This window comes from Bacillus sp. GBSW19 (assembly GCF_002998655.1).
Classification (GTDB): Bacteria; Bacillota; Bacilli; order Bacillales; family Bacillaceae; genus Bacillus.
This window is the reverse complement of record NZ_PVRF01000001.1, coordinates 1,091,463-1,832,429: the sequence shown is the minus strand read 5'-3', so window position 1 is coordinate 1,832,429 and position 740,967 is coordinate 1,091,463. Positions and strand designations below refer to the sequence as shown.

Here is a 740,967-nt window from a genome sequence, read left to right as displayed (position 1 = left end):
GTTTGGGACCAAGGGGTCGCAGGTTCGAATCCTGTCTTCCCGACCATCTTTATGGGGCCTTAGCTCAGCTGGGAGAGCGCCTGCCTTGCACGCAGGAGGTCAGCGGTTCGATCCCGCTAGGCTCCACTTTTTAAAAGATTATTTTGATCATGGCGGTGTAGCTCAGCTGGCTAGAGCGTACGGTTCATACCCGTGAGGTCGGGGGTTCGATCCCCTCCGCCGCTATAAAGGACCTTTAGCTCAGTTGGTTAGAGCAGACGGCTCATAACCGTCCGGTCGTAGGTTCGAGTCCTACAAGGTCCACCATCTATACGGAGGAATACCCAAGTCCGGCTGAAGGGATCGGTCTTGAAAACCGACAGGGGTGTCAAAGCCCGCGGGGGTTCGAATCCCTCTTCCTCCGCCATATTTTTTAAAACCCATATCATCGCGGGGTGGAGCAGTTCGGTAGCTCGTCGGGCTCATAACCCGAAGGTCGCAGGTTCAAATCCTGCCCCCGCAACCAAAATGGTCCGGTAGTTCAGTTGGTTAGAATGCCTGCCTGTCACGCAGGAGGTCGCGGGTTCGAGTCCCGTCCGGACCGCCATTTTTAAAAAGAATACTTGGCTCGGTAGCTCAGTTGGTAGAGCAACGGACTGAAAATCCGTGTGTCGGCGGTTCGATTCCGTCCCGAGCCACTTTTATAAAAAAATATTGACAGTATGGCGGTTGTGGCGAAGTGGTTAACGCACCAGATTGTGGCTCTGGCACTCGTGGGTTCGATTCCCATCAATCGCCCCATACATATTTTTGCGGGTGTAGTTTAGTGGTAAAACCTCAGCCTTCCAAGCTGATGTCGTGGGTTCGATTCCCATCACCCGCTCCATTTGTATATCCGTTCATGGGCCTGTAGCTCAGCTGGTTAGAGCGCACGCCTGATAAGCGTGAGGTCGGTGGTTCGAGTCCACTCAGGCCCACCATGATATTCCGCAGTAGCTCAGTGGTAGAGCTATCGGCTGTTAACCGATCGGTCGTAGGTTCGAGTCCTACCTGCGGAGCCAAATGGAGAAGTACTCAAGTGGCTGAAGAGGCGCCCCTGCTAAGGGTGTAGGTCGCGCAAGCGGCGCGAGGGTTCAAATCCCTCCTTCTCCGCCATTTATCTGGCCCGTTGGTCAAGCGGTTAAGACACCGCCCTTTCACGGCGGTAACACGGGTTCGAATCCCGTACGGGTCATGTTTAAAAGAGGTCTTGTCAAAGATCTCTTTTTTATTTTCTTCAAAAGGAAAGACCGCCATCATAGCGGTCTTTTTTTACATATTCATGGAATAGATCGTATAAGACAAGTATGTCGCAAAGAAGCCCCATAAGACATAAGGGATCAGTAAAATTGGAACGACTTTGCTTAGTTTACGCGAGACGATGACAAGTGCAAGTGCTGTCAGTGCTACAAGCAGGCAGTCGATCGTAGCGGCAAATAAATCTTTTTGTGTAAATTGAAAAAAGCTAAAGGCTTGATTAAATACGTAATTTAAAAGAAAAAGAATCCAAAATGGTAAAGTGATTTTTTGAAATCCGTACTTTCCATAAATGATCGCTGCGGACAACGAGATCAGAGCAAATAAGACAGCCCACACAGCACCAATTACACCACCACTTGGTGTCCATTCTGGTTTATTCAGTGTATCATACCACTCTCTGTCAATCGGAAACAAGAATCCGGCAATAGAGAATAATGCATATGTAATAAAGAAGACAACCACTGCCCAAATGATACTTTTTCTTGCCATTAAGAATCTCCTCCAATCAAATTCACTCTTAAAGTGATTTCCCAATCATTACATGATATAAACATAAAGCCCCCAATATGAGGGGACTAATGATTTTCTTCTGTATAAGGTTCTTCTTCGTACGGCTTCAAGTCACCAAATACCGTCATGACACCTTCTTCGTCTAATGCCTCTTCATAGGCTTCGTGGGCTTTATTTGGATATACCTTGCTTGCCTTGCCCTCAATATCAGCTGCTGCGAATCCTTCATAGCCCTCCACATAATCTTCATCTTCTGATTGCGTATACACATCATCGTATGTCAATGGAGGGAATTCCATATCGGACGGGGTATCAGAGTTTCCATAGCGTTCTACGTCTTGATATGCATCCTCTCCATCGTAGGCTGCGCTTTCTTCATTTTCAAATTGACCTGATGGCGGACTTAATAAATCCTCTTCAATCGGACGGTTTTGTGAAACGGTTTGTTCTTTTGAATGCTCTGTGCATGTGACGGCACTAGGCAAGGCTTCTAAGCGTTCCTTTGGAATAGGGGTCTTACAGACCTTGCACAGGCCATAAGAGCCGTCTGTGATGGCTTGAAGTGCCTCATTGATGTCTAACAAATGTTCATGTTCCAAACTGTTTAACGCAATATCTTTCCCGCGTTCGAATAGCTCTGTCCCTTGATCACCTGGGTGGTTATCATAGGCTGACAGTTCTCCGAGCGAATCATAAGGAAATGATACTTTTTGTTCATCGTCATGGCTTTTAGCTTCGAGTTCTTGCTTTTCATCGAGAAGTCGCTGCTTCAAATGATGTAATTCGTCTTTAGACAACAAAGCGATCATCCTTTCATATCAAACATAATGTTAGTATGAGCAATTTTGTCTGCAAGACTAGTTCCAATTTGAAGCAATTCCTCATGAAAAAACGCCTGCGGCTGCAGGCGTTCTTTGTTACGCAATATAGTATTGTAAGATCAAAGCGATTGTCAGCAGGAAACCGAAAAATGTATTGGTTTGAGCTGTAGATTTCATGGCATTCATTAATTCAATTGGTTTTTCTTTTTGCTTAAATTCTTTGATAGCTGTATATGCTTTTGGCACACTGAGTAAAACAAGAAGACTCCAAAGGCCGACAATATCTGTGAAGATATAAACAAAAATAAGTACATATGAGACCAAAAACATGGAAAGTAAAATGTTCACTGCAGCTTTTCGCCCAGCAAGGATTGCAAGTGTTTTTCGTCCATTTTCTTTATCGCCGTCTAAATCGCGGATATTGTTCGATAGTAAGATGGCACCAACTAAAATAGAAATTGGTAGTGAAACGAGAAAAGCTTTAGATGTCAGTGTGCCTGTTTGGATATAGAAACTAATCAAGATGATTCCTAGTCCCATAAAAGCACCTGACACAAGTTCTCCAAACGGCGTATATGCAATGGGTACAGGGCCGCCGGTATAGAAATAGCCTGCTGCCATACAAATGAGTCCTATCAGTGCAATCCACCAGCTAGACATCATGCAAATATACACCCCTAGTAGTAAAGAAAGCGCAAATAGTGCATAAGCGAGGCCGAGGACTGTTTTTGGCTTCACACCGTTTCTTACAATGGCTCCACCGATGCCAACAGATTTCTCATTGTCCAATCCTCGAACATAATCAAAGTACTCATTAAACATGTTCGTTGCGATTTGGATAAACATAGATGCCAACAGCATAGCTAAAAATAGCCCAACATGTATTTGACCACTTGGAAGTGCTAGAACAGTTCCTAAAGTAACGGGAATAAATGCCGCTGTTAATGTATGCGGTCGTAGTAAATTCCACCAAATCCGCCAGTTCTTATCAGGCTTAATCGGTGAAAGCTGATCTGATATCGATTGATGCTGCATAAAATATACTCCTTTAAATAAAAAAATACGTACACGTCCAAATTCCAGTTTAGCAAAGTTCAAAAAGGTGTCAATATATTGATGCGATGAAACCGGAAAAAGATGTTTGCTAATCGTTTCCATATCGAGAGAAAGCTTGATCTTAGAACAGGACTTGCCATTTTTCCTTTAGATGCTCTCGTTTCAAGAAGCAGGAGCGAAAAAATCTAGAAAGCGTGATATAATAAGGATTCGAGGTTTTAAAAGCTGTTTTCTTTACTAAGTTCATCTGTTAAGGTTTATAATAGAAAAGCAGGCCATTCGACATACTCGAATGTTCATGTATTTTTTCATTATGGTTTTATTTTTTTATGTTATTTCATGGATTTTGGAGGAATGTATCATGGTGACAACAGTGCAAAGTACTTTCCGGCAGGAAGCGCTTGCGACATTAGAAGAAGCGAATAACGTCAACCATGCTGTTTTGATAAGCTACTCCAGAAGAGTTGACGATCTGGATCCTCTTGCCTTTTTCCAAAGCGGCGAAGCGGATTTTTTAGGCGAGCGGTTTTTTTGGTCTGATCCAGAAAGCCAAATGATATTTTCTGGACTTGGCAGAGCGGCCGTCATTAAATCAACTGAGCAAGGCAAGGAACGATTTGATATAGTCCATCAAGAATGGGAACAGTTGAAGCAGCACATGTTCCATTTTCATGATGAGAAGGAGTTAAGGCAAGCGGCTGTTGGTCCGCTTTTATTTGGAGGATTCTCATTTGATCCGTATGAAGAGAAGGCGCGTCACTGGGAAGCTTTTGGCGAGGCTCATTTTTTTGTGCCATCGATGATGCTCACTGTCTCGAAAGAAGGCACGTTTCTTACGATCAATGAATGGAAGCAGGTGGACGGGAATGTTCATCAGCTCATTCAAGAATTAGAACAAAAAGCCTCTCATTTCGAAACATTACCGCTCAGACATGATGGACAAGCTGAACTTGTTCATATGGAAGAACTAGATGTGAAGGAATGGATGAAGGCGATCCAAGAAGCGACAGACCACATTCGTGCAAACGAATATGAAAAGGTTGTTTTAGCAAGAGAAGTCTTGCTTCACTATAAAAATCAAATTGAACTTGCTCCACTGTTAGCAGAATTATTAAAGCATCAAACAACGAGTTATGTATTTGCGGTTGAACAAGGAAGACAAGCATTTGTTGGAGCTACGCCGGAACGCTTAGTAAAAAAAAGCGGCGGCGAGGTCTTTTCATCTTGTTTAGCAGGTTCGATTGTTCGAGGAAAAGATGAAGCGGAAGATCGAGCATTAGGCGAGGAACTGCTGCATGATGAGAAGAATTTGATTGAACATCAAATTGTCGTCAATATGATTGAGCAAGCATTTGAGGCCAATTGCCTTCACGTGCACAAACCAAATCAACCTAGTCTTTATAAAACAAAAAACATTCAGCATTTGTTTACACCGATTGTGGGAGAAATTAAAAGCAGCTGTTCCCTCTTTTCATTAATTGAACAGCTCCATCCGACGCCAGCATTAGGCGGATATCCTAAGGAAAAAGCGGTTGAGGTCATTCGTGAAATCGAACCGTTGAAGCGTGGCTGGTACGCGGCGCCGGTGGGCTGGATTGACTCTCAGGATAATGGAGAATTTGCTGTCGCCATTCGGTCAGGTCTTATTGAGGAAGACCATGTTCGTTTGTTCGCTGGCTGCGGCATTGTAGAGGATTCCCTTGCAAAGCAGGAGTACGAGGAAACGCAAGTGAAATTAAGACCAATGCTATCTGCTCTTGGAGGTCGTCCGATTGAATAATCAAATCATGACAACATATATTGGCAGATTGATGGATGAATTTGTACAAGGTGGTGTGAAGGAAGCGGTTGTCTGTCCTGGTTCCCGTTCAACCCCGCTTGCGATGCTGGCTCTTGCCCATCAAGACATCAATGTTCATGTATTAGTGGATGAACGGTCTGCTGCTTTTTATGCGCTTGGTCTTGCAAAAGCAAGTCAAGCACCAGTGCTGCTTATTTGTACATCAGGTACGGCAGCTGCTAATTTTTATCCAGCCATTGTAGAGGCACATTATTCCCGTGTACCACTTATTGTTTTAACTGCTGATCGGCCGCACGAATTGAGGGAAGTTGGGGCACCTCAAGCGATTGATCAGCAATTCTTATTCGGTAAGTTTGTTAAATGGTTCACAGACTTAGCATTGCCAGAAGAAAGTCAGACGATGTTACGCTATGTTCAGACGGCTGCGGCAAGAGCAAATCATATGTCAATGCAAGAGCCGAAGGGACCTGTTCAGATCAATGTCCCTCTGAGAGAACCATTGCTTCCTGATTTGTCTATTGATCCTTTTGAGCGAGAAGAAACAGGCCGAAAAAAGGTCATAGCTGCAGGACAGGCTTTCCCAAATGATGATGTGATGTCTGAAATCGTGACGGTCATGAACCATTCCAAAAAGGGACTGATTGTGTGTGGTGAACTTCATACGCAGGAAGAGAAAGAGGCAGTGTTACGTCTTTCGAAAGCCTTGCATATTCCGATTTTAGCGGACCCGCTTTCTCATTTGCGAAATGGTCATGAACATGCAGATCTTATTATTGATGCGTATGATTCATTATTGAAAGATGAAGCATTGCAGCAGCATCTATTGCCGGATATGTTCATTCGTTTTGGACCGATGCCTGTGTCCAAACCTTTATTCAAGTGGCTGGAAAAACATGTGGAAGTGAATCAGATTGTCGTTGATGCTGCCGGAGGTTTTCGAGATCCTGGATTGAGTGCTTCATACGTCATTGAAAGTGATGTGGCAACTTTTGTAGATGAAGTATTCAAGAGAGCGGATCAACGTGAGGATACAAGTTTTCTAAAACGCTGGCAGTATGTTAATTCTTCATTCAGAACGCATGCATCCCATTATTCTGATGAGAATCTGTCATTTGAGGGAAATGTGTACCGTCAGCTTCAGCATCTCTTGCCGAAGGAGAGTGTCCTTTTTATCGGAAACAGTATGCCGATTCGTGATGTGGATACATTTTTTGAAGCGCAATCGAAGCCTTTTCGGATGATGGCGAATCGAGGAGCCAATGGCATTGATGGCGTTGTGTCTACAGCACTTGGCACGTATGCGGCTTTGAAACAGCCAGTCACCTTAGTGATTGGAGATTTATCATTTTATCATGATATGAACGGTTTGCTTGCAGCTAAGCTGCTGGACATTCCGCTGACGGTTGTGTTGTTAAACAATGATGGGGGAGGCATCTTTTCTTTCCTTCCACAGGCGTCTGATGAACCGTATTATGAAAAACTCTTCGGAACGCCGACTGGACTGAATTTTGAGTATGCTTCGAAGCTGTATGGGGGAACCTATTCGAAACCGTCAACGAAACAAGAATTACATGATGTCTACATGGCGCATATAGAAGAGCCTGGACTTCATTTAATTGAAATTGAAACTGATCGGCATTCTCGTGTAAGCAAACATCGTCAAATGATGGATGACATATTGGAAGAAGTGAAAAAAGAATGTCTTCTTTCATAATACGGATGCGTGATGGTGTGGCGTACGAGGTGGTGGATCAGAATCCATTGGCTGAGAATGCCACGCTATGCTTACATGGCTTCACTGGAAGCGCGGCTTCTTGGACGTTCTTGAATGGTTATATGGTGAATACAAGATTGATTCAAGTCAGCTTGCTTGGACATGGCCGCACGGACTCACCAGAAAGTATGAGAAGATATGCGATGTCGCATCAGCTGGCAGATCTTGCAGAGATTTTAAACCAATTAAAGCTTCACAAAGTGAATATTCTCGGATATTCTATGGGAGGACGTATTGCTTTATCATTTGCCTCTCGTTATCCAGATCGTGTCAACAAATTGGTCCTTGAGAGTACCTCTCCAGGGCTTCGCACTTTTAAAGAGCGGATGGCAAGACTCAAACACGATCATCAGCTCGCTCAGAAACTTAGACATGAAGGTTTAGTGAAGTTTGTGGATTTTTGGGAGAGTATTCCACTGTTTGCTTCGCAGAAAACTTTATCAGCTGAAACGCAGGCTCAACTGAGAGAGGGAAGGCTGAAAGCCAATCCACTTGGACTGGCTCGCAGCTTAGAAGGCCTAGGAACAGGTTCGCAGCCCTCTGTTTGGAAGGCTTTAAAGCATATGAATTTACCTGTTTTGTTGATTTGCGGAGCGCTTGATGAAAAGTTCTGCAATATCGCCAAACGTATGCAGCAGGAGCTTGAAGGCAGTCAATTCATATTGGCTGAGCAGGCTGGGCATACAGTTCATGTGGAACAACCACATTTTTTTGGTAAAATAGTAAGTGAGTTTATTACGCAAGATTAGAGGAGGAACTATTGATGGCTATTGAATGGCAAACTGAGCGTCAATATGACGAAATTTTATATGAAACGTACAATGGGATCGCAAAGATCACGATTAATCGTCCACATGTACATAACGCGTTTACACCAAAGACTGTGAGTGAATTAATTGATGCATTTTCACGTGCTCGTGATAATTCAAATGTTGGTGTAATCGTACTTGCAGGAGCTGGCGGCAAAGCATTCTGTTCTGGTGGGGATCAAAAAGTACGCGGCCATGGCGGCTATGTAGGAGACGATCAAATTCCGCGTCTAAATGTATTAGACTTACAGCGTTTGATTCGTGTGATTCCAAAACCGGTGATTGCAATGGTTGCTGGTTATGCAATCGGCGGCGGGCACGTTCTTCACGTTGTATGTGACCTGACAATTGCAGCAGATAATGCGATTTTTGGACAAACTGGTCCAAAAGTAGGCAGCTTTGATGCTGGTTATGGTTCAGGCTACCTTGCACGTATTGTTGGTCATAAGAAAGCGAGAGAAATCTGGTACTTATGCCGTCAATACAATGCACAAGAAGCGCTTGATATGGGACTTGTCAATACAGTTGTACCATTAGAGCAGCTTGAAGAAGAAACTGTGAAGTGGTGTGAGGAGATGCTAGAAAAGAGCCCGACTGCTTTACGATTCTTGAAGGCTGCATTTAATGCAGATACGGATGGATTAGCTGGAATTCAACAATTTGCAGGAGATGCGACACTTCTTTATTACACAACAGATGAAGCAAAAGAAGGACGCGATTCCTTTAAGGAAAAACGCAAGCCTGACTTCGGTCAGTTCCCGCGTTTCCCTTGATTCAATCATATCGATGAAAAACAGCTTAGTGCATCAGACTAAGCTGTTTTCTTTTAAGAAGAGGAGGTGTCATGATGAAGCAACCTAATTGGCTGCTGTACCGTGCTTATTTAACGCCAGAAAGAGTCGCGCTCATTTATCAGGATAAAAAGTGGACATTTCGCGATTTAGCTGATGAAGTAAATGAGCTTTCTAATAGACTTGCAGATGCATCATTGAAAAAAGGGGAAACGGTTGGGCTTTTGATGAACAATCAGCCTCAAATGGTGATGCTTGTTCATGCTTGTTTTTCATTAGGATTAAAAATCGTGCTATTGAACAATAAGTTAACAAAAGCTGAGAGGCGCTATCAGCTTGAAGATGCAAAAGCAGCCGCTTTATTAACTGAACCTGTTTATGCCAGTGATCATAAAGGTGATCTCCCCGTTTATACAATGGAGACTTTACCTGAAGCAGGTCAAGATAATGAAAAGAAAATCGAGAGCGAATTTGATTTGAATGAAACAGCGACCATCATGTATACATCTGGCACAACAGGACGCCCAAAAGGCGTGGAGCAAACGTTTGGCAATCATTTTCATAGTGCCGTTTCCTCTGCACTAAATATTGGCATCAGAGAGGATGACCGCTGGCTTATTGCACTGCCTCTTTTTCATATTAGCGGGTTATCCGCTTTATTTAAGTCTGTGATCTATGGGATGACTGTCGTACTTCATGAGAAGTTTGATGTCGATGAAGTAAAGGATTCTATTGAACAGCATCGTGTGACGATGATATCTGTTGTTCAAACGATGTTATCCCGTTTATTAAGCAGACTGGAAGAATGCCCGTCTTCTTTGCGCTGTCTTTTATTAGGCGGAGGACCTGCGCCTTTTGCGATGCTTCAAGAAAGCAAAGAGAAAGGCTTCCCTGTGTTTCAATCGTACGGTATGACGGAAACCTGTTCACAAATTGTGACCCTTGCGCCTGAATTTAGTGTAGAGAAGCTTGGATCAGCGGGAAAACCCCTTTTTGGGTGTGAACTGAAAATTCAAGATGGTACACGCACTTGTCGTCCTTTTGAGCATGGCGAAATTATGGTGAAAGGGGCAAATGTCATGAAAGGGTACCTTTACCGTGAAGAAGCAACCACAGCTGCCTTTGATCAAGGCTGGCTGAAAACGGGTGATATTGGCTATGTGGATGAGGAAGGGTTCTTATTTGTGCTTGACCGCCGTTCAGATTTAATTATTTCTGGCGGTGAGAATATTTATCCTGCTGAAATTGAAGCGGTTCTGTTAACACATCCGCATGTAAAAGAAGCCGGAGTAACGGGTATGTATGATGATAGATGGGGAGAGGTACCGGCTGCCTTTCTTGTCACAGACCATAAGATACCGGAGAATGAGCTCTATGCTTTATGTGAGTCGCATTTAGCAAAATATAAATGGCCCGCCGCTTTTCACTTTGTGGACGAGCTGCCAAGAAATGCGTCGAATAAATTGCAGAGGCACAGACTCAGGATCAAAGGGGTTTTTAGATGATTCAAATTGAACGAGTGATTTTATATCATGTCACGATGAAGCTCAAGCAGCCATTTACAACAAGTCTTGGAACCATCTCAGAGCGTGAGTTTATTATTGTCGAGGTAAAAGATCAAACAGGATTGACTGGATGGGGAGAGGTGTCAGCCTTTTCTTCTCCATGGTATACAGAAGAAACCATTGAGACTTGCTATCATATGCTGAGAGCTTTCTTTATACCGAATGTACTGACACGCACCTTTACACACCCTTCAGAAATACCAGACAGCCTGTACCAATTTAAAGGTAATAGGATGGCGAAAGCGGGAATCGAAGCGGCTGTTTGGGATATTTATGCGAAGCGTGAGAATAAGTCGTTACGTGATGTATTAGGCGGCACCAAAGAGAGAATACCTTCTGGTGTTGTGGCGGGGTTAGGACCCATTGACGACATGCTGAAGCAAATTCAGCAATATGTTGACCAAGGCTATCAGCGTGTGAAGGTGAAAATTAAGCCGGGACAGGATATTGGACTTCTTAAAAAAATTAGAGAGTCTTTCCCTAACCTTCCATTAATGGCGGATGCAAACTCTGCTTATGAATTAAAGGATATTAGCAAGCTCAAGCAGCTCGATGACATTCGTTTATTAATGATTGAACAGCCATTAGCTGCAGATGATATCGTGGATCATCGCCATTTGCAAAAGCATTTAAAAACACCGATATGTTTGGATGAAAGTATTTGTTCTTTAGATGATGCTAGAAAAGCTGTAGAGCTTGGCAGCTGTCAAATTATTAATGTGAAGCCTTCACGAGTTGGGGGGCTGACAGAAGCCCTTAAAATCCATACATTCAGTAAGGAGCATCAAATTCCATTATGGTGCGGAGGGATGATTGAAACAGGCATTTCCCGCGCGCAGAACGTGGCACTTGCTTCCCTTCCTCAATTTATAATCCCAGGTGATATTTCAGCTTCATCAAAATATTGGGAGCAAGATATCATTTTTCCTGAAATCAAGGTTGAGAATGGTTTTATTGAGGTACCTCGTTCCCCAGGAATGGGCGTAGAAGTGGATTATCAAGCGCTTCGTTCTTTTTCAGATAAAATTGACGTGTTTACAAAACATGATTTTGTGATGTGAAAACGAGTGAATCACCTTTTGCACATCCAATAAAATCTATGTATAGTGAGAGAAAGTTTTTCCTTCCTGTCTCATCAAGAAAGAAAGAGCGGATCACCGCTCTTTCTTACTCTTCTACAAGCTCGCTGTCGTAAGCAAGCTGTCCGATATAGTGATTCATTTCATTGGGCATGTCTGTTGCATGGCCATATTCATAATCCCAAAGGTTTAAAAAGGAGTGAGCAGCCTGATAAAATGCGGCTTCGTCCGCGTCATGAATTTCGTCAAAAAACGTTTGAAGCAGCCGATCGTGTTTCAATGTGAAGCGCCTCCTTTAATGAGACTTAAAGATCTTGTGGTTTAAACGTTTTACAATCCGTTTCTTCACTTTTTTCAGCCGTATTTCCTGTGTGGCTGACGACATAGATTGCATCTGCCCCACAGCGGTTTCCAGCATTCCAATAGGAACAGTTATTGACTTCACAAAGGATTTTTTGACTCATACAGATGACCTCCTTTTGAGTATGTCTTTCTTCTATAATGTAACCGAAATGAACCTCGTCCATTCATGTTAATCTTCCTGACGAATATAGCGCTTATCCTTCATAAACAATTTCCAGAAGAAATAGAACCCAGGGAATAAGATGATAAAACCTACAATATAGGTGATAAACAATGCTCTAAATGTGACAGGGTCTGTAAATCCAGACATAATTGTAATATCTGGATAGGCCATATAAGGCAAATGGGCACGTCCGTACACGTAGCTTGCTAAAAAATATTGAATGGTAATCGCAATGACAGCTAAACGGGGCCGGCCTTTCCGCTGCTTAAACCGGCTGTTTGGTAAAAATAGAGCCAGTCCTGCTAGCAAAAACATCAGGAGTGATACAAGAAGAATAGGAATGTTCTGCATCATTTTTGTGAACAGCCAATTGGCCTCGCTTCTTAATGTCAGCATGATAAAAAAGGCCATTAAGAGTGATAGCGGACCCGTAATGAGAGCCCCTCTTCTATAAATGCTGTAAGCTTCATCTTCATCAGCCACATTAGAGAAATCAGCTAAAAGCAAAGACGAAAGAAAAAGGGTGCTGAAAATAGCAAAGCCGACAAAAGAATAGACATTTGCACTCGTAAAGACCAGTCCAAGATCTAATGAGTAGACGTTGTTCTCCTGAAAGATAAATCCACCATGAGTAATCGGAAGAACCATGATCAGGATGGACGGAATGATAAAGCCGCTTATCCCTGAAATGTAAGTAACCGCTTTTCGGTATTTTTTAGGGAGTGAATGAGAAAACACGAGAAACCCGCTTCGCAGTGCAAGAAGTAACAATATGATGCTGCCGGGTATTAATAAAACGGTACCAAGTACAAAGGTCGCACCTGGAAACAAGCTAAACAATGCGACAACAATCGCCACAATGAAGACGTTTGTCACTTCCCATGTTGGAGAAAGATATTTATTTGCAATATTAGCGGCCTTTGTTTGTTCTCTATTCATATAAATCATCGACCAAAATCCTGCGCCGAAATCCATTGATGCCATCACTGCATAGATAAAAACGAATCCCCATAAGATGGTGATTGCAATGAGCGCATCAGTTGTAACATCCATTTGCATCTAGATCGCTCCTTTTTAAGATTCTGTTAACCGTAGGTCTTCTTCAATCGAATGTTTTCTAAAGTAGTACGTCAGTACAATAACGGTTGCTATGCCTAAGATGAGATAGACAATGGCAAAAAGGATAAAGAGCGTACCGATTGAACCGGATGATGTGACGACCTCTGAGGTTTTGAGCATTCGATAAATGACCCATGGCTGACGGCCTGTACATGCAAAGATCCAGCCGAACTCAATGGCCAAAAGACTAAGGGGCCCGCCGAATAAGTAAAGAAAAAGGAGCCACTTCGGATAATGTTCGCGTTTTAAAATTTTACGGTAAAGCAGTGCTAACACTGCAAACAAAATGAGGACTGAGCCAATGATAACCATGCCGTTAAATAATGTGTGAATAAATAAAGGCGGCCACTCGTCACGAGGGAAATCATTTAAGCCTTTGACCACCGTATCAAAGCTATTTCCTGCCAGAAAACTAAGCGCCCAAGGGATTTCAATTGCTCCTTTAATTTCCTGTGAATCGGCATCAGTAAAACCACCTATTGCAAGAGGCGCATGTGATTGTGTTTCAAATAAACCTTCAGCACCGGCTAACTTTTCAGGCTGATATTTATACAGAAGCTGAGCAGACTCATGACCATTTAAGGCCGTAAGAAATGAGAAAAGGCCTCCTACAATAAGTCCAAGAAAAAGGGCTTTTCGATGAAAAGTATAGAGTTTCTCATTCTTTCTTGTTTTGAGCATTTTAAAAGCGGCCACCGAAGCAATTACAAAAGCACCTGTTGTAAAAGCAGACAGCACGACATGTGTCGCAGTCACCACAAAGCTTGGATTGAAAAAGGCCTTCCAAGGCTCGATATTTGTAATCTCTCCATTGACCATTTGAAAGCCAGCAGGTGTTCCTTCAAACGCATGTACGTTTGTGATCAGAATCGCTGAAGCGGCTGCGCCAATCACGACAAAAATAACGGTAATGATGCGCATAGCAGGTGATAGGCGATCCGCTGCGTACACATAAATAGACATAAATAATGCTTCAATAAAGAACGCATAAATTTCAATCTGAAATGGCAGTGACATGACCTTTCCGATGACCTCCATAAAACCTGGCCATAGAAGAGCGAGCTGGGTACCAGCAATCGTGCCTGTTGGAATGGCGACACCTAACAAGACAGCCTGCGCTTTCGTCCACCGTTTGGCCATGACAGCATAGTGAGGATCCTTCGTTTTTTGGAAGATGAGTTCAGCTAACAAAATCATTAGCGGGATGCCGACGCCAAGCGAGGCATAAATAATATGAAAGCCCATAGTTGTGCCGAACAGGCTTCTAGCTAAAACGAGATCAGTCAATTTTTTCTCCGCCTTTCTTATCGCTTCTCTTTTTCATGATGTTATTATTCTCCACCATTTTTAGATTATTCTTCCTGACTAAGAAAGCTTGATTTTTGACAAGTTGTAAAAGAGGGAGTAAAATATAAATATAAAGCGTAATCATTACGTTTTGATAACGAAAAGAGTTTTGACATTGAAAAGAGATATTCATCCAACCTCACATGAAGTTGTATTTATGGACGTAAACAGCGGTTACCGCTTCTTGAGTAAATCGACAAAGACATCCAATGAGACAGTAGAATGGGAAGATGGGAAAACGTATCCTGTGATTAAAGTAGAAACAAGCTCTGATACGCATCCTTTTTATACAGGACGACAAAAATTCGGAGAAAAAGGCGGAAGAGCCGAGTTGTTTAAGAAAAAATATCAAATGTAATAAAAAGCACACCTACAATGGTGTGCTTTTTTGCAGCAAAAAACCCCGGATGATCACCCGAGGTTCTAGTAATTAATCATTTAAAGCGGTTTTTAAGGTCTTTAGATTTTGTTTCATTAAGCTGATGTAGCTTTCGCCATTTTTGGCATCATCTTCAGTAATAGATTCTAGATTTTTAAGTGTGAGGCTTTTTGCCCCAATTTCACTGCGGATTGTATCTGATACTTTGCTGCTGACGTTGTTTTCAAAAATCACATATTGAATGTGATGCTTTTCAGCTTTTTGTACAATGCTTTCGAGCTGCTTTTGTGAAGGCTCTTCAGAAGCGGATAATCCTAATACACTGATTTGCTCAATGCCATAGCGCTTTTCCCAATAACCGTAAGCTGCGTGAGAAACAAGGATTTCTTTATGTTTTGCTTTAGATAACGTTGTGTTGAACTCTTGATCTAGCGATTGCAAATCCTTTTTTAGTTTTTCATAGTTTTTTGTGTATTCGTCTTTATGATCTGGATCTAATGAAACGAGAGTGTCCTTAATGTTTTTCGCCATTTGCTGTGCATAAACTGGGTCTAACCATGCGTGAGGATCTTTATCTCCATGGTCGTGTTCATCATGGTCATGAGCTTCACTTTCATGGTCGTGATCATGGTCTTCGCCTTCTTCATGTGAATGCTCTTCTTTTGTCGATAACAATTTGATGCCTTCGGCTGCTTTGACTGTTTTCACGCCTTGGTCTTTTAACGTAGAAGCGGTTTTATCAGCGAATGCTTCAGCTCCTGTACCGCTGTAGATGAAGGCGTCACCTTCAGCCATTTCAACCATCGTTTTTGAACTTGGTTCAAAGCTGTGTGCATCTGCATTGGCAGGGTACACACTTTGTGCATGAACGTGAGAACCGCCAATTTTTTCAGTGAAATCTTGGATCGGGAAGATCGTGGTGTAAATGGTTAGTTTCCCGTCTGCCTTTCCTTTTGAAGCATTTGTCCCCGTACTGCTTGAGCAAGCGGCAAGACCGATCGCAAATAAAACAGCTGTTAAAATATAAAAGATTTTTTTCATGTAGAAATGTCTCCTCTCAATCTATTAGATAGAAATGATTACGATTTAATGTCCTGAGTTATTGTATCGTAATAATTACGATTTGAAAAGAGGAAAATAAAAAAATTTCATCAGCAGATGTTTCCTTTAAAAAAATGCGCTGCAAAACGTGACGAAATTTCTCACATTGTGCTATATTTATTTTTAAAAAAGATAAAGGAATGGGCAAACGTATGAAACTTTTAGATGAAATCATCGAATATAATCAACAGTTTATTGAAGAAAAGAAATACGAAGAATTTACAACAACGAAGTTTCCACAGAAAAAAGCTGTCATTCTGTCATGTATGGATACAAGACTTGTCGAGCTGCTTCCGCGTGCAATGAACATGAAAAATGGAGATATCAAGATCGTTAAAAGTGCTGGTGCTCTTGTTTCTCATCCATTTGGAAGTATCATGCGAAGCATTTTAGTGGCTGTTTACGAATTAAATGCTGACGAGGTTTATGTCATTGGGCATCATGATTGTGGTATGAGCAAAATAGACAGTCAAACACTTTTAAACAAAGCCATTGAGCGTGGTATTCCAGAAAAGCGTATTGAAGTACTGGAATACTCAGGAATCGACTTTAAACAGTGGCTCAAAAGCTTTAGTTCTGTTGAAGAGAGCGTGAAGGACAGTGTGTCCGTTGTAAAAAATCACCCGCTTCTTCCATCAGATGTGCCTGTGCACGGTCTTGTCATTGATCCTGGAACAGGCAAGCTTGACTTAGTCGTCAACGGATATGAAGAAAAATAAGTTATTTTTCCTTTTTCGGCGGGACAGGATCGATGCCGCCAGGGTGGAGCGGATGACATTTTAAAATCCGTTTGATGGTGAGCCAGCCGCCTTTTAAAGCGCCATGCGTTTTGATCGCCTCTAGCCCATAGTTTGAGCATGTTGGGTAAAACCGGCAGCTAGGCGGTGTAAGAGGGGAAATACATTTTTGATAAAAGCGTATGATGCCGATAAAAATTTGTTTCATAGAGGTTCCTCCTTGTCTGTCTTTCACAGTATAAGAAAAAAGGACAAGGAAGGAAAGTTTTATAAACTAAGCTGGTCGGAGAAATATGTTATAATATAGGAAATTGCAATTATAGGAGTGGTGATTATGCCTTCAGTTGAAAGCTTTGAACTTGATCATAATGCTGTAAAAGCGCCATACGTTCGTCATTGCGGCGTTCATAAAGTGGGATCAGATGGGGAAGTAAATAAATTTGATATTCGTTTTTGTCAGCCTAACAAGCAGGCGATGAAACCTGATACGATTCATACATTAGAGCATTTACTTGCGTTTAACATTAGAACACATTCAGAGAAATACGATCATTTTGATATCATTGATATTTCTCCAATGGGCTGCCAGACAGGCTACTATTTAGTGGTCAGTGGTGCACCTACTCCAAAAGAGATCGTTGAACTTCTTGATGCAACATTCAAGGATGCAGTTGAGGTAACAGAGATTCCTGCTGCAAACGAAGAGCAATGCGGCCAAGCGAAGCTTCATGACCTTGAAGGGGCAAAACGTTTGATGCGTTTCTGGCTTTCTCAAGATCAAGAAGAGCTTCTAAAAGTATTTGGTTAATAGATCATAAACCGGACATGTTGATGTCCGGTTTTTTGAATTCGATCATGAGATGTCAAAATAGGGGATATTTGTTAAAATGGACATGTCAGTAAAAGAAGGGGGAAACTCGGGATGCGAAAAATGTTGGGAATGATTTTGATGCTCATGTTACTAAGTGCATGTGGGAACTCTGCAGCAAATAGCGGCAAAGGGGAGGTGCCTGAGCTATTAGAAGTGAAGATTACAGGACCTGAGCAAGTGGAAAAAAATGAAAGCGTTATAGTAAAAGCAGCTGTCACATATGGTGATACCCCTGTTGATGATGCAGACGATGTTCAATTTGAAGTGTGGAAAGATGGTGACAAAGATAACAGCAAGATGATTCAGCCAAAGAAAGAGAACAAAGGTGTATATGAATTGCATACAGCCTTTAAAAAAGATGGCCTTTATATCATACAAGTCCATGTGACAGCTAAACAGCAGCATAATATGCCGAAGACGAACATCCACGTAGGTGATGTGAAAAAAGAGAGTTCATCTACTGAAGCAGAAACCTCACATCATTAAGTGCGATTTATTTAGGGTTAGGACGTTGGTTTGGTTCAGCATCCTGTGGTGAATCGATTTTATGCTTATATTCATAAGCCTTCGATGTTGTCCACAGTGATAAAAAGACAACGATTGAGATAATGATAAAGCTGATAATCCCAAGTAACAGCATCTAACTCCCTCCTTATTTCCATATTAACATATATTTCATGCAGTCAAAATAGAAGAAATTCATGGTAGGTTTCAGTATAATAGGAAAAGGGTATTCTCATACTATAAACGCAATTACATAAGGAGGAATGAACATGTCTGAAAAATTATTAAACGTCGTCAATAAACAAGTAGCTGATTGGACTGTGCTTTACGTGAAATTACATAACTATCATTGGTACGTAAAGGGAAAAGACTTCTTTACACTCCATGAGAAATTTGAGGAACTTTATACAGAAACAGCGACATACATTGATGATTTGGCTGAGCGTATGCTTGCGTTAAATGGACAGCCTGTTGCGACAATGAAAGAATGCTTAGAAATTTCTAGCATTCAAGAAGCTGAAGGCAATGAATCAGCGGAGCAAATGGTGAAAAATCTATATGATGATTTCTCCAATATCGCAGAGGAATTAAAGCAAGGAATGGAGCTGGCTGGAGAAGTTGGCGATGAAACAACAGGTGATATGCTGCTTGCGATACATCAATCTATTGAGAAACACAACTGGATGCTTAAAGCATTTTTAGGATAATACGAATGTGAAAGGAATGTCGATCATAAGATCGGCATTCTTTTTTGATGGATTTGTGACAGACAGCCCATTGAAATCATAGGGCTTTCAGCCGAAGAGAAAAGAGAAGGGAGGGGAGAAGATGTCTTCCATTGCAGGAATGATGAGTCAGCAAGTCGCGAGCATTCAAAGAACACTCAATATTAGTTTGTTGAATTCACAGCTTGCTACGAATACAGCACAAGCCATGGTCATGCTGGATCAAGTTCAGCAGCAGCCTCAAGCTGTTCAGCCAAAGGATTCAGACGCTCGCTTTATTGATGTCAGAGTCTAAGAATGGAAGCCGCCGCACAAGGCGGCTTTTTTTCTTGTCATCACTCTGTCTGATTTAAAAGACGACGCCTTTATTTTTTGTCGTCCAAGCTATTGCGAGGATCCGGCATATACTATTGAGGTAAGGAGTTCCACTTTGAAAGGATGTTGATGCCATGTGAGCAAGGATTTAGGCATCTTTTCGTTGTTTACAGTCAGTTTGTCAGCGATGGGCTTTCTGTTTGGTGGAGCAGGATATTTACTGATGATATTAGTGACACTGATGGCCATCGAATTAATTTGTTCAAGCCTAAGAGAATCTTTGACAGGGCAGCTCACAATGAAACGTTTTTTTACACGGCTTGTTCGAAAGATTGTGACGGTCTCCTTAATATCGATGGCGCATTTCTTCGATGTCATGCTGAAGACAAATGGGATGATTAAGGATTTAGCGATCATCTTTTATATTATTTATGAATCTTACCAAATCGTCTCGACAGCCAATGCCCTCGGAATTCCCATTCCACAGTTGTTTATTGATGTGTTGGACATGTTGAAAAATAAATTACGCAAAAAGCCGTAATTTCTTCATATCTGGTCATACTAAAGGAAAAAGGATGAATCAGATGGCGAGACACACATATTATGTATCTGTACAGGATGGGTCGATATCGCAGCATAGAGATGCGGCGGCTTGGCAATTTCAAATAGAAGCAGATGATGATCAAATTTTGCAGCTGAGAGACTATTTCGATGAACAGTATATGACAGATTGGAAAGGCTTCTTTCGAGCGCATGTTCCGTTTCTAGAATATCATTATGACAGTCCGAATGATGAAATGGATCGAAAAAGACAAGAGATTTACTCAATGATTTATGAGCTCGGGAATGAAGAGACAAAGAACTTTATTGAAACAAATGGATTAATGAATTGAAAAAGCATGTAGAGATTTTCTACATGCTTTATTTTCGCGGTTGTAAGATGCCTCCGATCAGGTCACTAAGCCCGCCTTTATTCTCTTGCTGTGATGTCTGTGAATTAGTGAAATCATGAGAAGAGCTCTGGCTTTGAGGCTTGTAGCGGTTATCATCTAAACCAACCCGTAAGCCAGATGTGCGCTCAGATGGCTGGATAATGACAATTTGGTCTTGTTCTTGAAACTCAAATAAGTAGGATTCACCAGATGTTTGTCCAATGAAGGTTTTCCAGTTCACATCTAATTTGACCTTCGGTGCTTTGCCTGTCCAAGCGACAATGGCGTCAGGATCTACACGGCAGGGGGCTTTTAAAATGAGCGGGTTTCCATTCGTTTTAATGGCGACCTGCGCTCCGTGGCCTTGATAGGAGAGCTTTGATGTAAACAGTCCTTTCTGTGATAAAATACCAACGCCTACTGGTGTCACGCCGTAATGACACTCCTCAGTAAAGGCAAGTAGATCTTCACTTTCTACACTTACATGCTGCCAAGGACCGCTCGGCTCAAGATTAATCACTGTCACGTGCTCGCTGGAATCAGCTAAATAACAAGTACCTTGTCCACTCACTTCCATCACCTCAAGGTTTTCACCTGTCAATTTTCTGCTGATGTGGTTAAATACTTGACTGACCATATTTCCTTTATTTGTCCCGAGTAGTCGTTTGCGGTATTGAAACGTTCCTTGATCGGCAATCATTGCGCCTTTTTTCGCAAAAAAGATTCCGCTGCCTTCTGCTTGTAAAGTGAGTTCTTCTATCGTGTTGAAATGAAATCCCATTGGTGCCGGCTCCTTTCCTGCGTCAAGATGTGAATCCGTAGATGCGGCATAAGTCATTTAAATCTAACGTAGTTCCTTGCCCAGTCGCGATAATTTCCCATTCGTCCTCATCTCTTATGAGTTCAGCGCAAATGATGGAGGTACAATACGAATAATCTTCTGTTAATTGAAAGGTACAAATCTCTTGTTGCGAGATTTGATCAGTAAGATGCACGTAGGCGTTGGTCACTTGTCCAAAATGATGCTTGCGCTCGTGTGCATCATGTATTGTGGCTGTTACGACGATTTTATGAATATCAGGTGAGACTCTGCTTAATTGCATAATGATCATTTCATTGTCTCGATACCCGCCGCCAAATTGATGATCACCTAGATGACGAACAGCCCCGTCTAAGCTTTGCTGCTGATGATAATAGATCAGATGGCTTGGAGACAACAGCTTGTCCTCTTCATTTAAGAGAAACACTTGCGTATCTAAATCAATTGGCTGGCCAGCCAGATCCCAGCCAAGCCCGATATGAATTTGGTCGATATTTGGATTGTCTTTTGTTAAATCTAGCTTTTGTCCTTTGATGAGGTGTTTCTTGATCACCTCATGAGGTGCGTCTTCTTTCTCATTTTTCCTGAGCGGAAGCGCTTGATCTTTCTCTTGTTTTGACCCATTTGTTATACTCATGCTGTTTTCCTCCTCGTCGTGATAGGACAAACCCTTATTGATTTACGTCATCAAGGGATAAAAGGTTTCATGATTAAAATTGGATGAAGTTGGAGATGATAAAAAGGTTTTAGCAACAATAACCTCATTTTAAATACAGACGAGATGAAACCACTCGTTTGTTTCACTTTTGATAAAAATTCTTCAGAGAAATGTGATCTGTGGTATGATGTTTTACAAGAAGCAAGGACAGGATATGAGGGATTTCACATGCATGTATTTAAAGACTATTATCATAATACGGTCAAGCTCTCCTTTGAAGAGAAGCCTTTTTCAAGTCATCCAAAGCATGTTTGGGCCATCTGCCGCTACCAGGGAAAATGGCTGCTCACTGAACATGAGGATCGGGGCTATGAGTTTCCAGGAGGGAAAGTTGAGCCAAATGAAGAAGCAGACCAAGCCGCTATACGTGAGATTCAAGAAGAGACGGGTGCTGTTGTTCGTGAATTAACGTATATTGGCCAATATCAGGTGCTAGGCAGAGAAAAGGTCATCGTAAAGAATATTTATTTCGCTGATATTGAAAGGCTAGTGAAGCAGGACACGTATTTTGAAACGAAAGGACCTGTTCTTTTCGCAGACTTGCCAAGATCTATCGCAAAAAATAAGAATTTCAGTTTTATTATGAAAGATGATGTGCTAAGACAAAGTCTTGCTTATTTAGAAAAGAACGGTTTGATTCGTTAAAAAAAGCGCAGGGAGACCATCCCTGTGCTTTTTTTATTTTTGGAGAAAACGGCGTTCGAGCCATTCCACAAGCTGGTACATGATGGTAGCAAACACAGCAATAATGAAAAGACTTAAGAACACGAGTGTAAAGTTGAAGACTTGAAAGCCGTAAATAATCATGTAGCCGAGCCCTTTTGAGGATACAAGAAATTCCCCTACAATGACCCCAACCCAAGAAAGACCGACATTGACTTTAATGGCAGAAATCATCGTTGGAATACTGGCTGGCAACATGACCTCACGAAAGACGACGCCTTTTTTCGCGCCAAAGGTTTTCATCACCTTTAAATAATTCTCATCGACCTCTTGAAAGGCAGTGTAAATGACGATCGTTGTAATAATCACACTAATGATCGCACCCATCGCGACGATGCTGATCATGCCAGGACCAAGGGCAACAATTAAAATGGGGGCGAGGGCAACTTTCGGCATGGCATTTAAAATGACTAAATAAGGATCAAGAACGTTTGCTAATCGGGTGGACCACCATAAGGCGGCAGCGAGCAAAATGCCGCAAAAGGTACCAAGTAGAAAACCGAGCACCGTTTCAAATAACGTAATACTCATATGATTTACTAAAGAACCATCTGATATTTTTTGCACAAATAATTGGCAGACCGCAGATGGTGAACTGAAAATCAGCGGATCGATGAGCCTGAAATGACTGGCAAGCTCCCAAAGCGAAAAGAAGCTGGCGAATATGATGAACTGATAGATACGTGTGATACGTTTTTCCATTCGGTATTTTTTGCGATAGGCTTCATGTAAAAGGTCACTGTGTTTCAACTGTTTTCAGCTCCTTCCAAATCGTTTGAAAGAGCTCTTGGAAACGCGGGGTCTGTCTCGCTTCGAAAGGAGAGAGAGCCCTTATATCGTCTGGTACGGTAAAGATTCGCTGGATAGAGCCTGGATGCTTTGAGAATAAGAAAATGCGGTCACTCATCGCAATGGCTTCGCCGATGTCATGTGTCACAAGGACTGCTGTTTTTTGATAGTTTTTTAATGTGTGAAAGACGAGATCTTCTAATGTCAGTTTGGTTTGGTAGTCTAGCGCTGAAAATGGCTCATCTAGTAAAAGCAGACCGGGATCAACTGCAAGCGTTCGGGCGAGAGCCGCACGCTGCCTCATTCCGCCAGACAGCTCCTTAGGATATTTTTCCTCTACTTCATGCAGTCCAAACTTTGGCAGTAAATCAAGGGCAGCTGAGGTGGCCTCATGTGAATCTTGTTTCGCAATTTTTAACCCGAGAATCACATTTTCCTTGATGGTTTTCCAAGGAAACAAATAATCTTGCTGGAGCATATAGCCGATTTGATGCTCCTTTTGATTTGGTTCTTTTCCTTCGATTAAAATTCGACCTTCAGAGGGCGGCGTAATGCCTGCGATGATAGACAGCAAGGTGGTTTTTCCGCAGCCGCTGGGACCAATAAATGAGATGAATTCACCTTGGTCTATCTCCATATTGATGTGCTGTATAGCCGTTGTTTTTTCTTTTAAAGAGAAGTACGTGTGGGTCACATGGTCAATTTGAAGGAAAGACATGTGCTACCTCCTATTCTATTTGTGATCTGTGACCTTCTTTGCAATGGATGAATCGACAAGTTGTTTGTACGGGATAAATTCCGGCAATTCACCGCTCTCCTTCATGATTTCCTGCAATTTGTTCCATTCCTCTTCATTCAGAAGGGGATCTGTTGCATAGGAATCTTGCTGTTTGTAGCGTTTGATGGCAGTTGATAAGACATCAAGATCTGTATCAGGAAAATGAGATTGAATGGCCTTTGCGATCTCCTCAGGCTGCTTGGCTTCTACCCATTTCTGCGCTTTGTAAATGGCTCGGGTGAAGGCTTCAGCTGTCTCTTTGTTTTCCTCTAAGTAACTCTTCTTTGCCATGAAGGTAGTATATGGCACTTTGCCAGAAGCTTCTCCAAAGGAGGCGGTAATGTACCCTTTACCTTCTTTTTCAAGTAAGGAAGCGGTCGGTTCGAATAACTGCACAAAATCGCCAGTTCCAGAGGAGAACGCACCTGAAATGTTGGCAAAATCAATATTTTGAATCATGCGAAGATCCTTTTTTAAATCAATGCCTTCCTTTTTCAAGACATATTCACCGACCATTTGCGGCATGCCGCCTTTCCGCTGTCCTAAGAAGTCTTTTCCTTTTAATTGATCCCAAGAGAATTGGTTTATTTCCTCCCTTGAAACAAGAAATGTGCCGTCTGTTTGTGTCAGCTGTGCAAAGTTCATGACAGAGTCCTTTGTGTCTTGAGCCTCTACATAGATAGAGGATTCAGACCCGGTCAGGGCGATATCAGCACCGCCTGATAAGAGAGCTGTCATCGTTTTATCACCGCCCCAAGTGGTTTTCAGTTCAACCTCCAAGCCTTCTTCTTTGAAGAAATCCTCTGATAAGGCGACATATAGCGGAGCATAAAAGACCGAATGGGTCACCTCGGCTACTTGTACGGTCTGCTCTTGTTCTTTTTTACAGGCGACAAATGGAATAAAGAGCAGGACCACGACGATGAATGCCAGTCTGACTTTGATGGAACGATTCAAGAGTAATTCGCCTCCTTTGTTCTAGATCACTATTAAAGTATGTGAAAAGGGATTTTTGGTGAGTGCCTAGATGAAAATAAGAAGCGCATTGTTTATTTATAGAACGCGTCTTTTTTTCTATACTAGGGGAATGAATGCTTTCTTGAATTTGGCAGAAATAAAGGAGCGGTTTCGTGTATAAAGTGAGTTGGGTATTTGTTGGATGGTATTTAGTAGGTCTTATCTTAATGGTCTTTTTTGAAGTGCCAGCATGGCTTCAGTTTGCAAACGGAATCTTTCTTGTACTGTATGCCTGCTGCGTCATAGAGATTGGGCGACATATTTATGGCTCATGGGGGCTTGTGATCAAAAGGGCAGCCATTGTTGGGGTGCTTACATTTACGGTTGAGTGGGTAGGTATCACAACGGGGTTTCCATTCGGGGCCTATGACTATTATCCGACATTAGGTTTTCTAGTGGCAGGGGTGCCCTTAACCATTGCGTTTGCATGGGTTGGCGTGTTTTTAAACAGCCTTTTTTTATCCAGTCAGCAGTCAAAGTGGAGACGAGCCGTCGAAACGGGGATATGGATTGTCTTGCTTGACCTCATATTAGATCCAGTAGCAGCTGAGCGGAAGTTTTGGGTGTGGTATGACGGCGGTGGGTTTTATGGTATTCCTTTTGAGAATTTTATGAGCTGGGGTATGATTGGAGCAGGACTTTCATTTCTTTTCCCGCTTGTTTCAATTGATCAAAAGGCACTCAGCTGGACGAGCCGTATTTATCAGGCGATGGTGTTCTTTTTTGGTCTTTTGGCATTAAAGGGCGGACTCGATGTCATTTTTTATTTAGCACTGATCATTGTCATTTTGTGTGAAGGAAGGGTTCGATTTGAAAGAAAGCGACAAAAGCCGATCGTTTAGACGTATATTTTTACTTTATCTTGAGCGGTATTTACTCCATAAGCATTTCCGCTGTGTGATGATGAAAGGCTCGGTGGACCCGAAGGAGAAGCTGCCTGTTCTTTATCTCGCCAATCATAGCTCATGGTGGGATGGACTGATCATTTTTCTTTTAACAGAAAAAGCGTCTGAACTTGATCACTACATGATGATGGAAGAGAAGCAGCTGAAGCAATATGCTTTTTTCCGTAAGCTTGGAGCGTTTCCGGTTCATAAAGAGAACCTGAAAAGTGTCAAACAAGCATTGATGACAGCAAGAGAGAACATGCAGGCTGGCGGGGCTGTATGGCTTTTTCCACAGGGGAAAATTATGCATCAGGATATGCGGCCGCTTGAACTGGAAGGAGGGGCTTCTTTTTTAGTGAAGCAATTTGAGCAGGTCGTGGTGAAGCCTGTGACCTTGCAGTATACATTTAATCAATTTCAAAAGCCGACAGTTTCTGTTGTGTTCGGCGAAGATGCCTTAGTATCTGGCGGGGCACTACGAAGCAAGGACGTGACGCGTATGCTTGGAGATCTGCTTGAAACGCAGTTAAACCGACATCAAGCGCAGGTCATCGCTGATCCTGATCTTTCATTAAACGAAGAATTTAAACAGATGACAAGGACAAGTCAGTCAACAAGTGATGCGTTTGATTCTTTTAAAAAGTGGGTGAAAACATGGCGCTCTTCTTAACCGTGATCAGTGTGCTGCTGCTTTGTCAGTTTATGTTCACCATATGGAATATGAAGCAGTTTCCCGTGATAAAGTCCGCTTCTTTTTCGCCAGATGAACCCATTTCGTTATCGATACTGATTCCGGCTAGAAATGAGGAGAAGCGGATAGAAGCCTGTCTTCAGTCGATCGTTGATCAACGTCTTTATCCGAAAGAGCTCATTGTTCTTGATGATCATTCGACAGATCAGACAAGAGCGATTGTGGAGCGCTTTGCAGAAGCGTATCCGTGGATTCGTGTCCAGTCAGGCCAAGCGTTAAAGCAAGGCTGGCTAGGTAAATCATTTGCCTGTTCTCAGCTCGCTGAGGCAGCAGCTTCTGATTGGCTGCTATTTTTAGATGCGGATGTCCGGTTAAAAAGAGGGGCAATTGAAGCAGTGTATCAGCAGGTATGCACGCAAAATACGGGCATGCTGTCAGGCTTCCCAGAACAAAAAACAGGTACATTCTTTGAGCATCTTGTGGTTCCCATGATGATGTTTACCATAGGCTGTCATCTGCCAGTGAAGTGGGTAAGGAATTCAAGGAACCCCGCTTTTGCCGCAGCACATGGAGGCTTTATTGCCATTGAAAAGAATTGCTATCACGACATCGGCGGGCATGAAGCGATTAAGAATTCGCTAGTGGATGATATGGCCTTGGCTAGACGAGTGAAGGAAAAAGGCTTTCCGTTCACACTTGCAAGCATTCATCCATTTGTGTATATGAGAATGTATGAGAGTGGACAAGAGGTTTGGGAAGGCTACCGGAAAAATTTGTTCCCAGGAGTCAATCGAAGCATTGCTTTATTAAGCAGTGTCTTTTGTTTATACACCCTGCTTTATTTGGCTCCTGTCATTTGTTTGATGATGGCATTGCTGCAGCTTGATGTGCTCAGTATATGCATAGCCATTCTTTGCTATGGGATGGGTGTGTCGATCAAAGCGGCAATTGATATCGAGAACGGGAGAACATCTGCAATGGCCTTTTTATTGCCGGTCAGCATTTTAAGTTTGATCGCCATTGGCTTTGCTTCTATGAAAATCGGGCTGAAAAAAGAAGGGTATGAATGGAAAGGGAGAAGGTACGAATGAAAAAAGTGATCATCATCGGCGGCGGGCTTGGCGGATTATCAGCAGCGATCCGCTTGCAGTCACGAGGGGTTCAGGTCACCATATTAGAAAAAGAAGCGGCTTTAGGCGGGAAATTGCAGCGCCATCAGGGAGCTGGCTACTCTTTTGATCTAGGACCGAGTACCATTACAATGAAGTCATACTTTGAGGAAGTGTTTGCTTCCTGTCATAGACGGATGGAGGATTACGTCACATTTTATCCGATTTCTCCCCTGACCAAAAACGTTTTTTCAGATGGACATACGGTCGAATTTACGCCCAATATTGAGCAAATGGAATCTCAAATTGCAGCATTCAGTCCTGAGGATGCGAAGCAATACCGTTCATTTTTACAGGAATCAAAGATGCTTTTTCAAAAGGCTGAGGAGCAGTTTTTAAATCGTTTGTTATTGACGTGGAAGGATAAGGCGGATGTAAAGCTCATGAAAGCACTTCTCTCTGTCAAACCGTTTACAACCGTTCAACGCCTGCTGCGTCAATATTTCCGTCATCCGCATACTTTGGCGATGTTTGGACGGTATGCTACATACATCGGCTCTTCTCCCTATGAGGCACCGGCTATTTTTAATATGATGGCGTATTTAGAAGGGGAGAAAGGGATTTATGGAATAAAGGGCGGTACATATCGTTTAGTTGAAGCATTTGAGACTTTGGCAAAGGAATTAGGCGTACAGATTCACCTCAATGAACAAGTCAACAAGATTCATGTGAAGGACCGGCGAATCAAAGGAGTAGAGACGGCTCAGCAGATGTATGAAGCAGATCAAGTCATTGCAGGGGCGGACGCGCTGACTGTTTACCGCCATCTGATTGATGAAAAAGACCGCCCAAGCTTTTTAAATCAAAAGCTGGCTAATATTGAACCGTCATTATCTGGCTTTGTTCTCTTATTAGGTGTACCTAAAGTCTATGAACAGCTGTCCCATCACAATGTGTTTTTCCCAGAGAATTATGAGCAAGAATTCAAAGATATTTTTCAGAAAAAACAACTGCCTCAGGATCCAACGCTTTACATATGTTATTCAGGTCATTCAGAACCAGCTTTAAGCGGAGGACAGGGAAGAAGCAACCTTTTTGTACTGACGAATGCGCCTTATGTGACAAAAGAGCAAGATTGGGGCATGTTAAAGGAGACATACCCGCAGCATTTGAAAACAAAATTAAAGGAAAAGGGTCTCTTTGATATGGATGAGGTTGCCGAATATGAAGCGGTTCAAACTCCGCTTGATCTGCAGCAGAAAACAGGAGCATATCATGGCGCCATTTATGGCATGTCTTCCAACTCGTTCAAGCAGGCGTTCTTCCGAATCAATAATCAGTCAAAGGACATTGAAGGGCTTTGGTTTGTTGGAGGAACAACTCATCCAGGCGGCGGCACGCCGATGGTGACAAAATCAGGCCAGCTCGTCGCAGAAGCGATCATTTTAAGCACTTGACGTAAGAACAGATGAAAAGGAGAGAAATCAAGTGATTGTGGAAAAAAGAAGGTTTCCGTCCCCCCATCCGCATATTCACTTATTTACAGTGACCTATGAGGCAGATGGGCTTCGGATCAAAGGGCTGCTCGCTGAACCGGCCGGAGAAGGTTTCTATGACGGCTTTTTGTATTTACGAGGCGGCATTAAAAATGTGGGGATGGTGAGACCAGGCCGGATTGTGCAATTTGCAGCGCAGGGCTTTGTCGTATTTGCTCCCTTTTACCGAGGAAATCAGGGAGGCGAAGGGAACGAAGATTTTGCCGGTGAGGACCGGAAAGATGCTTTTGCTGCCTTTCAATTGTTAAAGCACCACAAAAAGGTGAAGCAGGATCGTATTCATATCTTTGGTTTTTCGCGCGGAGGGATTATGGGCATTTGGACCGCTGTTGAAATGAAACAAGAGGCGGCTTCCTTTGTGACATGGGGAGGCGTCAGTGATATGAAGCTCACCTACGAAGAGCGTGTGGATATGAGAAGAATGATGAAGCGTGTGATTGGCGGTCCCCCGCACAAGGTGCCAGAGGCCTATGAGGACAGAACGCCTTTAAATGATGTGGACAAAATTGAAGCGCCTGTTCTCATCATCCACGGAGAAGAGGATCAGAATGTATCGATTGAGCATGCGTATTTATTAGAAGATGCGCTGCGCCAGCACGGAAAGTCAGTGGAGACTTGGTATTTTCATGGATACAACCATTATTTCCCACCGCAGCATAATCGGGAAATTGTCAGAAGGCTGACGACATGGATGCACAGCCGGAAAAGCGGAAATGTGGTAAAATAAGCAGTATAACGAAATTTAGAAAGTAGGGGGATTTTCAATATGGGAATGCCTGTTGAATTTAATACAATGATTGTCACGAAGGGAAAAGAGACAAGAATTGAAGAAAATGTATTTGAGCTCATGAAGGAAGGGTACCGCATTTATCCATTAAATATTCCGCTTGAGGTGCGTAAAACGAAAGACGGAGAAAAAACAGGGACAGCACACGTTGAAAAGCTGGAGCTGACAGACAATGTGACAAAGGTTACTTACCGTCTCGTGTCATTACATTCAACGAACTAACAAAAAAAGCTGAGGGAATGATTCCCCTCAGCTTTTGCCATTTGATTATACGCGTGGTCCGCCTTTGGCTTCAATGTCACTTGCTGCGTGGCTGAATTTTTGGAAGTTCTTTTTAAATTCATTGGCAAGGAAGTGTGCTTTTTCTTGATAAGCCTCTTGGTCATCCCATGTTTTAGAAGGTTGAAGCACTTCATCTGGTACGCCAGGAATATGAAGCGGGATGTGTAATCCAAAGATGTCATCAGTGATCATTTCGGCGTTGTCGAGGTCACCTTCGATCGCTGCCTGCACCATTGCTCTAGTATGCGCTAGATTCATGCGTTTGCCTGTACCATAGCCTCCGCCAGTCCAGCCTGTATTCACAAGGAATACTTTTGCGCCGTGCTCATCAATTTTTTTGCCAAGCATTTCAGCATAGACGTGAGCTGGAAGCGGCAAGAACGGTGAACCGAAGCAAGTAGAGAATGTCGTTTCTGGTGATGTGACACCGCGTTCAGTTCCTGCTAATTTACTTGTGTAACCGCTCAAGAAATGGTACATTGCCTGTTCTTTTGTTAAACGGCTGATTGGAGGTAAAACGCCAAATGCATCAGCTGTTAAGAAGACAATGGCAGAAGGATGTCCTGCGATACTTGGCTTCACGATGTTATCAATCATTTCGATTGGGTAAGCAGCGCGTGTGTTTTCAGTGAAGAATGTGTCATCATAATCCGCTTCACGTGTTTCTTCATCAAGCACAACATTTTCAAGAACTGATCCGAAGCTGATGGCTTTGTAGATTTGCGGTTCTTTTTCTTCGCTTAAGTTCACACATTTCGCATAACATCCGCCCTCAATATTGAAGACTCCTGAGCCAGACCAGCCGTGTTCATCGTCACCGATCAGCTTGCGGCTTGCACTTGCAGAAAGCGTCGTTTTCCCAGTACCTGAAAGGCCGAAGAATAATGCGACATCGCCTTCTTGACCGACGTTTGCTGAGCAGTGCATGGATAAAATATCTTGCTCAGGAAGCAGGTAATTCATGACAGAGAAAATGGACTTTTTCATCTCTCCTGCATATTCTGTACCACCGATCAGAATGGTGCGTTTTTCAAAAGAAACGATAATAAACGTTTCAGAGTTTGTGCCATCTGTTTCAGGATCTGCTTTAAAGTGCGGTGCAGATAAGATGGTGAACGGTTTTTCGTTTGAAGAAGGTGTGGATCCGTCAGGTCTGATGAACAGCTGCTTTGCAAAGAGATTGTGCCATGCAAATTCGTTTACCACTGTAATTGGCATACGGTATCTTTCATCAGCGCCGGCAAATCCTTCAAAGACGAATAGTTCATCACGTTCTTTTAAGTATGACACAACCTTTGTATATAAACGGTCAAATGCTTCTTTAGAGATCGGCTGGTTGACTTGACCCCAATCAATTTTATGTTCAGAGCTTTCTTCTTTGACGATAAATTTATCTTTAGGCGAACGTCCTGTGTAGGCACCAGTTGTAGCGCGGACAGCTCCTGTTGATGTTAAGACGCCTTCATCACGTGCCAAAATCTTTTCAACAAGTTTCGGAACAGATAAATTTTGGTGCGTATTTTCTAATGAGAACAATGACTGCAAATCTTCTTTTAAATCCACTGAGTTCATAAAAAAACCCTTCCTTTACCGTTGAATTTGTTTGTTTCGATTAGTATAACACATTGATAATAATAGTCTATACTATTTAAATATTTTTGTGTGTGTTTTTTCATTTCTGCTATGAAAATATGCTTTTTGGTGATGCTAAGGGTGAGGTAAAAAAAGAGGGGAGATAATTCTGATGAAGCATTGACATGATGCAAGGGTTTGAGATAAGATATCTTATTGAACGGATACTCTTATCCCGAGTTGGTGGAGGGACAGGCCCGATGAAGCCCAGCAACCGGTTTCTTGTGAAAAAGGCATGAATATGCTGAGAAACCAAGGTGCTAACCTGATGCAAGGTACAAGAACACCTTGAGCGATAAGAGTGAAAGGCATGCGATCTCAGACCCTTTCCTCGCAATGAAGGAAATGGTTTTTTTATTTTTGGGATATCATATGAACAAATTGCCAATAACATCTCTAATAGAAACGTTTTCAAATATAAGAGGGAACGAGTTCCGTATCATATTGGAGGCCTCATCTTGGGATGATGTGGTCTTGTACAGGAGGAAATAGCCATTATGAGTCAAAATCGTCGTTTATTTACTTCAGAATCAGTAACAGAAGGACATCCGGATAAAATCTGTGATCAAATTTCAGACAGCATTTTGGATGAAATTTTAAAGAAAGATCCAAATGCACGTGTTGCCTGTGAAACTTCTGTTACAACGGGTCTCGTATTAGTAAGCGGTGAAATTACAACGTCTACTTATGTCGATATTCCAAAGACGGTGCGTGACACGATTAAGGAAATTGGCTACACACGTGCGAAATATGGTTTTGATGCGGAAACATGTGCAGTGCTCACATCCATTGATGAACAGTCTGCTGATATTGCGCAAGGTGTAGACAAAGCGCTTGAAGCACGTGAAGGAACAATGACTGAAGAAGAAATTGATGCGATCGGTGCAGGTGACCAAGGATTGATGTTTGGTTTTGCCAACAACGAAACCGAAGAGCTCATGCCGCTGCCGATTTCACTAGCGCATAAATTATCTCTGCGTTTAACAGAAGTGCGCAAGGATCAAACACTTGCCTATCTTCGTCCAGACGGAAAAACACAAGTAACAGTAGAATATGATGAGCAAAATAAACCTGTTCGTATTGACACAGTGGTTATTTCTACGCAGCATGCACCAGAAGTGACGCTTGAACAAATTCAAAGCGACTTAAAAGAGCATGTCATCCGCCCTGTGGTTCCAAGCGAACTCATTGACGAAGAGACAAAATACTTTATTAACCCAACAGGCCGTTTCGTCATCGGTGGACCTCAAGGAGATGCTGGTTTAACTGGACGTAAAATCATCGTTGATACGTATGGCGGGTACGCTCGTCATGGCGGCGGTGCTTTCTCTGGGAAGGACGCAACAAAGGTTGACCGTTCTGCGGCGTACGCTGCTCGTTACGTAGCGAAAAACATCGTAGCTGCCGGTCTTGCAGATTCTTGTGAAGTACAACTTGCTTATGCAATTGGTGTTGCACAGCCTGTATCGATTTCAATTGATACATTCGGAACAGGAAAAGCTTCTGAAGAAAAATTAATTGAAGTGGTTCGTGCGAACTTTGATCTTCGTCCAGCTGGCATTATTAAAATGCTTGACCTGCGTCGTCCGATCTATAAACAAACAGCTGCATACGGACATTTCGGCCGTCATGATTTAGATCTTCCGTGGGAAAAAACGGATAAAGCCGATACGCTTCGTAAAGAAGCATTAGGACAATAACAACATAGAAAACCGCTTATTTTAAGCGGTTTTCCTTTTGATTAAAAAAATTCTACAAAAAGTGAAAAAATGTGAAACAAAATCGGACAAAATACTGTCTAATTATAGGTCTACTTTTAAGAAATAACATAACGTGGAGGCAATAATATGTGTGGGTTTGTTGGTGTATTTAATCACCGTCCATTGTCCGAAACTACTGAGCAGGAAGAGTTAATTAAACAAATGAATCGTCTCATCGTTCACCGTGGTCCCGATGATGAGGGTTACTTTCATGACGAGCATGTAGGATTTGGATTTAGACGTTTAAGTATTATAGATGTTGAGCACGGAAAGCAGCCGCTTTCTTATGAAGATGAAAAGTATTGGATTATTTTCAACGGAGAAATTTATAACTATGTGGAGCTGAAGGAAGAGCTTGTGAAAAAGGGCTATACGTTCAGCACAGATTCTGATACGGAAGTACTGCTTGCCACATACCGTCATTATAAAGAAGAGGCGGCTTCTAAACTTCGCGGCATGTTTGCATTTTTAATTTGGGATAAAGAAGCGCAGCAATTATATGGCGCGAGAGATCCTTTTGGCATCAAACCGCTTTATTTTACACAAATGGATGAGCAAGTGTACTTTGCGTCTGAACGCAAAAGCTTGATGGCTGTGAACGAGAACATCTTATTTGATGAGACTTCATTGCAGCAGTACATGTCGTTCCAGTTCGTTCCTGAGCCAAATACACTTGATCAAAAGGTGCACAAAGTTGAGCCTGGTCATCAGTTTATTTTACGCCCAGGACAGGAGATCGAATTTAAGACATACTGGAAGGTTCAATTCAAGCCTGAACAAACACAAGAAGAGAAATTAATAGAAGAAGTACGCGATGCAATCTATGATTCTGTGAAAGTTCACATGAGAAGTGATGTACCTGTTGGTTCATTCCTATCAGGTGGTATTGATTCTTCCTTCATCGTGTCTGTCGCAAAGGAATTACACCCTGAGCTGAAGACATTCTCTGTTGGCTTCCAGCAGGATGGCTTTAGTGAAGTCGATGTCGCGAAGGAAACAGCTGATAAGCTAGGCTTACAAAACTTCAGTGCCGTCATTTCTCCAGAGGAATATATGAACGAGCTTCCGAAGATTGTCTGGCATTTAGACGATCCTTTAGCTGATCCGGCGGCGATTCCATTGTATTTTGTGGCAAAAGAAGCGAAGAAACAAGTGACGGTTGTTCTTTCAGGTGAGGGAGCGGACGAGCTGTTCGGCGGATATAATATTTACCGTGAGCCTCTTTCTCTTAAACCATTTGAATCTGTACCATCTATGCTGAAAAAGCTTCTTCTTCGTCTGGCGCGATTAATGCCAGAAGGAATGAAAGGGAAGAGCTTTATCGTTCGCGGCTGTACGCCATTAGAGGAACGTTATATCGGTAATGCGAAAATCTTTGAAGAGCCAGTGAAGAAAAATCTCTTAAAACATTATGATCCAAGCATCACGTATCGTGACGTAACGAAGACATACTTCGAGGAAAGCGCAGGCTACAGTGATATTAACAAAATGCAATATGTTGATATTCATACGTGGATGCGCGGAGACATCTTACTGAAAGCAGACAAGATGACGATGGCGAATTCTCTTGAGCTTCGTGTTCCATTCCTTGATAAGGTCGTTTTTGAAGCGGCTTCTAAAATTCCAGAAGAGCTGAAAACAAAAGATGGCACAACGAAATATTTATTGCGTAAAGCAGCAGAGGGCATTGTGCCTGACCATGTGTTAAACCGTAAAAAGCTTGGTTTCCCTGTGCCAATTCGTCATTGGCTGAAAAATGAGATGAATGCTTGGGCGAAAGACATCATCAAAAACAGTCAAACAGATGAATACATTAACAAGCAATATGTGCTTGATTTATTAAATGAGCATTGTGCTGGCAAAGCAGATCATAGCCGTAAGATTTGGACCGTCCTCATCTTTATGATTTGGCACAGCATTTATGTGGAGCGCAGCATTGATCCAGAGCAGTTGAATCATCAACCGAAAGAAGTCATCTTTAGTTAATGAAAAAAGGTTTTCAGCTTTGTGCTGAAAACCTTTTTTGTCATGATAGAAAGCAGTGGAAAAGGGTAAAATAACAAGCGGTTCATAGTTATTGCTTAATATCCTGAAAAAAACATGATAAAGTGAAGATACACGTATGATGTTAACGGGATAAAAGGGAACGATAGTATTGTCCTTTTTCTACATATTCTCTACGGATTCTGTCCATGTCTTGGATATCTTCATCTGTTAACTGACGGACGACCTTGGCTGGACGGCCAAAAGCGAGTGATCCTTTTGGAATAACCTTTCCTTGAGGGACAAGACTACCTGCACCGATAAAGGCACCTTCGCCAATTTCTGCACCATCGAGAATGATGGACCCCATACCAATGAGGGCATTTTTTCGAATGATTGAGCTATGTAATGTGACTTGGTGTCCAATGGTAGCACCATCTTCTATAAGAAGTGTTTTTCCAGGACTTTGATGCAGACAGGATAAATCTTGAATATTGACGTTTTTTCCAATTCTCACAGGAGCGACATCGCCTCTGATGACGGTTTGAAACCACACGCTCGAATATTCTCCAATCGTGACATCACCAGTAATGGTGACGTTATCTGCGACAAAGACCGATTCATGAATCTCAGGTGTAAACTGATGATATGGATAAATCACTTTTTCGACTTCCTTTCTTAATACAACATTTGTGAGGTGTTTACTTTGTGGACTTGGCATGCTGAAAGACCAGTTGGTACAATTGTAATTGTACATGGTGCGAGTGAATATCACGGCCGATATAAATGGCTGATCGAAATGTGGCGAAATGCAGGCTATCACGTCGTTATGGGTGACCTCCCTGGGCAAGGGACATCGACACGTGCGCGCGGCCACATTCGCTCGTTTCAGGAATACATTGATACAATAGATGAATGGATCGAACATGCGAAATCATTCAGGCTTCCTACTTTTTTACTTGGACACAGTATGGGTGGACTCATTTCAATTGAGTGGATCAAGCAGTATACCCATACGAAGATTGATGGCCTTATTTTATCATCACCTTGTTTAGGTCTGCAATTTAAACCGAAGAAGCTAATGGATTTTGCATCAAAAGGTCTAAATGTGCTGGCACCGTCCTTTAAAGTCGAGTCAGGGCTGTCGATTGAACTAGCCACACGGAATCAGGCTGTGATTGAGGCAGACTCAAATGATTCTCTTTACGTAACAAAGGTGTCGGTTCGCTGGTACCGAGAGCTGATCAAAAATATTGATGCGGCCATGCAGCCAACGAATGTCTTTAAATCGATTCCGCTCCTTTTAATGCAGGCGGGCGATGATAAGATCGTGGATAAAACGAGGGTGATCAAATGGTTCAATGGCATTGAATCAACCAATAAATCATACCGTGAATGGGAAGAACTGTATCACGAAATTTTTAATGAACCGGAAAGAGAAGATGTGTTTAAGGCAGCAAGAGCCTTTACAGATCAATATATTTGATGGTGAGCTTTAAGTTGGGGGTGGATTGATTTGTCAGTACCAGAGCGTCCTTTTGCACTGATGACAAAGGTGTATAAAGATATTTTTCCGCTTGTTCATCAGGAGCTGAAAAAGTGGCGGGCTCATGCAGAAATGATTGAAAATGAAGAACTGCGAACGCAGGCACTAGCGAGCATATCCAGTAAAACCTTTCACTGTGAAGGCGGAGGCATTTTATCTCTTCTAGCAGGTGAGGCGAAAGAAACGTGTATTGAATTCATTGTGGCGTATCAAACCATCAGTGATTACTTAGATAACCTATGTGACCGCAGCACGTCGCTGGATCCAAAAGATTTTCATATGCTGCATCAAGCGATGAGAGATGCGCTTGATATTCATGCTGAGCTCAAGCCTTACTATCAATTCCGTGATGATCAAGAGGATCATGGGTATTTACATGCGCTTGTCCGCACATGTCAAGACGTGCTTACGCGCCTTGAGCATTATCCAATCATTCAGCCATATTTACACACGCTGTGTGATTACTACAGTGAATTGCAAGTACATAAACACGTCGTTCCTCATGAGCGGGTCCCGCGGCTAGAATCGTGGTTTCGCCAGTATGAAAAGGATTTGCCTAAGATGGAATGGTATGAATTTTCAGCTTGTGCAGGATCAACGTTAGGGATTTTCTGTCTTGTGGCGTATGCGCTGCAGCCGGATTTTACAGAAAAGCAGGCGAAGCAAATTTACGAAAGCTATTTCCCTTATATCCAAGGTCTGCACATTTTACTTGATTATTTAATTGACCAAGAAGAAGACCGGCTTGGGGGAGATCTGAACTTTTGCTCCTACTATGCTTCTCATCATGAGATGATGGATAGACTTCAGCATTTTATTGAAAAAGCGGATGAGCAGCTGAAAGGCATTCCGCACGAAAACTTTCACAAATTGATTAACAGAGGGTTACTGGCAGTCTATTTGTCCGATGAAAAAGTGACAGCCCAAAAAGAGATGAATAAGCTGGCAAAACGGCTGATCAAATCAAGCGGGAAAACATCATTCTTTTTCTATATCAACGGAAGAGCTTACCGGACCTATCAGAAAATGCCTTGGATGAAATCCTCATAAAAAAGCTCAAATCCATTAGGATTTGAGCTTCAGCGCGCAGACAAACCCTCGCATTCTTTGTCAGTCCTGCGCGCCGGTACTCACGAATGTCAAATTCGCTCCGTTCCGGTGCTCGTTCTTCCTAGACTGCAAAGGTTTTCTATCACGCTGAAAGAAGACAAAGGGCTAAAATAAAAATCATTTTGGCCCTTTGTCAATAATCTGAGCTCAGATCATTAGGATTTGAGCTTTTTTTCAATGGCGACCACAAAAGGCGGGTCGTTTTGAATATTCATGTATTGATATGATAAAACTTGTGCCTCTTCATGAGGAAGTGATCTGCAATAGTCAAGAAGTACTTCTTTTTCTCTTTTTCCTTCGGAGTGTCCATGGTAAATCACAAGGACGATCAGACCGCCGGGTTTAAGCCAGTCGAGGAGCTGCTCGATGGCTTCGATGGTTGTATGAGCCTGAGTGGTGACGGCTTTATCGCCTCCGGGCAGGTACCCAAGGTTAAACACCGCACCAGAAATATGTCCATAAACATCCTTTGGCAGGTGATGAGCCAGTTTTTCATGCCCATCGTGAATCAGATGAACGTAAGGATATCCCTCGCCAAGCCTTTTTCTCGTCTGCTGTAGGGCTTCCTCTTGTACGTCGAATGCGAAAACTTGTCCATCATTTCCTACAAGATCAGCTAAATAGCGTGTATCGTGGCCATTTCCCATCGTTGCATCAATGACGATGTCGCCTTTTTGACAAGCCCGTTCTAACAGCTCTTTACTAAAAGGGAGCATGCGTTTCAAAATCATTTGGCTGCTTCTTCCAATCTGACGAAACGTTTGCCTTGGTAGCTGTTACGTCTTTCGAGCTCAGCATTAATGGCATTTAGTACTTCCCACTTGTTTACACTCCACATCGGACCAACCATTAATTCAATTGGGCCATCCCCTGTAATGCGGTGAATAATCATTTCTGGCGGCAGGATCTCCAGTTGATCACAAACAAGCTGAACATATTCTTCCTGGCTTAGAAACTCCAATTTGCCTTTTTCGTATTGCTTGACCATTGGGGTTCCTTTTAAAAGGTGAAGTAAATGAATTTTAATTCCTTGCACATCTAAATCTGCGACAGCTTTTGCTGTTTCCATCATCATGTCCCGGTTTTCTAGAGGCAGTCCGTTGATGATATGCGAGCAGACACGAATTCCGTGTTTTCGCAGTTTTTCTACACCTTCTACGTAGCATTCATAATCATGGGCACGGTTAATGAGCATCGCTGTACGTTCATGAACCGTTTGAAGACCAAGCTCTACCCAGAGATAAGTGCGCTCATTTAATTCGGCTAAATACTCCACCACGTCATCTGGCAGGCAGTCAGGTCTTGTCGCAATAGATAAACCAACCACTCCATCCAGATTCATGACGGTTTCAAATTTTTCTTTTAGAACAGGAAGCGGGGCGTGTGTGTTTGTATACGCTTGAAAATACGCCATATATTTTCCGTCTTTCCATTTTGTGTGCATCCGGTCTTTGATTTCGTTAAATTGAGTGATGAGATCATCAGCCCGGTTTCCTGCAAAATCACCAGACCCAGCTGCACTGCAAAATGTACAGCCTCCGTGGGCTACAGTACCATCACGGTTTGGGCAGTCAAAGCCGCCGTCTAAGGCCACTTTAAATACTTTATGACCAAAGTGCTCTCGCAAATGATAGTTCCATGTGTGATAGCGTTTTTCGCTGTTTGAATATAAAAAAGGGTTATGCTGATCCAAGTCAGTAACCTCCTTGCGTAATAATAGGCATCCTTAAAGTTTAACAAAAATCATGAAGGAGGACAATTGAATCTGTCCAACATTTTCTTTAGTGAAAAAGCTTTACGTGGGCAAAATAGGCGGGAGCAATGATGAAATGGAGGGAATGCAAGATGGCAACAAGGCAGTCGATCGATGAATTTATCCAAAAAAGTACTGAAACCCTTGAGTTTGCAAATGAGCAATTTGATTTGAACTTACGCCAAGAGCATTATAATGAGGACGAATTTTCTAAGGCGCAGCTTATGCTTGAAGATGCGGTGAACGAATTAGAAAAATTAAAAGATGTCGCCAATGATCAGCAAAGAGAGCGATTAGACAGGGCGCGTGTTCAAATTCAAAGCTTGCAAAATCAAATGATTTTAGGTATTTCTTACGACAACGAATGATGAACAGATCCTTTTTTTAAGGGTCTGTTTTTTATTTTTTAAAAGGCTATTGACTTTTTGGCTGAGTGTCTTTATTGTGTTAGGTGTACTACAACAACTAATACACTAAAGACACTTAAAAAGTGAAGAAAGGTGTTCAACCATGAAAAAAGAAAAAAAACCAATCAATTTGAAGTGGATGGTGCTGGCTGTTGCGTTAGCATGTACATTTTTTTTCGTTCTCGTTTTCATTGGTTTTGAAGTTCAAAAAGATTTGATACCTAATTCAATCCCTTTAATGCAAGGGCATGAACAAGCGATAGGACTGCAAAAGCATGAATGAGGAAAGAGGGAGCCATCATGATTCAAATAGATCCACGAAGCGCTGCGCCATTATATGAACAAATCATTGAGCAGTTGAAAATTTTATGTCTAAAAGGTGTAATGAAACCTGGTGACAAACTGCCCTCTGTCAGAGAGCTCGCCACCATTATCATCGCCAACCCAAACACCGTCAGTAAAGCATATAAAGAGCTTGAGCGGGAAGGGATTATTGAAACACTAAGAGGCCGCGGTACGTATGTAACAGAAGGGGCTCAGTTAAAGCTGAATGAAGGGAAGGTGTTGGAGATGAAGGAGCAATTAAAACAACTCATCATAGAAGCTCATTATGCCGGTATTGATATTCAACAACTGAAGGAATGGATAGAAGAGATCGGCTCAAGTCTTGAGGGAGGAAAACAAGTTGATTGAGGTTAGAAATGTATCAAAGACATTAAATGGACGTGAAGTACTCAGTAACGTTTCCTTCAAAATAGGCGAAGGTGAGATCTTCGGTCTGCTAGGCAGGAATGGCTCAGGAAAAACAACACTTCTCCGCTTGATTCAGCAAATTCTTCTTCCAGATGAAGGAGAGATTTATTTTAAAGACGTGCTTGTGAAAGACCATCCTTTAGTGAAGCAAAATATTGTGTATATGCCAGTCGTCAATCCCTACTTTGACAGATACAATTACGGACAGCTTGTCCAGCTGTTAAAGCATATTTATCCGAAGTTTGACGTGACATATGCCAATGAGCTTGTGAACCGCTATGAAATTCCGGAAAAAGTGAAATATCGTGAACTATCGACAGGGTTAAAAAAACAGCTGTCATTAATTTTAAGCTTTGCGATCAAGCCAGCGGTGATTTTGTTAGATGAACCGACAGATGGAATTGATGCCGTCACAAGAAATGATGTTCTTCAGCTCATGATCGACGAGGTAGCGGAACGTGAAACATCGATTCTCATTACATCGCACCGATTAGAGGATATTGAGCGTATGTGTAACCGAATCGGGTTTTTAGAAGGAAATGAACTCACAAGTGTCATGGATCTAGATGAATTAAAGAATGATTATGTCAAAATTCAGATGGCTTTTGAAGAAGATATGAACTTGAGTATACGAAAAAATGGCGTTGCTATATTAGATCAAGCGGGCATTTTTTATACAGCGCTTGTTCTTAAAACCGATGTAGAGGCTAAAGAGTACTTGAAGTCGCTGCAGCCAAAAGTATGGCATGAACTGCCTGTGAATTTAGAAGAAGTATTCATTGCAAAGTTTGGAGGGAAACGGAGATGGTAAAGCGGCAATTATTATATAAGGAGTGGAAGCAATCAGAGCTGACATTTATTTTAGTGATGCTGGTTGCGGCGCTTGCGACGCCCTTTGCATTCTTAATGGAATATTCGTCTTTTCAAACGTGCATAAACGATACAGTTTGTATTACGGATTCACCACGTTTTTCTTATATCTTTAAGACGGATGCTTTTCTCTCCCTTTCATGGTTAATGGGAATTTTCTTTGCTGTGATTCAGCTTGGATTTGAGAGAAATAAAGGGCAGATGGATTTTACCTTATCCTTGCCATTTAGCAGAAGTACGATTTATCACACTAAGTTCTTCTTAGGCGCTGGAATCATTGCGATTATTCATGCCGTCTCATATGTTCTCACTTATTTACTTATATTAGGCCTTAATCCATTAGAGGTACCTGGTTTTAACAGCGGTTATTTCTTTTCGCTGCTGTCCTCTTGGATGATGTATAGCTTGTTTTTTGCAGCTGGTACTTTAACAGGAAGTGCTATTTCCCAGGCAATCGTTGCATTTAGCACAGCTATTTTACCCTTTTTAGTGATTGGACTACCGATCGTTCATTTAGATTTTATCATGAAAACAAGTGGAATGTGGATGGATCGGATCTTCAATTATTTGATCTCGCCTATTTCTCCAATTACTTATATCACCACTGAACGTTTTCAACATGAATATCCACTTTGGTTCACTGGTGAAGAATTCATCGTACCCATTGTGATGATGATTGTATTTTATCTCATTGGTTTGCTTAGCTTTATGAAGCATCCGATTGAACGAAATGGCCGGTTCTTCCTTTACTCAAAAATGGATAGACCTATTCAGATTATGGTCATTGTCTTCGGTGTTCTAGGATTTGGATGGGTTGGATTTTCTTCTGATAATTCCATGTTTGGTTATATCACTGGCATGTTAATAGGCGGCGTTGTAGGTGCACTAACAAGTTATTTCTTAATATATCGAAAAAGATAAACAGAGAGTAGGGAGTAGAGATGATTCAGGTTCAAGCGTTAGATCATGTGTTTAAAATTGGTAAAAAGGGCAGAGAGAATGAAATTCCTGTGCTGAAAGGGATTGACCTATCCATCAAAAGAGGCGACATTGCTTGTATTGTGGGACGAAGTGGTTCGGGGAAATCTACCCTTTTGAACTTAATTTCAGGATATATTACGCCAACGAGCGGACAAATTGTCATTGATGGTACCGATGTGACCGGCTTTAATGAAAAAGAATGGGCGGACTTCCGCTTAGATCACTTTGGCTTTATCTTTCAAAGCTTTCAATTGATCGGGAGCTTAACGACGTATGAAAATGTTGAACTTCCGCTCACTTTAAAAGGTGTGAAGCCGTCTGAACGAAAGACGAAAGTAAAAGAAATGCTGAAACGAGTAGGCCTCGAACATCATACAGGGCATTACCCGAATGAGTTGTCCGGCGGGCAGCAACAGCGTGTGAGTATTGCAAGAGCCTTGATTTTAAATCCATCTATTATATTAGCGGATGAACCAACAGGCAGTCTAGATTCAGAAACCGAAGCAGAAATTCTAGCCTTTATCCAGCAGCTCAATCGTGAAAAAGGAATCACGTTTGTCATCATTACACATGACGATGAAGTCGCTTCAATTGCAGATACAACGTTCCAGCTTCATGATGGTGTATTAAAGAAAGGGGAACAGACCATTGAAATTTAGAGATCAGGTCAAATTCATTAGAAGAAACATGAAGAAAAATAGATTGCGTGTGTTTATGACCATTCTTGCGACGACAATGGCATGCTCTTTCTTAATCGTTCTAGCATCTGTCGGTTTTGGTTTGCAAAAATCGGCGCAAGATGAAATCATGAAACAGCAAATCATCACTGAAGTGAAAGTGTTAGGCAAGGAAAAAGGTGCCGTCAAGGTAGATGATTTAAAGAAATATGACCATGTGAAATCTGTCGTCTCAAGAACGTCTCTCGTTCCATCGGTAAACGTCGAGCTCGATGACCGCTCAAGTGAAACGCAGGCTGCTCTGACCGATATGAAAGAGGAAAAAGAAGCAGGGCTTGAACTAGACAGAGGGAAAGTCCCAACATCAGCAAACGAAATTGTGGTTGGGTATCATATGGCTGAACTTCTCTGGACGGATAAAGAGCGCAAAGCCTATGAAAAAGAATTAAATCAAACGTCAAACGGTGAAGAAGAACCAAAAGAGCCAAAAGGCTACACGAAAGATATTTTAAATAAAGTGATTCAAATCAAGGTACCAAAACTCAACGAAGAAAATGAAGTCGTCAAAGAAAAAACATTTGATTTCCGTGTAGTAGGAGTCATGAAAAAGCCAAATTTGGAGTGGCAGCAGGATCATAAAATTCTCATTCCGAATGCGTATGAAAAGGAATTTGGTCAAATACTTGATCTATCTCCTGAAGCAGGAAATGTCGAGAAAATGACCTCTGTCTATGCAGATAAATTCGACAATGTCGGTGCACTCACGAATAAGCTGACAGATGAGGGCTACCAAGTCATCTCTGTGACGAATCAGCTCGAAGGTATGGATATGTTCTTTACTGTCTTCAAAATTGGACTCATTTTTGTCGGCTGTATCGCAGTCATTATTTCTGCAATTGGTATTTTTAATACGATGACAATGGCAGTAACAGAGCGAACACAAGAGATTGGGATTATGAAAGCCATTGGTGCGAATCCATCGATTATCAAGCGAATGTTCCTCATGGAAAGTGCTTATATTGGGGTGATCGGGTCGATCATCGGTATTATCATCTCATATATCATTAGTTTCGCCGTCAATTTAATCATTCCAGCCATTTTGTCGTCCATGTCAGAGGGAGGGTCAAGCGATCAATTCTCGATCACCTTCTCCTATATTCCGCTCAGCCTTGTGATCACAGCAACAGTGATTAGCGCAGGGGTAGCGATCCTTTCAGGGCTTAATCCGGCACGTAAAGCAACAAAAACGAATGTATTAGCAGCATTAAGAAGAGAAATCTAAAAAAAGAACCTCCTAAGACACCCGATTGGGCTGACAGGAGGTTCTTTTTTTGTGACACATGGCTATTGCTTAGGTGCCCGGTACCCTGCACGTTCTGCCTCTTCTACGGAGCAGAATAGTTCGGTTACATTTTTTGTTCTAGAGTAGTATCTGCTACTCGGTGTGTGATAAATGCCATTGACACTTCCTTTGATGTTACAGGCTGCTGATTCTTTTTTTGTTTCCTTCTGCGATTCATGACCGCCTGTACTTTTTCCTTCATCTTTAGGAGCGGAGCGCTGAACAGTGGAAGACTTCGTATCGCTGCTGCTTTTCTTGTTCTCTTTTTTGAGTGTTTCATTGCTTGAGGCAAGCTTGTCTATTTTCTCTTCAAGCGCTTGAATGGTCTTTTCTTGCTTTTTGACTGTTTCTTTTTCTGAGGTGATGGTTTCTAGCTTTTTAGCTAGTTTTTCTTTATCCTTTGTTGCGTCCTCTAAAGAGGCAGTAAGCTCCTCTTTATCAGCTTTTAAGCGCGATATGTCAGATGTGAGCTGCTTTTGATCCTTTAACAGCTGTTCTGAAGATGGATCTGCTTGTGCCTTCGGTGCATCTGTGGCAGCAAACGGTAATGACATAATGGAAAAGACGAGACCCAAGATCAAAAAAGGATAAAATAGTTTCTTTGAAAAGATATGCTCGTTCTGGTGTTTGAGTAATAAGAAATTGACGGCATATCCTATGGCGAAACAAACACATAAAAGACCTATGATGAGTAACATCATCATCTAGAAGCCCCCCTAAATCTCTATTTACTCCTATCATACCTCATTTTTCCATTTTTAGGGGCGGTTTAACTAAAAAAGCCCTGTTTACACAGGGTTTTCAGCTAATGGTAATCCTTTGATTGCTTCCTTAACCGTCAAATATGTGATCGCATCCTGGAAATCTGTATCCAAGTCTTTCATTTTCATCGCAAGCTGCGGTTTGATCCCTGTGATGATCAGTTCGGTTCCAGTTAAACTGAGAAGATGATGCAGCTTGAAAATGCGTCCTGCAACGGAATCATCGACATCGATTAAGCCAGAAAGATCGACAATTAAATAATCATCCTTTGAATCATCTAATATACAAGTTAACTTCGCAACAATGGCATCAAAGCGTTCTTCAGATAGTTTTCCAATGAGTGGTAGAGCAGATACACCATTTTTGATTGGGACGATTGGCGTCGAAAGAGAGGTGACTTCCTGTAAGGAATCTTCTAGGAGTTGTTCATATTCTTTCTGTTTCGTAATATCCTTTTGAAAGCCAATGAAAAATGTTTTATCATCTTGTTCAATGTATAGAGGATCTATATTGAGTTCATTCCAAAAAAAAGTACCGTCTTTTTTATAATTTTTTAGCTGTGTGGTAATAGGTATTTTATTCTGTATTCCATGACGTATTAAATCAAGCTGCTCTTGATCTGTGTCTTTTCCTTGAAGGAATCGACAATTACGCCCAAGAATCTCATCTGGTTTGTATCCAGTCATGTGTGTAAAGCCATGGTTCACATAAACGATAGGGTTATCCTCTAAAGAAGGGTCTGTAATGACAACACCGATCCGCGCATGATCTAGCGCTTTTTTTATGAGTTCAAGCTGTTTTTGCAAGCCGAAGATGTTCGAGCTGACCATATTACCCTCCTTTGCTGCTACTAGCAGACATATCAAATGGCTGTCTTTTCAACCAAAAGTATTCCTTAATAACGTAACATAACATATGTTCTGTTTCAATGATTGCAATGGCTTTGTTAAATTTGTCATCATAGTTTGTCCTCCATTAGAATATAGTAAGTAAGGAGACTTTTCTTTAGAAAAAGAAGGAATCAATTGCTCATAATTCATAAAATGACAAAAATAGTTAATATGGATTAGGTAAAAATGATTCCAATGCATCAAGATTGTTTTTGGGTCATTCACATATAATGGAAGAAACAAGCTTTTTTTCTTCGTTAGAGAGAATAGACCTTTTACATGGATTATGACGGAACAGCAGAATGGCATTACAGGGGGCTGGACAGCCTGAAGTCGCTTTACTATTCTAAGGGCTTTAGGAAGGTGATGAAAATGCTGCAACAAGTCATTATTGCTTGCGCCATTGGAGGGGTCATGGGCATTCTCGGTCACGTAAAGAAAAAAGGCAGGCTAGAGAAGCCCAGAATGACAAAAAAGTTTATTTATTTAGGGTTTATTGAAGATTGGCTCGTTGGGATGATTGCCGCTACACTGCTTGTCTTATCCTCAAATCCCGATTCTAGTCTGCACTTGGTCATCTTATCAATTATTTCAGGTTACGGAGGAGAAGCAGTTCTGCGAAGCTTTGATTTTGTAAGAGAACAGCGTTCACAGGATGCAGACTCCAACCGTCATAACCGATCTCCACACGAATAATATCCTCTACTTTACCCTGATCTAGGGTACATTCCCATTGTATACAAACCTGCTTGCACTTATGATCATAATTCTATAAAATACTACTTAGATGACGGTTACGATAAGAACAGTGAAGAGGAGTAGTAGGAAAGCAGTATTTGTCTTTAGAGAATTGACGGCTGGTGAAAGTCAATCAAATCTGCTTCTGAACTCGCCTCAGAGTTGCAGTTGCGTTAAAGCTTCTGTCGCATGTCTGCGTTAAAGATATTAAGTGAGCGTACAAACAGAAAGTGACGCTAACAAGGGTGGTACCGCGGGAACCAAAAAATCTCTCGTCCCTTTCCAGGGATGAGGGTTTTTTGTTGATTTTAGAAAAATCTGAATTCTTGCAGTGGTCATCTGAGCAGATACAGCCGTACATATTAAAGGAGGTTTTCACATTGAGTTTTCAGCATCGGGAAATTGAAAAGAAGTGGCAGGATTATTGGCTGACACATAAAACATTCGCCACATCTGACTCGGAAGATAAACCAAAGTTCTATGCGCTTGATATGTTTCCATACCCATCAGGAGCAGGGCTTCATGTCGGGCACCCTGAGGGCTACACAGCAACGGATATTTTATCACGCATGAAACGTATGCAGGGATATGATGTTCTTCATCCAATGGGATGGGACGCATTTGGTCTTCCAGCAGAACAGTATGCACTAGATACAGGGAATGATCCAGCGGTCTTTACAGAAGAGAACATCAATAACTTCCGCCGCCAAATTCAATCACTAGGATTCTCATATGATTGGGATCGAGAAATCAACACGACTGATCCGAATTATTATAAATGGACACAATGGATTTTCTTGAAATTGTACGAAAAGGGATTGGCGTATATCGATGAAGTACCAGTGAACTGGTGCCCGGCGCTTGGTACAGTTCTTGCAAATGAAGAAGTCATTGATGGAAAAAGTGAACGCGGAGGGCATCCAGTTGAAAGACGTCCGATGAAGCAATGGATGCTGAAGATTACGGCATATGCGGACAGGCTGTTAGAAGATTTAGAAGACATTGATTGGCCTGAAAGCATCAAAGATATGCAGCGTAACTGGATCGGACGTTCAGAAGGTGCACACGTTCATTTCGAAGTAGAAGGACATGACGAACAGTTTACTGTTTTCACAACGCGTCCGGATACATTATTTGGTGCAACATATGCGGTACTTGCACCAGAACATGCACTTGTTGAAAAAATTACAACAGCTGCTCAAAAAGAAGCAGTCGAAGCATATATCAAAGAAATTCAATCAAAGAGCGACTTAGAGCGGACAGATCTTGCAAAAACGAAGACGGGTATTTTCACAGGCGCTTATGCCATCAATCCATTAAATGGTGAAAAGATGCCGATCTGGATTGCAGATTACGTGCTGGCTACTTATGGAACAGGCGCGATTATGGCGGTACCTGCCCATGATGAGCGTGACTATGAATTCGCCAAAACATTTGATCTTCCAATCAAGGAAGTTGTAGAAGGCGGAGACATTGAAAAAGAAGCTTACACAGGTGATGGAAAACACATTAACTCTGATTTCCTCAATGGATTAGGAAAAGAAGAAGCGATTGAAAAAGCCATTGCATGGCTTGAAGAACATCAAAAAGGCGAAAAGAAAGTCACATATCGTTTAAGAGACTGGCTATTTAGCCGCCAGCGTTACTGGGGTGAGCCAATTCCAATTATTCATTGGGAGGACGGAACTTCTTCAGCCGTTTCAGAGGAAGAGCTTCCACTGATTTTGCCTAAAACCACTGAGATTAAGCCAAGTGGTACAGGTGAATCACCTTTAGCCAATATCAAAGAGTGGGTTGAGGTTGTAGATCCTGTAACAGGTAAAAAAGGACGCCGCGAAACCAATACAATGCCGCAATGGGCAGGCAGCTGCTGGTATTTCTTACGTTATATTGACCCGCATAACTCAGAAAAGCTTGCATCTCCTGAGAAACTAAAGAAATGGCTTCCTGTTGATGTATATATCGGCGGAGCAGAACATGCTGTACTGCATCTTCTATATGCGCGCTTCTGGCATAAGTTCTTGTATGATATCGGTGTTGTTCCTACAAAAGAACCTTTCATGAAATTGTTCAACCAAGGAATGATTCTTGGAGAAAATAATGAAAAAATGAGTAAATCAAAAGGGAACGTTGTCAATCCAGATGATATCGTAGAATCTCATGGTGCGGATACATTACGACTTTATGAAATGTTCATGGGACCTTTAGATGCATCAATCGCTTGGTCTGAAACAGGACTTGATGGTGCTCGCCGTTTCCTTGATCGTGTATGGCGTCTATTCACAAATGAAGATGGCACAATCAGTGATAAAGTGACGGAGCAAACTGGAGGCGCATTAGAACGCAGCTATCATGAAACCGTGATGAAGGTAACGGACCATTATGAAGGCCTGCGCTTCAATACAGGGATCTCACAATTAATGGTGTTTATCAATGATGCCTACAAGGCTGATACACTGCCGAAAGAATATGCAGAAGGCTTTGTGAAACTTCTTTCTCCAATTGCACCGCACTTAGCAGAAGAGCTTTGGAATAAACTTGGTCATGAAGGGTCTATTTCTTATGAAGCATGGCCGCAATATGACGAGTCAAAGCTTGTCGACGATGAAGTAGAAATTGTCGTACAGTTGAATGGAAAAGTGAAAGCAAAATTAACCGTTCCTGCTGATGCAACAAAAGAACAGTTAGAAGAGCTTGCGAAAAATGATGCACGCGTAAAAGAACAGCTTGAAGGGAAAACCATTCGCAAAGTGATTGCGGTTCCTGGGAAGCTTGTCAATATTGTTGCGAACTAATGATGACACCCATCGGTATGAACCGGTGGGTGTTCTTTATTTCCCGGGACATAATTTTGTCGAAAACAAGGTGATTACTTCATCGACCTCGTATTTTAACAGGTGATCAAGAAAATGAGGAGTGACGTCAATGGAAAAGGAAAGCAAACGTGAACAACTGCTCAGTCTGTTAGGAGAAATGCCAGAACGCCATCGCGTGGAGGCATATACGTTAAAGATCGAGGAACGTGAATCGTATGTAGTCGAAACACTCATTCTTTCGATTCATGGTGTAGAGGAAGTGCCTGCTTATTTTGTAAAGCCAAAGGATACGGTGAAAAAAAGACCTGTTGTGCTGTTCCAGCACTCTCATGGCGGGAACTACGTGGATGGGAAGGAAGAGCTGATCAAAGGTGCTCATTATTTGCAAGCGCCTTCATATGCGAAAGAGTTCACATCAAAAGGCTATAGTGTCCTGGCTATCGATCATGCAGGGTTTGGTGAGAGAAGAGGAAGAACAGAAAGTGAAATTTTTAAGGAGATGCTTTTAACAGGAAAAGTGATGTGGGGCATGATGCTGTATGAAAGCATGTGTGCGATTGATTATGTGCTGTCTCGATCTGATGTGCTGCCGGACCGGTTAGCTGTTTTTGGAATGTCAATGGGAGGGCTTCTTTCCTGGTGGACTGCTGCGCTTGATGAGAGGGTCAGTGTGTGTATTGATCTTTGCGCACAGGTCGATCATCACACATTAATTGAAACGAACAATTTAGACAGGCATGGCTTTTATTACTATGTACCAAGCTTAGCAAAGTACTTTACAGCAGCTGATATTCAGGCAATGATTTTTCCAAGGCCGCATTTAAGCTTAGTTGGAAAACTTGATCCGCTCACGCCTGCTGAAGGCGTCGGACGCATTCAAAAGGGATTGAGTCAAACCTATCAAACTGCTTCATTGAAAGAACGGTATCAGCTTGTTGGTCTTCATGCAGGTCATTTTGAAACAGCCGCTATGCGTCACGAGGCCACTCGATTTTTGAAAAAATGGCTGTAACCCATAAAGGCTTGGACATACTACGTCAATAGAAAGGAGGAAACAGATGAAAAAGATCACGATCATTGGCGGATGCGGTGTGATAGGCCGTATATTAACAAAAGCGCTCTCTTCTGAGTACGAGATCACCATCATTGATCAAACGAGTTGTGTAAAAGGAGCCATTTTAGCAGATGCAGCGAATGAACAGGAATTATATGAGGCGATTCCGAGAGATACAGATGTCATCATGCACCTTTTAAACATGGATATGACGCATGATGTGATGAATCTTGAGGAGTTTGAAAAAATGAATGATATTTTTTGGAGGAGCTCCTATTATATGTTTCGATCAGCTGCACGTCTCGGCATACGAAAAGTCATTTTTGCAAGCAGCAATCATGTGACCGATCGTTATGAAGAGGATGGCCGCTCCTTACTAGGGCGAAATATTACAACAGACGATGTGCCAGCGACTAAAAATGTCTATGGTATTTTAAAATTTGCTTCAGAACAGCTAGGCCGTTTGTTCCACGATCAAACGGGGATGTCTGTTATTAATTTACGGATTGGAACGGTTGTGACGGATGAGATGGAGGCATTACACAAGAAACGAAGAACGAAACGAACACTTCTGTCACATGAAGATCTTATAGGGATGACAAAGGCAGCGATTGAAACGACCGTCCCCTTTGGGACATATTATGCCGTATCAGAAAACGAAGAAAAGCCCTGGTCTACGGAAAAAATAAAGCAGGAGTTAGGCTACAGACCTGATGTAAATACGACGGAAATCCTAGAAGAAAATGATCAGGCATAGGGCATAATCATGTCATTAGCTGATGATCTTATTCTTTTGTTTCATGAGCATAAAAGCACGATTGACAGGATCCATCCAGTTGGTCTGTCAAGATGATTATAGACGCTTTCTTCCCCCGTTTGTTACATTTTAATCACGATATCGTCACGGGCTGCAGCTTATTTTCGGACGAAATGATAACGCTTTCAAAGAAAGGGCGTGATGAACATAGATCGTTCTATTAAAGGCCGATTGTTCAACTTATTTAATTACTCTTTTCTACTCATGTTCGCATTAATATGTGTGCTTCCGTTCATCCATGTCATTGCAGCCTCTTTTGCTACAGTAGAAGAGGTCATCACGAAGAAGTTTATCTTGTTCCCGACCACGTTTTCTTTAGAGGCCTATCGATATATTTTCTCTACGGATATTGTGTATCGTAGCCTCATTGTGTCCATTCTTGTGACGCTCGTTGGAACAGCTGTCAGCATGTTTTTGTCCTCACTCATGGCATATGGGCTGTCTCGTCAGGAGCTAAAAGGCCGGAGAACATTGATGTTTCTCGTTGTCTTCACGATGTTGTTTAGTGGAGGTATGATTCCGACGTTTATTGTGGTGAAAACACTTGGTCTGCTTGATACCTATTGGTCACTTATTCTACCGGTTGCGATCAATGCATTCAATTTGATCATTTTGAAAAACTTCTTTCAAAACATCCCGGCAAGCCTTGAGGAATCAGCGAAGATGGATGGCTGTAACGATTTAGGGATTTTCTTTAAAATTGTGCTGCCACTTTCTTTGCCAGCTATTGCGACCATTTCACTTTTTTATGCCGTGACGTATTGGAATACGTACATGACCGCCATCCTGTATTTAAATGATTCAGTGAAATGGCCGATTCAGGTGCTGCTAAGGCAGATTGTCATTGTCTCAAGCGGAATGCAGGGAGATATGTCGGATATGGGATCATCCACACCACCGCCAGACCAAACGATTAAAATGGCTGTCATTGTGGTAGCGACCATTCCAGTTCTGCTTGTCTATCCATTTATTCAAAAGCATTTTAACAAAGGGGCATTACTAGGTTCTGTAAAAGGTTAAAAAGATGGAACAACGGAGGGATCTTATGGGGAGAAAGAAATTATGGTTGATTGCGTTTGTCCTGTTATTTGCAGCAAGCGGTATTCTATCCGCATGTTCAAGCAAAGGAACAAGTTCATCAGATGAAAAGGTTGATTTAAATAAAGAGGTAAAGCTGACCTGGATGGCTATTTTGTATCATCAGCAGCCGCCGAAGGATTCCGTCATAAAAGAGATTGAGAAGCTCACAAATACAGAGCTTGATATTACATGGGTGCCTGATGCCGTGAAGGAAGACCGTTTAAATTCCGCACTTGCCGCAGGGAATCTGCCGCAGATTGTCACGATTCAAGACATTAAGAATTCGTCTGCTATTAATGCGTTCAGATCAGGCATGTTCTGGGAAGTCGGTCCGTATTTAAAGGATTATCCAAATTTAAGTAAGATGAACGAACTGATTAATAAAAACGCCTCTATAGACGGTAAGCTTTATGGCATTTATAGAGAGAGACCACTTTCAAGACAAGGAATTGTCATTCGAAAGGATTGGCTTGAAAATTTAAATTTGGATACACCAAAAACATTGGATGATCTTTATGAGGTAGCTAAAGCTTTTACTGAAAAAGATCCGAATCAAAACGGAAAAGCGGATACAATTGGCTTTACGGATCGGAACGATTTGATTTATGGGGCATTTAAAACACTCGGTTCATATGAGGGAATGCCGACAGACTGGAAAGAAGAAAACGGCAAATTCACGCCAGACTTCATGACAGATGAGTACATGAATACAATGAAATACATGAAGAAACTGCGTGACAATGGCTATATCAACAAAGACTTCCCTGTTACAAGCAAAACACAGCAGCAGGAATTATTCTCACAAGGAAAAGCAGGGATCTATGTTGGGAATATGGTAGACGCAGTGAACTTGAGAGATGACGCGACAGATAAAAACATGGAAATAGATATCATCAACCGAATCAAAGGCCCAGATGGCAAAGAACGTGTGTGGGCATCAGGTGGTCATAATGGTATCTTTGCATTCCCTAAAACAAGCGTGAAATCAGAGGCAGAATTAAAACGGATTTTGGCCTTCTTTGACCGCATTGCAGAAGAAGATGTATATGGTCTCATGACGTACGGTATTGATGGCGAGCATTATAAGAAAGAAGAAGGGAATACATTTGTCAGAGAAGAAAGCCAAGTGAAAAGCTGGCAGACAGACGTACAGCCGCTTGTCAGTCTAGTAGGAATTGATAAACGTTACTTGAAAAATAAAGGAGATGCGGTTCGTACAAAATATGAAGAGCTAGAAGAAGACAATCAAAACATCATCGTCGCCAATCCTGCTGAAAGCCTGTATTCAGAAACAGCCTCAGAGCGAGGAAACGAGTTGAAAAAAATCATCGATGATGCGACTTATAAGTTCATTCTTGGAGACATCAGTGAAGATCAATTTAAGAAAGATGTAGAGAAGTGGAAATCAAACGGTGGTCATAAAATCATAGAAGAATATGAAGCTTCCTTTAAAAAATCAAAATGATCAACATAAACACCCCCGCACAGTTAAAAAGCGGGGGTGTTTTTATTAAAAGTCAAAGTTGTCTGGGTCTGGACCGATACGTTTGTTTTCATTTAAGTCAGAAAGGCGCTTCATATCCTCATCAGATAAGGCAAAATCAAATATGTCTGCATTTTCTTTTAAACGATGGGCTTTCGTTGATTTTGGAATGGTGATGACGCCTTTTTGCACATCCCAGCGCAAAATAATTTGAGCAGGTGTTTTGCCGTATGTGTCCGAGAGCTCTTTGATCACCGGATGATGAAGCAGTTCCCCCTGCATTAGCGGTGACCAAGCTTCCATTTGAATGCCATGTGTGTTCAAATACGTAAAGAGTGTTTCCTGCGTCAGTTTTGGGTGAAACTCCACTTGATTGATAGCTGGTATGATGTCTGCATCTTTTAATAGTTCGTCTAGGTGATGCGGCTGGAAGTTGCTCACTCCGATGGCCCTGACTTTTCCTTCACGATACAAGGTTTCCAGTGCACGCCAAGCTTCTTTGTATTTTCCTTCAACCGGCCAATGGATTAAATACAGATCAAGGTAATCAAGCTGAAGCTTTTTCAAGCTTTCTTCGTATGCGTTTAGGGTAGATTCATATCCTAAATCGGCATTCCACACTTTTGATGTCACAAAGAGGTCCTCGCGGCGCAGTCCTGTTTCTGCTAAACCAAGCTGTATGCCTCGTCCAACACCTTCTTCATTTCCGTAAATAGCCGCTGTATCAATACTGCGATAGCCTAATTGAATGGCTGTTTTGACGGCGTCTATTAATTCTGCGCCATCTTCAACCTTGAATACACCAAGACCAAATCCTGGCATGTGGATCCCATTGTTTAATGTTTTTGTACTTTGTAAATGGTTCATATTGAAAACTCCTTTAGATGGTTTGATTTTGTTCTTGTTGTTCCATTCGAAAACTAATCATCGTGAGAATTGCTGCGATAAGGACCATGATGCCGCCGACCCAGCCTGTATGCACAAGCCCAAGAGTATCTGTCACGATGCCGCCTAAAAATGAGCCGATGGCGATACCGGCATTAAAGGCAGCGATATTCATAGCGGAAGCGACGTCGACTGCTCCTGGTGTGTATCTTTCTGCAAAGTCAACGACAGCTACTTGCAATCCAGGCACATTCATGAAAGCAAACAGTCCCATCAGCATGACGGTTCCAATGCCTAGCACCGTGAATCCAGCAGTCAAGCTAAGGGTAAACATAATGATGCTTTGGATGATAAACATGTAAATCAGTGCTTTCATTGGCTGCTCATTAGCAGCCTTTCCGCCAATGACATTTCCGGCTGCGATCGTGATCCCGTATAAAAGCAGGATCAAGGCCACCGCCTCAGGCGCAAGACCTGTCACATGCTGTAAGAGAGGGGATAAATACGTAAAGACGACAAAGGTTCCTCCGTATCCTGTTGCTGTAATGACAAATAGAAGCAAGATTCTTTTTGTTTTTAATAAGACAGCTTGATCCTTAAATGATGTTTTCACGCCTTGCTTTAATTGAGATGGAACAAGAAAATAGTTGGATATCAGTGCGATCAGACCAATGATGACAATCACACCAAATGACGTCCGCCAGCCGAGCTCATGGCCAAGAAATGTCCCAAATGGCACGCCCGTCACAGTAGCAACTGTTAATCCAGTGAACATAAAGGCAATCGCACTTGCCCGTTTTTCTTTCACTACAAGGCTTGCAGCAATCGTAGAGCCGATGGACATAAAGATTCCATGGGATAAGGCTGAAATGACCCGTCCGATTAATAGCACTGAAAAAGTCGGAGCAATCGTGGCTAGTGTATTTCCAATCAAAAAGACGAGCATAATGAGCAATAGCAATGTCTTTCTTTTCATCGTTGAAGTCAGAGAAGTCAAAATAGGCGCGCCGAATGTCACACCAAGTGCATATAAAGAGACGGTCCAGCCCGCCTGGCTGACGCTCACTCCAAAGTCATCTGAAATCATCGGCAAAAGACCGACACTAATGAACTCAGTGGTTCCTATAGCAAAAGCACTAATGGCTAGTGCGAGAAGGGCAAAGTGGTTTTGCTTTTTCTTCATGAATAAGTGTTCACATCCTTCTATGATGACATTTTGATAGACGAAGCCGATCGGCAAGAGTTATTATCTAACATAGATGACGAAAAAAAAAGTACGTACTTTTTTGTAATATAGGTACTAAAAAGTGCCTGTTCGCACAAAGAGGAGTGAGGATTTGATGGAAAAGAAAAAATATAATATCTCAGTGGAAGCGACCCTTGAGGTCATTGGCGGGAAGTGGAAGTGCGTGATTTTATGTCATTTAACACATGGAAAAAAACGCACGAGTGAATTGAAGCGGCTCATGCCAAACATCACACAAAAAATGCTTACACAACAGCTGAGAGAGCTTGAAAGTGATGGGGTGATTAACCGAATTGTGTATGAGCAAGTACCGCCTAAAGTGGAATATGAATTAAGTGAATACGGTCAGTCGCTCGAAAGAATTCTGAATGCGCTTTGTGATTGGGGAGCAGCTCATATTGAACGTGTGTACGGAGAGCCGCTTTCAGTGCTGGAAGACAGCATTTTAAATGAACAATTTAAATAAAAAAGTCCCGCTTCCTGTGCGAGCGGGACTTTTTGTCTTATGTGCCTTTTTTGTGGTCGCGGTATTTGCCAGGGGTCGTGCCTTCTAGTTTTTTGAAGGAACGGATGAAGTTTTGCGGATTTTTATATTTCAGTTTTTCCGAAATTTCTTTGACGGACATATCGGTTTCCACGAGCCAGTTTTTGGCGACATGGTGTCTGTAGGACGAGAGATATTCACTAAAGGAGATATCCATTTCCTTTCTAAAAATACTGCTTAAATAATTGGGGTTGTAATGCAGGCGTGTGGCGATTTCATCCAATGTAAGATCTGAGTCGAATTCTTGATGAATGATATGAATGATTTTCTCTGAGATGTTTTTGTATTGTGAGTCCTCACGTGCACCTAGCTGGTCAATAATTGGCCGAATGATCTCATGTTTCAGCCATGCTTCGGTATCTTCAAAGGTTTTAAATTCAAAAATCGTATCATACAGCATTTTGTTGTCTTCGACCTCAAATAATTCAATGCCAAGCAAATGCATCAGCTCAATCAAATTGTTTAAAAAACGGGCGAGAGCGATATGGTATTCATGCGGTCCAGCATTTTTAGAGAAAATGGATTGCAGGAGCACATGTAAATAATGATCCGCCTTGCCTTGATCACCTGCTTTCATCGCATCGAATAAATCATGCTGCAGCTGTTTTGGAAAATGGGTTTTAAACGTTTTTCCTTGCTGAATATGTTCATATAAGATAATGGATTTTTTCTCTGCTTTGAGCCTGTATTTTAAGGCTTCTTTTCCTTCAATGTAAGCCTGTTTCGCCATCGTGAGCTCCTTAAACTGGCGGCTGATCCCGATGCTGATCGATAAACCAAGCTCTTCCTCGATGCGCTGCTGAATAGTTTCCGCTAATTGGTTTAAATATTCAGTAAACTCTTCATCTGACTTTGAGTGATTCAAGATAATCGTCGTTTGATGCTGATTGACAACCGTTGGCTGAAGGTGCTCATCTTGCGGAATCATCTGCTCGATCAGTCCATTGATGGCAAATAACAGCAAGTCAGCATCCTTTTTTTCATAAGGTGTTCCTTTTAACGTATCGATTTGGGTCACAAGCATGGATAAATGAGACCAGCCCTGAGGGAATCCCAAACTTTGGAACCGGTTGTTAATTTCTTCTTCTGTCAGCTTTCCGAGCAATAGCCGCACCATAAAGTATTGCTGAAGGTGCGTGACTTGCTGCTCAATACGTTCCTCTAAATCATTGTTTTGATCCTTCATTTGTTTAATACTCGACTCAATCAACTCAAATTCATTTTGAAAAGGCTGTTTTTGCAAAAAGGATTCATTGCGTGCAAAGGACTCATATAACAAGCGGATTGGTTTATAAAAATGTCTGGACCCAAACCATGAAAATAGTAATGAAAGCGCTAACAAAATAAAGCAGATAATAAAGGTGATCCACCCAATTGATTTCGTTTGTGCCTTGAGTTCTGGAATGGAAACAAAGGATAAGTACGTCCATTCGTTATAGTCTGATTTTTGAAACGTAATTTGATAGTCTAGTTCCTCGATCTTCATGTTAAATTGACCTGATCGTTCTTCACGTGATAGGACATGCTTGACGAGCTCTTGATTCTTCAAGGATTCACCAATTTGTTCTTTGCGGTTATGTAGCAGCACTTTTCCGTTTGTATCAATGACAAACATACTGTCAGATTGAGAGAAGTCAGGCATATTGTCAGCAATCGTGCAGCTCGGAATGCTGGCGACAGCGATCCCTTTTTTCTGGACACTGTTCATAGGGAGTTGTTTGATTAAGTTCACATTGTATTTGCAAAAGGAGGCCTTTCCTTCTTTTGTCGCAACAAGTGGATTATTCTCTTCAAGTGCCCAGCTGGAATGACTCGGTATATTGAGGTAAGAGGTGAGCGCTTTCTCTTGGTCTCCGCTTGTGACATGATAAAGTCCCGAATTGTTCATGTACCAGTCTTCCATTTTACTCACGAGTGTAATATTGGAAAGATCGGTGTCAAAGGTTTGCAGGTAGTTTAGTTCCTGCTGTACTTGATTATAAAGCTGGAATTGGTCTGGATTTAAAGGTTCTGCCAGTGTTTGAAGGAGAGGCGGCGAACTGACATAGTGAGTGAGAGAATGATCCACTGTTTTTAAAATATGCTCAATATTGGATTGCGTTTGTTTGACGCTGTCCAGCTTTTCATTTGAGATATTTTCGAGTGCGGTTTTTTGCGAATGCTGATAAGAAAAAATACCGACAATGATGACAGGAATCGTACTAAGCACGAAAAAAAACGTCACAAGCTTGTAATAAAATTTATACTGCCTTCTTTTCATAAAACCCCCCATTTCAAACAGAACAATCTTTTCCCCTTAATTTATTAATCCAAAAATTTGGTAGGTTTGTCAATAATCATTTTCTGAGATTAGGATCATTTTCTTATGTTTTATGTAACGTTTTGAGTAGCTTCCCCTAAGTAAATATGATCTGATGATATGATTGTAGACGGATTTTTCATCCTTAAGATACAGTTAACACATGCATCAGCATGAGGGGAGGCTTTATCTATGAAAACAGAGGATGTCACTGCCAAGGGTATGCCTGCGGCAGCTTTGAAAAAAGAAAAGAGAAAGCGCTTACTTAATCAATTGCTTAGTCAAAAGTTTTTGTATGTAATGATTTTGCCAGGGCTCATTTATTTTCTTGTCTTTAAATATGTGCCGATGTGGGGGCTTATCATTGCCTTTCAAGATTACCAGCCGTTTCTCGGTATTCTTGGGAGTGAGTGGGTTGGCTTCAAACACTTTATTCGATTGTTTACAGAACCAACATTTTTCATCTTATTAAAAAATACACTGATTTTATTTGCCATGAATGTCGTGATTTTCTTTCCGATTCCGATCTTATTGGCCCTGCTTTTAAACGAGGTCAGATTGGCATTGTTTAAGAAATTTGTCCAGACCATGATATACATTCCTCACTTCATGTCATGGGTGATTGTCGTGTCCTTATCTTTTGTTTTGTTAACAGTAGATGGCGGGTTAATCAATGAATTGATTGCTTTCTTTGGAGGGGAAAAGATTAACTTCCTCCTTAGTCAGGAATGGTTCAGACCCATGTACATTTTACAGGTGATCTGGCGGGAAGCAGGCTGGTCGACGATCATTTATCTTGCGGCGATTACAGCGGTAGATCCGCAGCTATATGAAGCAGCAAAAATGGATGGAGCCGGCAGACTGAGACAAATGTGGCACATCACTCTTCCTGCCATTAAAAGTGTGATTGTCGTTCTGCTTATTTTGAAAATTGGTGACACATTAGAGCTTGGCTTTGAGCATGTCTACTTATTACTCAATGCAACGAACCGGGAAGTAGCAGAAATCTTTGATACGTACGTCTATACAGCTGGTCTTAAGCAAGGACAATTCAGCTATAGTACCGCTGTTGGTCTATTTAAAGCAGCCGTTGGACTCATTTTGGTCATGCTGGCGAACCGTTTAGCGAAGAAATTCGGGGAAGAAGGTATTTACTAAAAAGGGAGATGAAGAAGAATGACATTATCGACTGAAAAGGGATCACCACTTGAGCATGCAGAGAAATTAGCACAAACAATTATGAAAGCGCATACACCAATTGAGCTGCCTCCAGCTGGAAGATGGCATTATCATCAAGGTGTTTTTCTTTGCGGTGTGATGAAGCTATATGAGGCAACGAAGAACGAGACGTATTTCAATTATGTGAAAAGCTACGCAGATTCGCTCATTGATGAGTATGGAAACCTGTTATTTCGCAGAGATGAGCTTGATGCGATCCAAGCAGGGCTCATTTTATTCCCTCTTTACGAACGGACGGGAGAGAAGCGGTATGTGCTGGCAGCGGAGAAGCTTCGGGGGCTTTACCGCACATTGAATCGCACATCTGAGGGCGGGTTTTGGCATAAAGACAATTATGCCTATCAAATGTGGTTGGATGGTCTCTACATGGGAGGACCTTTTGCCTTAAAGTATGCAAAGCTGAGAGGTGAAGAGGAACTGGTGGATATGGTGATCCATCAAGAGTATCTCATGAGAAAGCATACAAAAGATGAAAAAACAGGTCTGTACTATCACGCGTGGGACGAACGAAAAGTGATGCCATGGGCTGATCAAAAGACCGGCTGTTCCCCCGAGTTTTGGGCAAGATCGTTTGGCTGGTATGTCCTTGCATTAGCAGATATGATCGAGGATCTGCCAGAAGAGCATGAGGGACGAAAGGTTTGGAAGGAAACGCTGACAGACATGCTGGAAAGTGTATCCAAGTACCAGGATCAAGACACAGGTCTCTGGCATCAAATCATTGATAAAGGTACTCATAGCGACAATTGGCTTGAAAGCTCAGGATCGTGTTTATTCATGTACGCCATGGCAAAAGCCATGAATGAAGGGTATGTCAGCCTTCGTTATGTCGATCATGTGGTGAAAGCATACCAAGGCTTAATTCATCATAAGACGGCTGAGACAGAAAACGGTGATTTTACCATCAATGATATTTGTATCGGAACATCTGCTGGATTTTATGATTACTACGTTGAAAGAGAGCGAAGCACAAATGACTTGCACGGGGCAGGCGCTTTTATTATGGCGTTAACTGAGCTAGAGAAGCTGTCTGTTTTTCAGAAGGCATGAAGAGGCGAAAAAGGGGTGCGGTATGGCTCCTCAGCTTCATCGCTGCCCTTTGTTTGTCAGCCTGCCAAGGGAAAACAAACGGTATTGATGTTCTGATTTTTTCTGACATGTCAAAGGGGATGAAGGATCAATTAGTCGAGAAGGCTTTTCAGACAGAACAAGAGTCTTATAGCGTCCACATCTTTCCGGCGATTCCTGAAAAGCTTCTTGTTGAAATTACCGCAAAAGAGGGGGACATCATGCTTGTCCCAGAAGAAATGTTTAGAACATATGATGATCCTGAAAGCTTTCAGCAGCTTGAAGAAATGGGCATAGATGATCAAGCGGCAGGGCCATATACGGTCGAGGACCAAAAGACAGGGAAAACGGTCGATTATGCGGTTCAAGTCAATAAAGGCACAAAAAAGCTAAACGGCTATACCTTTCAATTACACCGAGATATGGTCGCTTTTATTCCTGTGTATGCTTACAAGTCCAATGAGGCGCTGTCTCTCATGAAACAGCTTCGTGAAAATCGATAGAAAAAGAGGTGGGGACTGTGAAACGGGTCGTAGTTTGCGGACTCAGTCATCGTGCGTTCAATATGTTTATTAAACCGCTCACAGAGGATTTCAATGAGCATTACAAGATTACAGGGCTCCTAGATATAGATCATCATCGGTACACACTTTGTCAGGAGCGTTTTCCATCACTGCGGGGCATCTCGTTCTTTCATGCAGGTGCATTTGATCAAATGGTGAAGGAAGCAAAGCCAGATATCGTCATTGTGGCAGGCCGGGATGACACACATGTCACGTATATTTTGCAGGCACTTGACCATGATCTCGATGTCATCACTGAAAAGCCAATGGTCACAACAGCAAAAGACGCCAAAAAAGTGATGGAAAAAGAAAAGGAAAGTAAAGGGAAGGTCACAGTCACTTTTAATTATCGCTACAATCCATTTCATCGAAAGATCAAAGAACTCATTTTAGAAGGAAAGATTGGAAGGGTCACATCTGTTGAACTGAGCTGGCTCATTGATACGTATCATGGCGCTAGTTACTTCAAAAGGTGGAACCGAACGAGGCAATTCTCTGGCGGACTATCCATTCATAAATCGACGCATCATTTTGATTTGGTCAATTGGTGGATCAATCAAAAGCCGAAGCAAGTATTTGCCTATGGGGCGCTGAACTATTACGGAAATGAAAGTCCTTGGAATCCCTTGCAGGGGGGAGAAAACAGGTATTGCGGAACATGTCATGTGAAGGATACATGTCATTATGAAGCAAGGTGGAATCCGCGGGTAGAACGCTCAAAGGTAGAGGACGACCATATTGAATCCGGTAAGGAGCAAACGCAGCAGTACTCAAATTATCGCCCAGACGCCTGTATTTTTGATCAGGAAATTGACATTGAGGATACATATGTGGCATCAGTGGCATATGACCAAGGAGCTCTGCTCAGCTATTCAATTCAATTCTCAGCGCCATATGAAGGATACCGGCTTGCCATTAATGGGACGAAGGGGCGTATTGAAACAAATGAGTTTCATGTGCCATCAAGAATTCCTTTTCAATTCCCAGAACAGACGATTTCTTATTATCCGATGTTTGGGGCAAAAGAGACAATTGAAGTCGTGAAACAGCCAGGGGGACATGGCGGCGGAGACCCTCTGCTTCTGGCCGATTTATTTATAGGAAAAGATCCTTTAATTCACTATGACATATCAGCAGGAGCAGAGGCTGGTGCTTATTCGATTGCGCTTGGGGAAGGCATGTGGCGGTCTGTTGCAGAGAAGCGCCCAATTGAAATAGAAGAATTGTTTCAAAAAGAGACGGTGTAATGAGAAAGAGAGGAGGGGAAAGAGATGGATCATGATGGTTCAATGAGCAGAATGCTTCGAATGTGTGAGTGGGTGATGAGACTTGCCTATACGAATTTGCTATGGCTGCTGTTCACCACGCTGGGGCTTGGGATCTTTGGATTGATGCCTGCGACCACTGCGCTATTTTCAGTGATGAGAAAGTGGATACAAGGGCATGAGCAAGTCAGCGTTTTCCGGACTTTTTGGAAGGTGTATCGTGAGGAGTTTGTACGCTCTAACTTAATTGGAGTGGCGCTGCTGATCATAGGGACGATTATATATGTAGACCTTGCGTTTATTTATCCAACGAGCTGGTTTTTGCATGTGCTTCGTTTTGCCATTTATATCTTTGGTTTTCTCTTTGTTGTGAGCTTGTTTTATATTTTTCCGCTGCTGGCTCATTATGATTGGAAAAAACGTCTCTATCTGAAATTCTCTCTTTTGCTTGGTATCTCATATTTGCAATATACACTCTGTATGCTCGTTTTCTCGGCTCTGCTGTTTGTTCTCTTTGCTTATTTGCCGGGAATCGTGCCGTTCTTTAGTGTGAGTATACTCGCCTATGGCCACATGTGGCTGGCCTATCAAGTATTCAAAAAGGTAGAGTTTGAAAGTGATCAGCAGACAGCCGAAGTGAAGAAACGTCTGCCGTCTTTCCTTCAATCGAAGCGGGTGAATACACAGTGATGTGAATCATTTGCTATAATGGTGTCACCGTGATTAAAAGGAGAGATGAGCGTCGTGTCAGTAAAAGAAATCTCAATAGAAGAATTAAAACAAAAGCTAGAGCAAGAAGAAGCCATTCAGCTTGTTGATGTGCGTGAGGACGAGGAAGTAGCAGAAGGAATGATTCCAGAAGCTGTCCACATCCGAATGGGAGATATCCCTGAGAAGCTGGATGCATTCGATCAAACGCAGGAATATTATATTATTTGCCGCTCCGGAAAACGTAGTGAAAATGTCTGCTATTTCCTAGAAGACCAAGGCTATCAAGCGACCAATGTCATTGGCGGGATGCTTGCTTGGACAGGAGAAACAAAACCGAAGCTGTAAAAGAAGTCCGACCTTTCATCTTTGAGATGAAAGGCTTTTTTGTTCATATGCCCGCCCTTATATGCATAAAGATAGAGTAGCGAGAGAAGGGAGAGTGGCATATGTGCTAAAGGTAGCTGTATTTGATGAAGAACACGAAAAAGATTTGCAGAGCGAAATCAATCTTTTTTTAAAAGGAATGGATGACGACCAAATTATTGATATCAAGTACGATGTAGCGGTGATCTGTGAGCAGGGAGGAGAACAGCTCTACTGTTTTTCTGCACTCATTTTATATAAAAAATAGACGGCATCAAAAAAGGACCTGTTTGAAGGGCCCTTTTTGTTTGATTAGCTAGCGTCAATATATAAACGATGCTTTTTGCAGTGAACACATTGAAAGAGGTAGCCCTGCAAGTCTCCTCCGTTGACGAGCCATTGTTTTAGGTTCTCTTTCGTTAATCCCCCGCCGCTGCAAATGTCTTCGATATCTTCTGTGAGTTCTTCCTCTAAATGTTCTATCTCTTTCCATCCGACATACTGGACGATTGCGCAAAAATCTCCGCAATGGCTTAACCAATATTCCTGCTGCCAGCCGCGATAACCTGGCGTTCTGAAGATCAGTTCATCTACATATTCCTCTTGATCGACGTCATCACAACTTGCATCGTCTTGAAAGATGCCATCGTATTTTTTAGCGGCTGATCCATCTTTAATACACCAAGGGCAAATTCCTTCCACATCTTCAACAGTATAAAATGGACCATGATACACGTAATCTCTTTCTTTCTCACAAACAGGACATGTCGTATGCTCTTTTTTGATCACGTTTAACGAAACTGGATCTGGGTTGTACTTGAATGTAGGTAACGTCATAAAAACCTCCATGTTGTGAATCACATCATTCTATTATTTTATAGGAATGTGGAAGAGCATGACAATCTTAAATTGTTTGTATAGAAAAAAGCCGTTCACATGAGGAACGGCTTTTTCAAACAGCGTTTATGCTTTTTTTACTCTTGGACTTCTTGGTTTATTGACTTTGTTGGCCTGTTTGATTGCTCTTCGTTCATCATTTAATGATTTATACAGTGACACAACCATCAATATAATGACAACGGAGAACGGCAAGGCGGCGAGTTTTGCTGTATTTTGCAAGGCTTGAAGTCCGCCTGAAAATAATAGCACTGCCGCAACAGCTGATTGGATGATGCCCCAGCTGATCTTTACACTATTCGCAGGATTTAATGAGCCATAGGTTGTCTGCATTCCTAGAACAAATGTGGCTGAATCTGCTGATGTGATAAAGAATACAGCAATTAAAATAAGTGCCAAAATCGACGTAATCATGGCAAGCGGGTATTGATTTAAAACACCAAACAGCATCGTTTCAGTCGGCATACCAGCTACATCTATAATATTTTTTTGTTGTAAATCCATAGCTGATACTCCGAAGATAGAGAACCATAGGAACACGAGGATTGAAGGAGCCACTAAGACACCAATTAAAAATTCTCGAATGGTTCTTCCGCGCGAAACTCTTGCAATAAAAATGCCGACGAATGGAGACCAAGAGATCCACCATGCCCAATAAAAGATCGTCCAGCCATTAATCCATTCTCTCTTTTCTGGATCATTTGGTGATAATCTAAAACTCATTTGTACAATATTCGATAAGTATTGTCCGATCGAATCTGTAAATGAATTTAAAATAAAAACAGTTGGTCCAGCAAAGAGTAAAAAGATCATGAGTATAGCAGCAAATATCATATTTGAATTACTTAAATATTTAATACCTTTACCAATTCCGCTCCAAGCAGAGATCAAGAACAGAACAGTCACGATCGCAATAATAATGAGCTGAGTCAAAAAGTTATTTGGAATGCCGAATAAATAGGTTAATCCACCATTAATTTGTGCGGCACCTAGCCCTAAACTTGTGGCTACGCCAACTACTGTTGCAAACACTGCGATACAATCGATCGTTTTTCCAATCCATCCATGAATTCTGTTTCCGAATACTGGGTATAAGGTGGAACTAATTAATCCAGGCGCATCTTTTCTAAATTTAAAGTATGCGATGCATAACGCGACAATCGCATAAATGGCCCATGCATGAAGTCCCCAGTGGAAAAATGTATAACGAAGGGAATCGCGGAAGGCTTGTGCAGTTTCAGTCTCACCTGTTGGTGATTGAATTGCATAGTGACTGATTGGTTCAGCGGCCCCATAAAAGACAAGACCAATTCCCATACCGGCACTAAATAGCATCGCAAACCAAGAAAAAAGGCCAAATTCAGGCTCTTCACCTGGTTTTCCTAACGTAATTTTTCCGATTGGACTAAAAATAAAGAATAGACAAAAGCCGACAAGTAGTGAAATCACTATCAAATAATACCAGCCAAAGTCGTTTGTAATGTATGTTTGAATCTGATCTGTGACATTTTGTAATGTTTGTGGAGAAAAAGCTCCCCACATAACGGCAACAAATGTGATCGCAATCACAATCCAAAATACACTTGATACGTTTTTCACACCATCTCACTCTCCTGTTGTTCTACACGTTTAAGCAGAGGATTTTGTTTAATATCCCCTATCTCAACTATTTTCAAACAAAAAGAGTCGAGCTTCTCACTCGACCTCTACTTTACCGTAACATGTTTTGCTTCCATTAATCAACTATCGATATGTGAAGATGATTTTTCTTCAATGCGTTTACGAAGACGGTAGACGTATTCTTTTAAACAAACAGCGAAGATGGTAAACGCCAACACAATGGCGACTTTTAAAGGGGTAATGGACAGCTTTAAGAATACAGCGGCTGTCAAACTAATCACAACTGCTAGGATAATCGGAAGTGCACGTCTTATCATGAAAATCTCTCCTTTGCTTCGAGTGCAGCATTCATACCGGCAAGTCTGCCAGTCACAAGTGCTGACGTGATATTGTATCCGCCTGTATAACCATGAATGTCTAAGATTTCTCCGCAGAAATATAGACCGGGCATTTTTTTAGACGCCATTTTCTTCGGTTCAATTTCTTTTACAGAAACGCCGCCTCCTGTGACAAACGCTTTGTCCAAGGAAAGAGTGCCATTCGCATGAACGATAAAATGTTTGCAATCATGGGCGAATGCGCGCATTTTGTCCTTAGCAAGACCAGAAAATGTGTCTTGCGGATCTATGCCGTTCCGTTCTAACAGAAACAATAAATAGCGTTCTTGCATCCAAGACTTTAGGACATTTTTAATGGCTTTTTTTGGTTCATCTTTTAGGTCTTGATGAAGCTTTTGGAACAGATCTTCGTCATTAAGCTTCGGATATAAGTCTATTTGCAGACGAACAGTCGGCTGTTTTTTCAATTCTTTCACAACAAATCCGCTGCATCTAAGAACAGCTGGGCCGGATAAGCCAAAGTGAGTAAAAATCATATCCATGACATGTGTGACGACGGGTTTCCCCTTTTTATTTAAAACACTGACAGCCACACTTCTTAATGAAAGACCTTGTAGCACTTTTTCTTTAATAAAGCGCTCATCTGATGTGACCGGTACTTCTGTTGGGAAGAGCTCTGTAATCGTATGACCAGCGGCTTCTGCCCATGCATAGCCGTCACCAGTAGAACCAGTATGCGGCACACTTTTTCCGCCAACAGCAATGACAACGGCGTTACTTGAAATTTTTTCATCATTATTTGTAACAATTCCAGCTGCTTGTCCGTCTTGATACAGAACTGTTTTAATCTTTTCATTCGTTCGAATGGTGACATTGAGGTTGCGGAGCCTGTCTAAAAGGGCATCCACAACAGATTGTGCTTTGTTTGAGACAGGGAACATACGTCCATGGTCTTCTTCTTTAAGTTCAATGCCGAGGTTTTCAAAAAACGAAATAATATCCTCGTTATTGAACTCAGAAAATGCACTATATAAAAAACGGCCGTTTCCGGGAATATGCTTGATGATTTCTTCTACTGGAAGGCGGTTGGTGACGTTACAGCGTCCACCGCCAGAAATGGCGAGCTTCCTGCCAAGTTTGTTTCCTTTGTCAATTAACAGAACAGTCGCTCCGTGCTCTGCTGATGCAATCGCGGCCATCAGTCCAGAAGGTCCACCGCCAATGACAATGACATCATAATGTTTCATGTTACATTCCTCTTTCTACTTTCAGTCATTCCTCTATTATAACGAAAATTGGGGAAGGCTGAAATATGAATTGATTGGTTTTGTGCCTTCTGTATTGGATTTGTTACCTGTGCGTCGAAATGATGTGGTAAAATAGTTAAGTTGAATATTCATTAGAAAAATGGTGGTTAAGCGCATGTCTAATAAACTGCTTCGTGGTACGTTGGTTTTAACGATAGGGACTTATCTCTCTCGTATTCTTGGTATGATTTACTTAATTCCATTTAGCGCAATGGTTGGAGCTACTGGTGGAGCGCTATTTCAATATGGATACAATCAGTATACGATCTTTTTAAGTATTGCTACGCTTGGTTTTCCAACAGCGGTATCAAAATTTGTTTCTAAATATAATGCAATCGGCGATTATGAGACAACAAGGAAAATGTTCAGGGCGGGTATGTCGGTCATGCTTGTCACCGGGATTATCGCCTTTTCTATTTTATATTTGACCGCACCGATTTTTGCCAAGATTCAGCTTGGCGGATCGAATGAAACAGGCGGTTTGACTGTCGATCAAGTGGTATATGTGATTCGGATGGTCAGTTTAGGTCTTTTGGTTGTACCTATTATGAGTCTTGTGCGGGGGTTCTTCCAAGGACACTCCATGATGGGACCGACAGCTGTTTCCCAAGTGATTGAGCAGCTTGTCAGAATCATCTTCCTATTAACTGCAACGTTTATTATTTTAAAAGTGCTTGACGGCGGGCTTGTCATCGCTGTCGGATATGCCACATTTGCAGCACTTATCGGCGCATTTGGGGGTTTATTCACGCTTTATTTATATTGGCTGAAGCGCAAGGACCGGCTCTTATCCATGCAGCCGAATACAGGTGCTTCCTCTGACTTATCTTATAAACAAATGTTTACAGAGCTGTTTAGCTATGCGGCACCGTATGTGTTTGTTGGACTTGCGATTCCAATTTATTCTTATATTGATACAAACACCATTAACAGAGCTATGATTGCATCAGGACATCAGGATATTAGTACAGCGGTATTGTCTATCGTGACGTTATATTTACCGAAGCTCGTGATGATTCCTGTGTCGCTTGCAACAGCGTTTGGCTTAACCTTAATCCCGACGATTACGGAATCATTTACAGCTCGTAACTACAAGCTTCTCAATAGACAAATTGATCAGACGATGCAGGTCATTTTATTTTTCGTACTGCCTGCTTCATTTGGTATCTCGGCATTGGCTGGACCGGTTTATTGGTTTTTCTATCCGTCTGTTCATCCTGAGATTGGGATGTCTATTTTGTTCTGGTATGCACCTGTTGCGTTATTGTTTTCCTTATTCACCATTAATGCAGCAATTTTGCAGGGAATTAACAAACAAAAATTCGCCATTGTCAGTCTGTTGTTAGGGATCATTATTAAAACGGTTCTGAACATTCCGCTAATCAGCTGGCTGCAAGGAAATGGTTCTGTGCTTGCGACTGCGTTAGGCTATAGCGCGTCCATCTTGTATATGTTTATCATGATTAAGCGCCATGCCGGCTACTCGTTCCGCAGGATTTTCAAACGATTTATTCTCATTGGTATTTTAACGGCGATTATGGCTGTTGTGGCGTATGTGACATGTCAGCTTGTGAGCCAAGTGATTTCGTATGAGGGTGGAATTGTACAAGCGGGTATCGTCATTTTGATTTCAATGATCACTGGCGGCGGTGTGTATCTGTTCTTGTCTTATAAGGTAGGATTACTTGAGCGTGTACTCGGCAGCCGTATGCCGAAATTTTTAAGAAAAAAGAGTTAAGAAGAGGTGGATATTCATGAGGCTTGATAAATTGCTTGCTAGCAGCGGCTTTGGTTCAAGAAAAGATGTGAAGAAGCTGGTCAAGGCACGGGCGGTCACAGTGAATGGAGAAGTGGCGAAGCAGGTGAAAGATCATGTTGATCCCTCGAATGATGAAGTGCTCGTACACGGAGAGCGTGTAGAGTATAAAGAATTCATTTACTTAATGATGAACAAACCGGACGGGGTCATCTCAGCAACTGAAGATCTGCGGGATGAAACGGTCGTCGATTTACTAGAGCCGGAGGATATCGCAAGGGAGCCATTTCCTGTGGGGAGACTGGATAAGGACACAGTCGGTCTCCTCCTCCTCACAAATGATGGACAGCTTGCTCATCAATTACTTTCTCCAAAAAAGCATGTGCCAAAAACATACGAAGTTCATTTGAAATACCCATTAGGAGATCAAGACATCAAGCGTCTTGAAGAGGGCGTTGTCATTTTAGATGATTACCGCACGAAGCCGGCGAAGGTTGAAGTAGATGCGAATGAAAACGAAGATACACGCATCCGTTTAACGATTACTGAAGGAAAGTACCATCAAGTGAAGCTGATGGCGCAAGCAGTGGGAAATGAAGTCATTTTTTTAAAAAGACTCTCGATGGGGGCTGTCTCTTTAGATGAAGATCTAGCGCCTGGGGAGTACCGTGAATTGACGGATGAAGAGTTGGACAGCTTAATCAATCGACCATAAATGTAAATAAAAGAAAAGAACCGGCATATCGCCGGTTCTTTTTGTTATATGGACAGTTCATTATACGCTTAAGATGATATTTTCACTTTTTTTCTCGTTGTTTCCCATTTGCCTCTGCTTGGACTATGAACAAGATCGTTATAGGCAAGCACGTTTAAGTCTCTTTGAATGGTTCTAGGTGTGATCCCGAATTCATCAACCAGCTCTTGTGTCGTCACAAGACCTTTCTCTTGAATGAACATATAAACTGATTTAATTCGAGTCATCATACGGTTTGTTGAAGGTTTCAAAAAACCACTCCCTATCAATAAGATCGGATGGACTTGACTAACCACAACTTACTACACTAAAACTGCGAAATAAGGACATGCAACAATGGTAAATGTTCGTGTTTCTTAATGTTTTATTCTATTATACACGTTATTATGCATCTAGTTCCACCAAAAAGTCAACTTTACGTGTTTTTTAACTTGTCTTCATGAATCGAAACATGGTATATACCATGTTTTGAATTCGGTTACAACCCAATAGGCGTAAGGGGTATGGAGAATACCGTCACATTCAAACATCCAAAAAATAAACACAGAAAATTTACAAAATAAAAAATTCACTCATCTCAAAAAGACACATCCCTTGTTAGAATGTGCCTTTTTTGTTTCTGTTATCCTTCTAAGAAAAAGAGCTGAATGAAAAATAAAATGGCAAAGATGAGAACAAGTACATGTACTTCTCTCCATTTCCCTTTTGCCAGTTTCACAAGGGGATATGAGATAAATCCAAGTGAAATTCCTGTAGAAATACTAGATGTCAGCGGCATGGAAAGGATCACAAGAAAAGCAGGGAATGCTTCGTCTAGCTCGTTCCAGCGAATGCGTGACACTGAGTTCATCATCAAGCACCCGACAATGATGAGAACAGGTGATGTGATGGATGGTAAAGAAGAAATGGCTTGAACGAGCGGGCCGAAAAACAATGCCACAATAAACAGTGCAGCGACCGTTAAAGACGTTAGTCCAGTTCTTCCGCCAGCAGCAACCCCAGATGATGATTCAATATAAGCTGTTGTTGGGCTTGTCCCAAACATAGAACCTATCGTCGTTGCAGCAGAGTCAGCGAGTAGGGCTCTGCGTACCTTTGGCAGCTGGCCTTTTTTCATGAGTCCTGCTTGTTCAGCCACTCCGATCATTGTGCCCGTTGTATCAAAAATCGTCACTAGTAAGAAGGAGAAGACGACAGCATATAAATGATGAGAGAATACATCGCCAAAAGCAGCGAATGGATTTGTAATCAGCATGCCTTCGGGTAGTGCAGGGATGTCCATCAGCATTTTAGGGAAATGAAGCTGGCCTGTTACGAGCGCAATCAGTGTCGTCGCTAACATGCCGATAAACAGAGCGCCATTTATTTGAAGAACCATTAAAATAACAGAGATCATTAAGCCGACAAGCGTTAAAATGACAACAGGCGAGCTTAAGTTGCCAAGCTTCACTAGATTTTCTGGGTCAGCTGCGATAATCCCAGACTGACGGAGGCCGATAAATGCAATGAAAAGCCCGATTCCTGCTGTAATGCCGTACTTTAAATTATCTGGAATGGCTTGAATCAGTTGTTTTCTAAGGGATGTTAACGATAAAATAATAAAGAGTATACCAGCAACAAATACCGCACTGAACGCTGTTTGATAGCTGATGCCGCCGCCACCGACAACTGTAAAGGTGAAATAGACATTCAGCCCCATGCCTGGTGCAATAGCAATCGGATAGTTTGCAAATAGTGCCATCCAGAGCGTACCGACGACAGCAGCGATAATTGTTGCAGTAAAGACTTGGTCAAAAGGAATGCCTGCTTTTGAAAGAATTCCTGGGTTAACGGCAACAATATATACCATGGTAAAGAATGTCGTCATACCAGCAATTAATTCTTTCTTTATGTTGGTTTGGTTTTCTTTTAACTGAAACATAAAATCCTCCATTTACGAACATTATTACAAAACAATTAATATAATATTCGTTTTAAGGGTGGATTGCAACCTTTTTTCAAGGAGGAATGGAAAAATGAATTGGGAAGCTGAAGTGATACGAAAAAAAGACGACTTAATTAAGGACACACAATCTTTTTTGCAAATTGAAAGTGTCCTTGATGAAGAAGGTGGAAAAGAAGGAAAGCCATTTGGTGAAAAAGTCGATCAGGCCCTTCAGTATATGTTGAAAAAAGGGGAAGACGAAGGATTCACAGTCAAGAATGTGGATGGCTATGCAGGTCATATTGAATATGGAGAAGGCGAAGACATTGTAGGTGTGCTATGCCATGTGGACGTTGTGCCTGCTGGTGATGGCTGGACAACCCCGCCATTTTCAGCGGACATAAGAGAAAATAAAATGTTTGCACGAGGAGCCATTGATGATAAAGGTCCAACCATGGCGGCTTTCTACGCGCTAAAGATGATAAAAGATACAGGGATGAAGCTGTCAAAAAAGATTCGAATGATCATTGGAACGGATGAAGAAAGTGATTGGCGCTGTGTGGACCATTATTTCAAGCATGAGGCGATGCCGCAAATTGGATTTGCGCCAGATGCCGATTTTCCGATTATTCATGCTGAAAAAGGGATTATTGATGCCATCGTGTCATTTACATATCAACTTACAGAAAATCATCAGCGCTATACGCTCAAGCAATTCACATCGGGTATGCGGCTGAATATGGTGCCGGATGAGGCAGCTGCCACTGTGACAGCTGCACAAGATCACGATGCTGAATCATTAAAAACAGCTTTTGAAGCTTATCTTGCTCACAATCATTTATCAGGTGAGGTAAAGAATGCAGCGGACGGACTGCATCTCACATTAAAAGGTGAATCAGTTCATGCCATGGAGCCGGCGCATGGCATCAATGCGGGCATTCATATGGCGAATTTCCTATGTGGACAAGAGTTAGATGAAGACGGGCTTGCTTTTACCTCCCAAATCAACGCTTTATTTGATCAGGATACAAGAGGGAAAAAGCTGGGGATTGCTTGTAAAGATGAGATTAGCGGAGATTTGACTTTAAATGTTGGAACGATCCGCTATACACAAAACGAGGAAGCGAAGCTAGGATTAAATGTCCGCTATCCAGTGACAGCAGACGGCAAGGACGTTAAAAAAGGGATCGAAGGCATCAAAGGGGCCACCCTTCTGAAATTTGACGACAGCACTCCGCATCACGTCTCAAAAGATCATCCGCTTGTGAAAACATTGCAGCGGGTATATGAGGAACAAACGGGAGATCCAGCTAATCTGATTGCCATTGGTGGAGGAACGTATGCGAGATCTTTAGAAGCGGGCGTTGCCTTTGGTCCTCTATTCCCTGGCAGACCAGATTGCGCACACCAGAGAGATGAATATATCGAAATCGATGATCTACTAAGAGCAACCGCTCTATATGCACAAGCCATGTATGAATTGGCAAAATAGAAAAAGAGAAGAGGGGATTCACAGTGAAAAAAATGTTCTTATGCTCTTCATTCAAAGACAGCTATTCTCTCTTATCTGACTTTGCGGGTGAATCATTAAAAGGAAAACGCGTGACATTTTTTCCAACAGCCAGTGCTGTGGAAGAAGTCACGCACTATGTGGAGGCAGCGAAAGAAGCCTTTCATCAACTAGGTATGCATCTAGAGACCGTTCAGATAGCTGAGCAGTCTACTGAAGAAATCACAAAGATGATGGAACAAAATGATGTGATGTACGTATCAGGAGGCAACACCTTCTATTTGCTGCAGGAATTAAGAAAGCATCGTCTTGATGACGTGCTGAAAGAAGAAATCAATAAAGGCAAGCTGTACATCGGAGAGTCCGCAGGGAGTATCATCATGGCACCAAGCATTGAATATATCTCCGTGATGGATGATCGGCAGAAGGCAGCAGAACTTTCATCATGTCAAGGATTCAATGAGATAAGCTACTATCCGGTACCGCATATGTACAATACCTATTTAGGCGAGGCTGCGCAGCAAATCATGGAACAGTTTGAGCAGACGCTCGATTTATGCCCGCTTACTGATGAGCAGGTTTTACTCATCACAGGGGAGCAGGCTGAGGTGAAGTCCGACAAATCGTCCTAACCTTGAAACGAAGAAAAAGGAACAGGGATTCATGACCCTGTTCCTTTTTTAATCTTGAAAAACATCACTTGATAAGTATCGTTCGCCTGTATCTGCTGTCATACAGATCACGATTTGTTCTGCCGGCAGTTGCTTGGCTGTTTCAATCGCAGCATAGCAGGCTGCACCAGATGATGGACCAACTAAAATTCCTTCAAGCCGGGCAAGCTGACGTGTGATGGTGTACGCATCCTCATCGCTTACTTGCACGATCTCATCATAGACATGCTCGTTTAAAATATGGGGAATAAATCCTGGGCTTGTGCCAACAAGTTTATGTTTGCCAGGTTTCCCGCCAGATAAGACTGGAGATCCCTTCGGCTCTGCCACACGTATGGTCAAATGAGGGAATGCCTTCTTTAATTCCTCTCCGGTGCCTGTAATGGTTCCGCCAGTTCCTGCTGTTGCGACAAAGGCTCCAATTGGCTTTCCAAGTTGTTTTACAGCTTCCATGATTTCAACAGCCGTTGTGCCTCTATGTGCATCTGGGTTCGCCCCATTATCAAATTGCATCGGGATAAAGCTATGAGGAATTTGAGACGCCAGTTCCTCTGCCTTGCGAATACAGCCTGGCATTTTTTCTTCTCCTGGGGTTAAAACGACCTGCGCCCCATAAGCCTTCAAAATATTGATTCTTTCCTTTGTCATCGTATCTGGCATGACAAGGATGGCTTTATAGCCTCTTGCTGCTGCGTTCATGGCTAAACCAATCCCTGTATTCCCACTCGTTGGTTCAATAATGGTCGCTCCTTTTGTAAGCTTTCCTTGCCTTTCAGCCTCGACGATCATATTGTAAGCAGCGCGGTCCTTCACACTGCCGCTAGGATTAAATGATTCCAGCTTTAAATAAACAGCTGCCGCATTGTCTGGCTGAAGCCGCTGTAATTTAACAAGTGGTGTATCGCCAATCAGCTCAGCTATATTTTGTGCAACCTTCATCATGTGACACCCTTTCTTCTCATTCTGCATTTCTTTAGTTATACTATCATCAATGGGGATTCGTAAAGTTTGTTAAAAAAGGACAGGTGATATTGTGGCAGAAAACCGTCATTATTTTATAGGGATTCACATCCCTGAACAACTTGCGCATCAAATCAAAAAAGACATGGATCTAAGGAGTGAACTATCCTTTCAAAAGTGGACAGCACCAGATGATTATCATGTGACCCTGATCTTTTTAGGTGCCATTCCAGATGAGCGTTTAAAAAAGATCATCGAGCTGCTTGATATCCTTTCAAATGAAGCCGCTGCATTTTCACTAGAGCTGAATGAGTTAGGACAGTTTGGCATGAAGGAGCGCCCGAGAGTCTTTTTTGCAAAACCTAATGAAAGTGAACCGCTCATGCAATTAAGAGAAAAGGTGAAAGAAGCCGTATTGTCAGCAGGACATCCTGTTGAAAAGAGACCGTTTCATCCGCATATGACGATTGCGCGAAAATGGAACGCGGATCACTCTTTTGCAGAACAAGCGCCTTTACGCAAAGAGCCATACGTGATAGAGGTTTCTTGTATGACTCTATTTGAAATACGTCCGAAAGAAACCCCGCGTTATCACGCAATCAAACAATTTGCACTACATAAATGATTCTAAAAGTTGGAGTGAGCAGCAGATGGCGCAAATTATCAAAATTCAAGATTATATATCACGATATGAACAAGACCCGCATCACTACATCAATCAATTCATTCGATTGAAAAAGCAAAGGTGGGACGAGTTAAAAAAGGCTTCAAAACAGGAGGCGCAGCATTCATTTGACCAAATCTCTGAACAAGTGCCTGAACAAGAGGAAGAAAAGAGAAAGAAATTCTCCTTAAAAAGAAAGCAAAAAGAAGCCGATATGAAAAAGGAACGGGACCTGAGTCTTTTTAACGAGCCGACAGATATAGAGCAAGGTGTCTTTACAAACGTTCCTACCGATGAAACGAAGCTCATTCATTTTTTTAAGGATCATCTATACGATGTTCAATTAAAATGGGCGAGCTCGACGATTTCCCACATTTCAACCGTCTCCCATCATATTCGGTATGATGAAAAGCTGCGTATGCTTGCTAGGCAGCTTCCGGATTCATATTTTGTGATGTATAAGCCGGTGCTGCTCATTCAAAAAGCAGAGATGGAATTATGTTCAGTACTTATTACGCCGCTGGAAGTGATTTGTTTATCCTTCTTAGAGGCAGAGCCTGACAGCGTATATATCGGAACGAAGGAACGTTTTTGGGAAAAGCGGGCGAATGGGAAAGCTGTTCAGTCCGTTTTGAATCCTTGCGCAAGCCTTCTGCGCTCTGGCACCGTCGTGTCAAAGATCTTACAGCAAAGCGGTGTCGATCTTCCTGTGAAAAAAATCCTGATCAGCAGAACCTCTTATATTGACTTACCGGAAGTTCCATACGGGATGGAGGTTGTCGATAAGAAGAAGGCGGAAGATTGGTTTGAAAAGCAGCGGAAAAATACCGCGCCGACAAAGCATCAGCAATTTAAGGCGACAAAGGCATTGCTTGCTTATGGTGAATCAGACAGCAAAAGAAGGCAGGAATGGCTCGATTAAAGGCATAATGGAAGGTCACGAAAAATGAGACCTGAGTGGAGCTAATATATGAATGAATGGTACTTTATCGTTAATCCAGCAGCAGGACATGGAAAAGGACTTCGTACATGGAGGAGCATAGAGAAAGAATTACAAAAGGTGGAGATCTCTTATCGATCGTTTCTCACCCAGCATGAAGGTCATGCAGAAGTATTGGCAAGACAAATTAGCGCCATGCAAGATGACAGGCTGAAGCGCCTGATTGTCATTGGCGGTGACGGCACCATTCATGAAGTCCTGAATGGCTTAAAGGAAATGGATCATGTGCAGTTAAGCTTTGTTCCCGCCGGTCATTGGAATGATGCGGCGAAGGGCCTCGGCATCCATCGTCAAGATGTCCTAAAAGAAGTGAGAAAGCAAAAGAGAATGCTCACCAAAACATTTTCTCTCGGCTCCTTTCAAGATCATGCAGAAAGCCCGCAATCCGTTCTCTTTCTCAATCATATCGGTGCTGGGTTTGATGCGCATGTGCTAAGGAAAACAGTGCATTTCAGAGGAAAAAAGTGGCTGAAACGGCTGGGGCTTGGGTTTATTATCTACCCGCTGTCATTTCTCCATTCTTTATGGTCCTTTAAGCCGTTTGACCTTGCGCTGTTTATTGAAAATGAGAAGAAGGTCTTTCGCCAAGTGTGGTTTGTGATTGTATGCAATCACCCCTATTACGGAGGCGGGCTGGAAGCAGCGCCGGAAGTGAGCGCGAGGCAGCCAGGCTTTCAAACGATCGTTGTCACAGATTTGAATCCATTCAAAGTGCTCTTGTTTTTAAGTGCGATGGTGTTTCGAAAGCATCTTGGAATGAAGGGCGTTACCCTGTATCAGCACGAGGAAGCGTACTTGGAGGCAGATGCAAAAATCTTATTTCATGCAGATGGAGAAGTGATCGGCGCAACACCTGTCTTTGTGAAGGCGAGTGAGCGCTCCTTAAAATTACGTGCTTAAATGGCTTCTCGTGAATGCCCTAGTCAAAAACCATGAAAAAAGCCTTCCTTTTCATAAGGTTCTTGTCCTGATTTTCTAGTTTTGCTTGACGAGTATAAGAAGGTAACGATAAAATCTAAAGGACGGCTATTGTTTAGCATCTCATTCTCAATAGCTGTCCTTTTTGTTTTTATGATCATATAAATAAAAAAGAAACAGCCAATTGATCTTCAATCGGCTGAATTTTGTCGACTAAAAAAGCAAGATTTAAAATATTTTAAGAAATGATGGGTTGAAAATTGATATGAACTGGTTGGGACAAATATTAGGTAGCGAATGGCACATCTCTCCTGCTGGAGGCGCTACGGGAGATGCGTACTTCGCAACACACAATGACCAAAAGCTATTTTTAAAACGCAATACGTCACCGTTTCTTGCGGTTTTGTCAGCTGAAGGCATTGTGCCGAAGCTTGTCTGGACAAAACGGATGGAAAATGGGGATGTCATCACTGCGCAGCACTGGCTGAGCGGCAGAGAGCTGAAGCCAAAGGACATGAATGACCGTCCTGTAGCAGAGCAGCTAAGAAAAATTCATACATCTAAAGAATTGCTTGATATGCTGAAAAGATTAGAGAAGCACGCTCTACACCCAGAATCCATTTTGAAGCATTTAAAACAGTCCATATTAAAAGAGCAAATCGATTCACAAGACATTACACGTGCCATCCAGTACTTAGAGAAGCATGTGGAGGCAGTCCAATTTGAGGACAAGGTCGTGTGTCATTGTGACCTCAATCATAATAATTGGCTGCTGACAGATGAAAATCAGCTTTACTTGATCGATTGGGATGGGGCGATGATTGCTGACCCAGCCATTGATCTTGGACCACTTTTATACCATTATGTTGAAGAAGAGAACTGGGAAAGCTGGCTCTCGATGTACGGTGCTCCGCTGACGGACAATTTGCGAAAACGCATGGATTGGTACGTCCTCGCTGAAACCGTATCGTTTGTCGTGTGGCATAAAAGAAAAGGAAATGAAAAAGCGCAGCAAGAAGTGCAAGCGGAGCTGAGCGCACTCTTAAAGCGGTTAAACATCCATTAAGACATAGGAATATTCTCGACCCACTCTGACAAATGCGATTGATGCTCCTCGATATGTGCATTAATTGAACTGACAGAAGTGCCCTTTTGGCTGTAATCATAAATATCTGTTAATAATTGACGAATGTCGGCATCAAGGTCTTCTTTTGCCAGCATTAATTGAATCACACGTCCCACCTGTTCATATTCTGCAACAGTCCCGCAGCAATCCAACTGGTGATCGGTTAAAATATCTTTGATTAATTGAAGCTGATGTTGACGGTTTAATCCCATACGTATGCTCCTTTTCTGCGTGTCATTTATGTGGTTAAACTGTGCATTCAGCGCCCAATTTATACATGCGGCAGACCAGCTCAGAGCGAAGGGCTGGTCTTTTTCATATGTGCATAAAGATGCTGTCTTGCGGGTCTTTATGTTTCATGGTATCTTGATAAAATGTAAAGAAAATAGAGGTGTATCAAATTGAGAATGCGACATAAACCATGGGCGGATGATTACTTAGCTGAAAATGCTCATATTGCCTTAGCTAGCCCCGAGCAATATAAAGGGAAATGGCATGAGCTGTTTGGAAATGATCATCCAATCCATATCGAAGTTGGGACAGGAAAAGGGAGCTTTATCGCTGGAATGGGCAAGCTTCATCCTGATATCAACTATATTGGCATTGAATTATTTAAAAGTGTCATTGTGACAGCAGTAGATAAAATCAAAGAGACAGATGTTGAAAATGTAAAGCTTTTGAACATCAATGCTGAAATGCTGACAGATGTGTTTGCGGAAAATGAAATTGCCCGGGTGTATTTGAATTTCTCTGATCCGTGGCCAAAAGCAAGGCATGAAAAGCGCAGATTAACGTTTAAGGCCTTTTTAGAGCGATATGAACATATTCTCCGTCCAGGTGGTGAATTGCATTTCAAAACAGATAACCGCGGATTATTTGAATATTCCTTAAAGAGTTTTTCTGCATATGGCCTTCTTTTAACGTATGTAAGCTTAGATTTACATAAGGACGGATTAGAAGGAAATGTGATGACTGAATACGAAGAAAAATTCTCGTCTATGGGACAACCCATCTATCGATCAGAAGTAAAATTTCCAGATTAACAAGTGACATCAAGCTGGCTGCAAAGAAAAATTGCAGTCAGCTTTTTTCATGAAAAGATTGATGCATGCGATTTTCAGCTGTATTTGCTACGATAGAAAAAGGAGGGATGACAGCAATGGAGACAATGAAAATAGGTGACATGGAACTGTTCTGGTTAAATGGGGGAGATACACACATGGACGGCGGCGCGATGTTCGGTGTAGTGCCAAAGCCGTTATGGTCAAAAAAATATCCGGTGAACGATCGCAATCAAATTGAACTGCGGTGTGATCCGATCCTCATTCGGTGGAATGGTCTTCATTTATTAGTGGATTCCGGCATCGGATCAGGGAAGCTGACAGATAAACAAAAACGCAATTACGGCGTAACAGAAGAGACGAAATTGGAACAATCGCTAGCGGCACTCGGCCTGCAACCAGCTGATATTGATTACGTTTTAATGACACACCTTCACTTCGATCATGCAAGCGGGCTGACAAAACGTGAGGGAGAAGAGCTCGTGTCTGTTTTTCCGCAGGCAAAAATCATCACATCCAAAATCGAATGGGATGAAATGAGGGCGCCTAACATCCGCTCAAAAAATACATATTGGAAAGAAAACTGGGAGCCTATAGCAGATCAAGTGGTGCCATTTGAAGAAAGCATCGAAGTAACAAAAGGCATTGGGCTGCATCATACAGGCGGTCATAGCAATGGCCATAGCATCTTAACGCTCACAAGTCAGGGCGAAACAGCGATTCATTTGGCTGATATCATGCCAACACACGCTCATAAAAATCCATTATGGGTCTTGGCTTATGATGATTACCCAATGACTTCGATTCCAGCTAAGCAAAAATGGCAGGCATTTGCAGAAGAAAAAAATGCGTGGTACTTGTTTTATCATGATGCGATTTACCGCGCTGTAAAGTGGGATAAAGACGGGCAAATCACACATGAAGTTAAAAGAGAAAAAGGAAGATAAAAGATCATCTGCATGTTTTTTCGCCTTTCACACAAAATAACGACAAAATGAACTTGTGAAAGGAAGAGTGCAGGTGAACCAATTTTATCGTGTACATGGTGATGTCATTGAAACACCATTAAGAGGGATGGAAGTCATGTCCGTCCCTTATTTAAACAAAGGGGTTGCATTTACTAAGGAAGAGCGGGAAGAGCTTGGTTTAAAGGGATTTCTACCGCCTAAGGTTTTAACATTAGAGGATCAGGCAAAGCGTGCATATGAGCAGTTCAAGGCACAGCCGGATGAACTGGGGAAAAATGTGTATTTAACATCACTTCATGACAGAAACGAAGTGCTTTTTTACAAATTACTAAATGAGCACTTGGCGGAGATGCTGCCGATTGTCTACACGCCGACTGTTGGAACAGCCATTCAGCGTTATAGCCACGAGTATCGAAAGCCAAGGGGGCTTTATTTATCGATTGATGATTTGGAAGGCATGGAAGAGATTTTTGCCTCTTACGGTGTTGATGAATCAATTGACTTAATCGTTGCGACAGATGCAGAAGGCATTTTAGGTATTGGAGACTGGGGTGTTGGCGGTATTGCCATTTCAGTCGGGAAACTTGCTGTTTATACAGCCGCAGCAGGCATTGATCCTAGCCGCGTGCTGGCCGTTGTGCTTGATGCCGGGACGAACCAGGAAAGTCTCTTGAATGATCCGCTTTATGTTGGAAATCAGCATTCTCGCATTCGAGGAGAACGTTATGATCGGTTCATTGATCAATATGTAGAGCTTGCCCGCGCAACCTTTCCAAATGCACTCCTTCACTGGGAAGACTTTGGGACAAAAAATGCCCGAGCCATATTGGAAAAATATAAGGAACGTATTTGTACATTTAATGATGACATTCAAGGTACTGGAGCTGTTTCACTTGCTGCGGTTCTGGCATGTGCAAAAGCTTCGAAGGTTCCGCTAAAAGATCACCGAATCGTCATTTTCGGAGCGGGTACGGCAGGGATTGGCATAGCGGAGCAGATCCGTGATGCTCTCGTAAGAGACGGTGTCAAAGAAGAGGAATCATATGATCATTTCTGGTGTATTGATAAAACAGGATTGCTTACAGATGATTCGCCTGACATTCAGCCATTTCAAAAGCCATATGCAAGACGTTCTGACGAAGTAAAGGATTATGCCCGTAACGGTCCTAAGCATTCCATTGATTTATTAGAGGTCGTCAAACAGGCGAAACCAACCATCTTAGTTGGCACCTCGACGGTAGGAGGAGCATTTACAGAGGAAATTGTGAAAGAAATGGCGTCACACGTGGAGCGCCCAGCCATTTTACCGATGTCGAACCCAACACCTCTTTCAGAAGCAAAGCCTGAAGATCTCATCGAGTGGACAGAAGGACGCGCCCTTGTGACAACGGGAAGCCCATTTGATCCTGTCGAATATGGCGGCGTGACATATGAAATTGGGCAGGCGAATAATGCCCTTGTGTTCCCAGGGCTTGGTCTTGGAACGATTGTGTCTAAAGCCCGCCTTATAACAGACAGCATGTTTGTTGCGAGTGCTGAAGCGATTGCTAGCATGGTCAATGTCGGAAAGCCGGGTGCAGCGATGCTGCCAAGTGTGGATCAGCTTCGAACTGTTTCAGCGACAGTGGCTGTCCGTGTGGCGCAAGCAGCGATCGATGAAGGAATTGCAGAGGAAACGCCTGAGGATCTCATTCAGGCTGTACAGGACGCCATGTGGCATCCTGTGTACAAAAAAATCAAAGCCATATAAAAAAGAAGCTTCGCAAGGACACGCCTTTGCGAAGCTTTCTTTATCAAGCCACAGAATCAATGACATCAACGATCATGCCTGTTTTGGCATCAATCATGACTTCGTACTGTTCAAGCTCGCCAAAGGCTGAGCGAGTAATGCCAGATTTGTACACATCAATCGTTTCACCATTTACGGTATACGGTTCTGGTACAGTATAAATCCAAGAGCCATCAATCGGGCCGCGCTGTTTAAAAGCAGATTTCACAATTTTTAATGCTTTTTCAGACGAGATATACGTAGGGAAAAATACTTTCTTTGCAACAATTGCAGCGGCTACGCCAATACTCGCACCAATCAGAACATGTTTTAACTTCAACGTGCTGCACCTCCGTATTGCTGTTTTTTCCATTATACAAAACTTGTCCATTGATGTTAAGGAATCCGAATACTTGAAAGCATATTCAAAATTTCTGGAGAGATACTTGGAAAACCGAAAGAATTCTTATAGTATAAAGTGAGTGTTATTTTTATAGGAATATATATGGTCATTACATAGAAACGAGGTAAACCGTAGAATGAATGAAGAAACATTGTCGCTTTTCCGAAATTTAACAGAATTACAGGGAACTCCAGGTAATGAGCACCATGTGCGTGCTTTTATGAAAAAGGAACTTGAGAAATATTCTGACGAACTCATTCAGGATCGTCTTGGCGGTGTGTTTGGGGTACGCAAGGGACCAGAGAACGCACCTAAAATCATGGTGGCTGGTCATATGGATGAAGTGGGATTCATGGTTTCATCCATTACGAAGAACGGGATGATACGCTTCCAAACACTCGGCGGCTGGTGGAGTCAAGTCATGCTGGCACAGCGTGTCGACGTTCATACCGTTCACGGACCAATTCCTGGTGTCGTCTCTAGTACACCGCCTCATCTTCTAACACCAGAACAAAAAAGCAAACCTGTGAAACCATCAGACATGCTCATTGATATTGGGGCAGACAGTGAAGAAGAGGCAAAAGAACTTGGCATTCGCCCAGGACAGCAAATCGTGCCTGCAACAGTCTTTACCCCTATGGCGAATCCTAAAAAGATTTTAGCGAAGGCTTGGGATAACCGCTATGGCTGTGGACTTGCGATTGAATTATTAAAAGAAATAAAAGACGAACCTCTTTCATGTCATCTGTATTCAGGTGCAACGGTTCAAGAAGAAGTAGGGCTTAGAGGGGCAGAAGTAGCTGCGAATATGATTCAGCCAGATCTGTTCTTTGCTTTAGATGCAAGCCCTGCAAACGATGTGACAGGTGACAAAACCCAATTCGGCCAGCTTGGTAAAGGAGCACTTCTGCGTATTTTTGATCGAACCATGATTACGCATCGCGGGATGAGAGACTTTGTGCTCGATACTGCTGAGTCAAACAGCATTCCATACCAATACTTCGTATCACCGGGTGGTACGGACGCTGGACGTGTGCATATTTCCAACCAAGGTGTGCCTTCTGCTGTCATTGGGGTGTGCGCTCGCTACATTCATACAAGTCATTCAGTATTGCATGTGGATGATTACGCAGCGGCAAAAGAATTAATTGTCCGCCTGGTGAAAAACTGTGATCAAAGTACAGTGGATTCTATTTATCAACAGGTGTAAATGTAATAGAAAAGGCTGCCTCTTTCATGAGAGCAGCCTTTAGTGTGTATATGTAGACAAAACCTCGCATTCATTGCCAGGTCTGCAAAGGTTTCGAAAAGAGGAAAAAAGGTTGCAGTTTCACCTTTTTTATTGCTGTTCAAACACGTAAGATAACGCCTTGATCGCTTGGTTCACGGTTTCTACAGTGATATTCGCTTTGTTTGATAGTTCCTTTAACGGATGGTGCAGTTCTTTTGGGCGGATCAAAATGAGAGGTTTTCCTTTTGTGATGGCAGCAGATGCATCCATTGCCGTGTTCCACTGTTTATATTTCTCACCAAAGCGGGCAATGACGACGTCTGCCTTGTTTAATAAGATCTCAGTACGGAAATTGTTCAAATCAGAAGCCGCATCATCTTTGAAAATGGCATTCGGCTGCTCACCTAAAATGTCCTCACCAATGTGATCTGAGCGGTCATGATTCTCCATTGGACCAACAAACGTCACCGGCAGTTTCAACGATTGGCTTTTCTCCTTGATTTCATCACGCCACTGGCTATGAATTTCTCCTGCTAAATAGACGGTTAATTGCATAACGATCTCCTCCTTTTGTACAAACTTAGTAAAGGTTTGCCCTGTTTCTTTTCATGTTACACAAGAAGTGCTTGATAAAGCAAAAAAAATATGATTATGATATTCATGGTAGAGACTATTTTTCATCGTAAGAATACTACATATAATGGGAAGGACAGGCTCTTCGTCTTTCCTATAAGAAAGCAGGAAGACGACGTTGATGACTTATTTGAAAAGAAAAGGGATCTCCCTTTCGCCAAAAGTGTATTTCATTGATGCACTCTCTTATATGGCTTTAGGTCTATTTGCTACATTAGTGGTAGGGCTGATTTTAAAAACAGCAGGCGGTCTGTTATCACTTCCGCTCATCATCAAAATGGGAACACTCGCAATGGGGCTCATGGGACCAGCGATTGGCGTAGCTGTTGCGTACCGGTTACAGGCATCTCCTTTGATCATTTTTGCAAGTGTTGTCTCAGGTGCTGCAGGAGCAGAACTTGGTGGACCTGCTGGAAGCTTTGTCGCAGCATTAATTGGTGTGGAACTCGGCAAGCTGGTCAGTGGTGAGACAAGAATTGATATTATTTTAACGCCGCTTGTCACCATTATTACTGGCTTTTTCACCGCCGCTTTGATCGGTCCTGGGATTGAAGCCATGATGACAGGGCTTGGTAGGCTCATCATGTGGGGGACTGACCAAAGTCCGCTGATCATGGGCATGCTAGTAGCGACCATTGTTGGACTTGCCCTCAGCTCACCGATTTCAAGTGCGGCGCTTGCGCTCATGCTTGACTTAAGCGGAACAGCGGCTGGTGCTGCAACGATTGGCTGCTGCGCTCAAATGGTCGGCTTTGCCGCTGCAGGCTTTAGAGAAAATCGTTTTGGCGGTCTTGCTGCTGTCGGCATTGGCACGTCAAAATTGCAACTGCCGAACATTGTGAAAAATCCCCTTATCCTTATTCCGCCGACGATTGCGGGCCTCATTCTCGCGCCAATTGGTATTATTGGCTTTGGGATGGTCAATAATGCGGCAGGGGCAGGTATGGGAACGAGCGGCCTCGTTGGACAGCTCATGACACTGACCGTTATGGGATTTCATCCATCCGTTTTTCTGGCGATCGCTCTTTTGCATATCGTTGGCCCGGCAGTGATTAGTTTGGTAGTATCAGAATGGATGAGAAAGAAAGGCTATATACAATTCGGAGATTTAACCATACAAACTGGAGGAATGAAACATGAAAAAAATTGAATCAAACGAAGAATTACAAAAAGTGATTCAAGAAGACTTAACAGTATTGCTATTTTCAGCTGACTGGTGCCCGGACTGCACCTTTATCGAACCATTCTTGCCAGAGCTTGAAGCAAACTACCCAGAATTTGAGTACTTCTATGTGGATAGAGATCAGTTCATTGACACTTGCGCAGAGTGGGAAATTTACGGCATTCCAAGCTTTTTAGTTTTTAAAAATGGACAAGAAATTAACCGCTTTGTCAGCAAAGATCGTAAGACGAAGGAAGAGATTGAAGCATTTTTAACAGATTCTCTTTCTAAATAATGAAAGGAGGGTCTAAATCATGGCAAAAATGACATCAAGACAGCTTGCGAACGAACTCAAAAGCCGTCTGACAAATGACAGCTGGTCACACCAGTTTGACCGAGAAAAAGATACGCTTCGTATTGAAGATAAACAAACAAGTAAAGGTATTACACTAGAGCTCCCGCCAATCATTGCAAAGTGGGAAGTAAAGCCTGATGAAACATTAGATGAGATCGTTTACTATGTGAAAGAGGCGCTAAGTGCCATGAAAGGCGAAGCGCAGCACATCTCAGGAAAAGAAAAGCAGATCTATCCTGTCATTCGTTCCACTTCCTTTCCTGAGGCATCAAGTGATGGCATTCCCCTAGTTTTTGATGAGCATACAGCTGAAACGAGAATCTTCTATGCACTTGACCTTGGAAGCACCTACAGATTAATTGATGAGAAAATGCTTCAAAAGGAAAACTGGACAAAAGAGCGAATTAGGGAAACTGCAAGCTTCAATGTCCGCTCACTTGAAACTGTGGTGAAAATGGATGAAGTCGCAGGCAATCGGTTTTATTTCTTCCGTGCGAATGACGGATATGATGCCAGCAGACTTTTAAATGAATCGATTTTACAAGAATACGCGCAAAAAATAGAAGGACAGATGGCCATTTCTGTTCCCCATCAAGATGTATTCATCATTGCAGATGTTCGCAATGAATCAGGCTATGATATTTTAGGACAGATGTCGATGAGCTTCTTCGCCAGCGGCACGGTTCCGATTACCGCATTGTCATTTTTATATGATGAGGGCAAGCTTGAACCGATCTTTATTCTTGCTAAAAGCAGACCAAAACAGCAGTAGAAGGGAATTTTGAAGAATGAACGTTTTTTATAATGCAGAAGGTGTAGGCGACACACTTCTTATTTCATTGAAAGATGTGACGAGAGAAGAAGTAGGTCATGAGAGGTTTGGAGATGTCGTAAGAATCTTCAATCAAGAAACAAAAGAAACAACAGGTATTAATATCTTCAACGCATCCACTTACATGAAAATTGAAGAAAACGGATCTGTACCGCTATCTGAAACACTTGTTCAAGATATCAACGAAATTTTAAACCGCAACGGTGTAAGTGAAACGTTGACCGTGGATCTATCACCAAAATTTGTTGTCGGTTATGTAAAGGAAAAAGAAAAGCATCCGAATGCAGATAAATTAAACATTTGCCAAGTAGATGTTGGCGATGAAACATTACAAATCGTGTGCGGTGCGACAAACGTTGATCAAGGGCAATATGTCGTGGTTGCGAAGGTTGGTGCGGTGATGCCAAGCGGTTTGGTCATTAAAGATGCTGAGCTAAGAGGTGTTCCATCAAGCGGAATGATTTGTTCTGCAAAAGAACTAGATCTTCCAGACGCGCCTGCTGAAAAAGGGATTCTTGTTCTAGAGGGAAGCCACCAAGCTGGCGAACCCTTTAAAGCGTAACCTCCCATAAACGGGCACATAGGAGCGAAGAATGTGTTATACCAAAAGTCACTAAGTACGTACTTAGTGACTTTTTTTCATCTACAGACAGCACAAATAGCAAAGAGCAGCACTTTTCTCGCTTTTCTGCATGAAAAAGCAATGGTATACTAAAAATCGCCCAAGAAAACGTAAGGGGAGTTAAAGTGAGTGATAAATGATGAGTTGGTTAGATAAATTTTTTAGTGTATTTTTAGGAGAAGAAGAAAAGAAAGAAGAAAAAGCTGTGAGACATAATGAAGGTCCAGCTGCACGAACGCAGCCAGTTTTTGAACAGCATAAAGAATATAAAAAAATTGAAGATACAAAAGTCTATTATGAATATCCGAAAGGCAACTTCCGCTTTCCGCTCGTTCCAGATGAACCTCTGCGTGACGGAGTGAAGCAGGAAAGAAGACGCGCAAAGCCAAGCAAGCCAAAGGCTAAGCAGAAGACCTATGAGCCAAAACAAACGGTGCAGCCTGACATCAATAAAAAGCCATTCAAAACAGAGCAAATTCCATCACCGATCTATGGCTATCATCAGGATATGCGTCCAAAACGAACAGAAGCGAAAGAAGAATCATCTCCTGTTCAAATGAAAGCAGCAGAAACAGCGCAGCGTGTCACCCTGTTATCAGAAGAGGCAGAGCGTGTACGGAATGTCAGACAGCAAATGAACATTCCGTCAATACGGAAAGAAAATCGTATGGAAGAAACGGTTTCAGCCCCAGCAGAAGAAAGAGTGGACATGCAAACAGACGTGACCCCGCTTACTTTGCAAGAGGAACTCGCTTATCAGGATCACGTTCAATCGACGATGGAGCGTTTAAATGACGAGCCTTTCATTCAAACAGAGGAAAAAGAGCCAGCCTTTTCTGAGCCTCAAGACCATATTGAAGCTGACTTACATAATCAGGAGGCCGAAGCTTATCAAGAACAGCCGGTAGAGGCTGAGCCGGAACAGGATGTCTCAAGCGATGACGAAGAAATAAAAGGCGAGCCGGTACATCAGTTTGTAGATCATACGGAGGAAATAGAACCGTTGACATTCGAAACAGCAGAAGACACACATCCCGCAATTGAAATGGAAGTAGACATGCCGGCAGAAGAAGTTGAGGTAACAGAAGACATCCCAGCAGAACCGGTCGCGGAAATAGAAGCTGATTCCATAGAAGATCATCAAGAAGAGGTGCCAGCGGCAGCATTTGAAGAAGCTGAGCCAGTCGCCAAGCATGATCTGCAAGAAGACCAATTGTTGGAAGAAGCTGAAATAGTAGAAGATCAAATGATGCCAATAGAACAAGTAGCAGACGATGAGACCGCTACTGAACCAGCAGAACCTGTCATAGAGCAGCAAGAAAAGCAAGAACAAGTGCATGAAGTCAAGGAAGAAAAACCGAAACAAGCAGCTCCACAGACGCAACGTACAAGCGGACAAACCTCAACGGTTCCTTTTAACGTCATGATGTTAAAAAGTGATCAGCGTGTGCAAGGGCAAAAGAAAGCAGCAGATGCACAAGGGTATGTTTTCCCAAGTCTCGCCCTTTTAGACGTACCTCCAGCTCAAAAAGAAGAGGACGGGACATGGGTGAAAGAGCGGGCAGAGCTGCTCAATGCCACGCTGAAAAATTTCAATGTCAGAGCAAGTGTGGTTCATGTCACGCAAGGCCCTTCTGTGACAAGGTTTGAAGTACATCCAGAACCAGGTGTCAAAGTGAACAAAATCACGAACCTATCAGATGATATTAAACTCAGTTTGTCCGCAAAAGATATTCGAATCGAAGCACCGATTCCAGGAAAGAACACGATCGGGATCGAAGTGCCGAACCTTCACAGTAAAATGGTTTTCTTACGAGAGATGATCAGAAGCAGTGCATTTAGAGACAATCCATCACCTTTAACAGCAGCACTCGGATTAGATATATCCGGCCAGCCTGTTGTGGTTGATCTGCAAAAAATGCCGCATGGCTTAATTGCTGGAGCAACAGGGTCAGGAAAAAGTGTCTGTATCAATACCATTTTAGTGAGCTTAATGTTTAAAGCGTCACCAGATGAAGTAAAAATGCTCTTAATCGACCCTAAAATGGTTGAATTAGCGCCATATAATCACATTCCGCATCTCGTGAGTCCTGTCATCACCGATGCCAAGACAGCGACAGCCGCTCTGAAATGGGTAGTGGATGAAATGGAAAGGCGCTACGAACTGTTTGCACATTCTGGCGTGAGAGAAATTAAACGATTCAATGAGCTTGTCAAAGAAAAACAAATGGGTGAAAAACTACCTTATCTTGTCGTTGTGATCGATGAGCTCGCTGATTTAATGATGGTCGCACCAAATGAAGTCGAAGAAAGCATTTGCCGAATCGCACAAAAAGCAAGAGCATGCGGCATTCATTTATTGATTGCGACACAAAGACCTTCTGTTGATGTCATCACAGGTCTCATTAAAGCCAATATCCCAACAAGAATTGCTTTCTCTGTCTCAAGTCAGGTAGATTCTAGAACGATCATTGATATGGCAGGTGCAGAAAAGCTTCTCGGAAAAGGAGACATGCTTTTCTTAGAAAATGGCTCCGGCAAGCCGACGAGGCTGCAAGGGAACTTTGTATCAGACCGTGAGATTGATCAAGTAGTGGCACATGTAAGAAAACAGCGTAAGCCAGTGTTCCTTTTCGAACAGGAGGAATTAATGCTCCAAGGCTCTGCGATTACAGATGAAGACGAATTGTTTATGGATGCCTGCCGTTTTGCGATTGAGCAGAATAGCGCTAGTACATCGAGTTTGCAGCGAAGATTTAGAATTGGCTACAATCGTGCAGCCAGATTGATCGACATGATGGAACGCGAGGGCATGATCTCTGGTGCAAAAGGCAGTAAGCCAAGGGAAGTCCTTATGACACTGAGTGACTTAGAACAGCTGATCTAAACAAACCACTTCATTTTTTTTATAAACATGGTATGATAGCACATAGGTGCAATTTTGTAATTGGACGCTTTTCGTATGCCTGTCAGAACGCTTTTTTATGTAAAATGAGCGAAAGCAGGTGTTAGAAATAGGAAAGTTGTCGGATACTAATCATAGTTAATATTGATTAGAATAGGAAGATCGGAAAAAAATCTTTATTTGGAGCTGCGATCTGTGAGCCGCTAGAGGCGAAAATCACAAGTTGCAAATTGAAATGAGCGTCATATACTGTAAGTCAGATAGACGTTTGTTGGAGGTACAATTATGACTGTTTATCATTTTGTTGGAATAAAAGGGACAGGTATGAGTCCACTGGCCCAAATTCTTCATGATACTGGGTATACTGTCCAAGGATCGGATATCGAAAAACATATCTTTACACAAAAAGCATTAGAAGAACGAAATATTAAAATTCTTCCATTTGACCCAGATAATATTCAGCCAGGGATGACCGTGATTGCAGGTAATGCATTTCCTGATACACACCCTGAGATTGAACGTGCCCTTTCTGAAGGGATTCCTGTCATTCGTTACCATAAATTCCTTGGAGAATACATGGATTCATTCACAAACGTTGCGATTACTGGTGCTCATGGTAAAACGTCGACAACAGGACTGCTTGCCCATGTGATGCAATCAGCGAAACCAACTTCATACTTAATCGGTGATGGATCTGGTATGGGGAAAGAAAACAGCGAGTATTTTGTATTTGAAGCATGCGAATACCGCAGACACTTCCTCAGCTATCATCCAGACTATGCGATCATGACCAATATTGATTTTGATCATCCTGATTATTTCTCGGACATTGACGACGTGTTTGATGCGTTTCAAAACATGGCGCTTCAAGTGAAAAAAGCCATTATCGCTTGCGGTGATGATGAGCATCTGCCCAAGATTCAAGCGAAGGTACCTGTTGTGTACTACGGTTTCAATGAAGAAAATGATTTCCAAGCACGCAATGTTGTGAAAAACACGGAAGGCACTACATTTGATGTATTTGTACGCAATACGTTTTATGATACCTTCTACATTCCTGCCTACGGAAATCATAATGTCCTCAATTCATTAGCTGTGATTGCATTATGCCACTATGAAGCCATTGATGTAGAGCTCATCAAAGGGGCACTAATGACATTTGGCGGGGTGAAACGCCGCTTTAATGAAAAAGTGGTCGGTGAGCAGGTCTTAATTGACGACTATGCCCATCACCCAACGGAGATTGAAGTCACCATTGAAGCAGCACGTCAAAAATATCCAGACCGTGATATTGTCGCTGTCTTCCAGCCGCATACCTTCACACGTACACAGCAATTCTTAAGTGAATTTGCTGACAGTCTGAAAAAAGCGGACTATGTATACCTATGCGATATTTTCGGTTCAGCCCGTGAAAACATTGGGAAGCTGAGTATCGAAGATTTACGAGAAAAAATCCCGCAGGCCCAATTGATTGCGGAAGAAGATACATCTGTGCTGAAAGCGCACGAAGATGGGATTCTGATCTTTATGGGAGCAGGAGACATTCAAAAATATCTGCGTGCTTATGAGAAAGTCGCTGTATAAATGCTTAAAGGAAAAGTGCCGTTTTGATCGGCACTTTTTTTATTTTGAATAAAATGTGACAAAGGGGCTAAATGTGTCAACATCTGCCGCTTTTTTTCGTTCGCTGTGGACAGGAATCAGCGAATAAGTGTAGAATTATTATTCAATCGGTCATTCTAGGCGATGTTTGAATGATACAACGAGAGGGTAATGAATTGCATATGCCCGCAGCAAAGGAGGTATCAGATGATTATTATTCTATATCTAAGCGTTGCACTGATCGCAATTGCTTTCCTCATTCTTGTCATCTATTTGTCCAAAACATTAAAATCCTTACAGCTGACATTAAAGAATGTTGCATCAACTTTAGAAGGTCTTGAAGGTCAGATGCAAGGGATCACCACAGAGACGACACAGTTGCTACATAAGACGAATCAGCTTGCTGAAGATATTCAAGACAAATCGGCAAAACTCAACACAGTTGTGGATGCGGTGCAGGGAATTGGCGGCTCGATCAACCAATTTAATACAAGCATAAAGCAGGCAGCTGGTGCAGTTTCTTCATCCGTTGAACGAAATCAAGAAAAAGTCACGGATGTGGTAAGCTGGAGTAACGCAGCACTTGAAATTTATAAAAAATGGAAACAACGAAAACACCAAAAATAAACCATTTTCGCATAGGAGGAATAATCATGAGCAAAGACGGAATCAATAGCAAAGACTTTTTGATCGGAACACTTATTGGTGGAATTGTTGGTGCAACAACAGCCTTATTTTTAGCACCGAAGTCAGGGAAAGAGCTTCGCGATGATTTGAACACCCAAGCGAATGTTTTAAAAGAAAAAACAGATCGCCTCACAACAGATGCAAAAGAAAGAGGCACTGAATATGTGACGATTGCGAAAGATAAAACGTCTGAATTGTCCCAACTGGTAGCAGAACAGTCAAACCAGATTTTAGACAAAGTGAAAGACATAAAAGAGCGTGCAGCTGGAAAAGCTAATCATGTGAAAAGTGAAGCAGAAGATGCAGCAGCTGACCTAGCAAATGAAGCTTCAGATGTAGCAGACGAAGCAAAAGTACGAGCACAAGAAGCGAAATCAGAAATTGAAGATGGCATCAAAGATGTCAAAGAAAAAGTAGAACAATCGACTAAAGGCTAACTCTCACTGCTCGGAGTGAAGAAGGAGAACATCATGTCAAAACAACTCATTGAAACAGAAGAACAGTTTGATCAACTAACGAATCAAGATGGGACGTTTGTCTTTTTTAAGCACAGTTTGAGATGTCCGATCAGCCAAGCGGCTTTTCAAGAGTTTGAAGCATTTGCGTCTGCACATGAAGACGTGCCTACTTATTTCTTGCAAATCCAAAACACAAGAGAGCTTTCATCCTATGTGACTGAAAAGTCGGGGGTAAAGCATGAAAGTCCCCAGGCACTCGTCTTTAGCGGTGGAAAAGTGAAGTGGCATGCATCTCACTCAAGCATTACAAAAGAAGCGCTTGAACATAATCTGTAGAAGAAACGTCAGCAATTGCTGACGTTTTTTTATAAAAAAAGGTTTACTTCAACCAAAAGTATGCTATAATCTTACACATAATACTTTATCGCTTAAAAGCGTTTGGGTAATAAAGAAAATTTTCGTGACAATTCCGAAATCTTTGTTTATAATAAACCCTATCATGAGAGAATGAAAAAATAAAAAGCGAGAACAGGCAGAGGAAAGGATGACAAAAATGAGCAACAATGAACTAGAACAATTGAGACAGCAGGCAGATGAACTAAATCTTCAAATCTTAAAACTGATCAATGAAAGAGGAAGCATTGTAAAAGAAATTGGAAAGGCGAAAGAAGCGCAAGGTGTCAACCGTTATGATCCTGTCAGAGAGCGCACAATGCTGAACCAAATTCTTGAAGCAAATGATGGACCATTCGAAAACTCAACGATTCAGCATATTTTCAAAGAGATTTTCAAAGCAGGTCTAGAGCTTCAAGAAGATGACCACAGCAAAGCACTTCTTGTTTCTCGTAAGAAAAAATCGGAAAATACAATCGTGAACATCAATGGAGAAGCGATCGGTGATGGGAAACAGCGCTTCATCGTTGGACCATGTGCTGTTGAAAGCTACGAGCAAGTCGCAGAAGTTGCGGCAGCAGCGAAACAGCAAGGACTAAAACTACTTCGCGGAGGTGCATTTAAACCTCGCACAAGTCCATACGATTTCCAAGGACTTGGTGTAGACGGTCTAAAAATTCTAAAGCGTGTAGCGGATGAATACGGTCTTGCTGTCATTAGTGAAATCGTCAATCCTGCTCATATTGAAGAAGCGATTGAGCATATCGATGTCATCCAAATTGGTGCACGGAACATGCAAAACTTCGAGCTATTAAAAGCAGCCGGATCTGTGAAGAAACCAGTTCTTTTAAAGCGTGGTCTTGCAGCGACTATTTCAGAATTCATCAATGCAGCTGAATACATCATCGCCCAAGGAAATGACCAAATCATCCTTTGCGAGCGCGGTATCCGCACATACGAAACAGCGACAAGAAATACACTTGATATCTCTGCAGTGCCAATCTTGAAACAAGAGACACATTTACCAGTATTCGTTGATGTGACGCACTCAACTGGACGTAGAGATCTTCTCCTTCCAACAGCGAAAGCAGCTCTTGCGATTGGAGCAGACGGTGTCATGGCAGAAGTGCATCCAGATCCATCTGTTGCTCTATCTGACTCAGCGCAGCAAATGGACATTCCTCAATTCGAAAAATGGTTAGATGCGTTAAGACCACTTGTCAACATTCACGCGTAATCATAGATAGAAAAGCCGCCGGATAACTGCCCGGCGGTTTTTCTATGGATAAAATATGATGGAGATTGGGAATGAAAGGAAAAGAGCACATTACAAGCCTCAAAAGTGCTTGTTCACAATGTTTTCATTTTTAAAATTCGATAGAATCTGCTAAGATCATTGTCATAGCTGACGTTCACGGCGATTTTTCATGAAATATGATTCAATTTACAGGTAACAAGCTCATTAAAGTTTGTTTAATTTAGTTATAAAAAGAAAGGGAACGTTTTCATATGGTGAAAAAACGTGTATAATTTCATAAAAGAATGTCATTTTGATGTAGATTGAAAAATTATGTGTCTCTTTTCATCGTTTTAATGACAAATAGGATATTATTTTCCTCGTATCTGACATGTCTCTATCCAATTGGTGAATGCTATAGATATGAAGTGTATTTGAAGGAGTGATTTATGTGAATAATGTTACAATATATGATGTAGCAAGAGAAGCAAATGTAAGTATGGCAACGGTATCACGCGTAGTGAATGGTAATCCGAATGTAAAACCAACAACAAGAAAAAAGGTACTTGAAGCGATTGATCGTCTTGGCTACCGTCCGAATGCTGTGGCACGAGGCCTTGCAAGTAAAAAAACTACAACAGTTGGGGTGATCATCCCTGATATTTCTAGTATCTTCTATTCGGAGCTTGCTCGCGGAATTGAAGATATCGCCACGATGTATAAGTACAACATCATTTTAAGTAACTCAGATCAAAATACCGATAAAGAGCTTCATCTATTAAATACAATGCTAGGTAAACAAGTAGATGGGATTGTCTTTATGGGCGGAAACATCACAGATGTGCTTGTTGAAGAATTTAAGCGCTCTCCTGTGCCAATTGTTCTTGCAGCATCTGTTGAAGAGCAGGCTCAAACACCATCTGTCAATATCAACTACGAGCAAGCGATTTATGATTCAGTCCAGCTTTTAGTTGAGAAAGGACATAAGCGAATTGCCTTCGTATCTGGCCCAATGTCAGAACCGATTAACTCTATGAGAAAGCTTGCAGGTTATAAGCGTGCGCTTGAAGAAGCGGGCATCGCATTTGACGATGCGCTCGTCGCTGAAGGCGATTACTCCTATGATTCTGGAATTGAATCACTTGCTCATTTACTTGAGCAGTCTGACAAGCCGACAGCTGTTATTGCGGCTACCGATGAAATGGCGCTAGGTGTCATTCACGGAGCACAAGATAGAGGCGTATCGATTCCTGAGGATTTAGAAGTGATTGGCTTTGATAACACGAGACTTTCTCTCATGGTGCGTCCTCAGCTGACAACAGTTGTTCAGCCGACCTATGATATTGGCGCTGTCGCAATGAGACTGCTGACAAAGCTGATGAACAAAGAACAAGTGGACGATCAAATTGTTGAGCTTCCGCACAGAATTGAAGAAAGACAATCAACAAAATAAAACGAAAAAGCAGGCTTACACATTAGTGAATGCCTGCTTTTCTTATGCATTTTTCTTTTCTCTTCTTACAGGCATAAGTGCTTTTTCTACAGTTTGAGCATTCTTTTCTGTGATTTCTGCTTTTCTTGGGATCGGTGGATATAAATCGTCAGGGTCTCCCCATGTCGATGGCAGGCTGACAGGCGATTGTTTATGCCAAGCCTGAACCCAGTCCTGAGGCAGTTCAGCCGGCGGTGTGATGCCTTTCATCTCAAGCCAAATCCGGCTCCATGCCCTTGGAACGACACGCCAAATATCATATCCCCCTCCGCCAACAGCAATCCATTTGCCATCACAATATTGATGCGCTAACTCATGGGCAAGTCTAGGAATTTCCTCATATATTTTCATGGTGGCAGATAAATGGGTTAACGGATCATAGTAGTGTGCATCCGCGCCGTTTTGCGTCAAAATCACATCTGGTTTAAAAAAAGCAGCAATTTCAGTCACTGCTGTTCGGTATGCTTCGAGGAACGATTCGTCTTCTGTAAATGCATCAAGCGGAATATTATAAGCGTAGCCATAGCCTTTATCGTGACCTCTTTCCTGTACTTGTCCAGTTCCAGGGAACAAGTAGCGCCCCGTTTCATGAATAGAGACCGTACAGACCTCTGGGTCGTCATAGAAGCTGAATTGTACACCATCTCCATGATGGGCATCTGTATCAATATATAAAATTCTTGCACCATATGTCTTTTGAATATATTGAATTGCCACGGAGCTGTCATTATATATACAAAAGCCAGATGCACGTCCTTTAAACCCGTGGTGAAGTCCGCCGCCAAGATTGAGTGCATGCTGCGAGTGTCCCATCATTACTTGGTCAACGGCTGTTAATGTCCCGCCAACAAGGAGAGAAGCTGCCTCATGCATACCTGCAAACATCGGTGTATCCTCCGTGCCAAGGCCGTAGCGTTCACCCTCTGCTGTAGAGAGCTTTCCTTCACTAGCCCGCTGCACAGCTTGAATATAATCGGCTGTATGGACGAGCTTTAATTCCTCCAGTGTCGCCATACGCGGTGCGACGATCTCATCATCTGTTAACGCCTTCATTTTTTGAAGAAGATCATATGTTAAGTAGACACGAAGCTGATTGAAGGGATGGTCTTGGTGAAATTGGTACGTTTGAAAAGAGGGTGAAAAAACAAAGGTCGCTTCCTTCATTTGATCGTCTGCTCCATTGGCCACAGCACCTTATAGCCTTTTGCACGAATCAGCTTCGTCACATGATCTGCATGAATGGTTTGAAGGCGGAATACGAGCACTTTAGAGGCTTCATTTGCATGCGGATACACGAGCACACTCAGCATTTGAATATGCTGCTCCTTTAAAATGGCCGTAATGTCTGCGAGGCCTTCTGTCATCTGGTCCACTTCAACCTCTAAGTGTGACCCAGGCTGATCTGCACCTGTCAGTCTGACAAATGTACGAAGCAAATCAGTCTTTGTGATAATGCCTACGAGCTTGCCTCGTCTCACCACTGGAAGGCAGCCAATTCCGTGTTCAAAAAAGACACTTGAAATCTCTTCAACGAAATCAAGCGGATGAGCAGTGATCGTCTCTAATACCATGATCTCTTCAACAGGACGCTGAATAAAGAGCTGTCTTTTTTCTGTTTCAAATATACTTGGACTGGCATTTTTAATATCCCGATCTGTCACCATCCCAATGACAGAACCTTGATCAGATACGATCGGAATATGCCGAATGTGATGTGCACTCATTTTTTGAATGGCTTCTTCTATCGTATCGGTTTTTCGCAGCGTGATCACATCACGCTCCATAATTTGTTCAATCATCATTGTTTACCAATCCCCTTTGCCAAAAAAACGAATTGAACGTTAATACATAAAGCGTTGATGGAAGCGAAGACGATCGAAACGCTCAATCGAATCAGGACTCACATTTTTCCCGATTCTGGCCATTAAACAATTGGCTGGATGTGAGCTAATCTCTGGCTCGTCTGTTGCAAACCAGACAAGACCGCCTGCGTTCATCATTTTCTCCATCATTTTGCGGTACTCCCACACGTTTTTCTTTGTCCCCTTTAAATCCCAATGCCAGTAATATTCAGTTGTAATGATGATATAATTCTCCATTTGCTCATCCATCATGCTCACATCAAGTAAATGCTTGCCAAGTGAGCAGCCTCTAAATGGAGGAGCGACCTCAATCGCGCCAAGCTCGATTAAATTGTCCATGTTACCCTCTGACCAGCGCTCAAGCGGATCAGGATACAAATACGTGACATAGCCTACGACAAGCTCATCCATTCTTGCAATGATAATACGTCCTTCTGGAAGGTCTGCTATTTCAACAAGTGCTTGTTTCTGTTCCTCAGGCGTGCGAAATGCCGTCAGTCCTTCATGAAAGGTATAGTTCGCAAGCTCTGGTGCAGGTACCGGACCTTCAATAAGGATGGAACCTGTTTCTTGCTCAATGGTTTTTGAATAATAAGTTTTAGGATGCTCCACGTATCCACCGCCTCAAATTCTAGTGAGTCGTCTCTATTTTATCTTAAAACTTGCAAGAATTAAAACGGTTTCACCATAAGTTTTTTAAAAATTGAGAAAAAAAGTCATCTATACTATAATGGTCATTGTAAACGTATGCAAAGGGGGACTGTTTGATGAAATTGGAAACGCTGCCATCAGTAAAAGGGGACTATCATTTAAATGATTATGAGCAGGCATACAAAGAATTTTCATGGGAGGAAGCAAGAAAAAACTTCTCGTGGTATGAAACAGGAAACATAAATGCAGCCTATGAAGCGATTGACAGACATGCGGACTCGTTTCGTAAGAACAAGGTGGCGCTTCACTACAAAGATTCACAGCGTGATGAAAAGTATACGTTCAGGGATATGAAAATCAACACAAATAAAGCGGGAAATCTATTCAGAGAAAAGGCGCATGTGCAAAAAGGGGATCGCGTATTTATTTTTATGCCAAGATCACCTGAGCTCTATTTTCTTCTGCTTGGCGCAGTCAAAATTGGTGCGATCGTTGGTCCGTTATTTGAGGCATTTATGGAAGGAGCGGTCAAAGACCGTTTAGAAAATAGTGAGGCGAAGGTCATTGTGACAACGCCGGATCTGCTTGAACGAATTCCGTTTGCAGAGCTTCCGAAGCTTGAATCCGTCATCATTGTCGGCGGTGAAAAGGAAGACGTCGATGGCGTTCGGACAATCCATTACGAAGAGGCGTTTGAGCAGGCAGCAAAGAACCTTGAGATTGAATGGATGGATGAAAAAGACGGCTTTCTGCTTCATTACACGTCAGGGTCCACAGGTACGCCAAAAGGTGTGCTGCATGTCCATGGCGCAATGGTGCAGCAAGACCAGACCGGTAAGTGGGTGCTTGATCTGAAAGAAGACGATGTCTACTGGTGTACAGCTGACCCAGGCTGGGTAACAGGCACAGTGTACGGCATTTTTTCACCATGGTTAAATGGGGCGACGAATGTCATTTTAGGCGGCAGGTTTAACCCTGATACGTGGTATGAAACCATTGAATCACTAGGTGTGACCGTTTGGTACAGTGCTCCGACTGCCTTTAGAATGCTGATGGGAGCAGGAGATGACCTCATTCAAAAATATGATCTCAGCTCGCTCCGTCATGTGTTAAGTGTAGGTGAGCCTCTAAATCCAGAAGTCATCCGATGGGGAGACGCTGTATTTGGCAAACGAATTCATGACACTTGGTGGATGACTGAAACCGGTGCACAGCTGATTTGTAATTATCCATGCATGGACATCAAACCAGGTTCAATGGGGAAACCGATTCCAGGCGTAGAAGCGGCGATTGTCGATAATGCCGGAAATGAACTTCCGCCATACCGGATGGGCAACCTCGCCATCAAAAAAGGCTGGCCGTCTATGATGCATACGATCTGGAACAATCCTGAAAAATATGAATCTTACTTTATGCCGGGAGATTGGTATGTTTCAGGAGATTCAGCTTATATGGACGAAGACGGATACTTTTGGTTCCAGGGACGTGTCGATGATGTGATCATGACATCAGGAGAGCGGGTTGGTCCTTTTGAGGTGGAAAGTAAGCTGGTCGAACATCCGGCCATTGCAGAGGCTGGTGTCATTGGAAAACCAGATCCAGTCCGCGGTGAAATTATTAAAGCATTCATTGCGCTCAGAAGTGGATATGAGCCGACAGATGAGCTGAAAGAAGAGATTCGTACGTTTGTGAAAAAAGGACTCGCTGCACATGCGGCACCGAGAGAAATTGAGTTTAAAGACAAACTACCTAAAACGCGAAGCGGAAAAATTATGAGACGTGTGCTAAAGGCGTGGGAGCTGAATTTACCGGCTGGCGACCTATCGACAATGGAAGATTAATTTTTTTCATCAGTTGACTTGATACCAAAAGTATGTTTAAAATGACATTAGTTGAATATGTAAAGGTTTTGACTGAGATTCAGTAGAATTATCTTTCCCTGTCCAAGAGAGCTGACGGCTGGTGCGAGTCAGTACAAAGAGGTATTCGAATTACCCTCACGAACCGCTTTTACGAAAAGGAGCATGCATGCTGCCCTGATTAGTGAAAGAACGGATCTGTCCGTTATCAGTGTAAGTGAAAAGACGTGATTTGTTGTCTTTTAAGCAGGGTGGTACCGCGATATATATCGTCCCTTCGTTCATTCGAAGGGGCGTTTTTTATGTTGAATTGTAAAAAAAGGAGAATTGGATATGAGTCAATTGATGGAAGAGTTATCGTTCAGAGGATTAATTCAGCAGCAAACAGATGAAGAAGGTTTAACAAAATTATTAGCAGAAGAAAAAATCAAGCTTTACTCCGGCTTTGATCCGACAGCTGACAGCTTGCACATTGGTCATCTATTGCCAATTTTAACATTACGCAGATTCCAGGAAGCGGGCCATCACCCGATTGCCCTTGTTGGCGGCGCGACTGGACTAATCGGCGATCCTAGCTTCAAAAAAGCAGAGCGTTCACTAAACCCTGCAGAAATCGTAGAACAATGGACAGAGAAAATTAAAGGACAGCTGTCACAATTTCTTGATTTTGAAGCAGCCGAGAACCCAGCCGTTATCGTGAATAACTACGACTGGATCAGCCAAATGAATGTCATCACGTTCCTTCGTGATATTGGAAAGAACTTCGGTGTGAACTTCATGCTGGCAAAAGATATCGTCAGCTCACGGATTGAGACAGGGATTTCGTACACAGAGTTCAGCTACGTCATCCTGCAATCTTTAGATTTCGTAAACCTTTACAGAAATGAAAACTGTAAGCTGCAAATCGGTGGAAGCGACCAGTGGGGAAATATCACATCTGGACTTGAGCTGATCCGTAAGTCTGAAGCAGAAGGGGCAAAAGCATTCGGTCTAACGATGCCGCTTGTCACTAAAGCAGATGGCACGAAGTTTGGTAAAACAGAAGGCGGCGCCATCTGGTTAGATAAAGAAAAGACGTCTCCTTATGAGTTCTACCAATTCTGGATCAACACAGATGACCGTGACGTCGTGAAATACTTAAAATACTTTACGTTCTTATCGAAAGAAGAGATCGCATCGTACGAAGAAAAAGTGCAAACAGCACCTGAAAAGCGTGAAGCACAGCGCCGTCTAGCAGAGGAAGTCACGACACTTGTACATGGCCGTGAATCACTAGAACAGGCTGTCAACATCTCAAATGCGCTATTCAAAGGCGAGATCAAATCTCTTTCAGCCGAAGAAGTCAAAGTAGGCTTTAAAGATGTTCCATCAATGGAGAAAAGCAGCACAGAAGAATTAACACTTGTCGATGTCCTTGTTGAATCAAAGCTGTCTCCATCAAAACGTCAAGCACGTGAAGACATCACAAATGGTGCAGTTTCCATCAACGGAGAGAGACAAACCGATAAAGACTACGTCCTTTCAGCTGAAGACCGAATTGAAAACCAATTTACCGTCTTAAGAAGAGGGAAAAAGAAATACTTCCTTGTGAATTACAAATAAGAACGATGGGCAGCCGGCCGCGATAACCGGCTGCTTTTTTTATGCAAAATGAGAGATGAGTGCTCTTTGAAGAGTCTAATAGACTGTTCAAAGAGACTTTGTCTAGTCTTTTGGCATTGGCGTTGAGAAAGTCAAAGGTGCTTTTTCATTATTTATTTTCTATAAATTGATTGAACAAACAGTGCCTTGTTCACTTTTCTGACATATTTTTCTTATATAAAATAGAGTTCGAATAAGATGAATAAGGGGGAATGAAAGTGATTCGTTTTAAGAAAAAGAGTTTGCAAATTCTTGTTGCACTTGCATTAGTGATAGGTTCAATGGCCTTCATCCAGCCAAAAGAGATCAAAGCGGCTGAGCATAATCCGGTTGTGATGGTACATGGCATGGGCGGTGCGTCTTATAACTTTGCTTCGATTAAAAGTTACTTGGTATCACAAGGATGGGATCGAAACCAATTATTTGCTATCGATTTCATAGACAAAACAGGTAATAACCGCAACAATGGTCCGCGTTTATCCAGATTCGTCAAAGATGTGCTAGACAAAACGGGTGCCAAAAAAGTAGATATTGTGGCGCATAGTATGGGCGGGGCGAACACGTTATACTATATTAAGAATCTAGACGGCGGCGATAAAATAGAAAACGTCGTCACACTTGGTGGAGCGAATGGACTCGTTTCACTCAGAGCATTACCAGGCACCGATCCAAATCAAAAAATTCTCTATACATCTGTCTATAGCTCAGCCGATCTGATTGTTGTCAACAGCCTTTCGCGTTTAATTGGCGCAAGAAACGTCCTCATTCACGGGGTTGGTCACATCGGTCTATTAGCTTCAAGCCAAGTCAAAGGCTATATCAAAGAAGGACTGAATGGCGGGGGACAGAATACGAATTAAAAAATGAAAAAAGACAGCGACTTGTGCTGTCTTTTTTTGATGTCATCGGACATATGACAGCTGCTAGATGATGAAAGAAGGTTATAATGGAGGTAAAATGATGACACAAAAACTCAAGCAATATTTTTTAGGATATTTCCCCTATTATCCGTGCTCATTTCTCCTCATCTATTTCATCTGGATGAAGTTTGTTAAATCAGTTCAAATAGGCGAGGTGATGTCCAACTGTACATCGATCATTGGTATCTATTACATCGTTGCCAGTGTGTGGTTTGTTTTTTTTGATGCAAAAATAGGCAAAACATCATTAAAAGCATGTACAAATGGATCACCATTCCTTACACTACATGTAGTAAATGAGAATCTACGGAGGTGGGCGTTTGTGCAAAAGAATCAAAAGGCTTTGATCATTGTGGATGTACAGAAGGCGTTCGAGCATGAAAAATGGGGAGAACGAAATAATCTAGATGCAGAGAAAAATATCAGTCGTTTATTGACGTTTTGGAGAGAAAAAGGCTGGACAGTGATTCATATGCAGCATACATCTGACAAGCCGGACTCCTTATTTCATCCGGCAAATGAAGGGCATCTCTTCAAAGATATCGCCAAACCGCTAGAGGAAGAAACGGTGATACGAAAGAAAGTCAACAGCAGCTTTATTGGCACAAACTTGGAGGAACAGTTAAGGTCAAACCATATTAACACGGTCGTGATCACAGGATTGACAACCCCTCACTGCGTGTCAACGACAACAAGAATGAGCGGCAATCTAGGCTTTGATACGTACCTTATCTCAGATGCAGTTGCCGCCTTTGGACTAACAGATCAAAACGGTACATATTATGATCCCGAAATGATTCATCGGCTATCACTTGCAACACTGCATGATGAATTTGCTACTGTCATGACAACAGATCAATTGATTAGTAATTGGATGGTAAAATAAAAGATATCGTTATACGCTTAATAATACTTGAGAGAACCATGGAACAAAAAAATCCTCTGGAATTCTAGGGGATTTTTTTCATGATAGATTATATGGTTTTGAATAGCTTCTTGAGACTGGCTAGTCATCATGAAAAAACCATAGACAAATTTAGCGCAAAATACAATCAAATTTTCACAACCAAAAGACTTTTGGAAGACTCTAGCAAATTATGTTTATTCTACGATTATCTTTTTATTCTTTGTACGTTTTACTTATCTGCACCTATTTACGGATGTAACATATGAATAATGATAAAGGAGATGAACAACTGATGGGTTGTGATAAGTATAAAAAATGCCCTTATTGTAAACATAAACTATCAAAATCAAACTGTTGCATCATTTGTGAAACAAAAGTAATTGTAGGGCGACGAGGATTACGGGGATTACGAGGGATTCGAGGAGCTACAGGAGCTACAGGAGCCACTGGACCTACAGGGGCCGCAGAAGCCACCGGAGCTACAGGAGCCACCGGAGCCACTGGTCCAACAGGAGCCACAGGAGATACCGGAGCAATCGGTCCAACAGGTGCTACAGGAGATACCGGAGCGATCGGTCCGACAGGAGCCACGGGAGATATCGGAGCCACTGGAGCAACGGGTGCCACGGGAGATATCGGAGCCACTGGTCCAACAGGGGCTACAGGAGATATCGGAGCAATCGGTCCAACAGGGGCTACAGGAGCCACGGGAGATATCGGAGCCACTGGTCCGACAGGGGCTACAGGAGATATCGGAGCAATCGGTCCAACAGGGGCTACAGGAGCCACGGGAGATATCGGAGCCACTGGAGCAACGGGTGCCACGGGAGATATCGGAGCCACTGGAGCAACGGGTGCCACGGGAGATATCGGAGCCACTGGAGCAACGGGTGCCACGGGAGATATCGGAGCCACTGGAGCAACGGGTGCCACGGGAGAAATCGGAGCCACTGGTCCAACAGGAGCCACAGGAAATACCGGAGCAATCGGTCCAACAGGAGCCACGGGAGAAATCGGAGCCACTGGTCCAACGGGTGTCACCGGAGATATCGGAGCCACTGGTCCAACAGGTGCCACAGGAGATACCGGAGCGACGGGAGCGATCGGTCCAACAGGAGCCACGGGAGATATCGGAGCCACCGGAGCAACGGGAGCCACGGGAGATATCGGAGCCACTGGTCCGACAGGTGCTACAGGAGATACGGGAGCGATCGGTCCAACAGGAGCAACGGGAGCCACGGGAGATATCGGAGCCACTGGTCCGACAGGGGCTACAGGAGATACCGGAGCGACCGGTCCAACAGGAGCCACGGGAGTCACAGGTGCAGGGCTAGCTGAATTTGCATATGTATACAATCTAAGTGCTCAAACAGTAGCTTTAGAAGCCCCGGTGATTTTTGACTCAACTGGAATTACTACTCCTGGTATTACACATGCCCCTGGAACTTCTCAAATTATAGTGACCAATCCAGGAAACTATGAGGTTACTTTTTCAGTTTCTGGCGTAGAGCCAAATCAATTCACCCTATTTGTAAATGGAGCTCCTGTGACGAACACAGTTTATGGGTCAGGAGCTGGTACTCAACAGAATAACGGTCAGGCAATCCTCGCTCTAGCAGCGGGTGACACGCTTACTCTTGTAAACCATACTTCTGCAGCAGCAGTTACTCTTCAAACTCTAGCAGGAGGGACCCAAACAAATGTGAACGCTTCTATTATTATTAAAAAATTAGACTAACTTAAATGTTTAGAGGTGCTTTTAGAAGCAATCAAAAGGACCTTTTCATTTGAATATCTTTTTTCAGCCGTTTCTTGGAAGTCTTGCCCGGTGCTCGTCTTGTGCATAGTCTGTTTCCCATTATATGTTTTAAATTCATTTGTTCATACGAGAATACAAACAAAAAACCCTAGACCACCTTGAACAATCAAGGTCTCTAGGGTTTGTTTGATCTCTCTTTAAGAGAGTAATGAAATTAACGAGAGTAGAACTCAACGATTAGTTGTTCGCTGATTTCAGGCGCTAATTCAGAACGCTCTGGAAGACGAGTGAAAGTTCCTTCAAGCTTTTCAGCATCGAAAGAAAGATATTCAGGAACGAAGTTGTTTACTTCAACTGATTCTTTCACAACTGCAAGGTTTTGAGATTTCTCACGAAGAGCAATCGTTTGACCTGGTTTCACAGAGAAAGATGGGATGTCTACACGGCTTCCATCAACAAGGATGTGACCATGGTTGACTAGCTGACGAGCTTGGCGGCGAGTACGAGCAAGGCCAAGACGGTATACTAGGTTGTCAAGGCGAGTTTCAAGAAGAATCATGAAGTTTTCACCTTGTTTACCAGGAAGTTTAGCAGCTTTGTCAAATAGTGTACGGAATTGACGTTCGTTGACACCGTACATGTGACGAAGCTTTTGCTTCTCTTGTAATTGTAAACCGTATTCAGATAGTTTTTTGCGTTGTCCTGGACCATGTGGGCCTGGAGCGTAAGGGCGTTTTTCAAGTTCCTTACCTGTTCCGCTTAATGAAATGCCTAAACGGCGGGAAATCTTCCAACTTGGACCTGTATAGCGAGCCATAATGTGACTCCTCCTTATTTGTTTTTATTTGTGAAAAATAAAAACCGTCTGTTCTTTGTCTTTTCCGTCATTATGTTTTCATGCATCCTCGCTCCAGCAGCAGGGAGTTACAAGATGCACCTTCAAATAGAAGGAACAAAATGATACAAAAAAGCCGAACAAAAAGGCTGCCATATTTCACACAAATTCTATTATATGACGCTGGATAGGAGAAGTCAACCTATTTAGAGGCAGACGTGACGCTTCACGTTATGCGAAGAAAAATAAAAAAGCAGACAATGTGCCTGCTTTTTTGCAAGATTACGCATCTGTAGAGATGGATAACGCCTTTTGGAGCACCTCGGTAAATTGAATTAAGTAGGTTTCATCTATTTCACTGAAACGGTCTTTCACGGGGCTGTCAATGTCGAGTACCCCAATGATCTGTCCATTTACCTTGAGCGGAACGACAATTTCAGATTGCGATGCTGCATCACATGCGATATGTCCAGGGAATGCATGCACATCAGCGATACGCTGGACTTCACCTGTTGCAAACGCAGTACCGCAAACGCCTTTTCCAGACGGGATGCGCACACATGCAGGCAGTCCGTTAAACGGTCCGAGCACAAGCTCGCCCCCTTTAGCCAAATAAAATCCAGCCCAATTGACCTCTGGGAGTGAATGATACAATAGCGCCGCAGCATTTGCCAAATTGGCAATCAGATCAGGCTCACCATCTGTAATGGCTTCTACCTGTTTAACAAGCAATTGATAGTCTTTTGATGGATCGCCAGACTGTTTTTCGACATGAAACATGAAAATCTCCTACTTTCTATCTCAAAAATACATAACTTGCGTCTCGCATGTGGGATTTGTCGAGCAATTGTAAAAGGAACTTCCGCCTTCATCTTGAAGTATGTACACATGAAGAGGGGTGAGCGGATGAAAACATCAACAACCGTGCAAACAAAAGACCGTATTATTGAAGCTTCCATCAGACTTTTTAACCAAAAAGGATTTTCTGGAACCTCTGTCCGTGAGATTGCGAAGGAAGCAAACGTCAACGTTGCCCACATATCTTATTACTTTCAAGGAAAAGGAGGGCTGCTTGAGCAGCTTGTATCCGATTTTTATGAAGGCTATATTCACATGATTGAATCACATATCCATCACATGGAAACTCGTCACGCAAAAGAATGTTTACTTCATGTGGTTTTTGATATTTTATCTTATCAGCACAAGCACCGTCAATTAACCCGTTTCGTTTATCGAGAGGTGACGATTGATTCGACGCTCATTAGAGAAATTATGTCGACCTATTTAACAAAAGAAAAATATTTGTTTCAGCTCATTATTGAAAAAGGGAAAAACACCCATGTGATTTGTGAGCAGCTCTCACTCTCATCGTTTATGATTCAACTGAAATCACTACTCATGATGCCCTATTTACAGCCGCAATATTTAACAGAGGTGCTTTATTTGAATCCAAATGAGCCATATTTCTATCAAATGTATTTTAAAGAACTAAGCCGCTCGCTTCATCATTTACTAGAACCAAAAAAGCCGGCATTAGATTCTCACTTAAAACTCATGATGTCTTCGAATTGATCATAAGCATATCCGAGATCTTCCGCTTGATGGGCATCAGACCCGAATATGAGCGGAATTTTTTTCTGTTTTGCAAGATCAATCATCCATTGATCTAAATAGATACTTCTGGCATATGTTTTACGAAGACCTGATGTATTAAAATCTAAGGACATGCCTTTTTTTGCCGTTTCTTCAAGACAAAGGGTAACCTTTTGACAAAGTTCAGGCGGCATCTCAAATGGGAAAAGCTGTTTAAATTTCTGCACAAGGGTGATATGACCGATTCTCTTTGGCTTATAGCGACCTAAAGATGATAGAATAGAAGAATGAATTTGGTCATAGTAGCTTTGATAGACCTGTTCGATGCTGCCATAGGCGCTTATTAGCTGCTTGAAGGCATGCTCGTCAAAATCAAGGCAAATATAATCATCGCCAGCAGGAAGAAAGTGAACAGATAAAATGCTATCGTCTAGTTCTGGACCGTAGCAGTCTAAAAAGGCACTTGTTTCCTCTTCATACTCTTTGATATAGTCAACCTCAAGCCCAGTTTTTACTATTAATTGTCCTTTGTATTCCTGTTTCAGCTGATCCAATTTCGTTATATACGATTCAAGGTCTTGGAGCTTCATGGCACTATCCTGCTCTGGTGTTGGATCTCGAAACGATGGAGGCAGAGGGGCATGTTCGGTAAAGGTTATGGAATCAAATCCCTTTTTGATGGCTTTTTCAATATAAGAATGAAAAGGATCAAGCGAGCCGTGCGGGCAAAACGGTGTATGTAGATGTGCATCCTGCTTCAGCATGTCGTCACCTCTTGTCGATATTTTGAAAAACGTGATGTTTATCAGCGAAAATAATGAAAAATCATGACCAAAAATGCTGGTTACATGGTATCATAATAACAATGAAAACGACAGCTTCCGCATACATAAAAGCAGGTCACATGGATACGTGTGATCAAATGATAGAAAGCGCTCAAATACTTTCTTGAAAAACATACATAAAACCGTGAATGGATGGTATTGGAAAACATACGATCCTGTTTATAAAAAGACAAATGCAAAGCGGACACGAAAGGGTTCTCAGGTCTACTCGGGACACTTTTACCCTGACATCACTTAGATCACAACAAGGGGGCTCATTATGGAGTTTATCATCGGTTTAATTGTCATTTTGCTTGCTTTGTTTTCAGTCGGTTATTTCCTGCGAAAAAATATATATAAAGAGATTGACCGATTGGAAGCATGGAAAATTGAAATTTTAAACAGATCAATTGTAGAAGAAATTTCAAAAATCAAACATTTAAAAATGACCGGAGAAACAGAGCAATTTTTTGAAAGATGGCGTGCAGAGTGGGACGATATCGTCACAGCCCATCTTCCAAAGGTAGAGGAGCTATTATATGATGCAGAAGAGTATTCTGATAAATATCGATTCTCCAAAGCCAAGCAGGTTCTTACGCACATTGAGGACTTGCTGAGTGCTGCTGATTCGAACATTGAAGACATTTTAAAAGAAATTGCAGACCTTGTCACAAGCGAGGAGCAAAATCGCAAGGACATTGAAAAGGTCAAAGAGCAATATCAAACAGTTCGAAAAAATCTGCTTGCGTACAGCCATTTATATGGCACCCTTTATGACAAAATGGAGCAGGACTTAGATGAGGCCTGGGAAGGGATCAAGCAGTACGAGGAAGAAACAGAAAACGGAAACTACATGAAGGCAAGAAAGATTTTGCTTGAGCAAGACCGCAGACTCGACCAGCTTCAACTATATATCAATGATGTACCAAAGCTTATTGCAGACTGCAAACAAACCGTACCAGGTCAGCTGACGAAGCTGAAAGACGGATATCAAGAAATGACAGAAAAAGGCTACAAGCTGGAGCACATCCAGATCACGAAAGAGCTGGAGACTTTAAACAAACAGCTTGCGAGAGCGGAAAAATTGCTCATTGATGAACTCAATTTAGAAGAGGCATCAAGCATTCTGCAAATGATCAATGATGCGATTGAGACGCTGTATGATCAGCTGGAGGCGGAAGTAGAAGCAGGTCAGGAAATCAAAAGCAAAATGCCTGAGCTCACAGAAGCATTCGAGAAGCTCGAACAAGATCACACACAAACAAAGGCAGAAACGGCTCTTGTGAAAGAAAGCTACAAGCTGACAGCAGGAGAGCTCGATCAACAGAAAGCATTCGAAAAACGTTTAGAAGAAATTGAAAAGCTGATGAAACAAATCCGCGAGAAGCTTGATCGTGACCACGTGGCATATTCATTATTAATGGATGAAATCAATCAGCTGGAGACCTTTATCGATGATGCAAAAGCATTGCATGACACATTTAAAGGTCATCTACAATCATTAAGAAAAGAAGAATTACAAGCGAGAGAAACACTGGCTGAGCTCAAAACCATGCTGACAGATACAGTCCGCCAGCTGCATAAAAGCAATATCCCAGGTGTACCTGCTGAGATGAAAGAGCGGGCTGAAAAAGCGCAGGAGATGATCCAGCAAGTGCATGAGCAGCTGGAAAACCTGCCGCTCAACATGCCGGCAGTGAATCAACAATTAAAAGAAGCCTCTGACACAGTCAGAAATGTTGCGGATGAGACAGAAGAAATGCTCAGTAAAGTGGACCAAATTGAACGAATCATTCAATACGGCAATCGTTTTAGAAGCCAAAACCATATTCTTTCAGAACAACTAAAAGAGGCAGAACGAAGATTCTATGCCTACGATTACAACGGATCATTTGATGTAGCAGCAGCGGCTGTTGAAAAAGCATCACCCGGAGCCGTTCAGAAGCTGTTAGCTCAGCAAGAAAAAGAGTATCAGCACCAATAAAAAAAAGCTGAAGTCCATTTACAGGACTTCAGCTTTTTTCTGTTAAGATGCTTGTTTCTCCCGCTTTTGGGAAGCAGAAGAAGTGAAAAGAGAAAGAACGAACCCAATGACCACTCCGAAAATAGCAGGAACAACCCAGCCAATACCAAGGTCATATAAAGGTAATATCGTTTGAAAGAGATCCTCCACTGGTCCAATCGGGAGTTTCGCTGCTACTAAGCCGTCAAACAAACTGACGCAGCCAGTTAAAATCAAAGTAAGGACATAAACAGGTCTTCTTTGACCAAGCCATTTATCTGCCAGCGATAACACAATGATGACAATCGCTAGCGGATAAATCGCAGTTAAAACCGGTACAGAGAAAGCGATAATGTGAGCAAGTCCAAAATTTGAAATGATAAAACTAAATAATGTCACTAGTGTTACGACCATTTTATAAGAAAGTTTAGGTAATAAATTTGAGAAATACTCTCCGCATGATGTAACGAGACCGATACTTGTTGTTAAACAAGCAACCGTAATCGCGGCACCCAACACAATATTTCCTAAACTGCCAAATAGGAATTGAGAAGACTGAGCCAAGATTTTACTGCCATCTCCAACAAAACCAATGGCGTGTGTACTTGAAGCGCCTAAATAAGCAAGAGATAGATAAACAAATGTTAATCCGCAAGCTGCAATCAGACCCGCTTTGATACAAGCAGAAGTCAGTGCCTTTTTACTTGTCACACCGCGTCCTTTAATGGCGTTGATGACAACAACCCCAAACACAATAGAAGCAAGAGCATCCATTGTTTTATAGCCCTCTAGAAATCCTTTGAAAAATGATCCGCTGCTATAGGATACATCAGGTGTGCCAACGGCGCCCATCGGCGTTAAAATGGCTTTGACAATAATAATAAAAATAATCGTAAATTTAATTGGTGTTAACACTTTCCCTACACGATCCACAATCTTCGTTGGATTTAGAGCAAGATAATATGTAATACCAAAAAAGACAAGTGTGAATAAAAGAAGTGAGAGCCAAGCTGGTACACCTGCTAAAAAGGGTAATGCACCAATTTCATATGAAACCGTTCCTGTACGAGGAATAGCGAAAAGCGGCCCAATAGATAAATATAAAATGACGGTAAACGCTGTTCCAAAAGCTGGGTGAGCTTTATCAGCTAATCCTTTCGCATCTCGACCTGTTAAAGCGATCGCAATAATCCCTAGAAGAGGTAAACCGACACCTGTTAATAAAAATCCGCCCATTGCTTTCCACACATTTTGCCCAGCATATTGCCCAAGCTCTGGTGGATAAATCATATTTCCGGCGCCGAAGAATAGAGCAAATAACATAAAACCGATAATAACTGTATCTTTCGTCGACAAAGTTGCCTTCATTGCATTTAAAGCCTCCATTATTATGTTGAAATATTCTGTTAATTAGTTGCTAAGTAACCGTTCATCATTAACATTCACTAATTATAAAGGATGTACGCCTGATGTCAACATGTGTTTTCGTACAAAAGTCATGAATTTTTCTATTTTAGTATATGGAGAACAATAAAAAACATCCCCTTCCAATGAAGAAGGGGATGTTTCGGTTTATGACTATGAGGCGAGCTGTTTGGGCGGGCTGGTAAACATCGAAATAAGTAAACCAACCACAGCACCGATAATAGCTGGTAAGATCCAGCCAATGCCTAAATCGTAAAACGGTACGATTGAATCTAAGATGTCAGGCAAGTCACCGAGGTTCACTTTGGCAGCTAATAATCCATCAATGATGGCAAAGAAACCAGTAAAGATAAGAGATACGATATAAATGAGTCTTCTTCCGTTAATCCAGCGATCAAGGAATGACAATAAAATAATGACAATTGCCAGTGGATAGATTGTCACAAGAACTGGAACAGATAGAGAGATAATTTGTGCCAAACCAAGGTTTGCAACCAGTGTACTAAATAAAGAAACAATTAGAACGACTGTGCGATAAGAAAGGCTAGGGATGAGCTTTGAAAAATATTCCCCACAGGATGAAATAAGTCCAACACTAGTCGTTAAACAAGCGAATAAAATGGCTGCGCCAAGTACAATGTTTCCAGCAGAACCGAATAAAAAGTTGGCAGAAAGTGAAAGCAGTTTGCCGCCGTCATTTGCTCCAACCATTCCCGTCGCATCGGGACTTGAAGCACCCACATAAGCAAGTGAAATGTACACCAATGCCAGCCCAACAGCTGCCACGAGTCCTGCTTTAATACAAGCCGCTGCAAGAGATTTACGCTCCGTGATGCCTCTTTCCTTAACAGCCGTCACCACGACGATCCCAAATACGATAGAAGCAAGAGCATCCATTGTTTTATAGCCTTCTAAAAATCCAGTGAAGAGCGGGTTTGCTTCATATGTTGCATCAGGAGCACCGATCATTCCCATTGGCGTAGCAATGGCTTTAATGACAATAATGGCAATAACAGTTAATAAGATCGGTGTCAAAATTTTACCAATTCGATCAACCAGCTTTGAAGGATTTAAAGCAAGCAGGTATGAAATAGTGAAAAACACAACGGTAAAGATGAATAGTGGTACCCATGAAGTGGACTGTGCCCCTGACAGAAATGGAGCTAATCCTATCTCGTATGAAACCGTACCAGTTCGCGGAATAGCGAAAAATGGTCCGATGGATAAATACAGAATAACGGTGAAGATGGTCCCGAATTTTGGGTGCGCTTTATCCGCAAGGCCTTTTGCACCGGTACCTGTAAGGGCGACTGCAATCACCCCTAGAAGCGGAAGACCTACTCCTGTGAGTAAAAATCCACCGATGGCAAGCCATACATTCTCACCCGCATATTGTCCAAGAACAGGTGGGAAAATCATATTTCCTGCGCCAAAGAATAATGCAAAAAGCATTAGACCAATGGCTAGCGTCTCTTTTATACTTAAACTATTTTTCAAAATAGTTCCTCCTTAATCAGTGTAGTGTGTCAAATTAAAATATTCTGACAATTTTGATGATCGTGTGACAATTGCACTATGGATGATATAGTGAAAATGAAAAGTTGTCAACTGCCATTTTCAGAAAATTCTCTGTCTGACTTCATTATGGTAACATATAAATGCATTTATTTTTTAAGCTTTTTGTAAGGAGTTACAATATGATCTATCTTGATAATAGTGCAACAACCAAGCCTTATCCAGAGGTTTTACAAGTATATCAGCAAGTGAGTGAGCGTTTTTTTGGTAATCCGTCTTCGCTTCATCAGCTCGGAATTGATGCCAGCCGGCTGCTAAGTGAAACGAGAAAACAAATGCTTCACTATACAGGATTGAAACAATATGAGATTATTTTCACTTCTGGCGCAACAGAAGCAAATAACATTGCCATTAAAGGAGCAGCTCTAGCCAAAATGAACCGGGGGAAACATATTGTGACAACAGCAATTGAACACCCCTCTGTCATCGAATCGTTTGAACAGCTGAAGGCTTTATTTGGTTTTGATATCTCCTATATTCAAGTAAATGAGCATGGCCATGCTGATATGAATCATTTAAAAGAAGTGCTACGCCCTGATACAGTACTGGTCAGCATGATGCATGTCAATAACGAAACGGGTGCCATCCAGCCGATTGAAGAAGCTGCTGGCATCATTCGTGAGCATGCCGAAAATGCCCTTTTTCATGTCGACGGGGTCCAGGGAATGTGCAGAGTAGCACTTAATAAACAGCTGGATGTGGATCTTTTGACGATATCTGGCCACAAAATTCATGGCTTAAAAGGGACAGGAGCGCTCTTTTTAAAAAAAGATGTTGTGCTTGCCCCTTTCATCACAGGAGGGGAGCAGGAATTAGGACTACGGTCAGGTACTGAAAACCCTGCTGGTGCTGTCAGCTTAGCAAAAGCCATGAAACAATCATTCGAACGGCTGAAAAATTATCATGATGAAATGCTTAACTTAAAAACGCAGCTGCAAAAACAGCTTGGAGAAATAGAAGGTATTGTCATCAACACACCGCTGACGCAAAGTGCGCCGCACATTGTGAATTTTTCAGTGCCAGGTATTCAAATCGAGGTTCTTCTCCATATGCTTGAAAAAGAAGGCATGTATGTCTCGACAACCTCTGCCTGCTCAGCCAAGAAAAAAGAGCCAAGCCGTGTGCTGCTAGCGATGGGGAAAGCAGAAGAAGTGGCCAAAAGCAGTATGAGAATCAGTTTGACATTTGGACAAGGACCAGAGCTAGCGCCGCAAATCATCACATCGATCGCACAAAGTGTAAAAAAACTAAAAGGAATGAGATAACAGCATGAAATATGATCATATTTTAGTCCGTTTTGGTGAGATTTCAACAAAAGGGAAGAATAGAAAGAAATTTATTGAAAAACTAAGGCAGCATATCCGGTTTGTATTGAAAGACTTTGAAGCATTAAAGTATGCATCTGACAGAGACCGCATCACGATCATGCTGAACGGAGAAGATCCTGAACCGATTTCAGAACAGCTCAAAAGTGTATTTGGCATTCAAAGCTTTAGTCTTGCGGTGAAATGTGAGACAAATCTCGATGCCATCAAAGAAGCGTCACTCACAGCGGTACAGGAAGTATATGAACAAGGAAATACATTTAAGGTCTCAACGAAACGCTCTTATAAACAATTTGAACTTGATTCAAATGAAATGAACCGCGAAATTGGCGGACATGTGCTGAAGAATACGGAAAACTTAACGGTCAATGTCAAACAGCCGGATGTACATTTGCGCATTGAAATAAGAGAACATGCGACGTATATTACATTTAAAGATGTCAAGGGTGCAGGCGGCCTGCCGGTTGGTTCAAGCGGAAGAGCGATGCTCATGCTTTCAGGCGGCTTTGACAGCCCAGTTGCCGGCTATCAAGCAATGAAACGCGGAATTCAAATTGAGGCTGTACATTTTTTTAGTCCCCCATATACAAGTGAACGTGCCAAGCAAAAGGTCATTGATCTTACAGAATGCTTAGCAGCATATGGAGGCGAAGTGAAGCTTCACATCGTTCCTTTTACAAAAATTCAAGAGCTGATTCACAAACAAGTACCTGAAAACTATACGATGACATCTACAAGAAGAATGATGCTGAAAATAGCTGATAAAATAAGAGCGAAGCGTGATGCTCTTGCGATTATTACGGGTGAAAGCCTTGGACAAGTCGCAAGTCAGACACTGGAAAGCATGTATGCGATTAACCATGTGACCAATACACCAATCATTCGACCGCTCATTGCTGTTGATAAAAATGACATTATTGATGAAGCGAGACGAATTGGCACTTACGAGACAAGTATTCAGCCTTTCGAGGATTGCTGCACGATCTTTACGCCGCCATCTCCTAAAACAAAACCAAAGCTTGAGAAAGTAGAACGCTACGAAAGCTTTGCTGATTTCGAGCCGATGCTCGACGAGGCAGTGGATCAAATGGAAACGATCATCGTCACAAATGAGAAGAAAGCGGCAGACGAATTCGCTGATTTATTCTAAAACAAAAATTTCATAATAATTACCATAAAATCAATCGCATGAAGTCATGTGTTTCTACACATTCTATATTCACAAGGAGGTGAGAACACATGGCTCAACAAAACAGACAAAGCAGTTCTAACCAATTACTAGTACCAGGCGCTGCACAAGCAATCGACCAAATGAAGTACGAAATCGCTTCTGAATTCGGTGTAAACCTTGGTGCAGAAACAACATCTCGCGCTAACGGATCAGTTGGTGGAGAAATCACTAAGCGTCTTGTATCTTACGCTCAACAACATATGGGTGGCGGATCTTTCTAAGACACACAATTAAAAAGTTATGGCTTAGGAGCGGGATCATTCCCGCTCTTTTCTTTTTGTACATAAAAATAGTTTGAATATTTCTAAAAAAGAAGACGAATGAAAAAAATTATGGCATAATACTAGGAGTAGGTCCTAATTCAAGCATTTTTCAGTTATGAGTGTTAGAATAGGTAAATTGAAACATGTTTCGTTTCATAGAAAGAGGCTAAAAGGAGCTGTACCATGAAAAGAGAAGACTTAATTGCACCAGAACAATATAACTTAGTCAGTGAGATTGAAGCGTTCAGTCATGACAAGGAGAAAATGGCCCTGCACTGGCAGGATGGAAATGGCCACGAAGCGCATGTGACGTATGCAGCTTTAGTGGAAGAAGCAAATAAAATTGGTCATGTATTATTAAATGCAAGCTTTAAAAAAGGCGATAAAATCATTGTGATGGTGCCGCGCATGCTAGAGGCATACAGCATTTATTTAGCAATTTTGAAAACAGGAATGGTCGTCATTCCTTGTTCAGAAATGCTGCGTGCAAAAGATTTAGATTACCGAATTGAACATGCAGAAGCAAAGGGAGCGATTGTTTACTCTTCATTCATTCAATCGTTCGACGGAACCAATCAGCCAAACGATTTTAAAACATTCTCAATCGGTGAAAACGATCATGGCTGGACAAATATTCTAGCGCAAAAGGATCAACAATCAAGTGAGCTGCAAATGGCTTCAACAACACGTACAGACATGGCGTTCTTATCCTATACATCTGGTACGACAGGTCATCCAAAAGGGGTTGTTCATACACACGGATGGGCGTATGCACATTTACGCACAGCTGCCAAAGCATGGCTCTCTATTAATGAGGGAGATAAAGTATGGGCGACAGCAGGGCCAGGCTGGCAAAAATGGGTGTGGAGCCCTCTCTTATCTGTGTTAGGAAGTGGCGCAGAAGGCTTTGTATACGGAGGGAAATTCAATCCAAATACGTACTTAGAGCTGCTTCAAAAAAATGAAATCAATGTCCTATGCTGTACGCCGACAGAATATCGTTTTATGGCGAAAGTAGATGACTTGAGTCAGTACGAGCTGCCAAAGCTGCATAGTGCCGTTTCTGCGGGAGAGCCGTTGAACCGTGAAGTCATTGATACATTCAAAAAGCATTTTGATATAGAAGTACGAGATGGCTATGGCCAAACAGAAAGCACACTGCTCGTAGGGGTGCTAAAAGGAATGGACATCAAGCCAGGCAGTATGGGAAAACCAACACCTGGCAACGAAGTCGAGATCATTGATGAGGACGGTAGCGTATGCGCTCCTGGAGAAGTTGGTGACATTGCGGTCCATCTCGAAACGCCGGCGTTATTTAAGGAATACTACAAAGATGCAGAGCGTACAAAAGCGCAGCGCCGCGGAAATTACTTTATTACCGGTGACCGCGCGAAAAAAGACGAAGATGGGTACTTCTGGTTTGAAAGCCGCAGAGATGATATCATCGTCAGCTCAGGCTATACCATTGGGCCGTTTGAAGTAGAAGATGCACTGATCAAACACCCAGCAGTCAAAGAATGTGCGGTTGTGGCTAGTCCAGATGAAATCAGAGGATCAATTGTGAAGGCATATGTCGTCCTGCGTGATGGATCAGCACAAAGTGATGAGCTGATCAAAGAGCTGCAGACACATGTGAAAAACACAACAGCACCTTACAAATACCCAAGAGAAATTGAATTCATTGACGAACTGCCAAAAACACCGTCAGCGAAAATCCGCCGTGTCGAGCTGAGAGAAAGAGAGCTTGCACGAAAAGGATCATGATGAATAAACGAAAAGCGTTTGGATGGAAGCATCCAGCGCTTTTTTTTACGGAAAATCAAATCCGCTGGAAGCGGTCATGATGTTCTATGATAAAATGTGTAAGAATTGCTGGAAAAGGAGAATGTTAGAAGATGTTCATTGCCATCATTCATGGAATTGTGCTTGCCTTTGGTCTCATTTTACCATTGGGCGCACAAAATGTATTTGTGTTTCAGCAAGGAGCGCTTCAGCCGCGATTATATCAGGCCTTACCTGTCGTTATCACTGCTGCTCTTTGTGACACACTATTAATTGCATTAGCTGTCATTGGGGTTTCTGTTGTGGTGTTCACCATTCCTGTACTGCAAATCGGTCTTTATATCATTGGATTTTGTTTTTTAGTTTATATGGGATGGTCCGTGTGGAACACAAGCTCATCAACAGATGCTAAAGAGAAGCAGGAATTTATGCCTGCGAGAAAGCAAATTGTCTTTGCCTGTTCAGTTTCACTTTTAAATCCCCACGCCATTCTTGATACAATTGGTGTGATTGGAACAAATTCGCTTCAATATAGCGGGGCAGAAAAACTGGCATTTACACTCGCCTGTATCATCGTGTCCTGGTTATGGTTTATTGGGCTCGCTTTTTTAGGGAAGATGCTAGGGAAGTTAGATACAAACGGCAAGTGGATGAACCGTATCAATAAAGCTTCAGCGGTCATGATCTGGCTTGTCGCGTTATACATTGCGTATCAATTGATTTTATAAAATACATAGAGGATAAAGCAAAGAAGCGCTTGGAAGGTAAGGTCCGGCGCTTTTTTTGTGTATTGGAAAGGCTCCTCAGCCAGTGTCACTATCATCGCAAGAGGAAGATCACATTCAATTGCCTATAGGAAATGATAAGAAATAGGATATATGATACATTACCACTAGTGGGTTTTATTGGCAAAAAGGTTTATTACATTATTTTCCTTTAGAGGTTATAATTTTATGAAATTTGCTAAAGGAGGATATATGATGAAGTTAAGAAAAATGTTTTGTGTGCTATTGTTTATAGCACTTTTATTCGGACAATTTCCTGTAGGAAAAGCTATTACCATAAAGGAGGAGGAGCCTTTTAAAAAGATACAAAATGTTAAAACAGAAGAAAAACTCATAAAAAAGGCAAAAAAAAGCTCTCAATTTTTAAAGGCAAAAGAATTAGCCCAAAAGAAAGGTTATCTATTAAATGGAGAAAGTGCAGCGGTTCATCTGAACGCTGCTGAAACGGATGTTGTTTACTTTTATCTTAAAAAGAAGAAGTCAGATAATCAGCTGTTAGACAATGTTTCCTTCATTTCAGTTTCATTGAGCCAAATAAAAGCTTACTATATTCAACTTGCAGAATACGATGAGAAAGGAAATTTGCACTCATATTTCTTCCAAAATGGAAAATTGAAAAATAAGTTCCATATCAACCAAAAAGGGGAGTTTTTAAAAGGATCTTTTACCTATGGTGAAAATGGTGCAAAGCAAGATATGATGGAATTAAATAAAAAAATTTTCCAGGCAGATGATTCAGAAATTCAAACGAGTTTTAGTTGGAACAAGTTTTGGAACTGCTTAAAAAAGCAAAGCGGCCCGAATGAATCTCTTCCGCTACGTTAAATGGTTTTAGGAGCGTGTTATTATATTTGTTTAACGGGACCTGCTAGCTGTATAGCATGCGCAGTGATTAATGGAGGAATATCTGCAGGATTAGCCGGTTATTGTGTGAAAAAAGTTTGGTAAATGGGGGTTTTTAGAATGGCTCATAAAGAACAGCGAAAGGGAATAGTTCTTGCTGTTTTTGATACGTTGACATTTGGTATACCAGTGTTGCTATGGAATTTATATAAGAATACCAGTACCACATTGAAATTCATGATCCCGATCATTCCCATTGTCGGTCTCATTACATATTTTTTAGCATCTCTTGATTAATAAAATAAAAAATCCTTTGCATGAGCGATACGCTCATGCTTTTTTAGGTCCTTTTTTGAAAATCGTTTGATTTAATAGGCGGAGAGCTTGTACGATATTATCCATTTGTTCTATATCCGAGGAAGATAGGCTGTCTAATAGCATCCCTTCGATATGCTGGAAGACTTCGTTCATACAAGCACGGCCTTTGTCAGACAGCTTAATGACATGTTTTCGTTTGTCATCACGGTCTTCTTCTCTAGCAATGAATTGTTTCTCGTGCAGTTTTTTTAGTTCTCTGCTGACATTTGGAAGAGACATGTGCTGACAGTCGGCAATTTCACTAGGCGTAAGCGGTTCGCTGACAGCTAGCTGCTCTAGAATTAAGTATTGTAAGGTCGTTAGGTCAGCCGGTTTGACTTTGCTCATCAGGGCATGTTTTAGCTCTGAAAAAGTAGAAGCAAATGCTACGAATTCCTTGAAGAAATGGGGATGCTTCATGTTTATCACCTCCTATGTAACATACCAAAATTATTATCAAAAAACAATTATCATTTGACAACTAATTAAGAGGGGTATATCATTTAGTTATCAAATGATAACAAAAGGAGACAACACATGAATCTACTCATTATTTATACTCACCCTCATCACAATAGTTTAAATGGTGCTTTTTTAAAAGAAATTATGAAAGGCAGTGAAGAAAATCCACTTGTTCATGAAGTGAAAATCATCGATTTATACAAAGAAGAATTTGATCCTGTGCTGATTTTTAATGAAGAGAAAAAAAGGCGTGATATGCATAAGGACCCTGACATTCGGGTGTATCAGGAAAAGATCAAATGGGCAGATAAAATCGTGTTCGTTTATCCCATTTGGTGGGGGCGGCCGCCAGCCATGCTGATTGGCTTTATTGACCGCATGTTTGCTGCGAATTTTGCTTATCGTCAAACAGGCGGGCTGCTTCCAGAAGGACTGTTAAAAGGAAAAAGTGCTGTTTGTGTATCGACAATGCAAGGGCCAACCAACTACCCTTTATTCTTTTTGCAAAATGCACACAAGATGTTAATGAAAAGAGCCCTCTTACAATATGTCGGAATCAAACCTGTGAAGTTTTTTGAGTTCGGCATGATGGAAAGCCCAAAAGGGAAACATGAGGCCAAATTAAAACGTATCTACAACTATTTCAAAAAAATCAGCTCATAAAACAGTTGGTGAAGTCACTTTTCTTCTAATTTGATCCTTTTATGTTTTAAAATGACAGTGAGGGTGGGGGAACTCTTCCTCGTCATTTGAAAAGGGGGATATGGATGAAGAAAACATTGTTTAAAGATGCAGCGATTTTAACACTTGATCCAACTTTAGGTTTTTTAGAAAAAGGAGATTTATTAATTGAAGGGACACACATTTTAGAGGTCGGACCTTTCATTGAAGCAAATGATGCTGACATTGTCGATGCGTCCGATATGGTGATCATGCCAGGGCTTGTGGATACACATCGTCATGTGTGGCAGTCTGTCATCAGAGGCATAGGCACAGATTGGTCTTTGCAGACATATTTGAGCAAAATCTATTATGGTAACTATGGTGCGATGAGACGCCCATCCGATGATCGAATCGCAAATTATTTAGGGGCATTAGAGGCGTTAGATGCAGGAGTGACCACATGTTTAGACTGGACGATGATCAATTCAATGGATCATACAGAAGAGCTGATCGGAGGATTAAAAGATGCGGGCATTCGAGCTGTTTTTGCTTTTGGCTCTTCTGGAGATGCTGAGTATTGGGATAGGGAGAGCACGCTCACCAATATGGAGGACGCAGCACGCGTGAAAAAAGCGCATTTTCAATCATCAGATCAGCTCTTGACGATGGGGCTTGCGATTCGTGGACCAGAGTTTTCCTCTTGGGAGACTTCAGTATTTGAAATCGAAACAGCCCGGTCTCTAGATGCTCTATGCAGTATGCACATTGGCTTTGGGAACTGGGGAGCGGAGGATCGTTCGATTGAGCGGCTTCACAAAGCAGGGTTACTCGGACCTGACCTCAACATGGTGCATATCAATGCAATCGATGCGGATCAAATGAAGATGCTGGCAGACAGCGGAAGCTCCATATCTATTACACCTGAAATTGAGATGATGATGGGTCACGGTTATCCTGTAACAGGACTTGCGATTGAACAAGGTGTTCTTCCAACGCTCGGTGTAGATGTGGTAACAGCGACAGGCGGAGATTTGTTTGCTCAAATGAAATTCGGACTTCAGGCAGAGCGCGCGCTTCAAAATCAATCATTGCTGATGGAGGGAATCATGCCAGGACCTGAACTTGGGATTTCTGCTCATCAAATGCTTGAAGCTGCAACGATCAATGGGGCTCGTGCATTACAGCTTGATCATAAAATTGGCTCGCTCACACCTGGAAAAGAAGCTGATTTCATCCTGATCGACCGGACAAGCATGAATCTTCTGCCGATGACAGATCCGGCTGGAGCGGTTGTCCAAACGGCACATCCTTCAAATGTTGATTCTGTCTATGTGGCTGGAAAAGCAGTGAAACGAAGCGGAAAGCTTGTTGGTGTGAACCTAGAAGAGGTCAAACGCAAAGCTTATGCGGCAAGAGATCATATTCTATCGCACAAGTTTGAATCAACTCCATCATAAACAAACATATCCCCATAGGCAGCGGCCTATGGGGAATAGATTACAAGGATTCTTTAATGACCTTTTTGTAATACTGGACAGATAGGAATCCGAAGACAGAATATAAAACCGTATAAATCGACATGACGATGAGCATTGGTGTCCACAGTTCACCGCCGAATAAAAACCAGCCAGACTGAACTGCAAAGTAGCTGTGCAGCAATCCGATGATGAGCGGAATCCCAAAGTTAAATAGCTGTTTGAGTCGAATGCCTTTTAATAGATCTTTCTCTGTAAAGCCAAGCTTACGTAAGATCGTGTACGAGCTTTGTTCTTCTTCACTTTCATTCATCTGTTTGAAGTATAAAATACAGCCTGATGTCACAAGGAAGCTTAGACCTAAAAATCCAACCACAAACATCATCAGTCCCATTGTTTGCTTTTGCTGCTGAGCTGAAGCTAATTGAGACATGCTGTCGTCACCTAGTTTTAAAGATGTAAACACATCATTGGCTTGTTCAAGATTTTTATCATCTTTTATATTGACCGCATGATATTGACTATTCTCAAGCTGCAGTTTAGGATCTTTCTGCTGGTCAAGCTTCTCAAAGACATTTTGACTGACGACGGCAACAGGCAGACCGCCAAAAGTGAATTTGTAAGAGATGATGTAATCTTTCTTCATATCAATGACTTTTAAATCAAGCGGCTTCTTGATGAGAAGTTTCACATCACCTGAACTTTGAATCGGCATGAATTTCTTCAATAAATCACTGTAGCCGCTTAAGATGACTTCGTTGTTTTCTACATGAATATTAGGTGCATTTTTCTCACTGATCACAGCCAGTGTCAAGACTCTTGGATTCTTATTCAAACTTTGTAATTCCGAATCCATGATCTTATGTGCATCAAAATCCGCTTGAATGACCTTGAACTGCTTTTTTTCATACGCAATATGTTTGTCAGAAAGTGCACGAGTGAAGGTATCGGCTTCTTTCTCTGAGCCCATAACAAAATGTGATGGAATCTGTTGTTCAGCCGTTTTTTCTGCTGAGTAATAGGAAATGTAGCTTAAAGATAACAACCCGATGGCAAGTGCAGATACGGTTGTAATAATCGTTAAAAGCAGTGCATTTGATTTTAATCGGAACATAATAGATGACAAAGACAGGACTTCATGAATGGCGAGATAGCCATTTTTTCTTTTCCGTACAATATTGGCAATGAAAGAAACAGAGCCTTTATAAAAAAGAAAGGTACCGATAATGACAGAGGCTAGAATATAAATCATTGCTGAAAATAACTCAAGCATGGACGTATATGAGCCGCTAAAAAGCTGAGAAGAAATATAATAGCCTGAGCTGATCAAGACAATACCGAAAACCCCAATGATGATTTCAAACACAGAGATCTTTTTCACACGCTGCTCTGTAGAAGACGTGGTTCTAAACAAAGATAAAATTGTCTGTTTACTAATAAACCGTCTATTTCTTAGCATAATTAATCCATAGATGATGAAAAAGACAATGAGCGTTTGCAGAAGGGCCATGCCTGAAAAATGCAGATGCGCGATGGCATTAACGCCGGTTACTTTAAATAGCACCATCAGCATGAGCTTTGAACCGATAAATCCAGCTATGATGCCAACAGCCAATGAGAACACGTATAGGATAAAATTTTCTGCATTGAGCAGTTTGGCAATTTTTTGTTTCGTCATGCCAATGAGCTGCAGGAGACCTATTTCTTTCCCTCGTCGTTTAATAAAAATGCTGTTCGCATATAACAGGAAGATCCCAACAATGGCAATGAGCAGTACCGAAGCGGCTTTAATCGACGCACCGCCTTTAATGGACCCTTTTACATCATCAAGTGCTGGTGAGTACTGCAAGGTAACAAAAGAAAAGTAGAGCGCCACACTAAACACGAGAGCAAACACATATAAATAGTAATTCTTCAAATTTTTCTTCAGGTTACGGAAGACGAGCTGATTAATGTTCATGCTTCACACCGCCTAAGACACCTTGCGTTTTCATAATATCCTCGAAAAACATCTTTCTCTCTAAAGCACCTTTATTCAACTGAGTATAGATTTGTCCGTCCTTGATAAAAATGACGCGTCTTGAATAGCTGGCTGCGACAGGATCATGTGTCACCATGACAATAGTCGCTTTTCGTTTGCGATTGAAATCTTGCAGCTTATTGAGTAAATCAGATGCAGATTTGGAATCAAGCGCTCCGGTAGGTTCATCCGCGAAAATCAGACTCGGCTCATGAATGAAGGCACGAACCGCTGATGTCCGCTGCTTTTGCCCACCAGAGAGTTCATTCGGATATTTGTCTCTTAGTTCATAGATGCCCATGTCCTCCGCGAGCTGTTGAAAACGTTCAAAAGCTTCTTTTTTCGGCGTTTTGGAGATGGATAATGGCAAGAGGATGTTCTCTTTGACCGTGAGTGTATCAAGTAAGTTATAATCCTGAAAGACAAAGCCAAGCTGCTTTTTTCTGAATTCTGCGAGCTGCTGATCCTTCATTTGTGTCATCTCAGCATCTGCGATACGAATCGATCCACTGGATACATGATCGATAGAGGACAATACGTTTAGAAGGGTAGTTTTCCCCGAGCCTGATGGCCCCATAATGCTGACAAATTCTCCGGCTTCAATGGTCAAATCAATGCCGCTCAGCACCTCTTGTTTGTTGAATTTATTTCCATAGCTTTTATATATTTTGCGAGCTTCTAAAATGTTCATTTGTCGATCCCCTTTTTCTATTTAATTGATACCTCTAGTATAAAAAGAAGCCCGCCGCACTTCCTTCGATTTGGCGAACAAAACAGACGAGCATGTGACATTGTTGTCACATGCTCGCAATATGCACAAAATCATTCTTTTTCGGAAAGATAAAGGTGAAGGTTGTGCCTTGGTCTATCGTGGAGTTGACCTCGATCTTGATATGAAGAGCGTCTGCTCCTTTTTTCGTTAAATAAAGCCCCATTCCTGTTGAGGCGGTGTCATTGTGATGTCTCGTTGAGGTAAAGCCTTTTTCAAAAATACGAGACAGGTCTCTTGGATCTATCCCTCTGCCTTGATCTGAGATCGTCAGCATCACTTGGTCATTCATTCGCTTGCTTTCAATGGCAATATCGGACGAATGACTGTACTTAACTGCATTTGTGAGCACCTGTCTGATCATAAAGGATAACCATTTTGTATCACTTAATACGTGACGTTCTTCTAGCGTGAGTTCAAAGCCGATTCCTTTTTGCATGCACCATGATTGGAGCGCTTTGATTTCCTTCGCTAAGATGCTTTGCAGGTCAAGCTGTTCAATAAATAAATCATTTTCGATATGACGTATTCTGCTTTGGTGCAGCTGGGCATCGAGTAATAAATGAATTCTGAGCCATTCATACGTCATATTCGATTTCAGCGGCTGCTCTGTTAAGCGGTCAATCATTAAGTGCATCGCTGTGAGAGGTGTTTTCACTTCATGTATCCATGAGAGCAATTCATCCTTCTCTTCTTCAAGGGCGATTTGCTGCTCTGCTGCCATTTTCCGGTAGCGGGCAATTTGCTCTGATGTCGCATCATGTACAAGCTGTTCAAATGGGGAAGATGGAGTGAGCCGCATTTGATGATCAATATGATCATCCCATTCTTTCAGCCGCTCATAATACGCCGTTTCTTTACGGTAACGGAAAAAGAGAAAGACGATCATGAAAAACGTAGACAATAACACAATATAAAAAAGAGACGCCAGTGGAATGGTCGTATCCAAATAAGCAACAAACAGAATGAGGAGCTGCAAACTAAGAAAGAACAGGATCCAGCTTCTTCGTTCTTTTAAAAATGCTTGCAGCATCATTGATCATCCTTTTCTTTTGCAAGATAGCCTTGGCCCACTTTTGTCTCAATGTAGGTGCCAAGGGAGATCTCATCTAGTTTTTTTCTAAGGCGATTGACGTTCACAGTGAGTGTATTGTCACTGACAAACCGTTCATCCTCCCACAGTGCTTGAATGAGTGATTCCCTGCTGACAATATGATTTTTATGCTGAATCAATTCCTTGAGAATAAACAGTTCATTTTTCGTTAATTCCACTTCACCGTGATCATTTGTGACGGTGTTTTTTTCTAGGTCGATCGTAGCGCCGCACCATACCTTTAAGCTTGCAGGTTCTGCATTGTAATCATGTACCCTGCGAAGAACGGCACTGACTTTGGCAATGAGCACGTCAAAGTGAAAGGGCTTTTGTACAAAATCATCGGCACCGAGCTGCATTGACATGACCATATCAGCAGGATGGTCACGAGAGGAGAGGAAGATGATCGGTACATTTGAATGATGCCGAATCATTCGGCACCAGTGAAAACCATCGTATTTTGGCAGCTGTATATCAATAATGACGAGATCAGGCTGAACAGAAGTGAATTCCTGCATCACCTGTTGAAAATCATGAATCCCATAAACATCATAGGACCAGTTTACTAGACGTTCTTTGATTTCTTGGAAGAGGGTTGTATCGTCCTCAATCAGTAAAATTTTAAACAAAACCAGCACCACACTTTTTGTATTCGCTTGTATGTAATTGTAGCGGAAAAAAAGCGCTGCCGCTAGAAGCAGACAAGAAAAAAGCAAGGGAAGGGCTCCCTTGCTTCAATTTATTTACCTAAAAAGTGCTTTTTAAAGAATGATAGTTGATAGTCGAGTGTGAGCGGATCATTAAAATAGAATTCTTCTGCATTTGCCTCATACACATGATGTTTTTTCACAGCTGGGATGGACTTGTAGATTTCACTGTTTTGATAGGAATTGTCCATTTCGCTGTTTTTACTTATGATCATATAGTCTCCAGCAAACTCAGGAATGACCTCTTGTGAAACCGCATAGTAGCCAGCCTTTAATGCTTTTTCTTTCACTTTTTCAGGCATTTTTAGTTTCATTTCTTGGTAGAGGATTTCTGTGCCGCGGCCCCATGCATCTCCAAACACGTAAAGATCTTTTGTGCCGCTTTCAAACACAGAAACCGTCGCATCCTCACCGATTTTCGCTTTGATTTCTTTTCCAGCTTCAGCTGCGCGTTCTTTAAAATCTTTTACCCATGCTTTGGCTTCTTTTTCTTTGTTTAATACTTTTCCAATTTCAATATGCTGCTGAAGGTAATCGACTTTGTTATACGTAAACAAAACTGTTGGCGCGATTTTTTTTAGTTTTTCTACATTTTTTGTATTGCTTAAGCCAATGATGACATCAGGCTTTAGTTTCATGATTTTTTCCACATTGGCATCCGACACTTCTTCCACATCTTTCAATTCCTTTTGGAAGCGAGGGTTCTTTTTTGACCAAGAGTCGACGCCGACTAGGTTCACACCTAGTGACATGACATTACCCGTGTAAGAACCGAGTACAACGACACGTTTTGGATGCGCTGGCAGCTTCACAGGGCCATTTTCAGATTGATATGTAATCTTGTCTGATGATGTTGATTGATTTCCTTTATTTGAGGAAGAGCTGCTGCTATTGCCACATGCGCTCAACGCAAGTACAAGGATGAGCATCAGAGGGAACAATATTTTCTTCATGAATGTAGACTCCTTTGAAATCGGCACATAAGCCGGGTATTTGATTGCACGAGTGATAATGATAATTATTATCACTTGGATATCATATCATAGGAGTGCGGTCTGTTGTCAATTGCATTTTGATAGTTGGTGATAAAAAATAGAGGGGGATTTTTGGTAGAAAAAAAGATCAAGGCACATGTGTCCTGATCTTTTTTCTTATTTAAACCAGCCTTTTTCTTTTGAGCGTGTAATGGCTTCAATGCGGTTTTTCACTTCTAGCTTATCTAAAATAATGGAAATGTAGTTCCGGACAGTGCCGCTTTTAATGCTGAGTTCCTTAGCAATTTCTTTTGTGTTTTTGCCGTCTGCGACGAGTTCTAGGACCGATTTCTCTCGTTCTGTTAAAGGATTTTCGTCACTATATAAGTCTTCCATTAATTCAGGGGCGTACACCTTTTTCCCTTTCATCACACTGCGAATGGCACTTGCCAGATCTTCACTTGGACTGTCTTTCAGCATATAGCCGCTGACGCCAGCTTTGAGCGCCCTTTGGAAATAACCAGAGCGGGCAAAGGTCGTTAAAATGATGATTTTCACATCTGTTCCTTTGAGCTCTTCCGCTGCATCAAGTCCGGATTTTCCTGGCATTTCAATATCCATTAAGCAAATATCAACAGGGTGTTTTTTGGCAAAATCGATGGCATCCTGGCCATTCGATCCTTTCCCAACTACCTTCATATCGTCTTCTAAATCAAGAAGTGAACCGAGCGCACCAAGCAGCATTTGCTGATCCTCTGCGATAAAGATGTTGATCATTTCATCCCCTCCTTTTCTTTTGCTGCTGAATCATTTGGAATACTCATGATCAGCTTTGTTCCGTCCTTTGTCTCAATACGCAGGCGCCCATTTGCAAATTCCAATCTTTCTCTAATTCCTAAAAGGCCATGACCCTTCGTTTGAGAGGGAGGATAATCGCCTTTAAATGTCCCATCATCCTCGACGGTGATGATGGCTTCCTTTGATTTTTGATGAATGGTGATTTTACAGATGGTCGCATTACTATGTTTGACGACATTTGTCACTGCCTCTTTGATGCACATGCTCACAATGTTTTCGTTAAGAAGAGAGATGTGTTTTGGCGCTTCCTTTTCATCATAAATCAATTCAATTCCGGCTGCTTCGAGAATTTGCTGTATGTTCGACAGTTCATCTTTGATTCGTATGCCCTTCATGGAGGAAACAATCTTCCGCACTTCATTCAGAGACGTTCTGGCTGTCTGCTGGACGCTTTTGAGCTCGGCACGAGCCTGTTCAGGATCTTTATAGATGAGTTTTCGGGCAAGATCACTTTTTAAACCGATAAGAGAAAGCTTTTGTCCAAGGGTATCATGCAAGTCACGTGCAATGCGCTGCCTTTCTTCAATTTTTACAAGGTCAGCGATCCGTTCATTGGCATTTTCTAATTTCTCTTCAAGCCGTTCACGTTCTTTCCTGCTTCGAATGCTGAGAGGGAGGAGAATGGCACTAATGAGTGTGATCACAACAAAAGGAATTTGTGTGAGAAACCATCCCTTTTTTAAAATCAAGCTAAAGTTCACCGCAATGGCAGCGCTCCCTAGATGAATATAGTATAAGATATAAAAGGGTACTTTTCTTTTAATATGCCCATTGAAATAGGCGATGCAAAAAGCGAAATAAATGTAGCTGTAGAGCATCACATAGCCAGTAGAAATCGCAATCAATAGAAGACCGAATACATATAAAGCCCAGCCTTTTGAGACAAAGGCAAAACGATAGACGGCAAAAAAGACGACGTTTAAAATGATACCGATCACAATGCTTAAAGTCGATGGGGTCTTAAAGATAAAATAGAAGGGCAGGATGAAAAAAATGGCCCATATATAGGGAGAAATCCCATGCAATTTTTGAATTTTAAACTGTTTTTTCATCCGTGTGCCACCTTTTCCGTTTTCGTTCTTTTTCCTTACTTTATCAAATTCAACTTATGGTTGCATCCTGTAAATGACAACAAGCTCCTTCTAGTGTAAGAAAGAGCTTGCACCAATTATGCATTTTTCTTCAGAATGTCTCCTTTAATGACAGGGACGGTCATCTTCTTAGATTGCCGTGCTTCTTTAAAGGTAACGAATGCTTTCGTTTCTTCATCCCAAAGTCTAAATTTCATTGACTCAATACTTGTTTTTAAAGTGATGGTTGGAACATTTTGAAGCGGCTCACTATGCTCATGAGCATGCTCCAAATGATAATTCGGTACCCTCGGACTTAAATGATGGACATGGTGATAACCGATATTGCCTGTTAACCACTGAAGAAGTTTTGGCAATTTGTAAAAAGAACTGCCTTCTACAGCTGCCTGCACATAATTCCAATGTTCATCTGCTTCAAAGTAAGAATCCTCAAACGTATGCTGCACATAAAACAGCCATACACCGATTGATCCAGAAATCAGAAAGATTGGACCTTGGACAAGTAACAAACCTTCCCAGCCAAAAAGGAGATAGGTCGCTCCTGCCAACAAAACAATCGATACGTTTGTGAAATAGGTGTTCCAGCGCTCTTTTTTACGAGCATTTTTGACGTTGAAACGGTTTTTAAACAGGAAAACAAAGATCGGTCCCAAAATAAACATCACAAAAGGATTACGATAAAATCTGTAGCGAAATTTCGTCCATATTGATGCTTCTTGATATTCTTTGACTGTCAGGAGCCAAATGTCACCAGTACCTCGTTTGTCTAGATTACTGCTTGTGGCATGGTGAATCGAATGATCTCTTTGCCATTGAAGATAAGGGAAAAGGGTGAGTACACCTGTTAAGAAACCGAACAGGTGATTCAGCGGTTTCTGTTTAAAAAAGGATTGATGGCAGCAGTCATGAAAAATAATAAAGACACGTACTAAAAAACCAGCTGCTATAACCGCAAAGAAGAGGGTTAAAAGGTAGGAGATGTTCAGGCTATAATAGGCAAGAAACCAAAGCCCCAAAAATGGAATAAATGTATTAAAGAGTTGAATGATACTTTTTTTCGAATTAGCACCAGAGAATTGGCCAACTTGTTTTCTTAAAGTGGCTTGCTGCTGTGTGTTTGTTGAAGTCGTCATGAACGTTCAAGTCCTTTCCGTTTCTTTCTACTTCAAAGTATAGAAGGAAAGGTGTCATGCTCATAGTAGCACCCATCATGTATTCGATATGACATTTGTCATGTTGGACGCCGGAAAGGCTGACGGTATCAAGGTTTGTAAGCTTATTTTATTTTAAATAAAAAAGTAAAGGCGCTTAGCCTTCACTTTTTATGAACGTGCTTCATGAACTTTTAACTGCTTGCCTTTAATGGTTGTATGGCGCATGGCATTCAGCACAAGAGGGCCTTTGCCGTTTAAAATATCGACATATGTTTTCGTGTCTTGAATGGTAATAATCCCAATGTCATCGAAGGCAACGCCTTCTATTTTGGCAATGGTCCCAACGAAATCAACGGCCCGCAGCTTCTTTTTCTTTCCGCCGTTAAAATAAAGCTTCATAATATCCTTCTCAACGCCTGCCTGTTTATTTTCCTTTTGAATCGGTGTTTCAATCTTTTCTTCAAAGCTTTCTACATACTGCTCTGCTTCTTCCTTTGTTGGATAAGGCTGCGTCTGGAAATCAATACCTGCTTCCTGCTTTAATTCATCAATCAGAGGCATTGCGTTTTTGGTCATAAACGCAATGGTTTTCCCGCTTTTCCCCGCTCTGCCAGTTCTTCCTGTTCGGTGAATATAGCGCTCTTTTTCATAGGGCAGATCGTAATGAATCACATGTGTCATATCACTGACATCAATGCCCCGGGCTGCTATATCGGTTGCGATCAAATAACGGAACTCACCGTTTTTGAATTCATCCATGACAGCGAAGCGGTCTTCCTGTCTCATGCCTCCATGAATTTTGTCACAAGGCACATCCCATTCGTCCAGCTTCATTGTGAGTTCATTCACTCTGTCCTGTGTATTACAGAAAATAATGCAGCTATCTGGATTTTCAATGACGATCGTACGCTGAAGAAGGGAGAATTTTGCTTCTTCTTCCGTTTCAATCACGGTGTGGGTGATTTGTTGTACAGACGTTTCCGCGCGTGCGATTTCAATCACTTTTGGTGATTGTAAAAACTGTTCGCTCAATTTCTTCATCTCATCAGACATGGTCGCTGAAAACAGCATTGACATGCGCTTTGGCGGCAGATACTGAATAATAGAAGAGACTTGATCAATAAATCCCATGTTCAGCATTTCATCCGCTTCATCTAACACGAAAAATTTGAGGTTTTCTAATGAAAGAGTACCTTTCTCAAGGTGATCCAAAATTCTGCCTGGTGTTCCGCACACAATGTGGTTTTTCTGTGCAAGCTCTACTTTTTGGGCTTGAAAAGGGGCTTTTCCATAAATGGCTGCGGCTTTGATTCGTTTCAATCGTCCAAGGCTTGTGAGATCCTGTTTGACCTGCATGGCGAGTTCTCGTGTTGGAACGAGGATGAGGGCTTGAGGTTTATTTTCAGCCCAATCGACCATTTCACAAATCGGCAAACCATAGGCTGCGGTCTTGCCGCTGCCAGTTTGAGATTTGACGATCAGATCCTGCTTTGAAAAAGCAACGGATAATGTCTCGTGCTGAACAGGTGTAGGTGTATGGAAGTGAAGTGCTTTTAGCGCTTGTTTTAATTCATTGCTTAATGGATATTGATCAAATTGTTGTAATGTCATCGTGTTCTCCTTTTCGTACATTCATACTTGTGACATCATACCATAACCATGACCGTGAATGAAAAGACATGAAAAAAAGCCCCATAAAGGAGCTTTTGATTAAAGGAATCTGCGTTTTACTTTTTCCCAGTAGGAGTTGTCTTTTAATTTCACTGTTTTAATGACTTTTCCTGAAAGGCCGATGTCAATTTGTTTGACGTGTTTCGTGCCAAGCGCTTCGTTATCAAGCCCGATAATTGGATGGTCGTTTCCGTCCTGCACAACCTTCAGCGTTAGCTTGCGGTCACTGCTTAAGATGAAAGGAGCACCCAGTGTACGGTACGAGTTGTTGTTTAGCGATGCAAGCTCTGTGACTTGCATACAAGGGAGCATCGGATCAACCACGGCGCCGTTTACCGATTTATTGTAGGCTGTTGAGCCGGTCGGAGTAGAAATAATCATTCCGTCTCCTCTAAATGTTTCAAAGTGGAAATCATCTATATACACATCGATCACAAATGTTTTAATAATGCTTGAGCGGATCGACAGTTCATTTAAGCAATGGAACTGATTGGTACTGTCAACGCTTACATCGATGATCGGATATTTTCTCACTTCAATCTGTTCAGTGTTCATGGCATCAATCATTTTATCAAAATGCTCTAATGAAAAATCGCAGTATAGATGCGAATTCTCTGTTTTTGATACCCCTACATACAAGCAGTCATCCCGGAAATTCGTTTTGCGGACTGCTTGAAGAAATGTGCCATCCCCGCCAATTGAAGCAATAATATGGGCATCCTCTGCACGCTTGACGACTTGAAAGCCTTGATCGGTAGCGAGCTTCTCCAGAGAAGAAATGTGTCCATCCAATTCATGATCTTTTTTGTAAAAGAAAAATACATTGCGACGATTGTCTGTCATTGACGTTCTCCCCTTTGTTGTCAAAAATAGTTTTCCAATAATAAAGGGCTTACATGTGAACCCTTGCTCACATTTTACACTTTTTTCATATGAAAGTAAAAACATTAGAAAAACCTGCATGATGAAGGCATTCGTTTTTAGAAATGAGTCAATGTAAGGGATTCGAAAAGGGCAGGATTTGAGCATAATTGAATAGCTTCTTTCTCATGAAAGAGTGGTTTAGGTGTTTCGTTGTGGTGTAGAACTAGCCTATTAGGTGCAGAAGGAGGATAAAAAAGCCAATTTTTCGTCATGCGCATCTCAAAGGAGACGATGTAAAGTTGATCGTGAATGAAAAGAGGTGCTATCATATGATGAAATGAAATGTAAAAAAACCACAATTCCTGTGAAACATTTCATGTGGATATTCGTATCAATGAAGAGAGACAAAAAGGAGGAGAAAAAGATGAATGCGAAAAGATGGGTAGCGTTAATCATTGCACTAGGTGTTTTCGGATTTTCAATTGTGATAAGTGTCACGATGGCCTTGTTCGAAAACTTCAATGACAATAAAATGAGCTATCAATTTGGGGATGAAATAGAAGAAAAGGTACTAGAGGATGGAAGCGGTGCTGGGAAAATTGCGGTTCTTGAGATTAATGGAACCATTCAAGATAATGGCGGCGCATCAAGTCTGTTAGGCGGAGAAGGATATGATCATCGTGCATTCCTCAAGGAACTAGAAAAAGCGAAAGATGATGCTTCAGTAAAAGGTGTACTGCTGCGCGTCAACTCTCCTGGCGGCGGTGTCTATGAAAGTGCGGAAATACATAAAAAATTAGAAGAAGTGAAAAAAGCGAAGAAGCCGATTTACGTCTCCATGGGCTCAATGGCAGCATCTGGCGGTTACTACGTATCAACTCCAGCCAAGAAAATCTTTGCTTCACCTGAAACATTAACAGGATCGTTAGGTGTGATCATGCAAAGCTTGAACTATTCAAAGCTGGCGGATAATTTAGGTATTAAATACGAAACAATTAAGAGCGGAAAATTTAAAGACATCATGTCACCAAATCGTGATATGACAAAAGATGAGCGCGACATCATGCAAAGCATGGTTGATAACTCGTATGAAGGGTTTGTCAAAGTCATCTCTGAAGGACGCGGCATGTCAAAACAAGACGTTAAGAAAATTGCTGATGGCCGGGTCTATGACGGAACACAGGCGAAATCGAACGGATTAGTCGATGAGCTAGGATATTATGAAGATGCAATCAAAGCAATGAAGAAAAATGAAAAAGGGTTAAAAGGAGCGACAGTGATCAGCTATTCTCAAAGCTTTGGCTGGAACTCTCTCTTCAATATGAGCGCAAGCAAACTCTTTAAAAGTGAAATTGATTTTCTCAATCTAAAAGAAACACTGGCTGGCTCAAACGGGTCTAAACCGATGTATCTCTATTCAAAATAAAGGAGGGATCATAGATGGATTCTACATTCGATGAAGTAACCGAAAGCCGCAGCCAAGAAGAATCGAATCCGGCTCTTGCGAAACGTGCAGTGATTGAAGCACAGGCGTTTGCAGGCTTTTGGATTAGGTTTTGGGCGTTTATTCTTGATTGGCTCGTCGTCTGGGGTGTCAACCATTTGACGGTTTCTCCAATCTTTAGCCTGTTTGGCTGGTCCAAAGGAGGAGGATGGTTTTCTCCATTCTCCGTCACAACGACGATTGTATTCCTGCTTTATTTCGCCATCATGACGAAAATCTTTCAACAAACACTCGGCAAAATGGTGTTTGGGATCAAAGTGGTCTCGCTTCAGCCTGAGAAGAAGCTGGCATGGGATGTCATTTTCTTTAGAGAGATTGTAGGTCGCTACATTAATACGCTCTTTGTTCTCTATGCTGTCGTTGGGTTCTCACCGAAAAAGCAAGGGGTTCATGATTACTTTGCCGATACGGTGGTCGTCCATGAACATTTATATGAAAAAACAGAAGCAAACGTATAATCAGAGGAGTTTGGCCGGGTACCGGTCAAACTCTTTTTTCATGATTGGGTATAAAATCCAGAATGAGAGCCATAATCGTAGAGAAGCATCATTTGTTATGGAGGAAGTGAGCACAGTGCTTTACGTTTGGATCGCAGCTTTTTTGTTCCTTGGGATCTTATTGATCTTCATGAAAGTAACCATTTCACTGGATTATTCACATGCAAATGACAATGACCACCTTGCACTGAAGATCATCACCTTATATGGAATCATCAGACTCAAAAAAGACATTCCGATGGTGAGGGTCAATCCAGAAGATCAAACGATTGATATACGTGAAAAGAAAATGGCGAGCGCCAAAACCCCTAGTCACGAAAAAGAATCCATACATCAAAAAGTGGGAAAACGTGATATGAAGCAAATCCTTCATCAAATGGAGCGCATCACAAAAGAGATCGTCGATTTAAACCGGATCATGCGTAAATTCTTCATTCACATCAGAATTGTATCGTTTCACTGGTCAACATGGATCGGCTTTCATGACGCCGCTTTAACAGGTGTAGCAGCCGGCGGTGTGTGGTCAGTCAAAGGAGCACTGCTTGCCTTTATGCAGGAGCATCTCACCTTTAAGCATAAACCGGTATATGAAGTCATTCCTGCCTTTCAGCATAATGTGTCACAAACCCAGTTTACATGTATAGCTTATTTTCGTATTGGACATGCTATGCTTGCAGCCATTCGTTTACTTGTCCATTGGTTAAAAGGAAGAAAGGCGAGAAAAAATGCCTCTCTTCAAGCAACGAAGAATGAATCATCTGTTTAAGGAGGAACCCGAAAATGGCAGATCATCCAATCCAAGGTCTTATGAAGACAGCGATGGAAAACTTAAAAGAAATGATAGACGTGAATACGATCATCGGCGATCCAGTCGAAACCCCTGACGGCAGTGTCATTCTTACTGTGTCGAAGGTTGGTTTTGGATTTGCAGCTGGCGGCAGTGAATTTAACGGGAACCAAAAGAAAGAAAAACGTTCTGATGATCAAGAACGAAAAGAACCGAGACTCCCATTTGGCGGAGGAAGCGGCGGAGGTGTGTCTATTACACCAATCGCCTTCTTAATTGTCGGAACAAATGGCGTTCGAATGCTTCATTTGGATGAACATACACATCTGCTTGATAAAATATTGGATTCTGCTCCTCAAGCAATTGAACGTCTTCAGCACATGTTTAAGAAGGATGAACGGGAGAACCGTCATAAAGAACGAAAACTAGATGACATAGACCTTTAAAAAGTTAGCTGCGCTGCAGTTAACTTTTTTTTCAAAAGTGACGATTAGGCTTTGCAGTTTTTTGCTTTCTCTACTATGATAGAACCATACATTTGATAAGGGAGGAATTGTTTTGGCATCGATCACATTTAAAGGGAGTTCTGTCACGCTTGTAGGAAATGAAGTGAAAGTAGGCGAGCAGGCTCCAGATTTCACGGTATTAACGAACTCACTAGGGGAAGTTTCACTTTCAGATTTAACAGGAAAAGTGACGATCATCTCAGTGATTCCTTCTATTGATACAGGTGTGTGTGACGCACAAACAAGACGTTTCAATGAAGAGGCAGCCGGTTTAGGTCCGGTCAATATCTATACAATTAGTGCAGACCTTCCATTTGCACAAGCACGCTGGTGCGGAGCAAACGGAATTGAAAATGTCGAAACATTATCTGATCACAGAGATATGTCATTTGGTGAAGCATTCGGAGTATATATGAAAGAATTGCGTTTATTGGCGCGCGCAGTCTTCGTATTAGACCCGAGCGGAAAAGTGGTTTACACTGAATACGTAAGCGAAGCAACGAATCACCCAAATTATGAAAAAGCCATTGAAGCTGCAAAATCACTGTTATAAAAGCAGCATCGACAAGAGCTCCGGCTTCATCCTGGGGCTCTTTTCAATGAGGAGATATAGCTTTTAACAAAGCGAGGAGAGAAAAGCATTGCAGAAAGATCAAGTAAGTACGATTTTTGAGCTGCTCGATACAGCTTCTATTCGATTAAAAAAGGACCAAAGCATTTCCTATATTGAAGCATTGGCTGAAGCAGGAGAAGCCTTTTTCCAAGCAAATGATCGAGACGGTTTACTAAAGGATTTAATAGAGAAAGCAGATTTTGCCTCTTATGATCATGAGCAGATTCGTAAAGCGTTTCAGCTCGCCGTATTGAAAGGACAAAAGGATATTTCCCATCCAAATCGTCAGATGACCCCAGATACGATCGGGCTGTTTGTCAGCTATTTGGTGAATAAATTTTTAGAAGGACAAAAAGAGCTTGTTGTCTTTGATCCAGCAGCGGGAACAGGGAACTTACTGCTTGCTGTCTTAAACAATCTCACTGCAGAAACAAAGCGCGGCTTTGCGTCTGAAATTGATGATGTACTCATTAAAATTGCATGGGCACAGGCAAACTTGGAAGAGAAGGAAGTCGAGCTTTTCCATCAAGACAGCCTTGAGCCGCTTTTGATCTCACCAGTAGATGTCACTGTATGCAGTCTGCCAGTCGGTTATTACCCAAATGATGAGCGTGCAGCAGACTATGATTTGAAGGCAAAAGAAGGACATGCCTTTGCCCATTATTTATTCATTGAACAAAGCCTTCGTTATACGAAAGAAGGCGGCTTCTTATTCTTCATCATTCCAAACGATTTGTTTGAAGGAAAAGAAAGCGTGCAATTAAAGGATTTTATCAAAGATCATGCATATATGAATGCGTTAATTCAGCTGCCGGTCTCTATGTTCAAGGACAAAAAGCACGCCAAAAGCTTGTTTGTGATGCAAAAGAAAAAGGAAGGCTTGGAAGCACCAAAACGGATGCTCTTTGCCAATCTGCCGTCTTTCTCACAAAAGGAAGCCATGGTGGATGTGATGAGAAAATTAGACCAGTGGTTTATAGAAGAAAAAGAAACGAAAGAATAGCCAGAGTGATGTCTGGCTATTTTATTATTCAGAAAATAACGACTTATCGATGTAAGCGGTAACAGTTTGAAGGTGCACTTGAAATGCAAAGTTTTCAATGTTTAAATGAAAAAGTCAGATATTTTTCGGACTTATCGTTAAACTATAAAAGACCCGTCAAACAGGTTGAATATAGCACCGGAAAAAACGTGAAACCTTATATAACAACTGAGTAAAAGGAGCGACAGGAATGTCTAAAATTATTGCAATCAACGCAGGAAGCTCATCTCTTAAATTCCAATTGTTCGACATGCCAGAAGAAACCGTTTTAACCAAAGGCCTTGTTGAAAGAATCGGAATGGACAACAGTATCTTCACGATTTCTGTAGATGGAGAAAAGAAAACAGAAATCACAGATATTCCAGATCATGCAGTAGCGGTCAAAATGCTGCTTGAAAAACTAATTGAATTTAACATCATCAAAGACTTTAATGAAATTGATGGCGTAGGACACCGCGTCGTTCACGGCGGAGAGAAATTCAGCGACTCTGTTCTTTTAACAGATGAAGTCATCAATGACATTGATCAGCTTTCAGAGCTAGCACCACTACACAACCCTGCAAACGTTGTAGGAATCAAAGCATTCAAACAAATTCTGCCTGACGTACCAGCGATTGCTGTGTTCGATACAGCCTTCCACCAAACAATGCCAGAGCAGTCTTACCTATACAGCCTTCCATACGACTACTACAAAAACTTTGGTATTCGTAAATACGGATTCCACGGGACAAGCCATAAGTTCGTAACAGAGCGTGCAGCAGAGCTATTAGGCCGTCCTCTTGAAGAGCTTCGTTTGATCTCTTGCCACCTTGGAAATGGTGCGAGTATCGCAGCAGTTGAAGGCGGAAAATCAATCGATACTTCAATGGGCTTCACACCGCTTGCGGGTGTTGCAATGGGTACACGTTCAGGTAACATTGACCCTGCCCTTATTCCATTTATTATGGAGAAAACAGGACATACAGCTGAAGAAGTACTTTCTACTTTGAATAAGAAGAGTGGTCTTTTAGGTGTGTCTGGTCTATCAAGTGATCTTCGTGATATCGAAGAAGCAACAGAAGAAGGAAACGACCGTGCAGAAGTAGCTCTTGATATTTTTGCAAGCCGTATTCATAAATACATCGGTTCTTATGCAGCGAGAATGAATGGTGTAGATGCGATCATCTTCACAGCTGGAATCGGTGAAAACAGTTCAGAAGTAAGAGCTCGTGTACTTCGTGGTCTAGAATTCATGGGCGTTTACTGGGATCCTTCTCTTAACAACATGAGAGGCGAAGAAGCATTCATCAGCTACCCGCACTCTCCTGTAAAAGTGATCGTCATTCCAACGAACGAAGAAGTAATGATTGCAAGAGACGTTATGCGCTTAGCATAATCAAAAATGAAAAAGCTCTTTTCCAATAAGGAAAAGAGCTTTTTTCTGTTAAAAGCAGCATGCTATAATGTTGTCCAATACGAAGCAAAAGGGAGCGGTGAGAAAATGAGCGTGACAGAACATAAACGTGAGGCGAAAGAGAGGCTTTATTTAAAAGTTATTACGGTCAGTGATACAAGAACGAAAGAAACAGATAAAAGCGGCCGCCTGATGATTGATTTGCTTAAAGAACAGGGACATCTCATTCTTGCATACGATATTGTAAAAGATGACATTGGAGCGATCCAAGACGCTGTGTTAGAGGGAACAAGCGAACCGAAAATAGATGCCGTCTTGTTAAACGGGGGCACAGGAATTGCAGCAAGGGATGTCACCATTGAAGCGATCACCCCGCTTTTCTCCAAGGAGCTGCCAGGCTTTGGCGAAATCTTCCGCATGCTGAGCTATACAGAAGACATTGGTTCAGCCGCTATCTTGTCCCGGGCAGCGGCTGGGGTCGTCAATCAAAAAGCGGTTTTTGCCACACCAGGCTCTACTGGAGCTGTTCGTTTAGCCATGACAAAACTCATCATTCCAGAGCTTCCTCACGTCTTACGAGAGCTTGAAAAGGATCAAAAATAGCCCAAAATGACTCGGCCAAGAAAATTTGGCGGAGTTTTTTTCATAAAGGGGTTGAAAAAACAATTTTTCCTTGTTACAGTGTATACATACTAAATGCATGTTTATAAATTAAAACTTATTTTTATACAAAAAACATTCACAGAATCAAAACAAGCGAGAGGAGCTTTTCAATCATGTCACAAAATAAAAAAGTCGTATTAGCATATTCCGGAGGTCTTGATACCTCTGTTGCAGTTAAATGGTTACAAGAGCAAGGATACGAAGTCGTTGCTTGCTGCCTGGACGTCGGTGAAGGAAAAGACTTAGCATTCGTTCAACAAAAAGCACTTCAAGTCGGAGCGGTTCAGTCTTACATGATTGACGCAAAAGAAGAGTTTGCTGAAGAATTTGCACTGACTGCATTACAAGCACACACGATGTATGAAGGGAAATATCCGCTTGTATCTGCATTATCTCGTCCACTTATTGCAAAAAAACTAGTGGAAGTCGCAGAAAAAGAAAATGCAGTAGCGGTTGCACACGGATGTACTGGTAAAGGAAACGACCAAGTCCGTTTTGAAGTATCTATTAAAGCATTGAATCCAGACCTAGAAGTTCTTGCACCAGTGCGTGAGTGGAAATGGTCTCGTGATGAAGAAATCGATTATGCTCAAAAGCACGGTATTCCAATTCCGATTAACTTAGACAGCCCATATTCAATCGACCAAAACCTTTGGGGCAGAAGTAACGAGTGCGGCATTTTAGAAGATCCTTGGGCTGCACCGCCAGAAGGAGCATATGATCTAACGACTCCACTTGAAAAAACACCTGACACACCTGAGATCATCGAAATCACGTTTGAAAAAGGAAAACCAACAGCCATTGACGGTATCCAGTATTCATTATCTGATCTCATCCTTCATTTAAATGAAGTCGCTGGTCAGCATGGGGTTGGCAGAATCGATCACGTTGAAAACCGTCTTGTGGGCATCAAATCTCGTGAAGTGTACGAGTGCCCAGGTGCTGTCACACTTCTAAAAGCGCATAAAGAGCTTGAAGATTTAACACTAGTGAAAGAAGTCGCACACTTTAAGCCAATCATTGAACAAAAAATGGCTGAATTAATATACAACGGATTATGGTTCTCACCGCTTAAAGAAGCATTAGATGCTTTCTTACAAGAAACACAACAGAACGTAACAGGTGTTGTACGTGTGAAACTATTTAAAGGCCATGCCATTGTAGAAGGACGTAAATCACCATATTCACTTTATGATGAAAATCTAGCAACATACACAAAAGCAGATGAATTCGATCATGATGCTGCGGTAGGATTTATTAATCTTTGGGGCTTACCAACAAAAGTAAACAGCATCGTGAATAAAAAGGAGCAGGTTAAAGCATGAAAAAGCTTTGGGGAGGCCGATTTCAAAAAACACCAGAAAAATGGGTCGATGAGTTTGGCGCGTCCATTCATTTCGACAAACAATTAGTCAAAGAAGATCTGACCGGCTCCCTTGCTCATGCAAGTATGCTGAATACATGCGGTATCCTGGGCGATAACGAGGCCGCTGCCATCAAAGATGGACTGAATACGCTCATGAAAAAGGCAGAGGCAGATGAATTGGAATTCTCAGTCGATTATGAGGACATCCATTTAAACCTTGAAAAAATGCTCATTGATGAGATTGGTCCGCTTGGCGGCAAATTGCACACAGCGAGAAGTCGGAATGATCAGGTTGCAACCGATATGCATTTATATTTGAATAACCAAGTAGAGCATATCATTGAACTGATCTCGTCCTTTCAAACAGTGCTTGTGGAAAAAGCAGAACAGCATGTTGAAACGATTTTTCCAGGATATACGCACTTGCAGCGTGCACAGCCTATTTCCTTTGCTCATCATATGCTCGCTTATTTCTGGATGCTTGAACGTGACAAAGCGCGTTTTCAAGATTCTTTGAAGCGAATTAACGTGTCTCCACTTGGATGCGGAGCGTTAGCAGGAACGACATTTCCGATTGATCGTGAATATACAGCAGAGCTGCTTGGCTTTGATCATATTTACGAAAACAGCCTTGATGGCGTAAGTGATCGGGATTTCATTTTAGAGTTTTTGTCTAATAGCAGCCTTGTGATGATGCATCTCTCACGTCTTTGTGAGGAAATCATTTTATGGTGCTCTCAAGAATTCAAATTCATTGAGCTTGATGACACATATGCAACAGGGAGCAGCATGATGCCGCAAAAGAAAAACCCGGATATGGCTGAATTGATCCGCGGGAAAACAGGCCGTGTATATGGCAACCTGATGGGGCTTCTCACCATTATGAAAGGCTTGCCGCTTACGTATAACAAAGACTTACAAGAAGATAAGGAAGGCATGTTTGATACAGTGAAAACCATCGCTGGCAGCCTGCAAATCTTCACAGGCATGATTCAAACAATGACAGTGAACGAAGATGTCATGAAAAAGGCAACAAAAGAAGATTTCTCAAATGCGACCGAAGTGGCAGACTACCTAGCGAAAAAAGGCATGCCATTCCGTGAAGCACACGAAATCGTTGGCAAGCTCGTGTATACGTGCATTCAAAAAGGCATCTACTTAAGTGATCTTCCGTTTGAAACATTCACAGAAGCGAGCGATCTTTTTGAAGAAGACATTTACACCGTTCTTGATCCGTATGTTGCTGTTGAAAAAAGAACAAGTGCAGGTGGAACTGGATTTAAACAAATTCAGCTCGCTTTAGAAAAAGCAAAAGCCTGCCTAGCGTAACACGTCAAAAAACCATTCGTATGATGCGGATGGTTTTTTTGCTGTCAGAAAGGAGAATCCTCTTCCTTGGAGAACATGATAGCAGAAAGGGTTCATAAGTGCGCCAGATGCTGGTTTATAGTAAAGTAAAGATAAGAAACATGTGAACTTGCAACCTTTGCTTTAGGAGGAGATTGTGTGCGACACGCATTAATAACAGCGGGTTCTAAAGGACTTGGCAGGAAAGTAACCGAGTCTTTACTGAATATGGGGTATTCTGTGACAGTGAATTATCGAAGTGATGATGAAGCTGTCCGGCAGATGAAAGAAGAATTGCAGGAATACGAAGAAAAGCTTCAATTTGTCCAAGGAGATGTGACAAACAAAGAAGATTTAAAAAACATGGTAGAGCTGGCAGCAGAGCGATTTGGGCGGATCGATGCCTTGATTAACAATGCTGGACCTTATATTTTTGAACGTAAGAAACTAGCGGATTACTCTGAAGATGAATGGTATCAAATGATGGAAGGCAACCTATCCGCAGTGTTCCATTTGTTCCGAATGGTCATCCCCATGATGAGAAAACAAGGCTTTGGCCGCATTATCACGTATGGCTTCCAAGGAGCAGACCATGCACCAGGCTGGATGCACAGATCAGCCTTCGGAGCGGCAAAAGTGGGGCTGGCGTCACTTACGAAAACCATTGCGATAGAAGAAGCCGAAAACGGCATCACAGCCAATATGGTTTGCCCAGGCAAAATCGTTGGAGACATGAAAGAATCCACAATAGAAGAAGCACGCCAGATCAAAGACGATGAAACGCCTATTGGCAGGTCTGGTACTGGAGAGGATATCGGGCGCATCATTTCATTTTTATGCGATGACCGCTCAGACCTGATTACAGGGACCGTTATTGAAGCAACAGGTGGTCTTAACGTCATTCACAGACATTAAGTTTTTCAGTTTTTTATACAGGGAATAGATGAAATGAGATCAAATTCGAAAGGTGGATATACTCACATGAAAGCTACATATCACGGACATTCAGTCGTACACATTGAAACAAACGGATACCATATTTGGATTGATCCATTTTTAAATGGAAATAAGCACACAGATATCAAGCCGCAAGATGTCAAAGCGGATGTTATTTTACTGACACATGGGCATGGAGATCACCTCGGTGATACCATTGAAATCGCTAAAAACAATGACGCGCTCGTTGTCGCGCCAAACGAACTTGCCGTTTATTTAAGCTGGCAAGGGGTGAAAACGCACCCGCTTCATATCGGCGGCGGACGTGAGTTTGAATTTGGTAAAGTCAAGCTCACGCAAGCGTTCCATGGTTCAGCTGTCATTGATGAAGATGCAAAAACGATTACGTATACAGGCATGCCATCAGGTATTTTATTTACTGCAGAGGGCAAAACGATTTATCATGCTGGAGACACTGCGCTCTTTTCAGATATGAAGCTGATCGGTGAGCTGAATCATATTGAGCTTGCATTCCTTCCGATCGGTGATAACTTCACGATGGGACCGGACGATGCAAGAATCGCAGCCGAATGGCTTCGGGCGAAGCAGGTCGTGCCGATTCACTACAGCACATTCCCGCCGATTGAGCAGGACCCCCATGCATTTGCAGACAGCCTGCATGGCGGCGTTGGTCATGTGTTAAACAGCGGAGAATCGATTGAGATTTAATCAACATAGCAAAAAGCCGGCATTCCAATGCCGGCTTTTTTTGTTTACGTGTATCGTGCTGAAAAAGACAAATTGCTATTAAAAGCCTCCTGCCCTTATAATGAAACATAGATGAAAACGCTGAAAACAAAAAGGGTGAACGGGATTGGCGACAAAGCATGAACAAATTTTATCGTATATTGATTCATTAGATGTTGGAGAGAAAATTTCTGTCCGGCGTATTGCGAAAGAAATGAAAGTGAGTGAAGGGACCGCTTACCGGGCCATCAAGGATGCTGAAAATAAAGGATTCGTCAGTACCATTGAACGAGTTGGTACCATTCGGATTGAACAGAAGAAAAAAGAAAATATTGAAAAGCTGACATATGCAGAAGTGGTCAATGTTATTGATGGACAGGTGCTTGGAGGACGAACGGGCTTACATAAAACATTAAACAAATTTGTCATCGGTGCGATGGAGCTTGATGCGATGATGCGCTACACGGCAGCTGGAAACCTGCTGATTGTCGGAAACCGGATCAATGCACACAGACAAGCATTAGAGGCAGGAGCAGCTGTGCTGGTCACGGGCGGCTTCTCAACAGATGATGAAATCATTCAGCTCGCAGATGAGCTTGAGCTGCCGATCTTATCGACAAGCTACGATACATTTACCGTAGCAGCTCTCATAAACCGAGCCATTTATGACCAACTCATAAAAAAAGAGATTGTGCTTGTGGAAGATATTTTAACGCCGATCGAACGAACGGTGTATTTATCACCAGAGGATAAGCTTGAAAAATGGTATGAAAAGAATTATGAAACTGGCCATGGCCGTTTTCCGGTCGCAGACGACCAAATGAAAATTCACGGAATCCTCACCTCAAAGGATATCGCGGGGCATGACCGCTCTACACCGATTGAAAAGGTGATGACGAAAAATCCGCTGACAGTCATTGGAAAAACCTCTGTCGCCTCTGCTGCTCAAATGATGGTATGGGAAGGCATTGAGGTGCTGCCAGTCGTAGATGATTATGCGAAACTAATTGGGATGATCAGTCGTCAGGATGTGCTGAAGGCGCTTCAAATGATTCAAAAGCAGCCGCAGGTCGGCGAAAAACTGGATGATGTTGTCTCAAGAGGCTTTAAAGAGACCGATACAGATAAGCCAAAGGCAGATGCTGTGTATCAATATGAGGTCACACCCCAAATGACAAACCAGCTTGGAAACATTTCATATGGAGTGTTCACGCAAATTTTAATTGAATCCGCCAACCGCTTCTTAAAGTCTCATAAAAAAGGGGAGCTGATTGTCGAAAGTCTCTCTGTCTACTTCTTAAAACCGGTTCAAATGGAATCCACGATACAGATCAAGCCAAATATTTTAGAAGTAGGACGCAAGTTTGGAAAGCTGGAAGTGGAGGTTTATCATCAATCGAATATCGTCGGGAAAGCGATGCTGATGGTGCAGCTGATGGAGAGAGGATAATCGTAAAAGGGCGATGACAAAAATGACAAAGGGCTAAAATAAACATCATTTTAGCCCTTCTCTCTTATTATGCGTGATCTTTTTCGCCTTCCTTTAAAAAGAGCGGAAGGTAATGCTTGTAGGCTTTATATCCAGCCCACGTACTGCCGATACCGACAGCAACAAAAATAAATCCAATGACAAATGCGAGTGACGAGCGGTTTAAAAATAATTGATTCACACCGAAGAGCAGGACAAAGCAGCCAAGTGCCATACTGGATTTCGCCGACCAGAATTTCTTTTCGACTGGACGGTTCGTACGGACATTCTTTGCTTTGTAGTATAAATAAAACATGGCAGAACAAATAATAAACACAATCAAAACAAGCATGTGCCAAGCCTCCATTGTAAGTGGTTACAACCCTATTTTAAACGTAAATAGGCTTGCTTACTAGAATAAATTGTCTATTTCTCACTTTTCCGTCAGGATAGATTATGATTTAATAATAAAAAGAGTATCGGATAAGAAGGAGTTTTTATGAAAAAAGAACTGATTAGAACCATATCATTATATGACACCATCATCATTCATAGACATGTAAGACCAGATCCTGATGCGTATGGATCGCAGTGCGGCCTTACGGAAATCTTGCGTGCCACCTATCCAGAAAAAAATATTTATGCGACAGGAACCCCGGAGCCATCCCTTTCATTTTTGTATGAACTTGATGAGGTGCCGGATGACGTGTACAAAGATGCCCTTGTCATTGTCTGTGATACAGCCAATCAAGCAAGAATTGACGATCAGCGCTATTCAATGGGCGATAAGCTGATGAAAATTGACCATCATCCAAATGAAGATCCGTATGGTGATTTGCTTTGGGTGGATACAGAGGCAAGCTCTGTGAGCGAAATGATTTATGAATTGTATTTAGAGGGGAAAGAAGAAGGATATCAGCTGAATACAAAGGCGGCTGAACTCATTTATGCCGGCATTGTAGGAGACACAGGCCGCTTCCTTTTCCCAAACACGACGAAAAAGACGCTCAAATATGCTGGAGAACTTATTGAATATCCATTTTCATCTTCAGACCTTTTCAATCAATTGTATGAGACGGATCTGAATGTCGTGAAATTAAATGGCTATATTTTTCAACATATTTCTTTGTCAGAGAATGGGGTCGCCTCTGTTTTCATTAAGCAGGATATTTTGGAATCGTTCCAAACAACAGCGCAGCAAGCCTCACAGCTTGTTGGGACACTTGGAAATATTGCAGGGATTAAGGCATGGGTCTTTTTTGTGGAAGAAAACGATCAGATTCGTGTCAGATTCCGCTCGAAAGGCGTCGTCATTAATACCATTGCGAAAAAATATCATGGCGGCGGCCACCCGCTTGCAGCTGGTGCGTCTATTTATGATTGGGCCGTGGCAGATGAGATTTTGCGTGATTTAGAAGAAGTATGTAAATCATCATCATGAGAGAGGGGGCTTCAAGTCCCCTCTCTCTTTTTTTGTCATGGAGAAAAGGGTTACTTGCATACAGGGATAAACCAGCAGCCGATGTCAGTTGAATCTTCATAGGCTTGGAGATTTTGATGCTTTAATTCTTTTTTAATTAAATGAGCCATCATTTCTGTCTCAGCATAAGCACACATGCCGTCTTTGATCCGGCTTGCTTTGTCTCGTGCCATTTGACGATAGCTGTAAACCTCCATTGTCCTCACCTCTTTCTGTTTTAGATCTCGTTCTACTTTTAGTGTATAAAAATAATGAGGGAAAAGCGATCATTGAGGGCAGAAATTCATAAAAATTCCACATGATCATTTATTCAGCAAATGAAATGCGCACTTCAAGTGAAAGCTTCGTATAAATCGTCAGCTCTGTCACTTTGGCGCGGTATGCCTTTTCCCGAATGGTATATTCTTTGTTTTCCACCGTCCGTTTTAATAATTCCTTTGTTTTATAGACACTTTCAATATCCTTTGTAATGACCTCTGAGATATCCTCTTTGACCTGATCTTCAAATTTCAGCGTATCTGGCTCTGGGATTTTATATTGCTCACGATTGACGAGATGGACATCTACGCTTTGGATCAGCAGCCGTTTCTTATTATCCTCATTTAACTTATGCAAATCTTCCCGATAGAGTGTGATTTGTTCTTTCAGACTGTCCATATGGTGCTGCTGGCTTCTAAGCTGTGTCACCTGCTTTTCCTGAAAGGTTCCGTATGTAAAGAGGAAAATGAGCCAGCTCACAATCGCGCCAAACATCATCCCTGCAAAAAAACGCTGCCAGCCTGGACGTTTGTACAGCTCCGGCACCCTCATGATGACACATGCTCCTGTGTGAGCCACGTAATAATGAGATAACCTGTTTGCGCACCGCCCATGGCAGAGACAATTAATAAAATCTGCTTGAAAATATCACGCGTGTTCCCTTCGAAAATGCCTCTTTCAAAGCTATAAACGGCATCAAAAGTTCCACCGATAGCTGCGACAAGCGCCCAAATCTTTAAACGGTTGGCAAGACTCGTAATAATGGATAAAGGCGGCTGACCAGATAAATAAGCACCAACACCACCTATGATGGCACCGCCCAAAATGACCCCAAGAGCAATAAAATAACAGCTAATAAAATTCGGAATAAAAGCTTCCTTCACATCCATTGTGTCCACCTCACTCTATTCAATATATGGTGTGTGCAGGACAAGTATGAACGGACAGAAAAGAAAGAACATTTGTTTCTCACCGCATCGCGTTTTATAATGAAAGAATGACTTTAGACGAAAGGAGTGGATTAAGCATGTCTTATGTTCATCTTCAGGTCCACAGTGGATACAGCTTATTAAGCAGTGCGGCAAAAGTAAAGGAGCTCGTGCTGAAAGCGAAAGAACTTGGCTGCAAGGCGCTCGCTCTTACCGATGACCATGTGATGTATGGAACGGTTGAATTTTATAAGGAATGTAAAAAACATGGCATCAAGCCGGTCATCGGTTTAACAGCTTCTGTCTTCATAGATGAACAAGAGACAGAGGCTTATCCCTTGGTACTCCTTGCCAAAAACAATGAAGGCTATCAAAACTTGATCAAAATCAGCAGTGTGCTGAAATCAAAATCAAAAGCTGGACTGAAAGAAAAATGGCTGAAAAGCTATCACCGCGGGCTCATTGCCATTACGCCAGGCGCTTCTGGCTACATTGAAACGCTGCTTCAGCATGATCAGATAGAAGAAGCGCATGATGCGGCGAAACAATTGAAAGATATTTTCGGTGAGGGACATGTGTACATCGCACTTCAGCCATTTCAGCAAAACGAATCGCTTGCCGGTAAACTCAGGGACGTCTCAAAAAGTGCGGAGATTCCTCTTGTTGCGACGGGAGATGTCCACTATATCAATCGAGAAGACAAAACCGCCTATACGTGTTTAAAAGCCATTAAAGCAGGGCAGCAGCTGTCAGAGATTGAGGAAGACCGAGGAGAAAAGCATTTCAGAACCCTTGAGGAAATGAAGGAATGGTATGCGCAAGATGAGGAGCTGCTGACAAGAACGGTGGAGATCGCAGACCGCTGTGAAGTCGATTTAAATCTTGGGCAGACAAAACTCCCTTCCTATCCGACTCCTGATCAATCAACAGCAGATCAGTTTTTACGCAAAGTGTGCGCAGAAGGGATGAAGCAAAGAAAGATTGCTTCAAATGATACGTATGTGAAAAGACTTGAGTACGAACTGAGCATTATCCAAAAAATGAATTTCAGTGATTATTTTCTCATCGTGTGGGATTTTATGAAGTATGCCCATGATCAAGGCATTGTCACAGGGCCAGGACGTGGATCGGCAGCAGGGTCACTTGTTGCGTATGTATTGTTTATTACAGATGTTGATCCGCTCCGTCACGGTCTGTTGTTTGAGCGTTTCTTAAATCCTGAGCGAATCAGTATGCCAGATATTGATATTGATTTCCCCGATACGAGAAGAGATGAAATCATTTCTTATGTAAAAGACAAATACGGAGACATGCATGTGGCACAAATTGTCACGTTTGGAACACTTGCAGCAAAGGCAGCCTTAAGAGATGTCGGACGTGTGATGGGGATTGATTCAAAGGCAGCGGACCGTCTTGCAAAGCTGATTCCGTCAAAGCCAGGAACGACGCTGAAAGAAGCGGTGGCTGCATCCCCTGAATTAAAAACGATGCTCCAGCAATCCGAGGAGCTTCGAAAGGTCTTTCAAACCGCTTTAAAGGTTGAAGGCTTGCCAAGACATACCTCCACACATGCAGCCGGCGTTGTGCTAAGCGAGGAGCCGCTGACAGAGGTCGTTCCAATTCAAGACGGCCATGACGGTGTGTATTTAACGCAGTATGCGATGAATTATTTAGAAGATCTCGGACTTTTAAAGATGGATTTCTTAGGACTAAGAAACTTAACCTTAATTGAATCCATTAAAAACCAGATTGAAAGACAGGAAAACGTCCACATTAACTTTAGTGACATTTCATATGAAGATCAGAAAACATTTGAATTGTTATCAGCGGGAGATACAACTGGGATTTTCCAGCTTGAATCACAAGGAATGCGTCAGGTGCTGAGACGCCTGAAGCCCTCTAGTTTAGAAGACATCGTGGCGGTCAATGCCCTCTACCGTCCAGGTCCAATGGAGAATATCCCGCTCTTTATCGACCGAAAGCACGGCAGAGTCAAGGTCTCTTATCCGCATCCTGATTTGTATGACATTTTAAAGGACACATATGGGGTCATCGTCTATCAGGAGCAAATCATGCTGATTGCGGCGAAGATGGCAGGCTTTCAGCTGGGCGAGGCAGATCTATTAAGAAGAGCAGTTTCGAAGAAGGATAAAAAGGTCCTTGATGAAGAGCGAAGCCATTTTGTTGAAGGATGCCTAAAAAAGGAGTATCCTGTTAACATTGCAAATGACGTTTATGACTTAATCGTCAAATTTGCAAACTATGGTTTTAATAGAAGCCATGCTGTTGCATATAGCATGATTGGCTTTCAGCTTGCTTACTTAAAAGCGCATTATCCGTTATATTTTATGTGCGGACTTTTAACGAGTGTGATTGGAAATGAAGACAAAGTCGCTCAATATTTCTATGAGGCAAAGGAAAAAGGGATATCTGTGTTGAAGCCTTCTATTAATAAGAGTGAATTTCCATTTACGGTTGAAAAAGGGGAGATCCGCTACAGCTTAAGAGCGATCAAAAATGTCGGAGTGTCAGCTGTAAAGGATATATACAGGGCAAGACAGGAAAAGCCGTTTGAAGATTTATTTGATTTTTGCGCAAGAGTATCAGCAAAGAGTGTCAACCGAAAAACGATTGAAGCGCTCATTTTTTCAGGGGCGATGGATGAGCTTTATCCAAATCGTGCTTCGTTATTGGCATCAATAGATATTGCATTAGACCACGTGTCATTTTTAAATCCAGATGATCAACTGGACTTTCTGGGGGATACAACCTTCTCCATTAAGCCAAAATATGCGGAGATAGAAGAACTGCCGCTTGTCGATCTCCTGCAATTTGAAAAAGAGGCACTTGGGTTATATTTATCAAATCATCCTGTACAAACGTACCGAGATCGCTTAAGAGAGAATGGTGCAGTGGAAATCATCAGACTTTCTTCCTATATAAAGCGAAAGATCTCAATGGGTGGTCTTTTGACAAAAGTGAAATCGATTCGGACAAAAAATGGACAATCGATGGCATTTGTCACATTTGGGGATGAAACGGGAGAAATGGAAGGCGTCGTCTTTCCAGAGCAATTTAGAAAGCTGTCCCCCTTACTTGAGGAGGGCGCCATGCTTTATGTTGAAGGCAGAATAGATGTCAGAAATGACAGCAGCCAAATCATCGTGCAAGAAGCCGTTCTGCTTGAAGAGATGGGCACACAAAGAAAAGAGTCTGTCTACATTCGGGTGAAAGAAGAAAACCATACGCAGGAACTGCTAGAGCAAGTAAAGCGGGTGATCTCGATGCACAGCGGAGAAGCAGATGTCTATTTGTATTATGAGAAGCAAAAAAAGACAGTGAGACTTCCAGATGCATACAAGGTTCATGCAGATCATGCTGTGATTTTCCAGTTAAAAGAGCTGCTCGGTGAACAAAACGTTGTGATTAAATGATGACAAATCACCTGAATATGTTTTACAAATTCACCTATTGTGTTATCATTTTAAAGATTCTGTGTATTTAAAACTGCCAGTATGTGCTTATCAACTTAGCAATTCATTAAATCATTTTCCACTTGAAGGAGTGTTCTACACATGTCATTAAGAGAAGAAGCATTACATATGCACAAAGAGAATCAAGGCAAACTCGAATCAAAATCAAAAGTACAAGTGAAAAATGCAAAAGACTTGAGCTTGGCTTACTCACCTGGTGTTGCAGAACCATGTAAAGATATTTATGACGACGCAAGCAAAGTGTATGATTATACAATGAAAGGCAATATGGTCGCTGTTGTCACAGACGGAAGCGCTGTTTTAGGGCTTGGTAATATTGGTGCAGAAGCATCTCTTCCAGTAATGGAAGGAAAAGCTGTATTATTCAAAAGCTTCGCGGGCGTTGATGCCTTCCCGATCGCGCTTGCGACAAACGATGTAGACAAAATCGTTGAAACAGTAAAGCTTCTTGAGCCAACGTTTGGCGGTGTCAACCTTGAAGATATTGCAGCTCCAAACTGCTTCATTATCGAAGAGCGCTTGAAAAAAGAGACAAACATTCCAGTGTTCCACGATGATCAGCACGGAACAGCGATTGTCACAGTAGCAGGACTTGTAAATGCCTTGAAACTGTCTGGAAAATCAATGTCCTCCATCAAAGTGGTGGCAAACGGCGCTGGAGCAGCGGGAATTGCGATTATCAAGCTTCTATATCATTTCGGTGTACGTGATATCATCATGTGTGATACAAAAGGCGCAATTTACGAAGGCCGCCCGAACGGTATGAATACAGTGAAAAATGAAGTCGCTAAATTCACGAACCAAGACCGTAAAGAAGGTTCATTAGAAGAAGTCATTGAAGGCGCAGACGTCTTCATCGGGGTTTCAGTAGCAGGCGCTTTAACAAAAGAAATGGTTGGAAAAATGGCAAAAGATCCTGTCATCTTCGCTATGGCGAATCCAAATCCAGAGATCATGCCAGAAGATGCACATGCAGCAGGTGCAAGTGTTGTAGGAACTGGCCGTTCTGACTTCCCGAACCAAGTGAACAATGTACTGGCATTCCCAGGAATTTTCCGCGGAGCATTAGATGTACGTGCAACTCACATTAACGAAGAAATGAAAATTGCGGCCGTTGAAGCGATTGCTTCTCTTGTTTCAGATGAGAAATTGTCAGCTGAATACGTCATCCCTGAACCATTTGATGCACGTGTAGCACCAGCGGTAGCAAAAGCGGTAGCAAAAGCAGCAATGGAAACTGGCGTTGCAAGAATCAAAGTCGATCCAGAAGCAGTCGCTGAAAAAACAAGAAAATTAACGATTATCGGCGAATAATCAATTGGAAAAGTGTGCACGTTCTTTCTGAAATTGGAGGAAAGACGTGCACCATTTCCTCTCTTACGCGAAAATTTTTTCATCCGGAATGATATTTTTTTGTAGACGTTCACAATTCACATATATCAACTGCTCAGCGCCCCAAACACATACTCATTTCTCATCAATTCCCCATTGAAAAAATTGAATGAAGGATGACAGCGTTTGACAAAAAAAGTACAATAGTTTCGGTACAGTTATGACATGTCCTATAATAGTGGATGTGCGTGTAAAGAAAAAACCCTTCAAAAAGGGAGGTAGTCATTTGTCAATCAAAAATATTTTCAGTAAAAAGAAAAAATATGCATCTGTACCCTCTGAACAGGCAAGCCAAGATGTGCCTGAAGGCATCATGACCAAATGTCCGCAATGTAAAAAAATAATGCTCACCAAAGAATTAGATAAAAATTTACGTGTTTGCATGAATTGCGGCAGACATTTGCAAATGAATGCAAAGCAGCGTATTGATAGCCTTGTAGACGAAGGCACATTTGAAGAATTTAACGGGCACCTGATCTCAGAAAACCCGCTCGGATTCCCAGGCTACGAAGAAAAGCTTGAGAAAGACAGAGAAAAAACGTCTTTGAATGAAGCCATTGTCACAGGTCAAGGTGAAATTGAAGGCCAGCGTGCTGTGATCGCTGTCATGGATGCCACGTTCCGTATGGGCAGCATGGGCTCGGTTGTTGGTGAAAAGATCACACTTGCGATCGAGAAAGCAAAAGCGGACAAGGTGCCATTTATCATCTTTACTGCATCAGGCGGAGCGAGAATGCAAGAGGGGATCCTCAGTCTCATGCAGATGGCAAAAACAAGCTCAGCATTAAAACTGTTCAGCGAGGATCAAGGTTTGATTATCTCTGTGATGACGAACCCAACAACTGGCGGTGTATCAGCTAGTTTCGCCTCTCTTGGTGATTACAACTTTGCAGAACCTGGTGCTTTAATTGGGTTTGCAGGCCGTAGAATCATTGAACAAACAATCCGTGAAGACCTGCCAGAGGACTTCCAAACGGCTGAATTTTTGTTGAAGCATGGACAGCTGGATGCTGTCATTCATCGTGCAGAGATGAAAGAAACACTAGGCCGAATCTTAGCATTACACAGCACAGGAGGTGAACGAGAGTGGCTGGAGAACTAGAATTTGAAAAACCTGTCATTGAACTTCGAGCGAAAATTGATGAACTGAAAAAGTTCACACAAAACTCAGAAATGGATTTAAGTGCAGAAATTGAGCGCCTTGAAACACGTCTGAGCAAGCTTGAAGCAGACATTTATACAAATTTAAAGCCGTGGGACAGAGTGCAAATTGCTCGTCATGCGATGCGTCCAACAACTCTCGATTACATTCAAGAGCTGTTTGACAACTTTTTCGAATGTCATGGTGACCGTTTCTATGGTGATGATGAAGCCATTGTTGGAGGAATCGCCACGTTTAAAGGGCTTCCTGTCACAGTCATTGGCCATCAGCGCGGAAAAGACACAAAAGAAAACTTGCGCCGTAATTTCGGAATGCCTCATCCAGAAGGCTACCGTAAAGCGCTGCGCTTGATGAAACAAGCAGATAAATTTAATCGCCCGATCATTTGCTTTATTGATACAAAAGGAGCTTATCCTGGGAAAGCAGCTGAAGAACGCGGACAAAGTGAAGCAATTGCGAAAAACCTATTCGAAATGGCAGGACTTCGTGTACCGGTTGTCTGTATTGTCATCGGAGAAGGCGGAAGTGGCGGCGCACTAGGCTTAGGCGTAGGAAACCACCTATACATGCTAGAGAATTCAACGTATTCAGTGATTTCACCTGAAGGTGCAGCAGCACTGCTCTGGAAGGACTCATCACTTGCGAAAAAAGCTGCAGAGACAATGAAAATTACCGCTCCAGACCTAAAAGAATTAGATATTATAGATGATGTTATTAAAGAAGTGCAAGGTGGAGCACATCGAGACGTGAAACAACAAGCAGCCTACATTAAAAAAACATTAAAACAGTCACTTACATCTTTGCTCAAACTAACACCTGAAGAACTAGTCGAACAAAGATATCAAAAATACAAAGCAATCGGGAAAGTATCGGTTGAAAATCAATATATTGGGGTAAACTAAATAAACGTACAGCCTTTTTGGCTGGCGTTTATTTTTTTCATCCTTTTTCATGAAAACCGTCCTCATGTAAGCGCTATTTGAAAATAATTTTCTTTTGTTTTCATAAAATTTGAAACGTCTGAAAACCTTGATATGATAAGCTTTAGAAGGATCGATCTTCCTCGTTTTTGAAAGAATTGCTTTCATGACTTTCTTAACTTTTGTTTAAAAACGGTTTATTTAATTGTATAATAAGTACGGTTTTAGAAATACGTATTGAAAACATCCGGTTTTGCTCATGATTGTTTTCAAGCAGTGGAAATGGTATGTTTAATTCATATATGGTCTCTGAGGTGAAAAAGATGAAGCGTATAGGAGTTTTAACGAGCGGTGGGGATTCCCCAGGAATGAATGCAGCTGTGCGCGCAGTTGTAAGGAAAGCGATTTACCATAATGTTGAAGTTTACGGTATTTATAATGGATATTCAGGTCTAATTAACGGTAAAATTGAGAAACTTGAAATAGGTTCAGTTGGCGATATCATTCATCGTGGAGGAACAAAACTTTACACGGCAAGATGCCCTGAATTCAAGACAGTTGAAGGTCGTGAAAAAGGCATTGAGAACTTAAAAAAATTCGGTATTGAAGGACTTGTTGTGATCGGCGGAGACGGTTCATTCATGGGAGCGAAGAAATTAACTGAGCTTGGTTTTCCATGTGTAGGTGTCCCGGGTACAATCGACAACGATATCCCAGGTACTGATTTCACTATTGGCTTTGATACAGCACTGAATACAGTCATTGACGCCATTGATAAAATTCGTGATACAGCCACATCTCATGAACGTACATACGTAGTGGAAGTAATGGGAAGACATGCTGGTGATATTGCTCTTTGGTCAGGTCTAGCAGGCGGAGCCGAATCTATTTTGATTCCTGAAGCAGACTATGACATGGATGAAATTATTGCGAGGTTAAGAAGAGGGCACGAGCGCGGCAAGAAGCACAGTATCATTATCGTCGCAGAAGGCGTAGGCAGCGGTGTTGAATTTGGTAAGCGGATTGAAGAGGAGACAAGCCTTGAAACCCGTGTATCTGTCTTAGGACATATTCAGCGCGGAGGTTCTCCAAGCGCATTTGACCGAGTACTGGCAAGCCGTTTAGGAGCATACGCAGTAGAACTTCTTCTTGAAGGAAAAGGCGGACGCTGTGTGGGCATTCAAAGCAACGAACTCGTTCACCACGATATTTTAGATATCTTAGATAAAAAACATACAGTCGATCAAAATATGTACCGACTTTCACAAGAGCTCTCTATATAAAACGAGAAGACCTTAGGAGGAACAGTAATGAGAAAGACAAAAATCGTTTGTACAATCGGTCCAGCAAGTGAAACCATTGAAAAGCTGACTGAATTGATTGAAGCAGGAATGAATGTAGCCAGACTAAACTTCTCTCATGGAGATTTTGAAGAGCATGGTGCACGCATTGAAAACATTCGTAAAGCAGGTAAAACATTAGGCAAGGACATTGCGATCCTTCTTGATACAAAAGGTCCAGAGATCCGTACACGTACAGTTGAAAACGGCTCAATTGAGCTAGTCGCTGGTGCAGATCTTATCGTGAGTATGGAAGATATTGTTGGAAATACGGAAAAAATTAGTGTGACGTATGAAGATTTAATTCATGATGTAGAAGTGGGCTCAACGATTCTATTAGATGATGGTCTTATTGGTTTAGAAGTGAAAGAAATTAACATGGACCGCGAAGAAATCGTCACAAAGGTCATGAATACAGGCACGCTCAAAAACAAAAAAGGTGTAAACGTACCAGGTGTAAGTGTGAACCTGCCAGGTATTACAGAAAAGGATGCCAATGATATTCTGTTCGGAATTGAACAAGGCGTCGATTTCATCGCTGCTTCTTTTGTTAGACGAGCTTCTGATGTCCTTGAAATTCGTGAGCTTCTTGAAAAGAATAATGCAGCTGACATTCAAATCATTCCTAAGATTGAAAACCAAGAGGGTGTTGATAACATCGATGAAATCCTTGAGGTATCAGATGGTTTGATGGTTGCGCGTGGAGATCTTGGTGTAGAGATCCCGGCAGAAGAAGTACCGCTTGTTCAAAAAATGCTGATCAAAAAATGCAATCGTTTAGGCAAACCTGTCATCACAGCTACCCAAATGCTTGATAGCATGCAGCGTAATCCTCGTCCAACTCGTGCGGAAGCAAGTGACGTGGCAAATGCCATTTTTGATGGCACAGATGCGATTATGCTTTCTGGTGAAACAGCAGCAGGAACATATCCAGTGGAAGCTGTACAAACGATGCATAACATTGCATCACGTTCAGAAGATGCACTCAACTATAAAGCAATTCTTTCTCGCAGAAGCGAAGAAGTAGAAGTCAGCATTACAGATGCCATCGGTCAATCTGTTGCACATACAGCGATGAAGCTTGACGTGGCAGCGATTGTGACACCTACGGAAAGCGGTCATACAGCGAGAATGATTTCAAAATATAGACCAAAAGCACCAATCGTAGCGGTCACAGCAAACGAATCAGTAGCAAGAAAGCTGTCTCTCGTATTCGGTGTATTTGCAAAGAGCGGATCAAAAACGACGTCTACTGATGAAATGCTTGAGAATGCAGTCGAGAAGTCGATCGAAACGGGCTATGTGAGACATGGCGATTTAATCGTCATTACAGCTGGTGTGCCAGTTGGTGAAACAGGTACAACGAACTTAATGAAAGTATATGTTGTTGGTGACATCATTGCGAAAGGTCAAGGAATTGGCCGTAAATCTGCATTTGGACCGGTTGTCATTGCACAAAGCGGAAAAGAAGCAGACGAAAAAATGTACGATGGTGCGATTCTTGTCGCAAACTGTACAGACCGTGATATGATGGGTGCTTTAGAGAAAGCATCTGCCTTGATCACTGAAGAAGGCGGCTTAACAAGCCATGCAGCAGTCGTTGGACTCAGCCTTGGTATTCCAGTGATTGTGGGTCTTGACAGCGCAACAACACTGCTAAAAGAAGGCGAAGAGATCACAGTAGATCCGGCACGCGGAGCGATCTACAAAGGCCGTGCAAGCGTCCTTTAAATCATACACACGAGGGGAGTTATCTGACTCCTCTCTTTTTTTATGTTACACTAAAAAAAGTAAAACAGCTTTCGATGAAAGATACCCCATGAGGTGATATGGTTGAAAAAATATTTGCTACTATTATTGATTCTGTTCCCTGCAGTGGAAATCAGTTTATTTTTAATATCAAGTAAAATCATTGGCATTTTGCCCACGATGCTGATGATCGTGCTCACGAGTGCACTAGGTGCTTATTTTGCAAGAAAGCAAGGAATCGAAGCTTTTCAAAAAGTGCAGAGAGATTTACAGTATGGTAAAATGCCAGGCATAGCGATTGTCGATGGTTTTTGCATTCTGATTGGCGGTCTGCTGCTGCTCATTCCCGGCTTCTTATCGGATATCATTGGTGCGCTGCTACTCATTCCGATGACGAGAAAGCAAATCAAGCCGCTCTTTGAACGCTGGCTTAGAAACATGTCTAATCGCAATCGCTATACGATTATTCGCTAAAGAGACCTTGAGCTCAAGGTCTCTTTTACTTTTGCATGCCGTACCGAATGTATTGATAGATATCTCTAAAAACACCTGCATTACGAAATGCCTGCCACACGACAAGGGAAGCAGGACCAATGACAAGTCCAAGAAAACCAAAGCATTTTAACCCGACAAATAATGCCACAAGCGTTGCTAAAGGATTAAGCCCAATGGACTTGCTTAAGACTTTTGGCTCTGAAATTTGTCTTTGAATGAGCACGACAATATACAAAATGCCGAGCCCGATAGCGAGTGAAAGATTTCCTGTCATAACGGAGTAAATGATCCAAGGCAGAAAAACAGTACCGCTCCCGATATAAGGAAGTAAATCGACAAACCCAATACATAAAGCAATGACAAAGGCATGCTCGACTTTTAAGATGATCAGACCAATGACGACGAGGCCGATGGTCATAGCAACAAGCAGAAGCTGCGCCTTCATAAAACCGGTAATGGCTTTTTTGATTTCAGATAAAATGGCGCGTGTATGCTGCATCCATTTTGCGGGAAAGATACGAGAGCCATATTTTTTTAACGTAAACCAATCTTTCGTGATAAAAAAAGTCGCCAGTGCAGAAAACAAAAGGGTTGCGGCTGCATCAGGCAAAAGACCTAAAAAAGCCGGGATAAGCTCGAGCGTTTTTGAAAGAAAAGTCCCTATTTTTGCGGCAGCTTCATCGCCTAGCGCTTGGATTTGTCCTAAAATCGATTCCTTTTGACCTGCTTGAAGCGTATTAAATTGGGCGGTAACATCATGGTACAAAGGCAGAATCTTATCTGTAAAAAACCGTTCGACAATACCAATCATTTGATCAAGGTGTCCAGGCAGAACCTTTGCTAAATAAGCACTTCCTGAAATGATTTCTGCTACTAAGAGTGTGATGAAACCGGCTGCTGCCACTAAAAAGAGCAGTAGTACAATGACTACTACAATTCCTCTCGGCATTCCGGTGATCTCTTCTATTTTGCATACGGCAGGATGAATTAGGCAGGATACAATAAGTGCAATCCAAAAAGGATATAAAAACGGAAAAGACTGATATAAAAAGACAACCGCAATTACAGCAATGCTGATCATCATCAAACTTCGCAGAAAAATGGCCATATAGGCGTGATTCACACAATCCCCTCCAAAAAACAAGCATGTCCGATACTTCATTTTATTCAAAAAGATTAGTAATATGAAAAGGTCGCAATAAAAAGAAAGGAAGGGGCGGCGTATGTTTACTCAAGCAAATTTATTTTTGGTTCTTTTACTCGTTATTGCACTTATTGCAAAGAACAATTCATTAATTTTAGCGGTTTCTGTGCTGATTGCGATTAAGCTGATTGGTTTGGATCAAAAAATTTTCCCGGTTCTCCAATCAAAAGGCATCAATTGGGGTGTCACCGTCATTACAATTGCTGTGCTTGTTCCTATTGCAACAGGTGACATTGGATTTAAGCAGCTTGGAGAAGCCATGAAATCTTCTTATGCTTGGATTGCACTTGGAGCGGGTATATTAGTAGCATTAATCGCAAAAAACGGTATTGTGCTACTCGAAAATGATCCGCATATCACGGCAGCGCTTGTGTTCGGGACAATTTTGGCAGTCAGCTTATTTAAAGGTGTAGCTGTCGGTCCGCTGATCGGAGCAGGAATTGCTTATTTGGCGATGCAGGCTGTGAAATTTTTCAGCGGTTGAAAAGAGAGTGGTTCATGCCACTTTCTTTTTTATTTTTTTCTTGCGTGAGCTTTTGCAAAAAAACATAATTAAATATAATAAAAGAAGCAAAATCCCTTTATTCCATGCCTTATATGGAAGACTGGAAAAAAAAATATCAAAAAAAATTATAGTTAAACATTTAACAAATGTCTGATTATTGTTTATAATGGGAATAGGCTTAATTTTGAACTCATTGATCACACAAGAGATATGAGGCTAAAAGCGCTCTAACCGTATAGGTAAATGTAAGCATTTTCTTTTCTGAACCTGCCGTCTTATTCGGATTGGATAGCGCTTTCAAAAAGCGAGAATTCTGCAACGAAGGGGAATCTTTTTAAAAAGGGGAGATTGAACATGACAGCAACAAGAGGTCTTGAAGGTATTGTGGCAACAACTTCATCCGTAAGCTCAATTATTGATGATACTCTTACTTATGTAGGGTACAATATCGATGATTTAACTGAAAAAGCTACATTCGAAGAAATTGTCTACCTGTTATGGCACTTAAAGCTGCCGAATGAGCAAGAGCTGAGTGAGTTAAAACAGCAGCTCAATGAAAATGCTCACATTCCGCAAGAAATCATTGAGCACTTTAAATCGTATTCGCTGGACGGGGTTCATCCAATGTCTGCGATTCGTACAGCGGTATCCTTACTAGGTTTACTCGATGACGAATCAGAGATTATGGACAAAGAAGCGAATTACAGAAAAGCCATTCGTTTACAGGCGAAAATTTCTGGACTAGTCGCTACGTTTTCACGCATTCGAAAGGGACTTGAGCCTGTACAGCCAAAAGAAGAATACAGCTATGCTGCGAACTTCTTGTATATGCTAAATGGCGAAGAGCCGTCACCAGTAGAAATTGAGGCAATTGATAAGGCACTCATTCTACATGCAGATCATGAATTAAACGCATCGACATTTACAGCACGTGTATGTGTTGCTACACTATCAGATATCTACTCTGGTGTAACAGCGGCTATCGGTGCGCTGAAAGGACCACTTCATGGCGGAGCCAACGAAGGCGTGATGAAGATGCTTTCAGAAATTGGCGAAGTTGAAAACGTAGATTCCTATATTCATGGTAAGCTAGAGAAGAAAGAAAAAATTATGGGCTTTGGCCACCGCGTATACCGTCAAGGTGACCCGCGTGCAAAGCATCTAAAAGAAATGAGCCAGCGTTTAACAAACCTCACTGGCGAGCCGAAATGGTATGAAATGTCTGTTCGCGCAGAGGAAATCGTGACATCAGAGAAAAATCTTCCACCAAATGTTGATTTTTATTCTGCATCTGTATATCACAGTCTTGGGATTGATCATGACTTGTTTACACCAATTTTCGTGATCAGCCGATTCTCTGGATGGATTGCTCACATTCTAGAGCAGTATGACAACAACCGTCTCATCCGTCCAAGAGCTGACTACATTGGACCTGATCTTCAAACCTTTGTTCCGATCAGTGAAAGAGACTAATGTTTATAGAATAGCGGGGGCTGATCCTCAGGAAGGCCAATCAGCCTCTATATCAACAAAAAACGAATCACGTGAAAAACTTCTTCGCTTGCAGACATCAAGCCAAGAAGTTTCAAATATTCACTACATAACCTGGGAGGTAATATCATTGTCACAAGGCGAAAAAATTACAGTTACTGGCGGCGTATTGAATGTACCAAATAATCCAATTATCCCGTTTATCGAAGGGGACGGAATCGGTCCTGACATTTGGAAAGCAGCATCAAGAGTACTTGAAGCAGCTGTAGAAAAAGCATATAAAGGTGAAAAGCAAATCACTTGGAAAGAAGTATATGCAGGTGAGAAAGCTTACAATAAAACTGGAGAATGGCTTCCTGAGCAAACACTTGAAGACATTCGTGAATACTTAATCGCGATCAAAGGACCACTGACAACACCAATCGGCGGAGGAATCCGTTCATTAAACGTGGCACTTAGACAAGAGCTTGATCTATTCACATGCTTACGTCCAGTTCGCTGGTTCCAAGGCGTACCGTCTCCTGTGAAACGTCCAGAAGACACAGATATGGTCATCTTCCGTGAGAACACAGAAGATATCTATGCTGGTATCGAGTATGCAAAAGGATCAGACGAAGTGAAGAAGTTAATTGACTTCTTGAAAAACGAATTAGGTGTAAACAAAATCCGTTTCCCAGAAACGTCAGGTATCGGAATCAAGCCAGTTTCTGAAGAAGGAACTTCTCGCCTTGTCAGAGCGGCTATCCAATATGCAATCGACCAAGGCCGTAAGTCTGTGACGCTTGTTCACAAAGGAAACATCATGAAATTTACAGAAGGTGCCTTCAAAAACTGGGGCTACGAAGTGGCTGAAAAAGAGTTTGGAGACAAGGTCTTTACATGGGCACAATATGATCGTATTGTAGAACAAGATGGAAAAGATGCGGCAAACAAAGCGCAAAGTGAAGCAGAAGCTGCTGGCAAAATTATTGTCAAAGACAGCATTGCAGATATTTTCCTTCAACAAATCCTAACTCGTCCAGCTGAGTTCGATGTTGTGGCAACAATGAACTTAAACGGAGATTACATCTCTGATGCTCTTGCAGCACAAGTTGGTGGAATTGGTATCGCACCAGGTGCGAACATCAACTACGAAACAGGACACGCTATTTTTGAAGCGACTCACGGAACAGCACCTAAATATGCTGGTCTTGATAAAGTGAATCCATCTTCTGTTCTTCTATCAGGCGTGCTTTTACTTGAGCACCTTGGCTGGCAGGAAGCAGCTGATCTAGTGATTCAATCTGTTGAAAAAACAATTGCATCAAAAGTCGTCACTTACGATTTTGCTAGATTAATGGATGGCGCAACAGAAGTGAAATGTTCTGAGTTTGCTGACGAGCTCATCAAAAACTTGTCTTGATTCTTAAACTTTAAAGTTAAAGGGGAAAAAGGAAATGGCAAACAAGCGTAAAAAAGTATCTGTCATCGGAGCAGGCTTTACTGGAGCAACTACAGCATTTCTAACGGCTCAAAAAGAATTAGCGGACGTCGTATTAGTCGATATCCCGCAGCTTGAGAACCCAACAAAAGGGAAAGCACTTGATATGCTGGAAGCAAGTCCTGTTCAAGGCTTCGATGCAAACATTACAGGAACTTCTAACTACGAAGATACAGCCGGTTCTGATGTCGTGGTCATTACGGCGGGAATTGCAAGAAAGCCGGGAATGAGCCGTGACGATCTCGTGTCAACAAATGAAAAAATCATGCGCAGTGTGACACGCGAAATCGTTAAATATTCTCCAGAAGCCATCATTGTTGTGTTAACAAACCCTGTTGATGCAATGACGTATGCAGTTTATAAAGAATCAGGATTACCAAAAGAAAAAGTCATTGGACAATCGGGCATTCTTGATACAGCACGTTTCCGTACGTTTGTTGCTCAAGAATTAAACCTATCTGTTAAAGATGTGACGGGCTTTGTACTTGGTGGACATGGCGATGACATGGTTCCTCTTGTTCGTTACTCTTATGCAGGCGGTATCCCGCTTGAAACATTGATTCCAAAAGATCGAATTGATGCAATTGTTGAAAGAACAAGAAAAGGCGGCGGCGAAATCGTGAACCTATTAGGTAACGGTAGTGCATATTATGCTCCTGCTGCTTCACTAGTCGAAATGGTTGAGGCGATCCTTAAAGATCAGCGCCGCGTCATGCCGACGATTGCTTACCTTGAAGGTGAATATGGCTACGAAGGCATTTACCTAGGTGTACCAACAATCGTAGGTGGCAACGGTCTTGAGAAGATCATCGAGCTTGAGCTGACAGAAGAAGAAAGAAGTCAGCTTGACCGTTCTGTTGAATCTGTTAAGAATGTCATGAAAGTATTGTCTTAATATGAATAAAAAAGAAGGCTTCTCTCATGAGGAGTCTTCTTTTTGTTTACAAAACAAATCTTGTCGAAATTTTAAATTGTCCTCTTGTTAAGCTTTCGTTAAAATGAAAGAGAAAGCATGACTTCTCGCTTTTCACATAAGATACAAAAAACGGATGCAGGGGAAATCACTAATTGGAGGCACAACATGAATAAAAAAATATTAGTTGTGGATGATGAAGAATCGATTGTAACACTTCTAAGCTATAACCTTGAAAGAGCGGGCTATGATGTCGTCACAGCAAGAGACGGGGAAGAAGCGCTTGAAAAAGCAGCAAGTGAACAGCCTGATCTCATTGTATTAGATTTAATGCTTCCGAAGATGGACGGCATTGAAGTGTGCAAACAACTGAGAATTCAAAAAATGATGTTCCCTATTTTAATGCTGACAGCAAAGGACGATGAATTTGATAAGGTGCTAGGCCTTGAGCTTGGAGCCGATGATTACATGACAAAGCCATTCAGTCCTAGAGAAGTGGGTGCTCGGGTAAAAGCCATCTTGAGAAGAGCACAGCAATCTCAGCCTGCCCCCACGCAAGAGGAGAAGGAAGAGATCATTGCAGACCAAATCAAAATTGGTGAACTGCGCATTTTACCAGAACACTACGAAGTCTATTTCCAGGAAGAACGTCTAGAGCTCACACCAAAAGAGTTTGAACTGCTGCTTTATTTGGCGAAGCATAAAGGACGTGTCCTCACGCGTGATTTATTGTTAAGTGCCGTTTGGAATTATGACTTTGCAGGTGACACTCGTATTGTGGATGTCCATATTAGCCACTTGCGGGACAAAATTGAAAAGAACACGAAAAAACCAACATACATTAAAACGATTCGCGGCTTAGGCTACAAATTGGAGGAGCCAAAGTCAAATGAGTAAAATTAGAACCCGTCTGTTTTCGGGACTCATTTTTCTCCTTTTTATTGTGTTTGTGGCACTTGGTCTTTTCTTGGACCACATGTTCCATGTTTTCTATGAAACCAAATTAACGGAACGAATGGAAAAGGAATCGAGCTTCCTCCTGTCTTCCATGAATGGTGACGATCTGAAGGCGAAGCAAAACAAGGAGGTCCTCCATCAGGCAAAGCAGCATTTTGATATGAATGCGTCGATTGTGGACCTGAAGGGGAATATCATACATACAACGGGTCAAGCAGAACAAAGGGCCATCATTCGAAACACGCTGAACAATGAACGTTTCCAAACAAAAGGGGTCGTCATTGACGATGAGAAGGATGCGCTGTTTCATTATGCTGTCCCGATCCTGAAACAAAACGAACCAGCGGGTTATTTATTTCTCCATGCGTCATACGAGCCTTTAAATGAAATTGACGGCCAGCTCTGGCTTGCATTAGCCTTTTGTCTTGGCTCGGCGATTATCATCATCGTTTTCTTTGGGTACCGCATGTCGATGAAATATGTGAAACCAATTGATTATGCTACAAAGGTAGCCAAACAGCTGGAACGCGGGAACTATGATACGAATAACTATGAAGAGTTGATGATTGAAACAAGTGAACTGAATACTTCCATGAAGCGTTTGGCAGGAAGTCTTCAAGAAATGACAAGTGCCGGTGAAATGCAGAGAGACCGGCTGCAAACGGTCATTGAAAATATTGGAGCGGGGATTATTTTGATTGATAAGATGGGTTATATCCACCTAGTCAATCGAACCTTCCGCAAGCAGTTTAAAGTCCAAAAGCATATTTACATGCACAAGCTGTATCACGAAGCGTTTACACATGAAGAGATTATCGAATTAATTGACGAAATTTTCATGACAGAAACGAAGGTGCGGAAGTTTTTACGTCTAGCCGTTGACATTGAACGCCGCTACTTCCAAGTGGATGGTGTACCAATTTTAAGTACAGACGATGAATGGAAAGGAATTGTCCTTGTGTTTCATGACGTGACAGAAACAAAGCAGCTGGAGCAGATGCGAAAAGACTTTGTCGCCAATGTGTCTCACGAATTAAAGACACCGATTACATCGATTAAAGGATTCTCAGAAACCCTTCTTGATGGTGCGATTGATGACAAAGAAGCACTGACAGAATTCCTTTCTATCATTTTAAAAGAGAGTGTCCGTCTAGAAACGCTGATTCAAGACTTACTTGATCTTTCTAAAATTGAACAGCAGCACTTCAAGCTGAATATTCAAGAAGCCAATGCGACAGAAATCATTCAAGAGATTGAAGTGCTGTTAAAACAAAAGGCCGCAGAAAAAGGCATTCAATTACAAGTGCGTGTCCCGAAAGAACCGGTCTATGTTATGGCAGACCCGCTAAGGTTAAAGCAAATCTTCCTCAATCTCGTCAATAATGCCCTGACCTATACACCAGAGGGAGGAAGTGTTACCATCTCAGCAAGACCGCGGAAAGGTGCCTATGAATTTGATGTAGCAGATACAGGAATCGGCATGAAGAAAAGCGAGATTCCAAGAATATTTGAGAGATTTTATCGAATTGATAAAGATAGAAGCAGGAATTCAGGCGGTACAGGTCTTGGTCTTGCCATTGTCAAACACCTTGTGGAAGCGCATGAAGGAACGATTTCTGTCCACAGCAAACAAGGCAAAGGAACGACTTTTACAGTGAGCCTGAAATCGACTTAGAGAAAAAAAGGAAAGTCACGTTAAAATTTACATGATCTTTACAATGAATTCATGTTTTGTTAAACATTCATTGATAGGATGAATAGGAACCCCTTCATCCAAGGAGCCAATTTTGGAAGGACGAAAACACTTGTTGTTTTCGTCCCTTTTTTGTGCAGGCTCGACTATTTTCTTTTCAAAATAAACTTTGATAAAATGAAGATACAATGTGTGAAAGAGACGGCTGAGATGGCTCAGCCGATGGAGGATTAAAACATGACAGACAAAAAGAAATTAGTGTTAGTGGATGGAAACAGCCTCGCATATCGAGCCTTCTTTGCTTTGCCGCTATTATCAAATGATAAAGGCGTACATACAAATGCTATTTATGGCTTTGCGATGATCTTAATGAAGATGCTGGAGGACGAGAAGCCTACCCATATGCTCGTCGCATTTGATGCGGGAAAAACAACATTCCGCCACGAGACATTTAAAGAATATAAAGGTGGAAGACAAAAAACTCCGCCAGAGCTATCAGAACAAATGCCGTTCATCCGTGAACTATTAGATGCCTATCAGGTGAAAAGGTACGAGCTTCCTCAATATGAAGCAGATGATATTATCGGTACATTGGCTGTCGAGGCAGAAAAAGACGGCTTTGAAGTCAAAATCTTCTCAGGAGATAAGGACTTAACACAGCTCTCAACAGATCATACGACAGTGGCTATAACGAAAAAAGGCATCACAGAAGTAGAATATTACACACCTGCTCATATTGAAGAAAAATATGGCCTGCGACCAGATCAAATCATTGATATGAAAGGGCTGATGGGAGATTCCTCAGATAATATCCCAGGCGTCCCAGGTGTAGGCGAAAAAACAGCGATTAAATTGTTAAAGCAGTTTGAAACAGTTGAGAACCTGCTTGAACATATTGATGAAGTGAGCGGGAAAAAGCTAAAAGAAAAACTTGAAGAATATAAAGAACAAGCAGTCATGAGTAAAGAGCTGGCGACGATTCTTGTAGAAGCACCTATTGATGTGTCAAGCAAAGATCTCGCATACGAAGGCCCTCACATGGATCAAGTGATCTCTCTTTATAAAGAACTGGGCTTTCAAACGCTGCTAGAGCGTCTAGGAGAAGCACCAGAAACAGATGAACAGGTCGAAGTAGATGCATTAGAAGTGAAAAAAATGACAGCTGTAACGGACGACATGCTGACAGATCATGCAGCCCTTGTGGTAGAACAGCTTGGAGATAATTATCACGAAGCGGATTTGATCGGTTTTGCGATCCATAATGAAAATGGTGCGTTTTTTATCACGAAAGAAGATGCGCTTCAATCAGAAGCATTTAAAGAATGGGTACAGGATGAAACGAAGAAAAAATGGGTCTTTGATTCAAAAAGAGCAGTTGTCGCCCTGAGATGGCATGATGTCGATCTAAAAGGTGTTGATAATGATGTTCTGCTCGCTTCCTATGTCGTCAACCCGCAGAAATCATACGAAGACGTCGCGAGTGTAGCGAAGGAATATGGTCTGAATATCGCTCTTTCTGATGAAAAAGTATACGGAAAAGGAGCAAAGCAGGCGATTCCACCTGAAGATGAACTGAAAGAACATCTTGGACGAAAAGCAGCGGCGATCTCAGCCTTGCATGATTTAACACTTGAAGCATTAGAAAAAAATGATCAGCACGAACTGTATGAAGATTTAGAGCTGCCACTTGCTCTCATCTTAGGTGAAATGGAATCTCTTGGAGTAAAGGTAGATATAGAGCGCCTAGAGAAAATGGGTGAAGAATTAACGAAAAAGCTCAAAGAATATGAAGAAACCATTCACCGCTTAGCAGGAGAAACGTTTAACATCAATTCTCCTAAACAGCTTGGCGTCATCCTATTTGAAAAATTAGGTCTGCCGATTATCAAGAAGACAAAAACAGGCTACTCGACGTCTGCAGATGTGCTTGAAAAGCTTGAAGATAAGCATGAAATCATTCGATCCATTCTGCATTACAGGCAAATTGGAAAGCTGCAATCGACCTATGTGGAAGGGTTAATGAAAGTAACGCGTAAGGATACTCATAAAGTGCATACAAGGTTTAATCAAGCACTCACCCAAACAGGAAGATTAAGCTCAACAGATCCAAACCTTCAAAACATCCCGATTCGTTTAGAAGAAGGACGGAAGATTCGTCAAGCATTCGTTCCTTCAAAAGAAGGCTGGCTCATGTTTGCAGCTGACTATTCACAAATCGAGCTGCGTGTACTCGCTCATATTTCACAAGATGAGAATTTGATCGAAGCATTTACGCAAGACATGGATATTCACACGAAAACTGCGATGGACGTGTTCCATGTCTCAGAAGAAGAAGTGACTTCCGCTATGAGAAGACAAGCCAAAGCGGTAAACTTCGGTATTGTATATGGAATTAGCGATTATGGACTTTCTCAAAACCTTGGGATCACAAGAAAAGAAGCAGCCGCATTTATCGAGCGCTATTTAACAAGCTTTAAAGGCGTGAAAACCTATATGGAAGAAATCGTCCAGAAAGCGAAACAAAAAGGCTACGTCACGACGCTTCTCAAACGCAGACGGTATATCCCGGATATCACAAGCCGTAATTTTAATATCAAAAGCTTTGCAGAACGAACAGCCATGAACACACCGATCCAAGGCAGTGCAGCCGATATTATTAAAAAAGCGATGATTGATATGGCGCGAAGGCTCAAAGAAGAAAACCTGCAGGCAAATCTTTTATTACAGGTGCACGATGAATTGATCTTCGAAGCGCCGAAAGAAGAAATCGCCATCCTTGAAAAGATTGTTCCTGAAGTCATGGAAAACGCACTTCAGCTTGATGTGCCGCTAAAAGTTGATTTTGCTTCAGGTCCATCTTGGTACGATGCGAAATAAATAATAGAGAGAAAAAGGAGCGAGGAGCATGCCGGAATTACCAGAAGTTGAAACCGTCCGGCGCACTCTCAAGCGGTTAGTCGAAGGAAAGACGATTGAAACGGTCGATATCAAATGGCCAAACATCATCAAACGTCCTGGGGAGCCGGAAGAGTTCGCAAGAAGAATGGTAGGAGAAACCATACAAACCATTGAAAGAAGAGGGAAGTTCCTCCTCTTTCATTTAGACCATTATGTGATGGTCTCCCATTTAAGGATGGAAGGGAAATACCGTGTACATGAAGCGCATGAGCCTTATGATAAACACGTACACGTCGTCTTTACGTTTACAGATGGTACTGAGCTTCGGTACCATGATGTGCGTAAATTTGGCACGATGCATTTATTTCAGCCGGGTGAAGAGGAAAAGGAACTCCCGCTTTCTCAGCTGGGATATGAACCATTTGATGAACAGTTCACTCCTGAGTATTTATGGGAGCAATTGAAAAAAACAACCCGCGTGGTTAAAACAGCACTGCTTGATCAAAAGATTGTCGTAGGACTTGGTAACATTTACGTAGATGAGGTCTTGTTTAAATCAGGTATTCATCCAGAAACGAAAGCGAATCAGCTCAGCCTGGAATCCTGCAAAGTGCTTCACAAACAGATCATCGATACGCTTCAAGTAGCGGTAGATGCGGGAGGAAGCACGATTCGTTCTTATATCAACTCACAAGGAGATATTGGAACATTTCAGCTGCAGCTTCTTGTATATGACCGGCGGGGAGAGCCTTGCCAAACATGCGGAAGCATCATCGAGAAAACAGTGGTCGGAGGGCGCGGCACGCACTTTTGTGTGACCTGCCAAAAACGTCCTCAATAAAGTTTAGCCATGAGCATGCTTCCTTTTTGCTATGCATACGATAAAAAACATTCATTTTTCAGCAAGGTGTAGACTGACACACAGCCCACCTGCTCTTCATATAGTGAAGAAGAGTCTAAGGACGCCTAGAGACTCTTGATCATCGTTGCATGAACAGAAAGGAAGAGTTCAGGTATGATTTCGATTTCGCTCCTGTTTTTAGCTATTGCAGTCAGCATCGACAGCTTTTCTGTAGGATTTACGTATGGGCTTCGCAAAATGAGGATCCCATTTAAAGCCATCGTCATTATTGCATGCTGCTCAGGGATTGTGCTGCTCATTTCTATGCTGATTGGCAGCCTGCTGACGACATTTCTCCCTGTCTCAGTGACCGATAAACTGGGGGGAGGCATTTTAATTGCCATTGGCCTTTGGGTCCTGTATCAATTTTACAAACCAGCGAAAGAGCGTGATTTGCTTCTTCATGAAAAGACATTGCTCAATGTGGAAGTACAATCGCTTGGGCTTGTCATTCACATTTTAAGAAAGCCGACAAGTGCAGATATTGACCGATCTGGGACGATTAATGGAATGGAAGCGGTACTTCTTGGAATTGCTTTATCCATTGATGCATTTGGCGCAGGGATTGGCGCAGCGATTCTTGGCTTTTCTCCAATTGTTATGAGTATCACGGTGGCAGTGATGAGCTCACTTTTTGTGTGTATCGGGCTGCGTGCCGGTCATTACTTGGCAAATTGGCGCTGGATCAATAAACTCGCATGCTTACCAGGGCTTCTGCTCATATTAATTGGGGTTTGGAAGCTGTAAAAGGAGGAAATCAATTGACGCTTGTCATTGGATTAACAGGCGGGATTGCTAGCGGAAAAAGCACAGTCTCGCAGATGATAAAAGAGCAGGGCATTCGGGTTGTGGACGCAGATGTGATTGCAAAAGAAGCGGTCTCCAAAGGAACATCCGCCCTTCATCATATCGTTCAAACCTTTGGTGAGGGTGTCCTCCTGCCAAATGGAGAGCTGAACCGGCAGGAGCTGGGAGCCATTATTTTTTCTAATGAAGAGAAACGAAAGCAGCTGAATGCGATCGTTCATCCAGAAGTGCGAAAGGAAATGCTCAGGCAGCGAGATGAAGGGATCAACAGCCAAGAAACATTCGTTGTCCTTGATATCCCGCTTTTATTTGAAAGTCAGCTGGAAAGTCTTGTCGACCGGATCATTGTGGTGTATACAACACCAGAATTACAGCTATCACGACTCATGAATCGAAACGACCTCAGTGAGGAAGAAGCGCTGAATCGGATTCACTCTCAGCAGCCCCTTGAAGAGAAATGTAAAAAAGCAGACCGCGTGATAGAAAACACACAAGATCTCGCTTTTATCAGAAAGCAATTGCAGAACATATTAAATGAATGGGAACATACAGATAAGTAAGAGTACATACACGTACTCTTCTTTTTTTATGCTTTATTCTTATTTCCTTTGAAAAGAACAGCCCTTTTTAGAAAATATACGTTTATATACTGGCAATTACATTCTAATGTGATATACTAATTTCATAAATAAATTTATTGAGTATAACACATAATAGAGGAGTGACCTGTTCATGAAGGTAAAAGCAGCGATCAATGGGTTTGGCAGAATTGGACGCATGGTCTTCAGAAAAGCAATGCTTGATGATCAAATTCAAATTGTAGCGGTGAACGCAAGCTATCCTGCCGAAACGCTAGCACATTTAATTAAATATGACACAAATCATGGACGTTACGAATGCGATGTGACAGCAGAAGATGACGCACTGATTGTAAATGGGAAAAGAGTGCTTTTGCTCAATGACAGAGACCCAAAGCAGCTTCCATGGGGAGAGCTTGGGATTGATATCGTCATAGAAGCAACAGGGAAATTTAATTCAAAAGAACAAGCGATGGGCCATATAGATGCAGGAGCGAAAAAGGTCGTACTCACAGCTCCAGGTAAAAATGAAGACATTACAATTGTGATGGGTGTCAATGAAGATGATCTTGATCCTGAAAAGCACGTCATTATTTCAAACGCATCTTGTACAACAAACTGTTTAGCACCAGTTGTTAAATTGTTAGATGATGAATTCGGCATCGACAACGGCTTAATGACAACGGTTCATGCGTATACAAATGATCAAAAAAATATCGACAACCCGCATAAGGATTTGCGCCGGGCTAGAGCGTGTGCCCAGTCCATCATTCCAACTACGACGGGTGCCGCTAAAGCGCTTTCTTTAGTGCTGCCGCACATGAAAGGGAAATTGCATGGACTTGCACTGCGCGTGCCAGTTTCCAATGTATCGATGGTTGATCTTGTCGTCGACTTGAAAAAAGATGTCACAGCAGAAGAAGTAAATGCAGCCTTCTCAAATGCATCAAAAACTTCTCTATCCGGTATTTTAGACTACACGGATGAGCCGCTTGTTTCTACAGACTTTAACACGAATCCTTATTCAGCTGTCGTGGATGGACTGACAACGATGGTGATGGAGGATAGAAAAGTAAAAGTTCTTGCATGGTATGACAATGAATGGGGTTATTCATGCAGAGTGGTGGATCTTGTGAAGTTTGTCGGTTCGCAGATGAAAGAGCTTTCTGCTGTTTGAAATGAAGAAGACGAACGTCCCTTTTCAAGAAATGAGAGAAAATCCCATTGAAAACACAGCTTGCAAAATGGGTCTAAACAAAGTATACTATTTTTCGTGAACTTCTTGTTCGCAGACTCATTCGGGTATACTTAAAGGGTTAGGACCTCTTTGGACTAACTTTCCCCCGTGGTATATGTCCGGTCCGGCTGCTTAGAACTTCACTCTTTCATTCTTGTTTAAGGGGGGTCCATGATGGAAACAATCGGACGTCACGTTATCTCCGAGCTATGGGGATGCGACTGTGATAAACTGAACGACATGGATTTTATTGAAAAAACGTTTGTAAATGCAGCTTTGAAATCAGGAGCTGAAGTAAGAGAGGTTGCTTTTCACAAATTTGCACCTCAAGGAGTAAGTGGAGTTGTCATTATTTCTGAATCTCATCTGACAATTCACAGCTTTCCTGAACATGGTTATGCGAGCATAGATGTTTATACTTGCGGCGACCTAGATCCGAATATCGCAGCAGATCATATCGGAGATGAATTAGGTGCCGAAACAAGAGAAAACATCGAAATTCCTCGAGGCATGGGACCTGTACAAGTGAAACAGGCACAAGCCAAAGCACTGTAAACATAAAAAAGATTGCAATGGGAGCTGGCCAAAAGCATTGAAATGCCTTTGTGTTATGCTCCTTTTTATATTTCTTTGATATACAAAATCCAACATTCCCCAACTTGTCTATACTTTTGTTCTAGGAAAACAAAGGTTTTTTTTATAAAATAAAGAAGAGGCATTATGGCAAAGGGGATACGTATATGACTTTAGGACAAAAGTTCAAACGGTTCATGTCAAACCATACAGAAACATCTGACGAGCATCCAGTGTCAGAACTGAAAAGCCATTACTACAAAACGACGAATGCACAAGTTTTTCAAGCGGTGGAAGCCATGCTTTCCCGAAACGATTCCTATCAAGTGACATCTGTTTCAGCAGAACGAGGTGAAATCAGCGCAAACATCAGAATGCCGAAAAAAGCTTTTCTCGTAGCGACTGTCATTTCAATTCGTCCTTTTGAAACAGCTGTCGATTTTAATGTGACAACAGAAACGGTCCTGCCAACAGATTTTGGTTATAGTCAGAAGGCCGTTTTGTCCCTTTATGATGAACTAGACAAACAACTTCCAAGAATAGATCGGAGCTGATGAAATGAAATGTCCCACATGTCAGCACCTTGGCACAAGGGTGCTTGATTCAAGACCAGTAGATGAAGGGAAATCCATCCGTCGTAGAAGAGAGTGCGAAAGCTGCCAGTATCGCTTTACGACGTTTGAGAAATTAGAAGAATTACCGCTGATTGTGGTGAAAAAAGAAGGGATTCGAGAAGAATTCAGCCGCGAAAAGATGCTGAGAGGACTCATTAAAGCGTGTGAAAAGCGTCCTGTTGCTTTAAAGCAGCTGGAGGATGTCTGCTTTAACATCGAAAAAGAACTGCGTAATCAAGGCATGTCAGAAGTGAAAAGTGAGCTTGTAGGTGAAATGGTGATGGACGAGCTGGCAAAAATTGATGAAGTGTCTTACGTCAGGTTTGCCTCAGTTTACCGGCAGTTTAAAGATATCAACGTCTTTATTGATGAATTAAAAGATTTATTAAAGAAAGAACGCTAAAAAAGAGCTGAAGATTCTTCACGCTCTTTTTCCTGCGTAAAGCGTAAAACGCAAAAAGGGTGTACAATAGAAACAATTGCAATTCATGGGGAGGATCAGCATATGACAGAGCATTGGAAGGAAGTGCTAGCCGTCGATCCGTATGTCGTCAAAAGCGCTTCATTGCTCGGTGACATCGATAGACAGCTCATTACTCTTTTATATCAGCCGCTTATAGGCATGTCCGCTTTCAGCTTATATATGACGCTGTGGGGAGAGCTGGAACAAAATCGTATGTGGGGGAAACCCGCACCTCATCGGCAGCTCATGGTCATGCTGCAAACGAATTTAAATGATATTTTTGAGGAACGTTTAAAGCTTGAAGCGATCGGTTTACTTCGCACATATGAACAGGAAACGGAAGAAGGCAGACTGTTTACATATGAGCTTGTGCCGCCGCTAAGACCAGATGAGTTTTTCCAGGATGGTATGCTGAATGTCCTGCTGTACCATCGTGTAGAGAAAGCAAAATATATGCAGCTTCGTGATTATTTTTCTTATCCAGGTGTTCCTGCAGAGGCAAAGAACATCTCGCGGTCGTTTGAAGAAGTCTTTCACGTATTGCAGCCAGGTGAACGCAGGATGACAGAAGAAATCAATCGGGCGTCATCACTTGATCAGGGCTATGAATATGTGACCGTTGGATCGAGTCAGCCGGCTCCGCTTTCAGACGAATCCTTTGATTTCGATCTATTGTTAGCGGGCATGTCTGATATGATGATTCCAAGAAAGGCTTTGACAAAGCAGGTGAAAGAAACCATTAAGAAGTTAGCCGTTGTATACGGCATCACTCCGCTTCAAATGCAAAATATTGTAGCAGGCGCCTGCGGTTCGGATCAAATGATCTCAACAGAAGAGCTGAGAAAAGCCGCAAGAGACTGGTACCAAATCGAATACAGAGGCGAGCAGCCAAAACTCATTGATCAAAAACAGCCTAGACACCTGCGTCAAGATGCTTCAAAAGCGCTAGCAGATACGCCAGATGCGAAATTGATTGAAAAGCTCGATCATATTTCGCCTCGGGAGCTGCTAAAAGATATGGCAGACGGCATTGAGCCAACGTATGCCGACTTAAGAATTGTCGAAGATATTATGCTCGAGCAGCAGCTAGAGCCAGGTGTCATGAACGTTTTGATCTACTATACATTACTGAAAACAGATATGAAGCTGTCGAAAACATATATGCAAAAAATCGCCGCTCATTGGGTGAGAAAGAAAATTAAAACCGTAGCGGCAGCCATGAAAATTGCCAAAGAAGAGAACAAGCAAATGACAGAGTGGGCGCAGCAGAAAAAGCAGCGCAGCACATATGGATCAGGGAAAGTTGTCCGAGAAGAGAAGCTTCCTGACTGGATGAAAGAAACTGAAACGAAAGAACAGCCGGCAAAAGAACAAACAGACAGTCTGTCGACAGAAGACCTCGAACGAGAAAAAGAAAAACTGTTAAATCAGTTTAAAAATATGAAAAAGTACAATGCACATTAAGGTGAGGTGAGATGGGGATGAAACCGATCGGTCGTTCATTTGAACAGTTAAAAGGACGAGTAGATTTTCGTGTGAGATACAATCAGATTAAAGAGAGTGTGTTATCTGATGAAGATGTAAGGGCCTTTTTACAGGAGCATCAAGAAGAAATACACGAAGACATGATCAATCGTAGTTTGAACCGGCTTTTTGAATATGTGCAGCAGTCGAAGGGTTGTTCATATTGCTTAGATGAAGAGAACGTCAATGCGATTTTAGACGGGTATCACCCGAAGCTTGTGATCAAAGGTCAGAGTATTGATATTGAATATTCCCCCTGCCCAGTCAAGCTGCGGCTCGATAGACAGAAAAAACAGCAAGAGCTTATGAAAAGCATGTACATTCCGCAAAATGTTCTTCAAGCGACGTTCACTGATCTGAACGTTGTGGGAAGACAGGAAGTCATTCAAAAAGTAGGTCAATTCCTGCAAAGCTATGATGAGACGGGCAAAGGGAAGGGCTTATATTTACACGGAAAGTTTGGAGTAGGAAAAACGTATATTCTGGCAGCCATTGCGCAGCAGCTAGCGGAGAAGGAATACCCATCTCTCCTAGTGTACGTGCCTGAATTTGTGAGAGAGTTAAAAAATTCGTTAGCCGATCATACACTGGAAGCAAAGCTGAACATGGTCAAATCCACCCCTATTTTAATGCTTGATGATATTGGGGCAGAGTCGATGACAAGCTGGGTTCGAGATGAACTGCTCGGAACGATCTTACAATACCGTATGGCAGAGCAGCTGCCGACTTTCTTCTCTTCTAATTTCTCACCAAGTGAACTGAAACATCACTTTACGTACTCACAGCGCGGGGAAAAAGAAGAGGTCAAAGCCGCTCGTTTAATGGAACGGATTCTTTATTTAGCAGAGGCAGTCTTGCTCGAAGGAGAAAACCGCCGTCATTTATAAAAGCGTCTATCACCTGAAGGAGGAGCAAATGAAATGAACAAAAGAAAATGGCTGCTTTTTCTCGTGATTGCAGGTCTCGCTGCTTTACTTTGGTGGCTGAACAAACAGCACCTTCAGCTGGCGCCGAAAGATGTGAAGAATTGGGTGCTTCAATTTGGGCTGCTGGCTCCCTTTGTTTTTCTGTTCTTATCTCTTTTTCGCCCGTTTGTTCTCGTCCCACTTACGGTCTTTTCGCTGGCAGCAGGTTTAGCATTCGGCAGTGTTCTTGGGACGATTTATGCCCTCGTTGGTGCTACCGCCGGAGCAACAGGCTCCTTCCTGCTTGCCACAACCTTTCGTGCAAAAAAGGAAGGCAGAGAATCAAGCAGCCGGAAGCTGAGAGCGGTGACATCCCGCATTCAGGAGCATGGGTTTCTTTATATTTTGTTATTGCGTATTGCCCCGATCCATTTTGACTTTGTCAGCTATGCGGCAGCAGTTTCACGTGCGAATTATCGTGCATTCACGGCAGCTACTTTTTTAGGCTTAATACCGGGTACAGTTGCATTAAATGTCCTTGGCTCAAGCTTTGTCAGCGGCAATTATGCCGCCTTAGTGATCGTTTGTTTGATTTATCTGATCTTTATCTCCGTTCCGCTCATTTTAAAAAGAAAGATGCCTGATTTATTTTAGGCGTCTATTTTTTATGTTTCCCCCATATATATGTAACAGATGTCGTTAGGGGGGACAAACATGCTTGAAATAATCTTTGAAGATGAATATGATACCGCCGCTTTTTTACATCTTGCTGAACACTTGGACAGTCGGCATCACATGTCAATTCAACAAGGGAAAGACCGGCTTCTCATAGAGGCGAAGGAATCAGAAGAAGGACTTGAGCCCATTGTGCGGCCATTACTGGTTCACTTTTTTTTGGAATGCAAAGAAAATGAGCGCATGCGCAGCATCCTTGAAAACACCTATTTATTTAAAGATCCTGAAGAGCAGCACCAAATTCTTTCAATCGCCCACAGTATTATGAACGGGGATTTAGATGATATTCCCGGCATTCATCAAGAACCGTCAAGAGAAGCCCTGTTAACAAAGGAGCTTGAGACCATTTCTTTACAGCAAGGTATTTTTTCAATTGGTTCATTTATGACATTTAGACTGTCAGAGTATGACAGGAGGCTGAAGAACTATGTTGAAGTCTCCATTGAAGAATACAAAATGGAACAAGAATATCAAAACTTCATTCAATCCCTTCGAGACTATGTGATGACAAGAGAACCTAAGCTCGAAAAAGTACATGTTGTGCATCAGGACCGCCTGATGATTTGGGAATTTCGGTACGCTTCTGAGCGTGATCAAAAACAATACATAGACAGACAGTTTGTAAGAGAGCATCCAGTGTATATTGATTCGCAGCTGATTGCACCACTCGTATCCATAGCGCCTCAAAAGATTGACCTATTTACAAATGATACGGGTCACTCGATGGTGCAGACCATTCAAAATATTTTTCAAGAAAGGGTCGAGGTATTCCCGGCTCATTCATTTCAAGAACAGAATGTTCAATTTGTACATGACCATTTGGAACAGAAAAGTGAAAAGCTTTCTTGATTTTCACGAAAAAACGTTTTATAATACGGTGTAACTTCATACAGAGACCGTATTGATAAGGACATGAACAAATGAACACCCGCTTAAAGAGAGGGAAGCCGTGGCTGAAAGCTTCCTAGCAGAGGACCATTTGCTTTACCACCTTTGAACATCAGCTGTGAACTTTTTAGTAATGGCTGACGGGAATTCCCGTTATCGAACCACAAGCCGTGTTTGCTTATGAAAACGTAAGCTGCAAATACGGGAAAAAGGGTGGAACCACGATTCCGTTTATTCAACCTCGTCCCTTTCCAGGGGGCGGGGTTTTTATATTGCCAAAAAAAGGAGTGACCAGAGATGTCAGAACAAATTCAACTTACATTTCCAGATGGAGCAGTCAAGGAGTTTGACAAAACAGCTACAACAGAAGACATCGCGGCATCAATTAGCCCGGGCCTAAAGAAAAAAGCGCTTGCCGGTAAATTGAACGGCAAAGAAATAGATCTGCGTACGCCTCTATTAGAAAGTGGAACAATCGAGATCATCACAGATAAAAGTGAAGAAGCACTCGACATTATGCGCCACAGCACAGCACATTTGCTAGCACAGGCGATCAAACGTCTTTATGGAAAAGAGCATCATGTCCAGTTTGGCGTAGGTCCTGTGATCGAAAATGGTTTCTACTATGATGTCGACATCGATGTTGCCATCACACCTGAAGACTTACCTAAGATTGAAAAAGAAATGAAAAAAATCATTAACAGCAATTTGCCAATTGAGCGAATTGAAGTAACAAGAGAAGAAGCGAAAAAACGCTTTGAAGCGATTGGTGATCAATTGAAGCTTGAGCTGTTAGAGGCGATTCCAGAAGGTGAAGCCGTGACGATTTATGAGCAGGGTGAATTCTTTGACCTCTGCCGCGGCATTCACTTGCCATCAACAGGGAAAATCAAAGAGTTTAAGCTGTTAAGCCTTGCAGGTGCATACTGGAGAGGTGACAGCAACAATCAAATGCTTCAGCGTATTTACGGTACAGCTTTCTTCAGCAAAGAAGATTTAAATGAGCACTTACGCCTGCTTGAAGAAGCGAAAGAACGCGATCACCGTAAACTAGGAAAAGAGCTGAAACTGTTTGCGAACTCTCAAAAGGTAGGTCAAGGTCTACCGCTTTGGCTGCCAAAAGGCGCAACGATCCGCCGCGTTATTGAGCGTTACATTGTTGATAAAGAAGTACGCCTTGGTTATGAGCATGTGTATACACCAGTTCTTGCAAATGTTGAATTGTATAAAACATCAGGGCACTGGGCGCATTATCAAGAAGACATGTTCCCTGTGATGGAAATGGACAACGAAGATCTTGTTCTTCGTCCAATGAACTGTCCGCACCATATGATGATTTACAAAAACGAGCCGCATAGCTATCGCGAATTGCCAATTCGTATTGCAGAGCTTGGTACAATGCACCGTTATGAAATGTCAGGTGCTTTATCCGGTCTTCAGCGTGTTCGCGGGATGACATTAAACGATGCCCATATCTTTGTTCGTCCAGATCAAATCAAAGACGAATTCATTCGTACAGTTCGCTTAATTGAAGAAGTGTATCAAGACTTTGGCTTGAATGACTACACATTCCGCTTATCTTACCGTGATCCAGAAGATACTGAGAAGTATTTCGACGATGATGCGATGTGGAATAAAGCGCAATCGATGCTAAAGGATGCAATGGACGAGCTTGGTCATGATTATTATGAAGCAGAAGGAGAAGCGGCATTTTATGGTCCGAAGCTTGATGTACAGGTCAAGACAGCTCTTGGAAAAGAAGAGACATTGTCTACTGTACAGCTTGACTTCTTACTACCAGAGCGTTTCGATCTCACCTATATCGGAGAAGATGGCAAGCATCATCGTCCGGTCGTGATTCATAGAGGTGTTGTCTCTACAATGGAGCGCTTTGTTGCCTTCTTAATTGAAGAATACAAAGGAGCCCTTCCAACATGGCTGGCACCTGTACAATTCCAAGTCATCCCGGTTTCACCGTCTGTCCATTTAGACTATGCGAAAAAAGTACAAGAACGTTTGCAGCTTGAAGGCCTTCGTGTAGAGCTTGACAGCCGTGATGAAAAGATTGGATACAAAATTAGAGAAGCGCAAATGCAAAAGATCCCGTACATGCTAGTCGTCGGAGATCAAGAAGCAGAAAATGGCGCTGTCAATGTAAGAAAATACGGAGAGCAAGATTCAGAAACAATGGATCTTGAAGCCTTTGTGAAACATGCAGTAGCAGAAGCAAAAAAATAATACTTCCAATGAAGCAGTCAGTGATCTTTCTCTTGAGATCACTGGCTTTTTCTTTTTGAAAAAAATTCTCCACTGGTGATCCAGTTCCTTGAATGATACGTTTAGATAGTACGAAAGTATGGGTAAATATGTACTGTTGGTTCGAGACAAATTGGAGGAATGAAAGCGATGATGCAAACAACAAACACTTTATCATCACAACTATTGGAGCGGTCAGCAGTTCTTCGTGCGTTGGAACACTCACTGGCGATGATTGAATTTGATGTGACAGGTGAAGTTCTATGGGTCAATGATATTTTTGCAAAAGCCATGGGATATTCGAAGCAAGAGTTGATCGGTTTAAAACATAGACAGTTCTGTCCTCCGCATATTGCAGAACACGCAAGCTATCACATGTTCTGGAAGCGTTTGAAAGAGGGTCAAATCTTTCAGGAAAAGGTGCAGCGGACGACGAAGAATGGTGATAGCTTATGGCTTGAAGCGACATATACACCTGTCCGCAATGAAGAGGGGCACGTAGTGGGTGTTGTGAAAGTCGCAACAGACATAACAGAGAGAGAAAACACGATGAAACAGGTCGTAGACGACTTAAAGGAGATGTCTGCGAAATTAATGGAGCGTGCAGAAGTGGGCATCCAGCATAGTCAAAGAGTCAAAGTCTCCTTTGATCATATAGCAAACGAAACAGATCAAAATATGAGCTTACTAGAAGGATTAACAGAGCAGGTAGAGTCCATCAGCTCCATTGCTGCAACGATTAACAGCATTTCCTCACAAACTCAGCTGCTTGCATTAAATGCGGCGATAGAAGCTGCCCATGCGGGTTCCTATGGAAATGGCTTTAGTGTGGTGGCGGCAGAAATTCGAAAGCTTGCAACTGATTCAAAAGAAGCGATCGTCAAAGTAGATCAATATGTAAAGGCGATTCATGCAGAAGTAGAGAAGGTCAGCAGCGGAACGAGCCGGGCCAAGACAACCGTGTTTACAAACCATGATCTTGTGAAGCAGGCAAGCGAGGAATTTGTGAATGTAGGAGAAGCAGCCCGCGGCTTAGACCGGCAAGCACAAAGTCTAGCGGCAATTGTGTAGTTTGAGAACACAAAAAACACCCAATCTCGTCAGGAGAAGGGTGGTTTTTGTGTTCTATTTTAATATATCAAACAATTCATGTAAGTCTTTGATTTCATAATCTGGCGTTACATCTGTTTCATTTTTCTTGCCATGTCGATTGATCCAAACGGTTTGAATCCCAGCGCGAGATGCCCCAAGAATATCTGTTTTTGGATTGTCTCCAACCATGATCACATCGTCTTTTGTTAGATTTAACAGCTGAAGGCAGTGCTCAAAGATGCCAGGGTCAGGTTTGCCTTTCCCGTAATCTCCTGAAATCACAATTTCATTAAAATAAGGTGCAAGCTCAGGAACACCTGCCAGTTTTTCCTTTTGAAGACTAGGATCTCCGTTTGTTAAAAGGAGCAATTCATAGCTGCCTTTCAGGCGGTCTAAAACAGGATACGTTTCTTCATAGACAAATGGACGTTTTCTCCGCTCTGCTGCAAAGAAATCAGCCAAATATTGTCCAAATGCCTCATCGTCAATTCCTGCTTCTTTTAAGCCATTTGTCCAAGCGTTCTTGCGATATTCTGGTGCAAGGGCATTCAGCTTTTGAAAGCCTTCGCTAATCGGTTCACTAAAATTTGACCACAGTCCTTCGAAAGGATTAATTCCGATCATGACAGTATAATCATATGTTTCATAGGAAGAGTACAGCTTTCTTGCTTCTTCACGTACAATCTGTTCAAATGTTGCTGGATTCAGTCCATATTTCTTTTCCGCTTCGCGGCATGTTTCCTGAAAAGTTGTGTGAATGCTTTTTTCATCCCAAAGCAAAGTATCATCTAAATCGAAAAATACGGCTTTCATGATCTTCTCCCTTGTTATGTATGTGTTACCTTCAATTGCAAGTGACGGCTCATGTTCATTTTACAATAGAAGATGAGGGCAATAAAGAAAAGATTTGAGAGATCTTGGATCATTGACCGCACATGATAGAATAAAAAGATAGTAGATATAACATACATCAATTGAGGTGGCCGGTTTGCTTCATTTAATTATTATGATGATCGAGCGTGTGGGGATCATCGTTATTTTAGGGTTTGTGCTTGCCCATGTGAAGGGCTTTCGCAATCTATTGCTTCATAATGAAGGGTTTCGAAAAAAGGCAGTCCTTGTCTTTATTTTTGCTTCTTTTAGTATTATCAGCAATTACACAGGAATTGAAATCCAGCAGCAGATGGTCATGAATCATGAGTTTTCCTATCATCTTGGCTCATCAAGCTCGATCGCCAATACGAGAATCATGGGGATCGAAATGGGCGGATTGATAGGAGGGCCGTTTGTTGGCATTGGTGCAGGGCTTCTAGCTGGGCTTCATCGCTATTCATTAGGAGGGAGCACGGCACTCAGCTGTGCGATTTCTTCGATTTTAGCCGGTGTGATTGCAGGCTATGTCGGCAGCAGGTTTAAACGGAAGAATCGAATGGTGACACCTCGCCAAGCCGCACTTTTTGGTGTGGCAATGGAATCCTTGCAGATGATCATTATCCTTCTATTTGCAAAGCCATTTGCTGATGCTTGGGGGCTTGTGAGTATTATTGCCCTGCCGATGATTTTTGTGAATGGAATTGGCAGCTTTATCTTTTTATCGATTTTACAGTCAGTCATTCGGCAAGAAGAGCAGGCAAAGGCGATGCAGACACACCGCGTATTTTCGATCGCCGATCAAACGCTGCCTTTTTTCCGCCAAGGGTTAAATGAACAGTCATGTAAAAGTGTGGCGGAGATCATTCATCGATTAACAGAAACAGATGCGGTCTCCTTAACCGATACAGAAAAGATTTTAGCGCATGTCGGTGATGGGACGGATCATCATATTCCATCGAAAAGCCTAATTACAGGGCTGTCGAAACAAGTATTGATGAGCGGCAAAATTATGAAGGCGCATTCGAAAGACGAAATCAATTGTTCAGTCACTCATTGCCCGCTTCAAGCAGCGATTGTGCTGCCCCTCACCTCCAATGGTCAAACGATCGGAACATTAAAAATGTATTTCAATTCTCCGGTCGGATTAAGCAGGGTGGAAGAGGAGCTTGCAGAAGGCTTGGCGATGCTGTTCTCCACACAGCTTGAACTTGGAGAGGCAGAAACCCAAAGCCGCCTGCTGAAAGATGCAGAGATCAAAGCGCTTCAAGCGCAAGTGAATCCGCACTTTTTATTTAACGCCATTAATACCATCTCTGTTTTGTGCAGAACGAATGTAGAGATGGCAAGGAAGCTGCTGCTGCAGCTGAGTATTTATTTCCGGTCTAATTTGCAAGGCGCCCGCCAGCTGCTGATTCCGCTGCATAAAGAAATTCAGCATGTAGAGGCATATTTGTCGCTTGAACAAGCGAGGTTTCCAAATAAATACCATGTGGCCTTTCAAATTGAAAAGGAGCTGGAGCAGGTGATGATTCCTCCATTTGTGCTTCAGGTGCTTGTTGAAAACGCAGTGAGACACGCTTTTCCTAAACATCAAACGAGTTGTGAAGTCGTCGTTTCTGCTTTGATGAAAGATGGGCATGTTTATATGAAAGTGACTGATAATGGACAGGGAATCGAGAATGACAAGATGGCTCAGTTATTAAAAGCGCCTGTTGAATCCAAAGAAGGAACAGGTACGGCTCTTTTTAATTTAGATCAGCGGTTAAGAGGGATTTTTGGCAGACAAGCCGCTTTATCCATTCATAGCGGCCAAGGCACTGACATCTCATTTCGCATTCCAATGGACTATGTAAAAAAGGATGATTTTCGTTGATAAACGTATTAATCGTAGATGATGAAGTGTTAGCAAGAGACGAATTAAAATACTTATTACGCAGAACGAAAGAGGATGTTCAAATAGAGGAAGCAGAAAATATAGAATCAGCTTTTGACCGGATGGTGGATCATAAGCCGGACCTGCTCTTTTTAGACATTGATTTATCTGGTGAGAATGGATTTGATATTGCCAAAAGGCTCAACCGGATGTCTGATCCGCCAGCGATTGTATTTGCGACAGCCTTTGATCAATACGCGCTGAAGGCGTTTGAGGTAAGTGCGCTTGATTACTTAACGAAACCATTTGATGAAGAGCGGCTTTTGCAAACGATCCAAAAGTTTAAAAAGTGGAAATCTGTTGAGACGCAAGAGCACCAGCTGTCAGATGAGAAAATACCCCATCAGCAAAAATTAGCCATCTCAGTCGATGACTCAATTGTCATCCTGCAAGTTGAAGAGATCATGTATGTAGGGCTCAGTGAGGGGAAAAAGGTCGTGAAAACAAAGGATCACATGTATGAGGTCACAGAACCGCTTGTGGTCATTGAAAAGAAACTGCCTGAGGCTTACTTTATGAGGGTTCATCGAAGCTATATCGTGAACACCTCTCATATGAAAGAAGTACAGCCGTGGTTTAATTCGACGTATAATCTGCATATGACAGACGGGTCGATCATTCCTGTCAGCCGCACTTACGCCAAAGAACTAAAGAAGTCGCTCCTGCTAGAGTAGGACGGCTTTTTTTGTTTGTATTTCAATACTCGTTTTCTGCATTTCATTCATTGAATCCGGCGAGTTTGGTTGTAAACGCTTCATTCATTTATTTCATGCGTATACTGAGGGCAGTCGAAGAAAGAGGTGAAGGGGCATGAGTGCCACTAAAGTATATGGATTTCTATCTCAAGCATTTATCTTTGCAACCGTAATGTTCGTTTCTAATCTCATTTCAATGTATTTACCAATTCCGATGCCTGCATCTGTGATTGGTCTGGTTCTATTATTTGTTTTGCTGACAACGAAAATCGTCAAACTGGAGCAGGTGGAGCAATTAGGTACATCATTGACAGGGCTCATTAGCTTTCTATTTGTTCCCTCTGGTATCTCGGTTATTCAATCACTAGGTGTCATGCAAGAAGTAGGTGTGCAAGTCGTCGGTGTCATTATCATTGCAACGATTATGTTACTAGCAGCGACAGGGCTATTCTCGCAGCTTCTCATGCAATTATCAGAAAAACCACAGAAACATAAAGAGACAAAGGAGAGCAAATCGACTCCTTCTCATTCTAATAAACCAGCTTCAAGTACGCATTAAAGGAGGAAAGCAAGATGGGTACAAGTACGATGAGTCCTTATTTTGGTATAGTCGTCTCATTAGTCGCCTTTGGAATCGGTACATTCTTATTTAAAAAATCAAAAGGCTTCTTCTTATTCACACCGCTTTTTGTGGCCATGGTGTTAGGCATTTTATTTTTAAAAATTGGCGGTTTTTCCTATGCAGATTATAATGAGGGCGGCAAGATTATCAAGTTTTTCTTAGAGCCTGCGACCATTGCTTTCGCTATTCCGCTTTATAAACAGCGTGCATTACTTAAAAAATATTGGTGGCAGATTTTATCCGCTATTTTTGTAGGATCACTTTGTTCCATTACAATTGTGTATGTCGTAGCAAAAGGAATTCATCTTGATGCGGCTGTAATGAAAAGTATGCTCCCACAGGCAGCGACGACAGCAATTGCTCTTCCGATTGCAAAGGATATTGGCGGAATTGCAGATATCACAGCCTTTGCGGTCATATTTAATGCAGTCATCGTGTATGCACTAGGTGCTTTCTTCTTAAAATGGTTTCGAATTAAAAATCCAGTGGCAAAAGGGCTTGCACTCGGTACATCAGGACATGCACTTGGCGTCTCTGTTGGGATTGAGATGGGTGAAGTGGAAGCAGCCATGGCAAGTATCGCCGTTGTGGTCGTAGGAGTTGTGACCGTCATTGTCATCCCAATCTTTATGCAATTCATTCTTTGATGGTGTCATTGTTTTGAAAAAGCCTTGCCCAATTCGTTTAATCATGCTAAAATGAAAAAGTTGTTTCAAGAGTTCGTTTACTTGACGGACAAATGAAAATTGTGTAGAATAATTAACGAATTGAATAGATATCACAAGCAGAAGCACCCGCTTCTCACCTGATTGACACGTGTTTGTAGTTGACAGGTTGACCGTACATTTATTTTTTCATGCAAATGTTCGCAGTGTGGGTGTTTTATATGCCCACACTTTTTGTTTGCCTGTAAAACATACAACGAAATGGTCAAAATGAATTGTGAACTCAATTCAAAATCTCATGGAGGTGGCTCACTATTAGCAAAGATCAATTAGTTAATGAAGGTATTCGTGCGCGTGAAGTTCGTTTGATCGGACAAAATGGCGATCAGCTGGGGATTAAAACCCGCCAGGAAGCTCTGGAAATTGCTACGAAAGCCAATCTTGACCTTGTGTTAGTTGCTGCAAATGCAAAACCACCTGTTTGCCGAATCATGGACTACGGTAAGTTCCGATTTGAACAGCAGAAGAAGGAAAAAGAGGCACGTAAGAATCAAAAAATCATTAGCTTAAAAGAAGTTCGGTTGAGCCCGACAATCGATGAACATGATTTTAACACGAAGCTCCGTAATGCAATCAAATTCCTTGAAAAGGGCGATAAAGTAAAAGCTTCTATCCGCTTTAAAGGCCGTGCGATTACGCATAAAGAAATCGGACAGCGCGTGTTAGACCGTTTCTCTGAAGCTTGCGCTGAAGTAGCAACAGTAGAAACAAAACCTAAGATGGATGGACGCAGCATGTTCCTCATGCTTGCACCAAAAGTCGAAAAGTAAAGTAACAGAGGGAGGAAACATCCAATGCCAAAAATGAAAACTCACCGCGGATCTGCTAAACGTTTCAAAAAAACAGGTTCTGGTAAACTTAAACGTTCTCATGCGTACACAAGTCACTTGTTCGCTAACAAATCTACAAAGCAAAAACGTAAATTGCGTAAGAGCGCAATCGTAAGTGCTGGAGATTTCAAACGTATCAAACAACAACTTGCAAACATCAAGTAATTTGGAATAGGAATCATAGGAGGGAATTACAATGCCAAGAGTAAAAGGCGGAACTGTGTCGCGTCAGCGTCGTAAAAAGGTTCTTAAATTAGCAAAAGGTTATTTCGGTTCAAAACATAGATTATACAAAGTAGCAAACCAACAGGTGATGAAATCTGGAAACTACGCTTTCCGTGACCGTCGTCAGAAAAAACGTGACTTCCGTAAACTATGGATCACTCGTATCAATGCTGCAGCTCGTATGAACGGTCTTTCTTACAGCCGTTTAATGCATGGCCTAAAGCTTTCTGGTATCGAAGTAAACCGCAAAATGCTTGCTGATCTTGCTGTGAATGACCTAAGCGCATTCAATCAGCTTGCTGATGCTGCAAAAGCACAACTAGACAAGTAAGTCATATAAAAGATCATTCCGTCGAGGGGTGATCTTTTTTGCTCATCATGTGAGGTGAAATGAATGAATATCGCGTTGATTCTACTGCTGATTTTGGTAAATGGCTATGGTTTTTTTCTCATGGGAGAGGACAAGCGCCGGGCAAAAGCGCATAAATGGAGAATTTCAGAGGCGCACTTATGGAGTGCTGCCGTGCTTTTTGGGGCTGCTGGATCGTATCTAGGGATGCAGTATTTCCGTCATAAAACAAAGCATCCTGCCTTTCAAATGGGCATGCCTGTGTTAATCATGGTGCAGTTGATCATATTAGGATATATCAAGTTCATCTGAAAAAGGAGCAGACGCCATCAAGACGGCGTGTCTGCTCCTTTTTTTTGTTTGATTTTTTTAATGGGCTGATCCCAATCAATTTTTGTTTGAGGATAACGTTCGATAATGTTTTCCTCCAATTTTTCAAAGTCTTCTAATGTAAATTCACTTAGCTTCTCGGGTGACTCCGTCCAAACGTAAATGGAGTGGACAAACAGAGGATGATCCTTAGAAGGAACATGCTTCTCCCCTTCAAACAAGACTCCTTTATAGACGAAATTAAAATTTTTGCGCGCATTTTGCTGTTCGTCCATAAAATAAAAGCCTTCTTTTAATTGTGCTTGTTTCAGCTTTCTTCTCGGATTTGAGAAGAATTTTACCGCCATGTAGAAGATGTAGACAAGCAGTGCAACAAGAGCAAGTCTAATGAGGATTACAAACATGACAGGATGCACCTCCAATATACCGTTATCTGATGTACTACGAATGAAAAGCCCAAAAGGTTTCAACTTTTTTTAAAAAAATATTTCGTTAAACGAAAAAATATTCATAAAAAGATCGTATTGAACGAAAGAGGTTTTGTATAATAAGAATGCACCATGAAGATAAAGGAGGATAAATGGAATGACAAAGCTAGATCAAACATTAACTATGCTGAAAGACCTAACGGATGCAAAAGGGATTCCAGGAAATGAACGTGATGTCAAAAAAGTCATGCAGACATACATAGAATCATATGCAGATGAAGTCTCTAGTGACCGCCTTGGCAGCTTAATCGCTAAAAAGGAAGGAAACGCAAACGGACCTAAAATTATGCTTGCTGGTCACTTAGATGAAGTAGGATTCATGGTGACAAAAATTGATGACAAAGGCTACATTCGCTTCCAAACAGTCGGCGGCTGGTGGTCACAGGTCATGCTCGCGCAGCGTGTCACCATTGTAACGAAAAAGGGAGACATTACAGGTGTGATTGGCTCAAAGCCGCCGCACGTCTTGTCACCTGAAGCTCGGAAAAAATCGATTGAGATTACAGATATGTTTATTGATATTGGTGCATCAAGCAAAGAACAGGTAATGGAGTGGGGCGTTCTGCCTGGAGATCAAATCGTTCCTTATTTTGAATTTACAGTGATGAATGATGAAAAAATGCTCCTTGCAAAGGCATGGGACAACCGTATCGGCTGTGCAGTAGCGATTGATGTCATGAAGAACTTACACAATGCTCAGCATGAGAATATTGCTTACAGTGTTGCAACTGTACAAGAGGAGGTTGGCCTGCGTGGTGCCAAAACAGCAGCGGCTACGATCCAGCCTGATATTGGATTTGCCATTGATGTTGGTGTAGCAGGAGACACGCCAGGCATCACTGAAAAAGAAGCAACAAGCAAACTTGGCAAAGGACCAACGATTGTTGTATTTGATGCTTCGATGGTATCCCATAAAGGGCTTCGGGATTTTGTTGTCCAAACAGCGGATGAATTGAACATTCCTTACCAATATGACTCAATGCCTGGCGGTGGGACAGATGCTGGCGGTATCCATTTAACAGGTCATGGCGTGCCATCACTATCTATCGGGATACCAAGCAGATATATTCATACCCATGCAGCGATGATTCACCGGGATGATTATGAAAATGCAGTGAAGCTTTTAACAGAAGTGATCAAAAGACTTGATCAAAAAACGGTTGAGCAGATTACGTACGGTTCTTAATAGGTAAGCCTTTCCTCAGTATAGGGGAAAGGCTTTTTTATTCCATTGAATTTCCCAGGAAATGAACGTTGTTTTTTGATTACGTCAAAAGAACTGTTTTTAACAGAAGAAGAAAAAATATTCTAGTGAATAAGGCACATGTGATCTGGCCTTTATTTTTGTAAGATGAAAGCAATAAAAAGGACAGAGCCTAAAGAACGCCCTGTCAAAAGAGAGTTTATGGAAGTAGGTGAAGCTATCTTAAGAATAAACATATTATTCTTATTAGTCAACTTGGTTTTAAAAGAAAGAAAAATCAATCAATTTATGTTATATTTGTAACAAATTGTTTGTGCGAAGGGGATGGTTAAATGAATGCGGTTACAATTGTCATAGGATCTATGTGTATTTTAGCGATTGCCTATCGTCTTTATGGCACATTTATGATGGTCAAGGTATTAAAGGTGACAGACGATCATCCTACACCGGCTCACACATTAGAGGACGGGAAAGATTATGTGCCAACCAATAAATGGGTCACATTTGGGCATCACTTTGCTGCGATTGCAGCTGCCGGTCCGTTAGTGGGCCCGATTTTAGCCGCACAATTTGGGTATTTACCGGGTCTCCTTTGGCTGTTAATTGGCGCAGTGATTGGCGGAGCTGTACATGATCTTGTCGTCTTATTTGCGTCGATGCGAAAAAAGGGGAAATCATTATCAGAGGTAGCAAAGGAAGAGCTAGGACCTGTAGCAGGATTTTGTACAGGGCTTGCGATGCTGTTTATCATTACGATCACAATGGCAGGACTGTCTATGGTTGTGCTTCATGCATTAGAACGTAACCCTTGGGGGACATTTGCAGTCGGAATCACGATTCCAATTGCGATGGGGGTTGGTCTTTATTATAAAAAGACAGGCAATTTAAAACTGGCCACAACTGCGGGATTTATTTTGCTGATGGTTGGTGTATTCCTTGGGCCGAATATTCAAGGAACGGCACTTGGTGATCTTTTAACACTTGATACAAAAACGCTTGCTCTTGCCCTGCCGATCTATGCTTTTTTTGCTGCGGCATTGCCGGTTTGGCTGCTGCTCGCACCGAGGGACTATTTAAGCAGCTTTATGAAAATAGGTGTTTTTATCGCACTGATTGCCGGAATCTTTGTCGTCAATCCAACGATTCAATTCCCAGCCTTTACGGAGTTTGTGAATGGAGGAGGCCCGGTTTTAGCTGGTCCTGTCTGGCCTTTTATTTCTATTACCATTGCTTGCGGGGCCATTTCTGGTTTCCACGCATTTGTTGGGTCAGGGACAACGCCTAAGATGCTTGACCGCTGGAGCGATATGAAGCCTGTCGCGTTTGGCGCAATGCTAGTAGAATGCCTAGTTGGCATTATGGCGTTAATTGCCGCTACGGCTCTTCATCCAGGAGATTATTTTGCGATTAACAGTACGCCAGAAGTGTTCCGAACGCTCGGGATGAGTGTTGAGAATCTTCCGCAGCTGAGTAAGGAAATTGGCCTTGATTTAGAAGGAAGAACGGGTGGAGCTGTGACATTAGCTGTAGGGATGGCGTATATCTTTACGGGAATTCCGTTCTTTAGTCATTTGGCGTCTTATTTTTTCCAATTCGTCATTATGTTTGAAGCTGTCTTTATTTTAACCGCTATTGATGCTGGAACGCGTGTGGCGCGTTATTTGATTCAAGATTTCTTTGGCGAAGCATATAAACCGCTTAAACGAAATGACTGGGTACCTGGGTCGGTATTTGCAAGTGCGCTTGCGTGTTTTATGTGGGGATACTTGCTTTACTCTGGAGACATCGGGTCCATTTGGGCGCTGTTTGGGGTTTCGAATCAGTTAATGGCATCAGTCGGATTAATCATCGGGGCAACCGTTGTATTAAAAATTGCAGATAAAAGGCGATATATGCTGACTTGTTTAATTCCACTTGCCTACTTATATGTGACAGTGAATTATGCGGGCTATTGGATGGTAGCAAATGTATACCTTAATCCTGAGGCATCAGGTTACAGCGTGCTGAATGCGGTGCTGTCAATTATCATGCTGATCTTAGGATTTGTGATCATTGTGTTTGCAATTAAAAAATGGGTCGAAATTTGGCGTGATCCAGCACTTCGGATGGAAACACCGATCACTGGCTAAATGAAAAAGCCGGTTTGCTGTGATAAGCAAACCGGCTTCTTTTATTGCTGCTGATGAGGCTTTAAGCCTTGCTCTAGTGTCTCGAGGATCTCGTTCTTCTCGTTTTCTGATGCTTCTTGCCATAGCACTTCGAACAACACGCCAAGGCCTGGCAGCATTTTTTCCTCGCCGCTTTGAATGGCATCTAAAATCGTATGTTCAAGCTGCTCTTGATTATGGCCAGTGATATTTTGAATGACTGCGCCTCTTAAATTAAAATCCATTGCCCACACTCCTTTTTTGATGGTAATAGCCCTATTCTGTCTCAAAGACAGGTTTATTATGTAGTGTGCATGAGATATAATAAATTCATGATATTTAAAGGAGTTAAAATCGCTTGAAATATATAGAATCAGCTAAAAACACAAACATCAAACAGTGGAAAAAGCTCCATACGAAAAAAGAACGTACGAAAACGGGGCTGTTTCTCGTTGAGGGAATACACTTAGTTGAAGAAGCATTGAAGAGCGGAGTTGTGAAAGAATTAATGGTCACATCGCCTGATAAGCTTCCTTCTCATATCGATCCTGACATTGAACTTTATGAACTGAGCGAAGAAGCCTTTTCTGCCATGACCGAAACGGAAACGCCTCAGCACATCGCGGCGGTTTGTACAGTTCCTGTATTTGAAGAAAAGAAGTATGAACGACTTCTTCTGTTAGATGCAGTGCAGGACCCAGGAAATCTAGGCACACTCATTCGGACAGCAGATGCCGCTGGTCTTGATGCTGTAATCTTAGGTGATGGAACAGTCGATGCGTTTAACGGAAAAACGCTCCGTTCAGCACAAGGATCGCATTTCCACCTGCCAATTTTAAAGCAAACCCTTCAGCAGGCAATACAAGCATGTAAGGAGCAAGGCATACCTGTATACGGAAGCGCCTTGAAAAATGCGAAAGCGTATAGAAGCGTAACGGCAGAAGGTCCTTTTGCATTAATTGTTGGCAATGAAGGAGCAGGGATTGACCAAGAGATTCTGCAAATGACAGACCAGAATTTATATGTGCCGATGTATGGTCAGGCAGAATCATTAAATGTGGCTGTTGCAGCAGCTGTTCTCGTCTATCATTTGCGTGGATAGTGTTGCAACATGCGCTTATTTTCACTATAATGAAACTAATATTTTAAAAACCATGATAGAGGAAGATTGTTTCAAGGAGCGTCCTTATAGGGAGAATGCATCGTAGACTGAAAGTGCATTTAAGGAATGCTGAAACAGGAATTCACCTCTGGAGTTGTCACCGGGACCGCAAGCTTTGCGTAAAGGTGAACCGGATTCGTTTGATTCCGTTATGTCAATGAAGCTTATTCGCACATGCATTTGTGCTCAACAAGGGTGGTACCGCGACCACAACTCGTCCCTTCTTTTTTAGAGGGACGGGTTTTTTTATTGTCTTCAAACGATCAAACAGCCGTTTATCCAGGCGGTTTTGTATATCAAAAGGAGGATTACACTCATGCAAGAAACGTTAAAACAGCTTGAAACAGAGGCGATAGCGAAGGTTGAAGCAGCTAGCTCGCTCAAAGAAGTTAATGACATTCGTGTTCAATATTTAGGGAAAAAAGGCCCGATCACAGAGGTGCTTCGTGGAATGGGCAAGCTCTCCGCAGAAGAAAGACCGAAAATGGGCGCACTCGCAAACGAAGTAAGAGAGCAGATTGCAAATGCCATTGCTGAAAAAAATGAGCAGCTGGAAAAAGAAGAAGTGAAGAAAAAACTTGCATCTCAAACGATCGATGTCACATTGCCAGCAAGTCCAATCAAAATGGGGGCAAGACATCCATTAACGATTGTTGTCGAAGATATTGAAGATTTATTTATTGGTATGGGCTATACCGTTGAGGAAGGTCCTGAGGTAGAAACGGATTATTATAACTTTGAAGCGCTGAATCTTCCAAAGGAGCATCCAGCACGTGATATGCAGGACAGCTTCTATATTACCGAGGATACACTGATGAGAACACAAACGTCACCAGTTCAAGCACGTACACTCGAAAAATATAAAGGACAAGGTCCTGTGAAGATCATCTGCCCTGGGAAAGTATATAGACGAGACAGTGATGACGCGACTCATTCACATCAATTCATGCAGATTGAAGGCCTTGTTGTCGATCACAATATTAGCATGAGTGATCTAAAAGGAACGCTTGAGACAGTCGCAAGAAAAATGTTTGGTGAAGATCGTGAAATTAGACTCCGTCCAAGCTTTTTCCCATTCACAGAACCATCTGTCGAAGTGGATGTGTCTTGCTTTAAATGCGGCGGAAAGGGCTGTTCTGTATGTAAAGGAACAGGATGGATTGAGATTTTAGGAGCAGGGATGGTTCATCCAAATGTCCTGAAAATGAGCGGATTTGATCCAGAAACTTACCAAGGCTTTGCTTTTGGAATGGGTGTTGAACGTATTGCGATGCTAAAATACGGCATTGATGATATTCGCCATTTCTACACAAATGATATTAGATTCACAAAGCAATTCAAGCAGGACTAAGAGGAGGAAATCAACATGTTTGTTTCATATAAATGGTTAGAAGACTATGTCGATTTAGAAGGCATTCAGCCGGATGAATTAGCAGAAAAGATCACAAGAAGCGGAATTGAAGTGGAAGCCGTTGAATATAAAGGAGAAGGCATTAAAGGGGTTGTCGTTGGACATGTCATTGAGCGTGAACAGCACCCAAATGCGGATAAATTAAACAAATGTCTTGTTGATATCGGCGAAGACGCTCCAGTGCAAATTATTTGCGGGGCTCCGAATGTGGATAAAGGACAATATGTGGCCGTCGCAACGGTTGACGCAGTCCTTCCAGGGAACTTTAAAATTAAAAAAGCAAAGCTGCGCGGCGAAGAGTCTCATGGCATGATTTGTTCTCTGCAAGAATTAGGCGTAGAAAGCAAACTCGTACCAAAGGAATATGCAGAAGGCATTTTTGTTTTCCCAAATGACGTCAAACCCGGAGATGATGCCCTTCAGGCACTTCAATTAGACGATGCGGTACTTGAGCTTGGTTTAACACCAAACCGTGCGGATGCCCTGAATATGCTCGGTGTGGCTTATGAGGTTGCAGCCATTTTAGGGAGAGACATCAAACTTCCTGATACAGCACATGACACCTCTTCAGAAAAAGCAGCAGACTATATCTCTGTGAAAATTGAGGATCAAGAAGCAAATCCACTTTATGCAGCGAAGGTCATTAAAAATGTAAAGGTTGGCCCAGCACCGCTTTGGATTCAAACAAGATTGATGAATGCAGGCATTCGACCAATTAACAACGTCGTCGATATTACAAACTTTGTACTGCTTGAATACGGTCAGCCGCTTCATGCATTTGATTATGACTGCTTTGGTTCAAAGCAGGTGGTCGTACGTAAAGCGTCTGATAGCGAAATCATTCAAACACTGGATGAACAAGAACGTACATTGTCATCAAAGCATCTAGTGATCACTAATGGGACGAAAGCGCACGCTGTAGCAGGCGTCATGGGCGGTCTTGAATCTGAGGTGCGTGATAAGACGACAACGATTCTTTTAGAAGCGGCATATTTCAACGGTCAAACGGTCCGTCAAGCATCTAGAGACTTAGGGCTTCGCAGTGAATCAAGCACACGATTTGAAAAAGGACTTGACCCGCAGCGTACAAAACCTGCAGCCGAAAGAGCAGCGCAATTGATCAGTCTCTATGCAGGTGGTGAAGTGCTAAGCGGGACTGTGGAGGAAAACCACCTTGAAGCAAGTATGAATGTCATCCACGTATCAACTGAGCGTGTGAATAAGGTGCTTGGCATGAGCATTTCAAAAAAAGATATGATGCAAATTTTCAACAAACTTGGTTTTACAGTGGGCGAATCAAATGACGTTCTTGTCGTAACGGTTCCTTCTCGTAGAATGGATATCACGATTGAAGAAGACCTCATTGAAGAAGTTGCCAGATTATACGGCTATGATAATATTCCGTCTACACTGCCTGCGACAGCTGGTACAGTTGGCGGTCTCACGCCGTACCAAGTGAAGCGCAGGAAGGTCAGACGTTTCTTAGAAGGCGCAGGTCTTTCTCAAGCGATCACGTATTCATTGACAAATCAGCATAAGTCTACAGCTTTTGCACTGAATCCAGCTTATAAAACGAGACTTTCCCTGCCAATGAGTGAAGAACGAAGTGTGCTCAGACAAAGTCTACTGCCAAACTTACTGGATTCTGTTGCATATAACTTGGCAAGACAAGCTGATTCCTTTGGTTTTTATGAAACGGGTTCTGTGTTCTTAGCAGAAGCTGAAGGAGAAAAACCAGTGGAAAAAGAGCATGTCGCTGGTGCGCTGACAGGCTTATGGCACAAAAATCTTTGGCAGGGCGAGAAAAAAGCCGTCGATTTTTATGTAGCAAAAGGAATTGCTGAAGGTCTGTTCGAAAAGCTTGGTGTATCAGACCAAATCACATATGTTCAAGCAGAACGTGAGGGTCTTCACCCAGGCCGTACAGCAGATGTTCATTTAAATGGAAAAGTGATTGGGTTTGTTGCTGCTCTCCATCCAGTCATTGAAAAGGAATTAGATTTAAAAGAAACATATGTCTTCGAGTTTGATTTAACAGATGTGATGACGTCTGAATCGAAGGATATGAAATATACAGCGATTCCGAGATTCCCTGCTGTGACAAGAGATATTGCACTTGTTGTAGATCAGCATATCTCAAGCGGACAGCTGGAGCGGGTCATCTATGAGGCAGGCGGGGATTTATTGACAGACCTATCCGTCTTTGATGTGTATGAGGGTGAACATATGGAAGAAGGCAAAAAATCCGTTGCATTCTCTCTCCAATATTTAAATCCGGAGCAAACATTGACAGAGGAAGAAGTGACGGCTGTTCATACAAAAGTATTGAAAGCATTAGAAGATACGTATCAAGCCGTCTTGCGCGGTTAAAGAAAAAAAGAGCTATGGCCTTATGGGCCTTAGCTCTTTTTTATAACCATTTTTTCGCTTTTTGTGTGTTGGCAAAATGCAGCTTTGTAAATTGACGTAAAGCATCTTCGCCGTGCAGCTTGATGAGCTTCGCTGCCGCCTTGTCCACATGAGGACCGGCTCCTTTTGGAATGTCAAAGCCTGCTGCTTTTGACAACTTATCCATTTCAATTAAAAAGGCGTACCTTGCAATAATGGAAGCCGCAGCAACTGACAAATGAATGCCTTCTGCTTTCGTGCTAAAGTACGTCCGCTCCCGAATGATTTTTTTCCCTGCAAGATGCTTGAAATAAATGCCCGGTTCTGCAAATTGGTCAATCAAAATAGCTTCGGGCTGCTTCCCGTCTAGTTTTTCTAGCACAGAGGTAATGACTTGGTTATGAAGCAGCGCCTTCATTTTTCCTTGACTCATGCCCTTTTCCTGCATCGCATTGTACTTTTCATTTCGGAGCACGAGAAGGCTGAACGGAATGGTTTTGATGAGATCTTTGGCAATATTGATAATCTGCGGGTCCTTTAGACCTTTTGAGTCTTTTACGCCAAGCTCTTTCATGAGAGCAAGCTGGCTTGCATCAACATAGGCGGCACAGACCGTCATTGGTCCAAAATAATCACCTGTTCCTACTTCATCTGAACCGATGACGGACATAGAAGCAATTCCTGACGGCGGACTGTATTTTGTGACAGCAGGTGCTTTTTGACTTTTCGTATCAGCTGCTTTTAAATGGCTGAATTGACTGGCTTCAGCTTCTGCCTTTTGTCCTTGAAACAGCACTTTTCCAGATCGATAGGCTGTAATCGTACAGCCAGGAACCTTTGCTTGAAAAAGGGCGCCTGGTGGTAAAGTATCAGTTAAGTGGTGCGCATACGCGCTCTTCATCTTTTTAAGGTCTTCTGATGTTGCTTTTAAGACGGATTGGGGCACAGTGGATAACTCCTTTTTACCTTGATATCATTGATTTCTAAAGTGTACCATAACAGGGAAGGGCTCGTCTTTCCATTCAATGTCTAAACATGTTATGATAGAGACTAGGATTCTCGTGGAATGGAGGAGAAACGTTGTCTGACGGCGGTAAAACGAAAACAACAGTTGAGATTTACGGACAGTCCTATACGATCATCGGTCAAGAAACGAAGATGCATATGCGACACGTTGCTTCAATTGTTGATGATAAAATGAGAGAAATAAATGAAAAAAATCCATACCTTGATATAAACAAATTAGCTGTACTGACAGCAGTCAATGTCGTCCACGACTACTTGAAATTAAAAGAGCAATACGAAAAACTAGAGATTCAGCTTAAAGAAAAGGAATGAAATTACCGTGATCGATATCATCATTTTGTTTTTGCTTCTTATGGGAACGCTTGTCGGTCTAAAACGTGGGTTTATTCTTCAATTGATTAAATTGATCAGCTTTGTTGTTTCTATCTTAGTGGCTTCCATGTTTTATCAGTCACTTGCACCACAGCTTACGTGGATTCCAGCGCCTAATTTTAGCGGCGGTCAAGCGCAGCTCGCTTTCTTTAGTGGGAATCTAGAAACAGCTTATTATAATACCATTGCGTTTATCATTCTGTTTATCTTGACCAAAATCCTGCTCGCCATCATTGGCGGATTGCTCACAACCATTGCAAGTATACCTGTGATTAAGCAGGTCAACAAACTGCTTGGCGGTGTTTTAGGATTTCTTGAAACCTATCTATTTGTGTTTATTCTCTTGTTTGTCGCTGCATTACTTCCAGTCGATGCACTGCAAACAATGATGAGCAAATCCATATTAGCAGATGTGATCGTAGGCAACACCCCTTATCTGTCCAGTCTTGTCAAAGACTTATGGACGACGTATGGAGTTTAAAAACTTCTCCTTTCTTGGAGAAGTTTTTTCTCATTCCATGACAGAAAGTTGTAGGATGAAGGAAAAGTTTGTATATTTATAAAGGAAGATGCCAAAGCGGCTGGAGGATGAGAGATGAATAAAAAAGATATTATCAAACTTCTTGAAACAATTGCAGTATATATGGAGCTGAAAGGAGATAATCCTTTTAAGATTTCTGCCTTTCGTAAAGCAGCAGCGGCACTGGAACAAGATGACCGCAGCCTTTCTCAAATAGATGATCTATTAGCATTACCCGGCATTGGAAAAGGAACCTTTGCTGTGATCACTGAGTATATTGAAAAAGGACAATCAGAAACACTCGAACAATTAAAAAAGGAAGTGCCTGAAGGACTTGTCCCGCTCTTAAAATTACCAGGACTTGGCGGGAAGAAGATCGCTAAGCTTTACCAAGAGCTTGGCGTCCACGATGCACAGTCGCTAAGAGAAGCATGCGAAGCGGAAAAGGTACAAGCACTTGCTGGCTTTGGCAAAAAAACAGAAGAAAAGATTCTCGCGGCTCTTGAGGAAGCGGGAAAGCAGCCGGAACGACTGCCAATTGGCTTTGCATTAGATGTGGCAGAGCGGATTGATCATGCGCTTGAAGAGACGAAAGGTATCATCCGTTTTTCAAGAGCTGGCAGTTTAAGACGTGCACGTGAAACCGTGAAAGATTTAGATTATATCATTGCGACAGATGATCCTGAGCAAGTCAGAGAGCAGCTCGTTGCACTTGATGATGTGAAAGATGTCATCGCAAGCGGTGATACGAAGGTATCTGTCATTCTTGCCCTTGATTTTGAGATCAGTGTGGACTTCCGGCTTGTGACATCAGACCAATTCGCGACTACGCTGCACCATTTCACTGGATCAAAAGATCACAATATTCGAATGCGTCAGCTTGCGAAGGAACGCGGAGAGCGCATTAGCGAATATGGTGTGGAAACGATTGAAACTGGAGAAGTGAAAACGTTTGAAGACGAGAGCGCTTTTTATGCGCATTTTCAACTTCCGCTCATTCCGCCAGAAATTCGTGAAACCGGAGCGGAGATTGATACGTATAAAGAAAGTATGCAGTTTGTAGAACTGAAAGATATCAAAGGCGACCTTCATATGCACTCGACATGGAGTGACGGAGCATTCTCTATTCGTGAAATGGCGGAAGCATGTATCGCAAAAGGCTATGAATACATGGCCATTACAGACCACTCGCAATATTTAAAAGTAGCCAACGGTTTAACAAAAGAACGTTTGCGTCTGCAAGCTAAAGAAATTGACAAGCTTAATCAGGAATTCGAGCATTTTCACATTTTCAAAGGGGTCGAAATGGATATCCTGCCGGATGGATCGTTAGATTATGATGATGACTTTTTAAAAGACATGGATTTTGTCATTGCGTCTATTCATTCTAGCTTCTCTCAGCCGGAGGAAGTCATTATGGAACGCCTTGAAAATGCCTTGCGAAATCAGCATGTCGATTTAATTGCACATCCAACAGGCCGTTTGATCGGCAGACGGGATGGCTATGCCCTAAATATAGATCAGCTCATAGAGCTTGCGAAGAAAACGGGCACTGCACTTGAGCTCAACAGTAATCCGTCAAGACTTGATTTGAAAACAGAGCATTTAATGAAAGCAAATGAAGCGGGTGTGAACATCATGATCAATACAGATGCGCACAACATCGCCATGCTGGAACATATGGAAGTCGGTGTAACAGCTGCAAGAAAAGGCTGGACACCAAAAGCAAATGTCGTGAATACTTTTACTCTAAACGAGATCAAAAAGTTTTTAACGCGTGACAGGTAGTCGTTAGGAGGCTGGACCATGCTGCAACAAAAAGTGTTAGCATCATTAGAATTTCATAAAGTAAAAGAAAAAGTGATGTCCTATACCGCATCCACATTAGGAAAAGAAAGAGCGCAGGATTTAACACCTCTGACGGATATAGAAACCATTCAGCATTTGCTGGAAGAGGTAGCAGAAGCACAAGATGTGATTCGCTTAAAGGGGTCTGCGCCATTTGGCGGGTTAACGGATATTAGACGCGCAGTTAAACGGGCAGAAATCGGCAGTACATTAAGCCCATCTGAGCTGATGGAAATCGCAGGACTATTATATGCGGTGAAAAATATGAAGCACTTTCTCACGTCCATGTATGAAGATGGAGTAGACATACCGCGCCTTCATACATATGCTGAGACGCTGATATTACTGCCTGAAATCAGAAAAGAAATCGAAAGCTGTATTGGTGATAATGGAGAAGTGCTTGATCATGCAACCCCTGCACTTCGTTCATTGCGCATTCAATTACGCTCACTAGAATCAAAGGTTCGTGATAAATTAGAATCGATGATTCGTTCACAATCGGCTTCGAAAATGCTGTCAGACACAATTGTCACCATTCGTAATGATCGGTTTGTTATTCCGGTGAAACAAGAGTACCGCTCGAATTACGGCGGAATTGTTCATGACCAATCATCATCTGGGGCAACACTTTTTATTGAGCCGCAAGTGGTCGTGGATGTAAATAACACCTTGCAGCAAACCCGTTTAAAAGAGAAGCAAGAGGTTGAAAAGATCCTCCAAATGCTGACAGAGAGCGTGTCAGAGCACATTGGGGAACTGCTTCACAATGTAAAGGAGCTGCAGACGCTAGATTTTATTTTTGCTAAAGCTAAATATGCAAAGGCAGAAAAAGCCACAAAGCCTGCTGTGAATGATCAAGGAGAGATCTATTTAAAACGAGCAAGACATCCTCTATTGCCTCGGGATCAAGTTGTCGCAAATGATATTGAGCTCGGCAAAGATTTTTCAACGATCGTGATCACTGGACCAAATACAGGGGGGAAGACAGTTACTTTAAAAACGCTGGGTCTTCTGACGCTGATGACACAGGCGGGCCTCCATATTCCAGTTGAAGAAGGCTCTGAAGTGGCTGTGTTCGACCAAGTCTTTGCTGATATTGGAGACGAACAGTCCATTGAACAAAGCTTGAGTACGTTCTCATCTCATATGGTCAATATTGTAGATATCTTAAAGCATTTGACATCTAACTCACTCGTGTTATTTGATGAATTAGGGGCAGGAACAGACCCAGCTGAAGGTGCGGCACTTGCGATGAGCATTTTAGATGAAGTGCATCAAACGAATGCACGCGTCATCGCAACGACTCATTATCCCGAGCTGAAGGCATATGGGTATAACCGGGAAGGCGTCACGAATGCAAGCGTGGAGTTTGACATTGAAACTTTATCACCAACGTACCGCCTGCTCATCGGTGTGCCTGGACGAAGTAACGCATTTGAAATTTCCAAACGTCTTGGTTTGCCTGACCACCTCATAGACCGGGCAAAAGCAGATATGCATGCAGAGCATAATGAAGTAGACCAAATGATTGCGTCATTAGAAGATAGCAAGAAACAAGCAGAAGAAGAACTGCATGAGACAGAAGTCTATAGAAAAGAAGCAGAAAAGCTTCATAAAGAATTGCAAAGACAAATTCTTGAATGGAATGAGCAAAAGGACAAACTGCTCGAAGAAGCTGAACATAAAGCGAAAGAGAAAATTGAACAAGCATCAAAAGAAGCAGAAGATATCATTCAAGAGCTCCGTTCGATAAAAAGTGAACACCGCTCATTCAAAGAGCATGAACTTATCGATGCGCGAAAGCGTCTTGAAGAAGCTGTTCCTGAGTTTGACAGGAAAAAGAAGCCAGAGCCAGCGAAAAAAGCAGTAAGACAGCTGAAGTCAGGCGACGAAGTCAAAGTGATCACCTTCGGGCAAAAAGGAACGCTGCTTGAACAAACAGGTGACAAAGAATGGAGTGTCCAAATGGGCATTCTGAAAATGAAAGTAAAAGAAAAAGACATGGAATTTATCAAATCAGCACCTGAATTTAAGCAAGAAAAAGCCATCACGGCAGTCAAAGGGAAAGACTATCATGTCTCGCTTGAGCTCGATTTAAGAGGAGAGCGTTATGAAAATGCCTTAAGCAGAGTCGAAAAATATTTAGATGATGCTGTATTAGCTGGTTATCCGCGCGTGTCGATTATTCACGGAAAAGGAACTGGCGCCCTCAGAAAAGGGGTTCAGGAATTACTGAAACAGCACCGAAGTGTGAAAAATGCTCGTTTTGGCGAACAAGGTGAGGGAGGATCAGGCGTCACCATCGTCGAATTAAAGTAAAAAGGAGAAAACGCATGAAAGCCTTTTGGGAAAATGAACTTGTGGAAATTGCCGCCTATTACAGCGTGGCCGTCCTATGTCTCGTCTTATTTCTAACCATTTTTGAACTCGTCACCTCCTATAAAAACTGGGAAGAGATCCAGCGGGGGAACTTAGCTGTTGCTATGGCAACAGGCGGGAAGATCTTTGGGATTGCGAATGTGTTTCAGCATTCCATCGCACAGCACAATTCCCTTCTTCAAATGGTTGGATGGGGCGTATATGGCTTTGTGATGCTGCTTGTCAGCTATTTCATTTTTGAATTTTTAACACCGCGATTTAAAGTAGACAAAGAGATTGAAAATGATAATAGAGCGGTCGGGTTTATTTCACTCATCATTTCAGTTGGGCTGTCTTACGTAGTAGCAGCCGGCATTTAAGGAGACGACATGGAAAAGCTAGCAAAAGTATTAATCGTAGTTGCCTGCACTTTTGCGGTCATTGGTGCCGTTTATCTGTTCCTGTGAAATGAAGAAAACAACGTTAGAGAGCTGTCAGGGAACCCCTTGGCAGCTTTTATCTCATCAAAGGCGGCGAATGACATGAAGCACATTCTGCAAAAAGGCGAACTAATCAAGCGCATTGATACTTGTCTTCAAATGACATCCCTTCCAAGAGACATATACGAACCGTATATTGCACGTCCATTTCAAACGTCAGGATTTTTTGATGATTTGAGTCCCTATATTCAGATCGATTCAAGTGGTTATTTCCTCATTCAATATGAACGAGGGATGAAAATGCTGCATAAAAGAACAAAAGTGGCGGATGAAGTCATTTACTGGATTTTAGAAGACATCATTTTTCTCACGGTTTACATTGACATGATGAGGAAGCATCAAGTCGACAACATCCAGACGCATTTACCGAATGACCCTAGTATCCATCAACAGATCGTGGAAAGAGTCAACGAGTCATTTCGTGCAATCGGCGGTTTATATGAACAGTGGCATCATGAAGGAAAAAGAGCCTCTATAGAAACACCGGCGAAAAAGTAAACGTGTGCAATTGAACCAAGCTCTATTAGAAAAAAGCAAACTGTCCTAAGGAAAAGTTTGCTATAATAAAATAGTACGAAAGTTCAGGAAGGAGGGTTTTTATGCAGTCAGATAAACGTTGGCTTCTGCATTACCCGAATCAAATTCCCCACGAACTCACCATCCCAAATGAAACATTACAATCTTACTTATTCAGCTCCGCAGAGGCTGCACCTGAGCATACAGCCATTCATTTTCTAGGAAAGAACATCACCTATGAACAGCTGCAAAAAGACGTATTGAAACTAGCCAGTCATCTGATGAAAATTGGCGTAAAAAAAGGCGACAGAGTAGCGATCATGCTGCCGAACTGCCCTCAATCGGTCATTTCTTATTATGCTGTTTTAATAGCAGGCGGCATCATTGTTCAAACAAACCCGCTTTATACGGAGAAAGAACTGGAATATCAAATGGAGGACAGCGGCGCCAAAGTGCTGATCACGCTAGATCTGTTGTATCCAAAGGCTTATAAAATGAAAGCGCTGACAAGTATGGAACACTTAATCATTACCAAACTACAAGATTATTTACCATTCCCGAAAAACATACTGTTTCCTATTGTGCAAAGAAGAAAAAATAAAATGGTCATCCAAGTGGAGAAAAATGACACCATTCATCACTTCTCGCAGATCACGAAAGAATCGGCAGGTGAACAGCAAATTCCCGCACTTGCCTTTGAGCCGAAAGAGGATGTCGCTGTTTTGCAATATACCGGCGGAACGACCGGTTTACCAAAAGGGGTCATGCTCACACATGAAAATATTTTAGCGAATACTGAAATGTGCGCTTCCTGGATGTACAAAACGACCAGGGGGAAAGAACGCATCCTCGGCATCATTCCGTTTTTTCATGTCTACGGAATGACGACCGTCTTAAACCTTGCTGTCAAAGAAGGGCATCAATTGATTCTTCTTCCACGCTTTGATGTCGCAGATACCCTCAAAACGATTGAAAAACAGAAACCGACGCTATTTCCAGGCGCACCAACAATGTATATCGCCTTGCTGCATCATCCGAACATTGAAAAGTATGACCTGTCGTCCATCACTGCATGTCTAAGCGGCTCAGCGGCACTTCCTGTAGAAGTCAAACAAAGCTTTGAAAAATTAACAGGAGGACGCTTAGTGGAAGGGTATGGACTTTCAGAAACCTCACCCGTCACCCATGCTAACTTTTTATGGGGAGCGAACAAAACAGGCAGCATTGGCTGTCCGTGGCCTAATACAGATGCCGGTATTTATTGCGAGGAAACTGGAGGCCTAAAAGAACCATATGAGCATGGAGAAATCATTGTCAAAGGGCCGCAGATCATGAAGGGATACTGGAATCAGCCAGAGGAGACAGCGGCTGTATTACGAGATGGCTGGTTTTTCACCGGAGATATAGGGTATATGGATGAGGACGGTTTTTTCTATATCGTCGACCGGAAAAAAGATGTCATCATAGCGAGCGGCTATAATATTTACCCAAGAGAGGTCGAAGAAGCCCTTTATGAGCATGAGCTTGTACAAGAAGTCGTCGTCGCAGGTATTCCAGATCCGTACAGAGGAGAAACAGTGAAAGCATTTATTGTGCCGAAAAAGGATGCCTACTTAACAGAGGACGAACTTGATCGCTTTGTCAGGACGAGAATTGCCTCATTTAAAGTACCACGCGTGTATGAATTTAAAGAATCACTGCCTAAAACAGCCGTCGGGAAGATTTTGCGCAGAGTATTAATTGAAGAAGAAAAAAGAAAGCACGCTTCTTCATCTGAAACGCCTGCCGATCAACCGAAAACATAACGGTCTGCATCATCCGGTCCACCGGCCGGATGATTTGAATGTTGACCGCCTGCTCTGTTATGCTAAAGGTGGAAAAGAAACAAGAAGATCACTTGACAAATCGCCCGTTTCTTTTTAACATGAAGTTATGAATGAATACTCATTCAATTTAGAAAGGGACGAAGCACATTGAAGCAGAAAAGACCGAAGTACATGCAAATTATTGATGCAGCAGTTGTGGTGATTGCAGAGAACGGCTATCATCAATCACAAGTTTCAAAGATTGCGAAACAAGCAGGGGTAGCAGACGGAACCATTTATCTTTATTTCAAAAATAAAGAGGATATTTTGATCTCATTGTTCAAAGAAAAAATGGGACAATTCATCGAACGGATGGAAACAGATATTCAAAAGAAACCGTCGGCGAAAGAAAAGCTTTTACTGCTCATTGAGGAGCATTTTCGTATGCTTGCGCAAAATCATCATTTGGCTCTTGTGACACAGCTCGAACTCAGGCAGTCAAACCTTGAGCTGCGGCAAAAAATCAATGAGGTGCTGAAAGGGTATTTAAATATGCTCGAGTCGATTTTAGCAGAAGGAAAGAAAACAGGAGAATTTAGACAAAATCTAGATGTCCGCTTAGCGAGACAAATGGTATTTGGGACGATTGATGAGACCGCTACAACATGGGTCATGAATGATCAAAAATATGATCTTCCTGCACTCGCAGAAAACGTACGTGATCTACTCTTAAACGGAATACATCAATCTTAAAGACATTTTGAAAAAGGATGATTGACATGGAAAAGATACTCACCTTACATCATGAAGGACAGACAGCACTTATTACGATTCAGCATCCACCAGCAAACGCCTTATCTTCTCAGCTGCTCACCGAGCTAAATGACATGTTTGACCAGCTCGAACAAAATGAAGAAGTAAGAGCCATTGTGATCCACGGAGAAGGAAGATTTTTCTCAGCAGGTGCTGATATTAAGGAATTTACGACGTTACAGGAAGAGTCTGACTATTCAAGCCTTGCAGACAGAGGGCAGCAGGTCTTTGAACGGATAGAGCAATGTCCAAAACCAGTCATTGCCTCGATTCACGGAGCTGCATTAGGCGGGGGCCTTGAGCTTGCAATGTCTTGTGATATCCGAATCGCAACAAAAGATGCGAAGCTTGGACTGCCGGAACTAAACCTCGGCATCATTCCAGGATTCGGCGGCACGCAGCGCCTGCCGCGCTATGTTGGTTCGGCTAAAGCTCTGGAAATGATGGGTACAGCTGAACCGATTACAGGTGAAGAAGCATTCGCCTGCGGACTTGTTTCAAAGCTGGCAGAAACAGAGGAAGAGGCGCTTGAAGAAGCCAAAACACTTGCGGCAAAATTTGCAACGAAAAGCCCAAAATCACTCGAGTATGTGCTGGATTTATTGAACGCAACAAAATTGTATTCATATGATGGCGGAATGAAACTGGAAGCCAAAAAGTTCGGTGAGATTTTCCAATCGAATGATGCCAAAGAAGGTATCCAAGCCTTTATCGAAAAGCGCAAACCGAATTTTAAAGGGGAATAAGGGATTAGAACGACACAAGGGGGAGAAATGGATGAATATATTTGTTTTGATGAAGCGTACGTTTGACACGGAAGAGAAGATTTCCATTCAGTCTGGTGCAATTCAAGAAGATGGAGCAGAGTTCATTATTAATCCTTATGACGAGTACGCCATAGAAGAAGCCATCCAGCTTCGTGACGAGCACGGGGGAGAAGTGACCGTTGTGACAGTTGGCAGTGAGGATGCGGAGAAGCAGCTGAGAACAGCGCTCGCTATGGGCTGCGATCAAGCCGTTTTATTAAATGTGGAAGACGACTTAGAAGAGTGGGATCAATATTCAGCTTCTACGATTCTTTACCACTATTTAAAAGACAAAGAGGCTTCCTTAATTTTAGCAGGGAATGTGGCAATTGACGGGGGCTCTGGACAGGTTGCCCCGCGTCTTGCTGAATTACTTGGCTTTTCATATGTCACAACGATTACAAGTATTCAAATTGACGGAGGCTCTGCTTCGATTGAACGAGATGCGGAAGGTGACGTGGAAGTCATTTCTGCCGAGCTCCCGCTTGTCGTCACTGCCCAGCAAGGACTCAATGAGCCTCGCTATCCATCATTACCAGGCATTATGAAGGCAAAGAAAAAGCCTTTAGAAGAAGTGGAACTTGATGATTTAGATCTTGATGAAGACGATGTGCCATATAAAATCAAAACAATTGAACGTTTCTTACCGGAGAAAAAAGAGGGTGGCAAGGTGCTCAGCGGTGAGCTTCAGGATCAAGTCAAAGAACTGACAGATCTACTAAGAAACGAAGCAAAGGTCATCTAAACATCCGCTTTACGATATCACGAGAACAAGGGGGAACTTGAAAGATGAGTAAAAAAGTTGTTGTACTTGGAGAAAGTCGTGACGGTAAATTAAGAAATGTGACATTTGAAGCCATTGCTGCCGCTCATCAAGTGGCAGATGGCGGTGAAGTCATTGGCGTGTTAATAGGGGAAGACGTCAAAGACCTAGCGAATGAACTGCTTTACTATGGAGCGGATCATGTCATGATTGTGGAGCATCCGCACCTTTCATACTATACATCAGATGGTTTTGCGCAGGCGCTTCAAGCGATATTAGATCAGGTTGACCCAGATGCCGTACTCTTTGGCCATACGTCTATCGGAAAAGACTTGTCGCCGAAAATAGCTGCACGCTTGCAGACTGGCCTAATTTCAGATGCGATTGATGTAAGCGTTACCGGAGAACACCTCGTTTTCACTAGACCGATTTACTCTGGTAAAGCCTTCGAAAAAGTGATTTCAACAGATCGTCTGCTTTTGGCGACCATACGGCCAAACAACGTGGCACCTCTTGAGCGGGATGCCTCACGAAGCGGAGACATTACACCCGTTTCTGTCGATATTCAGAACCTGCGAACGATTGTGAAGGAAGTCATTAAAAAAACGTCAGAAGGTGTAGATTTATCTGAAGCAAAGGTCATCGTCGCCGGGGGACGCGGGGTCAAGAGCAAGGAAGGGTTTGAACCACTGAATGAACTCGCCGAAACGCTGGGCGCAGCAGTCGGTGCCTCGCGTGGCGCCTGTGATGCAGACTACTGTGATTATGCCCTGCAAATTGGGCAAACAGGTAAGGTCGTCACACCTGATCTCTATATTGCGTGCGGGATATCAGGGGCGATTCAGCATTTAGCCGGAATGTCTAACAGTAAAGTCATTGTGGCGATTAACAAAGACCCAGAAGCCGAGATCTTCAAAATTGCCGATTATGGAATCGTCGGTGATTTGTTTGAAGTGGTACCGCTTTTGAATGAAGAGTTAAAAAAGATGAATATCCACTCGTAACGCTCATACACTCAGAATGCCTAGGTATTCTGGGTTTTTTTGTATGTAATCAATAAACAAAGGAGCGGTTGACAAGTGAAGGGGACAGTAAAAGTCAATGACGTGATCGGACGTATTTCTAAACACATCTATGGACACTTTCAAGAGCATTTAGGAAGAGGGATTTATGACGGGATTTGGGTAGGAAAAGATTCAGCGATTGATCATATTGAGGGGATTCGTACGGATGTGCTAAAGGCTCTTCAAGCATTACATATTCCGGTGCTTAGGTGGCCAGGCGGTTGCTTCGCAGACGAGTATCATTGGGCAAATGGTGTAGGTGATCTCAGTGAACGAAAACCGATGGTGAACACTCATTGGGGCGGCACGGTTGAATCCAATGCATTTGGTACGCATGAATTTATGAAATTGTGTGAGCTGCTTGAATGTGAGCCTTATATTTGCGGGAATGTGGGAAGCGGGTCTGTTCAAGAATTAGCAGAATGGGTCGAGTATATTACATTTCCAAAGGGAACACCTATGTCTGATTGGCGTATTCAAAATGGAAAACAAGAACCTTGGAAGCTGACCTATGTTGGTGTAGGCAATGAAAGCTGGGGCTGCGGCGGGAATATGACGCCTGAATACTATGCTGATTTATATAAACGTTATCAAACGTATGTGAGAGAGTTTGCGGGTCAGACGATATACAAAATCGCGTGCGGCGCAAATTCAAATGACGTGAATTGGACAAAAGTATTAATGGAGCGGGCCGCACCTTGGATGGATGGACTCAGTTTGCATTACTACACTGTACCCGGTACATGGGAGAAAAAAGGGTCAGCGACTGAATTTGATGAGGATGAATGGTTTATCACGTTGAAAAAAGCCTATGAGATGGAACGGCTTGTCGTGGATCATGGAGAGATCATGGATCGTTATGATCCAGACAAGCGAATCGGGATGATTATTGATGAATGGGGAACATGGTATGACCCAGAGCCAGGGACAAATCCTGGGTTTTTGTATCAGCAGAACACACTAAGAGACGCCCTTGTTTGTGCTCTGCATTTTCATATATTTCATCGTCATTGCCAGCGGATTCATATGGCGAATATTGCCCAGACGGTCAATGTTCTGCAAGCAATGGTGTTAACGGAAGACGAAAAGATGCTCCTAACGCCTACGTATCATGTGTTTCACATGTTTCAAGTGCATCAAGAGGAAGAAGCACTTGAAGTGGAGTTTGTGTCAACGCCTTATGAACGCAGAGGAGAAAAAATACCTCAGGTTAGTGTGTCAGCTTCGCGTTCGTCAGATAAGATGCATATTAGCTTCTGTCACCTGAATCCGCATGAACAAAACGAAGTATCCCTTGCCATTGAAGGTTTGGATGCTCAAACGAAAGTCACGGGCCGCGTGCTGACAGCGGACCGCATGAATGCGCACAACACATTTGACGATCCTCATGCTGTCCAGCCAGAAGAGTTTCAGCAATTTGCTGTAAAACCCGGTGAATTGACCATAGATCTGCCGCCAATGTCGGTGGTGATGATCACGGTCGATCTGGCTTGATCGCATATTTAGATGTTTGATGAGCAGGATGTTGGGGCATCATACATTGTAAATGAAGCGGAAAGGGAGTTATTTATATGCTTAGAACGATTCTCATGATTATCGGTGCAATTGTTGTCATTGGTGCGATTGTACGGTTTGTTTTTTAATTCATTTCATAAAAAATGATTCGTAAGCATTTCATTCGCAAGTCACATTGGTAGATGCTATACTAAAAAGCATAATTTACATTGGAGGAATGAATAATGGCAATCGTAAAAGCGACTGACGCAACATTTTCACAAGAAACTGCAGAAGGTGTTGTTCTTGCGGACTTTTGGGCACCATGGTGCGGACCATGTAAAATGATTGCTCCAGTTCTTGAAGAACTTGATCAAGAAATGGGCGACAAAATGAAAATTGTAAAAATTGATGTAGACGATAACCAAGAAACTGCTGGTAAATACGGCGTGATGAGTATCCCAACACTTCTTGTTTTAAAAGACGGTGAAGTGGTAGAAACATCTGTTGGTTTCAAACCAAAAGAAGCACTTGCTGAACTTGTCAACAAACATCTATAAACCTGTCTATGCCCGAGCGGCATACTCACTGAAGCGGTTCTCGTAAAGACGAGAGCCGCTTTTCTTTCAACATGGTATAAAACAAATGTTCGTGATACACTAGAAGGAGTGAAAGAGGAAAACAAGGACGGATGAAAATATGAACAAACTGATCAAAGAAAAGCTATCGGTCTTGCCAGATCAACCAGGCTGCTACTTAATGAAAGATCGACAAAATACAGTCATTTATGTGGGAAAGGCAAAGGTCTTAAAAAATAGAGTGCGCTCTTATTTCACGGGATCTCATGACGCCAAAACGCAGCGGCTTGTCAGTGAAATTGAGGACTTTGAATACATTGTCACCTCTTCTAATATCGAGGCACTCATTTTAGAGCTGAATTTAATCAAAAAATACGACCCAAAATACAACGTCATGCTTAAGGATGACAAAACGTATCCTTTTATTAAAATTACTAATGAACGGCATCCTAAGCTGATCGTCACCCGCAATGTGAAAAAGGACAAAGGGAAATATTTCGGACCATACCCGAACGTACAAGCAGCCAGAGAAACGAAGAAGCTACTCGACCGTTTATATCCACTGAGAAAATGTGCAACCCTTCCTGATCGCGTCTGTCTATATTATCATCTTGGACAATGTCTCGCGCCGTGCGTATATGACATTTCTGAAGAAACGAATAAGCAGCTCGTGGACGAAATCACAAGGTTTCTAAACGGAGGGCATCAGCAAATCAAAAAAGAACTAAACGAAAAGATGCAGGAAGCCGCCGAACAATTAGAGTTTGAACGGGCAAAAGAACTGAGAGACCAAATCGCTTACATCGACTCAACGATGGAAAAGCAGAAAATGACGATGAGCGATTTATCAGATCGAGATGTCTTTGCATATGCCTATGACAAGGGCTGGATGTGTGTCCAGGTCTTCTTCATCAGGCAGGGGAAATTGATTGAACGCGATGTCAGCCTATTTCCTATGTATCAAGACCCTGAGGAAGAGTTCCTCACGTTTATGGGGCAATTTTATGCAAAGAACAATCACTTTCTGCCGAAGGAAATTTTGGTGCCAGACAGCGTAGATCAAGAGATGATTGAACAATTGCTCGAGACGAACGTTCATCAGCCGAAAAAAGGAAAGAAAAAGGATTTGCTTTTACTTGCCCATCAAAATGCCAAAATCGCCTTAAAAGAAAAATTTTCGCTCATTGAGCGTGATGAAGAGCGGTCCATTGGTGCGGTGAAGCAGCTTGGGGATGCACTAAATATTTATATGCCGTACCGGATTGAAGCATTTGATAACTCGAATATTCAAGGTGCAGACCCGGTTTCTGCCATGGTCGTCTTTCAGGACGGGAAGCCGTATAAAAAGGAATACCGAAAATACAAAATTAAAACCGTCACAGGGCCAGATGATTATGCATCGATGCGTGAAGTCATTAGAAGGCGATATACCCGCGTGTTAAAGGATGAGCTGCCGCTGCCAGATTTAATTTTAATTGACGGAGGAAAGGGACAGATCAATGCAGCGATAGATGTGCTTGAAAATGAATTGAATCTGTCTGTCCCAGTGGCAGGTCTAGTGAAAGATGAAAAGCACCGGACTTCGAATCTGATGATAGGAGATACACTGGAAATTGTTGCGCTGGAGCGGAATAGCCAGGCCTTCTATTTATTGCAGCGCATTCAAGATGAAGTGCACCGGTTCGCTATTAGCTTTCACAGGCAGCTGCGAGGAAAAAATGCATTTCAATCTATTTTAGACGATGTGCCAGGTATCGGAGAAAAGCGTAAAAAACAGCTTCTTAAACATTTTGGCTCTGTGAAAAAGATGAAAGAAGCCTCTATCCAAGACTTTCAGGAGGCTGGCATCCCGAAACAGACGGCCGAACTTTTAATGGAAGCATTAAAAAAATAGATTGTACTTTTTCCAAAAGTCTGTTAAGATTGTGACTAAATTTAATAAATGAACGTGTTGTTTGTTGAAGATAGAGGTGCGAACTTCAAGAGTAAGCCTTCAGAGATCGATGGGATCTAGGAAGAGGGCTGAAAGGGGAGCGTCGCCGAAGTGAATAAAATCCACTCATTTTATTCGCTGGCTGTACATTGAAGAAATGTAGGGCTGTCAAGAATGTATTTCTTGGAGGGCTATCTCATTGTTTGCATCGTTTAATGATGATTTTAAAGCAATGGGAGATCTGTTCTCTCATTGCTTTTTTATTTGCAGTGAGCAGGCAGTCTCCAAAGCCGCTTCTTGCCTCTTCTCTCACACGTGATCTTTTGAAAAAGGGTGGTAGACATGGGACTAATTGTACAAAAATTTGGCGGAACGTCCGTTGGATCAACAGAAAAAATTCGCAATGCCGCAGAGAGAGTCATCGCTGAACGCGAGGCCGGACATGATGTGGTTGTGGTTGTGTCGGCAATGGGCAAATCTACGGATGTTCTAGTAGACCTAGCGAAAGAACTCACAGATCATCCAAGCAAAAGAGAAATGGATATGCTGCTCGCAACTGGAGAGCAAGTGACCATTTCCTTATTAACGATGGCGCTGCAAGCAAAAGGCTATGATGCCATTTCCTTTACAGGCTGGCAGGCTGGTATGAAAACAGAGCAAGTACATGGTAACGCAAGAATCGTGGATATTGATGAATCAAGAATAAAAGAGGAATTAAGTGCGGGAAAAGTCGTTGTTGTAGCTGGCTTCCAAGGAATTGCAGATGACTTACATATCACAACACTTGGACGCGGTGGATCAGATACAACGGCTGTGGCACTTGCTGCCGCATTAAAGGCTGATAAATGTGATATTTACACAGATGTACCAGGAGTGTTTACGACAGATCCGCGTTATGTACCATCCGCGCGGAAACTTGCAGGTATTTCATACGATGAGATGCTCGAACTGGCTAATTTAGGAGCTGGCGTCTTGCATCCGAGAGCTGTTGAATTTGCAAAAAATTATCAAGTCCCACTAGAAGTCCGTTCTAGTATTGAAAATGAATCGGGTACGTTAATTGAGGAGGAATCATCCATGGAACAAAATTTAGTCGTCAGAGGCATTGCATTTGAGGATCAGATTACACGCGTGACGGTGTGCGGTCTTTCAAGCGGCCTCACCACATTGTCGACCATCTTTACGACGCTTGCGAAGCAAAATATCAATGTCGATATCATCATTCAGTCCGTCACAAGCACCAATCAGACGTCCATCTCTTTCTCTGTGAAAACGGATGATTTGTCCAAAACAGTTGAAGTATTAGAAGAGTATAAAGGAGCGCTTGGTTACGAACAGATCGAGACAGAAAGTAAATTAGCCAAAGTATCTATCGTTGGATCTGGTATGGTCTCAAATCCAGGCGTAGCCGCTGAAATGTTCGCTGTGTTAGCGGAAAAAGACATACAAGTGAAAATGGTCAGTACGTCTGAAATCAAAGTCTCAACAGTGGTTGGCCGAGATGATATGGTCAAAGCAGTTGAAGCGCTGCATGATGCGTTTGATTTATCAAAGGTAGCTGCCCATTCTTAAACAGGCAGGGAGGTGTATCTCTTAAAAGAGTGCTCCTCTTTTTTATATTCGAAACCGCCGCATACAAGAAAGGAAAACGTGCGTAAACCCATTCACTAAGTATGCTATGATAGAAGAAGACTACAAAAAGGCGTGACCTGAAGTCCGCGCCTTTCATAAAGAGTGTTAGCTAGGGTCTCTTAAATCCCATTTAACGGTTAAAATGACTTTATCAGCACGCTTTTTCACTTGTTCATAAGATTCAGCCACGTGCTCGTTGAGAAGCTGAATTTGTTCAGCAATAAAACCCGCTTCCATCTGAAAGCATGGCTCCTTTTGATAGGTGAGTCGATTTGATACAAGTGGACCTTCGAGCTCAAACTCAATTTCCTGTTTTTTCGAATGGACCATCGTGAGCGTTCCCCATCCGGCATCATGGAAAAATTCGGGGATCTTCTCCCATGACTCTTGAGGAAATTTACGAGCAAGCAGTTTACCCGCAAAATACATCATAGATGAATGATCCTGACCCAAAATATCAGGCAGCAGAACTTCGCGTATCAGCTCGTAGGCAAATCCATTGACTTCAATTTCTTTTAGCTGTTCTAAGTTAGATTCGAATTTATTCATTGTACGGCTCCCCTCTTTCAACAATTTATTATAGCTTATGTAAGCATATGATGACAGAGTTTTCCCTGAAGTCTAAGAAATTCTTATTGTAGTAAAACGAATTTTGATTTAAAACTTTTAAATTTCGGAAAATTTTAATTTATGTACGCGGTTTCTTGACGCTTTTTTGACATAGGAGTAAAATGAAATTGTCAATAAATTTGAATAAAGTGCTTACAATTGAAAGAAGCGGGGGTAAGACAATTTTCAGCAATTGCACTTTTTACTAGGGGGTAAAGTAATGTCGGGGAACAAAGAATTTTTTTATCGGAGATTGCATTCTTTGCTTGGCGTCATTCCGGTCGGTCTATTTTTAGTACAGCACTTAGTGATTAACCACTTTGCGACGAATGGACCAGAGGCGTTTAACAAAGCTGCACACTTTATGGAACAGCTTCCATTCAGATATGCACTTGAGCTGTTCGTGATTTTCTTACCACTGATCTATCATGCTGTTTATGGGGTGTACATAGCCTTTACGGCACAAAACAACACGTCTCGCTTCAGTTACTTAAGAAACTGGTTGTTCAGACTGCAAAGGATTTCAGGTATCATCACATTAATTTTTGTCACTTGGCACGTATGGGAAACACGAATTCAAGCTCAGCTTGGAGCTGAAGTGAACTATGACATGATGGCGAATATTTTAAGCTCTCCATTTATGCTAGGCTTCTATATTGTCGGCGTTTTATCTACTATTTTCCACTTTGCTAATGGCTTGTGGTCATTTGCTGTCAGCTGGGGAATTACTGTTTCACCACGCTCACAAAGAATCTCCACATATGTGACATTAGGTATATTTATAGCGCTTTCATATGTAGGGCTAAGAGCAATTTTCGCTTTTGTTTAAGAGGAAATAGATTAGTAGAAGAGGGAGAGGGGCTACAATGAGTAATTCTAGCATCATCGTTGTCGGAGGCGGCTTAGCTGGTCTCATGGCAACTATCAAAGCAGCAGAAGCGGGAACAGCTGTTAAACTATTTTCAATCGTACCTGTGAAACGTTCGCATTCTGTCTGTGCACAGGGCGGAATCAACGGAGCGGTCAATACAAAAGGTGAAGGGGATTCACCTTATGAGCATTTTGATGACACGGTGTATGGCGGAGATTTCTTAGCGAACCAGCCGCCAGTAAAGGCAATGTGTGAAGCAGCGCCGTCCATTATCCACTTACTTGATCGGATGGGTGTCATGTTTAACAGAACACCAGAGGGATTACTGGACTTCCGCCGCTTCGGGGGAACACAGCACCACCGTACAGCATTTGCTGGAGCTACAACAGGTCAGCAGCTATTATATGCACTAGATGAGCAGGTTCGCCGCTATGAAGTAGCAGGGCTTGTCACGAAATATGAAGGCTGGGAATTCCTTGGCGCTGTGTTAGATGACGAGGAAGTATGCCGAGGCATTGTCGCGCAGAACTTGACGACAATGGAAATTGAATCCTTCCGTTCAGATGCAGTGATCATGGCAACTGGTGGTCCTGGAATTGTGTTCGGTAAATCAACGAACTCGATGATCAACACTGGATCTGCTGCATCCATCGTCTATCAGCAAGGTGCTCATTACGCAAATGGAGAATTCATTCAAATTCACCCAACAGCGATCCCTGGAGATGACAAGCTTCGTCTCATGAGTGAATCGGCTCGTGGTGAAGGCGGACGTGTTTGGACATATAAAGACGGGAAACCTTGGTACTTCCTTGAAGAAAAATACCCAGCATACGGGAACCTTGTACCGCGTGATATCGCAACGCGTGAAATCTTCGACGTATGTGTCGAGCAAAAGCTTGGCATCAACGGAGAGAACATGGTATACCTCGATCTTTCTCATAAAGATCCAAAAGAACTTGATATTAAACTTGGCGGCATCATTGAAATCTATGAAAAGTTCATGGGTGATGACCCGCGTAAGCTTCCAATGAAAATTTTCCCTGCTGTTCATTATTCAATGGGCGGATTATGGGTTGATTATGATCAAATGACGAATATCAAAGGTCTATTCGCTGCCGGAGAATGTGATTACTCTATGCACGGCGGAAACAGACTTGGTGCAAACTCACTGCTTTCTGCGATTTACGGCGGGATGGTCGCTGGACCAAATGCGGTCAAGTACATTAGCGGCCTTGAAAAATCTGCGGAAGACCTATCTTCTGCAACATTTGACAGCGCTGTGAAGAAAGAGCAGGAGAAATGGGACAACATCCTCAGCATGGACGGAACAGAAAATGCATACGTGCTTCATAAAGAGCTTGGAGAATGGATGACGGATAACGTCACAGTGGTTCGTTACAATGACAAACTCTTAAAAACAGATCAGAAGATCGAAGAATTAATGGAGCGCTACAAGCAGATTAACATCAACGATACAGCTTCATGGAGCAACCAAGGCGCTGCCTTCACACGTCAGCTTGACAACATGCTTCAGCTGGCAAGAGTCATTACGATCGGGGCATACAACCGGAATGAAAGCCGAGGCGCACACTACAAACCGGATTTCCCAGAGAGAAACGATGAAGAATTCCTAAAAACAACGATGGCTACGTTCAAAGGGAAAAATCAAAAGCCTGCATTCCACTATGAGGACGTCGATGTATCGTTAATTGCACCTCGTAAACGAGATTACTCGAAGAAAAAGGTGGAGAAATAAGATGAGTGAAAAAAACACGATTCAATTCATTATCACACGTCAAGATACAGCAGATGGAAAGCCTTATGATGAAGAATTCGAAATCCCTTACCGCCCAAATATGAACGTCATTTCCGCCCTTATGGAAATAAGACGGAACCCGGTCAATAAACAAGGGGAAAAAACAACAGCGATTAACTGGGATATGAACTGTCTTGAAGAGGTGTGCGGAGCTTGTTCCATGGTCATTAATGGAACACCGCGCCAGTCATGTACAGCACTCATCGATCAGTTAGATCAGCCGATTCGTCTTCAGCCGATGAAGACATTCCCGGTTGTGAGAGACTTGCAGGTTGATAGAAGCCGGATGTTCAATTCCTTGAAAAAGGTGAAAGCATGGGTACCGATCGATGGCACATATGATCTCGGTCCTGGACCAAGAATGCCTGAGAAAAAACGTCAATGGGCGTATGAGCTTTCTAAATGTATGACATGTGGTGTCTGCCTTGAAGCTTGTCCAAACGTGAATGATAAGTCTTCCTTTATGGGCCCTGCACCGCTTTCACAAGTCCGTTTATTTAACGCACATCCGACAGGTGCGATGAATAAGTCTGACCGTCTAGAAGAAATTATGGGGGACGGCGGTCTTGCGAACTGCGGGAACTCCCAAAACTGTGTGCAGGCTTGTCCGAAAGGAATCCCGCTGACAACGTCAATTGCAGCACTTAACCGAGATACAACTTTACAAGCATTCCGTAACTTCTTCGGAAGCGATCACGCAGAATAACATCACATTCAGTCCTCTTTGCCAATCATGATGAGTGTTTAAGAGGCTGGATGCAACATATAAACAAACGCCTCTTCCAATACGGGAGAGGCGTTTTGTTTCCAAATAAGGAGATGATCAAGTGAGATTGCCGTCATATATTGAAGAACCATTTGAAGAGTGGAGGGCATCCTTTCGATTTTATGTCGAAACCACCGTTCGTTTTTCAGAAACGGATATGTTTGGCCATATGAACAATGTCACCCCTTTTGTGTATTTCGAAGAGGCACGAATTGCCTTTTTTCAAAAGACGGGAATTGTTGATAAACGGATGAAACGTGTGAGGGAGACCATTACAGTCGTCGCAAACCTGCAATGTGATTACATCAAGCAGGTAGAGATTGGGGAGAGGCTTCGTGTGTATGTCAAGCCGGAAAAGGTCGGATCAAGCTCACTCATCCTTCATTATTTAGGAGAAAATGAGCAGCAGGAACCATGCTTTACAGGCTCAGTCACCATGGTGCAAATTAGTAAAGACACAGGCGCATCTGTCCCGTTTACAGAGGAAGAAAAAGAGACGTTTCAGGCGCAGCGAAATGAGTAACATGCTGGCTCATCAACATGCACACTTCATTTTGTTATAATAAAAGCATCATATCAAGAAGAAACAAGAGGAGAACACATGAAGATTTTTCAATATGACACCATTGATAGTACAAATAATGAAGCGAAAAGGCTCATGCAGCAAGGAGAAAAGCCCTCATTTGCTGTCTATGCACGCCAGCAGACAGCAGGAAGAGGCAGACTCGGCAGGCCGTGGGAAACGCCTTTAGGGAATGTGGCGGTCACCATGACAGTCTTACCGCCAGCAGAACTCTCCACCCAGTCAACGATCGCCCCGCTGACAGCACTAGCAATCTATGATGTTCTGAAACCACTCATGAGAGCGGAGGATCAGCTGGCGATCAAATGGCCTAATGATATTCTCATTAATGAAGCAAAGGTATCCGGCACATTAATTGAAGCAGACCGCAGTTCCATTTATATCGGTGTTGGCATCAATGTAGAGACGAAGCCGGAGCATGTCCCGTACAAAACCATTTGCTTATCAGAGCTGACAGAGGTGAAAGCCGATCAGCTAGTGAAAGAACTGGCAGCGGCTTTTGAAAAGTACCATTCACGCTGGCAGAATGAAGGGTTTGAAGCACTCACTGCCCTCTATAACAAACGGTTATATCGTCTCAACAAGCCCCTTCGCATTTCGTTAGATCGTGAAAAACAAACATGGGAAGAAGGCATTTGCTGCGGAGTCAACCGCTACGGTCATCTCCAGTTAAAAGATGAGAAAGGGCAGATAAAAGCTCATTCTGCTGGAGATATTGATGCCCCGCTTCAGCATTAAAAAAAGCAGACGATGTTCTCGTCTGCTTTAGGCTTCTCTTTTGATCTGAGGCTGCACGATATAGTCTTGTTTTGTAAAGACAACCCCGTCTAGAATTTCTCTTGCGGTTCGAATGACTTTGACTCTGTTTTGAGAGATGTCAATTTCAGTTTGCATAATCCCAGCAGGATGCCCAATTCGAAGCGTATCATGTTGTCCATGATAAAGCTGTGCAGGAAGCGTTTGTTCCATAAAACAGCTGGCTGATACGCAGACAGAGCCGGTAATGGCAAGTGCTTGGTGCGGTCTTTGCATCGATAGCATACGAACGATGATGTCCATATCGGCTGCTCTTCTCAAGATTCCATTTGTATCTACATAATCAGCAGGCTCGCTAATGAGCGCAAGCTTTGGAACGGCTGGAGACTGTAATGTCGCCATGTCTTTTGGCGCAAAGTGACACATTTCAGCAGCGATGGAACGAATCTCTTCTAAATCATCCAGTAATTCGTCTGTAAACTCCTCAGGCAATTCAGTTCCTTTTAATTGAATATCTTTGGCACGAATAAAGGCAATTGGATTTGCAATGTCAACGATCGAGATGGGAATCTCACCAAACTTTGTTTGAATCGTATCAATTTTGTTTCCAGTCGGAAAAGTTTTACCTGTGACTGCGCCTTCAGGATTTTCAAAAGATAAATAAATGGGAGAACCTGTCCCTTTTACTCCTGGAATTTCTGCCTGTCCTTCAAATTTTACTTCTCCATTTTCGACTTCGACCTCTGCTGTAATCACTTTATTTGTGTTGGTATTGAGGATACGTACAGTCGTAATGGGCTCGACCGCTTGAACAAGTCCTTTAATGATGGCATATGGTCCAACAGCTGATGAGATGTTCCCACAGTTTCCTTTAAAGTCGACAAATCTCTCATTAATGCTGACTTGTGCAAACGTATAGTTCACATCCACATCTGGGCGTGTGGCTTTATCAATAATGGCTACTTTGCTTGTTAAAGAATTACCGCCGCCGATTCCATCGACCTGCAGCCGGTCAGGGCTGCCCATAATGTCTAATAGAAATGCCTCGAGCTCATCGTGTTCAAATGGTACATTGTTTGCTTGAATGAATACCCCTTTGCTTGTACCGCCTCGCATGATTGTGATTGGAACTTTTCTCATTACTCTCACCCTCAATTTTTTAATGAACTGTTTATCTAATCAAAATGGTAAAGTATAATAAGAAATAAGTTAAATACATTATTTTGAGAATAATCAATAAAAATATTTTATAATTAGTAAAAAAGGAGGGCATATAATGGATGAAAAAGATTGGCGGTTTCTAAAGGTGCTCTATGAAGAAAAGAACATCACAAAAGCGGCAGAAAAATTATTTGTCTCTCAGCCTGCCTTAAGCTATCGATTGAAGCAGCTTGAAGAGGAGTTTGATATGAAGCTTTTCTTTAAAAGAAAACGAGGAATTGAATTTACGTCAGAGGGCGAGTACTTGGCTAAATACGCAAATGACATGCTCAAACAGCTCCAGCAAACGAAAGATGGCATGCTCAATATGCAAAAAAAGGTCAAAGGAACAATTCGGTTAGGGGTCTCAAGTAACTTTGCCCAGTATAAACTGCCAGAAATTTTAAAAGAATTTTCTAAGCAGTATCCACATGTTCAATTTATGGTGAATACAGGCTGGAGCACGAAAGTCATGGACTTATTAGGCACATCAAGTGTCCATTTAGGGATTTTAAGAGGGGATTACGACTGGAATGGAGAACGGTTTTTGCTCGATAAAGAGCGGCTTTGTATCATTTCAAAATCAGAAATCCAGCTGAAAGACCTCCCAAAGCTGCCGCTCATTGACTATCATACAGATAGTTCATTAAAACGATTGATTAACAGATGGTGGCAGGAAACGTTCACAATGCCTCCACTTGTGACGATGGAGACAGACCGTCAGGATACATCAAAAGAGATGGTCAAGCATGGTTTAGGTTATGCCATTGTCCCAGAAATTTGCCTCAGACCAAGTGATGAGTTATTTGTAAAAGGTCTTTCGTATAAAGATGGACAGCCTGTTTTAAGAGATACATGGCTTATGTACCAGCCAGACTCCCTTCATTTATCTGTTGTGAAAGCATTCATTGAGTTTTTAAGAAGTCAGCAAGGTTGATTATAAAAGAATTTTATAGAATATACGAAAAAATCAATATTTTCATTATAAAAAGAGCTATTATATCCTTGAAATAGAAAGCGCTAACATTCATCGCAAGTGCAAAGGGGCGCTTGCTGATCGCGTAAAGAAGAGGATGGAGGGATATAAAGTGCTAGCTATTTTAGGGATCTTGATGGTCTTGACATTTACATTTCTCATTATGACAAAACGTATGCATCCGGTGGTGGCTCTAACCGTTGTACCTATCATATTTGCATTGATCGGTGGTTTTAACCGCGGATTAGGGGACATGATGCTTGATGGACTTAAAACTGTTGCACCATCAGCTGCTTTATTGTTATTTGCGATTTTATTCTTTGGTGTCATGCTGGATGCTGGGCTGTTTGATCCACTGATTAAACTCATTTTACGTATTGTGAAAGGTGATCCTGTCAAAATTGCTTTTGGGGTAGCAATTTTGTCTATGCTTGTTGCTTTAGATGGTGATGGAACAACAACCTATATGATTACCGTATCAGCAATGCTGCCACTTTTCTTAAGAATTGGGATGAACCCATTAATTTTAGGAACGATTTCATTATTGTCTTTAGGAATTATGAGCGGAATGACGCCTTGGGGCGGTCCGGCAACCCGTGCCATCGCGGCGCTTGGATTAGATGCTGGTGAATTTTTTATTCCATTACTTCCAACAATGGTTGGAGGCGGTCTTTTTATTCTTTTTACTGCGTATGTGCTTGGAAAAAAAGAGCGGAAACGAATTGGGGTTGCAGAGATTCAGTACAAAGAAGAGGCCTCGATCTCCCCTGAATTGGCAGCGTCAATCGAAGATGGAGTAGAAGACATGAAAAGACCCAACCTCATTTGGGTTAACTTCTTCTTGACGATTGCGGTGATGGCGACACTAGTCCTAGATATTATACCAATACCTGTACTCTTCTTAATTGGATTTGTCATCGCTCTCATGATCAACTATCCAAAGGTTGAAGATCAGCGCGAGCGAATTTTATCGCATGCAGGAAATGCCTTAACGGTCATTACCCTTGTGTTTGCAGCAGGAATTTTCACAGGCATTTTTTCGGGGACAAAAATGGTGGAGTCCATTGCTAATTTGGTCATTTACATGATTCCGGATTCCTACAGCTCATTTTTTCCACTCATTGTCGCTTTAACGAGTATGCCATTTACATTTGTTCTTTCAAATGATGCTTACTATTTCGGAGTGCTGCCAATCTTGGCTGAAGCCGGCGCAGCATACGGAATTGATCCGGTGGAGATTGCACGTGCCTCTATTATAGGACAGCCTGTTCACTTGCTGAGCCCTCTTGTGGCTTCAACGCTGCTTCTTGTCAGTATGCTGAACAAAGATATTGGCGATTTGCAAAAATACGCACTGCTGTGGACTGTGTTAACAGCCCTTTTTACAACATTGATCGCTTTGTTAACAGGAGCCATTTCTATCTTTTAAATACGTGTATGAAAAGGACGATGTCTCGGATAGGAGACTCGTCCTTTTTTGTGCTGATAAAAGCGCACAAATTGGACGCTCATATGCGGGAATTCTCGATTTTAACGTCACCTACCTCGGGCACCCGGCATATGATATCTCGACTATACAGAATCCCATTCTATAGAGACTAGAGCTCTCACCTTAGCAAGGAGGGTTACAATACTTGAAGGAGAAAGAGTTTCAATCCAAGCCGCTATTAACCAAAAGAGAAAGAGAAGTATTCGAATTGCTCGTCCAAGATAAAACAACTAAAGAAATTGCAAGCGAGCTTTTTATTAGCGAAAAGACTGTTCGAAATCATATTTCGAATGCCATGCAAAAGCTAGGAGTCAAAGGCCGTTCACAGGCCGTCGTCGAGCTTCTGCGTATGGGTGAGCTAGAGCTCTAAAGTCAGCCGGTTTTCCTTCCGCACCAGGGAGGAACCGGTTATTTCTATATGGTTTCCATGAGTCTCTTCTTGCATTTTCTCTGAAAAACGAGGAAAATAGGAGTGTACGTTTTAATCAAAGTGAGATGCTATAGTGAGGTATCAATGAAATGGAAACGAATGAGTTCGACCATGTAGCAGAGATTGAGAAATCATTGCGCCATATTGCTGCAATTATTAAGCAAAAAGGCAGAGAAATCCTGAATCAATATACGATTACACCTCCTCAATTTGTAGGGCTTCAGTGGCTTTATGAATTCGGAGATATGACAATAGGTGAGCTATCACAAAAGATGTATTTGGCTTGCAGTACAACCACCGACTTAATTGATCGAATGGAGAAAAGTGAACTTGTTGAACGAGTAAAAGATCCTTCTGACCGCCGCGTGGTTCGCATTCATTTATTACCTGAAGGCGAGCGGATCATTCAAGAAGTGATTGTCAAACGCCAAGAATACGTCAGTGAACTTCTAGGGGCTTTCTCAGAAGAAGAAGCCATCGTTTTCAACCAATCCTTAACGAAACTACAGCAGCAAATGAAAAGAAAATGAGGCGATTTTGTTGGATCAACCAATCGGCGTGATTGATTCCGGCGTCGGCGGTTTAACCGTTGCAAAGGAAATCATGAGACAACTGCCAAAAGAAAAGATCATTTACGTAGGCGATACAAAACGGTGTCCGTATGGCCCGCGGAAAGAAGAAGAGGTTCTTCAATATACTTGGGAAATGGCACACTACTTATTAAGACATCACCATATTAAAATGCTCGTCATCGCATGCAACACAGCGACGGCGATCGCACTTGATGAAATCAAAGCAACGCTTGATATTCCGGTCATTGGCGTGATTCAGCCCGGCGCCCGTACAGCCATCAAGGTGACAAACAATCAGCAGATTGGTGTCATTGGTACAGCCAATACGATCAAAAGCGAGGCATACAAAGAAGCACTGCTATCCCTAAAAGCAGGACTAGCGGTTCAAAGTCTGGCATGTCCGCTGCTTGTCCCATTTGTGGAAAGCGGTACGTTTTTAGATCAGACAGCAGATGAAGTGGTGAAAGATTCCCTTGAACCAATGAAAGAAACAGGAATTGATACGCTCATTCTTGGCTGCACGCACTATCCGATTTTAAAAGAGTCGATTCAGCGCTTTATGGGCAGTGATGTGAGCATTATTTCATCAGGGGATGAGACAGCTAGAGAAGCCAGTACGATTCTTTCGTATAAAGGGCTGTTAAACACTTCTCAAGAAGCACCTGTTCATACATTTTATACAACAGGGCAGCAGCAAAATTTTCAAAACATCGCTCGTGACTGGTTTGGCTACCTCCCAGGGAAGGTCGAAACCGTATCACTTGAACACGTCTATCAGCAATAACCCGCTTCTTCTTGAGGTGGGTTATTTTTTTATGAAAAGGGTCTAATCCACATGAGGAGCTCGTATACATAGTAGTACAAACTACTAGAGGAGGGTGAAGTATGCTGAAAAAAGGATCTACAGCAGCTGTGACGTGTATCGCGTCAGCCATGCTTTTGTCAGGATGCGGATTGTTTCAAACAGACCAAGCGAAAACAGAGATTGACCCGCCACAAAACGTCACATATGTGAAAGAAAATAAAGAAGATAAACAAACAGCCAAAGAAGGAAAAGAAGAGAAGAAGGCAGATACAGTCATGAGAGAATTATATTTAATTGATAAAAACGGGTATGTCGTCTCTCAATCCATTCCGCTGCCGAAAAACGAAGGAAGTGCCAAACAAACCCTTGAATATCTCGTGGACGGAGGACCGATTTCTAACCTCATGCCAAATGGGTTCCGAGCTGTTTTGCCGGCCGACACGAGCGTATCTGTCGACATTAAAGACGGAACGGCCGTAGTGGATTTTTCAAATGAATTCAAAAACTATAAAAAAGAAGACGAACAGCGCATCCTGCAATCTGTCACTTGGACGTTAACGCAGTTTGATTCTGTCGCCAAAGTCAAATTGAAAATGAATGGACATGAACTAAAAGAAATGCCTGTGAACGGTACACCGATCTCCGATGATTTAAGCAGAGAAGACGGTATAAATATTCAGCACGAGGCTGCCGCTGATATGACATCGACAAAGCCAGTGACGGTTTACTACTTAGCTGAATCTGATGAACAGACGTACTATGTTCCTGTGACCAAAAGAGCGCCAAAAGACGAGGATGATCCGATTACAGCAGCCATTGATGAGCTCGTCTCTGGACCAAGCAAAAAAAGCCATTTGCTCACAGACTTTGATCAAGATGTAAAGCTGAATGATGTCCCGAAAGTAAAAGACGGACATGTGACACTTGATTTCAACGAATCCATTTTTGGCAGTGCAGATGAAAAGAAAAAGGTCATTTCACAAAAAGTTCTTGATAGCATTGTGCTCACATTAACAGAGCTGCCGGACGTCAAAAGCGTATCGGTTAAGGTAAACGGCAAGGCTGAGCTTGTGAACGAAAAAGGAGCAGAGCTGACAAAGCCGGTTTCAAGACCAGAACAAGTGAATACAGGTAGTTTTTAACGGCACACATTGATATAATGGAGAAAAAGAGGCATGCATATTCGCTGCCTCTTTTTTATTCCAAGCGATTAGAACGAGCCTAGGTTGTCAAAGTTAGTAGGAGAACCCCGCTGGCACCCGCGCGGAATGTATATCGTAATGGAGGTAAATCATGAGATTAGATGAAAGACAATATGACGAATTAAGAAAAGTTGAAATAGAGGCAGGCTACATTAAGCATCCAGAAGGCTCTGTCTTAATCTCATCGGGAAATACGAAGGTGATTTGTAACGCATCCATCGAAGACCGTGTACCTCCTTTTTTAAGAGGAGAAGGAAAAGGCTGGATTACAGCAGAATATAGCATGCTTCCAAGAGCAACCGCACAAAGAACGATGAGAGAATCTTCTAAAGGAAAAGTTACAGGACGTACAATGGAGATTCAGCGCTTAATTGGACGAGCACTCCGCGCAGTCGTTGACTTAGAAAAGCTTGGCGAACGCACGATTTGGATTGACTGTGATGTCATTCAAGCAGACGGCGGAACACGCACAGCATCCATTACAGGTGCTTTTGTCGCCATGACACTTGCGATTCAGAAGCTTCGAGCAGAAGGAGTTATCAAAGAAAACCCGATCACTGATTATTTAGCGGCGATATCCGTCGGAATTGATTCTCAGCAAGGTCTTCTGTTAGATTTAAATTATGAAGAAGATTCTTCAGCTGAAGTAGATATGAATGTCATCATGACAGGTGCTGGACGCTTTGTTGAACTTCAAGGGACAGGCGAAGAAGCGACATTCTCAAGAGAACAGCTAAACGGACTGCTTGATTTAGCCGAAAAGGGCATCAAAGAATTAATCGAAAAGCAAAAAGCGGTTACAGGAGAAGTCATCGAATAAAAAGAAGGGTTTGATCAGGATGAAAACAGCCATCATTGCAACGCACAATGCGGGCAAAGCGAAAGAATTCAAAGCCATTCTTGAGCCAAAAGGATTCACGGTCAAAACACTAGCAGACATCGGCTTTACTGAAGAGATTGAAGAAACAGGACAAACCTTCGAAGAAAATGCCATCATCAAAGCCGAGGCGATTCAAGCCAAAGCAGGTGAAATGGTCATTGCAGACGATTCCGGTTTGTCGATTGACTATCTTGGCGGAAAACCTGGCGTATATTCAGCGAGATACGCTGGTGAGCATAAAAACGATGCTGAGAATGTGGAAAAAGTGCTGAGCGAACTTCAAGGCATTGAAAAAGAAGACCGCACAGCCAGATTCAGATGTGCCCTGGCTGTCAGCATACCGGGCAAAGAAACAAAGACGGTAGAAGGATCAGTAGAAGGCTTCATCGCAGAGGAACCAATCGGCGAAAACGGCTTCGGATATGACCCCATTTTCATCGTCAAAGACAAAGACCAGACGATGGCCGAATTATCACCAGAGGAGAAAAACAAGATCAGCCATCGAGCGGTCGCGCTTCAAAAGCTTTCATCACTGCTAGACGCAAATGAATAAGGGGGAATGAAGCCATGAAGATACTCATCATGAGTGACAGTCATGGACTCACAGACGAACTTCAAACCATTGCCAAACGGCACGCGGATGAAGTCGATATGATGATTCACTGCGGAGATTCAGAACTCGAAACGAACCATCCAGCACTCGAAGGATACAAAGTCGTCAAAGGAAATTGTGACTTTATGGGCGATTTTGAAGAAGAGCTCCTGCTCCCACTTGATGGAGGCGGAAAACTATTTCTCACTCACGGACATCTGCATGGCATCAAACAATCCTTGCTTCAAGTCTACTACCGTGCAGAAGAGCTAGGCGCAGACATTATCTGCTTTGGCCACTCGCACATCCCAGGCAGTGAGCTGCTAAGAGGAAAACTGCTTATTAACCCGGGCAGCGTGCACCTGCCAAGAATGCGTAAAGAGCGCAGCTATGCGATACTGACACTAGATGGAAGCGAAGCAAACGTACAGTTTTTCACAGACGAAGGTCTGGTCATACAAGACCTCGAAAACACTGTCACATTGGAAGGTATTTCATAAGGGTGCAGCATTTGCCCCTTATGAAAAAAACTTTCGAAAAACCGTTGACTTTAAAGAACAATAGTAATATAATAAATCTTGTCGGTGAGGTACTCACCAACAGAACACTACATAACAACATGTCCCAGTAGCTCAGCTGGATAGAGCAACGCCCTTCTAAGGCGTCGGTCGGGAGTTCGAATCTCTCCTGGGACGTACTATTTTAAAAGCCTGAAATCCTTGGTATGAAAGGATTTCAGGCTTTTTTTTGTTTTGAAATTTAAGTTTAGCTTTTGCTTTAAATTAGAATTTTGAAAGTGTATACCAAAAGAAAGGGAGCTGCATAAACAACAGTTCCCTAGATGAAGAGTTAATTTTTCTTTTTCTTGTAGTCCTTTATTAAGCTCGAAACCGAAACCACTAAACCCATAACACTAAAAGCCACAATATAAAATAAAACATTTGTTACAGGTGTATCAATTTTCCCTAAGATCATCACAAGGGCAATAATAGCCCCGGGTAAAGTAATTAATAACGTTTTGGAAGGCTTGCTTTGCTGTGTCATTGAAGGACCTCTCGGTTGATCCATTATTTAGGTATTTTAGTTAATTTTAGCATATAGAGATTATACGAACAATATAAGGAAGGGGAGCAACACGCTTTTAGACGAAACAAGGAAACCCACTGCTGCTTGTGGTCGAAATCAATCTAGACTTGCGTATATCCGATTTTGTGGAAATTATTTCAATTGAACCTTTTGTGTAATAAAATGTATATGATTTATACAAAGGGGTGAGATGGCGGTGAAGCATTTTTTAACGGCAATCGTAGTGGCTGTGATTGTGGGGATCATTGTTTATGTTGCAGATGATCGGTTAAGCATGTTTCCGTTGATGCTAATTTTAGCGGTTGCGATCTATATCGTAAGCAGGATTAGCGAAACATTGATAAAAAAATATTCCAAAGAAAATAGTTAATAACACAGCCCCTCCATTGGAAGGGTGTTTTTTAATTAACCTTCCATTTATTTTTAACTAATGAAAAAGACATTGCAAAGCGGTAAATATTCAAAAGAGAGAATATTCTTTCTCCAACTAAAAAAATTAAGGTGTATAGTAGAAGGAGAAGATGAAGCGAGTGTTAAGTGAGAGCTTGCATTATCAAATGGACAGATAGAAAGCGATTTACAGGGGAAATTCTTTTCAGGGTATGGAGTTGATACTGGAAATGGATGTTCTATGGATGATCATGCTTTGAAATTGAAAAATACATAATCTCAAACGTCTCAGAAAAATAATGAAAGGAATGATCCCTTGTACAACATCGATCCAACAAACTTAATTTTTGAAAATGGAGAGAACAAAAGCAGCTCAGAAGGTGATCAATTATTTGTCAAACAGTTAGGACATATCGAGATCACAAGCGGTCATATCGTTGTCTGTGATCCTTTTGTTTCAGAGGGAGACCAATCTTTTTCTAAGAAGGTTCATCCGGGAAAATATCCTATTCTACTTATGGTTAAGCGATTAGAAAGCGGTGACGAACGCGTCGCCTATGCAATAATCAAGTTCACAAACGAGCAAGCAATAGAATGGGAGCTTGCCACAAGAGCAGGTCAGGAACCCGTTCAATTAACAAAAGATGAGTTCTTCGGCTACGGTGTGAATACGGGTATGGGCTGTTTCATGGATGCGGAAGCAGCACTATATTTACAAGCCTATGAGGATAAGCGATATAAAGAGGACAATGATTTTTTATCTTTATGAGGAATTTGCAGAAGCTCTTGCGCAAAACTACAAGCACACATGGGACTGGCTCGTCACCCGTTTTCATGACAAAGTGGACATTGCCATGTTTACAACAGGCTTCGGTGACGGGATGTATCCAAGCTTTTGGGGGATAGATCAAAACGGAGAACCCACTTGTCTTGTGACGGATTTTTTTATAATGGATTGATGAGATACCCATGAAACTATGGGTTTTATCAAGATATAATGGAGGAAATATTTACAGAGAAGTTAATATAAAACAAATTTTCTTAAATTTACCTTAAAATTGTTGAAAATCTAATTAATATAATATAATATCTTTATTCAAGTAAATTTCTAATAAACTATAAGGAGTATTTAACATGATGAAAAAAATAATTTCCACACTATTAGCTCTATCCGTATTTACCTTTGTTTTACAAGCACCAGCAAAGGCATCAGAAAATGAAACTGTTGTAATTAACACAAATGATTTTGTATCATCTGAAGGAGAATTAAATCCTGATCAACTTGCAGAAACTAAATTTGCCATCCCACTTCCTTTCTTCTTTATTCCAGGGTTAGGACAAGCTGCAGTATTAGCAACTGGTGCTGTCATTGTAGGTGGTATGATATTTTCTTCAAACTCTTGGGAGGCTCAAGTTGTCAAACATCATAAAATGACAGCAGACCAATTCATCTCTAAGAATAGAAAAGGGTCAATCAGAAAAGAGTTTCCAAGTGAATACTTAAATAAAACGATAGAACAAATCAACAAAGACGCAAAAAAGGGAAAAAAGAATGCTAAAAAAGCTAAAAAACTGTTAACAGACAACAGATTTAAGAAAAAATGAAATGAAAGGTGATAATTTATGTACGATATTTATTCTGTAAAAGTTTTATTTGAATCAACAACTTCGCCACGATTAAGCCCTGAAAAAATATTTGAAGAGAGAATTTTTCTAATAAAAACAAAAAAACCAGATGAAATTGAAAGTATCATACACGAAAACTTTCCAGAAGAAACTTATGAAAATTCAGAGGGTGGAATGACTACTAACAAAGTAGTTGCAATTTTAGATACCTTTGAATTAGTAGATAATTTAGAAGAATCAGTACATCTAAAAGAAGTTTATAGTCGTTATCTTGTGTTTGATAAAGAAACGTCTCCAGAAGAAGCTATTGAAAGATATTCTCTAGATAAATAAAATTCGCACAAATTCAATGTAATTGAAATCAAAGCCATCTAGGCAAACTAGGTGGCTTTTGCATTTATTCGACAGCTTTCAGCAATTTTAAGGCAAATTTAAGCTCGAATTTCATTTCAAATACATTAAATCTTTGTTACAATAAGACAGCTTTGCCTAAAGACACGCTTATCGATTCGACATCTTTTTTCATCATTTCTTAAAATTTTTATGTTTTGGTATGAAACTCTTTTAATGATTCATGCGTCTCTATAAGTGTCAAAAGAAAAGAGGTTATCAATATGCTATTCAAAAAGCTATCAGAAAATAAGTCTGTAAAATGGATAGGATATACGAGTTTTTACTTACTTATTTTGCTATTATTGTTCTTTATTTACGGATTCCATACAGCAAATACGGGATCATTCATTTACAACGATTTTTAATTGGAGATTAAACTATGAAACTATTACACACGATTCATGAATACCAACAAACGAAACCAACACAGCCAGCATTTGTTTCTCAACATGCTTCGATCACATATGATGAGCTTTGGCATCTATCAGACCAAATGGCTGGTGCGATCGATGCAGTCGCAACTGGCAGTGCACCTGTCATTGTATACGGTCATATGGAGCCAGAGATGCTGATTTCTTTCTTAGGTAGTGTGAAATCAGGCAGACCTTATATTCCAGTCGACATCTCAATCCCTGCCGAGCGTATCGTCTCAATTATTGAAAGCTCAAAAGCCAGTCTGTTGATTTGTGCAAATGAGCAGAATGTACTAGATGTAGAAGAACACATTGAAGTGAAAAGTGCGGCATCTCTTTTAGCTCTTGAAAAAGAAGCACCGCCATCCTCGCAGTGGGTTCAACAGGATGATGTTTTTTACATCATTTATACGTCTGGCAGTACCGGAAAACCGAAAGGCGTTCAGGTAACAGCCAATAATTTAGAAAGCTTTACAGAGTGGATGTGCCGAGACTTCCCAATTGGTGAGGGGCGCACATTCTTAAATCAAGCACCGTTTTCTTTTGACTTATCAGTGATGGATTTGTATCCAGCGCTTCAATCAGGCGGTACTCTGTACTGTTTAGTGAAAGATCTAGTGAATAAGCCGAAGGATATGTTTGCAGCACTTGGTCAATCTGACGTTGAAGTGTGGACATCAACACCTTCCTTTGTGCAAATGTGCTTAATGGACCCTTCCTTTACAGGGGAGCTTTTACCAGAGTTGAAAGTTTTCTTGTTCTGCGGAGAGGCACTTCCTGTATCTGTAGCAACTGCGCTCCTTGAGCGTTTTCCAAAAGCGCAGGTCTTTAATACGTATGGTCCGACTGAAGCAACTGTTGCGATCACATCGATTGAAGTCACGCAGGCGATTCTTGATCAGCACGATTCTTTACCAGTCGGCTACGCCAAACCGGATACAGATATCGTCATTTTAGATGAAGAAGGCAAGACCCTTCCTGATGGTGAAAAAGGGGAAATTGTCATCGTAGGGCCAAGCGTCACGAGAGGCTACTTAGGTGAACAAGCCTTAACGGATAAAGTGTTCTTTGAATACGAAGGACGCCCTGCTTACCGTACAGGTGATGCAGGTGTGGCGCAGGATGGTTTGATTACATGCCACGGTCGTCTGGACTATCAAATTAAGCTGCATGGATACCGGATGGAGCTTGAAGAAATTGAATATCATGTGAGCGAGACAACGTATGTCAATGCTTGTGTGATTGTGCCGTTCCAGCCAAACGGTCATGTGGAGTACTTAATTGCAGCCATTGTTCCAGCAGCGCATTCTTTTGAAAAAGAATATCAGCTGACAAGTGCAATTAAGAAAGAAATGGCGGATTCACTGCCTGCGTACATGATTCCAAGAAAGTTTGTCTATCTTGAGCAGCTGTACATGACGCCAAACGGGAAGGTTGACCGTAAAAGAATCGCGAAAGAGGTTCTTCTATGATTCCGTTTAGTTCATTCTTTTTCTTCATTCTAATTGGTGTTCTTCTTTTGCCGACGATCATTCTTGGTCTTCGCGGCAAAAGAATGCAGGGCTACAACATGTTTGCAACGGTTGTGGCGCTCGCGCTTATTTTCTCAAAGGATGCACATGGCGCATTGCTGCTCTTCTTGTTTACAGTGTGGCAAATCTTGATCATCCGCTTGTACCTTTCGTACCGGCTAAAGGCGAATCAAGCGTCTGTCTTCTATATGGCAGTGGTGGCATCTATTTTGCCGCTTGTGCTATCGAAGATTTTACCGTTCTTTTTAACTCATCAGCCGCATCAACCGCCGCCAATGAACTGGCTGAGCTTTTTAGGAATCTCGTACCTAACATTTAAAGGTGTCCAGTTAATTATCGAGACAAGAGACGGCTTGATTAAAAAGAAAATTCCGATTCATCGTTTGGTCTATTTCATTGTCTTTTTCCCGACGATTTCATCAGGTCCGATTGATCGTTACCGCCGGTTTGAAAAGGATATGGATACGCCGCCTGAAAAGGAAGCGTACAGTGATCTTCTATACGCCGGTATTCATAAAATTTTTATCGGCTTCTTATATAAGTTCATTATTGGTTATCTGATTCACACGTATATTCTCATGAATATTCATCACATTAGCAGCAGTCACTTTGTTCAACAGTTAACGTATATGTATGCGTACAGTATGTATTTGTTCTTTGACTTTGCTGGATATACAGCATTTGCTGTTGGTGTGAGTTATATGATGGGCATTAAATCACCAGAAAACTTTAACAAACCGTTTATCAGCCGGAACATTAAAGACTTCTGGAATCGCTGGCACATGTCCCTCTCCTTCTGGTTCAGAGACTACGTGTTTATGAGATTTGTGTTCTTTATGACAAAAAAGAAGTGGATCAAGAACCGTATGGCTGTATCAAATATTGGGTACTTTGTCCTCTTTCTATTGATGGGTGCTTGGCATGGTCTAGCACTTCAATATATTATTTACGGACTATATCACGCAGTTGTGATGTCCGGTTACAATTTATTTGAGAAATGGAATAAAAAGCACAAGTGGTGGCCGGATAATAAGGTCACAATGGTTGTGTCGATCATTATTACATTCCATGTGATTTGTTTCGGATTTTATATTTTTTCAGGAAAACCATTTCATCATTAATCATTAAGGGAGTAGAAAATTATGGAATTTAAAAATCAAGTATACGGTATTATTGCAGAGGTTTGTCAGGACGACGTTGTGAAAGAAAATCCAGAGATTGCAATTTTTGAAGAAGGTCTTCTAGATTCATTTGGTACAGTAGAACTGCTTATGGCAATTGAAAGTCAGCTCGGAATCACTGTTCCGATTACAGAGTTCGATCGTGATGTGTGGGATACACCGAATCACATTGCTGAGCAGCTGGCAGAGATGAAGTAATGAAAAAGCGTTTTTTTGGGCCGCTTATTTTAGCGGCTGTTCTATTCATTGGTGTTCTTCTTGTACCAAATGCATGGCTCTCACATCTGATCCCAAAAGACAAATTACAAAAGTCAGCCACAGAATTAGATCCAGGGATGTTCCAGGGGCTTTATTTACAAGATGAAATGCTAAAAGATCCAACTTATTTGCCGATCTATGGATCTTCTGAACTATCACGTTTTGATCCATATCACCCTTCGAATTTCTTTCATGAGAATCCTCAAGGGTTTACACCTTATCTTATTGGAAAAGGTGGGTCACAATCATTAATTCATGCGATGAACTTCGCAGCGCATATGGATGAATTAAAAGGGAAGAAGCTTGTGTTTATCGTGTCCCCGCAGTGGTTTGTGAAATGGGGATCTGACGAGAATCACTTTGCACCGAACTATTCAGCGCTTCAAGCGCTTAATCTCGCTTATAATAAAGAAATTGATCCAGCTGTGAAAAAAGAGCTGATCAAAAGAATCATGACGTTTAAAGCTGTAAAGAACGACATGGTCATCACAGAACTTTTTAAAGCAGAGCTTTCTGGGAACAAATTCGCTTATGGCGCGATTTCTCCTATTGCAAAAATGTATTATGGCATGCTTCAAAAGAAAGACATGTACTATACAATTGGATCGGGGAAAGAGCGTAAGCTTCATCCGTCTCCTTCTGTCAAAGGAAAAACATGGACTGAGCTTGAAAAAGAAGCAAGTGTCTTAGGTGCGGAAAAAGCAGGCAACAACCCGTTTTATATTAATCAAAAACTGTTTGACCGCAAGCTGAAACCGATCATGAAAAAGATGAAAGATTCTCGTGAAGACCACTCTTATGCGGAATCACCAGAATACAAAGATTTTCAAATCATGCTGGATATTTTAAAACAGGCAGGGGCGAAGCCTTTGTTTGTGACGATTCCTGTCAATGGAAAATGGTATGATTATACCGGTTTCCCGAAAGAGGGGCGTACAGAGTATTATGAGAAAATCAATCGTCAAATTCGAGATAATGGGTATGAAGTCGCAGACTTGACTAAACATGAATACGATCCTTACTTCTTTAAAGATACAATTCATGTGTCTTATAAAGGATGGGTCTACATCGATAAGGCGATCGAAAAGTTTTACAAAGAGCAGTAGAATGCAGCAGCTTTCTGCTGCTTTTTGTTTGTCAAATTGGCGGATATCTTGTATAACGAAGGGAAAAGGGCTATGCTGTAGATGGAGGCGATATGATGAACCGTTCTGAGAAAAAAGAACTATTAAAGCGTTCGAAGAAGCATTTTAATGATCATGCCTTTTGGGAAAAGTTAAAAAAGACGGCACAAAAGGCTGGTGTCTCTCTTGTCTATGCTGTGCTATTACTTTACTATACATTGCAAAAACCCGAAGTGCCTGTCAAAGCAAAAACCCTTATTATTGGGGCACTCGGATACTTTATCCTTCCTATTGACCTCATCCCTGATACATTGATTGGTGTCGGCTACACAGATGATTTAGGAGCGATCACATTTGCTCTGCTCCAAGTAGCGATGTACATTGATGATGATGTGAAAGGAAAAGCGAAGGACAGGCTGTCAAAATGGTTCGGTGAAAAAACCGATACGTCTCTTATTGATCAAAAGCTTGAAGATGGCGGGATGCCGTCTGCACGCTGAAAAGAAGACAAATGGCTAAAATAAAGTTCATTTTAGCCATTTGTCAACAAGCTGAAGCCTCCAAAACGGAGGCTTTTTTCATTATCCTAAAAATTTCACGCAAACTGGATGAGGAACAGTGATGTCTGATTGTAAGACAGTGAGTCGTCCTGTTTCTTTGTCGCGTTTGTATAACACTAGGTTGCTAGATTCTTGGTTTGAACCGACGAGGAATTCTTCAGTTGGATCAAGCACAAAGTCTCTAGGCCAGTTTCCTTCAGATGAAGCAATCTCGACAAGACTTAATTGGCCGTCGGCGTCTGCTTTAAAAATCGCAATGCTGTCATGACCGCGGTTTCCTGCATAAACAAATTGCCCGTCTGAAGAGACGTGAATGGCACTGCCTTGATTGTTCTCTGTAAAGTCGCTTGGAATGGTTGCGATCGTTTGGATCTCTTCGAAATGACCATCTTCAAAGTAACGAAGCACAATCACCTCTGAGCTTAGCTCTGTCATCACATATGCCACAGGTTTCGTTGGATGGAATGTGATATGGCGAGGACCGGTGCCTGGTTTTGTTTCAAATGTATGAGCAAGCTCGAGTTTGCCGCCCTCTTTCTTATACGTATAAATGCCATCTGTCCCAAGGTCAACAGCCACTGCAAATTGTTCATCTGGTGTCAGACCCATAAAGTGAGTGTGCGGTTTTTCCTGACGGTCTTCGTTTGGCCCAGTTCCTTCATGCTGCGCCTGTGACAGCGTGCGGATGACTGAGCCATTTTCAGCATCGATTTCATACATCTCTGCTGTTCCTTTATGATAGTTTGCTGTAAAAGCTGTTTTTGTTTGATTGTCCACGCTGACGTGGCAAGGAGAAGCGCCATCGGCAAGCTCTTGGTTGATGAAACGAAGTGTGCCGGTTTCTGCATCAATTTGATACGCAGCCACGCCGCCCTGTGATCCTTCTTTCACAACAGAATACACAAATTTTTGAGAATCTGAGACGGTTAAATATGTAGGATTTTCAAGTTCAGCAGCTACTTTTACTTGTTCGATCTGCTGCTTGTCCGTATTTAATGTAAAAGTATAAATGCCTTTACTGTCTCCCTTTGTATATGTTCCGATATAACCTCTGATGTTAGCCATGTATTGCCCTCCTTCTATAAGATGCTCTCATTCTATCATAAATTCATAGGAAAACGCTTTAGAAAGGCATGCCGATAGAAAATCAAAAGCGTTGAAATCTACCAGTATTCATTAAAAACGATGTGAAAAAATATGACAAACGTTTTCTCAAAAGAAAAGCGTTCAGGTAAAGTAAATAAATTGAAGAAAAAATACAAAAAATTTTAAGTTTTTTCATTCCTTGTCTAGCAAAGGTGTAAGCGTATACATTTAATTTTGATTAGTCTAAATTGTCTAATAATTTTAAAAATGCTGTTGACACTGTATGGAAAGCGGCGTAAGATGGGTTCAACAAAAGCTAAACAAACACGCAGAGCAAGCGTGAGAGGCTTCAATAAAAAGTGTCTGAAAATTCAACTACTTTTTGCTTGAAAGAGAGGGTGCTCACTGAAAATGGAAGACCAAAAGGAACAGTGGATCTTTTTAAACGATGAACTCGTGAAAAAAGAGGATGCAAAAATTTCAGTTTATGATCATGGCTTCTTATATGGTGACGGTGTGTTCGAAGGGATACGCGTGTATAACGGAAATATCTTTCGAATGAAAGAACATTTAGACCGCCTGTATGATTCCGCCAGATCCATTATGCTGAACATTCCATATTCACTTGAGGAACTCACGGAAAAAATGATTCATACAGTTGAAAGGAACGGCCTAAAGGATGCCTATATTCGTCTTGTTGTCTCAAGAGGAGCTGGTGATCTTGGTTTAGATCCAAACAACTGCGGGAGAGCCAACACAGTGATCATTGTAGAGCCGCTGGCCATCTTTCCAAAGCACCTATATGAAACGGGTATTGATATTGTAACGGTACCGACGAGACGAAATCGTCCCGATGTACTGAGCCCAAAAGTGAAATCATTAAATTATTTGAATAACATCCTTGTCCGAATCGAAGCCCATATGGCCGGTGTGAGTGAAGCGCTGATGCTGAACGATCAAGGGTACGTGGCAGAAGGTTCTGCAGACAATGTGTTTATTTATAAAAAAGGTAAGCTTTATACACCGCCAGGTTATATCGGCGCTCTTGAAGGCATCACAAGAAATGCCATCATGGAGATTGCAGAAGACTTAGGCTACGAAGTGAAAGAAGAACCATTCACAAGGCACGATGTGTATACAGCAGAAGAAGTTTTTCTGACAGGAACCGCAGCCGAAGTGATCGCTGTTGTAAAGGTTGACGGCCGTACAATCGGTGAAGGGAAACCTGGGGTCCACACAAACAAACTTCTTGAACAATTCCGCAAGCGAGTGGTTGAAGAAGGAGAAAAAGTCGTATTTACAGATGAAAACATTCACGCAAGCTAAATAGATATCGATAAACGTTGAAGAGGACTAGTAGCTTTAGAGTCAGTATCTACAGAGAGCCGGTGGTAGCTGGAAACCGGTGTTACTTTCTAAAGTGAACTCACCTCTGAGTGTCTGCTTGAAATGATAGTAGGGCAGACCGAGTGACATTGCTCACTCGTTACCAAAATGGATGAAAGATGTCCATGAGACGGCAGCATATTTTGCCGTGAACAAGGGTGGTACCGCGAAAAACAAAGCTTTTTCGCCCCTTTGACCTAGTGAAAAGTAGTGTCATTGTGGGGTGAGAAGGCTTTTTTATATGGTCTAAAATCTCGATCTTGAATAGAAAAGGGTGAAAAGACTTGACTGAAGCAAGACAAAGAGGAGGAAATCAAATGGGGACAAATGTACAAGTGGAGACGGAAACATCTAAAGCACCACAAACGATGAACGGTGCACTCATGTTAATTGAAGCACTCAAAAGAGAAAAAGTAGAAGTCATTTTCGGATATCCAGGCGGAGCGGTTTTACCGATCTACGATAAAATTTATGATTCTGGTTTATTTCATGTCCTGCCAAGGCATGAGCAGGGAGCGATTCACGCAGCAGAAGGATACGCAAGAGTATCTGGCAAACCGGGTGTTGTCATTGCGACATCAGGACCTGGAGCTACAAACCTTGTCACAGGAATTGCAGATGCAATGATTGATTCACTTCCTCTTGTTGTCTTCACAGGACAGGTGGCAACCTCAGTTATTGGATCGGATGCTTTCCAGGAAGCAGATGTGCTCGGCATCACAATGCCAATCACAAAGCACAGCTACCAAGTAAGAAATCCAGAGGAATTACCGGGTGTCATTAAAGAGGCGTTCCACATCGCAACAACAGGCAGACCTGGTCCAGTCTTGATTGATATTCCAAAAGATGTGGCAGGCATTGAAGGAACGTTTGAATATGATCAGCCAATTGATTTACCTGGTTATCAGCCAAAAGTCGAGCCGAACTATTTGCAAATTCGCAAATTAGTAGAAGCTGTAAGCAGAGCGAAGAAACCAGTCATTCTAGCAGGAGCTGGCGTTCTTCATGGCAAAGCATCTGAAGAATTAAGGCAGTATGTAGAGCAGCAGCAAATCCCAGTCGCTCATACACTGCTTGGACTTGGCGGATTCCCAGCAAAGCATCCTCTATTTCTAGGGATGGCTGGTATGCATGGCACATATGCGGCGAATATGGCCCTTCACCAATGTGATCTGCTCATTTCAATCGGTGCAAGATTTGATGACAGGGTAACTGGCAACCTCAATCACTTTGCGAAACATGCGAAGGTAGCACACATTGATATCGACCCGGCGGAAATTGGCAAGAACATTCATACCCATATCCCGGTTGTTGGAGACAGTAAGCTAGTCCTTGAAGAGCTGATCAAGCAAGACGGGAAGCAAGGGGAATCAGACAAATGGAAAAACCAATTAGATCAGTGGAAGGCAGAATATCCGCTCTGGTACGTTGAAAACGAAGCAGAGGGCTTTAAGCCTCAAAAGCTGATTGAATACATTCATCAATTCACAAAAGGTGAAGCCATTGTGGCAACTGATGTCGGACAGCATCAAATGTGGGCAGCTCAGTTCTATCCATTTGAAAATGCAGATAAGTGGGTCACATCTGGCGGCCTTGGTACGATGGGCTTCGGTTTACCGGCAGCCATCGGCGCTCAGTTGGCTGATCAAGAGGCAACGGTTGTGGCGATTTTAGGAGACGGAGGTTTCCAAATGACCTTGCAAGAACTTGCCGTTATCCGTGAGCTGAACCTTCCAGTGAAAGTGATTGTTCTGAATAATCACAGCCTTGGAATGGTAAGACAATGGCAAGAAATTTTCTACGAAGAACGCTACTCATATTCTAAATTTTCAGAGCAGCCAGACTTCGTTAAATTATCTGAAGCTTATGGCATTAAAGGAATCAGAATCTCATCAGACGAAGAGGCGAAAGAAAAGCTTGAAGAAGCGTTAACCTCTAGAGAGCCTGTTTTCATCGATGTCAATGTAGCGAGAGATGAAAAAGTATTCCCGATGGTCGCACCGGGGAAAGGACTTCATGAGATGGTGGGGGTGAAACCTTGAAAAGAATTATTGTGTTGACTGTATTAAATCGATCAGGCGTACTGAACCGAATCACTGGCCTTTTTACCAAAAGACACTACAACATTGAAAGCATTACGGTCGGCCATTCTGAGATTCAAGATGTATCACGCATCACGTTCGTCGTCCATGTAGACCAAGAGAAAGACATCGAACAGCTGACAAAACAGCTGAACAAGCAAATTGATGTTCTCAAAGTAACAGACATTACAAACCAATCAATCGTTCAGCGAGAGCTGGCTTTGATAAAAGTCGTTTCTGCACCGGCATCTAGAATGGAGATCACAGGGGTCATTGAACCGTTTAGAGCTTCTATTGTAGATGTAAGCAGAGAGAGTGTCGTCATTCAGGTGACAGGTGAGTCTTCAAAAATTGAAGCACTCATTGAATTACTTAAGCCATACGGCATTAAAGAAGTCGCCAGAACTGGCACCACGGCCTTTGCGAGAGATAATCAGCAAAAGCCGCAATCAAATAAAACAATTTCAATTGTCTAAACAAAAGGAGAGAGTCAAATGGTAAAAGTATATTATAACGGTGATATTCAAGAAAACGTATTAAATGGTCAAAAGGTTGCTATCATTGGGTATGGATCACAAGGTCATGCACATGCATTGAACTTAAAAGAAAGCGGCGTAGATGTGATCGTCGGCGTGAGAAAAGGCGGATCTTATACAAAAGCACAAGAAGACGGCCATCAAGTATTCACAGTAAAAGAAGCGGCAGCACAAGCAGATGTCGTCATGGTACTACTGCCAGATGAGCAGCAAAAGAAAGTATATGACGAAGAAATCAAAGATCAATTAGAAGCAGGCAACTCACTTGTTTTCGCACACGGATTCAACGTTCACTTCCATCAAATTGTTCCTCCAAGTGACGTAGATGTGTATCTTGTGGCTCCAAAAGGTCCAGGACATCTTGTGAGAAGAACATATGAACAAGGCGCTGGTGTACCTGCCCTATTTGCTATCTATCAAGATGTATCTGGCCAAGCGAAAGACAAAGCACTTGCTTATGCAAAAGCAATCGGCGGAGCAAGAGCAGGCGTCCTTGAAACAACATTTAAAGAAGAAACGGAAACGGATCTATTCGGTGAGCAAGCGGTCCTTTGTGGAGGTCTTACTTCACTAGTGAAAGCAGGTTTCGAAACGTTAACAGAAGCTGGTTATCAGCCAGAGCTTGCATACTTCGAGTGTCTGCATGAACTGAAATTAATTGTTGACCTAATGTATGAAGAAGGATTAGAAGGCATGAGATATTCAATCTCTGATACAGCACAATGGGGTGACTTCGTATCAGGACCACGCGTTGTGGATGCAAACGTAAAAGAATCTATGAAAGCCGTCTTGACTGATATCCAAAACGGAACATTTGCAAAAGAATGGATTGTTGAAAACCAAGTGAATCGTCCACGTTTCAATGCGATCAATGCAAATGAAAATGAGCACCAAATTGAAATCGTCGGAAGAAAGCTTCGTGAAATGATGCCTTTCGTCAAACAAGGAAAGAAAAAGGAAGCGGTGAGCGTCGGTGCGGAAAATTAATTTTTTTGACACAACACTTCGAGATGGAGAGCAATCACCAGGAGTGAACTTAAATGCACAAGAAAAGCTAATCATTGCAAAGCAGCTTGAGCGCCTTGGGGTTAATATCATTGAAGCGGGTTTTCCCGCTTCATCCCGAGGGGATTTCTTAGGCGTACAAGAAATTGCTAGAACGATCAAAAACTGTTCAGTTGCTGGTCTTGCACGATGTGTGAAAGGTGACATCGATGCTGCATGGGAAGCGTTAAAAGATGGAGTGGAACCAAGAATTCATATCTTTATCGCTACTTCTGATATTCATCTGAAGCATAAACTAAAGAAAACACGTGAAGAAGTCGTAGAACAGGCTGTCTCAATGGTGAAATACGCGAAAGAACGTTTTCCGGTTGTCCAGTGGTCCGCAGAAGATGCGTGTCGTACAGATCTAGCTTTCTTAGCAGAAATTGTAGAGAAGGTCATTGACGCTGGGGCAAGTGTCATTAACTTGCCAGATACAGTTGGATACTTAGCGCCAAAAGAGTACGGCAATATCTTTAAATATATGAAGGAACACGTTCCAAATATCGACCGCGTCAATTTGTCTGCTCACTGTCATGATGATCTAGGAATGGCTGTAGCAAACTCACTTGCAGCCATTGAAAATGGAGCAAATCAAATTGAAACAGCTGTTAACGGAATTGGAGAACGTGCAGGGAATGCCGCTTTAGAAGAAATTGCAGTCGCTCTTCATATTCGAAAAGACTTCTACCAGGTCGAATCAACGATTCAATTGAATGAAATTAAGCGTACAAGTGATGTAGTGAGCAAATACTCAGGAATGATTGTACCGCGCAATAAAGCAGTCGTTGGCAACAACGCTTTTGCACATGAATCAGGTATTCACCAAGATGGTTTCCTCAAAGAAAAAACAACCTATGAAATCATATCTCCAGAGCTTGTCGGTGTGACAACAGATGTACTTGTCCTTGGGAAACACTCCGGAAGACATGCGTTTAAAGACCGTATGAAAACGCTAGGCTTTAAACTAACAGAAGAAGAAATCAATAAGTTCTTCGAAACCTTCAAGAACTTGACGGAGAAGAAAAAAGAAATCACTGATGATGATTTGATCTCTATTATATTAGAAGAAAAAGTAGCAGACCGAAAAATTGGCTACGAATTTGAAAGTCTTCAAGTGCACTATGGAACAGAACAAATGCCAACAGCAACGGTCTCTCTGAAAAATCAAGAAACGCAGGAAGTCATTCAAGAAGCAGCTACAGGCGCAGGCAGTGTAGAAGCTGTGTACAACACGCTGGAGCGCTGTATGGAGGAAAGAATTCATTTGCTAGACTACCGTATTCAATCGAATGGAAAAGGCAGAGATGCACTAGCGGAAGTATATGTCACTGTTTCAATAGAAGGAAAAGAAACAGCTGGACGCGGTGTGGCGCAAGATGTGCTGGAAGCATCGGCGAAAGCCTACGTCAATGCAGTAAACAGGCATTTAATCTTTAAATCAAATCTCATTGAAATTGAGAAACATCACGCGATTTCATAGGAAAGGAGGTAGGTTCTCATGAAAAAGAAAATTGCACTTTTGCCCGGCGATGGAATCGGACCGGAAGTTGTGACATCAGCGGTCGCTGTCCTCAAAGAGACAGCGGCTCAATTTCAACACGAATTCGAATTCGAAACGGCGCTCATTGGCGGTATCGCAATAGATGAAAAAAACAATCCGCTCCCAAAAGAAACGGTTGATGTATGCAAGAGCGCTGATGCGATTTTATTAGGAGCAGTCGGCGGACCAAAATGGGATCAAAACCCGCCAGAGCTTCGTCCGGAAAAAGGCTTGCTCGCTATTCGTAAACAACTGGACTTATTTGCAAACATCCGTCCTGTCAAAGTGTTCGATAGCTTAAGCGAGGCGTCACCGTTAAAACAGGATCACATTAGCGGAGTCGATTTTGTCATCGTTCGTGAATTAACAGGCGGTCTCTATTTTGGTGAACCAAGCGAGCGTTACACGGATGAAGAAGGAAAAGAAGCTGCGGTTGATACGCTTCTTTATACAAAGCAAGAGATTGTCCGTGTATTAAAAGAAGCATTCGACATGGCCTTAACGAGACGGAAAAAAGTAACGTCTGTGGATAAAGCGAATGTTCTTGCTTCTAGTAAACTATGGCGGGATGCGGTAGAAGAAGTGGCTTCTCAATATCCAGACGTCGAATATGAGCACATGCTCGTTGATAATGCCGCCATGCAGCTGATTTATAAGCCTGCTCAATTTGATGTCATTGTGACAGAGAATATGTTTGGTGACATTTTAAGTGACGAGGCTTCGATGATTACTGGGTCACTCGGTATGCTGCCATCTGCCAGTCTATCAAGCACCGGCCTCCATTTATATGAGCCGATTCATGGTTCAGCACCCGATATTGCGGGGCAAAACGTCGCAAACCCTCTAGCAACCATTTTGTCGGCAGCTAGCTTGCTTAGAACATCTTTTGCGTTAGAAGAAGAAGCGGCTGCAATAGAAGAAGCTGTGGAAGCTGTTCTTGCCTCTGGCAAACGAACAAAGGACTTATCGGCAAAAGAGGGAACGTATCAAACAACTGAAGACATCACTCATGCAGTTGTAGACGCACTCAAGCAGCGCGTGAAAACAATTGTATAAATAGAATCTTGTGGAATTAGGTAGAGGGAGGAAAAGGGTTATGCCTCGAACAATCATCGAAAAAATATGGGATCAGCACGTTGTCAAAAGCGGCGAGGGGAAACCAGACCTTTTATATATTGATCTGCACTTAGTGCATGAAGTGACATCACCTCAAGCATTTGAAGGATTAAGACAAAAAGGACGAAAGGTGAGAAGACCTCAAAACACGTTTGCGACCATGGATCACAATATCCCGACTGTGAATCGATTTGTGATCAAAGATGAGATTGCTAAAAAACAAGTGAGTGCTCTAGAGCGCAACTGTGCTGAATTTGGTGTCCGTCTAGCTGACCTTCACAGTGTAGATCAAGGGATCGTCCATGTTGTTGGACCGGAGCTTGGGTTGACACTGCCAGGGAAAACAATCGTTTGCGGAGATAGTCATACATCAACTCATGGCGCGTTTGGCGCACTTGCTTTTGGAATCGGTACAAGTGAGGTTGAACATGTACTTTCCACACAAACGCTTTGGCAGCAGCGTCCGAAAACATTAGAAATTAGAGTAGACGGAAAGCTGCAAAAAGGGGTAACGGCCAAAGATGTCATTTTAGCAGTCATTGGTGCGCATGGCGTGAAGTTCGGATCAGGTTATGTGATTGAATACACTGGGGAAGTATTCAGAAACATGACGATGGATGAACGCATGACGGTTTGTAATATGTCGATTGAAGCAGGCGCAAGAGCAGGATTGATTGCACCTGATGAAGTCACCTTTGAATATTGCCGCGGCCGCAAATATGCACCGCAGAAAGAAGACTTCGAAGCAGCGATTAAAGAATGGGAAGAACTTAAAACAGATCCAGGTGCAACCTATGATAAAACGATTGTTTTAGATGGGAATGAGATTTCACCAATGGTCACATGGGGAATTAACCCAGGAATGGTGCTGCCTGTAGATGCGTCGATCCCAGGACCTGAGGATTTTGCACAAGAGGATGATCAAAAAGAAGCGATTCGTGCGTACGAATATATGGGTGTTCATCCGCATCAGCGTATTGAAGATATTACGATTGAGCATGTGTTTATCGGCTCATGTACAAACTCAAGAATGACTGATTTACGCCAAGCAGCTTCTATGATAGAAGGACAAAAGGTAGCTGATCATGTCAGAGCGATTGTCGTGCCTGGCTCTCAAAGCGTCAAATTGCAAGCAGAAGAAGAAGGTCTTCATGAAATCTTCCTTGAAGCAGGATTTGAATGGAGAGAATCTGGCTGCAGTATGTGTCTTAGCATGAATAACGATGTGGTACCAGAAGGCGAACGCTGCGCATCCACATCAAACCGTAACTTTGAGGGACGTCAAGGAAAAGGTGCGAGAACGCATCTTGTCAGCCCGGCAATGGCTGCAATGGCTGCAATACATGGCCGATTTGTCGATGTCAGGAAGTTTAATCAAGAGAAAACAGTCGTGTAAGGAGTTGTCATAGATGGAGCCTTTAGTCACACACAAAGGGAAAGCCGCTGTGCTTAACCGTATCAACGTAGATACAGATCAAATTATTCCGAAGCAATTTTTGAAAAGAATTGAACGAACAGGATATGGCCGGTTTGCCTTTTTCGACTGGCGGTATTTAGCCGATGGCAGCCCAAATCCTGATTTCGAGCTGAATCAGCCGATTTATGAAGGAGCATCCATTTTGATCGCAGGAGAAAACTTTGGCTGCGGATCATCAAGGGAACATGCCCCTTGGGCACTTGATGATTATGGTTTCAAAATTGTCATCGCACCATCATTCGCAGATATTTTTCACCAAAACTGCTTTAAAAATGGGATGCTTCCGATTCGTCTTGATTATGATGTGTGGAAAACATTCGCTGCGTCATATGAGAACAAAGGGTATGATATGACGGTTGATCTGGAAAAACAGCAAATAGAAGATCATGAAGGGAATATCACTCCTTTTGATGTGGATCCTCACTGGAGAGAAATGCTCCTGAATGGCTATGATGAGATCTCATTAACTTTACTACTAGAAGATGACATTCAAGCATTTGAAGATAAGCGCAGCAGCTGGCTGCGTGCGTAAACAACAAGAAGCCGTCCGCCCGAGGTGTGACGGCTTCTTTTTTGCATGAAAACCTCTCGTTACTTGTGTTTACTAACCTTCGTTGGTAAACTGATAAAAAATATGCGCCCGAAAGGAACGTAAGCATGAAACATGACAAGAAGAAAGATAATGTCATTTTGTTTCCTGGTCTGAAAGAAAGACTGATTGAAAAAGGAATGGCAGCATTAAAAGATAAACAGTATCAAGAGGCGCTTCACTTGTTTTCAGAAGCGAAATCTTATGATGACGATGAAGAATCCGATATTCACCTCGGCATGGCGATTTGTTTTCTGGAGCTGGGCGAGCTGCAGGATGCAAAGCGTGTTTGTGAAAAGATGCTGCATGAGGGATATGGTCATTACTTCACCGTGCTTCAAGTGTATATGACGATTTTAATTCAGCTGAAAGAATATGAAGAAGTGAAGCAGACAATTGAGGCAGTACTTGAGGAAAACCACCTTCCAGCAGAAAGCGCGGAGCATTTTTACAAGCTGCTCGAATTTAGTAGAAAAATGATTGAATCGCCTGAACAGATTTTAGATGAAGATGAGGAGGACGGCGGCGAAATCAATATAGATGATATGCTTGAGCGGCCAGAAGAGCAGGTGCAGTTCATCCATTCGTTGAAAGACCGGAACATCACACCACACATGGGTCTATTAAATACGATCTTACAAAAGCCTGATGGAAACCCTTTGGTCAAATCATTAATCCTGCAGCTTCTGTCAGATCATGATGTGGCAAAGCCGGTTCATGTGACGAAATTCGGTGATTCTTTAACGCTTGTTCCTTCTGAGGCTGTTAAGCCAGAGCAGATGCCGCTACTTCAGCAAGTCCTTCGTAAGCTCGATGACACACTCGGCAATGAGAACCCAACCCTTTACCAAGGCGTGGAAGAGTTATGGCGCCGGCACTTATTTGTGCTTTATCCATTTCTTCCTAAATACACAGATCCGAATCTTTGGGCAGCAGCACTTCATAAAGTCGGCTATGAAATGCACGGGATTGAGATTGACCTCGAAGAATTGCATCTATTGTATGAATTTAATGAACGAGAGCTGAGAGAAGCTTGCACAATGCTGAAAGATATTGAAGAAATTTCTTATTTGTAATTTGTCGATTTAGTTGAAAGACGGACTTGTTATGTTATAATATAATGGTTGTATTTGTGCATATATCGTGCAGTTGTAGATTCCAACGGTTGAAAGACGATATGTATAATCAAGTCAAATGTTGTATACATAATACCGCTTCTTGAGCGGCGTGCGTGGTTTTTGATTGGACGAAGTCTTTATGATGCTTTAGAATGTAACAACGCACAATCTGAATAGATTTTTGGAGGGAAACACACATGTCAGTAAAATGGGAAAAACAAGAAGGTAACGAAGGCGTCCTAACTGTAGAAGTTGATGCTGAAACATTTAACAAAGCACTTGATGATGCGTTTAAGAAGGTTGTCAAGCAAGTATCGATCCCTGGATTCCGTAAAGGGAAAGTACCACGTGGTCTTTTCGAACAGCGTTTTGGTGTAGAATCTCTTTATCAAGATGCATTAGATATTCTTCTTCCAGTTGAATATCCAAAAGCAATCGACGAAGCTGGTATCGAGCCAGTTGACCGCCCTGAAATCGATGTTGAGAAAATCGAAAAAGGCGAAAGCTTAATCTTCACTGCAAAAGTAACAGTGAAGCCTGAAGTGAAACTTGGTGACTACAAAGGTCTTAACGTAGAAAAAGACGACGCTACTGTCACTGATGAAGATGTACAAGAAGAGTTAAAAGGCATGCAAAACCGTCAAGCTGAGCTTGTTGTCAAAGAAGAAGGCGCAATCGAAAACGGCGATACAGTTGTGCTTGATTTCGAAGGATTCGTTGATGGAGAAGCATTCGAAGGCGGAAAAGCTGAAAACTACTCTCTTGAAGTAGGTTCAGGTTCATTCATCCCTGGTTTCGAAGAGCAGTTAGTTGGTCTTGAAGCAGGCGCTGAAAAAGACGTAGAAGTCACTTTCCCAGAAGAATATCATGCTGAAGACCTTGCAGGTAAACCAGCTGTATTCAAAGTGAAAATTCACGAAATCAAAGCAAAAGAACTTCCAGCACTTGACGATGAGTTCGCGAAAGATGCTGATGAAGAAGTAGAAACTCTTGCTGAACTAACTGAAAAAACGAAGAAACGTCTTGAAGAAGCGAAAGAAAACGAAGCAGAAGGTAAACTTCGTGAAGAGCTAGTGGAGAAAGCTTCAGAAAATGCGGAAGTTGACATCCCTCAAGCGATGGTTGACACAGAGCTAGACCGTATGATGAAAGAATTCGAACAACGCCTTCAAATGCAAGGAATGAACCTTGAGCTTTACTTCCAATTCTCAGGACAAGATGAAAATGCGCTGAAAGAGCAAATGAAAGAAGATGCTGCTAAACGCGTGAAATCTAACCTAACACTTGAAGCAATTGCTGCTGCAGAAAACTTACAAGTGTCTGATGAAGAAGTAGAAGAAGAACTTTCAAAAATGGCTGAAGCATACAACATGCCAATTGAAAATATCAAACAAGCGATCGGATCTACTGACGCAATGAAAGAAGATCTAAAAGTTCGCAAAGCAATTGATTTTCTTGTAGAAAACCGTTAATATGGTGCATAATAATAAAACAGGGCGCGAGTGACTCGTGCCTTGTTTTGTACAATTTTTGACTTATCATCGCTTCTTTTGGAAACGATAGTGTAAGTCGCATCTTTCTGTTATACATATCTCAATGTGCAGTGTTAGAAACACATCATTACCGTCTTTTAGGAAAGTATGGTAAAATGCATACATACTGGACCCAGAAAGGTAGCTGACTGTTAGCTACAGGCAAGTGAAGAAGAATAAGGGGTGAAAGAATGTTTAAATTCAACGAGGAAAAAGGTCAATTAAAATGCTCGTTTTGCGGAAAAACGCAAGATCAAGTGCGTAAACTGGTCGCAGGACCTGGCGTATATATATGTGATGAATGTATCGAGCTTTGCACGGAAATAGTTGAAGAAGAGCTCGGCACTGAGGAAGAAGTTGAATTCAAGGATGTTCCGAAGCCTCATGAAATTCGGGAGATTCTTGATGAATATGTCATCGGACAAGAAAATGCGAAGAAATCCTTAGCTGTAGCGGTGTATAACCACTACAAACGGATCAATTCCAACAGCAAGATTGATGATGTTGAGCTTTCAAAAAGTAATATCTCTATGATTGGGCCAACAGGAAGCGGTAAAACTTTACTTGCTCAAACGCTTGCTCGTATTTTAAATGTGCCATTTGCGATTGCAGATGCAACATCATTAACTGAAGCAGGTTATGTTGGTGAAGACGTAGAGAATATTTTACTAAAGCTGATCCAAGCAGCCGATTATGATGTAGAAAAAGCGGAAAAAGGCATTATCTACATCGATGAAATCGATAAAGTAGCAAGAAAATCAGAAAACCCTTCTATCACTCGTGATGTATCTGGGGAAGGTGTTCAGCAAGCACTATTGAAAATTCTTGAAGGAACTGTCGCTAGTGTACCGCCTCAAGGTGGACGTAAGCATCCTCATCAAGAATTCATTCAAATCGATACAACAAATATCCTCTTTATTTGTGGTGGAGCCTTTGACGGCATTGAGCAAATCATCAAACGCCGCCTAGGTCAAAAAGTCATTGGATTCGGTGCGGAAAATAAAATCGAAGATCTTGAAAAAGAAGTCCTTCTATCAAAAGTACTCCCAGAAGACTTGCTTCGCTTCGGTTTAATCCCGGAATTCATCGGTCGTCTACCGGTTATTGCAAGCCTAGAGCCGTTAGATGAAAAAGCACTTGTAGAGATCTTGACGAAGCCTAAGAATGCGCTCGTTAAGCAGTATACAAAAATGCTTGAGCTTGATGATGTAGAGCTTGAGTTTGAAGAAGATGCTCTTAGCGAAATTGCGAAAAAAGCAATTGAGCGTAAAACAGGAGCTCGTGGTCTACGTTCAATCATTGAAGGCATCATGCTTGATGTGATGTTTGACCTTCCATCACGTGATGATATTGAAAAATGTGTGATCACTGGTGCAACGGTTGCCGATGGCGAGTCGCCGCGTCTTGTGTTAAAGGACGGCACAGTCGTCAATAAAGATACGAAAACATCTGCATAAGGGTAGTCTCACTCCTGAATCTTTTTGATTCAGGAGTTTTTTATTTATCGTGGAAGTTGTGTTTATTCCGTCCAGCTCTAGGAAATACTAGCAGACAGAAACCAATACATACGATAGATGAAGGAGGGAGCACCGATTGAGCTGGACAGGAATCGTATTATTCATACAGCTGTTCTTTGGTATCGTCATCGGGCTGTACTTTTGGAACTTACTGCGAAATCAGCGCACACAAAAGGTGACGATAGACAAAGAGTCAAAGAAAGAAATGGAAGCACTCAGAAAGATGCGGTCAATCAAGCTGAGTGAACCTTTATCAGAGAGAGTCCGGCCAAAGGGGTTTCAAGATATTGTAGGGCAGGAAGACGGCATTCGTGCACTAAAAGCGGCACTATGCGGGCCGAATCCTCAGCATGTCATCGTCTACGGACCACCGGGAGTCGGTAAAACAGCCGCTGCCCGTCTTGTGATGGAAGAAGCGAAGCGTCACGCTGATTCACCGTTTAAGAAAGATGCGGTCTTTGTAGAGCTCGATGCCACAACCGCGAGATTCGATGAACGAGGCATCGCAGACCCGCTCATTGGTTCCGTGCATGACCCGATTTACCAAGGGGCTGGAGCAATGGGACAGGCAGGCATTCCGCAGCCAAAACAAGGAGCCGTCACACATGCTCATGGCGGGGTTCTGTTTATCGATGAAATTGGCGAGCTGCATCCGATCCAAATGAACAAAATGCTCAAAGTGCTTGAAGATCGGAAAGTCTTTTTAGACAGTGCCTACTACAGTGAAGAAAATACCCAAATCCCAAATCACATTCATGATATTTTCCAAAATGGGCTTCCGGCCGATTTTCGATTGATTGGTGCCACGACAAGAACGCCTGACGAAATTCCACCAGCGATCCGGTCAAGGTGTCTGGAAATTTTCTTTAAGGACCTTGACCAGCATGAACTGAAAATCGTCGCTGCCAAGGCTGTCCAAAAAATTCAAAAGGAATTAAGTGATGAAGGGCTGAACCTTTTAACATCCTATGTGAAAAATGGACGTGAAGCGGTCAACATGGTGCAGATTGCCGCTGGTATGGCTGTCACGGAAAACCGAAAAGACATCACGATCGAAGATGTAGAATGGGTCATTCATTCAAGCCAGCTGACACCAAGATATGAACAAAAAGTACCAGAAAAGCCAAAAGTGGGGGTAGTCAATGGACTGGCCGTTTATGGACCAAACAGCGGCGCCCTGCTTGAGATTGAAGTGAATATCTGTAAGGCGCTTGAAAAAGGCAGTATCAACATTACAGGCATTGCAGAAGAAGAAAGCATTGGCAATCAGTCGAAATCCATTAGACGAAAAAGTATGGCCAAAGGGTCAGTTGAAAATGTATTAACGGTGCTTCGAAATTTAGGCATTCGGACAAATGAATATGACATCCATATTAATTTTCCAGGCGGTGCCCCTATTGATGGACCGTCTGCTGGGATTGCTATGGCGACCGCGATCTTCTCAGCCATACATCAAATCCCGATCGATCATCTGACAGCCATGACGGGTGAAATCGGATTGCAGGGTCAGGTGAAGCCGATCGGCGGTGTGATACCGAAGATTAAGGCAGCGAAACAAGCTGGTGCCACAACCGTCATTATTCCTTATGACAACCAGCAGTCGATCTTAAAAGAGATTGAAGGGGTCACCATTGTGCCTGTGAAGCACTTCCAAGAAGTGCTGGATCAGTGTTTGGTCAACCCGCCAGACGAGAAGAAAGATGGACTAGAAGACGAAATGAAAAGAAAATCTGTTTAATCCCCATCACATATGGGGATTTTTTAGTGAAATAGATCTTTTTTTCTTTTTCATGATAAAAAGAAAGGGTATACTACGGTAAGATCAACATTTCTCAAGTCTTTTACATTGTACAAGACTGAAACAGGTATATTATAATGATTCATACTAGTGACGGAGGTGTCAATCAACATGGCAGATGAAATCAAAAAGAATGTTCCGCTCCTTCCATTGCGAGGTTTACTTGTTTATCCAACAATGGTCTTGCATTTGGACGTTGGACGCGAGAAGTCTGTTCAAGCATTAGAACAGGCGATGATGAACGATCATATGATTTTTCTAGCAACACAGCGGGAAATTTCAATAGATGAACCAGGTGAAGAGGAAATTTTCAAAGTCGGCACCTACACAAAAATTAAACAAATGCTGAAGCTGCCAAATGGAACGATTCGTGTACTCGTTGAAGGCTTGAATCGAGCGCAGATCGAATCATACGTAGAGCTGGAGGACTATACGTCCGTCGACATAAAAGAATTGGCAGAAGAAGATTTAAAGGACGCAGAAGCAGAAGCACTCATGCGTACATTGTTAGATCACTTTGATCAATACATAAAAATTTCAAAAAAAATCTCAGCTGAAACATATGCAACAGTGACGGATATTGAGGAACCAGGGAGAATGGCAGATATCGTTGCTTCTCACCTGCCGCTCAAATTAAAGGACAAACAAGAAGTACTGGAAACAGTGGATGTCAAAAAACGGCTGAACCGGGTCATCAGCTTAATTCACAATGAAAAAGAAGTACTCGAGATTGAAAAGAAAATCGGGCAGCGCGTGAAACGTTCAATGGAACGAACGCAAAAAGAATATTATTTGCGTGAACAAATGAAAGCCATTCAAAAGGAGCTTGGAGACAAAGAAGGAAAAACTGGCGAAGTCAGTTCTTTAATGTCTAAAATCGAAGAGTCGAGCATGCCGGATTCTGTTCGTGAAACGGCGCTCAAAGAATTGAATCGTTATGAAAAAATTCCTTCAAGCTCTGCTGAGAGCTCTGTGATTCGAAATTATATTGATTGGCTGATCAGCCTTCCATGGGGCATCTATACAGAAGATCGTCTAGATTTAAAGCTTGCAAGTGAAATTTTAGATGATGAGCATCACGGGCTGGAAAAGGTCAAAGAACGAGTGCTTGAATATCTTGCTGTACAGAAGCTGACCAATTCATTAAAAGGACCGATTCTTTGCTTAGCAGGACCTCCTGGGGTAGGGAAAACGTCACTTGCCAAATCCATTGCCAAATCACTTGACCGAAAGTTTATCCGGATCTCCCTTGGCGGTGTGCGCGATGAGTCTGAGATTCGTGGACATAGAAGAACGTATGTAGGTGCGATGCCAGGCCGTATCATTCGCGGAATGAGCAAGGCAGGAACGATGAATCCGGTGTTCCTTTTAGATGAAATCGATAAGATGTCCTCTGATTTTAGAGGTGATCCATCTTCAGCGATGCTCGAAGTCTTAGACCCAGAGCAAAATCATAACTTTAGCGATCACTATATTGAAGAAACATTTGATTTGTCTCAGGTGCTATTTATTGCCACTGCCAACAATTTAGCAACCATTCCAGGTCCACTTCGTGATAGAATGGAGATTATCACGATTGCAGGGTATACAGAGGTTGAAAAAGCAGAAATTGTGAAAGATCACCTTCTGCCGAAGCAGCTAAAGGAGCACGGATTAAAGAAAGGGAACTTGCAGCTTCGTGAAGCAGCGATTTATGATACGATTCGCTATTACACAAGAGAAGCGGGTGTTCGTGGATTAGAGCGTCAGCTTGCGGCAATATGCCGTAAAGCGGCAAGAGCGATTGTGGCTGAAGACCGCAAACGCATCACGGTGACGGAAAAGAATTTATCTGAATTTCTCGGAAAAAGACTTTACCGTTATGGCCAGGCTGAAACGACAGACCAAGTGGGGGTTGTCACAGGACTTGCGTATACCACTGTTGGCGGAGACACCTTGTCGATTGAGGTATCACTTTCTCCCGGTAAAGGCAAGCTCTTGTTAACAGGTAAGCTTGGTGATGTCATGAGAGAATCTGCACAGGCGGCATTCAGTTATATTCGTTCGAAAGCAGATGAACTGAACATTGATCCTAATTTTAATGAAAAGCATGATATTCATATCCATGTTCCAGAGGGTGCGGTTCCAAAGGACGGGCCATCAGCTGGTATCACCATTGCGACGGCTCTTGTATCAGCACTCACAGGACGACCTGTGTCAAAAGAGGTTGGTATGACAGGTGAGATTACGTTAAGAGGAAGAGTGCTTCCAATTGGCGGACTAAAAGAAAAAGCATTAGGCGCACATCGCGCAGGACTGAAAACCATTATTCTTCCAAAGGACAATGAGAAGGATATTGATGATATTCCTGAAAGTGTGAGAGAAGGACTAACCTTTATTCCGGTCTCACATTTAGATGAGGTGCTTGAGAAAGCGTTGGTAGGAGAGGGAAGATGAAAGTAACAAAATCAGATATCGTCATTAGTGCGGTAAAACCAGAGCAGTACCCGAGCGGGGGACTGCCTGAAATCGCTCTTGCTGGACGATCAAATGTTGGGAAGTCCTCGTTCATCAACTCATTGATTAATCGTAAAAATTTAGCGCGTACGTCTTCTAAACCAGGTAAGACTCAAACGCTTAATTTCTACATCATCAATGATATGCTCCATTTTGTGGACGTTCCAGGCTACGGCTTTGCTAAAGTATCAAAGACAGAGCGCGAAGCCTGGGGTAGAATGATCGAAACGTATATTACAATGCGTGAAGAATTAAAAGCAGTCGTCCAAATTGTGGACCTGCGTCATAAGCCATCAGTAGATGATGTGAACATGTATGAATTCCTGAAATATTACGGAGTTCCCGTGATTGTCATCGCAACAAAGGCGGACAAAATTCCAAAAGGCAAATGGGAAAAACATGCGAAAGTCGTCAAACAGACACTCGACATTGACCCATCAGACGAACTAGTCCTGTTCTCTTCTGAAACGAAAAAGGGAAAAGACGAAGCCTGGAATGCCATCCTTGCGAAGATTAACAGCTAAAAGAAAAGGCATCTGTCATGGACAGATGCCTTTTTATTGTATAAGTTATTTCCTTTTTAAAAATAATAAGAGGAGACTGACAGCAATCAGTACATAAGGCCAGTACAATTCAAAACCGGAAGTAGGGATCGAAAGGGAACTTAGCTGTTTTGTAATTTGCTGAAAGAAATAAAGGAACAGACCGAGTGCAATGAGAACAACACTTTCAATACGATATTCTTTTTTCTGAGATGATTTCATAAAGAGTGCAAGTCCAACGATGAATACGATCATCGTAAATGTGTCTGGCCAGTGGTCTAATTTTGGTTGAAGAATAAAGTGTAGCGAAAGGCCCGTCATAAGCATACCGATAAACACATGAGCGCTTTCTTGCTCCTTCTTTCCTTGATATAAGAAAGCGAGGCCAAAAAGCAGTATGAGTGTATACCATTTCTCTTGATCCTTCCAAATGTCAAATTGACCTCCTGAGAGAATGGCATATAGCGCTACAGCCAGCAAAGTGAGCGGCAGCAAAATGGATTTCTTCTTCAAAGATGTCACCTTCTTTTAAGCAGATCATTTGTCCGCACGCGCCAAATCTGGTAAATTGCTTGAAGTGATGATATGGCATAATTAGTGTCGAACATTTTTCTACTATATCACAACATTTTTGAAATCTGTTCACAATTTTCATCCAGTTAAAAATGAATATATGTTATAATCATTATAAATAATAAATTCTATATTGTAATTATTATAAATTAGATAGGGCGTTGGGGGTGCAAGCTGAAGTTATGCATATTCTTGTTGTGGGTTTAGATTATAAAACAGCCCCTGTTGAGATACGGGAACAGCTGAGCTTTGAACCGAGCGAGCTCGGAACAGCGATGTCCAAGCTTAAAGAAGAAAAAAGCATTCTAGAGAATATCGTCATCTCAACATGTAATCGAACAGAGATCTACGCAGTGGTAGATCAGCTTCATACTGGACGGTTTTATATAAAAAGATTTTTAGCCGATTGGTTCGGTTTAGAAAAAGAAGATGTCTCTCCTTATTTGAAGTTCTATGAAAATGATGGAGCGGTTGAGCATTTATTCCGTGTGGCCTGTGGACTTGATTCCATGGTGATTGGCGAAACACAAATACTTGGTCAAGTGCGCTCTAGCTTTAAAGTAGCTCAAGAGGAGAAGACCATTGGTACCGTTTTCAATTATTTATTCAAACAGGCGGTCACCGTTGCAAAACGCTCTCATGCGGAAACAGACATTGCGTCTAATGCCGTGTCTGTCAGCTATGCAGCTGTCGAGCTTGCAAAAAAAATCTTTGGACGTCTTTCTGATAAACATGTCCTGATTCTTGGTGCGGGTAAAATGGGCGAACTAGCGGCTCAAAACCTTCAAGGTCAAGGGATTGGTCAAGTAACGGTCATCAATCGAACGTATGAGAAAGCAAAAGAATTGGCGGGTCGTTTTTCAGGAGAGCCTAAAAGCTTAAACCAATTGGAAAAAACATTATCCGAAGCGGACATTTTAATTAGCTCCACTGGTGCGAAACAATTTGTCATTACAAAGGAAATGGTCGAAAGTGCGAATAAAAAGCGGAAGGGCAGACCTCTATTTATGGTGGATATTGCTGTGCCCCGTGATTTAGATCCAGCCATTTCTGAAGTAGAAGGTGCTTTTTTGTATGACATTGATGACCTTGAGGGCATCGTGGCAGCCAACTTAAAAGAGCGCCGTGCGGTGGCTGAGCAGGTTGAGCTCCTCATTGAAGCAGAAATTGTGGAATTTAAGCAATGGCTGAATACGCTTGGTGTGGTTCCTGTCATTTCTGCACTTAGAGAAAAGGCGCTGACGATTCAAGCGGATACGATGCAGAGTATTGAACGAAAGCTTCCGAACCTCACACACCGTGAAATGAAGCTATTAAATAAACATACGAAAAGCATTATTAATCAAATGCTGAAAGATCCTATCTTAAAGGCAAAAGAAATTGCCGCGGAGCCGAATGCAGAGGAAAAACTTTTACTCTTCAAAGAAATCTTTGATTTACAGGTTGAAGATGAAGAGCAAAAGGTGGAGCCTGTACAGGTGGAGCAAGGGTCATTTCAGCTGTTCAAACCAAATATGGCACAAGGCTTTGCTACAGTTGCCAGTGAGTGATTAAGCGATGATGGAATCCATTGTAGCGAGACTAGGCGAAGCGACGACCTTGATCTATGCACTAAGTGTCTTGTTCTATTTCATAGATTTTCTTCAACACAACCGGAAGGCTGGAAAAATGGCTTTCTGGTTGCTTTCTATTGTCTGGCTGCTGCAAACAGTCTACATGTTCTATATTATGATGGAAACAGACCGATTCCCTGTGTTGAATGTAGCAGAGGGTTTATATTTTTATACGTGGGTGCTTGTGACACTTTCACTTGTTCTCACAAAAGTATTGCGTGTTGAATTTATTGTCTTTTTTACAAATGTCATCGGTTTTTCCATGATGGCGATTCACACCTTTACACCATCTGATCTCCACTCAGCAGAACTAACGGGGAAGCTGACGAGTGAACTGCTTGTGATTCATATTACGATGGCGATTTTATCATACGGTGCTTTTTCACTTTCATTTGCTTTCTCCCTTCTCTATCTCTTTCAATATCGTTTGCTGAAAAAGAAAAAATGGGGAAAATGGCTTCTGAGAATTGAAGATTTATCGAAGCTTGATCATATGGCGTACGTATTAAACATTATTGGTGTGCCAATGCTCTTGCTTAGTTTGATTCTTGGCATCATTTGGGCATATATTTCGTATGATACGTTGTACTGGACAGATGCAAAGGTGCTTGGTTCGTTTATTATGCTGTTTTTATACGGATTTTACTTATATATCAGATTGGTGAGAAATATGCAGGGCAAAATCGTGGCACTGTGGAATGTCGGTTCATTCATTGTGCTGATGATCAATTATTTTCTGCTTGGTAGCTTATCAACCTTTCATTGGTTTCAATAAATAATGATGAGTCTAAAGGGCATTGTCGGGAGGAAGACGTATTGCGTACAATTAAAGTAGGTTCTAGAAGAAGTAAGCTTGCAATTACACAAACAAAATGGGTTATTCAAAAGCTGTCTGAACTAAACCCTTCTTATTCTTTTGAAATAAAAGAGATTGTGACAAAGGGTGATCAAATTTTAGATGTGACCTTATCAAAGGTTGGCGGAAAAGGACTGTTTGTCAAAGAAATTGAACAGGCGATGCTGAATCATGACATCGATATGGCGGTTCACAGTATGAAGGATATGCCGGCTGCTCTTCCTGAAGGTTTAGTCATTGGCTGTATTCCTGAGCGTGAAGATGTAAGGGACGCTCTTATTTCGAAGGATCATCTGCGTCTTCATGAACTGCCGAAGGGTGCTATTGTGGGAACAAGCAGCTTACGGCGCAGTGCCCAGCTTCTTCAGGAAAGACCAGATCTTGACATTAAATGGATTCGAGGAAACATTGATACAAGATTGGAAAAGCTGAAAAATGAAGAATATGATGCCATTATTCTAGCGGCTGCTGGGCTGTCCAGAATGGGATGGAGCAAAGAGGTTGTGTCGGAATTTTTATCTCCTGAGACTTGCCTGCCCGCCGTTGGCCAAGGCGCTTTGTCGATTGAGTGCCGCGGGGATGATGAAGAGCTATTGCAGCTCCTCGCTCAATTTACGAATGAATATACGAAGAAAACGGTTCTCGCTGAAAGAGCCTTCCTCAAACAAATGGATGGCAGCTGTCAGGTGCCGATCGCTGGCTATGCAACGATGAATGAGCGTGATGAAATTGAACTGACGGGTCTTGTGGCATCTGCTGACGGACACACGATTATTCGAGAAACTGTATCAGGCACTGACCCTGAGGCAATTGGGACAGCATGTGCGAAGCAGATGGCTGATAAGGGAGCAAAAGATTTAATCGACAAGGTGAAAAAGGATCTGTCCTCCCAATGACCATAGGCAAATCGCTTCACGGACAGACGGTGCTTGTCACTCGAAATGAACGTCAAGCGGGTGTGTTTCAGCAAAAGATTGAAGAGCTGAACGGCCATGCTGTTTTAACCTCTCTTATTCGGTTTGAGCCTACGCTCACAAAAGAAAAAGCGCAGGCCTTTTTAAAGGACTTAGAAAATAGCCAATGGCTTGTTTTCACGAGTGTGAATGGTGCGTCTTTTTTTCTGAGCTACATAAAGGACCATCATTTACATAAGAGTTTATCGCATTTGAAAGTGGCTGCTGTAGGTGAGAAAACCTCTGCCTATCTTGAGCAGCACGGCTTGAAGGTGGATGTGGTACCAGAACGATTCATAGCGGAAGAGCTCGCAGATGCGTTACTTGACCATGTGCGTCCGGGAGAGCGTGTGTTTGTAGCAAAAGGACACCTGTCTCGAGATGTCGTGAAGAAAACCCTCATTCCGCTTGGCATAGAAGTAAAGGAATGGATTTTATATGAAACCGTCAAGGATGAGGAAGGTATTGCCGCTCTCAAAACGGCGATGACGAAGCAATCATTTGATTTTATTACATTTACGAGCTCATCCACTGTCCATTCATTTATGCATGCCATGGAGGCAGATGCAGCGAAGCTGGCTGCTTCTGGCACCTGTTTTGTGACGATCGGTCCTCTGACAAAAGAGGCACTGCTTCAATACGGGATTTCTTCTGAAACCCCAGATACTTATACGGTAGACGGAATGCTTGAATTGATGTGCCGTTTATCTGAAAGGAAGTTGAACCAATGATGAAATTTAACAGACACCGCAGACTGCGGACAAGCGCAGGAATGAGAGAATTAGTCAGAGAAACCTTTTTAAGACCATCTGATTTCATTTATCCGATCTTTTTTGTAGAGGGAGAAAATGTCCGAAAAGAAGTCCCTTCAATGCCGGGTGTTTATCACATTTCAGTGGACCTTGTAAAAGAAGAAGTCCAAGAACTTGTCGACCTAGGCATCAAATCAATTATTGTATTTGGTGTTCCAGATCATAAAGACCATGTGGGCAGTGAGGCGTATCACGACCATGGCATTGTTCAAAGAGCGACGCTTGAGATCAAAAAGCATTTCCCAGAACTTGTGGTCATTGCAGACACTTGCTTATGCCAATATACAGATCATGGACATTGCGGCATCGTTGAAGATGGTGAAATTTTAAATGATGAATCTCTTCAGCTTTTAGCGAAAACAGCTGTTAGCCAAGCGCGCGCAGGTGCAGATATCATTGCTCCTTCCAATATGATGGATGGATTTGTTGTGGCCATTCGTGAGGCACTTGATGAAGCTGGCTTTATTCATGTACCTGTCATGTCATATGCTGTGAAATATGCAAGTGCTTTTTACGGCCCGTTTCGTGACGCGGCGCATAGCACACCGCAGTTTGGAGATCGTAAAACATACCAAATGGACCCTGCAAACCGTTTAGAGGCACTCAGAGAAGCGCAGTCTGATGTAGAAGAGGGGGCTGATTTCCTCATTGTCAAACCATCCCTTTCTTATTTAGATATTATGCGTGATGTCAAAAATGAATTTACACTCCCTGTTGTTGCTTACAATGTGAGCGGAGAATATGCAATGGTCAAAGCCGCTGCTCAAAATGGCTGGATTTCTGAAAAAGAGCTTGTTCTTGAAATGCTGACAAGCATGAAACGTGCAGGAGCAGAGCTCATCATTACGTATCATGCAAAAGATGCAGCCAAATGGCTCTCAGAATAAAGAACGGATAGACAGGAGGACGTTGAAATGGGACGTAGCTATGAAAAATCAAAGCAAGCATTTGAAGAAGCGCAGCATTTAATGCCTGGTGGTGTCAACAGCCCTGTGCGTGCATTTAAATCAGTTAACACAGACCCGATTTTTATGGAACGAGGCAAAGGCGCCAAGATATATGATATTGATGGAAATGAATACATCGATTATGTCTTATCATGGGGACCGCTAATTTTAGGGCATACGAATGACCGTGTGGTTGAAAGTATTCAACGAGTTGCGGAACAGGGGACAAGCTTTGGTGCTTCCACGTTAGTTGAAAATGAATTAGCTAAGCTTGTATCAGAGCGAGTTCCTTCCATTGAAGTCATTCGTATGGTCAGCTCTGGTACAGAGGCGACCATGAGTGCACTTCGTCTAGCTCGCGGCTTTACAGGCAGAAATAAAATTGTGAAATTTGAAGGCTGCTATCATGGCCACGGCGATTCTTTGCTCATTAAAGCGGGTTCAGGTGTCGCAACGCTAGGGCTTCCAGATAGCCCAGGTGTACCTGAAGGGACTGCAAGCAACACGATCACAGTGCCGTACAATGATTTAGAGAGCATTCAAGTTGCTTTTCAGGAGTTTGGAGACGATATTGCAGGTGTCATTGTCGAGCCGGTTGCAGGAAATATGGGGGTTGTTCCTCCGCAAGAAGGTTTCTTACAAGGGCTGAGAGACATCACGGAGCAATACGGAGCTTTACTCATTTTTGATGAGGTCATGACTGGCTTCCGTGTGGATTATCACTGCGCGCAAGGCTATTTTGGCATCACACCTGATCTGACGTGCCTTGGTAAAGTGATCGGAGGCGGTCTCCCGGTCGGTGCTTATGGCGGAAGAGCGGATATCATGAGACAAATTGCACCAAGCGGTCCAATTTATCAAGCAGGAACGTTATCTGGTAACCCTCTTGCGATGACAGCAGGCTTAGAAACCTTAAAACAGCTGACACCTGAGTCTTATGAAGAGTTTAGACGAAAAGGAGACCGGCTGGAAGAAGGCATTTCAAAAGCGGCGAAAGTACACGGAATTCCATTAACGTTTAACCGTGCGGGTTCGATGATTGGATTCTTCTTTACAAATGAAGAAGTGGTCAATTATGACAAAGCAAAAACCGCTGATCTCGCTTTATTCGCTGAATTTTACAAGGAAATGGCGGATCGCGGCATCTTCCTTCCTCCTTCTCAATTCGAAGGACTGTTCCTGTCAACAGCTCATACAGATGAAGACATCGAATATACGATTGAGACAGTGGAAAAGGTATTTCAAAAACTGCGTCGATAAACGAAAGCCGGTATGGGGACATATCGGCTTTTTTGTGTTGCTGAAAACCAATCATATTTTCACTGCCTCTCACATACATCTGTATTGACATCTAATTTTATTTTGAAGGATTAGATGAAAGGAGGACACCGACTTGTCTCAAAACAATCGATTACAGTTTTCGGTAGAAGAATCCATTTATTTCAAAAGCGGACAGGAAGTCAGTGAGCTGCTGTCAATTTCTCTCGATCCTGACATTCTCGTTCAAGAAGTGAATGATTATGTTTCGATTAGAGGTTCACTCGAGCTAACAGGAGAATACAACATAAATCAAGAGGAGCTATTGGGTGAATTGAGTTCCTATGCATCATACAGGGAAGCTGATGAGGTGAAGGTAAGAGAAGACGGAACGGCGGAGCTTCTGCATCAATTCCCGGTTGATATCACCATCCCTAAGAATAAAATCAGTCATTTAAATGATGTGTTTGTGTTTATTGATGCGTTTGATTACCAGCTGACAGAAAATCGTTTGCTCACCATTCAAGCTGATCTGGCGATTGAGGGTCTATTAGACGAGAAAATGCCTCAAGCGCCTGTAGAGGTAGAGGAGCCGTATGAATTTGTCCATCGTCCTGAAGAAGAATATGGCGATGTGACCTACAATTATCAGCTGCAGCCAGAGCATGAGGAACAAGAAGAGCTGCAAGGCAATGAACGTGAGGTCTATGAGGAACAGGCTGTATTACAGCATGATACACGCGCCGAGCAAGAAGAACAGGAAGAAGAACGGGAAGAAGAAATTGAGATAGAGCTGGTGAGTAGGGAAGAAGAGGGAGAAACCGAAGAACTGGAAGAATCGGAAGAACTGGAGGAAACGGAGAGCCAAGAATATGAGGAACAGGCTGTATTACAGCATGACACACGCGCCGAGCAAGAAGAACAGCAAGAAGAACAGGAAGAAGAAATTGAGATAGAGCTGGTGAGTAGGGAAGAAGAGGGAGAAACCGAAGAACCGGAAGAATCGGAAGAACTGGAGGAAACGGAGAGCCAAGAAGAAGTGGCGCTTGGTTATCGCTCCTTACCTGAAGCTCAGGTGCAAGAACCACCATTTTTTGAACCGCCTAAGCTCTTAGAAGAAGAGAAGCGGGAAGATACGTTCTTTGAGGTGGAAGTGAGAAAAGATCCGGAAGCAGCCGAAGAGCTGGAAGAAACGGTTCAGCCGTATCCAATATTTGAATCACCCACTTACCACGTAGAAGAGGAGCAAGAGGAACAGGAACAGGATGATACGAACCAGCTCGGACGGTTATATGAACGAGAAGCACCAAAAGTATATGAGTCAGCTCAAGAAGAAGAGGAGCCTGAATATGACGAGAGAGAAACGTCTGGCAGTGAGAACTCTCTTTATTTAACAAAGCTATTTGCTAAGCAGGAGGAGGAAGATTTTTCTCGCATGAAAATATGTATAGTTCAGCAAGAAGATACGGTCGATCTTATTTGTGAGCGATATCAGTTGAATGTGCAGCAGCTCCTTCGCACAAACTCATTATCGGTTGATGCGGAGCTTGAAGAAGGGCAGATTCTTTATATTCCTGAATATCAAAAAAGCAATGCATAACAAGCGATGACCGACCGAGAAAATGTGGTGAGTGAACGTGGATGAAATCCAATCTATCCTATACGAATACGGGCTTGAGGCGGAATACATTGAACCTGTCAGTCCTGCTGTTGTCAAAGTATATACAAAGCAGGGCATATTTGCCCTAAAGCGAGTAAAAGCCAGTCGACATATGCAGTTTACAGAGCAAATGCTTGAACTAGAATCAAAGGGCTATCGCTCTTTTGTGCCGATTTATCGGACGAAGAGCGGTTCTTTTTTCTCAAGTCATCGAGAAAGCCAGTACGCATACTATCTCATGCCGTGGCTGACGAATGAAAAGAGAGAAGAGCAGGACGATAAACATGAATATTTATTTCAAGAGATTGCAAGACTTCATAAGCGGACTGAAGTGATGATGGATATCACAGAGCAAGAGATAGAAGCGCACTACACACAAATCAAGACCAAATGGGAAACAGAGAAAGACATGTATGAACGATTCATAGAGCGGGCAGAGCAGACTTGGTATATGTCACCATTTGAGCTGGCTGCTGCGATGTATTTTTCAGAGGCGATGTCTGCCAGCGAATTTGCGCTTGAACGATTAGAAGATTGGCATGAAGAAATGAAAGATCAAGAGACAACACGTGTTGTGTTAAATCATGGGCAGCTGTCGATTCATCACTTTTTGTATAATGATGTGGGCACAGGACATTTCACCAATTTTGAGCGGTCTAAAAAAGCCGCCCCCATTTATGACCTTCTAACCTTTTACTTTCGGACATTCAAAACCTATCCTACGTCTTGTCCTGAATGCACTTCCTTGTTTTATACGTACCAAAAAGGAAATCCTCTTCGGGAGGAAGAGCTGCATTTGTTTCTTAGTTACCTTGCTTATCCGCAAGGTCTGTTTGATACAGTAAAAGCCTATGAAGCAGGCGGGCAGGATGAAATGGAGAGCTGTCAGCGGCTGTTAAGAGCGTATTGGCAGATGAAAAATTCAGAGCCGATCGTCATGAAGATTCATGAGATTGAGCAGGCTAGACGGCTTGAAGAAGAACAAAGTGCCTCGTCATCAGCGGAATGACGAGGTTATTTTGTGTTCATATTGGCCGTTACATAAGCGCGAGTTTAAAACCAATCAAGGTGAAAGGCGCAGGCGAGAAAAATCAAAATACCTAGGATGAGGACGTCAAATGTCGTGGGGAAAATGATCGTACGAAACCCTTGAAATATCGCAATCGGGAGAACGACTTGGGAGGCCACTGCCCGAATTTGTCTCAGCCAGGGGGGAAGTGTGTAAGGATTGATCTTCTTCAAAGCAAACGCCCTCCTTCTTCATTTTGTTATTATCATATGGGTAATAGGGCAAAGGGTGCCTGCCCAATTTGTATAAAGAAGAAGAAAAGCGGAAAAGATGATTGACGAAAACAAAAGGCATTTAGTAATATAAATAAAAGATGAGTATGTGCTGATGAACGTGATATATCGTAAGCGTGGATCAGGAAGAGTACGAGCAAGACCCTAAAGAGAGGGAGACCATGAGCTGAAAGGTTTCCTAGGATGTACTTGTTTGGAAGGTCGCCTGTGAGCTTAATTTCTTGAATGAACAAGTAGAGAAATTCGGGAGAACCCCGTTATCCTTTAGAGTGTATGGGACACGTCTATGTGTACCATGAAAAAAGGTGGTACCGCGAAAAAGCTTTTTCGTCCTTTTATAAGGATGGAAAGGCTTTTTTTATGTTTCATCAGCCGAAAAAATGTGGAGGTTACACAAATGGGAACAAATAATCAAGAAATGCCAACAAAGTACGATCCAAATGCGATTGAAAAAGACCGCTATACGTACTGGCTTGAAGGGAAATTCTTCGAAGCACAAAATGACAAAACGAAAGATCCATATACAGTCGTCATTCCTCCACCAAACGTGACAGGAAAACTGCACCTTGGGCATGCATGGGATTCTACACTTCAAGATATTGTGACGCGTATGAAACGGATGCAGGGCTATGATGTTCTATGGCTTCCAGGAATGGACCATGCCGGTATTGCGACCCAAGCAAAGGTAGAGGCAAAGCTTCGCGAAGAAGGCGTGAGCCGTTATGACCTTGGCCGGGAGAAATTTGTGGAAGAAACGTGGAAATGGAAAGAAGAATATGCGGACTTTATTCGCAGCCAGTGGGCGAAAATGGGACTTGGTCTTGATTATTCACGTGAACGTTTTACATTAGATGAAGGTCTGAATAAAGCGGTACGCCAAGTGTTTGTCCAATTGTATGAAAAAGGACTTATCTATCGCGGAGAGTACATCATTAACTGGGATCCAGCGACGAAAACGGCACTTTCTGATATTGAAGTCATTTATAAAGATGTTCAAGGTGCGTTTTATCACTTGAGATACCCGCTTTCAGATGGCACGGGTTCAATTGAAATTGCGACGACAAGACCTGAAACCATGCTTGGGGATACAGCCGTTGCCGTGCACCCTGATGACGAACGCTATCAGCATTTGATTGGAAAAACAGTGGTCTTACCAATTACAGGCCGAGAGATTCCAATCGTTGGTGATGACTATGTCGATATGGAGTTTGGTTCAGGAGCTGTGAAAATTACACCTGCCCATGACCCGAATGACTTTGAGCTTGGAAACCGCCATGAGCTAGAGCGTATTCTTGTCATGAATGAAGATGGCACAATGAATGCAAATGCACTGCAATACAAAGGAATGGACCGCTTCGAATGCCGTAAACAGCTTGTGAAAGATTTACAAGAAGAGGGTATTTTGTTCAAAATTGAGGACCACATGCATTCAGTTGGTCATAGTGAGCGAAGCGGAGCTGTCGTTGAGCCTTATTTATCTACTCAATGGTTTGTAAAAATGCAGCCGCTGGCAGACGAAGCCATCAACCTTCAAAATGGGGACGACCAAGTTCAATTTGTTCCAGACCGCTTTGAAAAGACGTATTTACACTGGATGGAAAATATCCGTGACTGGTGTATTTCTCGTCAGCTATGGTGGGGACACCGCATTCCGGCTTGGTATCATAAAGAAACGAAAGAAGTATATGTTGGACTGGAAGCGCCAGAAGATCTGGAGAACTGGGAACAGGATAACGATGTGCTTGATACATGGTTTAGTTCAGCGCTTTGGCCTTTCTCTACAATGGGCTGGCCAGATGCAGACAGTGAAGACTTCAAGCGCTACTATCCAACAAACCTGCTTGTTACAGGCTATGACATCATTTTCTTCTGGGTCTCTCGCATGATCTTCCAGGGTCTTGAATTCACAGGAGAAAAACCGTTCAAAGACGTTCTGATTCATGGACTGATCCGCGACGAACAAGGACGTAAAATGAGTAAGTCGCTCGGCAACGGAATTGATCCAATGGAGGTCATTGATCAATACGGTGCAGATTCATTAAGATATTTCTTAGCGACTGGAAGCTCACCAGGTCAGGATCTTCGCTTTAGCTTTGAAAAGGTTGAATCCACTTGGAACTTTGCGAACAAAATTTGGAACGCATCGCGTTTTGCTTTAATGAACATGGATGGCTTAACGTATGATGAACTTGATTTGACTGGAGAAAAATCAGTCGCTGACCAATGGATTTTAACCCGCTTAAATGAAACGATTGAAAGTGTCACACAGCTAGCTGACAAGTATGAATTCGGTGAAGTGGGCAGACATTTATACAACTTCATTTGGGATGATTTCTGTGATTGGTACATTGAGATGGCGAAGCTTCCACTTTATGGTGAAGATGAAGCAGCGAAAAAAACGACTCGTTCGATCCTTGCGTACGTATTAGATCAAACGATGAGACTTCTTCATCCGTTTATGCCGTTCTTAACAGAAGAAATCTGGCAGCATCTTCCACATGAAGGTGAGTCCATTACTGTAGCAGCTTGGCCTGAGGTGAAGCCGGAGCTTTCAAATGATCAAGCTTCTGCTGACATGAAACTGCTTGTTGAACTCATTCGCTCTGTTCGTAACATTCGCAGTGAAGTAAACACACCAATGAGCAAACAAGTCGAACTTTACATCAAAGCATCCACATCTGATGTACAAGAACGTTTAGAGAAGAATCGTTCATATATTGAGCGCTTCACGAACCCAAGTGTTCTTGAAATTGGCACAGATGTCCCAGCTAGTGATAAAGCGATGACGGCTGTTATTTCTGGAGCAGAGCTCATTCTGCCGCTTGAAGGCTTAATTAACTTAGATGAGGAAATTGCTCGTCTGCAAAAAGAGCTTGATAAGCTGACAAAAGAAGTAGAACGCGTCCAGAAAAAGCTTGGCAACGAAGGCTTTATGAAAAAAGCGCCTGAAAGTGTCGTAGAAGAAGAGCGTGCGAAAGAACGTGATTATGTCGCAAAACGCGAAGCTGTTCAAAAGCGGATTGAAGAGCTGAAAGCATAAAGTTGAAAAGACGGCTCCTAACAAAATGGAGTCGTCTTTTTTGAAAATTTCGTATGAAATGAGAGATGACATTGTTTACAACCTATCATGAAGCCATTGAGTGGATTCACAGTAGACTGGCCTTTGGTGTAAAACCGGGTCTTGAAAGAATGAAGTGGCTGATGAACAGACTAGGCCATCCGGAACAACGCATAAAAGCGGTGCATGTTGCAGGGACAAATGGAAAAGGTTCAACCATTGCGTTTACTCGTTCCGTTTTACAGGCTGCAGGCTATTCGGTCGGAACCTTCACCTCTCCGTTTATTTTAACGTTCAATGAACGAATCAGCGTGAACGGAGCGTCTATACAGGATGAAGAATGGCTGAGTTTGGTGAATAAGATCAAGCCTTTTGTTGATGAATTAGATCAAACCGAGCTTGGCGCAGCAACAGAATTTGAAATCATTACCGCATGTGCATTTGCTTATTTTGCCGATGTGCACCAAGTAGACTTTGTCCTATTAGAGACAGGGCTTGGCGGAAGACTTGATTCAACAAATGTTGCCGTACCTATTTTAACAGCGATTACGTCAATTGGTCATGATCATATGGCAATTTTAGGTGACAAACTTGAACAGATTGCATCTGAAAAAGCGGGCATTATCAAAGAGGGTATCCCGATGATCACTGCTGTTCATCAACCGGAAGCACTTGCGGTCATTCAAAACATCGCAAAAGAAAAGAATGCGGAATGCATCTCATTACAGCATACTTGTACCTTCGGTGAGCAGCAGCCAACAGAAACAGGCGAACGGTTTACGTTACACACATCAAAAAGGCAGTATCCGCAGCTTGAAACAGGATTAATTGGAACGCATCAACGGCAAAATGCTTCTCTTGCCGTTCTACTCATTGAATGGCTGGAGCAAGAAGGCTATATTAGTGTGACAGAAGAACAGGTATATGAAGGTATTCGGAATGCAGTTTGGGCTGGAAGATTTGAAAAAGTCAAAGACCATCCAGCAGTTTATTTAGACGGCGCTCATAATGAAGAGGGAATCGACCGTTTAATTGAAACGGTACAAGCTCATTTTTCTGGTAAACAAGTGCATGTTTGTTTTAGTGCTTTAAAGGATAAGCCGTACAAGCAAATGATTCAAAAGCTTGAAGCTGTTAGTTCATCTATTCATTTTGTTTCGTTTGACTTTCCAAGAGCGGAATCAGCTGAAAAACTTTATGCGTGCAGTCAGTTAGAGGCAAAATCGTATGATGATGATCCTCGTGCAGTGCTTGAATGGATTCAGAAAAAGAGTGATGATCCTTCAGCGGTGCTCCTTGTGACAGGCTCTCTTTATTTTATTTCAGATATACGAAATCGTATGATCGGGTAACGAAAAGACGCAAATGGCTTTGATGCCTCCTGCGTCTTTTTCTTTTTATATGTAGAAAAGGGGGAAAATCATATTTTCACTAGATGCTTTAGTGGATAGGGTCATGGTAAAATCCGGTCTATCTTATTCCCGGAAGGAGCACCATATATGATTGAGATTTTTCTGTTTCTTGCAGGCATCACGATGGGGTCGTTCTTTCATCTCGTTGGCGAAAGGCTGCCAGTGAAGCGGTCTATTCTCTTCCCTCGCTCTCACTGCACAGTCTGTAAACAGCCGCTTTCCCTGCATGAGATGATCCCGCTCGTTTCTTATGTTGTATGGAGGGGGTCTTGTAAACATTGCGGCACTCGGTTGTCTTGGCTATATCCAACGGTTGAGCTGCTGACAGGCGGTCTTTTTTTGTTCGTTTATAGGATCGCTGGTTTTTCGTTTGAAGGTCTTTTCCTTGTGATTCTTTGTAGTTTATTCGTGATTGCTGTCGTGAGTGATCTTCTCTATATGAGGGTGCCGAACGAGCTGTTTCTCTTCTTTTTCCCTCTTTTCGTCATATACCGCACGCTGGAACCGCTCCTTATTTGGTGGGAAGGAGCGGCTTCTCTGATTTTTTGCATTCTTTTGTTTTCTAGTCTAGATTATTTTAAGCCAAATAGCATTGGCGGAGCTGATATGAAGCTGTTCAGTTTGCTTGCGTTTTGCTTTGGATTCAAGCCGTTCCTTCTCATGCTTTTTCTCTCATGTATCGCTGGAATGGTCTATGCGAAGGTCTTTTCCTTTCAATTAGACGAGCCATTCCCCTTTGTTCCTGCGATCGCTTTTTCTTTTTGGCTGTATCTCTTTGGTGCTCCTGTCTTGTTTCTATTTGGCTAGTCGAAGGGGTGAAAAAATTGGCGAACACTTTTTTGCCCTGCCGACAAAAGTCTTGTTCTTTTTTTTTACTGCTATGTTAAAGTGTGAAACAGAAAGAAGGACGGGTTAAATTCGCGCTGATTCATTGGACAGAAAGGTCTTTCTTACAAACATGTCAGAAAGCGGGGAATGACAGTGAAAAAGAGGCAGGCAAAAAAACAAGGGCTCAAGGTCAATATTAATGGCAAGGAAGAAATGCTGCATGAAGATGATCATCAGCCGCCAAAAAAGCAGGAAGATCAAGTGACGTTTTCGAATTGGGAGGAAAAGAGGCAGTCGGAACAGGAGACAGCGGCTTCTCAGGAAGATTCGTCTAAACCGAAAGAAGAAGATTTCCAGTGGGATGATGCAGCTGATCATATTTATCATTCTGATCCAAAGGTCGTCACGCCTTATCAAAAGAAAAAAGGCTCCTTTGATCAGAAGTTTGGTAAAAACCGCGGCCCCTTCAAGAGAGTGATGACAACGATTGTGTTTGCGGTGGTTCTTGGGACAGGCCTTGGGGTGTTTGCGCTTAGTTTAAGTCAAGATGGTACACCAAGTCCATCAGGAGGAGATATCAGTGTCTCGGCATCTGGATCTGGAAATCAATCATCGATGAAAGCCGGCGGGGATGCGCCGAAAGCAGGTACTACGGATGACTCAAAAGAGAACAACGATGAAAAAAGTGCCTCTGGCAGTTTATCAACCTTTGTTGTACAGGCTGGGAAATTTTCTTCTGAAAAAGGAGCAGATGACTTAGTTGGCAGTTTAAAAGATGCAGGGTATGCAGGGAAAAAGGTCTCAATGGATGATGGATATTATGTCATTGCTGGGCTTGCGACAGAGCAGGGAATGACAAGCGCTGTAGGGAAGAAGCTGATCGATCAGCACTTTGAGGCGTGGGGAGGAAAGGAGCTCTCATTTCAAGTACCGGATGAGCTGACTAGTTTAATAGAAAAGGCATCTGTATTATCCTCTAAAGTGATTGCCGGCGATGAAGTGGATCAAAAGGAAGTCACGCAGCTGGTTTCTGAGCTTGAAAGTGCCAAAACAGCGGACGCATCGGCTAAAAGCAGTTTGCTAAAAGCTGTGCAGCTATTAAATGAACCAACTGCTGAAAACGGCTGGAAATCTCAGCAGGCACTGCTTGATCAATTAAATACGTAAAATCATTTTTTAAGAAACGAAACTAGTCAAAAAATGACTAGTTTTTTTCTTTTACATCCAACATAATGATGAAGGTACATGAAAAATGAATTTTCGTAGATTGTCGGTAAGATGTACATTTGCTAGGATGAATGGGTATCTTACTTCTTAGGCTAAACCCTGAAAGGATGAACAAACATGAACCAATTGATTCTCGCATCTCAATCACCTAGAAGAAAAGAATTGCTTGATCTAGCAGGGTTTTCTTATGACATTCAAGCAAGTCATTTAAAAGAAGAAATAAATCGAAACCTTTCTCCTGCTGAGAACGTCCAATGGTTGGCAGAACAAAAAGCAAATGATATTCAAAGATTAAATCCTAAAGCTGTGATCATTGGTGCAGATACAATTGTTGCAATTGACGGCAAATGTCTTGGGAAACCAAAAGATAAGAAAGAAGCGGCTTTCATGCTTCAATTATTATCAGGAAAGACACATCAAGTCTTGACGGGTGTCACGGTTCAGTCAGAGAATAGAAAAGAAACATTTTATGAACAGACAGAAGTGACATTTTGGACGCTGACTCAAAATGAAATAGACCGCTATATCAATACGGGCGAGCCCCTTGATAAAGCGGGAAGCTATGGCATTCAAGGGAAAGGCGCACTGTTTGTTCAAAAAATAGATGGTGATTATTTTTCCGTTGTAGGTCTACCTATTGCGAAAACAGTCAGAGTGCTTGAAACCTTTGGAATCACCCCTTTTTGAAGACAGGAAGGAATTCTAAAAGGAGTGGTCATCCTGAACGATTTCCCTATGCTGCTAAAGCATTTCCCTCATGATGAAAAACCGAGAGAACGATTTATCAAATACGGGCCCAGCAGTTTGTCAAATCATGAACTTGTTGCGATCCTTCTAAGAACAGGCACAAAAAAAGAATCAGTTCTCCAAATTTCCGCAAGACTTCTGCAAACATTTGGCGGTCTTCGCTCTGTAAAAGAAGCCTCAATTGAAGAAATGTCGAAGATCCGAGGAGTTGGAAAGGCGAAGGCGATTTCTCTTTTAGCTGCTTTAGAACTCGGCACTAGATTACACCATCAAACGACGGATAACCGCTATGTGATCCGCACACCAGAAGACGGAGCGAACTTTGTGATGGAAGATATGAGATTTTTGACACAGGAAAATTTCGTTTGTCTTTATCTCAATACCAAAAATCAAGTTCTTCATAAACATACCGTGTTTATTGGAAGCTTGAATTCATCGATCGTTCACCCGCGTGAAATTTTCAAAGAGGCCTTTAAACGTTCGGCGGCTTCATTTATATGTGTGCACAACCATCCATCTGGAGATCCGACGCCCAGCAGGGAAGATATTGAAGTTACACAGCGACTTTTTGAATGTGGAAAGCTGATTGGAATACAGCTGCTTGATCATCTTGTCATAGGTGATCAAAAATTTGTGAGTTTGAAGGAAAAAGGGTATTTGTAACACTTTTTTTTTCAATGTTTTACGATATAATAGAGTTTATGAGTTTTTCCCTAAAGGGAATTTTGGTTTAAGAAAGGAAGATACATACATATGTTTGGAATTGGTACAAAAGACCTTGGAATAGATCTTGGAACAGCGAATACGCTTGTTTTTATTAAAGGAAAAGGCATTGTTGTAAGAGAACCTTCGGTCGTAGCTTTGGAAACTGATACGAAGTCTATAGTGGCGGTCGGAAATGACGCTAGAAACATGATTGGCCGTACACCTGGTAATGTTGTGGCACTACGCCCGATGAAAGACGGAGTCATTGCAGATTACGAGACGACAGCAACAATGATGAAATATTACATTAATCAAGCATTAAAAGGCAAAGGGCTTTTTGCTCGTAAACCTTACGTGATGGTATGTGTACCATCTGGTATTACAGCTGTAGAAGAGCGTGCAGTCATTGATGCGACAAGACAAGCTGGAGCACGTGACGCATACCCGATTGAAGAACCATTTGCTGCGGCGATCGGTGCTAACCTGCCTGTATGGGAGCCAACAGGAAGTATGGTTGTGGACATTGGCGGCGGTACAACAGAGGTAGCCATTATTTCTCTTGGCGGCATTGTGACTTCACAGTCGATCCGCGTGGCAGGAGATGAAATGGATGATGCGATCAGCAGCTACATCCGTAAAACGTATAACCTGATGATCGGTGATCGTACGTCAGAAGCCATTAAAATGGAAATCGGTTCTGCGCAGCCTGATGTACATGATGAGATGGATATTCGCGGCCGTGACCTTTTAACAGGTCTGCCAAAAACGATCTCTATTACGGCAGATGAGATTGCAAAAGCGCTTCGCGATACGGTGGAAACAATTGTCGATGCGGTGAAAATGACACTTGAAAAAACCCCGCCTGAGCTGGCAGCAGATATTATGGACCGTGGAATCGTTTTAACTGGCGGCGGTGCATTGCTTCGTAATCTTGACAAAGTCATTAGTGATGAAACGAAGATGCCAGTCATTATTGCTGAAGACCCGCTTGACTGTGTGGCGATCGGAACAGGAAAAGCACTAGAGCATATTCATTTGTTCAAAGGAAAATCTAAAGATAATCGATAATCGGGCGTAAATAAAGAGGTGTAAGACATGCCGCAGTTTTTTATGAATAAAAGATTAATGTTGCTCCTTGTCTGTGTCATCGTACTGGTGGCCATGATTGGTTTTTCAGTGAAAAGCGGCAGAGGTGCTTCATGGCCGGAAAAATTAGTGGGGGATACGACAGGCTTTTTTCAAGGTGTCTTTCATAAACCATCACAATTTATTGCCGGTATTTATGGGAACGTACAAGATTTAAAGAACACATATGATGAAAACGAGCGTCTCCGAAAAAAACTTGATGGACAAACTCAATATGAGGCGAAACTTCAAGAACTAGAAGATGAGAACAAAAAGCTTCGCAAGCAGCTCGGATATGTGAACTCTATTCGTGATTATACGCCAATTCTATCAACGGTTATCGCGAGAAACCCGTCCCTTTGGGATAGCTTTGTGATGATTGATAAAGGGAAAAAACAAGGCGTTGACAAAGATATGGCGGTCACAAATGAGAGTGGTGCGTTAATTGGGAAAATTGAAAGTGATAAGCTCAACAATTTTACTTCAACTGTAAGGTTGCTAAGCTCTACGGACCAAAATAATAGAATTTCAACGAAAATTTTTGCGAAAAAGGGCAAAGAAGAACTCAACGGAATTATTAATGGTTATGACAGTAAGAAAAAAATGCTGACAATGAATATTCTGAAATCTGATGCAGATGGAGATGTCAAAAAAGGAGATCTTGTTGAAACATCTGGAGCAGGGGGCGTATTCCCGCAAGGCTTGACGATTGGTAAGGTGAGTGAAATCGAACCAGATCATTACGGCCTGACAAAAATTATTTATGTAGAACCAGCGGCCGAACTCAACAATTTAGACCGCGTGATTGTGGTGAATCGCAGCTCAAGTACGGCAGATGCATCTGAATTGACGAAGGAGGAAGGCTCGTGAGACGTGTCCTTCTTGCTTTCGTCATGTTGTTTATCTTCGTATTTGACAGTATTTTTGTCGATCTAGTGAAGCTCCCATTTGTTTCAGACAATCAAATTTTAGCTCCTCATTTCATCTTACTCGCACTTGTATTTATGACTGCTTTTGTGAATCAAAAATATGGTGTGATTTTCGGTTTTATCTTTGGACTTTTATATGATATTTCGTATACAGGCATACTTGGTGTTCATATGTTTGGCTTTGGAGCGCTCTGCTATTTGCTAGCGAAAGCCTTTAAAGTTCTGCAAACGAATATGTTAGTGGTCGTCTTTCTGTCGATTATTGCTGTTTCCGTGATGGAGTTTTATGTATACGGTGTTCAAGCGACAATTCAACCAGGGATTATGCCGTTTAATACGTATGTCATCGAACGCTTTATTCCAACGATTCTTTTAAATACTGCTGCGTCTCTCATACTTGTTGTGCCGCTTAGGCTCTTTTTCATCAATATGAAACAAGGACTGATCGACGAATAAAAGCAGGAGTTTGTCCAATTACGGCGAAATGAGTATGTTGTTGAGGTGAGCATCTTGAAAACTCAAAAACAGCAATATGTGACGATAAAAGGTACAAAAAACGGATTAACATTACAGTTAAATGATGACTGTTCGTTTGATGACCTTCTTTCTGGCTTGCGAGAGGTTCTTTCACTTGAGCAATATACAGATGGTAGAGAAGGGCATAAGGTTAATGTGCATATTAAGCTTGGTTTTCGGTATTTAACAGAGGATCAGGAAATGCGTTTGACTGAAGCGGTCTCTGAAAATGAACATCTCGTCATTCACTCCATTGAAAGTGACGTCATGTCAACTGAAGAGGCGAGACGATTAAAAGCAGAGGCCGAAATTACCTCTGTAGCCAAAATTGTGCGCTCTGGACAGGTGCTGTATGTCGAAGGAGATCTCTTATTAATAGGAGATGTCAATCCTGGCGGAACGATTCGTGCAGGGGGAAATATTTTTGTGCTCGGCGCATTAAAAGGCGTAGCACATGCTGGATGTAATGGGAATAAACAAGCTGTCATTGCGGCATCTCGTATGATTCCAACTCAGCTTCGCATCGCACAAGTGTTTAACCGTGCACCAGATCAAAAAGAAGATGGAAACGAAATGGAATGTGCTTATTTAGATATAGATGGCAACATGATCATTGAACGCCTGCAGCAATTGGCTCATATAAGACCTAATCTGACAAGGCTTGAGGGAGGAATGTGAAATTGGGCGAGGCTATTGTGATTACCTCAGGAAAAGGCGGCGTTGGCAAAACAACAACATCTGCAAACTTAGGCACAGCACTAGCAATTCAAGGGAAAAAAGTGTGTCTAGTGGATACCGATATTGGCCTTCGGAATCTAGATGTCGTGATGGGGCTTGAGAACCGCATTATTTATGATCTAGTCGATGTAGTAGAAGGAAGATGTAAAATTCACCAAGCGCTTGTAAAAGATAAGCGTTTCGAGGATCTTTTGTATCTTTTACCCGCTGCTCAAACAAGCGATAAAACGGCTGTAGAGCCGGAGCAGATCAAAGAATTAATTCAATCATTGAAACAAGACTTTGATTATGTCGTCATTGATTGCCCTGCTGGAATTGAGCAAGGCTTTAAAAATGCTGTATCTGGTGCAGATAAGGCAATTGTCGTGACGACGCCTGAGATCTCAGCTGTGAGAGATGCTGACCGTATCATCGGCTTGTTAGAACAAGAAGATATCGAACCACCTCGTTTGATTGTCAACCGTATTCGTACACACATGGCGAAAAGTGGCGATTCAATGGATGTGGATGAAGTTGTACATCACTTATCGATTGACCTTCTTGGCATTGTCGCAGATGATGACGACGTGATTAAGGCTTCAAACAATGGTGAACCGATTGTCATGGATGCTAAAAACAAAGTATCGATTGCGTATCGTAATATCGCCCGCCGTGTACTAGGCGAATCTGTTCCGCTTCAATCATTTGAAGATGAAAACAAAGGAATGTTTGCGAAGCTGAAAGCATTTTTTGGTGTAAGAGCATAAGCATTCAAGTAAGATGAGACCGATTCGATGAGAATCGGTCTTTTTGTTGCATATCAGATGAGGTCGTCACATAAAATGTACAAACTGTTTGTATGTAAAGGGTGATCTCATGAAAAGAGTGGACGAGTACCGAAAGAAAATCGCGCAGCGCCGCAAAACGAAGCAGCCAGCTGCTCCACCTAAGAAGACGACTTTCAAGAAAAAAGAAGATATCCCTCCATGGGTCATGCTGACAGAGGAAGAAAAGCATTCAGGGTCGTCTTCCTTTGAGTCGTCGTCTCACCAGCCGAAGAAATATCGGCATCCGTTATTTAACCCCAATGCTTTTGTGCTTAAATGTTTATTATCTGCGTCCCTTGTGTTGATTGCAGCCATTTCATTTAAAGGTCAGGCAGGGCCGTTTCAGCAGCTGAAGCCGATCATTACGCAGACCTTTGAGCAAGATTTTCAATTTGCTGCTGCCAATCACTGGTTTGAGAAAACAGTTGGAAACCCCCTTGCCTTTTTAACCGACAAAAAGGCAGACCAAAAAGATGTACAAGCGAACCAAGAACTGGCTGTACCTGCTTCTGGAAAAGTGCAGGAATCCTTTACGCAAAATGGAGCAGGTGTCAAAGTCGAAACATCGGCTGAAGCCATTGACAGTATGAAAGAAGGCTATGTGGTAGAGGTAAAAAAGAAAAGTGACACTGGGCTTACAGTGGTCGTGCAGCATGCGGATAACAGCTATAGCTGGTACGGTCAATTAAAGGAAGCCGATGTGGCCTTATACGATTTTGTCGATAAGGGTGAGAAAATTGGCCAGATCTCACTTGATGATCAAGGAAAGGGCACGTATTACTTTGCCATTAAGCAAAATGAACAGTTTATCGATCCTATTCAGGTGATGACCTTTGAATAGATGGCTGGTCATGCTGACGAAAATTCACATTCATCCGCTGCTGTGGATTGTGATGGCGTTTGCGATTCTCTCTGGTCAAATCAAGCCGCTGCTTTGTCTGCTCATCATCGTCTTTGTCCATGAGCTTGGACATGCAGCGGCTGCTTGCTATTATCATTGGCGCATTCGGCGGATTTTTTTACTGCCATTTGGCGGAGCGGTAGAAGTAGAAGAGCATGGGAACCGTCCGCTAAAGGAAGAGCTGGCGGTCATTTTATGCGGGCCGCTCCAGCATGTACCGCTCCAGCTTATGGCATGGCTTTTCATGGAAACTTCTCTTATTTCGCACGACATTTTTACGATGTTCACTTTTTATAATATGGCGATTTTCCTTGTGAATCTTTTGCCTATTTGGCCGCTTGATGGCGGGAAATTATTTTTTTTGCTCTTATCAGCATATTACCCTTTCCAACGTGCACATACCCTTGCCATAAAAGGCTCACTTGTCTTTTTCGTTCTATTGACTGCAGGGTTGCTTTTGTTTGCGCCGCTGCAATTCAACGGCTGGGTGCTGCTCACTTTTTTAGCCTATTCACTCGTAATGGAACACCGGCAGCGGCATTACGTCAGGGTCCGCTTTTTACTAGAACGCTATTACGGTAAAAAAGAGCAAAAGGTAGAAAAGCTTATTCCGCTGAGAGCGAGCGCTGAGGAAAAAGTATATGAAGTAATGGCGCGATTCCAAAGAGGCTGTAAGCATCCGATTATTATTGAAAGAGATGGCGTGAAAATGAGCCAGCTTGACGAAAATGAACTGCTCCATGCGTATTTTTCAGATCGAAGAACCACCTCCTCAATGGAAGAGCTCCTTTTGCCGTACTAGTGATGAAAATACGTTGACATTCTGCGTCTAATTTGATATATTTTTTAATGTTATGGATATGTAGCACCCGTGCTACAACCGCGCGAAGCAGGTGTAAAGAGCCTAAGGCCCCCTGTATTCGGCGAGTCTGAGTTTATTAGGAGGTGCAGAGATGTACGCAATTATCGAAACTGGTGGTAAACAAGTAAAAGTTGAAGAAGGTCAAACTGTTTATGTTGAAAAACTAGCTGCTGAAGCAGGTGAAACAGTAACTTTTGAAAACGTATTGTTTGTCGGCGGAGACACTGTCAAAGTGGGTAACCCTTCAGTTGCTGGAGCAACAGTAACGGCTAAAGTTGAAAAACAAGGTCGCGGTAAAAAAATTACTGTGTTCAAGTACAAACCGAAGAAAAACAACCACAAGAAACAAGGTCATCGTCAACCTTACACTAAAGTTGTTATCGAAAAAATCAACGCTTAAGGCGTGTGAGTGATATGATCAAAGCAACCATTACTCGGTCGGCAGCAGATGAAAGCATTACGTCTTTTCAGATGACTGGACATGCCGAGTTTGCTGAAAAAGGTCAGGATCTCGTTTGTGCAGGTGTATCTGCTGTTGTTTTCGGCTCAGTCAATTCAATTATTGCACTGACAGGAATGGATCCACTGCTCGATATTGGTGAAGAAGGCGGCTATTTCTCTTTTGAATTGCCAGCTGATACAGATCCAGTATCATTTGAAAAAGCCCAGCTGCTTTTAGAAGGCATGGTCGTTTCCTTAGAGACAATCGAACGAGATTATCACGATTATGTGAGAATATCTACAAAAAAATAGGAGGTGAACTTCATGCTTAGATTAGATCTTCAATTTTTCGCATCTAAAAAAGGGGTAGGTTCTACAAAGAACGGACGTGACTCTGAGTCTAAACGTTTAGGCGCTAAACGTGCTGATGGTCAATTCGTAACTGGTGGTTCTATCCTTTATCGTCAACGTGGAACGAAAATCTATCCAGGTGAAAACGTTGGACGCGGAGGCGACGACACTCTTTTCGCTAAAATCGACGGAACGGTTAAATTCGAACGTTTCGGTCGTGACCGTAAAAAAGTGAGCGTATATCCTGCGGCACAATAATTGCTAAAAACTCCGGTCATTGACTGGAGTTTTTTTCACTTTTTACAAGTAGTATCGAAGATGATAAAAGAAGATGCACTCCATAAATATCAAAGAACGTTTGCTGACTTTGCCTCATTTTCTCCTATAGATCAGAAAAAACAACCTTTCCTCACATAACTAGTGTTTTTCTATGCTGTCTTCTCTGTTATAATTCAGGGAGACATAGTGATGATAAGACTCCTAAAAGAGAGACCAAACGATTGGGAGTGCGATAATGGAAGAGATACCAAGTAAACAAAACGAAAAATTAACTCACGTTGCATTAACAAATGAATTGATCTATCTGCTCAGTCGTTCAAGACACGATTGGATGAATAAATTGCAGCTGATCAAGGGCAACTTGACATTAGAAAAATATGACCGGGTGTTTGAAATTATAGAAGAAATGGTCATTGAAGCACAGCATGAATCCAAACTCTCAAATTTAAAAATTCCCCAATTGGCCTATTACTTTCTAACATTTAATTGGGAGTCGCATTTTATCACCCTAGAATATGAAGTGCTTGGTGAAACCCGAGACTTATCAGCATATGAATCGCAGCTGCTAACGGTATCACAGGAGTTGTTTTCGATATTCGATCAATCAGTTTGCCAAAAAACTGAAAATCATTTAACGGTCACGTTCCAAACAGATCAAGAAGAGAATGATGTGGTCTTATATTTTGATTTCAAAGGAAAATTAACAAGTTTGGATGCGTTAAATGCGTTTCATGACGCAAACTATCCATGTATGAGTGTAGCTCAATTTCATGTGACAAGTCATGAGTCCATGATTGAGCTTTGTTTGAGGCAAGAACGAGATATGTGATGCAGAGAAACGGAGGAAGTTATGTTTGTAGATCAGGTTAAAGTGTATGTTAAAGGCGGTGACGGCGGAAACGGTATGGTGGCGTTCCGTCGTGAAAAATATGTGCCAAAAGGCGGACCAGCTGGCGGCGACGGCGGAAATGGTGCAGATGTTGTATTTGAAGTAGACGAAGGACTCAGAACGTTGATGGACTTTCGTTATAAGCGCCATTTTAAGGCGGATCGCGGCGAGCATGGAATGAGTAAAAACCAGCATGGCCGAAATGCGGAAGAAATGATTGTCAAAGTTCCGCCCGGTACGGTCGTGACAGATGCAGAGACGGAACAAGTACTCGCTGACTTAACAGAGCATGGACAGCGGGCAGTCATTGCAAAAGGCGGACGAGGCGGACGTGGAAATTCACGTTTCGCAACACCGGCAAACCCTGCACCGCAGCTCTCTGAAAACGGTGAGCCGGGAAAAGAACGTGACGTCATCTTAGAACTAAAAGTACTTGCAGATGTTGGACTTGTTGGTTTCCCAAGTGTCGGGAAGTCGACACTGCTTTCAATTGTCTCTTCTGCGAAACCGAAAATTGCGGATTATCATTTCACAACGCTTGTGCCGAACCTAGGAGTTGTCGAAACAGATGATAACCGAAGCTTCGTCATGGCGGATCTGCCAGGACTGATCGAAGGAGCGCACGAAGGCGTTGGCTTAGGTCATCAATTTTTACGCCACATTGAGCGGACACGGGTTATTGTCCATGTCATTGATATGTCAGCACTTGAAGGGCGTGACCCGTACGAAGATTATGTGACGATTAATGAAGAGCTTGAGCAATACAATATGAGATTGACTGAGCGTCCACAAATCATTGTAGCGAACAAAATGGACATGCCAGAAGCAGCTGACAATCTAGCGGCATTTAAAGAAAAATTAACGGATGACTATAAAGTGTTCCCAATTAGTGCGATCACAAGAGAAGGGCTTCGTGAGCTTTTATTTGAAATCGCCAATCAGCTTGAAACAACACCGGAATTCCCGCTCTATAATGAAGAGGAACTGTCTGATAACCGGGTGATGTACAGGTTTGATGAGGGAGACGCGCCATTTGAGATCACAAGAGATCCTGACGGTACGTTTGTCATAACGGGTAAAGCACTTGAGCGACTGTTTAAGATGACAGATTTCTCAAGAGATGAGTCCGTGAAACGATTCTCTAGACAACTGCGCGGAATGGGTGTCGATGATGCCTTGCGTGAGCGTGGTGCAAAAGACGGCGACATCATTCGTCTGCTTGAATTTGAATTTGAATTTATTGATTGATCAAAAGGAGGGTCCAGTCCATGGGCTCTCCCGTTTTTAAAAGGGGAGAAAACAGGTGAAAGAAGAAACGTTCTATTTAGTAAGAGAGGATGTCCTTCCAGATGCGATGCGAAAAACGCTTGAAGTCAAAAAGCTTCTCGATCGCAAAAAAGCGGATTCAGTTGCCGATGCTGTTCAACAAGCGGATTTAAGCCGCAGTGCTTTTTATAAATACAGAGATGCTGTTTTTCCATTTTATACAATGGTGAAAGAGCAGATCATCACATTGTTTTTCCACCTTGAGGATCGGTCTGGGGCTCTGTCAAGGCTGCTTCAAATTGTGGCGGACTCTGGCTGTAATGTGTTATCCATTCACCAAACGATTCCGCTGCAGGGAAGAGCGAATGTCACCCTATCCATTAGCACGGCTGGTATGGCAGATGATATCAATACAGTCATGAATCAATTAAGAAAACTTGAATTTGTCGAAAAAGTTGAAATTCTAGGTTCTGGGGCGTAAAAGGAGAGATCATAGCAGATGAAGCAATTAACTGTAGGTTATTTTGGACCAGAGGCAACATTTACTCATTTGGCCGTATGCTCTTGCTTTCCAACAGATGCAGTGCAGCGTGCCTATGCAACGATTCCGCAATGTATGGATGCTGTGTCAAAAGGCGAAGTAGATTTGGCGGTCGTTCCACTTGAAAATGCACTCGAAGGATCTGTGAACTTAACGATTGATTATTTAATTCATGAGGAAGCGCTGTCCATTGTTGGTGAAATGACAGCACCGATTCGGCAGCATTTGCTTGTCCACCCATCAAGAGCGGAAAGCTGGGAGACATTAGATGTGATCCAATCACATCCGCACGCGATTGCCCAGTGTCATCAATTTCTGAAAAAGCAGTACCCAGATATTCCGCATCGTCCAGTAGAATCAACAGGTTATGCAGCAAAATATATCAGTGAGCATCCGGATGAGGCTGCTGGGGCCATTGCCAATGAAATTGCCGCACAAACGTATGGTTTAACGATTGCAAAAAAAGACATTCATGATTATCCGCACAATCATACACGCTTTGTTATTTTACATAAAGATCCTAAGGCGTCGTTCCCAATGAATGCTGGGTTCTCATCGAAGCCAAAAACGACCATTGTGGTCAGTCTGCCAAAGGATGATCAATCAGGTGCATTGCATCGCGTGTTATCTGCTTTTTCTTGGCGGAATCTCAACTTGTCAAAAATTGAATCTCGTCCGACAAAAACAGGTCTTGGACACTATTTATTTATTATAGATATAGAAAAAGAAATGGATGATGTCCTTGTCCCTGGCGCGATTCAGGAATTAGAAGCGATTGGCTGTGAGGTCAAACTGCTCGGCAGCTACCAAACATATGAACTAACGAATGAAAAATAGTGTCCCTTGCAGGACACTATTTTTTTAGTCTTTAATTAAAAAACCAGCGTCATCGAGCGCTTGAATGGCTTGGTCAAGCTGCTTTTGACTGTAAGAAGTGAGTGTATGTAAATGCACGCCGTCTGTTAGTTCTGACAAGTAGGAGGCGCCCGTGTTAGAAATGTGATGAACGAAATCAGCTACTTGCTTGCGAGTACTGACGCGAATAGAGGCCGTTAGTTCACCGTAAACAGGGTGCTCTATGATCACATCTTTCACTGTCACACCAAAGTCTACAATCAAGGTCAGTTCCTCTTCTGTGCGAACAGGATCATGCTTGCAGGCGATGATTTGTTCAATTTCTCTTTCTGGCGCATGCTGCGGTGCCATATACACATAGCCTTGACTTGTGGCAATAATGGGTTCGTTTTTTGCTTTTAATAGTGACATATCTTGTACAATGACTTGTCGAGAGACAGCCGCCTTTTTAGCCAAAAAACTTCCGGTGAGCGGTGTATCTGTTTCTTTCAGCCACTCTAAAATGGCGTTTCTTCTCTCTTCGCCAATGAGTTTCCTCTCTTGCTCCACGTCTTATGCTCCTTTCTTCTCCTTTTGCAATTGTTCGAATGTATGCAAAAGCTGATCGATGTCCTCTTTTGATGACTTCGATCCAAATGATAGTCGAATGAATTGAAGGGCATCACGATCTGATATGTGCAATGCCTTCACAGCGGGGGAAGGATGATGATAACCTGAAGCACATGCGCTTCCAGTCGATATACAAATCCCATGCCGGTTACATGCTAACATTACATATTGTCCTTCAAACCCTTCAAAAAAACAACCAATAATATGAGGCAGCATGCGGCGATTGCCATTGTTTTGAAGTGTACGAACAGGAAGTTGTCTCATTTTCAGCTGCTGAAGAAAATAATCACGAAGCAGCTCATTCTGTTGATGCTGCTCATCTAGCTTAAGCATCAATTGTTCGCTCGCAGCAGCAAAAGCACCGATGCATGGAACGTTCACTGTTCCAAGGCGGAAGCCATTTTCCTGAACTGCACCTGAATATAAAGGCTTCCAAGCAACATGTGCGCCCATATAGACAGCACCAGCGCCCTTAGGTGCATACACTTTATGGCTAGAGATGGAAACGGCATCAACCCCAAGCTCCTTGATGGACACACGAATCTTTCCGAATGTTTGCACGGCATCTGTATGAAAAAGTATGTGCCTTTCTTTTAAAAGGGGTGCTAATTCAGCAAGCGGCTGGATAATCCCTGTTTCTGAATTAGCATGCTGAATAGATACTAGTCCTGTTTCAGGCAATAATGCTTCTTTGAGAATGTCCTTAGTGATGATCCCATCTTGATTCGGTTCAATGATTGTGACCTTCAGGCCAAGACGCTCTAAGCTACTAACCGCATGATGAACAGAAGGGTGCTCTACAGAAGTTGTGATGACATGCTGCCTGTGTGCTGGCAGACCATTTGCAATCGATTGAATCGCAAGAAGGTTGGATTCTGTTCCGCCGCTTGTAAAGTAGATGCCGTCTGGTTCGCCCTCAAGAATGGCAGCGAATGATTGTCTGCTGTAAGTCAGTATGTCATTTGCTCTTCCACCTGCATCATGAAGACTGCTTGCATTCCCGTAGCAATCTTGACTTAGCTGCTGAAAAACATGCAGTGCTTCCTCTGAAACAGGTGTAGAAGCTGCGTAATCTAAATAAACCAATCCATCCATCTCCTATGAGAAAATTTTTTCTTGTATTTATTGTAGTGTTGTGTAATGATATGTGTCAAGACAGGTGTAAATGACAGGAGGGGCGAAGGTGTCATCAATCAAAAAAGTCATTGTGGTGGGATCAGGCATTGCAGCGCTTTCCTTTGCAAAAACCATTTCAGAAAGCTGCCAAGTTATCATGATGACAAAAAAACAATTTTCCTCTAGTAATTCCATGCTTGCACAAGGAGGAATCGCTGCTGCCTTTTCAGCACAGGATTCAGTTCATCAGCATGTACAAGACACATTAGCTGCCGGCTGTGATCACAATGATGAGAGGGCGGTACAAGAGATCGTAAGTCGTGGAAAGCAATTGGTGGAGCAGCTCGTAGAAGAAGGCTGTCCATTTGATCAGACGGAGACGGGCGAGCCGCAATTAGGTAAAGAGGGGGCACATACGGCTCATCGCATTTTGCATGCAGGAGGAGACCAAACAGGCAAAACCCTCGTGCAGTATTTAAAAAGTCAGCTTGGCTCACATATTCATTTATACGAATATCACCATGTCATTGATCTATTGGTCCATGAAGGAACCTGCATAGGGGTGGTGTGGAAAGATGAGAAAGGACACGTCCATACCATGACCGCAGATGCAGTTGTTTTATCCACGGGCGGCTGCGGCTCCCTATATGAAACAAACACAAATGACCCTTCTGTAACAGGAGACGGACTGATGATGGCCTATCGAGCCGGGGCACAATTAGCAGATCTTGAATTTGTTCAATTCCACCCCACCCTCTTAACGATCGCTGGAAAAGCAGTCGGTCTCGTTTCAGAGGCAGTCCGGGGAGAGGGAGCCTATTTAGAAGATGAAACAGGCAGGAGGATGATGAAAGGCATTCACCCACAAGCTGATTTAGCGCCTAGAGATGTGGTCGCTAGAGCTATTTTTCATGAGCAGCAATTAGGTCATGATCTGTATCTCAATATCCGCGAGATTCCACATTTTTCAGCTCGTTTTCCAGCAATTAATGCGATGTGTCAGCGGGCAGGTGTCGATATGGCAAGCGGCAGGCTCCCAGTTTCCCCTGGTATGCATTTTTTAATGGGCGGAATCTGCGTGAATGAATATGGAGAAACCACTGTTCCATCTCTTTTTGCTATCGGAGAAGCGGCCTGTACAGGCTTACACGGAGCGAACCGATTAGCGAGTAATTCTCTCTTGGAAGGTCTCGTTTTAGGACACAAAGCGGCACGGAGAATTGAACAGGTACCTAAACAGAAAAAAATAGTCCCATCTTTTTCTATTCAAGAAGTATGGTCCGTCCCAGCGATTTCAGAGGATCAGTTGAGACAATGGATGATGACATATGCCGCAATTGTAAGAGACGAAAAAGGGCTAAAGGCCTTGCTTCAAGTATTACAGCAAGTCCCTTATCAGCAAACGAATGTGAAGAATATCACAAGTGAACAGATCGAATTAAGCAATCAATGGGCATTAGCGATTTGCCTTGTGAAGTCTGCATTACTTCGTACAGAAAGCAGAGGCGGCCATTTTCGAATGGATTATCCAAATCGGAATGATGCTTTGTGGCGGGGCATGCAGATTGTCCATGAAAAAGGCCACATTCATATGATGAAAAATGAAAGGATCGGTGCCAAATGGAACGTTTACAGTTAAAACAAATGATGACTCATTTTTTCACAGAAGATATTGGCTTTGGAGATGTATCAGCTGATGCCATTTTTGGAGAAAAGAAAGGAACAGCATACATCATCGCAAAACAATCGGGTGTATTGGCAGGTTCTCAAGTCATTGACATAGGGTACCGCCTGCTGAATGAACAGATTCAAGCTGAGTTGTTTTTTGAGGAAGGTGATTGGATTCATTCAGGCGCTGTGCTGGCGAAAATAAAGGGGCCGGTCAGCGACTTATTAAAAGGAGAAAGGGTCATTTTGAATGTTTTGCAGCGCATGACAGGTATCGCCACATTAACACATGAAGCGGTGCAGCGATTAGCGGATCCGTCGATTACGATTTGTGATACAAGAAAAACGACTCCCGGCTTGCGCATGTTGGAGAAATACGCTGTGAAGACAGGAGGCGGAAAGAATCATCGCTTCGGCTTATCAGATGGAGTGATGATTAAAGATAATCATATTGCCGCATGCGGCTCTATTCGTGAAGCTGTAGATAAAGCAAGAGCATATGCCGGTCATATGGTGAAAATTGAAGTAGAAATTGAATCAGAAACGCAGCTAATGGAAGCCATTGATGCAAAAGCCGATGTCATCATGTTTGACAACTGCTCTCCAGACGAAGTGAAACGTTTTAAACAAATGACGCCGGAGACAATTCTGACGGAGGCTTCAGGAGGCATCACGTTAGAGACATTGCCAAGTTACAGGGGGACAGGTGTCGACTTTATTTCACTTGGTTTTTTGACACATTCTGCTCCAGCATTTGATTTTAGTATGAATATGGAATTCAGTCATAAAGGAGGAACAACTCATGTCACTGCTTGATGTACTCGCAAATCAACATGCAGCCATGATGCCAGAAGAATATAAACACCGCTCTGTTGATGAGATGAAGCAGCGTGTGTTAGACATTAAACGGGCCTTTGGATCAAAGCTTTTTATACCGGGGCATCATTATCAAAAGGATGAAGTCATCCAATTTGCAGATGCAACAGGCGATTCACTGCAGCTCGCACAAATAGCCGCGGACAATCAGGAGGCTGAGTACATTGTGTTTTGCGGTGTTCACTTCATGGCTGAAACGGCAGATATGCTGTCAATTAAGAATCAAAAGGTCCTATTGCCAGATATGAGAGCAGGCTGTTCAATGGCTGATATGGCGAACATGAAGCAAACGGATAGAGCATGGGAGCAGCTCACTGATCTGTTTGGAGATACGATCCTACCGCTCACGTATGTCAACTCAACAGCGGATATTAAAGCATTTGTCGGCAAGCATGGCGGGGCGACTGTTACATCGTCAAACGCTAAAAAAGTGCTGGAGTGGGCGCTCACACAAAAAGAGCGGATTCTGTTTCTCCCTGATCAGCATTTAGGGCGTAATACGGCATTCGATTTAGGCATTTCACTAGAAGAAATGGCTGTCTGGGATCAAATAGAAGAAAAGCTCATCACCGATCAGCCGCTTTCTCGCATCAAGATGATTTTATGGAAAGGCCATTGCTCTGTCCATGAGAAATTTACGGTGCGGAATATTGAAGAAACGAGAAAAAGAGACCGTGACATTCAAATCCTTGTCCATCCAGAATGCACGCATGAAGTCGTCAGGGCTTCTGATCTTGCCGGTTCAACGAAATTTATTATTGATACGATTAAGGAAGCGCCAGCAGGAAGCAAGTGGGCGATTGGAACAGAGATGAATTTAGTCAAGCGGATAATCGATCAGCATCCAGATAAACAAATTGAATCCCTCAATCCGGATATGTGTCCATGTTTGACCATGAATCGGATCGATCTTCCTCATTTGTTATGGTCACTAGAAAGCATTGATAAAGGTGATCCGGTCGGTTTGATTCAGGTCAATGAAGACATTACCAAAGAGGCTTTACTTGCACTGAATAAAATGCTCGCCATTAAATAATAAATCAGCCCCTCCTATCAGAAAACAAGTTTTTATCATATCGGCTTGTAAATAGGCATAAATTTATGGTGAAACATATTGTACTTCTGACATAACCGTTACGTTCACGTTTTGCATAGGAGGGGAAAACGTTGAAAATTCATATTGTGCAAAAAGGAGACTCCCTTTGGAAAATTTCAAAGAAATACGGAGTCGACTTTCAAGAATTGAAAAAACTAAATTCACAACTCAGTAACCCAGATTTGATCATGCCGGGTATGAAGATCAAGATTCCATCTAGTGGTGTTCCTGTAAAAACAGATCATCACAAAGCAAAAGAAATGCCAAAGCCGAAAGAACATCCGTATGTGAAAGAAAAGCCAAAAGATGTCGTGCAAGTGCAAGATACGAAGCCGAAAGAAAAGCCAAATGAACCGGTACCTTATGTACCGCCAGTGCCAAAGATCGAGCATCCAGTTTTTCCACAAGTCGATGTGAACTATTATCAGACCAATCTCTACCAGCCATTCACGCCTCCTCCCAAAAAAGAACATCATGAGAAAAAAGATTACGTTCATGAAAAGAAAGATCATGTTCATGACAAAAAGGATCACAAAGATCATGTTCATCATGAAAACAAGGACTATAAAGATAACAAGGAACATTTTCATCATGAAAATAAGGACCATAAAGATAATAAGGAACATTTTCATCATGAAAATAAGGACCATAAAGATAATAAGGAACATTTTCATCATGAAAATAAGGACCATAAAGATAACAAGGAACATTTTCATCATGAAAATAAGGACCATAAAAATAACAAGGACCATTTTTATGATGAAAATAAAGGCCATCTAAAAGATGAAGTGGCAAAGGGGTATGATCCGTTTATTCATATTCCGCATCAAAAGGAGGAGGGAAAAGATATGGAGCAAAGCAATTACCCAAACCTTCCTAATTTCCCGCAAATGCCGAATGTTGGAGGCGCAGCGGTAGGAGGAATGGCTGAGAATAAAGAGCATCATCACCATCACCAGCATCATGATTCATATGATCCTTATTATGGTTTTGGTCATGGACATTACATGCCGGCAATGTATCCATACCCGCAACAAATGGTGCCAGCATCGCCAATTTTACCAGGTTCAGGTCTTTGTTATCCTGTCCAGCCATATTATCACCATCACATGATGCCATATCCATACCCAGCTCAGCCGTATTATCCTGCGTATCAAGCGCCAGCTTATTACGGGGAACATTATGAACATCATGCAAACGACGGGCATCACTGGCACCACCATATGCACCCAAATGCCAATGCGAACGTGAATCAAGGCTTTTATCCAAACGTTTCAAATGAAGCTTATGGCAAGGAAGACTGCGGATGTGATGATGGCATGAAGCAGCATCAGCCGTGGCCAGGACATTATCCGAATCCTGTTCCTTATGGCCAAATGGGGGCTTTTCCAGCTCAGCCTTATATGCAGCCATATCCAGGTCAATCTGTTTTTGCAAGACCAGAAGAAGACGAAGAAGAGTAATGACAGAAGGAACGATCTCAATCGTTCCTTTCAGCGTGTAGACAAACCCTCGCATTCGTTGTCAGGGCTGTGCTCCGGTGCTCACGAATGTCAAATTCGCTCCGCTCCGGTGCTCGCCCTTCCTAGACTGCAAAGGTTTTCTATCACGCTGAAAAAGAGACAAAGGGCTAAAATAAAGATCATTTTAACAATCTGGAAGGAACGATCTCAATCGTTCCTTTTTTTGTTTATAACTGACAGCTTGATTTTTTCCCAAACTGTACATGCTAAAACAGAGCCTGTTTCGCGCTCATGAGATTGAATTTGTACAGGGGGTTTTTCGTTTGAGACAAAAATGGCAAAAAACGATCGCATTAGTGCTTCTTCCTATTGGGTTAACGGCATGTGGTACAAATGATAATGCAGGTGTAGATACACGTCATAATCAATCAGGTCAGCCAGTCGGATATCATTCGAATAACCGTGCGGCTGACAATAATCAAGATCATCAAGGGCCAGTTTCTGAACTCATGGAGGGGATGAACGGTGGGAACACAACGAATGTTGATTATCGCACCCGTCCTCAAGCCGATGATCGAATGCCTCTCGCAGGTGGAGATGGACGCTACAGTCATGGAGATATGAACTATCATAACCAAATGTCGTTCTCTGGCTACGATAAACAAGAGAACGTCCAGCGTTCAAGAAAAATTGCCAACCGTGTCAATAAAATGAACCACGTTGCAGACTCACAGGTGATGGTGACAGATGAAAATGTGTATATTGCCATTAAATCAGATGGACGTTTGACGTCAGAGGGCGTATCACAAGTTGAAGAAGCAGCGACTCGTTATGCGGATGGAAGAGCTGTCCAAGTCATTAAAGACGAGGGTGCTTTCACACGCTTTAGAGATATGAGAAGAACACAATTTGAAACAGGCCAAACAGGCATGACTCGATAGGTTGGAGAATAAGAAAGGCTAAAGTTCCTCAAGAACTTTAGCCTTTTCTTAAAAATAACCCTTGATGCTTGTATAAAAATCGTTAAAGAAATACCAGCCAAATCCAAGTAATAAAATACCTTTCTTGTTAAGGATACAAGGGGGAGAAGACAGATGTCATGAAGGAGAATCCCTGCCAAAATACCGCCTGAAGCCAGCATAAATTCAGATGAATCTGTTTTTGGATATGCATCTGCCAGTACAGCACCGAATACTGAAACCCAGAACACAAGGTTTCCAGGGGACACCGCAACAAGCAAGCCGTTTCTGTACGTTTTTGCGAATGATTTATTGACTTTTTCGCCAGCTAAATGGATGTCTTGATCCGAATTATTAAGAATACTGCTCCGATCAGCCAGAGCGGGATTTGGACAAATGGCAGTGATAAAAACTGAGCAAATTCAGCATCCATGAAAGAATCCGTTTTTTAATCCCTTTTTGTCATTTCAACCGTGATCGCTCCAACTGGCAGAGGAATTGACAATCCTACGACGATAAATGCGAGAAATGTTTGCAATCGACTAGAACTTCCTTTGGGAAAATTCGTATAAAAATTCTCAGTTTAGATTAACTATACATAATAGGAGAAAAGGATCGATGATTATTTCATATTTTATCGAAATGATTGGGAGAGATGATGTATATAAAGGTGCATATCAAGCTTGCTGTATCTCTTTTGTAGTGGAAAGGAACTATTTTCCTAAAAATTCTTTTTTTTATGGCATCTCTATGCTACACTGTTGTGGAAATCAATAAATGTGACTAGGGGTGCCCGCAGTTGGGCTGAGAGAGAAGTGTATGCTTCTTAACCCTTTGGACCTGATCTGGCTCGTACCAGCGTGGGGAAGTTGAAGATGATACATGGGTCATATGAATGACATTCATGTTTATTTCTGTCGACGAAACCAGGTTCTGTTCATAGAGCCTGGTTTTTTTGCTGGTGCTGATTCCATCCTGTCCGGTGACAAGAAGAGAAGGAGAGAACAGCAAATGAAAGAAAAGAAAAATACCCCAACAACTCAATCCTTATTATCAAGCTTTGACGGCAGCCGAAAGGTGTATGAGAAAGGATCAAGACCTGACATTTTAGTGCCAAAAAGGGAGATTGCCCTCTCAAAAACTGTGACACAGGCGGGGAACATTCAAAATGAACCGATTCGTGTGTACGATACGAGTGGACCGTACACCGATGAGAGAGCCCATATTGATGTCACTAAGGGATTAAAACGCCTTAGGGCAGCATGGATCGAAGAAAGAGGGGATACAGAAAGCTATGAAGGGCGGCATGTGAAACCAGAAGATAACGGATATCGTTCTAAGGAAAAAGAGTCCTTTCATCATGTTCATACTGATTTTCATCATGAGCCGCTCCGCGCAAAACAAGGTGCCTGTGTGACGCAAATGCATTATGCAAAAAAAGGTATTGTTACGCCTGAAATGGAGTTTATCGCGTTAAGAGAAGAGCTAAGCCCTGAGTTTGTGAGAGAGGAGGTAGCCAGCGGAAGAGCAGTCATTCCAGCGAATATTAACCATCCTGAAAGTGAACCGATGATTATTGGAAGGCATTTTCACGTCAAAATCAATGCGAATATTGGCAATTCAGCTGTGACATCATCCATTGATGAAGAGGTAGAAAAGATGACATGGGCGATCAGATGGGGTGCAGACACCATGATGGACCTGTCTACAGGAAAGGACATTCATACAACGAGAGAATGGATCATACGGAATTGCCCAGTCCCAGTAGGAACCGTTCCCATTTATCAGGCGCTTGAAAAAGTAAATGGAGTGGCAGAAGATTTGACGTGGGACGTGTACAGAGACACATTAATTGAACAAGCAGAGCAAGGAGTAGACTACTTCACGATTCATGCGGGCGTGAGGTTAAGGTATATTCCGCTGACAGTCGATCGGGTGACCGGAATTGTTTCAAGAGGCGGTGCCATTATGGCAAGGTGGTGTCTTGCCCATCATCAAGAGAATTTCCTCTATACCTACTTCGAAGACATTTGTGAGATTATGAAAACGTATGATATTGCTTTTTCACTTGGAGACGGTCTGAGACCAGGCTCGATTGCTGATGCCAATGATGAGGCGCAGTTTGCAGAGCTTGAAACGTTAGGTGAATTGACAGAGATCGCTTGGAAACATGATGTACAGGTGATGATTGAAGGGCCTGGACATGTTCCGATGGATAAAATCAAAGAGAATGTGGACAAGCAAATGGAGATTTGCAAAGAGGCACCATTTTATACGTTAGGGCCTCTTACAACAGATATTGCCCCGGGATATGATCATATTACATCCGCCATCGGTGCGGCCATGATCGGCTGGTATGGAACAGCGATGCTATGCTATGTGACGCCAAAAGAGCATTTAGGTCTGCCGAACAAAGAAGATGTAAGAGAAGGTGTGATTGCCTATAAAATTGCCGCACATGCCGCTGATCTAGCAAAAGGACATCCTGCTGCTCAAAAGCGCGATGATGCTTTATCGAAAGCAAGGTTTGAATTTAGGTGGCGTGACCAATTCCACCTGTCACTTGATCCAGAAAGAGCTATGGCGTTCCATGATGAAACATTGCCTGCGGAAGGGGCTAAGACTGCCCATTTTTGCTCGATGTGCGGACCGAAGTTTTGCAGTATGAAAATTTCCCATGATATTCGCAATCAATCAGAAGAAGTGAAAAGAGAGATGGAGAAGAAGGCGAAAGAGTTTATCAGCCAAGGAAGTCAAATTTATTCATCCTAAAAAAGAACCTCGCACGTATGTTGTGCGGGGTTTTATCAGATGGCGGAAAAGGCTTTTCTTAAGAGGTGGAAAAATGCTTTTAATGCAAGTACCATCATGTCCAAACTCGGAATGAGGGCATCTGTTAAATGAAAAAAGACGGTTTGTCTTTCGGGAGATGTTCGTTTCTTTTTCCGTTTCATGAAGACAGCCTCCTTTTTAAATAATATACTTCTTTGCAAAGCAGAGGGATAGAGATGTTGTTTGAATTTAAACAAAATTTAAACTTCTTGTGTTTGAAAGGAAAGAAGGAGGGGAAACGTGTTGAATAGAGAATGAATGAAAAGAGCCGATCTATTTGGCCAGCTAACAAGAAAGAGTGGAAGGTGATCTTATGATGAAAGTATTTAAGGTAACATTTCATATGAACAATGGAGAAGTGCTTGATTTCGAGCTAAAACGCCCAGCTACCTATGATGTGTATAAGAAAATTGAAGAAGCCAATCATTGGTTTAAGCTGAATAATGAAATCATTAACTTATTAAATGTGAATAGCATCCACGTAGAAACAGATTAAAACAGAAAGCCGCTCTCTCTGAGCGGCTTTCATTATGCAGAAAAATCATTTCGATTATTAAGCTGACCGCGGGACAGCCAGTTCTTTTTATACAAATAAGCAATCACTTCAAGCCATAGACGCGGTGCTTTTTTAGGGAAAAAAGGTTTTTGATAATAAGCGTAAGCGGCTTTTAAATCATTCCATTGGTGGCATGCTTTTGTTTGTGTGAAACGGGCTACGTCGATGACCCTGACCTGGCCTTCCTTTGTTAAGATCAGATTCCGCAGATGGATATCAGAAGGATTCAATCCTTTCTCGCGTGCTTCTTCTAGCGCATCATCCACTTGTTCAATCATTTGTTTTTTAATAGGAATCCCCTTTGTGAGGCATTCATAGAATGTGTAGCCTTTAATATATTCCATTAAAATATACTGATCCCCAGATTCATAAATCTCAGGGTAGTAAGACGAACCAGAAAGTTTTTCATAAATGGCGGCTTCTTTGCGGGCAATATGGTGATAAGAAGGGAAAAAGACTTTTAGTGCCATTTTCTTGCCGTCTTTTTTGTATGAAAAGACATAGGCACTTCTTCCTTTGCCGCACAGTTCAAGCTCTGCCGGTTTAAAGGCAAGCTTATGAAGACGTTTATCTTCATGATACTGAATCGATTCGGCTAATCTTTTAACATCTGACATTGACTTCACCTTCTTTGGTTTCAGTTTATGCGGCTGAAAAACGAATGATGAAAAAACCGAGTCATTCGATAAAGCAATGGATTGTATAAAACATACCATTTACGAATGAAGGATACAACGAAAGACTCTTCCCATATATTCATTCATCGATTTGGTTAATGTTTAGAAAAATGGGTCAAACTACATATGTCATGCATCGATCTCATGTTCTAAAGAGGTGTAAATAGTGAAAGTGAAGATGAAATGTTTCGTTACAGGACTTATCATGACAAGTGTGCTTTTTTTCGCTGCGGATATGGAAGGAAAAGAACACTTGCAAAAGCAGTCAAACTCTATCACCGTGCAGCTTGAAAAAGTCTATCTAGACGGAGATGTGAGTATTGAAAGACACCGGGCTTCATTAGAAGACAAAGACACATTCTGGGCACAGTATAAAGGCTGGACGCTAGTAGAACAGAGAGAGGATTTTGCGCTTTTTAGAAAGCAAATTGATGATATCTCTCCATTAAGTAAAGCAAATGGATATATCGGATTATCAGAGGACGGTGTGATTTCTACGTTTCATGGAAGGCCTGACGGCTGGGCGGAGCCTATTCATCTCTTTTTTCAAATTGATACGTCCCGTTTAGAAAGTCATGTGGAGGAGCAGCTTGAGCAAGGCATTCCTTTTCGAACAAAGGATGAATTTGAGCATGTGCTTGAAGTCATGAAGCCTTACCGAAATGAAATATCGTTTTAAAGCGTGTAACAGCTTGCTGGTGTGAAGGCCGCAAGCTGTTTTTCGTGGTTTTATCGTAAAAATGCATTGAGCGAACGTATGTTAACTTTTATTGCGGTTTTCTTCTCGATTTATGTTACAATGAAGAACAGTCAAAGAGGTGAAAACGGTGATAGAGTTTGTAAAAGGGACCATTGATTATGTGTGCCCGCAATATGTTGTCATTGAAAACGGCGGAGTGGGATATCAAGTCTATACCCCAAACCCGTTTATCTATCAAGTAAACAAACAAGAAACGATTTATACGTATCATTACATAAAGGAAGACGCTTTTTCGTTATATGGATTTCAAACGCGAGAAGAAAAAGCGCTGTTCACAAAACTGTTAAATGTCACGGGGATTGGGCCGAAGGGGGCTCTAGCGATTCTTGCTTCCGGTGATCCTGGCGCTGTCATTTCAGCGATAGAACGTGAAGATGAAGCGTTCCTGATTAAGTTCCCTGGTGTTGGCAAAAAGACAGCTCGCCAAATCATTCTCGATCTAAAAGGAAAGCTAGCCGATGTCGTACCGGAAATGATTGGCAACCTATTTAATCACGAGGACCATATTCAGGTCGAAACGCAGCAAACGGCATTAGACGAAGCGCTTGAAGCCTTAAATGTTCTTGGATACGGTGATCGTGAAATTAAAAAGGTTCTTCCATTATTAAAAGAAGAAAAGAATCTCACAACCGATCAATATGTGAAAAAAGCTTTACAAAAAATGTTGAAATAGGGTGATGTCTCATGGATGAACGGCTCGTCTCAACTGAAGCAGACAACCATGAATCAGCCATTGAGCAAAGTCTGCGGCCACAGACACTTAGCCAATATATCGGTCAGCAAAAAGTAAAAGATAACCTCAGTGTGTTTATTGAAGCTGCCCGCATGAGGCAGGAAACACTCGATCACGTCCTTTTATATGGACCGCCTGGACTCGGGAAAACAACGCTTGCGTCGATTATCGCCAATGAAATGAATGTTCAGCTGCGTACAACATCTGGACCAGCGATTGAACGTCCTGGCGATTTGGCGGCAATCTTAACTTCTCTTGAGCCAGGTGATGTGTTGTTTATAGATGAAATTCATCGCTTGCAGCGCTCAATTGAGGAAGTGCTTTATCCGGCAATGGAGGATTTTTGTTTAGATATCGTCATTGGCAAGGGAGATACAGCGCGCTCTGTACGGCTTGATTTACCGCCATTTACACTTGTAGGTGCCACGACCCGTGTAGGGCTTTTAACAGCACCGCTTCGTGACAGGTTTGGGGTACATGCAAGATTGGAATACTATGAGCAAAGAGATTTGGCTCACATTGTGGCAAGAACAGCCGAGCTGTTTGAGATTGGGATCGATCTTCGCTCAGCCGAAGAGATCGCAAGACGTTCCCGGGGCACGCCAAGGGTTGCCAATCGTCTGCTCAGAAGAGTAAGAGATTTTGCGCAGGTGCTTGGGAATCATGCGATTACCGAGGACATTGCGGAAGATGCCCTTGAGCGCCTTCAAGTCGACAGGCTTGGTCTGGATCATATAGATCATAAGCTGCTTTTAAGTATGATCGAAAAATTTAGAGGCGGTCCTGTAGGGCTTGATACAATCTCAGCGACAATTGGAGAAGAATCACATACGATTGAAGATGTGTACGAACCGTATTTACTGCAAATTGGTTTCCTGCAAAGAACACCAAGAGGACGGGTCGTCACAAGAGAAGCGTATGAACATTTTCAAATGGAGGTTCCGATTCGTGACTGAATTCCCTAAAATATTGATGATTTTAGGTGGTGTCCTTTTTGCCGCAGGATTAGTATTTCAATTGGTTGGTAAGCTTCCAGGTGATATTTTTGTGAAAAAAGGAAATGTGACGTTCTTTTTTCCTGTGATCACATGCATTGCCATTAGCATTGTGCTAACCATATTACTTAATATCTTTGGACGGATGAAATAACGTTAACTAGTTAACTACAGAATAGGTGAAGGAAATGAAGCTAGAACTATTTGATTTTGATTTACCAGAAAGATTGATTGCACAAGTGCCGCTTGAAAAACGAGATGCATCAAGACTGATGGTCTTAAACAAACAAACGGGTGCGATGACACATGATACATTCTCACAAATCACCGATTATTTTCAAACGGGTGATTGTCTCGTTTTAAACAATACACGCGTTCTGCCGGCACGTTTGTTTGGAATGAAAGAGGATACAGGTGCAAAAGTTGAACTTCTTCTATTAAAACAAGAGGAGGGAGACAACTGGGAAACACTTGTAAAACCAGCCAAACGGGTGAAAAAAGGAACGGTTATCACATTTGGTGATGGACGGCTTCAAGCGGTATGTACAGAAGAGATGGAACATGGCGGAAGAAAAGTTAAGTTTCAGTATACAGGCATTTTTTATGAAGTACTTGAATCCCTCGGTGAGATGCCGCTGCCTCCTTATATTAAAGAGCAGCTTGACGATCGTGAACGCTATCAAACGGTGTATTCAAAAGAGGTTGGCTCCGCTGCTGCTCCAACTGCTGGTCTTCACTTTACAAACGAGCTGCTGGATGCGCTGAAAGCAAAAGGTGTGCATATAGCTTTCATTACACTGCACGTGGGGCTTGGTACTTTTCGTCCGGTCAGTGCAGAACGTATTGAAGAACACGAAATGCACGCAGAGTTTTACGAAATGAATGAAGAAACAGCTGAAGAGCTCAATCGCGTTCGCAAGGAAGGCGGACGGATTATTTCAGTTGGGACAACGTCAACGAGAACGCTCGAAACCATTGCAAGTGCGCATGACGGCGAATTCAAAGCGTCAAGCGGCTGGACGTCAATCTTTATTTACCCAGGCTATACATTCAAGGCCATTGATGGCATGATCACGAATTTCCATCTGCCAAAATCCTCGTTAATCATGCTTGTCAGCGCATTAGCTGGACGAGAGCATGTACTAAAAGCGTACAATGAGGCTGTAAAAGAGGAATACCGATTCTTCAGCTTTGGCGATGCCATGCTGATTCAATAACATCATACAACAAAGACAGGAGGGCTCATTTTTGTCGCAATTACCGATACGTTATGAGTTCATTAAAACATGCAAACAAACAGGTGCACGACTAGGACGCGTTCATACACCGCACGGCTCCTTTGAAACACCTGTATTTATGCCGGTAGGTACACTGGCTACAGTCAAAACGATGGCACCTGAAGAACTAAAGGCAATGGATGCAGGCATCATCTTAAGCAATACGTACCACCTATGGCTCCGTCCGGGTCATGACATTGTGAAAGAAGCAGGCGGGCTGCACAAATTTATGAACTGGGATCGAGCGATTCTGACCGATTCAGGCGGATTCCAAGTATTCTCTTTGAGTGAATTTAGAAAAATTGAAGAAGAAGGCGTCCACTTCCGTAATCACTTAAACGGAGACAAGCTGTTCCTTTCTCCTGAAAAGGCCATGGACATCCAAAATGCGCTTGGCTCTGATATTATGATGGCATTTGATGAATGTCCGCCATATCCAGCAGAGTACGACTACATGAAACGTTCTGTGGAGCGGACAAGCAGATGGGCAGAGCGCTGTCTAGAAGCGCACCAGCGTCCAGAGGATCAAGGGCTGTTTGGAATTGTCCAAGGCGGAGAATACGAAGAGCTTCGTAAACAAAGTGCAAAAGATCTGGTTTCACTTGATTTCCCAGGCTACGCCATCGGAGGCTTATCTGTTGGTGAACCAAAAGATGTGATGAACCGTGTACTGGAGTTCACAACGCCATTGTTACCGGCAGACAAGCCAAGGTACTTAATGGGTGTCGGCTCACCAGATTCCTTAATTGACGGTGCCATTCGCGGTGTAGATATGTTTGACTGCGTATTGCCGACGCGAATTGCAAGAAACGGCACCTTGATGACAAGCGAAGGACGTCTTGTTGTGAAAAATGCAAAATATGAGCGTGATTTCAGACCAATCGATGAAAATTGTGACTGCTACACATGTAAAAACTACACACGCGCCTATATTAGACATTTAATCCGAACAAATGAAACGTTCGGAATTCGATTAACAACTTATCATAATCTTCATTTTCTGTTAAAATTAATGGAGCAAGTGAGAGAAGCTATCCGTGAGGATCGTTTAGGTGATTTTAAAGAAGAGTTTTTTGAACGTTATGGCTTTAACGAACCGAATGCGAAAAACTTTTAACGCATAAACGAAAGGCTTTATAATGCTTTAGAAAGGGGTGAAATAGAATGGATGGTGGTATGGGTTCAATCATTATGATTGTTGTCATGTTTGCTGTGCTTTACTTCTTGTTAATCCGTCCACAGCAAAAGCAACAAAAAGCTGTGCGTCAGATGCAGCAATCTTTATCAAAAGGCGATAAAATCGTCACAATCGGTGGTTTACACGGTGAAATCGACTACATTGATGAATCAAAAGTGGTCATCAAAACTAGCGAGAACAACCGTTTAACTTTCGATCGACGTGCTATTAGAGAATTAGCTGACAAAGGTTAATCCTCCGATACATAGCCATAAAAAAAGAGCGATATGATTCGCTCTTTTTTTATTTGCCTCGAAGATTGACGCCAATCATTCCGCCCAGCATACAAATCCCTAGAAATGCCCCATGATAGATAAACTGCTCTGGTGAAAAGGTTTCTCCAAACCCTAAATATTGAAATAAGAATACAGTGAGAGAAAAGATCATAGAAGTGATCGCGCCAATGAGCCAGCCGCGCTCCTTTGCTTTTCCTCCAGAAATGATCCCTCCTAATAAAAGTGCCACAAAGGACAAAATCATAATCATCCATTTAAACGATGATTCCTGCATACTTGTGAAGGTAAGCATGAGCGATACAAGTAAACTTGTGACAATCATCACGATAAAAATGGCCATTAAGCCGGATAAAATCCCTTTTCCGATTTGTTTCGTTTCCTGCATGTGATTCGTCTCCTCTCCAATTGACCGAAGCTTGTCTTTTACTAAAATGTATTCACCATGAAGAAAAAATAGACATGTTTCTCACGATAAAAACAGAGGCTTTCTTTTCTACATAAATAAAGTGTTTTGACACAAGCTATGGTGGAGAAGGAGGTTTACATCACATGCAGGACATCTTGATTATCTCCATGAGAACAATCATTTTATATTTTCTTGTTTGGTTTATTTTTCGGTTAATGGGCAAGAGAGAAATTGGCGAATTGAGTATTTTAGATCTTGTCATTTTTATGATGATCGCAGAAATTGCAGTTCTCGCCATAGAAGAAGTCGAAGATCACATGTTACATACGGTATGGCCGATCCTGCTGTTAACCTTCATTCAAATCACACTCGCCTACCTCTCATTGAAATTCCAAGGTGTCCGGCGCTTTCTAGACGGCAAACCGGCCCTGCTCATCATCAATGGGAAAATCGACGAGGGTGCGATGAGAAAACAGCGATACAATTTTGATGACCTGCTTATTCAATTAAGAGAAAACAACATCGATAGCATTCAGGATGTCTCTTACGCCATTTTAGAGCCATCCGGAAAGCTTGCGGTCGTTGAAAAAGAAAACAAGCACACACACGGAGCGCTTGAGCTGCCACTTATTGCAGATGGTGTTGTACAGCACGATCATCTGAAGCAAATTAATCAAAATGAACAGTGGCTGAAAGATGAGCTTGCCAAAAGGGGCTATCATGAAATTGATCAGATTTCCTACTGCAGCTTTAATCAAAAGACATTTTATATTGATTTGAAAGATGAAGTGATCAAGAAGAGATGAGCTAAAGCAGTTTCCCAATGAATGGGAGGCGGCGAAGCTCTTCACGCTTCACTAGCCCTAGACAGATTAATAGAATGACATATAGCATACACGTAACAAAGATCAGCGTCACAAGCTCAATAGGGGCAGAAAAGAGCCCGTTTACTTGAGACTTCAGCCAAAGGCTGACAGCCCCGGTGCCGATGATCACAAGAACGCATATCCCATATTCCTTCATTGGTAAATGAATAGGCAGTACTTTACCGACAGTTGCCGCATGAAGCAGCGTGACAAGGACGATGCCGATTAATATCGCGAGTGCTGCCCCCATAATGCCAAAGCCCGGCTGTGAAGCAAGGACAAAAATCATCCCTGTTTTCACAACAGCACCTATCAGACTATTCGTCATCGCCGCGCCAGCTAAATTGAGTGCTTGCAGGACAGCTTGAAGCGGCCCTTGAAAATAATATAATAGAAAAAATGGGGCCATGAATTTCACATAGATAGCCGCATGCGATGAACCATACATAAAGAGCGTTAAATCTTCTGCATAAACGAAAAGAATAATACAGGAAATGCCTCCGCTGAGTAGACAAAGACGCATCGCCTGCTTCAGCCGGTATTCGACCGTTTTGCGTTTGTTCTGCTCCATTCCTTCACTGATCGCCGGGACCAATGCAGTGGATAGAGAGTACGTAATAAAGCTAGGCAGTGTCAAAAGGGTCAGCGCAAGACCAGTCAACTCCCCATACTGCCGTGTCGCTTCTACAGCCGCATATCCAGCAATAGCAAGACTTTGCGCGACAACTATCGGCTCTAAAAACCACGAAATATTCCCGATGAAACGGCTGCCTGTTGTTGGCAGGGCAATACTCATCAGCTGCTTAAACGTATCCTTACCGTCATGAATCGCCTTAAAAAATCGTTTTCGAATACGAATGGTCTTTTTATAACGAAAGGCAATCAGTAAATATGCAAGTGAAATCATCTCTCCAATGACAGATGAAATCATCGCACCAGCTGCCGCGTATTCAATCCCATAAGGAAGGAAAGCTGTTGTACATACTGCCACTAGAGAAATTCTTGCGACCTGTTCCAGTACTTGAGATATGGCAAGCGGGCTCATTTGCTGTCTGCCTTGAAAATATCCTCTCAGAACACTGGAAATGGCGATGACTGGGACAACGGGCGTAATAGCAAGAAGTGGATAGACCGTTCTAGGATCTGTCAGCATATTTTCTGCCATGATGGGTGCAAACCATAAAAAGAGCGGCGTGAATATCAGGCTGAGTGTCCCTGTTATCGCAAGGGACATGACTAGAATACGTTTAGTTTTCTGTTTGTCACCCCGGGCTTCTGCTTCTGCGACAAGCTTGCTAATAGCGACAGGCAGTCCAAATTGTGTCAGCGTCACAGCGAGAAAAAAGGTAGGGGCAGCCATCATATAAAGCCCGACTCCTTCTTCGCCAATGAACCTTGCAATCACAATCCGATTGACAAAACCCAATATTCTCGTGATAAAACCTGCTAAAATTAAAATAATCGTGCCCTTTAAAAACGTTTGCTTCGTCAAATCAAAGATCACCTGCCTTCTCAAACGACATAGAATCATATACAATAAGATATGCGTGTATATCGTCCAAGCATGACAAGTCTCTCGATAAAAACTGAAAAGGGGGAGCATCCCATTGACACAACATCCGGCTGCAATTTACAAAGACCATTTAAAGCCTTTTCTGTTCAGTAAGCTTGAAGAATTCATCGTTTTGGGCTATAAAGATGTAGATTTAGAGGAATTATGGTCATACTTAGAGAATAAGAAGTGGAAGAAAAAACAAGAGTATCCGATTCATGAAATGGTTGCAGATATTTTATCTGTGAAAATTGGCGAATTTATGAACTATGCAACCGTTCAGTCGTTTAAAACGTCTGCTTTTTTGGACAGTGAAGATGGCAAGAATATGCTAGATGAACTGTTGAAATAAGCCATCTTAATGGATTCAGGTGTTTAAGGAGGAAATACATAATGAAAAAAGGGCGCATTCTTGCGTTTTTCTTAGTGGTTCTGTTAATCGGAACTGGCGTAGGCTTACTAACAAAGCCTGTTGCGAAAGATATGACGCTAGGGCTGGATTTGCAGGGTGGATTTGAAGTCCTGTATGATGTACATCCAGTGAAAAAAGAGGACAAGATTACAAATAGTGTCCTCGTCAGTACAGTGGAGGCTTTAAACCGAAGAGCCAATGTGCTAGGTGTAAGTGAGCCGAACATCTCGATTGAAGGCAACAATCGTATCCGCGTGCAACTTGCGGGGGTAAAAGATCAAAACAGAGCTAGGGAGATTCTTTCCACTGAAGCACAGCTATCCTTCAGAGATACGAATGATAAAGAACTCCTAAACGGGGCTGACTTGGTCGAAAACAGTGCAAAACAAACATTCAGTCAAACGAATGAGCCAATTGTGACGGTTAAACTAAAGGATGCGAAAAAATTTGGTGACGTCACAAGAAAAGTAGCGGCGATGGCGCCGAATAACCAGCTTGTCATTTGGCTTGATTACCACAAAGGAGATTCCTTCAAAAAAGAAGTCTCAAAATCAAACCACAAGTATGTCTCTGCGCCGAATGTGAATCAAGAAATTAACAGCAGTGACGTGCAAATTGAAGGGAAATTTACTGTCCAAGAGGCAAAAGACCTTGCAAGTATTTTAAATGCTGGGGCATTGCCAGTGAAATTAACTGAAAAGTACTCCACATCAGTGAGTGCGCAATTTGGTGAACAGGCATTAAATGAAACTGTCTTTGCAGGGATTGTGGGAATTGCCCTCATTTTCTTATTCATGCTTTTTTATTACCGAATACCTGGTCTTATTGCTGTCATCACGTTATCAACGTATATCTATATTACCTTACAGGTGTTTGACTGGATGGGTGCTGTTCTGACACTTCCTGGAATTGCGGCACTGATTCTTGGAGTAGGGATGGCGGTTGATGCCAACATCATCACATATGAACGAATCAAAGAGGAGCTTAAGCTCGGTAAATCTGTCCGTTCTGCTTTCAGGTCAGGGAACCGCCGATCATTTGCGACCATCTTTGATGCAAACTTAACGAGTATTATTGCAGGGGGCGTCCTTTTCTTCTTCGGGACAAGTTCTGTAAAAGGGTTTGCGACTATGCTGATCCTTTCCATCTTAACAAGCTTTATTACGGCTGTATTCCTATCAAGATTCCTTCTTGGACTGCTTGTGGAAAGCCGCGCGCTCGATCGCAAGAAAGGCTGGTTTGGTGTCCGTCAAAAAGACATCATCGATATTCATGAAACAACAGAAAATACTGAACCAAAAACACCGTTTGATAAATGGGATTTTGTCAGCAAGCGAAAAGGTTTCATGATTTTCTCAGTAGCCATTACCATTGCGGGGATTATCGTCCTTTCGATTTTCAAACTCAATGCGGGTATTGACTTTGCAAGTGGTACAAGAGTAGACATTCAAAGTGACCATAAGCTGTCAACTGCTCAAATTGAGCAAGACTTTCAAAAATTAGATCTTGATACAGATAGTGTTGTGTTATCTGGTCAAAAAGAAAATCAAGCAGCGGCAAGATTTGTTGGTGTGCCAAATAAAGAAAAAATCGCAGAAGTGAAAGATTACTTTAAAGATAAGTATGGTACAGAACCGAATGTCAGCACGGTGTCTCCTACTGTCGGAAAAGAACTTGCACGCAATGCTTTATATGCCATCATCATTGCTTCGATTGGGATCATTATTTATGTTTCCATTCGTTTTGAATATAAAATGGCCATTGCAGCGATTGCTTCCCTTTTATATGATGCATTCTTCATTGTGGCATTCTTTAGTATCACACGATTAGAGGTAGATGTGACCTTCATTGCGGCGATCCTCACGGTGATCGGGTATTCGATCAATGACACGATCGTGACGTTCGATAGGGTTCGTGAGCAAATGAAGAAACGTAAACCAAAAACGGTAGAAGATCTATCTTACATCGTCAACTTGAGTTTACAGCAAACCTTTACACGATCTATCAATACGGTACTCACTGTCGTAATTGTTGTGATCGCACTGCTTATCTTCGGATCGGCGTCGATTACAAACTTCTCCATCGCCTTACTTGTCGGTCTGTTAACAGGGGTGTACTCATCTCTATATATCGCAGCACAAATTTGGCTCATGTGGAAAGGCCGTGAGTTGAAAAAGCCGGCGAAGATTGATACTGAGCAAGATATTTAATTGAGAAAGGCTGCCTTTTTGGCAGTCTTTTTTCTATAGATTTCCCGAGAATAAGTCGATTCGAAAAAAACATTTCGGGTATCATTGATCTTGAAATGGTCTTTTGCTATAATGACATACGTTTAGAGCAGTATAGAAAGCAAGTGTCCGTTTGAGGCATTTGGCTTTATTCATTGGAGGGGCTGTTATGAAGGTTCGGGAAACTGAACTGCCAGGTATCGGTCACAAAGCCGAAATGATCACAAGAAATAATGAGAAGCTTGCCATCATTACACACGATGACGGCAGAAGAGAAATGTATCATTTTCAAGAGGACGACCATGAAGAATCTATTTCTGGTATTTTGCTAAACGATGAAGAAGCAAGACAAATTGCAGCTATTTTAGGCGGCATGGTATATAAGCCGAAAGCGCTTGAAACTGTAGAGGTAGCCATTGATGAACTGATGATTGAATGGTTTAAGATTGAAAAGAATGCACCAGCTGTTCAGCAGACAATCGGAGACCTCAATGTCCGCCAAAATGATCAAGTAACAGTCATCGCTATCGTGAGAAAATCACATGAGAAGATGTTAAATCCAGGACCTGATACGGTCATTGAAGAAGGGGATACCCTTGTTATTTCTGGAGAAAGACAAGAAATAAAGAACCTCATTAAAGAAAAACTCAGCAGCTAATCATGCCCATGCTGATAGATTTTCTTCCGCTATTTTCTTTCTGTGTTTAAAAAGGACAAGGAAAAGGGAAGAATAAAAGAAAAAGCTTGGGGGATATGTAGATGAACAAACAACAATGGACCATCATCTTCGCATTTATTTTCGTATTAATTGTCTCAGTATTTGCCGTGATCAATGTGCGGCCAGTGCAAGTTGACTACTTATTTGGAACGGCTGAATGGCCGCTGATTCTTGTCATTATTGGTTCTGTGCTAATGGGCGGACTCATTGTGGCTTTCGCAGGGATTTTCCAAATTGTGAAACTAAAACGTGAACTAAAGGCTTTAAAAGCTGAGCGTGCAGCCGCACCTGCACCTGCTGCTTCGAATAAAAAGATCGACAAAGACGTTCAAAAGAAACCGAATGTGACGCCTTTAAAAGAACAGCCAGCATCATTTAACCGGAAGGAAAAATAATCTTCCAGCACAATTTCATAAAATTAAAATTGAAACCCCTCAGGCCACTCTAGTATAATAGTGTGGTTGAGGGGTGAATTTATGTTATTATCCAAAATGCGCTGGGAATATGAACATCCAAGCGAAGAAAAAGTGAAATCACTCTCTGAAAATCTGAATATTTCAGCGCTGACTGCATCGCTTCTTGTAAAAAGAGGACTCGAAGAAGTAGAAGAAGCGAGGTCTTTTTTATTTGATCAAAAAGCCGAATTTCATGATCCATTTCTATTAAAAGGGATGAAAGAAGCAGTAGAGCGCATCAACAAAGCGATCGAAGAGCAGGAATCGATTGTGATCTTCGGAGACTATGATGCGGATGGTGTGACAAGTACGTCTGTGCTTTTACATACATTAAAAGAGCGGTCTGCGAAAGTAGACTTTTATATTCCAGATCGATTTAAAGAAGGCTATGGGCCTAATGAACAGGCTTTTCGATATATCAAAGAGCAAGGCGCATCGCTTGTCATCACGGTCGATACAGGCATTGCAGCTGTAAATGAAGCACGTATTGCAAAAGAAATAGGGTTAGACCTGATCATTACAGATCACCATGAACCAAGTGAGGAGCTGCCTGAGGCACTTGCAATTGTCCATCCTAAGCAGCCGGGCTGTGAGTATCCCTTTAAAGAACTTGCCGGTGTAGGCGTAGCGTTTAAAGTGGCACATGCACTTCTTGGGAAACTGCCAGCTCAGCTGTTAGATCTTGCGGCAATTGGGACAATAGCGGATCTTGTGCCGCTTCATGATGAGAATAGATGGCTCGCCAAAAAAGGGCTTGTGCAGCTTCGACAGTCGAATAGACCGGGGCTGAAAGCGTTATTGAAAGAAGCGGGAGCTACTCTTGAAGAAGCAAATGAAGAAACGGTCGGCTTTCAAATTGCGCCAAGGCTGAATGCTGTAGGGCGAATTGAGCAGGCAGATCCAGCTGTTCATCTTCTCATGACAGAGGATAAGGATGAAGCAGAAGAGCTCGCTCGTTTTGTACAAGAACTCAATAAAGAACGTCAAAAAATTGTGAGTACAATCACAGAAGAAGCCATTCAAATGGTTGAAGAGACAGGTGATGACCAGTCTGCGATCGTTGTAGCGAAAGCTGGCTGGAATCCGGGTGTTGTCGGAATTGTTGCCTCTAAATTGACGGATAGATTTTCTCGTCCGGCGATTGTGCTTGGAATAGATGAAGAGACGCAAATGGCAAAAGGATCAGCGCGGAGTATTCCTGGCTTCGATCTATTTTTCCATTTAAGCAAATGCCGTGACATTCTGCCGCATTTCGGCGGGCACCCGATGGCTGCGGGTATGACACTTCGAGCGGATGATGTTCCTTTACTAAGAGAAAGATTAAATCAATATGCGAATGAAACGTTGACAGAAGAAGATTTTATTCCGATTCAGCGGGTCGATGCCGTATGCAAGGTAGACGAATTGACGGTTGAAGCGATTGAAGAAGTGGGGATGCTGTCACCATTTGGCATGCAGAATCCAAAGCCGTTCATCATGATTGAAGATGCGAGGCTTGAAGAGATCCGAACGATTGGGGCAAATCAGAATCATATTAAAATGTCTCTGAAAGACGAAGACAAGCTGCTTGACTGTGTCGGTTTTCATCAAGGCCAATTAAAAGAAGAAATTGTCACAGGTAGCCGCATTTCCGTCATTGGTGAAATGTCCATCAATGAATGGAATAACCGGAAGAAACCTCAGCTTATGCTAAAAGATGCCCGAGTAGATGAATGGCAGCTGTTTGATTTGCGCGGCAAAAAGGATTGGGAAAAGACAATCTCCACGCTTGATCCAGAAAAATATGTGGTGGTCTGTTTTGACGAAGAAACAAAACAGGAAGTCAATATCCCAATTTATCATGTCCATGCAGAAAATGTTTCAACGTTCGATGTAGAGGGCAAGTATATCGTCTTTGCGGATGTTCCTGCAGATGAGCATTTGCTAAGGCGACTTTTAGAAAACCAAAAGCCAGCTAGAGTTTATACGGTTTTTCAAAGAAAAGAAGATCATTTTATGTCTTCTTTCCCTAGCCGTGATCAATTCAAATGGTTTTATGGATTCTTGTTAAAACGAGGAAGTTTCCCCCTCAAAGAACAAGGAATGGAGCTTGCCAAACATAGAGGCTGGACAAAAGAAACAATCATTTTTATGACAAAGGTGTTTTTTGAACTCGGTTTTGTTAAAATAGAGAATGGTGTGCTGTCAATAGTACGTGATGCCCCTAAAAAAGATTTAACGGCATCAGCATCCTATACAGCAAAACAACGATTGATGGAACTCGATCAAACACTAACATATTCCTCAGCCAAAGAGCTGAAGGAATGGCTGAATAGCATGATGAGCGAAGTCTCACCTGTGCTTTGACGTACGAGGAGGAAAAGGAAAAGATGGATTTAAAACAATATGTGACAGTTGTACCTGACTACCCAAAGGAAGGTGTACAATTTAAAGATATTACAACGTTAATGGATAAAGGCGAAGTGTACCGTTATGCAACGGATCAAATCGTTGAATACGCGAAGGAAAGAGACATTGATCTCATTGTTGGACCTGAAGCGCGTGGATTCATTATTGGCTGCCCTGTAGCATACGCACTAGGTGTAGGTTTTGCACCAGTTCGTAAAGAAGGAAAGCTTCCTCGTGAAGTCGTTAAAGTCGATTACGGCTTAGAATATGGTAAAGATGTATTAACGATTCATAAAGATGCGATTCGTCCTGGTCAGCGTGTCCTGATTACAGATGACTTACTTGCGACTGGTGGAACAATTGAAGCATCCATCAAGCTTGTAGAGGAATTAGGCGGCGTTGTGGCAGGAATTGCATTCTTGATTGAGTTGACGTATCTGGACGGCAGAAAGAAGCTTGACGGTTACGACATCTTGACGTTAATGCAATACTAATGGAGTTTTACGCAAAAAGCACTCGGTAAGAAGGGTGCTTTTTTCCTATCAAAAATCTTTTAGCGGACTTCTTCTCTTTACATCTATCGAATTTTTCTTGATAATAAACTACAATACAGTTTTCATTTAAAAAGGTGATTCCATGGCGAACGAACAAGTTTTAACGGCGCAGCAGGTCATTGACAAGGCAAGAGAATACCTGTCCGCTGAACATATTCAATTTATAGAGCGAGCATATGAATATGCTGAAAATGCACACAAGGAGCAATACCGGAAATCTGGTGAGCCTTATATTATCCATCCAATTCAAGTGGCGGGGATTCTTGTTGACCTTGAAATGGACCCATCGACCATTGCAGGCGGTTTCCTGCACGATGTTGTCGAGGATACGGATGTGACATTACAGGATTTAAAAGAGCATTTTAACGAAGAAGTTGCGATGCTTGTTGATGGTGTGACAAAGCTCGGGAAGATTAAATATAAATCACAAGAAGAACAGCAGGCCGAAAACCATCGAAAAATGTTTGTGGCAATGGCGCAGGATATACGCGTCATCTTAATTAAACTGGCAGACCGTCTGCACAATATGAGAACGCTCAAACACCTTCCTCAGGAGAAGCAGCGAAGAATTTCAAATGAAACACTTGAAATCTTTGCACCGCTTGCGCACAGATTAGGGATTTCAAAGATTAAGTGGGAGCTTGAAGATACAGCGCTCCGTTACTTAAATCCGCAGCAATATTACCGGATCGTGAATCTCATGAAGCGCAAACGAGCGGAACGTGAGGAATACTTGGACGAGGTTGTTAATGAAGTGAAAGACCGTGTGTCAGAGGTGAACATCAAGGCTGAATTTTCCGGCAGACCAAAGCATATTTATAGTATTTATCGCAAAATGGTCCTGCAAAATAAGCAGTTTAATGAAATTTATGATCTGCTGGCTGTTCGTATTTTGGTTGACAGCATTAAAGACTGCTATGCCGTGCTCGGTATTATCCATACATGCTGGAAGCCGATGCCAGGCAGGTTTAAGGATTATATTGCGATGCCAAAGCCGAACATGTACCAATCCCTTCATACAACAGTGATTGGGCCAAAAGGTGACCCGCTTGAAGTTCAGATCCGTACAGTGGAAATGCATGAAATTGCAGAGTACGGAATTGCAGCGCACTGGGCATACAAAGAAGGAAAAGAGTCAGCAGAATCAACGGAGGAAGCTGTCTTCCAGAAGAAGCTCTCTTGGTTTAGAGAAATCCTTGAATTCCAAAATGAATCGACAGATGCAGAAGAATTTATGGAATCGTTAAAGATCGATCTCTTCTCTGATATGGTGTTTGTGTTTACACCAAAAGGAGACGTCATTGAACTGCCGTCAGGTTCAGTTCCGATTGACTTCTCTTACCGGATTCACTCGGAAATTGGGAATAAAACGATCGGTGCTAAAGTCAACGGTAAGATGGTCACGCTCGATCACAAACTGAAAACAGGTGACATTATTGAAATTCTGACATCTAAGCACAGCTATGGACCAAGTCAGGATTGGGTCAAACTTGCCCAAACCTCCCAAGCGAAGCACAAGATCAGACAGTTTTTCAAAAAACAGCGCCGTGAAGAAAATGTCGAAAAAGGCCGAGAACTCGTGGAGAAAGAAATCAAAAACCTTGAGTTTGATGTCAAAGACATTCTGACAGCTGAAAACCTGCAAAAAGTGGCTGACAAATTTAATTTTTCAAACGAAGAGGACATGTATGCAGCGGTTGGTTATAACGGAATTACTGCACTCCAAGTCGCCAATCGTTTAACAGAAAAAGAAAGAAAACAAAGAGATCAAGAAGAACAAGAGAAAACTGTTCAAGAAGTGACAGTAGAGTCAAAGACGTATCATGGGAAAAAACGAGAAGCAGGCGTAAGAGTCAAAGGGATAGATAACCTGCTTGTCCGCTTATCTAAGTGCTGTAATCCTGTTCCAGGTGATAGCATTGTTGGTTTTATTACGAAAGGCAGGGGCGTATCTGTTCACCGTGATGACTGTCCGAACGTGAAGACAGGAGAAGCGCAGGAACGGTTAATCCCAGTAGAGTGGGAGCATGAACAGCCTGCTCGAAACCGTAAAGAATACAATGTGGAAATTGAAATATTAGGATATGATAGACGCGGCTTACTCAATGAGGTGCTTCAAGCAGTCAATGAAACCAAAACGAACATCTCTTCAGTTTCTGGGAAGTCTGACCGTAACAAAGTGGCGACGATCCATATGGCGATCTTTATCCAAAACATTAACCATTTGCACAAAGTAGTAGAGCGCATTAAACAAATCAAAGACATTTACTCTGTTCGCCGATTCATGAATTAGAAAGGAAGTATATCGTCTATGAGGCTTGTAGTGCAGCGTGTGACAAGTGCATCTGTGAAGGTAGAAGAAGAGATCACAGGTGCCATCAATGAAGGGTATATGGTGCTCGTTGGTGTCACACATGAAGATACAGAAGAAGATGTGCTTTATTTAGCAGAAAAGCTTGCACATTTACGTATTTTTGAAGATGAAAACGGGAAAATGAATCATTCGTTATTGGATGTAAAAGGAAGCGTCCTGTCTGTGTCTCAATTTACCCTTTATGGTGATACGAGAAAGGGCAGACGACCGAATTTTATGAAAGCAGCCAAGCCAGATGCCGCGAACTCCCTTTACGAATGTTTCAATAAAGCCCTTAGAGAAAAAGGCATTCATGTAGAAACTGGCCGCTTTGGCGCGATGATGGATGTGTCATTGACCAATTCAGGGCCCGTCACCATCTGGATGGATAGCAAAGAATAGATTCGCTTTAGACTGTAGATAAACTCAAGCAGGAGTTTGTTTAGAGTCTTTTTCTTTTGCGATCAAACAAAAAAGAGGCGCAGAGGCCTCTTTCTTTTTAACGGAAATATTGTTTTAATCCTTCCGTCATTCCTTCTGTGACTCGTTCTTGGTAAGAGGCGCTATAAATGATCGCTTCCTCCTGAGGATTGCTTAAATAGCCGAGTTCATATAAAAGAGAAGGGCGTTTGTTCTCTCTTAAAACAAAATAATCTCCGAATTTGACACCCTTATCAGGGATTTGAGAGCGTTTAGCGACTTCTGTATGGACATTTGTCGCTAATTGCTGGTCTTTTGCTGCTTGATAATAATACGCTGTACTTCCTCTGACACTTGGGTCCATAAAACTATCATAATGAAGACTAATAAATGCATCTGCATTTCTGTAATGAGATGTCGCGACCCTCGATTGAAGGCTGATAAAAGTATCATCACTTCTTGTTAAATAGACATTTGCACCAGAAGCCCTTAATTTGCCTGCAAGTAAATTGGCGGTTTTGATGGTAATGTTCTTTTCAAATGCACCATCTGCGCCAATCGTGCCGCTGTCTTTTCCGCCATGACCAGGATCAAGAACAATCGTTTTTCCTTTTAAAGACCCAGTTCCAGACGATGAATCCTGCTGTGGTCTTGGTGCTTCGCTGCTATTTTTATTCGTTTGAACGACCCAGCTTGCCACATAACCAGTTCCGCCGTTTGATAGTGTCACCTCGTACCAGTCACCTTGCGTGCGAACAATTTGATAGGCAGCGCCTTTTGTGGCTCTTTCTGCAATTCCAGCAGAGGTAGAAGCGCTTTTTCGGATGTTGGTGCCATCGTAGACAATGTACGCTTTCTTTTGGGAAGACGAAGAAGATGAATTCTGTTCACCCGCCGAACTCGCTCCATTGCTTGTGACGATGTAATAGCTTGCAGCCCATCCTTTTACGCCTTTTGCCTCAATTTCATACCAGCCGTTCTGCTCGCGCAAAATGGTGATCTGTGCGTTGCGGGCAAGTGAAGCGACGACTTGTGCATTCGGTGCCGCCGATTGCCTTACATTCAAGCTCGATACGCCAACTGTGCCTGTCTGTTTAGAGCGAGAGGACTCGCCAGAGCTTGATTGAGAAGCTTTTTTGCCGCCTGAAACATAATCAGAGTGAACCCAGCCTACTGCTTGTTTATACGAAATTTTTGTCCATTCGCCGCTTGTTTTCAGCTTTTTAGCGGAAGCGCCTTGCGGGAAAGTTCCGATGACTTGATAGGAAGTCCCAGGGCCTGTCCGTATGCGAAGATCCGAGGCTGTCGATGTAATGGAACTGCTGCCTGATGCGCTCTGATTTTGCGCCTTTGGCTTAGCAGATTTTTGGCTGCCAGATGATGTGGTAATCAGCCATGAGACGACCCAGCCTTTTTGACCGTTTGACAATTGGATCTGCACCCATTCTCCTTGTTTAGTGAGAATGGGATAGCTTTCTCCGCGCTTCACAACAGCTGCGATTCCATAGCTTAAACCAGGGCCCGTTCTCACATTGATTTCATCTGTTGCAACCACAGCTTGATCTGTTTGTGCTGTAGCATGTGTCATAGGCAAAGTACTTGCGATGAGAACAAAACAGGTAAGAAGCATCAACATTTGATTGTGTTTTTTTAGATTCAAAACGGTGTTTTCCCCTCCCTTGTAAAACCGATGAATGTAAATTCGTTATGTAATGGACTAATTCCTTGCAGTTTCCCTAATAAAAATGAATCAATCTGTTTATACTAAATAAAAACGTGATAAAAGGATGTACAAACATGAGATTAAGCAGAAAATTAGGACGAGTGCAATATAATGGACACCGTGATATCGATCGCTGGCAGCACGACGAAATGGATCAACCAGGCTTCCTTGAAGAAACCGCATCTGAATACGGATGTACGTCAAAAGAAGAGCTGGAAAAGAAAAAGAGGCACGGCAAGGGTTGACAGAGTGGCAGCACCGACCTTATTATAATATAAATCAACACACTTGAAAATTTAAAATGTGGAACTGATGATAGAGAATAGTAGGGTAAATTGCGTGAGCAGAGAGGAATCGCCTTAGGCTGAAAGCGAATCCGCATGGCATTTATCACGAAAGAACACTCTGTAGGTTTCCTGCTGAACGCTCTAAAAATGAGTCAATAGGCGGAGAACGTGAATCTGCGTTAAGGATTTGAGCGGGAACATGGCTGGATCATGTTCCAACTAGGGTGGCACCACGGGTATAACTCTCGTCCCTACTATACACATAGTAGAGGCGGGGGTTTTTTATATGTCCACATAAAAAATGAATGATGGTCGTAGGAGGACGAAAAATGAGTTTTAATATTCCAAGAGGCACACAGGATATTTTACCTGGAGAGTCAGAACGCTGGCAGTATGTTGAACAAATTGCAAGAGATACATGTGCAGCCTTTCAATACAAAGAAATCCGTACACCGATTTTTGAGCATACAGAGCTGTTTGCACGGGGAGTAGGCGAATCAACCGATATCGTTCAAAAAGAGATGTATACATTTGAAGATAAAAAGGGACGCAGCATCACCCTTCGTCCAGAGGGAACGGCTTCAACTGTACGTTCTTATGTTGAAAATAAATTATTTGCACAGCCCGCGCAGCCAACAAAGCTGTATTACATTGGACCGATGTTCCGCTATGAACGTCCGCAAACAGGGAGATATCGTCAATTTTATCAATTTGGGATTGAAGCGATCGGTTCAAAGGATCCTGCCATTGATGCAGAAGTCATTTCACTTGCGATGAGTGTTTATGAGAAAGCAGGCCTTTCTAACTTAAAGCTCGTCATTAACAGCCTTGGTGACAAAGAGAGCCGTGCAGACTACCGCAAAGCACTTGTCGAGCACTTTGAGCCAAGAATTGATGAATTCTGTCATGACTGTCAAACCCGTTTACATCAAAATCCGCTGCGAATTCTTGATTGTAAAAAGGATCGTGACCACGAATTGATGGCAACGGCTCCATCCATTCAAGATTACTTAAATGAAGAATCACGGACTTATTTTGAAAAGGTCAAACAATACTTAACAGATATAGGCATTGAATATGTCGTCGATCCGAACTTAGTGCGCGGTCTTGATTACTACAATCACACGGCATTTGAGATCATGAGTAATGCAGAAGGCTTTGGCGCGATTACCACATTAGCCGGCGGCGGCCGTTATGATGGACTTGTTGAAGGAATTGGCGGTCCTGAATCACCAGGAATCGGTTTTGCTATGAGTATTGAGCGTTTCCTATCAGCAATCGATGCTGAAGGGATTGATCTTCCTCTGCAAGATGGCATTGATCTATACATTGCTGCACTCGGTGATGAAGCGAAGGATTACTCTGTTTCATTATTAAATCGTCTGAGAAAAGAAGGCATTTCAAGTGAAATGGACTATACAGGGAAGAAATTAAAAGGGCAATTTAAAGCGGCTGATCGATTAAAAGCCAAGTTTATTGCAGTCCTTGGTGAAGATGAGCTGGCGCAGCGCATTGTGAATGTAAAAGATACGACAACGGGTGAACAAATTGAAGTGAAGCTTGATGAGCTGATTCAAATGATGAAGGCCCACAAGAAGGCGTAAAGAAGGAGTGGAATGTTTGTGTTTGGTAGAACTTTTTATTGTGGAGAAGTAACAGAAGACCAAATCGGTCAAACCGTTGTATTAAAAGGATGGGTTCAAAAAAGACGTGACCTTGGCGGATTAATCTTTATTGATCTGCGCGACCGTACAGGGATTGTACAAGCTGTCTTCAATCCAGACCTATCAAAAGAGGCGCTTGAGACAGCAGAGTCGATTCGTAATGAATATGTCCTTGATATTAAAGGAACGGTTGTCGCAAGAGAAGAAGCAACAATCAACCCAAATTTAAAAACAGGGAAAATTGAAATTCAAGTCGAAACGGTCAGCGTGTTAAATGAAGCGAAGACCCCTCCTTTTGTGATTTCAGATCAAGCGGACGAGGTATCAGAAGATGTGCGCTTAAAATACCGTTACTTAGACCTTCGCCGTCCTGCTATGTTTGAAACGATGAAAATGCGACATGAAGTCACAAAAGCATTCCGCCATTTCTTAGATGACAACGGCTTTCTAGATATTGAAACACCGATTTTAACGAAGAGTACGCCAGAGGGTGCACGTGACTATCTTGTTCCAAGCCGTGTACACGAAGGAGAGTTCTATGCCTTGCCTCAGTCTCCGCAACTATTTAAACAATTGCTGATGGTCTCAGGGATGGATCGTTACTACCAAATTGCCCGCTGCTTTAGAGATGAAGACTTGCGTGCTGACCGTCAGCCGGAATTCACACAAGTCGATATTGAAATGTCCTTTATGAGTCAAGAGGACATTATGACGCTTGCCGAAGAGATGATGGCAAAGGTGATGAAAGATGTCAAAGGCGTAGACCTGACATTGCCATTACCTCGTATGACATACGATGAAGCAATGAATTCTTATGGATCTGATAAGCCAGATACACGTTTTGAGATGAAGCTTGTCAACATTTCAGATACGGTAAAAGATTCCGATTTCAAAGTCTTTAGCGGAGCTGTGAAAAATGGTGGAGCTGTGAAAGCCATCAATGTCAAAGGTGCTGCAGCCAACTACTCAAGAAAAGACATTGATGCCCTTGGTGCATTTGCAGCGAACTACGGTGCAAAAGGTCTAGCTTGGCTAAAAGCAGAAGGGACAGAATTAAAAGGACCGATTGCTAAATTCTTTGATGAAGCAAAGCAGGCAGAATTAAAGGAGCAGCTGCAAGTCGAAGAAGGTGACCTGTTACTTTTTGTTGCAGATAAGACGTCTGTTGTCCATGATGCACTTGGTGCCCTTCGCCTAAAACTCGGCAAAGAGCTTGAACTCATTGATGAGTCTCTATTCAACTTCTTATGGGTTGTTGATTGGCCGCTGCTTGAAAAAGATGAAGAAGAAGGCCGCTTCTATGCTGCCCATCATCCTTTCACAATGCCAGTACGCGACGATCTTGAATTAATTGAGACAAGCCCGGAAGACATGAAGGCACAGGCTTACGATCTTGTGCTGAATGGCTATGAGCTTGGCGGAGGTTCGATTCGTATTTTCGAAAAGGATATTCAAGAAAAAATGTTTAGCTTACTTGGGTTTTCAAAAGAAGAGGCATATGAACAATTCGGCTTCCTTCTAGATGCTTTTGAGCATGGAGTTCCTCCGCATGGCGGAATCGCGCTTGGTCTTGACCGCTTAGTGATGCTGCTTGCCGGCCGCTCTAACTTAAGAGATACCATTGCGTTCCCGAAAACGGCAAGTGCGAGCTGTGTGCTAACAGATGCTCCTGGCACTGTAAGCGAAGCGCAGCTTGATGAGCTAAGTTTAGCCATTAAAACAAAGGTAAAACAGTAAAATAGACGCATGGATATGGGCATGTAAACGCTTGAAAAAGCGGCATGCCTATGATATGCTTTCTTCAATCAATAAATAAAGTCCTGATACGTACGGTGGTTACCTAGTTTTGACCGAACATTTTTTTATACGGGAGCTTGCCTTTCCTTTCTGCATAAATGCCTCTTTAGAGGACTTATAAAGTCAGGAAGAAAGCACCCACCTGCATGGTGCGGGGTTCAAAACGAAGGAAAAGCTGGCGGCGTTGTCGGGACTTTTTTGTGTTTTTTTCTTTTTCAGAAGGATGACGAAGAAGTTTGAATATGATATGATTCTTTCGATTCATTTTAAATAAAGGTGGAGTGAGGCACTTGTTACATCAGTTTTCAAGAAACGAGCTTGCTATAGGCAAGGAAGGCTTAGATATATTAAAAAACAGTACAGTTGCAGTGCTTGGTGTGGGCGGCGTTGGCTCATTTGCAGTTGAGGCACTCGCTCGTTCAGGCGTTGGCCGTATTGTTCTTGTTGATAAAGATGATATTGATATTACAAATGTGAACCGTCAGCTTCCAGCATTGCTTTCAACAGTTGGTCAGCCAAAGGTTGACTTAATGCAGGCGAGAATCGCTGATATTAATCCGGAATGTGAAGTAGTTGCACTAAAGATGTTTTATACAGAGGAAACATATGAGCAATTTTTTGAATATCCGCTTGATTATGTGATCGATGCGTCAGATACGATTCACTATAAAATTCATTTAATGAAAGAGTGTCTGAAACGCAATGTGAACATCATTTCGAGTATGGGAGCAGCAAACAAAACAGATCCGACCCGTTTCAAAATTGATGACATTTCAAAAACACATACCGATCCAATTGCAAAAGTTGTAAGAACGCGTCTGCGCAAAGAAGGGATTCGTAAAGGAATTGAAGTCATTTTCTCTGATGAAAGTCCGATTGTGATTCGCGAAGATGTCAGAAAAGAAGTTGGAAATGATGAAGCGAAGATTCGAAAGGCACAAATGCCGCCATCATCCAATGCGTTCGTCCCGTCTGTTGCAGGGCTGATCATGGGTGGTCATGTCATTATGCAGCTCTTAAAAGATATTCCAATTACACGTGTGAAGGATAAATAAACAGCCCGCCTGCTAACATGCAGGGGGCTTTTTTTATTTTTGGCGTTTTAAATTCTCATATACCTGTTTCAGTGCGCCTTCAAATTTGCCTGTTTGCTTCGGTTCATAGTATTGCTTGTTTTTCAGCGGATCAGGTAAGTATTGCTGCTTCACCCAGCCGTTTTCATAATCGTGTGGGTATAAGTAATCGACACCTCTGCCGAGTGCTATAGCTCCTTTGTAGTGAGCATCCTTTAAATGAACAGGGATTTCACCAATTTTCCCTGATCGAATGTCACCCAGTGCCGCATCAACCGCCTTATATGCTGAGTTGGACTTAGGAGAAAGACACAGTTCAATGACTGCGTTAGCCAGCGGGATTCGTGCTTCCGGGAAGCCGACTCTTTCTGCTGTTTGAACAGCGCTTAACACACGAGGACCTGCCTGCGGACTAGCTAAACCAATATCTTCGTAAGCCATCACGAGTAATCTCCTTGAAATGCTTTCAAGGTCTCCTGCTTCAATCAGTCTGGCAAGGTAATGCAGCGCCGCATCTGCGTCAGATCCTCTAATGGATTTTTGAAAAGCCGAGAGGACATCATAATGAGCATCACCATTCTTATCATGTGAGAAGCTCTTTTTTTGTAAACATTCTTCTGCTGCGGCAAGAGTGATCATAATATGCCCAGCCTCATCTGCTTTTGTCGATAAGACAGCTAGTTCTAGCGCATTTAAAGCAGAGCGTACGTCTCCGCCGCATCCATTGGCAAAATGATTCATCGCTTCATCGTTCACTGTCACCTCATAACCGCCAAGCCCGCGATGTTCATCCTGTAACGCTCTTGTTAACGCAGCCTTGATTTGCTCTGTTTCAAGCGGTTTCAGCTCAAATATTTGTGTGCGGCTTCGGATGGCAGGGTTGATCGCATGATAGGGGTTAGCCGTCGTTGCGCCAATTAAAATGATCATGCCATTTTCTAAATAAGGAAGAAGGAAATCCTGCTTTCCTTTATCAAGCCTGTGAACCTCGTCTAAAATAAGGATGACTTGGCCGCTCATTTTCGCTTCAGCGGCGACAGCTTCCATATCCTTTTTGTTATGAATGACTGCATTCAATGTCCGAAACGCAATGCTTGTACTGCCAGCGATCGCGGTCGCAATCGATGTTTTGCCGATGCCCGGCGGTCCGTATAAAATCATCGAGGATAAATGTTTTGCCTCGACCATTCGTCTAATAATTTGACCTTCTCCAACGAGATGTTCCTGCCCAATGATGTCTTCAATATGACTTGGGCGCATCCGGTACGCTAAAGGTTTCATGATTATCTCTCCTAAAGCAATGTCTTGTTTGTATAGAGTACCGAAATTTCTTCAAATAGAAAAGGGATGCGTCCTCCTAAAGCGCAGAACCGGCAAATGAAAGTTGGCTGAAAGTATGATATAATTGCTTTTGGTCTATATATCAGTGTATATGAAATCAGAAAAATAATTGATGACATAGAATAGAAAACGCAGAGGTGTTTAACTTGAAAATTTCAACTAAAGGCAGATATGGTCTGACGATCATGATCGAATTAGCCAAAAAACATGGCGAAGGCCCCACATCATTAAAATCAATCGCTCAAAACAATAATTTGTCTGAGCATTATTTAGAGCAGCTTGTCTCACCACTTCGTAATGCCCGTCTTGTGAAAAGTATTCGCGGTGCATATGGCGGCTATGTTCTTGCACATGAACCAAACGAGATCACAGCCGGTGATATTATTCGAGTATTAGAAGGACCGATTAGTCCTGTCGAAGTCATCGAAAACGAAGAACCAGCAAAGCGTGAACTTTGGATTAGGATTCGTGATGCAGTAAAAGACGTACTAGACAATACAACTCTTGAAGACTTGGCAAGCTATACAGATGACGGGAATCAAGACGCGTATATGTTCTATATTTAGATCAGAGGTGTACCGGAAATGGAACGAATCTATTTAGATCATGCGGCCACAACGCCGATGGATCAGCGTATTGTGGACAAGATGATGCCTTACTTTACAGAGATATTTGGCAATCCCTCTAGTATTCATTCATATGGGCGCGAGGCAAGAAAGTGGCTCGATGAAGCAAGAGAAGTGATTGCAGGAGAATTACACTGTAAACCGCAGGAGATCATCCTCACAAGCGGAGGGACAGAGGCGGACAACCTGGCGATTACAGGTGTGGCCATGGCAAGACAGCATGAAGGAAAACATATCATCACAGCAAAAACAGAGCATCATGCGGTGCTGCACACATGTGAACGCCTAGAGAAGCTAGGATTTGACGTGACATATTTAGATGTGGATGAAACTGGATTGATTCATCTTGAACAACTAAAACAAGCACTGAGAGATGATACGATTCTTGTGACCATCATGTACGGCAACAATGAAACAGGTGTGATTCAGCCAATCAAAGACATTGGCGAGCTTTTACACAATCACACTGCTCATTTTCATACAGACGCCGTGCAGGCGTTTGGAACAATGCCAATCGATGTAGCAGACCTTCATATTGATCTTTTATCTGCTTCTGGCCATAAGCTAAATGGTCCAATGGGAACAGGCTTTTTATATGTAAACGAAGGCGTGAAACTTTCTCCGCAAATATTCGGAGGAGAACAAGAAAGAAAACGCCGTGCTGGCACTGAAAATGTGGCAGGGATCGTGGGACTTGCAGAGGCTGTTCAAATAACGAAGCAAAATAGAAGAGAAAAAGCCATGCATTATGGTAAGCTCAAAGAAATCATGCTGCAAGTATTCGAAGAGGAATCACTTACTTTCTCTATCAATGGGCACCCGAAAGAGACATTGCCTCATATATTAAATGTTCATTTCCCGGGCGTTTCCATCGAATCGTTACTTGTGAATTTAGATATGGAAGGAATTGCTGTTTCAAGTGGATCTGCATGTACGGCTGGATCCGTCCTTCCTTCGCACGTGTTAAGCGCCATGTATGGCGAAGAAGCAGACAAGCTGACGTCCTCAGTCAGAATAAGCTTCGGTCTTGGGAATGAAGAGGATCATGTGAAACAGGCGGCACGCAAGATAGCAGCTGTTGTCAAACGCTTAGCCAAATAAACGTTCCTCTTTTGTTCGTGTGTGAAAAATGAAACAGCCAGGCACCTGAAGAACGAAACGCACATGCTGTTTCATTGAAAATGGAGTTGATGAAGATGACAAAAAGACCAGAAGACACAAGAGTTGTGGTCGGTATGTCCGGAGGAGTCGATTCATCAGTTGCTGCTCTTATGTTAAAGGAGCAAGGCTATGATGTAATCGGCATATTTATGAAAAACTGGGATGACACAGATGAAAATGGTGTATGTACAGCAACGGAGGACTATGAGGATGTCATCCGCGTGTGTAACCAAATTGGAATCCCTTATTATGCGGTGAATTTCGAGAAGCAATATTGGGACAAAGTGTTTCAATATTTCCTTGATGAATATAAAGCGGGCAGAACGCCAAACCCAGATGTCATGTGTAACAAAGAAATTAAGTTCAAAGCGTTCCTCGAGCATGCATTGTCACTCGGTGCAGATTATTTAGCAACAGGCCACTATGCGCGCGTCGACAGAACTGGTGATGAAGTCAAAATGCTAAGGGGTCTTGATGCCAACAAAGACCAAACGTATTTCTTAAATCAGCTGACTCAGGAACAGCTTGATAAAGTCATGTTCCCAATCGGAGATTTAGAGAAGAAAAGGGTTCGTGAATTGGCAAAAGAAGCAGAGCTCGCAACAGCAACGAAAAAAGATTCAACGGGTATTTGCTTTATTGGGGAAAGAAACTTTAAAACATTCCTCAGTCAATATTTGCCTGCGCAGCCTGGCGTGATGCAGACAATGGACGGAGAAGTCAAAGGTGAACATGATGGACTGATGTATTACACGATCGGTCAACGCCAAGGTCTTGGCATTGGCGGCAGCGGTGATCCTTGGTTTGTCGTTGGAAAAGACTTGAAACAAAATATCTTGTTTGTTGAACAAGGTTTCCACAATCCACTTTTATATTCTGAAAGCATTTCAGCCGTCAATATCAGCTGGACTCGTCCTCATATTGTCGGCGAAAATGGTGAATTAACATGCACAGCCAAATTCAGATACCGTCAAGAAGATCACCATGTGAAGGTCAAAATGACAGGTGAGCAAGAAGCGATGGTCATCTTTGATGAACCCGTTCGTGCTGTGACTCCAGGACAAGCAGTTGTCTTTTATGATGGCGACGAATGCCTTGGCGGCGGAACAATTGACGATGTTTTTAAGGACGGTCAAAAGCTGTCGTATGTGTAACATGTTTTCAAAACCTCAACGTCGCTGTTGAGGTTTTTTAATGAAAGGATGAGAGAGCGAATGAATCATAACGAAATTGGCATAGAAGCCTTAAATCAAGGCAACATCGAAAAAGCAGCTGAAGCTTTTACGAAAGCCATTGAAGAAAGCCCAAAAGACCCGGTTCCATATATTAACTTTGCGAATTTGCTTTCAAGCATCAATGAATTTGAACGCGCGTTAAACTTCTTTCAAAAAGCCATTGAACTTGATCACGCCGCAGCTGCAGCCTATTACGGGGCAGGAAATGTATACACATTAAAAGAAGACTTTATGAAAGCAAAAGACTATTTTGAACAAGCACTACAAGCTGGCATGGAAAATAGTGATTTATTTTATATGCTGGGGCAGACGCTCATCAAATTAGAGCAGCCGAAGCTTGCGATGCCCTATCTTCAGCGTGCCATCGAACTGAATGAAGAAGATAATGAAGCAAGATTCCAATTTGGCATGTGCTTAGCCAATGAACAATTGCTGGAAGAAGCGGTGACAACCTTTACCGAGGTGGTCGCGCGTGATCCGCAGCATGCAGATGCCTTTTATAATTTAGGGGTTGCGTATGCATACTTAGAGAAAAAAGACGAAGCACTTGAGATGCTAGGAAAAGCCCTTGACGTGCAGCCTGACCATATGCTGGCACTACATGCGCAAAAGCTGATTCAAGAGGCAGAATAGACGGAAGGAGGGAAGACCTGTGCAGGAACATCCAGATCAAATGAAGCTTGAGGACGAACCGTTTTTAAAGGGGACAGTTCAAGCCGTTATTTTCCATAATGAAAGTAATTTATACTCGGTGTTAAAGGTGAAAGTCATTGAAACATCGGAAAACTTAGAGGAAAAAACAGCATCTGTCACAGGCTACTTCCCAGCACTTCATGAGGAAGAAACTTACACCTTCTATGGCAAAGTCACAAGCCATCCGAAATTTGGTGAACAGTTTCAGGCCACTCATTTTCAAAAGGAAGTACCGACAACGAAGCAAGGAATCATTCATTATCTCTCAAGTGATTTATTTGAGGGGATAGGGAAAAAGACGGCGGAAGAAATTGTGGGGCAGCTTGGCAACCAGACGCTTCATAAAATTATGCGTGACCCAGCTGTTTTGTATGATGTTCCGCGCTTATCAAAAAAGAAGGCAGATAAGCTGGCTGCAGCGCTCCAGGAACATCAAGGATTGGAACAAATCATGATCAGCCTGAATCAATATGGCTTTGGTCCTCAGCTCAGCATGAAGATATACCAAGTGTACGAGAGTGAAACGCTGCAAAAGATTGAGGAAAACCCGTATCAGCTCGTCAAGGATGTCGAAGGGATCGGATTTATTAAGGCGGATGAGCTTGGCGCTAGAACCGGCATCTCAGGAAATGACCCAGAGCGAATCCGTGCAGCCCTGCTTTATACAGTCGAAACAGCAAGTCTTCAGGACGGTCATACGTACATACAAACGAAAGATTTGATCGTTGAAACCCGCAAGCTGCTCAATCAGACAGGCAATGAGTACAAAGTGACGGAAATGGATGTCGCCAATCAGATCATTGCACTTGGCGAAGGGAAAGAGATGATCATTGAAGATGAGCGCTGCTATCATCCGTCCTTATTTTATGCGGAGCAAAGTGTCGCCAAACGAATACAAAAAATCGTCTCCCAAACGGAATATGCAGATCAATTCCCTGAATCAGAATTCCTGCTCGCACTTGGCGAGCTCGAGGAACGGCTGGGCGTCCAGTATGCGCCGACACAAAAGGAAGCGATTCAAAAGGCACTCATGTCCCCGATGCTGCTTTTAACAGGCGGACCTGGGACTGGGAAGACAACGGTCATTAAAGGGATTGTTGAGCTTTACAGCGATCTTCACGGTGTATCTCTTGATCCGAGTGATTACAAAAAAGATGAATCCTTTCCATTTGTGCTTGCGGCGCCAACTGGACGAGCAGCTAAACGGATGACAGAATCAACAGGGCTTCCAGCTGTAACCATTCACCGTTTGCTCGGCTGGAACGGATCAGAGGGCTTTTCGCATGATGAGGAACAGCCGATTGAAGGAAAGCTTGTCATCATTGATGAATCAAGTATGCTGGATATTTGGCTTGCGAATCACTTGTTTAAAGCGATTCCTGATCATATCCAAGTGATCATGGTAGGAGATGAACATCAGCTTCCATCTGTCGGACCAGGCCAAGTGTTAAGGGATTTACTTGCCTCACAAGCCGTACCAGCTGTTACACTGACAGATATTTACCGGCAGGCAGACGGCTCCAGCATTGTTGAACTTGCACATGATATGAAAAATGGCGTCCTGCCAAAAGATATTACCGCACGTTCAAAGGATCGATCTTTCATAAAATGCTCAGCTGATCAAATGAAAGAAGTGATTGAGAAAGTCGTCAGCAATGCTGCTCAAAAAGGCTATTCAGCAAAAGACATTCAAGTGCTTGCGCCAATGTATAAAGGGAAAGCAGGCATTAATGAGCTCAATAAAATGCTGCAGCACATTTTGAATCCAAAAAAACCAAAGGGCAGAGAAATCCCGTTTGGTGATGTGGTGTACCGGACCGGTGATAAAGTGCTTCAGCTTGTGAATCAGCCGGAAAATAATATTTTTAACGGTGATATCGGCGAAATTGTCTCGATTTTTTATGCGAAAGAAAACACGGAAAAAGAAGACATGGCTGTGATCTCCTTTGATGGGAATGAAATCACCTTTACAAAAAAGGATTTTCATCAATTTACACATGCCTATTGCTGCTCCATCCACAAATCACAAGGCAGTGAATTCCCAATCGTTGTGCTGCCAGTCGTGAGAAGCTACTACAGAATGCTGCGGCGAAATCTGCTGTACACAGCTATTACACGAAGTAAAAAGTTTTTAATCCTGTGCGGCGAGGAATCAGCGCTGGAGTGGGGTGTGAAAAACAATGAGGATTCGCTCAGACAAACGTCCTTAACGATGCGGCTGATGCAAACTGATGAAGTTATGGATGCGGAGCTTGCAGCGCTCCAAAAAGAGCTTCCGTTTAGCGTACATGACGCAAATATTGGCATGGAGGGAATCACTCCGTTTGATTTTATGCATGAATAAAAGGCTTCCATACGGGAGCCTTTTTAGCGTGAAAAGAAATCCTCATATTACGTTCATGGAAGCCATTTCTTCGTATGAGTATCGAAGCAAACGCACACGATAAGACTGTTCCGCAAAAGGTGGTTGAGCACATTTTGAGAACATGTCGAGAGCTTGAAGGAATGTCAATCTATACAGGTGAGCTGTCTCATTCACTTGGTTCCATTAAAGATATTTGCTTATTAGCCGGAGGCAGCTGCGGAGGATATGTGTTAGATGGGAAAAAGAAAGACTGTGCACTCATTCCATTCTCTGCTGGTGATCAGCTGACAGACAAAGGCTTATATGTGAGCTGCCAGGAGGGAGTAGGCATGGATTCCTCTGCCCCATCCTTCTTATTTTCGAAATTGAAAAAGAAAATGATGCAGTCACCTGAGGGTGAAAATTTAGGCATTTTGGAAGATGTATACTTTTGCACAAATTCGGGCACAATCGTAGCATATGAACTCTCGGACGGCTTCTTTACAGAGCTATCAGGGATTCGAAAACAGCTGCAGGCTGCCGGAACCTTGATCAACGTTCAAAAGGAAGCACTTGTTCTAAACCGAACGTAAAGAGGTGCTGATTATGCTCATTTGCCCAAATTGCAAATGTAAAGACATCGGAAAAATTGGGGTCAATCAATATTATTGCTGGGGCTGTTTTATTGAATTGACGCTGTCAAAAGGCAAAATATCTACACACCAAGTGGAAGAAGACGGGACACTAAGCAGCTTAGATGATCTGTTTAGTGATGATGAACGTTCAATTCAACTATAAGTGTTAAGGGGGAATTTCGAATGGGCAAAATGACTTCTTCACTATTAACGCTTGGTGCAGGTGCACTCGCATATCACTTTGCAAGTCGATATGATATGCCATCAAAGCGGGATATGAAAAAGCTAAGAAAACGTGTTATGAGAATGATGTAAACAAAAAGGCATCCGCCAAAAGCGGATGTCCTTTTTTACGCCTGCCTGTATTCTAATCGGCGTGCAAGTAGTGATAAGCTGAAATTGACGACAAAATACATCATCGCCGCTAATAGGAAAATGGGCAGTAAGTAAGATTGGCTCTGACCGTTTAATATTTGAGCGTGATGCAATAGTTCTGGAAGTGCAATGACAACAGCAAGCGACGTATCTTTTAAAAGAGAGATGAATTGACTGACAATTGGCGGCACCATTCGGCGTAAAGCCTGCGGCATAATAATCATTTTTAACGTTTGAATATAGGTTAAACCAGAAGACCTGGCTGCTTCGATCTGCCCCTTATCAATTGATTTTAAACCGCTTCGAATAATTTCTGACAGCATCGCTGATTCAAATACGGTTAAAGCTGCAATAGCCGAGGCTGTAATGCTCAGCTTAATGCCGATTTCGGGCAGTGCAAAATACGTAAAAAAGATGATCAATAAGAGCGGCAGGTTTCGAATGGTTTCTACGACGACTGCAAGTATCTTTGATAAAACCGGAATTTGAGCGAACCGCAATGTGCCAATGACTAATCCAATGAGAAAGCTCAAAATGATGGAGATAAAAGCCACTTTTAAGGTGACAGCAAATCCTTCAAGTAAAAAGGCGAGATGATCAGGCTGGTAGGCACCTAGAAAATCCATGGTGTTTCCTCCTTTCTAGTGGCTTCTTGCTAATCTTTTTTCTAAATAACCAACGCCTATACTGAGCGGAATCGTTAATAGCAGATAGAACATGGCAACAAAGATGTAGACATCAAATGTCACAAATGTTCTAGAAGCGATGAGGTCTCCTTGATACATGAGATCAAACCCTGCAATGACACCTAAAATAGAGGAGTTTTTGACAAGGTTAATAAATTGATTCCCAAGAGGGGGAATGACAATTTTAATCGCTTGCGGCAGAATGATATACCGCATCGTCCCGCCATAGGATAGACCTGAAGCGCGGGCGGCTTCCATTTGTCCAAGCGGTACAGCTTGTATCCCTGCGCGAATGGCTTCAGCAATAAAGGCAGAAGTATAAATGGCAAGGGCAATGGTGCCAGCGGTGAAGCCATCTGCTACAATACCTAGCACGGGTAAACCAAAGAAGAAAACGAATGTGATCAATAATAACGGAATATTCCGAATAAATTCCACATAAGCCGTTCCTAACCAGTTGAGCGGCCTGAGTGGCGCAATTCTCATAATGGCAATGAGTGTACCGATCAAAAAGCTTCCAATCAAAGCAATGACACTTGCACCAATGGTATATTTAAAGCCTTCTACATAAAGATTGAAGTTTTCAGTGAGAATGGAAAACCGCAGCAATCAGTTCACTTCCTTCCTGATCAACAGGGGAGCCAATGAGCGGCTCACCCTAAGATAATAGGTCTTAACAAGTCAAACGGTTATTCTTTGATCCATTTTTGATGAATCTTGTCATACTCTCCATTGTCTTTTAAGCTTTTTAGGGCTTTATTGATCGCAGTTGTTAATTCCTGATCCCCTTTCTTTACAGCAATGCCATAAGGCTCATCTGTAAAGGTGCCGCCGACGACTTCGTAATTTGAATCCTCATCTGCCATACCAAATAAGATCGCATTATCAGTTGTCAGCACTTGCCCTTGGTTTGATTTTAAAGCTGTAAAAGCTTCCTGATAGTTCTCAAATTCTAATACAGACGCTTCAGGTGCTTTTTCGCGGATATTTTGAGAAGAAGTAGATCCTTTCACTGCAAGCACTTTCGTCCCTTTTTTAAGATCATCAATCGATTGAATGTCGCTTCCTTTTTTCACAAGCAGTGATTGTCCTGCTTCAAAGTAAACATCTGAGAAATTGACTTCTTTTTTACGCTCTTCGGTAATCGTCATGGTTGCGACGATCGCATGAATATCTCCTTTTTGCAGTAAAGGAATTCTCGTTTTCGATGTCACTTCTTTGAATTCTGCTTTTCCTTCATCACCGAGCATTTCCTTTGCGATGGCTTTTGCTATATCGATATCAAATCCTTCGATATCTCCGCTGCTAGGATTTTTTAGACCGAAGAGACGTGTATCATTCTTGACCCCGAATATGATTTTTTTGTCTTTCTGAATGGCTTCTAAAGAGCTTCCTTGCTTTGCATTCGTCGAGCCTTTTTCAGCAGAGCCGCAAGCAGCTAAAGCGGCAATACAGCAAGTCATAAAGAGTAGTAGGCCAAAGCGTTTCATTTTTTTCATCAAATCTTTCCCCCTAGTGATTTAAAATACGGCTTAAAAAGAGCTGAGCGCGTTTCTCACGCGGTTTCTCATAAAATGCAGCCGGTGTTGACTCTTCAAGAACTCTGCCTTCATCAATAAAGACAATGCGGTCGGCCACTTCCCTGGCAAACCCCATCTCATGTGTGACGACAACCATGGTCATTCCTTCTCGGGCGAGCTGCTTCATCACATCTAGTACCTCTCCAATCATCTCTGGGTCGAGTGCCGAAGTCGGTTCGTCGAACAGCATGACCTCTGGCTTCATCGCAAGCCCTCTTGCAATGGCAACACGCTGCTGCTGTCCGCCTGAGAGTCTTGAAGGGTAGGCGTCAGCCTTATCAGGAATGCCGACTTTATGTAAATAAAATTCGGCTGTTTCCCTCGCTTCTTCCTTGCTCACCTTTTTCACCTTCATTGGTGCAAGCATAATGTTTTCAAGCACCGTTTTATGAGGATAGAGATGAAAATGCTGAAACACCATCCCGATATTTTGCCTGACAAGATTAATGTTGGTCTTCGGATGCTGAACAGGCACTTGGTTGACGAGTACCTTTCCCTCATCAATGCTTTCAAGACGATTGATGCATCTGAGCATCGTGCTTTTACCTGATCCTGAAGGACCGATGATCACGACCACCTCACCTTTTTGAATATGTAGGTTAATGTCCTTAAGTACATGGAACTGGCCATAATGCTTGTTGACTTCTTCGAATGTGATCATGAAAAACCTCCTCTTGTACATGATGGAATATTCAGTGGACATATTTTAGTGACTTTTGATGGAGCTGTATGTTTCATGTGTATTCATTTTTAACAAAGTTAGGACAAATTTTATTTACATGGATAATTGCAGAAGAAGGTTAAACAATAAGAAAAGAGGTGAAAAAGGTGAAGAAACGTCCGATCCAATTTCTGTTATATGCTGCAGGGGTCCTGCTTGTCCTTGCATCCTTGCTCATTTTACTGCAGCTCGACGAGTTATGGATGCCTATTTTTTTGTTGTTAAAGGCGGTTCTGATTCCGCTTCTCATTGCTATTTTTATTTCTTATCTGCTTTATCCGATAGTGGAAAGATTGCACGCAGGGGGCTTACCAAGGACTGTTAGTCTCTTATTGATTTATGTACTGTTTTTTGGCGGGATTGGGCTTGCGGTTTATAAAGGGGCACCTGTCATGATTAAGCAGTTAAATGAGCTGTCAGAACAAATTCCTGTGCTTGCTGAAACGTATAATGGCGCCTTATCTCATATTCATCGTCATACTAGCCATTGGCCCGACGGACTTCACGACAGGCTGGACCGTTTGATTGTCCAATCGGAGACATATGCAGCTAACGGCGCTGAGCGGATGATTCTTAGCTGTAAAGTATTACTTGATTACGCATTAGTTGCAGCGCTCATTCCTTTTCTTGTTTTTTATATGGTGAAGGACATGAATACGATGAAGCGGGCTGCATGGTATTTAACGCCGCCCTCATTTCGAAAGAGGGGGCATGCGTTTGTGAAAGCAGTTGATGAATCGCTTGGTAATTATATTAGAGGGCAGCTGCTTGTCTGTTCCTTAATCGGCGGTGCAGCAGCCATTGTGCTCTGGCTGTTTCATATCCCGTATCCGCTTGTCCTTGGTATGCTGATTGGCGCAACGAATGTCATTCCGTATTTTGGACCGATTATTGGCGCAATTCCCGCTGTCTTTATCGCGTTTACCATCTCGGTCAAATCGGTTATTATTGTGCTGATTACAGTAGCAGTGCTGCAATTTTTAGAAAGCAACGTCCTCAGCCCGATCATCGTAGGGAGAAGCCTTCATATGCATCCTGTCGTCATTATGCTTGTCTTGCTCGCAGGAGGAGAGTTATTTGGCTTAATTGGGATGATTTTAGCGGTACCTACAGCTGCTATAATCAGGGTGATCATTGTGCAATATATCCTCATGAGACGAAGCGTTCATTGACAAGAGGAGCCGAGTTGTCTATAATAATTTCGATTCATACATACTGAATTCAATGACGGACCCGAGTACGTTAAAAAGCTGTTGCAGAGAGAGGCTTTATTTTGCTGAGAAAAGCCTTATCAGACCTTTAACGGAAGCTAGTCCCGAGTGCAGATAAACACTGCCGCTCTCTTCCGGCGTTATCGGATGTGAAGGTGATAGACGAATAGGTCTATAATCAGGGTGGTACCGCGAGAGCATCTCGTCCCTGTGTAAGTCGTTTTGTGCTTGCATAGGGCGGGATGTTTTTTCGTTTGTGTGGAGATTGATGAATGATAAGGGAGGATTTTTGAATGAAAACTTTAACTTCAGCTCAAGTACGCCAAATGTTTTTAGACTTTTTTAAAGAAAAAGGACATGCTGTAGAACCGAGTGCGTCACTCGTACCGCATGACGATCCGACACTTTTGTGGATTAACAGCGGCGTGGCAACATTAAAGAAATACTTTGATGGCCGCGTCGTACCTGAAAATCCGCGTATTTGCAACGCGCAAAAATCAATTCGTACAAATGATATTGAAAATGTAGGAAAGACAGCACGCCATCATACGTTCTTTGAAATGCTCGGCAACTTCTCTATTGGTGATTATTTTAAAGAAGAAGCGATTGAATGGGCGTGGGAATTCCTCACAAGTGACGAGTGGATTGGCTTTAACCCGAATTTGTTATCTGTCACTGTCCATCCAGAGGACGAAGAGGCGTATGTTCTATGGAGAGATAAAATCGGTGTTCCTGAAGAACGTATTATTCGTCTTGAAGGAAACTTCTGGGATATTGGCGAGGGCCCAAGTGGACCGAATACGGAAATTTTCTATGACCGCGGCGAATCATACGGTGACGACATGAACGATCCAGAATTATATCCTGGCGGAGAAAATGAGCGTTATCTAGAAGTGTGGAACCTTGTGTTCTCTGAATTTAACCATAATCCAGATGGGTCATACACGCCGCTGCCGAAGAAAAACATTGATACAGGGATGGGTCTTGAACGAATGGTATCCGTCATTCAAAACGTGCCAACGAACTTTGATACAGATCTATTCATGCCGATTATTCGTGCAGTTGAGACCATTTCTGGAGAAAGTTATGGCGAGACAAAGGAAAAGGATACAGCATTCAAAGTCATTGCTGACCACATCCGGACGGTTGCCTTTGCTGTAAGTGATGGAGCGCTTCCTTCCAATGAAGGCCGCGGGTATGTGTTAAGACGTTTGCTTCGCCGTGCCGTGCGTTATGCAAAAACCATTCACATCCATCGCCCGTTTATGTTTGACCTAGTTCCAGTTGTGGCGGAAATCATGAAGGATTTCTACCCAGATGTACAAGCAAAAGAAGAATTTATTGCGAAAGTCATCAAAAATGAAGAAGAACGTTTCCATGAAACACTGAACGAAGGGTTAGCCATCTTGTCAGAAGTCATCAAAAAAGAAAGAGACAAAGGCAACACGCAGATTTCAGGTGAAGATGTCTTTAAACTGTATGACACGTATGGATTCCCTGTTGAGCTGACAGAAGAATACGCAGAAGATGAGAACATGACAGTGGATCGAGAAGGCTTCCAGGCTGAGATGGAGAAGCAGCGTGAACGCGCAAGAAATGCGAGACAAGATGTCGGCAGTATGCAGGTTCAAGGCGGCGCTCTAGGAGATATTAAAGTAGAAAGTACATTCGTTGGCTACGAAAATCTAACGGCAGATGCCCATATTGTCGAATTGCTTCAAAATGGTGAAATTGTCACAGAAGCACATGAAGGCGATACGGTACAAATCTTGTTAGATGAAACACCTTTCTATGCGGAAAGCGGCGGACAAGTGGCTGATAAAGGAACATTAAAAAGCGCTGAAGTCATCATCGACATTAAAGATGTGAAAAAGGCGCCAAACGGTCAGCATGTCCATGAGGGAGTGGTTGTAAGCGGTACAGCCAAAAAAGGACTTGAAGTCACTGCAAAAGTGGAATCAGCTCTTCGAAAAGGCATTGTGAAAAACCATACAGCGACACATCTTTTGCATCAGGCGCTAAAAGATGTATTGGGCAGCCACGTGAACCAAGCGGGATCATTGGTGAATGAAAACAGACTTCGCTTTGACTTCTCTCACTTTGGACAAGTGACAAAAGAAGAATTGTCTCAGATTGAAAAAATCGTGAACGAAAAAATCTGGGAAGGCATCTCTGTTGCGATTGACCTGAAGCCGATTGCTGAAGCAAAAGAAATGGGTGCAATGGCGCTCTTTGGCGAGAAGTATGGCGATATTGTCCGCGTGGTCCAGGTAGGCGATTACAGCATCGAGCTATGCGGCGGCTGTCACGTGCAAAACACGGCGGAAATCGGGTTGTTTAAAATTGCGTCTGAATCGGGTATTGGTGCTGGAACACGCCGGATTGAGGCTGTGACTGGTAAAGGTGCATACGAAGAATTAAATGACCAGCTGGCCATTTTAGAACAGGCAGCAAGTGAGCTGAAGTCAAATACGAAAGACGTACCAAAACGTATCGCCGCATTGCAGGCAGATTTAAAAGAGGCTCAAAGAGAAAACGAATCTCTTCTTGCAAAATTAAGCCAGGCTGAAGCAGGCTCTATTTTAGAGAAAGTGACAGAAATCGGCGGAGTGAAAGTGTTAACTGAAAAAGTAAACGCGAAAGACATGAACCATTTAAGAACAATGGTTGATGACTTAAAAGCCAAATTAGGATCAGCTGTCATTGTGCTCGGAGCCGTTCAAAACGGAAAAGTAAACATTTCAGCAGGAGTGACAAAAGACGTCATCGAAAAAGGTCTGCATGCAGGGAAACTTGTAAAGCAGGCAGCTGAAATCTGCGGCGGAGGCGGAGGCGGACGTCCAGACATGGCACAAGCAGGCGGTAAACAACCGGAAAAGCTAGAAGAAGCACTGGCAACTGTCGAAGAATCTGTCAAATCCGTTTTATAATCAGGCGATGTAGTGTAGAATAATGGTATTAGATGAGCGGTTAGAAAAAAGCTTGCTAGTAGAATGTTGGAAGAGAGGTGCAAGAAGCAGTGAGTTCATTTGATAAGACAATGAAGTTTAACTTCTCTGATGATTCAGCTGAAACCAATGTGAATGAAGTGCTCATTACAGTATATGACGCACTCCAAGAAAAAGGATACAACCCGATCAATCAAATTGTCGGATACTTGCTGTCAGGCGACCCTGCTTATATTCCAAGACATCAGGATGCACGCAACCTAATTCGTAAACTAGAACGAGACGAATTAATTGAGGAATTGGTTAAATCGTACTTAGAGACACATAAAGAGGCGTAAAACATGAGAATTTTAGGCTTGGATTTAGGCACGAAAACCCTTGGTGTTGCGATCAGTGATGAAATGGGATGGACAGCGCAAGGGATAGAAACAATTAAAATTGATGAAGCAGGCGGAGACTTCGGTCTCAGCCGCCTGTCTGAGATCGTCGCGCAATACGGAACGGATAAAATCGTACTTGGCTTTCCAAAAAATATGAACGGTACGGTCGGTCCTAGAGGCGAAGCCAGCCAATTATTTGCGAAAGTGTTAGAAAACACGTACAATGTTCCTGTTGTGCTTTGGGACGAGCGTCTGTCGACAATGGCAGCGGAAAAAATGCTCATCTCTGCAGATGTGAGCAGACAAAAGCGTAAAAAAGTCATTGATAAAATGGCGGCTGTTATGATCCTGCAAGGGTATTTAGACAGCTTAAATTAAAATGAGGTGAATCAAATGGAACACGGAGAAAAGCAAATTACAATCGTTGATGATAATGGAAATGAACAGCTTTGCGAAGTACTATTTACTTTTGAAAGCGACCATTTTAACAAATCATATGTTCTTTACTACCCAATTTCTGAGCAAGACAATGAAGAAATTGAAATTCATGCATCAAGCTTCACGCCGAACGAAGACGGTGAAGATGGCGAGCTAGAGCCTATTGAAACGGATGAAGAGTGGGACATGATTGAAGAAACGTTAAATACGTTCTTAGATCAAGAAGAAGACGAAGAATAGAACGAATAAAAGGCCTGTGAACGGATCTTGGTGATCTTTCTTCACAGGTCTTTTTTTACGATCAATATGTTAACTTTATTTTATTTTATGTTGACATAATAAGCTGTACCTTTTACTCTAATTTTAATAACGAATTGAGTGAGGGGCATGAATGTTGAAAATTCAAGATATGATGCAAATGGCGTTAATGACAGCGGTTATCGGAATGTTAGGGTTGATCCCGCCGATTTTACTTACGTTTACACCTGTACCAATCACATTGCAAACGGCAGGTCTTTTGCTTGCTGGGGGGCTGTTAAAACCAAAACAGGCACTGATCAGTTTACTTCTGTTCCTCTTGGTTGTGGCAGCAGGCGCACCTCTTTTGTCTGGTGGGAGAGGCGGAATTGGAGTCTTTTTTGGGCCAAGCGGAGGTTTTTTATTAGCTTATCCAGTGGCTGCTCTTATGATCAGTTTTTGGCTGAACCGACTAAAAAAAGTGACCGCTCTGCGTCTTTTTATGATCTTTGCGGTATGCAGTATTGGAATTTTGTATCTATGCGGCATTCCTTTTCAAGCCATGATGATGGATATAAAGGTCACTCAGGCAGCTCTTCTTAGTCTGATTTATATTCCAGGTGATCTCATCAAAGCGGGCATGTGTGCCGTTCTCACGGTGAAAATCATTGAGGCCATGTCATATCGAAAAAGGGATGTGCATAAAGGGAGGCGTGCGGTTTGAACAGAATAACGGATAGCTATGCATTACATGCAGAAATGAACCCAGATCATATCGCCATCATTGATGGAAAAGAAAGGGTCACTTATCAAGAGTGGTATGAACGTGTCCAGACATCGGCACAATGGCTACAACGAACGGCTCATGAGAAAAAAAGAGTCGCTTTTTTATTATCAAATGGTGCTTCTTTCTTGCAAATATTTGCTGGCGCTGCTTGTGCAGGGTGGACAGCTATCCCGCTTGATCCGAGATGGGGCCATGAGGAATGTGTAGAAAAGCTCTTGTTAAGTGAGGCAGCTCTCGTCATTATAGAGGATCGATATATGAAAAGATTTGAAAAACACAGCGTAGACATGCCGGTTTTTTCTTTATCTGAATGGAAGGAAAGAATGAGCCTGATCACACAAGGTAACAAAAGCGACAGCGAGAACGACCCTGTCTTTTATATGGGATTTACGTCAGGATCAACGGGTTCACCTAAAGCCTTTATCAGGCGTCAGCAGTCATGGATCGAAAGCTTTCGAACGACAGCGGTTACATTTGGAATCACTCATCAAGATCATGTTCTTATAGCAGGCACACTCTTATCCTCTCACTTTTTATATGGTGCCATCAGTACCCTATACTTTGGCGGCACAGTGACGCTTTTAGAAAAATTCACGCCAGTGAAAGCAAAGAAAGCTTTAGAGACAGGAGACATCACTGTTATGTATACTGTCCCGACAATGACAGAATCGTTACTGCAAATTAATGTTTTTGAGGGAGATAACCCGCTTCTTGTCATATCATCCGGAGCAGATTGGGGCATCTCATCAAAAAAACAACTTGTCACCAACTATCCGCATGTCACTTTTTTTGATTTTTACGGCACATCAGAGTTAAGCTTTGTTTCCTACTTATCTTCAAATGACTTTCTGCAAAAACCTTCTTCTGTCGGACGACTCTTTTCTTCCATTCAAGTTGAAGTGAGGCGGGCCGATCAATCTGTCTGCCAGCCAAATGAGACAGGAAGAATTTATGTGAAGAGCCCAATGTCTTTTTCAGGCTACTTACATGAGGTGAAACCGCCGGAGGAGTGGCTGACAGTTTATGATATGGGCTGGATGGATGAAGACGGCTATTTGTATATGAGCGGCCGTGAGAATGGCATGATCGTCTATGGGGGGCTGAATATTTTTCCGGAGGAAATTGAACGCGTGCTAAATGAACAGCCCGAGGTGAAGCGGTCGATTGTGGTTGGCGTTCCTGACCCATATTGGGGTGAAATTCCTGTTGCCATTATTGAAGAAGGACAGCAGACAAAGACGGTTCGGCAAGCTGTCAAAGAAAAATTGGCTGCCTACAAGATGCCTAAAAAATGGCTTGTCATTGATCAAATGATTGAAACATCTGGGGGAAAAATAGCACGTGCCAGCATGAAAAAGTGGGCGGAGGAGCAGTTGTCATGCAAGCAGTAATCGTACAAGCAAAACGGACACCCTTCGGTGATAAAAACGGGATGCTGAAGGATTATCGTCCAGAGCAATTAGCCGCGCCCCTTATTCAGCATTTGTCTCAAGGGATGACGCCGGACGACGTCATATTAGGCAATGTTGTAGGAGGCGGCGGAAATATGGCCCGTCTGTCCTCATTAGAAGCAGGGCTTTCTTTGCACGTTCCTGGTATGACGATTGATAGGCAGTGTGCCTCTGGTCTTGAAGCAATCCGAACAGCTTGCGTCATGGTTCAATCAGGGGAAGGCTCAATGTATATCGCTGGCGGGACTGAGAGCATTTCCAGATCACCAATGAAAGAAAGAGCCCGCTTTTCACCTGAATGGATAGGAGATCCGGCTATGGGCGAAGCAGCAGAGCTGACCGCCTCGAGATTTTCTGTGACAAGAAAAGAACAAGATGATTATGCGCAATTAAGCTGGGAAAGAAGTATAGACGCAATCAAACGTGGTACATATTCAGAGGAAATTGTTTCGATTAGCGGACTGAGCATTGATGAAGCGGCCGCTAAAATAAGACCGATGAAGAAGCTGATCCAGCGGGCAAAGCCTGTATTTTCACCGGGAAAAGGATCTGTGACTGCCGCCAATAGCTGCAAAGAAGCAGACGGGGCAGCAGCGGTCGTTGTGATGGAAAGAGCGTTAGCGGAGGCGAATGATTTTCAGCCGATGCTGCGATATGCTGGAAGTGCTGTGACGGCGATGCATCCACATTTTCCAGCTGCTGCGCCGATTGATGCGATCAAGAAACTTCTAGATCAAGAGAAAATTAAGGCAGAGGATGTAGCGCTGTTTGAAATCAATGAAGCCTTTGCTCTGAAAATAGCGTTGATTGCTCGTACGCTTGGTATTCCTTATGACCGGATCAATAAAAGAGGCGGTGCACTTTGTCTTGGTCATCCATACAGCGCATCGGGAGCTGCTATGATGGTGAGACTATTTTACGAAGCACGCGCTTTACCAAATGGAAGCTATGTCATGGCTGCTATTGGAAGCGGTGGCGGCGTTGGTTTAGCCGTATTATGTCAAGTTCTGTCATGAGATGCATGAGCAAGTAATTGCCGAACTCCGTCGAATCATGTACTATAAAAGCTAGATGTGAGGAGGGCCATGCATGTTTTCAGAACAAAAGAAACGACCATTTTTTAAAAGAAAAATGGGGATCGTCCTGTTATCTGTTCTTGCTGTCATCATCATTGCAGCATTATCAGGCTTTTTATATGTTAAATCAGCACTTGGACCGGTCGATCAAAAAAGCAAACAAACGATTAATATTCATATTCCAAATGGGACATCTGTCCGTGAGATTGCGGGCATTTTAAAAGAAAATGGGCTCATTTCGAATGACACGATTTTCACTTATTATGCAAAATACAAAAATGCGTCCGGATTTAAAGCGGGGTATTTTCATTTAAAACAAACGATGGACGCAGACAAGCTGATTCAAAAGCTGACATCTGGAGGGACAGACTACGCCTTTCAGCTTGTGATTCCAGAAGGAAAACAGCTGTCTGATATTGCGGCGATTATTGCAAACCAGACGCATTTTTCAGCCAAGGAAGTGGAAGCAAAGCTTGATGATCCTGCGTTTATTCAAACGTTAATGAAAAAATATCCGAAAACGGTGACATCACAGGTAAATGGCAAACAGGTGAAACATCCGTTAGAAGGTTATTTATTCCCTGCGACGTATCCATTTTATCGCGAGGATGAATCACTCGAAACGATCATTGAAACAATGATTAAACAAACAGATCAATACGTGAAAACGTATGAAAAAGACATGAAAAAGACAAACATGTCCATACATGATGTGTTAACGATGGCATCACTGATTGAAATGGAAGCGACGGAAAAGACGGATCGAGCAAAAATCTCCAGTGTATTTTATAACCGGTTGAAAAAGGACATGCCGCTTCAAACCGACCCAACCGTTCTTTATGCACTGGGTGAGCATAAATCGCGCGTTTATTACAAAGACCTTAAGGTGAAATCTCCTTATAATACGTATAATAACAAGGGGCTGCCGCCTGGACCTATTGCAAATGCTGGTGAATCTTCATGGAAAGCGGCACTGCATCCAGAGAAAACGGATTATGTGTATTTCCTTGCGAAGAAAAATGGAGAAGTCGTCTTTACGAAAACGTTAAATGAGCACAACAAAGCGAAAGCAAAATACATCACAGGCAGTAATTAATGTACATGTGAATCGAAAAAGACTGTAGACAATACAAGATTGCCTGCAGTTTTTTTCGTTGAAATATCCATTTTATAGGTTCGCAATTACCACTTCTTTGTGGTAAAATATATCGGGTTGTTTTTACTTAGATGAACGAAAGATTGACGAGAAAGAGAGCTGCAATAGGCAGGACTCTTCTTTTTCAGGTCATGAAGGAGCTAGACAAATAATGACTATCGAAGATGATCAAATCAATGATTATATTGAACATTTAATTCACCCAAGTCCTGATGCAATCGCTCAATTAGAGGTATACGCAAAAGAGCACCATGTGCCAATTATGGAAAAGGTGAGCATCGAGCTTTTACTGCAGCTGCTGTCGATGAAAAAGCCGAAGAAAATTCTTGAGGTTGGGACAGCGATTGGCTACTCCGCCATTCGAATGGCGACAACTCTGCCAGATGCTGAGATTTATACGATTGAGCGAAATGCGAAACGCTATGAAGAAGCGACACGGAACATTGAGGAATTAAAGTTAAAAGAAAGAATACACGTGTTCTTTGGTGATGCCATGGAATCGGCTAAAACGGTCCAAACGATGGCGCCCTATGACGTGATCTTTATTGATGCCGCAAAAGGGCAGTACAAACGTTTTTTTGAGCTGTTTGAATCGATGCTTGCTCATGACGGAATGATCATAACAGACAACGTATTATTCAAAGGCTTAGTGGCAACGAACTATGAAGAAGAAATTGAAGATAAACGAAAAAAACAATTAATTGGAAAAATTGATCGATACAATCAATGGCTCATGTCAAACCCTGATTTCCAAACGTGTATTATTCCAGTTGGAGACGGGATCGCCATTAGTACAAAAAGAGGTGACCAATCATGAAAAAACCAGAATTGCTTGTGACGCCAAGCAAGGTGTCAGACGTACTGCCATTAATCGAGGCGGGAGCTGATGCATTCTTCATAGGCGAACAAACATACGGTATTCGTCTTGCAGGCGAGTTTTCAAGAGAAGATGTGAAACAGACGGTTGAGCTGGCACATGCGCATCACAAAAAAGTGTATGTGGCGATGAACGCGATTTTTCATAATGACCGTGTGCAGCTGCTTGGAGATTATTTAACCTTTCTCGATGCATTAAACGTAGATGGCGTCGTCTTTGGAGACCCAGCCGTGATCATGGCCGCAAAGGAAACTGGGGTGAGCCTGAATCTCCACTGGAGTACAGAAACGACTGGGACAAACTATTACACTTGTAACTACTGGGGCAGAAAAGGCGCAACGCGTGCTGTTCTTGCCAAAGAGCTGAACATGGACAGTGTAATCGACATTAAAGAAAATGCTGAGGTGGAAATCGAAATTCAAGTTCATGGCATGACATGTATGTTTCAATCGAAACGTACGCTCATTGGCAACTACTTTGAATACCAAGGCAAACAAATGGACGTTGAAGGCAGAAATATGGAGGAAGGACTATTCCTTCATGACCAGGAACGTCAAAACAAATACCCTATTTTCGAGGATGCAAACGGCACACATATTATGAGTCCTAATGATGTGTGTATGATTGACGAATTAGAAGAATTTGTTGACGCAGGCATTGACTCATTTAAAATTGACGGAATTTTAAAGTCACTTTCTTATATGACAGAGGTGACGTCACTATATAGAAAAGCAATTGATTTATTAGCGGCTGACAAAGACGCCTATGAAGATCAGAAAGAGGACTGGGTGAAGCGAATTGAAGAGATTCAACCAGTGAATCGCTCGATTGATACAGGATTCTTCTTTAAAGAAACGGTTTATTAATATAAGAGGAGGCAGAGGAAATGGCACTATTGAAAGATGGTATTTCTGAAATGATTGATGGAAAACGTGTCATTACAAAAAAACCAGAACTGCTTGCACCAGCAGGAAACTTGGAAAAGCTGAAAATTGCTGTACATTACGGAGCAGACGCGGTCTTTATTGGCGGGAAAGAATTTGGACTTCGCTCAAATGCCGATAACTTTTCCATTGAAGAAATGGCTGAAGGCGTCGCATTTGCAAACAAATACGGTGCACGAATTTATGTGACAACGAATATCTTTGCCCACAACGAAAACATGGACGGACTTGAGGAATACCTTCAAGGGATTGAAGGCGCTGGAGTAGCGGGCATTATTGTGGCTGACCCGCTGATCATTGAAACGTGTAAACGTGTCGCACCGAAGCTTGAAGTCCATTTAAGCACACAGCAATCTCTTTCGAATTGGAAAGCTGTTCAGTTTTGGAAGGAAGAAGGTCTTGAGCGTGTGGTGCTTGCTCGCGAGACAAGTGCGCTGGAAATTAGAGAAATGAAAGAAAAGGTCGATATTGAAATTGAAACGTTCATTCACGGTGCAATGTGTATTGCTTACTCTGGCCGCTGCGTGCTCAGTAACCACATGACGGCAAGAGATTCTAACCGCGGAGGCTGCTGCCAGTCCTGCCGCTGGGATTATGATCTTTATAAACTAGAAGGTTCTGAGGAAGCGCCATTGTTTGGAGAGGAAGACGCACCATTTGCGATGAGTCCAAAAGACTTAAAGCTTGTCGAATCCATTCCTCAAATGATCGAAATGGGAATTGACAGCTTGAAAATCGAAGGGCGAATGAAATCAATTCATTATGTGGCAACTGTCGTGAGTGTATATCGCAAAGTCATTGACGCCTATTGTGCTGACCCGGACAATTTTGTCATTCAGCAGGAATGGTTAGATGAACTAGATAAATGCGCAAACCGTGACACAGCGCCAGCCTTTTTCGAAGGTGTACCAGGAACGGATGAACAAATGTTTGGCATTCATGGAAAGAAAACGACATTTGATTTCGCAGGTCTCGTTCTTCATTATGATGAAAAAGAACAAATCGTCACATTGCAGCAGCGCAACTTCTTTAAAGCTGGCGATGAAGTCGAATTTTTCGGACCAGAAATTGAGAATTTCACATGCAAAATTGAGACGATTTGGGATGAAAAAGGAAATGAACTAGATGCCGCTCGTCATCCGCTGCAAATCGTAAAATTCAAGCTCGATCAAAAAGTATACCCTAGCAACATGATGAGAAAGGGGAAATAACAGGCACATGAGGAGTAAACCAGTTGTCATTGGAATTGCTGGCGGCTCGGGTTCAGGTAAAACGAGCGTCACCAATTCGATCTATGAAAAATTTAAAGGACATTCCATCCTCATGCTTCAGCAAGATTTATATTACAAAAATCAAAGTCATATGCCATTTGAAGAGCGCTTGCTTACGAATTATGATCATCCGCTTGCATTCGACAATGACCTGATGTTTGAGCATTTGGAACAGCTCCTAAGGTACGAATCCATTGAAAAACCAATATATGATTTCAAGCTAAACACACGTTCAGAAGAGACTGTCCATGTTGAACCAAAGGATGTCATCATCGTTGAAGGCATCTTTGCACTAGAAGATGAACGTCTGAGAGACTTAATGGATATTAAACTGTATGTTGATACAGATGCAGACCTTCGCATCATTCGCCGCATTTTACGCGATACAAAAGAAAGAGGCCGTTCAATCGATTCTGTGATTGAACAGTATGTATCTGTTGTCAGACCAATGCATAATCAATTCATTGAACCGACAAAGCGATACGCCGATATCATCATCCCAGAAGGCGGCCAAAACCATGTGGCGATTGACCTAATGGTGACAAAAATTCAAACGATTCTTCAAAACCGAGCAGAGTAAATGGTGGAGAAGAAAAAGACCTTTACATTGTAAAGGTCTTTTCAACATCATGATAAAGAGAATAAATACCAATATTTCACTTGTTTCTATAAGTAGAAGCTGCTTAAATATTTTTAGAAGGAACACCTTGAATGAAAGATTTGGTATGATAGGAAAACAATGATGTGAAATAGATGTAGAAAAATGCCGTTTTCAAGCTGAATATTGAAGTTGTTTCGATTTTGTAATAGTATATTAAAAAAACGACAAACAAATCATCACAAATTTTCAAACAATTCTTGATCAAAAAGCAATTTTGTAATAATATAGCATAGACATATCGTACACTGACCATATTATGTATTGGAAGATGGAGAATGGATAAGCTATTCTTCTACATATGATCGAAATGGCGAACGAGGTACAGGAGCTTCCTGTGCCTTTCCACAGTTTGTGCGATGAAGATAGATCATCTTTAGACCACTGAGAGTGGTTCTGTCTGAAAAAAGGCATAATAGTTGCATCTAAAAGGGACGCCATGTAAGATGGACTTTTACAAATATGGGACAGAAGGAATGAGGGCCTGAAGAAGTCCTCATTCTTGTATATTTCAGTCGTCACTCACGTGCAGAAAGTTTGTATGATGAGGATTAATAGAAGGAGTGAATGATTCATGGCACAAGAGAAAGTATTTCCAATGACAGAAGAAGGAAAACGTAAATTAGAAGAAGAGCTTGAATATTTGAAAACGGTTAAACGTAAAGAGGTTGTAGAGCGTATTAAAATTGCTAGAAGCTTTGGAGACCTCTCTGAGAACTCGGAATATGATTCTGCTAAAGAAGAGCAAGCGTTTGTAGAAGGGCGTATCACAACGCTTGATAATATGATTCGCAATGCCAAAATTATCGAAGATGAAGGAAACTCAAATATTGTCTCACTTGGTAAAACAGTCACATTCGTTGAATTACCAGACGGAGAAGAAGAGTCTTACACTATCGTTGGAAGTGCAGAAGCTGATCCGTTCGAAGGAAAGATTTCAAACGATTCACCAATCGCAAAAAGCCTGTTAGGCAAACAAGTAGACGACAAAGTAACCGTTCAAACACCTGGCGGAGAAATGTTCGTCCAAATTGTAAAAATTTCATAATCACGTTTATACGATAAACACCTCGTCCACAATAGGGACGAGGTGTTTTTATGCGCAAAAAACGTAGAATTCAATGGACAGGTGCTATTATTTTTATGCTGCTGCTCGGTCTTCTCATGAGACTGGCAGAAATTCAACTGTTCTTCACAGAATCTTTTTCAAAGCTTGATATCAATTTAATACAAGAAAGTGTCAAACAGCGTACAGAAGAAGTGGTCATTTCAGATGGCCGCGGTGAATTTTTAGATCGAAACGGCGAAGCGCTTCTCACAAAAGAACAGCCCGCGGTTATCTTATTTCCTTTTCTGCAATATGATCTTCCTCATTTAAAACAAACTGCCTCTATTCTTGAGATGGAAGAAGATGAACTCAAAAAACAGCTGACAGAAACCAAAAAACCTCTGATTCTCAAAGATGACATCACGAAAAAAAAGCTGAAAGACATCAATGATATGAAATATTCAGGTGTTTACGGCGTATATATGAAAGAGAAGGACCAAAAAAGATTTGCCCTCCACACATTAGGCTTCACGAGTGAAAATCCAGAATTGCTCAGAAAGCGTTATCCTGACAAAAAAGAGCTTTCCATCCGTACAGAAATCGGTACTTTTGGGCTAGAAAGTACCTTTGACGAATTTCTATTACCCGAGCAAGACACAAAATTGTTATATCATGTGGACGGAAGGGGAAACCCTTTGTTTGGAATGGACGTCAAATATACAGCAGAGGCTCATTCATTTTATCCTCTTCAGGTTCAAACAACAATTGATGAAAACATGCAAGCTGAAATGGAGAAAGTTCTGAAAGAACAAGGCGTCGAAAAAGGCGGGGCCGTTCTGCTCGACATTGAAAGCAGCAGCGTGCTGGCGATGGCGAGTACGCCAAATGTCACAAGCAAAAACCGGCATGAGGCAAGAAATTATATGCTGACTGCCATGGCACCAGGCTCTGTCTTTAAAACCGCTGTACTTGCCGCAGCAATCGAAAAAAACCTCGACCAGCCACAAACGATGTATGACTGTCGAAAGAATTTATATGGAGAGCCAGAAGGAACGCAGGAAGTGCTGAATCTGTCTGAGAGCTTTTCGCAGAGCTGTAATTATACCTTTGCGACACTTGCTGGCAAGCTTATCCAAACAGATGATCAAATCATCGAAAAGACGGCTGCAAAGCTTGGACTCATTGATCGAGCTGGCTGGGAAGGGGATGTCTATCATAAGCAGCATTTCAAACAGTTTGATCGTGAAGAAACCGGCAGTGTGTGGGGAGATAAAAGAGACAAGCATGTCAAAAAAGCCATTGCCCAAACCGCAATAGGACAAAAAAATGTCAAAACGACTCCTTTGCAAATCGCCAATATGATGGCATCGATTGCGAGAGGCGGAGAACGAAAAGAAGTGAAAATCGCTGAAAAAGTGCTGTATCAAAACGGAACAACGATGCTAACCTTTCAAAACAAACGACCGGAAGGAGACAGTATTGACCGCTATACAGCTCAAAAGCTGCAAAAGTACTTAAGGCAGGTGGTGACGTCTGACAAAGGAACAGGAAGAAGGTTTCAAGATCTTCCATTTGATGTAGCGGGGAAATCAGGCACTGCCCAAACCGGCAGTAAAGATAAAAAGGGGAATCCGCTTTATCATAAGTGGTTTGCTGGGTACTTTCCGGTGGGAAAACCAAAATATGCTCTTGTCGTTGTTCACCTTGATGAGGCAAGTGGCCGGGCTAAGACAAATGATGCGTTTTATGATATTGTAAAAAAGGTCAATGAAATTGAAAAGAAACAGACATAGAACATCCCTTCATGTCATGTTAGAATAGTAACGACTTAGGGAACGAGGCAAAGGAGTGCAGAGATTTTGAGTAGAAATTCTCGATTTGAACATCGTGATAAGCGCAGAAAGGCGAATATGGTGCTTAACATATTAATTGGTATCGTTGTGGTGCTTATTTTGGTTGTCGCATCGAGTTTGTTAATTTTTAATAAACCGAAAGACACAGATGTAGCGGATGCACCATCTAAAACGGCGCCTGCAACAAGTGAAAATAAACAAAAATCAGAAGAAGATGTGAAAGATCAAAAGAAAGACACATCCGATGATGCAGATGCAAAAAAAGAGGACTCATCTGATCAAGACCACGATACGAAGAAGACAGATGATGAAGAAGAGCCTAATAAAGATGCGTTAAAAGACGCCAAAGAAACAGACGGCGGCAAAACGAGTGACGTAGACAAAACATATGAAAGCGATGACTGGGAGCCTGTAGGAACAGAGCAATCCGGTTCACATACAGCAACCTATGATTCTAACTCAAAAGACTGGAAAGAAATGATCAAAGCCATGTCCTATGCGACGGGGATTTCAGAAGATCAAATGACGGTTCTTTGGTTAGGAAATAACGGAGGTCCTCAAGATGCAAAGGGAACCATCCGTGACAAATCATCAGGTGAACGCTACCGCGTGGAAATCACATGGGTAGATGAAAAAGGCTGGAAACCTGTAAAGGTTGAAAAATTAAAATAAACATGAAAAAAAGATAGCAGATATGCTATCTTTTTTATTTAGATATTCGCCTTAAAATGAACAACCGCTGTATACAAAATCCGGTCATCAATCACAGTCGTTTGATGACTGACAGAATGAACAGTCAGCAAGATTGCCTGATTATGTTCAATTTGTTTTTGGATCTTTTGTTCAAGTTCTTTTAAAGACGATGCTTCAAAGAATTCAATTTTATCCTTTAGAAAATCCAACTGAAAATCCATTTGATTCACCCCTCCATGCTCTTCATTCATCTTAATCTCTCTCCTCTAAAAGGGCAAATATTTTTCTACCCCTCCCAGTATTTTTTAGTAGGAAAGAAACAGAAGATGTGGTAGGATAGGAACTGTTCGACGCATTAAAACATACTATACGCATAGGAATAAACAGATAAAGTGGAGGGAAAGAAAATGGGACGTGAGTTTCTTTCTTTATTTGATCATTGGGCTGACTCTTATGACGACACGGTAAGTGGTCATGATGAGCAGTATGAAGAAGTGTTTCGCCGGTATCCGGCCATTTTAAAAGAAATTACTCGCCGTGCAGGTCAATATGTTCTTGAGTTTGGAAGCGGCACGGGGAATCTAACAGTGGCACTGCTCGCAGCTGATAAGAACGTGTTTGGCGTTGAACCATCAGACGCCATGAAGAAAGCGGCTCTTCAAAAGGGAGTACCCGATGTGTTTCATGATGGGGATTTTTTATCATTTCCAGCGCCGCCATTTGAGCCGGATACGATTGTCAGTTCATATGCTTTCCACCATTTAACGGACGAAGAAAAAAAACAAGCCATTCACACCTATAGCAACATCCTTCACTCAGATGGTAAAATAGTCTTTGCTGATACAATGTTTCAAAATCAAGCAGCACATCAAGCGGAAATCGACAAAGCGAAAGCCGCAGGATTCGATCAGCTTGCTGAGGATTTAGAAACGGAATATTATCCATCCATTGATGTGCTAAAGCAAATCTTTGAAGAAGAAGGTTTTAGCACGTCCTTTCATCAAATGAATGATTTTGTTTGGATCGTAGAAGCGAAGAAAAGGGAATGAAAGGATGTTTTTGATTTGAAAATCGCAGTCATAGGTGCAATGGAAGAAGAAGTGACAATATTAAGAGACCAACTAAAGAATGCTACACAAGAAAACATCGCTGGGTGTGAATTCACAACAGGTGTTTATGAAGATAAAGAAGTGATTTTATTAAAATCAGGGATTGGAAAAGTAAATGCAGCGGTCAGCACAACACTTCTGCTTGACCGCTTTCAGCCGGATTATGTGATCAATACAGGATCTGCTGGCGGTTTCCATCACACATTAAATGTAGGGGATATTGTCATTTCTACTGATGTTCGACATCATGATGTGGATGTGACAATCTTTGATTACGAATACGGACAAGTACCAGGGTTGCCAGCTGCTTTCGCTGCAGACGAAAAGCTTGTGAAGCTGGCAGAGGAATCGGCTTTAGAGATCGATCATATTCAAGTGGCAAAAGGAACAATTGCAACAGGAGATTCGTTTATGAATGATCCGGATCGTGTAGCGTTTGTGAGAGAGAAGTTTCCAGAACTATATGCGGTGGAAATGGAAGCCGCAGCTGTTGCACAAGTTTGCCAGCTCTTTGGAACGCCATTTGTTGTCGTTCGAGCGCTATCTGATATTGCAGGGAAAGAATCCAATGTCTCCTTTGATCAATTTCTTGAGCAAGCAGCGATTCACTCAACCGACCTTGTCTTGCGTATGATAAAGCAAACTCAATAAAAGAAGGGGTTCCCCCTTCTTTTCCATACAAAGGAAGGGAATCATATGGCTGTCATAAAGGATATTACAGAATTAATTGGCCGCACACCGCTTTTAAAGCTGTCAGGGATTGGCATCCCAGATGGTGTAGAGGTGTATGCAAAGCTTGAAATGATGAATCCGGGTGGAAGTATTAAAGATCGTTTAGGTGAAATGCTCATAAGAGAAGCATTGGCATCTGGCAAATTGCGTCCAGGCGGAACCATCATTGAAGCAACTGCTGGAAACACAGGAATTGGGCTTGCCCTCAGTGCAAGAAAGCATCAATTGCGGACCATTTTTTGCGTACCAGAACATTTTAGTCAAGAAAAACAACAGCTAATGAAGGCGCTCGGTGCAGAGATTATTCATACACCAAGAAAAGAGGGCATGAAAGGTGCGATTGATCGAGCCCTTGAACTAGAGGCAAGCCTTGACAATGCCTATTGCGTTTTACAATTTAAAAACCAAGTAAATCCATTGACTTACTATAAAACGCTTGGCCCAGAGTTATGGTCCGACCTACAAGGAAACATTGATGTATTCGTAGCAGGAGCGGGATCTGGAGGAACTTTTCAAGGGTGTGCTGCCTATTTAAAAGAGCAGCATCCGGCGTTAAAAACAATTGTTGTCGAACCTGAAGGATCGATTTTAAATGGAGGAGATCCGGGCCCGCATAGAACGGAAGGAATCGGCCTTGAATTTATCCCAGATTATATGGAATCTGCTTTATTCGATGAGATTTATACGGTCAGTGATGATGATGCTTTCCAAATGGTGAAAGAAGCTGCTGAAAAAGAAGGCGTTCTCATTGGAAGCTCTTCAGGTGCCGCATTATATGCCGCTTTAGAGGAAGCAAAGAAGGCAGCACCTGGGACAGTCATTGTCACCATTTTTCCTGACAGCAGTGAACGCTATTTAAGTAAAGGAATTTATGAGGGAGGAAAATAGAATGAAACCAAAAACAATGATGATACACAGCGGAACAACTGGTGATGAAAAAACGGGAGCTGTGTCTGTGCCTATATATCAAGTGAGCACATATAAGCAGCCGAAAGCAGGCGAACATACAGGATATGAATATTCTAGAACAGCGAATCCAACAAGAACGGCACTTGAAACCGTCATTCGTGATCTTGAAGGGGGAGCAAACGGCTACGCATTCGGTTCAGGGATGGCTGCCATTACGGCAGTCATGATGCTGTTTAACAGCGGAGATCATATTGTCCTGACAGATGACGTGTACGGCGGAACTTACCGCGTCATTACAAAGGTACTAAACCGTATTGGCATTCATGCGACCTTTGTGGACACAAGTGATCCTGAAGCGGTGAAAAAAGCAATTTTACCCGAAACAAAAGCGGTTTACATTGAATCACCAACCAATCCTTTACTGAAAATGACTGATCTCAAAGCGATCGGCCAATTGACAAAAGAAGCCAACATCTTAATGATTGTTGATAATACATTTTTTACACCTTATTTCCAAAAACCGATTGAATATGGGGCGGACATTGTCCTCCATAGTGCCACTAAATATTTAGGCGGCCACAGTGATGTCGTAGGCGGGCTTGTTGTAACAGCGACGAAAGAGCTTGGAGAAGAACTTCATTTTGTTCAAAATTCTACAGGTGGAATTCTTGGACCGCAGGATTCATGGCTTCTCATGAGAGGGATCAAAACGCTTGGACTAAGAATGGAAGCACATCAACAAAATGCGCAGAAAATCGCTGAGTTTCTAGAACAACATCCAGCGGTCACACGTGTTTATTACCCAGGTCTTGGTGCTCACCCTGGACATGAACTTGCGAAAACGCAAGCATCAGGCTTCGGCGGAATGATCTCTTTTGATATTGGAAAAGAAGAACATGTCGATGTGTTTTTAAGCCAGCTTAAGCTGTTTACAATCGCAGAAAGTCTTGGAGCGGTTGAAAGCTTAATCTCTGTTCCTGCTCGAATGACTCATGCGTCCATTCCGAAAGACCGCCGGGAGGAGCTTGGCATCACTGATGGTTTAATTCGTATATCCGTTGGGATTGAAGATGTGGATGATTTACTGAATGATATGAAGCAAGGACTAAACGCACTAGTGAATGGATAGATTTACATGCCACTACCTTTCTTTTACTATGTTAAGCTATCAATAGACATGTTAAACAGGAAGGTGATTCAAGTGAAGAAAAAGTGGAGTGGTTTAGTGACAGATTACAAGCAGTACGCTTTTATTTTGCTTGCTGTCAGCACCTTTTTATATATTGGTACGATCATACCGAACCAGCACATCGAAGCATCTCCAAAAATGCTGATGATGGGAATTGATTGTGTTTTCTTATTAGCAGCTTTTCTTTGTGTCAGACGCGCGATCTTTTTTCAAAAGAAACTGCAAGAACTAGATGAAGATTAATTCGAAAAGTCTCCTCATATACGTGAGGGGGCTTTTTTGATTGTATTGGACAAACGGACAAGAATAACTGTAGAAATTTAGTCAAAAACACAAAAATCATCTATATTACTAAAAACAGGTTTACAAAATGGTGCTTGCTGGATATACTTACAAAGTAATTAAAAACGTAAAGGAGGCTGAAGAATATGTTATTCGTATCTACTTGTGATCAATTCAACCAACAATTTCATCATGTCATCAGCCTGTGGAAGAGCTCGTGTCCTTCCTTTACCTTATACGGTGCACGCTTCAAAACTGTTTAAGTAAACGAGGATTTCACGCATCATCCATTGCAGGTTGGAAGACATTGTCTTTTGATCTGCATTTTTGTGTGCCCGCAGGTCAACTGATAAAGAAGATCTGCGGGCTATTTCGCATGCTGCGAACTGAAGGGAGGTGAGCGTATATGACAATCCATTTATTCTTTATTACATTGACGATTCAGCGTAAATACAAAGACATTGAGACCGTTCTTTATGAACAACAAGTCGAAACATTTTATGAAGAAATGAAGCAGAAACAACTAAAGTATATGAACTAAAACAGGAAAAGAAAAATTGGAAAAGGAGGAGATTGACATGTTTATGATGCTTGCAATGCTTGATTGTTATACTAGGGAGAAGGACCAGGTTTAGACACGCTCCACATTGATCACCTGCACATATGATATCCGTAAAAGGAGATTGTGAGGTGATCAATGAATGTCGATGTCACCATATATGAGGTTTCCGTCAGTGGGGCACGGGTATACGTCCATTCCGCATTCCTTAAAGCACGGGTACGGCAATCCATACCGGATGCAAAGAGAGCAACAAGAAATGCTTAGACGCTATATGTACAATTACAATTATCCAACTTATTGGTATTAAAGAAAAGGAGCAGGAAACAATACGTTTCCTGCTCCTTTTACATTAGTAAATCCAGCTTGCACCGATGATGATCAACAAAATGAACAGTACAACAAGCAATGCGAATCCGCCTGCAAAACCGCCACCGTAACCACCGCAGTCTCCAGAATAACCGCCACCAAAGCCCATAATCTAGCACCACCTTTATCTAATCAAGATACATTCATAAAATATGCAGCTCATGCAGAAAACGAAATCAATCTGAGCACAATTAATGAAAACGCCTATTCAGATCAAAATTTTTTAAAGTTCTGCGAAACATTTTCTGAAAAGGTGCCGTCTAATCAATGACAACTAATTAGGACTAGGTCTTAAACTTTGTTAGGCGAGAGCCGATATGAAAAGTAAGAAAATTCGTAAATAGTTTTATTTACTGGTGCAAAGCAGGTGTTAACATTGATTCAAAGCTGGATTGGAAAACAAATGAGGGAACCAAAAGGCTTGTTCTCAAAATGGGTTGCCCGCTATATGGAAAAAAATCATCATAATATCAATGAATGGACGATTCAACTCTTAAATATACAAGAAAACGACCGGATTTTAGAAATCGGGACTGGAAGAGGCATGACATTATCGAAGGTAGCAGAAAAACTTGATCGCGGTAAAGTATATGGAGTGGATGCCTCTCGTCATATGATCAAATATGCAAAAAGAAAACATAAGAAGCTTGTGGAACAGGATAAAGCCGTCGTGACTCTTGGTAAAGCTGAGCATTTACCTTTTGAAGACAGATCATTCAATAAATTATTTACGGTACAGACCATCTATTACTTGAAGGATATTGAGCAGGTCATGAAGGAAGTGTACCGCGTTCTTCAAGTGGATGGAGAAGTATTCTTATCTTTCCAACAGCAGGAACTGATGAAGGAACAAAAACGGTCACAATCTTTTTCATCGTATAGTGAACAAGAGATCAGCCGCCTATTTTCAGCGTATCACTTTAGAGAAGTTTCGGTTTATCACTATGATACATACATCTGTATCAAAGCGTTAAAATGATGAAAATATTTCCCAGGTAATGAACAAGCGTTTAAAAAGAGGCTCTTCGTCAGAGGAGCCTCTTTGCTTACAATTGTATCCGTGATTGATGGGACGCAAAGTTAAAAAAGACTCTTCATCAGAAGAGTCTTTTCAATGTTATGTAGGCGCCAGCCAGGTGTGTAAGGAATGATAGTATATATAAGGAATTTGTTTGTCGATTAAGGATACCTGTCTGGCTTATTTCTTATATCGGCACCGTTCTTCAAAAGTTTAGCTTTTTTTTCAATATTTTCTTTTTTATTTGACTGGAAGATACATTTTTCTCTCCGTGATAGACATTCTTCGCTTTTTTTTTCATCCATTGTGCCATTTGAAGCAGGGAATTGCTTCATAAATAGAGAAAATTGTAGAGACTTCATTTTTAAACAAAAAGGGAGGAATGAAAACATGTCGGGAAACAAAGGTGTCGTTTATAAAGGAGCAGGAAATGTAGCAGTTGAGGATATTGGATACCCTGATTTGATTTTAAGAGATGGCCCGGGTGTACCGAAAGCCAATGTGGGGCGCAAATGTGAGCATGGCGTCATTTTAAAAGTAGTGACGACGAATATTTGCGGAAGTGACCAGCACATGGTGAGAGGGCGTACCACTGCGCCTGCAGGACTAGTCCTTGGTCATGAAATTACAGGTGAAGTCGTTGAGGTTGGACGAGATGTGGAGTTTATTCAAAAAGGAGACCTTGTGTCCGTTCCATTTAATATTGCTTGTGGACGCTGCGTCATGTGCAAGGAACAAAAAACTCATGTGTGCTTAAATGTAAACCCGGACCGTCCAGGCTCTGCCTATGGATACGTCGATATGGGCGGATGGGTTGGCGGCCAATCCGAGTACGTCATGGTCCCATATGCAGATTTTCAGCTGCTCAAATTTCCAGACAAAGATCAAGCGATGGAGAAAATACTTGATCTGACGATGCTTTCCGATATTTTCCCGACAGGTTTTCACGGTGCTTATACGGCTGGAGTAAAGCCTGGTTCGACTGTATATATTGCTGGTGCCGGGCCAGTAGGTCTTGCCGCAGCACATTCCGCTCAGCTCCTTGGCGCCTCTGCGGTAATTGTCGGTGATTTGAATGAACAAAGGCTGGAGCAGGCCAGAAGCTTTGGCTGTGAGACGATCAATTTACGAAAACATGATCGAATCGGCGAACAAATCACGAATATCTTAGGAGAGCCAGAAGTTGACTGTGCCGTCGATTGTGTCGGCTTTGAAGCTTCAGGTCATGGAGATCAAGGAGAAGCACCTGCAACCGTTCTAAATACAATTATGGATATTACCAAAGTTGGCGGTAAGCTCGGAATCCCAGGGCTTTACGTCACAGAAGACCCAGGTGCCGTGGATGCTGATGCAAAAGTTGGTTCTCTGAAAGTGCGAATTGGACTTGGCTGGGCAAAAGCCCATACCTTTGTGACAGGTCAAACCCCTGTCATGCAATATCACCGCAGTCTAATGAAATCCATTTTAAGCGGAAGAGCACAAATCGCCAAAGCGGTAAATGCGACCGTCATTAACCTTGATCAAGCTCCTCAAGGATACAGCGACTTTGATTCGGGTGTGGCGAAGAAATTTGTGATTGACCCGCATGGGATGATTTCTAAATAATGATTCAATGAAATTAATCGAAAAAACTTACAGGAGGATTCCTGTAAGTTTTTTTATGTTCTATTTTAAAATGACCTGTACTATTCTCCTGTAATGCATCTCATGTTAAAATATATAAATTGGAAAAATTATTCTATAGTTGAAGACCATACCAGATAATTTATTTGATATTAAATGACTAGGAAGAGGTAAAATACAGGCTTCAATAAGAAGAAAATAGGGGAGAGGTATTGATTGCTAAACGTACACGACATCAAGAAAAATTATGAAGATAAACAGGTATTAAAAGGGATAAACTTTCACTTAGAAAAAGGAGAATCATTTGGATTATTAGGTCCGAATGGTGCAGGGAAATCAACATTGATTGGCATCTTGTCAGGGCTGATCCATGCCACAAGCGGCACCATAATGATTGAAGGTATAGATTTAAAAAAAGAAACAAAAAAAGCGCAGCAAATGATAGGAATTGTTCCGCAAGAGATCGCTTTATATTTACATTTGACAGCAAAAGAAAATTTAATATTTTGGGGGAGAATGTACGGACTCAAAGGAAAAGAGTTAAAAAGCAGAGTACAAGAAACACTTGAGCTAATTGGTCTTGAAGATAGAGCGAATGATCAAGTGAAAGTATTCTCTGGAGGAATGAAAAGAAGGGTGAATATCGGTTGCGCGATATTGCATCAACCGAAACTATTAATCATGGATGAGCCTACTGTAGGCATAGATCCCCAATCTAGAAATCATATATTAGAAACAGTTAAGACATTAAATGGAGAAGGAATGACCATTATATATACTAGTCATTACATGGAAGAAGTCGAATTTTTATGTGAAAGAATGGCCATTATGGATCATGGGTCTATCATCGCTTTAGGGGATCAGCATGAATTAAGTGAGCTTGTCGGAAATCAAAGAGAAATTGTTTTGACCATAAAATGTGAACATGGACAAAATGATATAGACCGGGTGCGTCAATTCATACATGAAGTCGACCCTTTAAAGGAAATCGTGGTTCAAGGAAATCAAATGAAAATATTTGATCAACACCCTCAGCAGTTATTAAGTCATCTCATTCAAGGTGTGACCGCATTAAATATTCAAATTATCTCAGCAGAAATTGTAGAACCAAATTTAGAAAATGTCTTTTTGTATTTAACTAGTAAAAATTTGAGAGATTAGACTGTTTAGAGGTGAGCATATGAGCATTTGGGTTGTACTGAAAGATCTATTATTGTTTTTTAGGGATAAAAAAAGCTTTTTTACACTTTTTTTTATGCCTATCATATTAATTGCTATATTAGGTGCAGCATTTGGAGATAACATGAAGAAAGATAGTGAAATCAGGATCAATTCATTTCGAGTAGGAATAACAGATCAAGATAAGTCCGCTACAAGTAAAATGTTTCTTTCAACATTGTCTAAGAGTGAACTCAGTGACATATTTGATGTGAAGGTCACCTCGAAAAATCAGCTAGAGAGAGATTTAAATAGTAGAGACATTACAATGGGTATAATCATCATGCCGGATTTTGAAAAAAGCTTATTGAATCATGACCATGTGCAATTGAATATCTTGAAAGGACCTAATTCAAACTTACAAGAAATGGTTCTAGAAAATGTGGTTTTGCAATTCTTTCAAAATTATCATATGAATCGTATTCTGGTACCGTTGAATCAAGGTAAAGAAGTGGAGATCGTGTCTGATCAACTGAAAAAAGAACTGGTGAACGAGAGGAATATTCATATCAACAGCCAGCCGATTACATCCTTCCAATACTACGCAGGCGGGATGGGTGTACTTTTTTTATTAATGACTGTTGTTTTCTTAGTTGGCAGTATGATAGAGGAAAAAGAGGAAGATGTTTATAAAAGGTTACTTGTATCAAAATTAAGCAATACTAGTTACATCGTTGGGAAGTTATTGGGTATTCTTTTGATGAGTATGATTCAACTTGCGATCATTATTTTATTTACTAGTTTTGTCTTTAAGGTGAACTGGGGAGAGCCTTTTACTGTTTTCATGATAGGATGCAGTTTTATAGTTAATGCTGCGGGCTTCGGGGTGCTGATTGGTTCTTTTATCAAAAGAGAAAAAACGTTTAACAGTGTTGGGATTTTAGGAACTCAAGTGTTAGCTGCTTTAGGTGGAAGTATGGTTCCCTTATACTTATTTCCACAATGGTTGATCAACATCAGCTATATCTTGCCTAATTCCCTTGCGCTCCAAATGTTTTTGAAAAGTATGTCAGGTGCTGATTTTAGTGAAATTCAAAGCGGCTTTATATTAAGCTGCGGGATGGGACTAGCTTTCTTCATCATTGCTTTAATCAGAATGTCTTTTGAAAGGAAGCATCGTTATGCATAAAATATCAGCCATTATTACTTTAAAGCTAAAAGAAACATTAAAGTCCCCTTTGACCCTTATTTTTTTATTTGTTATGCCAATCGTATTTAGTTTTATTTTTGGAAGTACGGCATCTGATAAAAAGAAACCTACAGTTGCTTTTATTCAAGAGCCTAGTCAAGATAATCTGAATCAAGAAATTTTTCGGATTCTCGAAAAGAACACCAAATTTCTTTGGGTAAAGGCGACTAAAAGTGAAGCAAAAGAATTATTATCCGATGAAAAGGCAGTTGCGTCTATTACAGTCACGAATCAATTAAAATCCCATTTAAAAGAAAATAAAGAAATTTTTGATGTGACGGTTTATAAGAAAACAGAGGAATATGCGGTCTTAGCTCCCTATTTAAAAGAGACGGCGGCCATCATTTATCAGATCAATCAAGGTGTGAAAGAGCAGAATAGCGTTTCTCTTATCAATGCACTGAAAGAATTAAACGAATCTGGCACCATTTCATTGGATGAAGACAATCTAGATAGTCAAGCAAGTCAACAACCAAATTTAATACCACTTGGTTTTACGATCATGTTTATGATGTTTGCGATCTCAAGCTCGGTGTCGTCTATTCATTTGGAATATAAAGATTATACATGGCAAAGATTGCTTTCGAGTCCTATCCATAAAATATATGTGCTGCTTGGCTATTTAATGGCTTATTTCCTCCTTGGATGGATACAACTGGGTGTTCTTTTGACCGTCTTATCTGTGTTCTTTCATGTGTACTTAGGCAACCTGATTCTTATTCTAGTGTTTGGATCATTTGTTATAGGGCTTGTTGTGAGTTTAGGTTTTATGATTGCAATCTTATCTCATACAAAAAAGCAAGCTGAAGTATTTAGTGCAATTATCATTGTAGGATCATGCATGCTGGGTGGTATTTATTGGCCATTAGATATCGTTCCAGACATTATGAAGAAGATCTCTTTGGCTATACCGCAAACATGGATGATGTCTGGTTTTGGCGAGATCATGAGCGGTACTGTCAATCACTCAATCTTATTATTAGACATAACAGTTTTAGCTGCTTTTACGATTGTTTTTATGGTGATTGGTTTGAAAAATATCCGATCCTATTAATTACTTTTCTTCATTTCATTCTATTAGTTTAAAAAACCCCTCTATTGCTCTCAATTGCGATAGAGGGGTTTTTTATTCATGCGTACTTCTCAAAATGGTATGATAGACGACAACATCTGATGTAGAAAGGGTTGAATAAACGATGAACTTTCACAATAAAACCGTCGTCATCACAGGCGCAGCCAATGGAATTGGTGAATCGATCGCCTGGGGCTATGCAAAAGGAGGAGCGCGTGTGGTGCTTGCAGATATAGATGAAGAGAAGGGCAAGCGTTTGGAGGAAGAGCTGAAAAAAGAATCGTTAGAAGCTTATTTTAAAAAAACGGACGTGACACAAGAGAAGGATATTCAACACTTAATGTCGTTTGCAGCGGAGCGCTGCAAAACGATTGATATCCTCATCAATAATGCTGGTGTCATGTGCACAGTATCGCCTTATGAATTAACGGTCGATGAGTGGGATCGTGTGTTACATACGAACCTAAGAGGGACTTTTCTATGTGCAAGAGAAGCAGCACGTTATATAAAAGAGAATCCAAAAGGCGGTTCTATTGTGAACATTTCATCCACCCGCGCGACCATGTCAGAGCCTCATACGGAAGCATATGCTGCATCAAAAGGCGGAATATCAGCACTGACTCATGCCTTGGCTGCTTCTTTTAGCCCGGATCACATCACGGTGAATAGCATTTCCCCTGGATGGATTGAAACGAAGGATGAGGAGAATCTTCGAGAGGTCGACCACAAGCAGCATCTTTCCAATCGAGTCGGGACCCCAAAGGATATTGTGAAGGCTTGCTTTTATTTAACAGATGAAGACAATCAATTTGTGACGGGTACAGATTTAGTCGTTGATGGCGGCATGACCAGAAAGATGATCTATGCTGATTAACTTGAAAAAAACATTGACGCTTTGATCGAGGCGCAGTACAATATGTAACAATTCAGCTGAAGATCGTGATGAAATAAAAACACAGCGCAAATAGAGAAGAGTACATCATAGCTGTCCCGCACAGAGAACTCCGTTAAGCTGAGAAGGAGCTGGGAAGCATGATGGAACCAAGCCTCTTAGCTCTGCACCGGATTCCTTCGGATGGTGGTGCAGCGACATTCTCCCGTTACAGAGATGGGTTCATGATGACCTGCTAAGGTTCATCTGGCAACAGATGAATAAACTGAGGTGGCAACGCGGAGTAAATCCCGTCCTCAAGACAGAAATGTCTTGGGGGCGGGATTTTTTTATGACAAATAGGGGGAACAGCTATGAAAAAACATTGGCGGGATATGAGTTTGCTGCTTGGAGCCATCGGAATTGCGAACATAGGAGAATGGATTTATATGATTGCTCTCCATCTGCTCATTTTTCAAGAAACGGGCTCTGTGCTGGCTGTAACAGCCGTCTATATGCTGAGACCGGCTGCAGCTCTTTTGACAAACAGCTGGTCTGGCAGTTTGGTTGACAGGCTGAATCAGCGGAATGTGATGATCAGCTTAGATATCACCCGGGCTATCCTGATCGCATGTGTACCCTTTGCGTTATTTTCAGGACATCTGCTGATCCTGTATGTGATGGTGTTTCTTATTCAAATGACACAAGCGATGTTTCATCCAGCTTCGATGGTATATATGACAGGATTGATCCCGGCGGATAATCGAAAACGGTTTAATGCCATTCGCTCATTATTACAATCGGGTGGATTTTTACTTGGACCCGCAGCAGCAGGTCTGCTTTTTTTAATCGGTACACCTGTTTTTTCAATTTATATAAATGCGATCTGCTTGTTGATATCTGCTCTGTTAACGATGTGTTTACCGAATTTGCTAAAACAAGATGCTGGCCAAAACGGCTTTTCCCTTTCAATGTTAAAAGAGGATGCGAAGCTTGTTCTTCGGTTTAGTTTGACATCACGCCAGATTATGGCGGTGTATTTGTTGTTTAGTGCCGCCATCACGGTACTTCCTACTGCCATTGACTCTCTTGAAACAGCCTTTGCAAAAGAAGTGCTGCTGCTGACTGATACAGAATATGGTCTTCTTGTCAGTATAGCTGGGGCAGGCATCATCACAGGCGCAGGTCTCAATTCGGTGATTGTGGAGAGGCTGCCTGTTTCGATCATGCTTGGGATTGGCAGTTTGTTTGTTGCATGTGGCTATCTCATTTATGCTTTTTCCAGCACATTGTTTGTAGCCGCTGTTGGTTTTTTTATACTAGCATTCTTCTTATCATTTGCGAACACAGGTTTTATGACTTTCTATCAAACGAATATCCCGGTAGAGGTCATGGGGAGGGTAGCCAGTTTTTATGCTTTGGTTGAAGCCATTCTGACGATGATGATGACAGGGGTCTCTGGTGGACTTGCACATGTTTTATCAATCCGAACCTCCGTTGTCATCGGGTGTGTATGTATGCTTCTTGTCTGTTTATTGCTATGTTTTGTCATCTTTCGTCCATTGAATGTCAAAAAAATAGTGCATCCTACTTAGAAAATTAAAAAAATTATGTTATGATTATTTAAGTAAGTTAATCAAATTGATGAGAAAAGGAGTCTTACACATGAAAGCACTACGCTGGCACGATCAAAAGGACATTCGACTAGAGGAAATTGACGAACCAACAGTTGCTCCAGGAAAAGTGAAACTAAAAGTAAAATGGTGCGGCATTTGTGGTAGTGATTTACATGAATATTTAGGAGGACCGATTTTCATTCCAGTGAATGAACCTCATCCACTTACAAAAGAAAAAGCACCCGTTACGCTGGGACACGAGTTCTCTGGTGAGGTTGTTGAAGTAGGAGAAGGCGTGAGCAATTACAAAGTAGGCGACCGAGTGGTTGTTGAGCCTATTTTTGCGACTCACGGACACCAAGGTGCTTACAACTTAGATGAAAACATGGGCTTTTTAGGACTTGCCGGAGGCGGCGGTGGATTCTCTGAATATGTATCTGTCGATGAAGAATTACTTCATTTATTACCAGACGAAATCTCATATGAGCAAGGTGCGCTTGTAGAGCCTTCTGCAGTTGCTTTATATGCGGTTCGTTCTAGTAAAGTACAAGCTGGGGATACAGCGGCTGTGTTTGGCTGCGGACCAATTGGCTTACTTGTCATTGAAGCATTAAAAGCAGCTGGTGCTACTGATATTTACGCAGTAGAATTATCTAAAGAACGCCAAGAAAAAGCTAAAGAGCTTGGAGCGATCATTGTTGATCCTTCTCAATATGAAGATGTTGTTCAAGAAATCGCAAGCCGTACAAACGGTGGCGTCGATGTTTCTTTTGAAGTGACAGGTGTACCTGTTGTATTGAAGCAAGCAATCCAATCAACAAGAATTTCAGGTGAAACAGTCATTGTGAGCATTTGGGAAAAAGGCGCAGAAATTCTGCCAAATGACATTGTCATTAAAGAACGTACAGTCAAAGGAATTATCGGCTACAGAGACGTATTCCCATCTGTATTAAACTTAATGAGAAAAGGCTATTTCTCTGCAGATACGCTCGTCACGAAAAAAATCAAGCTGGACGATGTGATCGAGGATGGTTTCCATGCATTAATCAATGAAAAAGATCAAGTGAAAATTTTAGTTAGTGCTGAGTAGGATGACAAAGGGAATGGCAGAGGCCATTCTCTTTTTTTGTGCACATATTCTGCTCATTTTCATAAAGAGGCATGCGGTTGAATAGTGATAAGTGAAAAGATGTTTTGATAAGGGAGATGACATCATGTTTTATCACATCAAAGAACTGCAATATGAAGCAAAGCCCTCAAAGCCTGATCCGCTTTACGCGAAAAAGCTGCAAGAAGTATTAGGCGGACAGTATGGAGAAATTAGTGTCATGATGCAATATTTATTTCAAGGCTTTAATTGCCGGGCAGATCAAAAATACAGAGATTTATTGTTTGACATAGGGACAGAGGAAATTGGTCATGTCGAAATGCTGGCGACGATGATCGCGCGTTTACTAGATAAAGCACCAGTTAAGGAACAAGAAGAGGCGTATCAAAGTGACCCCGCACTAGCAGCTGTTATGGGCGGAATGAATCCTCAGCATGCAATTGTTGCCGGTTTAGGAGCAATGGCAGCAGATAGTCAAGGGTATCCGTGGAATGCCAAGTATATCATTGCAAGCGGAAATTTAATGGCTGATTTTAGGGCCAACTTAAATGCAGAATCACAAGGGAGGCTTCAGGTCACAAGGCTCTACGAAATGACCGATGATCGCGGCGTGAAGGATATGCTTTCTTTTCTTATTGCCCGTGATACATATCATCAAAATATGTGGCTTGCGGCCATTAAAGAATTAGAAGAACGAGAAGGGGACGTCGTCGTACCAACCACCTTCCCGCGCTCACTAGAAAAACAGCAAGTATCCTATGATCTGTTTAACTTCTCAAGAGGAGAAGCAAGCAAGGAAGGCAGATGGGCATATGGCCGAAGCATGGATGGAAAAGGGGAATTCAGATATATTTCTGCACCAGTCGTGTTCGGTTCCGCACCAAAACTAAAACCCGCACCAAAGGAACTGTTTAACACACCGAAAAAAGGCGAATAAAAAAAGCCGGTCAGGTATTTGAGCCTGATCGGCTTTTTTAACGTCCAAGAGATCTTCCGTACACGCTGACACGTTTCTCTAACAAGGCAAAAGCGAGTTCAAAGAAAATGCTCAGCAGCCAATAGATCAAAGCAGAGACGAGGTACGTTTCTAAAAACTGATAGCCGTCATTCGCAATGATCCGGGAAATCCCCATGATTTCAAGTACTCCAATCGTAAACGAAAGAGAGGTGGCTTTTAATAGCTGAATGAGCTGATTGCCTAGATTCGGTAAGGCGACCACAAAGGCCTGCGGCAAAATAATGCGCATCATCGCCTGGCGCGTCGTCATACCCACAATTTTTGCCGCTTCAAGCTGCCCTTTGTCTACCGCAAGGAGTGCACTCCGAACCACCTCTGTTAAATGGGCGGCTGAATGGAGGCTGAAGGTCATGAGGGCAACAGCTAATGGGGAGACCATATCTGGATGAAAGGTCAGCCCGAATGTACCGCTCACTTTGGTTAGAACAAAAGGGAGTCCATAAAAGAAAGCGAACAGCTGAACAATAAGAGGCGTTCCTCTAAAAAAGGAGACATAGAGTGTCACAAGCTGCCTGAGTACAGGAATGCGAAAGAGACGAATGAAAGCAAAAACAGATCCGAGCAAAAGGCTCACAGCCATGGAAACGAGTGCAATCAATAAAGTAAAAGGAACGCCTTTTAGAATATGAGGTACTTGGTCAATCGCAAATTGAATATCAATGGTTTGCATCAAATCGCCTCCTTAACGTGACAGGCTGGTGCGGCCTTTTACAAATTTCCTTTCAAGCAGCATGGTGATCAGTTCAATGCTCATGCAAATGAGCCAATACACAATCGCAATGATCGCGTACACTTCAAACATGCCGATCCCGTAGTTATTTCCTAAAATGATCTTCACCTGTCCCATGATATCAATAAGTCCGATTGTAAAGGCAATCGCTGTGTCTTTCACGAGATCAATGGTGTAATTTCCGAGGTTTGGCAGTGCAATGAGAAAGGCCTGCGGGATAATAATCCTGATCAAGGCCTGTGTATCTGTCATCCCAACAATGTAGGCGGCCTCCAGCTGGTCCTTCCCAACAGATGAATACGCACTGCGAAAGACTTCAGATAAATAAGCGCCAGTATGTAAAGAAAACGTCATCATCACAAATAACACACGATCCCAATGATTGATTTGCATCCCTGCGACAAGTAAAAGCTGAGGCAGTCCAAAATAAATCAAAAACAACTGAACAATTAAAGGCGTACTTCGTGTAAAAGATAAATAGATAACAGCCAATTGCTTCAGCACTGGGATTTGCTTGATACGAATGAAAGCAAATAGCAACCCGATGATGATAGCAAAAAACAATGACACCGTAATAATGAGAAAAGTGAGTGGCAGGCGTTCAAGCACCTGTAAAAAGATGCGCAGCCAATCTCCAGCTGTAAACGTCATGACGCTTCCTTCCTTTCTTCATTTTGATCCCCTTGCTCTGAGATGTCATCAATATTTTGAAAGAAATCAACACCAAACCACTTTTTCGCAAGCTGAGGCAGTGTTCCATCATCAATCATTTCTTGTGTGATCCGGTCCAAATCTGCTGCAAGCTGCTTCTCGCTTGGCTGTAAGACAAGATAGATAGGCTCCTTTGACACAATGCCGCCAACTTTGACCTTTAGGTTCAAATGCTTTTGAATGGTATCAAAGGTTGAAATGTTCATAAATGCTGCATCGGACCGTCCGCTTTCAACACGTTTTAAGTTGAGTTCATTTGAAGGACTTTCAATGGTCGTCAGTGGAATATCCGGATCATGCTCTTTATTATATTGATTTAATATCGAACGCAAGCCTCCGCTAGGACTGACAGGAGCCAGTTTTTTAGATGTCATATCATCAAGCGATCGAATCTCCTTGTCTGATTCATTCACAATTAAACCTGTCATCGAATAGCCATACGGGACCTTAGGGTAAAGGAACCGCTTTTCACGTTCAGGGTTACTAAAAAACCAATTAGCCGCCATTTCAAACTTCCCTGCGCCTACACCGATTAAATTCGATTCTTCCTCGCCAAAAATGTAATCAAAATGTACGTGGGGAAGCCTCTTTTCCACTTCATTTAAATAATCAATGTTATAGCCAATCGGTTCGTTTCGGTCATTTGTTGCTAAAAAGGGTGGATTGACCTCTGCACTCAGTGCGACTTTCACAATTTGTCTGCCGTCATCTGTCGTGGTTTTCACACTGCTGCAGCCAATCAGAGAAAGGAGAAACAGAAGGACACCGGACATCATGAATGCTGTCTTTTGCTTCATTTGTCTTTCTCCGATCCTTGCCACATTCCGCGATGAATCCTTGATAAAAATTGTTTCGTTCGTTCATGCTGTGGTTTCAACAGGACGTCTTCTGGTGAGCCTTTTTCAACGATTTCGCCATCTGCCATAAAGATCACCGTATCCGCCACGTCCTTTGCAAAAGAAATTTCATGTGTCACAATGACCATTGTCATTCCTTGGCTCGCAATATCTTTGATCATTTCAAGAATTTCTCCTACCATCTCTGGGTCCAGTGCCGACGTAGGTTCATCAAACAAAAGCACTGAAGGGTTCATCGCAAGAGCGCGGGCTATGCCAATTCGCTGCTGCTGACCGCCGGATAATTCACTCGGAAATGCATCCTTTTTATGAAGCAGTCCAATCCGCGTTAAAAATTGCTCTCCGACCTTTTCTGCTTCTTTTTTAGACATGTTTTGAGACACGATCAATCCTTCTGTAATATTTTCAAGTGCTCGTTTATTCTGAAACAAGTGATAATGTTGAAACACCATGGAAGATTGCTGCCTGAGTTTTAGCAGATCTTTTTTATGATATCGTTCAAATTGAATCGTGGCTTCACCAACTGTCAGCTCTCCTTTGTCTGGAATATCAAGGCTGTTTAAGCTGCGGAGAAGGGTGGTTTTTCCTGATCCGCTCGGTCCAATAATGGCGACCACTTCACCTTCTTGTACGGTGAAATCAATGCCTTTTAACACATGGGTCTGCCCATAAGATTTATGTAGATTAGTAGCTGAAATCATAAAAGCATCACGTTCCTTTGACATATGTACTTAATATTGATAAAATTTAACACATTAAATCCTATAAGTAAAGTATGTTTTATTTATTCCGATTGGAAAAATCAGATATGATAGATTGTGAGATACAGAGGAGTTGGATACGTTTTGTCTAAAGCATTATTTGTTGATACCGATTTTCAAAAAACATGGCTTCATCAACTAGAATCTCTTCGTGAAACGATCGAACAAACGGCAAAAGAACACGATGAAGGCGCTTATTTTCCTGAAAAAAACATTGAATCATTAATAGAGATGGGCTATACGACGTTGTCTCTTCCTGCTGAATACGGAGGCGGAGGTCAATCTGTGAAGGATATGGTTCTGTTTCAAGAGACGCTCGGCAGTATGGACGGAGCGACTGCCTTATCCATCGGCTGGCACCAAGGGGTTGTAGGCGAAATCTACGAAAAGAAACAATGGAATGAGCAGCAGCTGCAATTCTTTGCGGAAGAAGTGAAGAAGGGCGCCCTTGTCAACCGTGCTGTGAGCGAGGCGCAGACAGGCAGTCCAACAAGAGGCGGGAAGCCTGGGACAACAGCCACTAGATCAGGTAATGAGTGGATCATCAATGGACGTAAAATTTTCACAACGATGTCACCAGCACTTACATACTTTTTAGTCGGCGTATGGATTGAAGAAAAAGAGGCCATGGGCTTCTTCTTAATTCATCGTGAGACAGAAGGTGTTTCAATAGAAGAAACGTGGAATGTTGTGGGCATGAGAGGAACTGAAAGTCATGATTTAATCTTAGATCAGGTGAAGGTTTCAGATGACATGCTTGTTGAGGTGCAAAAAGGGCCACGCGGTGGTACGCTAAATCCTTGGATTGCACACATTCCTTCCTGCTATTTAGGGATTGCGCAAGCGGCAAGAGACTATGCTGTTCAGTATGCCATCACCCATTCACCGAACAGCATCAACGGCACAATTAGTGACCTGCCAAATGTCCAAACACTGATTGGTGAAATCGATTTACTATTAAAGCAAGCACGCCACGTCATCTACTCAACGACGACATTGTATGAAAAGCCGGAGAAAAGAGAGCTGTTAATCAATGAATTCGGCGCTGTGAAACATACAGTCGTCAATCACAGTCTACAAGTTGTCGATAAAACCATGCGTTTAGTCGGTGCGAAAAGCTTAAGCCTTGACTGTCCACTGCAGCGTTACTATCGAGATATTCGGGCCGGGCTCCATAACCCGCCAATGGACGATATGACGATTTCAAAAATCGCGAAGCAAGCCATTGAAGAAAAAAAAGACAGCTAGTATAGAGCAGAAAGCCGGGTGAACCGGCTTTTTTGTTTGAAAGAAAAGAGGACAAGCGTACCTTATATCTCATCGCTCAACATGCTACAATCAATGGAAATCATGGGAAAGGGAGCGGTTGTCCTGAAGAAAAAGTATATAAAATGGCTCATTACTGGCATGATGCTAATGACACTTTGTATAAGCCAGCCTTCATCAACTGAGGGAGCATCACCAGCGTGGTCAGTAGATGAATTCTTGAAAGACCGGAAAGGCACGTTTGTGATTCAAGAAGTAAAAGAAAAGTCCCCTTGGGTGTATAACAAAAAAAGAGCGAAAGAGCGCTTTGCACCTCAATCGACATTTAAGGTAGCAAATGCCTTAATCGGACTCCAGACAGGCGCAGTGAGAGATGAATACGACATCAAATATTGGGATGGCGTAAAAAGAGAGATTGACAACTGGAATAGAGATCATACATTAGGATCTGGGATGAGAGATTCAGTCGTCTGGTACTATCAAGCCATGGCACGTGACATTGGAGAAGAACGCATGAATCATTGGGTGAAAGCCATTCATTATGGGAACAAAGACATATCTGGCGGAATCGATCAATTTTGGTTAAGCAGTACCCTGCGAATTTCTCCTATCGAACAAGTTCGTTTTCTCAAACAGCTATATGAAGAGACTCTTCCATTTGACCTAAAGAACATGAGAACAGTCAAACGAATGATGGTACAAGAAGAAGAGAAACACGCCACCCTATACGGAAAAACAGGCTCGGGATCAGGCATCGGCTGGTACGTAGGTTTTATCAAACATGAACACAAAACCTACATCTTTGCCACAAATATCAAAGGCACAGGCATAGAAGCAAAAGACATCACCTATCGCATTTTGAAAAAATATCATTTGATGGAAGCATCCGTTTAGGGTGCTTTTTTATATGCGAAAAAGGGGATATATTGATAAGTTGATGATATATGGATTAGTTTGAAAGAATGATATATTTATAGAAATATATTGAAGTATCATTTCAAATGTATTATTATATATGGCGTAATGTTACAAATATTACAAATATATGATAAGGAGATTAATATGAACCTAAAAAGTAAAGTGAATTGGAAAAGAAATATTGCAGCACTACTAGCGTTTGTGATGCTTTTATCAATGTTACCTTCTGACATTTTTGCGGAAGAACATGACAAAAATACAAAATCAAGTCATAACAGCTTAGAAGAGTTAGGTGATTCAAAGGCTCTGGAAATGGCAGGCATTGACGAAGATGAAATTGGAAAAGATAGAGAAGTTTTTTCAGAAAGAACAGAAAACAGCAAGCTTTTTTATGAAGGAGAGGGTGTATTTACACAAGAGGTATATCCTGATCCTATTCATATTAAAGAGGCTCCAGATGCTGAATGGGAGGACATCTCTCCAGAATTAAAGACGATCTCGAAAAAAGAAATAGAAACAGAAAATGCAAAGTTAGAATCAACTTTTCAAAAACAAATGCAGCTTGGATTATATGCGACATTTGAACACAAGAAGCATCAAATTGAATTTTCAATTTTAAAAGCTTCAGGGAAAAACAAATCAGAAATCAATTCCAAAGATACCTCTGCACAATTTAAAGAGAACACCAACGAGCTTACATATGAAGAGGTATTTCCAAATATAGATTTACAATCATTCACCTTTAATGAAAACATCAAGGAAGATATTGTACTCAATCAATATGATGGCTACAATTCATTTACATTTAAAATAAAGACAGATCTAACTGGGGAAATTGAGGAAGACGGTTCTATTACATTTTACGATCAGAAAAAACGGACCATTTTTCAAGTCCCGAAACCGTTTATGACTGATTCTAATTTAGATGAAAAGTCAGGTGAAGTGGCTCGCTCAGAAGATGTGAGCTTTAAATTAGAAAAAGAAGACGATGGCTATTTACTTCATGTGACAGCAGATGAAAAATGGCTCAAAGATCCTGAACGAGTTTATCCTGTGTCTATCGATCCTTCGACTTCTTTATCTGTATCAGCAGACACATTTATCATGAGTAAGTACCCAACAACAAATTATTCATCCTCTACGCAAAAATGGGACGCTAAACTTAAAAGTTATGTACTCAAAACAGGTTATTACGATAAAACAACTGGTACAAACTATGCGTTCATGAAGTTTAACTCATTCAAACCGATTCAAAATATGAATGTAACGAAAGCGACGCTCAAAACATATGTTGCTCATTCATATTACGGGACGAAGGCTACTGGTCTTTGGCTGGATACAGTGAATGCCAACTATGATCATACAAAACTAACGTGGAACAATAAACCAAGCTCCAAAAACATCGGCAAAGCCAATGTATATAAAGGACAATGGGCGAGCTATGATGTGACTTCAACCATCAAAGCTTGGAATAGCGGAACAGCTAACTATGGCTTTAAATTACATGCAAATGGAAATGGGCAAGACCATTGGAAAAAAATAATCTCATCAACAAACTCTACCAATAAACCAGTCATTGAAGTAACGTATACCATTCCACAGGCAAATGCACCAACTGTAAAAGGTTTTAGTAATGGAAATGGTACAGGCTACTTCAATTTAAGTTGGAAAAAGGTAGCTGGTGCAAAAGGCTACAAAGTGTGGTTATACAACGGAAAAGAGTATGAAGCCATTTCAGTTGGAAATGTGGCATCATGGAGTACAAAAGGAAAGAATATATGGCCAACAGCAAGCGAGATTGCAGCTAAAAAATATAAACTTCATTTAGACGGAAAAGGTGGAACTGAATTAGCAGTTGATCCTTCCCCAGTTTACAAAAACTCAGGTGGCAATTATGCAACAAGTAAAAATTATTGGGTAGCTGTAAGTGCGATTTTTGACCAAGGTGAAGGCGCAATGTCAGCAAAAGTAAAACCTGTCATGCCGAATGTGGCTAGAGCGAAAGCACCTAGTACAAAAGGATTCAATAATAATAATGCAACAGGTTACTTTGATCTTTCTTGGAATTCAGTTTCCGGTGCGACCGGTTATAAAATACAAATGTTTAATGGGAAAAGCTATGAGACGTTGGATCTTGGGAATCAAACTTCATGGTCAACAAAAGGGAAAAAAGTATGGCCGACAGCTGCTGAGATCAAAGCAGGTAAATATGCATTGCACATCCAAGATGAAAAAGGGGCAGAGCTTCCAATTCATCCTGGTGCGACTTACAAAAATGCTGGAGGAGATGCGGCTCAAAAACATTATTCCTTCAGAGTGATTGCCTATAATAAAGATGGAGAAGCTATTGCTTCACCGCCAGCTGGACCAACTTTACCTGATTTATCTAGACCGAAAGCTTTATCTGGTTATGCTTATACCAATACAAAAGAGAGCCAAACAGGTTATATCAATTTACATTGGGACAAAGTGAAAAATGCAAAAGGATATAAAATTAACATCTATAATGGTAAGGCATATCAATCATTTGATGTGGGTGATGTCGATCATTGGACAACACAAAACAAGAATATTTGGCCGACTCCTACTGAAGTTAAAAGTGGGAAATATGTGCTTCATACAGATGGAAAGGGTGGAGAATTAGCGCTAGACCCATCACCAGTATATGAAAATGCAAATGGAAATTATAAAGGACGCAAGAACTACTCCTTTACCCTTTCCGCCTACGATGCAAATGGAGAAACGATTCCGACACCAGCCTTTAACCCGACATTCCATGAAGGGGCCGAATTCCTTGGAACAGAGGATTACTGGTCGATTATTGATATACCAGACGGTCAGCTTAATGGTGCAACTGGGAATGTGATTGTCAGTGAAGAAGAAATGTCGATTGATGGAAGAGGACCAGGACTTGGAATGGGTCGAACCTACAATAGTTTAGATGCAGCTGACCACCTGTTTGGTCAAGGGTGGTACGCAGATGTAGAAACGAGTATCACGCCAACAAAAGAAGGTGTCATCTATCTTGATGAAGATGCCACAACTCATGTTTTTACAAAAAAAGCAGATGGTACGTATCAACCACCAACAGGTATTTTCCTTGAATTAACGGAATCAAAAGATGAATACATGTTAAAAACGAAGGATCAAACCTTTGCGCACTTTAGTAAAAACGGTGGGAAGATCACCAAGGTTGTAGATGGACATAAAAATACAACGACATACAAATATAACGAAAACAATCAGCTCACTTCAATGGAAGATGCATCTGGCCGAAAAATAACAATGGATTATGATGAAGATGGTCATATCATTTCGGTTCAAGGACCAAAAGGGAAAAAGCTTTCATATGAGTATGATGCAGGTTTACTAACGAAAGTCATTGATTCAGATGGAACAAGTATCTCATATGAATACGATAAAGAAGGCAGATTGATTAAACAATTCTCTCAAAACAGTACAAAAGATCAGCCTGTTTTTACAGAATATCAATATGAAAATCATCGTTTAGTCAAGGCAATTAATGCAAAAAAAGAAACCTTTGAGTATGCATATGATTTATCTAAAAAGACACTCATGCTAACGCAGCCAAACGGGCGAAAAATACAGTATACGTATAACGAAGCAGCCAATCCAATTCAAGTTGTAGATGATGCGGAAGGGCTTAAAATCACCACTAAAACGAAATATGAAGGCAATCAAATCGTAGAAGAAACTGACCCAAATGATGTAGAGAAAGGAAAAGCTACAGAAAGCTATTCGTATGACAAAAATGGCAACGTCATTCAGGCGAAAGATGCTTATGGGACAGAAACCTACGAGTATAACAAAAATAATGATGTCACTAAAGTGAAAGATACAGAAGGAGATATTACAGATATCGCCTATGATGGATTAGATGCTGTATCTGAAACGGATCAAAGTGGAAATATGTCTTCAGCAAGTATTTATGACTCGTACGGGAATTTGGTACAAACGAGTAAAGAACTTGCTGCAGGTGCGAGTATATTAAAAAATGGCAGTTTTGAAGATACGCTAACTGGCTGGAAGCTTACAGCATCTAAGGATGACGGGAAATTAGCGCAAACAGCTGGGAAAAGTGGTGTGTTATCTGGCGGCCGGGTATTAGAAATCAGTTCACAATCGACAACTGAAGGAACAGAACTTGGCTATTCTTCTGCTACTCAAGAAGTGACACTAGAGCCAAATACGACGTATACACTTAATGGAAAAATAAAGACAGAGCTAACGAAAGCAAGAGCATTTTTTAACATTGATTTAAGAGATACAAATAACAAACGAATTCAATGGATCAGCAACGGTTACAGCACATTATCAGGCAAAAACGATTGGACAAAACGCCAAGTCACGTTTACGACGCCGTCTCATGCAGGTAAAGCTGTGATCTATATGGAAGTAGATCATCGAGATAAGGCTGGAAAAGGAAAAGCCTGGTTCGATGAGATTCAGCTGGAAAAAGGCGAAGTTTCATCAAGTTATAATCCAGTCAAAAATAATTCCTTTACGGATAAAACAACAAGCTGGAGCGGAACAGGTGGTTCATTAGATAATGAAGAAGGCTTTAATGATGACGTTTCGTTAAAAATGACCAGAACATCTTCATCTCAAGCAAATGCCATCTATAAACAATCTGTACCGATTGAACAAAGTGCGAATGATCAATCTATGTATGTCACCCTGACTGGGATGTCTAAGGCTGAAAATGTCAAAGCCTCAAATGAAAATGATTACTCACTTCAAGCGTCCGTTACGTATACAGATGGCACAACAGGAACGTTTAATGCGAAATTTCCAACCGGTACACAAGAGTGGAACCGAGCGGCGGTTGTTATACCAAAAACAAAACCATTGAAAAAAGTCGACGTGCAGATTGTTTTCCAAAAAAGCGCGACTGGAACGGTTTGGTTTGATGATATCCGTCTAGTAGAAGGTAGTCTGTTAACGAAAACCACTTACGACGAGAAAGGGAACTATGCAGTTAAAGAAGAGGATGAGCTTGGTTACTCATCTCAATCTGCCTACGATGAAACAGGCAAAAAACTCTCTGAAACAGATGCGAAAGGCGAAAAAACAACATTCGAATATGACCAGGCTGATCAGCTGAAGAAAATCACTTTATCTAACGGGACATCCATTGTGAGAACGTATGATAAAGAGGGCAATGAACAGTCGAAAACCATTCGTGCAGAGTCAGATCAGACGTATCAATTCGAATACGACCTAATGGGCAAATTGACAAAAACCATTGATCCATTAGGGAATGTGTTGAAAAGTGAATATGATGCGAATAGCAACTTAATCAAAACCATTTCTGCAAATGGACATGAAGTGTCTCTCACGTATGATGGAACAGACCGAGTGAAATCCAAGTCATACAATGGGACAGAAAAATATAACTTTAGCTATGATAAAAACGGAAACGAAACAACGGTTGTTAACAAAGAACAAAACACAACCAAAAACAGAACGTTCGACCAACAAAACCGCATCACAAAGTTAACAGAGCGTGGCAGCAGTCAAACTTGGACGTATCCAGCCGATTCAGATAAACTAAAATCTTTTGAGTGGACACACGGAAATCAAAAAGGGACGAACCAATTCAGTTACAATAAGCTTGATCAAATGACTCAGATGAAGGATTCGAGTTCTACGTATTCGTTTGATTATGATGAAAATGGAAATGTCCAGTCCTTTATTACAGGTAACGGCAGTGGTGCTAGCTTTGCTTATGATGAGCGCAACTTAATCAATGATTTGCACATTGGAACAAGCCAAGGGGCAACGATCTTAAACGAAGCTTACGAATATGATCAAAATGGAAACAGAATAACGGTTGATCAAGGAAGCAACGGGAAGATTCGATATGAATATGGAAAATTAGATCAATTGATCAAAGAAACTCATCCAGATGGAACGGTCATTGAGTACACGTATGATGGATTTGGGAACAGAAAAACTGTAACGATTGAAAAAAATGGCGCCAAGAAAACAATGAGCGCATCATTCAACATCATGAACCAACTGACAAAGGTAAATGATGAGACTTTAACTTATGACAAAAATGGCAACCGAACGTCTGACGGACAATTCCTTTATGAATGGGATGCTGAAGATAACATTACGGCCATCACGAAAAAAGGGGAAGACAAGCCATTTGTCACTTACAAATATGATGAGCGTGGATATAGAATTCAAAAAACAGTGAATGGAAAAGTCACCAATTACTTTTATGACGGCGACAGCCTGAATGTTTTATACGAAACAGATGGAGACAACGAAGTCACAAAAGCATACACATACGGTGAGAGTGGACAACTACTTGCATTCACACAAAACGGGAAAAAATATTTCTATCACTACAATGCACACGGTGATGTCATAGCCATGACAAATAGTGCAGGAAAAATCGTTGCTGAGTACGAATACGATACATGGGGTGTTCCAACAAAGGTAAAAGAAGATGAAGAAGTAAAAGGAAACCCATACCGCTATGCTGGGTACCGCTTCGACGAAGAAACAGGACTTTACTATTTAATCGCCCGCTACTATGAACCAAGAAACGGCGTATTCCTATCACTAGATCCAGATCCAGGAAGCGATGGAGATTCACTAGATCAAAACGGATATACCTATGGAAACAACAACCCGGTCATGAATGTCGATCCAGACGGCCATTGGGTATGGTTTGTTGTCAATGCAGGATTTGCGGTATATGATGGATACAAAGCTTATAAATCAGGCAAGGGCTGGAAAGGCGCAGCTTTAGCAGCAGCTTCGAATTTTGGACCTGGGAAGGTATTTAAGGTGTTAAAAGTAGTAAAGCGTGCTAAACGATCTTCAAATATTGCCCACAATGCTGCTAGGCATAGCAAATTAAAAGAACATTATAAGCAATCACAAAAATATGGCAAGGCAAAAGTTAGGCATTTATCTGGGGGACGTTACCGTTACTATGGCCACGTAACACCGGCTAAGAAAAAAGGGGAAATGGCGGGCAGAAGAGTAGTAAGAGAATGGAATTATAAAACAGGAAAAAAGAGAACATGGCATGAAACTATTGATCATCGTGGTAAAGTAAGACAAGTAAGACCACAAAATGGTAAAGTTAAAGTGCATTACCGCTTTAACAGTAAAGGTCAGTATATAGGGAAGTGGTAATTTATGGTCGAACCAGAAATGATAGACTGTATAAATAAAATACAAAAAGTCTTAAATGGGACTATGACGAGAGAAGAAGTTTCTGATTGGGCTGAGATTTATGTTAGTGCAGATGATCCTGAAGTCGATGATGAAAAAGTTTGGGATATGCTGATTCTTCTAAGTGGAATTGATTTGAAAGATGCTCCCAATTCCTATTTCCACACAGAAGAGGATTTGGAAGAATGGATAAGAAAATATAAATAGCTTTAGTAGAAATGTGCCTTTTAGTATTTTATTCACTAAAAGGCGCATTTTTTGTTATTTATTTGTTGCCCAAATTTTAAACATGAGAAGATATGCCAAAAGGGTATATAGTTTTATGGAACCTTATAAACTTTTACGAAAGTTAAAGTAAGTATATTGTTATAGAGGTAATACAAAAGAAGTCCAAGAATTAAAAATTATTCTACAAATATAAGTAAAAAGTAATTCAAGAGAATAATTGAAAATAAAATAATCAAAATTACAAAATGTCACTCATCATGAAATACGATTTATAAATGTGGTAAGGTAATTCTAGATTTGAAGAATTAATAACAGAAGGGGTAAAATAGAAAATTTTAAATCTGTCTTTCATCTTTATGATACAGGGAACTTGAACAATGAACTACTTGAAGAATTTGATTCAAATGCAAATTTTCTATTTAACATCAATGGGATGTTACTCGCAATAGAATCGAAAAACGTATGTTTCGATTCACAAGAATTTGTTTGCAGTGTATAGGAAGATCTTATTAGCGTCTAAATAAGAATTAAAAACAATGAGAGGTTGGGGAGAAATCCATGAAAATCAGCCGTGATAAACAATGTTTATTCGATGATGTAAAACAACGTTATCAATACTTATTAGATTCATCTTATCCAGATGATATCATCTCTTTTGAAGAAGAAACTGGTATGTACTCAGATGATTTTTATATGTTTTTTTCACTTGTTGCAGGCAGCTTAAGTTATGTGGTCGATCATAAACGAATACCGAAAAAACAGTTAAACGTGCTGCGTCAGTCATTTGAAGAGCAATATCCCCAAATCAAAACGTATCAACAGATCCTTGAATCGTATCCTTTATTGCATTCCTATGTTCAATACCATGAAGAAACAAGAAAACAAATCATTGCACTTATATAATAACCTCTTGGAGGACAAACGATGACATGGTTTTTAGATGAAAAAGTCCAGAAACAAATCCGTGATTTCAATATCAACCATCTAAAGCAAATCAATGAATTTCACTATTTTAAAGAGTATAATGAACATTACGACTTGATCAACTGTATTCATCTACACATCCCATACGAATCTGCAACCCATAAAGCAGACATTCATCTGAAATTTACCAACGTCTCTTCTGTTCAAATCAAAGATTTGGAGTTAACAAACGATTCCTCTCTTTTTTTGAACATTCAACTTTTGGATAGAGGCTGGGAATGTTTGAATTACTTTGTCTAAGATTATGAAGAACAGTATTTTTCTTTTTATTGTGAAACGGTTCAAGTCATACAAGTCGTTTCAAATGAATCGGGCTAGTCTCTCTACATATGTGCGAATCATGCTTCCCCATCCCAACATAGAAAGGTGCAATGACATTGAATCGAATGATGAAGTGGCTTTTATTTGCAGCAGTCATCGCTGGCTTATTGGTATGCGCATTCTTTGTGTTCCGCTTCAACCAGCCTAAGCCGACGACGAACATCCATTATGCAGACACACAAAACAAACAGCAAACACTCGATATGTACATGCCGAAGGGCAAAGAAGACAAAAAGAAGAAGCATCCAGTCATGATCTATCTCCATGGCGGCGGCTGGACAGGCGGCGATAAGAATAGAGTCGCTTCAAAGGCTGATTATTTTACCGGTCAAGGGTATGTGTTTGTTTCAATGAATTACAGGCTTCATCCTGATGCCAACTACGAGCAGATGGCAGATGATACGGCAAACGCCATTAAATGGGTGAAGGATCATGCGGATGAATATCAAATCGATTCATCAAAAATCAATGTCATGGGTCACTCAGCGGGCGGTCATTTGACGGCGCTGGTTGCCACAGATTCGACCTACTTAAAACGTGTGGGGCTGTCGCCAAACACGATCAATTCCATTGTTGTTCTAGACGGGCCGTTAAACCTCAATCAATTTATACAAGCCATTCCATCGTACAAAAAAGTCTTTGGCAAACAAGAGGAGAATTGGACAAAGGCATCACCTGTCACTTATATGAATCAAAAGAATGCACCTCCTGTCTATTTGGTTACAGGCTGGGAAAACCCTGAGGTGTACAGATTTGCAGAAAAACTGAATCATGATAAAGGTTCTAAGTTTGTCTTTCGGGTCCATTCGCTGAGCCACAGTGACTTGAATAAATGGTTTGGATCAGACAGAGCGCCAAAAGAAGCACAAAAAATGACAGAGGCTGTGATGGCTTTTGTCAAAAAACAAAATCAATAACGAAGACCATATGCTAGGCAATCCATTTTGCCGCAGTATATGATATAGGGTAAATGGTTTGTAATAAAAGGAGTGTATGTCGTTGTCATCACGTATGGAAAATAAAGTGTTCAACTGCGAAAAAGAGCTGACGCTGAATATTATCGGCGGTAAGTGGAAAATGCTGATTTTATGGCACCTTGGCAGAGAAGGGACAAAACGGTTTGGTGAGTTAAAGTCGTTAATGCCTGGAATTACGCAAAGAATGCTTGTCAATCAGCTAAGAGAATTAGAGGAAGACCACATTGTGCATCGGGAGGTTTATCCTGTCGTTCCGCCAAAAGTTGAATATTCCCTCACAGAACTAGGAGAAAGCTTAATGCCGATTTTAGAGGCGATGTATGATTGGGGAAAACAATATCTCGACAGCAATTTTTTAAAGGATGATAAATAGTAATACTGCAAAAGATACTGGTCGAAAGACAGTATCTTTTTTGTGACCATATGCGAAAAAGTATAGTATGTAAAAAAAAAGTGCGTACTTGGATTGCTGCCATCCTGTTGTTATACTCATTTCATCGTTCAAGAAGCATCATTCGCAGAGCTCTTGAAGATGAGATGAAAAAACGGGAGTGAACATTGATGAAATTACAATTAGCATTAGATTTAGTAAATATACCAGAAGCGATTGAGCTGATTAAAGAAGTAGAAGGATCGATCGATGTAGTCGAAATTGGAACACCTGTTGTGATCAACGAAGGCTTGCGTGCCGTCAAAGAAGTCAAACAGGCATTTCCAAACTTACGTGTACTCGCCGATCTGAAAATTATGGATGCTGCCGGCTATGAAGTGCAGCAGGCATCTGAAGCTGGAGCGGATATCGTCACCATTCTTGCAGCAGCAGAAGATATGTCCATTCAAGGAGCGGTGAAGGAAGCGAAAGCAAGAGGGAAACAAATTTTAGTTGATATGATTGGCATCAAAGATATCGCGGGCCGGGCAAAAGAGCTGGATGAGCTTGGTGTCGATTATATTTGTGTGCACACAGGCTATGATCTGCAAGCGGTTGGTCAAAACTCATTTGCTGATCTTATGACCATTAAACAAGTTGTCAAACAAGCGAAAACAGCCATTGCAGGCGGGATTAAGCTTGATACGTTACCTGAAGTCGTGAAATTAAATCCTGATTTGATCATTGTCGGCGGCGGTATCGCAAGCCAGGACAATAAAGCAGAAGTGGCTGCACAAATGAAGCAGCTGATCGCACAATCATGAAGACCAGTGACTATGTGAAAGCCATTTTGAATGAGCTTTCTGAGCATTCCCCCGCTATTCAAGACGAACAAGCGGAGCGGCTTGTCTCAAGCATTTTAGCTGCACGAAAGGTCTTTGTGGCAGGTGCTGGCAGATCTGGTTTGATGGGAAAATCATTTGCCATGAGACTCACACATATTGGCGTCAAGGCTTATGTGATCGGAGAGACCAATACTCCTTCCTTTACAGAAGAAGATCTCTTGATTGTGGGGAGCGGCTCTGGTCGAACAGAGACCTTGCTAATCCTTGCAAAAAAGGCAAAAGCAATTGGTGGAAAAGTGGCAGCATTCACGCTTTCAGTTGACTCACCTCTAGCTGATCTATCGGATGAAGTCATTTTACTGTCAGGTGCGCCGAAGGATCAAAAGGAAGGAAGCCATCATACCATTCAGCCAATGGGCTCGCTATTTGAGCAATCGCTTCTTCTGACATACGATGCGGTCATTTTACGTTTAATGGAAATAAAAGAGCTCGACACACATACAATGTACGGTCACCATGCAAATTTAGAATAGATATTTTCAAAGCCTTTCCTTTCTTAGAAGGAGAGGCTTTTTTTATCTAAATCAAGAGCAGAATCTTGACATCATCTATTTGATGTAACTATAATTGTTACATCGTTAAAGAAAAAGCGTAAGCTCGGAAGGAAGATGAAGATGAAAGTACAAATCTGGTCAGATATCGCCTGTCCTTTTTGTTATATAGGAAAAAAACAACTAGAAACAGCGCTTGAACAATTCCCTCAAAAGGAACAGGTAGAAATCGAGTTTAAAAGCTTTGAGCTTGATCCACATGCACCCGTTGATGTCGATTATCATGTCCATGATATGCTCGTCAAAAAATATGGGATGAGCCGCAGCCAGGCCATGGCGATGAATGAGCAGGTGAAGCAGGCCGGCAAAGAGAAAGGAATCGATTTTCAATTTGATCCACTCGTGTTGACAAACACCTTTGATGCCCATCGATTGGCGCAATATGCTGGTCAAATGGGGAAAGGCGATTTCGTCATGGGAGAGCTGTTTCAAGCGTATTTTACAGATGGAAAGCATGTTGGTGATCGTCAAACCCTTTTAGAAATTGCAGAAAAAGCAGGTCTTGATCTGAAGGAAGTACAGCAAGTTTTAAGCGGCGAAGATTTTGCAGATCATGTACGAAAAGACGAAAAAGAGGCGAGACAGCTTGGCATTTCTGCTGTTCCTTTTTTCTTATTGAATGGCAAATATTCAGTGGCAGGTGCACAGCCAGCCGATACCTTCCTTCGTGCACTTGAAGCGGCATGGACAGAAGAAGCAGCTCAAGCTGAGAAAGCGGCTGCCAATGCATTTGAAGCAGCATGTGCAGATGGCGTATGCGCAGTGCCTGTCCCTAAAGAAGAGATCTAATCATATAAAAAATGAGCCTTCTCCAAAAAGGGCTCATTTTTTTCTTGCATTCATTTGTTTGATCGTTTCACCTGGAACCAATTCAGGTTTGTAAAAGGTTTGATGAGGGAGATTCTTTTTTCCTTGAACTTTTTTAATCATCCAGTCTGCCGCATCCCGGCCCATTTGCTCCTGAGGGTGGGTCAATGTTGTCAGCTTCACATGGGCATTTTTCTGGGCAATATACGAATTATCCTGTCCAATAATGGAGAGATCCTCTGGAATGGACAGCCCGATGTCACTGCATACATTGGCAACTTCTAATCCAACCTCGTCGTTATAGCAAACAAGGGCAGTCAGCTCATGCTGATGCTCTAATAAGAAAGTTTTGATATCATCTCCCAAATGCTGCTTCGATTCTGTATCGAAAAAGAGGACGTGCTCAGGCAGGAAGTTAAGCTTGGCTTCACCGAGCGCTTGAATATATCCCTTCATTCGGTACTTTCCCTGTAAGTCATCTGTTTTTGAGATCAGGCCGATTTGCTGATGTCCAGAGGTGATCAGCTCTTTTGTGGCTAAATAACTGGATTTCACATCATCTAAACAGAGAAAAGGAACCTCTAACTGTTCATAATAGGCATTAATCATAATGAGCGGTACATCCTGTTCTTTAAAAGATAGGTAGTACGAGATGTTCGGATTATATAAATTGCTTTTCGTCGGCTCGACAATAAGTCCGTCCACACCAAAGGACAGCATCATTTCTAGCGCTTTCTTCTCCTGTTCCACATCATTATTCGTACTTGCCAGTAACAAAGAATAGTTCTCTTCGTTTAATCGGCTTTCAATGCCTCGAATAATAGAAGGGAAAATGTAATCGGATATGTATGTCGTGATAACCCCAATCGTTTTCATATGTGCATGTCCAGCAGGCTTTGCTTGATATTGATTGGTCACAAATGTACCTGAGCCCTTTTCACTTCGTAAAAACCCTTCGCTCGACAATTCTAAGATGGCCTTTCGAACCGTATGCCTGCTCACTTGATACATCTCCTGCAGGCTTGATTCGGTTGGAATACGTTCCCCGATCCGGTAATCCCCTGTGAGTATTTTGCTTTTTATATCATCGATAATGATCTGGTACTTCTTTTTCATCGTTTCACTTCTTTCTCAGTTGATCATCTACTCGGATTGAGAAGAAATTGTATGGACATATTTTAACATGGTTGTCGAATCAAAAACAGGCGCTTTCCCGTTCTGTCGCCTCAGCTTTAGAAAAGTGAAGGTTTTTGTCATATTGTGTATGTACAACTATATTTAATATTGACATATGTACGTACAAATATTATATTGTGAATGTGCACAGAGAATCAATGAATCTAGAAAATTAAAATTGAAACCGCTATCAATTATGGAGGTGAACGCAGAATGGATCATGAAGAGACGACCAAAGCCTTAAAAGAAGGACGGACATCTTTAGGGATTGAATTTGGTTCAACACGAATTAAAGCCATTTTAATAGATGAAGCGTTTCAGCCAATTGCTCAAGGTACATTTGAATGGGAAAGTTCTCTCCAGGAAGGAATTTGGACGTACAACTTAATTGATATCATTACAGGACTTCAAGTGGCGTACCGGGAGATGAAAGAGCAAGTCGAGCAAAGGTATGGCGTGACCATTCAAACCATTGGCTCAATTGGAGTATCAGCTATGATGCATGGCTATGTGGCATGTGATCATACAGGAGAGGTCCTCGTTCCATTCCGAACATGGCGGAATGCAACAACCATTGAGGCGAGTCAAAAACTGACGGATGTCTTCCAATTTCATATTCCAGAAAGATGGAGCATTGCCCATCTGTATCAAGCGATATTAGAGGAGGAAAAACATCTTTCCCGTTTAGAATATATGACCACCCTATCAGGGTACATTCACTGGCTGTTAACCGGAAAGCAGGCTATTGGCATTGGTGATGCGTCAGGCATGTTTCCAATTGATGAACAAACGAAGGATTACAATGAAGTAATGCTCCATCAATTTGAAGACTTGATCGTAGAAAAAGGCTACCCGTGGAAGCTGCGTCACCTTCTGCCGCGTGTTTATTTAGCAGGCGAGGAGGCTGGCGTGTTAACGGCAGCAGGAGCAGCCATTTTAGATCAAGGCAAACACTTGAAGCCAGGCATTCCATTTTGCCCCCCGGAAGGTGACGCCGGAACGGGAATGGTGGCAACAAACAGTGTAGAAAAACGGACAGGGAACATTTCAGTTGGGACATCTGTTTTTGCCATGATTGTGCTAGAGCAGGAGCTAAAGGGTGTGTATCCAGAAGTGGATATGGTCACAACACCAGACGGACTGCCAGTCGCAATGGTTCATGCGAATAACTGTACAAGTGACTTAAATGCTTGGATGAATATATTCAAAGAGGCATTTGAAGCATTGGGTATGCAAGTGGCGTCAGAAAAGGTATACGAAGCCTTATTGCAGCAGGCGTTAGAAGCAGATCGAGATGGCGGCGGACTCTTAAGCTATGGCTATTATTCTGGTGAAAATATTACGAGATTGCCAGAAGGAAGGCCTCTTTTTGTCAGATCAGCTGAAAGCCGCTTTAATCTGGCTAATTTCATGCGTACCCATCTTTTTTCTGCTTTTGGTGCAATGAAAATAGGGATGGATCGTTTAAAAGAACATGAACAGGTTGTGATTGATCGTTTACTAGGGCATGGGGGGTTATTTAAAACCCCGCTCGTTGGTCAAAAAATAGTGGCCGCAGCGCTTGATACACCTGTATCAGTCGTTTCCACTGCGGGAGAAGGCGGTGCGTTTGGGATGGCTGTCCTTGCTTCCTATATGGTCCATCATCAAAAGCAAACATTGGCTGAATTTCTCACGCATCAAGTGTTTGCCCATACATCAGAAGAGCTCATGGAACCCGACCCGCTTGATGTCAAAGGCTTTGACGAATTTTTAAAGCGCTATCAAGAGGGCCTTGCGATTGAAGAAGCGGCAGTAGCACATCTGATGCCAAAGAAAGGAGTGACAACCGTATGCTAGAGCGCTTAAAAGAAGAAGTATTTGAAGCAAATTTAGATTTGCCGAAATACGGACTTGTGAAATTTACATGGGGCAATGTCAGTGCGTGTGATCGTGACAGCGGTCTATTTGTTATTAAGCCGAGCGGTATAGCGTATGACCAATTATCAGCAAAAGACATGGTTGTGGTCGACTTTGACGGTGAAGTAGTGGAAGGGGAATTCAGTCCTTCATCAGATACAGCAACACATGCTGTTCTTTACAAACACTTTGAGGAAATTGGCGGTATATCACATAGCCATTCCATGTGGGCAACCGTTTGGGCGCAGGCAGGTCTTGATTTACAGGCAATGGGCACAACACATGCCGATACATTTTACGGCGCTGTTCCGTGTGCTCGATTTCTGACAGAAGAAGAAGTCAACCGCGGTTATGAGGTAGAAACGGGCCGGCTGATCATCGAAACGTTTGAGGAAAGAAACCTAGATGTGATGGCGGTGCCGGGTGTATTGCTTCAAGGTCACGGCCCATTCACGTGGGGAAAAGATGCAAAAAGTGCGGTCACAAACAGTGTGATTTTAGATGAAGTCGCCAAAATGAATCTGTTCGCAAAGCAATTAAACGAATACGCGGAGCCTCTCCCGCAGCGAATTTTAGATAAACATTACTTAAGAAAACACGGAGAACATGCGTATTACGGACAAAAACCTTCAAGATAAAGAAAAGAGGGATTTCTATGTTAACAAGTCAACATAAAGAATGCTGGTTTATTGTTGGATCGCAGCATTTATATGGAGATGAAGCACTGCAGAAAGTAAAAGCAGATGCTCAAAAGATGACGGATGCCTTAAATGAGAGCGGTTTACTTCCTTACCCAGTGATCTTGCAGGAGCTGGCTGTCAGCGCGGATCAAATCACAAAGCTCATGAAAGAAGTCAATTATCGCGATGAGGTTGTCGGCGTGATGACATGGATGCATACATTTTCACCGGCAAAAATGTGGATACGCGGAACCGATCTCTTGCAGAAGCCTCTTTTGCATCTTGTCACACAGTATTATGAGAAGATTCCGTGGGACACGATCGACATGGACTATATGAATCTTCATCAATCTGCCCATGGAGATAGAGAATATGGCTATATCAATGCGCGCTTAAATAAACAAAATCAAATTGTCGCCGGTCATTGGTCTAAGCCGGATGTGCAGCAGCAAATCGCTGATTGGATGGACGTGGCGGCTGCTTATCATGAGAGCTTTCAGATTAAAGTAGCTAGGTTTGGTGACAACATGCGCCACGTGGCTGTAACAGAAGGCGATAAAATTGAAGCCCAGATTCAATTAGGGTGGACTGTTGATTACTTTGGAATAGGCGATCTCGTCGAATATGTAAATGCAGTAGAAGAAGCAGAGGTAGATGCATTATTTGCGGAGTATTTAACGCAATATGATGTGGATTATGGAACGTATTCAGTTGAAGAATGGGAAAAAAGTGTCAAGGTGCAAGCGCGTTATGAAATTGCCATCAAACGCTTCTTAGATGAAGGCGGCTACAATGCCTTTACGACAAACTTTGAAGATTTACATGGAATGAAACAGCTGCCAGGACTTGCGGTACAGCGGCTGATGGCAAAGGGATATGGCTTTGCTGGGGAAGGCGATTGGAAAACTGCTGCACTGGACCGATTATTAAAGGTGATGAGTCATCATCAATCCACTGGTTTTATGGAGGACTACACGTATGAAATGACCTCTGGACAGGAAGCGGTGCTGCAATCTCATATGTTAGAAGTAGATCCAGCGCTCGCCCATACGAAACCAGTGATTGTCGTATCTCCACTTGGTATCGGAAACAGGGAAGATCCAGCGCGTCTTGTGTTTGATGGAAAAGCAGGCGAAGGTGTTGTTGTTTCCATTGCTGACTTTGGAACCCATTTCAAATGGCTCATACAAGAAGTCGAAGCCTTTGAGCCGGAGGAAGCAGCACCTCATTTACCGGTTGCACGTGTGCTCTGGAAAATCAAGCCGAATTTTCAGGACGGAGTCAAAGCATGGATTAAGCAAGGCGGGGGTCATCATACAGTCGTATCCCTCAATTTAACGGTTGATCAAATTGTTCATTTTACAAAGCTTGTTCATGCAGAATATGTGGTTTTATAGAAGGGTGAAACGTCTTCTACTGTTTACAGTAGAAGCACCGGGAGAAATGAAAGCGGTTAATTAAGTGAGGGGGTCATCCACTTGGAGAAAAAAGTGTCAAGCAAATTTATCTTCTTTTTCGGGTCCTTTGCAGGCATCTTATTCGGATATGATATTGGGATTATTGCAGGGGCAGAGGGACATATTCAGCAAGAATTTCAGCTCAGCCCATTATGGCTTGGAATCGTTGTCTCTTCATTAATGGGCGGGGCCATCATTGGCTCCATTTTAAGCGGTCTCTTAGGGGATAAATTTGGCCGCAGAAAGCTTATTTTGGTCTCATCCGTTATCTTTTTTGTCGGAGCGATCGGATCAGCTATTGCACCAGAAGAGATTTCATTAACCATTGCACGTATCTTTTTAGGAACAGCCGTTGGTACAGCCTCATCTTTGGTGCCGGCATACATGTCTGAAATTGCTCCTGCTAAAATTCGCGGGAAATTGTCTGGGCTCAATCAGCTCATGATCGTGAGCGGACTATTGCTGAGCTATATTGTTGCATTTGTGTTTGAACCTATTCCAGACAGCTGGCGCTGGATGCTGGGAAGTGCCGCTTTATTTGCTATCGTGCTTTATATTGGTATGCTGAGGCTCCCTGAATCTCCGAGATATTTAATTAAACACGGAATGGCTCATAAAGCACGGGAGGTATTAGGATCACTGCGTTCTTCCCGTGAAGAAATCGAAGCAGAAATGCAGGAAATTTTAGAAGTCGCGAAAGAAGAACGCTCTGGTATTCGTGAATTGTTCCAAAAGAAATTCAGAATGGCTCTTTTCATCGGGGTTGGGATGGCGACCCTTCAGCAAATTCAAGGCGCGAACTCCATTGTGTATTATGCAACGAGTATTGCTCGGAATGTAGGCCTTGCGCCGCAGGTCGCAGCAGGCTTTACAGTCATTGTCGGTGTCATTTTTGTCGTCACAACCGTGATCTTTTTACAATTTGTCGACAGGTTCGACCGCCGAACGATTCTCACCGTAGGGGGAACGGGCATGGCTCTTTCTTTCTTTGCACCAGCCGCATTAGGTGCACTTGGCGTTAGTGAAGGGATTTTAAACTGGGTGACATTGATTTCCCTTTGCTGCTTTATCTTGTGCTACGCCTTCTCATGGGCACCGATCACGTGGATCATCATCGGCGAAATTTTCCCGCTTTCTGTCAGAGGTATCGGCGCAGGTATTTCATCTGCCTTTAACTGGACGGGATCGTTAGCTGTTGGACTCGTGTTCCCTATCCTGGTAGACAAATTCAGCTTTGGTGTCATTTTCTCCTCATTTGGTGTCATCTGCTTAATCGGACTATTATTCACCCGTTTTGTGCTAGTTGAAACAAAAGGAAGAAGCTTAGAACAAATCGAAACAGATATGGCAGCACGAGTATAAAGAAACCCCTCTATCCCATGTGGATAGAGGGGTTTTTTACTCAAGCGTCTGTTTTAGCTCAGCGGGCAATAAATCAATCAATTGATCATAAGAAGATAAATCCAGCACTTCAAGCAGCGCATAATATTTCGCATAAACCTCACTCAACTGATCAGGATGATTCGTTTCATATCGATTCAAATGCAATTGAGTCAGTTCAAGTGCAATGTCTAGCTTGTTTCGTTCGATTGGTTGTGTCGTATTGATCATATCGTTCACCTCGTATTTGATAAGTGGGAAGGTTATGGGCCACAATTTCTTCTACCACAATATATCATATTGTATAATATGTTAAAATTGCCCTTTTGTAAAGAAAGAGAAAACGAGATAAATAGTGGATTTTTTTAAAAATAGACAAGCATCTAGTCACGAAATGCGCTTCTTACATACGATAGAGTGTAAGTGAAAGACAACTTGAAGGGGTGTTGAGATGAGCCGAAATCGATTAGATGACTTTTTCTTTGGTCCTCGCAGAGGAAACCAAGGAGGAGATGAAACGGTTGTTTTCCCCACACGTCAAATTGTCAACACGACAACGAATGAACAAACCATCAGAAAAATTCATCCAACGCATATCACAAACGTCAATAAAAACATCAAAAGAATTGAAAACTACTACCCTGTCACTCAATCTACTCATAACGAGTACATTGTGGAAGAATACGATTGCGGCAAGGATATCAAAAACCCTTGCTGCCGTCCAGTGAAACGCTGTAAGTGGTAATGTGATCGAGAAAAAGAAGAGAGGCATCCTTTTATGGGATGCCTTTTGTATGTCTAACGTTCCACTTCGTTTAATTGTCCTTGATCCAGCTGGAAGAAACGATTTCCTAATTCTGAATAAAGGTAGCGCTGATGGCTGGTAAATAAAACACATCGATGTGAGAATTCTTTTTTTAATAAAGAAATCGATTGTATCTGTGAGGCCTCATCAAGAGAGGTAAAAGGCTCATCAAGAATGATCAGCTCTGGAGATCTTGCCACCATACAATTAAAGAAAAGTTTATATCTCATGCCCAATGAATACTGTTTGACAGGCATCTTTAGGGCATGCGTTAAATCAAATGCTTCACAAAGCGATAGAAAGGTCTCTTTGTATAACTCTTTTTCTGACTTGTTCATTTTCCATAAAGACTGGACAAGCTCCATGTGCTCAAGACCAGTGAGCGCATCATAGACTAAAGGCTTATCAGGGATGTACGCCACCAGACTTTTATATTGAGTGGTCCCGGGGTGAAGCTGTTTGTTGAGTAAAATCGTTTCTGATACAGATGGAAGCAGACCAGCGATGATCTTTAAAAGAGTCGATTTACCGCTGCCGTTCTTTCCAATGATACAAGCTCGATCACTTCCTTTCAGATCAAACGAAACTTGATCGAGAAGGAGAGAGCTTTCTTCTGTTGTTTCATAGCGAAAAGATAGCTGAGACACTTGAAGACTAGCCATTGATGAATCCTCCAATAACAAACACAGTGGTCACCAGCATATACAAGATCACTGTCGCAAGGGCAGCCTTTTTCGACCCTTCTGCATAGTAAATGATGCCATCATAAAGGATGCGCAAAAGATATAAGTTGATGAAGAAGGAAATTGCTTGGATCAAGATAAAATAGTGGTCTAATTGTAACACCATCACACAATAGATCGCTGCACTATTCACTAATAAAAGAAATGCATTATAAACCAAAATGACAAGATACATTTTGCGTAAAATAAAAGCTTTATGAAAAAAATACATATAAATTGAAGTGAGAACAGTACTGAGAAAATTCAAAATGAAATAAAGCGGGATCGTCAGCAAAAAAATAAAAACAATGCTGGCTACTTGTTTTCCAGCAGGTAACGGTTCATCTACTAACAAATCAATAATAAAAAATGTTAAAAAGACAGTCGAAACAAATAATGATAGTAAGACAAGGCCTACAATGGTTTTAATCGATTGATTCTGATTGAAAAATTCCTTAGGTCGTAGAAGTAGCTCCATGGAACCACATTCCCCTTTCTTCTATGGTAGATGTACATGGCTAACGTATTCCTCTAAAAGAGATGCTGCGAATAAGAGAACAATTGCTGCAAAAATCAATTGAAGCACAGTCACAGTCAACTTTTTTAAATCAATTGTTTCTCCTTTTATAAATCGATAAAGATAAATAAAAGGAAAAGAGCTGACAATTGAAAACAGGATGAAACCAAGAATCTCTACGAAAGCATGAGGCAGTAATCCTGTGAATATCTGCTGCACTTCTTGATTGACAATCAAATACTGAACTAGTTTGCCAATAATGTATCCGTTGTAAAAAAGAATGCCAGCAGCCATGATGCCGCCTGTAAAAGCTCCGATCCCTAATATCGCCATCCCAACTTGCAAATTGTTTAAGAAAATAGATAGAAAAAACATCTCTTCATCCTTTTTTAAATAAGGAATCTGATCATAAGGAAGAAGGCTACCAATCAGCACTGCTGCAATAAAGATAGCAGCATAAATGTAGCCGAGGCGTAAAATCAGTCTATTCTCCGATAGAAAATATCTTATTTTTTTCAACATACTCAATCCCTTTATAGATGGTCTTGCGGCATAACACCCAGCAGATCAATGAAACGATCACAAAATATAAAGCAAACAGAAAGTTTATGAGACCTGAGGATTGCTGCAAAATAGGTAGAAAAGAGGTCAAGATCATGTAGTACATAAAAGGTAATACAAGAAAGTTTCTTGCAAAAGCCTGCCCTTTATCGATAACTTCTATTTCCTCATTGGTTGTCCCTATTTCATGCTCATGAATAAAATTGAATTTCGTTGTAAATGGAAACAAGTAAAGCTGAATCAAAGGGAAAATGAAAAAACCAATCCCTAATGCCACAAATTGAATGAGCATCTGAATATCAAAAAGCTGATATACACCCATGATTGATAGATTAATGAATAGCAGAAAGAGTGCTGGTATGGAAAATAAACAATAAAATAACTGGATTTTTGATAAGAAAAACTGAATAAGAGATGTTTGAGAAAGCTCAAAAAGCCAAATATTCTTTTTTTCAGCACTTAAAGAAAAAATAGAAGGGGTCAGCATTCTCATCTCATACGTTTGATTTGCTAAAATCATCACATTTAATGTAAAAAGCAGCTGAATCTGCAAAGCCGGATGATCAATAATGGAGATCAAACTAGTCATAACCCCGATATAAAAGAAGGCTTCATATGACATAAACATATAATTAAAAAACTCTTTAGACAGCAGCCATCTTTTTTCTTTTAACACCTTGAGGTCTTTTTGGATCAACATATTCTTTTGAAACAGCGAGCCTTGAATTTTATTAAGTACTTGAAAGTACCAATAAAATAAATCTCGAAAATGTGTTGAGTTTTGATCATGATCTTTCCCAGTTGGAATCCAGCGTACAGGACTCTTCATGACGAGTATAGCTGCTAATATCACCACGAAAAATGTGACAGGTGAAGTGAAAAGCGCTTGAAATTGTAGAAATACAGAATCCTTTGAGAATAAAGCATGATGGATATGCTGAAGATCATTTTGATATAAAGCCACCAAATTGTTGGAAAGTGTAATCCAAAACGAATCCTCTGCAAGCGATGAAATCGACTGAAAAAGTTGTTGGAAGGTGTGATAAAAAGGGAAAATAATGTTCAATATCAGGACTCTTCCAAATAAGAAAAAAAGTAAAGAGATGCTTGCGAAAAAAAGAACACGAATGATCCCGATTTTTTTCACGACAATATTATAGATGTAAGCACCAAATATCTTATTGCTGACGATAAATAGGAAGAAACCTGTCAACATGACATTGAGATGCTTTAACCAGAATATCCAATCATGTGTTTGAGCAATAGAATATTGAAACAGAAAATAGATTAAATAAGTACTCAAACTGGTCAACATCAACCAGATCAGTTCTGAAAACAAAAGCGTTTGGAAAAGGTGTCTTGAGGAAACAGGTGCAAGCTGTATCAATTCTTCAAAAGGAAGAATATGAGTTCTTCTATAAGATTCAATCCCTTTGACGATAGAGAAAAGAAACAAAAATATCACAAAAGCACTTTCCCATTCTATTTGATAGATCGGAGAGTAAAGAAATGAAGAAATAACGATTACAATCATACATCCGAATAAAGTATCAAGGATACAAGAAAATAATATGTACTGTTTAGAAGAAAACGATGTGAAAAATGGAACCTTACGTATTATAAACTGAGCTAGATTTGAATATTGTTGTTGAATTCTAATTGATAGAAGTAGTGATAATAATGGATATAACATCTTCTCACCTGCATCAAAATTTAAATAGAAGGAGAACAAAGTCTCCTTCTATTGAGTCATAAAAATGAATTACCAAGCAATAACGGCTTTACGGCCTTTTTTCTTAATTTGGGCTTTAAGGTACTGACGAATGGTCTCTTTACCAGCCGCTGCAATAAGTGAAAGACCACCTGATCCTACAGCAGTTAAAATGGAGACGATTGTTGTAACAGCTCCGCCCGCTTCAACAACGTTCAAAACAACAGCTGCAACACTGCCTGGAATACCAAATTCTTTTGCTAGATCAGCAACTGGCAGCATCTGTAGCGAGAAGGAAAAAAGAGCTAGCATAAGGAAACCTACTGCTAAAGCACCAAAAAGAACATGTAGTTTGATTTCGTTTCTTGTTTCTGTCATATCAAATTCCTCCCTTTTTTGTCTTTTTATTACTATTCTATCTTATGATATCTTTTCATTCATAGCAATCCTTTTTTTTCTTTTTTTTCATGAATTAGTTATAGATTAATATAAAAAAGGTGAAAAGATAAGTGAGAAAAGAATCGTTTTTGCTAGGATAAAACGAGTAAACATGATCGGAAATACCTTGTTTTCGCAGATGGATAAGCATGTCTAATTGCATGTAGGAAAAGAGATTGGTGCTAAGGGATCAATATCCTTTGATCAAAACCTCCTTTCAAGATAAAATTGGAAGTATCAATCATTCTGTTGGAGGTGGTTGTCTGAATATTCAATTGTTAACGCAGGTGATCTGAAGAATATACAGCATTAAGACTAGAAGCACTGCGATTACATCCAGAGGGCTTTGCCATGAGCTATGAAGAAGAACAAATAGATACAAAAGACAAATATGCGGCTCGTTTTGCTTCGGCACAATCTATGTGGACCTTTGGCACCTTTTATCAAGGGCAGCTTGTGGGGACGGTCACGCTCATCCAAGAAACCTTACAGAAATTAAAGCACCGAGCGAATGTAGCAGCGATGTATGTAACGGCTGGTGCCCGCGGAAAGGGAGTAGGCAAGTCTTGATGACGGAAGCTCTTTCCTTCGCACGAGAACGACAGGACATCGAGCAAATGTATTGATCAGTGCACTAAAATGGACGGATACATATGCAGATGAAGAAAAAATGGGTTTATTTTTATCATCGTTTGGAGGAGATACAAGTGGAACAACAGACCATGCGCATTACATTAGCAACAGGACCAAATAGTGAGCTAGAATCTTTTGCCCTGCGTGCAGCATTTGAGAACTTTAGTGCAAAAGTCGATATGCATTGGATAGGCAGACCCAATGATCTGATTGATGTGTTATCTGGGAGAAATAGAAGGGAGACGGACTACTTTCTTTTATCTTTTCATGGGGAAGAAGGAGCGTTTCTCATGCCGGAGTTAGGGGAAGATGTATACGAAGATGGGGAGCCTAGAGGTGTAACTTTTGGAGCGGATGAAATCAAGCGGTATGCTTCGTTAAAAGGGGTTCACGTCATATCAACCGGCTGCACACTAGGTGAGAAAAAACTTGCAGAAGCCTTTTTAGAAGCAGGTGCTTTGTCCTATACAGCGCCTGATGATTACATTGATGGAGATGCGGCATTTATCTTTGTCCTGACAATGCTGTATGAGCTCATGAACAATACGAAGACGGTTAGAGCGGCTTTTGATCGAGCGAGTTCTATTGATGAAGAAACGAAATTATTTCAACTATATATGCAAAAATAATCAAAGGGCTGAGAGATCAAGCCCTTTTTTTCAACCTCTCTTAATTGTGACGAAAATGTGACAAATGTGTTTTTTGAAAACTAAATCGAGTTCACGCAAAGTCTATCCTACAAACACACGTCATCAAGACATGACGCCATCACGAGAGGGGAATCATTGTGTCAATGAAATGGAAAATTAGTCTCGTCCTATGCGGACTTGCAATCATCATCGGAATCGCTGCGTTTTATCATAATCAGCAGGCAAGCGGGACAGAGAAGAAGAAGGTAGAACCAGATGCGAGCTATAAAGAAGTTGAAATTGTCACTCTCGTGAATGACGGGAGATACTTGAGATATGCTGTGAACTATCCAGTGTTTCATCAAAAAAAGCTAGATCAAGAGATGAAAAGATTTGCAGAAACAGCGCTCGACAAATTCAAAACATCATTTAGTGAAGCAAGCGATGTCGATGAAGATCATCGATACGAATTAAACATAGATTACGAGATTACTCATTATGCCAAACAAACTGCTGCGATCAAATTCAATACATATGAATTGAAAGGCGGAGTAAAAGGCGCACATGAAACGAAGATATTCAATTTTGATTTCAAGAAACAGCATTTTTTATCAATAGATGATTTATTTTTATCAAAGAAAGAAAGTCTGCAAAAACTGTCTCAAATGACATTTGAGGAATTAAAGAAAGATCGCACTCTTGCTGAAAACGAGCATTTGCTCAAGCAAGGAACATCTCCTGCGGCAGAGCATTATCAGTATTTTGCCATCAAGGATCGTTTTATAGAATTCTACTTTCCAGCAGGGCAAATCGCACCAGACAAAAAAGGCCCTCAAGTGCTGGCGATTAAAAAAACAGTGCTTAAAGGAATGTTAAAGCCTGAATACATTCATAAAGAAAAGAACAAAAATGAGAAAAAAGAACCGATCTCAAAAAGAAAGCTTGTAAAACTGCCAAAACAGGCAACATTCAACCCAAATCAAAAAGCCATTGCTCTGACATTTGACGATGGACCAAATCCATCCACGACCTCAAAAATCTTAAAAGCCTTAAAAGAAAACAAAGGACATGCGACATTTTTTGTATTAGGCAGCAGGGTTCAATATTACCCCGATATGCTGGGTGAGATCAGAAAGGGTGGGAATGAAATCGGAAATCATTCCTATAGCCATCCTTTACTCACAAGACTGCCGTTAAAACAAGCTATCAAACAAGTAGAAGATACGCAGCAAATTATTGAAAAAGCAGGCGGATTCACACCGACTCACTTTAGACCGCCATATGGTGGAACAAATGGGCAGATCAACGAAGCTGTCAACATGAAAGTCACGCTTTGGGACGTAGATCCCGAAGACTGGAAATATCGCAACAGCCAATACGTCGCCAACTACATTCTCACACATGCGTCTAGCGGAGAAACGGTCTTAATGCACGACATCTATGACACCTCGGCAAACGCAGCTGTCACGATTATCAAGGAATTGACCAAACAAGGATATCAATTATTAACAGTTTCAGAGCTTGAGCAGTGGAAGGAAGCGCGCGCGAAGAAAGGTGAATTGAATACGTAATGATCATGCGAATCTTAGTGGATTCGCATCTTTTTTTAAAAGCCAATCATGAAAATAAAGGGAAAATATGTTAAAGTGAATGTAGAAAGGGAGGGCTTCGGATGGTATTGATGAGGTTGATCAGTCTATATATGCTGACAGCGTTTTGTTTGGGTTTTATCGTCAACTATGTACCTGGTTTGATGCTGCCCATCTATATTCTTGCGATGATCGGGCTCATTTTATGTCTCGGTCATATTGCGCTGCATTATATTCGTCGAATCAGATATATGTTGCTTCATGAGAAACGATAAGAATAATTGCTTACTCTAAAAACCTCTCTCTAAAAGGGTGAGGTTTTTATTTTTTCGGTTTTTGATGTTCTAACAGTTGTATGATTTTCTCGTTTGACTCTTTCATTTGTCTTAATAAAGAAACGATATTCCCTGTAAATCCAATGAGGACAATAAGTAAAATGATGATGATCCACATGCTGTGGCCTCCAATCTGCTGACTAATTCCTATTTAGTTTCTGTATCCATTATCTTGTATCAAGGATACAGTATAATGAATGTATTGAAATGAACAGTTCGTTCTATTTATTCGACAATTGATGTAAACAGAGAATGGTTGGGGGGATTTCTTTGAAACGAGTAGACGTAGTATCAGCTATTATTTATGATGAGGAAGAAAATATGTTAATGGTCAAAAATGTAAAGGGATATTGGGAACTTCCAGGCGGTACTGTAGAAAAAGGTGAACGCCTGCAGCAGGCCGTGGTCCGTGAGGTGAAAGAAGAGACAGGGTATGTTTGCAAAGTAAATGAACTTCATTCGGTTCGAGAAGTATTCTTTCACGATAAAATGCATCATGCACTCATCGTGACCTTCTTTGCGGAAATCATCGGCGGGCAGATGAACATTCTAGATCCGGATCATGATATTGAAGAAGTAAAATGGGTAAGCACTGAAGCTGCTCAAAAGCTAAACCCAAAGCTATTCAGCATGCTAAAATTAAAACAACAGACACATGCATTTTATAAATTTGAAGGAAATAGAACAATTGATTAAGTTGTTGGTGAATAGGTCCGAAGGAGAGATTTTATGTTTTTGTATTATGGCCCCACAGGAGCTCCAGTGGAAAATCCGGGAGAAGTATAATGAAAGATATTATCTTTCAAAAGCGCGAAGATTATTGGAAACAAAGGAATGGCGAATTTTCTATTGAGATTGAAGGAGGCTGTATACAACCGCTGATTGAATGGTAGGATTTCCCCCCTGCCGCAAGAAAAGCTCTAAATACACATATGACTTTGCTTCTGCCATTGTTCCTTTTGAGTGTTGGCAAAAGCAGACCGACCCATAGCGGCATTAGCGATGTCACACAATATTCCACCGTGTAACGTACCCATCGGATTATGAAGTTCTTTTAGAAGCTTTCAACTCAATAACTATTCTACCTTCTACAGCTTCATACTTTAAAACCAGGGATTTGCCTAACTGGAGAGTCAGGTATTTCATCAGTCATCATTTTCTTTAAACCGTCTAAGTGGTGGTTCAATATATTCACCATTCATTCATTAGATTTCAAATCGTTAGTAGTATTAGTCGTTTAATATACTTTCTGTATCACTCAAAATTGTCCTCTCTTCATAGAGCTTTTTATTTGTACGCTCTCAGAGCCGGATAGATTTCAAGTCTAAAATTGAAACCAAGGGTGATCAACCCTTGGTAGATGCATTTATTTCACCTCTGAATTATAAAGGTGGATCTTCAATCATAATTCTTTAACACGATTGCTGAATTATGTCCGCCAAAGCCAAAAGAATTTGATAGTCCATATTTCATTGGAAGATTTCGCGTTTTTGAGACAACATCTAAGTCGCAATCTGGATCTAAATTCTCTACATTAATAGTTGGAGGAATAATTCCTTGTCTCAAACTTTCCACTAAAGCAATTGCTTCTACTCCACCAGCAGCACCAAGCATGTGACCAGTCATTGATTTGTTTGCAGTTGTTGGAATTTTGCGGGAATGTTCACCAAACAATTTCTTAATAGCTAGAATTTCTGAACGATCACCTATTTGTGTACTTGTTGCATGAGCACTAATAACATCAATTTCACCTGTTGATATATTTGCACTTCTCAATGCTTTTTTCATTGCTAAGTAGGCACCCTTACCTTCTGGGTGTGATGCTACCATATGATGAGCATCTGAACTAGCTCCGTATCCCACTACTTCACATAATATCGGCGCATCTCTAAGAATAGCGTTTTCTAATGATTCTAATACTAAAATACCTGCGCCTTCACTCATAACAAAGCCATCTCTATCTGTATCGAACGGACGGCTGGCTCGACTTGGATCTTGGTTTTTTGTAGATAGTGCATGGGCGTTTCCAAAACTAGCCAAAGATAACTGTGTGATTGCAGCTTCTGCTCCACCGGCAAATATAATATCTGCCTCATCATTTCGGATAGCATTGAAAGCTTCACCAATAGAGGTGTTCCCGATTGAACAGGCCGTTACTGGTGATAATGACGGGCCTTGTGCCCCTAATCTAATACTTATTTGAGCCGCAGCTGCATTTGAAATCATCATTGGTACAAGGCTAGGGCTTACTCTTGCGGGACCTCGTTTATTTAATACATTCACATTATCAACAAGTGATTGTATACCTCCGATCCCTGAACCAACGTATACCCCTAAACGTTCAAGATCAACCTTATCTAACTGTAATTGTGATTTTTCTAATGCTTGTTCGGCTGCTGCTAAAGCAAACTGACTAAATCGATCTAATCGTTTGGCTTCTTTCCTCCCAAATATTCCATCTACATCGAAATCACGAACCATTCCAGCTATCTTTGTTTTATAATCAATAGTATCAAAAGAATCAATTAGAGATATTCCCGATTGACCTTTAACTAGTTGATTCCAAAAGCTATCTACATCATTTCCTAGAGGCGAAATAATTCCCATTCCAGTAATGACAACTCTTTTCATAATAATTCCCTCCCTATTTTTTATTAACTTTAACTTTTGTGTTATCCTATTACAAGTTGTTGTTTATCCTAGTATAATTAGCACTATTTAAAAAGGAGATTTTAATGAAACCTGAAACAAGACTTCAAGCTTTATCAGAATTTCTAAAGAATCAACGTTCGAAAATTACTCCTCAAATGGTTGGTTTACCTGTAGGAACCCGCAGAAGAACACCAGGACTAAGAAGAGAGGAAGTGGCTCAACTAGCCGGTGTAAGTCTTACATGGTATACATGGTTAGAACAAGGTAGAGATATAAAAGTGTCTACTTCGGTATTAGATGCTATTTCTCGAGCATTACAATTAAATAACGATGAAAGGAGATATTTGTATGCTATAGCGTTAGAGGAAGGAGTGAAACAACCCTTTATAAATGAGAAGGAGAAGGAAATCAGTCCGGCTTTAGTGAAAATTTTGCAGGAACTTCGTTATTGTCCAACAATTATATCAGATAGAAGAAGTCAGATTGTTGGGTGGAATCAAGCAGCAGCTAATGTATTTTTGGATTTTGAACAAATCACCCCAGCAGAAAGGAATATCATACGCTTACTATTCGCAAGAAAGGAATTTAAAAGTTTAGCAGTGAATTGGGAGCATTTTGTTAGAGGATATATCGCAATATTTAGAACGTATTATGGACAGTATGTGGCTGATGACTGGTATGAGCAATTTATACAAGAAATGGAACAGGCATATCCTGAGTTTCATAAAATTTGGAATGAAAATGAGATAAGCTCTGCTCCTGAAGTATTAATTGAGTTTCGTCATGCTAAGGTAGGTAAAATGTTGTTTAATCTTACTTCGTTACAAGTGCATGGAGATACTGATTTAAGATGCAGCGTCTATACTCCAGTTGAGAATACTGAAACTGAGCTTAAGTTAAAACGTTTAATTGAAAGCTAACCATATAAAACATATGATGAATTCCAAATTCTTTACCGACCGTTCTTGAATTTGCTATGCTTGAAACACGTTAGATCTAACTGTTTTGCTACTCAAACGAGAGTGATCATTCTTTATTATTTTAGAATGAGGGAGGGATGAATGCATCAATGATTCTTAGTCCTTTCTCAGAATTAAGAGGTAATACGTTGTAAGGTGGGATTATGTCTAGAAATAAATTTGATAAAAAAGAGCATTAAGAAAACAATGGGGCTTTTCTGGGAACAGGGTTATGAAAAAACATTCATGCAAGACTTGGTGACATATGGGTGTTCATCGCAGAAGTATAATTCTTTACTTATCGTTCTAAAAAGGGTATTATGTAATCATGGTTTGTAATTCATGTGTTTATTTTAGAATGTTCATTCTATAATGGGTGATGACTTTTGTTTTTGTTAGTATTGGTTCATGGATTTTTTTAAGGAGAATTAAAATGGCTAGAAGTAAAGAGTTTGACGAAAAAGAAGTATTAAGAAAAGCAATGGAGTTATTTTGGGAACAAGGCTATGAAAAAACATCCATGCAAGATTTGGTGGATCATATGGGGATACACCGTAGGAGTATATATGACACATTTGGCGACAAGCGTTCATTGTTTTTAGCTTCCCTTCATCATTATGAAGAGCTCATCGTTAATGAGATGGAAAGCATAATCAGCAGCACTTCATCCATTAAACAGACGATACGTGATGTTTTTATTTTCGTACTGAATTCCATTAAACAATACCCAAAAGGATGTCTATCAGTAAATGCAGCCATTGAATTATCTTTGTTGGATAAAGAAATTGGGCGCATCGTTACAAAAATGTTTAATCGTACTGAAGATATGTTTAATTCCCTTATAAAACAGGGTCAAACTAATGGAGAGCTATCAAAAGAAATCGATTCTGATAACATATCTCGTTTCTTACACAACAATTTGGTAGGTATAAGAGTACTAATAAAAACTGACTACAGTAAAAAAGAATTAGAAGGCATCATTTCTCTAGCACTTTCAGTGTTGGACTAGCTTTCTTTTTTTACCCTTTTTAGAATGTTCATTCTAAAATAAGCATGAAACAAACCATCATAATGCATAGTTATAAATCGTTTTTTAATTTCTAAGGAGGAGCACAAAAATGAGAAATTTTAAAATACCAACAGAATCAGAATTTATTGAAGCAGAAGGAACTCGTTACGCATATAGGAGATTTGGTACAAAAGATGGTATACCAGTAGTATTTCTTGTTCACTTTAGAGGAACGATGGAAAACTGGGATCCAGACATGCTTGAACCTATTGCAAATAAACGCCCAGTAATCTTATTTGACAATAAAGGGGTTGGAGAGACCGATGGACTAACACCTACTACAATTACTGATATGGCAAAAGATACAGCAACATTTATAAGAGCTCTTGGATTAGAACAAGTTGACATTCTTGGTTTTTCCATTGGTGGCATGGTTGCACAAGAGTTAGCTTTACAAGAAGGAGATTTAGTAAGAAAAATGATTTTGGCAGGTACTTCACCTGAATCTGGTATTAATCCAAATCCAGAGATTCTTGAAAGAATGAATCGTCACGGCGGAACGGAAGAAGATGGAATAAATGATTTTATGTTCTTTTTCTACGAACAAACCGAAACAAGTAAATCAGCAGGAATAGCTTCACTACAAAGAATTTTTAATCAGAAAAAAGTAAATAGTTCGGAACAAGTAAAAGAGGCACAATTACAAGCTATTGCAAAATGGGCTAAACAAAAATCTAATCATGATTATGAATGGTTACAAAACATCAAACACCCTGTACTTGTCACTAATGGTGTTAATGATGTGATGGTACCGACTAAAAACAGCTATATCTTAACAGAGAAATTACCCAAAGCACAGTTGATTATATATCCTGATTCTGGTCACGGGCATCTGTTTCAATTTCCAGAACTATTTGCAGAACACGTAAATTTATTTCTTGATTCTAATTCTTATTAAAAAGGAGTATTCATATGAGCAGATTATTTGAAAAAGTTCGTATCGGAAACATTGACTTAAAAAACCGCATAGGCATGGCTCCGATGACTAGAAATAGAGCTTTACCAGATGGTACGCCGAGCGAATTAGTAGCAGAGTACTATGGTCAGCGTGCTTCAGTCGGTTTAATTATAAGTGAAGGAACCCAACCTTCGGATGATGGGCAAGGTTATACTAATACACCTGGTATTTATACAGAAAATCATATTAGAGGATGGGAAAAAGTCACTTCTAAAGTTCATAGTGAAGGCGGTCATATTTTTATTCAACTTATGCATGTGGGACGAGTATCACATCCTGATAACACACCTCACCACCGCCAAGCAGTTGCACCGTCAGCTATTGCACCTGGTATAGAAATTTTCACGGCAGAAGGAATGAAAGAAATTCCAACACCAAGAGAACTGAGTGAGCTTGAGATAAAAGATGTTATCAATGAGTTTCGTTTAGCAGCACGTTCAGCAATTGAAGCTGGTGCAGACGGAGTTGAAATTCACGGAGCGAATGGTTATCTGATCCAACAATTCCTTAGTGAAAACTCCAATCATCGTCAAGGTGCATACGGTCGTACGATTGAGGGGCGTTCTCGATTCGCAATTGAAGTAGCTAAAGCAGTTGTTGATGAAATAGGAGCAGAAAGAACAGGCATCCGTTTTTCTCCTCAAGGAACACTGCAAGGCAGTGATGAGGGGGAGAATAGCCTTGAGATGTATCGCTATTTAATAAGTGAATTAAATAAGCTTAACCTTGCTTATCTGCATTTAATGCACTTTGGAAACGAGCAATTCCTAAAAGATGTTCGTCAACTTTGGGACCAAGCACTTCTTGTTAACCGTCCAGGTCGTCCTCTAGATCAACTTTCGTCTGATGTAGATAATAATCTTGCAGATGTTGTCACAGTAGGCACTTGGGTACTAGCTAATCCAGACTTTGTAGAACGGATTCATTCAGGTGCTCCTCTAAACGAACCTGATAAAAACACGCTCTATGCAGGAGGAAAAGAAGGCTATACAGATTATCCTTTCTTAAAATAATTTAATTAATTATGAATATCCCATCTAGGGATATTCATATCTTTTTTTCTTAGATTCTTTATAAATAGATACATGTGCGTTAATTAAAAATGTGAAGGATTGTCATGAAAGTTTTAGCGATTGAAAACTACGGTGAAAAACCAAATTTTTTTAGACTTCCCTAAGCCCAAAATAAATAATGGCGAGGTCTTAGTTGAGGTATATGCGGCAAGTATAAATCCTTTTATACAAAAATTACAATTACCGATAACCTACATCCATAGTAACAACTCGCAGTAAGAAACGCAGTAAAACGTTTTAAAGGTTTAATTAAACTAAAAATGGAGGTGTGCTGTAAAATGAAAAAAACTGTTCTTATCACCGGGGTATCGGGTGGAATTGGCAAAGAGTTGGCGGATCGTTTCGCCAAGGGAGGATATAATTTGGTGCTGGTGGCGCGTAGCGAGGGTAAGCTTTTGGAGCTCGCGAAGGAATATCGGAAAAGATATGGCAGTCAAGCGACGGTCATCGCAAAGGATGTGGCTTCACCCGGTGTGCCGAAAGAGATTTTTGCGGAGCTCAAGGAGAAGGGGGTCGTCGTCGACTATCTTGTCAATAATGCCGGCTTCGGTTTGTACGGGACGTTCTTGGAGACGCAGTTAGAACAAGAGACGAATATGATTGACGTCAATATCAAGGCTCTGACTGTTATGACGAAACTGTTCTTGCCGGATATGGTCAAACGGGGCCAAGGAGGCGTGATGAATGTGGCTTCGTTGGTGGCTTTCTTCCCGGGACCTATGATGTCGGTTTACTACGCAACGAAGGCGTACGTGTTGTCGTTCACTGAGGCTTTGGAGAACGAACTGAGCGGTACAGGGGTGACTGTGACGGCACTATGTCCGGGACTGACGTCAACCGGCTTTGTTGAACGTTCGGGTATTGGGGAATCGAAGTTGTTCCAGAGTGGTGCTATCATGGAGGCCGGGCAGGTGGCTGAGGAAGGGTACCGAGGCTTCTTACGCGGCAAGACGTTCATAATGCCAGGGGCTCGAAACCGGTTCATGGCATTCCTTCCACGACTGATGCCGCGCAAAATGGTGACCCGTATGGTCAGATCCACACAGCAAAGAACAGGGCATTGACCTAATTGAGGGTGACCAGGGGGGAGTGGCAGTTGATTATGATCTGCCATCTAGCCAAGATCTCGTATTGGAATAAATCGTTTACTAAAAAAGTTACAGAGATTTTTATAAAGACGGAAACCTTCTTATTTGATCTACTGAAACATGGTCAAGAACAATGAGAAATATTTTTAAGGAGAGAATAATATGAAGTACACAGTTATTACAGGAGCAAGCTCAGGTATCGGATATGAGACAGCATTAGCATTTGCTGCTCGTGGCAAAAACTTAATTATTGCAGCTAGAAGATTAGATAAATTAGAAGAACTTAAATCAACCATTCAGAATCTAAATCCTAGTTTAGATGTTATTATTCGGACAAGTGACCTATCTGTCAAAGATCAGGCATATACACTGTATAACAGTTTAAAGGAGTATCAAATTGAGACTTGGATTAATAATGCTGGTCTTGGTGAAACCTCTTCTGTCATAGATCAGAATTTAGATAAAGTAGAAACCATGTTACGCGTGAACATAGAATCCTTGACAATCCTTTCTACACTATTTGTAAGAGAATATGCTGATGTAGAGGGGACTCAATTAATTAACGTATCCTCAGCACTTGGATATGTAATTGCTGTTGGCAGTGTTGCTTATTCTGCTTCTAAATATTATGTTAGTGCCTTCACCGAAGGGCTTGCAAAAGAACTTGAACTGAAAGGTGCGAAAATGAAGGCAAAAGTTTTAGCACCAGCAATGACGGAAACAGAATTCGCAAAACATGCAAATGATATAAAAGAGTTTGATTACAAAGCAAATCTCCCTATGTACCACACAGCTAAGCAAATGGCAGGTTTTATGATGGAGGTTTATGACAAAGATGAAGTGGTTGGGGTTGTAGATGAAAACTATGAATTTAAGTTGAGAAAGCCGATCTTTCCAATACTAGAAAGCCTTTAAATCTAATTTTTATATATATGGTAACATAATCGTTTAGCGCTGGCACCAATGACACGTAGCAGAGCGCAAGAGATAAGTATAACTTATGGCAAATATCAAGGTTCCACAAACTGTTTGGGACTGGGAAGTGACTCTCTATTTTTGTAACAAAAAAAAGGGAATGAAAAGTAGTTTTTAAATTGAACCTGCAAAATGGACAGTAATGCTTAAAAAAGGCATACAACTGAAAAATGCTTGACGCATGAATTGCGCTACACTGGCTGACGTGTACTGCATTCGAACGCTATGGGCTGATGAACTCTAACATCTGTTCTACTGATTGAGTGTGGGAACACCAGCTGTAATAATCTCAAGGAAGGATGCTAATGAAAAAATGAAAACACTCATGAAAGCAGCTCAGATCACCAAGTATTCAAAAAATATCCATGCCAAAGTCAATGACATTCCAATTCCAGAAATCGATGAAAACGAAGTCTTGGTAAAGGTCAAAGCTGCGGCAGTCAATCCACTCGAAATGTTAATTATTACAGGCAGCGTGAAACTGATTCAAGATTATGAATTCCCATTAACGCTTGGTAATGAATTGACAGGAGTTATCGAAAAAATCGGAAAAAATGTGACAGAATTTCACGTAGGAGATGCCATCTATACACGTCTTCCCCTTAAAAAAATTGGTGCTTTTGCGGAATATGCCGCAATTGATGCTGCCGCAATTGCACCCATGCCAAAAAATTTGTCTTACGTGGAAGCCGCTGCTGTACCACTGGCTGGACTCACAGCGTATCAAGGTCTACATGAAGAACTTGAGGCACAGTCAGGTAAATCTGTCTTCATTCCAGGTGGATCAGGCAGCTTTGGTCAAATGGCTGTACCAATAGCAAAGGATATGGGCCTAAATGTCATTGTTAGTGGCAACTCAGAAGCGCGAGAACGCACTTTGGAAATGGGTGCAGACCAATATTTGGATTATGCAATAGAAAACTATGTTGACTTGTTGTCGAATGTGGATTACGTGATTGATACACTGGGACCTAAAGAATTTGACAGTGAATTGAGTATCATCAAACCGGGCGGAAGATTGCTCTCTCTCCGTACAGGACCAAATAAACGTTTCGGGAAATACCTAAATTCCCCATTGTGGAAACGAATGTTATTTTCCCTTGCTGGCGCAAATTATGACCGCAAAGCTAAGAAACAAAACGTGGAATATCATTTTATTTTCGTTCGTTCTGACGGCGCACAACTTAAAGAGATTACCAAAATCATTGAAGAAAACAACATTGTTCCAGCAATTCATCCAATACTATTTACTATAGACAACGTAAATGAAGCGCTAGAACTAGTCGCAAATGGACGACCAAAAGGGAAAGTGATTATTAATTTTTAAGGGGAATATGAAGAAAGCAGTCAAAAAGTTGAGATCATTTATGTAAAGGATTTTGAAAGGATAGAAAAACTTCTGCAAGCCGGAGTTCTGTATCAGTAATTATAAAACATGGAGAACTAGCTATCCAATTTTTCCTATAAAAAAGTGGGATTTAAGACAGGTGGTTACTTTAACAGACATGCCACGACATGGTAATTACTGTATGTTTATAAAAAACACTATATATAGACTAGAGATTAAAATTCTTAATCAATAAGATGAAAAAGTAACGAACGATCCTTGTTTTGGCTTACTATTTTTAACCATAATTCACATAAACGTATAGAAACGATGGCAAATGAATATAAGGAGTGTAATGGAATTAAGCTCCATAACCAATGATATGGTTTTATTATGTTGAGTGCTTAGTGGAATGAAAAGAAGCCGGAATTTAAACCGGCTTCTTTGATATTATTTCCCCTTCTCCCGCTTCCGTTTCTCCTTCTCCGCCCGGTAAAACTCATGAAACATCTTCATCAGCGCCCGCTTCTCAATACGGGATACATAGCTCCGCGAAATCCCGAGCTCCTTTGCTATTTCCCGCTGCGTTTTTTCTTTCTTTAAATCAAGACCGAACCGGCCGACGATGACTTCTTTTTCTCGGCCGTCGAGAATGTCGATATACTCCTTTACTTTTTCAAGCTCCATGTTGAGCTGAATGGTATCGATCACATCTTCACTTTCTGATTTTAAGACATCAATTAAAGAAATTTCGTTGCCTTCTTTATCCTGACCGATGGGGTCATGTAAGGAGACATCCTTTTTAGTTTTTTTGAGTGCGCGTAAATGCATCAGAATTTCGTTTTCAATACACCGCGCCGCATACGTTGCCAGCTTTGTTCCTTTTCCAGAGGAATAGCTTTCGATGGCTTTAATGAGTCCGATCGTCCCGATGGAGATGAGGTCTTCAGCGTCTTCCCCGGTATTTTCAAATTTCTTGACAATATGGGCGACGAGCCGAAGGTTATGTTCAATGAGCATATTTCTCGCGTGTTCATCGCCCTGTGCCATAAGGGCTAAGTATTTTTTTTCATCATCTCCTGAAAGGGGCTGTGGAAAGGCATTGTTTTTGACATAGGACACCAAGAACACCAATTCTTTGACCATCAATCCCATCGCTGTAAATACTCCTGCCACGATTTTCACCTCCACCATGTTTAGGCCACTGCCTATATCCTCAAATGTATGTGAAGGGGGGATTGTCTGTGTCTGTACGATGAAAAAATCATCTTTTTCGAAAAAAACGGGCTTCTGTTCGTCTGTTTTTGCTGCCCTTCTCATATGTTTGCGGTTTCTTTGCGGTGCTTGGCGGTCAAGAAGCGTGCTAAAATATGTAATATTAGACCGAAAAGGAAGGGGTTTTTTCGGAACATGGGGAAGGTTCTTTCTTCACATGTAGGTATGAAAATTAATGAATGGTATCGAATGATACGGCAGTTCAGTGTTCCAGATGCGGAAATCCTGAAAGCAGAAGTAGAAGCGGAAATTGAACGGATGGAAGAGGACCAGCATTTACTGATTTATTATCAGCTCATGTGTTTTCGGCACCAAATCATGCTTGACTATATACACCCTTCAAAATATCAACCTTTCTCAGTATCTAATCTTGTCGATAAAATCGAAAATTCCAATCATGAGTTATCTGATATGCTGCATTATTACCATGCATTTTTTCGTGGCATGCATGAGTTTAGTCAAAAAGAATATTTAGAAGCCGTCAAATATTATCGAGTGGCAGAAAAACAGCTGTCCATGGTATTTGATGATATTGAGCAGGCTGAGTTTCATTTTAAAGTAGCAGAAGCCTACTATATAATGAAGCAAACGCATGTCTCGATGCATCATATTTTAAAGGCGCTGGAAATATACGATCAGCATGATGCCTACTCTATTCGCATCATTCAGTGCCTTTTTGTTATCTCAGGAAACTATCAAGATCTAAAACGAAAAGACCGGGCACTGCCTCATTTAAAAAAGGCAAAACAGCTCGCATCACAGATTGATCACCCGCGGATATACAGTTCAGCGCTTTATAATTTAGGAAAATGTTATGGGGAGCTGGGCTATAGAGAGGAAGCAGAACGCTATTTAACGGAATCGGCTGATATTGCCTGTAAAGAGCAGCTTCCCACGCTTCCGCATACGCTCTATACGCTGGCAAAACTGCTTTTTAGACAAAATGAACAAGTGGAAGCACGCCGCATATTAGAAGATGGAAAATTAGCTGCAAAGAAGCATGAAGACCAGCTGTTTTGTCATATGTTTGAGTATCTGGATGCTTTATATGTTCAAGGAATGAATGAAGAACAACTGCAAAAAACCATTGATTATTTGGAAAAACTTAGCCTATACTCTTATATAGAGGATATCTCACTAGAAATTGCGACAGCCTTAGAAGCCTCTCAACAATACCAGAAGTCCAACCAGTATTATCAGAAATTATTATGGGCTCAAAATCAAATCCAAGAAGGAGAGTGTCTGTATGAATTCTAAGCAACGTTCGACAGTTGAAGAGAGAAACCAAACGTGAAATAAAAAGCGGGCCTGATGGGCCGGCTTTTTTTATGTCAAAAAAGAAGTCAGAGATGCGGACCGTGACTATGAATGCTGAATGATTCATCAAAAAGCGGGCAATTTAATCTGTAAGAATGTTCTGTGGAGGCGGTCAAATGAGAGGGTTGCATGTCTTGATGTGTATATTGCTGCTATGCACGTTTGTTCCTAATAAAATAGAGGCTCGAACATTAAAAAGGATCGACCTAGAAAAAACAGGACGAGCTTTTTGGGACATGAGACAGGAACGAAAAAAGATTGCACTGACCTTTGATGATGGACCTCATCCAGTGTACACGAATCAAGTATTGGATGTGCTCAAGGAGCATCAAGTGAATGCCAGCTTTTTTGTTGTAGGCAGCCGTATTCATACATATCCAGAGATTGCGGAACGAATCGTAGGCGAGGGAAATGAGCTTGGCAATCACACGATGAATCATACGTATTTTGACCTGTTATCATCAAAGGAGATCAAGCAGGAATTAAAAGAATCATCGGCTCATATCGCTTCACTTCAGCCTGGCGGACCCTTATTATTTCGCCCCCCTGGTGGCCGCTTGACGATGACATCATTCCGCATTTTGTCAAAGCAAGGATATGATGTGGTCATGTGGTCCTTTACGCAAGATCCGAAGGACTGGTCAAGACCAGGCTCACGCAAAATTGCGAGCCGGATTATTGATCATATTCAAGGCGGCGATATCATTCTTTTGCATGATGGCGGGGGCAATCGGAAGCAGACGGTAGAAGCACTGAAACAAGTGATTCCTGAATTAAAGGACCGAGGCTATGAATTTGTCAAAGTGAGCGAACTGCTGCATCATGACAAAGCGTATGTACCTGTTCAACTGCAATAGGAAGCATTCGTCAAAAACAGTCATTCATTGAAACCAAAAGTCTTGTCGTTTACTATATGAAGAGGGCTTTTGGAGGTGAATGTTGTGAAGAAATGTGTTGTCCTTTTTATCCTGCTTTGTGTCGCTGCTGGGTGCTCAAAGCCAGAACAAGAAAGTGTCATTGCATTTGGCGACAGCAATACAAGGGGATCAAACTGGGACTTTCGAGATTATCCAACATCTGAAAAATGGGTGAATCTCATGAAAAACGTCGAGCGCGGCCAAATTCAAGTGAAGAATGCGGGCATTGGTGGGCAGACAACTGAAGACGCGAAGCTTCGCTTTGAGCAGGATATTTTAAAGCAGAAACCAACTTACGTCCTCATCATGTTCGGTACGAATGATGCGGCGATTTTAGATGGGAAACATCCCCGCGTGACGAAAAAACGATTTAAAGAAAATGTATCCTACTTCATTTCTGAAAGTAGAAAAGAAGGCATTACCCCGATTCTCATGACCTGTGTACCTGTTGTAGAAGGCGGAAAAAAGGGCTTGTATTACTACTCTAGGTATAAGTCATCTTATTTTGCTGAGAGAGGCGGGGCAAGAGCTTGGCAAAATTCCTATAATGACATTACGAGAGAAATAGCCAAGGATCAGCAAGTACCGCTTGTCGACAATTGGAAAGCGTTCATCCGAGAAGCTGGTGAAGATAGTGACAATGCGCTGATTCAATCAGGTTTGATCGACCCTTCTGGCAATCATATGACGCCAAAAGGGGCAAGAATTATTTATAACGAAATCAAAGAGCGTGATGTCATCAAACATTTTTAAATGATGGCCATCTGCCTAAACAAGACCATCCATCCAGCATAGTCTAACAGTATATCTTCCTAGAAGGAGGTAACTGATATGTGGGGATGCCCTTATCCTTACCCTGCGTGTTCACCTTATCCAGCTCAAGGAGCAGGAATCGGTTACGCTTTTCTTGTTGTGTTCCTTGTGGTCATTTTGGTCGTAGGCGGAGGGTTATGGTTTTGGAATGAACAGCCTTGCAAATAAGACACCTCTTCTTTGATGAGAAGGGGTGTTTTTTACGGAAAATAGTAGTAAGCCTATAGCGCAAGTGATATAATATCAGTCACCTGAGTTTAAAAAAGGAGAGTGCTCGGGAGGCATGGTTCCTGCGAAATGGAATTAAGAGGAAACAGAGAGCATATGCCCGAGCGAACGTCTTTTCATTTCTGTCTCAATTAATTCAATGAAGTCGCGATTTAAGTTCATTTCATTTGCTTTATAATACGATTCTATAAGTAAATCATCTGACAGCTTTTTCATACTAGAAACCCATATGATGGGAAAAACACCTCCCCTGAAAAAGTTGGCATAAAACTTAAGGAAAAGACATATCATCATAGGTTGATCGAATGTCTCTGAAGTACCTTTAATCTACCATGAATGGGAAACAAGAACAATCGTTCTGTTATCCACATGGTGAAGTGGATAACTTGTGGGTAGAGTGTTTATAATTGAATGAAAGCGTGATGAAATATAGGTGGATAATGTGTGTAAAATTATCCACACCTGTTGAAGGTCCTCATCATATGTCGAAAACTTTTTCATTGTATTCGATAGACAGACAAATTGTGATTTGATTCGACACAATCGCTGAAAAACCAATGGAAGAAAGGGTGCAAATTGTGCTAAAGAAGTATTTCTTACCGGATGAATTTGTGAAAAGCATTTTCCACATTTCACCGCAAAAACTAAAAGAACGAAATGTAAAAGGAATTATTACCGATTTAGATAACACACTAGTAGAATGGGACCGTCCAAGTGCGACGCCCCGCTTAATTGAATGGTTTCAAGAAATGAAGGATCACGGGATACAAGTGACGATTGTATCGAACAATAATGAAAAAAGGGTCAAGCTTTTTTCTGAACCAGTTCATATCCCGTTTATTTATAAAGCGAAAAAGCCTATGGGAAGAGCCTTTAATAAGGCAGTCTCTGATATGCAATTGAAAAAAGAAGATGTGGTGGTCATTGGGGATCAGCTCATGACCGATGTACTAGGCGGGAATCGTCATGGCTTCCATACGATTTTGGTCGTCCCTGTCGCTGCCTCGGACGGATTTTTCACCAAGTTTAACAGGCAGATTGAACGCAGAATTTTAGGAGCCTTAAAGCGTAAGGGCCACATTCAGTGGGAGGAAGAGTAATAATGGAAAAGGTTGTTTGTATTGGCTGCGGTGTAGCCATTCAGACGGAAGATAAAGATCAATTAGGATATGCGCCGGCAGCATCTCTATTGAAAGAAGATGTGATCTGTCAGCGCTGTTTTAGGTTAAAGAACTACAATGAAATACAAGATGTTTCTTTAACAGAAGACGACTTTTTAAATATATTGCACAGCATTGGAGAGACAGATTCTCTGATTGTAAAGGTCGTTGATATTTTTGACTTTAACGGAAGCTGGATCAATGGGCTGAGTCGTATTGTCGGTGGTAATCCGATTTTACTCGTCGGCAACAAAGTAGATATTTTACCGAAATCCGTGAAAAAAAATCGTCTGATTCATTGGATGAAACGGGAAGCGAAAGAAAACGGATTGAACCCGATCGATGTTTTCTTAATCAGTGCAAGCAGAGGTCAGGGCGTACCTGAGGTGATGGAAGCGATCGATCATTACCGCGAAGAAAGAAATGTCTATGTCGTCGGCTGTACGAATGTTGGAAAATCCACATTTATCAATCGAATCATCAAAGAAGTATCTGGCGAAGAGAACGTGATCACCACATCCCAATATCCAGGTACAACACTTGATGCCATTGAGATCCCGCTTGATGACGGATCTGCTCTATTTGATACGCCGGGCATTATCAACCGTCATCAGATGGCGCACTATGTCAGCAAAAATGACTTGAAGATCTTAGCGCCGAAAAAAGAATTGAAACCGAGAACGTTCCAATTAAATGAAGCACAAACGCTTTATTTTGGCGGCCTTGCTCGATTTGATTATGTAAAAGGCGGCAGAACGTCATTTGTCTGCTATATGCCAAATGAGCTGAACATACACAGAACAAAGTTAGAGAACGCAGATGATTTATATGAAAAACATGCCGGGGAACTGCTATCACCGCCATCAAAAGAGGGGATGGAAGATTTCCCTCCGCTCGTTCCGCATACCTTTACGATTGATCAGCCGAAAATGGACATCGTCTTTTCAGGCTTAGGATGGGTAACGGCAAATGATGCAGGGAAGCAAATCAAAGTCTATGCGCCAAAAGGCGTTCATGTGTTTATGAGACGTTCGTTAATTTAAATGTTCAAAGGGGGAGAGACCTTGAAACCTTTATACGGATTAATCGGTAACCCTGTTGGTCATTCAATGTCTCCGGATATTCATAATGCAGCATTGAAGGATGCTGGGATTGATGGACATTATCATGGCTTTCAAGTAGAAGACGAAGACCTTAAAGATGCCATTCACGGTATGAAAGCCTTAGGAATAAGCGGCTTTAACGTCACTGTTCCGCACAAGGTAGACATTATGCAGTACCTTGATAAAATTGATGTGACAGCTGAACGCCTGCGTGCAGTCAATACGGTGCGGCTCGAAGGAGGTCAGCTCGTCGGGTACAACACAGATGGAGAGGGCTTTCTTCATTCATTGCTTGAAGCCTTGGATAAGCCATTATCAGAGCTGTCATTTCTTATGATTGGTGCTGGCGGAGCGGCAAGAGCGATTTATACGACAATCGCTGACTATGCACCGAAAAGCTTTGATATCACCAACCGCACCATTGAAAAAGCTGAGGCTTTAATTAAAAGTGCAGATGGGAACATCACATCTAGTGCCATTACTTTAAAGACAGCAGAAGAACGACTTGGGGAATATGATGTCATCATCCATACGACCTCAATCGGTATGTACCCGAATGTTGAAGAAACCCCGATTTCTTTAGCAAACGCAAAAAAAACAGCGGTCGTTTGTGATATTGTGTATAATCCAATAGAAACAAAGCTGCTCAAAGAAGCAGCCGGGTTAGGTTTGAAAACAGTAGATGGTGTCGGCATGTTTGTTGGACAAGCAGCAAGAGCCTTTGAATTGTGGACAGGCATCACGCCTGACGCCAGAAAAATGAAGTCAATTGTGATAGAGAAATTAGGAGGAACACCATGTTAAAAGGGAAACAAAAACGTTTTTTACGTGCAAAAGCACATCATTTATCACCTATTTTTCAAGTAGGAAAAGGCGGGGTAAATGACAATATGATCAAGCAAATTTCCGAGGCGCTTGAAGTAAGAGAACTGTTAAAGGTCAGCGTATTACAAAACTGCGACGAGGACAAAACGGAAGTTGCGAAAGCACTTGTAAAAGGTGCAAAAGCTGAACTTGTTCAAACGATCGGAAATGTGATTGTCCTTTATAAAGAATCGAAGGAAAATAAACAAATTAAGCTGCCGTAAAGGTGGATGTGATATGAAAAAAATAGGGTTGTTTGGCGGTACGTTTGATCCTCCTCATAATGGGCATTTGCTGATGGCGAATGAGGTGCGTTTTCAAGTAGGGCTTGATGAAATGTGGTTTATCCCAAATCACAAGCCCCCTCATAAAACAGACCGGAAACGAGCAGATAGTCGTCACCGAGTGAAAATGGTGGAAGCGGCGATCCAGTCAAATCCACATTTTCGGCTGGAGCTCATTGAAATGGAGCGAGAGGGTCCATCTTATACAGTGGATACGGTGGAGCTTTTAAAGAAGCGTCATCCTGAAGATGAGTTCTTTTTTATGATTGGAGCTGACATGGTCGAGTATTTGCCAAAATGGCATCGGATTGATGATTTGCTTCAGATGATCACCTTTATTGGGATGAAAAGACCGGGTTATGCCGGAAGTACGGCATATCCTCTTTTATTTGCAGATGTTCCAGCTTTTGATGTATCATCGACATTGATTAGGCAGCGAATAAAGCAGGAAAAACCTGTCGATTATTTGATACCGAAAGCTGTTGAGCGTTATATAAAGGAGCATCATTTATATGAATCGTGAAGAAGCATTGAACTGTGTCAAAGAGCAGTTAACAGAGCATAGATATACACATACACTCGGGGTCATGAGTGCAGCCATTTCATTAGCGGAACGGTTCGGTGCAGATGTGAAAAAAGCAGAGATCGCCGCTATTTTTCATGATTATGCGAAATTTAGACCAAAGGAAGAAATGAAGGGAATTATCCAGAAGGAACAGATGAACCCTCTATTGCTTGAATATTCGCCTGAGCTTTGGCATGCCCCGGTTGGTGCTTATCTGGTTAAAAAGGAAGCAGCTATTAACGACCAAGACATTTTAACTGCCATTGAATTTCATACATCAGGCAGGCCAAACATGACATTACTTGAAAAGGTCATTTATGTCGCTGATTATATCGAACCAGGACGTCATTTCCCTGGTGTTGAAGAAGTAAGAGAGTTAGCAGAGCATGATTTGGATAGCGCGCTGGTTCAGTCACTAAAAAACACCATCAGCTTCTTATTGAAAAAGAATCAGCCAGTCTTTCCAGATACATTGGCTACTTACAACTCGCTTGTGCATAAGAACAATTAAGGAGGAATTTGGATGGATTCATCATCAATTTTAAACGTCGCGGCAGGAGCATGCGATGATAAACGGGCTGAGGATATTATTGCCCTTAATATGCAAGGAATCTCACTTGTTGCCGATTATTTTCTCATTTGTCACGGGAACTCTGATAAGCAAGTGCAGGCCATTGCAAGAGAAGTAAAACATCTTGCAGAGGAAAGTGGAATCGAAGTGAAGAAGATGGAAGGCTTTGATGAAGCAAGATGGGTATTGATTGATCTTGGTGATGTCATTGCTCATGTGTTCCACAAAGAAGAAAGAGGATACTACAACCTAGAGAAGCTATGGGGAGATGCGCCGAGAGAAACGCTTTCACTTGGCATTAACTCATGATTTATCAAGGGTTTGCAGGTGTGTATGACGAGCTCATGACACATGCACCTTATGATGAATGGGTTCAGTGGATCCAGCAGAATATCAAACCGAATGCTGCCATTATTGATGTTGGCTGTGGAACTGGAGAGATTTCTCTTCGGTTAGCTGAAAAGGGCCACACAGTCACAGGAATTGACCTCAGTGAAGAAATGCTGGCCTTCGCGCAGCAAAAAGCACAGGCGAAAAGGCAGTCAATTCAATTTTTACACCAAGATATGAGAGAGCTTACGGGTTTTGAGCAAGTCTTTCAAGCAGCGGTTATTTGCTGTGATTCCTTGAATTACTTAAAAAACGAAAATGACGTCAAAAAAACCTTTAAAAACATGTTTCAGCTTTTAGAGGCAGATGGGGTTTTACTCTTTGATGTTCATACACCTTATAAAATGGAAGAGGTATTCCCAGGTTCGACTTATGCCGATCAAGATGAAGAGATCAGCTATATTTGGCAGAGTGATAAAGGGGATGACGTGTATTCGGTCATTCACGATTTAAGCTTTTTTGTAAAGGACGGAGACGTGTATCAGCGTTATGATGAGACACATGAACAGCGTACATTTCCATTTGAGACATATGCGGCGTTCCTTGAGTCCGCTGGCTTTGAACAGATAGAAGTGACCGCTGATTTTACAAATGAAGTCCCTGGGGAATTCGCCGAAAGATATTTCATTTCAGCTAAGAAACCAAAAACCATCGTTTAATGGAACGATGGTTTTTTAAAACCCTTTTTTCGCTTGTTGCAGAGATGATTAATTTCTGCGATCATCAGTAAACACACTTGGCGGGTATTGATGCGCAACCGCTTCAAGGTCTTCATCGAATTTTTCATGGGTGTTTTGAAAGAGGCGGTGAAACATATCTTGAACACCTGCTTCAAGTGCTTTAATCCCTTCACCAGTGACGCCGCCTTTAACACACACTTTGTCTTGCAGTGTCGGAAGGGTATAGACTCTTTTTTCAATCAAACGGCCAAGTCCTACAAGCATATCTTCTGATAAGGTGGTGGCTTCTTCTTTAGAAATATCTGTTTCTTCGACAGCTGCTTCAATCATTTTCTGAACGAGAAAGCTGATAAAGGCAGGACCGCAGCTGACGATATCTGACGCCGCTCTTGTAATCGAATGATGAATCTCAACGGGTGTTGAAATGCAGGAAGCTAACTGTCTTAACGCTGTTTTCGTCGCGACATTGCATGACGATCCAAATGTTAAAAGTGACGCCCCTGATAAAGCGCGGTTCGTAATGCTTGGAATCAGCCGTGCTGTTTGACAAGGAACGATATCCTGAAGCTGTTCAGGATGTACCGGGCTTGTGATGATGACAATGGTTTGGTGCTCTGTTAAAAGAGGGCTCAGCTCTTTTAAAAGTGGATAAATATCAAGTGGTTTGACACAAACAAAGATAAAATCTTTATTCGTGACAGCTCCTGTAAGCTGTTTCGTAACTTCAAGCTCTGGGTGGTTCTTTTTTATATTGAACGCTTTTTCAATGGTCCGGTTTGTGATGGTGATGGATGAGGGATTGACTGCCTTTGATTCAATAAATGCCTCAGTAAGTATGGTACCCATGTTTCCTGTACCGATTATCCCTATATTCAAACGTTCTCCCTCCTTAGACGCATAGGATCTGTTATCTTCTAAACAGTATGTTGAGCAATAGAAAAATATGATTGAAAGAAGCGTGAGCACGTGAAGCGATTCATTCCATTGAAAAAATACAGTCTTTATATCGGAGCTGGGCTCATGGTCGTGATCATCATCACTTTTTTCCTTTTCGCAGGAAATAGGGAGAGCAGCAGAGAGCCAAGTGTATTGAAGGAAGATAAAGACATACAAGTCACATTAGAAGACAAACAAGAAAAGACCGATCATGAATCATCTCCCATTTTTGTAGAGGTCAAAGGAGCTGTGAAAAAACCAGGTGTTTATAAGTTTCAATCTGATGCACGGGTAGAAGAAGCGATCCGGAGAGCAGGGGGCTTTACTAGTAAAGCAGACACGATTGAAATCAATCAAGCAGCAAAATTAGAGGACAGTATGATGATTTATGTCCGGAAGCAGGGAGAAGCGGAGAGGCAGACGCAAATAGCAGCTGCTGACGCTCCATCGGGTAATGAAAAGAGTCAAGGTGTCAATGTCAATCAGGCTGATGTGGCGGAATTGCAAACTATTAACGGAATAGGGCCAGCTAAAGCAGAAGCCATCATTACGTACAGAGAGGAACACGGGGAATTTCAACAAATTGAAGATTTGCGGAACATTTCAGGTTTTGGGGAGAAGACCATTGAACGGCTGAAAAGTGAATTGACCGTTAAGTAGAATTGACGGTATAGAAGGAAGGCATGTACACTTAATACCAACCATCATTCTGGAGGGATCAGCTCGTGGAAAGAATTTCATGGAATCAATATTTTATGGCACAAAGCCATTTGCTTGCTTTACGAAGCACCTGTGAGCGGTTAGCTGTTGGGGCGACCATCGTCAGAGACAAGCGTATCATTGCAGGGGGATATAATGGCTCAATTGCTGGTGATGTCCATTGTGCAGATGTGGGATGCTATGTCATTGATCATCACTGCGTTCGCACCATCCATGCGGAAATGAACGCTATTTTACAATGTGCCAAATTTGGTGCACCTACAGCGGATGCTGAAATATATGTCACGCATTTTCCTTGTTTGCAGTGCTGTAAAGCCATTATTCAAGCAGGTATTCGAACCGTATACTATGCAAAGGATTATAAAAATCACCCATATGCCGTTGATTTATTTGAGCAGGCAGGTGTTCAAACGGAACAAGTTGAACTGGATGAAATGATCATCGACTTAAAAAATCAAGAAAAATTGGCCTTTGTTGCAGATTTAATTGGCAAGTTAAGTGAATCAGGACTTAGTGAAACAGAAATTCGCGTTATGCATGAGAAGGCGAATCAATTATTTACTTCCTATGTTTAATTATTTGCCGTTTGGGGCAATTTCAGCAGCTGTTGGAATTGCTCTGGCTGCATATCATCTTCATATGTATTTCCTTCTCTTTCTTCTCATCATATTACTTCTCAGCCTACTGAAAAAAATTCCCCGGCTCTTTCTGATGGTCAGCCTATGTGGAGCTGTTTATACTCTTATTTTTATGGTTCATGAGTTTTTTGAAACGGATCAACCTGTACAAGAAAAATTTCTTTCCGGCTCCGTTGTGATTGAAAGTATTCCGAAAACAGATGGCAATCGTTTTTCAGCAACTGTGTCAACAGAACATGAACGGCTAGCCGCTTTCTATACCATTCAAACAGAGCGTGAAAAAGAGGCGCTAAAAGATGTAGAGCCAGGTATGAGCTGTCATATGACAGGTGATGTTCGGCCGCCTAAACACGCAACCATTCCTAACGGGTTTCAATACGATCAATTTCTAAAATCAAAAGGCATTAGCGCCATTTTCTTACCGCAGTCAATCAAAGGCTGTACAAAAAAAGACAGACCTTCCTATTATCTTCAAGCGATGAGACAAAAGGGCTTAAAATTCTTAGAAGATCATGTGCCGAAAAACTCTGTAGGCATTGTACAGGCCCTTATTTTTGGTGATCGTGAGTTGATTGATCCTGACACATTAAGAGACTATCAAATGCTCGGCATTATTCATCTGTTAGCGATCTCAGGACTGCATGTGCAAACGCTTCTTGCCTGTTTATTTTGGTGTCTGCTTCGTGCCGGTGTGACAAGAGAGACAGCACGTATTCTTCTATTATTCTTTCTTCCTGTTTATGCTTGTTTGACAGGTGCTGCACCATCGGTTTTAAGAGCTTGTCTCATGGCAGGAATCTATTTAGTGATGACGAACCTGCCGAAAGAAATGAAACAGCCTTCTGCTGTCGTATTAAGCGCAACGTTTTTACTCTTATTAGCGATTCATCCTCTATATCTATTTGATATCGGATTTCAGCTTTCATTCGTGGTAACGTTCTTTATTTTGTTATCGACCAAAATCTTATCACAAGCGAAAAGTGCAGTGATGCAGTTATTCCTTATATCTTTTGTTGCGCAGCTTGCCTCACTTCCTGTTCTTTTATATCATTTTCAGCAATTTTCTTTGCTGAGCATCCCATTGAATATGATGTTTGTCCCTTTTTATACGACGGTTGTCCTGCCTCTGTCCTTACTCTTTTTTCTTTTGTCCATCATTTATCTCCCTTTTGGACAAGCATTGTTCCAGCTGCTTGATTCGGTCATCCAGCTAAGTCATCAGTTGTCAGCACATATGGCAGTTTTTGATGGGTTTAACTTGATTTTTATGAAATCTACTTGGTGGCATATTCTTCTGGAAGTGAGTGCCATTGTTTTTCTCCTGTTTGTGATGGAGTGCAAAGCTTCTGTGAAATCCTATTCTGTGCCAATTCTTTTTTTCATTGGTGTTTTGAGTGTACACTTTTTTACTCCGAACTTTCTCCAAAAAGGGGAGGTCACGATGCTGGATGTAGGGCAGGGGGATAGTTTGTTTATTCAACTGCCCTATCGAAAGGGGCATCTGCTTGTGGATACAGGGGGTAGACTTTCTTTTGAAGAGGAACCGTGGAAAAAAAGACGTAAAGTATCTACGATCGGTGATCAAACGCTGATCCCGTTTCTGCATTCTAAAGGTATAGCAAAACTTGATGTGCTGATTCTTACGCATGCGGATCAAGATCACATGGGAGAAGCGGTTCGTTTAATCAACCGAAATAAAGTAAAGCGGCTGGCCATACCAAAAGGCTTTGCCCGAAGTCCAGAGGACGCAAAGCTGCTAAAAGAAGCAGCTAAAAAAGGGATATTTATTGATGAATTAGAAAGAGGAGATCAGCTCCGAGTTGGAGAGCACATATTTGAGGTTCTGCACCCTTCGCAAGACCGGGTGACAAGTAAGAACAATGATTCACTTGTTCTGGCTTTTACTCTTGGTGGGAAACGTTTTCTGTTCACTGGAGACCTTGAACAAGAAGGGGAACGAGACATCATAGAAGCCTATCCCCACCTGCGAGCGGATGTCTTAAAGGTTGGGCATCATGGGAGTAAAGGGTCAACAAGTGAGGAGTGGCTTCGACATCTGGAGCCGTCCTATGCACTTATTTCGGCTGGTGAACGCAATCGTTATCAGCATCCTCATCAGGAAGTTTTGAAAAAACTAAAGGATCATCAAATGGAGGTGTACCGCACAGATCGAGACGGGAGTGTGACCTATGAATTTCTTGAGAAGAAAGGAACGTTTTACACGCAACCTCCATATGATATCTTACAAAATCAATAAAAAAACTGCCTAAACGGCAGTCATTTAGCAATCATGAAGTTAAGATCCAACGAGGTGTATAATTGTTGCCAAAATAAACATTGAGGCGAAAAATCCGAATGTGACGATAAAACCAACGGCTGAGTCGGTCACATCATTCCGCTTACTTTGAACATTTTTTTCAAATTCATTCATTTTCATCCCTCCTGGCTAATTTTAGTATACTTGAACTCATTTGGAATTGCTAGAAGGTAAAGTAACCGTTTTCCATTTTCATGATCATTTTATGAATATCGTCTGACAGCGAGCTGACCCGGGAGCTTGCACCAGACGTTTACTATAAATGAGGAGGCGGCACTTTCAGCTTCCTCTTTACTAATGTCTTCACACACTTTAGGATAGAGGAGGAAGTGAAAGAGAGGGATTCAATTTATGGTCTTTGAAGTTTGGAACAATTTAAAAAGAGGGGATATCCATCCCGTTTATTGCTTATATGGAAAAGAAACGTATTTACTGCAAGAAACAGCAGCTAAATTAAGACAAGCTGTAGTAGACGAGGAGACGAAGGATTTTAATTACTCCGTCTTTGATATGGAAGAGGTGCCGCTTGAACAGGCTGTGACGGATGCAGAAACCTTTCCGTTTATGGGAGAAAGGCGTCTCGTTGTGATCAAGAATCCTTATTTTCTTACAGCGGAAAAGAAAAAGGAGAAGATTGAGCATGAGCTTTCTGTGTTAGAAGCTTATTTAGAAAAGCCGGCGCCTTATACCATTCTCGTGTTATTAGCACCATATGAAAAGCTGGATGAACGGAAGAAAATCACCAAATTGCTAAAAAAGAAAGCGGCTATGGTTGAGGCAAAAGAGTTAAACCCAAAAGAAACAACGGATTTCACCATTACACTGGTGAAAACAGAAGGAAAGGCGATGACATCTGAAGCGGCTGAGCAGCTTGTGATGCTATGCGGTGGGAGTCTATCCTCATTGTTTCAAGAGGTCAGGAAGCTGAGTACATATATTGGAGAACGAGAAGAAATTGAATTAGCGGATGTCAATCAGCTCGTTGCAAGAAGCTTAGAGCAGAATATTTTCGAATTAATTAACCAAATTGTCAACAGACGCCGCTCTGAGGCCATGCAGATGTTTTATGATTTGCTGAAACAAAATGAGGAACCCATTAAAATATTAGCACTCATATCAACTCAATTTCGATTGATTTTGCAGACGAAGTATTTCGCTCAGCAAGGATATGGGCAAAAACAAATTGCTTCAAATCTAAAAGTCCACCCATTCCGCGTCAAACTTGCTATGGATCAGGCAAGGCTGTTTTCAGAAGAAGAGCTCAAGCAGATTGTCAAAGAGCTATCAACGATCGATTATGAAATGAAAACCGGTAAAAAGGACAAGCAGCTATTGTTAGAATTGTTCCTGCTTCGACTATTGGGCGCTTGAACATAAAAAAACGACCTTCTAAAAAGAGGGTCGTTTTTGTTTAGATGTATAATTGCCAGTCTGTCCTAATGGCTGAGCCGGTCAGGACGGACGTACAGTTAAACAGTTGCCTCATCACTGAGGCGTTGCAAGCATTATGCAGAAAGTCCGTTTACTTGTTTAGCAAGTCTTGACTTGTAACGCGCAGCTGCGTTTTTGTGTACAAGACCAGTTTTAACGGCTTTGTCAATGCGTTTTGCAGCAGAAGAAAGAGCAGCTTTTGCTTGCTCAGCATCGTTGTTAGCTACAGAAACTTCAACTTGTTTAATCGCAGTACGCATCGCAGACTTGATTGTTGCGTTGTGTGCACGGCGTTCGTTATTCGTTTTTGTACGTTTGATCGCTGATTTAATATTTGGCATGTGTTTCACCTCCTAAGATACAACCTAAACACAATTGTCTTAAGGTTAAATCTTCACAATAGAACAAGTTGTATTCTATCAAACACACCTTTAGAATGCAATATAAATGTAAAGTATTTTTCATTGATGAAGCGCTCGAATGTTTCTTTAAAGAGATGGAAAGACTACTGTTAATTACTTGGTGGAAGGAGTCTTTTTATGGAGAAACAGAAACTTGATTTAAGTGCTTATCAAATCCGGACAGACTTGGCTGTTGAAACAAAAGAGATACTAGAACAAGAGAACGATCCGAATGTCGTCAAAAAGGACGGAATTCAAGGGATTGTCGAAAAGGAAAAAGAGGAGCACGGCATCCGTATACGCACAGTGGAGATCACGAAAGAAGGGGAGGAGCTGACCAGCAAAAAGGCAGGAACATACTTGACGCTTGAGGCGCAGGGCATTCGGGAGAAAGATTCTGAGATGCAGGAAAAAGTCGTCGAAGTATTTGCGCGTCATTTTGCTCAGTTTTTAAAAGACCGAGGCATTCAGGCTGATGCGAGCTGTCTTGTAGTAGGACTAGGAAACTGGAATGTCACGCCAGATGCGCTAGGCCCGCTCACGGTTGAAAGCCTGCTTGTGACCCGGCATCTCTTTGAATTGCAGCCGGAAAATGTACAGGAAGGGTATCGCCCAGTGTCCTCTTTATCACCGGGAGTGATGGGACTGACCGGTATTGAAACAAGCGACATTATACAAGGTGTAATCGAGCGGTCCAAACCTGATTTTGTCATTGCAATCGATGCTCTTGCTGCTCGTGCAGTGGAACGGGTGAATACCACGATTCAAATCTCTGATACAGGCATCCATCCCGGTTCAGGTGTAGGGAATAAGCGGAAAGAATTAAGCAAAGAAACGTTGGGAATTCCAGTGATTGCGATTGGCGTTCCAACAGTGGTAGATGCAGTAACCATTGCAAGTGACACAATTGATTATGTCTTAAAGCATTTTGGTAGAGAACTGAAAGATGACCGGCCGTCCCGCTCTCTTGTGCCGGCTGGTTTGACTTTTGGGAAGAAAAAAGTGCTAAACGAAGAAGACTTACCAGATGAGGAAACGCGTCAATCATTTTTAGGTATCGTAGGGACTCTTCCGGAAGAAGAGAAACGGCAGCTGATCCATGAAGTACTTGCGCCGCTAGGGCAAAATTTAATGGTCACGCCTAAGGAAGTGGATACATTCATTGATGATATGGCAAACGTACTCGCCAATGGATTAAATACAGCACTCCATCAAAAAATCTCTCAAGATAACATGGGTTCTTATAATCATTAATCGGTTCTACTTTCTCTAGCTCGCTCATAGTGTAATTACTAGAAAGCGTGCTGGAGGGAGTAAATCATGAAAAAAAGACCCCGCCGTCCTCGACAGTTGGTCGTTGCGATTAATGGAACAAAAGTAGTGAAAAGCATTTTCTTATTTATAGCCTCGCTTGTTGTGGTGTTTGTGATGTCAGGGGCGTTGACATCTTTAAAGCCAGAGCTGAGGCCGCAAGCCTCACTATATGGTGTAGCAGATGAGCTTTCCGGAGCGTTCTTCGCTACATTAATGGGTATGGAAAATCAATATTTCGCCTCAGCAGTCCCGAAAGATCAAAAAGGGTTTCATTTCTCTGGACTGTCACTCAAGCTTGCGACTAGTATCAATTTAGAAGACCCGCGTAGTTTTCTAGGGAGAGAACTCCCAGGTTTTGAACATTTTGATACAAAAATCATCTTAGCGGGTGAAGGAACAGACTATACCAACATGCCAATGGAATCGCCGCCGCCAAGTGAAGTCATCCAAGATGAAAAAGAAGCAAATTTGGCAGAGCTGGACAAGCTCGACAAAGATGTGCCGAAAAAGCCTGCGAAAGAGCCGGACCGGTCGACAGGAAAACGAAAAGCCGTGTACATTTACCACACGCATAATACGGAATCATATTTACCATTTTTAAAAGGAGAAACGAATCCAAACAATGCACGGCACTCAAAAGTGAATGTCACTCTTGTAGGCGACATGTTCGGAAAGGCGCTTGATCAGCAAGGAATCGGGAATACGGTCGACAAAACGGAAGTTGAAAAAAGGCTCCTGCAAAAAGGATTAAAGTATCCTCAATCTTATAATGAATCAAGATTGGTCGTAAAAGAAGCCTTAGCGAAAAATGATGACCTCGAATACTTAATTGATATCCACCGTGACTCAAGAAGAAAGAAAGACACCACTGTCGAGATCAAAGGGAAAAAATATGCGAGAATTGCGTTTGTTGTAGGGAAGAAGAATCAAAGCTATGAGAAAAACCTCAAGCTTGCGACGGAGTTCCACCATTTGATGGAGAAAAAATATAAAGGGCTCAGTGTCGGTGTGTTTGCCAAAGGAGAAATTGGCGATAATGGAATTTATAATCAAGATTTATCCGACAAAGCCCTTCTTTTAGAATTTGGCGGAGTGGATAATAATATGGAAGAATTGAAAAATGCATCCAATGCAGCAGCTGATGTCTTCAGCGACATTTTCTGGGACGCGGAAAAGGTAAACGGCAAAGCAAAGGATGAGAAAAAACGCTCTTAAGGTGGTGACGGTGCATGGGATCATTTATTGGAAAAACCATTATTTTAGGACTAGTCTTGCTATTTGGCGTCTTTTTAGGAATGCAGCAGGCGAATAATGGCATGCTGCAAATGAAGGGTTACCATGACCCGCAATTAAAAGGCGCGTTCTCCATCCAAATGAACGAAGATGAAGAACGAGAAGCCTCTATCTTAGGAACGGCTGTTACAGAAAAGGATCTTGCCGAAAAACAAAAGCAGCTTGAGGAAATAGAGAGCTTTAATGCCTTCTCCAAAGCAGGAAAAGCGCTGTCTGATGGCATGACACATGCAGCCCGTTCTCTTTATGATTGGATGAATGGGAAATAAACAAATCAACACTATATGACTAAAGCCGCTGACCGATGAGCGGCTTTTCTTGATTTCGATTGAATCTTTACAGCCCTATTGATATAATCTAAGCTAGCGCAACCCGCGTTTTATAGTAGGAGTGATAGATTGTGACAGATAAAGAAAAACGATTAGAACGGCAATCAAGAATTCGAAATTTCTCCATTATCGCCCATATTGACCATGGGAAATCCACATTGGCGGACCGTATTTTGGAAAAAACAGCGGCGATTACTCAGCGAGAAATGAAAGAACAATTACTTGATTCCATGGACTTAGAGCGTGAACGCGGCATAACGATTAAATTAAACTCTGTCCAGCTGAAATATAAGGCGAAGGATGGAGAAGAATATATTATGCACCTGATTGATACACCAGGGCATGTCGACTTCACCTATGAGGTATCTCGAAGCCTTGCTGCCTGTGAAGGTGCGATTCTTGTAGTAGATGCAGCACAAGGAATTGAAGCACAGACACTTGCGAACGTTTATTTAGCTCTTGATAACAACTTAGAGATTCTTCCGATTATCAATAAAATCGATCTGCCAAGTGCAGAGCCTGAGCGTGTAAGAGAAGAAATTGAAGATGTCATCGGGTTGGATGCGTCTGAAGCTGTTCTCACCTCTGCTAAGGCGGGTATTGGGATCGAAGATATTTTAGAACAAATCGTCGAAAAGGTCCCGGCACCTGCTGGAGACCCAGAAGCACCGCTTCAAGCTCTTATTTTTGATTCTCTCTACGATGCGTATCGCGGCGTTATTGCGTACATACGAATTGTTGAAGGAACCGTCAGACCAGGTCAGAAAATCAAAATGATGGCGACGGGCAAAGAATTTGAAGTGCTTGAAGTCGGCGTATTCACACCAAAAGCGATGCCGACAGATGAACTCACTGTTGGAGATGTTGGCTACTTAACAGCAGCGATTAAAAATGTCGGTGATACACGTGTGGGGGATACGATCACAAGTGCGGAGAACCCAGCGAAAGAAGCGCTGCCAGGATACAGAAAGCTGAACCCAATGGTGTACTGCGGACTTTATCCAATTGACACAGCGAAATATAATGACTTACGTGAAGCCTTAGAAAAGCTTGAATTAAATGATTCTTCCCTTCAATATGAGGCAGAGACGTCCCAAGCACTTGGCTTCGGTTTCCGCTGCGGCTTTCTTGGAATGCTTCATATGGAAATCATCCAAGAACGGATTGAACGTGAATTCAAAATCGATCTTATTACGACAGCACCAAGTGTTATTTACGATGTGTATATGACAGACGGAGAAAAAATCGTCGTAGATAACCCGTCGAATCTGCCTGATCCGCAAAAGATTGAGAAAATTGAAGAACCATACGTGAAAGCAACAATGATGGTGCCGAATGATTATGTAGGCTCTGTCATGGAGCTTTGCCAAGGAAAGCGCGGCAATTTCATTGATATGCAATACCTTGATGCAAACCGAGTGAGCATTGTGTACGAAATTCCTTTGGCGGAGATCGTGTACGAATTCTTTGATCAGCTCAAGTCCAACACAAAAGGCTATGCGTCCTTTGATTATGAGCTGATTGGCTACCGCCCATCTACTCTAGTGAAAATGGATATCATGCTGAATGGCGAAAAAATCGATGCCCTTTCCTTTATTGTTCACCGCGATTACGCATATGAACGAGGCAAAATCATCGTAGAAAAGCTGAAAGAACTCATTCCACGCCAGCATTTTGAAGTACCAGTTCAAGCAGCGATTGGACAAAAAATCGTGGCTCGTTCTACCATTAAAGCGATGCGTAAAAACGTACTTGCTAAATGTTATGGTGGAGACATTTCCCGGAAAAGGAAGCTTCTTGAGAAGCAAAAAGAAGGGAAAAAGCGCATGAAACAAGTGGGCTCTGTTGAAGTCCCGCAAGAGGCATTTATGGCTGTGCTGAAGATGGACGACAGCACACCAAAAAAATAACACCCTCAAGGCAACCTGCTTTACAATGTCAGCCTTGGCGTTTATAGTCGAAAACAAACAAAGGTGCCGCAGCGATAAACTGCGGCTCTTTACCTGTAAAGAAGGTGTCATCAAATGAAAGCAGCATACATTCATATTCCATTTTGTGAGCACATTTGCCACTATTGTGATTTTAATAAATTTTTCATTAAAACGCAGCCAGTCGATGAATACTTAGCGGCTCTTGAAAAAGAGATGCAGCACACGATCGAGCAAAAGGGCGAGCAAGAACTAAAGACGATCTTTATTGGCGGGGGAACGCCGACATCACTGACCGTCAGCCAGCTAGACCAGCTCATGAACAGCATTCACCGTGTGTTAAAACCGGCAAAGCATCTGGTTGAATTTGCAGTGGAAGCGAACCCAGATGAATTATCACTCGAGAAGCTGCATGTATTAAAAGCAGCCGGCGTCAATCGGCTAAGCTTTGGGGTGCAAACCTTTGAAGACGATTTACTCAAAAAAATCGGACGAGTTCATCAAAAGAAAGATGTCCTCACGTCTTTCCAGCGAGCAAGAGCGGTTGGGTTTGACAACATTAGCCTCGACCTCATGTTTGGATTGCCGCATCAAGAAAAGCATCATGTGATGAATTCACTTGAGACAGCTTTCTCATTAGGGGCAGAGCATTATTCTGTCTACTCACTGATTGTGGAGCCGAAAACAGTTTTTTACAACTTAATGCAAAAAGGCAAACTGCATTTACCGCCGCAAGAACGTGAGGCTGAAATGTATGAGCTTGTGATGGATGAAATGGAGCGACATGGATTAAAGCAATACGAAATTAGCAATTACGCAAAACCTGGCTTTGAAAGCCAGCATAACCTGACCTATTGGAGCAATGAAGACTACTTCGGTTTCGGTGCAGGAGCACACGGGTATGTAGATGGCATCCGAAATGTGAACGCAGGGCCTGTGAAGCATTACTTGGAACTGATTGAGCAAACTGGGTTCCCGTATAAGGAAACTCATCAGGTCACAAAAGCAGAGCAGATAGAAGAAGAAATGTTCTTAGGCCTTCGAAAGATCGAAGGGGTGAAAAGTGCCGACTTCCAAGCCAAATATGGTGTTGCACCAGAAGCTCTTTTTTCCACTGTTCTTGAAGAATTAGAAGAAAAAGGTCTCATTGTAAAAGATGACATCGGCATTCGTTTAACAAGAAAAGGGAAATTGTTAGGAAATGAAGTATTTCAAGCGTTTCTCGGTGAGTTATAATTGACATTTTAATTTGAGTTTGGTAATTTTGTTTATACAATTAGCACTCGTTGAAAGAGAGTGCTAACAGGGGTGATGATGATGTTAACAAATCGTCAGCTTTTGATTCTGCAAGTCATCATTAATGACTTTATTCGTTCGGCGCAGCCAGTTGGGTCAAGGACTCTTTCTAAAAAAGAGGACATCACATTCAGCTCTGCGACGATTAGAAACGAAATGGCTGATTTGGAGGAACTTGGTTTTATTGAAAAGACCCATTCTTCATCTGGAAGAATTCCTTCAGAAAAAGGATATCGTTATTATGTAGATCATTTGCTCTCTCCGCGAAAACTGTCGTCTAAAGAGCTTGTGCTCATCCAGTCGGCTTTTCAGGAGAAAATTTTTGAGCTGGAAAAAACAGTTCAAAAATCGGCGGAAATTTTATCAGATCTCACAAACTATACATCGATTGTGCTTGGTCCAAAGCTAAGTGAAAATCGATTAAAGCAAATTCAGCTTGTCCCCGTTCAGCCAAACAAAGCAGTAGCTATCATGATTACAGACAGCGGGCATGTTGAAAACAAAACCATTACCTTCTCTGAGCATCTCGATGTCTCCGATATTGAGAAGCTGATGAATATTTTGAACAGCAGATTAGCTGGCGTTCCAATGGACCAGCTGAAGGACAGGATGTATAAAGAAGTGGTCATGCTTCTGCGCACACATTTAAAAGATTATGATCACATTTTAGATGCGCTGGGCAACACATTTACATCGACACAAAATGAATCAAAACTTTTCTTTGGCGGGAAGATTAATATGTTGAATCAGCCAGAGTTTCATGACATCGACCGCATTCGCTCACTCATGATGCTGATTGAGCAAAAGAATGATGTCATGCAGCTGTTTCATCCAAATCAGCAAGGAATCACCATTAAAATCGGTTCAGAAAACAATTTGGAAGCAATGGAGAACTGCAGTTTGATCACAGCCACTTATTCGATTGATCAAAAATCACTTGGCTCCATTGCCATCATCGGTCCAACCCGCATGGATTACGGGCGAGTCGTTAGTCTTTTGCATCATGTATCAAAAGACTTGTCAAACGCACTTTCCAATTTGTATGATGAGTAGGGTGATAAAAGATAGGGGCATTGCCCCTTCGTATTCTTGAATCTTTTGAGGGAGGTGAACACAATGTCAGAAGAAAAACAGACACCTGAGCAAGAAGCAGAGGTTGAAGCACAAGAAGAAGCAGTTCAAGCAGATACTGAGGAAGTAACACATGATGAACAGTCTGCCTTCCAAGAGAAAATCGATGAATTGCAGCAGCTTCTAGATGAAAAAGAAAACAAAATTCTGCGTGTTCAAGCAGATTTTGAAAACTATAAACGCCGTGCTCGAACTGAAGTGGAGACCGTGCAAAAATATCGTTCTCAACATGTTGTCAGCGATCTTCTCCCAGCTCTTGACAACTTTGAAAGAGCGCTTGGAATTGATCCAGACAATGAGCAGACGAAAAGTTTGTTAGAAGGAATGCAAATGGTTTACCGCCAGCTGGTAGAAGCGTTGAAAAATGAAGGCGTTGAACCGATTGAAGCTGTCGGCAAAGAGTTCGATCCAAACCTTCATCAAGCCGTCATGCAAGTTGAAGATGAAAATGTCGATTCAAATATCGTAGTAGAAGAATTGCAAAAGGGCTATAAACTCAAAGACCGAGTTATTCGTCCATCAATGGTAAAAGTAAATCAATAACTACATAATGGGAGGTCATCGATTATGAGTAAAATCATTGGGATTGACTTAGGAACAACAAACTCATGTGTTGCAGTACTTGAAGGCGGAGAGCCAAAAGTTATTGCAAACGCTGAAGGAGCACGCACAACACCATCAGTTGTCGCTTTTAAAAACGGAGAGCGCCAAGTTGGTGAAGTAGCGAAACGTCAATCAATTACAAACCCGAACACAATCATGTCTGTTAAAAGACATATGGGTACAGATTATAAAGTAGAAGTTGAAGGCAAGAACTATACACCGCAGGAAATCTCTGCAATCATTCTTCAACACCTTAAATCTTATGCTGAAGGCTATCTTGGCGAAGAAGTAACAAAAGCTGTAATCACAGTTCCTGCTTACTTCAACGATGCAGAACGCCAAGCGACAAAAGATGCTGGTAAAATTGCTGGTCTTGAAGTAGAACGTATCATCAACGAACCAACAGCAGCTGCACTTGCGTATGGTTTAGATAAAACAGAAGAAGATCAAACGATTCTTGTATACGACCTTGGCGGCGGTACATTTGACGTATCAATCCTTGAGCTTGGAGACGGGGTCTTTGAAGTACGCTCAACTGCTGGTGACAACCGTCTTGGTGGAGACGATTTTGACCAAGTCATCATTGATCACCTAGTAGCTGAATTCAAAAAAGAAAATGGTATTGACCTTTCTAAAGATAAAATGGCGCTTCAGCGTTTAAAAGATGCTGCTGAAAAAGCGAAAAAAGATCTTTCAGGTGTATCTTCTACACAAATCTCATTGCCATTTATCACAGCTGGAGAAGCAGGTCCTCTTCACCTTGAATTAACGCTGACGCGTGCTAAATTCGAAGAGCTTTCTGCAGATCTTGTAGAGCGCACAATGACACCTGTACGTCAATCTTTGAAAGATGCTGGTTTATCTGCTAGCGAGATTGATAAAGTCATCCTTGTTGGTGGATCAACTCGTATTCCTGCAGTACAAGAAGCAATCAAAAAAGAAACAGGCAAAGAGCCTCATAAAGGTGTAAACCCTGATGAAGTGGTTGCTCTTGGTGCGGCGATCCAAGGTGGAGTCATCACAGGAGATGTCAAAGACGTTGTTCTTCTTGACGTAACACCACTTTCTTTAGGAATTGAAACAATGGGCGGCGTATTCACGAAGCTGATTGAACGTAATACAACCATTCCAACAAGTAAATCTCAAGTATTCTCAACGGCTGCTGACAACCAAACAGCGGTAGACATTCATGTCCTGCAAGGTGAGCGCCCAATGGCAGCAGATAACAAAACATTAGGCCGTTTCCAATTGACTGACATCCCGCCAGCACCACGCGGCGTACCACAAATCGAAGTATCTTTTGATATCGATAAAAACGGTATTGTCAACGTACGTGCGAAAGATATGGGTACAGGCAAAGAGCAAAACATCACAATCAAATCTTCTTCAGGTCTTTCTGATGATGAGATCGAAAAAATGGTAAAAGAAGCAGAAGAAAATGCTGAAGCAGATGCGAAGAAAAAAGAAGAAATCGAAGTGCGCAATGAAGCAGATCAATTAGTGTTTACAACTGAAAAAACATTAAAAGATCTAGAAGGCAAAATCGATGAAGAGCAAGTGAAAAAAGCAAACGACGCGAAAGATGCACTAAAAGCTGCGATCGAAAAAGGCGAGCTTGAAGACATCAAAGCGAAAAAAGATGAGCTGCAAACAATCGTTCAAGAACTAACGACAAAGCTCTATGAAGAAGCTGCAAAACAAGCACAAGCTCAGCAAGAAGGCGGCGCTGAAGGTGCTCAAAAAGCAGATGACAATGTAGTGGATGCAGAATACGAAGAAGTAAACGACGATCAAGAGAAAAAATAATCACCTTTACTTTTGAAAAAGACTGCTGAAACGTACTCGTCAGAAAGTCAAAGTCAGGATCTCTTGGCTTTGACTTTTTTTCTTTCCAATGATGAAAGCAATTGAAAAAGGTCAAATCAAAATGATACAATCGTATTTATGTGAGAAATCGGGAGTGTGAAGAGATGAGTAAGCGTGATTACTATGAAGTGCTTGGCGTGAGTAAGAGCGCCTCAAAAGACGAGATCAAAAAGGCATACCGCAAGCTTTCAAAAAAGTATCACCCTGATATTAATAAAGAAGCTGGCTCAGATGAGAAATTCAAAGAAGTAAAAGAAGCCTATGAAACCCTTTCTGACGATCAAAAACGTTCGCAATATGACCAGTTCGGTCATACCGATCCAAACCAAGGCTTTGGCGGCGGCGGTTTTGGCGGAGGAGGAGACTTTGGCGGCTTCGGCGGCTTTGATGACATTTTCTCTAGTATTTTTGGCGGCGGAGCCAGAAGAAGAGATCCAAATGCACCGCGTCAAGGAGCAGACTTGCAATATACAATGACGCTTTCATTTGAAGAAGCAGCATTTGGGAAAGAAGCAACGATTGAAATCCCTCGCGAGGAATCATGTGAAACATGTCATGGATCAGGGGCAAAGCCTGGGACAGAAGCAAAGACTTGTTCACATTGCGGCGGCTCTGGTCAATTAAATGTTGAGCAGTCAACTCCGTTTGGTAAAGTGGTCAACCGCAGAGTATGTAACTACTGTAGCGGAACAGGAAAACAAATCGATCACAAATGTTCTACATGTGGCGGCTCTGGTAAAGTGCGTAAGCGTAAGAAAATCAATGTGACGATTCCAGCAGGTGTTGACGATGGTCAGCAGCTCAGAGTGTCTGGTCAAGGGGAACCAGGTGTAAATGGAGGGCCTCCAGGCGATCTATTTGTTGTGTTCCATGTGCGTTCGCATGAATTCTTCGAACGTGACGGAGATGACATTTACTGCGAAATGCCGCTAACCTTTGCACAGGCTGCATTAGGTGACGAAATTGAAGTGCCGACATTACACGGTAAAGTAAAATTGAAAGTCCCTGCTGGCACGCAAACTGGCACGAAGTTTAGACTCAAAGGAAAAGGTGTGAAAAATGTACGCGGCTATGGCCAAGGCGATCAGCATATCGTTGTACGAGTCGTCACACCGACAAATTTAACGGATAATCAAAAAGATATCATTAGAAAATTTGCTGAAGTGAGCGGAAATAAACCGGACGAACAAGAAATGAGCTTCTTCGATAAGGTGAAACGCGCATTTAAAGGCGAGTAAGACGGATAAGGAGTTGGTAGTATTGAAGTGGTCAGAAATTAGCGTCCATACAACAAATGAAGCGGTGGAACCGATCACCAATATTTTGCATGAAGCAGGTGCAAGTGGTGTCGTGATTGAGGACCCGCTTGATTTAGTCAAGGAACGTGAAAATGTATACGGTGAGATCTACCAGCTCGATCCGAATGACTATCCTGATGAAGGGGTCATCGTCAAAGCCTATCTTCCAATGAACAGCTTTTTGATGGAAACGGTAGATGAGATCAAAGAAGCCATCAACAATCTTCTTCTATACGATATTGACCTTGGACGAAACACGCTGTCTATTTGTGAAGTAAATGAAGAGGAATGGGCCACCGCATGGAAGAAATACTATCATCCTGTGAAAATCTCTGAAAAATTCACCATCGTTCCAACATGGGAAGAATATACTCCGGTTCATTCTGATGAACTGATTATTGAAATGGACCCAGGAATGGCATTTGGAACAGGGACACATCCAACAACCGTTCTTTGTATTCAGGCGCTTGAGCGCTATGTGAAGGAAAACGATACGGTGATTGATGTTGGAACAGGCTCCGGGATTTTAAGTGTGGCAGCAGCGATGGTTGGTGCAAAGGACATTCAAGCCTTTGATCTCGACACCGTTGCGGTTGAAAGTGCGAAGCAAAACATCGAACTAAATGGTGTAAGCGAACAAGTGACGGTCAAGCAAAACAACTTACTTGATGGGATTTCAGGTGAACGTGATGTGATCGTCGCCAACATTCTCGCAGAAGTGATTTTGCGCTTTACAGATCAAGCCTATGACTTATTGAAGAAAGATGGCTATTTCATTACATCAGGCATCATTGGACAAAAGAAATTACAAGTCAAAACAGCACTAGAAGAAGCAGGTTTTGACATTGTTGAAGTGCTGTCAATGGAAGATTGGGTCAGCATTATAGCGAAAAAATAAAGCGAGTAGGTGTCAGGACACGTATGCAACGATATTTTATCGACCTCACGAAAGAAGAAGTGATCGCAAAGGGATCTATCGTCATAAAAGGTGAAGATGTACATCACCTTTCCAACGTCATGCGCATGAAAGCAGGGCAGGAAATCCTTTGCTTAACGACAGACGGCTTTGAAGCGCTCAGTAAAATTGATACAATAACAAAGGAAGAAGTCATTTGTCACGTTGAAGGCTGGACAAATCAGGACAGAGAGCTTCCGGTAAAAGTAACAATTGCGAGCGGTCTCCCAAAAGGAGATAAGCTTGAGCTGATTATCCAAAAAGGCACAGAGCTTGGCGCAAGTGCATTTATCCCGTTTCAAGCGGCTCGTTCCATTACAAAGCTTGACCAAAAGAAGTCACATAAAAAACGAGAACGCTGGGAGAAAATCGCGAAAGAAGCAGCTGAGCAGTCCTACCGGAATATCATTCCTCGTGTTGATCCAGTATCAACGTTTAAAGAGCTGACTCAATTAGCTGGTGAATTCGATAAATGTGTCGTTGCATACGAAGAATCATCGAAAGAAGGAGAGCAAAGCCGCTTTCAAACTGTGCTCCAACAGATGAAAGGCGGACAAACCTTGCTCGTGGTTTTTGGCCCTGAAGGCGGTTTGGCAGAAAAGGAGATTGACGAGCTTGAAACGCTTGGTGCAGTCATTTGCGGGCTCGGACCACGCATTTTAAGAACGGAAACAGCTCCTCTTTACGCGCTTTCTGCTATATCTTATCAAACAGAGTTATTAAGAGGTGAATCATGATGGGAACAGTAGCGTTCCATACACTTGGCTGTAAGGTCAATCACTATGAAACAGAAGCGATCTGGCAGCTGTTTAAAGAAGCAGGCTATGAAAGAAAAGAGTATGAATCAAAAGCAGACGTATATGTCATTAATACATGTACGGTCACGAATACAGGCGATAAGAAAAGCCGCCAAGTTATTAGAAGAGCCATTCGTCATAACCCGGATGGTGTCATTTGTGTAACAGGCTGTTATGCGCAAACATCTCCAGCAGAAATTATGGCGATTCCTGGTGTTGATATTGTCGTTGGAACACAAGACAGACATAAATTACTCGGTTACATTGAAGAATATCGCAGAGAAAGACAGCCGATTAATGGGGTTGGCAATATCATGAAAGCACGTGTGTTTGAAGAACTCGATGTTCCTGCATTTACAGACAGAACACGCGCTTCATTAAAAATCCAAGAAGGCTGTAACAATTTCTGTACATTCTGCATTATTCCTTGGGCTCGCGGACTTCTTCGTTCTCGTAATCCAGAAGAGGTCATCAACCAAGCGCAGCAGCTTGTGGATGCCGGCTATAAAGAAATTGTATTAACAGGTATTCACACAGGCGGATACGGAGAAGACTTAAAGGATTATAACTTTGCAAAGCTTCTGAAAGAATTAGATGAACGTGTCATCGGTTTAAAACGAATCCGTATTTCATCTATCGAAGCAAGCCAAATTACAGATGAAGTGATTGAAGTGCTTGATCAGTCAGATAAGATTGTCAGACACTTGCACATCCCGCTTCAATCTGGCTCGAATACAGTCCTGAAAAGAATGCGCCGTAAATATACGATGGAATTCTTTGCAGAGCGTTTAACAAAGCTGAAAAAAGCATTGCCAGGCCTTGCTGTCACCTCTGATGTGATTGTTGGATTCCCTGGGGAAACAGAGGAAGAGTTTTTGGAAACGTACAATTTTGTCAAAGACCATCAATTCTCTGAACTACACGTATTCCCTTACAGCAAACGTACAGGTACGCCAGCTGCAAGAATGGAAGATCAAGTGGATGAAAATGTGAAAAACGAACGCGTCCACCGCTTGATTGCTCTTTCTGACCAGCTTGCGAAAGAATATGCATCAGCTTATGAAGGAGATGTCCTAGAGATTATTCCGGAAGAATCCTTCAAAGAACAAGAAGGAAAGCACAATCTTTATGTGGGATATACAGATAACTATATGAAGGTTGTTTTTGAAGGAACAGAGGACATGATCGGCCGTTTGGTCAAAGTGAAAATCATGAAAGCGGGTTATCCTTATAACGAAGGACAATTCGTTCGTATCAGTGATGATGTGCAAACAGACAAAGTGAGAATGACCTCATAATAGATAAAAAAACCGGCTGCCAAAAGGGCAAGCTGGTTTTTTTATTTTGACTGATTTGGTAAAAGACATAAGATCAATGTGTGAAATGGATGAATGAACGGGAAGAAAAGCAAAGAGCTTGCCACATTAAACAGCAGGCTGAAGTGCGCAATTTGCTGGGCTGGAGCGTTTGCAAGAAGGGCGACGAATTCCGTCATCATGGCGAGAAATGGGAGACATAAAAGCACGCCGAGCACATTAAACAAAACGTGTGCATAAGCCGTTTGACGTGCTGCATAGCCGCCAGATATGGCAGCCATTACGGCTGTAATACATGTCCCGATATTTGACCCTAACACAAAGCTTATGCCTTCCTGAAGCCCAACAGTTCCTTCATTCATAAACCCCATTAAAATGCCGATACAGACGGAGCTCGAATGAACAATCGCTGTGAAAATGGTACCCGAAAGCAGCGCCGTCCAGTCAGAATGCTGCATCATTTCAAGAAAGCGCAATGTCTCAGGCTGACTTGTCATCATACCTGCAATTTTAGAAAAGCCTTGAATACAAAAAAAGATCATCCCGAGCCCAAATATACTTTTTCCTGCATGCCTAAAAGATTTCCTGCCTAACATGATGCATATCAGACCAGCTAGGATTAAGACCCACATGAAAACATCCATTTTAATGGCGATAAATTCTGTTGTAAACGTGGAGCCAATATTGGTGCCAAGAATCATTGGAATGGATTTTTTAAAAGAGAGAATGCCTGTACTGACAAAGCCGATCACGATGACCATAAACGCTGAACTGCTTTGAAGAATCCCTGTAAATACGATGCTGACCAAGAATGCTTTTATTGGGTGATCTGTAAAGAGAAGAAGTGATTTCTCAATACGAGACGACGCAAGCGCCATTAATCCTTTTCTCAGCAAACCCATTGACCATAAAAAAATGAAAATAAGTGCACAAAAATAAATGATCGCCATCATAGAAAAGTCCTCCTCTTACCAATGAATATATGGACTTGTCTACCTGCTCATGACGAAAATATATTTCCAAATCACTTAGTTGACCTCACACTAGGCTTATATTATAATGTCTAGGTACATGTTTTGCATGTATATCTTTTTTTAATGCAGTCGATTGGTGTATTCGGAGGGAGGGAAAGAGAATGTCAAAAACGGTCGTTAGAAAAAACGAATCGCTTGAAGATGCTCTTCGTCGCTTTAAACGCAGTGTATCCAAAACTGGAACATTGCAAGAAGCAAGAAAGCGTGAATTTTATGAAAAGCCTAGCGTAAAGCGCAAGAAAAAGTCTGAAGCTGCTAGAAAACGTAAATTCTAAAGAGGGTGGATTTTATGAGTCTTCTTGAGCAATTAAATACTGATATGAAGCTTTTTATGAAAAACCGTGAGAAAGACAAGCTTGTTGTCATTCGTATGGTAAAGGCTTCGCTCCAAAATGAAGCAATTAAGCTTAAGAAAGACAGTTTGACCGGCGATGAGGAACTAACCGTCCTTTCCCGCGAGATTAAGCAACGTAAAGACTCCCTCCATGAATTTTCGAAAGCTAATCGCTTAGATTTAGTAGATAAAGTTCAAAAAGAGATTGACATCTTAGACGTTTATTTACCTGAACAGTTTTCTGAAGAAGAACTGCAAACGATCGTGAAAGAAACGATCGCTGAAACAGGTGCTTCATCGAAGGCTGATATGGGTAAAGTCATGAGCGCTATTATGCCAAAAGTAAAAGGTAAAGCTGATGGTGCTGTCATTAACAGACTTGTCAGCGAGCAACTGTCTCAATAAAAAAGTATCCTTCTATTGTTAGAAGGGTACTTTTTTTATACCTTCATCATTCTGTCATATAAAAATGAAACCTATGATACATTTGTAACGTATGTAAAGGAACGGTAAAATGGAAGATAGAGAGGAGGGATCACCAAATAGATGAAAAAAATAAAAATTTCTATTGCTCTCTTCAGTTGTTTTATAATATGCTTGTTATTAGGGGTTCAATTGACCGCGAAATCAGTAGATCAGAAAGTTCATGTTATCCCAATTGAAGATACAGTAGAAAAAGGACTTTCTAAATTTATTGAACGATCATTTGAGCAGGCAAAGTCCGAACGAGCGAAACATATCATTCTAGACATCAATACACCAGGTGGTGCAGTCGATGCGGCGCTTGAGATTGCAGATACCATTCGTGCGTCTGATATCCCTGTGACAGCATTTGTGAATCATAGAGCGCTTTCAGCCGGGGCATTCCTTGCACTAAATGCCGACGAGATTTATATGACCCCAAATGGAAAGATGGGAGCTGCTGCGATCATTGATGGGGAAGGCAATGCTGCCGATCAAAAATCTGAATCGCTATGGCTTGCTGAAATGAGTGATGCTGCCGAAAAGCAGGGGCGTGATCCGAAATATGCGCTTGCGATGGCTGATCCAGACATAGATGCGAAGGATGCTGGTGCACCAAAAGGAGAACTGCTCACCTTTAATACGGATCGAGCGCTTCAATTTGGTTACGCAGAAGGTGAAGTGAAGAATTTAGATGACTTGCTTCAGAAGCTGAAATTAGCAGACGCTTCTGTTCAATACGATGAAGTGAGCTTTGCTGAAAAGGTTGCGCGCTTTCTCACGCACCCAATCGTCATTCCAATCCTTTTATCCATCGCAAGCTTAGGGTTAATTGTTGAGCTCTATTCTCCTGGCTTTGGGGTTCCAGGCACCATGGGAGTGACAGCGCTTCTTTTATTCTTTTATGGACATCTCGTGGCTGGTTTTGCAGGATATGAGACGTTGTTCCTGTTCTTAGCAGGGATATTGCTCATTATTCTGGAATTGTTTTTGCCGGGGGGAATCGTAGGTGTCATTGGACTGATCTGTGTTGTTGCCAGCTTATTTTTAGCAGCTGGAAGCTTTACAGAAATGGCGATTTCCATCTTGATTGCCACTGCTGTTTCAATCATAGCAGTTATTTTATTGACAAAGGTGTTGGGGAAACGTATGAAATTTTTTAAAAAGTTCATTTTAACCGATTCAACCAATAAAGAAAGCGGTTATGTCTCAAATGAAACAAGAGAGGATCTTGTTGGACAGATCGCTGTTACATTAACAGCGCTTCGCCCATCTGGGACGGCTGTACTCGGAGATGAGCGCATTGACGTTGTGTCAGAAGGTGCGTTTATTGACAAGGATGAACAGGTTAAAATCGTCAAAGCGGAAGGCTCACGCATTGTCGTGAGGAAAGTATAGATAACTGATTTTATAGGAGGAATAAAATGGATCCATCTACTTTACTATTATTTGTGATTATCGCAGCAGGTCTGATCGTTCTATCGATCTTCTTCACCTTTGTACCGGTGATGCTGTGGATTTCTGCCTTAGCGGCTGGCGTAAGAGTGAGCATTTTTACACTTGTAGGAATGAGACTTCGTCGAGTCATTCCAAACCGAGTGGTCAATCCGCTCATCAAAGCACATAAAGCAGGTCTTGATGTGACGATTAACCAATTAGAAAGTCACTACCTGGCAGGTGGTAACGTTGACCGTGTTGTGAACGCATTAATCGCGGCTCAACGTGCGAATATCGAATTGAACTTTGCACGTTGTGCAGCGATCGACCTAGCAGGCCGTGACGTACTTGAAGCTGTACAAATGAGTGTAAATCCTAAAGTCATTGAAACACCATTTATCTCTGGTGTGGCAATGGACGGGATTGAAGTAAAAGCCAAAGCACGTATTACAGTTCGCGCAAACATCGAACGACTTGTCGGTGGTGCAGGGGAAGAAACAATCATTGCTCGTGTAGGTGAAGGAATTGTCTCTACAATCGGTTCATCAAATAATCATAAAAAGGTTTTAGAAAATCCAGATATGATTTCTCAAACGGTTCTTGGTAAAGGATTAGATTCAGGTACTGCGTTTGAAATTCTCTCGATTGATATCGCAGATGTGGATATCGGTAAGAACATCGGGGCGATTCTGCAAACGGACCAAGCAGAAGCAGACAAAAACATCGCACAAGCGAAAGCGGAAGAACGCCGCGCAATGGCTGTTGCCCAAGAACAAGAAATGCGTGCAAGAGTTGAAGAAATGCGCGCGAAAGTCGTAGAAGCAGAGGCTGAAGTACCACTTGCAATGGCTGAAGCATTACGCGAAGGTAATATTGGAGTCATGGACTACATGAACATTAAGAATATCGATGCTGATACGGATATGAGAGATTCATTTGGTAAAATGACAAAAGGTCCATCTGATAATGAAAACAAATAAGCATCCTCTCACGCTTTAAGGAGGGAGCCCAATGGACATTCTATTTGAAAATCCGTTACTAATTGCGATTATCATCGGTATCATCTCTGCTGTATTTGGGAAAATCGGCAAACAAGAGGAGAAGGAACAAAACAACCAGCAACATAAGCCGGCTCCTCAGAATAAGCCTATGCCTCAAAAGAAAGCAGAACAAACCAGCCCGAACCCAGTCAAAACAGACCAGTTGGACGATTTCGGCGATGTACATGATCATGGCGGGATGAAGAAACAAGGTTCACAGTCCTTACAGGATCGTTATACCGCTACACTAGCTGAAATGGAAGAAAGAAAAAGCGAGCTGAATAAAGAGTTCAAATCTCTTGAAAGGCAGCTGACCAGACCGAAAGCTTCTGCTGCGGAAATGAAGCCGCACGTCATTAACAGGCTTAACCAAAATACTGTTGTTCAAGGCATGCTTCTTGGAGAAGTATTTGGAGAGCCGCGCGCGAAAAAGCCGCACAGAACGATGAAACGGCCATATAAAAGATAAAGAAGAAAGTCCCTTTATATAAAGGGGCTTTTTTGTTTTTCCTGATGGAGATTTCTCGCAGTAAAAATGATGAAACGGCTGTTTTGCGGGATTCATTAGCATGATCTGAACCGCTGAGGAATAGGATGATATAGAGGCTTTCTCATCAGTCTCACCATCTTTCAGTTTGATCTCATACACATGGGGCGGGAAGGGGTTCTTATTGAATGGGAAAAAGAAAAAATCGACTTAAAGCATGGCTGACAAGAACACTTGAAATCCCTCCAGACGTCATGATGGATCTTCCCCGTATTACGATGGTTGGCAGACTCCACATTTACATAGAGAACCATAAAGGGCTTTTGCTTTTCAGTGATCAAGAGGTAAGGCTGATGCTCAAACAAGGACAATGCATTATTTCAGGGAAAGATTTTGTGATTAAAACGATTTTGCCAGAAGAGATCTTATTAGAAGGGAAAATCGATGAGGTCCGTTATATTGATTCTTAACTGACGGAGGGGAGAAGTGTGAAGAATAAATGGTTCGCCTATTTTATTGGTAGAGTGGAAGTGGAGATCAAGGGAAACGGCATTGAGCGGCTCATCAATGAGTGCACGAGACAGGGGATCACAATGTTTCAAGTGAGCCGCCGTCAAGACAGCGTGCGCTTATTTATTCGCTTATCAGATGTACATGCCTTCAGAAAAGTACAAAGACATCATGAAGTGACATGTTCATTTCATCAAAAGAAGGGATTTCCGTTTCTTCTCCTATGGTCAAGGAAGAATATTGGGTTTACCCTTGGGATTGTGTGTTTTCTAGCGACGATATTGGCGCTTTCAAACATGGTGTGGAAAATTGATATTAAAGGAGCCAATCCAGAAACTGAACATCAGATGAGAAAGCATTTAGACGAGATTGGAGTGCAAAAAGGCCGTTTTCAGTTTCTAATGGGAACACCTGAGAAAATTCAAAAATCACTGACCGCCAATATTCAAAGCATTACATGGGTCGGCGTTGAACTAAACGGTACAACATTTCAAATGAAAGTTGTGGAAAAAAATGAGCCGGAAGAAGAGAAATATACGAGTCCTCAGCACATCGTTGCCAAGAAGAAGGCTGTCATCACGAGAATGTATGTGGAAAAAGGGGAGCCGCTTGCCGCGGTTGACGAACATGTGAAGAAAGGGCAGATGCTCGTCTCTGGCCTCATCGGCAGCGAAGACCAGCAAAAAACGGTGGGTGCTAGAGCGAAAATTTATGGTGAAACGTGGTACCGTTCTGAAGTTTCTGTCCCTCTTCGAACATCTTTTGATGTCTTTACGGGTAAAATGAAGACAAAGCACAAGCTCTCCGCATTTGGAGGTTCAATGCCATTTTGGGGCATTTCCTTTAAAAAGGATGATTTTAAGCAGCCAAAAACAGAAACAGAAGTTCACCCACTACATTTCTTAAACTTCCAGCTCCCATTTTCCTATGAAAAAGAAATGACACGCGAAAGTGAAAAAATAAATCGGACATACACAAATAAAGAAGCGGTTCAAGCAGGGATTAAAATGGGTAAAAAAGAATTAGAAGAGAAGCTAGGTCAAACAGGAGAGGTGAAAAGTGAAAAAGTTTTGCACGAGACAACAGGGAATGGTAAAGTTAAGTTAATCATCCTTTACCAAGTAATAGAAGATATTGTTCAACCAACACCTATTGTTCAGGGAGACTAGAGAATGACAGAACATTTACTTGAAATTCAACAAAAATTAGATAGCCCAAACGAAGCGATTGCTTTATTTGGAAATCAAGATGCTTATCTGAAACTGATGGAAAACGAGCTGAATGTCTCCATTATTACGCGCGGAGAAAAAGTGTATGTTTCTGGTCAGGAAGCATCAAGAGAAACAGCGAGCCGTCTGATTACATCTCTCTTACATCTCATCCGAAAAGGAATTGAGATTTCTGAACGGGATGTCGTCTATGCCATTAAAATGGCGCAAAAAGACAAGCTCAATTATTTTGAAAATATGTATGAAGATGAAATTACGAAAAATGCTAAAGGGAAGTCAATCAGGGTAAAAACCATTGGCCAGCGGGAATATGCTGCGGCGATGAAAAAAGATGACCTGGTCTTTGGAATTGGACCAGCTGGAACAGGGAAGACGTATTTGGCAGTCGTCAACGCGGTACATGCACTGAAAAATGGACATGTGAAACGGATTATCCTGACAAGACCAGCTGTTGAAGCAGGAGAGAGTCTTGGCTTTTTACCAGGTGATCTAAAGGAAAAAGTAGATCCTTATTTAAGACCACTATATGATGCCTTGCATGATGTGCTTGGCAGTGATCATACGGAACGTTTAATCGAGCGCGGCGTGATTGAAATAGCGCCTCTTGCCTACATGAGAGGGCGGACACTCGATGATGCATTTGTTATTTTAGATGAAGCGCAGAATACAACGCCTGCCCAAATGAAAATGTTTTTGACGAGACTTGGGTTTGGCTCTAAAATGGTCATTACAGGAGATATTACACAGATTGATCTGCCGAAAGGCATGCAGTCTGGTCTTGCAGCTGCAAAGGACATGCTTGCAGAGATCAAGGGCATTTCATTTATTGAGTTAGACCAGACAGATGTGGTCAGACACCCGCTTGTGGCGAAGATCATCGGAGCATACGAAAAGCAAAAATGAACTTAGTGACCCGATCGTCTTCATCGGGTCATTTTGTTTCGATCGTGGTTAAAAGTAAAAAAGGAGGTACTTTCCTTGAGAAAGAATCAGAAAGACAGTCAGCGCAAAAGACTACTGTCTAAAAAAGAACCTCAGAAAATGGAGCGCTCACGTTATTTAAATGTTTTGCTATACGCAGGTTTAGCAGCCATTCTATTCGTGGTGCTCTTCTTCCATGTAAAGCCTGAATCGCTCGACTTAGATTTATTTTCAGTGAGCGAACAGACCATCTATTCTCCATCAACCGTCGATGATCAAGAAGCGACAGAAGAAAAGAAGCAAGAAGCAACAGATCAAGTAGAGGATCAATATACACTCAAAAAAGCGTATTCTGACAATCGTGTTGACCTCATCTCCTCCCTTTTTGAAGCCATTAAAGAAGAGAAGAAAGCAGCTGATGAAAAAGAGAATCCGCCATCAGATAAAGAAATGGTCAAGCGTGTCAAAGAAAAACTCACATCAGATATGCAGGAGGCTGTTTCAGACCAATCCATCAAAGCACTGCTTCAGGCAAGTGACGAAAATCTCTCTTTTACTAAGGATTCCATCATCACAGTGGTGAATTCACTGATGAGTAAAGAAATCACAGCAGCGAAATTACAAGATGAGAAAAAACAAGTGAAAACAGAGCTTGAAAATAATTCAATTCCATCAAAATACTTAAATGCAGCAAAAGAAATTGGTGAATTTGCGATCATTCCAAACTATGTATTTGATCCAGTGGCTACAGAGAAGAAAAGACAAGAAGCCGCTGATAATATTCAGCCGGTTCAGATTAAGCAAGGGCAAATTTTAGTCGAAGAAGGAGAACTTATCGACCGGGAAGTGTATCGTAAATTAGAACTGACAGGCCTCTTAAACAGCTCCAATTTGATTAAGCCTGTAAGCGGTCTTATGATATTGATTGGTCTGTTTTTAGCAGCGATTATTCATTCACTTGAAACGAGGAAAAAATCGCTTGTTCATAAGAATAAGTCGTTGCTGCTCTACTCGCTTATTTTCACCATTATTTTAGTCATCATGGAAGTATTCAGTCTCTTCCAGGAAACGAAGTATACGACGATAGGTTATGTGGTACCAGTGGCACTTGGCACGATGCTGATCAAGCTGCTTATCAATGAGCGGCTAGCGATCTTCTCTGGCCTTGTATTTGCTCTTTGCGGCAGTATGATGTTTAATCAAGGAGTAACCGGCGTCTTTAACTATGTGATCTGTGCTTATTACCTTGTGAACGGGATGGCGGGCATTTTATTTTTGAGAAAGCATAATGCACGTTCAAAAATATTGCAGGCAGGGCTTTGGGTCGCTTTAATGAATGTCCTTGTGGTTCTATCCATTACGCTGATCCAAAACTCCTCACCATCAGGGCTTGAAATCGGTGTGAACCTCATGATGGCGTTTGTGTCAGGGTTTGCATCATCTATTTTGGTCATTGGGTTAATGCCTGTGTTTGAGAGTATGTTCGGCATCCTTTCAACAATGAAGCTGATTGAATTATCAAACCCAAATCATCCGCTGCTCAAAAAGATTTTAACAGAGACACCAGGTACATATCATCATAGTGTCATGGTGGCAAATTTAGCGGATGCTGCATGTGAAGCAGTTGGTGCAAACGGTCTTTTAGCAAGGGTTGGCGCTTATTATCATGACATTGGGAAAACGAAAAGACCGCAATACTTTATCGAAAACCAAATGAACATTGATAATCCGCATGACAAGCTTTCTCCTCAGCTAAGTAAAAATATCATTATTGCCCATACGACAGATGGAGCTGATATGCTGAGAGAAAAGAAGTTTCCTGAAGAGCTTGTCGATATTGCAGAACAGCATCACGGGAAGTCACTGTTAAAGTTCTTTTACTATAAGGCAAAAGAGCGTGATGATCAGGTGACAGAGGAAGAATTCCGTTATCCTGGTCCAAAACCGCAATCAAAAGAAGCGGCAATTATTTCTGTAGCGGACAGCGTTGAAGCGGCAGTACGATCGATGCATAATCCAAATCCAGAGCGAATCGAAAAGCTCGTCAAAGGCATTATTTCAGATAAAATGCAGGATGGGCAATTTAGTGAATGTGATCTGACATTTAAAGAATTAAATATTATTGGTCAAACGATTTGTACAACATTAAAGGGGATTTTTCATTCTCGGATTGAATATCCAGATGCCCCGAAGCAGAAGGTGAAGTAAATGACATTGTTAATCGATTTAATAGATGAAACAGGACAAGTATCAAAAGAGCAGCTTGAAGAAGTGGAAAAGCTTCTTCAGTTCGCTGCAGATGCCCTTGAGGTCAAAGATCAAGCGGAGGTATCAGTGACGATCGTCTCGAATGAAGAGATTCATCAAATCAATAAAGAATACCGCGGGAAAGACGCACCAACGGATGTCATCTCCTTTGCACTTGAGGAAGAAGGAGAAGGGGAAATTGAAATCATTGGTGCTGATGATATTCCGCCTGTACTCGGCGACATCATCATTAGTGTGGACCGTACGAAAGAGCAGGCAGAGGAATATGGACATTCCTTTATGAGAGAGCTTGGATTCCTCACCATTCATGGGTTCCTTCATTTGCTCGGGTTTGATCATATGACAGAAGAAGATGAAAAAGAAATGTTCGCCAAACAGACAAAGATCTTGGATGATTATGGCCTTTCAAGATCTTCGTAAGAAAAGAAGGCCGCTTGCCCGTTTTTTTCGGAGTTTTTATTATGCATTTAGAGGAATATGGCGAACTTTCTTGAATGAACGGAATTTTCGATTTCACACAGTCGCAGCCATCATCGTGGTGATCTGCGGCTTTTGGTTTCACATTGAACCATACGAATGGATGATCGTTTTGCTTTTATGCGGGGGGATGTTTGCGCTTGAACTTGTCAATACAGCCATTGAACATACAGTGGACCTGATGACAGAAGATAAGCACCCTCTTGCAGAGAGAGCGAAGGACGCTGCAGCAGGCGCTGTTTGCGTTTACGCCGCGATTTCGGTTATGATTGGGGTGATCATCTTCTTACCGAAGATCATGCAATAGAACAATATTACTATTTATTAACATTTTTAGAAATGGGCGTGAAAATGTCACGTGAATTATGTAAAATATAAATGTGACAGTGGGTCCATTTCTTCTGAAAGTGGGAACTAGGAATGAACAAACAAGAGTTGATTTCAGAAGCAGTTAAAGCAAGAGATTTTGCATATGTACCCTATTCAAAATTCAAAGTCGGTGCAGCATTATTGTCGAATGATGGAAAAGTGTATGGCGGCTGCAACATTGAAAATGCAGCATATGGCATGTGTAATTGTGCGGAAAGAACAGCACTTTTTAAAGCCTATTCAGAAGGCATCACATCGTTTCAAATGCTAGCGGTAGTGGCTGATACAGACCGGCCTGTTTCGCCGTGCGGCGCATGCAGACAGGTCATTTCAGAGCTGTGTGCACCTGATATGCCAGTGATTCTAACGAACTTAAAAGGACATATATACGAAACAACAGTAAACGAACTATTGCCAGGCGCATTTTCACCGGAGGATTTAAATGACTAACGAAAGCTTCAAATCAGGATTTGTATCAATTATTGGAAGACCAAATGTAGGAAAATCAACCTTTCTTAATCGTGTGATTGGACAAAAGATCGCCATCATGAGTGATAAGCCCCAAACGACACGAAACAAAGTGCAAGGTGTCTTGACAACAAACACGTCACAAACGATCTTTATCGATACACCAGGGATTCATAAACCTAAGCATAAGCTTGGTGACTTTATGATGAGAGTGGCTACAAATACACTGAAGGAAGTCGACCTGATCTTGTTTATGATCAATGCACAGGAAGGCTATGGCAAGGGTGATGAATTCATCATTGAACGACTCAAGCAAACATCTACACCGGTATTCCTAGTCGTCAATAAAATCGACCAAATTCACCCAGATGAGCTGTTCCTTTTAATTGATGAATACCGCACACGTTATCCATTTAAGGAAATTGTGCCAATTTCAGCTCTTGAAGGAAACAACATTGACACGCTTCTTCAGCAGATTGAAGGTTATCTTCCTGAGGGCCCTCAATTTTATCCGGCAGATCAAGTAACAGATCATCCAGAGCGGTTTATTATTTCTGAATTAATTCGTGAAAAAGTGCTGCATTTAACGAGAGAAGAGATCCCGCACAGTATTGCAGTTGCGATCGAATCCATTAAGCCAGATGAAAATGGCAAGATCCATGTTGCGGCGACCATTGTCGTAGAACGTGATTCACAAAAAGGGATCGTCATTGGTAAACGAGGCAGCTTATTAAAAGAAGTGGGACAAAAAGCGCGCAGAGATATTGAAGCACTTCTCGGTTCAAAAGTGTATCTGGAGCTTTGGGTAAAGGTTCAGAAGGACTGGCGTAATAAATCCACTCACCTTCGTGACTTCGGATTTAGAGAAGACGAATATTAAAAAATCGCTGCTGTTGTCATAAAATTTGACAATGGTGCGGTTCGATTAGTAAAAATTGTTTATCATGAAATGGAGGTAGCTTGGTCAAGATAAAATTAATATGTTGGATGTAGCGTTGCTGCTTCTAATAAAGAAAGGTGGGGTTTTTATGTTGAATTTTACATGGAACGTATTTTCACAAACAGGAAGCGTTGACACGTATCTGCTTTTCAAAGAGTTAGAAAAGGAGAACCTGGAAAGACCCGATGTACTTGAAGAAGAGATAGCACGATTTGATTTTCCAATCTTATAATTCTTGACCCCCTCCAATGCTCGGAGTGTAGACAAATGCTCATTAAAAGTGAAGGAATCGTCCTTAGAACAACAGATTATGGCGAAACAAACAAAATTGTCACGCTGCTCACTAGAGAACATGGGAAAATTGGCGTGATGGCAAGAGGTGCAAAAAAATCAAACAGCCGCCTGTCAGCCATAAGCCAGCCGTTTTTATACGGAACCTTTCTGATCCAATCATCAACAGGACTTGGAACGCTCCAGCAAGGCGAAATGATTGAAAGTATGCGAACCATTCGGGAGGATTTATTTTTGACCGCATATGCCGCATATATGACAGAGTTACTCGATAAAGGCACAGAAGAAAAAAAGCCAAACCCTTATTTGTTTGAGCTCCTGCTTCAATCTCTGCGTCATCTGAATGAAGGCACAGATGCTGATATTATCTTATTTATCGTAGAGGTCAAAATGTTATCAGTAATGGGAATGAAGCCTGAACTTGATCAATGTGTCCATTGTGGTCAAAAAGAAGGGCAGTTTCATTTCTCTATTAGAGATAACGGCTTCATTTGCCAAAATTGCTTTTCTAAAGATCCTTATAAACTGCCCTTATCTCCAGCAGCTGCAAGGCTGCTCCGTTTATTTCATTATTTTGATTTATCAAGGCTCGGTCAGGTTGATGTGAAACCGCAGACGAAACAAGAAATTCGTCAAGTGCTCGATCACTACTATGAAGAGTATTCAGGCCTTTATTTGAAATCAAAAAAATTCATGAATCAGATGGAATCCATGAAAAAGCTAATGGGCGGGGAAAACAAAAGTTGACATCTCCCATGACTTTTTGTAAGATCATCTAAGATAAAATATGTTGCATTGACAGAAAGAAGTACTTACGCAGAATTCATTAAAAGCGACCTTAGGGCGGTGTGAGCTAAGGATGGAGGCGTAACGAAAGGCATTCTTGAGCAACGTAAAACAAAGCGGCTGGATGCTACGACACCAGCAAATAGGGTGGAACCGCGGGAAAAACTCTCGTCCCTATGTTTGCAAGGAGCCTTGCGAGCATAGAGACGGGAGTTTTTGTGTTCTTTTGCGGGGTTCTCATCCCCACCCGCCATATCATAGCGGATGGTGTAGAAAAGATGGAGGTGCGATCATTGAATATTCAAGACATGATTTTGACGCTGCAAAAGCATTGGTCAAATGAAGGCTGCGTATTAATGCAGGCGTATGACACAGAAAAAGGTGCCGGAACGATGAGTCCATACACGTTCCTGCGAAGCATTGGCCCAGAGCCGTGGAAGGTAGCATATGTAGAGCCTTCAAGACGCCCGGCTGATGGCAGATATGGAGAAAACCCAAATAGATTGTATCAGCATCATCAATTTCAAGTGATCATTAAGCCGTCACCTGACAATATTCAAGAACTGTATCTTGAATCATTGAAAGCACTTGGTATTGACCCGCTGAAACATGATATTCGTTTTGTGGAAGACAACTGGGAAAACCCATCTCTAGGCTGTGCAGGACTTGGCTGGGAAGTATGGCTTGATGGGATGGAAATTACACAATTCACGTATTTCCAGCAAGTCGGCGGCTTAGAATGTAAGCCTGTTTCCGTTGAAATCACATACGGTATTGAACGTCTTGCTTCCTACATCCAGGACAAAGAAAATGTCTTCGATCTTGAATGGACAGACGGATTTACGGTCAGAGATTTATTCTTAATGGCTGAATATGAGCACTCTGTTTATACATTTGAAACATCTAATACTGACATGCTGTTTGAGTTATTTACGACCTATGAGAAGGAAGCGCATAGCCAAATGGACAAAGGGCTTGTTCACCCAGCATACGATTATGTGCTCAAATGCTCTCATACGTTTAACCTGCTCGATGCAAAAGGCGCGATTTCTGTTACCGAGCGAACTGGCTATATCGGAAGAGTGCGCCAGTTAGCCAGAAAAGTAGCCAAAACATATTATGAAGAACGAGAAAAATTGGGATTCCCTATGCTAAAAGAGGAGGCGGCTTCTCATGAATAAACAAGATGTATTACTCGAAATTGGCTTAGAAGAGATGCCGGCTCGTTTCATGCCGGAAAGCACAAAGCAGCTAGGTGAGAAAGTAAAAGCATGGTTTGAAACGCAAAATATTTCATTTGAAGATGTTGCTTTATTCAACTCACCAAGACGTCTTGCTGTACTCGTGAAAGGTGTCGCAGAAAAACAAGAAGACATCAAAGAAGAAGCAAAAGGTCCGGCTAAAAAGATTGCGCAAGATGCTGAAGGCAATTGGACAAAAGCAGCAGAAGGCTTTGCCCGCGGACAAGGTGCCTCAACAGCTGATCTCTATTTTAAAGAGATCAAAGGAGTGGACTACGTTCATGTCCAAAAGTTTCAAGAAGGAAAGCAAGTCAAAGACCTTCTGCCAGCGTTAGGTGAGATTGCTGCCTCATTAAGTTTTCCAAAGAACATGAGATGGGGAAGCAAAGATTTACGCTATATCCGTCCGATTAAATGGATTGTTTGTTTATTTGGAGAGGAGATTGTACCTGTTGAAATTGCCGGGGTGAAAAGCGGCCGTGAGACAAGAGGACACCGTTTCCTTGGTAGGGGAGCCACCATCGACTCGCCTGCTTCTTATGAGCAAACATTGCGCGATCAATTTGTCATTGCAGATTCAGATAAAAGAAAACAATCCATTACTGAGCAGCTAAATGCTCTATCTTCAGAAAAAGGCTGGGTCATTCCTGTTGATCCTGAGCTTCTAGAAGAAGTCAACGATCTTGTAGAATACCCAACGGTACTATCTGGTTCCTTTGAAGAAGAATTCCTTGCATTGCCGGAAGAAGTATTAGTGACCACAATGAAAGAGCATCAGCGCTACTTCCCTGTGAAAAATGAGCAAGGGGAATTATTGCCGCACTTTATTACGGTCAGAAATGGAAACAGTGAGGCGCTTGAAAATGTCGCAAGAGGGAACGAAAAAGTACTTCGTGCACGTTTATCAGATGCTGCATTCTTCTATAAAGAAGACGAAAAACTAGTCATTGATGACAATATTAAGAAGCTTGATAAAGTTGTATTCCATGAGAAACTTGGCACAATTGGCGACAAGCTAAAGAGAGTGACAGACATTGCGACCCGCCTAGCAGCGCATGTCGATGCAGATGACGAAACGACAAAACGAGTGGCAAGAGCAGCAAGTATTTCGAAGTTTGATCTTGTGACTCAAATGGTCTATGAATTCCCAGAATTACAAGGAATCATGGGCGAGAAATATGCAAAAGCACTTGGCGAACATGAAGAAGTGGCAAAGAGCATCAACGAGCACTATATGCCGCGCTTTGCCGGTGATGAGGCGCCCTCCACTTTGATTGGTGCGATTGTGGCAGTAGCAGATAAGCTGGATTCTATTTGTTCCTTCTTCTCAATTGATGTCATTCCAACAGGCTCTCAAGACCCTTATGGACTGAGAAGACAAGCGAGCGGTATCGTTCAAATCCTGCTCGATCGTCATTGGAATATTTCATTTAAAGAGCTTTTGGCACTTGCTCAAGTAGAAGCAGAACATGAAGCTGCTCTGATTGAATTTTTGACACACCGTTTAAAATATGTCCTCCAAGCAGAGCATATCCGTCATGATGTTGTCGATGCAGTGCTGGATGTTGAAAATATTGAACCTTATGCAGTCGTGAAAAAAGCAGCTGTTCTTGAAGAGAGCGTGAAACAAGAAAGCTTCAAAGAAACGGCAGAAGCATTAGGACGCGTCATTTCAATCAGTAAAAAAGGGGAAGATGCAGAGATTCAGCCTGAGCTGTTTGAAAATGAGCATGAGCAAAAGCTATATGAGGCGTATCAACAAGTAGAGACAGCTGTCAAGGAACATGTAGCAGCAGGGCAATACAGCGCAGCACTTGAGGCGCTAGATACGTTAAAAACACCGATTGTTCATTATTTCGATCACACAATGGTACATGCGGATGATGAAAAGCTGAAGCGAAATCGTTTGGCGCAAATGGTCAAACTAGCCAAAGTCATTCAATCATTTGCGAATATGAACAATTTAATTGTAAAATAAATACCTAAGAACGGTTGCCTTTTTCGAAGGGCAATCGTTTTTTACTCATTTAATTCACGGTTTTTGAGTGGATTTTTGTTTCATTCGGACAAAGATGCGCTATAATATGATGAGTTATGAAAATGATATACATAAAGTAAAGATTCGCTCTCTCTATTTAAAGGTGGTGAGTACAATCGAGTTAAATAAACGGCAAGAGCAGATTTTACAGATTGTCAAAGAGAATGGTCCGATCACTGGAGAGCATATCGCCGATCGGCTGAACTTAACTAGGGCGACCCTCAGACCGGATTTAGCCATATTAACGATGTCAGGCTTTTTAGAAGCAAGACCAAGGGTCGGCTACTTTTTCACAGGAAAAACAGGCACGCAGCTTCTAGCAGATAAGCTGAAAAAACTTCAAGTAAAAGATTTTCAATCCATTCCAGTGGTGATACATGAGAATGTTTCAGTTTATGATGCGATTTGTACGATGTTTTTAGAGGATGTGGGCACATTATTCGTTGTGGATGATCACTCTATTTTAACAGGCGTGTTGTCAAGGAAAGACCTCCTTCGCGCAAGTATTGGAAAACAGGAGCTTCCATCTATCCCTGTCCATATTATTATGACAAGAATGCCGAACATCACCGTTTGCCGCAAGGAAGATTTCATTATGGATGTGGCGAAGCACTTGATTGAAAAGCAGATAGATGCACTTCCTGTTATAAAAGATACGGATAAAGGCTTTGAAGTGGTCGGCAGAATTACGAAAACAAACATGACGAAAATACTTGTTAGCTTATCGGAGAATGAAATAATCTAATTAAAGAAGACTGCGAGGGGATGTTATGAGTAATCGCGTAATTTTTGTGGTATCAGATTCAGTAGGAGAAACGGCAGAGCTCGTGGTCAAAGCGGCACTTAGCCAATTTGATGGCGGTTCATCAGACCATTCAAATATTAGAAGAATTCCGTATGTAGAGGATGTCGGTACGATTAAAGAAGTCATTTCACTGGCGAAAGCAGATAACGGAATCGTCTGCTTTACTCTTGTTGTGCCAGAAATGCGCCAATTCTTAATTGAAGAGGCAGAAGCAAACGGAGTCGTTTATTATGACATCATCGGACCACTCATCGATAAAATGGAGACTGCTTATGGAAATGAAGCGAAACATGAGCCGGGGCGTGTACGTCAATTAGATGAGGACTATTTTAAAAAGGTTGAAGCCATTGAGTTCGCAGTGAAGTATGATGACGGCAGAGACCCAAGAGGCATTCTAAAGGCTGATATTGTGCTCATCGGTGTATCACGCACATCTAAGACACCACTATCTCAATACTTGGCGCATAAACGGCTGAAGGTAGCAAACGTTCCAATTGTTCCTGAAGTAGATCCGCCAGAGGAGTTATTTTCAGTTGATCCAAAAAAATGCATCGGTCTAAAAATCAGTCCAGACAAACTAAATCATATTCGTAAAGAGCGTTTGAAATCTCTAGGTTTAAATGATCGCGCAATTTATGCGAACATTGAGCGGATTAAAGAAGAACTAGAGTATTTTGAAAAAGTGGTGGACCGCATTAACTGTCAAGTCGTTGATGTATCGAATAAAGCAGTTGAGGAAACGGCAAATGTCATTCATCAAATGCTGACCAAAAGAGGTTCCGAATAAACTCAGGATGCTCCTCCTGGGTTTTTCCTATGGTGGGAAACGGGTAAACAAAAACAATGGCATATTTGCTGCATTTGTATTATAATAAAAAATTGTGATAAAATGATTGATTTTAGGTTTAAGTTAAGTCAAGAACGAATAAACTAATATTGGCAGAAGTCAAGTGATTCTGAACATAACTTTTCGACAAAATGAGTTTTACTGTTGTTTGCTATATGGGGGGAAAGTATGGTCTTTTTGCTTCTCTAAAGCAGGAATAAGGTGGAGGGATGGAGAATTAGTCACCTGAATGAACATAAACAAGAGAGGACGATTTATGTCGATGCAGATGCTTGTCCTGTAAAAGACGAAATCCTTTCTGTCGCATCTCAATTTCAAGTACCTGTGACGTTCATTGCTTCATATGAGCATTTTCAAACCAAAAGATCTCCACTTGAAGATTGGCGGTTTGTAGATACACATAAGGAAGCAGCGGATTTAGTCATTGCGAACTCAGCTGCCGCGCATGATATTGTCGTCACCCAAGACATTGGTCTTGCCTCCTTACTGCTTCCAAGACAGATCATTGTACTGTCTGAAAGAGGACGGATGTACACAAACGAAACAATTGATTTTGATTTGGAACGCAGACATGTTTCCAGTAAACAGCGAAGAAAAGGTGTATATGGAAAAGGTCCCAAAAAGCTTTTAGAAGAGGATAAAAAGCGATTTATTGCGCAGCTACAAAAAATCCTGTCGAATCATGAAGGATTTTTGAATTAAAAGGCGAATAATGTACGACGGAGTGTTATAGGATGAGCAAACGTATACCAGATGAACTTTTGGAGCAAATCCAAAAAAACGCAGACATTGTCGAAGTGATTGGAGAATACGTACAGCTTAGAAAGCAAGGTCGAAATTACTTCGGTCTTTGTCCATTCCATGGTGAAAATACTCCTTCATTCTCTGTTTCAGCAGATAAGCAAATCTTCCATTGTTTTGGCTGTGGTGCAGGAGGTAATGTATTTTCGTTCCTCAGACAAATGGAAGGCTACTCATTTATTGAAGCCGTTTCACATGTTGCTGATAAGTACCATATTGATTTGCCTGATCATGTAGCAAATGCTCAGGTCAGCTCCTCACAGCAAGAGGACACTGCAGATCATAAAATGATTGAAGCGCATGAGCTTCTTAAGAAATTTTACCACCATTTGCTGGTAAATACAAAGGAAGGTCAAAACGCACTCGATTATTTACGGGCGAGAGGCTTTACGGATGAAACAATTGCCAAGTTTGAGATCGGATATGCTCTTGACTCTTGGGATTTCGTGACCAAGTTTTTAGAAAAACGAGGGTTTGATCCTGTGATGATGGAGAAGGCTGGTCTTTTGATTCAACGTGAAAACGGAACAGGCTTTTTTGACCGCTTTAGGGATCGTGTGATGTTTCCCATTCATGATCATCATGGGACAGTCGTCGCTTTTTCCGGAAGATCGCTTGGTGATCAGCAGCCTAAGTATATGAATAGTCCTGAAACGCCACTTTTTCATAAAAGTAAGCTGCTTTATCACTTTCATGACGCGCGTATGCATATACGAAAACGCGAACGGGCGGTTCTTTTCGAAGGATTTGCTGACGTCATTTCAGCTGTCACATCAGGTGTCGGCGAAAGTGTTGCAACAATGGGTACGTCTCTAACAGAAGAGCACGTAAAACTTCTCAGACGTAACGTAGAAGAGATCATTCTTTGCTATGACTCTGACACGGCCGGTTATGAAGCCACCATGAAAGCATCAGATTTGCTTGGAAAAAGAGGATGTAAAGTTCGCGTTGCCATGATACCAGATGGACTTGATCCAGATGATTACATTCGTAAATATGGCGGCGAGAAATTTAGGAATGACATCATAGATGCAAGTGTGACATTAATGACTTTTAAGATGAACTTTTTCCGTAGGGGAAAGAATTTATCTGACGAAGGAGACCGGCTTACTTATATGAAGCAGGTACTCCGAGAAATTAGCCGGTTAAACGGTTCCTTGGAACAAGAGATTTACATGAAACAGCTTGCTGGAGAGTTCTCGATCTCACTTGATTCATTAAAAGAACAACTGGAGCTGTTTGAAAAACAGCAGCGGCAAGAAGCCAAAAGCACACAGGAAGAAAGCGGGCTTGAAAAACGGCGTGCACATCTGTCAACACAGGTAAGAAGAAAGCGTCTGCGGCCAGCATATGAAAATGCAGAGCGAATGCTGCTTGCTCATATGTTAAAAAGTGATGACGTGATCCGAAAAGTACTTGACAGAGTAGGTATTGAATTTAATATAGATTCTCACAGGGCGCTGGCCACGTACATTTATGCTTTGTATGAAGAAGGCAAAGAACCAACGCCGCAGCATCTGATGAACCGTATAGAAGATGATATTATCAATCAGCTTCTGACGGATATATTCATGATTCAAGTTGGAGACGAACTAAGTGAAGCTGAATTAAGTGATTATGTAAAAAAAGTGTTGAATCATCGGAATTTGTCAATGATAAAGGAAAAAGAACTAGAACGTGCAGAAGCGGAGAGGCAAAAAGATTTCTTCAAAGCGGCAACACTTGCAAAAGAAATTATTCAGTTGAACCGTTCGCTGAAGTAATACGTCTAATATTTATGACAAGACTTACGGCTGGCAATGAATCCTTTACGGGAGGAGCATAAGACCGCAAGCATCTTGCCTTCATCATTATTTATTTTATTCCTATTTGCTCATCTGTTTGATAAAGAGAGAAAAGCAGAGCGAAAGCAAATCGCAAGTTACTTTAGAATTCGTTGCAAGCTTTGGAAGGAGGGATCCATAATGGCTGATAAACAAGCCCACGAAACCGAAACTGAATTAACCTTTGAACAGGTGAGAGATAAGCTCACTGAAACGGGTAAAAAACGGGGCGTTTTAACATACGAAGAAATTGCAGAGCGTATGTCTAGCTTTGAAATTGAATCAGACCAAATGGATGAATACTATGAATACTTAGGCGAACAGGGTGTAGAGCTCATCAGTGAAAACGAAGAGACAGAAGACCCAAATGTTCAGCAGCTGGCTAAAGCAGAAGAGGAATTTGACCTGAATGATTTAAGCGTACCACCAGGTGTCAAAATTAATGATCCTGTTCGTATGTATTTAAAAGAAATCGGACGCGTCAATTTGTTATCTGCTAAAGAAGAAATTACGTATGCTCAAAAGATCGAAGAAGGCGATGAGGAATCAAAAAGAAGATTAGCGGAAGCAAACCTTCGTCTCGTTGTCAGCATCGCGAAACGCTACGTCGGTCGTGGTATGCTGTTCCTTGACTTGATTCAAGAAGGAAACATGGGTCTTATGAAGGCAGTTGAGAAGTTTGATTACCGCAAAGGATACAAATTCTCAACATATGCAACCTGGTGGATTAGACAGGCGATCACGCGTGCGATTGCCGATCAGGCCAGAACAATCAGGATCCCGGTTCATATGGTGGAAACCATTAATAAATTGATCCGTGTTCAAAGACAGCTTCTGCAAGACCTAGGCAGAGAACCAACGCCAGAGGAAATTGCTGAAGACATGGATTTAACTCCAGAAAAGGTAAGAGAAATTCTTAAAATTGCGCAAGAGCCTGTATCTTTAGAAACACCTATTGGTGAAGAAGATGACTCGCATCTTGGTGATTTTATTGAAGACCAAGAGGCGACATCTCCATCTGACCATGCTGCATACGAATTGTTAAAAGAGCAGCTTGAAGATGTATTAGACACGCTAACGGACCGTGAAGAAAATGTACTGAGACTACGCTTCGGACTAGATGACGGAAGAACACGTACGTTAGAAGAGGTTGGAAAGGTGTTCGGCGTCACAAGAGAGCGTATCCGCCAAATTGAAGCGAAAGCTCTGCGTAAATTAAGACACCCAAGCAGAAGTAAACGATTAAAAGACTTCTTAGAGTAGAAACTGGACGGATCTTGAAAGAGATCCGTTCTTTCTTCATCAAAAATGAAAACGCTTTTTTCAATCTGATTATATTTTACTGAATAACAAATGAATTTGCAACGTTCTTAGAGAAAAGATGTATAAAAAATACATCAAAATGTGCTGAAGGCTTCATTTCTCATCTTGCATCATTTTTGTCTAATCTGTGAACTTGACCAAAGTTTTGTATCATAATTCGTTTACTTTTTGTAAAATTAAAGTAGAATTAGAATTGTTTGCATAGTCTCAAAGGGGTTTTCACAAAGGGGAGGATGAAAGAAATGAAACGGAATCCACTTATACCATTCTTATTGATTGCCATTTTAGGTATTGGACTCACTTTTTTCTTATCAATGAAGGGGTTGAAAGATGAAGACAAAATCGCCTCTGGAGGCGAGGAGCAAAAACAAGAAGAGACAGCGAATGCGACGCCGGAAGAATTGTATAAGCAAAACTGTCTGAGCTGTCACGGGGAAAACTATGAAGGCGGCGCAGGTCCTGCATTAAAAGGCGTTGGAGACAAGCTTGAAGTGGCAGACATCAAGAAGAAAATTCAAGAAGGCGGCAACGGGATGCCAGGCGGGCTGATCCCGAATGAAAAGCTCGATGAAATGTCGGAATGGGTATCCAAAATTAAATAATGTTACGCAAAAAGCTCTTTTTCATCAGAAGAGCTTTTTTCATTTGAAAACGACTTTTAAAAAGTCCATAATTTATATAAGATAGACAAGTATGAACATTAAAGAAAAGTAGTGATACGTATGAATGAAATGAATTTATCAAAACGATTAAAAAGAGTCGCAGACTTTTTACCGCATGAGGCCGTCTTTGCTGATATCGGCTCAGATCATGCCTATTTGCCATGCTATGCGATCCTGCATCAAAAAGCAGTAAAAGCCATTGCTGGTGAAATTACTGAGGGACCGCTTCAATCGGCGAAGCAGCAAGTACATAGACTTGAATTAGATGACCAGATCTCGGTCAGAAAAGGCAATGGCCTTGAAGTTATTGAAAAGGGCGAAGTGAATGCTATCACGATTGCAGGTATGGGCGGAGCACTCATCGCAAGCATTTTAAATGATGGCAAGCATAAGCTCGCAGGCCATGAGAGGCTCATTCTTCAGCCAAATATCCATGCTCACCACATTCGTTTATGGCTCTATCAAGAGGGGTATGAATTGATGGATGAAGTCATTTTAGAAGAGGATGGCAAAATATACGAAATCATGATCGCAGAAAAAGGCGACAAAGATAAAGCCTATGAAGGGATGTCGATTGAAACAGGCATGCTAGTTGGTCCGTTTCTTGCGAAAGAGCAAAACGACGTCTTCCGGCGCAAGTGGATGCAAGAGCTTCAGCATATGGAGAAAATAGAAAGTCAAATTCAGCAGGCAGCGCGGGCAGAAGAGAATAAGGAGCGCCTTGAAGAGCTGCATGTAAAAATAAAGATTCTAAAGGAGGTTTTGACTGTTGGCTAAAACAGTAAACGGACATGAAATCATCCAATTATTTGAACAATTTTCACCAAAGGCATATGCCGTAGAAGGTGACAAAATCGGTCTCCAGATTGGGACGTTAAATAAAAAGGTAAACAATGTCATGATCACCTTGGATGTATTAGAGAATGTGGTAGATGAGGCGATCGAAAGAAATGTGGATCTCATTATTGCTCACCATCCACCGATCTTCCGTCCGTTAAAACATGTAGCGACAGATCAGCCAGCTGGACGGATCATTGAGAAATGCATCAAACATGATATTGCGGTATATGTGGCACATACGAATTTAGATGTGGCTGATGGAGGAGTCAATGACTTGCTTGCGGAGGCTTTAGAGCTTGAAGAAACAAGTGTGTTAGTCCCGACATATGAAGATCAAATCAAACAGCTTGCCCTGTATGTCCCGCAGGAATTTGAAGAAGCCATCCGTACAGCTTTAGGAAATGCAGGCGCTGGCCATATTGGCAACTACAGCCATTGCGCGTTTTCAAATGAGGGGACAGGCAGCTTTTTGCCATCAGAAGATGCGGATCCGTTCATTGGTGAGAGCGGTCAATTGGAATTTGTCAAAGAAGTGCGGATTGAAACCATTTTCCCGGCAAGTATAGAAAAACAAGTGATTCGTGAAATGATCAAAGCACATCCTTATGAAGAAGTCGCTTATAGTGTACACACGACAGATCTTCCTCCTATTCAAAAAGGCCTTGGCCGTATAGGGGAGCTAAGAGAGCCTATGACCCTTGGAGATTTTACACGATTTGTGAAGACAAAGCTGGATGTAAATGGTGCTCGCTTTGTAGGTGATCAGGACGCTGTTGTGAAAAAAGTGGCTGTGCTTGGCGGAGACGGAAATAAATACATTCATCAAGCGAAAAGAATGGGTGCTGATGTGTATGTGACAGGGGATCTTTATTTCCATGTCGCCCATGATGCCATGATGCTCGGGCTGAACGTAGTGGACCCAGGGCATTATGCAGAAAAGATTATGAAAGAGGGCGTAAAGGCGAAGCTTCAATCGCTATGTTCAGATAAAAAGTATGATGTACAGCTCTTTGTTTCTGAATCGAACACAAACCCATTTCAATTTATGTAAACAAAAAAACGTCAGAGCTGCTATGCTCTGACGTTTTCTTTATTTCTTTGTTTTCACGCGCGGTAGTATTTTCGAAAGAGGAACCGACCGTTCAATCTTCCAAGTTGCTTCATCATCCGGCTCGTAGTTTTCTAAGAAACGTATGACTTCCTTTGTAATAGGTGTTGGTGTTGAAGCACCAGCAGTAACGGCAACGGTATTTACGCCTTGCAGCCACTCCAGCTTGAGCTCACTTAGGTCACCAATACGGTAAGCCTGCGTTCCAGCAATCTCCATGGACACTTGTGCCAGACGGTTGGAGTTATTACTTTTTGGATCGCCGACAACAATGGTAAGATCAGCTTGGCCAGCTTGCTCGGAAACAGCTTCCTGACGTACCTGTGTCGCAAGACAAATTTCTTGATGGTACTCGACGTGAGGGTATTTCTCTTTAATCAGCTCCATTAGATCGTGAACATCCCACTGAGACATCGTCGTCTGATTGGTGATGAGCAGTTTATCTGATGTTAAATCGAGCGCCTCAATGTCGGCTTCTGTTTCGACAAGATGCACCTTGTCAGGAGCTACTCCGACAGCTCCCTCTGGCTCAGGATGACCCTTTTTCCCAATATAAATAATGTCATATCCATCGGCTGTTTTCTCTGAAATGAGTTCATGTGTTTTCGTTACATCGGGACAGGTTGCATCAATGGTGATAAGGCCTTTTTCTTCTGCAATTTGACGAACCTCAGGTGAAACGCCGTGAGCGGTGAAAATGACTGTTCCGCTTTCAACCTGCTTTAAAATGTCCATGCGGTTTGGTCCGTCCAGTGTGTAGATCCCATCTTCTTCGAAGGCATCTGTCACGTGCTTGTTGTGCACAATCATACCTAATATATAAATTGGGCGTGGCAAGTTTTTATCAAGTGCGGCATTTTTAGCAATGACCATTGCATCCACAACGCCATAGCAATAGCCACGCGGCGAAATTTTAATTACATTCATTTATTCGTCCTCCTGTAGGGAAGTGCTTCTAGAGAAGAACAATATAAAAAGCCGTAAAAAACGGCTTTTTATCATTCTCTAGCTTCCATTATAGCCAAAGTAAGCGCATATATCAAAGATTGTTATACGCAGTGAACACTTCGCCGTTAAAAGATCACTAGACATATAGTTTTGGAACAGAACTGCCAGGTCTTTTTTTCGGTTTTGCTTCAGGAGCAGATGATGTGTGAGGAGCTGCTTTTTTGACCAGGATGTCCTCTGGTTCTTTGTTTTCTTCTATTTCATCATCTCGTGCTGCTTCTTCTTGCGGCACTTCTGTTTCCTCGCCGATCTCTTTAGGTTCTTCATCTTCGCCTGTTTCATCATCCGCACTGCCGAGCTGACTGTACAGCTTAATCATCGCAGGCAGATTTCTTACTAAAGGACCGTATTGCTGAATCATTGGCGTAAATTGCTGCGCCATACCGAGCACTTTTTGTACATTTCCTAACATGCTTGAGAGGGTCGCAGGATTTGTGAAGCTCTGGATTCCTTGTAATCCCGCACCACCTCCAGAGACCCCTGCTCCCCCTGCGCCAGGAAGAAATTTAGCGAGCATGCCTTTCATTCCTGTGCCGCCGCCTAGTGCACGGCTTTCGCCTCCTGGCATTCCGCCCATTCCGCGTATACCGCCTCCCTGTACAGACGGGGAGCGAGGTATCATTTGCTGAAATTGATTGCCTTGCCCTTGAAAAGGCTGTTCGATAGGAGGCTGCTGCCCTCTTTGAAAAATCCCGGGTTGTCCGCCATTTCCAAGATGCCGGCGTGAGGGACGGTGCGGCTGAAAATCGCCCATAGGCTTTTGCCCTAACATACTTGTACCTCCCTTACTGCATTCTCTTTCTCTTCATAGGTTATGCAAGGAAGCATCAATTGGTTTCCTGTAAGAAAAGCGGACATGGTTTTTTTGCTGAAAATCAGCTATAATGAGGAGATGAGCAAAAAGGCATTGCCTTAAGGAGTGAAAACATGAACGAAACAAAATTTACGACATATGAATTAAAGCCTTTTATTATAGATGCTATTCATGAACTGGGCTTTTATGAGCCAACTGATATTCAAAAAAGAATCATCCCTGCTGTGTTAAAAGGAGAAAGCGTGATTGGTCAATCACAAACAGGAACAGGAAAAACTCACGCGTACTTATTGCCGCTTATTCATTCAATTGATCCAAGCAAAGAGCAAGTACAAGTTGTGATTACTGCACCTACAAGAGAATTAGCCAATCAAATTTTCAAAGAAGCCCAAACGATTTTAAAGAATGCCTCTCCAGAAGAAGAGATGAAAGCAAAGCTTTACATTGGCGGAACGGACAAGCAGAAATCCATTCAAAAGCTAAAAACCCAGCCGCATTTGGTCGTCGGTACACCTGGACGTATTGCTGACCTCATTCATGAGCAGGCGCTGAATGTTTACAAAGCGACATCTCTTGTCATTGATGAAGCGGATTTAATGCTGGATATGGGATTTCTAGAAGATGTGGACCGTATTGGTTCACAAATGCCAGAACAGCTGCAAATGCTTGTGTTCTCAGCAACTATTCCAGAAAAACTAAAGCCGTTCCTGAAAAAATATATGGACAATCCAAAATATGCCCATGTTGAACCAAAACGAATTACAGCTGAAAACATTCAGCATATTTTAGTCCCATCTAAACAGCGTGACAAGCTAAAATTGCTTCATGAAATGGTGACGAATGTACAGCCTTATTTAGGCATCATTTTTGCCAATACAAAAACAACCGTTGATGAAATCGCATCATTCCTACAAGAAAAAGGAATGAAAGTTGGAGTGCTTCATGGCGGATTAACGCCGCGCGAACGTAAAAAAGTAATGAAACAAATTGATGATTTAGAGTTCACTTATATTGTGGCATCTGATCTTGCAGCCCGCGGAATTGATATTAAAGGCGTCAGCCACGTGATCAACTATGAACTTCCATCTGATCTTGATTTTTATGTTCACCGTGTTGGTAGAACAGCTCGAGCTGGTTCATCTGGAATTGCGATGACTATTTATGAGCTTGCTGATGAGGATGCACTCATTCAAATCGAGAAAATGGGCGTTGTGTTTGAAAACAAAACCATTGTTCATGGCGAATGGCGAGATGCAGATGACCGCTTGAAGCGTCAAAGACGTAAAAAAGCACCTAATGAAATTGAAGAAAAAGCAAAGCGTCTTGTGAGAAAACCGAAAGCCGTCAAACCTGGATATAAAAAGAAAATGACACGTGAGATGGACAAAATCAAGAGACAGGAACGTAGAAAGTCAAAGCGTAATGGAAAGTAGGGGGAAACATTGTTGAAGATTGGTTCACATGTATCCATGAGCGGAAAACATATGCTTCTTGCAGCGAGTCAAGAAGCTGCCTCTTATGGTTCGAATACGTTTATGATTTATACAGGTGCACCGCAAAATACGCGCCGCAAAAAAATTGAAGACCTCAATATTGAAGCTGGACAAGCGCATATGAAAGAGCATGGTATGACAGATATCGTCGTACATGCACCGTATATTATTAATATTGGGAACACCGTCAATCCAGCGACATTTGAGCTTGGCGTGGACTTCCTTCGCTCTGAGATTGAACGTACAGAAGCGCTAGGTGCAGGGCAGATTGTTCTCCACCCAGGTGCACATGTCGGAGCAGGACCAGAAGCAGGAATCCAAAAAATCATTGAAGGTTTAAACGAAGTCATCGTAAAAGGGCAAAAGGTTCAAATTGCACTTGAAACAATGGCAGGCAAAGGATCAGAGTGCGGAAGAAGCTTTGAAGAGCTTGCCCAAATTATCGACGGAGTGACACATAACGAAGCACTTTCTGTCTGCTTTGATACGTGTCACACACACGATGCTGGTTACCCGATTGTAACTGACTTTGATGGGGTGTTAGAAGAATTTGATCGAATCGTCGGTATTGACCGAATCAAGGTTCTTCATATTAATGACAGTAAAAACGTACAAGGCGCAAGAAAAGACCGACATGAAAATATCGGCTTTGGTGAAATTGGCTTCGATGCACTGAACTATATTGTGCATCACCCGCAACTTCAAGATGTGCCCAAAATCTTAGAAACGCCTTATGTAGGTGAAGATAAAAAGAACAAAAAACCACCTTACAAATTCGAAATTGAGATGCTGAAAGAAAAGCAATTTGACGAAGGCTTACTAGATAAAATTAAGGGTCAGTAAAAAAGCATACAACATCATGAGGTGCCGCTAAATGCGGCCCTTTTTTGCTTAACTTGTAAACTGATTAAACAGATCATTGACAGTCTGAGCTGTCTGTTTAGAAGTAATCGCTTCCACTTGCTTAAGAAGCCGGTTACGCTCTGCATCATTAAAAATATTAACGTTTTTCCCATTCATGAGTTTGGCCACCTCGGCAGCTTGGTTTGACGTTAAACTGACACCATACTGTTTCGCATACCTTAACAGATCATTTGCTGTGATCTGATTAAGCCGCTGCAGGACAATTTTTTGAATTAAAATCAATTCCATTCCTCCCCTCTGTAATAATGTATGGGCGAAAACGGAAAATGTGCAAAAAATTTTATTTTACCCTGTGAAATGCTAAAATAGTAAAGTGAATAAAATGATTATTGAAAATTTAACATGTGTAGAAGGGAGAACGTATGGCAAATAGTAAACAGCATAGAAAGGAATCAGTGCCTCATTTTATTTTGAGAATTTTCCTGATTCTAGTAGGAGCTGCATGCGCAGCAGTCAGCATTGAATTATTTTTAGTGCCAAACAATATTATTGATGGAGGCATCATCGGCATTTCGCTTATTTTGGATTATCTCTTTACAGATAACCCATTCATCAATTTTGCGACGATTGTTGTCATTTTAAATATTCCATTTATGATATCAGGATACAAACATATTGGGAAAACGTTTCTCATTTCCACTGTGATTGGGATTGTCAGCTTAGCCGTGATTGAATCTTCACTCCATCATGTAGAGGCATTTACAAATCAGCCGATCTTAGCCACTGTATTTGGCGGGCTATTACTTGGTTTTGGTGTTGGACTTGTCATCCGTAATGGAGGCTCAATGGATGGAACAGAGATCTTAGGAATTCTTCTGACGAAAAAAATTCCTTTCTCCGTCGGTGAGTTTGTCATGATCGTCAATGTGTTCATTTTTATTTGGGCAGGCTTTGTCTTCGGACCAGAGCAGGCTATGTATTCTGTCATGACATATTATTTGGCAATGAAAACAATTGATGCTGTCATTCAAGGGCTTGATGAAACAAAAGCTGTCATTATCGTGTCAGATTATTATGATGAAATTTCAGATGCGATTCTTCATCGACTTGGCAGGGGAACGACAAAGCTGAGAGGGAAAGGCGGTTATACAGATGAAGAAAAGGATGTCATCTACGCCGTTGTCACAAGACTTGAAATTACAAAGCTAAAATCCATTGTATTTGAAATTGATGGTCAAGCATTTATTACGATTATGGATACGCATGAAACAAAAGGCGGTAAGTTCAAAACAGCCATTCATTAGCTTTTATTTTACTTTTTAATCTTTCTTTTATATAATGAAATATATGTATGGACAGAGAAAATGGCAAAAGCCATTTTCTTTTTGTTGTATAAATCGTAATCATTCTTTTTATATTGATTAAAGGTGGAAAGATTCATGGCAAAGCCAATTATTGAAATGAAGGATATTTCGTACTCGTATGGACAGCGAAATGTCATTGATCACATTCATTTAACAGTAGAGGAAGGGAACTTTCTAGCACTTGTTGGACCGAATGGATCTGGTAAAACAACCTTATTAAAATGCCTGCTTGGGCTCATTAAACCACAGCAAGGTGAATTAAAGCTATTTGGCACGCCTGCGTCAAAATTTAGAGACTGGGATCAAATTGGATTTGTTTCTCAAAAGGCGAATAGTTTTAATACGGGTTTCCCTGCTTCTGTTTACGAGGTCGTTGCAAGTGGATTGACGGCGAAAATTGGTTTATTCAAACGAATGAGCAAGCAGGACAAATGGCAAGTTGAGGATGCCATTCGCTCAGTTGGCATACAAGATTTAAAGCACCAAAACATCGGTGAACTTTCAGGTGGTCAGCAGCAACGTGCTTTTATTGCCCGTGCGCTCGTCAGTCAGCCAAAGCTGCTCATTTTAGATGAACCGACGGTTGGGGTAGATCAGCGGACAGTAGAAGGCTTTTATCAGCTGCTTGAAACATTGAACAAAGAAAAAGGAATGTCTTTAATTCTCGTCACACACGACGTTGGCACCGTGTCTGATAAAGTCACCCATGTGGCTTGCTTAAATCAGACACTTCATTTCCACGGGGATGCAGAAACGTTTGATTCAATGGATGATCAAGCGTTATCTCAATTTTACGGACATGACATTCAAGTGATTCATCACGATCATCACCATCATGGGGGACATGAATAATGCTATTTCCATTTTTTCATTATGAATTTTTACAAAATGCGTTTATCGCAGGAATGCTGATCGGCTTTATTGCGCCCTTACTTGGTGTATTTATCGTCGTGAGAAGGCTCTCGCTGATTGCAGATGCCCTCAGTCACGTATCACTTGCCGGTATTGCAGCAAGCTTATTTCTTGATAAAAAGTTTGGCCTCTTTACAGGGGTGAGCCCGCTGTACTTAGGGATGGCGTTTTCTGTTGCCGGTTCATTGTTTATTGAACGTCTGCGCTCCGTGTATAAGCATTATCAGGAGCTTGCGATTCCTATTATTTTATCAGGTGGTATCGGGATTTCCGTCATCTTCATTTCACTAGCGAATGGCTTTAATACCGATTTGTTTAGTTATTTGTTCGGAAGTGTCAGTGCGGTTTCGAGATTAGATCTTTGGATTATTGTTGGGATTTCACTCGTTGTTGTGTTAGTTGTCGTGCTTTTATATAAAGAATTGTTTTTACTTTCTTTTGATGAAGAGCATGCAAAGGCTTCTGGTATTTCAGCGAAATGGATTCATTTTATTTTTATCTTAGTCGTCGCACTTGTCATTGCGGCATCAATGCGTATCGTAGGTACACTGCTTGTCTCTGCGCTTATGACGCTTCCTGTTGCGGCAAGTATCCGCATTGCTAAAGGATTTAAACAGGCGATCTTCCTTTCGATCTTGTTCGGTGAATTGTCTGTATTGGCCGGATTAATCTTAAGCTATTATCTAGATTTAGCGCCAGGCGGAACCATTGTGATGCTGTCCATTTTGATTTTAATCGGATGTATTAGTATTGGAAAATTCAGAAGGGGGAATCATCATGAACGTACAAGAAGCGCTTGATTTATTAAAGGAAAAAGGCTACAAATATACAAGCAAACGTGAAGATATGCTTCAATTGTTTTCTGATTCTGATAAATATTTGACCGCTAAAAATGTGCTGACGGCACTAAGTGAAGACTACCCGGGTCTTAGCTTTGATACGATATATCGAAACTTATCGCTATATGAAGACTTAGGTATATTAGAAACAACGGAATTGTCAGGGGAGAAGCTTTTTCGTTTTAAATGCTCATTTTCTCATCACCACCATCACTTTATTTGTCTTGCATGCGGTAAAACAAAGGAGATCGATGCCTGTCCTATGGACAAGCTAGACGCCGATTTAGAGGATTATCACATTAGCGGACATAAATTCGAAATCTACGGAACGTGTCCTTCCTGCGAACCGAAGGAAGTTCACTCATGAAAAAGCCAGCCGCAGAGCTGGCTTTTTCTTTTGTCTTTTTGAAAACGTTTTACAAAGGGCGGCTGTTTCATTAAAATGAGAACAAGGTACGATGCAGCAATTTGCGTCTTTTGGAGTAAAGGGAGGGGTCAAAAGTGGCGTATTATGTCGTGTTCGATGTAGGCGGGACGAGAACAAAACATGGATTAATGGATCAGGATGGGGAGCTGGTCACGAGCGGTGACTATCAAACGAACTGCCGGCAGCTTGAACCGTTTTTAGAAGCTATGGCGGATGTGGTCAAGCAATATCAAAGAACGTCGGATGTCAGCGGAATCGCTATTAGTCTTCCGGGTTTTGTGGACAGTGAAACAGGTTATACAGAATTTGCAGGAGCCATCATCGCCTTAAATGGTCAAAATGTAAAAACACTGCTAGAAGAGAAAACATCTCTTCGTGTTGAAGTTGAAAATGATGCGAATTGTGCAGCTCTTGCAGAAAAATATAGTGGCCATGCGAAAGATTGTGACAGCTTTATTTGTATGACGATTGGGACAGGTGTTGGCGGTGGTCTTTTCGCTGGCGGTCAGCTTGTGCGCGGGGCTTCCTTCCGCGGCGGTGAATTTGGCATGATGCTGACAGAGACAGAAAATGGACAATTTACAACACTCAACAGCAGTGCTTCAACGGCTGGATTAATTCGCAGCTATAAAGAAAAGCAAGGAATTCCGCAAAGTACTCAAATAGACGGTCAAGAAATTTTTGAAAAGGCAAAGCACGATCCGTCCATTGAGAAGCTGGTGGATCAGTGGTATAAGCGAATCGCCATTGGCATTTACAATGTAGCAACTGTTCTTAATCCAGAGAAAATCCTCATAGGCGGCGGCGTAAGTGCAAGACCGGATTTACTATCAAGCATTGAGAAACATTTACATACACTGCATGCATGGAAGAATATTCAGGTGAAGCTGGAAACGTGCTACTACTTGAATCAGGCAGGCATGAAGGGAGCACTGTACCATTTTCTCATGAAAGAAGGTCAGCTTGTTCCATCAAAAAAGCCGATACATTAAACGTATCGGTTTCAGCATGTAGACAAACCCTTGCATTCTTTGTCCACAATCAAAAGCCGATATATTAAAGTATCGGCTTTTCTACATTAATAAGCAGTTTCCAAACGCTGCTCGTATTGTTTGATCCATTGAGATGCTTCCTGCCAGTTGTTGACGCGTATAATCCTGTCGTCAAGGGGCATTTGATTATAAGGGGAGTTAAAAAGAATAACCGGAATGTCAGCCTCTTTTGCAATCATCGTAGCATTCCCATGATGATCCTCGAAAAACACATCAATCTTGTGCTTTTGAACAGCTTCGAGCTTATGATGACCGCCAACCAGCTCAATGTCATCATAGTGCACGTGGTGTTTGTGAAACCACTCAAAGGTGATATCCGCGTGATGCTGCCTTCTTGCTGTAATATAAATCAGCCTGTGTTGATGTTTCATTTGATCAAGAATCTCTTTTGCATCCTTAGCAGGCTTTGCCTGTTTATATATAAGAGGCTCATGCTCATTCATCCAGCCCCAAAATTCTTCTTGAGAAATATTTAAAAGCTTCGTCAAATCATATTCTGTCATATCATCTAGTGTCATGGCACATCGAAACGACTTATTTAAATAGGGAACAAAGGTGTCCTGCGCCGTCACTGTGCCATCTATATCAATTCCTAAACGTAACATGCCCACACTCCTCATTTTTATACTCTTAAAGTGTAACATAATCAATTCACAATTCCAGCAAGTTTTAGCAAACATGAAACAGACATTTTTGCTCATACTAAAAAAGCTCCTTTCTATTAACCAAAAGGGGGAATTGATCATGGAAAGAGACGAAGATTTCAGAAGAAATGATCGTGAAATCGACACAAACTTTAGTAATGATGATGGCTATCTAGAGGAAACAGCTGCTGAAATTGCAGAGCCATATCAGGCTTCAAGAGATCGAGTAGACAGACGAGAACGTGACCAAGCAGGTGACGATTCAGGCAGTAAGGGGATAGGCTATACAGCACTCGCAATTGCGATTATCTCACTATTTGTCTTGCCGGTGCTATTAGGAGTAGCGGCAATCGTCGTTGGTTATATTGCAAGAAGAAAAGGAGCACATGCGCTTGGCGCATGGTCAATCGGGATCGGAATTGTTTCCGTCATCCTTGGCATATTTATCACCCCGTTCTTTTAACAAGAACAGGAAAACGCCTGACAGTGACGTCAGGCGTTTTTTGTTATGCGTTCGCTTTTTCTTTTTCAGCTTCCATTTTTGCATAATGCTCTTCAGCGATTTTATCGATTTCTTTTTTCAGTTCTTCGACCATTGTTTCTTCTGGCACTTTACGAACAATTTCACCTTTACGGAACAATAGGCCTTCGCCTCTAGCGCCGGCGATTCCGATGTCAGCTTCGCGCGCTTCACCTGGACCGTTTACAGCGCAGCCAAGAACAGCTACTTTAATCGGTGCTTTAATCGTGGAGATATATTCTTCGACTTCATTTGCAATGCTTATGAGGTCGATTTCAATTCGGCCGCAAGTTGGGCAAGAGATCAGTGTTGCTGCATTTGATGCAAGACCAAATGATTTCAACAGTTCACGTGCTACTTTCACTTCCTCAACTGGATCAGCACTTAATGAGATGCGAAGTGTATTCCCAATCCCCATATTCAAAATAGCGCCGAGACCAGCTGCACTTTTGACTGTACCTGCAAATAATGTACCTGATTCAGTAATCCCAAGGTGAAGAGGGTAATCAAACGCTTTTGCCGCTTTTTCGTACGCCTCAATTGCTAGGTTAACATCAGATGCTTTCATGCTGACGATGATATCATGAAAATCTAGATCTTCTAGAATTTTAATGTGGTGCAGTGCACTTTCGACCATACCATCTGCTGTTGGGTAGCCGTATTTATCAAGAATTTTTTTCTCTAATGAACCGGCGTTTACCCCAATACGGATTGGAATGCCTTTTTCTTTTGCTGCTTTCACAACAGCTTCGACTTTTTCTCGTCTTCCGATGTTCCCTGGGTTGATTCGAATTTTGTCTGCACCTGCTTCAATGGCTTTCAGTGCAAGCTTGTAGTCAAAATGAATATCGACAACAAGCGGGATGTTGATTTGTTTTTTAATATCCGCAATCGCATTTGCTGCACGCTCGTCTGGGCATGCGACACGCACGATTTGACAGCCTGCTTCTTCAAGACGCTTAATTTCAGCTACTGTCGCTTCGACATCATGTGTTTTGGTTGTTGCCATACTTTGGATGACAACTTCATTATTTCCACCTATAGTTAAAGGTCCCACTTTGACGGGACGCGTTTTAGTACGATGTGTGACTTCACTCACTTGTCAATCGCTCCTTAGTGTACAAGCAATCATTTGCCATGTACGTCTTGTTTTACAGTTCATATTGTAACAGTCTCTTTGTATGAATGACAAGGAATTAACGTTTTATCTCTTATACACCGGAAACTTATATGTGCTGCCTGCCCGAATTTCGTTTGCTTTGACGCCTTGATTCAGCTCTTCAAAATCTTCAATGACTTCATCAAGTGGCTTGCTTGTATGGACGATAGAGACGACGGTTTCACCTTGTTTCACAGTCACATTCTTATATGCTTTTTTCTCAGGTGTTTGAAAGGCATTTGCAGGGACAGCTGGACCTTCTTCAACAGGAATGGTGCCATTTTTTAAATCAAAAAAGATAATAAAAAGGACAAACAAACTGATTAGCAAAAAAATAATACGCCGCATTTCACTCACCGCTTTTAAGAGTTTACTTCAGTCTATGCATGTCCTGAAATGATAGAACCAAAATGAGGAGAAAAGCTGGAAAGCGTGGTTCTAGTTAGTTCTAGTGAGTCTTGTAATGAATTGAAAAAACACTTTGTTTTACGCTTGGCGGTGCTTTTTTCAAGCTTCTATGACCATTATGATAAAATAAAAGAAGGGGGAGTTTATGAAGAAACTAAGTCAGCATATATATGTAAGAACGCTAACAGAAAATGATGCACAATCACTATTCACACTTGAACTTGAGAATCGCTCATATTTTCAGCAATTTACACCTTTGGTCAAAGATGATTTTTTCACGTTATCTCGTCAAATTGAACGAATTCAGCGCAGTGTGGAAAGATGTGCACGGGATGAAGCTTACATGCATGGTATTTTCTTAAATGAAACAGATGCTTTAATTGGGACGATCTCATTAAGTTCTGTCGTAAGAGGCCCAATAGAAGGAGCTTGGCTGGGGTATGTACTTGATGAAAAGCATGGCGGGAAAGGGTATATGACAGAAGCCATTCGTTTAATCATCGATTATGCCTTTGATGAACTGCACCTTCATCGTATTGAGGCTGGAGTAAAGCCGGGTAATATAGGTTCCATTCGTGTGCTTGAAAAGACAGGTTTTGAAAATGAGGGACTGAATCGTAAAAAAGTAAAGATTAATGGCGTGTGGGAGGATCATTATTTGTTTGCGATGATTCATCCAGATGAATCATAGAGCATGAACATACATAAAAAGCTCCTCCAAGTTGGGGGAGCTTTCATTTACTCATTAACTTTTGACAAGTGGTTTATGTTTAGCGGGTATTTCCTTTACGACAAGGTATAAGAAGATAAAGTTAATGACCCAATTTAATAAAAATGAATTCGCAACAGGCGTGTTTAATGCACTCATGATGGCGAAAAAGACCGTTGTTAATGTGAGTGAATAAGCAGAGAGTTTCCAAAGCATTTGGAAAGACAGCTCTTTTTGCTGCATGCGTTTAATAAATGTACCAAGCATCGCAAGGAAAGTTGCGCTAATGAACATGAGAGCCGCAGTTGATAGATACAGCAGCACACAGATGACTGGGATAATAATCGCTTGATTCTGATTTGTGACGCGGGCAAGTTCGTCTTTTGTCAGCGTTCCGCCAAGCAGCTGATACGGGATATCTGTCATTTGGCCATCAATGGCAATCACTGCTTTTTCTTTTAATAATGCGATGGCTGTTTGCTTTGATTCAAGCTCACTTGCTTTTATTTTTTCAGCAGGATCAAAAATGATCGTAATGCCGTTTTCTTCTTTTTCTATCGGTTCACTTTGATCCGCTTGAAGCTTTCCTTTTTCGATTGAGAAATCAGGTAAATCTTTTTTGATCACATGCTGAAATCCTGACATCGCATTCGAGATCTCCTGACTCATATGATAACCCTGAGGAACTGCTGCGATAATCGAAAGGATAAAAATGAATAAAATCGCTTTGCCAATCCCTGTAAACCGTGCTTTAGCAATATCTTTTGGAGAATAAATGCCTTTTAACAATAGTTTAAATACGTTCAATCAATTCACTTCCTACATTCTTTTCTATTTCTCATATTGTATCAATGTCTATCTATCAAGTACAAGTATGGCCTTCATCGCTGGTTAAGATAGATGGAATGAGGCATAATGTATACAGCATATAAAAAGGAGGCGGCAGTGACTTGGACGTGCTGTATTGGATTCTGGTTATCTGTGCATTTATCATTGCGTTTGTTGGACTTGTTTATCCAATTATCCCTAGCGTGGTCTTTATGGTTCTCGGATTTATTCTATATGGTTTCTTTTTCAGCTTCGAGCCGCTTACACTGACGTTCTGGCTCATTCAAGCCGTGTTTACCGCGGTATTATTTGCGGCAGATTATGTCTCAAACCTCATTGGGGTCAAGCGTTTTGGCGGCAGTCGTGCAGCTATTTGGGGAAGCACCATTGGGTTATTAGTCGGTCCTTTTGTGATTCCCGTTGCAGGAATTATCATTGGTCCATTTATCGGAAGTGTCATTGCAGAGCTCCTTGTTCATCAAAAAGATGTGAAGACGAGTGTGAAAGTGGGATTAGGCTCATTAATCGGGTTTATATCAGGTGTATTTGCCAAAGGATTGATTCAAGCGCTGATGCTGGGCATCTTTTTATTTTATGTCCTTCGCTAAATAGAAAAAGGGAGTTTAAAACTTTTTCTAAAGGGCTAAATACAAAATAAACACTGAAATGTTTCAGATCATGAGCAATAACATTGAAACAAGCCAATTCTTTTGATACTCTTTGAGTAGGTTGAATTGCTTGCTTACGACCTAAGGAAGCATTTCAGTACATACATTTCTAAGGAGGAATTTAACCATGGCTTTTAAACTTCCAGAATTACCATATGCTTACGATGCATTAGAACCACATATCGACAAGGAAACAATGACGATTCACCACACAAAACACCACAACACATACGTAACAAACTTAAACAAAGCAATCGAAGGTGTATCAGCTCTTGAAGATCAATCAATCGAAGAGCTAGTGGCTAACCTAAACTCTGTGCCTGAAAACATCCGTACAGCTGTACGTAACAATGGCGGAGGACATGCTAACCACTCATTATTCTGGACGCTTCTTTCACCAAACGGTGGCGGCGCACCAACTGGTGAACTTGCAGATGCAATCGAAAAAGAATTAGGCGGATTTGAAAAATTCAAATCTGATTTCGCTGCAGCAGCTGCAGGACGCTTTGGTTCTGGTTGGGCATGGCTTGTTGTGAACAATGGCAAACTTGAAATCACAAGCACGCCAAACCAAGATTCTCCTTTAACTGAAGGAAAAACACCAATTCTAGGACTTGACGTTTGGGAGCATGCTTACTACCTAAACTACCAAAACCGTCGTCCTGATTACATTTCAGCTTTCTGGAATGTTGTGAACTGGGATGAAGTGGCTCGCCTTTACAGCGAAGCTAAATAAATCATTTGATTTGAAAAGACCTGCTCTTTAGAGAAGCAGGTCTTTTTATATTTTCCCTCCTTTTTTTACATATCTGCCTTTTGATGAGACAGACTATTGTGTAGAAAAGGAGAATGAAATATATGAGCAGATTAAAGAAAATGTTCGGGGACATGGATGTTACAAGAGATTTAATGCTCCTCCTCACGATTGGCGGATTATACGCACTTGCCATTGCGCTTTCAAATACGTTTGTAAACGTGTATTTATGGAAACAGTCTGGGAAATTCACGGATCTTGCGATTTACAATCTGGCTATTGTTGTGCTTCAGCCCATTACATTTTTATTCGCAGGCCGGCTCGCTAAAAAAATAGACCGGGTGTTTGTCCTTCGTTTCGGCGTTATCTTTTTAGCCGCTTTTTACTTAATTGTCTTAATGGCAGGAGAGCAAGCGGCCGCGCGGCTTGTTTTATTAGGGAGTGTCCTTGGGATCGGCTATGGTTTTTACTGGCTTGCTTTTAACGTACTTACCTTTGAGATCACTGAGCCTGAAACAAGAGATTTCTTTAATGGGTTTCTCGGAGTGCTGTCATCTACTGCTGGCATGATCGGTCCTCTCATTGCGGGGATTGTCATTTCTCAATTAACGGATGATACAGGCTATACGGTGATTTTCACGTTATCGCTTTTTTTGTTTTCCCTCGCGGTTGTGATGAGCTTTTTCCTCAAGAGAAGGCAGTCAAAAGGGAAATTTATCATCAAGCAAATATGGAAAGAACGCCATGCCGACGAGAATTGGCGTAAGATTACAACAGCTCACTTTTTTCAAGGGCTTCGTGAAGGGGTCTTTGTCTTCTTAATCAGTGTCTTTGTGTTTATCGCAACAAACAGTGAGCTTGCTCTCGGGACGTTTGGTTTAGTGAACTCCGGTGTTGCCTTTTTCGCTTATTTCTTCGCTACACGTTTGATTAAGAAAAAGTGGCGAAAGAAAGCCATTATGCTTGGCGGGCTGATTTTATACGGCGCCTTGTTCTTAATCGTCTTTCACTTGTCCTATGTATCACTTCTCATGTATGCGGTAGCCATTGCGATAGGATACCCGCTTCTGCTTGTTCCATATGTATCCTTAACATACGATGTCATCGGTCATGCAAGGTATGCAAGGAAAGCCCGAATTGAATATATTGTGGTCAGAGAGCTGTTTTTAAATACTGGCCGTATTTGTTCCATTGTGTTGTTTCTTCTGTCTGTCACCTTACTAGGTGATGAGCTCGGAATTCCTGCTTCTCTTGTTGTGCTTGGAGCGGGACACACACTCATTTATTATTTTGTAAAAGATATTCATTTAAAAGAAAAAACAGCTGATATGAAAGAGACTGACGGTCAAAAGCCAGTTTCTCACACGAACCTTATTAAGGGAGAAAGGTAAAATTTCTTACCAATGGAACATCAAATTTCTAGATAAATAATAGAAAAACCGCTAAAATGATGATGGCACCTTTTATACACAAAAAGGGGTGCCATTTCTTTCTTGATAGAAAAGGTGATGTGATGAGAAACAAGAAAAACAAAAAAGACGCAAAGGAAGGGCGCAAAACACTTCCACTCCGGCTGAATTTACTATTTTTAGCTGCGTTTATTATTTTTACCGGTGTTGTTGTGAGACTCGGATTTGTACAAATTGTCAATGGAGAAGATTATAAAAAGCAGGCAGAAAAACAAGAAGATGTGAATGTCAGCTCATCTGCTCCGCGCGGAAAAATTTACGATCGAAACTATAATACGATTGTCAGCAATAAAGCGCTAAATGCCATTACATATACGAGAACCTCGACAACTTCACAAGAAGAGCGGCTCAAAGTGGCAACAAAATTAGCGGATATGATTCATGTGAGTACGAAAAAAATCACAGATCGTGACAAAAAAGATTTCTGGATCTTAACGCATCCGAATGAAGCGAAAAAGCTTGTTCAAAAGGAATCGGAATTAAAGGGTGACGATAAGGTCTCTGATGATAAACTATATGAGCTTCAACTAAAACGCATCACGGACAAGGAATTAAATCAACTGACGAAAAAAGACTTACAAGTGCTTGCCATTAAAAGACAAATGGATGCAGGCTATGCACTTACGCCTCAGTTTATTAAAAATGAAGATGTGAAGCCAAGCGAAATTGCTTACGTCTCTGAGCATTTGGACGAGCTGCCAGGTGTGGATGTCACGACAGACTGGTCACGCAGCTATCCGTATAAAGGACTGCTCCGCAGTATGCTCGGCAGTGTGTCCTCAAGTGATGAAGGACTTCCGCAGTCACTTCTTGAACATTATTTATCGCTCGGCTACAGCCGAAATGACCGTGTAGGAAAAAGCTATCTAGAATATCAATATGAAGATGTCCTGCAAGGCCAAAAGGAAAAAGAACAGAGCACAACCGATAAAGAGGGCAATGTGACAAGCTCTAAAGTGCTAACAGAAGGAAAGAGCGGGAAAGATCTTGTGCTCACCATTGATATTCAGCTGCAAAAAGCGGTTGAAAAAATCGTTGAAAAGAACTTGAGAAGTGCGAAACAAAGAGGCGGAACAGAGCTTCTTGATCGCGCGTTTGTTGTCATGATGGACCCGAGAAATGGAGAGGTTCTCTCAGTTGCGGGGAAACAGATTTCAAACAAAAACGGAAAATACAAATTTGATGACTACGCATTAGGAACGATGACATCATCTTATGCGATGGGCTCAGCTGTCAAAGGGGCAACTGTACTGACGGGATATAAAACAGGCGTGCTTCACATAGGAAGTACCCAGTACGATGAACCGCTATATATCGCGCAGTCACCGCCCAAGAAATCCTATCAAAATATGGGACTCATTAATGATTTAACGGCACTCGAGCGTTCATCTAACGTGTATATGTTTAAAACAGCGATTGCCGTTGGAAAAGGGGAGTATCGTAAGAACCAACCGCTCCCAATCGATCCGAAAGCTTTTGATACATTCCGCTATAATTTCAGTAAATTTGGTCTTGGGGTCAAAACAGGGATTGACCTGCCAAACGAAGCGACAGGCTACCGGGGAACGTCTACACAATCTGGTCTCCTGCTTGACTATGCAATTGGACAGTATGATACGTTTACACCGCTGCAAATGGCGCAATACGTTTCAACAGTTGCCAATGGCGGATATCGTTTACGTCCGCAGCTTGTTAAAGAAGTGAGAGAGCCAGATCCGCAGCGCGGCATTGGTGCTGTGACAGAATCCGTCAAACCGGACGTATTGAATAAGCTAGACATGACGAGTGATGAGATCAAGCGTGTTCAGCAAGGCTTCAAGCTTGTTATGCAGAACCCACGAGGGACAGCCTATTCGAACTTTGGCAACAAAAAATACAACCCGGCTGGCAAAACAGGGACCGCTCAATCATTCTATGACGGCCCAATTAAAAGCAAACGCGGCACACCGACGTATAACACCACTCTTGTTGCGTATGCGCCTGCTGATAATCCAGAAGTGGCTATTTCCGTCGTTGTACCGTGGGTGTATCAAGACTACAATCAGCGCTATCCAATTACAAATGATATCGGTGAACAAGTACTAGACAAGTACTTTGAGCTGAAATCAAAACAGGAAAGCAATGATACACAAGCGAAGAACAAAAATAAAATTGAAAATGAAGCAGAAACAAATGACTAGACCTTTTCTAGGTAAAAACGCTCACTTTTTGTGGGCGTTTTTTTACGTTTTCTTCAAATTTTTCGAGATAAATTGACAAAATGCATAAAAAACATCGCAAGAATTCTACAAAACTTCGACATTTACAAAACCTTAACATTCCATTTAAACGAAATTAATAAAGAACCTTTAATGTATTACTCGTAGGACAAATTATTCAGGGGGTATTCTTGAAATGAAAAAGAACAAATTATGGCTGCTTACTTTCCTTACTATCGCATTGTTAGCATTCGTCACAGCATGCGGAAACAGCAGCTCAAGCGGAGATTCAAAAGACAGTAAAGGAAATGCTTCAAACAAAGATGAGGCATCAGGTTCCATTACCATCTCAGGATCATCTGCGATGCAGCCTTTAGTTCTTGCGGCAGCAGAAAAATTCATGGATAAACATCCAAAAGCCGATATTCAAGTGCAAGCCGGCGGTTCAGGAACTGGACTTTCTCAAGTTTCAGAAGGATCTGTACAAATTGGTAACTCAGATGTATTCGCAGAAGAGAAAGACGGAATCGACGCAAAAGCTTTAAAAGACCACAAAGTAGCAGTTGTTGGAATGGCAGCAGCTGTAAACCCTGAAGTGGGTGTCAAAGACATCACAAAGGACGAATTGAAAAAAATCTTCACTGGTAAAATCAAAAACTGGAAAGAGCTTGGCGGGAAAGATCAAAAAATCACTCTTGTGAACAGACCTGACTCTTCAGGAACTCGTGCAACATTTGTGAAGTATGCACTTGATGGTGCAACACCTGCAGAAGGAATCACAGAAGATTCTTCAAACACAGTGAAAAAACTGATTGCAGAAACACCAGGTGCGATTGGATACCTAGCATTCTCTTATTTAACAGATGACAAAATTACACCGCTTAGCATTGATGGTGTGAAACCGGAAGAAAGCAATGTAGAAAGCGGTAAATATACAATTTGGGCTTACGAGCATTCTTATACAAAAGGTGAGCCGGATGGTCTAGCAAAACAATTCTTAGATTACCTCATGAGTGATGAAGTACAAAAAGAAATCGTCAAAGACCAAGGCTACATCTCAGTTTCTAATATGAAAGTAGAAAGAGACGCAACAGGCAAACAAACAGATAAGTAAGAGGTCTTGAATTGCTGATGAAGGAAAAGTGGAGCTTTTCACTTTTCCTTTTATGACATTCATAGGAGTGTAGAAAAAGATGAAGCAGATAGAACATACAGAAGCGAGCGATCGACTGATCAGCTCGAAGAAAAATAGGCAAATGGATGAAGTAAGAGGAAGTATTTTGGTGAGATTCTGCGCATTCTTAATGATTGCTGTATCAATCGCCATTACCATCTTCCTTGGCATTAAGGGTTTACAATCTTTCATCGTAAATGGTGTAAGCCCAATTGAGTTCTTAACCAGTATCAATTGGAACCCAACAGCAGAAAACCCGCAGTACGGTGCATTTCCGTTTATCTTTGGATCAATCGCCGTCACGCTCCTATCGGCACTCATTGCAGCGCCGCTAGGCATCGCAGGCGCCATCTTTATGACAGAAATTGCACCTGCTTGGGGACGTAAAATCCTCCAGCCAGTCATTGAATTGCTTGTAGGGATTCCATCCGTTGTTTACGGATTCATAGGTCTTACAGTATTGGTGCCGTTTATCGGACATTTCAAGTCAAGCGGCTCAGGACATAGCGTGCTAGCAGGAACGATTGTCCTGTCTATTATGATCCTACCAACCGTTACATCCATTGCGACTGATGCAATGGCTTCACTACCAAAAAGTTTACGTGAGGGATCGTATGCACTAGGCGCAACAAGATGGCAAACGATTAGACGTGTGCTTGTCCCGGCAGCTCTGCCAACATTAATGACAGCGGTCGTGCTCGGCATGGCTAGAGCATTTGGAGAAGCCCTTGCTGTACAGATGGTCATTGGAAACACGCGTAATTTACCAGAGAGCATTATGGATACAGCTGGTACATTAACAACCATTATTACGTTAAACATGGGTCACACAACGTATGGAAGTGTTGAGAACAATACACTTTGGTCAATGGGACTTGTCCTTCTAGTTGTATCATTTATGTTCATACTCATTATCAGATACTTGTCGTCTAGGAGGAAGATTTAATGAATAGCAAAATGACCGATCGTTTTGCCACATTTATATTTGGATTATGTGCTGCCATTATTACGGCGATTCTCGTTGGTTTGTTTTCTTATATCATTTTCAACGGTGCAAAAGAATTAAATTTCGACTTTTTGACAACCCGCTCAAGTGCGATTGGCTCTGGCGGCGGCATCAGGGATCAGCTGTTTAACTCGTTTTATATTTTGTTTATTACGATGCTGATCACAGTCCCGCTTGGCGTCGGCGGCGGAGTGTATATGGCAGAGTATGCACCTCAAAACAAAGTCACAGATTTTATTCGTACATGTATTGAAGTGCTGTCTTCACTTCCGTCTATCGTCATTGGGATGTTTGGTTTACTCATGTTTGTGAATTTAACAGGCTGGGGCTATACGATCATTGGAGGAGCTCTTGCGCTCACTGTGTTTAACCTGCCGGTGATGGTCAGGGTGACAGAAGATGCGCTGCGCTCTGTACCGAAGGATCAAAAGGAAGCATCACTTGCGCTTGGTGTAACGAAGTGGCACACAGTCAAAACGGTCCTTATTCCAGGTGCGCTTCCGTCTATAATCACCGGTGCGATTTTAGCATCAGGAAGAGTCTTTGGTGAGGCGGCTGCTCTTCTTTTTACAGCAGGTCTCTCAACACCGCGCCTTGATTTCACAAACTGGAGTCCTTTTTCTGATACGTCACCGCTGAATGTTTTTAGACCGGCTGAAACATTAGCCGTTCATATATGGAACGTCAATACACAAGGAATCATTCCAGATGCAGAAGCCATTGCAAATGGTGCATCAGCCGTACTTGTGCTTTCAGTCTTATTGTTCAACTTAGCAGCTAGATGGCTTGGTTCATTTATTCATAAAAAGCTTACGTCAAAATAATGTGAGAGAGGTGTGAAGGGGATATGGTTCAAATGCTGGCAGAAAAAAAAGAAATTGCAGCGAAAAAGGCTCCACTTCAAGCGGAACAGATTTTACAGGTGCAGGATTTAAGCATTTATTATGGTGAAAAAAGAGCGGTCAATCACATTTCATTCGAGATCGAGAAGAATGCGATTACCGCATTAATCGGCCCATCTGGCTGCGGTAAGTCTACCTTTTTACGCAGCATTAACCGCATGAACGACTTAATTCCAGGTGCGAGAAGTGAAGGGGCGATCATGTACGAAGGGTTAAATATTTTGGATGACCGCATTAATGTGGTGAATTTAAGAAGAGAAATCGGCATGGTCTTCCAAAAGCCAAATCCATTTCCTAAATCGATCTACAATAACATCACCCATGCGTTAAAGTATGCCGGGGAAAAAAGAAAATCTGTGCTTGATGATGCGGTTGAGGAAAGCTTAACAAAGGCGGCGCTATGGGATGAGGTCAAAGATCGTTTGCATAGATCTGCTTTGTCATTGTCAGGCGGTCAGCAGCAGCGCCTTTGTATTGCACGTACACTTGCGATGAAACCTAGTGTTCTGCTATTAGATGAACCGGCTTCTGCCCTAGACCCCATCTCAAATGCGAAAATTGAAGAACTATTAGGGGAATTGAAAAATGATTATTCAATCGTCATTGTGACACACAACATGCAGCAAGCACTCCGTGTATCTGATCGTACGGCCTTTTTCTTAAACGGAGATCTAGTAGAATATGATGCCACAGAACGTATCTTTACACGTCCTGCGCAGCAAAAAACAGAAGACTATATCAATGGTCGATTTGGATAAGGCGGGTGGATTTTGATGAATGCAGTAGCAACTGAAACAGCAAAAAAAGAAGTGTTTCGTGTGAATGATATGAACCTTTGGTATGGACAGCATCATGCATTGAAGCATATTGACTTAGCGATTAGAGAGCATGAAGTCACAGCGATTATCGGCCCGTCCGGCTGCGGAAAGTCAACCTTTATTAAAACGTTAAATCTTATGGTCAAAACAGTGCCAGGTGTGAAAATCACCGGGGATATGATGTATAACGGTGACAACATTTTAAAAGGCCGTGTCGATTTAGTGGAGCTGCGTAAAAATGTCGGGATGGTGTTTCAAAAAGGGAATCCATTCCCTCAGTCTATCTTTGATAATGTCGTATACGGACCAAGAATTCACGGAGTAAAGAGCAAGCAGCAATTGAAAGAAATCGCTGAAAAAGCGCTTCGAGATGTTGCCCTTTGGGATGAAGTGAAAGATCGATTAAGTGCGCCCGCTCTAGGTCTTTCTGGCGGTCAGCAGCAGCGTCTTTGTATCGCAAGAGCCATTGCCACAAGCCCAGACATCTTATTAATGGATGAACCAACATCAGCGCTTGATCCTGTCTCAACATTAAAGATTGAAGAATTGATTATGAAATTGAAAGAGAAATATACAATTGCCATTGTGACGCATAACATGCAGCAAGCGGCTAGGGTATCAGACCGAACGGCATTCTTCTTAATGGGGGAGCTTGTTGAGGTTAATGATACGAATGTGATGTTTTCTGAGCCAAACGATCAAAGAACGAATGATTATATATCTGGTCGATTTGGATAAGAAAAGCCCCCTGGAGGTCAGTGCCGCCAGGGGGCTTTTGTTGTTATTTTGTTAAGGCTTTGACAATCTGTTTGAACGTCATCCCTGTTTTTAAATTGAACTTGCCTGCACGAATTTCTTTATGGTAGCCGGCGTCAATTACGTAATCATTAAAATCTTTAGACGAGTTGATGATGCCGTCCTTTTCAAGCATGTCTGAAACATCACTTGTACTCATACCGTTTTTAATCACGAATTTGATCGATTTGCCTTTAGGCTTTTGTTTATCACTCTTAGAATCGCCGTCTTCATTTGCCTTCAGCGCTTTTTCTTTATAGTCAAGAAGCTGCTGGTACGTTTCACGGCTGACAGTGACTTCTTTTTTGGAGTCTAAATAGTTTTTCACGTCAGTGTCTGTTACTTTCTGTGCGAGGGTTTCTTTTGTTGTTGTATCAGCTGCTGCCTCGTCTTTCCCAGTGAGAAAAAAGACAATCGCAAGAACCCCAGTTGCAAGAATCATACCTGCTGCAAACGTTTGGATGCTTTTTTTCGTCATACAAGCACCCTCTCGTTGTCTTTAATGATCATGTTGACATCTTCTACAGATACATGCTCAGCGCGCGCAATGGCCTCAGGAGACATGCCATTTTGGTGCTTTGAAATGATCTGTCTTGCGATGGATGGATCAATTTCTGAATGCTTGCGAACGACGATGTTTGTTTCAAGTAATTCTTCTTCAAGCACTTTCATTTTCTTTTTCAGTTTATAGATTTCTTGCATTGCAGATAGTTGAAGTGTTTCAAGTTCCTGCTCGACTTCTTTAATCGGCTCTCTTTGAAAATATGAGAATGCGATCAGTACAATACTGACAACAAGCAATCCGATAATTGCAATTTCCATGTTTCATCACCTTTTATTCATATTTTTATGCTGAAAGCCATAAAAGGCTTTCAAGATTGTTTCAGACAGTTTTCGACCCTTCTTTTTTATACCATAAAAAAGCTAGTTTCAAAAGGAATTGCTGAAGAAAATCACCTTTTTTTCATCTTTTTTCTTTTTATATGTAAAACGGGTATGAAACCTTGCTTCGCTGTCAAAATAAATGAAAGAGGCGCGGAGAAGAGGGGTCTCATGTATACAGTACGACAAAGGATAAGGTTTTATAGGGGAGCAGACGATTTTTCATGACATAACCATGCGATATGTAAGTGAATGCACTCAAAATGAAATTGGTGAAAAAACATTCTAGCATTCCTAAGCTAGAAGTGGTATTATAGTTAGGTCTGAATGTGAATTGATTTTAGTTTGGAGGGAAAAATATGCGCGTAAATATTACTCTAGCTTGCACTGAATGCGGTGAGCGTAACTATATTACTAAAAAGAATAAGCGAAACAATCCAGATCGCGTTGAATTCAAAAAGTATTGCTCACGTGATAAAAAACAAACTTTACATCGTGAAACAAAGTAAGCAGCAGGGAATTTTCCTGCTGTTTTTTTATGATGGGAGATGATCTTTATGAAAAAGGAGCTTCGCCTTCAAACATTAGCCAAGCTGGATCAGATAAGCGCTGAAGAGTTTGAGCGCAGCACGGCTTTACTTCATGAGTACTTATTGCAGCTGCCAGCATGGAAACAGGCGAAAACGATCGCTTTGACAATGTCTAGAGGAAAAGAGATACCGACAATGCCTCTGATTGAAAAAGCGTGGGAAGAAGGAAAAACAGTATGTATCCCTACCTGTTTTCCGAAAACAAAAGAGATGATGTTTTATGAATATACACCGCAAACAAAGATGACATCCAGCTACTTTGGGCTATTGGAACCAGACCCTCAAGTATCAACAGCTGTACATAAAGAAACCATTGATTTAATCATTGTGCCTGGGGTATGCTTCGATCAAAAAGGCTACCGGATTGGATTTGGGGGCGGCTATTATGACCGCTACTTAGCTGACTATCACGGTGTAACCATTGCACTTTGTCTGTCTTTACAGCAAATCAGTCATGTGCCGTCTGAAGCACACGACATACCGGTGTCTATGATTGTCAGTGAAAAAGGTATATTATATCAAAAGTAAAAGTCCGCTGATTGTCCAAAGAACGGGCTTTTTGTGTTGAGATCCTTTCATCAGAGTTGCAGTAACGGTAGGGTGAAACGCAATATGATTTCACATTGATCAACAAATCTGCATGTAGTGGCATTTTGCTAGGAGGTCCGTTTTGAAAAAATTTCGTGGAAAGAAAAGATACTTCCGTAATATGTGGGAGGAAGTGAATAATGACGTTTCTTATGATCAATCAGAGTGTGAAGAGGTCTATTATATTCAATCAAAAGAACAAGGGATTAGATTGTGAAAGCCGGCTAATGAAAAGAACCATTGTAAGCGATAAAAATGATCGTTCATGCATAAACAAATCCTATTTAAGCCACGATACGAACATAGGAGGGAATATGATGAATAAAATGATTTGGAGCATTGTGTTCACATTGTTTGCATTCGTTCTCGTGCAAAATCGTTATCGGCTGATGAATTTGATCTTAGGTCAAAATCAAGTGCGTCACTTTTTTATTAAGTGGCTGATGAAAATCCCATATTTTCGGACGAAATTTATTCGCCAAGCATTCTAATCCCGCAGAAGCCGGGATTTTTTTGTTCAGAAATGCGGATCAGAACGATTCTTGTTATAATAATGTAAAAAATGGAGCGCGAATGAATGAATGTCATAGATAGTCTATTTTGGCGAGTTGTTGATGAATTAAGACAAAAAGGGTACGAGATGATTCAAAGTCCGTATCCAGAAGATGAAATATTTTTTGAAGCACCACGAAACTCAGGGTATGATCTCATCCGTCTATATAGAAAAGATGTGAATTTTAGACAGGAGATCGTTCGAGATATCGAAGAGCAGACGTATCGGATGAATCAGCTGAGAGAGGCGATGCGTAAACGGTCTCTTCATCTCTTGCAGCTCCAATTTACAGCTGACAATCCTGTAGATGATTGGGAAGACTTAAACGGTCAGCCGCAAAAAAAACAAAAGGTGACGGTTACACCTGTATTACTGAACGCAGACACTCTTCAGCACGACGTAAACGAGCTGCAAAAATGGCTGAACACCTCGCTGACAGTGGATGTAGAAGAGGCGAAGAGAGACACAGCTGAGGATGTCATGCGGCTTAAAGTGAACGTACTTCAGGCATTTGATGATCAGGAAAAGCAGCGTGAACGAGAACGGGCCGTTTTTCAAAATGGCAGACCGATTTTCACCTACTTGCTCATCGCTGTTCAAGTGGTGATGTTTCTTTTGCTTGAACTATCTGGCGGAAGTACCAATACGGCAACTTTAACAGCGTTTGGTGCTAAAAATAATGGGCTGATCTTAGATGGAGAATGGTGGCGCCTCATTACACCAATGTTTTTGCACATTGGCTTGACGCACTTACTCTTTAATACATTTGCTCTTTGGTCTGTCGGAGCGGCTGTTGAGAGAATTTATGGCTCAGGGAGATTTTTGCTCATCTATTTCATTTCCGGCATTTTTGGCTCCATTGCGAGCTTTGTCTTTAATACGGCCATCGCAGCCGGTGCATCAGGTGCGATCTTTGGCTGCTTAGGTGCGCTATTATATTTAGCAATTTCTAACCGCAAGCTATTCTTTCGAACGATGGGGACAAATATTATTGTGATCATCCTTATCAATTTAGGGATAGGCTTCACCGTATCAGGTATTGATAACGCAGGGCACCTTGGCGGTCTGGTTGGCGGTTTTTTAGCCGCTTTAGCTGTCCGGCTCCCTAAACAGGTGCAGCCTGTCAAAATGTTTGTTGCTAGTGTTGTTTTGCTGTTGATTGGCAGTTTTGGACTGTATACAGGGTTTCATTCAGACGATCAAAAGGAAGCGGCGGCAGTAAGTGAGGCAGCAAGTCTATTTGATGAGAAGAACTATAACGAAGCAAGTAAACGGTTAGAGGAACATGTACACCAAAAGGATGCATCAGCTGATGCTCTCCATATATATGCACTATCTGAAGCGCAGCTCGGCCACCTTGACAAAGCGATTGAATTTTTACAAAAGTCGCTTAAAAAAGATCCTGATGATCCAAATAAACTGTATCATTTATCGTTGTTGTACGTAGAAAAAGGAGAGACAGCGAAAGCGGAGGATCTAATCGAGAAAGGGTTAGACCAAGATCCAAAAAATGATCAATTTTTAAAACTGAAACAATATATTGAAAGCACGCAAACACATTGAATGACTTGACTGAAAGCGCATTTATGAATACGCTTATCCTATCTGTTGATGAGAAGAAATGGTGGAAATAATGAAAACGTTATATGATGTACAGCAGCTGCTCATGAGATTTGGAAATTATGTGTATTTCGGAGATCGTGAAGTGGAATTAGAATTTATGGCAGATGAACTGAAGGAAATGTATACATCGGGCATTATTGACCGGACCGAATGGTCAAACGCAATGACTATTCTTCAAATGGAACTAGCCAAATTAAATCGAAAAACAATGTGAAGGTGGAGGGCATATGATAGGGGATTGGTTTGTAGGAGTTGATCTTGGCGGTACGACAATTAAGCTTGCGTTCATTAATCTATATGGTGAAATTCAGCATAAGTGGGAGATTCCTACGGATAAATCAGGGCAGACGATCACAGTCGATATTGCCAAATCAATTGACCACAAACTGGTCGAAATCAGTATGCCAAAATCAGCGCTTATTGGGATTGGAATGGGTGCACCTGGGCCTGTAGATAAAGTATCTGGGATTGTCTATAAAACAACGAATCTCGGCTGGACAAACTATCCACTCAAAGATCACCTGGAGGCAGAGACAGGACTTCCATCTGTCATAGAAAATGATGCGAATATTGCTGCACTCGGTGAAATGTGGAAGGGGGCAGGAGATGGCGCAAAAAATATCCTGATGGTCACACTTGGCACGGGTGTTGGCGGCGGTATTATTGTAAATGGTGAAGTTGTTCAAGGTGAGACTGGGGCTGGCGGAGAAATTGGCCATATTTGTGCCGTTCCATTCCAAGGAGCACCGTGTAACTGCGGAAGAACAGGCTGTATTGAAACCATTGCATCTGCGACTGGCATCGTTCGGCTTGCAAAGGATAAATTAGAAACGGAGCAGCATACATCTTCACTTGGCACGCTCACTTCGCTGTCTGCAAAGGATGTGTTTAGGGCCGCTGAAAGTGGAGATGATCTTGCCATACGTGTCGTAGAAGAAGTGACGACTCATCTTGGACTAGTCTTAGCGAATCTTGCCAGTGCGTTAAACCCAACAAAAATCGTCATTGGCGGCGGTGTTTCAAAAGCAGGGGAGCTTCTTCGCAGTAAAGTAGAGCGCGTTGTTAAACATCACGCATTTCCGCCTTGCGCTGATGATGTCGAAGTCGTGATTGCTTCACTCGGAAACGATGCAGGAGTCATCGGTGGTGCATGGATGGCAAAAAACAAATGGCTGTCTTAAACAAAAAAGTCATCATGATGTCATTTTTATTAAAAAAGCGATAGATGGGCATGAAATGAAATGTTTAGCATATTCATAAGTTTGTCATGAGGAAAAAGACATTGATTTTCCAGCACATACAGGATAAGATATAGTTTAGTTATTTTTGAAGAAGCACCAATAATTAGGGTATTCCCTAACTTGAGTGCATGCTTAGAGCATAAGGAGGTTACAATGCGAAAGAAAAGATTAAAGGCGATTTCATTTTTACTGATTGCGACATTGTTAATGTGGGTCAAAACCTATGTTATCTATAAATCTAGCTTTAATATTAAAATAGAAAATTTCATGCAGGAGTTTATCCTGTTTATTAATCCGCTTAGCTTTCTCTTGTTTATCTTCGGTATCGGTTTATTTATGAAAGAAAAAAATCGCAATCGATATATCATCGTGATGAGTTTTATCCTGACATTCATTTTGTTAGCTAACATTGTGTTTTATCGATTCTATAGTGACTTTCTAACCATCCCCGTCCTATTTCAAACAAACAATATGGGTGACCTCGGGTCAAGTATTACCTCTTTAATTGAACCAGTCGATTTTCTGATGTTCGTTGATATTATGATTTTAATGTGGCTCTATAAAAAGCAGCCTTCCTTTAGAACGGATGTCACCATTTCACGAAAAGAACGAGCAGCTTATTATTTATTTGTGGCAGCCACTTTCTTCTTTAACCTTGGTTTGGCTGAAACAGAAAGACCAGAACTGCTCACTCGCTCATTTGACCGTGAGATGCTGGTGAAAAATATTAGCTTATATAATTTCCATATTTATGATGGAGTGTTGCAATCGAAGCAGTCTGCTCAACGAGCCCTTGCCGACAGCAATAGCTTAACGGAAATTGAAAACTATGTAAGCGCAAATCAAACCGACCGTAATGAAAAAACGTTTGGTCAAGCGAAAGGGCGAAATGTCATTCTTGTCTCCCTAGAGTCTACTCAGAGCTTTGTGGTCAATGAAAAATTAAATGGGAAAGAAATTACCCCATTTTTAAACAAACTAATCAAGAAAAGCTACAACTTTACTAATTTCTATCATCAAACAGGTCAAGGGAAAACATCGGACTCAGAGTTTATTGTTGATAACTCTCTCTATCCACTTGGAAGAGGGGCTGTGTTCTTCACAAACCCAAGCAATGAGTATACAGCCACACCTGAGTTGTTAAAGGATGAGGGGTATCACTCTTCTGTTATTCATGCGAATAACAAAAGTTTCTGGAATCGTGACCTGATCTACGATAGCTTTGGCTACGATAAGTTTTTTGATATTAAATCATTTGATGTGAATGAAGAGAACTCAGTTGGCTGGGGCTTGAAAGATGGTCCGTTCTTTGAACAGTCAGCGGAATTGATGAAATCGATCCCGCAGCCTTTCTATACGAGATTGATTACATTAACGAATCACTTTCCATTTGATCTAGATGAAGAAGATAAGCTCATTGATGAATATGATTCTAAGAGCAAAACGTTAAACAAGTTCTTTCCTACAGTGCGTTATCAAGATGAGGCGCTGAAGATTTTCTTTGAAAAGATGAAGGAAACAGGTTTGTACGAAAATTCCATCTTTGTTTTATATGGGGATCACTATGGAATTTCAGAAAACCATAACGAAGCAATGGGACAATTTTTAAATAAAGAGATTACGCCATTTGAAGAAGTGCAGCTTCAAAAAGTCCCGTTTGTTGTACACATTCCAGGGATCACAGATCAACATCCAAAAGAAATTGATACGGTAGGCGGTCAAGTCGATATCCGTCCAACTATACTCAATCTTTTAGGAATTGATACAAGTAAACAGATTCAATTTGGTCATGATCTTTTATCAAAAGATAAGAATGACTTTACCGTGCTTCGTGATGGCAGCTTTATTACGAAGGACAGTGTTTTCACAGATGGAGTTTGCTACAATAAAGAAACGGGTGAGCCAAGAGATGATGAGACCGTTTGTCAGTCTTATGAAGAGAAGGCAAAGCAAGAGCTCCAATTCTCTGATCAAATCATCTACGGTGATCTCCTTAGATTTTATGACCGGAACAGCCCGGACCATTCTCCATCCAAAAAAGAAGATGAAACGAAGCTGAAAAAGGCGTCCTAACATATGAGAAAACCTCTGCTATTTTTAGATGCAGAGGTTTTCTTTTTTTGTCTGCCGGCTCATATAGTATGAGAGGAGGGATGTAAATGAAGACAACGTCGTTTGGGAAAATTGAATGGCAGCTGGATGAAGCGGGAAAGGATAATGTGGCAAAACAGTTAGGGATAGGGAATGCGGCTTTTCATTTATCCAATCAAACAAGCACTGATCACCTTCTTTTACCGGGATATAGACTTCCGGAAGGCATCCATTCATTTTCTTCCATAGGTGAGCTGCAGAAATTTATTGCGCCTTACAGGCTGCAGCAATCCGATGATTGGATCAATGGAACCTTTGAATATGATAGTGCTCAATTAGAAGAAGAGCTGAGCCGCTTGAAAGCCGCATTTCCTTTTCTTCAAATCAGCATAATAGGTCATTCAGTGCTTGATACACCTATTTATGAAATCCGAACAGAGCCTGTTCAGCATTTACATTCTATTCATTTGAATGCCTCTTTTCATGCAAATGAATGGATCACGACGTCTGTTTTAATAAAATGGCTGAAATCGCTGTGTTTAGCCGCATCTGACCCGGTGCAAGCAAGACATCATGAAGCCGTTCATATTCTGCGAACCACAGCTCTCTCCATCGTGCCAATGGTGAATCCAGATGGCGTAGACCTCGTTCGGAATGGACCTGAGTCGCTAGGTCTCAGCAGTGAAGAATTCACACCGCTACATGGTGGATATGCTGATTATCAGGAGTGGAAAGCAAATATTCGAGGGGTGGATTTGAACAATCAATTTCCAGCTTATTGGGAGGTCGAATACTACCGTCATGAGCCTAAGGCACCGTCCAATCGGGGGTTTCCAGGGCGCGAGCCGTTAACAGAACCAGAAGCGAAAGCGATGGCAAATCTAGCGTTACGAAAACGCTTTGACCGGCTGATCGCTCTCCATACACAAGGAGAAGAGATATACTGGGGTTTTCTTGGCCACGAACCTGCCATCTCAAAAGAAACGGTCAAACGATTCGAGCAAGTAAGCGGCTATAAACCGGTTCGATATCTTGACAGCTATGCAGGCTATCGCGATTGGTTTATTTATCAATTTCACAATGAGGGCTATACAGTCGAGCTTGGTCTAGGAAAAAATCCTCTTTCCATGAATCAATTTGACACCATCTATGAGAAAACAAAGCGGCTGTTATGGGAAGCATGTAAGTGTTAAAAAGCACCTGTCAGGTGCTTTTTACATTTGAACGTGAATCAATTTCTTATTGTCAATAAAAATAATGTTAGAGCAATTGACGAAGGCCGCCTTGTGAGCTATTGTGAAAAGTACGGATGTAAAAAAAAGGATATGTTTTAGGGAGATGTCGAACATTGAGTGCTCAAATCCTGTGGAAAAGGAATTTCACTTACTTATTTATTTCTAAAATGTGCAAAATAACAGCTGATAGTTTATCTTTCAACACCATCTTGTGGCTTTTAGTACTAGGCGGGAAAGGGGCAATTGGAACAGCTTTTTTTATTGCGGTCAGCTTTGTTCCGCAAGCCATTGTTGGGCCGCTGATTACCCCAATGATGAAGCCGCATCAATTGAAATTTTGGATGTGTTTTGCTGATTTAACAAGAGGAGCGATAATCCTTGTGATCGTGGTCAGTTACTTTTATGATTTCACGCCATTAGCACTTGTGATTGGCTGTATGCTGCTTCATTCGGCGACTGGTGGCTCCTACGAACCGGCGTCCGTATCAATTATTCCAAAGCTTGTCCATGAGGACCTCATACAAAAAGCGAATGCAACTATCCAATCAGCAAGTCATGTGGTCAGGCTTGTGACGGTAACGATTTGTGGTGTCATGATTGCGTTTGTAGGGGTAGGGTATACAATGCTTGTGATCATTCCTCTTTATCTCTTCTCCGCTTTATTGGTATTAATGATTACATATGAAACAGAAGTCATCATCGATAAAGCCAAAAAAGGGTTATCATACGGCAAAAGATTAATTCGGGGATTTTCACTTGTTAAAAGGCATCATATTTTGTTTCCATTGGCGATTTTTTGTGTCTGTTCAAACTTCGCTGCAGCACCATGGGAAGCATTGTCTGTTATTTATTTAACAGAGGATTTACATAGTGGACCAGTTATCTATTCATTTATTAAAGTCACAACGGCACTAGGTGCCTTCTTGATGGGGTTTGTTTTGACAAAGGTAAAAGTGAACCGGTATGGGCTGCTGTTTATAGGTGCCGGGATCGTTGATGGAATCTCGTTCTTCATCACAGGCATGAACGCATTTTTACCACTTGTGTTTATATCAGCCTTTGCTTTAGGGGCTGCCATCAGTGCAGTCAACGTGCCTGAACATACAATGATTCAATTGTCAGTAAAAGCAGAGGATCAGCCGCAAGTGTATGCGATTATCAACATGATCTCCTTCTTCATGATTCCGTTAGGCGCTCTCATTGGCGGCTATATGGCGACACTATTTGGGTCTGGGTATGTCATTGCGGCTGGCGGCATCATTGAAGCTGTGTCAGGGATATGCCTGCTTCTATTCACAAAGATTGGGAAGGTAGAGAGGGCGGATTTGACGATAGAACGAGACAAACCTTCTTTAAATGCAACGTGAGCATGGCATGATTGATTGTGAATAGGTTACAATGAGGACGAGAAAACATGAGGATTCAATGGAAAGGGGCAAGAAACATGGCCATAGCAGATGTGACCATCATTCCAATAGGTACTGAAACACCAAGTGTCAGTGCTTATGTAGCAGATGTACAAAGAATTTTAGAAGGCTTTCAAAAAGAAGGGAAAATTAATTATCAATTAACACCAATGAATACGTTAATTGAAGGTGAATTATCTGTTTTATTTGAAGTCATTCAGCGCATTCATGAAGCACCTTTTGAAAAGGGATTGCACCGCGTAGCGACCAATATCCGCATTGATGACAGGCGGGATCAAACCACAACGCTTACAAGTAAAATAGAAAGCGTGAATAAGCACTTGAATCAATAAAAAAAGCCTGCTATTTGCAGGCTTTTAATGTGCGGTTGGATAACCGCTATAGATGATGGTCATGACAGTAAACCATCCAAAAACCAAAAATGTCGCGCCAGCAAAAGCGATGGCAAGTACGTTCACTTTTTTAAGTGAGCGATAGATCCCGAGTGCAGCTAAAATCGTGACTAGACCAAAAATAATGACGAGCATCATGTGAAAGTCCCCCTTTGTCATCAATCCCCTTGATTTCCTTTCTTTTCATTTTAACCGTTTTCATAAAGCTTGTCGAGTAGATTCCAGTTGACGATTGTTTGAATTTTTATTGTGTAGCCTTCATAATAAAAAAGAATGAATAAAGTAGGTGATGAAAATGAATTGGAGAAGAATGCCACTAGGCTATGTACAAGCGAATGCGTATATTTGGAAAAATGAGCACGGAGAATGCTTAATCTTTGATCCAGGCGGTGAAGCACAAAAGCTGATTTCCTATATAAAAGAAAAACAGCTCACACCGCTTGCTGTCTTACTGACACATGCTCATTTTGATCATATCGGTGCGGCAGATGAGGTGCGTGCAGAGTGGGGAGTGCCACTCTATGTACACGAGAATGAAAAGGAATGGCTGACGAACGCTGAATTAAACGGTTCAGCTCGATTGATTGGGAATGGAATTACGGTCAAAGAAGCAGAAAAATTAATTACGTCAGAAGGAACTCTTCAAATTGGATCGTTTACATTAGAGATGTTCCATACACCTGGGCATTCACCAGGCAGTGTGTCTTACTATTCGGCGGAAGAAGGATTTGTGATTTCTGGTGACACGTTATTCGAAGGTGGCATCGGGAGAACAGATTTAGTAGGGGGCAGTCAAGAAGTGCTGCTTCAATCGATTCATAACAAATTGTTGTCATTACCAGAATCAACTCTTGTTTTAAGTGGACATGGCGGTGAAACCACTGTACTCACAGAGCAGGAGCAAAATCCGTTTATCAATGGTTTTTCTCTTTAAACACAGGTATGAAAAAAGCATCTCTTTTTAAAGAGACGCTTTTTTCAATTAATGTCCGGTACCGGGAACCATGATGAAGATCGAATAATATGTAAATCCGGCAAAGAAAATCGTCAAGTACGCTCCGAAAATGTAAATATACATTCTTTCGGATAAATTCAAGTAGGATAAAAATACAAAAAGAACGGTTTGACCGAAGAACAGCAGCGATGCATCTTTCATATGCCCTAAATAGAACATGACAGCAAAAATACCCGTCCAAAAGCCAAGCACGCGGAACATGCGATTCATTTCTTTCCCTCCCCTTAAAAAAACCCCTTTGATTCATATTATAGCTGATCACCACTTGTTATGTAAACATTTACATTTTTGACAACGTGTGAACATTTATTTTACAAGTAGAAAAAATTTTTTTGAAAAAGTGATCAAAACGTGTTTATGCCGAAATACATGAGGGTACTTACTCCATAAGAGAAAAGGTTAACGACCTAAGGAGGAAGACTAATGAGTGACATTACTTTTTATTCATACCCGAGCTGCACGTCTTGCCGCAAAACAAAACATTGGCTAAAGGCGAATCAAATTGATTTTAAAGAGCGTCACCTTTTCAGAGAAACGCCAACCCTAGATGAATTAAAAAAGATTCTTTCCTTAACAACAGAAGGAATGGATGAAATTTTAGCCACACGAAGCCAGGCTTTTAAAAGCTTAAATTTAAATATTAATGATTTAAAAGTAAACGAGGTTCTTCAGCTTCTCATTGAAAAACCAAAACTGCTCCGGAGGCCAATTATCATTGATGGAAATAAATTAGTAGTAGGCTATAATCCCGGAGAACTCATGAAAATATCAAAAAAGAAAGCGATTCATCAATCAGTTTCCTAATAAAAACGAAGATCAGCTGAAACATTCTTCAGCCGTCTTCGTTTTTGTGCTGAACTGGGCTAGCTGGGTTCGAACCAACGATCACGGAGTCAAAGTCCATTGCCTTACCACTTGGCTATAGCCCAATATCAAACGTGTAATGATATTGTTCACCATCTGCGGTCATTTATACATAAAAGTTGTATGTCACTAGTTTTAAGTGAAAAAGGAGCGGAAGAAGTAAATGAAAAATGAAAAATCTAAGCAATTATATGAATTTATCCTAAAAGAAGCCCCTGTCATGACCGAAGAATGGCTGAAAACAAGAACAGAAGAAGGCTCATTATATTCCAAACATGCTTCAGAGGAAACGGAAATGAAGCTGAAGGAACAGAACACAGCGTTTATTCAAACCATTGCAGCAACGCTTGTGACGCTGTCAGACAAAGTAGAAAATCATTTAAAAAAATGGTCTGTTGATATTGCACGTGATCGAGCCGTTCACGAGGTGCCTTTATATGAAATCATTGGACAATTTAAGATATTCCGTCAGATTTTCTGTTCGAGAATCGAGAAATTCATACTAGAAACCGAGCTTGAAGTGACGCTCCAAGATGTGTGCGGGTGGAATCAGCATTTTCATTCCACGTTTGATAATATGATCGAGCGTTTATCAGAAGAATACGACCGTGTGACACTGAGTCAGCTAAATGCACAAAGAGAGATGATTCAGGAACTGAGTGCTCCTGTTATTCCAGTTTCAAAGGAAATTGGGATTTTGCCGCTCATCGGAGAGATTGATACGTACCGGGCCAAAATTATTCTAGAATCCGTACTAGAACAGGCTTCAAGACTGCGTCTAACGCATTTGTTTATTGATATATCAGGCGTACCGGTCGTTGATACGATGGTTGCTTATCAGCTCTTTAAAGTGGTGGATAGTGCGAAGCTTCTAGGAATCGAGACGATTATTTCAGGCATCCGCCCAGAAATTGCTCAAACCGTCGTGAAATTGGGCATTGATTTCTCAAAAGTAAATACTGAACACAGCCTTGCAAAAGCTTTAGAAAAAAGAGGATTTCGTATTTTTGAAGAACAGCCGCAAGAAGCCACATGACCAAAAAACCTGCACTTGTAAAAGTCAGGTTTTTTTATATGCTCTTTTTTAAAAAACCACGTTTTCCATCGCAAGCTGATGATTTTTTCGCATGCTTAGTCGTTAAAATGATAAAATGCTCTTTTGTCAGACAGGTTCCTCCAACTTACAATATGGTCAGAGAAGGGAGTGAACCATTTGTATGGTATTGAATATTTGGGACAAGAGCTGCTAGAAGAAGCATGCCGCATGAGAGCATCTGATGTGCATATTGTTCCAAAAGAAAAGGAAGCGTCGGTATCTTTCCGCGTAGACTCAGATTTAATTCAGCAGCGAACCATTGATAAAAAAAGCGGCGAGCGGCTCATTGCTCATTTTAAATTTTTATCATCCATGGATATCGGGGAAAAAAGGAGGCCGCAAAATGGGTCACTAGCTGTGATGCTAAGAAGCGGCCAGGTGTTTATTCGGATGTCTACCTTACCAACTGTAAATGATGAGAGTTTAGTGATTAGAATATTGCCGCAGGATCATGTTCCAAAAATAAAACATCTGTCACTATTTCCGAAAGCCTCCATCAGATTATTATCATTTTTGAATCATTCGCATGGGCTGATTTTATTTACCGGTCCAACAAATTCAGGGAAAACAACAACCCTTTATTCATTAATCCAGTTTGCAAAAAAGAATTTCAACCGAAATATTATTACACTTGAAGATCCTGTGGAAACAAGAAATGAAGAAGTGTTACAGGTTCAAGTGAATGAAAAAGCCGGCATCACATATGCCGCAGGATTACGTGCTATTTTAAGACATGATCCAGATCTGATTGTGCTAGGAGAAATAAGAGATGCCGAAACGGCCCGAACGGCAATTAGAGCAGCACTGACAGGCCATTTAGTGATGAGTACGCTTCATGCGAAAAATGCAAAAGGAGCCCTTTATCGTATGCTTGAATTTGGTGTCACGATGAATGAACTCGAACAAACGATGGTTGCGATTGCTGCGCAGCGATTAATCGAGCTCACCTGTCCTTTTTGCGGAGAAACATGTCAGCTTTACTGTAAATTAAATCGATCGGTCAGACGAACAAATGTATTTGAACTGCTGTTCGGAAAGGAGCTAGGTGAGTGTATCAAGGAGGCTAAAGGAGAATATGCTCACTCGTCATATGAAACACTGCAAAGATTAATTCGTAAAGGAGTGGCACTAGGCTATTTATCGAAAAACACCTATCATCGCTGGGTTTATGAAGAAGCAAGCCTCTAAAGCATGGTCTAAAAAGGACCAAGCGGAATGTCTATCAAAACTTGCTCAATTGATTCAGGCTGGATATACAGTGATTGAGGCATTAACGATGGTGAATATCCAGTTGTCGAATGAGCAGCAGCAGCAATTAACACCGGGCATTCAGTGGCTGCTTGAAGGGGAGCCTTTTTATGTGGTGCTGGAGAGACTCCAATTTCAGCGGGAAGTCATTGCCATATTAAGTTTCTCCGAAAAGCATGGCAGTCTAGCACAAGCACTTGAACAAAGCGCGCGGTTTTTAGAGAAAAAAATCAAACAGGTAGACACGTTTAAACGCATGTTACGTTACCCGATCTTCCTCATCTTTACGGTTTTGGTCGTGCTCATACTCGTTCAGCAAATGATCATTCCTCAATTTTCTCTCTTGTACTCCTCGATGGATACCCGAATGTCATGGCTGATTCAAGGTATGTTTGGACTTTTTCAATTGCTGCATGTTTCTCTCCTCCTCATCGGCTGTGTGTGTATCTGTTTGACCGGATACTATGCTGTCTTTTTTAGGAAAAAGTCCACCCTTGAGAAGCTGAGGGTGATAAGCAGGTTTCCTTTTTTATATAAAGGAATGCGGCTGATGCATACGTACCTTTTCTCTCTTCAGTTAAGCGGACTGCTTCAAGCTGGATTATCGATGTACGAGAGCTTGCTAGCTTTTAAACAGCAAAGCTACTTACCCTTTCTTCAAGAAATATCAGAACAGATGATTGAAGAGCTAAGAAAAGGAGAAAGCATGGCACATCAAGTAAGCTCGTCTCCTTTTTTCGAGAAACATTTTGCAGCCGTCATCGAGCATGGTGAAGCGAGCGGGATGCTTGCAAGAGAAATGTACACGTACAGCCAATTTCTATTAGAGAATGCAGAGCTGAAAATTGAAAAATGGATTTCGTGGCTGCAGCCGGTGATCTATGGTGTGACAGCACTTCTTATACTCATTGTGTATCTATCTATTCTTTTACCAATGTATCAACTCATGGAGCAAGTGTAAGAAGGAGGACAAAGACATGAATGATAAAGGATTTACCCTGTTAGAAATATTAATTGTCATGCTCGTGATTTCGATTCTTTTACTTATTACCATCCCGAATATCACTCGTCACCACCAAACGATTCAAGCAAAGGGCTGTGAAGGGCTTAAATCAATGGTGAGCACACAGGTGATGGCATATGAATTAGAGCATGATGGCAAGACACCATCTTTAGCTGAATTAGAAAAAGAAGGCTATGTCAAAAATGGATTAACGTGTCCTAATGGAAAAGCGATTGTCATTCAAAACGGCCATGTGAAGCATGAATAAATTGATTTTTCATGAGAAGGGTTTTACCCTTATTGAACAGCTAATGATCTTACTTGTTCTATCGATTCTATTGTCGATCATAGGAGGAAAAATCCCAAATTTAATAGAAGGCGCTGAAGCCAAAAGACAAGTGAACATCATGAAACAAGATTTTCAATTGGCTGCTTATACTGCATTTATCAAAAAAACACGTGTGTATGTTGAATTCCATCCGCCACATGTATCGTATCAGGTAATCGATCAGAAGGATGGCGAAGTCATTACTTCTTTTCAGCAACAAAAGGGAAGCATTAAGGCTTCTACATTTCCACAAGGTATCTATTTTAATGTAAACGGACATCCAAGCAGCGGCGGGTCTCTCATCATTCAATTTGGCAGTCAAACGTATAAACTCACGATCTATTTAGGAAGCGGGCGAATCCATGTTCAAAAACAATAGAGGGTTTAGTACGATTGAGGCGCTGTTTGCTTGTCATATCTTCCTATTTGCAGCCCTTGTGCTCATGCCAGCCTATGAAAAAATCATGATAGGGAAAAATGAAGTAAGAGCCAAACTTGAAGCTTACCAAATCTTGCATGAACAGATGAATGAATCGTTCATAGATGGTACAAAACCTTCTGTCAAAAAGAAACGAGGCGACGTCACATATGTATTCAATTGGAGTAAAGAGAAGGGGTGTGTATCATACAAAATACAAAAAAAGCAGACCATATGCTTTCACCATGTTGCTGAACGGTGAACAAGGTTTTACCCTTGTCCAGGCTTTGTGGCAATTACAGCTATTTTTGTTCCTTTCTTTTGGCTGTGTACTAATCTTTTCTACAGCTGAGAAAGCCCGTCCTTTTGAAGAGATTAACCGATTTTCACAAATGGAGTGGAAACAGACTGTCCTGCAATTAGATGAGGAATTAAGCCGTGCAACGGCTGTTAGATCGGTGCAAGGAGGTAAAGCGTTAGAGTATGTATCTGATCAAGGGCGAGTGGTAACGATTGAGCCATATCAAGAGATGCTTCGGAAGCGAATGGATCAAGCAGGCCATCTTCCTTTATTGCAAAAGGTGAAAGAATTTCGTGTCAGAACGAATCAATATAGAGCCATCCTGAAAGTCACAGATGAATCTGGTAAGGTGTATGAAGCCGTTTTTTTCATATATAAAGGGGTGGTTCCTACATCGTGAAAAGAGAAGGAGGATTTATCTATCCGCATGTACTAGCTGCGATTCTATTTTTTCTCTTGATCCTAGGATCAATGACGATAGGGTTTCAAAAAGAGCTGAGAAGTGCAGAGCTGACGATTTCTTTTTATAAAAAACAGCAGCTTTTCAGAGTGGGGGCGAGTGAAGCTGCCCGTACATTACATCGTTTGTGTGAAAAGCAGCATACCCATATTGACACTGAAGAAGGCCGCGTGACATTGAAGCAGATGACATGCGATCAAAAGAAAAAGCGTATCCTCATGTTAGTCAGTGTGAAAACAAAGGATGGTTTATCAGATGAGCGGGAACTGGTGCTGGATTGGAAGACCCGTGAAATCATGAAATGGGCAAACCTTGAATAGCCAGTGTATAAAATGATCCTCTTCTAGGTAACACTTGAAGAAAGAAGAGGTGAATGTGTTGAAAACCAATGACTATGTAAAATATATGACGCAGGAAATCATTAAATATATGAATACACCACGTGACGAACGGAAGGAACATAAACAAGAGAAAATGGAAACGAAACCGCCATTTTCACAGCGTTTATTTGGGGTTCTGCCGTTTGGGTTTTCAATGATGTTAAAAAAACGTAAGCGACATCGACGAAAGTAAAAAGCCGCCAGCAGGCGGTTTTTTTATGCCCCTTTAGCTGTATTCTTCCACAACTATCACTTTATTGACCTTGTTTGAGTAAGGGTTATAAGAAATAGTGACAAATACCCCAAATTCTTTGGCGTGGTCTTTTAACGTAATATGATACTGTTTCACAGATTCCTTCTCACGATGACGGTCCCATACTTTTTGTTTGAATAAGACTTGTGCCAGCGGATATCGTTTCTTTGCTTCTTTGACTGCCCGTGTTTCCCATTGATCTGCGGCGGCAGTGAAACCTTTCGCATCAGCAGGATTGGCGTCGTATATCATAGGGCCCAACAATAAACTGAGCAAGATTAACATCTTTCCATATTTCACTTCACATCACCTCACCTGTTATTATTCTGACCAAATGCTGCACTTTTATGTAAATTTTTAAGAAGTACAAATGTCACACAAAAAATTATTGAATACGGCGAAAGAATGAGAAAATGGAAGAATTTTCTCGTAATAGTTCTTGTTTAAGAACAAAATGGACTAATTTGACGTTTTGGGTTTTATAGGTATTTCCTTATACTGTATGTAATCGTTCTTATTAAAGAACAATCGTTCAAGGAGTTGGAGAATGAATGAAACAGTCGCTCTTTGTACTCTTTTGTACCATTTGTTTGATTTTCACATCTCTTTTGATCTCAACAACGAACGCTTCTTTTAACGATGTTGAGCACTCAAACTTTGTCATGAAAACATGCGAAAATTTTGAACAGACGGATCAGCATTGTCAGCCTACCAAATGGGATAGAAGTCATTTGGAACTCATCGATCAAACGATGAACAAAGGAACAGTCTGCGCGCCTCAAAGCTTGAGCATGACATTAAAAAATAGTGGACAATCTATTGCACACTCTGAATGGAAATGGGAATTACATAAAGTAAAAAGTGAGCAGAAGCCGTTACAAGATGGTCATATTCTTGAAAAAGGCTCTATACAGTCCCTTCTTTCACAAGAAACAACGACTGTCACGACAGATAAAGCAAAAACGAATGGAATCTATGCGTTTAAAATCTATTATCCTAAAGGTTTTGGTGGATCTGAAGAAGCATTCATATGGTCTAAACATATGCAGCTCGCAAAGTGTCAAGAAAAGGCATCCTAAATGGAGCTGTCTTCTAAAGGAAACAATGATAGGCGAAGGGGAGAAGAGGTCATGAAAAAATGGATGAAGATGTCTGGAAGTATTCTTTATGTGGTGGTGTTCACGGTGATGATTGCATGTATTATTGTCGTATTGTCTTCAAGAACTACTGGGGGAGATCCTCAGATTTTCGGTTATCAATTCAAGCAAGTATTATCTGGATCAATGGAACCAGAATTTTCGACTGGCTCACTCATTGTCGTAAAAGAAGTGACTTCACCGGAGGCGCTTAAAAAAGGAGATATTATCACGTTTCAAACGAAGCAGGACCAGTCTTATGTGACCCACCGAATTGTTGGGGTGAAAGGAAAGGGAGCAAATAAAGCCTTTGAGACGAAAGGTGACCACAATATGTATCAGGACGGCACGCTAGTAAAAGCGGATCAGGTGGCTACGCAGTATACGGGTGTGAACATTCCTTATGCAGGAAAGCTTCTATCGTATGCAGGGACTTCGGCTGGAACTGCGTTGCTGCTCATTATACCAGGTGTGATGCTGCTCGTTTATTCCACTCTTCATTTTGTAGGCGCTGCAAAACACCGAAGACACACGGCTGATTTACATATGTCAGAGGAACAAGCTTAAATTTTCGTTTGTAACCTAATTAGGTTTCAATAAAACAATTTATTAGGGGGTTCATTCATGGCAAAGAAAAGATCAATTCGTTTAGGTGTATTATCAGGGGCTTTAGGCCTTGCATTAATCGGCGGGGGGACATGGGCGGCGTTTAACGATGTAGAAAAGGCAAACGCGGTCTACTCGACAGGAGAGCTGGATTTATCAGCAAAAGAGAACTCCGGCGCCATCAACCTTGCGAACTTAAAACCTGGTGATCGGATCAAGAAAGAATTTCATTTTGAAAATAAAGGATCGCTTGCGATCAATCAAGTGCTGATGAGTCTTGATTACAGCCAGTTTCAAGACGGAGCTTCCGCGAAGAATGGCGGTAAGAATACAGCTGAAGAATTTCTCAGCCAGTTTCAGGTGAGTGTTCTTACGGTTGGAGCCGAAGGTGGAAATGGTTATCCGAAAAATATTATCTTAGACCATGCAAACCTGCTTGACTTGCATCAACTAACGTCAAAACAGGATCAGACCGCATTTGAAAAGCTTCGTCATGCCGTCGATGAGAAGTTTTTACATGAAAGTGGGAAGATTAATGTAGCAACTGTTGATGGAACAGTGGCTCCAGAGTATGACGGCATTCCAAAGAACCCGTTTGATTACGATAAAATGGAAATGATCATTGAATTTGTCAATGACCAGACGAAGGATAAAGCTGGTCACTATATCCAGAATAAATACCAAGGCGATGCGATTCAAATTGATCTTTCCTTCGAAGCGACTCAGTGGAATGGTTTAACGATCAATCCCAAAAAGCATACGGATGAAAAAGGCTACGTGAAAGAAAACGAAAAAGCACACAGCGAAGATAAAAAATAAAGCCAGTCTTTAGACTGATATCAAGCTCTGCATAGCAATTGGAGGAGTATGCGCTAAAATGTGCGCTTTACTCCTCTTCTTGATTTTTTTTCCAGATTTGATAATCTAAAAATTCACGAAATTGCTTTTTCGAAACCCCTGATGTCATTGCATCTCGAACTAGTTTTTCCCATTCACTATCTAATTGACCATCGTATTCGGTTTCATCTTTTTCGTGTAACAGTGTATGAACCGAGACGTCCAGAACAGCGGAGACTTTTTCAAGAAATTGAATGGAGGGGTTTGTTTGCAAGTTTCTTTCTATTGAGCTTAAATAAGACTTCGCTACCCCAGCCTTTTCGGCCAGTTCTGATAGTGAGTAGCCTTTTTCATTGCGGTATTGTTTAATACGCTGGCCAATCAATGTCATCACCTTCCTTTCGATATTATAGCACATTCAGAAAGGTTTGATAGAATGACTTCTTACCAGAGGGTGAGACTCAGAGGACTTTTCACTTGATTTGAGGAATTGACGGACTTCTTCAACTGTTAGCCCTGCTTTACGAGCTTCAAGTAATAATTCAATCCATTCACTGTCTAATATGTTCGTTTTCTTTTCCATACAAATACCCTCCTAAAATACTGAATCATGTATTTCAGGCACTTAACGCATGAAATGGAAAGACACAGGTGGTAAGACCTCATAGTTTGCTTGCGTCATTTTTCCGCCCAATACAAACAGACAAACGTTGCTTTTGGCTGATCGAAAATTGTATGTCACATGAAAGGGAGGGGACCTATGGGTCAACCTCCTCTTTTTTGCTGTAAGTAAAAAAGTCCGCCATTTTCAATCGTAAGACTGATTTTTGGTTCGTATAAAGTTTTGAGTGCTTGTCTTTCTATTTCATATTCTACAGACGTGTCTGAAGTCCCTTCATAAAATTGGTTTAAAAGTTCAGTGTCTTCTTTCCATTTTTGAACAGCTCTCACCGCCCAATTGTCTGGTTCCTCATGGGCGTAACGCTCCATTAGACTATAGAGCCGTTTGACTCCGCTTTCTGGCTTGATCATTGTACTCATTGTAAAGCAATAATCGGGAATTTGAGATGACAGCTCACGGGTTTCCAGCTTTTCTTGAAATTGTTCAACGACTTCTCCGCGTATTAGATGAAGTCCTAGTGATAAAAGCTTATCCTTCTTTCGATCTGCGAGATAAGAAATTTTCACATTGAGACCAAGCCATGGCTCGAGTGCGATCTGGTTGTTCGTGAGCGGAGTGACTCGTTCATAGAGACGGATAAAACGGCCCTGCTGTTTGACAGCTTCAAATATTTGAAATAAACGAGGGGAGCCAAAGTGGATAAATTCACCCTCAATCGTATCATCCACTTTTTTTTGATCGGTGATGAGGGTCAATTGCCGCGGCTCTGGTACACCACCAGTTTTTTCAAGCCAGTGCCAATAAAAAGGGCGGTTCATAATCAATTTATCCATATCGATGGTTAGTTGTACGGTCATATGTCCTGCACTTTCTTCTAGTATGTCGCATTGATTTGCCTGAAAGAAACGGAGAAGAAAGGTATGTATGTCACGCTGCTCCATTGATCAACTCTCCTTTATGAGCCTTGCTGTCTTTTTTCTAAAAGTGGTGTTTTTGCTTCTGATAAATAGGAAGCAAACTGGGTTAATTTCTTTTTCATGTCTCCGTCTGATTCGTGCTGAAAGAGAATCTGATGTAGTTCTGTTTCGGCATCTTTGATATCTATTCGCGTTAAAATATCATCTAGATCGCCAATGACGTTTTCAAACAGCTGAATTTTTTCATATAAAAGCTTTAAGATATGTTCCTCAACGGTTCCGTTTGTTGCCATATTGTAAATGTGGACATCTCGCTCTTGTCCAAGGCGGTGGATACGTCCAATTCGCTGTTCTAGACGCATCGGGTTCCACGGAAGATCGTAGTTGATGATTTGGTTACAAAACTGAAGGTTGATTCCTTCGCCGCCCGCTTCTGTCGCAATTAACACTTGCGCCCGTTCTCTAAATAAATCTTTCATCCAATCTTTTTTGCCCCGCTTAAAGCCGCCTCGAAAAGGAACGGAGCTGATGCCATTTTGCTGAAGAAACCATTGTAAATATATTTGTGTCGCGCGGTATTCGGTGAAAATAATGACCTTTTCATTTAACTGCTGAATAAGCTTGACGACTTCAAGCGCCTTTGTGTTTTGCTGAACTTGATTGATTTTCTCCATAATTTGCGCTATAGCAGAAGATCCAAGGATATGTTTTTCATCTTCCTGCATTTTTTTAATCGTCATATAGACCGCCTCGCGGCTTGAACAGCATTCACGTTCCAAGGTCATGATGGAAAACATGTGCTTTGTATAAGACGGGTTCTCTTTCAGCTTGCAGATTTCATCATATAACGCTTGTTCCGTTGGAGAGAAATCAATGGAAATCGTTTTGACATGCCGTTTTGTCCACTCGATGCCCGTGTCTTGTCTTCGGTTACGAATCATCACTTTATTCACAAGCTGTTTTAATCGGTCGTGGTCTTCAAGCTGTAAATCCTTTTTGGCAAAGACATCTTTAAACTGATGTTCATTCCCGAGGTGGCCTGGCTTCAGAAGGGAAACGAGATTAAATATTTCTCCGATACGGTTTTGGATAGGTGTCGCTGTCAGCAGCAGGCAGAATTTCTTATTTAGATTTCTCACAAATTCATAGTTTTTCGTTTTATTGTTTTTCAGTTTGTGTGCTTCATCAATAATGACCATATCGTAGGCAATTGATAAAATGGTGTCTCGATGCGGCTGTCTTTTGGCTGTATCAATGGAGGAAACCACGACGTCACACTGCTCCCACACGTAGCTCTTTTTTTGTTCAACAGCATCAATGTAAAATTTCGTCCGCAGCTCCTGTACCCATTGAGACACAAGGGAGGCGGGGACAAGTATGAGAATTTTTTTTGCAAGTCCACGAATCATGTATTCTTTGATAATGAGTCCTGCTTCTACGGTTTTTCCAAGTCCCACTTCATCTGCTAAAATGGCTTTTCCGTTCATCTCTTCTACGACTCTTCTGGCTACTTCAAGCTGATGTTTTAAAGGCGTGAATGCAGGCAGGTGCGCGGGAGCTTGCAGTCCTTCAAATGAATCAATGGCTGTGACTTTTTGAACCTGCGTCGCTAAACGGTACATTTCCCAGTTCGCCCAGGGGCCGTCTGCTGCAAGCCGCTGCTGAAATTCACTTGCCCATTCCTGATCAAAAATCGTTTGTATATTCAATGTGATCGCCTGCCTTTCTAATAGGTTAATGATAAAATTGTTCTGTATTTAAACGCTTCATTTTTTAAGAGGTCTTTAAAAGACTAGATATATGAATAAAAGCGAACGATAGTGAATGTTTGTTTGAAAAATGTTAATGATTTTTCTGTTGCTCTTCATCCGTTTCTAATGGTAGGATGTTGGTAAGTGATCTAGAAAATAAGTCACCCATTTTGATAGTATGTCCAATAAATGTGAAGAATATGAGCGGATGATGGTATGGGGAGAGACTTGGCGGTTATTTAGCACTGGCAGGCGCCGAAGGAGCAAGCTGAATCGTTTCAGTGAATCTCTCAGGCAAAAGTACTCTTACCGGACGCAACTCTGGAGAGTGTTTGCTCATCGATTTTTAGCAAACCACCAAAGGGGAAAACGCACAATGCTGTTGTGCTGTAAACTTTCAGGTGCAAGGACAGAGACTTCTTTTTGATAAAAGGGAGCGCTCTGTCCTTTTTTGCTGCGATTTTTTTCTGAAAATTCAGCTTGTGATCTGCACTGAAAGAAAAAAGGGGGAAACGATTGATGTTGAAACGAACACCGCTTTTTCATGCGTATGAAACGTTTGGCGCAAAAACCATTGACTTCGGGGGCTGGGAATTACCTGTCCAATTTTCTTCCATTAAAGAAGAACATGAAGCTGTTCGAACAAAAGCAGGGCTTTTTGATGTGTCTCACATGGGTGAGGTGGAAATCAAAGGTCAAGATGCCCTTCCTTTTTTACAAAGGTTATTAACCAATGATGTGTCTAAGCTGACAGACGGTAAGGCACTATATACAGCCATGTGCTATGAAGATGGCGGGACGGTGGATGATCTGCTCGTCTATCAAAAAGAAAAGAACAATTATCTGCTTGTCATTAATGCATCAAATATTGAAAAAGATGTGGATTGGCTGCTTCAGCACCAAGGTGAGAACGACGTATTGATCCAAAATGTCTCTGATCAAATCGCCTTGCTAGCACTTCAAGGACCTCTTGCTGCTGACATTATGAAAGATGTGGCGGATGAAGAGGTGACATCTCTCAAGCCATTTACATTTTTATCAAAAGCTGAGGTCTCTCAAAAAGAAGTGCTTGTTTCGAGAACGGGCTACACAGGGGAGGACGGCTTTGAAATCTACTGCCAGTCAGAAGATGCAATCCACATTTGGTCGGCTTTATTAGAAGCAGGCGAGCCAAAAGGGTTAATACCGTGCGGGCTCGGTGCACGTGACACCTTAAGATTTGAAGCAAGACTTCCGCTTTATGGCCAGGAGCTGACAAAGGATATCTCTCCATTAGAAGGCGGGATTGGCTTTGCTGTCAAAACGGATAAAGAAGCCAATTTTATTGGCAAAGAAGCGCTCAAACAGCAAAAAGAAGAGGGAGCGAAGCGAAAGCTTGTCGGCATTGAAATGATCGATAAAGGGATTCCGCGCACAGACTATCCGGTCTTTTCAGGAGAAAAGCAGATTGGGGTTGTCACAACCGGCACACAATCCCCAACATTAAAGAAAAATGTCGGGCTTGCTTTGATCGAATCTTCTCAGGCGCAGCTTCAGGCAGAGGTGGAAGTACAAGTTCGCAAAAAACGTCTAAAAGCTAAAATCGTCGCAACACCATTTTATAAAAGAGCCAAATAACGAGGGGGAATAGAGGATGAAGCACAGGTATCTGCCGCAAACCGAGCAAGATCAAAAAGAAATGCTGGATGTCATCGGCGTTCAGTCGATTGATGAGCTTTTTTCAGATATCCCAGAAAAAGTGAGATTTAAAGGAGCATACAACATTAAAGAAGCCGCATCTGAAACAGAGCTTGTAAGGGAATTATCCCGATTAGCTGCAAAGAATAAGGATACGGTTTCCTATGCATCGTTTCTTGGTGCCGGTGTATATGATCATTACCAGCCTGTCATTGTTGATCATGTCATCTCACGTTCCGAATTTTATACAGCATACACACCTTATCAGCCGGAGATTTCGCAAGGTGAACTACAAGCCATTTTTGAATTTCAAACAATGATTGCTGAGCTGACGGGTATGGATCTTGCCAACTCCTCGATGTATGATGGCGGGACGGCATTAGCTGAAGCGGCGATGCTGGCTGCGGGACATACAAAAAAGAAAAAAGTGGTTGTTTCTGAAACGGTTCACCCTGAATCAAGAGCAGTGCTAAAAACATACGCCAAAGGACAGCACATCGAAGTTGTTGAAGTGCCTGCAAAAAAAGGGCAGACGGATCTAGCAGCATTAGAGAAGGCCGTCTGTGACGATACAGCAGCAGTTCTTGTGCAATATCCAAACTTCTTTGGTGTCGTCGAACCGTTAAAAGACATTGAACCTATTGCGCATAAAGGAAAAAGTCTGTTCATTGTCTCAAGTAATCCGCTTGCACTCGGGTTACTGACGCCGCCAGGTAAACTTGGGGCAGACATTGTCGTTGGTGATGCACAGCCGTTTGGCATTCCAGCAGCGTTTGGCGGGCCGCATTGCGGATATTTTGCTGTGACGAAAAAGTTGATGCGAAAAGTGCCAGGTCGTTTAGTCGGGCAGACAGAAGATGAAAATGGTGTTCGTGGGTTTGTGCTGACCCTTCAAGCGCGTGAGCAGCATATTCGGAGAGATAAAGCGACGTCCAATATTTGTTCGAATCAGGCATTAAATGCATTAGCCGCTTCCGTTGCCATGACAGCACTCGGAAAAACAGGCATCAAAGACATCGCCTATCAAAACGTGCAAAAAGCGCACTATGCTAAGATGCAGGCTCAAACATATGGACTTCTTGCTGATATAGAAGGGGCCCATTTTAATGAATTTGTGATCAAATTACAAGAGCCTGTGAAAGAAGCCAATAAACGATTGCTTGAAAAAGGAATCATCGGCGGCTATGACTTAGGGATAGACTACCCAGAGCTTCAACATCACATGCTTGTCGCCGTAACAGAGCTAAGAACGAAAGAAGAAATTGATACGTTCATTAAGGAATTGGGGGATCGCCATGAATAAACAAGATCAGCCGCTTATTTTTGAATTATCCAAAGAAGGAAGAATTGGTTATAGCCTGCCTGATTTAGATGTACCTGAACAGGAGATCCCGTCTTTATTTGATGACACGTATATCCGTCATGAGGATGCTGAGCTTCCTGAAGTATCTGAGCTTGATATCATGCGTCATTATACAGCATTATCAAGACGTAATCATGGGGTCGATTCCGGATTTTATCCTCTTGGCTCTTGTACGATGAAATATAATCCGAAGATTAATGAAAAGGTCGCACGCCTTGCAGGCTTCGCGCAAGTCCATCCACTACAGGAGGCAGACACTGTGCAAGGTGCATTAGAGTTACTCCACGACCTGGGTGCTCATCTTGAAGAAATTACTGGGATGGACGCTGTGACATTACAGCCTGCGGCAGGAGCACACGGGGAATGGACAGGACTCATGATGATCCGTGCGTACCATGAAGCAAGAGGAGACCATAAGCGAACAAAAGTCATTGTGCCTGATTCTGCCCATGGAACGAACCCGGCATCTGCGACAGTGGCCGGATTTGAAACCATTACCGTCGCATCTGATGCGAATGGGCTTGTTGATTTAGAGGACCTGCGCCGTGTTGTCAATGAAGAAACAGCTGCTTTAATGCTGACGAATCCGAATACACTCGGTCTATTCGAAGAAAATATTTTAGAAATGGCTGAAATCGTTCATGGAGCTGGCGGTAAGCTTTATTATGACGGAGCCAACTTGAATGCCGTTTTAAGCAGAGCAAGACCGGGGGATATGGGGTTTGACGTCGTTCACTTAAATCTCCATAAAACCTTTACAGGTCCACATGGAGGCGGAGGCCCTGGTTCAGGTCCTGTAGGCGTCAAAAAGGATTTGATCCCATACTTGCCAAAGCCGGTGCTTGTGAAGAAGGAAGGCCGCTTTTACTTTGATGATGATCGACCAGAATCAATTGGCCGCGTGAAGCCGTTCTATGGCAACTTTGGCATTAACGTCAGAGCATATGCGTACATTCGCTCTATGGGTCCAGACGGCCTAAAGGCTGTAACGGATAATGCCGTGTTAAATGCGAACTATATGATGCGCCGCTTAAGTGCTCATTTCGATTTGCCATTTGACCGTCACTGTAAGCATGAATTTGTTCTTTCAGGTAAACGTCAGAAAAAATTAGGTGTGCGGACACTCGATATTGCCAAACGATTACTTGATTTTGGCTATCATCCGCCAACGATCTACTTCCCGCTCAATGTAGAGGAATGTATCATGATTGAACCAACTGAAACAGAATCAAAAGAAACTCTTGATGCCTTTATCGAAGCGATGATTCAGATTGCCAAAGAAGCAGAAGAGAATCCAGAAGTGGTACAGGAAGCGCCGCATACGACGGTCGTCAAACGAATGGACGAAACAAAGGCCGCGCGGAATCCAGTCCTCGTTTTTGAAAGATAAAGAAAAAAAGACTCAGGGGGATCACGCTCCCAGAGTCTTTTTTGTTAGTTCTTTGTTTTGATGCGGCCGCCCCATTTTTTAAAGCCGCCTTTTAAATTATAAATCTCACGACAGCCGTTTTTACGTAAAGTTTGAGCTGCTTTTCCGCTTCTTAAATTGTTTTGGCAATAGAGATAAACAGGCTTGTCAGGACGAATTTCATTTTTGCGCTGCTTTAGCTGGGAAAGGGGGATGTTTCTGGCCCCTAAAATATGTCCGCCTTCAAACTCATTTGGCTCTCTCACATCAATGAGTTGAGCTTTGCGGTAACCTTTAATAAATTCTGCTTCCGTCAGCGTTTTCATAATGCGCTGCTGATAAATGTAGCTGCCGATGGAATAAAGAACGAAAAGTCCACAAAGTGAGAGGACGATATAGTTGAATATTGACAATACAACTCGACTCCTTCTTGAGCATCAGCACAGTAGTCTGTCTGATGGTACGTTTTAGACAAATACTATTATAGTAAAGCAAAAGAAACTTGTCATCATAAATGGTAAGAATTATTTTCAATTCGTTCCCTATTTGATAGACTGATGAAGAGAGAAAACCGGTGGCCATCACCATCATCTAACATTGACTACGTAAAAGAGAAGGGATTTTTATATGCAAAAAGAGAAATGGTGTTTCATTGATACAGGAAATCAAGACCCTGCCTTTAACATGGCAATGGATGAAGCCTTGCTTTATTGGCATAGTGAGAAGCTCATCCCGCCTGTCATCCGTTTTTATGGATGGAATCCGGCGACATTGTCTGTTGGGTATTTTCAGCATGTTGAAAAGGAAATCAACATGGAAGCAGTCGAGCGCTATGGTCTTGGGTTTGTCCGTAGACCAACTGGAGGGCGGGGGGTTCTTCATGATCAGGAGCTGACCTACAGCGTGATTGTGTCAGAGGAACATCCAGAAATGCCAGCGACGGTGACAGAGGCATACCGCGTCATTTCAGAAGGCATTTTAGAGGGCTTTAAAGAACTGGGACTCGATGCATATTTTGCCATTCCTCGTACAGATAAAGAAAAAGAAAGCTTAAAAAATCCAAGATCGTCTGTATGCTTCGATGCTCCTTCCTGGTATGAGCTTGTCGTAGAAGGCAGAAAGGTAGCAGGCAGTGCTCAAACGAGACAAAAAGGAGTGATCCTCCAGCACGGCTCCATCTTAATTGACCTTGATGAGGACAAATTGTTCGATTTATTTCTTTATCCAAACGACCGTGTGAGAGAGCGGATGCAGCGGAGCTTTAAAAACAAAGCGGTCGCCATCAATGAAATCTCAGACCGAACTTGTACAATAGACGATGCGCGTGTTGCGTTTAAACGAGGATTTGAAAAAGGGTTAAATATTGAGCTTGTGCCTTATGAGCTGACAGATGAAGAATTAGCGTTTGTCCATCATCTCGCCAAAACGAAATATGCCTCAGACGAGTGGAATTACAAGCGTTAAGACAGTGGACACTCCTTGTTTTTTAATGGGCGATGGTGTAGAATTGTTATGATTATTAAGTAAAGGTGCATTATGGAGGGGTTTTATGACTACACCTAGTATGGAAGATTACATTGAACAAATATATATGCTGATAGAAGAAAAAGGATATGCCAGAGTCTCTGATATTGCAGAAGCACTCGCTGTCCATCCCTCCTCTGTAACAAAAATGGTTCAGAAGCTAGATAAAGATGAATACCTCATTTATGAGAAGTATCGTGGTCTAATTTTAACCCCGAAAGGCAAAAAAATTGGAAAACGTCTCGTATACAGACATGAACTGCTAGAGCAATTTTTAAGAATCATTGGTGTAGATGAAGAGAAAATTTATGATGATGTAGAAGGCATTGAACATCATCTCAGCTGGAACAGCATTGACCGCATCGGCGATCTTGTTCAATTCTTTGAAGAAAACGACGAGCGATCTGTTCAGCTGAAAGCGATTCAAAAGAAAAACGAACAAACAAATCAAGAATCTTAAGAAAAAGGACACCCTTAGCAAGGGTGTTCTTTCATATTGTTGACAAAGGGCTAAAATGAACTTTATTTTAGCCCTTTGTCTTCTGTTTTTTCAGCGTGACTTGAAAACCTTTGCAGTCTAGGAAGGACGAGTACCGGAGCGGAGCGAATTTGACATTCGTGAGCACCGGAGCGCAGACCTGACACCGAATGCGAGGGTTTGTCCGCGCGCTGAAAGGACACCCTCAGCATGGGTGTCCTTTTTGATTAAAGTTCTAATTGAAAGCATATGCTCTTACACTATTAATAGCGTGATATCAAAGGGGGCTCCTTGATGAAGATAGATGGTGTGTTCTCAGGTGGAGGCATTAAAGGGGCAGCACTTGCGGGTGCCTATGAAGCGCTTGAAGCGAGAGGATATCAATTTGTCCGCCTTGCTGGTACAAGTGCTGGAGCGATCATTGCTTCATTCATCGCAGCAGGTTTTACTAGTCAGGAGATTCGGGAGCTTTTAGATGAAATGGAGGAACATCACTTACTTGACAGGAGATGCCAATTCATTCCGTTTCAAATGCTCAGGTGGGTATCCATTTACTGGCGCCTCGGTCTGTACAAAGGCGACCGGCTGGAAAAATGGCTGACAGACGTTTTAAAACGAAAAGGGGTTACCGTATTTGGAGATCTCAAAAAAGATTCGCTGAAAATTGTTGCCTCCGATTTAACAAATGGGAAAATCCTCGTGCTGCCAGACGACCTTCCTTCATACGGCTTAAATCCAGAGCGCTTTTCCGTTGCAAGGGCGATTCGGATGAGTTGCAGCCTGCCGTATTTTTTCGAGCCTGTCAAACTAAGGTCATCAAAAGGCATTTGTACCATTGTGGATGGAGGAGTGCTTAGCAATTTTCCAATTTGGTTGTTTGCGGAAGAGAAAAAAAGACCGTTCGTCGGTGTCACATTAACCCCAAACGAAAAAGAACGCCCTCAACACTCCATCCGCAATGCGTTTGAACTGTTTGGCGCTCTTTTTGAAACGATGCGTGGTGCTCATGACGAAAGACACATTGCCACAAAACACGAACGTCATGTTATTTTTATTCCTGTAGAACACGTCATTGCCACTGATTTTCATCTGAAGACAGAAAAGAAAAAGGCGCTTGTCGATCTAGGCAGACAGAAAGCCGAGCAATTTTTAAAAAGCTGGACATTTTAAAACAAGGCGCGATTTTTCTTTTTGTTTTTCTTGCCTTCAATCACAGTTAACTGTGTTTGGCTTTTCTTTTTGAGAAGGACGGGCTTAGACTTGTGGTCAGTCGGCACGCTTCGCAAATGAGTGACCCGATTTTTCATCTGGCTTTTCGTTTTTGGTTTAGGCTGCTGGTAGCGACGTTTTGATTGTTTGACTGCTTTACGATAAAGATTGCCCTCTGTTCCAGTTCTTCGATTCATCAGCCATCTAAATAGGAAAAATAGAACCGCTCCAATGATCACAACTGATAGCAGCATTGTAAAAAGTCTGCCTGGATTCGTTGTGAGTAAATACACAAATCCCAAAACACCTAAAGCGAAAATAATGGTAAAAGCAGGATGTACTCGGCGATTCATAACTGTCCACCTCCGAAGGAATTTACCGGATTTATAAGTTAGATCACTTGATGAGCAGAATCTGATGCTTGTTTCTCAGACGCTTCCTCTAAACGAAGAAGTTCATTAAAACTTGCAATGGCTACCTCGACTTGATCGTCAGAGGGTTCTTTTGTTGTGAGCAATTGCAGCCAAAGGCCAGGATAGCCAAGCACTTTAAGCACAGGCACTTCTCGGAGTTTGTTCGTGAGCTGAAGCACTTCAAATGAAATGCCCAGAACAACCGGAATGAGCGCCAAGCGATTCAGAACTCTCACCCATAAAGGATCTGTCGGTACGAGTAAATAGACGAACATTCCGACAATGACAGTGAATAAAATAAAGCTGCTACCGCATCGATAATGCAGCCGTGATTGTTTTTGTACATTTTCCACTGTGATGTCAAGATTCTGTTCATAGCAGTTTATGACTTTATGTTCTGCGCCATGATATTGAAATACCCTTTTAATTAAAGGGGTCATGGAAATAAAGTAAATGTAGCCTAATAACAGGACCAGTTTAAAGAATGTTTCCACTGCGATTTGTGCGAAATTCCCTGAAAAGACGGGCCGCACCAGTTCAGCTAAAAAGACAGGTACTAGGGTAAAGACAAATTTACTAAAGAGAAGAGAGAGAACTCCGATTACAGCAATGCCGAAAATCATGGATAATTTCGAGCTTTTTTGTTCTTTTTCAAGAGTATGATCTTCTGAAGGATCTAAGTCATAGCGCTCGCTGGAGAAGTTCAAGTGCTTACTGCCATTTGCGCTTGCTTCAACAAGTGCAGCAACACCCCTGACAAAGGGGATTTTCTTGAGAAAGGCGGTTCGTTTATTGGAGGTCCGGGGAAGCTTCAAAAACTCAATGGACTGATCCTTTCGCCGAATCGCTGTCACATAGTTCTTTTTACCTCCAAACATGACACCTTCGACAACTGCCTGCCCTCCATATGCTGGACGTTTTGTTTGATTGGACATATTTCATCAACCTGCCTGTTTCCTGTAATTTACATGCATTTCCTTATACCTTTATTGTACAGGAAATGAGGGGAAATCACTAGCGCACAAGTCGATTATCTACTAGAATTCTATCTACCTCTTTTTAGCCAGTATACCCTGTTATAAAAATTTTACACTCACGTATGGAAATCCTTTTTTTTATGACATTTTGGACATACTACTTGCTGGAGGTGTTCACAAATGAAACGTGATGAAAAGAAAAACCAAGAAGAGACAAATCAGGCTGTACAAACGTCATCGCTGTGGGCAAGAGCAGCTGCGACAGGCTTTGTTGGCGGTGTTTTTTGGGGCTTTATCGGGTTTCTGACCCATATGTTTCATTTCTCAGAGGTGAGTCCCAATATGCTCCTTCAGCCTTTTGTGCTCGGAGAGTGGAAAAAGGGAGGACTTGGCACTTTTATTAGTATTGTGCTTTTAGGGGTTTTATCGATTGGAGCAGCCTTTATTTATTATGGGGTTTTAAAACGAATCAAAGGCTATTGGATGGGGCTGATATATGGCGCGCTTTTATGGCTGCTCGTTTTTTACGTATTTAATCCGATTTTCCCAGATGTAAAGCAAGTCCAAGATTTGCAGCAAAGCACCATCGTCACGACATTTTGCCTATATATTTTATATGGCATGTTTGTCGGGTACAGTATTTCGTTTGAATATAATGAATTAACGAGTCAGAAGCTTGCAAGGGCACTCGGGAAAAAGACAGAATAAAGTGTAAATCACCTATTCATATGATAAAATATTTTTGGGAACGAAAGGTTTCTAATGAAAAAGAAACAGATCTCGATATAGATTGAATTAGGGTGAAGGAGTGGTTGTATGCCTCATTTTCTTGTGCTGAATGGGCCCAATTTAAATAGGCTTGGCAAAAGAGAGCCGGCTGTTTACGGAAGTAAGACGCTGACAGATTTAGAAACGGATTTGTTCCAGTTTGCAGAAAGAGCCAATATCCAGTTAACGTTCTTTCAATCGAATCACGAAGGGGATTTGATTGATGCGCTCCACGAGGCAGAAGATCAGTACGATGGAGTCGTGTTTAACCCGGGTGCTTTTACACACTACAGCTATGCGCTGAGAGATGCCATTGCAAGTATTTCTTTATCCGTCGTCGAAGTACATATCTCAAACGTTCATAAGAGAGAGGAATTCCGCCATCATTCTGTACTTGCTCCAGTATGCCAAGGGCAAATCGTTGGTCTTGGTTTAGAAGGGTATAAATTGGCGATTCGTTATTTAGTGAGTGAAGGGGGAGCAGTATCATGAAACTTGAAAAGTTAAGAACACTTTTATCTGAATTAGAGATCGATGGTCTTGTCATTACGAGCAGCTTTAATTTACAGTACATGACCAGCTTTACTGGCTCAGCCGGTCTTGCAGTTGTTTCAAAGGACCAGGCAGCTTTTATCACGGATTTTCGTTATACAGAGCAAGCGAAGGACCAAGTAAAAGGCTACGACATTATTGAACATAAAGGAAACATCGTAGAAACCGCAGCCCAAACGGCAAAGGAATTTGGGATAAAACGCCTTGGGTTTGAACAACATCATATGACATTTGCCACGTACCAGCAGTATGCAGATAAAGCAGGCGATATAGAGCTTGTTCCGGTCTCAGAATCAGTTGAAAAGTTGCGCTTGATTAAGTCTAGTGAAGAGATTAAGATATTAGAGGAAGCTGCGAAGATTGCAGATCACGCCTTTGATCATATTCTCACTTACATCAAGCCGGGCTTGACGGAAATTGCTGTCATGAACGAGCTTGAATTTTTCATGAGAAAAGAAGGCGCTGAAGGATCTTCATTCGATATGATTGTCGCCTCAGGTGTTCGTTCAAGCCTGCCGCACGGAAGAGCGAGTGAAAAGGTGATTGAATCTGGTGATTTAGTCACACTCGATTTTGGTGCTTACTATAAAGGTTATTGTTCTGATATGACAAGAACGATTGCTGTCGGCACACCGAGCGATAAACTAAAGGAAATTTATCATATCGTATTAGAAGCAGAAAACGCTGGTGTGGATAGAATCAAGCCAGGCTTAACAGGAAAAGAAGCTGATCGCATCACACGTGACATCATTGAAAAGTATGGCTATGGTCAATACTTCGGGCATTCAACTGGCCACGGGCTAGGGATGGAAGTACATGAAGCGCCAGGCCTTTCCTCACGATCAGAGGTCGTCTTAGAAGAAGGAATGGTCGTGACAGTTGAGCCGGGAATTTACTTGCCGGATGTCGGCGGCGTGAGAATTGAGGATGATATTGTCCTGACAGCTGACGGCAATAAACGATTGACCCACTCACCGAAAGAACTTATCATATTATGATGGTGAAATGTAGGAGGATGACAAAATGATTTCAGTAAACGATTTTCGTACAGGCCTGACAATTGAAGTGGACGGCGGTATTTGGCGTGTAGTGGATTTCCAACACGTAAAGCCAGGGAAAGGCGCAGCGTTTGTTCGTTCGAAACTGCGTAACCTGCGTACTGGTGCCATTCAAGAAAAAACATTCCGTGCAGGCGAAAAAGTAGCGAAAGCTCAAATTGAAACAAAAACAATGCAGTACTTGTACGCAAATGGCGACCAGCATGTCTTCATGGATACAAGTTCTTATGAGCAGCTTGAACTAAGTGAAACACAAATTAAAGATGAGCTGAAATATTTGCTAGAAAATATGTCAGTTCAAATTGTGATGTACGGTGCTGAAACACTTGGAGTAGAACTTCCAAACACGGTAGAACTAGAAGTAGTAGAAACAGAGCCTGGTATTAAAGGTGACACAACATCAGGCGGCTCAAAACCTGCAAAAACTGAAACTGGTTTAATCGTCAACGTTCCTTTCTTTGTGAACCAAGGAGATAAACTAGTCATTAATACATCAGACGGTTCATACGTGTCAAGAGCGTAATGAACGAAGAAAGACTGTAAACCTCGTGTTTACAGTCTTTTTAGATTGTTGACAAAGGGCTAAAATGACGTTTATTTTAGCCCTTTGTCTTCTTTTCAGCGTGATAGAAAACCTTTGAAGTCTAGGAAGGACGAGCACCGAAGCGGAGCGAATTTGCCATTCGTGAGCATCGGCGCGCAGGACTGACACCGAATGCGAGGGTTTGTCTACACGCTTTGACTGTAAACGTCGTGTTTACAGTCTTTTTTTATTGTAAAACATGTAAGACTCCTCAAAAGGCAGACCTTCTCTCAATTCTCTCATTCATCTCTTTTCCTTTCTGAAAAACAAGACTACTTCCATCTAGACAAGCATATAGTGTAAAAAAAGCTGGAGGTTCTATATGAAACCATTTCTTTTCCCAGGCATCCATCCGTCAGTAGCTGCAATGGCCGGCATGAGGTTCTTATCGGCAGCGATTGAACTGACGGCCGCCATCCTCATTTTAGTCACAAATGACGTTCGAAAAGCGGTTGTCATCAATAGTATATTGGCGATCATTGGGCCGCTCATTTTTATTATCACGATGACGATTGGAATCTATCAAATTGCAGGGCAGTTATCCTATGCCAAGCTCGTCTTTATTTTCATTGGTGTCGTGTTTATTCTTGTTGGGATCTATAAGTGAAACGGCTTGGCATAATTAACGGCTCCCATCATACATTTTAGAGAAGAAAAAAAGGAGGGGAATTCGTTGCGGAGTTTGTTGGATATTCTCCCGCACTCGATTGGACAAGAACTTAGACTGCTAAAAGAAGCAGAATGGGATCAAATAGAAGAAATCCGCATTCGCACGGATCGTCCTATTGAATTGATGCAAAGAGGAAAACCGCGCTTTCTTTCTTATCGCACAACAGGAGAAGATGCGTCTCAGCTATTAGGCAGGCTGAGCAATTACAGCATGTACACACTTGAAGAAGAGCTAAAGCAAGGCTACATCACCATATCTGGCGGACACCGGGTGGGAATTGCAGGAAAGGTGATCGTTGAAAACGGCATTGTCAAAGGATTAAGAGATATCTCTTCATTTAATATCCGCATCGCAAAAGAAAAAATCGGGATTGCGCTTCCCTTTCTTCCTTATTTATATGACGAGCACTGGTGCAATACACTCATCATCGGTCCACCGCAAACAGGGAAAACGACATTATTGCGGGATGTAGCAAGACTGGCTAGTACTGGCACAAAAGCAATTCCTCCTAAAAAAACAGGCATTATAGATGAGCGTTCCGAAATCGCTGGGTGTATAAGAGGGGTGCCGCAGCACCAGTTTGGACACCGGGTTGATGTGCTCGATGCGTGTCCAAAGGCTGAAGGTTTGATGATGATGATTCGATCTATGAGTCCAGAGGTCATGATTGTCGATGAAATCGGAAAAAGCGAGGATGTACAGGCACTTTTAGAAGCGATTCATGCCGGAGTCACCATTATCGTCTCAGTTCATGGCTATTCACTTGAAGATGTGTATAGACGCCCATCATTGAAGCCGTTATGGGAGCTTCGAGTATTTGAACGATATGTTGAATTAAATCGCAAGAATGGTCCCGGCACGATTAGGCGGATATATGACCAAGACGGACAAGAGATGAAATGGAGGCGGGGAGTGGACGTATGTTAAAGCTCATTGGCGCTATCTTGATTGTCGCGGCTACGACTTGGGGAGGGTTCGAGTTTGCCAAACGATATAGCGACCGGCCGAAACAAATTCGGCAGCTTCGGTTTGCGCTCCAGTCTCTTGAAGCTGAAATTATGTATGGGCAAACGCCTCTAGCGCGGGCTGCAGAGCAAATTGCGTCGCAAGTAGGTCCTCCTGTGAATCGGTTATTTGAACAATTTGCAGAAAAACTCAAAGTCGGAACTTTTTCGGCACGGCATGCATGGAATGAGAGTCTTGAGGATGTTTGGAAAAAAACCGTTTTGAAAAAAGGCGAATATGAGGCACTGAAGCACTTTGGAGAAACACTTGGCCAGCATGATGTCACGTCTCAGCAAAAGTATATCAAGCTTGCTTTAGGTCATTTGGAATCGGAGGAGAAGGAAGCTGAAATTGCCCAAGCGAAAAATGAAAAAATGGTCAGAAGTCTCGGATTTTTAAGCGGATTACTACTGATTCTTTTATTGATGTGAGAGGAAGGGAGTCGAGAGCATGGGCGTTGATGTAAACGTCATTTTTCAAATTGCGGGAGTAGGCATCGTTGTGGCATTCCTCCATACGATTTTAGATCAAATGGGGAAAAAGGAGTACGCTCAGTGGGTCACGCTGCTTGGGTTTATCTACATTTTGTTTATGGTGGCAACCATTGTAGATGATTTGTTTAAAAAGATTAAAGCCGTATTTCTATTTCAAGGATAGGGGAGGGCTTACAAATCGAAATCATACAAATTGTTGGACTTGGTTTAATCGCTACTTTTTTAGCATTAATCGTCAAAGAACAAAAGCCGACCTTCGCCTTTATGCTTGTTGTTTTTACAGGATGTGTGATTTTTCTTTATTTAATTGATCAAATCTATGCCATTATCTCGATGATTGAAAAAATTGCGGCAAGCGCCGGCGTCAATATGAAGTATGTTGAAACCATTTTAAAAATTATTGGCATTGCCTATATTGCAGAATTCGGCGCCCAGCTGACAAAAGATGCTGGACAAGGCGCCATTGCATCAAAAATAGAGCTTGGCGGCAAAATTCTCATCTTGGTCATGGCAGTCCCTATTTTAACAGTCATCATTGAGACCATCTTAGGTATGATCCCGTCCATGACGTAATTGAAAAGAGGTGATGACAATGAAACGGGTGACAGCTGTTATGGGACTGATGCTTTTCTTCTGGCTGATCGCTCCGCATGCAGGTGCAGAAGAGAAAGTACCTTTATCAAATGAAGAACCAGCGGCAGAGGAAGTGGCGAATGGACAGGCTGATGCACTAGAGCTTCAATCCATCAATGACTTTTGGGAAACCATATTGGACGAGTATGGCGGCTTTCTGCCAGAAAGCCAAAAAGGCACAGTGAAGGAAATGATTGATGGCGATAAAGAGCTGTCTCCCCAAACATGGCTGAAAGCCTTTGTTCATTATCTTTTTCACGAGGTCATAGCAAACGGAAAGCTCCTAGGTACACTGATTTTACTCACCATCTTTTGTTCGCTTTTGCAGCTTTTGCAGAATGCGTTTGAGCAAAGCACCGTCAGTAAAGTCGCATACGCTCTTGTTTATATGGTGCTGATCATTATTGCACTCAACAGCTTTCATGTGGCGATTTCTTATGCAACAGAAGCCATTCAAACGATGACCAGTTTTATTCTTGCTCTTATTCCTCTTTTATTAGCACTTATTGCTTCATCAGGCGGGCTTGTCTCAGCCGGATTCTTTCATCCCGTTATTTTATTTTTGATGAATACGAGCGGCGTTTTTATTCAATATGTCGTTCTTCCCCTTATCTTTTTATCTGCGATATTGAGCATTGTCAGTACGCTGACCGAACAATACAAGGTCACCCAGCTTGCCCAGCTGTTAAGAAATGTGGCGATAGGTGGGTTAGCCGTTTTTTTAACTGTCTTTCTTGGCGTCATTTCTGTGCAAGGTGCATCTGCTGCAATTACGGATGGAATCGCTCTTCGTACAGCCAAATTTATTACCGGAAATTTCATCCCTGTCCTTGGCAGAATGTTTACAGATGCGACGGATACCGTGATCAGTGCCTCTGTGTTACTCAAAAATACGGTCGGACTTGTTGGCGTCGCCATTCTCATTTCAATTGCCGCCTTCCCGGCGATTAAAGTGCTCTCACTAGCCCTTATATATAAGCTTGCCGCAGCCATTCTTCAGCCATTAGGAGGCGGACCGATCATCAGCTGTCTTGATGTCATTTCAAAAAGTGTTCTTTATATCTTTGCCGCACTTGCTGTCGTGTCGCTCATGTTCTTTTTAAGCATTACCGTCATTATCACTGCTGGCAACTTGACCATGATGATGAAGTAAGGAGGGACACCTTTTGAGTTTTCTCACGGAATGGATCACAAGTATTATTCTCTTTATCTTATTTGCGATTGTCATTGATCTTCTGCTTCCCAATTCAAGCATGCAAAAGTATGCCAAAATGGTCGTCAGCCTGCTATTGATTGTGGTGATGCTCAATCCGATCTTTGCTTTATTTCGGGCAGACCCTGACCAAATTTTTTCGGAATTGATGAAGGGGAAGGAAGAAGCACAGTCAGAAGAAATAAAAAATCAGATGAATTTAGAAAAAAAAGAAATACAAGCCTCTCAGCGTGCATATATTTTAAAGCAAATGGCTGTCCAACTAGAAAAAAGCGCAAAGGAGCCACTGGAGAAGGAGAGCTATGAAATGAAACACGTAGAAGTGCTGGCAGATGAGGAGCACCTGGATCAGAATATGGAGGCGGATCAATTTCGCATCAAAGCAGTTCTTTCCCCGCTCACAGGTGATGCTGTAGAAACGGTGGCAAAGGTGGACATTGATCTCTCCACGCAAAAGGAGGAAAGCGCTGAATCTTCTAGCAAAGAGATCACGAGGGTGAAAGAGACACTTGCTGATGTTTGGAATACGAGTCCTGAGCACATTGCGCTGAACATTGAGGGAGGTGACGCAGCAGATCATGAATAACAAGGACTGGAAACAAAAGCTGAAATCATTCTTGCAGCCGCCTGAAAAAGGTGAAGGGAAACCAAAATTAACGAAGCACCATTACTTGCTGCTTGTATTCATCATCGGCGTATCTTTCATGTTAGTCAGTCAGATCTTGTCACCGCCATCAAGCAAAGAACAGGCTGCTGTTCCTGCTTCTAAAAAAACATCCTCACAAGAGCAGGAGGTATTCAAGCCGGCATCGTCAAGTAAATCAAAGAATTCGATTGAGGATGTGGAGCAAGAATACGAAAATCAGCTGAAAGAAATTTTAGAGACCATCATTGGCGTTGAGGATGTATCGATTGTGGTCAATGTAGACGCAACTTCTTTAAAAGTGTTTGAAAAAAACAAATCCAATAAAAGCACAACGACCGAGGAAACAGATAAAGAAGGTGGCGTGCGAAGTGTCACTGATCAAACAAAAGAAGAAGAAATTGTCATCATCAAAAATGGCAATGAAGAAACACCTGTAGTGGTTCAAACGAAAAAACCAGATATTCGCGGTGTCCTCGTTGTTGCTCAAGGAGTAGACAACGTTCAAATAAAGAAAACCATCATTGAAGCGGTTACACGAGTGCTTGATGTACCGAGCCATAGAGTGGCTGTTGCCCCTAAAAAAATCAAGGAGGATTCGGAATGATGTTAAAAAAACAAACGGTTTGGCTATTAACGATGCTAAGTTTAGTTGTCGTCTTAAGTGTGTACTATATCATGTCTCCACAAGGTGAAAATGCAGTGACAGTAGAAGATATGAAATCAAAAGGAACGGAAGAGAAAAAGACTGAAACAGAAAAAGGGACGGACAAAGGAACGGAAAAAGGCACTGATGAGAAGTCCACTGACAAAGAAACAAATGGCAAACAAGAGGATATCGAAACAAGCGGTGAAGAAGGAAAGGCTGTGTCGGAGCAAACAGACGATGAGCTTTTTACAACATACAGATTAGAGCTTGAAGATAAACGAAGCAAACAGCGCGAAGAGTTCAACGAAATCGTATCCAGTGATGATGCAACAGCACAAGAAAAAAGTGAAGCGTATGATCAAATGACAGCGCTTAGTGAGGCAGAAGGGACGGAGCGTCAGCTCGAAACCTTAATTAAAACAAAAGGATATAAAGATGCGCTAGTGAGTGCTGAAGGAGATAAAGTGAGCATCACGGTTCGTTCTGACAAAAAATCAAAGTCCCAAGCGGCCGATATTATTGATATGGTCACAAAAGAAATGAGAGGTCTTGATAACGTAGCTGTCACTTTTGAGCCCTCCAATCAATAAAAAATGAACAGGCGCCCTTGCCGAAAAGGGCGTTTTTTGATGCGGTTTGGCGCCCTCTCCAAGGTGCTTTCGCGAGGCGCTTCGCCACAATAGTAGTTGAATTCATTGAAATCCTCCTGTAAGATGGTTATAGTATGTACTTTTAGTACTAGCCTATAAGAAAAAGATAAATCCATACATAGGGGTGCAAATCCATGTTAAAAATTGAAGAAATTCATGAACTGATTAAATTAATTGACGAATCTACAATTGATGAATTTACGTACGAAAACGAAGGTGCAAAAATCAAACTGAAGAAAAATAAAGAAGTCGTTCAGCAAGTTGCGGCACCAGTGGCTCCTGTCCAAGCAGCTCCAGCTCAACAAGCTCCTAAAGCACAAGCTCCAGCTCAGACCGAAGCCCCTGCACAAGAGGCAGCTGCGTCTGAAAATCTGCATAAAATCACATCCCCAATGGTTGGCACATTTTATGCTTCATCTTCACCAGAAGCAGGTCCATACGTGACAACAGGTTCTAAGGTGAAGGAAAACACAGTTGTGTGCATCGTAGAAGCGATGAAACTGTTTAATGAAATCGAAGCAGAAGTAAAAGGTGAAATCGTCGAAGTATTAGCTGAGAACGGTCAGCTTGTAGAATTCGGACAACCCCTCTTTCTAGTGAAAGCAGAGTAAGGAGTACGATCATGATTAAAAAGCTATTAATTGCAAACAGAGGAGAAATCGCAGTTAGAATTATCCGCGCTTGTAAAGAGCTTGGAATTGAAACAGTTGCGGTATTTTCTGAAGCGGATCGCGATGCGCTTCATGTTCAAATGGCTGATGAAGCATATTGCATCGGACCGACTGCTTCAAAAGATAGTTATTTAAATGTCACGAATATTGTCAGTGTAGCAAAATTAACAGGGACAGATGCCATCCATCCAGGATACGGCTTCCTTGCTGAAAATGCAGACTTTGCAGAGCTTTGCGAGGAATGCAATGTCATCTTTGTTGGTCCAACTGCGTCAGCGATTTCCAAAATGGGAACGAAAGATGTCGCAAGGGAAACAATGAAAGATGCCGGGGTTCCGATTGTTCCTGGTTCTCAAGGAATTGTAAAAGATCTTGATGATGCTGTTTCAACAGCAGCAAGTATTGGGTATCCTGTCATTATTAAAGCAACTGCAGGCGGAGGCGGTAAAGGAATCCGTGTGGCTCGTACCGAAGAAGAGCTCATTAATGGTGTCACCATCACGCAGCAGGAAGCAGCGCAAAACTTTGGTAACCCTGGCGTCTATTTAGAGAAGTTCATTGAAGACTTTAGACACGTGGAAATCCAAGTGCTTGCAGATCAGCATGGCCATACCATTCACTTAGGAGAGCGTGATTGCTCGATCCAAAGAAGAATGCAAAAGCTTCTTGAAGAAACGCCATCACCAGCGCTGAATGCAGACATCCGTGAGCAAATGGGTGAAGCAGCCGTAAAAGCAGCAGAAGCTGTTGAATACACTGGTGCTGGAACAGTCGAATTCATTTATGATTATAATGAAGAGAAATTCTACTTCATGGAAATGAATACCCGTATTCAAGTAGAGCATCCTGTAACAGAAATGGTCACAGGTGTTGACTTGATCAAAGAACAAATTAAAGTTGCATCAGGTGAAAAACTTTCTCTTACACAAGAGGATGTCGTATATGCAGGATGGGCGATCGAATGCCGTATTAATGCAGAGAACCCAGAGAAAAACTTCATGCCATCAGCTGGTGAAATTAAAATGTATCTTCCGCCAGGCGGTCTAGGAGTACGTGTTGATTCTGCCGCTTATCCGGGCTATGTGATTCCGCCATATTACGATAGTATGATTGCAAAGGTGATCACATATGGTAAGACGAGAGAAGAAGCGATTGCGAGAATGAAACGCGCGCTTCAAGAATTCGTCATTGAAGGAGTCTACACAACGATCCCATTCCATCTAAGATTGCTTGAGCATGAAACATTTGTGAGCGGTAATTTTAATACGAAGTTTTTAGAAACATACCAAATCATGAAATAATCATAGCTTTCGGAGGTGAATGATCGTGTCAGAAAACAATTTGCTTGAAATGAACCTTGATGAAGATCAATTGGGAAAAGTGCAAATTGCACCAGAAGTGATTGAGGTCATTGCTGGGATCGCCGCTTCAGAAGTCGAAGGCATTGCCGAAATGCGCGGCAATTTCGCTGCTGATGTAGCAGAACGCTTTGGTAAGAAAAATCACCGTAAAGGTGTGAAAGTAGATGTCTCTGATGAAGGCATCACAATCGATGTATACTGTGTGGTTCAATTTGGCCTATCCATTCCAAAGGTATCCACTGCTGTCCAAGAAAATATCCGTCAAACTCTTTTGAACATGACTGCCTTGACGATTAATGAAATCAATATTCATGTCGTTGGTATTCAATTTGATACTAAAGCATCTGAGGCTGAAGTAGATCAAGAAATGTAAAAAAAGAGTTCAAGTGAAACCAAGGAGGCATTGCCTCTTTGGTTTTTTAAAGCCCATTTTTGGGTCATTTCCGAATAATAATGATCTCACGCGTTGATTGATTCGTTTTTCGTCACAGCTCGCATGGATCTTGGTGCGACCACGGGCAAAATATGTTATGATCTCTGTATGGCTTAACGACAAGCGGATAAAGTGGTTAAAGGAGTAAATAATGAAAAGAAGAACTGCAAGAGAAAAGGCGCTACAAACATTATTTCAAATTGATGTGAGCAATATTGATCCGAAAGAGGCCATTACACATGCGCTGGATGAACAAGAATCAGATCCTTTTTTCGAGGAACTGGTTTTCGGTGTGCTTGAACAAAAGGACAAGCTCGATGACATGATTTCACAGCATCTAGTGAATTGGAAACTCGATCGTATTGCAAACGTAGACAGAGCCATTTTAAGGCTGTCTGTGTACGAGATGGTGTATCAAGAAGATATCCCGCTTAGTGTTTCGATGAATGAAGCGATTGAATTGGCCAAATTATTCGGTGATGATAAAGCACCGAAATTTGTAAATGGTGTACTTTCAAACATTAAAAACGACCTAAAGCAGCAATAGGAGGATTCGACATGACAGCAACAATCATCGATGGGAAAGAAACAGCAAAAGAAAAGCGTGAGCAATTAGCAAAAGAAGTAGAAGAGCTAAAACAAAAAGGTGTCACACCTGGTCTTGCCGTTATTCTAATCGGTGATGATCCGGCTTCACTTTCTTACGTGCGCGGGAAGAAGAAAGCAGCAGAAGCAATGGGGATGCATTTCCAGCTTGACCATTTAGATGCTTCTTTAACAGAAGAAGAATTGCTTCAGCTGATTGATCAGTACAATGCGAACGACCAATTCCACGGGATTCTTGTTCAGCTTCCACTGCCAAAACATATTTCTGAAAAAGCCGTTATTGAACGTATTTCACCTGAAAAAGATGTTGATGGTTTCCATCCATTGAATATCGGGAAAATGCTGCTTGGGGAGGACACATTCCTTCCATGTACACCAGCAGGCATTGTTGAATTACTAAACAAAACGGGTGTTAATCTTTCTGGAAAAGAAGTCGTTGTTGTGGGACGCAGCAATATTGTCGGTAAACCAGTAGGGCAATTGCTGTTAAACGAAAACGCAACGGTTACTTATTGCCATTCAAGAACAGTGAATATTTCAGAACATACGTTGAAAGCGGACATTTTAGTTGTTGCCGTCGGTCGAGCAAACTTTATTAAAGCTGACCAAATTAAAGAAGGCGCTATTGTTATTGATGTAGGAGTCAATCGTTTAGATACTGGGAAGCTTGTTGGAGATGTTGATTTTGAAGAGGCAAAAGAAAAAGCTTCTTATATCACACCAGTCCCTGGCGGAGTCGGTCCAATGACGATTACGATGCTTGCACACAATACGGTTAAATCAGCAAAACGTACATTAGCATAAGCTTTATCCATTCATCCACCTGCATGCTGCTGGTGGATGAATGTGCGTTTTTGAAGAGGAGGAATACGTCATGAGTGAAAAAGCCTTTGTGACGGTCACAGCCCTTACAAAATACATAAAAAGAAAATTTGATGTTGATCCGCATTTAGAAGATATTTGGATCAAAGGTGAGCTATCCAATGTAAAGATTCATTCAAGAGGACATGTGTACTTCACCTTAAAAGACGAAAACGCACGCATGCAAGCTGTCATGTTCCAGCGCTCTGCGTCTAAGCTGCCTTTCTCTCCTAAGAGCGGAATGAAGGTGTTTGTACGCGGCGGGATTCAAGTATATGAACCAAGCGGCAACTATCAATTATATGCAAAAGAAATGCAGCCTGATGGTGTTGGTGCTCTTCATCTTGCTTATGAAGAGCTGAAGAAAAAGCTGGCAAGTGAAGGCTTATTTGATGCGCGCTATAAAAAAATGATTCCTGAATATCCAGAGGTTGTTGGTGTGATTACATCTCCAACAGGAGCGGCTGTTCGAGATGTCATTACGACCATCAACCGGCGCTATCAGCAGGCGAAAATCATTGTGCTTCCGGCGCTTGTCCAAGGTGAACATGCGACCCGTTCCATCGTAGAGCGGATCAAGGAAGCGAATGAAAAACAGCTCTGTGATGTCTTGATTGTCGGAAGAGGAGGCGGTTCGATTGAAGAGCTTTGGGCTTTTAATGAAGAAGCTGTCGCAAGGGCCATCTTCGCATCAGACATTCCAATCATATCTGCAGTTGGGCACGAAACAGACTTTACGATCAGTGATTTCACTGCAGACATGAGAGCACCCACACCAACAGGAGCAGCCGAACTTGCTGTTCCAAGCACGACCGATTTAATTGAACGAATCAAATCAATCGATATACGGCTGACAAGAGCGGTAAAGAATCAAACCTCACAAGCGAAAGACCGTCTTGTGGCGCTGCAATCCTCGTATGCCTTCCGTTTTCCAAAACGATTACAGGAGCAAAAAGAGCAGCAATTTGATTTGGTATTTGACCGTTTTCAAAAACAGCTGACGAGACAAATTGAGCAAAAACGCAGTCAACTAGACAGACAAACATACAGGCTGAAGCCGCTTCATCCTAAAGAGCAGCTGCTTCAGGCGAAAAAACGCCACGCCAATGAATCAGAACAGCTCATCCGCAGTATGAATGTGCAAATGAAAACAATTCATTCGCAGTTCCAATCGGTTCTTGGTAAACTAAATGCATTAAATCCACTTCAAGTGATGGAAAGAGGCTACAGCTTAGCCTATAAAGAAGAAGAACTGATAAAAAGTGTGAACCAAGTAGAGACGAAGGATCAGCTGACTATCACGATGAAAGATGGACGTCTGATTTGTGAGGTTATTGAGAAGGAGGGGCAATCATCATGACAGAATCCAATAAACAAAAAGAAGAACAAATGACATTTGAAGAGGCGATGAAAGGTCTTGAGGAGATTGTGGGAAAGCTCGAGGAAGGAGATGTACCACTTGAGCAGGCCATTCATTATTTCCAAGAAGGCATGACCCTTTCGAAGCTTTGTCATGAAAAATTACAGCATGTTGAAAAGCAAATGGATTTCATTTTAAAAGAGGACGGTGAGCTGGCTCCCTTCTCAGTGAAGGAGGCAGATGCTGGTGACAAGTAATTTAAATGAATTTTTAACAACACGAAAACAGGCCATTGAAGATTATTTATTTACATATGTTCAGGAATTGACGATTCCAGAAGACCTGAAATCTTCTATGCTCTATTCTCTTAAAGCGGGCGGGAAAAGGCTTCGACCTGTTCTCGTTCTTGCTCTATTACATGCCTACGGTAAAAACGAAGAAGACGGTATACCTGTCGGCTGTGCAGTTGAGATGATTCATACGTATTCATTGATACATGACGACCTTCCTTGCATGGACGACGATGACCTTCGCAGAGGAATACCGACAAATCATAAAGTGTACGGAGAAGCAACAGCGGTTCTCGCAGGTGATGCCCTTTTAACAGAAAGCTTCCGCCTGATTACATCACAGCTGTCTAGCAGCGTCTCAGCTGACAAAAAGCTCAGAATTGTAGAGGAGCTTGTAAAGTCAGCAGGTGCACTAGGAATGGTTGGCGGTCAATTTGACGACATGGAAGCAGAGCAAAAACAAGTATCGCTTGCTGAACTAGAATCCATTCACGCCCGTAAAACAGGAAAGCTTCTTACGTTCAGCGTCGCGGCAGGTGCAATGCTGGCAGGAGCATCAGATGACGATATCGAAAAGCTAAGGGAATTCAGCTATCATATTGGCATTGCGTTTCAAATCCGTGATGACATTTTAGATCTTGAAGGAAACGAAGAAAAAATCGGCAAACGGGTCGGCTCTGATACAGCAAATGAAAAGTCGACATATCCTTCTTTATTAACGCTTTCAGGAGCAAAAGAAAAACTGCATGAGCACATCACACGTGCAAAAGAAATTGTCTCAAATCTTCAATTAGAGCAGCAATTGCTGCATGATTTATGTGATCTAATTGCCTCAAGAGATCATTAAAAACAGCCTAGATTTGAGGGTCCTCGAGCAATTGTGGTAAACTGTAAACAGTTTATTATGATGAGACAACTCTTATTCCCTATTGGTTTTCAAAGGAATAAGGCATTATAGCTGTATATAGAAATTTTGTTGAAAGCGAGTTGATCCTAATTGGATCTTTTATCAATAAAAAATCCAACGTTTCTAAAAGGAATGTCAAATGCAGAATTAGAGGAGCTTAGCGCTGACATTCGCATGTTTTTAATTGAGTCCTTAGCTAACTCTGGCGGGCATATCGGTCCGAACCTGGGAGTCGTTGAACTGACTGTTGCGCTTCATAAAGTATTTGACAGCCCAAAAGACAAATTCCTCTGGGATGTTGGACATCAGTCTTACGTTCATAAGCTGTTAACGGGAAGAGGGTCGGAGTTTGATACACTTCGTCAATATAAAGGGCTTTGCGGTTTTCCTAAACGAAATGAAAGCGAACATGACGTTTGGGAGACAGGTCACAGTTCAACCTCGTTATCTGGTGCGATGGGTATGGCGGCAGCGCGTGATATTAAAGGGACAGATGAATATATCCTGCCGATTATCGGAGACGGTGCACTAACCGGAGGGATGGCGCTGGAAGCTTTGAATCATATCGGTGATGAAAAGAAAGATATGATTGTCATATTAAACGACAATGAAATGAGTATTGCACCAAACGTTGGTGCGATTCACACAATGCTTGGCAGATTACGTACAGCAGGCAAATACCAATGGGTAAAGGACGAGCTCGAATATTTATTCAAGCGCATTCCAGCTGTAGGCGGAAAGCTTGCTGCCACAGCAGAGCGTATCAAAGACAGCCTCAAATATTTACTTGTATCTGGCATGTTTTTTGAGGAAATGGGATTTACTTACTTAGGTCCTGTAGACGGACATTCGTATGAAGATCTTTTTGAAAATCTTGAATATGCAAAGAAAACAAAAGGTCCAGTTCTTCTGCATGTCATTACGAAAAAAGGAAAAGGCTATCAACCGGCAGAATCCGATAAAATCGGGACTTGGCACGGTACTGGTCCATACAAAATCGATACCGGTGATTTTGTAAAACCGGCAGCAGCAGCTCCGTCTTGGAGTGGTCTCGTCAGTGAAACGGTCAGAAAGCTGGCGCGGGAAGATGAGCGGATTGTTGCGATCACGCCTGCGATGCCTGTTGGTTCAAAGCTTGAAGGCTTTGCGAAGGAATTTCCAGAGCGGATGTTTGATGTAGGAATTGCCGAACAGCATGCAGCCACAATGGCAGCTGGGCTTGCGACGCAGGACATGAAGCCATTTTTAGCGATTTATTCAACGTTCCTGCAAAGAGCCTATGACCAAGTGCTGCACGATATTTGCCGTCAGAACCTCAACGTATTTATTGGCATTGATCGTGCGGGACTTGTCGGTGCAGATGGAGAAACCCATCAAGGTGTGTTTGATATTGCTTTTATGCGTCATATGCCGAATATGGTACTTATGATGCCAAAAGATGAAAATGAAGGACAGCACATGGTCAATACAGCCATTCAGTACGATGACGGTCCTATTGCTATGCGTTTCCCGCGCGGTAATGGGCTGGGCGTGAAAATGGATGAACAGCTGAAAACCATTCCGATTGGGTCCTGGGAGGTTCTTCGTCCAGGGAAGGACGCTGTCATTTTAACATTTGGTACTACGATTAAAATGGCGCTTCAAGCAGCAGAAGAACTTCAAAAAGAAGGGAAATCAATTCGTGTCGTCAATGCTCGTTTTATTAAGCCTCTTGATGAAGCGATGTTAAATGACATTCTTTCTGAAGGTATTCCGATTTTAACGATTGAAGAAGCTGTGCTCCAAGGCGGATTTGGCAGCAGCGTCTTAGAATATATACACGATAAGAAAGCATCTCATATCAAAGTAGAGCGTATGGGCATTCCAGATGAATTTATTGAGCATGGAAGTGTTGATGCCCTGCTTGAAGAAATTGGTCTGACGAAAGCACACGTTGCTGACTCTTTACGTGACCTGCTTCCCGCAGCACCAAGAAAAGGAATTGGATCATGACATCAAAGAAAGAACGACTTGACGTTTTATTAGTCGAACAAGGACTAATGGAAACGAGAGAGAAAGCAAAGCGTGCCATCATGGCAGGGATCGTTTACTCAAATGAAAACCGTTTGGATAAACCAGGAGAGAAAATCGCTCGTGATACTCCGCTCACTGTGAAGGGGAACCCTCTGAAATATGTGAGCCGCGGCGGGTTAAAGCTCGAAAAAGCACTCAAAGAATTCGACTTAACCGTTGAAGGGAAATTGCTAATCGATATTGGTTCATCAACAGGCGGATTTACAGATTGTGCTCTTCAAAATGGAGCGGTCAAATCATATGCTGTTGATGTTGGCTACAATCAGCTTGCGTGGAAATTAAGGCAGGATGACAGGGTAATCGTCATGGAGCGCACCAATTTCCGTCACTCCGTCCCAGCAGATTTTACTGAAGGGTTGCCAGAAGTAGCATCAATTGATGTCTCTTTTATTTCACTTAAACTCATCCTGCCGGCTTTAAAGCACATTCTTGTCCCAGGCGGAGACTGTATTGCACTCGTCAAGCCTCAATTTGAAGCAGGCAGAGAGCTTGTTGGGAAAAAAGGCATTGTGCGAGATCCGTCCGTCCACCTCGGTGTACTGGAAGAGATGAATCAGTTTGCTGCAAAAGAAGGCTATGATGTAAAGGATGTATCATTTTCGCCTATTACTGGTGGAGACGGGAATATTGAGTTCCTTCTTCATTTAGTGCTTCATTCCGATCAAGAAGAGAATGCGGCACTTCCGGCTTCAGAGCTTGAAAAGGTCGTCAAGGAAGCCCATTCTGTATTGAAAGAAAAGAAAAACAGCCCTGAGCCGGCTGACACATGAGATCATCGAAACAAAAGGAATAATAGCTCGCTATTATTCCTTTTTACATGGTCAAAAGACGAGAATTGACCGATTCTCACGTAATGCTTGTTTTTTGAACTGTGGTTCATATAACATAGAACGTAAAGACAAACTGAGATCAAACGCCTAGGGGGGTCAAACATGAATAAAGGTCAAAGGCATATTAAGATTAGGGAAATCATTGCGGGCCAAGAGATTGAAACACAGGATGAACTAGTCGATATTTTAAAAGCCGATGGATATAACATCACACAAGCGACCGTTTCAAGAGATATTAAAGAATTACACTTAGTGAAAGTGCCGACGAACAATGGAACATATAAATACAGTCTTCCTGCGGATCAGCGGTTTAACCCGCTGTCTAAACTGAAGCGATCCTTAATGGATGCATTTATCAAAATGGATGCTGCCAGTCATTTAATCGTCCTCAAAACCATGCCCGGTAATGCTCAGGCCATTGGGGCTTTAATGGATAATTTAGATTGGGAAGAAATCATGGGAACCATTTGCGGAGATGATACCATTTTGATCATTTGCCGCACACCAGATGATACGGAGACAGTTTCGAGCAAAATTTTAGAGCTTCTATAAAGAATCAGGTTTACAAAAAGAGGTGTCAAATGAGTGTTAGCAGAACTAACCATTAAAAACTTTGCAATCATTGAAGAGTTAACGGTTTCGTTTGAAAAAGGACTCACAGTCCTAACAGGGGAAACAGGTGCTGGAAAATCCATCATGATTGACGCAGTCTCACTTCTTGTAGGAGGGAGAGGGTCGTCTGAATTTGTTCGTTATGGTGAAAAAAAGGCAGAGCTGGAGGGGCTTTTTCTTGTGCCAGCCGATCACCCTGTATTTGCTTTATGCGAAGAGCAGGGAATTGACGCATCGGATGAAATGATGATTCTTCGCCGTGATATTAACAATAACGGAAAAAGCATCTGCCGCATCAATGGCAAACTTGTCACGATCTCACTTTTACGCGAGGTAGGACGCCTTTTGCTCGATATACATGGGCAGCACGATAACCAGTTATTGATGGAGGATGAAAATCATCTGCATTTGCTCGATCAATTTGGAGCAGAAGAAATTGCACCTGCTTTGTCACAATATCAAGAAGCATATGAGCAATATACAAAGACAGCCCAAAAGCTAAAACAGCTCTCTGAGAATGAGCAAGAGATGGTGCACCGGTTAGATTTACTGCAATTTCAGCTAGAGGAGATTGAAGCGGCACAATTAGAGCCGGGAGAAGATGAGAAGCTTCAAGAAGAGCGCCATCAGATCAGCAACTACGAAAAAATCTTTTCCTCACTTCAAAACGCATATAATGCCTTGCGCAATGAGCAGGGAGGACTTGATTGGGTTGGCATGTCATCAAGCGAGCTCGAGCAGGTTTCTGAGATCAACGACGATCTGAAAAAGCTATCCGAACAAGTGTCGAACTCCTATTACTTATTAGAGGATTCGACGTTCCAAATGCGAAGCATGTTGGATCAATTAGAGTTCGACCCAGCACGTCTTGATTTTATTGAATCTAGGCTGAATGAAATGAAGCAGTTAAAACGAAAATATGGGACAACGGTTGAGGAAATTTTGGAGTATGCGGCGAAGATAGAAGAAGAAATAGATCAAATTCAAAATCGAGACAGCCACCTGCAGACGCTTAAAAACAAACTGGATGCAATGAGCCGTGATGCCCTGCTTGAAGCACTTAACGTTTCAGAGCTTCGTAAAAAATGGGCGAAAAAACTAGCGAAGCAAATTCAAACAGAACTAAAAGATTTGTATATGGAGAAGTCAACGTTTGATACATCCTTTTCCATTCGGTATGCGCCTTTTAGCAGCACGGATAATCCGCTGCTAGATGGAAAGCCCGTCCAGCTTGGAAAAAACGGAATCGACCAAGCTCAATTTGTGATCTCTACTAATCCTGGCGAACCGATGAAATCTTTATCAAAAGTTGCCTCGGGTGGAGAAATTTCACGTGTCATGCTCGCCGTGAAAAGTATTTTCTCAGCCAAACAAGAAGTCACGTCCATTATTTTCGATGAGGTGGATACGGGCGTAAGCGGCAGAGTGGCACAGGCGATTGCCGAAAAAATTTACAAAGTGGCGGCTGGCTCACAAGTGCTCTGCATTACGCACCTCCCGCAAGTAGCAGCAATGGCTGACACGCATCTCTTCATTTCTAAACGCTCTAAAGCCGGCAGAACACTGACAAGCGTCAAACCATTAAGTCATGAAGAAAAAGTGAGTGAAATTGGCAGGATGATTGCGGGTGTGGAAGTCACTGAGCTGACAAAACAGCACGCAAAAGAATTGCTTCATCAAGCAAATGATGTCAAAACAACAGGGTAGCTGAAAAATCAGCTGCCTTTTTTATATTGTGTCAAAATCGCTGTATATACCCGTGAAATCGTCTTTTTCTTTTATCAATTTATCCAATCATTTTCTATAGGTGCCGGTTATAAATCCTAGCGAAGAAGGCAAAAGTAAAGATGTAGCCAAAACATGAGTGTTCTGGTGTGGGTAAGGAGCGAGGAGAGTGAAAAATGAATGCCCGAAAAGATGAGAAAAGCCATTGGTGTGATTCTCCTTGTTTCTTTAATAAGTACAGGGTTTATGAGCATAGTGAAGGAATACATCAGCATTCCAACAAATGTTGCTGTATTTGAAAAACAGAAGCACTCAATTGACACATCAATAGAAGCGTCAGCCAATGCTTCTTCACAAGCCTTTAGTCTTTCAGAGAAAAAGAATCAGCTTGAAGTGACAGGACAAAAGGCGGGAAAAGCCGAAATTGTTTATGATTTTAAAGGATTTCCTATTAAGAAAACAAAAGTCGACGTTCTCCCTGAATTAAAAGTAGTTCCTGGAGGACAATCCATTGGCGTCAAGCTCCACTCTGTAGGAGTTCTCGTTGTAGGTTTTCATCAAATCACAACAGCAGACGGCAAAAAATCACCAGGCGAAGCCGCAGGCATTCAATCAGGGGATATGATCATTGAAATCAATGGTCAAAAGATGGAGAAAATGAATGACCTCACCCCATTTATCCAGAAAGCAGGAAAAACAGGTGAAACGCTTCGTTTACTCATAAAAAGAGACCATAAAACCTTTCAAACAACATTAACACCCGCAAAAGATGCAAGTGAAGGCACCTATCGAATTGGTCTTTACATTCGAGATTCCGCAGCAGGAATCGGCACGATGACCTTCTTTGAACCATCTTCTAAAAAATATGGTGCCCTTGGGCATGTGATTTCTGACATGGATACAAAAAAACCAATCGTTGTCAACAATGGTGAAATTGTCAGATCAACCGTGACATCAATTGAAAAAGGCACAGGAGGCAACCCTGGAGAAAAATTGGCGAGATTCTCTTCCGAACGAAAAACGATAGGGGATATCTCCCGCAACAGCCCATTTGGTATCTTTGGTACGTTAACCGAAAAGCTTGAAAATCATGTATCAGACAAACCGCTTCCAGTCGCTTTATCAAATGAAGTAAAAGAAGGTCCAGCAGAAATTTTAACCGTTGTGGATCATGATAAAGTGGAGAAGTTTGATATTAAAATCGTCAGCACGACACCGCAGAAATTCCCGGCAACAAAAGGGATGGTATTGAAGATAACAGATGAACGTCTTTTAAGTAAAACGGGCGGTATCGTCCAAGGCATGAGCGGAAGCCCCATCATCCAAAACGGAAAGGTCATTGGAGCGGTCACACACGTATTTGTCAATGATCCGACAAGCGGGTACGGCGTACACATTGAATGGATGCTGTCAGAAGCAGGAATCGATCTTTATCAAAAAAACAAAAAAGCAAGCTGATCATCAAACTGCCGCGAATCTCCCGGCAGTTTTTTTCTCCCCTTTCTTTCTCTGCCATCATGTTATAAAATAAGGAAAAAGAGATTTTTCGACAAAATGGAAAATAGTATGTTGTCAAATTGCAATAATCGTCGATTCGTTAAGAAAAACGTAGAAAAAGCTAGATAATGCTCTATTATTCGGAAAATTAAAGTTTTTTAAAGGGGATAGCATGGTTTTGTCGAATTGAACACTCAGAAGAGAAATGCAAAAGACTAAAGGAATCGACATTGGGGAGGAAAGAACGTGGAGAAAATTAAAGTGTGTGTAGCTGATGACAATCGAGAGCTTGTTGGCCTTTTGACAGAGTATATTGAGGGACAGGAAGATATGGAAGTACTTGGCGTGGCGTATAATGGTCAGGAATGTCTGACATTATTTAAAGATAAAGAGCCCGACGTTCTCCTCTTAGATATTATCATGCCTCATTTAGACGGTCTTGCTGTACTGGAACGCCTCCGTGAAAACAATGACATGACCAAACAGCCAAGTGTGATTATGCTAACGGCGTTTGGACAAGAAGATGTCACGAAAAAAGCAGTTGATTTGGGCGCATCCTATTTCATCTTAAAGCCATTTGATATGGAAAACCTAGTCGGTCATATTCGTCAAGTCAGTGGAAACGGCACACAAGTCACACATCGATCTTCATCTATCCAAAACAGTGTCCTTCGGAACAAACCTGAACCGAAACGTAAAAACTTAGATGCGAGCATTACGACGATTATTCATGAGATTGGCGTACCCGCTCATATTAAAGGATATTTATACTTAAGAGAAGCGATTTCGATGGTGTACAATGACATTGAGCTTCTCGGAAGCATCACAAAAGTGTTGTACCCAGACATCGCGAAGAAATTTAACACGACTGCCAGCAGGGTAGAACGAGCGATTCGTCATGCGATTGAAGTTGCTTGGAGCAGAGGAAACATCGATTCCATTTCCTCACTCTTTGGTTATACAGTCAGCATGTCTAAAGCGAAACCAACCAATTCTGAATTTATTGCTATGGTGGCTGATCGTCTGCGCTTAGAGCATAGAGCTAGCTAGTTCATTCTCTTAAAAAAACGTTTCTGCAAAGAGGCGTTTTTTTATTTCGAAAAATATTGTTAAAAATTGGTTGTATTGATACAATCATCTTATTGTTTCATTTGGACAACTCGGCTTGCTTTATTTTCGGAATAAAATGAAAAATAAAGCATGAAAGAAATGGGTATGTCATAAATTAGTGGTAATCAGCTACGCCAATCAATTGTTTGGTCTTCAAATAGAAGAAGAAAAAGCTCATTCGTAAGGAAAAGGATGAGAGGAAAAGGTCTGATGGATTTGGTAAATAAAGCAAATAAGATCGAAAGTTCTATTTCTATTGACCTGATTGGTTGGCGTTTTAAAGTCACTGGCTTCTTAGAGATTGTGCCATTTGAACTGAATATTCCCATTGTCGAATTTAATAATTTTCACATTCTTTTACTATGCTATAATAATGAGAAGAAGAGGGTGAGGTTATGGGAAAGCTGAAAATCCACTCTGCTGAGGTAGCGAACGAAATTAGCAAGTGGACGAGGGTCATTTCTCAGAATGACCTAGAAAAATCTGCTGTCTATAAAGAGAAAATTCAGAATTTGCTAAAAAATACAGATGAAGACCGTGAAGTTCTCCTTTATTATCAGCTTGTTAATGGCAGACATGAAATGTTACTTGGAAATATTGAAAAAGCCAATCACATTATGAAGAGTGTCGGAACGCTCGATGAGAAAGCAGATGACATTATTAATTTTTATTTTTACTTTTACAAAGGCCAATATGCTGCATATGTGAAAAAGTATGATGAAGCCATCAGTTTTTACAAAATTGCAGAACAGCGCCTAAAACGTGTGAATGAAGACCTGGAAGTAGGAACTTTTCACCATAAGGTTGCTTCAATCTATTACGAACTGAAACAAAATTTCATATCCATTAATCATATTAAAAAAGCCATCGATACGTTCAAAGCGCATGAAGAGTATACAGCGCAGGCGATTGACAGTTTGATTTTACATGCAAGTAATTGTATTGATTTGTTTCAATTTGAAGAAGCAGAAGAAAAATACCAAGAAGCACTTGAGAAAAGTAAACGCATTAACAATGAAGTGCTGATTGGGAAATGCTATCACAATTTAGCCGTTCTTTATTATGCGAAGCCTGATTATGAAAAAAGCGCACAATATGCCAAAAAAGGGATGGGCATTCAAATTCACCGTGACAATAGCCATTATTACATCCAATCTTTATATGTTCTGGCAAATGCCTTGGTTCATCTAGGAGATCAAGAGGCGAAGGAATATATTAAAGAGGGTATTCAGTATAGCTGCGATATCCAAAATAATGAATATATAGTAAAATTTGAAATTTTGGATTTGATGTGCGAAAATAGTGGAGCAGCAGACGTATTCTCTGAAAAATTAGACTACATAGAAAAAAATAGATTATATGTGGAGCTTGAGGATTTGTCTGAACAAATATCGAAATACTTCAAGGAACGAAATGACTATCAAAACGCCATTCGTTTTCTTGAAAAGAAATTCGATGCACAAATACTTCAAAAGAAAGTGGAGGTTATCTTATGAAAAAGTTGTTGTTAGGTGTAACCGTCGTTACAGCAGTCGCAGTTGTTTCTTCCCTTTTTGCTCTTGACGCAGAGACGACAGAGCAAGCCATCAGAGCGATTACGTGATCGAATTTACCTGTGAGCCTCTTCGTACTAATCAGAAGAGGTTTTTTTATGTGCTCAAACTGGAAAAATGAAAAGAGACACGTCATAATGAAAGGAAGCATCATACTTAGAGGTGACCTATGACGAAAATTTTTGCACACAGAGGTTTTAAAGGAATCTACCCTGAAAATACCATGATAGCCTTTGAGCATGCACTCCATTCTGGAGCTGACGGAATTGAGCTCGATGTTCAGCTGACGAAAGATGGCAAGCTTGCTGTCATTCACGATGAGAAGCTGAACAGAACAACGAATATGAAGGGCTTAGTGAAAGACCATACATATGAAGAGTTAAAAGCAGGAGATGCGAGTCATTCTTTCTATGAAGAAACCGGTGCTGTATCCATTCCTCTTTTAGAGGAAGTATTGGAGTTAGTGACGCAGCAACCATCACTCATCATCAATATTGAACTGAAAAATTCCATTTATCGATATCCTGGTATTGAAGAGAAAGTAAAGGAGCAAATTGAACACTTTCAAATAGAAGATCGTGTACTTGTCTCATCGTTTCATCATGGGAGTTTAGCTCTTTTTCACAAGCTGATGCCGCATGTTGAGCTTGCTGTTCTCACAATGGATGTGATTCATCAGCCGGAGATGTACTTGAAAACAGTACCTGCAAGAGGTTATCATCCGAATATAAAGGGCGCAGGGGTGACAAAAGAAGTCGTGTCGGCTCTCCGTGCCGCTCAGCAAGTGATCAGGCCATTTACGGTAAACAGTGAAAAGCAGATGAAAAGCATGTTTTCCTTAGGTGTCGATGGAATTTTCACTGATTTTCCTGACAGAGCCGTCAAAATAAGAGAAGAAATGAAATAAAGACCTGCTATCAGAAGCGGGTCTTTTTTCATGTCTATCTCTGCTTAAAGCGGGTGGTCACTTTATTGCGTTTGCGGTCTCTATATAAAATAAAGCCAGCGACTACATAAAGACCTCCTCCTAAAAATAACAACCCTGCAATTCCTTGCAGCCATAAAAATGGAAATGGTGCAATGATGATGCCGAAAACCGTGTCACGCAGCAGCTTAATCCCAAGTGCAGCAAGCGCGCCAGGTATTAAAATAATCACTAATGCAAGTATTCTCCCCATCAAATGTCCCCTTAAACGTCATTTACTTCCATTGTCTAATTCAAAAAATATTTTGTCAAGAAAGGAAAACGTGGTAATATAAGAGTTGTGCAATTTTTTGCAACGGAAAAATATGGTGTGCAAATTTTTTCATATAAAGGGGTAACGGGATGCAGAGAGTCTTGATTGTCGGTGCAGGACACGGTGGATCAATATTGCTTGAAACATTGCTGAAAACAAATATGATTCAAATCGTTGCGATCGCCGACCTTGATCTTGGGGCACCGGGGATGGTAGAAGCGAAAAAGAATGGAATCGATACGACAACGGATTGGAAAGAATACATAAAAGATGACATTGATATCATCATTGAAACAACGGGCAGTTCAGCTGTGCTTAAAGAACTGATGAAAGAAAAACGAGAGCATGCTGTCATTGTTCCGAGTTCGATGGCATACGTCATATCAGAATTAATGTCAGAAAAGCATCAGCTCATTCAAATATTAAAGGAACAAACCTATAAACATGACCGCATTTTTAATGCAACGAACGATGGCATGATTTTTATTAATATGGATGAAGAAGTCGTCCTATTTAATCGGTCGGCTGCCAAAATGGTTGGATGTTCGCAAAAAGATGCGATTGGCCGTCACATACGTGAAGTCATTCCAAACACAAAGCTTCCCGATATTTTAAGATCGAGGGAGCCTGAATTTAATCAAAAACAATTTCTGAATCAGCAAATACAAATTGTCACAACGCGTTTGCCAATTATTGATGACGCAGGAAGAATGCTGGGCGCTTTATCGATCTTCAAAGATATTACAGATGCGGTGGAGCTTGCGGAGGAAGTCACAAACCTCAAAGAAGTGCGGACAATGCTTGAGGCTATTATTCAATCATCGGATGAAGCGATATCCGTCGTAGATGAGCAGGGGAAAGGAATTTTAATCAACCGAGCTTACACGAAAATGACGGGGTTAACAGACAAAGAAGTTGTGGGCAAACCAGCAGGTGCGGATATTTCTGAAGGCGAAAGCATGCATTTGAAGGTGCTTGAAACGAGAAGGCCGGTTCGAGGCGTTAGAATGAAAGTCGGACCAAATAAGAAGGATGTGATCGTCAACGTAGCGCCAGTGATCGTTGATGGCATTCTAAAAGGCAGTGTCGGCGTCATTCATGACGTATCAGAAATTCAATCACTCACCAATGAATTGAATAAAGCAAGACAGCTCATCCGGACACTTGAGGCAAAGTACACATTTGAAGACATTATTGGAGAAAGTGAGCAAATGCTTGTGGCACTTGAGCAGGCAAAGCTAGGGGCAAAAACACCAGCCACCATCTTACTCAGGGGAGAATCAGGTACTGGGAAAGAGCTGTTCGCGCACGCTATACACAATGAAAGTGACCGGAAATATAATCGCTTTGTAAGAGTCAACTGTGCGGCCTTATCGGAAACCCTTTTAGAGTCAGAGCTTTTTGGCTACGAGGAAGGAGCGTTTTCTGGTGCAAGGCGCGGCGGTAAAAAAGGGCTGTTTGAAGAGGCAAATCACGGCAGTATTTTTTTGGATGAAATTGGTGAAATGACGCCAAGTACACAAGCGAAATTATTACGCGTCATGCAGGAGAAAGAAATTGTCAGAGTAGGCGGAACAAAAGCCATCCCTGTTGATGTACGTGTGATCACCGCAACAAATGTCAATATTGAAAAAGCGATGGCGGAAGGAAAGTTCAGAGAGGACTTATATTATCGCATGAACAGATATCCGATCTCTATTCCGCCGCTAAGGCAGCGCCTTGAAGATATTGACTCCTTAAGCAAACGTCTCATCCAGAAGATCAATTTAGACTATGGACGAAATGTGAGCGGCTTAACGGAAGGGGCGCTCGATAGACTTCGATCCTACAGCTGGCCTGGAAACGTAAGAGAACTGGAAAATGTCCTTGGACGAGCCATGATCTTTTTGAACCCGCAAGAAGAATGGATCGATGAAGATCATATTTCCTTCATGGAGTCAGAAGAGCAGGAAGAAAAAGAGCAGCAGGAACTGGCTGTCAGTCAATTTGAGGGAGAGACACTTTCGGATGCTGTTGAGGCATTTGAAGCGCAGCTGATTAAACAAACCCTTGAAAAGCATCAATTCAACCGCACGAAAACAGCGAAAACGTTAGGGATTAGCATTCGAAACCTTTACTATAAAATGGATAAATATCAACTTGCAAAAGATAGCATGCAATAAAATGCATGTTACCTGCAAAAAATTGCATGTATTTCATGCGAAATGCCTTATGTCGCTGCATTTCAAGCTGGCACAGAACTTGCATATGAAAACCATGAACCGAGCATAAGGAAAGGTGGACATATATGAAGCTTGACGATCTGATTATGAAAGCCGCCCAGCTGCAAAATAAAACTGCTGCTGTGGCTCATGCAGAAGACGAAGAAGTGCTTCATGCCATCAAGATGGCAATTGAACGAAAGGTCGCTCGCTTCCTGCTGGTTGGGAACAAACGCAACCTGAAGGAGCTGGTGAAACAGCATGAGATCAATGAGGACTGGATAGATATTATTCATTCGGATTCTCCTGAAGAATCAGCCAAAATTGCCGTGCAGGCAGTGAGTGAGAAGCATGCAGATATATTGATGAAGGGGCATGTCCCGACAGCCGTTCTTTTAAAAGCGGTACTGAATAAAGAGTACGGGCTGCGGACAGCGAGTGTCCTATCACATGTCGCGGCATTCGAAGTGCCGGGCTTTGATCGTTTTATTTATGTCACGGATTCTGCGATGAACATCGCGCCCGATTTAAATATGCTCAAAGAGATCACGATCAATGCTGTTCAAGTAGCACAAGCTGTCGGAAACGACATGCCAAAGGTGGCAGTGTTATCTGCGGTAGAGGTCGTGAACCCGGCAATGGATTCAACTTTGACAGCGGCAAGTCTGGCACAAATGAATAGGCGAGGTCAAATTTCTGGCTGCCTCATTGATGGACCTCTTGCTTTAGACAATGCCATTTCTCAAACGGCAGCTTCTCATAAAAATATTACGAGTGATGTCGCCGGTCATGCAGATATTTTGCTTGTGCCAACGATTGAAGCAGGGAACATTCTTTATAAATCTCTCATCTACTTTGCACATGCAAAGGTGGGAGCTGTGGTGGCAGGAGCGAAGGCGCCGATTGCCTTAACAAGCCGATCGGATACAGCCGAAAGTAAGCTTTATTCAATTGCACTTGCCATCTGTACATCAAATTAAGCGGAAGTCATAGGAGGAATAAACAATGGAACTTTTTAAATATATGGAACGATACGATTATGAGCAGCTTGTATTTTGTCAGGATGAACAGTCTGGCTTAAAAGCCATTATTGCTATTCATGATACAACACTTGGGCCAGCACTAGGCGGGACGAGAATGTGGACGTATGAAAACGAAGAAGCAGCGATCGAAGATGCGTTACGTCTAGCAAGAGGGATGACTTATAAAAACGCAGCAGCAGGCCTGAATCTTGGCGGCGGGAAAACAGTCATCATCGGTGACCCGAGAAAAGATAAAAATGAAGAAATGTTCCGTGCGTTTGGACGCTACATTCAAGGATTGAATGGCCGCTATATCACAGCGGAGGATGTCGGTACAACGGTAGAAGACATGGATCTTATTCATGAAGAAACAGACTTTGTGACAGGTATTTCTCCTGCATTTGGTTCTTCCGGAAATCCGTCTCCTGTTACGGCTTACGGTGTATATAAAGGGATGAAAGCTGCTGCCAAAGCTGCATTTGGGACCGATTCATTAGAAGGAAAAACAATTGCTGTCCAAGGTGTTGGGAATGTGGCCTACAATTTGTGTAAACACCTGCACGAAGAAGGTGCACAGCTAATTGTCACAGATATCAACAAAGACTCTGTAAAGCGAGCTGTTGAAGACTTTGGTGCAAAAGCAGTAGACCCTGACGATATTTATGATCAAGCATGTGATATTTATGCACCATGTGCACTTGGTGCAACGATTAACGATGTAACGATTCCTAAGTTGAAAGCAAAGGTCATCGCAGGTGCAGCCAATAACCAGCTGAGAGAAACGCATCACGGCGATCTTATCCATGAAATGGGCATTGTCTATGCACCTGATTATGTGATCAATGCAGGCGGCGTGATTAACGTTGCTGATGAGCTTTATGGCTATAATGCAGATCGTGCGATGAAAAAAGTGGAAGGTATTTACCAAAATATTGAACGTGTCATTGAAATTTCAAACCGTGATGCCATTCCAACTTATAAAGCGGCAGACCGATTGGCAGAGGAGCGAATTGAAAGAATGCGCAAATCAAGAAGCCAATTCCTGCAAAATGGTCAACATATTTTAAGTCGTCGCTAATTTGAAGAATGAGTTGAAACGGAGGTTTTGTTTTTGCTGACAAAAGAATGGCGTATTCTCACAATTAATCCTGGCTCTACTTCAACAAAAATCGGTGTGTTTCACAATGAACGATCTATTTTTGAAACGACACTCAGACATACAGATGAGGAATTAAAGCAATTCCCACATATCATTGATCAATTTTCATTTCGTAAAGAAACAATCCTGAAAACGCTGCATGAACAAGGGATGAACATCTCAAAGTTTGATGCAGTGTGCGCACGCGGCGGCCTTCTCCGGCCTATCGAAGGAGGCACATATGAAGTCAATGAGCAAATGACCCAAGACCTCAAAGAAGGATATGCCGGCCAGCATGCATCAAATCTGGGCGGTATCATTGCACGAGAAATTGCACTTGGCCTGAACATCCCAGCTTTTATTGTCGATCCAGTTGTGGTGGATGAACTAAAACCAATTGCTCGTATTTCAGGGCTGCCAACGATTGAAAGAAAAAGCATCTTCCATGCATTAAATCAAAAAGCAGTCGCAAGAAAAACGGCTGCATCCTTTGGGAAGCGTTACGAAGATTTGAACATGATTATTACGCATATGGGCGGCGGCATCACCATTGGTGTACATGAAAAAGGAAAAGTCATTGATGTCAATAACGGACTGCATGGCGAAGGACCTTTCAGCCCGGAGCGAGCGGGGACCCTGCCAACAGGTGACCTCGTCAATCTTTGCTTTTCTGGTGAGTATAGCCAAGAGGAAATGCTGAAACGCATTATTGGTGAAGGCGGACTTGCGGGCTACCTTGGCACGACAGATGCTGTGAAAGTGGAGCGCATGATTGAAGCAGGCGATGAACGGGCGGCGCTGATTTATGAAGCGATGTGCTATCAAATTGCCAAGGAAATCGGTGCGGCTAGTGCTGTCTTAAAAGGAGCAGTTGACGTCATTGTGTTAACAGGCGGACTTGCGTACAGCAAACAAATTACATCAAGTATTAGAGGATACATTGACTGGATTTCAGATGTTGTCGTGTATCCAGGCGAAAATGAACTGCAATCCTTAGCAGAAGGTGCACTTCGTATTTTAAAAGAAGAAGAATCACCGAAAGAATACCCAAATGATCAACGAATGAAGAAAGGAGTGACAAGTCATGGCAACTGAATATGACCTCGTCATTCTTGGTGGAGGCACAGGCGGCTATGTAGCGGCCATCCGTGCCTCACAGCTTGGATTGAAAACAGCAGTTGTAGAAAAAGAAAAGCTTGGCGGAACATGTCTGCATAAAGGATGCATTCCGTCTAAAGCGCTGCTTAGAAGTGCAGAAGTCTATCAAACCGTCAAACGTGCTGCTGATTTTGGCGTTGAGGCAAACGGCATTGCCTTGCAATTTGCCAATGTGCAGAAAAGAAAAACAGAGATTGTAGAGAAACTAGCAGGCGGCGTCAAACACTTAATGAAACAAGGAAAAATTGATGTCTATGAAGGGATCGGCCGTATCCTTGGTCCATCTATCTTTTCGCCAATGCCAGGAACCATCTCCGTAGAAATGGCAAATGGAGATGAAAATGAAATGCTCATTCCAAAGCAGGTCATTATTGCGACAGGTTCAAGACCACGGGTGCTGCCTGGGCTTGAAGCAGATGGGACGCACATTCTTTCATCAGATGATGCACTTGAACTGCCAGAGCTTCCACAGTCAATGCTCATTGTCGGCGGCGGGGTGATCGGAATTGAGTGGGCTTCCATGCTCAATGATTTTGGTGTGAAGGTGACTGTGATTGAATTTGCAGATCGCATATTGCCAACAGAGGATCATGACATTTCTAAAGAAATGGAAAAGCTTTTATCTAAAAAAGGCATCACCTTTGTGAAAAATGCGAAAGTACTGCCAGATACCATCAAAAAGCAGGAGAATCTCGTGACGATTCTAGCAGAAAAGGATGGAGACATTCAGACGTTTGAAGCGGAAAAACTTCTTCTTTCAGTCGGCAGAGTACCAAATATTGAAGGCATTGGTCTTGAAAACACGGACATCCAAACAGAAAAACAAGGCATTGTCGTGAATGAACATTATCAAACGAAAGAATCGCATATTTACGCAATAGGAGATGTCATTGGCGGGCTTCAGCTGGCACATGTGGCTTCACACGAAGGCATGATTGCTGTGGAACATATGGCTGGGAAAGATCCAAAGCCGCTCGATGAAACGCTCGTATCTAAATGTGTCTACTCTCACCCAGAAACCGCTAGTGTTGGACTCACTGAACAGGCGGCAAAAGAGCAAGGCTTCGAAGTGAAAATGGGGAAATTTCCATTTATGGCGATCGGTAAAGCGCTTGTGTACGGGGAATCTGATGGATTCGTCAAAATCATTGCCGATCAAAAGACAGATGATATTTTAGGGATTCATATGATTGGTCCTCATGTAACAGATATGATATCTGAAGCTGGATTAGCCAAAGTACTTGATGCAACGCCGTGGGAAGTGGGGCAAACGATCCACCCGCATCCAACCTTATCAGAGGCGATTGGTGAGGCAGCTCTTGCTGTTGACGGGAAGGCGATCCATTTTTAATCAAGGAGGGAAATAAGATGAGTAACATGCGTCATCATGAATTAGGATTATCAGATGAACAAGCAATTGATATATATAGAACAATGCTTCTAGCAAGGAAAATTGATGAACGGATGTGGCTTTTAAACCGTTCTGGTAAAATTCCATTCGTGATTTCTTGTCAAGGGCAGGAAGCGCAGCAAGTCGGTGCTGCTTTTGCTCTCAATAGAGAAGAGGATTACGTCTTACCTTACTACCGTGATATGGGGGTTGTCCTCGCATTTGGGATGACAGCCAAAGATTTAATGATGTCTGGTTTCGCAAAACAAGACGATCCAAACTCGGGCGGAAGACAGATGCCAGGTCATTTTGGACAAAAATCAAATCGAATTGTGACGGGATCTTCACCTGTCACAACGCAGGTTCCTCATGCAGTGGGGATTGCACTTGCTGGACGTCTGGAGCAGAAAAACTTTGTCAGCTTTGTCACGTTCGGTGAGGGCTCTTCAAACCAAGGTGATTTCCACGAAGGCGCTAACTTCGCTGCTGTGCATAAGCTGCCTGTTATTTTCATGTGTGAAAACAATAAGTACGCGATTTCCGTGCCGTATGACAAACAAGTGGCATGTGAACGCATTTCAGATCGTGCAATTGGGTACGGAATGCCTGGTGTAACCGTTGATGGCAATGATCCGCTTGAAGTATATGCCGCTGTCAAAGAAGCGAGAGACCGTGCGGCAAGAGGCGAAGGACCAACGTTGATTGAAACGATCTCTTACCGTTTAACTGCGCATTCAAGTGATGATGATGATTCAAGCTATCGAGAAAAAGAAGAAGTGCTCGAAGCGAGAAAGAAAGATCCGCTCATCCAATATGAAACGTATTTAATCGAAGGAAACGTCATGACTTCTGAAATGAAAGAAGAGATGACAAAAGAAATCATGCAAATCGTAAACGAAGCGACTGATGAAGCGGAAAACGCTGCTTATGCTGATGCAGAAAGCGCACTTCGTTACGTGTATGCGGAGTAAGGGGGAAGAAAAATGCCTGTTATGTCATATATAGACGCCATTACACTGGCGATGAAAGAAGAAATGGAACGAGATCCAAAAGTGTTTGTGCTCGGAGAGGATGTCGGGAAAAAGGGCGGCGTATTTAAAGCGACAGCGGGTCTTTATGAGCAATTCGGAGAGGCGCGCGTCATGGATACACCTCTTGCAGAATCAGCCATTGCTGGTGTAGGTATTGGGGCAGCGATGTATGGAATGCGCCCAATTGCGGAGATGCAATTTGCGGATTTCATTATGCCTGCAATCAACCAAATCATTTCAGAGGCTGCGAAAATCAGATACCGCTCAAATAACGATTGGAGCTGTCCAATGGTCATCCGCGCACCTTACGGGGGCGGTGTACACGGGGCGCTTTATCATTCACAATCGGTTGAAGCGATTTTTGCCAATCAGCCTGGTTTGAAGATTGTCATGCCTTCTACACCTTATGATGTAAAAGGTCTTTTAAAGGCTGCGGTGCGTGATCCAGATCCTGTATTGTTCTTTGAACACAAACGTGCCTACCGTCTCATCAAAGGAGAAGTACCTGAGGAGGATTACACACTCCCTATTGGAAAAGCAGATGTGAAACGTGAAGGCGATGATATCACGGTCATTACATATGGCCTCTGTGTCCATTTTGCGCTGCAAGCAGCAGACCGCCTTGCGAAAGACGGCATTTCTGCGCATATTCTCGATTTGAGAACAGTGTACCCGCTCGATCAGGAAGCCATTATTGAAGCGGCATCAAAAACAGGCAAAGTGCTTCTTCTAACGGAAGATACAAAAGAGGGCAGCATCATGAGTGAGGTAGCGGCGATCATTTCGGAGCATTGCTTATTTGATTTAGACGCACCAATCAAACGTCTAGCCGGACCAGAAATCCCGGCAATGCCTTATGCGCCGCCAATGGAAAAATTCTTCATGGTCAATCCAGATAAGGTAGAAGCTGAAATGAGAGAGCTAGCGGCGTTTTAAGAAAGAGGAGGGTTTCAAGTGGCAATTGAACAAATGAAAATGCCTCAGCTAGGTGAAAGTGTAACAGAAGGAACCATTAGCAAATGGCTCGTTTCACCTGGCGATCATGTGAATAAATACGATCCGATTGCGGAAGTCATGACGGATAAAGTGAACGCAGAAGTCCCGTCATCTTTTACAGGAACGATTACAAAGCTATCGGCTGAAGAAGGCGATACGCTGCAAGTAGGAGAAGTGTTCTGTGAAATGGAAGTAGAAGGCAGCTCGCAGCAGAGTGCGAAAGAAGAAGCGGCACCTGAGCAAAGTGAAGCACCTGAAGCAGATCAAACAAAAGAGAATCAAAGTCAAAAGAAACGCTACTCTCCAGCAGTCCTTCGTTTAGCAGATGAGCACAGCATTGATTTAGCTGCTGTTCAAGGAACCGGAGCAGGCGGACGAATCACAAGAAAAGATTTACTTCAGCTTATTGAAAACGGCGGCGTACAAGAGAAGGCAGCACCTGTTAATGAACAGGCGGTAAAGCCGGAGCCTGCGCAGCCATCAAAACCAAAAGCGGCCCCTTCCGTCTCTACAATGCCTGGTGATGTTGAACTGCCAGTCACGCCAATTAGGCAGGCGATTGCGGCAAATATGCTGAGAAGCAAACATGAAATTCCGCACGCATGGACGATGATGGAAGTCGATGTGACAAACCTTGTGACAAGAAGAAATCAGCTCAAGGACCAATTTAAAGCAAAAGAAGGCTTTAATTTGACGTTCTTTGCGTTCTTTGTCAAAGCAGTGGCTCAGGGCTTAAAGGAATTCCCAGAAATGAACAGCATGTGGGCTGGAGATAAAATTGTTCAAAAGAAAGCAATCAATGTCTCGATTGCTGTTGCGACTGATGACGCTCTTTTTGTTCCAGTCATTAAGGATGCGGATGAAAAAACGATTAAGGGCATCGCCAAAGAAATTCATGAGCTTGCTTCCAAGGTGAGACAAGGAACGCTGAAGCAAAGTGACATGGAAGGCGGCACCTTTACTGTAAACAACACGGGATCATTTGGTTCTATACAATCCATGGGAATCATTAATTACCCGCAAGCGGCGATTTTACAAGTAGAATCGATCGTGAAGCGTCCAATGATTGTAAACGGCATGATTGCAGCAAGAGACATGGTCAACCTTTGTCTTTCATTAGATCACAGAGTACTTGATGGTCTTGTATGCGGCAGATTCCTTCAACGAATAAAACAAATCCTTGAAGGCATTGACGAGCAGACATCTGTTTACTAAAACAAGAATGTCCCCCTCCCGATATGGAGAGGGGGATTTCTACATAATGAGAAAGGAGCGGTGATATGTCTGGATTAGACTTTTTTGCGTTTTTAACGGTTGGGCTCATGTTTATCACAGCAATTGCGTTCGCTTTTCTTCGATATATTTCTAAATCACGCAATCATCCTGAAAGATTACTACTCATCATATCAATCGTTTCAATGATTCAAATTGTGTATTGCTTGCTGATTGTCGGTGGATTTAAAGGAGCAGCAAATAGCCTCTTAGGAATTTCTCTTCTTGCTGGGACGCTGCTTGGCTATGCACTTGAATATTTATACAGACGCTATATCAAAAAAACGCCCGAAAAAGAATGATCTCGGGCGTTTTCTTTATTCTGCTGGAACAATAAAGGTCAAATGCTGTTTTAACGCTTCTAAAGAAGTTGGGGCTGTCATATACACTTCGCCATCTGTATCAGCATCCATTTCCTCCTTTGTATGGATCTGAATATTGGATGCTTGAATGAGGGAGAGGTCCCCGGTGAAATCCTCCAGTTCTTCCCGGTTCATAGAAAAGATTTCTTTTAGAGCAGAGAAGCTCGTATTTCTGCAAATTAAGATTTCTGCTTTCCCATCATCAATTGCTGCATTGGGCAAATCAATTTTATTTGTCCCGATGAAATGTCCATTCATGACAAGAACGATGACGGCTTCTTCTTCCCAGCTTTCCTCCTCTGTTTCAATTCGTACGTGAAAAGGATCTGTTTGCTGCAAGGTGCGCAGGGCACTTGTGAAGTAGCTGATTTTGCCGAGTACAGCTTTTTCCTTGTCATTAATATTGTTGGATGTGTCTGCAATCAGCCCGATGCCCCAAAAGTTTAACAAGTATCGATCTCCTGCTTTGATTAAGTCGACCTTCTTTTCTATGCCGTCTACAATTATTTGAGCGGCTTTTTGCATTTGTTGCGGAATACCAAGCGTTCGAGAAAAGTCATTGCATGTCCCGCCTGGTAATATCGCTACAGCCGGCCTTTTTTCTAAACCGCCGATGCCATTCATGCATTCATGCACGGTTCCATCTCCGCCTAATATGATAAGCAATTCTATCGTCTCATCAATTGCACGACAGAATTGATAAGCATCATTTGGCTGTTTTGTTGGTTTAAGAATGAGTTCATCAATATGTAGAGAAAGAAGAGGTACTGTTTGACCGAGAATTTTTTCCATGTTTTTTTGTCCAGCATTTCCATTATAAATGAGCATCGCTTTTTTGAATTGTGCCATCACGCAGTTCTCCCTTTCATCTCTTTATCATCACTTTTCCCCAATTTGACAGCTCATAAACGATGTTCGGAAAAAGTGGGGGGATGAAAAGACAACACATTTGCCCGCAGGCGTTTTCCTTGATATGATGTTGTTAAAATGGTTTTGGCATGCTAAAGGAGTGGACGGACAATGAATATTGATTTTAATTTATTTATGAATGATATTGTGAAACAAGCGAGAGAAGAGATCAAACAGGCAGGCTATACTGAGCTTACATCATCTGAAGAGGTAGATGAAGCACTGTCTAAAAAAGGCACAGCACTTGTGATGGTGAATTCAGTATGCGGATGTGCTGGCGGTATTGCAAGACCAGCTGCAGGCTATTCTGTTCATTACGATAAGCGTCCAGATCAATTGTTGACAGTGTTTGCTGGACAAGACAAAGAGGCAACAGCAAGAGCCCGTGAATACTTTGAAGGCTTCCCGCCATCTTCACCATCCTTTGCATTATTAAAAGATGGAAAGATCATTAAAATGGTCGAACGTCATGAAATTGAAGGACACGAGCCAATGGAAGTCGTGTCAAAGCTTCAAGCTGCATTCGATGAGCATTGCGAAGAAATTTAACGTGTGACGTTTGAATGATGAAATATAAAGCAGTCCGGTCTTTAGATCGGTCTGCTTTTTGTTTTATAAGACCATTGAATCAAAATAATTTTAGCAAAATACTATTGCATCTTAAAAAGAAAGTGTTTAAAATACATTATAGTGAATAAATATTCAAAACAATACATGATTTTAAATACTGGGAGGCATTATCTTATGAAAAAGTGGTTATTATTACTTATGACAGCTGGTCTTGCAGCTGCACTCGCAGCTTGCGGAACTTCTTCTAATAATTCAAACGCATCAGGAGATGACAAAACACTCGTTATGGCGACATCGGCAGATTATCCGCCATTTGAATCAAAAGACGGAGATAAAATTGTCGGTTTTGATGTCGATCTTGCAACAGCACTAGCGAAAAAGAACGGCTACAAGCTAGAAATTCAAGATATGGATTTTGCAAGCCTTGTATCAGCCCTTAAAACAAATAAAGCTGATATTGTCCTTGCAGGCATGACCCCTACAGAAAAACGAAAAAAACAATTAGATTTCTCTGATGTTTATTACAATGCTAAAAACTTAGTTGTCTCAAAGAAATCTAGCGGAATGAAAACAGAGAAAGACTTAAAAGATAAAACAGTCGGCGTTCAATTAGGTTCAATCCAGCAGGATGAAGCAAACGGTTTGCAAAAGAAATATAACTTAAAAGTGGAAGACCGTAATAAAATCTCTGATATCATTCAAGAAATCAAAGCAGGTCGTTTTGATGCAGCCATTATTGAAGATAAAGTAGCTGCTGGTTATTTGAAAAAAGAAAAAGACTTCCAAGCATTTGGATTGAATAGTTCAAACGAAGGTTCAGCCATTGCATTCAAGAAAAATAGCGACTTAACAGCTAAATTTAATCAATCATTAAAAGAAATGCAAGACAATGGCGAACTTGATAAATTAATTAAAAAATGGTTTGCTGATGAAAAATAAGTCAGGAAAAGGATCAGCGTCATTCATGAAAATTCAGTAGAAAGCGCTGAAAAGTTCAACTTATGTTGAACTTTTTTCCTGTTTTATTTTTTGATTTCGTATGAAGGCATAAAAAAGGAGACTGTCATGTTAGATTTTAAAGATGTAATACCTCAGATGCCCTTTATTTTAGAAGGGCTTAAGGTCACACTTTCTATTGTTGTGGTATCACTTTTTCTTGGATTTATCTTAGGGATTTTATTAACGCTTTGCAAAATTAGTGTATTTAAGCCGCTCATTTGGCTTGCAGATTTTTATACATCCATCTTCCGAGGCACACCGCTTGTGCTTCAATTGCTCATTATTTATTTTGGTCTGCCTCAGCTTCTCGGGTTTCAAATCGATCAATACTGGGCTGCTGTAGCCGCATTTTCACTAAACTCTGCGGCATACGTATCTGAAATTATTCGTGCTGGTATTAATGCGATTGATAAAGGTCAAAAAGAAGCAGCCGTTGCTTTAGGCATCCCTTATGCTAAAATGATGAAGGACTTATTGCTTCCGCAGGCGTTTAAAAATATTTCACCTGCACTTGTGAATGAAACGATTACACTGACAAAAGAATCAGCAATTGTGACAGTTATTGGACTGGGAGATGTCATGAGACGAGCCTATCAAGCAGGTGCCGTCACGTATAATTATCTTGAACCGCTTATTTTTGCGGGTCTCATCTATTATGTCATCGTGCTTGTTCTCACCTTTGTCGGCAAATCGGTGGAAAGGAAGTTAAAATCAAATGATTAACATAGAGAAACTCACAAAATCTTTTGGCAAAAATGAAGTATTAAAAGGGATCGACACCACCATTAAAGAAGGGGAAGTTGTCGCAGTCATTGGACCATCTGGTTCAGGAAAATCGACGTTTCTTCGCTGCATCAACTTGCTTGAAAAGCCGACTTCTGGTGTCATTACAATTCAGGATACCGAAATCACAAACCCAAAAACCAATGCACTCAAAGTGCGTGAGAACATCGGAATGGTGTTTCAGCATTTCCACCTGTTCCCGCATAAAACCGTGCTGGAAAATATCACGTATGCGCCAATGAATGTGAAGAATCAATCGAAGGAAGACAGCATCAAACAAGCTGAAGATCTGCTGAAAAAGGTAGGGCTTTTAGAGAAAAAAGATGATTTTCCGAACCGTTTGTCAGGCGGTCAAAAGCAGCGTGTGGCAATTGCACGTGCGCTTGCGATGACTCCAGACATCATGCTGTTTGACGAACCAACTTCTGCACTAGATCCAGAAATGGTCAAGGAAGTCCTAGAGGTCATGAAAGAGCTTGCTCAATCTGGAATGACACTTGTGATCGTCACACATGAAATGGGCTTTGCAAAAGAAGTGGCTGACCGCGTGATCTTTATGGATGATGGGAAAATTGTAGAGGATGCAAACCCTGTGCAATTCTTTGAATCGCCGTCGTCACAGCGCGCGCAAGACTTCTTACAAAAAATATTATAAAGAAAAAAGAGAAGGCGACTTAACATCTCCTTCTTTTTTTGATTATAATGGGGAAAGTAAAAAAAGTTCATCATTTCACAAAAGTGAATGGAAACAAGACAGAAAAGAGTGAATCACATCATGTTTAAAATCGGCTACCGAACGCTGAAAACAGCACTAGGAACAGCGATCGCCATTTATATTGCACAACTGCTCGGCCTTCAAAATTATTCGGCTGCTGGGATTATTACGATTCTGTGTATTCAGGTGACAAAGAAAAGGTCCCTCTTAGCATCGGGAGCCCGCTTTGCAGCATGCAGTCTTGCCATTTTATTTTCTTATCTATTTTTCGATCTGATTGGGTATCATCCTTTTGTGATTGGTCTGATGCTGCTTGTCTTTATTCCGACAACCGTTTTGCTCCGCATTAAAGAAGGGATTGTCACAAGTTCAGTCATCATTCTCCATTTATACATGTCTGGCGGGATTACCCTTCACCTCATCTGGAATGAGCTGCTGCTGATAACAATTGGTGTTGGCGTAGCACTTATCATGAACTTGTATATGCCAAGTGTCGATAAAAAGCTCAAACGCTACAGCGAACAGATTGAAGCCAACTTTGCAAAAATCTTTGAGGAAATCGAGCAATACTTAATGACAGGGAAACAAGACTGGACAGGAAAAGAAATACCAGAGACACATCAATTGATCAAAGAAGCGAAAGCTCTCGCATATCGTGATGTTGAAAACCATGTCCTAAGACATGAAAACCTGTATTATCATTATTTTAATATGAGGCAAAAGCAATTCGAAATCATTGAGCGTGTGCTTCCGAAAATCACGTCCATTTCCATCACAACAGAGCATGGGCAAATGATTGCCGAATACGTCAGAGACTTACGCGAACATATTCACCCAGGGAACACGGCGCATAAATTTTTAAGACGTCTCATTGATATGAAAGAAGAGTTCGATAAGCTTCCGCTGCCGCAAACACGAGAAGAGTTTGAGGCAAGAGCTGCACTTTTTCATTTCCTCGGAGAAATGGAACAATATTTAGTACTGAAAAGCTATTTTAAAGGGATGAAAGAATAGAGACGCATGAGTTCCTCCTTCATTGGTCAATCTAATGAAAAAGGAGGAGCCTATGCGTCTTTTATTTTATACCGTATTGACCATGTCCCTTTCACCTATCTGGCCGCTCGGACAAAACCCGCTTCCAGGAGACCCGTATGTCATTATTAATAAACAAACAAATGAACTTGCCTATATTGATCAAGGACAAATCCAAAAAATATATCCTGCTTCTACAGGGAAAACAGCCGATTTAACACCAGAAGGGGAATTTACCATTATGATCAAAGCGAAAGATCCCTATTACAGAAAAAAGAATATTGAAGGCGGTGCGAAGAATAACCCTCTTGGCCGAAGGTGGATTGGATTTGATGCACGAGGAACAGATGGCAGAACGTACGGAATTCATGGGACGAGTGACGAAACATCGATTGGGAAATTTATCACGGCAGGCTGTGTGAGACTTCATAATCAAGATGTAGAGCTTCTATTTGACCAGCTTCCGGTTGGAACAAAAGTATGGATTACAACATCAAGCGATTCATTTGAAAAGCTTGCCAAAGACAAACAGGCCATTCGTTGATTGAACGAATCACCTGCTTGTCTGCTTTTATTGAAACCTTATAAAAAGGTTGCTGCTCCTGCTAAAAGTGAAGAAATTAACAGCAGGCTAATCATGAGCAATACCATGAATTTCATAAATTTCTGAGACATATCGCACCCCTATAACCGAAGATTTTTTGCGACGAACGCACCTTTCTTTATTCTAGCTGGTTTTTTCAAATGCGACAAGTGATCAACAAAGGAAGTGAACGGATGAATCAAATCGATCATATTGCCATTGCGGTCTTTTCTATTAAACAAACATCTCAACTTCTTCATCAGCTGTTTAACTGGCATTTTTCAGACATACAAGAGATTCCTGAGCAGGAGATTAAAGCGTCCTTCGCTTCACTTGATCATGTGCACATTGAATTAATTGAACCAATGTCAGACAGCAGTAAACTACATACCTTTTTAACAAAAAGAGGAGAGGGGCTCCATCATATTGCGTTAAAGTCAGGAGACATTCAGGCAGATCTTAACCATCTTGAACACCTTGGCGTGCAGCTTCTCCAAAAATCAGCACAGAAGGGCGCAAGCGGCAAGCAGATTGCATTTATTTCACCTAAAGAAACGTCTGGTGTGTTATTCGAATTGTGCGAGCCCTTGAAAGGAGAAAAACATGGCAATGAATGAATCGTTCAATGACTTGTCTAAATGGCGGGAAAAAGCGTTAATGGGCGGCGGTGAAAAACGAGCAGCCGCGCACAGAAACAAAGGAAAGCTATCGGTACGTCAGCGGCTGCATGAACTTCTTGACGTGGGCAGTTTCATGGAAATTCAGAGGTTTGCAACAGGCCGCATGTCAGAGCATGTCGGTGATGGCGTCGTCATTGGAACGGGACTTATTCATGGAAAGCCAGTATGTGTTTATGCACAAGATGCAACAGTGCATGGGGGCTCTTTAGGCGAAATACATGCCAAAAAAATTGCTTCTCTAATGGATCTCGCTGCTAAAAATCAGATGCCGGTCATCGGTCTAAAAGACTCAGGTGGTGCGAGAATTCAAGAGGGTGTGGTATCATTAGAAGGATACGGACAGATTTTTAAACGGAATGTGCTGTACTCTGGTCAAATCCCGCAAATATCCGTTATTTTAGGCTCATGTGCTGGAGGTGCAGTCTATTCTCCTGCTTTGACTGATTTTGTCTTCATGACAGAACAAACAGCTCATATGTTTTTAACAGGTCCGAAAGTAATAGAAAAGGCAACAGGAGAAACGGTCTGTCCTGACCGTCTTGGCGGTGCAAGTGTTCAGCATCAGACAAGCGGGAATGTGCACTATACTGGGAAAGATGAGCAGGACGTGTTAAAGGCGGTTCGAACACTTTTAACGTACATACCAACGACTAAACAGCCTGACATGCACACTGAAGTGCAAAAGCATGACGCCGTTGATCCAGGCAAAATCTTGCCAAAGGATCCATCACGCACCTATGATGTCAAACAAGTGGTGACAGCGATCATCGATCCAGGCTCATTCTTTGAGACCCAGCCTTGTTTCTCAAAAAATATCGTCACAGGGTTTGCCAGATTAAAAGGGGCTCCAATTGGCGTAGTTGCCAATCAGCCAAAGGTGTTGGCAGGAAGCCTTGACCTTGACGCTGCCGATAAAGCGGCCAGGTTTATTCGATTTTGCGATGCGTTTCATATTCCGATCTTAACGCTTGTCGACGTCCCTGGTTTTTTACCAGGGGAGAAAGCCGAGCATGCGGGAATTATCCGTCACGGCGCAAAGCTTTTATATGCGTACGCTGAAGCGACCGTTCCAAAAATCACGGTGATTTTAAGAAAGGCGTTTGGCGGTGCATATGTCGCGATGAATAGCAAGGGCTTAGGCGCTGACTTTGTTTATGCATGGCCAGCGGCAGAAATTGATGTCATGGGGAAAACGTTCGCAGACGAAATCGTTCATCCTGCTTCGCGCGAGGTTGAGACGGAACCAAGTGTATTAAAAGCGGCTCAGGCAGGGCTGATAGACGATATTTTCATGCCGGATGAAACGAGAGAGCGATTGATTCGCTCGTTTGATTTGCTTCGCAGTAAGGAAGAAGATAGACCGTTAAAAAAGCATGGCAACATGCCGCTATAAGAGGAGGAGCATCATCATGATCAATGAAAAACGTTTACTAGACGAATTTTTAGAACTGGTTCAGATCGATTCGGAAACAAAACACGAAGAGAAAATTGTGGAAGTCTTAAAAGAAAAATTCTCGCAGCTTGGTCTTAAAGTGGTGGAAGACGACTCAAAAGCGAAAACTGGCCACGGTGCAGGCAACCTCATCTGTACACTGGAAGGCAATCAAGAGGCTGATACTATCTATTTCACTTCTCATATGGACACAGTTGTTCCCGGCAATGGCGTAAAACCAGTCATTGAAGACGGCTATGTGAAGACAGATGGAACAACCATTCTTGGTGCTGACGATAAAACAGGGCTTGCGGCTATGTTTGAAGCCATCCGCGTGCTGAAAGAGAAGAATTTACCGCATGGAACGATTGAATTTGTCATCACAGCAGGTGAGGAATCAGGACTTGTTGGAGCAAAAGCGTTAGATCCAAAATTGATGACAGCAGCATACGGCTATGCCCTTGATTCAGATGGCAAGGTCGGGACAATTATCGTAGCTGCGCCAACACAGGCGAAAGTACGCGCAACCATTTACGGAAAAACAGCTCACGCAGGTGTGGCACCTGAAAAAGGCGTGTCTGCGATTACCATTGCATCAAAAGCCATTGCCAGCATGCCGCTTGGCCGAATTGATGAAGAAACAACGGCGAATATCGGGCGTTTTGAAGGTGGAACGCAAACGAATATTGTGTGCGATCAAGTCGATATCCTTGCTGAAGCACGCTCTTTAGAACCTGCAAAAATGGAAGTACAAGTAGCGAAGATGAAAGAAGCCTTTGAAAAAACCGCTAAAGAAATGGGCGGAAGTGCCGATGTACAAATTGACATCATGTATCCAGGCTTCAAATTCTCTCACGGCGATCAAGTCGTAGAAGTGGCGAAAAAAGCGGCTGCGAAAATTGGCCGTCAATCAGAACTACAGACGAGCGGCGGAGGCAGTGATGCAAACGTCATTGCAGGAAACGGCGTCCCAACTGTCAACCTAGCTGTTGGATATGAAGATATTCATACGAAAAATGAGAAAATGCCGATTGAAGAATTAGTCAAAACAGCTGAAATGGTTCTCGCCATTATCGAAGAAACGACAAATCTATCGTAAAGGCAGGAGACTCTGTGAGCACGCAAAAGATCATTATTTTCCAAGTGGGGCAAGAGGATTTTGGCATCAGTGTAGAGCATATTCGTTCGATTGAGAAGGTCCCTTATTTACAAGAAGTATCGAACCTTCCAAAAGAAATTAAAGGACTGATGTCATTAAGAGGAGAAGTCATCCCTGTCAGTGACACAGGCGTGATGCTTCACGGAAAGCCTCTTGATGTGAACGAACAGTCCAAGGTGTTGCTATTTGAATTAAACGATCAAATGATTGGCTGTCTTGTCTCAGATGCAAAAGATATTATCGATATCGAGCTAAGCGAGATCAAGCCATTTCATATGAACACGAAAGCCTCCGAATATTTCTTCGGCGTTGTGGAGAGAGAGAACAAGATGATTTTACAAGTGGACCCTAATAAGTTCCTTGGGAGAATTGATGACCTCGATCAACTGCCAGAGCGGTTAAAAGAAGAGTTGGCATAAAGAAAATCCCCCTATCTGATGATAAGGGGATTATTTTTATTCAGCAGCTGGGCTAGCTTGGTCGTTTGCCTCAGCTTTCGATTTTGATTTTTGGTACATGACATTCAAAATAATTGTTTGGATTGTGAGTAGTAATCCGCTTGTCATCCAGTATAAAGGAAGGGCAGCGGGTGCATTGATTGAAATAAACAGCATCATGATTGGGAAAATCATGCCCATGACTTTGGCTTGCTTCAGCGCAGCTTCTGTCTGGGTGCCTGATTGCTTCGCAAATCTTTGCGTAACATAAAATTGCAAGAAATACATGGCGCCTGCAAAGATCGCGACCAATAGATCGGTTTGTCCTAAGTTAAACCATAGGAACGAATGTGTTGCGATCTCAGGTGTTGAGCGGATCGCTGAGTAAAAGCCAAGAACAATTGGAATTTGAATCAGCATAGGCAGACAGCCCATTGCCAGCGGGTTCACATTGTTCTCTTTGTATACTTTCATCATTTCCATTTGTAGTTCTTTTTGTTTTTCAGGTTCTTTCGTTTTCTTCAATTTGCTTTGAATTTGGTCAATTTGAGGCTTCACCAGTGCCATTTTCTCCTGCATGACTCTTTGTTTCTTAAATTGGTTCGCAAAAAGAGGGAAAATCAGCAGGCGGACGATCAAGGTCACGAACATAATCGATAAACCATAATCATCATGGAAGAAGTTCGCAAGCCAAATGATCAGCTCCGAAAAAGGCTGGACAAAATAATGATGGAAAAACCCATCAGAGCTCGCATTCGTTTGCCCACTCGCTGCAAAAGCAGGTGAGGCAATCATCATTAAACATAAAGTCGTACAAATCGTCAATAAACGTTTCAATTCGTTTCCTCCTCATTTTTTAAAAAATTAATTAGAGAGAGGAAGCGAATGGTCTTCATCATCATTTGATGATCGTTTCATTCGAATGACTTTACTAATCCAAGTTGTAATGCGATCATATATGATAAACAGAAAGTCTGTTCGGTTCAATAAAGATGCGTCCAACTCTTCCAAACGATGTCCACCGAGGTGTTCGTTCATACGGCAGTCTTTTAATAAAAACGCAATGCCGATAGCCGTCAGCGCTGGAAGAATAATCGTAAAGAATTCAACAAGGAAAAAGACTTCATTGAATGTATCAATAATCATGATTATCACATCCATTTCATTACTCACAGTGTACTATACACTATATGAAATGTCTATTGGAACAAACATGAAGTAACAAGAGTCAATAAATGTAGGAGGCAGGCAAATGGGTGATTCTCAAAGGAAGGGTCGAATTATTTTTCATATTGATATGAATAGTTTTTATGCATCTGTCGAAATGGCGTATGATCCTTCTTTGAGAGGGAAACCTTTAGCCATTAGCGGAAATGCGAAAGAGCGTAAAGGGATTGTTGTGACGTGCAGCTACGAGGCAAGAGCACTAGGTGTAAAGCCCCCGATGCCGTTATGGGAAGCGAAGCGGCTTTGTCCGGGGCTGATTGTCCGTACACCTAACTTTGACCGGTACCGCAGCTCCTCACAAGAGATGTTTACGATACTAAGAGAATACAGCGATTTAGTCGAACCCGTATCCATTGACGAGGGCTATATTGATTTAACGCATACGCCTTATGCCGAGCACGCGGTGAAAACGGCTCATGATATTCAAACGAGGCTTGTAGAGGAGCTCATGCTTCCTTCAAGTATTGGCATTGCACCGAATAAATTTTTAGCGAAAATGGCGTCTAATTGGAAAAAACCAATGGGCATCACGATTTTACGTAAACGAGATGTTCCGAAAATGCTATGGCCGCTGCCAGCCGGTGACATGCACGGAGTTGGACAGAAAACGGCAGATAAATTGAAAACGATTGGCATTCATACCATTGAAGATTTAGCGAAAGCAAATGAGTATACGCTAAAGGAATTACTGGGCATCAATGGACCGAGATTAAAGCAAAAGGCGAATGGTGAACATGACAGTATCGTGGACCCAGAAAGGATATACGAATTTAAATCCGTCGGTAATTCGTCAACCCTTCCTCATGATTCTGACGATCCAGATGAACTTGTCACGTTAATTGATAAGCTGTCACAATCTGTGAGTGCAAGATTAAGGAGAAAAGAAGTGATGGCAAATCGGCTTCTCATCATGATACGGTACGCAAGCTGGAAAAATATCACGCGAAGTGTCACACTCACGAATCCAACGGATCGAAAGGAAGACTTATTTGAGGCAGCAAAGCAGTTATTCCTTAAACATTGGAATGACCAGCCCGTGAGGCTCTTGGGTGTGACGGGGACAGACCTTGTAGAACGAAAAGCAGCTGTTAAACAGCTTGATTTATTTTCCTATACAGAAGATGCAAAAGAAGAGCCTCTCCAAACCGTTTTAGAAGGGCTGAAAGAAAAATATGGCAAATCACTCATTCAAAGAGGAATGACCATCAAGGAAAAAGAGAGCAAAACAAGCGGAACAAGTTTTAATAAAGACTTTTTTCAGGACGAAAAAGGAAATGACTAGCCTGAAAACTTGATAAAAGAGGTGGTGTTGTGGTAATTTCAAAGGGTACATCATTTCAGCAGTAATCAATATAGTGTGTTAGAAGGGACGTCAGAATTATGTCAAAACAACAAATCGGTGTGGTTGGACTAGCCGTTATGGGGAAAAACCTTGCCCTTAATATTGAAAGCCGCGGTTTCTCCGTGTCCGTTTATAACAGATCTAGCAGCAAAACGGAAGAGTTTCTCGAAGAATCAAAAGGAAAAAACGTTGTAGGCACATACAGCATTGAAGAATTTGTTCAGTCGCTTGAAACACCGCGTAAAATTCTTTTAATGGTAAAAGCTGGTGCAGCAACGGATGCAACCATTCAATCATTACTTCCTCACCTAGAGAAAGGTGACATCTTAATTGATGGTGGAAATACATATTACAAGGATACGCAAAGACGTAATCAAGAGCTTGCGGAAAGTGGTATCCACTTCATTGGTACAGGTGTTTCTGGCGGTGAAGAAGGTGCACTAAAAGGTCCATCTATCATGCCAGGCGGTCAAAAAGAAGCGCATGAGCTAGTGAAACCAATTTTAGAAGCGATCTCTGCGAAAGTAGATGGCGAGCCATGTACAACGTATATCGGCCCAGATGGAGCAGGACATTATGTCAAAATGGTCCATAACGGCATCGAGTACGGAGACATGCAATTGATCTCTGAATCATACTTTATCTTGAAGCATGTGGCTGGCTTATCAGCAGAGGAGCTTCATGAAGTATTCTCAGAGTGGAATAAAGGCGAGCTTGACAGCTATTTAATCGAAATTACAGCGGATATTTTCACAAAAGTGGATGAAGAAACAAACCAGCCGCTTGTGGATGTCATCTTAGATAAAGCTGGACAAAAAGGAACTGGAAAATGGACGAGCCAAAGTTCTCTTGATCTAGGTGTCCCGCTTCCAATCATTACTGAGTCTGTTTTTGCGCGCTACATTTCAGCAATGAAAGATGAGCGTGTAGAAGCAAGCCAATTAATCGAAGGTCCTAAGCCAGCGCAATCAGCAGAGAATAAACAAGAGCTGATCGAAGCGGTTAGAAAAGCCCTATTCATGAGTAAAATCTGCTCTTATGCACAAGGTTTTGCGCAAATGAAAGCAGCATCTGATGAGTATAACTGGGATTTAAAATACGGTGAAATTGCGATGATCTTCCGCGGTGGATGTATCATTCGTGCAGCCTTCTTACAACAAATTAAAGAAGCATATGACCGTAACCCTGAACTGAAAAACCTATTGCTTGATCCTTACTTTAAGGATATTGCTCAAAGCTATCAATCATCACTTCGTAAAGTCATTTCACTTGCAGTGGAGCAAGGAGTTCCTGTTCCTTCATTCTCAAGTGCACTTGCTTACTTTGATAGCTATCGCACAGCTGTCCTGCCAGCGAACTTAATTCAAGCGCAGCGTGACTATTTCGGTGCACATACGTATGAGCGCACAGATAAAGAAGGCGTCTTCCATACGGAATGGATGAAATAAAATAGAACGTCAGAAAAACCTTACCATTGGATTGGTAAGGTTTTTTTGTGTTTGCATCTTTTCGGCTAAAAATGCGAAAAAGAGGGATGCTATGTAAAAAAGAAAAGAAAGTAGGGATAGAAGTGGGCATCTTATATGCACTTCTCCCAGCAATATTTTGGGGAAGTATTGTTCTGATCAGTGTCAAACTTGGCGGGAATGCATACCAGCAAACGCTCGGTATTACGCTTGGCGCATTTTTATTTTCAATTGCAGCCTTCTTCATCAAAATGCCAGAGCTGACACCGTTTATTTTTGCGGTTTCTGTGATTTCAGGCATCTTTTGGAGCATTGGACAAATGAATCAGCTTTCAAGTGTTGCGTTTCTCGGAGTCTCGAAGGCGGTTCCTTTGTCAACAGGCATGCAGCTTGTGAGCACTACATTATTTGGTGTCATGGTTTTTAAAGAATGGCAAACGATGACGGTCATACTCATTGGTTCTTGCGCCATTTTACTGATTATTGCAGGTGTTGTGATGACATCGCTAGGTCAAAAGAAGAATGGCGGCGGGAACGGTGGAGGCAATTTCAAAAAAGGGATCATTATTCTGCTCATCTCAACGGTTGGCTATGTCGGATATGTCGTCATTTTAAGATGGTTTCATATTGATGGGTGGTCTGCCCTCGTTCCGCAATCGGTCGGTATGCTGCTTTCATCCTTGGCGATTAGTCTAAAACAGAACCCGTTTAGTAAATATACGTTTAAAAATATCATTGCCGGTTTGGTTTGGTCGACAGGAAATCTTGGGCTTCTTTTGGCCATTCCGCTCATTGGCGTAGCCGTAAGCTTTTCGATGTCACAGACAGGGATTGTCATCTCAACATTAGGCGGCATTTACTTATTAAAAGAGAAAGCATCCAGAACAAGCTTTGTCATTGCAGGCTGCTTGATGATCATTGCAGGCGGCGTGCTGCTAGGCTTTACAAAATAGGAGGGTAAACGAATGTATCCAGATTTAGAAGGAAAAACAGTCCTGATTACAGGAGCCGGCACAGGAATAGGGCAAGCAATGGCGCGCCGGTTTGGACAAGAAAAAGCCAATGTGGTGATCAATTATTTCTCAGATCAAGAAAATCCGGATGACACCATTGCGGATATTCAAAAAAATGGCGGCCAGGCTGTGAAAATCAAGGGAGATGTATCAAAGGAAGAGGATATGCGGGCAATGATTGATAAAGCCATTCATACGTACGGCAGCCTTGATGTCATGATCAATAACGCAGGTATTGAAAACGAAGTGCCTTCCACAGAAATGACGCTGGATAATTGGAACAAAGTCATGTCGACTAATTTAACAGGTATGTTTCTCGGCTGCCGTGATGCACTGAAGTATATGACAGATCACGGGATAGAAGGATCGATCATCAATATGTCGTCGGTTCACCAGCAAATCCCTTGGCCTCATTTCGTTCATTATGCAGCAAGTAAAGGGGGCGCCAAGCTGCTGACAGAAACGCTGGCACTAGAATACGCCCCTAAAAAAATCCGTGTAAACAGCATTGCACCAGGCGCCATCGATACCCCGATCAATGCGGAAAAATTCGATGATCCCGCATTGAAAAAAGGCGTGATTGAATTGATCCCCATCGGCTATATTGGAAAGCCGGAAGAAGTGGCAGCATGTGCTGTCTGGCTGGCGTCAAAAGAGGCAAGCTATGTCACAGGCTTGACGCTCTATGTGGACGGCGGCATGACAAAGTATCCTGGCTTCCAGGCAGGAAAAGGATAGGGAGAAAGACAAAGAGCGTACACACATTACGCTCTTTTTTTATATAAAATACAGACAAATAAAATTAAATGTCTAGACATTTAAAAATAAAAATATATAATATTAAATGGAAGCGCTTTTATTACAACAATGGGGTGAGAGAAATGAAACGTATTTTATTAGCATGCAGTTCAGGAATGTCTACGAGTTTACTAGTTACAAAGATGAAGGCTCATGCCGACTCAATAGGGGACGAGGCAGAAATTTGGGCAGTTGGGCAAGATCAAGCGAGAAAAGAAATGGCGAATGCGGATGTTGTGTTAATTGGACCGCAAATGAGCTTTTTAAAAGGGGATCTTCAAAAAGAAGCAACAAAATACGGGATTGCAGTAGAGGTCATAGATATGCAGGCGTACGGGCTTGCCGATGGACAAAAAGCGTATGAACAAGCCGTTACATTGATGGAGGAATCGTAAAGAATGGAAAAGAAAACACTCGAAGGGCTCACAGAGGAACAAGTCAGTTTTCAATTGATCTTACACAGTGGAAATGCACGCAGCAAATTGCTTCAATCTCTTAAACAATTTCGAGAAGGTCAAGAAGATGAGGCATTTGGTCTCATGAAAGAAGCGGAAGAAGATTTACGTCATGCACATGGTATCCATTTTCAACTCGTGCAGCAAGAGGCAGGCGGGGAGAAAACGCCTTTCTCCTTATTGCTCATGCACGCCGAAGATCACTTAATGTCCACCATTACGATCAAGGAGCTTGTGGGAGAGCTCCTGCCGATTTTCCAATCGCTTAAACAATAAAGGGTGTAAACAAGGGGGGAAACCAATGTTTGATAAAATAAGTGCCATTTTGGTTCCGATTGCTGGGAGATTGAACAACAACCGCTATTTAGGCGTATTACGGGATGCTTTTATGCTTGCGTTCCCGCTCACCATTTTTGGTTCCATTATGGTTGTGCTAATGAATTTGCCATTTTTAGATAAAATCATGAGTCAAACCGCACTGGAAGGAGTCCAGTCTGCACTGAATATCGCGCCAAGTGCGACCATCAGCATTATGAGCGTGTTTGTTGTATTTGGGATTGGCTACTATTTATCGAAAAGCTATGATGTGGAAGCTGTATTTGGCGGCGTGATTGCTTTAGCCTCTTTCTTGCTTCTGACGCCATTTTTACTAGAACAAGAAGGCGGTGCATCTATTGCAGGTGTGATCCCAGTCGATCGTTTAGGAGCAAAGGGGATGTTCCTAGGAATGATCACAGGCTTTTTGTCTGCTGAAATTTATCGTTATTTTGTCCAAAAGAAATTTGTCATCAATATGCCGCAAGGGGTTCCGCCAGCTGTTTCAAAGTCTTTTGCTGCACTGATCCCGGCTACTTTGACACTCACAACCTTTTTACTGATCAATATCATCATTACACAAGGCTTCAAAACAAACATGCATGACCTGATTTATCATGCCATTCAGGCGCCGCTTGTTGGACTTGGAAGCGGTATCATCCCGACCTTGATCGCTGTTTTCTTTATACAAATTCTTTGGTTCTTTGGGCTCCACGGCCAAATTATTATCAACTCTGTCATGGACCCGATTTGGAATACATTGTCCATTCAAAACCTAGAGAGCTACACAAAAACTGGTGAGGTTCCGAATATCATCAGCAAGCAGTTTATCGAAATCTATACGGTTGGCATGGGCGGAACCGGTATGACGCTGGCTGTTGTGTTTACGATTTTAATTTTCCTGAAAAGTAAGCAATTAAAACAAGTAGCAAAGCTCGGCTTAGGACCAGGATTATTTAACGTCAATGAACCGATTATTTTCGGTTTACCGATTGTCATGAATCCACTTATTCTCATTCCATGGATTTTGGCGCCAATGGTCATTACATGTATTTCTTATTTTGCGATGGCAACAGGCATTGTACCGCCGCCGACAGGCGTGAATATTCCATGGACGGTGCCGATCTTTATTAGCGGAATAATGGCAACAAATTCACTAGCGGGCGGTCTGCTTCAGCTGTTTAATCTGATGATTGTGTTTGTCATTTGGTTCCCGTTCCTGAAGTTTATTGACCGTATGAATGTGAAGAATGAAAAAATAACCCCAACGGAAAAAACGAAGACAACAAACATCAAAGGCGAAGGAGACTCAATACATGTCGATGGAAAATAACAAGCAATCATATACATTTCCAGAAGGTTTCTGGTGGGGATCTTCTGCCTCTGCCACGCAAACAGAAGGCAGTGTCCCTGGAGATGGTAAGGGACCGAATATTTGGGATCATTGGTTTGAACAAGAGCCGACTCGTTTTTTTGATGGTGTAGGCCCAAACGTGACATCCCAATTTTATCGAAAATATAAAGAGGATATCCGTCTGATGAAAGAAATTGGGCACAATTCATTTCGGCTGTCCATTTCATGGTCACGTCTTTTACCTGAAGGGAAAGGTGTGGTCAATGAAGAAGCAGTATCTTTTTACAATGATGTGATCAATGAACTGATTGCACATGATATTGAGCCGTTTGTGAACCTGTACCATTTCGATATGCCAATGGCGCTGCAGGAAAAAGGCGGATGGGTGAACAGACAGGTAGTAGATGATTATGTCAGCTATGCGGAATTGTGCTTTCAATTATTTGGCGACCGGGTGAAAAAATGGTTTACCCATAATGAACCGATAGTTCCTGTAGAGGGCGGGTATATGTATAGCTTTCATTATCCAAACGAAGTCGATTTCCAAAAGGCTGTACAGGTCGGTTTTCATGAACTTTTATCAAATGCTAAGGCGATTGCGGCTTATAAAAAGCTGCAGCAAGGCGGGAAGATTGGCATCATCCTAAATCTTACCCCATCTTATCCAAGAAGCCAGAATCCATGCGATGTAGAAGCAGCTGAGATGGCTGATGCTTTCTTTAACCGTTCCTTCCTAGATCCTGCGGTGAAGGGACATTTCCCAGAAAAACTAGTAGAGGTCTTAAAGAAAGAAGGCTTTATGCCAAGTATTGAAGAAGGAGACCTTGAGCTCATTCAAGAGAATACCGTCGACCTCCTTGGGATCAACTATTATCAGCCAAGAAGAGTGAAAGCGAAAGAGCATATGCCGCATCCGAAAGCACCATTTATGCCAAATCATTATTTTGATGCGTTTGAAATGCCGGGAAGAAAAATGAATGTGTATCGAGGCTGGGAAATCTATGAAAAAGGTATTTATGATATATTGAAAAAAGTTCAAACAGACTATGATAATATTGAATGCTTTATTTCTGAAAATGGAATGGGTGTCGAAGGAGAAGAGCGGTTTAAGGATAAAGAAGGAATGATTCATGACGATTATCGCATTGACTTTATTTCTGAGCATCTCAAATGGGTGCATCAAGCCATTCAAGAAGGAAGTAATGTAAAAGGCTATCATCTGTGGACGTTTATGGATAACTGGTCATGGTCGAATGCCTATAAGAATCGTTATGGATTTGTCTCAGTTGATCTTCAAGAAGACGGGAAACGAACCATCAAGAAAAGCGGATACTGGTTTCAATCGGTATCAGAGAATAACGGTTTTTAATCAAGATACTTGCTCTTTCCTGAAAAGGGCAAGTATTTTTCTTATGTGACGGTAAGTGGATGAAACAAAAATGGCTGGTACCTTTTAAGCTCACTAGGCTTAGTGTAGAATGAGAGGAAGCTATGAAAAAACAAGTCAGTTGGTGGTGTGAGATGAAAAAGTACGAACTCATTTCAGAAGAAATCAGAAAACGAATAGGAACAGCTTATTATCCAGAAGATCAACCCATTCCAGATGAAAACTCGCTTGCCGCTGAATTTCAATGCAGCCGAATGACGATGAAGCGTGCGCTCGATCTTCTCGTAGCAGAAGGTCTGCTCTTTAGAAAAAGAGGCCACGGCACATTTATTGTGAAGGCAGCGCTAAACCAAGGGGCTATTAATGTATCTGGTCATGAAAATAAAGGATTCACGAAAGTCATGGCGGACAAAAACGTCACGAGCCAAATCATTCGCTTTGATGTCCATTTTCCAAGCGAAGAAGTGGCAGCCCACCTATCCATTGACTTAACCACACCCGTTTATGACATCATCCGGCTCCGCCTCGTGGATGAGGAGCCATATGTATTAGAAAAAACGTTTATGCCGGTCAATGTCATTAAGGGCATAGATGAAGAGGTTTTATTGGGATCGATTTATGGCTACATATCAAATGAACTCCATTTAAAAGTGGCAGGAGCGCACAAGAAAATTAGAGCGGCTAAATCAGATGAGCTGGACCAGCAATATTTAGGCTGTGACCCAACGGATCCTGTGCTCGAAGTCGAGCAGGTTGCTTATTTAAACACAGGCCGCCCGTTTGAGTACTCCTTTAGTCATCACCGCTATGATAAGTTCGACTTTTCAACGGTTGAAATTACGAAAACAGGACGTTAAAAAAAGAGCAGAACCCCCGAGGGAGACTGCTCTTTTTTTATTTCATTTTATATATTCCACCAATGATATCCGTCTTTTTCTAGAAGCTGATCGGCTTCTTTTGGTCCCATTGAACCAGCAGGATAATTTGGTTTTAATGTTTTGTTTTCTGCCCATTTTTCAGAAATCGGATCAACAAAGTTCCAAGAAAGCGCCACTTCATCCCAGTGAGCAAAGTTCGTTGCATCGCCTAGCAAGCAGTCATGAATCAGCTTTTCATATGCTTCTGGTGTATTCATGATGTCGTTATAGTTTGTTTGGTAGTCGAGCTTAATCGGTTTCGCATACGTACCGCCATCAAGCTTGCGAGCGTTCAGGTGAAGGGTAATGCCTTCATCTGGCTGAATGTGAATGACGAGTAAGTTTGGATGCATGGAATTTCCGTTTCCATAGTACAGGTTCATTGGAATGTCTTTAAATTGAACAACGATTTGAGTAGATTTCTTTTCTAATCGTTTTCCTGTACGAATGTAAAATGGCACCCCGGCCCATCTAAAGTTATCAATGAGCAGCTTCCCTGCAACGAAGGTTTCTGTGTTTGAGTTCGGGTCTACATTTTGCTCTTCAAGATAGGAAGGAACCATGCTGCCATCAACCGTACCAGCATCATACTGTCCGCGGACAAAGAATTGATCGACCTCATCTTTAGAGAAAGGACGAAGAGCGCGTAATGCTTTCCGTTTTTCGCTGCGGATCTCCTCTGTATTCAGCTTAATTGGCGGCTCCATTGCTAAAAGTGCCACCATTTGAAGCATATGGTTTTGGACCATATCTCTTAGTGCACCTGAACTTTCGTAATAGCGAGCCCGGTCTTCAACCCCTAATGATTCACTAGATGTAATTTGAATGTTTGAGATATATCGGTTTGTCCAAAGTGGTTCAAAAATGGCATTCGCAAAACGGATGACCTCAATGTTTTGAACCATTTGTTTACCGAGATAGTGGTCAATACGATAAATTTGATCTTCAGAGAATGCATCTCGAATTTCTTCATTTAATGTTTTGGCACTTGGCAGGTCATGGCCAAATGGTTTTTCAATGACAAGTCTTGACCAGCCGGTTGTTTTTGATACGCCTTCACTTTTTAGGAACTTCGCAATCGTTCCGAAGAATTCCGGTGCCATCGCTAAATAGAACATCCGGTTATTTGGGATACTGTACGTATCTTCAAGGCCTGCTAAAAGTGTGTTAAGCGATTGATAGGAAGCAGGGCTTGATACGTCAAAGTCGTGATAATAAAAATGCGAACTGAATTCCTCTATTTTCGCTTCTGCATCATCAGAAGAAACAGATTCTTTCACCACAGCTCTGAGATCCTCATGAGACCACGGACGGCGTCCAACACCGACGACGGCGAATTGATCACCAAGCTTTCCGCTATGAAAAAGTCTATGTATAGAAGGGTAGAGCTTGCGTTTGGCAAGATCTCCTGTTGCGCCAAAAATGACAATGACTGCTTTTGGATTGTTAGTTTCTGTATTCACGAAAAGTACCTCACTTTATTCGTAGCATTGTTGTAAAAACCGAGATTGTATGTACATTTTCTTTATTTTAAAGGTTCATTGTTCGTAAAGCAAACATTTGATTCGACTTTTTCTGCTCTCGTTTGACTTTTTTCGAAAATTCCGCTGAATTCACATTTACCTTGTCTTCATGTATTCTATATGAATGAAGATATTGTATACCGGCTTTAGGAGGAAAAGTAATGGAACTGCTCTTTTTAGGAACAGGTGCAGGCATTCCTGCAAAAACTAGAAACGTCACTTGCACTGCGCTAAAGCTTTTAGAAGAAAGAAAAGCAGTGTGGCTTTTTGATTGCGGAGAAGCGACGCAGCATCAAATATTACATACAACGATTAAACCGAGAAAGATCGAGAAAATATTTATCACTCATATGCATGGTGATCATGTATACGGTCTCCCAGGACTGCTTGGCAGCAGATCCTTTCAAGGCGGAGAGGATGAACTAACGATCTATGGGCCTAAGGGCATCAAAGCGTTTGTGAACGCAGCACTTTCAGCTACACAAACGCATTTGACATATCCGCTGCATATCATAGAGATAGATGAAGGGATCATATTTGAAGATGATACCTTTCAAGTAGAAGCAAGACGAGTATCTCACGGTATTCCAGCTTACGGCTATCGGGTAGTGGAAAAAGATGTACCAGGTGCATTAAAAGCCGAAGACCTGAAAGAAATCGGTGTAAAACCTGGACCTTTGTATCAGAAGTTAAAAAATGGGGAAACCGTGACACTCGAAGATGGAAGAATCATTGATGGAACCGATTATTTGGAACCCCCTAAAAAAGGGAGAATCGTTGCATTTTCAGGAGATACCCGTTTATGCGAGAATATAACAAGGCTTGCCAAAGATGCGGATGTGTTAGTCCATGAAGCAACATTCGGTAAAGAAGATGCTGATCTAGCCTACAATTATTATCACAGCACGACAGAACAAGCAGCGAAAACGGCGCAGGAAGCAGGCGCAAAAAGATTAATTTTGACCCATATTAGTGCACGTTACCAAGGAGAAGAGGCACTGAAACAACTATTGAAAGAAGCCCGCGATATATTCCCGCTGACAGAAGCTGCACATGATTTCTTTTCTTTTTCCATTGACCGCACGCTGTAAAAATTGGAAGAATCGTCAAAAAAAGTTGTGTGATTTTTTTGATATTTATAATGACTCTCTTTTTCAGGTAGTGGTAAAATGGTGAAGAAAAAACAAATGACGAATGAAACTATGAAGAATACGGGAGGCACAATCAAAGATGAGCGGTTTTACAGCGTTAAGTGAAGCAGAATTAAATGACCTATATGCAGCACTACAAAATGAGTACGAAACTTATAAAAGTAAAAACTTACACTTAGACATGTCTAGAGGAAAACCTTCACCAAAACAGCTCGATTTGTCTATGGGCATGCTCGATGTTGTGACATCAAAGGATGCGATGACTGCTGAGGATGGCACAGATGTGCGAAACTATGGCGGCTTGACAGGGCTTCCTGAAACGAAGACATTTTTTGCAGATGTACTCAATCTGAAGCCAGAACAAATCATCATCGGCGGTAATTCCAGCCTTAATATGATGCACGATACCATTGCCCGTGCCATGACTCACGGCGTATATGACAGCAAAACACCTTGGGGAAAGCTGCCAAAAGTAAAATTCCTTGCACCAAGCCCAGGATATGACCGTCACTTTGCCATTTGTGAGCTATTTAACATAGAGATGATCACAGTCGATATGAAGGCTGATGGACCTGATATGGATCAGGTAGAAAAATTGGTCGCAGAAGATGAAGCGATTAAAGGCATTTGGTGTGTACCAAAATATAGCAACCCAGATGGCATTACGTATTCAGATGAGGTTGTTGACCGCCTCGCTTCTATGAAAACAAAAGCAGACGACTTCCGCGTTTTTTGGGATGATGCATACGCAGTCCATCATCTAACTGATACGCCTGATACGTTAAAAGATATTTTTCAAGCAGTAGAGGAAGCAGGGCACCCAAATCGTGTGTTTATGTTTGCGTCTACTTCTAAAATTACATTCCCAGGATCAGGTATTGCACTGATGGCGTCTAGCCCGGACAATGTAAGCTTCACTCAAAAGCAATTATCGGTTCAAACGATCGGACCAGACAAAATCAATCAATTAAGACATCTTCGTTTCTTCAAGAATCCAGAAGGCTTGAAGGAACATATGAAAAAACATGCAGCGATCATTAAGCCAAAGTTTGACCTCGTTCTTTCCATTCTTGATGAAACACTTGGCGGGAAAGACATTGCTGAATGGCACAAGCCAAATGGCGGATATTTCATTAGTTTAAATACGCTCGATCATTGTGCAAAAGCTGTTGTGCAAAAGGCAAAAGAAGCAGGTGTTACAATGACAGGTGCAGGCGCGACATATCCTTATGGAAAAGACCCGCTTGATCGTAACATTCGCATTGCGCCAACGTTCCCAACACTTGAAGAGCTAGAGCAAGCGATTGACATCTTTACATTATGTGTTCAGCTTGTCAGCATTGAAAAGCTGCTTTCTAAAAAAAGTCAGTCTGCTCCAACGGCATAAAGAAAAGAAAACTCCTTGACTGATAACTAGTCAAGGAGTTTTTGTTTTTAATTGGCTGTTTGATAATAGGAAACAGGTTGTTTGGCTGCGCACCATACATCATAGATCGCAAGCTGCACAATATGCGGTTCATCATGATGAATATAGTGCGAGCTGTTCTGCGCCTGAATCCATCCGCTTTGGGATGACAAAGACAGCATCCGTTTATGAAGTCTGAGCCAAGCTTCATGCGCTGGATGAAACAATCGGCTCTTACCTGATGAAATGACAAGGAGCGGCATCATCCCATAATGGGTTTGCTCCTCTTTCATTGTACTTAGCATTTGCTGAAAGTCCTCATGCGTACATTCTGCTGTGAATTGCGCCATATATGAGGTGTGTTCTTCCTTTGATAAAAGCGGCAGGATGACCTGTTCTTGCTCCTCACTTGCTGGGTCTAACATCACCATGCCAATGACGTCATCTCCTCTGCGACTTGCCCATAACCGGCTAACAAGAGAGCCAAATGAGTGAGCCACAATGAGAAAGGGTGGCTGAATATTGGCTTCTTCTAGCAGCGCATCTAAATCATCTGCAAGATCATGCAATGTTCTTCCTTCACTGCTGTCACTGCTCTTTCCATTTCCTAATCGATCGTATAAGAAAACCCCAAGCTCAGGATCAATATCGCGGGCCATATTCGACCACGTATCACCCGAAATGCCGTAGCCTGCTTCAAAGATAATGGTGGCTTGCCTTTTGCCTTGACGATGTTTTGTATAAAAATGATGTCCATCTATATGATACATTCTTTCAATCATTGCCGAGTTCATTCTTCCATCTCCTCTAAGTGGTTCTTTAGCTAAAAGACGGCACAAAAGGCTGATATGTTTCTCTTAAAAACAAAAAAGATGCCTATTTCAAAAAATAGACACCTTTTTTCTATGAGCTTTTACCAAGCGCGATCATATTGACGCGGGCCTTCGATAGATGTACGAAGTTCTTGAGCAGCTGTTTTTGGAAAGTATGGATCCCGTAAAAATTCTCTGCCTATAAAGATTAAGTCTGCACGCTGATTTCGTAAAATTTCCTCTGCCTGTACACCAGATGTGATCAGACCGACTGCCCCTGTTTGAATACCGGCACCTTCTTTTATTTTTTCTGCGAAGGTCACTTGGTAGCCAGGGAATGTGTTGATTTTCGCCTGTACGACAGCGCCTGAGCTGACATCGATTAAGTCGACACCTTGTTCCTTCAGCCATGTAGCAATGCCAATGTAATCTGCAATATCAAGTCCTTTTGTCGTGTAATCAGAAGCAGACACACGGACAAATAATGGTCCTTCCCATACTTCATTGACTGCATCGATGACTTCTCTTAAGAAACGATAACGGTTCTCTGGTGAACCGCCATAGTCATCTGTTCGATGATTTGCCAGCGGTGAAAGAAATTCATTGATCAAATAGCCATGCGCCCCATGAATTTCAATGATGTCAAAGCCGGCCTTTTTTGCTCGGACAGCTGCATCCTGAAACGCCTGAACGGTATCTTTGATTTGATCGATAGACATCTCGGCAGGGGTTTTAGACTGTTCATCAAATGGAATGCTTGATGGTGCCAGGATGTCACCACCTAGTTCAGCCTTACGCCCTGCATGAGCCAGCTGGATAGCTGTCTTGGTTCCGTATGCTTTGATTTGTTCGTTTAATGAAGCAAATCCTTCAATGTGCTCATCACTCCAAATACCGAGGTCTTGATCACTAATTCTTCCCTCGGGAGAAACAGCACTTGCCTCCACCATGATCAGGCCAGCCTGACCTTGGGCACGGGAAATATAATGCGTAAAGTGGAAAGGCTGTAATTTCCCATCATGGTCATAGGATGAATACATACACATCGGGGACATCACGATGCGGTTTTTCAGTGTAACACCTTTTAATGTCCAAGGTGAAAAGAGTTTTGTTTCCAAATACCTTCGCCTCCTCATGGAATTGTATAGCCGATTATAACAGCCATTCAAACTTTCGTCATAAAAGGTGCTCAAAGAATATAGCTTTTATACGCGTTTTTGTATAATGGAGAGATAGAGACAACAAAGGGGGAAAAGGGATGAAATGGCAAACAGAGAGTGAACTAAAGGAACTGCTCACCGCTCTTATGCAGTATGAAAGCATATCGGGTACAACTGGAGAAGTCGCGTTAGCTGAATATTTATATTATTTGCTGAGGGAGCGGCCTTATTTCAAGCAGAACCCTGATCATTTGGCTTTGCATCCGATGAAAGATGGCCGGTATTATTTAACGGCGCTTGTAAAGCGCAGCACGCTGCCACGTACCGTTTTGCTGCTTAGTCATTTCGATGTCGTCGATACAGAAGATTACGGTGAATTTCAAAACATGGCATGCAAGCCAGAAGAGTTAATGGCGTCATTTTCTCAAAAAAGTGCGCTTCTCCCAAAAAGAGCAAGAGAAGATCTAGCTTCAGGTGACTGGTTGTTTGGAAGAGGTGCCATGGATATGAAAGCAGGTCTTACTGTACAGCTTTCTATGCTGGAAAGAGCGATGACAGAAACCTTTCATGGAAATGTCCTGCTCGTCACAGTCCCTGATGAAGAAGTGAATTCTCAAGGAATGCTTGAAGCTGTTCCGAAACTAAAGGAGCTTAAGGAAAAGCATGACCTTGACTATACCGCGTGCTTAAACAGTGAGCCCATGTTTGAAAAATATCCAGGTGATGAACACAAATATATGTATACAGGCAGTATAGGGAAGGTGCTGGCCGGATTTTTCTGCAAAGGAATTGAAACGCATGTAGGAGAGCCATTCTCAGGCTTAAATGCGAATTTTATGGTATCTGAATTAAACCGGCTGTTAGAGCTGAATAGTGATTATTGTGAGGAAGTAGACGGTGAAGTCACGCCGCCGCCCACCAACTTGATGCAAAAGGACTTAAAAGAAGCCTATTCCGTTCAAACACCTCACACAGCTGTTTCTTTATTTAATGTGCTGATGATGAATCGTTCAAGTGAAGAACTGCACGGGCTTCTCTATGACACTGCGAAACGAGCAGCAGGCGAAATCGAGGCAAATCTCAAACAGAAAACAGTTGAATTTCAGCGCTTTAAACCTTTTACACCGATTGATACGAAGATTACGGTTCTCACGTATCATGAGCTGTATCAAAAAGCTGCAGAACGCTCAGGTAAACAGGAGGTTGAACGCATTGTTAACTATGCGTTCGCCAATCGAGGTGAGCTTGGAGATCGTGATTTTTCAACCAAAATCATCTCTGAGCTGACGACGCTTTGTAAGGAAGAAGGGCCGCTGATTGTTCTATTTTATAGTCCGCCATTTTATCCTGCGGTTTCTTCAACGGAAGATCCGCATATCCAAGCAACCTTAAAGAGGATTCAAATAGAGGCAAAAAAGAGTTATGGACTTGAAATAGAAGAAGTGAAATATTTCCCTGGATTGTCTGATTTAAGTTACTTACAGCTCGAAAAACAGGAAGTAGGTCATTACACGACCAATATGCCGCTTTATCAAAAAGGCTATTCTTTACCGGAAGGAGAAAAGGGAGCACTTTACGTTCCAGTTATCAACGTGGGGCCATTAGGAAAGGACCCGCACAAATGGACAGAGCGGCTGCACATCCCGTTCTCATTCGGCATTTTGCCAGAATTACTAGAATCAGCGATTCATGCTTTGTTAGAGAAAAAGTAAGTATATGATGAAGAGCCCTATCGTGATGATAGGGCTTTTATTTTTAAATAGACGATCCATCGACTTAGATAGAGTATGATAAAGAATAAGACTTACACTTATTTGAAGGGAGATTGTGAGGATGAAATGGAAACTGGAAAATTAACAAAAACATACATCATTACATCGCTTCAGGAAAGTATCCGTGAACTAGAAAAGCTAGTGGAAATATGTGATGAGCACACGCTAGATCAATCTTTGGGAGAGGGCAAGTGGTCGATCAAGCAAATCGCAGGGCATTTGTATGATACAGAAGAAGTCTGGTCAGAGCGGATAGAGCAGGCGATATCAGATGAGCAGACGCCTTTTCAATCGTATGATCCTGAAATATATGTGAAGGAAAGAGGCTATGAAAGGTATAACGAACAGGAGATCAAAGCACTGATCAAACGATTGAAAGAGAGAAGAAACAACACACTTCATCTATTAGAAAAGGATACATGGGAGCAATCGGGTGTGCATCCTGAAGAAGGGGTGATGACAGTGCAAATATTAGCTGAAACCATCGCTTTACATGAACAACATCATCTGGATCAAATCAAAGCCATCATGTCAAAGAGTGAACGATAGCAGTATGTAAAAAAGCACCTGTCATCAAAACAGGTGCTTTTCTCTATCATTTATACGTGCTTGCTGAAAACATTTCGTTTAATTCTGCTGCGCGTTTTGTTGCCGTTTTAACACAATCGACAACGGCTTCTTCAAATTGATAGGCAGCAAGTGTGTTCAGGCCGGCTTCTGTCGTTCCGCCTTCACTTGTGATTTCTTTGCGCAATTCAGCAGGTTCTTTACCGCTGCTTTGAAGCATGTTGGCGGCGCCCGCAATCATCTGGCAAATGAGTAACTTCGCTGTTGCTTGGTCCATCCCAAGTTCCGAGGCGCCTCGCTCCATTCCTTCAATCAAATGATAAATGAAGGCAGGGCCGCTTCCTGCAATAGCTGTAACAGCATTCAGCTGTGATTCATCCAATACCGTCACATGACCGATCGTTTCAAACAGCTCGATTGCTTTATTCTTTTGATCCTCTGTCACTTCTTGACTTACGGCAATGCCTGTTGCTGATTGCTGAATCGCCGCTGATGTATTTGGCATTGCGCGAACCACCGCAATCTTCTCGCCAGCATAGTGCTGAATCGTTTCAATGGAGATGCCAGCTAAAATCGAAATGATCAACTGTCCTTGTAAATGAGGCCGCACATCAGATATCCCGCTTTCCGCATCTTTCGGTTTTAAAGCAAATACGAGAATATCCGCTTCTTCATAAATAAAAGAACGAGAGAAATCCGTTTTGACCCCATAACGCACCTTTAATTCTTCTAGACGTTTTTCATTCGTTTTGTTTGTGACAATAATATCTTCATTTGACATGATGCCGCTTTTTAATAAACCTTTTATCATCGACTCTGCCATCGAGCCTGCACCAATAAATCCAATTTTACTCATAAGCTGCTCCTCCTTGTAGAAAATAAAAAAACCTCTCGCCTGAAAAGGACGAAAGGTTTTTCGCGGTACCACCCTCAATTAGCATGCAGACATGCATACTCAGCTCTAGTCCCTTAACGCGGGAAACGTTTAGGTTTGCCTAACAGCTCAAAGGGCAGGTTCAGCAAATAAGAGGACGGTGAGGCCTTACAGCCGGCGGACCTCACTCTCTTTCATCATTATTTTGCTTACTAATCCTTGTCATCGCGCATCTTATATTTGTTGTTCATTATGCAACGATGGACAAGTTTGTGTCAATAGGGACAGATAAAAAAATTGACCGCCTAAACCGCATGACAGTCTGCCTTTTGCAAGATACAATGAATAAAGAAGACAGAGTTACAATGAACCATGAGTCAAAAAGCAGGAGATGACATATAAAAGTGAAAGAAGACATCATTCAATTATCCATCCCTACACCGTTTGCTGTTGGGGATGTACATGCATATATATTAAAAGGAGAAGCCGTGACCTTAGTGGACTGCGGGCCGATGACAGAAGAGGCGGAGCACGCCTTTGTCGCGCAACTACAAGAGCATCGTTTATCGATAGACGATATTGATCAAGTGGTGTTGACCCATCATCATGCAGATCATGTCGGTCTTTTAAATCTGATGAAACCTCATGTCCGTGTAATCGGACACGAGTTAAATGAGCCGTATATTAGCCAGGACCCTGTGTTTAAAGAGCGTCAAATTGCTTTTATGGAACGCTTTTTTCAGCAGTTAGGTGTGCCGCTTCGTCAAGGTGAGTGTGAAAGAATCGTGAAGCAATCTTATACATATTCCTGTACTGCACATGTAGATGACGTCATCAAAGAAGGCGATCGGTTGAAAGGGCATGAACACTTCTTCGTGATGGAAACACCGGGACATGCACAATCTCATCTTTCCTTTCTAGATGAAACAACGGGCCATTTCATTGGTGGAGACCTGCTTTTGACGACCATTTCCTCAAACCCGTTAATGGAAGCGCCGTTTGAAGGGGAGGAACGCCAAAAATCGCTGCTTCAATATAAAGCATCACTCAATCGATTATTGCATCTGCCAATCAAGACGATTTATCCAGGACACGGTGAGCTCATTACCTCTCATCATGAATTGATCGAAGAAAGATTTAAGAAACAAGAGAAAAGGGCAAATACGATGTATCAGCTGCTCAAACGAAAAGAAATGACTGCCTTTCATCTTTGCCGCAAGCTATTTCCAGTGCTGTATGAAGAGGCCTTATTTTTAACGATGTCGGAGACAGTTGGGCAGCTGGATGTCCTCTTAGAAGCTGGACAAATTGAAGAAGTGCAAAAAGACGGAATTCTCTATTACAGGGCAAACTAAGGAGTGAAACGCATGGGGAGATTAACAGGAAAGAGGATATGGATTACAGGCGCATCTGGGGGCATTGGTGAAAAAATGGCGTACTTGGCAGCAGAAGAAGGCGCAGAAATCATTATTTCAGCAAGACGAATCGAAAAGCTGACGGGTGTAAAAGAAGAGATTATGAGTGCTGGCGGGGTGTGTCACATCGTGGAGTTAGATGTCAGTCACCTTGAGGACATTGATCGCGCATATCAAGAAGTGGGGGCTGTTGATATTTTGGTTAACAATGCCGGTTTTGGTGCGTTTGATCTCGTTGAAGATGCGTCCATTGAGGAAATGGTGTCGATGTTTGAAGTAAACGTGTTTGGCTTAATCGCCTGCACGAAAAAGGTCATTCCAGAGATGAAACAAAGAGGACATGGACATATTATCAATATTGCTTCTCAGGCAGGAAAGATTGCCACTCCGAAATCAGCCATTTATTCGGCATCAAAGCATGCCGTCCTTGGATTTTCAAACAGCCTTAGAATGGAGCTGGCAGACTTCGGCATTCACGTCACCACGGTGAATCCAGGACCGATCGCCACTGACTTTTTTACCATCGCCGATCGCAGCGGTGAATATGTGAAGAATGTTGAATTCATGATGCTTAGTGCGGACAAGGTGGCTGGGAAGGTCGTATCCGCTATGATGACGAATAAAAGAGAGATTAATCTGCCCGGATGGATGAACGCTGGCAGTAAATTGTATCAATTATTCCCGTTTTTATTTGAAAAAGCAGCACGCAAAGCGATGATGAAAAAATAACAAAAAAGAAACCGGTCGTGAGCTGGTTTCTTTTTTTGAGATAAGACGCCATTGTGACCGTCTTTTTATCTCCGCCTTGCTGCTTGTTGAAGCGGGTCCCACACACTGTTAAAAGGCGGTGCATAGCTAATATCTAAATCTTCAAGATCTGTTATGGTCAGCTGTTGGTAAAGGGCAGTTGCCATCACATCGATCCGTTTATCTACACCGTTTCTTCCGATGATTTGGGCACCGAGCAAGGTGTAGTCATCACTTCTGTAAATCAGTTTGACTTTCATTTTCTGCGCATCTGGATAATATCCAGCGTGATCCGTACTGTCAATGGTGATGGTGGAATAAGGAATGTCAGCTGCTTGTGCTTCCTTTTCTGATAAGCCCGTTCGTCCTGCTGTCATGCTCATAAATTTCATCACTGCTGTTCCAGTCACGCCTTGAAACGCCCGGTTTGTTCCCGTCATATGAAAACCAGCGATTCTTCCTTGTTTATTCGCCGTTGTGCCGAGCGGAATATAATCTAGTGATTGTTTGATGCGGTGATAAGTTGCTGCGCAATCCCCCGCAGCATAGATGTCTTTTACATTGGTTTGCATGTATTCGTTTACAACAATGGCGCCATTTGGCAGACGCTTGATTCCTGTTTTGTCTAAAAAGGATGTTTGCGGTGTGACGCCGATGGCCATGATGACCATATCCGTTTTAATGGTTTGTTTGTCTGTTTGAACAGCTGTTACATGTGACTCGCCCTCTAATGTCTGCACGGTTTCCCCAAGTGTCACGTGAATACCTTGGGCATCCGCCTCTTCTTTCAGGTGCTTCGCCATATCGGGGTCAAAGCCCGGACCTAGTGTTGAACCCCGCTGAATGATATGTACTTTTTTTCCCAGCGCTTTTAAATTTTCAGCCATTTCTAAGCCAATATACCCGCCGCCAATGATGGTGACATGTGTGATATTTTGTTTTAAATGGTCTAAAATGGACAGCGCATGCGGAATGGTTTTTAATACGTGTACGCCTTCTAGCGGCTGATTGTCTAAACCCAGTGTGACGGGGCTTGCTCCTGTCGCAATTAAGAGGCGGTCATAGCTTTCGGTAAATGGTTCTTTTGTTTTCGTATGATGACCTGACACCGTTTTTTGCTTTGGGTCAATGGAGGTCACGTCGTGTAAGCATCTAGCATCAATTCCATATTTGTCGCGAAAGGTTTCAGCGCTGCGTGCAATCAGCTTGCTGTGATGATCAATGAGACCGCCGATCAAGTAGGGAAGGCCGCACTGTCCATATGAGAAAATCTCTCCTTTTTCAAAAGCGACAATATGTGCCTCTGGATCCTCTCTATATATTTGCATAGCACAGCTCATTCCTGCTGCATCTCCGCCAATCATCACATATTTCATTTGGTGTGCTCCCTTCTATCTATCGAAATGAATACTCTTATTTACCCTCATTTTCCTTTTTTTAATGCTTTTTTTCGCAAAAGAAGCAAACTTTAGTTGAAAAATAAAGACAGCGCCTTCATTTTAAGCTACAATCGGATTATCGTCTTTTTGGTTACGAGTTTAGTGAAGATTGGTGGGAAAGACTTTGAGTGACACACGACTAGATTTTAATACTTTATATACACGGCATACAAGAGAGGCTTGGTCTGCTCTTGGGGAATATATGCCGGTATCTGTTTCAGAAGAGGAAGCGAGAGCACTTCAAGGATTAAATGACTATTTATCGCTTGAAGAAGTTCAAGATATTTACATACCACTTATTCGTTTTCTGACATTGCATGTCTTTGCAGAAAAACAAAAAAATCAGCATGTGAATGCCTTTTTAAACTACCCGCATCATGCGAAAATCCCTTTTTTAATTGGGATTGCTGGAAGTGTGGCTGTCGGGAAAAGTACAACGGCTCGTATCATTGAAACGCTCTTATCGAGACTTGGAGATGGGCTGAAAGTGAGTCTTGTGACAACAGATGGCTTTTTGTATCCTCAAAAAGAATTAAAGGATCGAGGACTCATGGAAAAGAAAGGCTTCCCGGAAAGCTATGATGTCAAAGCCTTGTTATCTTTTTTAAACGAATTAAAATCAGGCAAACAAACTGTTCATGCCCCGGTATATTCGCATCTGACCTATGACCGGCTTGAAGGGGTGTATGAAACAGTGGAGGATGCCGATATTGTCATCATTGAAGGAATCAATGTGCTGCAATCACCAGCGCTGGATGATCTGAAGGATGAACCGCGTGTGTTTGTATCAGATTTCTTTGATTTTTCGATTTATGTAGATGCTGCTGAAACGCAAATTCAATCATGGTATAAAGAACGGTTCCGTTTGCTAAGGGAAACAGCTTTCCAAGACCCTGAATCCTTTTTTCATCAATACAAAGATTTGACGGATGAAGAGGCAGATCACATGGCAAGCACGATTTGGAATACCGTCAATCGCCCTAATTTATATCAAAATATTTTACCGACAAAATATCGAGCCGATCTCATTTTGAAAAAAGGTGATCAGCATAAGGTGGAAGAGATTGCTATCCGCCGAGTATAAAGAAAAACCGCTCAAACGAGAGCGGTTTTTTTAATGATCTCCACTGACTTTAACAGCGACCGCAGCTGCGGATCGCTTTTTCAGGCGGTAGTATCCAATGAGTAAGAACGGGACACCTGCGATGGTGACCATCGACAAGACTGAAAAAATGGAGAAGGGATGGGCTGCGCCAAAATAGTCAATGCACAGTCCGCCGATAAATGGTCCGATGACGCTGCCGAGCTGAGAAAATCCCATCGCACCAAAGTACGATCCCTTTACTTCTGGCTTTGCCACATTGTCTACAAAAAGATCCATCATCGCAAACAGCAGAACCTCTCCAATTGTAAACACGACAATGATGAAAGCAAGCATGCCGAGACTCTGTGAAAAAGCAATGGCAAACAAACTGCCGGCAAGAAGAATATTCCCAGTGGTCAGCGACAAAATGGTGGAGTAGCGCTTGGCGATCATGATGAGCGGATATTGTACGACAATGACAACAACTGCATTTAAAGATAAAAGGTATCCAAACAGTTTCGGACCATCCTCAATCATAGGCGAAGCGGATAAATATTGAGGCAGCGTTGAGCTCAAATGCGAATAACCGAACGAACATAAGGTCACGCCGATGAGGATAATGCTAAAGACCGTATCTTTTTGGATAATGGAAAGGGCTTTTTTGACACCAATTTGTTTCGTGCTTTCTGGAGCAGCAACTGGATGTTTCTGAAATTGCCAGACCAGCGTTAATCCGTATAACAAGTAAATGAAGGCAGCAACGAGAAATGGGAACGTTGTTTTCGATGACCCGAGATATAAGCCAAGAAGAGGACCGAAGATGACCCCTATGTTAATGGCTGTATAGCGTAAATTAAACACAAACAACCGAATACTTGATGGGGTGACATCAGATAAGAGCGCCTTAGATGTTGGTTCAAAAAGTGCCCGGCACAGTCCGTTTAAAGCGTTCATGATAAAGAAGACCCAAATGGCATCTGCAAATGCAAAGCCAACAAAGACAAGTGACCAACCGAAGATCGATAGAAGCATGACCTTTTTTCTGCCGATACGATCAGAAATATATCCGCCGTAAAAACTCGCAACGATCCCAATCAGAGAGCTAACGGCAATGATTAATCCAGCAGAAGACGCTGAGGCGCCTTTGACTTGTGTCAAATAAACGGCCAAAAAAGGAATGCTCATGGACGTCGCCATTCGGCCAAATATGGTGCCGATGATGATCGTCCAACTAAGCGGATGTAACGTACGTAAGTTATTTTTCATGCTGTTTCTCCCCTGAGTTTGTAAGATGTTCCAATCATACATGAAAAATTGTGCAAATTAAATACACAATTTGATGGAGGAGACATCTGCCATATGGCAAAGAAGCAAGATTGGCTCGCCATTTGGAGGTTTGCTTTTTGCTGCCAGTGCTTCTATGTCACTGATTCGCGCGGTCATTTGGCGACCATTTAATCAAGGTCGATCGCGACGATTTGCTGCAAGGACAGGTTGAGAACATCCTCATCATTGACGATTTTTATGCGCTGCGTTTCATAATGAATGGTTTTTACCCAGCCCCAAAACTGCTCTTTCATACCTGCTGCGGCATATGTCACGCAAATCGCTTGATCCTCGGTAATCGACTGTGTGATCAAAAAATTCATTTCCTCCAGCTGATCGGTGCTCAGCGGGGGAGGGGTGTACTCTTTTTTCTTCCGTTTTTGAGCAAGCAGCTGCTCCCGGTGCTCTGGAAGCATCATTCGGCTTGATTCCCACATGAGGTTGTATCCAGGTGTTAATTTATTGGGATTCATGGCTGTTCGCCTCCGTTATTTGTAATGTCCGCCAATTTTTTCGGCGCGGTGATACGCCTGCCCTGCGCTTGTCAGTGACGAAGCGTGCAGCAGGGCAGCAGGTCCATACTTCATGTGGATCGCATCAAATACTTTGCTGAGTTTGTCTTTTTGAACATGGTGATCAAATAAAGTCAGCTGATATTGGCTGTCAGACTGCAGCTGTGAGAGAGTAATCCCCACACTGCGAATGGGCTGGCCATCCCAGTGCTGCTGGCATAGCTGAATGGCTGCGTCTGCAATATCTGTCCCGTACTGTGTAGGTGAATGAAGCTTGATTTGTCTATGAAATCCAGTCGGATGAGAAAAATCAGCGCCTCTCACGCCAACAGACACTGTTTGCCCAAGATAATGCTTAAAGCGTGCACGTCTTGCCACTTCTTCACTCAATTCAAGAAGAGCGACTTTGATATCCTCAAAAGACGCATAATCATGGGGAAGAGTCATATGATGTCCAACCGCTTTTTGCTGATCATGTGTGTGAATGGTGACCGGAGAGGGATCATGCCCTAAAGCTGTTCGCTGCAAAAGCTCTCCGTTGATTCCCCAGCGTTTTTTAAGCCGGTCTAACGGATAAGCAGCAAGCGTCCCAATGGTACTGATGCCCATTCGTTTTAAATGGTGCTCCATTCGTTTGCCGACGCCAAATAATTTTCCAATCGGAAGCGGCCATAAATCAGCCGCAACACTGTCTGTACGAAGTTCATAGATACCAGATGTGTTTTTTTTAGCAAAATGGTCACAGGCCATTTTAGCGAGCACTTTATTAGGACCGATGCCAACACGTGCGTAAATGCCAGTCTGGTTCATAATGGTTGTTTGTATATTTTGAGCGATCTCGCGGGGAGAACCGAGTAGTGTCAGACTGCCTGTAATATCAAGAAATTGTTCATCAATTGAATAGGGTTCGACAAGATCTGTGTATTGTTCGAGCAGCTCTGTTATCATGACAGAGATATCAAGATAGCGCTGCATACGGGGGCGTACGACGACAGCTTCGGGGCATTTCTCCTGCGCTTCCCATAATCTTGATGCATTTTGTACGCCTCGTTTTTTAGCGAGCGGGCAGGCGGCAAGTACGACCCCGCTCCGCCGCTCAGGATCTCCAGAGACGATGAGCGGCACATCCTTCAAGTGGGGAGCCTCCACTTTTTCGACTGACGCATAAAACGATTGCATATCCACAAGCAGAATGGCTCGTTCATTCATTATTTTCACCTCTTAGAACATATGTTCCGTTTATATTGTAACCGTCAGGAGGCGAAATTGATACTGGTAAATCATTCAAAGAAAAGAGTGTAAATCCATACAAAAAAGACGAAGTGTCTTCCACTTCGTCTCATTTGATGCAACATTATTTTAAGCATGTGCCAAGTTGTGAGATGTTTGGAGCGGCTCAGAACGCAAACGATAGGCCGTCAGTTTTTTCTTAGGCTTATGTGTAAACTGCCGCACCACATCCACGTGGTCATCGTAATGATACAGATAAAGGGTCACATCATGTTTGCCAAGCTTTGTTTGCATGGTAAGCGGCGCAGGCCCTTCCTGCGGATGAAGAAAACGCTCTTCATCACCAGGATAAATATAATAGCGTTCAATAAAGATCGCATCATTAAAATGTTGAATAATTTCAGATACTTGCTGATCATTGAGCGGACGATCTTCAAACATGATCGTTGTTTGATCACTTGTTACTTTTGCATGCACCGCATAACGACTAAAAAGGCGTTCCACAACACCAGAAGGCAGCGAAGTGACAAGAAGCTTTAAAAGACTAAACACAACAAGTGAAGTAACAATCCAAACCAATATCATCATCTCCAATAAACATTTGTTACATTTCCTATATGAACCATCTTAACATACCAAAAGAATGAAACTTTCGCACAAAAAGTGAACTTTTTGAAATAAGTGTGAAGATTTAAAAGGAGATGACGGCGAAAGAACGAAGAATCAACAAAGCTGAAAGGAAAAAAGGCTGACACGTGATCTTTACAAACAATTAATCGAACAGGTAGACTATTGAAACAACAGTTTTTTTAAAAAAAGAGAGCGGTAAGCCAAAAATGAAAAGGGGCGAGGTCATCATGATACGTCAAGTGAAGCCGTCAGATTTTTACGCCGTCACATCCGTCATCCAAAGCTGGTGGGGAGGCAGAGATTTGCGCGCAAAATTGCCGAAGCTATTTTTTGAACATTTTCAGCAAACAAGTTTTGTCGTCGTTGAAAAAGGTGAACTGATTGGCTTTTTAGTCGGTTTTTTATCGCAATCTCATTCAGATGAAGCGTATATTCATTTTGTAGGTGTACATCCAGACCATCGGAAATTAAAGATAGGAAAAATCCTATATCAAGCCTTTTATGATGTGGCAAAACAGGAAGGAAGAACAACCATTAAAGCGGTAACAGCACCTGTAAATAAAGTATCGATTGCCTATCATGCAAAATTGGGCTTTCAAATTGAAAAAGGGGACAAAACTGTAGAAGGAATCTCCGTGTTTTCAGACTATGATGGAATAAATGAAGATCGTGTTTTATTTGTGAAAAAATTAGAGGCAATGCAATGATTGTCAATTTAGATCAAACAATAAGTGATGTAGCAAAGCAGATCTTACATATTCAACTAGCTGCATACCAACAAGAAGCTGAACAAATTGGCTATGCCGATCTCCCACCATTAAAAGAGACCATTCAAGATGTAATGAAAGCAAAAGAGCAATTTATTGGTTTTGAGCAAAAGGGAATCTTACTAGGTGTTGCCTCTTATGAAGAGCAGAAAGATTATTTGATCATTAGTCGATTGGCTGTACATCCAAAAGCGCTAAAGCAGGGTATTGGAACAAGACTTATGTCCACAATTATGGAGAAAAATGTCCCTATAGAACTGACCACAGGGCAAACAAACACCCCTGCAAAAAGGCTATACGAAAAGTTGGGATTTCTTGAAACAGATGTGATTCATGTTGCAAAAGAGCTCACCTTATCAAAAATGAAATGGAGACCAAGGCGAAAGGTTGAGGTTGTCGAATTCAAAAAAGAGTGGCATGAAGAATTCCATCAAGAAAAGCAGCAACTCAAGCAAATCATTCAAAAGAACTGGATAGAAGGACATCATATTGGTAGTACGTCAGTTGAAGGGCTTGTTGCCAAACCAATTATTGATATCTTAATAGAAGTAAGTCATATAAAAGAGATCGATAGAAAAAGAGAGAGCTTTGAACATCTTGGATATCAAGTGCTAGGTGAAAATGGCATAAAAGGGAGACGTTTTTTTCAAAAGGGTGGCTTGAATCGTACGCATCATGTCCATGTTTATGAGAGAAATCACCCTGATGTGAAAAGGCATTTATTGTTTCGAGATTACTTAAGGGCCCATCCAGAACGAGCTGAAGCGTATGCGTCTGTCAAGGAACAATTAGCAAATCAGTATCCGGAAGATATACAAAGCTATATGGCAGGAAAGAATGAAATCATAAAAGAAATAGAAAATGAGGCATATCACTGGGATAGAGAAGGAAGAGAGGAAGCTCTTAAATAAGCTACCTCTTTTCCTCGTTAATTAGGAAGCTGAACATTGCCTTTTACAATATAGGCCTGTGAAGCAGCAGTAGATGGAAGAGCGGGTAATTTATCCTTTACTATGGCCCCGCGAATATCTGTGATTCGAACAGGAAGAGATTTAGACCCCATATTAAATCCAAGGAAATGGTTGTAGTCTGTCTTTTCCATGTTCACCCATTGTCCATCTTTGTAATATTCCATTTTCATAATCGGATATTTATGATTGCGCACTTGAATCGCAGCCCACCACTCACTGCTGCCTTCTTTTATTCTGTAAGCTACATTTCCGCTAATCGGTGCTTTTACAATTTTCCAACTAATTGGGATTTTTCCATCTGCCATATTACCGATTTTGGCAAAGGCATTAGGAGAAAGATCAAGAGCTCCTTTTGCTCCTTCTGGATATTTATCGGTTACATACACAACGGTTTTTCCTTTTGGACCCTTTACTTCAAGGTAAGCACCTGCAAGTGCCGCATTTATCCCTTTATAGTTATAGTCATGAGGATTTAAAGCCGTAATTTTCATGTCAGATGGAATAGGATCTAATAATGCGGCGCCCCCTGAGTAACCAGATCCCGTATAAGTCGCATAGCTTTCTCGTACTTCATCAAGGACAGATGCCGCTTTCATGTTTGGCACAGCGAAACTCAACATAAATATCAGTGCCCCGATGAAGCAGAGAGATAATCTTTTTTTCACGATCTAAAACCTCCTGTTTATTCTTTTAAAATTGGTAGCGTCATAAGTATAATTCTAAAAAACAAGAAGCGAAAAGAGCCAATAGATAGATATAATCCTAGTGAGAAGAGCGTGTATTTCAAAGAATATGACTTTCGGATTTAGTCGTGTGTCATGTTTTATGGTGTTTTATGTGTTACAATGTAAGCATCAATTTAAAAAGGATGTTCGCCATGTATATTCACATCACAGAACTGGCTAAAACATATATAGAAAAACAGCAAATAGGAAACGAAACTAAGGAATTACTGCTTCGCTACGATTCAGAAGGTTGTGGCTGTGCAGTGAGTGGCGTACCAATGCTTTGGTTAACAAGTGAAAGAACAGGTGAATGGGAACAACTGAATAATAGCCAACATTTAAAACTATATATACACATTGCACAGAAGGTATTTTTTGATGAGGAAATGACCATCGATTTTAATGAAAAAGCCAATACATTGATGCTGAAAAGTCCTCAGCAAATACTCAGTCCAAGAATGGGCATACTTGTAAAGTAAGGTGGAAACGTAGTGGATCAGAAGCTTAGAGTGATACAAAACACGGCACAAAATAAAACATGGGTGTCGTTTTTAAATAACAATCATCCCTATACCCTTTTGCACTGGTCAATAGGTGGAATGGATTCGGTGAAAAAGGACGTTTGGCTTCTTCAAGATGAAGTCACATTTGAAACGGAAGAATTTCCAACGCTCGAATTAGCTGTCAATTGGATCAAAGAGAATATGGAACAGGTAACAGATGTATTATAAAAGCCCTTTTTTGACAAAAGGGTTTTTTTCGTGCCTTCATCATCTCATCAAACAGCAGGGATGTCTAATCTGAAAAATGATCTTTTAAAACGCAAAAAAACCGTTTTATAACAACCAATTCGACAAAATGAGAAAAATAGAAATGAAAAAATCGTGGTTATAAATGCCGAAAAATAGGCAATGAAAGCGTTTATTGCGGGATACCGAAAACTTTGCGAAAAATGACATTTCATATTTCTTCCATTCGAGGGAATGTGATAGAATACAACATGTATCGTATATGAGAAGGGAGGTGCTAAAGTGAATTGAAGCTCAAGCTGTCATCGCCTCAGGTTGGAATCAAAATAAACGAATGGTATAGGCAGATTTGCGGATTTCATGTCATGAAAGCAGAGAAGCTGAAGGCCGAGATCGAGCAGGAAATTCTGGAGATGGAACAGGATCAAAACTTGTTGCTGTTTTACCAGCTGATGGATTTTCGCCATAAGGTGATGCTTGAATATTTTGAACCGGCAAAGAAAGCCTCAAACGATGAAGAAATTAAGAACCTGCTAGAAACGATCGAACATTCGCAAACGAAATTAACGGACATGCTTGAATACTATGTTCATTTTTTCACAGGAATGTTTGAGTTTGAACAGCAAAACTATTTAAGTGCCATTGCTTATTACCGTTCAGCAGAAAAAAAGCTCAATCTTATATCAGATGATATAGAAAGAGCAGAATTTTACTTTAAATTAGCAGAAATATACTACCACATGAAACAAACCCACTTTTCGATGCACTATGCCTTGCAAGCGTTAGATACGTACTCTGCCTACAGAACGTACACGCTGAGAATCATCCACTGTGAATTTGTCATCGGTGCAAACTATGATGATTTGAAATGCTATGAACATGCATTGCCCTACTTTAAAAATGCTCTAAATCGAGCACGCTCAATTGGAAACCCTCGAGTCATAGGTTCGGCCCTTTTCAACTTAGGTAACTGTTATTACCAAATGAACGATCTTGCGGAAGCAAGCCGTTATCTGAAAGACTCTCTTGAAGTGTTTGAAAAGGAGAATTTAACCCATCTTAATCGCTCTCTAGACCCACTATTTATGCTGACCCAAATCCTGTTTAAACAAAAACAAATAGAAGAGTCGTTAACCCTCTATCAACAAGGTATTATGAAAGCCTGTGAATTAGAAGATGAAATTTACATCTGCAAATTTCAGTTCTTAAAAGCATTATACGTTGATGCAGAAATAACGATCATAGACGATACATTAGACCTGCTCGAGGACAAGCGCTTATACCCAGATATTGAGGAATTGGCACTTGATGCGGCTCATTATTACAATGAGCTTGGACTGTATGAAGCATCTACACGGTTTTACGAAAGGAAGATTCAAGCCATATCAAAAATTCAAAATGGGGGTCATTTATATGAAAACGAGTTTGATAGTTCTTTTATTGGCAGCAACTGCAGGATTATCGGTCATGAGTCAGCAGCAATCGGAAGAGAGTCATATGGAGCTGGCGGGCAGACATCATACAACAGTGGTGACTATCGCATAAGTTAGCTCAAAAAGAGGAGACGAACCGCTGTTCATTCTCCTCTTTTATCTTCATTCGATTCAAATTGTTGAAGAAATCCTTGAACTTCTTGTTCATAAGCTGCCTTATTTTCGCTAAAAGACATCGCATGTGCCCCGTGCGGCGCTATAAATAGCTGTTTATCACCTTTTTTTCGAGCATATAGCTGCTGACTCTGCTCGCATGGAATATAGTCATCATGAAGACTATGGATAAAAAGCACAGGTTCTTTCACCTGATCGATCACATCCAGCGGTGAAACTTGCCGAATGCTGTATCCATCCCGCCATTTTAACACTCGATCACTTAGTGGAAGAATCCATTGCCCTGAAAGACGAAAATCTGTTTTTAATCGATAGAGAAGCTGATCCTCAAAAGAAGCAAAAGGACAGTCAGCTATGTAAAAATTGGCGCTTGCTTCCGGCTTTGAAGCATATAACAAAGTCGTGACTGCACCCATTGATTCTCCATGTATGCCGATAATGGCATTTTCCCCGAGTCTTTGTCTGAGCCACTTCACGACCTGCGCTAAATCTTCTTTTTCGTAGTATCCATAACTCGTGGTTTTCCCGCCACTCATTCCGTGTCTTCTATGATCATAAAGCATCACATTCCATCCGAGCTTTTGGAATAATTTCATATACTTAACGGAATTAATCAAACTGACTGTGACGCCATGACAAAGTACGATGGTGCGTGTTGTATGTGGATGTGGGTGCGGTACAAAATAGCCATGAAGATCATAACCAAATGCTGAAGGAATACACACTTTCTCTTTTTTAAGCTGTTGAAACTCTTCGTGATGATAGTGTCCTTCATCTGATTCTCTTTTGATGAGCTCTTCATCTGTTAATTTTCGAATATACATCATTTTATTGGTGAAAAAAATGCCGATTGCAGCGAGCGGACATAATATCAAGGCAAGTATAGCGATCCATTTCTTCATCCAGCTGATTCTTCCTTTCCGAAGTTTTTCCTATGACGATCATACCACATGTTGGGAGATTGGCGTGACTCTTGCTCAGCAAATAAAACGGATGATACACTTAGGGCAAAAGGAGAGAGGCACAATGAAAAAGACCAATCAAGATCAAGCGAAATTAAAGGACGGCATAAACGAGGATCTCAAACAGCAGCTCCTTCAAATGAAGCAGAACCTTGCCGCCCAGACAGAAAAAAGAGAAGAACAAAAACGACAAGACCTCCTTCGGCAGCAGAAAGAAAAAGAAAAAAATAAAAGCTTCTCCGAGCTGCTAGATGAAAGTCATTTGGACTGGAGAAAATATAAAAGCTAAAAAAAGGGAGCTCTGATGCTCCTTTTTTTCATGTCATCATTGAGATTGATCAACACGAAATGAACTTGTTCAAAACATAGGTGATTTGAGAGCAGACTCTTCTGACTCCTTCGAATTTCACTTCATTTCAGCTTCGTGACAATATGATTTAAAACTAAATCCCATCACCTATTTTATACGTGATCAAAATAGAAGAAACGGGAGTATTGATTTATTAAAATCCCTTTTTATTACAAATATAGTAATTAAGACCCTTTAAATAAAGGAGCATTCTTCTTATAATGAAGATGCATTGAAAAATTTGGAAATGGAGATGATTCACATGAAATTGAGAAGAACAATGACTGGAGTTGCTTTATCTTTAGGATTGCTTTTACCTGTTTCTGGACAAGCTCTTGCTACAAATGATTCAACGGAAGCGGATTTTCGTACGTCGGTGACTACAATTGTTGATTGTTCTGTAACTCCTTTTAAAGGTGGAGGTAATCGATTATGTATGCATTCAGATAATGGCGTATTTGCAAATAATTTTCAACGTTTTGGTACTACATTTCACCTTAAAGGCAAAGCCGGAAATTATGCGTATTATGAAAGTGCAAATAGATAAGAGTACAGGGGCTTTTAGCCCCTTCTCATTTTTAATAGAGAAAAACACGATAAAAAAGAGATCACATAAAGCGATCTCTTTTTATCTTATTTAAACCGGTGCGCCTCATACACAGATGGTTTTGTATAGTAAGTCAATGCTTTTACTTCTTGGTCACTTAAAGAACGTGCATTTGCCGCTGCAACATTTTCTTTTAACTGTTCCACCGAGCTTGCGCCAAATACAACGGAACTGACCGCAGAATGCTTAAGCAAATATTGAATGGACAGCTCTGTGAGTGATAGGTCATAAGCGACTTTCTTTAAAGAAGGAATGACCTGCTGGAGATCGTCAAATGAATATTGAAGATAGCCGTTTTTTTGAATCGCTGCACTTGCTTGCGAAAGTGGTTTTTCAGTTAAAAGCCCTTTTGCTAAAGGTCCTCTTGCGACGACACTAATGCCTTGTTCTTCAAGAAGAGAGAACCATTCCTCTGGACGGCGGTCGAGTAAACTATATTGCATCATCACACTGACGATGTTCGATTTTTTGGCGTATTCTTTAATGACGTTTGGACGGATAGAAGAGATGCCATAATAGCGAATAACGCCTTCTTCCACTAATTCTTCAAAAGCCTCAATCGTCTCATCGATAGGATCATCTATCGTGCCTCCGTGCAGTTGGTATAAATCAATATAATCTGTTTGCAGCCGCTTGAGGCTTTGTTTCACGGCCTTTTTTATGTACGCCTTTGAAGGGTCCCAGTCCCAGCCAGATTTGCCTTTTTCAAAGCGGTTGCCGCCTTTTGTGGCCAAAATCAAATCTTGCCGCCTGTTTTTAATAGCCTCCCCGACAATTTCTTCATTTGTCCCAAAATCATATAAATCGGCTGTATCCAAATAATTAATTCCAAGGTCTATAGCCTCATCTAATAAAGAGAGCGCTTTTCCTTTTTCCGTTCCAAGGGACATACATCCTAGTGCTGCCTCACTCACCAAAAGATCCGAGGTACCAATTCGTCTTTTTTTCAATTCCATCACACTCCTATCCCTTCACATTAAGTGAAAAAAATCTGGAATTCAAGCTAGGTGATTTCAAGTGGCGCATTGAAGCAAGCGTTCGCATTTCGCTTCTCCTAAATCATCTATGTTAAAATGAATGAAGTAAAAAGTGAAAGTAGAACGAGGAGCTGACAAAATTGAAGGACTTTGAAGAAAAAACATTATCGACTAAAGAATTATATAATGGAAAAATCATTGATTTGGTTCTTGAAGATGTAGAATTGCCAAACGGAAAACAAGGCAAACGCGAAATCATCAAACATCCTGGTGCAGTAGCCGTCATTGCTCGTACAGACGAAAATAAAATCATCTTGGTCAAGCAATACCGTAAAGCACTAGAGAGAGCCATCGTTGAAATTCCGGCTGGAAAATTAGAGCCAGGAGAAGAGCCGGCACATACAGCACTGCGAGAATTAGAAGAAGAAACAGGGTACACCACTCAGCAGCTCCAAAAGCTGACGGCCTTTTATACATCACCTGGTTTCGCAGATGAAATCGTCCACATTTATCTTGCAGATCAGCTGGTTCCGCTTGAAGAAAAAAGAGAGCTGGATGAAGATGAATTTGTTGAAGTGATGGAAGTTTCATTAGAAGAAGCCTTGCACCTCATTGAAAAGCAGCACATTTATGATGCAAAAACAGCCTATGCCATTCAGTACTTACAATTGCAAGAGGTACTTAAGTCAACAAAATGAGGGAGTTTTTTGCAGACATCCATATTCATATTGGCAGAACCAGAACAGGCAGAGCTGTTAAAATTACAGGTGCAAGGTCACTGACAATTGACCAAATTCTCATTGAAGCAACGCAAAGTAAAGGGATGGGGATGATTGGTGTGATTGATGCACAATCTCCAGAAGTCCTAGAAGAATTAATAGAGGGTGTAGAGGAAGGCAAGTACACTGAACTAAATGATGGCGGTCTATCATTTGGACAGACCGTGCTGCTTTTAGGCAGTGAATTAGAAATTAACGATAACCATTCAAAAGGTCCAATTCACGTGCTTGCATTTATGCCCACACTTCACAAAATGTCTGAGTTCTCCGCATGGCTCGCGCTTCATATGAAAAATGTGCATTTGAGTTCACAGCGCCTCTATGTTGATGGGAAAACACTTCAGCGCAAGGTCAAGGAGCTAGGAGGATTGTTTATTCCTGCTCATATTTTCACGCCGCATAAAAGCTTATTTGGCAAAGGAGTCAACACGTCTTTAACGGAAGTATTCGACCCAGACCTCATTGATGCTGTTGAACTAGGTCTTAGCTGCGATACGTCAATGGCGTCCCAAATAAGTGAGCTGAACCGTTATCCCTTTTTAACGAATTCAGACGCTCATTCTTTAGGGAAAATTGCGCGAGAATATACAAAAATCCGAATGGATCATGCCTCTTTTGCCGAATTCAAACTAGCCCTTGAAGGGAAAGAGGGAAGAGCCATTACAGGAAATTATGGACTCGCTCCGCGGCTTGGGAAGTACTATCATACAACCTGCGAGAAGTGCGGAGTAAGACCTCGCGCGCTAGATCAAGAAAAGTGCCACGCATGCGGACATACCCGGATGACAAAAGGGGTGAGTGAGCGTTTAAAGGAGCTTGCTGACCAAGAAAGTGACAAAGGAACAAGACCTCCTTATGTTCATCAGCTCCCGCTTCAATTTATTCCGGGTGTCGGAGTCAAAACGCTGGAGAAGCTAAAAGCCGTGTTTCACACAGAGATGAATATCCTTCATCAAGCAACAGAACAAGAACTAAAAGCTATCCTGCCAGAAAAAACAGCCAATTACATCATCAAAGCAAGAAAAGGTGAAGTCGAACTGATCGCTGGCGGGGGCGGAGTGTACGGTAAGGTGGATATCAATCATGAATCAAGTTAACTGGACATGTCAAACGTTTGACCAATTAACAAAAGAGGATCTTTACCTGATTTTAATGGAAAGAGTCAATGTGTTTGTTGTTGAACAAACATGCCCTTACCCTGAAATTGATCACCGGGACCAAGAAGCGCTTCATCTGTCTGCAAAAGAGGACGGCACGATTGTGGCTTATTGCCGAATTTTTCAAAGCGGAATCATGTACGAAGAGGCGTCCATTGGCCGCGTTCTTGTGACGCAGGCAGGCCGAAAAAAAGGCTATGGAAAAATGCTGCTCAGCAAGGCTTTGGAAAAGCTGAGTGAATTAGGTGAAACAAGTGTCAAAATTCAGGCGCAGGCCTACTTGAAGTCGTTTTACGAATCATTTGGTTTTAAGGCCGTTTCAGATTGTTATGATGAAGATGGGATTCCTCATCTTGATATGGTGAAAACAGAAAGATAGGCGTGTATACGTCTATCTTTTTTATGTCACATCGTGTATCATAACGTCAACGAAAGGGGTTTTGCCAAATGGGAAAAAGCAATGCAAAGAAAAAACGAGAACATATTCAAAGGCAGCACAGCCGAAACCCGGAACTGTCGAGAGGAAACATGCCGCATTTTAGCACACATGAAAGAAAGACAAAAACAAAACAAGAAGCCTTGCAGCACATGATGAAAAAACATAAAAGAAGGAATGCTTATGATCACTTTCAAGAGGATCATAAGCATTTTTATTTTGCTTTTTTGTGACAACTAGTTCAAATAAATGGAAAAATTTTAAAAAATAGGACAAACGGTCGTTTCTTTTTGTCTGAAAATGTAGTTAAATGACAAAAAGATGAAAGGGAGAGTGAGTATTGTGAACGTCAAGTCAATTGGAGCAAGGCTTTGTATGGCAAGTATGATGCTGGCATCGGTCACGTTCGGCGCCTCACATATTTCTGCAAAGGAGCAAGCAAAAAAAGAGTACATGATCGGCTTTTCTTCTTCCGTTCAAGATCATACACAAAAACAGCTTGTCGAAGAAGCTGGTGGGCATGTAAAAGAATCCATAGAGCAAATAGATATGATGAAAGTTTCCTTGAATGAGGCATCGAAAGAGAAACTGAATCAGGCAAAAGAAGTGACCTTCATTGAGGAAGACCAAAAGGCAAAAACAAGCGGTCAAACGATCCCATATGGCATCAAAAGCATCAAAGCACAAAAGGTACATAAACGGGGATACGCCGGACAGAATGTCAAAGTAGCCGTTCTTGACAGCGGCATCGATGGCAAACATGAAGATTTACATGTCACCGGCGGAGTCAGCTTTGTTCCAACAAAGTCAGATCCGCTTGTTGACCCGCATGAACACGGAACGCATGTGGCAGGCACAATTGCAGCGTTAGATAATAAGGTAGGTGTCGTTGGTGTTGCGCCAAAGGCTTCTATCTATGCGGTCAAGGTGGCAGATGAAAATGGTGACGGCTACTATAGCTGGATCATTAAAGGAATTGAATGGGCCATTGAGAATGACATGGATGTCATCAATATTAGTATGGGAGGAGCAAGTGAATCTGAAGCGCTGAAAGAAGCGGTAGATCGAGCATACGACAAAGGGATTCTCATTGTGGCTTCTGCTGGGAATGCAGGAAGTTATGGCTCTCTCAACACGGTTGACTATCCAGCTAAGTACGCCTCAGTGATGGCGGTTGCCTCTGTTGACGAAAGAAAACAAAGAGCCTTTGATTCATCTGTCGGCGAAGAAGTGGAAGTCTCAGCACCGGGCGTTTCAACGCTCAGCACCATTCCTCATAATGAATATGGCTATAAGAGTGGAACATCCATGGCATCACCGCATGTAGCGGGCGCTGCGGCTGTCATTCTATCAAAACATCCGAATTTGACAAACGATGAAGTGCGCGAGAGACTTTCAAAAACGGCTGCAAAGCTTGGAGATCCTTTTTATTATGGTGCCGGGCTTGTGAACGTACAAAAAGCCGCCCGATAAATGATAAGAGAGAGCAGTGTTTAGGCTGCTTTCTCTTTTTTCTTTCAATAAAACTGTCATGTTTCGTAATCTCTCTCATAGAATCTAGTAACCTTTACTATTTGGGAGGAAGACGCATGCGGAAAAAGTCTTGGAAGGAACATCTTCTTCAGCACGTAAAAGACCATCTATCGATTTATTTGTTTGTCTCTGTACTCTTTTTAATGGGCGTGATCTTTGGGGCCATCATCGTTAATAGTATGACAATTAGTCAGAAAGAGGATTTATTCTATTATTTAAATCAATTTTTTGGTCAGCTGACGAATGAGAAAGCAGCAGAATCAAAAGAAATGTTTTTGCAAAGCTTTTTGCATCATATGAAATATTTAGGTCTTATGTGGATACTAGGAATATCTATCATTGGCCTGCCGCTCATCTTTCTCATGATCTTTTTAAAAGGAATTGTCGTTGGGTTTACAGTTGGTTTTCTAGTAAATCAAATGGGGCTGAGTGGTTTTTTCCTTTCGTTCGTATCGGTTCTTCCGCAAAACATATTGCTTATTCCAGCCTATTTAGTGATTGGTACATGTGCGATTGCGTTTTCCATCCGTCTCATTGGGCAGCTGTTCATGAAAAAAACCATCAGTCAAGCACCTGTTCAGTGGTTCGCCCGATATGCATCTGTTTTGCTGATGATTTTAACGCTTGCTGCACTTTCGTCCTTTTTTGAATCTTACGTATCTTTCATGCTCATGAAAAAGCTGGCAGGTGTTCTTTTTTCATAATTTTATAATCGTTATTAAATAATAATCAATTTATTTATCAATTTAAAATGATTATAGTTGGCTCTCAGCACATCATTTGATATAATGATCAAGTAATGTGGCGTAGGAGGGAAAGTCAATGGAAAATCGGATTGATCGAATTAAGAAACAGCTTCATTCTTCCAGCTATAAGCTCACGCCACAGCGTGAAGCAACAGTAAGAGTACTGCTTGAGAATGAAGAAGACCATTTAAGTGCAGAAGATGTATACCTCCTCGTAAAAGAGAAGTCTCCTGAAATTGGTCTTGCTACTGTTTATCGAACGTTAGAATTGCTAACTGAACTGAAAGTTGTTGATAAAATTAACTTTGGAGACGGCGTTTCGCGATATGATCTTCGCAAAGAAGGAGCCGCTCACTTCCATCATCATCTTGTCTGCATGGAATGCGGGACAGTCGATGAGATAGAAGATGATTTATTAGAAGACGTTGAAGAGATTATTGAACGTGACTGGAAATTTAAAATTAAGGATCATAGATTGACATTCCATGGTATTTGCCACCGGTGTCATGATGATGAATCCGGCAAATAATCCGAATTGGAACCTTTTCATTTAAGATGAAGAGGTTTTTTGCATTTTCGCTGTATATTCCTTGTCCCATCTGGCATATGCTGAAGTAATGAGAAGCTTGAGAAAGGACATGAAAATCATGCGAAAATGGCTCAAAACAACAGGTGAAGTGATGAAAGTATTCATCTTGTTCACTGGTTTTACCGTCTTGTTCTATTATGCTATGATATGGATAAATTCAGAATATGAAAGCTACCATCGTTATGATAAACCAGAGGGTGCAGCAATTAAAGTGATGGAAATGGATCAGCCGAATCAAGACAACTGGCAAGACCGATTGATTTATTTTTATCAAAACGGGGAGTAGAAATCATTGAACGATCAATTATCCGACTTTATTCATTTTATGACAGTAGAGAGAGGACTCTCTGAAAATACCATTGTTTCTTATAAACGAGATTTACAGAACTACCTTTCTTTTTTAATGACACATGAGCAGCTGACGGATATCAAAGATGTCACGCGCCTGCATATCATTCATTATTTAAAGCAGCTAAAGGAGGAAGGGAAATCGAGCAAAACGTCAGTGCGGCATCTATCCTCGATCCGTTCCTTCCATCAATTTCTGCTCCGGGAAAAAGTGACAACAGATGATCCGTCGTGGAACATTGAAACGCAAAAAACAGAGCGGAAACTACCGAAAGTTCTATCACTAGGGGAAGTCGAAAAGCTGCTTGATACACCAAATCAGCACACTCCGTTTGACTACCGTGACAAAGCGATGCTCGAGCTCTTATATGCAACAGGCATTCGCGTCAGTGAAATGCTGGATCTGACTCTTGCTGATGTTCACCTCACAATGGGCTTTATCCGTTGTTTTGGAAAAGGAAGAAAAGAGCGGATTGTGCCAATTGGTGAAGCTGCTGCAAGTGCGATTGAAGAATATATCGAAAAGGGAAGAAGCAAGCTGTTAAAAAAACAGCCGGCAGATGCCTTATTTCTCAATCATCACGGAAAAAAAATGTCGCGGCAAGGTTTCTGGAAGAATTTGAAAAAAAGAACCATCGAAGCAGGGATTCAAAAGGAACTCACACCCCATACACTCAGGCATTCATTTGCAACACATCTGCTTGAAAACGGTGCAGACCTAAGAGCCGTGCAGGAGATGCTCGGACATGCCGATATCTCAACAACACAAATTTATACACATGTGACGAAAACAAGACTGAAAGATGTGTATCACAAATTCCATCCAAGGGCATAAGTAAAGCATGACACAGTGAACGTGTGTCATGCTTTTTCATGTTTGCACCGTTTATGGTTGTCAACCGGCTTGTAAACGGTTTATACTTGAGATGTCAGACCTCTCTTTTTGAAAGGTCAAAAGACAAGAATATTGAAGGAGGCGCTTTTTAATGCCTGATTATCAGTATAAACGCATTTTCCTCGTCGTAATGGATTCAGTAGGAATTGGGGAAGCACCCGATGCTTCTGAATTTAATGATGTAGGTGCAGATACACTAGGACATATTGCTGAAAAAATGAACGGGCTTCATATGCCGAATATGGCGAAGCTTGGGCTGAGCCATATTAAAGAAATCAAAGGAATTCCAGCGGATGAAAAGCCGCTTGCGTATTATGGGAAAATGCAAGAAGCATCAAATGGTAAAGACACAATGACAGGACACTGGGAAATCATGGGTCTTTACATAGACACACCGTTCAAAGTCTTTCCAGACGGATTCCCAGATGAACTATTAAATGAACTAAAAGAAAAAACAGGCAGAGGCATTATTGGAAATAAACCTGCGTCTGGTACTGAAATTTTAGACGAGCTTGGCGAAGAGCACATGAAAACAGGCGATCTAATCGTCTATACATCTGCGGATTCTGTGCTGCAAATTGCTGCGCACGAAGAAGTGGTGCCTTTAGATGAACTTTACCGTATTTGTGAAATTGCACGTGAACTCACATTAGATGAAAAGTATATGGTTGGACGTATTATCGCTCGTCCGTTTGTCGGGGAGCCTGGCGCATTTGTCAGAACACCAAACCGCCATGACTATGCTTTAAAACCATTTGACCGTACAGTTATGAATGAGCTGAAAGATGATGGGCTCGATGTGATTGCAATCGGCAAAATCTCTGATATTTATGATGGCGAAGGAATCACATCTTCTCTTAGAACAAAATCGAACATGGATGGAATGGACAAGCTGGTCGATACACTTAAAACAGACTTTACAGGACTCAGCTTTTTAAACCTTGTTGATTTTGACGCTCTTTACGGACATAGAAGAGATCCAGAGGGCTACGGAAAAGCATTAGAGGAATTTGACGCACGACTTCCTGAAGTGTTTGACCTGTTGAAAGAGGATGATCTCCTTGTGATCACAGCAGATCATGGAAATGACCCTGTTCATCACGGAACAGATCATACAAGAGAATACGTTCCGCTCATTGCTTACAGCAAAAAGCATCAGGGAGCAAATGAACTGCCAACAGCAAAAACCTTTGCTGATCTTGGAGCAACAGTTGCAGACAATTTCAAGTCAGCCATGCCAAAATACGGCACAAGCTTTTTATCTAAACTCAAATAGGGGGAAATCTCGTGGGAGCACAGTTTTCAGAAGCGGCGGCATACATTAAACAAGCATCGACAAACGTACCAACAGTTGGATTGATCTTAGGTTCAGGGCTTGGCATTTTAGCAGATGAGATTGAAAATCCAATCAAATTGAAATATGAAGATATTCCTGGATTCCCTGTTTCAACAGTAGAGGGTCATGCAGGACAGCTCGTCATCGGGACGCTGAAAGGCACTGTCGTATGTGCTATGCAAGGACGTTTTCACTTCTATGAAGGATATGATATGAAGCAAGTGACGTTTCCAGTCCGTGTGATGAAAGAAATTGGCATTGAGACATGCATTGTGACAAATGCAGCCGGCGGTGTGAATACATCCTTCCATCCAGGCGATCTCATGCTGATTACAGATCATATCAATATGATGGGGACCAATCCATTAATTGGACCAAATGACAGTCAAGGTGTTCGTTTCCCTGATATGTCTGCCCCATACGATAAAGATTTGCTGGCACTTGCAGAAGAAACAGCTCAGCGCTTAGGTATATCTGTACAGCATGGTGTTTATGCAGGGATGACAGGTCCTTCATATGAAACACCGGCTGAAGTTCGTTTCCTCAGAACACTTGGAGCAGATGCTGTAGGCATGTCAACTGTTCCAGAGGTGATTGTTGCGCGTCATGCAGGAATCAAAGTGCTTGGTATTTCATGCATTTCTAATGCGGCATCAGGTATTTTAGATCAGCCGCTGTCTCATGATGAAGTCATTGAAGTAACGGAAAAAGTGAAAGCGAGTTTCCTTGATTTAGTAAAAGATGTAGTCAAACAACTCTCATAGCATGTTTCAAGAAGCCTTCTGTTTTATCGACAGAAGGTTTTTTTATGGCAATCATACGATCTCTGAATAAAACAGCCTGTATGAGGAAAAAATAGAAAGGATTACGATAATGGAGGTCTGCCACTTGAAACGTCATATATGTGCATTGTTTATTTTAATGATCCTTATCTCAATGGTTTCACCATCAGCGATAGCAAAAGAAAAGATTGAAAAACCAGGAGAAAAACAAACATCAGAATTGGTGCACGAAGCCAAATCAGCGATCTTAATAGAACGTGACACGGGAAAAGTGCTTTACAACAAAAACAGCGATGAAAAGCTTGCACCCGCAAGTATGACCAAAATCATGACGATGCTTCTCATCATGGAAGCCATTGATCAAGGAAAACTGAAAATGACTGACAAGGTTAGAACAAGTGACTATGCAGCATCAATGGGAGGGTCACAAATCTTCCTTGAGCCTGGAGAAGAAATGACCGTGAAAGAAATGATGAAAGGCATTGCGATTGCGTCAGGAAATGATGCTTCAGTTGCCATGGCAGAGCATATTGCAGGGTCTGAAGAACAGTTTGTGGAGCAAATGAACAAAAAGGCAAAAGAACTCGGCCTCACCTCTACGGTCTTTCAAAACCCAACAGGACTTCCTGAAAAAGACCATTACAGTACAGCTCATGATATGGCAAAAATGGCAAAAGAGCTGTTGAAATATGAACAAATCACTAAATTCACAGGGGTCTACGAAGACTATCTCCGTCAAAACACGGATAAAAAATTCTGGCTTGTGAATACGAACCGATTGATTAAATTTTATCCAGGAGTCGATGGGTTGAAAACAGGTTTTACAGGCGAAGCCAAATACTGTTTAACTGCATCCGCTAAAAAAGGCAACATGCGCGTCATTGCAGTTGTCTTCGGCGCAAGTACACCGAAAGACAGAAACGCTCAAGTGGTCAAAATGTTAGACTATGCATTTAGTCAATACACCACTCACCCGCTTTACAAACGAGGACAAGACGTAGCGGAGATCAAGGTAAGCAAAGGGAAAAAGAAAAAAATTCAGCTTGTCACCTCTGAGCCAATCTCCCTTTTAACGAAAAAAGGCGAAAATGTGGATCAGATTAAAAAAGAAATCAAATTGTCTCAGGATGTCACGGCCCCATTCTCAAAAGGAACGGAACTAGGTACAATTGTCTTGAAAAAAGACGGAAAAGTGCTGCATGAAAGCCCTGTAGAAGCTAAAGAAGGAATGGAAAAAGCAGGCGTTTGGACTTTCTTGAAACGAGCGATGGCGGAATTTGTGAAATGGAAATAAAATGTGAAAGGCTGCTGTAATTGGCAGTCTTTTTGCTATGAGTAAGAAGAAAAGAACATCTAAATGTGACGAATGGTCACTAGTTTTGTCATGGTGAAGGATTTACTTGATAAAAAAGAGAAACAATCTTTATCCGAAATTAGAGCAAGGAGGAATAAAAAGATGAGCCTTGAAATTGATTTTCAAGTAAAAGAGAGCGTACTTTGCATTCGGTTAACAGGAGAGCTTGATCATCACTCCGCAGAAACATTGAGACAAAAGGTGACGAATTATTTGGAAACAGAGGACATTCGCCACATCGTGCTGAATTTGGCTGATTTAACGTTTATGGACAGCTCAGGTCTCGGAGTGATTTTAGGAAGATATAAAGAAATTAAGCAGCTTGGCGGAGAAATGGTCGTCTGTGCTATCTCGCCAGCAGTGAACCGATTATTTGATATGTCTGGCTTATTTAAAATCATCCGTATGGAGCCTTCAGAGCAAACGGCATTGCAAACATTGGGGGTGGCATCATGAGGAATGAAATGAACCTGACCTTCTCTGCTTTAAGTCAAAATGAATCCTTTGCGAGGGTGACAGTCGCAGCGTTTATCGCCCAGCTTGATCCGACATTAGATGAATTAACAGAAATCAAAACCGTTGTGTCAGAGGCGGTGACAAACTCCATTATCCATGGCTATGATGGAAATCCAGATGGCAAGGTGCATATCCATGTCACACTTGATGACCATGTTGTGTACCTCACCATCCGTGACGAAGGCATGGGCATTACAGATCTTGAAGAAGCAAGACAGCCGCTATTCACCACAAAACCAGACTTAGAACGCTCTGGAATGGGCTTTACCATCATGGAGAATTTTATGGATGATGTCATGATAGACTCATCTCCAGAAATGGGCACGACCATCCGTTTAACAAAGCATCTATCAAAAAGCAAAGCGCTTTGTAATTAAAGGAGCTGCTCATATGGATGTGGAGGTAAAAAAGCAAGCAAAAAAAGCCCAGCTGTCAAATGATGAAGTCAAAGAGCTCATCAAAAAAAGCCAAGACGGTGATCAGCAAGCAAGAGACCTCCTCGTAGAAAAAAACATGCGTCTTGTTTGGTCCGTTGTTCAGCGCTTTTTAAATAGAGGATATGAACCAGATGATTTGTTTCAGATTGGCTGTATTGGACTGCTGAAATCTGTTGATAAATTTGATTTGTCATATGATGTGAAGTTTTCGACCTACGCTGTTCCAATGATCATTGGTGAAATCCAGCGATTCATTCGTGATGATGGAACAGTCAAAGTGAGCCGGTCACTAAAAGAACTTGGAAATAAAATTCGGCGGGCAAGAGATGAATTGTCTAAGTCTCACGGAAGAATGCCCACTGTCCAGGAAATTGCCGAATATCTTGATATCACACCAGAGGATGTCGTCCTCGCCCAAGAAGCGGTCCGCTCACCGACATCGATTCATGAAACCGTGTATGAAAATGACGGAGACCCGATTACATTGCTTGATCAAATTGCGGATCATTCAGAAGAAAGATGGTTTGATAAAATCGCTCTGAAAGAAGCGATCAAGGAATTAGAAGAACGAGAAAAACTCATTGTGTACTTAAGATATTATAAAGACCAAACACAATCTGAGGTAGCAGAGAGGCTCGGTATTTCACAAGTACAAGTCTCGCGGCTTGAAAAGAAAATTTTAAAACAAATCCAAATGCAAATGGATCAAAAAGACAGCTAGCCAATTAGGCTGGCTTTTTTTGTGTGGTAATTACCGGTAAATCAAGTTCTATCAGTATGAGAACCATTTTTCACCACATACTATTTTTAACCCATCGTATAGGAAGTGACTTGGATGGACGGACAAATCTTTCTTCGGCTGCGCCATCGAATCAAGACCGGTAATGATCAGCTTGTTTATTTAGAAGATATCGCCCAAATCACTGGTGATGAGTTTGCTGTGCAAAAGCTTAGCAAAATGCCGATATATCATGTCAGTAAAAAGGATCGTCACATCGCCGTTCTTGATATCATGCATGTGGTCAAAACGATCAAAAAAACATGGCCAGACATCGACATTCAAACCGTTGGAGGCGCTGAGGCCATTGTCGAAATTGATACAGGCAAACGCCAGCTTTCTCCCGTTTTATTTGTGTTTGTATGGCTCCTGTTATTTGTCGGAGCGGCGCTTGCCATTATGAATTTCCACGAGGATGTCAGTATGCGGCTCGTTCATATCCGCCTATATGAAATGATCACAGGAAAAACGGTTGAGCATCCTTATTTATTGCAAATTCCATATAGCTTCGGACTAGGCTTCGGCATGATTTTATTTTTCAATCATGTATTTAAAAAGCGTTTAAATGAAGAACCAAGTCCGCTTGAAGTGGAAATGTTTAAATATCAGCTCGATCTCGATCATTATGTCGCCCTCAAAGAAAATAAAGAGACAATGAAAGACATTCATGATCGGTAAGTGGCTTTTTGTCGTGCTTGTTGGACTTGGCGGCGGTTTAACGGTAGGAGCAGGATTTGTGGCATTTCTCACAGTGCTGGGCATCATCCCTCGTTTAATGCAATTAACCAAAACGCAGCGCTTCATACAAGGGTACGAGGCGGCTGTCATCAGCGGGGCGGTCGTTGGCGGCTGGGCAACCTTAAGTCCAATACATTTGCATTTATCCAAATGGCTGGCACTTCCGATCGGTCTTTTAGCGGGCATCTTCGTCGGCATGCTTGCAGCTGCGCTGACTGAAGTATTAAATGTACTTCCTATATTAACGAAAAGAATTGGAATGGACGGGAAAATTGTTTTGCTTCTCATGGCCATTGTCTTAGGAAAGGTATTTGGTTCACTATTTCATTGGCTAATTTATATTTAAGAATTTGGAGGGAACAACACGTGTCGAGTTTAAAAGAGAACTATCCATCTAAGGTGAAAACGTATCAGCCTAAACCTCCTTATGTCCTCAACTGCATCAAGGCTTTTCTTGTTGGTGGATTGATCTGTGCCATAGGCGAGGGGCTGCAAAATTTCTATATTCACTTTTTTGATTTTAATGAAAAGACAGCAGGGAACCCAACCGTAGCGACCCTCATTTTAATTTCTTCTATATTAACTGGTATCGGTATTTACGATAGAATCGGCCAGTTTGCTGGAGCGGGATCCGCTGTCCCGGTGACAGGGTTTGCAAACAGCATGACAAGTGCTGCTCTTGAACATAGAAGTGAAGGGCTTGTGTTAGGTGTAGCCACGAATATGTTTAAGCTTGCTGGGAACGTCATTGTTTTTGGTGTCGTCTCGGCATATGTCGTAGGGATCATTCGATACATCTTGGAAAAGGCGTTTTCGTAGGAGGAATGAAACGTGAAACTAACAGGTAAACAATCTTGGGTATTTGAGCACAAGCTTTATGTCAATGCAGAAGGAACAGCTGCAGGACCGAAAGAAAAAGAAGGCCCGATCGGTCATCTTATTGATAAAACATACGACGAAATGCATTGTTATCAAAAGAACTGGGAAATGGCTGAAAGGCAGCTCATGGATGATGCGATATCAACCGCTTTATCAAAAGCAAATTTGCAAAAAAGCGATGTTGATCTTTTGCTGGCAGGAGACTTACTGAATCAAAACGTCACAGCAAACTATGTGGCAAGAGAACTTAAAATCCCGTTTCTTTGTTTATTTGGAGCATGCTCCACATCAATGGAATCGGTCGCCATTGCTTCGGCATTAGTAGATGGTGGTTTTGCAAAAAGAGCCATTGCTGCGACAAGCAGTCATAATGCGACGGCAGAACGCCAATTTCGTAATCCGACAGAATACGGCGGACAAAAACCAGATACAGCGACAAGTACAGTGACTGGGAGCGGGGCCGTTATTATCAGCCAAGAGCCCTCCCAAATTCAAATTACAAGCGCAACTGTGGGACGAGTTATGGATCTTGGGATTACAGATCCATTTGACATGGGGTCCGCAATGGCACCGGCAGCAGCAGATACCATCAAGCAGCATTTAGAAGATCTAGAGAGAACGGTTGACGATTACGATCTTATTTTAACAGGTGATCTATCTGGCATTGGCTCACCGATCTTAAAGGATCTGCTCAAAGAAGACGGCATTCAGCTCGGCCGAAAGCACGATGATTGCGGATTAATCATCTATACACCCGATCAAAACGTGTTCGCTGGAGGCAGCGGCTGTGCTTGTTCAGCTATTGTGACATTCAGTCACATCTTTCAAGAAATGAAGGCAGGGAATTTGCAAAGAGTACTGGTTGTCGCAACCGGGGCACTTCTCAGCCCGACGATGGTCCAGCAAAAAGAGACCATTCCAACCATTGCGCACGGTGTCGTATTTGAGCGTGCAGGAGGAGAGAGCTAATGGATTATCTTATCGCTTTTGTTGCAGGCGGACTTATTTGCGTCATTGGCCAGCTTTTACTAGACGTACTCAAACTTACGCCTGCACATGTCATGACCACCTTTGTTGTGGCGGGTACCATCTTAGACGGATTCGGTATTTATGATAAATTTATTGAATTTGCAGGTGCGGGCGCAACCGTACCAATCGTCAGCTTTGGTCATAGCTTGCTTCATGGGGCGATGCATCAGGCAGATGTACACGGGTTCATCGGAATCGGGATCGGTATTTTTGAATTAACTTCTGCTGGAATATCAGCTGCGATTTTATTCTCATTTATTATCGCTCTTATCTTTAAACCGAAAGGATAACCTAATATGGGGCAAAGACGGAAAGTCATTTTAGTGACAGACGGAGATATATATGCTGCCAAAACCATTGAGCTTGCTGCTAAAAAAGTCGGTGGACGATGTATTTCCAGCTCAAAAGGAAATCCAAGCAAACGGACAGGGCCTGAACTTGTACAGATGATTTTAAAAACGCCGTATGATCCAGTGTTTGTCATGTTTGATGACTCTGGCCTGACAGGTGAAGGAACAGGAGAGACAGCGATGAAGCATGTGGCGCGTCACCCTGAAATTGAAGTCATAGGAGCGATCGCCGTTGCATCCAAAACGCATCAAGCTGAATGGACAAAAGTTCATGTTTCCATTGACCGGGAGGGTGAACTGACAGAATACGGTGTCGACAAGCATGGTCTTCCTGAAATGGAGCCTCATAAAATGAGCGGGGATACAGTGTATTGTCTTGACTCGCTCCATCTTCCGTTTGTTGTTGGGATTGGAGATATTGGCAAAATGGGACGTAAAGATGATCTGAGCAAGGGATCTCCGATCACAATGAAAGCAGTTGAATTAATTTTAGAAAGGAGTGGTTTCCATGAAGAAAGACAAGGTAAACGTGTACCGAGACCCGAAGAAAAATGAAGATTACTTCAAGGAAAATGTCGGAATGGGTCTCAGCTTTGACCTTGGCGTGCGGAAAATTTATATACACGATCAGGAAATCCAACTTTACTATGTAAACGGACTGTGTGATACACAGTATGTCATCTACTTATTAAAAGAGCTAATTGAAATCAATGACAACGAACCTGAATCAGATGATCTGGCACGTGTGGTCGAGAACCGTCTAGTCAATCAGCAGGTCTCAAAGGTTGAAACGCTCGATGAAGCGGTAGACCAAGTACTGTCGGGGCTTGTGGCAGTTGTAGTAGAAGGTGAAAACTACGCATTTATCATTGATGTCAGAAGCTATCCTGGCAGAATGCCAGAGGAGCCGGATACAGAAAAGGTTGTCCGGGGCGCAAGAGACGGCTTTGTTGAAAACATTATTGTCAATACAGCGCTCATACGAAGACGGGTGCGAGATGAAAAACTGAGATACAAAATGCTCAAAGTAGGCGAACGTTCGAAAGCGGATGTATGTGTTTGCTACATTGAAGATATTGCGGACCCAGATCTTGTCGATATTATAGAGAAAGAAGTATCAGGAATCAAAGTCGATGGGCTGACGATGTCTGATAAAACGATTGAAGAATTCATTATTAAACAAGGATACAATCCCTTTCCCCTTGTACGCTACACCGAGCGTCCAGATGTCGCCGCTAACCATATACTAGAAGGTCATGTCATCATCATTACGGATACATCTCCTAGTGTCATCATTACGCCAACCACCATTTTTCACCACGTTCAGCACGCAGAAGAATACCGCCAGGCACCTGCAGTTGGTACGTTCCTAAGATGGGTACGCTTTTTAGGCATTTTATGTTCAACGTTTCTTTTACCGATTTGGTTTCTGTTTATCCTCGAACCAAGTCTTCTGCCGGATCATTTAAGCTATATTGGCTTTAATAAACCTTCTCATATACCGGTCATATTACAAGTATTCCTTGCTGATTTTGGGGTGGAATTTTTAAGGATGGCAGCGATTCATACGCCAACCGCTTTGTCGACCGCCATGGGGCTGATTGCGGCTGTTTTAATTGGACAAATCGCCATTGATGTCGGTTTATTTACGCCAGAGGTCATCTTATACGTCTCACTAGCGGCTATCGGGACATTTACAACGCCAAGCTATGAGCTGAGTGTCGCCAATAAGATTGTACGACTCATCATACTAGCACTCGTGGCGATCTTTAAGCTGAATGGACTCATCATTGGTTTTACGTTGTTAATCATATATTTAACATCCATACGTTCATTGCAGACGCCTTATATGTGGCCGTTTCTTCCTTTTAATGGGAAAGCTTTATGGCAAGTGTTAATTCGGACGTCTGTTCCTGGCTCAAAAGTAAGGCCAAGCATCGTTCACCCTCAAAACAGATCAAAAATTCCGCCAAATTCTTAACGCTCATTGAAAGTGGCTGAAGATTGTGATATTGTATTTTTAACTTTGAGAAACGGCAAAAGGCAGCTCACGCAGCTGTCTTTTTTCAGCCGAGGCGGAGAAAGAGGGAATGACATTGTATTTACACGGCACTTGCAGACAAAATGAACTCGGTCATTTAGAAATTGGTGGTGTTGATGCCGTTTCTTTAGCTGAAACGTATGGGACACCACTTTATGTATATGATGTGGCTTTAATACGGGAGCGTGCAAAAAGCTTTCAAAAAGCATTTATAGAAGAAGAGTTAACAGCGCAGGTAGCATATGCGAGTAAAGCATTTTCCTCCATCGCCATGTTTCAGCTTGCCAAGGAAGAAGGATTATCTCTTGATGTCGTATCAGGAGGGGAGCTTCACACAGCCATTTGCGCCGGGTTTCCGGTAGAAAAAATTCATTTCCATGGCAACAATAAAAGCAGGGAAGAATTGAAAATGGCGTTAGAGCACGAGATCGGCTGTATTGTCGTAGATAATTTCTACGAAATGAAGCTCATTGAAGAGCTTGGTCAAGAGCTGTCAAAACAGGTGAAAGTGCTGCTCCGTATTACACCAGGTGTCGAAGCGCATACACATGATTACATTACAACAGGCCAAGAGGATTCCAAATTTGGCTTTGACCTTCACAATGGACAAGCAGATGAAGCGGTGAAACAAGTGCTTGGATCAGAAGTGATCGAGCTTTTAGGCGTTCATTGCCATATCGGTTCACAAATTTTTGATACGGCTGGTTTTGTCCTTGCAGCAGATAAAATCTTTTTGAAGCTAGATGAATGGAGAGAATCATTTGGTTTTATTTCGACCGTGTTAAACTTAGGCGGCGGCTTTGGTATCCGTTATACAGAAGAAGATGAACCACTTCCTGCGACAGAATACGTCGAGAAAATTATCCAAGCTGTAAAAGAGAACGTAGCCCGCTATGAGTTTGATATGCCGGAAATTTGGATTGAGCCAGGCCGCTCTCTCGTTGGAGATGCAGGGACAACGCTTTATACGATCGGCTCATCAAAACATGTACCTGGCATTCGCGATTATGTTGCGGTAGATGGGGGAATGAGTGACAACATTCGTCCAGCTTTATATCAAGCGAAATATGAAGCGGCAAGTGCCAACAAAATGAGCCAAACGCATGATCAAACGGTTTCCATTGCAGGGAAATGCTGTGAAAGCGGAGATATGCTCATTTGGGATATCGATTTGCCAGAGTTATCACAAGGAGATTTATTAGCTGTCTTTTGTACCGGAGCTTACGGCTACAGTATGTCAAACAACTATAACCGCATCCCGCGCCCGGCTGTTGTATTTGTAGAAGACGGGGAAGCGCAGCTTGTCGTTGAACGCGAAACATATGCTGATATTGTCAAACTTGATTTACCGTATCAATCAAAAGTGAAATCATCTACGTAAAAAAGCTGCCTGATGTACAGGCAGCTTTTTATGATGACTTATTTTCCTCCAGTAAATACAGAGACGATTGCGTTCCAAATGGAGACAAAGAAATCCCAAATCTTTTGAAGAAGGTTTTTCCCTTCATCTGATTCTATGAATTTCGTAATCTTGTCTTTTGCTTTATCGATTTGAGATCCTACTTGGCTCCAATCGATATTGATGTTCTTCATTTTATCGAATAGTGAAACAAGCTGATCCTTTTGATCTTGCGTTAGATTTAAGTTTAAATCAGAAGCAGCCTGATCCACTTTTTCTTCGACTTCTTTTGTTGTTTTAGGGACACCATTTTTCGCAATGTCATCCTTGATTTTTGCAATAAGGGCAGAAGCATTGTCTTTCCCGATGGAGTCACCCAATTTAGAAGTTGTCACAAGCTCTTCGTTTGCTACCTGTTTCACATCTTCTGGAATGGCTTTGTCGCTTGACACTTCATAGGCTTTTAATAGACCCGTCAGTGCGGCTGTACCAGAAACTTCAAACGGCGCAGTCACGACAACCTTGGCATCCTTGACACCGGCTGTCATTAAAGCATTTAAATACATCTCATCTGTAATGGTCTTGATGTTATGTGTATCCACAGTCAGACCAGTACCTGATTTTTCAATGGTGATAGATGAAGATGATAATGCTCTCGTCCCGATAGAAGAACGAGGGATATACTTTCCTAAATATTCATGCTCTTCTTTATTGGTTACTTCAATTTTTGTCGCATTTTCAGGTGGATTCAACTCGTCAAGCACCTTCTGGCGATCAGCCGGAGTTAAGTCTTGCCCAAGTGTGACGATGACATCGCCGACAGCTGCATCCGCTAAGCTGACTTTTGGCGCACCAATTAGGAAAAGGAGCGCTGCCATCATACCAAGCATTGATTTTTTAAACATGTTGACCTCCTTCAAGTCGAAAGGGTTCCTCTTTCAAGAGAAACTCATCTTTTGAGCACACGTAAAGAAATGCACTCCATCATATAGACGTAACAAATCGATTCGACGTTTCAATTTTCTTTTTAAGATGTTTTCCTTTTCCAATATAATGAAGACATGTTGCACAGTCTGTCATCAATTTAATAGGAAAAAAGGATCAAGCTCTTCCATTGTATCAATCCTAAGAAAAGAGGTAAATCACAATCAAAGAGCAGGGGATGTTTAACATCACCGAAAATGTGCTATAATGAGCGTTGTTTAACCTGAAAGGAGAATGTGAAAAATGGCGAAAAAAGGATACATACAACTAACGAATGGTAAGAAAATTGAGTTTGAACTATACCCAGAGGCTGCTCCAGGTACAGTAGCAAACTTTGAAAAATTAGCGAATGAAGGCTTCTACGATGGATTGAAATTCCACCGCGTCATCCCAGGCTTCGTAAGCCAAGGCGGCGATCCAAACGGTAATGGAACTGGTGGTCCTGGTTACACAATTAAATGTGAAACAGAAGGGAATCCACATCAACACGAAAGAGGTTCATTATCAATGGCGCATGCTGGTAAAGATACAGGCGGCAGCCAATTCTTTATCGTACATGACCCTCAGCCGCATTTAAACGGTGTTCACACTGTTTTTGGCAAAGTAACATCTGGTATCGAGGCTGTTCTAGATATGGAACAAGGCCAAGGTATGGAAAAAGTCGAAGTTGTCGATGCTTAATCCAAAACACCGCTTAATCGCGGTGTTTTTTTATGTTAAATCTGATTTTACGGTTATTTGTTCCGTGAGGCGGTAGGTGATGATCCAATACAAAAGGGCAATGGCACTGACAGAGGCACCAAATAAACATACCCCGATCCAGCCATCGTTTGCGTAGATGCTGGTTGAAACAATAGAACCAGTCGCACTGCCGATGGAGTAAAAAATCATATAAGCAGCAGTAAGCCGGCTTCTCGCCTCAGGCCGCACAGTGAAAATCATACTCTGATTGGTCACGTGTACGGCCTGCACAGATAGGTCAAGAATGATAATACCAATGACTAATGCAATAAGTGAATGCTTAACCAAACCGATGAAAAACCATGAAACGAGCAATAGGACAAGGGCAATGCAGGTTGTGAACTGTCCTAAACCTCGATCAGCAAGACTCCCAGCCCGAGCAGCACCTAATGCTCCGGCTACTCCAGCAAGGCCAAATGCGCCAATAGCAGTATGTGAAAGAGAGAATGGCGTGGTACTGAGGGGCAGCACGAGCGAAGTCCATAACGTACCAAACACAATAAAAATAAGAAGAGTCAGAATTCCACGGATGCGCAGGATTCGTTCTTGTCTGAACAATGTAAACATTGAACGAAGCAGGTTTGCATAGGATAATGACTCTCTTTCGCTGTCATCACCCGGGAGAATTCGGAACAACACGCCAGTTATGATAAGCATCATAATGGCAGAAACTAGGTAGACTGACCTCCAGCCGGCGAGATCGGTTAGTACACCAGCAAACGTTCGTGCGAGAAGAATCCCGATCACGATTCCACTTTGCACCAAGCCAACAATACGACCGCGCTCTTCTGGAGCGGCCCAAGTCGCTGCGAACGCTACGAGTACTTGAGTGACCACAGCAAGCAGTCCGACCACAGCTAATCCTATAAAGAGGACGGTGACGATAGGAGCGATGCCGACTAGAATGAGAGACAACACGGATAAAAGCATCTGACCAATGATGAGCCGGCGTCTATTCAATAGATCACCAAGTGGTACTATCAGTAGCAGTCCCAGCGCATAACAAAGCTGAGTAATCGTAATGACCATGCCAATGGATGAATAGGTGATACCAAATTCGGATGCGAGGGAGTCTAATAACGGTTGTGCAAAGTATATGTTTGCAACTGCCATCCCGCAGGCTATCGCAAACAGCAGTGCCATATAGCGAGTCATCGTTGATCTCGGTTTGATTGGTAAATGAGTCGTTTCCATATCAAGATGTTCAATGGAAATGATTTTTTCTTTCACCATGCATTTCATCGTCTCCTTTTGTACTAAAAAGTATAATATACCGGTCGGTATATTATGATTCCTGTTAAGGATAACCAACAAAACGTTTTAAAGTCAAGAATTAGATACAGTTAATTGATGCTGATCTTGAGAGGGTAAGGCAATTTGACATTAGTACGTCAATAAAATAAAATTATAATGTACCGATTGGTAACCAAATAGAGAATAATATCAAGAAATAGATGGCTGACTTTGTGAAGAAATTTTATTGTTGAAATGAGGAATTGCTGATGGTTCGACAACGGGAATTTGATAAGGAAAAAGCGTTGGATGAGGCAATGGTGCTTTTTTGGGAAAAGGGGTATAGGGCCACTACATTAAGCGATTTGACTGCAAAAATGGGAATACAGCGGCCAAGCTTATACTCAGCTTTTGGAGATAAAGAGGAATTATTTGAGGCCGCATTACGCAAATATACAAAGCAGCATGCTGGCCATATTCGAACAAAACTTCAAAGCAATCTTTCTGCAAAGGAAGCATTTCATGCATTATTTGCAGATTTAGTAGAAGAGGAATATAGAGATGGTCCGAGTAAAGGATGTTTTTGCATCAATACAATAGTGGAACTTGCGCCACACGAAGAGAAATTTGAAATTCTTACAAGAGAGCATCAGATGTATCTTTCGGTCATTTTTGAAGAAAGGATTGTTCAAGGTATTCGCTCGGGTGAGCTCGAAAGCAGTCTGAATGCTAAAGCTTTAGCACAGACACTGGTCGTTTCTTTCATTGGACTTACCGTCCTCATGAAATCTCGTCCAGAGCGTTCATTTGTAGATCATTCTGTAGCGACGATACTTTCCATATTGAAATAAACAGTCTACGTGGAAAACAGTCAATATAGGGAAAGCGTATTTTGATCAAGCTATCAAAACACGCTTTTTCTTTTAGGACAGTTATGGACAGAACTCGATTTTGTGATATGATAAGAGAACAAATATTCGCATTTGTGGGTGTCGCCACATTCAACTGAAAAACAGATGTCAGTGCAAATTAAAAAAGCGTGTTTCATGCTGAAAGAAAGCAGGAGATAATTTGAAACCATTAACAAAAGAAGAAAAAAATCAAATGATGATTGCCATTCAGCGTTACTTTGCCGAAGAACGAGAAGAAGAGATTGGTGAATTAGCAGCCATTAATATACTAGAATTTATCACAAAAAATCTTGGAAGTTACTATTATAATCAAGGGGTTCGTGACAGCCGGAACATTGCTGTTCAGAGATCGCAATTGTTAGAGGAAGATCTATTCGCACTCGAAAAAAGATGATCATCAATGGTGTGCGCCCTACTAACGGATAAAGAGGAAAGAGACCCCCTTAATAAAGAACGCATATTCGTATCATATGTAATGATGAAAAGGTGGAACCAAAGGTCCAACTCAATCGTTATATAAGTAACCATTAATGGAAATCAGCTTTTTTGGTTTTATTTCATCAAAAGAAGGAATAAAACATACAAATAGGCGAAGTGCAGATGATGGAGGTTCTAAATATGGGGAAAATTAAATTGAAAATTGCCGTCTTATTTGTTTTACTGCTTTGTTTAGGCGCAGGTTATTTATACATGAATGGCATGAAAATTGAAGATGTGCCAACAGCCATTGGTGAAAGCTTAACAAATAATGATAAAGATTATACCATCTATGAATATACCATTACGAAAATTGATGGAGATGAATATTACGGTCAAGCAAAAAACGGCACAAAAATCATTTTTAATGGAAAGAAATTCGAAGATGATGTGGCCGACTTGAAGAAAGGCGATCGTATTAAAGCCTACTTTAGTAATGAAAAAAGAATAGATGGACTTATAAAAGTAGTAAAAGTCGTTAATTAACAAGTCTCCTTTCCTATAAGGAGACTTTTTTTGTGAGAAATCTTGATTGTTGCATTTGACAACAAGGATCGCTATAATAGCCCCTAAGGACAGCTAAATATCGATTGTATCCTTCGGGGCAGGGTGAAAATCCCGACCGACGGTAATAAAGCAAATGCTTTACAGCCCGTGACCCGTTAATTTATTAACGGTTGATTCAGTGAAAAGCTGAAGCCGACAGTGAAAGTCTGGATGGGAGAAGGATAAAGAAAGCTATGAACGAAAAATATTTGTTGATCATAGTTTTATTTCTGATGCAAAAAAGCCAAAGCCCCGGAATTTTTTCCGGGGCTTTCTGTATGTACATGTAGTTAATAGACCGGCATGCAGTGTTTATTAGGTGATCCCTCATCTACCTTGTATGGACCTTAAAAAGCGACGAAGGTGCTCAATCGATCACATGTCCCTAACATCGCTTTTTTATAAAGTGAGAAATACAAATGAAAAGAAAGGGAGGATCACATGTTTACGGGGATAATTGAAGAAGTTGGCACCGTACAGTCATTAAGTAAAAAGTCAGCAGATGCCATGGAAATTGTCATTAAGTGCAGCCGTGTGCTGGAAGATGTTCACCTTGGAGACAGTATTGCGATCAATGGTGTATGTCTTACAGTCACAAGCTTTACAAAAGCACAGTTCGCAGCAGATGTGATGCCAGAGACGGTCAAAGCGACATCACTGGATCAGCTGACATCAGGCAGTCCAGTGAATTTAGAGCGGGCCATGTCCTCGAATGGACGATTCGGCGGCCATTTTGTCTCAGGCCATGTTGACGGAACGGCAGTCATTACCCGAATAGAAAAGAAAAGTAATGCTATTTACTATGATTTGGAGATGGACAAGACCCTCACAGATATGCTCACGCAAAAGGGTTCGATCGCAATAGATGGTGTCAGCTTAACCATTTTCGATTTGCAAGATTCACACGTCACAGTCTCTATTATTCCTCATACGCTTGAAGGAACTATTTTCCCGACTAAATCTATGGGAGAGATTGTGAATATAGAGTGTGACATGATCGGCAAATACATTTATCGCTTTTTAACAAAAGAACAAGGCGAAAAGCAGCCATCCCGATTGACCCCATCATTTTTAAAAGAGCACGGATTCTAGGAGGCGATTGTATGTATCATTCAGTAGAAGAAGCAGTATATGCTCTAAAAGAAGGAGAAATCATTATCGTAGTGGATGATGAAGACAGAGAGAATGAAGGAGATTTTGTGGCACTTGCTGAGCATGCCACGCCTGAAGTTATTAACTTTATGGCTTTACATGGAAGAGGCCTCATTTGTACACCGGTCCATACGTCGATCGCCAAACACCTGAACCTGCATCCAATGGTAGAACAAAATACAGATGCACACCATACAGCGTTTACAGTGAGCATTGATCATGTGACAACGACGACTGGTATTAGTGCTTTTGAGCGCTCTGCGACCATGCTTGCCATGTTAAATAAAGACGCAACACCAGAAGAATTTGCCCGCCCAGGTCATGTGTTTCCGCTCATTGCAAAAGAGGGCGGTGTACTAGAAAGACCAGGTCATACAGAGGCGGCGGTAGATCTTGCGAAACTGGCAGGTTCAGAGCCAGCGGGTGTCATATGTGAAATTATGAATGTAGATGGCACAATGGCGCGCGTCCCCGAACTAAAAGAGATCCAAAAACAGCACGGTTTAAAGATGCTGACAATCGAAGCATTGCAGACCTATTTAAACAATAACGAAACAGCAACTATCGAAACAAAATAAAAATCACAAAAAAGGATGATCAACATATGAATACAATACAAGGGCATGTAGTAGCAGAAGGACTAAAATTTGCAATCGTCGTCGCGAGATTTAATGACTTTATTACAAGTAAACTGCTTGACGGAGCAGAAGATACATTGCTCAGACACGGAGCAAACGGTGACGATATTGATGTCGTGTGGGTACCGGGTGCTTTTGAAATTCCGTACATGGCAAAAAAACTAGCTGAAACAAAGAAATACGATGCCGTCATTACACTAGGAACCGTAATCCGGGGCGCAACAACTCACTACGATTATGTTTGTAATGAAGCCGCTAAAGGAATTGCTCAAAGTGCCATGTCAACAGGAGTACCGATTATCTTTGGTGTACTAACAACAGAATCCATTGAACAAGCCATCGAAAGAGCCGGCACAAAAGCTGGAAATAAAGGCAGCGAATCGGCTGCAGCTGCCATTGAAATGGCGAATCTCAATCGAACCTTTCGTTAATTTAGTGAAAAAGAGTTTAAAAACGGTATAAAAATGTTTATAATGTGTGATGAGCAAATGATTCGTGAGACATTTGCTGGACATTAGGATAATTTGAATATTGAGGGGTATATATGTTAATTCGTTATAAGAGGTCTTTTGAAAAAATTGCCATGGGGCTACTCTCCTTCATGCCGGGTGAGAAAGACGTCAAACAGCTTCAGCAGACGATGAAGTCATATGAAATGGATGAAAATCGGCAGCTGTTCCTTTGGAAAGATGGCGAGGATATCGTAGGTGCCATTGGTGTGTTGAAAACAGACGACCAAGTACAAATCGAGCATATTAGTGTGAATCCATCCCATCGAGATCAAGGAATCGGCAAGGAAATGGTTTTAGCCGTGGAAGAGGTATTCAAAACCAAAACACTCATTCCAAATGAATTAACGCAAGGCTTCTTTCATAAGTGTCACAGCGAAACAAATTAAATATCACACATGTAAAAGCAGAGGCTACAGTCCTCTGCTTTTTTTACGTTCGATCTGCTTTTTTCGTTCAAGCAATACATCTGTCCGGTCACGCAGTCTATGTTTTTCGATCAAAAATGTGTGGGATAAGTTGCTCTCCTGTCCAAAGGTCAGTCCTTCTTTTTGAGCCATTTCTTGGCATAAAGAAAGAAGCGCTTGATCTTTGATCGGGAGCAACACACTTTCGTAGGGCATGTCTTCATTCATTTTCTTCTTTAGCGTTCTCAGAAGTATGAGAAACGCCTCATCATCTAGACCGAGGTTCGCTAATACGGGCCGGTTTGCTTCCAGCAAGTGGAGGCTGTTTGAAATGAGCCGTTTTGCCCCTTTTCCATTTCCCCGTCTTTGATGATACAAAGCAACGGCAAGCTGAATGAAACCAACCCAATATTCTTTGCGCTGCTCAGGCGGGTCTTCCTTCCAATATTCCTCAAGAATTTCATGACACTCAAAATAATCTCTTGTCGTATGAAATTCATGTAAAAAAGCCACGTACGCTTCAGGATACACAGTGGTCATCTCCTTTTCCACTCTCAGTCTAACATATTGAAAAGAAAAGAAGAAAGAGCGCCCTTCGTGAAAAGGACGCTCTGTTTCTTTAATAAACCCAAGCCGCGCCAACGATGATCAGCAAGATGAAAAGCACGACAATAAGCGCGAAACCTCCGCTAAAGTTATAGCCATCTCCCATAATGATACGGCCTCCTTTTTCATCAGTTCTGTTTTACAATGGTATTCTATGTATAAATGCCCTGAGTGGTATGGGCGGAACCACTGTTTTTCTTGTTTTGCCTAGGACATCATGGTCGAAATTATATTGGACGAGAGCTTTATCCTGTCTTATACTAAAGGTTAGCCGGTGAAACGGTACTTAGAAGACAGTAGAAATGGTGAGAAAAAAATGCTGGAATATCAGGTGAAAATAGATTCGTTTGAAGGTCCTTTGGACTTACTTTTACATTTAATCAACCGGTTGGAAATCGATATTTATGATATTCCCGTTGCTAAAATTACGGAGCAGTATTTATTATATGTCCACACAATGAGGGAGCTTGAACTTGATGTGGCAAGTGAATATTTGGTGATGGCTGCAACCCTCCTGAGTATTAAAAGCAGAATGCTCCTTCCGAAACAAGAGGAAGAGCTATTTGATGAAGACCTGCTCGAAGAGGAAGAGGACCCTCGAGAAGAGCTGATTGGCAAATTGATTGAATACCGCAAGTATAAAAATGCAGCACAAGAACTAAAGGAACGCGAGGAAGAAAGGCAAAATGCCTTTACAAAACCTCCGAGTGATTTAAGCGAATTTGCAAAAGAATCGGAAGTGAAGGACACAAACTTACATGTCACGGTGTATGATATGTTAGGTGCGTTCCAAAAGGTATTGAACCGAAAAAAAATAACGAAACCAGCACCATCTAAGATTACAAGACAAGAAATCCCGATTGAAGACAAAATGAATGAGATTATGAACCATTTAAGAAAAACGAAAAAGCGGACCAATTTCATGACTCTATTTCAACATGATCAAAAGGAGCACCTTGTCGTGACGTTTCTTGCTGTTCTCGAATTGATGAAAAGTCATCAAATCATGTTAGAGCAGGAAGGAAACTTTGAAGACATTTATATAATAGGGAGTGAAACGATTCATGACGCTTGATATCGTGAATTGGAAAGCCATCATAGAAGCGCTGCTGTATGCAGCAGGTGACGAAGGCTTAACAAAAAAACAGCTCATGTCTGTTCTTGAAGTAGAAGAGGCAGCATTACTCGACATGATGTCTGCCGTAAAGGAAGAATATCAAAAACAAGAACGAGGGATTGAGCTCATTGAATATGCAGATTCATATATGCTGCTGACGAAAAAAGAATACAGCATTTATTTGAAAAAATTAGTCGAGACCCCATCCAAAGGTTTGTCACAGGCAGCGCTTGAGGTACTCGCAATCGTTTCTTATAAACAGCCGATCACACGCAGTGAGGTAGAGGAGATCAGAGGAGTCAAATCAGAGCGGGTGCTTCATAGTTTAGTAGCCAAAGCACTGCTCTGTGAAGTAGGACGTGCCGATGGCCCGGGGCGAGCGATTCTTTATGGGACAACACCTACCTTTTTAGAGCAGTTTGGCTTAAAGGCCTTGGATGAATTACCTCCGCTGCCAGAGAATGTGGAAGCAGATGGTGTACAAGAAGAGGCTGATCTTTTTTTTGAAAACTTCAATCAAACATTCGAAGAGATAAAATAGTTCAAAAGAATTAAAAATGTATGATAAAATATAAAAAAGATTTTAGGTCTAACATCTATTGATGTCAGATAAAATGGTAATAAAGCCATGAGGGGAAGGTAAACACGAAACAAATGGCACATATGAATGTAAAGGCTCAAGTTGATCAAGCAGGCGTCTTTTTATCAAAGGTTGCAACTGAAATGAATGGTTTTCTGAACGAAGCTACCTTATCAAGCATGAAACGATTAAACCCTGAAGCGGAAGCCTATTATTGTGACATATTGAGTACATTACGGAAGCTTGCAGTGTACAGCGAGGATGCAGCGGCAGTTTGCAGGAAAATCAGCCAGCAGCAGACATTCCCTCAGCAAGCCGCGCAGCAGACGCTTCACCGTATTTATCATCAATGTATTGAAGAATTTTTTACGCCGAAAAAGGATACATGGTATGAAGACAGCCGTTCCGCGTATACAGGAAAGGGCAGCATTGTTTTCCACCATGAAGTATCCGCTGATATGAAACGATTATTTTCTTCATTAGAAAACGATTTTTTAGCGATGAGAGAAGAGCTAGAATATACGACATCTCATCAGCAAATGAAAATGGTATAGCAAGAGGAAAAAGTGTCTCTACATATAGAGACGCTTTTTTTTATGGACGAGGCATCATAACTTTTTAAGGCGCGCATACACTTGTACAAAACGGACAAGGACGTGAATGAACATGCCCTATTTAAAAATTGGAACAGCAGTCCTTCTTCTATTTACACTCTTACTGCCTTTTTCCTCACATGCCAAAGCAGACATATCATTATCTGTGAGTGCAAGAAGCGCCATTTTAATAGATGGACAGTCAGGCAGAGTCCTATTTGGAAAGGACGAGCATGAAAAAAGGAGAATCGCCAGTATTACGAAAATTATGACGGCGGTATTAGCCATTGAATCAGGAAAAATGAAAGACACCGTCAAGGTATCAAAACGCGCGATTCAAGCAGAGGGCTCATCGCTCTATTTAAAAGAAGGGCAGAAGGTGAGTTTAGAAGACTTGACGTACGGGCTTATGCTGCGTTCTGGAAATGATGCAGCTGTTGCCATTGCAGAGCATGTGGGCGGCAGCTTAGAAGGATTTATTTTTATGATGAATCAAAAAGCGTCTGAACTAGGAATGGAGAATACAAATTTTCAAAATCCGCATGGACTCGATGATCATAAACATCATTATTCATCAGCCTATGACATGGCCATTTTAACAAAATATGCCATGGAGCATAAACAATATCAAAAAATTGCGGGCACGACTTTCTATAAAGCGAAAACGATGGAAGGCTATTGGAAAAATAAAAACAAGCTCCTCACTGGTTTATATCAATATTCAACTGGGGGGAAAACGGGATATACGAAGCTTGCAAAACGCACACTTGTCTCTACAGCTGCAAAAGGGGATGCGGCGCTGATCGCTGTGACCATTAATGCTCCAGATGATTGGAAGGATCATATCTCTATGTTTGAATATGCATTTGATCACTATAAAACGTACGTACTTGCTGAAAAAGGAAGACTCGCTTCGTTAAAAGGAACCTTTTACGAAAAAAAAGCATTTATCAAGCGTGATGTGGACTATTTTTTAAATGAAGATGAGAAAAAGCTAGTGGAAATTGAAACGGAAATGCTTACCCCTCAAAAGAAGTGGGAAAAAAACGCCGAAGCCATTCCGGATGTTGTAGGGAAAATGACATTTTTATTAGATGGCCAGGTGATCGAGCAAGTTCCGATTTTTTATGAAAATAAACGAAATCGAATGCCTCAAAAAAGCTTTCAAGAAATGTTTAAGTCTGTCTTTCAGACATCTATAGGCGGATCTTCATGGTCAATCTAATTTGGGTATTCCTCACTGTCATCGGTCTTGTGTATGCGATGTTCAACGGAACGATGGAGGAAGTAAACGAAGCTGTATTTAAGGGCTCAAAAGAAGCAGTTACCATTTCAATTGGTCTGATTAGTGTCCTCGTTTTTTGGCTCGGACTGATGAAGATTGCAGAAGAGGCAGGTTTGTTAAATTTCTTTAGTAAATTGTGCCGTCCCTTTATTTCAAAGCTATTTCCGGATATTCCGCCTAACCATCCCGCAATGGGGTATATTTTGTCCAACCTTATGGCGAATTTCTTTGGTCTCGGGAATGCCGCAACACCGCTTGGGATTAAGGCAATGGAGCAGATGAAAGCATTAAACGAGGGGAAAAATGAAGCAAGCCGGTCCATGATTACATTTTTAGCGGTCAACACATCCTCTATCACACTTGTGCCAACAACCGTCATTGCGATTAGAATGACCTATGGTGCAGATCAGCCAACAGACATTGTAGGCCCAACCATTTTGGCAACACTCATTTCAGGAATCGGTGCAATTCTCATTGATCGCTATTTCCACTATCGCAGAAGCAGGCGGGGGTGATCTCGTGTCATTTATTAACTGGCTGTCACTTGCTTTGATCCCACTGATCATCGCAGGAATTTTAATTGCAGGAACCATTAAAAAGGTACCGACCTATGAAACATTTGTCGAGGGCGGGAAAGAGGGCATTCAAATTGCCTTTTCAATCATTCCTTATTTAGTCGGCATGCTTGTGGCCATTACGATATTCCGTGCGTCTGGTGCGCTTGACTTTGTCATGGGACTGTTAAAACCTGTGTTTACAGCGATCGGCTTCCCGGCAGAAGTGGTGCCGCTTGCGTTTATTCGTCCGATATCTGGCACGGCCGCACTCGGGATGACATCAGACCTCATTGCGACATATGGACCAGATTCTTTTATCGGACAGCTCGCAGCTGTCATGCAAGGGTCAACAGATACCACTCTTTACATTTTAACGGTCTATTTTGGAGCAGTCGGTATTAAAAAAATGGGAGATGCGCTGAAAGTAGGTCTGTTAGCGGACCTCATTGGAATCATAGCATCTGTCATCATCGTCAGTTTGTTATTTAGCGGCGCCTAATGAGGCGCTTTTTTGTATTTCGTGGATGGAAAATCGCTTTTTAGCTGAAATTAGACAGACGAATCGCTTATTTTTCCACGAATGCTTGTTTGTTTTAAGTCAAGCAAGTAAGATAGTACATGAGGTGAAAGACAAATGGAACGTTTACAGAAAGTAATTGCACATGCCGGCGTCGCTTCTAGACGAAAGGCAGAAGAATTAATTAAAGAAGGACGAGTTACCGTTAATGGTCAAACAGTGACAGAGCTCGGAGTAAAAGTGGGCTCTTCAGATAAAATTGAAGTCAACGGATTAAAGCTTGAAAGAGAAGAACCGGTTTACTTTATGCTTTATAAACCTCGCGGCGTCATTTCAGCTGCTGAGGATGATAAAGGACGTAAGGTCGTCACAGATTTCTTTGATGACGTCCCGCAGCGCCTTTATCCAATCGGCCGCTTAGATTATGATACGAGCGGTTTGATTTTAATTACAAATGACGGGGAATTTGCCCATAAGCTCATGCATCCGAAATATGAAATTGATAAAACGTATGCAGCGAAGCTAAAAGGCATCCCATCAAAGGAATTGCTTAGAAAGCTAGAAAAAGGGATCATGTTAGATCATAAAAAGACAGCACGTGCTCGTGCCAAAATGCTTTCTATCGATAAACGAAAGCAGACATCTATCGTTCAATTAACCATTCATGAAGGCAGAAACAGACAAGTGCGCCGCATGTTTGAAGCGATCGGTCATGATGTGTTAAAGCTAAAAAGAGAGCAATATGCGTTCCTTCATATTGAAGGCATGAGACCAGGAGACCGCAGAGAATTGTCTCCGCATGAAGTCAAGCGCCTAAGAGCGATTGCAGATCATGGGAAAAGCGCTTTTTAATTTTCACATAAACTTCAAAAAATGAAGAAGCATCAAAAGAAGGAGAATGCTATAATTTACCTGAATGTCTATGGGGAAGGGGTACTTCAGATGAAGAAAAGACGGTTTTTCATACGGACGGGCATTCTCCTCGTGATGCTTGCTGCACTTTGTTATACGATGTATAACTCAGTATTTGCCAAACAGGATCAAGTCAAAGAAGGATCTATTGCGCCAAACTTTGTCCTTCAATCAGTGGATGGGGAACGGATTGAATTAAAGGAATTAAAAGGCAAAGGCGTCTTCCTTAATTTTTGGGGGACCTGGTGTGGTCCGTGTAAACAAGAATTTCCTTACATGGCAAATCAATATGAAGTATTCAAGGATCGCGGTGTGGAAATTGTTGCAGTCAATGTTGGGGAATCCAATATTGCCGTGAAAAATTTTATGGAAACCTATGGCGTGAATTTTCCTGTTGCGATGGACAAAGATCGTCAAGTGACAGAGGCATATGATATTACGCCGCTGCCAACCACATTTTTAATTAATCCTGAAGGCAAGGTAATCAAAGTCATAAAGGGAACCATGACAGAACGTAATGTCTATGAATATATGAATTTGATTAAACCAAAGGGGTCATAGAATGAAAGAGGTAAAGTGCGAGTGTGGACATATTAATCCAATCGGTACTGTTTTATGTGAATCATGCGGGAATCCAATTGCAGCTATAGAGAAAAACTCTTCAAAGCTGCTTGATATGAGATATGACGGCAGTGCAAGACGCTCGCAAACATACAACAAAACGATTGTGGATAAAGTATGGAACTTTTTTTCTTCCGTTAAAGTGGGTGTGTGGCTGATTGTTATTACACTGCTTGCTTCCTCACTAGGAACCATTTTTCCGCAGGAGCGGTTTATTCCGCCAGGTGCATCTGCTTCCACCTATTATGAAGAGCAATATGGGTCGTTTGGTAAGCTGTATTACATACTTGGATTCCATGATCTTTATAATTCTTGGTGGTTTTTAGCTTTAGTCGCATCAATCGGAATCTCCCTTGTCATTTGCAGTCTCGACCGGGTCATTCCTCTTTATCGGGCACTTAAAAACCAAGGGGTTATCAAAAAAGAAGGCTTTATGAGAAGACAGCGTCTGTTCAGTGAAACAGACAAAACGTTAGATCAGCATACATATGAAGGCATCATAAGAGCAATGAAACAAAAGCGTTACCGCGTGCGAGAAGAAAACGGACATATTTTAGCTGAAAAAGGCCGCTTTTCACGCTGGGGGCCTTACGTCAATCACATTGGATTAATCATCTTTCTCATTGGATCGATGCTCAGGTTTGTCCCAGGCATGTATGTGGATGAAACGCTCTGGGTCAGAGAAGGTGAAACTGCTCCAATTCCAGGCACAGATGGTCAATATTTTTTGAAAAATAATGCGTTTTCAATTGACCGCTATGAAACTGGAAATGAAAAAGAAGTGTTTGAGAATGCGATTGAAAGAGCTGGCGACGGTCAAGTGGTGAAAAGTTATAAAACCGATGCCACTTTATACAAACGTGAAGGGGAAGTTGTTTTTGGTGAAAAGCCCAAGCTGAAGCAGGTAACAGAACACGATATCAAAGTGAACGAACCGCTCAAGTTTGATCATTTCTCATTATATCAAGTGGATTTTAAACAAAATGAACTCGATCAAATGGTCTTTCAGCTGATTCGTAAAGATACAGAAAAATCTTTCGGAACAGTGAAGATTAATCTGCTGGAGCCTAAGTCAGAATATGATCTTGGTAGCGGTTACAAAGTCAAAGTGATGAGCTATCTCCCTGATTTTTATTTTGACGATGATGGAACGCCGAGTACGAAAACAAGGAATCCAAATAATCCTGCTTTCGTGTTTGAAATGATTTCTCCTGAAAAGCCTAAAGGTGAAAAAAGTTTTGTGGCGATTCAAGAGACAGTAGAAGGCTCTGATAACAACATATATAAGATGAAGTTTGATCGAGTGGAAACGAAAAACGTCACGGGATTGACGGTTAGAAAAGATTTAACTCTCGGGGTGCTCATCGTAGGCGGGATTATCTTCATGATTGGTGTCGTGCAGGGGATGTATTGGCAGCATAGAAGAATTTGGCTGTCTGCAAAGGATGGAAAAGTATTTGTGGCAGGACACACAAACAAAAACTGGTTCGGCTTAAAGTCTGATCTCAACGTGTTACTAAGTGACAGTGGCATCAAACAGCCAGTTGATCAAAAAGAACTGCCTGATACAACAAGTATCAGCAAAAGCAAGGGGGAAGGATTAGATGGCAGCAGTCAGTGAAAACCTGTTATTTGCAGCTTTTCTATTGTATTTAGCGGCAGTTCCTTTTTTTGGTGGTGCCATTAAAGGAAAAAAGAAAGTTGATGGACCGCGCAGGAATAAGGCGGCACTTATCGGCATTACGCTCACCATCATCGGTTTTTTAAGTCAATTTGGCTATTTTATTTCAAGATGGATGGCGTCTGGTCATGCACCAGTCAGTAATTTGTTTGAATTCACAACCGCTTTTGGCATGATGCTTGTGCTCGCATTCATCATTTTATATTTTGTGTATCAAGTGTCTGTACTTGGTTTATTTACACTTCCAATCGCTTTATTGATTATTGCCTATGCAAGTATGTTCCCATCAGATATTTCACCGCTGATTCCTTCACTACAAAGTAATTGGCTTTATATTCACGTGACAACAGCAGCACTTGGGCAAGCCATTTTAGCGATCAGCTTTGTGGCAGGTGTCATCTTCTTATTAAAGCATGTCGACCAAACAAAGCCAGGGAAGAAGACATTTGGTTTAGAGCTCGTCATGTTTATGATTGTCGTCACACTTGCATTTATCGCTGTCACGTCCATCTTTAGAATGACAGGATACGAGGCGAAATTTAATTGGGTCGATAAAAATAAAGAGGAAAGTGTGATGGTCTATGAGCTGCCAGCTCTAGTTGGACCTCATAAAGGAGAGCTTGTGACGCAAGATCGTTTGGAACCATTTGTTGATTTGCCGCCTGTTTTTTCAGGAAGAAAGGTCAATACGGTGTTATGGTCATTCGGCACGGGGCTGATCTTGTATGGACTGATTCGGTTGATCATTCGCAAACGACTCAGCGCTCTGCTTCAACCGCTTGTGAAGCAGGTGAACCTAGATTTAGTCGATGAAATTGGATACAGGGCTGTTTCCATTGGTTTCCCTGTATTTGCGTTAGGCGGGCTGATTTTTGCAATGATCTGGGCGCAAATTGCCTGGACTCGGTTCTGGGGCTGGGACCCGAAGGAAGTATGGGCATTGATTACGTTTCTCTTTTATGCAGCCTACCTTCATCTTCGCTTATCAAGGGGCTGGCATGGCGAAAAGTCCGCTTGGTTAGCTGTCATCGGATTCGCCATCATTATGTTTAATCTCATCTTTGTCAATCTTGTGATTGCAGGGCTTCATTCTTACGCGTAATCACATGAAAAAGGCCAACTTTTATGAATCGATTCGGCTTTTTGTTAAAATGAATGTAACAACGGAGAAAGCAGGAGGATTGTCTAATGGAACACACAACTCAAACGAAAATATTAGTCGTAGATGATGAGGCAAGAATTCGCCGCCTTTTAAAAATGTATTTAGAACGTGAAAATTATGAAATCGATGAAGCAGAAAATGGAGATGAGGCGATTCAAAAAGGACTCCAAACAGATTATGACCTCATTTTACTCGATTTAATGATGCCTGGGACAGATGGAATCGAAGTGTGTAATCAAATTCGAGACAAAAAAGCGACTCCAATCATTATGCTGACGGCAAAAGGAGAAGAAGCCAACCGCGTCCAAGGGTTTGAGGCAGGAACGGATGACTATATCGTAAAACCTTTTAGCCCGCGTGAAGTTGTTTTACGTGTGAAGGCATTGCTCAGAAGATCTTCTCAAACGTCTTATCTCAATACTGGGACAACAACAAAAGATGTACTTGTGTTTTCTCATCTTTCAATTGACCACGATGCGCATAGAGTGACGGCTGATGGCAAAGAAGTCAGTCTCACGCCGAAGGAATATGAGCTTTTATATTTCCTTGCGAAAACACCGGATAAGGTTTATGACAGAGAGAAGCTGTTAAAAGAAGTATGGCAGTATGAATTCTTTGGAGACTTGAGAACAGTCGATACCCACGTCAAACGACTTCGCGAAAAGCTGAATAAAGTGTCACCAGAAGCTGCGAAAAAAATCGTGACGGTATGGGGTGTCGGGTACAAATTTGAGGTCGGCGCTGAATGAAACTGTGGAAAAGTGTCGTTGGAAAGCTATGGTTAACCATTCTCTTCCTCGTCCTGATCGTTTTATCTATTTTAACCGTGCTTCTTTTAGAGTTCATTGAGAATTACCATGTAGAAGAAGCAAAGTCAGATTTAACTCAAATGGCAAACAAAGTAGCGGTCATTTTAGAAAGCCATGAGGATCAATCGCTCGCAAGGTCGATTACATCAGAGCTTGCTGACAAATTGACGAGTATTGCGATTATCCAAGAGGACGGGCTAGAGTGGTATTCGTCTGAAAAAGACGGGAAGCTTCCTGCGATTACAAAGAAACAAATTGAAGCGGACAGTGATTTAAATCAAGCACTAAAAGATCGTAAAAAAATCAGTAAACGTGCAGAACCAAATGCAGGCAATCAGAAAGATGAACGAATTGTCGTCGGTGTTCCATTTGAGGCAAACGGAAAAAAAGGCATGGTCTTTCTTTCTCAATCATTACTCGCTGTAGAACAAACAACGAAACATACGACGCGTTATATCTTCTTAGCAGCCGGAATTGCCATTGTACTGACCACTATCTTCGCTTTCTTCTTATCAACACGTGTCACCTATCCTCTCAGAAAGATGAGAGAGGGAGCACAGGATTTGGCGAAGGGGAAATTTGATACAAAGATTCCTATATTAACGCAAGACGAAATTGGAGAATTGGCCATCGCCTTTAATCAAATGGGCAAGCAGCTTAAATTCCATATCACAGCCTTAAATCAAGAAAAAGAACATTTGTCCAACATTTTAAGCAGTATGGCCGATGGTGTCATCACCATCAATATTGATGGAACGATTCTCATGACGAATCCTCCTGCAGAACGATTCTTGCAGGCATGGTATTACGAGCAAAATATGAAGATCAAAGATGGAGATGAACTGCCACCAGAAGCGAGAGAACTGTTTCATACAGCCGTCAGCACAGAAAAAGAGCAAATGATCGAAGTCACGCTGCAAGGACGTACTTGGGTTCTTCTCATGTCTCCGCTTTATAATCAGCAGGATGTCAGGGGAGCAGTTGCGGTCCTTCGTGATATGACAGAGGAACGAAGACTTGATAAGCTGAGAAAAGACTTCATTGCCAATGTCAGTCATGAACTTCGTACACCAATTGCCATGCTTCAAGGGTATAGTGAGGCGATTGTAGATGATATTGCAGGCTCAGAAGAGGAAAAGAAAGAGATTGCGCAAATTATCTACGACGAATCACTTCGAATGGGACGTCTTGTGAATGACCTTCTAGATCTAGCGAGAATGGAAGCGGGCCATATTACACTTAATCTTGAATCGACAGATACAGAAGAGTTAACCGAGAAGATTTACCGCAAGTTTCTCGGTATTGCGAAAGAAAAACAAGTTGATCTCACATATGACATTCAAGTGGATGAACCGCACTTTGTACTCGATCCGGATAAGATTGAGCAGGTGTTTACGAATCTCATTGATAACGCCATTCGTCATACACCAGAGGGCGGAGAGGTTCACTTCTCGGTTCAATCGGTGGAAAGCGGTCTGAAAATGGATGTAAAAGATTCGGGAAGCGGAATCCCGGAAGAGGATCTGCCATTTATTTTCGAACGTTTCTATAAAGCGGATAAGGCAAGAACAAGAGGGCGTTCTGGTACTGGGCTTGGTCTTGCGATTGTGAAGAACATCGTAGAGGCGCATCAAGGCTCCATTCATGCACATAGCAAAGCGGGTACAGGTACACACTTTACCTTTTATATTCCGAGAAAAAAGCAGGAACTCGTCTAATCCTGACGAAGAATCTTGTTACATGAGAAACACTTCTTTTCTAAAAAAAGAAGTGTTTTTTTATTTTCATATTTTTAAGGAGAAGTTAAACAAAAAGCCCTTCCCAAATTGTCGAACTTGTAATATATTTGTCATAAAGTTGTAATGTAACGTTTTGTAAGAGTCAATCGACAAAAATAAGTGAACGGAGGGGTTTCCTATGCATGAAACCTTTCAAAAAATATATGATTCGTACCATCAAGATTTGTACCAGTTTTTATTTTATATGGTTAAAGATAAAAATCAGGCAGAGGATCTCGTTCAGGAGGTTTACATCCGGGTACTTCACTCATATAAAACTTTTGAAGGAAGAAGCAGCGAGAAAACATGGCTGTTTTCAATTGCGAGGCATGTGGCGATTGATTGGTTTCGCAAACAGCAAACCATTAGACAACGGGTACTCGGCACGTTTGATTGGGATAAGCAGGATGTAAAGGACCCAGACTTGCTCCCAGACGAACTGGCTGTACAGGATGAAAATGTAAAAGAAATCTATGCCGCACTTGATCATTGCACGATTGATCAACGAGCTGTCATCATTTTAAGATTTATCCAGGGCTACTCAATCATGGAGACGGCAAAGGCGCTAAAGTTCTCGGAAAGCAAAGTCAAAACAACGCAGCACCGAGGCCTGAAAGTGCTCCGAAAACATATGGAGCTTTTGAAGGAGGAGCTAGTGAATGAAAACGAACAGGTCCGATTGGAGCGAAGAACGAATCAAGGTGTTACTAAGTCAGCTTCCAAAGGTGGAGGACAACCGTTCATCTAAGCAGATATACCAGCAGATGCTGATGGCAAGCGGGCAGAAAAAGAAAAGTGCCAAATGGATCGGTCCAGCGGTCGCAACCGTTGTGGTTTTATTTATGGCGTTTTTGATTTCTCCTCATTTATTTCAGCCGGCTGCTCAAGATCATCATAAGCAAGTGGAAACAAGTGCTGACAAAAGTCAGGTGAACGCCACATTAGAGGCGGTCAAACAGACTGATGGGCCCTCACACGTTGTTTCTCGTAAGCAGCAGCAAAAGTATATGACCATTGCATACATAGATGAATCAACCTCTCAGGTAGTTCCAATTAGCATTGAAAAAGAGGATGAGTATGATCATTTGCAGGAAATGATGAACACATATGAGCAGGTGCAGCTGCCTGAAATGACAAAACCTCTTCAATCTTATATTGATATGGTAGATCTTCGAGAAAAAGGAGATACACTCATCTTTCAGTTAAAAAATGATTTGTCCCTCGATACGTTAAAAGAAGCCAACCGGTTTAAAGATATGGTAAAAGAAACGCTAAAATGGAGTAAGTATAAGCAGGTACAGGTCAAGACATCCAAAGGTTCTCAACTTCAATTAGGAGCAAATGGCCGCATTGGAACAATGTCGATTGAGAAACAAACAAAGCACGCTTATTATATTTTAGACAACAAAAGCGGGACTTTTTTAGTGCCTTCAAAAACCCATTATTCTTCGTATGAAGATGCGGTAGAGGCCATGAAGCGGACAAGTGATGCCGGACTTGATCCATTAATTAAAGATGAATCGATTAAAGAAGTGACGACTAAAGGAAAACATGTGACTATCACATTTGGAGCATCAGCGCAATTATCGGACTCAAATGATCATATTCTACTCATTGAAGGTCTGCTGCTCTCAGCGAAAGATTTTGGTTTTACAGAGGTCACCATTCAACAGGCGGGGGCAGATCAAGTTGGTCCATATGAATTAGAAGAACCCATAGAGGTGCCGGCTCTGCCGAATCCAGTTGTTATAAGAGACCGTTAAAGGACGCAAGAAATTGCGTTCTTTTTTGATGTATAGAAAATAGCTTCCTTGCTGTATACTAAGCTGTCATAAAAAGAACCTCAAAGAAGGGGAGTCACTGATGAAAAGGTATTGCTTCATATGTGCCAGCTGTTTTTTGCTGTTGATCTTTTCGCCTTTTGCTCATGCACAGAAAACAAGCGAATGGGTGGAGCCGATAAAAGGAGAAGTCACGGATTTGTTTGGGACAAGAGGTGGCTCGCACAAGGGATTAGATATAGCTGCGCCTGAAGGAGAATCCATATTTGCTGCAAGTGAAGGTGTGGTCTCGCGTTCGTATGTATCTGCTACATATGGAGAGGTTGTGTTTATCCAGCATCCAAATGGATATGAAACCGTCTATGCACATTTACACGAGCGTTTTGTTAAAAAAGGTGACCATGTAGAAGCAGGGCAGCCGATCGGCATTATCGGCAACACAGGGGCTTCTAGAGGCACTCATTTGCATTTTGAGGTGCACAAGGGTAATTGGTCAGTCAGTAAAGAAGATGCGGTAGATCCACTCACAATCATTGCGATGGATCGTTTCCAAGAGCCGGCTCTTCATGTAAACGGGCAAGAAAAAAATACATATCTCATTAAACAAGGAGATACCCTTTGGTCGATTGCAAAGGCGCACGAGATGACTGTGGAACAATTGAAAAAAATCAATGAGCTTACTACTCATCTCATCCGAACGGGAGACCGTTTAATGATTTCAACAAAATAAACCTCATGCAAATGCATGAGGTTTAACATTATTTTTTATAGGTCGATCAGACGGACAGAAAGTATATCTTGCACTTCGGTTAATTCTTTGACAATTTCGTCCTCAAGATGTTTGTCGAAAGAAAGCATCATGATGGCTTCGCCGCCTTTTTCTTTACGTCCTACTTGCATTGTCGCAATGTTGACATCATGGTCGCCTAATATTTGTCCAACCTTTCCAATCACACCAGGTGCATCTGTATGCTGGATGTAGACAAGGTGTCCATCTGGATAAAAATCAATATTAAATCCATTAATGGAAACAACGCGTTCTCCTAAATGCGGGATGTAGGTTGCTTTTAGAGTAAAGGTTGAAAGGTCACCTTTGACTTCAATAGAAATGCTGTTTTCGTAACCAGATTCGCTGGAAGAAATTTTTTCACTAAAGCTAATGCCGCGTTCTTTTGCCACCATCCCAGCATTTACTTCATTTACAGTCGAATCGACGCGTTCTTTTAAAAAGCCTGACAGGAGACTTTTTGTAATAAAGGAGGTTTCGAGTTTTGAAATAGAGCCTTCGTAAGAGATGCTTACTTCTTTTACAGGTTCTCTCATTGATTGAGAGACAAGACGTCCGAGCTTTCCTGCAAACTGATGATAAGGCTGAATCTTTTTGAACTCGTCTTTTGTCATCGCTGGTAGATTAATAGATGACATGACAGGGAGTCCTTTTGCAAATTGAAGTACTTCTTCAGAAACTTGCGCCGCTACATTTAATTGTGCTTCCTTTGTCGATGCGCCAAGATGCGGAGTCGCAATGACGAGCGGATGGTCTACAAGCGGATTATCAGTAGGAGGTTCTACCTCAAATACATCGAGTGCAGCTCCTGCAACATGGCCGTTTTCAAGCGCTTCAAGAAGGTCACGCTCGTCAATAATACCGCCGCGCGCACAGTTCACTAGGCGAACGCCTTTTTTTGTTTTTGCAATTGTTTCTTTATTGAGAAGCCCTCTTGTTTCTTTTGTTAATGGGGTATGTACAGTGATAATATCTGATACTTCGAGTACTTCATCAAGTGACTTGGCATTGACACCAATTTTTTCTGCACGTTCTTTTGTGAGAAATGGATCAAATACGTTTACCGTCATGCCAAATGCTCTTGCACGCTGGGCGATTTCGCTTCCGATTCTGCCAAGTCCAACAATCCCAAGAGATTTTCCATAAAGCTCAGCACCAACATATGCGCCTCTGTTCCATTCTTTTGATTTCACAGAAATATTGGCTTGTGGAATATGACGCATGAGCGAAGAGATCATGGCAAATGTATGCTCAGCTGTGGAGATCGTATTACCGTTTGGTGCATTGATGACAATGACGCCATGCTTGGTCGCTTCATCAATATCAATATTGTCTACTCCCACACCGGCACGGCCGACAATTTTTAATGAAGACATTTTTTCATAAAGCTCTTTGGTCACTTTCGTAGCACTTCTGACAAGTAAGGCATCAAATGTGTGTAATTCATCTTCTGCTTCTGTTACATTTTTTTGGACAATTTCAACAAAATCTGATTCTAAAAGTGGTAAAAGACCATCATTGCTCATTTTATCTGAGACTAATACTCGAAACATCGTAAGATTTCCTCCTAAAATAAACGTCATAAATATCTGATAATTTACCATATTCCTTTTCACTGTGTCAATCAAATTAAAGCAGTAAAGCGAAAAAGAAAACACGAACATTTATTGGTATCTTTATAAAGAATGGACACCTTTAAACAAAAGATAACCAATTTTTGCGCATTTGTCATTATAATTTTTAAGTTTTTTACGATTTCTTAAAACTGATGAAATTGCTCAGGATTTTTATCTGTACAAATGCTCATATATCATATATAATGATGTCGAATTGAATAATGATCAATCTTCGGGGCAGGGTGCAATTCCCTACCGGCGGTGATGAGCATAGTCTCTAAGCCCGCGAGCCTTTTTTGGCAGGATTCGGTGTGATTCCGAAGCCGACAGTATAGTCTGGATGGGAGAAGATGGAGGTTCGTAAACGTTGAAAACATGGTTTTTCACACGTTTATTTGTCTAGCCCAAATTCCCCGCTCCTGTTTTCATGAGCGGTTTTTTTGCGGCTGAAATTGAACAATCCTCTTTTCGAAAGATTTGATCGAAAAGGAGAGAGAATATTGAATCAAAGTAAAGTAAAACGTTTAGTCGTCACCAGTATGCTCAGCAGTATTTCGTTCGTGTTAATTTTATTGGATTTCCCTTTCCCAGGGCTTCCAGCGTATTTGAAAATTGATTTCAGTGATATACCAGCCATTATTGCGATTTTAATTTATGGGCCGGGTGCAGGAATTGCCGTTGAGGCATTAAAAAATGTTCTGCATTATCTCATTCAAGGCAGTATGTCTGGTGTTCCAGTTGGGCAAGTCGCGAACTTCATTGCAGGCACATTATTCATCTTACCAGTTGCCTTTATGTTCAAAAAAATTAAATCAGCAAAAGGGATGGCATGGTCAATGATCATGGGTACATTACTGATGACTGTGATGATGAGCATTTTAAATTACTTCTTATTCCTGCCAGCTTACACATGGTTTTTAAACGCACCTGAACTATCTGATCATGCTCTCAAGACGACCATTACAGCAGGGATCTTACCTTTTAACTTTATTAAAGGAATGATCATTACCATCGTGTTTAGCTTCATTTTTGTGAAAATGCGTCCATGGTTTGAAAATAAACGCCGACTTCAAAATAGTTAATATAAAAAAAGCCCCTGCATAAGGGGCTTTTATACTATTCATGCTTAAGTGGGTCACCCTCGAAAGATTCGTCCGCAACTTTGATTGAGTCAGTTGGACATCCTTCAAATGCATCAAGCATATCTTCTTCAAGTACTTCTGGAACTTCTACAGTCCCTTGGTTGTCGTCAAGCGTAACAAATGCAATGCCTTCATCATCATAATCATAAATGTCTGGAGCAGCTGCACCGCATGCGCCGCAAGCAATACATGTGTCTTTGTCTACAATTGTATATTTTGCCATGTTAAAAAATACCTCCCAGATAGTTCGATGGAACACATGGTTTAACCTTTTTAGTTTCACCGATAAAAAACAATTTCCTCAAACCTTATTGTAATGATTTTAAATTCACATTTCAACTGTAAAGTGATTGAGAATGCTTATCACATAAGGGTTTGTTCATAACTTTCCCCCATAAATTGAGTTTAAACATTTCTTCTTGTATGAAATCTGTTAAAATAAAGGGAGAAAATATTCGAATTTTGTCAGGAAGACAGGTGCTTTGATGAATGACTCTTCATTATTTGGATGTCATGTTAATGGACAGCGTATATAAATTGAACGGCGAACGCTCCATTAGTGCTGTCTACCATCTTTTTAAAGGAAAAAAATCATCACAAACCATACAGGATGCCAGCTTGTTTGAGCTTTCCAGGTACTTCGGCTGTTACCCGGGGTTTACGAGGGATCAGCTGAATCGTTCTGCTTTAAAGCTTGAAGAGAAGCACTACATTAGAAAAAACGATGAGACATTCAGCATCACTGAAGCAGGGCAGCGAATGCTAAACCAGCATTTTTCTGAAAAACCGATGCCCGCTTATTTTCATGGTGCCAAATATCACGATAAAGCAAAGATGCTATGGATGAGGCTCTCTTTACTTGTACAAGTGCTTTCTCACTATATGGCTGGATCGCATCAATATGTTCCAATACAAAGAGATGTCTCGGTTCAAAGCTGGACGAAATCTTTCTTGAAACAGCATCAGCAGAAAAGCAAGCTTTCAGAAGATCTGCATCATGAACTAGAAAAGCTCCTTGTTTGTTTAAGCGATCAAGAGGCACTGATTTTTGTTTATTCATTGACCTCAAATGAACGAATCGGGCGTACGTATCAGCAAATGGCGGAGTGGATGAAAGAAGATGTGTGGTATGTGTACCTGCTTTTTTGGAATGTACTCCATTATTTTATTCAATCTGCCCAAAAAGGTGAGGCACCGATTTTGCAGCAGCTCGTAGGTGACCTTGAATTCAAACGCGTGTTAACAACTTCTACCCATAAAACACTTGAGCTTGTCCAAAAAGGATTTGATATTGAACAGATTGCTCACATTCGTTCACTAAAAAAGGCAACGATCGAAGATCATATCGTGGAGCTGTCGATACATGAGCCAAGCTTTTCAATAGATCCGTATGTGAGTATAGAAGAGCAGCGCGCGATCCTTACTGTAGCCAGGGAGCTTCAAACAAATAAAATGAAGCTGATTAAAGAAAAACTCGAGCATCCATTTACTTATTTTCAAATACGATTGGCACTGACAAGGATGGTGAAAGCAAATGGATAAGCTTCATCAGACGCTCATGCGATACTTTGGCCACGACACATTTAAAGTGGGTCAAGAGGACATTATTCAAAGTGTACTGCATCAAAAAGATACGGTTGCCATGCTGCCTACTGGCGGAGGGAAGTCACTTTGCTATCAAATTCCCGGTTATATGACAGAAGGATTAGTTCTGATTATTTCGCCTCTTTTATCGCTTATGGAGGATCAAGTCGAACGAATGAAAATGCGCGGAGAAAAACGAGTGGCGGCGCTTAACAGCACATTGTCTTTTCAGGAGAGACGACATATCATTCGGCATTTGCCATCATATAAATTTTTATTCGTCGCACCTGAGGCATTAATGTCAGAAGTGCTGCTAGAACAGCTCAAGTCGATGCATATTGGTCTGTTTGTCGTCGATGAAGCGCATTGTATATCAGAATGGGGGCATGATTTCCGTCCTGAATATTCAAAGCTGGGAGAATGGAGAGAAGCGTTAGGTCATCCTGTTGCTTTAGCTCTTACAGCTACAGCAACGAAACAAACGCTAAAAGATACAGTGCAAACGCTAAGATTACAGCATCCTGACTTTCATATTCATTCCGTCAACCGCCCGAACATTGCCTTCGTCAAAGAAGCGCACGAATCGAAAGAAGCAAAAGAGAAACGGGCCATTGAGCTTGCGGACTTCCTGCAAGGACCAGGTCTTATTTATTGCCCGACCCGGCAAATGACAGAAGAGCTTGCACTCTGGATGAAACAAAAAACCAATCAGCGTGTTGAGTTTTATCATGGCGGAATGGATGCAGGAGACCGTATGCTCATTCAGCAGCAATTTATCAGCGGTCAGCTTGATCTCATTTGCTGCACGAGTGCTTTTGGCATGGGAATTGATAAAGCGGATATCCGATTTGTCATTCATATGAGCCCGCCGCAATCGATTGAAGCATTTATGCAAGAGATTGGAAGAGCGGGAAGGGACGGGAAAAACAGTGTGAGCATTCTTTTATATACAGAAGAGGATGCAGATATTCAGCAACACTTGATCCAAGCAGAAGGATTTGACGATCCAGAAATTGATTTCTACTTAGCACAGCTCACACAAATGCAGACAAATGATGAAAAAAAATTACGTGAACGATTAATGGAAACAGGGCTTCAGGAGACCCGTGCAAGAATGCTGACGCATTATTACATGATGCATGAGTCCGAACAGCGCCCGGCAATCCTCATGAATCTAAAAGAAAAATTGCAGGACAGACAAACAGAAAAGCTGAGAAAAGTGTGGCAATTTAAAGAGCGGATCATGGGTCATGACTGCTTTAGACAATCTCTGTTATCATACTTTCACGAACAGCTTAATCAAACAGAGCACGCGTCCTCTGATCATTGCTGCTCTTCTTGCGGACTTGACCTGTCTGATTATGAAAAAAAAGATCAATCATTGGAGCTGAATGAAATGAAACACTGGAAGACCGTGCTGGATCGTATGTTTCATCTGACAAAAGAGGCGCAGCATTGATTGAACAACATCGTCGAATCATTGAAAAATTAACCGATCGACAAGTCGTAGAACAGCTGTATTTCACGCAGCTCCTCATGCTTATCGTTTCTTTTTTACTAGGCATATTTATGTTCGATCAATGGACGGATTTTACAGCACTTTGGCAGATTCATGATATGCGCATTCTGACATATGGAATTGGCGGTGCTTTGCTCGTCATCATTGTGGATGCGATTTTCATGAAGGTGTTTCCCGCTCATATGTATGATGATGGCGGTTTAAATGAAAAGATGTTCAAAAACCGAAGCATCCCGCATATTGTTTGGTTAGCACTACTTATCGCCTTTTCAGAGGAAATACTATTTCGCGGAATCGTTCAACAGCAATTTGGGCTGGAGATTGCCAGCATCGTGTTTGCGCTTCTTCACTTTCGCTATTTATCAAAAATACTCTTGTTTATCCTCGTGGTTTCCATTAGTATTTTTTTAGGACTTTTATACGAGTGGACAGAGAATTTATTTGTTCCTGTCATGACTCATTTTGTCATTGACTTAGTCTTTGCTTGTCAAATTCGTTTGAAATATAAGGGGAGGGATGAACATGGAAGAAATGTCGAGAATGCAGAGAAAGAAGGAGCAGCTGACAAACAACCATGACGACGATGTAGAGGAAATTCTTGAAGAAAAAGTACATCCTTCTGATGACTCTCACTTTCCTACACGAGAAGACTTTCATGAATATAAGAAGCAGCGCACGAAAAAAGTGCGCAATCCTTTGTTTACGACATTGGCTATTATCTTTCCTATCATCGTCATCACTGTTTTCTTTCTATTGATCTATTACACATCAAAGGAAATCAACGATAATAACAATCAAGGTGTATACATCGATAAAACCTCAAGTGCTGACACAGACCCAGTTCCGTCAGCACTTGTCGAAACAAAAAATGACGCTAGCGATGATAAAGCGGATGCGTCTGATGAAGAGAAGAAAAAGAAAGATGAAGAAAAAGAAAAGCAGCGATCAAAAGAAAAAGCAGAGCAGAAGAAAAAAGAAAAAGCTGCTAAAGAGAAAGAAGAGCGTGAAAAAGCCGCAGCTGCGAAAAAGCGTGAACAGCAGCAGCTCGCACTGCAAAAACAACAAGAAGAGAAAAAACGAAAAGAAGCCGAAGAGAAAAAGAAGCAGGAAAAAAAGCCGGTTCGTGTCGTACAGCACACTGTGGGCCCAGAGGAAAACCTGTATCGAATCTCGATGAAATATTACAAAAACCGATCGGGTGAAGAGAAAATTAAAGCCTATAATCATTTAAATGGGAGCAGTGTATACAGTGGTCAAGTACTCAACATTCCATTGGAAAACTAATTACCTGACATGATCGAATGAAAAAGCACATACATATGTAGAAAAAAGGGACAGGGTGTATGTGATGACATTGCACGTAATCAGCCGCTATATGGATCAGCCGACACAGAAAATGATGGAAACGTTGATCAAAAGAAAGCACAAATATGAGGGCTTTGCTAAGCAGTGCAAAAGATGGCAATGGACAGCCCTATTGTCGCTGGCGATTCTTTTGTTTTATTTTGTAATAACGGCAAATAAGGGAGGCTCTCTTCAGCCGGAAGCGATGATTGCAACACTGCTTGGTCATGAGATCTTTCTATTTTGGATAATGGCTGAGGTGTTTGCTTTTTACGCATCTTATTACTATAAGAAAAAAGAGGAAAAGGCTGAGGATGAATATCATCGGCTTAGATGTGAGATTATACAAAAAAGCACAGACTTATGGCCGCAATCAGACCAGTGGAAAGAGCGTGAAGCGGTTTTTCACTATATGCAGAAGCAATATGACATTAATCTCTATTATGAAAGTAAATAAATGTGTAAAAAGACGTTTTAATAGTTGAAACGTCTTTTTTCATTCAAGCGTCTTATGAACGAAACATATGCAAGGGAGCCATTTATGATGAAATATGCGATCGGATTTACTGCCGCCATTGCGGCTGTTACAACAGGTGTGTGTGTAACGGCAAAAATGGTGAAAACGGCAAAACAAAACAACATCAAAAAGCATTACTTTACAATAGAAGCGCTTCAATCAGATCGACCAGCAGTGATTTTCTTTATTTCTGATACACACCGGCGTCTTATTAGTGACTCATTATTAGCAGAAGTCACACAAGAAGAACCAGATGTCATTATGGTAGGCGGGGACTTAGCAGAAAAAGGTGTACCCTACGCCAGGATTGAAGAAAATGTGAAACGTTTATCAAGAATTGCGCCCGTTTATTTTGTTTGGGGAAATAATGATCATGAGCTGCACCAGCAGAAGTTTAAAGAGATACTTCATGCATATGATGTCACGACTCTGCAAAATGAAACGGCTGTGTGGGATTTCGAAGGCCAGCCAATCAAAGTTGGAGGTATCGATGATATTCGGCTTGAAAAGGCGGATTATGAAGCGATACGGCCTGAGTTTGTGAAAGATGAAGTGAATATTCTCTTATCACACAACCCAGATGTACATCATTTGATGAGTGAAGAAGAGGGAATCGACCTTGTTCTGAGCGGTCATACGCATGGAGGTCAGATCCGAATCGGAAAATTTGGTCCGTATGAAAAAGGAAGAACAGGTCAGGTCAAAGGCGCGTTTTTTCTCATTAGTAATGGCTATGGAACAACAAAGATTCCAATGCGTCTCGGGGCAGAACCAGAAACCCATCTGATCTATTTAATGCCTGTAAAAACGCGATGACTTGCTGCACCCTCAATATTTTCCATAAAAGTCACCGTAAGCATAGCTTCATGCTTGTCTTCCGTCTTGACACAGTGTAAACTGAATACAAAATTAAGAACCTATGACTCATCATCTCATATACTACAGTATGATGTGTGTTTAGAAGAGGCAGGAGGGAACGTTATGCGACTGGAGCGTCTGAATTATAATAAAATCAAAATTTTTCTCACACTAGATGACCTGACAGACCGGGGTCTTACGAAAGAAGACCTTTGGAAAGATTCGTTCAAAGTCCATCAGCTGTTTAAAGACATGATGAACGAGGCGAATCAGGAGCTCGGTTTTGAAGCGAGTGGACCGATTGCTGTTGAAGTATTTTCTCTTCAGGCGCAGGGGATGGTCGTCATTGTCACAAAGAGTCAGCAGGAAGATGCTGATGATGATGAGTTTGATGAAGATTACATTGAGATGCAAGTCAAGCTCGACGAGAGTAATCATGTGCTCTATCAATTTGCCTCGTTTGAAGATGTGATTCAACTGTCCCATAGTTTAAGTCGTATTGGACTTTTAGGGGGTACAGTTTACCATTATGAAGGTCAATATTTTCTCAGCCTAGATGATTTTGAAGAACTGTCAGCTGATACAGTCATTTCCATTTTAGCGGAGTTTGGTTCTCCTACGACATTAACGATTCATCGGCTAAAAGAATATGGAAAAGTGATCATGCAAGATGATGCAGTGAAAACGATTCAAATGTATTTTTAATCACTTTTTTCTATTATATTTAATACTGTTGTGATGAAACAACAGTATTTTTTATATTCTTTTTTATATTTATAAACGCTGATATTTTATTTTGATAAAAAACGTTTTTTACCTTTGCTTTACCAGTACGAAGGTGTATACTATTGCTTGAAAGGGAGCAGTAGATCATGAAAGATTTCTAGGGGGTTTATTTTAATGGCAGCCGATCAAAACGCCGCTCATAACGCAGAAGATAAGCTAGATGTTTTAAAGTCAACTCAAACCGTCATACATAAAGCGCTAGACAAATTAGGGTATCCGCAAGAAGTGTATGAATTGCTGAAGGAGCCAATTCGTCTATTAACGGTCAAAATTCCAGTACGGATGGATGATGGATCAGTGAAAATTTTCACTGGTTACCGCGCACAGCACAATGATGCTGTCGGACCGACAAAAGGCGGCATTCGTTTCCACCCAAACGTTACTGAAAAAGAAGTAAAAGCGCTTTCAATTTGGATGAGTTTAAAATGTGGTATTGTGGATCTTCCTTATGGCGGAGGAAAAGGCGGTATTATCTGTGATCCAAGAGAAATGTCATTTAGAGAGCTTGAAAAACTAAGCCGCGGCTATGTTCGCGCAATCAGTCAAATCGTTGGTCCAACAAAAGATGTACCAGCACCAGATGTGTTTACAAACTCTCAAATTATGGCATGGATGATGGACGAATATTCTAGAATTGATGAATTTAACTCGCCAGGATTTATTACAGGAAAACCAATTGTTCTTGGAGGGTCACACGGACGTGATACTGCAACAGCAAAAGGTGTGACGATCTGCATCAAAGAAGCGGCGAAGAAAAAAGGAATTGACATCAACGGGGCTCGTGTTGTCGTACAGGGATTCGGAAATGCAGGAAGCTACTTGGCTAAATTCATGTATGATGCCGGAGCAAAAATCGTAGGGATTTCAGATGCTTACGGCGGATTATACGATGAAGATGGTCTTGATATTGACTACTTGCTAGACCGGCGCGACAGCTTTGGAACCGTGACTAAATTATTTAACGATACCATTACAAACCAAGAGCTGCTTGAGCTTGATTGTGATATCTTAGTACCTGCAGCCATTGAGAACCAAATCACTGAAGATAACGCGGCAAACATTAAAGCCAAAATTGTCGTAGAAGCAGCAAATGGTCCAACGACACTTGAAGGAACAAAAATTCTTTCAGATCGTGGAGTACTGCTTGTCCCAGACGTACTTGCGAGTGCGGGTGGTGTAACGGTTTCTTACTTTGAATGGGTGCAGAATAACCAAGGGTTCTACTGGACTGAAGAGGAAGTCGAAACTCGTTTAGAAGATATGATGGTGAAATCATTTAATAATATTTATGAAATGGCGCAAAACCGCCGCATCGATATGCGTCTTGCTGCATATATGGTCGGCGTACGTAAAATGGCTGAAGCTTCTCGATTCAGAGGCTGGATTTAAGCGGCTTATTTGCATCGCGCCTTAAAATCTCCTATCCTTAAATAGGAGATTTTTTTATGGAATGGAACAAATCATCAAACAGCTAGCAGTTGTTATTGTATTGAAACGACAGGAGTGGAACAAATGAAACAAGAAAAAGCGATCATAATAGGAGGCGGCCCATGCGGGCTATCAGCTGCCATCGCGTTCAAGCAAATCGGAATTGATGCACTTGTCATTGAAAAGGGGAATGTCGTTAACAGTATTTATCATTACCCAACACATCAAACCTTTTTCAGTACAAGTGAAAAGCTTGAGATTGGTGATGTCGCTTTTATTACTGAAAATCGCAAGCCCGTTCGTATCCAGGCGCTTTCTTATTACCGAGAAGTAGTCAGACGAAAAAGCCTGCGTGTGCATGCCTTTGAAAAAGTAACCGCTGTGACGAAAAAAGATGGCTGTTTTACCGTGAGCACATCAAAAGACGACTATTCATGTGATTATGTCGTGATTGCTACTGGTTACTATGATCATCCAAACTATATGAACGTCAAAGGAGAAGACCTTCCTCATGTGTATCATTATTTTAAAGAAGGACACCCATACTTTGATAAAGATGTGACGGTGATCGGCGGGAAAAACTCAAGTGTCGATGCAGCGCTAGAACTTGTGAAATGCGGAAGCAGAGTCACTGTGCTGTATCGAGGAACTGAATATTCGTCTAGCATCAAACCTTGGATTTTACCAGAGTTTGAAGCGCTTGTGCGGAATGGAACCATCCGAATGGAGTTTGGAGCGCAGGTGAAGGAAATCACAGAAGAAGAGGTGATTTTTACAAACCAGCAAGATCAAACGGAGCGAGTGAAAAGTGATTATGTTTTTGCCATGACAGGCTATCATCCAGATCATTCTTTCTTAGAAAAAATGGGTGTGACAATTGATCAAGAATCAGGCCGTCCAGCATTTGATGAACAGACGATGGAGACAAACGTAGAAGGTATTTTCATTGCAGGAGTCATTGCAGCTGGAAATAATGCCAATGAAATTTTCATTGAAAATGGAAGGTTTCATGGGGGGCTTATTGCAGAAGAAATCAACAAAAGAATGAACGGATAAAAAAAGAACTGGATCCTTCTGAGGGATTCGGTTCTTTTTGATATAAAATGGGATTATATAGAAGAATATTTTCATAAAAATGGGCTCGAGTCATATAAAAAAAGGGTAAATCATGGTACGATAATGAAGGATAATGTAGGGAAAGAGGTCTGGTTATGATCGCAATCATCTCAGCAGGTTTAGCTCCCGGCATCGCACTTTTAAGTTATTTTTATTTGAAAGATCAGTACGACAATGAGCCGGTTCACATGGTCATCAGATCTTTTATGCTAGGCGTTATACTTGTGTTTCCAACCATGTTTATTCAATATGTCCTTCAAGAGGAGCATATTGCAACGAACCCTATCTTGATTTCATTTGTGACGTCAGGTTTTTTAGAAGAATCTTTAAAATGGTTTATTTTAATGGTCAGCGTCTATGCGCATGCCCAGTTTGACGAACACTATGATGGGATTGTATATGGAACAAGTGTCTCACTTGGTTTCGCAACACTTGAAAATATTCTTTACTTGGTCGGGCATGGGGTTGAATATGCGTTCACCCGTGCTTTATTACCCGTCTCAAGTCACGCTTTATTCGGTGTTGTGATGGGGTTTTATATTGGGAAAGCCCGTTTCTCTGCAAAAAAAGAGCAAGTGAAATGGTTGATCCTATCTTTAACGCTCCCAGTACTTTTTCACGGCTTATATGATTTTATTCTTCTTGGCATGAGAAATTGGGGATATATTATGCTGCCATTCATGATTTTTTTATGGTGGTTTGGCCTGCGGAAAGCAAAAAAGGCTCGTTCCGTGAAAATGGTGCAAATTTAATGTGGAAAACGTCCTATCAGTTGATAGGGCGTTTTTTTTGTCTTTTCATCCAATTCACTCCTGTGATGAATGTATAAAAATAGGGATCGGAAGAAATATATATTCAAACATCAAAAGTACAGGAGGATCAAATATGGACAAAGCTCGTTTCATGAAACAAATCGTCCTTATCTTCTCAATCGTTCTACTCGCAGCTTCACTGATGTCAGCTGAAAAAAGTGAAGCCTTCACCAGTCAAGTCATCCAGCGAGGTGCAACAGGAGAAGATGTAGTCGAGCTGCAAGCACGGCTCCAATATAATGGCTTTTACAATGGCAAAATTGATGGTGTATATGGCTGGGGGACGTACTGGGCCGTTCGCAACTTTCAAAGCCAATATGGTGTAAAGAAGGTCGATGGACTTGTAGGTAAACAAACAAAAAGCCTATTAGTTCAAAAGACAAAATACTATAAAGACTTTGTTCAGCAGCAGCTGCAAAAGGGGAATGAGTTTACCCATTATGGCGGGAAACCTCTTGATCAGCAAACAAAAGCTTCTGCGAAAAGAAGCTCACAAAAAAAGACAGCTCAAGGGGCAAAAGAGAATCAAAAAAGTCAAAGCGGAGGAAGCGGGACATCTGGAAAGACTGGGAATCAGTCAGGCAATCAGCAAGCAAACCAAACACCGAAACAAACGGCAGCCAACATGCCAGGTGGTTTTTCTAGTAATGATATTCAGCTCTTATCACAAGCTGTTTATAGCGAAGCAAGAGGCGAGCCGTATGAAGGTCAGGTGGCGATCGCTGCGGTTATCTTAAACCGATTGAACAACCCGACTTTTCCAAATACGATCGCAGGTGTTATTTTTGAACCGCTTGCGTTTACAGCTGTGGCGGATGGTCAATTTTATATGTCGCCAAATGACACTGCTAAAAAGGCTGTGTTTGATGCCATTAACGGCTGGGACCCGTCTGAGAGCGCCGTCTATTACTTTAATCCTGATACAGCAACCAGTCCATGGATTTGGGGAAGACCACAAATTAAACGAATCGGGAAACATATTTTCTGCGAATAAAAAGAGGTGTAAATAAATGATCAGAGGAATATTGATTGCCATTTTAGGAATTGCTGTCATCTCAACAGGTTATTGGGGCTATAAAGAGCATCAAGAAAAAGACGCAGTGCTGCTGCACGCAGAGAACAACTATCAAAGGGCTTTTCACGATTTAACATACCAAGTGGATCAGCTGCACGACAAACTTGGGGCAACGCTTGCGATGAACAGCCAAACGTCGATTTCACCAGCACTTGCAGATGTATGGAGAATGTCATCAGAAGCACATAACAATGTGAGTCAGCTTCCGCTCACATTAATGCCTTTTAACAAAACGGAAGAATTTTTGGCGAATGTCGGAGACTTTAGCTACAAATCATCAGTCAAATCCTTATCAGATGAACCATTAAACAAAAATACGCACAAAACCATTACGTCTTTATATCATCAAGCGGCTGATATCCAAAACGAACTGAGACAAGTACAGCACCTTGTCCTCAATAAAAATTTAAAATGGATGGATGTTGAAATGGCGCTTGCTGATGGCGACCGAAAGAATGATAACACCATCATTGACGGGTTGAAAACAGTCGAGAGAAATGCAGATGCATTTGCGGATGTCAATCTCGGTCCGACAAATGTGTCGACAGAATCAGAAATACGTGGCTACAATCATTTAAAAGGGAAAAAGATCTCAAAGAAAGAAGCGATACGCATTGCCCAGCAATTCGCACCTGATCATAATCAACATTTTAAGGTCAGAAAAAGCGGAAGCAAAACCAATCGAGATGTGTACAGCTTATCGATGTCAGATCCTGATAGTAAAGCGAATTTCTATTTAGACTTGACTGAAAAAGGAGGGCACCCAGTCTACCTTCTTCAAAATCGAGACGTAAAAAAACAGAAAATCAGTTTAAATGATGCATCAGAAAAAGCACTCAGCTTCTTAAAGAAGCAAGGATTTGATGCAGAGTCGTTCCATTTAGATGAAAGCGCGCAATTTGATAATATCGGTGTATTTACCTATGTACCTCTTCAAAAAAATGTACTGCTTTATCCAGATAGTATACGCATGAAGGTCGCATTAGATGATGGTGAGGTGGTTGGATTTTCAGCGAAAGACTATTTAACGAATCATAAAACAAGAGACATAAAAGCACCTAAAATCTCACAAAAAGAAGCGAAGAAAACATTGAATCAGCATGTAAAAATCGAAGATTCTCATGTAGCGATTGTTCAAAATGATATGTCAGAGGAAGTTTTGTGCTATGAGTTCCTCGGAACTATTAAGAACGATACGTACCGAATGTTCATTAATGCGGATACTGGAAAAGAAGAACGAGTAGATAAACTAAAAAACGCAGAACCTATATATAAAGACCTATAGAAAAGGAAGCGAGGAAAAGGCGACTAAGCCTTTTCCTTTTGTTTTATACATGGTTTAATATAGGAGAGGATATGATTTCACAGATGAAAAGAGTGATGAGGAATGTTACAAATAGGGGATGCAATCACAATTGAATACGTCAATGAGAACAAAGAAGTGAAAATTGCAAAATCGAAAGTTTTGGAAAATAATAACGATGATATTTGCATTAATTATCCAGCTGATAAAGAAACGGGCCGCACGATCTATTTAAACCAGCAAACAGAAATCACCGTTTTCTTTTTCGATGAAAATCAAATTCCATACAAATGTACAAGCGAAGTCATCGGAAAGAGGAAAGAAGATATTCCGATGATTGTCATTTCCATTCCGCCAAAAGAAGAAATGATTCGGCTTCAGCGCAGAGAATACCTGAGAGTCGATACAATGGTCAAAGCGGCGATCACGCAAACGGATGAAGAAGCCTTTGACACGTTTATTGTCAATATGAGTGCTGGCGGCTTAGCAATTGCTGTTCCTGAAGGTGTCTCATTGAAAGAATACGGAGAAGTGGTCACAGAGTTTGAACTTCCGCTGAAAGAGCCTGTGAAAATTAAAGCGGTTGCAGAGATGAATCGAGTATATCAAGATGAGCAGACTGGCAAAACAAGAGCGATCATGGAGTTTTCTGAGATTACAAATGACCACCAGCAGCACATTATGAAGTACTGCTTCCAGCAGCAGCTTTTAACACGGGTAAAAAAAGCATAAGAATAAAGGATGTTAAAAGCTTCCATACTAGAGGTGAAAGAATCTAGCGTGGAGGCTTTTTGTATGAAGACAATGGAAAGATGGTTATTGAAAGCGGTGCTCATTCAGCTTGTCTTATTATTAGCCGTTCAGATCACACTTCATTTGACAAAAGGAGAACTCTTTTTGTCAAAAGTCGTGCAATACGAGGGTGTAAATAACATGAGCATTGAAGATTGGATCGAAACGTTTAAGCAGAAGGATTGATAGAAAATTCCCCCGTTTGAGCGGTGATCGTGTTACAATTCATAAGGGAGATTCAATCAAGGAGAGGTATTATGAAAAAGAAATTATCTATCGCAATTGACGGTCCTGCTGCAGCAGGAAAAAGCACTGTGGCAAAAATTGTCGCAGCAAAAAAATCATATATCTATATCGATACAGGTGCCATGTACCGCGCGATTACACTTGCGGCACTTAATCATGGTGTAGACCTTGAGGACGAAACAGCACTTGATGCATTACTAAAAAAAACTGTGATTGATCTGGTCTCAACGGACGAGGGTCAAAAAGTTCATCTAGACAATACCGATGTCACAGAGGATATTCGCACAGACCGCGTGAGCAACCAAGTATCGGTTGTCGCAAAGCACAGAGCTGTTCGGGAAGAAATGGTCCGCAGGCAGCAAGAGCTTGGTCAAAAAGGCGGTGTCGTTATGGACGGAAGAGACATAGGTACGCACGTTCTTCCAGATGCCGAAGTGAAAATTTTCTTGCTTGCATCAGTAGAAGAAAGAGCAAAACGCCGTTTTGAAGAGAATCAGAAAAAAGGCTACGATGTCAATTACGATCAGCTGATCGAAGAGATTGCAAGACGTGACAAACTTGATTCTGAGCGCGAAGTTTCGCCACTTAAGAAAGCGGATGACGCCATTGAAATTGACACAACTTCTCTTTCCATTCAAGAGGTAGCAGGTAAAATTTTAGATGCAGCAGACCGCGTGGAGAAACAGTAAGAAATTTTAGAAAACTTTAATAAGTTAGAGGTTTATCTCTTGACAAACAAGGTCTTTTATTAGAAGTTTATACTAATACTATTTTTATTGATCATTCAAGCAATTATATTGATTTGAATGTTTCTTTAATACATATTCGGCTGGTAATCATCATGCTTAAGACACATATTCGCCCAGTCGTTTTAACTAAGCTGTGTAGGTTTGGACCAAGGAGGTTATCGAAATGACAGAGGAAATGAATCAAATCGATGTTCAGGTACCAGAGGTTGGAGATGTAGTGAAAGGGATTGTTTCTAAAGTTGAGGACAAGCATGTCAATGTAGATATCGTCAATGTGAAACAGCCTGGGATTATCCCAATCAGTGAATTATCAAGTCTTCACGTTGAAAAAGCATCAGATGTCGTGAAAGATGGCGACGAGTTAGAGCTTAAAGTAACAAAAGTCGAAGACGATGCTTTGATTTTATCGAAACGTGCTGTTGATGCAGACCGCGCTTGGGAAGACCTAGAGAAAAAGTTTGAGACAAAAGAAGTATTTGAAGCTGAAGTAAAAGACGTTGTAAAAGGTGGTCTTGTCGTAGATATTGGTGTGCGTGGATTTATTCCTGCATCTCTTGTAGAAGCGCACTATGTAGAGGACTTCTCAGACTACAAAGGTAAAACACTCTCACTTGTCGTGGTCGAACTTGACCGCGAAAAAAATCGTGTGATTCTCTCGCACCGTGCAGTAGTGGAGCAAGAGCAATTAGACAAAAAGCAAGACTTCCTGCAAAAGCTTGAAGTAGGCAGTGTGATTGATGGTAAAGTGCAGCGCCTTACTGATTTTGGTGCATTTGTAGACATTGGCGGCATTGATGGATTGGTTCACATTTCTCAACTATCCCATGCGCATGTTGAAAAGCCATCTGACGTAGTGGAAGAAGGCCAGGAAGTCCAGGTCAAAGTACTTGCTGTTGATCGTGATAACGAACGTATCTCACTATCTATTAAAGAAACATTACCAGGACCTTGGAGCCAGATTGGTGAAAAGGTAAAACAAGGTGATGTGCTTGAAGGAACTGTTCAACGTCTTGTGAGCTTTGGTGCATTTGTTGAAATTCTGCCAGGCGTCGAAGGACTTGTGCATATTTCCCAAATCTCTCATAAACATATCGGTACACCGCAAGAAGTCCTTGAAGAAGGGCAGACTGTGAAAGTGAAAGTGCTTGATGTGAATGAAGATGAAGAGCGCATTTCATTAAGCATCCGTGATTTAGAAGAAAATCCTGAAAAACAAATCGAAGAGAATTATCGTCAATATCAGGCGAAAGAAGAAAACACAAGCGGATTCCAGCTTGGTGACCTGATCGGCGATAAGCTTAATAAATTAAAATAATTTGGTGATCAAAATTGACGAGAGCAGAAAGAAAGAAGCAGCATATTGAACATGCCTTGTCCACTGGACAGCATGCAGCAACAGGTTTAAAAGATGTTTCCTTCGTTCACGTCGGTCTACCAGATCTTGCGACATCACAAATTGATACACATACGACAATTGGCGGACTGACTTTCGGTTCGCCAATTTTTATCAATGCAATGACTGGCGGGGGCGGAAAGTCGACCTATGAGATCAACCGCTCTTTATCGATCGCAGCGAAGGAAACGAATATTCCGGTGGCAGTTGGATCACAAATGGCTGCACTGAAAGATAAAGAAGAAAGACGTACATATGAAGTTGTTCGAAAAGTCAATCCTGATGGAATTGTGTTTGCGAACTTAGGCAGTGAAGCATCGATTAAGCAAGCGGAGGAAGCAGTCGAGATGCTGGAGGCCAATTTGCTCCAGATTCATTTAAATGTGATCCAAGAGATCGTCATGCCTGAAGGAGACCGTGATTTCAGGGGGGCGCTTGAGCGCATCGCAGCCATCGCTGAATCAGTTGGTGTGCCTGTTGTCGTAAAAGAAGTCGGATTTGGCATGAGCAAGGAAACGGCAAAAAAGTTATTTCATGCTGGAGTTGCGGCCGTTGATGTAGGAGGATTTGGTGGTACGAACTTTTCAAAGATCGAAAATCTTCGCCGCCAAAAAGCGCTTCATTATTTTGACCAGTGGGGGATTCCAACAGCAGCGAGTCTTGCTGAAGTACATACAAGTTTTCCAGATCAAACGGTTTTAGCCTCCGGAGGTATACAAGACGCCCTTGATGTAACAAAATCAATTGCTCTTGGCGCATCCGCTGCTGGTCTAGCTGGCTTTTTCTTAAAATCACTGACTGGCGGAGGGGAGAGCGGCCTCATCGCTGATATCATAGATCTTCAAGAAGATGTGAAGATGATGATGACAGTGCTTGGCGTGAAGACCATTGAAGAACTGAGAAAAACCCAGGTTGTCATTTCCGGGGAAACAAGTCATTGGCTCAAAGAAAGAGGCATCGACACAACGTACTATAGTTTAAGATCAAAGAAGAAAAAGGACTAAAATCAAGTTTAGCCCTTAAACATCTAAGGCATGTGGTCATCACATGCCTTTTTTTATTGATTTCTTCTTCGTGCGCTATCTGGACCTTCTAATGCTGTTGCCCCTTTATGATGAATGGATTGATCACGGTCAGATTCCACTCTTTTTGATGCCTTTAATCGTTTTTCCTGTCTATCTTTTCCCATCATGCATCCCTCCTCAATTATTAGAGTGTCACCTCTTGTTTATTTCATACAATGTCCAAAGCGATCCCTTACGTTTAAAAATTGGGGATTTTCCCATAATGTAATTGAGGTGATGAGACGTTGGAGGCTTTGTACTATTATTGGTCCATATGGTTCGTTTGGATTATGGTGACATTTATTATGGAAAAAAGCTCATGGCGCAGTATGCTAGGCGTTTGTGTCCTCGTCCATATTATATGTAGTCATTTCATGGTATCCATGTTTGATATGAGCCTCAATGCGGGGTACTTGATGACCTTTTTATATGCATGTGCAGGTTTCGTTATATTCCGGTCTGGCCATCAAATGATGAGAATCATGCAATTAGGCTCTATGGTGAGCGCATATGCCTTTTTTATGATTTTTGCATTATATGACCCGGTTTGGTTCACGCTAATAAAAGTGGATTGGGTCGTATTTGCCTTGCTGATCTTGATGTCTTTGACATATGGACATCATTTCACAGAACGAGTCACCCTATGGATGATGTCTGTATGTCTTGGCGAAGCCCTTTATGCGCTGACGATTCACCGCCTGACATCACCGATTGTCATAGGAGATCTCTCTTTTCTGTCCCTTGTTGTTCAAGGGTCCATCTTCCTATTAGGTGTCGATCAGCTTGAAAAGCTCTTGAACGCCCGTTCATCAAGAAAACCAGTAAAAGGGGCTGCAAAATCAACATGACGGATTATACGTTTCCTGTGATTATTGGTGTCATCTTTGGGATGGCGGCCAGACTTTATATGTTAAGAACAGATTACCGGCAATACCCCACGTATATTCATGGACAAGTGATTCATATTGCGCTTGGTTTTATCGCTTCAGGACTTGGTGCGATCATTATGCCTGCACTCATTCAGGAGGAATTTACGGCGATTACCTTTCTCACGCTGGCGGCCACGCAATTCCGAGATGTCCGCAATATGGAAAGAAATACGTTAACTCAAATGGATTCATATGAGCTAGTCTCAAGAGGCAGTACATATATAGAAGGCATTGCCATTGCCTTTGAAAGCCGGAATTATATTGCGATTCTCACGGCACTGATTACGACCACAGCCTGTATTTTCTTCTCGCTCGTTATTGGGACAGTGGTCGGTATTCTTTGTTTTTTCTTGGCAAAGCTATTAATGTCTGGCAGCCAATTAAAGGATATTGTCAATATACAAAAAGGAGAGCTTCGCTTTGATGGGGCAGGGCTTTATGTGAATGATATTTACATCATGAATATCGGACTGCCCGAAAAGCAAAAGCTCATTTTAGAGCATGGGATGGGCTTTATTTTGACGCCGAAAAATTTCAACTCAGCCACAACGATTGCCAATCTTGGGCAGCGGCAAGCCATTTTATTTGATTTATCCAACGTACTTGGTGTGTATCGCGACTCTGGTGAACCATCGCTCTGTCCGCTCGCAAAACGTGATCTAAATAACGGCACACTTGGCGTGTTCATTTTACCGCAATGGTATCGTGAAGATTTGGCTGTCCGTGTATTGGAAGAAGTGCCTATTTTAGAAAATGCCATCAGAATGCCGACAGAGTTCATAAAAAAGAAAGTGAGGTAATAGAGCATGGCGAACACCATTGAACAATTTATACTCGCTGTGGCTACAACAAATAAAGAGCGGGTCATGGGCGGAACAGCCGTTTTTTTCTGTGAAAATAAAGAAGAACTCGACATGTACGCCATGAATTTAGAGGCCATTTTAGATGGAATTGCACACGGAATTGGAGAAGATCTTTACTTGATTGTCAAACATTTTTAAGTTATTCATTGTGGTCTGATTAAAAATTGATATAATATATAAGTTGAACCCTTCATGTTTGAAGGGTTTATTTCATAAAACTGAATGAAAATTTTAAATCCCGGTTGAAACATGATGATGAACATATTGAATCGCGGCTGGATTGAAAGGAAGGGTACTATGGGTAAACCTGTCGTAGCCATTGTTGGAAGGCCCAACGTTGGAAAATCTACAATTTTTAATCGAATCGCAGGCGAAAGAATATCGATTGTAGAAGACACACCTGGTGTAACAAGAGATCGAATCTATAGCTCTGCTGAATGGTTAAATTATGACTTTAACTTAATAGATACTGGTGGAATTGATATTGGAGATGAGCCATTTTTAGCGCAAATTCGCCATCAGGCAGAAATCGCAATGGATGAAGCGGATGTCATTATCTTTATGGTGAATGGCCGAGATGGTGTCACATCTGCGGACGAAGAAGTCGCAAAAATTTTATATCGCACGAAAAAGCCAGTTGTACTTGCTGTCAATAAACTGGACAACCCTGAAATGAGAAGTGACGTGTATGACTTTTATGCACTAGGGTTTGGCGAACCGTATCCGATTTCTGGAACGCACGGATTAGGTCTAGGTGATTTACTTGATGCTGTCGCAGAACACTTCAAAAATTTACCGGATACACAGTATGCTGAAGAAGTTGTTCAGTTCTGCTTAATCGGCCGCCCGAATGTAGGGAAATCTTCTTTAGTGAATGCAATGCTTGGAGAAGACCGGGTCATTGTGAGCAACATCGCTGGTACAACAAGAGATGCTGTGGATACGATGTTTACGTACAATCAGCGTGACTTTGTCATTGTCGATACAGCAGGTATGAGGAAAAAAGGAAAAGTATATGAAACAACAGAGAAATACAGTGTGCTTCGTGCATTAAAAGCCATTGATCGTTCTGATGTTGTCGCTGTTGTTCTAGACGGTGAAGAAGGCATTATTGAGCAGGATAAACGTATTGCAGGCTATGCACACGAAGCTGGTAAAGCTGTTGTGATCGTTGTGAACAAATGGGACGCTGTTGAAAAAGATGAGCGTACAATGAAGGAATTTGAGCAAAACATTCGCGAGCATTTTCAATTCCTGGATTATGCACCTGTCTTGTTTATGTCTGCTCTCACGAAAAAGAGAATTCATACGTTAATGCCATCCATTATTACAGCTAGTGAAAATCATGCGATGCGCGTTCAAACGAATATTTTGAACGATATCATTATGGATGCAGTGGCAATGAATCCAACACCGACTCATAATGGACAGCGTCTGAAAATTTACTATGCGACACAGGTGGCTATTAAGCCTCCGTCCTTTGTGGTGTTTGTAAATGATCCAGAGCTTATGCACTTTTCTTATGAACGTTTCCTAGAAAACCGCATTCGAGATGCATTTGGTTTTGAAGGAACACCGATTAAAATATTTGCGAGAGCGAGAAAATAAAAAGGGTGAGCAGAATGAAGAAAATTTCAGTACTTGGAGCAGGAAGCTGGGGGACAGCTCTTGCTCTTGTATTAGCTGATAATCATCATGATGTACACATGTGGGGACATAGACAAGAGCTCATTGACCAAATCAATGAGAAACATGAAAATCATGATTACTTGCCAAATGTCGCACTGCCAGCGTCTATCAAGGCGACGACAGACATGAAGCAGGCGTTAGAGGGGACAGACGCTATCATTGTCGCTGTGCCAACAAAGGCCATTCGTGAAGTATTAAAGCAGGCAAATGAGCTGATCATATCGAAAGTGCCGTTTGTTCATGTAAGTAAAGGGATTGAACCAGATACACTTCTGAGAATATCTCAAATGATTGAACAAGAAGTCCCAGATGAGAAAAGAGAAGCTGTTGTTGTCTTATCAGGGCCGAGCCATGCCGAAGAAGTAGGCTTGCGTCATCCGACAACTGTCACTGTCTCATCAGAAAATATTGAAGCGGCTCAATTTGTTCAAGATTTGTTCATGAACAACAACTTTAGAGTATACACAAACCCTGATGTGATTGGTGTAGAAATTGGCGGAGCACTGAAAAATATCATTGCTCTTGCGGCAGGGATCACAGACGGACTTGGATATGGTGACAATGCGAAAGCGGCGCTCATCACTAGAGGACTCGCTGAAATCGCACGTCTCGGTACAAAAATGGGAGGAAATCCTCTGACATTTGCCGGATTAACAGGCGTGGGAGATTTGATCGTGACATGTACAAGTGTTCATTCGCGTAACTGGCGCTGCGGAAATCTACTTGGTAAAGGGTATAAGCTTGAAGAAGTGCTTGAAAAAATGGGGATGGTTGTTGAAGGCGTACGTACAACAAAAGGCGCTTATCAGCTCTCCAAAGAATACAAGGTCAGCATGCCGATTACAGAGGCGCTTTACCACGTCTTATTTGAAGGGAAAAAGGTCGACGATGCTGTAGAATCATTGATGGCACGTGTGAAAACACATGAAATGGAAGACCTTGTGAACATGTTTGAAAACCAAACAAAATAAATGGAAGACTGAACTTAGGCATGTAGAGGATGCAAGAAGGGGAAGACTTGCATAACATAGCAATGAAGTTTGAATAGAGCTTTGCCTCTACAGAATGAGGAAAAATAGTCGATTTAATGACTGAAGCAGAGTCCCCCTCTTTGCTTCAGTTTTTTTATGCGCTTTTTTCTGAATGATTGGAAAAATGATTGATATTTACCTTATTTTTGGTTTAGAATGAAATATAAACGCTTACAATTTGTTCGTTTTGAAGGGGGACAGGCACGATGAGTTTTGCTTTAATCAAGATGTGGTTTGCGCTTGGTTCAATGGGGCTCATGTTTTTAGCCGTAGTAACCATTTATTTCAGTCGATTTAAGCTGAAAAGCCGGTTTCTTAAAATAACAGCCTCGACCGTCGCATACAGCTTGATGCTTATATCAGGTATCATTGTGTTTTTAGTTGTATTTAGCGGGCCGGTCAATGAATAAAGAAAAAGGAAGAATGTGATGATCAAAGCAAAAGTCAGTGTCACGTTGTTAGCACTTATTTTACTAACAGGATGTCTGTATCCAGAAAATCGCAAAACTGAAAACCGTGTGCCATATGAAGAACAGCTGCAAAGCGTTCAGACAGCGATTGAGGAATTTCAAAAAGCAACAAATGGCCTTTTGCCGATTGAAACGAAAGAAGCAGACACGCCGGTTTATCAGAAGTACGTCATCGACTTTAAGCGCTTGTCACCAAGATATTTACACGATGTACCGTCTACATCTTTTGAAGGCGGGGGCGAATATATGTATGTCCTCACAGACGTCGAAAAAAAACCAACGGTGAAACTGCTTGATGTCAAAATGACGCAAACCATCAGTGAATTACGGCTTAGAATCAAAATATATCAAGATGAACATACATATCCGCCATATGGCAAAGTAGTATCAAGCAATTTATATACGTTAAATGAAAAAAAGCTAGGCTTAAAATCGCCGCCTACGGTCATGAGTCCGGTGACGGGGAATTCCCTCCCGTTACTGATTTCATCAAATGGCGAAATCTATGTGGACTACCGAAGTGATTTTGCTCATATTTTGAAGAATACGAAACAAAAGCTCAAACCAGGTGAAAACATTCAAGATGTCTATTGGCAGGAAACCCCGTTTGTACCCGCGTTTTCTGTCCCATATACCATCAACAAAAAAGGTGAGCCTGACTTTTTAGAAAAAAAGACGTCATAAACAAGAATGAACCTTTTTCCTCTGCATATAAATGAGGAGAAAGGTTTTTTTATGGCTAAACATACTCTCAAAACAAAAAAGGTGTCATATTCAAATAGGACAACGTCATACACATATATTGTCCAGACACCTTTCAAGCACAGTTTGATTGAAGAATAGAGTATTTTATTTGAAAACGAGGATAGCAAGTCCGGGAGGGGATCACTTGGAAAAAGTCGATATTTTCAAGGATATCGCTGAACGAACAGGAGGCGATATATATTTAGGAGTCGTTGGCGCTGTTCGTACAGGGAAATCTACGTTTATTAAAAAGTTTATGGAGCTCGTGGTGCTCCCGAATATCAATAATGAGGCAGATCGTGCAAGAGCACAGGATGAATTGCCGCAAAGTGCAGCAGGAAAAACCATTATGACCACTGAGCCAAAATTTGTACCGAATCAAGCGGCATCGATCCATGTGAGTGACGGTCTTGATGTCAACATCAGGCTTGTTGATTGTGTCGGATACACAGTCCCTGGTGCGCGCGGGTATGAAGATGAAAATGGTCCAAGAATGATCAACACGCCGTGGTATGAAGAGCCAATCCCGTTCCATGAAGCAGCGGAAATTGGCACACGCAAGGTCATTCAAGAGCATTCAACCATCGGTGTTGTGATTACAACAGATGGTTCCATTGGAGAAATCCCAAGACATGATTATATTGAATCTGAAGAACGTGTGATTGATGAGCTCAAAGAGGTTGGAAAGCCGTTTATTATGGTGATCAACTCTGTGAGGCCATATCACCCTGAAACTGAAGCGCTGCGGCAGGAACTCAGCCAAAAATATGATATTCCAGTACTCGCCATGAGTGTAGAAAGTATGAGAGAGCAAGACGTCCTTAGTGTGCTTCGTGAAGCATTATATGAATTCCCAGTCCTAGAGGTGAATGTGAACTTGCCAAGCTGGGTCATGGTGCTGAAAGAAGATCATTGGCTGAGAGAAAGTTATCAGGATTCAGTGAAGGAAACCGTAAAGGATATTAAAAGATTAAGAGATGTTGACCGTGTCGTTGGTCAATTCAGCGAATTTGACTTTATTGAAAGAGCGGGCTTAGCAGGGATTGAAATGGGTCAGGGGATTGCGGAGATTGACCTGTACGCCCCAGATGATCTATATGATCATATTCTAAAAGAAGTGGTTGGTGTGGAAATTAGAGGGAAAGACCATCTTCTAGAGCTCATGCAAGATTTTGCGCATGCGAAGACAGAATATGATCAAGTATCAGACGCATTAAAAATGGTGAAGCAGACGGGATACGGGATTGCGGCCCCGGCCTTGTCAGATATGAGTTTAGATGAGCCAGAAATCATTAGGCAAGGCTCGAGATTCGGCGTGAGATTAAAGGCGGTTGCGCCATCTATTCATATGATTAAGGTAGATGTAGAGAGTGAATTTGCACCGATTATTGGAACAGAGAAACAAAGTGAAGAGCTCGTCCGCTACTTAATGCAAGACTTTGAAGATGATCCGCTTTCGATTTGGAATTCTGATATATTTGGGCGCTCACTCAGCTCCCTTGTCAGAGAAGGTATTCAAGCAAAGCTGTCGCTGATGCCAGAAAATGCAAGGTATAAGCTGAAAGAAACGCTTGAAAGAATCATCAACGAAGGATCAGGCGGTTTGATCGCCATTATCCTATAGCATGTGAGACCTCTCATTGACAGGGGTCTTTTTTTGCGTATTGAATGAGTCATAAAAAGACAAATGTATAAAGATTAGTCAGATTCAGGCTGAAATTAGGAATATTCGTTCGCAAAAGTGCCCTTAATCCTTGACGAATAAGGATTCTTCCCTTTAAAATGCTTGATATGGTATTTCATATGTGTTAATCTACTTACAGAAAATCTTCACTTTGTTGGACAAACATTCCTTCAAAGAGTTGTTTTCTAATGAATAGCCATGTATAACGCTTTCTAGACGCTCTTTTTTTCGAAAAAAGTGTATAGAAAGAAGATGAATTGTGAAGAAATGATAACAATCTACTGAATGCATATTTTTGGGAGGAGGTGAAAGGCATGAACAAGACAGAACTTATTAACGCGGTTGCTGAAGCAAGCGAGTTATCTAAAAAAGACGCGACAAAAGCAGTTGATTCTGTTTTTGATACAATTTTAGATGCACTTAAAAATGGTGACAAAATCCAACTTATCGGTTTTGGTAACTTTGAAGTACGTGAGCGTTCAGCTCGTAAAGGACGTAACCCACAAACTGGTGCAGAGATCGAAATCCCTGCAAGCAAAGTACCTGCTTTCAAACCAGGTAAAGCACTTAAAGACGCGGTGGCAGGTAAATAATCGTTATGTGTAATGATCCTATTGCAGGAGTTATACATATACAGTTTCACACTGGTCTAGAAAAGCCCCTTTCATAAGGGGCTTTTCCTTTTGAATCAAAAGGTTCGTTTAGAACGCTCTCCTTTGCTTTTAGGATCTGAAGTGTGCTAGAATCTGATTGAAATGTAATCGCCTTTGGAGGATATAATACATGAGTGAAATAAATAAAGAACTAATTGAACACGCAGTACGCGATATATTAAAAGCCATCGGAGAAGATCCAGATCGTGAAGGACTTCTTGATACCCCAAAACGAGTAGCAAAAATGTATGAAGAAGTGTTCTCGGGATTAAATGAAGATCCAAAAGAACATTTTAAAACCATTTTTGGTGAAGACCACGAAGAACTCGTTCTTGTAAAAGATATTGCTTTCCATTCAATGTGTGAACACCACCTTGTACCTTTTTACGGAAAAGCCCATGTCGCTTATATTCCGCGCGGCGGAAAAGTAACGGGACTTAGCAAACTTGCAAGAGCTGTAGAGGCTGTTGCCAAACGCCCGCAGCTTCAGGAACGCATTACATCAACCATTGCAGATAGTATGGTGGAAACACTCAATCCGCATGGCGTGATGATTGTCGTTGAAGCAGAACATATGTGTATGACGATGCGCGGAGTGAAAAAGCCAGGTGCTAAAACCGTGACATCAGCAGTACGCGGTACATTTGCAAATGATACGGCGGCAAGAGCAGAAGTGCTTTCCTTTATTAAAAACGACTAATTCAATAGATGGAAGGTGAACAGATTGAGTGAAAATAAAGCATCTGATTTTGTAGTGATTAAAGCCATTGATAATGGTGTAAATGTCATCGGCTTAACTAGAGGCTCTGATACAAGATTTCACCATTCCGAAAAGCTCGATAAAGGTGAAGTCATCATTGCACAATTTACTGAGCATACGTCAGCGATCAAAGTAAGAGGCGATGCTGTCATTCAAACAAGCTTCGGTGAAATTCAAAGCGAAGCAAAGAAATAAGCACTTGAATGCACTTGATAGCATAAAAGTGAGAGCTGATATGGTATAATAAATCTCTATACAATGTGCAGGGCTACATATGAAACTGTAATTTTTGGGACAAGGGTGATATCTTTGCAAGACATCTACGGAATTTTATCTAATCTAAATATAAAATTAAATAAAAAGCTTTCTCATCCTTATTTGGCGAAGCATTTACGTGCGCCACTCATCGATGAAGATAAGCTCCTTCTTTTTCATGCAATGTTTGATGAAGCTCAAATTGATGCAGAGAAAAAAGAAAATTATATTTTAACGGCGATGCTTGTACAAATTGCCCTTGATACCCATGACGAAGTCACAACTGCTGCAGCCATCAAACAAGACGAATTCAAAAATCGTCAGCTGACCATCCTAGCAGGAGACTATTTCAGCGGTCTCTATTATTCTCTTCTCTCTGACATGAAAGACATCTACATGATTCGCACGCTCGCAACGGCGATCAAAGAGATCAATGAACATAAAATTAGACTGTATGATCGATCCATTCAAGATGCAGCGCACTTTTACAAAAGTGTAGCAACTGTTGAGTCTGCGTTATTCCAAAGGGTTTCTGAGCATTTTCAATTAACGCATTGGAATGAGATTGCAAGTCGTTTCCTTGTTTATAAGCGTTTCATGAAACAAGCAGAAGATGACAAACATTTAAAACTTTTTTTGAACGATAGCTATACGGACGCCTATACATGTTTTGACAACTTTAAGAAGGAAGGCTATGAAAAGGCCAAACGATCGATCAAGGAGCATCTTGTTTCATCTCCGGTCGTTCAAAAAGAGCTATTAAATCGCTTGGATCATATGAAAAATGAGCCTGCGTACCATCAGAAAGTGGAAGAAGGGTAAGTCATGCAGCAATCAAAAGAACAGCGAGTACACGGTGTATTTGAAAAAATTTATAAAAATTATGATCAAATGAACTCTGTCATCAGCTTTAAGCAGCATAAAAAGTGGCGCGATAAAACAATGAAACTCATGAATGTTCAAAAAGGAGCCAAAGCATTAGACGTATGCTGCGGAACAGCCGATTGGACCATTGCGCTTGCTGATGCTGTAGGCGAAAAAGGCGAAGTCAAAGGCCTTGATTTTAGTAAAAATATGCTGAGTGTTGGAGAAACGAAGGTGAAAACTGGGGGCTATAATCAAATTGAACTGCTTCACGGCAATGCGATGGAGCTTCCTTTTGAGGATAACACATTTGATTATGTCACGATCGGTTTTGGCCTACGAAACGTCCCTGATTACTTAACGGTGCTAAAGGAAATGACAAGAGTCGTGAAGCCTGGTGGAATGGTTGTCTGTCTTGAGACATCACAGCCTGAAATGATTGGGTTTAAACAAGGTTACTATGTCTATTTCAAATACATCATGCCGCTCTTTGGTAAACTGTTTGCCAAAAGCTATCAGGAGTATTCATGGCTTCAAGAATCAGCCAAAGCGTTCCCTGGCATGAAAGAACTGGCGGCTCTTTTCGAAGAGGCGGGTCTGTCTGATGTCTCGTATCATCCATTTACAGGCGGTGTAGCAGCAACACATATCGGAAAGAAGCTTTGAATAAACGATATTTGGGTGAAAATAATGAAACTAAAAGCAATGATCTCTTTTTTAAATCATGATATCGATATTATTGAAAAAGAGCTTGAACAAACAGTTCGCTCTGATTATGCATTATTAAGTGAAGCTGGTCTTCATTTGCTGCAAGCGGGCGGAAAACGAATCCGCCCCGTTTTTGTTCTCCTTTCAGGCATGTTTGGCGACTATGACATTAATAAAATTAAATATGTTGCCGTTGCTCTTGAGCTGATTCATATGGCATCGCTCGTTCATGATGATGTCATTGATGATGCTGAGCTGAGAAGAGGCAAGCCAACGATTAAGGCAAAATGGGACAATCGAATTGCCATGTACACAGGAGATTATATGTTTGCAAGATCGCTTGAGTATATGACAAAGATCAATCACCCAATGGCGCATGAAATTTTGTCAAAGATGGTCGTCGAGCTCTGTCTTGGTGAAATCGAGCAAGTGAAAGACAAATACAATATGGATCAAAACCTGCGTACATACTTAAGAAGAATCAAACGAAAAACAGCCTTGCTCATTGCAGGCAGCTGCCAGTTAGGTGCGATAGCAGCAGGTACAGATGAGAAAACACATAAAGCCCTTTACTGGTTTGGCTATTATGTCGGTATGTCCTATCAGATCATTGATGATGTGCTTGATTTCACATCAACTGAAGAAGAGCTTGGTAAGCCTGTTGGGGGAGACCTTTTACAAGGAAATGTCACACTCCCGGTCTTATATGCACTGAAGAACCAGGCACTCGAAGGCCAATTAAAGCTGATTAATAGTGAAACAACGGAAATGCAGCTGAAGCCTGTGATTGAACATCTCAAACAAACAGATGCGATCGACCGCTCGATTCGAGTGAGTGAAATGTATTTGAAGAAGGCATTTGAACAGCTGGACAAACTTCCTCGAGGACGAGCAAAAACGTCACTCGCCTCCATTGCCAAATATATTGGAAAACGAAAATTCTAATCAACATGTTGTTGATTGGTTTTTTTGTGAAATTTTTTGTCAAAAATTGATTATTATAAAAAAAAATGATACGATCACTTTGTAACAATGTAAGCCTATACATACATAACGACGGGGTGGAGAACGTATATGGACAAAACATTTCTTATGGTCAAACCTGATGGTGTGGAAAGACAATTAATCGGTGAAATTGTGTCAAGATTCGAAAAAAAGGGGCTTCAGCTTGTTGGTGCAAAACTAATGAGTATTCCAAAAGAAGTAGCAGAAACACATTACGGAGAGCATAAAGAAAAACCATTTTTCGGGGAATTGGTTGACTTTATTACGTCAGGACCAGTATTTGCAATGGTATGGCAAGGTGAACAGGTAGTAGATGTAACAAGACAGATTATCGGCAAAACAAACCCGAAGGAAGCACTTCCAGGCACAATAAGAGGAGACTATGGATTGACGGTTGGAAAAAACATTATCCATGGCTCAGACTCACCAGAAAGTGCTGAAAGAGAAATCAACTTATTCTTCAAACAAGAAGAACTCACAAGCTGGGATCAAACCATCTCAAGCTGGATTTATTAAGGTTCAAGCCAAGGTGTTCATCAAATGAGCACCTTGGCTTTTTTTATATGAATATTTCTACACGAAATTTCGCATGAGAAGATACAAATTTTCGATAAAAACAGCTATACTAGGACAAAGATAGATGAGACAGGAGAGGACTTTGATGGATCAATATCAAGTATTTGTCGGAAAATGGAAAAAACTAACCGGGGTGGATCTGAATTTATATAAAGAAGCACAAATGAAACGAAGATTAACGTCACTTTATGATAAAAAAGGATATAGAGATTTTGAAGCATTCGCGGTTGCCCTTGAAAAGGATAGAGCACTATTAGATGAGACGATGGATCGAATGACGATCAATGTGTCAGAATTTTACCGAAACTATCAGCGCTGGGAAGTGCTTGACCAAAAAATTCTTCCGCTGCTTTCGAAAAACAGCGGCACCCTAAAAATATGGAGTGCAGCATGTTCGACAGGAGAGGAGCCGTATACACTCTCAATGCTTCTATCAAGCCATCCGCTCGTGAAGGACTTCCAAATTATTGCAACTGATATTGATGATAAAGTTCTGCAATCAGCTCAAAAAGGAAGATATCATGAACGATCATTGCAAGAGGTACCAGATCAAATCAAGCAAAAATATTTCACAAAAGAAGATTCTTCATTTTACACTGTGAAGGATGATGTGCGAAAGCACATTCAATTTAAGAAGCACAACCTTTTAGCAGATCCTTATGAAAAACAGCTTGATCTTATCGTGTGCCGAAATGTCCTCATTTACTTTACAGAAGAGGCAAAAGAAGAGATTTACTTGAAAATGAGCAGCAGTTTAAAACCAAATGGCGTATTATTTGTGGGTTCTACTGAACAAATTTTTCACCCAGAAAAGTTTGGACTGACATCTGCTGATACTTTCTTTTATCAAAAGAAGGGGTTGTAGCTGACTTTTTAGTAGTAAGTGTGTTATCATAGTTTTACTTAAAAGCGTTAATGCGATGAAGGGAGATCAAGTCATGAGATACTTAACAGCAGGTGAATCACATGGTCCACAATTGACCACAATTATTGAAGGCGTTCCAGCGGGACTTTACATAGAGCAGGATGACATCAATTATGAATTGGCTAGAAGACAAAAAGGTCACGGCCGCGGGCGAAGAATGCAGATTGAAAAAGACCAAGCGAAAGTGTTAAGTGGTGTTCGCCACGGGAAAACATTAGGTTCTCCTATTGCACTTGTCGTTGAAAACAACGACTGGAAGCATTGGACAAAGGTGATGGGGGCAGAGCCGATCACAGAAGAAGAAGAGAGTGAAATGAAGCGTCAAATTTCACGCCCTAGACCAGGACATGCGGATTTAAATGGTGCGATTAAATATGGACATCGTGATATGCGAAACGTATTAGAGCGTTCATCAGCCCGCGAGACAACCGTTCGCGTAGCAGCAGGCGCAGTCGCCAAACAAATCTTGGCTCATCTAGGAATCAAGGTAGCTGGCCACGTTCTTGAAATTGGCGGAGTGAAAGCAGCTCATACGACATATAAATCGATTGAAGATTTGCAAAAGGTAACGGAAGAGTCGCCTGTTCGCTGCTACGACAGTGAAGCAGGTCAAAAAATGATGGATGCCATTGATGAAGCGAAGAAAAACGGTGATTCAATTGGCGGAATTGTTGAAGTTATCGTTGAAGGAATGCCGGTTGGAGTCGGAAGCTATGTTCACTATGACCGCAAATTAGACAGCAAGCTTGCAGGTGCTGTTCTGAGTATCAACGCTTTTAAAGGGGTTGAATTCGGTATCGGCTTCGAGGCGGCTTCTAAAAATGGCAGTGAGGTCCATGATGAAATCATCTGGGATGAAGAAAAAGGCTATACGAGAAAAACAAATCGCTTAGGCGGTCTTGAAGGCGGAATGTCAACTGGTATGCCAATTGTCGTAAGAGGGGTCATGAAACCAATCCCAACGCTTTATAAACCGCTTCAAAGCGTTGACATTGAAACAAAAGAACCTTTCTCCGCAAGTATTGAACGTTCTGACAGCTGTGCTGTTCCTGCCGCAAGTGTTGTCGCAGAAGCAGTCGTGGCTTGGGAAATTGCCAATGCTGTTGTTGAGCAGTTTGGTCTTGATCAAATCGACCGCATTAAAGAAAATGTTGAAAAAATGCGCCAGCTTCAGAGGGAATTTTAATGAAAACACTGGAAGTTAAGACGTCTTCAGCCACTTATCCTGTATACATCGGTGATGGGATTAAACGCAATATCGTCGACTTGATGACTTCCACGGGGCATTCCTATACGAAGCTCCTAATCGTTACAGATACAGCTGTTGATGCCATTTACGGTGATGAAATGGTTCGATTACTTAAGCAGAAGTGGTCTGTGCATAAAGTGGTTGTGCCAAGCGGAGAGCAGTCGAAATCTTTTGCTGAGTTTGAGCATATTCATACGAAGGCCATTCAGTTTCAGCTGGATCGCTCCTCGTGCATCATTGCGCTGGGAGGAGGCGTAATTGGGGATTTGGCTGGCTTTGTTGCTGCTAGTTATATGAGAGGCATTGATTTTATTCAAGTGCCGACGACGCTGCTGGCACATGACAGTGCAGTTGGCGGGAAAACAGGGATTAACCACCCGCTCGGTAAAAATTTAATCGGTGCATTTCATCAGCCGAAAGCTGTGATCTATGATACGAGTATGCTTGAGACACTATCTCAAATTGAAATGAGGTCAGGCTTTGCTGAGGTCATCAAACATGCCCTCATTTCAAGTGAAGACTTTTTATCAGAACTGATGTCCATTCGTTCTTTGGCGGAATGTTCAAAGAGCGAGCTGGCACATATGCTGTATCAAGGGATTCAAGTCAAAGCGTCGATTGTTCAAAAAGACGAAAGAGAACAAGGCGTGCGTGCATTTTTGAATTTAGGTCATACACTTGGGCACGCCATTGAAGCAGAGTATGGATACGGCGTTATCACGCACGGAGATGCTATTGCAATCGGCATGCAGTTTGCGCTATATGTGAGCGAAAAGAAGCTGGGACTCAGCCTCAATCGGATGGAACTAAAAAATTGGATGAAAGAACTCGGATTCCCGGTACAAGTCACTCAAAACATTTCCACGAAAACATTTGTTGACCGAATGATTGGTGATAAAAAGGCAAGAGGCGGAACCGTTCAATTTGTTTTATTAAAACAGGTTGGAGACGCTGTCTTGCAGTCTTTCACAAAAGATGAGCTGCATCACTGGCTCGAAGAATGGAAACGGGAGGAGGGATGTCTATGATGTTTCGCGGGATACGTGGGGCTACAACTGTGACAGAAGATACAGAAACAGAAGTGTTAAACAAAACGAAACAGCTGCTAGAAGCGATTATTTCAAGAAATCAAGTAGATCCAGAACGTGTCGTGCAGATCTTAATTTCAGCTACACAAGATATTCACTCCGTTTTTCCGGCAAAAGCCCTTCGTCAGTTTGAAGGATGGACGTATGTGCCTGTTACTTGTATGCAGGAGCTGGACATTCAAGGCGGTCTAAAGCATTGCATTCGCGTTTTAATGACGGTCCAAACAGACACAAAGCAGGAAGATGTGCAGCATGTGTACTTGGAAGAAGCTGTGACGCTTCGCCCTGATTTACAGTTGACAAAAAACAAGGAATTATAATACGATATGAACAGCCGAAGTTTACACACAGGTGTAAACGGCATTGCAAGCTTAGAGAAGATGAGAATGAGACTAGGGTAGTTGAGATGAGTAGAGTTGAGCAGAGATACGATACGTCTATTTCATCATACTGCCTAAAAGAGCAACCCTCTTTTAGGCTTATTTCGTATACTCATACAAACCCTCTATATGTCCCCTCATTCTCCTTAATCCCATTTAAGGAGTGTGCTTATGAATTCCCAATCAAACCTGACCCAATTTTTAAGGGACAGCGAGTCCCACAAAACAATCCCGATTGTTGAAACCATTACAGTTGATACGCTCTCACCGATTCAAATTGTCGAAAAACTCAAGCAAGATATTGTGTATCTGCTAGAAAGCAGAGACGAGTCTTCTAGCTGGTCGAGATATTCCTTCATCGGATTACATCCTTTTTTAACCTTACACGATGACCAAAACCAATATATTGCACGTGACGCTGCAGGGCAGGAAGTCATGAAAAAGCAAGAACTGAAAGACTTACTAGACTGGATGAAAGAGCAATACCAAATCAAGACACCAGATGTTGACATCCCATTTACAGGCGGGGCAGTTGGGTACTTAAGTTACGATCTTATTCCAAGTATTGAACCTTCTGTCAGGCCACACCTAAGCGCATCAACGACAGACAATTGTACTCTATTTGTCTGCCAAACGATGATTGCCTTTGATCATGAAACGAATCATGTTCATTTTATCCAATACACCCAGCTGACCGGAAATGAAACAGAAGACGAAAAAATACAAGCTTATAAAGAAAATCAAAAGCGGCTTGAACAGATGATTCACAAGCTCCATACAAAGATTGATATGAAAGAACTGATTTTATCAGGGAATATGAACGAATCACCGTCCTTTGAACATGTGACGTCAACCTATGAAAAAGCGCAATTTTTAAAGGACGTAGAAAAAATCAAAGAATACATTCGAGCAGGTGATATTTTTCAAGGCGTCCTCTCACAACGCTTTGATATCCCAGTGTCAGTGAGTTCATTTGAATTATACCGCGTGCTTCGCATTGTGAATCCATCTCCATACATGTATTTTATGAAATTAAAAGACCGCGATTTAGTCGGAAGCTCGCCAGAACGATTAATCCATGCCAAAAATGGGCACTTAGAAATTCACCCCATTGCAGGCACAAGAAAACGAGGAAAAACAAAAGAAGAGGACGCTGCGCTTGCAAGAGAGCTGTTAGAGGATGAGAAAGAAAAAGCAGAACATTACATGTTAGTAGATCTAGCCAGAAATGATGTCGGCCGCGTAGCAGAATACGGCAGTGTGTCTGTACCGACCTTTACAAAAGTTGTGAACTTTTCACATGTCATGCACATCATCTCCATTGTGACAGGGAAGCTAAAGCAGGATACACACCCAGTCGATGCGCTCATGTCCGCTTTTCCTGCAGGCACATTAACAGGGGCACCGAAAATAAGAGCGATGCAATTATTAAATGAAATGGAGCCTGAGCCAAGGGAAACGTATGGCGGCTGTATTGCCTATATTGGGTTCGACGGCAATATCGACTCTTGTATTACCATTCGCACCATGAGCATCAAAGATCAGACCGCTTCCATACAAGCAGGCGCTGGCATTGTCGCAGATTCTGTTCCAGAAAATGAATGGGAAGAGACTTGTAACAAGGCAGGAGCGCTTCTGAAGGCCATTCAGCTTGCTGAACATATTTTCTCAGAAAAGGAGAGTGTGCAGGATGAATCAGCGACTTTCAGCTCTTGTTAACGGAGGCTTCCTATCAGAAAATGAAGCCCATAGGCTAATGCATGATATGATGAGCGGATCTTTAACAGATGCTGAAGTCGCTGCAAGTCTATCGATTTTAGCGCACAGAGGAGAAACCGCTGAAGAAATGACAGGCTTCGTGAGGGCCATGCGGCAAAAGGCAGCACCAGCGGAAAGATCGCTCGATGTCGTTGACACATGCGGTACAGGAGGCGATGGACTCTCTACATTTAATATATCAACTGCAGCTGCCATTGTGGCTTCCGCCGCTGGTGCTAAAATCGCAAAACACGGAAATCGTTCAGTCTCTTCTAAAAGCGGAAGTGCCGACGTGCTAGAGTGTCTTGGCATTCACATTCAATCCACTCCAGAAGAAACGAGAAGACAAATACAAGACAAAAACATGGGCTTTTTATTTGCACCACTGTACCATTCATCTATGAAACAAGTAGCAGCAGTCCGCAAGCAGCTTGGCTTCCGGACGGTATTTAATCTATTAGGACCGCTTTGCCACCCGATGCAAGCCAAAAAGCAAATCATCGGTGTGTATGCAAAGGAAAAGGCGAAATTAATGGCGGAAGCCCTTGCCCCATTAGAGCCAGAGCATGTCTTGTTTGTATGTGGGGAAGACGGGCTGGATGAATTAACGATTACAGCAAATTCATATGTGATTGAACTCAAAAAAGGTGCCATGACAGAATATACGCTAAACCCAGAAGACTTTGGACTGGAAAAAGGATACTTATCAGATATTCAGGTCCAATCACCGGAAGAGAGCGCAAAATTGATTCAGAATATATTGAATCATCAAACAGAAGGAGCGCCGCTTCATATTACAGCTCTGAATGCCGGAGCGGCTTTATATATCGCAGGCAAGTCTGAATGCCTCATGGCAGGAACATTAAAAGCATTAGAAACGATAAAAAACGGAGCAGCCAAAGAACAATTGGCTCGTTTAAGACAAAAAACGAAAGAGGAAGAGATCTATGCTTAATCAAATCATTGCACGCAAAAAAGAACATATCCAAACGTTGGAGTTACCTGATGATGGAAACTATGAAAGACGATCATTTAAAGAAGCACTGATGAATCCTCACCGTTCGATTGGGCTCATTGCTGAGGTGAAAAAGGCATCTCCTTCCAAAGGAATCATTCAGCCGAATTTTGATCCTCTGCAAACAGCAAAAGCATACGAAAAATCGAATGCTGATTGCTTATCAGTCTTAACAGATGAACCATTTTTTCAAGGGAAGAACGAGTATCTTTCCTTAATTAAAGAACACGTCGGACGTCCAATTTTAAGAAAAGACTTTATCATCGATTCCATACAGGTAGAAGAGTCAAGACGTATCGGTGCAGATGCCATTTTATTAATTGGAGAAGTGCTTGAACCGAAACAGCTGCATGAACTCTATGTTGAAGCGAAGGAAAAAGGACTAGATATTCTTGTCGAAGTTCATGCAGCAGATACACTGGAACAAATCTTAAACCTATTCACCCCTGAAATCATTGGCGTGAATAACCGAAATTTAAAAACATTTAAAACAACAGTTGAGCAAACAAAAGAGATTGCACCACTTGTTCCAAAGGATGTCTTACTAGTAAGTGAAAGCGGTATTCAGACATTTGATGATCTGACCTTTGTTAAAAAACATGGAGCGAGTGCTGTCCTTGTAGGTGAATCATTAATGAGAGAACCCTCACAAGAAAAAGCCGTCCAGACGTTGTTTGGTGAATGATCACGATGAAGCCTTTTTTAAAATATTGCGGAGCGGTCTCACTAGAAGATGTAGAATGCATTGCGCAATCTCAAGCAGATGCGATCGGGTTTATTTTTGCTCCAAGTAAAAGACAAGTCGATCCAGAACAAGTGAAACAATGGCTTACCGAGTCGCAGTGCGAGAAAGAGATTACTGGTGTATTTGTAAATGAAAAAATCCAAAAAGTGTGTGACATCACAAAGCATATTCCTTTAGATATCGTGCAGCTGCATGGAGATGAAACACGAGAGGATGCAAAAGAAATAAAACAACAAACAGGAGCGATTGTGTGGAAAGTCTTTCACCACGAGCCCGATGTAAAAGAAACACTCGATAAAATGACGGCATTTGCGCCGTTTGTCGATGGTTTCCTCATTGATGCGAAAGTAAAAGGAATGAGAGGTGGTTCTGGCACAGCTTTTACATGGGAAGCGGTACCTGTATACATTCAGCAGGCAAAACGACTGGAGAAAACATGCATCATTGCAGGCGGAATAACACCAGAAACGCTGCCAGAGCTGCTTGCCTATGGCCCAAAAGCGATCGATCTTTCAAGCGGCATAGAAGAAAACGGCAAGAAAAGCAGTGCTAAGATCAAAGCGCTCGAAGAAAGGATGTTAAACGATGTACGCATATCCAAATGAGATTGGCAGATATGGAGAATTCGGAGGGAAATTTGTTCCTGAGACGCTCATGCAGCCACTCAAAGAAATCGAACAAGCATTTAAAGAATTAAAAGAAGACCCTGCTTTTGAGCAAGAATATCTTTCCCTTTTGCAAAACTATTCAGGCAGACCGACTGCGCTGACATATGCTGATCAATTATCAGCATACCTCGGCGGCGCAAAAATCTATTTAAAAAGAGAAGATTTAAACCATACAGGCGCTCATAAAATTAACAATGCACTTGGGCAGGCTCTGCTTGCGAAAAAAATGGGGAAATCAAACATCATCGCGGAAACAGGCGCAGGACAGCACGGAGTAGCAGCTGCAACGGTGGCCGCAAAGTTTGGATTATCCTGCACGGTATTTATGGGGAAAGAGGATGTGGAAAGACAATCACTCAATGTATTCCGAATGAAGCTCCTTGGCGCTGAGGTCATACCTGTCACAAGCGGGAACGGCACATTAAAAGATGCAACCAACGAAGCGATTCGTTACTGGGTCCAGCACTGCAGTGATCATTTCTATATGATCGGCTCAGTTGTAGGACCTCACCCGTATCCCCAAATCGTCAGTGAGTTCCAGCGGATGATTGGTGATGAAGCAAAAGAGCAGATAATTAAAAAAGAAGGCAGGCTCCCACATAAAGTCATTGCTTGTGTCGGCGGCGGAAGTAATGCCATTGGAATGTACCGAGCGTTTTTAGATGGAGAGATTGATATTATTGGTGTAGAAGCCGCTGGAAAAGGAATCGATACGCCGCTTCATGCAGCAACCATTACGAAGGGGACAAAAGGGGTCATTCATGGATCTTTGACATATTTAATCCAAGACGAATTTGGCCAGATTATTGAGCCCTATTCCATTTCAGCTGGTTTAGATTATCCTGGGATCGGGCCAGAGCACGCATATTTACATGCGAGCGGCCGGGTTCAATATGTGAGTGCTACAGATCAAGAAGCACTGGATGCGCTAAAGCTGCTGACAGAAAAGGAAGGAATCCTGCCAGCGATTGAATCAGCACACGCTTTAGCCAAGGCGTTTGAGATGAGCAGGACGATGAATGAAGATGAAATCGTCCTTGTCTGCCTGTCAGGAAGAGGAGATAAGGATGTGCATACATTAATGAATGTGTTTGAAAGTGAGGGCAAAACCAAATGATCACATTTCAATTAGAGAAAGGCGAGAAATTATTCATCCCATTTATCACGGCAGGAGATCCGTCAGAAGAAGTCACGATTGATTTAGCTGTGTCCCTTCAAGCAGCCGGTGCACATGCGATTGAACTAGGTGTCCCTTATTCCGACCCGCTAGCGGACGGTCCTGTCATTCAAAGAGCCTCCAAAAGAGCTCTAAATCATGGCATGAATATCGTAAAAGCGATAGAATTAGCAGGGAAGATGAAAAAAAATGGTGTAAAAATTCCTGTAATTCTATTTACGTATTATAATCCTGTGTTACAATTAGACACAGAATACTTTTTCGCTTTACTGCGCAAAAATCATATTTCGGGACTCTTAACACCCGACTTGCCGTTTGAAGAGAGCAGTGAGCTGCAAAAGAACTGTCAAACTTATGACATTTCATATATTTCGCTCGTTGCACCAACCAGCAAGGAACGATTAGTAAACATTGTAGAGCAGGCAGAAGGTTTTGTGTATTGTGTTTCATCTCTTGGTGTAACAGGTGTCAGACAAACCTTTGACGAATCGATTACTGATTTTATTCAACAAGTGAAACAGCTGAGTCACATACCGGTTGCGGTCGGTTTTGGCATCTCAACAAGAGAGCAGGTAGACTCAATGAATAAACTGAGTGACGGTGTCGTTGTAGGCAGTGCACTTGTGAAAAAAATTGAAGAACTTCAAGATCAATTGTTAGCAAGTGATACACGTCAAGAAGCTTTAAGAGAATTTGAAACCTATGCAAAAACATTTAGTCCCCTCTATTCATTCAAATGAGGTGAAACTTTTGCAAATCAAAGATCAATTAAAACAACTAAAACCGTATCAACCTGGGAAACCAATTGAAGAGGTCAAAAAAGAATATCAATTAGACAAGATTGTGAAATTGGCTTCAAATGAAAACCCTTTTGGATGTTCCTTACATGCAAGAGAGGCGATACAAGCTGAGCTCGAACATTTAGCGATCTATCCAGATGGATACAGCGCAAGTTTAAGAACGGAGCTTGCTGAGTTTCTTCAAGTAAATGAAAAACAATTAATATTCGGGAATGGCTCAGATGAACTTGTGCAAATTATTGCTAGGGCATTCCTTGACCAACATACAAATACCGTCATCCCAGCTCCATCTTTTCCGCAATACCGTCACAATGCCGTCATTGAGCAGGCAGAGATTCGAGAGGTGCCGCTTTTAGACGGAGGAGCTCACGATCTGAAGGGCATGCTGGATGCGATTGATGAGAACACGAAGGTCGTCTGGGTATGCAACCCGAATAACCCGACGGGAAATCATTTGTCAGAATCTGAGCTTGTGGCGTTTTTAGACCAAGTACCAGCTCATGTGCTTGTTGTACTAGATGAAGCATATGTCGAATACGTTCGTGCGGAAGACTTTCCGAACAGCTTATCTTTATTACACTCCTATCAAAATGTCATCGTACTCCGAACGTTTTCAAAAGCGTATGGACTGGCTGCACTTCGAGTAGGCTATGGCATTGCGTCGGAAGAGTTGATTACTGCGATTGAACCAGCGAGAGAGCCGTTTAATACGAGTCGTATCGCTCAGGCAGCTGCACGTGCAGCGATAAAAGATCAGGATTTCATTCAATCTTGCAGACAGAAAAATGAAGCAGGTCTCAAGCAATATCAAGAATTTGCTGACCGTTTTGGACTTTTTATTTATCCGTCTCAAACAAACTTCGTGCTGATTGATTTTAAGAGAGATGCAGATGAATTATTCAATGCATTATTGAAAAAAGGCTACATTGTTCGTTCTGGTAAAGCACTTGGTTTTCCGACTTCTTTACGTATTACGGTCGGAACAATGGAGCAAAATGCAGAAATTCTAAGTACACTTGCCGATTTAATGCAAGGCATTCGTGCGTAGCATAACCATAAAGTCATATCCTAAGGCAGGATATGGCTTTCATTGTACCAACCTCATATACATATAAGCTGTTGAAATGGCTTTTTTAATTTTCGTGAAAAAACAGGTGATGAACATGAATGATGCAAACGAAACAATATTAATCGCTGGACTTGGCTTAATTGGAGGTTCCATCGCACTGTCGATTAAAAAAGAGTATCCCCATAAAAAAATTGTAGGATACGATGTGTCCAAAGAACAAATGGTTGCGGCAACAAAGTTGGGTATCATTGATTTAGCAGCTGATTCATTTGCGGCAGGTTTGGATGAATCTGCGACTATTATATTGGCAACACCAGTTCAGCAAACAGTCAAGATGCTTCGTGAGATTGCAAACTCTGGAATTGAGAGAGAGCTCACAATTACCGATGTTGGCAGCACAAAGCAAAAGGTCGTCCATTTTGCTGAAAAAACGCTTCCTAAGCACTACCAATTTATTGGTGGACATCCGATGGCAGGCTCTCATAAGTCAGGAGTCATTGCAGCGAAAGACTTTTTATTTGAAAATGCATTCTACATTTTAACGCCGGCAAAGGAAACAAATCGCCAGGCTGTTGATCGTTTGAAGGACTTGTTAAAGGGGACAAATGCTCATTTCATTGAGATGACTCCAGAAGAACATGATGGTGTAACAAGTGTGATTAGTCATTTCCCTCATATTGTTGCAGCCAGCCTTGTGCATCAAGCACATCATTTTGAAGAACAATTCCCACTTGTCAAACGGTTTGCTGCTGGAGGCTTTCGTGACATTACACGTATTGCTTCAAGCAATCCTGCAATGTGGCGAGATATCCTTCTGCACAACAAAAACAAGATTTTAGACCGGTTCCATGAATGGAAAAAAGAGATCGACCGCATTGAGACCTTTGTACAGCAAGAAGACGCTGAAGGCTTGTTCTCTTATTTTCAAGAGGCAAAGGAATATCGCGATGGACTTCCTCTTAGGAAAAAAGGTGCCATTCCTGCTTTTTATGACCTTTATGTGGATGTTCCAGATCACCCTGGGGTCATTTCGGAGATTACAGGGCATTTAGCAAATGAAAACATCAGTATTACGAATATCCGTATTATTGAAACGCGAGAAGACATTAATGGGATTTTGCGCATTAGTTTTCAAACAGATGACGACCGTAAGCGTGCAGAGATCTGTATAAAAAATAGAGCGAATTACGATACATTTTATGCTGACTGAGGTGACAAACATGAAAATTCATAAAAATGCTCCTATGAATGGAGTCATTCATATTCCAGGGGATAAATCCATTTCTCATAGATCAGTGATGTTTGGTGCAATTGCTGATGGGACTACAGTGGTGAAAAACTTTCTTCCTGGAGCCGATTGTTTAAGTACGATTGATTGCTTTAGAAAGATGGGCGTTGAAATTGAACAAAAAGGGACAGATGTTGTGATCCACGGTAAGGGACTGAAAGAGCTCAAGGAGCCGTCTGACGTCCTCGATGTTGGGAATTCTGGTACAACCATTCGATTAATGATGGGAATATTAGCTGGTTGTGAGTTTCACAGTACACTGATCGGTGATGAGAGTATTGCTAAAAGACCAATGCAACGAGTAACAGGTCCACTTAAACAACTGGGAGCGAAAATAGATGGCAGAGCAAACGGCGAGTATACGCCACTGTCTATTCGTGGCGGTCATTTAAAAGGTATCTCATATGAATCTCCGGTGGCAAGTGCCCAAATTAAGTCCGCTGTCCTTTTAGCGGGGCTTCAAGCAGAGGGAACAACAACATTAACTGAACCGCATAAATCAAGAGATCATACAGAAAGAATGCTCTCTATGTTTGGTGTAAAACTAGACGAAGATGAACAAAGTGTTTCCATTGAAGGCGGTCAAACATTAAAAGCAACAGATATATTTGTTCCTGGAGACATCTCTTCAGCTGCATTTTTCCTTGTTGCTGGATCTATTGTTCCTAACAGCCGGATTGTGTTAAAAAATGTCGGGCTAAACAAAACAAGAACGGGTATTATCGATGTACTGAAACAAATGGGTGCGAATCTTGAGATCAAAGAAGTAGATGCAAAAGACGGAGAACCGTATGGTGATTTAACGATTTCAACCTCTTCATTAAAAGGAATTGAAATTTCTGGTGACATGATTTCAAGACTCATCGACGAAATCCCGATTATAGCGCTTCTAGCGACACAAGCAGAAGGAACAACGATTATTAAAGATGCTGCTGAGTTAAAAGTAAAAGAGACCAATCGAATTGATACCGTCGTGTCAGAACTTAAAAAACTCGGTGCTGAAATTGAAGCAACTGATGATGGTATGAAGATTCATGGTAAAACCACACTTAAAGGCGGCGCTATCGTGTCAAGCTACGGAGATCACCGAATCGGTATGATGCTGGGGGTTGCTGCTTGCATCACAAAGCAAGCTGTTGAGATTGAAGATACAGATGCTGTTCGTGTATCATACCCGAATTTCTTTGAACACATTGAATACTTAACCAAAACAGTCTGAGGATGTCCTCAGGCTTTTTCTTTCCTTATGCATATTTGTAAGAAATATAGCATAGCTTGTCTCAAGATGAAACCTGGAAAAAAATCATTTTATCCGATAAAAAAATGAATTTCAGGTGCTTGCAGTTTACAAAACTTCCGTTTCGTAAAGGATGAAATGAAAAACAGTCTTTAAAACAAAAAAATGGGTTCATTTTAAAAGAGCAACATATTTGCTGGATGAGTACCTGTCGATTATGATATGAAGTAACAATAGTTTAGGTTTTTGGAAACAGAAAGGAACGGTTTGATTTGAATAGTTCATTACAAGAAGCCATAAAATTAGTTGAGGCGGGTGAGACTGAAAAAGGACTCCAAACACTTGCTCAGGCAGAAAATCATTTGCATGATGAAGAAAAGGCGCAGGCAGCTCAGTTATATTATGATTGGGGAGATATCGATAAAGCGCGGAATCTCATCAGTGATTTACATGATTTATATCCAGAGGAAACAGGGTTAACATGTTTTTATGCAGAGCTACTGATTGACTCTGATGAAGAAGAAAAGGCGATTTCGGTATTAGAGACGATTCCTGAAGATGATGATGCGTATCCAGAGAGTTTATTGTTAATGGCAGATTTGTATCAAATGCAAGGACTATTTGAAGTCAGTGAACAAAAGCTCTTAAAAGCGAAAGAACTGCTTCCAGATGAAGCCATCATTGATTTTGCGTTAGGTGAATTGTATTTTTCACAAGGTCTTTCAAAGAAAGCCGCCGACTATTTCTACAAAGTCGCAGATCAACAACATGAGGTTGGCGGCGTCAATGTTTACCAGAGACTCGCTGAATCACTCAGCACCGCTGGAGAATTTGAAGATGCGCTTGAATGGTACGAAAAGGCAGTAAAAGATCAAACAGACCCGAATACACTTTTTGGCTACGGATTTACAGCGATGAGGGCCGGCAGAACGAAAACAGCCATTCAGCAGCTTTCAGAACTAAAAGATATTGATCCGTCTTATTCGTCTCTTTATATGCCTTTAGCGAAAAGTTATGAGGAAGAAGGACTATATCAGGAGGCTTTAGAGGTAGTAAAAGAGGGTATTAAAATTGATGAGTATAACAAAGAATTATATTTATATGGTGCAAAGATTGACTTGAAAAATGGGGATTCAGAAGATGCGAAAAAGCTGCTTCAAGAAGCACTTGCTCTTGATCCGGGATATATTGAAGCGGTTCAAACATTGCTCGCGATCTATTTAAATGAAGAGCTTTTTGATGAAATCCTGGATGTCATTAAAGAGGTTAAAAGCTTTGGGGAAGATGATCCAAAATGGAATTGGTATGCTGCATCTGCTTCTGTTGGACGAGAGGAATACAAAGAAGCAGCCGATTACTTCAAGCTGGCTCTGCCTGATTTTGATGAGGAGCGTGACTTTTTATATGAATACGCTTCGTTCCTTTTAGAAGAAGGCAGACAAAAAGAAGCATTGCCGCTATTACGCAAAGTTCTTCAGAAAGATGGCACGAATGAAGAAATCGAAGAAACGATTTTAAGAATTGAAGACGAAATTTCCTTATAGTTTGCAGGAATGAAGAACTGGTTTGTTGAATAATTCATGTATAGCAATTTAATTTACGATAGAGGAGGGAATAACATGCAGACCCCTGTTTCTGTCAATGAAAAGAAGGAATTCATCCGGTGGTTTTTAAACCATTATCAGCTAAAACGAAGAGAGTGTGTTTGGATATTAAATTATTTAATGAGTCACGACTCTTTGATGGAAAAGGTTCATTTTGTAGAGCAAGCAGAATTTTGCCCAAGGGGAATCATTATGTCAACACACTGTGTGGATGAAGTTCCCTTTAGATTTTATAAAGAAAACATCATGACGACAGATGCTGAAAAGTCATTTCATGATATTCGTTTGAATAAACAGCAAGATTTGTTTATTCAATTGAATTTCCGTTCTGCTTATCGTTCGCCGGAATATGCAGCTGTGCTTGAAACAAATCCTCATATTCCAAAGGATCTTTATGAGAACGAAAAAGATAAGGATCTTGCGGAGAAAGTGCTTGAACACTCGATCGCAACGTTCCAAAAAGAACGGCTTATGAAAGAGATAGATGAGGCACTTGACCGTCATGATCAAGAAACATTTAATAAGTTAGCAAAAGAATTAAGCCTATTGTCATAAACTGAACGAATAAGCCTTGCCCTATACAGGCAGGGCTTATGTCATGAAAGAGGGGAAATTGATGAAGTTTCAAGCGGAGGATGCGGATCGCTTTTTGCAATCTAAAGATTACATTGATACCGCTATCATTCCAATAGTTGGAATAGATGCGAATCAAATCAAACAAACTGTATCTTTAGGTGAGTTTACCATTCTTGTAGCAGAGGAACTTGAAAGGCAGCTGAAAGGGCGGGTCTTTCTTTTTCCACCACATACATATGTAGAGATCAATGATCGAAAACTAGAAGACATCTTTACGATGAAGCAGTCGCTAGAAGATCATTTTCAGCATGTCGTGTTGATCTCATCTGATCATCAATGGAAAGAGCATGCGGCGGTTAGTGAAGCGCTATTTTTGTTAAAGCCGGTTCCGCTCGAGCATTTAAAGGTAGAATTAAAGCAAAAAATCGTTCAAGACAGTGTAGAACAAATTTTGAACTTTTTGTTACAAAAGTGGAACCCTTCATAAAAACCCTTACATTTGCATTGTACATAGCTTTTTAGGCTGTTGACCTTGTGAATAGATTGATATATTATGAGGGTGTCCTAGTTTTATGAAATTTTTTCTAATTCAGTTATAAAGTAGCTGACGACCTGAGGGGGGGAGAAAAAAATGAGCGAGAAGAGACATGGAGTGTCCAGGCGTCAATTTTTGAATTACACGTTGACCGGCGTGGGGGGATTTATGGCCGCTGGAATGCTCATGCCTATGGTTCGCTTTGCGCTTGACCCTGTGCTAAAAGGAACAGAGGATCAGGATATGGTTCAAGTTGTCAGTGTAGATGAACTGACGAAGGAACCGAAGCGCTTTGACTTTAAAATTGATCAAGTAGATGCATGGTATGAGTCAAAGGAATCTAGGTCAGCATGGGTGTACAAAGAAGGGGATGAAATTGTCGCTTTATCGCCAATCTGTAAACATTTAGGATGTACAGTGAACTGGAACAGTGATCCGAAAAATCCAAACAAATTTTTCTGCCCATGCCACTATGGGCTGTACGACAAGGATGGTACAAACGTACCCGGAACTCCACCGCTTGCACCGCTTGACCATTATAAGCAGCAAGTGAAGGACGGATACCTCTATCTTGGAAAAGCTGTGCCGAAAGGGGAAGGGTAACGATGCTTAACAAGATTTATGATTGGGTAGATGAGCGGCTAGACATTACACCAATATGGAGAGATATTGCGGATCATGAGGTGCCAGAGCATGTCAATCCAGCACATCATTTCTCCGCTTTTGTGTACTGTTTTGGCGGTTTAACGTTTTTTGTGACAGTCATTCAAGTCCTTTCGGGCATGTTTTTAACGATGTATTATGTGCCGGATATTAAAAATGCCTGGGAATCTGTCTATTATTTGCAAAATGAAGTGGCATTTGGTCAGATTGTCAGAGGGATGCACCACTGGGGTGCGAGTCTAGTCATTGTCATGATGTTTTTACATACGCTAAGGGTCTTTTTCCAAGGGGCGTATAAAAAGCCTAGAGAGCTGAACTGGATTGTTGGTGTGCTCATTTTCTTTGTGATGCTTGGACTTGGTTTTACAGGATATCTCTTGCCATGGGATATGAAGGCGCTATTTGCGACGAAGGTTGGTCTTCAAATTGCAGAAGCCACACCATTCATTGGAAAAGAGATCAAAACGCTGCTTGCAGGTCATCCTGACATTGTAGGGGCACAAACGCTGACGAGATTTTTCGCTATCCATGTCTTTTTCTTGCCAGCGGCATTATTTGGGCTGATGGCTGCCCACTTTATTATGATTCGTAAGCAAGGAATTTCTGGACCGCTATAAAAAAAGTTGCGTTTGATGAATGTTCAATGAGGAGGGGATGACTTTGCATAGGGGAAAAGGGATGAAGTTTGTCGGAGACTCCAGAATTCCGGCAGAAAGAAAACCTAACATACCTAAAGACTATTCCGAATATCCGGGAAAAACAGAAGCCTTTTGGCCGAACTTTCTTTTAAAGGAATGGCTTGTAGGTGCCGTTTTTTTAATTGGATTTCTTGTCCTAACTGTTGTTCATGCACCTCCGCTTGAGCGGATGGCTGATCCAACAGATACCGGCTATATTCCGCTGCCAGACTGGTATTTCCTATTCTTGTACCAGTTATTAAAATATGAATTTGCTGCAGGAGGCTATACAGTAGTTGGCGCGATGATTATGCCTGGAATTGCGTTTGGTGCACTTTTGCTCGCACCATTTCTTGATTCTGGTCCTGAACGCAGACCGTATAGAAGACCGGTTGCAGTGGGGATGATGATCCTTGCAGTCGGCGCAGCAACATATTTAACGTGGGAGTCTGTTGCTACTCATGATTGGGAAGCAGCGGCGAAGCAAGGTGAAATTAAGAAAGAAGCAGAGATTGATACCTCAGCGGAAGAGTATAAAATTTATCAGGAGCAGACATGTATTTCCTGTCACGGGGATAACATGCAGGGCGGAGCAGCCGGACCGTCACTTGTTGACAACGGTCTTGCACCTGAGGAGATAGCTAAAATCGCTGTTGAAGGAAAAGGCAACATGCCTAAGGGTATCTTTAAAGGTAGCGATGAAGAACTTGAAAAGCTTTCTAAATATTTATCTGAAGTCAAATCTAAATAATTCAGTTGTTTAAATGCAAGTACAAGGATATACTCAAAAGAGAAAAAGCTGGCGCTGTCAGCTTTTTTCTGATTTTAACAGATCGTGAGTGAAGAGACGTATGAGATGGATTCAATATCTGCTAGCCACGCGCTACATGCTTGTGCTAGTCCTGATGATCAATTTCCTTGGCACTGTGTACGGCTACTATTGGTATATTCCTCAGCTTGTAGAGACGCCGGCTATCTTTTTAGCTTTTGTTCCAGACAGCCCAACGGCAAGCTTTTTCTTTTTATTTGTACTACTTGCGTTTTTGATGAAACGAAACGCTCCTTATTTTGAAGCACTTGCCCTTGTGACCTTGATTAAGTACGGGTTATGGGCTGTAGGAATGAATATCTTTGTGCTTTTATCTGTTGATGACTTTCCGTGGGAAGGATACATGCTGATTGGGTCTCACTTTGCGATGGCGGTTCAAGCTGTATTGTTTGCACCGTATTATCGTTTTAAAATGCGTCATTTGGTGGTAGCCGGCATATGGATTTTACATAACGATGTGATTGATTATGTATTTGGTATGATGCCGCGTTATTCTATGCTGTCTGCCTATTCAAACGAGATCGGCTATGTCACGTTTTGGTTAAGTATTGCCGTTCTTCTTGTTTCGTATTATCTCGTCCTATCGAAAAAATCGGTCAAGCTTGAACTCCCTTAACAATATTGGTCTAACCTTGTCCTTTTCTTCATACGCTGTATGGAGAAGGGCTAGGAGGGACTTGCATGAAACGAAAGCCAATCGCGATGATTCTATTATTTTTTCTCGTATTACAGCCATCTGTTGCCAAAGGCGAGGAAACAGCCGCTAACGTGCTGCAAGAATTAACGGAACTATCAGATTCAATCTTTCAATTAACGAGACAAGCTAAATATGATGAGGCGTTACAGGTCGCATTGTATGTTGAAAAGACATTTAAAGCTGAGAATTGGCGTGGTACTCTGACAAATACGCAGATTCGGCAAATTACACTTGGCTATCAAGATATTATAAAAGGGCTGCCGCAGGAAGAATTGAATGAGCGCGAAAAGCTTCGTTATGCCTCTCAGTTTAGAATGCTGCTTGATGCGATCCAGTCAGACTCTGAGCCTCTTTGGGGTTCGCTGGAGAAGCCCATTATGGGGTCTTTTCCTACTTTGAAAAAAGAAGTGAAGGATCCGGAGTCGACGACGTTTTATGAAACTTGGAATGAGCTGGTTTCTTTATACGATATGATATACCCTAGTTTAACCATTGATATTTCGCCTGAAAAGCTGCAAACGATTAAGCAGCATATGGAAGTGATTGAGCAAGGTGAATTTTTAAAAGCATCAAGTGGAACAAAGCTTGAGCGTCTCACGAAGCTCGAAGAGGATTTATCGAGTGTGTTTGCTCACGTCGATCAAGATGAAGCTGATCCATCGCTTTTATGGGTCATTTTAACAACAGGGAGTATCATTTTATTAACGTTAACGTATGTTGGGTTTCGGAAATACCGTGCTGAAAAAGAGAAGAAGCAAAAGCGTCAGGCTGATTATCCGAAATCATAAAAAAAAGAAGCACCATTTTTGGGCTTCTTTTTTTAATGCGGATTAAGCGGCTTTTTGTGTTCATCTAATGTGAAGCCTTCACCAAGCACATCATGCACGTCACTGACAGATACAAATGCATGAGGATCGACTGAGGTCACGACGCTTTTGAGATGGACAAGCTCGTTTTTCGGGACGACGCAATAAAGGACGTTGCGCTCCTGTTTTGTATAGGAACCAACCCCTTTTAAAATGGTCACACCGCGCTCCATTTCCTCTGTGATTTTCTTTTGAATGATGTCATCTTTTTCAGAGATAATCATGGCGCCTTTGGCTGCGTAAGCGCCTTCTTGCATGAAGTCAATGACCTTTGCGGCAACAAACACTGCGACGAGTGTATACATGGCTTCTTTGTAATTTAAATAAGTAAGAGAAATCGTAATGACACATGCGTCGAAGATGAACATTGTTCGTCCCATGGCCACCTGATAATGCTTGTTGATGAGTCTTGCGATGATGTCCACGCCGCCGGTTGTACCGCCGAACTTAAAGATGATCCCGAGGCCTGTTCCGATAAACACACCAGCAAAGAGCGCGGCTAGCGCCAAATCGTGCTGGAGAGGCATATGTATTTGAAAGCGCTGGAAGATGGCAAGAAAGACAGAAAGACTGACGGTTCCTACAATTGTATAAGTAAACATGGTTCTGCCGAGCATTTTCCAGCCGATAAAAAAGATCGGAATGTTTAAGACAAGGTTTGAAATGGATGGATCAATGTGGAATAGAAAATATAAAAGCAGTGTAATACCTGTAAATCCGCCTTCCGCCAAATTGTTCTGCATATTAAAATGAACAAGACCGAAAGAAAAAATCGCAGATCCTATTAAAATAAATACGATATTTTTAAGACGAATTTCTTTTAGCAAGAGACCACTCCTTTTTTTGCTTAGACAGCGATAATATTATATGGTATGGGAGAGAAACAAGCAAACTGAGTCTTAAACATTTGTCAAATATTTATGATTTCGCTAACATGTAAGAGATGGATAGGAGGATGAGCTTCATGACGAATGAAAAAACGCTGCGTCACGTGCAGCAAGAAGTAGATGATTACATAGGACAATTTAAAGAAGGCTATTTCAGCCCGCTTGCCATGATGGCCCGTCTGACAGAAGAATTAGGCGAGCTAGCAAGAGAGGTTAACCATTACTATGGAGAAAAGCCGAAAAAAACAACGGAAACAGAAAAAAGCATGGAAGAAGAAATTGGCGATGTTTTGTTTGTGTTAACATGCCTCGCTAATTCACTAGATATATCACTAGAGGAAGCACACGATCGTGTGATGCATAAATTCAATACAAGAGACAAAGACCGCTGGACAAAAAAAGAAGGGAAGTAGAGACGATGACGAACCAAACCATCAAAGTAGTAATCGCTGGAGCAAGAGGAAGAATGGGGATAGAGGCTGTGAAGCTGGCAGAAGAAACGAGCCATTTTGAGCTTGTGGCAGCCCTTGATCACGCGCACGAAGGAAAAAAATTATCTGATGTGATTCATACGACATCTGAGGCGCCAATTTATACAGATATTGATGTGTGTCTTTCAGAGACAGCACCTGATGTATTAATTGATTTGACGACACCAGAAATCGGGAAAGTACATACAAAAAAGGCACTTGAACATGGCGTCCGTCCAGTCGTAGGAACCACTGGATTTTCTGAAGCTGACCTGAAAGAGCTACAGCAATTAACAGAAGAAAAGGGCATAGGCTGTATTATTGCGCCAAACTTTGCTGTCGGTGCGGTCTTAATGATGAAGTTTGCCAAAATGGCAGCGAATTACTTCCCTGACGTTGAAATCATTGAGCTTCACCATGATAAAAAACTAGATGCTCCGAGCGGTACTGGGCTTAAAACAGCTGAAATGATTGCAGAAGTCAGAGAAAGCAAAAAGCAGGGGCATCCAGAAGAGAAAGAATTAATCGAAGGTGCACGAGGCGCAGATTATGACGGTATCCGTCTGCACAGCGTAAGACTTCCGGGTATGATTGCACATCAAGAAGTACTGTTTGGAATGGACGGACAGACGCTCACCATTCGCCATGATTCTTATAACCGTGCATCATTTATGTCAGGTGTGAAGCTTTCAGTTGAACAGGTCATGCACATTGATCAGCTTGTCTATGGTTTAGAAAATATTATCGACTAATAAGGAGTGGATTCCTGATGAACATTGCTTTAATCGCTCACGATAAGAAAAAAAGTGACATGATCCAATTTGCCATTGCGTACCGTGATATATTGGCAGATCATACACTTTACGCAACAGGGACAACAGGTTTGAGAGTGAAAGAAGCGACGGGGCTTCCCATTCATCGTTTCCAGTCAGGACCACTTGGAGGAGATCAGCAGATTGGTGCTTTAATTGCTGATAATGCAATGGATCTTGTGCTCTTTTTTAGAGACCCGCTTACCGCGCAGCCGCATGAACCGGATGTATCTGCACTCATTCGGCTTTGTGATGTGTATACCATTCCACTAGCCACCAATATGGGGACCGCTGAAATTTTAGTCAGGAATTTAAATAAAGGCACGTTTGATTTTCGAGATGTAGTAAAAAACGGAGGAACAAATGAAACGACTTGATATCCTTGCATTCGGTGCCCACAGCGATGATGTTGAGATCGGTATGGGCGGAACGATTGCAAAATACGTAAAAAAAGGGGCGCGTGTCGGGATTTGCGACTTGACCCAGGCCGAATTATCTTCGAATGGAACGGTAGAGAGCCGTAAAGAGGAAGCAAAAGCTGCTGCCGCCATTCTAGGTGTGTCAACGCGAATCCAGCTCACACTGCCAGACAGAGGACTTTATCTAAATGACGAAGCGATGAAGGACATTGCAGGCGTGATTCGAACATACAAGCCAAAACTGATTTTTGCTCCGCATCACCAAGATCGGCATCCAGATCATGGTCATGCGGGCTCACTTGTAGAAGAGGCTGCTTTTTCGGCAGGTATACATAAATTTGAAGATTCATACAAGCAGCCAGCGCATAAAATAAGTCAGATGTATTATTACATGATTAACGGTCATCATCGCCCAGATTTTGTGATTGATATTTCTGAGGAAATGCACCAAAAGATTGATAGCTTGCATGCGTATAAAAGCCAATTTGTTAAATCGGCGAATTCAGTTGAGACACCTCTTGTGAACGGTTATATTGATTTTGTCAAAATGAGAGAGTCTATGTATGGAAGGGAAGTCAATAAAGCTTATGCAGAAGGGTTTATCACAAAGAAACCACTTTTGATAGATGACGACTTACTTGGGGGGTAATTATGAAAAAACTGAAGGTCGGAATCACTTGTTATCCAAGTGTCGGCGGCTCGGGCATTATTGCTACGGAACTTGGAAAACGTTTAGCTGAAAAAGGGCACGATGTTCATTTCATTACCTCAAGTATTCCGTTTAGGCTCAATAAAGTGTATCCGAATATTTATTTTCATGAGGTGGATGTCAATCAATATGCTGTTTTTCAATATCCGCCTTATGACCTTGCATTAGCAAGTAAATTGGCAGAAGTCGCAAAACGAGAGAAGCTTGATATTATTCACGCGCATTATGCGGTTCCGCACGCCGTCTGTGCGTTCTTAGCGAAGCAGATGACGGGACACTCTGTGAAAGTCGTCACGACGCTTCACGGGACGGATATTACGGTATTAGGCTATGATCCATCACTAAAGGAAGTCATTCGATTTGCGATCGAATCATCAGACCGGGTAACGGCGGTGTCGCATTCATTAGCTGCGCAGACGTATGACCTTATCAAACCAAATAAAAAGATCGAGACGATCCATAATTTTGTCGATGAACGGGTGTATTTGCGCGAAGATCACGAAGTGCTAAAGACACATTATGGTCTTTTACCGGACGATAAGGTCGTCATCCATGTATCAAATTTTCGAAAGGTCAAACGGGTGCATGATGTCGTTCATGTGTTTAAAAAGATCTCAGAACAGGTGCAGGCAAAGCTGCTGCTCATCGGTGATGGTCCTGAAAAATCGGTCGTATGCGAACTTGTGAAAAAACTGGGGCTGACAGACCGCGTGTTATTTTTAGGAAAGCAAGAGAAAGTAGAAGAGCTGTATTCCATCAGTGATTTGAAGCTGCTTCTTTCTGAGAAAGAGAGCTTCGGACTTGTGCTTCTTGAGGCGATGGCATGCGGTGTCCCATGTATTGGGACTGATGTTGGCGGGATTCCAGAGGTCATTACACATGGAGAAACAGGTTTCCTTGTCCCGCTCGGCGATATAGACGCGGCAGTTAAACACGCAGTCTCTATACTCAAAGACAAAGCGCTTCATGAACAAGTGTCTGCGTCGGCCCAGTCTAGTGTTCAGGCCCATTTCTCTTCTGAAAAAATTGTGAGTGAATATGAAGAGCTTTACCTAGAATTGATCGAAGGTGATGATGAACATGAATGAACCATTCACACATGCGATCCCTATTTTACATACACTGCACGAACATGGGCATCAGGCTTACTTTGTCGGCGGAGCAGTGAGAGATGTCCTTTTAGGCAGGGAAATCGGCGATATCGATATAGCAACAGATGCAACGCCTGATACGGTCGAATCCTTATTTGAAAAAACAGTTGATGTTGGCAAAGAGCATGGCACTGTCATCGTGTTACATGATGGGATCAGCTATGAGGTGACGACGTTTCGAACTGAATCAGAATATGAAGATTTTCGCAGACCGAAAGAAGTGGCGTTTATCACATCATTGAAGGAAGATCTTTTAAGAAGAGATTTAACGATCAATGCAATGGCCATGGATATAAATGGGGAGATCATTGACCATGTAGGGGGCAAACAGGATATTGAGCGGAAACGAATTCAAACCGTAGGAGATCCTGCGTGCCGCTTTCAGGAAGACGCGCTTCGTATGATGAGAGCGGTCCGTTTTTTAAGCCAGCTTGGCTTTGAGCTCGCTGCAGAAACGGCTGAAGCGATGAAAAAAGATAAGCACCTGCTTGCCAACATATCAGTTGAACGCAAAAAGATTGAAATGGAGAAGCTTTTAAAAGGCCGTTATTGTGAGCGGGCGATTAAGGTGCTCATTTCTACCAAATTGTATGAAGAATTGCCGGGTCTCAAAAAGGATGGTCTGCAAGAATCCTTTCAATCATTTCCGTATTATTTACTGGATGGACTAGAAGAAGTATGGGGGGCTGTTATCCATTTGCTTGGCTTAGATGAAGCGGAGGCTGTGCTCTTCTTAAAAGAATGGAAGCTGTCAACAAAGCTTTTGAAAGACGCGGTGGCTATTAGCCAATACGTCGATTGTGACTGGGATGCGGAGAAGATGTTTGAGGCTGGTGAACACGTGCTCTTATCTAGTTTGAAGATCTCACAGCTAAAACACGAGCGCCGCATTTTCTTTGACGAGCTTGAGGCAGCGAAGCGTTCTTATGATGCCCTTCCGATTAAAACGCTTCAAGACCTCGCTGTTTCAGGAAAAGATTTAATGGCCTTTCGGCAAAAGACATCAGGAAAATGGATCGCAGAAGAGCTCGATTTGGTGAAAAAAGCCGTTCTGCAAAATCATTTGGAAAACCGAAAAAAAGCCATAGAGGAGTGGCTTACAGCATGCGATCAGCAATTAGAAAACGATTAATCGAACTATTTACAGCATCAAGTGAGGACTTTGTCTCAAGTCAGCAAATATGTGATGAGCTTGGCTGTTCTCGAACGGCTGTCTGGAAGCATATAGAGGGCCTCAGAAAAGAGGGCTATGAGGTAGAAGCCGTCAGAAGAAAGGGATATCGCCTGCTTCGTAAACCGGACAAAATTAGTGAGGATGAAATTCTGTTTGGTCTAGAAACAGAGAGCTTTGGAAGGCACATTTATTTTCAGAAAGAAGTCGCCTCCACACAGCTGATTGCCCATGATCTTGTAAATGAAGGTGCGCCCCACGGTACGCTCGTTGTCAGTGATCATCAGACAAACGGGAAAGGCCGCCTTCAAAGAACGTGGCATTCACCAAATGGGACAGGCATCTGGATGAGTCTCGTTCTACGGCCTGAAATTCCGCTGCACAAAGCGCCGCAGATGACGCTTTTAGCATCTGTAGCCATCGCAGAAGCCATTGCAGAGCAAACAGGACTCAGTCCATCCATTAAATGGCCAAACGATATTTTGTTAAACGGGAAAAAGGTCGTTGGCATTCTAACCGAATTAAAAGCAGAGGCGGACCAGGTTCATGCGGTGATAATTGGTCCAGGCATTAATGTGAACCAAACGGCTGATGACTTTCCGGATGAACTAAAGGATGTCGCCACAAGCCTGCGAATGGAACTGAATGAAAAAGTGGACCGTGCTGCGCTCATACAACAGATCATGTCCACCTTTGAAAAAAGGTATGACGATTATATGAAGCATGGATTTACACCGATTAAACAATTATGGGAATCGTATGCGATGACGATCGGTCAGCATATTGTTGCCCGCACCGTCAATGGGCAATACACTGGAAAAGCGCTCGGAATCAATGAAGAAGGTGTTTTATTGCTTGAAACGGAGGAAGGTATTCAAAAAATCTACTCCGCAGACATCGAGATAAAGTCAACTTAAGTGGAACACCCGGCACATTTTTGATATACTTCGTGTGGGCAGTATCTGAAAAAGAGCTGTACCTGTAGAAACAAAAATTTGATAAATTTCTGCCTTGATCCTAAGGGACTTGGACAGAGGGATGATTCGCCGCGCATGAGAAATCAAAACATGTGATGTGAGGCAAGCCATCTCCTCTCCAGAATGAGGAGGAACAAATGAAGACAAAGCTAGATTTTTTCAAAATGAAAGAACAAAACGAACCGATTGTGATGCTGACAGCATACGACTATCCATCTGCAAAGCAAGCAGAAAAAGCGGAAGTCGACATGATCTTAGTTGGTGATTCACTTGGGATGGTTGTACTTGGACTCGATTCGACAGTCCAAGTCACGATGGATGATATGATTCATCACACAAAAGCAGTGAAAAGAGGCGCAAAAGACACATTTATTGTGACGGATATGCCATTTATGTCTTACCATTATTCATTAGCAGAAACATTGAAAAACGCAGCACGCATCATGCAAGAAAGCGGAGCGGATGCCTTAAAGCTAGAAGGCGGAGATGGCGTATTTGAATCCATTCAAGCTCTCACAAGAGGCGGGATTCCTGTCGTCAGTCATTTAGGCCTCACCCCTCAGTCAGTTGGAGTACTTGGCGGATATAAAGTGCAAGGAAAAGACCACGAAAGTGCGCAGAAATTGATTGAAGACAGCTTAAAATGTGAGGAAGCTGGTGCGATTGCACTTGTGCTTGAATGCGTACCTGGTGAACTGACAAAACGAATTACCGACATGCTGAAAATTCCTGTCATCGGGATTGGTGCAGGAGCTGAGGCAGACGGACAAGTTCTCGTTTACCATGATGTGGTAGGATACGGGGTGTCTAGAACACCTAAGTTTGTGAAACAATACGCGCAAATTGATACTGTACTAGAAGAAGCGCTTATTCAATATACGAAAGAAGTAAAAGCACACACATTTCCAGAAGACAAGCATACATTTCATATCAAAGAAGAAGTCCTTGATGGTTTATATGGGGGTATGAAAAAATGAACGTTGTCACCCATATTCACGAGCTGAAGGAATTGATCAAGCAGCATCGAGAAAAACAGCATTCCATTGGCTTTGTCCCAACGATGGGCTTTCTTCATGAAGGACATCTGACGCTCGCGAAAGAAGCAAGGGATCAAAATGACATTGTGGTAATGAGTATTTTTGTCAATCCTTTGCAATTTGGACCGAACGAAGACTTTGAATCCTATCCAAGGGATATGGAAAGAGATCAGCGCCTTGCAGAAGAAGCAGGTGTGGATATTTTATTTACACCTGATGTGAAAGAAATGTATCCAAATGAGCCATCTATCACGATGACGGTTCAAAAGCGGACTGATGTCTTATGCGGGAAAAAACGTCCAGGACATTTCGACGGCGTTGTTACTGTGCTTACAAAGCTATTTCATCTTGTAGCACCAACAAATGTATACTTTGGTCTAAAGGATGCACAGCAAGTCGCTGTGATCGATGCGATGATCAAGGATTTCTTCTTTGATCTTCACCTTGTATCTGTGCCGACAGTTAGAGAAGAAAACGGTTTAGCGAAAAGTTCAAGAAATGTGTACTTATCTGAAAAAGAAAGACAAGAAGCACCTGCTTTGTACCGCGCATTGAAAAAAGGACAGTCAGCGGTTGAAAAAGGTGAACGTGACGTCAGTCGTATTTATCAGTTGGTAGAAGAGGAAATTCTTCAAACGAGCGGGGAAATCGATTATATTGAGATCTACTCCTATCCAGAGCTTGAGCCGCTTCAGCAGTTGGCAGGTCAGGTCATCATTGCGATTGCGGTGAAATTCTCACGGGCAAGACTGATTGATAATGTGATATTCCATGTTCCTGAAAGCGGTGAAAAACATGTATAGAACCTTTATGACCTCTAAACTTCATAAAGCGACGGTAACAGAAGCAAACTTACATTATGTAGGAAGTATCACCATTGACGAAGATTTACTTGATGCGGCAGGCATGATGGCAAATGAGAAAGTACAGATTGTCAATAATCACAATGGCGCGAGACTTGAAACATATATTATTCCTGGTGAAAGAAAGAGCGGTGTCATTTGTCTAAATGGCGCGGCAGCAAGATTGGTTCAGCCGGGGGATGAAGTGATTATTATCGCTTATGGGATGCTCTCAGAAGAAGAAGCAAAGACACATACACCAAAAGTGGTCGTATTAAATAAACAAAATCAAATTGAACAAATGATTGGGCAAGAGCCTGCGAGAACGATTTTATAACGCATGCTGCAAGGAAACAGAACAGTTTTAAGAAAAGAAGCTGTTCTGTTTCAGCTATTTTGCCCAGAGCGTGTTTCACTTCGAGTGAAACGAGGAATTGAGGTGTCCATTTTATGGCCGATCAAAGGTTTGTTGTCGTTGATATTGAAACCACCGGAAATTCACCCAAAAAGGGTGATAAAATCATTCAAATTGCTGCGGTGGTCATTGAAAATGGACAAATTGTCGAACGGTATTCAAAATATGTGAACCCGGGAAAAGCGATCCCTGGATTTATTGAACAGCTGACAGGTATTCAGCAGCACATGGTTAACGATGCAGTGTTTTTTGAGGACATTGCCCAAGAGGTGTATGAACTTATTCAAGGCGCTTATTTTGTTGCGCACAATGTTCATTTTGACTTGAATTTTTTAAATGATGAACTAAAAGCATGCGGGAAAAATGAGCTGGATGTGCTAGCGATTGATACAGTTGAGATTTCTAGAATTCTTTATCCAGAGCTTGAAGGTTATAAGCTCACTGAATTAAGTGAAGAGCTCATGCTTCCACATGACCACCCGCACCGGGCGGATAGTGATGCGGAAGTTACTGCCATGTTATTTTTAACCTTATTACATCAATTAACACATACACCGCCAAATGTGCTAAAGCAGCTGCGCAGATTATCCTCTTATCTCTTAAGCGATATAGGACTTTTAATACAGCAGCTTGAAACGAGTCGTGCTAGCCGTGAAGATTCTTTGGTAGAAGTGGGCTCTTTTGCTGTAAAAGATGTCACCAATCCTGAAACGGATACGACAGATTCAGTAGGGGAAGACGATAAACAGCTGTTTGAGGAGATCAAAAAGAAGCTTCCCCAAACAGTGGAAGGCTATGAAGTAAGAGAAGGCCAGCTCACGATGATGAATAAAGTGAGAGATGTGTTTCATGAAAGGGCCTATGCTTTAATTGAAGCGGCACCAGGTATTGGAAAAACGCTGGCATACCTCATACCAGCTGCACTAGAGGCAAAGAAATCAGGAAAACCTGTCATTATTAGTACATATTCCATTCTTTTGCAGCAGCAAATGCTTCAGCGCGATGTGCCGATTTTAAATCAATTGCTTCCGTTTGAGCCAGCTGCCTGTGTATTCAAAGGACGGGCGCATTATATTTGCTTAGATAAGTTTGAGCATGTGCTGCATGAGGAAGATGATAACTATGATGTGGTCTTAACGAAGGCGCAAATATTAATGTGGCTTCTTGTCACAGAAACGGGTGATTTATCTGAACTGAATTTACCGTCAGGAGCTGCCAATATAAAAGACCGTATTTCGTGTGTGCACATGCCGTTTACATCAAAAAAGCGCCGCTTTAAAGAATACTGCTTTTATGAACGTGCCAAAAAAAGGGCCAAAACAGCCAATTTAATTTTAACAAATCATCGCCTGCTCTTATCACAAACGGAAGCATCGTCTATCTTTCAGCATGCAGACGTATATGTGATTGACGAGGCTCATCAATTTGAGAAAACAGCCAATGAAACACTAGGAGATAGTGCGTCGTATATCCAGCTTCATGCGAAATTAACGCAGCTTGGCTCCTTACAGGGCGGTCTTTTAAACAAGCTGAAAAAGAGATTTCACGGTGCAGGTTTACAGACGGACACCTTTATCGAAATGGATGAGTATCTTCATCAGCTTCAAATGGAAAGTGACGCCTTCTTTAGTACCGTTCATTCTTTTGTCAAAAGGACAAAACCAAAAGCAGACATCAATCGTCTCATTCATAGAGTACGTCATCATTCGAAGCATGCGCAGTGGAAACGGATTAAAGAGACGGCAAGTAAGCTTTGTTCCTTGTTAATTGCTTGTGAAAAGTTGTATGAGCAGCAAAAAAGCGAGCTTCTTCAAAAAAGTGATCAGCTGACAGAACACTTTGCCTTTGAAGCAGAGGAATACGATCAAGTGATGTCGTTTATGCATACATTTTGCAGTACGCTGTACCGGTTTATTTTTGAACCGAAAAATGATGAAACGGTTTGGATTGAGATTGATGCAAAGGGTGCCAAAAATGCTGTCTTTATGCATGCACAGCCGCTAGATACTGGAGAGCTTTTAGCGGACCAATTTTTTATGAACAAAAAAAGTGTTGTTCTCACATCAGGAACACTCACAATCAATGGGCGCTTTGATTATTGCTTAGAACGATTTGGTCTGCAGGATTTTTATCCGCATCTTGTACAGATTGAGTCACCGTTTGAACTTGAAAAACAGCTCAAGGTGATTGTACCAGCTGATATGCCGCCGATTACGAACCGTGATGAGCGCGACTATGTAAAGCAAGCAGCACGGTACATTAAGGTGATGGAAAAGCAGCATCAAGCGAAGATATTGGTGTTGTTTAATTCACATGAGATGTTAAAAGCAGTGTATGAAGAGCTGAAAACAGAAGGGATGCAAGCCGCCCTTTTTGCTCAAGGTCTGACGGGCGGGAGCCCTGTTAAATTAACGAAAATGTTCAAATTAGCAAAACATGCGATTTTACTTGGTACGGGTAGTTTTTGGGAAGGTGTCGATTTTCCTGGATCAGAGCTGACAACAGTCATTATGGCACGTCTCCCGTTCAGGCCGCCTGATTCACCGCTCATTGAAGCAAAATGTGATGCCGCTAAAAAACAGGGGAAGAACCCGTTTAAAGCCGTTGCTCTCCCAGAAGCTGTGCTAACCTTTAAACAAGGTGCAGGACGCTTGCTGCGCTCTGAAAAAGACATAGGTACATTGCTCATTCTAGACCGCCGAGTGAAAACCGCTTCATATGGAAAGCTATTTTTAGAATCACTCCCTCATGCGCCAGTCCACGAGATGTCAAAAGAATCACTTGAGGCGTATATAGAGAAGCTCAACAACGAAAAGCCGCTGTCATAAGCGGCCTTTAGCTGGTGTGGGTTTGGAGTTAATTTATCGTAACGGCTTTTTGTGTTCCGTTGTAAAAATAGTATCGGTTCCCGCGCCGAAAAGTATGACTAACAATATTTACGTACCGAGGAGGAATTAGAAGTGGAAAGTAAAATAGAGGTACTTTCAACTGTTCAAATTAAGCATTCAGAGGACCTGTATAAAATTGTTGACTTATTGAACAGAACGCTTAAAAGAGAAGATCTCATGTTTGGATTAGCATTAGATCAAGAAGATCAAAATCAAGCGATATTTACGATATATCGCACATAGGGGAAGCTTGACATGAAAAAAATAGTCTGGATCATTTCATCCGTTGTGGCTCTCGTTTTGCTCATTGGCATCATCAGTTTTACGTGGATTTATCAGATTGCCATGGGACAAAAAGAACAAGGTCATGAGGCGGCGATTGAACGAGCAAAAAAACAAGCAAACATCGTACAAGTGGAGCAAGTGGAAACCTTTGTCGGGAAAGAAAAACAATTTATTGTTGAAGGGAAAAACAAACAAAATGAAACAACCTATGTTTGGGTACCTGCCAGCAATAAAGAAAAAGTGATCGCAAAAAAAGCAAAAGAAGGCATTACCTCAAATCAAGCAGTACAAGCCGTTCAAAAGGAGAACACTGTATCTAAGCTAAAGGACGTTCAATTAGCAAGAGAAGGTGACGTACTCCTTTGGGAAGTGACGTACTTAAATGAGAACAATCAATACAGCTTCAGCTATGTCGACTTCTCGACAGGACATGTGGAAAAAAATGTAACGCCGTAGTTTCTCCTGTCTTGCGTTGACCATGCTGATTTAGAACGGTTATAATAAAATGTATGAAAAAAGATTCACACCTGTCGAAAAGGTGAGCTTCTTTCTGGCTTTGGAGGGAATTATGTTGAAAACAACGATTAATCAAGTGTTCAAACATGTCGATGAAGATGTAACCATCGGCGCATGGATTGCCAATAAACGTTCAAGCGGTAAAATTGCATTCTTGCAGCTGCGTGACGGGACAGGCTTTATTCAAGGAGTCGTAGTAAAAGCAGAAGTGGAAGAGGAAGTCTTTAAGCTTGCGAAATCAGTCACTCAAGAAACATCTGTCTATGTGACAGGACAAGTGACAAAAGACGAGCGTTCACCTCTTGGTTTTGAATTGCAAGTGAAATCCATTGAAGTGATTCACGAAGCAACTGACTATCCAATTACACCAAAAGAGCATGGAACAGAATTCTTAATGGATCACCGTCATTTATGGCTTCGTTCTAAAAAGCAGCATGCCATTATGAAAATTCGTAACGAAATTATTCGTGCTACATATGAATTCTTCCATCAAGAAGGTTTCGTGAAAGTAGATCCGCCAATTTTAACTGGAAGTGCACCTGAGGGCACAACGGAGCTGTTTGCGACGAAATATTTTGATGAAGATGCGTACCTTTCTCAAAGTGGACAGCTTTACATGGAAGCTGCGGCAATGGCACTCGGAAAAGTATTCTCATTTGGCCCAACATTTAGAGCTGAAAAATCTAAAACAAAACGTCATTTAATTGAGTTTTGGATGATCGAGCCTGAGATGGCTTTTGTCGAATTTAATGAAAACCTTGAGTATCAAGAACATTATGTGACTCATGTTGTTCAAAGTGTACTTGAAAACTGTAAAGTTGAACTGCATACACTTGGCCGTGATACAGCAAAATTAGAAAACATCAAAGCACCATTCCCGCGCATCACTTACGATGAAGCGATTAAATTCTTGCAGGAAAAAGGCTTTGACGATATTGAATGGGGAGATGACTTCGGTGCGCCTCACGAAACAGCGATCGCTGAAAGCTACGATAAACCAGTGTTTATCACTCATTACCCAACATCATTAAAACCATTTTACATGCAGCCTGCACCGGATCGTGATGATGTCGTCCTTTGTGCAGACTTGATTGCACCAGAAGGCTACGGAGAGATCATTGGCGGTTCTGAGCGTGTGCATGATCTAGAGCTGCTTGAAGCAAGATTGAAAGAACATGGGCTAGATCAAGAAACTTACAAATGGTACACAGAATTAAGACAATATGGTTCTGTACCGCATTCAGGTTTTGGTCTTGGACTTGAACGTACAGTTGCTTGGATTAGTGGAGCGCCGCATGTGCGTGAAACCATTCCTTTCCCAAGATTATTAAACCGTTTATATCCTTAAGACGTGAAAGCCTCCAACATATGGAGGCTTTTTCAAACGTTTTTTGAAGGGGCACGTGAAATAAAACGTGATATACTTAAACTGAAGAGGTGTATCCGATGAATAGGCAGCAATTTATTAATATGCAGCAAATGGGTTCGACCAGTTTGCCTAATTTGCTGATTGCTCATTATGAGCAGTTAGGACTGAATGAATCACAAATGATGGTGATGCTCAAGATTAAAATGAATGAAGAACAAGGTGTTTTCTTTCAAACATTTGAAGAGCTGTCCCATGGCATGACCATTTCAGCTGAAGAGTGTGCGTATATGGTTCAGCATTTAATTCAAAAGGGATTTATTTCGATTCAGCCGTTTGAGGACGGGTCTGGTATTCAGCATGACCGCTACTCAGTTGAGCCTTTATGGGGCGTACTGTATGACTTTTTAGAAGCAAAACAAGCAAAGGAAGGTCAAAAACTTCATGTGCAGGCTGAAAAGTCTTTATATGCTCTATTTGAAGATGAATTTGGCAGACCGCTGTCTCCTCTTGAAGGAGAAACACTCTCGATCTGGATGGATCAAGACCATCATGATGCTGAAATGATTCGCCTAGCGTTAAGAGAAGCGGTTTTATCAGGAAAATTAAATTTCCGTTATATCGACCGAATTCTGTTTGAGTGGAAAAAGAAAGGGCTGAAAACAGCGGAAGAAGCAAAAGAGCATAGCCAGCATTTCCGTTCTCAGCAAAAAGCGCCACCTTCAAAAGAAGAGACGTCAACATATAAACGACAAGTTCCTTTTTATAATTGGCTGGAACAATAACCAATAAAGGAGAAGTCATGTTATCAAAAAAACAAATCAATGAATGTTTAGATATTATAGGAGATATGTTTCCAGAGGCTGAGTGTGAGCTTGTTCATTCCAATCCATTTGAACTTGTGATCGCTGTGGCACTCTCTGCGCAGTGTACAGACGTGCTTGTCAACAAAGTCACCAAAACGTTATTTCAAAAATATCAAACACCAGAAGACTATTTAAGTGTACCGCTTGAAGAATTGCAGCAAGATATTCGTTCGATTGGCCTTTATCGCAATAAAGCTAAAAACATTCAAAAGTTGAGTAAAATGCTGATTGAAGAATATGGCGGTGAAGTACCAAAGGATCGGGACGAGCTTGTGAAGCTTCCTGGGGTGGGCCGGAAAACAGCAAATGTCGTCGTATCTGTCGCTTTTGGAGTGCCGGCCATTGCTGTAGATACACACGTAGAACGAGTTAGTAAGCGTCTTGGGATTTGCCGGTGGAAGGATTCTGTTCTTGAAGTAGAGCAAACCTTAATGAAAAAGGTGCCAGAAGAAGATTGGTCTGTGACGCATCACCGCCTAATCTTTTTTGGCAGATATCACTGCAAGGCGCAGCGGCCGCAGTGCGAGTCCTGTCCGCTTCTTGATATGTGTAGAGAAGGGCAGAAGAGGCTGAAAAAAGGATTGGTGAAGCTGGCATGAGCGGGGCAGCTGTTTTTACCTCATATGTCGAAAAGCTAAAAGGGAAAAAGGTAGAGATGAAAGGCGATCGAGTAGACATACTTAGAGATAATCCACTCGCATATGATCTATCATCAGAACTTTTAACAGATGAGCTTCCATGGCAGAAAACAGAAGAATTTGTTCCTGTGATGTTCGAACTGTGGAATGAATTAAAAGAAAAAATGCTTCCTCGTTTTCAAACAAGAAAGTCCCGGTGTGAAGAAGATGATATGCTGCAAGGTATTGTCAGTATGATTGCGATGTTTTACTGGATCAAAGGGGAGAGACTTCAAACGCTTGAATGGGAACATATCAAGCAAGAGACTTTTCCTGTAGCTCCAATTAATTGGACAGAACGTTTAGAGTTCATTTTGCTAAAACCAACTCAATATCATTGCTTTATTCAACTGGACGAGCTATACACGGAACTAAAAAAGCAGTATGGAAAACATGAAGCACTTAAAAAGATCAGACAAAACCGTTAAAAAAAGCACTTGCCATATGGGCAAGTGCTTTTTCATTATTCATTTTCTTTTCGACTAGGAGAATTTGATTGCGAATTTGAGCTTTGAGAGTTTGTTTTCGCATCATCTTTCTTTTTATCTTTATTGTCAGTTTGTGAGTTCCCATTTGTACTGTCTGAGCCATCATCGGAAGAACCATTATTTCCATTTTCCGTATTTCCGCCTTGATCCTGATCCTTATCCTTATCTTGATCTTGATCTTTTTTATCATCTGGCTTTTGCTCGTCAGTGCCTGGGGGTTGATTTTTGTTATCGTCAGTCTGGTCTGTCTGCTCGTCGTCAGGCTGCTGCGGTTCTTCTTCTTCTTTATTCTCATCATCTGCTTTTTCTTCCTCATCTTCATCATCCTTGATGGTGAGGAAGGTAGAAGCTGCTTTACTTGTGACATCCTCTACAGTGGCTGTCACTTGGAATTTATAAGTAGAGCCAGGCTTCACATCAGAGATGACCGCTTCTTTAGAAGAACTGTTTTGAATCTCTTTATAGCCGCCATTATCAACTGCTTGTTTCACATTAAATGTAGCATCTGCGTCGTCATCATAGCCCCAAGACAGTGTGATGGATTTTTTCTCTTCATCATACACCGCTTTTAAGTCAGAAGGCTTATCGGCTTCTTTTTTCTCATATGTGTCAGACACTTTTGTCGGAACCGTTCCTTTGACAAAGTATTCTGTTGTCTTCTTATCGCTCGGTGTATTTGGTCCGGCTAATTTCGCTGGATCCGATCCTTTTTCAACCGTAGCTTCAACGACACTGTCTGGTTTTTCAAATGAGCCGCTTCCATCATCAATTTGAGAAATTAATCGCTGGAAGACGAGTTTGGCAACACGCTGTTCATAATTTGTGAGCCATATTTTGCCGTCCGCATCTTTTGAGTTACCAATTCCAGTCCAAACGGCTGCTGTATATTGCGGCGTATAACCAACAAACCACGAATCTTTCGCACCGCCAGAAGGAATATTGTGTTTATTAATATCATCTTGTTCAAAGTTCGTTGTACCTGTTTTACCAGCTACTTGAACGTTTGGTACTTGTGCAAGTGTCCCAGTTCCAGATTGGACAGCAGTTTTTAGCATATCTGTGACCATAAATGCTGTGTAATCACTCATAGCCGCTTTGGAATCTGGCGTAAGGTCAAGCTTTGTACCGTCATTAAATTCAACAGACGTGACAGCATGCGGTTCGTTATAGTATCCGTTATTACCGAATGCACTAAATGCACCTGCCATTTTTAATGAAGACACACCATCTCCAAATCCACCAATTGAATAAGACTCTGGAATATCAGAAGGTAAGTCCATGCCTAAATTATTGGCAAATTGAGCTGCATTAGTTGAACCAGCTTCTTGGAATGCTTTGAGTGCAGGGATGTTACGTGATTGTGCCAAAGCACTTCTCATGGACATTTTCCCTAAATGTCTTCTGTCAAAGTTATTAATCGGTGTACCATCTGAGTACGTATATGGCGCATCATCAATTTGCTGATACGTAGACCATTTTTTGTTTTCAATGACAGGACCGTAATCTAAAATTGGTTTGATTGTTGAACCTGGCTGACGTTTTGCATCTGTCGCATAGTTAAAGCCGCCGGCTGGTACATCACGTCCACCGCCAATAGCTCGGATTTCGCCATTTTTCGTATCAAGCAGGGTGACACCCGCCTGCATACCTTTCGTAAAACCAACTGAATCCCCATTGATAATATCATCTAGGTGATCCTGTGCTTTTCGATCGAGTGAAGTATAGATTTTTAATCCATCTGTTGATACATCCACTTTGGCTTTTTTCTGTACTTCTTCCATGACTTCTTCAATATAAGCAGAGTACTTACTTGAGTTCTGGCTCTTATATTTATCAGCTGAGACGACCGTCTTGCTGACAGGGGTAGCTTTTGCATCCTCATAGTCTTTCTCTGAAATGTAGCCTTGTTTTTTCATGAGGCCTAAAACGATATTACGGCGTTTTTCCGCTGCCTCGGGATTTTTCACTGGGTTATAGGCAGAAGGACTTTGCGGCATACCTGCAAGTGTGGCAGCCTGTGCAACAGTTAGTTTATTTAAATCTGTCACGCCGAAAAATTGTTCTGCCGCTTTCCCAACACCATAAGCATAAGGCGAGAAGAAAATACGGTTTAAATACATTTCTAAAATTTCATCTTTAGAGTATTTTTGCTCAAGCTGAATCGAGAGCCATACTTCCTGTACTTTACGTTTTAACGTTTTTTGATTGTTAAGTAGAGAGTTTTTCACAACTTGCTGTGTAATCGTACTTCCACCTTCAGCTCCAAAGCCGTCCTCGACGTTTGCGACAAGGGCACCGCCGATACGGATTGGATCAATCCCGTGGTGTTTATAAAAACGTGCATCTTCAGTTGCAATAAATGCTTCTTTTACCACATCGGGTATATCTTTAATCGAGACATACGTTCTTTTTTCCGCACCTACTTCTGCAAACACTTTCTTGTCTTTGTCATAAAGCTTTGAAGAATACGGTGTTTTGAGCTTACTATCATCAATAGAAGGAGCGCTTGATGCAAAAACGGCAAAAGTTGTGATTCCGGCAACTACACAAAGAAGACCGATCACGAGTAAAGATAAAAATATTTTTTTAAATAGACCTGCTTTCTTTTTGCCTTTTTTGTTCTTTTGCTTCTTATTGTTTTCTTGACTTGCTTTACGTCGCTGTTCACGACTTGTAAATTGATCAGACATCACATCTCAACCTTTCGTGTTAAACCTTTTTCGAACGTCATTGCTACTCACTTTCATCCGAAAAATGAAGTGTCTCCACTACTTTAATATAATCAATTCTTGGCGAATATCCAAGTGTCATTAAGTGGCCAGCTTCCATTAATTCGTCTTTGCTAATGGATTTCCGGCCGTTTTGCTGCTGCCGCTCCCAGAAGAAAAAGAGATCTGAAGCGGACAAATAATAAACGGAGCCAAATGCGGATATAATAACGAAACAAATACCGCCTTGCTTTTCTACCTGTTTCATATGCTCAATTTGATGATCGTGAAAATTTTTGAGTGGAAACGAGGTGGTGCTTTTGGTTTCCTTTGCTTCAAAATCGATATAGCGCCCTTTGTACACTCCATTATAGTCTGTTGTGGATGATTGTTTAAAATAGGCTTCTTTGATAACAGCAGCGCTTCTTTTTGGATAATCCACATTCACAATCTGAACGGGGGTAGGCTTTTTATGAATGACTGCGATCCCGTTGACCAAATAGTACTGGTTGGTTTCATTTAAGTCAGCCTCAAGCGTCATCCCGCGGTTACTATAAGAGGATTCGCCGCTGATTCTTTTTTTTGTCCCAATTTGTTGAATGGGCTGATACGATTTTCCGTTTGGATACCGAATCATCAAGTTTCAGCCTCCTTTTAATGCATTTTGTATTGGAGAGATTACTATGTTGTCACAAGAAGAGCACATCATCACTCAGTATATATTGCGTGAAACGAAAGCAAAAAATAAAGACAACCTGACGAGGACAAATGCTTACAAACGCTTTTATGACCGCCATCCAGAGATGAAATGGTCGCTGCTTGCTTCCTTTGTCTCGAGAAATGCTGGATGGTCTATGACGGATCTTAAGGGTGAGCTCTTCCATCCAGGTTTAACAGATCAGCAGGGGCACCTTTTTTTCACAGCATATGAAAGAGCGAATTGGCTGATCTTTTCGGATGCTTACCCTCAGCTTCTTTTGTATGAATGGTCTAAGCGATGCAGCAAACCCTTGTTCCATCTGCTTCCATATTTTTCTGTTTCTCGTTTTATGAGCACTGAGTGGGAACGTTTTTGGCTAAAGGGTGACACAGAGCGCCTGCTTTATGCACTCATCATAAATGAACAATATACTATACAATCTCCTATTATACAAAATCCTCTTCTGAAAAAGAATGTTTTTCACTCGATTCAATATCTGTTCAGCGAGTGGGGACATTTCCAAACCGTTGTTTTTCCAACGGTGGACGGGCATTTGTACGGGTTAACCATACGGAAGTTTTCCCGCGTAAAGGAGCGTATTACATTAGGAAAAAAACTAGCGAAACTATTATTTCGAGCCGATTTATTTTCGGATTTTTATCATTTTTTGCATACCGTTCCGCATACCGGATCACGGTTTGATTTTGAGCCGTTTTTAGGGATCGCTAGGAGGTCAACACCTTTTCTTCGAACAGTTTATCCGGTGATGACACATTCATTAGACGATCAAAGGGACGATTGGTTTCAAAAGAAATTGAGCCCATCCTTATTTGATGCAGAAACGTTACCAAAACAAATTGAGCTGACCGACTGGTATTTTCATAAAAAAAGACAGCTTCGTTTTCTTTTCTCATTAGAGCACTATTTTTTGCATAAATAAAAAGCAGGGGGTACCTGCTTTTTTTACGTGGATGGTCGATTAGGACCGCCGAGCTTTTTATCAAGCTGATCTGTACTGTTTTCTTTCCCTTTTGGCTTTTGCTCTTTTGGTGTTGGCTGCTTTTTCATGAAATCTACCTCCTTTGTCCTTAGAATTTACACAATCGGACACAATCATACAAAGAAGGACAAGCATATGTCGAAAAGGAAGAAATAGCGCTCATCTACACTTAGATTGGCGATTTGCTTCTAGTTTTGTCATGTGTGAAGGAGGGTGTGAAAGAAAAGAGAATGTAACGAGAGACGATAAAGGAGGAATCTGATGATGAGCGAATTTGTATCAAAAGAATCCATTATGCAGTTATTAGAGGAAATCGAGCGGAAAATTGATGCGGTGGAAGAAGAACTGTCTCTTGCTGTGAACCAAACAAAACGTGCAGCCATAGAGGAGCAAGAACAAATGATAGACCGGCTTGAATCAGAAGTAAAGGACTGTGAAGTGAAGATTCACGCGGCTGAGTATAAACTGGCGGCAAGACCGGCATATCACGCCGGATAGCTTTTCTATTTGAGCAATAAGTAAACGTTTGATAGGATGGTTCATAGAGGTGAACATTTTGGATAATCAAACATTACTTGAACATACACAAGATCTGAGAATATGGACCGAAGAGGCGTATGAGCAGTACCAAAAGGGAAAGGCTGAAGAGGAATACCCCGTATATGATTTTCACACGGACATTCAGCCGGCCGTTGAGACATTTGATCAGAAAATGGAAGAGTGGCTCACTGCTGCGATCTCGTTTATTCATCTGGTCAAACCTAGATATTTACACCAAGAACAGCTTGAAGCCGTCAAAGAAAATGGAAAAGAGGTTGTCCTGCAATCTTATTTTGGCAAACAGCATGCACCCCGTGTGAAAAATTTAGTTGAGTCAGTGATTTACACACTGAACCTTTTAATAGAAGAAATCAACAAGCGCAGCTGAAGACATATGCTGCGTTTTTCTTATGGCTGCTTTAGGCACATCTTCTGTTCTTGATCATAATATATGAGTGACATCACTATGTGTTGAGAGCGAGAGGAGCGAGATATATGATCCCTTATTCAAACCAGCAGCCTTATGAATTCAATCCATTCAATCGAGGGCCTTTTCCGTATCCAGATATGCAGCAGCAGCCTCCGCAGCCTCCAGAATATTTCATGCCGCCACATCAAGGTGGAATGAGCCAGGCACCATCTGCTGTCTATCAGCCGCCTTATGGATACCAAGAAAATGTGCCGCCTTTTCATCCGCCTGAAGCGATCAATCAACCCCAGATGCCGCCACCAGGCATGATGCCCATGCAGCAGCCTATGAACCCTTATCCTTTGCCAAGACCGCAAAAACAGCAATCATCTCAATTTAAAAGTGTGCTGTCACAATTCAAAAAAACGAATGGACAATACGACTTTAACAAAATGTTTGATACAGCTGGGCAAATGATGAGTACGATGAATCAAGTAGGTTCATTAGCGAAAGGATTTACAAGCATTTTTAAAGCATAGTTAAAACCCAATAGATGGACCTATTGGGTAGTTTGCTTTGGTGCCGTCACACGAAGCGTTTGATCTTTCCACACGCTCTTCATGTTCGTTTCATCTATTTTTGCCGGCATTAAAATGGTTTTGGTAAAGCTCGAATACGAGGAAGTTGTATCCGTTTTGATTGTTTCCTGCACGGATAAGTGTAAATATTGGGCTTTTACTTCTAGCGCGATATCCCCTTCGACAAAATGGTCGGGAAATTGGATCTCGATATACACAAACTGCTCATCCTCTGTCACATCGGTCGTAATCGATGCAAGTGAATGTGATGTGGTCATGAGCGCCTCCGCACTATTTATTATCTCGTGAAACGGGGAGGATGCGAAAAATTGTTCAATCGCTTCATTGAGAATATCTTCATTTGCCAGCAATTCATGTTTCTTTTCGCCTTCATGTTTCATTTGAATCACCTCTCATCTACAGCCTATGCAGAAAGGGCTCAGGCGGTTATCAATTGATGAGAGGAAAAAATTATGATTAAATAGTGTTGAATGAAGCAAGGTGTATGAGCGCAGCGTTTCATACGCGGAATAGAACTAGAAGCAAAGCTTGAAGGGAGCAATTGACATTGCTGAAAAAATTATTCGGTTTCGGAAAAAACCAAGATGATGTAAAGGAAGAAATCATTTATTCTCCAGCTGATGGAGAGTTAATGGATATGACGGATGTACCAGACCCTGTTTTTTCTCAAAAGATGATGGGAGACGGCGTAGCAGTAAAACCAAAAAGTGGCACGATTGTGTCACCAGTAGAGGGTGAAATCATCCAGCTCTTCCATACAAAACATGCAATTGGCATTCGAACACTCTCAGGGCTTGAGCTTCTGATTCATATCGGGCTTGAAACAGTGGGGTTAAATGGTGAAGGATTTGAAGCGCACATAAAAGAAGGGGATAAAGTGAAGATCGGTGACCCTCTCATTACGTGTGATTTAGAACTGATTGAAGAGAAAGCGGCAAGTACAGTGACTCCGATTGTCATTATGAATGGTGACTTGATCGAGCATCTTGATAAAGAACCAAAGGGACCTGTGGAAAAACAGACTTCTAAGCTTTTTACCGTTAAACTAAAATAATCAGGACACAAAAAAAAACTACCCAATCGTATGAGGGTAGTTTTTTTGATGACATTAATCTTCCATCGGAACCCAGCCTTGACTCGCTTCCATGACAGACCACAATCCTTCTGGAATCAAATACTTATCTTTTTGGCTGCGTTTAATGACAGTTTCAATCTCGCTTTCTCTGCCTTCTTTAATCTTCTTTGCCCAATCTGGGTCGACGATCAGCTCTCGTGCGACAGCGATAAGCGGAATTCCTTGATTATAAGCACTTAGTGCATCTTCGGCTGTAATGACGCTGCCCACACCGATGAGCGGAAGGGTATCGCCGCAGCGTTCTTTTAGCAGCTCCATACGTGTTTTATGAGTATCTGCACCACGTCTTGCTTTAGAGTCAATCTCCATTAAAGAGATATGCAAATAATCGAGGTTTTTTGTTTTGAGAACATCCACTAAGGTAAACGTCTCTGTCATTGTTAAACCAGGTGTTTCTGGTTCTTCTGGGGATAATCGATATCCAAAGATAAACGGTTTTGTTGCATGCTTTTCGATTGCCTCTTTGACTGCATCCACAATAGCGATAGGGAAGGCTAGACGCTTTTCTTCATTTCCTCCCCACTGATCTGTCCGCTGATTGCTATGCGGAGAGTAAAATTGCTGTAATAGATAACCATTTGCACCGTGGATTTCCACGCCGTCAAACCCTGCTTGAACCGCTCGTCTTGCCGCTTCTTTAAAAGAGTCAATGATATGGACAATTTCCTCTTCTTTTAAAGCGCGTGCAATCTGCTTTCCATCTTTAAACACATCACTTGGCGCAACCACATCACCGTTTGGAACTAAGTGAGGGAGAGCCTGAGAACCGCCGTGATGAATTTGAATGATGGCTTTTGTTCCCTTTGCCTGAATCGCAGAAGCAAGTTTTTTCAGGCCAGGTATATCTTCATCTCTTGCAATAGAAGGCTGTCCTTCAAATGCCTTACCATCTGGAGTCACGTTTGCACATGCTGTGATCACCATGCCCATATCACTTGATCTAGCTGTAATGAAATCAATTTCCTCTTTAGAAATGGTGCCATCCTCGTGAGAACCGAAGTGTGTCATTGGCGCAACGACTAACCGGCCATCAATAGACGCACCTCCTGGAAACGTAAATGGTTCAAATAAAGGCTTAAATTCGTTTTTCACTCTCATCATCTTCTTCCTTGATAAAATCATTTCACTATAGAAGTGTAATAGATACTGTTACAACACTTCAAAGTATTTGCTCATAGGCTGCGCATCAAAAAATTGCCGCCTAGTCATGCAAACAAATATTCGGTACACTATGTAAGAGAGGTGATGCGATATGAAAAAGAAAACAATGAACGAACTCATAGAAGAATTAAAGAAAGACGAACAGGTAGAACATTGGCATGAAATTGATGCGAAGCCTGCACAGACCTCTCCGATTCCTGAAAGAGTGAACGACAGGCTGAAAAAGGCGCTTGAGAAACGAGGCGTGAGCGAACTCTACATTCATCAAAAGGAAGCCTTTGAACGTGTGATGGATGGAGATCATGTGGTAACTGTCACACCAACAGCTTCAGGTAAAACGCTTTGCTACAATTTGCCTGTCCTTCAGTCGATCGCAGAAGATCAGACAAGCCGCTCCCTTTATTTATTCCCAACAAAAGCGCTCGCACAAGATCAAAAAAGTGAACTTAACGAGATCATCCACGAGATGGATGTTCCGATTCATAGTGAAACATATGACGGAGACACCTCTCCGGCCATTCGGCAGCGAGTCAGACAAGCAGGACATATTGTCATCACAAACCCGGATATGCTGCATTCAGCCATTTTGCCTCATCATACGAAATGGGTCAGCTTGTTTGAGAATTTGAAGTATATTGTCATTGATGAGCTTCATACATATCGAGGTGTATTTGGCAGTCATGTGGCCAATGTGATTCGCAGGTTAAAACGAATTTGTGCATTTTATGGAAGTGAACCGGTTTTTATTTGTACTTCCGCAACGATTGCGAATCCAAAAGAGCTAGCGCAGCAGCTAACGGGGAGCAAGGTGCATCTGATTGAACGAAACGGGGCACCTAGCGGTAAAAAGAATTTTGTGTTTTACAACCCGCCAGTTGTGAATAAACCATTAAATATTAGACAAAGTGCCGCCACTGTTGTCAATCAATTGGCAAAAACTTTTTTGAAAGAAAAAATCCAAACGATTGTTTTTGCTAGAAGCAGAGTAAGAGTTGAAGTGATTTTAAGCCATATTCAAGAGCTAGTGAAAAAAGAGATCGGCCCAAAATCGATTCGTGGATATCGCGGAGGCTATTTACCAAAAGAGCGGCGCGTGATTGAAAAAGGATTGAGAGAAGGAGACATTCTAGGTGTCGTCAGCACAAACGCACTAGAATTAGGAGTGGATATAGGTCAGCTAAAGGTCTGTATCATGACAGGGTATCCTGGCAGTGTAGCGAGTACATGGCAGCAGGCAGGACGAGCTGGAAGGCGTCATGAGGAAGCACTCATAATTATGGTGGCAAGCTCCTCACCTCTTGATCAATATATTGTCAGACACCCTGAATATTTCTTTAACAGGCCGCCTGAAGCTGCCAGAATCAACCCTGAAAACCTCATTATCTTAGTGGATCATCTAAAATGTGCATCCTACGAGCTTCCGTTTCGGGAGGATGAACAGTTTGGCGGCATGGAGGTAGAAGAGATTTTGCAATACTTACATGAGGAAGGTGTTCTTCATTTTAGCGGGAACCGGTATTATTGGTCAGATCAATCGTTCCCAGCGCATGGCATCAGCCTCCGGTCTGCAAGCCAGGAAAATGTGGTGATTGTGGATCAATCAGATGTGGCGAATGTTCGGATTATTGGAGAGATGGATCGATTCAGTGCGATGACGCTGCTTCATGATGAAGCCATTTATTTACACGAAGGGGTTCAGTATCAAGTGGAAAAGCTAGATTACGAGCATCTGAAGGCTTATGTGAAACAAGTAGATGTAGAATATTATACGGATGCGAATTTAGCTGTTCAACTTAAGGTGCTTGAAATCGATCAGACGACAGAGAAGGAAGCCGTATCTGTTCACTACGGTGATGTGACTGTCAACGCAATGCCGACGATTTTTAAAAAAATCCGGCTAAGTACCGGTGAAAATATCGGCTCTGGACCGATTCACTTGCCGGAAGAAGAAATTCATACGAGTGCTGCTTGGTTTGAATTACATGAAGCAGAGCGGAGATTTGAAGAGAAAACACTTGAACAGCTGCTGCTTGGCATCGCAAATGTTCTTCAGCACATTGTACCTGCTTTTGTGATGTGTGACCGTTCTGATATTCATGTTGTTTCACAAATTAAAGCGGCACATACCGGAAAACCGACGGTCTTTTTATATGACCACTACCCTGGCGGAATCGGCTTAAGCAAGGAAGTACAAGCTCGTTTCGATGAAATAGCAGGCGCAGCCATTCAGCTGATTGAGCGGTGCCGCTGTGAAAATGGCTGTCCATCCTGCATTGGCATGGAAATGAAAGAGGTGAGCGGAAAAAGCAGCATCGTTGAATTGATGTCCGTATTTTAAGGGAAAGGAGGGGGACACCTGCTCATGTCTTTAAAAGGGAAATTAAACAGAATGAAGAAGCACCTATCGCACAATCAGACACATGAAAACCGGCAGAAAACTTTAGAAGGACAACCACAGCCTGTGACTTCAGAAAATATCCCATTTTTAAAAGAATGGGAAACATTAGGTGTATCTCCTTATCACTTTGAGGGTTCCTTTTGTCTGATTCGGGAAGTCACCTATTCATTAGAAGATCAGCATGGGCGCTATTCGTTTGCGGAACTGCCGAAGATCATCGAGGCATGGAACGAAAGCGGCATCCAGCATTCGCTATCGGCTAAAGGGTACGAGCCGCACGAGCTGTTTTTCTTTGATACAGAAACAACAGGATTATCTGGCGGTACGGGAAATATGATTTTCTTGCTTGGACATGCACGTGTCTTTTCCGACAAAGTGGTGGTGAAACAGCACCTGCTCACCAATCCAGGAAATGAAGCGGCTCTGTACAAAAGCTTTCTCGATGAAGTAAACGTAGAATCATTGGTTACATATAATGGTAAATCGTTCGACTGGCCGCAAGTGAAAACGAGACATACGCTCTTACGAGATCAAATCCCTGCACTTCCTGAATTCGGACATTTTGATCTTCTGCACGGATCTAGACGATTGTGGAAGCATAAATATGAACGAATGGCGCTATCCGTTGTGGAAAAAGAAGAGCTGCACGTGCAGCGTGAAAACGACACGCCGGGGTTTTTGGCACCGATGATTTATTTTCATTTTTTAAAGGAACAAAATCCGAAGTTGATTGAAGGGATCTTGACTCATAATGAACTAGACGTCTTATCGTTAATCAGCCTCTACATTCATCTATCCAAAAAAATACTATCTGAGGATGCGGTAAAGGAACACAATGAGAAGTATGCGCTCGCCAGGTGGCATCTTGCTCATCGTGATGTACAGGAAGCAACGAAGCATTTGCAAAAATTAACGGATGCTGATTTTGAGCATGCGAATCAGGCGTCTTATGATCTTTCCTTACAATATAAACGACAAAACGAGTGGGATGAAGCGGTTCAAATATGGGAAAAATTATTTAAATCAAGCGATGTCCATTTAGCATTAAAAGCGGGTATAGAGCTTGCGAAGTGTAAAGAGCATCGTCAAAAAAATGCAAGGTCAGCTCTATCCATCACTGAATCGTTATTATCTTTCTCATCGTTAAGTCAGCGAGACACGGAAGAACTTGAGAAGCGAAAAAAACGGCTCTTGAGAAAAGCTGGGCAATGAACATTATTGCCCGGGAAAGCGCAAAACATGACAACGTTCGGCTCTCGGCCGAAAATAAAAATTGTTTAGCACTTTTATTGTAGAAAAGTCACGAATCCTGTAAAATAACGTTAGATATTGAATGAGGAGCGTAGAGCATGTATAAAGGTCTTTTCTACTTGTTTTTTCTTGTTGTCATTTTGGTCGCTTTTGTGTTTTCAAACTATAAGGATGTTTTTCTTGCAAACTTTTAAAATAGGTTAATGCATTAGTACATGTACACCTCTTAATTCATACATTGTTAATGTAAGAAAATTAAGGAGAGGGGAATGCTACATGTACCATCATCATCATTGCCAGCCGAATGTTACACAGCCAATTGTTCATCCGACGAATCATTGCTGTACACACAGCGATTCAACAACAATTGTGCCGCATATCCATCCGCAGCATGTGACAAATGTTCACCATCAAAATTTCAAACATGTTCACTACTTCCCACATACGTTTTCTCAGGTGGACCCGGCAACACATCAACACTTTAACTGCGGTGGACCTTGCTGTAACAGATAAAGTGAAATGGGACTTTTAGAAGTCCCTTTTTTTAAAAGCAGGTGAAAAAATGAAAATTATTGCTGTCACAGGGTACAAGCCATTTGAGCTTGGGATATTCAAACAAGACGAGCCTGCACTTCAATACATAAAAGCGGAGCTTCAAAAAAGGCTGACAGCCCTGATTGAAGAAGGTCTGGAATGGGTTCTCATATCAGGCCAGCTTGGGGCAGAAATCTGGACTGCCGAAGTGGTATTTGAGCTTCAAGAGGAGTATCCAGCGTTAAAACTGGCCGTCATTACACCATTTTATGAACAGGAAGAGCGCTGGAATGAACAAAACAAAGAGTTGTATGAAGGGATTCTTGCACAGGCCGATTTTGTAGAAAGTGTCACGCATAGACCATATGAAAGTCCGGCACAATTTAAACAAAAGAACCGTTTTTTTATTGAAAAAACAGATGGCCTTCTCGCCCTTTATGATCCTGAGCATGATGGCTCGCCAAAGTACATGATCAAAGAAGCGGAAACCTATACCGATTACCCCATTATGTACATCACAATGGATGATTTGAGAGCGCAAGTTGAGGCAGAAGATCCGTTTTTTGACTAAAAGCAAGAGAAAATTTGACAACGTCACGTATTTCTGAAAAAATATACTATGAATTCACGATATGAGGTGAAAAAGATGCTTGCTGATAAAGTAAAGCTTTCTGCGAAAGAAATTTTAGAAAAAGAATTTAAAACAGGTGTCAGAGGATACAAACAAGAAGAAGTCGATAAATTTTTAGATATGGTCATTAAAGACTATGAGACATTCAACCAAGAAATCGAAAAGCTTCAACAAGAAAACCTCCATTTGTCTAAACAGCTTGAAGAAGCCGTTGAGCAAGGAAAAAGACAGCCTGCACAGTCTAATACAACAAACTTTGATATTTTAAAAAGACTATCTAACCTTGAGAAACACGTTTTCGGCAGCAAACTTTATGATTGAGCCTTGCTGAAAAAAGCTTGTGCCTGATGTCATTGTCGTTTATAATAACGATTATTGATTAACGTTCGGGTAATCGCTGCAATGCTTTTAGACATTGCAGAGGAAAGTCCATGCTCGCACGGTGCTGAGATGCCCGTAGTGTTCGTGCCTGGCGAAAAAATAAGCCAGGGCAGCCTGGGAAAGGCTGACGGCAGGAAAAATGCCTACGTCCTTTTAGGATATGGCAAAGTATCCTTGAAAGTGCCACAGTGACGAAGTCTCACTAGAAATGGTGAGAGTGGAACGCGGTAAACCCCTCGAGCGAGAAACCCAAACTTGGTAGGGGAACTTTCTCAAAGGAACCAAACGGAGAGAAGGACAGAGTATTCTGTAGATAGATGATTACCACCTGAGTACGAGGCATTTGCCGTTTGCAGTACGATGGAACAAAACATGGCTTACAGAACGTTATATCCGTTATTATAAACATGATGAAAACAAAGCTCTCCTATTCAACATATGGAGAGCTTTTATCTTGAATACATAAAAGGACGAGAAAACAGGTGATAAAACAATGAAAACCTATACACTCATCGCAACAGCTCCAATGGGAATTGAAGCGATTGTTGCAAAAGAAGTAAGAGACCTTGGCTATGCCTGCACAGTAGACAATGGAAAAGTGATTTTCGAGGGGGATGCTCTTGCGATTTGCCGTGCGAACCTTTGGCTGCGTACAGCAGACCGGATTAAGGTACAAGTAGCTGAATTTTCGGCAAAAACATTCGATGAGCTGTTTGAAAGGACGAAGGCGATTGACTGGTCCGCTTTTTTACCGAAAAACAGCACGTTCCCTGTCATCGGTAAATCTGTGAAATCACAGCTTGCCAGTGTGCCGGATTGTCAGCGTATCGTCAAAAAGGCGATCGCGCAAAAGCTCATATCCTCTTACAACATACAGTCTGAATGGCTTGAAGAAACAGGACCTGAGTATAAAATTGAGGTTGCCCTTTTAAAAGATAAAGCTGTGCTCACGCTTGATACATCTGGTGTGGGTCTTCATAAACGAGGGTACCGCATGGATCAAGGCGGAGCACCTATTAAAGAAACCCTTGCGGCTGCACTCGTGCTATTAACAAACTGGACACCTGACCGTCCGTTTGTTGACCCTTTCTGCGGGTCAGGAACAATCGCTATTGAAGCGGCCATGATAGGACAAAACATTGCCCCAGGATTTAACCGGGAATTTGCGTCCGAGTCATGGGAATGGATTGGTGAAGACGTTTGGAACAAAGCGCGTCACGAAGTGGAAGAAAAAGCAAACTATGATCAGCCGCTCCACATTATTGCAAGTGATATCGACCATCGGATGGTAGACATTGCACAAATGAATGCTGAAGAAGCTGGTCTAAGTGAATTGATTCAATTTAAACAAATGCAAGTGAAAGACTTTCAAACGAAAGAAGAGTATGGTGTGATTGTCGGAAATCCGCCTTACGGAGAACGACTCAGTGATAAACCAGCTGTTGAAAAAATGTATCAAGGAATGGGCGAAGCATTTAAGAGCCTAGATACTTGGTCCATTTACATCTTAACGTCACACGAAAAGTTCGAAGAGTGCTTCGGCAGAAAAGCAACGAAAAAGAGAAAACTGTTTAATGGTTTTATTAAAACAGACTATTACCAATATTGGGGAAAACGCCCGCCTAGAAAACAGACAACTGAATCATAAAAAATGGTCACACCTACAGAAGGTGTGGCTTTTTTTATCGCAGAAAGGTATAAACCTTCACGGGACGGAATAAACTGAACTTGATTTTAAAAAAAGAGGTGTCTCCATGATACAATATGATCAATTTCAGTTAATCCAAAAAGCACTCGCTTCGACTGCTCAAAAAATTGAAGGGCAAGAAGGTGGACAATCTGCTCAGCTGACAGCAGCCATCGAAGATTTAGCGCTTGCTCAGGCTTACATAGAGCGTTCAGAGCATGCATTTTTAATGAAAGAAACCTATCAACATCGTTTGCGGTCGTAAAAAAGATTGTCATTCCCCAGCATAAATGTTACTATTGAATGTCTGAATGATTCAAAAGTTGGGGGTTGAAGCAGGTGACAGCATCTCGTTTGCCTTTTTCATTATCAAAAGAACATAATTTTTACGAAGAACTGGGCAACTGGATTGGTGATGTGTTCTATGACATTTTGCCAGAAAAGGGCTTTGATCTTCGAGATGAACAAATATTTATGGCCTTTCAACTAGAAAGAGCCTTTAAAGAAAAAAGTGTGATGTTTGCCGAAGCTGGGGTAGGCACAGGCAAAACCATCGTCTATCTATTATTTGCGGTCACATATGCAAGGTATACAGGGAAACCTGCGATTATTGCATGTGCAGACGAAACGTTAATTGAACAGCTGGTGAAACAAGAGGGTGATATCTATAAAATTGCCAATCACCTTGATATTCAAATAGATGCGAGATTAAGTAAATCGCATGACCAATATTTATGCTTAAAGAAACTAGAGAAAACCATGCAGCGTGAAGATGATGAGAAGTGGCTCGATATTTATGAATCGCTTCCTTCATTTGTTCATGAATCACATGGCATGCAAAACTTTTATCCGTATGGTGATCGAAAAGAGTATCCAGAACTATCAAATGATGAATGGTCACGCATTGGCTATGACTCGTTTCAAGACTGCTTGACGTGCGATATGCGTCATCGCTGCGGTCTGAATTTATCAAGAGATCATTACCGGAAAGCAACCGATCTCATCATCTGTTCTCATGATTTTTACATGGAGCATGTGTGGACGAAGGAATCCCGCAAACGCGAGGGCCAGCTTCCGCTGCTTCCAGAACATAGCTCCGTCGTATTTGATGAAGGGCACCTTCTTGAATTTGCCGCACAAAAAGCACTGACGTACCGAGTGAAGCAATCAATGCTCGAAACATTTTTAGAGCGCCTGTTGCAAAACGATATACGTGAAGAGTTTGCCGAGCTCGTTGAAGATGCACTTGCCACAAACGATGAGTTCTTCTATCTCTTAAAAACACATGCCAAAGAAATCAAGGGCTCGCATCGACTTGAAATTGGACGTGTGGATGAAGTGAAGCGGTCTGCAAGTGAATTGTGTGATTTGCTTGAAAAAATCGGAGAAGCACTCGTGTTTGAATCAGAGATGTATACAATCGATCAATACGAATTGTCTGTTGTGGAAGAGTACATTGAACAAATGGCGTATTCTCTGTCGCTATATCAAAAAAATGCGATTAGCTGGCTTGAAAAGCAGGAGTTAGATACGACATTTGTTGTGATGCCAAAGACAGTCGCAGAGGTGCTTGGTGAAAAAGTATTCTCGCAAAAAAGACCATACATTTTCTCTTCTGCTACATTGTCTGAAAATCAATCCTTTGATTATTTAGCTGAAAGTCTTGGGATCAAAGATTACTTATCAATGAGTGTCGCTTCTCCGTATGATTACGATGAGCAAATGAAGATTTATTTCCACGGGATTCAGCAGCTTCAAGAGCAAGAGGCAAAAGGACAGCAAGTGATCACTCAGCTGAAAGAAAACGGAGGACGATCTCTGATTTTGTTCCCTTCATTTGATGAACTTCATTTCTTTAGAAAGCAGCTTGAGGCATCGGATGAATCACTGCCTTTCGACGTGTATTTTGAGGGAGACGAGGAAATCAGCACGATTGTTCAAAAGTTCCAAGCAGATGAGACATCCGTGTTATGCTCTGTTCACCTTTGGGAAGGGCTGGATATTCCAGGACAATCACTAACAAATGTGATCATCTGGGGACTTCCTTACCCGCCTCATGATCCGGTATTTGAGGCAAAACGGAATGAAGCAAAGGATGCTCGTGCTGAAGTTGACCTTCCGTATATGCTGCTGCGCTTGCGACAAGGTATTGGAAGGCTGATTCGGACAAGCCAAGATGCAGGAACCATTCATATTTATTTTGACCGTAAGGAAGATACAGAGCTTCAAAGTAAAATTGAATCCGTTCTGCCAGTCAAGCCAATCATCATATCTTAAATAACGCCCGAACGAGGAAAAGAGGAGGATACCATCTGAGTATCCTCCTTTTTCATTGACAAAAGAACATTCCTTGAAGTAGCCTTGAAACGTACATACATATTTTATTGATTGGGGGAACAAACGTATGAGTCTTGAAGCAAAAGAGAAAGCGTTTTATCAATTACTAGGAAAAATCGCCCATTATACGGAGGCGCTCCATTTACTTTATTGGGACTCTAGAACACAGGCGCCTAAAAAAAGCGCCGATTTCAGAGCTGAAACGATCGGTCAATTATCAAGTGATATTTTTAATATGAAGACTTCTGATGAAATGAGAGATCTTCTTCACGCATTAAACAAACATCGAGATGAGCTGTCAAAAGATACACAAAAGGCGCTCGAATTATCACAAAAAGAGTATGATGAAAACAGCAAAATTCCGAAAGAAGAATTTAAAGAATACTCGATTTTGCAATCAAAAGCAGAGCATGTCTGGGTAGAAGCAAGGGAGAAATCAGACTTTTCACTCTTTGCACCATACTTAAAACAGCTCATTGATTTTAACAAGCGCTTTATTCAATATTGGGGCGTGAAACAAACGCCATACGATGTGCTGCTCAATAACTATGAGCCAGATATGACGGTTGAACAGCTCGATCAAAAGTTTGGTGCACTTCGTGATGCCATTGTTCCTCTCGTGAAAAAAATCGAAGCCTCTCCTCATAAGCCGGATACTTCATTTTTATCGAAAAGCTTTCCGATCGACAAACAAAAGGAACTGAGTCTCTTCTTCTTAAAAGAATTGGGGTATGACTTTGACGCAGGACGTCTGGATACAACGGTTCATCCGTTTGCTGTGACATTGAGCAGAGGGGATGTTCGTGTGACGACCCGTTATGATGAGCATGATTTTCGGATGGCGATCTTTGGCACGATTCATGAGTGTGGTCATGCCATCTACGAGCAAAACATTGATGAGGCACTGAGCGGAACGCTATTATGTGATGGCACATCAATGGGGATCCATGAATCACAGTCTCTTTTCTTTGAGAATTTTATCGGCAGACATGAAGATTTCTGGAAAACGTATTATCATAAGCTGCAAGAAGCGTCTCCTGAGCAATTTAAAGATGTCTCTTTAGAAGACTTTGTGCATGCAGTGAATGAATCGAAGCCGACTTACATTCGAATTGAGGCAGATGAACTGACGTATCCGCTTCACATTATCATCCGCTATGAAATTGAAAAAGCGATTTTTAATGAAGAAGTAGCAGTTGAAGACCTGCCTGCACTGTGGAATGAAAAATATAAAGCGTATCTTGGCATTACGCCTCCTAATGATGCACTCGGTATTTTGCAGGATGTTCACTGGTCTGATGGAAGCTTTGGATATTTCCCTTCATATGCGCTTGGTTATATGTATGCGGCGCAACTAAAGCACCAAATGATCAAAGATTTACCGAATTTTGATGAGCTGATTCAAAACGGGTCTTTTGCACCGATAAAAGAATGGCTCACAGAACATGTTCACCAGCATGGAAAACGCAAAAAACCATCTGAAATCATTCAAGATGCGACTGGTGAGGAATTAAATGTGCAATATTTAATCGATTATTTAACAGATAAATATACGAAATTGTATTTATCTTAAATAAAAGGCACCCTTTGCTCAGAAGGGTGCTTTTTTGATGCTTGAATATTCTAAAAACGAACGTTTTGATCTGATCTATTATTTAAGTTCGGTATTTTTCTGGAAAAGTGCTTTCCAAGCGTCTGAAATCTTGTTATAATTTGAACACTATAACACTCATATAATCGCGTGATGATGGCACGCAAGTTTCTACCGGACACCGATACAGTCCGACTATGAGTGAGCAAAATGAAACAGCTCTTGTTTGAGCTGAAGATCCGTGGATCGTTTTCGCATTGCTTGCTCCTCATGGACAGCAATGCTTTTTTTATGCAAAAAATGAAAATGTTTGCCAATATGCTGGGAGGAAGAATGATGGAATTGTTACGTCAAAAAATTGAGAACGAAGGAATCGTTCTGTCAAATCAAGTGTTAAAGGTAGATGCCTTTTTAAATCATCAAATTGATCCTGTGTTAATGCATGAGATCGGGCAAGAGTTTGCTAGATTATTCAAGCATGATGGCATTACAAAAATTGTCACAATCGAATCTTCTGGCATTGCACCTGCTGTGATGGCTGGACTAGCTCTTCAAGTACCAGTTGTCTTTGCTCGAAAACGTCAATCACTAACACTAACAGATAACCTATTAACAGCGAGTGTGTACTCTTTTACGAAAAAAGTAGAAAGCACGATCGCTGTTTCAAATACGCATCTCAGTGAAAAAGATTGTGTATTAATCATTGATGACTTTTTAGCGAACGGTGAAGCCGCTAAAGGGCTTGCTGCAATCGCAAAGCAGGCGAAGGCGAAAGTAGCCGGATTTGGCATTGTCATTGAAAAGTCATTTCAGCCCGGAAGGAATGCGCTTGTTCAAATGGGCTACCGCGTCGAGTCCCTTGCACGTATTGAATCACTTAAGGAAGGGAAAGTCACGTTTGTACGGGAGGTACAATCATGAGTGCCGCTAAAAAAGCCAAAACGCTCTCGCTAGGGATTCAGCATGTGCTGGCGATGTATGCAGGTGCCGTTCTTGTGCCGCTCATTGTGGGAGATGCGCTCGGCCTCACCCCTGCACAGCTGACTTACTTAATCTCGGCAGATATTTTCATGTGCGGGGCTGCCACACTTCTTCAAGTATGGAAAAACCGTTTCTTTGGTATCGGTCTGCCTGTTGTATTAGGCTGTACATTTACTGCGGTTTCTCCTATGATTGCGATTGGCTCTAAATATGGAATTTCGTCTATCTATGGAAGTATTATCGCTTCTGGGTGTATCATCATTCTTCTTTCCTTTTTCTTTGGGAAGCTTGTGAAATTTTTCCCGCCTGTCGTGACAGGGTCTGTCGTTACCATTATTGGCATTACCCTTATTCCAGTAGCGATGAACAATATGGCAGGAGGAGAAGGAAGTGCAGATTATGGTTCTTTTGAAAATCTAGGCCTCGCTTTCCTTGTGCTGTTTATCATTGTGCTGCTCTATCGATTCACAAAAGGTTTTATGAAGGCGATCGCTATTTTAATCGGTATTCTCCTTGGGACAGCAGTCGCTGCATTTATGGGGAAAGTGGAAACAGCTGAGGTGGCGAACGCTCAAGTTTTCCGTATGATTGAACCATTTTATTTCGGCATGCCTACCTTTGAGTTTGCACCCATTATGACGATGACGTTAGTTGCGATTGTGTCATTAGTCGAATCAACAGGTGTTTATTTCGCATTAGGTGATTTAACAAACCGGTCATTAAAAGAGAAGGATTTAGCGAAAGGCTATCGCGCAGAGGGGATTGCTGTTTTATTAGGTGGTATTTTCAATGCATTTCCTTACACAGCCTACTCGCAAAACGTTGGGTTGATCCAGTTGACAGGAGTCAAGAAAAATCAAGTCATCGTTGTGACAGGAGCATTGCTCATGTTATTTGGACTTTTTCCTAAAATTGCTGCATTTACGACGATTATTCCAAAATCAGTTCTTGGCGGCGCAATGGTCGCCATGTTTGGGATGGTCATTGCCTACGGTATTAAAATGCTCTCGCGCGTGGATTTTGCCAAACAGGAAAACCTACTAATTGTTGCTTGCTCAGTTGGGATCGGCTTAGGTGTCACCGTCGTGCCGCAAATGTTTGAGCATTTGCCAGAATCAATGAAATTATTAACAAGTAACGGAATTGTGGCCGGTAGCTTTACCGCTATTTTGCTTCATATTATTTATCACATGATTCCATTTAAAAAAGAAACAGGGCAGGATCTGATAGAAGAACCTAAGCAATCTGTTATGTAAACACCTCTCATTAAGAGGTGTTTCAGCGTGTAGACAAACCCTCGCATTCGGTGTCAGTCCTGTGCGCCGATGCTCACGAATGTTAAATTCGCTCCGCTTCGGTGCTCGTCCTTCCTAGACTTCAAAGGTTTTCTATCACGCTGAAAAGAAGACAAAGGGCTAAAATAAAGATCATTTTAGCCCTTTGTCAACAATCTGAAACACCTCTCATTAAGAGGTGTTTTTTTGCATAAAAAAAGCAGGTTCGCTTGGCTTGGAACGAACCTGTGAAGGAGGAAAACTACATCATGTTTTCAACTATATTATCCAATATTTATCAATTGTCGTCAAGACAAAAAGTTAGACGGAGGAAAATGTTTTGACTGAATTGTGACGATTTGGCATGTATATCCTTTTTTCGATAGGGGATATTAACGAAAAAAGAGGTGAAGCCGATGGCGTACATTCTTTCAATTGGAACGAGTCACCCGAAGCATCACGTGGATCAGAAAACAGCTGCTCAATTTGCTAGGTCTCAATTTAAACGATCGTTTAAAGATATTGATCGGCTGCTGAGAGCTTTTCAAAATGGAGAAATTCAGAGCAGGCAGTTTGTGCAGCCCATTGAATGGTATCAGACGCACCACTCTTTTGAAGAGAAAAACAATATCTATTTGGAGAAGGCACTGGCTCATGCAAAAGAAGCGATCTTACATTGTCTTCAAGAGCAGGCGTTTCTGAAAAAGCCGATTCCGGTTGAAGAGATCGATGCACTGTTTTTTATTTCAAGTACCGGCTTATCGACCCCAAGTCTTGATGCAAAGCTGATGAACGTACTTCCTTTTTCTCCTTATACGAAACGAGTACCGATCTGGGGGCTAGGGTGCGGGGGTGGTGCGGCAGGGCTGTCTCGGGCTTATGAATACATAAGGGCATATCCAGAAGCAAAGGTGCTCGTCGTTGCCTGTGAGCTGTGCAGTTTAACCTTTCAGCCGCAAGATCAATCAAAAAGCAATTTAATCGGCACCTCCTTATTTGGAGACGGGACGGCTGCGGCTCTTTTAGCTGGAGAAACGGCTGCACTAGAATATGCCCATTTAAAAACAGTCCCTAAAGTACTAAGTACACAATCCGGCACGATGAAGGATTCTGAGGATGTGATGGGCTGGGAATTTACAAGTGACGGCTTTCGGGTTATTTTCTCCCGTGACATTCCGTCTATGATTTCAGGCTGGTTAAAAGAGCAGGTGGATCAATTTTTAGAGGAGCTTGGATGTTCAACTAAAGACTTATCCGTTTTTCTTGCCCATCCTGGAGGAAAAAAAGTGATTGATGCCTATGTTGAAAGTCTATCTTTACGAGAGAATCAGCTATTTTCTTCAAAAGAAGTACTCAAACAACACGGAAATATGTCCTCTGCCACAGTTTTGTATGTCATCAAGCATTTCCTTGAACATCAATCAATTGAAGCGGGGGATATTGGCCTTTGCGGGGCGCTTGGTCCAGGCTTTTCCTCAGAACTGCTGCTTATGAAATGGGAGGATGTCTTGTCATGATCATTTGGCTTGTTATCGGGTTCTTCGTTTGTCAGCGGCTCATTGAAATGCTTGTGGCCAAAAGAAATGAAAGAAAAGTAAAAGCGATGGGTGCCATTGAATTTGGTGCTAGTCATTATCCCTATATGGTCGCTATGCATACGGCCTTTTTTCTCTCACTCATAGTTGAGATAGGGCTTTTACATAAGGGGTCGTCCCGGTATTTTCTTGTGCTGCTCCTTTTCCTGATGGCTACACAGGTCATTCGATACTGGGCATTATGCTCCCTTGGGACGTACTGGAATACAAAGATTTTAGTCGTGCCAAACGCAATGATTGTAAAAAAAGGGCCGTATCGTTGGTTGAAACACCCTAACTATGTAGTCGTGGCGATTGAGCTTTTGCTGATCCCGCTATTGTTTGAGGCGTATGTCACTGCCATTTTGTTTACGTGTTTAAATGCATGGATGATGGCTGTAAGAATTCAAACAGAGGAGAAAGCGTTAAATCAGTATTTGCTAAATTAATATTGAAAATCATTATCAATTGTGCTACACTTTCATTAATGATAAACATTCTCAATCATGAAGGATGGACGGTGATCACATGACAATGATTTTCTTACTCGGTACGGTGTGTATATACAGCCTATTAATTGGCTTCGTATTAAAAGGTGTCTCCAAAAAATCTGCTTCCTGATCTCAGTCAATTGCGACTGATCGGGCAGCAGATTTTTTTTATTTCCTCAGATCAGAAGAAAAATCTCTTTATTTTGTGTAAAATGGTATCACATACATAACTGACTTTTCTAAAAACAAAGGGGTTTATCGTCATGAAAGACTTGTCTATTCGAGATTCGCTCGTTCAAACTACAGGAGCTTTATATCAAAGCTTTCTCAAAAGGGATGATCATGAGCGCGCAGCCAAACTTGCATCGATTATCAAAAAGGAAGCAGAAGAAGAAGTGTATATCGCATTTACCGGCCACTATTCTGCTGGAAAGTCATCACTTGTGAATCATCTGCTTCATGATCACATTTTGCCAACGAGCCCAATCCCAACAAGTGCAAACTTGGTCGTCGTGAGGAAAGGGGAAAGTGAAGTGCAGCTTCACACCTCTGATGACCGTTTTGCAAAAATGAGCGGTTCTTATGATAAAGAAGCAGTACAGCGTTTTTGTAAGGATGGAGAACAGATTGAGATGGTGGAAATTAGCGGTGACTATAGAGGACTGGGAGAAAAGGTGGCACTGATTGATACGCCAGGAATTGATTCAACGGATCATGCACACTTTTTGTCTGCTGCCTCTATTCTTCATCAAGCAGATGCTCTTTTTTATGTCGTTCACTACAACCATGTTCATTCTGAAGAAAACATTCGTTTCATTCGTTCCATTAAAGAAAAAGTGCCAAATCTTTATTTCATCGTGAATCAAGTGGACCGGCATGATGAGCATGAGACTGCATTTGAAGACTACAAAAATCAAGTGATTGACATGCTCCTTAAAGAGGGCATTGAAGAAGATCATCTATACTTTACATCTGTAACCGATGAGACGCATCCAAGAAATGAAATGATTCGTTTAATCGAAAAACTACAAGAATTACAGACGTTGCCGAAAGCATCACTTCGTGCTTATACTGAGCAAAAAATTGAGCATGTTTTAAAAGAACACATTGACTCGTTAAAAGAAGAGCTGCAAGGTGAAGAGCTTGATTCACAGCTTCAAGAAAAAAGAAAAGAAGTAAAGGAGTTTGAAGCGAAAAACTACTTCATTGAAAATGGAGCCAAACAGTTAGAAGATGAAGTATCTTCTGAAGTCGAGAGCATTTTAAAGAATGCCAACCTCACTCCATTTAAAATGAGGGAACTCGCAAGCGACTATATTGAATCAAAAGCACCTGGCTTTAAAGTGGGACTGCTTTTTGCTAAAAATAAAACTGAGCAAGAAAAAGAAAAACGGGCAACCGACTTCTTAACAGATGTCAAAGCGAGGATGAAAGCTGAAGTGGACTGGCATATTGCTGAGCTGCTTAAAAAAGAAGTCAAGAAGCATCAGCTTGGTGAAGAGTTATTAAATCAAGTGATGGCATTTGAAACACCTGTGCAAGAAGCACTCCTTGAAAGTGTGATTCATCATGGTGCGACGTTCTCCAATGAATACGTACTACAATATGCAAAAGATGCTGGCGAAGCCTTGAGAAGACAGGCAAAACAGAAAGCGATGACACTGATTGAACAAATGTCTGAGTCGCTGAAAGCCCAGCTTATGAAAGATAAAGCAAAACATCAAGAAAAATGGGACCAGTCTGCAAAAGAACTCCAAACGCTTGAGCAGTGCATCGGAAAAAATGAACAAATGAAGCGTGATATTCAACATGTATGGGATATATGGCAAAACGGAACGGATGAACAGATCGAAGAAGATTGGTTTTATGCGAAAAAGAGGCGGATGCAGCATGACCAGCTAAAGCAGGATCACGCGCCCATTCATCCCGAAGAGAGCGAGCAAGAAAAACCGCAGAAGCAGACAGAGCAACATCAAATGCGTCAGTCACAGCATGTCACGACGGCACAGTCAATTGACCAGTTTGAACAGCTTTCTCAGATTTTATTGCCATTAGACGCTCTCAAATCTCAAAGAAAGTCCTTTGAAAAACGAACAAAGCGGCTGCAAGCGAAAGAATTCACACTCGCTTTATTTGGGGCTTTTAGTTCGGGGAAATCTTCCTTTGCAAATGCCCTTGTTGGGAGAAAGGTACTGCCATCCTCTCCCACGCCAACAACGGCAACGATTAATAAGCTGACGCGGCCGACGGAAGATCACCCGCATGAAAGTGTAAAAGTGGTGTTCAAAACAGAACAGGATATATTAGAGGAGCTCAATCAGATCCTCGGATTTTCGATCTCAGAAGAAAAGGGAGAGACGTTTACATCCAAGCTCGAACGAACGCTGAAAAAAAGACAGCTTGAACAAGATCACCGCATCATTGTTGAACATTTTTTACAAGCGCATACACGTTTCCTTCATCACATTACGAAGCAAACGCCGCTTCATGTCACTCTTCAAGAACTGAGGCCATATGTGGCGGAAGAAGCTGTTTCTTGTGTGGTGAAGGAAGTGACGGTGTATTTGAGTACACCTTTAACAGATAAAGGGCTGACTATTGTTGATACGCCAGGCGCCAGCAGTATGAATAAGCGCCATACAGAGATTGCCTTTCAATATATGAAGGACGCAGATGCTCTTCTTTATTTAACTTACTACCAGCACTCTTTCTCGAAGGCAGATCGGTCATTTTTACGTAAGCTTGGGCTTGTAAAAGATTCATTTAGCATGGATAAAATGTTCTTTATTATCAATGCAGCTGACCTCGCAAAGGATCAAGCAGAGCTTGACACCGTCTTTGACTATGTGAATAATGAGCTCACAAAAGAAGGCATCCGAAACCCAAACCTTCATCATGTGTCCAGTAAGGAAGAAATCGAAGGAAAGGGAGAGACAGCTTATAATCAATATGCAAAGCTTAGAAAACAGCTCGACTATTTTATTGAGGAAGAATTAACGAAAGATGCGATCGAGCTTTTGTATTTTGAAGCCGGCATGTTATGTAGCACAGTCGACAAGCTGCATGCGACACTGCATCAGTCAGAAGATGAGAAGCAAGCGGAAAAGAAAAAGATAGACACATCCTATGAAGCGATTCTTGATCAAATGAGTCATATCAAACAATCTAAGCTAGTGACAGAAAGTGTGAAAAAGGACTTACATGAACAGCTCTATCATATTGTCCAGCGCCTATCACTATTTGCGAATGATCTGTTAAAGACAGCCTTTTACCCTGGAATATCTCAAGGAGACTTCAGGCAGCAGTTGAAAAAAGCGCTTGAACAGGCACTGAAGGATTATGAATTTGAATTTGTACAGGAGTTAAAGGCGCTTGATATCCGAATGGAATCGTTTATTCATCAATACTTCCAAGAGGAATGGGAAAAAGGATTGCAGGCGGCATGTGCAGAAGACCCTTACTTTTCTCTCTCACTGTCGCCGCCAGAAGAGAAAAATGCTGAGCTGAAACAAATTGAAGTCGAATCTGAACTGACACCATTCGAACCGCTCTTAAAGAAGCAAAAATCAGCGAAAGTTTTCTTTGAACAGAATGGAAAGGCTGCGTTCATTGAAGCGATTCGAGATATTCTTCATCAGTTAACCACGAAATGGGCAGATAAAGAAAAAGAAGAATTACTGAGCAGGTACGACACAATGGTGAAGACCTTTACTGAAAGATATGAAACAGAAGCGCTCGAGCAGCTAAGTGAACAAAAACAAACATTTATCACGAGCCTAACGACAGATGCCAAAGAACAGGCGGTAATTGAACAAGTATATGAACAAACAAACGAATGGAAGAACCAGTTGAAAACCATTTGATTCATGGTAGACTAAATAAAAAAGAAAGCAGTTGATAGAAAATGACGAGCGTACACGAAGAGATTTCCGCTCACTCACAAAAGCAGCATGCTCATATTCAGTCCTTTCTTGAGCTTGAACAGAAAAGAGAACAAGCAATAGAGACTGCTGTATTCAAATGTGAGCAAAACGAGCCATTTACAACAGACGACATCAATGCCATTACGTCGAAGATGAATGAGCTTGCACGAGGCGGTATTGTTCCGCTGCGTAAGCATGTGACGAATGATATGGTCAGGGAGTATGTCAAGCGGAAACAGAAGTAAAGAGTAACTTTCTCTTTTTTGGTCATCTTAATGAATGTACCGAGAAAGGGGAATGATCATGAAAAAAAAGCAACAGACAAAGCAGCAGGATGAGCGTGACCCTAAACAAAAAGACATGCCGTCCTATGCAGAAGCAGAGTCGAAAAAAATGCAATACGGTCAAAAGTAAACAGGGTGCCTCTTCTTTTCTAAAAGAAGAAGGCGCCTTTTTTATGTCGAGTTTTGTGTTCTGTGATAGAATAGGAGTATTGTTTTGAAAAAGGGAGTTTATAAGAATGAATAAACACGTACTGCTTGTAGATGGAATGGCGCTTTTGTTCAGATCGTTTTATGCAACGGCTGTACATCGCAATTTTATGATAAATGATCACGGTGTGCCGACAAATGGAGTCAATGGCTATTTAAAGCACTTATTAACGGCTGTACAGACATTTGAGCCAACTCATATTGTTTGCTGCTGGGATATG

Annotated in this window: 777 protein-coding genes, 15 tRNA genes, 2 other RNA genes, 3 pseudogenes, 8 riboswitches and 10 other annotated features (1 of these 815 cut by a window edge); of the genes and pseudogenes, 645 read left to right on the top strand and 152 right to left on the bottom strand. The window is 41.9% G+C overall.

The genetic code is table 11. From position 1 onward, the window contains the following. Positions 1–53 precede the first annotated feature (53 nt). The 13 genes from C6344_RS09735 (at position 54) to C6344_RS09675 (ending at position 1,213) form a co-directional block, all read left to right on the top strand. Positions 54–126 (top strand) — tRNA-Ala (locus C6344_RS09735). Between the two features lie 25 nt (positions 127–151). After that, positions 152–225: transfer RNA gene (locus tag C6344_RS09730), tRNA-Met, on the top strand. A 4-nt stretch (positions 226–229) separates the two neighbouring features. Then, positions 230–306 (top strand) — tRNA-Ile (locus C6344_RS09725). 7 nt (positions 307–313) lie between these two features. Next, positions 314–406: transfer RNA gene (locus C6344_RS09720), tRNA-Ser, on the top strand. Positions 407–428: 22 nt separating this feature from the next. Continuing rightward, positions 429–505: transfer RNA gene (locus tag C6344_RS09715), tRNA-Met, on the top strand. Positions 506–509: 4 nt separating this feature from the next. Continuing rightward, positions 510–586 (top strand) — tRNA-Asp (locus C6344_RS09710). An 18-nt stretch (positions 587–604) separates the two neighbouring features. Then, positions 605–677, top strand: a tRNA-Phe gene (locus C6344_RS09705). 27 nt (positions 678–704) lie between these two features. Next, a tRNA-His gene (locus C6344_RS09700) sits at positions 705–780 on the top strand. A gap of 11 nt (positions 781–791) precedes the next feature. Continuing rightward, positions 792–865 (top strand) — tRNA-Gly (locus tag C6344_RS09695). Positions 866–882: 17 nt separating this feature from the next. After that, a tRNA-Ile gene (locus C6344_RS09690) sits at positions 883–959 on the top strand. Positions 960–965: 6 nt separating this feature from the next. Next, positions 966–1,040, top strand: a tRNA-Asn gene (locus C6344_RS09685). A 3-nt stretch (positions 1,041–1,043) separates the two neighbouring features. After that, positions 1,044–1,134, top strand: a tRNA-Ser gene (locus C6344_RS09680). A 7-nt stretch (positions 1,135–1,141) separates the two neighbouring features. After that, positions 1,142–1,213: transfer RNA gene (locus tag C6344_RS09675), tRNA-Glu, on the top strand. Between the two features lie 77 nt (positions 1,214–1,290). Here the strand turns inward: C6344_RS09675 and C6344_RS09670 are convergent. The 3 genes from C6344_RS09670 to C6344_RS09660 form a co-directional block, all read right to left on the bottom strand. Next, complete coding sequence (locus C6344_RS09670; RefSeq protein ID WP_106072900.1) at positions 1,291–1,767, bottom strand: TspO/MBR family protein; 477 nt, start codon at positions 1,765–1,767, stop codon at positions 1,291–1,293. 86 nt (positions 1,768–1,853) lie between these two features. Continuing rightward, the gene (locus C6344_RS09665; RefSeq protein WP_106072899.1) at positions 1,854–2,588 is read right to left on the bottom strand and encodes a TraR/DksA C4-type zinc finger protein; all 735 of its coding nucleotides are present in this window, start codon (positions 2,586–2,588) and stop codon (positions 1,854–1,856) included. A 117-nt stretch (positions 2,589–2,705) separates the two neighbouring features. Further along, complete coding sequence (locus tag C6344_RS09660; protein ID WP_034665260.1) at positions 2,706–3,644, bottom strand: 1,4-dihydroxy-2-naphthoate polyprenyltransferase; 939 nt, start codon at positions 3,642–3,644, stop codon at positions 2,706–2,708. 382 nt (positions 3,645–4,026) lie between these two features. On the opposite strand from C6344_RS09660, the gene C6344_RS09655 reads away from it, so the two are divergent. The 6 genes from C6344_RS09655 to menC all read left to right on the top strand — a co-directional run bounded on the left by C6344_RS09655 (position 4,027) and on the right by menC (position 11,466). Beyond that, positions 4,027–5,445, top strand: coding sequence for an isochorismate synthase (locus tag C6344_RS09655; RefSeq protein ID WP_095286114.1), 1,419 nt, complete (start codon positions 4,027–4,029; stop codon positions 5,443–5,445). Beyond that, positions 5,438–7,180: a 2-succinyl-5-enolpyruvyl-6-hydroxy-3-cyclohexene-1-carboxylic-acid synthase gene (gene menD / locus C6344_RS09650; protein ID WP_106072898.1), complete on the top strand. Its 1,743-nt coding sequence runs from the start codon at positions 5,438–5,440 to the stop codon at positions 7,178–7,180. The genes C6344_RS09655 and menD overlap by 8 nt, the downstream gene beginning before the upstream one ends. Further along, positions 7,165–7,989: a 2-succinyl-6-hydroxy-2,4-cyclohexadiene-1-carboxylate synthase gene (gene menH, locus C6344_RS09645; RefSeq protein ID WP_106072897.1), complete on the top strand. Its 825-nt coding sequence runs from the start codon at positions 7,165–7,167 to the stop codon at positions 7,987–7,989. The genes menD and menH overlap by 16 nt, the downstream gene beginning before the upstream one ends. Positions 7,990–8,003: 14 nt before the next feature. Then, complete coding sequence (gene menB / locus C6344_RS09640) at positions 8,004–8,822, top strand: 1,4-dihydroxy-2-naphthoyl-CoA synthase (RefSeq protein WP_034665273.1); 819 nt, start codon at positions 8,004–8,006, stop codon at positions 8,820–8,822. Positions 8,823–8,893: 71 nt separating this feature from the next. Continuing rightward, complete coding sequence (locus C6344_RS09635) at positions 8,894–10,345, top strand: o-succinylbenzoate--CoA ligase (RefSeq protein ID WP_223254316.1); 1,452 nt, start codon at positions 8,894–8,896, stop codon at positions 10,343–10,345. After that, the gene (menC, locus tag C6344_RS09630) at positions 10,342–11,466 is read left to right on the top strand and encodes an o-succinylbenzoate synthase (RefSeq protein ID WP_106072895.1); all 1,125 of its coding nucleotides are present in this window, start codon (positions 10,342–10,344) and stop codon (positions 11,464–11,466) included. Before C6344_RS09635 ends, menC begins: the two co-directional genes overlap by 4 nt. A gap of 106 nt (positions 11,467–11,572) precedes the next feature. Here the strand turns inward: menC and C6344_RS09625 are convergent, their stop codons facing one another. The 4 genes from C6344_RS09625 to C6344_RS09610 all read right to left on the bottom strand — a co-directional run bounded on the left by C6344_RS09625 (position 11,573) and on the right by C6344_RS09610 (position 14,416). After that, positions 11,573–11,764 carry a hypothetical protein gene (locus tag C6344_RS09625; RefSeq protein WP_106072894.1) on the bottom strand — a complete coding sequence of 64 codons (192 nt, stop codon included), beginning with the start codon at positions 11,762–11,764 and terminating at the stop codon, positions 11,573–11,575. Positions 11,765–11,789: 25 nt separating this feature from the next. Continuing rightward, positions 11,790–11,948: a DUF1540 domain-containing protein gene (locus tag C6344_RS09620; protein ID WP_008360682.1), complete on the bottom strand. Its 159-nt coding sequence runs from the start codon at positions 11,946–11,948 to the stop codon at positions 11,790–11,792. Between the two features lie 68 nt (positions 11,949–12,016). Next, positions 12,017–13,063: a cytochrome d ubiquinol oxidase subunit II gene (locus C6344_RS09615; protein ID WP_181185487.1), complete on the bottom strand. Its 1,047-nt coding sequence runs from the start codon at positions 13,061–13,063 to the stop codon at positions 12,017–12,019. Between the two features lie 21 nt (positions 13,064–13,084). Next, positions 13,085–14,416: a cytochrome ubiquinol oxidase subunit I gene (locus C6344_RS09610; protein ID WP_066030510.1), complete on the bottom strand. Its 1,332-nt coding sequence runs from the start codon at positions 14,414–14,416 to the stop codon at positions 13,085–13,087. A gap of 175 nt (positions 14,417–14,591) precedes the next feature. Between C6344_RS09610 and C6344_RS09600 the strand changes: the two genes are divergently transcribed. Beyond that, positions 14,592–14,834 (top strand): type B 50S ribosomal protein L31, encoded by a 243-nt coding sequence (locus C6344_RS09600; RefSeq protein ID WP_034665302.1) that lies wholly within the window; start codon positions 14,592–14,594, stop codon positions 14,832–14,834. Between the two features lie 72 nt (positions 14,835–14,906). On the opposite strand, the gene C6344_RS09595 is transcribed toward C6344_RS09600, so the two are convergent. Next, positions 14,907–15,896 (bottom strand): metal ABC transporter substrate-binding protein, encoded by a 990-nt coding sequence (locus C6344_RS09595; protein WP_106072893.1) that lies wholly within the window; start codon positions 15,894–15,896, stop codon positions 14,907–14,909. 212 nt (positions 15,897–16,108) lie between these two features. Here C6344_RS09595 and C6344_RS09590 point away from each other — a divergent pair, with 212 nt between their 5' ends. Further along, positions 16,109–16,675 carry a beta-class carbonic anhydrase gene (locus C6344_RS09590; protein ID WP_034665310.1) on the top strand — a complete coding sequence of 189 codons (567 nt, stop codon included), beginning with the start codon at positions 16,109–16,111 and terminating at the stop codon, positions 16,673–16,675. 1 nt (position 16,676) lies between these two features. On the opposite strand, the gene yidD is transcribed toward C6344_RS09590, so the two are convergent. Continuing rightward, complete coding sequence (yidD, locus tag C6344_RS09585) at positions 16,677–16,901, bottom strand: membrane protein insertion efficiency factor YidD (RefSeq protein WP_003217666.1); 225 nt, start codon at positions 16,899–16,901, stop codon at positions 16,677–16,679. A gap of 126 nt (positions 16,902–17,027) precedes the next feature. Between yidD and C6344_RS09580 the strand changes: the two genes are divergently transcribed. Then, entirely contained in the window at positions 17,028–17,501 is a 474-nt protein-coding gene (locus tag C6344_RS09580) for an S-ribosylhomocysteine lyase (protein WP_003217624.1), read from the top strand. Between the two features lie 114 nt (positions 17,502–17,615). Then, a complete protein-coding gene (locus C6344_RS09575) occupies positions 17,616–18,050 on the top strand; it encodes a FixH family protein (RefSeq protein ID WP_060597098.1) in 435 nt (144 codons plus the stop codon). Between the two features lie 7 nt (positions 18,051–18,057). Here the strand turns inward: C6344_RS09575 and ytzI are convergent, their stop codons facing one another. Next, the gene (ytzI, locus tag C6344_RS09570; protein WP_034665318.1) at positions 18,058–18,204 is read right to left on the bottom strand and encodes a YtzI protein; all 147 of its coding nucleotides are present in this window, start codon (positions 18,202–18,204) and stop codon (positions 18,058–18,060) included. A 133-nt stretch (positions 18,205–18,337) separates the two neighbouring features. Here ytzI and C6344_RS09565 point away from each other — a divergent pair, with 133 nt between their 5' ends. The 4 genes from C6344_RS09565 to C6344_RS09550 all read left to right on the top strand — a co-directional run bounded on the left by C6344_RS09565 (position 18,338) and on the right by C6344_RS09550 (position 20,001). Continuing rightward, positions 18,338–18,775, top strand: coding sequence for a Dps family protein (locus tag C6344_RS09565; RefSeq protein WP_003217576.1), 438 nt, complete (start codon positions 18,338–18,340; stop codon positions 18,773–18,775). A 121-nt stretch (positions 18,776–18,896) separates the two neighbouring features. Continuing rightward, positions 18,897–19,088: a hypothetical protein gene (locus C6344_RS09560; RefSeq protein WP_034665322.1), complete on the top strand. Its 192-nt coding sequence runs from the start codon at positions 18,897–18,899 to the stop codon at positions 19,086–19,088. A gap of 156 nt (positions 19,089–19,244) precedes the next feature. Beyond that, positions 19,245–19,649 carry a phage holin family protein gene (locus C6344_RS09555; RefSeq protein ID WP_060597096.1) on the top strand — a complete coding sequence of 135 codons (405 nt, stop codon included), beginning with the start codon at positions 19,245–19,247 and terminating at the stop codon, positions 19,647–19,649. Positions 19,650–19,692: 43 nt separating this feature from the next. Continuing rightward, positions 19,693–20,001, top strand: a complete 309-nt coding sequence (locus tag C6344_RS09550; protein WP_034665329.1) for a hypothetical protein — start codon at positions 19,693–19,695, stop codon at positions 19,999–20,001. A 28-nt stretch (positions 20,002–20,029) separates the two neighbouring features. On the opposite strand, the gene C6344_RS09545 is transcribed toward C6344_RS09550, so the two are convergent. Beyond that, positions 20,030–20,821, bottom strand: coding sequence for an AIM24 family protein (locus tag C6344_RS09545; protein WP_034665541.1), 792 nt, complete (start codon positions 20,819–20,821; stop codon positions 20,030–20,032). A gap of 22 nt (positions 20,822–20,843) precedes the next feature. Continuing rightward, positions 20,844–21,497, bottom strand: coding sequence for a TerD family protein (locus C6344_RS09540; RefSeq protein ID WP_060597067.1), 654 nt, complete (start codon positions 21,495–21,497; stop codon positions 20,844–20,846). A 249-nt stretch (positions 21,498–21,746) separates the two neighbouring features. Between C6344_RS09540 and ytkD the strand changes: the two genes are divergently transcribed. Continuing rightward, the gene (ytkD, locus tag C6344_RS09535) at positions 21,747–22,223 is read left to right on the top strand and encodes an RNA deprotection pyrophosphohydrolase (RefSeq protein WP_034665337.1); all 477 of its coding nucleotides are present in this window, start codon (positions 21,747–21,749) and stop codon (positions 22,221–22,223) included. A gap of 33 nt (positions 22,224–22,256) precedes the next feature. On the opposite strand, the gene C6344_RS09530 is transcribed toward ytkD, so the two are convergent. The 3 genes from C6344_RS09530 to C6344_RS09520 are packed head-to-tail and all read right to left on the bottom strand — an operon-like array spanning position 22,257 to position 24,825. Continuing rightward, the gene (locus C6344_RS09530; protein ID WP_370876318.1) at positions 22,257–23,003 is read right to left on the bottom strand and encodes an ABC transporter permease; all 747 of its coding nucleotides are present in this window, start codon (positions 23,001–23,003) and stop codon (positions 22,257–22,259) included. A gap of 34 nt (positions 23,004–23,037) precedes the next feature. Next, the gene (locus tag C6344_RS09525; protein ID WP_034665342.1) at positions 23,038–23,808 is read right to left on the bottom strand and encodes an ABC transporter ATP-binding protein; all 771 of its coding nucleotides are present in this window, start codon (positions 23,806–23,808) and stop codon (positions 23,038–23,040) included. A gap of 15 nt (positions 23,809–23,823) precedes the next feature. Then, a complete protein-coding gene (locus C6344_RS09520; RefSeq protein ID WP_060597065.1) occupies positions 23,824–24,825 on the bottom strand; it encodes an ABC transporter substrate-binding protein in 1,002 nt (333 codons plus the stop codon). A gap of 173 nt (positions 24,826–24,998) precedes the next feature. Between C6344_RS09520 and C6344_RS09515 the strand changes: the two genes are divergently transcribed. Genes C6344_RS09515 through C6344_RS09490 form a run of 6 tightly spaced genes read left to right on the top strand, consistent with a single transcriptional unit; the run spans position 24,999 to position 30,137 of the window. Next, entirely contained in the window at positions 24,999–25,727 is a 729-nt protein-coding gene (locus C6344_RS09515; protein WP_060597064.1) for a carotenoid biosynthesis protein, read from the top strand. Then, complete coding sequence (locus tag C6344_RS09510; RefSeq protein WP_060597063.1) at positions 25,696–26,442, top strand: lysophospholipid acyltransferase family protein; 747 nt, start codon at positions 25,696–25,698, stop codon at positions 26,440–26,442. Before C6344_RS09515 ends, C6344_RS09510 begins: the two co-directional genes overlap by 32 nt. Next, entirely contained in the window at positions 26,427–27,554 is a 1,128-nt protein-coding gene (locus C6344_RS09505; protein ID WP_106072588.1) for a glycosyltransferase family 2 protein, read from the top strand. The genes C6344_RS09510 and C6344_RS09505 overlap by 16 nt, the downstream gene beginning before the upstream one ends. Continuing rightward, positions 27,551–29,029, top strand: a complete 1,479-nt coding sequence (locus C6344_RS09500) for a phytoene desaturase family protein (protein ID WP_106072892.1) — start codon at positions 27,551–27,553, stop codon at positions 29,027–29,029. Before C6344_RS09505 ends, C6344_RS09500 begins: the two co-directional genes overlap by 4 nt. 31 nt (positions 29,030–29,060) lie before the next feature. Next, positions 29,061–29,855, top strand: a complete 795-nt coding sequence (locus C6344_RS09495; RefSeq protein ID WP_060597060.1) for an alpha/beta hydrolase family protein — start codon at positions 29,061–29,063, stop codon at positions 29,853–29,855. Between the two features lie 39 nt (positions 29,856–29,894). After that, a complete protein-coding gene (locus C6344_RS09490) occupies positions 29,895–30,137 on the top strand; it encodes a DUF2584 domain-containing protein (RefSeq protein WP_003217584.1) in 243 nt (80 codons plus the stop codon). A 45-nt stretch (positions 30,138–30,182) separates the two neighbouring features. On the opposite strand, the gene pckA is transcribed toward C6344_RS09490, so the two are convergent. After that, positions 30,183–31,769 carry a phosphoenolpyruvate carboxykinase (ATP) gene (gene pckA / locus C6344_RS09485; protein ID WP_060597059.1) on the bottom strand — a complete coding sequence of 529 codons (1,587 nt, stop codon included), beginning with the start codon at positions 31,767–31,769 and terminating at the stop codon, positions 30,183–30,185. A 227-nt stretch (positions 31,770–31,996) separates the two neighbouring features. Further along, positions 31,997–32,131, top strand: a riboswitch (SAM riboswitch). 195 nt (positions 32,132–32,326) lie between these two features. Here pckA and metK point away from each other — a divergent pair. Continuing rightward, positions 32,327–33,529, top strand: coding sequence for a methionine adenosyltransferase (metK, locus tag C6344_RS09480; protein WP_034665356.1), 1,203 nt, complete (start codon positions 32,327–32,329; stop codon positions 33,527–33,529). 147 nt (positions 33,530–33,676) lie between these two features. Further along, on the top strand, positions 33,677–35,575 hold the full coding sequence (gene asnB, locus C6344_RS09475) for an asparagine synthase (glutamine-hydrolyzing) (RefSeq protein WP_060597058.1): 1,899 nt from the start codon (positions 33,677–33,679) through the stop codon (positions 35,573–35,575). 142 nt (positions 35,576–35,717) lie between these two features. On the opposite strand, the gene C6344_RS09470 is transcribed toward asnB, so the two are convergent. After that, positions 35,718–36,233: a gamma carbonic anhydrase gene (locus tag C6344_RS09470; protein WP_106031925.1), complete on the bottom strand. Its 516-nt coding sequence runs from the start codon at positions 36,231–36,233 to the stop codon at positions 35,718–35,720. Positions 36,234–36,278: 45 nt separating this feature from the next. On the opposite strand from C6344_RS09470, the gene C6344_RS09465 reads away from it, so the two are divergent. Continuing rightward, a complete protein-coding gene (locus tag C6344_RS09465) occupies positions 36,279–37,058 on the top strand; it encodes an alpha/beta hydrolase (RefSeq protein ID WP_034665364.1) in 780 nt (259 codons plus the stop codon). A gap of 30 nt (positions 37,059–37,088) precedes the next feature. Beyond that, a complete protein-coding gene (locus tag C6344_RS09460; RefSeq protein WP_106072891.1) occupies positions 37,089–38,168 on the top strand; it encodes a tetraprenyl-beta-curcumene synthase family protein in 1,080 nt (359 codons plus the stop codon). A gap of 215 nt (positions 38,169–38,383) precedes the next feature. Here C6344_RS09460 and mnmM read toward each other — a convergent pair whose 3' ends face one another. Together mnmM and mnmL are read right to left on the bottom strand one after the other, a co-directional pair. Further along, the gene (mnmM, locus tag C6344_RS09455) at positions 38,384–38,959 is read right to left on the bottom strand and encodes a tRNA 5-(aminomethyl)-2-thiouridylate-methyltransferase MnmM (RefSeq protein ID WP_060597056.1); all 576 of its coding nucleotides are present in this window, start codon (positions 38,957–38,959) and stop codon (positions 38,384–38,386) included. Continuing rightward, positions 38,956–39,921 carry a tRNA modification radical SAM protein MnmL/YtqA gene (gene mnmL, locus C6344_RS09450; protein ID WP_003217704.1) on the bottom strand — a complete coding sequence of 322 codons (966 nt, stop codon included), beginning with the start codon at positions 39,919–39,921 and terminating at the stop codon, positions 38,956–38,958. The genes mnmM and mnmL overlap by 4 nt, the downstream gene beginning before the upstream one ends. A gap of 152 nt (positions 39,922–40,073) precedes the next feature. On the opposite strand from mnmL, the gene C6344_RS09445 reads away from it, so the two are divergent. The 7 genes from C6344_RS09445 (at position 40,074) to C6344_RS09415 (ending at position 44,951) form a co-directional block, all read left to right on the top strand. Then, a complete protein-coding gene (locus tag C6344_RS09445) occupies positions 40,074–40,349 on the top strand; it encodes a YtzC family protein (protein ID WP_034665376.1) in 276 nt (91 codons plus the stop codon). Positions 40,350–40,491: 142 nt separating this feature from the next. Next, positions 40,492–40,671, top strand: a complete 180-nt coding sequence (locus C6344_RS09440) for a hypothetical protein (RefSeq protein WP_034665379.1) — start codon at positions 40,492–40,494, stop codon at positions 40,669–40,671. Between the two features lie 17 nt (positions 40,672–40,688). Then, positions 40,689–41,081 carry a GntR family transcriptional regulator gene (locus C6344_RS09435; RefSeq protein ID WP_034665384.1) on the top strand — a complete coding sequence of 131 codons (393 nt, stop codon included), beginning with the start codon at positions 40,689–40,691 and terminating at the stop codon, positions 41,079–41,081. After that, positions 41,074–41,952: an ATP-binding cassette domain-containing protein gene (locus C6344_RS09430; protein ID WP_060597055.1), complete on the top strand. Its 879-nt coding sequence runs from the start codon at positions 41,074–41,076 to the stop codon at positions 41,950–41,952. The genes C6344_RS09435 and C6344_RS09430 overlap by 8 nt, the downstream gene beginning before the upstream one ends. Continuing rightward, positions 41,946–42,932: an ABC transporter permease subunit gene (locus C6344_RS09425; RefSeq protein ID WP_106036990.1), complete on the top strand. Its 987-nt coding sequence runs from the start codon at positions 41,946–41,948 to the stop codon at positions 42,930–42,932. Before C6344_RS09430 ends, C6344_RS09425 begins: the two co-directional genes overlap by 7 nt. A gap of 20 nt (positions 42,933–42,952) precedes the next feature. Next, positions 42,953–43,651 (top strand): ABC transporter ATP-binding protein, encoded by a 699-nt coding sequence (locus C6344_RS09420; protein ID WP_106071948.1) that lies wholly within the window; start codon positions 42,953–42,955, stop codon positions 43,649–43,651. Continuing rightward, a complete protein-coding gene (locus C6344_RS09415; protein ID WP_060597052.1) occupies positions 43,641–44,951 on the top strand; it encodes an ABC transporter permease in 1,311 nt (436 codons plus the stop codon). Before C6344_RS09420 ends, C6344_RS09415 begins: the two co-directional genes overlap by 11 nt. Positions 44,952–45,013: 62 nt before the next feature. Here the strand turns inward: C6344_RS09415 and C6344_RS09410 are convergent, their stop codons facing one another. Both C6344_RS09410 and ytvA read right to left on the bottom strand, forming a co-directional pair. Next, a complete protein-coding gene (locus C6344_RS09410; protein WP_106048480.1) occupies positions 45,014–45,715 on the bottom strand; it encodes a coiled-coil domain-containing protein in 702 nt (233 codons plus the stop codon). A gap of 84 nt (positions 45,716–45,799) precedes the next feature. Beyond that, positions 45,800–46,603: a YtvA family blue-light photoreceptor gene (gene ytvA / locus C6344_RS09405; protein ID WP_060597051.1), complete on the bottom strand. Its 804-nt coding sequence runs from the start codon at positions 46,601–46,603 to the stop codon at positions 45,800–45,802. Positions 46,604–47,029: 426 nt separating this feature from the next. Here ytvA and C6344_RS09400 point away from each other — a divergent pair, with 426 nt between their 5' ends. From C6344_RS09400 to C6344_RS09375, 6 genes are all read left to right on the top strand, one after another. After that, positions 47,030–47,359: a DUF4257 domain-containing protein gene (locus C6344_RS09400; RefSeq protein ID WP_223249904.1), complete on the top strand. Its 330-nt coding sequence runs from the start codon at positions 47,030–47,032 to the stop codon at positions 47,357–47,359. A 103-nt stretch (positions 47,360–47,462) separates the two neighbouring features. Next, positions 47,463–47,684: a binding site (T-box leader), on the top strand. Positions 47,685–47,781: 97 nt separating this feature from the next. Next, the gene (leuS, locus tag C6344_RS09395) at positions 47,782–50,196 is read left to right on the top strand and encodes a leucine--tRNA ligase (RefSeq protein WP_034665405.1); all 2,415 of its coding nucleotides are present in this window, start codon (positions 47,782–47,784) and stop codon (positions 50,194–50,196) included. Positions 50,197–50,326: 130 nt separating this feature from the next. Further along, positions 50,327–51,229 carry a dienelactone hydrolase family protein gene (locus C6344_RS09390; protein ID WP_060597050.1) on the top strand — a complete coding sequence of 301 codons (903 nt, stop codon included), beginning with the start codon at positions 50,327–50,329 and terminating at the stop codon, positions 51,227–51,229. A 46-nt stretch (positions 51,230–51,275) separates the two neighbouring features. Next, entirely contained in the window at positions 51,276–52,028 is a 753-nt protein-coding gene (locus C6344_RS09385) for an NAD-dependent epimerase/dehydratase family protein (RefSeq protein WP_034665411.1), read from the top strand. 219 nt (positions 52,029–52,247) lie between these two features. Continuing rightward, on the top strand, positions 52,248–53,108 hold the full coding sequence (locus C6344_RS09380) for a carbohydrate ABC transporter permease (RefSeq protein ID WP_087976618.1): 861 nt from the start codon (positions 52,248–52,250) through the stop codon (positions 53,106–53,108). Between the two features lie 25 nt (positions 53,109–53,133). Continuing rightward, complete coding sequence (locus C6344_RS09375) at positions 53,134–54,633, top strand: extracellular solute-binding protein (protein ID WP_106072890.1); 1,500 nt, start codon at positions 53,134–53,136, stop codon at positions 54,631–54,633. Positions 54,634–54,678: 45 nt separating this feature from the next. On the opposite strand, the gene C6344_RS09370 is transcribed toward C6344_RS09375, so the two are convergent. Next, positions 54,679–55,518 carry an aldo/keto reductase gene (locus C6344_RS09370; protein ID WP_060597047.1) on the bottom strand — a complete coding sequence of 280 codons (840 nt, stop codon included), beginning with the start codon at positions 55,516–55,518 and terminating at the stop codon, positions 54,679–54,681. A gap of 13 nt (positions 55,519–55,531) precedes the next feature. After that, positions 55,532–56,719, bottom strand: coding sequence for an MFS transporter (locus tag C6344_RS09365; RefSeq protein ID WP_106072911.1), 1,188 nt, complete (start codon positions 56,717–56,719; stop codon positions 55,532–55,534). A gap of 157 nt (positions 56,720–56,876) precedes the next feature. Here C6344_RS09365 and C6344_RS09360 point away from each other — a divergent pair, with 157 nt between their 5' ends. Beyond that, a complete protein-coding gene (locus C6344_RS09360; protein WP_003217763.1) occupies positions 56,877–57,248 on the top strand; it encodes a winged helix-turn-helix transcriptional regulator in 372 nt (123 codons plus the stop codon). A 37-nt stretch (positions 57,249–57,285) separates the two neighbouring features. Here C6344_RS09360 and C6344_RS09355 read toward each other — a convergent pair whose 3' ends face one another. After that, positions 57,286–59,586, bottom strand: coding sequence for a helix-turn-helix domain-containing protein (locus tag C6344_RS09355; protein ID WP_106036986.1), 2,301 nt, complete (start codon positions 59,584–59,586; stop codon positions 57,286–57,288). A gap of 231 nt (positions 59,587–59,817) precedes the next feature. Here C6344_RS09355 and C6344_RS09350 point away from each other — a divergent pair, with 231 nt between their 5' ends. From C6344_RS09350 to C6344_RS09320, 7 genes are all read left to right on the top strand, one after another. Further along, positions 59,818–60,783, top strand: coding sequence for an ABC transporter permease (locus C6344_RS09350; RefSeq protein ID WP_034665423.1), 966 nt, complete (start codon positions 59,818–59,820; stop codon positions 60,781–60,783). Positions 60,784–60,801: 18 nt separating this feature from the next. Beyond that, positions 60,802–61,914: a glycoside hydrolase family 88/105 protein gene (locus C6344_RS09345; RefSeq protein WP_066030528.1), complete on the top strand. Its 1,113-nt coding sequence runs from the start codon at positions 60,802–60,804 to the stop codon at positions 61,912–61,914. Then, positions 61,911–62,435, top strand: coding sequence for a lipoprotein YteS (locus C6344_RS09340; protein ID WP_106072889.1), 525 nt, complete (start codon positions 61,911–61,913; stop codon positions 62,433–62,435). The genes C6344_RS09345 and C6344_RS09340 overlap by 4 nt, the downstream gene beginning before the upstream one ends. Positions 62,436–62,452: 17 nt before the next feature. After that, positions 62,453–63,742, top strand: coding sequence for a Gfo/Idh/MocA family protein (locus tag C6344_RS09335; protein WP_060597044.1), 1,290 nt, complete (start codon positions 62,453–62,455; stop codon positions 63,740–63,742). A gap of 24 nt (positions 63,743–63,766) precedes the next feature. Further along, positions 63,767–64,450, top strand: a complete 684-nt coding sequence (locus C6344_RS09330; protein ID WP_060597043.1) for a YesL family protein — start codon at positions 63,767–63,769, stop codon at positions 64,448–64,450. A gap of 54 nt (positions 64,451–64,504) precedes the next feature. After that, positions 64,505–64,816, top strand: coding sequence for a rhodanese-like domain-containing protein (locus tag C6344_RS09325; RefSeq protein WP_066030532.1), 312 nt, complete (start codon positions 64,505–64,507; stop codon positions 64,814–64,816). 103 nt (positions 64,817–64,919) lie between these two features. After that, positions 64,920–65,102 carry a sporulation protein Cse60 gene (locus C6344_RS09320; RefSeq protein ID WP_034665546.1) on the top strand — a complete coding sequence of 61 codons (183 nt, stop codon included), beginning with the start codon at positions 64,920–64,922 and terminating at the stop codon, positions 65,100–65,102. A gap of 44 nt (positions 65,103–65,146) precedes the next feature. Here C6344_RS09320 and C6344_RS09315 read toward each other — a convergent pair whose 3' ends face one another. From C6344_RS09315 to C6344_RS09300, 4 genes are all read right to left on the bottom strand, one after another. Beyond that, positions 65,147–65,671: a CbrC family protein gene (locus C6344_RS09315; RefSeq protein ID WP_106036982.1), complete on the bottom strand. Its 525-nt coding sequence runs from the start codon at positions 65,669–65,671 to the stop codon at positions 65,147–65,149. 126 nt (positions 65,672–65,797) lie between these two features. Beyond that, positions 65,798–67,330: a glycine betaine transporter OpuD gene (gene opuD, locus C6344_RS09310; protein WP_060597040.1), complete on the bottom strand. Its 1,533-nt coding sequence runs from the start codon at positions 67,328–67,330 to the stop codon at positions 65,798–65,800. Positions 67,331–67,470: 140 nt separating this feature from the next. Further along, on the bottom strand, positions 67,471–67,668 hold the full coding sequence (locus C6344_RS09305; RefSeq protein WP_050943538.1) for a hypothetical protein: 198 nt from the start codon (positions 67,666–67,668) through the stop codon (positions 67,471–67,473). Further along, positions 67,665–68,936: a BaiN/RdsA family NAD(P)/FAD-dependent oxidoreductase gene (locus C6344_RS09300; RefSeq protein ID WP_106072888.1), complete on the bottom strand. Its 1,272-nt coding sequence runs from the start codon at positions 68,934–68,936 to the stop codon at positions 67,665–67,667. Before C6344_RS09300 ends, C6344_RS09305 begins: the two co-directional genes overlap by 4 nt. A 175-nt stretch (positions 68,937–69,111) precedes the next feature. On the opposite strand from C6344_RS09300, the gene C6344_RS09295 reads away from it, so the two are divergent. Further along, on the top strand, positions 69,112–70,734 hold the full coding sequence (locus C6344_RS09295) for a putative polysaccharide biosynthesis protein (RefSeq protein ID WP_034665449.1): 1,623 nt from the start codon (positions 69,112–69,114) through the stop codon (positions 70,732–70,734). Between the two features lie 16 nt (positions 70,735–70,750). Then, positions 70,751–71,467: a pseudouridine synthase gene (locus tag C6344_RS09290; protein WP_034665452.1), complete on the top strand. Its 717-nt coding sequence runs from the start codon at positions 70,751–70,753 to the stop codon at positions 71,465–71,467. A 68-nt stretch (positions 71,468–71,535) separates the two neighbouring features. On the opposite strand, the gene C6344_RS09285 is transcribed toward C6344_RS09290, so the two are convergent. Then, positions 71,536–71,757 (bottom strand): DeoR family transcriptional regulator, encoded by a 222-nt coding sequence (locus C6344_RS09285; RefSeq protein ID WP_008356419.1) that lies wholly within the window; start codon positions 71,755–71,757, stop codon positions 71,536–71,538. A 371-nt stretch (positions 71,758–72,128) separates the two neighbouring features. Beyond that, positions 72,129–73,427: an NCS2 family permease gene (locus C6344_RS09280; RefSeq protein ID WP_060597038.1), complete on the bottom strand. Its 1,299-nt coding sequence runs from the start codon at positions 73,425–73,427 to the stop codon at positions 72,129–72,131. A gap of 94 nt (positions 73,428–73,521) precedes the next feature. Here C6344_RS09280 and pepV point away from each other — a divergent pair, with 94 nt between their 5' ends. Together pepV and C6344_RS09270 are read left to right on the top strand one after the other, a co-directional pair. After that, positions 73,522–74,922, top strand: coding sequence for a dipeptidase PepV (gene pepV / locus C6344_RS09275; RefSeq protein ID WP_106036978.1), 1,401 nt, complete (start codon positions 73,522–73,524; stop codon positions 74,920–74,922). 23 nt (positions 74,923–74,945) lie between these two features. Then, positions 74,946–75,572, top strand: coding sequence for a Type 1 glutamine amidotransferase-like domain-containing protein (locus C6344_RS09270; protein ID WP_060597036.1), 627 nt, complete (start codon positions 74,946–74,948; stop codon positions 75,570–75,572). A 48-nt stretch (positions 75,573–75,620) separates the two neighbouring features. Here the strand turns inward: C6344_RS09270 and cysK are convergent, their stop codons facing one another. After that, positions 75,621–76,550, bottom strand: coding sequence for a cysteine synthase A (gene cysK / locus C6344_RS09265; protein ID WP_060597035.1), 930 nt, complete (start codon positions 76,548–76,550; stop codon positions 75,621–75,623). Between the two features lie 94 nt (positions 76,551–76,644). Here cysK and thpR point away from each other — a divergent pair, with 94 nt between their 5' ends. The 4 genes from thpR (at position 76,645) to C6344_RS09245 (ending at position 80,219) form a co-directional block, all read left to right on the top strand. Further along, complete coding sequence (gene thpR, locus C6344_RS09260; protein WP_060597034.1) at positions 76,645–77,196, top strand: RNA 2',3'-cyclic phosphodiesterase; 552 nt, start codon at positions 76,645–76,647, stop codon at positions 77,194–77,196. A gap of 25 nt (positions 77,197–77,221) precedes the next feature. Further along, positions 77,222–78,157: a hypothetical protein gene (locus C6344_RS09255; RefSeq protein WP_034665469.1), complete on the top strand. Its 936-nt coding sequence runs from the start codon at positions 77,222–77,224 to the stop codon at positions 78,155–78,157. 48 nt (positions 78,158–78,205) lie between these two features. After that, the gene (locus C6344_RS09250) at positions 78,206–79,135 is read left to right on the top strand and encodes a YegS/Rv2252/BmrU family lipid kinase (protein WP_034665473.1); all 930 of its coding nucleotides are present in this window, start codon (positions 78,206–78,208) and stop codon (positions 79,133–79,135) included. Between the two features lie 283 nt (positions 79,136–79,418). Beyond that, positions 79,419–80,219 carry a phosphotransferase family protein gene (locus C6344_RS09245; RefSeq protein ID WP_170938436.1) on the top strand — a complete coding sequence of 267 codons (801 nt, stop codon included), beginning with the start codon at positions 79,419–79,421 and terminating at the stop codon, positions 80,217–80,219. Here C6344_RS09245 and C6344_RS09240 read toward each other — a convergent pair. Then, positions 80,216–80,491, bottom strand: a complete 276-nt coding sequence (locus C6344_RS09240; protein ID WP_060597030.1) for a YtzH-like family protein — start codon at positions 80,489–80,491, stop codon at positions 80,216–80,218. The genes C6344_RS09245 and C6344_RS09240 overlap by 4 nt on opposite strands. 189 nt (positions 80,492–80,680) lie before the next feature. Between C6344_RS09240 and trmB the strand changes: the two genes are divergently transcribed. The 3 genes from trmB to C6344_RS09225 all read left to right on the top strand — a co-directional run bounded on the left by trmB (position 80,681) and on the right by C6344_RS09225 (position 84,058). Next, positions 80,681–81,322: a tRNA (guanosine(46)-N7)-methyltransferase TrmB gene (trmB, locus tag C6344_RS09235; protein ID WP_106072887.1), complete on the top strand. Its 642-nt coding sequence runs from the start codon at positions 80,681–80,683 to the stop codon at positions 81,320–81,322. 116 nt (positions 81,323–81,438) lie between these two features. Continuing rightward, entirely contained in the window at positions 81,439–82,287 is an 849-nt protein-coding gene (locus C6344_RS09230) for a YtnP family quorum-quenching lactonase (protein ID WP_106048489.1), read from the top strand. Positions 82,288–82,360: 73 nt separating this feature from the next. After that, positions 82,361–84,058 (top strand): NAD-dependent malic enzyme, encoded by a 1,698-nt coding sequence (locus C6344_RS09225; protein WP_106048490.1) that lies wholly within the window; start codon positions 82,361–82,363, stop codon positions 84,056–84,058. A 43-nt stretch (positions 84,059–84,101) separates the two neighbouring features. Here C6344_RS09225 and C6344_RS09220 read toward each other — a convergent pair whose 3' ends face one another. Continuing rightward, positions 84,102–84,416 carry a PepSY domain-containing protein gene (locus C6344_RS09220; protein ID WP_003217759.1) on the bottom strand — a complete coding sequence of 105 codons (315 nt, stop codon included), beginning with the start codon at positions 84,414–84,416 and terminating at the stop codon, positions 84,102–84,104. Positions 84,417–84,615: 199 nt separating this feature from the next. On the opposite strand from C6344_RS09220, the gene C6344_RS09215 reads away from it, so the two are divergent. Further along, on the top strand, positions 84,616–85,689 hold the full coding sequence (locus tag C6344_RS09215) for a M42 family metallopeptidase (RefSeq protein WP_060597028.1): 1,074 nt from the start codon (positions 84,616–84,618) through the stop codon (positions 85,687–85,689). A 129-nt stretch (positions 85,690–85,818) separates the two neighbouring features. Here C6344_RS09215 and C6344_RS09210 read toward each other — a convergent pair whose 3' ends face one another. Next, positions 85,819–86,265 (bottom strand): YtoQ family protein, encoded by a 447-nt coding sequence (locus C6344_RS09210; RefSeq protein ID WP_060597027.1) that lies wholly within the window; start codon positions 86,263–86,265, stop codon positions 85,819–85,821. A gap of 199 nt (positions 86,266–86,464) precedes the next feature. On the opposite strand from C6344_RS09210, the gene C6344_RS09205 reads away from it, so the two are divergent. The 11 genes from C6344_RS09205 (at position 86,465) to ccpA (ending at position 98,049) form a co-directional block, all read left to right on the top strand. Continuing rightward, a complete protein-coding gene (locus C6344_RS09205) occupies positions 86,465–87,493 on the top strand; it encodes a PTS sugar transporter subunit IIC (RefSeq protein ID WP_066030539.1) in 1,029 nt (342 codons plus the stop codon). Next, the gene (locus C6344_RS09200; RefSeq protein WP_003217665.1) at positions 87,480–87,800 is read left to right on the top strand and encodes a thioredoxin family protein; all 321 of its coding nucleotides are present in this window, start codon (positions 87,480–87,482) and stop codon (positions 87,798–87,800) included. Before C6344_RS09205 ends, C6344_RS09200 begins: the two co-directional genes overlap by 14 nt. A gap of 19 nt (positions 87,801–87,819) precedes the next feature. After that, entirely contained in the window at positions 87,820–88,632 is an 813-nt protein-coding gene (locus C6344_RS09195) for a DUF1444 domain-containing protein (RefSeq protein WP_060597025.1), read from the top strand. Positions 88,633–88,648: 16 nt separating this feature from the next. Then, entirely contained in the window at positions 88,649–89,254 is a 606-nt protein-coding gene (gene ytpR / locus C6344_RS09190) for a YtpR family tRNA-binding protein (protein ID WP_106072886.1), read from the top strand. Between the two features lie 196 nt (positions 89,255–89,450). After that, positions 89,451–92,201 (top strand): DNA translocase FtsK, encoded by a 2,751-nt coding sequence (locus C6344_RS09185; RefSeq protein ID WP_106072885.1) that lies wholly within the window; start codon positions 89,451–89,453, stop codon positions 92,199–92,201. A gap of 303 nt (positions 92,202–92,504) precedes the next feature. Next, positions 92,505–93,803, top strand: coding sequence for a UDP-N-acetylmuramate--L-alanine ligase (gene murC / locus C6344_RS09180; RefSeq protein WP_034665503.1), 1,299 nt, complete (start codon positions 92,505–92,507; stop codon positions 93,801–93,803). A gap of 225 nt (positions 93,804–94,028) precedes the next feature. After that, a complete protein-coding gene (locus C6344_RS09175) occupies positions 94,029–94,448 on the top strand; it encodes a DUF948 domain-containing protein (protein WP_003217556.1) in 420 nt (139 codons plus the stop codon). Positions 94,449–94,474: 26 nt separating this feature from the next. Continuing rightward, on the top strand, positions 94,475–94,945 hold the full coding sequence (locus C6344_RS09170) for a YtxH domain-containing protein (RefSeq protein ID WP_034665507.1): 471 nt from the start codon (positions 94,475–94,477) through the stop codon (positions 94,943–94,945). A 33-nt stretch (positions 94,946–94,978) separates the two neighbouring features. Next, positions 94,979–95,302 carry a bacillithiol system redox-active protein YtxJ gene (ytxJ, locus tag C6344_RS09165; protein ID WP_106072884.1) on the top strand — a complete coding sequence of 108 codons (324 nt, stop codon included), beginning with the start codon at positions 94,979–94,981 and terminating at the stop codon, positions 95,300–95,302. A gap of 217 nt (positions 95,303–95,519) precedes the next feature. Next, the gene (locus C6344_RS09160; protein WP_003217626.1) at positions 95,520–96,596 is read left to right on the top strand and encodes a bifunctional 3-deoxy-7-phosphoheptulonate synthase/chorismate mutase; all 1,077 of its coding nucleotides are present in this window, start codon (positions 95,520–95,522) and stop codon (positions 96,594–96,596) included. 451 nt (positions 96,597–97,047) lie between these two features. Next, entirely contained in the window at positions 97,048–98,049 is a 1,002-nt protein-coding gene (gene ccpA / locus C6344_RS09155; RefSeq protein WP_034665514.1) for a catabolite control protein A, read from the top strand. Between the two features lie 42 nt (positions 98,050–98,091). Here ccpA and C6344_RS09150 read toward each other — a convergent pair whose 3' ends face one another. Genes C6344_RS09150 through C6344_RS09140 form a run of 3 tightly spaced genes read right to left on the bottom strand, consistent with a single transcriptional unit; the run spans position 98,092 to position 100,562 of the window. Next, positions 98,092–99,252, bottom strand: a complete 1,161-nt coding sequence (locus tag C6344_RS09150; RefSeq protein WP_066030541.1) for an acetoin utilization protein AcuC — start codon at positions 99,250–99,252, stop codon at positions 98,092–98,094. Further along, on the bottom strand, positions 99,249–99,890 hold the full coding sequence (locus C6344_RS09145; protein ID WP_034665520.1) for a CBS and ACT domain-containing protein: 642 nt from the start codon (positions 99,888–99,890) through the stop codon (positions 99,249–99,251). Before C6344_RS09145 ends, C6344_RS09150 begins: the two co-directional genes overlap by 4 nt. Before the next feature lie 39 nt (positions 99,891–99,929). Further along, positions 99,930–100,562 carry a GNAT family N-acetyltransferase gene (locus C6344_RS09140; protein ID WP_066030542.1) on the bottom strand — a complete coding sequence of 211 codons (633 nt, stop codon included), beginning with the start codon at positions 100,560–100,562 and terminating at the stop codon, positions 99,930–99,932. 155 nt (positions 100,563–100,717) lie between these two features. Between C6344_RS09140 and acsA the strand changes: the two genes are divergently transcribed. The 5 genes from acsA (at position 100,718) to C6344_RS09115 (ending at position 107,666) form a co-directional block, all read left to right on the top strand. Next, the gene (gene acsA, locus C6344_RS09135) at positions 100,718–102,442 is read left to right on the top strand and encodes an acetate--CoA ligase (RefSeq protein WP_066030543.1); all 1,725 of its coding nucleotides are present in this window, start codon (positions 100,718–100,720) and stop codon (positions 102,440–102,442) included. Positions 102,443–102,501: 59 nt separating this feature from the next. Beyond that, positions 102,502–102,740: a binding site (T-box leader), on the top strand. Between the two features lie 53 nt (positions 102,741–102,793). After that, complete coding sequence (gene tyrS / locus C6344_RS09130) at positions 102,794–104,062, top strand: tyrosine--tRNA ligase (RefSeq protein WP_060597019.1); 1,269 nt, start codon at positions 102,794–102,796, stop codon at positions 104,060–104,062. Positions 104,063–104,382: 320 nt separating this feature from the next. Continuing rightward, the gene (locus C6344_RS09125) at positions 104,383–104,961 is read left to right on the top strand and encodes an esterase/lipase family protein (protein WP_374955746.1); all 579 of its coding nucleotides are present in this window, start codon (positions 104,383–104,385) and stop codon (positions 104,959–104,961) included. A 382-nt stretch (positions 104,962–105,343) separates the two neighbouring features. Continuing rightward, entirely contained in the window at positions 105,344–105,907 is a 564-nt protein-coding gene (locus tag C6344_RS09120) for a cysteine hydrolase family protein (protein WP_106036971.1), read from the top strand. Between the two features lie 283 nt (positions 105,908–106,190). After that, a complete protein-coding gene (locus tag C6344_RS09115) occupies positions 106,191–107,666 on the top strand; it encodes a BclA C-terminal domain-containing protein (protein WP_223254315.1) in 1,476 nt (491 codons plus the stop codon). A 235-nt stretch (positions 107,667–107,901) separates the two neighbouring features. Here C6344_RS09115 and rpsD read toward each other — a convergent pair whose 3' ends face one another. Together rpsD and C6344_RS09105 are read right to left on the bottom strand one after the other, a co-directional pair. Continuing rightward, positions 107,902–108,504 (bottom strand): 30S ribosomal protein S4, encoded by a 603-nt coding sequence (gene rpsD / locus C6344_RS09110; protein ID WP_034661940.1) that lies wholly within the window; start codon positions 108,502–108,504, stop codon positions 107,902–107,904. Between the two features lie 300 nt (positions 108,505–108,804). Next, positions 108,805–109,302, bottom strand: coding sequence for a GAF domain-containing protein (locus tag C6344_RS09105; RefSeq protein ID WP_095285580.1), 498 nt, complete (start codon positions 109,300–109,302; stop codon positions 108,805–108,807). A 126-nt stretch (positions 109,303–109,428) separates the two neighbouring features. Between C6344_RS09105 and refZ the strand changes: the two genes are divergently transcribed. Further along, a complete protein-coding gene (gene refZ / locus C6344_RS09100; RefSeq protein WP_106036968.1) occupies positions 109,429–110,094 on the top strand; it encodes a forespore capture DNA-binding protein RefZ in 666 nt (221 codons plus the stop codon). On the opposite strand, the gene hisJ is transcribed toward refZ, so the two are convergent. Beyond that, entirely contained in the window at positions 110,064–110,879 is an 816-nt protein-coding gene (gene hisJ / locus C6344_RS09095; protein WP_106042672.1) for a histidinol-phosphatase HisJ, read from the bottom strand. The two genes, refZ and hisJ, sit on opposite strands and share 31 nt — an antisense overlap. A 340-nt stretch (positions 110,880–111,219) precedes the next feature. Between hisJ and ezrA the strand changes: the two genes are divergently transcribed. Next, positions 111,220–112,923: a septation ring formation regulator EzrA gene (gene ezrA / locus C6344_RS09090; protein WP_066030549.1), complete on the top strand. Its 1,704-nt coding sequence runs from the start codon at positions 111,220–111,222 to the stop codon at positions 112,921–112,923. 42 nt (positions 112,924–112,965) lie between these two features. Here ezrA and brnQ (C6344_RS09085) read toward each other — a convergent pair whose 3' ends face one another. Further along, positions 112,966–114,309: a branched-chain amino acid transport system II carrier protein gene (gene brnQ, locus C6344_RS09085; protein WP_060597011.1), complete on the bottom strand. Its 1,344-nt coding sequence runs from the start codon at positions 114,307–114,309 to the stop codon at positions 112,966–112,968. A gap of 210 nt (positions 114,310–114,519) precedes the next feature. Beyond that, positions 114,520–115,863, bottom strand: a complete 1,344-nt coding sequence (brnQ, locus tag C6344_RS09080) for a branched-chain amino acid transport system II carrier protein (RefSeq protein WP_060597010.1) — start codon at positions 115,861–115,863, stop codon at positions 114,520–114,522. Between the two features lie 200 nt (positions 115,864–116,063). Here brnQ (C6344_RS09080) and C6344_RS09075 point away from each other — a divergent pair, with 200 nt between their 5' ends. The 6 genes from C6344_RS09075 (at position 116,064) to C6344_RS09050 (ending at position 122,152) form a co-directional block, all read left to right on the top strand. Next, the gene (locus C6344_RS09075) at positions 116,064–117,206 is read left to right on the top strand and encodes a cysteine desulfurase family protein (protein WP_060597009.1); all 1,143 of its coding nucleotides are present in this window, start codon (positions 116,064–116,066) and stop codon (positions 117,204–117,206) included. 4 nt (positions 117,207–117,210) lie between these two features. Continuing rightward, a complete protein-coding gene (thiI, locus tag C6344_RS09070) occupies positions 117,211–118,416 on the top strand; it encodes a tRNA uracil 4-sulfurtransferase ThiI (protein ID WP_106039677.1) in 1,206 nt (401 codons plus the stop codon). Between the two features lie 89 nt (positions 118,417–118,505). Continuing rightward, the gene (locus C6344_RS09065; protein ID WP_024424829.1) at positions 118,506–118,718 is read left to right on the top strand and encodes an alpha/beta-type small acid-soluble spore protein; all 213 of its coding nucleotides are present in this window, start codon (positions 118,506–118,508) and stop codon (positions 118,716–118,718) included. A gap of 225 nt (positions 118,719–118,943) precedes the next feature. Further along, positions 118,944–120,524, top strand: coding sequence for an acyl-CoA synthetase MbcS (gene mbcS / locus C6344_RS09060; RefSeq protein ID WP_106072882.1), 1,581 nt, complete (start codon positions 118,944–118,946; stop codon positions 120,522–120,524). Between the two features lie 131 nt (positions 120,525–120,655). Then, positions 120,656–121,270, top strand: coding sequence for a LysE/ArgO family amino acid transporter (locus C6344_RS09055; RefSeq protein ID WP_106036963.1), 615 nt, complete (start codon positions 120,656–120,658; stop codon positions 121,268–121,270). Positions 121,271–121,522: 252 nt separating this feature from the next. Further along, positions 121,523–122,152 (top strand): hypothetical protein, encoded by a 630-nt coding sequence (locus C6344_RS09050; RefSeq protein ID WP_106072881.1) that lies wholly within the window; start codon positions 121,523–121,525, stop codon positions 122,150–122,152. Positions 122,153–122,500: 348 nt separating this feature from the next. Here C6344_RS09050 and C6344_RS09045 read toward each other — a convergent pair whose 3' ends face one another. Then, positions 122,501–122,947 (bottom strand): MarR family winged helix-turn-helix transcriptional regulator, encoded by a 447-nt coding sequence (locus tag C6344_RS09045; protein ID WP_106072880.1) that lies wholly within the window; start codon positions 122,945–122,947, stop codon positions 122,501–122,503. Positions 122,948–123,064: 117 nt separating this feature from the next. On the opposite strand from C6344_RS09045, the gene C6344_RS09040 reads away from it, so the two are divergent. Continuing rightward, a complete protein-coding gene (locus C6344_RS09040; protein ID WP_060597004.1) occupies positions 123,065–123,652 on the top strand; it encodes an NAD(P)H-dependent oxidoreductase in 588 nt (195 codons plus the stop codon). A 104-nt stretch (positions 123,653–123,756) separates the two neighbouring features. Beyond that, positions 123,757–125,109: an amidohydrolase family protein gene (locus C6344_RS09035; protein ID WP_106039680.1), complete on the top strand. Its 1,353-nt coding sequence runs from the start codon at positions 123,757–123,759 to the stop codon at positions 125,107–125,109. Between the two features lie 40 nt (positions 125,110–125,149). Here the strand turns inward: C6344_RS09035 and C6344_RS09030 are convergent, their stop codons facing one another. From C6344_RS09030 to C6344_RS08985, 10 genes are all read right to left on the bottom strand, one after another. Beyond that, positions 125,150–127,087 (bottom strand): ABC transporter permease, encoded by a 1,938-nt coding sequence (locus C6344_RS09030; RefSeq protein WP_066030556.1) that lies wholly within the window; start codon positions 127,085–127,087, stop codon positions 125,150–125,152. Then, complete coding sequence (locus tag C6344_RS09025; protein ID WP_012010889.1) at positions 127,077–127,838, bottom strand: ABC transporter ATP-binding protein; 762 nt, start codon at positions 127,836–127,838, stop codon at positions 127,077–127,079. The genes C6344_RS09030 and C6344_RS09025 overlap by 11 nt, the downstream gene beginning before the upstream one ends. A 106-nt stretch (positions 127,839–127,944) precedes the next feature. Then, positions 127,945–128,949 carry a sensor histidine kinase gene (locus C6344_RS09020; RefSeq protein WP_060596999.1) on the bottom strand — a complete coding sequence of 335 codons (1,005 nt, stop codon included), beginning with the start codon at positions 128,947–128,949 and terminating at the stop codon, positions 127,945–127,947. After that, positions 128,949–129,638 (bottom strand): response regulator transcription factor, encoded by a 690-nt coding sequence (locus C6344_RS09015; RefSeq protein ID WP_148660152.1) that lies wholly within the window; start codon positions 129,636–129,638, stop codon positions 128,949–128,951. Before C6344_RS09015 ends, C6344_RS09020 begins: the two co-directional genes overlap by 1 nt. 110 nt (positions 129,639–129,748) lie before the next feature. Beyond that, positions 129,749–130,669, bottom strand: a complete 921-nt coding sequence (locus tag C6344_RS09010) for an iron-hydroxamate ABC transporter substrate-binding protein (protein WP_066030557.1) — start codon at positions 130,667–130,669, stop codon at positions 129,749–129,751. A 198-nt stretch (positions 130,670–130,867) separates the two neighbouring features. After that, positions 130,868–131,467 (bottom strand): response regulator transcription factor, encoded by a 600-nt coding sequence (locus C6344_RS09005; RefSeq protein ID WP_060596997.1) that lies wholly within the window; start codon positions 131,465–131,467, stop codon positions 130,868–130,870. Next, positions 131,464–132,600: a sensor histidine kinase gene (locus C6344_RS09000; RefSeq protein WP_060596996.1), complete on the bottom strand. Its 1,137-nt coding sequence runs from the start codon at positions 132,598–132,600 to the stop codon at positions 131,464–131,466. The genes C6344_RS09005 and C6344_RS09000 overlap by 4 nt, the downstream gene beginning before the upstream one ends. 116 nt (positions 132,601–132,716) lie before the next feature. Beyond that, positions 132,717–133,772 carry a Delta(5) desaturase DesA gene (gene desA, locus C6344_RS08995; protein WP_066030558.1) on the bottom strand — a complete coding sequence of 352 codons (1,056 nt, stop codon included), beginning with the start codon at positions 133,770–133,772 and terminating at the stop codon, positions 132,717–132,719. Between the two features lie 189 nt (positions 133,773–133,961). Beyond that, positions 133,962–135,404, bottom strand: coding sequence for a DEAD/DEAH box helicase (locus C6344_RS08990; RefSeq protein WP_060596994.1), 1,443 nt, complete (start codon positions 135,402–135,404; stop codon positions 133,962–133,964). 99 nt (positions 135,405–135,503) lie between these two features. Further along, the gene (locus tag C6344_RS08985; RefSeq protein ID WP_003216672.1) at positions 135,504–136,307 is read right to left on the bottom strand and encodes an NAD kinase; all 804 of its coding nucleotides are present in this window, start codon (positions 136,305–136,307) and stop codon (positions 135,504–135,506) included. Positions 136,308–136,752: 445 nt separating this feature from the next. On the opposite strand from C6344_RS08985, the gene sppA reads away from it, so the two are divergent. The 13 genes from sppA to C6344_RS08920 all read left to right on the top strand — a co-directional run bounded on the left by sppA (position 136,753) and on the right by C6344_RS08920 (position 149,179). Further along, the gene (sppA, locus tag C6344_RS08980; protein WP_060596993.1) at positions 136,753–137,754 is read left to right on the top strand and encodes a signal peptide peptidase SppA; all 1,002 of its coding nucleotides are present in this window, start codon (positions 136,753–136,755) and stop codon (positions 137,752–137,754) included. Between the two features lie 14 nt (positions 137,755–137,768). Beyond that, positions 137,769–138,290: an RDD family protein gene (locus C6344_RS08975; RefSeq protein ID WP_034661878.1), complete on the top strand. Its 522-nt coding sequence runs from the start codon at positions 137,769–137,771 to the stop codon at positions 138,288–138,290. A gap of 115 nt (positions 138,291–138,405) precedes the next feature. After that, positions 138,406–139,095 (top strand): DUF2953 domain-containing protein, encoded by a 690-nt coding sequence (locus tag C6344_RS08970; RefSeq protein ID WP_223249898.1) that lies wholly within the window; start codon positions 138,406–138,408, stop codon positions 139,093–139,095. A gap of 14 nt (positions 139,096–139,109) precedes the next feature. Next, positions 139,110–139,562 (top strand): GerW family sporulation protein, encoded by a 453-nt coding sequence (gene ytfJ, locus C6344_RS08965; RefSeq protein ID WP_003216488.1) that lies wholly within the window; start codon positions 139,110–139,112, stop codon positions 139,560–139,562. A gap of 112 nt (positions 139,563–139,674) precedes the next feature. Continuing rightward, positions 139,675–140,175 (top strand): thiol peroxidase, encoded by a 501-nt coding sequence (gene tpx / locus C6344_RS08960; RefSeq protein ID WP_034321005.1) that lies wholly within the window; start codon positions 139,675–139,677, stop codon positions 140,173–140,175. An 88-nt stretch (positions 140,176–140,263) separates the two neighbouring features. After that, entirely contained in the window at positions 140,264–141,238 is a 975-nt protein-coding gene (locus C6344_RS08955; RefSeq protein WP_060596992.1) for a class I SAM-dependent methyltransferase, read from the top strand. A gap of 229 nt (positions 141,239–141,467) precedes the next feature. Next, the gene (locus C6344_RS08950; protein ID WP_034661872.1) at positions 141,468–142,652 is read left to right on the top strand and encodes an acetate kinase; all 1,185 of its coding nucleotides are present in this window, start codon (positions 141,468–141,470) and stop codon (positions 142,650–142,652) included. A 105-nt stretch (positions 142,653–142,757) separates the two neighbouring features. Next, positions 142,758–143,273: a MogA/MoaB family molybdenum cofactor biosynthesis protein gene (locus C6344_RS08945; RefSeq protein WP_060597087.1), complete on the top strand. Its 516-nt coding sequence runs from the start codon at positions 142,758–142,760 to the stop codon at positions 143,271–143,273. A 173-nt stretch (positions 143,274–143,446) separates the two neighbouring features. After that, a complete protein-coding gene (locus C6344_RS08940; protein WP_106036958.1) occupies positions 143,447–144,658 on the top strand; it encodes an argininosuccinate synthase in 1,212 nt (403 codons plus the stop codon). Continuing rightward, entirely contained in the window at positions 144,655–146,028 is a 1,374-nt protein-coding gene (gene argH, locus C6344_RS08935; RefSeq protein ID WP_106036957.1) for an argininosuccinate lyase, read from the top strand. Before C6344_RS08940 ends, argH begins: the two co-directional genes overlap by 4 nt. A 177-nt stretch (positions 146,029–146,205) precedes the next feature. Further along, on the top strand, positions 146,206–146,961 hold the full coding sequence (locus C6344_RS08930; protein WP_008343153.1) for an SDR family oxidoreductase: 756 nt from the start codon (positions 146,206–146,208) through the stop codon (positions 146,959–146,961). A gap of 66 nt (positions 146,962–147,027) precedes the next feature. Further along, positions 147,028–147,711 carry a metal-dependent hydrolase gene (locus C6344_RS08925; RefSeq protein ID WP_095285565.1) on the top strand — a complete coding sequence of 228 codons (684 nt, stop codon included), beginning with the start codon at positions 147,028–147,030 and terminating at the stop codon, positions 147,709–147,711. Between the two features lie 145 nt (positions 147,712–147,856). Beyond that, entirely contained in the window at positions 147,857–149,179 is a 1,323-nt protein-coding gene (locus C6344_RS08920; RefSeq protein ID WP_106072879.1) for a CBS domain-containing protein, read from the top strand. A 67-nt stretch (positions 149,180–149,246) separates the two neighbouring features. Here C6344_RS08920 and C6344_RS08915 read toward each other — a convergent pair whose 3' ends face one another. Then, entirely contained in the window at positions 149,247–149,549 is a 303-nt protein-coding gene (locus C6344_RS08915) for a YtpI family protein (protein WP_003216665.1), read from the bottom strand. A gap of 147 nt (positions 149,550–149,696) precedes the next feature. Here C6344_RS08915 and C6344_RS08910 point away from each other — a divergent pair, with 147 nt between their 5' ends. Continuing rightward, on the top strand, positions 149,697–150,638 hold the full coding sequence (locus C6344_RS08910; protein ID WP_003216520.1) for a DHH family phosphoesterase: 942 nt from the start codon (positions 149,697–149,699) through the stop codon (positions 150,636–150,638). A gap of 50 nt (positions 150,639–150,688) precedes the next feature. Here C6344_RS08910 and C6344_RS08905 read toward each other — a convergent pair whose 3' ends face one another. The 3 genes from C6344_RS08905 to ytrH form a co-directional block, all read right to left on the bottom strand. Beyond that, positions 150,689–150,874 carry a YtzJ family protein gene (locus tag C6344_RS08905; RefSeq protein ID WP_003216400.1) on the bottom strand — a complete coding sequence of 62 codons (186 nt, stop codon included), beginning with the start codon at positions 150,872–150,874 and terminating at the stop codon, positions 150,689–150,691. Positions 150,875–150,983: 109 nt separating this feature from the next. Then, on the bottom strand, positions 150,984–151,487 hold the full coding sequence (gene ytrI / locus C6344_RS08900) for a sporulation membrane protein YtrI (protein ID WP_060596986.1): 504 nt from the start codon (positions 151,485–151,487) through the stop codon (positions 150,984–150,986). Then, positions 151,484–151,825, bottom strand: coding sequence for a sporulation membrane protein YtrH (gene ytrH, locus C6344_RS08895; RefSeq protein WP_034661856.1), 342 nt, complete (start codon positions 151,823–151,825; stop codon positions 151,484–151,486). The genes ytrI and ytrH overlap by 4 nt, the downstream gene beginning before the upstream one ends. 137 nt (positions 151,826–151,962) lie before the next feature. On the opposite strand from ytrH, the gene dnaE reads away from it, so the two are divergent. The 7 genes from dnaE (at position 151,963) to C6344_RS08860 (ending at position 162,395) form a co-directional block, all read left to right on the top strand. Continuing rightward, the gene (gene dnaE / locus C6344_RS08890; protein WP_060596985.1) at positions 151,963–155,298 is read left to right on the top strand and encodes a DNA polymerase III subunit alpha; all 3,336 of its coding nucleotides are present in this window, start codon (positions 151,963–151,965) and stop codon (positions 155,296–155,298) included. 141 nt (positions 155,299–155,439) lie between these two features. Then, positions 155,440–156,672 carry an NADP-dependent malic enzyme gene (ystJ, locus tag C6344_RS08885; protein WP_106072878.1) on the top strand — a complete coding sequence of 411 codons (1,233 nt, stop codon included), beginning with the start codon at positions 155,440–155,442 and terminating at the stop codon, positions 156,670–156,672. A gap of 304 nt (positions 156,673–156,976) precedes the next feature. Beyond that, positions 156,977–157,852: an acetyl-CoA carboxylase, carboxyltransferase subunit beta gene (gene accD / locus C6344_RS08880; protein ID WP_060596984.1), complete on the top strand. Its 876-nt coding sequence runs from the start codon at positions 156,977–156,979 to the stop codon at positions 157,850–157,852. After that, positions 157,837–158,814, top strand: a complete 978-nt coding sequence (gene accA, locus C6344_RS08875) for an acetyl-CoA carboxylase carboxyl transferase subunit alpha (RefSeq protein WP_034661852.1) — start codon at positions 157,837–157,839, stop codon at positions 158,812–158,814. Before accD ends, accA begins: the two co-directional genes overlap by 16 nt. Before the next feature lie 341 nt (positions 158,815–159,155). Next, positions 159,156–160,115, top strand: a complete 960-nt coding sequence (gene pfkA / locus C6344_RS08870) for a 6-phosphofructokinase (protein WP_012010865.1) — start codon at positions 159,156–159,158, stop codon at positions 160,113–160,115. A 27-nt stretch (positions 160,116–160,142) separates the two neighbouring features. After that, complete coding sequence (pyk, locus tag C6344_RS08865) at positions 160,143–161,903, top strand: pyruvate kinase (protein WP_106072877.1); 1,761 nt, start codon at positions 160,143–160,145, stop codon at positions 161,901–161,903. A gap of 102 nt (positions 161,904–162,005) precedes the next feature. Beyond that, on the top strand, positions 162,006–162,395 hold the full coding sequence (locus tag C6344_RS08860; RefSeq protein WP_060596983.1) for an FxsA family protein: 390 nt from the start codon (positions 162,006–162,008) through the stop codon (positions 162,393–162,395). Between the two features lie 25 nt (positions 162,396–162,420). On the opposite strand, the gene ytvI is transcribed toward C6344_RS08860, so the two are convergent. Further along, positions 162,421–163,539 (bottom strand): sporulation integral membrane protein YtvI, encoded by a 1,119-nt coding sequence (gene ytvI, locus C6344_RS08855; RefSeq protein WP_060596982.1) that lies wholly within the window; start codon positions 163,537–163,539, stop codon positions 162,421–162,423. 100 nt (positions 163,540–163,639) lie between these two features. On the opposite strand from ytvI, the gene C6344_RS08850 reads away from it, so the two are divergent. The 20 genes from C6344_RS08850 to C6344_RS08745 all read left to right on the top strand — a co-directional run bounded on the left by C6344_RS08850 (position 163,640) and on the right by C6344_RS08745 (position 186,109). Continuing rightward, positions 163,640–164,104, top strand: coding sequence for a DUF441 domain-containing protein (locus C6344_RS08850; RefSeq protein ID WP_007501699.1), 465 nt, complete (start codon positions 163,640–163,642; stop codon positions 164,102–164,104). A gap of 375 nt (positions 164,105–164,479) precedes the next feature. Further along, entirely contained in the window at positions 164,480–165,598 is a 1,119-nt protein-coding gene (gene citZ, locus C6344_RS08845) for a citrate synthase (RefSeq protein WP_034661848.1), read from the top strand. 148 nt (positions 165,599–165,746) lie between these two features. Continuing rightward, on the top strand, positions 165,747–167,018 hold the full coding sequence (icd, locus tag C6344_RS08840; RefSeq protein ID WP_008346060.1) for an NADP-dependent isocitrate dehydrogenase: 1,272 nt from the start codon (positions 165,747–165,749) through the stop codon (positions 167,016–167,018). Between the two features lie 34 nt (positions 167,019–167,052). Further along, positions 167,053–167,991, top strand: coding sequence for a malate dehydrogenase (gene mdh, locus C6344_RS08835; RefSeq protein ID WP_034661844.1), 939 nt, complete (start codon positions 167,053–167,055; stop codon positions 167,989–167,991). 186 nt (positions 167,992–168,177) lie between these two features. Then, positions 168,178–168,906 carry a response regulator transcription factor gene (locus tag C6344_RS08830; RefSeq protein WP_066030564.1) on the top strand — a complete coding sequence of 243 codons (729 nt, stop codon included), beginning with the start codon at positions 168,178–168,180 and terminating at the stop codon, positions 168,904–168,906. Then, positions 168,899–170,641, top strand: coding sequence for a two-component system histidine kinase PnpS (gene pnpS, locus C6344_RS08825; RefSeq protein WP_106031192.1), 1,743 nt, complete (start codon positions 168,899–168,901; stop codon positions 170,639–170,641). The genes C6344_RS08830 and pnpS overlap by 8 nt, the downstream gene beginning before the upstream one ends. 255 nt (positions 170,642–170,896) lie before the next feature. After that, a complete protein-coding gene (gene polA / locus C6344_RS08815; RefSeq protein ID WP_106072876.1) occupies positions 170,897–173,536 on the top strand; it encodes a DNA polymerase I in 2,640 nt (879 codons plus the stop codon). Positions 173,537–173,564: 28 nt separating this feature from the next. Beyond that, the gene (gene mutM / locus C6344_RS08810; protein ID WP_060596978.1) at positions 173,565–174,398 is read left to right on the top strand and encodes a DNA-formamidopyrimidine glycosylase; all 834 of its coding nucleotides are present in this window, start codon (positions 173,565–173,567) and stop codon (positions 174,396–174,398) included. Between the two features lie 174 nt (positions 174,399–174,572). After that, the gene (gene ytaF, locus C6344_RS08805; protein WP_034661833.1) at positions 174,573–175,205 is read left to right on the top strand and encodes a sporulation membrane protein YtaF; all 633 of its coding nucleotides are present in this window, start codon (positions 174,573–174,575) and stop codon (positions 175,203–175,205) included. Between the two features lie 14 nt (positions 175,206–175,219). After that, entirely contained in the window at positions 175,220–175,825 is a 606-nt protein-coding gene (gene coaE, locus C6344_RS08800; protein WP_034661832.1) for a dephospho-CoA kinase, read from the top strand. A 172-nt stretch (positions 175,826–175,997) separates the two neighbouring features. Then, complete coding sequence (locus C6344_RS08795; RefSeq protein WP_060596977.1) at positions 175,998–177,020, top strand: glyceraldehyde-3-phosphate dehydrogenase; 1,023 nt, start codon at positions 175,998–176,000, stop codon at positions 177,018–177,020. Between the two features lie 234 nt (positions 177,021–177,254). Then, positions 177,255–177,635: an adenosylmethionine decarboxylase gene (gene speD / locus C6344_RS08790; RefSeq protein WP_003216492.1), complete on the top strand. Its 381-nt coding sequence runs from the start codon at positions 177,255–177,257 to the stop codon at positions 177,633–177,635. 185 nt (positions 177,636–177,820) lie between these two features. Beyond that, the gene (locus tag C6344_RS08785; protein WP_034661829.1) at positions 177,821–178,207 is read left to right on the top strand and encodes a hypothetical protein; all 387 of its coding nucleotides are present in this window, start codon (positions 177,821–177,823) and stop codon (positions 178,205–178,207) included. A 4-nt stretch (positions 178,208–178,211) separates the two neighbouring features. Beyond that, the gene (gene nrdR / locus C6344_RS08780) at positions 178,212–178,670 is read left to right on the top strand and encodes a transcriptional regulator NrdR (protein ID WP_003216720.1); all 459 of its coding nucleotides are present in this window, start codon (positions 178,212–178,214) and stop codon (positions 178,668–178,670) included. 102 nt (positions 178,671–178,772) lie between these two features. Then, the gene (gene dnaB, locus C6344_RS08775) at positions 178,773–180,194 is read left to right on the top strand and encodes a replicative helicase loading/DNA remodeling protein DnaB (protein WP_106036952.1); all 1,422 of its coding nucleotides are present in this window, start codon (positions 178,773–178,775) and stop codon (positions 180,192–180,194) included. A 17-nt stretch (positions 180,195–180,211) separates the two neighbouring features. Next, on the top strand, positions 180,212–181,141 hold the full coding sequence (dnaI, locus tag C6344_RS08770) for a primosomal protein DnaI (RefSeq protein WP_034662053.1): 930 nt from the start codon (positions 180,212–180,214) through the stop codon (positions 181,139–181,141). 33 nt (positions 181,142–181,174) lie between these two features. Then, positions 181,175–181,813, top strand: a complete 639-nt coding sequence (locus tag C6344_RS08765; RefSeq protein WP_060596974.1) for a TVP38/TMEM64 family protein — start codon at positions 181,175–181,177, stop codon at positions 181,811–181,813. Between the two features lie 60 nt (positions 181,814–181,873). Further along, positions 181,874–182,743 carry a putative sporulation protein YtxC gene (gene ytxC, locus C6344_RS08760; RefSeq protein WP_106072875.1) on the top strand — a complete coding sequence of 290 codons (870 nt, stop codon included), beginning with the start codon at positions 181,874–181,876 and terminating at the stop codon, positions 182,741–182,743. Positions 182,744–182,786: 43 nt separating this feature from the next. Further along, positions 182,787–183,034 (top strand) — a binding site (T-box leader). Positions 183,035–183,079: 45 nt separating this feature from the next. After that, positions 183,080–185,020: a threonine--tRNA ligase gene (gene thrS, locus C6344_RS08750; protein ID WP_106072874.1), complete on the top strand. Its 1,941-nt coding sequence runs from the start codon at positions 183,080–183,082 to the stop codon at positions 185,018–185,020. Between the two features lie 168 nt (positions 185,021–185,188). After that, a complete protein-coding gene (locus C6344_RS08745) occupies positions 185,189–186,109 on the top strand; it encodes a methyl-accepting chemotaxis protein (protein ID WP_060596972.1) in 921 nt (306 codons plus the stop codon). 54 nt (positions 186,110–186,163) lie between these two features. Here the strand turns inward: C6344_RS08745 and C6344_RS08740 are convergent, their stop codons facing one another. Beyond that, positions 186,164–186,943: an HAD family hydrolase gene (locus C6344_RS08740; protein ID WP_060596971.1), complete on the bottom strand. Its 780-nt coding sequence runs from the start codon at positions 186,941–186,943 to the stop codon at positions 186,164–186,166. Between the two features lie 175 nt (positions 186,944–187,118). On the opposite strand from C6344_RS08740, the gene C6344_RS08735 reads away from it, so the two are divergent. The 8 genes from C6344_RS08735 (at position 187,119) to C6344_RS08700 (ending at position 192,694) form a co-directional block, all read left to right on the top strand. Continuing rightward, positions 187,119–188,876 carry a sensor histidine kinase gene (locus C6344_RS08735; RefSeq protein WP_060596970.1) on the top strand — a complete coding sequence of 586 codons (1,758 nt, stop codon included), beginning with the start codon at positions 187,119–187,121 and terminating at the stop codon, positions 188,874–188,876. Beyond that, complete coding sequence (locus C6344_RS08730; protein WP_034661809.1) at positions 188,873–189,610, top strand: LytR/AlgR family response regulator transcription factor; 738 nt, start codon at positions 188,873–188,875, stop codon at positions 189,608–189,610. The genes C6344_RS08735 and C6344_RS08730 overlap by 4 nt, the downstream gene beginning before the upstream one ends. A 136-nt stretch (positions 189,611–189,746) precedes the next feature. Next, complete coding sequence (lrgA, locus tag C6344_RS08725) at positions 189,747–190,190, top strand: antiholin-like murein hydrolase modulator LrgA (protein ID WP_060596969.1); 444 nt, start codon at positions 189,747–189,749, stop codon at positions 190,188–190,190. A gap of 14 nt (positions 190,191–190,204) precedes the next feature. Next, on the top strand, positions 190,205–190,900 hold the full coding sequence (lrgB, locus tag C6344_RS08720; protein ID WP_170966027.1) for an antiholin-like protein LrgB: 696 nt from the start codon (positions 190,205–190,207) through the stop codon (positions 190,898–190,900). A 129-nt stretch (positions 190,901–191,029) separates the two neighbouring features. Then, positions 191,030–191,161: a sequence feature (ribosomal protein L20 leader region), on the top strand. A gap of 71 nt (positions 191,162–191,232) precedes the next feature. Continuing rightward, positions 191,233–191,748 carry a translation initiation factor IF-3 gene (gene infC, locus C6344_RS08715; protein ID WP_024718649.1) on the top strand — a complete coding sequence of 172 codons (516 nt, stop codon included), beginning with the start codon at positions 191,233–191,235 and terminating at the stop codon, positions 191,746–191,748. A gap of 24 nt (positions 191,749–191,772) precedes the next feature. After that, positions 191,773–191,973: a 50S ribosomal protein L35 gene (gene rpmI, locus C6344_RS08710; protein WP_003216324.1), complete on the top strand. Its 201-nt coding sequence runs from the start codon at positions 191,773–191,775 to the stop codon at positions 191,971–191,973. A gap of 31 nt (positions 191,974–192,004) precedes the next feature. Continuing rightward, positions 192,005–192,364, top strand: a complete 360-nt coding sequence (gene rplT, locus C6344_RS08705; protein WP_003216409.1) for a 50S ribosomal protein L20 — start codon at positions 192,005–192,007, stop codon at positions 192,362–192,364. A gap of 63 nt (positions 192,365–192,427) precedes the next feature. Further along, the gene (locus C6344_RS08700; protein WP_034661803.1) at positions 192,428–192,694 is read left to right on the top strand and encodes a DUF1294 domain-containing protein; all 267 of its coding nucleotides are present in this window, start codon (positions 192,428–192,430) and stop codon (positions 192,692–192,694) included. A 17-nt stretch (positions 192,695–192,711) separates the two neighbouring features. Here C6344_RS08700 and C6344_RS08695 read toward each other — a convergent pair whose 3' ends face one another. Further along, positions 192,712–193,116, bottom strand: a complete 405-nt coding sequence (locus C6344_RS08695) for a hypothetical protein (RefSeq protein WP_003216690.1) — start codon at positions 193,114–193,116, stop codon at positions 192,712–192,714. A 181-nt stretch (positions 193,117–193,297) separates the two neighbouring features. Here C6344_RS08695 and C6344_RS08690 point away from each other — a divergent pair, with 181 nt between their 5' ends. Together C6344_RS08690 and cstA are read left to right on the top strand one after the other, a co-directional pair. Then, positions 193,298–194,386: a M42 family metallopeptidase gene (locus C6344_RS08690; protein WP_060596968.1), complete on the top strand. Its 1,089-nt coding sequence runs from the start codon at positions 193,298–193,300 to the stop codon at positions 194,384–194,386. A 350-nt stretch (positions 194,387–194,736) separates the two neighbouring features. Next, positions 194,737–196,533: a carbon starvation protein CstA gene (gene cstA, locus C6344_RS08685; protein ID WP_060596967.1), complete on the top strand. Its 1,797-nt coding sequence runs from the start codon at positions 194,737–194,739 to the stop codon at positions 196,531–196,533. A gap of 41 nt (positions 196,534–196,574) precedes the next feature. Here the strand turns inward: cstA and sspI are convergent, their stop codons facing one another. Continuing rightward, complete coding sequence (gene sspI, locus C6344_RS08680) at positions 196,575–196,796, bottom strand: small acid-soluble spore protein SspI (protein WP_003216243.1); 222 nt, start codon at positions 196,794–196,796, stop codon at positions 196,575–196,577. A gap of 113 nt (positions 196,797–196,909) precedes the next feature. Between sspI and C6344_RS08675 the strand changes: the two genes are divergently transcribed. The 3 genes from C6344_RS08675 to pheT all read left to right on the top strand — a co-directional run bounded on the left by C6344_RS08675 (position 196,910) and on the right by pheT (position 201,494). Beyond that, positions 196,910–197,653 carry a TrmH family RNA methyltransferase gene (locus C6344_RS08675; protein WP_066030572.1) on the top strand — a complete coding sequence of 248 codons (744 nt, stop codon included), beginning with the start codon at positions 196,910–196,912 and terminating at the stop codon, positions 197,651–197,653. 376 nt (positions 197,654–198,029) lie between these two features. Next, positions 198,030–199,064 carry a phenylalanine--tRNA ligase subunit alpha gene (pheS, locus tag C6344_RS08670; protein WP_034661794.1) on the top strand — a complete coding sequence of 345 codons (1,035 nt, stop codon included), beginning with the start codon at positions 198,030–198,032 and terminating at the stop codon, positions 199,062–199,064. 15 nt (positions 199,065–199,079) lie between these two features. After that, positions 199,080–201,494, top strand: coding sequence for a phenylalanine--tRNA ligase subunit beta (gene pheT / locus C6344_RS08665; protein WP_106072873.1), 2,415 nt, complete (start codon positions 199,080–199,082; stop codon positions 201,492–201,494). 40 nt (positions 201,495–201,534) lie between these two features. On the opposite strand, the gene rnhC is transcribed toward pheT, so the two are convergent. Further along, entirely contained in the window at positions 201,535–202,413 is an 879-nt protein-coding gene (rnhC, locus tag C6344_RS08660; protein ID WP_045210067.1) for a ribonuclease HIII, read from the bottom strand. 179 nt (positions 202,414–202,592) lie between these two features. On the opposite strand from rnhC, the gene zapA reads away from it, so the two are divergent. The 15 genes from zapA to C6344_RS08585 all read left to right on the top strand — a co-directional run bounded on the left by zapA (position 202,593) and on the right by C6344_RS08585 (position 219,480). After that, a complete protein-coding gene (gene zapA / locus C6344_RS08655; RefSeq protein ID WP_012010831.1) occupies positions 202,593–202,850 on the top strand; it encodes a cell division protein ZapA in 258 nt (85 codons plus the stop codon). Between the two features lie 7 nt (positions 202,851–202,857). Further along, the gene (locus tag C6344_RS08650; protein ID WP_034661786.1) at positions 202,858–203,391 is read left to right on the top strand and encodes a CvpA family protein; all 534 of its coding nucleotides are present in this window, start codon (positions 202,858–202,860) and stop codon (positions 203,389–203,391) included. 114 nt (positions 203,392–203,505) lie between these two features. Then, positions 203,506–205,218 (top strand): DNA polymerase/3'-5' exonuclease PolX, encoded by a 1,713-nt coding sequence (gene polX, locus C6344_RS08645; RefSeq protein ID WP_066030574.1) that lies wholly within the window; start codon positions 203,506–203,508, stop codon positions 205,216–205,218. 21 nt (positions 205,219–205,239) lie between these two features. After that, a complete protein-coding gene (locus C6344_RS08640; RefSeq protein WP_060597083.1) occupies positions 205,240–207,597 on the top strand; it encodes an endonuclease MutS2 in 2,358 nt (785 codons plus the stop codon). A gap of 14 nt (positions 207,598–207,611) precedes the next feature. Then, entirely contained in the window at positions 207,612–208,016 is a 405-nt protein-coding gene (locus C6344_RS08635; protein ID WP_007501637.1) for a DUF350 domain-containing protein, read from the top strand. A gap of 162 nt (positions 208,017–208,178) precedes the next feature. After that, entirely contained in the window at positions 208,179–208,634 is a 456-nt protein-coding gene (locus C6344_RS08630) for an immunity 63 family protein (protein WP_106072872.1), read from the top strand. A gap of 101 nt (positions 208,635–208,735) precedes the next feature. Continuing rightward, positions 208,736–210,457, top strand: a complete 1,722-nt coding sequence (locus C6344_RS08625) for an AMP-binding protein (RefSeq protein WP_106072871.1) — start codon at positions 208,736–208,738, stop codon at positions 210,455–210,457. 168 nt (positions 210,458–210,625) lie between these two features. Next, positions 210,626–211,210 (top strand): fatty acid metabolism transcriptional regulator FadR, encoded by a 585-nt coding sequence (fadR, locus tag C6344_RS08620; protein ID WP_003216590.1) that lies wholly within the window; start codon positions 210,626–210,628, stop codon positions 211,208–211,210. A 26-nt stretch (positions 211,211–211,236) separates the two neighbouring features. Then, on the top strand, positions 211,237–212,016 hold the full coding sequence (locus C6344_RS08615) for an enoyl-CoA hydratase (protein ID WP_060596962.1): 780 nt from the start codon (positions 211,237–211,239) through the stop codon (positions 212,014–212,016). A 31-nt stretch (positions 212,017–212,047) separates the two neighbouring features. Then, positions 212,048–212,821: an electron transfer flavoprotein subunit beta/FixA family protein gene (locus tag C6344_RS08610; protein WP_060596961.1), complete on the top strand. Its 774-nt coding sequence runs from the start codon at positions 212,048–212,050 to the stop codon at positions 212,819–212,821. A 44-nt stretch (positions 212,822–212,865) separates the two neighbouring features. After that, on the top strand, positions 212,866–213,843 hold the full coding sequence (locus C6344_RS08605) for an electron transfer flavoprotein subunit alpha/FixB family protein (RefSeq protein WP_060596960.1): 978 nt from the start codon (positions 212,866–212,868) through the stop codon (positions 213,841–213,843). A gap of 75 nt (positions 213,844–213,918) precedes the next feature. Next, positions 213,919–215,397, top strand: coding sequence for an alpha-N-arabinofuranosidase (locus C6344_RS08600; protein WP_106072870.1), 1,479 nt, complete (start codon positions 213,919–213,921; stop codon positions 215,395–215,397). 245 nt (positions 215,398–215,642) lie between these two features. After that, positions 215,643–215,957: a thioredoxin gene (trxA, locus tag C6344_RS08595; protein WP_007501629.1), complete on the top strand. Its 315-nt coding sequence runs from the start codon at positions 215,643–215,645 to the stop codon at positions 215,955–215,957. Positions 215,958–216,096: 139 nt separating this feature from the next. Next, on the top strand, positions 216,097–217,869 hold the full coding sequence (gene uvrC / locus C6344_RS08590) for an excinuclease ABC subunit UvrC (RefSeq protein WP_066030578.1): 1,773 nt from the start codon (positions 216,097–216,099) through the stop codon (positions 217,867–217,869). A 63-nt stretch (positions 217,870–217,932) separates the two neighbouring features. Beyond that, positions 217,933–218,110: riboswitch (Lysine riboswitch) on the top strand. Positions 218,111–218,250: 140 nt separating this feature from the next. Continuing rightward, positions 218,251–219,480, top strand: coding sequence for an aspartate kinase (locus C6344_RS08585; protein ID WP_060596957.1), 1,230 nt, complete (start codon positions 218,251–218,253; stop codon positions 219,478–219,480). A gap of 165 nt (positions 219,481–219,645) precedes the next feature. Here C6344_RS08585 and C6344_RS08580 read toward each other — a convergent pair whose 3' ends face one another. Continuing rightward, complete coding sequence (locus C6344_RS08580; RefSeq protein WP_003216293.1) at positions 219,646–220,089, bottom strand: YslB family protein; 444 nt, start codon at positions 220,087–220,089, stop codon at positions 219,646–219,648. Positions 220,090–220,369: 280 nt separating this feature from the next. Between C6344_RS08580 and C6344_RS08575 the strand changes: the two genes are divergently transcribed. The 5 genes from C6344_RS08575 (at position 220,370) to C6344_RS08555 (ending at position 224,923) form a co-directional block, all read left to right on the top strand. Continuing rightward, positions 220,370–220,978, top strand: coding sequence for a succinate dehydrogenase cytochrome b558 subunit (locus C6344_RS08575; RefSeq protein ID WP_047945318.1), 609 nt, complete (start codon positions 220,370–220,372; stop codon positions 220,976–220,978). Positions 220,979–221,015: 37 nt separating this feature from the next. After that, complete coding sequence (gene sdhA / locus C6344_RS08570; protein WP_012010817.1) at positions 221,016–222,776, top strand: succinate dehydrogenase flavoprotein subunit; 1,761 nt, start codon at positions 221,016–221,018, stop codon at positions 222,774–222,776. A gap of 1 nt (position 222,777) precedes the next feature. After that, positions 222,778–223,542 (top strand): succinate dehydrogenase iron-sulfur subunit, encoded by a 765-nt coding sequence (gene sdhB / locus C6344_RS08565; protein WP_060596956.1) that lies wholly within the window; start codon positions 222,778–222,780, stop codon positions 223,540–223,542. A gap of 121 nt (positions 223,543–223,663) precedes the next feature. Next, positions 223,664–224,125: an acyl-CoA thioesterase gene (locus C6344_RS08560; protein WP_060596955.1), complete on the top strand. Its 462-nt coding sequence runs from the start codon at positions 223,664–223,666 to the stop codon at positions 224,123–224,125. Between the two features lie 78 nt (positions 224,126–224,203). Continuing rightward, positions 224,204–224,923 (top strand): biotin--[acetyl-CoA-carboxylase] ligase, encoded by a 720-nt coding sequence (locus C6344_RS08555; RefSeq protein ID WP_034661753.1) that lies wholly within the window; start codon positions 224,204–224,206, stop codon positions 224,921–224,923. Between the two features lie 27 nt (positions 224,924–224,950). Here C6344_RS08555 and C6344_RS08550 read toward each other — a convergent pair whose 3' ends face one another. After that, the gene (locus tag C6344_RS08550) at positions 224,951–226,081 is read right to left on the bottom strand and encodes a 2-methylaconitate cis-trans isomerase PrpF family protein (protein WP_060596954.1); all 1,131 of its coding nucleotides are present in this window, start codon (positions 226,079–226,081) and stop codon (positions 224,951–224,953) included. Positions 226,082–226,217: 136 nt separating this feature from the next. Between C6344_RS08550 and C6344_RS08545 the strand changes: the two genes are divergently transcribed. The 10 genes from C6344_RS08545 (at position 226,218) to C6344_RS08500 (ending at position 233,782) form a co-directional block, all read left to right on the top strand. After that, positions 226,218–227,078, top strand: coding sequence for a LysR family transcriptional regulator (locus tag C6344_RS08545; protein ID WP_060596953.1), 861 nt, complete (start codon positions 226,218–226,220; stop codon positions 227,076–227,078). A gap of 151 nt (positions 227,079–227,229) precedes the next feature. Next, positions 227,230–228,546: a CitMHS family transporter gene (locus C6344_RS08540; RefSeq protein ID WP_106031210.1), complete on the top strand. Its 1,317-nt coding sequence runs from the start codon at positions 227,230–227,232 to the stop codon at positions 228,544–228,546. A 205-nt stretch (positions 228,547–228,751) separates the two neighbouring features. Continuing rightward, the gene (gene gerE, locus C6344_RS08535) at positions 228,752–228,976 is read left to right on the top strand and encodes a spore germination transcription factor GerE (protein ID WP_003184172.1); all 225 of its coding nucleotides are present in this window, start codon (positions 228,752–228,754) and stop codon (positions 228,974–228,976) included. Between the two features lie 149 nt (positions 228,977–229,125). Continuing rightward, positions 229,126–229,566 (top strand): MarR family winged helix-turn-helix transcriptional regulator, encoded by a 441-nt coding sequence (locus tag C6344_RS08530; RefSeq protein WP_003216546.1) that lies wholly within the window; start codon positions 229,126–229,128, stop codon positions 229,564–229,566. A gap of 7 nt (positions 229,567–229,573) precedes the next feature. Beyond that, positions 229,574–230,392 carry a glutamate racemase gene (racE, locus tag C6344_RS08525; RefSeq protein ID WP_106048511.1) on the top strand — a complete coding sequence of 273 codons (819 nt, stop codon included), beginning with the start codon at positions 229,574–229,576 and terminating at the stop codon, positions 230,390–230,392. Positions 230,393–230,493: 101 nt separating this feature from the next. Beyond that, positions 230,494–231,555, top strand: a complete 1,062-nt coding sequence (locus C6344_RS08520; protein ID WP_034661739.1) for a GerMN domain-containing protein — start codon at positions 230,494–230,496, stop codon at positions 231,553–231,555. 151 nt (positions 231,556–231,706) lie between these two features. After that, on the top strand, positions 231,707–232,435 hold the full coding sequence (gene rph / locus C6344_RS08515; RefSeq protein WP_060596912.1) for a ribonuclease PH: 729 nt from the start codon (positions 231,707–231,709) through the stop codon (positions 232,433–232,435). Between the two features lie 10 nt (positions 232,436–232,445). Next, positions 232,446–233,048, top strand: coding sequence for an XTP/dITP diphosphatase (locus tag C6344_RS08510; RefSeq protein ID WP_181185471.1), 603 nt, complete (start codon positions 232,446–232,448; stop codon positions 233,046–233,048). Positions 233,049–233,062: 14 nt separating this feature from the next. Continuing rightward, the gene (locus C6344_RS08505) at positions 233,063–233,587 is read left to right on the top strand and encodes a YfcE family phosphodiesterase (RefSeq protein ID WP_060596911.1); all 525 of its coding nucleotides are present in this window, start codon (positions 233,063–233,065) and stop codon (positions 233,585–233,587) included. A gap of 121 nt (positions 233,588–233,708) precedes the next feature. After that, a tRNA-Arg gene (locus tag C6344_RS08500) sits at positions 233,709–233,782 on the top strand. A gap of 154 nt (positions 233,783–233,936) precedes the next feature. Here the strand turns inward: C6344_RS08500 and C6344_RS08495 are convergent. After that, complete coding sequence (locus C6344_RS08495) at positions 233,937–234,131, bottom strand: hypothetical protein (RefSeq protein ID WP_106072869.1); 195 nt, start codon at positions 234,129–234,131, stop codon at positions 233,937–233,939. Positions 234,132–234,363: 232 nt separating this feature from the next. Here C6344_RS08495 and C6344_RS08490 point away from each other — a divergent pair, with 232 nt between their 5' ends. The 11 genes from C6344_RS08490 (at position 234,364) to C6344_RS08440 (ending at position 241,590) form a co-directional block, all read left to right on the top strand. Further along, the gene (locus C6344_RS08490) at positions 234,364–234,543 is read left to right on the top strand and encodes a hypothetical protein (RefSeq protein WP_060596909.1); all 180 of its coding nucleotides are present in this window, start codon (positions 234,364–234,366) and stop codon (positions 234,541–234,543) included. 336 nt (positions 234,544–234,879) lie between these two features. Continuing rightward, complete coding sequence (locus tag C6344_RS08485) at positions 234,880–235,332, top strand: DUF4241 domain-containing protein (RefSeq protein WP_060596908.1); 453 nt, start codon at positions 234,880–234,882, stop codon at positions 235,330–235,332. Next, the gene (locus C6344_RS19200; RefSeq protein ID WP_060596907.1) at positions 235,313–235,522 is read left to right on the top strand and encodes a DUF4241 domain-containing protein; all 210 of its coding nucleotides are present in this window, start codon (positions 235,313–235,315) and stop codon (positions 235,520–235,522) included. Before C6344_RS08485 ends, C6344_RS19200 begins: the two co-directional genes overlap by 20 nt. Before the next feature lie 175 nt (positions 235,523–235,697). Then, the gene (locus tag C6344_RS08475) at positions 235,698–236,168 is read left to right on the top strand and encodes a hypothetical protein (protein WP_060596906.1); all 471 of its coding nucleotides are present in this window, start codon (positions 235,698–235,700) and stop codon (positions 236,166–236,168) included. A gap of 18 nt (positions 236,169–236,186) precedes the next feature. After that, positions 236,187–236,522 (top strand): DUF4288 domain-containing protein, encoded by a 336-nt coding sequence (locus tag C6344_RS08470; RefSeq protein ID WP_060596905.1) that lies wholly within the window; start codon positions 236,187–236,189, stop codon positions 236,520–236,522. Between the two features lie 275 nt (positions 236,523–236,797). Continuing rightward, positions 236,798–236,947 carry a teichoic acid D-Ala incorporation-associated protein DltX gene (locus C6344_RS08465; protein WP_024427820.1) on the top strand — a complete coding sequence of 50 codons (150 nt, stop codon included), beginning with the start codon at positions 236,798–236,800 and terminating at the stop codon, positions 236,945–236,947. A 14-nt stretch (positions 236,948–236,961) separates the two neighbouring features. Beyond that, a complete protein-coding gene (gene dltA / locus C6344_RS08460; RefSeq protein ID WP_106039623.1) occupies positions 236,962–238,467 on the top strand; it encodes a D-alanine--poly(phosphoribitol) ligase subunit DltA in 1,506 nt (501 codons plus the stop codon). Further along, the gene (dltB, locus tag C6344_RS08455) at positions 238,464–239,648 is read left to right on the top strand and encodes a D-alanyl-lipoteichoic acid biosynthesis protein DltB (RefSeq protein WP_060596903.1); all 1,185 of its coding nucleotides are present in this window, start codon (positions 238,464–238,466) and stop codon (positions 239,646–239,648) included. Before dltA ends, dltB begins: the two co-directional genes overlap by 4 nt. Before the next feature lie 21 nt (positions 239,649–239,669). Next, entirely contained in the window at positions 239,670–239,906 is a 237-nt protein-coding gene (dltC, locus tag C6344_RS08450; RefSeq protein ID WP_024423191.1) for a D-alanine--poly(phosphoribitol) ligase subunit 2, read from the top strand. After that, a complete protein-coding gene (gene dltD, locus C6344_RS08445) occupies positions 239,906–241,072 on the top strand; it encodes a D-alanyl-lipoteichoic acid biosynthesis protein DltD (RefSeq protein WP_034661713.1) in 1,167 nt (388 codons plus the stop codon). The genes dltC and dltD overlap by 1 nt, the downstream gene beginning before the upstream one ends. Positions 241,073–241,167: 95 nt before the next feature. After that, positions 241,168–241,590, top strand: a complete 423-nt coding sequence (locus C6344_RS08440; RefSeq protein WP_034661711.1) for a YkvA family protein — start codon at positions 241,168–241,170, stop codon at positions 241,588–241,590. A gap of 81 nt (positions 241,591–241,671) precedes the next feature. Here the strand turns inward: C6344_RS08440 and C6344_RS08435 are convergent, their stop codons facing one another. Then, a complete protein-coding gene (locus tag C6344_RS08435) occupies positions 241,672–242,715 on the bottom strand; it encodes a lactonase family protein (RefSeq protein ID WP_066030584.1) in 1,044 nt (347 codons plus the stop codon). Between the two features lie 432 nt (positions 242,716–243,147). Here C6344_RS08435 and ilvE point away from each other — a divergent pair, with 432 nt between their 5' ends. From ilvE to yihA, 14 genes are all read left to right on the top strand, one after another. Then, entirely contained in the window at positions 243,148–244,062 is a 915-nt protein-coding gene (gene ilvE / locus C6344_RS08430) for a branched-chain-amino-acid transaminase (protein WP_003216381.1), read from the top strand. Between the two features lie 8 nt (positions 244,063–244,070). Next, positions 244,071–244,317, top strand: a binding site (T-box leader). 122 nt (positions 244,318–244,439) lie between these two features. Further along, complete coding sequence (gene ilvB / locus C6344_RS08425; RefSeq protein ID WP_060596901.1) at positions 244,440–246,164, top strand: acetolactate synthase large subunit; 1,725 nt, start codon at positions 244,440–244,442, stop codon at positions 246,162–246,164. Further along, positions 246,161–246,679: an acetolactate synthase small subunit gene (gene ilvN / locus C6344_RS08420; RefSeq protein WP_034661705.1), complete on the top strand. Its 519-nt coding sequence runs from the start codon at positions 246,161–246,163 to the stop codon at positions 246,677–246,679. The genes ilvB and ilvN overlap by 4 nt, the downstream gene beginning before the upstream one ends. Positions 246,680–246,697: 18 nt before the next feature. Continuing rightward, positions 246,698–247,726: a ketol-acid reductoisomerase gene (ilvC, locus tag C6344_RS08415; RefSeq protein ID WP_034661704.1), complete on the top strand. Its 1,029-nt coding sequence runs from the start codon at positions 246,698–246,700 to the stop codon at positions 247,724–247,726. Further along, positions 247,713–249,266, top strand: coding sequence for a 2-isopropylmalate synthase (locus C6344_RS08410; protein WP_034661703.1), 1,554 nt, complete (start codon positions 247,713–247,715; stop codon positions 249,264–249,266). Before ilvC ends, C6344_RS08410 begins: the two co-directional genes overlap by 14 nt. Positions 249,267–249,284: 18 nt before the next feature. Next, positions 249,285–250,382: a 3-isopropylmalate dehydrogenase gene (leuB, locus tag C6344_RS08405; RefSeq protein ID WP_106031225.1), complete on the top strand. Its 1,098-nt coding sequence runs from the start codon at positions 249,285–249,287 to the stop codon at positions 250,380–250,382. 40 nt (positions 250,383–250,422) lie between these two features. Next, a complete protein-coding gene (gene leuC, locus C6344_RS08400) occupies positions 250,423–251,838 on the top strand; it encodes a 3-isopropylmalate dehydratase large subunit (RefSeq protein WP_106048517.1) in 1,416 nt (471 codons plus the stop codon). A gap of 13 nt (positions 251,839–251,851) precedes the next feature. Then, positions 251,852–252,451 (top strand): 3-isopropylmalate dehydratase small subunit, encoded by a 600-nt coding sequence (leuD, locus tag C6344_RS08395; RefSeq protein ID WP_106072868.1) that lies wholly within the window; start codon positions 251,852–251,854, stop codon positions 252,449–252,451. Between the two features lie 125 nt (positions 252,452–252,576). Next, positions 252,577–253,584, top strand: coding sequence for a DNA damage checkpoint antagonist DdcA (gene ddcA / locus C6344_RS08390; RefSeq protein ID WP_060596898.1), 1,008 nt, complete (start codon positions 252,577–252,579; stop codon positions 253,582–253,584). 239 nt (positions 253,585–253,823) lie between these two features. Next, positions 253,824–255,098, top strand: a complete 1,275-nt coding sequence (gene tig / locus C6344_RS08385) for a trigger factor (protein ID WP_060596897.1) — start codon at positions 253,824–253,826, stop codon at positions 255,096–255,098. 251 nt (positions 255,099–255,349) lie between these two features. After that, complete coding sequence (clpX, locus tag C6344_RS08380; RefSeq protein WP_012010785.1) at positions 255,350–256,615, top strand: ATP-dependent protease ATP-binding subunit ClpX; 1,266 nt, start codon at positions 255,350–255,352, stop codon at positions 256,613–256,615. A gap of 136 nt (positions 256,616–256,751) precedes the next feature. Then, the gene (gene lonB, locus C6344_RS08375; protein ID WP_012010784.1) at positions 256,752–258,413 is read left to right on the top strand and encodes an ATP-dependent protease LonB; all 1,662 of its coding nucleotides are present in this window, start codon (positions 256,752–256,754) and stop codon (positions 258,411–258,413) included. Between the two features lie 171 nt (positions 258,414–258,584). After that, positions 258,585–260,909, top strand: coding sequence for an endopeptidase La (lon, locus tag C6344_RS08370; RefSeq protein WP_066030587.1), 2,325 nt, complete (start codon positions 258,585–258,587; stop codon positions 260,907–260,909). Beyond that, complete coding sequence (gene yihA / locus C6344_RS08365; RefSeq protein WP_034661689.1) at positions 260,906–261,493, top strand: ribosome biogenesis GTP-binding protein YihA/YsxC; 588 nt, start codon at positions 260,906–260,908, stop codon at positions 261,491–261,493. Before lon ends, yihA begins: the two co-directional genes overlap by 4 nt. 45 nt (positions 261,494–261,538) lie before the next feature. Here yihA and C6344_RS08360 read toward each other — a convergent pair whose 3' ends face one another. Continuing rightward, positions 261,539–262,024, bottom strand: a complete 486-nt coding sequence (locus C6344_RS08360) for a hypothetical protein (RefSeq protein ID WP_060596895.1) — start codon at positions 262,022–262,024, stop codon at positions 261,539–261,541. A gap of 242 nt (positions 262,025–262,266) precedes the next feature. On the opposite strand from C6344_RS08360, the gene hemA reads away from it, so the two are divergent. The 8 genes from hemA (at position 262,267) to ysxE (ending at position 271,191) form a co-directional block, all read left to right on the top strand. After that, the gene (gene hemA / locus C6344_RS08355) at positions 262,267–263,634 is read left to right on the top strand and encodes a glutamyl-tRNA reductase (RefSeq protein ID WP_012010780.1); all 1,368 of its coding nucleotides are present in this window, start codon (positions 262,267–262,269) and stop codon (positions 263,632–263,634) included. A 7-nt stretch (positions 263,635–263,641) separates the two neighbouring features. After that, positions 263,642–264,472, top strand: coding sequence for a cytochrome c biogenesis protein (locus C6344_RS08350; protein WP_034661681.1), 831 nt, complete (start codon positions 263,642–263,644; stop codon positions 264,470–264,472). 41 nt (positions 264,473–264,513) lie between these two features. After that, the gene (gene hemC / locus C6344_RS08345) at positions 264,514–265,449 is read left to right on the top strand and encodes a hydroxymethylbilane synthase (RefSeq protein WP_060596894.1); all 936 of its coding nucleotides are present in this window, start codon (positions 264,514–264,516) and stop codon (positions 265,447–265,449) included. Next, complete coding sequence (locus tag C6344_RS08340; protein WP_060596893.1) at positions 265,446–266,237, top strand: uroporphyrinogen-III synthase; 792 nt, start codon at positions 265,446–265,448, stop codon at positions 266,235–266,237. The genes hemC and C6344_RS08340 overlap by 4 nt, the downstream gene beginning before the upstream one ends. Then, the gene (gene hemB / locus C6344_RS08335; protein ID WP_034661673.1) at positions 266,234–267,205 is read left to right on the top strand and encodes a porphobilinogen synthase; all 972 of its coding nucleotides are present in this window, start codon (positions 266,234–266,236) and stop codon (positions 267,203–267,205) included. The genes C6344_RS08340 and hemB overlap by 4 nt, the downstream gene beginning before the upstream one ends. A 27-nt stretch (positions 267,206–267,232) precedes the next feature. After that, complete coding sequence (gene hemL / locus C6344_RS08330) at positions 267,233–268,525, top strand: glutamate-1-semialdehyde 2,1-aminomutase (RefSeq protein WP_034661671.1); 1,293 nt, start codon at positions 267,233–267,235, stop codon at positions 268,523–268,525. A gap of 133 nt (positions 268,526–268,658) precedes the next feature. Continuing rightward, positions 268,659–270,122 (top strand): LysM peptidoglycan-binding domain-containing protein, encoded by a 1,464-nt coding sequence (locus C6344_RS08325; protein WP_106071778.1) that lies wholly within the window; start codon positions 268,659–268,661, stop codon positions 270,120–270,122. A gap of 37 nt (positions 270,123–270,159) precedes the next feature. Then, the gene (gene ysxE, locus C6344_RS08320) at positions 270,160–271,191 is read left to right on the top strand and encodes a spore coat protein YsxE (protein WP_066030590.1); all 1,032 of its coding nucleotides are present in this window, start codon (positions 270,160–270,162) and stop codon (positions 271,189–271,191) included. 44 nt (positions 271,192–271,235) lie between these two features. On the opposite strand, the gene C6344_RS08315 is transcribed toward ysxE, so the two are convergent. Continuing rightward, positions 271,236–271,424, bottom strand: a complete 189-nt coding sequence (locus tag C6344_RS08315) for a hypothetical protein (protein ID WP_003216497.1) — start codon at positions 271,422–271,424, stop codon at positions 271,236–271,238. Positions 271,425–271,592: 168 nt separating this feature from the next. Next, positions 271,593–271,822 (top strand) — a binding site (T-box leader). Positions 271,823–271,881: 59 nt separating this feature from the next. Here C6344_RS08315 and C6344_RS08310 point away from each other — a divergent pair. The 20 genes from C6344_RS08310 to pheA all read left to right on the top strand — a co-directional run bounded on the left by C6344_RS08310 (position 271,882) and on the right by pheA (position 289,942). Further along, a complete protein-coding gene (locus tag C6344_RS08310; RefSeq protein WP_106039617.1) occupies positions 271,882–274,524 on the top strand; it encodes a valine--tRNA ligase in 2,643 nt (880 codons plus the stop codon). Between the two features lie 71 nt (positions 274,525–274,595). Then, positions 274,596–275,894, top strand: a complete 1,299-nt coding sequence (locus tag C6344_RS08305; RefSeq protein WP_317615019.1) for a bifunctional folylpolyglutamate synthase/dihydrofolate synthase — start codon at positions 274,596–274,598, stop codon at positions 275,892–275,894. A gap of 147 nt (positions 275,895–276,041) precedes the next feature. After that, complete coding sequence (locus tag C6344_RS08300; protein ID WP_106072866.1) at positions 276,042–276,761, top strand: prepilin peptidase; 720 nt, start codon at positions 276,042–276,044, stop codon at positions 276,759–276,761. Between the two features lie 168 nt (positions 276,762–276,929). After that, complete coding sequence (locus C6344_RS08295; RefSeq protein WP_106072865.1) at positions 276,930–277,949, top strand: SPOR domain-containing protein; 1,020 nt, start codon at positions 276,930–276,932, stop codon at positions 277,947–277,949. A gap of 177 nt (positions 277,950–278,126) precedes the next feature. After that, complete coding sequence (locus C6344_RS08290) at positions 278,127–278,696, top strand: Maf family protein (RefSeq protein WP_034661651.1); 570 nt, start codon at positions 278,127–278,129, stop codon at positions 278,694–278,696. A 48-nt stretch (positions 278,697–278,744) separates the two neighbouring features. Further along, positions 278,745–279,419, top strand: a complete 675-nt coding sequence (gene radC, locus C6344_RS08285; protein WP_034662037.1) for a RadC family protein — start codon at positions 278,745–278,747, stop codon at positions 279,417–279,419. A 90-nt stretch (positions 279,420–279,509) separates the two neighbouring features. Then, positions 279,510–280,529 (top strand): rod shape-determining protein, encoded by a 1,020-nt coding sequence (locus C6344_RS08280; protein ID WP_012010766.1) that lies wholly within the window; start codon positions 279,510–279,512, stop codon positions 280,527–280,529. A 27-nt stretch (positions 280,530–280,556) separates the two neighbouring features. Continuing rightward, on the top strand, positions 280,557–281,456 hold the full coding sequence (mreC, locus tag C6344_RS08275; RefSeq protein WP_003216396.1) for a rod shape-determining protein MreC: 900 nt from the start codon (positions 280,557–280,559) through the stop codon (positions 281,454–281,456). After that, complete coding sequence (gene mreD, locus C6344_RS08270; RefSeq protein ID WP_034661648.1) at positions 281,453–281,971, top strand: rod shape-determining protein MreD; 519 nt, start codon at positions 281,453–281,455, stop codon at positions 281,969–281,971. Before mreC ends, mreD begins: the two co-directional genes overlap by 4 nt. Before the next feature lie 54 nt (positions 281,972–282,025). Further along, on the top strand, positions 282,026–282,709 hold the full coding sequence (gene minC, locus C6344_RS08265) for a septum site-determining protein MinC (RefSeq protein WP_106036927.1): 684 nt from the start codon (positions 282,026–282,028) through the stop codon (positions 282,707–282,709). Positions 282,710–282,711: 2 nt separating this feature from the next. Continuing rightward, the gene (gene minD / locus C6344_RS08260; protein ID WP_003216504.1) at positions 282,712–283,515 is read left to right on the top strand and encodes a septum site-determining protein MinD; all 804 of its coding nucleotides are present in this window, start codon (positions 282,712–282,714) and stop codon (positions 283,513–283,515) included. 109 nt (positions 283,516–283,624) lie between these two features. Then, a complete protein-coding gene (locus C6344_RS08255; RefSeq protein ID WP_034661641.1) occupies positions 283,625–284,416 on the top strand; it encodes a M23 family metallopeptidase in 792 nt (263 codons plus the stop codon). Continuing rightward, positions 284,409–285,278, top strand: a complete 870-nt coding sequence (locus tag C6344_RS08250) for a M50 family metallopeptidase (protein ID WP_060596886.1) — start codon at positions 284,409–284,411, stop codon at positions 285,276–285,278. Before C6344_RS08255 ends, C6344_RS08250 begins: the two co-directional genes overlap by 8 nt. A gap of 66 nt (positions 285,279–285,344) precedes the next feature. After that, positions 285,345–285,417 (top strand) — a sequence feature (ribosomal protein L21 leader region). 12 nt (positions 285,418–285,429) lie between these two features. Then, a complete protein-coding gene (rplU, locus tag C6344_RS08245) occupies positions 285,430–285,738 on the top strand; it encodes a 50S ribosomal protein L21 (protein WP_003216781.1) in 309 nt (102 codons plus the stop codon). Between the two features lie 14 nt (positions 285,739–285,752). Then, positions 285,753–286,091, top strand: a complete 339-nt coding sequence (locus C6344_RS08240) for a ribosomal-processing cysteine protease Prp (RefSeq protein WP_034661634.1) — start codon at positions 285,753–285,755, stop codon at positions 286,089–286,091. A gap of 12 nt (positions 286,092–286,103) precedes the next feature. Continuing rightward, entirely contained in the window at positions 286,104–286,388 is a 285-nt protein-coding gene (rpmA, locus tag C6344_RS08235; RefSeq protein ID WP_003216586.1) for a 50S ribosomal protein L27, read from the top strand. Between the two features lie 256 nt (positions 286,389–286,644). Further along, a complete protein-coding gene (locus tag C6344_RS08230) occupies positions 286,645–287,238 on the top strand; it encodes a sporulation initiation phosphotransferase B (protein ID WP_034661629.1) in 594 nt (197 codons plus the stop codon). Positions 287,239–287,259: 21 nt separating this feature from the next. Next, a complete protein-coding gene (gene obgE / locus C6344_RS08225; RefSeq protein WP_034661626.1) occupies positions 287,260–288,546 on the top strand; it encodes a GTPase ObgE in 1,287 nt (428 codons plus the stop codon). Between the two features lie 55 nt (positions 288,547–288,601). Continuing rightward, on the top strand, positions 288,602–289,045 hold the full coding sequence (locus C6344_RS08220; protein WP_003216269.1) for an ACT domain-containing protein: 444 nt from the start codon (positions 288,602–288,604) through the stop codon (positions 289,043–289,045). Positions 289,046–289,063: 18 nt separating this feature from the next. Beyond that, entirely contained in the window at positions 289,064–289,942 is an 879-nt protein-coding gene (gene pheA, locus C6344_RS08215) for a prephenate dehydratase (protein ID WP_060596885.1), read from the top strand. A 24-nt stretch (positions 289,943–289,966) separates the two neighbouring features. Here the strand turns inward: pheA and C6344_RS08210 are convergent, their stop codons facing one another. Continuing rightward, on the bottom strand, positions 289,967–290,509 hold the full coding sequence (locus C6344_RS08210; RefSeq protein WP_060596884.1) for a transcription repressor NadR: 543 nt from the start codon (positions 290,507–290,509) through the stop codon (positions 289,967–289,969). Between the two features lie 3 nt (positions 290,510–290,512). Then, positions 290,513–291,655, bottom strand: a complete 1,143-nt coding sequence (locus C6344_RS08205; protein ID WP_189313014.1) for an IscS subfamily cysteine desulfurase — start codon at positions 291,653–291,655, stop codon at positions 290,513–290,515. A 97-nt stretch (positions 291,656–291,752) separates the two neighbouring features. Here C6344_RS08205 and nadB point away from each other — a divergent pair, with 97 nt between their 5' ends. From nadB to C6344_RS08180, 5 genes are all read left to right on the top strand, one after another. Next, entirely contained in the window at positions 291,753–293,324 is a 1,572-nt protein-coding gene (gene nadB / locus C6344_RS08200) for an L-aspartate oxidase (protein ID WP_106072863.1), read from the top strand. Continuing rightward, entirely contained in the window at positions 293,306–294,169 is an 864-nt protein-coding gene (nadC, locus tag C6344_RS08195) for a carboxylating nicotinate-nucleotide diphosphorylase (RefSeq protein ID WP_060596881.1), read from the top strand. The genes nadB and nadC overlap by 19 nt, the downstream gene beginning before the upstream one ends. After that, positions 294,156–295,265, top strand: coding sequence for a quinolinate synthase NadA (nadA, locus tag C6344_RS08190; RefSeq protein ID WP_106072862.1), 1,110 nt, complete (start codon positions 294,156–294,158; stop codon positions 295,263–295,265). The genes nadC and nadA overlap by 14 nt, the downstream gene beginning before the upstream one ends. A 131-nt stretch (positions 295,266–295,396) precedes the next feature. After that, positions 295,397–296,788 carry a SafA/ExsA family spore coat assembly protein gene (safA, locus tag C6344_RS08185; RefSeq protein WP_060596879.1) on the top strand — a complete coding sequence of 464 codons (1,392 nt, stop codon included), beginning with the start codon at positions 295,397–295,399 and terminating at the stop codon, positions 296,786–296,788. A gap of 323 nt (positions 296,789–297,111) precedes the next feature. Beyond that, on the top strand, positions 297,112–297,729 hold the full coding sequence (locus C6344_RS08180; protein WP_060596878.1) for a YhcN/YlaJ family sporulation lipoprotein: 618 nt from the start codon (positions 297,112–297,114) through the stop codon (positions 297,727–297,729). A gap of 48 nt (positions 297,730–297,777) precedes the next feature. Here C6344_RS08180 and C6344_RS08175 read toward each other — a convergent pair. After that, positions 297,778–298,285, bottom strand: a pseudogene (locus C6344_RS08175) (lysine transporter LysE). 237 nt (positions 298,286–298,522) lie between these two features. Continuing rightward, positions 298,523–298,631, top strand: a riboswitch (TPP riboswitch). A 127-nt stretch (positions 298,632–298,758) separates the two neighbouring features. Between C6344_RS08175 and thiC the strand changes: the two are divergent. Further along, positions 298,759–300,519 (top strand): phosphomethylpyrimidine synthase ThiC, encoded by a 1,761-nt coding sequence (thiC, locus tag C6344_RS08170; RefSeq protein ID WP_106072861.1) that lies wholly within the window; start codon positions 298,759–298,761, stop codon positions 300,517–300,519. 35 nt (positions 300,520–300,554) lie between these two features. Here thiC and C6344_RS18840 read toward each other — a convergent pair whose 3' ends face one another. Beyond that, positions 300,555–300,701, bottom strand: coding sequence for a hypothetical protein (locus tag C6344_RS18840; RefSeq protein ID WP_189313012.1), 147 nt, complete (start codon positions 300,699–300,701; stop codon positions 300,555–300,557). Positions 300,702–300,892: 191 nt separating this feature from the next. On the opposite strand from C6344_RS18840, the gene C6344_RS08165 reads away from it, so the two are divergent. After that, positions 300,893–301,075: a hypothetical protein gene (locus C6344_RS08165; protein WP_003216799.1), complete on the top strand. Its 183-nt coding sequence runs from the start codon at positions 300,893–300,895 to the stop codon at positions 301,073–301,075. A gap of 32 nt (positions 301,076–301,107) precedes the next feature. Here the strand turns inward: C6344_RS08165 and C6344_RS08160 are convergent, their stop codons facing one another. Further along, positions 301,108–301,752 carry a serine/threonine protein kinase gene (locus C6344_RS08160; protein WP_060596876.1) on the bottom strand — a complete coding sequence of 215 codons (645 nt, stop codon included), beginning with the start codon at positions 301,750–301,752 and terminating at the stop codon, positions 301,108–301,110. A gap of 238 nt (positions 301,753–301,990) precedes the next feature. On the opposite strand from C6344_RS08160, the gene C6344_RS08155 reads away from it, so the two are divergent. The 7 genes from C6344_RS08155 to yajC all read left to right on the top strand — a co-directional run bounded on the left by C6344_RS08155 (position 301,991) and on the right by yajC (position 307,008). Beyond that, positions 301,991–302,491, top strand: a complete 501-nt coding sequence (locus tag C6344_RS08155) for an intercompartmental signaling factor BofC (RefSeq protein WP_181185478.1) — start codon at positions 301,991–301,993, stop codon at positions 302,489–302,491. Positions 302,492–302,639: 148 nt separating this feature from the next. After that, positions 302,640–303,245 carry a Holliday junction branch migration protein RuvA gene (gene ruvA, locus C6344_RS08150; protein WP_034321303.1) on the top strand — a complete coding sequence of 202 codons (606 nt, stop codon included), beginning with the start codon at positions 302,640–302,642 and terminating at the stop codon, positions 303,243–303,245. Positions 303,246–303,256: 11 nt separating this feature from the next. Then, positions 303,257–304,261: a Holliday junction branch migration DNA helicase RuvB gene (gene ruvB, locus C6344_RS08145; protein WP_060596875.1), complete on the top strand. Its 1,005-nt coding sequence runs from the start codon at positions 303,257–303,259 to the stop codon at positions 304,259–304,261. Then, a complete protein-coding gene (locus tag C6344_RS08140; protein ID WP_034661574.1) occupies positions 304,254–304,454 on the top strand; it encodes a DUF2905 domain-containing protein in 201 nt (66 codons plus the stop codon). The genes ruvB and C6344_RS08140 overlap by 8 nt, the downstream gene beginning before the upstream one ends. A gap of 34 nt (positions 304,455–304,488) precedes the next feature. Further along, on the top strand, positions 304,489–305,517 hold the full coding sequence (gene queA / locus C6344_RS08135; protein ID WP_034661572.1) for a tRNA preQ1(34) S-adenosylmethionine ribosyltransferase-isomerase QueA: 1,029 nt from the start codon (positions 304,489–304,491) through the stop codon (positions 305,515–305,517). Positions 305,518–305,548: 31 nt separating this feature from the next. Further along, positions 305,549–306,694, top strand: a complete 1,146-nt coding sequence (tgt, locus tag C6344_RS08130; RefSeq protein ID WP_060596874.1) for a tRNA guanosine(34) transglycosylase Tgt — start codon at positions 305,549–305,551, stop codon at positions 306,692–306,694. 47 nt (positions 306,695–306,741) lie between these two features. After that, entirely contained in the window at positions 306,742–307,008 is a 267-nt protein-coding gene (gene yajC, locus C6344_RS08125) for a preprotein translocase subunit YajC (RefSeq protein ID WP_003216659.1), read from the top strand. Between the two features lie 49 nt (positions 307,009–307,057). Here yajC and C6344_RS08120 read toward each other — a convergent pair whose 3' ends face one another. Next, entirely contained in the window at positions 307,058–307,435 is a 378-nt protein-coding gene (locus tag C6344_RS08120) for a TIGR04086 family membrane protein (RefSeq protein ID WP_034661565.1), read from the bottom strand. Between the two features lie 164 nt (positions 307,436–307,599). On the opposite strand from C6344_RS08120, the gene C6344_RS08115 reads away from it, so the two are divergent. Next, on the top strand, positions 307,600–308,262 hold the full coding sequence (locus tag C6344_RS08115) for a DUF421 domain-containing protein (RefSeq protein ID WP_060596873.1): 663 nt from the start codon (positions 307,600–307,602) through the stop codon (positions 308,260–308,262). A 1-nt stretch (position 308,263) separates the two neighbouring features. Here C6344_RS08115 and spoVB read toward each other — a convergent pair whose 3' ends face one another. Next, positions 308,264–309,814, bottom strand: coding sequence for a stage V sporulation protein B (gene spoVB / locus C6344_RS08110; RefSeq protein ID WP_095285508.1), 1,551 nt, complete (start codon positions 309,812–309,814; stop codon positions 308,264–308,266). 115 nt (positions 309,815–309,929) lie between these two features. On the opposite strand from spoVB, the gene C6344_RS08105 reads away from it, so the two are divergent. From C6344_RS08105 to dtd, 8 genes are all read left to right on the top strand, one after another. Next, positions 309,930–310,226, top strand: coding sequence for a post-transcriptional regulator (locus C6344_RS08105; protein WP_003216788.1), 297 nt, complete (start codon positions 309,930–309,932; stop codon positions 310,224–310,226). A 41-nt stretch (positions 310,227–310,267) separates the two neighbouring features. Continuing rightward, positions 310,268–312,496 (top strand): protein translocase subunit SecDF, encoded by a 2,229-nt coding sequence (gene secDF / locus C6344_RS08100; RefSeq protein ID WP_060596871.1) that lies wholly within the window; start codon positions 310,268–310,270, stop codon positions 312,494–312,496. 187 nt (positions 312,497–312,683) lie between these two features. Beyond that, positions 312,684–313,172 carry a cation:proton antiporter regulatory subunit gene (locus C6344_RS08095; RefSeq protein ID WP_066030599.1) on the top strand — a complete coding sequence of 163 codons (489 nt, stop codon included), beginning with the start codon at positions 312,684–312,686 and terminating at the stop codon, positions 313,170–313,172. A gap of 101 nt (positions 313,173–313,273) precedes the next feature. Further along, a complete protein-coding gene (locus C6344_RS08090) occupies positions 313,274–313,627 on the top strand; it encodes a LapA family protein (RefSeq protein WP_106072392.1) in 354 nt (117 codons plus the stop codon). Positions 313,628–313,708: 81 nt separating this feature from the next. After that, positions 313,709–316,033, top strand: a complete 2,325-nt coding sequence (recJ, locus tag C6344_RS08085) for a single-stranded-DNA-specific exonuclease RecJ (RefSeq protein ID WP_106036924.1) — start codon at positions 313,709–313,711, stop codon at positions 316,031–316,033. A 23-nt stretch (positions 316,034–316,056) separates the two neighbouring features. Beyond that, entirely contained in the window at positions 316,057–316,569 is a 513-nt protein-coding gene (locus C6344_RS08080) for an adenine phosphoribosyltransferase (protein ID WP_034661543.1), read from the top strand. 142 nt (positions 316,570–316,711) lie between these two features. Next, positions 316,712–318,922 (top strand): RelA/SpoT family protein, encoded by a 2,211-nt coding sequence (locus C6344_RS08075; RefSeq protein WP_060596867.1) that lies wholly within the window; start codon positions 316,712–316,714, stop codon positions 318,920–318,922. 18 nt (positions 318,923–318,940) lie between these two features. Next, complete coding sequence (dtd, locus tag C6344_RS08070) at positions 318,941–319,384, top strand: D-aminoacyl-tRNA deacylase (protein ID WP_060596866.1); 444 nt, start codon at positions 318,941–318,943, stop codon at positions 319,382–319,384. Between the two features lie 97 nt (positions 319,385–319,481). On the opposite strand, the gene C6344_RS08065 is transcribed toward dtd, so the two are convergent. Beyond that, positions 319,482–321,038, bottom strand: a complete 1,557-nt coding sequence (locus C6344_RS08065; RefSeq protein WP_411170940.1) for an N-acetylmuramoyl-L-alanine amidase family protein — start codon at positions 321,036–321,038, stop codon at positions 319,482–319,484. Between the two features lie 161 nt (positions 321,039–321,199). On the opposite strand from C6344_RS08065, the gene C6344_RS18835 reads away from it, so the two are divergent. The 5 genes from C6344_RS18835 to C6344_RS08045 all read left to right on the top strand — a co-directional run bounded on the left by C6344_RS18835 (position 321,200) and on the right by C6344_RS08045 (position 325,928). Then, a complete protein-coding gene (locus tag C6344_RS18835) occupies positions 321,200–321,370 on the top strand; it encodes a YrzK family protein (protein WP_003216250.1) in 171 nt (56 codons plus the stop codon). Positions 321,371–321,428: 58 nt separating this feature from the next. Then, positions 321,429–321,668: a binding site (T-box leader), on the top strand. Positions 321,669–321,741: 73 nt separating this feature from the next. Further along, positions 321,742–323,016, top strand: coding sequence for a histidine--tRNA ligase (hisS, locus tag C6344_RS08060; RefSeq protein ID WP_060596864.1), 1,275 nt, complete (start codon positions 321,742–321,744; stop codon positions 323,014–323,016). Between the two features lie 18 nt (positions 323,017–323,034). After that, entirely contained in the window at positions 323,035–324,813 is a 1,779-nt protein-coding gene (gene aspS, locus C6344_RS08055) for an aspartate--tRNA ligase (protein WP_106039645.1), read from the top strand. Positions 324,814–324,890: 77 nt separating this feature from the next. Continuing rightward, positions 324,891–325,071: non-coding RNA, 6S RNA (gene ssrS, locus C6344_RS08050), on the top strand. A gap of 92 nt (positions 325,072–325,163) precedes the next feature. Further along, on the top strand, positions 325,164–325,928 hold the full coding sequence (locus tag C6344_RS08045; RefSeq protein WP_044140034.1) for a tRNA threonylcarbamoyladenosine dehydratase: 765 nt from the start codon (positions 325,164–325,166) through the stop codon (positions 325,926–325,928). 33 nt (positions 325,929–325,961) lie between these two features. Here the strand turns inward: C6344_RS08045 and C6344_RS08040 are convergent, their stop codons facing one another. Continuing rightward, a complete protein-coding gene (locus C6344_RS08040; protein ID WP_106072860.1) occupies positions 325,962–327,227 on the bottom strand; it encodes a replication-associated recombination protein A in 1,266 nt (421 codons plus the stop codon). A gap of 206 nt (positions 327,228–327,433) precedes the next feature. On the opposite strand from C6344_RS08040, the gene cymR reads away from it, so the two are divergent. The 8 genes from cymR (at position 327,434) to C6344_RS08000 (ending at position 334,296) form a co-directional block, all read left to right on the top strand. Next, on the top strand, positions 327,434–327,853 hold the full coding sequence (cymR, locus tag C6344_RS08035; RefSeq protein ID WP_012010726.1) for a cysteine metabolism transcriptional regulator CymR: 420 nt from the start codon (positions 327,434–327,436) through the stop codon (positions 327,851–327,853). A gap of 18 nt (positions 327,854–327,871) precedes the next feature. Then, positions 327,872–329,014 (top strand): cysteine desulfurase family protein, encoded by a 1,143-nt coding sequence (locus C6344_RS08030; RefSeq protein WP_106031246.1) that lies wholly within the window; start codon positions 327,872–327,874, stop codon positions 329,012–329,014. 95 nt (positions 329,015–329,109) lie between these two features. After that, positions 329,110–330,228: a tRNA 2-thiouridine(34) synthase MnmA gene (gene mnmA / locus C6344_RS08025; protein ID WP_060596862.1), complete on the top strand. Its 1,119-nt coding sequence runs from the start codon at positions 329,110–329,112 to the stop codon at positions 330,226–330,228. A gap of 60 nt (positions 330,229–330,288) precedes the next feature. Continuing rightward, a complete protein-coding gene (locus C6344_RS08020; RefSeq protein ID WP_106036922.1) occupies positions 330,289–330,942 on the top strand; it encodes a tetratricopeptide repeat protein in 654 nt (217 codons plus the stop codon). 19 nt (positions 330,943–330,961) lie between these two features. Then, complete coding sequence (gene recD2, locus C6344_RS08015; RefSeq protein WP_060596861.1) at positions 330,962–333,346, top strand: SF1B family DNA helicase RecD2; 2,385 nt, start codon at positions 330,962–330,964, stop codon at positions 333,344–333,346. Between the two features lie 74 nt (positions 333,347–333,420). Further along, entirely contained in the window at positions 333,421–333,939 is a 519-nt protein-coding gene (locus tag C6344_RS08010; protein WP_045209900.1) for a PRC-barrel domain-containing protein, read from the top strand. Positions 333,940–333,952: 13 nt separating this feature from the next. Continuing rightward, positions 333,953–334,144 carry a hypothetical protein gene (locus C6344_RS08005; protein WP_003216308.1) on the top strand — a complete coding sequence of 64 codons (192 nt, stop codon included), beginning with the start codon at positions 333,953–333,955 and terminating at the stop codon, positions 334,142–334,144. A gap of 20 nt (positions 334,145–334,164) precedes the next feature. After that, entirely contained in the window at positions 334,165–334,296 is a 132-nt protein-coding gene (locus tag C6344_RS08000; protein WP_003216198.1) for a YrzQ family protein, read from the top strand. Positions 334,297–334,331: 35 nt separating this feature from the next. On the opposite strand, the gene C6344_RS07995 is transcribed toward C6344_RS08000, so the two are convergent. From C6344_RS07995 to C6344_RS07980, 4 genes are all read right to left on the bottom strand, one after another. Beyond that, on the bottom strand, positions 334,332–334,982 hold the full coding sequence (locus C6344_RS07995) for an amino acid ABC transporter permease (RefSeq protein WP_003216394.1): 651 nt from the start codon (positions 334,980–334,982) through the stop codon (positions 334,332–334,334). Between the two features lie 15 nt (positions 334,983–334,997). Then, positions 334,998–335,651, bottom strand: coding sequence for an amino acid ABC transporter permease (locus C6344_RS07990; protein ID WP_060596859.1), 654 nt, complete (start codon positions 335,649–335,651; stop codon positions 334,998–335,000). Positions 335,652–335,731: 80 nt separating this feature from the next. After that, positions 335,732–336,541, bottom strand: coding sequence for a transporter substrate-binding domain-containing protein (locus tag C6344_RS07985; RefSeq protein WP_106072859.1), 810 nt, complete (start codon positions 336,539–336,541; stop codon positions 335,732–335,734). Between the two features lie 13 nt (positions 336,542–336,554). Next, complete coding sequence (locus tag C6344_RS07980) at positions 336,555–337,283, bottom strand: amino acid ABC transporter ATP-binding protein (protein ID WP_060596857.1); 729 nt, start codon at positions 337,281–337,283, stop codon at positions 336,555–336,557. 167 nt (positions 337,284–337,450) lie between these two features. Here C6344_RS07980 and C6344_RS07975 point away from each other — a divergent pair, with 167 nt between their 5' ends. From C6344_RS07975 to C6344_RS07900, 16 genes are all read left to right on the top strand, one after another. Next, positions 337,451–338,515 (top strand): AI-2E family transporter, encoded by a 1,065-nt coding sequence (locus tag C6344_RS07975; protein ID WP_106036921.1) that lies wholly within the window; start codon positions 337,451–337,453, stop codon positions 338,513–338,515. Between the two features lie 43 nt (positions 338,516–338,558). Then, positions 338,559–338,767 (top strand) — a binding site (T-box leader). Between the two features lie 80 nt (positions 338,768–338,847). Continuing rightward, complete coding sequence (gene alaS / locus C6344_RS07970; protein ID WP_106048529.1) at positions 338,848–341,484, top strand: alanine--tRNA ligase; 2,637 nt, start codon at positions 338,848–338,850, stop codon at positions 341,482–341,484. Positions 341,485–341,573: 89 nt separating this feature from the next. Continuing rightward, complete coding sequence (locus C6344_RS07965; protein WP_024718370.1) at positions 341,574–341,840, top strand: IreB family regulatory phosphoprotein; 267 nt, start codon at positions 341,574–341,576, stop codon at positions 341,838–341,840. 3 nt (positions 341,841–341,843) lie between these two features. Then, complete coding sequence (gene ruvX / locus C6344_RS07960; RefSeq protein WP_034661502.1) at positions 341,844–342,260, top strand: Holliday junction resolvase RuvX; 417 nt, start codon at positions 341,844–341,846, stop codon at positions 342,258–342,260. A 15-nt stretch (positions 342,261–342,275) separates the two neighbouring features. Beyond that, positions 342,276–342,560, top strand: a complete 285-nt coding sequence (locus C6344_RS07955; protein WP_034321391.1) for a DUF1292 domain-containing protein — start codon at positions 342,276–342,278, stop codon at positions 342,558–342,560. Positions 342,561–342,711: 151 nt separating this feature from the next. Next, the gene (locus tag C6344_RS07950) at positions 342,712–343,281 is read left to right on the top strand and encodes a biotin transporter BioY (protein ID WP_223251059.1); all 570 of its coding nucleotides are present in this window, start codon (positions 342,712–342,714) and stop codon (positions 343,279–343,281) included. After that, on the top strand, positions 343,278–344,735 hold the full coding sequence (locus C6344_RS07945; protein WP_106036919.1) for an acyl-CoA synthetase: 1,458 nt from the start codon (positions 343,278–343,280) through the stop codon (positions 344,733–344,735). The genes C6344_RS07950 and C6344_RS07945 overlap by 4 nt, the downstream gene beginning before the upstream one ends. Next, a complete protein-coding gene (locus C6344_RS07940; RefSeq protein ID WP_106072858.1) occupies positions 344,723–345,811 on the top strand; it encodes an acetyl-CoA C-acyltransferase in 1,089 nt (362 codons plus the stop codon). The genes C6344_RS07945 and C6344_RS07940 overlap by 13 nt, the downstream gene beginning before the upstream one ends. A gap of 73 nt (positions 345,812–345,884) precedes the next feature. Beyond that, positions 345,885–346,967, top strand: coding sequence for an endolytic transglycosylase MltG (gene mltG, locus C6344_RS07935; protein WP_106036918.1), 1,083 nt, complete (start codon positions 345,885–345,887; stop codon positions 346,965–346,967). Between the two features lie 211 nt (positions 346,968–347,178). Continuing rightward, positions 347,179–347,844: an O-methyltransferase gene (locus C6344_RS07930; RefSeq protein ID WP_106048531.1), complete on the top strand. Its 666-nt coding sequence runs from the start codon at positions 347,179–347,181 to the stop codon at positions 347,842–347,844. After that, positions 347,841–348,770, top strand: coding sequence for a peptidase U32 family protein (locus tag C6344_RS07925; protein ID WP_060596850.1), 930 nt, complete (start codon positions 347,841–347,843; stop codon positions 348,768–348,770). Before C6344_RS07930 ends, C6344_RS07925 begins: the two co-directional genes overlap by 4 nt. Before the next feature lie 20 nt (positions 348,771–348,790). Further along, positions 348,791–350,059 carry a peptidase U32 family protein gene (locus C6344_RS07920; protein ID WP_034661487.1) on the top strand — a complete coding sequence of 423 codons (1,269 nt, stop codon included), beginning with the start codon at positions 348,791–348,793 and terminating at the stop codon, positions 350,057–350,059. A gap of 7 nt (positions 350,060–350,066) precedes the next feature. Then, entirely contained in the window at positions 350,067–350,699 is a 633-nt protein-coding gene (udk, locus tag C6344_RS07915; protein WP_024423106.1) for a uridine kinase, read from the top strand. A 652-nt stretch (positions 350,700–351,351) separates the two neighbouring features. After that, a complete protein-coding gene (gene greA / locus C6344_RS07910) occupies positions 351,352–351,825 on the top strand; it encodes a transcription elongation factor GreA (protein WP_007501433.1) in 474 nt (157 codons plus the stop codon). 50 nt (positions 351,826–351,875) lie between these two features. Next, positions 351,876–353,618: a peptidoglycan D,D-transpeptidase FtsI family protein gene (locus tag C6344_RS07905; RefSeq protein WP_106072857.1), complete on the top strand. Its 1,743-nt coding sequence runs from the start codon at positions 351,876–351,878 to the stop codon at positions 353,616–353,618. A gap of 66 nt (positions 353,619–353,684) precedes the next feature. Then, positions 353,685–354,350, top strand: coding sequence for a YrrS family protein (locus tag C6344_RS07900; RefSeq protein WP_106072856.1), 666 nt, complete (start codon positions 353,685–353,687; stop codon positions 354,348–354,350). 38 nt (positions 354,351–354,388) lie between these two features. On the opposite strand, the gene C6344_RS07895 is transcribed toward C6344_RS07900, so the two are convergent. Next, positions 354,389–354,592, bottom strand: coding sequence for a YrzA family protein (locus C6344_RS07895; protein WP_034620637.1), 204 nt, complete (start codon positions 354,590–354,592; stop codon positions 354,389–354,391). Positions 354,593–354,778: 186 nt separating this feature from the next. Here C6344_RS07895 and C6344_RS07890 point away from each other — a divergent pair, with 186 nt between their 5' ends. From C6344_RS07890 to C6344_RS18830, 7 genes are all read left to right on the top strand, one after another. Beyond that, entirely contained in the window at positions 354,779–355,420 is a 642-nt protein-coding gene (locus C6344_RS07890) for a class I SAM-dependent DNA methyltransferase (protein ID WP_106036912.1), read from the top strand. 15 nt (positions 355,421–355,435) lie between these two features. Then, positions 355,436–356,131, top strand: coding sequence for a 5'-methylthioadenosine/S-adenosylhomocysteine nucleosidase (mtnN, locus tag C6344_RS07885; protein WP_034661478.1), 696 nt, complete (start codon positions 355,436–355,438; stop codon positions 356,129–356,131). A gap of 45 nt (positions 356,132–356,176) precedes the next feature. Further along, complete coding sequence (locus C6344_RS07880; RefSeq protein WP_106072855.1) at positions 356,177–357,100, top strand: PLP-dependent cysteine synthase family protein; 924 nt, start codon at positions 356,177–356,179, stop codon at positions 357,098–357,100. A 1-nt stretch (position 357,101) separates the two neighbouring features. After that, entirely contained in the window at positions 357,102–358,250 is a 1,149-nt protein-coding gene (locus C6344_RS07875; RefSeq protein WP_034661473.1) for a bifunctional cystathionine gamma-lyase/homocysteine desulfhydrase, read from the top strand. Positions 358,251–358,322: 72 nt separating this feature from the next. Next, positions 358,323–358,553 (top strand): YrhC family protein, encoded by a 231-nt coding sequence (locus tag C6344_RS07870; protein ID WP_041815772.1) that lies wholly within the window; start codon positions 358,323–358,325, stop codon positions 358,551–358,553. A 445-nt stretch (positions 358,554–358,998) separates the two neighbouring features. Then, positions 358,999–359,133: a YrzI family small protein gene (locus C6344_RS07865; protein ID WP_008342648.1), complete on the top strand. Its 135-nt coding sequence runs from the start codon at positions 358,999–359,001 to the stop codon at positions 359,131–359,133. 166 nt (positions 359,134–359,299) lie between these two features. Beyond that, positions 359,300–359,461 carry a hypothetical protein gene (locus C6344_RS18830; protein ID WP_212040727.1) on the top strand — a complete coding sequence of 54 codons (162 nt, stop codon included), beginning with the start codon at positions 359,300–359,302 and terminating at the stop codon, positions 359,459–359,461. A gap of 42 nt (positions 359,462–359,503) precedes the next feature. Here the strand turns inward: C6344_RS18830 and C6344_RS19195 are convergent, their stop codons facing one another. Further along, entirely contained in the window at positions 359,504–359,629 is a 126-nt protein-coding gene (locus C6344_RS19195) for a YjcZ family sporulation protein (RefSeq protein ID WP_080869492.1), read from the bottom strand. Between the two features lie 267 nt (positions 359,630–359,896). Between C6344_RS19195 and C6344_RS07855 the strand changes: the two genes are divergently transcribed. The 9 genes from C6344_RS07855 (at position 359,897) to C6344_RS07815 (ending at position 370,172) form a co-directional block, all read left to right on the top strand. Continuing rightward, positions 359,897–360,499, top strand: a complete 603-nt coding sequence (locus C6344_RS07855) for a class I SAM-dependent methyltransferase (RefSeq protein WP_065098495.1) — start codon at positions 359,897–359,899, stop codon at positions 360,497–360,499. A gap of 429 nt (positions 360,500–360,928) precedes the next feature. Beyond that, positions 360,929–362,143: a formaldehyde dehydrogenase, glutathione-independent gene (fdhA, locus tag C6344_RS07850; protein WP_106031262.1), complete on the top strand. Its 1,215-nt coding sequence runs from the start codon at positions 360,929–360,931 to the stop codon at positions 362,141–362,143. 234 nt (positions 362,144–362,377) lie between these two features. Then, on the top strand, positions 362,378–363,322 hold the full coding sequence (locus C6344_RS07845) for an ABC transporter ATP-binding protein (RefSeq protein WP_106042499.1): 945 nt from the start codon (positions 362,378–362,380) through the stop codon (positions 363,320–363,322). 19 nt (positions 363,323–363,341) lie between these two features. After that, entirely contained in the window at positions 363,342–364,508 is a 1,167-nt protein-coding gene (locus tag C6344_RS07840) for an ABC transporter permease (protein WP_106039728.1), read from the top strand. Next, positions 364,501–365,622 (top strand): ABC transporter permease, encoded by a 1,122-nt coding sequence (locus C6344_RS07835; RefSeq protein ID WP_106036905.1) that lies wholly within the window; start codon positions 364,501–364,503, stop codon positions 365,620–365,622. The genes C6344_RS07840 and C6344_RS07835 overlap by 8 nt, the downstream gene beginning before the upstream one ends. Before the next feature lie 142 nt (positions 365,623–365,764). Beyond that, entirely contained in the window at positions 365,765–366,514 is a 750-nt protein-coding gene (locus C6344_RS07830) for an SDR family oxidoreductase (protein WP_106072854.1), read from the top strand. Positions 366,515–366,885: 371 nt separating this feature from the next. Continuing rightward, positions 366,886–368,106, top strand: coding sequence for an MFS transporter (locus C6344_RS07825; RefSeq protein WP_106072853.1), 1,221 nt, complete (start codon positions 366,886–366,888; stop codon positions 368,104–368,106). Between the two features lie 70 nt (positions 368,107–368,176). Next, positions 368,177–369,217: a 2,3-butanediol dehydrogenase gene (locus C6344_RS07820; RefSeq protein WP_034661461.1), complete on the top strand. Its 1,041-nt coding sequence runs from the start codon at positions 368,177–368,179 to the stop codon at positions 369,215–369,217. Positions 369,218–369,341: 124 nt separating this feature from the next. After that, positions 369,342–370,172, top strand: a complete 831-nt coding sequence (locus C6344_RS07815) for a manganese catalase (protein WP_034661459.1) — start codon at positions 369,342–369,344, stop codon at positions 370,170–370,172. Between the two features lie 37 nt (positions 370,173–370,209). Here the strand turns inward: C6344_RS07815 and C6344_RS07810 are convergent, their stop codons facing one another. The 4 genes from C6344_RS07810 to C6344_RS07795 are packed head-to-tail and all read right to left on the bottom strand — an operon-like array spanning position 370,210 to position 373,252. Then, positions 370,210–370,923, bottom strand: a complete 714-nt coding sequence (locus C6344_RS07810) for an amino acid ABC transporter permease (protein WP_106072852.1) — start codon at positions 370,921–370,923, stop codon at positions 370,210–370,212. A gap of 12 nt (positions 370,924–370,935) precedes the next feature. After that, positions 370,936–371,634, bottom strand: coding sequence for an amino acid ABC transporter permease (locus C6344_RS07805; RefSeq protein ID WP_066030620.1), 699 nt, complete (start codon positions 371,632–371,634; stop codon positions 370,936–370,938). After that, a complete protein-coding gene (locus C6344_RS07800; RefSeq protein ID WP_095285487.1) occupies positions 371,631–372,491 on the bottom strand; it encodes an amino acid ABC transporter substrate-binding protein in 861 nt (286 codons plus the stop codon). The genes C6344_RS07805 and C6344_RS07800 overlap by 4 nt, the downstream gene beginning before the upstream one ends. Continuing rightward, positions 372,488–373,252, bottom strand: a complete 765-nt coding sequence (locus tag C6344_RS07795) for an amino acid ABC transporter ATP-binding protein (RefSeq protein WP_066030622.1) — start codon at positions 373,250–373,252, stop codon at positions 372,488–372,490. The genes C6344_RS07800 and C6344_RS07795 overlap by 4 nt, the downstream gene beginning before the upstream one ends. Positions 373,253–373,396: 144 nt before the next feature. Between C6344_RS07795 and C6344_RS07790 the strand changes: the two genes are divergently transcribed. From C6344_RS07790 to C6344_RS07740, 12 genes are all read left to right on the top strand, one after another. Further along, positions 373,397–374,560: an acyl-CoA dehydrogenase family protein gene (locus tag C6344_RS07790; RefSeq protein WP_106072851.1), complete on the top strand. Its 1,164-nt coding sequence runs from the start codon at positions 373,397–373,399 to the stop codon at positions 374,558–374,560. A gap of 123 nt (positions 374,561–374,683) precedes the next feature. Then, the gene (blaBPU, locus tag C6344_RS07785; protein WP_106072910.1) at positions 374,684–375,472 is read left to right on the top strand and encodes a BPU family class D beta-lactamase; all 789 of its coding nucleotides are present in this window, start codon (positions 374,684–374,686) and stop codon (positions 375,470–375,472) included. Positions 375,473–375,640: 168 nt separating this feature from the next. Continuing rightward, positions 375,641–382,675: a DNRLRE domain-containing protein gene (locus C6344_RS07780; RefSeq protein WP_106072850.1), complete on the top strand. Its 7,035-nt coding sequence runs from the start codon at positions 375,641–375,643 to the stop codon at positions 382,673–382,675. 3 nt (positions 382,676–382,678) lie between these two features. Next, a complete protein-coding gene (locus tag C6344_RS07775) occupies positions 382,679–382,921 on the top strand; it encodes a DNA-binding protein (RefSeq protein WP_050943707.1) in 243 nt (80 codons plus the stop codon). 391 nt (positions 382,922–383,312) lie between these two features. Continuing rightward, positions 383,313–383,441 (top strand): YxiG family protein, encoded by a 129-nt coding sequence (locus C6344_RS19295; protein WP_423190654.1) that lies wholly within the window; start codon positions 383,313–383,315, stop codon positions 383,439–383,441. A 59-nt stretch (positions 383,442–383,500) separates the two neighbouring features. After that, positions 383,501–383,845: a YxiJ family protein gene (locus C6344_RS07770; RefSeq protein WP_060596619.1), complete on the top strand. Its 345-nt coding sequence runs from the start codon at positions 383,501–383,503 to the stop codon at positions 383,843–383,845. A 21-nt stretch (positions 383,846–383,866) separates the two neighbouring features. Then, positions 383,867–384,166 carry a hypothetical protein gene (locus tag C6344_RS07765; protein ID WP_223250479.1) on the top strand — a complete coding sequence of 100 codons (300 nt, stop codon included), beginning with the start codon at positions 383,867–383,869 and terminating at the stop codon, positions 384,164–384,166. Between the two features lie 131 nt (positions 384,167–384,297). Next, positions 384,298–385,164 carry an alpha/beta hydrolase gene (locus C6344_RS07760; protein ID WP_066030625.1) on the top strand — a complete coding sequence of 289 codons (867 nt, stop codon included), beginning with the start codon at positions 384,298–384,300 and terminating at the stop codon, positions 385,162–385,164. Between the two features lie 76 nt (positions 385,165–385,240). Beyond that, complete coding sequence (gene hxlR, locus C6344_RS07755) at positions 385,241–385,597, top strand: transcriptional activator HxlR (protein ID WP_012010675.1); 357 nt, start codon at positions 385,241–385,243, stop codon at positions 385,595–385,597. A 188-nt stretch (positions 385,598–385,785) separates the two neighbouring features. Beyond that, complete coding sequence (hxlA, locus tag C6344_RS07750) at positions 385,786–386,418, top strand: 3-hexulose-6-phosphate synthase (RefSeq protein ID WP_003216301.1); 633 nt, start codon at positions 385,786–385,788, stop codon at positions 386,416–386,418. Then, a complete protein-coding gene (hxlB, locus tag C6344_RS07745; protein ID WP_095285481.1) occupies positions 386,415–386,972 on the top strand; it encodes a 6-phospho-3-hexuloisomerase in 558 nt (185 codons plus the stop codon). Before hxlA ends, hxlB begins: the two co-directional genes overlap by 4 nt. Positions 386,973–387,113: 141 nt before the next feature. Then, entirely contained in the window at positions 387,114–387,839 is a 726-nt protein-coding gene (locus tag C6344_RS07740; RefSeq protein ID WP_106072849.1) for a DsbA family oxidoreductase, read from the top strand. 33 nt (positions 387,840–387,872) lie between these two features. Here the strand turns inward: C6344_RS07740 and C6344_RS07735 are convergent, their stop codons facing one another. Further along, positions 387,873–388,973 (bottom strand): GntR family transcriptional regulator, encoded by a 1,101-nt coding sequence (locus C6344_RS07735; RefSeq protein ID WP_106072848.1) that lies wholly within the window; start codon positions 388,971–388,973, stop codon positions 387,873–387,875. Positions 388,974–389,246: 273 nt separating this feature from the next. Between C6344_RS07735 and C6344_RS07730 the strand changes: the two genes are divergently transcribed. The 4 genes from C6344_RS07730 to C6344_RS07715 all read left to right on the top strand — a co-directional run bounded on the left by C6344_RS07730 (position 389,247) and on the right by C6344_RS07715 (position 394,431). Then, positions 389,247–390,872 (top strand): xylulokinase, encoded by a 1,626-nt coding sequence (locus tag C6344_RS07730; RefSeq protein ID WP_106039712.1) that lies wholly within the window; start codon positions 389,247–389,249, stop codon positions 390,870–390,872. Continuing rightward, entirely contained in the window at positions 390,866–391,570 is a 705-nt protein-coding gene (locus C6344_RS07725) for an L-ribulose-5-phosphate 4-epimerase (RefSeq protein ID WP_034661424.1), read from the top strand. Before C6344_RS07730 ends, C6344_RS07725 begins: the two co-directional genes overlap by 7 nt. Before the next feature lie 17 nt (positions 391,571–391,587). Further along, the gene (gene araA / locus C6344_RS07720; protein ID WP_034661420.1) at positions 391,588–393,009 is read left to right on the top strand and encodes an L-arabinose isomerase; all 1,422 of its coding nucleotides are present in this window, start codon (positions 391,588–391,590) and stop codon (positions 393,007–393,009) included. Between the two features lie 81 nt (positions 393,010–393,090). After that, entirely contained in the window at positions 393,091–394,431 is a 1,341-nt protein-coding gene (locus C6344_RS07715) for a sugar porter family MFS transporter (RefSeq protein WP_106072847.1), read from the top strand. 36 nt (positions 394,432–394,467) lie between these two features. On the opposite strand, the gene C6344_RS07710 is transcribed toward C6344_RS07715, so the two are convergent. After that, positions 394,468–394,680, bottom strand: a complete 213-nt coding sequence (locus C6344_RS07710) for a hypothetical protein (RefSeq protein ID WP_060596628.1) — start codon at positions 394,678–394,680, stop codon at positions 394,468–394,470. A gap of 220 nt (positions 394,681–394,900) precedes the next feature. On the opposite strand from C6344_RS07710, the gene C6344_RS07705 reads away from it, so the two are divergent. Next, complete coding sequence (locus C6344_RS07705; protein WP_106072846.1) at positions 394,901–395,194, top strand: CotD family spore coat protein; 294 nt, start codon at positions 394,901–394,903, stop codon at positions 395,192–395,194. A 53-nt stretch (positions 395,195–395,247) separates the two neighbouring features. On the opposite strand, the gene C6344_RS07700 is transcribed toward C6344_RS07705, so the two are convergent. From C6344_RS07700 to C6344_RS07680, 5 genes are all read right to left on the bottom strand, one after another. Then, positions 395,248–395,916 (bottom strand): ATP-binding cassette domain-containing protein, encoded by a 669-nt coding sequence (locus tag C6344_RS07700; protein WP_034661409.1) that lies wholly within the window; start codon positions 395,914–395,916, stop codon positions 395,248–395,250. Then, positions 395,909–396,454, bottom strand: a complete 546-nt coding sequence (locus C6344_RS07695; protein WP_066030632.1) for a hypothetical protein — start codon at positions 396,452–396,454, stop codon at positions 395,909–395,911. The genes C6344_RS07700 and C6344_RS07695 overlap by 8 nt, the downstream gene beginning before the upstream one ends. Positions 396,455–396,475: 21 nt before the next feature. Continuing rightward, positions 396,476–397,015 (bottom strand): stage II sporulation protein M, encoded by a 540-nt coding sequence (locus tag C6344_RS07690; protein WP_223249893.1) that lies wholly within the window; start codon positions 397,013–397,015, stop codon positions 396,476–396,478. Beyond that, complete coding sequence (locus tag C6344_RS18985; RefSeq protein WP_223249892.1) at positions 396,978–398,120, bottom strand: hypothetical protein; 1,143 nt, start codon at positions 398,118–398,120, stop codon at positions 396,978–396,980. The genes C6344_RS07690 and C6344_RS18985 overlap by 38 nt, the downstream gene beginning before the upstream one ends. A gap of 696 nt (positions 398,121–398,816) precedes the next feature. Next, positions 398,817–399,143: an uberolysin/carnocyclin family circular bacteriocin gene (locus C6344_RS07680; protein WP_034661404.1), complete on the bottom strand. Its 327-nt coding sequence runs from the start codon at positions 399,141–399,143 to the stop codon at positions 398,817–398,819. Between the two features lie 411 nt (positions 399,144–399,554). Between C6344_RS07680 and C6344_RS18980 the strand changes: the two genes are divergently transcribed. From C6344_RS18980 to C6344_RS07660, 4 genes are all read left to right on the top strand, one after another. Further along, positions 399,555–399,773 (top strand): GNAT family N-acetyltransferase, encoded by a 219-nt coding sequence (locus tag C6344_RS18980; RefSeq protein WP_223254314.1) that lies wholly within the window; start codon positions 399,555–399,557, stop codon positions 399,771–399,773. 137 nt (positions 399,774–399,910) lie between these two features. Next, positions 399,911–400,465 carry a delta-aminolevulinic acid dehydratase gene (locus tag C6344_RS07670; RefSeq protein WP_106072845.1) on the top strand — a complete coding sequence of 185 codons (555 nt, stop codon included), beginning with the start codon at positions 399,911–399,913 and terminating at the stop codon, positions 400,463–400,465. Between the two features lie 158 nt (positions 400,466–400,623). Further along, positions 400,624–402,036 (top strand): polysaccharide deacetylase family protein, encoded by a 1,413-nt coding sequence (locus C6344_RS07665; protein WP_066030633.1) that lies wholly within the window; start codon positions 400,624–400,626, stop codon positions 402,034–402,036. Positions 402,037–402,137: 101 nt separating this feature from the next. Continuing rightward, the gene (locus C6344_RS07660) at positions 402,138–402,329 is read left to right on the top strand and encodes a hypothetical protein (protein ID WP_060596631.1); all 192 of its coding nucleotides are present in this window, start codon (positions 402,138–402,140) and stop codon (positions 402,327–402,329) included. A 46-nt stretch (positions 402,330–402,375) separates the two neighbouring features. Here the strand turns inward: C6344_RS07660 and C6344_RS19120 are convergent, their stop codons facing one another. Further along, complete coding sequence (locus tag C6344_RS19120) at positions 402,376–402,507, bottom strand: hypothetical protein (protein ID WP_003217310.1); 132 nt, start codon at positions 402,505–402,507, stop codon at positions 402,376–402,378. Between the two features lie 152 nt (positions 402,508–402,659). On the opposite strand from C6344_RS19120, the gene C6344_RS07655 reads away from it, so the two are divergent. Continuing rightward, positions 402,660–403,085 carry an NUDIX hydrolase gene (locus C6344_RS07655; RefSeq protein WP_106072844.1) on the top strand — a complete coding sequence of 142 codons (426 nt, stop codon included), beginning with the start codon at positions 402,660–402,662 and terminating at the stop codon, positions 403,083–403,085. Between the two features lie 702 nt (positions 403,086–403,787). Here the strand turns inward: C6344_RS07655 and fabF are convergent. Continuing rightward, positions 403,788–405,020 carry a beta-ketoacyl-ACP synthase II gene (fabF, locus tag C6344_RS07650; RefSeq protein ID WP_106072843.1) on the bottom strand — a complete coding sequence of 411 codons (1,233 nt, stop codon included), beginning with the start codon at positions 405,018–405,020 and terminating at the stop codon, positions 403,788–403,790. A gap of 104 nt (positions 405,021–405,124) precedes the next feature. Between fabF and C6344_RS07645 the strand changes: the two genes are divergently transcribed. The 8 genes and pseudogenes from C6344_RS07645 to C6344_RS07610 all read left to right on the top strand — a co-directional run bounded on the left by C6344_RS07645 (position 405,125) and on the right by C6344_RS07610 (position 412,490). Further along, positions 405,125–405,961: a helix-turn-helix transcriptional regulator gene (locus C6344_RS07645; protein WP_106072842.1), complete on the top strand. Its 837-nt coding sequence runs from the start codon at positions 405,125–405,127 to the stop codon at positions 405,959–405,961. Between the two features lie 203 nt (positions 405,962–406,164). Beyond that, positions 406,165–406,289: pseudogene (locus C6344_RS18975) on the top strand (TetR/AcrR family transcriptional regulator); the annotation flags it as partial. A 144-nt stretch (positions 406,290–406,433) separates the two neighbouring features. Further along, the gene (locus C6344_RS07635) at positions 406,434–407,009 is read left to right on the top strand and encodes a TetR/AcrR family transcriptional regulator (RefSeq protein WP_003217451.1); all 576 of its coding nucleotides are present in this window, start codon (positions 406,434–406,436) and stop codon (positions 407,007–407,009) included. Positions 407,010–407,118: 109 nt separating this feature from the next. Beyond that, entirely contained in the window at positions 407,119–407,967 is an 849-nt protein-coding gene (locus tag C6344_RS07630) for an alpha/beta fold hydrolase (protein ID WP_106072841.1), read from the top strand. Positions 407,968–407,981: 14 nt separating this feature from the next. Beyond that, the gene (locus C6344_RS07625) at positions 407,982–409,040 is read left to right on the top strand and encodes an alkene reductase (protein WP_106072840.1); all 1,059 of its coding nucleotides are present in this window, start codon (positions 407,982–407,984) and stop codon (positions 409,038–409,040) included. Between the two features lie 338 nt (positions 409,041–409,378). Then, positions 409,379–410,164, top strand: a complete 786-nt coding sequence (locus C6344_RS07620; RefSeq protein WP_106039705.1) for an SDR family NAD(P)-dependent oxidoreductase — start codon at positions 409,379–409,381, stop codon at positions 410,162–410,164. 186 nt (positions 410,165–410,350) lie between these two features. Continuing rightward, positions 410,351–411,103 carry an SDR family NAD(P)-dependent oxidoreductase gene (locus tag C6344_RS07615; protein WP_106031284.1) on the top strand — a complete coding sequence of 251 codons (753 nt, stop codon included), beginning with the start codon at positions 410,351–410,353 and terminating at the stop codon, positions 411,101–411,103. Between the two features lie 373 nt (positions 411,104–411,476). Then, positions 411,477–412,490: an NADP-dependent oxidoreductase gene (locus C6344_RS07610; protein WP_106072839.1), complete on the top strand. Its 1,014-nt coding sequence runs from the start codon at positions 411,477–411,479 to the stop codon at positions 412,488–412,490. Between the two features lie 450 nt (positions 412,491–412,940). On the opposite strand, the gene sigK is transcribed toward C6344_RS07610, so the two are convergent. After that, positions 412,941–413,666 (bottom strand): RNA polymerase sporulation sigma factor SigK, encoded by a 726-nt coding sequence (sigK, locus tag C6344_RS07605; protein WP_034620857.1) that lies wholly within the window; start codon positions 413,664–413,666, stop codon positions 412,941–412,943. Positions 413,667–413,900: 234 nt separating this feature from the next. Between sigK and C6344_RS07600 the strand changes: the two genes are divergently transcribed. The 4 genes from C6344_RS07600 (at position 413,901) to C6344_RS18825 (ending at position 416,980) form a co-directional block, all read left to right on the top strand. After that, positions 413,901–415,022, top strand: a complete 1,122-nt coding sequence (locus C6344_RS07600; RefSeq protein ID WP_034661385.1) for a Rap family tetratricopeptide repeat protein — start codon at positions 413,901–413,903, stop codon at positions 415,020–415,022. A 176-nt stretch (positions 415,023–415,198) separates the two neighbouring features. Beyond that, on the top strand, positions 415,199–415,939 hold the full coding sequence (locus tag C6344_RS07595) for a polysaccharide deacetylase family protein (RefSeq protein ID WP_060596638.1): 741 nt from the start codon (positions 415,199–415,201) through the stop codon (positions 415,937–415,939). 84 nt (positions 415,940–416,023) lie between these two features. Then, entirely contained in the window at positions 416,024–416,752 is a 729-nt protein-coding gene (locus C6344_RS07590; RefSeq protein WP_223249890.1) for an SGNH/GDSL hydrolase family protein, read from the top strand. Between the two features lie 78 nt (positions 416,753–416,830). Further along, positions 416,831–416,980 carry a hypothetical protein gene (locus tag C6344_RS18825; RefSeq protein ID WP_003217499.1) on the top strand — a complete coding sequence of 50 codons (150 nt, stop codon included), beginning with the start codon at positions 416,831–416,833 and terminating at the stop codon, positions 416,978–416,980. A 135-nt stretch (positions 416,981–417,115) separates the two neighbouring features. Here the strand turns inward: C6344_RS18825 and C6344_RS07585 are convergent, their stop codons facing one another. Further along, positions 417,116–417,256 carry a sporulation histidine kinase inhibitor Sda gene (locus C6344_RS07585; RefSeq protein WP_003217327.1) on the bottom strand — a complete coding sequence of 47 codons (141 nt, stop codon included), beginning with the start codon at positions 417,254–417,256 and terminating at the stop codon, positions 417,116–417,118. Positions 417,257–417,618: 362 nt separating this feature from the next. On the opposite strand from C6344_RS07585, the gene C6344_RS07580 reads away from it, so the two are divergent. Genes C6344_RS07580 through C6344_RS07545 form a run of 8 tightly spaced genes read left to right on the top strand, consistent with a single transcriptional unit; the run spans position 417,619 to position 422,636 of the window. Further along, positions 417,619–418,140, top strand: a complete 522-nt coding sequence (locus C6344_RS07580; RefSeq protein ID WP_034662006.1) for a YqeG family HAD IIIA-type phosphatase — start codon at positions 417,619–417,621, stop codon at positions 418,138–418,140. Between the two features lie 2 nt (positions 418,141–418,142). Then, positions 418,143–419,243, top strand: a complete 1,101-nt coding sequence (gene yqeH / locus C6344_RS07575) for a ribosome biogenesis GTPase YqeH (protein WP_106072838.1) — start codon at positions 418,143–418,145, stop codon at positions 419,241–419,243. A 21-nt stretch (positions 419,244–419,264) separates the two neighbouring features. Further along, positions 419,265–420,107, top strand: a complete 843-nt coding sequence (gene aroE / locus C6344_RS07570; RefSeq protein WP_106072837.1) for a shikimate dehydrogenase — start codon at positions 419,265–419,267, stop codon at positions 420,105–420,107. Next, the gene (gene yhbY / locus C6344_RS07565; protein ID WP_034661378.1) at positions 420,101–420,391 is read left to right on the top strand and encodes a ribosome assembly RNA-binding protein YhbY; all 291 of its coding nucleotides are present in this window, start codon (positions 420,101–420,103) and stop codon (positions 420,389–420,391) included. Before aroE ends, yhbY begins: the two co-directional genes overlap by 7 nt. A 13-nt stretch (positions 420,392–420,404) precedes the next feature. Next, complete coding sequence (locus C6344_RS07560) at positions 420,405–420,974, top strand: nicotinate-nucleotide adenylyltransferase (protein WP_060596641.1); 570 nt, start codon at positions 420,405–420,407, stop codon at positions 420,972–420,974. Further along, a complete protein-coding gene (yqeK, locus tag C6344_RS07555; RefSeq protein WP_060596642.1) occupies positions 420,964–421,527 on the top strand; it encodes a bis(5'-nucleosyl)-tetraphosphatase (symmetrical) YqeK in 564 nt (187 codons plus the stop codon). Before C6344_RS07560 ends, yqeK begins: the two co-directional genes overlap by 11 nt. Positions 421,528–421,539: 12 nt before the next feature. After that, positions 421,540–421,896 (top strand): ribosome silencing factor, encoded by a 357-nt coding sequence (gene rsfS / locus C6344_RS07550; RefSeq protein ID WP_003217467.1) that lies wholly within the window; start codon positions 421,540–421,542, stop codon positions 421,894–421,896. Then, complete coding sequence (locus tag C6344_RS07545) at positions 421,893–422,636, top strand: class I SAM-dependent DNA methyltransferase (protein WP_060596643.1); 744 nt, start codon at positions 421,893–421,895, stop codon at positions 422,634–422,636. The genes rsfS and C6344_RS07545 overlap by 4 nt, the downstream gene beginning before the upstream one ends. 48 nt (positions 422,637–422,684) lie before the next feature. Here C6344_RS07545 and comER read toward each other — a convergent pair whose 3' ends face one another. Continuing rightward, positions 422,685–423,533, bottom strand: coding sequence for a late competence protein ComER (comER, locus tag C6344_RS07540; protein WP_060596644.1), 849 nt, complete (start codon positions 423,531–423,533; stop codon positions 422,685–422,687). Between the two features lie 90 nt (positions 423,534–423,623). Between comER and C6344_RS07535 the strand changes: the two genes are divergently transcribed. The 3 genes from C6344_RS07535 to C6344_RS07525 all read left to right on the top strand — a co-directional run bounded on the left by C6344_RS07535 (position 423,624) and on the right by C6344_RS07525 (position 427,208). Beyond that, on the top strand, positions 423,624–424,253 hold the full coding sequence (locus C6344_RS07535; RefSeq protein WP_060596645.1) for a helix-hairpin-helix domain-containing protein: 630 nt from the start codon (positions 423,624–423,626) through the stop codon (positions 424,251–424,253). Between the two features lie 65 nt (positions 424,254–424,318). Then, a complete protein-coding gene (locus tag C6344_RS07530) occupies positions 424,319–424,888 on the top strand; it encodes a ComE operon protein 2 (RefSeq protein WP_034661371.1) in 570 nt (189 codons plus the stop codon). After that, entirely contained in the window at positions 424,881–427,208 is a 2,328-nt protein-coding gene (locus C6344_RS07525; RefSeq protein WP_060596646.1) for a DNA internalization-related competence protein ComEC/Rec2, read from the top strand. Before C6344_RS07530 ends, C6344_RS07525 begins: the two co-directional genes overlap by 8 nt. A gap of 39 nt (positions 427,209–427,247) precedes the next feature. On the opposite strand, the gene C6344_RS07520 is transcribed toward C6344_RS07525, so the two are convergent. Next, positions 427,248–427,382, bottom strand: a complete 135-nt coding sequence (locus C6344_RS07520) for a YqzM family protein (protein ID WP_012010638.1) — start codon at positions 427,380–427,382, stop codon at positions 427,248–427,250. A 237-nt stretch (positions 427,383–427,619) separates the two neighbouring features. On the opposite strand from C6344_RS07520, the gene holA reads away from it, so the two are divergent. Further along, positions 427,620–428,639 carry a DNA polymerase III subunit delta gene (gene holA, locus C6344_RS07515; protein WP_060596647.1) on the top strand — a complete coding sequence of 340 codons (1,020 nt, stop codon included), beginning with the start codon at positions 427,620–427,622 and terminating at the stop codon, positions 428,637–428,639. Positions 428,640–428,773: 134 nt separating this feature from the next. On the opposite strand, the gene rpsT is transcribed toward holA, so the two are convergent. Further along, entirely contained in the window at positions 428,774–429,040 is a 267-nt protein-coding gene (gene rpsT, locus C6344_RS07510; protein WP_008342485.1) for a 30S ribosomal protein S20, read from the bottom strand. 198 nt (positions 429,041–429,238) lie between these two features. Between rpsT and gpr the strand changes: the two genes are divergently transcribed. From gpr to mtaB, 12 genes are all read left to right on the top strand, one after another. Continuing rightward, positions 429,239–430,354 carry a GPR endopeptidase gene (gpr, locus tag C6344_RS07505; protein ID WP_034661368.1) on the top strand — a complete coding sequence of 372 codons (1,116 nt, stop codon included), beginning with the start codon at positions 429,239–429,241 and terminating at the stop codon, positions 430,352–430,354. A gap of 66 nt (positions 430,355–430,420) precedes the next feature. Continuing rightward, a complete protein-coding gene (locus C6344_RS07500; protein ID WP_034661367.1) occupies positions 430,421–431,629 on the top strand; it encodes a stage II sporulation protein P in 1,209 nt (402 codons plus the stop codon). A 14-nt stretch (positions 431,630–431,643) separates the two neighbouring features. Next, positions 431,644–431,976, top strand: coding sequence for a YqxA family protein (locus tag C6344_RS07495; protein ID WP_060596648.1), 333 nt, complete (start codon positions 431,644–431,646; stop codon positions 431,974–431,976). Positions 431,977–432,107: 131 nt separating this feature from the next. Then, positions 432,108–433,946 carry a translation elongation factor 4 gene (gene lepA, locus C6344_RS07490; RefSeq protein ID WP_060596649.1) on the top strand — a complete coding sequence of 613 codons (1,839 nt, stop codon included), beginning with the start codon at positions 432,108–432,110 and terminating at the stop codon, positions 433,944–433,946. A gap of 114 nt (positions 433,947–434,060) precedes the next feature. Beyond that, positions 434,061–435,200 (top strand): radical SAM family heme chaperone HemW, encoded by a 1,140-nt coding sequence (gene hemW, locus C6344_RS07485; RefSeq protein ID WP_066030641.1) that lies wholly within the window; start codon positions 434,061–434,063, stop codon positions 435,198–435,200. Positions 435,201–435,281: 81 nt separating this feature from the next. Next, a complete protein-coding gene (gene hrcA / locus C6344_RS07480; protein WP_060596651.1) occupies positions 435,282–436,313 on the top strand; it encodes a heat-inducible transcriptional repressor HrcA in 1,032 nt (343 codons plus the stop codon). Between the two features lie 63 nt (positions 436,314–436,376). Next, positions 436,377–436,934 carry a nucleotide exchange factor GrpE gene (gene grpE / locus C6344_RS07475; RefSeq protein ID WP_034661362.1) on the top strand — a complete coding sequence of 186 codons (558 nt, stop codon included), beginning with the start codon at positions 436,377–436,379 and terminating at the stop codon, positions 436,932–436,934. Positions 436,935–436,958: 24 nt separating this feature from the next. After that, positions 436,959–438,800, top strand: a complete 1,842-nt coding sequence (gene dnaK / locus C6344_RS07470; protein ID WP_034661361.1) for a molecular chaperone DnaK — start codon at positions 436,959–436,961, stop codon at positions 438,798–438,800. Positions 438,801–438,964: 164 nt separating this feature from the next. Continuing rightward, complete coding sequence (gene dnaJ, locus C6344_RS07465) at positions 438,965–440,098, top strand: molecular chaperone DnaJ (RefSeq protein ID WP_003217525.1); 1,134 nt, start codon at positions 438,965–438,967, stop codon at positions 440,096–440,098. Between the two features lie 22 nt (positions 440,099–440,120). Beyond that, the gene (gene prmA / locus C6344_RS07460) at positions 440,121–441,056 is read left to right on the top strand and encodes a 50S ribosomal protein L11 methyltransferase (RefSeq protein ID WP_060596652.1); all 936 of its coding nucleotides are present in this window, start codon (positions 440,121–440,123) and stop codon (positions 441,054–441,056) included. A gap of 23 nt (positions 441,057–441,079) precedes the next feature. After that, positions 441,080–441,850 carry a 16S rRNA (uracil(1498)-N(3))-methyltransferase gene (locus tag C6344_RS07455; RefSeq protein ID WP_060596653.1) on the top strand — a complete coding sequence of 257 codons (771 nt, stop codon included), beginning with the start codon at positions 441,080–441,082 and terminating at the stop codon, positions 441,848–441,850. Next, positions 441,850–443,208, top strand: coding sequence for a tRNA (N(6)-L-threonylcarbamoyladenosine(37)-C(2))-methylthiotransferase MtaB (gene mtaB, locus C6344_RS07450; RefSeq protein ID WP_034661359.1), 1,359 nt, complete (start codon positions 441,850–441,852; stop codon positions 443,206–443,208). The genes C6344_RS07455 and mtaB overlap by 1 nt, the downstream gene beginning before the upstream one ends. A 41-nt stretch (positions 443,209–443,249) precedes the next feature. Here mtaB and C6344_RS07445 read toward each other — a convergent pair whose 3' ends face one another. Next, positions 443,250–444,179, bottom strand: coding sequence for a Na/Pi symporter (locus C6344_RS07445; RefSeq protein WP_060596655.1), 930 nt, complete (start codon positions 444,177–444,179; stop codon positions 443,250–443,252). A gap of 182 nt (positions 444,180–444,361) precedes the next feature. Between C6344_RS07445 and rpsU the strand changes: the two genes are divergently transcribed. From rpsU to C6344_RS07320, 25 genes are all read left to right on the top strand, one after another. Then, a complete protein-coding gene (rpsU, locus tag C6344_RS07440; RefSeq protein ID WP_003152957.1) occupies positions 444,362–444,535 on the top strand; it encodes a 30S ribosomal protein S21 in 174 nt (57 codons plus the stop codon). A 14-nt stretch (positions 444,536–444,549) separates the two neighbouring features. Then, positions 444,550–444,999 carry a GatB/YqeY domain-containing protein gene (locus C6344_RS07435; protein WP_060596656.1) on the top strand — a complete coding sequence of 150 codons (450 nt, stop codon included), beginning with the start codon at positions 444,550–444,552 and terminating at the stop codon, positions 444,997–444,999. A gap of 141 nt (positions 445,000–445,140) precedes the next feature. After that, positions 445,141–446,454 (top strand): NfeD family protein, encoded by a 1,314-nt coding sequence (locus C6344_RS07430; protein ID WP_060596657.1) that lies wholly within the window; start codon positions 445,141–445,143, stop codon positions 446,452–446,454. A gap of 26 nt (positions 446,455–446,480) precedes the next feature. After that, complete coding sequence (gene floA, locus C6344_RS07425; protein ID WP_034661354.1) at positions 446,481–447,473, top strand: flotillin-like protein FloA; 993 nt, start codon at positions 446,481–446,483, stop codon at positions 447,471–447,473. Positions 447,474–447,504: 31 nt separating this feature from the next. Further along, positions 447,505–448,002: a hypothetical protein gene (locus C6344_RS07420; protein ID WP_060596658.1), complete on the top strand. Its 498-nt coding sequence runs from the start codon at positions 447,505–447,507 to the stop codon at positions 448,000–448,002. A 206-nt stretch (positions 448,003–448,208) separates the two neighbouring features. Then, positions 448,209–448,490: a sporulation protein YqfC gene (gene yqfC / locus C6344_RS07415; protein ID WP_012010618.1), complete on the top strand. Its 282-nt coding sequence runs from the start codon at positions 448,209–448,211 to the stop codon at positions 448,488–448,490. Between the two features lie 18 nt (positions 448,491–448,508). Continuing rightward, positions 448,509–449,699, top strand: a complete 1,191-nt coding sequence (gene yqfD / locus C6344_RS07410) for a sporulation protein YqfD (RefSeq protein ID WP_106030980.1) — start codon at positions 448,509–448,511, stop codon at positions 449,697–449,699. Between the two features lie 3 nt (positions 449,700–449,702). Then, positions 449,703–450,662, top strand: a complete 960-nt coding sequence (locus C6344_RS07405) for a PhoH family protein (protein WP_060596660.1) — start codon at positions 449,703–449,705, stop codon at positions 450,660–450,662. A 114-nt stretch (positions 450,663–450,776) separates the two neighbouring features. Then, positions 450,777–452,888, top strand: coding sequence for an HD family phosphohydrolase (locus C6344_RS07400; RefSeq protein WP_374955736.1), 2,112 nt, complete (start codon positions 450,777–450,779; stop codon positions 452,886–452,888). Continuing rightward, positions 452,889–453,368 carry an rRNA maturation RNase YbeY gene (gene ybeY, locus C6344_RS07395; protein ID WP_012010615.1) on the top strand — a complete coding sequence of 160 codons (480 nt, stop codon included), beginning with the start codon at positions 452,889–452,891 and terminating at the stop codon, positions 453,366–453,368. Then, positions 453,346–453,732: a diacylglycerol kinase family protein gene (locus C6344_RS07390; protein WP_060596662.1), complete on the top strand. Its 387-nt coding sequence runs from the start codon at positions 453,346–453,348 to the stop codon at positions 453,730–453,732. Before ybeY ends, C6344_RS07390 begins: the two co-directional genes overlap by 23 nt. 113 nt (positions 453,733–453,845) lie before the next feature. Further along, positions 453,846–454,244, top strand: a complete 399-nt coding sequence (locus C6344_RS07385) for a cytidine deaminase (protein WP_034661347.1) — start codon at positions 453,846–453,848, stop codon at positions 454,242–454,244. Beyond that, complete coding sequence (gene era / locus C6344_RS07380) at positions 454,237–455,142, top strand: GTPase Era (RefSeq protein ID WP_060596663.1); 906 nt, start codon at positions 454,237–454,239, stop codon at positions 455,140–455,142. Before C6344_RS07385 ends, era begins: the two co-directional genes overlap by 8 nt. 148 nt (positions 455,143–455,290) lie before the next feature. Continuing rightward, positions 455,291–455,434, top strand: a complete 144-nt coding sequence (locus tag C6344_RS07375; RefSeq protein WP_003217288.1) for a YqzL family protein — start codon at positions 455,291–455,293, stop codon at positions 455,432–455,434. Between the two features lie 35 nt (positions 455,435–455,469). Then, positions 455,470–456,240 (top strand): DNA repair protein RecO, encoded by a 771-nt coding sequence (gene recO, locus C6344_RS07370; protein WP_034661344.1) that lies wholly within the window; start codon positions 455,470–455,472, stop codon positions 456,238–456,240. A gap of 332 nt (positions 456,241–456,572) precedes the next feature. After that, positions 456,573–457,460: a glycine--tRNA ligase subunit alpha gene (glyQ, locus tag C6344_RS07365; protein WP_012010611.1), complete on the top strand. Its 888-nt coding sequence runs from the start codon at positions 456,573–456,575 to the stop codon at positions 457,458–457,460. Beyond that, positions 457,453–459,498, top strand: a complete 2,046-nt coding sequence (gene glyS, locus C6344_RS07360) for a glycine--tRNA ligase subunit beta (protein WP_106039267.1) — start codon at positions 457,453–457,455, stop codon at positions 459,496–459,498. Before glyQ ends, glyS begins: the two co-directional genes overlap by 8 nt. 166 nt (positions 459,499–459,664) lie before the next feature. Then, entirely contained in the window at positions 459,665–460,303 is a 639-nt protein-coding gene (ccpN, locus tag C6344_RS07355; protein ID WP_024423017.1) for a transcriptional regulator CcpN, read from the top strand. 25 nt (positions 460,304–460,328) lie between these two features. Next, positions 460,329–461,150, top strand: coding sequence for a pyruvate, water dikinase regulatory protein (locus C6344_RS07350; protein WP_008342399.1), 822 nt, complete (start codon positions 460,329–460,331; stop codon positions 461,148–461,150). A 261-nt stretch (positions 461,151–461,411) separates the two neighbouring features. Continuing rightward, positions 461,412–461,912, top strand: a complete 501-nt coding sequence (locus tag C6344_RS07345; RefSeq protein ID WP_106072836.1) for a YaiI/YqxD family protein — start codon at positions 461,412–461,414, stop codon at positions 461,910–461,912. Positions 461,913–461,944: 32 nt separating this feature from the next. Then, on the top strand, positions 461,945–463,774 hold the full coding sequence (dnaG, locus tag C6344_RS07340; protein WP_106048382.1) for a DNA primase: 1,830 nt from the start codon (positions 461,945–461,947) through the stop codon (positions 463,772–463,774). A gap of 201 nt (positions 463,775–463,975) precedes the next feature. Further along, on the top strand, positions 463,976–465,097 hold the full coding sequence (gene rpoD / locus C6344_RS07335; RefSeq protein ID WP_008342392.1) for an RNA polymerase sigma factor RpoD: 1,122 nt from the start codon (positions 463,976–463,978) through the stop codon (positions 465,095–465,097). A gap of 302 nt (positions 465,098–465,399) precedes the next feature. Then, positions 465,400–465,759, top strand: a complete 360-nt coding sequence (gene cccA / locus C6344_RS07330; RefSeq protein WP_003217503.1) for a cytochrome c550 — start codon at positions 465,400–465,402, stop codon at positions 465,757–465,759. Between the two features lie 120 nt (positions 465,760–465,879). After that, complete coding sequence (locus C6344_RS07325; RefSeq protein ID WP_106030984.1) at positions 465,880–466,596, top strand: tRNA (adenine(22)-N(1))-methyltransferase; 717 nt, start codon at positions 465,880–465,882, stop codon at positions 466,594–466,596. Next, positions 466,589–467,710: a Nif3-like dinuclear metal center hexameric protein gene (locus C6344_RS07320; protein WP_060596667.1), complete on the top strand. Its 1,122-nt coding sequence runs from the start codon at positions 466,589–466,591 to the stop codon at positions 467,708–467,710. The genes C6344_RS07325 and C6344_RS07320 overlap by 8 nt, the downstream gene beginning before the upstream one ends. Positions 467,711–467,749: 39 nt before the next feature. Here C6344_RS07320 and C6344_RS07315 read toward each other — a convergent pair whose 3' ends face one another. Together C6344_RS07315 and vrrA are read right to left on the bottom strand one after the other, a co-directional pair. Further along, positions 467,750–468,694 carry a 4-hydroxy-3-methylbut-2-enyl diphosphate reductase gene (locus C6344_RS07315; RefSeq protein WP_034661333.1) on the bottom strand — a complete coding sequence of 315 codons (945 nt, stop codon included), beginning with the start codon at positions 468,692–468,694 and terminating at the stop codon, positions 467,750–467,752. 157 nt (positions 468,695–468,851) lie between these two features. Beyond that, the gene (gene vrrA / locus C6344_RS07310) at positions 468,852–469,547 is read right to left on the bottom strand and encodes a VrrA/YqfQ family protein (RefSeq protein WP_066030649.1); all 696 of its coding nucleotides are present in this window, start codon (positions 469,545–469,547) and stop codon (positions 468,852–468,854) included. A gap of 155 nt (positions 469,548–469,702) precedes the next feature. On the opposite strand from vrrA, the gene C6344_RS07305 reads away from it, so the two are divergent. Both C6344_RS07305 and C6344_RS07300 read left to right on the top strand, forming a co-directional pair. Then, the gene (locus tag C6344_RS07305; protein ID WP_060596668.1) at positions 469,703–471,022 is read left to right on the top strand and encodes a DEAD/DEAH box helicase; all 1,320 of its coding nucleotides are present in this window, start codon (positions 469,703–469,705) and stop codon (positions 471,020–471,022) included. 9 nt (positions 471,023–471,031) lie between these two features. Continuing rightward, on the top strand, positions 471,032–471,925 hold the full coding sequence (locus tag C6344_RS07300) for a deoxyribonuclease IV (protein ID WP_066030650.1): 894 nt from the start codon (positions 471,032–471,034) through the stop codon (positions 471,923–471,925). Between the two features lie 48 nt (positions 471,926–471,973). Here C6344_RS07300 and C6344_RS07295 read toward each other — a convergent pair whose 3' ends face one another. Beyond that, entirely contained in the window at positions 471,974–472,228 is a 255-nt protein-coding gene (locus C6344_RS07295; protein ID WP_060596669.1) for a DUF2624 domain-containing protein, read from the bottom strand. Positions 472,229–472,368: 140 nt separating this feature from the next. On the opposite strand from C6344_RS07295, the gene C6344_RS07290 reads away from it, so the two are divergent. From C6344_RS07290 to C6344_RS07270, 5 genes are all read left to right on the top strand, one after another. Beyond that, positions 472,369–473,250: a YitT family protein gene (locus C6344_RS07290; RefSeq protein WP_066030651.1), complete on the top strand. Its 882-nt coding sequence runs from the start codon at positions 472,369–472,371 to the stop codon at positions 473,248–473,250. A 135-nt stretch (positions 473,251–473,385) separates the two neighbouring features. Beyond that, positions 473,386–474,162, top strand: coding sequence for a metal ABC transporter ATP-binding protein (locus C6344_RS07285; RefSeq protein WP_095285396.1), 777 nt, complete (start codon positions 473,386–473,388; stop codon positions 474,160–474,162). Beyond that, positions 474,162–475,022 carry a metal ABC transporter permease gene (locus C6344_RS07280; protein WP_106042422.1) on the top strand — a complete coding sequence of 287 codons (861 nt, stop codon included), beginning with the start codon at positions 474,162–474,164 and terminating at the stop codon, positions 475,020–475,022. The genes C6344_RS07285 and C6344_RS07280 overlap by 1 nt, the downstream gene beginning before the upstream one ends. Further along, positions 475,000–475,428, top strand: a complete 429-nt coding sequence (zur, locus tag C6344_RS07275) for a zinc uptake transcriptional repressor Zur (protein ID WP_012010595.1) — start codon at positions 475,000–475,002, stop codon at positions 475,426–475,428. The genes C6344_RS07280 and zur overlap by 23 nt, the downstream gene beginning before the upstream one ends. 134 nt (positions 475,429–475,562) lie before the next feature. Further along, positions 475,563–476,480, top strand: a complete 918-nt coding sequence (locus tag C6344_RS07270) for an ROK family protein (protein ID WP_060596672.1) — start codon at positions 475,563–475,565, stop codon at positions 476,478–476,480. A gap of 86 nt (positions 476,481–476,566) precedes the next feature. Here the strand turns inward: C6344_RS07270 and C6344_RS07265 are convergent, their stop codons facing one another. Then, positions 476,567–477,145: a 5' nucleotidase, NT5C type gene (locus tag C6344_RS07265; RefSeq protein WP_066030654.1), complete on the bottom strand. Its 579-nt coding sequence runs from the start codon at positions 477,143–477,145 to the stop codon at positions 476,567–476,569. Positions 477,146–477,284: 139 nt separating this feature from the next. Here C6344_RS07265 and C6344_RS07260 point away from each other — a divergent pair, with 139 nt between their 5' ends. Beyond that, positions 477,285–477,647 carry a DUF308 domain-containing protein gene (locus tag C6344_RS07260; RefSeq protein ID WP_060596674.1) on the top strand — a complete coding sequence of 121 codons (363 nt, stop codon included), beginning with the start codon at positions 477,285–477,287 and terminating at the stop codon, positions 477,645–477,647. 43 nt (positions 477,648–477,690) lie between these two features. Here C6344_RS07260 and ispG read toward each other — a convergent pair whose 3' ends face one another. Together ispG and C6344_RS07250 are read right to left on the bottom strand one after the other, a co-directional pair. Continuing rightward, complete coding sequence (gene ispG, locus C6344_RS07255; RefSeq protein WP_060596675.1) at positions 477,691–478,803, bottom strand: flavodoxin-dependent (E)-4-hydroxy-3-methylbut-2-enyl-diphosphate synthase; 1,113 nt, start codon at positions 478,801–478,803, stop codon at positions 477,691–477,693. A gap of 105 nt (positions 478,804–478,908) precedes the next feature. Beyond that, a complete protein-coding gene (locus C6344_RS07250; protein WP_003217371.1) occupies positions 478,909–479,211 on the bottom strand; it encodes a hypothetical protein in 303 nt (100 codons plus the stop codon). A 205-nt stretch (positions 479,212–479,416) separates the two neighbouring features. On the opposite strand from C6344_RS07250, the gene C6344_RS07245 reads away from it, so the two are divergent. After that, on the top strand, positions 479,417–479,962 hold the full coding sequence (locus C6344_RS07245) for a GNAT family N-acetyltransferase (RefSeq protein ID WP_060596677.1): 546 nt from the start codon (positions 479,417–479,419) through the stop codon (positions 479,960–479,962). Positions 479,963–480,016: 54 nt separating this feature from the next. Here the strand turns inward: C6344_RS07245 and C6344_RS07240 are convergent, their stop codons facing one another. Beyond that, a complete protein-coding gene (locus C6344_RS07240; protein WP_060596678.1) occupies positions 480,017–480,787 on the bottom strand; it encodes a DUF1189 domain-containing protein in 771 nt (256 codons plus the stop codon). Positions 480,788–480,930: 143 nt separating this feature from the next. Between C6344_RS07240 and C6344_RS07235 the strand changes: the two genes are divergently transcribed. From C6344_RS07235 to pstB (C6344_RS07195), 9 genes are all read left to right on the top strand, one after another. Next, positions 480,931–481,416, top strand: a complete 486-nt coding sequence (locus C6344_RS07235; RefSeq protein WP_060596679.1) for a DUF456 domain-containing protein — start codon at positions 480,931–480,933, stop codon at positions 481,414–481,416. Positions 481,417–481,603: 187 nt separating this feature from the next. Beyond that, positions 481,604–482,212, top strand: coding sequence for a superoxide dismutase SodA (gene sodA, locus C6344_RS07230; RefSeq protein WP_007501264.1), 609 nt, complete (start codon positions 481,604–481,606; stop codon positions 482,210–482,212). A gap of 122 nt (positions 482,213–482,334) precedes the next feature. Then, a complete protein-coding gene (locus C6344_RS07225) occupies positions 482,335–483,621 on the top strand; it encodes an MFS transporter (RefSeq protein WP_106048380.1) in 1,287 nt (428 codons plus the stop codon). Positions 483,622–483,743: 122 nt separating this feature from the next. Then, positions 483,744–485,879 carry a peptidoglycan D,D-transpeptidase FtsI family protein gene (locus C6344_RS07220; RefSeq protein ID WP_060596704.1) on the top strand — a complete coding sequence of 712 codons (2,136 nt, stop codon included), beginning with the start codon at positions 483,744–483,746 and terminating at the stop codon, positions 485,877–485,879. Between the two features lie 214 nt (positions 485,880–486,093). Then, complete coding sequence (locus C6344_RS07215; RefSeq protein WP_007501261.1) at positions 486,094–487,011, top strand: phosphate ABC transporter substrate-binding protein; 918 nt, start codon at positions 486,094–486,096, stop codon at positions 487,009–487,011. Positions 487,012–487,090: 79 nt separating this feature from the next. Then, on the top strand, positions 487,091–488,017 hold the full coding sequence (pstC, locus tag C6344_RS07210; RefSeq protein WP_060596681.1) for a phosphate ABC transporter permease subunit PstC: 927 nt from the start codon (positions 487,091–487,093) through the stop codon (positions 488,015–488,017). Beyond that, positions 488,017–488,901, top strand: coding sequence for a phosphate ABC transporter permease PstA (gene pstA, locus C6344_RS07205; protein ID WP_003217489.1), 885 nt, complete (start codon positions 488,017–488,019; stop codon positions 488,899–488,901). The genes pstC and pstA overlap by 1 nt, the downstream gene beginning before the upstream one ends. A 23-nt stretch (positions 488,902–488,924) precedes the next feature. Further along, complete coding sequence (gene pstB, locus C6344_RS07200; protein WP_034661308.1) at positions 488,925–489,737, top strand: phosphate ABC transporter ATP-binding protein PstB; 813 nt, start codon at positions 488,925–488,927, stop codon at positions 489,735–489,737. Between the two features lie 15 nt (positions 489,738–489,752). Beyond that, positions 489,753–490,535 (top strand): phosphate ABC transporter ATP-binding protein PstB, encoded by a 783-nt coding sequence (gene pstB / locus C6344_RS07195; protein ID WP_066030657.1) that lies wholly within the window; start codon positions 489,753–489,755, stop codon positions 490,533–490,535. 43 nt (positions 490,536–490,578) lie between these two features. Here pstB (C6344_RS07195) and C6344_RS07190 read toward each other — a convergent pair whose 3' ends face one another. Beyond that, on the bottom strand, positions 490,579–491,070 hold the full coding sequence (locus tag C6344_RS07190) for an endolytic transglycosylase MltG (RefSeq protein WP_034661306.1): 492 nt from the start codon (positions 491,068–491,070) through the stop codon (positions 490,579–490,581). Then, positions 491,067–491,414: a hypothetical protein gene (locus C6344_RS07185; protein WP_003217285.1), complete on the bottom strand. Its 348-nt coding sequence runs from the start codon at positions 491,412–491,414 to the stop codon at positions 491,067–491,069. The genes C6344_RS07190 and C6344_RS07185 overlap by 4 nt, the downstream gene beginning before the upstream one ends. A 419-nt stretch (positions 491,415–491,833) precedes the next feature. On the opposite strand from C6344_RS07185, the gene rpmG reads away from it, so the two are divergent. From rpmG to C6344_RS07135, 11 genes are all read left to right on the top strand, one after another. Continuing rightward, positions 491,834–491,983 (top strand): 50S ribosomal protein L33, encoded by a 150-nt coding sequence (gene rpmG, locus C6344_RS07175; protein ID WP_008360061.1) that lies wholly within the window; start codon positions 491,834–491,836, stop codon positions 491,981–491,983. A 48-nt stretch (positions 491,984–492,031) separates the two neighbouring features. Beyond that, positions 492,032–492,592: a 5-formyltetrahydrofolate cyclo-ligase gene (locus tag C6344_RS07170; protein WP_106039258.1), complete on the top strand. Its 561-nt coding sequence runs from the start codon at positions 492,032–492,034 to the stop codon at positions 492,590–492,592. A gap of 142 nt (positions 492,593–492,734) precedes the next feature. Continuing rightward, positions 492,735–492,869 (top strand): hypothetical protein, encoded by a 135-nt coding sequence (locus C6344_RS19115; protein ID WP_258182066.1) that lies wholly within the window; start codon positions 492,735–492,737, stop codon positions 492,867–492,869. A 100-nt stretch (positions 492,870–492,969) separates the two neighbouring features. Continuing rightward, complete coding sequence (locus C6344_RS18820) at positions 492,970–493,143, top strand: hypothetical protein (protein ID WP_017367602.1); 174 nt, start codon at positions 492,970–492,972, stop codon at positions 493,141–493,143. 86 nt (positions 493,144–493,229) lie between these two features. Further along, the gene (locus C6344_RS07165) at positions 493,230–494,768 is read left to right on the top strand and encodes a rhomboid family protein (protein ID WP_106071625.1); all 1,539 of its coding nucleotides are present in this window, start codon (positions 493,230–493,232) and stop codon (positions 494,766–494,768) included. 70 nt (positions 494,769–494,838) lie between these two features. Then, positions 494,839–495,042: a YqgQ family protein gene (locus C6344_RS07160; RefSeq protein ID WP_008342322.1), complete on the top strand. Its 204-nt coding sequence runs from the start codon at positions 494,839–494,841 to the stop codon at positions 495,040–495,042. 13 nt (positions 495,043–495,055) lie between these two features. Further along, a complete protein-coding gene (locus tag C6344_RS07155) occupies positions 495,056–496,009 on the top strand; it encodes an ROK family glucokinase (protein WP_106030992.1) in 954 nt (317 codons plus the stop codon). Between the two features lie 213 nt (positions 496,010–496,222). Further along, complete coding sequence (locus C6344_RS07150; protein ID WP_106036863.1) at positions 496,223–498,142, top strand: LTA synthase family protein; 1,920 nt, start codon at positions 496,223–496,225, stop codon at positions 498,140–498,142. A gap of 86 nt (positions 498,143–498,228) precedes the next feature. Continuing rightward, the gene (locus tag C6344_RS07145; RefSeq protein WP_106036862.1) at positions 498,229–499,353 is read left to right on the top strand and encodes a M14 family metallopeptidase; all 1,125 of its coding nucleotides are present in this window, start codon (positions 498,229–498,231) and stop codon (positions 499,351–499,353) included. Positions 499,354–499,508: 155 nt separating this feature from the next. Beyond that, positions 499,509–500,762 carry an MFS transporter gene (locus C6344_RS07140; protein ID WP_106072835.1) on the top strand — a complete coding sequence of 418 codons (1,254 nt, stop codon included), beginning with the start codon at positions 499,509–499,511 and terminating at the stop codon, positions 500,760–500,762. 77 nt (positions 500,763–500,839) lie between these two features. Continuing rightward, positions 500,840–501,154: an MTH1187 family thiamine-binding protein gene (locus C6344_RS07135; protein ID WP_034662003.1), complete on the top strand. Its 315-nt coding sequence runs from the start codon at positions 500,840–500,842 to the stop codon at positions 501,152–501,154. Positions 501,155–501,178: 24 nt separating this feature from the next. Here the strand turns inward: C6344_RS07135 and C6344_RS07130 are convergent, their stop codons facing one another. Beyond that, complete coding sequence (locus C6344_RS07130; protein WP_003217333.1) at positions 501,179–501,352, bottom strand: DUF2759 domain-containing protein; 174 nt, start codon at positions 501,350–501,352, stop codon at positions 501,179–501,181. A gap of 157 nt (positions 501,353–501,509) precedes the next feature. Between C6344_RS07130 and C6344_RS07120 the strand changes: the two genes are divergently transcribed. Continuing rightward, complete coding sequence (locus tag C6344_RS07120; protein WP_060596838.1) at positions 501,510–502,148, top strand: MBL fold metallo-hydrolase; 639 nt, start codon at positions 501,510–501,512, stop codon at positions 502,146–502,148. A 48-nt stretch (positions 502,149–502,196) separates the two neighbouring features. Here C6344_RS07120 and C6344_RS07115 read toward each other — a convergent pair whose 3' ends face one another. Next, entirely contained in the window at positions 502,197–502,439 is a 243-nt protein-coding gene (locus tag C6344_RS07115) for a DUF2626 domain-containing protein (protein WP_003217440.1), read from the bottom strand. 213 nt (positions 502,440–502,652) lie between these two features. Here C6344_RS07115 and C6344_RS07110 point away from each other — a divergent pair, with 213 nt between their 5' ends. Further along, positions 502,653–503,033: a Spx/MgsR family RNA polymerase-binding regulatory protein gene (locus tag C6344_RS07110; RefSeq protein WP_007501232.1), complete on the top strand. Its 381-nt coding sequence runs from the start codon at positions 502,653–502,655 to the stop codon at positions 503,031–503,033. A gap of 54 nt (positions 503,034–503,087) precedes the next feature. On the opposite strand, the gene C6344_RS07105 is transcribed toward C6344_RS07110, so the two are convergent. Then, positions 503,088–503,158: transfer RNA gene (locus C6344_RS07105), tRNA-Gln, on the bottom strand. Between the two features lie 98 nt (positions 503,159–503,256). Here C6344_RS07105 and C6344_RS07100 point away from each other — a divergent pair. The 9 genes from C6344_RS07100 to C6344_RS07055 all read left to right on the top strand — a co-directional run bounded on the left by C6344_RS07100 (position 503,257) and on the right by C6344_RS07055 (position 508,520). Further along, positions 503,257–504,129: an STAS domain-containing protein gene (locus tag C6344_RS07100; RefSeq protein ID WP_034661297.1), complete on the top strand. Its 873-nt coding sequence runs from the start codon at positions 503,257–503,259 to the stop codon at positions 504,127–504,129. A 177-nt stretch (positions 504,130–504,306) separates the two neighbouring features. Continuing rightward, entirely contained in the window at positions 504,307–505,377 is a 1,071-nt protein-coding gene (gene comGA / locus C6344_RS07090; RefSeq protein WP_060596836.1) for a competence type IV pilus ATPase ComGA, read from the top strand. Next, the gene (comGB, locus tag C6344_RS07085; RefSeq protein ID WP_106072834.1) at positions 505,358–506,398 is read left to right on the top strand and encodes a competence type IV pilus assembly protein ComGB; all 1,041 of its coding nucleotides are present in this window, start codon (positions 505,358–505,360) and stop codon (positions 506,396–506,398) included. The genes comGA and comGB overlap by 20 nt, the downstream gene beginning before the upstream one ends. Before the next feature lie 16 nt (positions 506,399–506,414). Beyond that, entirely contained in the window at positions 506,415–506,708 is a 294-nt protein-coding gene (comGC, locus tag C6344_RS07080; RefSeq protein WP_106072833.1) for a competence type IV pilus major pilin ComGC, read from the top strand. Continuing rightward, positions 506,701–507,147, top strand: coding sequence for a competence type IV pilus minor pilin ComGD (comGD, locus tag C6344_RS07075; protein ID WP_066030666.1), 447 nt, complete (start codon positions 506,701–506,703; stop codon positions 507,145–507,147). The genes comGC and comGD overlap by 8 nt, the downstream gene beginning before the upstream one ends. Beyond that, positions 507,131–507,448, top strand: a complete 318-nt coding sequence (gene comGE, locus C6344_RS07070) for a competence type IV pilus minor pilin ComGE (protein ID WP_034661291.1) — start codon at positions 507,131–507,133, stop codon at positions 507,446–507,448. Before comGD ends, comGE begins: the two co-directional genes overlap by 17 nt. Next, entirely contained in the window at positions 507,387–507,887 is a 501-nt protein-coding gene (gene comGF, locus C6344_RS07065; RefSeq protein WP_034661289.1) for a competence type IV pilus minor pilin ComGF, read from the top strand. The genes comGE and comGF overlap by 62 nt, the downstream gene beginning before the upstream one ends. Beyond that, the gene (locus tag C6344_RS07060) at positions 507,884–508,267 is read left to right on the top strand and encodes a competence type IV pilus minor pilin ComGG (protein ID WP_106072832.1); all 384 of its coding nucleotides are present in this window, start codon (positions 507,884–507,886) and stop codon (positions 508,265–508,267) included. Before comGF ends, C6344_RS07060 begins: the two co-directional genes overlap by 4 nt. Positions 508,268–508,325: 58 nt before the next feature. Next, entirely contained in the window at positions 508,326–508,520 is a 195-nt protein-coding gene (locus C6344_RS07055; protein WP_041086171.1) for a YqzE family protein, read from the top strand. Positions 508,521–508,553: 33 nt separating this feature from the next. Here C6344_RS07055 and C6344_RS07050 read toward each other — a convergent pair whose 3' ends face one another. Next, positions 508,554–508,832: a DUF3889 domain-containing protein gene (locus C6344_RS07050; protein ID WP_223250494.1), complete on the bottom strand. Its 279-nt coding sequence runs from the start codon at positions 508,830–508,832 to the stop codon at positions 508,554–508,556. 299 nt (positions 508,833–509,131) lie between these two features. On the opposite strand from C6344_RS07050, the gene tapA reads away from it, so the two are divergent. The 3 genes from tapA to tasA are packed head-to-tail and all read left to right on the top strand — an operon-like array spanning position 509,132 to position 511,141. Further along, positions 509,132–509,659: an amyloid fiber anchoring/assembly protein TapA gene (gene tapA / locus C6344_RS07045; protein WP_060596834.1), complete on the top strand. Its 528-nt coding sequence runs from the start codon at positions 509,132–509,134 to the stop codon at positions 509,657–509,659. A gap of 51 nt (positions 509,660–509,710) precedes the next feature. After that, positions 509,711–510,283, top strand: a complete 573-nt coding sequence (gene sipW / locus C6344_RS07040) for a signal peptidase I SipW (RefSeq protein ID WP_106072908.1) — start codon at positions 509,711–509,713, stop codon at positions 510,281–510,283. Positions 510,284–510,340: 57 nt separating this feature from the next. Continuing rightward, on the top strand, positions 510,341–511,141 hold the full coding sequence (gene tasA / locus C6344_RS07035; protein WP_034661283.1) for a biofilm matrix protein TasA: 801 nt from the start codon (positions 510,341–510,343) through the stop codon (positions 511,139–511,141). Between the two features lie 67 nt (positions 511,142–511,208). On the opposite strand, the gene sinR is transcribed toward tasA, so the two are convergent. From sinR to C6344_RS07015, 4 genes are all read right to left on the bottom strand, one after another. Continuing rightward, entirely contained in the window at positions 511,209–511,544 is a 336-nt protein-coding gene (gene sinR, locus C6344_RS07030) for a transcriptional regulator SinR (protein ID WP_095285385.1), read from the bottom strand. Positions 511,545–511,577: 33 nt separating this feature from the next. Continuing rightward, positions 511,578–511,742, bottom strand: coding sequence for an anti-repressor SinI family protein (locus tag C6344_RS07025; protein WP_106031001.1), 165 nt, complete (start codon positions 511,740–511,742; stop codon positions 511,578–511,580). 182 nt (positions 511,743–511,924) lie between these two features. Next, the gene (locus C6344_RS07020) at positions 511,925–512,722 is read right to left on the bottom strand and encodes a YqhG family protein (RefSeq protein WP_034661279.1); all 798 of its coding nucleotides are present in this window, start codon (positions 512,720–512,722) and stop codon (positions 511,925–511,927) included. 14 nt (positions 512,723–512,736) lie between these two features. After that, positions 512,737–514,407, bottom strand: a complete 1,671-nt coding sequence (locus C6344_RS07015) for a DEAD/DEAH box helicase (RefSeq protein ID WP_060596833.1) — start codon at positions 514,405–514,407, stop codon at positions 512,737–512,739. A 250-nt stretch (positions 514,408–514,657) separates the two neighbouring features. Further along, positions 514,658–514,765, top strand: a riboswitch (glycine riboswitch). Between the two features lie 3 nt (positions 514,766–514,768). Further along, positions 514,769–514,864: riboswitch (glycine riboswitch) on the top strand. A gap of 104 nt (positions 514,865–514,968) precedes the next feature. On the opposite strand from C6344_RS07015, the gene gcvT reads away from it, so the two are divergent. Genes gcvT through gcvPB form a run of 3 tightly spaced genes read left to right on the top strand, consistent with a single transcriptional unit; the run spans position 514,969 to position 518,879 of the window. After that, entirely contained in the window at positions 514,969–516,066 is a 1,098-nt protein-coding gene (gene gcvT, locus C6344_RS07010) for a glycine cleavage system aminomethyltransferase GcvT (protein ID WP_106048367.1), read from the top strand. A gap of 16 nt (positions 516,067–516,082) precedes the next feature. Beyond that, the gene (gene gcvPA / locus C6344_RS07005; protein WP_106031003.1) at positions 516,083–517,429 is read left to right on the top strand and encodes an aminomethyl-transferring glycine dehydrogenase subunit GcvPA; all 1,347 of its coding nucleotides are present in this window, start codon (positions 516,083–516,085) and stop codon (positions 517,427–517,429) included. Continuing rightward, positions 517,422–518,879, top strand: a complete 1,458-nt coding sequence (gcvPB, locus tag C6344_RS07000) for an aminomethyl-transferring glycine dehydrogenase subunit GcvPB (protein WP_066030668.1) — start codon at positions 517,422–517,424, stop codon at positions 518,877–518,879. The genes gcvPA and gcvPB overlap by 8 nt, the downstream gene beginning before the upstream one ends. 44 nt (positions 518,880–518,923) lie before the next feature. Here gcvPB and C6344_RS06995 read toward each other — a convergent pair whose 3' ends face one another. Continuing rightward, on the bottom strand, positions 518,924–519,304 hold the full coding sequence (locus C6344_RS06995; protein WP_024718853.1) for a rhodanese-like domain-containing protein: 381 nt from the start codon (positions 519,302–519,304) through the stop codon (positions 518,924–518,926). Positions 519,305–519,524: 220 nt separating this feature from the next. Here C6344_RS06995 and C6344_RS06990 point away from each other — a divergent pair, with 220 nt between their 5' ends. The 3 genes from C6344_RS06990 to C6344_RS06980 all read left to right on the top strand — a co-directional run bounded on the left by C6344_RS06990 (position 519,525) and on the right by C6344_RS06980 (position 522,069). Then, a complete protein-coding gene (locus C6344_RS06990; protein WP_003216009.1) occupies positions 519,525–520,361 on the top strand; it encodes a lipoate--protein ligase family protein in 837 nt (278 codons plus the stop codon). A gap of 85 nt (positions 520,362–520,446) precedes the next feature. Then, positions 520,447–520,881: a transcriptional regulator MntR gene (gene mntR, locus C6344_RS06985; protein WP_003215946.1), complete on the top strand. Its 435-nt coding sequence runs from the start codon at positions 520,447–520,449 to the stop codon at positions 520,879–520,881. 312 nt (positions 520,882–521,193) lie between these two features. Then, positions 521,194–522,069: a patatin-like phospholipase family protein gene (locus tag C6344_RS06980; RefSeq protein ID WP_060596829.1), complete on the top strand. Its 876-nt coding sequence runs from the start codon at positions 521,194–521,196 to the stop codon at positions 522,067–522,069. Here C6344_RS06980 and C6344_RS06975 read toward each other — a convergent pair. Together C6344_RS06975 and C6344_RS06970 are read right to left on the bottom strand one after the other, a co-directional pair. Then, positions 522,066–522,461 (bottom strand): SA1362 family protein, encoded by a 396-nt coding sequence (locus C6344_RS06975; protein ID WP_106036854.1) that lies wholly within the window; start codon positions 522,459–522,461, stop codon positions 522,066–522,068. The two genes, C6344_RS06980 and C6344_RS06975, sit on opposite strands and share 4 nt — an antisense overlap. A 38-nt stretch (positions 522,462–522,499) precedes the next feature. Then, the gene (locus tag C6344_RS06970; RefSeq protein ID WP_060596827.1) at positions 522,500–523,456 is read right to left on the bottom strand and encodes a DUF1385 domain-containing protein; all 957 of its coding nucleotides are present in this window, start codon (positions 523,454–523,456) and stop codon (positions 522,500–522,502) included. A 222-nt stretch (positions 523,457–523,678) separates the two neighbouring features. Here C6344_RS06970 and C6344_RS06965 point away from each other — a divergent pair, with 222 nt between their 5' ends. The 29 genes from C6344_RS06965 (at position 523,679) to C6344_RS06815 (ending at position 549,212) form a co-directional block, all read left to right on the top strand. Further along, positions 523,679–524,206: a YqhR family membrane protein gene (locus tag C6344_RS06965; protein ID WP_066030670.1), complete on the top strand. Its 528-nt coding sequence runs from the start codon at positions 523,679–523,681 to the stop codon at positions 524,204–524,206. A gap of 108 nt (positions 524,207–524,314) precedes the next feature. Next, on the top strand, positions 524,315–524,758 hold the full coding sequence (gene aroQ, locus C6344_RS06960; protein WP_003215787.1) for a type II 3-dehydroquinate dehydratase: 444 nt from the start codon (positions 524,315–524,317) through the stop codon (positions 524,756–524,758). Further along, positions 524,755–525,816 carry a M24 family metallopeptidase gene (locus C6344_RS06955; RefSeq protein ID WP_060596826.1) on the top strand — a complete coding sequence of 354 codons (1,062 nt, stop codon included), beginning with the start codon at positions 524,755–524,757 and terminating at the stop codon, positions 525,814–525,816. Before aroQ ends, C6344_RS06955 begins: the two co-directional genes overlap by 4 nt. A gap of 25 nt (positions 525,817–525,841) precedes the next feature. Next, complete coding sequence (gene efp, locus C6344_RS06950) at positions 525,842–526,399, top strand: elongation factor P (RefSeq protein WP_012010541.1); 558 nt, start codon at positions 525,842–525,844, stop codon at positions 526,397–526,399. Between the two features lie 382 nt (positions 526,400–526,781). Then, positions 526,782–527,066 carry a YqhV family protein gene (locus tag C6344_RS06940; RefSeq protein WP_066030673.1) on the top strand — a complete coding sequence of 95 codons (285 nt, stop codon included), beginning with the start codon at positions 526,782–526,784 and terminating at the stop codon, positions 527,064–527,066. Between the two features lie 66 nt (positions 527,067–527,132). Next, entirely contained in the window at positions 527,133–528,056 is a 924-nt protein-coding gene (spoIIIAA, locus tag C6344_RS06935) for a stage III sporulation protein AA (RefSeq protein WP_106036853.1), read from the top strand. Then, positions 528,050–528,565 carry a stage III sporulation protein SpoIIIAB gene (gene spoIIIAB, locus C6344_RS06930; protein ID WP_034661265.1) on the top strand — a complete coding sequence of 172 codons (516 nt, stop codon included), beginning with the start codon at positions 528,050–528,052 and terminating at the stop codon, positions 528,563–528,565. The genes spoIIIAA and spoIIIAB overlap by 7 nt, the downstream gene beginning before the upstream one ends. A gap of 19 nt (positions 528,566–528,584) precedes the next feature. Continuing rightward, complete coding sequence (gene spoIIIAC, locus C6344_RS06925; RefSeq protein ID WP_003153142.1) at positions 528,585–528,791, top strand: stage III sporulation protein AC; 207 nt, start codon at positions 528,585–528,587, stop codon at positions 528,789–528,791. Continuing rightward, positions 528,788–529,201, top strand: a complete 414-nt coding sequence (spoIIIAD, locus tag C6344_RS06920; protein WP_087978339.1) for a stage III sporulation protein AD — start codon at positions 528,788–528,790, stop codon at positions 529,199–529,201. Before spoIIIAC ends, spoIIIAD begins: the two co-directional genes overlap by 4 nt. Positions 529,202–529,220: 19 nt before the next feature. Then, complete coding sequence (gene spoIIIAE, locus C6344_RS06915; RefSeq protein ID WP_034661263.1) at positions 529,221–530,414, top strand: stage III sporulation protein AE; 1,194 nt, start codon at positions 529,221–529,223, stop codon at positions 530,412–530,414. Positions 530,415–530,427: 13 nt separating this feature from the next. Next, positions 530,428–531,060: a stage III sporulation protein AF gene (spoIIIAF, locus tag C6344_RS06910; RefSeq protein ID WP_034661262.1), complete on the top strand. Its 633-nt coding sequence runs from the start codon at positions 530,428–530,430 to the stop codon at positions 531,058–531,060. Continuing rightward, positions 531,053–531,724 carry a stage III sporulation protein AG gene (gene spoIIIAG / locus C6344_RS06905; protein WP_034661260.1) on the top strand — a complete coding sequence of 224 codons (672 nt, stop codon included), beginning with the start codon at positions 531,053–531,055 and terminating at the stop codon, positions 531,722–531,724. Before spoIIIAF ends, spoIIIAG begins: the two co-directional genes overlap by 8 nt. Next, on the top strand, positions 531,724–532,356 hold the full coding sequence (locus tag C6344_RS06900) for a SpoIIIAH-like family protein (RefSeq protein ID WP_034661997.1): 633 nt from the start codon (positions 531,724–531,726) through the stop codon (positions 532,354–532,356). The genes spoIIIAG and C6344_RS06900 overlap by 1 nt, the downstream gene beginning before the upstream one ends. 194 nt (positions 532,357–532,550) lie before the next feature. Then, positions 532,551–533,027 (top strand): acetyl-CoA carboxylase biotin carboxyl carrier protein, encoded by a 477-nt coding sequence (accB, locus tag C6344_RS06895; protein ID WP_034661259.1) that lies wholly within the window; start codon positions 532,551–532,553, stop codon positions 533,025–533,027. A gap of 11 nt (positions 533,028–533,038) precedes the next feature. Further along, positions 533,039–534,388, top strand: a complete 1,350-nt coding sequence (gene accC / locus C6344_RS06890; RefSeq protein ID WP_034661258.1) for an acetyl-CoA carboxylase biotin carboxylase subunit — start codon at positions 533,039–533,041, stop codon at positions 534,386–534,388. A gap of 25 nt (positions 534,389–534,413) precedes the next feature. After that, a complete protein-coding gene (locus C6344_RS06885; protein ID WP_034661256.1) occupies positions 534,414–534,821 on the top strand; it encodes an Asp23/Gls24 family envelope stress response protein in 408 nt (135 codons plus the stop codon). Between the two features lie 211 nt (positions 534,822–535,032). Continuing rightward, positions 535,033–535,428, top strand: coding sequence for a transcription antitermination factor NusB (nusB, locus tag C6344_RS06880; RefSeq protein WP_034661255.1), 396 nt, complete (start codon positions 535,033–535,035; stop codon positions 535,426–535,428). Between the two features lie 11 nt (positions 535,429–535,439). Beyond that, positions 535,440–536,291 carry a bifunctional methylenetetrahydrofolate dehydrogenase/methenyltetrahydrofolate cyclohydrolase FolD gene (folD, locus tag C6344_RS06875; protein ID WP_060596823.1) on the top strand — a complete coding sequence of 284 codons (852 nt, stop codon included), beginning with the start codon at positions 535,440–535,442 and terminating at the stop codon, positions 536,289–536,291. 70 nt (positions 536,292–536,361) lie between these two features. Then, entirely contained in the window at positions 536,362–537,708 is a 1,347-nt protein-coding gene (gene xseA / locus C6344_RS06870) for an exodeoxyribonuclease VII large subunit (protein WP_106061666.1), read from the top strand. Next, positions 537,705–537,965: an exodeoxyribonuclease VII small subunit gene (locus tag C6344_RS06865; RefSeq protein WP_003215880.1), complete on the top strand. Its 261-nt coding sequence runs from the start codon at positions 537,705–537,707 to the stop codon at positions 537,963–537,965. The genes xseA and C6344_RS06865 overlap by 4 nt, the downstream gene beginning before the upstream one ends. Next, positions 537,949–538,845, top strand: a complete 897-nt coding sequence (locus C6344_RS06860) for a polyprenyl synthetase family protein (RefSeq protein WP_374955735.1) — start codon at positions 537,949–537,951, stop codon at positions 538,843–538,845. The genes C6344_RS06865 and C6344_RS06860 overlap by 17 nt, the downstream gene beginning before the upstream one ends. Before the next feature lie 150 nt (positions 538,846–538,995). Continuing rightward, on the top strand, positions 538,996–540,897 hold the full coding sequence (gene dxs, locus C6344_RS06855; RefSeq protein ID WP_060596820.1) for a 1-deoxy-D-xylulose-5-phosphate synthase: 1,902 nt from the start codon (positions 538,996–538,998) through the stop codon (positions 540,895–540,897). After that, a complete protein-coding gene (locus tag C6344_RS06850) occupies positions 540,894–541,748 on the top strand; it encodes a TlyA family RNA methyltransferase (protein WP_060596819.1) in 855 nt (284 codons plus the stop codon). Before dxs ends, C6344_RS06850 begins: the two co-directional genes overlap by 4 nt. 162 nt (positions 541,749–541,910) lie before the next feature. Continuing rightward, positions 541,911–542,360 carry a transcriptional regulator AhrC/ArgR gene (ahrC, locus tag C6344_RS06845; RefSeq protein ID WP_034661246.1) on the top strand — a complete coding sequence of 150 codons (450 nt, stop codon included), beginning with the start codon at positions 541,911–541,913 and terminating at the stop codon, positions 542,358–542,360. 33 nt (positions 542,361–542,393) lie between these two features. After that, positions 542,394–544,127, top strand: a complete 1,734-nt coding sequence (gene recN, locus C6344_RS06840; RefSeq protein ID WP_060596818.1) for a DNA repair protein RecN — start codon at positions 542,394–542,396, stop codon at positions 544,125–544,127. A 198-nt stretch (positions 544,128–544,325) separates the two neighbouring features. Beyond that, positions 544,326–545,603 carry a SpoIVB peptidase gene (gene spoIVB / locus C6344_RS06835; RefSeq protein WP_034661244.1) on the top strand — a complete coding sequence of 426 codons (1,278 nt, stop codon included), beginning with the start codon at positions 544,326–544,328 and terminating at the stop codon, positions 545,601–545,603. 285 nt (positions 545,604–545,888) lie between these two features. Next, on the top strand, positions 545,889–546,692 hold the full coding sequence (gene spo0A, locus C6344_RS06830; protein ID WP_012010520.1) for a sporulation transcription factor Spo0A: 804 nt from the start codon (positions 545,889–545,891) through the stop codon (positions 546,690–546,692). A 455-nt stretch (positions 546,693–547,147) separates the two neighbouring features. Further along, positions 547,148–548,248 (top strand): Rap family tetratricopeptide repeat protein, encoded by a 1,101-nt coding sequence (locus tag C6344_RS06820; RefSeq protein WP_066030680.1) that lies wholly within the window; start codon positions 547,148–547,150, stop codon positions 548,246–548,248. Between the two features lie 226 nt (positions 548,249–548,474). Continuing rightward, positions 548,475–549,212 (top strand): glycerophosphodiester phosphodiesterase, encoded by a 738-nt coding sequence (locus C6344_RS06815; protein WP_060596816.1) that lies wholly within the window; start codon positions 548,475–548,477, stop codon positions 549,210–549,212. A gap of 34 nt (positions 549,213–549,246) precedes the next feature. Here C6344_RS06815 and C6344_RS06810 read toward each other — a convergent pair whose 3' ends face one another. Further along, positions 549,247–549,483 (bottom strand): DUF2627 domain-containing protein, encoded by a 237-nt coding sequence (locus tag C6344_RS06810; protein ID WP_034661240.1) that lies wholly within the window; start codon positions 549,481–549,483, stop codon positions 549,247–549,249. A gap of 149 nt (positions 549,484–549,632) precedes the next feature. Here C6344_RS06810 and C6344_RS06805 point away from each other — a divergent pair, with 149 nt between their 5' ends. The 9 genes from C6344_RS06805 to C6344_RS06765 all read left to right on the top strand — a co-directional run bounded on the left by C6344_RS06805 (position 549,633) and on the right by C6344_RS06765 (position 560,053). Next, positions 549,633–551,705: a sigma-54 interaction domain-containing protein gene (locus C6344_RS06805; RefSeq protein WP_034661239.1), complete on the top strand. Its 2,073-nt coding sequence runs from the start codon at positions 549,633–549,635 to the stop codon at positions 551,703–551,705. Between the two features lie 125 nt (positions 551,706–551,830). Then, on the top strand, positions 551,831–552,724 hold the full coding sequence (yqiS, locus tag C6344_RS06800; RefSeq protein WP_034661238.1) for a phosphate butyryltransferase: 894 nt from the start codon (positions 551,831–551,833) through the stop codon (positions 552,722–552,724). A gap of 25 nt (positions 552,725–552,749) precedes the next feature. Beyond that, the gene (gene bcd / locus C6344_RS06795; RefSeq protein ID WP_003215658.1) at positions 552,750–553,844 is read left to right on the top strand and encodes a branched-chain amino acid dehydrogenase; all 1,095 of its coding nucleotides are present in this window, start codon (positions 552,750–552,752) and stop codon (positions 553,842–553,844) included. A 33-nt stretch (positions 553,845–553,877) separates the two neighbouring features. Continuing rightward, positions 553,878–554,999: a butyrate kinase gene (gene buk / locus C6344_RS06790; protein WP_375565887.1), complete on the top strand. Its 1,122-nt coding sequence runs from the start codon at positions 553,878–553,880 to the stop codon at positions 554,997–554,999. After that, positions 554,989–556,413, top strand: coding sequence for a dihydrolipoyl dehydrogenase (gene lpdA, locus C6344_RS06785; RefSeq protein ID WP_106072447.1), 1,425 nt, complete (start codon positions 554,989–554,991; stop codon positions 556,411–556,413). Before buk ends, lpdA begins: the two co-directional genes overlap by 11 nt. Positions 556,414–556,430: 17 nt before the next feature. After that, positions 556,431–557,423 carry a thiamine pyrophosphate-dependent dehydrogenase E1 component subunit alpha gene (locus tag C6344_RS06780; protein WP_034661231.1) on the top strand — a complete coding sequence of 331 codons (993 nt, stop codon included), beginning with the start codon at positions 556,431–556,433 and terminating at the stop codon, positions 557,421–557,423. A gap of 12 nt (positions 557,424–557,435) precedes the next feature. Beyond that, the gene (locus C6344_RS06775) at positions 557,436–558,419 is read left to right on the top strand and encodes an alpha-ketoacid dehydrogenase subunit beta (RefSeq protein WP_034661229.1); all 984 of its coding nucleotides are present in this window, start codon (positions 557,436–557,438) and stop codon (positions 558,417–558,419) included. Positions 558,420–558,437: 18 nt separating this feature from the next. Further along, positions 558,438–559,694, top strand: coding sequence for a dihydrolipoamide acetyltransferase family protein (locus tag C6344_RS06770; protein WP_066030685.1), 1,257 nt, complete (start codon positions 558,438–558,440; stop codon positions 559,692–559,694). 65 nt (positions 559,695–559,759) lie between these two features. Then, positions 559,760–560,053: a YesK family protein gene (locus C6344_RS06765; RefSeq protein WP_034661226.1), complete on the top strand. Its 294-nt coding sequence runs from the start codon at positions 559,760–559,762 to the stop codon at positions 560,051–560,053. Between the two features lie 15 nt (positions 560,054–560,068). Here C6344_RS06765 and C6344_RS06760 read toward each other — a convergent pair whose 3' ends face one another. Continuing rightward, positions 560,069–560,962 carry a YegS/Rv2252/BmrU family lipid kinase gene (locus C6344_RS06760; RefSeq protein ID WP_060596809.1) on the bottom strand — a complete coding sequence of 298 codons (894 nt, stop codon included), beginning with the start codon at positions 560,960–560,962 and terminating at the stop codon, positions 560,069–560,071. A gap of 171 nt (positions 560,963–561,133) precedes the next feature. Here C6344_RS06760 and C6344_RS06755 point away from each other — a divergent pair, with 171 nt between their 5' ends. From C6344_RS06755 to C6344_RS06730, 6 genes are all read left to right on the top strand, one after another. Continuing rightward, positions 561,134–561,571 carry a BrxA/BrxB family bacilliredoxin gene (locus C6344_RS06755; protein WP_034661224.1) on the top strand — a complete coding sequence of 146 codons (438 nt, stop codon included), beginning with the start codon at positions 561,134–561,136 and terminating at the stop codon, positions 561,569–561,571. 195 nt (positions 561,572–561,766) lie between these two features. After that, positions 561,767–562,531 carry a transporter substrate-binding domain-containing protein gene (locus C6344_RS06750; RefSeq protein ID WP_066030686.1) on the top strand — a complete coding sequence of 255 codons (765 nt, stop codon included), beginning with the start codon at positions 561,767–561,769 and terminating at the stop codon, positions 562,529–562,531. Positions 562,532–562,657: 126 nt separating this feature from the next. Beyond that, the gene (gene artQ, locus C6344_RS06745; protein ID WP_003215691.1) at positions 562,658–563,314 is read left to right on the top strand and encodes an arginine ABC transporter permease ArtQ; all 657 of its coding nucleotides are present in this window, start codon (positions 562,658–562,660) and stop codon (positions 563,312–563,314) included. Then, positions 563,307–564,029 (top strand): arginine ABC transporter ATP-binding protein ArtM, encoded by a 723-nt coding sequence (artM, locus tag C6344_RS06740; protein WP_034661222.1) that lies wholly within the window; start codon positions 563,307–563,309, stop codon positions 564,027–564,029. Before artQ ends, artM begins: the two co-directional genes overlap by 8 nt. A gap of 120 nt (positions 564,030–564,149) precedes the next feature. Beyond that, positions 564,150–565,103 carry an aromatic acid exporter family protein gene (locus C6344_RS06735; RefSeq protein ID WP_034661221.1) on the top strand — a complete coding sequence of 318 codons (954 nt, stop codon included), beginning with the start codon at positions 564,150–564,152 and terminating at the stop codon, positions 565,101–565,103. 52 nt (positions 565,104–565,155) lie between these two features. After that, on the top strand, positions 565,156–565,665 hold the full coding sequence (locus C6344_RS06730; protein WP_060596807.1) for a L,D-transpeptidase: 510 nt from the start codon (positions 565,156–565,158) through the stop codon (positions 565,663–565,665). Positions 565,666–565,703: 38 nt separating this feature from the next. On the opposite strand, the gene prli42 is transcribed toward C6344_RS06730, so the two are convergent. After that, positions 565,704–565,796 (bottom strand): stressosome-associated protein Prli42, encoded by a 93-nt coding sequence (gene prli42 / locus C6344_RS18765; protein ID WP_149865350.1) that lies wholly within the window; start codon positions 565,794–565,796, stop codon positions 565,704–565,706. A gap of 102 nt (positions 565,797–565,898) precedes the next feature. Between prli42 and mce the strand changes: the two genes are divergently transcribed. The 4 genes from mce to C6344_RS06710 are packed head-to-tail and all read left to right on the top strand — an operon-like array spanning position 565,899 to position 569,394. Beyond that, complete coding sequence (mce, locus tag C6344_RS06725) at positions 565,899–566,321, top strand: methylmalonyl-CoA epimerase (protein ID WP_060596806.1); 423 nt, start codon at positions 565,899–565,901, stop codon at positions 566,319–566,321. Next, a complete protein-coding gene (locus C6344_RS06720; protein WP_066030688.1) occupies positions 566,308–567,777 on the top strand; it encodes an acyl-CoA carboxylase subunit beta in 1,470 nt (489 codons plus the stop codon). Before mce ends, C6344_RS06720 begins: the two co-directional genes overlap by 14 nt. Positions 567,778–567,793: 16 nt before the next feature. Beyond that, positions 567,794–568,915, top strand: coding sequence for a M20/M25/M40 family metallo-hydrolase (locus tag C6344_RS06715; protein WP_066030689.1), 1,122 nt, complete (start codon positions 567,794–567,796; stop codon positions 568,913–568,915). Between the two features lie 14 nt (positions 568,916–568,929). Beyond that, the gene (locus C6344_RS06710; RefSeq protein WP_034661215.1) at positions 568,930–569,394 is read left to right on the top strand and encodes a chemotaxis protein CheW; all 465 of its coding nucleotides are present in this window, start codon (positions 568,930–568,932) and stop codon (positions 569,392–569,394) included. Positions 569,395–569,430: 36 nt separating this feature from the next. Here C6344_RS06710 and C6344_RS06705 read toward each other — a convergent pair whose 3' ends face one another. Continuing rightward, positions 569,431–570,249 carry a membrane protein insertase YidC gene (locus C6344_RS06705; RefSeq protein ID WP_034661213.1) on the bottom strand — a complete coding sequence of 273 codons (819 nt, stop codon included), beginning with the start codon at positions 570,247–570,249 and terminating at the stop codon, positions 569,431–569,433. A 27-nt stretch (positions 570,250–570,276) separates the two neighbouring features. After that, positions 570,277–570,558: a hypothetical protein gene (locus C6344_RS06700; protein WP_003215677.1), complete on the bottom strand. Its 282-nt coding sequence runs from the start codon at positions 570,556–570,558 to the stop codon at positions 570,277–570,279. Between the two features lie 106 nt (positions 570,559–570,664). Between C6344_RS06700 and C6344_RS06695 the strand changes: the two genes are divergently transcribed. The 9 genes from C6344_RS06695 (at position 570,665) to C6344_RS06655 (ending at position 579,626) form a co-directional block, all read left to right on the top strand. Continuing rightward, on the top strand, positions 570,665–571,921 hold the full coding sequence (locus C6344_RS06695; protein WP_106039235.1) for a DNA polymerase IV: 1,257 nt from the start codon (positions 570,665–570,667) through the stop codon (positions 571,919–571,921). 98 nt (positions 571,922–572,019) lie between these two features. Then, positions 572,020–573,429, top strand: a complete 1,410-nt coding sequence (gndA, locus tag C6344_RS06690) for an NADP-dependent phosphogluconate dehydrogenase (protein ID WP_034661210.1) — start codon at positions 572,020–572,022, stop codon at positions 573,427–573,429. Positions 573,430–573,551: 122 nt separating this feature from the next. Beyond that, positions 573,552–574,400 carry a GRP family sugar transporter gene (locus C6344_RS06685; protein ID WP_181185461.1) on the top strand — a complete coding sequence of 283 codons (849 nt, stop codon included), beginning with the start codon at positions 573,552–573,554 and terminating at the stop codon, positions 574,398–574,400. 12 nt (positions 574,401–574,412) lie between these two features. Further along, a complete protein-coding gene (locus C6344_RS06680) occupies positions 574,413–575,198 on the top strand; it encodes a glucose 1-dehydrogenase (RefSeq protein WP_034661209.1) in 786 nt (261 codons plus the stop codon). Positions 575,199–575,341: 143 nt separating this feature from the next. Then, positions 575,342–575,653 (top strand): PTS sugar transporter subunit IIB, encoded by a 312-nt coding sequence (locus C6344_RS06675; RefSeq protein ID WP_003215713.1) that lies wholly within the window; start codon positions 575,342–575,344, stop codon positions 575,651–575,653. Positions 575,654–575,656: 3 nt separating this feature from the next. Continuing rightward, the gene (locus tag C6344_RS06670) at positions 575,657–575,989 is read left to right on the top strand and encodes a PTS sugar transporter subunit IIA (RefSeq protein ID WP_060596797.1); all 333 of its coding nucleotides are present in this window, start codon (positions 575,657–575,659) and stop codon (positions 575,987–575,989) included. Between the two features lie 25 nt (positions 575,990–576,014). Continuing rightward, positions 576,015–577,361 (top strand): PTS cellobiose transporter subunit IIC, encoded by a 1,347-nt coding sequence (celB, locus tag C6344_RS06665; RefSeq protein ID WP_034661207.1) that lies wholly within the window; start codon positions 576,015–576,017, stop codon positions 577,359–577,361. Then, positions 577,345–578,751, top strand: coding sequence for a glycoside hydrolase family 1 protein (locus tag C6344_RS06660; protein WP_060596796.1), 1,407 nt, complete (start codon positions 577,345–577,347; stop codon positions 578,749–578,751). Before celB ends, C6344_RS06660 begins: the two co-directional genes overlap by 17 nt. Positions 578,752–578,903: 152 nt before the next feature. Further along, entirely contained in the window at positions 578,904–579,626 is a 723-nt protein-coding gene (locus tag C6344_RS06655; protein ID WP_034661205.1) for a GntR family transcriptional regulator, read from the top strand. A gap of 47 nt (positions 579,627–579,673) precedes the next feature. On the opposite strand, the gene zwf is transcribed toward C6344_RS06655, so the two are convergent. Then, positions 579,674–581,149, bottom strand: a complete 1,476-nt coding sequence (gene zwf / locus C6344_RS06650; protein ID WP_034661204.1) for a glucose-6-phosphate dehydrogenase — start codon at positions 581,147–581,149, stop codon at positions 579,674–579,676. Positions 581,150–581,370: 221 nt separating this feature from the next. Between zwf and rnz the strand changes: the two genes are divergently transcribed. After that, on the top strand, positions 581,371–582,300 hold the full coding sequence (rnz, locus tag C6344_RS06645; protein ID WP_034661203.1) for a ribonuclease Z: 930 nt from the start codon (positions 581,371–581,373) through the stop codon (positions 582,298–582,300). A 139-nt stretch (positions 582,301–582,439) separates the two neighbouring features. Next, positions 582,440–583,747, top strand: coding sequence for an aspartate aminotransferase type Ic (locus C6344_RS06640; RefSeq protein ID WP_060596795.1), 1,308 nt, complete (start codon positions 582,440–582,442; stop codon positions 583,745–583,747). A gap of 47 nt (positions 583,748–583,794) precedes the next feature. Here C6344_RS06640 and C6344_RS06635 read toward each other — a convergent pair whose 3' ends face one another. After that, on the bottom strand, positions 583,795–584,559 hold the full coding sequence (locus C6344_RS06635) for an alpha/beta fold hydrolase (RefSeq protein WP_060596794.1): 765 nt from the start codon (positions 584,557–584,559) through the stop codon (positions 583,795–583,797). A 119-nt stretch (positions 584,560–584,678) separates the two neighbouring features. After that, positions 584,679–585,695 carry an NADPH dehydrogenase NamA gene (gene namA, locus C6344_RS06630; RefSeq protein ID WP_081311398.1) on the bottom strand — a complete coding sequence of 339 codons (1,017 nt, stop codon included), beginning with the start codon at positions 585,693–585,695 and terminating at the stop codon, positions 584,679–584,681. A gap of 140 nt (positions 585,696–585,835) precedes the next feature. On the opposite strand from namA, the gene C6344_RS06625 reads away from it, so the two are divergent. Continuing rightward, on the top strand, positions 585,836–587,449 hold the full coding sequence (locus C6344_RS06625) for a M20/M25/M40 family metallo-hydrolase (protein WP_106071631.1): 1,614 nt from the start codon (positions 585,836–585,838) through the stop codon (positions 587,447–587,449). Positions 587,450–587,575: 126 nt separating this feature from the next. Continuing rightward, a complete protein-coding gene (locus C6344_RS06620) occupies positions 587,576–588,058 on the top strand; it encodes a DinB family protein (protein ID WP_060596791.1) in 483 nt (160 codons plus the stop codon). 46 nt (positions 588,059–588,104) lie between these two features. Here C6344_RS06620 and proC read toward each other — a convergent pair whose 3' ends face one another. Further along, complete coding sequence (proC, locus tag C6344_RS06615; protein ID WP_060596790.1) at positions 588,105–588,932, bottom strand: pyrroline-5-carboxylate reductase; 828 nt, start codon at positions 588,930–588,932, stop codon at positions 588,105–588,107. Positions 588,933–588,973: 41 nt separating this feature from the next. Beyond that, positions 588,974–589,185, bottom strand: a binding site (T-box leader). 169 nt (positions 589,186–589,354) lie between these two features. On the opposite strand from proC, the gene C6344_RS06610 reads away from it, so the two are divergent. Together C6344_RS06610 and C6344_RS06605 are read left to right on the top strand one after the other, a co-directional pair. Next, on the top strand, positions 589,355–590,305 hold the full coding sequence (locus tag C6344_RS06610) for an MBL fold metallo-hydrolase (protein WP_034661196.1): 951 nt from the start codon (positions 589,355–589,357) through the stop codon (positions 590,303–590,305). 12 nt (positions 590,306–590,317) lie between these two features. Then, positions 590,318–591,094, top strand: coding sequence for an SDR family NAD(P)-dependent oxidoreductase (locus tag C6344_RS06605; protein ID WP_066030699.1), 777 nt, complete (start codon positions 590,318–590,320; stop codon positions 591,092–591,094). 65 nt (positions 591,095–591,159) lie between these two features. On the opposite strand, the gene C6344_RS06600 is transcribed toward C6344_RS06605, so the two are convergent. Continuing rightward, a complete protein-coding gene (locus C6344_RS06600) occupies positions 591,160–592,488 on the bottom strand; it encodes a CoA-disulfide reductase (RefSeq protein WP_060596787.1) in 1,329 nt (442 codons plus the stop codon). A 187-nt stretch (positions 592,489–592,675) separates the two neighbouring features. On the opposite strand from C6344_RS06600, the gene coaA reads away from it, so the two are divergent. Continuing rightward, entirely contained in the window at positions 592,676–593,635 is a 960-nt protein-coding gene (gene coaA, locus C6344_RS06595; RefSeq protein ID WP_034661193.1) for a type I pantothenate kinase, read from the top strand. Between the two features lie 30 nt (positions 593,636–593,665). Here coaA and C6344_RS06590 read toward each other — a convergent pair whose 3' ends face one another. The 4 genes from C6344_RS06590 to C6344_RS06575 all read right to left on the bottom strand — a co-directional run bounded on the left by C6344_RS06590 (position 593,666) and on the right by C6344_RS06575 (position 597,282). Continuing rightward, positions 593,666–594,901 carry an MDR family MFS transporter gene (locus C6344_RS06590; RefSeq protein ID WP_060596786.1) on the bottom strand — a complete coding sequence of 412 codons (1,236 nt, stop codon included), beginning with the start codon at positions 594,899–594,901 and terminating at the stop codon, positions 593,666–593,668. A 188-nt stretch (positions 594,902–595,089) separates the two neighbouring features. Beyond that, positions 595,090–595,434 (bottom strand): YolD-like family protein, encoded by a 345-nt coding sequence (locus C6344_RS06585; protein WP_060596785.1) that lies wholly within the window; start codon positions 595,432–595,434, stop codon positions 595,090–595,092. A 15-nt stretch (positions 595,435–595,449) separates the two neighbouring features. Beyond that, the gene (locus C6344_RS06580; RefSeq protein WP_060596784.1) at positions 595,450–596,682 is read right to left on the bottom strand and encodes a DNA polymerase IV; all 1,233 of its coding nucleotides are present in this window, start codon (positions 596,680–596,682) and stop codon (positions 595,450–595,452) included. A 150-nt stretch (positions 596,683–596,832) separates the two neighbouring features. Further along, positions 596,833–597,282 (bottom strand): YfmQ family protein, encoded by a 450-nt coding sequence (locus tag C6344_RS06575; protein WP_034661187.1) that lies wholly within the window; start codon positions 597,280–597,282, stop codon positions 596,833–596,835. Positions 597,283–597,560: 278 nt separating this feature from the next. Here C6344_RS06575 and C6344_RS06570 point away from each other — a divergent pair, with 278 nt between their 5' ends. Continuing rightward, entirely contained in the window at positions 597,561–598,040 is a 480-nt protein-coding gene (locus tag C6344_RS06570) for a GNAT family N-acetyltransferase (protein WP_034661184.1), read from the top strand. After that, positions 598,037–599,011, top strand: a complete 975-nt coding sequence (locus tag C6344_RS06565) for a GNAT family N-acetyltransferase (RefSeq protein ID WP_060596782.1) — start codon at positions 598,037–598,039, stop codon at positions 599,009–599,011. The genes C6344_RS06570 and C6344_RS06565 overlap by 4 nt, the downstream gene beginning before the upstream one ends. A gap of 17 nt (positions 599,012–599,028) precedes the next feature. Here C6344_RS06565 and exlX read toward each other — a convergent pair whose 3' ends face one another. After that, the gene (exlX, locus tag C6344_RS06560) at positions 599,029–599,691 is read right to left on the bottom strand and encodes an expansin ExlX (protein ID WP_223250493.1); all 663 of its coding nucleotides are present in this window, start codon (positions 599,689–599,691) and stop codon (positions 599,029–599,031) included. Positions 599,692–599,948: 257 nt separating this feature from the next. Here exlX and C6344_RS06555 point away from each other — a divergent pair, with 257 nt between their 5' ends. The 3 genes from C6344_RS06555 (at position 599,949) to C6344_RS06545 (ending at position 602,095) form a co-directional block, all read left to right on the top strand. Further along, positions 599,949–600,275: an iron-sulfur cluster biosynthesis family protein gene (locus C6344_RS06555; protein ID WP_034661177.1), complete on the top strand. Its 327-nt coding sequence runs from the start codon at positions 599,949–599,951 to the stop codon at positions 600,273–600,275. Positions 600,276–600,287: 12 nt separating this feature from the next. Further along, positions 600,288–600,527, top strand: coding sequence for a YqkC family protein (locus C6344_RS06550; RefSeq protein ID WP_003215790.1), 240 nt, complete (start codon positions 600,288–600,290; stop codon positions 600,525–600,527). 305 nt (positions 600,528–600,832) lie between these two features. Then, positions 600,833–602,095: a response regulator aspartate phosphatase gene (locus tag C6344_RS06545; RefSeq protein ID WP_034661176.1), complete on the top strand. Its 1,263-nt coding sequence runs from the start codon at positions 600,833–600,835 to the stop codon at positions 602,093–602,095. Between the two features lie 26 nt (positions 602,096–602,121). Here C6344_RS06545 and C6344_RS06540 read toward each other — a convergent pair whose 3' ends face one another. Beyond that, a complete protein-coding gene (locus tag C6344_RS06540; RefSeq protein WP_060596779.1) occupies positions 602,122–603,054 on the bottom strand; it encodes an alpha/beta hydrolase in 933 nt (310 codons plus the stop codon). Between the two features lie 124 nt (positions 603,055–603,178). Here C6344_RS06540 and C6344_RS06535 point away from each other — a divergent pair, with 124 nt between their 5' ends. Together C6344_RS06535 and C6344_RS06530 are read left to right on the top strand one after the other, a co-directional pair. Then, the gene (locus C6344_RS06535; RefSeq protein WP_060596778.1) at positions 603,179–603,403 is read left to right on the top strand and encodes a YqkE family protein; all 225 of its coding nucleotides are present in this window, start codon (positions 603,179–603,181) and stop codon (positions 603,401–603,403) included. 322 nt (positions 603,404–603,725) lie between these two features. Continuing rightward, entirely contained in the window at positions 603,726–604,010 is a 285-nt protein-coding gene (locus C6344_RS06530; RefSeq protein ID WP_066030702.1) for an LCI fold-containing protein, read from the top strand. 86 nt (positions 604,011–604,096) lie between these two features. On the opposite strand, the gene C6344_RS06525 is transcribed toward C6344_RS06530, so the two are convergent. Next, positions 604,097–605,020, bottom strand: coding sequence for an aldo/keto reductase (locus C6344_RS06525; RefSeq protein WP_060596776.1), 924 nt, complete (start codon positions 605,018–605,020; stop codon positions 604,097–604,099). Between the two features lie 167 nt (positions 605,021–605,187). Here C6344_RS06525 and C6344_RS06520 point away from each other — a divergent pair, with 167 nt between their 5' ends. The 23 genes from C6344_RS06520 to lysA all read left to right on the top strand — a co-directional run bounded on the left by C6344_RS06520 (position 605,188) and on the right by lysA (position 623,151). Then, positions 605,188–605,745, top strand: coding sequence for an NUDIX hydrolase (locus tag C6344_RS06520; RefSeq protein WP_060596775.1), 558 nt, complete (start codon positions 605,188–605,190; stop codon positions 605,743–605,745). Then, positions 605,742–606,923, top strand: a complete 1,182-nt coding sequence (locus tag C6344_RS06515; protein WP_060596774.1) for a TIGR00375 family protein — start codon at positions 605,742–605,744, stop codon at positions 606,921–606,923. Before C6344_RS06520 ends, C6344_RS06515 begins: the two co-directional genes overlap by 4 nt. Further along, positions 606,910–607,362: a GNAT family N-acetyltransferase gene (locus C6344_RS06510; RefSeq protein ID WP_034661163.1), complete on the top strand. Its 453-nt coding sequence runs from the start codon at positions 606,910–606,912 to the stop codon at positions 607,360–607,362. The genes C6344_RS06515 and C6344_RS06510 overlap by 14 nt, the downstream gene beginning before the upstream one ends. 68 nt (positions 607,363–607,430) lie before the next feature. Next, the gene (locus tag C6344_RS06505; RefSeq protein WP_060596773.1) at positions 607,431–607,652 is read left to right on the top strand and encodes a hypothetical protein; all 222 of its coding nucleotides are present in this window, start codon (positions 607,431–607,433) and stop codon (positions 607,650–607,652) included. 109 nt (positions 607,653–607,761) lie between these two features. After that, positions 607,762–608,892, top strand: a complete 1,131-nt coding sequence (locus C6344_RS06500; RefSeq protein WP_081311399.1) for a S8 family peptidase — start codon at positions 607,762–607,764, stop codon at positions 608,890–608,892. Positions 608,893–609,008: 116 nt separating this feature from the next. Beyond that, positions 609,009–609,656 (top strand): stage II sporulation protein M, encoded by a 648-nt coding sequence (gene spoIIM / locus C6344_RS06495; RefSeq protein WP_060596772.1) that lies wholly within the window; start codon positions 609,009–609,011, stop codon positions 609,654–609,656. A 118-nt stretch (positions 609,657–609,774) separates the two neighbouring features. Then, positions 609,775–610,227, top strand: coding sequence for a ferric iron uptake transcriptional regulator (fur, locus tag C6344_RS06490; protein ID WP_003215577.1), 453 nt, complete (start codon positions 609,775–609,777; stop codon positions 610,225–610,227). A gap of 118 nt (positions 610,228–610,345) precedes the next feature. Then, on the top strand, positions 610,346–610,573 hold the full coding sequence (locus C6344_RS06485) for a YqzK family protein (protein ID WP_003215798.1): 228 nt from the start codon (positions 610,346–610,348) through the stop codon (positions 610,571–610,573). Positions 610,574–610,579: 6 nt separating this feature from the next. Beyond that, a complete protein-coding gene (gene xerD, locus C6344_RS06480; RefSeq protein ID WP_060596771.1) occupies positions 610,580–611,470 on the top strand; it encodes a site-specific tyrosine recombinase XerD in 891 nt (296 codons plus the stop codon). A gap of 151 nt (positions 611,471–611,621) precedes the next feature. Beyond that, complete coding sequence (gene deoB, locus C6344_RS06475; protein ID WP_066030705.1) at positions 611,622–612,806, top strand: phosphopentomutase; 1,185 nt, start codon at positions 611,622–611,624, stop codon at positions 612,804–612,806. An 11-nt stretch (positions 612,807–612,817) separates the two neighbouring features. Next, complete coding sequence (locus tag C6344_RS06470) at positions 612,818–613,630, top strand: purine-nucleoside phosphorylase (RefSeq protein WP_034661149.1); 813 nt, start codon at positions 612,818–612,820, stop codon at positions 613,628–613,630. A 157-nt stretch (positions 613,631–613,787) separates the two neighbouring features. Then, a complete protein-coding gene (locus tag C6344_RS06465) occupies positions 613,788–614,942 on the top strand; it encodes a D-alanyl-D-alanine carboxypeptidase family protein (protein WP_374955737.1) in 1,155 nt (384 codons plus the stop codon). Between the two features lie 162 nt (positions 614,943–615,104). Next, entirely contained in the window at positions 615,105–615,458 is a 354-nt protein-coding gene (gene spoIIAA, locus C6344_RS06460; protein WP_034661146.1) for an anti-sigma F factor antagonist, read from the top strand. Continuing rightward, positions 615,455–615,895, top strand: coding sequence for an anti-sigma F factor (spoIIAB, locus tag C6344_RS06455; protein ID WP_034661145.1), 441 nt, complete (start codon positions 615,455–615,457; stop codon positions 615,893–615,895). Before spoIIAA ends, spoIIAB begins: the two co-directional genes overlap by 4 nt. A gap of 13 nt (positions 615,896–615,908) precedes the next feature. Continuing rightward, positions 615,909–616,676: an RNA polymerase sporulation sigma factor SigF gene (gene sigF / locus C6344_RS06450; RefSeq protein WP_060596768.1), complete on the top strand. Its 768-nt coding sequence runs from the start codon at positions 615,909–615,911 to the stop codon at positions 616,674–616,676. Positions 616,677–616,790: 114 nt separating this feature from the next. Further along, positions 616,791–617,411, top strand: coding sequence for a stage V sporulation protein AA (locus tag C6344_RS06445; protein WP_060596767.1), 621 nt, complete (start codon positions 616,791–616,793; stop codon positions 617,409–617,411). After that, positions 617,401–617,817, top strand: coding sequence for a stage V sporulation protein AB (locus C6344_RS06440; RefSeq protein ID WP_034661142.1), 417 nt, complete (start codon positions 617,401–617,403; stop codon positions 617,815–617,817). Before C6344_RS06445 ends, C6344_RS06440 begins: the two co-directional genes overlap by 11 nt. A gap of 20 nt (positions 617,818–617,837) precedes the next feature. Then, positions 617,838–618,290, top strand: a complete 453-nt coding sequence (spoVAC, locus tag C6344_RS06435; RefSeq protein WP_034661140.1) for a stage V sporulation protein AC — start codon at positions 617,838–617,840, stop codon at positions 618,288–618,290. A gap of 12 nt (positions 618,291–618,302) precedes the next feature. Further along, the gene (spoVAD, locus tag C6344_RS06430) at positions 618,303–619,319 is read left to right on the top strand and encodes a stage V sporulation protein AD (RefSeq protein WP_060596766.1); all 1,017 of its coding nucleotides are present in this window, start codon (positions 618,303–618,305) and stop codon (positions 619,317–619,319) included. After that, positions 619,319–619,669: a stage V sporulation protein AE gene (gene spoVAE / locus C6344_RS06425; RefSeq protein WP_007501045.1), complete on the top strand. Its 351-nt coding sequence runs from the start codon at positions 619,319–619,321 to the stop codon at positions 619,667–619,669. The genes spoVAD and spoVAE overlap by 1 nt, the downstream gene beginning before the upstream one ends. A 6-nt stretch (positions 619,670–619,675) precedes the next feature. After that, a complete protein-coding gene (gene spoVAEA, locus C6344_RS06420; protein ID WP_034661137.1) occupies positions 619,676–620,284 on the top strand; it encodes a stage V sporulation protein SpoVABEA in 609 nt (202 codons plus the stop codon). Then, positions 620,238–621,710, top strand: a complete 1,473-nt coding sequence (locus C6344_RS06415; protein ID WP_034661136.1) for a spore germination protein — start codon at positions 620,238–620,240, stop codon at positions 621,708–621,710. The genes spoVAEA and C6344_RS06415 overlap by 47 nt, the downstream gene beginning before the upstream one ends. 115 nt (positions 621,711–621,825) lie before the next feature. After that, positions 621,826–623,151: a diaminopimelate decarboxylase gene (gene lysA, locus C6344_RS06410; RefSeq protein ID WP_060596764.1), complete on the top strand. Its 1,326-nt coding sequence runs from the start codon at positions 621,826–621,828 to the stop codon at positions 623,149–623,151. Between the two features lie 38 nt (positions 623,152–623,189). Here the strand turns inward: lysA and C6344_RS06405 are convergent, their stop codons facing one another. Then, positions 623,190–624,074 (bottom strand): DUF1002 domain-containing protein, encoded by an 885-nt coding sequence (locus C6344_RS06405; protein WP_034661133.1) that lies wholly within the window; start codon positions 624,072–624,074, stop codon positions 623,190–623,192. Positions 624,075–624,396: 322 nt separating this feature from the next. On the opposite strand from C6344_RS06405, the gene C6344_RS06400 reads away from it, so the two are divergent. Continuing rightward, complete coding sequence (locus C6344_RS06400) at positions 624,397–624,834, top strand: peptidylprolyl isomerase (protein WP_008359679.1); 438 nt, start codon at positions 624,397–624,399, stop codon at positions 624,832–624,834. A 30-nt stretch (positions 624,835–624,864) separates the two neighbouring features. Here the strand turns inward: C6344_RS06400 and C6344_RS06395 are convergent, their stop codons facing one another. After that, on the bottom strand, positions 624,865–626,127 hold the full coding sequence (locus C6344_RS06395) for an MFS transporter (protein ID WP_106072831.1): 1,263 nt from the start codon (positions 626,125–626,127) through the stop codon (positions 624,865–624,867). 269 nt (positions 626,128–626,396) lie between these two features. Between C6344_RS06395 and C6344_RS06390 the strand changes: the two genes are divergently transcribed. The 7 genes and pseudogenes from C6344_RS06390 to C6344_RS06355 all read left to right on the top strand — a co-directional run bounded on the left by C6344_RS06390 (position 626,397) and on the right by C6344_RS06355 (position 630,749). Then, positions 626,397–626,978, top strand: coding sequence for a TetR/AcrR family transcriptional regulator (locus C6344_RS06390; RefSeq protein ID WP_034661130.1), 582 nt, complete (start codon positions 626,397–626,399; stop codon positions 626,976–626,978). Between the two features lie 220 nt (positions 626,979–627,198). After that, positions 627,199–627,432 carry a DUF2164 domain-containing protein gene (locus C6344_RS06380; protein WP_003215556.1) on the top strand — a complete coding sequence of 78 codons (234 nt, stop codon included), beginning with the start codon at positions 627,199–627,201 and terminating at the stop codon, positions 627,430–627,432. Positions 627,433–627,656: 224 nt separating this feature from the next. After that, a complete protein-coding gene (locus C6344_RS06375; RefSeq protein WP_034318777.1) occupies positions 627,657–628,001 on the top strand; it encodes a hypothetical protein in 345 nt (114 codons plus the stop codon). A gap of 105 nt (positions 628,002–628,106) precedes the next feature. Further along, positions 628,107–628,248, top strand: a riboswitch (FMN riboswitch). Positions 628,249–628,502: 254 nt separating this feature from the next. Continuing rightward, the gene (ribE, locus tag C6344_RS06370; protein ID WP_060596762.1) at positions 628,503–629,153 is read left to right on the top strand and encodes a riboflavin synthase; all 651 of its coding nucleotides are present in this window, start codon (positions 628,503–628,505) and stop codon (positions 629,151–629,153) included. Between the two features lie 11 nt (positions 629,154–629,164). Beyond that, positions 629,165–629,770 (top strand): annotated as a pseudogene (gene ribB, locus C6344_RS06365) (3,4-dihydroxy-2-butanone-4-phosphate synthase); the annotation flags it as partial. Between the two features lie 47 nt (positions 629,771–629,817). Then, on the top strand, positions 629,818–630,282 hold the full coding sequence (gene ribH / locus C6344_RS06360; protein WP_060596841.1) for a 6,7-dimethyl-8-ribityllumazine synthase: 465 nt from the start codon (positions 629,818–629,820) through the stop codon (positions 630,280–630,282). 113 nt (positions 630,283–630,395) lie between these two features. Next, the gene (locus C6344_RS06355; RefSeq protein ID WP_003215830.1) at positions 630,396–630,749 is read left to right on the top strand and encodes a GNAT family N-acetyltransferase; all 354 of its coding nucleotides are present in this window, start codon (positions 630,396–630,398) and stop codon (positions 630,747–630,749) included. A 24-nt stretch (positions 630,750–630,773) separates the two neighbouring features. On the opposite strand, the gene C6344_RS06350 is transcribed toward C6344_RS06355, so the two are convergent. Both C6344_RS06350 and C6344_RS06345 read right to left on the bottom strand, forming a co-directional pair. Continuing rightward, the gene (locus C6344_RS06350) at positions 630,774–631,298 is read right to left on the bottom strand and encodes a DUF309 domain-containing protein (protein ID WP_034661127.1); all 525 of its coding nucleotides are present in this window, start codon (positions 631,296–631,298) and stop codon (positions 630,774–630,776) included. Between the two features lie 88 nt (positions 631,299–631,386). Continuing rightward, entirely contained in the window at positions 631,387–631,479 is a 93-nt protein-coding gene (locus C6344_RS06345) for a YjcZ family sporulation protein (RefSeq protein ID WP_106048330.1), read from the bottom strand. Between the two features lie 210 nt (positions 631,480–631,689). Here C6344_RS06345 and C6344_RS06340 point away from each other — a divergent pair, with 210 nt between their 5' ends. The 15 genes from C6344_RS06340 (at position 631,690) to C6344_RS06270 (ending at position 645,496) form a co-directional block, all read left to right on the top strand. Next, positions 631,690–632,448, top strand: coding sequence for a segregation/condensation protein A (locus C6344_RS06340; RefSeq protein ID WP_034661986.1), 759 nt, complete (start codon positions 631,690–631,692; stop codon positions 632,446–632,448). After that, the gene (gene scpB / locus C6344_RS06335; protein ID WP_034661126.1) at positions 632,438–633,031 is read left to right on the top strand and encodes an SMC-Scp complex subunit ScpB; all 594 of its coding nucleotides are present in this window, start codon (positions 632,438–632,440) and stop codon (positions 633,029–633,031) included. Before C6344_RS06340 ends, scpB begins: the two co-directional genes overlap by 11 nt. Positions 633,032–633,144: 113 nt before the next feature. Next, positions 633,145–633,624 (top strand): YpuI family protein, encoded by a 480-nt coding sequence (locus C6344_RS06330; protein ID WP_034661124.1) that lies wholly within the window; start codon positions 633,145–633,147, stop codon positions 633,622–633,624. A 112-nt stretch (positions 633,625–633,736) separates the two neighbouring features. Continuing rightward, complete coding sequence (locus C6344_RS06325; protein ID WP_060596760.1) at positions 633,737–634,888, top strand: D-alanyl-D-alanine carboxypeptidase family protein; 1,152 nt, start codon at positions 633,737–633,739, stop codon at positions 634,886–634,888. Beyond that, positions 634,876–635,463, top strand: coding sequence for a nucleoside recognition domain-containing protein (locus C6344_RS06320; protein WP_095285349.1), 588 nt, complete (start codon positions 634,876–634,878; stop codon positions 635,461–635,463). The genes C6344_RS06325 and C6344_RS06320 overlap by 13 nt, the downstream gene beginning before the upstream one ends. 4 nt (positions 635,464–635,467) lie before the next feature. Then, positions 635,468–636,004: a spore maturation protein gene (locus tag C6344_RS06315; protein ID WP_003216139.1), complete on the top strand. Its 537-nt coding sequence runs from the start codon at positions 635,468–635,470 to the stop codon at positions 636,002–636,004. Between the two features lie 135 nt (positions 636,005–636,139). Then, entirely contained in the window at positions 636,140–636,874 is a 735-nt protein-coding gene (gene rluB / locus C6344_RS06310) for a 23S rRNA pseudouridine(2605) synthase RluB (RefSeq protein ID WP_034661122.1), read from the top strand. A 90-nt stretch (positions 636,875–636,964) separates the two neighbouring features. Further along, positions 636,965–637,495 (top strand): thiol-disulfide oxidoreductase ResA, encoded by a 531-nt coding sequence (gene resA, locus C6344_RS06305; protein ID WP_060596759.1) that lies wholly within the window; start codon positions 636,965–636,967, stop codon positions 637,493–637,495. 1 nt (position 637,496) lies between these two features. Next, the gene (gene resB, locus C6344_RS06300; protein ID WP_060596758.1) at positions 637,497–639,176 is read left to right on the top strand and encodes a cytochrome c biogenesis protein ResB; all 1,680 of its coding nucleotides are present in this window, start codon (positions 637,497–637,499) and stop codon (positions 639,174–639,176) included. Further along, complete coding sequence (ccsB, locus tag C6344_RS06295) at positions 639,160–640,338, top strand: c-type cytochrome biogenesis protein CcsB (RefSeq protein ID WP_050943828.1); 1,179 nt, start codon at positions 639,160–639,162, stop codon at positions 640,336–640,338. The genes resB and ccsB overlap by 17 nt, the downstream gene beginning before the upstream one ends. Before the next feature lie 86 nt (positions 640,339–640,424). Further along, on the top strand, positions 640,425–641,147 hold the full coding sequence (locus tag C6344_RS06290; RefSeq protein ID WP_003215596.1) for a response regulator transcription factor: 723 nt from the start codon (positions 640,425–640,427) through the stop codon (positions 641,145–641,147). After that, complete coding sequence (locus tag C6344_RS06285; protein WP_060596757.1) at positions 641,144–642,925, top strand: ATP-binding protein; 1,782 nt, start codon at positions 641,144–641,146, stop codon at positions 642,923–642,925. The genes C6344_RS06290 and C6344_RS06285 overlap by 4 nt, the downstream gene beginning before the upstream one ends. 199 nt (positions 642,926–643,124) lie before the next feature. Beyond that, on the top strand, positions 643,125–643,733 hold the full coding sequence (gene sigX / locus C6344_RS06280) for an RNA polymerase sigma factor SigX (RefSeq protein WP_034318821.1): 609 nt from the start codon (positions 643,125–643,127) through the stop codon (positions 643,731–643,733). Further along, a complete protein-coding gene (locus C6344_RS06275) occupies positions 643,645–644,748 on the top strand; it encodes a sigma X negative regulator (RefSeq protein WP_106031048.1) in 1,104 nt (367 codons plus the stop codon). The genes sigX and C6344_RS06275 overlap by 89 nt, the downstream gene beginning before the upstream one ends. A 100-nt stretch (positions 644,749–644,848) precedes the next feature. Next, the gene (locus tag C6344_RS06270; RefSeq protein ID WP_034661114.1) at positions 644,849–645,496 is read left to right on the top strand and encodes a M23 family metallopeptidase; all 648 of its coding nucleotides are present in this window, start codon (positions 644,849–644,851) and stop codon (positions 645,494–645,496) included. Between the two features lie 35 nt (positions 645,497–645,531). Here the strand turns inward: C6344_RS06270 and serA are convergent, their stop codons facing one another. Continuing rightward, positions 645,532–647,106 carry a phosphoglycerate dehydrogenase gene (serA, locus tag C6344_RS06265; RefSeq protein ID WP_106036832.1) on the bottom strand — a complete coding sequence of 525 codons (1,575 nt, stop codon included), beginning with the start codon at positions 647,104–647,106 and terminating at the stop codon, positions 645,532–645,534. Positions 647,107–647,393: 287 nt separating this feature from the next. Next, positions 647,394–647,525, top strand: a riboswitch (FMN riboswitch). A 144-nt stretch (positions 647,526–647,669) separates the two neighbouring features. Between serA and fmnP the strand changes: the two genes are divergently transcribed. Then, complete coding sequence (fmnP, locus tag C6344_RS06260; RefSeq protein WP_106036831.1) at positions 647,670–648,251, top strand: riboflavin transporter FmnP; 582 nt, start codon at positions 647,670–647,672, stop codon at positions 648,249–648,251. 34 nt (positions 648,252–648,285) lie between these two features. Here the strand turns inward: fmnP and C6344_RS06255 are convergent, their stop codons facing one another. Beyond that, positions 648,286–648,534, bottom strand: coding sequence for a ferredoxin (locus C6344_RS06255; protein ID WP_003215700.1), 249 nt, complete (start codon positions 648,532–648,534; stop codon positions 648,286–648,288). Positions 648,535–648,800: 266 nt separating this feature from the next. Here C6344_RS06255 and C6344_RS06250 point away from each other — a divergent pair, with 266 nt between their 5' ends. The 17 genes from C6344_RS06250 (at position 648,801) to fni (ending at position 664,837) form a co-directional block, all read left to right on the top strand. Beyond that, positions 648,801–649,853: a YpbB family protein gene (locus C6344_RS06250; protein WP_060596756.1), complete on the top strand. Its 1,053-nt coding sequence runs from the start codon at positions 648,801–648,803 to the stop codon at positions 649,851–649,853. Further along, the gene (locus tag C6344_RS06245) at positions 649,846–651,354 is read left to right on the top strand and encodes a RecQ family ATP-dependent DNA helicase (protein ID WP_060596755.1); all 1,509 of its coding nucleotides are present in this window, start codon (positions 649,846–649,848) and stop codon (positions 651,352–651,354) included. Before C6344_RS06250 ends, C6344_RS06245 begins: the two co-directional genes overlap by 8 nt. Continuing rightward, positions 651,351–651,992 carry a CPBP family intramembrane glutamic endopeptidase gene (locus C6344_RS06240; RefSeq protein WP_060596754.1) on the top strand — a complete coding sequence of 214 codons (642 nt, stop codon included), beginning with the start codon at positions 651,351–651,353 and terminating at the stop codon, positions 651,990–651,992. The genes C6344_RS06245 and C6344_RS06240 overlap by 4 nt, the downstream gene beginning before the upstream one ends. Next, on the top strand, positions 651,937–652,698 hold the full coding sequence (locus C6344_RS06235; RefSeq protein ID WP_106039215.1) for a LysM peptidoglycan-binding domain-containing protein: 762 nt from the start codon (positions 651,937–651,939) through the stop codon (positions 652,696–652,698). Before C6344_RS06240 ends, C6344_RS06235 begins: the two co-directional genes overlap by 56 nt. Before the next feature lie 64 nt (positions 652,699–652,762). Further along, the gene (locus C6344_RS06230) at positions 652,763–653,215 is read left to right on the top strand and encodes a DUF2663 family protein (RefSeq protein ID WP_060596753.1); all 453 of its coding nucleotides are present in this window, start codon (positions 652,763–652,765) and stop codon (positions 653,213–653,215) included. Between the two features lie 87 nt (positions 653,216–653,302). Beyond that, entirely contained in the window at positions 653,303–654,091 is a 789-nt protein-coding gene (locus tag C6344_RS06225; RefSeq protein WP_034661982.1) for a metallophosphoesterase, read from the top strand. A 165-nt stretch (positions 654,092–654,256) separates the two neighbouring features. Beyond that, positions 654,257–654,838 (top strand): genetic competence negative regulator, encoded by a 582-nt coding sequence (locus tag C6344_RS06220; RefSeq protein ID WP_034661102.1) that lies wholly within the window; start codon positions 654,257–654,259, stop codon positions 654,836–654,838. A 195-nt stretch (positions 654,839–655,033) separates the two neighbouring features. Then, a complete protein-coding gene (locus C6344_RS06215; RefSeq protein ID WP_007500982.1) occupies positions 655,034–656,308 on the top strand; it encodes a Glu/Leu/Phe/Val family dehydrogenase in 1,275 nt (424 codons plus the stop codon). Between the two features lie 123 nt (positions 656,309–656,431). Continuing rightward, positions 656,432–657,403: a YpdA family putative bacillithiol disulfide reductase gene (locus tag C6344_RS06210; protein WP_034661101.1), complete on the top strand. Its 972-nt coding sequence runs from the start codon at positions 656,432–656,434 to the stop codon at positions 657,401–657,403. Positions 657,404–657,558: 155 nt separating this feature from the next. Then, entirely contained in the window at positions 657,559–658,215 is a 657-nt protein-coding gene (gene prsW, locus C6344_RS06205; RefSeq protein WP_060596752.1) for a glutamic-type intramembrane protease PrsW, read from the top strand. A 133-nt stretch (positions 658,216–658,348) separates the two neighbouring features. Then, the gene (sleB, locus tag C6344_RS06200; RefSeq protein ID WP_060596751.1) at positions 658,349–659,269 is read left to right on the top strand and encodes a spore cortex-lytic enzyme; all 921 of its coding nucleotides are present in this window, start codon (positions 658,349–658,351) and stop codon (positions 659,267–659,269) included. A 16-nt stretch (positions 659,270–659,285) separates the two neighbouring features. Next, the gene (ypeB, locus tag C6344_RS06195) at positions 659,286–660,635 is read left to right on the top strand and encodes a germination protein YpeB (protein WP_106072830.1); all 1,350 of its coding nucleotides are present in this window, start codon (positions 659,286–659,288) and stop codon (positions 660,633–660,635) included. 102 nt (positions 660,636–660,737) lie between these two features. Then, the gene (locus C6344_RS06190) at positions 660,738–661,385 is read left to right on the top strand and encodes a flagellar brake protein (RefSeq protein ID WP_060596750.1); all 648 of its coding nucleotides are present in this window, start codon (positions 660,738–660,740) and stop codon (positions 661,383–661,385) included. A 63-nt stretch (positions 661,386–661,448) separates the two neighbouring features. After that, positions 661,449–661,631, top strand: coding sequence for a YpfB family protein (locus tag C6344_RS06185; protein ID WP_034661090.1), 183 nt, complete (start codon positions 661,449–661,451; stop codon positions 661,629–661,631). A 71-nt stretch (positions 661,632–661,702) separates the two neighbouring features. Next, entirely contained in the window at positions 661,703–662,380 is a 678-nt protein-coding gene (cmk, locus tag C6344_RS06180; protein ID WP_034661088.1) for a (d)CMP kinase, read from the top strand. Between the two features lie 223 nt (positions 662,381–662,603). Beyond that, on the top strand, positions 662,604–663,755 hold the full coding sequence (rpsA, locus tag C6344_RS06175) for a 30S ribosomal protein S1 (RefSeq protein ID WP_034661087.1): 1,152 nt from the start codon (positions 662,604–662,606) through the stop codon (positions 663,753–663,755). Positions 663,756–663,769: 14 nt separating this feature from the next. Further along, positions 663,770–664,837, top strand: coding sequence for a type 2 isopentenyl-diphosphate Delta-isomerase (gene fni, locus C6344_RS06170; RefSeq protein WP_060596749.1), 1,068 nt, complete (start codon positions 663,770–663,772; stop codon positions 664,835–664,837). Positions 664,838–664,890: 53 nt separating this feature from the next. Here the strand turns inward: fni and C6344_RS06165 are convergent, their stop codons facing one another. Beyond that, the gene (locus C6344_RS06165) at positions 664,891–665,022 is read right to left on the bottom strand and encodes a YpzI family protein (protein ID WP_066030721.1); all 132 of its coding nucleotides are present in this window, start codon (positions 665,020–665,022) and stop codon (positions 664,891–664,893) included. A 120-nt stretch (positions 665,023–665,142) separates the two neighbouring features. On the opposite strand from C6344_RS06165, the gene C6344_RS06160 reads away from it, so the two are divergent. The 36 genes from C6344_RS06160 (at position 665,143) to ypjB (ending at position 696,896) form a co-directional block, all read left to right on the top strand. After that, positions 665,143–665,745: a YphA family membrane protein gene (locus C6344_RS06160; protein WP_223251089.1), complete on the top strand. Its 603-nt coding sequence runs from the start codon at positions 665,143–665,145 to the stop codon at positions 665,743–665,745. After that, the gene (locus C6344_RS06155) at positions 665,742–666,626 is read left to right on the top strand and encodes a YIEGIA family protein (protein WP_034661083.1); all 885 of its coding nucleotides are present in this window, start codon (positions 665,742–665,744) and stop codon (positions 666,624–666,626) included. The genes C6344_RS06160 and C6344_RS06155 overlap by 4 nt, the downstream gene beginning before the upstream one ends. 6 nt (positions 666,627–666,632) lie before the next feature. Next, positions 666,633–666,827, top strand: a complete 195-nt coding sequence (locus C6344_RS06150) for a capping complex subunit for YIEGIA (RefSeq protein ID WP_003215794.1) — start codon at positions 666,633–666,635, stop codon at positions 666,825–666,827. A 159-nt stretch (positions 666,828–666,986) separates the two neighbouring features. Further along, the gene (der, locus tag C6344_RS06145) at positions 666,987–668,297 is read left to right on the top strand and encodes a ribosome biogenesis GTPase Der (RefSeq protein WP_034661082.1); all 1,311 of its coding nucleotides are present in this window, start codon (positions 666,987–666,989) and stop codon (positions 668,295–668,297) included. A 14-nt stretch (positions 668,298–668,311) separates the two neighbouring features. Continuing rightward, on the top strand, positions 668,312–669,349 hold the full coding sequence (locus C6344_RS06140) for an NAD(P)H-dependent glycerol-3-phosphate dehydrogenase (RefSeq protein WP_106031054.1): 1,038 nt from the start codon (positions 668,312–668,314) through the stop codon (positions 669,347–669,349). A gap of 266 nt (positions 669,350–669,615) precedes the next feature. Beyond that, complete coding sequence (locus C6344_RS06135; protein WP_034318888.1) at positions 669,616–669,819, top strand: DUF2768 domain-containing protein; 204 nt, start codon at positions 669,616–669,618, stop codon at positions 669,817–669,819. Between the two features lie 18 nt (positions 669,820–669,837). Then, on the top strand, positions 669,838–670,563 hold the full coding sequence (locus C6344_RS06130; RefSeq protein ID WP_034661080.1) for a hypothetical protein: 726 nt from the start codon (positions 669,838–669,840) through the stop codon (positions 670,561–670,563). Between the two features lie 205 nt (positions 670,564–670,768). After that, the gene (gene spoIVA, locus C6344_RS06125) at positions 670,769–672,247 is read left to right on the top strand and encodes a stage IV sporulation protein A (protein ID WP_008344534.1); all 1,479 of its coding nucleotides are present in this window, start codon (positions 670,769–670,771) and stop codon (positions 672,245–672,247) included. A 374-nt stretch (positions 672,248–672,621) separates the two neighbouring features. Next, on the top strand, positions 672,622–672,900 hold the full coding sequence (hbs, locus tag C6344_RS06115) for a non-specific DNA-binding protein Hbs (protein ID WP_003215863.1): 279 nt from the start codon (positions 672,622–672,624) through the stop codon (positions 672,898–672,900). A 190-nt stretch (positions 672,901–673,090) separates the two neighbouring features. Further along, positions 673,091–673,660: a GTP cyclohydrolase I FolE gene (folE, locus tag C6344_RS06110; RefSeq protein ID WP_034661079.1), complete on the top strand. Its 570-nt coding sequence runs from the start codon at positions 673,091–673,093 to the stop codon at positions 673,658–673,660. Between the two features lie 24 nt (positions 673,661–673,684). Further along, positions 673,685–673,915, top strand: a complete 231-nt coding sequence (gene mtrB / locus C6344_RS06105) for a trp RNA-binding attenuation protein MtrB (RefSeq protein WP_008344541.1) — start codon at positions 673,685–673,687, stop codon at positions 673,913–673,915. A 114-nt stretch (positions 673,916–674,029) separates the two neighbouring features. Then, positions 674,030–674,797 (top strand): heptaprenyl diphosphate synthase component 1, encoded by a 768-nt coding sequence (locus C6344_RS06100; protein ID WP_106072829.1) that lies wholly within the window; start codon positions 674,030–674,032, stop codon positions 674,795–674,797. 3 nt (positions 674,798–674,800) lie between these two features. Then, positions 674,801–675,505 carry a demethylmenaquinone methyltransferase gene (locus C6344_RS06095; RefSeq protein WP_034661076.1) on the top strand — a complete coding sequence of 235 codons (705 nt, stop codon included), beginning with the start codon at positions 674,801–674,803 and terminating at the stop codon, positions 675,503–675,505. A gap of 24 nt (positions 675,506–675,529) precedes the next feature. Beyond that, on the top strand, positions 675,530–676,492 hold the full coding sequence (gene hepT / locus C6344_RS06090) for a heptaprenyl diphosphate synthase component II (protein ID WP_034661075.1): 963 nt from the start codon (positions 675,530–675,532) through the stop codon (positions 676,490–676,492). Between the two features lie 129 nt (positions 676,493–676,621). Beyond that, on the top strand, positions 676,622–677,068 hold the full coding sequence (ndk, locus tag C6344_RS06085; protein ID WP_034661072.1) for a nucleoside-diphosphate kinase: 447 nt from the start codon (positions 676,622–676,624) through the stop codon (positions 677,066–677,068). Positions 677,069–677,213: 145 nt separating this feature from the next. Continuing rightward, positions 677,214–677,993 carry a CheR family methyltransferase gene (locus C6344_RS06080; RefSeq protein WP_060596746.1) on the top strand — a complete coding sequence of 260 codons (780 nt, stop codon included), beginning with the start codon at positions 677,214–677,216 and terminating at the stop codon, positions 677,991–677,993. A gap of 73 nt (positions 677,994–678,066) precedes the next feature. Beyond that, positions 678,067–679,239 (top strand): chorismate synthase, encoded by a 1,173-nt coding sequence (gene aroC / locus C6344_RS06075; protein ID WP_060596745.1) that lies wholly within the window; start codon positions 678,067–678,069, stop codon positions 679,237–679,239. Next, complete coding sequence (gene aroB, locus C6344_RS06070; RefSeq protein WP_060596744.1) at positions 679,239–680,330, top strand: 3-dehydroquinate synthase; 1,092 nt, start codon at positions 679,239–679,241, stop codon at positions 680,328–680,330. The genes aroC and aroB overlap by 1 nt, the downstream gene beginning before the upstream one ends. Further along, positions 680,327–680,710, top strand: coding sequence for a chorismate mutase (gene aroH, locus C6344_RS06065; RefSeq protein ID WP_034661065.1), 384 nt, complete (start codon positions 680,327–680,329; stop codon positions 680,708–680,710). Before aroB ends, aroH begins: the two co-directional genes overlap by 4 nt. A 231-nt stretch (positions 680,711–680,941) precedes the next feature. Then, entirely contained in the window at positions 680,942–682,489 is a 1,548-nt protein-coding gene (gene trpE, locus C6344_RS06060; protein WP_106036829.1) for an anthranilate synthase component I, read from the top strand. Then, entirely contained in the window at positions 682,461–683,483 is a 1,023-nt protein-coding gene (trpD, locus tag C6344_RS06055) for an anthranilate phosphoribosyltransferase (protein WP_106072828.1), read from the top strand. Before trpE ends, trpD begins: the two co-directional genes overlap by 29 nt. Continuing rightward, positions 683,476–684,228 carry an indole-3-glycerol phosphate synthase TrpC gene (gene trpC, locus C6344_RS06050; RefSeq protein ID WP_106072827.1) on the top strand — a complete coding sequence of 251 codons (753 nt, stop codon included), beginning with the start codon at positions 683,476–683,478 and terminating at the stop codon, positions 684,226–684,228. The genes trpD and trpC overlap by 8 nt, the downstream gene beginning before the upstream one ends. Before the next feature lie 5 nt (positions 684,229–684,233). After that, a complete protein-coding gene (locus tag C6344_RS06045; RefSeq protein ID WP_081311402.1) occupies positions 684,234–684,893 on the top strand; it encodes a phosphoribosylanthranilate isomerase in 660 nt (219 codons plus the stop codon). Then, positions 684,874–686,073 carry a tryptophan synthase subunit beta gene (gene trpB, locus C6344_RS06040; RefSeq protein WP_106072826.1) on the top strand — a complete coding sequence of 400 codons (1,200 nt, stop codon included), beginning with the start codon at positions 684,874–684,876 and terminating at the stop codon, positions 686,071–686,073. Before C6344_RS06045 ends, trpB begins: the two co-directional genes overlap by 20 nt. Then, on the top strand, positions 686,070–686,873 hold the full coding sequence (trpA, locus tag C6344_RS06035) for a tryptophan synthase subunit alpha (RefSeq protein WP_060596738.1): 804 nt from the start codon (positions 686,070–686,072) through the stop codon (positions 686,871–686,873). The genes trpB and trpA overlap by 4 nt, the downstream gene beginning before the upstream one ends. A gap of 10 nt (positions 686,874–686,883) precedes the next feature. Then, positions 686,884–687,981 (top strand): histidinol-phosphate transaminase, encoded by a 1,098-nt coding sequence (gene hisC, locus C6344_RS06030; RefSeq protein WP_034661979.1) that lies wholly within the window; start codon positions 686,884–686,886, stop codon positions 687,979–687,981. A 115-nt stretch (positions 687,982–688,096) separates the two neighbouring features. Beyond that, positions 688,097–689,212, top strand: coding sequence for a prephenate dehydrogenase (locus C6344_RS06025; protein WP_060596839.1), 1,116 nt, complete (start codon positions 688,097–688,099; stop codon positions 689,210–689,212). Between the two features lie 10 nt (positions 689,213–689,222). Then, on the top strand, positions 689,223–690,509 hold the full coding sequence (aroA, locus tag C6344_RS06020; RefSeq protein WP_060596737.1) for a 3-phosphoshikimate 1-carboxyvinyltransferase: 1,287 nt from the start codon (positions 689,223–689,225) through the stop codon (positions 690,507–690,509). A gap of 290 nt (positions 690,510–690,799) precedes the next feature. Then, on the top strand, positions 690,800–692,071 hold the full coding sequence (locus C6344_RS06015) for a tetratricopeptide repeat protein (protein WP_106036826.1): 1,272 nt from the start codon (positions 690,800–690,802) through the stop codon (positions 692,069–692,071). 75 nt (positions 692,072–692,146) lie between these two features. Further along, complete coding sequence (locus C6344_RS06010; protein WP_008344562.1) at positions 692,147–692,686, top strand: ReoY family proteolytic degradation factor; 540 nt, start codon at positions 692,147–692,149, stop codon at positions 692,684–692,686. A 61-nt stretch (positions 692,687–692,747) separates the two neighbouring features. Beyond that, positions 692,748–693,194, top strand: coding sequence for a YpiF family protein (locus tag C6344_RS06005; RefSeq protein ID WP_034661055.1), 447 nt, complete (start codon positions 692,748–692,750; stop codon positions 693,192–693,194). Between the two features lie 144 nt (positions 693,195–693,338). Next, positions 693,339–693,845, top strand: coding sequence for a ubiquinol-cytochrome c reductase iron-sulfur subunit (locus C6344_RS06000; RefSeq protein WP_007500911.1), 507 nt, complete (start codon positions 693,339–693,341; stop codon positions 693,843–693,845). A gap of 2 nt (positions 693,846–693,847) precedes the next feature. Further along, on the top strand, positions 693,848–694,522 hold the full coding sequence (qcrB, locus tag C6344_RS05995) for a menaquinol-cytochrome c reductase cytochrome b subunit (RefSeq protein ID WP_003215804.1): 675 nt from the start codon (positions 693,848–693,850) through the stop codon (positions 694,520–694,522). A gap of 43 nt (positions 694,523–694,565) precedes the next feature. Further along, positions 694,566–695,333, top strand: coding sequence for a menaquinol-cytochrome c reductase cytochrome b/c subunit (locus C6344_RS05990; RefSeq protein WP_003215888.1), 768 nt, complete (start codon positions 694,566–694,568; stop codon positions 695,331–695,333). A gap of 100 nt (positions 695,334–695,433) precedes the next feature. Beyond that, on the top strand, positions 695,434–696,027 hold the full coding sequence (gene lhaT, locus C6344_RS05985; RefSeq protein ID WP_034661054.1) for a lipoprotein heptaprenylglyceryl N-acetyltransferase LhaT: 594 nt from the start codon (positions 695,434–695,436) through the stop codon (positions 696,025–696,027). A gap of 65 nt (positions 696,028–696,092) precedes the next feature. After that, a complete protein-coding gene (gene ypjB / locus C6344_RS05980; RefSeq protein ID WP_066030732.1) occupies positions 696,093–696,896 on the top strand; it encodes a sporulation protein YpjB in 804 nt (267 codons plus the stop codon). Positions 696,897–696,928: 32 nt separating this feature from the next. On the opposite strand, the gene C6344_RS05975 is transcribed toward ypjB, so the two are convergent. After that, the gene (locus C6344_RS05975) at positions 696,929–697,801 is read right to left on the bottom strand and encodes a YitT family protein (protein ID WP_003215598.1); all 873 of its coding nucleotides are present in this window, start codon (positions 697,799–697,801) and stop codon (positions 696,929–696,931) included. 137 nt (positions 697,802–697,938) lie between these two features. Between C6344_RS05975 and C6344_RS05970 the strand changes: the two genes are divergently transcribed. From C6344_RS05970 to C6344_RS05890, 17 genes are all read left to right on the top strand, one after another. Next, a complete protein-coding gene (locus tag C6344_RS05970; RefSeq protein ID WP_003215805.1) occupies positions 697,939–698,274 on the top strand; it encodes a nucleotide pyrophosphohydrolase in 336 nt (111 codons plus the stop codon). A gap of 5 nt (positions 698,275–698,279) precedes the next feature. Then, a complete protein-coding gene (dapB, locus tag C6344_RS05965; RefSeq protein ID WP_058014826.1) occupies positions 698,280–699,083 on the top strand; it encodes a 4-hydroxy-tetrahydrodipicolinate reductase in 804 nt (267 codons plus the stop codon). A gap of 17 nt (positions 699,084–699,100) precedes the next feature. Continuing rightward, a complete protein-coding gene (gene mgsA / locus C6344_RS05960) occupies positions 699,101–699,520 on the top strand; it encodes a methylglyoxal synthase (RefSeq protein ID WP_060596732.1) in 420 nt (139 codons plus the stop codon). Continuing rightward, on the top strand, positions 699,507–700,211 hold the full coding sequence (bshB1, locus tag C6344_RS05955; RefSeq protein WP_034661049.1) for a bacillithiol biosynthesis deacetylase BshB1: 705 nt from the start codon (positions 699,507–699,509) through the stop codon (positions 700,209–700,211). The genes mgsA and bshB1 overlap by 14 nt, the downstream gene beginning before the upstream one ends. Before the next feature lie 2 nt (positions 700,212–700,213). Further along, a complete protein-coding gene (bshA, locus tag C6344_RS05950) occupies positions 700,214–701,359 on the top strand; it encodes an N-acetyl-alpha-D-glucosaminyl L-malate synthase BshA (protein WP_106061647.1) in 1,146 nt (381 codons plus the stop codon). Beyond that, positions 701,352–702,554 carry a CCA tRNA nucleotidyltransferase gene (locus C6344_RS05945; RefSeq protein ID WP_106061646.1) on the top strand — a complete coding sequence of 401 codons (1,203 nt, stop codon included), beginning with the start codon at positions 701,352–701,354 and terminating at the stop codon, positions 702,552–702,554. The genes bshA and C6344_RS05945 overlap by 8 nt, the downstream gene beginning before the upstream one ends. Beyond that, positions 702,527–703,510, top strand: a complete 984-nt coding sequence (locus C6344_RS05940) for a biotin--[acetyl-CoA-carboxylase] ligase (protein ID WP_060596729.1) — start codon at positions 702,527–702,529, stop codon at positions 703,508–703,510. The genes C6344_RS05945 and C6344_RS05940 overlap by 28 nt, the downstream gene beginning before the upstream one ends. A 197-nt stretch (positions 703,511–703,707) precedes the next feature. Then, a complete protein-coding gene (gene panB / locus C6344_RS05935) occupies positions 703,708–704,547 on the top strand; it encodes a 3-methyl-2-oxobutanoate hydroxymethyltransferase (RefSeq protein WP_060596728.1) in 840 nt (279 codons plus the stop codon). Next, positions 704,544–705,410 carry a pantoate--beta-alanine ligase gene (gene panC, locus C6344_RS05930; protein WP_060596727.1) on the top strand — a complete coding sequence of 289 codons (867 nt, stop codon included), beginning with the start codon at positions 704,544–704,546 and terminating at the stop codon, positions 705,408–705,410. Before panB ends, panC begins: the two co-directional genes overlap by 4 nt. Next, the gene (panD, locus tag C6344_RS05925; protein ID WP_024422780.1) at positions 705,403–705,786 is read left to right on the top strand and encodes an aspartate 1-decarboxylase; all 384 of its coding nucleotides are present in this window, start codon (positions 705,403–705,405) and stop codon (positions 705,784–705,786) included. Before panC ends, panD begins: the two co-directional genes overlap by 8 nt. A 113-nt stretch (positions 705,787–705,899) precedes the next feature. Further along, complete coding sequence (gene dinG / locus C6344_RS05920) at positions 705,900–708,692, top strand: ATP-dependent DNA helicase DinG (RefSeq protein WP_106072825.1); 2,793 nt, start codon at positions 705,900–705,902, stop codon at positions 708,690–708,692. A 132-nt stretch (positions 708,693–708,824) separates the two neighbouring features. Beyond that, the gene (locus tag C6344_RS05915) at positions 708,825–708,995 is read left to right on the top strand and encodes a YpmA family protein (protein ID WP_008344594.1); all 171 of its coding nucleotides are present in this window, start codon (positions 708,825–708,827) and stop codon (positions 708,993–708,995) included. A gap of 12 nt (positions 708,996–709,007) precedes the next feature. Further along, on the top strand, positions 709,008–709,493 hold the full coding sequence (gene tseB / locus C6344_RS05910; RefSeq protein ID WP_060596725.1) for a cell wall elongation/penicillin-binding protein regulator TseB: 486 nt from the start codon (positions 709,008–709,010) through the stop codon (positions 709,491–709,493). Positions 709,494–709,608: 115 nt separating this feature from the next. Further along, on the top strand, positions 709,609–710,901 hold the full coding sequence (gene asnS / locus C6344_RS05905; RefSeq protein ID WP_095285348.1) for an asparagine--tRNA ligase: 1,293 nt from the start codon (positions 709,609–709,611) through the stop codon (positions 710,899–710,901). A gap of 98 nt (positions 710,902–710,999) precedes the next feature. Next, entirely contained in the window at positions 711,000–711,704 is a 705-nt protein-coding gene (locus C6344_RS05900) for a DnaD domain-containing protein (RefSeq protein WP_034661036.1), read from the top strand. 17 nt (positions 711,705–711,721) lie between these two features. Continuing rightward, positions 711,722–712,384 carry an endonuclease III gene (gene nth / locus C6344_RS05895; RefSeq protein WP_034661035.1) on the top strand — a complete coding sequence of 221 codons (663 nt, stop codon included), beginning with the start codon at positions 711,722–711,724 and terminating at the stop codon, positions 712,382–712,384. Next, entirely contained in the window at positions 712,381–712,890 is a 510-nt protein-coding gene (locus tag C6344_RS05890; RefSeq protein ID WP_034661033.1) for a YpoC family protein, read from the top strand. The genes nth and C6344_RS05890 overlap by 4 nt, the downstream gene beginning before the upstream one ends. Before the next feature lie 35 nt (positions 712,891–712,925). Here C6344_RS05890 and C6344_RS05885 read toward each other — a convergent pair whose 3' ends face one another. Further along, positions 712,926–715,640: a PBP1A family penicillin-binding protein gene (locus C6344_RS05885; RefSeq protein ID WP_106072824.1), complete on the bottom strand. Its 2,715-nt coding sequence runs from the start codon at positions 715,638–715,640 to the stop codon at positions 712,926–712,928. Between the two features lie 43 nt (positions 715,641–715,683). Then, a complete protein-coding gene (gene recU / locus C6344_RS05880; RefSeq protein WP_060596723.1) occupies positions 715,684–716,295 on the bottom strand; it encodes a Holliday junction resolvase RecU in 612 nt (203 codons plus the stop codon). A 46-nt stretch (positions 716,296–716,341) separates the two neighbouring features. On the opposite strand from recU, the gene C6344_RS05875 reads away from it, so the two are divergent. Then, positions 716,342–717,298 (top strand): DUF2515 domain-containing protein, encoded by a 957-nt coding sequence (locus C6344_RS05875; RefSeq protein ID WP_060596722.1) that lies wholly within the window; start codon positions 716,342–716,344, stop codon positions 717,296–717,298. A gap of 23 nt (positions 717,299–717,321) precedes the next feature. Here C6344_RS05875 and sspM read toward each other — a convergent pair whose 3' ends face one another. After that, positions 717,322–717,426 carry an acid-soluble spore protein SspM gene (gene sspM, locus C6344_RS05870; RefSeq protein WP_066030739.1) on the bottom strand — a complete coding sequence of 35 codons (105 nt, stop codon included), beginning with the start codon at positions 717,424–717,426 and terminating at the stop codon, positions 717,322–717,324. A 196-nt stretch (positions 717,427–717,622) separates the two neighbouring features. On the opposite strand from sspM, the gene C6344_RS05865 reads away from it, so the two are divergent. The 3 genes from C6344_RS05865 (at position 717,623) to C6344_RS05855 (ending at position 718,846) form a co-directional block, all read left to right on the top strand. Then, positions 717,623–717,856: a DUF5446 family protein gene (locus C6344_RS05865; RefSeq protein WP_223250487.1), complete on the top strand. Its 234-nt coding sequence runs from the start codon at positions 717,623–717,625 to the stop codon at positions 717,854–717,856. A 58-nt stretch (positions 717,857–717,914) separates the two neighbouring features. Further along, the gene (locus C6344_RS05860; RefSeq protein ID WP_106071648.1) at positions 717,915–718,286 is read left to right on the top strand and encodes a YppE family protein; all 372 of its coding nucleotides are present in this window, start codon (positions 717,915–717,917) and stop codon (positions 718,284–718,286) included. A gap of 107 nt (positions 718,287–718,393) precedes the next feature. Continuing rightward, positions 718,394–718,846 (top strand): YppG family protein, encoded by a 453-nt coding sequence (locus tag C6344_RS05855; RefSeq protein WP_060596720.1) that lies wholly within the window; start codon positions 718,394–718,396, stop codon positions 718,844–718,846. A 20-nt stretch (positions 718,847–718,866) separates the two neighbouring features. Here the strand turns inward: C6344_RS05855 and C6344_RS05850 are convergent, their stop codons facing one another. Next, entirely contained in the window at positions 718,867–719,286 is a 420-nt protein-coding gene (locus C6344_RS05850) for an Hsp20/alpha crystallin family protein (protein ID WP_060596719.1), read from the bottom strand. A gap of 167 nt (positions 719,287–719,453) precedes the next feature. On the opposite strand from C6344_RS05850, the gene C6344_RS05845 reads away from it, so the two are divergent. After that, positions 719,454–719,960 carry a PTS sugar transporter subunit IIA gene (locus C6344_RS05845; RefSeq protein WP_060596718.1) on the top strand — a complete coding sequence of 169 codons (507 nt, stop codon included), beginning with the start codon at positions 719,454–719,456 and terminating at the stop codon, positions 719,958–719,960. A gap of 54 nt (positions 719,961–720,014) precedes the next feature. Here the strand turns inward: C6344_RS05845 and C6344_RS05840 are convergent, their stop codons facing one another. Beyond that, the gene (locus C6344_RS05840) at positions 720,015–721,133 is read right to left on the bottom strand and encodes an NADH-dependent flavin oxidoreductase (protein WP_223250492.1); all 1,119 of its coding nucleotides are present in this window, start codon (positions 721,131–721,133) and stop codon (positions 720,015–720,017) included. A gap of 160 nt (positions 721,134–721,293) precedes the next feature. On the opposite strand from C6344_RS05840, the gene C6344_RS05835 reads away from it, so the two are divergent. From C6344_RS05835 to C6344_RS05745, 18 genes are all read left to right on the top strand, one after another. Further along, complete coding sequence (locus C6344_RS05835) at positions 721,294–723,540, top strand: DEAD/DEAH box helicase (protein ID WP_106071649.1); 2,247 nt, start codon at positions 721,294–721,296, stop codon at positions 723,538–723,540. 24 nt (positions 723,541–723,564) lie between these two features. Continuing rightward, positions 723,565–724,812, top strand: a complete 1,248-nt coding sequence (locus C6344_RS05830; RefSeq protein ID WP_066030741.1) for a ribonuclease H-like domain-containing protein — start codon at positions 723,565–723,567, stop codon at positions 724,810–724,812. Positions 724,813–725,127: 315 nt separating this feature from the next. Continuing rightward, positions 725,128–725,364 carry a spore coat protein CotD gene (gene cotD, locus C6344_RS05825; RefSeq protein ID WP_080984739.1) on the top strand — a complete coding sequence of 79 codons (237 nt, stop codon included), beginning with the start codon at positions 725,128–725,130 and terminating at the stop codon, positions 725,362–725,364. Between the two features lie 49 nt (positions 725,365–725,413). Continuing rightward, positions 725,414–725,956, top strand: coding sequence for an SLOG family protein (locus tag C6344_RS05820; protein WP_060596714.1), 543 nt, complete (start codon positions 725,414–725,416; stop codon positions 725,954–725,956). 75 nt (positions 725,957–726,031) lie between these two features. Then, entirely contained in the window at positions 726,032–726,337 is a 306-nt protein-coding gene (gpsB, locus tag C6344_RS05815; protein ID WP_012010336.1) for a cell division regulator GpsB, read from the top strand. Positions 726,338–726,398: 61 nt separating this feature from the next. After that, an RNA gene (rnpB, locus tag C6344_RS05810) (RNase P RNA component class B) lies at positions 726,399–726,782 on the top strand. 108 nt (positions 726,783–726,890) lie between these two features. Further along, a complete protein-coding gene (locus tag C6344_RS05805) occupies positions 726,891–728,045 on the top strand; it encodes a THUMP domain-containing class I SAM-dependent RNA methyltransferase (RefSeq protein ID WP_106071651.1) in 1,155 nt (384 codons plus the stop codon). Between the two features lie 106 nt (positions 728,046–728,151). Beyond that, the gene (locus tag C6344_RS05800) at positions 728,152–728,349 is read left to right on the top strand and encodes a hypothetical protein (protein ID WP_034661010.1); all 198 of its coding nucleotides are present in this window, start codon (positions 728,152–728,154) and stop codon (positions 728,347–728,349) included. A 74-nt stretch (positions 728,350–728,423) separates the two neighbouring features. Continuing rightward, the gene (locus C6344_RS05795) at positions 728,424–730,361 is read left to right on the top strand and encodes an ATP-dependent DNA helicase (RefSeq protein ID WP_066030744.1); all 1,938 of its coding nucleotides are present in this window, start codon (positions 728,424–728,426) and stop codon (positions 730,359–730,361) included. A 127-nt stretch (positions 730,362–730,488) separates the two neighbouring features. After that, positions 730,489–731,994, top strand: coding sequence for a carboxypeptidase M32 (locus C6344_RS05790; RefSeq protein WP_034661008.1), 1,506 nt, complete (start codon positions 730,489–730,491; stop codon positions 731,992–731,994). A 136-nt stretch (positions 731,995–732,130) separates the two neighbouring features. Further along, positions 732,131–732,230, top strand: a riboswitch (purine riboswitch). 118 nt (positions 732,231–732,348) lie between these two features. Continuing rightward, complete coding sequence (gene xpt, locus C6344_RS05785; protein ID WP_106071688.1) at positions 732,349–732,933, top strand: xanthine phosphoribosyltransferase; 585 nt, start codon at positions 732,349–732,351, stop codon at positions 732,931–732,933. Continuing rightward, entirely contained in the window at positions 732,930–734,249 is a 1,320-nt protein-coding gene (pbuX, locus tag C6344_RS05780; RefSeq protein ID WP_066030745.1) for a xanthine permease PbuX, read from the top strand. The genes xpt and pbuX overlap by 4 nt, the downstream gene beginning before the upstream one ends. A gap of 434 nt (positions 734,250–734,683) precedes the next feature. Next, positions 734,684–735,784: a type III polyketide synthase gene (locus C6344_RS05770; RefSeq protein ID WP_106072823.1), complete on the top strand. Its 1,101-nt coding sequence runs from the start codon at positions 734,684–734,686 to the stop codon at positions 735,782–735,784. Continuing rightward, a complete protein-coding gene (locus tag C6344_RS05765) occupies positions 735,781–736,290 on the top strand; it encodes an isoprenylcysteine carboxyl methyltransferase family protein (protein ID WP_060596709.1) in 510 nt (169 codons plus the stop codon). The genes C6344_RS05770 and C6344_RS05765 overlap by 4 nt, the downstream gene beginning before the upstream one ends. 64 nt (positions 736,291–736,354) lie before the next feature. Beyond that, positions 736,355–736,462 carry a Fur-regulated basic protein FbpC gene (gene fbpC, locus C6344_RS05760; protein WP_309415589.1) on the top strand — a complete coding sequence of 36 codons (108 nt, stop codon included), beginning with the start codon at positions 736,355–736,357 and terminating at the stop codon, positions 736,460–736,462. 133 nt (positions 736,463–736,595) lie between these two features. Beyond that, positions 736,596–740,195: a dynamin GTPase gene (dynA, locus tag C6344_RS05755; RefSeq protein ID WP_106071653.1), complete on the top strand. Its 3,600-nt coding sequence runs from the start codon at positions 736,596–736,598 to the stop codon at positions 740,193–740,195. Positions 740,196–740,236: 41 nt separating this feature from the next. Further along, entirely contained in the window at positions 740,237–740,500 is a 264-nt protein-coding gene (locus tag C6344_RS05750) for a YpbS family protein (RefSeq protein WP_034661003.1), read from the top strand. 275 nt (positions 740,501–740,775) lie between these two features. After that, a protein-coding gene (locus C6344_RS05745; protein WP_106072822.1) for a 5'-3' exonuclease crosses the window boundary here: on the top strand, positions 740,776–740,967 show its beginning. The gene runs 696 nt beyond the window's last position; only the first 192 of its 888 coding nucleotides appear in the window; the start codon lies at positions 740,776–740,778; its stop codon lies beyond the right edge, outside the window.

What these genes read in the sequence shown, in the direction of transcription:
- C6344_RS09670 (WP_106072900.1), bottom strand. Translation starts at nt 1,767, where the DNA reads ATGGCAAGAAAAAGTATCATTTGGGCAGTGGTTGTCTTCTTTATTACA.
- C6344_RS09660 (WP_034665260.1), bottom strand. Translation starts at nt 3,644, where the DNA reads ATGCAGCATCAATCGATATCAGATCAGCTTTCACCGATTAAGCCTGAT.
- C6344_RS09655 (WP_095286114.1), top strand. Translation starts at nt 4,027, where the DNA reads ATGGTGACAACAGTGCAAAGTACTTTCCGGCAGGAAGCGCTTGCGACA.
- menH (WP_106072897.1), top strand. Translation starts at nt 7,165, where the DNA reads ATGTCTTCTTTCATAATACGGATGCGTGATGGTGTGGCGTACGAGGTG.
- menB (WP_034665273.1), top strand. Translation starts at nt 8,004, where the DNA reads ATGGCTATTGAATGGCAAACTGAGCGTCAATATGACGAAATTTTATAT.
- C6344_RS09635 (WP_223254316.1), top strand. Translation starts at nt 8,894, where the DNA reads ATGATGAAGCAACCTAATTGGCTGCTGTACCGTGCTTATTTAACGCCA.
- menC (WP_106072895.1), top strand. Translation starts at nt 10,342, where the DNA reads ATGATTCAAATTGAACGAGTGATTTTATATCATGTCACGATGAAGCTC.
- C6344_RS09620 (WP_008360682.1), bottom strand. Translation starts at nt 11,948, where the DNA reads ATGAGTCAAAAAATCCTTTGTGAAGTCAATAACTGTTCCTATTGGAAT.
- C6344_RS09615 (WP_181185487.1), bottom strand. Translation starts at nt 13,063, where the DNA reads ATGGATGTTACAACTGATGCGCTCATTGCAATCACCATCTTATGGGGA.
- C6344_RS09595 (WP_106072893.1), bottom strand. Translation starts at nt 15,896, where the DNA reads ATGAAAAAAATCTTTTATATTTTAACAGCTGTTTTATTTGCGATCGGT.
- C6344_RS09590 (WP_034665310.1), top strand. Translation starts at nt 16,109, where the DNA reads ATGAAACTTTTAGATGAAATCATCGAATATAATCAACAGTTTATTGAA.
- yidD (WP_003217666.1), bottom strand. Translation starts at nt 16,901, where the DNA reads ATGAAACAAATTTTTATCGGCATCATACGCTTTTATCAAAAATGTATT.
- C6344_RS09580 (WP_003217624.1), top strand. Translation starts at nt 17,028, where the DNA reads ATGCCTTCAGTTGAAAGCTTTGAACTTGATCATAATGCTGTAAAAGCG.
- C6344_RS09575 (WP_060597098.1), top strand. Translation starts at nt 17,616, where the DNA reads ATGCGAAAAATGTTGGGAATGATTTTGATGCTCATGTTACTAAGTGCA.
- ytzI (WP_034665318.1), bottom strand. Translation starts at nt 18,204, where the DNA reads ATGCTGTTACTTGGGATTATCAGCTTTATCATTATCTCAATCGTTGTC.
- C6344_RS09565 (WP_003217576.1), top strand. Translation starts at nt 18,338, where the DNA reads ATGTCTGAAAAATTATTAAACGTCGTCAATAAACAAGTAGCTGATTGG.
- C6344_RS09560 (WP_034665322.1), top strand. Translation starts at nt 18,897, where the DNA reads ATGTCTTCCATTGCAGGAATGATGAGTCAGCAAGTCGCGAGCATTCAA.
- C6344_RS09550 (WP_034665329.1), top strand. Translation starts at nt 19,693, where the DNA reads ATGGCGAGACACACATATTATGTATCTGTACAGGATGGGTCGATATCG.
- C6344_RS09545 (WP_034665541.1), bottom strand. Translation starts at nt 20,821, where the DNA reads ATGGGATTTCATTTCAACACGATAGAAGAACTCACTTTACAAGCAGAA.
- C6344_RS09540 (WP_060597067.1), bottom strand. Translation starts at nt 21,497, where the DNA reads ATGAGTATAACAAATGGGTCAAAACAAGAGAAAGATCAAGCGCTTCCG.
- ytkD (WP_034665337.1), top strand. Translation starts at nt 21,747, where the DNA reads ATGCATGTATTTAAAGACTATTATCATAATACGGTCAAGCTCTCCTTT.
- C6344_RS09530 (WP_370876318.1), bottom strand. Translation starts at nt 23,003, where the DNA reads ATGGAAAAACGTATCACACGTATCTATCAGTTCATCATATTCGCCAGC.
- C6344_RS09525 (WP_034665342.1), bottom strand. Translation starts at nt 23,808, where the DNA reads ATGTCTTTCCTTCAAATTGACCATGTGACCCACACGTACTTCTCTTTA.
- C6344_RS09505 (WP_106072588.1), top strand. Translation starts at nt 26,427, where the DNA reads ATGGCGCTCTTCTTAACCGTGATCAGTGTGCTGCTGCTTTGTCAGTTT.
- C6344_RS09500 (WP_106072892.1), top strand. Translation starts at nt 27,551, where the DNA reads ATGAAAAAAGTGATCATCATCGGCGGCGGGCTTGGCGGATTATCAGCA.
- C6344_RS09490 (WP_003217584.1), top strand. Translation starts at nt 29,895, where the DNA reads ATGGGAATGCCTGTTGAATTTAATACAATGATTGTCACGAAGGGAAAA.
- pckA (WP_060597059.1), bottom strand. Translation starts at nt 31,769, where the DNA reads ATGAACTCAGTGGATTTAAAAGAAGATTTGCAGTCATTGTTCTCATTA.
- metK (WP_034665356.1), top strand. Translation starts at nt 32,327, where the DNA reads ATGAGTCAAAATCGTCGTTTATTTACTTCAGAATCAGTAACAGAAGGA.
- asnB (WP_060597058.1), top strand. Translation starts at nt 33,677, where the DNA reads ATGTGTGGGTTTGTTGGTGTATTTAATCACCGTCCATTGTCCGAAACT.
- mnmM (WP_060597056.1), bottom strand. Translation starts at nt 38,959, where the DNA reads ATGATTTTGAAACGCATGCTCCCTTTTAGTAAAGAGCTGTTAGAACGG.
- C6344_RS09445 (WP_034665376.1), top strand. Translation starts at nt 40,074, where the DNA reads ATGGCAACAAGGCAGTCGATCGATGAATTTATCCAAAAAAGTACTGAA.
- C6344_RS09440 (WP_034665379.1), top strand. Translation starts at nt 40,492, where the DNA reads ATGAAAAAAGAAAAAAAACCAATCAATTTGAAGTGGATGGTGCTGGCT.
- C6344_RS09435 (WP_034665384.1), top strand. Translation starts at nt 40,689, where the DNA reads ATGATTCAAATAGATCCACGAAGCGCTGCGCCATTATATGAACAAATC.
- C6344_RS09425 (WP_106036990.1), top strand. Translation starts at nt 41,946, where the DNA reads ATGGTAAAGCGGCAATTATTATATAAGGAGTGGAAGCAATCAGAGCTG.
- C6344_RS09420 (WP_106071948.1), top strand. Translation starts at nt 42,953, where the DNA reads ATGATTCAGGTTCAAGCGTTAGATCATGTGTTTAAAATTGGTAAAAAG.
- C6344_RS09410 (WP_106048480.1), bottom strand. Translation starts at nt 45,715, where the DNA reads ATGATGATGTTACTCATCATAGGTCTTTTATGTGTTTGTTTCGCCATA.
- ytvA (WP_060597051.1), bottom strand. Translation starts at nt 46,603, where the DNA reads ATGGTCAGCTCGAACATCTTCGGCTTGCAAAAACAGCTTGAACTCATA.
- C6344_RS09400 (WP_223249904.1), top strand. Translation starts at nt 47,030, where the DNA reads ATGAAAATGCTGCAACAAGTCATTATTGCTTGCGCCATTGGAGGGGTC.
- C6344_RS09390 (WP_060597050.1), top strand. Translation starts at nt 50,327, where the DNA reads ATGGAAAAGGAAAGCAAACGTGAACAACTGCTCAGTCTGTTAGGAGAA.
- C6344_RS09385 (WP_034665411.1), top strand. Translation starts at nt 51,276, where the DNA reads ATGAAAAAGATCACGATCATTGGCGGATGCGGTGTGATAGGCCGTATA.
- C6344_RS09375 (WP_106072890.1), top strand. Translation starts at nt 53,134, where the DNA reads ATGGGGAGAAAGAAATTATGGTTGATTGCGTTTGTCCTGTTATTTGCA.
- C6344_RS09370 (WP_060597047.1), bottom strand. Translation starts at nt 55,518, where the DNA reads ATGAACCATTTACAAAGTACAAAAACATTAAACAATGGGATCCACATG.
- C6344_RS09365 (WP_106072911.1), bottom strand. Translation starts at nt 56,719, where the DNA reads ATGAAGAAAAAGCAAAACCACTTTGCCCTTCTCGCACTAGCCATTAGT.
- C6344_RS09360 (WP_003217763.1), top strand. Translation starts at nt 56,877, where the DNA reads ATGGAAAAGAAAAAATATAATATCTCAGTGGAAGCGACCCTTGAGGTC.
- C6344_RS09355 (WP_106036986.1), bottom strand. Translation starts at nt 59,586, where the DNA reads ATGAAAAGAAGGCAGTATAAATTTTATTACAAGCTTGTGACGTTTTTT.
- C6344_RS09350 (WP_034665423.1), top strand. Translation starts at nt 59,818, where the DNA reads ATGAAAACAGAGGATGTCACTGCCAAGGGTATGCCTGCGGCAGCTTTG.
- C6344_RS09345 (WP_066030528.1), top strand. Translation starts at nt 60,802, where the DNA reads ATGACATTATCGACTGAAAAGGGATCACCACTTGAGCATGCAGAGAAA.
- C6344_RS09340 (WP_106072889.1), top strand. Translation starts at nt 61,911, where the DNA reads ATGAAGAGGCGAAAAAGGGGTGCGGTATGGCTCCTCAGCTTCATCGCT.
- C6344_RS09330 (WP_060597043.1), top strand. Translation starts at nt 63,767, where the DNA reads ATGGATCATGATGGTTCAATGAGCAGAATGCTTCGAATGTGTGAGTGG.
- C6344_RS09315 (WP_106036982.1), bottom strand. Translation starts at nt 65,671, where the DNA reads ATGACGTTACCTACATTCAAGTACAACCCAGATCCAGTTTCGTTAAAC.
- C6344_RS09305 (WP_050943538.1), bottom strand. Translation starts at nt 67,668, where the DNA reads ATGATAAGACGTGCACTTCCGATTATCCTAGCAGTTGTGATTAGTTTG.
- C6344_RS09300 (WP_106072888.1), bottom strand. Translation starts at nt 68,936, where the DNA reads ATGAAACATTATGATGTCATTGTCATTGGCGGTGGACCTTCTGGACTG.
- C6344_RS09295 (WP_034665449.1), top strand. Translation starts at nt 69,112, where the DNA reads ATGTCTAATAAACTGCTTCGTGGTACGTTGGTTTTAACGATAGGGACT.
- C6344_RS09290 (WP_034665452.1), top strand. Translation starts at nt 70,751, where the DNA reads ATGAGGCTTGATAAATTGCTTGCTAGCAGCGGCTTTGGTTCAAGAAAA.
- C6344_RS09280 (WP_060597038.1), bottom strand. Translation starts at nt 73,427, where the DNA reads ATGTTTCAGTTAAAAGAAAACCAAACCAACATAAAGAAAGAATTAATT.
- pepV (WP_106036978.1), top strand. Translation starts at nt 73,522, where the DNA reads ATGAATTGGGAAGCTGAAGTGATACGAAAAAAAGACGACTTAATTAAG.
- cysK (WP_060597035.1), bottom strand. Translation starts at nt 76,550, where the DNA reads ATGAAGGTTGCACAAAATATAGCTGAGCTGATTGGCGATACACCACTT.
- C6344_RS09255 (WP_034665469.1), top strand. Translation starts at nt 77,222, where the DNA reads ATGGCGCAAATTATCAAAATTCAAGATTATATATCACGATATGAACAA.
- C6344_RS09250 (WP_034665473.1), top strand. Translation starts at nt 78,206, where the DNA reads ATGAATGAATGGTACTTTATCGTTAATCCAGCAGCAGGACATGGAAAA.
- C6344_RS09245 (WP_170938436.1), top strand. Translation starts at nt 79,419, where the DNA reads ATGAACTGGTTGGGACAAATATTAGGTAGCGAATGGCACATCTCTCCT.
- C6344_RS09240 (WP_060597030.1), bottom strand. Translation starts at nt 80,491, where the DNA reads ATGGGATTAAACCGTCAACATCAGCTTCAATTAATCAAAGATATTTTA.
- C6344_RS09230 (WP_106048489.1), top strand. Translation starts at nt 81,439, where the DNA reads ATGGAGACAATGAAAATAGGTGACATGGAACTGTTCTGGTTAAATGGG.
- C6344_RS09215 (WP_060597028.1), top strand. Translation starts at nt 84,616, where the DNA reads ATGAATGAAGAAACATTGTCGCTTTTCCGAAATTTAACAGAATTACAG.
- C6344_RS09210 (WP_060597027.1), bottom strand. Translation starts at nt 86,265, where the DNA reads ATGCAATTAACCGTCTATTTAGCAGGAGAAATTCATAGCCAGTGGCGT.
- C6344_RS09205 (WP_066030539.1), top strand. Translation starts at nt 86,465, where the DNA reads ATGACTTATTTGAAAAGAAAAGGGATCTCCCTTTCGCCAAAAGTGTAT.
- C6344_RS09200 (WP_003217665.1), top strand. Translation starts at nt 87,480, where the DNA reads ATGAAAAAAATTGAATCAAACGAAGAATTACAAAAAGTGATTCAAGAA.
- C6344_RS09195 (WP_060597025.1), top strand. Translation starts at nt 87,820, where the DNA reads ATGGCAAAAATGACATCAAGACAGCTTGCGAACGAACTCAAAAGCCGT.
- ytpR (WP_106072886.1), top strand. Translation starts at nt 88,649, where the DNA reads ATGAACGTTTTTTATAATGCAGAAGGTGTAGGCGACACACTTCTTATT.
- C6344_RS09185 (WP_106072885.1), top strand. Translation starts at nt 89,451, where the DNA reads ATGATGAGTTGGTTAGATAAATTTTTTAGTGTATTTTTAGGAGAAGAA.
- murC (WP_034665503.1), top strand. Translation starts at nt 92,505, where the DNA reads ATGACTGTTTATCATTTTGTTGGAATAAAAGGGACAGGTATGAGTCCA.
- C6344_RS09175 (WP_003217556.1), top strand. Translation starts at nt 94,029, where the DNA reads ATGATTATTATTCTATATCTAAGCGTTGCACTGATCGCAATTGCTTTC.
- C6344_RS09170 (WP_034665507.1), top strand. Translation starts at nt 94,475, where the DNA reads ATGAGCAAAGACGGAATCAATAGCAAAGACTTTTTGATCGGAACACTT.
- ytxJ (WP_106072884.1), top strand. Translation starts at nt 94,979, where the DNA reads ATGTCAAAACAACTCATTGAAACAGAAGAACAGTTTGATCAACTAACG.
- C6344_RS09160 (WP_003217626.1), top strand. Translation starts at nt 95,520, where the DNA reads ATGAGCAACAATGAACTAGAACAATTGAGACAGCAGGCAGATGAACTA.
- C6344_RS09150 (WP_066030541.1), bottom strand. Translation starts at nt 99,252, where the DNA reads ATGAAGGAAGCGACCTTTGTTTTTTCACCCTCTTTTCAAACGTACCAA.
- C6344_RS09145 (WP_034665520.1), bottom strand. Translation starts at nt 99,890, where the DNA reads ATGATGATTGAACAAATTATGGAGCGTGATGTGATCACGCTGCGAAAA.
- acsA (WP_066030543.1), top strand. Translation starts at nt 100,718, where the DNA reads ATGAAATTGGAAACGCTGCCATCAGTAAAAGGGGACTATCATTTAAAT.
- tyrS (WP_060597019.1), top strand. Translation starts at nt 102,794, where the DNA reads ATGAGTCAATTGATGGAAGAGTTATCGTTCAGAGGATTAATTCAGCAG.
- C6344_RS09125 (WP_374955746.1), top strand. Translation starts at nt 104,383, where the DNA reads ATGGCCTTCATCCAGCCAAAAGAGATCAAAGCGGCTGAGCATAATCCG.
- C6344_RS09115 (WP_223254315.1), top strand. Translation starts at nt 106,191, where the DNA reads ATGAATAATGATAAAGGAGATGAACAACTGATGGGTTGTGATAAGTAT.
- rpsD (WP_034661940.1), bottom strand. Translation starts at nt 108,504, where the DNA reads ATGGCTCGCTATACAGGTCCAAGTTGGAAGATTTCCCGCCGTTTAGGC.
- C6344_RS09105 (WP_095285580.1), bottom strand. Translation starts at nt 109,302, where the DNA reads ATGTTTCATGTCGAAAAACAGTCTGGCGATCCATCAAAAGACTATCAA.
- refZ (WP_106036968.1), top strand. Translation starts at nt 109,429, where the DNA reads ATGAAAACATCAACAACCGTGCAAACAAAAGACCGTATTATTGAAGCT.
- hisJ (WP_106042672.1), bottom strand. Translation starts at nt 110,879, where the DNA reads ATGCTGAAGCAGGATGCACATCTACATACACCGTTTTGCCCGCACGGC.
- ezrA (WP_066030549.1), top strand. Translation starts at nt 111,220, where the DNA reads ATGGAGTTTATCATCGGTTTAATTGTCATTTTGCTTGCTTTGTTTTCA.
- brnQ (WP_060597011.1), bottom strand. Translation starts at nt 114,309, where the DNA reads ATGAAGGCAACTTTGTCGACGAAAGATACAGTTATTATCGGTTTTATG.
- C6344_RS09075 (WP_060597009.1), top strand. Translation starts at nt 116,064, where the DNA reads ATGATCTATCTTGATAATAGTGCAACAACCAAGCCTTATCCAGAGGTT.
- thiI (WP_106039677.1), top strand. Translation starts at nt 117,211, where the DNA reads ATGAAATATGATCATATTTTAGTCCGTTTTGGTGAGATTTCAACAAAA.
- C6344_RS09065 (WP_024424829.1), top strand. Translation starts at nt 118,506, where the DNA reads ATGGCTCAACAAAACAGACAAAGCAGTTCTAACCAATTACTAGTACCA.
- mbcS (WP_106072882.1), top strand. Translation starts at nt 118,944, where the DNA reads ATGAAAAGAGAAGACTTAATTGCACCAGAACAATATAACTTAGTCAGT.
- C6344_RS09055 (WP_106036963.1), top strand. Translation starts at nt 120,656, where the DNA reads ATGTTCATTGCCATCATTCATGGAATTGTGCTTGCCTTTGGTCTCATT.
- C6344_RS09050 (WP_106072881.1), top strand. Translation starts at nt 121,523, where the DNA reads ATGAAGTTAAGAAAAATGTTTTGTGTGCTATTGTTTATAGCACTTTTA.
- C6344_RS09045 (WP_106072880.1), bottom strand. Translation starts at nt 122,947, where the DNA reads ATGAAGCATCCCCATTTCTTCAAGGAATTCGTAGCATTTGCTTCTACT.
- C6344_RS09040 (WP_060597004.1), top strand. Translation starts at nt 123,065, where the DNA reads ATGAATCTACTCATTATTTATACTCACCCTCATCACAATAGTTTAAAT.
- C6344_RS09035 (WP_106039680.1), top strand. Translation starts at nt 123,757, where the DNA reads ATGAAGAAAACATTGTTTAAAGATGCAGCGATTTTAACACTTGATCCA.
- C6344_RS09030 (WP_066030556.1), bottom strand. Translation starts at nt 127,087, where the DNA reads ATGAACATTAATCAGCTCGTCTTCCGTAACCTGAAGAAAAATTTGAAG.
- C6344_RS09025 (WP_012010889.1), bottom strand. Translation starts at nt 127,838, where the DNA reads ATGAACATTTTAGAAGCTCGCAAAATATATAAAAGCTATGGAAATAAA.
- C6344_RS09020 (WP_060596999.1), bottom strand. Translation starts at nt 128,949, where the DNA reads ATGCTGCAAGCATTTTTAAAAGAACGAAGAAGCTGGATCCTGTTCTTT.
- C6344_RS09010 (WP_066030557.1), bottom strand. Translation starts at nt 130,669, where the DNA reads ATGAAGAAAATATTGTTCCCTCTGATGCTCATCCTTGTACTTGCGTTG.
- C6344_RS09005 (WP_060596997.1), bottom strand. Translation starts at nt 131,467, where the DNA reads ATGATCAACATCTTTATCGCAGAGGATCAGCAAATGCTGCTTGGTGCG.
- C6344_RS09000 (WP_060596996.1), bottom strand. Translation starts at nt 132,600, where the DNA reads ATGAAAAAACAGTTTAAAATTCAAAAATTGCATGGGATTTCTCCCTAT.
- desA (WP_066030558.1), bottom strand. Translation starts at nt 133,772, where the DNA reads ATGACGACTTCAACAAACACACAGCAGCAAGCCACTTTAAGAAAACAA.
- C6344_RS08990 (WP_060596994.1), bottom strand. Translation starts at nt 135,404, where the DNA reads ATGACATTACAACAATTTGATCAATATCCATTAAGCAATGAATTAAAA.
- C6344_RS08985 (WP_003216672.1), bottom strand. Translation starts at nt 136,307, where the DNA reads ATGACAGACAATCGTCGCAATGTATTTTTCTTTTACAAAAAAGATCAT.
- sppA (WP_060596993.1), top strand. Translation starts at nt 136,753, where the DNA reads ATGAATGCGAAAAGATGGGTAGCGTTAATCATTGCACTAGGTGTTTTC.
- C6344_RS08975 (WP_034661878.1), top strand. Translation starts at nt 137,769, where the DNA reads ATGGATTCTACATTCGATGAAGTAACCGAAAGCCGCAGCCAAGAAGAA.
- ytfJ (WP_003216488.1), top strand. Translation starts at nt 139,110, where the DNA reads ATGGCAGATCATCCAATCCAAGGTCTTATGAAGACAGCGATGGAAAAC.
- C6344_RS08950 (WP_034661872.1), top strand. Translation starts at nt 141,468, where the DNA reads ATGTCTAAAATTATTGCAATCAACGCAGGAAGCTCATCTCTTAAATTC.
- C6344_RS08945 (WP_060597087.1), top strand. Translation starts at nt 142,758, where the DNA reads ATGAGCGTGACAGAACATAAACGTGAGGCGAAAGAGAGGCTTTATTTA.
- C6344_RS08940 (WP_106036958.1), top strand. Translation starts at nt 143,447, where the DNA reads ATGTCACAAAATAAAAAAGTCGTATTAGCATATTCCGGAGGTCTTGAT.
- argH (WP_106036957.1), top strand. Translation starts at nt 144,655, where the DNA reads ATGAAAAAGCTTTGGGGAGGCCGATTTCAAAAAACACCAGAAAAATGG.
- C6344_RS08925 (WP_095285565.1), top strand. Translation starts at nt 147,028, where the DNA reads ATGAAAGCTACATATCACGGACATTCAGTCGTACACATTGAAACAAAC.
- C6344_RS08915 (WP_003216665.1), bottom strand. Translation starts at nt 149,549, where the DNA reads ATGCTTGTTTTGATTGTGTTTATTATTTGTTCTGCCATGTTTTATTTA.
- C6344_RS08910 (WP_003216520.1), top strand. Translation starts at nt 149,697, where the DNA reads ATGAAAAAAGAACTGATTAGAACCATATCATTATATGACACCATCATC.
- C6344_RS08905 (WP_003216400.1), bottom strand. Translation starts at nt 150,874, where the DNA reads ATGGAGGTTTACAGCTATCGTCAAATGGCACGAGACAAAGCAAGCCGG.
- ytrI (WP_060596986.1), bottom strand. Translation starts at nt 151,487, where the DNA reads ATGAGGGTGCCGGAGCTGTACAAACGTCCAGGCTGGCAGCGTTTTTTT.
- ytrH (WP_034661856.1), bottom strand. Translation starts at nt 151,825, where the DNA reads ATGGATGTGAAGGAAGCTTTTATTCCGAATTTTATTAGCTGTTATTTT.
- dnaE (WP_060596985.1), top strand. Translation starts at nt 151,963, where the DNA reads ATGTCTTATGTTCATCTTCAGGTCCACAGTGGATACAGCTTATTAAGC.
- ystJ (WP_106072878.1), top strand. Translation starts at nt 155,440, where the DNA reads ATGTCATTAAGAGAAGAAGCATTACATATGCACAAAGAGAATCAAGGC.
- pfkA (WP_012010865.1), top strand. Translation starts at nt 159,156, where the DNA reads ATGAAGCGTATAGGAGTTTTAACGAGCGGTGGGGATTCCCCAGGAATG.
- pyk (WP_106072877.1), top strand. Translation starts at nt 160,143, where the DNA reads ATGAGAAAGACAAAAATCGTTTGTACAATCGGTCCAGCAAGTGAAACC.
- C6344_RS08850 (WP_007501699.1), top strand. Translation starts at nt 163,640, where the DNA reads ATGTTTACTCAAGCAAATTTATTTTTGGTTCTTTTACTCGTTATTGCA.
- citZ (WP_034661848.1), top strand. Translation starts at nt 164,480, where the DNA reads ATGACAGCAACAAGAGGTCTTGAAGGTATTGTGGCAACAACTTCATCC.
- mdh (WP_034661844.1), top strand. Translation starts at nt 167,053, where the DNA reads ATGGCAAACAAGCGTAAAAAAGTATCTGTCATCGGAGCAGGCTTTACT.
- C6344_RS08830 (WP_066030564.1), top strand. Translation starts at nt 168,178, where the DNA reads ATGAATAAAAAAATATTAGTTGTGGATGATGAAGAATCGATTGTAACA.
- pnpS (WP_106031192.1), top strand. Translation starts at nt 168,899, where the DNA reads ATGAGTAAAATTAGAACCCGTCTGTTTTCGGGACTCATTTTTCTCCTT.
- polA (WP_106072876.1), top strand. Translation starts at nt 170,897, where the DNA reads ATGACAGACAAAAAGAAATTAGTGTTAGTGGATGGAAACAGCCTCGCA.
- mutM (WP_060596978.1), top strand. Translation starts at nt 173,565, where the DNA reads ATGCCGGAATTACCAGAAGTTGAAACCGTCCGGCGCACTCTCAAGCGG.
- ytaF (WP_034661833.1), top strand. Translation starts at nt 174,573, where the DNA reads ATGATTTCGATTTCGCTCCTGTTTTTAGCTATTGCAGTCAGCATCGAC.
- C6344_RS08795 (WP_060596977.1), top strand. Translation starts at nt 175,998, where the DNA reads ATGAAGGTAAAAGCAGCGATCAATGGGTTTGGCAGAATTGGACGCATG.
- speD (WP_003216492.1), top strand. Translation starts at nt 177,255, where the DNA reads ATGGAAACAATCGGACGTCACGTTATCTCCGAGCTATGGGGATGCGAC.
- C6344_RS08785 (WP_034661829.1), top strand. Translation starts at nt 177,821, where the DNA reads ATGACTTTAGGACAAAAGTTCAAACGGTTCATGTCAAACCATACAGAA.
- nrdR (WP_003216720.1), top strand. Translation starts at nt 178,212, where the DNA reads ATGAAATGTCCCACATGTCAGCACCTTGGCACAAGGGTGCTTGATTCA.
- dnaB (WP_106036952.1), top strand. Translation starts at nt 178,773, where the DNA reads ATGACAGAGCATTGGAAGGAAGTGCTAGCCGTCGATCCGTATGTCGTC.
- dnaI (WP_034662053.1), top strand. Translation starts at nt 180,212, where the DNA reads ATGAAACCGATCGGTCGTTCATTTGAACAGTTAAAAGGACGAGTAGAT.
- C6344_RS08765 (WP_060596974.1), top strand. Translation starts at nt 181,175, where the DNA reads ATGAACAAAAGAAAATGGCTGCTTTTTCTCGTGATTGCAGGTCTCGCT.
- ytxC (WP_106072875.1), top strand. Translation starts at nt 181,874, where the DNA reads ATGCTTGAAATAATCTTTGAAGATGAATATGATACCGCCGCTTTTTTA.
- thrS (WP_106072874.1), top strand. Translation starts at nt 183,080, where the DNA reads ATGTCAGAACAAATTCAACTTACATTTCCAGATGGAGCAGTCAAGGAG.
- C6344_RS08745 (WP_060596972.1), top strand. Translation starts at nt 185,189, where the DNA reads ATGATGCAAACAACAAACACTTTATCATCACAACTATTGGAGCGGTCA.
- C6344_RS08740 (WP_060596971.1), bottom strand. Translation starts at nt 186,943, where the DNA reads ATGAAAGCCGTATTTTTCGATTTAGATGATACTTTGCTTTGGGATGAA.
- lrgA (WP_060596969.1), top strand. Translation starts at nt 189,747, where the DNA reads ATGAGTGCCACTAAAGTATATGGATTTCTATCTCAAGCATTTATCTTT.
- lrgB (WP_170966027.1), top strand. Translation starts at nt 190,205, where the DNA reads ATGGGTACAAGTACGATGAGTCCTTATTTTGGTATAGTCGTCTCATTA.
- rpmI (WP_003216324.1), top strand. Translation starts at nt 191,773, where the DNA reads ATGCCAAAAATGAAAACTCACCGCGGATCTGCTAAACGTTTCAAAAAA.
- rplT (WP_003216409.1), top strand. Translation starts at nt 192,005, where the DNA reads ATGCCAAGAGTAAAAGGCGGAACTGTGTCGCGTCAGCGTCGTAAAAAG.
- C6344_RS08700 (WP_034661803.1), top strand. Translation starts at nt 192,428, where the DNA reads ATGAATATCGCGTTGATTCTACTGCTGATTTTGGTAAATGGCTATGGT.
- C6344_RS08695 (WP_003216690.1), bottom strand. Translation starts at nt 193,116, where the DNA reads ATGTTTGTAATCCTCATTAGACTTGCTCTTGTTGCACTGCTTGTCTAC.
- C6344_RS08690 (WP_060596968.1), top strand. Translation starts at nt 193,298, where the DNA reads ATGACAAAGCTAGATCAAACATTAACTATGCTGAAAGACCTAACGGAT.
- cstA (WP_060596967.1), top strand. Translation starts at nt 194,737, where the DNA reads ATGAATGCGGTTACAATTGTCATAGGATCTATGTGTATTTTAGCGATT.
- sspI (WP_003216243.1), bottom strand. Translation starts at nt 196,796, where the DNA reads ATGGATTTTAATTTAAGAGGCGCAGTCATTCAAAATATCACTGGCCAT.
- pheS (WP_034661794.1), top strand. Translation starts at nt 198,030, where the DNA reads ATGCAAGAAACGTTAAAACAGCTTGAAACAGAGGCGATAGCGAAGGTT.
- pheT (WP_106072873.1), top strand. Translation starts at nt 199,080, where the DNA reads ATGTTTGTTTCATATAAATGGTTAGAAGACTATGTCGATTTAGAAGGC.
- rnhC (WP_045210067.1), bottom strand. Translation starts at nt 202,413, where the DNA reads ATGAAGAGCGCGTATGCGCACCACTTAACTGATACTTTACCACCAGGC.
- polX (WP_066030574.1), top strand. Translation starts at nt 203,506, where the DNA reads ATGAATAAAAAAGATATTATCAAACTTCTTGAAACAATTGCAGTATAT.
- C6344_RS08635 (WP_007501637.1), top strand. Translation starts at nt 207,612, where the DNA reads ATGAAAGCCTTTTGGGAAAATGAACTTGTGGAAATTGCCGCCTATTAC.
- C6344_RS08630 (WP_106072872.1), top strand. Translation starts at nt 208,179, where the DNA reads ATGAAGCACATTCTGCAAAAAGGCGAACTAATCAAGCGCATTGATACT.
- C6344_RS08625 (WP_106072871.1), top strand. Translation starts at nt 208,736, where the DNA reads ATGCAGTCAGATAAACGTTGGCTTCTGCATTACCCGAATCAAATTCCC.
- C6344_RS08615 (WP_060596962.1), top strand. Translation starts at nt 211,237, where the DNA reads ATGGAAAAGATACTCACCTTACATCATGAAGGACAGACAGCACTTATT.
- C6344_RS08610 (WP_060596961.1), top strand. Translation starts at nt 212,048, where the DNA reads ATGAATATATTTGTTTTGATGAAGCGTACGTTTGACACGGAAGAGAAG.
- C6344_RS08605 (WP_060596960.1), top strand. Translation starts at nt 212,866, where the DNA reads ATGAGTAAAAAAGTTGTTGTACTTGGAGAAAGTCGTGACGGTAAATTA.
- trxA (WP_007501629.1), top strand. Translation starts at nt 215,643, where the DNA reads ATGGCAATCGTAAAAGCGACTGACGCAACATTTTCACAAGAAACTGCA.
- uvrC (WP_066030578.1), top strand. Translation starts at nt 216,097, where the DNA reads ATGAACAAACTGATCAAAGAAAAGCTATCGGTCTTGCCAGATCAACCA.
- C6344_RS08585 (WP_060596957.1), top strand. Translation starts at nt 218,251, where the DNA reads ATGGGACTAATTGTACAAAAATTTGGCGGAACGTCCGTTGGATCAACA.
- C6344_RS08580 (WP_003216293.1), bottom strand. Translation starts at nt 220,089, where the DNA reads ATGAATAAATTCGAATCTAACTTAGAACAGCTAAAAGAAATTGAAGTC.
- C6344_RS08575 (WP_047945318.1), top strand. Translation starts at nt 220,370, where the DNA reads ATGTCGGGGAACAAAGAATTTTTTTATCGGAGATTGCATTCTTTGCTT.
- sdhA (WP_012010817.1), top strand. Translation starts at nt 221,016, where the DNA reads ATGAGTAATTCTAGCATCATCGTTGTCGGAGGCGGCTTAGCTGGTCTC.
- sdhB (WP_060596956.1), top strand. Translation starts at nt 222,778, where the DNA reads ATGAGTGAAAAAAACACGATTCAATTCATTATCACACGTCAAGATACA.
- C6344_RS08555 (WP_034661753.1), top strand. Translation starts at nt 224,204, where the DNA reads ATGAAGATTTTTCAATATGACACCATTGATAGTACAAATAATGAAGCG.
- C6344_RS08550 (WP_060596954.1), bottom strand. Translation starts at nt 226,081, where the DNA reads ATGAGAAAAGTTCCAATCACAATCATGCGAGGCGGTACAAGCAAAGGG.
- C6344_RS08545 (WP_060596953.1), top strand. Translation starts at nt 226,218, where the DNA reads ATGGATGAAAAAGATTGGCGGTTTCTAAAGGTGCTCTATGAAGAAAAG.
- C6344_RS08530 (WP_003216546.1), top strand. Translation starts at nt 229,126, where the DNA reads ATGGAAACGAATGAGTTCGACCATGTAGCAGAGATTGAGAAATCATTG.
- C6344_RS08520 (WP_034661739.1), top strand. Translation starts at nt 230,494, where the DNA reads ATGCTGAAAAAAGGATCTACAGCAGCTGTGACGTGTATCGCGTCAGCC.
- rph (WP_060596912.1), top strand. Translation starts at nt 231,707, where the DNA reads ATGAGATTAGATGAAAGACAATATGACGAATTAAGAAAAGTTGAAATA.
- C6344_RS08505 (WP_060596911.1), top strand. Translation starts at nt 233,063, where the DNA reads ATGAAGATACTCATCATGAGTGACAGTCATGGACTCACAGACGAACTT.
- C6344_RS08495 (WP_106072869.1), bottom strand. Translation starts at nt 234,131, where the DNA reads ATGACACAGCAAAGCAAGCCTTCCAAAACGTTATTAATTACTTTACCC.
- C6344_RS08490 (WP_060596909.1), top strand. Translation starts at nt 234,364, where the DNA reads ATGGCGGTGAAGCATTTTTTAACGGCAATCGTAGTGGCTGTGATTGTG.
- C6344_RS19200 (WP_060596907.1), top strand. Translation starts at nt 235,313, where the DNA reads ATGATTTTTTATCTTTATGAGGAATTTGCAGAAGCTCTTGCGCAAAAC.
- C6344_RS08475 (WP_060596906.1), top strand. Translation starts at nt 235,698, where the DNA reads ATGATGAAAAAAATAATTTCCACACTATTAGCTCTATCCGTATTTACC.
- C6344_RS08470 (WP_060596905.1), top strand. Translation starts at nt 236,187, where the DNA reads ATGTACGATATTTATTCTGTAAAAGTTTTATTTGAATCAACAACTTCG.
- dltA (WP_106039623.1), top strand. Translation starts at nt 236,962, where the DNA reads ATGAAACTATTACACACGATTCATGAATACCAACAAACGAAACCAACA.
- dltB (WP_060596903.1), top strand. Translation starts at nt 238,464, where the DNA reads ATGATTCCGTTTAGTTCATTCTTTTTCTTCATTCTAATTGGTGTTCTT.
- dltC (WP_024423191.1), top strand. Translation starts at nt 239,670, where the DNA reads ATGGAATTTAAAAATCAAGTATACGGTATTATTGCAGAGGTTTGTCAG.
- dltD (WP_034661713.1), top strand. Translation starts at nt 239,906, where the DNA reads ATGAAAAAGCGTTTTTTTGGGCCGCTTATTTTAGCGGCTGTTCTATTC.
- C6344_RS08440 (WP_034661711.1), top strand. Translation starts at nt 241,168, where the DNA reads ATGAACCGTTCTGAGAAAAAAGAACTATTAAAGCGTTCGAAGAAGCAT.
- C6344_RS08435 (WP_066030584.1), bottom strand. Translation starts at nt 242,715, where the DNA reads ATGGCTAACATCAGAGGTTATATCGGAACATATACAAAGGGAGACAGT.
- ilvE (WP_003216381.1), top strand. Translation starts at nt 243,148, where the DNA reads ATGGAAGACCAAAAGGAACAGTGGATCTTTTTAAACGATGAACTCGTG.
- ilvB (WP_060596901.1), top strand. Translation starts at nt 244,440, where the DNA reads ATGGGGACAAATGTACAAGTGGAGACGGAAACATCTAAAGCACCACAA.
- ilvC (WP_034661704.1), top strand. Translation starts at nt 246,698, where the DNA reads ATGGTAAAAGTATATTATAACGGTGATATTCAAGAAAACGTATTAAAT.
- leuB (WP_106031225.1), top strand. Translation starts at nt 249,285, where the DNA reads ATGAAAAAGAAAATTGCACTTTTGCCCGGCGATGGAATCGGACCGGAA.
- leuC (WP_106048517.1), top strand. Translation starts at nt 250,423, where the DNA reads ATGCCTCGAACAATCATCGAAAAAATATGGGATCAGCACGTTGTCAAA.
- leuD (WP_106072868.1), top strand. Translation starts at nt 251,852, where the DNA reads ATGGAGCCTTTAGTCACACACAAAGGGAAAGCCGCTGTGCTTAACCGT.
- ddcA (WP_060596898.1), top strand. Translation starts at nt 252,577, where the DNA reads ATGAAACATGACAAGAAGAAAGATAATGTCATTTTGTTTCCTGGTCTG.
- tig (WP_060596897.1), top strand. Translation starts at nt 253,824, where the DNA reads ATGTCAGTAAAATGGGAAAAACAAGAAGGTAACGAAGGCGTCCTAACT.
- clpX (WP_012010785.1), top strand. Translation starts at nt 255,350, where the DNA reads ATGTTTAAATTCAACGAGGAAAAAGGTCAATTAAAATGCTCGTTTTGC.
- lon (WP_066030587.1), top strand. Translation starts at nt 258,585, where the DNA reads ATGGCAGATGAAATCAAAAAGAATGTTCCGCTCCTTCCATTGCGAGGT.
- yihA (WP_034661689.1), top strand. Translation starts at nt 260,906, where the DNA reads ATGAAAGTAACAAAATCAGATATCGTCATTAGTGCGGTAAAACCAGAG.
- hemA (WP_012010780.1), top strand. Translation starts at nt 262,267, where the DNA reads ATGCATATTCTTGTTGTGGGTTTAGATTATAAAACAGCCCCTGTTGAG.
- C6344_RS08350 (WP_034661681.1), top strand. Translation starts at nt 263,642, where the DNA reads ATGATGGAATCCATTGTAGCGAGACTAGGCGAAGCGACGACCTTGATC.
- C6344_RS08340 (WP_060596893.1), top strand. Translation starts at nt 265,446, where the DNA reads ATGACCATAGGCAAATCGCTTCACGGACAGACGGTGCTTGTCACTCGA.
- hemB (WP_034661673.1), top strand. Translation starts at nt 266,234, where the DNA reads ATGATGAAATTTAACAGACACCGCAGACTGCGGACAAGCGCAGGAATG.
- hemL (WP_034661671.1), top strand. Translation starts at nt 267,233, where the DNA reads ATGGGACGTAGCTATGAAAAATCAAAGCAAGCATTTGAAGAAGCGCAG.
- C6344_RS08310 (WP_106039617.1), top strand. Translation starts at nt 271,882, where the DNA reads ATGGGAACAAATAATCAAGAAATGCCAACAAAGTACGATCCAAATGCG.
- C6344_RS08300 (WP_106072866.1), top strand. Translation starts at nt 276,042, where the DNA reads ATGATTGAGATTTTTCTGTTTCTTGCAGGCATCACGATGGGGTCGTTC.
- C6344_RS08295 (WP_106072865.1), top strand. Translation starts at nt 276,930, where the DNA reads ATGACAGTGAAAAAGAGGCAGGCAAAAAAACAAGGGCTCAAGGTCAAT.
- C6344_RS08290 (WP_034661651.1), top strand. Translation starts at nt 278,127, where the DNA reads ATGAACCAATTGATTCTCGCATCTCAATCACCTAGAAGAAAAGAATTG.
- radC (WP_034662037.1), top strand. Translation starts at nt 278,745, where the DNA reads ATGCTGCTAAAGCATTTCCCTCATGATGAAAAACCGAGAGAACGATTT.
- C6344_RS08280 (WP_012010766.1), top strand. Translation starts at nt 279,510, where the DNA reads ATGTTTGGAATTGGTACAAAAGACCTTGGAATAGATCTTGGAACAGCG.
- mreC (WP_003216396.1), top strand. Translation starts at nt 280,557, where the DNA reads ATGCCGCAGTTTTTTATGAATAAAAGATTAATGTTGCTCCTTGTCTGT.
- C6344_RS08255 (WP_034661641.1), top strand. Translation starts at nt 283,625, where the DNA reads ATGAAAAGAGTGGACGAGTACCGAAAGAAAATCGCGCAGCGCCGCAAA.
- rplU (WP_003216781.1), top strand. Translation starts at nt 285,430, where the DNA reads ATGTACGCAATTATCGAAACTGGTGGTAAACAAGTAAAAGTTGAAGAA.
- C6344_RS08240 (WP_034661634.1), top strand. Translation starts at nt 285,753, where the DNA reads ATGATCAAAGCAACCATTACTCGGTCGGCAGCAGATGAAAGCATTACG.
- rpmA (WP_003216586.1), top strand. Translation starts at nt 286,104, where the DNA reads ATGCTTAGATTAGATCTTCAATTTTTCGCATCTAAAAAAGGGGTAGGT.
- C6344_RS08230 (WP_034661629.1), top strand. Translation starts at nt 286,645, where the DNA reads ATGGAAGAGATACCAAGTAAACAAAACGAAAAATTAACTCACGTTGCA.
- obgE (WP_034661626.1), top strand. Translation starts at nt 287,260, where the DNA reads ATGTTTGTAGATCAGGTTAAAGTGTATGTTAAAGGCGGTGACGGCGGA.
- pheA (WP_060596885.1), top strand. Translation starts at nt 289,064, where the DNA reads ATGAAGCAATTAACTGTAGGTTATTTTGGACCAGAGGCAACATTTACT.
- nadC (WP_060596881.1), top strand. Translation starts at nt 293,306, where the DNA reads ATGGAACGTTTACAGTTAAAACAAATGATGACTCATTTTTTCACAGAA.
- nadA (WP_106072862.1), top strand. Translation starts at nt 294,156, where the DNA reads ATGTCACTGCTTGATGTACTCGCAAATCAACATGCAGCCATGATGCCA.
- thiC (WP_106072861.1), top strand. Translation starts at nt 298,759, where the DNA reads ATGAAAGAAAAGAAAAATACCCCAACAACTCAATCCTTATTATCAAGC.
- C6344_RS18840 (WP_189313012.1), bottom strand. Translation starts at nt 300,701, where the DNA reads ATGAAACGGAAAAAGAAACGAACATCTCCCGAAAGACAAACCGTCTTT.
- C6344_RS08165 (WP_003216799.1), top strand. Translation starts at nt 300,893, where the DNA reads ATGATGAAAGTATTTAAGGTAACATTTCATATGAACAATGGAGAAGTG.
- C6344_RS08160 (WP_060596876.1), bottom strand. Translation starts at nt 301,752, where the DNA reads ATGTCAGATGTTAAAAGATTAGCCGAATCGATTCAGTATCATGAAGAT.
- C6344_RS08155 (WP_181185478.1), top strand. Translation starts at nt 301,991, where the DNA reads ATGAAATGTTTCGTTACAGGACTTATCATGACAAGTGTGCTTTTTTTC.
- ruvB (WP_060596875.1), top strand. Translation starts at nt 303,257, where the DNA reads ATGGATGAACGGCTCGTCTCAACTGAAGCAGACAACCATGAATCAGCC.
- queA (WP_034661572.1), top strand. Translation starts at nt 304,489, where the DNA reads ATGAAGCTAGAACTATTTGATTTTGATTTACCAGAAAGATTGATTGCA.
- yajC (WP_003216659.1), top strand. Translation starts at nt 306,742, where the DNA reads ATGGATGGTGGTATGGGTTCAATCATTATGATTGTTGTCATGTTTGCT.
- C6344_RS08120 (WP_034661565.1), bottom strand. Translation starts at nt 307,435, where the DNA reads ATGCAGGAAACGAAACAAATCGGAAAAGGGATTTTATCCGGCTTAATG.
- C6344_RS08115 (WP_060596873.1), top strand. Translation starts at nt 307,600, where the DNA reads ATGCAGGACATCTTGATTATCTCCATGAGAACAATCATTTTATATTTT.
- secDF (WP_060596871.1), top strand. Translation starts at nt 310,268, where the DNA reads ATGAAAAAAGGGCGCATTCTTGCGTTTTTCTTAGTGGTTCTGTTAATC.
- C6344_RS08095 (WP_066030599.1), top strand. Translation starts at nt 312,684, where the DNA reads ATGAAGGTTCGGGAAACTGAACTGCCAGGTATCGGTCACAAAGCCGAA.
- C6344_RS08090 (WP_106072392.1), top strand. Translation starts at nt 313,274, where the DNA reads ATGAACAAACAACAATGGACCATCATCTTCGCATTTATTTTCGTATTA.
- recJ (WP_106036924.1), top strand. Translation starts at nt 313,709, where the DNA reads ATGTTATTATCCAAAATGCGCTGGGAATATGAACATCCAAGCGAAGAA.
- C6344_RS08080 (WP_034661543.1), top strand. Translation starts at nt 316,057, where the DNA reads ATGGATTTAAAACAATATGTGACAGTTGTACCTGACTACCCAAAGGAA.
- C6344_RS08075 (WP_060596867.1), top strand. Translation starts at nt 316,712, where the DNA reads ATGGCGAACGAACAAGTTTTAACGGCGCAGCAGGTCATTGACAAGGCA.
- dtd (WP_060596866.1), top strand. Translation starts at nt 318,941, where the DNA reads ATGAGGCTTGTAGTGCAGCGTGTGACAAGTGCATCTGTGAAGGTAGAA.
- C6344_RS08065 (WP_411170940.1), bottom strand. Translation starts at nt 321,038, where the DNA reads ATGTTGATGCTTCTTACCTGTTTTGTTCTCATCGCAAGTACTTTGCCT.
- C6344_RS18835 (WP_003216250.1), top strand. Translation starts at nt 321,200, where the DNA reads ATGAGATTAAGCAGAAAATTAGGACGAGTGCAATATAATGGACACCGT.
- hisS (WP_060596864.1), top strand. Translation starts at nt 321,742, where the DNA reads ATGAGTTTTAATATTCCAAGAGGCACACAGGATATTTTACCTGGAGAG.
- C6344_RS08040 (WP_106072860.1), bottom strand. Translation starts at nt 327,227, where the DNA reads ATGAAACCTTTAGCGTACCGGATGCGCCCAAGTCATATTGAAGACATC.
- C6344_RS08030 (WP_106031246.1), top strand. Translation starts at nt 327,872, where the DNA reads ATGGAACGAATCTATTTAGATCATGCGGCCACAACGCCGATGGATCAG.
- mnmA (WP_060596862.1), top strand. Translation starts at nt 329,110, where the DNA reads ATGACAAAAAGACCAGAAGACACAAGAGTTGTGGTCGGTATGTCCGGA.
- C6344_RS08020 (WP_106036922.1), top strand. Translation starts at nt 330,289, where the DNA reads ATGAATCATAACGAAATTGGCATAGAAGCCTTAAATCAAGGCAACATC.
- C6344_RS08010 (WP_045209900.1), top strand. Translation starts at nt 333,421, where the DNA reads ATGAGTATCGAAGCAAACGCACACGATAAGACTGTTCCGCAAAAGGTG.
- C6344_RS08005 (WP_003216308.1), top strand. Translation starts at nt 333,953, where the DNA reads ATGCTCATTTGCCCAAATTGCAAATGTAAAGACATCGGAAAAATTGGG.
- C6344_RS08000 (WP_003216198.1), top strand. Translation starts at nt 334,165, where the DNA reads ATGGGCAAAATGACTTCTTCACTATTAACGCTTGGTGCAGGTGCACTC.
- C6344_RS07995 (WP_003216394.1), bottom strand. Translation starts at nt 334,982, where the DNA reads ATGGATTTTCTAGGTGCCTACCAGCCTGATCATCTCGCCTTTTTACTT.
- C6344_RS07985 (WP_106072859.1), bottom strand. Translation starts at nt 336,541, where the DNA reads ATGAAAAAAATGAAACGCTTTGGCCTACTACTCTTTATGACTTGCTGT.
- C6344_RS07980 (WP_060596857.1), bottom strand. Translation starts at nt 337,283, where the DNA reads ATGATCACATTCGAAGAAGTCAACAAGCATTATGGCCAGTTCCATGTA.
- alaS (WP_106048529.1), top strand. Translation starts at nt 338,848, where the DNA reads ATGAAAACTTTAACTTCAGCTCAAGTACGCCAAATGTTTTTAGACTTT.
- ruvX (WP_034661502.1), top strand. Translation starts at nt 341,844, where the DNA reads ATGAGAATTTTAGGCTTGGATTTAGGCACGAAAACCCTTGGTGTTGCG.
- C6344_RS07955 (WP_034321391.1), top strand. Translation starts at nt 342,276, where the DNA reads ATGGAACACGGAGAAAAGCAAATTACAATCGTTGATGATAATGGAAAT.
- C6344_RS07950 (WP_223251059.1), top strand. Translation starts at nt 342,712, where the DNA reads ATGTTGAAAATTCAAGATATGATGCAAATGGCGTTAATGACAGCGGTT.
- C6344_RS07940 (WP_106072858.1), top strand. Translation starts at nt 344,723, where the DNA reads ATGCAAGCAGTAATCGTACAAGCAAAACGGACACCCTTCGGTGATAAA.
- mltG (WP_106036918.1), top strand. Translation starts at nt 345,885, where the DNA reads ATGTTTTCAGAACAAAAGAAACGACCATTTTTTAAAAGAAAAATGGGG.
- C6344_RS07930 (WP_106048531.1), top strand. Translation starts at nt 347,179, where the DNA reads ATGACTATCGAAGATGATCAAATCAATGATTATATTGAACATTTAATT.
- C6344_RS07925 (WP_060596850.1), top strand. Translation starts at nt 347,841, where the DNA reads ATGAAAAAACCAGAATTGCTTGTGACGCCAAGCAAGGTGTCAGACGTA.
- C6344_RS07920 (WP_034661487.1), top strand. Translation starts at nt 348,791, where the DNA reads ATGGCACTATTGAAAGATGGTATTTCTGAAATGATTGATGGAAAACGT.
- udk (WP_024423106.1), top strand. Translation starts at nt 350,067, where the DNA reads ATGAGGAGTAAACCAGTTGTCATTGGAATTGCTGGCGGCTCGGGTTCA.
- greA (WP_007501433.1), top strand. Translation starts at nt 351,352, where the DNA reads ATGGCACAAGAGAAAGTATTTCCAATGACAGAAGAAGGAAAACGTAAA.
- C6344_RS07905 (WP_106072857.1), top strand. Translation starts at nt 351,876, where the DNA reads ATGCGCAAAAAACGTAGAATTCAATGGACAGGTGCTATTATTTTTATG.
- C6344_RS07895 (WP_034620637.1), bottom strand. Translation starts at nt 354,592, where the DNA reads ATGGATTTTCAGTTGGATTTTCTAAAGGATAAAATTGAATTCTTTGAA.
- C6344_RS07890 (WP_106036912.1), top strand. Translation starts at nt 354,779, where the DNA reads ATGGGACGTGAGTTTCTTTCTTTATTTGATCATTGGGCTGACTCTTAT.
- C6344_RS07880 (WP_106072855.1), top strand. Translation starts at nt 356,177, where the DNA reads ATGGCTGTCATAAAGGATATTACAGAATTAATTGGCCGCACACCGCTT.
- C6344_RS07875 (WP_034661473.1), top strand. Translation starts at nt 357,102, where the DNA reads ATGAAACCAAAAACAATGATGATACACAGCGGAACAACTGGTGATGAA.
- C6344_RS07865 (WP_008342648.1), top strand. Translation starts at nt 358,999, where the DNA reads ATGACAATCCATTTATTCTTTATTACATTGACGATTCAGCGTAAATAC.
- C6344_RS18830 (WP_212040727.1), top strand. Translation starts at nt 359,300, where the DNA reads ATGTCACCATATATGAGGTTTCCGTCAGTGGGGCACGGGTATACGTCC.
- C6344_RS19195 (WP_080869492.1), bottom strand. Translation starts at nt 359,629, where the DNA reads ATGGGCTTTGGTGGCGGTTATTCTGGAGACTGCGGTGGTTACGGTGGC.
- fdhA (WP_106031262.1), top strand. Translation starts at nt 360,929, where the DNA reads ATGTCGGGAAACAAAGGTGTCGTTTATAAAGGAGCAGGAAATGTAGCA.
- C6344_RS07840 (WP_106039728.1), top strand. Translation starts at nt 363,342, where the DNA reads ATGAGCATTTGGGTTGTACTGAAAGATCTATTATTGTTTTTTAGGGAT.
- C6344_RS07835 (WP_106036905.1), top strand. Translation starts at nt 364,501, where the DNA reads ATGCATAAAATATCAGCCATTATTACTTTAAAGCTAAAAGAAACATTA.
- C6344_RS07830 (WP_106072854.1), top strand. Translation starts at nt 365,765, where the DNA reads ATGAACTTTCACAATAAAACCGTCGTCATCACAGGCGCAGCCAATGGA.
- C6344_RS07825 (WP_106072853.1), top strand. Translation starts at nt 366,886, where the DNA reads ATGAAAAAACATTGGCGGGATATGAGTTTGCTGCTTGGAGCCATCGGA.
- C6344_RS07820 (WP_034661461.1), top strand. Translation starts at nt 368,177, where the DNA reads ATGAAAGCACTACGCTGGCACGATCAAAAGGACATTCGACTAGAGGAA.
- C6344_RS07815 (WP_034661459.1), top strand. Translation starts at nt 369,342, where the DNA reads ATGTTTTATCACATCAAAGAACTGCAATATGAAGCAAAGCCCTCAAAG.
- C6344_RS07810 (WP_106072852.1), bottom strand. Translation starts at nt 370,923, where the DNA reads ATGCAAACCATTGATATTCAATTTGCGATTGACCAAGTACCTCATATT.
- C6344_RS07805 (WP_066030620.1), bottom strand. Translation starts at nt 371,634, where the DNA reads ATGACGTTTACAGCTGGAGATTGGCTGCGCATCTTTTTACAGGTGCTT.
- C6344_RS07800 (WP_095285487.1), bottom strand. Translation starts at nt 372,491, where the DNA reads ATGAAGCAAAAGACAGCATTCATGATGTCCGGTGTCCTTCTGTTTCTC.
- C6344_RS07795 (WP_066030622.1), bottom strand. Translation starts at nt 373,252, where the DNA reads ATGATTTCAGCTACTAATCTACATAAATCTTATGGGCAGACCCATGTG.
- C6344_RS07780 (WP_106072850.1), top strand. Translation starts at nt 375,641, where the DNA reads ATGAACCTAAAAAGTAAAGTGAATTGGAAAAGAAATATTGCAGCACTA.
- C6344_RS07775 (WP_050943707.1), top strand. Translation starts at nt 382,679, where the DNA reads ATGGTCGAACCAGAAATGATAGACTGTATAAATAAAATACAAAAAGTC.
- C6344_RS07770 (WP_060596619.1), top strand. Translation starts at nt 383,501, where the DNA reads ATGAAAATCAGCCGTGATAAACAATGTTTATTCGATGATGTAAAACAA.
- C6344_RS07765 (WP_223250479.1), top strand. Translation starts at nt 383,867, where the DNA reads ATGACATGGTTTTTAGATGAAAAAGTCCAGAAACAAATCCGTGATTTC.
- C6344_RS07760 (WP_066030625.1), top strand. Translation starts at nt 384,298, where the DNA reads ATGACATTGAATCGAATGATGAAGTGGCTTTTATTTGCAGCAGTCATC.
- hxlR (WP_012010675.1), top strand. Translation starts at nt 385,241, where the DNA reads ATGTCGTTGTCATCACGTATGGAAAATAAAGTGTTCAACTGCGAAAAA.
- hxlA (WP_003216301.1), top strand. Translation starts at nt 385,786, where the DNA reads ATGAAATTACAATTAGCATTAGATTTAGTAAATATACCAGAAGCGATT.
- hxlB (WP_095285481.1), top strand. Translation starts at nt 386,415, where the DNA reads ATGAAGACCAGTGACTATGTGAAAGCCATTTTGAATGAGCTTTCTGAG.
- C6344_RS07740 (WP_106072849.1), top strand. Translation starts at nt 387,114, where the DNA reads ATGAAAGTACAAATCTGGTCAGATATCGCCTGTCCTTTTTGTTATATA.
- C6344_RS07735 (WP_106072848.1), bottom strand. Translation starts at nt 388,973, where the DNA reads ATGAAAAAGAAGTACCAGATCATTATCGATGATATAAAAAGCAAAATA.
- C6344_RS07730 (WP_106039712.1), top strand. Translation starts at nt 389,247, where the DNA reads ATGGATCATGAAGAGACGACCAAAGCCTTAAAAGAAGGACGGACATCT.
- C6344_RS07725 (WP_034661424.1), top strand. Translation starts at nt 390,866, where the DNA reads ATGCTAGAGCGCTTAAAAGAAGAAGTATTTGAAGCAAATTTAGATTTG.
- araA (WP_034661420.1), top strand. Translation starts at nt 391,588, where the DNA reads ATGTTAACAAGTCAACATAAAGAATGCTGGTTTATTGTTGGATCGCAG.
- C6344_RS07710 (WP_060596628.1), bottom strand. Translation starts at nt 394,680, where the DNA reads ATGATCAATACGACACAACCAATCGAACGAAACAAGCTAGACATTGCA.
- C6344_RS07705 (WP_106072846.1), top strand. Translation starts at nt 394,901, where the DNA reads ATGAGCCGAAATCGATTAGATGACTTTTTCTTTGGTCCTCGCAGAGGA.
- C6344_RS07700 (WP_034661409.1), bottom strand. Translation starts at nt 395,916, where the DNA reads ATGGCTAGTCTTCAAGTGTCTCAGCTATCTTTTCGCTATGAAACAACA.
- C6344_RS07695 (WP_066030632.1), bottom strand. Translation starts at nt 396,454, where the DNA reads ATGGAGCTACTTCTACGACCTAAGGAATTTTTCAATCAGAATCAATCG.
- C6344_RS07690 (WP_223249893.1), bottom strand. Translation starts at nt 397,015, where the DNA reads ATGTTGAAAAAAATAAGATATTTTCTATCGGAGAATAGACTGATTTTA.
- C6344_RS07680 (WP_034661404.1), bottom strand. Translation starts at nt 399,143, where the DNA reads ATGACAGAAACAAGAAACGAAATCAAACTACATGTTCTTTTTGGTGCT.
- C6344_RS18980 (WP_223254314.1), top strand. Translation starts at nt 399,555, where the DNA reads ATGAGCTATGAAGAAGAACAAATAGATACAAAAGACAAATATGCGGCT.
- C6344_RS07660 (WP_060596631.1), top strand. Translation starts at nt 402,138, where the DNA reads ATGGTATTGATGAGGTTGATCAGTCTATATATGCTGACAGCGTTTTGT.
- C6344_RS19120 (WP_003217310.1), bottom strand. Translation starts at nt 402,507, where the DNA reads ATGTGGATCATCATCATTTTACTTATTGTCCTCATTGGATTTACAGGG.
- fabF (WP_106072843.1), bottom strand. Translation starts at nt 405,020, where the DNA reads ATGAAAAGAGTTGTCATTACTGGAATGGGAATTATTTCGCCTCTAGGA.
- C6344_RS07645 (WP_106072842.1), top strand. Translation starts at nt 405,125, where the DNA reads ATGAAACCTGAAACAAGACTTCAAGCTTTATCAGAATTTCTAAAGAAT.
- C6344_RS07635 (WP_003217451.1), top strand. Translation starts at nt 406,434, where the DNA reads ATGGCTAGAAGTAAAGAGTTTGACGAAAAAGAAGTATTAAGAAAAGCA.
- C6344_RS07630 (WP_106072841.1), top strand. Translation starts at nt 407,119, where the DNA reads ATGAGAAATTTTAAAATACCAACAGAATCAGAATTTATTGAAGCAGAA.
- C6344_RS07625 (WP_106072840.1), top strand. Translation starts at nt 407,982, where the DNA reads ATGAGCAGATTATTTGAAAAAGTTCGTATCGGAAACATTGACTTAAAA.
- C6344_RS07620 (WP_106039705.1), top strand. Translation starts at nt 409,379, where the DNA reads ATGAAAAAAACTGTTCTTATCACCGGGGTATCGGGTGGAATTGGCAAA.
- C6344_RS07615 (WP_106031284.1), top strand. Translation starts at nt 410,351, where the DNA reads ATGAAGTACACAGTTATTACAGGAGCAAGCTCAGGTATCGGATATGAG.
- C6344_RS07610 (WP_106072839.1), top strand. Translation starts at nt 411,477, where the DNA reads ATGAAAACACTCATGAAAGCAGCTCAGATCACCAAGTATTCAAAAAAT.
- C6344_RS07600 (WP_034661385.1), top strand. Translation starts at nt 413,901, where the DNA reads ATGGGGAAGGTTCTTTCTTCACATGTAGGTATGAAAATTAATGAATGG.
- C6344_RS07595 (WP_060596638.1), top strand. Translation starts at nt 415,199, where the DNA reads ATGAGAGGGTTGCATGTCTTGATGTGTATATTGCTGCTATGCACGTTT.
- C6344_RS18825 (WP_003217499.1), top strand. Translation starts at nt 416,831, where the DNA reads ATGTGGGGATGCCCTTATCCTTACCCTGCGTGTTCACCTTATCCAGCT.
- C6344_RS07585 (WP_003217327.1), bottom strand. Translation starts at nt 417,256, where the DNA reads ATGAAAAAGCTGTCAGATGATTTACTTATAGAATCGTATTATAAAGCA.
- yqeH (WP_106072838.1), top strand. Translation starts at nt 418,143, where the DNA reads ATGGAAAAGGTTGTTTGTATTGGCTGCGGTGTAGCCATTCAGACGGAA.
- yhbY (WP_034661378.1), top strand. Translation starts at nt 420,101, where the DNA reads ATGTTAAAAGGGAAACAAAAACGTTTTTTACGTGCAAAAGCACATCAT.
- C6344_RS07560 (WP_060596641.1), top strand. Translation starts at nt 420,405, where the DNA reads ATGAAAAAAATAGGGTTGTTTGGCGGTACGTTTGATCCTCCTCATAAT.
- yqeK (WP_060596642.1), top strand. Translation starts at nt 420,964, where the DNA reads ATGAATCGTGAAGAAGCATTGAACTGTGTCAAAGAGCAGTTAACAGAG.
- rsfS (WP_003217467.1), top strand. Translation starts at nt 421,540, where the DNA reads ATGGATTCATCATCAATTTTAAACGTCGCGGCAGGAGCATGCGATGAT.
- C6344_RS07545 (WP_060596643.1), top strand. Translation starts at nt 421,893, where the DNA reads ATGATTTATCAAGGGTTTGCAGGTGTGTATGACGAGCTCATGACACAT.
- C6344_RS07525 (WP_060596646.1), top strand. Translation starts at nt 424,881, where the DNA reads ATGTTTAATTATTTGCCGTTTGGGGCAATTTCAGCAGCTGTTGGAATT.
- C6344_RS07520 (WP_012010638.1), bottom strand. Translation starts at nt 427,382, where the DNA reads ATGAATGAATTTGAAAAAAATGTTCAAAGTAAGCGGAATGATGTGACC.
- holA (WP_060596647.1), top strand. Translation starts at nt 427,620, where the DNA reads ATGGTCTTTGAAGTTTGGAACAATTTAAAAAGAGGGGATATCCATCCC.
- rpsT (WP_008342485.1), bottom strand. Translation starts at nt 429,040, where the DNA reads ATGCCAAATATTAAATCAGCGATCAAACGTACAAAAACGAATAACGAA.
- gpr (WP_034661368.1), top strand. Translation starts at nt 429,239, where the DNA reads ATGGAGAAACAGAAACTTGATTTAAGTGCTTATCAAATCCGGACAGAC.
- C6344_RS07500 (WP_034661367.1), top strand. Translation starts at nt 430,421, where the DNA reads ATGAAAAAAAGACCCCGCCGTCCTCGACAGTTGGTCGTTGCGATTAAT.
- C6344_RS07495 (WP_060596648.1), top strand. Translation starts at nt 431,644, where the DNA reads ATGGGATCATTTATTGGAAAAACCATTATTTTAGGACTAGTCTTGCTA.
- hemW (WP_066030641.1), top strand. Translation starts at nt 434,061, where the DNA reads ATGAAAGCAGCATACATTCATATTCCATTTTGTGAGCACATTTGCCAC.
- hrcA (WP_060596651.1), top strand. Translation starts at nt 435,282, where the DNA reads ATGTTAACAAATCGTCAGCTTTTGATTCTGCAAGTCATCATTAATGAC.
- grpE (WP_034661362.1), top strand. Translation starts at nt 436,377, where the DNA reads ATGTCAGAAGAAAAACAGACACCTGAGCAAGAAGCAGAGGTTGAAGCA.
- dnaK (WP_034661361.1), top strand. Translation starts at nt 436,959, where the DNA reads ATGAGTAAAATCATTGGGATTGACTTAGGAACAACAAACTCATGTGTT.
- dnaJ (WP_003217525.1), top strand. Translation starts at nt 438,965, where the DNA reads ATGAGTAAGCGTGATTACTATGAAGTGCTTGGCGTGAGTAAGAGCGCC.
- C6344_RS07455 (WP_060596653.1), top strand. Translation starts at nt 441,080, where the DNA reads ATGCAACGATATTTTATCGACCTCACGAAAGAAGAAGTGATCGCAAAG.
- mtaB (WP_034661359.1), top strand. Translation starts at nt 441,850, where the DNA reads ATGGGAACAGTAGCGTTCCATACACTTGGCTGTAAGGTCAATCACTAT.
- C6344_RS07445 (WP_060596655.1), bottom strand. Translation starts at nt 444,179, where the DNA reads ATGATGGCGATCATTTATTTTTGTGCACTTATTTTCATTTTTTTATGG.
- rpsU (WP_003152957.1), top strand. Translation starts at nt 444,362, where the DNA reads ATGTCAAAAACGGTCGTTAGAAAAAACGAATCGCTTGAAGATGCTCTT.
- C6344_RS07435 (WP_060596656.1), top strand. Translation starts at nt 444,550, where the DNA reads ATGAGTCTTCTTGAGCAATTAAATACTGATATGAAGCTTTTTATGAAA.
- C6344_RS07430 (WP_060596657.1), top strand. Translation starts at nt 445,141, where the DNA reads ATGAAAAAAATAAAAATTTCTATTGCTCTCTTCAGTTGTTTTATAATA.
- floA (WP_034661354.1), top strand. Translation starts at nt 446,481, where the DNA reads ATGGATCCATCTACTTTACTATTATTTGTGATTATCGCAGCAGGTCTG.
- C6344_RS07420 (WP_060596658.1), top strand. Translation starts at nt 447,505, where the DNA reads ATGGACATTCTATTTGAAAATCCGTTACTAATTGCGATTATCATCGGT.
- yqfC (WP_012010618.1), top strand. Translation starts at nt 448,209, where the DNA reads ATGGGAAAAAGAAAAAATCGACTTAAAGCATGGCTGACAAGAACACTT.
- C6344_RS07405 (WP_060596660.1), top strand. Translation starts at nt 449,703, where the DNA reads ATGACAGAACATTTACTTGAAATTCAACAAAAATTAGATAGCCCAAAC.
- ybeY (WP_012010615.1), top strand. Translation starts at nt 452,889, where the DNA reads ATGACATTGTTAATCGATTTAATAGATGAAACAGGACAAGTATCAAAA.
- C6344_RS07390 (WP_060596662.1), top strand. Translation starts at nt 453,346, where the DNA reads ATGGCCTTTCAAGATCTTCGTAAGAAAAGAAGGCCGCTTGCCCGTTTT.
- C6344_RS07385 (WP_034661347.1), top strand. Translation starts at nt 453,846, where the DNA reads ATGAACAAACAAGAGTTGATTTCAGAAGCAGTTAAAGCAAGAGATTTT.
- era (WP_060596663.1), top strand. Translation starts at nt 454,237, where the DNA reads ATGACTAACGAAAGCTTCAAATCAGGATTTGTATCAATTATTGGAAGA.
- C6344_RS07375 (WP_003217288.1), top strand. Translation starts at nt 455,291, where the DNA reads ATGTTGAATTTTACATGGAACGTATTTTCACAAACAGGAAGCGTTGAC.
- recO (WP_034661344.1), top strand. Translation starts at nt 455,470, where the DNA reads ATGCTCATTAAAAGTGAAGGAATCGTCCTTAGAACAACAGATTATGGC.
- glyS (WP_106039267.1), top strand. Translation starts at nt 457,453, where the DNA reads ATGAATAAACAAGATGTATTACTCGAAATTGGCTTAGAAGAGATGCCG.
- C6344_RS07350 (WP_008342399.1), top strand. Translation starts at nt 460,329, where the DNA reads ATGAGTAATCGCGTAATTTTTGTGGTATCAGATTCAGTAGGAGAAACG.
- dnaG (WP_106048382.1), top strand. Translation starts at nt 461,945, where the DNA reads ATGAGCAAACGTATACCAGATGAACTTTTGGAGCAAATCCAAAAAAAC.
- rpoD (WP_008342392.1), top strand. Translation starts at nt 463,976, where the DNA reads ATGGCTGATAAACAAGCCCACGAAACCGAAACTGAATTAACCTTTGAA.
- cccA (WP_003217503.1), top strand. Translation starts at nt 465,400, where the DNA reads ATGAAACGGAATCCACTTATACCATTCTTATTGATTGCCATTTTAGGT.
- C6344_RS07325 (WP_106030984.1), top strand. Translation starts at nt 465,880, where the DNA reads ATGAATGAAATGAATTTATCAAAACGATTAAAAAGAGTCGCAGACTTT.
- C6344_RS07315 (WP_034661333.1), bottom strand. Translation starts at nt 468,694, where the DNA reads ATGAATGTAATTAAAATTTCGCCGCGTGGCTATTGCTATGGCGTTGTG.
- vrrA (WP_066030649.1), bottom strand. Translation starts at nt 469,547, where the DNA reads ATGTTAGGGCAAAAGCCTATGGGCGATTTTCAGCCGCACCGTCCCTCA.
- C6344_RS07305 (WP_060596668.1), top strand. Translation starts at nt 469,703, where the DNA reads ATGAACGAAACAAAATTTACGACATATGAATTAAAGCCTTTTATTATA.
- C6344_RS07290 (WP_066030651.1), top strand. Translation starts at nt 472,369, where the DNA reads ATGGCAAATAGTAAACAGCATAGAAAGGAATCAGTGCCTCATTTTATT.
- C6344_RS07285 (WP_095285396.1), top strand. Translation starts at nt 473,386, where the DNA reads ATGGCAAAGCCAATTATTGAAATGAAGGATATTTCGTACTCGTATGGA.
- C6344_RS07280 (WP_106042422.1), top strand. Translation starts at nt 474,162, where the DNA reads ATGCTATTTCCATTTTTTCATTATGAATTTTTACAAAATGCGTTTATC.
- zur (WP_012010595.1), top strand. Translation starts at nt 475,000, where the DNA reads ATGAACGTACAAGAAGCGCTTGATTTATTAAAGGAAAAAGGCTACAAA.
- C6344_RS07265 (WP_066030654.1), bottom strand. Translation starts at nt 477,145, where the DNA reads ATGTTACGTTTAGGAATTGATATAGATGGCACAGTGACGGCGCAGGAC.
- C6344_RS07260 (WP_060596674.1), top strand. Translation starts at nt 477,285, where the DNA reads ATGGAAAGAGACGAAGATTTCAGAAGAAATGATCGTGAAATCGACACA.
- C6344_RS07250 (WP_003217371.1), bottom strand. Translation starts at nt 479,211, where the DNA reads ATGCGGCGTATTATTTTTTTGCTAATCAGTTTGTTTGTCCTTTTTATT.
- C6344_RS07245 (WP_060596677.1), top strand. Translation starts at nt 479,417, where the DNA reads ATGAAGAAACTAAGTCAGCATATATATGTAAGAACGCTAACAGAAAAT.
- sodA (WP_007501264.1), top strand. Translation starts at nt 481,604, where the DNA reads ATGGCTTTTAAACTTCCAGAATTACCATATGCTTACGATGCATTAGAA.
- C6344_RS07225 (WP_106048380.1), top strand. Translation starts at nt 482,335, where the DNA reads ATGAGCAGATTAAAGAAAATGTTCGGGGACATGGATGTTACAAGAGAT.
- C6344_RS07220 (WP_060596704.1), top strand. Translation starts at nt 483,744, where the DNA reads ATGAGAAACAAGAAAAACAAAAAAGACGCAAAGGAAGGGCGCAAAACA.
- C6344_RS07215 (WP_007501261.1), top strand. Translation starts at nt 486,094, where the DNA reads ATGAAAAAGAACAAATTATGGCTGCTTACTTTCCTTACTATCGCATTG.
- pstC (WP_060596681.1), top strand. Translation starts at nt 487,091, where the DNA reads ATGAAGCAGATAGAACATACAGAAGCGAGCGATCGACTGATCAGCTCG.
- pstA (WP_003217489.1), top strand. Translation starts at nt 488,017, where the DNA reads ATGAATAGCAAAATGACCGATCGTTTTGCCACATTTATATTTGGATTA.
- pstB (WP_034661308.1), top strand. Translation starts at nt 488,925, where the DNA reads ATGGTTCAAATGCTGGCAGAAAAAAAAGAAATTGCAGCGAAAAAGGCT.
- pstB (WP_066030657.1), top strand. Translation starts at nt 489,753, where the DNA reads ATGAATGCAGTAGCAACTGAAACAGCAAAAAAAGAAGTGTTTCGTGTG.
- C6344_RS07190 (WP_034661306.1), bottom strand. Translation starts at nt 491,070, where the DNA reads ATGACGAAAAAAAGCATCCAAACGTTTGCAGCAGGTATGATTCTTGCA.
- C6344_RS07185 (WP_003217285.1), bottom strand. Translation starts at nt 491,414, where the DNA reads ATGGAAATTGCAATTATCGGATTGCTTGTTGTCAGTATTGTACTGATC.
- rpmG (WP_008360061.1), top strand. Translation starts at nt 491,834, where the DNA reads ATGCGCGTAAATATTACTCTAGCTTGCACTGAATGCGGTGAGCGTAAC.
- C6344_RS07170 (WP_106039258.1), top strand. Translation starts at nt 492,032, where the DNA reads ATGAAAAAGGAGCTTCGCCTTCAAACATTAGCCAAGCTGGATCAGATA.
- C6344_RS18820 (WP_017367602.1), top strand. Translation starts at nt 492,970, where the DNA reads ATGAATAAAATGATTTGGAGCATTGTGTTCACATTGTTTGCATTCGTT.
- C6344_RS07165 (WP_106071625.1), top strand. Translation starts at nt 493,230, where the DNA reads ATGAATGTCATAGATAGTCTATTTTGGCGAGTTGTTGATGAATTAAGA.
- C6344_RS07160 (WP_008342322.1), top strand. Translation starts at nt 494,839, where the DNA reads ATGAAAACGTTATATGATGTACAGCAGCTGCTCATGAGATTTGGAAAT.
- C6344_RS07155 (WP_106030992.1), top strand. Translation starts at nt 495,056, where the DNA reads ATGATAGGGGATTGGTTTGTAGGAGTTGATCTTGGCGGTACGACAATT.
- C6344_RS07150 (WP_106036863.1), top strand. Translation starts at nt 496,223, where the DNA reads ATGCGAAAGAAAAGATTAAAGGCGATTTCATTTTTACTGATTGCGACA.
- C6344_RS07145 (WP_106036862.1), top strand. Translation starts at nt 498,229, where the DNA reads ATGAAGACAACGTCGTTTGGGAAAATTGAATGGCAGCTGGATGAAGCG.
- C6344_RS07135 (WP_034662003.1), top strand. Translation starts at nt 500,840, where the DNA reads ATGGCCATAGCAGATGTGACCATCATTCCAATAGGTACTGAAACACCA.
- C6344_RS07130 (WP_003217333.1), bottom strand. Translation starts at nt 501,352, where the DNA reads ATGATGCTCGTCATTATTTTTGGTCTAGTCACGATTTTAGCTGCACTC.
- C6344_RS07120 (WP_060596838.1), top strand. Translation starts at nt 501,510, where the DNA reads ATGAATTGGAGAAGAATGCCACTAGGCTATGTACAAGCGAATGCGTAT.
- C6344_RS07115 (WP_003217440.1), bottom strand. Translation starts at nt 502,439, where the DNA reads ATGAATCGCATGTTCCGCGTGCTTGGCTTTTGGACGGGTATTTTTGCT.
- C6344_RS07110 (WP_007501232.1), top strand. Translation starts at nt 502,653, where the DNA reads ATGAGTGACATTACTTTTTATTCATACCCGAGCTGCACGTCTTGCCGC.
- C6344_RS07100 (WP_034661297.1), top strand. Translation starts at nt 503,257, where the DNA reads ATGAAAAATGAAAAATCTAAGCAATTATATGAATTTATCCTAAAAGAA.
- comGB (WP_106072834.1), top strand. Translation starts at nt 505,358, where the DNA reads ATGAAGAAGCAAGCCTCTAAAGCATGGTCTAAAAAGGACCAAGCGGAA.
- comGC (WP_106072833.1), top strand. Translation starts at nt 506,415, where the DNA reads ATGAATGATAAAGGATTTACCCTGTTAGAAATATTAATTGTCATGCTC.
- comGD (WP_066030666.1), top strand. Translation starts at nt 506,701, where the DNA reads ATGAATAAATTGATTTTTCATGAGAAGGGTTTTACCCTTATTGAACAG.
- comGE (WP_034661291.1), top strand. Translation starts at nt 507,131, where the DNA reads ATGTTCAAAAACAATAGAGGGTTTAGTACGATTGAGGCGCTGTTTGCT.
- C6344_RS07050 (WP_223250494.1), bottom strand. Translation starts at nt 508,832, where the DNA reads ATGATATACGACGCCAATCCTGCTGATGCGAAAGGTTTCACTGCCGCC.
- tapA (WP_060596834.1), top strand. Translation starts at nt 509,132, where the DNA reads ATGAAACAGTCGCTCTTTGTACTCTTTTGTACCATTTGTTTGATTTTC.
- sipW (WP_106072908.1), top strand. Translation starts at nt 509,711, where the DNA reads ATGAAAAAATGGATGAAGATGTCTGGAAGTATTCTTTATGTGGTGGTG.
- tasA (WP_034661283.1), top strand. Translation starts at nt 510,341, where the DNA reads ATGGCAAAGAAAAGATCAATTCGTTTAGGTGTATTATCAGGGGCTTTA.
- C6344_RS07025 (WP_106031001.1), bottom strand. Translation starts at nt 511,742, where the DNA reads ATGGAAAAGAAAACGAACATATTAGACAGTGAATGGATTGAATTATTA.
- C6344_RS07020 (WP_034661279.1), bottom strand. Translation starts at nt 512,722, where the DNA reads ATGGAGCAGCGTGACATACATACCTTTCTTCTCCGTTTCTTTCAGGCA.
- gcvT (WP_106048367.1), top strand. Translation starts at nt 514,969, where the DNA reads ATGTTGAAACGAACACCGCTTTTTCATGCGTATGAAACGTTTGGCGCA.
- gcvPA (WP_106031003.1), top strand. Translation starts at nt 516,083, where the DNA reads ATGAAGCACAGGTATCTGCCGCAAACCGAGCAAGATCAAAAAGAAATG.
- gcvPB (WP_066030668.1), top strand. Translation starts at nt 517,422, where the DNA reads ATGAATAAACAAGATCAGCCGCTTATTTTTGAATTATCCAAAGAAGGA.
- C6344_RS06990 (WP_003216009.1), top strand. Translation starts at nt 519,525, where the DNA reads ATGCAAAAAGAGAAATGGTGTTTCATTGATACAGGAAATCAAGACCCT.
- mntR (WP_003215946.1), top strand. Translation starts at nt 520,447, where the DNA reads ATGACTACACCTAGTATGGAAGATTACATTGAACAAATATATATGCTG.
- C6344_RS06980 (WP_060596829.1), top strand. Translation starts at nt 521,194, where the DNA reads ATGAAGATAGATGGTGTGTTCTCAGGTGGAGGCATTAAAGGGGCAGCA.
- C6344_RS06975 (WP_106036854.1), bottom strand. Translation starts at nt 522,461, where the DNA reads ATGAATCGCCGAGTACATCCTGCTTTTACCATTATTTTCGCTTTAGGT.
- C6344_RS06970 (WP_060596827.1), bottom strand. Translation starts at nt 523,456, where the DNA reads ATGTCCAATCAAACAAAACGTCCAGCATATGGAGGGCAGGCAGTTGTC.
- C6344_RS06965 (WP_066030670.1), top strand. Translation starts at nt 523,679, where the DNA reads ATGAAACGTGATGAAAAGAAAAACCAAGAAGAGACAAATCAGGCTGTA.
- aroQ (WP_003215787.1), top strand. Translation starts at nt 524,315, where the DNA reads ATGCCTCATTTTCTTGTGCTGAATGGGCCCAATTTAAATAGGCTTGGC.
- C6344_RS06955 (WP_060596826.1), top strand. Translation starts at nt 524,755, where the DNA reads ATGAAACTTGAAAAGTTAAGAACACTTTTATCTGAATTAGAGATCGAT.
- efp (WP_012010541.1), top strand. Translation starts at nt 525,842, where the DNA reads ATGATTTCAGTAAACGATTTTCGTACAGGCCTGACAATTGAAGTGGAC.
- C6344_RS06940 (WP_066030673.1), top strand. Translation starts at nt 526,782, where the DNA reads ATGAAACCATTTCTTTTCCCAGGCATCCATCCGTCAGTAGCTGCAATG.
- spoIIIAB (WP_034661265.1), top strand. Translation starts at nt 528,050, where the DNA reads ATGTTAAAGCTCATTGGCGCTATCTTGATTGTCGCGGCTACGACTTGG.
- spoIIIAC (WP_003153142.1), top strand. Translation starts at nt 528,585, where the DNA reads ATGGGCGTTGATGTAAACGTCATTTTTCAAATTGCGGGAGTAGGCATC.
- spoIIIAE (WP_034661263.1), top strand. Translation starts at nt 529,221, where the DNA reads ATGAAACGGGTGACAGCTGTTATGGGACTGATGCTTTTCTTCTGGCTG.
- spoIIIAG (WP_034661260.1), top strand. Translation starts at nt 531,053, where the DNA reads ATGAATAACAAGGACTGGAAACAAAAGCTGAAATCATTCTTGCAGCCG.
- C6344_RS06900 (WP_034661997.1), top strand. Translation starts at nt 531,724, where the DNA reads ATGTTAAAAAAACAAACGGTTTGGCTATTAACGATGCTAAGTTTAGTT.
- accB (WP_034661259.1), top strand. Translation starts at nt 532,551, where the DNA reads ATGTTAAAAATTGAAGAAATTCATGAACTGATTAAATTAATTGACGAA.
- accC (WP_034661258.1), top strand. Translation starts at nt 533,039, where the DNA reads ATGATTAAAAAGCTATTAATTGCAAACAGAGGAGAAATCGCAGTTAGA.
- nusB (WP_034661255.1), top strand. Translation starts at nt 535,033, where the DNA reads ATGAAAAGAAGAACTGCAAGAGAAAAGGCGCTACAAACATTATTTCAA.
- folD (WP_060596823.1), top strand. Translation starts at nt 535,440, where the DNA reads ATGACAGCAACAATCATCGATGGGAAAGAAACAGCAAAAGAAAAGCGT.
- xseA (WP_106061666.1), top strand. Translation starts at nt 536,362, where the DNA reads ATGAGTGAAAAAGCCTTTGTGACGGTCACAGCCCTTACAAAATACATA.
- C6344_RS06865 (WP_003215880.1), top strand. Translation starts at nt 537,705, where the DNA reads ATGACAGAATCCAATAAACAAAAAGAAGAACAAATGACATTTGAAGAG.
- C6344_RS06860 (WP_374955735.1), top strand. Translation starts at nt 537,949, where the DNA reads ATGCTGGTGACAAGTAATTTAAATGAATTTTTAACAACACGAAAACAG.
- C6344_RS06850 (WP_060596819.1), top strand. Translation starts at nt 540,894, where the DNA reads ATGACATCAAAGAAAGAACGACTTGACGTTTTATTAGTCGAACAAGGA.
- ahrC (WP_034661246.1), top strand. Translation starts at nt 541,911, where the DNA reads ATGAATAAAGGTCAAAGGCATATTAAGATTAGGGAAATCATTGCGGGC.
- spoIVB (WP_034661244.1), top strand. Translation starts at nt 544,326, where the DNA reads ATGCCCGAAAAGATGAGAAAAGCCATTGGTGTGATTCTCCTTGTTTCT.
- C6344_RS06820 (WP_066030680.1), top strand. Translation starts at nt 547,148, where the DNA reads ATGGGAAAGCTGAAAATCCACTCTGCTGAGGTAGCGAACGAAATTAGC.
- C6344_RS06815 (WP_060596816.1), top strand. Translation starts at nt 548,475, where the DNA reads ATGACGAAAATTTTTGCACACAGAGGTTTTAAAGGAATCTACCCTGAA.
- C6344_RS06810 (WP_034661240.1), bottom strand. Translation starts at nt 549,483, where the DNA reads ATGGGGAGAATACTTGCATTAGTGATTATTTTAATACCTGGCGCGCTT.
- C6344_RS06805 (WP_034661239.1), top strand. Translation starts at nt 549,633, where the DNA reads ATGCAGAGAGTCTTGATTGTCGGTGCAGGACACGGTGGATCAATATTG.
- yqiS (WP_034661238.1), top strand. Translation starts at nt 551,831, where the DNA reads ATGAAGCTTGACGATCTGATTATGAAAGCCGCCCAGCTGCAAAATAAA.
- bcd (WP_003215658.1), top strand. Translation starts at nt 552,750, where the DNA reads ATGGAACTTTTTAAATATATGGAACGATACGATTATGAGCAGCTTGTA.
- lpdA (WP_106072447.1), top strand. Translation starts at nt 554,989, where the DNA reads ATGGCAACTGAATATGACCTCGTCATTCTTGGTGGAGGCACAGGCGGC.
- C6344_RS06780 (WP_034661231.1), top strand. Translation starts at nt 556,431, where the DNA reads ATGAGTAACATGCGTCATCATGAATTAGGATTATCAGATGAACAAGCA.
- C6344_RS06775 (WP_034661229.1), top strand. Translation starts at nt 557,436, where the DNA reads ATGCCTGTTATGTCATATATAGACGCCATTACACTGGCGATGAAAGAA.
- C6344_RS06765 (WP_034661226.1), top strand. Translation starts at nt 559,760, where the DNA reads ATGTCTGGATTAGACTTTTTTGCGTTTTTAACGGTTGGGCTCATGTTT.
- C6344_RS06760 (WP_060596809.1), bottom strand. Translation starts at nt 560,962, where the DNA reads ATGGCACAATTCAAAAAAGCGATGCTCATTTATAATGGAAATGCTGGA.
- C6344_RS06755 (WP_034661224.1), top strand. Translation starts at nt 561,134, where the DNA reads ATGAATATTGATTTTAATTTATTTATGAATGATATTGTGAAACAAGCG.
- C6344_RS06750 (WP_066030686.1), top strand. Translation starts at nt 561,767, where the DNA reads ATGAAAAAGTGGTTATTATTACTTATGACAGCTGGTCTTGCAGCTGCA.
- artQ (WP_003215691.1), top strand. Translation starts at nt 562,658, where the DNA reads ATGTTAGATTTTAAAGATGTAATACCTCAGATGCCCTTTATTTTAGAA.
- artM (WP_034661222.1), top strand. Translation starts at nt 563,307, where the DNA reads ATGATTAACATAGAGAAACTCACAAAATCTTTTGGCAAAAATGAAGTA.
- C6344_RS06735 (WP_034661221.1), top strand. Translation starts at nt 564,150, where the DNA reads ATGTTTAAAATCGGCTACCGAACGCTGAAAACAGCACTAGGAACAGCG.
- C6344_RS06730 (WP_060596807.1), top strand. Translation starts at nt 565,156, where the DNA reads ATGCGTCTTTTATTTTATACCGTATTGACCATGTCCCTTTCACCTATC.
- prli42 (WP_149865350.1), bottom strand. Translation starts at nt 565,796, where the DNA reads ATGTCTCAGAAATTTATGAAATTCATGGTATTGCTCATGATTAGCCTG.
- mce (WP_060596806.1), top strand. Translation starts at nt 565,899, where the DNA reads ATGAATCAAATCGATCATATTGCCATTGCGGTCTTTTCTATTAAACAA.
- C6344_RS06720 (WP_066030688.1), top strand. Translation starts at nt 566,308, where the DNA reads ATGGCAATGAATGAATCGTTCAATGACTTGTCTAAATGGCGGGAAAAA.
- C6344_RS06715 (WP_066030689.1), top strand. Translation starts at nt 567,794, where the DNA reads ATGATCAATGAAAAACGTTTACTAGACGAATTTTTAGAACTGGTTCAG.
- C6344_RS06700 (WP_003215677.1), bottom strand. Translation starts at nt 570,558, where the DNA reads ATGATTATTGATACATTCAATGAAGTCTTTTTCCTTGTTGAATTCTTT.
- C6344_RS06695 (WP_106039235.1), top strand. Translation starts at nt 570,665, where the DNA reads ATGGGTGATTCTCAAAGGAAGGGTCGAATTATTTTTCATATTGATATG.
- gndA (WP_034661210.1), top strand. Translation starts at nt 572,020, where the DNA reads ATGTCAAAACAACAAATCGGTGTGGTTGGACTAGCCGTTATGGGGAAA.
- C6344_RS06680 (WP_034661209.1), top strand. Translation starts at nt 574,413, where the DNA reads ATGTATCCAGATTTAGAAGGAAAAACAGTCCTGATTACAGGAGCCGGC.
- C6344_RS06675 (WP_003215713.1), top strand. Translation starts at nt 575,342, where the DNA reads ATGAAACGTATTTTATTAGCATGCAGTTCAGGAATGTCTACGAGTTTA.
- C6344_RS06670 (WP_060596797.1), top strand. Translation starts at nt 575,657, where the DNA reads ATGGAAAAGAAAACACTCGAAGGGCTCACAGAGGAACAAGTCAGTTTT.
- celB (WP_034661207.1), top strand. Translation starts at nt 576,015, where the DNA reads ATGTTTGATAAAATAAGTGCCATTTTGGTTCCGATTGCTGGGAGATTG.
- C6344_RS06660 (WP_060596796.1), top strand. Translation starts at nt 577,345, where the DNA reads ATGTCGATGGAAAATAACAAGCAATCATATACATTTCCAGAAGGTTTC.
- C6344_RS06655 (WP_034661205.1), top strand. Translation starts at nt 578,904, where the DNA reads ATGAAAAAGTACGAACTCATTTCAGAAGAAATCAGAAAACGAATAGGA.
- rnz (WP_034661203.1), top strand. Translation starts at nt 581,371, where the DNA reads ATGGAACTGCTCTTTTTAGGAACAGGTGCAGGCATTCCTGCAAAAACT.
- C6344_RS06640 (WP_060596795.1), top strand. Translation starts at nt 582,440, where the DNA reads ATGAGCGGTTTTACAGCGTTAAGTGAAGCAGAATTAAATGACCTATAT.
- C6344_RS06635 (WP_060596794.1), bottom strand. Translation starts at nt 584,559, where the DNA reads ATGAACTCGGCAATGATTGAAAGAATGTATCATATAGATGGACATCAT.
- C6344_RS06625 (WP_106071631.1), top strand. Translation starts at nt 585,836, where the DNA reads ATGAAATGGCAAACAGAGAGTGAACTAAAGGAACTGCTCACCGCTCTT.
- C6344_RS06620 (WP_060596791.1), top strand. Translation starts at nt 587,576, where the DNA reads ATGGAAACTGGAAAATTAACAAAAACATACATCATTACATCGCTTCAG.
- proC (WP_060596790.1), bottom strand. Translation starts at nt 588,932, where the DNA reads ATGAGTAAAATTGGATTTATTGGTGCAGGCTCGATGGCAGAGTCGATG.
- C6344_RS06605 (WP_066030699.1), top strand. Translation starts at nt 590,318, where the DNA reads ATGGGGAGATTAACAGGAAAGAGGATATGGATTACAGGCGCATCTGGG.
- C6344_RS06600 (WP_060596787.1), bottom strand. Translation starts at nt 592,488, where the DNA reads ATGAAATATGTGATGATTGGCGGAGATGCAGCAGGAATGAGCTGTGCT.
- C6344_RS06590 (WP_060596786.1), bottom strand. Translation starts at nt 594,901, where the DNA reads ATGAAAAATAACTTACGTACGTTACATCCGCTTAGTTGGACGATCATC.
- C6344_RS06585 (WP_060596785.1), bottom strand. Translation starts at nt 595,434, where the DNA reads ATGAATCCCAATAAATTAACACCTGGATACAACCTCATGTGGGAATCA.
- C6344_RS06580 (WP_060596784.1), bottom strand. Translation starts at nt 596,682, where the DNA reads ATGAATGAACGAGCCATTCTGCTTGTGGATATGCAATCGTTTTATGCG.
- C6344_RS06570 (WP_034661184.1), top strand. Translation starts at nt 597,561, where the DNA reads ATGATACGTCAAGTGAAGCCGTCAGATTTTTACGCCGTCACATCCGTC.
- C6344_RS06565 (WP_060596782.1), top strand. Translation starts at nt 598,037, where the DNA reads ATGATTGTCAATTTAGATCAAACAATAAGTGATGTAGCAAAGCAGATC.
- exlX (WP_223250493.1), bottom strand. Translation starts at nt 599,691, where the DNA reads ATGTTGAGTTTCGCTGTGCCAAACATGAAAGCGGCATCTGTCCTTGAT.
- C6344_RS06555 (WP_034661177.1), top strand. Translation starts at nt 599,949, where the DNA reads ATGTATATTCACATCACAGAACTGGCTAAAACATATATAGAAAAACAG.
- C6344_RS06540 (WP_060596779.1), bottom strand. Translation starts at nt 603,054, where the DNA reads ATGAAGAAATGGATCGCTATACTTGCCTTGATATTATGTCCGCTCGCT.
- C6344_RS06535 (WP_060596778.1), top strand. Translation starts at nt 603,179, where the DNA reads ATGAAAAAGACCAATCAAGATCAAGCGAAATTAAAGGACGGCATAAAC.
- C6344_RS06530 (WP_066030702.1), top strand. Translation starts at nt 603,726, where the DNA reads ATGAAATTGAGAAGAACAATGACTGGAGTTGCTTTATCTTTAGGATTG.
- C6344_RS06515 (WP_060596774.1), top strand. Translation starts at nt 605,742, where the DNA reads ATGAGGGAGTTTTTTGCAGACATCCATATTCATATTGGCAGAACCAGA.
- C6344_RS06510 (WP_034661163.1), top strand. Translation starts at nt 606,910, where the DNA reads ATGAATCAAGTTAACTGGACATGTCAAACGTTTGACCAATTAACAAAA.
- C6344_RS06505 (WP_060596773.1), top strand. Translation starts at nt 607,431, where the DNA reads ATGGGAAAAAGCAATGCAAAGAAAAAACGAGAACATATTCAAAGGCAG.
- spoIIM (WP_060596772.1), top strand. Translation starts at nt 609,009, where the DNA reads ATGCGGAAAAAGTCTTGGAAGGAACATCTTCTTCAGCACGTAAAAGAC.
- fur (WP_003215577.1), top strand. Translation starts at nt 609,775, where the DNA reads ATGGAAAATCGGATTGATCGAATTAAGAAACAGCTTCATTCTTCCAGC.
- C6344_RS06485 (WP_003215798.1), top strand. Translation starts at nt 610,346, where the DNA reads ATGCGAAAATGGCTCAAAACAACAGGTGAAGTGATGAAAGTATTCATC.
- deoB (WP_066030705.1), top strand. Translation starts at nt 611,622, where the DNA reads ATGCCTGATTATCAGTATAAACGCATTTTCCTCGTCGTAATGGATTCA.
- C6344_RS06465 (WP_374955737.1), top strand. Translation starts at nt 613,788, where the DNA reads ATGATCCTTATCTCAATGGTTTCACCATCAGCGATAGCAAAAGAAAAG.
- spoIIAA (WP_034661146.1), top strand. Translation starts at nt 615,105, where the DNA reads ATGAGCCTTGAAATTGATTTTCAAGTAAAAGAGAGCGTACTTTGCATT.
- spoIIAB (WP_034661145.1), top strand. Translation starts at nt 615,455, where the DNA reads ATGAGGAATGAAATGAACCTGACCTTCTCTGCTTTAAGTCAAAATGAA.
- sigF (WP_060596768.1), top strand. Translation starts at nt 615,909, where the DNA reads ATGGATGTGGAGGTAAAAAAGCAAGCAAAAAAAGCCCAGCTGTCAAAT.
- C6344_RS06445 (WP_060596767.1), top strand. Translation starts at nt 616,791, where the DNA reads ATGGACGGACAAATCTTTCTTCGGCTGCGCCATCGAATCAAGACCGGT.
- C6344_RS06440 (WP_034661142.1), top strand. Translation starts at nt 617,401, where the DNA reads ATGATCGGTAAGTGGCTTTTTGTCGTGCTTGTTGGACTTGGCGGCGGT.
- spoVAE (WP_007501045.1), top strand. Translation starts at nt 619,319, where the DNA reads ATGGATTATCTTATCGCTTTTGTTGCAGGCGGACTTATTTGCGTCATT.
- spoVAEA (WP_034661137.1), top strand. Translation starts at nt 619,676, where the DNA reads ATGGGGCAAAGACGGAAAGTCATTTTAGTGACAGACGGAGATATATAT.
- C6344_RS06415 (WP_034661136.1), top strand. Translation starts at nt 620,238, where the DNA reads ATGAAGAAAGACAAGGTAAACGTGTACCGAGACCCGAAGAAAAATGAA.
- C6344_RS06405 (WP_034661133.1), bottom strand. Translation starts at nt 624,074, where the DNA reads ATGTTTAAAAAATCAATGCTTGGTATGATGGCAGCGCTCCTTTTCCTA.
- C6344_RS06400 (WP_008359679.1), top strand. Translation starts at nt 624,397, where the DNA reads ATGGCGAAAAAAGGATACATACAACTAACGAATGGTAAGAAAATTGAG.
- C6344_RS06395 (WP_106072831.1), bottom strand. Translation starts at nt 626,127, where the DNA reads ATGGTGAAAGAAAAAATCATTTCCATTGAACATCTTGATATGGAAACG.
- C6344_RS06390 (WP_034661130.1), top strand. Translation starts at nt 626,397, where the DNA reads ATGGTTCGACAACGGGAATTTGATAAGGAAAAAGCGTTGGATGAGGCA.
- C6344_RS06375 (WP_034318777.1), top strand. Translation starts at nt 627,657, where the DNA reads ATGGGGAAAATTAAATTGAAAATTGCCGTCTTATTTGTTTTACTGCTT.
- ribE (WP_060596762.1), top strand. Translation starts at nt 628,503, where the DNA reads ATGTTTACGGGGATAATTGAAGAAGTTGGCACCGTACAGTCATTAAGT.
- ribH (WP_060596841.1), top strand. Translation starts at nt 629,818, where the DNA reads ATGAATACAATACAAGGGCATGTAGTAGCAGAAGGACTAAAATTTGCA.
- C6344_RS06355 (WP_003215830.1), top strand. Translation starts at nt 630,396, where the DNA reads ATGTTAATTCGTTATAAGAGGTCTTTTGAAAAAATTGCCATGGGGCTA.
- C6344_RS06345 (WP_106048330.1), bottom strand. Translation starts at nt 631,479, where the DNA reads ATGGGAGATGGCTATAACTTTAGCGGAGGTTTCGCGCTTATTGTCGTG.
- C6344_RS06340 (WP_034661986.1), top strand. Translation starts at nt 631,690, where the DNA reads ATGCTGGAATATCAGGTGAAAATAGATTCGTTTGAAGGTCCTTTGGAC.
- scpB (WP_034661126.1), top strand. Translation starts at nt 632,438, where the DNA reads ATGACGCTTGATATCGTGAATTGGAAAGCCATCATAGAAGCGCTGCTG.
- C6344_RS06330 (WP_034661124.1), top strand. Translation starts at nt 633,145, where the DNA reads ATGGCACATATGAATGTAAAGGCTCAAGTTGATCAAGCAGGCGTCTTT.
- C6344_RS06325 (WP_060596760.1), top strand. Translation starts at nt 633,737, where the DNA reads ATGCCCTATTTAAAAATTGGAACAGCAGTCCTTCTTCTATTTACACTC.
- C6344_RS06320 (WP_095285349.1), top strand. Translation starts at nt 634,876, where the DNA reads ATGGTCAATCTAATTTGGGTATTCCTCACTGTCATCGGTCTTGTGTAT.
- rluB (WP_034661122.1), top strand. Translation starts at nt 636,140, where the DNA reads ATGGAACGTTTACAGAAAGTAATTGCACATGCCGGCGTCGCTTCTAGA.
- resA (WP_060596759.1), top strand. Translation starts at nt 636,965, where the DNA reads ATGAAGAAAAGACGGTTTTTCATACGGACGGGCATTCTCCTCGTGATG.
- resB (WP_060596758.1), top strand. Translation starts at nt 637,497, where the DNA reads ATGAAAGAGGTAAAGTGCGAGTGTGGACATATTAATCCAATCGGTACT.
- ccsB (WP_050943828.1), top strand. Translation starts at nt 639,160, where the DNA reads ATGGCAGCAGTCAGTGAAAACCTGTTATTTGCAGCTTTTCTATTGTAT.
- C6344_RS06290 (WP_003215596.1), top strand. Translation starts at nt 640,425, where the DNA reads ATGGAACACACAACTCAAACGAAAATATTAGTCGTAGATGATGAGGCA.
- C6344_RS06285 (WP_060596757.1), top strand. Translation starts at nt 641,144, where the DNA reads ATGAAACTGTGGAAAAGTGTCGTTGGAAAGCTATGGTTAACCATTCTC.
- sigX (WP_034318821.1), top strand. Translation starts at nt 643,125, where the DNA reads ATGCATGAAACCTTTCAAAAAATATATGATTCGTACCATCAAGATTTG.
- C6344_RS06275 (WP_106031048.1), top strand. Translation starts at nt 643,645, where the DNA reads ATGAAAACGAACAGGTCCGATTGGAGCGAAGAACGAATCAAGGTGTTA.
- C6344_RS06270 (WP_034661114.1), top strand. Translation starts at nt 644,849, where the DNA reads ATGAAAAGGTATTGCTTCATATGTGCCAGCTGTTTTTTGCTGTTGATC.
- serA (WP_106036832.1), bottom strand. Translation starts at nt 647,106, where the DNA reads ATGTTTCGAGTATTAGTCTCAGATAAAATGAGCAATGATGGTCTTTTA.
- C6344_RS06255 (WP_003215700.1), bottom strand. Translation starts at nt 648,534, where the DNA reads ATGGCAAAATATACAATTGTAGACAAAGACACATGTATTGCTTGCGGC.
- C6344_RS06250 (WP_060596756.1), top strand. Translation starts at nt 648,801, where the DNA reads ATGACTCTTCATTATTTGGATGTCATGTTAATGGACAGCGTATATAAA.
- C6344_RS06245 (WP_060596755.1), top strand. Translation starts at nt 649,846, where the DNA reads ATGGATAAGCTTCATCAGACGCTCATGCGATACTTTGGCCACGACACA.
- C6344_RS06235 (WP_106039215.1), top strand. Translation starts at nt 651,937, where the DNA reads ATGGAAGAAATGTCGAGAATGCAGAGAAAGAAGGAGCAGCTGACAAAC.
- C6344_RS06230 (WP_060596753.1), top strand. Translation starts at nt 652,763, where the DNA reads ATGACATTGCACGTAATCAGCCGCTATATGGATCAGCCGACACAGAAA.
- C6344_RS06225 (WP_034661982.1), top strand. Translation starts at nt 653,303, where the DNA reads ATGAAATATGCGATCGGATTTACTGCCGCCATTGCGGCTGTTACAACA.
- C6344_RS06220 (WP_034661102.1), top strand. Translation starts at nt 654,257, where the DNA reads ATGCGACTGGAGCGTCTGAATTATAATAAAATCAAAATTTTTCTCACA.
- C6344_RS06215 (WP_007500982.1), top strand. Translation starts at nt 655,034, where the DNA reads ATGGCAGCCGATCAAAACGCCGCTCATAACGCAGAAGATAAGCTAGAT.
- C6344_RS06210 (WP_034661101.1), top strand. Translation starts at nt 656,432, where the DNA reads ATGAAACAAGAAAAAGCGATCATAATAGGAGGCGGCCCATGCGGGCTA.
- prsW (WP_060596752.1), top strand. Translation starts at nt 657,559, where the DNA reads ATGATCGCAATCATCTCAGCAGGTTTAGCTCCCGGCATCGCACTTTTA.
- sleB (WP_060596751.1), top strand. Translation starts at nt 658,349, where the DNA reads ATGGACAAAGCTCGTTTCATGAAACAAATCGTCCTTATCTTCTCAATC.
- ypeB (WP_106072830.1), top strand. Translation starts at nt 659,286, where the DNA reads ATGATCAGAGGAATATTGATTGCCATTTTAGGAATTGCTGTCATCTCA.
- C6344_RS06190 (WP_060596750.1), top strand. Translation starts at nt 660,738, where the DNA reads ATGTTACAAATAGGGGATGCAATCACAATTGAATACGTCAATGAGAAC.
- C6344_RS06185 (WP_034661090.1), top strand. Translation starts at nt 661,449, where the DNA reads ATGAAGACAATGGAAAGATGGTTATTGAAAGCGGTGCTCATTCAGCTT.
- cmk (WP_034661088.1), top strand. Translation starts at nt 661,703, where the DNA reads ATGAAAAAGAAATTATCTATCGCAATTGACGGTCCTGCTGCAGCAGGA.
- rpsA (WP_034661087.1), top strand. Translation starts at nt 662,604, where the DNA reads ATGACAGAGGAAATGAATCAAATCGATGTTCAGGTACCAGAGGTTGGA.
- C6344_RS06165 (WP_066030721.1), bottom strand. Translation starts at nt 665,022, where the DNA reads ATGGGAAAAGATAGACAGGAAAAACGATTAAAGGCATCAAAAAGAGTG.
- C6344_RS06155 (WP_034661083.1), top strand. Translation starts at nt 665,742, where the DNA reads ATGACGGATTATACGTTTCCTGTGATTATTGGTGTCATCTTTGGGATG.
- C6344_RS06150 (WP_003215794.1), top strand. Translation starts at nt 666,633, where the DNA reads ATGGCGAACACCATTGAACAATTTATACTCGCTGTGGCTACAACAAAT.
- der (WP_034661082.1), top strand. Translation starts at nt 666,987, where the DNA reads ATGGGTAAACCTGTCGTAGCCATTGTTGGAAGGCCCAACGTTGGAAAA.
- C6344_RS06140 (WP_106031054.1), top strand. Translation starts at nt 668,312, where the DNA reads ATGAAGAAAATTTCAGTACTTGGAGCAGGAAGCTGGGGGACAGCTCTT.
- C6344_RS06135 (WP_034318888.1), top strand. Translation starts at nt 669,616, where the DNA reads ATGAGTTTTGCTTTAATCAAGATGTGGTTTGCGCTTGGTTCAATGGGG.
- C6344_RS06130 (WP_034661080.1), top strand. Translation starts at nt 669,838, where the DNA reads ATGATCAAAGCAAAAGTCAGTGTCACGTTGTTAGCACTTATTTTACTA.
- hbs (WP_003215863.1), top strand. Translation starts at nt 672,622, where the DNA reads ATGAACAAGACAGAACTTATTAACGCGGTTGCTGAAGCAAGCGAGTTA.
- folE (WP_034661079.1), top strand. Translation starts at nt 673,091, where the DNA reads ATGAGTGAAATAAATAAAGAACTAATTGAACACGCAGTACGCGATATA.
- C6344_RS06095 (WP_034661076.1), top strand. Translation starts at nt 674,801, where the DNA reads ATGCAGCAATCAAAAGAACAGCGAGTACACGGTGTATTTGAAAAAATT.
- hepT (WP_034661075.1), top strand. Translation starts at nt 675,530, where the DNA reads ATGAAACTAAAAGCAATGATCTCTTTTTTAAATCATGATATCGATATT.
- ndk (WP_034661072.1), top strand. Translation starts at nt 676,622, where the DNA reads ATGGACAAAACATTTCTTATGGTCAAACCTGATGGTGTGGAAAGACAA.
- C6344_RS06080 (WP_060596746.1), top strand. Translation starts at nt 677,214, where the DNA reads ATGGATCAATATCAAGTATTTGTCGGAAAATGGAAAAAACTAACCGGG.
- aroC (WP_060596745.1), top strand. Translation starts at nt 678,067, where the DNA reads ATGAGATACTTAACAGCAGGTGAATCACATGGTCCACAATTGACCACA.
- aroB (WP_060596744.1), top strand. Translation starts at nt 679,239, where the DNA reads ATGAAAACACTGGAAGTTAAGACGTCTTCAGCCACTTATCCTGTATAC.
- aroH (WP_034661065.1), top strand. Translation starts at nt 680,327, where the DNA reads ATGATGTTTCGCGGGATACGTGGGGCTACAACTGTGACAGAAGATACA.
- trpE (WP_106036829.1), top strand. Translation starts at nt 680,942, where the DNA reads ATGAATTCCCAATCAAACCTGACCCAATTTTTAAGGGACAGCGAGTCC.
- trpD (WP_106072828.1), top strand. Translation starts at nt 682,461, where the DNA reads ATGAATCAGCGACTTTCAGCTCTTGTTAACGGAGGCTTCCTATCAGAA.
- trpC (WP_106072827.1), top strand. Translation starts at nt 683,476, where the DNA reads ATGCTTAATCAAATCATTGCACGCAAAAAAGAACATATCCAAACGTTG.
- C6344_RS06045 (WP_081311402.1), top strand. Translation starts at nt 684,234, where the DNA reads ATGAAGCCTTTTTTAAAATATTGCGGAGCGGTCTCACTAGAAGATGTA.
- trpB (WP_106072826.1), top strand. Translation starts at nt 684,874, where the DNA reads ATGTACGCATATCCAAATGAGATTGGCAGATATGGAGAATTCGGAGGG.
- trpA (WP_060596738.1), top strand. Translation starts at nt 686,070, where the DNA reads ATGATCACATTTCAATTAGAGAAAGGCGAGAAATTATTCATCCCATTT.
- C6344_RS06025 (WP_060596839.1), top strand. Translation starts at nt 688,097, where the DNA reads ATGAATGATGCAAACGAAACAATATTAATCGCTGGACTTGGCTTAATT.
- aroA (WP_060596737.1), top strand. Translation starts at nt 689,223, where the DNA reads ATGAAAATTCATAAAAATGCTCCTATGAATGGAGTCATTCATATTCCA.
- C6344_RS06010 (WP_008344562.1), top strand. Translation starts at nt 692,147, where the DNA reads ATGCAGACCCCTGTTTCTGTCAATGAAAAGAAGGAATTCATCCGGTGG.
- C6344_RS06005 (WP_034661055.1), top strand. Translation starts at nt 692,748, where the DNA reads ATGAAGTTTCAAGCGGAGGATGCGGATCGCTTTTTGCAATCTAAAGAT.
- C6344_RS06000 (WP_007500911.1), top strand. Translation starts at nt 693,339, where the DNA reads ATGAGCGAGAAGAGACATGGAGTGTCCAGGCGTCAATTTTTGAATTAC.
- qcrB (WP_003215804.1), top strand. Translation starts at nt 693,848, where the DNA reads ATGCTTAACAAGATTTATGATTGGGTAGATGAGCGGCTAGACATTACA.
- lhaT (WP_034661054.1), top strand. Translation starts at nt 695,434, where the DNA reads ATGAGATGGATTCAATATCTGCTAGCCACGCGCTACATGCTTGTGCTA.
- ypjB (WP_066030732.1), top strand. Translation starts at nt 696,093, where the DNA reads ATGAAACGAAAGCCAATCGCGATGATTCTATTATTTTTTCTCGTATTA.
- C6344_RS05970 (WP_003215805.1), top strand. Translation starts at nt 697,939, where the DNA reads ATGACGAATGAAAAAACGCTGCGTCACGTGCAGCAAGAAGTAGATGAT.
- dapB (WP_058014826.1), top strand. Translation starts at nt 698,280, where the DNA reads ATGACGAACCAAACCATCAAAGTAGTAATCGCTGGAGCAAGAGGAAGA.
- mgsA (WP_060596732.1), top strand. Translation starts at nt 699,101, where the DNA reads ATGAACATTGCTTTAATCGCTCACGATAAGAAAAAAAGTGACATGATC.
- bshB1 (WP_034661049.1), top strand. Translation starts at nt 699,507, where the DNA reads ATGAAACGACTTGATATCCTTGCATTCGGTGCCCACAGCGATGATGTT.
- bshA (WP_106061647.1), top strand. Translation starts at nt 700,214, where the DNA reads ATGAAAAAACTGAAGGTCGGAATCACTTGTTATCCAAGTGTCGGCGGC.
- C6344_RS05945 (WP_106061646.1), top strand. Translation starts at nt 701,352, where the DNA reads ATGAATGAACCATTCACACATGCGATCCCTATTTTACATACACTGCAC.
- C6344_RS05940 (WP_060596729.1), top strand. Translation starts at nt 702,527, where the DNA reads ATGCGATCAGCAATTAGAAAACGATTAATCGAACTATTTACAGCATCA.
- panB (WP_060596728.1), top strand. Translation starts at nt 703,708, where the DNA reads ATGAAGACAAAGCTAGATTTTTTCAAAATGAAAGAACAAAACGAACCG.
- panC (WP_060596727.1), top strand. Translation starts at nt 704,544, where the DNA reads ATGAACGTTGTCACCCATATTCACGAGCTGAAGGAATTGATCAAGCAG.
- panD (WP_024422780.1), top strand. Translation starts at nt 705,403, where the DNA reads ATGTATAGAACCTTTATGACCTCTAAACTTCATAAAGCGACGGTAACA.
- dinG (WP_106072825.1), top strand. Translation starts at nt 705,900, where the DNA reads ATGGCCGATCAAAGGTTTGTTGTCGTTGATATTGAAACCACCGGAAAT.
- tseB (WP_060596725.1), top strand. Translation starts at nt 709,008, where the DNA reads ATGAAAAAAATAGTCTGGATCATTTCATCCGTTGTGGCTCTCGTTTTG.
- C6344_RS05900 (WP_034661036.1), top strand. Translation starts at nt 711,000, where the DNA reads ATGAATAGGCAGCAATTTATTAATATGCAGCAAATGGGTTCGACCAGT.
- nth (WP_034661035.1), top strand. Translation starts at nt 711,722, where the DNA reads ATGTTATCAAAAAAACAAATCAATGAATGTTTAGATATTATAGGAGAT.
- C6344_RS05890 (WP_034661033.1), top strand. Translation starts at nt 712,381, where the DNA reads ATGAGCGGGGCAGCTGTTTTTACCTCATATGTCGAAAAGCTAAAAGGG.
- C6344_RS05885 (WP_106072824.1), bottom strand. Translation starts at nt 715,640, where the DNA reads ATGTCTGATCAATTTACAAGTCGTGAACAGCGACGTAAAGCAAGTCAA.
- recU (WP_060596723.1), bottom strand. Translation starts at nt 716,295, where the DNA reads ATGATTCGGTATCCAAACGGAAAATCGTATCAGCCCATTCAACAAATT.
- C6344_RS05875 (WP_060596722.1), top strand. Translation starts at nt 716,342, where the DNA reads ATGTTGTCACAAGAAGAGCACATCATCACTCAGTATATATTGCGTGAA.
- sspM (WP_066030739.1), bottom strand. Translation starts at nt 717,426, where the DNA reads ATGAAAAAGCAGCCAACACCAAAAGAGCAAAAGCCAAAAGGGAAAGAA.
- C6344_RS05865 (WP_223250487.1), top strand. Translation starts at nt 717,623, where the DNA reads ATGAGCGAATTTGTATCAAAAGAATCCATTATGCAGTTATTAGAGGAA.
- C6344_RS05855 (WP_060596720.1), top strand. Translation starts at nt 718,394, where the DNA reads ATGATCCCTTATTCAAACCAGCAGCCTTATGAATTCAATCCATTCAAT.
- C6344_RS05850 (WP_060596719.1), bottom strand. Translation starts at nt 719,286, where the DNA reads ATGAAACATGAAGGCGAAAAGAAACATGAATTGCTGGCAAATGAAGAT.
- C6344_RS05835 (WP_106071649.1), top strand. Translation starts at nt 721,294, where the DNA reads ATGAAAAAGAAAACAATGAACGAACTCATAGAAGAATTAAAGAAAGAC.
- C6344_RS05830 (WP_066030741.1), top strand. Translation starts at nt 723,565, where the DNA reads ATGTCTTTAAAAGGGAAATTAAACAGAATGAAGAAGCACCTATCGCAC.
- cotD (WP_080984739.1), top strand. Translation starts at nt 725,128, where the DNA reads ATGTACCATCATCATCATTGCCAGCCGAATGTTACACAGCCAATTGTT.
- C6344_RS05820 (WP_060596714.1), top strand. Translation starts at nt 725,414, where the DNA reads ATGAAAATTATTGCTGTCACAGGGTACAAGCCATTTGAGCTTGGGATA.
- gpsB (WP_012010336.1), top strand. Translation starts at nt 726,032, where the DNA reads ATGCTTGCTGATAAAGTAAAGCTTTCTGCGAAAGAAATTTTAGAAAAA.
- C6344_RS05805 (WP_106071651.1), top strand. Translation starts at nt 726,891, where the DNA reads ATGAAAACCTATACACTCATCGCAACAGCTCCAATGGGAATTGAAGCG.
- C6344_RS05800 (WP_034661010.1), top strand. Translation starts at nt 728,152, where the DNA reads ATGATACAATATGATCAATTTCAGTTAATCCAAAAAGCACTCGCTTCG.
- C6344_RS05790 (WP_034661008.1), top strand. Translation starts at nt 730,489, where the DNA reads ATGAGTCTTGAAGCAAAAGAGAAAGCGTTTTATCAATTACTAGGAAAA.
- xpt (WP_106071688.1), top strand. Translation starts at nt 732,349, where the DNA reads ATGGAATTGTTACGTCAAAAAATTGAGAACGAAGGAATCGTTCTGTCA.
- pbuX (WP_066030745.1), top strand. Translation starts at nt 732,930, where the DNA reads ATGAGTGCCGCTAAAAAAGCCAAAACGCTCTCGCTAGGGATTCAGCAT.
- C6344_RS05770 (WP_106072823.1), top strand. Translation starts at nt 734,684, where the DNA reads ATGGCGTACATTCTTTCAATTGGAACGAGTCACCCGAAGCATCACGTG.
- C6344_RS05765 (WP_060596709.1), top strand. Translation starts at nt 735,781, where the DNA reads ATGATCATTTGGCTTGTTATCGGGTTCTTCGTTTGTCAGCGGCTCATT.
- fbpC (WP_309415589.1), top strand. Translation starts at nt 736,355, where the DNA reads ATGGACGGTGATCACATGACAATGATTTTCTTACTCGGTACGGTGTGT.
- dynA (WP_106071653.1), top strand. Translation starts at nt 736,596, where the DNA reads ATGAAAGACTTGTCTATTCGAGATTCGCTCGTTCAAACTACAGGAGCT.
- C6344_RS05750 (WP_034661003.1), top strand. Translation starts at nt 740,237, where the DNA reads ATGACGAGCGTACACGAAGAGATTTCCGCTCACTCACAAAAGCAGCAT.